Here is a 922,746-nt window from a genome sequence, read left to right as displayed (position 1 = left end):
AGTGTAGATGGTATTTCAATTATTGGCTCTGGGGGTATTCAAACATCAATGGACATAGCTAAATCGCTCGCTTTAGGTGCTTCAGCAGCTGGACTAGCTGGGCATCTACTGTCTATTTTAATAAATTCGGGTATAGAAGCTGTCATTGAAGAGATTTTAGAGCTTCACGAACAGTTAACGTTTATTATGGTTGCGTTAGGTGTCGCCTCTATTTCTGAGCTTCAGAAAGTTCCGCTTGTCATTACGGGAGAAACTTATGATTGGCTACGCCAGCGACCAGTGTTTATTGAGAAATTTAATAATAGATAGCTAAAAAAAGAAAACAAGTACACGTTAGCGTGTGCTTGTTTTCTTTTTTTAATTGAGTTTTCATCTTCATAGTAAAAAGGTGGGTAAGAAACCTGACAACTTGAATGAAATACAAAACGTTTACTAGGTATAATGGTCTGAAAATACAGAAAAAAGAGGTGTAGTTATGAAAAAAGGGCATCCTGTACTAACCATTTTTCTATTCTTTTTAGGCTGGGTTTTCATGTATGCAGACCGTAATATTTTATCTCCGGTGATGGGTGATATTGGAGAACAGTGGGGACTGACAAAAACAGAATTGGGATTAATGTCTACGGTATTTTTTGCTTCCTATGCGGCTATGCAGATACCGACTGGCTTTTTAGCAGATCGTTTTGGGCGAGTGAAAGTGCTTGTTATTGGATATATTTTATTTGGAGTAGCAACGTTTTTAACTGGCCTGGCTACGACGTTTGGCATGTTTTTGCTAATGCGTGCACTAACTGGTCTTGGAGAAGGTACTTATTATGGTTCACAGTATGGTATCTCTTCCAGCATCGCTTCAGAAAGGTACCGAGGGCTCGTGTCGGCATTGATTAACAGCGGTATGGCGTTTGGTATTTCACTAGGCTTTATCGGCTCATCTTATATTACATATACGCTTGATAAAGGGTGGCAGTTCACTTTTTATCTTTTTGCTGTACCAACTATAATTGTAGCTATTTTAATTGCACTATTTGTGGAAGATGGGAAAGTTAAGGAGAGTAAGGCACAAGTAAAGGAAAAAGAACCGCTGCGAAAACTATTTACAAAAAACCATATTCTAGTGTATATATTAATCTTTTGTTCACTTTACGGCTTTTTTGGAATGCTAACATGGTTGCCGTACTACCTACAAAGTTCTAGAGGGCTTGAAGCTTCAGAAACAGGTATTATTGCTTCTTTGGTACCATGGGCATCTATTCCTGGGGCTATTTTCTTTGGCTATATGTCTGATCGAATTCAGAATAAAAAAGGGTTGATTGTTAGTTTGTCAGTTGCTGGGGCACTATGTCAATTTTTTATACCTTACACAAACAGCTATGCTTGGCTTTTAGTTGGACTTGTAGTGTATGGGCTGATTGGAAAATTAGCGTTAGACCCAATTTTAATTTCCTACATTGCATCTATTACGCCTTCTACAATGTATTCTAAAGTGTATGGATTTTTTAACTTTAGCGGAATGCTTTCATCTATTTTTGCACCGTATATTACTGGTTATTTTGCTGATCGCTCAGGAAGCATGGAATTGGGGTTTTATTTGTCAGGTGGACTTCTTTTAATTGGAGCGCTGCTCTTTTTGTTTACAGGGAGACAGAAGTCTGTTTACACTGTTTCAAATCCTGTTTTAAAATGACAAATATAATATGAAGGTACAAGGCTGGGACATAAATATTTAAGGCAGTAATATATCCAAACTATGGAGGAGTAACCCTTTTTATAGTTTGGTTTTTTTGTTAAGTGAGTAATCTGTTTGAAAAACTAGTAAAATAGAGCGTAGGGCACGTAACTCCTGCAAGTACTAAAGGAAAGGCTGAGACCTCGCTTTCCACGAGGAGGCTCAGATTCCTTCTGGTGGAAAGCGAGTGTCTGCAGCGTAATGAAACAGACTAGCTGTTACAACCTCAATTCTTGAGAAACGTCATGATTCGTTTCTGAGAAAAGGTCATCAGCATCTTACTTTTGTCCGTTTATATCTCGTGCTTCTTCAGGGCTTTGTAAATTAGTTGCACCAGGGTAATGCAAACCTTGGTCACGGTCTGACTCAACACGCTTTGATTGTTTTAACTTTTTCTCTTGGCGATCTTTTCCCATAATCTCTACCTCCTCATTTTTTATTTATTATAGGTTTACCGAAGTTTGTGTTTCTATGCTTACACACACGGTTAATTTTTATAAAACTGATACATAATGAGAGAATAGGGAGTTGAGAAGATGGACGGTTTTCTATTCTATTGGTTTGCTTGGATTGGGTGGATTATTTCAACATTTTTTTTGGGTAAAACGCCTTTAAGGTGGAAGGTGTCGATGCTGTTGCTGATAAGCATTATGCTATCAACAACGTCTGTCTGGGTAGGACCATTTTTCATTAGCTATACTTACCTTTTTTTACTAGTCATGGTGTGTATAGATGCTTCAAGGTTTAAGGCTTCAAAGCAATTATACGTATTATTTATTTCACTCATTGTTATGTTTGCCTATGTAGGATTTTGCTTGTTAGAGCTGTACGATCCAGTATGGATCTTTGTGAATCGCCAATGGCTTTTAACAGCTATTATTTTATATATTGTTTTTCTTCTAGTAAAAGATGACTATATGCGGTGCATAGTTATTTTGCTAGGATTGTTGGGCGGAGATTTTCTGTATAGCTTAATAGTCACCAGTCTCTCAATGCCTTATCCTGTAGGACACCCAACGTTCCTTGACCTTGTAGCCGCTGTACTAATGCTTCTTTTTATTTGGAAAATTGTGCGGACATTCGCATCACAGTTTGATTGGCTGTTAGGGAAATTTCAGCGTCAAAAGCACAACCCGGTAAAACCTAATAATTGATTTCTGAAAAATTTGTTGTTGTGAAGCAGCTTTTTTGATAAAATTGTTTGATTGAGAGAGTACTCTTAATTGTTGCATACAGGTGAATAAGATATTGACTAGTAGGCAATAATTTGAGGTCATGCATGTTTGCATGACCTCCATTTTTGAAAAAGAATGATCTTATCTATTAAAAATATTCAATTGTGAAACGAATGAGCAAAAGGTTGCTATTTATACATAGAACAGATCAAAGAAAGGAAAGATTCGCATGCCAAAACCAATTATTGCAATTGTAGGCCGACCAAATGTTGGAAAGTCAACGATTTTTAACCGAATTGTAGGAGAGCGCGTATCAATTGTCGAAGATATTCCAGGCGTAACGCGCGATCGTATTTATAGCTCAGCTGAATGGCTTAATATGGACTTTAATATCATTGATACAGGGGGAATCGATATTGGAGATGAGCCGTTTTTAGAGCAAATTAAGCAACAAGCTGAAATTGCTATTGATGAAGCGGACGTTATTGTCTTTTTGACGAATGGGCGAGATGGTATTACATCAGCTGATGAAGAAGTAGCAAAAATCCTATACAAGTCTAAAAAACCCGTTGTATTAGCAGTTAATAAAATTGATAACCCTGAGATGAAAGAGTTAATCTATGATTTCTATGCTTTAGGATATGGCGAGCCATTCCCTATTTCAGGCACGCATGGTTTGGGGCTAGGAGACTTATTAGACGAAGCAGCTAAGCATTTCCCAAAAGATGAAGATGAAGATTATGGAGACGATGTTGTTAAATTTTCGTTGATTGGTCGACCAAATGTTGGAAAATCATCACTTGTAAATGCTGTGCTAGGTGAGGATCGCGTTATTGTAAGTAATATTGCAGGTACGACTCGTGATGCTATTGATACAAAGTTTACAAAAGAAGAACAAGAATATGTTGTGATTGATACAGCTGGTATGAGAAAGCGCGGTAAAGTATACGAGAGTACAGAGAAATACAGTGTACTTCGTGCGTTACGAGCGATTGAACGTTCAGATGTCGTCTTAGTTGTATTAAACGCAGAAGAAGGAATCATTGAACAAGATAAAAAGATTGCCGGTTATGCACAAGAAGCAGGAAAGGCAGTTGTTATCGTCATTAATAAGTGGGATACAGTAGAAAAAGACGATAAAACGATGAAAAAGTTTGAAGAAAATGTTCGTGAACATTTCCAATTTTTAACGTATGCACCAATTGTCTTTTTATCAGCGAAAACAAAAAAACGTACGCATACTCTTTTACCAGTTATTAATATGGTAAATGAAAACCATGCAATGCGTGTTGAAACAAGTATCTTAAACGATGTAATCATGGACGCTGTTGCGATGAACCCAACACCAACACATAACGGTAAGCGTCTTAAAATTTATTATGCAACGCAGGTAGCAATTAAACCACCTACCTTTGTTGTTTTTGTAAATGATCCTGAACTACTTCACTTCTCTTATGAGCGTTTCTTAGAAAACAAACTGCGCGCAGCGTTTGGATTTGAAGGAACACCAATTCGAATTATTGCTCGATCAAGAAAATAAAAAGGAGTGCAGATGACATGGAGAAAATTGCGGTATTAGGTGCAGGAAGCTGGGGCACAGCTTTGGGCTTTGTATTAGCGGATAACGGTCATGATGTACGTATATGGGGACATCGCCAGGAAACGATTAATGGTATTAATGAAATGCATGAAAATAAAAAATACCTTCCTGGCGTAGAGCTTCCAATGACTATGCGAGGCTACACATCATTAGAAGAAGCAATTCTTGGAGTAGAAACGATTATTTTAGCTGTTCCAACAAAAGCAATTCGTGAAGTGTTACAAAGTCTTGGAGATGTTGCGACCAATCCGTTAACAATTGTTCATGTTAGTAAAGGAATTGAACCAGATACGCTGCTTCGCATTTCTGAAATGATTGAACAAGAAATGGAACCTGCTAAATTACAGGATGTAGTTGTTTTATCTGGACCAAGCCATGCAGAGGAAGTAAGCAGAAGGCAGCCTACTACTGTTACTTCGTCCTCTAAGAATATGAAAGCAGCAGAAAAAGTACAAGATTTGTTTAATAATCAGCAATATTTTCGCGTATACACAAACCCAGATATAATAGGGGTAGAAATTGGTGGAGCGTTGAAGAATATTATTGCATTAGCTGCTGGAATCACTGACGGCCTTGGATATGGTGATAATGCTAAAGCCGCACTTATGACACGTGGATTAGCAGAAATTGCGCGACTTGGTAGCATATTGGGTGCAAATCCACTTACATTTTCAGGATTGACTGGAATCGGTGACCTAATCGTAACGTGTACAAGCGTGCACTCAAGAAATTGGCGTGCAGGTAATATGCTAGGTAAAGGTCACAAATTGGAAGAAGTACTAGATAGTATGGGGATGGTAGTAGAAGGTGTTCGGACAACTAAAGCTGCCCATCAGTTAGCTGAAAAGTACAGTGTTAAAATGCCAATTACCCAAGCGCTATATGATGTATTGTTTAATGATGTTAGTGCAAAAGCAGCTGTTGATTCTTTAATGTCTCGTACAAAAACTCATGAAATGGAAGATTTAGCGAACATTTTAGGAGAACGAAAGAACTAACTTGCAAAGAAATGTAGAAAAAATAGTAAATTGGTGATGCGGAATCACTTGTAGTTGCATAAAATAACATGTAAATAAAGATGAGTGGAACTCTTCATGGGAATATTTAGTTGTAGCCGAAATAAAGTGCCCCCTTTATTTCGGCTTTTTATTTTGAGTCAATTAATAGAATCCTTTAATTCCCTTTTTTTACACGAAACATGGACTTCCTATGCTATAATGAGAGCGAGAAGGGAGTGGATGAGCGGTGTCGCCAGCGTTATTAAAAATGTGGATTTCACTTGGTTCAATTGCATTTATGTTTATTTCCGTGTTTTCTATTTATTTAAGTCGTTACAAAATTAAAAATGTTATATTTAAATATGTACTCGCTTTCATTGCCTACGTATTGATGATTATTGCGGGATTTATTATGGTGATTGTTGTCTTTAGTGGCCCAACACCTGGAGCATAACAAAAACTGATAGGGTGAAGTTTAATGAGAAAAGTCTTACTATTTATAATTTTCTGTAGCTCAACATTCTTATTATCAGCTTGCTTGTACCCTGAGGCCAATCTATCTCAAAATCAGGTGCCTTATAAAGATCAGCTTGCAGCTGTGCAACAAGCGGTTGATGATTTTCAAAAAGATAGCGGAGGATTATTACCAATCAAAACAAGAGATAACGATACGCCTATTTATCAGAAGTACCCTATTGAATTTAACAAACTTAGCCCACGCTATATGCAAGAGCCACCTGGTACAGCGTTTGAAAGCGGAGGCGTTTTTTCATATATGCTGGTGGACGTAGAAAAAAATCCAACCGTCAAATTAATAGATTTACGAATGGCTGAACAAATCAAAGAGGTAAATATTCACCTGAATCTATACAGACAAAAACATAGCGGTTATGCGCCATTTAAAGAGGTAATTGCCGATGGTGTTTTTTCAATTGACTATAAAAAATTAAACATGAAAGAGCCACCCACCGTTGTAAGTCCTTATAGCAGCCAATTACTTCCACTTGTGTTAAATGAGAAAGGTGAGCTGTTTGTGGATTATTCATCAGACTTATATGAAGCGTTGCAAAAGCATAAACATACATATAAAGAAGGAGAAGATATTCGGAATCTTCTAGTTGAGCATTCTCCTTTTGTTCCAGCTTATTCACTGCCGTATACCATTAACGAAAAAACAAATGAACCAATATTTTTAGAAAAATGAGTCATTAACCCTTTCTCGCTGAATAAAATTCAGAGAGAAGGGGTTTTCTCTTTCTTCTAAGAAATTTTAGCCTAACTTGTGATTGAGTCAGCATGTGCATGAAAAAAATTATAAATTTTTCTATCGAAAGTCATATTTTAATAGGACAACGTCATAACTATATAGTGTCCTAATTTACTCTCGCAATGGATGTCATATCCTATGAACTCATAGATCGGAGGGGATCTTTTGGAAAAGGTAGATGTGTTTAAGGATATCGCCGAACGTACAGGAGGCGATATATATTTAGGGGTAGTTGGTGCAGTAAGAACAGGAAAGTCAACTTTTATAAAGAAATTTATGGAACTGATGGTATTACCTCATATTGAAAATGAAGCAGAACGAGCACGAACACAAGATGAACTGCCTCAAAGTGCAGCAGGAAAAACGATTATGACAACTGAGCCCAAATTCGTTCCAAATCAAGCGGTTAGCGTACAGGTGGATGATGGGCTAGATGTTAACATAAGATTGGTAGACTGTGTAGGGTATACGGTTCCAGGTGCGAAAGGTTATGAGGATGAGAATGGTCCTAGAATGATTAATACTCCTTGGTATGAAGAGCCGATTCCGTTTCATGAAGCCGCTGAAATTGGCACTCGAAAAGTAATTCAAGAGCATTCTACAATCGGTGTTGTTATTACAACGGATGGAACAATTGGAGATATTCCACGCCATGATTATCTAGAAGCGGAAGAGCGAGTAATCAATGAATTAAAAGAAGTAGGAAAGCCTTTTATCATGGTTATTAATACCGTACAGCCTTATCATCCAGATACAGAGAAGCTAAGAGCAAGTCTTAACGAGAAATATGATATTCCAGTGTTAGCAATGAGCGTGGAAAGCATGCGTGATACAGATGTGCTAAACGTGCTAAGAGAAGCGCTATACGAGTTCCCAGTGCTAGAAGTTAATGTTAACTTACCGAGCTGGGTTATGGTGCTAAAAGATAAACATTGGTTACGTGAAAGCTATCAAGAAGCAGTTCAAGAAACGGTAAAAGATATTAAAAGGTTACGGGATGTTGATCGGGTAGTGGCTCAGTTTACGGAATTCGAATTTATTGAGCAAGCTCGATTAGCAGGAATCGAAATGGGGCAGGGAATTGCAGAGATTGATTTATATGCTCCGGATGACTTATATGATCAAATTTTAAAAGAGGTTGTTGGTGTTGAAATTCGTGGGCGAGACCACCTATTACAGCTTATGCAGGATTTTGTGCATGCTAAAATGGAGTATGATCAAGTATCTGATGCGCTTCGAATGGTGAAGCAAACTGGTTATGGGGTTGCCGCACCATCTTTAGCAGATATGAGCTTAGATGAGCCAGAGATTATTCGTCAGGGATCTCGCTTTGGAGTTCGTTTAAAAGCCGTTGCACCTTCAATTCATATGATTAAAGTGGATGTAGAATCAGAATTTGCTCCAATTATCGGTACGGAAAAGCAAAGCGAAGAGCTGGTTCGCTATTTGATGCAGGATTTTGAAGATGATCCACTGTCAATTTGGAATTCAGATATCTTTGGTAGATCATTGAGCTCCATTGTAAGAGAAGGTATACAAGGCAAACTTTCACTAATGCCGGAAAATGCACGATATAAATTAAAAGAAACGCTAGAACGTATTATCAACGAAGGTTCAGGTGGTTTAATTGCGATTATTTTATAAGATTGATTAATAATAGATGGTTGCAGGCTCTTTTAATAAGGAGCCTTTTTCTTATGTTTAAAAGCCAAAATACGGAGATATCTCTTAAATCAATAAGGGGTCAAAAATAACAAAAAGAACATACGTTTCTGTTTTTTGCTATATGACGATTTTCTGCTTGCTATGCTATTAGCGATATGTTAATCTTTTAAAAGAAATCGATTGGACATACTAGTTTTAGTATGGAAGTCTCCGAGACAAAATGAAAAACGTTGAATTATTCATAACAATCGTTTATTATTAGGCTTGTTGATACATAGGTTATGTATAATATTCGTTAATTTTGTTAACAAATGAGATATCGTCGATTACTAGATTCCTTTTGTAATGGGATTTTAGTTTTTATATGATCCGATTTTTGGGAGGAGGTGAATGGCATGAACAAGACAGAATTAATCAATGCTGTTGCAGAAGCGAGTGAGCTTTCAAAAAAGGATGCTACAAAAGCAGTTGATGCTGTTTTTGATACAATCTTAGATGCTTTAAAAGATGGTGACAAAGTTCAACTAATTGGTTTTGGTAACTTTGAAGTACGTGAGCGTGCTGCACGTAAAGGTCGTAACCCTCAAACGGGTGAAGAGATTGAAATCGCTGCAAGCAAAGTTCCTGCATTCAAACCAGGTAAAGCTCTTAAAGACGCTGTAAAATAATATTTACATAAAATGTCTATTTTTATAGTCACAATACAAGAGCTTTGAAAGGTCGCATATTTTGCGACCTTTCTTTTTTGCCTTTAGTACATACATATGCTAGAATTTTTTTAACTACGTCGTAATGCAACGAATGGGAGGCTACAGGATGTCAGCTGTAAATAAAGAGCAAATTGAACAAGCGGTAAGACAAATTTTAGAAGCAATTGGAGAAGATCCAAATCGAGAAGGACTATTGGATACACCAAAGCGCGTAGCTAAAATGTATGAAGAAGTCTTTTCAGGATTGAAGGAAGATCCAAATGAACATTTTAAAACTATATTTGGCGAGGAGCACGAAGAGTTAGTTTTAGTAAAAGACATCAACTTTCATTCAATGTGTGAACATCACTTGGTTCCTTTCTATGGAAAGGTTCATGTTGCATATATTCCAAAAGGTGGTCGCGTAACTGGATTAAGTAAGCTTGCACGTGCAGTGGAGGCTGTCTCTAAGCGTCCACAGCTTCAAGAAAGAATTACTTCTACAGTTGCTGATTCAATCGTGGAAACTCTAACTCCTCATGGAGTCATGGTTATTGTAGAAGCTGAACATATGTGCATGACGATGCGAGGGGTTCGCAAACCAGGAGCTATGACCGTTACATCAGCAGTTCGAGGAGTATTTGAACACGACCAAGCAGCGCGTGCAGAGGTATTATCATTAATCAAGTCGTAATTGGCTAGATATGGAGGGAAAGTTATGGCACAAAAATCGAATCCAGAATACATCGTCATTAAAGCGGTGGAAGATGGTGTAAATGTTATAGGTTTAACAAGAGGTGCGGATACACGATTTCATCATTCTGAAAAGCTAGATAAAGGTGAAGTGATGATTGCTCAATTCACAGAGCATACGTCAGCAATTAAAATAAGAGGCAAAGCACTTATCCAAACAGTTCACGGTGAGGTTGAATCCGACGGCAAAAAATAAGCAGGAGTTTCCTGCTTTTATTTTTATGGTATCCACGAGCACTTAAAGTGACGTGAATAACACCATGTAAAGAATGGAAAAAATAAAAGTGCGAGAAAATCCAACAATAACCTAGCTGTCGATTATGATTTTACAGGTTAAATTAACCTATAGTTATGGTATAATTGACACTATCGAATTTACTTTGGAAAAAGCAGTGACTGAAAGGGAGACAAGGGTGATGAATGTGCAAAACATCTACGATACGGTTGCAGACATGAAAGAACAGATTCATGCTGAGTTGAGTCATCCATATGTTCAAAAATTTATTCATCATCCAACTGTAGATGAAAATAAATTATTATACGTATGCTCGTTTTTAACGACTCTTTCACTTGAACAGCAAAAGTGGAGTCGCTGTGCGCTGTCGGTTATGCTTGTGCAAACTGCACTAGATACTCACGACTTAGTCTCTACTCAAAATGTTGATAGCGAAGGAAAACAACTGCATGAGCGACAGCTAACCGTATTAGCAGGCGACTATTATAGCGGTTTGTATTATTATTATTTAGCACAGACGGGGCAAATCGACTTAATTAAGGTAATTGCTTCGTCTATTAAAGAAATTAATATTGCTAAAATCCACATCTATCATAACCATACAAAAGACTTACAGGATATGATGACAAATTTCTTTACGGTTGAATCATCACTTATTAGTTCCTTATGTGATTATTTTAATTGTTCAGAGTGGCAAGAGCTTTTAGAACACGCTTGTCGTTTAAACGCTATTTCAACTCAGTTAACGAAGCTGGAACAGCATGAACCTTCTATTTTGTTAGACAGTTATAAAAAAAATGGAATGGAAAGCACGAGAATTCAAGAAGCGCTCTATGCTTCAAGTGAGTCATCAATTGCTGTAGTAAAGCAATATTTAGCAGCGGGTTCAATTGATATTAATGAGCCATTAAAGAAGCATTTATACGAAATGATTGGCAGCTTAGAGCGTCTTAAAAATGTTGTAGGAGAAGGATAGTATGCAGCAATCAAAAGAAGAGCGTGTGCATGGAGTTTTTGAAAAAATATATAAAAACTACGATCAAATGAACTCAGTAATTAGCTTTCAGCGTCATAAAGCATGGAGAAAAGATACGATGAAGCGAATGGACGTACAGCCAGGGACAGCTTCACTTGATGTGTGTTGCGGAACTGCTGATTGGACATTAGCTATGGCTGAAGCAGTGGGACCAAAAGGAAAAGCTGTTGGACTTGATTTTAGTCAAAATATGCTGAAAATCGGGCACGAAAAAGTAAATCAATCCTCATTTTCAAACATTGAATTGTTACATGGAAATGCAATGAGTTTACCGTTTGAAGATAATTCATTTGATTATGTCACAATAGGATTTGGGCTTCGAAACGTTCCCGACTACATGACTGCCTTAAAAGAGATGTATCGAGTAGTAAAGCCAGGTGGAAAAGTAGTATGCTTAGAGACGTCGCAGCCGACCATGATAGGTTATCGACAAGCTTATCTTTTCTATTTTAAATACATCATGCCTGCATTTGGGAAACTGTTTGCAAAAAGCTATGATGAGTATTCATGGCTTCAGGAATCAGCACGTGATTTCCCAGGCCCTAAAGAACTAGCTGAAATGTTTAAAAAGGCAGGATTTCAAGACATTGAAGTCAAAACCTATACAGGTGGAGTAGCTGCAATGCACTTAGGGTACAAACGAGTATAGAGACAATTGTAATAAATATTAATGTGTAAAGTAGTGTAACATCGAACGATTGAAATGAATTTATAATGCTAGGTGAGTCCAATGAAATTAAAAATGATGTATACTTTTCTAAACACGGATATTGCACTAATTGAAAAAGAATTAGAGCAAAGGATTGAAACAAAAGAGGCATTAATTACAAATGCATCTCTTCACCTTTTACAGGCAGGGGGAAAAAGAATTCGCCCTGTCTTTGTTTTATTAGCCGGCAAATTTGGTTCTTATGATATTAACCAGATTAAGCATGTCGCAGTAGCCCTTGAACTGATACATATGGCGTCTTTAGTTCACGACGATGTAATTGATGATGCAGATATGAGGCGAGGCAAGCCAACGATTAAAGCTAAGTGGGATAATCGAATTGCTATGTATACAGGAGATTATATTTTTGCGCGTGCGCTTGAAACCATTACTAAGATTGAACAAGTGGATGCTCATAAAATCTTATCCGATACGATGGTTGAATTAACGCTAGGCGAGATTGAACAAATCAAAGATAAATACGATTTAAACCAAGACTTGCGTACGTACTTGCGTCGTATTAAGCGAAAAACAGCGTTGTTAATTGCAGCAAGCTGCCAGCTTGGAGCAATCGCAGCTGGTGCTCCTGAGTCTATACATAAAAAGCTATTTCTGTTCGGTTATTATGTGGGAATGTCGTTTCAAATTACTGATGATATTTTAGATTTTACATCCTCGGAAGAAAAGCTGGGTAAGCCGGTAGGAAGTGATTTGTTACAGGGGAACATCACACTGCCTGTTCTTTACGCACTAGAGGATCCAAACTTCCGCCTTAAAGTTGAGAAGTTATTTGTAGCCGACGATCAAACAGAGCTTATTTCCGAAATTATTACGTATATTACTTCTTCTAACGTAATTGATCGTTCTGTTGAAGTAAGTGAGCGATACCTTGAAAAGGCCATGATGATCTTAAAAGAGTTACCCGATAATAAAGCTCGCAAAGCGCTATATCAGATTGCTAAATATATTGGTAAGAGAAAATTTTAAAAAAATCTTTTTGGTAAGTTGTAAAACAACTTAAAGAGTGGTAAGATTTTCTTGAGTGTGATTACGCTTTCATTTGCTTTACATATCATAACTTCAGGGGTGGAGAGAAAATGATACAACAAACATTTTTAATGGTCAAACCAGACGGGGTACAAAGAAGTATTGTAGGAGAAATTGTATCTCGCTTTGAAAAAAAGGGGTTTCAATTAGTTGGTGCAAAGCTTATGCACGTATCGCAAGATTTGGCTGAAACACATTACGGAGAACATCGTGAAAAACCATTTTTTAAAGAACTAGTTGACTTTATTACATCAGGACCAGTATTTGCAATGGTATGGGAAGGGGAAAATGTCATTGCAAATGCACGTCAAATGATGGGGAAAACAAATCCCCAAGAAGCGCTTCCAGGTACAATTCGAGGAGACTACGGGCTTATCGTTGATAAGAATGTTATTCATGGTTCAGATTCTCCAGAGAGTGCTCAACGTGAAATTGGGCTGTTCTTTTCAGAATCGGAAGTTGTATCATACAACAAACAGTTAAATAGCTTGCTTTATTAAGCAGACAATTAGACAATTACCATAGAAAAAAGCAAATGAATTTAATTCATTTGCTTTTTTCTATGGAGAAATTTAACATCAATAAACAAGATTCCGATATAATGAAATAAAAAGAAATATGTAATGTGATAGATAGGGGTCTTATTTATGACAAATGAATATGAAGAATTTGTTCGCAAAATTAAGCTAAAAACAGGTATCGACCTGGCGTTATATAAAGAAGCACAAATGAGAAGAAGACTGGTATCTTTATATGAAAAGAAAGGCTTCACTAGCTTTCAAACTTATTATCAAGCCCTAAATTATCAAGAAGAATTATTAACTGAATTTTTAGATAGAGTTACCATCAATGTCTCAGAATTTTATCGAAACCGCAAGCGGTGGGAAGTATTAGAAGAAACAATCTTACCTCAGTTAACAAAAGAAAACGAAACCCTAAAAGTCTGGAGTGCGGCATGTTCTACCGGAGAGGAACCGTACACGTTAGCGATGGTGTTATCTTCTTACTATCCACTTTCAAAAATTAAAATTCTAGCTACAGATTTGGATCAAACGGTTATTGAAAAAGCTAAAATAGGCTTGTATACGGAAAAATCACTACAAGAAGTGCCTGTACATATAAAAAACAAATATTTTACTAGTCAAGGATCATTTTACAAGGTAAACGATGAGATAAAAAAAACCGTTACTTTTAAAAAACACAATTTACTTGCGGACCCTTTTTCACAGCAGTTTGACTTAATTGTTTGTCGCAATGTGCTTATTTATTTTACGGAAGAGGCGAAGCACCAGCTTTATCAAAAGTTTTCAGATTCATTGAGACGAGGAGGTATCTTTTTTGTAGGAAGCACGGAGCAAGTGTTTCAACCTCAGAAATATGGGTTAGAAGTAGCAGATACGTTTTTTTATCGCAAGCTATAACAGAGAAAGTAAACAGTGCGTTCGCTTTTTTTTATGTGGTGAAGTAACATAGAGTGTGGTATAGTCATATTTAAAAATAAAAATTCAGACGATTTCCTGAAAAATACATAATCGTGGAGGTAGAAAGATGAGATACTTAACCGCAGGAGAGTCGCATGGTCCACAATTGACGACAATTCTAGAAGGTGTTCCAGCAGGACTACCTTTAACTGCAGAAGACGTAAATACAGAGCTTGCGCGTAGGCAAAAAGGGCATGGACGAGGACGCCGTATGCAAATTGAGAAGGATCAAGTGCAAATTTTGAGTGGTGTTCGCCATGGCTATACGCTAGGGTCTCCTATTGCGCTTGTTGTTGAAAATAACGATTGGAAGCATTGGACGAAGATTATGGGTATTGAGCCAATTTCCGAAGAAGAAGCCGAAGACGTGAAGCGAAAAATCTCACGCCCACGACCTGGACATGCAGATTTAAATGGAGCAATTAAATATGGGCATCGGGATATGAGAAACGTATTAGAGCGTTCCTCAGCACGTGAAACAACAGTTCGCGTCGCGGCTGGTGCAGTGGCAAAGCAAATTTTAGCTCAGTTTGGAATTAAGGTGGCAGGACATGTTCGTGAAATCGGTGGAATTAAAGCTAATCCTCCAGCTTATGAAACCCTTGAACAACTAAAGGAAGTTACAGAGCAGTCACCGGTTAGGTGTTTTGATGCAGCTGTTGAAAAAGATATGATGCAAGCAATCGACGATGCAAAAAAAGCTGGAGATTCAATCGGTGGAATTGTTGAAGTCATCGTGGAAGGTATGCCAGCTGGTGTTGGTAGCTATGTACACTACGACCGGAAATTAGATGCTAAAATTGCTGCGGCTGTGATGAGTATTAATGCGTTTAAAGGGGTTGAATTTGGTCTTGGCTTTGAAGCTGCTCGAAAGCCCGGTAGCGAAGTTCATGATGAAATTTTGTGGGATGAACAAAGTGGATATACAAGAAGAACAAACCGTTTAGGTGGCTTTGAAGGTGGAATGACGACTGGAATGCCAATTGTTGTTAGAGGTGTTATGAAGCCTATCCCGACGCTTTATAAGCCATTGAAGAGTGTTGATATTGAAACGAAAGAACCGTTTGAAGCGAGCATTGAACGCTCAGATAGCTGTGCGGTTCCTGCGGCTAGCGTCGTAGCAGAAGCTGTCGTTGCTTGGGAATTAGCAGATGCCATTATGGAACAGTTTGGTCAAGATCAAATCAAAACAATATCTGAAAACATCAATCAAATGCGTAAATATGCGAGGGGATTTTAATGGAACAAATTCAAATCGAAACCAAGTCTAAAACATACCCTCTTTATTTAGGTGAAAATATTCTATCTGAACTTCCATCAGTGATCAAAGATGTAAAGCCAAACACATCACAAATTCTAGTATTAACAGATGAAGCGGTAAACGAACGCTATGGAGATAAGATGATAGAAGCGTTAGCTGCTTATTCAACGGTTTATAAATACGTACTTCCTAGCGGTGAACAAGCAAAATCCTTTGACCATTACTATGCGTGTCAAACGTTTGCTTTAGAAAAGCAGCTGGATCGTAATGCTCTTATCATTGCATTTGGAGGAGGCGTAATTGGAGACTTAGCTGGCTTTGTTGCAGCAACTTATATGCGTGGTATTTCATTTATTCAAGTTCCAACAACCCTTCTTGCCCATGATAGTGCAGTTGGTGGAAAGGTAGCAATTAATCATGAGCTAGGCAAAAATATGATTGGTGCGTTCTTTCAACCAGAAGCTGTTTTTTATGATGTTGACTTATTAAATACGCTACCTGAAAAAGAATGGCGTTCTGGTTTTGCTGAAGTTATTAAACATGCGTTAATTCATGACGTGGAGTTCTATCAATGGTTAAAAGCAACGATTAAAACGTTAAGTGACTTACGAGAAGAGGCTTTAATCTACGCGCTTAAAAAAGGAATCTCTGTCAAAGCAGCGATAGTAAAAGAAGACGAAATGGAAGCGGGTGTTCGAGCACATTTAAACTTCGGACATACATTAGGCCATGCCATTGAATCAGAATGTGGGTATGGGAAAATTAGCCATGGAGAAGCGGTAGCAATCGGAATGCTTTTCGCTATGGATGTGAGCAATGCTTTAGGGAAAACGAAATTTCCGGTATCTGAAATTGCCTCATGGTTTAAACAGTTTGGTTATCAAACGTCTATTCCTTCACATCTAGAAAAAGAGCGTTTGTTAAAGAAAATGCAGGCTGATAAAAAGTCTAAGCAAAGCGACGTATATATGGTCTTACTTGAAGAAGTTGGTCAACCTTATGTTCAAAAGGTTGAAAATGACCTTATTCTCACACTGTTAAGTCAGCAGCTAGAGAATTCCAATTAAAACAGTCTCATGGTTGACAATTTTTAGATAATCGTAATACAATGTAGATAGTTTAGAGCTAGTAATAAGTAGTTTAGTTGAGTTTAGGGTAGACGAGAATGAGATAGTTGAGAAGAGCTGAGTTTAGTTAAAATATGACATTCGTTTACCCAAAGGCATGCTTTTTTTAATGTGCCTTTGGGTTTATTTATAATAACTTCTAAAAACACCTCACTATTTCTCATTCTCCATTTGAAATGGAGGAATGAATCACATGACAAACACGTATGCTTCCTTTTTGGAAGACTCTTCACACTTTTTAACAATTCCTATTACAAAGACGTTATATGTTGACAGTCTAACCCCGGTTGATTTGTTTCAGCGGGTACAGGACGAAGCAGTTTACTTACTTGAAAGTAACGATGATACATCACCTTGGTCCAACTATTCATTTATTGGATTAAATCCTTTTTTATATGTTGCCGAAGAAAACGGTGAGTATATCATTAAAGACCGTCATCTCCAACAACAGTTTTCAGCTTCTAGCTTTAAGAACGCTGTTCAAACAGTGAATGAGAAGTTTAAAGTAAAGCTTCCCAATCTGTCGCTTCCCTTTAAAGGTGGTGCAGTTGGTTTTATTAGTTATGATGCGGTTTCACAAATTGAAAAGGTACCGGTCAATAAAGAAAATGATTTACAAATGCCAACATTTCATTTTATGTATTGCGAAACGCTGTTAGCATACAATCATCAATCAAAAGAGTTAGTTTTTCTCCGCTATGTTCAGCTTAACGAAGGAGATACAGATGTAGAAAAAAACAAGAAATATCAGCTTGCGGTTGAAGATATCAATTCGTATGTTAACAAGATAGTAAATCCTTTAATAAATAAGTTACCGCTAGTGTTTAATTCAGAACAAAAAGACGTAACGTTTAAAGGTGTAACTTCTTCATATGAAAAAGAGCAGTTTATGAACGACGTTAATAAAATTAAAGAGTATATCAAAAGCGGGGACGTTTTTCAGGCGGTGTTATCCCAACGCTTTCAAGTTCCGACTAAAGCTTCTGGATTTGATATTTACAGAGTATTGCGGCTAGTTAATCCATCTCCTTATTTATTTTATGTCAAAGTAGACGGTGTGGAATTAATTGGAAGCTCTCCAGAAAAACTTATTGGAATCGAAAACGGTGAATTAGAAATTCACCCTATTGCTGGCACAAGACGCAGAGGACGGAACGAACAAGAAGATCAGCATATGTACAAAGATTTAATTCAAGACGAAAAAGAACGTGCTGAACACTATATGTTAGTCGACTTAGCGCGTAATGATATTGGAAGAGTAGCTAAATACGGTAGCGTACAAACACCTGTATTAATGGAATTAGTTAAATTTTCACACGTCATGCACTTAATTTCTAAAGTAACAGGAACCATTCGCCCAAGCGTTCATCCAATTGATGCTTTGTTAGCGGCTTTTCCAGCGGGGACAGTATCAGGTGCACCGAAGGTGAGAGCCATGCAAATTTTAAATGAAATAGAACCTGTTGCGCGCAATGTTTATGCAGGAACCGTTGCATACATGGGGTTTGATGGAAATATTGATTCGTGTATTGCCATTCGAACAATTGTCTTAAAAGATAAAGTAGCTTATGTACAGGCGGGTGCTGGGATTGTAGCAGACTCTAAGCCAGAACTAGAATGGAAAGAAACTCGTAACAAAGCAAGTGCTTTAATTAAAACGATTCAAATCGCTCAAGACATCTACGACAAAAAGGAGAATGTGTATGTTTAAAGAACTGCTATCAAAATGCTTGAACGGTGAAACATTATTAGCTGCAGAAGCACAAGAGCTTATGAATGACATTATGAATGGGCAAGTTCCACCTACACAAATTGCAAGTATCCTTACTTTGTTAACCTATCGAGGCGAAACGGTTGAGGAAATCGTTGGCTTTGTAAAAGGGATGAGAAATAACATGAACACAATCTCTATCAAGTATGAAAACGTCATTGATACATGTGGCACGGGAGGAGACGGTGCGTCAACGTTTAATATTTCTACAGCCAGTGCTATTGTGGCATCAGCAGCTGGTGTAAAGGTAGCAAAGCATGGCAATCGTGCTGTTTCATCAAAAAGTGGAAGTGCAGATGTACTAGAGAGATTAGGAGTAGATATTCAAGGCGAGAAGACTGAAGTTGAGGAAGCGCTTGAACGTGTTAACATGTCATTTCTATTCGCGCCTCTTTATCATCCTGCTATGAAACATGTTGCTCAAACCCGCCGAGAATTAGGATTTCGTACAGTTTTCAATGCCCTTGGTCCTTTGGCTAACCCTACTAATTGCAGCAAACAGGTAATTGGAGTGTATTCAATAGATTTAGCAAGAAAGCTTGCGCAAGCTTTAGTGCAGCTTAGAGCAAAACACGTGCTGCTTGTTTGTGGTCGAGATGGTTTAGACGAAATAAGCGTAACGACTGAAACAGACGTGGTGGAAGTTAAAGATGGACGCATAATAGAATATACACTGTCACCTGAATCACTAGGTATCCAAAGAGGAACTATGAAAGACCTTATAGTAAATGGTGCGGAAGAAAGCGCAGCTCTTATTCAATCAATCTTTAAAAACAGTGAAAATAAAACTGCACAGTCAGCGGTTGCTGTGAACGCAGCGGCTGCAATATATGTAAGCGGCGCTGTTCAAACAATCCGGCAAGGAGTCGTTGAAGCGATGCGAATCATTGAAAGCGGTCAGGCATTCAAACAGCTCCAGCTTTTAAAATCTGAAGAGGTGGTTAATCATGCTTAACAAAATTATTGAAACAAAAAAACAAGAAGTGGCAAACCTGGTGTTACCAGATCCCGTTCAGGTAAAGAAAGTATCATTCTTAAAAGCTCTTGCAAATCCAAATCGTATGCTTTCGCTGATTGCCGAAGTGAAAAAAGCATCACCTTCAAAAGGATTGATTCAACGGAATTTTAACCCTGTTACAATTGCTAAAGCGTATGAAGAAGGAAGAGCAGATGCACTTTCAGTTTTAACAGATGAGCAGTACTTTATGGGCCATCACACGTATTTGACTGAAATAAAGCAAAGCGTAAACCTTCCCGTTTTGAGAAAAGACTTTATAATCGATGAGCTTCAAGTTGAGGAGAGTGCTCGCATCGGTGCAGATGCTATTTTATTAATTGGAGAAGTCCTTGACCCTGTACATTTAAAAGAGTTATATGAACAAGCGGGAGAGTTGGGACTTGATTGTTTAGTAGAGGTTCATGAAGCTGAAACGTTAGAACAAATTTTACGCGTATTCACGCCTCGCATTATTGGTGTCAACAATCGCAATTTACGTACATTTAAGACATCAATTACACAAACGAAGGACATTTCTTCAATTGTTCCTAAAGATAGCTTATTCGTTAGTGAAAGCGGAATTTATGAATATAAAGATCTTATTTATGTAAAAGAAGCTGGTGCAAAAGCAGTTCTAGTTGGAGAATCATTAATGAAACAAGATGATCAGCAAGCAGCAATTAAAAATCTATTTGGAGAAACAAGTCATGCACATTAAATACTGCGGTATCCAAACAATTGAAGATTTTCAATTAGCAGAGGCTGGACTTGCTGATTACGTAGGCTTCATCTTTTATTCGAAAAGTAAGCGGTACGTTACGCCAGAAAAAGTTCAGGCTATGAAACAATCAAACTTTAAAATAAAAAAAGTGGGCGTGTTTGTGAATGAAGCTCCTAGTCATGTATTGGAAACAGCGGTGACAGCAGACTTACAGGTAATTCAATGTCACGGGAATGAATCACCTGAAGAACTTATTTTTTATAAAAATGTTGGCTATGAAGTTTGGAAAGCTTTACCTCATGGTCCAGAAACTTTACAAGCGATGGAGCGTTATAAAAGCGTTGTTGACGGCTACGTAATTGATAGTAAAGTGAAAGAACAATTTGGTGGAACAGGGGTTGCGTTTGACTGGAGTTTTATACCAACCTATATAAATATGGCTCGTTCTTATAAAAAGAAATGCTTTATTGCAGGTGGAATCACAGACTCTAATATTGATAGTTTAATGTACTATCAGCCAGATGGTATCGATTTGTCCAGTGGAATTGAAAGTGAAGGTAAAAAAGATCAACAAAAAATAAAGCGTATTGAAAGGAAGATTTTACATGACATACAATCATCCAGATGAATTTGGTAGATTTGGAGAATTTGGCGGGAAATATGTACCAGAAACGTTAATGAAACCATTGGAAGAAGTGGAAAGAGCACTAGACGAAGCTATGCAGGACCCAGCTTTTAAAGATGAGTATTTATTTCTTCTTAAAAATTATTCAGGAAGACCTACAGCGCTAACTTATGCAGATAATTTAACAAATACACTCGGTGGAGCGAAGGTTTACTTAAAACGTGAAGACTTGAATCATACGGGAGCTCATAAAATCAACAATGCGATTGGTCAAATTTTGCTAGCAAAGCGCATGGGGAAAAAGAAGATTATCGCTGAAACAGGCGCTGGTCAGCACGGTGTAGCTACAGCCACGGTGGCAGCTAAGTTTGGAATGGAATGTAAAGTGTTTATGGGAGAAGAAGACATTGAACGTCAAGCGTTAAACGTATTTCGCATGAAACTATTAGGAGCAGAAGTTATCCCAGCTACTTCAGGTACAAAAACCTTAAAGGATGCAACGAATGAAGCAATTCGTTACTGGGTTCAACACTGTGAAGATCATTTTTATTTAATTGGATCTGCTATTGGTCCTCATCCATATCCAAAAATGGTTCGCGATTTTCAAAAGATTATTGGAGAGGAAGCGAAACAGCAGTTTCTGCAAGTGGAAAGAAAGCTTCCTGATACGGTAATTGCTTGCGTTGGTGGTGGTAGCAATGCAATCGGTATGTTCTATGACTTTATTAAGGATGAAGGGGTAGAGCTTGTAGGAGTAGAAGCTGGAGGAAAAGGTGTTCATACCCAGCTTCACGCTGCCAAAATGGAAAAAGGAACTAAAGGCGTTATTCACGGTACATTAACGTATTTACTGCAAGATGAAAATGGTCAAATTACAGAGCCTTATTCGATTTCGGCAGGCCTTGACTATCCTGGAATTGGACCAGAACACTCTCACTTATCTTCAATAGGGAGAGTAAGATATGAAAGTGTAACGGATGACGAGTCGATTGAAGCGCTTCAGCTACTTTCAAAAACAGAAGGGATTATTCCGGCAATTGAATCAGCACACGCCCTTGCTAAAGCGTTTGAGATAGCGAAAACCAAAACAAAAGATGAAAGCATTTTGATTTGTTTATCAGGTCGAGGAGATAAAGACGTTCACACGCTTGTTAATTTGTTAGAAGGGAAGGAGAACGAATATGAGCACATTTAAACAGAGATTACCAAAGCATGATACGCTATTTATTCCATTTATTACAGCTGGAGATCCGCATGAAGATATCACTGTAGAGTTAGCTTTAGCTTTGCAAAAAGAAGGAGCTTCTGTACTGGAGCTAGGCGTTCCTTATTCCGATCCTTTAGCGGATGGACCAATTATCCAAGCTGCTTCTAACCGTGCACTTGCGCAGGGAATGTCTATATTAAAAGCAATTAAACTTGTGCCAAAAATGAGAAAAAAAGGGGTGGGAATTCCGATTATTCTCTTTACCTATTTTAATCCTGTGTTACAATTAGGTTTAGAATCCTTTTTCGCTTTAGTGCGAGAAAATGAAATTGATGGTGTACTAATTCCTGATTTACCTTATGAAGAAAGTGCAGAGATTCGTTCCCTTGCTGAGCGAAACGAAGTAGCTTATATTTCAATGGTTGCTCCAACATCTAAAGAGCGTATTGAAAAAATCTCCAAAGATGCAACAGGTTTTTTATACTGCGTATCATCTCTTGGCGTGACTGGAGTTCGAGAAACACTTCCTGAAGACTTAGATTTATTTTTACAAGAAGTTAAAGCAGCGACGTCTATACCAGTTGCTGTTGGATTTGGGATTTCAACAAGCCAACAAGTTGAAATATTGAAAGAATACACGGATGGTATTGTAATTGGTAGTGCAATTGTTCACAAAATTGCGGAACTTCAATCTGTACTTTTAAATGAGGAGACAAGATCAGAAGGAATAGCGAATTTTCAAGCGTATATAGCGTCCATCGTTTCACCGATACAAAAATGCGAGGTGTAACAAGTTGAAAGTAAAAGAGCAATTATTAACATTATCTCCATATAAGCCAGGCAAGCCTATTGAGGAAGTTAAAAAAGAATATAACTTAGAAACTGTTGTGAAGCTAGCATCTAATGAGAATCCGTACGGCTGTTCAAATCGTGTGAAGGAAGCTATTTACGAAGAGCTTAATCATATGGCACTTTATCCAGACGGCTATAGTGCAGAATTAAGAACAGCACTTGCTGAATATTTACATGTCAAAGATGAACAGCTTATTTTTGGGAACGGATCAGATGAAGTTATTCAAATTATTTGCCGTGCTTTACTATCACCAGAAACAAATACGGTGATGGCAACGCCGACATTCCCTCAATACCGCCACAATGCGGTAATTGAAGGAGCTGAAATTCGTGAGGTTCCACTGCGAAACGGTGACCATGACCTTTCAGCAATGTTAGGCGCAATTGATGAGCAAACGACTGTTGTGTGGGTATGTAGTCCTAATAACCCAACCGGTACCTATGTAAAGCAACAAGACCTGATGGAATTTATTAAGCAAGTTCCAAAGCATACGCTAATTGTTATGGATGAAGCATACTATGAATATGCAGCACAAGAAGAGGACTTTCCACAAACGGTAGATTTACTGGATGAGTATGAGAATTTAATTGTGCTACGCACGTTTTCAAAAGCTTACGGATTGGCTTCACTTCGAATTGGGTACGGTATTGCAAATGAAGCATTATTACAAAGGATAGAACCTGCTCGTGAACCGTTTAATACAAGTCGCATGGCTCAAAAAGCAGCAGTTGAAGCTTTGAAAGATCAAGAATTTATTAATGAGTGCAAGCGTAAAAACGAAGAAGGTTTACAGCAATACTATGCATTTTGCGAAAAGAACGGTTTAAATTACTACGCTTCTTATACAAACTTCGTACTAATTGATTTTGGTCAACCAGGCGATGAAGTATTCCAGTTTTTATTGGAAAGAGGATATATTGTTCGTTCTGGTAATGCATTAGGTTTTCCTACATCTGCACGTATCACAATTGGGACGAAAGAGCAAAATGAACAGATAATTCAACTGCTTCAAGAGTATGTGAGTAAACATAAATCATTTGCATAATAATGTAGAGATGAGAGTGTGAGATCACACTCTCATTTCATATGTGAAATATGAGGTGACAAAGGTGACAGGAACAGTTTTTGTAATTGGGATGGGCCTAATTGGTGGTTCGTTAGCGTTAAATATAAAGAGTACATATGAATCAATGCATGTTATTGGTTACGATATTAATGAAGAACAGGTAAAGTTAGCAAAGTCGTTAACAGTTATTGATGAAATAAGTAATTCAATTGAAGCGGGAGCTAAAGAAGCGGATTTCATTGTTATTGCTGTGCCTGTTACGCAAGCCGTTCAAGTTGTGCAAGAATTAGAAAATATTCCTTTGAAAAAAGAGGTTATTGTTACTGATGTTGGAAGTACAAAAGAACAAATCGTTCAAACAGCCGAATGCTTGATTTCAAAAGGTATTCATTTTATTGGCGGTCATCCGATGGCTGGATCTCATAAAAGTGGCGTCGCAGCGTCTAAAGCCCATTTATTTGAAAATGCAATGTATGTGTTAACTCCTTCTCCTCATACGGAAAGTGAGGCTGTTGATAAACTTAAAAAGCTACTCGCAGGTACAAAAGCTAATATCATTGTTTTATCACCAAAAGAACATGATAAACTTGCAGGTGTTATCAGCCATTTCCCTCATATCATTGCGGCTAGCCTTGTGCATCAAGCAGAACATTATCAACAAGGGAACCCGCTTGTTTCTAAGCTAGCAGCGGGTGGGTTTCGTGATATTACTCGCATTGCATCGAGCAGTCCAGCGATGTGGAGAGATATTTTACTTCATAATCAAGATGCGTTACTTCAAATGTTCGATTATTGGCTAGATGAGATGCAAAATGTGCGTAGTATGATTGAGAAGAGAAATGCTGAGAATATCTATGCTTATTTTTCTCAGGCAAAAGAATTTCGTGATCAGCTTCCCGTGCGTTCAAAAGGAGCTATACCGTCTTTTTATGATCTATATGTAGACGTCCCTGACTATCCTGGTATCATTTCAGAAGTAACAGGGTACTTAGCAGAAGAAGAAATTAGCATTACAAACATTCGTATTCTAGAAACGCGCGTTGATATCTATGGTGTTTTAAGACTTAGTTTTCAAACCGATGAAGATCGTAAAAAAGCAAAAGTATGCTTAGAAGGCCGAGGTTATCAGACGTTTATTTCATAATGTAGTTACAAGAGAGGTGATATACTTTATCACCTCTCTTATTATTCAATCCGTTTTGTTGAACAAAACAGTAATCTCATTTATTATAGGGACTACCAACAAATTTGTTTATACCTATTAGTCAATACAATTAATCATACTAAGTGATAAAAACATATAGACGAAGTGATAAAGGAGATCATAGAATGACGAAATTAGATCGTGCTATACGATATGTAGAGGAAAATGAAGTTGAAAAAGGACTAGCGCTTATCAATGAGCTGAAGCATGAGGCAACTGACGAGGAAAAGTTTTTAATGGTCGAACAGCTTCATGAATGGGGACTTGTAAATGAAGCACTACCTTTAATAGACGAGCTAATTAAAGAGTATCCATCAGAAGGTGAGCTTCATCTATTAAAAGCAGAAATTTTAATTGACTTAGAGGAAGAAGAAGAAGCTATCCATATCTTAAGTCAAGTAGCAACGACTGACTCAAATTACGTAGCAGCTTTGATCTTAATGGCTGATTTATACCAAATGCAAGGTTTAACAGAAGTAAGTCAACAAAAGCTCCTTGAAGCCAAACGTTTGTTGCCAACTGAAAAGGTAATTGATTTTGCACTAGGTGAATTCTACAGCAGTCAAGGTATGTATCAGCAATCTATTCCTTATTTTGAAGAGGTGCTAAAAACAGATAAAGAACTAAATGGAATTGACTTAAGGCAACGTCTGGCAGAAAGTTTAAGCGGAGTAGGGAAATTTGAAGAGGCTCTTCCTTATTTTCATGATGCGTTAGAAGATAAGCTAGAAATTAACACGTTATTTGAGTACGCATTTTCAGCTTATCAAGCTGGTCACTATCAAACAGCTATTGAAAAATTTGTGGAGTTAAAAGAGTTAGATCCTCAATACCATTCTTTGTATTTATATTTAGCAAAATCCTACGAGCACGAAGAGCTACTTGAAGAAGCTGCAGCTGCAGTTAATGAAGGAATATCTCAAGATGAATTCCAAAAAGAACTCTATTTCTTTAAAGGGAAAATTGCGTTAAAACGCGGTATAGAAGAAGAGGCAGAAGCAGCTTTTAAACAAGCCGTTGCGTTGGACCCAGGATATGTTGAAGCAATTTTGACATTATCTAAACTGTATATGAGCCAGGAGAAATACGAAGAAGTTATCGAGTTAATTACCCATGCTAATGAATACAATGAGCATGACCCAAACTTTGACTGGGATCTGGCAAAAGCCTATCAGGAAATAGAAGAATATGAAAAAGCAGCAGAGCATTATGAAGCAGCATCTCGCGTCTTTTTAGATGAATATGCGTTTCTTGAAGAATACGGCTATTTCCTACTGGAAGAAGGAAATAGAGAAAAAGCCAAAGCAATGTTTGAAAAATTACTAGTCTTAGATCCATCATCAGTTGAAATTCAAGACATATTATTTCAACTAGAAGAATAAATAATAGTTCAAAGGATTTTCTAATTGTCATGTGGAATATTAATCTGTAAAAGGTGTTTAAGACCTGTGATTAAACACAGAGGAGGGAAGTGAGACTATGACGACCCCTGTTACTGTCAACGAAAAGAAAGAATTTGTTCGCTGGTTTTTAACAAATTATCAATTAAAACGCCGAGAGTGTGTATGGATTTTAAACTATTTAATGAGTCATGATCAACTGATGCAGCGCGTTCACTTCGTAGAGCAAGCGCAGTTTTGCCCTCGAGGAATGGTCATGTCAACACATTGTGTAGAAGACCCACCGTTTCGCTTTTATAAAGAAAACATCATGACAACAGATGCAGAAAAATCATTTCATGATATTCGATTAAATCGAGATGAAGATATTTATATTCAGCTTAATTTTCGTTCATTATATTCATCAACGCAATATGTTGCGGTGCTAGAAGAAAACCCATATATGCCTAAAACAGTTCAAACAAATGAAAAAGATCGCCTCCTTGCAGAGCAAGTGTTGGAACAGTCCATTCAGCGCTTCCAACGTTCAAAAATCATGGAGTTAATCGATAAAGCACTAGATGAAAATAACAGAGAAGAATTTGAGCGTCTCACGACATATTTAAATAAGCATTATCAATTAAAATGATGTAAAAAGAGATTGGCTACACTAGCAGTACAGTCAATCTCTTTTTGCCATATCTAAAAAGTAATGTACAGCAACAATGGGGTGAAATGTGAATGAAATGGCATGTAAAAGATATTGAATTATACCTACAATCTAAAGAATATGTTGATTCAATTATTATTCCGCTAATTCCAATTGACTTTGGATCAGCAATGAAAACAACTGCAGCAATGAACGAGTATACAGCAATTATTACGTCAGAATTAGAACGACAATTTAAAGGACGAGTTCTAGTAGCACCAAGTTTTACATACCTAAAACAACCAGGAAATCAACATGCTCTCAAGAGCTTGATAGATTGGAAGAATCAAGCGTGTGCTAGTGAGATAAAGCATATTTTCTTCTTAACAAATGACCGGGACTGGATTCCTTATGATCAAGAGTTGGCATCAAAGCTAATATGGATTCCAACGCTTCCTTTAGAACATATGGAAGAATCCCATAAGCAAAGGGTGGTTGCAGATCAAATTGAACAAATCATTCCAGATTTCCTGGAAAAGTGGAAAAGCTAAACCTTAATAAGATAAGAATGGAAGCGTAAACAAAAAATAACCAAAAAATTTAGAAAAATACGGGTTATTTCCATGTTTTAGGGGTTGCTTATATTGACCTTCCATGCATATTGATATATCATGAAAATGTCCTAGTTTAATAGAATAAATCATCATGTTTCCACACTATGTTTAAGGGGCTGAGCTTTTAATAGAGGGGGGAATATCATGAGTGAGAAAGACCATCGGGTATCAAGACGACAGTTCTTAAATTACACTCTTACTGGTGTAGGAGGATTTATGGCTGCCGGTATGCTCATGCCAATGGTAAGGTTTGCGGTTGATCCAGTATTAAAAAAAGGGGTAGATCAGGATTTAGTGGCTGTCGCACAAGTGGATGACATCACAGCTGAACCGAAGCGGGTTGACTTTAAAGTAAATCAAGTTGACGGTTGGCATGAGTCAGAAGAACCGCGTTCAGCTTGGGTTTACAAAGACAAAGATGGAGAAATTGTAGCTTTATCACCCATTTGTAAGCACTTAGGCTGTACGGTTAACTGGGCTGGTGATAAAGCGCATCCAGACCAATTTTACTGTCCATGTCATAACGGAAGATATTACAAAGACGGAAAGAATGTAGCCGGCACTCCACCGATGGGGCCGCTAGATGGATACGTACAAAAAGTAAAAGATGGTACATTGTATCTTGGGAAAGCTAAACCACGGGGAGGGGCATAGAGCATGCTAAATAAGATCTATGATTGGGTAGACGAGCGGCTTGATATTACCCCATTATGGCGTGATATTGCCGATCATGAAGTACCTGAACACGTCAATCCAGCTCACCATTTTTCAGCGTTTGTTTATTGCTTTGGTGGTCTGACGTTTTTTGTAACCGTTATTCAAATTTTATCTGGTATGTTTTTAACGATGTACTATGTACCGGACATTAAAAATGCATGGGAATCTGTTTATTATTTACAAAATGAAGTTGCATTCGGTCAAATTGTTCGTGGTATGCACCATTGGGGAGCTAGCCTTGTTATTGTCATGATGTTTCTACATACACTTCGCGTTTTCTTCCAAGGAGCATACAAAAAGCCAAGAGAACTAAACTGGATTGTAGGAGTTCTAATCTTTTTCGTTATGTTAGGTTTAGGGTTTACAGGCTATTTATTGCCATGGGATATGAAAGCGCTATTTGCTACAAAAGTAGGGTTACAAATAGCTGAGTCCACGCCAATTATTGGCCAACAAATAAAAACGCTGTTATCAGGACATCCAGATATTGTTGGTGCCCAGACGCTTACTCGATTCTTTGCGATTCACGTCTTCTTCTTACCTGGTGCTTTGCTGGGATTAATGGGTGCTCACTTCTTAATGATTCGTAAACAAGGTATTTCTGGTCCACTATAAGTTAAAACATTTAATTTATATGTGAGAAATATGTGAAGAAAGGGAGGGAGAATCGGCATGCATCGTGGTAAAGGGATGAAATTCGTCGGTGACTCACGTGTACCTGCTGAAAGAAAACCGAATATTCCAAAAGACTATTCGGAATTTCCAGGTAAAACGGAAGCATTTTGGCCAAACTTTTTATTAAAGGAATGGATGGTAGGTGCTGTCTTTTTAATTGGTTATCTTTGTTTAACTATCGCGCATCCTTCTCCATTGGAGCGGATTGCAGATCCGACTGATACAGGATATCTGCCATTACCAGACTGGTATTTCTTATTTTTATACCAGCTCTTAAAGTATACGTATGCTTCAGGTCCATATAACGCCATTGGAGCCTTTATTATTCCAGGTATCGCTTTTGGTGCGCTTATGCTTGCGCCGTTTCTTGACCGTGGTCCGGAAAGAAGGCCAACGAAGCGCCCGTTGGCAACTGGCTTTATGCTATTAGGAGTAGCTGCCGTGTTTTATTTAACATGGGAGTCAGTTGTAAGTGTTGACTGGGAAGCAAAAGAAGCACAGGGAGAAATTCGTGAAGAAGTAGCAATTGATACGGAAGCAGACGGCTACAAAATTATGCAAGAGCAGACGTGCTTAACCTGTCATGGTGAAAATCTTCAGGGAGGACCTGCAGCTCCGGCACTGACAGGATTAGATTTATCTGCTGAAGAAATCGCAGATATTGCTAAGAATGGTCAAGGTAGTATGCCAGCCGGTATTTTTAAAGGCTCAGATGAAGAATTAAAAACGCTTTCTGAGTTTATAGCAAACATAGGGAAAGAGGAATAAAAAGATACCTATTTATAGCTTTGCTATGAATAGGTATTTTTTTTTGTGAAAAATAACTTTATAATGATGAAGAAATTGTCGCAATTCATATGAAACGGAAGAGAGGTGTTCACGTTGAGTTGGTTTTGGTATACGTTAAAGGATAAACGCTTTTTGACACTTTTACTAATCATCAACATCTTGGGAACAATCTATGGTTATATTTGGTATGGGAATCAGTTATCACAAACTCCTGCTCATTTTCTTTTATTTGTTCCAGATAGTCCGACGGCAAGCTTGTTTTTTGTTATCGTTTTAATTGGCTTTTTATTTAAAAAGCAGCTTCCACTCTTTGAAGCTCTAGCAATGATTACGCTGTTTAAATATGGAATTTGGGCAGTTGTAATGAATATTCTTGTCTATTTGACAACGGGGCAAATGGATGCCATCATGCTTATGCTTATGGGATCACATGGTGCCATGGCTGTTCAAGGTTTATTATATTCACCGTTTTACCGAATCAAGCTTTGGCATTTAGCAATTGCGGCTGTTTGGACTTTACATAATGACATCATCGACTATGTGTTCTTTATGATGCCAAGGTATAGCATGTTAAATGATTATATCCCTCAAATTGGTTACTTTACGTTTTGGCTGAGCATCTTTTCAATTCTGTTAGCATACATACTAGCGGTTTTACCGTTTCAAAAAAACAGCATAATTATGAAAAAAATTTAAAAAATAGGCGAACCAAACAACCCCTCATGCTCTACACTATAGTAGGCTATTATGTATGAGGTGAGTGACTGTGAATGAGACAAAACGAGAAGTTCATCCATCTGTTGTAGAATTTAAAAACTTTGTTAAAGCGCACCCGAAGCTAGTGGAAGAAGTTCGGGCGCAGAGAAAAACGTGGAAAGAACTATATGAAGACTGGTACTTATTTGGAGCTGAAGATTCCATATGGGATACTTATCGCTCTGAAGGTGAGAAAGCAGAATTAGAAACGGCAGAGGAAGCAGAGAACAAAAAAGATATTATGTCCACAATTGTATCATCCTTTAAAAATATGGATTTAGATCAAATGCAAAACCATATTACAAACATTAACTCAGCTATTACCAATATCCAGCAGGTGTTGCAGCAGTTTCAATCACCAAAATCATTAACGCGCAGCACGCCGACTGGTCCAAGAAATCCATTTGGTTTTCGGAAGGATTAGCTAATTATGAGGGAAGATGTATATGAGTACATTCGTTCTAAGCCAAAGTTGAATGAGTTCATTCGGGAGCAGCCGATGTGGTATCGACGCTTGACGAGAAACCCAGATGAATTAGAGAAGTTTGACTTAGAGTCCAAAACCTATTATAAGCAGACAATTCCTCATAAAGTTGAAAAATTTTCAAACTCAATTCAGATGGCAAACATGATGTTTCACATGTTTCAATCGATGAGGAATCAATAATGTGTTAGAGAGCTTCGTGTTTACGAAGCTTTTTTTTGAGTAAAAAAGAATGTCAGTGCAAAAGCTAAGCATAAAACATATGCAAAGGATGATCTGGATGCGTGTTATATTATGCTTAGTAGCTTGTATCTTTTCACTTGTAGGATGCCAGAATGATAAGCCAAAGCCGGAAACAAATAAAGAAATAGTAAGCTTTTCAGGCCAAGCTGCTATGGAAACGATTGGTACAGAGAAACAATTGGTAGTACATCAGCATGTAAGGGGAGCTAATGTATATGTTGAATGTATCATTAACGGCTTTTCATTTAATGATGGCAATGGTTTTCTTGAAGTAAAAGTCGACGGTAAAGCAATTAATCCTATTACACAAGCAGCTTTTGTTATTAAAGAATTACCTAAAGGTTCTCATCAAGTTACGATTGAACTAATGAAAAATGAGCATGAAAGTTACAATTTAAAAGAATCTTTTACAATTAAAATTGTATAAATGAAAAGAACATGTAATAAAATGTTGCATGTTCTTTTTCTTTTGAAAGTGAAACATGATAAGATAAAGTAGGAGGTGTATATTTACGATGCTCACAACAATGAGAACTATTGAGCTACTTGATGAGTCTGATGCACTAGCAAATATGGTCTTGCATTCAGATGTAGCTGAACATTATCGTGAATGTTTAAATAGATTAAATAAAGACACAGAAGCACAGGAATTAATTGCTGAATTCGGTAAAATGAAAGAGCAATACGAAGATGTCCAGCGGTTTGGTAAATATCATCCCGATTATAAATCCATTACAAAGCAAATGCGTGATATTAAGCGTTCTGTAGACTTACAGCATACGATTGCTGCGTTTAAAAAAGCAGAAAATGAGCTACAAAAGCTTTTGGATGAGATTAGTGTTATCATTGGACAATCTGTGTCAGAACATATAAAAGTTCCAACTGGCAATCCATTTTTCGATACAGGAAGCAGCTGTGGCGGAGGGTGCGGAGCAGGTGGAAGCTGCGGTTGTAGTGCCTAAGCCTTACAATCGCAGTCTCGTACAATCTGTACCGCACACGTTTCCACAACAGAATGATTTTCTTTGAGGGACAAAGAAGCGGTGGCGGTAGACATATGTTGAAGTGGCGTGGCGAACAAACTCCGTTTGCCACGTTACTTTTGCATTTGTGGTAGCGGCCTCAGATGCTATACGAATCCACTCTTCAATTTGATGTAAATCACCTTTGCTTGAGGTAATGTAAAGGAACGGAACATGCGTAATTTCTTTTTTTTCTACTTGTTCAATTAATTTATTCCTAGTAAAATGAGAAAAAAAGGAAGACCAAATGTCATCTAACGTCATACATAACTCACCTACTTCAGTTTCATATAAAACTATTTTAACCTATGTAAAAGGGGAAGCTATTATGTTTGTTAATCGTCAAGGACTTATTGCATATGTACACTCTGTAAAGCAAGCCAAAGCACTTCGTAAGTATGGAAATGTACAGTATGTTTCAAGAGAACTAAAATACGTTGTGTTGTATTGCAATCAGGACGGAATTGAAAAGACAATGGAGCGTATTCAATCGTTGCCTTTTGTGAAAAAAGTATTGCTTTCTTATCGACCAGAATTAAAAACTGAATTTGAAAATTCAAAGCCTGATAAAGCAAAAGAGTACGACTACAAGATTGGCATATAATTAAAAGGAATGTTTCTTTGAAACATTCCTTTTTTTATGTATGTCTATTGCAAAGGTGAAATATATCTGTTCATACGCAAAATGCCAATTAAATGTTGGTAATAAAGCTCTGTTTCTGAAAACATTGTGGAAGGTTTAACGTCTAATACGATTATGCTTTTATCTAGGGAATTAGCTAATTGTTCAAACAGCTCGACGCGTTTACTTGCTTTCGTTTCTGATAGGCTAATTCCTTCTCGACATACGTAAAGAGGTTGGAAATTTCCTTCAGTTGTTGGATTCAGTGCAACAATGAACGATGCTTTTGGCTGATTTTCAATCACGGTGCGCAACATGATTAAGTGCTGTAGGCGATGCGTATTGTGCTTTGCAATTTCGAATAGTTCATAGATATCTGAGTAACCTTGTCCAAGCTCAATAAAACGTTGAATCATCCTTAATCTCCTTTAGTTTTATTTACAGTCAAGTTTAATGTAACATTGAATTTTTTGAGAGTAAATAGAAAAATCCCTTGTCTCTACCTTATAGTAATATCCTTCCTAAGAGAATGAGACGTCGAAAAATATAGAAAGATAAAGAGCGGTGAGTAATATAAGACATACTATTACTTGCACACCTATTGTATTAGAAGTAGAGCTTGGCTTGTATAAAATAGTCATTTTAACGTGAGTTATCGTTTTCTTTTCCTGTATATTTTTTATCTCACACATAAAAGTCTTCACTTTTAGGACAATATAATTGTATCGAGTGGTTAGCTGTCGAACCTAAAATTATGTGTAAATAAATGGAAAAGAGGTATTGCTTATGTGGAATCAAGTTTATGATCCGTTTAATAACATTTGGTTATCTGCCTTAGTTGCAACTATACCTATTTTGTTGTTCATCATTTTATTAACTGTTTTGAAAATTAAAGGACACATTGCTGGTTTAATTAGTGCAATTATTGCCGGACTTATAGCGATTGTTTTTTACGGAATGCCTATTTCAAAAACAGTATGGACGGGTATTTATGGGGTGCTAGCAGGTTTATATCCAGTTGCTTCTATTGTGCTGGCTGCAATCTTTCTTTATAAATTGACTGTTAAAACAGGTAAATTTGACATTATTAAAAAGAGTATTACTTCCATGTCTCCGGATAAACGCATTCAAGTAATTATCGTTGCTTATTGTTTTGGTGCTTTCTTAGAAGGGGCAGCAGGATTTGGAGCACCAGTTGCCATTACTGCTATCATTTTAGTTGGTTTAGGTTTTGAGCCCGTTAAAGCTGCTGGTATTTGTTTAGTTGCTAATATTGCTGGTGGTTCGTTCGGTGCTATGGGTATTCCAGTTACAACCCCTGCTCAGCTTACTGGGCTTGATCCCTTAGATGTTGCGATGAGAACAACTTATATTATTCCCTTTGTTACGTTTGTTCTACCTTTTCTGCTTGTGTTTTTAGTTGATGGTATAAGAGGTATTAAGGAAACATTTAAGACAATTTTAGTGGCTGCTGTCACATTTACAGCAGTCCTATGGGCGACACTTAACACTATTGGAGCACCGTTAGTTGACATTTTATCTGCTTCTATTACGCTGATTGTTCTGTATATATATTTAAGGCCAAAACAACAGGAAAGTGTTGGAACGCTTATTAGAGCTTGGAGCCCATTTATCTTCTTAACCTTACTTGTAATTGTATTTTCTAAGTTAAAATTTGAAAGCCTAATTATGAATTTTCCTATTCCAACCCTCAATGGCTTAATTAATAAAGTTCCGCCAGTTGTATCAGATGTTACACCGTTTGGAGCGGTGTTTACTCTTGATTTGTTATCATCAACAACAAGTGCAATTGTTTATGCTTCCCTCCTTACAATCCTTATATTTAAAGTTAAACGTTCAATTATAAAGCAGGCTCTAAAAGAAACGGTTAAAGAACTAGTTATTCCAATTGCTACTATCTGTGCAGTTCTAGCATTTGCTTACATTTGTAACTATTCAGGAATGAGTTCTACATTAGGACTTGCTTTTGCTTCTACCGGTGGTTTATTTCCGCTATTTAGTCCGGTATTAGGATGGATAGGTGTATTTTTAACAGGATCGGTTGTTAATAGCGGATCACTCTTTGCACCACTACAAGTTATTACAGCAGAGCAAGTCGGTTTAAGCCCTGCTGGTATGGTAGCGAGTAATATTGTTGGAGGGGATATGGCAAAAATGTTAAGCCCTCAATCTATAGCGGTAGCAGCCGCTGCAGTTGGCCTGGTAGGTCGTGAAAGTGAAATATTCAAATATACTATTAAAATAAGTTTGATATTCCTTGCTTTTGTGGGAATTATAAACTTGATTATTTATTAAGGATGGTGAGAGCATGAGGAAAATTGTTTTAGTTGGTTGTGGTTCAGTTGGTACAGCTTATGCTTATAGCTTAGTCAATCAAGGCTTTGTTACAGAACTTGTATTAATTGATGCTAATAAAGAAAAGGCAGAAGGTGAAGCAATGGACTTGGTTCATGGTATGGCTTTTGCTAGTACAAATATGAGAGTATACGCAGGAGATTACTCAGACTGCAAAGATGCTCGTATTGTTGTAATTACAGCAGGAGCTAATCAGAAGCCAGGTGAAACAAGACTTCAATTAGTAGAACGTAACACTCGTATTATGCAATCCATTATTCAAAATATTAAAAAAAGTGGGTTTGATGGGATTATTGTGCTTGCTTCTAATCCGGTAGATGTATTGAGTTATGTTGCATATAAAGAAAGCGGGCTTCCAGCAAGCCGAGTTATCGGTTCAGGAACTACGTTAGATTCAGCTCGCTTCAGAGTTCTTTTAGGAGAATACTTTGAAGTGGATCCTCACAATGTACATGCTGTTATTGTGGGAGAACATGGTGACAGTGAACTACCCGTATTTAGTCAAGCATCCGTTGGAGTTGAATCATTTGACAACTTACTTGAAAGAAGAAACAACGAGAAAGATAAAGAAAATCTCACTAAAATCTTTGGGTCAGTTCGAGATGCTGCTTATGAGATTATTAACCGCAAAGGGGTTACAAACTTTGGAATTGGCATGTGCTTAACAAGAATTACAAAAGCTATTCTGAATAATGAGCACTCGATATTACCGGTGTCTTGTTTACTCAATGGGGAATATGGTCAAGAGGATATCTATATGAGTGTTCCAGCTGTCGTTACCCGTGAAGGTGTAAAAGAAGTGATTGAGTTAAAATTGAATGATAATGAACAAGAATTATTCAACAAGTCGGCCGATATACTGAGAGAAATTCGTGTTAAATAAGATGAAAATATTGCCGTGGTATCTGCCCACGGTATTTTTTTATGTTTAGGCAACCATGTCTATAAAAGTGAACAATAAGCTGCTTTTAAACTAAAAAAACCCCCATAACCACTAGGGTCATAGGGTTATTTTCATGCACCCTTCGAGTGAGAAAATAAAAGGGAGAGGAGAAACCGGAGGAAGAACTTATGGGGAAACGTAAGTCTTCTCCGCGGTTGGCAACAACATCGGTTCGATGATGTTGTTGGTAAGTAGTATGTCCTCTAATTCTTGTTTTATACATAATCAGAGTGAAACTTCTATTCTTTTCGTTGTTGACGTCACTTTATGCCATAAAAATGGAAAAAGTTTATTTCCGCTAGTTTTTATAGTTAATTTTGTGTTAGGATAATGAAGAATAAGCAAGTAAAAGTAAGGTAGTGATAGACATGAGAGTAGTAGCTGGAAGCTGTAAAGGACATTCACTAAAAGCAGTCCCAGGTAATTCCACGCGCCCTACAACAGATAAAGTAAAAGAAGCTATTTTTAATATGATTGGCCCTTTCTTTGAAGGTGGAATAGCTCTTGACTTATTTGGAGGCAGTGGAGGCTTAGGCATTGAAGCGCTAAGCAGAGGGATAGATCGAGCGATTTTTGTGGATCGAGACGGTAAAGCCATTCAAACGATAAAAAGTAATTTGGAAACATGTAGTTTACAAGAACAAGCAGAAGTGTATCGCAACGACTCTGAAAGAGCGCTAAAAGCTATCATTAAGCGAGAGATACAGTTTGACTTAATTTTACTGGATCCTCCGTATAAGGCACAAAAGTTGAAAGCGCTTATCGAAACAATTAGCGAGCATAAACTGTTGCAAGCTTCAGGTGTAATTGTTGCTGAACATGCAAACGACGTAGTGCTTCCAGATGAAATTAATGAGTTTGAAAAGATAAAAAGTGAAAACTATGGAATTATTGGTGTATCAATTTATACATACAAGCAGCCTGAAGAAGTATAACAATTGTTTTACATAAAAGAAAGGGGATTTTTATGGGGAGCATAGCAGTTTGCCCAGGGAGCTTTGATCCTGTAACGAACGGTCATTTAGACATTATTAAGCGAGGCTCAAACGTATTTGATACGTTATATGTCGTTGTATTAAACAACTCATCCAAAAACCCGTTGTTTACAGTACAAGAGCGAATTGAACTATTAAAGCAAGTAACAGAATCAATTCCAAATGTAGTAGTAGAATCGTATAGCGGCTTACTGATGGAATATGCAAAACAAAAGCAAGCTAGCACCATCTTACGTGGTTTACGAGCAGTATCGGACTTTGAATATGAAATGCAGATAACATCTGTAAACCGTGTGTTGGATAAAGAGATTGAAACGTTGTTTATGATGACGAATAATCAATATTCTTTCTTAAGTTCTAGCATTGTAAAAGAAGTCGCTAAATATGGTGGCAATATTTCTGAGCTTGTGCCTCCGCTTGTAAAAGAAGCACTTTCTAAGAAATTTTCAGCAAAATGATAGAACGCCATTACATCCTTACGCAAACGTTTATTTTAGCTTGCTATAGGAATGGATGGCGTTTTTGTCGTTTATTTTAGTGGAAAGTTACGCTTCATATATAACAAAGAATAAGTAAATAATAATAAAATCGTAAACGTTGGTCCATATAGAGTGCAAAATTCAAAGTAAGCTTGACTCCAGCTTGTTGTGCCGTCCTGTAAAAAAGTAGGCAAAGCATGTGGAGACCACTGAGCCTGAGATAAAATATTTTGCTCAAAAGGTCTCCATGCTAGGATAGCAAGGATACTAGCAAATAGTCCGTGCATCAGGCGTGCACAAAAAAAGGGGAAAAATCGAATATCTGTATCAGCAAGAATACTCGCAACTTGAGCATGAACAGAAAAACCACTAAAGCCCAGGATGAAGCTAACAACAATGACCTGTTGCAATAGGGTAGATTCTGCTGTTTGGCTAGTCAATTGACTGCCCATTGTGATTTCAAAAAGTCCTGATATAAAAGGAAGACTTAGTGCCGTTGAAAGCTGCAGTAAACTAAATAAATATGAAAGGCCACTGCTTATAAACGTTGTAATGTTCATGACGAACAGCAGCTTGTTTAAAACAGAAAATAAAATAATAAATCCACCAATCATCAATAAAGATTGAACTGACGATAAAACAGCATCACCTAAAAGCTTACCAATGGGCCTTTGATCTTTTATGCGGGCTTCGTGCATTTCTTTGAAAGCTTGGATAAGGGACGGACGCTGCGCTGAAGCAGAGTATGTTGTATCCGTCTTTTTTCCGTAAAATCGCATAACAAGTCCTACTAAAATGTTTCCGAGATAGTGTGCAAAAGCAAGGATTACTCCTACCGCTGCGTTGCTAAAAAAGCCAACCGCAACCGCTCCGAAGATAAAAATAGGGTTTGAGGAGTTGGTAAAAGAAACAAGGCGTTCAGCTTCTGTTTTTGATAGCTGCTCTTCTTGTCGTAATCGAGCGGTAATTTTTGCTCCAGAAGGGAATCCAGAACCCATTCCCATTGCTAACGCAAACCCTCCGACTCCTGGAACTCGAAACAAAGGGCGCATTAAAGGTTCTAATATTGATCCAATAAAGCGAACAACTCCAAATCCTATTAACAGTTCGGAAAGAATGAAGAAAGGCAACAATGAAGGAAATACGACCTTCCACCATGTATTTAATCCTCGGACTGAAGCTTCCAGTGCTTCTTTTGGATAAGTGAGTAAGGCAAAGGTAAGCGTTAAAGCAGTTCCTCCTAACACAATCGTTTTTACCATGGATTTATTCAATTCGATTCCCTCTCCTTTTAAACAGCATACGATACAGCAGGTACATGTCCTATATATCAATATACGAATTAGTTAGTCCAATTTATGCTAGTTAATCGTTTAGAACACGTTTTCTTTCTCTACTTTCTTGGTTAAGCTAAAGATAAAAATGATTATTTATGTGCTCAGGTTTCACTTTATAGCGACAGACGTATATACTGAATAAAACGAGTGATTAGTAAGGGGGCCTAACTATGAAAAGCCCAACGATTGGAGTAGCATTAGGGTCAGGAGGAGCAAGAGGATTTGCTCATCTTGGGGTTATTAAAGTTCTGGTGGAAAACAATATCCCTATTCACTATTTGGCGGGTAGCAGCATGGGCGCTTTAGTTGCGGCTATGTATGCATCTGGTACTGAGATGAATCAACTGTATAAAATGGCACTTACTTTTAAAAGGAAATATTATTTAGATTTTACAATCCCTAAAATGGGGTTTATTGCGGGAAATCGTATAAAATCTTTGGTAAAAGCTCTAACCAAGAATAAAAAGATTGAAGATTTAAATATTCCCGTTGCTATTGTAGCTACGGACTTAAAAGCTGGGGAAAAAGTCATTTTTAAAACGGGATCAGTTGCACAAGCTGTAAGAGCGAGCATCTCTATTCCAGGTATCTTTGCACCGGAGAATGTAAATGGACGCTTGCTAGTAGATGGAGGGGTTATCGATCGTATTCCGGTATCCGTTGTACGAGAAATGGGAGCAGATATTGTGCTTGCAGTCGATGTCTCTCATGTGAAAAGAAATGCAGAAATCACATCGATTTTTGACGTTATTTTACAGAGCCTAGATATTCTTCAAGACGAGCTTGTAACGAATCGCGCAATTGCTTCTGATGTAATGCTTCGTCCTAAAGTAGAAAGGTTTAGTTCTCGAGCGTTTACAAATATTAAAGAAATTATTGAAATTGGTGAACAAGCTGCAATCGAGCAGTTACCGTCTATTCAAGAGGCTATCGAAAAGTGGAAGGAGAATCGTAAAGGTGAAGAAGAGAGTTAGAATTTTATCTTACATAGCATTAGTAGTAACAGTTGCTATGTTATTTTTTTACCCCTTGCCTTATTATATTACAAAGCCTGGCATAGCACAGGAGCTAAAGCCTATTATTAATGTGCAAGGGGGGTATGAAGAGCAGGGAACGTTTATGTTAACCACAGTTCGGATGGGAAGAGCAACGCCTTTATCATATGCTATGGCTCACATTCAAGATTTTCATCACTTGTATCCTGAAGAAGACATTTTGCAGCAAGGAGAGAGTGATAGCGATTATACGGTAAGGCAATTACATATGATGGATACGTCCAAAGATGCAGCGGTTATTGTTGCATACAATGCAGCAAATAAAGAAATTAAGTTTGAAAATAAAGGTGTTTACATTGTTACAGTAGTACCTGATATGCCGGCCTATGGCAAGCTTAAGGTTGGCGATATCGTGAAAGAGGTAGATGGTCAAAATATTGAGACAGCAGAGCAACTAATTGAATACGTAGCGAAGAAGAAAAAAGGTGATAAGGTCGCTGTAACTATCCTACGAAATAAAGAAGAACAAGTAGTAGAGCTTCCTCTATCCCCATTTCCAGACGATCAAACACGCTTTGGGTTAGGCATCTCTTTAGAAACGAGTCGAGAAGTGGACGTAGAACCAGACGTAGAAATTGATACTGAAAAGATTGGTGGCCCTTCTGCTGGTCTTATGTTTTCACTTGAAATTTATAATCAACTTATAAAAGAAGATATGACAAAAGGGCATAAGATTGCAGGCACAGGAACAATCAACGATAAAGGTATTGTAGGTCCTATTGGAGGAATCTCTCAAAAGATTGTGGCTGCGGATAAAGAAGGAGCCGAAGTTTTCTTTGCTCCTAACCAGCAAGGAGCGCCTAATTCGAACTATAAGGAAGCGCTACAAGCGGGAGAAAAAATTGAAACTGATATGAAAATTGTTCCGGTTGATACATTTAATGATGCGGTCGAATACCTAGAAAAGTTAGATAAAACTAAAAAAGCGAAGTGAGTCGATACTAACTCACTTCGCTTTTTTTAAATCATGATAGGCGGCTGCGTATACTCCTGTTTTAAAAATTGGGAGCGTATGGGCTCTTTTAAAGGCGAACTATAAATGTTCGTCGCTTTTATATCCAGTAATAAGTCTGTGTGTTTACATTGAGACACAGTGGATACAATAGGAACAGACATGTCTTTTTTTACGTGCTTTATATATTGTCTACCCGTTTGAGACATACCAAGCAATCGAAGGTAATTGATTAAAGGTGATTTGTTCATGTCGCTTTTTTGGGTGTTGGTTAAAATATGAACACACATCCGCTGAAGGCGTGTACGAGTATAGCGCTTGGTCTTTACTTTGCTTAGAAAATCTTCAAAGGATAGCGAATCTTTTATAGCGTTCAATAAGCGATGTTCAATGCCTTCTTCAATTTCGTAGATGGATTGAAGAGACTTAGGTGAATGGGTCATGAGCTGATACTTTAAAAATGCAAAATAGAGCTCCCAGTTATGTAAAAAGCCAGTTCTTGTTTGATAATCTTTTAACTCTTGAATAACATGAGTAGGCATATGGCGTGATAAGTCTTTAACATCAATGATATCCTGGAATAAAGCATGACGAATACTTGTTGCGCTTGTAATTTCTGTCTCAGAAAGCGTTTTATCGTGATAATGGGATTGAATTCGAGTAATCGTATGTGGTTTAATAGATGCATGCTGTTTTTCAATAGCTTTTACATAGCTTAACCCTAAAATGTTATTTGGTTGGTCCATATTTAGCCCAATTTGTTCATTAGTAATATTGTTCATAGCAAGGGAAAGCGCTTTTGGATAGCTATTTCCATCCTTTAAGTAGTTTTTTGTATGCTCTGCTATAGAATGTTCATGCTCTCTTAACAGTTTGCTAAATTCAAGAAAAGACTGCGTGTTTCCATGTTCGCTGCCAAAGCATACATACGAAGCTTTAAGGTGTTCTAATATGGCTATAGCACCGTTTGCGAATGTATCAGCTTGCTGAGTGGAGAATGCATAAGGTAGTTCAATGACAAGGTCGGCACCTGCTTTTAAAGCCATTTTCGTACGAGCCCACTTTGATACGAGAGCAGGTTCACCCCGCTGTAAAAAGTGACCGCTCATCACTGCGATGACGCAATCAGCATTTGTTTGCTCTTTTGCTTTTTGCAAATGATAGTAATGGCCATTATGAAAAGGATTGTATTCAACTATAATTCCTACAGCTTGCATAATGAGTCTCCTTTTATTAAATTTTTAAGTACTATTGAGCAGTTTTAGCGTAAGGATTATGAAAAGAAAAAAATAAATTTAAGTACATTATAGTGTAAAGAAAAAATATTGACAAATAATCTTGTGAAAGCTATAATAACCTTTGTTGCCTTGAGGTGATTAACAATGAAATGGACAATACATCAGTTGTACCAGTTACAAAATAAAGGATTAACTTTTGATGAAATTGTAGACGGTAAGGATTTTGTTAATACCGATCCACAGATTCGTCGCATGTCAGATGTTCATGTGAAAGGAAGAGCTGATATCAGTTCTTCAAAAGTCACATTCCATCTTAAAATTTCTGGAGAAATGACATTGCCTTGTGCTCGTACATTAGTCGATGTTCCGTATCCTTTTTCTATTGAAGCAACAGAAACGTATCTGTTCAATAGCGATGCCGATTATGAAAATGACGGTGAAATGAGAATTGTGGAAGGCGAAGTAGTGGATTTATTACCACTTATTAAGGAATTAATTATTGTTGAAATTCCGCTTCAAGTTTTTAGCGATAATCAAGAACAAAAGGGTGCTGCTCCTCAATCAGGAAAAGATTGGGAAGTTGTAACGGAAGAAGAGCAACAGGAAAAGGTCGATCCACGTTTAGCTGTATTAGAAAATTTCTTTAAAAACAAAGAAAATAACTAACGCGAAGATCCGGCTTTCGGGCCTTCATATGATTAAAAACTCTTTTAAGGAGGTGGGAATAATGGCTGTACCTTTTAGAAGAACATCTAAAATGAAGAAAAGAACGCGTCGTACGCACTTTAAACTACAAGTTCCTGGTATGGTAGAGTGCTCAAATTGTGGCGAAATGAAACTATCACACCGTGTATGTAAGGCTTGTGGTACTTACAAAGGAAATGACGTAGTAAACAAATAATGCAAAAATAAAAGACCCTGTTGAAGGGTCTTTTATTTTTGCATTAAAACGTTCTTTAAGGATTGGAATAACTGCTTTTCTGAAGGAAGATGCAGGAGTTTATATTTCGCTTCTCGAATTCTTTACTTATGAAAAAGTTGAGTAAAGATGAAAAAGGGGGAAAAAGACATTGGTAAAGACAAAGTTTTTTGTAGATAACAACGGCATTAGCACATTTGTTATTAATCGCCCCGAGAAGCGAAACGCTGTGGACTATGACGTGATGAATTCTTTAGAGGAGGCTTTAGCTGAAGTGAAAGCGAATCCTCATATTAAAGCATTGGTAATTACCGGAGCAGGTTCACAAGCTTTTTGTAGCGGTGGGGACATTTCAGCTTTTCATGCTCTAGAAACAGCGGCAGAAGCCGAGAGTATGCTAAAGAAAATGGGGAGAATTTTATATCAATTACTTGTATTACCAAAACCCACAGTAGCTTTATTAAACGGTACAGCAGTTGGGGGCGGATGTGAAATTGCAATTGCTTGTGACTTTCGCATCAGCGCAGCTCACAGCGAATTTGGGTTTATACAAGGGGACTTAGGCATTACAACTGGCTGGGGGGGCGGCACAATTTTATTCGAAAAACTTCGTTACTCGGATGCAATGGAAATGCTAACGAGCTCTCAAATCTACAGCGTGGAGCGTGCCAAGCAGGTTGGCTTTTTATCTTACGTAACATCATACCAAGAGCTCGCTATGCGCTGTGAAGAATGGTTGTTACCAATTATTACAAAGCCTAGTACGGTGCTGACGGCATACAAACAAATGCCTATTGCAAAATGGAACCAAGTTGATTTATGGGAACGAATGGAGGCAGAGGTTAACCATTGTAGTTTGCTCTGGGAAAGTGAAGAACACAAGCAAGCGGTAAATAACCGACTTCAAAAGAAGGCTTAATAAAGCTAATTATGTGGATAAAGTATCTTGAAAAAGGCAAGTTAAGAAATTCTGCCTTGAGAAGTTGAACAATAGTCTATCTTATCTAGTAGTTGCATACTTATTTAATAAGTACGGATAAGGAGGGATAGAAAAATGACTTCTTCTCGTCAAGATGCATGGACTCAAGATGAAGATTTACTACTAGCTGAAATTGTATTGCGTCATATACGTGAAGGTGGCACACAACTCGCTGCATTTGAAGAAGTGGGAAAGAAACTTTCGCGAACATCAGCAGCTTGTGGCTTTCGCTGGAATTCTTTTGTGCGCAAACAATACAAAACTGGTATTGACATAGCGAAAATTCAACGAAAACAGTTAAAATCACGCGTGATCACAAAAGATGAAGAACAGCCCGTGCGCTTCTCATATATAGATGGTCAATCGATTACTTCGTTAAGTGAGGTTATTCGTTACTTAGAATCGATTGAACAAATTCAGCAGCAGTCGAGTGGGTTACTGGAAGCAAATGAGGAGCTGCAGCATAAACTTGAACAGTTACAGCAAAAAGTGACGGTTCTTGAAAAAGAGAAAAAAGTGTTAGAAGGCAATCTATACACGGTGGAAGAAGACTATAAAGCGTTGATTGAAATCATGGAACGGGCTCGTAAGATGGTTGTTCTAAAAGAAGATGAAAAAAGTAGAAAAGTTAAATTTCAAATGGAGAAAAACGGTAATTTAGAACGAGTTGAAAATAAATAATAAAGCTTAGTACCTCATTTATATAAAAGCCCTTGACTCTTTATCACACTGTAGCTTAAAGATAAAGAAGATTCAAGGGCTTTTTTATATTATCTATTAGTTTGAGGTTGATACATCTTCTGGACTCCAAAGCATTGGATTTTCTCCTAAATCTCGCTCTAAATCATAAGAAGCAGGAGTAAAGCCCATTTTTGTCCAGAAATGACTAGAATGAACTCGTGGATTTGTTTTAATAGGCAACTTAAAAGATTTAGCATATTCAATTAGACTCGTGCCCAGTCCCTTTGATTGAAATTCTTGGAGCACTTCAAGCTTCCATACTTCAAGGTAAGGTTGGTGTGGCTTAAAGTAGTGATCATGCTTTTTAGACTGTTGGTACAAACTCATTCGAGCTACAAGACGATTTCCAATATAAATACCGTAAAACGGGGAATGAATCTCGTTTTCAGATATTTGGGCATTTAATTCTTCTAACATGGACAATTCTTGGAGCCCATATTGCTTAAACTGCTTAAATTCTTCAAGTGTTTTATAGTTAATGCGCAACTGCTGGACTTCATACATTATCAATCACTCCTTAGAAATGAGCTGCTTGTATAGCATATGAACAAATTTTCAAATATAGGATAGATAGATGAGAATAAAAAAAGTAAGCGTTTGCAAAAAAACAAAGGGATTTTAAGAAAATTGTAGAATTATACGTTTTGGGAGATTTTTTTCTCTTTTAGTCTCATCATACCATGGTTTTGAATAGACTTGAGAATATTTTATACTGCAGCGAAGGGAGAAGAAATATAATGAAAAAAGTTTTAATCGCTAATCGAGGCGAGATTGCTCATCGTATTATTAAAACTTGTCATACGATGGATATACAAACTGTTGCTGTTCATTCTACAGCCGATGAAAATCTACCTTATGTTAAAGCTGCTACAGTTGCTTATGAAATTGGAGAGCCTCCTGTTCAAAAATCGTATTTAAATATTGAGCGCTTGTTAGAAATTGCTCATAAAGAAAACGTTGATGCAATTCATCCAGGCTACGGATTTCTATCAGAAAATAGCACATTTGCTAAGCGTGTGGAAGAAGAAGGGTTTATTTTTATTGGACCATCTCCAAAAGTTATAGCAGATATGGGAGATAAAGTGAGAGCGAGAAAAATTATGCAAGAAGCAGGAGTTCCTGTTGTGCCTGGAAGTGAAGGGGCTGTAGCTGATATTGAAGAAGCGTGTAAAGTAGCTCAAGCTATTGGTTATCCGGTTATGCTGAAAGCTAGCGGTGGCGGTGGAGGCATTGGAATGGTTCGGTGTGATGATGAAAAGTCACTGCGTACAACATATGCATCGACAAAAGCGAGAGCTAAAGCATATTTTGGTCACGAAGAAGTATTTATTGAAAAATTAATTACAGATGCAAAGCATATAGAAGTTCAAATTTTCGGAGACCAGCTTGGGAATGCAGTTCACCTTTTTGAACGAGATTGCTCCGTACAGCGCCGCAATCAAAAAGTGATTGAAGAAGCGCCTGCAACATCGCTATCTATTGATACAAAACACCGTATGTATGAAACGGCCGTAGCCGCTGCTAAGGCAGTTCAGTATTACAATGCTGGCACTATTGAATTTATTGTAGATGCGCAGGAAAATTTTTATTTTTTAGAGATGAACACTAGACTTCAAGTTGAACACCCAATTACAGAGCAAGTTACGGGATTAGACTTGGTAAAGTGGCAGCTCTTAGTAGCTAGAGGGGACGCGCTACCCTTACAACAAGAAGAAGTTCAGCTTGCCAACCATGCGATAGAGTTTAGAGTATATGCAGAAGACCCTGTCACGTTTTTGCCTGCTCCTGGACAAATCACGCAGTTTTTGCTTCCAGAGCGTTCTTATGTTCGAGTGGATGCAGGGTATGATAGCGGAGACAAAGTAACACCTTTTTATGATCCGATGATTGCAAAGGTCGTTGTCACGGGTCGTACGAGAGAAAATGCAATTGAGCTTGCTAAAGCGTATTTCACGGAGGCATCAATTGAAGGAATTAAAACAAACTTACCGTTGTTTAAACAATTATTAAATGCAGAGCAATATGTAGCTGGAAAATACAACACAGCGGTATTGACAGAAGCTTTGAAGTGAAAAAGGAGGACTAAAAATGAAAGAAATGACAGCAACGATGGCGGGGATGGTATTAAATATTCATGTATCCGAAGGGGATTCTGTGACACAAGGTCAGGTGTTGATTATCCTTGAATCTATGAAAATGGAAATACCAATTGAAAGCACTTATGCAGGAACAATTGATGCAATTTTAGTTGGTGTAGGTGACTTTGTAAATGAAGGCGATGTATTAGTAACAATTTCTTAAAAGGAGTGAGCGTATGATACATACAAATGATTTACAAAAGCGCTATGAAGATAAATGTGAAGAAATTCGAGCAGGTGGAGACAAAAAATATCATGAAAAGTTAAAGCAACAAAATAAATTATTTGTTCGAGATCGTTTGGCTTTATTGTTTGATGAAGGTGAGTACAAAGAAGACGCGATGTTTGCTAATAATAAAGCGAAAGGCCTACCAGCTGATGGTGTTGTTACAGCCATTGGCAAGGTGAATGGTCAAACGGTATGCGTAATGGCGAATGATTCAACAATTAAAGCGGGGTCTTGGGGAGCAAGAACAGTTGAAAAGATTATTCGTATTCAAGAAACTGCTGAAAAGTTGCAGGTCCCAATGCTCTATTTAGTTGATTCAGCAGGAGCCCGAATTACGGATCAATTAGACATGTTCCCGAACCGACGAGGCGCGGGGAAAATCTTTCATAACCAAGTGCGTATGTCGGGAGTAGTTCCGCAAATCTGCTTATTATTTGGTCCTTCTGCAGCAGGAGGGGCTTACATCCCTGCTTTTTGTGACATTGTTATTATGGTAGATGGGAACGCTTCGATGTATTTAGGGTCGCCACGAATGGCTGAAAAGGTTATTGGAGAAAAAGTCACGTTAGAAGAGATGGGTGGTGCTCACATGCACTGTAGTGTGAGCGGTTGTGGAGACGTTCTAGTTTATTCGGAAGAAGAAGCAATTTCAAAAGCAAAATCGTACCTAAGCTATTTCCCTCAAAGCTTTCACCAAAAGCCAGCTGTGCTTGAAGGGAGGTTGCCTGTTAGTACGTCTAAAACACTGGGAGAGTTAATTCCTGAAAATCAAAACGTGCCGTTTGATATGTATGAGGCAATTGATACGTTGATTGATGAAGGAACGTTCTATGAAATTAAGAAATTATTTGCACCCGAACTTATTACAGGGCTCGCAAGGATGGATGGGAAAGTTGTTGGCATTATCGCAAATCAACCAAAGATAAAAGGTGGCGTATTGTTTGTTGACTCCGCTGATAAAGGAGCGAAGTTTATCCAGCTATGTGATGCATTCCATATTCCACTTTTATTCTTAGCTGACGTACCAGGATTTATGATTGGAACGAAAGTGGAAAGAGCAGGGATTATTCGTCATGGTGCAAAATTGATTGCTGCAATGAGTTCTGCGACTGTTCCAAAAATCTCTGTAGTGGTACGCAAAGCATATGGAGCTGGATTATATGCTATGGCAGGCCCAGCGTTTGAACCAGATTGTTGTATTGCCCTTCCTACAGCACAAATTGCCGTAATGGGTCCGGAAGCAGCGGTTAACGCTGTTTATTCCAATAAAATTAATGAGATTACCGATCCAAAAGAGCGAATGATGTATATCAAGCAGAAGCAGCAAGAGTATAAAGAGCATATCGATTTATATACGCTAGCTTCTGAGATGATTATTGATGATATCGTGCCAGCTAACGACCTTCGCCAAACTTTAATTGAACGATTTGCTTATTATGAAACAAAAGCAATAGCTGAAGTTCGAAGAAAACACCCTGTATATCCAGTTTAATTATAAGAAATGAGAGTGTAGAAAAGCTAGGTAAGGGCTCCTTACCTAGCTTTTTATTATAAAGAGATATTATTTTAATGGTTAAAGATATTTGCTAAACTAATAGAGCGTGTGCTACTTATGTAAAGAGGCATATCGAGAAAATAAACTAATAGAATGAGGAAATTTTAATGAGGATAGCAGTTATTGGAGGCGGTGCAATCGGCCTTTTAATGAGTTCATACTTGGCTGAGCATGCTCACGTTACTCTGTATACGAGAAGAAAAGAACAGAGAAATCAATTACGGACGAATGGAGTAACACTAAAGCATAAAGCGACTGAGAAAAATGTAAAGGTAGATGCGCGGATTTTAACATCTAATGAAAACTTTGAACAGTATGAACTTGTTATTATAGCGGTTAAACAATATGGTATTAAAGAGGTTATTCCTTATTTAATGAAAGCTTCAAAGCATACATCGCTATTATTTGTTCAAAATGGAATGAGTCATCTTGGTTTGGCGCAGAACCTTCCTCAGCATAATGTATACTTAGGTGTTGTTGAACATGGTGCAATGAAAGAGGCAGATGATGTTGTTATCCATTCAGGGGTTGGCATCACGCGCGTTGCTTTGTTTAGAGGAGACCACCTAATTCCCTTTCAACAGTTTCATTCGACTGAGTTTGGATTTGTTTGGGAGAATGATTGGTATGAGATGCTTATTCAAAAGCTAATTGTAAACGCGGTAATCAATCCTTTAACAGCTCTTTATCGAGTGAAAAATGGTGAGATTACAGCTAACCCATTTTTTTATAAAACAGCTAAAGCCGTTTTTAATGAGCTGCATGCTGTGTTACGATTAAAAGAACCAACAGCCTATTGGAATCGAGTAGTAGATGTTTGTGAAAAAACGGCTCAAAATCATTCATCGATGAGGAAAGATCTTCAACAGCAAAGAAAAACAGAGGTTGAATCCATATTAGGTTATATTTTAGAAGAAGCGGCTCAGCGCCAGGTTAATACTCCTATTATCCAATTTGTATATAATGGAATATTAGGGTTGGAAGATAGTGAAGGAAGGTGATCGGGAATGGGGAGCTTAGTTGCAAGCATCTTGGCTACGTTTATCACGCTGCCAGTAGTAGGTTTTTTTGTATTATACACCCTGCTCAAAAAAGTGATAAAAAATCGGCGTAAAGCAGTTCATATCTCTACATATGTCTCAACGATTTTTTTCATTGTATCCACGCACTACTTTGCCAAGCAAATTTTTAACCAGTCTTTTTTGTGGTTGATTATTTTAGTGCTGCTCGTTTTGGCGATGATTGTAATGCTTATAAACTGGCAGGTGAAGAAAGACTTACAGCTGAAAAGAATGACAAAAGGAATGTTTCGAATCAGCTTCTTTTTCTTTTTGTTTTCGCATGTGTTATTAGTTGTTAGTGGCCTAATCTTTGAATTATTAAAGTTATGAAGCATGTTACTAGACGTGTCGAGAAACAATATGGATAATGAAGCTAGGTAAACTGAACAAGTATTAGTTATAGAAAGGAAGTTCTTTCATGGAGATTACAGATGTCTCTTTATCAGCAACTAACAAGTTAACAGAAGAATATATACAGGGTAGCAACCAGGCTATGTCATACTTTGATTACAATATACATAAGAGTGATGTTTATAAAGAGCGCTTACAAGATTTGAAAAGCTATACTCATCCAAGAGAAGAGCTTGTTGAATACTTAATGGCATTTAACAAGAAATTAAATGCGTCAAATAAAACGTTAGAAAATATTGAAAAGCTTCGTAATCGAGATAGTGTTGTGGTGGTTGGAGGTCAGCAAGCAGGGCTTTTGACAGGACCTTTATATACCATTCATAAAATTATTTCAATTATCCTATTAGCAAAACAGCAGGAAAAAGAGATGGGAGTGCCTGTATTACCAGTGTTTTGGATTGCTGGAGAAGACCATGATTTTGCTGAAATTAATCATGTGTATATAGAAGATAAAGGACATATGCTGAAAAAAACGTTTAAGCAGTCTCTTAAAACAAAAGACATGGTTTCTCATGTTACAATTAATAAAGAAGCCTGTAGTGAGTGGATTGATAGTTTATTTCAATCGTTTGGTGAAACAGAACATACAAAAGAAGTGTTGGCTTTCTTAAAAAACGCCCTTCAGAACTCTCATACATTCACTGATTTTTTTGCATACTTAACAACAGAGTTATTTACACAGTATGGCTTAATTTTAATGGATGCCGCTTCAAAAGAAGTACGTAAGATTGAATCTTCCTTCTTTATTCAGCTTATTGAACAAAATGAAGCTTTATCTCAGTCTGTTATCTCTCAGCAGCAAAAGCTAAGTGGAGAATATCAAAAGGTAATTGATGTGGGAAGTGAAACGGCACATCTTTTCTACTCTCATGAAGGAAATCGTATCTTGTTAGAACGAGATGAAGCTCAGAATTTTAAAGGGAAACAAAATGAAGTATCCTTTTCAAAAGAAGACTTGATTCAACTCGCGAAACAGCGTCCAGAGTTACTAAGTAATAACGTAGTGACACGTCCGTTAATGCAAGAGTACTTGCTTCCAACGTTAGCTTTTGTTGCTGGACCTGGTGAGGTAGCGTATTGGGCAGAATTACAGCAAGCGTTTAATATCTTTAATTTTACTATGCCTCCAGTTGTTCCTCGCCTATCCTATACGTTAGTCGAGCGCAACATTGCAAAATATTTAGAAGAACTAAATATTGATTCAGAAAAAGCAGTTGTACAAGGTGTAAGTACAGAGCGAGAAGCATGGTTACATGCAGAAGTTCGTAACCCTTATGAAGGCTACTTTAATGAAGCGAAGGCAAAAATAGAAGAAATTCATAAAACTCTTCGTGAAAATGTTCAAAAAGAAGACAAAACGTTTGAAGAAGTTCTATTGAAAAATCGAGCAATTCTTCAAAAGCAAATGGAGACTGTTCAAAAGATTGTCGAATCTAAACAGCTCGTTAAGCACGATGTAACGCATACGAAATATAATAAAATTGAGTGTGCGCTTCGTCCTAATGGAGCTCCTCAAGAGCGAATCTGGAACGTCGCGTATTATTTAAATAAATATGGCATGCAGTTCGTGTCACAATTACTCAATGAGGAAGTCGAATTTAATCATCACTTAAAGGTTTGTTACCTCTAATAAAATCCTGCTGCAAAGCAGGATTTTTCTTTTGCAAAAGAGAAACAGTGTACATACACAAAGCAACCAAACAAATCCTTAACAGTTATTTTTTTACAAACACTAAAAATCATCATGGCGCCTTACTTTTTATGTCAGGAATATGTCTCATGTTTAACAAAATAAAACCTTTTGTAACAGAAAGACAAAATTCTACTTAATTCTTGTATAAATAGCTGAAAAAATGTTGAAATTTGATATATAATGAAATGGTATTGAAAATGTATAAAAGTTGCCTTTATTTTAAGGTGTTTATACATAATTAAGTAGTTTAAAAAGAAGTAGGTGTCAACATGTTTAATCACACAACTGTTTTGCTAAAAGAAGCAGCAGAAGGCTTAAATATTAAGCCTGACGGAATTTATGTAGACTGCACGCTTGGCGGAGCAGGTCATAGTGAATATATCGTCAAAAAGTTATCTGATGAAGGTAGGTTAATTGCATTTGATCAAGATGACATTGCAATTGAAAATGCAAAGGATAAATTAGCCCCTTATCTAAATCGAGTAACGCTCATAAAAAGTAATTTTCGTTATTTAAAAGAAAAGTTAGAAGAACATGGAATCACAGAAGTAGACGGGGTTTTATTTGATTTAGGTGTTTCGTCTCCGCAGTTAGATACCCCAGAACGAGGCTTTAGCTTTCACCATGATGCACCTCTTGATATGAGAATGGATACGAATTCAAGCCTTTCTGCTTATCATATTGTCAATGAATGGCCGTATGAAAAGCTTGTGAAAATTTTCTTTCAATATGGTGAAGAGAAATTCTCAAAGCAAATTGCTAGAAAAATTGAGTCATATCGTGAGCAAAAAGCAATTGAAACAACTCTGGAGCTTGTTGACATTATTAAAGACGGTATTCCCGCAGCTGCACGTAGAACAGGTGGGCATCCAGCAAAGCGCGTGTTCCAAGCAATTCGTATTGCTGTAAACGATGAACTTCAAGTATTTGAGGATGCAGTTGAACAAGCAATGGACGTAATCAGCGTTGGTGGACGAGTAAGCGTTATTACTTTTCACTCGCTAGAAGATCGGATTTGCAAAGTAGCATTTAAAAATGCGAGTACAGGCCCGCAGCTTCCACATGGATTACCAGTTATTCCAGAAGAATTTCAACCAAAGATGAAGGTAATTACGCGCAAACCAATTGTGCCTTCTGAAGAAGAAGTGGTTGATAATAAGCGAGCTCGTTCTGCAAAGTTAAGAATTATTGAGAAACTAAAGTAAGCGTAACAGGCAAAGAAAAAAGAGGAGGGGATTGTGTTGAGTAATGTAGCGTATCAAGTTAAACCAAACACGCAACATGAACAACAAAAGCAGCCGGTTCGTAAAGTTGTAAAAAAGTCGAAACGAAAGATTTCAGTCGGTGAAAAGTTTGTTTATACAGGTACACTTGCACTTATGCTGTTTGGTGCAGTTCAAATGATTTCTAATCAAGCGACGCTTTACAGTACAAATGCGGAAGTACAGGCGTTAGAATCAAACATTCAACAGCAAGAAACAAAAAACAATGAGTTGAAGCTTCAGGTAACAGAGCTAAGTGCGTATGAGCGAATTTGGGCAAAAGCAAAAGAACTAGGACTAAGTTTAAACGAAAATAACGTTAAAGTAGTCGAAAATTGAACCAATGAAAATGCCTAAGAAAAATAGCAATATTAGTACGGGAGCAGCAATATTGATTGTAATATTTGCATTGCTCTTTTTTGTATTAACAGGAAGGTTCTTTTATATACAGGCCACAGGGAAAGCTGAAGGTCAAGCTTTAGCCGAAATCGCACAAAAGAAATATACGAGAGAAACAACCATTGAAGGACAGCGTGGAACGATTTATGATCGCAACGGGGAAGCTATTGCACACGATACGGGAGCATATACGGTTGTAGCAATCCTAGACCCAGACCAAACAAAAGATAAAGACAAGCCAAAGCACGTAGTAGATACGGAAAAAACAGCAAAAGAATTAGCACCGCTGCTTAATATGAAAGAGGAAGAGTTACAGAGTTTGTTAGATAAAGGTGTAAAAAAAGGTTCGTTTCAAGTAGAGCTTGGCCCCGGGGGACGGGATATCAATAATACGACTAAGCAAAAGATTGAAAAGCTGAATTTACCTGGTATTACGTTCTTGCGAGATGCGAAGCGTTTTTATCCAAACGGAGTATTTGCTTCTCACATTTTAGGTTACGCACAAAAGAATGATGAAGGGAAAATCGTTGGAAAAATGGGGATAGAGCAAGTTTATGATAAGCAGTTAACAGAAGAGGATGGAAAAGTACTCTATCAAGCTGGTCAAAACGGAATTAAGCTTCCTGATCCCAAGGAGTCTATCGTTCCTCCTAAAAATGGTGACAACATTTACTTAACCCTTGATGAAAAAATCCAAACGTTCGTAGAAGACGCTTTGACAAATGCTCAAAAAGAATACGACCCGGATAACATTATGGCTGTGGTTGCAAACCCAAAAACAGGCGAGATTCTAGCAATGTCTACGAGACCAACGTTTAATCCAAACGTTCGTGATATAACGAATTATCGAAACCCTATTATTGAAGACAGCTTCGAGCTTGGTTCTACGATGAAAATCTTTACGCTCGCTGCTGCGATTGAAGAAGGCGTGTATAATGGCGAGGATATCTATCAATCAGGAGCTTACAAAGTTAGTGAAAAAGATGCGCCAATTCGTGACCATAACGGTGGTAACGGCTGGGGACCAATTACATTTAATGAAGGTATTCGTCGTTCGTCCAACGTTGCCATTGCGATTTTAGCGAATGAAAAGCTCGGCACAGAAACGCTCTTTAATTATTTAAAGGATTTCGGATTTATGAAAAAAACAGGAATTGATTTGCCTGGCGAAGCTTCTAGCAAACTGATTTCTAAATATCCAAGGGACCGAGTAACGACTGCTTTTGGTCAAGGTTCAGCATTCACTCCGATTCAGCAAATTCAAGCTGCTACTGCCATTGCAAACGATGGTAAGATGATGAAGCCTTACGTCATTGAAAAAGTTGTAGACGGTACAACGAACAAAGTGAAAAAAGAAACGAAGCCAGAAGTAGTAGGAAAACCTATTTCAAAAGAAACGGCTGATGAAGTACTTGACATTCTTGAAAGTGTTGTGTCTGAGGATGATGGTACTGGAAAAGCATACGCTATTGAAGGTTACGACGTAGCCGGTAAAACAGGAACAGCTCAAATACCGAATCCGAATGGGGGAGGATATTTGCGTGGACATGGTAAAAACTTATTCTCATTTATGGGGTTTGCACCAGCGAAAGATCCAGAGCTAGTAGTTTATGTAGCAGTACAAAATCCAAAATTAACTCCTCAAGAGTCAGGTTCAGCTCCGCTTTCGATGATCTTTAATCCCGTTATGAAAAATAGCTTACAAGCATTGGGGATTAAACCTAACGAAACGGACGAAGAAAAACAGAAGCAAAAAAGCACATCGTCTGAAATTAAACTTGATAATTATGAAGGTAAATCGATAAGTGACGTCACGAAAGAATTAGAAGCAAAAGGACTAACACCTGTCATTGTTGGAGAAGGCAAAAGCATCAATGACCAATTTCCTAAAGCTAATCACACCGTTATTAGTGGAGAAAAGGTATTTTTACAAACAACGGGTACACCAACGATGCCTGATATAACAGGATGGTCTCATCGCGATGTGATACGATTTACTGAGTTTATGAATGTGAAAGTTAGTGCATTAGACAGTGGTTTTGTGGTGACTCAAAGCATTAAGCCTGGTAAAGCTGTTAAAGAAGGAAGCTATTTAGTAGTAGAGCTTGAACCTCCTGAATCCCTTTCAGAGGCTTTAGAATCAAAAGAGAAACTGAAAGAAGAAGAAGTTCAAAGTGAAGAAGGTCAGGGAGATTCCGACGAAAAACCTGCTGAACCAACTGATTAGAAATACGTTCTACCCAAGAGTGTACAAGCATATATTGGAACGAGCCGATTCAGAGGAGGTTCTACTATATGCGGGTATCAGGAGTAACTGTTCGCAAACGATTAGCAGCAGTTTTAATTGCAGGTTTTTTAATCTTTTTAATTATTGACACAAGGCTTGGGTACGTACAGCTTTTTATGGGGGATACGTTGACAGAAAAAGCTAAGGGGCTTTGGAGCAGAAATATCCCTTTTGAACCAGAGAGAGGGAAGATTTTAGATCGGAACGATGTGCCACTAGCAACCAATAAAAGTGCGCCCACGGTGTTAATTATGCCAAGGCAAATTGAAGATCCGGCAAACACAGCTGAACAGCTAGCAAAAGTGTTAAATACAACGAAAGAAAAAGTATATGAGCAGATTACAAAGTCGGCTTCTAGCGTCTATTTACGCCCCGAAGGTCGTAAAATCTCACATGCTAAAGCAAATGAAGTGAGAAACTTGAACCTAAAAGGCGTGTACATCGCAGAAGACTCTAAGCGCCATTATCCATTTGGTAGTTATCTCTCTCATGTGTTAGGATTTGCGGGAGTTGATAATCAAGGTTTAATGGGCTTGGAACTTTACTATGATAAGGAATTAAAAGGTGAGCAAGGTTCAGTTAAGCTCTATTCAGATGCAAAAGGGAAAAAAATGCCCAATATTGCAGATGATTATACAGAGCCGGTTGATGGGCTGGATTTAAGACTAACCATTGATTCTAGAGTAAATACAATTATTGAGCGCGAGCTCGATAATGCACAAACTACGTATAACCCAGATGGGATGATTGCTATTGCAATGAATCCTAAAACGGGTGAAATCTTAGGAATGTCAAGTAGGCCGACATTTGATCCTGCTGATTTCCAAACAGTTGACCCAGATGTGTATAATCGTAACCTTCCTATATGGAGTGCGTATGAGCCTGGTTCCACGTTTAAAATTATTACACTAGCAGCTTCTTTAGAGGAAAAGAAAGTGGATTTATTAAAGGACCAATTCTACGATGACGGAGCGGCAGAAGTGGGCGGTGCCAAACTAAGATGTTGGAAGCGTGGAGGACATGGACAGCAAACTTTCTTAGAGGTTGTACAAAATTCTTGTAACCCAGGTTTTGTGGAACTAGGAGAGCGTTTAGGGAAAGAGACGCTTTTCAAATACATTCGTAACTTTGGTTTTGGTGACAAAACGGGTATTGACTTACAGGGGGAAGCAAGAGGTATTTTATTTCCGCTCGACCGTGTTGGTCCAGTAGAACAAGCCACAACTGCTTTTGGTCAAGGTGTAGCTGTCACTCCCATCCAACAAGTTGCTGCCGTAGCAGCGGCTGTAAATGGTGGAACTTTGTATACGCCTTATATTGCTAAGGAATGGGTTGATCCAAAAACCGGAAACGTGGTTCAGAAAAATGAACCAGAAGCCAAGCGCAAAGTTATTTCTGAAGAAACATCAAAACAAGTTCGCTTTGCTCTTGAGAGTGTTGTTGCTCAAGGGTCGGGTAAAAACGCGTTTGTAGAAGGGTACAGAGTTGGTGGTAAGACTGGAACAGCTCAAAAGGCAAAAGATGGGAAATATTTAGAGAATAATCATATTGTTTCATTTATTGGATTTGCTCCCGCTGATGATCCTGAACTAGTGGTATATGTAGCGGTAGATAATCCAAAAGGAACTACTCAATTCGGTGGAGTAGTTGCTGCGCCAATTGTAGGAAAGATTATGGAAGATAGCTTGCCAGTATTAGGTGTACAACCTCGGACTGGCCAAATTGAGAAAGAGTTGACATGGTTAGATACACCAATGATAAAAGTACCAAATCTTGTAGGGTTATCAAAAAAAGAGTTACAAGAGCAGTTAGTTAATTTAAAATTAGATGTGAGTGGTTCAGGGGAAGAGGTCATTAAACAATCACCTGAGGCTGGAACGAAGGTGAAAGAAGGCGAAACAATTCGAGTATACATGAGTAATTAAGTCATATATATATGAGTGATTACGTGGTACAATAGAAGATGTTTCATTTTATAGAATAAGTAATGACATGAACTGACTCTTTTATTCTATTCGTTTTATTCACTATAAGTGGAATTATCTACTTGTATGTTTGAGACAATTAAGCCTTGAGGGAGTTCCCTCGTGGCTTCTTTTTCTGTAAAATGTTCAAGATGATACTTCGCTTTACACATAGAGAGGACATGGTAACAATGGATTTAAGAAAGCTATTAGGGCATTTGCATGACTTCGTGCAAATTCCTGAAAACAACATTGAAATTACTTCAATTGAAATGGATTCAAGAGAAGTACAGCCGGGTGCACTATTTATTTGCATAAACGGTTATACGGTTGATGGACACGATTTTGCACAAACAGCTGTCGAAAAAGGTGCAGTGGCTATTCTGGCAGAGCGTCCGCTTAATATCGATGTACCCGTTATTTTAGTCAAGAGTACCAAGCGAGCAATGGCTGTGTTAGCTGATGCTTTTTATAGCCATCCAACGCAAAAATTACGTTTAATTGGCGTAACGGGAACAAATGGTAAAACAACCATTACACATTTAATTGAACATATGTTTAAAGCACAACAAAAGAAAACAGGTCTCATTGGTACAATTGAAATTCGTATTGGCGATCAGTCATATGACGTAAAGAATACCACGCCAGAATCGTTAACTTTACAAAAAACATTTGGTCAAATGGTAGAAGAAGATGTTGAAGTAGCAATGATGGAAGTTTCTTCACATGCACTTGATATGGGAAGAGTGCACGGATGTGACTTTGATGTTGCCGTGTTTACAAACTTGACCCAAGATCATTTAGACTATCATGAGACAATGGATGACTATCGTCGAGCAAAAGGGCTATTATTTGCTCAATTAGGCAATGCTTATTATAGCGACAAGCGCCCTAAATTTGCGATTTTAAATGCGGATGATGATGCATCAAAAGAATATATTCGCAGCACGGCAGCTACAGTCATTACATATGGCATTGACAATGAAAGTGATATACGTGCAAAAAATATTCAAATGACAAACGGTGGTACAACATTTACGCTTGTAACTCCTATGGAGAGCGTGGAAGTAACGATGCAGCTTGTTGGGAAATTTAGCGTGTATAACGTACTAGCAGCAACTGCAGCTTGCTTAGTGTCGGATATGCCACTGTCCATTATTGTCGAGGAAATAACGAAATTGCAAGGGGTCTCGGGTCGTTTCGAGTTAGTAAATGAAAACCAAGATTTTACGGTTATTGTTGATTACGCACATACACCAGATAGCTTGGAAAATGTCTTACAAACGGTAAAACAATTTGCAACAAATAACGTCTATACTATTGTTGGGTGCGGTGGAGACCGAGATCGTACAAAGCGTCCAATTATGGCGAGCATTGCCGCTTCTTATAGTACGGAGGCTATCTTAACATCTGATAACCCAAGAAGTGAAGATCCGGAAGCGATTTTAAATGATATGGAACAAGGGATTGAAACCGATAATTTTGTTACAATTGTTGACCGAGCAGAAGCCATCAAGTTTGCGGTATTAAAAGCTCAAAAAGATGATGTTATTGTCATTGCAGGAAAAGGGCATGAGACGTATCAGATTGTTGGTAATCAGGTTCTGGATTTTGATGATCGTGAAGTAGCACGTAAAATGATTAGGGAGCGAAATTTGTAATGAATTGTTTGAAACAAAAAAGAAGAAACATCAATACATTCAATGAGGAGGGAATGACATGCTAGAGCCAGCTATTTTATTAACCATCGGCTTAGCCTTCCTCATTACGGTTCTATTGTCGCCGGTATTCATTCCGTTTTTACGAAGATTAAAGTTTGGTCAGAGTATTCGAGATGAAGGACCAAAATCACACCAGAAAAAATCTGGAACCCCTACAATGGGTGGAATTATGATTTTACTATCAATCATTGTGGCTACGCTTATCATGGCTAATCAATATGCAGAGGTAACATATCGCACATTCCTACTGTTATTTGTAACAATTGGCTTTGGATTGTTAGGTTTCCTAGATGATTTTATTAAGGTAGTATTAAAGCGAAATTTAGGTTTAACATCAAAGCAAAAGTTTTTAGGGCAAGTGGTTATTGCGATTATTTTTTACTTCATCGCTAGGCAATTTGAGTTTTCAACTGAGGTAACCATTCCAGGAATTCCAACACCAATTGATCTTGGTTGGTTCTATGTTATCTTCTTAATTATTTGGTTAGTTGGTTTCTCAAACGCAGTAAACTTAACAGACGGTCTAGATGGTTTAGTATCAGGTACAAGCGCAATTTCCTTTGGTGCTTTTGCTGTTTTAGCATGGAATGTAGGTCAATTTGAAATCTCTATTTTTTCAGTCGCTGTTGTAGGCGCGGTTCTAGGCTTTTTAGTATTTAATGCATATCCAGCAAAAGTGTTTATGGGAGATACAGGTTCACTAGCCTTAGGCGGAGCTATTGCAACGATTGCGATTTTAATGAAAATGGAATTTTTACTTGTTATCATTGGCGGTGTTTTTGTTATTGAGACATTATCCGTTATGATTCAGGTAGCATCATTTAAAACAACGGGCAGACGCGTGTTCAAAATGAGTCCATTACATCATCACTATGAGCTAAGCGGTTGGTCCGAGTGGCGCGTTGTTATGACATTTTGGGCTGTAGGGTTATTGTTTGCAATGCTGGGAATTTACATTGAGGTGTGGATATAAGTGAAAACAATTGATGGTTATCAAGGTAAACAAGTCCTTATTTTAGGGCTTGCAAAAAGTGGTTTAGCAGCAGCGAAACTTGTGAAGAGTTTAGGAGCAAAAGTGGTTGTAAATGATCAGAAACCATATGAGGAAAATGATGCAGCTCAGCAACTTGAAGCGATTGGAATTAAAGTCGTTTGTGGTCATCATCCGTTAGAGCTACTTGATGGCGTGGAGGTTATTATAAAGAATCCAGGGATTCCTTATTCCAATCCTCTGCTTCAAGAAGCATTAAAGCGCAAGCTCTCAATTATTACTGAAGTAGAACTAGCATATCAAATTAGCGAAGCACCTTTCATAGGGATCACAGGGAGTAACGGAAAAACAACAACTACTACGTTAATTTATAAAATGCTAGAAGAGGATCGTAAAAGTCCGCTAATTGCAGGTAATATTGGTACAGTGGCTTGTGAAGTAGCGCAGGAAGCAAAGCCGGGAAACGTTATTGTGACGGAACTTTCTTCTTTTCAATTGATGGGTATTGAAACGTTTAAACCTAAGATTTCTTTATTCTTGAATCTATTTGAAGCGCACCTAGATTACCACGGTACAAAGGAAGAGTATGCGCAAGCAAAAGCAAATATCTTTAAAAATCAAACACAAGATGATTTTGCTGTAGTTAACATGGATGATTCAGAAGTAAAAAAAGCAAGTAAAAGTATTGCTGCACAAATTGTGCCGTTTTCTGTTAATGAAGAAGTAAAAGACGGTGCCTACCTATTAAACAACCAGCTTTACTTCCGCAACGAAGCGGTTATGAATGTAAAAGATGTTGTTTTACCCGGTAAGCATAATTTAGAGAATATTTTAGCAGCGATTGCGGTCGTTAAGTTATTAGGTTGTTCAAATGAAGCGATATATCGAGTGCTTACAACATTTGCAGGAGTTAAACATCGCGTTCAGTATGTGACAACCATTAACAAACGTAAATTCTACAACGACTCTAAAGCTACTAATATATTGGCAACAAAAGTAGCGCTGTCTGCTTTTACACAGCCTACCATTTTGTTAGCTGGTGGATTGGACCGAGGTAATGAGTTTGATGAATTAAAGCCATCGTTTGAACATGTGAAAGCTGTTATTACATTTGGTGAAACGGCACCAAAAATTGAGCGTGTCGCAAAAGAAGCAGGAATACAAGTCGTTAAACGTGTCGATAATGTTAAACAAGCAGTAATTGAAGCATATGACTGTTCAGAAGAAGATGATGTTGTACTATTATCTCCAGCTTGTGCAAGCTGGGATCAGTTCAAAACTTTTGAAGAACGTGGAGACATGTTTATCAAGTCTGTGCATAAACTGAAATAAGGGCTTGTCTAAACACCTAGAAAACAAGAGCCCTAATCTATTGTTTCGAGGTGCATGACATTGTCGACGAAAAGGTCTACGCCAGATTTTTTTCTTATAATCGTTACACTATCTCTTTTAACGATTGGACTTATTATGGTTTACAGTGCAAGCGCGGTATGGGCTACATATAAGTTTGAGGATTCATTCTTTTTTGCTAAGCGTCAGCTTTTATTTGCTGGGCTCGGCATATGTGCTATGTTTGTCATCATGAACATTGACTATTGGACGTGGCGCACGTGGTCCAAAACGCTTGTCATTATTTGTTTTGTACTATTAATATTGGTTTTGATTCCGGGTGTAGGTTTAGTAAGGAACGGTTCTCAAAGTTGGATAGGTGTAGGCGCTTTTTCAATTCAGCCGTCGGAATTTATGAAGTTCGCAATGATTACCTTTTTAGCCAAATATTTATCGGAGAATCAAAAGAACATAACCTCTTTTAAAAAAGGCATGCTACCAGCTTTATCTTTTGTTTTCTTAGCTTTTGGTATCATTATGCTTCAGCCGGATTTAGGAACAGGAACCGTACTAGTTGGAACATGTATCGTTATGATTTTTGTCTCAGGAGCTCGTATTAGTCACTTTGTAGGTCTAGGGTTATTGGGGATTGGAGGATTTGTTGTACTTGTACTATCTGCTCCATATCGAATTAAACGAATTACATCGTTTTTAGATCCATGGGAAGATCCGTTAGGAAGTGGTTTTCAAATTATTCAATCCTTATATGCAATTGGACCAGGAGGGCTTTTAGGGTTAGGCTTGGGACAAAGCAGACAGAAGTTCTTCTACCTCCCAGAGCCTCAAACAGATTTTATCTTTGCGATTTTGTCAGAAGAGCTTGGTTTTATAGGAGGCTCACTAGTTTTAGTGTTATTTAGTTTGTTATTATGGCGTGGTATACGAGTAGCTCTAGGTGCGCCCGATTTGTACGGTAGTTTCTTAGCGCTTGGGATTATTTCAATGGTTGCTATTCAGGTTATGATTAATATTGGAGTAGTAACTGGATTAATGCCGGTAACCGGTATTACACTGCCTTTTTTAAGTTATGGAGGCTCTTCACTAACCTTAATGCTTGCCGCAGTAGGAGTGTTGCTGAATGTTAGCCGCTATTCTCGCTATTAAAGATACGATACTAATGTAACGATAAACCGTCAATGAAACCTATGAAAAATAGGTGTTAATTGGCGGTTTATTTTGTTTCTTTACAGGTGTATGATATTTTTGAATGAAATGTTTTAAAAATGTAATGTTGTCATAACCAAATCTACTGTCAACTATGATATGATGTGAAAGATTGAGTGTTTTTTTATAATAAGCTAGCAAACCCTATTTACATAGGTTATTGCATGAAATATATTAAAACAATTGATAAAATAATATTGAAAGCTTCACTAAAATCTAAAATAGACGTACATTCTTTAGGTGAATGTCATACGATAAATAAATGTAATGATGGATGACAACAGTAAAAATGGTTAGTAGGAGGTTCTTATGGAAGCGTTAGTAAAAGAATTAATGGAATTAAATATTGGAAGAGTTCGTGAAAACGAACCGTTGTCCAAGCATACAACAATGAAGATTGGTGGGCCTGCAGATGTTCTTTTAGAACCAAGCTCTGTAGAAAATCTAAAAATAGCAATGGACATTATTCGCAAGCATAACGTGAAGTGGAGAGCTATTGGACGCGGCTCTAACCTATTAGTGTCAGATAAAGGAATTGAGGGTGTTGTCATTAAGCTTGGAGCAGGACTTGATGATTTACAAATTGACGGTGAGCGCGTTACAGTAGGTGGAGGATACCCTAGTATTAAACTTGCTACTGTTATTACCAAACAAGGTTTATCAGGGCTTGAATTTTCAAGTGGTATTCCAGGTTCAGTGGGCGGTGCAGTTTATATGAATGCAGGTGCTCATGGTTCTGACATGTCACAAATACTAGAAAAAGCTTACATTTTGTTTGAAGACGGAACGTTAGAATGGCTTTCAAATGAAGAGATGAAGTTTTCGTACCGCAACTCAATCTTACAAAAAGAGCGCCCAGGAGTTTGCGTGCAGGCAGTTCTACAGCTAAAGAAAGGAACTCGCGATGAAATCGTAGGGGTTATGCAAAAAAACAAAGATTATCGTCGTGAAACTCAGCCTTGGAACTTCCCTTGTGCAGGTAGTATTTTCAGAAATCCACTACCAAACTATGCGGGAGATTTAATTGAAAAGTCTGGCTTAAAAGGTTACTCAATCGGTGGAGCTCAAATTAGTGAAATGCACGGTAACTTTATTGTGAATACAGGCAACGGCACGGCAAGCGATGTCTTAGCATTGATTGATTATGTGAAAAAAACAATTAAAGAGCGCTTTGACATTGATATGCACACAGAAGTAGAAATAATAGGTCGTTAATGATAAAACAATGGAAAAAAGTGCAAAAACCAAGGGGATGGATCTTGATTGTATGCTATAATCAAGGTATTCTAACAAAGAATTTGGGAAAATGAGTAAGGGAGAGCAGGGAGCTTTCTCAACAGGGTAAGGGTGAAACAAAATGGATAAAGATAAAAGCAAGTTAATTGTTCTTGAAGATCGCGTGCCTAAGCTAAAAGAGCAGCGTAAGCATAAAGCAAATAGGCGGCTTATCTTTTATTTATCACTCTTTTTCATCCTTATTCTATTCATTGTATATTCGCAGTCATCCCTGAGTAATATTTCAAAAATTGAAGTTATAGGGAACGAATATGTGGGTAGTAAGGATGTTATAAAAGCAAGCAACCTAACAAATAAAACAAGCTATTGGGAAGTCGACAAAGATAAGGTCAGTGAGATGGTAGAAAAGCATCCTGAAATTCAAACAGCGACGATTATTAAAAGCTTTCCTAATAAGGTAACAATTAAAGTGAAAGAATACGAGCGCACAGCATACGTATTTTCAAACGGTACATATTTCCCCGTCAATGAAAATGGAAAAGTTCTCAAAGCAATCAAGAGCAGCGAAATGATATCAAGTGCTCCTTTGCTTGTAGAATGGAATGACCCAGAAGCTATTCAAGAGATGGTACAGGAACTAGCGAAGACGCCGGTAAGCCTTGCAAGTTCTATTTCAGAGATTTATTATACGCCTACCAAAGCAGAACCCCTTCAAGTTGAGGTGTTTATGAACGATGGTAGAGAAGTTAGTGCTAAGATTAAAAATTTCTCAGAAAAAATCGTGTACTATCCGGCTATTGTAAAAGAGCTAACGCCAGAACAACAAGGTGTAATTGATCTGGAAGGAAACTCTTTTACACCATATAAGAAAAATGAACAGAAGAGCGATGAATAGCTGCCCATTCTTTGAATGGATAGAAATAACAGCGAGTGCAGAACATGATATAACCTTAATGTGTTAAAAAAGGTAACATAATTAGGTAAACGTTGAAATTTCGCTTTTCTAGCTTTCATTCATGGTGTAGACTTATAGTTATAGTAAATAGTTATTCTATGAAAAAATATGCGTTCAGTACAAAACTGTATTCAAACCGATTAACTGAATGAAATTGAAAGATTAACATGAAAAAGTCGAAAAAAATTGAATTTACAAAAGGGAAACAGCTTAGTTTGTTGAATATTTTCATATAATAAAAGCTAAATTGAAAGTTTGTTGTTCTTCTGACGTCAAAGTAGTAAAGATGTGTAGAATGTAAAAGGAGGTGCCAAAGAATGAACAGCAATGAAATATACGTTAGTTTAGACATCGGTACATCCAGTGTGAAAGTAATCATCGGAGAGATGAGTAACGATTCATTGAATATCATTGGTGTAGGGAATGTAAAGTCACACGGGTTAAAAAAAGGTTCTATCGTTGATATAGACGCAACAGTTCAATCAATTAGAAAAGCAATAGAACAAGCTGAAAGAATGGTTGGCATTACAATTAAAAAGGTAGTCGTAGGCATTAGTGGGAACCACGTGTTTTTACAAGATTGTCATGGAGTCGTGGCGGTATCAAGTGAAAATCGTGAAATTGCTAATGAAGATATTCACCGAGTAATTGATGCAGCACAAGTCATGTCCATTCCACCTGATCGTGAAATCATTGATGTTATTCCGAAGCAGTTTATCGTAGATGGATTAGAGGGAATTAATGATCCTCGTGGGATGATTGGCGTACGCTTAGAAATGGAAGGCACAATTATTACAGGGTCTAGAACGGTGTTACATAACTTATTACGCTGTGTAGAGAGAGCCGGTTTAGAAATCAGTGATATTTGCTTACAGCCACTTGCCTCTGGTTCAATTGCTTTATCTCGCGATGAAAAAAACCTAGGAGTTGCACTGGTTGATATCGGCGGAGGCTCTACGACTATTGCTATTTTCGATCAAGGACATTTAAAAGTGACGACCGTAGTAGCAGTTGGTGGGGAACATATTACAAAGGATTTATCGATTGGACTTCGAACATCAACAGAAGATGCAGAAGCTATTAAAATTAAGCATGGACATGCTTTCTATGACCATGCATCCGAAGAAGAGGTTTTTAGCGTACCTATTATTGGTAGCGATCAGCACCAGCAGTTTAATCAACTAGAAATCTCTGATATTATCGAAGCAAGATTAGAAGAGATTTTTGAAATGATAACGCAGGAAGTGAACCGTTTAGGATACAGAGATATTCCTGGTGGTTTTGTTTTAACAGGTGGCGTTGTAGCAATGCCAGGCATTTTAGAACTAGCACAAGTTGTGTTGAAAAATAACGTGCGCATTGCTGTACCTGATTATATTGGAGTTCGTGAGCCGCATTACACTACTGGTGTAGGCCTCATTAAGTTCGCTTATAAAAATGCAAAAATTCAAGGGCGTGAAATTGGAGCCCCAGTTGTGGAAGAACAGGTGTTTGAGGAAGAGTTTGTTCCAGCAGCGAAACCTCAGCAGCAACAAGTACAGCCACAGCAGTCAAGTGAGAAGCCAAAAAAGAAAAATGACCAAAATTTAATGAAGAAGTTCTTTGGATACTTCTTTGATTAACGTTACGGATTGGTAATTTCGATGAATTAGGAGGAACTATCATGTTGGAGTTTGATACAAGTGTAGACCAATTAGCAACGATAAAAGTAATCGGTGTAGGGGGCGGCGGTAACAACGCAGTAAACCGTATGATTGAACACGGTGTTCAAGGTGTAGAATTTATTGCAGTTAATACGGATGCCCAAGCGCTAAATTTATCAAAAGCAGAAACAAAAATGCAAATCGGCGCTAAGCTTACTCGTGGTCTTGGTGCTGGAGCCAATCCAGAGGTAGGGAAAAAAGCAGCGGAAGAAAGTAAAGAGCAAATTCAAGAAGCCTTAAAAGGTGCAGATATGGTGTTCGTTACTGCAGGTATGGGTGGTGGAACAGGAACTGGTGCTGCTCCTGTTATCGCTCAAATTGCAAGAGAACTCGGCGCTTTAACAGTAGGTGTTGTTACACGTCCGTTCACATTTGAGGGGCGTAAACGTTCTACTCAAGCAGCTGGTGGTATCGCTTCTATGAAAGAAGCTGTTGATACGCTAATTGTTATTCCAAACGATCGTTTATTAGAAATCGTAGATAAAAACACACCAATGCTTGAAGCATTCCGTGAAGCAGATAACGTACTACGTCAAGGTGTGCAAGGTATCTCTGATTTAATCGCGGTACCTGGACTTATCAACTTAGACTTTGCCGATGTAAAAACAATTATGTCTAACAAAGGCTCTGCATTGATGGGGATTGGTATTGCAACAGGTGAAAATCGTGCGGCCGAAGCAGCTAAAAAAGCTATTTCAAGCCCATTGCTTGAAACATCAATTGATGGTGCGCAAGGCGTACTAATGAACATTACTGGTGGAACAAACTTAAGCCTGTATGAAGTTCAAGAAGCAGCTGACATTGTCGCTTCTGCATCAGATCAAGAAGTAAACATGATTTTTGGTTCGGTTATCAATGAAAATCTAAAAGACGAAATCGTTGTTACAGTTATTGCGACAGGCTTTAGTGATCAAGACCTATCTCAAGGTAAGCCGGGACGTCCATCTTTAACAGCTAACCGTGTGCCGCAACAGCAACAGCCTGTGGCTGCTCCGCCAAAGCGTGAAGTGAAGCGTGAAGAGCCTGTTCAACAAGAATATTCTCGTCCAACGCAGCCTCAATCGTCATCAGATGATGCTTTAGATATTCCAACGTTCTTACGTAACCGAAATCGTAGACGCTAAAAAAATGCGCTGATCTTAAAAGAGATCAGCGTGTTTTTTTTTTTTATTCTTTGTTCAATAGATAAAGAATGACAAATATCGGATTATTTCCTCAAAAATACTGCTTGTTTCTCCCCATGAAATGACAGACTTTCTACTAGATTATGCTTTATACTAATTTTTAACAAAAGAGATTAAGAGGAATGGAGAGGTTCAATCATTGCCAATCTATTTAGATTTAATCTGGATTCTTAATTTTGGATTAGATACGATTTTGCTACTTTTATGCGCAACGGTTTTAAAGCGGCAGTTTAAATGGTGGCGACTTTGCTTAGGGGGATTTATTGGCTCTTTAATTGTACTTCTTATGTTTACTGAATTTTCTCATATTATGCTCCATCCTGCAGTTAAAATTATGTTCTCCCTCATTATGGTGTTAGTAGCTTTTGGGTATAAGCGTCTGCGTTTCTTTGTTGAAAATTTATTGACATTGTACTTTTCAACGTTTGTCGTAGGTGGTGGATTAGTAGGAATTCATTTCCTATTTGATCAACAATATTTGCTGGTAGATGAAATGGTGAGCACACAACCGCAGTTTGGAGACCCTATCAGCTGGTTATTTGTATGCATAGGTTTCCCTATTCTAGCCTATTTCTCTAAGGCGAGAGTTGAAGATATGAAAATGAAAAATATTACATTTGATCAGCTAGCAGATGTGAAGGTTAGTTTAAACGGTGTAGAAATTCATACAAAAGGTCTTATTGATAGCGGTAACCAACTTGTTGATCCATTAACGAAAACACCTGTTATGATTGTTGCAGCTTCCTTACTTGAAGAAGTCCTTCCTTCCTCCCTGCTTCAATTAAGTAAAAATGTCCAATCATTTTCGCATGATGAGGATATTGATCACGACTGGTATGCGAGAGTTAGATTTGTGCCGTATCGAAGTGTTGGACAGTCTAATCAGCTATTGATGGCTTTAAAGCCTGATCACGTAAAGATTGTTCACAACTCCCAGGAAATTCATGTTGAAAAGGTGTTGATTGGAATTAGCCATACAACATTATCGGTTGAAGGACAATATGAATCAATTATTCATCCGAAGCTATTAGTCATTGGAGAAGTCAGCTCAGCTTCTTAATTTAAACAAAAATAAAAGGGGGAATTTGAATGTCTACATATCGTATTAGGTTACAGTTATGGTGGTACAAGTTATTAATCAAGTTAAAAATTAAAACGGATGAAGTATATTATATTGGCGGGAGCGAAGCATTGCCGCCACCTTTAACAAAAGATGAAGAAGAAGTATTACTGAAAAAACTTCCTTCTGGTGATGAGGCAGCAAGATCTTTATTAATTGAGCGCAACTTACGCTTAGTTGTTTATATTGCACGTAAATTTGAAAATACGGGGATTAATATTGAGGATTTAATTAGTATTGGGACAATAGGGTTAATAAAAGCAGTAAATACGTTTAATCCAGAAAAGAAGATTAAGCTAGCTACGTACGCATCGAGATGTATTGAAAATGAAATTCTCATGTACTTACGCCGCAACAATAAAATTCGTTCAGAAGTTTCGTTTGATGAGCCATTAAATATTGATTGGGATGGGAATGAGCTTTTGCTTTCGGATGTGATGGGTACTGAGGAAGATATCATTACAAAAGACTTAGAAGCCAATGTGGACAGGAAGCTCTTACTAAAGGCTCTACATCAGCTAAATGATCGTGAAAAACAAATTATGGAGTTAAGATTTGGATTAGCGGGTGGAGAAGAGAAAACACAAAAGGATGTAGCCGATATGCTTGGCATTTCTCAATCGTATATTTCACGATTAGAAAAAAGAATTATTAAAAGGCTTCGAAAAGAATTTAATAAAATGGTGTAATAAAATGCGGTAACAAGTAGGAGTTCTGATCCTGTTGTTACCGCATTTTGTTTCAGGAATAAAATGTAAGAAATTTGAATGTGCATATTTTTTCCTTTCAAGGAGATACTGAACTCAGAACATCATCTCCTGTGAGGAGGGAAAGAATTGACAAGAAATAAAGTAGAAATTTGTGGAGTAGATACTTCAAAGCTTCCTGTATTGAAGAATGATGAGATGCGCCTTTTATTTAAGGAGCTGCAAGCTGGTGATGAAACCGCTCGTGAGAAATTAGTGAGCGGTAATCTACGTCTTGTTCTAAGTGTAATTCAACGCTTTAATAACCGCGGAGAATTCGTTGATGATTTATTTCAAGTAGGCTGTATTGGGCTTATGAAATCCATCGACAACTTTGATTTAGGACAAAACGTGAAATTTTCTACATATGCTGTTCCGATGATTATTGGAGAAATTCGACGCTACTTGCGAGACAATAACCCAATTCGAGTATCGAGATCATTAAGAGACATTGCATATAAGGCACTTCAAGTGCGAGAAAGATTAATGAGTGAAACATCAAAAGAACCAACTGCAGAAGAAATAGCCAAAGTATTAGAAGTTCCACATGAAGATATTGTATTTGCGTTAGACGCTATTCAAGATCCAGTATCATTATTTGAGCCTATCTATAATGATGGAGGAGATCCTATTTATGTGATGGATCAGCTTAGTGACGAGCGAAATCGTGATTCTACTTGGATTGAAGAAATAGCCTTACAGGAAGGGATGCGTCGACTAAATGAGAGAGAAAAGCTAATTTTACGAAAGCGCTTCTTTCAAGGAAAGACTCAAATGGAAGTGGCTGATGAAATTGGGATTTCACAAGCACAGGTATCTCGTTTAGAAAAAGCAGCCATTAAACAGATGAATAAGAACATTCAAAGCTAATATTTTTGGCTTCATACGTATGATAAACCGCCGCATAGATTACTCTGTGCGGCGGTTTGTTTGATAGAAGAAAAAGCGCGTAAAATTACCTTTTCTTTCATGAAACCACTCAAGTTTAAATATACATATACAAAGGGATTTTTTCGTTTCTTAAAATGACGTGTTGGATAAGAGAGTAGGGGGAATAGGGATGTTAAAGATTTCTGAATTTCAAATTAAAGATGTAGTTAACGTAGCAGACGGCAAGCGATTAGGGCATGTGGGAGACATTGATATTGATTTGGCTACTGGTAAAATTCAGGCAATCGTCATCGGTAATTCAAGAATGCTTGGTTTTTTTGGGAAGGAAGAGGAAATTGTTATTCCGTGGCGAAACATCGTAAAGATTGGTTCTGACGTTATTTTAGTACGCTATAAAGACAGCTATGAACTTGAAGAGAATTAATGTATTTTTATAAACAGCTATTCTCAATCTGTGGTACAATATTTGAGAACAATAGATAAAGGGTGTGTCACATACATGAATAAAGCTGCTTTTACAAAAAGCCATCATGAATCGTTTATGTGGCTTCGTCCATGGATGAATGAAAATAGTCAGCTGATTAGTGGCTTTACGACTAAAAATGGTGGGGTAAGTGAGCTCCAGTTTACGTCATTCAATCTAGGACTGCACGTACATGACAACAAAGAACACGTTATTTTAAATAGAGAAATGTTAGCTAACCATCTAAATATGCCCTTATCAAGTTGGGTTTGCGCTGAACAAGTACATAATTCAGTTGTACAAAAAGTAACGCGTAAGCAATCAGGAAAGGGAACGCATGTTTATGATGATGGAGTTGCACAAACAGATGGAATTTATACAAATGAATCAAACGTCTTGTTAGCACTATGCTATGCGGACTGCGTGCCTCTATATTTTTATGCTCCAAACCATCATATAGTAGGACTAGCTCATGCTGGATGGCAAGGAACGGTTAAAGATATTGCAGGTGAGATGGTTCGGAAATGGGTACAGGAAGAGAGAATACCTGTTGAAGATATTTATGCTGCTGTAGGTCCAGCGATTGAATCATGTTGCTATATTGTCGATGACCGCGTCATTTCAGCAGTGAACAAGATAGCGCCATCAGCGGACGTATATGTGCAAACTTCTCCCAATCAATATCGATTAGATTTGAAAAAACTAAACGTTTATTTGATGAAAAAAGCTGGTGTAAATGAAGCGAATATTACTGTTTCATCCTATTGTACAAGCTGTGAAGATGATCTATTCTTTTCGCATCGTCGCGATCAAGGTAAAACCGGTCGTATGTTTAGCTTTATAGGTTTTAAGGAGGATTGACTACATAGTGACAGCAAGCGTAGCAAGCAATTTAGAACAAGTAAAAGAACAAATTAAACTAGCCTGTGAGAAGGTAGGGCGTCATCCAGAAGAAGTAAAGGTTGTAGCCGTGACAAAATACGTATCTACTGAACGTGCACAAGAGGCCGTAGCTGCAGGTCTTATACACCTAGGGGAAAATCGTGACGAAGGTATGACGGAGAAATATGAGACAATTAGTAACAACGCTACATGGCACTTTATTGGGACGCTTCAAACGCGTAAAGTGAAAAATATTATCAACCAAGCATCGTACATCCACTCGTTAGATCGCTTATCGCTAGCAAAAGAAATTAATAAACGAGCAAGTGAACCAGTAAAATGTTTTGTGCAAGTAAATGTTGCTGAAGAAGAGTCTAAACATGGGTTATCAGCTGATGAGGTTGTTCCATTTATTCAAGCATTAGAGGAATACCCAAATGTTCAAGTGGTTGGACTAATGACAATGGCTCCTCATACAGATGATGAGCAGGTCTTACGAAGTTGTTTTAAAGACTTAAAAAAGCTACAGCAAGAAATTCAAACTCTTAATTTACGCTATGCTCCTTGCCAAGAGCTCTCAATGGGAATGTCAAATGATTATCAAATTGCTATTGAAGAAGGAGCAACATTTATTCGATTAGGAACCACGCTGGTTGGTTAAGAACGTTAAGGAGGTGTCAGGCGATGAGTATGAAGAATCGTTTTAAAAGCTTTTTTGCCATGGATGATGAAACAGAAGAGTACGTAGAAGAAAGATACGATCAAAAAGAATATGACAATGAACCTGCTGCTGTTCAACCTTCTAAGGCCCAAAAGCAAGTGAACAGTCAGCAACAAAATGTTATAAGCTTACAAAGCGTACAAAAGTCATCAAAGATGGTTTTATCTGAACCACGAGTCTATGCCGAAGCCCAAGATATTACCGACCATTTAAAGAACCGCAAAGTCGTTGTTGTGAATTTACAGCGCATTCAGCGTGATCAAGCAGTAAGAATAGTCGACTTTTTAAGCGGAACGGTTTATGCTTTAGGTGGTGACATTCAAAAAATCGGAACCGATATTTTTTTATGTACGCCAGACAATGTCGATGTTAGTGGCAGCATTTCAGATATGCTCACTGAACATGAAACAAGCAACGTAAAGAGGTGGTAACCGTATATGGAAATCGTACTTAGGATTTTACTCCAACTAATCGAGATTTACTCTTGGGCACTCATTATTTACATTTTTATGTCGTGGGTTCCGGATATTCGTGCATCTCGATTTGGACAAATGCTGGGAAGCATTTGTGAACCTTACCTTGAGCCGTTTCGACGAATCATTCCTCCGCTTGGAATGATTGATCTCTCACCATTGGTAGCTATTCTTGTGCTACGTTTTGCAAGTGGTGGACTCGTATCGCTATTTAGAATGTTAGGGTTCATATAAAAAGGAATCATTTGATTCCTTTTTTACATATGAGCAAGGAGAGTAGACATGTCTATTTATCAACATTTTCGAGAAGAAGAACGAGCATTTATTGACCTCGTATTGGAGTGGAAAGAAGATGTTCTTAATCAATATAGCCCAAAGCTGACGGACTTTTTAGACCCTCGCGAGCAGCAGATTGTTTCAGCTATCATTGGAACAGAAGGAGAAGTGCTTGTTTCGTTTGACGGTGGAAGTGAACAAGGAGAACGAAAGCGAGCGCTTTTGTATCCTGATTATTATGAGGCGAGAGATGAAGATTTTCAACTGAGCTACTACGAGCTGCACTATCCTAGTAAGTTTGTAAACGTGGAGCATCCTCAAGTATTAGGAGCTTTAATGTCGCTTGGGTTAAAACGGTCGAAGTTTGGTGATATTTTAGTGCAAGATGAGCGGATACAGCTGGTTATTGCCGATGAAATATCTTCTTACGTAGAAGCAAACTTCACTTCAGTGGGAAAAGCAAAAATATCCCTTGTGAAAAAAGGGCGTACAGAGTTGCTTCAAATTCAAAGTGAATTTCAGGAAAAAACGTATACCGTATCATCCATGCGGTTAGACGTTTTACTATCTACCATTTACAATCTATCTCGTCAAAAAGTGCAGCCGTTTATTGGTAATGGAGCGGTAAAAGTAAATTTTAAAACGGTTGAACAGCCTTCTTTTGAATGCAAAGCAGAAGATGTGCTTTCGTTAAGAGGGTTTGGTCGAAGTAAGGTCATATCCATTGAAGGGAAGACAAAAAAAGACAAGTGGCGAGTAGTTGTAGGAAAACAACAATAACAAAAATTGTAAGCAGGAAATAACAGAAATATGTCGAATATTCCATTACAAACAATGTAATGAGACAACGTGGAGGTGGCCTACATGCCTTTAACCCCTTTAGATATTCATAACAAAGAATTTAATCGTGGGTTTCGTGGATATGATGAAGACCAGGTCAATGAATTTCTTGACCAAGTAATTAAGGATTACGAATTAATTATTCGTGAGAAAAAAGAATTAGAAGCGCGAGTAACTGAACTTACTGAAAAGGTAGGACATTTTACTAACATCGAAGAAACACTGAATAAATCAATTTTAATTGCTCAAGAAGCAGCAGAAGACGTAAAGCGAAATGCAGAAAAAGAAGCGAAGCTAATTGTAAAAGAAGCGGAAAAAAATGCTGATCGTATTATCAATGAAGCTTTATCAAAGTCTCGTAAAATTGCGATGGATATTGAAGAGACGAAAAAGCAGTCAAAAGTATTCCGTACTCGTTTTAAAATGTTAATTGAAGCTCAGTTAGAAATGTTAAATAGTGATGATTGGGATCAATTAATGGACTATGAAATGCCGGCGTTAGAAGAAAAAATCGACTAGTCAAGACAGAACCTTGACTTCTTTCGTTTTGTTGTCATATAATTTGGTAACAGATGAAATTTCATACGTATAGTACGGAGATAGGGACAGTAGTTTCTTGCATGATTACGTTTAGCGAACCGAGGAGGGTGAGAGCTCGGTCTAATCAAAGAAACGAATATCACCCTGGAGTATTGCTGCTGAAACGAAGTAAGCAGCGACGTGTTATTCACGTTACGAATGCTGAGAGGACAAGCGGAAGTGCAGTTTGTCTACAAGGGTGGTACCGCGGGAGACCTTCTCGTCCCTTTTTGGGATGAGAAGGTCTCTTTTTGTTGTAGCTATATACGGAATGAAATTTACGATTTTATGGAGGTTAGAACTTTGGAATATAAAGATACGTTATTAATGCCGAAAACAGAATTTCCTATGCGTGGAAATTTGCCAAATCGTGAGCCACAAATGCAAGAAAAGTGGGCAGAAATGGACATTTATGCAAAAGTTCAAAAGCGTACAGAAGGTCGTCCGTTATTCGTTTTACATGATGGCCCTCCTTATGCAAATGGTGATATTCACATGGGTCATGCACTGAATAAAATCTTAAAGGACTTTATCGTTCGCTATAAATCTATGTCAGGTTTTTGTGCACCTTATGTACCTGGTTGGGATACGCACGGTTTACCGATTGAAACAGCTTTAACAAAGAATAAAAAAGTTAACCGTAAAGAAATGAGCGTTGCTGAATTCCGTAAGCTTTGCGAACAGTACGCGTGGGAGCAAGTGGAAGGTCAGCGTGAACAGTTTAAACGTTTAGGTGTACGTGCTGATTGGGATAATCCTTATGTGACACTTCAGCCTGAATACGAAGCTCAGCAAATTAAAGTGTTTGGAGATATGGCGAAAAAAGGTTATATCTACAAAGGGCTAAAACCAGTTTATTGGTCTCCATCTAGTGAATCAGCGCTAGCAGAAGCTGAAATTGAATATTACGATAAGCGTTCTGCTTCTATTTACGTTGCGTTTAATGTAAAAGATGGTAAAGGCGTAGCGGAAAGCGATGAGAAATTTATCATCTGGACAACAACGCCATGGACAATGCCGGCAAACTTAGCTATCGCTGTAAACCCAGAGCTTCAATATAGCGTAGTGGCCGTAGATGGTGCTAAATACATCGTGGCATCAGAACTTGTTGAGACCGTTGCAAAAGAAATTGAATGGGTTGAATATGAAGTAGTGCGTACTATGAAAGGTGCTGAACTTGAGCACGTAGTAGCAGAACATCCAATTTACAAGCGTGATTCTCTACTCGTTTTAGGTGACCATGTTACAACTGATGCGGGTACTGGTTGTGTTCATACGGCTCCAGGACACGGGGAAGATGATTTTATTGTGGGTCAAAAATACGGTTTAAGTGTACTTTGTCCAGTTGACAGCAAAGGTCACATGACAGAGGAAGCACCTGGATTTGAAGGCTTATTCTATGACGAAGCAAACAAGCCAATTACAGAAAAACTTCAAGCCGAAGGCGCGCTGTTAAAGCTATCGTTTATCACGCATTCATATCCACATGACTGGCGTACGAAAAAGCCGACAATTTTCCGTGCAACAGCGCAATGGTTTGCATCAATTAAAGACTTCCGCAAAGAGTTATTAGAGGCAGTAGAAAAAACACAGTGGGTTCCTGCTTGGGGCGAAACGCGTCTTTATAACATGGTTCGTGATCGTGGAGACTGGTGTATTTCTCGTCAACGCGCATGGGGCGTACCAATTCCTGTGTTTTATGCTGAAAATGATGAGCCGATTATTACGGATGAGACAATTGAGCATGTATCAGAGCTTTTCCGTCAGCACGGTTCGAACATTTGGTTTGAGCGTGAAGCAAAAGATTTATTACCAGAAGGCTTTACTCATCCTGGTAGTCCAAACGGTCAGTTTACAAAAGAAACGGATATTATGGACGTATGGTTTGATTCTGGATCTTCTCACCAAGCTGTACTTGAAGAGCGTGAAGGGTTACAGCGTCCTGCTGACCTTTATTTAGAAGGATCTGACCAATATCGCGGTTGGTTTAACTCAAGTTTATCTACAAGCGTTGCTGTAACGGGTGAAGCACCTTATAAAGCCGTTTTAAGTCATGGTTTTGCTTTAGATGGTGAAGGTCGTAAAATGAGTAAATCACTTGGTAACACGGTTATTCCAGCTAAAGTTATGAAACAGTTAGGTGCAGATATTCTACGCTTATGGGTAGCGTCTGTTGACTACCAGGCAGATGTACGCGTATCTGATAACATCTTGAAACAAGTAGCTGAAGTATATCGTAAAATTCGTAATACGTTCCGATTCCTATTAGGAAACCTGGCAGATTTCAATCCACAAACGGATGCAATTGCAGTAGAGCAGCTTCGCGAAGTGGATCGTTACATGCTAGTTAAGCTAAATAAATTAGTCGATAAAGTCAAAAAATCATACGATGCATATGAGTTCTCAAGTATTTATCATGCGGTTCATAATTTCTGTACAATTGATATGAGTTCGTTCTATTTAGATTTTGCAAAAGACGTATTATATATCGAAGGTGCAAACAACGTAGAACGTCGTAGCATTCAAACCGTTCTTTACGAAACGCTACTATCTCTAACAAAGTTAGTATCTCCAATCCTTTCTCATACAGCTGATGAGGTATGGGTTCACATTCCAAACGTAGAAGAAGAAAGCGTACAGCTAGTGGATATGCCAGAAGTGAAAGAAATTGCTGGTGCAGATGAGCTAGAGAAGAAGTGGGATGCGTTTATGGAACTACGTGATGAAGTGTTAAAAGCACTTGAACAAGCTCGTAATGAAAAGGTAATCGGAAAATCTCTTGAAGCGAAGTTGACTCTATACCCAAATGCTGAAACGAAGCAATTGTTAGCATCTATCTCAGAAAATGTAGGTCAATTGTTTATCGTTTCAGCCTTAGAGATTGCTGGTGATGTAGCAGATGCACCGGAAACTGCACAGCGCTTTGAGCATGCAGCAATCGCTGTAACACCTGCTGAGGGAGAAAAGTGTGAACGTTGTTGGACAGTTACAACAACAGTTGGTTCAGACTTAGCTCATCCAACATTATGTGCAAGATGTGCAGATGTTGTGAAAACGAACTACGTTCAGCAGTAAATGGAAAAAGCACGCTCTTTATGAGCGTGCTTTTTTTTGAGGAGAAAAGACTGTACGAAATTCCCAACACCTATTGCTATTAGGTTTTTCAATGAAGGAAAAACTTGTCGTGTTGTATTCGTCCTCATATCGGTAACGATAAAATCAAGAAGATTGATTTCATCGATAAGGAGGCGGTTTAATGTACGAGCAGTACCTTTCAATTGGACAAGAACTATCAGTTATAAAGGAAGAACTACAAGAACGCCTAATTCAATATGATGGTAATACGAATGAGATGAAATATGACCCCTATAAAGAACGATATGTTATTGATATGATTAAAGCAGATTTAAAAGATGTAGAGCGAGCTTTAGCAAAGCTCGATGTTGGAGCGTTTGGAATAGATGAAAATACAGGGGAGCAAATGTGTATTCATAAATTAAAAGTTATTCCAACGGCCAGAACGGAACAAGATTTATTTGTTTTATGGTAAGAAGCGAGAAAAAATATAAAATGTATGCTAAAATGCTGTAGTATGGATTCGTTTGACTTTACGGCAGGAGGAAACGGCTTTGTTTTATTATATGATCGCTTTAGCTATTATTATTTTTGACCAGTTAACAAAGTGGATTGTAGTTAAAGAAATGGAACTTGGTGAAAGCATTCCGGTGGTTGAAAACTTTTTGTATATTACTTCACATCGAAACAGAGGAGCAGCTTGGGGCATCTTAGAGGGACAAATGTGGTTTTTTTATGCCATTACTGTTGTTGTTGTAATAGGGCTTATCGTGTATATTCGCAAAATAAATAAAGCGGATAAGTGGCTTGGAGTAGCGCTTGGACTGATGTTAGGTGGAGCAATAGGAAACTTTATTGACCGTGTTTTTCGCCAAGAAGTGGTGGATTTCGTTAATACATACATTTTCACATACGATTTTCCAATCTTTAACGTTGCGGATTCAGCATTGGTAGTCGGTGTTGGAATTATGTTTATCCTCACGTTATTTGAAGGAAAGCAAAAGAAGGAGAGCACGAAAGAATGAGCGTAGTTGAAATTATTATTGAAGAAGGACAAAAAAGTGAACGTATTGATAAGGTATTAGCAACTGCTAATGCAGAATGGTCACGTTCACAGGTTCAGCAGTGGATTAAAGATGAGTGTGCAAAAGTAAACGGCGATACGGTAAAAGGAAACTATAAATGTAAAGTTGGGGATGTTGTCACTTTAGAGGTCCCTGATTTAAAAGAACCAGATATTGTTGCTGAAGAAATGGATTTAGATATTTACTATGAAGATGAAGATGTGTTAGTCGTTAACAAGCCTAGAGGTATGGTTGTTCATCCAGCTCCAGGCCATTATACAGGAACCCTTGTAAACGGCTTAATGGCTCACTGCAAGGATTTATCCGGTATTAATGGAGTAACGAGACCAGGAATCGTACATCGTATTGATAAAGATACCTCTGGACTGCTAATGGTAGCAAAAAACGATATGGCTCATGAATCACTTGTAAATCAGCTTGTTGCTAAAACAGTAACGCGACGTTACAAGGCGATTGTACACGGCGTTATTCAACATGATCATGGTACAATTGATGCACCAATTGGCCGTGATAAGCAAGATCGTCAAAGCATGACCGTTACAGATGATAAATCTCGTGATGCCGTAACGCATTTTACAGTATTGGAACGTTTTAAAGATTTTTCTTTAGTGGAGTGTAAGCTTGAAACGGGAAGAACCCATCAAATTCGCGTTCATATGAAATACATTGGTTTTCCACTTGCAGGAGACCCAAAGTATGGACCGAAAAAGACGCTTCCTATTGAGGGACAAGTACTTCACGCTGGCGTTTTAGGCTTTGTACATCCTCGTACAAACGAGTATATCGAGTTTGAAGCACCTGTACCAAAAGTATTTGAAGAAATGCTGGAGCTACTTGAAAAAAGAAGTTGACAAGAAGTAAACAAACTGTCATACTGTAGATAACTTAATGAGAACCTTTAAAGACAGTCCCGTGAGGCTGAGAAGGAAACGTTCAAAAACGTGGGGTATTTCTACCCTTTTCTACAGATTAACGTAGACGTTTTAATCCTCTCACCTTAGCGGTAGAGGATTTTTTTATGTCACAATTGGGGTGAAGAACAGATGAATGTAAAAGCAACTGTACTAGATAACCAAGCAATTCGTCGCGCATTAACAAGAATCGCGCATGAGATTATTGAAAAGAATAAAGGGATTGATAACTGCGTCCTTGTTGGAATCAAGACGCGTGGAATTTATATAGCAAAGCGTCTAGCTGAGCGTATTGAACAAATTGAAGGAAAAACGCTACCAGTTGGAGAGCTAGATATTACGCTTTACCGAGATGATTTATCGAAAGTAACGAATAATGATGAGCCACTTGTAAAGGGATCGGATATCCCTACAGATATTACAAGCAAAAACGTCATATTGGTTGATGACGTATTGTATACGGGTCGTACGGTTCGTGCAGCTCTGGATGCGCTCATTGATATCGGCAGACCTGAGCTAATTCAGCTAGCTGTGCTTGTGGATCGAGGCCATCGAGAGCTTCCGATTCGTGCGGACTACGTTGGGAAAAACGTGCCAACAGCGAAGTCAGAAAAAATTGCCGTTCAATTAGCAGAAGTTGATGAACTGGACCAAGTAGCCATTTACGAAAAATAATATACACGCCCTTTTAAACGGTAGTCCCGTGAGGCTGCAAAAGGGGGAAACACTGCGTGAAGCAAATGATTTGTCATGTTGTTTTATGCTGTGGAAACCTCTTTGCGCACTTGTGTAAAGAGGTTTTTTTATGGGCGTAAAAGGAGAAGAGAAAAATGAAACAACAAATTATACTTGATATACACGATCGACCAAGTCCGGTAAAATGGTTAGCCCTTAGTATTCAGCACCTGTTTGCGATGTTTGGAGCAACGATTTTAGTTCCATTTCTAGTAGGATTAAGCCCAGCAGTAGCACTTGTATCAAGTGGAGTGGGGACCCTGGCATTTCTGCTAATTACGCGAGGGCAAGTACCGGCTTACCTTGGATCATCCTTTGCGTTTATCGCACCAATTATTTCAGCCAAAGCAACGCTTGGACCTGAACAGGCCATGGTAGGTTGTTTCCTAGCAGGGTTAGTATACGGAATTGTAGCTCTTGTTATTAAAGGAACAGGAATTAACTGGGTCATGAAGATATTGCCACCAATCGTAGTAGGACCCGTTATTATTGTAATTGGTTTGGGCTTAGCGAACACGGCTGTAAGCATGGCGATGAATGATGCTGATGGTAATTACAGCAGTCAATACCTGCTTGTAGCCCTTGTTACACTCGCTATTACGGTCATTTGCTCAGTATACTTTAAAAACATTATTAGCTTGATTCCAATCTTTATCGGAATTGTTGGAGGCTATCTTTTTGCCTATACACAAGGCTTAGTAAGCTTAAAAGAAGTAAAAGAAGCACCATTCATTGCAGTCCCAGATTTTTATATTCCATTCGTGTCCTACACGCCATCGATTTCGCTAGGCATTATTCTAGTCATGGTCCCTGTAGCTGTAGTGACGCTTTCAGAACATATTGGACATCTGCTGGTGTTAAATAAGATTGTGGATCGTAACTATATCGAAAAGCCAGGCTTGCATCGCACTGTGTTAGGTGATGGAGTTGCAACGATGCTTGCAGGCTTAATCGGAGGTCCTCCTAATACAACATACGGTGAAAACATCGGAGTACTTGCAATTACAAGAGTGTTTAGCGTCTTTGTACTAGGAGGAGCAGCGGTCATTGCCATCTTGTTTGGATTTAGTGGAAAAGTGACGGCGCTTATTTCAAGCGTACCTTCACCAGTCATGGGTGGTGTATCAATCCTCTTGTTTGGAATTATAGCTGCATCAGGGCTGCGCATGATGGTTGACGGACAGGTTGACCTTGGAGATAAACGCAACTTAGTCATCGCATCAATCATTCTCGTATTAGGAGTTGGGGGAGCACACCTTGAGCTTTCTGAACAAGTACAGATCGACGGAATGGCACTTGCAACGATTGTAGGAATCATCTTAAACCTTGTACTGCCAAAATCGAAAGAACAAGAAGCTGTGACTTCAGAAGTGGAAGAAATGCAAGGAAATCAAAAAATTTCATAAACGCCTTTTAAAAGAAATCCAGAGAGGTTTCCAAGGGTGTAGTACAGCGCGTCAAAGACGATGCTTGTTTTCTCACACCCTTTCTATATCAAGAGAGGGTGTTTTTTATTCCGCCTATACCGCTAAATAACATTTAACAAGTTTAACTAACAGACAGTAGAGATGAAGGAATTCTTCACTTAGGAAAGTTGAATGTTATAAAAAGTGAATGAGATGAAACAAATGGAGGGAATCGATATGAAACATTTAGTGACAGTCTCAACGCTAGAAGTAAATGAAATTCTACAAATCTTAAGCGATGCTGAAAACTATCGAATAAATAAAAAAGGGTGGTACCCAAAAGAAAAGATGTTTGTGGCAAACCTGTTTTTTGAAGCGAGCACAAGAACGCGCTGCAGTTTTGAAATGGCTGAGCAAAAGTTAGGATTAACAACCATTCCTTTTGAAGTGACAACGTCAAGTGTCCAAAAAGGAGAAACTCTTTATGACACCATTGAGACGCTAGCAGCAATTGGAGTCCAATCAGTGGTCATTCGTCATCCAGAAGATCGTTATTATGAAAAACTTCAAGAACAAGTATCGATTCCAATTCTTAATGCAGGAGATGGCTGTGGTCAACACCCAACGCAGAGCCTATTGGACTTACTCACGATTCAACAAGAGTTTGGATCTTTTAAAGGCTTAAAAATCGCCATTATGGGTGATTTGAGGCACAGCCGCGTTGCCCGCTCAAATGCTGAACTGTTAACAAAGCTAGGCGCAACGGTTTATTTCGCTGGACCAGAAGAGTGGCGGGATGAATCAAATCCATATGGTACATATATAGACGTGGATGAGGCTATACAAGCTGTTGATGTGGTGATGCTACTGCGGATTCAGTTTGAACGACATTCAAAAAGTAACTCTACTCTAGAGGAAGAATATCATAGCCGCTACGGTCTTACGATTGAGAGAGAGAAAAGAATGAAAGATGGCAGCATTATTTTACACCCAGCCCCAGTCAACCGTGGTGTAGAAATTGCAGATGAACTAGTTGAGTGTCAACGCTCAAGAATTTTCAAACAAATGGAAAATGGAGTTTACATCCGAATGGCTGTTTTAGCACGATCATTACAATCAGTTGAAAGGGGAATGAACAATGAAAACAATCATCAAAAATGCTACATGGTTAACTGAGGGAAAGCGTGAAAGAATTGAATTAAAGATTGAAAATGGCATAATCACTGAAATTGCAAACGAGATTCCCGCAGCGGATGAAAAAATTATTGATGCAAACGGTCATTTAGTAGCACCAGGGTTTATCGATGTACATGTTCATTTAAGAGAACCGGGTGGGGAAAAGAAAGAAACGATTGCAACTGGAACATTAGCAGCTGCCAAAGGTGGATTTACAGCAATTGCAGCTATGCCAAATACGCGTCCAGTACCAGATACTGTTGAACAAATGGAATGGCTGAATAAACGAATTGAAGAAACGGCTCACGTACGTGTGCTACCTTATGCATCCATTACAACTCGTCAGCTTGGAAAAGATCTTACAAACTTTGAAGGGCTAAAAGAAGCAGGAGCGTTTGCTTTTACAGATGATGGCGTAGGTGTTCAGTCAACAGGAAAGATGCTAGAAGCAATGAAAAAAGCTGCTGAGCTAGATAAAGCAATTGTTGCACACTGTGAAGATAATGAACTGATTAACAAAGGGTGTGTGCATGACGGAAAGTTTGCAAAAGAGCACGGGCTTAACGGAATTCCATCCATTTGTGAAGCTGTACAGATTGCAAGAGATGTTCTATTAGCGGAAGAAGCAGGTTGTCACTACCATGTATGTCATGTAAGTACAAAAGAGTCCATTCGTACAATTCGCGATGCGAAAAAAGCAGGTATTCGAGTAACTGCCGAAGTAACGCCGCATCATCTGCTATTAAGCGAAGATGATATTCCAGCGCTTGATGCTAACTTCAAAATGAATCCACCGCTTCGCGGAAAAGAAGATCAAAAAGCGTTAATTGAAGCATTATTAGACGGGACGCTTGACTTTATTGCAACAGATCACGCGCCGCATACGGCTGAGGAAAAAGCGGAAGGAATGGAGCTTGCTCCGTTTGGAATTGTTGGGCTTGAAACAGCGTTCCCCCTTCTTTATACAAACTTAGTTTTAAAAGGAGTCATTACGTTAGAGCAGCTCATCTCGTACTTAACGAACAAGCCAGCAGAAACATTTAAGCTTCCATACGGAACGCTTGAAGTTGGAAAGCCAGCAGATTTGACGCTCATTGATTTAGAAACAGAAAGAAAGATTGACCCAGAAGAATTTGTATCAAAAGGTAAAAATACACCATTTGCAAACTGGCCTTGCAAGGGTTGGCCAGTCATGACATTAGTAGAAGGTAAACAAGTATGGGAGGATGTTAAAGTATGCAACGTCAACTAATTTTAGAAGATGGAACAGTATTTATTGGGGAAGGATTTGGGAGCGAAAGAGAGATGACGGGAGAAGTTGTCTTTAATACAGGAATGACGGGATATCAAGAGATTCTATCAGATCCCTCTTACTGCGCGCAAATCGTCACTTTAACATATCCTATGATTGGAAATTACGGAATTAACCGCGATGATTTTGAATCGATTGAACCAGCTGTGCACGGTTTAATTGTTAAAGAAGTTTGCGAAGTTCCATCAAATTTCAGAAGTGAACTTTCAGTTGATGAGTTTTTAAAACAAAAAGACATTCCGGGTTTAGCTGGAATTGATACGCGCAAACTAACGCGTAAAATTCGTCAATACGGCACGCTTCGTGGTCGAGTATGTGGGACGGATGTGAACGTAGAAGAAGTAGTTGCAAGTCTTAAAAGCTACAGCTTGCCAACAGATTCAGTTGAAAAAGTATCAACAACAAATGCATATCCAAGTCCAGGACGCGGTCAAAAAGTAGTACTAGTTGACTATGGAATGAAGCACGGTATTCTTAGAGAATTAACGGCTCGCCAGTGTGACGTTATCGTAGTCCCTTACAATGTGACTGCAGAAGAGATTCTTCGCTTGAACCCAGATGGAATCATGCTTAGCAACGGGCCTGGAGACCCTAAAGATGTGCCGGAAGCTATCGATATGATTAACGGGATTTTAGGGAAAGTACCTCTGTTCGGAATTTGCTTAGGACATCAATTGTTTTCATTAGCCTGCGGAGCAGATACAGAGAAAATGAAGTTTGGTCATAGAGGTTCTAACCACCCTGTAAAAGATTTACGAACAAATAAAGTTGCTCTTACTTCTCAAAATCACGGCTATACGGTACGTGAAGCATCACTAGAAAATACGGATTTAGAAATTACGCATATCGCGTTAAATGATGGAACAGTTGAAGGAGTTAAGCATACGAAGTATCCAGCGTTTACTGTACAATATCATCCAGAAGCATCACCTGGACCAGAGGACGCAAACGGATTATTTAATGAGTTTATGGAGCTTATGAAAAACAATCAGAAAGTAGGTAATTGCTAATGCCAAAACGTCAAGATATTCAAACTATTTTAGTAATCGGATCAGGTCCAATCGTCATTGGGCAAGCAGCAGAATTTGATTATGCGGGTGCACAAGCATGTATTGCATTAAAAGAAGAGGGATACAAAGTTATTCTTGTAAACTCTAATCCTGCAACGATTATGACAGATTCCGAAATGGCAGATAAAGTATATATCGAACCTCTAACGGTTGAATTTGTAAGTTCAATTATTCGCAAAGAGCGCCCGGATGCTTTACTTCCAACACTTGGAGGTCAAACGGGTCTAAACTTAGCTGTGGAGCTACACAACACAGGCATTTTAGAAGAATTTAATGTTGAAATTCTTGGTACAAAGCTGTCAGCTATCGAACAAGCAGAAGATCGTGAGCAGTTCCGCTCTCTAATGAACGAGTTAAACCAGCCCGTTCCAGCAAGCGAAATTATCCATACGCTTGACGAAGCATATTCATTTGTTGAAGAAGTAGATTATCCGGTTATTGTTCGCCCAGCATACACGTTAGGTGGAACAGGCGGCGGTATTTGCCACAACGAACAAGAACTCATTGAAATTGTTACAAGCGGTTTGAAGCACAGTCCGGTAACGCAATGTCTGTTAGAAAAAAGTATCGCTGGATTTAAGGAAATCGAATATGAAGTAATGCGTGATGCAAACGATAATGCGATTGTTGTATGTAATATGGAAAACTTTGATCCAGTAGGGATTCATACGGGTGATTCGATCGTTGTAGCACCGAGTCAAACGTTAAGCGATCGCGAATACCAGCTGTTACGAAATGCTTCACTAACAATTATTAGAGCATTAAAAATTGAAGGTGGATGTAACGTGCAGCTAGCGCTTGATCCAGAAAGCTTTCAATATTATGTCATTGAAGTAAATCCACGTGTAAGCCGTTCTTCAGCACTTGCATCGAAAGCAACGGGATACCCAATTGCAAAGCTAGCCGCTAAAATTGCTGTTGGATTAACTCTAGATGAAATGATGAATCCTGTTACAGGAAAAACGTATGCATGCTTTGAACCAGCGCTTGATTACATCGTATCAAAAATTCCACGCTGGCCGTTTGATAAATTTGAATCAGCTAATCGTAAGCTTGGAACACAAATGAAAGCAACAGGCGAAGTAATGGCAATTGGCCGTACGTTCGAAGAGTCACTTTTAAAAGCAGTTCGTTCACTAGAAGCAAATGTTCATCACTTAGAGCTTAAAGATGCGCATGAGTTTAGTGATGAAATCATCGAAAAAAGAATTCGTAAAGCAGGCGATGAGCGTTTATTCTATATCGCTGAAGCAATTCGCCGCGGTGTAACAATTGAACAGATTCACGATTGGAGCAAAATTGACTTATTCTTCTTAGTAAAGCTTGAACGAGTAATTCGATTTGAATCTGTGCTAAAAGAAGAGGTTCATAATATTGAAGTGTTACAGAAAGCAAAAGAAATGGGATTTGCGGATGATACCATTGCAAAGCTATGGAATCAATCAGAGCGTGAAGTATATGATTTCCGCAAGCAAAACGGCGTAACACCAGTTTATAAAACAGTTGATACATGCGCAGCAGAGTTTGAATCAAGCACACCTTACTTCTACGGAACGTTTGAAGAGGAAAATGAGTCAATCGTAACAGATCGCAAGAGCGTGATGGTGTTAGGCTCTGGTCCGATTCGTATCGGTCAAGGAATTGAGTTCGACTATGCAACGGTACATTCCGTATGGGCCATTAAAGAGGCTGGTTACGAAGCGATCATCGTTAACAATAATCCAGAAACGGTTTCAACTGACTTTAGTATCTCAGATAAATTGTACTTTGAGCCGCTTACAGTAGAAGATGTAATGCATATTATCGACTTAGAAAAACCAGAAGGTGTGGTTGTTCAGTTCGGTGGACAAACAGCTATCAATCTAGCAGAAGAGCTTGCAGCAAGAGGTGTAAAAATCTTAGGAACATCTCTAGAAAGCTTAGACGCAGCCGAAGATCGTAAAAAGTTTGAAGCAACGCTTGCTCGATTAGATGTACCACAACCTTTAGGCAAAACCGTAACTTCAGTTGAAGAAGCGGTCGTTGTTGCAAGTGAAATCGGCTATCCAGTTCTTGTTCGTCCTTCTTATGTACTCGGTGGACGTGCAATGGAAATTGTATACAAAGAAGAAGAGCTGCTACATTATATGAAAAATGCAGTAAAAGTACACGCAGATCATCCTGTTTTAATCGACCGTTACTTAACAGGGAAAGAGATTGAAGTAGATGCAATTTCTGATGGTGAAACAGTGGTTATTCCAGGAATTATGGAGCATGTAGAGCGCGCGGGTGTCCACTCAGGAGATTCAATTGCAGTATATCCTCCTCAAACACTGTCAGAGGAAGTAAAAAGCACAATTATCGACTATACAACAAGAATTGCGAAAGGCTTGAACATTATTGGACTGCTGAACATCCAGTTTGTTCTATCAAAAGGTGAGGTTTATGTACTAGAAGTAAACCCACGTTCAAGTCGTACGGTACCGTTCTTAAGTAAAATTACGCGCATTCCAATGGCTAACGTTGCAACAAAAGTCATTTTAGGAACAAGCCTAAAAGATCTCGGCTACGAGTCAGGCTTACACCCAGAAGAAGAAGGCGTATATGTAAAAGTACCGGTGTTCTCATTTGCAAAGCTACGCCGTGTTGATATTACGCTTGGACCAGAAATGAAGTCAACGGGTGAAGTAATGGGGCAAGACTCTACGTATGAGAAAGCTCTTTATAAAGGCTTAATCGCGTCGGGAATGTCAATCAAGCCATACGGCTCAGTACTGATGACCGTATCAGATAAAGACAAAGAGGAAGCAACAGAGCTTGCAAAACGATTTGCAAATATCGGTTATCAAGTTATTGCAACAGAAGGAACAGCTGAAGTATTTGAGAAAGAAAATATCCGCGTGAAAGTTGTGAACAAAATTCACGACCAAGATCATAATCTATTGGATGTCATTCGAACAGGTGAAGCACAGCTTGTGGTTAATACGTTAACAAAAGGTAAGCAGCCGGCTCGTGATGGATTTAAAATTCGCCGTGAAGCTGTTGAAAATGGCGTACCTTGTTTAACATCACTAGATACAGCTGAAGCAATTCTACGCGTGCTTGAAACAATTAGTTTCCACACTGTACCGATGAAAGAAGCGCGTCCAGCTCGTGAGGTGACAACTGTATGAAAAAACATGAAATGATGCAAGTCGTCAAACAGCGTCCTTTAACTCATAACGTTTACGAATTAACACTGAAAGGCGAGCTTGTTCGTTTCATGAATGAGCCTGGTCAGTTCGTTCACATTCGCGTTGAAAATCAGTATTTGCCTCTTTTAAGAAGGCCGATTAGCATCGCTGAAATTAATCAAGATGCAAATGAGTTTAAGATGATTTATCGTGCGGAAGGTGCGGGAACAAAGCTGCTTGCTAGCAAGCAATCAGGCGAAGCAGTAGATGTGTTAGGACCTTTAGGTCACGGGTTTCCAACAGATGTACTAGAAAGTGGGAAAACAGCTGTATTGGTAGGTGGAGGAATTGGAGTTCCTCCTCTATACGAGCTGTCCAAACGATTAACAGCAAAAGGAATTAAGGTTGTTCATATACTAGGCTTTCAGTCAGCTGCTGATGTGTTTTATGAAAAAGAATTTAACGAGCTAGGAGATACGCATATTGCAACGGTAGATGGAACGTGGGGAATAAAAGGGTTTGTGACGGATATAATCGATCAGCTTCAGCTGCCGTACGATACGATGTTCTCTTGTGGCCCAACGCCTATGCTACGTGCTTTAGAAGCAAACTATAGCGATAAGCCCCTTTATATTTCATTAGAGGAAAGAATGGGTTGTGGAATTGGAGCTTGTTTTGCATGTGTCTGTCGTCAAAATGAAGAGTCTAATGCATATAAGAAAATTTGTAGTGATGGACCGGTTTTCCAAGCAGGGGAGGTGCTTTTATGAACATGCTTCAAACGACATTACCAGGCCTAGATTTAAAAAATCCCATCATGCCAGCTTCAGGCTGCTTTGGGTTTGGAAGAGAGTATGCACAGTTTTATTCATTGGATACGCTTGGAGCTATTATGATTAAGGCTACAACTGCGGAAACAAGGTTTGGAAATCCAACACCGCGCGTTGCAGAAACGCAGGCAGGGATGCTCAATGCAATCGGATTACAAAACCCAGGGTTAGAAAAAGTCATGTCAGAAGAATTAGTTTGGCTCCAAAAATATGATGTACCCATTATTGCAAACGTGGCAGGTGCATCTGTTGAAGAGTATGTCGAAGTGGCAAAGACAATTTCAACTGCTTCGAATGTAAAAGCATTGGAATTAAATATTTCATGTCCGAACGTAAAAGAAGGTGGTATCGCCTTTGGTGTTGATCCAGTAATTGCTGCGCGCTTAACAAAAGCAGTAAAAGAGGTATCAGAAGTGCCTGTATACGTTAAATTATCTCCCAACGTGTCAAACATTGTAGAAATGGCTACAGCTGTAGAAGCAGCGGGAGCAGATGGTTTAACAATGATTAATACGCTTTTGGGAATGCGTCTTGATTTGAAAACAGCACAGCCAGTGCTAGCGAATGGAACTGGGGGATTATCAGGTCCGGCAATTAAGCCAGTAGCTATTCGCATGGTCCATGAAGTGAGTCAAAAAGTAAACATTCCAATCATCGGAATGGGCGGAGTGACAACGGCTGAAGATGCGCTAGAATTCTTATACGCAGGTGCGAGCGCAGTTGCAGTAGGAACAGCAAACTTTGTAGATCCTTACGTCTGCCCAACTATAATCGATGAGTTGCCAAAATTAATTAATTCTTTAGGGTATGAACATGTATCTGAATGTGTAGGAAGGAGCTGGAAAAATTATGAAAAAGCCGTTTATCATTGCTCTTGATTTTTCATCACTGCATGATGTGAAGAAATTTTTAACATCGTTTGAAGGAGAATCTCTTTATGTGAAAGTGGGAATGGAGCTTTTCTATAAAGAAGGATTAGCAATTATTTCTTATCTGAAAGAGCAAGGGCATGAAATTTTTCTAGACTTAAAGCTTCATGATATTCCAAACACAGTAAAAAATGGAATGAAATCATTGGCTTCTCTAGACGTTGATTTAGTAAACGTTCATGCAGCTGGAGGTACACATATGATGCAATCGGCTATTGAAGGGCTGGAAGCAGGCACTTCTGTTGGTAAACAGCGCCCGCTATGTATCGCAGTGACTCAGCTCACAAGCACATCAGATACGATGTTGAAAGAGCAGCAGCTTATTACACATTCAATGCAAGAAGTTGTAACACATTATGCTTCTCTTGCTCATCAAAGCAAATTAGATGGTGTGGTCTGCTCAACTCATGAAGTGCCAAGTATACGTAAGGCTGTAGGTGAATCTTTTTTAACCGTAACGCCTGGAATTCGAATGGCGCTTGATTCAAATGATGATCAAGTACGAGTAGCAACACCTGAGCTTGCGAGAGAGTATGGAGCAAGTGCTATTGTAGTAGGGCGCTCTGTGACAAACGCAAGGAATCCAGTAGAAGTTTATTATCAAATGTTAAAGCAATGGAAAGGGGAGCATGTATCACAATGACAAACTTACGAAAAGAAATCGCAAAACAACTAATTGATATCGAGGCAGTTAGCCTTCAGCCAGATCACCCATTTACTTGGGCTTCTGGAATTAAATCTCCCATCTATTGTGATAATCGTCTAACGCTATCTTATCCAGGCGTTCGAAAAGAAATTGCTAAAGGTTTACAAAGTTTGATTAAAACATATTTTGCAAATGCAGAAGTAATTGCAGGAACAGCAACGGCTGGAATTCCACACGCAGCGTGGGTGAGCGAAGCGCTGGAGTTACCAATGTGCTATGTGCGCAGTAAAGCGAAGGGGCATGGTCGCGGCAATCAAATTGAAGGAAAAGTAAAAGCAGGTCAAAAGGTTGTTGTAATTGAAGATTTAATTTCAACTGGAGGCAGTGTTTTAACAGCAGTGAATGCGTTAAAAGAACAAGGTTGTAACGTACTCGGTGTCGTATCTATCTTTACATACGAACTGGAAAAAGCGCGCCAATTATTTAAAGAAGAAGGTTTGCAAGTTTACTCTTTAACGGATTATTCAACGCTTGTAGAAGCGGCAAGTGAAGCAGGGTATATTCAAGAAGGTGCAATGAAAAAGCTCTTTAAGTGGAGAGAGAATCCTTCGGATCCAGCTTGGATGACAGCTGAAGAAACAGTTTAAGCTAAATAAAAAAGCGTGTCCAAGGTAAAGGACACGCTTTTTATGCTGGCATTAATCTCTTAATTTTAATACAAGTTCTTCACTAGGCGTTACGTAAACTGTTTGCTGATTATCGTAAGTAACAAATCCAGGTTTAGCACCACTTGGCTTTTTGACATGGCGAATCTTTGTAAAGTCAACTGGTACGGAGCTAGAATTTTTCGCCTTGCTAAAGTAAGCAGCAAGATGAGCGGCTTCAAGAATGGTTTCTTCTGTTGGCTCAGCGTTACGAATAACGACGTGAGATCCAGGTATATCTTTTGTATGGAACCAAATATGATCTCTCGCTGCAAGCTTATTTGTTAAATATTCGTTTTGTTTGTTGTTCTTGCCGACTAAAATGATGGTACCGTCACTGGCTTTATATTGCTCAAGCGTTGGAGTTGAATTCTTTTGCTTTTTACTTTTCTTTTGTTGGCGATTGCGTAGGTAGCCTTCTTCCACAAGCTCCTCTCGAATTTCAGCGATATCTTTGTGAGAAGCCGTCTCCATTTGCTGTAGTAAAGATTCAAAGTAGACAATTTCTTGTTGAGCTTTTTCAATTTGCTCATGAACAATCGCTACTGAATTTTTTGCTTTTTGATATTTAGTAAAGTAGCTCTGTGCATTTTGAGCAGGCGTTTTTTGAGGATCAAGCTCGATTGTTAGTGTCCCACTGTTTTCGTCATAGTAGTTTATAACGTCAACGGTCTTATCCCCTTTTTTAACAAGGTGTAAATGGGACGTTAGCAGCTCTCCTGCAAGTTGGTATTCACCAGCTTTTTCAGCTTGCTGTAGCGTCCTCTGCAACTTATTAATTTTCTTTTCATTTTTCTTTTTTTCAGTTGTCATGAACTGAAGTAAATCATGAGCTTGTTGCTTAACACGATCGCGCTCTGCTTTTCCATAATAGAAGCGGTCTAAAAGTTCACTAATAGTTTGGAACGTCTTTTCTTCACCTTGTAAGTGACTAAGAGATAAAAGGTGGAAGTAATCTTTTCCTTGTACCGAAGTGAGAGTTGGCTGCATGTCGCCCTCTTTAATAGCATTCATTGTATTAATAAACGCTTTGGGTAACGTAGTTTGGTTAGCTAGACCAGCGCGATAAACGATTTCATTTGCAAGCAGAGGTGAAAGCCCAGCAAAAGCTTGAACAAGTTGATTGCCAATCTTTCCGCTGTTGAAGTCTAAGCTTCTTAAAATCATCTCTTCATCTGCTTCAAATGGATCAAGCTTTTCCTGATTTGGTGGAAGTACATAAGTTGCACCAGGCAGTAGTGTGCGATGACGATTCATGGCCATTGGGATGTGCTTAATGCTATCGATAATGACATTTGTTTCTTTATCCACAAGCATGACGTTACTGTGACGTCCCATAATTTCAATAATAAGTTGCTTAGATGTTACATCGCCAATTTCGTTGCGCCCTTTTGTTTCAATGATAAGAATACGATCAAGCCCTAACTGATAAATTCGCTCAATAATATTTCCTTCTAAATGTTTACGAAGAAGCATGCAAAACATTGGCGGTTCAGCTGGGTTTTCGTATGTTTCTTTTGTAAAGTGAACGCGTGCATAATTGGGGTGAGTTGAAATAAATAACTTTCGATTTTCCCCTTTAGCGCGAACTTGTAAAATTAGTTCATTTGGAAATGGTTGATAGACTTTTGCAATTCGACCGGATGTTAATGCGTTATCTAGTTCTTGTAAGATTCCGTATGTAAAGATTCCGTCAAATGACATGTTGTTCACATCCTTTAATGTTTCAAAAATAGTCCTTCGTAAAAGTATAGCATTTTTTAGGACGAGTCTGAATAAGCATACGATATAAGATTGTAACAATCTATGTGACTTATTTACAAACAAAAGGGTGTGAAGGAATGCGATGAAATGGTATGAGCTGAGTGAGCGAGCGACATTAGAAGTGACAAAAACAAATAAAGAAAATGGGTTAACCGCAAAAGAAATCGCATTGAGGCAGAAGCAAGAAGGTTTTAATGAGCTTGCTGAAGGTGAAAAGCAGTCTGCGCTGCTCGTATTCTTGGAACAGTTTAAGGATTTTATGGTTTTGGTTTTATTAGCAGCCACGCTAATATCAGGTTTATTAGGAGAGTATATTGATGCAATTGCCATTATTGCAATTGTCGTGATTAATGGGTTCCTTGGTTTTTTCCAAGAACGTCGTGCTGAAAAGTCACTGAATGCATTGAAGGAATTGTCGGCGCCGCAGGTACTTGCTTTACGAGACGGTAAATGGTCAAAGACCCTTTCAAGAGAACTTGTAGTGGGAGACATTGTAAAGTTCGGAAGCGGTGATCGGATTGGTGCTGATATTCGTCTTATTGATGCCAAAAGTTTAGAAATTGAAGAATCAGCGCTTACAGGTGAATCTGTCCCTGTTCCAAAGTATACACGGGTATTAGAAGGAAATGAAATTCCACTTGGAGATCAAGAGAACATGGCGTTTATGGGAACTCTTGTAACGCGTGGGAGCGGTGTTGGAGTTGTAGTAGGGACAGGCATGAAGACGGCGATGGGGCAAATTGCTGACTTGTTGCAAAATGCAGAAGCCGTTATCACACCCCTGCAGAGGAAGCTTGAACAGCTTGGGAAAATTCTCATTATTGTTGCGCTTTTATTAACGATTCTTGTAGTTGGAATTGGTGTCTTACAAGGGCATGATTTATACACGATGTTTTTAGCGGGCGTATCACTAGCGGTTGCCGCAATTCCAGAAGGATTGCCGGCTATCGTAACCGTTGCTTTATCATTAGGTGTTCAGCGGATGATCAAACAAAAATCTATTGTTCGGAAGCTTCCAGCTGTTGAAACACTGGGCTGTGCATCTGTTATTTGCTCAGATAAAACAGGAACACTTACTCAAAATAAAATGACGGTTACTCACTTATGGTCAGGTGGGAAAACGTGGAACTTGTCTGGAACAGGCTATGACCCAAGTGGAACTTTTTCTGTTGAGGGGAAAGATGTGAACGTTAGTCGAGAAAAACCATTGCAGCAGCTGTTGCTATTCGGTTTATTATGTAACCAAACAACGGTTACGAAAAAAGACAAAGATTATGTAGTTGATGGTGATCCTACAGAAGCCGCTTTAGTCGTAGCCGCAATGAAAGCAAACTTTACCCGTCAAAATGTAAAAGGAGACTTTAAAGTAATTGAAGAGTTCCCTTTTGACTCTACTCGTAAAATGATGAGTGTTGTGATTGAAGGTAAAGATAACAAGCGGTATGTGGTAACGAAAGGTGCACCGGATGTACTGCTAACAAACAGTAAGTCGATTGTATGGGAAAACCGTCATCAGTCCCTATCAGTTAGCGGTCGTGACGAGGTGCAAAATGCTATCCATTCTCTAGCAAGTAAAGCTCTTCGAACAATTGCCGTTGCTTATCGTCCGCTTGAATCGTACGAAACGATTACTACTGAACAGGAAGCTGAAAAAGAGCTTGTATTCTTAGGACTTCAAGGGATGATTGATCCTCCACGCCCTGAAGTAAAGCAGGCTGTAAAAGAATGCCGAGATGCTGGAATTAAAACGGTTATGATTACAGGAGATCATGTGATAACCGCTGAAGCAATTGCCAAACAGCTAGGGATCTTACCAAAGGGAGGACGAGTGCTGGAGGGCTATACGCTAAATTCGATGTCTCAATCTGAACTTGAAGATGTGGTAGATGACGTATATGTTTATGCACGGGTATCGCCGGAGCATAAACTAAAGATTGTTAAGGCGCTACAAGCAAAAGATCACGTGGTAGCTATGACGGGTGACGGTGTAAACGATGCGCCTGCAATTAAAGCTGCAGATATTGGTATAGCGATGGGGATTACAGGAACGGACGTTGCAAAAGAAGCTTCAGCACTGGTGCTTTTAGATGATAACTTTGCAACGATTAAATCAGCAATTAAAGAAGGCCGAAACATTTATGAAAATATTCGAAAGTTCATCCGATACTTACTAGCTTCTAATGTAGGAGAAATACTTGTCATGCTGTTTGCTATGATTCTAGCTTTGCCACTGCCGTTAGTACCTATCCAAATCCTATGGGTCAACTTAGTGACGGATGGCCTTCCTGCGATGGCATTGGGGTTAGATCAACCTGAAGATGATGTAATGAAGCGCAGACCAAGGCATCCAAAAGAAGGAGTGTTTGCACGGGGATTGGGTTGGAAGGTAGTGAGCAGAGGGTTTTTAATTGGAATTGCGACCCTTGCAGCGTTTATTATTGTCTATGATAATAACCCTGATAACTTACAGTACGCTCAAACGATAGCATTTGCCACGCTTGTTATGGCTCAACTGATTCACGTATTTGACTGTCGAAGTGAAAAATCCATTTTCGATCGGAACCCTTTTGAGAATCTTTACTTAGTTGGTGCGGTTATTTCATCAATTTTGCTAATGCTAGTTGTTATTTATTACCCACCTTTACAGCCAATCTTCCATACCATGGCTATTGCGCCAAGGGAATGGTTAATTATTTTAGGTTTAGCGAGTGTTCCAACATTTTTGCTAGCGGGTTCACTTTTAACAAGAAAAAAAGCATAATTAATGATATAGTAATAAAGCACTGGTGGAAGCATACGGTTTGCTTTCACCAGTTTTTAAAGAGTGAAGTACATTGCTGTTACTCTTTTTTTGAGTAACACTTTCTTTTATTCCTTTTTTTTTGTAAGATGTACATAGTGGATGTGATGATAATGATAAGAAGTATGACAGGTTTTGGCCGAGGACGAGCAGATAATGACGCTCAAGCGGTAACGGTAGAAATGAAATCGGTAAATCATCGCTTTTGTGAAATTACTGTGCGAATGCCAAGGCAATTAATGGAAATTGAAGATAAAATAAAAAAAATCATTCAAACATACATAAAACGTGGTAGAGTAGAAGTATTTGTTACAATTTCAGGTGAAGGTTTGGCTAAAAAGACGTTGCAAACGGATTGGGAGCTGTTAAGTGAGTATATGAAAGCTTTCCAAGAAATTAGCGAGCGTCATGAGCTTTCCAAGTCTGTCGAAATTCAAGATATTCTACACATGCCTGACGTAATGACGACTTCTGAAGAAGAAGTAGACCAAACATCAATTCACCAGCTGGTATTTACAGCGGTTGAACAAGCAGTGTGTCAGCTGCTAACGATGCGTGAAAAAGAGGGGCAAGAATTATATCAAGATTTAGTTCAGCACCTTACAAACATCCAGCAGCTTCGGGAAGAAGTAGAATTGCTTGCACCAACTGTTAGTGAGCAATATGAAGATCGCTTGAGAAAAAGGTTAACTGACTATCTTGAAGGTACAATCGATGAACAGCGAGTGCTAGCAGAAGTGGCTATTTTTGCTGAAAAAGCGGATGTTAACGAAGAATTAACGCGTATTAACAGTCATCTTACTCAGTTCTTTCAAACCATCGATACAACTGATGTTATCGGAAGGAAGCTTGACTTTCTTGTACAAGAGTTAAATCGAGAAATGAATACAATTGGAGCGAAAGCAAACAGTGGTAAGATTGCTCAATGTGTCATCGATATGAAAACGCAGCTAGAGCGTTTGAAAGAACAAGTTCAAAATATTGAATAGTTACTAGTAGCCTTCGGAATAGACGGACACAATATGGATACAGTAGGGGGCTTTGTATGAGCGGTAAATTAGTTAATGTTGGGTTTGGAAATTTTATTTCTTCTAATCGCATCATTTCTGTCGTTCAGCCGGAATCAGCGCCAATTAAACGAATTGTGCAGGAAGCAAAAGATCGCGGAAGTTTAATTGATGCCACGCAGGGAAGAAAAACCCGAGCTGTGATTGTAATGGACAGTAATCATATTATTTTAGCTCCTGTTCAACCGGAAACTGTAGCACAAAGGCTTGTGAATAAAGAAGAATTAGTAGAAGGGTAGGGCGTATAAACCAATGATTGAAAGAGGTTTATTAATCGTTCTTTCAGGACCATCTGGTGTTGGAAAAGGAACGGTAAGAAAAGCATTATTTGAACAAGATGATATTAAACTTCAGTACTCTATTTCAGCAACAACACGTCGTCCACGTGAAGGCGAAGTTGATGGTGTGGATTATTTCTTTAAAGAACGCGAAGAATTTGAGCACATGATTGAAAATAAAAAGCTTCTAGAATGGGCAGAGTACGTAGGTAATTACTACGGTACACCTATTGACTACGTTGAAGAAACGTTAGCTTCAGGGAAAGATGTCTTTTTAGAAATTGAGGTTCAAGGTGCTCTTCAAGTAAAAGAAGCATTTCCAGAAGGATTGTTTATCTTTCTGGCACCGCCAAGCTTATCAGAGTTGAAGAGTCGTATTGTAAACCGCGGTACAGAAACAGAAGATTTAATTAACAACCGTATGCGCGTAGCGAAAGAAGAGATTGAGCTTATGCATGCATACGATTATGTAGTAGAGAATGACAAAGTAGAAAATGCATGTGCACGTATCCAAGCAATTGTGACGGCAGAACATTGCCGCCGCGACCGTGTATCAGCACGCTATAAAAGAATGTTGGAGGTAGAATAAATGCTTTATCCGTCAATTGACTCATTAATGCAACGTTTAGATTCTAAATATACACTAGTAACAGTAGCTGCAAAGCGCGCACGTCAACTTCAAATGCATAATGATACACCAATCGAAAGACCTGTATCTCATAAATTAGTAGGTTGTGCATTAGAAGAAATTAATTCAGAACAGCTTACGTATACGCACGTACCTTCAAAAGACGAGAATGAAGAAAGATAATTGTTAAAATAACAACCTATTCGCAGTAGGTTGTTATTTTTTTCTGTTAGAAAGAGGGTTTATCAAAATCAACTTCTATTCTTGAACATGTTATAATATGGACATTGTAAAGGTTGTTCAGTAGATAAAAAGATGGGAGTATGGGTAAAGATGTTGAAAGGAAAACGAATTTTATTATGTGTTAGTGGTGGAATTGCTGTTTATAAAGCATCAGCACTAACTAGTAAGTTAGTGCAAGCAGGAGCTGAAGTAAAAGTCATCATGACAGATTCTGCTCGTGAGTTTGTTACGCCGCTAACATTTCAAGCACTTTCAAGAAATCCTGTATACACAGATACATTTGATGAAAAAGATCCGGCTGTTATTGCACATATTGATTTAGCAGATTGGCCAGATTTAATTCTCGTCGCACCTGCCACTGCTAATATGATAGGGAAATTAGCAAATGGAATTGCCGATGATATGATTTCAACTACTCTTCTTGCTGCCACAGCTCCAGTTTGGATTGCTCCAGCAATGAATGTTCATATGTATGATCACCCAGCTGTGAAAAAGAACATGCAAACATTAGCTTCATTTGGCTATCAGTTTGTTGAGCCTGGAGAGGGTTATTTAGCATGTGGTTATGTTGGAAAAGGTAGGTTAGAAGAACCTGAAACAATTGTTAGCCTTCTACAGTCTTACTTTCATGACCAAAAGGCACCTCAAGCGCTAAAAGGTACGAATGTTTTGGTTACCGCAGGCCCAACGGTTGAGCGAGTGGATCCTGTGCGTTTCTTTACTAATCGTTCTACTGGTAAAATGGGCTATGCTATAGCAGAAGAAGCAGCGAAGCAAGGAGCCAATGTAACGTTAGTATCTGGTCCAACGCAGCTTACGCCTCCTGCTAATGTTAAAACAGTGCAAGTTGAGAGCGCACAGCAGATGTTTGAAGCGGTGATGAAGCATTATACAAATATGGATGTTGTCATTAAATCCGCGGCGGTTGCTGACTATCGTCCAAAGAATGTTCATCAACAAAAGATGAAGAAGCAGCCTGGAGAGGCAGTGCTAGAATTGGAGCGAACTACTGATATTTTGAAAACGCTCGGAGATTACAAAGATTATAATCAGGTGCTTGTTGGATTTGCAGCAGAAACAGAACAAGTAGACCTATATGCTCAAAAGAAGCTCGAGAGCAAAAATCTAGATATGATTGTCGCTAATAACGTAACAAGTGAAGGCGCAGGCTTTGGAACAGATACGAACATTGTGACATTTTATAAGCGAAACGGTGAGCAAAAGCAGCTTCCGCTCATGTCTAAATCATCCGTTGCCAAAGCTTTATTAGAAGAAGTGAAGCAGTTGCTAGCGAGTGTTCGACAATGAACTTTGCTAGCGTAATTGTTGATGTAGCGGCAAAGCAAACGGACAGAGTATTCGATTACTCAATTCCTCAACAGTGGAGAGAGGTTCTTGTCCCAGGAATGCGAGTAATCGTTCCGTTTGGCCCACGCAAGGTGCAGGGATTTGTTGTAGACGTTAAAGTAGAAACAGATGTAAAGCGAACGAAGCCAATCGCTGAGCTGCTTGATTTAACACCAGTGTTAACGCCTGAACTATTAGAGCTCGGTCATTGGCTCACTGAAAAAACACTTTGCTTTAAAATATCGGCTTTTCAAGTAATGTTACCCGCTGCGATGAAAGCAAAATATGATAAAAAAATAATGCTTCAATCAGGAGTAGAAAGTTCACAGCTTCACTCAAAGGTGCAGCCATACTTTCAACATACGTCTGAAGTGATGTGGAGCGATATTGAGAAATCAGAGGCTGTAAATAGTTTTTATCGTGATATCCAAAAAGGTCTCTTAGAAGTTGTATATCTAGTCAAGAGTAAAGGGAATAAAAAAACTGTGAAAGCTCTTCGCTTAGCTCAGCCTTCTGAACGTGTGAAACAGGTTATGAAAGAGCTGCCTAAACAAGCTGAAAAGCAAAAACAAGTCCTTGAATTTATGTTGGTGCAAGAAGAGGCGGTAGCACAAAAGGACATTATGACCGCACTTAACGTAACGGGAGCACCTATTAAAGGATTAGTGTCAAAAGGTTTGCTTTACGAGGTTGATATGGAGATTTATCGAGATCCTTATGCCAATCGCGATTTTGTTCCATCAAAACCTTTTCCGTTAACAGATGAACAATCTGCTGCTATCAAACCAATTCTACGTGACATTGAGAACGATGAACACGATGTTTTTCTCATGTATGGTGTAACGGGAAGCGGTAAAACGGAAGTGTATTTGCAGTCAATTGACCAAGTATTGAAACAGGGGAAAGAAGCGATTATGCTTGTTCCCGAAATATCACTAACGCCTCAAATGGTCAAAAGGTTTAAAGAACGATTTGGTTCGAAGGTGGCCGTGATGCATAGTGGTTTGTCAGCCGGTGAGAAATACGATGAGTGGCGTAAAATTCAGCGTAAAGAGGTATCCGTGGTTGTAGGAGCAAGATCAGCTATATTTGCTCCGTTTCAACATGTGGGCATCATCATCATTGATGAAGAGCATGAAACAAGCTATAAGCAAGAAGAAAACCCTCGGTATCATGCGCGCGATGTGGCGATTAAACGCGCAGAGTTTCACAACTGTCCAGTGATTTTAGGGAGTGCAACCCCAACGCTAGAGTCATTTGCACGTGCTCAAAAAGGCGTTTATAAACTTTTAACACTGCGTGAACGGATGAATAAATCAGCTCTTCCAAAAGTAGATATTGTGGATATGCGTGAAGAGCTCCGAGACGGAAATCGGTCAATGTTCTCTACGCTTCTTCTTGAAAAAATACATGAGCGCCTTGAAAGAGGAGAACAAATTGTATTGTTCTTAAATAAGAGAGGACACTCATCTTTTGTTATGTGCCGTGACTGCGGTTATGTTCCTTCGTGTCCTCACTGTGAAATTTCATTGACATATCACCGCTACCAAAACCGAATGAAATGTCATTACTGTGGGTATGAAGAGCCAACTCAAACGGCTTGTCCAGAGTGCGAAAGCGACCATATTCGCTTTTTTGGATCAGGAACGCAAAAGGTGGAAGAAGAGCTGGGAAAAGTGTTGCCTGCAGCGTCTGTCATTCGAATGGATGTTGATACAACAAGCCGCAAAGGAGCTCACGAAAAACTACTAACAAAGTTTGGAGATGGAGAAGCACAGATTTTATTAGGTACGCAAATGATTGCTAAAGGCTTAGATTTTCCAAACGTAACGCTTGTTGGAGTTTTATCAGCAGATACAATGTTAAACCTTCCGGACTTTCGAGCGGCTGAAAAAACGTTTCAGCTCCTTACACAAGTAAGCGGAAGAGCAGGACGCCACCACCTGCCTGGTGAAGTTGTAATTCAAACCTATGCTCCTGAGCATTACAGCATTCAATTAGCAAGTCAGCACGACTATGATACTTTTTATCTTGAAGAAATGAAGCTTAGACAAGCTCATCGCTATCCGCCGTTCTTTTATTTGGCGTTGGTAACTGTCTCACATGAAAACGTGGCAAAAGTGGTGTCTGTAACTGGGAAAATATCGCAGTATTTAAGGCAAAAGCTCACTCCGCAAGCCGTTATTTTAGGGCCTGTTACCTCTCCGATTGCTAAGATAAAAGATAGATATCGATATCAATGCATGATAAAATACAAGCTGGAACCGAATATGATCCCAGCGTTAAAATATATAGTAAACCAGTACCAAGATCAAATGCAGCAGGAACAACTAACGATTACGATTGATTTACACCCGTATTCAATGATGTAAATCGACAACGAAAACGTTAAATGACTGCTGTTTTGGATATAAATAGAAAGAGTTGAAGGAGGGAGTAGCTTGGCTAAATTAAAGCTAGTTTACCACCCCAATGAAGTATTAGAGACAAAGTGTGAACCTGTCACAGTGTTTGATAATAAATTAGCTAAGTTAATGAATGGCATGTATGATTTAATGCTTGAAGCAGATGGAGTAGGACTTGCTGCTCCACAGGTTGGTGTATTACAGCAAGTAGCAGTGGTTGATATAGGAGATCGACACGGCAAAATTGAATTGGTTAATCCAGTCATTCTTGAAAAACGTGGTCAACAAACTGGTCCTGAAGGCTGCTTAAGTTTTCCGGGCCTTTTTGGTGACGTAACTCGTGCTGACTATGTGAAAGTACGAGCACACAATCGCCGTGGGAAAGTATTTGTAATGGAAGCAAAGGGTTTTTTAGCGCGTGCCATTCAGCATGAAATTGACCACTTACATGGGGTGCTTTTTACTGAGAAAGTATCGCGTTACTATGAAGATGGAGAACTAGAAGGGTAGGAATTTAAAATGAAAGTTGTGTTTATGGGAACACCGGATTTTTCTGTACCGGTATTGCAGACTTTAATTAAGGATGGATATGAAGTAGTGGCCGTTGTAACGCAGCCTGATCGTCCAAAAGGAAGAAAAAGAGTTATGACTCCACCACCAGTAAAAGTAGAAGCACAAAAGCACGGCATCCCAGTGCTACAGCCAGAAAAGATTCGTTTAGAAGAAGCGTATAGTGAGGTATTAGCGTATAACCCTGAATTAATTGTAACGGCAGCATTTGGACAAATTTTACCAACACCAATCCTAGAAGCGCCGAAATATGGCTGTATTAATGTTCATGCATCATTGCTTCCTGAGCTTAGAGGAGGAGCACCAATTCATTATTCTATTTTACAAGGTAAGCCAAAAACTGGCGTAACGATTATGTATATGGTTGAAAAGCTAGATGCCGGTGATATCTTGACGAAAGTCGAAGTGCCTATTGAAGAAAAAGACCATGTTGGAACGTTGCACGATAAACTAAGCGAAGCGGGAGCTAAATTATTATCTGAAACTATTCCATCTCTCGTATCAGGTGATTTAACACCAATAAAGCAGAACGAAGATGAAGCTACATTTGCATTTAACATAAAGCGCGAACAAGAAAAAATTGATTGGACGCGAAGCGGTGAGGAAATTTATAATCACATCCGTGGTCTTCACCCTTGGCCAGTGGCGTATACGACGCTAAATGGTCAAGTGATGAAAGTTTGGTGGGGAGAAAAGGTTGCGGCAGAAGGAGAGCCAGGTAAGGTAGTATCGCTTGAAAAAGATGGGTTTATCGTGGCGACAGGAAACCGTACAGGAATTAAAATTACAGAGCTTCAACCATCTGGAAAAAAGAGAATGGAAGCCGCACAGTTTTTACGCGGAAATGGCATTGAAGTAGGGGCTGTGTTAGGAGCTCATAATGAGTAAATATAACGTTCGTGATATTGCGCTTGATATTTTACTTTCGATTGAAAAGAATCAAGCTTTCAGTAACTTGTTGTTAAACAAAAGTATTCAAAAGTACGGTATTCAAGGGAAAGATGCCGGCCTCTTAACAGAAATTGTATATGGTACAATTCAAAGAAGAGATACGCTAGACTATGGCTTGGCTCCGTTTTTAGCAAAAGCAAAAAAGCTACAACCTTGGGTTAGAGTACTGCTTCGCTTGTCTCTTTATCAAATGTTGTACTTAGACCGTGTTCCTGATCGCGCAGTTATTCATGAAGCAGTGGAAATTGCTAAGCAGCGTGGTCATAAAGGAATTGCTTCAATGGTGAATGGTGTTTTGCGTAATGTACAACGAAATGGCGTTCCAAGCGTAGAAGAGATTAAAGATCCTATTGAGCGCTTAGCGATAGAAACGAGTCATCCTTTATGGTTGGTGAAGCGATGGGTGGAACAATATGGATTGGACAAAACGCGTGAAATTTGTTTAGCTAATCTAATGTCCCCTAAGCAAACGCTTCGTGTAAACACAGCGCGTTTCACTATTTCTGAAGTGATTGCACAGCTTGAACAAGAAGGTATTTCTGTAGAAAGTGGTGGGCTTGTTAAGGAAGCTCTAGAAGTTCAAAGAGGAAATGCAGCATATACAGATGCGTTTAGAAATGGGATGTTTACTGTACAGGACGAAAGTTCAATGCTTGTTGCTCATGCTCTTGGTGCTGAGCAAGGAGAAACAATTTTAGATAGCTGTGCGGCACCAGGTGGGAAATCAACTCATATCGGTGAAAAGCTTAACAACACGGGACAAGTCATTTCTTTAGATATTCATGATCACAAAGTCAAGTTGATTTCTGAGCAGGCAGAACGCTTGCAACTTACGAATATTTCACCAACAGTGCAAGATAGTCGTAAGGTAGCAGAGCGCTTTGAAGAGGAAACGTTTGATCGTATTTTAGTCGACGCTCCGTGCTCAGGGTTCGGTGTTATGCGAAGAAAACCAGATTTAAAGTATGTTAAGACCGAGCGTGACGTTCAGCAATTGTCAAAAATCCAGCTTGATATTTTATCAGCTGTTGCTCCACTATTAAAAAAAGGTGGGACACTTGTATACAGTACATGTACGATTGATCGGGATGAGAATGGAGATGTAGTGGATGCATTTCTCGATAATCACCCAGAATTTATGGTAGACTCTACCTTGGCAGAACGTATGCCAGAAAAGATTAAACAAAACGTTAAACACGGTCAAATCCAACTTCTTCCAAGTGAAGAAAGTGATGGGTTTTACATTGCCTGTTTACAAAAGAAGGTGTAAAAATGGAAGGAACTATTAGTAAAAGAGCCAAAGATAAAAAAGTAGAAAATAAAAAGCCGTCAATTTATTCATTACAATTACATGAGTTAGAGGCATGGTTAGTATCTCAGGGAGAGAAAAAATTTCGTGGGAAACAAATTTTTGACTGGCTATATGTAAAGCGCGTGACTGAATTTGACGATATGTCGAATTTGTCAAAAGGACTCCGTGATAAGTTAAATGAGGCCTTTGTTTTAACTACGTTAAAAACCGCTGTTCAACAAACTTCTTCAGATGGAACAATGAAATTTTTATTTGAACTTCACGATGGCTATACAATTGAAACAGTACTTATGCGACACGAGTATGGAAATTCAATTTGTGTAACAACACAAGTTGGCTGTCGCATTGGTTGTACGTTCTGCGCGTCTACTCTTGGCGGATTAAAGCGCAACTTAGAAGCTGGTGAAATTGTTGCTCAAGTAGTGAAAGTACAAAAAGCGCTTGATGAACAAGGAGAACGCGTAAGTCATGTCGTAATTATGGGTATTGGTGAACCGTTTGATAACTACGACCAAATGATGGGCTTCTTAAAAATCATTAATCACGATAATGGCCTTAATATTGGTGCTCGTCACATTACGGTATCAACAAGTGGAATTATCCCTAAAATCTATAAATTTGCTGATGAGCAAATGCAGATTAATTTTGCCATTTCCTTACATGCACCAAACAACGACATTCGTTCAAAGTTAATGCCAATTAACCGTGCTTACAAACTACCTGACTTAATGGAAGCAATTAAATACTATACCGACAAAACAGGTCGTCGTATCAGCTTTGAATATGGTTTGTTTGGTGGAGTAAATGACCAGGTGGAACATGCTGAGGAGTTAGCAGCGCTTATTAAAAACATTAAATGTCACGTGAATTTAATCCCTGTAAACTATGTTCCAGAGCGTGACTACGTTCGCACACCGAGAGAACAAATTTTTGAATTTGAAAATACGTTGAAAAAACATGGTGTTAACGTAACAATTCGACGTGAACAGGGACATGATATTGATGCAGCTTGTGGTCAATTGCGTGCGAAGGAGCGTAAAGAAGAGACGAGGTGATTGTATGGAAACTGTCTTTATGACAGACCGAGGGAGAATACGTCAACACAATGAAGATAACGGAGGGGTATTTTTGAACGCTCATGGCCAAGTGCTTGCAATTGTAGCAGATGGTATGGGAGGTCATCGTGCTGGGGATGTAGCCAGCGCGATGGCGGTTCAAAAATTGCAAGATGTCTGGACGAGCAGTCCAGCTATAAATGAACCGAACGATGCTACTACTTGGATACGTGAACAAGTAATGAATGTAAATGAAGCTATACATCAACATGCAAGCGAACATGAGGAATGTAAAGGAATGGGGACAACCATTGTACTAGCTATTTGCACATCTGAATTTTGTACAATTGGTAATATTGGAGATAGCCGTGGCTATTTATTCAGTGAAGATGGTTTTAGGCAAATTACAGAAGACCATTCCCTTGTCAATGAGTTGGTTAAAAACGGTCAAATTTCACGAGAAGATGCGGAACATCATCCTCGTAAAAATATTTTATTACGTGCATTAGGTACGGAAGAAAAAGTAGATCTTGATGTAAAAACTGTTGAAATCGAATCAACAGATTTATTATTATTGTGTTCAGATGGGCTTTCCAATAAAATAAGCGAAGAGAAGCTCCAAGACATTTTACAACCTGGAACGTCTCTAAACGAAACAGGTGCACGCTTAATTACATTGGCTAATGAATTAGGTGGAGAAGATAACATTACACTAGCAATTGTGGACTTTACATCTGAAAGTGGGTGAGAACGTTGCTAATCGGGAGACGGCTAAACGACCGTTATAAAATTCTACATGTCATTGGTGGAGGTGGCATGGCCAACGTTTATTTAGCACGTGATATGATTTTAGATCGCGACGTGGCAATCAAAGTTCTGCGATTAGATTTTGCTAATGACGATGCTTTTATTAAGCGTTTCCACCGTGAGGCACAATCTGCAACAAGTATTGCTCATCCAAATATTGTGAGTATTTATGATGTTGGAGAAGAAGAGGACATCTATTACATTGTAATGGAATATGTTCCTGGAATGACCTTAAAGCAATATATTTTACAAGAGTCACCGCTATCTTTAGAGAAAGCGATACATATTATGACTCAAATCACATCCGCAATTGCTCATGCTCATCAATATGGAATTATTCATCGAGATATTAAACCACAAAATATTTTAATTGATCATGATGATACGGCAAAAGTGACAGACTTTGGAATTGCTGTGGCTTTAAGTTCAACAACTATTACACATACAAACTCTGTGTTAGGGTCTGTTCATTATCTCTCTCCAGAACAAGCGAGAGGAGGTCTAGCGAATAAAAAGTCTGATATTTATTCATTAGGCGTCGTTTTGTTTGAATTATTAACTGGTCGAGTGCCATTCTCGGGAGAGTCTGCTGTTTCGATTGCATTAAAGCACTTGCAAACGGAAACACCATCACCAAGAAAATGGAATCCTTCCATCCCACAAAGCGTAGAAAACGTTGTATTAAAAGCAACAACAAAAGATCCGTTTTATCGCTATAGTACGGTAGAAGAATTTGAAGAAGATTTACGTTCTGCGATTCATCCTACTCGACATAATGAACAAAAGTTCATTGTACCAGATGATGATGAAGTAACAAAAGCTATTCCAATTATAAAAGATGAGCTATATGGTCATGAATTGGAAAAAACGCCTGTTCGTAAACCTTCAAATACAAATAAAAGTGAAGTAGAATCCAAGAAAAAGCCTAGAAAGAAAAGTAAAGTTATTTTAACGCTCGCGCTTATTTTTTTATTGTTAGCGGCAGCGAGTGTCGCTGCGGTGACTTTTATCCCTTCTTTACTATTGCCTAAAGATGTTACGGTTCCTGATTTACATAATGAGGACTATGAGTCAGCCGTTACTGAACTTGTATCGTTAGGGTTTAATGTCAAAGATCCAAAAGATATATCTGATGATGAAGTAGAAGAAGGAGATGTTGTTAAAACATCGCCTAAAGCGGGAAATGTTGTAAAAGAAGGTACAGGTGTTATTATCTATCGAAGTACTGGAAAAGCAAAAGTAGCATTTGACCGCTTTAATGGACGAGATGTAAGTGAAGTTCAAAAGCTGCTTGAAAGTCAGAAATATCGTGAAGTACGAACAATTGAAATTGATAGTGAGGAGCCTAAAGGAACAATACTAGATCAAAGTCCAAAAGAAGGCGAAGAAGTTGTTCCAGAAAGCACGGCCGTAACGTTATGGATAAGCAAAGGCCCTCCAGAAATTAAAGTTAAGGATTTTTCAGGATGGACGGAAAAAAGCCTTCGAGATTATGTAGCAGAAGAAGAATTTGAAATTGCAGTAGAAAGTGAATATTCTGATACTGTTGAAAAAGGTTTGGTTATTTCTCAAACACCCAAAGCGGGTTCTGTTATTAAAAAAGGTGATAAACTAACGTTTAAAGTTTCCTTAGGAAAGGAAGAAGTACCCCCTCAAACCGTCAATGTACAGGTGACGATTCCATATGAGGACAAGAGTAGCACAGGAGAAAAGGCTGAGCAAAAAGTAGAAATTTACGTAGAAGATGCAGATAATACAATGTCTGTACCTATTAAAGAATTAACTATCACAGAAACGGTTACTGAATCATTCGATGTATTAGTGAAAAAAGGCGAGCAAGCTAAATACAAAGTAGTTCGAGATGGTCAAGTAATTGAAGAAAAAGCTGTAGAATATCCAGAAGAATGATAGGAGTGAGGTTATGCCAGAAGGAAGAATTATTAAATCCTTAAGTGGATTTTATTATGTTCTTCATGATGGACAAGTAACCCAGTGTCGCGGAAGAGGAGTATTTCGAAAGAAAAAAGTCACTCCTTTAGTAGGCGATGAAGTAGTGTTTCAAGCTGATAATGAGCTTGAAGGGTATATACTTGAAATTAAAGAACGTAAAAATGAGTTAGTTCGACCCCCAATCTCAAACGTTGATCAAGCGTTGTTAGTATTTTCAGCTATCGAGCCTGATTTTAGTACGGTGCTTTTGGATCGCTTTTTAGCTTTGGTAGAGTCTAATGATATTCAACCGGTTATTTGTATTTCAAAAGTTGACTTGTTGTCAGAGAAACAAAAGCAATTAATTGAGCAATATGCCGAAGATTATCGTAAAATAGGATATGAGGTAATTTTAACATCAACCGTAACGGAAAACGGGATTGCAGAAATTAAGCCGCTGTTTGAAAATCAAATAACGGTTATTGCAGGACAATCAGGAGTTGGTAAATCTTCGTTGCTAAACGTTTTAAAGCCTGAACTAGAGCTGAAGACAAATGATATCTCAACATCATTAGGACGAGGAAAGCATACAACCAGACATGTGGAGCTTATATCATTTGGTGACGGACTTGTAGCAGATACACCGGGCTTTAGCTCCTTGGAGTTTCTAACTTTAGAGGTAGAAGAACTTTCTCACTGCTTTCCAGAAATGTCTCGCTTAAGTGAAGACTGTAAGTTTAGAGGATGTCTGCACGTGAAAGAACCAAAGTGTGCAGTTAAGAAAGCGGTAGAGAATCAATCAATTCCAGCGTACCGTTATGAGCATTATTTGCAGTTTATTGAAGAAATCAAGCAAAGAAAGCCGAGGTATTAAACATGACAAAAATTGCACCTTCCATCTTATCAGCTAATTTTTCTAAATTAGGAGAAGAAATTCGTGAAGTAGAAGCTGGTGGAGCTGATTATATTCATGTAGATGTAATGGATGGCCATTTTGTTCCTAACATTACAATTGGTCCTTTAATTGTAGAAGCAATTCGTCCAATTACATCTCTTCCGCTAGATGTACACTTAATGATTGATAACCCTGATGCGTACATTCCAATGTTTGCAAAAGCAGGTGCTGATATTTTAACTGTGCATGCGGAAGCATGTACACATTTACACCGTACGATTCAATTAATTAAAGAACATGGAATGAAAGTTGGAATTGCGTTAAATCCAGCTACGCCAATCGATGTTGTAAAACATGTTTTGGAAGACATCGACTTAATTTTATTAATGACGGTTAATCCAGGTTTTGGAGGCCAAAAGTTTATTAATAGCGTACTACCAAAAATTGAACAAATATCTCAGCTTATTGAGATTCGTCAGCTATCTATAGAAGTAGAAGTAGATGGTGGAGTAAACGAAGAAACAGCAAAAAAATGCGTAGAAGCTGGGGCAAACGTTTTAGTAGCTGGCTCAGCGATTTATGATCAAGAAGACCGCGCAGCTGCAATTGATCGAATTCGCTCAACTATATAATTAGTAGATAAAAGTTGTCAAAGGAAAAGTGAAATCTGTTTTTCCTTGGCAACTTTTTTAAATAGTTCGTAAAGAGAAAGGGTGGCTTATTATGATTATTCATATTTTGGCAGGTGGTCCAGATAACTATGTGCCGGAACTTCACAAGTGGAAGGCATGCGATAAGTGGATAGGTGTAGATCGCGGTGTGTTCACTCTGCTTGAACAGGGAATTATTCCTGATGAAGCGTTTGGAGACTTTGACTCTATCAACGCGGAGCAGCTGAAGGTTATTCAGGATAGGCTTGGAGATTTACATATTTATCCGTCTGAAAAAGACGCAACGGATTTAGAACTTGCAGTTGAGTGGGCTGTATCGAAAAAGCCTGCATACGTTCGGATCTTCGGAGCCACAGGCGGCAGGATTGATCATATGTTCGGAGCTGTTCAACTTCTGTATAAAAGCCTGCAAGAAAACGTAAAAGTAGAGCTAGTTGACAAGCAAAACAGCATCCAATTGTTTTCGCCTGGAACGCATGAGATTGAAGAAAGAATTCATGCAAAATACGTCTCGTTTATTCCCTATGCTGGAGGTGTGGAAAACCTTACGCTAACAGGCTTTAAGTATCCCTTAACAAACCACTATGTAGAACTTGGCTCTACTTTATGTATAAGTAACGAACTTCTTACACAAAGAGGTACTTTTTCATTTACTACAGGCATATTAATGATGATAAGAAGCAATGATGCAGATTGCTTATGAAACACTTTAATAATGTTGATGGAAGAATGGGTGAAAGTAGGCCATTAAAAGTAGATGAATGGTGGAAATGGTGAGGAGGAGTAGTATGAAATTTTATACGATTAAACTTCCAAAGTTTTTGGGCGGTATTGTAAAGGTCATGTTAAATTCATTTAAAAAAGATTAAAAGGCGAGATAATAAAAGAAGCACCATATACATGGTGCTTTTTCGTTATCGAAAATTAAACGCGTTCAACTTTACCTGATTTAAGGGCTCTAGCTGATACGTATACACGTTTTGGTTTACCGTCCACAAGGATACGTACTTTTTGAACGTTAGCACCCCATTTACGCTTTGTAGCGTTCATAGCGTGAGAACGTGCATTACCTGAACGAGCTTTTCTGCCAGTGATTACACATTTGCGTGCCATAGTTTTCCCTCCTAACACAAAAAAACTACTCAATTCTGCTTCTTGAGAAATACTATATTAATTTATCACAGCATTCTTTATAATGCAATACTTCTCAACAAAAGCTTTCAAGAAATTTTCCTTGACATATAAATTGAATGTATGTTCAATAATAAAGAGAGTTAAATTTGGGTAATTAGGGAATGTTCTTTTAAAAAGAGATTGATTATAGTAAAATATTTATTAGCCTATGTATAGAAAGGGGAAAAAGTATGTCCATCGAAATGAAAACTAAGTACGGTCAAATTGATATCTCCACAGACGTAATTGCAACGATTGCTGGAGGGGCAGCTATTGACTGCTATGGAATTATCGGCATGGCTTCTAAGAATCAAATCAAAGATGGTCTTACTGACATTCTTCGTAAAGAAAACTTTACACGCGGTATTATCGTAAGGCAAGAAAATGATGAAGTACATATTGATATGTATATCATTGTTAGTTATGGAACGAAAATCTCAGAAATTGCTCATAACGTACAGACTAAAGTGAAATATACGCTAGAACAAACAGTTGGTCTAACGGTTGACTCAGTAAATATTTACGTGCAGGGTGTTCGTGTAACGAACGTGTAATTAAGGAGGAAGATTCGTGTCAATGACAACATTGAACGGAAAACGTTTTGCAGAAATGGTGCTTCAAGGAGCACAGCATCTGTCAAATAATGCTGACTATGTAGATGCACTAAACGTTTTTCCAGTTCCAGATGGAGATACAGGTACCAACATGAACCTGTCAATCACATCAGGTGCTAAAGAAGTAAAAAGAAATGTATCAAATCATATTGGTCAAGTAGGACAAGCTTTATCAAAAGGACTATTAATGGGGGCACGTGGTAACTCAGGTGTTATCTTATCACAGCTTTTCAGAGGTTTTGGCAAAGCGATTGAACAAAAAGAGTTTATCACAACTGTAGATTTTGCACATGCGCTTGAGGTGGGTGTTGAAACAGCCTACAAGGCTGTTATGAAGCCTATTGAAGGTACAATCTTAACGGTTGCAAAAGATACGGCTAAAAAGGCCGTTGAAGTAGCTGAAAAGCAGCCAGAAATGATTCCGTTTATGGAAGAAGTGCTAAAAGCATCAAAAGCATCTCTTGATCGCACTCCAGAATTGCTTCCTGTTTTAAAAGAAGTAGGCGTTGTAGATAGCGGTGGACAAGGTCTAGTGTTAATCTATGAAGGATTTCTAGCCGAGTTAAAAGGTGAAAAGCTTCCCGGCGTACCTTTGGCAATCCCGTCAATGAATGAGCTTGTAAACGCCGAACACCATAAGCACGCTCAAAGTCATATGAACACTGAAGATATCGAATTTGGATATTGCACAGAATTTATGGTTCGTTTAGAAGCAGACAAAATGGAAAAGCATGCATTCTCAGAAGAAACATTTCGTCAGGACCTGAGTAAATGGGGCGATTCTTTATTAGTTGTGTCTGATGATGAAGTCGTAAAGGTGCATATCCATGCTGAGCATCCGGGTGAAGTATTAAACTATGGTCAGCGTTATGGTAGCTTAATAAAAATGAAAATTGAAAACATGCGTGAACAGCATAGCGAAATTGTTTCGAAAGAAGCTCCTGCTCCTGTAAAGGCTGAGAAGAAACCATACGGTATTGTGACAGTTTCAATGGGAAGCGGTATTGCAGAGCTGTTTAAAAGTATTGGAGCCACTGTTGTAATTGAAGGTGGCCAAACGATGAATCCAAGTACAGAAGATATTGTCAAAGCAATTGAAGAAACACATGCTGAAAAAGTCATCATTCTTCCTAATAATGGGAATATTGTGATGGCTGCAAACCAAGCTGCGTCTGTAGTAGGAGACCACGTTGCTGTTGTTCCTTCTAAAACCGTTCCACAAGGAATGACAGCGCTTCTATCGTTTAATCCTCAATCCGATTTAAATACGAATGAAGAAGCGATGACGGAAGCACTTAGTCATGTGAAAACGGGTCAAATCACGTATGCTGTACGTGATACAAATATTGATGGCCTAGAGCTTGCAAAAGGTGACTTTATGGGAATTGCTGAAAAGCAAATTGTTGTAAAGGATACAGAAAAGCTTGAAGTTGCTAAAAAGTTACTGCAGCATATGGTTGATGAAGACTCAGAAATCATTACAATCTTGCAAGGCGAAGATGTTGCTGATGAAGAAATGGATGAGTTAGTATCATTTGCCGAAAGTCAATTTGAAGATGTTGAAGTGGAAGTTCATAAAGGTGGGCAACCATTATACTCGTATATTTTTGCGATCGAATAATAAAAATGCAGGTTAGTTTTTTTAGCTAACCTGCATTTTTTTATCGGGTATAAAGTGTCAGAATTTACAGAATACGAACGTTTTATTCTTTTTGTTTGTTTTTGTTCGTGTAAAAGGTTATTTCGGTTGAAAAGCTCACTATATTGTGATAATTTTTAAAGTGACGTACATCGTGCGTTACTTTAAAGTAAATACTTAAGTAAAGATGAATGCAGCATAGGGGGAATTTACAATGGAGATTTTGAAAGGTACGGCACTGCTTTTATTGGTCTTATTTTTATTTTGGCTTTTCAGTAACAAAGCACCGTATGGGATGAAAGCTATGGGAGCTTTAGCAGGCGGTGCCGTTGCGGCGTTTCTCGTTGAAGCATTTCAACTGTATGTCGGTGGCGATTTATTAAACATCAAATTTTTAGGTGAAGTAGGGGAAGCGGCTGGTGGTATGGGTGGCGTTGCTGCCGCTGCGTTAGTAGCATTAGCCCTAGGGGTATCTCCTGTTTATGCATTAATGATGGGAGTTGTCTGTTCAGGTTTAGGTTTGTTACCAGGCTTCTTTGCAGGTTATATCATGGCTTTTGTTATGAAAGCAGTAGAGAAAAAAGCACCTGCGGGTCTAGATTTATTAGGAGCAATTTTAATTATTGCGCCGTTAACGCGCTTAATTGCAACAGGCATATCTCCCGTAGTGGATGCGACACTACTAAACATTGGTTCCATTATTAGGGAAACAGCAAATGCTAACCCAATTCTAATGGGGATTATACTAGGTGGCGTTATTACGGTTGTAGCTACAGCTCCTCTAAGCTCAATGGCTCTAACAGCCATGCTTGGTTTAACGGGTCTTCCAATGGCCATTGGAGCACTAGCGGTTTTCGGCTCGTCATTTATGAACTATGTATTGTTTGATCGTTTAAAATTTGGAGATCGCCGTACCACAATTTCGGTAGCTGTGGAGCCGTTAACGCAAGCTAATATAATATCGGCTAATCCTATTCCAATTTACGCAACGAATTTTGTTGGTGGAGCAGTAGCTGGTGTTATTGTTTCTTTATTTGGATTAGTAAACGATGCAACAGGAACAGCTACTCCAATTGCAGGTCTAGCGGTAATGTATGGCTTTAATGATCCAATAAAAGTAACAATCTGCGCAGGGCTATGTGCAATTGGTGGAGCGGTTATTGGATACATTGGTTCGATTGTGTTTAAAAACTTTAACATCAAAACAGTTGCAGAGCTTGAACAAGAAACAAAAGAAGCGGCATAATAAAAAAGCTGACTCAATAAAGAGTCAGCTTTTTTATTATGAACTAAAGAGAAAAATGTTAGCTTATTATTTCGAATTTTAAAACTTTATTATAACGGATTTCTAGGGTTCCAAAAATAGAAAACCTCAAGTAACATATAAGATGATAGCGATAACATCAAAGTTTAATATCCTTTTTACAGGGGGAGAGTAACCATGAAATATAAATCCGTATTTGATATTATTGGACCAATCATGATTGGTCCATCAAGTTCACATACAGCAGGTGCTGCGCGTATTGGTAGAGTAGCAAGAACGCTGTTTGGCAAGCAACCAGAAAAAGTCATTGTCTCACTTTATGGATCTTTTGCTCAGACGTATAAAGGCCATGGTACAGATGTAGCGATTATCGGAGGGGTATTAGATTTTGATACGTTTGACCCTCGAATTCCTGAGTCTCTTACATTAGCTAAACAAGCTGGGATGGAAGTGACGTTCATTGAAGAAACAGCCATTACTGATCATCCAAACACAGCGCGTGTGCGCATGATTGATGGAGATAAAGAAATTGAAGTTGTGGGTATATCAATTGGTGGCGGTAAAATTCAAATCACTGAATTAAATGGATTTGAGCTGAATTTATCAGGGATGAACCCTGCTATTCTTGTTGTACACAACGATCGGTTTGGAGCGATTGCAACCGTGACGAATATATTAATGAAGCATTCCATTAATATTGGTCATATGGAAGTATCTCGAAAAGAAAAAGGACAGGTAGCATTAATGGCCATTGAAATGGATACAAACATTGAAGATGAAGTAATTGAAGAGCTACAAGGGTTACCGAATATTATTAAAGTAACAAGAATGGTTGAGTAGCATCCTGTTTTTTATGCCTTTTGGGAAGAAGGAAATAATCTGTCGTTTAAATAAATGTTTAGTAAGATGATAGTGGCTTAGATAGAATGACATCATGTTGTAAATTGGGAGGATACTATGTTTCGAAATGTAGCCGAATTAGTAGAGTTAGCAGAAAGTAAAAAAGTCAAAATAGCGGAAATTATGATTGAACAAGAAGTAGAGGTTACTGGCTTAACCCGTGAACAGGTCTTTGAAAGAATGGATCGCAATTTAACGGTAATGGAGGAAGCAGTAGAGCGCGGATTAAGGGGCGTCCAGTCCGTTACTGGCCTAACAGGTGGAGATGCTGTTTTATTACAAAAGTATATTGAAAGCGGAAATGCTTTATCTGGTAATTTAATCTTAGATGCAGTAAGTAAAGCGGTAGCAACGAACGAAGTAAATGCTGCGATGGGAACGATTTGTGCAACACCGACAGCCGGTTCAGCTGGAGTGGTGCCTGGAACGTTATTTGCAGTAAAAAATAAATTAAATCCCACGCGTGAAGAAATGATAGAGTTTTTATTTACATCAGGAGCATTTGGTTTTGTTGTGGCAAACAATGCTTCCATTTCAGGTGCAGCAGGAGGCTGTCAAGCTGAAGTAGGGTCAGCGTCGGGTATGGCAGCGGCAGCGATTGTAGAAATGGCAGGTGGTACGCCTAGTCAAGCAGCTGAAGCAATGGCAATTACGCTTAAAAATATGCTAGGATTAGTATGTGACCCCGTAGCAGGATTAGTAGAAGTACCGTGCGTAAAGAGAAACGCGATGGGCGCGGCGAATGCAATGATTGCTGCTGATATGGCGTTAGCAGGTGTTACAAGTCGAATTCCGTGTGATGAGGTAATTGATGCAATGTATCGAATTGGTCAAACAATGCCAGTAGCGTTACGAGAAACTGCACAAGGAGGCTTAGCGGCAACACCAACAGGTCGCGAGCTCGAAGCAAAGATCTTTGGTATTGCATTAAATAAAAGTGAATGAATTAAATAAAATTTCTATTAAAACCATTAAAGGGATTGGAGAAGAAACAGCGACTCTTCTCGAAGAAATGAAGATACAATCTGTCCAAGATTTACTTGAGCATTTTCCTTATCGCTATGAGGACTATGAGCTAAAAGATTTAGCGGATGCTAAACATGATGAAAAAGTAACGGTAGAGGGAAAGGTTCACAGCGTTCCCTCTCTTACTTATTACGGAAAAAAACGGTCTCGATTAACCTTTCGCCTGTTGGTTGGTCGTTATCTTGTTACCGTTACATGTTTTAATCGACCCTATTACAAATCGAAGCTTGACATCGATCAAACGGTTACAGTGACGGGTAAATGGGATCAGCACCGTCAAACGATTACCCTTCAGGAACTACAGTTTTCACCTTTCAAAAAAAATCAAACTATTGAGCCTGTTTATTCCACAAAAGCAACGCTTACTGTAAAAGCGATTCGTAAGTTTATCACCTTGGCTTTAAATCAGTATGGAAGTCAAATTGAAGATATGCTCCCTTTATCGCTCCGAGAACGATATAAGTTAATGACGCGAGAAGATGCTGTGCGCACCATTCACTTACCTCGAGATCATGGCGATTTAAAACAAGCGCGCAGACGATTTGTATACGAAGAATTTTTACTGTTTCAGCTTAAGATGCAAGCACTTCGAAAGCGTGAACGAGAAGAAACGGCTGGCATGTCTCAAGTGTTTCAATCCAGCGATTTGGTTCAGTTTACAAATCAGCTGCCATTTCCGTTAACAGGTGCTCAAAAACGAGTAGTAAATGAAATTACCGCCGATATGAAGTCACCGTATCGAATGAATCGGCTATTACAAGGAGATGTAGGTTCAGGTAAAACGGTCGTTGCTGCCGTTGCCCTATATGCAACGGTATTGGCAGGGCATCAAGGTGCTCTAATGGTTCCGACGGAAATCTTAGCCGAACAGCATGCTGAATCTCTAAGTAACATGCTTGAAAAAGTTCAGGTACGCGTTGGATTATTAACAGGTTCGGTTAAAGGAAAAGCAAGGCGTGAGCTTCTGCAGCAAGTGCAGGCTGGAGAAATAGATGTGCTAGTCGGTACTCATGCGCTCATCCAAGATGAAGTAGTGTATAAAAGCCTTGGTCTTGTTATTACAGATGAGCAACACCGCTTTGGTGTAGGTCAGCGTAGAGTTTTGCGTGAGAAAGGTGAAAGTCCAGATGTATTGTTTATGACGGCGACTCCTATTCCAAGAACACTTGCTATTACTGCTTTTGGTGAAATGGACGTGTCGATCATAGATGAAATGCCGGCTGGTCGAAAAGCAATCGAAACGTATTGGGTAAAGCATGATATGCTAGAGCGTATATTGCAATTTGTCCAGAAAGAATTGAATGAAGGGCGACAAGCCTATGTAATTTGTCCACTGATTGAAGAATCAGAGAAGTTAGACGTTCAAAATGCCATCGATGTTCATAGTACCCTTGTTCAATATTTTAAAGGTCAATGGAATGTGGGGCTAATGCATGGGCGTTTAACACCGGATGAAAAAGAAGAGGTCATGAAAGAGTTTAGCGTAAATAATGTGCAAATTCTTGTTTCGACAACGGTTGTTGAAGTAGGAGTGAACGTTCCAAACGCAACGGTTATGGTTATCTATGATGCGGAGCGCTTTGGATTATCACAGCTCCATCAGCTCCGTGGGCGAGTGGGAAGAGGAGACGCGCAGTCGTATTGTATTTTACTAGCAGATCCAAAGTCTGAAGTTGGAAAAGAACGCATGAATATTATGACGGAGACAAACGATGGTTTTGTACTATCAGAACGAGATCTTGAACTTAGAGGGCCTGGAGACTTCTTCGGTCGAAAGCAAAGCGGAATGCCTGAGTTCAAAATAGCGGACATGGTCCACGATTATCGAGCGCTTGAAGTAGCGCGTACAGATGCTGCTGAGCTTGTTAATTCAGAGATGTTTTGGAAAGATGAGCAATATCAGCTGCTGCGTTCTTATTTGGAAGCGACAGGTGTCTTAGCAGGTGAAAAATTTGATTAGTAGTCAGTGAACAGGCGTTGCAATTGAGATGTAACATTACTAAAAATGTTGCATTTCAATTGCAATAATTATATACTGCTATTAGTACCTAGTATTAAAAGTTCGGATGGTGTGTTATGAAGCGTAATAAAAGAGATCGACAGCTGTTATTAAAAGCTACAATTGACGAGAATCCATTTATCACAGATGAAGAATTAGCCGATCGTTTTTCAGTTAGTGTACAAACAATTCGCTTAGACCGCCTAGAATTGTCTATCCCTGAATTACGCGAGCGAATTAAATACGTAGCTTCTAAGAAATTAGAAGATGAAGTGCGTTCTTTACCTATCGAAGAAGTAATTGGAGAAATTATCGATATTGAGTTAGACCAATCGGCTATTTCTATCTTTGATGTGCGTGAAGAACACGTTTTTCAGCGCAATCAAATTACAAGAGGACATCACTTGTTTGCTCAAGCAAACTCACTTGCAGTAGCGGTTATTAATGACGAATTAGCATTAACAATTGAAGCTACCATTCGCTATCATCGTTCCGTAAAAATCCATGAGCGTGTGATAGCAAAAGCAAAGGTTCTGTCTACAGATGAAACCCGAACAATCGTAGAGGTAAACAGTTTTGTAGGGCAAGAGCAGGTGTTTTCAGGAACGTTTAATATGTACCGATCTACATCTGATAAATAAAGTTAAAGGATGAGAAAGAACATGAAAATAGCAATCGATGCTATGGGAGGGGACAATGCTCCCAAAACGGTTATTGAAGGTGCAGAATTAGCCATTCAACAGTTTGAAAACTTACATATTACACTTGTTGGTAATGAAGTTGAGATAAAGAAATACCTAACAAATCCAGAACGTATTAAAATTCTTCATACTGAAGAAGTAATTGAAGCGACAGATGAACCAGTTCGTGCAGTGCGTAGAAAGAAAAATGCATCAATGGTACTCATGGCTACTGAAGTAGCTGAAGGGCGTGCAGATGCGTGTATTTCTGCAGGTAACACGGGAGCTTTAATGACGGCTGGATTATTTGTTGTTGGTCGTATCAAAGGAATTGAGCGTCCTGCTCTAGCTCCAACACTGCCAACTTTGGATGGTAAAGGTTTCTTAATGCTAGATGTAGGAGCTAACGTTGATGCGAAACCTGAGCACCTTGTTCAATACGCAATCATGGGCTCGGTATACGCGGAGCAAGTAAGGGGGATTCATTCACCTAAAGTTGGTCTTTTAAACGTTGGAACGGAAGAGAAAAAAGGTAATGAATTAACAAAGCAGACGTTTAAACTGCTTCAAGAAACCAATATTAACTTTATCGGGAACGTAGAATCACGCGATCTTTTAAACGGCGTTGCAGACGTTGTGGTAACGGATGGTTTTACGGGTAATGTTGCGTTGAAAACAATAGAAGGAACGGCACTCTCACTATTTTCAATGCTAAAAACAGAGTTAACGAGTAGTTTTAAAAGCAAGGTAGCTGCTTCCGTGTTAAAGCCTCAGCTTAAAGGGTTAAAAGCAAAAATGGACTATAGCGAGTATGGAGGCGCAGGCCTGTTTGGACTAAATGCGCCGGTTATTAAAGCTCATGGGTCGTCAGACGCTACGGCCATCTTTAATGCAATTAAGCAAACCGTAAATATGGTAGAAAATAACGTATCTTCTACCATTCAAGCTTCCGTTGAAAGTGAAGAAAATAACGAATAAACGAGGAGAGAATAAGAATGGGGAAAATAGCTTTTATGTTTCCAGGCCAAGGCTCACAAGCCGTAGGTATGGGACAAGACTTATATGACCAATCTGAAGAGGCAAAGCAACTTCTTTCAAAGGCAGATGAAGTGCTAGGCTTTTCATTGTCAAACCTGATGTTTAAAGGTCCACAAGATGAACTGACATTAACGTATCATGCGCAACCTGCTCTTGTTACTGCTAGTACAATGCTTTTAAATGAGTTTAAAAAGAGTGGAATTACACCTGATTATGTAGCAGGTCATAGTTTGGGAGAATACAGTGCGTTAGTCGCAGCTGAAGTAATGTCTTTTGAAGATGCTGTTGTTGCTGTAAACAAGCGTGGACGCTATATGGATGAGGCTGTTCCTGCTGGTCAAGGAACAATGGCAGCTATCTTAGGAATGAGTGCTGAAGAGCTAAAGACTGTAACGGATCAAATTACAGATTCAGGATTCTCAGTTCAGCTAGCTAACATTAATTGTCCAGGTCAAATTGTCATTTCTGGAACAGCAGAAGGTGTTGAAAAAGCGAGTGAGCTTGCAAAAGAAAAAGGAGCGAAGCGAGCGATTCCTTTAGATGTAAGTGGACCGTTCCACTCTAATCTCATGAAACCAGCTGCTGCTAAGCTTCAAGATACGCTTAGTACGATGACATTTCAAGATGCGAAGGTGCCTGTTGTAGCTAACGTAACGGCCCAGCCAACAATACAACAAGAAGCTGTACAAGCACTATTAATTGAACAATTATATTCTCCAGTTCGCTGGCAAGAAACGGTGGAGTTATTGCTTGCTGAAGGCGTAGATACATTTATTGAGATTGGTCCAGGAAAAGTCTTATCAGGGCTTGTGAAAAAGGTAAATCGCCGTGCTACGGTTTATTCAGTAAGTAATGTTGAAACGTTGCAAGCAACGATTGAAGCAGTGAAAGGGGCAGAATAAAATGTTAGAAGGAAAAGTAGCGGTTGTTACAGGAGCGTCTCGTGGAATTGGACGTGCGATTGCGCTTGAATTAGGAAAGCAAGGAGCCAAAGTAGTTGTAAACTATGCAGGTAGCGAAGCAAAAGCGCTTGAGGTTGTTGATGAAATTAAAGGCTATGGGACTGATGCCATTGCAGTTCAAGCAAACGTAGCGGATGCAGATTCTGTTCAAATCATGATTAAAGAAGCAATTTCAACGTTTGGCTCTTTAGATATTTTAGTAAACAATGCTGGTGTTACAAGGGACAACCTGCTAATGAGAATGAAGGAAGATGAGTGGGATGATGTTTTATCAACAAACCTAAAAGGCGTGTTTTTATGCACGAAAGCAGCAACTCGCCAAATGATGAAACAACGTCATGGACGAATCATCAACATTTCATCCATTGTGGGGGTTAGTGGCAACGCAGGACAAGCAAACTATGTAGCTGCTAAGGCTGGTGTAATTGGGTTAACGAAAACATCTGCAAAAGAGCTTGCAAGCCGTAACATTACAGTAAATGCAGTGGCACCAGGGTTTATTGCAACTGATATGACGGATGAGCTTCCAGAAGAAGTGAAATCTGAAATGCTAAAACAAATTCCACTTGCATCCTTTGGTGATCCACAAGATGTTGCTAATGTAGTTTCTTTTTTAGCTACAGACGCTAGTCGCTATATTACGGGACAAACCATCCATGTTGACGGCGGAATGGTTATGTAATATCTTAAAAGAATTGAAAAGTAAGGATTTTGACAAACTTTATTATTCAGCCATAGTATTTTAAAAGGAAATCTACTATAATGACTTGAGGGGAGGTGAAGAACAATGGCAGAAGTACTAGAGCGCGTAACAAAAATCATTGTTGATCGTCTTGGTGTAGATGAAAGCGAAGTGAAATTAGAATCTAATTTCAAAGAAGATTTAGGTGCTGACTCTCTTGATGTAGTTGAGCTTGTAATGGAGCTTGAAGATGAGTTTGACATGGAAATCTCTGATGAGCAAGCAGAACAAATCGCAACTGTTGGAGATGCGGTTAATTACATACAGAGTCAAGTTTAATTCTGTTGTATCACTAAAAGCCCCGTTAATAGCGGGGCTTTCTGTGTTTTTTGCGTTATTTTTGAAAAAAATAAGTTTTTTTTCAAAATCCGGTGTATCTTTTAGGATACGTCGTTTTATAATGGGTTATGTTATGAAAAAAATTATGAACTAATTGTGGCTGTTAAGCGGAGGTATTTTATGCCTAAACATTATTCGAATCGAGACCGAAAAAATAATTCTCAAGTAGTGAAAAACTTTAAGCAGTTTCAAGAAGAAATCAACGTGACGTTTGAAAATGAAAAGCTTTTATTTCAAGCTTTTACACATTCATCGTATGTGAATGAGCATCGTAAAAAACCTCATGAAGACAATGAGCGTTTAGAATTCTTAGGGGATGCCGTGTTAGAGTTGACTGTCTCACAATTTCTATTTAAAAAATACCCAATGATGAGCGAAGGAGAGCTAACAAAGTTACGTGCAGCGGTCGTGTGTGAACCATCTCTTGTGACTTTCGCAAATGAGCTCGAATTTGGTAAACTAGTATTGCTTGGTAAAGGTGAAGAAATGACGGGTGGTCGTCAACGTCCAGCTTTATTGGCAGATGTGTTTGAAGCATTTATTGGTGCATTGTATTTAGATAAAGGAATTGAAACAGTAAATCAATTTTTAACAAAAGTTGTATTCCCGAAAATTAATGAGGGTGCTTTTTCTCATGTGATGGATTTTAAAAGTCAGTTACAGGAGATTATTCAACGAGACGGGTTTGGTCAGCTGGAGTACAAAGTACTACAAGAAAAAGGACCAGCTCATAATCGTGAATTTATGTCACGCGTATCACTTAATGGTGAAGAGTTAGGCGTTGGAGTTGGAAGATCTAAGAAAGAAGCTGAGCAAAAAGCTGCTCAAGTAGCCATCTCAAAAATAAAAGCGTCGAATGCAAAGTAAAAGAGATTATTAGCATAATGCAGGAACCAATCCCCCCAAGCAATAAGTGATTATTGCAAAGGGGGATTTACTATGAAAATAAGGAAAAGGGGGAATCTATATGTTCCTCAAGCGTTTAGATATTACCGGCTTTAAATCATTTGCTCAGAAAGTATCGATTGACTTTGTACCAGGGGTTACAGCAGTTGTAGGGCCAAACGGTAGTGGTAAAAGTAACATTACAGATGCGATTCGCTGGGTAATGGGTGAGCAGTCTGCCAAGTCACTGCGAGGCGGAAAAATGGAAGACGTTATTTTTGCAGGAAGTGAATCGAGACGTGCTGTTAACGTAGCAGACGTAACGATTACGCTAGAAAATGACGATCAGTTTCTACCGCTAGATTATCATGAAGTAAGTATTACCAGACGAGTAAACCGTTCAGGCGATAGTGAATTTCTTATTAATAACCAGCCATGCCGTTTAAAAGATATAGTGGATTTATTTATGGACTCCGGTTTGGGAAGAGAAGCTTTTTCTATTATTAGTCAAGGGAAAGTTGAAGAGGTTCTCAGCAGTAAACCAGATGAGCGCCGTAAAATATTTGAAGAAGCAGCGGGCGTTTTAAAGTATAAAACGAGAAAACGTAAGGCTGAGTTAAGATTAATTGAAACACAAGAAAACTTAAATCGGGTACTTGATATTTTGCATGAAATCGAGGGGCAGTTAGAGCCTTTAAAAATACAGTCTTCCATTGCAAAAGATTATTTGCAGAAAAAAGAAGAATTAGAACAAATTGACATTGAAGTAACAGTTTTTGAAATTGAAGAGCTTCATGGGAAGTGGGAAGTGCTGAAGAGAGATATAGCGTCTCATCAGCAAATGGAGCAATCGCTTTCTGCTAACGTTGGAGAGCGTGAGCAAGAGATTAATCGTTTACGCGCGTATATTCAGCGCGCGGATGAAGAAATCGATGCGCTACATAAACACCTTCTTTTTGTTAGTGAAGAAGTTGAAAAGCTAGAAGGGAAGAAAGAAGTATTAAAAGAGCGTAAAAAGAATGCTTCGCAAAATAAAGAGCAGTTAGAGCGACTTGTAAAAGAATATACTCAAACAAAAGAAGAGCTTGTGATAGCGAAGCAAAAAGAAGAAAATGAATTAACTAACTTTGAAAACGACGTTGCTAAAACGCGTGAAGAAGTAGCCGAACAAGAGCGTTTGTTTGCGACGTATAGTGAAAACTTGGATGAACAGCTAGAGCAGTTAAAAAGCGAATATTTTGAGTTGGCAAATGCACAGACAGCTTCTCGAAATGAGATTGCTTTTCTTGAGCAGCAAAAGCATCAAACGTCTGAAAAAGAAGCGAGGCTTTTAAAAGCAAACGAGCAATATGTTCAGCAACGAGCGGATCTTGAACGGAAAAAAGGCGCTCTTATTGATAAACTGCAAAACTTTCAAAAAGAATTGCAGGATTCCATGCGCCAGTTAAAAGAGCAGCTTGCGAAGTTAGATTCCTTGCGAGAGGAATATCGAAAGCAAGAGTCAACCCTGTATCAAGCCTATCAATATGTCCAGCAAACAAAATCTAGAAAGCAAATGCTTGAAGAGATGCAAGAGGACTATGAAGGGTATTTTCATGGTGTAAAGGAAATTTTAAAAGCGAGAAGTCAGAAGCTTTATGGAATTGAAGGAGCTATTGCTGAATTAGTTAGCGTGCCAAAAGAGTATGAGACGGCGATTGAAATTGCGCTGGGTGGTGCAACTCAGCATATTGTGACGTCTGATGAACAGAGTGCGCGACAAGCAATTAGCTTTTTAAAGCAAAATCACTACGGGCGAGCTACATTTTTGCCATTAACATCCGTACGTTCGCGATTTATACCGCCGCAAACCATTTCGTTAATTGAAAGTCATGATACGTTTGTGGGCGTTGCTTCTTCGCTTGTAAAATATGATGAAAAGTATCGCAGTATCGCAGAAAACTTGCTTGGTACGGTTATTATTGTAAAAGATTTAAAAGGAGCAAATGAGCTTGCTAGGCTAATCCAGCATCGCTACCGCTTTGTTACTTTAACCGGAGACGTCGTGAATCCAGGCGGATCCATGACAGGTGGGTCGGTTAAGCAAAAGACCAATTCATTGTTGGGGCGTCAGCGAGAACTTGAAACAATTACTGCGAAGCTAAAAGAAATGGAAGAAAAAACGCTTCAACTTGAAAAAAATGTGAAAGCTAAGAGAGAAATGATTGAAGAGTTGGAGCAAGCGATTGGTAAAGAACAGTCTTTTGTTAAGCGTCTAGAAGAGCAAGAAAAAGCGCTGGATCGAGATGTGAAGCAAGTAGAAATTGAAGAGCAAGCAGTAAATGATCGATTAGCCATGTACGATCAAGACATGGTCAGCTTTAAAAGTGATCAAGAGCATTTGGTTAAGCGAATTCAAGTATTAGAAAAGCAGCTAGACGAAGCAAAAGAACAGACCTTGGAACTAGAGGTAGTTATTGAAGAACTTACCCATCGTAAGCGCACGCAACAAACGTCACGAGAAGAGGTGCGCCAGAAGCTAACCGAAGTAAAAGTAGAGCTTGCTGGACAAGAACAGTCTCTTAAAAATAAGCGTGAAAAGTATGAGCGTATTTGCTTTGAGTTAAATCAAACAACGAAGCGCTTAGAAGAAGTGACAGAAGACTTGGCTCTTTTAGCGAATGAGATGACATCAAATGATTCTGGAGAGCTTTCTCTAGAAGAAGCAGCTGCAGAAAAAGTTAAAGAAAAAGCAGAGACTTTGAAGAAAATGGATGATTGCCGCGCTGAACGCTTAAAATCACAAAATAAACTAGAAGATGCAGAACGCTTTGTCAAAGAACTACATCGTCAGCACAAGCAAATTACAAATGCATTAAAAGACGAAGAGGTAAAATTAAACCGCATTGACGTTGAGTTAGACAGTCGTTTACATCAGCTGAATGAAGAATATCAAACGAGTTTTGAAGCAGCAAAAGCTTCGTATCAGCTTACGGTTCCAATTGACGAAGCCCGTAAAAAAATCAAACTTATTAAGCTTGGTATTGAAGAGCTTGGTACAGTGAACATCGGGTCTATTGAACAATATGAACGGACGGCCGAACGCTATGAGTTCTTAAGCAGCCAGAAGAATGATTTAGATGAAGCTAAAAACACGCTTTATCAAGTTATTGAAGAAATGGATGAAGAGATGAAAAAGCGTTTTTCTGATACGTTTTATCAAATTCGTGAAGAGTTTAATCATGTATTTCAGTCTCTATTTGGGGGAGGAAAAGCAGAGCTAAAGCTAACGGATGCGACAGACTTGTTGAACACTGGAGTTGACATCATTGCTCAGCCTCCAGGTAAAAAGCTTCAAAATTTAGGACTTCTTTCTGGTGGAGAGCGTTCTTTAACAGCTATTGCACTTCTATTCTCTATCTTAAAGGTTCGACCTGTACCGTTTTGTGTGTTAGACGAAGTAGAAGCAGCTTTAGATGAAGCGAACGTGCACCGCTTTGCCACGTATTTAAGAAGTTATAGTGAGCAAACTCAGTTTATCGTCATTACGCATCGTAAAGGAACGATGGAAGAAGCAGACGTGCTTTACGGCGTAACTATGCAAGAGTCAGGCGTTTCAAAGCTGGTATCCGTACGTTTAGAAGATTCAAAGCAATATGCTTAATAGAAAGGGTGTTAGAACATGAGCTTTTTTAAGCGGTTAAAAGAAAAGATTACGAACCAAACAGATTCCGTTACTCAAAAGTTTAAAGATGGACTTTCAAAAACACGCGATTCGTTTTCAGAACGCGTGAACGATTTAGTTTCTCGCTATCGAAAAGTGGACGAAGAATTTTTTGAAGAGCTAGAAGAAATTCTAATTAGCGCAGATGTTGGCGTTTCCACTGTTATGGATTTAATTGACGAATTAAAAGATGAAGTAAAACGAAAGAACATTCAAGATCCTCAAGAAGTTCAAGCAGTTATCTCTGAAAAATTAATTGATATCTATGAGTCAGGTGAAGAGCAGCTAGCGGATCTTAACATGCAGCAAGATAGCCTTACCGTTGTTTTATTTGTAGGTGTTAACGGTGTAGGGAAAACAACAACGATTGGTAAAATTGCCCATAAATTTAAGTCAGAAGGCAAGAAGGTCCTGATGGCAGCTGGCGACACGTTCCGTGCAGGCGCTATCGAGCAGCTAGAAGTGTGGGGAGAGCGCGTTGGAGTAGATGTTATTAAGCAATCGGCTGGGTCAGATCCAGCTGCTGTAATGTACGATGCTATCCAGTCGGCAAAAGCTCGTAAAGCAGACATTTTATTATGTGATACAGCAGGTCGCTTGCAAAATAAAGTGAACTTAATGAAGGAGCTGGAGAAAGTAAAGCGCGTGATTGAACGTGAGGTTCCTGGAGCTCCGCATGAAGTGCTGCTTGTGTTGGATGCAACAACTGGACAAAATGCTCTTAGTCAAGCAAAAATCTTCTCACAAGCAACAAACGTAACAGGAATTGTGCTGACAAAGCTAGATGGTACAGCAAAAGGTGGTATTGTATTGGCTATTCGAAACGAGCTGAACTTACCAGTGAAATTCGTAGGGTTAGGGGAAAAGATGGACGATCTTCAGCCGTTTGATACGGAGCAATACATCTATGGCTTATTTGCTAATGCGGTAGAAGATGAAGTGCAAAACAGTTAATTAAAAAACGCGATGAAGCCTTTCTTCGTCGCGTTTTTGCTGTTAAGGAAAAAACTTGACATTCTAATTGGTTCTTTGTAAACTAAAGACATGTAAAGGCTTTTCACTTAACAAGGGGGGGCGGTCGTATGTTAGAAAAAACGACGCGAATGAACTTTTTATACGACTTCTATCAAGCGTTGCTTACACCAAAGCAAAGAAGTTATATGTCTCTTTATTATTTAGATGACTATTCCCTAGGTGAAATAGCAGAGGAATTTGATGTGAGTCGTCAAGCAGTTTATGATAATATAAAACGTACAGAGCAAATGCTTGAACAATATGAGGAAAAGCTATTGTTATTTCAAAGGTTTCAAGAGCGTCAATCAATTGTTCAACAACTAAAAAATGAACTGACAGGCGCACTTGAAACAAACAGCAAGCTTTCTTCTCTTCTTGATTCGCTCGAGAAATTAGATTAGGGGGCGGCATATATGGCATTTGAAGGATTAGCCGACCGTTTGCAAAGCACGTTACAAAAGCTAAAGGGAAAAGGGAAAGTAACTGAGGCAGATGTTAAGGAAATGATGCGTGAGGTACGCCTAGCCCTTTTAGAAGCGGATGTAAACTTTAAAGTAGTAAAAGACTTTATTAAGCGCGTAAGTGAGCGTGCAGTAGGTCAAGACGTATTAAAAAGCTTAACGCCTGGTCAACAGGTTATTAAAGTTGTACAAGAAGAATTAACAGTACTGATGGGCGGCGAGCAAAGCAAAATTGCAGTGGCTCCAAAAGCTCCTACGGTTATTATGATGGTAGGGCTTCAAGGTGCGGGTAAAACGACAACAACTGGTAAGCTAGCTAACCTACTGCGTAAGAAACATAACCGCAATCCATTGCTTGTGGCAGCTGACGTATATCGCCCTGCGGCGATTAAACAGCTTGAGACGCTTGGAAAGCAGTTAAGCATGTCTGTGTTTTCACTGGGAGATCAAGTAAGTCCCGTTGAAATTGCAAAGCAGGCCATTGCTTACGCCAAAGAAGAGCATCATGATTATGTATTAATTGATACAGCTGGACGTTTGCACGTAGATGAAAATTTAATGGAAGAGTTAGAGCAAATTAAAGAACTGACGAACCCTCATGAAATTTTCCTTGTTGTCGATGCAATGACGGGTCAGGATGCTGTAAACGTAGCTGATAGCTTTAATAAACAGCTTGGCTTAACAGGTGTAGTGTTAACGAAGTTAGATGGAGATACGCGCGGTGGTGCGGCTTTATCAATTCGTGCGGTTACCAATACACCGATTAAGTTTGTTGGTTTGGGTGAAAAGATGGATGCAATTGATGCATTCCATCCGGAACGTATGGCTTCTCGTATTTTAGGAATGGGAGACGTTCTTACGTTAATTGAAAAAGCGCAGGCTAACGTAGATGAAGAAAAAGCAAAAGAGCTTGAAGCGAAACTGCGTACGCAGTCGTTTACATTTGATGACTTTTTAGAGCAGCTTGCTCAAGTTCGTCAAATGGGGCCGTTAGATGAACTTATTGGCATGCTTCCAGGTGCTAATAAAATGAAAGGTCTCAAGAACTTACAGGTAGATGAAAAGCAAATTAGTCATGTAGAAGCGATTATTCGTTCTATGACAAAAGCTGAAAAAACAAATCCTGAAATCATTAATGCTAGTCGAAGAAAACGAATTGCAAAAGGTAGCGGTCGATCGGTTCAAGAGGTTAACCGACTATTGAAGCAGTTTGAAGACATGAAGAAAATGATGAAGCAGATGACAAACATGTCTAAAGGGAAGAAAAAAGGCATGAAATTACCTTTCTTCTCTTAATTTCTTACTAAATTTAGTTGTAAAAATAAACAGAATAAAATATTTTTTATACTGTTAAGAAAAAAACCTTTACAAACATTTTATCTTTTTGATATTATATTATCTTGTTGAAACATATTCGGAGGTGCTTTAAAAATGGCAGTAAAAATTCGTTTAAAACGTATGGGAGCTAAAAAATCTCCTTTCTATCGTATCGTAGCAGCAGACTCTCGTTCACCACGTGATGGACGTTACATCGAAGTAGTTGGGACTTACAATCCAGTAGCTCAACCAGCTGAAGTTAAAATTGATGAAGAGTTAGCTCTTAAATGGTTACAAAATGGTGCAAAACCATCTGATACAGTACGTAACCTTTTCTCTAACGAAGGCATCATGGAGAAATTCCATAACGCTAAATTAGGAAAATAATTATACTCGCGATGACATCACTAATTGAAACAATTGTTAAGCCACTTGTTGATTATCCAGATGAAGTTCGAGTGAAAGAAGTAAGTGAAGAACATCAAGTGACGTACTTCATTGAAGTTCACAAAGAAGACATCGGCAAGATTATTGGAAAGCAAGGGCGGGTTGCCAAAGCCATTCGGACTGTTGTCTCTGCGGCGGCATCGCAATTAGATAAAAAAGTGCATGTGAAAATTCAAGAGTGAAAAAAAGGGAGAGGGATAACCTCCCCCTTTTTTTTATGTAAGTACTTCTCAAATGACAGATAGAAATGGTTTAATAAGAATCGTAGGATGAAGAGGAGGGGTTTGATGCAAATTATTCAAAAGGTTGTTGTAAAGCAAGTTGTGACGGAAAGCAGCAAGGCGTTACTGCATAATCGTTTCTCGCAGCGAAAAATCGAGCTGCAAAAAGAGTTAGAGCAGCTTAAGTTTCAACTTAAACAAATAGAGAAAACGAAAAAAACTCAATCATCTTTGCTTCATACCCAGTTTGAAAAAGAGCGTTCATCCAGACTTGAAAAAATAGACGTCATTGATTTTCAAATCGAGCAGCTAGAGCGTTTGGCACTAGGAAGTGAGCTTGTTGAATCGGAAATGGATTCATTGCTTGAAGTGAAAATCGGTGATAATTGGAACAATATAAAGCAAAAAAAAGAGATTGTAATTAAAGACGGCATTGTCGTTGAAATTCGATAGAGGTGAACAATGGATAATTGGTTTAAAGTAGGTAAAATTGTTAATACGCACGGGATTAAAGGTGAAGTACGCATTATCTCAACAACTGACTTTGCAGAGGAACGCTATGAAGTAGGCAACAAACTTTATTTGTTTCAGGAAAAGCAAGTTGAACCTGTTGAAGTGGTTGTTGCTACACATAGAAAGCATAAAAATTTTGACCTTGTATCATTTGAGGGATATCCAAATGTAAACGATGTTGAGAAATTTAAGAATAGCATGATTAAAGTATCGGAAGATCAATTGTCTGAGCTTGAAGACGGTGAGTTTTATTTTCATGAAATTATTGGCTGTATCGTCAAAACAGACGAAGGTCAAGAGCTTGGAAAGATAAAAGAAATCTTAACTCCTGGTGCAAATGATGTGTGGGTTATAAAAGGAAAAGGTGGAAAAGAGATTTTAATTCCTTATATCGACGAAGTTGTTCAGGAAATTAATATTGAAAAGAAAGAAATTATGATTACGGTAATGGAAGGGTTATTAGACTGATGAAGATTGATGTCCTGTCTTTGTTTCCTTCAATGTTTGAAGGAGTGTTTGGTGAATCTATTTTAAAAAAAGCGCAAGAAAAGCAGGCTGTAGAATTAAACGTGGTGAACTTTAGAGAATACTCAGCAAACAAGCATCAAAATGTTGATGACTATCCATATGGCGGCGGAGCGGGCATGGTCTTAACACCTCAGCCGGTTTTCGACGCGGTGGACGCGCTGACAAAAGGTTCTAAGCCACGCGTTGTATTACTTTGTCCACAAGGAGAGCGCTATACGCAAAAAAAAGCAGAGGAGCTAGCGCAGGAAGAACATCTGATTTTTGTATGCGGTCACTATGAAGGATATGACGAGCGAATTCGTGAGCACGTTGTAACTGATGAGATTTCAATCGGTGATTATGTGTTAACGGGTGGAGAACTAGGAGCAATGGTTGTAATTGACAGCGTAGTACGCCTATTGCCAGGTGTATTAGGGAATCAGGATTCGGCTGTAAAAGACTCGCATAGCACAGGGTTACTAGAACACCCGCATTATACGCGTCCAGCTGATTTTAGAGGGTTTAAGGTCCCTGACGTCTTAATGAGTGGTGACCATCAAAAAATTGCAGCATGGCGCGAAAAAGAGTCTCTCAAGCGCACGTTGATAAGAAGGCCAGATATGCTAGAACAGCTTGAGCTTTCTTCACAGCAAAAGAAAATAATAGCTGAACTAAAAAATGAAGAAAGTGAATAAGGCAGAGAGTTCCCAATGTAGTTTAAAAGATACAGAAAAATAATTTCTCTTATTGCATACGCAATGAGAGTGTGCTAAGATAAATCTTGTGGCTTGAGCTGATAGGCTTTTGTCACTTATAACGATGTTCCGCTGCAATGATCTATAAGCATTGTTATGAGCGTCTGTTGGAAGGAGTTGAAACACGCGATGCAAAAATTAATCGAAGAAATTACAAAAGAACAACTTAAAACTGATCTTCCTACGTTCCGTCCTGGTGATACTGTACGTGTACACGTAAATATCGTTGAGGGTAGCCGTGAACGTGTTCAGGTATTTGAAGGTGTTGTTATCAAGCGTCGTGGTGGTGGTATCAGCGAAACATTTACAGTACGTAAGATCTCTTACGGTGTAGGTGTAGAGCGTGCATTCCCACTTCATACGCCAAAAATTGCAAAAATCGAAGTAATGCGCCGTGGTAAAGTACGCCGTGCGAAACTTTATTACCTACGTGAATTACGTGGTAAAGCTGCGCGTATTAAAGAAATTCGATAATCGTGAAGGGGAGCTTGTTAAACAAGCTCCTTTTTTCAAATCTTTTTTTATAATTATTAGGTGTTTCAGTAACTTTCAGATACAATAAAAGATGTAGTATATAAAGGTTGGGGGACTGAGAATGGCCCGAGGAAAAAATGAATTTTTTGAATGGATTAAAGCCATTGCTATTGCTGTTTTATTAGCTGTAGTTATTCGCTACTTTTTATTTGCGCCGATTGTAGTAGATGGATTATCAATGATGCCGACGCTACATGATCAGAACCGAATGATTGTAAATAAGTTTTCGTATAAAATTGGGGATCCTGATCGCTTCGATATTATCGTCTTTCATGCAGATGAACAAAAAGACTACATAAAGCGAATTATTGGCCTGCCTGGTGATCATATTGAATACCGTGATGATGTTTTATATGTAAACGGCAAGCCGTATGAAGAGCCATATCTTGATGAATATAAAAAAGAAGTTATTGATGGTAACTTAACAGAAGATTTTACCCTAGAAGGTTTGACAGGTGAAGGAGAAGTACCTGAAGGACATTTGTTTGTAATGGGAGATAATCGCCGCTACAGTAAGGATAGTAGACAAATTGGATTTGTAAGTATGGATCAAGTACTTGGAAAAACAAGCTTAGTTTATTGGCCGCTATCTGAAGCTAGACTATCTAACTAAAGAATGTAGTAATTGATAAAAGGTGAGTAGAACATGACGATACAATGGTTTCCGGGACATATGGCAAAAGCGAGACGTCAAGTAACGGAAAAATTAAAATTAATTGATATTGTATATGAGCTGGTAGATGCTCGTATTCCACAATCATCAAGAAATCCAATGATTGATGAGATTATTGTAAATAAGCCTCGCATTGTCTTATTAAATAAAACAGACAAAGCGGATCCGCGTATGACGGAAGAATGGTTACGCTATTATCGCGAACAAGGTGTACAAGCCCTAGCGATTGATGCACAAGCAGGAAAAGGGATGAAACAAATTGTCTCTTTGTCTAAAGAAATTCTACATGAGAAATTTGAGAGAATGAAAGCAAAGGGAATTAAAAAACCTCGCGCAATTCGAGCGATGATTGTTGGCATTCCAAACGTAGGAAAATCTACGCTTATCAACCGATTAGCAAGCAAAAAGATTGCTAAAACAGGCGATCGTCCTGGTGTGACCCAAGCACAGCAATGGATTAAAGTTGGAAGTGAGCTGGAGCTTTTAGATACTCCAGGAATTCTTTGGCCGAAGTTTGAAGATCAAACGGTAGGCTATAAATTAGCCACAACAGGTGCAATTAAAGATACGATTGTTAACATGCAAGATATTTGTGTTTATGCACTTCGCTTCCTTTCTCGCTATTATCCCGTTAATCTGAAAGAACGCTATGGTCTTGAAGAGATACCAGAGGATATTGTTGAGCTTTTTGATGCAATTGCATCAAAGAGAGGTTGTATTATGAGCGGTGGAATGGTTGATTATGATAAAACAGCCGAACTGGTGCTGAGAGAGATCCGAACGGATAAACTGGGAATGCTAACGTTTGATGATCCAGCCGAGCTTTCTTCAGAAGAGTAAGCTGTAAAAAATTTCAAGTCGCTTTTTACCTCAATAAGGTAATGAGCGGCTTTTTTATTGATTGAAAACAACAAAAGCACAGTCGATATCAACGATAGTGAGGAGAGAGAAAGATGAAAGAGAAAATTAGTGATATTAAACAAGCGCTCCAAGAAATTGACAGTCTTAAAGACCCTGTATTCGCACAGTATGAGCAGGATGAACGCAAGGGTGTACAACAAGCTGTTATTCAACGAAAGAAACAAATACAAGCCTCTGAGCGCTTAAAAGAGCAATTCTATCAAATGATGTCATACGAAAACAAACAATATGACCAAGGTGTAAAGTTTATCGCGGGAATTGATGAAGTAGGAAGAGGACCTTTAGCGGGACCGGTTGTGGCTGCGGCAGTTATTTTACCTAGAGAGTTCTTTTTACCTGGATTAACGGATTCTAAAAAGTTATCAGAAGCCAAAAGAGAAGAGTTTTACGAAATAATTTGTCAGCAAGCAGTAGCAGTTGGTGTTGGAATCGTAGATGCAGCAACTATTGATAAATTAAACATTTATCAAGCAACAAAAACAGCGATGATGGAAGCGATTGAAGGTTTAGCAGTTAAGCCTGAAGCACTATTAATTGACGCTATGACTCTCCCACTTGATCTTCCACAGGAGTCTATTATTAAAGGTGACGCTACAAGCATCTCTATCGCTGCAAGTTCCGTCATTGCGAAGGTGACAAGAGATCGAATGATGAAGGAATTGGCATTAAAGCATCCTGAATACGGATTTGAAAAACACATGGGGTATGGAACAAAGCAACATTTAGAGGCAATTGATAGCTATGGGGTTTTAAAGGAACATCGACGTTCTTTTGCACCTATTAAAGAGAAAATATAATTGGTAAAGAGACAGAAGAATGGTAAAAATCTCAGATTTTCAACAACTTGTTTCATCACCTGGTCATAATACTTGGAAAACTAATTGAATCAATTTTTTTCGGGACTAGCTGTGCTTAAAATGAACGTTTGCAAAAGCATCTGTTGATTAGTTATAAGCGCCTCTCCATAATGGAGAAGCCTATCGGAATGCTACAGCGTCTGAAAGTGTTTTCTGAGGTTAGAGGGTAGCAAGATGTATTAAGTGTAGCTTCACACTTATTTACCTTAAAGGAAGGCGGAGTGAAAGCTATATTCTTAGCCAAGATGCCAAAATCTTTTCATGAAGGTTTTGGCATGATGCATCAGTTACCATAACAAGTGTACGAACAGGTTGGACTTATGAAACACTCTCCATCTCACAGAAAGCGTTTAATCATTATTCCAATCCGGTAAGTAAGTTAACTATCTATGAACAGATTCCAAGCGAATTGCATGAAGTGGTGGCTTTTGTTTTGGCATTGTTTATCAGCTAGACAAAGAGATGAAGAAAAAATAATTTTCCAATTATTTTAATATTTTTTAATTGAGTAGTAGACAACTAGACAATTATTTTTATACAATGAAAGCGCAGTCTATTTTATTGGTTGATTACGTTAGGAGGATGGGAAATGAATATCCATGAGTATCAAGGGAAAGAACTCCTAAGAAAATATGGAGTAGCAGTACCTAATGGTAAAGTAGCATATAGTGTAGAAGAAGCAGTTGAAGCTGCTAAAGAACTTGGATCTCAAGTTTCAGTGGTTAAAGCGCAAATCCACGCTGGGGGACGTGGAAAAGCGGGTGGTGTAAAAGTAGCGAAAAACTTAGATGAAGTTCGTACATATGCACAAGATATTTTAGGTAAAACGCTCGTTACGCATCAAACAGGTCCAGAGGGGAAAGAAGTAAAGCGTTTACTTATTGAAGAAGGGTGCGATATTAAGAAAGAGTACTATATTGGTTTAGTATTGGATCGCGCAACTTCTCAAGTTGTATTAATGGGTTCTGAAGAAGGTGGTACGGAGATTGAAGAAGTAGCGGAAGCAACTCCTGAAAAAATCTTCAAAGAATACATTGATCCAGCGATTGGTTTACAAGGTTTCCAAGCGCGTCGACTTGCGTTTAATATTAATATTCCAAAAGAATTAGTAGGTAAGGCAGTTAAGTTTATGGCTGGTTTATATACTGTATTTGTTGAAAAAGATTGTTCAATCGCTGAAATCAACCCACTTGTTGTAACAGGCGATGGAAACGTAATGGCTCTTGATGCGAAGCTAAATTTCGATTCAAACGCATTATATCGTCAAAAAGATATTTTAGAATATCGCGATTTAGATGAAGAAGATGCAAAAGAAATCGAAGCATCTAAATATGACCTAAGCTATATTTCATTAGATGGAAACATCGGTTGTATGGTAAACGGTGCTGGCCTTGCTATGGCGACAATGGACATCATTAAGCATTATGGCGGAGACCCGGCTAACTTCCTTGATGTTGGGGGCGGCGCTACAGCTGAGAAAGTAACAGAAGCGTTCAAAATTATTCTATCTGACCAAAATGTAAAAGGAATTTTCGTTAACATCTTTGGTGGAATTATGAAGTGTGATGTAATTGCAACTGGTGTTGTAGAAGCAACAAAACAAGTTGGCTTAAGCTTACCATTAGTTGTGCGTTTAGAAGGAACAAACGTAGAGCTAGGTAAGAAGATTCTTCAAGAATCAGGGCTGAATATTACAGCGGCTGAGTCAATGGCAGACGGCGCACAAAAAATCGTTTCACTAGTGAAATAGAAAGGCTGGGGGATAGGAATGAGCGTATTTATTAATAAAGACACAAAAGTAATTGTACAAGGTATAACAGGCGGAGTAGGTCTTTTCCATACAACGCAGATGTTAGAGTACGGCACACAGATCGTCGGCGGTGTAACACCAGGTAAAGGCGGTATGGAAGTTGAAGGCGTGCCCGTTTTTAATACGGTATTAGAAGCCAAAGAAAAAACAGGTGCTACAGCTTCTGTTGTTTACGTGCCACCTGCGTTCGCGGCTGACTCAATTATTGAAGCAGTTGATGCAGAGTTAGATCTTGTTATCTGTATCACAGAAGGTATTCCGGTATTAGATATGGTAAAAGTAAAGCGCTATATGGAAGGCAAAAAGACTAGACTTGTAGGACCAAACTGCCCAGGTGTTATTACGCCAGAAGAATGTAAAATTGGTATTATGCCAGGATATATTCACAAAAAAGGTCATGTTGGTGTCGTATCACGCTCTGGTACGTTAACATATGAAGCAGTACATCAACTTTCTGAAGCGGGAATTGGTCAATCAACAGCAGTTGGTATCGGTGGAGACCCAGTTAATGGTACAAACTTTATTGATGTTCTAAAAGCCTTCAACGAAGACGAAGAGACGTATGCTGTTATTATGATTGGTGAAATTGGTGGTACGGCAGAAGAAGAAGCTGCAGAGTGGATTAAAGCAAACATGACAAAACCTGTAGTAGGGTTTATCGGTGGTCAAACAGCACCTCCAGGGAAACGTATGGGCCATGCTGGTGCCATTATTTCTGGTGGAAAAGGAACGGCTGCTGAAAAGATCAAAACAATGAATGAATGCGGTATCAAAGTTGCTGAAACGCCGTCTGTAATGGGTGAGACATTAATTAGCGTGTTAAAAGAACAAGGCTTATTAGAAAAATGTAAAACTCATTAAAGCATAAAATAGTCCTCCTCGCTGAGGACTATTTTCTATGCCATAAAAGGAGTCGATGATATGGATGAGTTGCGCAAAAAAATAATTCACTTATCACATTGTCAGCTATTGACTTGGAAGCAAATCTTTTCGTTTCTACAGTATGATTCTTCTCTTCAACATCTGTACAATTATTCTCCGAATGACCTTCAGCAAATTCTTCAGGTTCCATTCAATCGAGCATGTCAAGTGAAAAAATATTTGCAAACTATTCCAATACAAGATATTCTAAATAAATATGAAGAGCAAAGTATTTACTGTATAACAATTATTGATGATGAATATCCCCATTTATTAAAAAATATCTATGATCCACCTTGGGTTTTGTTTTGTAAAGGGGATTTGTCATTATTTCAGTATAAAGATTGTTTAAGCGTGGTTGGAACTAGACAGCCGACTCAATACGGATATGATGCTATACAATCAGTTTTAGCTCCATTGCTTCATGATCAATTTGTAATTGTAAGCGGATTAGCCTTAGGTATTGACACGGCTGCTCATCAGTTAGCTATTGCTAAACAAGCAAAAACTATTGCAGTTTTAGGAAGTGGCTTTTATAATATCTATCCAAAGCATAATCTTCCATTAGCAAATGAAATTGCTCGTCACCACTTGTTAGTATCAGAGTATCCACCACCCACTAAACCAGCCAAGTGGCACTTTCCAAAACGGAATCGAATCATTAGTGGCTTGACAAGTGGTACAGTTGTGGTTCAAGCTAAAGAGCGAAGTGGTTCATTTATTACAGCTGACCAAGCGCTTCAGCAAGGAAGAGAAGTATTTGCTATACCTGGCCCTATTACAGATGATGCTTCAAAAGGAGTAAACAAGTTGATTCAAATGGGGGCAAAGCTTGTACAAAACCCTACAGATATAATAAGTGAATTACATCGATTCCAAAGTCTCAGATAATTTTTATTTGGAAAGATGTATGATTTGTAAGATGAAAGAGTATTACTGAAACATAACGAAATTTAGACAAAAGCATTTGATACAATATGATAAAAAAAGATTAATTAATAATGAAGGTTTTATTTTACCTCTTGAGGAGGAGCAAATAGATGTCTGACTACCTAGTAATTGTAGAATCGCCTGCTAAGGCTAAAACAATTGAGCGATATTTAGGAAAAAAATATAAAGTAAAAGCATCGATGGGACATGTTCGCGATTTACCAAAAAGTCAAATGGGAATTGATACAGAACACAACTACGATCCAAGATATATTACCATTCGAGGTAAAGGACCGGTACTAAAAGATTTGAAAACAGCGGCTAAAAAAGCGAAAAAAATCTATTTAGCAGCCGATCCAGATCGTGAAGGTGAAGCTATTGCATGGCACTTAGCTCATAGCTTAGATGTAGATATTGCATCAGACTGTCGCGTTGTATTTAATGAAATTACAAAAGATGCCATCAAAGAGTCTTTTAAACATCCACGTGCAATCAATATGGATTTAGTTGATGCACAGCAAGCAAGACGTATTTTGGACCGATTAGTGGGATATAACATTAGTCCGTTACTATGGAAGAAAGTGAAAAAAGGATTAAGTGCTGGACGTGTTCAATCCATTGCAGTACGCTTAATCATTGATCGTGAAAAAGAAATTACGGACTTTGAGCCAGAAGAGTATTGGACGGTTCAAGCAACTTTCCAAAAAGATAACGATCAGTTTGAGGGATCATTAATTGAGTACAAAGGAAAGAAGGCAAACCTTTCTAATGAAGAAGAAGTAAAAGCCATTCTTCAGACGGTAGAAGGTAACGAGTTTAAGATTTCAAAAGTAACAAAAAAAGAAAGAAAGCGAAATCCTGCTCCTTCCTTTACAACTTCTTCTCTTCAACAAGAAGCAGCACGAAAGCTGAACTTTAGAGCAAAGAAAACAATGATGATTGCACAGCAGTTATACGAAGGTATTGATTTAGGAAAAGAAGGAACCGTTGGTTTAATTACGTACATGCGTACTGATTCAACCCGAATCTCTGAAACAGCGCAAGAAGAAGCAAAAGAATATATTTTAAACGCATATGGCAATGATTATTTGGCACAAGAAAAGAAAAAAGAAAAGAAGCAAACCAACTCACAGGATGCTCACGAAGCAATTCGTCCAACTTCAGCAATGCGTAAGCCTTCGGATGTAAAGGAATTCTTATCAAGAGATCAGTTTCGTTTATACAAGCTTGTGTGGGAACGTTTCTTAGCCAGTCAAATGTCTTCAGCAGTAATGGATACAATGGCTGTTGACTTAAAAAATGGTGAAGTAACGTTTCGGGCAAATGGTTCAAAAGTGAAATTTCCTGGGTTTATGAAGCTATATGTAGAAGGTAGCGATGACCAAGTTGAAGAAAAAGAAAAGCAACTTCCTAACCTAGAAGAAGGGGAAGTTGCTTATTCAAAAGATATTGAGCCAAAACAACATTATACGCAGCCGCCACCGCGTTACACGGAAGCAAGATTAGTTAAAACGCTTGAAGAGTTGGGAATAGGAAGGCCATCAACCTATGCACCAACGCTTGATACGATACAAAAGCGCGGATATGTTGCTCTAGAGAATAAGCGCTTTGTACCAACTGAGCTTGGTGGAATTGTTCTAGAACTTATTTTAGAATTCTTCCCTGAAATTTTAGATGTTGAATTCACAGCTAAAATGGAAACCGACCTTGATAAAGTGGAAGAAGGAAGCGTGCAGTGGGTTAAAGTTATTGACGAATTTTATCGCGATTTTGAAAAGAGGCTTGAAAAAGCAGAAAAAGAAATGCGAGAAGTAGAGATCAAAGACGAACCTGCTGGAGAAGACTGTGAATCTTGTGGATCACCAATGGTATTTAAAATGGGACGCTATGGAAAGTTCATGGCATGTTCAAATTTCCCGGATTGCCGCAATACGAAGCCAATTGTTAAAGAAATTGGTGTGAAGTGTCCAACGTGTGAAGAAGGAAACATCGTAGAACGCAAATCCAAGAAGAAACGTACTTTCTACGGTTGTGATCGTTTTCCTAGCTGTGAATTTATCTCTTGGGATAAGCCAATTGCTAGAAAATGTCCAAAATGTGAGAGTTTACTCGTAGAGAAAAAGCAGAAAAAAGGAACGCAGGTAGTGTGCACAAGCTGTGATTATAAGGAAGAAACGCAGCAATAAGAAGTACAATCAGCTCTGTGGAATAAATTGTAACGATGAATGATGGATTTTTATGAAGGATATAAGTGCGACGACATGAGGTAGTGTGCTAAAATGGAAACGTTCTTAGCGACTCATTTACATGGCGTCGTATTTTTTTGAGAAAAAAAGTAGCAGCGAGTGGAAATAAACGATTAAACAAACAGAAAAAAGGTATGTTATAATACTTCTTTGTTTGATATTTTAGTTGGAGGATTGAACATGACAGAACAAGTAATTAACGTAATCGGTGCCGGTCTTGCTGGAAGCGAGGCTGCTTGGCAAATTGCGAAAAGAGGATTAAAAGTAAGACTTTATGAAATGCGTCCGGTAAAGCAGACACCAGCGCATCATACAGATAAATTTGCAGAATTAGTATGTAGTAATTCACTGCGTGCGAACACTTTAACAAATGCAGTTGGAGTATTAAAAGAAGAGATGCGTAAGCTAGACTCAATTATTATCGAATCAGCAGATGCGTGCGCAGTTCCGGCAGGTGGCGCTTTAGCTGTAGATCGTCATGAGTTCGCAGCGCGCGTTACTGAAAGTGTAAAAAATCACCCGAATGTTGAAGTTGTACACGAAGAAATTACAAAGATTCCAGAAGGGCCAACAATTATTGCAACAGGTCCATTGACATCAAAGGATTTATCAGAACAACTCCGTACTTTAACAGGTGAAGACTATCTTTACTTTTATGATGCGGCAGCTCCAATCATTGAAAAAGACAGCATTGATATGGACAAAGTATACTTAAAGTCACGTTATGATAAAGGGGAAGCAGCGTATTTAAACTGCCCAATGACAAAAGAAGAATTTACGAAGTTTCATCAAGCATTAATTGATGCTGAAGTTGTACCTTTAAAAGAGTTTGAAAAGGAGATCTACTTTGAGGGTTGTATGCCAATTGAAGTAATGGCAGCGCGCGGAGAAAAAACGATGCTGTTTGGTCCACTTAAGCCTGTAGGTTTAGAAGATCCAAAAACAGGTAAACGACCTTATGCAGTTGTACAACTACGTCAAGACGATGCAGCAGGAACTCTTTATAATATTGTCGGCTTCCAAACGCACTTAAAATGGGGAGCTCAAAAAGAAGTATTAAGCTTAATTCCTGGCCTTGAAAATGCTGAAGTTGTTCGCTATGGAGTAATGCACCGCAATACGTTCATTAACTCTCCGAAGCTACTTCGTCCAACTTATCAGTATCGCGAACGCGATGACTTGTTTTTTGCTGGTCAAATGACCGGAGTAGAAGGTTATGTTGAATCTGCTGCTAGCGGTTTAATGGCTGGAATGAATGCAGCCCGTTACGTGTTAGGGGAAGAGCTAGTCGTGTTGCCTCAAGAAACAGCGATTGGAAGTATGGCTCACTACATCACGCATACGAGTGCGAAAAATTTCCAACCGATGAACGCAAATTTTGGCTTGTTTAAAGAGCTAGAAGTCCGTATCAAAAACAAAAAAGAGCGAAATGAAGCGCTGGCTACAAGAGCATTAGAAACTATTCAGAATTTTACAACAAAATAACGAAATTATTTGCAAGGGCTACTGAATTGTGATAATATTTAGTAGCCCTTGTGAGGTGATATGAGTGGAATTTGTTAAAGTTTCTTTAAATTCCTTCCTAGAATATTTACAAATTGAAAAGAACTATTCACAATATACAGTTGATTGCTATGAAAAAGATATTGAGTCGTTCATTTCTTTTTTAGAAGCAGAACAAATACAAAATTTACAAGATGTTACATATGCAGATGCGAGACTGTTTTTAACAAGGTTATATGAAAAGTCATATTCAAAAAAATCAATGTCGAGAAAGATTTCGTGTTTACGAAGCTTTTATCGATACTTGTATCGTGAACAAATAGTGATTGAAAATCCGTTTGCGCTCGTTTCATTGCCGAAAAAAGATCAGTACACGCCGCGCTTTCTTTATGCTGAAGAGCTGATGAAACTGTTTGAACTAAATGATCATAGTACGCCTCTCGGGCAACGTAATCAAGCAATCCTTGAATTAATGTATGCTACGGGAATTCGTGTGAGCGAATGTGCAACCATTCAGCTAAGTGATATTGACTTTTCACTTCAAACGCTTCTTGTGCATGGAAAAGGAAAAAAACAGCGCTACGTTCCATTTGGTAAATATGCAAAGAATTCTCTTCATACATATATACAGAATGGGCGAGTGCAGTTAAAAAGCAAAAGCGCTACCAAAACGAATGCGCTCTTTTTAAATAATCGCGGAACACCATTGACGGACCGAGGTATTCGGTTAGTTATTGAAAACCTTATGAATAAAACAGCAGAGAACATACATATTAGTCCTCACGTTTTACGTCATACCTTTGCTACGCACTTATTAAACGAAGGAGCTGACTTACGTACGGTTCAAGAGCTACTTGGTCATGAAAATTTATCCACAACTCAAATATATACGCATGTAACGAAGGATCGGTTAAAAACAGTATATATGAATCATCATCCTCGTGCATAGAAGGAGGAGTTAGTTATTATGTCTACATTTCATGCTACAACGATTTTTGCCGTTCAACATAATGGTCAATGCGCTATGTCAGGTGATGGGCAAGTGACGTTTGGAAATGCTGTTGTAATGAAGCATACAGCTAAAAAAGTGCGTCGCTTATTTCAAGGACAGGTTTTAGCCGGGTTTGCAGGTTCAGTTGCTGATGCGTTCACATTGTTCGAAATGTTTGAGAGCAAGCTAGAAGAATATAATGGCAATTTACAGCGTGCATCAGTTGAATTAGCAAAGCAATGGCGAAGTGATAAAGTTTTACGCAAACTAGAAGCTATGCTGATTGTGATGAACAGAGATAGCCTATTATTGGTTTCGGGAACAGGTGAGGTCATTGAGCCTGATGATGGAATTTTAGCTATCGGTTCTGGTGGGAATTATGCATTATCGGCTGGCCGTGCATTAAAACAGCATGCCGGAGAACATTTAACTGCAAAAGAAATTGCAAAAGCTGCTTTGGATGTTGCAAGTGAGATTTGTGTGTATACGAATAATCAAATTATTGTAGAAGAACTGTAGGAAAGGGGATTTTCTATGAATTCTCATTTAACGCCTCGACAAATAGTTGAAAAGCTTGATCAATATATTGTTGGCCAAACAAGTGCAAAAAAAGCGGTTGCCGTTGCGCTAAGAAATCGCTATCGACGTAGCTTACTAAATGAAGCTTTGAAAGATGAAGTTGTTCCCAAAAACATTTTAATGATTGGGCCCACTGGTGTTGGTAAAACAGAGATTGCACGCAGACTTGCGAAGCTTGTTGGTGCACCCTTTATTAAAGTAGAAGCAACAAAGTTTACAGAAGTAGGTTACGTTGGTCGTGATGTAGAATCAATGGTCCGTGATTTAGTGGAGACATCAGTTCGATTAGTGAAAGAAGAAAAAATGGTTTCTGTATCGGATAGTGCGCAAAGAAATGCCAATAAGCGTCTTGTTGAACTTTTAGTTCCAAGCAAGAAAAAGCAACAGGCATTTAAAAATCCATTTGAAATGATTTTCTCCAATAATTCACAGCAAGCCGATACTCAAGCAGAACAAGAAGAAGAAGTAAATGTTGAAACAAAGCGTAAGCAAGTCGCTCATCAGTTAGCCCTTGGAGAGCTTGAGGATCATTATGTAACAATTGAGGTAGAAGAACAGCAACCTTCAATGTTTGATATGCTTCAAGGTTCGGGTATGGAACAGATGGGGATGAATATGCAAGATGCTTTAAGTAACTTTATGCCAAAGAAACAGAAAAAGCGTAAACTTACGGTGAAAGAAGCTCGTAAAGTGTTAACAAACGAAGAAGCACAAAAATTAATTGATATGGATGAAGTGACACAAGAAGCCATTCATCGTGCAGAACAGTATGGAATTATCTTTATTGATGAAATTGACAAAATTGCTCAAAAAAGCGGCAATTCTTCTTCGGCGGATGTATCACGTGAAGGTGTGCAACGCGATATCCTTCCAATTGTAGAAGGTTCTACAATTGTAACAAAGTATGGAGCAATTAAGACAGATCATGTGTTATTTATTGCTGCGGGTGCGTTTCATGTTTCCAAGCCTTCGGATTTAATTCCGGAATTACAAGGGCGTTTTCCAATTCGTGTTGAGTTGACAAAATTAACGGTAGAAGATTTTATGAGTATTTTAGTTGAACCAGATAATGCACTATTAAAACAATATGTAGCATTATTGGAAACTGAAGGTATACAAATTGAATTTTCTGACGATGCTATACGTAAGATTGCAGAAATTGCCTTTCATGTTAACCAAGATACGGATAATATTGGGGCAAGAAGACTTCATACTATTCTTGAAAGGTTACTCGAAGACCTATCATTTGAAGCGCCAGAAGTCACGTTAGAAAAGATCGTTATTACTCCTCAATACGTGGAAAGTAAGTTAGAAAAGATTGCGAAAAATAAAGATTTAAGTCAATTTATTTTATAGGTATAGAATAGAGATTTCAGGAGGAACAAGAATAATGGATTTATTAGGAAAAACTAGAAAGATTAATGCGATGTTACAAAAGGCTGCTGGGAAACCAGTAAACTTTAAAGAAATGGCTGAAACTTTATGCGAAGTTATCGAGTCAAACGTGTTTGTCGTTAGTCGTCGCGGTAAGTTGTTAGGAATTGCAGTTAAACAACAGATTGAAAATGACCGTATGAAGGGTATGTTAGAAGCACGTCAATTCCCAGAAGAGTATACGCAAAACTTATTCAACATTTCTGAAACATCTTCAAACTTAGATATTAATAGCGAATACACAGCGTTCCCTGTTGAAAACAAAGAGCTTTTTGAAGCTGGTTTAACAACAATCGTTCCAATTATTGGTGGAGGGGAAAGATTAGGTACGTTAGTATTAGCTCGTTTAGATCGTAACTTTGCAGATGATGATTTAATCCTAGCTGAATATGGGGCAACTGTAGTTGGTATGGAGATTCTTCGTGAGAAAGCTGAAGAGATTGAAGAGGAAGCTCGTAGTAAAGCAGTTGTTCAAATGGCTATTAGTTCACTATCATACAGTGAGTTAGAAGCAATTGAGCATATTTTTGAAGAGTTAAATGGCAATGAAGGTTTATTAGTAGCAAGTAAAATTGCTGACCGTGTAGGAATTACACGCTCTGTAATTGTAAATGCACTTCGTAAGCTTGAAAGTGCTGGTGTAATTGAGTCACGTTCTCTAGGAATGAAAGGAACGTATATTAAAGTATTAAACAGCAAGTTTCTTGTTGAATTAGCAAAATTAAAATCAAACTAATCGTTAGAGTAAAGAGACCTTTGACTAGCAGTCAAAGGTCTCTTTTTTTGTTAAGGTTTCTCTCCTAAAAAAGTACCTTTTTTATATAAAATGCGAGTTAATAGAACTATTATCATTTTTGTTTAATTTTTAATTGAAACACCAAAAGATCATAAAGAACTAGTTAATTTGAATAAATATAATCCATTAAGACTATACTTAAAATCGATTAATCTTTCAATTTTTAGTATTTAAGACTCTTATAAATTACATTAAAAGTAATTTATAAGAGTCTTATTAATTATATTTAGTGTATTTTGTCGAAAAAAGAGCACGAACCTATTTTATAGGTGTTAAAATAGATTTGTTAATTCAATGATAAATTTTAGTAATGTAGTACAAAAGTTCCTTGTTAGGTATAGACAAGAACCATACTTTTTTTTACAATAGGCTTTATGGTATAAAAGTCGAAATTTGTCAAAAAACCAAACATGGTAAGTAGGTGTCCTATATGAGTTTATTTTCAGGAACAATTCAGTCATTAGAGCATGGTCTGAACTATTCAATGCTTAAGCAGCAAACAATTTCTCAAAACATTGCAAATGTAGATACGCCAAACTATAAGGCTAAAGATGTATCTCGAAAGAATCAATTTCAGGCAGAGCTTCAACATTCATTGAAAGCTTATCGCACAAATGAGAAGCATATTGAATTCTCAAAATCATCGGAACAAGCGGCTGTTATTTCAACAACAAATTACGCATACCAAGAAAATGGTAACGGAATTGATTTAGATAAAGAAATGACTGCAATGGCAGAAAATCAAATTTATTATGAAGCATTAATTGATCGTCTTAACGGTAAATTTAATTCTCTACAAACTGTCATTAGAGGAGGGAAATAGAGATGTCAATATTTCAAAACCTCAGCATATCTGGCTCAGCTTTAACTGCTAATCGACTGCGAATGGATGTTATTTCTTCTAATATGGCGAATGCCGAAACAACGAGAAGTGAACTTGTAAATGGAGAATGGCAGCCATATCGCAGAAAAATGGTTGCACTGCAATCGAGCGGTGGTTCAAGCTTTTCTTCGTTACTACAAAGTGAAATGAGTAAAAGCTCAGCGGGCGGTGTGAGAGTTAAGGCAGTAACAGAAGATCAATCCCCTTTTAAGCTTGTCTATAACCCAACGCATCCTGATGCAAACGAAGAAGGATATGTTCAACTTCCAAATGTGGATCCATTAAAAGAGATGACGGATTTAATTGGTGCAACAAGATCATATGAAGCGAACGTTACAGTGTTAAACGCAAATAAAAATTTATTATTGAAAGCATTGGAAATAGGAAAGTAAGGTGAAAAAGTATGATTCAAGCAATTCAGCATCAAATGCCGATACTAACTGAGAAAGTATCAAACACAGGGACAGTTAAAGAAGCTCATAGTGAATTTTCAAATCTTTTAAAAGAATCGTTAAACAAAGTAAATAATGCACAAAAGGCATCAGATTTGGCCACGGAAAAGTTAGCTCGTGGAGAGAAAATTGATTTACATAATGTCATGATTGTATCACAAAAAGCCAGTATCGCGATGCAGACGACAATTGAAATACGTAATAAAGCTGTTGAAGCATATCAAGAAATGATGCGTATGCAGATGTAATAAATGGTTGCGGTTATTTCATCCCTAGATAGAAAACAAGTAATAGCCGGAGGATTGTAATGAATGAAAAACTAGCACTCTATAAAAATCAGATAGGTGCGTTCTGGTCAAAGCGCACTAAGATTCAAAAAGGCTTAATCATTGGTGGCCCCCTGGCGCTACTAATTGCCCTTATTGCTATTTCTTTAGTAGCAACGAATGAGAAGTTTGTCCCCCTATACAGCAACTTGTCCGTACAGGAAACAGGTCAAATTAAAGCAGAACTGGATACAAGAAAGATCCCTTCTGAAATCTCAGAAAACGGAACGGTTATTTCAGTACCGGAACAACATGTTGATTCATTAAAGGTGGATCTTGCTGCACAAGGTATACCAGACAGCGGGAGCATCGATTATTCCTTCTTTGGACAAAATGCTGGATTTGGTATGACAGATAATGAATTTAACGTTGTGAAGCTGGAAGCTATGCAAACAGAAATAGCTAACCTGATGAAGAATATCCAAGGTGTCAATAATGCAAACGTGATGATTAGTTTGCCGGAAGAAAGTGTTTGGGTGAAAGATGAGCAGGGAGAAGCTTCAGCATCAATTGTTTTAAATACACAGCCAGGCTACAAATTCGATGAGGGACAAATAAAATCTCTCTATCATTTGGTTTCAAAAAGTGTTCCAAATTTACCTACGGATAATATCGTAATTATGAATCAAAACTTTGAATATTTCGACTTAAACAGCAGCGAAGAAATGTCTAATTCATCTAGTTTTGCTACTCAGCACGGTATTAAAAAAGAAATTGAACGTGATGTTCAGCGTCAAGTTCAACAAATGTTAGGTAGATTGGTTGGACAAGACAAAGTCATGGTTTCTGTAACCGCTGATATTGACTTTACGCAGGAGAACCGAGAAGAGAATCTAATTGAACCTGTAGATAAAGAAAATATGGAAGGCCTTGCAGTAAGCGTAGAGAGAATCAATGAGACGTTTACCGGAAAGAATCCTGAAGACGGTGGGATTGCAGGAACTGGTGAAGAAGATACAACAAATTATGTTGAAAGTGGAAGCAATGATAGCGGGGATTATGAAAAAGCAGAAGAACGAATTAATAACGAAGTAAATAGAATTCGTAAAGAAATCGTAGAGAGTCCTTATAAAGTTCGTGATTTAGGAATTCAAGTAATGATTGATCCTTCTAATGCAAACGGTGAAGGTGAACTAGCTGGGAGTTTAGAGGATGACATTCAGCAAGTGTTAAGCACAATTGTTCGTACGTCAATTTCAAAGGATGAACAAGGTGCTGAGTTAACTGACAATCAGATTGCCGACAAAATTGTAGTTTCCGTACAGCCGTTTAAAGAACAGCAAGTAGCCTCTAATCAGCAACAAAGCGGGATTCCAACATGGCTATACTTTGTGGGTGGTGGTTTACTGCTCGTTATCCTTGCACTTCTTTTCTTATTGTTAAAGCGTAGAAGGGAATTGAAAGACGAGTTCTATGAATATGAAGGTGAGTATGAAGAACCAATTGAAACTATTCAAAAGCCTCCTGTCCTAAGTGAAGAACAGCAGTCAAGAAAACGTCTAGAAGAGCTTGCAGGTGAGCAACCAGATGAATTCGCAAAGCTATTGCGCACTTGGATTAGTGAGGAGTAGGAGGGAGTATAGTGGCGAAAGTAGTAAGTAAAAGTGAATTAACAGGCAAGCAAAAAGCAGCTATTTTATTAATTTCCCTTGGTCCTGATGCATCCGCTTCCGTCTATAAGCATTTAAGCGAAGATGAAATTGAACAGTTAACGTTTGAGATTTCTTCGATGCGAAAAGTAGAGCCTGCAATTAAAGAAGCCGTTTTAAAAGAATTTGAGCAAATGACAATTGCTCAGAATTATATAGAAAAAGGTGGCATTACTTATGCCAAGGAAGTATTGGAAAAAGCTTTAGGTCCTGAACAAGCCATAATGATTATTAATCGTTTAACTTCATCTTTGCAAGTTCGACCATTCGATTTTGCTCGTAAAGCAGAACCAATGCAACTTTTAAACTTTATTCAGCATGAGCATCCGCAAACAATTGCTTTGATTCTATCCTATTTAGAACCAGCTCAGGCGGGGCAGATTCTGTCATCTTTACCTCAAGAGCGTCAAGGTGATATTGCAAGAAGAATTGCTACAATGGATAGCACATCTCCAGAAGTCATCAGTGAGGTAGAACAAATTTTAGAAAGAAAGCTTTCGACAACGGTGACCCAAGATTATACTCATACTGGTGGAATTGAGACGGTTGTCGAAGTGTTAAATGGTGTGGATCGTGCAACAGAGAAAATTATTATTGATACTCTAGAAATTCAAGATCCAGAGCTTGCTGAAGAGATCAAGCAGCGTATGTTTGTCTTTGAAGATATTGTGACGTTGGATAACCGATCGATTCAGCGTGTCGTTCGTGAAGTTGAAAATGAAGACTTGCTGTTGAGCTTAAAGGTAGCAAGTGAAGAAGTAAAAGATATTATATTCCGCAATATGTCTAAGCGAATGGTAGATACGTTTACAGAAGAAATGGAGTATATGGGACCAGTCCGTTTAAAAGATGTAGAAGAAGCTCAATCTCGCATTGTGGGGGCCATTCGTAGATTAGAAGACATGGGAGAAGTAGTTATTGCAAGAGGTGGAGGAGACGATATTATTGTCTAGTATCATTAAATCTATCTATGCAAACCATGTAAATGATTCAGCCAAAAAAATTGAAATCAAGCCACTATTTAGTGAAAAAAATTTGAACAATTCAAATGGCCGAGCAGTAAATAATGAAAATCCTGACAAAATTATTACTGAAGCAAAAGAAGCATCTGCGCGTCTTTATGAAGAAGCTGAGGCAAGACTACTAGAAGTCAAGCAGCAAATTAAAGCAGAACGCCAGCAGTGGGAAAATGAAAAAGTACAGCTGTATGAAGCGGAGAAGAAAAAAGGTTTTAATGCCGGATATAGTGAGGGGCAACATGCGGGATATCAGGACTATATAGCACTTTTAGAAGAAGCGCAAGCTGCTGTTAACGTGGCTAAAAGAGATTATACTGATTACCTTTCTCAAGCTGAAGAGGTTATATTAGAGCTTGGTTTTACACTTGCTGAGAAAGTCATTGGGCAAAAACTTCAACGTGATAATGAGCAGGGCTTTTTATCACTGGTTAAGCAAGCAATAAAGGAAGTTAGAGAAAGCAAAGAGCTTCGAATCTTTGTGGCACCTTGCCATTATGAAATGATGTGTGAAAATAAACAGCAATTGTTCGATATATTGAATGGAGAAGCTAGTTTATTCATATACGCAGATGAAAATTTAACAGGTGAGAATTGCATTATTGAGTCGGTATATGGAAAGCTCGATGCATCTGTTGATAGTCAATTAATGGAACTAAAGAAGAAATTGAAATTACGTTTAATGGAGGAAAAGCAAAGTGAAAGTGAAACAGCTTATTCCTGAAATAGCTCATCTCTCTTCGTTTAAACGATATGGGAAAGTTAGCAGAGTCATTGGCATGATGATTGAATCAAGAGGGCCACAAGCTTCAATTGGTGATGTTTGCTACATCCATTTAAAAGATACTTGTGAACGAATTCAAGCAGAAGTGGTTGGATTTAAAGATGAGCATGTCATTTTAATGCCCTATACATCTGTTCGATATATTGGACCTGGCTGCATAGTGGAAACGACTGAAAAGCCTCTTCAAGTAAAAGTAGGAGCTGAATTGATTGGGCGAGCGCTAGATTCCCTAGGTAATCCACTTGATGGAACTAGCTTACCTAGTTATCTTCCTTCAGTACTAACCGAACAGGACCCTCCTAATCCATTGCATCGCCCACCGATTTCTGAACCAATTGAAGTAGGAGTTCGGGCGATTGACAGTTTGCTTACAGTCGGTAAGGGTCAGCGGATTGGAATCTTTGCAGGAAGTGGAGTTGGGAAAAGTACGCTCATGGGAATGATTGCGAGAAATACGAATGCAGATGTCAACGTTATTGCATTAGTAGGAGAACGAGGTCGGGAGGTCCGTGAGTTTATTGAAAGAGACTTAGGTTCGGAAGGATTGAGAAACTCAATCGTCGTTGTCGCGACGTCTGATCAACCTCCGTTGTTACGAATGAAGGCTGCGTATACAGCTACATCGATTGCAGAATATTTCCGAAGCCAAGGGCTTAACGTCATGATGATGATGGATTCCGTTACACGCGTTGCTATGGCGCAGAGAGAAATTGGCTTAGCTGTAGGAGAGCCTCCTACAACCAAAGGATATACGCCGTCGGTTTTTGCTTCACTACCGCGTCTGCTAGAAAGAACAGGTACTACTGAACAAGGCTCTATTACAGCATTTTATACGGTATTAGTTGACGGTGATGATATGAATGAACCAATTGCCGATACGGTTCGAGGAATCGTTGACGGGCATATCGTACTGGACCGGAATTTAGCTAATAAAGGTCAATATCCAGCCATTAATGTGCTCAAAAGTATTAGTCGCGTAATGAATCATATTGTAGAAGAAAATCATAAAATAAGTGCTGAAAAGCTACGGTTACTACTTTCTACATATATTGAAGCGGAAGATCTTATTAATATTGGTGCCTACAAAAGAGGCTCCTCTGCTGAAATCGATGAAGCTATTTCATATTATCCAGAACTTATTTCATTTTTAAAGCAAGAAACGAATGAACATCCGACGCTTACAGATAGCGTAGAGATACTAAAACAGCTCTTTCAGAAAGGTGAACGAATGTGACGTATCAATTTAAGTTGGCAAAAGTCATGACGATCAAGCAAGATGAAAAAAATCGTTTATTAGCTCAATATAACGAATCAGTTCAATATTTCGAACAAGTCGGGCAGGAGCTTTACGATAAGCTCAAGCAGAAAGAAGAACTGCTTGAAGTTCAGGCAAAAAAGTTTAAAAGTGGTTTGGTAATTAGTGAGATTAAATTTTTTCAACAAGCGCTTGAAAGTGTTGAAGTGACAATTGCTAATCTTCAGCGAGACGTCATGTTGGCACGACAGCAGATGAGTATGAGGGAACTGAAACTTCAAGAAAAAAATATTGAGTGCAAAAAGTATGAAAAGCTTAAAGACAAGAGCTATACAAGCTACCTAAAAACTCAGGGTGATGCAGAAAGTAAACAAATGGATGAGATTTCTCTGCAACAGTTTATGCTACACAGAAATTAGGTGAGGAAATGGCTAAAAAAAAGCAAAATGATTATGAAGAGGTAGAAGAAAAAAAGCATAGTAAGTGGCAAGTTTTCTTATTTATTATTTTTATACCACTGCTGTTCATTATTACAGCTATTTATATTGGTTTAACAATTAGTGGAGTCGATGTTCAAGAGAAAATCTCGTCGGCAACGTCATCTCTTCCTGTAATAGGAAACGATAATGAAAGTTTAAAATCTACTAATCAGCAACAGGCAAATAAAGAATTAGAAAATCAAATAAAGAGCCTAAACGAAAAGCTTCAAAAGAAAGAAGACAATATTCAAAGCTTAGAAGAAGAAATAATGGCTAAAGAGCGTGAGATTGATGAGTTGAAAATTAAGATTAGGGATTCAGAAGATGAGAAAGGTGCTTCTAGTCAAGAAGGTGATGGAGATGATGAACAGAAAGATATTGTCTCGACTTATGAAAAGATGAAGCCAGCGAAAGCAGCTCTCATTTTTACCGAATTAAAAGAAAATGAAGCTATCTTGCTGCTAAAAGCATTAAAAACGGATGCACGCACGAAAGTCTTAGAAAAGATGGACCCTACCGTTGCAGCTCGCTATACAAGTTTACTAGCTGAGCCGTTGAGTGAGTAATGGAGGTGAAGAAATGAAGGTAGCTATGCAGCCTATGTTTCCAGTTATGAAGGATAAGCCAAAGGTAGATACTACAGTTGTGACAGAGAATCCTTTTTTATTTCAAACGATGCTATATGGAGTAATTGAAACGACTAATAATCTCAGTGAAAGCAGTCAACCGATTAACCAGCCTTTAAACAATCAAATAATGAACGTAGCTAGTAGCGAAGACTTGACTGAATTTTTGGCGTTGTTTGAGCTTCATTTAGAAGAAGGGGATGGTAACAAGATAGAGGGAGAAGAGCAAAGTATTTTGTTTAAACCTTTTATGGAGTTTATTCAACAGCTCCCTACGAGCGGAACAAAAGAGTCTAAGCTTCAGCAATTGCTTTCCAGTGCTACGAATTTAAAGGCGCACTCAGAAGATGTCACGTTACGGGGAAACATAAAAAATTTTGTTAAAGAATTTCAGCAGTTTTTTCAACTTTTGCGAGAGCTTGTTCCAGTGGAGCCCAGTCAGCTAAAAACACTGCAAGAAAAGCTACAGCAGCCTGAGATACAACCTGTTCAGTTCTCTCATAAAGAGATGAACAAGTTTATCGACATAATTACCAAAAGGATTGCTGCAGCACGTGATAATCATTTGATGCCAATTAACCAATTAACAAGAATAGAAGCTGGTGAGTCAGGTGATCAAAAAAATTCTGTTGATAAAGGGGCGTTTATACCGGGTGAAATGAGCAAGCTGCAACAGCTATCGCTTCACGTAAACACGAATTTACCAAAAGATATGCAAGCATCAAAGGTGATGAAGCAAATTCAAGAGCTACTGGTGAAAGCTTCTTTTCATCAGAATGCCTCTCAAACGAAGCTAGTGTTAAAGCTTTTCCCTGAAAGATTAGGATCGATTCAAATTGAGTTAGTGCAGCGAAATCATGAGACTGTCGCTCGAATTATTGCATCATCTTCTCAAACAAAAGACCTCTTAGATACTCAGCTAGGGTCTTTGAAACAAACGCTGATGAATCAGCAGGTGCAAATGGATAAGGTTGAGGTTTTTCATACAGCTGATCAGTGGATGGCGAACGATAAGGAGCACCAGGAGCAAAGACATAAGCAAGAAAAGCAAACTGTAAAAGATGAAGAGGATGAAGAAAGAAATCAACCTTTTTTGAACTCATTAGAAGAAGCATTAATTAACTACAATGTGTAGGTGACGAAGATGACAGATGCCATTCAATCCAATTTATATTTAGCAAATCAGCCCGTACAGCAAAAGCAAACAGGCTCAAGTTCACTAGGAAAAGATGATTTTTTAAAGATTTTAATTACCCAATTACAAAATCAAGACCCAACTAGTCCTATGGAAGACAAGGAATTTATTTCTCAAATGGCTCAGTTTTCAACACTGGAACAAATGACAAATATGAGCACATCAATAGAGGGATTTTTACAAGCAGTCCAAAGTGAATCTCCAATTTTAAAAGGCAGTGAGCTTATTGGCAAGACAGTTTCCTGGATGGATGAAACGAATAAAGAGAAAGAAGCTGTTGTGAAAGCCACTTCTGTAAAAGACGGTAAGCTTACTTTTATGTTAGATGATGAATCTAATACAACGTTAACTCTTAACGATATTTTATCGGTCACTCGTTAAACACTATAAATAAGGGGGAAATTACATGTTACGTTCAATGTATTCTGGAATTAGTGGAATGAAAAATTTTCAAACGAAGTTAGACGTAATTGGTAATAATATTTCAAATGTTAATACCTATGGCTTTAAGAAAGGGCGTACAACATTTAAAGATTTAGTTAGTCAGCAAATAGCAGGAGCGAGTGCACCGGGAGAGAATCGAGGCGGCGTGAATCCAAAGCAGGTAGGCCTTGGATCTCAAATTGGAACAATTGATACGATACATACTTCTGGAAGCATTCAGCCAACCGGTCGGCCACTTGACCTGGCTATTTCAGGAGAAGGGTTCTTTACTGTTGGAACAGGTGCCGGGAGTCAAGTGGTGAATGATCCGCTGTATACAAGAGCTGGAAACTTTTATCTAGATGCAGACGGTAACGTGGTAACCGCAGAAGGGCTCTTTTTGATTGGTGAAACAGCAGGAGGCGGCCTAGGAAAGTTACAAATTCCTAACGATGCTAAAAGCTTTAGTATCGGCCAAGATGGAACCGTGAACTACGTGAATGCTCAAGGCACTTTACAAACTGCTGGTCGAGTTGTTTTAGCAAAGTTTCCGAACAACGACGGTCTTGAAAAAGTCGGAGGTAACCTTTTTTCTGAAACAGCTAACTCAGGTAGTGTAATAGATGGAGGTGGCTTTCAATTAAATGAACCAGGAGCAAACGGAACAGGAACGCTCGTATCAAGCGCTTTAGAGATGTCTAACGTTGACTTATCGGAAGAATTTACAGAAATGATCGTATCCCAGCGTGGTTTCCAAGCAAATACGCGCATCATCACAACTTCTGATGAAATTCTACAAGAGTTGGTCAACTTAAAACGATAAATTAATAGCCTAGGAGGAAAGAAGCTGAGCTTATCAGTTTGGCTTTTTATCAGGTATGGTAACTTTAACAAGATTAAATGGAAAGCAATTTACGCTAAATGCAATTTACATAGAGCAAGTGGAATCCTTTCCTGACACGACCATTACGCTAACAAACAATAAAAAGTTGGTTGTAAAAGAATCAGTTGCTGAAGTGAACGAAAAGGTATGCGCTTATTATCAATCGGTTAATGTGTTGGGTCTGCGACGTGATATGGAGGAGTAAGCTTTGTTTAAAAATAAGTTAGTTGGTACTATGGTTATTATTTTATTGTCTTTGACATTGATTGGAAGTATTGCGGTTATTGTAACGTTAAAGCTAACAAGCGAGCCGGTAGCTGAAGCGGCTCCTTCCATTGATGAAGTGATTGATTCATCTGTTGATATTGCTGATATTAAAACGAATTTAAAAAGCAATAATTATATTAGTCTATCATTTAAGATTCAAATGGACAGCAAAAAGGCAGCTAAAGAATTGCAGAAAAGAGAGTTCCAAGTAAAAGACATCATTATTAAAGAACTATCGGAGATGACAGCTGAGGATTTCGAGGGGAAAAAAGGTTTAAAAGCACTTGAAGAGCGAATTTCCAAGCAAATCGATAGCTCGATGGAGACTGGGCATGTGGTAAAGATTTATACGACCTCCAAGGTTCTACAATAATGGGAAGATGGCAGGTAGGAGGTGAGGTTTTTGGCCGGTGATGTATTGTCTCAAAATGAGATTGACGCACTGTTGTCTGCGCTGTCGACAGGAGAGATGGATGCACAGCAGTTAAAAGACGAAAATACGAAAAATCGCGTCAGGTCCTATGATTTTAAAAGGGCCCTACGATTTTCAAAAGATCAAATTAGAAGTTTAACAAGAATCTATGAGAACTATGCGAGACTGTTAACAACATTGCTGTCAGCTCAACTACGCACGATAACACAGGTTTCAGTTGTATCAGCAGACCAAATCCCTTATGAAGAATTTGTTCGTTCGGTTCCGAGTATGACGGTTTTAAATGTCATGTCAGTCGAACCATTGGATGGCAGAGTGATCATGGAAGTAAATCCAAATATTGCATACGCAATGTTAGACCGCATTTTAGGCGGTAAAGGGGAAGCTGGAAATAAAAAAATAGATAACTTAACAGAGATTGAAACCAAACTACTTTGTAATTTGTTAGATAAAACGCTAGATAGTATGGAAGAGGCCTGGAGCTCAGTTGCTGTGATTAATCCAGCAATGGAAGAATTTGAAGTGAACCCACAGTTTTTACAAGTTATATCACCAAATGAGATTGTTGTGGTCATTTCACTAAGTGTACAAATTGGTGAAGAAACAGGCATGATTAACTTATGTATTCCACACGTTACGCTGGAGCCTATTATTTCAAAATTATCGGTGCATTATTGGATGCAGTCATCTAAAAAAGAGCCAAACGAATTAGAGGTTGAACAGCTTCGAACACAAGTTCAAGATGCAACGGTTCCAGTTGTTGCAATGCTAGGGCAAACTGATATATCCATTGAAGACTTCCTTTCCTTAGATAAGGGAGATATTATTCGATTGGATCGAGGGGTTAATCAACCTCTTACCGTTCAAGTTGGCGGCGTGCCAAAGTTTAGTGCACAGCCTGGACAGTTGAAAAGGAAGTTAGCAATTCAAATCTTAAGTCAGTTTAAGGGGGGAACGTCGCTATGACAGGAGATATGCTTTCTCAAGATGAAATCGATGCATTGCTAAAAGGAACGTCTTCATTAGACCCTATGCCTTCAAGTAGCAACATAGAAGAAAGTGAAATTAGTAAGCACTTTACGGAGATGGAACGTGATGCGCTTGGTGAAATTGGCAATATTTCATTTGGTAGTTCTGCTACTGCGTTGTCAACTTTATTAAACCAAAAAGTTGATATTACAACACCTTATGTTTCATTGATTCATAAAGAAGAATTAAAAGAAGAATTTCCTAATCCGCATGTTGCGGTAGAAGTTCATTATACAGAAGGGATTTCAGGGCGGAATTTACTTGTTATTAAACAAAGTGATGCAGCTATTATTGCTGATTTAATGCTTGGTGGAGACGGAAAAAATCCAGGAGAATTGCTAGATGAAATTAAACAAAGTGCTGTTCAAGAAGCAATGAACCAAATGATGGGTTCGGCAGCCACGTCTATGTCTACGATTTTTCAAAAGAAAGTAGATATTTCACCACCGAGCCTTGACATCTTAGATCTTCCAGAGGGAGAAGGAGCGAACTTACTAGAAGGTGACGATGTCTTAGTTAAAGTTTCATTCAACTTAAAAGTTGGCACGTTAATTGACTCTAATATTATGCAGCTTTTATCTTTGCCTTTTGCAAAAGGATTAGTAAATGAACTGCTAAATCCGGTTGCTCACGAGGAAGAAGAGGATGAAATTATTCAAGAAGCCCCTTCTCAGCCGTTGGAAAACCATGTAAGTGAACCATTACAGCAAGAGCCAGTTATGCCAGCAGCTCCTGTTAATGTTCAACCTGTTGCTTTTTCATCTTTTGATGGAAATGAAATGCCTTCACAGCCAGAAACACGTAATTTAGATATGTTACTAGATATACCGCTTCAAGTAACTGTTGAGTTAGGGCGCACAAAACGAACTGTTAAAGAAATCTTAGAGATGTCATCAGGATCAATTATTGAACTAGACAAGCTTGCTGGTGAGCCGGTGGACATTTTAATTAATAGCAAGCTGATTGCTAAAGGTGAAGTCGTAGTAATTGATGAAAACTTTGGCGTTCGCGTGACGGATATAGTTAGTCAGCGCGATCGTATTAATAAATTAAAGTAATTTTATATAGGGGGAAAATAAAATGAGTAAACGAGTATTAATTGTAGACGATGCAGCATTTATGCGTATGATGATTAAGGATATCCTTACAAAAAATGGATACGAGGTTGTAGGGGAAGCTGCTGATGGAATGAAAGCTATCGATCTTTATAAAGAGCATCAGCCAGACCTTGTAACAATGGATATTACAATGCCGGAAATGGATGGAATTACGGCTTTAAAAGAGATTAAGCAACTGAATCCAGCTGCGAGAGTTATTATGTGTTCAGCGATGGGACAACAAGCAATGGTTATCGATGCAATTCAAGCTGGCGCAAAAGACTTTATCGTCAAGCCATTCCAAGCAGACCGAGTTCTTGAAGCTATTTCAAAAGCTGTAGGATAAAGAAAACAGTGGAGCAGCTGCTCTGCTCCACTTTGTACTATGAAAAGGTAAGAGGTGGCAAACGTTGCTGCGATATATCGTATTTATTTTAGGAATCGCTGGAAGTCTATTGTTTCAAGATAGTGTAAGTGTGCAAGCGGCAGAAACATCAGATTCAGTGAAAGAATGTATAGAAAATCCAAGTGCTTGTGAAAAAGAGTTGGATGCTAATACAGTTGGTGACAGCAATTCCAATCAAGGTGCGACTATTTCAGCTGGTGAAGTAGTAAAAATGTTATTTGCTTTTGCATTTGTGATTGGTTTATTACTAATTGTATTAAGGGTTGTTAAGTCCAAAGGAAATATGTTAAAGCAAAATCAGTTAGTGGAAAATTTAGGTGGAACAAACCTTGGGAATAGCAAATCTGTTCAAGTTGTCAAGGTAGGTGAGCAGCTGTTCGTTGTAGGTGTAGGAGACAATATTGAGCTGCTTTCAGAAGTGGTTGGAGAAGATAAAGAGCAGTTGTTAAAGAAATACCACGATCAACACAGTGATGGTGAATATAAAGTGATTCTTCCATCACTATTTGAGCGAAAAGAAAAGGAAACAATTGCAGTTGAAAATATAAAATCTTTTACACAATCGTTAAGTCAAATAATGAAAAAGCGGAAAGCCAAGTTGGAAGAATTAGAAAGGAACCGTAAGCAAAATGAATGAAGTAATGGAGATTTTTAATGCTAGTAATGCTGAAAGCGTATCAACGTCAATCCAGCTATTGCTGCTTCTAACGGTTCTGTCAATTGCTCCGGGTATTTTAATTTTAATGACATGCTTTACTCGAATTGTCATTGTCCTTTCGTTTGTTCGAACGTCACTAGGTACTCAGCAAATGCCTCCCAATCAAGTGTTGTTAGGGCTCGCTTTATTTATAACGTTCTTCGTTATGGCACCAACATTTTCACAAGTGAATAAAGAAGCTTTACAGCCGTTATTGAATGAAGAAATTAATCTAACAGAGGCGTATGATCAAGCCGCACTTCCTATGAAAGAGTTTATGAGTGCTCATACGCGCCAAAAAGACTTAGCATTATTTTTGGAATATGCAGACATGGATAGACCAAGCTCAGTAGAAGACATTCCATTAACAGCATTGGTTCCTGCATTTGCAATTAGTGAATTAAAAACAGCATTTCAAATTGGTTTTATGATCTTTGTTCCGTTTCTTGTCATCGATATGATTATTTCCAGCGTATTAATGTCGATGGGAATGATGATGTTACCGCCTGTTATGATTTCTTTGCCGTTTAAAATTTTGCTTTTTGTTTTAGTAGACGGTTGGAATTTAGTCATTAAATCATTATTAATAAGTTTTCAATAGGTGAAAAATATGAATGGAGAATTTGTCATTTCGTTAGCAGAAAAAGGCGTATATACAATCTTAATTGTGTGTGGTCCACTTTTGCTATTAGCACTCGTTGTCGGCTTGCTTATCAGTATCTTTCAAGCAACAACTCAGATTCAAGAACAAACCTTGGCCTTTGTGCCAAAAATTGTAGCGGTCCTTGTAGGAATTGTATTTTTTGGTCCATGGATGTTATCTAAGATGGTGTCATTTACGTATAATATTTTTTCAAACCTACATAGGTATATCGGATAAAAATGACACAACTCATCAGTATTTATCCAACATTTCTTTTAGTTTTAGTACGATTGTCCGCTTTCTTTATTACGGTACCGCTCTTTTCATATCGTACAGTTCCGGCTTTTCACAAAGTAGGGCTAGCAACAGCTTTATCATTTGTGGTAATCACAACATTAGATTTCCCAATTATTCCACTTGATAGTCACTTTTTGCTTCTTATCATTAAGGAATGTCTCGTGGGGATTTCGATGGGGTTAATTGCATATATCGTGATTATGGCTATTCAGATTGCAGGTGGGTTAATTGATTTTCAAATGGGCTTTGCTATTGCTAACGTGATGGATCCCCAAACGGGTGCTCAAAGTCCTATTACCGGTCAGTACCTCTATATTTTTGCACTGCTCTTTTTATTATCGACTAACGGTCATCATTTGTTAATAGATGGAGTCTATCATAGTTATGAAGTATTAAAGATTAACGAACTTTCATTTTCAGTTGGAAGTGAACTGTTTGTAACGACAATTATAAAAACGTTTAGCATGATGTTCTTATTAGCCGTTCAAATGTCGCTTCCGGTTGTAGGTGCGTTGTTTCTTGTCGATATAGCACTTGGAATTGTCGCAAGAACGGTACCTCAGCTTAATATTTTTGTAGTAGGATTTCCGCTTAAAATCATCGTAGCATTTCTTTTTCTAATCGTTGTTATGGGAAGTATGTTTTATATGATGCAGCTAATCTTTGAATACATGCTAGAGTCGATGCGAACGATGATTCATTTACTAGGAGGAGTATAAAGATGTTTCTCGTTCGGTTAGATTTGCAGTTTTTTGCGGGAGAAAAAACGGAAAAGGCAACGCCTAAAAAAAGGCAAGATTCTAGAAAAAAAGGACAAGTAGCAAAAAGTCAAGACGTCACGACAGCTATTATGCTACTCCTTGTTTTTCTCTATTTTATGTTCGGGGCTCGGTATGTGCTTGAAAAGATGATGCTTATTATAAAGGAGTCTTTTCAGACATATATGCTAACGGAAGTTACGGAAGAAAGTGTATTTATTTTGCTACGAGACTTACTCCCTGAAATTGTGTATGCACTCGGACCTATTATGCTCGTTGCCTTGGTAGGTGCGCTTGCAGCTAATTACATGCAGGTTGGCGTTCTCTTTTCAGCTGAACCTCTGCAGCCAAAACTGGAAAAGATTGATCCAATTAAAGGAGCAAAAAGAATTTTTTCGATGAGAGCAATTGTTGAACTATTGAAGTCTACGCTAAAGATTCTCTTAATCGGTGCTGTTACGTTTGCAGTGTTGTGGCTTAATATTGATCAGGTTCTCATTTTATCTCATCGCAGCATTGGAGACAGCTTAGTATCACTAGCGAAATTAGTTTTGCAAATGGGACTTGCAGCCTCTTGTGTTTTACTTTTATTGTCTGTTCTTGACTACATGTACCAAAAATTTGATTTTGAAAAAAATATTCGTATGTCAAAGCAAGATATTAAAGATGAAAATAAAAACGTGGAAGGCGATCCGCTCATAAAATCTAAAATTAAGCAGAAACAGCGCGAAATGGCAATGTCTAGAATGATGCAAGAAGTGCCAAAAGCTGATGTTGTCATTACGAATCCAACTCATTATGCAATTGCTTTAAAGTATGATGAAGATAAAATGGATGCTCCGTATGTAGTAGCAAGCGGAGTAGATTTCGTAGCTCAAAAAATAAAAGCTGTTGCAAAAAGCCATGAAATTATTATGGTAGAAAACCGGCCTTTAGCAAGAGGCTTATATGAGCAAACAAAAGTTGGCGATGTTGTGCCTGAAGAGTTTTTTAAGGCAGTAGCTGAGATTTTAGCTTATGTGTATCGTATTCAAAAAAAGGTATAAGTATTGAAGATTATAAGAAATAAGGAGAGAAATGATTCATGTCTGCAAGAGAGTTACCAGTTGTTATAGGTGTTGTACTCATTATTGTTATGCTTGTTATCCCGCTCCCATCTTGGTTGCTCAGTGTGTTAATTATGGTAAATATATCTCTTGCACTGCTTGTTTTGCTTGTATCAATGAACATGAAAGAGCCGCTTGAGCTATCTGTGTTTCCATCGTTACTGCTTGTACTGACACTTTTCCGTCTCGGGTTAAATGTATCGACCACAAGAGCTATTTTAGGTGAAGGTAATGCAGGTGGTGTGGTAGAAACATTCGGTAACTTTGTTATTGGTGGGAATCCACTTGTAGGGTTCGTTGTTTTTGTTATTTTAATTATCATTCAGTTCTTAGTTATCACAAAAGGAGCTGAGCGTGTCTCAGAGGTAGCTGCACGCTTTACTCTTGATGCAATGCCTGGGAAACAAATGAGCATTGATGCTGATTTAAATGCGGGAATGATTTCCGAAAAAGAAGCCATTCAAAGGCGTGAAAAAATTCAGCGTGAAGCCGATTTTTACGGATCAATGGATGGAGCCAGCAAGTTTGTAAAGGGAGATGCAATTGCTGGTATTGTTATTACACTCATTAATATCTTATTTGGAATCATTATTGGAATGATGCAGATGGGTATGAGCATTGGAGAGGCATCCCAGACGTTCACTTTATTAACAGTTGGCGATGGGTTAGTCAGTCAGATTCCAGCATTAATGATTTCGACTGCTACAGGTATTATTGTAACAAGAGCTGCTTCTACGGGGAATTTAAGTCAAGATATCACCGGACAGCTATTTGCGTTTCCTGCAATGTTATATGTTACTGGAGCAACAATTGCTGTTCTTGGTCTCATTACGCCAATCAATGATTTATTAACACTACCATTAGCACTTTTACTAGCAGCAGGAGGTTATTACTTATCCCCTAAAAAAACAAAACTTCTTTTAAACGAAGAAGCCGTATCAGAAGAAGAAATGCCAGCTGATGATATGAAAAGTCCTGAGAGTGTTGTGAATTTACTGAGCGTAGATCCTATTGAATTTGAATTTGGTTATGGTCTTATCCCTTTAGCAGATACAAATCAAGGAGGGGACTTGTTAGACCGTATCGTTATGATTCGCCGCCAGCTCGCTTTAGAGCTTGGCTTAGTAATTCCTGTTGTAAGGATTCGCGATAATATTCAATTACAGCCAAACGAATATCGTCTAAAAATTAAAGGGAATGAAATGGCAAGAGGCGATTTGTTGCTCGATCATTACCTAGCAATTAGTCCTGGAATGGGTGACGATATGATAGAAGGCATTGATACAATTGAGCCCGCCTTTCAAATGCCAGCCAAGTGGATTAATGAAGCAACGAAAGAGCAAGCAGAGATGTTTGGGTATACGGTAGTAGATCCGCCTTCAGTGGTATCAACACATATTACAGAAGTAATTAAAGCGTATGCTCACGAGTTAATAGGTCGTCAAGAAACAAAACAATTAATTGATCATGTAAAAGAGTCGTATCCAATTTTAATTGAAGAGGTTACCCCATCTCCACTCTCAGTAGGAGAAATTCAACGAGTATTGGCCAAATTATTAAAAGAGCAGGTATCGATTCGAAATTTGCCAGTTATCTTTGAAGTACTAGCTGATTATGGAAAGATGACATCTGACACGGACTTATTAACAGAATATGTTCGTCAAGGATTATGTAGGCAAATCACGACCCAGTATGCTGCTGGAGAGCAGCTGCTTCGCGTCATTACGCTATCGGGAAAAGTTGAAAAAGTACTAGCTGAAGGAGTTCAGCAAACAGAACATGGAAATTATTTATCATTGGATCCATACGTTTCCCAAAATATTGTGGAGCATATCGTTGCTCAAGTTGATGGAGCAGGGTTTCAAGATCAAACACCGATTGTTCTTTGCTCACCAGCCGTACGGATGTATGTCCGCCAGTTAACAGAACGGTATATACCGCAAGTTGCGATTTTATCATATAACGAACTAGAAGCCAGTATTGAAGTTCAGAGCGTTGGAGTGGTTGATTTATCATGAAGGTAAAAAAGTATGTGGCATCTTCAATGCCAGAAGCAATGAAAGTTATTCGAGCAGAGCTTGGTCCAGAAGCCGTAATTTTAAAGTCTCGTTCTGTTAAAGTTGGTGGATTTCTGGGTGCGTTTACTAAAAAAAAGTTAGAAGTTATTGCAGGGGTAGATGACCAAGTCAAAAAGCCTAAAAAATATGTTAAAAATCATACAAATGAAGAGTTAATGAAGCAGGTTAATGAATTAAAACAGCTGATTACAACGATGCAACCATCAAGAAATACTAGTGTTGAATATCCGTTGCTTGTTCAAAAAGCTATTTCATTTTTGCAGCATCAAGAGATTGAAGAGCGTTTATTAAAAGAAGTAAGAGATAAAGTCATGGAGTTATATTATACAACACCTTCGCTAGGCGATAAGCAGCTTGTTGAGTGGCTGAAAAACTGGTTTGAAGAGTACCTATCCCATTCAGAATGTTCAAAAGTGTTTCAAAAAAAATATATCAACGTTGTTGGTCCTACCGGTGTTGGTAAGACAACAACGCTAGCAAAATTAGCTGCGTCATGTATTTTAGAACAAAATCAAAGAGTTGCATTCATTACAACTGATACATATCGTATTTCAGCTATCGATCAATTAAAAACATATGCATCCATTCTAAATGTCCCAGTTGAAGTTTGCTATAACAGTGAAGATTTTCAACAAGCTCTTCAGAGATTTAATGAATACGATATTGTGTTCATTGATACAGCAGGTCGAAACTTTTTAGACAGCCAGTACATTCATGACCTCCACAATATGCTGTCATTTAATGAATACATGGAGACCTTTTTAGTACTAACAGCGACGGCAAAAATGGCTGATTTACGTGAGGTTTACAAGCAGTTTAGTAGTATACCAATCGATTCAATTATTTTGACAAAGCTAGATGAGACCACAACATTTGGTCCAATTATTAATTTGCTAACGGAGTGTCAGCTACCAGCTGCTTTTATAACAATTGGACAAGATGTTCCTGACGATTTAGAGAAATATACTACTAAAAAAATAGTGGATTATCTGTTTGGAGATTGGAAATATGAATGATCAAGCAGCGGCTTTAAGAAAAAGAGTGGCAGCTGTCAAACATGTCTCTAATGAAAGGACGGAGGCTAAGACGTTAGCGGTTATTAGTGGAAAAGGAGGCGTTGGAAAGTCTAATTTTTCCCTAAACTTTTCATTGGCTTTACAGGAGAAAGGGCACCGGGTACTGCTGTTTGATATGGATATTGGAATGGGCAATATCGACGTATTGATGGGAATTGCTTCGAGTTACACCATCGTGGATATGTTAGAGAATAAATGGCCCATTCAGCGTGTTATCAAACAGGGAACACAAGGCCTAGCCTACATTGCTGGCGGATCTGGAATTACTTCTTTATTTGAGTGGAAGCGACAGGACTTACAATATTTAATTAATCAATTTAATTCTGTTGCTCAAGACTATGATTACTTAATTTTCGATATGGGAGCAGGAATGACAGAAGGGGTCATTACCTTTTTAAAGACAATGGATGACATGGTGCTCATTACGACACCTGAACCAACATCCATTACCGATGGCTATGCTGCGCTAAAGTTCTTACATCTATATGGTGTAAATGCCTCTTTTAAGATGGTAGTAAATAAATCACTCTCTATCAAAGAAGGTGTAAGTACGTATGAACGTTTTAATCAAGCGGCTAAACAGTTTTTAAAATGCTCAATTGAATTGTTAGGAATAATAGCAGAAGATCGCTGTGTTTCTCATTCGGTAAACAGTCAAGTGCCATTCGTTTTACATTATCCTAAAGGCAATGCGAGCCAAGGAATTAAAGATATTGTAAATCAATATGCAACGTCGTCTAGTACCAGAAATTACGGCATTGGATTTGTAGCCAGGCTCAAGAAGTTATTTCTCGAAAGGTAGGGTTGCTAGTTGAATAAAATTAAAGTATTAATCGTTGACGATTCAGCTTTTATGAGAAAGGTTATTACTAATTTACTAGAGGAAGACGGTAGGTTTACCGTAGTGGGGACAGCCCGAAACGGCGAGGAAGCATTAAAGAAAGCAGTGTTATTAAATCCACACGTTATGACGCTTGACGTAGAGATGCCTGTGATGAACGGATTAGAGATGTTAAGAGAATTAATGAAAATCAAGCCAACTCCTGTTGTAATGTTGTCCAGTACAACGTTTGAAGGAGCAAATAATACCTTTTTAGCGATGGAGTATGGAGCAGTTGATTTTGTTGCCAAACCTTCAGGTGCTATTTCATTAGATATCGATAAAGTAAAAGATGAACTATTAGCAAAACTCTATATTGCGAGCAAAGCAAACCTTCCTTTCAATTTAAAAGAGTCAAATAAAAACAAGTCTATAAAATTACCAATAGCGAAGGGAGAGCACCAGTCGTTAAAGAAAGTGGTTTGCATCGGTACATCAACCGGAGGGCCAAGAGCATTACAAGAAGTTCTAACGATGCTTCCTGCAACGATTTCAGTCCCTGTTTTAATTGTTCAACATATGCCAGCAGGTTTTACGAGTTCACTAGCAGCTAGATTAGATAGGTTAGCTACTATTTCGGTGAAAGAAGCAAAAGATGGTGAAAAGTTAGAGCCAGGGTGTGCATATATTGCACCCGGAGATTATCACCTAACCGTAAAAGAATCTAAAGAAGGACTAATAGCGGTTTTAGATCAATCGCTACCAGTAAAAGGACACCGACCATCAGTTGATACTTTGTTTCAGTCGCTTGCAGATTGTTCTAACTATGAAAAAGTTGCGGTTGTATTAACCGGGATGGGAGCGGATGGAACGGAAGGCGTTATTTATATGAAAAGCAAAGGTCAAACCATAGCGATTGCTGAGTCGGAAGAAACAGCTATTATTTATGGGATGCCAAAGTCTATCATTGCCACAAGGTTAGTAGATGAAATACAGCCATTACATGATGTAGCAAATCGTATTTTACATCACGTGCAGAAATAGGGGGAGCATTCAATGGATATGAGTCAGTATTTAGAAGTGTTTATTGAAGAAAGTAAGGAACACTTACAAAATATTAATCAACAGCTATTAGAATTTGAAAAGGATGTTAATAATCTTAGTTTTGTAAATGAAATTTTCCGTTCAGCTCATACGTTAAAAGGCATGTCAGCAACAATGGGATTTGAGGATTTGGCGAATCTTACTCATAAAATGGAGAATGTACTAGATGCAATTCGTAACCAACAGCTAAGCGTAAATACAAGCGTTGTGGACTTGGTGTTTGAATCAGTAGATGCTTTAGAAGTTATGGTAGAGTCAATCGCCACAGGTGGTGATGGAGGATATGATGTGCAAGAGATTGTAACGAAACTCCAAGCTTTAGAAAGCGGAGAACTAGAAGTGGCGGTAGCGGTAGAAAGTAAAGTGGTACCGCCTAGCATTGTATATGATGAATGCGAAATAGGCCTTTTAAAACAAGCGTTAGATCAAGAATTTTTTGTATATGAGATAACCGTTATATTAGATGAGCGTTGCTTATTAAAAGCAGCGAGAGCATATATGGTATTTGACGTATTTGAGCAAGCTGGTGAAGTCGTGAAGTCAAACCCAATCGTTCAAGATATCGAACAAGAACAGTTTGATCAACAATTTACGGTTGTATTGGTATCAAAACAAGAGGCAAGCTCGTTAAAAGAGCAGTTGATGCAAATCTCTGAAGTAGAGCTTGTACAGATTAATACTGTGGATCCAAAAGAAGATATAGCAACTGGTAGTGAAAACCAAACCTCACGCGCTCAAGAGGCTAATGTAGAACGTGTCGATGACCATACTGGTAAAGAAACAGCACCAGCGAAAGCTGTGTCTATTAATAAAACAATACGAGTCAACATCGACCGACTGGATAGCTTAATGAACTTATTTGAAGAGCTAGTCATTGATAGAGGGCGTCTTGAACAGATTTCAAAAGACTTAAATAATCAAGAACTAGAAGAAACTGTTGAGCGGATGTCACGTATTTCTGGAGATTTGCAGTCTATTATTTTAAACATGCGTATGGTTCCAGTTGAAACTGTTTTTAATCGCTTTCCGCGTATGGTTCGTCAACTAGCAAAAGATTTAGGGAAAGAAATCCATCTAAAAATTATTGGGGCTGAAACAGAGCTTGATCGTACAGTTATTGATGAAATTGGTGACCCACTTGTCCACTTGCTTCGTAATGCGCTAGATCATGGAATTGAAATGCCGGACGTACGCGAACAGAACGGAAAAAAGAGGGAAGGTACAGTTCGACTGAAAGCATATCATAGCGGTAATCATGTGTTCATTGACCTTGAGGATGATGGTGCAGGGATTGACCGCGATAAAATTTTAGAAAAAGCTTTGAAAAAAGGAATTGTCTCAGAAAGGGATGCTCAAGGTTTAACGGATCAACAAGTGTATGATCTTATGTTTGCATCTGGTTTTTCCACAGCTGAACAAATTTCTGATGTTTCAGGGCGAGGTGTAGGGCTTGATGTTGTTAAAAATACAATTGAATCCTTAGGTGGAACAGTGACAATTGATTCGATTCCAGGCTATGGATCTACTTTTTCTATTCAACTACCTTTAACATTATCAATTATTTCAGCACTGCTTGTTAATATGCAAGATGAACGCTATGCACTTCCACTATCATCTATCATTGAGACAGCACTTGTGAATAAAAAGGATGTTATGAAAGCCCACGGACAAGAAGTTATTGATTTCCGAGGGAAAATCATACCACTATTAAATCTCAAAAATCTGTTTAACGTACCGGAAGCTTTTGAACAGAAAGACGTTTACCCTGTTGTAATTGTACGAAAAGGTGATAAGACAGCAGGTTTAATTGTGGACTCATTTATAGGTCAGCAAGAAATCGTTTTAAAATCATTAGGCAACTATTTAACTTCTCCGTTTGCCATTTCAGGAGCAACGATTTTAGGCGATGGGCAAGTAGCATTAATTATTGATTGTAATGCTTTAATTAAATAATAATGTTTGGCAAAATAACGTTTTAAGTCGTAGTGGAGGAGAGCGGAATGGAAACGAAATTCATTGTATTTCAGCTGGGGAATGAAGAGTATGGAATTGTAGTAGATCAGGTTAAATCAATTGAGAAAATGCAACATATCACGCGAGTGCCTCGAACTGAAAAGTATGTGCGTGGCGTTATAAACTTACGTGGAGTAGTAATACCAATTCTAGATTTGAGAAAGAGGTTCGGCTTGCAAGAGCAAACTTATACAGATCATACAAGAATTATTATCGTAATGATAAATGATATTGAAGTTGGCTTAATTGTCGACGCAGCAAACGATGTGTTGGATATTTACAGTGACCATATTGAACCGACACCGGAAGTTATTGAAGGTGTTGAAGCGGATTATATAAGCGGTGTTGTAAAAGTAGAGGAACGTTTAATAGTATTAGTGAACTTAGGAAAGGTTTTAGGATTGGATGACCAAGAATAAAACCAGCTTAGATAATCTGAAGTTTGGCGCAATTCATTTAGATGTTTTAAAAGAAATAGCTAATATTGGAGCAGCTAATTCAGCGACTGCTCTTTCTCATTTGGTGAGAAAAAGAATTGAGATGCGACTTCCAAGCGTAAAGATTGCGGGCATAAATGAAGCGGTTGAAGAAATTGGAGGACCTGAGCGAGTAGTAGTACAACTTTTATTACAGATTAAAGGAGATATCCAAGGAAGCCTATTCTTTCTATTATCAGTAGATGATACTAAGACGTTACTAGGCTGTTTATTAGATGAATCCTCCATAGAAATTGAAAGCTTAAAATTCCTTCAATCAGAATTAGTGAGGTCTGCGCTATGTGAAATAGGAAATATTCTATGTGGCGCCTATTTAACTGCGCTTGCAGACTTAACAACTCTTCACCTTTACCCTTCGTTACCAGCTGTTTGTATAGATATGCTTGGTGCTACGGTGACAAGTGGGTTACTGGAAAAAGGATATCAGATGGAATCGGTTTTAATAATTGAAACAACGTTACAAGAACAAGCGCACTCTTCCGTTATGAAAGGGAGTTTTCTTCTTATTCCGGACAACCGTTCCATTCAACCGTTGTTTCAAGCATTAGGGGTACCATTGCATGAGTAAGCATATTGTAAAAGTTGGCATTTCAGATATGAATGTTGTGCAAGAACCGGATTTAATTCGAACAGCAGGCTTAGGCTCGTGCGTAGGGGTTGTATTGTATGATGACATCTTAAAGGTGGCCGGTCTGGCTCATATTATGCTGCCGAATTCTCGGCATGTGAAAGGCTCATTTAACCGTGCTAAGTATGCAGATACAGCTATTATTGATTTAATTGAAATGCTCGTACATCTAGGTGCCAATAAAAGACGCTTATGTGCCAAAATAGCAGGTGGTGCACAGATGTTTCAATTCACTTCAAGTAATGACTTTATGAAGATTGGTGCTCGGAATATTATAGCCGTGGAGCAAGAGTTAAAGGAACATCATATTACGTTAATATCAAAAGATGTGGGAGGAACAAACGGCAGAACAATTGAATTCAACCCCACAACTTCACAGTTAATGGTTCGAACGGTAAATAAAGGTGTGGTTGAAATCTAGCCGGTAAGCTAAAAGGATAGCTATTTATTGTACGAAAGAAGGGGGAGAAGCCGTCATGACAAGTGTAAATGTAATGGATGAAAAGAAACGGTGGGAAAAATGGTCGAAACAAAGAGATGAAGAGGCTGGTAATTTGCTAGTGAAGCAATATATGCCCCTTGTTAATTACCATGTGCAACGAATTGGAGTGGGTTTACCTCGAAATGTACATAAAGAAGAGTTGAAAAGCCTTGGCTTAATAGGTTTGTATGATGCACTTGAAAAATTTGACCATGAACGTGATTTGAAATTTGATACGTATGCATCATTCCGAATCAGAGGTGCTATTTTAGATGGATTACGAAAAGAGGATTGGCTATCTAGAAGCGCGCGTGAAAAAGCTAAAAGGGTGGAGCATACGATAGAAAAACTGGAACAACGATATTTGCGAAATGTTACTGTTCAAGAAATTGCTAGTGAAATAAAGATGACAGAAGAAGAAGTCGTTCATGTAATGAATGAAGGTTTTTTTGCTAATGTGTTATCAATTGAGGAACCAATAAAAGAGCATGATGAAGGTGATCATCAATCGTATGCAATTCGTGATGAACGAATGATTACTCCTGAAGACCATCTTTTAAAAGAAGAATACTTTGCGGAATTGGTACAGATAATTGAACAGCTTAACGAAAAAGAACAGCTTGTTATTTCATTGTTTTATAAAGAAGAATTGACTTTTACTGAGATTGGACACATTTTGGGTTTATCCACATCACGTATTTCACAAATACACTCAAAAGCTCTTTTTAAACTAAGAAATACGTTAAATAAAATGATGTAGGTTAGAGGGATTTTACAATGTATACCTTGTTAATGATTAGCTTTATTTTACACGCTGTAACGTTTCTGGCTTTTTGGCGTCTTCGTCAGCAACTATATTCGATAAAGGTTTTAGAAAAAAAACAGCGTAAAATAATAGAAGAAATGGATAGCACAATGGCAACTTATTTAGCTGAAGTGGATGCTCAAAACGATGCGTTTCTATTAAAGATTCAGCAAAAAATGAAGCGAATAGAAGTTGAACAGCCAGATGTGTCGATAATAAAACCGGATTTTGAGGAGTTAAAGGAAGAAAAGTTAGATATCTCGTATCCAAAAATAGATTTAAAAAGCGAACCAGAATTGACTTTTGCAGCGCTCCTTCAACAAGAGATGACAGACAGGATTGAAAGAAGTGAACACGTGCTGACAAAAGAAGAAGGTAGTAAATTATCAAGGAATGAAGTGCAAAAAATTGCGTTTTCTCTACAAAAAAAAGGTTTAACAATTGAAGAAATTGCGAAAAATCTATATAGAGGGAAAACTGAAATTGAGTTATTGTTGAAATTTCAACAATAAACTGCATTTTAGGCTTGCTTGTGAAAAGTGAGTGTGCTATATTTGTTTTTGGTGTTAATACACACGCTCGTTGATTTAGTCATTGGTGCTACACTTTGTAGTTTTGGCTAAAGATGAAATGGGCGGAGGATAATCAAAACCATTAGGAGGAAAAACACATGTCAGTAATTTCAATGAAACAATTACTAGAAGCTGGTGTACATTTCGGTCACCAAACTCGCCGTTGGAACCCAAAAATGAAGAAATATATCTTCACTGAGCGTAACGGCATCTACATTATCGATCTTCAAAAAACAGTTAAGAAAGTAGAAGAAGCTTACCGCTTCGTTAAAGAATTAGCTGCTGATGGCGGTACTATGTTATTCGTAGGTACTAAAAAGCAAGCTCAAGATTCTGTTAAAGAAGAAGCAGCTCGCGCTGGTATGTACTTCGTTAACCAACGTTGGTTAGGTGGTACATTAACAAACTTCTCTACAATCCAAAAACGTATTAAGCGTTTAAAAGACATCGAAAGAATGCAAGAAGACGGTACTTTTGAAGTACTACCTAAGAAAGAAGTAGTTCAACTTAAAAAAGAGTTAGAGCGTCTTGAGAAATTCTTAGGCGGTATCAAAGATATGAAACAACTTCCTGATGCATTATTCATCATTGATCCTCGTAAAGAGCGTATCGCAGTAGCAGAAGCTAAAAAATTACACATCCCAATCGTTGGTATCGTAGATACAAACTGTGATCCAGACGAAATTGATTATGTAATCCCTGCAAACGATGATGCAATTCGTGCTGTGAAACTTTTAACTTCTAAAATTGCTGATGCAATCTTAGAAGCAAAACAAGGTGAAGAAACAGCAGTTGAAACTGAAACAACTACTGCTTAATTCCACGAAAGGTGATAAGAGGGAATAGCCTTTTATCACCTTTTTTTGAAAAGATTTAATTAATTGATATAGAGTACATACCCAAATAAGGAGGCTATTTATTATGGCAATTACAGCTCAAATGGTAAAAGAATTACGTGAAAAAACTGGCGCTGGGATGATGGATTGTAAAAAAGCATTAACTGAAACTGGCGGTGACATGGAAAAAGCAATCGATTTCTTACGTGAAAAAGGTATTGCTAAAGCTGCTAAGAAATCTGATCGTATCGCTGCTGAAGGTTTAACTTACATTGAAGCACAAGGTAACGAAGCTGTTATTCTTGAAGTAAACTCTGAAACAGATTTCGTTGCGAAAAACGAAGGATTCCAGAAGTTAACAAAAGAACTTGCTGCACATATCTTAGCTAACAAACCAGCTAACGTTGAAGAAGCTGTTGCTCAAAAAATGGAAAGTGGAGCTACTGTAGAAGAGCATATCAATTCAGCAATCGCTACAATTGGTGAAAAACTTTCTCTACGTCGTTTCGCTGTAGTAAGCAAAACAGATGCTGATGCATTTGGTGCTTACTTACACATGGGTGGACGCATTGGTGTATTAACAGTATTATCTGGTACAACTGATGAGCAAGCTGCAAAAGATGTTGCAATGCACATCGCTGCTATCAACCCTAAATATGTATCTCGTGACGAAGTTTCTGCTGAAGAAACTGAGCGTGAGCGCGAAGTATTAACACAACAAGCACTAAACGAAGGTAAGCCAGAAAAAATCGTTGCAAAAATGGTTGAAGGTCGCTTAAGCAAATTCTTCGAAGATATCTGCTTATTAGATCAAACATTTGTTAAAAATCCTGATCAAAAAGTTCGTCAATTTGTTGAGAGCAAAGGCGCAACAGTAGAGAGCTTTGTACGCTTTGAAGTAGGAGAAGGTATTGAGAAGCGTCAAGACAACTTTGCTGAAGAAGTAATGAGCCAAGTTAAAAAGTAAGAATGTGATTAAATGGGGAACACTCTGTGTTCCCTTTTTCAAAAAAATGGATCTCACCGTTGACGATGGAGGTTAGGCATGAGTCAAGCAAAATATAATCGTATTGTATTAAAATTAAGTGGCGAAGCATTAGCAGGAGAAGATGGATTTGGTATTAATCCTTCTATCATTAAGTCGGTTGCAGAGCAAGTGAAAGACGTTTATGACTTAGGCGTTGAAGTAGCAGTAGTCGTTGGTGGTGGAAACATTTGGCGTGGGAAAATTGGTAGTGAAATGGGAATGGACCGTGCAGCTGCAGATTACATGGGCATGCTTGCAACTGTTATGAACTCACTAGCACTTCAAGATAGCCTAGAGAACATTGGAGTACAAACTCGCGTTCAAACGTCTATCGAAATGAGACAAGTTGCTGAACCATACATAAGAAGAAAAGCGGTTCGTCACCTTGAGAAGAAACGCGTTGTAATTTTTGCAGCAGGCACAGGCAATCCTTACTTCTCTACTGATACTACAGCTGCGTTACGTGCGGCTGAAATTGAAGCAGATGTAATTCTAATGGCGAAAAATAATGTTGATGGTGTATACAGTGCTGATCCGAAATTAGTTCCAGACGCAGTAAAGTATGAAACATTAACATACATTGATGTCTTAAAAGATGGACTAGCTGTAATGGATTCGACTGCTTCTTCTCTATGCATGGATAATGATATTCCATTAATCGTCTTCTCCATTACGGAAGAAGGAAACATCAAACGTGCCGTAACAGGCGAAAATATCGGAACAATTGTAAGGGGGAAATAATGATGGCAAAACAAGTGTTGCAAGATGCGAAGGAAAGAATGGAAAAAGCACTTCAGTCATATAGCCGTGAATTGGCTTCAATTCGCGCTGGTCGTGCGAGTGCTTCATTATTAGACCGCGTGACGGTTGAATACTATGGTGTTCCAACACCAATTAATCAACTTGCACAAGTTAGCGTACCCGAAGCTCGTATGTTGGTAATCCAACCTTATGATAAATCACAGCTTGGTGAAGTGGAAAAAGCAATCATGAAATCTGATTTAGGTTTAACGCCAACAAGCGATGGTTCAATTATCCGCTTATCGATTCCTGCTTTAACAGAAGAGCGTCGTAAAGAGCTTGTTAAAACAGTGAAAAAAGCTTCTGAAGATGCGAAAGTAGCAGTTCGTAATATTCGTCGTGATGCAAATGATGACCTTAAAAAGTTAGAGAAAAACGGTGAGATTACTGAAGATGATCTTCGCGGATACAGTGATGATATTCAGAAGTTAACAGATGACCACATTGCTAAAGTGGATAGCGTAACAAAAGATAAAGAACAGGAAATTATGGCGGTATAAGTCATTTCAATGTAAAATATATTGTAAAAGACCCTCTATTGTTTACAGGGGGTTTTTTTGTTAATAATGTGTAGTAAGATAAAATATCGAATGACAAAGAACAAATGTCAATGAGAACATACAACGGGGGACCTTTGCATGTTAAAAAAAATTCAAGCATGGAAAAAAAGTCAAAATCCAGGCACACAGTCTCTTGAGGAAAGAAAAGAGAGAGTGAAAAAGCAGGCTGTACCAGAACACATTGCAATTATTATGGATGGTAATGGTCGCTGGGCACAAAAAAGAGCACTTCCTAGAATGATGGGACATCATGAGGGAATGAAAGTCGTTCGACAAATTACAAAAGCAGCAAACCAATTGGGCGTTAAAGCACTAACTTTATATGCTTTTTCAACAGAGAACTGGAAACGACCAAAAGTGGAAGTAGAATTTCTTATGAAGTTACCCGAGGAATTTTTAACGACTTTTTTACCAGAGCTAATTGAAGAAAATGTTCAGGTGCGCATTATGGGAGAGAAAAGTGAACTACCTTCTCACACATTACGTGCAGTTGATAAGGCAATCCATGAAACCAAAGACAATACGGGCCTTATTTTGAATTTTGCACTTAATTATGGAAGCCGACATGAAATCGTTAAGGCTGTTCAAGCAATTGCAAAGGATGTTGAATCTCACAATTTAAATCCTGCTGAAATTAATGACGAAGTGTTTTCCTCGTATTTAATGAGTGGGAGTTTACAAGATCCAGATTTGTTAATTCGAACAAGTGGTGAACTGCGTTTAAGTAACTTTATGCTTTGGCAGTTAGCTTATACCGAGTTTTGGTTTACAGATGTATTATGGCCAGATTTTAAAGAAAATCATTTAATTGAAGCAATTGAGGCGTTCCAAAATCGTGGACGTCGCTTTGGTGGAGTCTAAGAGGGTGTTGAACTAACATGAAACAAAGAATCATTACAGCCATTGTTGCACTAGCAGTGTTTGTGCCTATTGTCATGATTGGTGGCTTACCATTTACTGCTCTAATGTATTTGTTAGCAACAATTGGCGTTGTTGAACTGCTAAATATGAAAAAAATTAAGCCATTGTCTTTCCCTAGTATTGTCAGTCTCTTACTGACCTGGGTATTTTTATTGCCAACTAGCTCAGATGCTGCATTTCAAATGGTAAGTGAACATAAAGTAGAAGTAGCTCTATTTGCCACGCTATTACTATTAATGTATACGGTAGTTGTAAAAAATGTATTTACATTTGATGGGGTAGGCTTTCTTTTATTGACGACACTTTATGTAGGACTAGGCTTTCATTATTTTATCGAAGTTCGTTCAGAGTATGGGTTAACGTATCTATTTTTCGCATTTCTTTTAATTTGGGCAACTGACTCTGGTGCTTATTTTATTGGACGAGCAATGGGAAAGAGGAAGTTGTGGCCTGAAATTAGTCCAAATAAAACGATTGAAGGTTTTGTTGGTGGAGTAGTGTGCGCATTAGTGGTTGCCATTATTTTTAAAGTGGCGTCGGGCATTGAACAATCCATGGGCGCAGTACTTTTAATTGGAATCATCATCTCGTTATTTGGACAAATGGGAGATTTAGTACAGTCGGCATTTAAACGACATTATGGAGTGAAAGATTCAGGTAAACTGTTACCAGGGCATGGAGGAATACTAGACCGATTTGACAGTCTGCTATTTATTATGCCAATTCTGGCTTTCCTTTTATCTCTTTAATAGAACCATAATTAAAAATAGCTAAGGCTTGTCTACTCAGTAAAAAACATGTCTTTGAAGTAATGGGAGTGAATATATTTGAAGAAACTTTCTTTATTAGGTGCTACAGGTTCGATTGGGCTTCAAACGGTTGATGTTGTTCAAGCTCACCGTGACTCTTTTGAACTTGTAGCAATGTCATTTGGTCGAAATGTACAAGAAGCACGTAAAATCATTCAATTATGTAATCCGTCTCTTGTTTCACTTATGAACAAAGAAGACAGTGAAACACTGAAGGCAGAATTTCCAAACGTAACGTTTATGTACGGTGAGGAAGGTCTGGTAGCAGTAGCCACGCATCCAGAAACAGAAGTGGTAGTGAATGCAGTTGTGGGAAGTGTTGGATTAGTACCAACTCTTGAAGCGATTAAAATGAAAAAAACAATTGCGTTAGCTAATAAGGAAACGTTAGTTACAGCAGGACATATTGTTATGAGTGCGGCTAAGGAATATGGGGTGGACATTCTACCAGTAGATAGCGAGCATTCAGCTATTTTTCAAAGCCTTCAAGGGCAGGATGATAAAGCAATTGATCGCTTAATCTTAACAGCTTCTGGTGGAAGCTTCCGAGATAAAACAAGAGAAGAGTTAAAAGGTGTAACGGTTCAAGAAGCATTAAATCATCCAAATTGGTCAATGGGAGCAAAAATCACAATTGACTCAGCTACGATGATGAATAAAGGACTAGAAGTCATTGAGGCACGCTGGCTTTTTGATATTCCTTATGAACAAATTGATGTATTATTACATAAAGAAAGCATTATTCATTCAATGGTAGAGTTTGCTGATACCAGTGTAATTGCACAGCTTGGAACACCGGATATGCGCGTGCCGATTCAATATGCGCTAACTTATCCAAAACGCTTACCGCTGCAGGGAACAGATCGATTAAGCTTGGCTGATATTGGCCAGCTACACTTTTCAAAAATGGATCAAGAACGCTTTAGATGTTTGCGTTTTGCTTTTGAAGCAGGTAAAGAAGGCGGTACAATGCCAACGGTTTTAAACGCAGCAAATGAATGTGCTGTTCAAGCCTTTTTAGATGGAGCTATTACGTTTTTAGAAATTGAAGATGTGATTGAACGAGCAATGAATGAGCATCAGGTTATAAAAAATCCTTGCTTGTCTACAATAAAAGAAGTAGATTTAGAAACAAGAAAACTTGTAAACCTTTTAGCTCGTACTAATTAAAGTTAGTATGGTAACTTAAAAAGGCGCATATTTCTAATTAACGTTTCACCTTATCATAAGAAGGGGGGCATACCCATTGAATACGGTCATTGCGTTTATTATTATCTTTGGTGCTCTTGTCTTTTTCCATGAGTTAGGGCACTTGATTTTTGCGAAACGAGCTGGGATTCTATGCCGTGAATTTGCCATTGGCTTTGGACCAAAAATTCTTTCGTTCAAACGAGATGAAACAGTCTATACAATTCGCTTATTGCCATTAGGTGGATTTGTACGTATGGCCGGCGAAGATCCGGAAATGATTGATGTGAAACCGGGTCAAGTTATTGGCTTGCTATTTAATAATGATGAAAGAGTAGAAAAAGTCATCATTAATAATAAAGAGCAGTACCCAGATGCCAGAGTTATTGAAGTAGAGCATGCAGACTTAGAGCATGAAATGATTATAAAAGGATATGAATCAGAAGACGAGGAACGACTACACACCTTTAGAGTAGCAGAAGAGTCGTACTTTATTGTGGACGGTGATGAAGTTCAAATCGCACCGTACAGTCGTCAATTTGCTTCTAAAACGTTGGGACAACGTGCTATGGCTATCTTTGCGGGTCCTTTAATGAACTTTGTGCTAGCGTTTGTTATTTTTGTGGTGCTAGGAATTTCCCAAGGCTATGCAGTGGATAAACCTGTACTTGGTGAATTAACTAAGGACGGCGCTGCTATTGAAGCTGGATTGAAACAGGGTGATGAAGTACAAGCAATTGATGGTGCAGCTGTGTCGACATGGCAGGATGTTGTTGAAATCATTCGTAAGCATCCAGAGCAAGAAATCATGTTCACCGTTAATCGTGGTGATGAAACGCGTGAAATAGAGGTAACACCGGATAGTCGTGAAATGGGAGAAGAAAAAATCGGTTTAATTGGTGTGTATGCACCTGTTGAAAAATCGGTAATTGGCTCGATCACAAACGGTGCAACCGAAACAGCAACGTGGATGAAAGAAATTGTAACTGGACTAGGCAAGTTAGTGACGGGGCAATTTTCACTTGACATGCTCTCCGGCCCTGTTGGTATTTATGCAGCTACTGACCAAGTGGCACAATCAGGTATTTACTATCTAATGAAGTGGGCGGCTGTTTTAAGCATTAACTTAGGAATCGTTAATCTGTTACCAATTCCAGCTCTAGATGGTGGACGTCTCGTATTCTTCGCAGTTGAAGCGGTACGTGGTAAGCCGATTGATCGACAAAAAGAAGGTGTAGTTCACTTTATTGGATTTGCGTTACTTATGCTATTAATGCTTGTGGTAACATGGAATGACATTCAAAGTTTCTTTTTATAAAAACAAATAGGGAATACGTGATGAACAAGTTAAGCCCCTGTAAATAGGGGCTTACTGTGGTTGTAAAAGCGTGATAAACTATGAAAATAGAGAAGTGAGTAAAGAGGTGCGAGGTTATGAGACAAAGTGCAACATTAATTCCTACATTAAGAGAAGTACCTGCTGATGCAGAAGTAAAAAGCCATCAGCTTTTATTAAGATCAGGTTTTATTCGCCAAAATGCTAGTGGCGTATACAGCTTCTTACCATTAGGTAAGAAAGTGCTTCACAAAGTCGAAGAAATTGTAAGACAAGAAATGGAGCGTGCTGGCTCAGTTGAATTACTAATGCCTGCACTTCAACAAGCAGAGTTGTGGAAAGAGTCTGGTCGTTGGTATTCGTATGGACCAGAATTAATGCGTATGAACGATCGTCATAGTCGTGAATTCGCTTTAGGTGCAACCCATGAAGAAGTTATTACAAGTTTGCTTCGTGATGAAGTAAAATCATACAAAAGATTACCTTTAAATCTATATCAAATCCAAACAAAGTTTCGTGATGAAAAACGTCCACGTTTTGGACTATTACGTGGTCGTGAGTTTGTGATGAAAGATGCTTATTCTTTCCATGCTTCACAAGAAAGTTTGGATGAAGTGTACGACAAGATGTATGAAGCGTATAGCCGCATCTTCGAACGCTGCGGATTAAACTTCCGCGCAGTTATTGCAGACTCAGGGGCAATGGGTGGAAAAGATACGCATGAGTTTATGGTACTATCTGAAATTGGTGAAGATACAATTGCTTATTCTGATACATCTTCTTATGCTGCCAATATTGAAATGGCTCCAGTCGTAACACAGTATGAGAAATCAAACGAAGCGCCTGTTGAACTTAAAAAAGTAAATACGCCTGATGTTCGTACAATTGAAGAAGTCGCAGCGTTCTTAAATGTGGAAGCATCATCATGTATTAAGTCGCTGTTATTTAAGGTAGATGACCGCTTTGTATTGGTCTTAGCTCGTGGAGATCATGAGATTAATGATATCAAAGTGAAAAATTATTTTGAAGCAACAGTTGTTGAGCTTGCAACACCAGAGGAAGCAAAAGAAGTGATGGCAGCTCAAATCGGTTCACTTGGTCCTATTCAAGTAAGTGAGAAAATTGAAGTAGTCGCAGATCATGCAGTAAAAGCTGTTGTAAATGGCGTATGTGGAGCAAATGAAGACGGTGTTCACTACCAAGGCGTGAATCCAGAGAGAGATTTTACAGCAACATATGAAGACTTCCGCTTTATTCAAGAGGGAGACGCTTCTCCAGATGGACAAGGTATTATTAAGTTCGCTAAAGGAATTGAAGTAGGTCACGTATTCAAATTAGGCACGCGCTATAGCGAAGCAATGGGCGCAACATACCTAGATGAAAATGGTCGTTCGCAGCCAATGATTATGGGCTGCTATGGAATTGGTGTATCACGTACATTAGCAGCAATCGCTGAGCAGTTTAACGATGAGAAAGGCTTTGTATGGCCTCAAGCTGTTGCACCTTATCATGTACATGTTATCACGGTAAATGTGAAGAATGATGAGCAGAGAGAGCTTGGTGAAACGTTATATAACCAGCTATTAGATCGTCGTGTAGAAGTATTGCTTGATGATCGCCAAGAACGAGTAGGGGTTAAATTCGCAGATTCAGATTTAATTGGAATTCCAGTGCGTGTTACGGTTGGTAAACGTGCTTCTGAAGGAATTGTAGAAGTGAAAATGCGTCAAACAGGAGAATCATTTGAAGTCCATGTTGACGAGGTAGAAGCAAAAATTATGGAAATGTTAGCTAAGTAATTTATGCTAACCTTAAAATCGCTCAATGCAAATATGACAAGTTTCGTATTTGCAGTTGAGCGATTTTCGTTTGATTTTATAAGCATTGCGTCAACAGCTGGTGCTAGGTTTATGTTAAAATGAAGTGCATTATTTTTTAAAGGAGGCAGAAGTTTTGGGAGAACAAACGCTAGGAAAAAAAGAGCGTTTTAAGCTACTGCTGCAGCAGTTAGAGTTAACGAGTGACCAAGTTGTTTCTTATTTTGACCAAGCCTCAATTGAAAAGGTAGTTATTAATAAAGAACAAAAAAAATGGCACTTTTATTTTCATTTTCAGCAAGTACTTCCGTTTAATGTATACGAGCTTTTTCAAGCACGTATTCAATCGGCTTTCTCACATATAGCAAACGTCTCTTTTTCTATTGTAGCAGAGACGAAAAATTGTACACAGGATGACATTCAAAGCTACTGGCAACATTGTATCAGCGAACTCCAAGGCATTTCGCCTTTACTAATGTCGCTTTTGCAAGGACAAAAGCCAATGCTAAATGGTGTAAAGCTAGTCTTAAATGCAAGACATGAAGCAGAAGGAACGGCTCTTCGAAAAAAATATGGTCAGCTAATTGCCGACCAGTACGCATCCTATGGTTTTCCGCAGATGCAGCTTGTAACTGAGGTTGTGCATTCTGAAGAAGCTTTTCAACAGTTTGTTGAGCAGCGTAAACAGGAAGATACCGAAAAAGTGTTACAAGCCATTACTGAAATGCAGAATAAAGAAAATGAGAAAAGTGATGGACCAGACGTACCAAAAGGTCCCCTCACAATCGGTTATACAATTAAAGATGAAGTGGTTTCACTTGATACCATTGTTGATGAAGAGAAGAGAATTGCGGTACAAGGCTATGTGTTTGATGCTGAAACAAGAGAGCTTAGAAGCGGCCGTACGCTATTAATCTTTAAAATTACAGATTATACAAATTCCATTATGATTAAGATGTTCTCACGCGATAAAGAAGACATTCCACTACTTCAAGCAATTAAAAAAGGCATGTGGGTGAAAGTGCGAGGCAGTGTACAAAATGATACCTTTGTCCGTGATCTTGTTATGATTGGAAACGATGTGAATGAAATTTCTCCAATTACAAGACAAGATAAAGCTTCTGATGACGAAAAGCGTGTTGAACTTCATCTCCATACACCGATGAGTCAAATGGACGCCGTGACATCGGTGAGTACATTAGTCGGTCAAGCTAAAAAGTGGGGACATAAAGCCATTGCCGTAACCGATCATGCTGTAGCTCAATCATTCCCTGAAGCATACGGTGCCGGAAAGAAAAACGGTATTAAAATTTTATATGGCGTGGAAGCAAATCTAGTCGATGATGGTGTACCAATCGCATACAATCCTCAAGATGTTTCACTTCCAGATGCTACGTATATCGTATTTGACGTAGAAACAACAGGCTTATCAGCTGTGTATGACACGGTCATTGAGCTAGCTGCTGTTAAGATGAAAGAGGGAGAAATCATTGATAAGTTTGAAAGCTTTGCTAACCCGCATCACCCTCTTTCAGCTACAACAATTGAATTAACGGGCATTACAGACGATATGGTCCAAGATGCGCCTGATGCTTCAGAGGTATTAAAGAAGTTTAGCGATTGGATTGGAAATGACATTTTAGTTGCACATAACGCGAGCTTTGACATGGGCTTTTTAAATGCAGGATTACAGCGAGCTGGATTCGAAAAAGTGCAAAATGGTGTGATTGATACCTTAGAGCTAGCAAGGTTTTTATATCCACATATGAAAAATCATCGTTTGAACACGTTAGCGAAAAAGTTTGATATAGAGTTAGTCCAGCATCACCGTGCGATTTATGATGCTGAAACAACAGGCTATTTACTAGCAAAAATGTTAAAAGATGCGTTTGAACGTGATATCTTAAATCATAATCAGCTTAACGATTATATGGGAGAAGGGAATGCTTACCAGCGCGCACGCCCGTATCATGTGACGATGTTGGCTCAAAATGAAACAGGCTTAAAAAACTTGTTTAAGCTCATTTCAATGTCTCACTTAAACTATTTCTATCGTGTACCGCGTATCCCGCGTTCCAAACTTCAAAAGTTTCGAGAAGGGATTTTAATCGGGACTGCTTGCGACCGCGGTGAAGTATTCGAAGGAATGATGCAAAAAGGTATCGATGAAGTGCAAGAAGCAGCAGAATTTTATGACTATATTGAGGTACAGCCACCTGAAAACTACAAGCATCTCATTGAACTAGAGCTGGTAAGAGACGAGCGAGCGTTAAAAGATATTATTAATAATATTGTGAAGCTTGGTGAAAAGTTAGATAAACCTGTAGTTGCTACTGGAAACGTTCATTATCTAAATCCAGAAGATAAAATCTATCGAAAAATATTAATTAGTTCACAGGGTGGTGCTAATCCACTTAATCGTCATCAGCTACCAGACGTTCATTTCCGCACAACAGATGAAATGTTGGAGTGCTTTTCATTTTTAGACGCTAATAAAGCCAAGGAAATTGTCGTAACAAATACGCAAAAAATTGCTGATATGATTGAAGAAGTTAAGCCAATTAAAGACGACTTGTATACGCCGAAAATTGAAGGTGCCGATGAGGAAATGAGGGCGATGAGCTATGCGATGGCTAGAAGCATCTATGGAGATGATTTACCAGAAGTCGTTGAAGCAAGACTGGAAAAAGAGTTAAAAAGTATCATTGGTCACGGCTTCGCGGTTATTTATTTAATTTCTCATAAGCTTGTAAAGAAATCTCTAGATGATGGGTATCTTGTTGGTTCACGTGGTTCTGTTGGATCTTCATTTGTTGCGACAATGACGGAAATCACTGAAGTAAACCCATTGCCACCGCATTATGTATGTCCTTCGTGTAAGCACTCAGAGTTTTTTGATGACGGTTCGGTTGGTTCTGGATTTGACCTACCTGATAAAAGCTGCGTGGAGTGTGGCACGCCGTATAAAAAAGACGGACATGATATCCCCTTTGAAACGTTCCTTGGTTTCAAAGGAGATAAAGTACCAGATATCGACTTAAACTTCTCTGGAGAGTATCAGCCAAGAGCACATAACTATACAAAAGTATTATTCGGAGAAGATAACGTATATCGTGCTGGAACAATTGGTACCGTTGCAGAGAAGACGGCGTATGGCTATGTAAAAGGGTACGCTGGAGATCATGAATTGCACTTGCGAAATGCGGAAGTTGATCGATTAGTAGCAGGGTGTACAGGAGTAAAGCGAACAACAGGGCAGCACCCTGGGGGAATTATCGTTGTACCCGATTATATGGATATCTATGACTTTACACCAATTCAGTTCCCAGCAGATGATCGAAATTCAGAATGGCGCACAACGCATTTTGACTTCCATTCGATTCATGATAATCTCTTAAAGCTTGATATTCTAGGGCACGATGATCCTACGGTTATTCGTATGCTACAAGATTTAAGTGGGATTGACCCCAAGACCATTCCGACAGATGACCCGGAAGTCATGAAAATCTTTAGCGGAACAGAATCATTAGGCGTCACGGAAGAGCAGATTATGTGTAAAACAGGAACTCTCGGTATTCCTGAATTCGGAACCCGATTTGTTCGTCAAATGCTAGAAGACACAAAGCCATCTACGTTCTCAGAGCTTGTGCAAATTTCTGGACTATCTCACGGAACAGATGTATGGTTAGGAAATGCCCAAGAGTTAATCCGTAACAATATTTGTAACCTAAGTGAAGTAATTGGCTGTCGTGATGATATTATGGTGTATTTAATTTATCAAGGGCTGGAGCCTTCTTTAGCGTTTAAAATCATGGAATCAGTTCGTAAAGGGAAGGGATTAAGCCCTGAATTTGAAGAAGAAATGATTAAAAACGGCGTACCGGATTGGTACATTGATTCATGTAAAAAGATCAAGTACATGTTCCCGAAAGCCCATGCGGCAGCATATGTTTTAATGGCTGTACGTATCGCATACTTCAAAGTTCATCATGCACTTTTATATTATGCAGCATATTTTACAGTACGTGCCGATGATTTCGACATTGATACAATGATTAAAGGTTCAACTGCTATTAAATCGAAAATGGAAGAGATTAACGGTAAGGGACTTGATGCTTCTCCAAAAGAGAAAAATTTATTAACAGTGCTTGAACTTGCGCTTGAAATGTGTGAACGGGGCTATTCGTTCAAAAAAGTTGACCTGTATGAATCAAGTGCCGATGAATTTATTATTGATGGAACATCCCTAATCCCACCATTTAACTCTATTCCAGGATTGGGAACAAATGCGGCTTTAAATATTGTGAAAGCCCGCAAAGATGGCGAGTTTTTATCAAAAGAAGATCTGCAGCAAAGAGGAAAAGTATCAAAGACAATTCTAGAGTATTTAGACAATCATGGTTGTTTAGAAAGCCTGCCAGATCAAAACCAACTTTCACTTTTCTAACATTTGCATAAAATAAGCGGTTATGATATAGTGAATGTGGAAATGCTAAGGATACGGACGAGTAAAGAGTGGGGAAACCCGCTCTTTCTTATTGATATGAACTTACGAACTAGTAAGGAGTATGGGAAACGAATCGGCGGTTAGCATGATTCGTTTTTTCTGTACGTGCATGCTTTTTAACTCGAGACGTTCTAGCATCGAAACTTAAGTATCGGACTGTATCACGGCGATATGAATTGAAAACATCCATTATTAATTTCATCATCCTTACTCATTAGTATATCGTGCGTATGTACCAGCTTCATACTAGGTATTGAAAGGACAGTATCAAATGTGTCCACTCTTTTTTAGATAAGAGACAGATATTTTGTTGTCTCGAAAGGAGGATTAGAAATGGGCAAAAGCGTAAAAGAAACAGTAGAAGAAATGGTTACACCAATTTTAGAAGAAATGAACTTAGAGCTAGTAGAAATAGAATATGTGAAAGAAGGGCGCGATTGGTTCCTTCGAGTTTTTATTGATTCTGAAACGGGTGTAGACATTGAAGACTGCGGAACTGTAAGTGAAAAGCTTAGTGAGAAAATGGATGAAGTTGATCCAATCACACACAACTATTTCCTTGAAGTATCTTCTCCAGGTGCTGAGCGACCTTTGAAGAAGGATAGAGACTTTGAACGTTCAATCGGTAAGCATGTATACATAAAAACATATGAACCAATTGAAGGTGCAAAGGAGTTTGAAGGCGAACTAGTAGCATTTGACGGTACAACAGTAACGTTGTCAATTCGCATTAAAACACGCACAAAAACAGTGGAATTACCATATGAAAAAGTCGCGTTTGCAAGGCTAGCAATTGTGTTTTAACGCATTAGCAACTAGCTAATATTAAAGGGGGATTAACCAAAATGAGCAGTGAGTTATTAGATGCCTTGGTAGTTCTTGAAAAAGAAAAAGGCATTAGTAAAGATGTTATTATTGAAGCGATTGAAGCAGCGTTAATTTCTGCTTATAAGCGCAATTTCAATCAAGCGCAAAACGTGCGTGTTGATTTAAATTTAGATCGAGGAACAATGCGCGTATTCGCACGCAAAGACGTTGTAGATGAAGTGTATGATCCTCGCTTGGAAATTTCAGTTGAAGAAGCCCAAGGAATCAATCCTAACTTCCAATTAGACGACGTTGTAGAGATTGAAGTAACGCCAAAAGACTTCGGTCGTATTGCTGCACAAACAGCGAAGCAAGTTGTAACACAACGCGTTCGTGAAGCAGAGCGCGGCGTTATCTACTCAGAGTTTAGCGATCGTGAAGAAGACATCATGACAGGAATTGTTCAGCGTCAGGATTCTCGCTTTATCTATGTAAGCCTTGGGAAGATTGAGGCTCTTCTACCACAAAGCGAACAAATGCCAAATGAACAATACAAACCACATGACCGTATTAAAGTGTATATCACAAAAGTGGAAAAAACAACAAAAGGTCCTCAAATTTACGTTTCCAGAACACACCCTGGATTACTTAAGCGTTTATTTGAAAAAGAAGTACCAGAAATTTATGATGGTACGGTTGAATTGAAGTCAGTTGCACGTGAAGCTGGCGATCGTTCTAAAATCTCTGTACACTCAGAGTTTGCTGAAGTAGATCCAGTTGGTTCTTGTGTTGGTCCAAAAGGACAACGTGTTCAGGCTGTAGTGAATGAATTAAAAGGTGAAAAAATTGATATCGTTCGCTGGTCAAATGACCCGGTAGAATTTGTGGCAAACGCGCTAAGTCCATCAAAAGTATTAGAAGTAATGGTAGATGAAGAAGAGAAAGCAACAACGGTTATCGTACCGGATTACCAACTGTCGTTAGCCATCGGTAAACGTGGACAAAATGCACGTTTAGCAGCTAAGCTAACAGGGTGGAAAATTGACATTAAGAGTCAATCGGAAGCAGAGCAAGAAGGTATTTATGTTCAAAAAAGTGATGACATGTTAGTGAGTCAACATGCATTTGATTCAGACGAAGATGACATGGAATAAGAGGTGAGCCAAATGAACAATCGTAAAAAAGTCCCGATGCGAAAATGTGTGGCCACTGGTGAAATGATGCCTAAAAAAGAGTTGGTACGAGTTGTACGCTCTAAAGAAGGTGAAGTTTCGGTTGACTTAACGGGTAAAAAGTCCGGGCGTGGTGCTTATTTAAGTAAAGATAAAGAAGCCATTTTATTGGCAAAAAAGAAAAATGTCTTATCCACTCACTTAAGCGCACCGATTGAAGAAGCAGTTTATGATGAATTGTTGACGCTTGTAGAAAAGGAGAAGCAATGACATTGAATAATGAAAAGTGGCTCTCTTTTTTAGGACTTGCAAATCGAGCACGTAAATTAATTTCTGGTGAAGAGCTTGTAATAGGAGAAGTACGTAAAAAAAAAGCAAAGCTTGTTCTTTTAGCCGGTGATGCATCAGATAACACAACAAAAAAAGTCATCGACAAATGCACGTATTATCAAATTCCGGTTCGAACCGTTGTGGATCGCTACGTTTTAGGAGAAGCAATCGGTAAAGATGCACGTGTTGTCGTTGCAGTGATGGATAGTGGCTTTGCCAAAAAGCTAATCACGATGCTCGATTAATCTTTTTGGGGGTGAAAATATTGAGTAAAGTTCGCGTACATGAATATGCAAAACAATACAATATTTCAAGCAAAGACGTTATAGAAAAATTAAAAGAAATGAATGTTGAAGTGTCTAACCACATGACAACGTTAGAGGATGAGCATGTGAAAAAACTAGATGCAGCACTAAATAATAATTCAAAACCAAATAACAATGATAAAAAAGGTAACAAAAAGCCAGCAAAACCTGCTGCCAATAAAGGTGGAAAAGGCAATAGAAAGCCTCAGGGAGGAAAAGGAAGACCTGCACCAGCACAAACAAAAGAACTTCCTGAAAAAATCACATACTCTGAAAGCTTAACAGTGTCTGAACTGGCAAAAGAGTTAGGCAAAGAGCCTTCAGAGATTATTAAAAAGCTGTTCATGGTTGGCGTTATGGCAACAATCAACCAAGAACTTGAAAAAGAAGCAATTGAACTAATCGCTGGCGAGTATGGCGTAGAAGTTGAAGAAGAAGTTGTGGTAGACGCAACGGACTTTGAAGCAATGGAAATCATTGACGATGAGAAAGATCTTCAAATTCGCCCACCAGTTGTTACAATTATGGGTCACGTAGACCATGGTAAAACAACGCTATTAGATTCAATCCGTAACACAAAGGTAACTGCAGGAGAAGCTGGTGGAATCACACAGCATATCGGTGCTTATCAAGTTGTGGTAGAAGAGAAGAAGATTACGTTCTTAGATACACCAGGACACGCCGCGTTTACAACAATGCGTGCGCGTGGAGCAAAAGTAACAGATATTACAATTCTTGTTGTTGCAGCTGATGATGGTGTAATGCCACAAACAATTGAAGCGATTAACCATGCAAAAGCTGCTGAGGTACCAATTATTGTAGCTGTTAATAAAATGGATAAAGAAGCAGCAAACCCAGACCGCGTGATGCAAGAGTTAATGGAACACGGACTAGTAGCGGAAGAATGGGGTGGAGATACAATCTTCTGTAAGCTATCTGCTCTATCAGGAGAAGGTATTGACCAGCTTCTTGAGATGATCCTATTAGTAAGTGAAGTAGAAGAATTAAAAGCAAACCCAAATCGTCGTGCTGTTGGAACAGTTGTCGAAGCACAGCTTGATAAAGGCCGCGGTTCAGTAGCTACTTTGCTTGTTCAAAATGGAACATTAAAAGTTGGAGATCCAATCGTTGTCGGAAATACGTTTGGTCGTGTTCGTGCAATGGTAAACGACATCGGTCGTCGCGTGAAAGAGGTTGGTCCTTCAACTCCAGTTGAGATCACAGGTCTAAACGATGTACCTTTAGCTGGTGACCGTTTCATGGTGTTTGAAGATGAAAAAACAGCTCGTCAAATCGGTGAGCTACGTGCTCAAAAGCAGCTTGAACAACAGCGTGGTGAGAAAACGCGTGTAAGCTTGGATGATTTATTTGAGCAAATCAAGCAAGGTGAAATGAAGGACTTAAACTTAATCGTAAAAGCTGACGTACAAGGTTCTGTTGAAGCTCTAGCAGCATCTTTACAAAAGATTGACGTTGAAGGCGTAAACGTACGCATCATTCACACTGGCGTAGGGGCAATTACAGAATCTGATATCATCTTAGCAACAGCCTCTAATGCAATTGTAATTGGATTTAACGTACGTCCAGATGCAGGTGCAAAACGCACGGCAGAAGCTGAAAAAGTAGATATTCGTCTACACCGTATTATCTATAAAGTAATTGAAGAGATTGAATCAGCGATGAAAGGAATGCTTGATCCTGAGTTTGAAGAAAAAGTTATTGGTCAAGTTGAAGTTCGTCAAACGTTCAAAGTATCTAAAATTGGTACAATCGCGGGTGGTTACGTAACAGAAGGTAAGATTACGCGCCACAGCAGCATCCGTTTAATTCGTGATGGTATCGTTATCTTTGAAGGTGAAGTTGATGCTCTAAAACGATACAAAGATGATGCAAAAGAAGTAGCTCAAGGCTACGAGTGTGGGATTACAATTAAAAACTTCAATGATATTAAAGAAGGCGATGTTATTGAAGCATACGTAATGGAGCAAATCGATCCTAAGTGATTGGATTAGTGGAATGTGAATGTCTAATTTATAACGCAGCCTCACTCAAGGATAAGCGAGCTGTTTTACAGCGGATTATAATGCGCTTAAAACAAAAGTACAATGTATCGGTATCCGAAACGGATTTTCAAGATGTGTGGCAGCGCACAAAAATTAGCATAGTTGCAGTTTCGTCTAGTCGCGTCGCAACGGAACAAGAATTACAAAAAGCAATTGCTCTAATTGATTCTTTTCCAGAAATCGAGCGCACTATTACAACCTTTGATTGGTTATAATACCGATTATAAGTAGAAAAACTTTCTGCTAATGAAGTGTTTGAACCAATCAGATTTTTCAGGCTGATATAATAACAGTCAGCCTGTTGAAGTGGTATAAAAGGGGTGACACAGTATGAAAATTAGAGCAACTAGAGTCGGTGAACAAATGAAAAAAGAGCTAGGCGAGATTTTAAATCGAAAAATTAAAGATCCTCGCATCGGCTTTGTAACGGTTACGGACGTTCAAGTTTCAGGCGATTTGCAGCAAGCAAAAGTATATATCTCTGTACTAGGGGATGCTGATCAGCGTGAGAATACGTTAAAAGGTCTTGCGAAAGCAAAAGGCTTTATTCGTTCAGAAATTGGTCAGCGCATTCGCTTACGTAAAACACCTGAAATTACATTTGAATTTGATGAGTCGATTGATTATGGTAATCGCATTGAGTCATTGCTTCATGAAATTAAAAAAGAAAGCAACGATGAGCAAGACCATAGTTAATGGATGATTAAACAAACTGCTCAAATGAGCATGATAAAGGGTGTCTCAACAAGTACATGTGCTTTTTGAGGCACCTTTTTTATGGAGGAAAAGGAGTTGAGTAAGTTGGATGGTGTTTTAGTTTTAAATAAGCCAGCGGGGATGACGTCTCATGATTGTGTTTTTAAAGTTAGAAAGCTATTAAGAACAAAAAAAGTAGGTCATACGGGTACGCTTGATCCGGATGTAACAGGTGTACTGCCCATCTGTATCGGTCGTGCAACCAAAATTGTAGAATATTTAACAGGTGCAACAAAAACGTATGAAGGGGAAGTAACAATCGGTTTTTCTACCACAACGGAAGACTCATCTGGTGATGTTGTAGAAAGAAGAGAAATAAATGAAACGTTTACGCGTGCTCAAATTGAAACAGTTCTTAAGTCTCTAACGGGGACAATTGAACAAGTTCCCCCTATGTATTCAGCTGTGAAAATTAACGGTAAAAAGCTATACGAATACGCAAGACAAGGAATTGAAATTGAAAGGCCTGCGCGTACTATTCAAATTTATCAGTTTGAACTTCTTGATGAGCGAGATATATTTACGGGTGAAAACATTTCATTTCGATTTCGAGTCACGTGTAGTAAAGGAACGTATGTTAGAACTCTTGCTGTTATGATTGGTGAGAAACTTGGTTATCCGTCTCATATGTCTTATTTAAAAAGAACAGGATCAGGTCAGTTTTCATTAACAGATTGCTTAACATTTGAACAGATTGAACAAGCAGTAGAAGAAGGAACAATTCAGTCGCTTTTACACCCTATTGAGCGTGCGCTCTTTCATTTGCCGAAATTCAAAATAAATGATACATTAGCAGAGAAAGTGAGAAATGGTGCGGTATTACCATGTCCAGAAGACGAATCTTTACTCGAAGGACAATTTCTAATGGTGGATTCAACTGGAAAATGCATGGCAATTTATGCGCAGCATCCCACAAAAAAACATTTAATTAAACCGGTAAAAGTCTTAGCAATCGACTGAATTGGTTAAGGAAAAGGTGAAGTACGTTTTGGAAACGATAGAGATTCGACATCCACATCATTTAGGACGAGAGGCTGTACAGCGCTCTGTTTTAGCTCTTGGATTTTTTGATGGTGTACATTTGGGGCACCAGCAAGTGATTAAAACGGCAAAACAAATCGCTAATGAAAAAAACATAGCGAGCGCAGTGATGACTTTTACACCTCATCCATCCGTCATTCTTGGGAAAAACGTTCAGCACGTTGATATGATTACACCTTTAGAAGAAAAAAAGCGACTCATGAAAAAGCTAGGAATTGACTTTTTATATATAGTACATTTTGATCGAGCATTTGCATCTTTACTACCACAAGAGTTTGTGGATCAGTATATTATCGGTTTAAACGTAGAGCATGTTGTAGCAGGATTTGATTATTCATACGGTAAGCTAGGTAAAGGAACCATGGAAACGTTACCTTTTCATTCTCGCTCACAGTTTACGCAGACGGTCGTAGATAAGCTAACAACAAACGAAGAGAAAGTAAGTTCAACGTTAATTAGACAATTCTTAGCTGATGGGGAAATGGACAAAGTGAAATTTTTGCTTGGACGTAATTACGAAGTAGAAGGTACGGTCGTTCACGGTGAAAAAAGAGGCAGACAAATTGGGTTTCCAACGGCAAATATCTCCTTGGCTGCTGATTATCTATTGCCAAGAACAGGCGTATATGCAGTGGAGTTAGAACTCAATAATCAATGGTATCAAGGTGTATGTAATGTAGGGTATAAGCCTACATTTCATGAAGACTTGAAAAAGCCCACAATTGAAGTGCATCTTCTATCATTTAATGAGCAAATTTACGGTGAGCAAGTAAGAGTTCGTTGGCATAAGCTTATTCGTAGTGAACGCAAGTTTTCTGGAATTGAAGCGCTAATTAAACAAATTTCATTAGATAAAGAAGAAGCACACCAATACTTTTTAGGTATTTCAAAAAACGTATAATAAACTAAAAGAAAAAGTGCAGATTTCCTTGCTTTTTTGAAAAGAAAGTAGTAACATAACACTTGTATGCAAAACAACCATTGCTTGGCATTACGATTCACCAACGTTCTGCTCGGTAACTGGGGTTTATAAATAAGGAGGTGAATAGGATGGCTATCACACAAGAGCGTAAAAATGAAATTATTAATGAGTACAAAACTCATGCGAACGATACTGGATCTCCAGAGGTTCAAATCGCTGTCCTAACAGAGCAAATTAACAATCTAAACGATCATTTACGTACTCACAAGAAGGATCACCACTCTCGTCGTGGACTTCTAAAAATGGTAGGTAGACGTCGTAACTTACTTAACTATCTTCGTAACAAAGACGTTACTCGTTATCGTGATCTAATCAACAAGCTTGGTTTACGTCGATAATAAGAAGAAAGCGGGAGCATTCCCGCTTTTTTAGTATGTACATTTAGATATTTTGAAAAGATGTTACATAATGTGAAAAAAGCTATTGTTTTTTAGTATTTCGTTTATAATAAAACTATCACATTTATTTACATACATATATTTTATATGTAGAGAGGGGTACTCGTCGATATGGAACAAGAAAAACGAGTGTTCTCCATGGACCTAGCCGGTAGAAGGCTAGAGGTTGAAGTTGGTCAATTAGCTAAGCAAGCTAACGGAGCAGCACTAATTCGTTATGGAGACACAGTAGTATTAAGCACGTCAACAGCTTCAAAACAAGCGAAAGACGTAGATTTTTTTCCTTTAACAGTTAACTATGAAGAGCGCTTATACGCAGTTGGTAAAATTCCAGGTGGATTTATTAAGCGTGAGGGCCGTCCAAGCGAGAAAGCTATTTTAGCGAGCCGCTTAATTGACCGTCCAATTCGTCCGCTATTTGCAGATGGATTCCGTAACGAAGTACAGGTTGTAAGTGTTGTAATGAGTGTAGATCAAAACTACTCATCTGAAGTAGCCGCTATGTTTGGTTCTTCTTTATCACTTTCTATCTCTGATATTCCATTCGAAGGACCGATTGCTGGCGTTATCGTTGGACGTGTAGACGGTAAGTTTGTTGTGAATCCGGGTGTAGAAGACCAAGAGAAAAGCGACATTCATTTAACGGTTGCTGGAACAAAAGATGCTATTAACATGGTTGAAGCTGGTGCGGACGAAGTACCAGAAGAAGTGATGTTAGAAGCAATTATGTTTGGGCATGACCAAATTAAGAAGTTAATTGAATTTCAAGAAGAAATTGTTGCAGCTGTTGGTAAAGAGAAAATGGAAGTGCAGCTTTACACAGTAGACGCAGACTTAGAAAGACAAGTACGTGAAATTGCAGAAGCAGACATGAACCGAGCTGTTCAAGTCCAAGAAAAACATGCTCGTGAAGAAGCAATTAGTGAAGTAAAAGCAGCAGTTATTGCGCAATTTGAAGAGCAACAAGTTGAAGCTGATGTACTGGGTCAGGTAAGCGAAATCTTATCTAAGCTTGTTAAAAGTGAAGTGCGCCGCTTAATCACAGAAGAAAAAGTACGCCCAGATGGTCGAAGCATTGACGAAATCCGCCCATTATCATCTGAGGTTGGCTTATTGCCTCGTACACACGGTTCTGGATTATTCACACGTGGACAAACACAAGCCCTTAGCATTTGTACATTAGGAGCGCTTGGAGATGTGCAAATTCTAGATGGCTTAAGCGTAGAAGAATCAAAACGCTTTATGCACCACTATAATTTCCCTTCTTTCAGCGTAGGTGAAACAAGACCAATGCGTGGACCTGGTCGTCGTGAAATTGGTCACGGAGCACTTGGTGAACGCGCATTAGAGCCTGTCATTCCAACAGAAAAAGACTTCCCATATACAATTCGACTTGTATCAGAAGTATTAGAATCAAACGGTTCAACATCTCAAGCAAGTATTTGTGCAAGTACGCTTGCTATGATGGATGCTGGGGTTCCAATTAAGGCTCCTGTAGCCGGTATTGCGATGGGTCTGATTAAATCAGGTGAACATTATTCAATTTTAACAGATATCCAAGGAATGGAAGATCACTTAGGTGATATGGACTTTAAAGTAGCGGGAACAGCAAAAGGTGTTACTGCGTTACAAATGGATATAAAAATTGATGGCTTATCTCGCGAAATTTTGGAGGAAGCTCTTCAACAAGCACAAAAAGGACGCATGCAGATCTTAGATCACATGATTTCTACAATTAATACACCGCGTGAAGAGTTATCTCAGTACGCTCCGAAAATCTTAACAATGGCAATTAACCCAGATAAGATTCGTGATGTTATTGGACCAAGTGGTAAACAAATTAATAAGATCATTGAAGAGACTGGCGTTAAGATTGATATTGAACAAGATGGTACAATCTTTATCTCATCCATTGACCAAGAGATGAACTTGAAAGCGAAGAAAATCATTGAAGATCTTGTTCGTGAAGTTGAAGCAGGACAAATGTATCTAGGTAAAGTTAAACGTATCGAGAAGTTTGGCGCATTTGTTGAAATTTTCAGCGGTAAAGATGGCCTTGTTCATATTTCAGAGCTTGCTGAAGAACGCATTGGTAAAGTAGAAGACGTTGTTGCTATCGGCGATGAAATTCTTGTGAAAGTAATGGAAATCGATAAGCAAGGTCGCGTTAACTTATCAAGAAAAGCAGTTCTGAAAGAGCAAAAAGAAAAAGAAGAGCAGGCAAAAGCAAAAGAAACAAAATAATTGCCTTGTTATTCCCCCACGCAGTTTAACTGATGTGGGGGTTTTATTACATTGGCTTGAAGACGCTGTTCTACCTTGTCCCTTTTTTACATACTTTGTATGGAGAAGGGGGAAGGATAAGTGAAACGTTCAATCATTCAATTCACTGCATTTTTATTTTTACTTGCAATTACATATAAATCAATTTATAACCCGTTTGCTACCGATTATGTAGAAGCATTTCAGACAACGGTAGAGCAAGCTGGTGTAGAAAGAAACGATCTGTATCAAGAGATTGCCGAGGAAGCGAAGGAATATAATGTAAAGCCTTCTAACGCAGTCATCGATCCTGTTTGGAAGAAAACACCAGGTTACAATGGGATCGCTATAGATGTAAAGGCTTCCTATGAGAATATGAAAAAAAGCGGTAAATTTAATGAAGGCAAGCTTGTTTATAAACAAGTAAAGCCGAAAGTGCATTTGGATGATCTTCCACCTGAAGCTATTTATCGTGGACACCCTGAAAAGCCTATGGTATCGTTTACGATAAATGTGGCCTGGGGAAATGAATATTTGCCAGATATGCTTCAAACCTTGAAGAAACACGATGCAAAAGCAACGTTTTTTTTAGAAGGAAGATGGGTTAAAAATAACCCTGAGTTGGCAAAGATGATTGTAGATGAGGGGCATGAAGTTGGAAATCATTCCTACTCTCATCCAAATATGGCTACATTATCATCAGGGCAAATTATTGATCAATTAAAGAAAACGAATGAAGTAATTACGGCTACTACTGGTAAGAAAATAAAATGGTTTGCGCCCCCAAGCGGTAGTTTTCGAAAAGAAGTAGTAACGTTAGCTTCAGAGCAAAAAATGAGTACAATTATGTGGACTGTAGATACGATTGATTGGCAAAAGCCGACAACAGACGTGTTAATTAATCGCGTAATGAAAAAAATCCATCCAGGTGCCATCGTGCTGATGCATCCTACTGAGGCTACGGCTAATTCGTTGGATAAGTTATTAACTGATATTGAAAAAAAAGGGTTAGATGTTACAACGGTAACGACGCTGCTTGATGAGGAAAGAGTGGTCACTCATCTTAAAGATTAACGTATGTCAAACGTATTTTTTCATATAAATGTATCTCATTAAAATGAAGCAAGTAACAAAGGAGGAGTTAGCTTGATTACTCGACATACATGCAAAAATGGTGTGCGAATTGTTTTGGAAAACATTCCAACGGTTCGTTCGGTAGCAATTGGTGTTTGGATTGGTACAGGTTCTCGAAGTGAACACCCAGAAATTAATGGTGTCTCCCATTTTCTAGAGCACATGTTTTTTAAAGGTACCAAGACGCGCTCTGCTCGTGACATCGCAGAGAGCTTTGATCAAATTGGAGGACAAGTTAATGCCTTTACATCAAAGGAATATACTTGTTACTATGCAAAAGTATTAGACGAACATTCCAATCAAGCACTTGATGTGCTGGCAGACATGTTCTTTAACTCTTCATTTGATGAAGAAGAGTTAGCTCGAGAAAAAAATGTAGTATACGAAGAGATTAAGATGTATGAAGATACGCCAGATGATATTGTACATGACTTATTAGGTAAAGCTGTGTACGGGGATCATCCATTAGGTTATCCAATCTTAGGAACAGAAGAAACGTTAAAAACGTTTAACGGTGATTCGCTTCGTAGTTATATGGAAAAGATGTACATTCCTGAAAATGTTGTGATTTCAGTAGCGGGTAACGTAGATGATTCGTTTATAAAAGAAGTTGAAAAGTATTTTGGTACATACACTTCATCATATGATGCCCATCAGTATGTACAGCCAGCTTTTCATACAAATCATATTGCCCGCAAAAAAGATACAGAGCAGGCACATTTATGCTTAGGATTCGAAGGTCTTCCAATTGGTGGAAAAGATGTGTATAGCCTAATTGTTTTAAATAATGTATTGGGAGGAAGCATGAGCAGTCGTTTGTTTCAAGAGGTACGAGAGCAGCGTGGTTTAGCTTATTCGGTCTTCTCTTATCATTCTTCCTATCGTGATAGTGGGCTTGTGACGATTTACGGTGGAACAGGTAGCAATCAGCTTGATGTGCTTTATGATACGATTCAAGATACGCTTACAGAGCTTACGGACACGGGAATTACGGCGAAAGAGCTTGCTAACAGTAAAGAACAGCTAAAAGGAAACTTAATGCTGAGTCTAGAAAGTACAAATAGTCGTATGAGTCGTAACGGAAAGAATGAACTGATGTTAGGTCATCATCGCTCATTAGATGAAATTCTAGAGTTAGTTAACACGGTGACAATCGACAGTGTCAACTCATTGGCGCGTTCTATTTTCAAAGATGACTTTGCGCTATCTTTAATTAGCCCTAGCGGTGAAATGCCAAAAGGGTTGAGTAAAAAATAAGAGTTGGAAAGCGGCTGAAACATGAGTAGTTCAGTCAATAATCTATCCGAACTATTAAGAGTTAACGACTCTTTTATAGTTCGGATTTTTTTGTTGATTAGGAAACTGATTTTAGAGAATCGATAGAATGAAGTGTAAGACACATGACTCCCCCGGTAACTACAAGAAAGGCTCAAGTTCCTCCCAAAGGAAAGTCAGTAAAGCGCAATGGAACGAACTAGTTATTATTAACCTAACTACGTTAGTAAAGACAAAGTTAGCCTTTGAGAAAGAAACATTTCGTTTTGTCCCAGGTTTTTTCATTTTTTTGTCATGTTTTTACTATGTTCATTGATAAACTAGTTATAAGGGGGAGAGATTTATGAGGCTAAGTGAACTAAGCGGCAAAGAAATTGTAGATTTAAAGCGGGCAGAACGTCTTGGGATCCTGGGACAAACGGACTTAGAGTTTAATGAGCAAGGCCAGATAAAAGCGCTATTAATTCCTTCTATGAAATGGTTTGGTTTCCGTAAGCAAGGCAACGATGTCAGAGTACCATGGTCTAATATTGAAAAGATAGGAACGGACATGGTTATCGTTAATTTAGAACAATACGAAAATACAACAATTGAATAGTATAAAAGCATGGCTGTTGGTAGCCATGCTTTTTTTGTACGCGAATATTTGTCATACAATGCAGAGAAAGATTCACAGATTTTCATTTGTTTACATATTATGTTGAAGAAAAAGCAATAGGTATCTAATGGTAATGAATGATTCTATGATATCTATAATTTTAAAGAACTAGACGTCTCTATTTAATATTAAAGAAGGTGAACAGACACATGTTAACGGATTTGCACATAGCTGTCATTGGTGGTGATGCAAGACAGCTTGAGGTCATACGAAAGCTCATCCAATTAGATGCAAAAACATCGCTTATAGGGTTTGATCAGCTTGATCACGGCTTTACTGGTGCGACAAAATATCAAATTGATGAACTGAATTTTTTCGATGTCGATGCCATTATTTTGCCTGTACCAGGTACAAATCATGAAGGGCAAGTCGATACCATCTTTTCAAATGAGAAAGTAATTTTAACAGAAGAGATCTTAGCTAGTACTCCTGCACATTGTACAATTTATTCAGGAATCAGTAATGATTATTTAAATAACCTTGTTCAAAAGACAAATCGAACTCTCGTCCAGCTATTTGAGCGGGATGATGTTGCTATCTACAACTCAATTCCAACAGTTGAAGGAACAATTATGCTGGTTATTCAACATACAGACTTTACAATACATGGAGCAAATATATCCGTTCTTGGATTAGGAAGAGTGGGAATGAGTGTGGCGCGCTCGTTTGCTGCTTTAGGAGCAAATGTAAAGGTTGGTGCGCGTAAATCAGAGCATTTAGCACGCATTAGTGAAATGGGCTTAAAATCATTTCATTTAAACGATTTAGCTCAAGAAATAACGGATAGTGATATTTGTATTAATACAATTCCATATCCAGTTTTGACATCCAGTGTCTTAGCAAATGTTCCAACTCATGCTCTTGTGGTGGATCTTGCATCAAAGCCTGGAGGTACAGATTTTCGCTACGCTGAAAAAAGAGGAATTAAAGCGATTCTAGCACCAGGACTTCCTGGAATCGTAGCACCAAAAACAGCAGGACAAATCGTTGCCAATGTCATTGTGACGTTACTGAAAGAAGCTGCTGATCAAAGGGAGGAGAAACAATAATGTCACTTAAAGGAAAAAGAATTGGTTTTGGATTAACGGGTTCCCACTGTACGTACGATGCAGTAATGCCAGAAATTGAAAAGCTTGTCAACCTAGGAGCGGAAGTAATGCCTGTTGTATCCTATACTGTTCAATCAACAAATACTCGCTTTGGAGATGGAGAAGATTGGATTCGAAAAATTGAAGAAGTTACCGGCAATTCTGTCATCAATACCATTGTAAAAGCGGAACCTTTAGGACCGAAAATCCCATTAGATTGTATGGTAGTTGCTCCTATTACAGGAAACACAATGAGTAAATTTGCGAATGCTATGACTGAATCTCCCGTTCTAATGGCTGCAAAAGCAACGTTACGTAATAATAAGCCTGTTGTATTAGGTATTTCAACCAATGACGCATTGGGTCTGAATGGTGTAAACTTAATGCGACTCATGTCAACTAAAAACATTTACTTTATTCCATTTGGTCAAGATGATCCCGTTTCAAAACCAAATTCAATGGTAGCTCGTATGCCGATGCTTTCTGATACAGTGTATGCGGCATTGGAAGGGAAACAAATTCAACCTGTTATCGTGGAGCGTTTTCGCGATTAAGAAACAAAGTAGCGCGCCGCATCATAAAGTAATTTTAAGAACATATTTCTGTCAAAGGTAAAAAAAGAAGAGAAGATTTTAAAATCTTCTCTTCTTTAGCGCAATAAAATAAGGTATTATGTTAAAATAGTCAGTATATGCAGAAAAATGTTGAGTAGTTGAAAATTGTTGGAGGCGGTATTAAAATGACAAGAGAATTACATGTAGCAGTAGTAGGAGCAACAGGTGCAGTAGGGCAACAAATGATAAAAACTCTACAAGAGCGTAATTTTCCAATTGGTAAATTAACATTACTATCTTCAGCTCGTTCAGCGGGTAAGAAAGTAACTTATAATGGAGAAGAGGTAATCATTCAGGAAGCAAAGCCAGAAAGCTTTGAAGGAGTAGATATTGCTTTATTTAGCGCAGGAGGTAGCATTTCAAAGGCATTAGCGCCAGAAGCAGTGAAGCGTGGAGCAATCGTAGTTGATAATACGAGCGCATTTCGTATGGATGAAAATGTACCTTTAGTTGTGCCAGAAGTAAACGAAGAAGCACTAAAAGCACATAATGGAATCATTGCAAATCCAAACTGTTCAACAATCCAAATGGTAGCAGCACTGCAACCACTGCGCGAAAAATATGGTTTATCTAAAGTAATTGTATCGACATATCAAGCTGTTTCAGGTGCGGGTGCGGCAGCAATTAATGAATTAAAAGAACAAGCACAAGCAATCCTGGACGAAAAAGAATTTACACCGGAAATCTTACCAGTTGGTGGAGACAAAAAGCATTATCAAATCGCTTTTAATGCTATCCCTCAAATTGATAAGTTTCAAGATAATGGCTTTACATTTGAAGAAATGAAAATGATTAACGAAACGAAAAAAATTATGAGCATGCCTGAACTACCAGTAGCTGCTACTTGTGTTCGCTTACCGGTTGTTACAGGACATTCAGAGTCAGTTTATATTGAAATTGAAAACAATGATGCAACGGTAGCTGATGTGAAAAAATTACTAGCTGATGCACCTGGTATCGTTTTACAAGATGACCCAGAGAATCAAGTATATCCAATGCCTGCAGACTGCGTAGGCAAGCGCGAAGTATTCGTTGGTCGTATCCGTAAAGATTTAGATCATGCAAATGGCTTCCATATGTGGATTGTATCTGATAACTTATTAAAAGGTGCAGCTTGGAATTCTGTACAAATTGCAGAGTCACTTATTAAGCTTGGCTTAGTAAAATAAGCGCAACTAGCGTGTTTCAGAGTATTAATGAGGTGTAAGTATGAAAATCATCGTCCAAAAATTTGGAGGAACTTCCGTTCGTAATGAACAAGGAAGAGAACGTGCTATTCATCATCTGAAAAATGCACAAAAAGAAGGTTACAAAGTAGTGGTAGTTGTATCTGCAATGGGGCGTAAAGGTGAGCCGTATGCAACAGATACGCTATTATCACTTGTTAATGGCAATAAGGCTTCTGTGAATAAACGAGAGTTAGATATGTTAATGGCTTGTGGAGAATTAATTTCTTCCGTTGTATTCACTAACTTATTAAACGAAAACGGCATAAAAGCTACAGCTTTGAATGGTGCTCAGGCTGGGTTTATCACGAATAGTGACTTTACTAATGCCAAGATTCTTGAAATGAAATGTGATCGTATAATAGAAGAATTAGAAGAGTATGATGTCGTAGTAGTAACAGGCTTTCAAGGAGCAAACGAAAGCGGAGATACAACAACGTTAGGTCGAGGAGGCAGCGACACGTCTGCGTCTGCTTTAGGAGCTGCATTACAAGCTGAATACATTGACATTTTTACAGATGTTGAAGGTGTAATGACAGCAGATCCACGCATTGTTGAAGATGCAAGACCGCTATCGGTTGTGACATATAATGAAATTTGTAACATGGCATATCAAGGTGCAAAGGTGATTCATCCAAGAGCTGTTGAAATTGCTATGCAGGCAAAAGTACCAATGCGCGTACGTTCAACCTATGCTGATTCTGAAGGTACACTAGTAACGTCCCATAGTGCAGCTCAGCAGCGTGGAAGCGATGTACAAGAGCGTCTGGTAACAGGAATTGCTCACGTGTCCAATGTGACGCAAATTAAGGTATTTAGTAAGGACGGTTATTACGACACGCAAGCTGAAGTATTTAAAGCGATGGCTCAGGAAAAGATTAGCGTGGACTTTATTAATATTTCACCAAAAGGTGTTGTGTACACTGTTACTGAAGAATCAACAGATAGAGCAATTGCGGTTTTACAAGAGCTCGGTTACGAGCCTTCTGTTATTCGCAATTGTGCTAAGGTATCTACCGTAGGGGCAGGAATTGCTGGTGTGCCTGGCGTAACAGCTAAAATTGTAACGGCGCTTGCAAGCGAAGGAATTCAAATTTTACAATCAGCTGATAGTCATACAACAATTTGGGTACTTGTAAAAGAAGAGGACTTGAAGAAAGCAGTCAATGCTCTTCACAGTGCTTTTGATTTATCAAAAGTGACTCAATAAATTAAACAGACTCCATCAATCGAATATTGTTGATGGAGTTGTTTACTAATGGAGATAATCGAACGTCAAGGAGTGAAAACATGATTGATTTTGGTAAAGTAGCAACGGCTATGGTAACCCCTTTTGATCATAAGGGAAATATTGATTTTGAAAAAACAACACAGTTAATTAACTATTTGATTGAGAATGGATCAGATTCTTTAATCATTGCTGGAACAACTGGTGAATCACCAACGTTGTCCACAGAAGAAAAGCTAGCTCTATTTAGACACTCAGTAAAAGTAGTAGCAGGCCGTGTTCCAGTAGTAGCGGGAACTGGTAGTAACAACACGTATGCATCGATTGAGCTAACAAAAAAAGCTGAAGAAATTGGTGTAGATGCGGTAATGATTGTTGCGCCGTATTACAATAAACCAAATCAAGAAGGTTTATATCAGCATTTTAAAGCAATTGCAGAAAGTACAAAGCTTCCTGTGATGCTTTATAATATTCCAGGTCGCTCTGTGATTAACATGGAGCTTACTACAATTGTACGCTTGTCAGAGCTTTCAAACGTGGTAGCAATTAAAGATGCAAGTGGAGATCTTGATGCAATGACCGCTATCATTAACAATACTGCCGATGACTTTGCACTTTATAGTGGCGATGACGGTTTAACGTTGCCAGTATTATCAATTGGTGGTAATGGTATTATCTCTGTGGCATCACACGTATTAGGTAATGAGATGCAGGCTATGGTATCAGCATTCGAAGCTGGTAAGATAAAAGAAGCAGCTCAGGTACATGGTAAATTATTGCCCGTTATGAAAGCTCTTTTCTCTGCTCCAAGTCCAACACCTGTAAAAACAGCTCTACAGTTTAAAGGGTTAGACGTAGGATCTGTAAGACTACCACTTGTACCTTTAACTGAACCTGAGCGTGAATCATTACGAAAAATGCTTAACTCACTATAATAAAAAGCCTCCTCATTCATAAAAGAATGCAGGAGGCTTTTTTACTCATTAGAAAAGCATGGATGAAATTTCTTGTATTCCAATTCTGTCATCAGTTATAATGAAAACAAATGAGATTATGGACGGGTCTATGATTTTGGGAGGAAACAGAATTGAATAAAAAGACAGAAAATATTAAAATTTCAGCTTTGGGTGGCATAGGAGAAATTGGTAAAAATATGTATATCGTTGAATTGAACGATGATATCTACGTACTAGATGCAGGAGCAAAGGTTCCAGGCGGGGATATGCTTGGAATCGATATGGTGATTCCAGATATTTCGTATTTAATTGAAAATAAGGAACGCGTAAAAGCTATTTTCTTAACGCATGGTCACGAAGAGCAAATTGGTGCTATTCCATTTATTTTAAAAAAACTTGAAGTACCCGTATATGGAACGGAATTTACTCTTGCGTTAGTCAAAGAAAGAATGAAAGAAGTTGGATCAAATGGTTTCTCATTATTAAATGTTATTAGTTCGTCAACACGCCTTTCGTTTGAGAACGTAAGCGTTTCATTTTTTCGAACAAACCACAGCATCCCTGACTCAGTAGGCATTTGTTTGCATACTTCACATGGTGCAATCGTACATACAGGAGACTTTATTTTTGATCAAAATCGTTTATCAAAAAAACCTGATATCGGAAAAATGGCCATGATTGGTGAACAAGGGGTGTTATGCCTACTATCTGATAGTATCAATGCTGAAAAGCCAGGCTATACAACTTCTGAAGCTGTAATTGGTCAAGAAATTGCTTCGCTTTTCCATCATACAAAAGGACGCATTATTGTAGCGACATATAGCTCAAACATCCAGCGAATTCAGCAAGTAATTCAAGCGGTTTATGAAACCAATCGCAAGCTAGTTGTAGTTGGAAAAAGTATGATGAAAACGATTGAAATTGCAGTGGAGCTTGGCCATTTATCCATACCTGAAGATTTAATTGTGCCTGTGCAAAAGCTTCGTGATATTTCTGAGCATGAAACGGTTGTATTAACGACAGGCCATCAGGGAGAGCCGATGGCAGCATTACATCGTATGGCCAAACAATCTCATAAATTTATTCAAGTGAAAAAAGATGACACGGTGTTAATTGCTGCAACGCCAATTCCTGGTCATGAAGTAATCTTTGCTAAAGTAATTGATATTGTTAGCCGTTTAGGAGCAAACGTCGTTCATAGTCAAAAGCAAGTTCATGCTTCTGGACACGGCAGTCAAGAAGAGCTAAAGTTCATGTTAAACTTAATGAATCCTAAATACTTAATCCCTGTAAACGGCGAATATCGTATGCAAAAGTCACATGAAAAAATTGCAAAAGAAATAGGCTTAAGTGATGATCAAATTTTTGTGCTTGATAAAGGTGATGTAATTGAGTATAAAGATGGGCGCATGCAGCCTTCAGGGCGCATCTATGCGGGGAACACGTTAATAGATGGGTTAGGTGTTGGTGATATTGGTAATATTGTCTTGCGCGATCGTCGTCTGCTTTCACAAGATGGAATTTTAACAGTGGTGGTTACAATTAATAAAAAGCAGCGTACTGTTGTGGCAGGACCAGAAATTATTTCTCGAGGGTTTGTATACGTGAGAGAATCGGAAGCTTTACTTACAGAGGCAGGAAAAGTGGTTGAAGAGATTTTAGCGAAGTGCATGGAAGAAAAAGTGATTGAATGGTCATCTTTAAAATTAAAAATGCGCGAAGCCCTAAACCAGTTTTTATATGAAAAAACAAGACGTAAGCCGATGATTTTACCAATTATTATGGAAATATAATAGTTAAGAGGCTGAAAAGTAAAAGCCAATGACATATCCGATCTATTGAAAGTTAACTCTCAATAGATCGGATTTTTTGTTGATTAGGAAAATAAGTGAGTGTCTGCAGCGTAACGGAGTGAACTTGTACTTTCATCTTAACTTGTTTAAAACAGCCAGGATTCGCCCTTGAAAAGGAAGTATTTAGATTCTTTTTATTAGGAAACAGCATGAATTATAAAAGCGATGGATTTAATAAAAAAGAAAAGCTCATACTAACAATATTATTGTTGGAAAGGAGCAAAACTATGTTTGAACCCAATGAGATGAATTCTTCGGAAACAGCACCACAGCAACCTGAAAAAGGTGAAGATAATACTAAAGGTGGTATTTTAGATAAAATTCAGCAGCTAGGACAAACAAATGTTGCACAGATGCCACAGGATTCAAAGATTCACTGCTTAACAATAGTAGGGCAAGTAGAAGGACATATGCAGCTACCGCCTCAAAATAAAACGACAAAATATGAGCATGTTATTCCGCAAATTGTAGCGATTGAACAAAACCCTAACATTGAAGGATTATTAATTATTTTAAATACAGTAGGTGGAGATGTAGAAGCTGGTTTAGCAATTGCTGAAATGATTGCTTCTCTTTCAAAACCGTCAGTATCAATTGTGCTTGGAGGAGGCCATTCAATTGGAGTTCCAATTGCGGTATCCACTCATTACTCTTTTATTGCTGGTACTGCGACAATGACAATACACCCGATTCGTTTGACGGGCTTAGTCATTGGCGTACCTCAAACATTTGAATACTTGGATAAGATGCAGGAGCGAGTGGTGAATTTTGTTACGCATCATTCCAATATCACTGAAGAAAAGTTTAAAGAACTTATGTTTTCAAAAGGGAACCTAACACGAGACATTGGAACGAATGTTGTGGGAGCTGATGCAGTTGAATACGGATTGATTGATGAAGTTGGCGGGGTAGGTCAAGCTATTAAAAAGCTGAATGAGCTCATTGAACAGAACAATCAACATCAACAGGAGAACCAATTATTACAATGATTTTGTATACTATGATGCCCCAAGAGCTAATTTATCCTGATACAACGCAAGAGCTTCCAAAGCAAAAAATGATGCAGTATAACGGCATTTCTATGCTTGTAGAAGAAAATGAATACAATCAACAGCAAATTGTCCGTATTTTAAGCACAGATCCTCAGCATTATTTAGACAAAAAATATTACCCAGGTCAAATTCTGTCGTAAGGATTTGAGTATAATTTTGCTAAAATTATATGGTATAATAATAAGTGAGTATGTTGCAGCCGAGTAATGGCTGCTTTTTTGTTCAGTGTATATGAATAAGAAAATCAACATAGGAAGACGTTGATTGGAGTGAGAACATGGCAAAGAAAAAACGAAGAGGGAAATTTAAGAAGGAAGAATGGAAACGCATTGTACGATTTGAACTCATAGGTTTACTATTATTAGCTATTACATTAATTGCGATGGCAGGGCTGGGTGCGGTTGGCCAGGCGCTTGTGCTACTTGTTCGTCTTTTTATTGGTGAATGGTACATGCTTATGCTAATCGGTTTGCTGGTGCTGTCAGGCTATATTATCTGGAAAAGGGCATTGCCACCATTTATAACAAGACAGCTAGTTGGTACATATTTAATTATTTTAGCTATTTTATTATTTAGTCACGTTACGCTATTTGAAAACCTTTCTAAGAACGGCACTTTTACTGACCCTTCAGTTATCTTAAATACATGGGATTTATATATGTTAGAAGCAACTGGGGAAGTAAATCGCAGTGATTTAGGTGGCGGAATGGTTGGAGCCGTTATGTTTGCGATGTTTTATTACTTATTTGACAGTTTAGGAACTGAGCTCATTGCCTCACTTTTAATCGTGATTGGCGTGTTATTAATTACAGGACGTTCTTTGCACGAAACGCTTCGAAAAGTGTTAACGCCAATTGTCCGCTTTTTAGTGACGGAATTAAAAGAGGGTTGGGAAGACATTGCAAATTGGGCTTCTAAAAGGAAGCAAACATCAAAAGGGAAGAAAAAGCGTAAGCCAGCTGTAGAAGAAGAGGAGGAAAATGATGAACAGGAAGCAGAAGCACCTGTCATTGCAAAGCAGCCTCCAATTATTGAGCACTTTGATTATGAAGAAGTAGTAGATCCTATTTCATCATCTATTCAGTCTCAACCAGAACCCGAGCCACAGCCAACAGTTAAGCCTGTTCAACCAGTGGCCAAGAAAGAAGACCCGCCTCAACAAGAAGAAAAGGCACCAGTTATTTCATTTGTGGAAGCTGAAAACATGGAATATGAACTTCCACCTATCCGATTGCTAACAATGCCGAAGAAAAGTAATCAAGCAAAAGAGAAAAAGAATATTTATAAAAATGCTGAAAAACTAGAAAAAACGTTTCAAAGTTTTGGTGTGAAAGCAACGGTTGCTAAGGTTCATTTAGGGCCTGCTGTTACCAAATACGAAGTATATCCGGACGTTGGAGTGAAAGTAAGTAAAATTGTAAATTTAAGCGATGATTTGGCTCTAGCTCTTGCTGCCAAAGACATTCGAATTGAAGCGCCTATACCTGGTAAATCAGCAGTGGGGATTGAAGTTCCAAATGAAGAGGTAGCGATGGTTTCTCTTCGTGAAGTGTTGGAATCAAAAGAAAAAATAGATCCTGATAAAAAGCTACTGGTGGGATTGGGAAGAGATATATCCGGCGACGCTGTTTTGGCAGAATTAAATAAAATGCCTCATATGCTTGTTGCGGGAGCAACAGGTAGCGGTAAAAGTGTTTGTATTAACGGAATTATCATAAGTATCTTAATGCGAACGAAGCCTCACGAAGTTAAGCTCATGATGATTGACCCTAAAATGGTTGAGTTGAATATGTATAATGGTATTCCACATCTATTGGCACCTGTTGTAACTGATCCAAAGAAAGCATCTCAGGCTTTAAAGAAAGTCGTAAGCGAAATGGAGCGCCGTTATGAGCTCTTCTCACACAGCGGTACAAGAAATATTGAAGGGTATAATGATCTTGTGAAGCGCCAAAATGATGACTCAGATGCTAATCAACCAACGCTACCTTATATTGTCGTCATTGTAGATGAGTTAGCCGACTTAATGATGGTTGCTTCATCAGATGTTGAAGATTCAATTACACGTTTAGCGCAGATGGCGCGTGCTGCGGGAATTCACTTAATTATTGCAACGCAAAGACCGTCAGTTGACGTTATTACAGGGGTTATTAAAGCTAATATCCCGTCTCGAATTGCGTTTAGCGTGTCCTCTCAAACCGATTCCCGTACCATTTTAGATATGGGAGGAGCGGAGAAGCTGCTAGGTCGTGGAGATATGCTATTTATGCCGGTTGGAGCTTCTAAGCCAGTTCGTGTACAAGGAGCGTTCTTATCTGATGAGGAAGTTGAAGAGGTTGTAGACTTCGTTATTGCTCAGCAAAAAGCGCAATACCAAGAAGAAATGATTCCAACAGACGCTCCAGAACAAGTAGAAGAAGTAGCGGATGAATTGTATGATGAGGCAGTTCAGCTTGTAGCAGAAATGCAAACAGCCTCTGTTTCAATGCTGCAAAGACGCTTTAGAATTGGATATAATCGAGCAGCTCGCTTAATTGATGCAATGGAAGAACGGGGAGTTGTCGGACCTTATGAAGGAAGTAAACCCCGAGCAGTACTGGTTTCACAGCAAAACGAAGATGTTGGAACATAATTAAATGGTTAGAAAAGACGTAAGCATATGCTCTACGTCTTTTTTTATCATTAAGGGTATTATTTTTTATAAAAAGATATTATAAAAAAATGTGTTATCATGTTTGGTTAATTAAAACACGAATATTATCAATTTAATTTTAATGTTTGTTAGTTTTTGGTGAAAAAAATACTGAAATATTAGGTTGTTAGACATGCTTACATACAATAAATAGAAAAAAACAATATTTTTAAAAAAATATTAAAGTTTTTTACATAAAATTAATATAACCTATTTATTTATGTTGAAAAAAATGATATATTATTTTCGATTAAAGAGTCAAACATCAGAGGTCTGATGACTAGTTGAGGGTATGGAGGAAGTGTGATGTCTATTCGAGCGGATAATCGACATTTGTATTTACAAGTGATTGATAACATTAAACAAAACATTGAACGAGGAGTTTTCAAAGAAAAAGAGAGACTTCCATCAGAGTTTGATCTGTCAAAACAGCTGGGCGTAAGCAGAGCAACGCTACGTGAAGCACTTCGCATATTGGAAGAAGAAAATGTTATTGTCAGAAGACATGGAGTAGGTACATTTGTGAATGCGAAGCCGACGTTTCTTTCAGGTATTGAGCAATTAAATAGTATAACACATATGATTGAACAAGCTGGAATGAAGCCTGGTACCATTTTCTTATCATCCAATGTACAAGTTGTTTCAGAAAATGATATAGAGCGTTTTGGCTGTCAAATTGACGAAAAAATGCTTTTTGTTGAGCGTGTGAGAACTGCAAATGATGAGCCGGTTGTATATTGTATGGACAAGGTTCCACAAACAATATTGCCCGAAGATTTCGAATATAAACAAGAGTCTCTACTAGGGATTCTTGAAAAACAGGCTGGCAAACATATTTCATATGCAGTAGCCCACATTGAGCCAATCGGGTATCATGAAAAAGTTTCTCCTATTTTACAATGCAGTCCAGAAACAGCACTTCTTGTACTGCGACAAATGCATTACGACCAATATGATGAACCGATTTTGTATTCAATTAACTATTTTAAAGCAGATAAATTTAGTTTCCAAGTATTGAGAAAAAGAGTTTAATAGATTTTAAGTTTTCGCAATTTTAGTAATGGTTTTACACGGATTCTTTTAAGGAGGTGTTCAATACCAAGGGCGACGAACGTGAAGTAGCATTACAATTCTTTTACACTATTTTGGGGGTTAATAAAATGACAAAACGTAAATATGGAATGGCTTTATCACTTATGTTAGCGGCAGGTACACTACTAAGTGCCTGTGGATCTAGCGACTCAGAAGGCGGAAGTAGTGAAAAATCAACTTCAGATTTCAAAGTAGGGATGGTTACAGATACTGGCGGAGTTGATGATAAATCATTTAACCAATCAGCATGGGAAGGTCTTACAAAATTCGGTAAAGAAAATAACTTAGAAGAAGGTACAGGCTATAAATATTTACAATCGGCTGAAGCTGCTGAATACCAAAGCAACTTATCAACGTTTGCTGAAGCAGGCTATAACCTTACGTACGGTATCGGTTTCTTACTGAAAGAAGATATCAAAAAAGTGGCTGGTCAATATCCAGAATCACATTTTGCGCTAGTTGATGACACATTAAAGTCAGAAAAATTAGATAACGTTGCAAGCATTCTATTTAACGAAGAGCAAGGTTCGTTCTTGGTAGGTGTTGTTGCAGCTAAACAAACAGCAACCAATAAAATCGGCTTTGTTGGTGGAGTAGAATCTCCGTTAATTAAAAAGTTTGAAAACGGATTTAAAGCAGGTGTTAAAGCTGTAAACCCAGATGCTGAAGTAGTTGTTCAATACGCAGAAGATTTCAATGCGCCAGAAAAAGGTTCAGCGATTGCATCAACAATGTACAGCCAAGGTGCTGATATTGTTTATCACGCAGCAGGTGGTACTGGTAACGGAGTGTTTACTGAAGCGAAAAATCGTGCGAAAAAAGGTGAGAAGGTTTGGGTAATCGGTGTAGACCGTGACCAGCACCAAGAAGGTATGCCAGAAAACGTAACACTAACATCAATGGTAAAACGTGTTGATATTGCGGTTGAAGAAGTTGCAAAACAAGCAAAAGACGGCAAGTTCCCTGGTGGAGAAGAAGTAGTATTTGGACTTCAAGAAGATGCGGTTGGTATTGCTCCAACTATGGATAATGTAACGGACGAGTCAAAAACAGCTGTTGAAGAGTACAAACAAAAAATCTTAGATGGCGAAATTAAAGTACCAGCAACGGATGATGCATATAAAGAGTTTGAGAAAACTCTTAAATAATTCTTCATATCAAAACAGGATAGGTATGAAAAAAGGCTAGTGAACCACTAGCCTTTTTCATAGCCTTTAAGATGATGAGAAATTCAAGATAATAGACTTTACTCTAGATACAAATAGGGAGTGAACATAGTGGAATATGTAATTGAAATGCTAAATATTCGTAAAGAGTTTCCGGGTATCGTAGCGAATGATGACATTACACTCCAAGTGAAAAAAGGAGAAATCCATGCTTTACTAGGTGAAAATGGCGCAGGGAAATCAACGCTGATGAACGTTCTTTTTGGGCTTTATCAACCTGAAAAAGGCGAGATAAAGGTGAAAGAAAAAGCTGTTAAAATTACGAATCCGAATATTGCAAATGACCTAGGGATTGGGATGGTTCACCAGCACTTTATGCTTGTGCAAAATTTTACAGTTACTGAAAACATTATCCTTGGTAATGAGCCGACAAAAGCAGGAAAAATCAACATTGCAAAAGCTGCTAAAGAGATTGAAGCACTATCAAATCAATATGGGCTTTCTGTTGATCCATATGCGAAAATTGAAGATATTTCGGTTGGTATGCAGCAACGTGTCGAAATTTTAAAAACACTATATCGTGGTGCAGATATTTTAATCTTTGATGAGCCAACAGCCGCTCTTACACCTCAAGAAATCACAGAATTAATTGAAATTATGAAGCGTTTAATTAAAGAAGGAAAATCCATTATTTTAATTACTCATAAATTAAAAGAAATTATGGCGGTTTGTGACCGCTGTACAATTATTCGCAAAGGTGTAGGGATTGGAACAGTAACGGTTTCTGAAACCAATCCAGATGAATTGGCGTCCTTAATGGTTGGACGTGAAGTGCATTTTAAAACGGAAAAGAAAACAGCAGAACCGAAGGATGCTGTGTTAACAATAGATGGCTTAGTAGTGGAAGATGCCCGCGGAGTAGCAGCTGTTAATGATCTATCGCTAACTGTCAGAGCGGGTGAAATTGTAGGAATTGCAGGAGTAGATGGTAATGGGCAAACAGAACTAATTGAAGCCCTCACAGGTCTTGCGAAAATCAAATCAGGTGCTATCACGCTAAATGAAAGTGACCTGACAAAGCTATCGGCACGTAAAATTACTGAATCAGGTGTAGGACATATTCCTCAAGATCGCCATAAGCATGGTCTTGTCTTGGACTATACAATCGGTGAAAATATCGCACTTCAAACGTACTATAAAGAGCCAATGTCTAAAAGGGGTATTTTGAACTATAAAGAGATTTATCGAAAAGCCAAAGCACTCATTGCAGAATATGATGTTCGCACACCGAGTGAATATACACAAGCGCGAGCTCTTTCTGGAGGAAACCAGCAAAAAGCCATTATTGCTCGTGAAGTGGACCGCAGTCCTCAGTTGTTAATTGCAGCTCAGCCGACGCGTGGATTGGATGTAGGAGCAATTGAGTTTATTCACCGTAAGTTAATTGAAGAGCGTGATAAAGGAAGAGCGGTTCTTCTTGTGTCTTTAGAACTGGATGAAGTTATGAATTTAAGTGATCGTATTGCTGTTATCTACGAAGGAAAAATTGTAGATATCGTAAATCCAAACGAAACGAATGAGCAGGAGCTTGGATTGTTAATGGCAGGCGGAAAGCGTGAGAAAGCAGGTGAAACATCATGAAATGGCTAAGAAATGAGCGAACCATCCACATTCTAATTCCGATTATCTCGGCAATTTTAGGATTGCTTGCTGGTGCAATCATCATGGTTCTTGGGGGCTATGATGCGGTGAAAGGCTATGATTCTTTATTTAATGGTATGTTGGGTAGTCCAAAAGCTCTAGGTGAAACTATTCGTGCAATGACGCCCCTTGCTTTAGCAGGTATTGCTGTAGCATTTGCTTACAAGACAGGCTTATTTAATATCGGAGTAGAAGGTCAGCTTCTTGTTGGGTGGTTAGCGGCAGTGTGGGTAGGCTACGCTTTTGAACTTCCGTCTGTTATTCATATTCCACTCGCAATCCTTGCAGCAGGTATTGCTGGTGCATTATGGGCCTTTATTCCTGGTTATTTAAAAGCTCGCTTTCATGTTCATGAGGTTATTGTCTCCATTATGATGAACTATATTGCCCTTTATACAACAAGCAGTATTATCCGTGAATTTTTGTATGCAGGGAATGAAAAGTCATACAACATCAATGAGTCAGCGTCATTAGCATCTTCATTTTTAGCTGAGGCAACGAACAATTCTCGTTTGCACTATGGGATTATTGTAGCGTTTTTAGCAGCTTTTGTAATGTGGTTCCTATTAAACAAAACCTCAAAAGGCTTTGAACTTCGTGCTGTTGGGTTTAATCAGCATGCTTCTAAATATGCAGGAATGAATGTGTCTCGCAACATCATTCTTTCTATGTCAGTATCTGGTGCATTTGCAGGATTAGCCGGTGCGATGGAAGGGCTTGGTACATTCCAATATATGAATACTTTTACGTCATTTACTGGAACGGGATTCGATGGAATTGCTGTTGCCCTTTTAGGAGCTAATAGTGCAATCGGTATCTTGCTTGCTGCATTTCTATTCGGCGGTCTACAAACAGCGGCACCACAAATGAACTTTATGGCGGGAGTGCCGTCAGAATTAATTGAGATTGTTATCGCTCTTATCATTTTCTTCGTGGCGTCCAGTTACCTTATCCGTTGGATTATTGGTCGTTTAAGTAAAGGAGGAGCACAATGAGTTTCTTAGACGTTTTAATTATAATTATTCCAGCTGCGCTGTATTCTGCAGCACCGCTTATTTTTACAGCATTAGGTGGAGTGTTTAGTGAGAAGTCTGGTGTTGTAAATATCGGACTGGAAGGTCTTATGATGTTTGGTGCATTTACAGGAATTGTTTCAACGCTACTTCTTCAAGACTCATTGGGAGCATGGGCACCTTGGGTTTCAATTTTAATTGCAGCAGGGGTTTGTGCAATCTTTTCACTTATTCATGCAGTAGCAAGTATTACGCTTAAAGCAGATCAAGTAGTCAGCGGGGTTGCACTCAACTTCTTAGCTGGAGGTTTGTCTATCTTTTTAATCAAGAAAATTTTTGGAAAAGGACAAACAGATTTTATTCAATTTCGTATTGATAAAACAAGCATTCCTTTCCTATCTGATATTCCGATTATTGGTAAGCTGTTTTTCTCAAATGTTCCAATTACATCATATTTAGCGATTTTGCTAGCTTTCGTTGTATGGTATATCATTTACAAAACGCCGTTTGGGCTGCGTCTTCGCTCTGTAGGTGAACATCCAATGGCTGCGGATACGATGGGGATTAAAGTTATCACAATGCGATATGTGGGCGTTATGTTATCGGGTGTGTTAGCTGGTATTGGTGGTGCTGTATATGCGACGTCAATCGCAACAAACTTCTCAGCTGGAACCATTTCTGGACAGGGCTTCTTAGCACTTGCAGCCATGATTTTTGGAAAATGGCACCCAATTGGTGCGATGGGAGCAGCTCTCTTTTTTGGGTTAGCACAATCTTTAAGTATTACAGGAGCACAAATTCCAGTTATTCAAGATATTCCAACTGTTATTTTAACGATTGCTCCTTACGTCTTGACAATTTTAGCGTTAGCTGGATTTGTTGGTCGAGCAGAGGCGCCAAAAGCACTTGGTGCGCCTTATGAAAAGGGAAAAAGATAATAAAACTATTTTCAAGAACAAAGGTTTGTAATCTGCCTTTGTTCTTTTTAAATTCGCACAAAAAAAGTAAAGGATTTTATCAAAAAAAATGTAGACAAAAAGAAATTGAAAAAGTTTGCGGTAAAGAAAGAAGGAATCTTACGCAATCATGTGGTGAAAAGGGATGGGGATTATTAGAATTCTATTTTTTATAGCACTATTCAAGAAGAATGACAACACATTAAAGAAGAGTTGAAGATAAGAATATATGACAAATGAGATCTTGTATAAAAGGTGTTTCCTTGAAAATCTTTCCTCTAATTAGATATAGTGAAGGTAAGACTAAAAACGGCAAAATAAACTAAAAATAAAGGTATTGTGTTGTTTTTAGCAAACTTACTATTAAAAGGAGGTATCTTGATGAAATTATTGACTGAACAAAAGCACGAATTGAATGGCCTGACGCTGCATACAATCCCAACTACAAAGTATAAAACCAATACGTTTATTCTAAAATTAAATGCTCCATTGGATGAAAAAACGGTGACAATGCGAGCTCTTTTACCTTATGTATTACAAAGTGCTACAGAATCTTTTCCAACCACAACACAGCTGCGTACATATTTAGATGAACTATATGGTGCAACTCTTCAGGTGGATTTGACAAAAAAGGGTGATAATCACGATATAACTATTCGGATTGATATAGCGAACGAAAAATATTTAAAAGACTCAACTCCTCTTCTTCAAAAAGCACTTGCACTGCTTGGTGAAATTCTATTGAAGCCGGCAACGGAGGAGGGAGCTTTCTTAAATGACGCAATGGAAAAAGAAAAGCGATCGCTTCGACAACGGATTCAAGCCGTATTCGATGATAAAATGCGCTATGCAAATCTTCGCTTAGTTGAAGAGATGTGTAAAGAGGAACCTTACTCTTTGCATGTTAATGGTCGAATTGATGATATTGAATCCATTACAGCAGATAAGCTCTATAATTATTATCAGCATGTATTAAAAGAAGATGCTATTCACCTCTATGTTATTGGTGATTTTCATGAACAAGAAGTAAAAAACACGGTTGAGCAAGCGTTTAATTTACCACAACGTCAACCCAAAAAAATTGAACGCTCAATTACGAAAAAAGAAATTACCAATGTGAATGAAGTGATAGAAAAGCAAGAGGTAAAACAAGGTAAATTAAATATTGGCTACCGTACAAACGTTGTATATGGAGATCGTCAGTATTTTGCCCTACAGGTGTTTAACGGTATATTTGGCGGGTTTTCTCATTCAAAGTTGTTCATTAACGTTCGTGAAAAGGCAAGCTTAGCTTACTATGCTGCATCACGAGTTGAAAGCCATAAAGGTCTTCTGATGGTTATGTCAGGAATCGATGCAAAAAACTATGACCAGGCTATAACCATTATTAAGGAACAAATGGAAGAAATGAAGAATGGCTCGTTTACTGATAGTGAAATCGCTCAAACGAAAGCAGTTATTCATAATCAACTGTTAGAAACGGTAGACACACCACGAGGTCTGGTTGAAGTTATGTACCATAATGAACTAACAGGGAAAAGTATTTCGGTTGATGAATATCTAAAACAAATCGATGCAGTATCAAAACAAGAAATTGTGAAGGTAGCTGAAAACATTGCGATGGATACAGTTTATTTCTTAACAGGAAAAGGCGGTGAAAACAATGGAGAAAATTGAATTTTCTCAGCTGAAAGAACAGCTTTATCATGAAAAAATGGATAATGGATTAGAGGTTTATATTTTACCAAAGCCTGAGTTCAACAAAACGTTTGCCACGTTTACTACAAAATATGGTTCCATTGACAATCAATTTGTTCCGCTCGGAGAAGATGAGATGATTAAAGTTCCTGATGGAATTGCGCATTTTCTTGAGCATAAGCTGTTTGAAAAAGAAGATGGTGATGTCTTCCAACAGTTTAGCAAGCAGGGTGCGTCTGCCAATGCATTTACATCATTTACGCGCACAGCGTATTTATTTAGCTGCACGTCTAACTTTGAACAAAATTTAGAGACGCTTGTAGACTTTGTTCAAGAACCATATTTCTCTGAAAAGACAGTCGAGAAAGAAAAAGGAATTATTGGACAAGAAATTACGATGTATGATGATAATCCAGACTGGCGCTTGTACTTTGGAACAATTCAAAACATGTATAAAAATCACCCTGTTAAAATTGACATTGCTGGTACCATTGAGTCCATTTCCCACATTACAAAAGATTTGCTTTATACGTGCTATGGAACATTTTATCACCCGAGCAATATGCTACTATTTGTGGTAGGGCCTGTTGATGCAGAAAAGGTAATGACTCAAATTCGTGAAAATCAAGCTAAAAAAGATTATGAAGATATGCCTGAAATTACTCGTCATTTTGATAAAGAGCCAGAAACGGTAGCGGAACAAAAACAGGTATTAAACATGCCTGTCCAAGCCTCCAAAGCTATGGTTGGCTTAAAAACAAGAAAGCCTGAACGTTCCGGACAAGATATGCTTCGCCACGAGCTTGCAATGAATATTGTACTTGATCTTGCATTTGGAAAAAGCTCTTCTTACTATGAAGATCTGTATAAAAATGGGCTCATTGATGAGACATTCTCATATGACTATACCGAAGAAAGTGGCTTTGGATTTGCGCTAATTGGCGGAGATACAGAAGATCCAAATAAGTTTTATGGGAGAATTAAAGAGATTTTATTTGAAGTAAAATCTAAAGGTTTACAAGAAGATGAGTTAGAACGAGTAAGAAAGAAGAAAATTGGAGAATTTTTGCGAGCTTTAAATTCTCCAGAGTTTATTGCTAATCAGTTTACCCGCTATGCATTTAATGATATGAATTTATTTGATGTTGTAGATACGCTTGAAAAGCTTACAGTAGACGACGTGAAGCATGTAATGAATGATATGATTCAAGAAGAAAGCTTTACTGTATGTGAGGTTGTACCGAAATAAGTGATAAGATAGTATATGAAAAGCTGACGTTAAGTCAGCTTTTTTATTGGATAATACAAGGAGAATCAACATGGAGAAATATGCGCTAATTACAGGAGCGAGCGGAGGAATTGGCAGTGCTATTGCCGAGAAAATGGTAAAGGAAGGATACGGAGTAGTCCTTCATTATTATCAAAATGAAGCAGCGGTGAACAAACTAGCTAGTTACCTTCGTTCCTACACGGATAATATTATGGTGGTGCAAGGAGATTTGTCTTCAAAAGAGGGGGTTGATCACTTTTTATCGACTCTTGTTGTACCGGTAGATCTGCTTATTTACAATGGTGGTCAAAGCTTATCAGCATTAATGATGGATGTGACAGATGAGCGTATTGAAGAAATGGTTTATCTGAGCGTAACCGCTCTTTATCGAATTGCAAAATTTGTTCTCCCTAAAATGATTCAGAAAAGAACTGGGAATATTATCGTTATCTCATCTATCTGGGGATTGGAGGGAGCTTCTTATGAAGTGCTGTATTCAACGGTGAAAGGGGCTCAGAATACTTTTGTCAAAGCGTTAGCTAAAGAAGTTGCGCTAAGTAAAATTCGAGTGAATGGAATTGCGCCAGGAGCTATTTTGACAAATATGCTATCTGATTATACACAAGAAGACCTTGAAATGATGGAGCAGGAAATTCCGATGGGACGCATTGGAAAGCCTTCAGAAATTGCCGATGCAGTTGCTTATTTAGCTTCTGATCAATCCTCTTATATAACAGGACAAATTTTATCAGTAGATGGTGGTTGGCATACATAATAACGCGAATAAAAAAGAGGAAGGTGTACAAACTATGATATGAATAAACCTTAAGGAGGGCTACTCATGTCAGTATTAGACAATTGGGGTAACTGGAAAAACTTTTTAGGCGATCGCTTACATCATGCTCAAAACGAAGGAATGAACAACGAGGTAATCAACGACTTAGCATATCAAATTGGTGGCTATCTAGCGAACCAAGTTGACGCAAAAAACGAACAAGAAAAAATATTAGCAGACTTATGGAGCGTTGCTTCAAAAGAAGAGCAACATGCAATTGCTAATATGATGGTAAAGCTTGTTCAAAATAACGGTTCTGCTAATTAATGTAAAGATGTTAATGAAGCGAACAAAAGAAGGAGTCGACTCAAATTTGTTTGAGAAACGACTCTTTTTTATTTATAAATAATTCACTCATAAGCAAAGGTAGAAAGTACAGCGCTTACAATAAGAACATTTACATAAGAAATAGGTTTTACACTTTATAATTTAATGAAAATCATTTATATTTAAATTATGTGAAAAAAGGGGAAACATAACAGCGAGCGCCATTTTAGAAACTCGCATTTTTAACATATCTAATAACAGCTTCTCCGAGTGGTGTTTGAGGTGATTTGTTAATCGTTCTTCAAGCATTTTTGTGCTGTGAATGAGTGTTTTGCTATGTTCATTCTATTATTGGATTAGGTTTAGACGGAACAAATGGGATGAGGAGGGGTTTCGTGAACAAAATTGAGTGGTACTTAGAATATCAAATACAGAAAAATCGACCTGGTTTATTGGGAGACATCTCGTCTCTTTTAGGTATGCTGGCAATTAACATTGTTACAATTAATGGGGTAGATGACAAAAGGCGTGGCTTGCTATTACGGTGCGATTCCCATGAGCAAATTGAACGGCTTGAATCTATTTTGAAAACAATGGATAATATTGTTGTGACAAAGATGCGTCCTCCAAAGCTACGAGATCGTTTAGCTGTTCGTCACGGTCGTTATATTCAACGAGATGCTGATGATAAAAAGACATTTCGTTTTGTGCGAGACGAACTTGGCTTGCTAGTGGACTTTATGGCAGAGCTTTTTAAACAAGATGGTCATAAATTAATTGGCATCAGAGGAATGCCTCGCGTTGGTAAAACGGAGTCGATTGTTGCTGCTAGTGTTTGTGCGAATAAGAGATGGTTATTTGTGTCATCAACGCTGTTAAAACAAACAATTCGCAGTCAACTAATTGAAGATGAGTATAATTCTAATAACATCTTTATTATTGATGGTATTGTATCAACAAGAAGGGCGAATGAAAAACACTGGCAGCTCGTTCGTGAAATTATGAATGTGCCTGCAACAAAGATTGTTGAGCATCCTGATGTATTTGTACAAAATAGTGAGTATACGCTGGATGACTTTGCGTATATCATTGAATTACGAAATGATCCAGATGAAGAAATTACATATGAAGTCATTGAAGGATCGCAAATGTTTCCAAACGGTGGATTATCCATGTTTGATTTTTAGCATAATTGGTAGGTGTTAATATTGACAGAGTTAGGGCAAAGGTTAAGACAAGAGCGAGAAAATAAAGGGATGTCGCTAGAAGATTTACAAAAAAACACAAAAATTCAAAAGCGCTATTTGATTGGTATTGAAGAAGGTAATTATGATGTCATGCCAGGGAAATTTTATGTGCGAGCGTTTATCAAGCAGTATTGTGAAGCTGTAGGGTTGAACCCCGATGACATTTTTGATCAGTACAAAACGGATATTCCAACGACTCAAACCGATGATATTCCACAGCCTTTATCTCGTGTTCGCAGTCGAAAAGAAATCCCCCAAAATACGAAAGCATCAAAAGCAGCAGATTACTTACCGACGATTTTAGTAGTTGCTGGTGTGCTGGTAGTCGGAATTATCATTTGGGTGATTGCTCAAAATATTGTATCCGGTCGTCAAGAAGATCAAGTTGCAAATACTGAACAAACAAATAACGAAGTGCAACAATCCCAAGAGCAGCAAGCATCTAATGAAGATCAAGCTGCAAAAGAAGCGGCAGAAAAAGAAAAGGCAGAAAAAGAAAAAGCTGCTAAGGAAGACGAAGAGAAAAAAGAAGAAGAAAAAGAAGAAACACAGCAAGCTTATAAAGAAGTTCAAAAGTCAGGTCGCAACGGAACGTATGAGTTGTCTGGAACAGATGAGTTTAAGCTAGAAGTATCGTCTACTCAAGCTGATACATGGTTGGATGTAAAAAATGGTAAGGGGAATTCATTTTATAATGCCATGTTGAAAAATGGTGAAACAAAAGAATTCGACTTAACAAAAGAAAGTGAAGTTCGAGTGAATATTGGCTTCTCACCAGGGGTACAATTAAAAATTAATGGCCAAGACGTTAGTTTACCATTTGATGCTAACCAACAAATTAGACAAGTTGTAACGATTAAATATGAGCCGGAAAAAGCTCAATAACTAGCTTAAAAGTATTAAAAATGGTTAAGTCGTGCCGACAACAGTTTGCACGACTTCCGTTTTTGTATGTAATTGGAGGAAACAATAGTGAATTTACCAAATAAGATTACAATCTCTCGAATTTTTTTAATCCCACTTTTTTTAATTTTAATGATGGCACCATTACCTTTTGGCGAAGTTAGCGCTGCTGGAATGGATGTGCCAATTGCTCATCTACTAGGGGCAGCGTTATTTATTATTGCGTCTACAACAGACTGGATCGATGGATACTACGCTCGTAAATATAATTTAGTTACAAACCTTGGGAAATTTTTAGATCCGCTAGCAGATAAGCTATTGGTTTCAGCAGCGCTGATTGCTATTGTAGATTTGGACTTGATTGCCGGTGCAGGTTGGGCTGCAATTATTATTATTAGCCGTGAATTTGGAGTAACAGGCTTACGTTTAGTTCTCGCTGGAGAAGGAGAAGTCGTTGCTGCAAATATGCTAGGTAAAATTAAAACGTGGACACAAATTATTGCTATTTCAGCTATTTTACTTTATAACTTACCTTTTGAATTTGTGTCATTTCCATTTGCAGCAATTGCCCTGTGGATTTCTGTTGTATTTACAGTAATTTCTGGATGGGATTACTTTGCAAAAAACAAGCAAGCATTTGTTAATTCAAAATAATGGGGATGATTTGATGAACGCGGAAATTATTGGAGTAGGTTCAGAGCTTTTGCTAGGCCAAATTGCCAATACAAACGCGCAGTACCTATCTAAAAAATTTGCAGAGCTTGGTATTAATGTATACTATCATACGGTAGTTGGCGATAATGAAAGCCGATTAAAAGAAGCTATTTTGACCGCTCAAAAGCGTGCGGATTTGATTGTATTTACGGGCGGGCTTGGTCCGACAAAAGACGACCTTACCAAAGAAACAATTGCATCAGAACTAGGTGTCTCACTTGTAACAGATCACAAAGCGCTTGAAAGTATTGAATCGTACTTCGAAAAAACCAATCGAACAATGACGCCTAATAATAGGAAGCAAGCAATTGTACTTGAAGGTGCAACAATACTGCCAAACGATTATGGAATGGCACCGGGAATGGGTATTACGGTGAATGGTATTGACTACATGTTGTTTCCTGGTCCGCCAAAGGAACTTTATCCTATGTATGAGTCGTATGGACAAGCATATTTAGCAGAAAAGCTAGATATAAAAGAGCAAATTGAGTCTCGTGTTTTACGTTTCTTTGGAATTGGAGAGTCTCAGTTAGAAACAGATATTGAAGATTTATTAGATGCACAAACAAACCCAACCATTGCACCGTTAGCTGCTGATGGAGAAGTAACGCTTCGCTTAACGGCTAAGCATGAGGATGTGGCCGAGGCCCATCGAATGCTTGATGAAGTAGAAAAGCAGATTATGAATCGTGTAGGAGAGTTTTTCTATGGATATGACCTGACGTCTCTACAAGCAGAGCTCATTGCTACGCTTCAAGAACAACAAGTGACGGTTGCTTCAGCTGAAAGCTTAACTGGCGGCTTGTTCAGTGGGACGCTGACAAGCATTCCTGGATCTGGAGATGTTGTAAAAGGCAGCATCGTTGCTTATCAAACCGAGATAAAGCACCACGTATTACATGTAGCAAAAGAAACCCTAGAGCGAGACGGAGCAGTTAGCAAGAGGTGCGCAGAAGAAATGGCCGTTGGTGTGAAAAAACTGACAGGCTCTGATATTGGCATTAGTTTTACAGGCGTCGCTGGTCCGTCTAAGCAAGAAGATAAGGAAGTTGGTACAGTTTATATTGGTATAGCTTTTAAAGATGAGAAAACACGCGTATATCCGTTAAAGCTTACGGGCAGTCGTGATGGTATTCGTAAACGTACTGTGAATTATGGAAGCTATTATCTTTTACAACTTCTGAAACAGTGATATATTGAAATGGTTTAGTCCCTCCTTGTATATAAGGAGGGATTTTTCCTTCACAAATATTCACTTTTTTCTTTTAATATAGTCCCAGCCTTCAAAATAAAAAAATCGAACATTTATTCGCTTTTTGCTTGTCAAATGACTTGAAAGCGAGTATAGTTATGTATAGAAAGTTAATTAAAACGTCATTGCTACTACAACGTAGTAATCTTAAATTATAAAAAAAAGCAAGCAAGTATAGAGGAGGAAATCGAGTGAACGATCGTCAAGCAGCCCTTGATATGGCTCTAAAACAAATTGAAAAGCAATTCGGTAAAGGTTCAATTATGAAATTAGGAGAGCAAACTGAACGTAAAATTTCAACTGTGTCTAGTGGTTCTCTAGCGTTAGATGTTGCGCTTGGTGTAGGTGGATATCCGCGAGGGCGTATTATTGAAGTTTATGGTCCAGAAAGTTCTGGTAAAACAACAGTTGCACTTCATGCAATTGCAGAAGTGCAACAGCAGGGCGGACAAGCAGCGTTTATCGATGCTGAGCATGCGCTAGATCCGGTTTATGCACAAAAGCTGGGTGTTAATATTGATGAGCTTCTTTTATCACAGCCTGATACAGGTGAACAAGCTCTTGAAATTGCTGAAGCGTTGGTTCGTAGTGGAGCGGTTGACATTCTAGTTATTGACTCTGTTGCAGCACTTGTGCCTAAGGCTGAAATTGAAGGTGAAATGGGAGATTCTCACGTTGGTTTACAAGCTCGTTTAATGTCTCAAGCACTTCGTAAGCTGTCAGGTGCTATTAATAAATCGAAGACAATTGCTGTTTTCATTAACCAAATTCGTGAAAAAGTTGGCGTTATGTTTGGTAACCCTGAAACAACGCCAGGTGGACGTGCGCTTAAGTTTTACTCTTCAGTGCGCCTTGAAGTTCGTCGTGCTGAGCAGTTGAAGCAAGGTAACGATATTGTGGGAAATAAAACAAGAATTAAAGTTGTCAAAAACAAAGTAGCACCACCATTCCGCGCAGCTGAAGTGGATATTATGTACGGAGAAGGAATTTCGAAAGAAGGAGAAATTTTAGATATTGCTTCTGATTTAGATATCGTACAAAAAAGTGGAGCTTGGTATTCTTATAACGAAGAACGTTTAGGTCAAGGCCGTGAGAATGCGAAACAATTCCTAAAAGAGAATATTGATATTCGCCAAGAAATTGCTGGTCAAGTTCGTGAATATCATGGATTAGATGAAGCGGCAGAGCAAATGCCTGAAGACGATGGTCAAGATGAATTGAAAATTTAATGGCATTTCTTTTGCTTAAAAAAGACTCTTTTTTAAAAAAGGGTCTTTTTTTTGAAAAAAATGTTAATCATAGTGATAGCAAGCGCATGAATTTTCGTGACATAGCATTTTCATAGGCTTGACAATAAAAATGGACAGACTTACAATTAAGATGTATATTTTCCCTTTTTAAAACATTTTAGCGTTTAAAAGCCTTTGTGTGTATATTGAAAGGTGAAGACGATATACATGCCGACATGAAATTAAAAACTTACAAGTTTATAGCAAGGGGAGGTGAAATGATGGATATAATTACAATCATCTTCGCTTTGCTTGGCCTAATCGTCGGTGCAGTTGTTGGCTTTTTTGTTTGTAAATCGATTGCTGAAGCTAAGGTTGCGGGAGCAAAGTCAAATGCAGAACAAATTATCGATGATGCAACCCGTGAAGCGGAAGCTTTGAAAAAGGAAGCTTTATTAGAAGCGAAAGATGAAATCCATCAGCTTCGTACAGAGGCAGAACTAGATATTCGTGATCGTCGAGCAGAACTTCAAAAACAAGAAAATCGATTAATGCAAAAAGAGGAAAATCTTGATCGTAAAGACGAGTCACTTGATAAACGTGAAGCGGCACTTGAAAAGAAAGATAATTCTCTTACTGTTAAACAACAGCATATTGAAGAGATGGAAAGCAAAGTTGAAGAATTAGTCAAGGCTGGTCAAGCGGAACTAGAACGCATTTCAGGCTTAACGAGAGACGATGCACGAGCGATTATTTTAGATCGTGTTGAAAATGAACTTTCCCATGATGTTGCGATGATGGTGAAAGAAACAGAAAATCGTGCAAAAGAAGAAGCCGATAAAAAGGCTAAAGAAATTCTTTCGCTTGCGATTCAGCGTTGTGCAGCAGATCACGTAGCTGAAACAACGGTTTCAGTTGTTAACTTACCAAACGATGAGATGAAAGGTCGAATCATTGGTCGAGAAGGTCGAAATATTCGTACATTAGAGACATTAACAGGTATTGATCTTATTATTGATGATACACCAGAAGCAGTTATTTTATCAGGTTTTGACCCTATTCGCCGTGAAACGGCACGTATCGCCTTGGACAAACTTGTTCAGGATGGACGTATTCACCCAGCTCGAATTGAAGAGATGGTTGAGAAATCTCGTCGTGAAGTAGATGAGTATATTCGTGAGGTTGGTGAACAGACGACGTTTGAAGTTGGAGTTCATGGCTTGCATCCAGATTTAATGAAGATACTAGGTCGTTTGAAATTCAGAACGAGCTATGGTCAGAACGTCTTAAAACATTCGATGGAAGTTGCTCATTTAGCTGGATTGATGGCTTCTGAACTTGGTGAAGATGCTACGCTTGCGAAGCGTGCAGGTTTGCTTCACGATATTGGAAAAGCAATCGACCACGAGGTAGAAGGAAGCCACGTTGAAATTGGCGTCGAGCTAGCTACGAAATATAAAGAGCATCCTGTTGTTATTAATGCAATTGCTTCACACCATGGTGACACAGAACCGACATCAATTATTGCTGTTCTAGTTGCTGCAGCAGATGCGTTATCAGCTGCAAGGCCGGGTGCTAGAAGTGAAACGTTAGAAAACTACATCCGTCGCTTAGAAAAGCTTGAAGAAATTTCTGAGTCTTATGAGGGTGTTGAAAAATCATTTGCTATTCAAGCAGGACGTGAAGTCCGCATTATGGTTAAACCAGATACGATTGGTGACTTAGAAGCGCATCGCTTAGCGCGTGATATTCGCAAACGCATAGAAGATGAACTAGACTATCCTGGTCATATTAAAGTAACAGTAATTCGAGAAACACGAGCTGTTGAATACGCGAAATAAGTAAAATAAAGTGGCGATTGCCACTTTATTTTTTTGAGTCAGAAATAAGGAGCTAAAAGATGAGAATTTTATTTATTGGAGACGTTGTTGGTTCTCCAGGCCGAGATATGGTAGAAGAATATTTACCACGATTAAAGAGAAAATATGCGCCAGGCTTAACAATTGTAAATGGTGAAAATGCTGCGTCTGGAAAAGGAATTACGGAAAAAATATATCGGGCATTTTTACAAGCTGGTGCAAATGTAGTCACGCTTGGTAATCACGCATGGGATAAGCGTGAAATCTTTGATTTCATTGATGATGCTAAGAACTTAGTGCGTCCAGCGAATTTTCCAGAGGGAACGCCTGGAAAAGGAATTACATATGTAACCTACAATCAATATGAAGTAGCTGTTATTAACTTACAAGGTCGAACGTTTATGGCCCCCCTTGACTGCCCGTTTAAAAAGATTGATGAGTTAATTGAACAAGCAAAGCAACGTACGCCAATTATTTTTGTTGATTTTCATGCCGAAACCACAAGTGAGAAGCAGGCGATTGGCTGGTACGTAGATGGTCGCGTAAGTGCTGTAGTTGGAACTCACACGCATGTTCAAACAGCTGATAACCGTATTTTACCTCAAGGAACTGCATATATTTCAGATGTTGGAATGACAGGTCCTTATGATGGTATATTAGGCATGGAGCGAGAAGCAGTAATGAAGCGTTTCTTAACATCGCTTCCAGTTCGCTTTGAAGTTCCAAAGGAAGGTCGAACGCAGCTGAGTGGAGTTATTATTGACCTTGATGAGAAAACAGGTCAAGCTAAAAAAATTGATCGGATTTTAATTAATGATGATCATCCTTTTTTTGAATAAATGAGATAAAAAAAGTGGTATGTTTCTGTGGAGGCGTACCGCTTTTTTTGTCGTTTTACTGAGCGAAAAAGAACAAAGATTAGCGAATATGTACAAACGACAAGTTTTTAAACAATTAGAGAAAACAAGCAGGAATACGTTTACTATTTCGTGAATATAGTATCATTGAAATCAATTAAGTCATTGGTCTAATGATCTCTCATCATACATTGTAAAGAATAAGGAGGAGTTAGATATGGAAATTTTAAAGGTTTCGGCGAAGTCTAACCCGAATTCAGTTGCTGGTGCTTTAGCCGGAGTATTGCGCGAACGTGGTGCAGCTGAAATTCAGGCGATTGGCGCTGGTGCACTAAATCAGGCAGTAAAAGCAGTCGCAATAGCTCGAGGTTTTGTAGCGCCAAGCGGTGTCGACTTAATCTGTATTCCTGCTTTTACCGATATTCAAATTGACGGGGAAGAACGGACAGCGATTAAACTCATCGTTGAACCTCGTTAATCATAAAATGGACGGGACCTGCTAGGTATAACCTAGCAGGTCTTTTTTGTAGATAATAGATTGAAAGGAGTAGAGGAAATGATTTTCGATGCGCATTGTGACGTGTTAGCCAAGTTATGGTGGAATCAACATTTATCTGTGGAAAATAGCCCGAACCTCCATACAACGATTGATGGAATGAAGCAAGCAGGTGGTAAAGTACAAATATTTGCTATCTTTATTCCAGAAGCTGTTCCAGCAGAGCAGCAGTTTGACGTGGCTCTTGAAATGGTGCAGCTCTTTAAAAAGCATATTATTAGCTCTCCGAACGTTAAGTGGATTCGATCACAGGAGGATATTGTACGTTTAGGGAAGAAAGAAATAGGCGCAATGCTTAGTTTAGAAGGGTGTGATGCTATTGGAGTTCATCTCGTTCGTTTACAAACGCTATTTGCTTTAGGGGTTAGGTCAGTAGGTCTGACATGGAACTATGCGAATGCGGCATGCGATGGTATTCTAGAACCACGTGGTGCCGGTTTGTCTAGCTTTGGCAAAGAGATTGTAAAGGAAAATAATCGTCATAAAGTCTGGACCGATGTTTCTCACTTATCAGTGCAAGGCTTTTGGGATGTATTAGAAGAATCGGATTTCGTTGTCGCAACTCATTCAAACGCGTATTCACTGTGTTCGAACCCGAGGAATTTACGCGATGATCAAATTGATGCCTTACTGAAAAAAAAGAGTGTTATTGGCATTACCTTTGTCCCGCAGTTTTTAACGGATAAAAATGAAGCGACCGTGGATGATGTATTAAGACATCTGGATTATATATGTAGCAGAGGAGGAGAGTATTCAGTTGGATTTGGCTCAGACTTTGATGGTATTGATCAAACAGTAGTAGGGCTAAGTAAATTTAAAGATTATCACAATCTAATTAACCAACTACATAAGCATTATTCAGCGGACCAAGTGCATCGATTTTTATTTTCAAATTTTGTGCAACGATTACCATAATGAACCTAGTAAATACGGTAAAAATATAAATCTGTGAATTATGTGGAAAGGGTTGCATTTTAGCGCATGTGGGAATAGAATTGTAGACGGATTAAGAAACTTAGTATTTTATTGCTCACTTTTAGAATGATTTCATTAGAAAGAAGAGCAATCTTGACAGAATAAAAGGAGTGGCTTAGATGGTAAAGCAGCTTTCATGGAAAGTTGGCGGTCAGCAGGGTGAAGGAATCGAAAGTACAGGTGAAATTTTCTCAACTGCCTTAAATCGATTGGGATACTATTTATACGGCTATCGTCATTTTTCTTCACGTATTAAAGGTGGACATACAAACAATAAAATTCGTGTAAGTACAACGCAAGTGCGTTCTGTATCAGATGATTTAGATATTTTAGTAGCGTTTGATCAGGAAACAATCGATGTGAACGTACATGAGCTTCGTCAAGGTGGCATTGTCATTGGAGATGCGAAGTTTAAACCAGCACTTCCTGAAAACTGTACAACAGCAACGTTGTATTCCGTACCGTTTACCGAAATTGCAACTGAACTTGGAACGTCTTTAATGAAGAACATGGTAGCAGTAGGAGCGTCAAGCGCTGTTTTACATATTGATACAAATGTATTCGAAGAAGTAGTATTAGAGATTTTTGGTCGCAAAGGACAACAAGTTGTTCAAAAGAATATGGAAGCTATTAAACGAGGCGCAGAATATATTCGTGAGCAGCTTGGTGAGAATTTAGAAACGATGAGACTTGAACCAGCAGATGGACAAAAGCGTATGTTTATGATTGGAAATGACGCTATAGCTTTAGGTGCTGTAGCAGGTGGAGCGCGCTTTATGCCTGCATATCCAATTACGCCTGCATCAGAAATTATGGAGTATTTAATTAAAAAGCTTCCGCAGTTTGGCGGTACGGTTATTCAAACTGAGGATGAAATTGCAGCGTGTACAATGGCAATTGGTGCAAACTATGCCGGCGTTCGTGCCTTAACAGCATCAGCGGGTCCTGGGCTATCTCTTATGATGGAGTCAATTGGTCTTGCAGGGATTACAGAGCAGCCAATCGTTATCATTGATACACAGCGTGGAGGCCCAAGTACAGGATTGCCGACAAAACAAGAACAATCCGACTTAATGGCAATGATCTACGGCACTCATGGTGAAATTCCGAAAATCGTGATGGCGCCAAGTACGGTTGAAGAAGCCTTCTATGATACAATCGAAGCATTTAACCTAGCTGAAGAATACCAGTGTCCTGTTATTATGCTGACGGATTTACAACTTTCACTTGGAAAACAATCTGTGAATCCTCTAGACTATAGTCGCATTCAAATTCGCCGAGGAAAGCTTCAAAACGATGAGCTTCCTGAGCTGGAAGCGAAAGAATACTATAAGCGTTACGAAGTGACAAAAGATGGCGTTTCTCCTCGCGTTATTCCTGGTATGAAAAATGGTATTCATCACGTAACAGGAGTTGAACATGATGAAACAGGAAAGCCTTCTGAGTCACCAATCAACCGTAATAACCAAATGGATAAGCGTATGAGAAAGCTAGACAACATTCAGTTTAAAACACCAATTCATCTACATTCAGATGAATTTGATTCAGATGTCTTATTCGTTGGCTTTAATTCAACAAGAGGGGCAATTGAAGAAGCGATGGAGCGTTTAGAAGCAGACGGACTTCGCGCCAACCATGCGCATATTCGCTTGATTCATCCGTTCCCTGCTGATGAAATTCTTCCTTATGTAAATGGAGCGAAGAAGGTCGTTGTAGTGGAAAATAACGCTACGGGCCAATTAGCCAATATTTTAAAGATGAATGTCGGTAATCACCATAAAGTGCAGAGTATCTTAAAGTATGATGGAAATCCATTTTTACCGCAAGAAGTCTACGCAAAAAGTAAGGAGATGTGCTTGATTAATGGCAACGTTTAAAGATTTTCGTAATAGTGTAAAACCTAACTGGTGTCCAGGGTGTGGAGATTTCTCGGTTCAAGCAGCAATTCAACGTGCATCGGCCAACGTAGGACTAGAACCACATGAACTAGCAGTTATTTCTGGTATTGGATGCTCTGGGCGTATTTCGGGTTACATTAACTCATACGGATTTCATGGTATTCATGGACGTGCGCTACCAATTGCGCAAGGTGTGAAAATGGCTAATCGTGATTTAACGGTTATTGCTTCTGGTGGAGATGGCGATGGATTTGCCATTGGTATGGGGCATACTGTTCATGCAATTCGCCGTAATATTGATGTGACATATATCGTAATGGATAACCAAATTTATGGCTTAACAAAAGGGCAAACATCTCCTCGTAGCGATGTAGGCTTTAAGACAAAGAGCACGCCGGAAGGTTCGATTGAATCATCTTTGTCTGTTATGGAACTTGCTTTAACATCTGGTGCAACTTTTGTGGCACAGAGTTTTTCAACTGATTTAAAAGAGCTTACAAGTTTAATTGAACAAGGTATTCAGCATAAAGGATTTTCTTTAATTAACGTATTCAGCCCATGCGTAACGTATAACAAAGTGAATACGTACGATTGGTTTAAAGAGAATTTAACAAGCCTTAAAACAATTGAAAACTACGATCCATCAAATCGTATGCAAGCGATGCAAACATTAATGGAACATAATGGGTTAGTAACAGGGTTAATTTATCAAAATACTAACCAACCTTCTTATCAGCAGCTTGTGCATGGTTATAGCGACCAGCCACTTGCTGATTCTGATTTAATGATGTCGGAAGAGAAATTTAAAGAACTTGTAGCTGAATTTATGTAAATGAAAAAACCTTCTTGATGAGTCAAGAAGGTTTTTTTGATATTTTTTCTCTCGTGGTGACATATGTATATGTGGAGAGGACTCGCTTATTTACCTAAATTTAAAAAGGTGTTAATATATTTGTGATGAAAGCGTTTTTATAAAAAGGGGATGTGCACCATGGGTGGAAAAATGAAAGCGTTGATAAAGGATAAGAGGGGATTTGGAGCTGCTTTAACTGAAGTTAATATTCCATCAATTGCAGAAGACGAAGTATTAATTAAAGTGAAAGCAACTTCAATTTGCGGTACAGACGTTCATATTTATAAATGGGATAAATGGGCATCTTCACGCGTCAACCCTCCTTATGTGTTCGGTCATGAATTTTCGGGAGAAGTTGTTCAAGTTGGTCAAAATGTAGCGGGCGTACAGATTGGGGACTCTGTTTCGGCTGAAACGCATATTGTATGTGGACGGTGCATGCAGTGCTTGTTAGGTAACGCTCATATTTGTCAAAAAACAAAAATTATTGGTGTTGACCGAATGGGCTGCTTTGCTGAGTATGTAGCTGTACCAGCTCAAAATATTTGGAAAAACCCTAGTCACTTATCTCATGACGTTGCATCTTTGCAGGAACCGCTTGGAAATGCAGTTCATACAGTTTTAAATGATAGTATTGCAGGTAAATCTGTCTTAGTAATAGGATGTGGGCCTATTGGTTTAATGGCCGTAGCCGTTGCAAAAGCTTCTGGAGCATCTCTTGTGGTAGCGATGGATGTGAATGAGTATCGCTTGAGCTTGGCTAAGGACCTTGGATCTCATGTTGCCCTTAATCCTCTTGAACAAGATCCGATAGAGGTTGTCAATAAGTTGACAAGTGGTAATGGTATAGATGTTGTCTGTGAAATGTCAGGCCAGTCCACAGCAATGAATCAAGGATTTAAGATAGTTGCAAATGGGGGAAGAGTATCTATTTTAAGTTTACCAACGGCACCTGTTTCCATTGATGTGACGAATGATATTGTATTTAAAGGGGTAACAGTTCAAGGCATTACAGGGCGTAAAATGTTTTCAACTTGGTATACAGTTTCTAATTTATTGGCAGGAAATCAGTTGAATATGAACGAACTAATTACGCATCGTTTGCCACTAGAAGATTATGAAAAAGGCTTTGAGCTCATGATGGAAGGAAAATGCGGGAAAGTTGTATTCATTTTAGAATAGTTGAAAGGGGAAGGGTCAAATGAGAGGGTTTGAATTTTTAGATCAAGAGCTACAGGAAATGAAAAAAGCAGGTACTTTTCGCAACTTGATACCAATTGAGTCTGAACAAGGATCAAAGGTGCAGATTAATGGGCAGAAGCTTATTCAGCTATCGTCAAACAATTATTTAGGATTAACATCTCATCCTAAAATGAAGAGCGCAGCTATTGAAGCAGTTCAGAAATATGGTGCCGGTACGGGATCTGTGAGAACCATTGCAGGAACATTTTCTATGCACGAGGCACTGGAGAAAAAATTAGCGAAATTTAAGCATACGGAGGCAGCGCTTGTGTTTCAATCTGGTTTCACGACGAATCAAGGCGTGCTTTCATCCATTTTAACAAATGAAGATGTGGTGATTTCTGATGAACTAAATCATGCATCCATTATTGATGGGATTCGATTAACAAAAGCTGCTCGTAAAGTATATAAGCATGTGAATACGGAAGATTTGGAGAGAGCGCTTAAAGAATCAAAAGACTATCGTAAACGGATTATCGTAACGGATGGTGTATTCTCAATGGATGGTAACATTGCACCGCTTCCCAAAATTGTTGAGTTAGCTGAACAATATGATGCTCTTGTGATGGTAGACGATGCTCATGCCTCCGGAGTGCTTGGTGAGAATGGTCGAGGTACAGTCAATCATTTCGGTTTGGATGGACGCGTTCATATTCAAGTAGGGACGCTCAGTAAAGCAGTTGGTGTTCTTGGTGGTTATATTGCGAGCTCTCAGACGTTAATTGATTATCTAATTCACAAAGGCCGACCGTTTTTATTTAGTACTTCTCATCCACCGGCAGTGACGGCTGCATGCAGTGCGGCTATTGATGTCTTGCTTGAAGAGCCGGAGCTCATTGAGACACTATGGGAAAACACAGCCTTCTTTAAAAAAGGGTTGTCTGAGCTAGGTTTTGATATCGGGCACAGCGAAACGCCTGTTACACCCGTTATTATTGGTGATGAAGCATTAACGCATAAGTTTTCAGAAAAGCTAGCAGAAGCAGGTGTCTTTGCTCAAGGGATTGCGTTTCCAACGGTTGCTAAAGGAAAAGCTAGGATTAGAACAATCGTAACGGCTCAGCATACAAAGGATGAATTAACAGCTGCTCTTACTGCTTTTGAAAAAGTAGGAAAAGAGTTAAAGATTTTAGTATAAACGTCAAGAAAATACTGCACCCCGCAGTATTTTCTTTTTTACAGGTGAAGGGTATGTTATTGTGTTCAATAGATGAAAGTTATATACTAATATAATGTGATTCTGTTTCATTTTTTTGTATGAATAAAGACAAAAAATAAAAACATGAATGGCATTTTTTTTACGAGTTTATCAAGAAACACATAAAAATGAAAAAATTAGTAAATGTGCACGTTGAAAGGAGCTTTTACATGAACGAAAAACAACGTTTAGAAAGTGGACAAGTAACTCCAGCGGACAAAAAATCCGAGAAGGATTACAGTAAATATTTCCAAACAGTATATATGCCACCTTCTTTAAAGGATGCAAAAAAGCGTGGTAAAGAAGAGGTTGCTTATCATAACGACTTTTCTATTGAAGAGCGTTTCAAAGGTATGGGACAAGGCCGTAAGTTTTATATTCGTACATACGGCTGTCAAATGAACGAGCATGATACGGAAGTAATGGCAGGGATTTTCTTAAGCCTAGGCTATGAGCCAACTGACTCCGTTCAAGATGCCCATGTTATTTTATTAAATACATGTGCCATTCGCGAAAACGCTGAGAACAAAGTTTTTGGTGAGTTAGGCCATTTAAAGGCTTTAAAGCGTGAGCGTCCAGACTTACTAATCGGAGTATGTGGCTGTATGTCACAAGAAGAATCCGTTGTTAATAAAATCTTACAAAAGCATCAGCATGTTGATATGATTTTCGGAACACATAACATTCATCGTTTACCTCATATTTTAAATGAAGCATACATGGCAAAAGAAATGGTGATTGAAGTATGGTCGAAAGAAGGAGACGTTATTGAAAACCTTCCTCGTGCAAGAAAAGGCAGCATCAAAGCATGGGTTAATATCATGTACGGCTGTGATAAATTCTGCACGTACTGTATCGTTCCTTACACGCGTGGTAAAGAGCGAAGCCGTCGTCCGGAAGAAATCATTCAAGAAGTGCGCCACTTAGCCGCTCAAGGTTATAAAGAAATTACGCTGCTTGGTCAAAACGTAAATGCATACGGAAAAGACTTTGAAGATATGGAATACGGTCTAGGTGACTTAATGGATGAGATTCGTAAAATTGACGTTCTGCGTATTCGCTTTACAACAAGTCATCCACGTGACTTCGACGATCGTTTAATCGAAGTGTTAGCAAAAGGTGGAAACCTAGTTGATCACATCCATCTACCAGTTCAGTCAGGTAGCTCAGATATTCTGAAAATCATGGCACGTAAGTACTCACGTGAACACTACCTAGAGCTTGTTCGCAAAATCAAAGAAGCAATTCCAACAGCGTCTCTTACGACAGATATTATTGTTGGCTTCCCTAATGAAACGGATGAACAGTTTGAAGAAACGTTATCACTATACCGTGAAGTTGAATTTGATAGTGCTTATACGTTCATCTATTCTCCTCGCGAAGGTACGCCAGCTGCTAAAATGAAAGACAACGTGCCAATGGAAGTGAAAAAAGAGCGTCTTCAGCGTTTAAATGCGCTTGTAAACGAAATTTCTGCGAAGAAAATGCAGGAATACGAAGGTCGTGTTGTCGAAGTATTAGTGGAGGGTGAAAGTAAGAACAACCCAGATGTGTTAGCGGGCTATACTGAAAAGAATAAGCTTGTAAACTTTGTAGCACCACAATCAGTAATCGGTCAAGTTGTAAAAGTGAAAATTACAAAAGCTAAGACATGGTCTTTAGATGGAGAGATGGTAGAAGAAGCAGCAGAGGTGAAGTAAAATGTCGCAGTATACAAAAAGTGATGTGATTGCTAGAGCGAAAGAGCTTGCAAAAATGATTTCTGAAACGGAAGAAGTCGAATTCTTCAAGCGTGCAGAAGCTCAGCTGAACGAAAACCAAAAGGTTCGCGAAAAAATTGCGAGCATTAAAAGTTTGCAAAAACAAGCGGTGAACTTTCAGCACTATGGAAAAACCGAAGCGTTAAAGCAAGTGGAAGAAAAAATCGATCGAATTCAAGCTGAGCTGGATGAGCTGCCAATTATTCAGCAGTTTCAAGATTCTCAGGTTAATGTTAATGATTTGCTTCAGCTTGTCGCGAGTACAATCTCAAATACAGTCACTGATGAAATCATTGTGGCAACAGATGGTGACTTACTTCGTGGTGAAACAGGCTCAAAAGTCCGTAACACTCCGGGGGCAAGCTGCCATTAATAAAAAACTCCTAGCGGAAGCTGGGGGTTTTTTATGTTGTACAATTTTCTCTGGAATAATTGTCACATTTCTCTAAGGTGTTGCATACAATGAAACATAGGTTTTTTATGTCTTTAACCTAGTTTTACAAAATAATGTGCAAACAAGCGATAGAATCTGCATAGGATGAAATGAAGATAGTTTGAGGAGGGTATGCTCACATGTCACAACACTATAGAGAAATTATTACAAAAGCAGTCGTAGGTAAAGGGCGTAAGTTTACGCAGTCATCACACACGCTTACACCACCGAACCGACCGACGAGCATTTTAGGTTGCTGGGTAATTAACCATCAGTATGATGCTAAAAAGCGCGGAAATACAGTTGAAGTGGACGGCAAATATGATATTAACGTCTGGTATTCTTACAAAGATAATACAAAAACAGAAGTGTTTACAGAAACGGTTCACTATCGTGATGTGATTAAGCTCCGCCAGAAAGATGACGATGCTTTTGGAGATGATTGTGAAATTATCGTACGAGTGCTACAGCAACCAAATTGCCTTGAATGCACGATTTCACCAAACGGCAATAAAACGATTGTCCAAGTAGAGAGAGAGCTTTTAGCTGAGGTAATCGGAGAGACAAAAGTATGCGTAGCCGTTAATCCAAAAGGATGCGATGATGGTGATGAGCTTGATTTAGATGTTGATGATGATGAATTTGAAGACCTCAATCCAGATTTCATTTTAGGTGACGATGAGTAACTAGGAAGAATTTCTTCCTAGTTTTTTTATGTGCACCAAAAGTGATTAGCAAGTTTTACAATCATGAAGTTTTTCGCAAACCTATGTTATAATACGTGTAGAAAAAATGATTAACAGAAGTTTTTGGAGGAATAGTATGGCAACATATACGCCAATGATACAGCAATATTTAAAAATCAAGGCAGACTACCAAGATGCCTTTTTATTTTTTAGATTAGGTGATTTTTACGAAATGTTTTTCGAAGATGCAACGACTGCATCTCAAGAGTTAGAAATTACGTTAACAAGCCGAGACGGAGGGGGCGATGATCGCATCCCAATGTGCGGTGTACCATACCACTCAGCGCCTACATATATTGAAAGGCTAATTGAAAAAGGCTATAAAGTGGCAATTTGTGAGCAAGTGGAAGATCCTAAGAAAGCTAAAGGAGTCGTCAAGCGTGAAGTTATTCAAGTGATTTCACCAGGAACGCTGATGAATGAAAAAGGGCTGCAAGAAAAAGAGAATAATTACATTTGCTCGGTCACGCATTTCCCAGATGACACGTTTGGATTAGCATTATCAGATTTATCAACAGGAGAAAATAGCGTGACTCTCATTTCTTCATTCCATGACGTTGTTTCTGAAATCTATGCAAAAGAAGCAAAGGAAATGGTTGTTTCAAGCGATTTTTCTGCTGAATTGCTGCAAATGCTAAAAGAGAGAATGACGATGACCATTTCGTTTGAAGAAAGTACAAAGGTTGAAGAATCGTTTTTACATTTAACTGAATCACTTCAACAGCAAAAATTAGTGGACACGTTTGCTCGCATTCTGCAGTATCTAGTACGTACCCAAAAGCGCTCTCTTGAGCATTTACAGCCTGTACAGCTTTATCAAATCAATGAATATATGAAAATTGATTTGTTCTCTAAGCGAAACTTAGAGTTGACGGAAACAATTCGTTCAAAAGGAAAAAAGGGTTCTCTTTTATGGCTCCTTGATCAAACAGTGACGGCAATGGGCGGACGCCTCTTAAAAAACTGGATTGATCGCCCTCTTTTAAGCAAAGAGAAGATTGATGAACGCTTAAATATGGTTGATGTTCTTATGAAGCAATTTTTTGAACGTGAAGAACTGCGAGATTTATTAAAAGAAGTGTACGACCTAGAGCGTTTAGCTGGGCGCGTTGCATTTGGCAATGTTAATGCGCGTGACTTAGTACAGCTGCGCAAATCACTGCAAAAGGTTCCTGAAATTCAAGAAGTGGTTTATCGATTAAACAATTCATATGCTTCTAAACTTGTTGAAGATATTGATCCATGTGAAAGATTAACTGTGCTGTTAGAGAGAGGGTTAAAAGAACATCCTCCTTTATCTATTAAAGAAGGAGATATTATCGCAGACGGTTATCACGATCAACTTGATCAATACCGAGATGCTAGTCGAAACGGGAAGACGTGGATTGCGTCTTTAGAGCAAAAAGAGCGTGAAAAGACCGGGATTCGTTCGTTGAAAATTGGCTATAACCGCGTATTTGGCTACTATATTGAAGTAACGCGTGCCAATTTGCATCTACTACCTGAAGGCATGTATGAGCGTAAGCAAACTTTAACGAACGCTGAACGCTTTATTACACCTGAGCTTAAAGAAAAAGAAGCGCTTATTTTAGAAGCGGAAGAAAAAATCGTTGAGCTTGAGTACGAGCTGTTTGGACAAATTCGTGAAGAGGTCAAAGTGTATATTCCTCGTCTTCAAGCGCTAGCTAAAAAAGTAAGTGAGCTTGATGTGCTGCAGTGCTTTGCAAAGGTGAGCGAAGAGCGTCATTATACGAAGCCTGCGTTTTCTACTAATGGAGATATTCATATTAAAAATGGACGCCATCCAGTTGTTGAAAAAGTAATGAACGCACAAGAGTATGTACCAAATGACTGTCAAATGAAAGATGACAGTTCAATCTTACTCATTACAGGACCAAATATGTCGGGTAAGAGTACGTATATGCGCCAAGTAGCATTAACCGCTATTTTAGGACAGATCGGCTGTTTTGTTCCTGCGGAAGAAGCAGAGTTGCCAATCTTTGATCAAGTGTTTACGCGAATCGGAGCGGCTGATGATTTAATTTCAGGGCAAAGTACGTTCATGGTTGAAATGCTTGAAACGAAAAATGCAGTGACTAATGCGACGCAATCAAGCTTAATTTTACTAGATGAAATTGGACGAGGTACGTCAACATATGATGGAATGGCGTTAGCTCAAGCGATTATCGAATATGTGCACGAGCATATAGGATGTAAAACATTATTTTCTACGCACTATCATGAGCTGACAGTGCTAGACCAACAGCTTTCAGCACTACGTAATGTGCATGTTAGCGCTATTGAAAAGAACAATAAAGTAGTCTTCTTACACAAAATTAAAGAAGGACCAGCAGATAAGAGTTATGGTATTCATGTTGCTGAGCTAGCGGAACTTCCGGAGCCTTTATTACAGCGTGCGCGTGTCATTTTAGCAGATTTTGAGAACGCGAGCGAAGAGCCAAAAGTGAATCCGACTGCTGATGCAGTAGCTGAACCTCAGCCAATTGAGCAGCCAAAAGCTGAACTTAAATCAGATACCGAACAAAGTCAGCTTTCATTTTTCGGAGAAGAAAAAGACCAGCAGGTAAAAGAAGCTAGTTTATCGAAGCGTGAAAAGCAAATTCTAGCAGAATTGAAGCAGCTTGATATTCTGGAAATGACGCCGCTTGATGCAATGAACGCCATGTATAAGCTACAAAGATTACTGAAGAAGAAATAGACTTGAGAGGAGTGAGTCTGTGGGTAAAATTAGACAGCTTTCAGACGAACTTTCAAATAAAATTGCAGCAGGAGAGGTTGTAGAGCGACCTGCTTCTGTTGTGAAAGAGCTCGTTGAAAATGCGATTGATGCCAATAGCACAGTAATTGAAATAGAACTAGAAGAAGCAGGATTATCAAAAATTCGTATTTTAGATAACGGAGACGGAATTGCACAAGAAGATTGCTTAACGGCTTTCCGGCGCCATGCAACGAGCAAGATTAAGACTGAGAATGACTTGTTCCGAATTCGAACATTAGGCTTTCGTGGTGAAGCACTGCCAAGTATTGCGTCTGTATCTATGCTCGAAATTAAGACAAGCACCGGGGATGAAGCCGGCACGCACTTAAAGCTTCGCGGAGGAGAGATAACGCATCACGAGCTGTCTTCAAGTCGAAAAGGTACAGAAATTATTGTAGAAAATCTATTTTTTAACACGCCAGCACGCCTTAAATATATGAAAACAATTAATACAGAATTAGGGAACGTAACAGACGTTGTAAATCGCCTTGCCCTGGCGAATCCTCATGTTTCCATTCGTTTAATTCACCAAGGACGTCAGCTTCTCTATACAAACGGAAGTGGAGATGCGCGTCAAGTGTTAGCTGCTATCTATGGGATGGCAGTAGCGAAGAAGATGATTCCGTTAAAGGTAGAATCGCTAGATTATGAGATTACCGGCTATATTGCTTTGCCAGAAGTAACGCGTGCATCTCGCAACTATATGTCTACCACAATTAACGGAAGATTTATTAAAAACTATGGTTTACTAAAAGCCATCCAGCAAGGTTATCATACGCTATTGCCAATTGGACGTTTTCCAGTTGTATTTTTAGCTATCAACATGGATCCACTGTTAGTAGATGTGAACGTACACCCGGCAAAGCTTGAGGTAAGGTTAAGTAAAGAAGCAGAGCTGTATGAGCTTGTAGAAGATGCCATAAAAGCAGCGTTTAAAAAGAAGCAGCTTATTCCAGAAGTTATAGCCCCTGCTCGCACAAAACAAGCCGTGCTTCCAACCGAACAGCAAACCTTTACGTTTGATCACGGGCTACCTAAAGAGTCATCTTCCCTATCGCAGGAACCTGTTGAACGAAGCAAAGATTTACCTTTCTTTAGCGCGAACGTTGCTGAAACGCAAGAAAAGTCAAGCTTTACGGTAACAGAAAATGTTGAAAATGAGCTTGACTACGATGAACTTGAAGTGCAGGATACAGAACCGGTATTTTCTTATGAGGAAGAACATGATGTACACAAGCAGCAATCCAATAGTGAGATGGTTGAAGAGGTTCAAACCGAGCGAGTTCCGCCCATGTATCCAATTGGCCAGATGCACGGTACGTATATATTAGCTCAAAATGAAAACGGCTTGTTTATCATTGACCAACATGCGGCTCAAGAGAGAATCAAATATGAATACTTTAAGAAAAAACTTGGTCAAGTAGATGCAGAAGTGCAGGAACTTTTAATGCCACTCACGTTTGAGTTCTCAGGCAATGAAGCTCTCATTTTAGAAGAAAATCGTAGAGCTCTTGAAGAGGTCGGCGTATTTTTAGAGCCGTTTGGTCAAAATGCTTATATTGTTCGAGCACACCCTCAGTGGTTCCCAAAAGGTGAAGAAAAAGAAACAATTGAAGAGATGATTCAGCAAGTGTTTGTGATGAAGCGTATAGACATAGAAAGCTTACGCGAAGAAGCTGCTATTATGATGAGCTGTAAAGGTTCAATCAAAGCGAACCATCATCTTCGAAATGATGAAATTTTAGCCTTGCTTGAAACGCTAAGAAAAACAACGGATCCGTTTACTTGTCCGCATGGGCGACCAATTATTATTCATTATTCAACATATGAAATGGAAAAGATGTTTAAGCGCGTGATGTAAAGGGATTTCTATAATGTTTTACCACGTTTGTTGAAGTCATACCTGCACCATTTTTACCGTATTTGTGTGTTTAAAAGTAAAATCGCAAAGCGGTATATGGTGCGGGTATTTTTTTGAAATGGAAAAGGTTGTGTTCTTTTATTGTGTATGTAGATCCTGTAAGTCAGATACCTATACGTTAGCCATTTCCCTTGCATATACTAGCGATAGAAATTAAACATAATGTGAAGGGGAAGTTATGATGAATAACCATTTTAACAGATTACACACCAATTCAAATGGTGATAACGATTCTAATAGAGATAATGAATCGGGAAATAAAAATATTATTAGCAATAGTGGAAGTTCTAACGTTAATATTAATATGCCTCAGATAAGAGAAACATCTCAAAATCGCTCCGGTCATCGCAGAAAATGTCGATCTAAAAAACGCTCTAAAGGTCGTGTACAATCCCAATCAGAAAATCGCTCTGGTTGTCGCAGAAAACATCGAGCAGAAAACCGCTCTGGTTGTCGCAAAAAACGTCGAGCAGAAAACCGTCCTCAAGGTCGTGTACAATCCCAATCAGGAAACCAATCCCAACCTCTTGTTCGACCACAGTCAGAAAACCGCCCTCAATCTCTAAGTCTCCCACAATTAGAAAACGACGCTGGTAATCGTATACAACCACAATCAGAAAACAACTCTGGTGGTCGTGTCCAGTCACAGTCGGAAGAAAACTCTCAATTTAGACGGAATCCTTTTCGTTTCTTTTAATCCAGAAGTTAGAACTCTCAAGAGGAACAGGTGTAGAATGCTAATTTTCAAAGCGGAAAAGAATCTTCATTATTGTTTTGGAGATTCGAGCTTGCTAAAAACTAGTTTTTAAACAATTCCTGTTTCTCTTCTTTCTATAGACTTGTAAAGAAATTTTTATGTATCCTCAGCTTTTTTTCTTTTTTAGGAAATATCTTTTTCAATCAAGTTACTGTTATTGAAGTATGTTCAGGTTAAGAGGTGACTTCTTCAAATTCATATTCTTTCATTATTTCATCAGTTAAAAAATGTAGTCTTTGTTTCTACTTTTATAGTTGAACTCCGCTAATCTAATTGCTGTAAAAGAACGTTCCTTCTTTATGAGCCTTGAATAAAGATAGGCTTTCCGGGTAAAATGAGAAGATGTAAATGTAATAGATGAAAGTAGTGTGGTTATGACGGGAGAGAAACAAAAATTAATAGTAATTATTGGTCCGACAGCCGTTGGTAAAACCAAGCTGAGTATTGAGATGGCCAAGCAGTTCAATGGAGAAGTTATTTCGGGAGATTCCATGCAAGTCTATAAAAAGATGGACATCGGAACAGCGAAGGTTACAAGTGATGAAATGGAAGGAATTCCGCATCATTTAATTGATATTAAAGAGCCGACTGAGTCTTTTTCTGTAGCTGAATTTCAAGAGATTGTAAGAGAAAAGGTTACAGATATTCACGCTCGTGGTAAAATGCCGATTATTGTAGGCGGTACAGGATTATATATTCAATCTGTCATTTATGACTATCAGTTTACTGAATCAGCAGGGGATGAACAATTCAGACAGCGTATGGAACACTTTGTTGCAGCGCATGGAATTGATCCTCTTTACGAAAAGCTTTGTGAAATAGACCCAGTTGGTGCAGAGTCCATTCATCCCAACAACCACAGACGCGTTATTCGTGCTCTTGAAGTGTATGAAGTGACTGGGAAGCCTTTCAGCGTTTATAATCAAGAGCAGAATCAAGAGCTTCTCTATGATGTGACACTCATTGGCTTGACAATGGATCGTGATCAACTATACGATCGAATTAACCAACGTGTTGATATGATGGTGCAAGAAGGCTTGGTAGAAGAAGTCAAATCACTGTACGATGCAGGGGTTCGTGATGTACAATCAATTCAAGCGATTGGCTACAAAGAACTGTATACATATTTCGACGGGAACTGCACGCTTGAAGAAGCGATTGAACAGTTAAAGTTGAATTCTAGAAGGTACGCCAAACGTCAATTAACGTGGTTTCGTAATAAGATGCCTGTAACATGGTTTGAAATGGAAGTTGACAATTTTCATGAAAAATTCAACAAAATTTTCACTTATGTAGCAGGAAAGCTGAAAGAAGAAGCGAATTAACTAGTAAAGATAGAGAAATGAGGAGGCCGAATAGTGAAACAATCCGTTAATATTCAAGATCAGTTTTTAAATCAATTACGTAAAGAAAATATTTATGTCACTGTGTTTTTATTAAATGGTTTTCAACTGCGCGGACTAATTAAAGGTTTTGATAACTTTACAGTTCTATTGGATTCAGAAGGAAAGCAGCAGTTAATTTATAAACATGCAATCTCAACGTTTGTTCCAAATAAAAATATCTCTGTAGAGCTAGAGTAGTCAGATAACCAGCCAAATCCGTGAGGATGAGGCTGGTTTTTCTTATGGCTGGAAGAGAGAAGTATTTTTCTTAACATGGTTTAGCGTTTTAGCACATACAACTATAATAAGCGTTTATTTCTTGGGTAATGGCGAGCTACAGAAAGAATACAAGCCGCTAAAGGAAAATGATGATCTCATTCGTTCGTCCTACAGCTTGAGATAGAGCGATACAATGTCATCAGCGTAACTGTGATGAAACGAGAGGTGAACAGTGTGGAGCAGCCTATAACTCTTAAAAACAATGGGCAAATTAATATTGTTTTAAATAATGAGACAAAGAAAGAACGAGTCTATACAACATCAATTCCACGTCCTGTGAAACGACCGATTGTTAATCATGAACCACTGCTAGAAATTGAAAGAGAAATGAGCGGTCTGGTTGGAATGGATGAGCTAAAAAAAATGATTAAAGAAATATATGCTTGGTTATATATTAATAAAAAAAGAGAAGAAAGTGGTCTGAAGGCAGAAAAACAAGCGATGCATATGATGTTTAAAGGAAATCCGGGTACAGGAAAAACAACGGTTGCAAGGCTTTTAGGAAAATTGTTTTTAAATATGAATGTGTTATCAAAAGGTCACCTTATTGAAGCTGAAAGAGCAGACTTAGTTGGGGAGTACATTGGACATACGGCACAAAAAACCCGAGATCTTGTGAAAAAAGCGCTGGGTGGCATTTTATTTATTGACGAAGCCTATTCGCTTGCCCGAGGTGGAGAGAAAGATTTTGGGAAAGAAGCAATTGATACGCTTGTGAAGCATATGGAAGATGCAAATGATAAGTTTGTCTTAATTTTAGCTGGCTACCCGCGTGAGATGGAGAACTTTTTAAGTTTAAACCCCGGTCTTCGTTCAAGATTTCCATTCATCTTTGATTTTCCAGATTATGATGTCAATGAGCTGATGGATATTGCAGACCGGATGATGGATGATCGTCAGTATCAGTTTAGCAGCGATGCTTATAAAAAGTTAAAAGAACATTTCATGGACGTAAAGTACAATCAGACGCCTCGAGACTTTAGCAATGGTCGCTATGTGCGAAATATTTTAGAACGCTCCATTCGAGCGCAGTCCATGAGGCTTTTAGAAGAAGCAAGCTACAGTAAAGAGCAGCTAATAACGCTTAAGTCTAATGATATTCGTCTATAAAAAAATCCGGCTTTATGCCGGATTTTTTTTATTACATATTTGGTTGGCGAATCGAACGAATTGGCAGCTTCCATTTGTACATGTAAGATAACATACGACATGCAACAAGCAAACCAAATAATACGTAAAGCTCTACCGGAGAGCTAGCAATTTGAAGGCCAACAATTAAGCCTGCAAGAATTGCCCAAAGCGCATAGATTTCATCTTTTAAAACGGTCGGCTTTCGACGAGCAAGCAAATCGCGTACAATCCCACCGCCGCTACCTGTTAATACAGCAGCAACGATAACAGCGCTTAAGGGGTGTCCCATGCTGGTAGCATAGAGTGCGCCTTGAATGGCAAAAGCTGCAAGCCCAATTGCGTCAGAAAAGTTTCCCCAACGTTTCCACTGTCTTAAGATGCTGTTTGGAAACAAAAAGGTTGCTGTAATTGATAATAGCGCAATTTGAAAAAATAACCCTTGTTCCCAAAGAGCGGATACCGGTACACCAATTAATAAGTTACGGATGGCGCCACCCCCAAACGCTGTGACGATTCCTAAAATATAAACACCTAAAATATCGTATTCTTCTTCCATTGCAATAAACGCACCGCTAACTGCAAAAGCAACGGTGCCAATGATGCTCAAAACGTCCCATGTCATCGCAACTGCCCCTTTATGTATAAAAATTCGTTTGTTAGAAAGTATTACAATGATAAAGTCATTCAAATTGTATCCACTATTGAACAGAATTTCAACGTTTTTTTAGGGATAATTTCTTAAAAGAAACAAAGCGTGATAAACTAGTAAAAACAATCTATTCTGCATCTTTGAAGAAGATAGAGAAAATCGTGTTTTTTTGTTATGATATGAATGCGTTAATACTTTAACAGTAAGGGAAGGAAAGTCATTGACATTTGAGATGAAACAAGAGCTTGAACGTGTAATTTTAGTGGGGTGTCAGCTTCACGATGATGATGAGCGCTTTGAGTATTCGATGGATGAACTAGCATCATTAACTGAGACAGCACAGGGTGAGGTTCTAGTACGCTTGTCTCAAAAGCGCGACCGTATACATCCAGCTACATATATCGGAAAAGGGAAAGTGGAAGAGCTTGTTGCGCTTGAAGAAGAGCTAGAGCCAGATTTAATTGTGTTTAACGATGAGCTTTCACCGAGTCAAATTCGTAATTTATCCAGTCAGCTAGAAGCTCGAATCATTGACCGAACGCAGCTGATTTTAGATATTTTTGCGCAGCGTGCGCAAACAAAAGAAGGAAAGCTGCAGGTTGAGCTTGCACAGCTGAACTACTTACTACCTCGTTTAGTCGGACAGGGAACAGCACTTTCTCGTTTAGGGGGCGGTATTGGTACAAGAGGTCCAGGTGAGACAAAGCTTGAAAGTGATCGCCGCCACATTCGTCGTAAAATTGATGAAATTAAGCGTCAGTTAAAAACAGTTGTCAGTCACAGGGAGCGTTACCGAGAGAGAAGAAAGCGTAACCATGTGTATCAAATTGCTATAGTAGGCTACACAAATGCAGGTAAATCTACACTTTTTAACCGCCTAACAGAAGCGGGGATTTATGAAGAAAATCAGCTGTTTGCAACTCTTGATCCTACAACGAGACAGTATACCATGCCAGCAGGCTTAACTGCTCTTTTAACGGATACGGTTGGATTTATCCAAGACTTGCCAACCACTCTTGTTGCTGCGTTTCGTTCCACATTAGAAGAAGTGACAGAAGCAGATTTTATTTTACACGTGGTTGACTCGGGTAATCCAGACTATCACAATCATGAGCAAACTGTTCATAAGCTATTAGCGGAGTTAGACGTAGAAGATATTCCGATGTTAACCGTTTATAATAAGCGAGATGTGAAGCATGAATTATTTGTGCCAACGACACCCGCTTCTATTTTAATTAGCGCGTTTAATAAGGAAGATCTTGCTTTGCTGGGAACAAAGATCCAAGATGAAATGAAGAAAGAGATGGAGTACTTTCATCTATTCATTCCTTCGGATGAAGGCAAGCTGTTGGCGGAGTTAAAAACCGTTGCGCTGGTCGACTCTCTGAAGTTTAATGAAGAACAAGAAAAGTACGAGTGCCGAGGCTACATTGCAAAAGAGCACCCAATTTATAAGCAGCTAAGAATGATTGAAGAAAGTTGAGGAAGATAGAAAATGATGTTTGATCAGTTAGCAAACGGAGAGAGAATTAAAGGGTTGGCGAAGGAAGTAGAGCAGCAAATTAAGCCGATTCATGAACGAATTGATGAAGTCATAGAAGCGAATCAGTTTCGCGTGCTGCAAAGCTTTCAACAAAACCAAGTGAGTGATTCACATTTTATTCCCTCCACGGGCTATGGTTATGATGATTTAGGAAGAGATACGCTTGAAAAGGTATATGCTGATGTATTCGGAACCGAAGCGTGTCTTGTACGTCCCCAAATCATTTCGGGTACGCATGCAATTGGCATTTCGCTTTTTGGCGTGTTGCGACCTGGTGATGACCTTTTATATATTACCGGTAAGCCATACGATACGCTTGAAGAAATCGTCGGAATTAGAGGGTCTGGCGTAGGTTCATTAAAAGAGTATAATATTGGATATAAAGCCGTGGACCTAACAAAAGAAGGGCAAGTAGACCTTGAAGAAGTGAAGGCATCCATTACGGAAACAACGAAAATGATTGGTATTCAGCGTTCAAAAGGCTATGGAATTCGTCCTTCGTTTACGGTAAATCAAATTAAAGAAATGATTGCTTTTGTTAAAAGCATTAAACCAGACGTTATTGTATTTGTTGATAACTGTTACGGAGAATTTGTGGAAACAATAGAACCATCTCATGTTGGAGCGGATTTAATTGCGGGTTCTCTTATTAAAAATCCTGGCGGTGGGTTAGCGAAAATCGGTGGCTATATTGCTGGACGTAAAGAGCTGGTTGAAGCATGTTCTTATCGTATGACAACGCCAGGTATCGGAGCAGAAGCAGGTGCAACTCTGTACAGTCTCCAGGAAATGTATCAAGGCTTCTTTTTAGCTCCTCACGTTGTAGGGCAGGCTTTAAAAGGAGCGGTATTTTCTTCAGCCATGTTTGAAAGACTTGGGATGCAGTCAGAACCAAAGTGGGACGCTGAGCGAACAGACTTAATTCAGTCCGTTCAGTTTGATGATCGAGATAAGATGGTGGCGTTTTGCCAAGCGATTCAATACGCTTCTCCAATTAATTCGCACGTGACGGCATATCCAGCTTATATGCCTGGCTATGAAGACGATGTAATTATGGCAGCCGGAACGTTTGTTCAGGGAGCTAGTTTAGAGTTAACAGCAGACGGTCCGATTCGTCCGCCGTATGTTGCTTACGTACAAGGCGGTTTAACGTATGCTCACGTTAAAGTAGCTATTTGCACAGCAATTGATTCAATGATTTCGAAAAAGTTAATTTAAGTATAACTTGCTCAGTAAGATCAAAAGACGGGCTATCGTGGATAAAAAAATTAAAAATAAACTAAAATCGCTATTTCGTTGTATTCGTGAAATATTCTAAAAATTTTTATGTGAGAATTTCTCACATATGGTTGACAGATAAACTAACATGGCATACAATGAAAATAGTTAATCAAAGGAGGAACTGAGATGAGTGACAACATACGAAGAAATACGCCGCTTTTCCCAATTGGAATTGTGATGCAGTTAACTGAGTTGTCGGCTCGCCAAATTCGCTACTATGAAGAACATGAATTAGTTACACCTGTACGATCTGAAGGTAATCGTCGATTATTCTCGTTTAACGATGTTGATAAATTACTAGAAATTCGTGACTTAATTGAACAAGGTGTAAACCTAGCTGGTGTTAAGCAGCTGTTTCAAGTTCAGAAAGCGCAAGAAGGGCATAAAAAAGAGACCAAACCAGAAGATGAAAAGGTTGTGGCGGAAGCAAGCAAATCTGAGCTATCAGATGAAGAATTACGCAAGATGCTTCGCGCTGAGTTAATGCAAGCAGGACGCTTTAACAAAGCAACGCTCAATCAAGGAGATATGTCTCGGTTCTTTCATTAAAAATTGTAAGTATTTATATGCTTCGTTAGAAGGAAGTATATAAACTATAAATATTTTTTAGATTTAGGGGAGGATCACACGATGGCAAAGTACACAAAAGAAGATATTTTCAAAAAGGTTCAGGAAGAGAATGTAAAATACATTCGTCTTCAGTTCACTGACATTTTAGGAACAATCAAAAACGTTGAAATTCCAGTAAGTCAATTAGAAAAAGCGTTAGACAACAAGATGATGTTTGACGGTTCTTCAATCGAAGGTTTCGTACGTATCGAAGAATCTGATATGTACTTATATCCAGATCCAGACACGTTTGTTGTATTCCCTTGGACGTCTGAAAAAGGTAAAGTTGCACGTTTCATTTGTGACATCTACAATCCAGACGGAACTCCATTTGATGGAGATCCACGTAACAACTTAAAGCGTGTATTAAAAGAAATGGAAGACTTAGGATTCAGTGATTTTAACCTTGGGCCTGAGCCAGAATTCTTCTTATTCAAGCTAGATGAAAAAGGAGAGCCAACGTTAGAATTAAACGATAAAGGTGGCTATTTCGACTTAGCACCAACTGACCTTGGTGAAAACTGCCGTCGTGACATCGTATTAGAGCTTGAAGAAATGGGCTTTGAAATTGAAGCATCTCACCATGAGGTAGCTCCTGGTCAACATGAGATTGACTTCAAATATGCTGGCGCATTAAGAGCTTGTGATGACATCCAAACATTTAAACTAGTAGTTAAAACAATTGCTCGTAAGCACGGCTTACACGCAACATTCATGCCAAAACCATTGTTCGGTGTGAACGGTTCAGGTATGCACTGTAACCTTTCACTATTCAAAGATGGCAAAAATGCATTCTATGATGCAAACGGAAACTTAGAATTAAGTGATACAGCTCGTCAATTCATCGCTGGTATCATTAAGCACGCTCACAGCTTCACTGCTGTAACAAACCCAACAGTAAACTCTTACAAGCGTTTAGTACCTGGTTACGAAGCTCCTTGTTACGTTGCATGGTCTGCACGCAACCGTAGCCCATTAATTCGTATCCCAGCTTCTCGCGGAGTAGGAACTCGTGTTGAGGTACGTAGCGTAGACCCAGCTGCTAACCCATACTTAGCAATGGCTGTATTACTAAAAGCTGGTTTAGACGGAATCAAGAACAACCTTGAAGCTCCAAAACCAATCGACCGCAACATCTATGTAATGACTAAAGAAGAGCGCGTAAAAGAAGGTATCGTAGATCTACCTGCTACGCTAGCTCAAGCTTTAGATAGCTTCCAAGCTAACGAAATCATGGTTTCTGCATTAGGTGAGCACTTAGCTGAGCACTTCATCGAAGCTAAGGAAATTGAGTGGGATATGTTCCGCACACAAGTTCACCCATGGGAACGCGATCAATACATGAGCCAATATTAATTGGTAGAAAGCCTGATATGACTGCATTTGCAGTCATTCAGGCTTTTTTTATTGGGGGTGTATTTCTTTAACATTTTAAGACTTGACCACCTTCTTACCACAAGCATCCACGAAGCCAATTAATAATTTGCGAAATATGATTTCTAGAAGACTTTGATGATGTGAAACTTATTCCACACACCAGTTTCCTTATAGCAATGCAATCAATAAAAAAGTCAATATTAATTGTTAGGAAACACCTTAGCATAATAATGTATCGAGGCATCTTTTTATGGAGCTATCTTTCTATTTTGATAGTAAAAACTATAGAAATAAAAAACCTTTTTTCAAAGACTGTATTTTCAATTACAACAAGTAATAATTTACCTTTTATGGTATTATATAAAAGTGTGTTTGTATAGCTAGCAGATATGACTATAAAATAGGTAACTGGACCTTTTAATTTATATTTTCAAGATAAATAAAATATAATGGAGGCATTATTATGTGGTTAATATTAGGGCTTATTGCCATAGTAGCAACTATTATAAATCTGTATATGTATAAAACAGGAAAAGATTATAAACTTGCGATGGCGATGGGATTATCATTCACGGCACTGACACTCTGTGCAGAACATAGCCTTGTATCTGATTGGGTAAAAGGGGAAGATTGGTCAGCTTTAATGGATGTTGTTCCTACTATGGAAAAGGCAGTATGGTTTTTAACAATTGTTTCTATTTTACTAAATATAGTACCTATACTGCTAGAACTAAAAGGTGAAAAATAAAAAGTTATGGATGCTAGACTAGATCTGCTCATAAGAGTAGGTTTTTATTTGTTTTGTAATAACTATAAAGTAATAGTGAGAAAATTTCATAAATATTTTAAAAAAAGAGAGCCGTGTAACCTATTATAGCTAAAGCTAACATCACAGCTTGTATTCCAATACCAAGAGTACTAAATATTCCTCCTGTAAGGGCAAATCCTTTGCCTTTTTCAAGGTTTTTCTTAATCTCTTTTGTGCTTTTTACTGAAAATAGGAGACCAGCAACCCCAATAATTATACCGATATATGGTGTAGCTAATGATAATACACCTAAAATAAGTGAAACAATTGATTTGCTATTTGTTTTTTCCATTATCTAACCTCCTTATAGTTTATAATTTTTTATACCATAAAAATTTGGGAAAATATATATATTTGGGCATTTTTAGTTATGTAAAAAGAAATAACCAATAATTATTTACATATTTTTAAATGGATAAATTTTCAATTTAATTACAGCTATCTATCAGTTTATTCACAATACTACTAAAAACTCACCTGGAATATTAATTCTTGTTGTTTAGTAAATGCATGTTCTTGAATTATGTAATTTTTGAGATTGTGGAGAGACCTCGTTGGAAAAATAATTTATTCAATCATCAAACTACTTTTGGGTCCAATAAGATCCAAAGAACTTTACAATGGGAACTCGATTAATATATGAGCCAATATTAATTGGTAGAAAACGCCTTGATACAATGTATGAAGGCGTTTTTTTGTGCTCACATGTTCAATTTGATATTAATAGTGTAGAAAAAACTATATGTTAAGGGTGTATTCCATAATTAATAGCTTGCAAGTTGTTTTAAAATCAGCTAATTATTAAAAAATACAAAAGAAGAGAGTTCATTTTCACTTCTTTTTACTTACTATGGGGCACTCAGTATTCATTTACATAAATTTTGAACAAATTTAGGTAACACAAAACTTGCATAGTGTAATTCTGCTGTGTAATACTTTCCATTTATATCGTGAATTTTATCAATAGGTACTTCTAATGGATCATATACCTTCGAACCCATTGTAAATGTCCACATCCCACTTGGATAAGTTGGAATGTTACACGTATAGAGGCGTGCAATGGGGAAAATCTCTTTTGTATCATGAATTGCATTTTTGATTAAATCAGCTTTAAACCATGGGTTATCTGTTTGAGCGACAAAAATGCCATCTTCCTTTAAAGCTTTTGCAATCCCTGCATAAAAGCCCTTTGTAAATAAACCGGCAGCTGGTCCAACAGGTTCAGTCGAATCAATTAAGATCACGTCATACCTATTTTCACTTTTGATAATATGTTCAAATCCATCACCAATTATTAACTCAACTCTTGGGTTTTCATATTCAGACGAAATGTCAGGCAAATGCTTTTTAGAATACTCAACTACTTTACCGTCAATTTCAACTTGTGTGACTTTTTCTACGCTCGTGTGTTTTAACACTTCTCTGATGGTTCCTCCATCACCGCCACCAACTACTAAAACATGTTTAGGGGAGGGATGTGTGAATAATGGTACGTGAGCAATCATTTCGTGATAGACAAATTCATCTTTTTCTGATGTCATGACCATACCATCTAGTAATAACATGTTTCCAAATTGTTGCGTTTCGACCATATCTAATTGTTGAAAAGGTGTCTTTTCATTTTCTAATGTACGATTTACTTTTCCTGTAATCCCGAATGAAGAAGTTTGTCTTTCTGTAAACCATAATGTCATGTTTTATTCTCCTTGTGTTAGCTAATTAGCTTTAGGCCGATTGCGGCACTTAATACCATCGCCATAAATACAATTCTCGCTATACTTTTTGATTCTCCGTAAAATAGGATTCCGACAAGACCTGAGCCAACTGTTCCAATTCCTGTCCATATCGCGTAAGCTGTTCCCATTGGTAAAGACTGCATCGCTAAGCTTAAAAAGGTAAAGCTAGTTCCTAGCCCTAAAACAAAGACAGCAAATGAGAAAAAGTTCTTTTTGCGTAATATCAGGTTTAAACCGGTGACGCCTACTACTTCAAAGAGTCCTGCACAAACAAGAAAAATCCATCCCATTATGAAGCACTCCCTTCTTGTTTCGTGTTTCCAGTAACAAGCTTAAGCCCAATAACACCTGTAAGAAGCACAAGTATTAAAATCATTTTTACAAGTTGAAATGGCTCGCCGAAAACAAGCATTTCGATTAACACAGTACCTGTGGTACCAAGTCCAGTAAAAACAGCATACGCTGTTCCAACGGGAAGTTGTGACGTGGCTTTAATCAAGAGACCAAATGATAAAACAATGGCGATAATTGTTCCGGTCCATGTGAGTGCATCATCAGCATGTTTTAATCCCATGACCCAGAATATTTCTACGATGGAACCTAAAACTAATAAACCCCAAGCACGATTCATTTCATTCTCTCCTTTTATTTCGTAATACCTTGCCAATAGATATCCCAAGAACTAGTCAGACGCTTTTGTAGACGCTCTGGGAATCCGTATAGAAGTTCAACTAATAATCCATCGAATATTGTTAAGAATGACATCATTGCAGATTCAGGAGCAATATTTGGATTTAAATCATCTTTTTTGTCTTCAAACATTCCTAAAAATAAAGATTCTAATTCATTTACAAACGTGTTGGTCCCATTTTTAATTTGTTCTTCAAATTGTAGCGGTGGAAAAAAGGATGTTCTCATAAAAAAACTCATATGATGATCCTTTTGATAACGTCCTAAATAGTCATTAAGAAAATTATAAAGAATCTCTTTGAGCGATAGAGAGTGATTCTTTTCCATAAATTGTTTAACGAAATACAATTCATTTTCTAGAGAATCAGTAAACGTACTCATAAAAAGATCTTCTTTACTTTTAAAATGTGCATAAATTGATTGTTTTTTAATTCCTACTTCATTCGCAATGGTTGCGAGTGATGCTCCTTGATAACCATGTAAAGCAAATTGATGTAATGCTACTTCTTTCAACTGATTTGACTTCATATTTATCCTCCTTACGAACGTTCGTAAGTGAATGCTAACAAAAAGATTTTTTAATGTCAATGTAAATGGTAACTTTGGTGCAATAAGAGGAGTGAAATCTCCTACATACTCGCATTCATTTTATCTTTATACAGTTTATCCTCTTTAGTACCAAAAAATAGCTTTAATAATGGTGGGGTGACAATTGTTGTTAAAATGATCACAAGGATTACTGAAGTGTAGTAATCTACAGGTAATAATTTACTTTCTAATCCCATTGCAGCTAAAATTAATGCAACTTCTCCCCTGGATATCATTCCAGCGCCGATTCCCATTGATGAACGATTATTGAAACCAGATAATTTAGCACCTAAGCCAGATCCAACAAATTTAGATACAACGGCAATGAATGAGAACAGTACGATAAATCCTATTTGGCTACTCATACTGCTAAACGAGACACTTAGACCAATACTTGTGAAAAAGAACGGAACAAAAAATCCATTTGCAAGAGGTTCTACTTTATGTTCCATTTCCTCTTTAAATTTTGTTTGAGAAATAGCCACTCCAGCAAAGAATGTTCCAATAATGCCGGCAACTCCTAAATACTCAGCAAAATAAGCAAAACTAAAAGCAACAATTAACCCTGCGCTTAAGACCGTTTCGGTAACTTTAAAGGTTGAAAACAGCTTAATAAATTTAGGTACGAACCATTTAGAAGCTAAAATAACAATGACAAAGAATAGAATCTTTTTGGCGATAAGTAGTGCAAGATTTGTGTCTGAACCTGCAAATACACTAAGAGCAACTGCAATTAATATTACAACAATAACATCATCTAATACAGCTGCTCCAAGCAAAGTAGATCCTTCTTTACTTTTCAACCAACCGATTTCTCTTAATGTTTGAACAGATATACTGACGGATGTAGCAGATAATAATAACCCAATGAAAATAGATTCAGCCAGTGAAAAGTTGTAGTGTTGAGCACCAGCATATCCCAACAGGATTGGTGCAATGATCCCACCAGCTGCAACTAATATAGCTGCTTTTTTATTTTCATTTAATACTTTTAAATTCGTTTCTAACCCAGCTAAAAACATCAGTAATAAAACACCAATTTCACTAAACGTTTTTATGATTTCATCGTCATGTATCCAGCCTAAAACTGCAGGACCTATGATAATACCTACCATAATCTTGCCTAGAACAGAGGGCTGCCCTAACTTCACGCTTATCTGACCTGCCACTTTCGTTGCTAGTAAGATAAGTACAATTTGTAACACAATCATTCGATTCATCTCCTATCCATAAAATTAAGATTAAAAAAAGACATGGAGGGGCCAGCTTGACTGACTCCTCCATGTAATTCAGCATATATAATTTTAAAAGGTATCTTACGAACGTTCGTAAGGTGATGATATCAACATCTCATTTAGATGTCAACTAGGAAATTATAAGAATAAAAATACGTAAAAAGTTATTTATAATAACATCTCTAAACAAATTATGTAATAATTTGTTCATTACATGTAATGAATAAGAAGGGCCAAACAAAATTAATTTATATCGCTAGGCCTTTCTTATTTAGTAAATCTGTAAAGCTAATATTCCTCTTTTAAATGTAAAATTTTCAAGGATGTATCAAGATTTTTTTACCATCTTTTCATAAAGAAACTTGGATAACCAGTAAAAAATATGAATCAATAGATACATAATAAACAAGAAGATAGATGTATATAAATATCCATAATTTTGTAATGTTAAATTTCCGAAAAGCATCGAGTAAACCAATACATATAAGTAAAAGAATGCCATCATTAGTAATGATTCAGAAATATATCCCCAAATTCCTTTTCTTAGATTTAAAACTTTCACAAGAATGGTATCAAAAATTCCTGTCACTACTACAGTAGTAAGGAAGAATTGGAAAATAATTTTAAGTGATGCCCATGTTCCTGTGGCGTTAATTGTTACATCAGGTGTTAGAGATATTAAATGTAATATTCCATAAAAAATTATGAAAGGTGTACATAAAATTACAGCAATCATTAGACCTATAACTATTATCGCGAATATATGATCTCCTATAGTCTCTTTTTGTTTCTTTTTGCCCATTTAATTTTAAAAAACCCCTTTTTTTATAAAATTTTTACAAGAAAATCATTTACATAAGAGGAAAATATGGTAATATATTGCTTGTGTTTAAAATTACTATATTTTACCATAGTTTGCAAGGTGAAAAATCAAAAACTATTTAAAGGCATTGTATTAAGTACGTCATTAGCGGTTCTAGGAGGAAGCTTTGCTCCAGTTTCTTCAGCTTTAGCAGCTGAGAACGATGTTGTAGCAACAAACTCTCAATCTACTAATCAATCAACAGTAGATACTTTAAACCCTCAATCTTTAATCACAGAGTACTTGGAAGAAGAAAAAGCAATTCAAGAAGAAGTTTTAGAAGAGGATTTAACGTTTTCAGAATTTTTAAGTGATGATGTTGAAACAGATATTCAAGATACAAGAGATTTCATTCAATATGCTGCTACGACGGAAGAGTTTCAAGCTTACATAGGGGAAGAAGTAATTGATGCTGAAGCTTCAGGTGTAGTGGGAGGAACTTTAAAAGCTATTAAAGCATTTGGCTGGATTTGTCGAGTTGGAGGAAAAGGATTAAGATATGCTATTAAACCTCTGTCTCCTTCAAAAGCAAAACTTGTAGATAAATATGCTAGAAAGATTGCTTATGCAACGGAGAGATTAGATAAAGGTACTAAAGGAGCTTTAACTGCAGCATTAAAAAAAGCAGGAGTACCTGGTAAAAGTGCTGAATCTTTAACAGAAATTATTTTCTGGATAATCTAATAAAACAAGAGAAGGTGACTTTAAAGTCATCTTCTTTCCTTTTTTAGGTGGTGTATTTCTATGAAAAAGATAATTATAATTTTAAGTTTAGTCATCTTATCGTTATCAGTTTTTTATGTGATAGGAAACTTTTCAGAAAAAGTTTATAACAATGAAAAAAAAGAAGAAGTTAGTAAACACGAGTTATCTAAACAACAAGAAACATGGGGATTTAAAGACACAATAATTAATAGCAATATAAAGAACAAAAAAAGGTAAAGGTTGCAATACTAGATAGTGGTATTAATAAAGAGCATCCAGATTTAAAAAGAGAAGTTAAACACGAGTTTAACGCAGTTAATTCAAATCAAACAGTTGAGGATAAGTTCAATTATGGAACATCAATCGCTGGTATCATAGCAGCTAAAAATAATAAAATAGGCATTAGGGGAATAGTGCCATCTGCAGATATATATTCTGTTAAGGTTTTAAACGATGAGGGTATCGGATCAGTTGATAACATTGTAAAAGGTATCGAATGGTCAATAAATCAAGATGTTAAAATCATTAATTTAAGCTTTGGAATGGAAAAAGACAGTGCAGAACTGAAGAGAGTAATTCCAAAAGCGATTTCTCAAGGAATTATCATTGTAGCTGCTAGTGGGAATAATTATATGAAAGATGTAGATTACCCAGCCAAATACCCTAATGTTATTTCTGTAGGATCTATTGATAAAAATCATGAGAGATTAAGATTTTCTCCTAAAGGTAAAATAGACGTTGTGGGCCCCGGAAGAGATATTCTCTCGACTAACAATCACCAGGGATATTCTACGTTTGAAGGAACTTCTCACTCGACAGCTTTTGTAACAGGGATAATTGCTCTGTACATACTAGACCATCCTGAAAAAATTTTAATCAAGAAGAAGCATTTAAAGTATTAGAGGGTAATTCTTTGGACTTAGGTGAAATTGGAAAAGATGAAACCTTTGGTTATGGCTTGCTACAGTATAAATAGTAGAAAGTCAGTTTTTACTCCACAACTTCGTAAACTCAGAAAGTTTATTGTATGTTTGTAAAAGATTAAAGTAGTATTAAATAATTCGTATACATAGTAAAGAAAAATGGAAAATAATCAAATATGATATTGAATCGAACCATAAAATTAAGATTAAAAAATACATGGAGGGGCCATCTTGACTGACTCCTCCATGTAATTCAACGTATATAGTTTTAAAAAATACCTTACGAACATTCGTAAGGTGCTAATGTTAACATCTCATTTAGATGTCAACTATCAAGTTAATATAGTATCCAACTAAGCCACCTTACTAAGAAAACAAGTATTAACAACTGTTTGTTAGATAACTCTTGTGTGAAAAGCTGCTTTGTTTATTTATAATCTATATAAATTATTGTTTAGAAAGGCAGTGATCACCTTTTAGTGGGCATCGCTTTTAAAGCGAAGTAACAGATTATAGACGAGATACCAACCAGTAAAACACCATACAGTCCAGCAATGAAAGCAGTGAAACCAAATAAAATATGTAGCATCATAAAGAGATACTGGTTATTATGCTCTAACTCTTTGATAGTTGTTTCCTGTTCAAACCTTGCGATAAATAAAGAAAATAGCAGCGCTGTCACATACCAACCAAAGAAATTTTGATTAGGGATATCATAATAAAAGCCCCCTTCATTCCAAACCCAATAGTTTTTAACATTCGCAGCCACTGGATCAATAGCTAAATCTAACCATACAGAGAAAAGTGGAACTAATAGGATTGTACGATGACGAAATGAAAATAACCTGGAAAATGCATGGCTCGCTCCAATTACTGATAACCAAGCTGGTCCCATCGTAATGGGAACTCCAAGAATCATAGGCCCAAAATCTGCTTCGTACTTATACTCACCAAATAAAAGTCCAGTATGAGTTCCAAATGATTCAATAGCAATCGAACCAAAGAAGATGAGTGGAATAATAAATCGTCCTTTTGGTAACACAGTCCATAAATAACAAGAAGCATATAAGCCAGATGCAAATAAAAAGACTGCATTTGCCCACTCAAGCCAAGGTGGTAAAATCGAAAATCCAACTAAAATTAATCCGATTAAAAACCAAACTTTAAAAAAAGTCCAAAGATATTTTTGAAAAGTAAACATGTCTACATTAACACTCCTACAATTATTTTATAAACCGTTTAATACTATCACTGTAGTAACTAAGTTAGCTGGTTTATAGATTTTTCGCTTTTCCCTAATTACTGTGCATAAGTATATAGAGTAGTTGTTTATATGCCAAGTTATTATGTTTTTTATAATATTATTTACTATTCTATACTTAATATAGAAAACGGCAGCGAATTAACTGTCGTTTTTATTTCATATCAACATTTATCAATAAATCAAATCTGAAATAAGATCGTGGTAATAGATATTGCCATACTGTTATTTAACTTGTTATTTGTTATGCAATTATGGTTTGTTTCGAGAAAAGAGAAGAATTTATATCCTTATATGTTAAAATATAGTTGTAAATTATAGGGAGTTAGTTTATTAAACTAAAGTGGCAGGTGTTTCTAATTTGGATAAATCATCTAAAATGACAATTTGGTTTTTCATGGGCTATGTTGTATTGATGGTCTCTTTCGTTAGTGTGATAGCATTGGTAGATTTCAATAACGTGACATCACCAGTTAAACAAAGTGAATCTAATACTACATTTACAGAAGAGTTAATGAAACACGAACGCAAGGTTGAAGAAGATAAGAATAAGGAACCGAAAGAATTATTATTTAACGTATCAGATGAATTCGCTATTATTGCAGTGACTGCAGGAGCAATTTTAGATATAGTTATTGCTATTTTATGGGCTAGAAAAGAAAATCAAAAGTCAGAAGAGAAAGAAATATCTAGTAAACAAAGGTGGCGTGATACTAAAATATTTTGGAATATAGTTGCTATGGGTGTAATTCAACCTAAAAATAATAAATATTCAATAAATTGGTTTAATATGATTGGCGTAACGATACTTCTACACGTTCTGTTTTATATATTATTTACAAAATATTAGTTTTGTATTTTCATTGCAGTAATTTTATTATTTGTTTTGTGATCTAGAAAAAGACTAAGTAAATGTTTATTTTATGGGATATACAAAACATAGTAAAAGAAGTCGTACATAAAGAGTTGTTCTTAAGTAACTTTTAATGACCACATTTTGACCACAATTTAAACGAGAATACACAATAATTTGCGAAATATGGCATATTGAATTTTCATAAAAGTTTGTCAAATTAAGGATTATTAATTATCTATAAAGATGTTTAATAAGGTGAAACTTATTCCGCACACAAATTCACCCATGAGAACGCGATCAATACATGAGCTAATATTAATTGGTAAATCCCTTGACACTATTAGTGTCAAGGGATTTTTATTTTGCGCGCAAACTTAAGTATAGAAATACTCCTTATTTACTGCCATTAAACGTTAGTTTAATAGATTTAATAGTACACTAGTCAAAAGTCTGTAGATATTGAAATAGAGTATGAAAAAGTATTGACAGCTCTTATTTTAAAATATATTATAAGCATATTAAATCTATGCATAGTAAATCTATGTATAAAAGGTGGACTTTTCATGAAAATTAATAAAGAGCTGCTTAAAGGGAGTACCTCTACTCTTATTTTAAGCTTACTTGACTCTAAACCAATGTATGGGTACGAAATTATTAAAGTATTAGATTTGAATTCAGACGGTATTTTTAGTTTCAAGGAAGGTACAATATATCCCATTCTGCACAATCTAGAAAACAAAGGTTTCATTGTGTCTTATTGGGGAGAAGGAAATGGAAACAGAAAAAGAAAATACTACAAAATTAATGATAGTGGTAAAGAGTTTGTTAAAGAAAAAAAGAAAGAATGGTCAGTTTTTAAATCTGCAGTTGACCGAGTCGTAGATGGGGAGAAAATTGTATGGGATTAGAAAAAAAGTTTGATATGTATATCAAAGACTTATGTAAAAAGGTTAAAAATAAAGACGTTCATGATAGCATCAAATTAGAAATAAGCGACCATCTTCATACTCTTAAAGAAGAAGCAATGCTTGCAGGGCTATCTGAAGAAGAAGCGACTGATAGAGCGTTGGCTTATATGGGGGATGTTGAAGTATTAGGAAAGCAACTTAATGAGATACATAAAGCCCAGATAGATTTAAAAACAGCTATTCCAGTGATAGCCGTTTCTTTTTTGGGGTTATTAGTTATGTATTATCTACAATTCCATTCTGTTTTTACTAAGATTCAAGGTGTAGAAATATTTAATAAAAGTCTTGTTTTTTACTTGTTGGGTACAGTGTTCATGCTGAGTTTGTTTACCTTAAATTATCGAAAGTTGATAAAGTATTCACCACATCTATATATAGGAACCGTTATTATTCTTGCTCTAACTGTTTTATTCGGTGTTAGAGTCGATGGTGTACCGTTTTTAACTCTTGGTTTTATAAACATTAATTTTACAGAGATCACTCCGTTTCTTCTAGTTATTTCTTTTTCAGGAATCTTTAAAGCCTGGAATTGGAGAAATTCTCGAAAATTTTGGCTTGGAATAAGTATCATTTTATTACCTATTGTTTTATTACTAACTACCGGAGCTTTATCGACAATTATCATAAGCATTATTATCTGTGTAGCGATCATGCATGCGTCAAAAGCAAGCCTTAAGCAAGTTATAGGATTTGCAACAGTAGCTTCGATATGGCCTTGCTTACAGCTGTTATTGCATTCTCACAACTACACCCTAGTAAATCCTTTTGTAACTAAACAACTATATGCTGCAGGCTTTATGGGAAGTGGCCTCGGGTTAAATCAAGAGTTAATTTCTGAAGTCCATACAGATTTTATTTTCGCTTACATTATATATTCGTTTGGCTGGTTTGCTGCAATTGTTGTTTGCGCACTGGTTGGGTTTTTTATTGCTAGAATAATAAGTACAGCAAAAAAAATGAACTCTTCCTATGAAAAAATATTGTTCACTGGATTAGCGGCAACCTTTACAACTCAATTTATTTTGAGTGTCTTGACAAACCTAGGCTTATCTCCTTTACCAGGTGTGGCGCTACCATTTATAAGCTTTGGGGGTTCACATATAATTTTAGAGATGATTGCAGTAGGTTTAATTTTAAGTATATGTAGAAGACGCCAATTAGACCATAATCTCCATCTAGATACGGAAATAAATCCCTAAATTTCACAGGCGTTAATATACAGTTTAGAAGGGTAAAGCTTATGAAACTAAGAATACTTAATTTTTTTCCAATATTAGTTGCCTTTCCAGCGGTCTTTATTGGTGTAATAGCTATGTATTTCAATGAAGTTCCCATGTTCATTTGGATTCAAAATGTTGTCTTCTTTACAGTAGCAGGAAGTATTTCATGCTTCCTAATTACCTATAAGCGTAATATAAGGCTTTCAAAATCTACATCCTTTATGGTAATAATATCAATCTTATTATTGCTATTAACTTTTATTAGTAGGGATATAGGTGGTGTGCATAGATGGGTAGCCATTGGGGGCTTACAAATCAATGTTTCCATGGTAGTGTTGCCAGCGCTTTTACTAATGATATGGAAATTAAGTTTAAAATCACTAAAGCTCTCAGTTGCTGTAGTTTTAAGTGTCTCAATAATTCTTTTTTTCAGCCTGACGCATCTCAACTCACAAGCTTTGGTCTTCCAGCTATCGTGTTGTTAATTAATAGAGGTGTGAGAAAATCCGTCAGCTTATTGCTTATAGTAATCCTCTTTGGATTAATTACGACATCTTGGATATTTTTAGATAACCTTTCTTCAATAGCATACGTGGAAGAGATAGTAGGCTTAGTCGCTCAAATGGGAATAATATGGTATATCTCTGGTATACTTGCGCTTATTTTATTACCTATCCCTTTTGTGTTATTTCCACCTAAGCACTTTGTATTACCATCCATATGTATTGGTATGTATTTTACACTTCTATTAATCTCTACACTTTTCGGGAGTTTCCCAGTTCCTTTAATGGGTTACGGAGCTTCCCCAATCTTAGGATTTTTGATAGCAATCACTTGGTATGGAAGAACAAAATTTAGTTCTTTAGTGAAGGGTGAGAGTATTGACAAAGAACCTTTATAAGTGGATTTGACCTATATTTTAAATCCTTTTTCTAACAATATTAATTTATTGAAAGCCTGAATGACTTCATTTACAGTCACTCAGGCTTTTTTAATACGACCGTATTTATTTACATCTTAAAAGTAAACGTCGTTATTCATTTGGAAAGCCATGTTGCTTTCTGTGTAGCTTACGTAAATTTCTTTCAATGGTGTCTTTCACAACTCGAGGATGTAATTCACATGTAAATGGGAGAGGAGATCCTTACAAATCTTTAATACCTGTAAATCCATTACTCTATTAATATAAATAATAGCTAGGTTCGTTTTGACTTGTTTTCTATATAACTTTGTATCTATTATTAATTCGGGAGTTGAAATAACTCTTCAAATGATATTGGTGTTTGTAGTAAGGGTTTTTGTAAAACCTAAAGACGATTTTTTAATAAATTGCTCACTTAATGATTTAACCCTATGAAAAGATGCTGAATAAATAGTTGACGTTATATCATTAAGATAAAGAAGGGACCTATTTGATAGTGAAGACAATATATATCACCTGTAAATCGGTTTTTTATTTTGGATATATTGTTAATGTCTCAAGAAACAAACCTCTATTTATTCCGCTAGAGACTCCGTTACTTGAACACTTTATACCAGTATAAAGTTGTTTCAATATTAGGGTTGTATGACTGCTTTAGTGTGTCAACTCCGCCTAGGCTGAATCCTTGTTTTACATAAAATCTGCACGCACCAAGATTATCATCTTGTGTTTCCAAGGACATTCCTATAAGTTGCCTTTGTTTTGCCCACTCTTCTGCTTTATTTAAGAGCAACGTTCCAACTCCGCTGCCCCTATACTCTTTTTTAGTAGAAATACTTTCAATATAACAGAAGCGATTCCAATCTTTAATTATTCTAATTTGTCCTATGCAAGTATTATTCATATAAGCTAAAAATAAAGCTTTATCTTCTTAGTTTATATATTGACTCCAATCAAGTTTGTCATCTGGAAAACGTGTTTTTCTCGTTTTATTAAAAAGAACTTCTTTGTAAGACCATCTTCCTGATTGTAAGCTAGGGACAACTCTACCGTACAACTCAAAATAATCATTTGTCATATTGATATCGTCTATTAAATCATTATTTAATGAAGAAATAATAAGTTTACTTTCATTACCCACTATTACAACACTTCCTTTTATGATGTTGTGAACATATTTTGTTTTTTTATTTATTATATGATCGAGGAATAGTAAAGTCGGTTAATCCATATAAGAATGAAAATAAAATAGTATTCAATGAATCCTTAAATGTGGTGGGTCTGCTTTGACTGTTTGGAATATCCGAATATAGTATAACAGAATTAATTAAAGATAGGCTTTTAACCATCTGCTTGCGTTACGAATATATTGTTTATAAAAGTTATTATATTCTAATGGAGTGAATGGAGATGCAGAACCAGGAGAAAAATCAATTCGAGCAAGAAGAAACACAATTAGCAACAAGTTTAAAGTTATATTTATTATCCGGCATACTTGGTACTGTAGCGGATATTATAGCGACGTATGCGGCAAAGTTTGCAATTGATGAAGTAATGGAAGAGCAGGCGTTTGAACAACAAGAAAACGCTGAGCAAGAAACAAGATTAAAAGAATTAGAACGACAGGTCGAAGCTTTACAAAGAAAGCTTGAAGAATTACAGCTGTAGGAAACTAATCACTATGTAGTGATTAGTTTTTTTTATTTCAAAAAAGCGAATGCAAATGGAAAGTAGAATAAACTAAAATATGTGCTAAATGAAAAGCGTAAAAGCCAAAGAGAGCCGCATTCTAGAAGTATGAAGTATAGCATCTAGTCGGTAATTCACCGAACATGAACAGAGTACATAAAAATAACTAACTATGTAAAATGAAGAGGTGTTTTATGTATTATTATCATTATTATAACCCATGCTTTCAACAGCAAATGAATCGTCAACCACAATCCCCACCAGTTGATACTTCTATTTTTAGTCATTCTGTCAATTCCCTTCAAAAAATTGTTCTTGAATCCAGTGTTTTGCTGAAAAAATTAGCTGATCCAAAGTTTTCTCAGACCTTGATGACAGCAGCTCAGGCTGGAAATCACAAGCAGGTTGATAATTTAATTAAATCAATAGGAATAAGTACACCTATAACAACCAAGTACAATCCAGATGGGCTTTTGTTAATTATGCCTGCTCAGTCTCAGGGGAAAGAATGTTGTGCGTTAAGCATGTTTCTTAAATGGGGAGAATTCCGTGGATATAACTCTTGAAAAGCTAGTGTTTTATTATAGGTTGTTTTTTGCCTGGAAAGCCTTATAACCCATGTATCTATCTTGACATATAGCGAGCATTTATTGGACAAAGAAGCCAAATAAATGAAAGGGAATTGAAAAACAGGAGCTTAATGCAAACGCTCCTGTTTTTATTATTCTTGAATCCTGTTTATAAAATTAGTTTAATTTAAAGATGAACAGAAAGATTATAAAATAAAACGCTATATACGTTACGTATAGCATGAAAATTTTGAGGTTTAGATGTTCGCATATTTGTTTTAGTTTTAATGAGATGTTAGTTTTACTAATTAAAATTAGTGCTACTGTGCTGAAAATTAATGCTGAGGTCCATCCAACATAGTTATTAATAGTGCTGTTTTCAAAGAAATCAAGAATTCTTAACGAAATGGTTAATGCAACAAAGGTTAAGAAATTTTCATATTTTTTATTAAGTTTTTTTGTTGTTAGTTCATAAGCATTCTCCATTGCAATTCTCTCCTTCTAGAAGTCACATCGTATTTTCTTCTTTAATACATTCTATCATAGGGTAATCAAGGGGTTATAGAAAATTTTTCTTTATTTGTGAGAAAAAACAAATCGAATTATAAATTTTTTAAAAGATATATTTTATTAGAATTTTTCAAGATGTAAACATGGTGAAATATGTATTAAGAGAGTGGTGAATGCTGGATAGGGGTGTTCTAATGGCTTTAGTATTGGCTGGACTTTTGATGTATATTTATCTCGCTTTAATGACAATTGGCTGTAGTATCCTTTATAACATAATGACAAAAAAGACGACTAGCTATGACTGGACGTTGCTTCCTCCAATACTGCTAGTTGCGGCTGCTGTTTCACGTGATATTGCAGCAGGGTTAGTGGAATGTAGTCAATTAATTGGCCAGTGCGTACGTGAGGATATCGCAGCAATGTTCAGCCAATTTCACATGGAAAAAGTAGCGCTAGGCGGTAAATTTTTAAAGCTTAGTAAAGAAAAAGGATGGTTAATTCCTCCACCTCTTCATAAGTCTAAGAACACGGATTGTTAATAACTGTTTTTTTTAGATTATTAAGACTTCAATTCTGTACGTAATCAATTATAAAAAGAGGGGATTGGATTTTTCCAACCCTCTATAAAAATTGTACGGAGTGTCATCAACTAAAAAAGAATTTTTAGTTGAACAACGTCAAATCTTTTGTGAAAGTCACTTCGTCTACCTAGAGCCATTTATCTTTATAATCTTCAATGTAAGTTGAAATAGCAGTAGGTTTTCTAGACGTAAGAATTTGAAAGTCATTCTTAATGCCTTTAGCTAGACCAAGTTTTGTCGGGATATGAATCCCAATCACTACATTAATAAATCTTTCATCTTCCCCGGTTTTGAGCATAAACTCTCTAAACTCTTTTATTGAAGGGTTAGCATAATGAATAGGAGTTTGAAGTACTTCACTCATTCGAGAAGCCACCTCATAAAAATCCAATGCTTCATTACCAGTAATCACATACTTTTGATAATGATGTTTCTCATCTCCTTGCAAAACAATGGAGACCACTTCCGCAATATCTCTGGTATCTACAAAGCTAGTTTTTCCTTTTCCAGCAGGTACATAAATTCGATGTCTAATCTTTAATTCACTGCCTAAGAAATCGTTTAGATTCTGCATGAAGTAGCCAGCGCGTATAAACGTGTAAGGAATGGTAAGCTGCTTGATCAGTTTTTCATTTTTAAAATGGTGAATGAAAGGTAAGAACTGTACATCTTTGACAGATAAATAAATGATATGATTTATACCATGCTTTTTTGCATGAGCTAAAAACTCTTCAAATTCAATCTGATCTCCAGGTGGATAAATAAGGAAAATTTTATTAATATTCTTGAGGGCATTCTGAAAAGTGCTAGGATTTGAAAAGTCAAGAGAAGTAAATTCATATTGATTGCCGTATATTTGCTTTGCTTTCTCTATGTTTCTTACTGCACACTTTATAGGATGATGAGATGCTTTTAGTTTTCTAGCAACTTCAAATCCAACCTTTCCATTAAATCCGGTAACAAGTGTATACATACTGTCACTTCTTTTCTCTCATAGTGTTGTTGAATATTTTAAACTTATGTAGCATTAAAATATGATGTTATAAGCTGATTAGAAACATTTTTAGCATTCTCTATGTTTTTTATTCCATGTTCAAAGAAGGAAGATCATGTAACTAAATTTGATGAAAAACGCTAGTCCAACTACTCAAAGTAATAGAAGAAATAAGTTCTAGCCCTAGTGTGTAAAGTAGGTGTAATGGTAGTGAAAACGATGAGGGTTATCGCATAAATGAGAAAAGTAAACTATGAGTGAACTGTTTCTATGCACAAATTCACTCATGAGAAGTCATTTTGCATAAGATCTAAGAAGATTTTTTAATACAGTTAGAGTAAGATTTTTTATAAAAATTATTTTGTTAGTAGCAAATCAATATAGTAAACCCTACTTGCTGTACGTATGGTTTAAATCCCATGTAACAGTAAAGGGATCTTTTACTTTTGCGTAGCGAGCTCCCCAAAACGTATCTTGTAGCTCCATAATAACAGTGCCGTTTTTTGATAAACGCTGATAAACAGTATCAATCTCTTGCTTGTCTTCAAACTCTAAAACTAAAGAAATATTGCTTCCAGATGCTACAGCTTGACCAGGAAAAGAGTCAGAAACCATGAAAAATAGTTCGTCTTTTTGAAACTTAGCGTGCATAATTCTATCGTGAGCTTCTGGAGGAGTTGGGAAATCTGCTTCTCCAAACGTTTGTATTTCTTGAATTTGGCCTTCAAAAACTTCTTTGTAAAACTCTAAAGCTTCCATGGCATTTCCATTAAAAGATAAATAGGGTGTAATTTGTTTCTTCATTTTAAACGCTCCTTTAAATTGAAGTATCGGACAGTTTAATTATAGTGCTAATAATTCCTTAAGAAAAGAACGTTTGTTCGATTCTTAGGTTCGCAATGTTATGGATACTTTTTTCATCTTAAAATGGAGCGTGCCGAGAGCTTCATAAAAAGAAGTAAAGGTGTGCGCTTTTTTATTTAACTTATGTATATAAACAGTTTAAAAACCTAAATTGCATCTTAGCAAAAGAATATGCTAAAATTTGACGAGTGTACTTGACAGAAGTACATTCTTTTTTTATGTATAAACAGCTAGTCTTCATCATTAGAGAAAAAGGAGTGGATTCCTTTGCCGCAGCAAGATTTAAAAAAGGAAATTGGGTTCTTAGCTGCTCTTACGACAGTTATTGGAACAGTTATTGGAGCGGGTGTGTTTTTTAAACCAACCGCTGTTTATGGAGCGACTGGCTCTGCTAGCCTTGGACTTATAGCCTGGTTAATTGGCGGGCTTTTAACAATATGTGCAGGCCTTACAGCTGCTGAATTATCAGCTGCTATTCCTGAAACAGGAGGAATGATGGCCTATCTAAAAAGAACGTATGGAAACCTTGTTGCGTTTTTGCTTGGGTGGGCACAGACGGTTATCTACTTTCCAGCTAATATTGCTGCGCTTGCGATTATCTTTGGAACGCAAACAATCAGCTTATTTGGCTTAACGGCAAACGATAATCAATCTCTCATTGTTATAATTGCTATTGCTACTGCGTTATTTTTGACCTTAATGAATTTTTTAGGTGCAAAAGCTGCGGGGGCAATTCAAACGATTGCCACTGTTTGTAAGCTCATCCCACTAGTACTCATTATTATCTTTGGTTTATTACATAAGGGAGACGTACCGTTTCAGCTGTTTCCAGTAGAAGCAGGGGCAGATAAAGACTTTTTAACAGCGCTGGGATCAGGGTTACTGGCGACCATGTTTGCGTATGACGGCTGGATTTTAGTTGGAAACATTGCAGGGGAAATGAAGAATCCGAAAAAAGATCTTCCAAGAGCTATTATTCTTGGCTTATCTGCTGTTATGACGGTATATCTTCTTATTAACGTTGCGTTTCTTATGGTCATGTCGGCAGCGGCATTAGCGGGTACAGATACGCCAGCATCAGATGCTGCAAGCTTAATTTTTGGTGCTTTTGGTGGGAAGTTTGTCAGTATCGGTATTTTAATTTCTGTATTTGGCTCAATCAATGGTTACGTGATGACAGGAATGCGTATCCCTTATGCGATGGCAACAGAGAATAAGCTTCCATTCAGTAAATGGTTTGGGCGCCTTTCGAAAAAAAGTAAAGTACCTTATAATTCGGGCATTTTTATTTTGTTTATCGCCGTTATTATGATGACAATCGGCGGATTTAACACGCTAACGGACATGCTGGTGTTTGTTATTTGGATTTTCTACACGATGACTTTTGCGGCTGTGCTTATTTTACGTAAGCGTGAACCCGATCTTCAAAGACCTTACCGAGTACCACTTTATCCTGTACTACCACTTATTTCGTTACTAGGTGGATTGTTTATTGTGATTAATACGCTTTTTACACAAACAACGCTTGCTTTGTGGGGGTTAGGTATTACGGCTCTTGGTTTACCGATTTACTTTGCAATGAAAAAGAATCATATTAATAATTAGAAAAGAAGTCTTTTAAGGCTTCTTTTTTTATTGTGTTTTTTGTTGTAAATGCAATAAAAATAAGATATGTTATATATAAATATTTTGTTGTAAATGCAACAAAATGGAGGTGTGACACTGTGGAGATTTTACGGGAAATTGGGATGATTGCAAGAGCACTTGATTCCATCAGTAATATTGAATTCAAAGAATATGACCTTACCAAGGGGCAGTATTTGTATCTTGTTCGGATTTGTGAAAACCCAGGAATTATTCAAGAAAAGCTAGCAGAAATGATAAAGGTTGATCGAACAACGGCAGCTCGCGCTATAAAAAAATTAGAGATAAATAAATTCATTGAAAAAAAAGAAGATATCCAAAACAAAAAGATAAAAAAGCTTTTTCCAACTGAAAAAGGCATGAGTGTTTTTCCAATTATTAAAAGAGAAAATGAGTATTCAAACGAAGTCGCGTTAAACGGATTTTCAAAACAAGAAGTGGAAATGATGGTCGACCTACTTAAACGAGCAAGAAGGAACGTTGAAAAAGACTGGGAGTTTGTTAAAAAAGGAAATAAAAGAACGTATGAATAAGTAGAAAGGAAAGGTAATCACGACATGAATATAAAAATTGAACCCTGCAATTATGAACAATTAGAGCAGCTGCAAGTCATTAGCTATGAAACGTTTGATGAGACGTTTCGACATCAAAATTCTCCTGAAAACATGAAAGCTTATTTAGAAAAAGCGTTTACCCTACAGCAGCTAGAAAAAGAGTGGGTCAATGATTCTTCACGCTTCTTTTTTCTTTACCATGACGATGAGCTAGCAGGCTATTTAAAAGTCAATGTAGATGAAGCTCAGTCTGAAGCAATGGGGGAGGATGCTCTTGAAATTGAAAGAATTTATATTCGAAACAAGCATCAAAAACGTGGTCTTGGCAAGATGCTATTTAATAAAGCTATCGAAGTAGCGTTAGATTTAGGTAAACAAAAGGTTTGGCTAGGCGTTTGGGAGAAAAATGAGAACGCGCTTGCTTTTTATCAAAAACTGGGATTTGTTCAACAAGGGCAACACTCTTTTTATATGGGGAATGAAGAGCAAATTGATTTAATTATGGTTAAAACACGCATCTAAATAATTTTTTAAGGGGACTGGGACGTATGTACATACCGAAGTATTACATGATTCAAGATGAAGAGGTAATATACGAGATTATTAATCAGCACGGGTTTGGTACTTTATTTTCTTATCATAATGGCGAGCCTTTTGCTACGCATTTGCCATTTGATTTACATAGAGAAGAAAAAACTTTATACGGGCATGTAGCTCGAGCGAATGAACAGTGGAAAGATGCTGTCGACCAACAAGTGTTGGCAGTTTTTCAAGGACCACACTGTTACATTTCGCCTTCTTGGTATGAGACCAATCAAACTGTACCTACTTGGAATTACGTTGCTGTTCATGTATCTGGTAAGTTAGAAATTATTAAGGATCAGCACACGATCGTTGAAGTGTTAAATAAATCAGTTGCCAAATATGAAAAGCCGGAAAGCACGTATGAATTAAAAGATGTCCATGCTAATTTACTAGAAGGATTAAGCAAGGGCCTTGTTGCGTTTAAGATTCATATCACAAAAATTGAAGCGCAGGCTAAGCTAAGTCAAAATCATTCAGTTGAACGACGAAAAAGAGTAATTCACCATTTAGAAGAAAGTGGTCAGTACGATAATATACAAGTGGCAGAACTAATGAAAAAAGGATTGGAATTAAAGGAATAAAATTTGAAAGAAAAAAGAGTGAGTTTTTCCATCACTCTTTTTTTAGCTAATTAAGATAAAAGCTTTCAGACTAAAGAAGCTACTTGGAAAAGCACTATAGCAAGGAAACAATAATACAAAGTGCGATGAGGTTAAACTTCTTTAACAACTCGACACGGATTGCCCATTGCTAATGAGTTTTCAGGAATTGATTTAGTCACAACGCTTCCAGCGCCAATAACAGAGTTGTTACCGATCGTAACGCCAGGCAAAATTATTGCATTTCCACCAATCCAAACGTTATCACCGATAGTTACAGGCTTAGTAAGGGTACGATACGGTGCTTCATGTGGCTTGTGATTTGTGTTAATTCTTTCAGATGCTTTTAAAGGGTGGGTTGCAGTGTAAATTTGTACGCTTGGTGCGATTAGAACATTTTCACCAATAACAATTTTATTAGTATCTAAAAAGACGCAATTAAAGTTAATAAACGTATTTTTGCCAATCGAAATATTTTTACCATAATCGCAAAAAAACGGCTTTTCAATCCAAACGTTTTCTCCAACAAACTCACATAGGTTTTTTAAGATACTTGTTTTATCACCATCTGGATGATTACCAGGCTTATTAAACTCATCCATATAATAGCGTGCTTCTTGGGCCATCTTTAGTAACTCAGGATCCCTAGCATTATAATTCTCACCGTTTAGCATTTTTTCTTTTTCAGTCATGGTTTGGCTCCTTTATTAGGTAAGGTATGTATAACTCAATTAATAGTTTATCCACCTTAAAATAAAAAAGCGAAAAATAGTGCTTGGTTTTGAGAAAATCCGTCTTTAGTAATACATGATTTTTCTTTCAATAGGCTTATTGCTTAATTAAAAAAAGAGCTTTTCTAGCAACGCCTAGGTTAGAAAAGCTCTTTTTTTACATTGAAACGAAGCCTCGAAAGAACATCTAAATTTCTAGAATGAAAGAAACCTTCAATGTTCATAATGTTTAGTAGTGTATAAAGAAGGTTATACAAACAATAGTTAAAAAGGAATTTTTTGTATGTTTGTTAAAGTGTAAAATAAGCTAGAGGAGATGAACAGGTATGCCGCAATGGCACGAAGATCGCGAGCAGAAGAAGCTGCCAAATGAGTTTGAAATTAATCCATTGTTTTCACGACAAGGTGAAAAAACGATACCTCGTCTTAGAATGCGAGATGAAGGAATGCTGCCGGATACGGCATATCAAATCATTCATGATGAAATCTCTCTGGATGGAAACGCTCGGTTAAACTTAGCTACGTTTGTCACGACATGGATGGAACCAGATGCAGAACGTTTGTACAAAGAGTCGTTTGATAAAAACATGGTTGATAAAGATGAATACCCTCAAACTGCGGCTATTGAAGAAAGATGTGTTCGCATCTTAGCAGATTTGTGGAATGCACCTGACCCGGAATCTACAATGGGTGTCTCAACAACAGGTTCTTCGGAAGCTTGCATGCTTGGAGGCCTTGCCTTAAAGCGCAGATGGCAGCAAGAGCGAAAGAAAAAAGGACTGCCAACAGCCAAGCCTAATATTGTGTTTAGCTCAGCGGTTCAAGTTGTGTGGGAAAAGTTTGCAAACTATTGGGATGTAGAGCCACGATACGTCAATATTAGTCCTGATACTCCTTATTTAGATCCCAAGGGAGTGTTAGAAGCGGTTGATGAAAATACGATTGCAGTTGTTCCAATTTTAGGTGTTACATATACAGGAGTTTATGAACCAATCGCTGAAATTGCAAAAGGGTTAGATGAATTAGAAGAGAAAACAGGAATTAATATCCCCATTCACGTAGATGCCGCATCGGGTGGATTTATCGCGCCATTCTTACAGCCGGATTTAGTGTGGGACTTTCGCTTGCCAAGAGTAAAATCAATTAACGTTTCAGGCCACAAATATGGGCTTGTTTACCCAGGTCTAGGATGGGTTATTTGGAGAGAAAAAAACGATCTTCCAGAGGATTTAATCTTCCGCGTATCGTATTTAGGTGGGAACATGCCAACTTTTGCACTGAACTTTTCACGTCCAGGCTCGCAGGTTCTTTTGCAATATTATAATTTCCTTCGTTTAGGAAAAGAAGGCTATTATGCTGTGCAAAAAGCGTCGCAAGAGACAGCTTATTTTTTAAGTGAAGAAATTGGCAAACTAGATTCGTTTGAAGTTCTCTCAAACGGATCAGATATCCCAGTGTTAGCCTGGAAGCTAAAGGATGATTATACGGATAACTGGACGCTTTATGATTTATCAAGGCAGCTCCGTACATACGGATGGCAGGTTCCAGCTTATCCATTGCCAAAAGACATGGAAGAGATAACGATTATGCGAATTGTAGTACGAAATGGGTTTTCAAGGGATCTCGCCCATTTGCTTCTTATTAATTTAAAGCAAGCTGTTGAATTTTTAAACTCATTAGACCGTCCAATTAAGAAAGATTCAAAATATGATAACGGATTTCACCATTAATAAAACACCAGTTTTCTTCCTTCTTGCAAAGGTTGAAAACTGGTGTTTTATATAAATTAGCAATCGTAATTTATATAAAATATGTTCTAAATAATCAACAATAATTTTAAGGCATGTTATTTAAATTATAAAAAAGAGACAGTAGCGAAGGCTAGTGTCTCTTTGCAATTTATTCTGGCTCTGCTTCCATTGCATCTTGTTTCGTTTGGTGAACGGTTCCGAACGGATGGTTTGGCGGAGCATAAATAGAATAGAGCTTTAGAGCTGTATCTCCTGTATTCGTTAAGTTATGCCATGTTCCTGCAGGTACGATAATGGCAAAGTCATCTGAAACGTCCGTTTGAAACGTTAAGTTATCTTTTCGACTGCCCATTTTAACAGAACCTTGCCCTTGTTCAACCCGTAAGAACTGATCTACGTCTGGATGCATTTCCAAACCAATATCTTCTCCTGGTGCAAGACTCATTAGCGTTACTTGAAAATGCTTTCCTGTCCACAAAGCTGTCCGAAATGTTTCATTTTGCTTTGTCGCTTCGTTAATGTTTACAACGAGTGGGTTTGGACCGTAATCTCTAATTTCTCTTGTTTGATGGTTTCGGCTGCTTGCTGCTGGTGTAGGATAATAAGGTGGATGAAACTGTTGATACATTTGGTGATACCACTGATGGTAATAAGGTGAATTTGGATACATTATTTTTCCTCCTCTAACTAGGTGTTTTCCCTGTTCATCATATGCAGGCGATGTCAGAAAGGGAGGAAGTGTGCTAAAAATGGGCGTTGAAAAGTTAAAGTGTTTTATTCACTTTTGTAAAGCATATGGAATTCCTTCAGTAGTTAGTAATTGTTCAAAGTCATTGTAGTAAGGAAGCAATTTGTCCGCTGTTTCAAAATCCACCCATTCAACTTTTAAAATGTTTTCTTCAACAATTTTTCCTCCTTTGCTCTCTTCATTCTTATAGTAGAGATACACTACATGATGAATATTCTTAGAGAGGGGCAAAAAAAACAACAAAATTAGAATATTATGTAAAAACAAGTGATTACTATGATAAAATAAAAAGTAATCAGAATGAGCGGGAGGAAGTCCGATGTAAAAGTCTCTTACACTTATAAGCTAAAAACTAAATAAGATGTGAGGGATTTCTATGTCAAAATTTCATAAAGAACAATCATTTCGTTTTCTTTGGATTGGACAAATGCTAGCGAATTTAGGCGATGTATTATATATTGTGAGCTTAACAGCAGTAGTATATCACATAACTAAGTCAGTTACTTTCATGTCCTTAATTCCCTTTGTTATTACAATGACAGCGTTAGTAAGCGGTATCGTCGCGCCTTTAATTATTGAAAAGCATCACTTGAAGGCAATTCTATGTTACTCTCAGGCTGGGAAAACGATTTTTTTGCTAGTGCTTTGTTTTATGACATGGCATATAAGAATAGACCTTTTATGGCTAATCTATATAGTAATTGGATGCGTGTCATTTTTAGATGGAGCTGCATCACCAGCTCGCAATGCCCTTGTCCCAAGCTTAATCGCAGAAGAGCGGCTTATAAAAGCAAACAGCTTTTTAGCTATGACTGATCAAATAACAAGACTTATAGCCTGGCCGGCTGGAAGCATACTTATGATATGGTGGGGCGAAGCTAATATGCTATGGTTTACTTTTTTGCTGTTTACCATTTCATCCGCTTTTATGTGGTGTATTCATGTAGGAGGTATCCAAAAAAGCGCAGAAGCGTCATCCAAGCTAGCTGTGGTTAAGGAAGGATGGACAGTTATTTGGAATTCAAAACAGCTGCGGACAACTAGCATAATGACGATGTTAGAAACTGTGGCTGGAGGGGTTTGGATTGCAGCGATTATACTGGTGTTTGTCGAAGAAGGTCTTCATCAAACGTACGTGTGGTGGGGGATTATCAATGCAGCTTTCTTTGCGGGAATGTTAGTAAGCGGAGCGCTTGTATATCGTTATTCAAAAGTAATGGAGAAAAATTTAGGTCAAGCGATGGTATGGTCCTCGTGTTTCCTAACGGTTCTTACTTTTTGGTTTGGCACGAATTCTATAGCGTGGTTAGCTGCTATAATTTCACTATTGTACGGCTTACCACAAATGGCGAGAGACGTTGCAGAAGTGACTATTATTCAAAAGAATGCCAAGAAAGAGCTGCTAGCAAAAGTACATTCAGCAAGAAATACACTAATCTACGGATCTTTTGGACTTTCTTCGTTACTATTTGGATATATAACAGATTACTTTGGTGTTCGTGTAACGTTTACAATTGCAGCAGGTTTTTGTTTGCTTTCCTTTTTTATTGCAATTTTGAATAGAACTAACCTTATTCAACTATCAGCTGTTAATAATAGAGAAAACCAAGTTGGCTAATTTGCCACTTGGTTTTTTCATTCTTCTTTAAAGTTTATCTTTGAAACAGCTTCTGACGATGTGTTAAATTCAATTGAAACAATTACCGTGAATTTTCGATTGTTTTCATTTAACCAAAGCTTAAAAATTTCTTTTGACATACTGCCTTGTTGTTCTCTTTTTACATGTAAATAGTCGTAAATAGTGGCTTTTGGATACTTTTCTTTTGTTTTTTGCATCGCAAGCTTTCCCCACTTTGCATAAGCAGGTTCTCTAGATTCTGCTGCATAAGCATGAGGAAACGAAGCAAGGTGGGTGAACGAAATAAAAATGAGTGTTAAGCATAAAAGTAACTTTTTCACTAAAATCGACCTTTCTAGTATTAATTGAAATAAATTACGTTTCTTTAGCATTCCTTTTCCTTATCACAGGACTTGTTGATTTTTTGCAAAAGCATAGTGTTAAAAAAAGTGCTTTCACAGCTGTGCTAGCTATTCTTAGTGTGTGAAAGATGATGGAATTTATGTTGGAATTCTAAAAACGAATACATAAAAGGTAATGGTCTCTGTGTTAAAAACCTCAATGCTTCCCAACCAGTCTTGTTTTATTTAATTTCTTGATTATAAACCAGCCAATTAGGTTTTGATATTTGAGAAGACCGTTCCAAAATTTTATTCATGACACGATCTTTCTCGGAGCCTTCGAGAGGCTTGGGTTGATAGTTGTTTCTAGACGTGATAGACGAAATGCTATAAGGGATAATAGCAATATCCTTTTTATCAGTTAACTTCTTGCTTTTAAAATGAAAGGTTTGTTGAAAAACAAAGGTATCTTTATCGCTAGGGTTCTTATTACCTCCAAACATGAAATTTCCCAGGCTGTATACAATGAATTTCCCTTTATATTCTTCAATACCTTGCACAACATGAGGATGATGGCCTAAAATGACGCTTGCACCGCTATCAATTGTATAGCGAGCTAGTGCTTGTTGACTTTCAAGCGGGATTTCACTTCGTTCTACTCCCCAGTGAAAATGAACAATAACAATTGCTGCTCCTTGTTTTTTTAATGCTTGAATATCACGATGAATTTGTAATCGCAAACTTTGCGTATCGTCCCAGCCCTCATAGCCCAGAGCTCCAACCTTTATCCCTTTGATCTCTTTTATATAGTTATGCCCGTTTCCAAAATATCCAATATTCGCATTCCCCAGATGGCGAATCGTATCTTTGTATCCTTGTTCCAGGTAATCGTATGTGTGATTGTTTGCTAGGTTAACGGCTTCAATGTTAGCGAGTTGTAATATTTTTGTATAAGACGGATCTCCTTTAAAACGAAATTTTTTAGCAGCCTTTGCGGTCGCAGTCGTTAAAGGAGTTTCTAAGTTAACCGTTGTCAAATCATCACGACTAAATAAAGTAGATATATGTTCAATGAAAAAAGGAAGCCCATTTTGCTTCGCCTCATCATTGAAGCTATTAGGATAAGGAAAAGTTTCCTCACTCCCAATGGTAAAATCACCAGCAGCGCTAATCTTTATTGTTGTGCCTTTTTTTTCCTTCGGATAAGTAGCTACTTTGTTTTTAGAAACATTAGCTGGTTTCTCGAACGTAGACACTTGCTGCCTCGCTTTTTTCGAATCGCCACCAGTGTTAATAACTGCTAGGTAAATAACGCAAGCAAGTACAGCGATTGTAATGATTCCTCTTTTACGAACTCTGATTTCTCGGTTATTAATCTTTAATTTCATTTTTATTGTTCCTCCAAAGCTATTCTGTTCTTAGTAAACAGAATAGCTTTGGAGTATTTCAATGGTATCTCCACTTGTTTCTAATTTGTATCGAAGAATGAAAAAGTTATACGTTTGCTTCAGATTGACGTTTTTTGCGAAATATCCCCACTATAAAAAGAAGCAGTGGATAGATCAATCCGAAAATTAAGCTATAAGATAGCCACGTCTCACTATCCCAATTTCTTTGGTAACTAATGCTTGGATAGACAGTAATTGATAATACAATAGCCATAATAGCAAAGGGCATGGTAAAAGCCTTATACTCTTTTAATCCAAAAATTTGTGCAAAGCTTGAGACTGTACTGTAAAAGTAAATAGCTAGCTTAAAGTACAGAGAAATAAACCACATAATGGCAATGATAATTTCGATTCCTTGCAGAAATGTACCCATGTTAATTCTCATTCCTAGCTCATAACTAGGATAAGAAGCACTTGCAGAAAGAAATGGTCCTAAAACCAAAGTACTTAATAAAATGAGAATGCACATAATGGCTCCACCTATAATACCACCTTTTAAAAAGGAAGGTTTTGCTTCTTTAAGCCGGCTTATATGAGCTGGATATAGCATAAGTAAAGCAGGAAAAGTAAGATAGCTAATATTAACAAAAGTAAATGTAGAGCTAATAAGTGATTTTAAGTCTATAGCCACTATAGGCTGAAGATTTTTAAAATCGCTTTGTGGCGTAATAAAACAGATTAACGCAATAAATGGTATGACAAACCATGGAAATAAAATTTGAGCTGACCTTGCTAAATTTTCTACTCCTGATCGAACTCCAATCGCTACAACAAGCATAAATGCAATATTGATTAATAAAATAGGAGTTTCGTCAATTACCTGTGTGGCTAAAAAGCTTCCTAAGTAATATAAAACTTCACCACAAAACAAGAAGACAGAAAGAAAAAAAAGAAGAGATACAGCCTTGCCAACCCACTTCCCTAGAAGATATTCATTTAGTTCAATTAGCGTTTTATCAGGAGAAAGATTCCCGATTGCCGCATATAACTGAATAAGAATAACGCCAATTATAATTCCTAAAAGAGCCGGAATCCATGCGTCTTGTTTTGCATCAGCAGCTATAGCTGAGGGTACAACAAGAATAGCGCTTCCTACACAGTGCAACGTGACCAATATTCTAAACTGAGTAGGGGATATTTTATTTTTCTTCATAGTTGTTTCACCCATTTTTATCTTAGAATCTGAACTAGAATATCAGTAAGAGGTTTTAAAAGAAAAGCAACCCCGTTTAAAGGATTAGGAACGTCTTGTAATAGACCTCTAGCCATAACCATGCTAAAGCTAATTGCAAGCAAAAAAATAAGTACTTTAAATTCTTTGTGCATGTTTGCTTTTCGTAAACGAGGAACGTCAATCTTTAGAATAAATATCGAAGCTAAGACAAGACAGATTATAGGAATCATTTTTATTTCATGCACTCCTGTTGCGTTGGTTACGTTTAGTTATTGCCTTAGTGAAAGGTTTTTATCAGCTTAGTGCAAAAATCGCTTGTTTTACATGAGAAATTTGTTTCATGACGACACGCGTCGGGTATACAAAATATAACAAATCAAATATAGGAGGGATTGCAATGAGTAATCAAAATCAGGGGTTGGGAGACAAAGTAAAAGGTGCTGTTAATAAGGCGAAAGGCGAAGTAAAAGATCAAGTAGGTAACGCGACAAACAACAAAAAGCTTCAAGCAAGCGGTAAAAAAGATAAAGCAAAAGGAAAAGTACAAGAAGGTGTAGGGAAGTTTAAAGACGGTCAGTAAACTGGTGAAAAAGTAGGCATTGTATTGGACAAGCCTGCTTTTTTTAATTAAACAAAGTATTATGAAATTAAAGTAAGTGGATTTTATAGAGGAATGAGTGCTACTATTACATTATTGGTACGAACAATACCACCATACCCCTTTGACTTAAAGTCAAAAAATCCTAGTTATCCCCTTGATAACTAAGACCTTACTGGTCAATTTTAGTTTGATGTAGATGAAAAAGCGCTGCTTGGGAGCAGCGCTTTTTCGTTATCCTTCTAAATATCGATATAGCGTTGACTTACTAATTCCCGTTTTTTCTTTAATATTTGCTTATAATTTTCTTGCTTTGCTAGGCTTTAGAGCTGTGTGTATACGTTCTTGGAGGGACTCCGGTTTAAAAGTAAAGGATTCAAAACCAATGCGTCGGATACTGCCTTGCACGAAAGGCATTATTATAGATGGTTGAAATAAACACGACTACCAAAGCACCGAAAACAATAGGAAGTAGAAACTTCCACGTTACTTCGTTATTGATTGCAACGAGAGCACTAGCTGCTGCTGGAGGGTGCATTGTTTCTGTAAGAGCCATAAGAAAAAGGACAAATGCTAATACAAACACGAGGGAAAAAACACTTTTGCCTAGTAAACCAAGTATAATAATTGCGCAAGTTGTAGAAAGAAAGTGTCCTCCAATGACATGTCGAGGTTGTGAAAGTAAACCTTTGTGAGCACCGAAGACTAAAATACAGCTTGCACCAAGAGGAGCTATAGCCATAGGATGACCTAGGTGTAAAACGATAAAACTAACGACAAGCATGGCAATTAATGCACCTGCAGCAGAAATAGTTGAATCTATATAATCGACTTTTCCGCGTTGTCTCATAGTTCCTTTCATTTTCTTAAAATATGAAATAAAAACAATAGTAGATTGATAAGCGTACTTTGTAAGTTTCTTTTCCACAGTAGCAAGTAAAGCTCCTTTCCAAAATAGTTATGTTAAGTATAGAATGTTTTATCTATTTAAATATTCTATAATAAAAACTATTTTGTTCAAGGGGCTATCATTTTTTTAGAGCAGTAGAATATTTAACATTGTAGATAATTATTTAAATAAAAGTATCCAATTATAATTGGTACATAAGTTGAGGCTGTTGGGTCAAGCAATCTTAGTGAGTGTACGCCGTCTTTTAAATGATATAAATCTGATTTAAACGTACCCACATGTTTCTCGTTCTCTGAAAAAACCTCTACATCAGGGCCTAATTCGCTAGAAGCTATAATAAACACCCTTTCGTCAATAACAATTTCTTTCGCTCCTTCTTTGTCAATTGAAAATGAACTTTTTCCTAAGACAAATCCAACTTCTTTTTCATTTTGTATAATGTCCCATGTCCTATCTCCACTTTGTCGAATGTGAAGTGTCTGGTTGTTGTATGTAATGTTTAAATTAACTTGAAACATATCTAATAGAAAGTGACACCACAAGGGCTGGAGGCGCGTGAAAAACGGTATAAAATCGCTAAGAATAAAGACCAAGCTCTTTACGAATAAGTTTGGATACGTTCTTTTTAATGCTATTTCTTCATCACCTTGCTTTGGAGTGATTTCAATAACTTTAGAAGATGACTTTAGTAAAGGATAGTTGAATAAATAGTCGTTCATTGGTTATTCCTTTCGAATTTGTCTTGTATATATTATATACTTTTGGGTTTGTTTGCGAGCAAGAAGTAAATATAGAAAAAGGCAGAAAATCCTGTACAAGATTCCCTGCCTCTTTCTATTATTCTCCTAGAAATGATTTTTCATAAAAGCTTAAAAGGTGTTCTAGCGTAATAGGATCGCTGTAAGTTGATGCTTTGGCATTGATTTCAAAAACCTGGCCATTTTTTACAGCAGGGATGTTTTTCCATACTGCTGTTTTTAAAAATGAATTGTCCCCGTCTGCATACTTACTTAAAATCATATAATCACCAGCAAATTCAGGAAGAAGCTCGGCAGAAATCGTATGAATACCGGATTTAAGCGCCGTTTCTTTAACTTTTTCAGGCATGTTTAAACCCATAGCTTGATATAAGATTTCCGTTCCGCGTGCGTAGTTGTTTCCAAACACATAAAATTCTTTGTTGCCACTTTCAATAACCGAAACTGTCGCGTCTTCACCAATTTTTGCACGAATTTCTTCACCAGCAGCAGCTGCACGCTTTTTAAAATCATCGACCCATGCGGTAGCTTCAGCTTCTTTATTTAGTAGCTTTCCGATTTCAATTTGCTGTGATAAATAGTCAAGCTTCCCCCATGTAAAAGCAACGGTAGGAGCAATTTCGCTTAATTTTTTTATGTTTTTCATTTCTGAGCCAGCAATGATTAAATCAGGCTCTAGCTCCATAATTTTTTCTAAATCATCTTCTGATACAACTTCTACCCCTTTTACTTTTTCTTTAAAAAGTGGGTTTGCGCTGCTCCATTCATCAATCCCAACGATGTTGCCATCTAGAGACATTACGTTAGGGCCGTTAGAAAGAGCGATAATACGCTTGGGACTTTTAGGAACTTCTATCAATCCATTTTCAGCTTCATACGTAAATGTTTCACTTTTGTTTCCACCTTCGTTTTGAGAGACCGTTTCTGCGTTGTTACCACACGCACTCACTAGTATCGCAAGCAACAGCAAAAATGGAATAGTTAAGAGCTTCTTCAGTGTAATCTACCCCTTTATGTATATTGTTAATAATGATAATCATTTTCAATTATATAGTAGAAGAAAACATTGTCAATAAAAAGTACTAAATAAAAACCTTTGAGAGTAGTGTCAAAGGTTTTTAGACAAAGCTTTATGAAATTTCTTTTAAAATAGCAGGAAGGTTTGTTGTGAAAAGGAGATAGGTTTGCTTTTTGGTTTTGATGCAAATTCGATCAGTCGTTCCGTATGGTGTACCAATACGAATTGCGTCATCTTGTTGACCACCATATGTATTATCTTCTTGAATCTCAATAATGTCATCAAGAGGAATCGTAAACGTAGAGAGCTGCCACTTAATAACTAACTGTTCATTCGTCTTTTTGACTGTAATCCCAAACATCATATCACCCTTCCAATATATATAACATTATTTTACAATTGAACCAAATATCAAACAAGTAATTTTCTACCACTTAGATAGGTGGGTTGAATGGAAGGAAGGGTTATTAACGTTTATATCGCATCAATTTTTAAAACCAAAAGAAGTTGTAAAGAATTTGGAAAATCTTATAGAAAAGCAAAGCCACGTTCAAACGTACGATTGGACACAGTTTCTACCTTTACATAAAAATGAAAAAAGAGGGCATAGATAAGTGTACGCTCTATGGAGGGGGATTTTGATGAGTGAAGAACAGTATTGGCAAACGATTCATAAAACCCAAGATCAGCTAAACCATTTATTTTATGATTATTGGAAGCAGTATTCAGATTTTGGAAACTGGCAGTTTTGGGCTGTTTTAGCATTAGCAGTATTACCGCTTGTGTTACTTTGTTTTACGGTAGACCGAAAACGAATTTTTGAGCTTTTTTTCTTCGGCTATACGGTGCATATTCTATGGACTTATATTGATATTGCGCTTGGGCGAAGTAACCACCTTACACATGCTTATTTTCTAATTCCGATATTACCAAACGCATCTAACATCACCGCTTCTGTACTTCCAGTTGGCTTTTTACTTCTCTATCAATATTGCACAAAACACAGTAAGAACTTTTATGTCTATACCATTATAGTAAGCGCGCTCTTTGCATTTGGCTTAGCGCCGTTAGAAAAAAGTTTAGGGTTAATTGAAGCGCGTAAGAGCATGAATTTATTTTACGTGTTTCTAATAGACCTAGGTATTGTATACTTTGCTTATTGGATTACTAAATGGCTATTAAATATTCAAAAGAAAGAGCAAGCTTTAGATAAATAAAAAAAGAATGTTGAATACTCAACATTCTTTTTTTATTTAAGCAGAACAGGTGTGTATCAACATTTAAGCCAGAGCTGCCAATACAATCGCAATTCCGTTAAAAACGCCGTGGATAATCATTCCCGGTACCACAGAACCTGTTTTTTCATAAGCCCAGCATAGAATAATGCCAGATATGAAATTAACTAGCAATGTATTGTAGGTTGGCAAGTGAGCCAATGTAAATAATAATGAGCTGATAAGAGTGGCAGTGAAAATACCCCATCGTCGAAACCAACGATACAGAAAACCTCGATAAAAAATTTCTTCGTATACAGGAGAAACAATACTAGCTGATATAAAACCAATCATAAAATTCATAAAGGTTAAACGTGATTGAAGACTTTCAGTTTTTTGATTGCTTGTACCAATGCCAAGTAACTCCATTACTATCACAGCTATCATACTCATCATAATTAATAGAAGAGTTAGCCAAGCAATGGTTATCCAAGCCTTTTGAGGGAATGTTTTTAATCCTACTTCTGTCCAAGGAAGATGATTAGGCCGTAAAGCTACTACGTAAACACCTACTGTGAAAAGAATGGCCATCACCAATCCAGTTAATGTACCCGCATATAAATCATTTTGTAAAACAGCGTTTAGCTCTTTTCTGAAAAAATATTCAATTGCAATAGGTACAACAATAAACACAAGGCTTAATAATAGCGTTAGTTCTTTCCAACTCCATATACGCTTATTCCAATTCATTTTTTCAACTCCTAAGTAATGGGCTGCCTTTATGTATATTAGCTGTACATGAAGAATATCCTTTTTAATTTTGATTGAGGTTATTGCTTTGCATCAATGCTTTTTTCTGCTAGGGTAGTACAAAAGCATAGGAGCGTGATGATATGCAAAATCGTAGTGTGCATAATCCATTGATTATTGATGTGTCACATCATCAAGGGAAAATTGATTGGAACCGAGTAGCTAGATCCGGCGTGCAGGGGGCATATATTAAGTTAACAGAAGGGAAAACGTTTACAGATCCAAGGGTATATGAGAATTACGATGGAGCTAAGAGAGCTGGTTTACCTGTTGGCTTTTATCACTATGCGCACTGTACCAACGACCCTAAACAGGAAGTGGCCTTTTTTTTACAGCAGCTTCAGTCAATGGAGTTTGATTTTCCCCCATGCCTAGATTTAGAAGTCAATAAAGGGAAAAGTCCTGAGTTTGTCTCTAGGTTTGGACAAGCATGGCTAAAGGAAATGGAGAAAAATACAGGTGTACAGCCGTTGTTATATAGCGGCTACCACTTTGCTAAAACATACTTCTCAAAGGAACTTTCTCATTATCCTCTTTGGATTGCTCGTTATAGTAGCAGCAAACGCGCAGAAGGATTTGATTGCCCAGGAAATCTACTTGGTTGGTCAGAATGGGCCATGTTTCAGTATACAGATCAGGGGAAGGTTGACGGAATTTCTACACATGTCGACTTAAATGAAATGAACATTGCGTTTTTTCAAGATATCACTGAGGCCAAGCACGGCATACTAAGCACCGTGGCAACCTCTTTTCAACAAATAAAAAGTCAATTTGTGAAAAGACCTAAATCTGCTCTCCCCAAGAGCATATTAAAAAAGGGAGCAAGGGGAGAAGAAGTATACACGCTTCAAAAAGCTCTGGCATCAGTTTACTTTTATCCTAATAAATCGGCTCCTAATCATGGCATAGATGGAATTTATGGAGCAAATACGGCTGATGCTGTTGCTCGTTTTCAAAAGGTCTATTTGCCAAAGGAAGTAGATGGAATTTACGGACCGAATGTTCGAGTAAAATTAGAGAAAGTGATGAAAGAACAATGACGAGCATAGAACCTATGCTCGTCATTGTTGAAGGCGGTCTTTAATTAGCTTATATAGGGCGTTTATACCTAGGCTAATGCTAATTGTAATTCCTGATAAGGCAACGATAAAGGCGATGTATTCAAACATTGAATAATCTTTTATCGCACTCCAATTTAGGTTTTTATTCCAGCTTTCGATAACTAAGTTCATTCCATAGATACCAGATAAGACAGTATAGATTGTTAAAATTAATAGTAGATAATTATGCCGCTTCCCTGCAATTTTTTCTTGATTTTGATATAAAGTCCCAAGTGTTTCTTTCACTTCTTGATAGAGTGAATCAATGTGAAACGTCTTTTTGAAAAGTCTAGAAAATTCTTGCCCTTCCGTTCGGGAACTGATTTCTAAAAACAAGTATTTACCCGAAAAGAGCGTGATGGAGCGAATGAGTCGTTCAATGTCATTTTGGTCTTTTTCAAATGTAAGCTGAGAATATTGATAAGATAGTTTCAATAGTACAATCTTATAAAAGAAATGTAAAAATAAATTATAGTAGTGCTGACCAAATAGATGATTCATTAACATTTGATCCGTCTCTTCATCAGCTGAATGTGAAATACAAGAAAAGACGTGATCTGTTACAACATAGTATGTTTCGGGCGTCCATCGTTTGTAGACGTGTTGATCATTGTATTCATCAATATATTGTTGGTTTCTAGCCGAAATAAATGGTTTACCGCCAGTATCATAGCTGTTCAGTTGTCCAGTTCGAAATAATGTTCCACTGCTAATAGGCTGTTCATTGTTGACAGTCACATAGCTTAGTACGTACATGCGTTCATCAATAAAATAAGGCAAACTTCCAAAGTGTTTACTGTGCTGTGTTTCTTGCTCAATATAAGGTTTTAGAAACGGTGTTAAATTTGAAAAAATATAATCTTGCACTTTATCATAGGTTTTATTTTCGTATGTAATGGTTGCTCCATGCTCTTCAGCCAGTTTAGGCTCCAATACGCGAAACTGATTCATAAATTCAATGACGTCATCGTACGAATAATGGTTTCCCTTTACTTCGGTACGAATCGTCATTACACCGATTTCAAATGGGCATAAAAAAATATCAATAGACAACACTTCGCTTAAAATGGTTGACGCCTTTGTTTCAAATATAATCTCTTGATTCATTTTTTTTGAAAATCGAATAAGTCCAGTTTCTTTCGTTGATTGAGGAAAAAGAATACATTCAATATAAGGAAGAAAATATTGATCAAGACTAGCATGAGAAACAAAGTAGTCCTCGCTATAAAATTTCTTTTCTAAATCTTTATTTTCTAGAGAAAAAAAGTCAAACTCATGTTTATTAAGAGCGGAAATTAAATCTTTTTTCTCTTTTCGATTAAAAGAAAAAGGAAACAAGAACATATTCATTGCACGATTAGGTGTAATATCTTGAAAAGGAGAGTTCATTGCTTGCGGCTTATTCACTAAAAAATCCCTCCCTTACGTTTTTCATTGTGGCTCTTTAAGTAATATACCTATATTTGACCAAAAAAAAACATAAAGAAACCAGCTGATTTTCCAGCTGGTTTGTTTTAATGAATAGAACGGTATACTCCAATGACTTTTCCTAAAATAGTTACATGGCGTAAGATAATAGGTGCCATTGTAGAGTTTTCTGGCTGTAAGCGAACAAAATTATCTTCTTTAAAGAAACGTTTTACAGTTGCTTCGTTGTCTTCGGTCATTGCTACAACAATATCGCCGTTATTAGCTGTTTGTTGTTGGCGAACAATTACCATATCTCCATCTAAGATACCAGCTTCAATCATACTTTCTCCCATGATTTCTAGCATAAATACTTGCTCATCAGGAGAGGCATACTTGTCAGGTAATGGAAAGTACTCTTCTACATTTTCAATTGCAGTAATTGGAAAACCCGCCGTAACTTTACCAATAACAGGAACATTTATCACTGCGCTGTGTGGAATGGTCACATCAGCCTCTGCTTGAAGAATCTCAATTGCTCTTGGTTTTGTTGGATCTCTACGAATTAGACCTTTGCTTTCTAAACGAGCTAAGTGCCCGTGAACTGTTGAACTAGATGCTAAACCAACTGCTTCACCAATTTCACGAACAGATGGCGGATATCCTTTTAATTTCACTTCATGCTTAATGAAATCTAGTATTTCTTGTTGCCGTTTTGATAGCTTCATATATTTCACCTCATCTTTAGCTATTCTTTGCTATAAATTATATCATGGCTATATATAATATACAAACATAAGTTCGAAAAAACCCATTGACAGAAACGGGTGTTCGCAATAAAATGAGAACATACATTCTGAGGGGGGATTTGAGATGAGACCATTAATTGAATCTATTAAGCATTACACTACCTTTTTTGTGGTTATCGCCGCACTTACATATGTCTTGACGTTGTTATTAGGAGCAGATAGAGTGGAGTTAGAAAAATACACAACTGTTACCATTGCAAAGGGTGATACTATTTGGGAATTATCCCAAGAATATAGTAAGCATCATAATTTATCACCAAACGAATTTGTAGAATGGGTCCAAAATATGAATGAGCTAACTGTTCCATCTACACAGTCGCTTTCTCCAGGAGATCAGCTATATATTCCGGTACTAAAATCTGAGTTAGCAAGTGATCATCAGATTGCTTTTGATAAATGAACTAGAACTACGAGTCCCCTGCTAAATGATGGTAGGGGTTTTATTATTTTGAAATAAAGAAAGGGAGCTAGATAGATGAAAGCAGTTATCTATTGTCGAGTAAGTACAGATAAAGAAGCGCAAGAAACATCGTTAAAGAGGCAGGAAGAAGAGTTAATGCAGCTTGCTAAGGTGCATAATTTTACAGTTGGTGAAGTTATCTCTGAAAAAGCAAGCGGTTATGAAGTTGACCGAGAAGGAATACTAGAAGTGTTAGAATTGGTAAAATCAGAAGGTGTTTCGACCTTGCTCATTCAGGATGAGACACGACTAGGACGAGGGAATGCAAGGATTGCTTTATTACACGCATTAAATAAGGAAAAAGTAGCAATTTATACGATTAGTCATCAGGGACAGCTACAGCTATCAGAAGCTGATTCCATGTTGTTAAACATCATTAGCTTGGTAGAGGAACATCAAAGGAAATTACATAATGCAAAGATTAAACGAGGGATGAAAAGAGCGGTTGCCAATGGTTATCATCCAGAGCATAATTTAAAGAACCAGCATGTAAACTCAGGTAGAGACCGAAAGGAAGTTCCTATAGAAGAGATTGTACAACTACGTAACAACGGCTTAACGTTTGCAGAAATTGCTGTCACCCTAAAGGGCTTTGGCTATAAGGTGTCAAAAGCAACTGTACACCGTCGCTATCAGGAGTACTGCGATGATCAAGGCGAGCTTCTTGCTAAAAAACAAGAGATTTAGTAAGATGTGTGTACGTATTGTATTATGGTTTAAATTGTATTAAAAAGCGAGGAGTTCTGACAAAATGTTGTCTAAAGATAAAATGGCACGAATCAATCACCTATCTAAAAAATCAAAGGCGGAAGGTTTAACAGAAGCTGAAGCCACAGAGCAGCAAGAGCTTCGTAAAGAATACTTACAAACGTTCCGTCAATCAATGACAAATCACCTTCATACAATCAAAGTCGTTGATGAAAAAGGGAATGACGTAACCCCTAAAAAACTGAAAGATAGCAAAAAGAAGCGTCTACACTAAGGCGATAGTTTGCTGTGGTGCAAAAACTAGAGAAATGAGTTTCTCTAGTTTTTTGTATATTTTTGCGTTTGGAAACGAAAAATGTAAAAGTACGAAAAAAAACGAATCAAATATTGTACAAAATCGTGAATCATTAGTATGATTACATATATACATAGTTTTGAAAGGAATGAAGAGTTATGACACAACGTATTGAAGATCTTTCAATTGCAACAATTCGTACTTTATCAATTGATGCTATCGAAAAAGCAAACTCAGGTCACCCAGGTATGCCAATGGGAGCAGCTCCAATGGCTTACACGTTATGGACAAAGTTTATGAACATTAATCCATCAAATCCAGATTGGTTTAACCGTGATCGCTTTGTTTTATCAGCAGGACATGGTTCAGCACTTTTATATAGCTTATTACACTTAGCAGGCTATGACCTATCAATCGACGATTTAAAAAACTTCCGTCAATGGGGAAGTAAGACACCGGGTCATCCAGAGTATGGTCACACAGCAGGTGTTGATGCAACAACTGGTCCATTAGGACAAGGAATTGCAATGGCAGTTGGTAAAGCAATGGCCGAGCGTCATTTAGCTGAAACATATAACAAAGAGGGACTTGAAATCGTTGACCACTTTACATACGGTATTTGTGGTGACGGAGACTTAATGGAAGGTGTATCAGCTGAAGCAGCTTCACTAGCAGCGCACTTGAAATTAGGTCGCCTTGTCGTGCTTTATGATTCAAACGACATCTCATTAGACGGAGATTTAGACCGTTCATTCTCTGAGAACGTAGAAGATCGTTTCAAAGCTTATGGATGGCAAGTAATTCGCGTAGAAGATGGAAATGATTTAGCAGAGCTTTCAAATGCAATTGAAGCAGCTAAAGAAGATCTTTCTCGTCCAACTTTAATTGAAGTTAAAACAACAATTGGCTATGGCTCTCCAAACCATGCAGGAACATCAGGCGTTCATGGTGCTCCACTAGGCGCAGATGAGACAAAATTAACAAAAGAAGCTTACAGCTGGACGTTTGAAGAAGATTTCTATGTGCCAGAAGAAGTTTATGCTCACTTTAAAGCAACGATTGCTGATGAAGGTGCAAAGAAAGAAAAAGAATGGAACGATGTTTTTGCTCAGTATAAAGAAAAACATCCTGAGCTAGCCGCTCAATTCGAATTAGCTGTCCAAGGTAAACTTCCAGAGGGCTGGGAACAACAATTACCTGTATATGAAACAGGTTCAAGCTTAGCAACTCGTGCTTCATCAGGTGAAGTATTAAACGCAGTAGCACAAGCTGTCCCTCAATTCTTTGGTGGTTCAGCAGACCTTGCTGGTTCAAACAAAACAATGATTAAAGGTGCAGAAGACTTTACTGCAAAAGCTTACAGTGGACGCAACATCTGGTTTGGTGTTCGTGAATTTGCAATGGGTGCAGCGCTTAACGGTATGGCTCTTCATGGTGGTGTAAAAGTATTCGGAGGTACATTCTTCGTATTCTCTGATTACCTACGTCCAGCAATTCGTCTAGCAGCATTAATGAAGCTGCCTGTTACGTATGTATTTACTCATGACAGTATTGCAGTTGGTGAAGATGGTCCAACACATGAGCCAATTGAGCAACTACCTTCATTACGTGCAATGCCTGGTCTATCAGTTATTCGTCCAGCAGATGCTAACGAAACAGCTGCAGCGTGGCGTTTATCATTAGAGTCTACAGATACGCCAACAGCGCTTGTGTTAACTCGTCAAAACTTACCGACTCTTGAGGGTACAAATGAAACTGCTTATGAAGGTGTTTCAAAAGGAGCTTACGTTGTAGCAAAAGCAGGTAAAGAACAAGCGGACGCACTTCTACTTGCAACTGGTTCTGAAGTAAGCTTAGCAGTAGACGCACAAAAAGCACTTGAAGCAGAAGGTATTTCAGTAGCTGTTGTCAGCATGCCATCATGGGATCGCTTTGAGAAGCAGTCAGCTGAGTACAAAGAAAGTGTTATTCCAAAATCAGTGAAAAAGCGCTTAGGTATTGAAATGGCTTCGACATTAGGTTGGGAACGTTACGTAGGTGACGAAGGTCAAGTTCTTGGCATTAACCACTTCGGTGCTTCTGCTCCTGGTGAAACAATTATGAAGGAATTTGGCTTCACAGTTGAGAACGTTGTAGCAAGAGTAAAAAGCATGTTAAATGCATAATTATTGAAAAAGAGCAGGTCCTTTGGGCCTGCTCTTTTTGTTTCGACAAAAAAACAAAAGAATTTTTGCATCAATAGACAACCATTGCAAGATGAACAAGCTATAATAAAAAAAATAAAAGGAGAAAGAAGGAGGAGAAGTATGAGAACATATGAAGTATATTTAATGGAAGACGAAGTAGCAAAAGCATATTTTCAGAGAGAGAAGCTTGTTTTTCAACTATTTGTGGATTATAAAATGAAGAGAGGCTTAGAAGATCAATATCTTCAAAAACAGGTTGAATACATTACAAGACCTCTTGCTATTTCATACATTCAGCGCGCAATACTTCAAACATTTTCTCAATACCCTCACTTCTTTATACACAATGATCATTTCGTTTTAGAATACCCACATAAAAAAAGTCGAGCTTCACTTAAAATAAATAGTCAATGTATAACGATTGAAGGAGATGGAAATGTTGATGCAGAGACCGCTTTCTTTGAAGTGCTGCGAAAGCTTGATGCGTGCTATTTAGCAATTAATTATGGGACAGAAGAGTACGGGTGGCTAAGACCTGTTAAAACAAGAAAATATGTGTAATTATTTAAGGAAATTAGTCTGGAAATATTGTATATTGGCGAATGATTTAGTACACTGTAAGGTAGACAACACGAAGGAGGAAGTTGTAGTATGTGGCCATATATTCTAGTTGGTATTCTAGCATTGCTTGCTGGGGTAGCGCTAGGATTTTTCATTGCTCGTAAATACATGATGAGCTACTTTAAGAAAAATCCACCAATTAATGAACAAATGTTAAAAATGATGATGATGCAAATGGGCATGAAACCATCACAGAAGAAGATTAACCAAATGATGAAAGCGATGAACAGCCAAATTAAATAACGGTTAATTGGACAGACACTCTCAGCTTAAAAGGGTGTCTTTTTTGTTCACTAAGCACTATAAGGTGGAATATAGCTAGCTTAATTATCAATGTGTTATAAAAAGCATCAACTCCTGCGTGTATATAAGTATGTACTGACGATGGTATGTGGTTGTGTTAAAATATGTAAACAGTATACCGTTTTAATTGTTAGAAAATATAGAAAAATAGGGGTAGTGGTGGGGCTGTGAATATATTTCGTGATTTGGGATGGTTTTTTAAGCAAGAAAAGAAAGCATATATTATAGGAATTTTACTTTTGATAGCGGTTGCTTTACTTCAACTAGTGCCACCTCGTGTTATTGGATGGGCAGTAGATGCTATTGAAAGTAAAAGTTTATCGAAAGAAACCCTTCTCCATATGGTGATCTTTTTAGGAGCAGCTGCTGTCGGCTCATATGGTATGAGGTACATGTGGCGAGTTATGATATTTGGGGCAGCTGTTAAACTGGCAAGGCAAATGCGTAATAAGCTGTATGAACACTTCACAAAAATGAATCAAACTTTTTATCAAAATAAACGCACTGGTGATTTGATGGCTCATGCAACGAACGATATTCAAGCTATTCAACAAACAGCTGGCATTGGTGTATTAACACTTGCAGATTCTGTTATTACAGGCGGTGTTGTATTAATAACAATGGCTGTAACAATTAGCTGGAAACTAACGATAATTAGCTTATTACCTATGCCCTTAATGGCCTGGTTAACGAGTAGATATGGCACGATGCTACATAAAAGATTTGGAGAAGCTCAAGCGGCTTTTTCCTCTTTAAACGATAAGGTACAAGAAAGTATTACGGGTGTAAAAGTTGTAAAAACGTTTGGAAAAGAAGCCTCAGAAGTCAATATGTTTACGAGACAATCAGCTGATGTTGTCGAAAAGAATATGAAAGTAGCGAGAGTTGATGCTTTATTTGACCCTACTATTTCGTTTATTGTGAGCTGGTCTTTTTTATTTGCTCTTATTTTTGGGTCACGAATGGTTGTAAGCAATGAAATTACGCTAGGAGAATTAGTTACATTTACTACTTACCTTGGGCTGTTAGTATGGCCGATGCTGGCGTTTGGTTGGCTTTTCAACATAGTCGAAAGAGGAAGGGCGTCATATGATCGAGTTTTTGCTCTGCTACAAGAAAAAAATGAGATTGTTGAGAGTGACCAACCTATTACAAAAAGCCCCAAAGGAGCGATTGTGGTACAGGTTAATCGCTTTGTATATCCAGGTACAGATGAAGTGGTTCTTAAAGATATCCACTTTGCCTTACAGGAAGGTCAGACGCTTGGAATTGTAGGGAAAACAGGAGCTGGAAAAACAACGTTACTAAAACTGCTTATTCGGGAATTCGATTTGACGGTTGGAGATATTTATTTTGATCAGCATAGCATTAAATCTTATAGCTTTGATTCTTTATATAATAGCATTGGTTACGTCCCGCAGGACCATTTCTTATTTTCAACGACAGTCGGAGAAAATATTGCGTTTTCGAATCTAGATGCTCCTTATTCAGATATAGAGCGAGTGGCACAGTTGGCACATGTTCATGAAGATATCATGTGCTTTACACATGGATATGACACCATTGTAGGAGAAAAAGGTGTTTCTTTATCAGGTGGACAAAAGCAGCGGTTATCAATTGCTCGGGCGCTATTACAGAATCCTCAAATGCTTTTTTTAGACGACTCACTTTCAGCAGTTGATGGGAAAACAGAAGCCCTTATTTTGAAATCTTTAAAGCAGCATCGTCAAAATAAAACAACAGTTATTACTACTCATCGACTTAGTGCAGTTGCGCATGCGGATTTAATTTTGGTCATTGAAGGTGGACAAATTATTCAGCGTGGAAGACATGAAGAACTTTTACAGGCACACGGATGGTATCAAGAAATGTATAAAAGGCAGCAGCTAGAAAAGATTGTAGAAGCTGGAGGCTATAAATATCATGAAAAATAGAGGAGTATTAAAGCGGTTATTAAGATATGCAGTTCCTCATCGCAAAGAATTTGCGCTTGCATTTTGTTTATTGTTGGTAGCCACCACGGCGGATTTGTTAGGTCCCATGCTCATCAAAGTGTTTATTGATACATATTTAACAGATCGTTATTTCCCTTTAGAGCCTCTCTTATTATTAGGAGTTGGCTACATGGTGTTGAATATGATTAAGGTGGTTATTCAATACTTTCAACAGCTTAGGTTTCAGAGGATTGCTTTAAACGTTATTCAACAAATAAGGATTGACGTGTTTTCACATGTACATAAGCTTGGGCTTCGGTATTTTGACCGAACATCAACGGGAAGTCTGGTCTCACGAATTACCAACGACACGGAAGCAATTAAAGAAATGTTTGTAGAAGTTATTGCAGTATTTATTCAAAACGGTGTCTTTTTAATTGGTATTTTTGTAGCCATGTTCATTTTAGATGTGAAGCTAGCTCTTTATTGCTTAGCGCTTTTACCATTCATTTTTTTCTTAATGAAAACATATCAGCATTTTAGTGGGATTTATTATACGAGGTTAAGAGAAAAACTCAGTCAGCTCAATGCAAAGATTCACGAATCGTTACAAGGTATGGGAATTGTTCAGATATTCAGGCAGGAAAAGCGTCTAAGGCGTGAGTTTGGAGATATCAATGAATCACATTATCAAGCTGGTGTACGTAATTTAAAGCTGGATGGTCTACTTTTAAGGCCAGCAGTTGACGTGTTGTATGTTCTCGCAATTATTGGTGTACTTAGTTACTTTGGTATATCAGTTTTAGATAGTCCGGTAGAAGTTGGAGTGTTGTATGCTTTTGTAAACTATTTGGAACGTTTTTTTCAGCCAGTTAACGAAATGATGCAGCGCCTTTCAATGTACCAGCAAGCCATGGTCGCTTCAAAGCGAGTATTTGAACTGATGGACGAAGGTGAAAAAGCCCCTTCTTTTATGAAAGACTCACAAACTACAATTAAGCGAGGTATGATAGAATTTAAAGGAGTTACTTTTTCTTACGACGGAAAGACGAACGTATTATCGAACATTTCTTTTTCAATTAAAGAAGGTCAAACCGTTGCGTTAGTGGGACATACAGGTAGTGGGAAAAGTTCCATTATTAATTTGCTTCTAGGTTTTTATACGCCAAAGAAAGGTGAAATTCTAATTGATGGTCAACCTCTTCAAACGTATAGTGAAGAAGAAATTCGAAAAAGCATTGGTCTAGTACTGCAAGATTCATTTATTTTCGCTGACACAGTTAACGCCAATATTTCTCTTCACGACCCTTTAATTTCAGAAGGAGACGTACGAGAAGCGCTGAAATTTGTACAGGCAACACCTTTTATTGAAGGTTTACCTAATAGTTATAATGAAATGCTTGTTGAAAGGGGAGCCACATTGTCAAGCGGTCAGCGTCAGCTCTTATCATTTGCTCGCACAATGGTGCGTCAACCCAAAATACTAGTTCTAGATGAGGCAACAGCACATATTGATACAGAGACAGAAGACGCTATTCAAGCTGTTTTAGGAAAGATGAAGGCCAACCGAACAACGGTGGCAATTGCTCATCGTTTGTCTACTATTCAACATGCAGACGCTATCTTAGTGCTACATAAAGGTGAAATTGTTGAAAGAGGTACTCATATAGAGCTGTTAGAAAAGCAGGGGCTTTATTATAGTATGTATCGGCTCCAGAACAATCAAGAAGAGGCTGTTAGAGAGATATAAAAAAACAACCTCTTAAATAGAAGTTGTCTCGGAGTGCTGTGAAGGAGTGTTATTGTAGATGTTTAGCAGGTGGTCTAATTCTTGACTATGCTTAATAGCAGGAGGAGAATTTAATCCACTAACTCGAACGACCCGAATCAGCTCTTCACGCTTCTTTTCAATCTCTAACAATATATTTTGTTTCAGCAATAGAACTGGTCCCTTCTCAATAAAACTTTTACCTAATTATACAAGATAATGGCACTTTTTGAAAAGGAATAGATAAGTCATTTTGATGACAAATTGGTAACAGATTCTAAACAAATGGAGTGAATTAAAGATGGCTGATGTGAATTTATTTTTAGCATTTGGAGCAGGACTTTTATCGTTTATTTCACCATGCTGTTTACCGTTGTACCCTGCTTTTTTATCGTATATTACAGGTGTCTCAGTAGGCGATCTAAAAGAAGGAAAAAACGTACATCAGCGCAAAGCTCTTTTACATACCACTTTTTTCTTATTAGGCTTTTGTTTAATCTTTATTGCAATTGGTTTTGGTACTTCTTTTATTGGAAATGTATTTGCAAACTATGGAGACTTAATTCGTCAAGTAGGCGCCATACTCATTGTATTTTTAGGGCTTGTAACGATTGGAGTCTTTAAGCCAAAGTTTTTAATGAAAGATCGCAAAGTACAGTTTTCGAACCGCCCTACAGGTCTGTTAGGTTCTTCTCTTATTGGAATGGCGTTTGCTGCAGGATGGACGCCATGTACGGGACCTATTCTTGTATCGGTTATGGCCTTAGCAACTACTAACCCTAGTTCAGCTATGCTTTACATGATTGCTTATTCGCTTGGGTTTTCAATACCATTTTTCATCATGTCATTTTTTATAGGTAAAATGAACTGGATTAAGCGCCATATGAAAACGATGATGATGACTGGTGGATATGCAATGATTGGAATGGGAATCATTTTATATTTTGACTGGATGACTAAGATTATTATTTATACAACGAGCATCTTTGGAGGGTTTACAGGATTCTAGATAGCGAAGTAAGCTACCTGAAACCTAAGATAAAAAATAAAAAGCAGTTATTAAAATCGTTAAAGCCAGTGTGAAAGATCTTATTGTAAAACCTTTTGAAGAGTTATCAGTTTAACCTATGCAACATTTGATAAACTAGTAAAAAACAATCGTTCATTGAATTAGAGACGCTTATATTAAGCGTTTTTTTTGTTAATAAAAAATTTATTTTTATGTATTCCTTAACGATATAGAGAGTGATACAATGAAACCGTGAAATTTGTAATTTAAAAGAGGTGTAGAAGTGAAAGAGATTATTTTAATATTGATTTTGCAACTAGTTTATGTACCAATCTTAACGTTGCGAACTATTTTTCTAGTAAAAGGAATGAGTATGTACGCCTCGGCTTTTGGTTTTCTAGAAGCATTAGTATATGTATTTGGTTTATCCCTCGTCTTTTCAGGTGACCAAAGTATTGTAGCTATGATTGTGTATGCTGTAGGGTTTGGTGCTGGGATTATATTAGGTGGATATATCGAGTCACGCTTAGCAATTGGGTATACGACATTTTTAGTGAATTTAATGACAAAAAATGAAGAACTAATTAACCGCCTTCGTCAAGAAGGTTTTGGAGTTACGGTTTATCAAGGTGAAGGAAGAGATAGCGCACGTTATCGTTTAGATATTTTAACAAAAAGAAGTCGTGAAGAAGAGCTATTAGACTTTATTGAAGAATATGAACCGAGAGCATTTATTATTTCATACGAGCCTCGTAAATTTAAAGGTGGCTTCCTATTAAAAGCAATGAAAAAGCAAAAAGCAAAGTCTAAACAAAAAACGAAAAACAATCCTTCGCATTTAAAATAAGACAAGATTTCACATTCTTTTGCAGTTGTTTTATAATAGGAAGTATACTATGAGTAAAGAAGGGGTTACTTTGATTTATGCGTCCACGATTTTTGCTGTTTTAATGGGTTCATTCATTATTTTTATGAGGATGAAAGCATCTGAAAAACCGGTAAATGCTAAGAAAATCATTTTACCACCTTTTTTTATGAGTACGGGAGCATTGATGTTTATTTTTCCAGTTTTTCGAGTAACTGGAGCTGAATTTTTAGAGGCCTTGATAGTTGGTCTGTTCTTTTCATTATTTCTAATAAAAACATCAAAGTTTGAAGTACGTGATGATGATATTTACTTAAAACAGTCAAAGGCGTTTATTTTTGTGATTATTGCATTGTTACTCATTCGCGTTGTCATGAAACTATATTTAAGCTCAACAATTGATGTAGGCGCTCTTGGGGGAATGTTCTGGATCTTAGCATTCGGTATGATTGTACCATGGCGCATTGCAATGTATCGCTCGTATAAAAAACTTGAGCAACAGCTACAGCATACCTTGATGAATAAAATGATTTAAAAAGGTGTCCATAAGGGACACCTTTTTTGTTTATTCAAATAAATGTTGGTACGGAGCGTGATCGATACGTTGAGCTTTTAATGTTTTTAACAAAAACTTATGATCTCGTTTTGGAGTTGCCGTAATGTATCCTCGAATAATTAAATCTTCCGTAATACTTGCAGCTTGTTCTTGAAGTGCAAGTTCACCGATTTTGCCGGCAATTTTTTGCCTAGCTACGTCGCGAAATAGCTCAGGAACAGGTTGTACAAGCGTCTCCAATAATTGTTTTTGTTCATTAGACCACAAATGAATCGTTTGCTCTAAGTAATAGTCTTGCCAATCAAGAATTGACTTTCCATCTTCCTTTGGTAACCGCTTTAAAAATTTTCGAAACATAAAAAAGCCACCGATTGCAAACAAGCTAACTAATATGACAACCCATAGTATAATGAACCACAAAAACCATCCCTCAAGCATTTTATCCCTCCTATGTATTGTATGCTCTTAGCAATATATAGCTTTTATCTTTATTATAGCTAGGAGTGGATAAACGTGGCAACAGCTAGTTTAGAAGAATAAAAGCTTCACATAAGTCAATAACGACTTAATTAAGTCTTTATTGACTTATAAAGAAAGAGAAAATTGTTCAGAAATGTCGAAAAAATTTAACTTTTAGAGTTGGCACACTTCTTGCATATTAAAAAAGTGAGGAAATCAACTAGTGAAAGGAAGATTATAATGAGCAGACAATTCAGTCAGGTAGATAAAAACTTTCCGGGTGAAAACGCAAAACAACTATTAGAGCGTAGACATAAAGCTGTGCCAAAAGGTGTGAGCTATGGTATTCCAACATTTGCTGAAAGAGCAGAAGGTGCGTTAGTAACAGATGTTGACGGCAACACGTTTATCGATTTTGTTGGTGCTATCGGAACAATTAATGTCGGTCATGGACATCCAAAAGTAAAAGAAGCGCTCCATAAGCAAGTCGATCGATTTATCCATACAGGTTTTAATGTCGTGATGTATGAATCGTACGTAGCATTGTGTGAACGATTAGCAGCTATTGCACCAGGAAACTTTGACAAAAAGGTATTATTATTAAACAGCGGTGCTGAAGCAGTAGAGAATGCTGTGAAAATTGCTCGTAAATATACAAAACGTCAAGGCATCATTTCGTTTACTCGTGGTTTCCATGGACGTACACTAATGACAATGACGATGACAAGCAAGGTGAAACCTTATAAATTCGAGTTTGGACCATTCGCTCCAGAGGTATATAAAGCTCCTTATCCTTATCCATATCGTAGACCAGAAGGGTTGACTGAAGAAGCTTATGAGGACTACATCATCTCAGAGTTTAAAAACTTTTTGAATAATGAAGTAGCACCTGAAACAGTAGCAGCAGTAGTCATGGAACCAATTCAAGGAGAAGGTGGTTTCATCGTTCCTGGCAAACGCTTTGTACAGGAAGTATATAATGTATGTAAAGAAAATGGAATTTTATTTGTTTCAGATGAAATTCAAGCCGGTTTTGCACGAACAGGTCGTTATTTTGGAATTGAACACTTTGATGTCGAGCCGGATTTAATCACAGTATCAAAATCACTAGGTGCCGGCGTACCAATTAGTGGTGTCATTGGCAGAGCTGAAATTATGGACGAGTCTAATCCTGGAGAACTTGGTGGAACGTATAGCGGAAGTCCTTTAGGGTGTGAAGCAGCATTAGCTGTACTAGATATTATTGAAGAAGAAGGGTTAAATGAGCGCAGTGAGGTCCTTGGTAAGGCTGTTCGCGAACGTTTTGAAAAGCTGAGTGAAACGTATGATGTCATTGGAGATATTCGAGGTCTTGGCTCGATGTGTGCCGTAGAATTAGTAAAAGATCGCGTTAAAAAAGAGCCAAATAAAGAATTAACACAAAAAATTGTGCAAGAAGCAAATAAGAGAGGGTTATTGTTGCTGAGTGCAGGGGTCTATGGCAATGTGCTTCGTTTCTTAATGCCGATTGTCATCACAGATGAACAGCTTGAAGAAGGGCTGCAAATTGTGGAAGAATCGTTGGCGGCAAGTGTACAACAACTTGTCAATGCGTAAACAAAAATGATGAGACAAGGGTCACTTCCTTGTCCTTTGTCTCTTAATAGAAGTATCATTTTCGTTACCAAACTTTTCTGATAAAATAAATGAATACTATTTTTGATGAAAAGGTGATTTAGTTAATGAGCAACAGCGAGAATATGTCTTATATGAATCAAGAACTTTACGATATCTTTGAGTCATCCTTTGATGAAGTGTTTGTTACGGATGCGCAAGGCCATGTCGTGATGGTAAATTCACAGTGTGAAAAAAATTACCATCTGAAAGCGGAAGAGTTTATTGGAAAGCACGTAAAGGAACTTCAAGAAATGGGGATTTTTTATCCCTCAGCAACGCTGCAGGTCATTGAATCCCACACATCGCTAGAGCTTGTACAAAAAACAAGTTCAGGTAGGTATTTGCATGTTCGGACTCGTCCCGTTTTTGATGAAAGTAAGCAATTGAAAAGCGTCATTAGCTATTCCCGTGATTTAACGGATTTAATGCAGTTGAAAAATAAAGTAGAACAGATGGAAGAGCAGCTGGAGAGTTATCAAAAAGAGATGTCCGATTCTATAGAGCTAGAGGGCATTGTAACCAACAGCAAAGCAATGAAGAAAGTGTTTGCTATTGTTCAACGAATTGCTTCTGTTCATACAACCGTTCTCTTACTTGGAGAAACAGGTGTTGGAAAGAGTAGGGTAGCAAAATTAATTCAGCAGCTAAGCGTTAGAAAGAATGCTCCTTACTATGAAATTAACTGTGCAGCTTTACCAGATCAGTTAATTGAATCGGAACTGTTCGGCTATCAGGGTGGTACATTTACAGGCGCGTTCCGTGAAGGAAAAAAAGGTATTATCGAGCTATCAAACGGAGGAACCTTGTTTTTAGATGAAGTTGGTGAGCTATCGTTACAAGCACAAAGCAAATTGCTTCATGTGCTTCAAGACCGCACCATTCGGCCTGTCGGTTCAAGTAAAACAATTCCGGTAGATGTACGCATTATTGCTGCAACCAATCAAGAGTTGGAGGCGATGGTGGACAAAGGTTTATTTCGAAGAGACTTATATTATCGTTTGAATGTAGTCCCCATCACAATTCCTCCTTTACGTGAACGGGCAGAAGATATTTTACCGCTGGTCTATCAGTTTTTAAATCATTTTAATGCAGTGTATGACCGCAAAGTGGAGCTTTCACCAAAAGCATTAGATGCGTTTAGTAGACAGGAGTGGAAGGGGAATGTGCGAGAAGTTGAAAATATGATTGAGCGTCTTGTCGTTACAAGTGATAACGTAGTAACGCTAAAAGATTTACCATTCCAACAGGACTTTTCAGTTCATAAAAACAATCGTACATTGCCAGAAGTCGTAGAAGAAATAGAGAGAAAAATGGTGGTCGAAGCTTATGAAAAGTACGAATCTTCTTACAAAGTTGCGGAACAATTAGGGATTAGTCAATCACAAGCGAATCGAAAAATAAGGAAGTATCTAGAGGGGATGGATGAAGGAGATGAGCAAGCAACCTAAGCAATTGGATAAGGTATTATCGAAATTTGATGTATTATGTTTAGCTATTGGAGCCATGTTAGGCTGGGGTTGGGTTGTACTATCAGGTACTTGGCTAAATTCGGCTGGATCATTAGGAACATTAATTGCTTTTTTAGTGGGAGGACTACTCGTTATTTTTGTAGGACTTACCTATGCTGAATTAGCATCAGCCATGCCAAAAGTAGGCGGAGAGCATGTATTTGTAAAAAGAGGTCTTGGAAAAAAGGCATCGTTTGTAGGTTCATGGGCAATCGTTTTAGGGTATGTATCTGTAGTAACGTTTGAAGCAGTTGCGCTTCCCACTGTTCTAGACTATTTAATTCCAAACTATCAAACGGGGTATTTATGGACAATTAATGGCTGGGATGTTTACCTAACGTGGGTATTGGTTGGAAGTGTAGGAGCCGTTATCTTAACAGCCATCAACTATTTCGGTCTCAAAACAGCAGCCTTTTTACAAGTTGTACTAACAGTTGCCATTGTGGGGATTGGTATTCTTTTAATTTTTGGCTCAGGGATTAATGGAGATACAAAGAATTTGGAACCATTATTTATTGGTGGAGCAGGTGGCATTATGACCGTACTCGTCATGGTCCCTTTCTTATTCGTTGGTTTTGACGTTATTCCTCAAGTAGCAGAAGAAGCTAATTTACCAGCAAGAGAAATTGGTAAGATTTTAATTATTTCTGTAAGTGCTGCAATTGTATTTTATATGTTAATTGCTTTAGGTGTAGGCATGTCACTAAATAAGGGTGCTTTAGAAATTTCGCAGTTAGCAACAGCTGATGCGATGGCTGCAGCGTTTAATTCACCATTATTCGGGAAAATTCTAATCATTGGTGGTATTGCAGGAATTGTGACAAGCTGGAACGCATTCATTATCGGAGGAAGCCGTGTTATTTATGCGATGGCACAAGATGGAATGTTACCATCTTGGTTTGGTCGCCTTCATCCTAAATATAATACTCCTTCCAATGCGGTTATTTTCTTAGGGGCATTAGCAGTGTTTGCTCCACTATTAGGTAGACCTGCACTTGTATGGATTGTAGATGCAGGTGGATTGGGGATCGTTATAGCTTACTTAATGGTTGCATTATCGTTTGTAGCTTTACGTAAAAAAGAACCACAGATGGATCGTCCATTTAAAGCTGGAAAAACAACTTTTGTCGGTTGGTTAGGTGTCATCTTTAGCATTGGATTTATTGCATTATATATGCCTGGCATGCCTGCTGCTCTTATTTGGCCATATGAGTGGGTTATGGTATTAGGATGGACGCTTATCGGAGCATATTTCTTTATTAAGATGAACAAAGGGGTTTATCATAGCAATGACGAAGAAATACAAGTAAACGATACTGACAGCTCGGTTGACGCGAAAATTAATTAAAGGAGTGATCATTCATGAAGCAAGCAAGTTTATATATTAACGGTGAGTGGGTAAAAACGTCTGAAACGTTTGACGTTGTAAATCCATCTACAAATGAAGTCGTAGCTTCAGTTGCTAAAGGTGGAGCTAAAGAAGCAAAATTAGCAGCGGATGCAGCATACGAAGCGTTTGTAGAATGGTCTAAGAAAACAGCAGAAGAACGTGGGAAATTATTAATGAAGTGGCATCAGCTAATCGAGAAGTATACGGACGAGCTGGCTGAAACAATGACAATTGAGCAGGGAAAACCACTAAAAGAAGCAAAAGGTGAAATCGGCTATGCGAATGGATTTGTATCGTGGTATGCAGAGGAAGGCAAGCGAATATACGGTGAAACAATTCCAGCATCAGCTCCTAACAAACGCTTATTTGTTCATAAACAACCAGTTGGTGTAATCGCGGCTATTACACCTTGGAACTTTCCAGCTGCAATGATTACACGTAAAATTGCGCCTGCTTTGGCAGCGGGTTGTACGGCTGTTATTAAGCCGGCTGAACAAACCCCTTTAACTGCATTGCGCTTAGCTGAACTAGCAGCGGAAGCAGGTATTCCGAAAGGCGTAATTAACGTCGTTGCCGGAGATGCGAAATCAATTGGTGAAGCTTGGATGGAAGATGGTCGTGTTCGTAAACTTTCATTTACAGGTTCAACGGCTGTTGGGAAGCTATTGATGAAAGGTGCAGCAGATACAATGAAAAAAGTATCACTTGAGCTTGGGGGACATGCACCGTTTATCATAACAGAAAGTGCAGATTTAGATAAAGCAGTAACAAATGCCATCGCATCTAAGTTTCGCAATGCTGGTCAAACGTGCGTATGTACGAATCGTATTTATGTGCACGAAACGGTCGCAGAGGAATTTACAAAGCAGTTTGCACAAGCAGTCTCCCAACTAAAGATTGGTGATGGCTTAGAGGAAGGAACAGATATTGGGCCACTAATTGACGAAAAAGCGTTAGAAAAAGTTCAGAAGCAGTTAAATGATGCAGTAGAAAAAGGTGGCGATGTTGTCACTGGTGGATCTGTTTTAACAAAAGGAAGCGGCTTATTTGTAGAACCAACGGTTGTCAAAGGCGCTACAGATGAAATGCTTTGTATGTATGAAGAAACATTTGGACCGATTGCTCCAATTGCTACTTATCGAGATGAAGCAGAAGTAATTCGTCGTGCGAACAATTCGCCATTCGGTTTAGCAGCTTACGTATTTACTGAAAATATTTCAGAGGCAATCCGTATTGCAGAAGCACTTGAATATGGAATTGTCGGTTTAAATGACGGTCTTCCATCAACACCGCAAGCTCCGTTTGGTGGTTTTAAAGAAAGTGGACTTGGTCGAGAAGGAAGTCACTTTGGAATTGAAGAATACTTGGAAGTGAAATACATCTCACTAGGACTGTGATTCAATAAATAACAAAGAGCTAGCTCCCTAATTTTATGGGAGCTAGCTCTTTTGTTACCCTGCTGCTTGGTTTGGTGATTTTGGATGCGTGTAGTCAATTTCCAAGCCGTTTGCGATATTTTGTTTTGCTTTTTTAAAGAATAAGAATAAAAAGATTATGCTTACCGCAAATGCGATTATATAAGATGTGTTTATCGATAAATTAAAGCCGATTGGTGCATTCATAATGTAAGTTGTCGTTGCCATCGTCATAAATAACGCTGGAACCGTTGAAATCCAATGGTTAGCTCCTTTTACAATGAGATACATCGATGCGATCCATAGGGCAATAACTGCTGTTGACTGGTTAGCCCATGAGAAGTAGCGCCATAGCAGTGTAAAATCAATTTTAGTTAAGATAAATGCAATAACAAACAATGGTGCAGCAATGATTAAACGATTTGGTAATTTAATTTGAGAAAAATTCAGGTAATCTGCGATAATCATACGAGCGGAGCGAAAAGCCGTATCACCTGATGTAATAGGTAAAATGATGACGCCAATAATGGCAAGCGTACCTCCGATTGCACCAAGCATTAATGTCGATACTTCAGATACAATGGCTGCTGGACCACCACTGCTAATAATACTATTTAAATCACGACCATCAAATAAACTCATAGCTGCTGCAGCCCAAATCATTGCAATTGCAGCTTCTGCAATCATCATGCCATAGAAAATTTTACGCCCCGATTTTTCATTTTGCAATGTGCGTGAAATAATAGGTGATTGCGTGGCGTGAAAACCTGATAATGCACCACAAGAAATCGTTAAAAATAAGAGTGGGAAAATTGGAATATTGTCAGGGTGCATGTTTGTAAATGAAAGCTCTGGAATAGGTGCTCCAGTTATAACAAGCATAGCTCCTACACCAACTGCACTGATAATTAGAAATGCACCAAAGATTGGATAAATGCGTCCAATAATTTTATCAATTGGTAAAATTGTAGAAAGAATATAGTAAGCAAAGATAGCAAAGATAATGATAGTCAGTGGAATGGTTTCATTCGCTAAGTCATTGATTAATGCAGCTGGTGATGTAATAAATACAGTTCCGACTAAAACGAGTAGCAAAATGGAGAAACCGTTTACAATATGCTTTGAAAAAGTTCCTAAAAATTTTCCAGCTAATTCAGGAATATGAGCACCACGGTTTCGAATGGAAATCATACCGGTTAAATAATCATGTACAGCACCTGCAAAAATTGCTCCAATTACAATCCAAACAAATGCTACGGGACCATAAAGTGCTCCCATAATAGGTCCAAAAATGGGACCAACACCGGCAATGTTTAGTAGTTGAATTAACGAATTTTTCTTATTGTTCATCGGTACGTAGTCAATGCCATCTTTCATTGCATAGGCAGGAGTTGGTCGAGAATCTTTAACTCCGAATACGCGTTCAACTACTTTTCCATAAGTTAAGTACCCGATGAGTAATAGCACAAATGAAAGTAAAAATGTAATCATCGTATCAGTCCTTTACTAAGTTTTATGAAAACGGTTTCTTAAACTTAGTATACTAGAAAGCTAGCAAAAGAAAAAGGACCTTTTAGTCAAATTTAGTAAAAAGCCAGATCCTAAGAAAGGTTATCCTGAACGTAATATTTGTAGTCTAAAAACAAAAAGCAAAACTCTTCAAAGGAAAAAGTATTAAATGTTTCACAAGAGTAAGCGTCTAAAAAATCTTCAATCATATTGCGGGAGATGGATTGAAATAATCCCATTGTTTGAAACGAATGATGAAACTTATGATATAAAGGTTGTAATCCATAGTAGTCAAAGACATTCGCTAATTGTTCTGTATGCATTTTTCGCTCTCCTTTTTAAGTAGTATGTTCATGATGAGTGAGAAAAATAAAGGGAGTTTTCGTATAAAGGCTAGATTTTCTATTTCGAAGAAGCTATGCTAAAAAGATACACTGGTGATAAAGGAGAAAAGAACATGTTTATGTACGTCACAATATTAGGATTTTTAGCTTTTGCACTGTATGCTTGCACATTTGTGTACGCCATTATTAACAAAAATGGACAAGCAAAGCAAAATGGAAAGCGTGCCTTAATTGGCTTTTTAATAATGGCTGTAGGTTTAATCGGTATGCAAGTATCATAGTTTGAGATTTCTTTGACAATTTTGCTACCTTCACTTATAGTTAACCATGAGCGAACGTATGTATCTGTTTTTGGTTTTCGTTCATAAACTGAATAAGAAAGAAGGTGGCATATTTGAGATACCATACACATATTGCAACATCGATTGCTGCCGGTGCAGGAGTAGCGATTCAAACAGATGTCTCTTTTACTTTTCCGTACGTAGTAGGGATTGCTATTGGCTCATTGCTCCCCGATATTGATGAGCCTAACTCGTACGTTGGGCGAAGATCGTTTGGGCTTGCAAAAGTAATAAAAGGTATTTTTGGACATCGTGGAATTACACATTCACTTCTTGTTTGTGGCCTTATTTTTTATTTATATCAGCTATATCCATATGAATGGCTGTTTGGTATAGCTTGTGGCTATATCTTTCATGTAATAGGAGACTTCTTTTCCAAAAGAGGTGTGCCTTTATTTTGGCCAATTGTACGAAAGAAAATAAAATCGCCTCTTACATACGAAACAGGAAAACCTTCAGAACAGCTTATCTTTTACATAGCAATAGGTCTTATCATTTATTTCTTGTATAAATATAGCTTATATTCTCAGCTGTTTTAATGTTAAAAACCCTGACTTAAGTAGTCGGGGTTTTTAACATTAAAATGGAATTAGTGTCAACATGTGCAATCGGTAACATAACGTCAATCGTTGTACCTTCTTGAAGTATACTTTTTACGCTAAGCGTACCTTTATGTTCATGTATGACCTTATTGCAAATAGTCAAGCCTAATCCGACACCACGCTCTTTTGTTGTATAAAAAGGTTGACCAATTTTTTTTATTCGATCAGCATCCATGCCACAACCATTGTCAGTGATTTGAATAGTAACGTGTTGTTCATTTATCTTTTTGAAAGCGACTGTAATTTGTCCCCCTAGAGGCATCGCATCTATTGCATTTTGAATGACATGTATAAATACTTGCTTTATTTGGTGCGGTTGTCCATAAATGACAAAGTTATCATAGGTAGTATCGTATTCATAAACTACTGAAATTCCTTGATGTATACATGCTTGAGAGAAACGTTTTGTCACATCTTGTAATAAAGCAAGTAAATCAATATGCTCATAAGGCTGAACTTCTTGCTTGGCTAAACTCATAAATTCATTTACAATTTGTTCAATTTGATCAATTTCATTTTGCATCATGCGACGATAAGCAATATCTTGAGCACTTTGATATTCTTCACTAAACAGTTGTAAGAAACCTTTAATTGTAGTTAAAGGATTCCTAATTTCATGAGCAATACTTGCAGCTAATTCCCCAATTGCTGATAATTTTTCAGCATTTCTCATCATTTCTTCAAGTTTTCGCTGTTCTGTTATATCACGAGAGACGAACACAAAACCTTCAACTTTTCCATCATTAACAATAGGTACGCCTTTTCCTTCAAGTAAGATTGAAGTACCATCAGCACGGAGTTTTCGATAATGAAAAGTACTTGCTGTTTTTGTTACCATCATGTTTTCTATTCCAGTTGCCACTTTTTCATGATCATCTTCGTGTACATAAAGAAGTGCATCCTTTCCGATTAAGGAACAAGGCAGAAGGCCGAGTGTGTACTGGTAAGAAGGGGAAGCATATTCATAGCAGCCATCAGTTCCAACCACACAAATTAAATCATGGGTGTGTGAGAGAATTAAGCGATGGCGGATTTCGCTTTGCTTTAAATGCTCTTCCGCTTCTTTACGAGCCTGAATATCACGAGCAGTAATAACAACATAGCTAACCTTGTCATCTTTTACAGACGGAGTTCCTCGACCCTCAACCCAAATATAAGAACCGTCATCTTTTAGCAAACGATATTCTGCACTCATTTCAACTTTTAATGAAAACACTTGATGTAATTTATGTCGTATCTGATCTATATCATCAGGATGTATTACACTAAAGTTTAAAGATTGTCCTTCTTCTGTTGGTAAATAACCTAATACGGATAAATGAGAAGGGGAGTTATAAATTAAATGCCCATGCTGGTCCACAACGGTAATTAAATCTCGCATATTATCTGTAATGATTCGATCTTTTAGCTGATGAAAAGATAAAGCTTGGTTTTCGTTAAATTGATATTTTACAGGTGTACCACACATTCTGCAAAAATTATATTCTTCTTGATAACCGCAAGATGAACAAACAGGCATCGAATCACTCCAATCTTCCGTAAGGTGAAATATAGACTCTATATTATATTATACCTCATTCTAAACAGTTCTTGGTAGAAAGAAAACCCAAAAGTGAGGCTCTTTCGATAGATACAAAGTCTCATTTTTGGGTTTCTTCTTTTAAAGAGTGATAATGATGTAAAGCTCTTTCACGTGCAAATTTATGGTCAATAATAGGAAGTGGGTAATCTTCTCCTAATTTTAAATTAATCTCTTGAAGCACACTTTCTGGTGTTTTCCAAGGCTCATGAATATATTTAGTTGGTACGTTTTTTAACTCAGGAAGCCATTTCTTTATATAAGTGCCATTCGAATCGAATTTCTCAGATTGGGTGATAGGATTAAAAATTCGGAAATAAGGGGCAGCATCGGCTCCTGAACCAGCTACCCACTGCCATCCTAATGTATTATTAGCCAAGTCCGCGTCTACAAGTGTATCCCAAAACCACTCCGCACCGTAATGCCAGTGAATTAATAAATGCTTCACTAAAAAAGAAGCGACGACCATACGAACTCGATTGTGCATGAATCCTGTTTTCCACAGCTGTCTCATTCCTGCATCTACAAGTGGATAGCCCGTTTGGCCATGTTGCCAATTGCGTAAGCTTGCCATATCATTTTTCCAGTTGAAATTCATGAATTTTTCATTGAGAGGCTCTGTAATAGTGGATGGAAAGTGATATAACAAATGGTAAGCAAAATCACGCCATACTAGCTGTCGAATAAACGTTTCAGCTTGATGAGTAAAGGTTGGATGCATTACTTTTTCTATCTTAGACAACAAGTAATGATAAAGAACTCTTACTGACAGCTGACCGAATGCTAAGTAAGGTGAAAGCTTGGAATGAATTTCTTTAGAAGGAAAGTCTCTTCCTTCCTCATAATGCTTAAGGGTGTGTTTTAAAAATTGGCGAAAAACGCTAATTCCACCTTTTTCAGTAGGTGTCCATGTATCGTTAATTGTTGTTGCCCATGGAATAGTTGGCAAGAGATTTAATTCGGCTATTTCACAAGAATTAATTGAAAATGGAATTGCTTTTAATTTTGTTATTTTTGGAACAGCTGCAGGTATATGAGATTTTCGCAAAACTTTATAAAAAGCGGTAAAAACTTTGTATGGTTCACCATTGGCTTTTCTTATTGAAGAGGGCTCCTGTAGTAAAGAACCTTCAAATTGACGATCTGTAATCCCATACTTATCACAGAGGGAAATTAAAAGCTGCTCTTGCCGCCTTAATTCTGGTTCATAGCTATTATTCCAATAAATGGAAATGGGTTTTATTTCTTTTATGAGGGATTCGATTGTTTCTAATCGAGCGCCCTTTCGAATAACTAAAGAACCTCCACATTCTTGAATAGATTGTTTAAAGTCTTCTAAAGCATGATGTAACCACCACTTTGATGCACTCCCTATAGAATCCTCTTCATCGTAAATAAAAACAGGAATGGCTAGGCCATCTTTACAAGCGTGATATAGAGCTGGATTATCTACGAGGCGAAAATCTCTTCGAAGTAAAACAATGATTGGATTAGCCATCATAAACGTCCTTTCTTTCAATAGTTTGCTATCTAGTATAAACATAAATAAGTCGATTGCCCAAGTTTTAATATGTTGCCCATTTTTAATAGGACGAAATTCAAACGCAAAGACAGGTGAATATGTTAAAACGGTAATAGTAACGGAAGGAGCCCTATAAATGAAACATGTATATGGAAGTTTACCAACTCCAATGCACGATCTTCGAATGAATCAAACAATGCAGGGAATGCCAATGCAGGGAATGCCAATGCAGGGAATGCCAATGCAGGGAATGCCGATGCAGGGAATGCCAATGCAGGGAATGCCAATGCAGGAAATGCCGATGCAAGGAATGCCAATGCAGGGAATGCCGATGCAGGGAATGCCGATGCAGGGAATGCCAATGCAGGGAATGCCAATGCAGGGAATGCCAATGCAGGGAATGCCGATGCAAGGAATGCCAATGCAGGGAATGCCAATGCAGGAAATGCCAATGCAGGAAATGCCAATGCAAGGAATGCCAATGCAGGGAATGCCAATGCCAGAAATGCCACCAATGCATGGGATGTCAATGTCAGGAGGAGCAGACTGTGGGTGTGGGCAAAAGCCTAACAATTTCATGCCTGCAATGAATCAAGGTATGAATGCACCACTTGTACAAGGTGAAAACGTACAGATGCCTTCTAAGTCCATGATGCCTATGAATCCAATGCACAATGCGAATAAGCGAAGTGCTGGATACTTCTAATAAAAATGGTTAAAAAGCTAGAATTCTAAAGTTATAGAGTATAATTGTTGCATTTTTATAATAAAAACGTCATGAGAAATAGCCGGGTTTTTAGCGGTTATACTTGGCGTTTTTTGTTCGTAAGGAAAAAGACATCTTTTCAAGCGTGGTACGATATTGAAGAGAGTTTACTATGCTCTAGATTAATGAAGAAGAAAGGATGTTTATTGTAATGATAGATGTGATTGCGACTACATTGCATGATGCAAAGCTAGCTCAAGAGAATGGGGCAGATCGAATTAGTATTTGCACGAGCATCAATGAAGGTGGTATTACTCCAAGTTATGGGCTAATTAAACAAATAAAAGAAGTGATTACCCTTCCTGTATACGTAATGGTTCGACCTCATAATCAGTCGTATCAATACAATGAAGACGATATTCAAACGATGGTTCATGATATCGAAGCAGCAAGAAAACTCGGAGTAGAAGGAGTAATCTTGGGCTGCTTAACGTCAGAGAGAACCATTGATGAAAAGACGTTAAAAACTTTACTAAGTGCTTCTAAAGGAATGGATGTGACTTTTAACTTAGCTTTTGATGATTTACATAATCAAGAAGAAGGGCTTCAAACATTATTGAGTTATCCGGAAATAAAGAGGGTTATGACGTCTGGAGCGGATAAAAGTGCGTTAAATGGGATTCCACAAATCAAAAAAATGTTGCGTCAAATGAGAAATGAAAATCTTATATTTGTCGGAGCTAAAGGGTTAAAACCAGAAAACTTACAGGCTTTTCTATCAGTTACCAATTTAACTGAAGTGTGTATTGGAGCAGGTATACGAGTTAACTGTCAATATACACAGCCAATAAATGAAAAAAGTGTGCAAAAAGCAAAAGAAATTATGAATAAAATGAAATAAGAAAAAAGCGCTACGAATTTAAGTAGCGCTTTTTTTAGTAAGATCAGCATTAAAAATTGTCAATTACTAAAGAAGAGTTTAGGAAAAAATGCATATTTTTAGAAAAATCAGTTGACATTGAAAATCATTATCATTTATCCTTATGTATGTAATTAGTAATGAAAATCATTATCATTTAAAAATAGGAGGATTATTCATGTCTATTTCAATAACAAATCAATCTACAAATGAAGCGTTACTTTCACAACAAGAACTTCGCGAATCAAATGCGAGATCTTATCCAAGAAGAATTCCAATTGCTATTCAAAAAGCAGAGGGTGTCATCATCACGGATATGAATGGCAAAGAGTATATTGATTGTTTAGCAGGAGCGGGCACTTTAGCGCTTGGTCATAACCATGAAGTAGTCCATGAAGCGATTCAACAGGTATTAGCTGATCGTATTCCTTTACATACATTAGATTTAACTACGCCGGTTAAAGAAGCGTTCGTAGATGAGTTGTTTGCAAATTTACCAACTGATTTTGCAAAAAAAGCAAAAGTGCAATTTTGTGGGCCTACGGGTGGAGATGCAATTGAAGCAGCGTTAAAGCTTGTAAAGACGGCTACGGGGAACCGAACTATTTTGTCGTTCCAAGGCGGCTACCATGGTTCTACTCATGGCACATTAAGCATTAGCGGAACAATAAGCCCTAAAGAGCGAATTCATGCCTTAGTTCCAGATACACATTTCTTACCTTATCCCTACGAATATCGTTGTCCATTTGGAATCGGTGAAGGTGGTCACGAAGTAATTAGCACATACATTGAAAACTTACTAGACGATCCGGAAAGCGGTATTGTTAAACCAGCAGGAATTGTTGTTGAAATTGTTCAAGGTGAAGGAGGTTCGGTACCTGCTCCTGTTGCATGGTTGAAAGAGCTTCGTCGTATTACAAAAGAGCGTCAAATTCCGTTAATTATTGATGAAGTGCAAACTGGAATTGGTCGAACGGGTAAAATGTTTGCCTTTCAGCATGCTGATATTGAACCAGATGTTCTGGTGTTATCAAAAGCAATAGGCGGTAGCTTACCACTATCTGTTGTTGTATACGATAAAGCGTTAGACCAATGGGAACCAGGTGCTCATATCGGCACTTTTCGCGGTAATCAGCTCGCAATGGCAACGGGACAAGCAACGCTTAGCTTTGTGAAAGAGCATGCTTTAGATGCACACGCCCATGAACTTGGAACATACATGCAAATGCAGCTAAAAGCCATCCAAGCCGATAGTTTTTCTATTGGAGATGTTCGTGGTCGAGGGTTAATGATTGGAGTAGAAATTATCGATTGGTCTAAGCCAGCCAACAAGATTGGAGCCCATCCTGGAAATGGAGAGTTAGCGAAGATGATTCAGCAAGAGTGCTTTAATCGAGGAGTTATCTTAGAAGTTGGAGGAAGGCATGGAGCAGTTATTCGCTTGTTACCACCTTTAATTTTAAGTCAAGCTCAGGCTGATGATATCTTAGAGCGCTTTAAAGAATCGGTAAAAGCAGCAGAAGCTAAGTGGGTGAAAAGATAAGATGGAACAAGATTGTCAAAAGTGGTTTCTATCCCAGGATAATCAAAGCTTGAAAACGTATAGGAAGTTAATGAATCAGTCTATAGAGATGATCTCAAATTATTATAAAACAGTCGACAAGCCTTATCATCATTGGCAACTAGAAGATTGCTTTGAGCACTTTAATGCTGAAATGACATTCAAAGAAAAGGGACGCACGTTCACAGAACTGACAGAGGCCCTAGAGCAACTTGTTTTAAAGCATTCCTTGCATATTTCTCATACCGGAGCAATGGCACATTTGCATTGTCCTCCAGCTATACCTGCTTTGGTTGCAGAAGTGTTTATCACAGCTCTCAATCAGTCGATGGACTCTTGGGATCAAAGTCCAATTGCGACTTATATAGAAGATGCTGTCATTAAAGAGTGCATCAAGCAAATTGGATATGGATCAAACGCAAACGGTGTATTTACAAGTGGTGGAACGCAATCAAATTATATGGGGATGCTACTAGCTCGCAATGATTATTGTAAGCGAAAGCTTAAAGCAAACGTACAGCAAGAAGGTCTACCACCTGAAGCAAATAAACTGCGAATCTTTTGTTCTGAAAAAGCACACTTTACAGTTCAGCAATCTGCTGCACAGCTTGGTTTAGGGATAAGCGCAGTTATTCCAGTAAAAGTAAACGAGCGCTATGAGATGTGCATAGAAGATTTACGTGCAAAGATAGAGCTTTCTCAAGAAAGTGGAGAGCTTCCGATGGCCATTGTAGCAACAATTGGAACCACTGATTTTGGAAGTATCGATTCTCTTTATGGTATTAATCAACTAGCATCAACTTATGATATGTGGGTGCACGCTGATGCTGCGTATGGTGGTGGCTTATTGTTCTCAGGGATAAATAGACATCTAGTTCAAGAGCTAAAGCTTGCAGACTCCATTACAATCGACTTTCATAAGTGGTTTTATCAGCCTATTAGCTGCGGTGCCTTCTTTGTAAATGATGAAAAAGCCTTTCAGCATATTCAACTTTATGCAGACTACTTAAATCCAGAAGAAGATGAGCATCTTCACCTTGTTAACCGTAGTATTCAAACAACTAAACGTTTTGATGCTCTTAAGGTTTGGCTAACGTTTCAAATGATGGGTACATCTTCTTTTGGTCAATTGATTGACCAAACTATTCAAAATGCGAGGAAGTTAGCTGAATATTTACAAGAACATTCAATGGTTAAAGTTATGAATGAACCGACGATGAACGCTGTTGTATTTAAGTATCAATGCAAAGAGCTAGGAGAAAGTGCTGAAGATCAAAAGTATATTGAAAACAAAATTAATACAATGATTCAGCAACAGCTATATGAAGCAGGAACCTTTGTTATAGCAAAAACAAAAGTGAACCAAGAAGTATGTTTAAAAGTAACAATGTTGAATCCGATGATTGAGTTTGAAAACTTAAAACAATTTATAAAAGAGGTACTTCAACTTGGTAGCGAGTTGGAGCAGAAGGAGGAAGCGTTACGTGAATGCGCAACAATCAGCTAATTTTATTACGATGCAAAATGTAGTGAACTGTTATGTAAGAGAAACAGGAAAGGGAACATGGGTAAAAGCGGGGGAGACTGAAGAACTTGTTGTCCCCCTAGAAAAGCAGCCCGTCACGCTCTATTTCCCAGTTTATTATCGGTCTTTAACTGGACGTCATCTATTAAAAGAGCAAATGGTATATCAAGTAGAAGGGCATGAGCGTCAAGAGCTAGATTTGTTAACACTATTGGCGCTGCTAATGAAAGAAGTAACGGAGGACTTACTTCAAATAAATGAACTGATTGTTCGCGTACTATTAAGTTATGAAAATATGAAGCAATTCATTGAAGTGAGACAAGCAGAACTTCAAGAGTGTTACGGGGCTGATAAGAACTTTTTACAATCCGAACAAGCGCTTTTAATTGGGCACCAGCTTCACCCAACTCCTAAAAGTAGACAAGGGATTTTGCCTGAAGAAGAAGTAATCTTCGCTCCAGAGCTAAAGGGAAAGTTTCAACTACACTATTTTTGCGCAGAAGCTTCATTGGTTAAACACGGCTCTGCACTGGAAAAAGCAAGTTTAATCATTAAAAAACAGCTGTTAGAAGACGCAGAAGTATCAAGTGAATTTAAAGCTAACTATTGCCAAGACGAAGAAAATGTATTGATTCCAATGCATCCTCTTCAAGCAAGATATTTACTTGGAAAATCAGAAGTTTGTGACTGGATTCAAAGCGGGCAACTTTCATATCTAGGCCCTCAAGGACAAGCGTTTTATCCCACTTCGTCTGTACGAACTGTGTATAACTCAAACGCAGACGTTATGTATAAGTTTTCAATACCTGTAAAAATAACAAATTCACTTCGCGTTAATAAACGAAAAGAGCTGTACCGAGGTGTAGAGGTAACGGAACTTTTACGTGCTGGTTTAGAGGAAGAGCTTCAGGTTCATCATCCTGCTTTTAAGATTATTAAAGATTTTGCATACGTCACGCTTGGTGAAGAAGAGCTTGGATTTGAGGTTGTAATTCGAGAAAACCCTTTTAAGGGAACAGAAGGGGATTCGACTACTCTTTTAGCAAGTTTATGTCAAGATCATGTGTACCGTCACCATACGCAGCTTCAAGAGATTATTCATCGTTTAGCTAAAGCTGAAAACCGATCACTGGAAGCTGTTAGTCAAGATTGGTTTAACCAGTATTTAGACATTTCGTTAAAGCCAATGATGTGGTTGTATACAGAAAAAGGAATTGCGCTTGAAGCGCATCAGCAAAACTCAATTATCAAACTGACAAAAGAAGGCTATCCCAAAGCATTTTATTATCGCGATAACCAAGGATATTATTTTATGCGCTCTAAGCAAGAAGACCTGCAAAAACTTGTCAAAGGCTTAAACCAGATGAGTGATACAGTTTGTGATGATGCGGTTGCTGAAGAGAGGTTTCGTTATTATGTTATCTTTAATCATTTATTTGGCTTAATTAATGCTTTTGGGACAAGTGGGCTAATTGAAGAAAGCAAGCTGATTGAACAGATGCGTACGGTCATTTTGGGATATGAAAAGAATGATCATACAAATCTAGTTAAGAGTATGCTTTCTCAAGAAAGTTTGCCTTGCAAAGCCAATTTATTAACGCGCATTCATGATATGGATGAGCTAGTTGGTAGTTTAGAAACACAATCTGTTTACGTGGATGTCACTAATCCGCTTGCGGTTTTAGAAGGTGTGTATAAATGAAGCTATTAGCTGAAAATCATTATCCTATCTCAGTATGGGATGCAAAAATCAAAAAAGAGATTACGTTTCGCTATGTAACGTTTGAGAAAGATTTTGACCGCTTGCATGGTTGGATGAATCAAGAGCACGTCATTCCGTTTTGGAATTTGGATAAGCCAAGAGCTGAGTATGCATCTCATTTAAAGCACTTTTTAGCAAAAAAACATCAGCACCTATTAATTGGTGAAATAGATGGGCAACCAATGAGCTATTGGGAGGCGTACATGGTCTCTGAAGATTTAATCCGTCATTATTATGACTATGAAAAAGGAGATCAAGGCATTCATCTGTTAATTGGCGAGAAAGATTATCTTGGCAAAGGATTTATTTATCCATTGATGCTAACGCTCATGAAAAGAATGTTTGAAGTATCCGAAACAAAGCGTATTATGGCTGAACCAGATATTCGAAATGAAAAGATGATTCATGTTTTTGAGAAATGTGGCTTTCGACAGTTAAAGACGGTTGATCTTCCGGATAAAACAGCTATGCTTCTTTATTGTCAACAAGACGTGTTTGAAAGTAGGTGGAACGCATGGATTCAAGGGAAGTTTTAGAGGTTATTGGAGTTGGAATTGGGCCATTTAACCTTGGACTAGCAGCTTTATTAGAAGAAACGGAATACTCGTATAAATGCTTTGATCAGAAACCTCAGTTTAATTGGCATCCAGGTATGCTTTTAGAAGGAACTACGCTACAGGTGCCGTTTATGGCTGATTTAGTAACGATGGTTAATCCATCTAGCCCCTATAGTTTCTTACGCTATTTACATGAACACGAACGATTGTATCAATTTTATTTCTTTGAGAAATTTCACATTCCACGAACTGAATACAATCATTATTGTCAATGGGTAGCTAATCAGTTAAAAGGGCTGCAGTTCAACAGCAAGGTTCAGAAAATTGAAATAGAAAAAGAGCAGCTATATAAAGTAACAGTTGAGGAAAGTGGTAAACCAACCGTTTACTACGCGAAAAATGTAGTAGTAGGGGTAGGAACAAATCCAGCAGTTCCAGCTGACTTTAAAAGTTTACAAAGTAATCAATTCTACCATTCTGCTTGCTATAAGCAAAATCGTGATGAAACCGTTAAAGCTCGTCATATTACGGTCGTTGGTTCCGGGCAAAGTGCGGCTGAAGTAGTGTATGATTTGTTGCAACATCAACAGGAAAACAACTATGAACTCCATTGGTACACAAGGTCTAAAGGGTTTTATCCAATGGAGTATTCAAAGCTGGGGTTAGAACATTTTTCACCAGAATACACCCGTTATTTCTATCACTTAAATCAGGATAAAAAAAGAGAGGTGTTAAAAAACCAAGCCCTCTTATATAAAGGAATTAGTTTTGATACGATTGCTGACATTTATGAACATTTGTACGAACGAACGGTTGGTGGAAAAGCTTCTCCTATTCATATGCAAGCACTAACAGAAGTCCAAGATGTTCGTCGAGAAGAAACTGACTATAAACTCACCCTTTATCAATATGAGCAAGGTCAAACCAAAGAATTGAAAAGTGATGTTGTTATTATGGCTACAGGATATATCAGCAGCTTTCCATCATGCTTAGAAAGTTTACAATCTCATTTACTATTTGATGAGAATGGACAACTGCAAATTGATGAACAGTTCAAAGTCAGGACTCAATCTGTTGAAGCCAATTTGTTTATTCAAAATGGAGAGCTTCATACACACGGCGTGGGGGCTCCGGATTTAGGGCTAGGTGCTTACCGAAATGCAGTTATCATTAATCAAATTGCAGGAAAACAAGTCTATAAAGTTTACAGTAAGAATGTCTTTCAACAGTTTGGTGTGTAACGCAAAATGAGTCGCTCGTGGATTATATTTACGTGCTTGTTTATGACAGTGGTGTCGGAAGTTCTCTTGTCACCTTTCTATCCCCAATTTTTCACAGAGTTCTTTCAGGTTGATGGCTTACAGGCGACATCCTTATTTATTATTTGTTGTCGAATGGTTGCTATTATTATGACTCCGATTTGGGGGATTCTTTTAAAAAAGTGGGAGGTTGAAAAAGTAAGCGTGTATGCGCTTATTAGCATAGGTATTTGCAAACTAATGTTGAGCGAAAGCAACAGCTTTTTCATGTTCTTATCTTTTTCACTTCTACTACTTGTATTTCAAAGCTGCCTATATTTACTGTATCCACACCTGGTAAGCACAAGTGAAAATAAAGAGAAAAAAGCAGCAACTTATCTCTTGGCATTGCACGGTGGAATAATTGTTGCAAGTCTGGCTGGAAGCTTCGTCATTTCATGGGAAATGCCGCTTTTAATTTATAAGCTATTTGCGTGCACTGATTTGATTTTTGCCGCTATTTTTGCCAAAGGGTTTAGTGGATCTAAAAAAGCCAAGGACAACAGGCGGGTTATTCGCACATCCTTTCCAACACGCCTAATTGGCTATTTGCTGGCCGTTTTTCTTTTCCATGTCGCTCACAATATGGTAAGGCCATACTTTACGGTTTTTGTTTCAAATGAATATGGAATCGATGAATGGTTAAATGCAATGCTTTACGTGATGCCAAGCGTAATGGCGATTGTGCTAAAGTTTATGCTCCCTCCAGGAATGTTCGATCGCTTTAATATGATGTATGTATTATATGGAGTATTGGCATTTAGCTCAGTCGTCTTAATCATACAAGCTTTTACATCATCGCTAGTTCTTTTTATAATCAGCAGATGTTTATATGGAATAGGATTCTACATTAGTCTCCTACTTATTGATCTTTATCTTTTTAAGCAAAGCAATACGGAGACAGTTTCTTATTATAGTTGGATGTTAACGGCACAGAATGTAGGTTTGCTCTTTGCGCCGCTACTTGCACTAATACTTGTTCAAAATGGCAAGCTTCATATTCCTCTTATTGGTGGTGGCATAGTACTGCTGATAGCAGTTCTATCATTTATTATGGCTCAGCAGAGGTTAACAATCTATAAATCGATAAAGGAGAATAAAGGATGAAAATAACAGATACGAATTTAACAGCATTTACAAAAGAGCGCTGGGATAAGGCAAATAATCAATTGCTTGCTAAAATGTTAGAGGAGTTTATGTATGAAAACATTATTACTCCAGACGAGGTAAAAGCAAATGGGAACAGTTCATGGTATGAATGGAAAGATCCTCGTGGAATTACTTATCGATTTGAAGCGAAAAAACGTCTATTTGATAGTTACGAAGTGTTAGAAGAAACAATTTATATAGAAGAAAATAATATGACAATTTCCTCTTCGAGAGCACTACAGCTATTAATCAGTCTGTCTGATTTTAATGAAATGTCTTTTTCAACAGCAGGACATTTAGCTAAAGAATATATGCATACCCTTGTTGCTGATCTTCACTTGCAAGAACGTCTTAGTGCCGATGAACTAGCAAACCTTGATTATGCAGAGCTTGAAGGTGAAATGACGGGACACCCTTGGATTACATATAACAAAGGACGAATTGGTTTTAGTTATAGTGATTATATGAAATTTGCTCCTGAACAAAAACAAGAGATTCAGTTATCATGGATTGCCGTTTCGAAAACAGTGAGCTCGTTCCATTCATTGATCCCTCTTAAGTTTCAACAAGTAATGGAACAAGAGCTAGGTGAAAAGACGGTAGAAGTATTTGAGAGCCAATTGAAGGAAAAAGGCTTGCAGCCAGCAGATTATTATTATCTACCTGTTCATGAATGGCAGTGGAATAATATGATTATTCCTTTATATGCACAATATTTAGCAGAAAATCTCATAATACCACTGGGTGAAGGAGATGATTATTACCTTCCACAACAGTCGATTCGAACATTTGTTAATACAACAAATCGTAATAAGTATCATGTAAAGTTACCAATGAGTATTTTAAATACGCTTGTCTATCGAGGGCTTCCGAGTGAACGGACGGTTATTGCACCTCAGGTAACAAAGCATATAAAAGACATTCGCGACAATGATTCATTCTTGCGAGATATATGTAAAGTGGGATTATTAGGGGAAGTAGCCACTTTAAATGTAGACCATCCGACATTTGCTGCAATAAAAGATGCTCCTTATCAATATTTAGAAATGCTTGGCGTCGTGTGGAGAGAAAGTATTTATCAGGAGTTAGAAGAAGGAGAGAAAGCTATTACCCTAGCAGCACTCTTGCATGTGGATTCTAAGGGGAAAGCATTGGTCTCCTCTTATATACAGCAGTCTGGCTTATCTGCTTCCCAGTGGATAGAAGCGTTAATGAGCGCAACTCTTCCACCGTTATTACATTACCTCTATCAATATGGAACGGTGTTCTCACCTCATGGTCAAAATACAGTTCTTGTTTTAAAAGAAGGTAAGCCTGTCCGCATTATTATGAAAGATTTTGTTGATGATGTAAACATTAGTGATCAGCCATTTAAAGAATTACAAAGTTTAACGCCCGAATTAAAAGCCGTATTGCGGAGCGAAAAACCAGCTGGCTTAACACAATTTATCTTAACAGGCTTGTTTATTTGTCACTTCCGTTATCTAGCGAAAGTGCTTGAAAATAAAGAAGAAATAAGTGAATATCAATTTTGGAATAGTGTTAGAAGTGAAATACTTCAATATCAAAAGCAATTTCCAGAGCTTAAAGAACGCTTTGAGCTATTTGATTTACTTCGTCCATCTGTGACTAAGCTTGCATTAAACCGAAATCGTATGTTCGATTACGGGTACAATGACGGTGAAGATCGACCACATGCAAGTGAACATGGAGAGGTAAAGAATGCGCTTCATGAAGTGGCAGCTATAAAGCAAGTCTAACAGCCAAGGTGCTATTGGTTACTAGATAAGCAGGAAGGATAATTGTAATTTTCGTAAGCCCTAAAAAAATTGACTATCCTAAAATGCTAAAGCCGATGTAGAAATCAACACACTTTCTACATCGGCTATTTATTATATTTCTAAAATTCTTTTTCTTTAGTATAAGCCCTAATTCTGTGGTACTAATATCAGCAAATCTGCGGCTTCACGGTATTTCTCACTCATCCATGTCATATGATAAGCTCCTTCAGTCCAATCATTCATTTGGTCAAGATACCAAGGACTCATTACATGACCTGACTGACCGGGACCAACGATATTGTAGCTCTCCAAAGGGTTTTTCATGTCCACGACCGTTCTCCAAGATGCTCCGTGGTTCACTTCTCCCGTTTCACTATTCCAACCAGCAGCTCCAACGGTCACGCGGCTTCCTCTCATTGGAACCGAGCCTTTTGCATTAAAAAGAAGATGCAAAGGCTTAACGGATGATAATGGATGAGTAAACTTGACCGCATGAACTTCGCCCCATTTCCAATTAGCAGGTGTTTCTCCTTGAAACGAACTAGCACGATTGACGGCATTCTTTAGAGATTTTTGTAGCACGTTTGGCAAACCGCCGTTTTCAGCCATCCATATTCCTTCTTTCCCTTCATGTGCTTGTCGTAAGAGTTGATCAACTACTTGGGCTTTTCCAGTGAACAGTTTTAGCATGTCATCACTAATCTCTTCATTAAATAAAACATTTGCTATTTCTTCCATCCAAAAATGGAAGAGTAGAGGTGCAGCTAGCTCGGTGTCATCTGTAAAATTCCAGTCTTCCAAGGTCTTAAGAGCTTCTTTATCTATCTCTCTTAAGGTAGAGGTATCAAGGTGTTCTAATAAAATTGGTGTAAACTCTTCCGCTTGGAGGTTGTAATGGTCAAGTTGTAGATGCATCATATCCTTAGCATTTAATTTTTCTTTGGATTCTAGCACATCTTGAATTCGTTGCTGACGATACGGTTGTGCCCATATGTTGGAGAGGTGATAAGGATACTCACTCCCAGCTATTTTGTTATTTGCTGTTGATATATAACCTTTCTCGGGATTGACAATAGTAGGCAGCTTATCCCAAGGGATGTAGCCATTCCATTCATACTCATCTGTCCAACCAGGAACAGGTAGTAAACTATCTCCTTTTTTCCGAATCGGTATTAAGCCATTTGCACGATATGCAATCGTTCCATCAGTAGAGGCAAAAACAAAATTTTGGGCTGGCGTATGAAAATATTCTAAGGTATCTTTGAATTCCTCCCAATTTTTTGCTTTGCTGAATTTCAAAACAGCTTCGAGCTCTGCGGAAGGATCTAGTGCAGTCCATCTCATTGAAAGAGCTGTGTTAGCTTCTTCGTAATGAGCAAATTCAGACAATATAGGGCCGTGTCTTGTTATCACAACTTCATAGTTTACAGCTTTCTCATCTTTAACTGGAATGGTTTCTGTTATAACTTCTGCAGGTTCCCATTTGTCTTTATACAAGAATTCGTGTTTGTTTTCAGGGTTACGCTTTTCAATATAAAGATCTTGTACATCTGGTCCAACGTTTGTTACGCCCCATGCTATAGTGTCATTACGCCCAAGAATAATGCCTGGAATACCTGCGAAAATAACACCACTGACGTTAACTTCTGGGGAACGGAGGTGAGTTTCATACCAAATAGCTGGTGTGGCTAAACCAAGGTGAGGATCATCAGCTAAAATTGGAAAGCCTGATGCAGATTTTTCTCCACTTATGACCCAGTTATTACTTCCATTAAATTCATGGGGAACAACGGCCTTAGCAAAACTTTTCTCTATATTAAGCGTAGAGTTTTTTACTGAATTAATAATGATAGGCCCGTCTTTTGGATAGCTTGGAAAAAGCTCCAGAGCCTTGTCTTCTGAGAAGTTCTGAAGTAAGTAATGACGAAATGCCTGGCCTTCCCAATGACCACCAAGATCGAATGCCATATATTTACCAATTGTTAAGGAATCCAGTTCGGACCATTCCGTTGGTTCATAGCCAAGAATGGTAAATTCGACTGGTAGCGTATTGTTTGCTTTGGCTTCTTTAATAAATTGATTTACTCCCTCAGTATAGGAGTGAAGCGCACTTATTGCCTCTTCTGAATAAAGCGCTATTGATTTTTCAGCAGCTCTTCTTAATCCTAATGTTCGAAAAAATTTATCTCGTTCAAGTGCTTGTTTTCCCACAACTTCACTTAGCATACCTGAAGCTTGTCTTCTGCTTAAATCCATTTGAAAGATGCGATCTTGCGCTGTTACATATCCTTGAGCCAAGAAGAGATCATGTTGATTTTTTGCTTCAATATGAGGAGTTCCTGCTGCATCACGATAAACGCTTACTTCCGCTTTTAACCCATTAATTTCTATTTTTCCTTCAGTTTGTGGCAAGCTTTTATGTAGAAACCAATAGAAGTATACCCCTGTTATGACTGCAAGTAGCAGAAACACAATAAATATTGTCATGGTAATTTTCCATCGTTTTTTGTTTAGCCAATTCGGCAATTTCTTTTTTATAACAACCTCCAATTTAACCCCTCCTTTTAATGATAACGCTTACACAATATAACCTATGTTCCTGTTAAATTATATAGAATGAAGTTACGGTATAGGTCGCAAAGATTTAGACTGTAGCAGGTGTACCTTATGAATAGAAGTGTTTACTTTTACATTTTTGGGTTGTTAGATCTAATGCTATATGTTTTAAATGCAAGGCATCAGGTAAAAAGAGTAGTGTGTAATTCATGTGCGGAAGCATGGTTTAAATCATTTTAGGAAAACCTCATAAATAAAGAACGCAGAGAGAAAAGGTTGGTGTTAAGTAACGTGACAACATATATGATAGGTGTTGATATTGGAACAACAACAACAAAGTCGGTTTTATTTACTGCTGATGGAAAAGTGAAGGAGTCACATCATGTTGGGTATCCTCTTCATACGCCGGATGCCCTAACAGCTGAACAGAAGCCAGATGAGATTTTTGCAGCTGTCCTATCAACAATTAAGAAAGTAGTGGCAAAGGGAAAGGTAAATAAAGAAGATTTAAAAGTTGTATCTTTTAGCAGCGCGATGCATAGCCTTATTGCTGTTGATGAAAGTGGTGAGCCACTTACAAATTGTATAACGTGGGCTGATAAGCGAGCGGCTACATATGCAGATAAGCTTTGTAATCAACGAATGGAACTATACAAGCGAACGGGTATGCCTCTTCATCCTATGTCACCTCTTGTTAAGATTAAATGGTTAAAGCATGAGCACCCCGAAATCTTTGAAAAAACAGCTAAATTTATTTCAATTAAAGAATATATATTCCATAAATTATTTGATGAGTATATAGTGGATTACTCCATTGCTTCTGCAACAGGGATGCTTAATTTAGAAACAAAACAATGGGATGAAGTTGCGTTAACAAATGCAGAAATCTCTTCTGTTCAACTATCTACTATTGTGCCAGCAACACATGTGAGCAAAGGAATTAAAAGTGAAATCGCTCATACGCTTAAAATTAATGAGGATACTCCTTTTGTAATAGGGGCAAGCGATGGCGTATTATCTAACTTAGGCTTAGATGCTATCGATCAAGGTGAGATTGCCATTACAATTGGCACAAGTGGGGCAATTCGAACGGTTACAAAAAAGCCTGTTCTAGATAAAGAAGGTCGAACATTTTGTTATGCATTTACCGATGACTTATGGGTCGTAGGAGGCCCTATTAATAACGGTGGAATGATTTTACGATGGGCAAAAGACGAATTGGCCAAAAGTGAATCTGCAGTTGCTGAGCGTTTAGATGTGAATGTATATGATTTACTTACGAAAATGGCCGATACAATTCGGCCTGGAGCTGAAGGGCTTATTTTTCACCCTTACTTATCAGGAGAACGGGCTCCTTTATGGGATGCAGACGCAAGGGGTTCATTCAGCGGGCTATCTCTTCATCATGGTAAAGAGCACATGATCCGTGCGGTGTTGGAAGGAATTATGTACAATCTATATACAGTGTTAGAGCCTCTTGAAGAACTACTTGGACCTGCTCGTGAAATTAAAGCTTCAGGTGGATTTGCTCGTTCTGAAGTATGGAAGCAAATGATGGCTGATATTTTTAATGCAGAAGTAAGAATTCCGGAAAGTTTTGAAAGCTCTTGTCTTGGCGCAGCCGTACTAGGTCTCTATGCAATCGGTGAGGTTGAATCCGTCAATGTGGTAGAAAAGATGGTTGGAAAAACTACACACTTAGAGCCGATTGCTGAAAATGTGAAAGTATATAAAAAAATCCTGCCAGTCTATCGAGATATTATGGATAGTATGAAGCCTCATTACGCGAAATTAGCAGAGCTTCAGCATGAAGAAGAAGCGAATCCTTACTCTAAAAATAAGAATGACGCTTGATAATCGGTAAACTTTCATTATAATGATAGAATAGTCTGTACATTCAAAGAGAGAGGGAACTTTATGAAATCGCATATTGAGCAACACGTAACATCATACAAAGAGAAGTATAAAAATAGAGGGCGGTTGTTAATTAGCTGTTCAGACCAACCTGGAATTGTGTCGGCTGTCTCTACGTTTTTATTTGAACAAGGAGCAAATATTGTAGAGTCTAGTCAGCATTCAACTAATCCAGAAGGTGGAACATTTTTTATTCGTTTTGAATTTGAATGCGACCGTTTGGATGAAAAAGGACCAGCAATGGAAGAAGCTTTCCAATCAATTGCAGAATCCTTTTCAATGGAAGCGAAGTTTACGTACGCACATCGCTTAAAGCGAACGGCGGTCTTTGTGTCAAAAGAGTTACATTGTTTATTAGAACTACTATGGGCTTGGGAAAGCGGCGACTTAATGAGTGACATTGCCGTAGTTGTTAGTAATCATGAAGATGCGCGTGAAGTCGTTGAATCTTTTGGAATTCCGTTCTATCACATTCCTGCAACAAAAGAAATTCGTGCTGAAGCGGAAGCACAGCAGCTTCAATTATTAAAGGACTATAACATAGATTTAATTATCTTAGCGCGTTATATGCAGATTTTAACGCCGACATTTGTAGCCGAAAATCCATATCGTATCATTAATATTCATCATTCGTTTTTACCTGCTTTTATCGGTGCAAAGCCATACGAGCGAGCGTACAAGCGTGGTGTTAAGCTAATCGGTGCTACTTCGCATTATGTAACGGATGATCTAGACGAAGGACCGATTATTGAACAAGATATCGAACGAGTAAATCACCGAGATGATGCGGAAGAACTGAAGAAAAAAGGGCGCTTAATTGAGCGTACCGTCTTAGCAAGAGCGGTAAAATGGCATTTAGAAGATCGGATTTTAGTTTACGGTAATCGCACAATCGTATTTAATTGATGAAAAGAGGCTGGGATATAAACGTTTCAGCTAATGATTTATCCGAGCTATTTAAAGTTAACTACTTTTTATAGCTCGGATTTTTTGTTGAGTAGGAACAAATTTTAAAAGACAGTGTTTGTAACAATGGAGCGAACATGTTTTAAAAACTATATCGTTTAGAAACGGGATGAATTGTCTCCACGAAGGAATCAGTTAGCTATGTCTTGGCTTTTTTCTATAAGAAACCCTGCACTTTCTCATAGACATGAGAAAAAATCGCCTATACAATAGAGAAAGACTTTTGAAAAAGGAAGTGTCGGAAGTGAAACAATATCTCGACTTATGTGAACATGTACTGAAACATGGAACGAAAAAAGAAGATCGGACAGGAACAGGAACAATTAGTACATTTGGTTACCAAATGCGATTTAACCTTCAAGAAGGGTTTCCTGCTTTAACAACTAAAAAGCTTCATTTAAAATCAATTATTCATGAATTATTATGGTTTTTAAGCGGTGATACAAACATCAAATATTTACAAGATAACGGCGTACGTATTTGGAATGAATGGGCTGATGAAAATGGAGAATTAGGCCCTGTTTATGGTCACCAGTGGCGCTCTTGGCCAACACCAGAAGGAAGTACCATTGATCAAATAACAAATGTTATTCATCAAATTAAAAATAACCCAGATTCAAGAAGGTTGATGGTAAGTGCGTGGAACGTTGCGGATGTTGATAACATGGCGCTTCCGCCATGCCACTGCTTATTTCAATTCTACGTAGCAGATGGTAAATTATCTTGTCAGCTATACCAACGCTCAGCTGATATTTTTTTAGGCGTACCTTTTAATATTGCATCCTATGCCCTTCTGACAATGATGGTTGCTCAAGTGTGCGATTTAGAACCAGGTGATTTTGTTCATACGTTTGGGGATGCTCATATTTATACAAATCACCTTGAACAAGTAAACCTACAGTTAACGCGTGAACCTCGTTCCCTACCAAAAATGAAGATTAACCCAGAAGTCAAATCTATCTTTGACTTTAAATTTGAAGACTTCGAGCTCGTTGAGTATGATCCGCATCCTCATATTAAAGGAGCGGTTAGCGTATGATTTCGTTAATTGTAGCGATGGACAACAACCGCCTAATTGGGAAAGAAAATGATTTACCTTGGCGTTTGCCAGCTGACTTACAGTATTTCAAGCAAACCACAACGGGCCACACAATTGTAATGGGACGTAAAACGTTTGAATCAATTGGCAAGCCTCTTCCAAACCGACGCAACGTTATTTTAACAGGGAATAAAGACTATCATCATGAAGGTGTAAAAGTTATTCACTCTGTTGACGATCTTATTTCTCTTGAAGAGGAAAGTGAGCTTTTTGTAATTGGTGGAGCAACAGTATATGAGCAAACTATGAATGTGGCGACTCGTTTATACGTTACTCATATAGAAGAGGCGTTTGAAGGAGATACATACTTTCCTGAAATTGATTCATCAGTTTGGAAAGAAGTATCCAAAAAGCAAGGTGTTAAGGATGAAAAGAATCCCTATGTTTACTACTTCACAGTTTATGAACGTTCATAATGAAATAACTACCCACAGCAAGTCAGTATGTTTATTGGGAGAAATAGAATGAAAATGATTCGAATGATTGTGTTTTTTATCTACTTTTTTACGTATCTTATTTTCAGCTTACCTACTCTATCTAAAATGAAGCGGCTGCCAACTGAGTGGAGTAATGAGCGTAAAAGACAAGAACAGCATCAGATCCCTAAACACTGGGCGCGCACTCTTGTAAAAATTGCTGGAGCCAATGTTGAAATAACTGGAAAATCCAACATTCCCAAGGGGCCAGTTCTGTTTGTAAGTAATCATGAAGGCAACTTTGATGTTCCCGTTTTACTTGGTTTTATAGAAAAGCCATTCGGCTTCTTTTCAAAAATTGAAGTAAAAAAAATTCCGCTTGTTGCAAGGTGGATGGAAGTAATGGACTGTGTGTTCATTGATCGAGCTAATCGCAGAGCATCGGTTCAAGCTTTAAAAGATAGTGTTTGCTTACTCGAAGAAGGTCATTCAATGGTCATTTTTCCAGAGGGGACACGAAGTAAAGGCGAAGGAATTGGTGAGTTTAAAAAAGGAAGTATAAGGATTGCGCTAGATGCTAAGGTACCAATTGTCCCTGTTGCTATCCAAGGAACATCGAAAATTATGGAACAGTCTAAAGTTGGGTTCCAAAAAGCAGATGTAACCATACGAGTTTTACCTGCAATTACAACGCATCTAGATGCAGAAAGTAATCCAAACGTGATTCACCATGAAGTTCGTGAGCAGATTATTCAAGCTTTAAACAATCATCATCAAATGCAATCAAAAAGCGTCTCTTAAGTGAGACGCTTTTTTTGTTCAATATATTCCTGCAAATGATGAACTAATTGTCTAAATTCTTCTGGATTAACAAATTGTTTCTCATTCCAGTGTTTTTGGACCCATTGCGTAAGCTCAGAAGCTGAATTGAACACTTCCCCGCTTGTATCTGCATTTCTTAGCATGTATCGTCCATTATCATCATCAACAGTTACTTCACAAGGAATGGCACTATCAATGCTTTTTAACGTATACTCCATGTTACTCACCAGCTTTCTATCTTTCTTTTTTACTGTTTACTATCCTGCTGAAAATATGCTGATTAAAAAAAATCAAAAGATTAACTAAAAATAATGATTTTTCTAAATTTTATGTGATATAATGTACAAATTAAAAAAAGGTAGGAAGAGGAAGGAAGTTGGTTATGAAACAACAAGTAGATAATCGAACAAAACATGTACAGTTAGAGGACATCATGATTGCGAATCAAATGATTAAAGATGTTGTTGTACATACACCACTACAGCGCAATGATGTGCTTTCTGAACGTTATGAATGTAACGTGTATTTGAAGCGTGAAGATCTGCAAGTCGTTCGTTCATTTAAAATTCGAGGAGCGTATAATCGTATTAAGCAATTGACGAAGCAGGAGTTAGAGCATGGAATTGCATGTGCAAGTGCCGGTAATCACGCACAGGGTGTGGCTTACGCTTGTCGCCATTTGAACATTGATGGCAAAATCTTTATGCCTAGCACTACTCCCCGACAGAAGGTCAACCAAGTTAAATTTTTAGGGAGAGATAATGTAAAGATTGTTTTAACAGGTGATACGTTCGATGATTCCTATGAAACAGCGATCCAGTGCAGTGAAGAAGAAAAGAGAACGTTTATTCACCCTTTTAATGACGTTGATGTAATTGCAGGACAAGGAACGGTTGCTGTTGAAATGTTTAATGATTGTGAAGATGAAATAGACTATGTGTTTGGAAGTATTGGGGGAGGCGGTCTAATTTCAGGCGTAGGGACCTATGTGAAAAGTATCTCTCCTAAAACAGCAGTTATTGGCGTAGAGCCTGCTGGAGCAGCTGGAATGCAAACGTCTTTTGATAGAGGGGAAGTTGTAACGCTTGAGTCTATTGATCCATTTGTAGATGGGGCAGCCGTAAAGACCGTTGGTAGCGTATCTTACGAGATTAGCCGAGAAGTGGTTGATGATATCGTTATTGTTCCTGAAGGGAAAGTCTGTACAACCATTCTATCCCTTTATAATGAAAATGCAATTATTGCAGAGCCTGCCGGTGCACTTTCCATCGCTGCTTTAGACTCTTATCGTGAACAAATCAAAGGAAAAACAGTAGTGTGCGTTATTAGTGGAGGAAACAACGACATTGGTCGTATGCAAGAAATCAAAGAGCGTTCCATGATGTATGAAGGTTTGCAGCATTATTTTATTGTGAACTTCCCTCAGAGAGCAGGAGCACTACGGGAATTTTTAGACGAAGTGCTTGGGCCAAACGATGACATTTCACGATTTGAGTATACAAAGAAAAATAACAAAGATAGCGGTCCAGCGTTGGTGGGTATCGAATTAAAACATAAAGAAGATTATTATCCATTAATTAGCCGAATGGATAAAAAAGGATTTCCTTATACGGAAATTAATAAAGAAAGTAGCTTGTTCCATTTATTTATTTAAAATTGATGGCATAGCCTGTAATAAATTAGCGGTATGACAAAGGAATGTCTCATTGTACGTCGAATATGATGTCCATGAGACATTTTTTCTAAAAATAAAGTAAAAATGAAAAGACAAGTAATTAGTTTACCATGTATAATAAAAGAAACGGGTAAAAAGAGGGTTGATCGCCTTGCTATTGAAAAGCCTTGAATTTAAACATGAGAATGGTCAAAAGGTAAAAATTATTGATATTCCAGTATTGGAGGAAGATAGCACATTTCGGTTTATAATCTCTGTAAAATTAAATGCTTTGATAACGGATATTATGAAGAAATCTATGCCGAAACAAACCTACTCGTTTCAAGAATATTTAAAACGTGTGTTGAAATGGAAAGATTATGAACAGCTATTTAAGTCTGACGCATTAAAACATAATGCTTGAAGAGAAAAAGTTGACTATTCTGAATTTTTCAGCGTAGTCAACTTTTTATGTTTTACGTGAAATAGTTGTATTATACTAACGTAGTAACAAACACTTTAGGATATTGCTGTAACCAAGTTTAGAACAATGCTATAATGAGCGCAAAGGATTTTGTAGGGGTGAACTCATGACGAAAATTAAAGTGGTAACGGATTCAACAATAGATTTAACCGTAGAGCAAGCAGCTCAATATGGTATTGAAATTGTTCCGTTATCGATTAATATTGATAATGAAACATATTTAGATCGAGTTGAAATAACGCCAAGTGATTTTATTGAAAAGATGAAAAGGTCTGATGTATTACCAAAAAGCTCTCAGCCAGCGGTTGGAGCCTTTGTTGAAGTATATGAGCGCCTTGTGAATGAAGGATACGATGTTTTATCAATTCATATGACAGGCGGTATGAGTGGTACAGTACGTTCAGCAGAAAGTGCTGCTAAAATGGTAGATGGAAATATTACCGTAGTGGATTCTATGTATATCTCAAAAGCGCTCTCTTTTCAGGTGTTTGAAGCTCTGGATATGATTAAACAAGGTTCTGAAATGCACGAAATTGTCCAGCGTTTGGATGAAATCCGTCGTAATACGACACTATTTGTTGTAGTCGATACGTTAGAAAATTTAATAAAAGGTGGGCGAATTGGACGAGGTAAAGCGTTAATTGGTTCGCTACTAAATATTAAGCCTATTGCTTCACTTGCTGATGGGGTATATACGCCTGTTGCAAAGGTTAGGAGTCATTCTCAAATCGTGAAATTTTTGACAAAGCAAATCGTCGAAGAGACGGCAGGAAAGCAAATTAAAGGTATCGGATTAGTACATGCAGAAGGGCGTGAACTAGCTGAAAAGCTGAGAGAATCGATTATTGCTGCCTGTGGCTATGAAGATTTTATAATTGAAGAGACAACACCTGTTATATCTACTCATACAGGGGTTGGTGCAATCGGGTTTATGTATTTTGCTGAATGAACTGAAAGTGATCTGTCTGATGAGCAGGTCACTTTTTTATTGGGAAAATCATATAGACTTCAACGTTAATAGTGGTGAAAAAATGTTATAATAGTTAAAAAGTAACCATTGTCTATTTTGAAAAAAATCTATATGGAGTGCAATCATGAGAAATTATATTCGGAATTTAAGTGTGTTTAACAAAACTGTTTTGTTCTCCACGTTAATTGTTATCATTGTTGGAGTTGGGACAGCTTCGGTTAGCTACTATCTCCAAAATGTAACGACCAAGCAGTTACTCACTCAGAATGCACTAACGACAACAAAGCTTTGGAAAGAGACGTTATCTCCTAATGAGATCACGCAATCTGTTAAGGCAGAAGATTTACCTAGTGCTTTAGCTCGAACAGGGATTGAGAAACAGTTTGAGCGTATTTATAAGGCAAGTCCAGAATATTTACAAGGTCATCTGTTTACAGTAGAACCTTATGAAAATCATGGATTTAAAATAGTTGTTACTGCTAATCCAAAGGTGCGTCAACAGCTTAACCCTTCTATGATATACTATGGAAAAAAAGAGTTTTATACCCATTTTATGAAAGCGAAAACAGAAAAAACAGAAGCGATAACAGATACATATACGGATCAGTTTGGGACATGGATTACTGCCTTTTCTCCTATTTTAAACGAAAAAGGCGAAGTTATTGCTATGCTGGCAATTGATGTTGATGCTAGCGTAATGACAATTTATCAGCAGCGTTTGTTTTCATTACTATTTTTTGCTCTTCTTTTTCTATTTACAATCATTATTTTTATTCAAGATTGGGGGCTGCGCGTGGTAATGGCGCCTCTTAAAGAATTAGTAGAGGGCATTAAATCAGTTAGTAATGGTAACTTTCAAGTTAAATTACAGCAGAAAGATGCTTCGGAAATTGGTCAAATCAGCCAGCAGTTTAATGTAATGACACAAAGATTACAGCATTTGTTCCAGCAGGTTGCTGCTACAAAAGAACAGTTGGCAGTAAAGCAACCGAGCTTGGAGTCTAGTGGAGATTTAGAAAAAGCTCTGGATGAACTTGAGATTATTATGGAACGAACGAAACTTCAAAAGGAGCTTCAGCGTGCAGAGAAGATGAATGCAATTGGTCAGTTAGCTGCATCTGTCGCGCATGAAATTCGAAATCCAATGACTGTGGTAAAAGGTTTCTTACAGCTGTTTCAAGATAACCAAAAGCTAACAAAATCGGAGTTGGGTTATATTCATTTAATGATTAGCGAAATGGACCGAGCCGAAGTTATCATTAACGATTATTTATCTTTAGCACGACCTGGGGTAAAAGAAGTAGATATTATTGACTGCATCGTAAGCGTAACGAGCTTAGTTGATTTATTGTCTTCATATGCACTGTTAACAAGCAATATTGAAATTGAAATTCAAACGAATCAGTTAGCATACGTTCGAGGCAATAAAAATGAATTTAACCAAGTGCTTCTTAACATTATGAAAAATGGTATTGAAGCTATGCAAGATGGTGGAAAGCTCTCTGTGTCTATTGATGTACAAGATAATCAAGTTCAAATTGCAATTAAAGATACCGGTGAAGGAATGACGAAACAAGAGTTGGAGAGGCTAGGAACAGCTTTTTATTCATTAAAAGAAAAAGGTACAGGGATTGGCTTAATGGTATCGTATCAAATTATAGAAGAAATGAGAGGCAAAATTACGGTTGAAAGTGAGAAAGGAAAAGGATCTACGTTTACTATTTTAATACCAGCATATAAAACGTAAACCATCGTACTGGGGGAAAAGATATTGAAAAACAACAATCAAAAGCTGATGCTACTGTGTTTGGTTTTAATTCTTGTTTTAGCAGCTTGTGGATCACAAATTAAAGACCCTTTAAATTGGAAGCTCAATTCTTTTACTTATACAAATCAAGAGAATAAAAAAGTTAGTCTAGACGATCTTAAGGGGAAGGTTTGGGTCTCTAATTTTATTTTTACAAATTGTGAAACAGTTTGTCCACCAATGACTGCTCATATGGCTAAGCTTCAGAAAATGGTGAAAGAAGAGGGACTTGATGCTAATTTTATTTCTTTTAGTGTAGATCCAGAGAATGATTCACCAGATAAATTAAAAGAGTTTGCTACTAAGTTTAATGCAGATTTTTCGAATTGGCATTTTCTAACGGGTTACACCCAACAAGAAATTGAAAAATTTGCTTTGGACCAATTTAAAGCTGTTGTGAAAAAGCCAGAAAAAGATCCGCAAGTTATTCATGCTACAACTTTTTATTTGATCAATAAAGAAGGCACTGTTATGAAGTCTTATAGTGGTGTAGGAGATACTCCATATGACGAGATTATTAAAGATATGAAAACGTTAAGTAAGTAAAAAGAAGGTATCTATGAGTTAAAAGTCGTATTTTAATTCATGGTTACCTTTTTTTAGAATAAACATTCTTATCCATCTTTCTACATATACTATAGACATGGAAAAGACCGCCCTTGACAAGGTATGTTACTATATAAAGATATATAAGTGCGCTATAGTAAATCTAGTCAAGCAAGGTGACAACTAGAATACAGCATAGTAAGTAGGTGTTGTGATGAAAAGATGGAAAAAAATAATCGTGGCAAGCGTGTGCTCTGTCACTTTAGCTAGCTGTTCTCAGCCTACCTTTCTTGTTAACCAAGAGGACGTTGTAGATCAAAAAGAAGTTCAGCTTACAAAAAAGGAACAAATACCAAAGGGCTTTTTCCCTGTGGAATTAGAAGCTGTTGCGATAGGCGACTCGTTAACGGAAGGTATAGGAGATGAATCCAAAAAAGGTGGATACGTACCTTTTATTGAACAGTATATTGCTAAGCAAAACGAAGTGGGAAATGTAACAATTTCTAACCTGGGCAAAAAAGGTAATCGTACGGATCAGCTGTTAGCAAGACTGAAAGATCCATCAATTGCGAGCAAAGTTTCAAGAGCAGACATGATCTATGTTACAATTGGTGGTAACGACGTAATGAAAGTTGTAAGGGACTATTTTTATGATATTTCAATTAAAACATTTGAATCAGAAAAATCAAAATATGAAAAACGTTTAAATGAGGTCTTTCAACGAATTCGAAAGCTAAACCCAGATGCACATATTTATTTAATAGGATTTTATAATCCATTTTTTAAAACGCTAAGTGATATGAAAGAGATTAATGTTGTAATTGATGAATGGAACCAAGCAAGTCAACAAGTGGCAATGAATTATGGAAATGTAACATATGTGAAAGTAGATGATATCTTTTACGATTCTCCTGACAACCTCTTAGGAAAAGACGAGTTTCATCCTAATAAAAAAGGGTATGAGTTAATGGCGGAACGAATTAGCCATGCAATGGAGGAAGAAGATCCTTTATTGGGTCAAAACAAAGAGAAAGCACAGGGAGAAGAACCGAACGGAAACGAGTAAGGAGCTTATGAAATGAAGAAGTGGAAATGGTTATTTATTGGATTGCTAAGCGTTAACCTTCTCTTAGCGGTTGTAATCATTGGCCTTATCTTTCAACCGGTCGATGAAGTAACACCGCTGAAGTCTGGAGACGTAGAAGGGGACGCTGAACTAACAATTTTAGCTAAAAAAGAAGATTTAAATATACTTATTGATAAGTATCTAAAAAGAGAGCTTAATAATCAGCCTCTTAATTACGACATCACGTTAACGGATGTCGTGCAGCTAGATGGAACCATTGAGGTTTTTGGAGATGATATTGATATTCGAATGACCTTTACTCCGGAAGTGCAAGAGAATGGAGATATTGTTCTTGAACAAGAAACGCTATCAATTGGAAAAATTCAACTTCCGGTAAAAACAGTACTTCGCTACGTTAATAATAATTTTAATCTTCCTGAATGGGTGACCATCGATCCGAAGAGTGAATCGGTATATGTAGCTCTTCAAGAGATGGAGCTTCAAACAGATTTTAATGTGAAGGTTGAAAAGTTTGACTTAGAAAATGATGATATACAAGTCAAATTAATTTCAAAGAAAGAATAGCCAAAAAGCTCTCAGTAATAATTTGTTACTGAGAGCTTTTTTGGCGTTAGCGATCTTGTGAAATTAAGGCTTCTAATGCAGGCTTTCCTTGTGCATAACCTACGGCATAGACAGTATAAGCTCGGTTTGGACGCAGGCTGAGAGGTGGAATAGATAGAACAACATCATCCGTTCCTGCTATTCGTACATCAAGCTGTACAAACATTGGAGATAATCCTAGATAGTTAGTAATTTCCTTAAACGTAACGTCGGAAAAGACAACGTCTCCCCCTCTGGCAGCAATGTCAACTGCTGGTGCATTAGGAGACAGGTGAATAAACCTCATCTTTGTTTCTCCACTGGGCACTTTACTATCATCATAGATAAAAAGCAATTCTAGCTCGTTTAAATTATTTACGGCGGCAACCGTATATTTTTGGTTCCCTTCAAACGTAAACGACTTTGTAAGTAACGGTTTTTCTGTTTGGCCAGCAGGATAAACAGAAATTGTATAGCGACCTGGGTCTCCTAAAGGCAAATACTCGGTTTCTTGCTTGTAAGTAAGATTACGAATGACACGTCTTCCATTCAAGTAAATATCAACGGAAGGTGCATCAGGAGAAGCGTGGAAAATTCTAGCCATTGGTTTAGCTACTCGTGGTCCTTGTGTATGGTCCCCTGCTAAGATTGCTTGTTGCACATAGTATAAATGCTTTTCGTAATAAGCAATATGACGGGAAGGATCGCTATATTTGTAGTAGTTTGATAAGAAATCATATTTCATTGCTTTTTTAATGTATTGGTCAAATGAATAATTAGCCATGCGTTCAGCTCCTCTGTTATACGGAGTAGAAAAAGAAATCTATACGTAACCAAACATATGCTAAAACTCATAAATTATGCTGTAAAACAATTGACCAACTTTCATCTTGCTTTTTCTTGAATAGAATGAATCATAGCCGTTAATCCGTAATGGTTATAAGTAAAAGAGGTGAAGAGGATGAAGCTGTTTTATGAGAAGATGCTCAAAATCATGCTCACTGGATTTGGACTCATTCTTCTATTGCTGTATTTCATTATCTTCTCATTTTAGTTATTAAATTACTAAAAGGGGTGACTGCATTATGAAAGAAAGCGTGTGGTTCACCGTCTTTCGGTATGTACTTGTGTGTTATGCCGTTTTTTTTACTCTTATTGTTGCAAGTTTATTACCGGCTTTGTTTGGATTTACTGTAACGTTACAGCAAGAAGATGGACCGGGAATTCCAAGCGGGTCGGTAGTCGTTTTTCAGCCATCGCAAGATATGGATACCGAAGGAGTTGTACTAGTTGCTCGACAAAATTCATTGGTAGTGATAGAAGCCAATACCGTCTTGCCAGGTGAAAGGGTAGTGGGATCATACTCTTACCATATTCCATATGTAGGCTTTCTACTTACACTTATCAAGAAGTACTGTGCAGTTCTTGTAATGATAACGATTCTTTGTTTTATACTCCTTGGAATAAAGAATTTGCCAATAAAAAAAGGAGAATAAAAATGGGCATTCGCACATACACATCGCTTTTTCACAACATAAAGTAACAATGTGCTAAACGAATATCACGAATGAGGAGAGATTGCTATGTATAATTATGATTGCTATGATCAATGTCACTATCCGGTTGGAGGGTATCACCACCACCACTGTGGATCAGGAAATTCATTTGCATTAATTCTTGTACTGTTTATTTTATTAGTTATCATTGGGTGCAGCTACATCTGCTAGTTTATCTAAAGAGCTCTTTTCAAACTTCGGGGTGGAAAGAGCTCCATTTATGCGAAGGTTGGGAAAAAATTTTTGTTCGGAAAAATAAAAATATTTTGCCAAATGTTATTTTTCCATATTATACTATAATTACTATCCTAATAACTGAAGGTGAACATATGGATCAAGAAAGGCTATATGAACAGCTATTTTCAATGTCGTTAACACCCATGCTTATCATGGATCTTAATGGAGAAGTTCAAGCTTTAAATGATGCTTGTGCACATCTATTTAAGAAAGAAAAAGAGCAACTTCTTTCTTCCAATGTCTTTCAGCACGTTAGCCAATTTTTAATTAAAAAAGCTGATATTGCTCCTCTTCATAATTGTGAAGAAGAAGTGGTTGTACTGAACAAGCAAATAAACCAACAAGTGCCTATACATATTCATATTCAGAGAATGAAAGAGCAACCTCATCTTCTTGTTGTACAGTGGAAGGAATTTTCTTCTAGTTTTGAAAAGCAAGAGGAAGTTATCCGGAAAATGAAGCAGTACAAACAGTTTGTAAAGCAGAGTCAAGATGCTTTTATCGTTACCCAAGAAGGCAAGATTCAATACATAAACCCAGCTGGTGTGCGTATGCTTGGTGGAACTAAAAAAGCGGACTATCTAGGGCGATATTGGCTTCACTTCATCCATCCAGAACATCTAGAAATCGTAAAAAAACGAATGAATCAGCTGATGAAAGGAATGTCTATTCGCCCTCGGGCTGAAGTGAAGTTATTAACTAAGCGCGGAGTGGTTAGTATTGAATCTTCTGCAACAAAAATTAAATTTAAAGGCGAAGATGCCATTCAGTATATTATTCGTGATGTAACTGATCGAAAGAAGTATGATGAAATGGCAAGTAAGTCTGAAAAGCTCATGATGGTGAGCAAGTTAGCAGCTGGCGTAGCCCATGAAATAAGAAACCCATTGACTGCAGTTAAAGGGTTTGTACAATTATTAAATGCATCTCAGCAGTATAATAAATCCTATCATGATATTATGCTAGAAGAACTGAATCGTGTTGAATCAATTATTCAAGAGTTTTTAACGCTGGCAAAGCCAAAAAGCGAGCACCCTTTTAAGAAGAAAAGCCTTCACCAAATTTTAAATCATGTAACGTTACTGCTTACTACTCATGCAAATTATAAAAATAGTGAAATTAAAAGCTTTCTCGAAGGAGACATTGAAATTCTCTGTGAGGAGAATGCATTAAAGCAAGTATTCATAAACCTTATTCAAAATTCATTGGAATCAATGGATAAAGGTGTAGTAACGGTTAGAACAGAAAAAAGAAACGGATATGGCGTAGTAACAATTGAAGATCAGGGTTGTGGAATAGACGAACAATCACTAGCTCGTTTAGGTGAGCCGTTCTATTCTACGAAGCAAACGGGAACAGGCTTAGGTCTGATGGTCAGCTATCAAATTATTGAACAGCATCAGGGGCATATTTCATTTACAAGTCAAATAGGGGTAGGCACAAAAGTTGAAATTGCGATTCCGCATGTAAAAGAGCCAGTGAATGTATAGTAGTGGTACTATTTATTCGCTGGCTTTTTTGTGTATACGTAAAAAGCGAATATTATAATTTTATTTTTTTTATAACGTTCGTGTTTATTGTTGACGTCAGCGTTTTTGTTTGATATAGTATCAAATGGCTAGAAGATAACCGAATAATAAATAAAAACGGTTGATTGAAATGAAAAAGGTTAACGGGGGAATGTATCGATGAATCAAAATTATGATGTAATTGTTGTAGGAGCAGGCCCAGCTGGAATTTTTACTTGTTATGAATTAACGCTAAAACTACCTGAAGCAAAAGTATTGTTAATTGATAAAGGACACGATATTTACCGAAGAAATTGTCCGATTCTTCAAAAAAAGATAGAAAAATGTCCGCCGGCAAATAACAAAAAAGATTTTGCAGGCTGTTTACCCGCTTGTTCAATTACCAATGGATTTGGTGGAGCAGGCGCATATTCAGATGGGAAATTTAATATCACAAGTGAATTTGGAGGATGGATGACAGATTATCTTCCTGAATCACAGGTTGTCGATTTAATTAAATATGTAGATGAAATTAACTTAAAACATGGGGCAACAGATTCGATTACGGACCCATTAACTGACAAAGTACGTGAAATTGAAAAACGTGGCTACGCAGCAGGCTTAAAGTTATTGCGTGCACAAGTTCGTCACTTAGGGACAGAACAAAACTTAGAAATTTTGAAGAGTATTTATGAATATTTAAAAGAACGCATCGACATGCAGTATAAAACGGAAGTTGCTGATTTTGTTACAGAGAAAGTTGATGGAAAGCATATTGTTCGTGGGATTGAACTTAAAAATGGAGAAGTACTAACTGCTGATAAAGTCGTTGTATCTCCAGGACGAGATGGTTCAAAATGGATGACTGATTTATTAAAAAAACGCCGATTAAAAATGATTAACAACCAAGTCGATATTGGAGTCCGTGTTGAGACTTCGGATATTGTAATGGAAGAGATTAATAAGCACTTATATGAAGGTAAATTTATTTATAATACATCAGTTGGTACGCAGGTAAGAACGTTCTGTAGTAATCCTTCAGGGCATGTAGTTGTTGAAAATCATTCAGGCATTATGTTAGCAAACGGTCATGCGTACAAAGATCCAAAGCTAGGTAGTAAGAATACGAACTTTGCACTGCTTGTATCTCATAAATTTTCAGATCCATTTGATCAACCAAACGAATATGCACACGAAGTATCAAGGCTAGCAAACATGCTATCAAATGGAGGCTTAGTCGTACAGAAGTACGGTGATATTTTAAAAGGCCGCCGTTCAACGCCAACTCGTATTAAAGAAGGGTTCTTAGAACCAACGTTAAAAGAAGCAGTCCCTGGAGATCTTGGACTTGTTCTCCCTTACAATACAATGAAGAGTTTAATTGAAATGACCGAAGCACTGGATCATGTAACGCCAGGTTTAGCTTCTGAACATACGCTTTTCTATGGTGTAGAAGCAAAGTTTTACTCTGCGCGTCCAAAGTTAACCGACCGCTTTGAGACAGAGGTTTCAGGTTTATACGTTGGAGGAGATGGTGCTGGAATTACACGAGGATTAGCTCAAGCAAGTGCTTGTGGCGTATGGGTGGCACGAGATATCGTGGAAAAGTTAAAAGATGGAAAAACAAAAGAACAACCAGCAATGGTATAAGAAAAAGCGGACGCATAGGTCCGCTTTTTTTGTTTACATAATAGCTTTCTTAATATGTTTTAGATAACGTGAGCGAATCAATAAGAAATACACTACCTGAATAGCTCCGAATCCAAGCAGAACAACTGCAGTTTCCTTAACAACTGAGAATTCAAATAAGCCCTGTAGAGCTTTAAATGCAAATACACTGTGTACAAACGCTACAAGAATGGGAACAAAAAATAACAAAACAAGCTGAGGCGTAATAATTTTATGGAGCTCAGCCTTAGTTAAACCAACTTTTGCAATCGTTTGATACTGGCGCTTATCATAGTCAAGGTCTGTATACAAGCGGAAGTATAAAAAGCTTCCTGCTGCAATAAAGAAAACACACCCAACTAAAAGAGCGACAAAAAGAGCAGTGCGATACATTTCCATCATCATATTGTAATCATATCCAGCTGATGAGAAAGAAAAAGCTGGATCACTCGTATAATTCCCGTTATAAATGCCGTCTTTTCCACTATATAAACTCAATCCAATGTCTTTTGTTTCAACCCAATCTTTGGTTGCAAACCCGTAATAGTGAGTTGTTGACGTAGGTTTTTGAATTTGTTTATAAAGCTCATTTGGAATGACGTACAAATCATAGCCGACCATTCCAGAAGAAAAGTAAGGTGCATCAATAATTTTTGTTACGTTAAATGTTAGATTGCTTTCACTTAAGGTAATGGGCTTCATCTTTTCATCTGAGAACGTATTATAAGTGACTGTGCTGACATAATGACCTTCATTTTCTTTTAACTGAAGTGGTTTTTCACCAGCTGCAATGGCCATCGCATTATAATCAGATAAAGAGATAAGCTCAACTTTTTTATTTGTTTCGGTTTCTGTCTGTTCGGTTAAGGTTACTTTGATTTCATTATATGATAAGTCCGTTTTATGAAAATCATCTCGAATGGCTTGTACTTGTGCTGCTTGGTTCGGGTTTTGGTCCGATGATTGATAGACAACTGGGATTTGAGCACGTTCATCAAATAGCTTTTTAGAACCACCCATCGCCGATAAGGTTCCAATTGCACAAAAAGCAACAGTTGATACGATTGTTACCATGAAAAACATACGAGCGTTATCTTTCATTCTATAAGCTAAATCTGAAATGGTAATAAGACGCGTATGATTCCAGTAAAAGCGCTTATTTTTCTTAATCATTTTTAATAAGAAAACACTTAGCTGCGTATAGAAAAAGTAGGTTCCAATAATGGTCATCAGGATAACGATAAAAAATCGAAAGGCGATGTTATAGATGTTAGCCGTCCAAGCTAAGTAATAGCCTCCAATTAATAACCCAGCAGCCAGTAACGATAAAACAATAGAAGTTTTAGGTTCAGGCTTTGGTTTTGATGTGGATTGAAACAAATCTAACAGTTTGTTTGTGCGTACAAAAAAGCTTGTGAAAAATGAAATAACCAGAAATAAAACGGTAAATGCAGCTGTTGTTAATGCGAGTGCTTGCCAAGGGACTAGAAACGCAAGAGGCTTCTCCATACCAATAACGTAAGATCCAATCATTAAGTAGAGCTTGCCAAGGAGCATTCCAACAAGGATTCCTGTAATGATGGCTGAAAAACCAATAATCATATTTTCTAAGAAAATCATGGTGTTTAGCTGACGTTTAGACATTCCGTGCATAATAAAAATTCCAAATTCACGCTTGCGAGACTTTAAAAATGCGCTGACAGAATACAGAACGAAGAAAAACGAAAATACATAGATAATATATTCAGCGGCAGTCATGCCCTTTTTTGCCATTTCTTTTGTTACACCTTCTGTGACTCCAGGGTGAAAAATAAACATTGCATAGAGAAAAAAGACGGCTACAGAAAAGGCGCTGCTTAAAAAGTAAGCTGCGTACGTACGCTTATTACGCATAACGTTTTTAAATGCGAGTTGTCGAAAGCTCATGTGCGTCTCCTCCTAAAACTGATAGCATATCAATAATTTGCTGATAAAAAGCTTGGCGGTTATTCCCTCGATAAATTTCGTTATAAAGTTGTCCGTCTTTAATGAAAATTACACGATTACAATAACTAGCTGCGTGCGCATCATGAGTAACCATCATCATCGTCGCATTTTCTTGTTCATTTAAATGTTGCAGAGTTTCCATCACATCTTTAGATGCTTTGGAGTCTAAGTTCCCTGTTGGTTCATCAGCTAAAATCAGCTGTGGATGGTGAATAATCGCTCGAGCGATGGCTGCTCGTTGCATTTGCCCTCCTGAAATTTCGTACGTACGTTTCTTTAAAATATGTTCAATGCCAAGTTTGCTAGTAATAGAAGCTACTCGCTTAGCCATTTCTGAACTTTTTACTTTATCTAAAGCGAGTGGCAAGATAATATTTTCTTCAACAGTTAATGTATCTAATAAATTAAAGTACTGGAAGACAAACCCAAGCTCACGTCTTCTAAAAAGTGCAATCTCTTTTTTCTTAAGTTGATGAGGGTTGCGGTTATTAATAAGTACTTCTCCAGCTGTAGGTGAATCAATGGTAGAAACCATATTTAGCAGAGTTGTTTTCCCGCTTCCAGATGGTCCCATAATGCCAACAAATTCTCCTTTTTCAATTGAAAAATTAACGCCTTCTAACGCCTTGTAAGAAACATTTCCTTCATATACTTTTGTTAAGTTATTGACTTGTAAAATAGGCATAGTCAAACTCCTTTGTAAATATTTGTTTTTATCTATACTCTTATCTTATTGAAAATTAACCGAGTGTGCTATGTGGTAAGCTTACAGAAATCTTACACTTCTGTAAGAAAGCAAGAGAAGGCTAATTTATACATTAGCCTTCTTAGTTACGCGCAATATTTTGTTGGAAAATTAAGCGTATGGTAGTCCCTTGCCCCACTTTTGATTCAAGCTCTACCTGGTGGTGGAGCTGTTTGCAAATTTCTTTTACGAGATAGAGTCCCATCCCCGTGGATTCTTGATATTTTCGGCCGTTTTCGCCGGTGAAATAGGGGTCAAACACACGCTTTAGATCTTGTGATGGAATACCTATTCCTTGATCTTTTACTTCTAATACGACCTGTCTGCCTCTTTCAAATGCTGAAATAGTGATGTTTTGATTAATTCCAGCAGAATAGCGGACGGCATTAGTGATAAGCTGTGAACAAGCAAAGTTAATCCACTTTTCGTCAGAAGCTACGATGAATTGGGGTGAAATATCAACTGTTGGAAATACCTTATTGCGAATAAAAAAACGTTTGTAACTTGAAATAAGCTTTGTTATAACGTTATGTAGGGAAACACTCTCTGCTTGGAAATCATGATTGAAGTCATTCAGTCTCGACGTATACAGTACAGTCTCTAACCCTTTTTGAATTCGATCCATTTCATCTTGAATGCTCAGAAAGATAGGTTCGTCTTCGTTTTGAATCATCAGATGAATAACGGATACAGGGGTTTTCATTTGATGAACCCACTGATTCATAAATGTCATATGTTGATTAAGTTTATTTTGATAGTGATACATTTCATTATGAAAGCTTCGAAATTGACTCTCGAAAAGTTCTTTTAACGCTTCTGAAAGCGGAGAGTCTTCCTTAGATAATACGCTGTCTTCTAACTTATGTAATGGGCTTGAAAGGTGCTTATAAAATGTTTTGTTTGTATAGTAGCGATAACAGAGGTAAGTGATATAGATAACTGTGCTGATTAAAATAGCGTAAAGAATAGTAAAAACATCTCGAAAGCCATCTAAAGCAAAAATTGTGCATACTAAACCCAATTGCATAAGATAAAAAAATGTAAGTGGAAGATGTTCTTTAAAAAACAGCTTCATGATTTATTCGCCTCTTGAATTCGCAGTATATAGCCTGTACCTCTAATCGTTTCAATTGCCTTTTCAATACCAACATCCGCTAGTTTTTTGCGCGTACGCGTCATATAGACATTTAAAGTATTGTCATCAACAAAGAGCTGGTCGTCCCAAATTTTCTCCAGCAATCGATCTCTGCTCACAACTCTTTCTGCTTTAACTAATAATGTTTCAATGAGCTTGCTTTCTGTTTGGCTAAGTTCAATTTCTTTGCTTTTGTAGCGTAATAGTAGCCTTTCAGGATATAAAGTTAAACCAGCATGCTCTATAATTCGTTCTTGATTCGTAGGTGCATAAGAGCCATATGCGCGTCGTAGTTGGCTGTTTACCTTGGCAATAGCTACGTCGTAGTCAAAAGGTTTGGTTAAATAATCATCGGCTCCACTTTCTAATGCCATTACTTGGTCCATTTTTCCATCACGTGCTGAGATAAAAATAATAGGGCAAGTGGAGAGAGTGCGAATTTGTCTGCACCAGTAAAACCCATCATATTTTGGTAAATTAACGTCCAATAAGACAAGGTTAGGCTGGTGCTTTTGAAAATCATCAAGTACATCCGTAAATGATGTAACGATATGTACGTGTAAATTATATTTTTCAAGCTGCTCTTTTAATAAAGAAGCAATTTTTTGATCATCCTCTACAATTAAGACGGTAAACATGGTTAGAGCTCTCCTCTATGATATAAAAATCAATATATTGTTCTTTATAGTTTATCAAAAAGAGTAGGGAGATTGAAATGGTTTTTAGAAAAAAATGTAATTTGCGAGGTGGTTGCGAAAAAATAAAGTTTAAACTAGCTAAACTCACTGTTGGTGAAATTTAGAGAGAGAGGTTTAAGGATATACAGTAAATCAGTATAAAATATGAAAATAAAAATGATAATGCTTACAATTAATGAATAAAAATAAATAAATATGAATATAAATTATATTATTTTAAATGTTATAAAATGGCTTTTTGATTTTTTGTTTAGTATGACTATACAATTTGTTAGTTGTTATTGGTATGAGGTGCTATTTTAAGTTAAAATGTTGTTTAGAAAAGAAAACTTTGGCTTATAGCGAACATAAAAATGAATATAAAACGCACATTAAGTGTGAGGAAATATGACATATAAATAAAAAAATCGACAGCATTTTGAATTTTTTTTGTATATTATCTTGACAAAGTGATAGGAAATGAATTTTAATAAAGAAGTAAGTTATTGCAGTGCAAAACTATTACATCAAAATAACAGTTGCTTAATTTCAGATTTGAAAGAAAGCGGGGGACCCAAATTTGTGCGGACAAGCACTAGGGGTGAATCTTAACTTGATAGTTAAGTAGGGTAACTCACATACCCGAATCCGACAGCTAACCTCGTCAGCATTTTGTGGGAGAGTACATGGAAGGTTTGAAAACCAGAGAGGGCTCTCATGGTTTTTTTTGTACACTTTTTTCGATAATTTTAAAAAAAGCAGCTGGAGCTCGTTCTATTCTGAAAATTTCAAAAATAATATAAATTTAAAGTGATTATTCTTTTTGGAATATTCAATCTTTTAATCTTGGTAGTTATTAAATTAATAATATAATTTGTTTATATGAGGGGGTTCATCAATGAAACTATCAACAAAGATTATCATTGCACTAATTATTGGTGCTGTTGTAGGGGTCTTATTAAATACGTTTTCACCAGGGACGTTTACAACGCTAGATAAATATTTATTTACGCCGCTTGGACAAATCTTTTTAAGCCTTATTAAAATGCTTGTTGTGCCAATTGTATTTTTCTCAATTGTACTTGGCGTTGCAGGTTTGGGAGATCCAAAGAAACTTGGCCGCATCGGTGGTAAAACAATTGGTTACTTTTTAATTACGACAACAATTGCTATTATTATTGGTTTATGCTTAGCGTTTATCATTAAACCAGGTACAGTTGGAACATTTGATACAGAAAACGCATCTTTTGAAGCACAAGAAGCACCTCCTGTAGGTGAAACATTGCTAAACATGATTCCGACGAATCCAGTTCTAGCAATGACTGAAGGAAACATGCTTCAAATTATCGTATTCTCAATTTTTATTGGATTTGGAATTACGATGCTAGGTAACAAAGCAAAAGGGCTTTACAACATTATCGATCAAGGTAACGAACTTATGATGTACCTTGTAAACTTAGTAATGAAGTTTGCTCCGTATGGTACGTTTGGTTTAATCGCGACAGCGGTTGGTAGCCAAGGGTGGGGAGCAATTAAAGCAATGGGTCTTTACATGTCAGTAGTTGTGCTCGCACTACTTGTTCACTCAATCTTAACCTATGGTGGATCAGTAGCGCTCTTAGCAAAACGCAACCCAATTGAATTCTTTAAAGGATTTGCACCAGCTATGACGGTTGGGTTTAGTACATCAAGTAGTAATGCAACGTTGCCAATTGCAATGAACGTAGCTCAGAAAAATCTTCGTGTACCTGAGTCCATCAGTAGTTTTGTTCAACCGTTAGGTGCGACAATTAACATGGATGGAACAGCAATTATGCAAGGGGTAGCAACAATTTTTATTGCTCAAGTATATGGGATTGACTTATCATTCAGTGCACTTATTACAGTTGTTGTAACAGCCGTTCTTGCAAGTATCGGAACAGCGGGTGTTCCAGGGGTAGGTTTAATCATGTTAGCAATGGTACTTTCATCAGTTGGATTACCTGTAGAAGGTATTGCATTAATTATCGGTATTGACCGCTTGCTTGATATGATTCGTACATCTGTTAACATTACAGGGGATGCTGCATGTGCAGTAATTGTTGCTGAATCTGAAGCGAGAAGAGCTGAAAAAGCAGGTGCTTAATTTAAAACATTAACCAGTAGGGGATGACTGGGAAATTACAAACAAAGGGTTTTTGATACGATAATAGGGCTCACTCTTTACGTTAAAAGCGTAAGGAGTGAGCCTTTTTCTATTCTAGTAAAAACAATCCTTTTTACTTAGCAAAAACAGTGTTCATAGGGCATAGACTTTAATAGAGGTCTTGTGATAAGGAGGAATCGCGATGACTGATAAGTCTTTATCGAACTTAATCAAACCACTGTTAGATGCTTGGTATCCTACGATTTCTCACGGAATGGGAGTTTATCTGTATGATGTACAAGGCAAAAAATATTTAGATGCATCATCTGGTGCGGTGACGGCAAACGTTGGACATGGTGTTCAAGAGATTATTGATAAAATGAATGACCAAGCAAAAAAAGTTGCGTTTGTGTATCGCTCTCAGTTTACAAGTGAACCTGCTGAAAGATTAGCAGCACGGCTTTGTGAGCTGAGCAATCATCATTTCCAATTTGTCTTTTTTGTTAATAGTGGAACCGAAGCAACAGAAACCGCAATGAAGATGGCTATTCAACACTGGCAGGAAAAAGGAAAGCCTCAAAAAATAAAAGTATTATCAAGGTGGATGAGTTATCACGGCATTACAATTGGTGCTTTGTCTATGTCAGGGCATGCAGGTAGAAGGAAAAGGTTTGTGCCTTTACTAGAGGAGTACCCTTCCGTTTCGCCACCTTATTGTTATCGGTGTCCATTTGAAAAAACGTACCCATCTTGTAACTTAGCATGTGCAAACGAACTTGAACGAGTGATTAAGCGTACGGGAAGCGAGCAAATTGCAGCTTTTATTACGGAACCTATTATTGGAGCGGCTGGAGCGGCAATCACCCCACCGGATGGATATTACGAACGAATTCGAGAGATTTGCGATAAATACGATGTTTTATGGATTGTAGATGAGGTAATGACGGGAATGGGACGTACAGGAAAGGTGTTTGCGTATGAACATTGGAAAGCTAAGCCCGATCTTTTGACTCTTGGTAAAGGTTTAAGTGCTGGATATACTCCGATTGCAGCCGTCGTTGCAACCAAGGACGTACTAGCACCCGTACTGAATGGATCTAATCTAATTATGAGTGGACATACACTAAGTGCAAATCCGCTCTCTTCAGCAGTTGCTTTAGCTGTACTCGATTACATCCAAGCTCACTCTTTAATAGAAGGAGTTGAAAGCAAAGGCGCATATTTGTATGCAAAGCTTAAGAGTTTGCAACAGCAAGTAAATATTATAGGAGATATTAGAGGAAAGGGATTACTGCTAGGTATAGAAATTGTTCAAAATTTAAACTCTAAAGCTTCATTTGCTTCATCGATTGAATTGACGTCTAGGATTATTCAAAAAGCTCAAGATAAAGGTCTTCTGCTATACCCCTCTCAAGCTGGAGAAGATGGGATAGAAGGGGATGGGATTATCATATCACCTCCATATACTATTACGTCACACGAAATTGATGAGCTGGTGGAATTACTAACTGTGACGATGGTTGAGATTGAAAAAGAACTGGGGGGAGAGGAAGAGAAAAATGAATAATCTTCAAAATAAGTTTCATAAAATGGTTAAAAGTAAAGATATCATGAACTATGTTCAAAGTGGTATGACGATTATGTTTGGTGGATTTGGAGGAGTAGGTACAGCTCCTACTATAATCGAAGAAATGTTAAAAAGTGATGTTAACGAGCTAACGCTTATTTGTAATGACGCAGGTTTTCCAAACATTGGTGTAGGAAAGCTTGTATGTGAACAGCGAATTAAAAAGCTCATTGCTTCGCATATTGGTTCCAACCCGGTTGCTGGTAAACAAATGACAGATGGAACACTAGAAGTAGAATTTTCTCCTCAAGGAACGCTTGTTGAGAGAATTCGAGCAGCCGGAGTAGGCATCGGCGGCATATTGATTGATGTGGGTATTGAAACGGACGTAATTTGTGTGGGAAAGCAAATGATTACTCTATCAGACAAAAAGTTTTTAGTGGAGACGCCGTTGGAAGCAGATGTATCAATTGTTTACGCTAAGAAAGCAGATGAATTCGGAAATTTGCTGTATGATAAAAGCGCTCGTAATACGAACCCGCTTGTAGCTATGGCTGGTAAAGTAACGATTGCTGAAGTAGAAGAAATTGTCCCGTTAGGTGAACTTGATCCTGATTCAATTATGACTCCAGGTGTGTTTGTAAACTATATTGTTCAGTCAAAAGGGGTGAATTGGAAATGGGTTTGGGAATAAATAATCGACAGCGAATTGCTAAGCGAGCTGCTCAGGAAATTGAAAATGGAATGATTGTGAATCTAGGTATTGGAATTCCATCACTTATTCCTAACTATATTCCTTCGACAATAGCAGTGATGTTTCATGCTGAAAATGGAATTGTTGGAATTGGTCCTTCCCCAGTTAAAGGGCAGGAAGATGAAAATGCCTGCAATGCAGCAGGTTATCCCATTACTACGCTTGCAGGATCTTCATATTGTGATAGCGCTATTGCTTTTGGGATGATTCGAAAAGGATATGTTGATATGACCATATTAGGTGCGCTAGAAGTCAGTGAACAAGGGGACTTGGCAAACTGGATTGTACCTGGCAAGCGAGTACCAGGTATGGGAGGAGCGATGGAATTAGCCCAAAAAGTTAAGAAGGTGGTTGTATTAATGAACCACACTAATAAAAATGGAGAACCTAAGCTTGTAAAATCATGTTCTTTGCCACTTACTGCTAAGCGCTGCGTGGATTTAATTATTACAGATCAAGCCGTCTTAAAAGTAGAAAATAATCGCTTGATTTTAATAGAAGTAATGTCTCCTTATACCGTGGAAGAGGTGCTGCAAGCAACTGATGCAACAGTAGAGCTTAGCGATAGCATTAAAATGATTCCCTAAGGAGGTTTGTAGATGACGAATTGGCAAGAGAAAATTCAGGGGTGGTTAATTGAATATAAACATGAAATAGTTCGGCTCTTACAACGTTTTGTGCAGGAAGCAAGTGTACAGGGAAATGAAAAATATGTGCAGGCAATCGTGATTGAAAAGTTAAGGCAGCTTCAGTTAGTCATTGATATATGGGAACCAGATTTTAAAGAGCTGCGTAAAAATGAAGCATTTGCCTCGACTCGAACCAGCTTTCAAGATAGCCCTAACGTTGTAGGTGTTTTAAAAGGAAAGGGGGGAGGCAAATCTATTCTATTAAATGGTCACATTGATGTGGTACCACCAGGAGATTTAACACATTGGAAAGATGACCCATTTAGTGGAATTGTAAGCAATGGAAATGTATATGGCAGAGGGAGTACGGATATGAAAGGAGGAAACGTAGCTCTTCTTTTTGCTATTCAAGCGTTACAAGAAATCGGAATTTCATTAAATGGTGACGTTATCTTTCAAAGTGTAATTGAAGAAGAAAGTGGAGGAGCAGGTACGCTTGCATGTGTGTTAAGAGGCTACAAAGCGGACGGAGCCATTATCCCTGAACCTACGAGCATGAAGATATTCTCCAAACAGCAAGGTTCTATGTGGTTTCGTTTAACCATACATGGTCGATCTGCTCACGGAGGTACAAGGTATGAAGGAGTGAGTGCAATCGAGAAAGCAATGGTTCTTATTGAACATCTGCAGCAGCTAGAGAAAAATCGCAATGCCCGCATTGTGGATCCGCTGTACAAAAATACTCCCATTCCTGTGCCAATTAACATAGGTACTATAAAAGGTGGATCTTGGCCGTCTTCAGTTGCAGATGAAGTCATAATTGAAGGAAGGGTTGGAGTTGCACCTCATGAAAAGATGAAAGATGTGAAGGAAGAAGTAGAAGAATGGTTGAAAAAAATTAGCGTGCAAGATTCTTGGTTTAATATTCAACCTGTGAATGTAGAATGGTTTGGGGCACAATGGCTACCAAATGAACTAGATATACAGCACCCTCTTATTTCATCTCTCTCTCAAAGCTATAAGCAAGCAATGAGTCACCCTCCTAGTATTGAAGCATCACCTTGGGGGACTGATGGAGGAATTTTATCTCAGGTTGGTAAGATTCCAACGGTGGTGTTTGGTCCAGGAGTTACGGAAGTTGCTCACTTTCCAAACGAATATATTTCTATTGAATCTGTTATAAAAGCCACTGAAATCATTGCTCTTACCATTATTGATTGGTGCGGAATTGCTGACTGATGAAGGAGGGAAACGGTTTGCTTGAAGTTAATAGACCGGAATTCAGCGCGCTCTGCATACACGACTCCTTTAATAAAAGGCTTCGAATTGAGGATTATCGAGGAAATATTTCTAGCATAAGTCACTATATAAAGAGAGAGATGAATAAGCATCAGTTAGAAAAAGCAATAATAAAGTCTCGCTACGAACAGGTTGAAAGCTGGTTGAAATATGGATATCGTTTGGAAGCAACCATTCCCTCTTATTTTAATGGAAGCACTGCTTACTTAATGACCTTTTATGAAAGCCAAGAGAGGCAAGTGCATAATTATTATGTGAAAGAAAATAACCTTCTTGAAAAAGTTCAGTTATTACCGCTAAAGTGCCCGGAAACATTGGTGCTACCTTACAAGTTAAGGAAAGCTGTAAAGAGTGATGCCAAACAACTCGTAACATTGTATAAAACAGTATTTACCATTTACCCTTCTCCCTTACATGATTTGATTTACGTTCAAAACATGCTTGAAGACGGAACACCTTTCTTTATTATTGAATATGAAGGAGAAATTGTAAGCGCAGCTTCCGCAGAAATTAATAAGGTGTATCACAATGCAGAATTAACAGATTGTGCTACTCTTCCATCTCACCGCTCACTTGGCTTAATGAAGCATTTAATGGTTGAAATTGAGAGAGAATTGAAAAAGGAATATGTTTATTGTGTATACACCATAGCGAGAGCGCTTTCATTAGGGATGAATGCCGCTTTCCACCAGCTTGGCTATTCCTATAGTGGGAGACTTATTAACAATTGCTTCATTTCTAAGACGCTAGAAAATATGAATATATGGTCAAAGGATTTATCAACATAAAAAAATGGGCTTTAGAATAGGAAGGTTAGATAAAATATAACCATTTACTAGGCATTCACATATATAAAGTAGTAGCACAGTCTAAATTTTAATTAAGGGAGGCGTTTTTGTGTTACATGACTTATATAAGCCATCGCGTCATTGGAAAGACATCGATCTTTGGAAAGATGTACCAGAAGAGAAATGGAATGATTGGATTTGGCAATTAACCCATACAATTCGAACGCTTGATGATTTAAAAAAGGTCATTCATTTAACACCCGAAGAAGAAGAGGGGGTTCGAATTGCAACCAAAACGATTCCATTAAATATTACACCTTATTATGCTTGGTTAATGAATCCAGATGATCCGCGTTGTCCAATTCGCATGCAGTCTGTACCAATTGGTCAAGAAATGCATAAAACGAGATATGATTTAGAAGATCCTTTAGAGGAAGATGAAGATTCACCTGTACCTGGGCTTACACATCGCTACCCTGACCGAGTTTTATTTCTTGTCACCAATCAATGCTCGATGTACTGTCGTTATTGTACCCGGAGACGATTCTCAGGACAAATTGGAATGGGTGTTCCTAAAAAACAACTAGATATGGCAATTGAATATATTGCTCAAACAAAAGAAGTACGAGACGTTCTAATATCCGGTGGCGATGGGTTGCTAATTAATGATCAAATTTTAGAATATATCTTAAAAAACTTACGCGCTATTCCTCATGTTGAAATCATTCGTATTGGCACAAGAGCACCGGTTGTTTTTCCGCAACGGATCACAGAAAACTTATGTGCCATTTTAAAAAAGTATCATCCAGTCTGGCTAAATACTCATTTTAATACATCAATTGAAATCACAGAAGAAACGAAAAAAGCATGTGAAATGCTGGTGGATGCTGGGGTGCCTGTGGGAAATCAAGCAGTTATCTTATCTGGTATTAATGATAGCGTACCAATTATGAAAAAGCTAATGCATGATTTAGTGAAAATTCGTGTCAGACCTTACTATATTTATCAATGTGATTTATCAGAAGGAATTGGTCACTTTAGAGCACCTGTATCCAAAGGGCTTGAAATTATTGAGGGACTAAGAGGGCATACGTCAGGCTATGCTGTACCTACTTTTGTAGTGGACGCACCTGGTGGTGGCGGTAAGATTGCCATTCAACCAAACTATTTAATTAGTCAAAGTGCTGGTAAGGTTGTACTTCGAAACTTTGAAGGGGTAATTACCACTTATCCAGAACCAGAAAACTATATTCCTAACAGAGCGGATGACTACTTCTATTCAATTTATCCAGATGCAAAGCAAAAGGAATCTTCTATTGGAATAGCAGGGTTAATGAATGAAACAAACTCAACGCTTATCCCGGAGGGGTTAGGAAGAGTAACTAGACGGAAATCTTATGAAGCAGATACAGCACATGCAACTCTAAAGGATAAACGTGAAAAAAGAGATGAGTTAAAGGAGAAAAAGTTTCAAGCTCAAGCACAAAAAGAAAAGGGTTCCACTTCATCTTGAGGAGGCAAATACAATGATGGTAGAATGCGCATGGTGCGGCGAAAGCGCTGGAGAAAAAAGCGTCCATACCGCTTTTTGGGAACTTCCAGATGGAACAAGAGGAATTGAAATCACGGATGTACCTTGTATTAAATGTTCTGCCTGTGGAATGCATTATCAAGAAGAAGAAGTGATAGAAGAGATTGAAACACAGCTGCTGCTTGTAGATACAAAGCTGCTTCAAAAGGTTATTTCTTATAAAGAACTACTGGCAACACCGCGTCTATTAAAACGTAACTATTTCAAGTTCTAAGAAAAAGCCCTTATTTGAAAAAAATAAGGGCTTTTTGTTCTTATATTAACTTTGTACGTGTACTTGCTGCTCTCGAAATGTTTGGTATGCATTAGTTAATTTATCAATAATAGGACGTGTTGTTGACAAGTCTTGCTCATCGATGCGTGCAATTGGTAAGATACCAATGGATGTGCTCGTGACAAAGGCTTCATCAGCCTGCTTAATAAAATCAATCGTCATATGCTGTTCTCGCACTTGAATGCCTTCTTGTTTTGCGCAAGAAAGAATATTGGTACGTGTAATGCCGCATAAAATTTGCTTAGTGGCTGGAGTGGTATATAGGGTTTGATCTTTTATGACGAACACATTGCTGCTAGAACCTTCTGTTATGTATCCGTCCTTTACAAGAATGGCTTCTTTGCATCCTTTAGAGGCAGCTGCTTGTTTTGCTAGAATATTTGGAAGTAAGTTTAATGATTTAATGTAACAGTTTGCCCAACGCTCATCTTCTAAAAGTAAGGTAGAAATCCCTTTTTCATAAGCCTCATCAGGCATTTGGCGTGGATGTCTAATCGTCATAGATAACTCTGCTTTGGTATCTGGAAATAAATGATTTCGAGGAGAGATTCCACGCGTGACCTGCATGTAAATATCGGCTTCTGCCAATGTGGACTTTTGTAGTCCTTCCTCGATTAATTTTTCTAATTCAACTCTGCTAAATGGAAGCTCAATTAATAACGCTTTTGCGCTTCGCTCAAGACGATCTAAATGCTGAGATAGTGCTAAAGGTGTTCCTTTGTATACGCGAATGAATTCATATACGCCATCGCCAAATTGATGCCCGCGCTCATCAATAGGAATTACTCTCTCGTTGATATCTCGAAATTGTCCATCATAATAACCAAGTTCCATGTGTATACACTCCTTCTTTCTCTTATAGTGAAACGTTACCATAAAATTCAGTAAAATGAAATTAGAAAGTATTTGAGCCCCATAAACAAAAATCTCATCTCTTAGTAAGAGATGAGATTTTTGTTTATGGGAACGTTCGTTTAATTGCTAATGAGAATTTTTCTATGGCTTTCTTTGGCGTAATGAACTGAATAAATAGTTTCGTGCCAGTAATAACCCAATCAACAATGCGACTACCTAATAAAAGCGTTACTAAAATAGACATAGCTGTTAAAACCATTATGCTCCAAAAGCTAGCATCTAAGCTTTTAGCAAATTCAGTAGTGAAAAACCACTTTAAAACAAATCCATGTAAAAGGTAGACATAAAGCGAACGCTGTCCGATGCTTGTTAAAGCAAAAGAACGTGTTGGGATTAAGGCCATAAATGCAAAAGATACAATAAACGCAATGGCATAGTGAGACAAACGCATTAGAAATTCGCTTACGCTATTGTATGTGTTTGTGCCATAAAGCATGTCCGTATAAACGGTGTCATTTAAAAAGTAATAACTTGCTGCCAGTGTTACAACTAAGATAGTTGAAGCAATCACCCGATTTTTGGCTGTTAAAAGATTTTTAAATGGTTCTTCTCTCTGTGATAGATAATAACCCATCAAAAAGAAAGGGAAGAATACAAACATACGACTGATACTTAGGATTTTTTCAAATCCATCAATGTTGACAAACCCAATTCCAACACCTAGTAAAATAGAAGCGGTCATGCTAATCCACATTGGAAACTTTGCGAAAAATGGCAGCATTAATTTCCAAAAGATTAAGCTAAGCAAGAACCACATTGCCCAACGTGGTACTAAATACTGTAACGTGTACGTTTCGTTCGTATAAAGCGCACTATAGTAAAAGGTGTAGATGGTTTGAAATGCTAAGTAAGGAATAGCAACTTTGGTAAAGATTTTTTTGTAATATCCTTTTTTATGAAAATTTTTAGAGAAATAACCAGCTAGTAAGATAAATACTGGCATATGGAAAATAAAGATAAAGTGATAAATGGACAACATGCCCTCGCTATCTGTGCGATAAGGTGAAATCATATGTCCAAATACAACTAAAAAAATTAATACAAATTTAGCGTTATCAAAATAAGCATTTCGTGTACTCATATTATTCATCTTTCCTTATTCTTTGCTGATTTAAACGTGTATCAGCAATTTTTTATTGTGCTTTCAGTAGCAAATTAAATCATGAAAATGAAAAATTTGCAATTTATATTTTTACTATAAAACCTGTCGAAACAGCATTTTTGTTACAGTTGTGCATCGTTTTTGTCACATTCAATTAAAGTTAAAAACCAAATGCTTGATATGACAACTTGTTTTCTTTACTATACAATGCAACTAGAACACAAATCTGTAATCATAATGTAATGTTTTTTGTGTGTCCAAGTCAGGATTCGACGTCATTCACAAGAGACTATTTACATGGTAGTCTTATACCAAATAAAACTTGAGCAAATGCTGCATAAAATACAGGGGGAACAGCGTATGAAGTCATTTTATCACTACATGATGAAATTCAGGTTAAATCCAAAAAATGATGTAATAGGACAGCTAGCACGCTTTGTGTATGAAGACCATAGCTTTCCTAAAATGGCAGATGATTATAATGAGATCAGCTCTTATCTCGAATTAAATGGTGATTACACGATTAGCATGTCTGTTTTTGATGAGGCATGGGAGCTATATGAAATGAATCAGTAAGGTGTCAAAAAACAAAGGACCTCTATACTCAGCGTATAGAGGTCCTTTGTTTTTTATGAAAATCAGCGCATTTCAGGCTTGATTGAGGTGATGTTACACTTCCCCTTTTACTATTTTTGCATATACTATTGTAACTTTTCAGTAGGTGTTAGTTTAACAGGGAGGTGCGACGATGGCAGGCAAGAAAAAGCCTAAATACCGCATTGGGGATACAATCGTTGTAACGATATATGGGACCGTTGGCACCATTACAGATATAAAAGTGATGGATGGACTCTTTGTATATGAGATTAACCATAGTGAAGGTCTGTTTTTAGAAGATACAATTGAGTTACTAGAAGATTATGATGGACAGATCTTAGTACAAGAACGCGTTGAGTTAGAATATAAGTATTTCTTTGGTGACATTGTTCAAGTGTTTAATTATGGAAAAGAATTGTTTAAAATCATTGGCATTCGTACAGAAATATGGCGATATAAAGAAGATGCATGGGAAGATATTGTATATGAATTATCCCGTGTTACTGACGGAGAATGGCTTGAAGCAAGTGAAGAAGAGCTTATTCTCGTGACTCCTCATGAGGAAACAGAAAACTATGTACAAAATATCGATATGTTGTATTTAGGAAAAGAAATTAAAAAGACGGAGTTGCTACCGACGATGAAAAAACAAAATGGACATGGAAAAGAAGAGATGAAATTAACAAAAGAAAAGCACGAAATCATAAATGGTTTGTTAGATGTTTATAACGATTACAGGACTTTACACGAGATGTTTCAAGATGATGAGTATGTAGAAGTAATGAACTTAGTACTGAAACATTTACACAAGATCTCCAAATCAGAGCAAGATAAAGCGTAATGCCATGTCAGTTGTTATAAGCGTATGTTAGAAAGTGTAAGCTATACATAGAAAGAGACGTATAGCATTAAAAATTTTAGACATACTCTTGTACTTTTGCTCATAAAAGTATATAAAGTAAAGTTTGAGCTAGTAAGATTAGATATTTGCTAGTCCTTTGCTTTGCTATTTTGCGAGCTCATGAAGCTACGCTTGCCCGCTGAGACGGGGTGAGGAGTGATATTGTGAAAGAAATCGAAGTAGTTATTGATACAGAGGAAATCGCTGAGTTCTTTTACAATGAACTAATAAAGCGGGGGTACGCTCCAGCTGAGGAAGAGCTAGGAGAGTTGGCTGATATTACATTTGATTATTTGATTGATAAATGTATTATCGATGAGCAAGATGAATAAAGAGAGATAATAGTAATTTAATAGCCGTACTTTATGTAACGACGAGGCCACTCGTCGTTTTTATATTATAGAGGGGATATTTAGTGTTGTTAAGTAGTGATAGGGTGATGTCCCTACAAACCAATCAGATTGATCTAAAAACGTGTGAACGCGGTTTCCCCAACACATATCTAGGGGAACAGTGGATGAAGGAGCCTTAAAATGATTAAATTTTGGGTGTAGGCTTGATGAATAGTCGTGTCTCGCTCCTGTATGTTCTACGCTATCCGCAAATGAATAAGTACCTGAATATAAATGATTATGAAAAAACAGAAGTGCATAAAGTAGCTTTCCAGCAATAATTCGGTTTTTAAGGGAAGAAAATTGTGAAATGTTCACTCCAATTAAAGCTAATTCTTTATCACATTCATAGGGAATTAATACTTGGGTCATACCAAGTAAGCTTTGTGCATAAAACTGCCATGTATCCAGTACGTCTTCTTTTGTTTTTTTATCGTGAATGAGCTTATTTTCAATATAGTGTTGCTCATTCACAATTAAAGCCATGGATAGCAAATGTTCTTTTTCAGTAGGGTCGTTGATAAACTCAGTCCAAATGGGGTGCATAAATGCGGATACCCCTAAGGGTGAAAGCAAGTGAGACAGGTTTTGCTCATTTTTTTGACTTTCTTCATATAACAACAGTTGAGCAAAAGCATCTTGAAAGATTGTAGCATTTGCACGCTCTAAAAATAGAAAAAAAGCGTGCTGTTGGACAGGAGAAAGAAGCTTTTTGGCGAAAGTAGTTTGCAAGTCGGTCATATAGTAGCCGCCATTTCTAGAAACGAGGTGAGCTAAAAACGCCCATTTTATTTCCGGATAACTCTTATAAAATTTAAGATAAGCATGAGTTCGCGTAATGTTGTTTCTATTGTGTAACCCAACTTTTGTTTTAATTCTTTGAACAATCTTAGACTCTTTTTCATTTAATTCAATACTGTTAGAAAAGGAAGATAGAATAGCTAAAGAGCGCTGGCTTAAGTGTGCCAAGTTGTTCGTTGTTTCAATTGTCATGGTCTTGTTGACCTTGAATGGAAGTGAATAAATCATAAAAGTTCTCCTTTTCGTTTTAAAGCAACTAAACCGGGAATAAAGTTTTTGAAACCTTTATATTATTAGTACGTAGAAAGTGTAATAAGTGTTAAGAAAAGAGGGAATTATTATGATAAAAAAACTATTGAGTTCAATATTAGGTTCGAAAAAACACCATCGCTATAGCAGCAGTGATTATCATCGTCGTCCTCGACATTACAGTAGCAGCGACTACAAAAAAGGACGTCACTATGACAGTCGAAGTCACTCAAAGTATGGACATCATCATTATAAGCGTAAGAAAAAAAGCTTTTTCTCCAGCTTTTCTTCTAGCTGATTGAAAAAATGAAACACTTTTTAAAATCGATTCAACGATTTCTAATAGATCGCCCTTTAAGACCAGGAATACTAATTAAGAATCGTTATAAAATTGACCGTGTTTTAGGAATGGGAAGCTACGGTATTACATACCTAGCTAAAGATCAAAAATTTGAAACACAAGTAGTAGTGAAGCAGCTACGTAAAACAAAACAAAAGCTTGAGCAAGGCAGGCGCGCTTTTGAGTATGAAAAAAAGATATTAGCAAGAATAGATCATCCACAAGTTCCTCGGCTACTGGACGTAGAGGAAAGTAGCGCTGGATTTTTTATTATAATGGACTATATTAACGGGAAGACGTTTGAAGATTTAATATTTGAACATCATCATAAATACAAAGAAAAAGATGTAGTTCAAATATTGCTACAAGTCATAGAAGTGATTCAATTTCTTCATCATGAAGGAATTGTTCACCGTGACTTGCGAATTCCAAACATTCTTAAGGTTGGTGATGTTATTTACATCATCGATTTTGGTTTAGCACGTTTTATTGGAGATGATGAACGAGTAGAAGGTTTAGTAACAGAACAGCAGTATATGAGAAGAACAACTGTTCAAAGTGATGTATACGCTTTAGGGCACTTCGCACTGTTTTTGCTGTACTCAGGCTATAAGCCTACTTCAAGAAAAGAGAAGAGTTGGGAAGAAGAGCTTCTGTTATCATCAGAGCTCACAGCAATCATTCGCAAAATGTTACAAACCGATGACTTTTATAAAGATATAATGCAACTCAAAGGGGATTTGCAGTTTCTTGTTGATAAAAATATGAAGTCTTTAAACTGGTAATATAGCGTAAAAATGGGGAGGATGGAATGAATGGCTTTATTTAATAAGATATTAGCTCGAATCGGTATTGGTGCTGCTAGAGTAGATGCAAAGCTAGTAAACGATGAATTTCGTGCAGGTGAAACAATTGAAGGAATTGTAGAAGTATATGGAGGAAATGTTGAGCAGAGGATTGATCGAATTTATTTACGTCTTTTTACATCATACGTAAAAGAAGTAGATGATAAAAAGGTCAAGCAGGATATACAGCTTAATGTATTCAAGGTTAATGAGCCATTTACTATTCAGCCAGCTGAAAAAAAAGAAATTCCTTTTACTTTCCAACTACCTGATGATACACCTGTTACGCTTGGGAAGACAAGAGTATGGGTGGCAACAGGTTTAGATATTAAAGATGCAGTAGACCCATCAGATATTGATTATGTGAAAGTTCTTCCCAATTTGATGGTCACAAGCGTTATGAAATCAATGGAAGACCTTGGATTTCGACTGCGACAAGTGGAGTGCGAAGAAGCACCAAGAAGAATGCGAAAGAGACTTCCTTTTGTACAAGAATTTGAATTTGTTCCAGCCAACGGCCCTTATTATGGAAAGTTAGACGAAGTAGAGGTAATTGTCCAATCAGTAGGAAACAGCCAATATGAGCTATTGCTAGAAATTGACCGTAAAGCTCGAGGATTTGGCGGCTTTTTATTTGAGGTATTGGACGCTGATGAATCTCTTGTACGGATTACAGTATCTGAAAGTGAGATTCCTCAGCTATCTGCGACTCTAGAGCGAGTTATTTCAAGATATAGCGTATAAGTTAGGATAGTCTGTCTTTCTTCTTCACATATTAAACGTGTGAGGAAGGGAGGGAAAACCATGTCTCATAAAAAAAGTAATCAAACACATCAAAAAGGAATGAAAAAGTCGTCACGTCAACAGCCGGAATTCTCGAATGAATTTGTTATGAATCAAGCACCAAAGCCTGAACACTATAAGCAGCCTAAAAAAGACTAACGACTACATAAGGAGCATGTATTTGCATGCTTCTTATTCATTCTTTCCTTATCGTTTAATGGAGGAGAGCACAACATGTTAACGCGAAGACAATATATTGTTACGGTCTGCATTGCACTTGCTTTATTTTTAATTCTAATGCTCACGTATAAAACACCTGTTGTAAAAGAGTTGGATTATAATGTATTACATACCATCTTTGAGTGGAGGACAAGCTGGCTAACGTCATTTTTTATTTTTATTACAACGTTAGGATCATGGCATATTACTGCGCCGACCTGGCTTGTTCTGGTCATGCTGTTAATGTATAAGCGTCAAGGAGTGGCCGCCTTATTTATTACCATTGTTTTTTGGGGGATTAGAGGGTTAAATTGGCTGTTAAAAGAAATATTTGAACGTCCCCGCCCAGAGTGGAGTCAGCTAGTTGATGCATCACACTATAGCTTTCCAAGCGGTCATGCTATGAATTCCAGTGCTTTTTTTGTTGGCCTTCTATGCCTTGTGTTCATATATACAAGAACGCAAAGTGTGAGAATAATCGCTTCTTTATGCCTTATCCTTCTAATCCTTTTAGTTGGGTTCAGCCGCATGTATTTAGGGGTTCATTATTTAACAGATATTTTGGCTGGCTATGCTTTGGGCATCTCTTGGGCACTTAGTATGTATCAGCTATATAATAAACTTATGTATTCATCTTTAAAACGGTACCAGTTCCCCACATAATACCATTACAGATTTTTAACAAATATTTCATTTTATTAATTTAGGGCCCAACCTTTATCTACTAACTTTATTGAGATGATACACTAGTAAAAGCATGGCGTCCGCCATGCTTTTTTGGAGAACTTTATGCTGAGGTCGTTTAATTATAAAAGAAAGTACAAATAAAAACATGTATTTGAAATGAAGGATTTTAATCTATCTATCGCTAATATAAATGACATGGTATTAATTTATACATAGGGTACAGGATAGAATATTGAGGTTTGGAGGGAAGACATTTGAATGTGTGGACAAATTTAAAAAAGCAGTTAAATATCATTACAGAATACGACGTTACAATTATGCAGACAGAAGAAAAAGGAGAAAAAAGAGGATATAAACCAGTTCATCGTTTGACGGTCAAAGCTCTGGACCATCAAGATGCAGCGGTTAAAGTCTTTCAACAGTTCAACATTGCTGACAATCTCCCAAAAGAATGCAATGCCCGCTTTATTAGTACAGGAGATATCATACTAATTGATGAAGGCACCCGAGGAAAGTATTACTATAAACTTTGGACGGATGGATGGCAAAGAGTAAATCGACTTCACGTTCGGTAAAGCAAAGCGACCCATAAGGCCGCCTTTTTTGCTGAAAAAATTAATAGTCGCGCGTATGGTGTCCGGGACCATTTTTGCGTTTGTTTGCCGTGTATTCATCCCCATGTGCCTCTTGCTCCGCAATAATAGCTTCTTGAGGAATGTGATTGTTTTTCTTTGGTGAATTAATGCGATTACGATGTTTTTTGCCCATATGATCACCTCATTTATTCAAAAGTAGTATTCCTCAGTAGTTTTCCTCGAAAAGCGTTTTTCATTAAGCCATTTTTTTCAGTACATAGTTCTGCAAAAATATTGGAATAATGAAAGGCAGAGAAAGAAATCAGTAGTGAATTCGACAAATTATGTTATAGTGAAAAGGTAACATTTTTACACAATAGGAGGTACAAAGATGAGTGTACATATTGGGGCAAAAAAAGGTGAAATTGCAGAAACGATCTTACTCCCTGGAGATCCGCTTCGTGCGAAATACATTGCGGAAACATTTCTAGAAGATGTAACTTGCTATAATGAAGTTCGTGGCATGTTAGGTTTTACAGGAACATATAAAGGAAAACGTGTGTCCGTACAAGGAACAGGAATGGGTGTTCCATCTATTGCTATTTATGTAAATGAGTTAATGAGTGAATATGGTGTTCAAAACTTAATTCGTGTCGGAACTTGTGGAGCAATTCAAAAAGATGTAAAAGTTCGCGACGTTATTTTAGCTATGTCTTCATCAAGTGATTCACAAATGAATCGCGTGAAATTTGGACCTATTGACTATGCGCCAACGGCAAATTTTGATTTATTAAAGCGCGCATATGACGCTGGGGTTGAAAAAGGATTGCATTTAAAAGTGGGGAACGTCTTCACTTCTGATCAATTTTATAATGAAGATGGGCAGTTAGAAAAGCTAGCTGCACACGGAGTACTGGCAGTCGAGATGGAAACAACAGCACTTTATACATTAGCGGCTAAATATGGGCGTAATGCGCTGTCTGTTTTAACAGTAAGTGATCACATCTTTACAGGTGAAGAAACAACAGCTGAAGAGCGTCAAACGACATTTAATGATATGATTATTGTTGCTCTAGAAGCAGCAATCAATGAGTAATAAATAGTTGAATTTCGTTCAGAACTTCCTTATAATATCTTTATAAATAAGATTCCTTAAAGGGGAGTAGCGTCAGGTTCTTTCCTGAAATAAAGTCGACATCTCGTAGAAAAATCTACCGGCTTTATTGGCATATTGAAACAATGTCTAGCAAGACCTTTACCGATTAGTGGTGAAGGTCTTTTATTGTTTAATTTAGAAATAAAAGATGTAACCATAATCGTTTGTTCTTATTTTTATGTTAAAAAGAGGAGAAGCGATGGTTCGTTGAAACAAAAAAAGAAGCTATTTTTAATGGTAGCATTTCTTGTATTGAGTAAATTATTTTTACTTGCAATGTTGACTCTAGAGGTGAAAAACCCTCCTCGATTTCAACATTTATTTGGCTTAATTCCGGTCAGCTATTCATTAAATTATACGGAAGTTCCACCTCGACGTTAATGAGTAGGACTTCACTAAAAAAGAGCGTGCAGGTTGCGCTCTTTTTTAGTGGGATAGATTGTTCAATCTGGTGGTGAAAATATATTTTCAATTCAAAGAAGGTATGATACGATAACCTACGTTCAAAACGGCTTTGGTTTTCGTGAGAGTCGAAAATCAATTTACTATATACTATGAGGTGATTTAGTGAACGTAGCAGCTATTAAGCAACAGTGGTTTTCAAATGTTCGGGGAGATATCCTCTCAGGAATGACTGTTGCTCTTGCATTAATTCCCGAAGCACTTGCATTTTCAATTATTGCAGGAGTAGATCCTATGGTAGGTCTATATGCTTCTTTTTGTATGGCAATTGTCATTGCATTTACGGGAGGGCGACCGGCAATGATTTCTGCAGCAACTGGTGCAATGGCTCTTTTAATGATTGATTTAGTGAAAAATCATGGGGTTGAGTATTTGTTTGCAGCGACAATTCTAACTGGAATTATTCAGCTTGTTTTAGGTATCTTGAAAGTTGGAAGATTTTTATCATTTTTACCACAAACGGTCATGTTTGGTTTTGTTAACGCGTTAGGAATCTTAATTTTCACCGCCCAGCTTCAGCATTTTAAAGGTGCGAACTGGGCTATGTACGCGATGGTAGCAGGAACATTACTAATTGTGTATGTATTCCCTCTTGTAACCAAACTAGTTCCAGCACCGTTAGTAGCAATTGTATTCATGACGGCCGTAGCCATTTTTGGTGGAGGGTTTGGCTTGAAAACGGTAGGAGATATGGGCGAGATTACGCGTACACTACCATTTCTTCATTTTCCAGCAGTAGAATTATCATTACAAACATTACTAATTATCTTACCCTATTCACTGCCGTTAGCGATTGTTGGTTTGTTAGAATCATTACTAACTGCGACAGTTTTAGATGATATGACGAATACGGATTCTAATAAAAATAAAGAAGCACGTGGACAAGGACTTGCCAACATTGTGACTGGCCTATTCGGTGGAATGGCAGGGTGTGCTATGATTGGACAATCTGTAATCAACGTAAAGTCCGGTGGGCGCGGAAGACTTTCAACACTTATAGCAGGCGTGTTTTTATTATTTTTAATTATGGTGTTAGGTGATGTTGTAAAGCAGATTCCAATGGCTGCGCTTGTTGGCGTCATGTTTATGGTAGCGGTAGGGACGTTTGATTGGCAGTCTGTTAAAGACATTCATAAATATCCTATATCGGACTCTGTTGTTATGATTGCAACGGTTGTTGTTGTACTACTTACACATAATTTAGCGTTAGGAGTTATGGTTGGTATTGTCATTAGTACAGTCGTGTTGGGGTGGAAAATGGCGAGATTGACCATAGTAAGAGAAGAAGAGTCTGATCGAATAGTCTATTATATTAACGGTCCTCTTTTCTTTGCAACAACAACAGCTTTTGTAAATGCATTTCATTACGAAGGTGAGCAAATGACAATCGTAATCGATTTTTCAAACTCTTACGTCTGGGACCAATCTGCGATGTTAGCCGTGGCAAAAGTGGTAGGAAAACATGAAAGTAATAATAAAAAGGTAGTATTACAAGGGATGAACAGGGCTACCCAAAAAGTAATGGGGCGAATTGGCTTAGAATCTTCAATATAGATAGCATAAAGAGGTGATTAATCACCTCTTTATTTTATTGAGAAGACTTTTCCAAAATAACAAGGTTACCGAGGACGAATCCACTATACAATTATGTTGTTTCTTTTGAAGTAAATCATATGCTTTGCGACGATATTGATAGTCAAACATTATAATCACCTCGTAAAATTAAAAATGTAAGCGGTTTTATTTATAAGCTTAGCAGAATCTAAGTAAAATAAAAAGAGCGGAGTCTATACCGCTCTTTTTGTTTTACTCTGTACCAAACATATAACGTTTTTGGTGCCAAGATATTCCAAACATTAATCCAATGGCAAACATACTTCCCATTAAGGAGCTACCTCCATAAGAAATAAACGGTAGAGGAATACCAGTTATTGGTAACACTTGGATTGTCATACCAATATTTTGGAAGACGTGGAAGGTAATCATTGTAATGACACCTACGCATAAATAAGAGTTAAATTCATTTTTTGTTTCTAATCCAAGCTTAATTAAGTAATAAATAAGAAGGAAAAATAAGCTGATAACGATACTTCCTCCGATAAAACCGAACTCTTCACCTATTACAGCAAAGATAAAGTCCGTTTGACTTTCTGGAATATAAACAACGCCATTTCCCGGACCTTTTCCGTTAACCATACCCGAACCGATAGCATTCAGTGATTTTACTAAGTGATATGCTTCACCTGTACTGTAAGTCGTCGGGTCTAGCCATGCATAAATTCGACCAAACTGATACTGCTTAACACCTAAGTATTTTTCAAGGAAGTCCGGAGCATAAATTACTAGTGCAAGAATGCCAGCACCGATTGAACCAAGCCCTAAAAAAGCTGGAACAATTAGTTTCCACGTTACTCCTGATACAAAGACCAGACCTACAAAAATTGCTAATAAAACAAGTGCTGTTCCCAAATCCGGTTGCTGCATCACAAGCAGTAAAGGGAATCCTAGTGTTGCACCCATTTTGGCTAGCAATAAAAGGTCTTCACGTATCGTGCGAATGCGATATTTTTCATTGTGCTTGACAATAATGTTACTCAATACAATAATCAAAAAAACTTTTACGAACTCAGAAGGTTGTAATGAAAAGCCAGGTAGTGTAAACCAACTTTTTGCACCGTTAATTTCTCGAGCAATACTGCTCGGTGCAATAATTAAGAAAATTAGAAGGAAGTTTCCAAAACCATAGAAGACCCACGAGAGTTTTTGTAATTGATCAGAATCTAGTCGCATTACAAATGCAATAATCACTGCTCCAATTACGTAGAAAGCAACTTGTTTAATAACAAAGTTTGAATCATATTGTCCAATAGTTTGTGCACTATTAATAGCAGTAATACTTACGCAGAAAAAAAGAAAGAGAAGAAAAGCTAAATTCCAGTCAAATCTACTAACATTTCGTTGATTTTCACCCATATTATTCACCTGTCAATATCGAATCTAATTATATTCTTACTGTGGCATACTAGTGCTAAACCACAGGAGATACCTTCATTATGATGAAGATAATATCATACAGCCTCTTATTATACATGAATCATTCTACAATATAAATAGGTCAAACGATAACATTTTATCTTTTCCATCTTCTTGCTAGATTTTTAAGGTAGATAGGACTAAATCTAGCAACCTTATCATAGAGATTACTATATAAAGAGATAATTTAATCAATTGCTAATCACTAGTAAATTTAATAGATAAAAATGAAAATTGAGTGAAAAAGCTTTTTATATAATAGAGGAAAAGGAGGATTAGCTTATGGTTTGGGGCGTGGTTCTTGTAGGCTTATTTATTTGGTGTTCTTGTTATTATACAGTGTGTCATCATGGTTATATATCAACAAAAGCTGGTAATTTAGCTGCCGTATATACGGCAATGAGTACAAGTTTTATAACCGCTTTTACGATGTTTGTATTGGTGGAAGAAACGCTTATGTTCTCAAGTGTTTGCGCTGCTTGTGCAGGTATAGGGGTAGGTTGGTTTATTGCGATTCCTTTCACGGTGAAAACAATTATAGGTAGTATTGTTAGCGGTATTATTGCTAGTTTCAGTTTTTATACAATCCACGTCTTTTGGTCATATAGCAGTGAATTTTTATGGGCAATCTTTATTCTAATTTCTGTAGTAGGAAGCAGCCAGGCACTCTTTAAAATTTTAAAAGAAATTCCTATGTTTGAATCAGTTTTTGTTAAGCGTTGTATTCAACATCCTCTTGTTTTAACCCCAATCTTTGTTTTGATTTTTTTTATATATAAATTTATTGAACGCTACATGCCGCAATATGATCCTACTCGAAAAACCTAGTTCATGGGTATTCACCTATTCAAATAGTGAAGCATATAGTAATTTACATGCACATTGGAAAGGAGAATATATATGTATCGATATTATTATGATCCCCGCTTTCAAATTATATTTCCTGGACAGGGGGGGCAAGGCTTTCCACCGGGACCACCAGGACAGGGAGGGAGTTTTTTACCACCACCACCACCACCTCCAGGCCAGGGGGGCGTACCAGGTTTCCCCCCATCTTCTGGTCAGAGTGGTCCACCACCAGGTCCACCGCCAGCTTTTACACCTCAATTAGCTTCCTCAGGAGGGCCATCTCTTTATGCAGTAGATCCTGGTTCAATAGCAGGTTGTCTATATAAGTATACTTATATTTGGGCAAGAGGAGGGCGTTCATATTGGTTCTATCCAACATATGTTGGACGTAAATCGGTAGCAGGATATCGTTGGACTGGATTTAACTGGATATATGCTGGAATTGACTTAGATCGAGTGAATGAATTTCAGTGTTATTAAAAAGAAGAGCGTTACATCCGTAACGCTCTTCTTTACTATGTAGAAAATAAAGAAAATTCTTCTGTTACTCTTTGAATAAGAACAGTAATTACATAAAATAAAAAACTTATTCAAACGGTTGACGATTAGGAAATAGAATCATATAATATATCTTGAATCCGAGATAATAAAATAATCGAAAATCTCGAAATAAAAATAAATGATTTAAAGATAAATAGGAGATGTTAACTATGACAAACGTATTATATGTGAAAGTAAATCCACAAGTTGATGAAGCGTCCTTTTCAACGCGATTAGCTCAAGCATTTTTAGATGAGTATCAAACAGTGAATCCAAGTGATACAGTAACAACAGTCGATCTTTATAAAGAAGGCGTTCCTTTAATTGATTCTGATGTGTTAAGCGCTTGGGGGAAAGCAGGAGCAAATCAAGAACTAACAGCAGATGAAGCAGTAAAAGTTGAGCGTATGGGAGCACTATTAGAGCAGTTCTTACAAGCTGATAAAGTAATTTTTTCAGCACCGATGTGGAATTTAAGCTTCCCACCACTTATGAAAGCATACATTGATAACATTCTAATTGCGGGAAAAACGTTCAAGTACACTGAAAGCGGACCTGTTGGATTAGCTACTGGAAAGAAAGTAGCCCTATTAGAAGCACGCGGTGGCGTTTATAGCGAAGGCCCGGCTGCAGAACTTGAATTTACACAGAAATACTTCCGCACTGTTATGAGCTTTATTGGCATTCAAGATGTTGATTTAGTTGTTGCAGAAGGTATGGCTTATACACCAGCAGAAGCAGATCAAATTTTAACTAATGCAATAGAAAAAGCAAAAAACGTGGCGAAGACATTTTAATAAGCAGTGAAAAAAGAGTATGGTAACTATCCTACTCTTTTTTTATTTCAGTAAGTTAAATTAAATTCAATATTATTCCAGTTGAAGAACTTTTTTATTTACAATATATCGTAGGCATGTTTAAATAATGAACATATTTATCTCAATATCCTAATGTAATAAGGGAAGTCTTATATACAGATTTTGGGGACATAGGAAGAAGGTTCTTCTTAATAAAGTTGCGTTTTTCAAAGTTAATAAAGGGGTATGCTACCAATAAAATGATAAAGGAAAGGTGATTGACATGTTTAAAAAACTTTTTGGCGGTAAGACAAAATCTAAAGAAACAGTAGTAACAGCACCAATGACTGGGAAAATTCTTCCATTAGAGCAGGTTCCAGACCCGGTGTTTTCTCAAAAAATGATGGGCGATGGATTTGCTATTGAACCAACGGATGGACAAGTAGTATCTCCAGTGGCAGGAGAAGTAGTTCAATTATTCCACACGAAGCATGCTGTTGGATTAAAAACAGAAGCAGGTACAGAAGTACTTATACATATTGGACTGGAAACAGTAGCAATGGAAGGGGAAGGCTTTGAAGCGCATATTCAGGCAGGCGATAAAGTAGAAGTAGGTACACCTCTTATTACTTTTGATTTACCATTAGTAACAGAAAAAGCGAAAAGCATAATTACGCCTGTTGTCATTACAAATAGCGATGCAGCAGATTCATTTGAAATTGTAGCAAGTGGCGATGTTCAAAAAGGACAAACTCAATGTGCGAAAGTGACAATGAAATAAATTTGTCACCTTCTTCCTGCTGAGGAGGAATAACCGGTTGAAAATATTTAAAGTACTAAACAACAATGCAGCTGTTGTAAAAGAAGGGAAAATTGAAAAGATTGTAATGGGGCCGGGAATTGCCTTTCAAAAAAGTAAAAATGATATTTTAAATAAAGCTAAAGTTGAAAAAGTTTTTGTGATGAAAGAAGAAAATGAAAAATTTCAGGAAATATTAAAAAGCTTACCTGAAGAGCATATTCAAGTAGCAGAAGAAATTATTTCATATGCAGAACAGCAACTAGGCGTTACGCTTAGTGATCATGTTCATATTGCTTTAAGTGATCACTTATCATTCGCAATTGAAAGGTTATCTCGAGGAATTGTCATTCAAAATAAACTGTTACATGAAATTAAAGCACTGTATCGTCCAGAATATGATATTGGTGTGTGGGCGATTGAACAAGTTTCCAAACGTTTAAAAGTTCAAATGCCAATTGATGAAGCGGGCTATATCGCTCTTCATATTCATACAGCTAAACTGCATACATCCAATATGGAACAGGTAATGATGAATACAACAATCATTAACGAAATGATTGAGATTATTAAAGAAGAACTTGAGCTCAAAATTGATGAAGAGAGCATTTCCTACCAGCGATTACTCACTCATTTGCGCTTTGCGCTAAATCGAATTGCTGAAGATGAGCCTTTTCATTCAATGGATGAAGAAATGCTGAACATGCTGCAAACTAAGTACAAGCGTGCTTACACATGTGCTTTAAAAATTGGGGCATTTCTAAAAGCTGAATATGATATAAACTTTCCACCTTCTGAACTTGGCTATATTACGCTCCATATTGAAAGAATTGGGCAAAGACCCTAAAAAAGTCTTGACGAACAATGTCGAAATAGATACAATGAAAGCGTATTAATTGAATAAGCGGGATTGTGACTGGTTAAGCAGGCAAGACCTAAAATGCGTAAAAGATGTATGCACTGCGGTTGTGCATATGTATTTGAATGCGCGTTTTAGGTCTTTTTTTGTTGTCATCGTGCATGAGGCTAGTTAGGTCGCAGAAACTATAGTAAAAACAATAAATAAAGGGGGAATTCGCATGGATGTGAAAGAAATTGCGAAAAAGCTTGTTCCGCTTTTGGGTGGAAAAGAAAACGTTGTCAGTGCTCAGCACTGTGCGACACGCTTGCGCTTAGTTATTCGAGACGAAAGCAAAATCGATCAAAAAGGTTTGGATGAAATAGACGATATTAAAGGTGCTTTCTCTAATTCAGGACAATTTCAAATTATTTTTGGCACAGGACTTGTTAATAAAGTACATGCAGAACTTATGAAAGAGCTAGGCGTAGAGCACCAAAAAGCAGAAAAGCCAGCAGATCATCAAGAAGAAATGAAGAAAAAGATGAATCCGTTCGCAAGGTTCGCTCGTATGCTTTCAAATATTTTTGTTCCAATCATTCCTGCCATTGTAGCAAGTGGTTTATTAATGGGTCTACTTGGAATGATGAAAGCATTTAAGTGGGTTTCAGAAGATAGCTCACTGTTTATTTTACTGGACATGTTTTCGAGCTCAGCATTTATCATCTTACCAATCTTAATAGGGTTTTCAGCTGCTAAGGAATTTGGAGCCAATCCATATTTAGGAGCCGTAATGGGTGGAATATTAACCCATCCAATGCTATTAAACCCATGGACCTTAGCAGATGCCAAGCCTGAATATATGGATTTTTTAGGATTGAGTATCCCATTGATTGGCTATCAAGGTACGGTTGTACCGATTTTACTTGCGATTTATGTAATGAGCAAAATTGAAAAAGGTTTGCGTAAAGTTGTTCCAAATGCAATTGATTTACTAGTAACACCATTTTTGACGGTTATTGTTACAGGGTTTATCTCACTGTTATTTATTGGGCCATTTGGAAGATATATTGGTGATTTGATTTCAATTGGTTTACAATCAATGTATGATGTAGCTGGTGTATTTGCTGGTATTGTGTTTGGTGGTTTGTATTCTACGATTGTATTAACAGGACTACAACATAGTTTTCATGCAATTGAAGCGGGCCTTCTGGCAAATCCTAATATCGGAGTTAATTTCTTATTACCAATATGGGCATGCGCTAATGTTGCACAGGGTGGCGCCGGCTTGGCGGTATATTTTAAAACAAAGAATGCAAAAACAAAGAAAATTGCAATTCCAGCCGCTGTTTCTTCGTTTCTTGGCATTACTGAACCAATTATTTTTGGTGTAAACTTAAAGTTACGTAAACCATTTATTGCAGCAGCTATAGGTGGTGCTGCTGGTGGTGGATATGTGGTACTAACGAATGTTGTTGCAAACGCATACGGTTTAACAGGTATCCCAATGATGGCTATTGCAGCTCCGCTAGGAATGAGTAATTTAATTAACTATATTATTGGAATGGTCATTTCAGTAGGGGTAGCGTTTATTGTTACGTGGTTTATGAAATTAGAAGAGGAATAAAGAAGATGAAAGAAAAGTAGGAGTAAAACAAAGGTTCATTTTACTCCACTTTTCTTAATTTATATTATAAAGAAAGAGGGAGAAAAATGAAAAATGGTGTTATTTCATTAGGAGAAGCGTTAATTGATTTTATTCCATTAGATCATACGAATCTTACATATCAAAAAAGCCCAGGAGGTGCGCCTGCCAACGTGGCGGTAGGAGTGTCAAGGTTAGGGTTGAAATCTACATTCCTTGGAAAAGTTGGAAATGATGTATTGGGTCATTTTCTAAAAGATACGCTTGACGAATACGGCGTTGATACAACAAATATGCAGCTTACGGATGAAGCACGTACGGGAGCGGTTTTCGTTACGTTAGATAAAGACGGTGACCGCAGCTTTAATTTTTACATTGACCCAAGTGCAGATCGCTTTTTACACGAAGCAGAAATTGACGAAGAGCTATTTAAAGAACATCGAATTCTTCACTTTGGAACAATTTCAATGATTAGTGAACCTTCACGCTCTGCTACTTTGAAATCTGTAGAACTGGCGAAGAAGAATGATGTTCTTGTGTCATTCGATCCTAATGTTCGTTTAACGTTGTGGAAAGATGAAGAAAAATTGAAACGTACAATTGTGGAGATGCTTCCAAAGGCAGATATTGTAAAGCTTTCAGAGGAAGAGCTTACTTTTATTACTGGAAAAGAAACGGTTGAAGAAGGATTAGAAGTGCTAAGCCATTATGCTATCCCGCTTTTAATTATTACATTAGGAGCAGAGGGCAGCCTTGCTGTATCTTCTAAAGCAAAAGTAACTATTTCTGCTATGAAAGTAAATGCTGTTGATACAACAGGGGCAGGAGATGCCTTTGTGTCTGGGATGCTTTATTCTATTAATCAATATAATGGTCAGCTTTCAAACTTAACGGAAGAAGAACTTACTTCTTTTGGACGCTTTGCAAGTGTTTCTGGAGGATTAGCAGCTTCAACAAAAGGTGCGATGACGGCATTACCTACAATTCAAGAAGTTGAAAAGCTTCTTGTAAAATAAAAAATAAGCTGGGTCATAAGTAATTCAGTCAATGATAAACCTGAACGATTGAGAGTTTCTTACTTTTAATTATTCAGGTTTATTTGTTGGTTGTGAAAACAGTTTGAGAAACAGGGTAGAATGGCAGTAGCGCAATGGAACGAACGTGTTCTGACAAGGTAAAGATATAAGAAAAGAGAGTGTTCGTCTTTTGGAAATTTGTTTTGTGATGTCCCACACTCTGTCTATAAAATATAAGCCTTGGTGAAACTTTTTCACAAATAAACCGTAGAAGATAAAGGCGTACGTATTGTGTCAGCACATTGTAAATGCTACACTACTAGTAGATTCATTAACTACAGTTTAGAAAGAGAGTAAACATATGGATTTTTATCATGATTTGTTTCTATATGTTCCGTACTTAACTGCCCTTATGGCTTATGTAGTCTGCTATTATATGCTTCGGGAATCGAGGTATGTAGCGGTACGTACAGAGGAGCTAAGAGAGTCCACTTGCATTCAAACTAGCGTGGCAGTATTTGCGGCATGGAAGCGTTTGAAGACGCTTATTCATGTATATAGAAAAACACCGGTAAAAGAAAAAAACACAGATGAAGAAGACCCTTTCCTTCTTGTTTTCGCTTAACGTAATCATTTAAACAATTAGGAGGAAAGAAAATGAAACGACATTATAAATTATTAGCAGTTTTAGGAATGGTATTAATTGCACTAGCAGGATGTAGTACACAGAATCCTGTTACGTCTACAAGCGGCGGGTTTTGGGATCACTACTTTGTGTATCCTTTGTCTCTTGCGTTAACAAATGTAGCAGAATTTCTTGGTGGTAGTTATGGATTATCTATCATTGCTGTCACAATTATTATTCGTCTAGTTCTACTACCTCTTATTTTAAAGCAACAAAAAAGCACTATGGCTATGCAAGCATTACGTCCTGAAATGGAAGCTATTCAAAAAAAATATGCAGGTAAGAAAGATCCTGAAACGCAGCAAAAGCTTCAAAAAGAAATGATGGCGTTATATCAAAAGCACCAAATTAATCCTTTAGGCGGATGTTTGCCTATTTTGATTCAAATGCCAATTATCTTTGCGTTTTATAACGCTATTGCACGTACGGAAGAAATTGCACAGCATTCATTTTTATGGGTAAGTTTAGGTGCCCCAGATCCATACTTTATTTTACCAATTGTTGCAGCTGTTACGACATTCTTACAAATTCGTGTAAGTATGACCGATGAAATCCAGCCTCCAATGAAGATGATGATGAATATTATGCCAGTATTTGTATTAGTTGCGGGTTTTACACTTCCATCAGCTTTAGCTCTATATTGGGTGATTGGTAACTTATTTGGTATTGGACAAGGTTATTATTTGAAAAAGAGAATGACGTTATTAAAAAGCAAATCAGATACTAAACCAGCTCCTACTAAGTAAGTAAAAAAGGCAGTCGTATGTATATACGACTGCCTTTTTGTTTTGGGTAACAACATTTTGGTTGTGAAAAATATATAAATTGAATTCATTTACATACTTTCAAGGTATAACAACGAGACTTCTTAAACAGAAGTCTTTTTTACAGTTTTTTGTCATGAGATGTTTGAATTTGTGCAAGGATAAGAAGAAGTATATATGAGAGATAAATTTAATAACAAGGAGTGACAAGATGAGACGCTTTTTCTTATGCTTCTTCATGATAGTATTACTTCCAAACACAGTTCAATCAGCTTCTAATTTTAAGGTGAGTTTTATTCGAGATGGTGACGTATGGATTTATGAAAACGGAAAAGAAACAAAAATTCCTTCAAGCAATGAGGCAAGTGAACCGGTTTGGTCAAAGGATGGTTCCTATATCGCCTATAAAAACGGAAAATCGTTGATGGCCGCTAGCGTAAAAGGTAAGCAAACCGAAATTGAAAAGAATGTACAAAGCTATCAATGGTCACCAACTGGTATGGAGTTAGCTTACATATCAAACAACATTTTAACTATTTATAACGTTAAGCAAAAGAAAAAAAGCCACGTAGCCCTTGGTGTTGATCAATTTTCATGGTTCCCAGACGGTGAAAAATTTTTAATAACGGAGTCGGCGACGCTATCACCGAGAGGTTGGGGAGCGGTTAAGTTATATACAGTTGAAAAAAATGCAAACTTAGATATAAAAAAGGTTGAACCTTTTGCAACCTTGCCCCACCCCAGCGACTCCTTTTTTGCTTATACAACGAGTGAATTTAAGTGGTCAGAAAATGGCCATTGGATTAGCTTTTTAGCTATTCCGACAGCTTCTATGTCAGCGGATGGAAACACGCTATGCGTCATAACTTCTGAGGGCAAAGCTTTTCAAACAATCGGTACAATGCTAAACGTATCAAATTGGTTTAAATGGTCTCCACATCAGCAAGAGTTAGCTTTTATTAACGGAGAAGGTCGAATTGCTACTGAAAATAAAACGTTTACTTTAAAAGAAATGCCTGTTTTTAAAGAACATATCTTTACTCCAAAAGGGTTTGCTGATTGGGACTTTACATGGGCGGCGGATAAGCAAATTATTATTTCACGAGTACAGGAATCGGATTGGTCAAACGACGTTAAGAAACGGCCGCTTCCCTCACTTTATACAATTAACTTATCAAAAAACGAGCAAGAAAAATTAACCAATCCTTTAAAAGGGTGGGGAGATTATGCACCAACATATATAAATCACTCTAAGCAAACCTTATGGATACGTACAAATGGCAAAAGTGCCAACATTATGTCTGGTAGTACCAAGCAAGAGAAAGTCCTTATTAAAGATATTGATGTGCCCGCTAATTATTATGATTTATATCGGTGGAGTGATGTTTTCACTGTATACGAGCCCTAATATGTAAGAAAATAAGCGAAAACCAGGTGAGGATATGAACATTCGGTTATTAACGAAAGAAGATGCAGATATTTATTGGGAGCTACGTTTAAGAGCCCTGCGAGATCATCCAGAAAGTTTTGTTTTAAGTTATGAAGAAGAATGTGAAAAAGAAGTGTCAGATATTCGCAAGCAGTTTCCTACGCTTGAAGATGAGTTTATTGTGGGAGGTTTTCTTGATGATAAACTGGTTGGAATTGTAGGGTATAAAAAACAAAAGCCTTTAAAAGTTCAGCATAAAGGAGAGGTTTGGGGAATGTACGTAGCTCCGGAAGCGAGGGGGATGGGGCTTGGAAAATCACTTTTAAAAACAGTTATTGAACAAGCTTCAAAATCAAAAGAGCTGCTGCAAATCTATCTTGTAGTAGCGGCTAATAATCCAGGCGCCAAAGCTCTGTACACGTCTTTAGGATTTAAAAGTTATGGATTTGAAAAACAAGCTTTACACGTAGATGATAAATTCATTGATGAAGAACATATGGTTCTTTATATGTAGAAGAGGAAAAGGGGCGGAGACATAAGCATTGCAGTGAATTAGGTATCCAAGTGATTGCGAATGAACTTGCAATCATTTGGATATTTTTGTTTGCTTTGAAAATAAGTTAACAAGCGAGTGTTTGCAGCGTAATGGAACGAACGTATTTCTGCCACTTACTTATGTTAGAAACGTCATAATTCGCCTCTGAGAGTTAATTTTCTTGTCTAAAATTGTATGTGAAAGCACTATTTATGTAGTAAATATGCTACTATTTAACTAACCATATTTATTACATGTTTTACTAAAGGAAGGACAAGTCAAATGGAAACATTAATTCAATTGAAAAATGTCTCAAAATTATACAAAAAGCAAACGGTACTAGAAAATGTCCATACAACTTTTCAAAAGGGAGAAACAGTAGCCATTGTCGGCAAAAACGGTGCCGGAAAGAGTACGTTATTAAAGATTTTAGGAGGGTTAATTAAGCCAACTAAAGGGAGTGTAACAATTGATTCCTACGTTGGATTACCGGCATTTGTGGTAGAACAATTTCCTCAAGAACTTCCATTTCGACTTCAAGATTACCTATTCCATATGGGGCGTATTCAGCAAATCTCGAAAAAAAAGCTGCTTTTAAAAATTGAAGAGTTGCTCGAGACCTTTGATATGACCGAGTATAAGTATGAAGAAATTACATCTTTTTCAAAAGGAATGAAGCAAAAAGTCAATATGATGCAAGCAATGTTGGGATCTTCAGAGCTTCTTCTTCTTGATGAACCGTTATCTGGTCTAGATGCCAAAGCACAGGTTGATGTTGAGAAAGCGTTTCGTCGATTAAAAGATCGAGGGATGACCATTATTTTTACTTGTCATGAAGAAAGGTTAATTCAAGTAACAGCAGATCGAGTAATTACCATTGGTGCCCAAAAAATACTTCGAAGTCAGCGTATTGAGTCTATAGATAGGCTTGCTGTTATTGAAGCAGACTTTATTATAAATAAGCCGATTCGAGAGCTCAAAGGGAAGTGTGCTAAAGTTGAGCAGCACGGTAGCCGTTATACGCTTTATATTAAAAAGCAAGACATGAACCAATTGCTCAAAGAGCTAATAGAGGTACGAGCAGATATTCATCGGATAGAAATTATTGAAAGGGAAGACTATTAGAAATGATTGCATTAATACGATATCATTACCTTACGTATTTAAAGTCATACCGGTATATTCCGCCATTGGCTTTATACTTAATCTTATTAATTATTACCTATACATACACACCGAATCCAATATTAGATAGTTTCTATAATACTTCTATTTATTTATTCTTTACTTTCTCATGGGTTACAATTTCATTCATGCATGCAGAAAATAGTAAGCAAGAAAGAATTACAAGGCTACATGTAAGAAAAAAATCAGTTTATTTTATCAGTAAACTAATCAGTATTGTAGTAATGGCACTTGTTCTAAGCGCTGTTTCAATCATATATCCAATCGTCTTTGATATGTTTTCTTCAATGCCCACTGTTAAGGAGCAATTGTTTGGATATTTTCTGCATTTGGTAAGCTGCTTAACAAGCATGAGTGTGTCATTGCTATTTACTCGCCATATGCTTCGCACGGGTAATCTTTCATGGTTTGGACCAGTTTTTGTGTTGGTGTTAACGCTGGCAGTAGCTGGTGTTCCTTATCCTTATGAAGGTTTGCAAATGTTTATTTATTTATTGCCACCAATAGCAGCCATGATAAATTTTATTAGTGAGGATTCCTATGTGTGGGTTGGCTTTTGCTGGGGAATAGCCTATTCGGCTATAGTAATAGGTTTTTATTTATCACTTGTCCGTAACCGAGATATTTAACTTTACCAAATAGTCTAAAGCCCCTTTTACATAGGAAAATTATATGTAAAAGGGGTCTTTTTGTAAGGATGAACAGCTTGATATAAACGGTCAGGATAATTCGTGAAAATACCGTTTACACCCCATTGAATTAGCTTTTTCATCTCTTTTGTATCGTTTACTGTATAAGCATGAATGTCTAGTCCATATGCTTGAACCGTTTTTATATAGCTTTTTGTTAATGTCTTCGAACTTGGGCCGATTCCATCAGCGTATCGATGAATGTTCTTTAACTGATTCGGCGTTAATAAGCCTTGTCTATAGGAAACTAATTGAATGAGCATAATAGAAGGTTCTAAGTGGTGAAAAGTGCGCAGACTTTCATCACTAAACGATTGAATAATAAGCTGTTGTTTATTTATATTGTACGTATCTAAAAGAGCCATTAGCTTTTTTTCCATACCGGGATATTCATGAGGTGATTTTGTTTCAATATAATAGCGAATGTCGTTTCCAAACGTAGCAAAAATTTCGTCAAGTGTTGGAATATAAGCTCCTTTTCGTTTAGTAGAAAACCAGCTTCCTGCATCTAAAGCCTGAAGTTGCTTTACAGTTTTATTTTTCACATATCCTGTTCCATTCGTTGTACGGTGTAGGGCATAGTCATGAATGGCCACTAGTTGCCCATCTTTAGACATATGAAGGTCAATCTCAATATAGTCACTTTTCATTTTTTGTGCCAGCTTATAGGCTTCTATTGTATGCTCTGGTTCATGGCCAGAAGCTCCGCGATGGGCAATGATAAGCGGGTTTTTTTCAGCAGTAGTACCCACGCTGGCGTTACCAATAAAAAAAGCAACTCCCACTAGGCACGTAATTAAAAGTACAATAAGCCATTTATGCTGCATATGATAGCCTCCTGTTCATCTGCTTTTATTTTATAGTAGTAAGGAAGTGCATGTAAACGAAGATTTCGTATTCATTAGTATGTCCGATAGAACAAGATGTTTTCATGGATATAGTGAAAAAATCATAAAAGTAGCCAATGCTTATTGAGCATTGGCTACTTTAGTATCCTGAAGTTTTGTATAAACAACAAGACGTTCTTCATGTGTTTTATTTTGTCTATCGAATAACCCTGTACATGTAATTAAATTAAGTTGATGATCAAATGTTGGTCCAAAGATTTCTCGTAAAGGTGCATCTTCACGAGGGTAGGCTTCTTTATTGGTAACAACAAATGTAAGCACATTACCTGATTCGTCGGATACAAAAATTTCATCGCCTTTATCAAGTTTATGAAGGTTGTAAAAAACTGCGGGTCCTTCCTTATCATCAACATGTCCAGCAATAACAGCATTTCCTTCATTACCAGGCTTTGTACCAGGTTCAAACCATGCCACATCGTTACCGTTATCAGGAACACCCATTTGTCCGTCATTTGTTAAGCCGGTTTTTTCAATCGGCGCTTGAATGCTTAACTTTGGTATTGTAAGCTGAGATGGGGCAGAAACATTAACTGACGCTTGTGGGGGCGAACTTGTTAATTTTGTTTCTGCCATTTTTACTTTTTCAGGCTCTGGTTGTGCAGTAGTTGTGACTGACTGTGCTGAGCAACCGACTAACCCTAAAAAAGCTGTGCATATAACTGGTAAAGCCCATCTCATGTTCTTCATTAATTCTCGTAGCCTTTATGACGACGAACAACAAAGATAGCAACCGCTCCAATTCCTAATAGAGTTAATACAGGAAGAAGAGAATCATTTGATTGCTCAGAAGCTCCACCCATACCTGTTTTTGGCATTTCAGAAGGCATTGCTGTGTTGTCTTTTAAGACAATTGGCTCAAGGTTATCAGCAGTATTCACAGCTAAAACTGTATATACTGTATTTGCTTCTAAGTTTGTACCTGCAAGATCTAATACTTTTGTATTACCATCAGCAGTTGTTACTTCTAAATCATACGTACCAGCGTCAACTTCTGAATAATCTGTTACTTGTTTAAATGATGCGTTTTCAAAAAGTGTAGGGCCATTGACAACGCCTACATTTACGGCCGGAGCATCAGGAGAAAAGTGACCTACACGTACTTTGGCTTTTCCTTCTGTTACATTCATATCGTCTTCAAGTACTTTCAATTCTAAACTAGCCACTTTGTTAATTGCAGCTACAGTATAAGCTTTTCCAGCTTCAACTGTTAAGCTTGTAGAAATGACAGCCTCTTCTTTTCCTTTTGTACCAGCAGCATAGATGTCAACTTTATGTTCACCAGAAGGTAAAGTTAAATAATCAGTAGCATCTTTAAAAGCCGCACCTTCAACAGCAGCTTTTCCATCAACATATACGTCAACTTCAGGTGCATCTGGTGAAGCATGAACAACACGTACCATTGCGTCATTGTTTGCAGCTGATGCGAAGTTCCCAGTAAAAGCAAGTAATAAAACAGCCATTAAAGAAGCAATACCAACTTTAATTTTTTTCATTTGTTTCATTCTCCTTCTTTGTATACTTTTTGTTTAACATTTGCGCAAATGTTGTACACATATTTTATACCCAATATGTAATTTTGAAAACTTTTAAACTGTTTTTTTAATTTGAACATTTTTTGAAGGTAAAAAATGTCTATACAACTCTGCAATTGTTATCATCTACAAGTTTCTCCAATATATTCATGGTTTAATGCGCAAGAAGCGAAATATAATAAATAAAACAAAGTAAAATATTCAGAATGTTATGATAAAATTTATAGAAAGGAGTGGATGTGCCAATGTTACCAGTTGAAGAAAAAAAAGTGAAAGTAGTGCATCGATCTTTGCCACGCAAGATGATTATTAAGCGTGTGTTACTGATTTTATTTGGCGCTATATTAATGGCGGTAGGTTTAGAATTTTTTCTAGTACCTAATAAAGTCATTGATGGAGGCATTGTTGGAGTGTCTATCATATTGTCTCATTTAACAAGTTTAAAGCTTGGAGCGTATATTTTTGTACTAAATTTACCTTTCTTTTATATAGGCTATAAGCAAATTGGCAAAACGTTTGCTTTATCAACTCTTTTTGGAGTCAGCATTTTATCTATTGCTACATACATTTTTCATCCACTGCCTGTGCTAACAACTGATCCACTTTTAGCAACGGTTTTTGGAGGTATCATTTTAGGTATTGGGGTAGGAATTGTAATTCGGTACGGTGGCTCTTTAGATGGCACAGAAATTCTCGCTATTTTATTTAACAAGAAAATGCCTTTTTCTGTTGGAGAAATTATCATGTTCTTTAATCTATTTATTATAGGAAGTGCAGGGTTTGTGTTTGGGTGGGATCGTGCTATGTATTCGTTAATGGCTTACTTCATTGCTTTTAAAACAATTGATATTGTTATTCAGGGGCTAGACGAGTCAAAATCTGCATGGATCATTAGCGAACAATACGAACGAATTGGTGAAACCATTTTAGCAAGGTTAGGCAGAGGAGTAACGTACTTAAAAGGAGAAGGAGCATATACGGGTGATGATAAAAAAGTAATCTTTTGCGTTATCACAAGGTTAGAAGAAGCAAAGCTAAAAGAAATTGTTGATGAAATTGATTCAACTGCATTTTTCGCAGTAGCAAATATTGCTGAAGTAAGAGGAGGAAGGTTTAAGAAAAAAGATATCCACTAAGTATAAAAAAGGCTGGGATATAACTAATTGTACTCTTCTCAAAGACAAATCGTGGCGTTTTACAATAGTTAGGTTGGAGTCTCAGCTTTCCTTCTAGTTCTCGTGTGAGTGGAATGTCTTACTCTCCATTCCACTAGTTTTTAAAACGATCTTTTAAACCAACTTAATAAAAACATCCGAACTATCAAAAGTAGTTAACTTGCGATAGTTCGAATAGATAGTTGGCAGAAATAATTATGTCTCACCTTCTTTTTGCTCTATGAAAGAACTGCTAATCCCTTAGAGAAGTTTGTTTTTAATATTTTAATTACATGATCTGTTTGTTCGGGTATACACTCTACGATTAAAATCACTTCCGCTCCTTGCGCTTGTTTACTTCGCTTTTTAACAAATTTATAATAAATAAAGTTAATTAAAAAGCCAATGATAAATCCTGAAGCAGCACCAATTAACCCCCAGTATATAGGTCCCCATGTTAAGATAAATCCAACGCTTGCGCCTATAACTGCAAAAGCTGTTGCCAAGCCAGCAGCGATGTCAAATAGGCTAATACCGTCTGATTGATGAATGCTATCAAAAATTAAAAATTGGTCATCTTTTATTTCCAGTGGGATGGCTAAAATTTGGCTTTTAGGAATGCCACTGCGCTCCAATGCTACAATGGCAAGTTCTAAATAAATTGAGTGATCGAAAGTAGAGAATACTTGCATAATGGGCTCCTTACTATATCGAGATTTAGCATATAGAAGCTATAATCGCTGTTTTAATGAAAAGCGGTATTGCTGATAGTTTTGTGAAAGAAAGTCAGCTTGTTCACGATCATATAATTTATTGTTCTCAATGGTGTTAACATAGGCATCATAGGAGCTAAAACCGTATATAGAAGGAAGGAATAAAAGCCATTCTATATTTAAAACGCTTGTTGAACTTGTGATGTCTCCTAAAAAAAGAAAATGAACTGCCGGAAGAAATTGTGATTGATAAAAAAATACCACTACCCAAATTAAAGAGAAGAAACCTATGATAATTCGGTGAATATAAAGTTGACCGGCGCCTGGCATCAGTATGGACCACATGACAGCTACTAGAGGGCGGCGTTTATCAAGGTAATTGACTTCTAAAGCACCCATTTTAAAGGTATCAAAAGGCTCGTTTTGGTGTTCAGCCAGCACGTATACTTTGTTTATGTCGATGGTTGTGCGGTAGCTATCCCAAATGGCAAATAGATAAACAGGAATATATAAAAGCGCCCATCGAGTATCCAATATGGTCTTGGCTTCTTCTAGCCTACCGGTAAAAGAATATACCATCGCAACATTAATATTGGCATGGATATTTGTATAAACCTCCCAAATGAATAAGAGCAGTCCCGTAATGTTTTTAGATAACAAAAGGTGACCGAAACCTGGAAAAGCAGCAGACCACCAGGCAATAATATAAGGGTTTCGAAGGTGGAGTTGAGTTGTGCCAAACAAGCTAACATGGGCTTTATATCGCTTGTGCGTTTGGTAAGTAATATGCTTCATACAGAATTCCTTTGCTGGTTAATTTGTTTTATTGTTCCGTAGAACCATTATTTTCATTCATAAAGGTGCATTTTTGCTACAAGATAATGTAAAGTTGAATGTTCCATTTGGTAGTATAAAGAAAAGAGGAATTTTATGTTTAAACGATTACTTAAAGTACTAGCAGTAGGAATTTTGGTTTTACTTTCTGTTTTGATAGCATGCTTTGTCATTTGGACACAGTTTGATTATAAACCTTCTCAAGAAGTTGAAAATTTAGTGGTTTCAAAGCAAGCGATACAAAAAGATGGCTACCTACTCTTTCAGCCAAGTGACAATAGTGATATAAAAGGTGGCTATATTATTTATCAAGGCGCAAAAGTAGATGCAATGGCATACGGTTACTACGCACAAGAAGTTGCAAAACAAGGATATCTAGTAGGCATAGTAGATGCGCCTTTTAATGTTAGTTTCTTTTCAAGTAACAAGGTAAAAGAAATTATGAAGGAATACCCTACTATTGATAATTGGTTTATCGGAGGACATTCTTTGGGAGGAGTTGTAGCCAGTTCTTATGCGTATAATCATCACAGTAGGATACAAGGCCTTATTTTGTTGGCTTCCTATCCAATGAATAAAAATGACTTTTCAAACACGAATTATCCAATTCTATCCCTAACAGGTGAAAGAGATGGTTTATCAACGCCCAATAAGATTTCAGAAACAAAGCATTTACTTTCAAGGAATGCCAAAATAGTGGAGTTAAAAGGAGCAAACCATGCGCAGTTTGGTCTATACGGTGAACAAAAAGGGGATAATAAAGCAACGATTTCTCCTCAAGAACAGCAAACGCAAATGGTTCAACACACGGTTCAGTGGCTTAATAAGCAAATAAAATAAAACAAAGCTGCTGTATCTATCCATAGATACAGCAGCTTTGTTAGCTTATTGGTGAATGTTCAGTAGCATCCATATCCAAAATCCATTCGTTAAACTTTTCTTGTAGTAACCCAAGCGAACGTTGATTATTAGATACGACATCTAACGCTCGATCATCATAGAGATGAAAAATGGTTCCTTTGCTTACATTGATAATGTAACATTCCTCTTCAATCGCAGGTTGGATATGTAGATCGCGATTCGCAATAGATTGTAGTAACTGTTTTTGCTTCAAGTCAGTTGGCTTGCATGCAATAGCATACTCATTTTTAGTTGATAACAGCTGTACGCTTGTCTTTCTTAAGCGAGAGCGAATAAATTTTTTCATTAATATATCAGTGCGCTTTAGAAAAGATAGTTCAGTTTTTGGAGATGGCGAACGAAATACTACGATGAGCTCATCCTCTTCATCATGAAGTGCTTTAAAAATTTGGTATGTGCGTTTATAAACATTTTTCATATACCCTTGTTCCCACACGCGCTTTTGATTTGTTAGCTTGAATCGAATACCTATTGGTGCATTGTAAAAAAGCGGTTTTTTCATTTGGACATTAGGAAATAAGTGAGATAAATATGATTGTAAAGTAACATTGTTCATACGCAACACCCTATCTATTCGTAAAGTTTTTACTTTATTATTGACTCAAGTTTAGCATGAAGTTAATTGGAAATGTGGAGTGCAAACCTGATTTAACGGAAAGGTAATGAAACTGTTATATTTCCATTCAAATTCTTATAAAAGAAAGGTGTTTTTTACAAAGCTGTCGTATTAGTAACGTAAATACTTTTACGTCAATCCACCTTCATAAAAATAACATGGCAGAGCATTTTTGCTCACGCAGAATTTCACTTGATAATAGAGTTAACCATATGAAAAGTAGGTGAAGATAATAAAAAAACAAATCTTGCTAGTCGTAGGCGTTACGTGCTTATTATTTGTGCTCATTTTTTATAAGACTATTTTTCAAGAAGGAAATCCGATACCTTTAGCAGTTGGTATAGCAAAAATGAAAGCAGGAAATGAAAAAGTAGTTCAAGTTTCAGATAAACCAGAGCGGTACTTAATTCACTCGGATGATTACCTGTCGTTTATTAAAGAAATGGATAAAAAAGGTGATACCTTTCAATACCAGGAAGATGAGTTATTTTATTTTGATCGAGAGGAAAAGCGAACTTCTTTTGAAAGAAAGTCATATACAAATCACTATATGATCATGGAATTAAAGTAAGACAGCGGCTCATTAGCCGCTGTCTGTTTTTGCTCCAAAATCTTCAATTGTAACGTTAATATGATAATCAATAGTAGAATTTGAAAAAATAGTGTCCCATTCTTTTCGATGTTTCTTCCAAAATGAAGGGTGGTTAATTCGTACATACTCTCTAAATTCAAGTGCATCTGCTTGATAATCATTTTGGAGTTTTTGAACTATCTTGCTTGTATCTGATTTTATAGTTTTTTCAACATTTTTTTCAATATGGTTAATAAAAGAAGGGGAAAGCTTTTGATCAGAAGCATCCCAATCTTCTGATAACCTTCCAGATGCCTTTACGTATACATCAAAATGAATGCCATGGTCGTTTTCAACTTTGGTTTTGACTTTTTGTTTAACAGAACCAATTTCAAACGAGAAAGGATACCTTCCATGCTTGCCGTACACGATCCCACCTTGAATATCCCCTCTTAACCAACTAAGTGCCTGTAAGTCGTTTTGAGATAAAAATGCGTATATCTTCCCACCTTTGATTAAAGCTGCTCCGTTTAATTGGATGTCTTTTTCTAACTTTGAAACACGTTGTACTAAAAAGCTTTGGTCCGTTTCTAACTTAGCTGATATTTCTCCTAATGATAAAGTGGGAAGTATTTTATTGGTTCGATATCTATTTTCAACTAAATCATATATGACATTAACCGGTGGAGTATCCATTCCTTTAATCGTTAAAATATCCTTTGCTTGGCCATTTGTAACAAAAATAAGGCAGCTTCTGCGGATTTCATTATCCCTAGAAAGCTGATCCATCAGAGCGTCTAATTTGAAGGTCTTCCCAGCTTGTTCACCAAATACTAAAATACGCTGATGCTGACTGAACAAAGGGTCTTGCTTTAATGCAATATCTCGTGTAATTTCATGTACTGTGGGTCCTTTAGTGACAATGTTTTTATACGGTGAGGACGAGGACGATGACATCCCACCTCGGTCTGGAGATACAAGAGTTTGGTGAGTGAGCATAAGGTTATGCTGATCCGTCTTTTCGTTTACCGTGTCTAATGAATCAATACCAACGCCAATGACGAGTGAGAGTTGTTCAATATTACGGTGCCGAGAGCAACCCACTAATATAATTATCATCATGATGAGAGCCAAGTACTTATTCATATCTTCTTCACTCGTTTCTTAATTAGCATAATGGGCCCTAAGAAAAGTGGAACTGCAAGAAATACAATTAAAAAACCCCAGCCTAAAAGGTCAGCAAACGCAATAACGTCTCCGGCTGTTTTAGGGAGAAGTGAGCCTACTACAATGATAACTGCTAGAGTTACACGAATCATAGCGGACTTCTTTGTGGAATTCTTTTTTAACATCATGGTAATTCCTGAAAAAGCTAAAAAATTAAACATCTGAAACGTTAAAAAAAATTGTAACAGCCAAACTGTGAGCAAGAAAAGCTCTAAACGTTCAACAAAGATCCCTTTTACTTCATGAGACTGAACAAATGCAATAGTTGGATAAACAATCGTTTTAACTTCAGGTACTGTTAAAGCGCCAACGACAAGAATATAGGTAATAATATAAAGGGCAAGGGGTATCCCAAATCCTATGAGAGCTATCTTTCGAATTTGCTTTTTATTCTTTAGGTATTTTGGTAAAAACAAGATTAATTCTGCACCTACAAATGAAACAGAAACTGTTGTAAATGCATTTAAAATTGGATGAATTCCATCAGCTAAAACGGGTCGAAGATTTGAAATGCTAACCATATTAACGCTAAAACCATAAAGGGCTAATAAGATAATAATAGTAAAAGGAAAAAACAAAGCCATCATCTTACTAATTGTATTCATACCACCTGTTAGCGTATAGAGTGATGTGAGCATAAACGTAATGATGATTACTCCCAAAGGAACACTTTCAAGAAGGTAAAATTGAATCATTTCCGACATAGCTCGAATTTCAAAACTTGATACAGCGGTAAAATAAGTAATGGCGAAGAGATTAATAATACTGCCTAAAAATTTGCCCGTTACTTCTTTTGAAAATTCATATAGCGATTGAATTTGAAAAGATTTTATCATCCAAGCAAGCAAAATAATAATTAAAGAGAATAATCCCCATTCAACTAGTAAAACAATCCATCCATCTGCATTATTTGTTTTTTCAGTAATCGAGCGTGGCAGCGTTAATAATCCTACACCGAGCATCGTACATGAAATGGTTGCTATTGCATAAAAGTTTGATAGCAGCTGATCTTGTTGCTTCATAATGCCTCCTTATCTCTTCGTTACATTTGCTTTTTTAAAGGGTAAGCGTACGTAGGAATCTTTCCACGATTTACTGTTTTTAGCATAGAACGGTTTGAAATATTCCATTCCAAAGCTTTCAAGTTTTGTTAAATGCGTAACTAATATAAGTAAAAAAAGAGTGACTCCGTATAATCCCAAGAATGCTGCAATAATCATTGAACCAAATCTTAAAATTCGAAAAGATAAACCAATCCCATATTGAGGAACGGTGAAAGAAGCAATTGCCGTAACGGATACGATAATAATCATGACGGAACTTACAATATGAGCTTCTACAGCTGCTTGTCCAATAACAACTCCTCCTACTAATCCAACGGTTTGTCCGACAGGTGTTGGGAGGCGAAGCCCGGCTTCCCTTAGTAATTCGATGGTCACTTCCATTACCATTGCTTCAATAAAAGGTGAAAACGGCACGTCTTCTCGCGTTGCTGCAATTGTAATGGCAAGCTCGGTTGGAAGCAGTCCTTGATGAAACGATACAAGGCTAATATAGATAGCTGAGAAAAAGAGCGTAATGAAAATTGAAATATAGCGAAGAAGGCGTAAGAGAGAACCTGCCAACCATCTTTCATAATAGTCATCTGGTGATTTCATAATCATGTCAATTGTTGTTGGTACTAATAGAGCAAAAGGTGAGCCATCTACAAAAATTGCAACTCTTCCTTCATTAATAGCTGCTAAAACGCGATCGGGTCTCTCCGTATTTTGGACTTGCGGAAAAGGGGAGTACGGAGCTTCTTCGAGAAATTCTTCAATCATTCCAGAATCTTGAACATTATTAAGGTTAATTTGTTGAAGCTTTTCACGAACTTGATTCACTATATGAGGTTGACATTGCTTTTTATGAAAAACCATTGATGTTCGATGGAGCTGCTCTTCTCCTATAAAAACATCCTCCACGATTAAGTTTGCATCACTGGCTCTTTGCCTTAAAATACCGATATTTTCTTCTAAATTCTCAATTAATGCAACCTTTGGACCGCGCACTACTTTTTCAGTTGTTGGTTCACTCCATGTACGCTGTTTAGCCATTGTCATGTTTAACGAGTAGGCTGTTGTACGATTATGAATAAATAATAAAGGTTCTCCTTTGAAAAAAGAAGTGAGAGCTTGCTTGTATGTGTAAATCTCAGTACTTTCAATTGTTGAGATAAAAGAATCCCAACGATCTAGCGTATTGATTGGAGAGGAGGTTTTAGACTGAACCATCTTTTCTGTCAGTTGATTCAGCTTTTCGCTATCTACAAGTCCTTGTAGATAAAGGATATAAAAGAAATCAGTAGATGAAATCCATAGCTTTTTTGAGGCTATGTCACTGCTGTCACCTGCTAGTTCTAGAAATGTCTTAACCACATACTCTGTATCTCGTTGAAAAGTTGAATTGAGCAAGTCTTCACCGCCTTTATGTCATTAACCGTATATTGAGTTCAGTAGTAAAAAACAGTACGATAAAAAAGAATATATACTAGTCTTTGCGAGTTCAGTAGATGTTATGCTAACTAACAAAAAAGGAAGTGAAAACATGTTACATTCATTTAAGATTCAAACGAGTAGTCGAGATGAAATGGTTGATGTGACAAGTGAAGTAAACGCGGAAATTAAGAGGAAAAAAGTAAAAAGCGGAGTAGTCACAGTGTATTGCCCCCATACAACTGCTGGTATCACAATTAATGAAAATGCAGATCCAGATGTAAAACGTGACATGATTAGAAGGTTTGATGAGGTATATCCTTGGGTTGATGAAAAAGATCAACATTTTGAAGGGAATACAGCAGCCCATTTAAAGGCAAGCACCGTCGGTTCTTCACAGCAAATTATTATTGAAAATGGAAGTCTATTATTAGGAACGTGGCAAGGGATTTATTTTTGTGAATTTGATGGTCCTAGAAATCGTACATGCTACATTAAAATTCAAGCGGATTAAAAGAAGCGCTCACTAAATCGTGAGCGCTTCTTTTAGCACGTCTTCTTTTTTTAGAATTTTTGTTATAAAACAAAAAGAAAACGATATATATGTTATATAACAGAAAAAGGGAGAGATATTTTGTGGAGCAAATTACAATTAAAAAAGAAACAGAACAAGAACAAAACGAAAAGACTAACTTTACGTGGGTAGATGAGTATCCAACAGTACTAGATATCATTAATGAATACTATAGTTTTTGTCGTTAAAAAAAGCCAACTTAAGTTGGCTTTTTTTTTTGACTAACGAATTCTTTTTGCACCGATATAACGCTTACTCCAATAGCTATCTTTTAATGAAGCAACTGAAACACCTTTTGAAGATGAGCTATGTAAAAATTGATTGTTGCCCATATAGATGCCAGCATGTGAAGCACCTTTTTGGTATGTTTGAAAAAACACGATGTCCCCAGGTTGCAAGCTTGTTACTCTAGTACCTTTTTTATAAATCTCGGCCACAGTTCGAGGTAGAGTAATGCCAACGCTCTGCTTGAAAGTATAACCAATAAAGCCGCTACAATCGAATCCGCTAGGCGTTGTTCCACCCCAACGATATGGAACACCGATATATTGTTTTCCTTTGTTAATAACTTTTGAAGCATTAAACGTAGAAGTCTGTGAAGAAGTTTTCACTCCTAGCTTTGCGTATGTACCTTTTCCAACAACTCCATCGGCAGACAGTCCATTTTTACGCTGGAATGATTTAACTGCGTTTGATGTAGCTGGGCCAAAATAAGTTGTTGTATTGCCAGTAAAATAACCTTTTTTCTTTAAAAGTTGCTGCAATTGCTGAACATCTTGATGCCTCATGCCCTGCTTTAATGTTTGATCACCTAGCGCAGCTTGACTAACTAAAGGGCTAGCAAATAAAAAGCTAGCGAGGGTAAAAACTGCTACAAGTTTCTTCATAATGGTCCTCCATCAATTTTCCGTCAATTTTCGTAAAATAATCATAACACCTTTCGACAGGTTAAAACGTTACATTTTCATTACAAAATATGAAAAAAATGAAAATTATAGCGAGTAGAAAGATGTATTTTTCTTTAAAAAAATAGAAAAAAATTGAATATTTAACTGTTAATAACTAAAACATATGAAAATGTAAGGACATTTAAAAATAATAATAGAAATCTGTTGTGAATTACTACACAAATACTTTGTAGTCATGTAGAATGTAAAAATAGAATACAGTGTCAATTGATTTGACTTTTGATGAGGTGAAAATTAATGAAAAGAATAGGTGTATTAACAAGCGGCGGTGATTCTCCAGGAATGAATCCTGCGGTTCGTGCTGTTGTGCGTAAAGCGATTCATGAAGGAATGGAAGTTTACGGTATTTATCAAGGATATCAAGGGTTAATTGAAGGAAATATTCGAAAGCTTGAAGTGGGTGATGTTGGGGATATCATTCAACGCGGTGGAACAATGTTGTATTCTGCAAGATGTCCAGAGTTCAAAACAGAAGAGGGACGCCGTAAAGGTATTGAAAACCTAAAAAAACACGGTATTGAAGGCTTAGTAGTAATCGGTGGAGATGGATCTTACATGGGAGCTGTTAAGCTAACTGAGCTAGGTTTTCCATGTGTAGGTATTCCAGGAACGATTGATAATGACATTCCAGGAACAGACTTTACTCTAGGTTTCGATACAGCTTTACATACTGTTATCGATGCGATTGATAAAATTCGCGATACGGCTACTTCACATGAACGTTCGTTTATTATTGAAGTAATGGGACGTAATGCTGGAGATATTGCTCTATGGTCTGGATTAGCTGGAGGAGCTGAAACAATCTTAATTCCTGAAGCAAAGGATGAGTTCCAAGAGATGGTAGATCGTCTAAAGAAAGGCCAAGAGCGTGGCAAAAAACATAGTATTATTGTTGTTGCTGAAGGTGTAGCTACAGGAAATGAAGTAGCAAAACAGCTTGAAGAAGCTGCTGGAATTGAAACTCGCGTTACGGTTCTAGGTCACATTCAGCGTGGTGGATCACCAACTGCACAAGATCGCGTGTTAGGAAGTCGTTTTGGTGGCCGCGCCGTTGAGTTATTAATGGAAGGTAAAGGCGGGCGTGCAATCGGTATCCGTAAAAACGAAATTGTTGATTATAATATTATGGAAATCTTAGGTGAGCCTCATCATATTGATGAGCGTATGTATCAACTATCAAAAGAATTATCAATCTAAACGATATAAAGGCGAGACTTCTTACAGAGGAGTTTCGTCTTTTTTTAATTTCAAACCAGTACCTTCGCAATGCTTACACTTTTTTGTGTAGAATATGCCAGGAATAATCATTACTTTCCCAAGCCCTTTGCAAAAGGTACATATCAGCTCAAAACCCATAATAGCCATCAGTCCTTTTAGTTAGCTTTTATTTAGTATAGCACTTCTGTTTATTAGTATAACACAAAAAGCGAGGGTATTTTTAGAAAATTTAATTTTTATATCGATTTCTTCAATGGAATAAAAATTAGTAGAGCTGTTATAATTGATAGAAAAGGAGTGAAGACATGTTCAAGCGAATTCTATTAGCTTCAGATGGTTCTGAACACGCTGCTAGAGCAGCTGAAAAAGCGGTTACTCTAGCGAACTTAACTGATCGCAGCTTTGTTCAAGTGATATATGCGGTAGAAGGAGATAGTAGGTTGAATACGCTTGGAATAGATGAAACAAGAGAAAAGCGTATCCAAACAACACAAGAAGTGTTAGCAAAATCTAATATAGAATATGAAATTACGTTTATTCATGGAGATGCTGCTAAAACCATTATTCAATTTGCTAACAACAATCACTTTGATGTTGTAGTAGTTGGAAGTCGAGGGTTAAATCCAGTAAAAGAAATGTTTTTGGGAAGCGTAAGTCATAAAATTGCTCAGCATGTAAAGATACCCGTACTTATTGTTAAGTAGGAGAGAGAGCCAATGAATATGCAAGTTGAAGAGTTAAAGAAACAAATTGGAGAAGCAGAGCGAATTTGTTTCTTTACGGGGGCGGGAGTAAGTACAGAGTCAGGTATACCTGATTTTCGCTCTCAGAATGGATTGTATCGAAAGAACTTAGAATTTTCAGATGTGATTTCCACTTCTTTTTATCGAAATGATCCGGTGCTTTTCTGGGAGCTATTTAAAGAGATTTTTCGTGTAAAGCTACTTCATGAATATAAACCTAACTCAGGCCATGACTTTATAGCAGAATTAGGACAAGAAAAGACGGTGCATGTAATTACACAAAATATTGACGGGCTGCATCAAAAAGCAGGAAGTAAGAATGTATATGAAATTCACGGAACAATTAAGCGAGCACATTGTCAAAAGTGTAAAAATGAATTTGGGTTAGATTTTCTAAACAAAGCGGGATTACCGAGTTGTACGTCATGTGAAGAGGTATTAAAGCCTAATGTTGTTTTGTTTGGAGATTCAATTCACTGTTTTGAAGAAGCTGTAGAGGTAGCTTTACAGAGCGATTTATTTATTGTAATGGGTTCATCTTTGCAAGTAACGCCTATTAATCAAATTCCTTTACTAGTTAGAAAACTTGGTCAGATACCAATGATTATTATTAATAAAGAGCCAACTCACTATGACTATGTGTTTGATAGTCAAATATATCTTCCAATCGGCGAAGTTGTAACCGCTTTAAGAAATGAGAAATGAAAAAGCACGCTATGAGCAGCGTGCTTTTTTTACACTTCAAAATAGATAGCGAAGCAGAACACAGAAATGACTAGAAAAAACGCTGAATGCAGTTTGCTTTCCTTAAACGTCAAAACAGCTTCAATAAATAAAAATAAACTTAGCATTAACTGAATGTATGGTAAATAAGCAATATAGTTGGTGGAATCACTGTTTTGAAAAGCAATTATTCCGTATACCACAGCTCCGATTAAAAAGACATATTTTAATAGTTGTAATCCTTTAACTAACATCTTTGTGAGGTTCCTCCTTATTTAAAACCTAGGTCACATGATTATAACATATATCATATAGATAGAGACAAGTAAAGTGACAAGGTATATTTGACCACGTTTTATCTTTTATGAATTCGGATATGCATCAATCCTCGATAGTACAAGAAAAATGTTTCATTTCTGATTTTTCAAATTCCTCGTTGACAGGTTAAGAAAATAGGTGTAACATTTTTCCTAGTTAATTAATTGAATATTCTTATCTCGAGAGGTGGAGGGACTGGCCCCGTGAAGCCTCGGCAACAGACTGTTTAAGTACTGTGCCAATTCCAGTAGCAACTTGCTTGAAGATAGGAGAAGAACCGATAATGACTATTAACCTCTTCTTATCTTTAAGATGAGGTTTTTTATTTTGAATAGAAAGAGGGAATAGAACTATGACAAAGACATTAGTGAAAGCTCCATTTAAAGCTGATCACGTAGGGAGCTTTTTAAGAACAACTCCTCTCAAAGAAGCAAGAGAAGCTTATATCAATGGTAGAATTAGTAAGACGGCTTTAAAATCTGTAGAGGACCAGGAAATTTTAAAGCTTGTCCAGAAACAACTTGAAGTGGGACTTAAATCTATCACTGACGGAGAATTTAGACGTGCTTGGTGGCACTTGGATTTCTTATCAGGCCTAGAGGGTGTAGAAGAGTTTGAAACGGAGTATATTAGTCAATTTAAAGGTGCTAAAACAAAAAATAAAGCAATTAAGGTAGTTGGCAAAGTAGATTTCAACCATCATTATATGCTAGAACATTTTACATTTTTAAAAGAAGCCGTTGAAGAATACGGTGATGGAAGTCAAGTTGCTAAGTTTGCTATTCCAAGCCCTAACATGCTATTTACTCGAATTCAAGAGGACACTTATTATAATGGAGATAGAGAACAGTTTTATCATGACACGGTAGTTGCTTATCAAAAAGCGATTCAAGCTTTTTATGATGCAGGATGCCGCTACTTACAGTTAGATGACACTTCATGGATTGATTTTGTTTCTGAAGAACGTATCGATGCAGTTGTGGAGAAGTTGGGTATGGATGTAAAAGATATTATTGATACGAGAGTTAATTGCTTAAACGACGCTATTTCTAAAAAGCCCGATGATATGATTATTACGATGCACATCTGTCGTGGGAACTTTAGGTCTACGTACATTACTAGTGGTGGCTACGATACTATATCCGATGCAATCTTTGCTAACTTACATGTAGATGGACTTTTCCTTGAATATGATGATAATCGTTCAGGAGATTTTGGGCCGTTAAAAAGCTTTACACGTGACAACCAAACAGTTGTATTAGGACTAGTAACATCTAAGTTTCCTACGCTAGAAGATACAGAAGTTATTAAACAAAGAATTAAAGAAGCGAGTGCATCTATTCCTCTAGAAAATCTGTCCCTTAGTCCTCAATGTGGCTTTGCAAGTACGGAAGAAGGAAATGAACTAACAGAAGAAGAGCAATGGAATAAAATTAGTCATGTCGTTAAAATTGCTCAAGATGTTTGGGGCACTATCTAAAAAGTATCAGTTGTTTTTTAGCTTTACATAAGAATCTCATTAGATTTTTGCTTTCATTAGTAATAAAAGCAAAAAAAGCCGTATCTACAAAAGGTACGGCTTTTTTTATATAAAAAATATCGGGTAGTTTATTTCTTCATATATATAAATAATCAGTGATAAGTAGTTTGGGAAATTCATACTTTGATAATAAGTGAAAATTCTGTCATTACAGGAATGTAAAAGATGAATATGTGAAAGGAATGTTTTTATTGGGAATCAGGAGTAGACTAGGGTTGTTTTTGTTAGGAGTTTGTTTAAAAGCAATTGCATTCGTTAGTCTCATCATGGAATTGAATTTAGTTCCCATTCACGCAAGGAAAGCAGGTGATTACCTGACAGTATTTTTAAATGAGGTGCCTGTTTTTCTCTTTTTGATAGGCCTAATATGTGTGATTGTCAGCTTCTATATGCCTTTGAAAAGTAAAAAGTAAGAGTGTGTTTTATAAAAGGTGTAAGGTATTTATACTTGAGATTCGTGTTAGAACACTAGCTAAAAGGTTTGACGACACAGTTTTTTAGATTTAAAATAAAAAGAAATAACTATTTAGGAATAAAAAATGTTTTAAACTTTTAATCACTTAGGAGGTGACTCCTTACTCGTACTATTACGAGCTAAGGAACTTGATTGGACATATTTAACTTGATTTTATTAGCGGTGCTGATTGCATTAACTGCTTTTTTCGTTGCTACAGAATTTGCAATTATTCGAATTCGTAGCTCTAGAATCGATCAATTAGTAGTGGAAGGGAGCAAAAATGCAAAAGCTGCGAAGCAAGTTATTACCAACCTTGACGAATATTTATCCGCTTGCCAGCTAGGAATTACAATTACAGCATTAGGCCTTGGGTGGTTAGGTGAGCCTACTGTAGCTCACATGCTTGAACCACTTTTTGAACAACTCGGTATTGAGGGAGGATTATCTACCATCATTTCAGTTGTCATCGCGTTTGCTGTCGTTACGTTTCTACATGTGGTAGTTGGAGAATTAGCTCCTAAAACGTTTGCTATTCAAAAAGCTGAAGCGGTGACTCTATTATTTGTAAAGCCGCTAATATTCTTTTATAAAATCATGTATCCTTTTATCTGGGTACTTAACGGATCAGCTCGCTTGCTAACAGGTTTATTTGGACTAAAACTAGCATCTGAGCATGAATTAGCACATAGTGAAGAAGAGCTTCGCATCTTATTATCAGAAAGCTATAAAAGCGGTGAAATTAATCAATCAGAATTTAAATATGTCAGTAAGATCTTTGACTTTGATGACCGAGTGGCAAAAGAAATTATGGTACCGCGAACAGAAGTGGTCTCGATTGATCAAGAAGATACGATTGAATATATTTTAGATATGGCAAAAGAAGAGCGATTTACTCGCTATCCTATTATTGATGGAGATAAAGATCACATTGTTGGTTTGTTAAACATGAAGGAAATCTTAACTGAGATTGTTATGAAAGATACGCAATCAATTCATTTAAAAGATTATATTCGTCCAATTATTCAAGTGGTTGAAACGATTTCTATTCATGATTTGCTGCTAAAAATGCAGCGCGAACGTATTCAAATGGCGATTTTAGTTGATGAATATGGTGGTACAGCGGGTATTGTAACAATTGAAGATATTTTAGAAGAAATCGTTGGTGAAATTCGTGACGAATTTGATACAGATGAAAAGCCCCTTATTCAAAAAGTGAAAGATTACCACTATATTGTGGATGGAAAAGTGCTAGTAAGTCAAATTAACGAGCTTCTTGACATCCGGATTGATGATACAGAGATCGATACGATTGGCGGCTGGGTATTAACAGAAAAATATGATGTGAAACAACAGGATGTTATTACGTTTGAACAGTATGAGTTTAAAGTAAAAGCAATGGAAAACCATCATATTCAATACGTGGAAGTCATCAAGCGTCGTCAGGTAACTGAAGTCGTTTCAGAACCAATGGCGATCCCTGAAGTGGAGCCGTCACAGGCCCTATCTTCATAAAAAAAACGCACGGTTAACCGTGCGTTTTTTTGTATAAGCTATTCTCTTAAATTAGTATTATAGGTGATTATTACCGCTATTAATCTGTCAAAAAATTTGCTTTAATATGATTATGAAAACTTTATTAAAATTATCATCAATTACAATGTTGTCTGTCACTCTTGTTTTTGGATTAAATCATACTGCTCAAGCATCTACAGTACATACTGTTCAATCAGGAGATACTATGTGGAAAATTGCAGTGAAATACCAGGTAGGTGTTCAAGAAATTATTGATGCAAACCCAAGTATTTCGAACCACAATGTCATTTATCCTGGTCAAAAAATTAATGTGCCAAGCGTAAATACTACGGCTCAATCTTTTGAAGAGCAAGTTGTAAAGCTTGTGAACGAAGAGCGTGCGAAAGTAGGGGTAAAACCGTTAAAATCTAATTGGGAAGTAGCACGAGTAGCTCGCTATAAATCTCAAGATATGATTGATAAAAACTATTTTAGTCATACTTCTCCTACATACGGAAGTCCTTTTACTATGCTGAAAAACTTTGGCATCTCTTATAAAACAGCAGGTGAAAACATTGCTGCTGGACAAGCGACACCAGAAGCCGTTGTGAAATCATGGATGAATAGTGAAGGACATCGAAAAAATATTTTATCCAGTAGCTTTACAGAAATTGGAGTAGGTTATGTTAAAGGCGGAAGCTATGGGCATTACTGGACACAAATGTTTATCTCAAAATAAAATAGAAAGGAAAAAGGTTGCTAATTTATTTAGCAACCTTTTTGTTAACCGCGAGATCTTTCCAATATGTTTGTATCTTGTTTAATAATATCTTCAGATTGTTGCATGACAAGAGCACGAGTTGGAAAAGCAAAGTCAACGCCTTCTTCTTGTAAAATGTCCATAATTTTAAAGTTTATCTTTTCTTTTACCTCTAAATAGTCAGCATAAGCTGTTGTGTTAGAGAAGAAGTATAACAGCACATCAAGGCTTGATTCATTAAAGGTTTCAAAATTAACAATAATTGTTTCCTTATGAATATCTTCATCTTCCATCAGCATTTGCTTAATACGTTCAACTGAGGTTTCCAGTTTTTCTTTAGGGGTATTGTAATTCAATCCCAAATGAAATGATATTTGACGTTTTCCCATTTTAGCCCAGTTTACAATAGGCTCATTTGATAGCGTTGCATTAGGAACCGTTACAAGCGCTTGAGCGAATGTTCGTACTTTTGTGCTTCGAAATGTAATATCTTCAACTACGCCTTCAACGCTTGGTGTTTTAATCCAATCTCCAATTGTAAAAGGCTTTTCTGTGATAATCACAACTCCGCCAAAAAGGTTGCTAACCGTATCTTTAGCTGCAAGGGCAAATGCTAGCCCTCCGAGTCCTAGGCCGGCTACGAATCCATTAACATTGAAGCCCCATTCTTCACCAACAATGGAAGCAGATAAAACAACAACGATGATGCGGATAAATTTCTCAACAAATGGAATAACAATGCGGTCTACTTGTACATCAAAATTTTTTGAGAAAGTTGAGAAAAAGAGCGCTGTTGCATCCGCCAAATTGTAAAGTCCCCATCCTGCAAGAATAATAAAAGCAGAACGTATAATCTGGCTTTCACGCTCAACCGTTAAAAGTTCAAATGGTAAATAAGGGAGCGCAAGCTGAATACCAATGATTACGAAAATCCACCTCATTGGCTTTTCAAATGCTTCTAAAATACTCGTGATAAGATCAATTTTTTTATTCTTCACAAACCCGATAATAAATTTAAATAAATAAGTTGTAAACAGTTTACGAAGCACAAGGAAAATCAAAAAAATCCCAACTGCTAAACCGATATTTTTCCAACCATCAACTGATGATAGTGAGTCAATAAAGCCCATATAAACCTCCTAATACGCAAACAATCTTGTATCTACTAAAATAGCATAACTTCACAGTTAAATCTATAAAAGTCCATGCTGTACATTTATTCAGAAATATTCAATAAAACAGTTTACCATTAGGAGGTCTACAGTATAAATACTTAATAAAGCAAGCTGAATTTTTAATGATGAAGGGGAGGAGCTGAATTGTTTGGTGAATATAGTGAGACATGTAGTTTACCTTCATCAGTCAATGACGCAAAGAAAATGTCAGAGAGGCTTTCAATACCCTGTGTTTTTAACTCGCCTACTAACCATTCTTTTGTCTGGTTACAGTGGGTTAATACATCCTCATATACTTTTCCTTCAATAATTAAAGGGTAAGCCAAATCTATTTTACTGTTTGAAATATGCAGGTCTTCCCGTGTTAAAGTTTCTTTAGACGATTTCTTTTGAACAGTTAGTTTACCATTAGATTCGATAACAGCCATTTTTACAATGCTAATATCAAAGACGTTACTTTCACGGAGCATATATAAGATATTATCAATTGAGTATCGAATACGCTGAAGGTTTTTAACTAAAAATAAGCCATCCTTAATAACGACAACTGGTTCAAACGTAATCTTTTCTCCAAAAGAACGATAGCGAATCTTACAATAAGCAATAATCTTTTGAAAGATGCCGATCATCACAATTGCAACAGCTGTGTGAATATGTTCAACTTCTGGATCAGCAATGTCGGCCCCTACAACTGCTCCAAGAGACATTAAAATGAGAAAGTCAAATATGGGAAGCTCACCAATTGAGCGTCTGCCCATAAACAGAGTCATAATAAGCAAAAGTGGCAGAATAGTAATAATTCTACATAATAAAATAAGGAAATCTTTTAATAAATCCATGAAAGTACTCCTTGCTTTTTTAGGCTTTTTACTTAGTATGTATAAAAGAATAATTAATATGAATAAAAAAAAGCTTGGCATAAGCAAGCTCTTTTAGTGATCTGTAAATAACAATTTTAAACCTAAAATGCCAAATACTGTACCCTGTATATATTTTAATGATGACTGCACGCGCCCATTATTTTTTGCACGTTTTCCAAGATAAGAAGCAAAAAATGCTACAAGCGAAAAGATAACTAGCGTTTCTAAAATAAAAATTAACCCAAAAGCAAACATCTGTAGACCTACATAACCTAAGGATGGATTCACAAACTGAGGCAAAAATGTGATAAAGAATATAGCTACCTTTGGGTTAGACAAGTTGGTGAAAAACCCTTTTTTAAAGAAACGTGTTGTACTCATTTGATGGGAAGTCAAAGATAAAGGTTCAGATTTAGAACGAAATGACTGAATAGCTAAAAATAAAAGGTAAAGCACACCAACAATTTTTAAAATATTGAATGCTAATACGGACTGCTGAAAAATAATAGACAGACCTCCAGCTGCCAAGAGCGTATGAATGAAAGTACCGGTAATGGAGCCTAGTACTGTTTTCATTCCTGCTTTAATGCCTGATGTTAAGCTTTGAGTCAGGACAAAGAGCATGTCTTGACCTGGAATTAATACAATTGTTAATGAAACAACTATGTAAGATAAAATCCAAGATAATGTCATAGTCACCCCTCCTGACATTGATTAAATCATGTCTTTATGACGATTCTCAAGAGTCTATGCTAATGAAGTAATAAAGTAGTTTATTACTAAAGTAAAGAAATAAAACAACTTGACGAATTTTCTTTTTATAATATAATTAACTTACATAAAGTAAGTTAATTATTTAAAATAAATAACCATGGATTTTATATAAAAAAGAAGGAGAGAAAAAAATGTCATTTCATCAAAAGCCTCATACATTTGTTAGCCAGGTTGCGCTTCGCGTAAATAATATTGTAAAATCGCTGCGTTTCTATGAAGAGGTGTTAGGCTTTCAAGTTCTAACAAGATCCAGTACGAAAGCTGTATTAACAGCAGACGGAACAACACCTCTCGTTACATTAGAGCAGCTTTCTAGACCACAGCCCAAGCAGGAACGTAAAACCGGCCTTTATCACTTTGCCTTACTATTACCATCACGTGCTGACTTAGGTGAGGTTATTCATCATTTAGTTAAAACCGGGTATCCATTGCAAGGAGCTTCTGATCACTTAGTCAGTGAAGCGATATATTTAGCTGACCCTGATGGTAACGGAATTGAAATATATCGAGATCGATCTAATGCTAACTGGGAGTGGAGTGATAATGAAGTTAAAATGGCTACGCTTCCCCTTGATGCTCAAGCTGTGTTAGCAGAAGCAAAAAGTGGAAAGTGGGAAGGGTTACCAAGTCATACAGTAATGGGGCATATTCATTTGCACGTAGCTGATTTAGAAGAAACAAAAGTATTTTATGAAAAGCTAGGGTTTGATGTCGTTAGCAAATTTCCTAACCAAGCATTATTTATGTCCACAGGGCGATATCATCACCATATTGGAGTGAATATTTGGAATGGAAGAGGAGCGGATGCACCGTCTGAAAATAGCCCTGGAATGAAGTATTTTACAATTGAGTTTCCAGATGAAGAAAAGCGAGATGTAGTGGTGAATCGTTTGAAAGAGATAGGCGCAGTGGTCAGCAAAGAAGAGCATGCTATCTTTACAAAAGACCCTTCACAAAATCAAATAAAGCTAGTTGTCCAATAAACTAAAAAAAGCGCATAGGAATGCGCTTTTTTTATACAATAAGCAAAAAGCCTGAAAAGATAGGTAAAGCAACAAGAGATGTTTTTAACACGGATGTTGGCACACGGTTTGTAAACTTAGCACCGATATATGAACCTACCATTGTTCCAACAACTACCTCAAATAATAATTGAATATCTAAAAAGCCCTGTTGATAATAACCTGTTCCTCCTCCAATGGCAATGGGAATAATGATTAACATGGTTGTTCCCGCTGACTTGTGAATCGATAAACCAAGTATCATCATTAATCCAAGCTGAATGAATGGAGTGGATCCTATACCGAACATGCCGGATAAGAGCCCGGTTACTACTCCAATTAATATGGACGCTATCACAAAATGAGCGCCCTGTGGTATTGGGGTGTTGCCGGATTTTCTTGATAGCACAACAGTTCGCACCCATAGTAAAACGCCCGATAAAAATAACATGCTGGCTGTTAGCCAAGTTAATTGCTCCTCGGGTATAAAGCTTGAAAAGTGAGAGCCAAGCCATGCTCCTAAAGCGCCTACAACCCCAACAATAATGCCTGATTTAAGTGAAACATTTCCCTCACGGTAGTGGCTGATGGCACCGGAAAGAGAAGAGAAAATCATGGCTGCCAGAGCAGTAGCTAAAGCAATATGAACAGGAACGTTAAAGAATAATGTTAAAAGAGAAATAATAAATCCAGAACCTCCTGCTCCCACAAAACCTAAGATAAGCCCAACAGCTAGCATTGTTAAAATAATTGAGATATGCATTTAAAGTATGCCTTCTTTCCATGGTAATTTCCATTTTTATTCTAACATATATTTAGTTTCACGAAAGACATAGAAGAAGGGAAGTAGAATATAGTAGAGGTATTAGGAACTTTTTGGCATAATGAAAGATAGATTTGGTGTGAAAGAGGAGGACAATTGATGAAAACACGTGTTACTCAGCTACTAGGAATTCGCTATCCAATCGTTCAAGGTGGTCTAGCTTATCTAGCTTATAGTGAGCTAGCTGCAGCTGTATCAAACGCAGGTGGACTTGGACAAATTACGGCTATGACTCTAAAGACAAAAGAAAACCTCACCCGTGAAATTCATAAGGTTAGGTCACTTACTTCTTTTCCTTTTGGTGTTAACTTTGCTGTTGGAGGACAAAGTGGTACTTCTTATGAAGAGCTTTTAGAAGTAGCAATCGCTGAAGAAGTACCGGTTGTTTCTATTACAGGAGCGAATCCAGCTCCAATTATTGATCGGTTAAAAGGTACTAATATTAAAACATTGGTTCTTGTTTCTAACGTGAGACAAGCACAAAAAGCAGAAGAGCTAGGTGCAGATGCGGTTATGGCTGTTGGTCAAGAAGCAGGTGGACATATTGGGAGAGACGATTTAGGAACGATGGTACTCATTCCTAGAGTAGCTCAAGCAGTGTCCATTCCCGTATTAGCTAGTGGAGGAATTGGAAACGGTCAAGGTCTTTTAGCTGCATTTGCGCTAGGAGCAGAGGGAATTGAAATGGGAACAAGATTTATTGCTACAAAGGAATGTGTACATGCGGGTGAGAGCTACAAACAAGCAATTGTTGAAGGGACGGAAAGAGATACACTTGTCATAAAACGTTCTTTAGGTGCCCCTGGACGCGTATTAAAGTCAGATTATACACTTGCCATTGTAGAACGCGAGCGTATGGGAGAACGGTACGAAGAATTACAAGACGTGATTAGTGGAAAAGCTAACTGCCGTTATATATACGAGAACAATGAAAAAGAAGGGTTTGGATGGGCTGGTCAAGTTATTGGTTTAATTTCGACTATTCCAACTGTACAAGAGCTTTTTAAGCAAATGATAGAAGAGTATGAAATCGGTCGTCATAGATTGAACCAAATATCTCAATAATTCAACCAAATTTGTAACAAATTGTGAAAAAGCTATTTCAAAAAAGGTGAGAATGCAGTATTCTAACAAGTAGATAAGTAGAGCTAGTTGAAGAATATGTTGAAAGACCGGTGAATGAATGAGCTTTTTCACAAAAGATTTATTAATTAACTTTTTGTTTATATTATTACCATTATTTTTAGTTCAAATGTACTATTTATTAAAGTATGCAAAACAAATAGATTGGTTAAAAAATTGGACAATAGCAATATTTCCAATCCTTTCTATCTTGTTATGCATGCTTTTTCCAGTTGATGCTGTTATTGTCCCTGATTTATACAATATTGACCTGCGGCGTATCCCATATATCTTAGGAACATTATACGGAGGAGCAGGATTAGGTGCTTTTCTTTTTGTATTGATTTTAACAATACGCTTTCTAATAGGAGGGGTAGGGTTTTACGTTACGCTAATAGCTTTACCAATTTTAAGTATTCCATTATTCATACTTGCAAAGAAATTCTTAACGATGTCCTTGCAACAAAGGATTATAGCAAGTACATTAATGAGCCTCTTAGGTGCACTTTTGGCTATGGGAGTATCAATTTTTGTTTTTGATATTGCGCTGCCAACTTTTTTATGGATTGAATTTGTTTGCCTAGATGTAATTGGTACGCTAGTTATTACTATTTTATGGGAAGCTATTCGAACCAATTTATCAATTCTTAAACGATTAGTGAAAGCTGAAAAGCTAGAAGTTGTCAGTCACCTAGCAGCGAGTATTTCACATGAAGTACGAAATCCATTAACAGCTAGCCGAGGTTTTATGCAAATGCTAGGGGAAGATGAACAAGATCCCGTAAAGAAGCGGTATTTATCAATTGCAATTGATGAGCTTGATCGAGCCAAGGATATTATTGATGATTATTTACTTTTTGCAAATTCAGCCCCTGAGCGACCGGAAAAAGTAGATGTAGGAGTGGAAATTCAGCATGTTTTACAAATTATGAAGCCACTTGCAAATATGAACGGTGTCGTTTTACCGCCTCCTTCTCTTTTACATGAGCAAGCTCAAGTGTGTGGAGAACGAAGGAAGCTTCAACAATGCTTTATTAACTTAGTCAAAAATAGTATTGAAGCCATGCCTAACGGGGGGAAGCTCGAAGTAAAGCTAAAAAAAAGCGGAGAGACAGTTACGGTAGAGATTCATGATACGGGGTGTGGAATGACGAGCGAGCAGATTAGCCGCTTAGGAGAGCCTTATTTTACGACTAAAGAAAAAGGAACGGGCCTAGGGACAATGGTCTCTTTTCGTATTATTCATTACATGCAGGGGAAGGTTCAAGTCACAAGCGAAAAAGGAAAAGGAACATGCTTTTCAATTGAGCTACCACTTTGTAAAAAAACGTCACCTAAAATAGATTAATCTGTTTTAGGTGTTTTTTGTCTTGAAAAATCATTTTGAAAGCGTTACAATGTTCTCATAAGTTATCCGAAACGTTTTGGAGGAGTGTAATTGACAACTATAAAAGATATTGCGAAAGTTGCAGGTGTCTCTATTACGACGGTATCTCGTGCGTTAAATGGCTATTCTGATGTGAATGAGAAGACTAGGCAAAAGATTATGAATGTAGCTAAAGAGCTGAATTATAGCCCAAATACTTTAGCTCGTGGTTTGGTTATGCAAAAGTCGAAAACAATTGGTTTACTTGTGTCAGGAATCAGTCGAGAAAGTGTAAAAGATAATTTCACCTTTGAGGTGTTATGTGGAGTAAATGAAAGAGCTTCTCTTTTAGGCTATGATTTGATTTTATTTAACACTAATACAACAAAACAACGCGAGAAAACGTATACGCAGCTTTGCAAAGAAAGAAGAGTGGATGGAGCAATCATTCAAGGAATTAAAAAGGATGATCCGTACCTAACGGAAGTACTTGAAAGCAACATTCCCTGCGTCCTTGTCGATATTCCAATTCGTTCAGATTTAGTTGGTTATGTCACAACAGATAACAAGCTAGGTGCTAAGAAAGCAGTTGAACATTTAGTGCAATTAGGACACGTGCACATTGGAATGATAAACGGAAGTGAAGATGCGTTTGTAAGCCAAGAAAGGCTTAAAGGGTATTTAGACACTTTGGAAGAGCACGGTATTGATATACGTCAAAGCTGGATTGTAAACGGAGAGTTTGAAGAAGCCGTTGCAGAACAACAAGCATATGAGTTACTAAAAGCTAACGAGGAAATCACATCTCTTTTTTGTGCAAGTGACTTGATGGCATTAGGTGCATTAAAGGCTTGTAAGCGCTTGGGGAGAAGGGTACCTGATCAAATTTCTATCGTAGGCTATGACAATATTATGCTCGCTGCTTACTCATCACCTCAACTGACAACAGTAGGGCAAGAAGTGTATCAGATAGGGTATGAAGCCGCAGATTTATTGATTGAGATATTAGAGAATCGGTCTACAAATATGGAGAGATATTTAGAGACAGAACTCATTATTAGAGAGACGACAGCTAAAAGCCACAAATAAGTGGTTTTTAATATAAGAAAAATCCGAAACGTTTCGGATTTTTCTTATGAAATAAATCCAAAACGTTTTGGTAAATAGGAGGAGTAGTAATGGATTATCGTGTAATTAAAGAAAATGATTTATTTCTGTTAACAGATCAAATGGGAAATATCACTAAAAATCATCAGTATGGCTTAGGTTTATATACAAAGGATACTCGCTTTTTGAGCGGACTTAATATAAAGATAAATGGTGAGAATCCAATTTTATTAGCTTCAGATGCTGATGAAAACTATATGGCAACTATTCGGTTAACCAACCCCCATATGGAAAATGAAGAAAATCTTATCCTATGGCGTGAATCGATTGAAATTTTACGTGAGCGCTTTATTTATGACGGTGTATTATATGAGACAATTAAGCTTAAAAACTACTTTCCAAAGCGTGTAGATTTTACGATTACAGTTCATATGGATGTTGATTTTAATGACATGTTTATTGTTCGAGGTTTTCAAACGGGCCATGTAGGAAAAAGAAGTGGACAAACCATTGGTGAGCAAAGCTTAGTATTTAAATATATGGGAGCAGATGATATTTATCGTGCTACAAATATTGCATGGGATCGTCCAGCAACTTCAGTAACGGAAGAAGGGCAAATTGACTTTCATTTTTCATTAGATCATCAGGAAGCAGAAGAAGTGGTGTTCACTATTCAACCACAGATTGGACAGGATGATCCTAAAGCTAAACTTCCAGTTAAGGTAGCACTCTCTGAGCTAAAAGATTCATATAAAAAGTGGGAAGAACAATCGACGAAAGTACAAACAAATCATGAATCAATTCAAAGGTTAATAAATCGAGGGATGAACGATCTGCGTGTACTATTAACTGACGTAGGATATGGAGAGTTCCCTGTTGCTGGTTTACCGTGGTTTGGTGTTCCATTCGGTCGAGACAGTTTAATCGCCGCTTTACAAATGCTTCCTTTCAATTCAAGCATTGCAAAGGGTACACTTTTAACTATGGCAGCGTATCAAGGTGAAACTTTAAATTCATGGAGAGATGAACAACCAGGGAAAATCATGCATGAGATTCGATATGGAGAGTTGGCTAACACGAATCAAATTCCATTTACGCCGTATTACGGAACGATTGATGCTACTCCTTTATTTCTAATTTTATTAACAGAGTATGTAAAGTGGACAGGAGACATGAAGCTTGTATATGAGCTTGAAAACAATATTGATAAAGCACTAATGTGGATTGATGAATATGGAGATCGAGACGGGGATTTATTTTTAGAATACCACCAAGAATCTAGTAAAGGAATTGCTAATCAAGGTTGGAAAGATTCAGCGGATTCAGTAGTGCATAAAAATGGTGAATATGCTAAAACACCAATCGCTTTAGCAGAAGTACAAGGCTACGCATATCAGGCGAAATTTGAAGTTGCAAATCTCTATGAGCAAATTGGGAAAACAGAGAAAGCTGAGAAGTTACGTAATGAAGCAGCTCTACTAAAAGAAAAGTTTGAACAAGAGTTTTGGATGGATGATGTGTCCTTCTATGCAATTGCACTAGACGAGCATAAGAAAAAGGTAGAAACGATTACTTCTAATCCAGGTCACATTTTATTTGCGGATATGTTAAGTTCAGACAAAGTAGACCACGTAGCAAGCATGTTGTTATCCGATAAAATGTTTTCTGGCTATGGTATTCGTACAATGGGTGAGGGAGAGGCAGGGTATAACCCAATGAGCTATCATGATGGAAGCATATGGCCTCACGATAACAGTATGATTTTGCTAGGGCTTAGCAAGGTAGGAAAACAACGTGAAGCAAATAAAGTCATCGAAGGCTTAGTTAATGCATCAACACACTTTGAATATGACCGCTTGCCAGAACTGTTTTGTGGCTATTCCAAATCAAATGGCAAACCAGTGAAATATCCGGTTGCTTGTTCTCCTCAAGCGTGGGCAGCAGGGACACCGTTAACGTTTGTTCAGACAATGTTGCAGTTGTTTCCAAACAGCATGAAGAAGCAGATTAAGATCAACCCCATCTTACTGAATAACATGCATGATTTAACGGTTCAGCATATTCAGATTGGTGAAGGAATGCTTTCCGTAAAAGTAGTGAAGGACAACAATGAACACGTATTACAAGTGCTAGAAAACTCAACGGGCTACGAATTAATAACAAATTGTCGCATGGTAAATTGTTCATAATCATGTATGAGTCGAGTGGAAAATCCTGCTCGGCTCATAGATGACGAAGGAGGAATGGTTGATGAGCTATAAAAAGTGGTTAATGATGTTCAGCATACTTTTGGTTGTAGCCAGTACCGCTTTAGTAGGGTGTTCAAATGAAACCAAAAGCAGTGCTGAGAAAACCGAAGTGGTTTTAGCAGGATGGGGAGGAAATCCTGAAGAAATGCGGTTATTAAAGCAAACAATCGCTGAATTTGAAAAGAAGCATCCAGAAATCTCTGTAAAACATGAAGTTATTACGGATCAGTACATGGATATTTTAAAAACACGTTTAATTGGAGGCAATGGACCTGATGTGTTTTATTTAGATGCGTTGGAAGCACCAGGCCTAATTGAAACGGGAATTATTGAAGACTTAAACCCTTACGTGAAGAAAGAATTTGATGTTGAAGACTTTGAAACCCCAATGTTGAAAGCGTTTCAAAAAGATGGTAAAACGTATGGATTTCCAAAAGATTATTCAACTTTAGCACTTTTTTATAACAAAAAGCTCTTTAAAGAAGCGGGGGTAGAAGTTCCAACAACCTGGGAGGAGCTCATTGAAGTATCAAAGGCTTTCGAAAAACAAGGTATCAAAGGTCTAGGCGTATCGCCTGAGTTAGCGAGGCTTTTCTATATTGCTGAATCAAACGGTGGAGATGTTGTAAAAGATAACAAAGCTAATTTTGCAAGCAAAGAAGTAATCGATGCGCTACAACCTATTGTTGATCAGTATCAAAAGGATAAAACGTCTGTTCAGCCATCTGATGTTGGAGCTAATTCAGGTACTGATATGTTTGCTCAAGAAAAAGTGGCAATGGTAGTAGAAGGAAATTGGATGATTCCATTTCTGGATCAATCATTTCCGCATTTAGATTATGGTACAGCCGAAGTACCAACGGTGAATAAGAAACGAGGAACCATGGCTTTTGCAGTGGGATATGTGATGAATGCAGAATCCAAGCAAAAAGAGGCATCTTGGAAACTTATTGAATATTTAACAGGAAAAGAAGGGATGGAAATTTGGACAAGCAAAGGTTTTGCTTTACCAACAAGAAAGTCTGTTGCAGATAGACTGGGATATGCAAATGATGAAAAAAGAAAAGCACTTGTCGCTGGAGCTTCCTATGCAACTGTGTGGCAGGACGGTCCATACCTCCCTATCATCATGAACAATTTTAACAACCAATTTTTAAGTGCTTTTCTTGGACAAAGTGAGTTAAAAGAAGCGCTACAAAAAGCAGAAGAGCAGGCGAATAAAGAAATTAGTATCTACGAATAAAGCAAGCTCAACAATGGAGTGGATAAAATGAAAAAGGCTAAAAGACAAAAACAACAGTATAAGCTACGTGATATTGGTCAAGGCTACGGGTTCATGTCACCAACGCTTTTTGTATTATTGTTATTTGTAATTACTCCCATCTTCTATGCTATCTTTCTATCGTTAAATAAAGTCCAGTTACTAGGTGGTACTGAATTTAGCTTTCGAGGGTTAGAAAACTATATGAAGGTGTTAGAGGATGACAAAGCACATATTGCGCTTTGGAACACGCTGAAGTATGTAATTATTGTTGTGCCTGCACAAACTATTTTAGCTTTAGTGTTAGCAGCTACGTTAAATGCAGGACTAAAAGCAGAGAAATTTTTTAGGATTATTTATTTTCTGCCCACGCTTACATCATCTGCTGTTTTAACGTTAATTTTTATGTGGATGTATAATCAAAACGGGTTAGTCAACCAATTTTTAGCTATATTAGGACTTCCTACATATAACTGGTTGGGAGATCCTCAAGTAGCTCTCGTTGCAATCATGATTATGAATATTTGGGCAACGGCGCCATTTTATATGGTTATTTACTTAGCTGCTTTACAAGATGTACCAGACTCTTTATACGAAGCAGCACAGCTGGATGGAGCTAATGCTTTTCAACGATTTTGGCATATTACAGTTCCAAATTTAAGGCCAATCACATCATTTGTAGTTATTATGGGTCTCATTGGAACATTTCAATTGTTTGATCAATCATTTATCTTCTCAGGAGGATCTGGAGGTCCGAACAACTCAACGCTTACCGTTGTTCTGTTAATTTATCAATATGCATTTAAAAACCTAGGAACGATGGGGTATGCAGCTGCTTTAGCATTTTTATTAGCATTTGTTATTTTAATTGCGACATTAATTCAGCGTAAATTTTCAAAAGAAGAAAGCATGTATTAAGGAGGGGAAGATATGAAAAAGACCCAAAGTGCCTGGAAAGTTGTTGCTTATGTTGTTTTAACAGTATACGCGCTTATTACGTTGATACCTTTTATTTGGGCAATGTCAGCCTCTTTTAAAACGTTAGAAGAAATTGTTTCAGGAACGATGAACTTTATACCAAAAGATTTTACTTTCGAAAATTACAAGCAAATTTTCATTGAACAAAAATTGTTCCCTCGCTGGTTGTTTAATAGTTTATTTATAGCTGTTGTTGGAACAGCTTTAAATTTATTGTTTAATTCGATGGCGGGATATGCACTTGCTAGGCTTAGCTTTCCTGGGAAAAAGAGCATATTTATGATGATTTTAGCTGTGCTTATGATCCCAGGACAGGTTACTATGATTCCCAATTTTTTAATTTTAAAAGAGCTTGGTTGGTTAAACACGTATCAGGGAATGATTGTACCGGCAATGGTAAATGCAACGTTTATCTTTATGATGCGACAATTTTTCATTAATTTTCCAAAAGAGCTTGAAGAAGCAGCGGAACTAGATGGGTTATCTAAATTTGGAACATTCTTTAAAGTAGTTCTTCCACTGGCAAAGCCGGCTCTAGCTGCTCAAGCAATTTTTGTGTTCATGGGCTTTTGGAATGATTTTATGCGACCTTTAATTGTTATGTCAGACACGGAAATGTTCACGCTAACCCTCGGTCTTAATACGTTCAAAGGTCAATATATTAGTTATTGGAATTATATTATGGCTGCGTCAATGGTCTTTACATTACCAATGTTATTGCTATATGCCTTTTTTAATAAATACTTTGTTAAAGGCATTTCGTTTACAGGCGGAAAATAAAGCTTTACTTAGAAGCATGTGCTGATTATTAATTAGCGCATGTTTTTTTGTGGAAAAGAGAAGGAAAAGTTCTAATTGAAATTTGATTTTAATAATATTAATTAGTTATTGAAATTTAATTTTAATGAAATTATAATGAATGTAAATTTAACTGTGTTACAGGAGGAAAAGTCATGGATAAAAATCTAACTATACTAACAACAGAATCTCGCAATGAACGCACAATGAATATCGATGTTGAAAACACAGCTGATATTTTACGCATTATGAACGAAGAAGATCAAAAGGTAGCTACAGCTGTTAATGCGGTTTTACCAGATATTGAAGCAACTGTTGAATATGTTGTTCAGTCTTTAAAATCCGGTGGTCGACTCATTTATATTGGGGCTGGTACAAGTGGTCGATTAGGTGTTCTGGATGCTGTAGAGTGCCCTCCTACTTTTAGTACGGATCCATCTACTGTACAAGGAATTATGGCTGGAGGAGAAGGTGCATTTGTAAAAGCTGTTGAAGGAGCAGAAGACAGTGAAGAAGGTGGCGTGCAAGATTTACAAAGAATTGAATTAACAAGCGCTGATACAGTTATTGGGATCGCTGCTAGTGGAAGAACTCCGTATGTAATTGGAGCTTTGAAGTATGCGAAAAGTATTGGAGCGAAGGCCATTGCCTTATCATGTAATGAAAATGCAGCTATTTCACAAGTGGCAGATCGAGCAATAGAAGTCGTTGTAGGCCCTGAAATTTTAACAGGATCAACACGTTTAAAGTCCGCAACAGCTCATAAAATGATTTTAAACATGATTTCAACAGCTTCTATGATTAAACTTGGGAAAGCATATGAAAATTTAATGATTGACGTAAATGTCAGTAACTACAAGTTAAAAGAACGAGCGATTGGGATCATCGAAAAAGTAACTGCAGCTTCATATGAAGAAGCAAAAGCAGCGCTAGAAGAAGCCAATAATGAAGTGAAGACAGCCATTGTTATGATTAAAACGCAAGCAACAGTTGAAGAAGCGCGAACTCTTCTAGAAAAAAATGATGGATATGTTCGAAAAGCAATCCAACAAAGCAAGTGAAAAGGAGAGAGAAAAAATGGCGACAGGTGGATTAAGAATTATTCACGCTCTCCTTCCACAGCTACCAGCTTCTGAGAAGAAAATCGCCGAATATATTTTAGCTCAGCCTGAAGCCGTAATGGATTACACAGCTGGTGAACTAGGTTCATTAGCGGGTGCTAGCGGAGCTGCCGTTATTCGCCTTTGTAAATCGTTGGGTGTAAAGGGATTTCAAGACTTAAAGGTTCGGATAGCAGGAGACTTAAGCAAAAAGGTAGAGCAAGGGTACCGTGATATTACGCCTCATGATACGATTCAATCTATTGTAAAAAAAACAACAATCAATAGTGTTCAAAGTATTAGTGATACTTCTGAGCTATTGCAGCACGAGGAGATTGAAAGAGCCGTTAGGGCTTTAAGCAAGGCAAAAACGATACACTTTTTTGGTGTTGGAGCTTCTCATATCATCGCCGTGGATGCACAGCAGAAGTTTTTACGAGTAAATAAGGGAGCGACGGCCTTTACTGATGTTCATATAGTGGCGACTTTAATTGCAAACGCAGGAGCTGATGATGTTGTCGTAGGAATTTCTTTTTCAGGAGAAACGTCTGAGGTCATTAATATTTTATCCTTAGCGAAAAAGCAAGGTTTAACAACCATTAGCTTAACGAAGCAAGGTTTATCTGCAGTATCAGCCTTAACGGATATTTCACTGCATACTTCCTACACAAGAGAAGCGCCGTTTCGAAGTGCAGCTACCTCATCTAGGTTAGCTCAGTTGTACGTCATTGATACATTGTTTTTAGCTATGGCAAGTACTAAATACGATGAAACCGTTGAATATATAGATCGTACAAGAGATGCAATTCAATTTTTAAAGGATAAGCAAAAGTAAGGCTTTATACATCAAAACTTTGGAGAGCCAGTAAAACAAAGGGGGAGCTAGCATGTCAACAGAAAATAAAGTGTTAGCAAAATCAATATTAGAAAATCTCGGAGGCGCTAGTAATATTAACGAGTATACGCATTGTATGACGCGCTTAAGAGTAAAAGTAATAGATTCGAGTCTAGTAAACTTGGACGCTATTAAGCGTATAGATGGTGTATTGGGCGTCGTAGAAGAAGAGACGCTTCAAATTATTTTGGGTCCAGGAAAAGTTACGGTGGTAACAGAAGCATTTGGTCAGCTGATAGATGAAGCTGGAGGGCTAGATTTAAGCGAAAGAGCTGCTCAAAAGAAGAGTGAACTAAAAGCAAAAAATCAAACACCGTTTAAGTTGTTTTTACGAAGAATTGCAAGTATTTTTATTCCATTAATTCCAGCTCTTGTAGCTTCTGGATTAATTACGGGAATTACAAAGTCAGTTGTGCAGGCGGAGTGGTTAGCAGCAGATTCACAGCTGGCTTTAATTCTAACAGCCATTGGAAGCGGTTTATTTGCGTATTTAGGTATCTTAGTTGGAATTAATGCAGCAAAAGAGTTTGGTGGATCTCCAGCTTTAGGAGGTCTGGCTGGCATCTTAGTTATTAATCCAGCGGTGGGAGACATTCAACTTTTTGGAGAAGCGTTATTACCGGGTCGAGGCGGTTTAATTGGCGTATTGTTTGCAGCTATTTTCATTGCAATTGTTGAGAAAAAAGTTCGACCGTTTGTACCTCAATCTTTAGATATTATTGTAACACCTACTGTAGCTCTTCTTGTTACAGGAGTTGTCACATATATTGTTTTTATGCCTCTTGGAGGATTCATTTCAGACTTAATTACAAAAGGATTACTGAGCGTGCTTGATCTCGGAGGAATTGTGGCCGGCTTTGTTCTAGGAGCAGCATTCTTGCCACTTGTTGTAACAGGACTACATCAAGGATTAACGCCTGTTCATTTAGAACTAATCAACTCAATTGGGGATGACCCTTTGCTACCTATTCTTGCGATGGGTGGAGCTGGTCAAGTCGGAGCGGCCTTTGCGATTTATGCAAAGACAAAGAAAAAGCGTTTGAAACGAGCTATTGGTGGAGCATTACCTTCAGGAATGCTGGGAATTGGAGAACCACTTATCTTTGGAGTGACGTTACCATTAGGTCGACCGTTTTTAACAGCTTGTTTAGGTGCTGGAGTTGGAGGTGCTTTCCAAGCATACTTTAATATTGCAACAGTTGCAGTAGGGGTTTCTGGATTACCGCTAACCTTCCTTGTTCATGCACAGCAAATCGTTTTATATTTAGTTGGACTATTGATTGCATATATAGCAGGATTTTTATTCACATACGGATTTGGATTTAAAGATGAAATGGCAGGAGAGTTCGATTGATAGGTATTTCTTTTTATTTAAATGATCAATTTGCTGAACAGAGAATTATAGAAGCAAGTAAAAGTGGAGTGAAGCGAGCGTTTACCTCGCTTCACATTCCTGAGGAAACAGGTCATCTTGCTCAAAAAGCTAAACATTTACTGCAAGTAGCAAAGAAACATCAAATGGAAGTTTATGCTGATGTTTCTAAACATACACCTACTCATCTGCAGATTCACCAGTTGGAAGATTTGGCTTCCTTGGGCGTGACGGGTATTCGGTTAGACGACGGGTTTGGGGTAGAGGATATTGTTCATCTTTCTCAATTTTTTAAGTTGGCTCTTAATGCCAGTACGGTGTCAGAAAGTTTTCTTAACGCGCTATTTACAGCGGGCATAGAAGCCAATCAGCTAGTGGGCTGGCACAATTTTTATCCAAGGCGTGAAACAGGATTGGATGAAGTGTTTTTTCAACAGCAAAATCGCATGTTTTTTCAATATCAGATTCCCGTTGTTGCGTTTGTGGCGGGGCAAAAAGAAAAACGAGGACCTTTGTTTGAAGGATTACCTACTTTAGAGCAACATCGTACAGTAAACATGCTGTTAGCAGCAGTTCGTCTAGTTGAAGAAGGGATTAGCAATATTTATATTGGAGATCCTGAATTCGATGAAAGAATAGTGAATGCGTTAGATGATTGGAATAAGTATAAGATATTAAATCTTCGTATGTTGACAGAAACGCTGCCAGCGTGTACATACCGACTACGTCCGGATCGCTCACGAGATGTTGTGCGGTTACAAGGAACGCGTACAAGTGAGGTTATAAATCCAATTCAAACGATTAGTCGAACGCGAGGAACCATTACAATGGACAATGAACGTTACGGGAGGTACCAAGGTGAGGTTCACGTTGTTTTGAATGACTTACCGGCTGATGATCGGGTCAACGTAATAGGGCAAATCCATCCAGAAGATATAGAGTTATTAGAACTTGCTCAGCAAGCTTATAGTCTCAGATTGATAAAAGAATAAAAGATTTTCATTTGCAAAACCTAATGGGTATCCTTTTTAGACATTTTATACTCTGCAGCATGAGAAGGAGCCATTTCACACAATAAACGAAATGGAGCGGATTATAAATGAAGAGATGGTCAATGGGAGTTTTAATAGCTGTTCTTTTATTTAGTATAGCAGTACCTTTTTTTACTTCATCCAGTGAAGCAAAAGGCCCTGGGAAAAAACAACATTTTAAGTTAGGTGTTGAAGTTCTTTTAGAAGATGAGTTAAAGCTTCTAGAAGGAAAAAAAGTAGGACTCATTACAAATCCAACAGGTGTTAATCAAGAGCTTAAAAGTATTGTTGATATTTTTAATGAACATAAAGCTTTTGACCTTGTCTCCTTATATGGACCGGAACACGGAGTAAGGGGAGATGCTCAAGCTGGTCAGCACGTAGAATTCTATATCGATCAAAAAACGGGGCTTCCTGTGTACAGTCTGTATGGTCCAACTAAAAAGCCAACTCCTGAAATGTTAAAGGATGTTGAAGTTCTGGTTTTTGATATTCAAGATGTAGGTACTCGCTTTTACACTTATATTTATACAATGGCTTACGCAATGGAAGCTGCAAAAGAAAATAATATTCCTATCGTTGTTTTAGATCGACCGAATCCCTTAGGTGGTGAGAAGATAGAAGGACCGGTTTTACAAGCAGAGTATGCTTCCTTTGTCGGCATGTATCCAATTCCAATTCGTCACGGTATGACAGTAGGTGAATTAGCACAGTTATTTAATCAAGAGTTCAATATTGGAGCTGATTTAAAAGTAGTCAAAATGAAAGGCTGGAAACGATCAATGACCGCAAAGGATTTGCCTACAGAATGGATTGCTCCTTCACCAAACATGCCAACAGCAGACACAGCCCTTGTATATCCGGGAGCTTCGTTAATTGAAGGGACAAATGTTTCAGAGGGAAGAGGAACAACTAAGCCGTTTGAAACAATTGGAGCACCGTTTATTAACGGAAGTGATCTGGCTGAAGAACTCAATAAACTTGCACTTCCAGGCGTTACGTTCCGTCCATCTTATTTCACACCTTCTTTCTCTAAGCATAGCGGTAAACTTTCAGGAGGAATTGAAATCCATGTAAGTAATGAATCAACATATGAACCTGTGAAAACAGGGGTAGCAATTGTAAAGACTATTCACGATTTGTACCCAGATCACTTTGCGTTTAACGCTGGAAATAAACCATTCTTTGATTTACTAGCAGGCAATAATTTAGTTAGAGAAGGCATTGAGAATGGAAAATCAATTCAAGACATTGTTGCAGAGTGGAAGCCGGAGCTAAGCGAATTTCAAAAGTTGAGAAAAGGATATTTGCTGTATAAATAAAATAAAGAGGAGAGCGATCTCATGAAAAAGGTAATCTGTGCAGGACTTGTAGCAGCTTTAGCCACCTCAATCTTTATTCCTTTTAAGGCTCCTTTAGTATCAGCAAAAGAAGTGAGTGATGCTAAAAGAATTGTTTCAGAAATGACGCTAGAAGAAAAAGTTGGTCAAATGCTGATGCCAGATTTTCGTAACTGGAAGAAGCAAGGGGAAAAAACGGCTGTGGGATTTACTGAAATGAACGATGAAGTAGGAAGTATTATAAAGAAATACCATCTTGGCGGCGTGATTTTGTTTGCGGAAAATGTGGTAGATACTGAACAAACAGTTCGATTAGTTAACGGCCTGCAAAATGCCAGCGCAGATATTCCTCTTCTCATTACAATTGATCAAGAGGGCGGAATTGTTACAAGGCTGCAGTCGGGAACCAACTTGCCAGGAAATATGGCGCTTGGTGCTACTAGAAGCGAATAAAATGCATACAAAACTGGAGAGATTATCGGTAAAGAGCTGTCTTCTTTGGGGGTTAACGTAAACTTTTCACCGACGCTTGACGTGAATAATAACCCAGGAAACCCGGTAATTGGTGTTCGGTCACTTAGTTCAGATCCACAGTTAGTAGCAAAGTTAGGTGTTCAAACAATTAAAGGGTTGCAAAAACAAAATATCGCAACGGCAGCCAAGCATTTCCCAGGACATGGAGATACCGCTGTAGATAGTCACTATGGTTTACCAGTTGTACCACATGATAAAAAGCGCTTAGACGAAGTGGAGCTTTATCCGTTTAAAGAAGCGATGAATGCAGGTGTAGACATGATTATGACGGCGCACCTACAGTTTCCTGCTCTTGATGACACAACATATACAAGTAAAAAAGATGGTCAACAAATTATGGTTCCAGCTACTTTGTCAAAAGGAATTATAACCGACCTTTTACGGAAAGAGCTTGGATACAATGGAATTGTGGTTACAGATGCATTGAATATGAAAGCTATTTCGGATAATTTTGGTCAAGAAGAGGCTGTTATTATGGCTATTAATGCTGGTGTAGATATTGCACTTATGCCTGCTCAAGTCAACTCTATTGAAATGGAAAAAAATTTAGAAGATGTTTATAATGGAGTAATAAATGCAGTCCATAGTGGAGAAATTCCAATGGCTGAGATTAATGACTCAGCTGAACGAATTATAGATTTAAAAATAAAGCGAGGAATTTACGAAGCAACTGATCAAAACGTAGATGAAAAAGTGGAAAATGCTTTAAGCGTAGTAGGAAACAAAGAGCACCTAAAAGCAGAAGAAAAAATAGCAGAAGAAGCGGTGACATTACTAAAAAATGATAAGCGTACTTTGCCATTTAAGCCTAAAAAGCATGAAAAAGTACTGGTAGTTGCACCTTTCAAAGACCAAACGGATGCAATGGCGCGAACAATTCAAGAGTTAGTAGATAAAAAGCACATTAAGTCAGTAGAAGTGGAACGCTTAGAATTCGAGAATAAGACATTTACAGAAGAAACTAAAGAAAAGATAAATGAAGCTGATTATGTTATTGCAAGTTCATATGTAGTAAAAAATGATCCAGCAGTGAACGATGGGGTAATCGATGACGCAGTTCAAGATTCATCCAAATGGGCAACAGCTTTCCCAAGAGCTGTTATGAACTATAGCCAATCACAGGGTAAAAAGTTTGTATTGATGAGTGTGCGAAATCCTTATGATGTAGCAAACTTTGAGGAAGCAAATGCTGTTTTGGCGGTCTACGGTTTTAAAGGATTCACAAATGGACGCTATCGTCAGCCAAATATTCCAGCGGGTGTTAAAACCATTTTTGGGGTTGCTGATCCAAAAGGAAAGCTTCCCGTAGCCATTCCTTCTGTCATTAATAAAGGAGAGACGCTATACCCGTTTGGTTCAGGATTAAATATTAAAAATAACAAGCCTTTAAAATAAACAAAAGAGCTACCTACATAGGTGGCTCTTTTTGTTCTTCAATTAGGAGGTCAATAAGCTCTTCTAAACGTTTAAACTCGTCTGATGTACCTATTACTGTTTTGCTTAAAGAATACAAAGTACTGCTAATGACAAAGGAGCGTAATTGAGGTTGACGAATCAGCTCTTCTTGTAAGAAGGTTAGTAGTTCAAGAATTTTTGGCTTATCTACATCATTAGCGTCTTCTGCTTCTTTTGTTACTAATAAGATAGATGCCCGAATCTTTTGTTCAGTTGTTTGAGGAGAATGATTGTGAAAAGGAACCCACTGTGTTAGTAAGTCAGGATCAAAAAGCATTTCTTGGTTAGTAGAAACATCTTTCACTAGATGAACTAATCGATTAACCGTATAGCGAATGATTTTAGGTGCGTTAATTTGGTTATGATGTGCCATAACGCTGTAGTGAAAGTTACGGTGTAGAAGTCCTAAAAACATAATGGCGCAGTCCAGTAAGTAAGCTTTTTTGTCTGAGCCAAACAAGTCAATTAATCGATTATAAAGCCAGTGTAGTTCGTAAAGCTGAGCTTGTTTAAAATGCTCCTTTAGCTCAGCGTTATTTGAAAAGAAAATCTCTTCAAATAGTGTAAACAATTGATTTTGATGATGCATTTGTACTTGAAGTTCAATTTGCTTAATGAATATATCTAAGTCTGAACGGTTTTGGCCAATTAAAAATTCATTTCTTTTGGTTTCTAACTCATTATAAACGGACTCGAAAATTTTAATGACTAGCTCATTTTTAGACGAAAAGTAATTATAAAACGTGCCTTTTGAAATTCCACTATCTTCAACGATATCTTGTATAGATGTTGCTTGAAATCCTTTTTCAACAAAGAGCTTATGGGCACTCTTTAGCATCAATTCTTGTTTTTTATTCATTTCATCACCTGCAATAAAAGTGTACTACCTGTCTATTTATTTATGATACAAGAGAAAAAGCGTTTACACAAACTCTTTTAAAATAAGGGCTTTTTTTTGTTGCAAAAAGTGGACTGAAGGTATAATATACAATATGTGAACTGATGGTATAAAAAAATATACTAATGGTTTAATGAGAGGAGGAACTTTATGCAAACTACAAAAAAACCACCATATGGAATTATTGGTATTTTACTTATAGGAGCATTTATTTCATTACTTAATGAGACATTATTAAACATTGCTTTACCATCCATAAAAAATGAATTAGGAGTAACAACATCAACCGTTCAGTGGCTAACGACAGGTTATATGCTTGTCAATGGTATCATGATTCCAACCACTGCTTTTTTAATTCAACGATACTCGGTCCGCAGCTTGTTTTTAACAGCGATGGCTCTTTTTACAACGGGTACAATAGTAGCTGGGGTAGCACCGGAATTTGGAGTATTGTTAGCTGCTCGTGTTATTCAAGCATCGGGAGCAGCTATTATGATGCCGCTATTAATGAATGTGCTGTTAACGAGCTTTCCAATTGAAAAGCGCGGGGGAGCAATGGGTATTTTTGGATTGGTGATGATTTTTGCACCTGCAATCGGCCCAACTCTTTCAGGATGGTTAATTGAACATTATGACTGGAGAATGCTATTTCACGTTGTAACGCCAATTGCAGTTATTGTTCTTGTGTTAGCATTTTTCTTGTTGAAAGATCAAAAGGAAAAGGTAGATATTCAGTTAGATAAGCTTTCTTTAATTCTTTCTGTATTTGGATTTGGGGGTTTACTGTACGGATTTAGTTCAGCTGGAGACAAAGGATGGGGATCACTAGAAGTATACGGAACAATCATCGTTGGAGTGATTGGGTTAGTCCTATTTATTACTCGTCAATTTAAGCTTGAAAAGCCAATGCTAGAGTTTCGTATCTTTAAATATCCAATGTTTGCATTGTCATCTGCCATTTCAATTGTTATTACGATGGCATTGTTCTCTGCAATGCTATTGCTTCCAATGTACGTACAGAGTGCTCGAGGGATTTCGCCTTTAGATTCAGGACTCTTGTTATTACCAGGAGCCTTAGTCATGGGGATTATGTCTCCAATTACTGGGAAGCTGTTTGATAAATTTGGTGCACGCGTACTAGCTGTAATTGGGCTAGCTATCACAGGTATTACGACGTATATGTTTAGTCAGTTATCGTTAACAACTACGTATACGGAGTTAATTATTCTATATACGGCTCGTATGTTCGGTATGTCAATGGTTATGATGCCAATTATGACAAATGGGTTAAATCAGCTTCCGCAGCAGTTTAATCCACATGGCACAGCGATGAATAATACATTACAACAAGTGTCAGGAGCTATTGGTTCGGCTTTACTTGTAACAGTTATGTCTAACCGCACAGAATTTCATGCAGAAGAATTAGCGAAAGAAGCAATGAGTAATGGAGTGGTTGCACCAACGGCTGATTTGCAACAGCAAATTGGACTACAGGCAATGGTTGAAGGAATTAATGATTCATTTTTAATTTCATCGATACTTATAGTGGTGGCATTAATTTTATCTCTCTTTATGAAGCGAGTGACAGTTAGCGGAGTTAAACAAGATCAACAAGCTGTTAAAAGAGAACAGTTCGCTAAATAAAATGAAAAAGGTAAGGTTCACTTATAAGTGAACCTTACCTTTTTTTATGAATGTGTTCATTGTATAGTGAAAAAAGTATGATGAGTATTGAAAGGAGGAGGAGTTATGGGGCAACCTCTTCAAGGTGAACGGATTTGCCTAATTCCAATCCAACTTGCGCACGCACCGGAGCTTTTTAAAATATGGTCTAATCCAAAAATAACTGAATTCATGAATATTGATCCTTTTTATGATGAAAAGCAAGCTGGGGAAATGATTGTGTATCTAAAGAATCTCGCGAAGGAACAAAAAGCGCTACGCTATACGATCTTTCATAAAGAGCAAGCAAAAATTATGGGTTCATGCGGGTTTAATCAAATCGATACTCATAATCAGCATGGAGAGATTGGTTATGAACTAGACGAAGCGTTCTGGAGACAAGGGTATGGTTCAGAGGTAGTTGAACAATTAGTTAATCATGGTTTTTCGCACCTTCATATGGTTAGAATATCGGCTAAAGTAGAAGCAGCAAATAAAGCTTCGATTCATGTATTAGAGAAGAATCGCTTTCAATATGAAGGGACCTTGCGAAAAGCTGAAAAGTCAAAAGGAGCGTTTATTGATTTATGCATGTATGCTCGACTTAAACATGATTAATAAAAAGCGCGTCAAGTTTCAACCTGACGCGCTTTTTATTAGCTCGTATAAATAAAGCTTAAGCCCATTGATTTTAGCAGTTTTCGATAAGCAATGGATGTTTGGTCAGCCGCGATATGAGCCTCCATTTGTAAATCAAGAGGAAGATCTTCAGGCTTTTGATTTTCGACCATCTCACGATCTTCATCGAATACTCGAAGATTAAAGTCATAAACACCTTCAACAGGAGAGTCCTTGTCAAAGTTACGGGCAATAGGTACAAATAAGCGTGTTTCACGGGCAGAAACTGGACAAACTGCATTCATAATCCAAAGCTGGCCCCCTTCAGGAAAATAAACTTTTAGCGTAGCGGTGAAAGGTGGATACACGTCAAATACTCGCAGCCATTTAAAGTTTTCCGGGTTTAAGTGGGCTTGCTCTTTAGAATAATTGCTCACAGTGCTTAAATACTCTACGTTTAAACCATAGTCTGTTTTATCAACTTTATATCTGGGAACGAATGCATTGTTCCGATCTCCAAATGTCTCCGTATGAACCCAGGCAAAATGTGCAACATCCAAAAAGCCTTCCATCTGTCGACCTGCTGAACCACCTATATCAAAGCTAGGACAAACAATTTGTTGAAAATCAGGGTCATCCCAAGCCTGAAACTGTGGAATGTTATCGATTTCCCCTGTTAACGATGTCCAAATGAGTCCAAAACGCTCGATAGCAGGGTACACTGTCATGCAAAGGCGGGGAGATATATTTGCATCAGGGTGCGCTGGTATTGATGTGCAAGCTCCTTCTGTGTTGTAGCGGAATCCATGATAAGGACATACAATTTCATCGTCCTCTACCCAACCCATACTAAGCGGAGTTCCACGGTGAACGCAGAGATCTCGGGCTACAACAACTTGTTTTTTAGTTCGATATACCACTAAATTAACATCTAACAGCTTAACGCTAAGCGGCTTTTCGTTTACTTCAGCTATTTGTGCGACGGGATACCAATAAGTTGAAAGAGTAGTCCAGTCCTCCTTGCTAAATGTACAGTCACGTGGGTAAGGTGTTTTTGGGGGAGATTTTTTAAGCATTTGTTGTTGGTCCATTTATCTTCTTCCTTTCTAGTTTCTTGAATGTTTTACCAGTGTAACTCATTTTTAGAAAATTCTCATTTTTGTTGTTAGGTATTCTTACATTCATTTGAATTTTTGTAGACTATGGTGGATTAGATAAATATATTTTGGATAATAAATGAAATAAAGTGTTTTGAAAAATACAAGAATATGATATAATTACAATTGACGCTGGCGTAGCTCAGTAGGTAGAGCACTTGCATGGTAAGCAAGAGGTCGCAGGTTCAATCCCTGTCGCTAGCATAATAAGTGTAGTAAAACGAGAGCCTTTTTAAGTAAGGGGTCTCGTTTTTTTGGTATTCTTTAAAAGGTTTATTTTCAAAAAAGAGAGAAACGATAAAAATGTTTAAGGAATAAACAACAGGGGTAAAAGAGGTTAGCAATAAAAATTGGACGAGGAGTGCATCTAAATTTGATTACATTTAAAAATGTTTCAAAGCAGTATGAGGATGGAACTATAGCTGTCAAAGAAATTAATTTAGAAATAAAGCAAGGAGAGTTTTTTGTTCTTATTGGTCCTAGTGGATGTGGAAAAACAACAACGCTCAAAATGATAAATCGCTTACACGATGTAACTAGTGGTAATCTATACATAGCAGATAAAAAAGTAACTGATCACAACATCAATGAACTTCGCTGGGAAATCGGTTACGTACTCCAGCAAATTGCTCTATTCCCTCATATGACCATTGCTGAAAACATAGCGGTAGTACCTGAGATGAAGGGGTGGAAAAAGAATAAAATTAAAAAGCGTGTAGATGAGTTATTAGAACTTGTTGGACTTGACCCTAAGCAGTACCGCAATCGCAAACCTTCTGAGCTCTCCGGTGGGCAACAGCAGCGCATTGGTGTAGCTAGAGCCCTCGCAGCCGATCCGCCCGTTATTCTGATGGACGAACCTTTCAGTGCATTGGACCCGCTAAGTCGTGATCAACTGCAGCAAGACGTTTTAGCTTTAAAAGAAAAGATAAAAAAGACATTCGTCTTTGTTACGCATGATATGAGCGAAGCAATGACGCTTGGCGATCGTATTTGTTTAATGAAAGATGGGGAAGTAGTTCAAATTGGCACACCGGAAGAATTTATTCAAAAGCCTAAAAATGATTTTGTGAAATCATTTATTGGTAATCAGGGAAGCATATTGCTCCAACCATTGGAAGTATTCGTTAATGAAACAAACCAGCAAGGTTTTGAGCACATTGAAGCACCCGTACAATTAAAGTCATCCGCATCTATTAGCGAAGCGGTAGAACTTTTACAAGAAAACGATTATGTTGGTGTTTATAAAGGTTCAAGAAAAATTGGTATTGTAACAAACAAAAATATCCTTGCCTTCTTGTCTAATAAATCAAAACAAGGAGCGATGGTATAATGAATGGATTAACTACTCTGTTAGAACAAAGGGGAGACGCGCTTCTTCAAGCACTGCTTGAACATGTTCAGATTTCCGTACTCGCGCTGTTAATTGCAGTGTTAATTTCCGTACCTCTTGGTCTGTATTTAACAAGGCATGAACGAATTGCTGAGCCTATTATTGGCGTAACGGCTGTTCTACAAACGATTCCTTCATTAGCTTTATTAGGGTTATTAATTCCAGTAGTAGGAATAGGAACGGTTCCCGCTGTTATTGCTTTGTTTCTCTATGCTTTATTACCAATTGTTCGCAATACATATACAGGAATTAAAGAAGTAGATCCATCTTTAATTGAAGCAGCAAGAGCAATGGGGATGAATTCATTTAGGCGACTGGTAAAAGTCGAACTCCCATTAGCTCTTCCAGTTATAATGGCTGGTATTCGTACAGCAATGGTTCTAATTATTGGAACAGCGACCATCGTTGCATTAATTGGTGCAGGTGGATTAGGTAGCTTAATTCTATTAGGAATCGATCGAAGCGATAATGCTCTTATTTTATTAGGGGCCATTCCAGCAGCCCTATTAGCAATTGTCTTTGATGTCGCTCTTCGAATAATTGAAAATTTTTCAAAGAAGGGTTCAAAAAAACGTCCTATTATCATGGTGGCTATTTTAGTACTGATTCTTTCTTCCCCGTTCATCGCTATGAAAACAACTGAACCAGACCTTGTAATTGGTGGGAAACTTGGTGCAGAACCAGATATTTTAATTAATATGTATAAGCAGTTAATTGAAGATGAAACGAATTTGAAAGTAGATTTACGTTCGTCATTGGGAAAAACGGTTTTTGTATTTGAAGCCCTTCGTAATAAAGAAATTGATATTTATCCAGAATATACGGGAACAGCGCTTGTTACGCATTTAAAAGAGCAGCCTGACAGCAACGAGGCTAGTGAGGTGTACGAACAAGCCAAAATAGGACTCAAGGAGAAATTTGATTTAGCTTACCTTCAACCGATGGCTTTTAATAACACGTATACATTAACAGTGACCAAAGAGTTTGCGGAACAAAATAATGTGAAAACCATTTCAGACTTAACAAATGTGGCGGATCAGGTAAAGGCTGGCTTGACCCTCGAATTTAAGGATCGAGAAGATGGATATGCAGGTCTTCAAAAAGAGTATGGCTTAGCTCTAAAAAATGTTAAAACGATGGAACCAAAGCTTCGCTATAATGCAGTCCAAACAGGTGATATTAACTTATTGGATGCGTATGCAACAGATCCAGAAATTGAACAGTATAATCTAGCAGTTCTAGAAGATGATGAAAAGTTCTTTCCACCTTATCAAGGTGCCCCGGTCTTAAGAGAAGAAACATTAAAAGAATACCCTGAATTAAAAGAGATTCTCAATAAGTTAGCAGGGAAAATTACGGATGAAGAAATGCGTAAAATGAACTATGAAGTCAATGCTGAAGGAAAAGCAGCAGAAGAGGTAGCTCGTAAGTTCTTGGTTGAAAAGGGATTAATATCAGGAGGTAATTAGTAAATTAGGTTTGAGCATAAGTATTTAGGATAATGAGATATCAGAACTGTTGAAAGTTAACTCCTTTTAATCGTTCTGATATTTTTTGTTGGCTTCAAACACTTGCTTTCGCCGCGGAAAGCAAGTGTTTGAAGCATAATGGAACGAACTTGTTTTTACAACATAATTATGCTAAAAAAGGAATCATTTAGTTATGACTATCCTCTTTTTTACTTACGACGAAGCTGTACCTTTATGTAGTGCTTGAAGCCACGTATCTGGAGAAATCTCAAAGCCTTCAATACTAATACAGGTCATTCCATTCGCACTACCAAATTCAACGTATTCACCAGCTTTCCAGAATACAGCTTCTCCGGAATTGACACCAATTCGGTCCTCACTGTTACCAACCCATCCGTCGCCGCCTACAACTAATAATAGTTTCGGAATCGTGGCTTCAGTTTGAGGCGTGTAATCATAAGGAGCTAATGAAATGTAATTTATTTTTACATCTCCTGTTTGAGAAAGAATGGTGTTAAAATGATAAGGCTGATAAAGCATAGAGTTAGTTTTACGCTGAGCATACTGATATAGTTTCACGTTTGGTCCCTCCAGTAGACACGGATTTCGTTGTCGTGTTTCCGTAGCGTAACTAATATATGTATAAACATAAAAAAAAGACCCAAAAGCAGAAAACTTTCTGCTTTTGAGTCTTTTTAATCTAAGAATGTTTGAATTTCCTGTCTATTTTTTTCTATATCTAATCGTAGTACAGCTCCTGCTCCTGAAACACGCTCATTAGTAAACGCACCGTCAACAGGGATGCGAAGCGAATCAAGGTCATTTGAACTTCCAAGTAAAAAGTCTTTTCCGATAGATACGAAGGTCTTTGGCGGTACATTTGTATCCACATAGGGATCAATAATTCCCCATAACTTAGGTGCTTTAGCTATTGTTTGAAGCGTTAACGCTTCTTCTGTAAGTTTACCTAAAACCTCTTGCTGTCTTTGAACACGTCCAAAGTCACTTTGACTATCATGTCTAAATCGCACATAGCCTAATAGCTCTTCACCGTGAAGCGTCTGCTTTCCTGGTTCTAAGGTCATCCCGATACCATGGGACATTCTTTGGTTAATATCAACTTCAATACCATTTGGAGCAATTGTATCTACAACTTTTGAGAAGCCTTTAAAATCTACTACTGCATAGTAATTGACATCGATACCGAAATTTTCCTTAATTGTTTTGCGCAGAAGCTCAGGTCCTCCAAATGCATATGCTGCATTGATTTTATTTTTTCCATACCCGGGTATATCCACATAACTATCTCGCATAAGGGATACAATTTTTGGTTGGTTATTATCCTTGTCGTAGTGCGCAATCATAATTGTATCAGCACGTGAATGTTCTTCCCCACGGGAATCAATCCCTAAAAGAAGAACGTTCATAGTATCTAAATTGGCGCTTTTACCGTTAAATTCAAATTGTCCATCTTTTTGAAAGTCGCCGTCTGCTTCAGCTAACCCTTGTTGATATTGATAAAAAACATATCCAGCTAAAGCAATCAGTACTACAAAGCAAAAAAGAAAAAATCTTCTCATTCGCTTCTTCTTTCTCTGTTTATGCCGTTTGCGATGTTCACGTTGTTCCAATATTCTCACCTATCATTTTAAAGTAATTGAAAAGTATAGCAATTATATTCTTATATAAAATTACCATCACATTCTATGATTAGCAAGTATTAGCCATTTTAACCGTAAAAGCTAGGTATGTATTATGTAAGATTGAAGCAAACAAAAAGGTTTTAATGAATTTATACGTTTTTTGCAGGTGAATGAGCCAAAAGTCTCTAATTAGTAAAAGGTGAAAAAATGCAGAATGGCAAAGGAGATGGATAAATGAGCTTATACGTATCATCTTCAAATATAGTCGTTATTCCACAAAAAGCTGTTTCACACTGGAAAACATATGGAGTGGGAACAATTAAAGGAGCAAAAGTGACGGGAAAGCGATGTGAACAGTTGAAGTTACGATTTAAAGAGAAGGTAATGACGCCTTTTCAAATGGTATCTTATCACGAATCATTCATTGTCATGTTTGATGATGAGCAAAGCAAAGAGCATTTTGAATTAATTGCAAACATGCTCCAGGCAGATGGATATAAGTTTAACTACTACCTGTTATTTGATGATCATGAATCTGAAGTTTTGAAGGGAATGGAACAATTTTTAAAAGTAGGCGAGTTTAATGTACCGGTCGTACGGCTCGATCAAACAGGTGAATTTGATTTTCATAGCAATGGCAATTCTGTTGAAATAGTCATCGATGATGATGTAGATGGAGAAGGAGTAAGTTCGTTTATTCAAACGTTTACATTAAAAGAAGGAAACTATTTTATTGGTGACCCAGGCTTTTTAAACAACCAAGAGATGCTTGAGAAACAATACTTTACCGGAGGAGATTACCACCTTGTTTATCAGTATAATAATCAATGGCTTAAAAAAGTAATTATTCAACCTAGGGAATCACTGCAAAATAGTATATAAACTAGAATGTCTTTTACGCCTAAAGGCGTTGTTTCACTAGTCGAGAAAGTAGTGAAATTATGGTATAATAGCTTTAAGAGATTAAGAAAGGAAGTTATATGCGATGAATGAACGCTTAAGTAACGTGGCTTCTTGGCTTTCTGAAAAAAGCTATGATGCTGCATTTATTTCTTCAACAGAAAATGTATTTTATTTAACAAATTTTTATACGGATCCACATGAACGACTTTTAGGTCTATTTGTATTTCCAAATACTGAACCTTTACTTGTTTGTCCTTTTATGGAAGTTAATCAAGCAAAAAGTGCAGGGTGGCAATATGATGTTGTTGGATATGAAGATCATGAAAACCCTTGGGAGCTAATTCATGCTGCATTACATAAAAGAGAAATTAATACTATTGATCGTTTAGCAGTTGAAAAAGAGCAGCTATCTTTCCTGCGAAGTGAAGAGTTAAAAACATTGTATCAAGATGTTGTATTTGAAAGCGTAGAAGAAAAAATGAACGAATTAAGGGTAGTGAAAACGCAAGCAGAAATCGACATTTTACAAGAAGCAGCAGCTCTCGCTGATTATGGTGTTGAAGTAGGTGTATCTGCTTTAAAAGAAGGCGTTACGGAAATGGACGTTCTTGCTAAAATTGAATATGAATTAAAGCGAAAAGGTATTCGCGAGATGTCGTTCTCTACAATGGTTTTATTTGGAGAAAAAACGGGTGACCCTCATGGCAATCCTGGGTTACGTACACTAAAAAAAGGTGACATGGTTTTATTTGACTTAGGCGTTGTGTTAGATGGATATTGTTCGGATATTACGCGAACAGTGGCATTCGGGGAAATTTCTGAAAAACAACAGCATATGTATGAGACGGTTAATAAAGCGTTAGAAGCTGCTTTATCTGCATCCAAGCCTGGTACAAGGATTGGGGACTTAGACATGATTGCGCGTAATCTTATTTCAGAAGCAGGATACGGAGAATACTTCCCACATCGACTAGGTCACGGGCTAGGAATTAGTGTACACGAATTTCCTTCTATGAACCGTACCAATGATGACATACTAAAAGAAGGCATGGTTTATACCATTGAGCCGGGCGTTTATATCCCTAACGTTGGTGGAATACGTATTGAAGATGATGTAGTTATTACGAAAGATGGAAATAAAACGTTAACGAAGTATCCTAAGAAGTTACAAATTATTAAACTGTAAGAAAAACCCCCTTTTAAAAGGGGGTTTTTCTATATGAATAGAAGAAGACTAATAGCCATGATAGCCATTCCGCCGATAAGTCCATAAATAGAAAGGTGAGCCTCATCATATCGCTGAGCAGCAGGTAAAAGTTCATCTAAAGAAATAAAGACCATAATTCCTGCAACTGCGGCAAATATCACTCCGAACATAACGTCGTTCAAAAAAGGCATGAGTAAGAAATATGCAGCGATAGCTCCTAAAGGCTCTGAAAGACCTGACAAAAAAGAGAGTTTAAATGCTTTCTTTTTATCACCTGTTGCAAAATAAACCGGCACTGAAACAGCAATTCCTTCAGGAATGTTGTGAATAGCAATTGCTACTGCAATCGCTATTCCTAAAGAAGGATCTTGAAGAGTCGACGTAAACGTAGCAATTCCTTCAGGGAAATTATGAATAGCGATTGCTAAAGCGGTAAATGTACCCATCTTTAAGAGAGCAGTGTCTTTTACTTCTGGTTTCTTCATATCTTCTACGGTTTTTAGTTCATGGGGGTTTCCTTGCTTTGGTACGAATTTATCAATCATTGCAATTAAGAGCATTCCAGCAAAAAAACCACCAACTGTTACCCAATTTCCAGATACTTTACCAAGTGATCCTACAAGTGCATCCTGTGCTTTTACAAAAATTTCAATCATGGATACATAAATCATAACACCAGCTGAAAAGCCGAGTGCAATTGATAGAAATTTTGTATTCGTTGTAGATACAAAAAAAGCTAAAATACTTCCTATTCCTGTTGCTAGACCTGCCATTAATGTTAAACCAAAGGCTAGTAATAAATGTTCAGTCATGAAATAGTCCTCCTGAAAGAATAAGAGTGAGTTTTTATCTATATTCCAAAAATATCTGAGACATGACCAGTGTATAAAGGCAATGCAAAATAATATCACATGTTCAATTCTCAATTTATCTAGCACAGTATATTCAGCTTCTTTTGATTGGGAACTTGCCTATGGTTTAGAAGAAGTAGTAAAAAGAAAATGTGAAGTTGGTTTTTAAAGGATATGTTACGAACAGATAACATTTTGTTCACAAATTATCGTATTGCTATCGATTTTTCGTTTGGTAGTATATCCTGTACAGTAGAGGCTTTGTAAGCTTGATAGCAAGGAGGCTTTTTGATGACTAATTATTCAAAAGACGATGAGAAAATTATACATAAAGCAGTTGAAGTTTTTGGAGGGAAGGATCGCATTGATGAATTTGAAGATGCAAAAAAAACACACAGCGTGCATGTTTTAGCAACAGGCAATCATCCGCGATCAGAATTAACTGCATACGCAACATTAGGAGGATATCATTGTCCAACAGGATACACGGTTGGTGGTATTCCACTTCGCATTGAAATTGTAGGGGCATGTCATTCTTCATTTGAACTTTTCCCGCAAATTTTAAGCAAGTGTGTATTTCATATGATGAAGTCGCACGTTTCAATCTTTCCTGGAGCAATTTATAAAGACATTATTACTTCTTTCGACCATAGCCTTCATATGCAGCATATTTTATTGATTCCGCCATTTTTATGGGACACATTCTCTACTATCGAGTTATCAGATAAAAAAGTTGCATTTTTACAAGCGGTCCCAATCTCTGAAAATGAGCGAGCTTTTGCATTAGAATATGGAGTGGACTCTCTGCTAAGCCGATTCGACGATGAACGAGTGAATGTATTTAATTTAGAACGTCGAACGGTAGTATAAGGATAAAAGGAGGCGGCCAAGTATGGCCGTCTTTTTTATTGAAAACAGGCTTGTATCTAGAAACTTTGGGACAAAACTCCACGATTGTCCTAAGGCAAACACCTATACGTGATAAATTCCCATTACATATAGTAGAACATAAGTATTAAACATAATTAGAAAGGGGAAGTTATGATGAATAATCCGCGCAGAAGGCCACAAATAAATCCAGATTTTCGTCCAAATGGGGGCACAAACAATGAGGATGGAAATAAAAACATCATTAGCAACAGTGGAAACTCCAGCGTTAATATTAACCTAGGACAAGGAAAAAGATCAAAACAGTCTCAGAAGCTAGATCAGTCTGATAGCGGCTTAATCTTTTAAATTAAGGGGACTCTTTAGTCAGCGGGTGTAGTGGAAATTCGCTTGGGCTAGTGAAGAGTGAATAGCGGTTAGTACGGGGAGGTTTATCATGAAAAGCTTAGTAAGTGATAGTGGAAACGCAAAAGTAGATATTACTATTAATATAGATAATTCAGCTCTAGCTTATTTAGTAGGAAGCTGCCTCCATGCAACTCAGCAAATAACCGATGAACAATATCTTCAAATGATGACTAATTTGACAACATTACTTGGGAAAAACAGCGAAGAAGTAAAAAAATTGTTTTCAAACCATCATATTTTGACGAATAAAAAATTTAAATCTGCTAATGAGCTAGAGAATTTAAAAATCTATTATAATAAGAAATAGAAGCACTTGATAAAAGTGCTTTTTGTTTTGAATTCAGTCATAAAAAGGGGAAATTAATGAACAATAGAAATAGAGTTATCTATGCTTGTTTATGTTTAATAATAGCTCTACTAGGGCTATCGACACGGGTGTTTCAAGAGTATTTGCCCGCTTTTTTAAGGATGTATATAGGGGATACCCTTTGGGCGATAATGATTTTTCTTGGATTTTCCAGTGTATATAAAACAGCTAGTACCATTCGAATTATTGTAATATCAATTTTATTTTGTTATGGCATTGAATGTAGTCAGCTCTACCAAGAAGAGTGGATTGTACACCTTAGACACACTACTTTAGGAGGACTAATTTTAGGCTACGGTTTTCTTTGGAGTGACATAATTGCATATACTGTGGGAATTGCAGTGGGGGGATTGACAGAACTGATTCTTAGAAAGAATTCTTACATAAATGGTGAAAAGTATTGACTCTCACGCTACGTTATACTTTATCGTTACTAATTAAGAGGAGGGATTGAAAATGGCCATGCAGGTAAAGGAAGTAGCTAGCTTAGTTGGTATTAGTATACGCACCCTTCATCATTACGATGATATCGATTTATTGAAGCCTACTGAGGTAACTGAATCAGGATACCGGCTATATGTTGAAGAAGATTTAGAAATGCTGCAACAAATCTTATTATTTAAAGAACTAGGGCTTTCGTTAAAAGAAATTAAAGCAGTCATTTATGATCCTTCCTTTAATAAACAAGAAGCGTTAGAGTTACATCAACAGCTTCTAATTGAAAAAAGAAATCGACTTAATCGTATGATTGCCATGACTGAACAAACGATTAAGTCAATGAAAGGAGAAAAATCAATGACTAATAAGCAAAGATTTGAAGGTTTTGATTTTAGTGAAAATCCGTATGAAGAAGAAGCTAAAAAGCGATGGGGGAACGAAAAAGTAAACGAAGCGAATAAAAAAGTTAGAGGGATGACGAAAGACGAACAAGCGGATTTAGCAGCAGAAGCAAATGAGATTTATAAAAAGTTAGCTAAGTTGATGAATGAATCATCATCATCAGAACCTGTTCAAAAAGCAATACAAGAATGGTATGACTTTTTGAATCGTAATTTTACGACGTATTCACCAGAGGCATTTCAAGGATTAGGGGAACTATATGTTCAAGATGAAAGGTTTCAAAGTAACATTGACCAATTCGGAGAAGGGTTAGCTGAATTTTTAAAAGAAGCGATGGCGATTTTTGCAAATAACTTGTTAAAAGAGAAAAAAGGATAAAAGAAATCATTCGAAACGCAAACGCATATTAAATTTATTTTTAACTGAAAAGAGTCCCTATAATGGGGACTCTTTTCAGTTACTGCTGCGCAATGTTTTTGAAAGAATTTTTGCTACGGATTTACTTTGTTCAATTTGTGTACGCTTATTATTTTTGCGTTCTAATGCAATCGCTTGTAGGCTTTTTTCTTCTTCAGTTTGAGCTACAACCTTTGGCACAATAGCAGGCTTTCCACCTTCTAAAGCAACAAACGTTAAGAAAGAAGTCGCTGCAATTCGTTTAACACCTGTAATTAAATGCTCAGCGATTACTTTTACAAAGATAATCATTGAGCTTTTACCAGTTAGTACAACAAAAGACTCATATGATATGAAATCTTCTTCCGTCACAGGTTCAATAAAATCGACGTGATCAATCGATGCTGTAACGCATGGCTTTCTTGAATGTTTTGTAGCAGATAATGATGCGATCATGTCCATATCCGCTACAATTTTCCCTCCAAATAACGTATGGTGATTATTTAAATCATTAGGGAAGATATGCTGCGATTTTACAACTCTTGATACACTGCAAGGTATTTGTTCAACTGTCATCTATAAAGCACTCCTTTAAAACCTCAATCCATAATGAATGTACATATGTAATATTAAAAACATATATCAATTTTATTCCCTATTTTTGAACCAGTAATCTTTACGATAAAAAGTAAAAAAATAGAGTATTTTCTGTCATATTAATTAGGTATAAAGTTATGTAGATTTGAAATTCACTTTATTTTTTTGGAATATATAGATAAAAAAGATTAAAAAACCCTCCTTTTGTCCGATAAAAAGTTTAAAAGATTCATAGATTTATTTATGTCAAGGAGGAACGTATGAAAAAAGTACTTGCTGCTTTAGTTGTTATGTTCATGCTTAGTTCGAGTTATTCCATGGTAAATGTGAAAGCTGAAACGAATCCAACTATAAGCGTCCAGCTAAAAAATTATCTAAAAAACAAAAAAGAAATTCAAATTCAAACGTCAGAAGATGCAGCAACATCTTATGAAGGAGTTCGTTTAGAAGCTAATCAGACCTATCGCTTAAAGGTAGAACAAGGGAAAATTTCTTTATATAAAGGAACGACCAAATTAAAGGAAGATACAACCTTTAAGCTATACACTAATCAAACAGCAGAAACGCTTATTGAGGGAAGAGTATATAGTGGAAGTTTTGATTTTGTGATTGAAAGTAACGAATATGTACAACCAATTAACCATGTATCAATGGAAGAGTATTTAAAGGGAGTCGTTCCTAACGAAATGATTCCAAGTTGGCCTGTAGAGTCACTAACGGCTCAAGCGATTGCAGCACGTACATATGCAATGGGGCATTTGAACAAAACAATTAATGACACAATTCAATATCAAGTATATGGTGGAAAAACAGTCTACGCTAATACGAATGCAGCTGTTGAAAAATCATATGGTCAGACGCTTACATATAACGGGAAATTAATCAGCGCACTTTATTCATCTAGTAATGGTGGAGTTACGGAGTCTAATGCTAATGCCTGGTCAGGCTCACCGCTTCCTTATTTACCAATTCAAACGGACTCATATGATCCAAAACACGCATGGAATTTAACGGTTAAAAAGCAGCAAATAGACACAGAGAACTTAGACTTAGGTCATTATAAAAATTGGTGGAGCACCATCAAAGAAAATGATAAGGAAATTACTGATAATATTAAAACTTATCTACAGCAAAAAGATTACAAAGGAAAAGAAATTAAGGTTCTCTCAATCCCAAAACTAGAATTCACGGAAAAGAATGCTAGTAATCGTTACAATAAGGGAAGTTTAGAAGTGAAGTTTATTGTAAAAGATGATGTTGATTCAGAAGGGAAACTTAATGTAAAAACATTAAGCTTAAACAATGTAAAGGCTTCTGATATTCGTCCAATTATTGGGGTAAACCTTATTAAAAGTTACTATGTAACAGAACAAAATGCTACTGATAAAGAAACAGTACTAAAAGGCTTAGGATATGGTCATGGTGTGGGAATGAGTCAATACGGAGCTTATTATCGTGCCAAAGCTGGTCAAACCTACGATCAAATTTTACGTTTTTACTATCCAAATGCAGAACGCACGCAGCAATACAAGCGAGAAGCAAAGCGTTTAGCGGGCCCTGAACGCTATGATACAGCTGCAGAAATTGCAAGAGAAGGGTGGACTACAGCTCGAACTGTTGTCATTGCAGCAGGAGGGAATTTTCCAGATGCGCTAGCAGGAGCTCCTCTTGCAGTTCAAGAAAATGCTCCACTATTATTAACAACGGGTCATGAATTGCATCCAACTGTAAAAGCAGAGCTTCAGCGCTTACAGCCTGAAAAAGTAATTGTATTAGGAAGTTCAAGGGTTATTCGTGATTCAGTATTAGATGAAATTAAACAGTTAGGGGCTAAGGAAGTCCAGCGGTTAGGAGGAGCAGATCGTTTTGAAACGTCAGCGGCAATTGCTAAGCAAATAAATTCTTCAAAAGTAATTGTAGTGAATGGACAAAACTTCCCAGATGCTCTATCAGTAGCTCCATATGCAGCGAAAGAAGGAATTCCAATTGTACTAACAAGACCAGCTTCGATTCCTACAGCTACAGCACAAGTGCTTGAAGGAAAAACAGAAGCCATTGTTATTGGTTCTGAACAGGTAGTAAATGCAGCAGTTTATAACTCTCTTCCAGCTAACCGAGTGAGATATGCAGGAGAACATCGCTATGCAACAAATCAAAAAGTTGTGACGAACCTGCTTGGCAATACAAAAAAAGCTTATGTTGCAGCAGGAGGGAATTTTCCAGATGCATTAGCTGGATCAATTTTAGCTGGAAAACACGGTGTGCCAGTTATCCTAACGGATGCAGACAAGCTGCCAGCGGGCACAGCAGATATTTTAAGTGGCTATAATGATTTTACAGTACTAGGTTCTAGTCGCGTAGTAAACGATTCTGTAGTTAATGAGCTAGAAGAAATCGCAAATAAATAAACAACAAAGCCGTGGCGAAAACGTCACGGCTTTGTTTATAAAACTGGAATGCGAATAGTAAAAGAAACACCTTTATCTAAATTTTGTACGGAGATTGTCGCATTATGCATAGTAACAATTCGCTTTACAATACTGAGCCCAATGCCAAATTCTCCTTTTGAACCTTTTTCAAACGGTTCAAAAATCGTAGATAGCATGTTCTCTTCGATAGGAGATCCGTCATTGGCAATTCGACACTCTACAACGTCCATCTCTTCATAGAAACTTTTGTGAACAGAGATAGAAATGGATGAATCAGCGTATCTAATCTGGTTTTCTAAAATGTTCTCAATAACTCTGGTCCATTGTTCTTTATCACCGTCAATAGTCACTCTATCATCCCTAATATCCCACTGAATTTCAGTACGACTCCACCGTAGTCTATCAACTACCTCGCAAATAAGTTCTGACAAAGCAAAAGGCTCATGATTGACAGGATGAGCAGATAAGTAATCTAACTTTGTTAAATATAGTAAGTCGCGAATTTTCTTTTCCAATTTCTGTGATTCATCTTCGATGACTTGAACGGTATTGGATAAATCTCCTTTTGGATAAATACCATCTTGGATCGATTGAGCGTAGCTTCTAATGACCATTACAGGAGTTTTCAAATCATGTGAGATATTTTGAAGAAGAGTTTGTTGTGCTTCTTCTTTTCGAATGAGTCGTTGTCGCATTTGTTCTATAGAAGAACCCAATTTTCCAATTTCATCTGTACGATCTAACGTGACAGGCTCGTGCCATTCTTGCTCTGCAATTCGCTTAACATGCTTCTCAAGTGAAACAAGAGGGCGACTTAAATATTTTGCGAGCCAAATAGAAGGAATCCAGCTTAGAAGGAAAACGATAGACATTACGACTAATAGCTGCTTAAATAAAGCGGAAGCTAAAGCATTTCGATACGTATCCCATGAAAATGATAGTAAAAATGCTGGCTGGTCGTTAATGATTACTTTACTAACCACATAGAATAAAGTTCGGTTACCTAAGTCTTTTTCATACCGTTCGACAGCGGATTCTTGATTTTGAGCTAGATGCTGTGCATGTCTTAAAAAATCTTGAGGTAGAACACGTGATGATAGATAGGAAATATCGACATTTTCAGGTAACAAAATGTGGTCTACCGTACGGTTTCGTAAGGATGGTCCATCTTCATCATTGCTAAAGTAATATTCACCAGATCGGCTAGGCAACCCGTATTCTTTTAAAATATGCTGTTCATTTTCAATACTTGTATAAATTTCATCCGTAAAGAATTGTCTAAGTGCGCTTGGAAATAACGTAGCTAACAAAAGTGAGATAACTAATAATATACCGGAGATGACAAGCCAAATTTGAAAAGCAAGAGATCGATTTTTCATGTGCTCATCATCCGATAACCATATCCATAAATCGTTTCAATTCGAGCATGTGGGAGCTTCTTCCGAACTCTGCGTACTAAATCATCCACAACTCGGTCTGAACCGAAATAATCCTCACCCCAAATAGAGTTTAATAACTGCTCGCGTGAAAATGCTTGACCTATGTCTTTAGATAATGTAACAAGAAAATCAAATTCTTTTGACGTTAAATCAATAGGCTCATTGTTTTCATATACAGTTCGTGTATGAAGGTCTAACGTATAGGGACCGATAGCAATTGTTGATTCGTATTTTTGTTTTTGACCATATACAAGATTTAAAAGCTTTTGAACACGAATAACAAGCTCGCGAGGCAGGAAAGGCTTAGACAAGTAGTCATCGCTTCCCATTTCAAGCCCTAACACTCGGTCAATATCTGCGTCTCTAGCAGAAATGAAAATCACGGGAATATGAGGGGTAGCGGACTTAATTTCACGGATGAGTTGATAACCATCGATATCAGGAAGCATGATATCTAAAACCCAAAGGCTAGGAGGGGTATGAATCATTGCCTTGGCATCTGTTCCATTTGAAAATGAAGTAACAGACCAGCCTTCTTTTTGTAAATAAAGGGTTAAAACTTCATTTAAGTTTTGTTCATCTTCGACTAAGTAAATTGTAAAGCTCACTTTATACACACTCCTCTTTCTATTCAAAGCTATTATACTATGTGTTTGGAAGCAGAAAAAAATTTTTCACAATTTCCCATATTCTTTTGATACTTATCCCAAAATTTTGTTTTATAGTGTACATAACGAAAAAACATAATTGAATATAAAGGAGCTAACCATATGGAACCAAGAGACTTTAATCAAAATCACAATGATGATGAATATAACAGTCATTCTAACAATGAGCAAACACAGAATCAATACAATGAGGAATACGATAAAGAACGAAGTATGAGACAAGACTACTCGTCTTATCGTTCTGAGAATGGAAGAGAAGAAAAATCTAAAAAAAGGTTTTTACCATTTCTTGCATCGTCTATCGCAGGTGCTGTATTAGGTGGAGGAATTGTGTTATATAGTGCACCTCAGCTAGGGTTTATCAATGACGGAAGCCAAACTAATACTGCATCCACTTCAACAAGTGCTACAGCTACGACCAAAACCATTAGCACCAATGTAAGTCAAGGTGACCTAGTATCCGTTGTGGATAAAGTTTCACCAGCTGTAGTAGGTGTAAACAATATTCAAGAGCGAACCAATCCTTTTTCAGGAGATACGCAAACAGCAGAATCTGGAACAGGTTCAGGCGTCATCTTTAGGAAAGATAATAACAAAGCATATGTTGTAACAAACAATCACGTAATAGAAGGATCAAGTAAAGTTGAAGTTACGTTATCAAACGGAAAAAAAGAGGATGCCAAAATTGTAGGTGCGGATCCGCTCACTGATTTAGCTGTTTTAGAGATGGAAGCTAAAAACGTAGAAGCGGTAGCGGAGTTTGGTGATTCTACTTCACTTGTTGCCGGAGAACCAGTACTTGCAATTGGAAACCCTCTTGGTGAGCAGTTCTCAAGAACAGTTACACAGGGGATTGTGAGCGGCACGGAGCGAACGGTAAACATTACAACATCAGCTGGAGAATGGAATTTGGATGTTATTCAAACAGATGCAGCTATTAACCCAGGAAATAGCGGTGGAGCATTAATTAATGCTGCCGGTCAAGTAATTGGTATTAATAGTTTAAAGATTGCTGAAGACGGTGTAGAAGGTATTGGATTTGCTATTCCAACTGCAGATGTTCAACCGATTATTGATAAGCTAATGAAAGACGGCAAAATTAATCGACCATATATGGGAGTTGGCCTGCAGGATGTAGCGGGTTTATCAGCTGCAATTAAAGAAAATGAGCTGGGCTTAACAGAAGATACTTCTGACGGTGTTGTGATTACAACAGTTGAACCTTTTTCAGCTGCTTCAGAAGCTGGCTTGCAATCAAAAGACATCATCGTAGGGATAGATGGTAAAGAAGTAAAAACATCCAGTGATTTACGCAAGTATTTATACACGGAGCGTGCAATTGGAGATAAAGTAAAGCTTGACGTTTACAGAAACGGAAAAAAAATAAACCTTTCACTAACGTTGAAGCAACAAGGCAACGATGAATGATGTACACAGCACGGCAGCTATTTCTATTTTTAATCGCTGCCTTGTTGATTACTGGGTGTGTAAATGCTTCTGAAGAAGTGGTTTTTCCAACACTAAACAATGAACAGCCGTCTAATAAGGTGGTCGCTATATACAGAGGTGACTCTATTACAAATGGTGAGTTTCAAGAGTTTTTAGCCGTACAAGGTTTTCTAAACCCGGATGCTCCGGTAAACGATTCTTCTTATCGAAAAGATGCTCTATATCAGCTTATTGTTGATAAGTATGTGGGAGAAAAAGCTATGGATACTGATTGGGTAAATCAACAGTCAGAACAGCTGTGGAATGAAATTGAAAGTTCCTATAGTCAAAAAATTAGAGAGAAAGCCTATGAAGAGTTAGGCATTACGGAAGCAAGCGTAAAAAAACACATTAAAGCTCATTATCAATCCAAACAATTTTTTCGAGACAAAGTATCCGAAGAAGATGTAAACGATTATTTTGACAAAGCAGAATATAGCGCTGAATTTAAAACAGTTGAAGAAGTGAAAGAGCCAATTTTGCAAAAGCTTGTGCAAAAAGCTATCAATAGCTATATTCAGGATGAGTTAAAGAGACAGGTTAAGCGCGTTGAAGTCTCCTAATTCACCTTTTATATAGATTACTGAGGCTGGGACGTAGACATTTCAGCTACTCTAGAAAAGTTATGATTTGTATGTGAGAAGGAATCTTTTCCTTATGCCCAAGCCTCATCCTATTCGTTCTTTTCATTGATGAAGCCCCCTTTTATCGTGATAGAGCAACGTGAATAAAGTGGAAAAAAATAGAAATAGACAAGTGGTTTTACAACTGATAAAATAAGAGTGTAAAACTTTCATTATTCGGAAAATTCATCGTCCTTTCACCTTTTGGTTGAAAGGCATTTTTTTGTTTACTTCCTGTAAAAGGATACAGAAGATAAAATGGGTAGTAACTATTCATATTCCTCAAACGTGATGATATCATCACGTTTTTTTGTAGTTAAATGTTAATGTTGAGCTTTATGAAAAGACGTGATGATTTGAAGTAAATCATAGTCTACCTCATTTTTCTTTTAAAAGGCAGTCGATAAAACCAGGTTGGATTTCAACTTGTGAGATTCCTACATGAGACAAAGTATGTGCAAAAGGGGTGACTTCATCGATAAAAGACTCAAGTTCCTTAAGGCTTGGCAGCTGTAATTTTGTAATGAAGCAAGCTTTTCCAGCTATCCGTTCACAAAACAAGGCGTATGGATAAGTAGCGATAAACTTTTTAAAACGGTTATATTCTCCGTTTTTAATTGTAACCTCAACAAAACAAGAAATAGGAAGTCCTAATTTTTCACAGTTAATATTAACGGAATATCCGCTAATAATACCAACGTGTTCGAGGTGACGAACCCGTTCAGCGACGGACGGAGCCGATAAATTGACTAGTTTGGACAGCTCTCTCATAGAAAGTCGAGCGTTATTGGTTAACTCTTTTAAAATATGTAAATCAATGCGATCAATGTTCATAAGCTTCTATCATCTTTTCCGTTTTTATATTCTATTATAGTGAAAAAAGATAAAAAATTCTTCTTTTTTTCTTCTTATTTTAAGAGAGATTTTATTATTTAAAAAAGTATTGACATACCAAAAATGTGGGAGTAATATAAGGTGAAATCTTAAGTAATAACTTATTTTTCCATTTAAAGTAAGAAACCAACATAATACAATCGCTGAATCCTAATAGGAGCGGAGGAACCAATTTTGCACGTTTTGTGCTCGGGGTGAATCCTTTAGAGGTAGGGTTACTCTCATGACCCGAATCCGACAGCTAACTTCGTAAGCGTTTTGAGGGGGAGATGTAATGTGTAGAAAAACACAGGATCCTTCCTGTGTTTTTTTGTGCGTAAATTATTCGTTCAAATAAGTAAGATACTAAAAAAAGAGCACAATAAAAAAGAGAGAAACCGGAACAAGAAAGGATAGTTTGAAATGAAGAAGCAATTTGCGGTATTAGGATTAGGGCGTTTTGGCGGCAGCCTTGTAGAAGAATTCGTCAATCTAGATGTGGATGTTCTAGCTATTGACCGCAATCAAGAAGTCGTAAATAAGTACACAAATACAGCCACCTATGCGGTGCAGGTGAATGGTGTAGATGAAGCAAGTCTCAAAAGTCTTGGAATTCGAAATGTTGATCATGCAATTGTATCATTTGGAGACGATATTGAAGCGAGTGTATTGGTAACAATGTTATTGAAAGATATGGGTGTGAAGCAGGTTTGGGTAAAAGCAGTAAATTCATACCATCAAAAAGTACTTGAAAAAATTGGAGCCGATAAGGTTATTCATCCTGAGCGAGATATGGCTAAGCGAATTGCGCACCACGTAGTTTCTGAAAAGATTATTGATTACATTGAACTTTCAAAGGACTATAGTATTGTGGAAATAATGGCTTCAAAAAAGATTCATAATAAAACACTATTTGATCTAAACATCCGTTCAAAGTATGGGTGTAATATTATTGGGTTTCAACGTGAAAACGGTGAAATGGTGATTTCTCCAACAGCCCATGAAATTATTCATGAAGGTGACATGCTCATTGTTATTGGACATAATCGAGATATTAATCGCTTTGAGGAAGAAGGCGTATAATCAATGAGTTTAGCCAGAAGTATTAAGCTAACGCCCCCCCAATTGTTAACATCAATCTTTGGGGGTGGAATTATTATTGGTGCACTACTTTTAATGCTTCCGTTTTCTACAACAGAACCAATCTCCTGGGTAGATGCTTTGTTTACATCTACTTCAGCCATGACGGTAACAGGGTTAGCGGTTGTAGATACAGGAACGCGCTTTACGGTATTTGGGCAGGTAATTATTATGCTTCTAATACAAGTGGGTGGATTAGGGATTATGTCGTTTGCTGTACTAATCTTTATTATGCTTGGCAAAAAAATTGGTTTTAAAGAACGAATGGTAGTCCAGCAAGCTTTAAATCAAACCAATATTGGCGGCGTCATTTTGCTAGTAAAGCGCCTTTTTATTTTCTCTTTTCTCATTGAATTAATTGCACTGATCTTTTTAGCAATTCGGTGGGTACCAGAGTTCGGATGGGGAAAAGGGCTGTTTTTTAGCTTGTTCCATTCAATATCAGCATTTAATAACGCTGGCTTTGGACTTTTATCGGATAGCTTAGTACAGTATGTAGGAGATCCGCTCATTAATATTGTAATTTCATTCTTATTTATTATTGGGGGAATTGGATTTACGGTATTGGCAGATTTGTGGGATAAAAAGTCTTATAAAAAGCTTAGCCTGCATTCAAAATTAATGATTATTGGAACATTTGCTATTAATATTGTGGCGATGCTGTTTATTTTTTTCTTAGAGTATGGAAACGCTAAAACGTTAGGAAGTTTGAGTTTTGGTGACAAGGTGTGGGCATCATATTTTCAAGCCGTTAGCACGAGGACTGCTGGATTTAATTCTATTGACATAGCTAACTTGACGGATTCAACAGCTTTTTTAATGATCATTTTAATGTTTATTGGGGCAGGGAGCGCGTCTACTGGTGGAGGAATAAAGTTAACAACGTTTATTGTTATAACATTTGCCGTAATTTCATTTATTCGCGGACGTGAAGATATTGTTTTATTAAAGCGCAGGTTGAGTACTGTATATGTTGTAAAAGCATTAGCTATTTCGATGATTGCAATTATGTTTGTGTTCTTCGCTACGTTTGCAATAAATATATCGGAACCAAACACGCCTTTTTTAAAGCTTATGTTTGAAGTTGTATCAGCATTTGGAACAGTTGGCTTATCTATGGGAGTAACACCAGAACTATCATACGTTGGACGTGTTATTATTATTTTTATCATGTTTTTAGGTAAAATAGGTCCGTTAACCTTAGCGTTTTCTTTAGCTAAACCAAAACGGGAAAAAATTCGTTATCCAAATGAAGATGTATTGATTGGATAATAAAGAGACCGCATTCTTTGTTTATCTATGAAAACAAAGAATGCGGTCTTCTTTTTTGTATTAAAACATAATAGTAGCCCCTAAAATTGTGGCGATCATCAAAAAAAATGTAAGCATTAAGATTCCTGGCAATTTTGATTGATTGCGCATTCACTCAATCCCTCCTTTTCAATTATTATCACGTTAAAGTGACTTCCTTTATATAACGTATAAGTAAGTGATTTAGATTCATTTTTTTGAAATCTTTTAGCTTACTTCCAAAAGTAGGCTCCTTCTTCAAGCAGAGTAAGGCTGTAGTCCACCAGTCAGTGATAAGTGGTGCGAATAGTTTATGATATAAAATCCTAGTATTGAAAAAGATGGATTCATAAAGTAGGTAGCAGTGTTTCTATTTTATAAAAAAAGATCAGAATCCACGTTTGTCCATGGCAAAAAAACGTATATTGAATATAGTAAAATAGGAAGTCATTATGATTTCCTTTCACATCATAACGCCCTCTAATAAAGGCCCGATGCATGACAATTCCCCCAACTGTCTGGTTCGATCGGTATGTGACCATACTCTTTGTATGGTCTTTTTTACTTGTTAGATTGAAAGAAATCAATATATATAATAATAATTATAAAGAACTAAAAAAGAATAGGTCTTTATTAGTGTTTTTGAAAGTAAAGAATGTTTAGAATATTATTATAATATTATTTTATGATACTGATATAATAATATGAATATTTTGCAACTGTTCTTTTATACTTTCTAGTAAAGTATACTCTTTAATTGGGAAAAAAATACTTTTTAAATGCCCTTAGATTCGTTCATGTCAGCTTTTCTATACAGTCTATTAACCTATAGCCAAAAAGTTGTAAAAATAGATAATTAAAGTTAATAAATCCAACTTTCACGGTAAAGTTAATGGATTGTCTCTGCTGCTACTAAACTACTAAAACTAGCAGTAGAAAATACGAAAGGGGCAATGGGATGAAAAAGTATAGTTGGTTAAAAGTTGTAACATCGTTAGCAATTACGGCAGGGGTATTAATACCATCCACTGGAGGAGCTTATGCAGCAACTGAAGAAAAAGAACAAGTGATTGTAGGTTTTAAAAATAGTGTAAATGAAAAGAGTATTACAAAAGCAAACGGTAAAGTGAAAAAGAAAATGAAAGAATTACCGATTGCTGTCGCAGAAATGACTCCAAGCGAAGTTAAAAAACTTGAAAAAGATCCAAACGTAGCTTATGTAGAAGAAGATATTCGTATTTCAGTAGCAGCAGACACGCAAGATTGGGGAATTTCCAAAGTGAAAGCTCCTACAAGCTGGGCTACTGGTTTAAGTGGTCAAGGTGTTAAGATTGCTGTAGTTGATTCTGGAGTTGCAACAAATCATCCTGACTTAAAAGTAGCTGGAGGAGCTTCATTTGTGTCCTATACATCTTCTTATAATGATGATAATGGACATGGTACGCACGTAGCAGGAATTATCGGTGCTGAAAACAATGGTACAGGTACAATTGGTGTTGCATATAATGCAGATATTTATGGTGTAAAAGTACTTGAGAGCAGCGGTTCTGGCAGCCTTTCTAGTATCATTGCTGGAATCGACTGGTCTGTAGCAAATGATATGGATATTATTAACTTAAGTTTAGGAACGTCTGTAGGCTCTACAGCATTAAAAACAGCAGTTGATCGTGCTTATCAAAGTGGAGCAGTTGTAGTGGCTGCTGCAGGAAACTCTGGAAATTCTGCTGGAACAGGGGATACAGTAAATTACCCAGCGAAATATGATTCAGTTATTGCTGTAGGAGCTACAGATCGTTATGATCGCCGTGCTTCATTCTCATCAACTGGCTCTACTGTTGAAATAGCAGCTCCTGGTGCAGCTATTCTAAGCACATACTTAAACGGTCAATATTCAACGTTAAGCGGTACGTCAATGGCTAGTCCTTATGTTGCTGGTATCCTAGCGCTATATAAACAAAAATATCCATCTTATTCAAATGCACAGTTACGTCAGTTGTTAATCAATAAATCAATTGATTTAGGACCAGCTGGTCGTGACACGCACTTCGGATACGGATTATCACAAGCTGGAACTTTTTAATTTAGATAAAGACAAAGCAGAGCCTTGGCTCTGCTTTGTTTATACTTTTTCAGATAGTGTATAAAGCTCATCGGATGACGCAGCAATCTTATCAATACGATTTGTTAATTCTGCAATAATAGAGGATATTTTGTCTAGTTCTTTTTTTGTTAGAATGCTCTGTTGTTTATTTTCTGTTGTGACACTCAAAACATTTGTGAAAAACGTTGTGATGTTATTCATATTTACCGTTGTATCTTTTGTTAACCCTGCAACTTCATCTCCAATCTCAGCTACGCTTTTGATTTGCTTTTGAATATCTTTAATGAAAGTTGAAATATTTGCAATTGATTTTTTTGTTTCCTCCGCTAATTTACGAACTTCCTGAGCAACCACAGCAAACCCTTTTCCATGTTCCCCTGCACGAGCTGATTCAATTGAAGCGTTTAAAGCAAGTAAGTTCGTTTGTTCAGCAATCGAGGTTACAATTGCCACGATTTGTGTAATTTGCTTTGATGTATCTTCTAATGTTTTCATGCGTTGCTGAATAAGAGACGTATTTTTCTGAATGTCATTAAGCATTGCTTGCTCTTGTTCGAGCTTAGTTTGACTTTCAATTGCATCTTTGGAAACCATCTCAGCTAACTCTGAACTTTTATTTGCAAATGATACAACATCCGCTGTTTGACCGCTTATTTGGCAAACAAACTGTGCTGTTTCCTCAGACAAGCTGGCTAATAAGGAAGAGGTATGGCTAATTTCATCTTGAATGAGCTTTTTCTCTTGATATAAAAGTTGTCGTTGTTCTTCAAAAGCTTCTTCATAAGCAGTTAACACAATTTGCTGTTCCAGGTTTATGAGCGTTGTAATACTTTTGATGGTTTGAATGCATGTTTCTTTCTCTTCTATCTCCTCATGGCATAAAGCAATTAATGCAATTTGTAAGTTCTGAAAAGCGCATAAATAAAAATTCGGTTCAAGACCAATTTTTACGTGCATGTGTGAAATCATTTTGCGCTTTTGGACAAATTCATCATCCACTTTGCCGTTAAACATTTCTAATATATGTTTTTGTAGCGTGTTTTTTAAGCGATCAATACTGCTGTGTTTTTCAATAATGGTAACTAAGTGTTGCTGTTCTCCAATAGCTCGGTAAAATTCATTTACAATTGAATTAAGATTTTCTTCAACTGCAGGCTGTAGCCTAACGATTCTATTAAGGTCGTCTAAGTTTAGACCAATCATTTTGATTTGTTGTTGAATTGCTAAATTAGACACTTGCATGCTTGCGTTCATTTCTTCAAGAGCAACTACTTTTTCGGTACGTGTATTTCTCCTAAACCAATTCATAAAATCACCTATTATCCTTAAAGTTGTAAGCACATATATGGGTATATAACGGTCATGGACCCTTACTATGTATTTCGGTTTACTTGTTGAAAAGCTTGAGCGTTATTTTTAAAAATGTCATGAAAATGTGATGTGCTGTCATGGAATTGTTATGTTCCATTTATCTGACTGTGATGCGTACATGATAAGGTGATACAGTGACCACTTTGATCGATAGTAGTGGGGAAAATAGGTGAAGGAGTGTGTATAATGAAAAAATTGGTTGCGTCTATGTTAATGGGAGGAGCCGTATTGTCTACACCAGTCATTGGACAAGCTGCTTCAAGCGACGAGCTATTAAAGCAAGGGATGAAAAATGAAAGCGTATATGAAGTAAAAGATATTTTAAAGCAGGAAGGATATTTAAAGGGTGAGGTTTCTACATACTTTAATTACGAAACAAAAGTAGCAGTTCAAGCTTTTCAACAAGACCATAATTTAAACGCTGATGGAATTGTTGGACCAAAGACACATCAAGAACTAGAAACAACGGGAGTTGAAGAAGGAACGTCTAGCTTGGATGAGTCTGCGGTTATTAGTAAAGCCAAATCTCTTATTGGAACACCTTATAAATGGGCAGGTACAACACCTTCTGGCTTCGATTGCAGTGGTTTTTTACAATATGTATATAAGGAAAGTGTAGGTGTAGAAATCCCGCGCACAGTGGCAGACATATATGCAGCAGGTGAAAGTGTGAAGGAACCTTCCGTAGGAGATATTGTTTATTTTGAAACGTATAAGGAAGGACCTTCTCATGCAGGGATTTATTTAGGTAATGATCAGTTTATTCATACATCTACTTCAAAAGGTGTAACAATCAGTGATAAAAACTCGAGCTATTGGAGTGAACGTTATTTAGGTGCTAAAAGAGTAAAATAGGTTGAGAAAACAGTAGAGACTTCTACTGTTTTTTTGTTTTTTAAAAGTTAAACCATTGTTCATCCTTTCTTTCTTAGAATCCAAGACAAGCGCATATTTATTGAAAAATGTGAAAAAAGTTCTATCACTTCCTCCTTACAGCTTGTATATATTGGTAAAGTAATCGTTTGAGTGTTCTAGTAAAATTCAAATGATTTCATAACTAACAAGGAGGAAAAAATATGTGGTGTTATAGCTATTATCGTCTCAAAAAGAAAATTAAGAGACTGTTATTTTCAAAAAGATTTGGTACTTTTATCGAAAACAGTACAAAAAAAGCAGTAGAAGAGGTTGTTTATTCTCAGCGGTTTCGAGACTACTTTATTCAGCTGATAAGAGAAGCAGATGTTTCACCTTTTAAGGAAATTGCACTTCAATATTTAAATGAAGAGGTTGTCATTTCAACAGTTGCGGGACCTTTGCAAGGTACGGTTACTGAAGTAGGCGATGACTATTTAAGGTTAACCGAAAGTGCTACTTCCAGTGTTTTATTACCATTTACTAGTATTATTACAATTCAAAAAGCTTAAAGAGAGGAGGGAAAAACATGTTTCAAGAAGCATTAAGAGCAAGCATTGGTTCATTTGTGCAAATTATCACCCCAGTCGATATTATTAGCGGTACATTAATTGCAGTATTTGAAGCTTCAATTGTTGTTCGTACATCAAGCTCATATGGAGAGCCTACTGATGTTACAATACCTTTTACATCTATCACATATGTTCGTATTATTAGCGGAGATGAATAAAGTGAAAGTATCGGTTATCATTCCAGCATGTAATGAAGAGGAGTCATTGCAAAGTGTCGTCCAGGAAATAAAAAAAATAGCACCTTTTGAAATTATTGTTGTTGTAAATGGAGCTACTGATAATACAGTTTTAATTGCAAAGCAAGAAGGATGTAAAGTACTAACGTACCAAGAGAAACTTGGGATTAACATTGGTCGAGCAATTGGCGCAAAAAAAGCAAAGGGAGATATCCTTTTATTTCTAGATGGAGATATTGTTGTACCTTTTGAAGAGCTAAACCAGTATGTGCAAGCTATTAAAGATGGCCATGACCTTGCGCTGAATGACTTAGAATGGACAATGAAGCGGAAAATTCGTCCTCACGTAGTGGCTGTCTCAAAATATATGCTTAATTTAAGCTTAAAAAGACCAGATTTAACGGTTCAAGCCGTTACTGCAATTCCACATGCTATAAAGCGCTCATCAGCTGAAAAAATTGGCTTTGAAAATTTAGCTCATCCCCCTTTAATGCAGACAATTGCTATCTTAAAAGGAATGTCTGTTGTATACCCTTGTTCCACAGATGTGATTTATACCAACCGAATTCGTAATACCCATAAAACCCTAGTTCCTAACTCTCCATTTCCCTTTTCTACGGAGTCAATTTTAGCTGATCATCTAAAGGCTTTTTCTCACTTAATTTATCAAAAAGGAGTAAGGGGAGGACTTACGGATGGAAATCGTAACCGTCAGATTGTATCAGAATATACACCTACGCTTCTTAAAAGAGAGAGATGTAAAACAAGTGCAATCATTCCGGTAGGAGAAGAAAGGGAAACAATTCACCTTGTCATTCAGGAAGTACAAAAAGCAGGAATTGAAGAGATTATTGTAGTAGCAAACGGATCTGATGAAATAACGATTTCAAGAGCACGCGAAGCAGGTGCAACGGTACTTGTTTACCCAAATAGGCTTGGACATAATGTTCCAAGAGCAATTGGCGCAATGTACAGTTCAGGTGATATTTGTTTGTTTATTGACGGAGACATCGTTATTTCTGCCGAAAACCTTCAACCTTTCATCCGTGCAGCTGAAAACGGGGTTGACGTTGCGCTCAATAATTTAGAGTGCTTATTAGACCAAGTGCACCCTTTACATTCTGTTAGTGCAGCAAAGTATTTTTTAAACGCTATCAGCAAGCGACCAGATTTAACTATTAACACAACAACAGCAATTCCCCATGCAATAAAAAGAGAAGTAATGGAGAAAGTCGGATATGACTCGCTCATCATTCCTCCTTTATTTCATTTGAAAAGTTTGTTAGCAGGCTTTTCAGTCAAACCAATTCACTTTGTAGACGTAGCGCGTACCAACCGCATTCGAAAAGAGCATTTAAAGACAATAGGATTGCCTCAATCAACGGAAAGAATCTTAGGAGATCATATTGAAGCAATTGCTTATCTACTGAATGAAACAACGGAAAGAGGTCTCTTTTTAAAAGATACAAGAAGACATGACATTTTGTCTGAGGTGATGCGCGATGAAAACTAAAAAAGTAGCGGTATTAGGACTTGGGTATGTGGGATTACCTTTAGCTTTATTATTTGCTAAAAAAGGATTTAATGTTATAGGTCTTGATGTTGACCGTAGCAAAGTTAACCTACTTCAGCAAGGAAAAAGCTATATTCCAGATGTATCAAATGAGGAAATTAAAAGAGAAAAAAATTTTAAAGCTCAATTTTTACAAAGCGGAATTGAAGAGTTTAAACAGTGTGAATATGTAATTGTGACAGTTCCAACACCAATTAATGATCAGCATGAGCCGGATTTAACGGCAATGATTAGCGCTTCGGAATTTTTGCAAAAAGAAATGATTGCAGGGCAAACGGCAATCTATGAGAGCTCAACTTATCCAGGTACGTTAGAAGAAGTTGTATTACCAATTCTTTTAAAATCAAACTTACAAGTAGGAACCGACTTTTATCTCGCTTATTCTCCTGAAAGAGTAGACCCGGCAAATGCGCATTATCACATTGAACAAATTCCTAAAGTGATTAGTGGATATACGGAAAAATGCTTACAAAAAGTTAGTGAATTTTATGGTAGCGTCTTTCAAAAAGTGGTTCCTGTTTCGTCACCAAACGTGGCTGAAATGTGTAAACTGTTTGAGAATATTCAGCGATTAGTTAATATTTCTCTTGTGAACGAAACGAATGTATTATGTGAACAGCTGAACATTGATTTTTATGAAGTACTTGAAGCAGCAGCAACGAAACCATTTGGATTTACTCCGTATTATCCGGGGCCTGGTATTGGTGGGCACTGTATTCCCGTAGACCCGCTTTACTTTGTATGGAAGCTAAAACAGGTTGGTTTAAAGAGTGAGCTCATTCAAGCAGCTCATGAAATTAATGAACAAATGACTGAGCATGTGGTGAGACTTGTTGAAAAGCAACTTGATAAAAATGAAAAAAATATTTTAGTCATTGGCATTGCGTATAAACGAGATGTAAACGACGTACGGGAGTCACCAGCATTGCCGATATGCAACGAGCTAATTGCAAGAGGATATAAGCTATCATATCATGATCCATATATCGACTCTTTTACGCTAAATGGTAGCAATATTCAGTCTGTAGAGCTTACTAAACAAGCCGTACAACAAGCGGATGTAGTCTTAATCTTAACGGACCATCAAAACATTGATTGGTCACTTGTGAAAACTGCTTTGAAAATAGTAGACACAAGAGGAGTATTAAGGCGTTAAAAAGGAGGGTGTAATGTGAAGAAGCTTTCGGTCATTTTAATTGTTCAAAATGATGAAGCAACAATTAGACAAGTGATTCGCAGTACTCACTGCTTAAACCCTTATGAAGTTCTTATCGTAGCCAATCAGTCAACCGATGCATCGGTTTTAATTGCAAAAGAAGAAAGCTGTGTTGTAAAAATAGAGAATGGTGAAGAAACAGCACATGAATTGCGAATGAAAATGACTCGCATGTGTAAGGGAGATGTCTTTTTATATTTGGATAGCGACTACATCATCTCAGAGAAACAAATAAAACAATTTGTTCAACCACTTTTATTTAGTCACTGTGATGTGGTTTTAAACAAATGGGATAAAGCATTTCAGCATGATTTTGGAAGATTTGAAGTCATGTGGAGCAGAGTTCTGCACGATATGTATGATAAACCTCATTATGCCAATGCGTACCTTTCTCCTCCCTATGCATTTTCGAAGGAAGTATATAGTCAATTATCTTCTGGAGTTTACACAGACCCTCTTGCTTTATTTATTGAATTGCACACTAATTCGTTTCGAATAAGTCATCACCTTTCCATTACTACTTTTGGAGAAGGAAAGTTTGTTCCTGGTGCTTATGAAAACAAACGAGCTGAATATAAAGAAAGATATAAGATGCTTTTGGACGAATATATAGCTAAAACGAATAATGTTTCAAAAGGGATCAACGGAAAAAACGATTATCAGCCATATGAAAAAATGAGCAAAGGGTGGGGCAAACTTTCCTCTTTTTATAAAGGAAAACAGCTATCAGTTGTCATACCAGTAAAGAATGAAGCCAAAACGCTACAAGAAGTGATCAAAGAGGTTCGAAAGCTTGAACCTCTTGAGGTTATAGTTATAGTTAACGGCTCTACGGATGAATCAGAGCGAATTGCTAAAAGTATGGGAGCACACACAATTGTTTATAAGAATGCGTTAGGACATGATGTGGGTAGAGCGATAGGTGCTGAGGTTTCAAAGGGAGATATCCTTTTATTTGTAGATGGAGACTTTAGTATTAAAGCCTATGATTTATATCCATTTGCAAGAGCGATAGCAGACGGCCTAGATGTAGCTTTAAATAAAAGTGAAGATGAAAAGAGCTTATCTCATAGTGTGCAGGCTTGGAAATTTCTATTGAATGAAATAAACGATAGAGGAGATTTATGGATGAGCTCCTTAACCGCAGTTCCCCATGCACTTAGTAAACAAACGGTAAATAAGATTGGTACTGATGTTCTCGCTAGTCCTCCTATGGCGATGTTAAAATGCTTTCAAAACCAATTAAGCATAGCTTCTGTTCATGATGTTAACGTAAATAAACAGAATCGTTTTCGATTTCATGATCAGCTTCCAACCAATTTCATTAGCCCAACAGCGGAGCTTATTATTAAGGAATATATGAGAGCTTTTTATTTAAGTTGATAGTGAGAATAAACCTACTTACTAACAAAATGTAAGGGGTTTATTTTTTGTTACATAATTATAATATAAAAATAACTTGTAATTATATATATTGCTACTACAATAGTGATAGAGAATACATAAAAGGAGGGAATAGCATGAAGGGTTATGCAATTGGTACATTTTTTATACGGATTGTATTAGGTTTAACATTTTTTATTCATGGTCTAAGTAAGTTCCAAGGTGGAATTGAGGGAACTGTAGGTTTTTTTGACAGCCTTGGTATTCCTGGTTTTATAGCATATGTAGTAGCAGTTATTGAATTAATTGGTGGAGTTGCTGTTATCGTCGGACTAGGTACACGAATTGTTGCAGCGCTGTTTGTTTTCGTTATGCTAGGAGCTATTTTTACAGCGAAGCTAGGAGCTCCATTCTTAGGTGGATATGAGTTAGATATTGCACTGCTAGCTATGTCTTTACATCTTGTCTTTGCAGGAAGTGGAACATTATCTTTAGATCATCTTTTGAAGAAAGAAGAAAGCTATTCGTAAAGAAGCACAGTTTAACGCTGTGCTTTTTACTATAAGAAAAAGTTAATCGTTTTCGTTTTGAAATGGTAATATTTTTATCGTTAAATGGTATTGAAAATTCTTAAAAAAAGAGTAGAATGTAGGAATAACCTTTTTAAAAAAAGGGTATAGAGAAAAGCAGGAGCTTAAGCGGGATGAATAGCGTATATTTCAAAGTAGAAAAGGAGATGTTCATATGCCAATCATTCTCAAAGATGTTGTAGTAGGGTTTTTCTCAATGGCTGCTGCAGGTATATTTGCTTTTCAAGGAATTGAAGTTGTATCTGCTGTTGTAGACTTAGTACAATCTTGGAAACAAAACTAACCATTCAACTATAAGCGAAAGCATGTAGATATAATTTCTACATGCTTTTTTTATTGCTTATCTCTTCTGATTTTAAAATAAATGAATACATATAGTAGGAGGAAACGAGCGGTTCATATGATGTATACTAGTAATAAATAAGTTTCCATGAGAATTGTACAAGGTATGACAGGGGGAAAATGATGAAGTATGGGAGATGGATAATTTTAGGGGTTGTTAGTACAAGTATGGTACTTACGGGATGTGGAAAAGAGAAGAGCATTAGTGACCATGCATCTCATTCACATCATGAAACTGAAACGATAGCGGACATTCGCGAAGAAACAAAGAGTAATGAAATTTTACCAACGTTTTTAAATGATAAAGACGAAAATATGAAAGTTGTATATCGCTCAGTTGGTAAACACAAGGAGCTTCTTGAAAAGATTCCTTGTTACTGCGGATGTGGTGATACAGCAGGTCACACAAGCAGTTACGATTGTTTTATTTATGAAAACAAGACAAGTGGAGCTGTTGTATGGGATGATCACGCAACAAGGTGTGGGATATGTCTAGACATTGCTGCGCAGTCAGTAATTGAATACAGCCAAGGTAAAAGTATAAAGCAAATTCGAAAAGATATTGATGAGAAATATAAAAAAGGATATGGAAAACCTACTCCAACTCCTGAGATATAGTAATGCCTGGAATGGAATGATAAGTATAAAATTCCTTCCAGGCATTTTATTTTCACCTAAAAATAAAATGTGTTATAATTAGAATAATTAGAAAACTCAATTTAGGAAGGAGAGGAAATGAAGTCTATGTTAGTAAAGGAATCTAAAAATCAAAAGTTGTCTGATGAATGGAAAACTTACAATTTGTTAGGTAGAGTCATCTTAATCAGTTCATTATTGCTTGTGTTTTTTGTATTATGGGTGATGTTTAGTATGCTTACAACGTAAAAACGCTGTATGGAAAGTGAGAATCCACACAGCGTTTTTTTTATTTCACTTCTTCAACCGATTGTTCTAATTCATGCACTTCAGTTTCGATGTTCTCAAGCTCTTGTTTTACTTGACTATCTGCTTCTAATGTAGGGACTTCTTCATGCGTTTCTTCCTCGATATCTGTACGTTCAGTAGTCGCAGCGGCTTCAAGTTCTTCAGTCGATGGACGAAGTGATTTTACTTTGTTTACAACTTGAACAGACTGTTCTGATACAACTTGTGAGATGCGTGCAGTACGTTGTTTTAAGTCTTGTCCTTTTGCATAGACGCTTTCTTTTACTTGCCCAGTTTTTGCTAATGCTTGATTAGCTTGATCTTGAATGCTAGCGCGGAGCTCTTTTCCAGATTTCGGAGCTACTAACAGCGCAGTTGCAACCCCCACAACGCTCCCTACAATAGTACCTACTAAAAGCTCTTTACTACCTCTGTTTACAACTTGTTTTACGTTTTCTTCTTTCATGACATATACCTCCTCTTATAATATGTAATCATATGAAGGACCTACCATTTTGTTGAATACTTCCTGTAAAACATATTGCGTTAGTTGAAAAAATCTGCCGCTTGCCGTCGGATGCTCGTACAGGTTGATGAATTTTGATTGTTATATAATATTCAACTATCCTTCCAAGAACCCTTCTTTTTTGACATGAAAATTGTAAAAAAACTTGTCTTTAAAATACGACACAATAAAACGACAAGATTCGTTTTGGATCTGTTGGATTTTTAAAAGAAAGTTTTATATGATAGAGTGTGAAATAAAATGTTTGTTGAATGTGTTGGAGGGATTTATACATATGTCTACATCAAAATATCGAACGGTTCTAGAAGCCGGACCCGGCGAACTTGAAGAATTAAAAAACAAAGCGAAGCAGGATAGCTGGCAACCTATTTATCATATCTATCCTGAGTATGGCTTAATGAATGACCCAAATGGTTTAATTCAACTTAATGGAGAATATCATGTCTTTTACCAGTGGTATCCTTATGGAGCAATTCACGGCATGAAGCATTGGGCTCATGTAAAGTCAAAAGATTTAGTGAATTGGGAAAGACTTCCTGTAGCTATTACTCCAACCGAAAAGTATGAGTCACATGGAGCGTACTCTGGAGGTGCTATTGTAAAAGAGGGAAAAGGGTTGCTTTACTATACGGGAAATGTAAAGTATGAAGATGGATCTCGTACAGCAAATCAATGCATTGCTATCTTGCATGAAGACGGGATAGTAGAAAAGTATAGTCAGAATCCTGCAGTGGAAGGCGTTCCAAATGGTTACACTGGTCATGTTCGCGATCCAAAGGTATGGAAAGAAAACGACATGTACTACATGCTTTTAGGAGCGCAGCGTGAAAACGAAACGGGAACGTTAATTGTATACGAATCAACTGATGCGCTTGATTGGCAATTTAAAGGTGAAGTGAAAACAAAACTACCTAATTTTGGCTATATGTGGGAGTGTCCTGATTACTTTAAATTAGATGGCAAAGACGTTTTTGTCTTTTCACCTCAAGGGATTCAAGCAGAAGGTCATAATTTCCATAATATCTATAATGTTATTTATGCCGTAGGCACATTTAACCTAGATGAGCTAACGTTTGATATGGAATACTATCGTGAAATCGACAAAGGTTTTGACTTTTATGCTCCTCAAACGTTTGAAGATGAAACAGGAAGGCGTTTAATGTTTTCCTGGATTGGAAATCCAGACGTAGAATATCCATCTGATCAATATGGTTGGGCTCATGCTTTATCCCTTCCTCGTGAGCTTTCGTTGGAAGGAACAGAATTAGTTCAAAAGCCTGTCTCGGAGTTAACAAAACTAAGGGACGATGCGGTTCATTTTCGCGGTCGTTTAACAGATGAAGAAGTTATTATTGATGAAGCTACGAACAATGCCTATGAAATAGATATGAGCTTCACCAATATTAATGCTTCTCAAGTAGGCTTACAGCTTTTTAACAGCAAAGAAGAGACGCTAATGCTTGTTTTTGATCGTGAAAAAGAGGAAGTGCGAGTAGATCGTTCTCGTTTTAAGCATCAATACGCTACGGATTACGGGGTTATAAGAACGGAAAAATGGTTGCCAACTTCTTCTATAGATGTTCGCATTTTCGTTGATAAAAGCATTTTAGAAGTGTATATTAACGGAGGAAAAACAGTATTTACTTCACGCGTATTTCCACAAAAAGACTCAAAGTCTGCAGTTACGGTATTTGCAAAAGGCGAAGCAAATTATCAAATTGCCTACTATGGTTTATCAAGAGGAATTTAGAGCTAAAAAGAAAGGTCAGGAATTGTTCTTGGCCTTTTAGTTTGGAATAAAACCAACTTGACACATTGGAATAATTAGTTTAATGTTTGAATACATACTGTAAAGAAGGTACCAGACTGGATAACCAGAGGTTCTTACATTAGTAGCACAAACGTGCTGATGTAAGAGCCTTTTTTTATAAAAAAGGAGATGATACATATGAAATCACTGTTAGTCGTTGGAGGAGATAATATTGAAGGGTTAATTGAAAAGTTAAAAAAAAGCGGATTTGATCATGTTTTCCATTGTAACGGAAGAAAGGCAAACATGACTAAAATTTCTATTCCAAAAAAGATAGATGCTATTTTAATTTTAACCAATTACATTAACCATAACTTATCTTTGGCAATAAAACGACAAGCACAAGAAAGAAAAATACCTGTTTATTATGCTAAGCGGTCTTGGTGGGCTATTCAAGAGGAAGTGAAGAAAATGCCTTTATACGCTGTTTCTCAAAGCTAAGAATTTAAATTCTTAGCTCTTTTTTTATTTTAAACTTGTTTTTGTTAATTTAATTGTGTACAATTAAATTAACAAAAATCAAAAAGGAGAAATGAATCAATGAAAACATTGTATGAAACAACAGTTATTAATACCGGAGGAAGAAGTGGTGAAGTGCATTCTCCAGATAATATTTTCAACTTAGAAGTTGCTGCACCTTCATCACTAGGAGGTAATGCAACAACTGAAACAAATCCAGAGCAATTGTTTGCTGCTGGCTACAGCACATGTTTTAACAGTGCTTTAGAGTTTATGTTGAAAAGACACAGCGTTGAAATTGAAAGCAGTAAGGTAACCGCTACGGTACGTCTTGGAACAGATGCTAAAGATCAAGGAGTTAAATTAGAAGTTGACTTAACGGTCCATGTTGAAGGATTAGATTTAGACAATGCCAAGAAGTATGTAGAAATGGCACATTCTTATTGTCCATATTCAAAAGCAATTAGTGGTAACGTTGATGTGAAAATTGACGTGGTTTAATTAAGTAAGCTCTGATGACAATATTCTCATCAGAGCTCTTTTTGCATTGCGGTGTAGGGAAATCGATACGTATACATTAGAAAACTTGTATAGTAGACTGAAGAATAAGAGTTAAATAAATTGGAGGGGAAATAATGTATACCGTGTTTTCAACATTTGATGTACCTGATGAAAAAGCAGAAGAAGTGATTAATATTTATAAAAAGCGCTCAAGGAAAGTTGACCAAGCACCTGGCTTTGTAGACTTTCAACTGTTACAAAATGATAAGCGTCTGGGAGAGCTGACGGTGCAGCTTACATTTGAAACGAAAGATTTTTATTTAACATGGGTGCGAAGCAAAGAGTTTAAAGAAATTCATGAGCTTGAAAAAAAATATCCAGATCAAGAATTAGCTGCTACCATTCCGAGTATACGTCAGTATAAGGTTGTGGCTACATGAAAAGCCTTCCTATAAATGAAATTGTGGAAAAGGTAACGGAAAAAATTTATGAGCAAGAGCCGTCACTTTTACAAAAATTTGGCGAACGAGGGAAGCAAAAATGCATAGAAGACAATCATTATCATATGAAATATTTACATACGTCATACTTGCTTCAAAATGAAACAGTGTTTAGTGATTATGCTCTATGGTTGAATAGTTTGTTAACGAGTAGAGGCATGAAAACGAAGCATATTATTGATAATTTTATCCTAATTGAAGAAGCTCTTTTAGACCTAGCTGGAGATGTTGATGAACCAGCTAAATCGTATCTCTCTTATTTACAAGCGGCGAATGAAGTGTTACAAGGAGCGGAGAAAAATGATTCGATTACTGACGAGAAATGATGCAGGTCACTATGTTAAACTAAGGCTTGAATCGCTTTTGGAAAGTCCGACGGCCTTTCTAAAAACTTATGCTGAAGAAGTTAGCACTCCTCAATTAGAAAAAGAAATGGGAGAGAAGCTAGCAAAAGAGCATTTTTACACATTCGGTTCTTTTCAAGATGAGCGGCTTGTCGGAATGATTACCCTTCAAGCAGAGCAACCTTTGAAGATTCGCCATAAAGGTAACCTGTTGGCAATGTATGTAGAAAAAGGTGTACGAGGAAATGGCCTTGCTAAAGGGCTTGTGCAAGTTGCGTTAGATAAAGCAAAAGAATTAGGGCTTGAACAGCTGCAGCTCACCGTTGTTTCGACGAACAAAGAAGCAATCGCACTTTATGAATCGCTTGGATTTGTGACCTATGCAGTTGAACGAAATGCACTAAAGCATAAAGGACAGTATTGGGATGAAGAGCATATGGCTTTATCGTTAAGATAAAGCTGCTTCCTTTTTTATAAACGAAAATAAGCTTTAGAATGCTAAGTAGCGAATTGCTAATTTATATAGTCAAAGATAAAACAAGCCGCATTAATGTATAATGCGGCTTGTTTTATCTGGATAGAAATAATAGTAGTATAACTGTAAAAGTTTTGCAAATTAAGACTGGGACAGCTCTTTTTGTCCAACTTTTTTGATTAAGACAAACCCGATTATAACGGAAAGAAATGCAAGAATCATGATGCAAGTAAATACCGTATGGATACCCGAAAAGAGATGCTCCTGAATGGACGCTAACGAACTTGGAGCTATCTTTTGGTGTTCAAAAGATGAATTAATCATTGAGCTATCACCGCCGTTTGCATTCACTTGAAGGTTAAACAAAGTACCAAAAACGGCAGCTCCTAGAGTCTGACTAAACGTATTTGTAAAGGTATTTAAAGAAATAGCTGTTCCACGTTTGTGTTGTGGTACAGAACCTTGAATAATCAGCATGAGTACAGGCGTAATAATCCCCATACCAAGTCCAAGAATTCCAATTGAAGCATAAATGAACCAATCAGATGCTTCCTGTGTTAATGAAAATAAAGAGGATGCTGCAATTAATAAAAAAATCGTTCCAAGCGTAATAACATATGTAGGTTTTAACTTTGAAACGAGCTGACCAGAAAAAATAGATCCAATCGTCCAGCAAACGGGCATTGGCATTAGCATAAAGCCAGCAGCTGTAGCGCTTTTTCCAAGTATACCTTGCGTAAATAAAGGAAGGTATACTGTTATGCTGATTAAAATACCACCCATGAATAGTGTTAAAAAGTTAACAGTTGTAATGGTGGAGTTCGAAAACAGGTTTAGGGGTACAAGTGGTTCAGGAGATTGTTTCTGAATCCAAATGAAAAGAATAAAAAGCACAAACGAGCTGCTAAACAAACCGATAAGTAAATTGTCGGTCCACTGCTGCGTCTGGCTTCCTGTTAAAAGCGCATAAAGCAAAGCGATAACCCCTAATGAAAAAGTAACAGCCCCTGGATAATCAATATGTCTTTTTTCTTTCAGAATTTGTTCTTTGTAATATTTCACAATCATAAACAAGGATAAAAGGCCAAACGGAACGTTTAAAAAGAAGATGTAGCGCCACGATAGCGTATCCACCAAAAATCCACCTAATAAAGGGCCAATGACCCCTGAAACACCCCACACAGCGCTAATCCAACCTTGTGCTTTTACGCGAGCCTGAGCTTCTTTATTTAAGTCGCCAATGATAGTCATTGTAATGGGCATAACAGCTCCAGCTCCTAAGCCTTGAATAGCACGAAAGACAATGAGTTGCGTCATGTTCATTGCCATTCCACATAGCATTGATCCAATTAAAAAGATAACGATGCCAACGAGTAACACGCGTTTGCGTCCCAACAAGTCAGCAAGCTTTCCATAAATGGGCGTCGACACAGCTGTTGCTAACATATAAATTGCATAGACCCAACTTACTAATTCAATGCCTGATAGATCACTTGTAATCCTAGGTGTAGCAGTACTAACGATAGTACCTTCCATCGCTGCTAGTGACGTAACAAGCATGAGTGCAATCATAATTTGTTTTTTCATAGAAGCAGCCTTCCTTTCTTAAATAACTCCAAACTTTTACAGTATACCTTATTTAATGTTATTAAACAATAAAGCTATTAAAAAATAACCAAGCACTTGGTGTGCTTGGTTATTTTGCAAGAGATTGCTTACGTTTGTAAATGAATTTTCCTACATAGTAAAATACAACAGTAAAAAGGACAATAGCTGCAATGACATATTCATTAATCATGTCCGATAATAATCCTGCAGATAAAAAAGACAAGATGGCGAAGTAAATAAGGTTTCCGGATGCTGTTCCCCATAAAAACTGGCGAAAGTGAATGGAACTAATAGCTGATACAAAGTTAATAAGGCTGGTTGGAATAAAGGGAAAGACTCGCACTTGAAAAACGTAACTCGTTCCGTTTCTTTCAATCTTTTCAAGTAAAGAAGGCTTTACTTTTTTTAATAGTGCATCTTGAAAAACATAGCGAACAAGTAAAAACACACAGGCAGCTGCTAGTATACTTGTAAACCAGCTCCATACCAATCCAAGTCCTAACCCTAGTAAATTAATATTAACTGCAATGATTAGTACAAGGGGAATCAATGTAAATGCATTTTGAACAAACATAGCAATTAGTGTAAACAATAGTGTTGTCAGCAAATTTTCTTGCAAAAATGCTGTGATGTTATCCATATCGCCAGTGCGAATTGAGTAAAACAGATCAGTGTTAATAATAAAAACGATTAATACAATAGCAAATAGAAAGAGCAAGCTTGCTTTTATCCACGTTTTAATGTGAAATCACCTTTTTTCATCAGTTAAGTTAACAAATAGTAAATAGGCTTTTATTATATCTCAGCTCTTTGAAAATGAACATTAATTTACTATATAAGAAACATTAAAGGCAAAAGAACAAGGTAAAGAAAAGGTGTGATAGGATAACAGGTAAGAAAACAATTAGGAGATAAATATGAAGGATACATATAAACATTTTGCTGAGCTATCACGATTTGAGAAAGCTGAAAGAGATTATCGAATTAGAACACAAGCGACTTCGTCTGAACTGCTAGTGCTAGCTATTCATGGTGGAAGGATTGAACAAGGAACATCAGAAGTGGCTATTGCTATTGCAGAGAAACAAAACAGCTATTATCTATTTGAAGGAATGAAAAGTGCTCAAAATCGCAAGCTGCATATCTCATCTTCTCGTTTTGATGAGCCCACTGTATTATTTATGTTGAAAAAAGCTCAATATGTTCTTAGTATTCATGGATACAAGGAGAAAAAGAAGAAGCATACGCTAATCGGTGGGTTAGATGAAGAGAGAAAGCAGCAAGTATATAACGCGTTAAAAAAAGCAGGATTTAGTGCTGAAATCGTTAATCAAGATCATTTATTATCAGGTACACATAGGCACAATGTTGTAAATAAAGGAAGGCAAAAAAAAGGCGTACAGCTTGAAATTAGCTATGAAGAAAGAGCAAACTTCTTTCTAACAAAAAATCAGTATACAAGTTCTTTTTATCGCTACGTAGCGGCGATTCAATCGGCATTTTTAGGAAACGATACACCTTAAGGTGTATCGTTTTCTTGTTTTGAGCAAATGCCATGCAAGTAATCACGAATAACAGCCTCCACTCTTTCGCTGTTTACGCGCTTACGATCGAACATCGCATGCAGTGCTAGCCCATCGATTAAGGCATAAAGCTTTTCTGATTCTAGGTCCGTGTTTATCTGTTCTTTTAATATATTTTCATTTTTTAAGTAAAGCATCATTTTTTTTATACCTGAGAAGATTCCATCGTCAATTGGCCCTTGATTTTTATATTTCTGATGTGCTGTAAAAGTAAGCCAAACCTCCATTTCAGCCATTTTTTCATCATTAGTTGGAACAATCTCTAACAGCATCTTTAACACTTTTTCTTGAGGGGGAAGGTCCTGTGAAGCAATTGAAATAATTCGCCGTTCAGCTTGTTCCTTAACCAGTTCCATGGCATAAGTTAACAGGTCATCTTGAGAAGAGAAATAATGACGTAAGGAACCTAGTGATAATTTTGCTTCCTTTGCAATGTTTCGAACAGTAGTGCCTTCCATACCTTGCTTTAAAATAACTCGCCATGTTGCTTTGGCAATTTGTTCTTTTCGTTTTTGGTGATCAACTAATTTTGGCATGACTTTATTGTAGCAATAAAAAAGGCAGGTTGCAATTTTATAATACAGTTGTATTACTAAAAAAGAAGTGCTAAAATACATTTAAATAATACAATTGTATTAGAAAAGGGGTGGGAGCTTGAATTTTATTGCTTGGATGATTGTAGGGTGCGAAATTGCTTTTTGGATAGTCATTCTGTTAGGGTTAACAACACGGTATATAGCTAAAAAGGAAAAACTGGGTTTTTTCTTTTTAGCGTTAACGCCATTTATTGACTTAATTTTATTGCTTATTACAGGGATTGATTTATATAATGGTGCGAAGGCAACGACTGCTCACGGTATTGCAGCTATTTATATTGGGGTATCTTTGGCATTTGGAAAGAGCATGATTAAATGGGCAGATGAACGTTTTTTATATTATGTGACAAAGCAAGGAGCAAAGCCAATTAGGCGATTTGGGCTCGAACATGCTAAACATGGATTAAAGGGATGGTTTCAACACTTAATAGCATACGCAATTGGAGCTGGTCTTTTAGTTGTAATCATTAACCTTTTGAATAACGCACAGCAAACTGAGGCTTTAAGTGGTATACTCCAAATATGGACTCTTGTGTTAGCCATCGATTTTTGTATTACAATGAGTTACTTTATCTGGCCACGCAAGATGAAAGCAACAATTAAACAGTAAGCTGTAGAGTGCTCATTTGTAGATGAGCATTCTTTTTTTTATAAAAGTAGGATAATAGAATTGTCTTTCATTTATCTGAAAATTTTTCAACTTATTTACGCTTCTATCCTTTATAATAGAAAACGTTAAAGAAATGATAGATAAAGGAGAAAGAGAATGGACATTTTAAGTGCAGAGTTTTTGTCAGCGCTTCTTGCTATTATTATTATTGATTTAGTTTTAGCTGGCGACAACGCAATTGTAATTGGTTTAGCAGCGAGAAAACTGCCTAAACATCAGCAGAAAAAAGTAATCATTTGGGGAACAATTGGAGCAATCGTCATTCGTATGCTTGCAACATTAGCAGTTGTTTGGTTACTAGAAATTCCCGGTTTGCTTTTGGTTGGAGGAATCTTGTTAACTATTATTGCGTACAAGCTTTTGGTTGAAGATCAAGACCATGATGTAAAGGCTGGAGATAGCATGTGGGCTGCAATTCGTACAATTATTATTGCAGATGCGTTAATGGGACTGGATAACGTATTGGCAGTTGCGGGTGCAGCTCATGGAAGCTTTTTACTAGTAGTACTTGGGTTGTTAATTTCAGTTCCTATTGTGATGTGGGGAAGTACGTTAATTTTAAAATGGGTAGAAAGATTTCCAATTATTATTACAATTGGAGCGGCAGTACTAGCTTGGACTGCTTCTAAAATGATTGTTGGTGAGCCGTTCTTACAACCGTATTTTGAAAATGGTTTTGTTAAGTATGGTTTTGAAGTACTAGTCATTGCTGCTGTAATTGGTGCAGGTAAAATGAAGCAAAGTAAAATGCAGAAGCAACCTGTAGAAGAAACCATTGAGAAGACTCAATCTTTTTCTAAGTAGAAGCAAGCTTATAATTGAAACAAAAAGAGGTGCATTTAGCACCTCTTTTTTCGTGGTTTGAATTATAGCTTTATGAGAGATGTGGACTTTTTAGCATAGCTTTATAGATGAGCTTTGTTAATTGCTGGGCACCTTCTGGAAGCAGATGAACGCCATCTTTTGTAAAATATTCTGGATGTTTGGTTCCTAAAGTATGCCAATCAACAAGCACCACGTTTTTATATTCTTTTGCTGCATTTTCTAATTTCTCATTTACTTCTGTTTCCCATTGTCGTGGCACCCGTGTGTTGACCAGGTATACATCTGCTTTTGCGAACTGTTTAAGTAGTTCATCTAGCTGTTCTTCTGTAAAGTAACCATTTGTACCAAGTTGAATAATCACTGCACTAGAAGGTTCATTATATTGAGTATACTTCTTTGCGACGTTTAAAGCTTCTGACAGCTGTCGACCAACTTTGCCATCAATTACAATATTAGGATAAGTTTCTTGCAGTGGATCGGCTAAGTTTAGCATAACTGAATCACCAATTGAGAGAACTTGAGTATAGTGAGGTTCATTTGTTGGTAATTCTTTTTGTTTCAGATGATGATCTTTGGATACTGGATTTGCTGCAGTTTTAATATGAATAGCTGCAGGTTGTTTGCTTTCTGTTTTTTTAGGTTCTAAAATCCCGGTAACACCAAGCACAAATAATAAGAAGGCCATAGCAAATACGATAGGTACAGCGACTTTCAGATGAGAACGAAAGATAGCCGGTGATTTAAATGTTGGCAGTGCTTGCCTAAAGAAGGTTTTAAAACCTCCTTTTCGTATAGGTTGCTCAATCATTCGATAAGAAACTTCCGCAATAAGACATGTTGCTATAACCTGTAAGCTGATATGTACATAATTGAACTGCCCAAATTCAGTAGCAGGCGTTGTTAATATAATGATAGGATAGTGCCATAAATAAATGCCATACGACCGTGTACCAACCCACCGTAACGGCTTAAAAGATAACAGTTTGCCAGTTATGCTGCTAGGATGTGAAATCGTTGCGACGAGGACAGCAGCATTTAAACTAACTAAAAGCATACCTCCGCGATACATTGACGGGGCAAATTCAGTTAGTAATGAAGTGCATAGAAACACTAACAGTAAGCTTGTAAGGCCCGTAACATTTAAAATAAACTTTCCTGTGTTTGGGACATTTTTAGAAGATAAGCGATAGAGTGGCCACACGAATGCTAAGCAACAACCAATTAGCAATTCGAATGATCTTGTATCTGTGCCGTAATATACACGACTAGGATCCATACCTGGTTTATATAAAGCTCCCATTAATAATGCAGATACTATTGCTCCACAGCTTATCACTATAAGAATAGTCTTTTTCTTCTTTATAAAACGTAGTCCAATTAGTAATAAAAGTGGCCATATAATATAAAATTGTTCTTCAATTGCCAGTGACCATAAATTCTTTATTGGAGAAGGCGATTGAAAGCTATCAAAATATGAAACATCTTGAAAAATAAACCACCAGTTGCTTACATAGAGTAATCCCGCTATGGCATCCCCTTGTAAGGTAGATAAAAGAGATGGCTTGAACAAAACGGTCCAAGCAACTACGCATACAACCATGAAAAAAGCTGCAGGAAAAAGCCTTCTTATTCGGCTTGTGAAAAACGAAGAAAGGAGTAGCTTTTGGTGCTCTTCATATTGTTTTAATAAAATAGATGTAATTAAGTATCCAGATAAAACAAAGAAAATGGACACGCCTAAGAAGCCACCGCTTGCCCAACTAAAGCCATAATGATATGCAAATACAAATAAAACAGCTAGCGCTCGAAGTCCATCTAACCCATGAACGTATCGATGCTGTAGCTGAGTGTTAGCCATATTAAAGACTCCTTTACAATCTAAATTGTCATGTGTATGTAAATAATATTTTTATGAATTCTCAAAGATAACCTTTGAAAATTTCAGAACAAACCACAAGATATATGGTACAAAGAATTATTTTACCCGTAAAGTATTTTTTACCATATCGTCATAAAATGCAAGACTTTTAGCAAGAAAATATTTTTTTGTGCAAAAAAACCGGACGTACCTTTGGTAAATCCGGTTCTTTCATTTAAATTCTATAGAGGAGAGCGGACGGCTCTATCTGCATTTATTCTACCATAAACCCAGTTTGTTCCTGTACCTGTTATTGGGTCACAAGTATTTTGAATGACTGTACGAATTTGAGAAGCACTACGTCCTTGAGCTGCTAGTAATGCTGCTAATCCAGCTACGTGTGGAGCTGCCATAGACGTGCCGCTTAAATAAGAGTAAGTGCTTGTAGGGTAAGTGGATAGAATACTAGAGCCTGGTGCTGCAACTTGCACCCAAGTTCCAAAGTTTGAAAAAACAGAGCGTTGATCAGAGGAAGTTGTAGAGGCAACTGCAATGACGTTTGCGTAAGCTGCAGGATAAGTGAGGGCGTTGCTACCGTTATTGCCAGCTGCCCCAATAACAACAACGCCTTGGCTAGCCGCGTAGTTAACAGCACCTTCAAGCGTAATGGTGTCTTGAGGAGATCCTAAACTCAAATTAATAACTTGTACTCCTTGGTTAACCGCATAAATAATGCCATCGGCAACCTGGCTTAGTAATCCGCTACCACTGTTTGAAAGCACTTTTACTGGCTGAATTGATGCTAAAGGAGCCATACCAGCAATGCCAGCCCCATTATTGGTTGTTGCTGCAGCGATGCCAGCTACATGAGTCCCATGACCATTAAAGTCATTTGTGTCAGTGTTATTATCAATAAAGTTATAGCCTGGAACTAATTTTGATGCAAGGTCAGGGTGATTTGGCTGGACGCCTGTATCAAGTATGGCAATTCTAATGCCAGCATTGCTTTGAGTAACATCCCATGCAGAAGGAGCACTTACTTTTTGAGGGCCGTATTGAAAGGAATAGAACGAATCGTTTGGAATATAGGAAGCTTCAAAAACGTAGTTTGGCTCTGCGTATTCAACTTCATCGAGCTCCGAGTATATTTTCATCATCTTATTAATATTTTTAGCTGTAGTAACCACTTGAAAGCCTAATGTTTCATTACAACATGAAGCTTCACATTTATATTTTTTATGAATTGAAGCAATTGTATCTTCATTAACGTCATCATTAAATTTAACAATAAATTGATCTTGGGCAAATACTGGTTGTTTAACCTTTAAAGCTTGTACCAATTTTTTAATAACAAAAAACAAAAGTGTAATTACACCAAGTGAACCTGTAGTTAAGGCAATCCATGTCAGCATAATACCAATCCTCCTAATTTTGTAACACCTTATATCATATGCGTTGCTACAAAAAAGGGATTGGACAAACTACCTGATTTCAAAAAAGAGGCTGAAACACAAAGAAAAGAGTTCTTCTTAAAGGCGAATTATGACGTTTCTAACGGATTTAGGTTATAAGAACATGTTCGTTGTTCATTACGATTCATTCCATGCATTTTCGGAGCAAAGAAAAAATATCCGAACCATTGCAAGGTAATTCACAAAAGTTCGGATATTTGCTTAGCTGAAATACTTATGTTCCAGCTTTCATTGTCCCCGTTATCTATTAATTTCTTTAATAACTCGTGCAGGGTTTCCACCAACAACTGTGTTTGGAGGAACGTCTTTCGTTACAACGGCTCCTGATGCAATGACTGCATTATCACCAATAGTAACGCCTGGATTGATGATAGCGCGGCCCCCAATCCAAACGTTATTTCCAATGACCACAGGCTTTCCGTATTCTCTACCGCTGTTACGTTCAACAGGATCAAGCGGGTGAGTAGCTGTATAAATATGAACGCCTGGTGCGAGCATACAGTTATCACCGATAGTTACAGGACAGATATCTAAAATTAAGCAATCAAAGTTTGCATAAAAGTTTTCGCCTACATGAATGTTGTATCCATAGTCACAGCGGAAGATTGGTTCAATATAGATATTTTCTCCAGTGGAACCAAACAACTCTTTTATTAAACTCATACGGTAAGTATCATCTGTCTCAACTGCTTGATTAAATAATCTTGTTATCTTTCTTGCATGAGTGCGATCTTTAATCAATTCAGAATCTCCAGATATGTACATTTCGCCTGCAATCATTTTTTCTTTTTCTGTTGTCATTTTTTAGTCTCCCTATCCTTTTTAATTTAACGCTTTCATAGGGTAGTGTAGCGTAAAATTAAACGTTCGTTAAGTAAAATAGCTAAGAATCAACTAGCTTTTTCTTTATTCCATCGATGACAAAAAGGAGAAAAGGTAAAGCAAAGCCAATTGTGCCTGTATAAAAGGGAGAAGTAGTAAGTGTGTAACTTCCCAAAAAAGGACCATTAGGTACGAAAATATTGGAGGAAGCTAAAAATAATAATCCTAAAGGCAAAGTTAAGAAACGGTAAGTAGTTAGGTTAAAAAGCTGAGCTACTCCTAAATTTAATACAAACAGCAAAATGCTAAGCTTGAAAAAAATTGAAATAAACCAGATGATAGCTACAATTACTTCAATGCGGGTTATGAAATTTGTCACATTAATTTCTTTAGCCAATAGGTAGGTAGGAGAAAGGCGAGTAGAGGTCTGATCTACTCCTAAAACTAAAACACAAAGAAAAATAATGATAATTAAGAAAACACCGCCAATCAGTGTACCGATATAAACAGGTGTGCGCTTTTTACTCGTCCATTTAACATAAGGAAAAATCATTAAAAAAACAACGGTATCCAAAAATGGAAATGTCAAAAAGTGAACTGTAGAAATGAAAATAGGCCGCAAACCCATAGTAAAGAATGGCTGAAAGTGATCAAAGTTAATTTGTTTAGTAAGAAATAGTACGAGTAAGCTAAAGAGAGCAATGACCCATGGGAATAGGATTTCACCGGAACGTGCTAAAACCTCAAGTCCTAAGCGAACGCCAAACAACGATACGCTTAACACAAATACGTAAATGGGAACAATGGGGGTTTCAGGCATAACTTGCGTAATGATAAAGTCACCAATATTATAAAGCGTCAAAGAACCTGCTATTACGGGGAAGGTTAAAAAGATAATAGAAAATACTTTGCCAATCCATTTGCCGAGAATTTCTTCGGTGAATTCCGTAAATAGCATTGTTGGATATCGCTTTCCTAGCGCTATGTATAAAGGCAATATCCCCAAAGCGATAACAAGGGTTAAAATACTCGTAATCCAAGCATCTTGTTTTGCAATTGAAACAATAATAGATGGGATAACTAAAATAGCACTCCCGATTATGTAAAGGCTAAGTAGCACGATGAATTGCTTTTCAGAGATTTTAACATGTTTGAGCATGCTGGAAGTACCTCCTATATAAGGCATATTGTTCTTTGAACCTTATATGCTCGTTAGTATGCCTCATTCAACGTTACTTATGAATAATGTAAAAAAAGTAAAAGAAAGTAGGGCATAATAAAACAAATTAAAAAAAGACCAGCAATTCCTTTTTTTACCGCTTCACATTGTTAGAACGCGTTCGATTCATTGCACTGCGCCTATTCGCTTTCTGCGGTGCGGGATCTCAGTTCTCCCTTTCTTTCCCCCAGGAGTCGAGTATCCTACGCTCCATTCCACTCTGTTTCCAGCATTGTTTTCACAATCAAAAAAACCTGAACGATTAAAAGCAAAGAACTCTTAACCATTCAGGTATAGCAGGGACTAAACTACTTATGTCTCAGCCTCTTTTGAGGAATTGCAAATATAACTCTTACTTTATAGCCCAATGGTAAATAGCTTTAGCAACACCATCTTGATCATTAGTTTCAGTTATCCAGTCAGCCGCTTTCTTTACCACATCTTGCGCATTACCCATGGCTATGCCTACTCCAGCTTCTGTAATCATGGCGATATCGTTTAGGCTATCCCCCATGGCCATTACTTCGTTTATTGATAGATTTAAACGTTCACAAACAGTTTTTAGTGCTTTTGCTTTATTGATTCCAAGAGCGTTGATTTCAAGATTTGTTGGGCTAGAATTCGTAATCTCAAGATTTTTGTTTTTAGTTAGCGTGTTCAAAATTAGCTTTCTTGTATCATCATCATGGATGTCATACCCGAACTTTAGCCATTCATGACTTGTAATATCGGTTGGAAAATCGTCTTTCCATACCTTTTCGCTTGTAACAGCCCAAAAGGTTAAGTCATGCTTTTGCTTTAAATCCCACATCTCTTGTATGTAATCTGGTTCTAAAATCGTCCGCTCAATTAAATTGCCTTCACCGTCCCAGATTTCACTCCCGTTTACATTAATAATATAAGATGACAGCTTTAATGACTCGGCAAATTTAATACTAGTTGGGCGTGAACGTCCTGTACTTAAAACAACATGTATTCCTTTTTCTTCTGCTTCTGCTATAGCTTTTCGGTTTCCATGTGAAATTTCGCCTTTTGTATTTAATAGTGTACCATCCATATCAAGAGCAATTAACTTAATCGATGGTTTATCCATAGCGCGTCACCCTTTCAAAATACTTTTCTACTTTAAGAATAGCATGAACACACCTTGAAAAAAAGAAAGGTGCTGGGTAAAGGGTAGATCAAATGACTCATTTTTCAAAAAAATAAAAAAGTGAATTGACGAATACGAACGGAGTTTCTATAATTTTCTAGAAAAGAAATTCATCTTTTGTAAAAATTGCAAACGGTTGCACAAAAAAACGATGAATACTTTTAACAATAATAAGGGGGAAAAGAGATGGGGAAAAGTGTGAAAGTACTGTTAGTATTCATCATGAGTATAGCAATTATATTTACAAGCTATACGAGTGCTCAAGCAGAAGTCAAATCGGATTACAAGCTGTATGTTATGGCTCCTTTAGGAGAAATCACAGATTGGGATCAGTTCGAACGTCAGCTTGTTCAGATGAAGAAAAATGGTGTATACGGATTAACAACAGATGTTTGGTGGGGAATTGTTGAAGCAAAAGGAGATAATCAATTTGATTGGTCTTATTATAAAAAGTATGCAAGCGCTGTGGAAGATTCAGGGCTGAAATGGGTTCCTATTTTATCTACACATCAATGTGGTGGTAACGTAGGAGATGATTGTAACTATCCGATACCTAATTGGTTATGGAAAAAAGATGACATTGAAAACATGGCATTCAAAAGTGAAAGTGGCTTTGTTAACAAAGAAGCATTAGCACCTTGGTGGGGTGGAATTGAGAAGCAGTATGGCGAATTATACCGTTCATTTGCTAAAAACTTTGCTGACTATGATGATGTTATTAGTAAAATTTATTTAAGCGGTGGACCAGCAGGCGAACTCCGCTACCCATCTTATCAGTTTGCAGACGGATGGGGTTATCCAGAGCGTGGTCAGTTACAAGCATATACAGAAGGTGCAAAAGAAGATTTTAGAGATGAAATGAAGCATCAATATAAAAACATTAAAAATCTTAACAAGGCGTGGGGAACATCATTTAAGACGTGGGATAAAATTGAACCTCCAGCTGATGGAGATGCTTTCTTTAGAAAAGGAGAAGCTTACAACACTTCATATGGAAAAGATTTCATGAAATGGTATCAAGGGGCTCTTGAAGATCACCTACAGACCATTTCAAAGCAAGCTCATAAATATTTTGATCGTACGTTTGACGTAGAAGTAGGCGCAAAAATTTCCGGTGTGCATTGGAAGATGAATGATCCTGAAATGCCACATGCTGCTGAGTACAGCACAGGTTATTATGATTATGCTAAGCTTCTAGATCAATTTAAAAAATCAAATATGGCATTAACGTTTACCTGTTTAGAAATGGGCGACCAGGATGCACAAACAGCTCCTTATTATAGTGCTCCAAAAACGTTAGTAACTCAAATTGCTACATTAGCAAACGAGCGTAACCTTTCGTTGAATGGAGAAAATGCACTTCCGATTATTAATAATGAGTGGGGATTTGATAACGCGTCTGAAATGGTATTTAACTATGACTTTGATGGGTTTACGCTTCTTCGTATGACGTATCTATTTGACGAAGCCGGCAATCCAACCAACGAACTTAGGATGTTAAAAGATAAGCTCGCGCTAGAACCCTTACCGGTTACGCTGAAGGTAAGTGGTGTACAGCTAGAAAAAGGACAAACCCTTCATGTAACGGGTAATCGAGGAGAGTTAGGACGTTGGAATACAAGCAGCTATCACTACATCTTAAAGCAAAAGTCAGACGGAATCTTTGAGGGAAATTTTGATTTAGCCGCGGATCGTCAGTACGAATTTAAGTTTTATATTAAAGATCAAGGTGGGGAAATTATTTGGCAAGATGGTGAGAACCAAAACTATCATACACCAGCAAAGGGAAAAGGGTCTTATTTAGCAACATGGTAATGGAATTGAAACAGCCGCCTATTCTTTCAAGAATAGGCGGCTGTTTTATATTGAATAGTTTCGTTTTTTATTTTGCTTGGTCTTGACTGTCGGCATGTTCTTTTGGACTTTGTTTATCATGACTAGAAGACATCATGTTTGACATGATGACATGGCCATCTCCACCGCATACTTTACACTTTATAAATGAAAGCAGCGCAAATCCAAATTTCGTTCCGCTTCCTTGGCAGTGTGGACAAACATAACGAAGAGGCATTTTGATACCATCCTTTTTTATAAATTCTTTTACATTATAATTTTTTCATATTTCTCTCACAAGGTACAAAAGGTAGAAGAGTAAGCAAGGGATTTTGCTGCTAGTTAAAAAGTCGGGGGTGTAAAATCATCGATTTTTGTTGCTTTTAGGCGAAGAGTTCAATATTTTCCACCCTTTTTGTCAATGTAATCGGTTTCAAAAAGGTTCATGCTGCACTAAAATGAGAGCATATAGGAGGTGCGGTTACATGGAGAGCCAAAGCAAATTGCAAGAAAAAGAAGTAATTTCAGTACAAAAAACAAAACAAACGCAGTCGTCAATTCGCACAAATAATCGTAAAAAGTGGAAAAAAGCAGGAATATTTACCTTGTTTGTAGGGCCCGTCTTTTTAGCATTTAGTATGATTGTTTTATATCCATTTTTATCTGGTGTTTATTACGCCTTTACAAATTGGAATGGTGTAACAGGAAATATTGAGTGGGTAGGGTTAGATAACTTTAAATACTTACTTTTTGAAGATAAGCAATTTCATGCTTCCTTCATTCTAACCGCGAAGTACACCGTTGTCGCTATTTTATTAACAAATGTGGTCGGATTTAGCCTAGCTTTACTGGTCACACAGATGCTTAAGACAAGAAATATTTTAAGAACAGTTTTCTTCTTGCCTAACTTAATTGGCGGACTATTACTGGGATTTGTATGGCAATTCATTTTTATTCGAGGTTTTTCGTCTATCGGTCAATTAACGGGTTGGTCACTTTTTGAGCTTCCTTGGTTAGGAGATGCTAATACTGCATTTTGGGGAATTGTTATTGTCAGCGTATGGCAAGGCGCAGGGTATATCATGATTATCTACGTAGCAGCTTTGCAAAACGTTCCGCAAGAGCTTCTTGAAGCAGCAAGAATTGACGGGGCAAACCGTTGGCAAACACTTCGCCATATTACACTACCAATGGTAGCACCAGCCGTCACAATTTGTTTATTCTTAACTATTTCGTCCTCATTTAAAATATTTGATGTAAACTTATCATTAACAAACGGTGGTCCGTTTAAATCAACAGAAATGTTAGCGCTTAACATTTATACAGAGGCTTTCGTTAATAACCGTTATGGTATTGGAGAAGCAAAAGCACTGATTTTCTTCTTAATCGTAGCAGGTATTACAACGCTTCAAGTTATGTATACGAAGAAGAAGGAGGTTGAATCTTAATGGGCAACAAGTATACAGGAAAGACGTTTATTATTGAAATCTTAGCAATTGTCTTAGGTTTAATCTTCCTTGCTCCGTTTTACTATGTTATTGCTAACTCATTAAAGCCGTTTGCAGAAATTTTAACCAATACATCAGCTTTACCATCGGCTTTTCAATGGCAAAACTACGTAACAGCTTTTGAAAGAATGGATTACTTACGAGTTTTCAAGAATTCACTAATTATTACAGTAGCAAGCAACCTAGTTATTGTGATCTTTTGTTCAATGGGAGCATATATGCTTGTACGTACAAAATCAAAGTTCAGTAATTTTATCTTTTTGCTCTTCGTAGCAGCCATGGTTATTCCTTTCCAATCAATTATGATTCCTTTAGTAAAAGCGGCAAGTTCATTTGGATTAATGAACAGCATTTGGGGACTAGTTGTGATGTATCTAGGATTTGGTTCTGGGTTAGCAATCTTCTTATATCACGGGTTCATTAAAGGGATACCAGTGGAATTAGAAGAAGCAGCAATTATTGATGGGTGCTCCACGTTTGGTGTATTTTGGAGAATTGTATTCCCTTTATTAAAGCCAATTACGGTAACGATTATTATCTTAAACAGCTTATGGATTTGGAACGATTTCTTATTACCATTACTTGTTCTGCAAGATCCATCATTACGTACAATTCCACTAGCAACGTTTTTCTTCTTTGGACAATACACAAAGCAGTGGGATTTAGCACTAGCAGCATTAATGTTAAGCATCATTCCATTATTAATCTTTTTCTTTTCGATGCAAAAACATATTATCAAAGGAATTACAAGTGGGTCTATTAAATAATAAACTTGGAACCTATGCTCATAATTAATGAGCATAGGTTCCAAACATAGGAGGAACCAAACATGAAACTAAAAAAACTTCCCTTAGCAGCAGGTGTACTATCAGCATCTCTTTTATTTACAGCAGCGTGCTCTAGCGATAGTTCGTCTGGAGATAATGCAAGCGGTGGCGCAAAAGGTGATCAAGTTGTTGTTGATATTTTCCAAGGAAAAGTTGAGATTGCAGATCAGCTAAAAGCATTAACGGATCAATATACAAAAGAAAATCCAAACGTAACATTCAACATTGAAACAGTTGGAGGCGGTGCAGACGGTGCAGCAGCACTAAAAGCGAAGTTTGCTTCTGGAAATGAGCCTGATATCTTCTCAAACGGTGGCTATCAAGAAGCCGTTACCTGGAAAGACAAGCTTGAAGATTTATCTGATGAGCCTTGGGTGAAAGATGCATTTGATAATACGTTAGATCCAATGACGATTGACGGCAAGGTATATGGTCAGCCGATGAACTTAGAAGGATACGGCTTTACGTATAACAAAGAGCTTTTTAAAAAAGCGGGCATTAAAGAAGTACCACAGACGTTAGATGAACTAGAAGCAGCAGCTAAGAAGTTAAAAGCAGCGGGAATCACGCCGTTTTCAATTGGATATGGTGAATGGTGGGTATTAGGAAATCATGGTTTAAACATTCCATTCTCTGCTCAAGAAGACCCTGATGCTTTTATCAAGAGCTTAAACGAAGGTACTGGAAAAATTTCAGGTAACCAGCAGTTTAAAGACTATATTAAGCTATTAGATTTAACAATTAAGTATGGAAATAAAAACTCGTTGACAACGGATTACAATACGCAAGTAACAAACTTTGCAACGGGTGAAGCAGCTATTATTCAACAAGGAAACTGGATTCAGCCAATGCTTGATAAAATTAATCCAGACTTAGATTTAGGTGTTATGCCAATGCCTCTTGGTGACGGTGGGAATGTGAAAGGGAAAATCTCAGTTGATGTACCAAGCAGCTGGGTTGTTCATAATGGTGCACCAGAAGCAGATAAAGAAGCAGCAAAAGATTTCTTAAACTGGATGGTAACATCGGAAGAAGGCAAGCGTGCACTTGTAGAAGAGTTTAAGTATGTTCCTGCATTTAAGACAATTGAAGCGGACGCAAAAGATATCGGTCCATTAGGTGCGGAAATCTTAAAGTACTCTGAAGAAGGACAAACAATGCCTTGGCAGTTTATGAAGTTCCCGGATGGTGTGAAAGAAGAATTTGGTGCTTCACTTCAAGAGTATGTTGGTGGTCAAGTAACGGAAGAAGAATTGTTTAAATCATTTGAAAGTACTTGGGATAAACTAAAAAAATAACTTAATGTATAAGAGCTTCTCCTGTAGTGGAGAAGCTTTTTATTGTACATAATACTTTACATAGGGTGGGGGGGTACATTATAATTCAATTATGAAAGGTGGTTTTTGGATGGAAGAAAACCGTGGGTCGGAAGTAAAAGTAGATTGCCATGCAGGTAATGCAAGGCGAAGTCATCATTCTCCAGAAGTAAAGAAAAACTTAACGAGTCGCCTTAATCGAATTGAAGGACAAATTCGGGGAATTAAAGGGTTAATTGATAAGGATACGTACTGTGATGATGTCATTACGCAAATATCGGCTGTTCAGTCAGCTTTAAATAGTGTCAGTAAAATTTTATTAGAAGGTCATTTAAAGCACTGTGTTGTAGAAAGAGTACAAGAGGGCGACGAGCAAGTAGTAGATGAGTTATTAACAACAATTAAAAGATTAATGAAATAAAAAAGGAGCTGGAAAAGATGGAACAAACAGTATTATCAGTACAAGGTATGTCTTGTGGACATTGTGTAAAAGCAGTTGAAGGTGCAGTATCAGAATTAAGCGGTGTAAAAAGTGTAAAGGTTAATTTAGAATCAGCAACGGTTGAAGTTGAATATGATGAAAGTAAAGTCAGCCTTGAAACGATTAAAGAATCAATTGATGATCAAGGCTATGACGTAGCGTAAAATCGCGTGCGAATAACTTCGCACGTTCTCTTTTAAAAATTAATATACCTATATAGGGTATATGAGGAGGGGTTCTATGAAAAGCCAAAAAGACATTACGTTACGTATAGAGGGTATGACGTGCTCAGCCTGTGCAAGCCGAATTGAAAAAAGTTTTAAAAAAATAGATGGAGTTGAAGATGCAGCTGTTAACCTTGCATTAGAAAAAGCAACAATTCGCTATACACCTGAAGTAGTTCAGCCACGCGTTTTTGAAGAAAAAGTGCAGAATCTAGGATATGATGTCATTTATGAAACAGAAGAACTAGACATAACCGGGATGACCTGTGCAGCTTGTTCAAGCAGAATCGAAAAGGTATTAGGAAAGCAGCAGGGAATTGCTCATGTAAACGTGAATCTTGCATTAGAAACGGCAACTCTAAAATATAATGAAGAACAAATTGATCTATCTACCATCATTAATAGAATTGAAAAATTAGGATACGGTGCGTCTTTAAAGGCTGAAAAAAACGAAAATATCCGTGAAAAAGTAACCAATCAACAAGAGCTCAAATTTTTAATTGCAGCAATATTAAGTATCCCGCTACTTTGGGCCATGGTTAGTCACTTTTCCTTTACGGCCTTTATTCCTGTACCGCCGATGTTTTTAAATCCATGGTTTCAAATGGCCCTTGCTACGCCAGTTCAATTTCTTATCGGTGGACAGTTTTATGTTGGAGCCTATAAAGCGCTAAGGAATAAAAGTGCAAATATGGATGTTTTGGTGGCTTTAGGAACGAGCGCTGCTTATTTTTACAGCGTTTATTTATCGATTCAATCCATTGGTTCAAATGCTCATATGATTGAACTTTATTATGAAACAAGCGCAATCTTAATTACCCTTATTTTACTCGGGAAATTATTTGAAGCTAAAGCAAAAGGGCGCTCTTCAGAGGCAATTCGAACGCTTTTAAGTTTACAAGCAAAAACGGCAATTGTAGAGCGAGAAAATCAACAGGTTGAAATCCCTATTGAAGAAGTGAAGCACGGAGACGTTGTTTATGTGAAGCCAGGCGAAAAAATTCCAGTAGACGGTGAGGTAATAGAAGGACAATCTGCAATTGATGAGTCCATGCTAACAGGAGAAAGTATTCCGGTTGAAAAATCGATTGGTGATGATGTGACGGGAGCCACAGTGAACAAAAATGGCTTTTTAAAAGTAAAAGCAACAAAAGTGGGAAAAGAAACAGCCCTTGCACAAATTATAAGAGTTGTGGAAAGCGCACAAGGTTCTAAAGCCCCTATTCAACGCGTGGCTGACCGTATTTCAGGTATTTTTGTTCCCATTGTTGTAGCAATAGCAATCGTTACGTTTTTTGTTTGGTATATGGTGCTTGATCCTAGTGACTTTGCTTCAGCGCTTGAAAAAATGATTGCTGTACTTGTAATTGCCTGCCCTTGTGCATTAGGTCTAGCTACCCCAACGTCAATTATGGCAGGATCAGGTCGAGCAGCCGAACTAGGTGTTTTATTTAAAGGCGGTGAGCATCTAGAAGCAGCTCATGAAGTAGATACGATCGTGTTAGACAAAACTGGTACCGTGACAAAGGGTGAGCCACAAGTAACGGATATTGTGACGGAAACAGGCGCAAGCCAAGAAAAGCTTTTACAGCTTGTTGCCTCTGCTGAAAGTCAGTCTGAGCATCCATTAGCACGCGCCATTGTCAAAAAGGCTTCTGAACAAAATCTTAGTTTGCTAAAAATTTCAGCTTTTGAAGCAATACCTGGACATGGTATAAAAGCGATTATAGAGGATGAGGAAATTTTAGTGGGTACGAGAAAGCTTATGTCTGATTCTGGTATTGAAGTTGCGGGTGTTGAATCACTCATTTCAGAAATTGAGTCTCAGGGGAAAACGGTTATGCTAATTGCTTTAAACAGTGAATATGCAGGGTTTGTAGCAGTTGCTGATACGGTTAAAGAAACGTCAGCGAAAGCTATTAAGGCCCTAAAAGAAATGGGACTTCACGTTGTGATGATTACAGGTGATAATAAGCAAACAGCAAATGCTATTGCTAATGAAGTGGGAATTCATCATGTGCTTGCTGAAGTATTACCAGAAGAAAAAGCAGCCGAAATTCAAAAGCTGCAGGCTCAAGGGTCAAAAGTGGCAATGGTTGGTGACGGCTTAAATGATGCACCGGCTCTAGCAGTGGCTGACGTTGGAATGGCGATTGGAACCGGTACGGACGTTGCGATTGAAGCAGCAGACTTAACGCTTATGAGAGGTGACCTTACAAGCATCGTTCATGCTTTGCAAATGAGTAAAGCAACAATGCGTAACATTAAACAAAATCTCTTTTGGGCATTCGGCTACAATACTATTGGAATTCCAATTGCTGCAATAGGATTTTTGGCACCGTGGTTAGCTGGAGCAGCCATGGCGTTCAGTTCTGTATCCGTTGTGTTAAATGCGCTGCGTTTGCAGAAAATGAAGATTTAGAAGACAGACGGGAACATAAGGAATTCAGCTAATGATAAACCTGAACGATTAAAAGGAAAGAATTTTTAATCGTTCAGGTTGTTTTAATTGTGAAAACAATGTTGGGAACGAGTTTAGACAACGTAAAGAAATTTTTTCTTTTTTGAACATTTGTTCTGTTATTTCTCACCTTCTTTTTTGAATGGAGGAGGTGAAACTTTTTGCACAAAAAGAGCTCCATCCATTTGTTCGCGGGGCGTAATTAATGTTTGCATGGTTCCGCTATCTAAGAAAATCGTTTTTTTGAATATCCATTCGTTTTCCCGTTGCTTTTGTAGTTGAGAAAAATCTACAAACGTAGTAGGTGAATTCACCTTAGAGAGGTAGTCTTCCAAACTTTTTTTAGGTGGCTTGCTTAGTTTATAAGCTTGACCCGTATCTGTTATAGTTTCGCCTTCATACATAAACAGACCCATATAGTAAGAGTCATTCTGAAGGGTTTTTGATATCTTAGAGCCCATTGGTTCAAACTTTGAAAAGAACGAACGGAAATTTTTAAAAATATGCATGTTATGAGCCCAAATGATGATTTTTTCATTTGGATAAAGTTCATTGCACAACCATTCAACATTTTCACAAAGTCGTTGTTCACGCACTTTTTTATAAGTGCGATGATCTTCTGTCAGGTGATTCAGAAAATATAAGCGGTTAGCTAACGAACGCTGCATGACGTATAGATAAGTTTCTTTAGCTTGTTCTCGTTCATTAAGAAGGTGAAATTGAATTGATTTTATCAGATCGTTAACCTTTGTGATTGCTTGTTCTTTAAAATGTTTAAAGAGCTGCAACACATCGTTTGGTACTTTTTTTCGTGCCGCTGTATATTGACCAATTTTGTAGTACCACTCATATGCACCTCGTTCAATAAATTCAAATGCTTGTAGCTGTTCTTCTGTAACCAATGGCTGTAATTTTGCTACAAATCTTAAAAAGGTGTCAGGGGTTGAAGAAGGGTTTATATCAATTCCAGCTAAACGAAATTCTTGTCTTTTTAATAGATGAAAAAGGGGCTCGGTATCTTCTGTTGCCCATAAAGAATAAATACTATTTTTCATGAAAGCTCCTGGTGTTGACGCTTCTTTCAATTCATTTGCTCCGTATGCCTCAGCAAGGCCGCTTTCGAATGCCAATACGTTAAAACCCATCTCTTTATGCAAGAATGAAATTATCTTTTCTTTTAACATGGTGTGTTCACGAATGAAGTGCCCATTTTCACCAAGCCAGACAATTCGTTTATCTTGAATAACTGACTTTAAAAATGAAAAGTCTTGAGAAGCACAATCTATAGGCTCAGCTAGACGATATGAATGTGCTTCTAGCCAATTAATGACTTCCTTTTCTCTCACTTTACTAAAAAACATGAGACACCACCCTTTGTATAAATTACTTATTTAGTATACAAAAATAGGAAGAAAATTTAAAATAATAAGATAAAAACAAAAATGATATGGTAGTATATGTATATAGTTAGTGGTTCTACTATCTAGACAAAAGGTGGAGGACAACATGATTCAAGGAATAAATCACTGCTGCTTTTCAGTATCTAATTTAGCTGAGTCAATCGGTTTTTATGAGCAGGTCCTAGGTGCTAATCTTCTTGTTACTGGCACAGCCACAGCTTATTTGGATTTAAATGGTTTATGGATAGCGTTAAATGAAGAGAAACATATTCAAAGAAATGAGATTCACGATTCCTATACCCATTTTGCGTTTTCAATTAAAGCTGGAGATTTAAAATGTTTTGAGACAAAACTAGCGGCTTATCATGTACCAATTTTAAAAGGAAGAACAAGAGATGAGCGTGATAGAGAATCAATTTATTTCACGGACCCAGACGGGCATAAGTTTGAAGTACATACGGGCACGTTAGAAGACAGACTTCGCTATTACAAAGAAACAAAACCTCATATGGTATTCGCTGAAGAAGGGAAATGAACGAGTGGCTCTTACCTATAAGTATGTGGGGAAAACGCAAACACAAGTAATAATTTTGGATTAAAAAGTGGGAGTGTGCCAAATGATTATTAAAAACCTTGAAGTAAAGCATGAAACCATTCCGTTAAAAGTACCATTTAAAACAGCGCTCCGAACAGCCACAGAAATTGAAAGCGTTGAAGTGATTATTACGTTAGAAAATGGAATAACGGGTAGAGGAGCGGCTGCCCCAACGTATGTGATTACAGGTGATTCGTTAGAGAGCATTTTAGCAGCTCTTAAAGGGCCTATTAAAGCTGCGATAATTGGAAGAGATGTTAAAGAATTTCAACTGTTACTTCAAAGCGTACAGTCTTGCTGTATAGGAAATACTAGTGCTAAAGCTGCTGCTGATATTGCTCTTCACGACGCATATAGTAGATTGATAGAAGTTCCGCTTCATACTTACTTAGGGGGTAAAAAAACACTTTCCACCTGTATGACCATTGGTGTAGACACTCCAGAGAAGATGACGAAAGCTGCTAAATCAGCCGTAGCTGACGGCTTTCAAGTACTTAAAATAAAGGTTGGGGCGAATCCAGAGTTAGATATTGAACGCATACAGAAAATTCACGAAGCTATTCCTTCATACATAAAGCTTCGTTTAGATGCAAATCAAGGTTGGCGTGCGAAACAAGCTGTGCAGATTATTCATGAGATGGAAAGTAGAAACTTTAACATTGAGTTTATTGAACAGCCAGTTCCTTCCTATGATTTAGATGGCCTAAAGTTTGTGACTAATCGGGTTTCTACACTTATTATGGCAGATGAAAGCTTGTTTTCAGTAAAGGACGCGTTAAAGCTTGTCGCAGGGCGCTATGTAGATTTATTAAATATTAAGCTTATGAAGTGCGGTGGAATAAACGAAGCATGGAAAATTGCGAGTATTGCAGAAGCAAACGGTGTGGGTTGTATGATTGGTAGCATGATGGAACCTTGTTTTTCTGTAGGGGCGGCAGCACACTTTGCAGCAGCACATCCAAATGTTCAGTACTTTGATTTAGATGCTCCCTTGTGGTTAGATAGCGATCTGGATGTGTTAAGTTATCAAGGTGACCAAGTCATCTTATCTTCACTTCCAGGAGTGGGAGCTATGCAATCTACTTTACAAGGAAACTAAAAAAAGTGCCAGCTAATAGCATAATCTAGTTGGCATTGTTGTCTTTTTTGCTGAATGTTTGAAAATATAAGCTTGTACGTTTTTACTGCGCGTCTTTTTTTTTCTCCTCGATGATAGTTGCAATATGGTTGATAGTTTTGGTCAAGTCATCAATTTTTTTCTCAAAGCGAATGAGCAAATAAAAGGCGACCGCAATTGGAAAACCCACATTGGCGATAACATTTAACCAGCTTTCGATTAGAGGCACCTCCTTAATATGGACTTGCTATATCATATGCAGTCTTTCACAAAGGGTTCATTATGCTGAAAATAAGTTCTTATATACGTTTTTATTGTTGTTAAATGGAAAGGGGGAAGATTTTCCTTGGAGCAAGAAGTTTCCATTTTTTTAGATCCCAAAGATGTTAATAGAAAAGCATCTTATTACACATTGGGGGTTGTATTGCTTAGTACGATTGTTTACACATGGCTTTGGGGATTAGAATTTACCATTACTTTAATGTTCTTTTTTAAGTTTATCGGTTTTTATTTTTTATTGATTTTTCTTCATGAATTGCTTCATGGAATTGGTTTTTTGTGGTTTGGAAAGGTAAATTTATCAGATTTAAAGTTTGGTTTTATTTGGAAACACATGATTTGTTACGCACACTGTAAAGTTGCCATTCCTATGCGAGCTTTTCGCATGGCACTGTTGTTACCTGTACTTCTTACAGGATTTGTTCCGCTCATTATAGGATTGGTAGTTGGCAACGGCATGCTTGTAGCAATCTCAACATTATTAGTTGGGGGCGGTGCTGGAGATTGGCTTATTTATCGTTCAATCCGCTCATTTTCTAAAGATACGCTGGTAAAAGATCATAAAGATAATATTGGTTGTACGGTTTATTTTTGTAATGAAATGAATGAAAATAAAAACATCAATATATAGATTAAAAAGCGCATGAATTTCTTCATGTGCTTTTTGTATAAAAAAATTTCAAAAAAAGACTTGAAATTTTGGATACGTTTTCATATTATTATAAACAAAGGTAATTACTTTTAAAAAAAGATACCTATGTTATGATGTTTAGTAAATAATTATAATAAACAAGGGGATGGAAAAAATGAAATATTTTTTAGACAGTGCAATCTTAAATGAAATTACATATGCTTATGAGAATTGGGCAATTGATGGAGTGACAACTAATCCACGACACATAATGAATAGCGGTAAACCATTTTTAACGGTGTTAGATGAGCTAGCAAAAGAGTTTGAAGGCGTTGCAAATTTTCCAATTTCAGCAGAGATCAATCCACATTTAGATGATGCGAAAGAGATGGTTCATGAAGGTAGAAAAATTGCTCAACTTTCACCAAACTTTATTATTAAAATTCCATGCACAGAGCCTGGATTGATTGCGGCAAAAGAACTTGAAAAAGACGGAATATCAACTAACGTTACGCTTGTCTTTTCTCCATCTCAGGCATTGCAACCGGCTAGAGTTGGTGCCAAATTCGTTTCTCCTTTTGTAGGCTGGAAAGAAAATAGTGGAGACGATGCGACAGCTTACATTCAAGATATTATTAAAATCTATCAAAACTATAATTACGAAACAGAAGTTATCGTAGCAGCGTTACGAAACGGTAAGCAAATTGCAGATGCGGCAAAAGCAGGTGCTCATATTGTGACGTGTGGGTTTGATGTGTATAAAGAAAGCTTCTATCATCCATTTACAGATTATGGGTTAGATAAATTTAGAAAAGCATGGGATAATACAATTACCGAACAAACGGTTTTAAAGTAATATACTAGATAAATAGAAAGCTCCTCTTAGTAGCATTATCAATAATCCTTAGAGGAGCTTTTTAGATAAGCATTTTACAACAAAGGAAGCGATTGTTGATGTCTAAGTTTGAGCAGTTAAAAAGCCTGAATTCACACCTATCTTTTTATCATGTAGAAGAAAAACAATTTAAGAATTATGGGAAGGTTATCACAGACTATAATTTTGATGAAATAAAGGCTTATATGGAAGAGATACAAATTCCTAGCGAGGGAAATATATACGTAGCTTCAGACAGTATAATGGAAGAAAAATCATTAAAGAAGCAGATTGAAGCAAATTCATATGGTCAGATGCCTATCCAAATTGGTTACTGTAATGGTTTAAATACTTCTTTAAACGGGCTGGAGTATCATCAAGGTAATGAAATTAATTTTGCTGTAACCGATATGGTTTTGTTGCTAGGGAAGGTGCAAGATATTTCAGAAGGGTTATATGACTCTAAAAATGTAGACGCTTTCTTTATTCCGGAAGGGACCGCTGTAGAGCTATATGGTACAACGCTTCATTTTGCTCCATGTAAAGTAACAGATGAAGGGTTTAAAACGATTGTTATTTTGCCAAAAGGAACGAACGAACCTTTAGCTGGTGGAGTGGATAGTAAAAGTGATCAGCTGCTTTTTATGAAGAATAAATGGCTTTTAGCTCATCCAGATCGTAAAATACTCATTGATAAAGGTGCACACCCTGGAATAAAAGGTGATAATATACAAGTTAATTACTGAATATTAAAGCAAATATTGGTGTAGGGGGAATAAAACGTGCAAAATCAAAGTCCATTATTTACACTTCTGTCCTGTTTAGTGTTTATGGCACTACTCGGTTGGTGGACGTATAAAAAGACAAAGGGTACAAACACCACAACGGAAGGATACTTTTTAGCAGGGCGTGGCTTGTCCGGTGGATTTATTGCTGGAGCTTTAATTTTAACGAACTTATCTGCAGAGCAAATGATTGGGTTAAATGGTCAATCGTATGCAGCGAACATGACAAATATGGCTTGGGAAGTAACAGCGGTTATTGCAATTGTTATTATGACGCTTATCTTACTACCTCGCTATTTAGGCGGAGCATTTACAACACTACCACAGTTTTTGAGAGATCGTTATGATGAAGGCGTAAGGCGTTTAGCTGTTTTACTATTTATGTTAGGGTACGTCCTTGTTACGATTCCTTCTACTTTATATTCAGGTGCATTAGCTCTGATGAAACTGTTTGATATTCCGAGTTTACTAGGAATTTCTTATATCCAATCCGTTTGGTTAATGGTTTGGACTATTGGGATCATTGGCGCATTCTTTGCTATTTTCGGAGGAATGAAAGCCATTGCGGTTTCCGATACGTTTATTGGAATCGGTTTAATCATCGTTTGTTCCATTATTCCTTTAATCGGATTGTTTCAATTGGGCGATGGAAGTATCGGTGCGGGGCTTAAGACCATTACAACTGTACATCCAGAAAAGATGAATGCAGTTGGATCCAGTACAGATTCTGTGCCTTTTTTAACAATTTTTACAGGAATGATTTGGGCAAACCTATTTTATTGGGGAACCAATCAGTATGCAATTCAGCGTACCCTTGGAGCGGCTAATCTAGCTGAGGGACAAAAAGGAGTATTATATACAGGATTTTTTAAACTATTAGTTCCAATCTTTATGATGATTCCGGGTATCATTGCCTTCCACTTATATGGAGGGGACATGAATCCTGTAGACTTAGCATTTCCGACTTTAGTATCTAATATTTTACCTTGGTATTTACAGGGATTCTTTTTAGTGGTGCTGCTGGGAGCAGTATTTAGTACCTTTAATGCTCTTATTAACTCAGCAGCTACGATGTTTGCTTTAGACGTGTATAAACCGCTTCGTCCAAACGTAACGGATCAAAAGTTACTTAGTTTAAGTAAATGGTTCGGGGCCGTGTTAGCGCTTGTTAGTTTCTTTATTTCCCCGCTACTAATGTTTGCTCCGGATGGACTATGGGAGTTAATTCGTCGCTTTACAGGATTCTTTAATATTCCTGTGATTGCCATTGTATTAGTCGGTATCTTTGCAAAGCGTGTGCCAGCAGTTGCTGCAAAAGTCGCGATTGGTTTTCATGTTGTTACATACTACATGCTTTTATGGGGAACCAATCATTTATTTGGATTTAAAGTAGATATTAACTTTATTCATGTTTACGCTATTCTTTTCTTTACCGAAGTAGCGATGATGTTGATTATTGGAAAGATTTCACCAAGAAAAGAAGCATGGAACTTCATTCCTAGACCAAAAGTAGATATGAAGCCGTGGAAATATTCACTGCTTGTCTCAATCGTATTACTTGGTTTAATGTTTGCATTTTACATTGTCTTTTCACCAATTGGCTTAGCCTATGCAGGTGGCGTGGTTTCTCCGTATTTCTGGCCAGCACTTTTAGGATTGTTTGTGGTTACCGCTATTTTGGGCTATGTCTCTTTGACGAGATGGAATAAAAAGTATGGACAATATGTAGAAAAAAATACAACTGTTAAGACAGATAATAAGCAGTTTCCCGCTTAATAAAAATGTAAGGTAAAGGAGAACGGCTATATGTTAAAGACAACAATGACAGGGATTTATTTAAAGGAAATTGATAACGGATTTGAGCTGTTTTTTAACAATCAACTTTTTATAAAACACACAGTTGAAAAACCTAGTATATTTGTTGGAGTTGGGGAAGAAAACATTGAAATGTATCGAGGCAATTTCAATATACAAGACTACCTGGTTGAACGCATGGGCTTAAAGTGCGCTGCAATTACTCCAACTGATAGTGGTTATACAATTCAATTCTCTACATTTAAAGGTGAAGATCCGATTCTTCTTGTTGGTATCACAGAAGAAGAAGGGCGTTTAAAGTTAGAGTATACGCAACTAGACGAATCGATCAATCGCTTTTGGCTTCGAGTTGCAGCTGATAAATTAGAAAAAGTATACGGGTGCGGAGAGCAGCTTTCACATTTTAATATGAGAGGTAAAAACTTTCCACTTTGGACTTCTGAACCTGGTGTAGGGCGCAATAAAAAAACGTATACGACGTGGCAAGCTGATGTTAAAGATAAAGCCGGAGGGGATTATTACAATACTAATTACCCTCAACCTACATTCGTTTCTACGAAAAAGTACTATTGCCATGTAGAAACAACTGCGTACGCAGATTTTGATTTTCGTAATCCAAATTTTCATGAGCTTCAGATATGGGAAATTCCTCAATACGTATTATTTGAGACGGCAGATACGTATTTGGAGCTAGTTGAAAAGATGACGGCAGTTTTCGGTCGTCAGCCTGAGCTTCCTGATTGGGTATATAATGGCGTAACTTTAGGCATTCAAGGTGGAACGGAAGTTGTTGAAGAAAAGCTAAACAAAGCGTTAGAGAAAGGTGTTAAAGTTGCTGGGGTATGGTGTCAGGACTGGCAAGGTAAACGCATTACGTCTTTTGGTAAGCGACTAATGTGGAACTGGGAATGGAATCAAGATGAATATCCGAAACTAGATCAAAAAATAGTAGAATGGAAACAAAAAGGCATACGCTTTTTAGGCTATATTAATCCTTACGTAGCGGTTGAGGGACAGTTATATAAGGAGGCAAATGAGAAAGGGTATTTAGCATTAAACGAAGCTGGTGAAACGTACTTAGTAGACTTTGGAGAGTTTTACTGTGGTGTCGTTGATTTCACCAATGAAGAAGCGACTGAGTGGTATAAAAAGGTTATTCAAACAAATATGATTGAGTTTGGGTTAGATGGTTGGATGGCTGATTTCGGAGAGTATTTGCCAACAGATGTAGTGCTTAAAAATAAGGAAGATGCGAAAAAAATGCACAACGCGTGGCCAACACTTTGGGCAAAAACAAATTATGAAGCCGTTTCTGAAGCAGGTAAACTTGGAGAAGTCGTTTATTTTATGCGAGCTGGCTATACGGGTATTCAAAAATATTGTACGCTCCTGTGGGGAGGAGATCAAAGTGTTGACTGGTCTCTGGACGACGGATTAGCTTCTGTGATACCAGCAGCACTGTCATCTGGTATGACAGGATGTGGATTACACCATAGTGACATTGGTGGTTATACAAGTCTTCATGGAAATAAGCGTTCAAAGGAACTGCTGTTAAGATGGACTGAGATGGCAGCGTTTACACCTTTTATGCGAACTCATGAAGGAAATCGTCCCGATGATTGCTTCCAATTCGACGGAGATGATGAAACGTTAGAACACTTAGCAAAAATGACGACTGTATATACAACATTGGCACCGTATACAAAGACACTTGTAAAAGAAAATGCTGATCGCGGTATACCTGTACAGCGTCCACTGTTTATGCATTATGAACAAGATCAGAAAGCTTATGAGATTCAGTATCAATATTTGTATGGTCAGGATCTATTAGTAGCACCTGTACACCAAGAGTTACAGACAAAATGGGATGTGTATCTACCAGAGGATGACTGGGTTCACCTGTGGAGTGGTAAGGAGTATCAAGGTGGAGAAGTTTCAGTTGAAGCACCTATCGGTTATCCACCAGTTTTTTATCGTAAAAGTTCAGAATGGAAAGCTTTATTTGAAAAAATTTCTACTCTGTAAAAAAAACAGAAAAAACTGCCGGTTTCTTCAGCAGTTTTTTCTGTTTAGTTAAAAAAGATCACTAAAAGGTAGTGATGTATGATATAATCATTATGATGAATGAGAGAAACAAGGAATAAAGGGGAAAAGTTTATGTTAAATACATCTGTTTTATATTTGCCAATCGGGAGAAAAACATTTGATATTGAAATGGCAGAACAATATCGCAAGCAAAGTGAAAATTGGCTGCAAGCATCTTGTGCCAAAGTTATAGCACCAAATGAAATTCTTACATCTGTAGAAGAGTTAGAAGACTTTCTACAATCAATTCGTCATGAGTCAATTGATACTTTACTATATCAAAGCGTAACGTTTGCCGATGGAGAGTTTATGGTGAAAACGCTTGAATATTTTACAAATCCTGTTGTGGTATGGTCTGTTCGAGAACCAAGTGTTGGCGGTCGCTTGCGACTAAACTCGTTAACAGGTGGCAATAGTACAAGTAACGTACTTAGAAATCATAACCATCCATTCTCATTTGTATTTGGAAACCCTGATGAAGAACAGCTGCAGCGCAAGTTAACTAAACAGCTTAGCGTAATGCGTGTCATTCAATCATTAAAAGATATGAAGGTTGGAGTAGTCGGAGATTATCCACCTGGATTCTTCTTCTCTCAAGCCGATGAAGATGAACTGCATCAAGCATTTGGTGTTACCTTAAAAAAAGTAGATTTGCAAAAAGCATTTAAAGAATGTATTCATATTCCAAAGTCAGAATGGGTTGGAGAAGTAGATCGTGCTGAACAACAAGTAATAGGGCTGAAGCGCGATGATGAAACCGTGCAAAAGTTTGCTCAATTTTCTACTTATATAAAACGAGAGATTGAGAAGGAAGGTTTTACATCACTTGCTATGCGATGTTGGCCAGATTTTTTCAATGATCTAGGAGCAGCACCGTGCTCAACTCTGTCTCAGTTCACAGAGGATGGAATGGTAACATCATGCGAATCTGATATTCATGGATCAATTTCCATGTTTATCTTAAGAGAATTAGCCAACGGAAACGCTCCATATTTGGGAGACTTAGTTCACATTGATGAAGAGAAAAATTCAGCTGTATTTTGGCACTGTGGAGCTGGTGCTTATTCGTTAGCCCGTCCAGATACTGGAGCTACAGCTGGTGTTCATCCTAACAGAAAGATTGGCTTGGCAATGGACTTTGGGTTAAAAGCTGGAGAAGTAACGATGTTCCGAGTAAGTCATACACCAGACGGTTATCGTTTATTAATTATGAAAGGAACGGCGCTTGACGTTGAACAGCCTTTTACCGGTACGTCAGTTGAAGTAGAATTAGCTACGGATGTAACGGAGACTTTATATGATTTAATGCATGCAGGTTACGAGCCACATTTTGCATTAGTATACGGTGACGTAGTAGATGAACTTAAAGAGTTAGGAAGAATTTTAAACATCGAAACCAATTTATATACTGGATGTTAAAAGGTTATAAGAAAAGGGTGATACAAGAAAGTGAAAGCAATTATAGATCCTACCAAAAACATTGCGCTATATTTGCAGGTTAAAGATATTCTTGTAAAGCGTATTCAAGAGAAAGTATGGCCTCCTAATACACTAATTCCAACTGAACAAGAATTGATGGAAGAGTTTGAAGTTAGTCGTACAACCTTACGTCAAGCAATCACAATGCTTGTGCAAGACGGTCTGCTGGAGAAAAAGCAGGGGAAAGGAACGATTGTCAAAACACAGCCATTAATAGGGGGAAGCTTAGGTAAGTTGAAAGGATTTGCAGAAGAAGCAATTGAAAGAGGGTTAACGCCTGAATCAAAGTTAATTCGAGCAGAATTTAAAAAAGATCTTTATTATGAAAAAACAAAGTTGGGGATAGCTGATGATGAAGAAATTCTAGTCATTGAGCGCGTACGGTTTGCTGATGAAGTGCCAATTGCGATTGAAAGGTCTTGTTGGCCGGTTCATATCGGAAAAATTTTGAATAAAGAGGATTTAAATAGAGCTAAATTTTATGAAGTCTTAGAAAGTGAAGGGATTTTATTAAAGCGTGCAAAAGAAAAGATATCTGCAATGAATGCTACCATTTACGAAGCTGATTTATTAGGTATTAGAGCGGGAGAATCTCTCTTGGAAATGACAAGGTTGAGCTTTGGTTTTGATGATAAGCCTATTGAGTTTACAACTACAAAGTTTCGTAGTGACAAGTACCATTATGATATTGAATTAACGAGATAACAAACATTTTGGGGAGTGGGAGACATGGTAAATACGGCAAGCGTAAAGCAATATGGGTTATATGTAGATGGAGAATGGATTGAGACTAAAAAAGAAATGGATGTTCTTGATAAATATACGCAAGAAACAGCTGCAAGAATAGCAGTTGCCGAAAAACATCACGTTAATCAAGCTGTTCAGGGAGCAAAGAAAGCACTTGAAACCTCATTTTCACCATATGCGCGATACGAAGTATTAATGAAGGTGGCTGAATTGTTAGTAGCCAGAAAAGAAGAATTTGCACAAATATTAGCGATTGAGGTCGGTAAACCAATTCGTGAATCAAGAGGCGAAGTAGAACGTGCTGCTCAAACACTGCAGCTATCTGCTGAAGAAGCTAAGCGTATTCATGGAGATGGAGTTCCTGTTGAATCCGCAGCTGGCTCTGAAAATCGAATGGCATTTACGGTTCGCGTGCCGGTTGGCGTTATCGCTGCGATTACACCGTTTAACGTACCGCTCAATTTGGTGTGTCATAAGATTGGACCAGCACTAGCAGCTGGAAATACTGTTGTACTAAAACCTGCTGAGGTAACCCCTATTTGTGCATTAAAGTTAGCAGCTTTATTTGAGGAAGCAGGATTACCTACAGGACGCTTACAAGTTGTAACCGGAGATGGTGAACAAATTGGTACATGGCTATTAGATAATCCAGACGTTAATATGTTCACTTTTACTGGTAGTCCCCGCGTTGGAGAGTTCATTCGCTCAAAAGCAGGTCTGCGAAAAGTGGCGCTGGAACTAGGAAACAATTCAGCAACGGTTGTTCATAGCGATGCTAATATAGAACAAGCTGCTTCTCTAATTTCTCAGAAAAGCTTTAACAATGCAGGTCAAGTGTGTATTTCTGTGCAGCGCGTGTATGTACATGAAGCCGTTTATACAGCATTTATTGAAAAGCTTAAAGAAAAAACAGCAAAGTTAATTGTAGGAAATCCAATGAGCGAAGAAACTGATATCGGCCCGATGATTCGATTAAAAGAAGTTGAGAGAGTCGACGCTTGGGTTCAAGAAGCAAAGAGTCAAGGGGCAACTGTTGAAATAGGCGGAAAAGCAAGCGGTTCCTTTTATTTACCAACGGTTTTAACTAACGTAAAGGATGATATGAAGGTTTGCCGTCAAGAAATATTTGGCCCTGTGGTTGCTGTTGCGACATATACTGAAATTGATGAAGTAATTGCTAGAGTGAATGATTCAGAATATGGTCTTCAAGCAGGCTTATTTACAAACGATTTAAGCTTTGCGATGAAAGCTGCTCGTGAAATTGAAGTTGGTGGTTTAATTGTTAACGATGCTTCAGCTTACCGAGTGGATCATATGCCGTATGGTGGTGTGAAAAACAGCGGTAGTGGTAAAGAAGGACCAAAATACGCAATAGAAGAAATGACGGAAGAGCGTATCATCGTTTTAAATCTATAATAACAGCAGAGGCCTATGTATAAACAAGGCCTCTACTTCTGTATAAAAACATAATAGTGAAGGTGCAAACAATGGAATTTTTATTTGTATTAATCCCGATATTTGGAATATTTGCGCTTGGATTTATTGGACAAAAGCGGATTGGATTTGATACGAAATCCATTTCCACAATGGCTTTATACTTAATGTCTCCTGTTTTAGTGTTCCGAACCTTTTATACGACTGTGTTTAACCAAGAGTATGTGTATTTTATTTTATATACGTTTGGCCTTTGTTTTCTACTGATTAGCGTGGTATTTATCTTATCGTGGATAAATCGCTACACAAACTCACAAACGTGTGGAATGATTCTAGCTTCTGCTTTTATGAATAATGGAAATTACGGCACGCCGGTTGTATTATTACTTTTTGGCGCAACGGGGCTTGAGTCGGCTATTATACTGATGGTTATTCAGCAGCTCGTGATGTGTACAATTGGTGTATATTATGCTGCTAAAGGAGGGAAAGGGACAAGTGGAATAAAAGAGTCACTGCGTGCGGTTAAGCGAATGCCAATTATATATGGTGCAATTGTTGGAGTAATGTTTCAGCTCTTACATATAGAACTTAGTAAGTCAGTTTATCAAGCAGTTGATTTAGTTGCTAATGCCGCTATCCCGACAATTATGGTTGTGCTGGGAATGCAGCTTGCTACTATATCCGTTCGAAATTTAGCCAAGAAGAAATTATCTTTCTCCCTTGCTATTAAGCTAGCTATTTCCCCGGTTATTGCATACGTTTTAACGTTGTTTCTCCCGGTTGATGACGTGACAAAGCAAATTATGATTATCATGGCTGCTATGCCTACAGCTGCCAATACAACGATGTATGCCATGCAATTCGACACGGAACCGGAGTTTGTCTCGGTTGCTACACTATTCAGCACGTCTTTAAGCTTAGTGACGTTACCCATTGTGTTTTGGATTGTACTGTAGATATAAGTTAAAAGCTGAAAGGATAGATAATATGCAGAAGCAACAGTCCTATGTAATCAAAAAATACGTTAAGTGGCTTTTCATACTTACATTTATCGTTTTTCTTTTCATGTATTTACTTTATGGTTTTTCGCACTATGTAACCGGAGTTTGTTTTTTAATTTCATTTGTGACGGGCGTTTCATTTTTAATGAGAGAATATACGACTTATTTAGATCATTAAGATGCGATGCACTAACAACAGTTTACTTATATGTTACTATATTCATAGTGGAAAATTATAGGGGGATGATTGATGAATCAATTATTTACTTTATTTCTTTCCGATTTGTTAGCTACTATTCCGCTTTTTATAAGTATAAATCTTTTAAGAGTATAGGTTTACTAATAGGTAAAAAAGACATGGCATAAGCCATGTCTTCTTAATAATAGTAACCATATGGTGGATAGTAAGGGTATGGTGGATAAGGGTATGGGCCGAAGCCGCCACCGTAAAGAGAGCTAGCAAGTAATCCGCCAGCTAATCCTCCTAAGAACGGAGCTCCAAAGATAAATGGTCCTCCGAAAGGACGTCCGAATGGTCTGCCAAATGGACGACCGAAGCCGCCTGGTCTGCCATAAGGTCTGCGAAAATCGTGCTCAGTGTATACGTGTTGGTTTTGATACATAACAATACCTCCTTTTTCTTTAGAAGTATATGCAACAGCCTACAAAACGTTTGGGCAGTAATCTTGTTTAGGTAGATTATTTTTTAAAAAACATAAAGGAGAAAAAGCTATGAATTCATATTCGGTAACAAAGGCAGTTGAAAGTGATTTTTTATCATTTTCAGAGCTGAAAAATCAAGTGCAGAAGCTTCATATTAAAGGAAGGCCTGATTTATATGAGAAGAAGGATTCAACCTTGTCCCGTGGTGAATATCAACAATGGCTTGAATCGGCTGAAACAGAATTACTAGTCGTACGAGATACAGAGAAGTCTGTCGTTGGATATGTGATCCTTGATTTTAAAAAGGCAGGAGATACTAATCCCATTTTAAAAAACCGGTGCACTTTATTCATTCGAAGCATCGGTATTAGTGAGGATCATCAAAGCAAAGGAATTGGTAAGTTATTAATGAATAAAATCGTTAAATATGGCAGAGAAAAGTCAGTAGAGGCTATTGAACTAAACGTATTAGAATTCAATGATCGCGCGATTCAATTTTATGAAAATATAGGATTTACTACTAAAAGTCGTCAGATGGAACTGTTGTTTTAAAAAAGGAAGCGCTCAGTATGGTTATATTGAGCGCTTTTATTTTATCTATTTTGTGCAAGCTCCAGTAAAAAATCATCAAATTTTAGGGAGTGCTGACTATTATCCGTGCGTTTTCGAATAGCAAGGCTGCTATTCGCTACTTCTTGATCGCCAATAATTACGATATAAGGAGCTTTTCTTAGCGTGGCTTCCCTAATTTTAAGGCCAATCTTTTCTTTTCGGCTATCAACTTCAACCCGTCTTCCATGCTGACGTAAGCGCTGTGCAACTTCATTTGCGTAGTCTATATGAGCATCAGCAATCGGCAGAATTTTCACTTGAACAGGTGCAAGCCAAAGAGGGAAGTCTCCACCGTAATGCTCGATTAAAATACCCATAAATCGTTCGATTGAACCGTAAACTGCGCGATGAATCATTACTGGGCGATGAGGGGTGTTATCTTCTCCGATATATGTGCAGTCAAATTTTTCAGGCATTTGAAAATCGAGTTGAACTGTTCCACACTGCCAGCTTCGGCCAAGGGAGTCTAAAATATGAAAATCAATTTTAGGTCCGTAGAACGCTCCGTCTCCTCTATTAATTTCGTAAGCTAATCCTCGTGCTTTTAAGACATTTTCAAGAGACGCTTCCGCTTGTTCCCACATGCTTAAATCTCCCATGTATTTTTCAGGGCGTGTTGAAAGTTCAACTTTATATTCAAAGTCGAACTGTTCATAAAATTCATGAACTAGCTTCAAGACACCATTAAGCTCTGCTTCGATTTGAGCAGGCGTAACAAATAAGTGTGCGTCATCCTGCGTAAATGAGCGAACGCGAAACAAACCGTTTAAAGATCCAGATAGTTCATGTCTGTGTACGAGTCCAAGTTCAGCATAACGAACCGGAAGCTCTCGGTAGCTTCTACGTTTGCTGTTAAACAATAAAATTGCGCCGGGGCAGTTCATTGGCTTTAGGGCATAGCTCTGTTCATCTACGTTTGAAAAATACATATTTTCTTGATAGTGGTCCCAGTGTCCAGATTGTTCCCATAAATGTTGCTTCATCATAATGGGTGTTTGAATCTCCGCATATTCAGCTTGAATATGCTTTTGTTTCCAATCGTTAACGAGTTCGTTTCGAATAGACATGCCGTTTGGTAAGAAAAATGGCATGCCGGGTGCTTCTTCCAGAGTCAAAAAGAGTTCAAGCTCTTTTCCTAACTGCTGATGGTTTTGTTTTTCAAGTTTTGCGTTTTTCATGTTTTTTCCTCCCAATAATTAAATAAAAAAACGCACTCATCCCAAAAGAAGGGACGAGTGCGGTCGTGGTACCACCCTAATTTCACGACAAATAAGCGTCGTGCTCAAAAGTGATAACGGATCTCCCGATTACGGATAGTTTGCAAAGCATTTCCCCGCAATAGCTCAAAGATGGTAAATCAACTTTGCTTTTAAAGGGCTCACAGCCAAAGGCCCCAGTCTCTGGATAAAAGGTAAAAGAAGATTCGTATTCTTATCAACGCCATCTATAAAATTGTATAAAAAAACGCACTCATCCCAAAAGAAGGGACGAGTGCGGTCGTGGTACCACCCTAATTTCACGACAAATAAGCGTCGTGCTCAAAAACGATAACGGATTTCCCGATTACGGATAGTCTGCAAAGCATTTCCCCGCAATAGCTCAAAGGTGGTAAATCAACTTTGTTTCTAAAGGGCTTGCAGCCAAAGGCCCTAGTCTCTGAGTAGAAATGAAAAGTTATTCATGTCCTTATCAATGCTTACGGATGATTATAATGGATGGATTTTCCTTAAGTCAAGAGAGATTTTAAAAAAAAGGAAAATAAAGATAAAATAACCCATTTAAAGTTAATTATGGTATGATGAGCAATATATTGGGAAGAGAGAAATAAGGGAGTGCTAGTCATGATTCAATTTCCACGTTTAAAACATACCGTAACGATAGGCGTAACCGCTCCTTCTTCAGGTATTCCAGAAGCTTTACATCATATGTTTCAATCAACTTGTGACAAAATGGAAGAGCGAGGGTACAAGATTCAATGCCACCAAACTGTTTGGACGCAAATGAAAGCAAAATCTGCTTCGGCGAAAGTGAGAGCTTGCGAATTGATGAGCCTGTTAGAAGATTCAGCAGTCGATCTGATTATACCGCCTTGGGGCGGAGAACTTTTGATTGAGATTTTAGAGCATCTTTCATTTCAAGAGATTAAACCAAAGTGGGTTTTAGGCTATTCTGATACAAGCTTATTCTTGCTTGCTCTGACACTTCAAACCGGTATCGCAACCGCTCATGGTCCAAACTTAGTCGATTTGCGAGGCGAGTACTGGGATGAGACGACTAAGATGTGGGAACGAGTATTAAAACTTGAAGAAGGAAAGAGCATTACGCAGTACTCTTCTACTAATTTTCAAAAAGAATGGCAGCACAATAATCCATCTCCCTGCGTCTTTAATTTAACCGAACCTACCGAGTGGAAAACAGTTGGAAACAAAGAGGTTGTGATTGAAGGAAGGTTACTTGGTGGATGTATTGACGTAATCCGTCATGTAGTTGGCACACCGTTTGGGGATGTTAAAAGATTTCAGCAAAAGTTTATACATGGTGGAAAGCTTATATGGTATTTTGAAAACTGCGAGTTATCAGCCACAGATCTGAGGCGTACCCTCGTTCAAATGAAGCTAGCAGGTTGGTTTAATTATTGTAGCGGCATACTTTTTGGTCGAAGCGCTGCTAACCATCCAGTCGGAGGCTATACAGGTGAAGATGTGTATGAAGATCTTTTTAAAGAGCTTGAAGTACCTATTGCATATGATCTTGACTTTGGACATATGCCGCCTCAGCTTACGCTTGTGAACGGTGCTTTTGCGAAGGTTGAAATTAAAAATGGAAAAGGTTATATAAAACAAACATTTACAAACTAACAGAGGTTGCATAACGCAACCTCTGTTAATTTTTATGGCTGTAAGTCGAGCATAGCTCCATAATATTGAGAAGCGGTTGTGAAACAAATAAAGGCACAAAGCTCGCTAATCTCCTTATCGTTAAAAGCTTCTTTTAAAACAACAAATGCAGTATCAGGAACGCTTTCTTTTTCTTTTAAAAAAACGTCTGTAAAGGCAATCGCCAGCATGGTTTTCTCATCTTGTTGTTTCCGATTTGGCGCACCTTTTGCTTTACAATAAGCACAGCCATTTTTTTCAGCTAATACGCGCCTTACTTCTTCCTTTAGCTGTGTTGATAGACTAAGAGTTTTTTCTAACTCATCACCTAAATCACTCCATTTATTCAAGATATCTACGTTATGACCTAATAGCCGTTGAAAAGGCGTAAATCCAACTCTAGAAAGTTCAATTCTTGACATATTTTACATCCTCCTTTCATTTTTCTAGTATAGCGTAACGGAAAAAAACAAACCTTTTCATTTGGAATTTATCTTTATTATATAATTTTTATATGTAACAAAAAAAGCATATAAAGATTACAATTGAAAATAGTTTATTCGCAAAGTAAAAATTATCAGAAAAGGTTATTTATTTAGATTATTTTGATATATTCCTAGTTTTTTCTAAAAAGTTATAGTATCCTGTTGGTAGAAAGGTTCATTTTTTGTAAAAAAATGATAGATTTTTAGGGAAAATGGTATAAAGGGGAATCGGTCAGATGGAAGAAAGAACAGGGAGAAAACAAAAGTATCGGCGGATGAAAAAAAGAGGGGTTTTTACTATTCTAGCTTTGTTACTTATGGGTTACTTTGTTATTACCAATATGAATCGTTCAGAACCTGTCAGTAAAAATGTTGCTTCGACGGAAACAGAACAACCTAAAAAAGAGCAAAAGGAAGAAGTAAAAGAGAAAAAAGCAGCATCCGTCAAGAATGAAAAAGAAACAACGATTAAAATTAGTGCAGCGGGAGACTTTACACTTGGTACAGACGAAAGTTTTCCATATCAACAGTCGTTTCCGCATGAAGCAGATAAAAATGGATTACCGTATTTTGTAGAACATATTAAAGACTTATTTGAAAACGATGACTTTACGACAGTTAATCTTGAAACAACGCTAACTAACTCGACGCAAAAAGCAGCCAAAACCTTTCGTTTTAAAGGAGATCCGTCCTACGTTAATATCTTAAAGTTAGGAAATATTGAAGCTGTGAACTTGGCAAATAATCATATTTTTGATTATCTAGATCAAGGGTATGAGGATACGATGAAAACATTAGATGAAAATGATATCGGTTACTTTGGTTATGATAACGAGTACATAACAGAGGTTAAGGGTGTTAAGATTGGTGCACTTGGGTATGAAGGTTGGGATTCAAATGTGGAAACAGCCAAAAAAGAAGTCAAGGCTGGCATAAAGCGCTTGCGCAAAGAAGGTGCAGAGATTGTTATTGTACATTACCATTGGGGTATTGAAAAAAGTCCTGTGCCAACACAAACTCAGCAAGAGCTAGCTCGCTACACGATCGATAACGGTGCAGACTTAATTCTAGGACATCATCCACATGTTGTTCAAGGCATTGAAGAGTATAAGGGAAAGTTCATTGTATATAGCCTAGGAAACTTTATGTTTGGTGGAAATCGCAATCCAAGTGATAAAGATACGTTTGTTTTTCAGCAAACGTTTCATTTGAAAGGCGGAGAGCTAACGAATAAAAAGGAAATTCAGGTTATTCCATTTAGCATTTCATCCGTAGCATCAAGAAATAACTATCAGCCAGCACCTTTACAAGGAGCTGAAGCAAGTCGAGTGAAAAATAAAATTATTAATTTATCTGCTCAAATTACAGATTCAAACTGGCTTGTTTATGAAGGCGGAGAATAAGAAAAAGCTGATACGTTGGTATCAGCTTATTTTATATTTGAAAATCCGTTTATAAATGTTTGAATCATGACAGTTAGGCTAGTGTTAGCATCGAGGTCTAGCTGAAATCCTCGCTGTTGTTCAATAAAGGTAAAGCCATGGAGTAAGCTTCTTAATCCACGTACAAGGTGAATTTTAGTAACTTTATCGATAGAATAAGCATCCATTGACTTAGTCACAATCTGCACAACGGCTTCTTGATGAGTTTTAAGCTCTGGGTCATCAGGGTTTGAAACGCGAAACATTGCCTCATACAAACCGGGAGATTGTCTCGCAAAATTTACGTAAGCAAAGCTAAGAGAGAGAATAGCTCTTTCACCAGATTGACCAATCGCTGCTTCAGCCATTACTTTATATAATTGTTGTAGTCCATAAATTGCAAGGCGCTGTCGCAAATCTGCTAGATTGGCAATATGATTATATAAAGAAGGAGTCTTAATATTTAATGATTTTGCTAACTTTCCAAGCGTTAAATTATCATGTCCTTCTTCAGTTATTAGTGATAATGAAGCTTGCAGTATAGTAGATAAGTTAATACCTGCACGAGGTGACATGAGGTGTCCTCCTATTTTAAAATGTATTTTCAGCTCTTTGAATCGCTTTCATCATGGCTTCATATGGATCTGTTATGCATGTACCATGTCCGACAGCTAGAAGCTTTGGGTGTAAAGATGCTAACTGTTTAGCACTATTAAGTGACCGATTTTTATCCCACGTTGCAAATGCAGGAAAAGGAAATGTAAGCTTTAGCGTTCCCGCAACGGCTATCCCACCTTTTGTTTGAAAAGCATCTCCTGCAATTAAAAAGCGATTTCGCTCATCAAATAAAGAGATAGAGCCAGGAGTATGCCCGGGGCTTGAGATAACTTTTAAAGAGCCAACGGTATTTTGTTCATAGAGTAAGCGGTCTGGAGAACTTTTTATTTTGGTTGATATTCCCCCCTTAATAGGCAGCATCCCTTCATCATCTAGCAAGCGTTTATCTCCATTGAGTAAAAGAGAATCTCGAGCAGATATACAGAGCTGAGCGTCAGGAAACTCTTTTTTTAGTATATCTACGGATCCAACATGATCGTCATGACCATGAGTTAGTAAGATAGTTGTCAGGGGTTTAGAAAGGGATTTAATGACTTCAATTATTTTTGGACCATGTGAAGCCAATCCTGTATCAATAAGTGTTAGTTCAGTTTCTTCTTCAATAATGTAGCAATTAATAGGGAATAAGTTCGGAAAAAAAGTTAATTGATAAAGTGTATCAAATTGAGTTACTTTCATCTATTTATCAGCTCCCATCAAGAATAAACTAATAATATTAGCTATAAAACTAATAATATTAGTTTGTTCTCAGATTTTCAAGTATTAAGGTAAATATTTCTTCCTAAAGACCTACACAAAATTAATTAATTCATATAAAATGGATAATTATAGGAAAAGGGGTGCGGAATGAAATTTCTTATAACGTTTGGAACATTTATTTTTACAACTAGTTTATTAATGCTAATAGGAGAGCTATTTTCAATATCAATTCTTCGCTTTAACTATGAATATATGAATGATGATAAGGGTTTTGAGATAAGTGTTGGATCAATTATGCCATTTGTCATAGGGATAGCTATGGGAGCTATTGTAGAAAAGCTGTATGAGCATAGCGTAAAGAAACATGCATAGAAAAGGAGAGGAGAACTTTGGAATTTATCTTTACAACTGTTGTTATTGCTGGTTTATTAGTTTCAAATCTATACGTTGTCCAAAAGAGAAAGAAACTAGGGTTAAAAGGAATTAAAAGTGCGTTAACTCCCATTTGCTTTTCTCTGATTGCTTTATGGCAGTTAGCGGCGTATTGGTTTCAGTTTTTAGGTGTGGTAAGCGTAGCTCTTACAATTATATTGCTGTTAGCTGGTGCTTATTTCACCAAGTATTCAATTATTGAAGGACCAACGAGTTGAGAGGAATGTGGCATGGAGCTGCATTTCTCTTTTTTAGGAGTGAGTGGAAATAAAGTTGTGTTTAAAGCTTTTATCTATGAAAGATGAAGAAGCTTTATATCAGTTTGAAGTCATCAACCGTACGTATTTTGAACAGCATGTTCCCTCTAGAGGTGAAGACTATTATTCACAAAGTGGATTTCATGAAAGGATGCGTGCGCTTGTGCTTGAACAGGAGCAAACAGGTTCCTTATTTTATCTGATAAAAGATGAGCATCATGGTATTATTGGACGAATCAATGTAGTTGATATTCATGATGAAGCGGGAAAGCTAGGTTATCGCATTGGAGAAGAACATGTTGGTCAAAAAATTGCAACAGAGGCAGTAAGATTACTTTTAGATAAGCTAGTAGCACGCAAGCAGGTAAAATCCCTGCAAGCTAAGACAACAGTGACAAACGTTGCTTCACAGAAAGTATTGGAGAAGAATGGGTTTTTAGCTCAAAAAAGTGTAGAGAATAACAGTGCAGCCAATCCTTCTTTGTCTTTCATTTATTATAAATGGAGCCAATGAGTTTCTCTGCTAAATCCATGAAGAGCTTAAAAATCTTTTGTTTTTGTCGATATAGATAGTGTCAAAAATCGCTTTATTTTATGAAAGAGACGATTCCGACGTATTTTAACTCTCATCTGTTTCTATAACAACATGATGATATAGGAGGAAGTATAAGACTTATGGATATCGTTTCAAGTACATATTCTCTGCCGTTGGTTATACTGTCAATTATCATTGCTATTATTGACTCATTTGCAGCATTAAATATTGGCGCACGTATATACAAAGCAAAAGGGATGTCAAAGTGGCTTTGGCTAACAGCAGGAGGAGTTGCAATGGGCGGTGGCATATGGTCCATGCACTTTATTGCAATGCTTGCATTTCATCTAAGTATTCCTGTGAGTTATAAGCTATTAGTTGTTGTTTTGTCCATCTTGCCAGCTGTAATAGCGTCTGGTTTAGCGCTTTATATAGTTGGTCAAAAAAACGTCAGTACTAGACAAGTTATTATTGGCGGAGCTGTGGTTGCAGCAGGTATTTCAGCGATGCATTATATTGGGATGGAAGCGATGGATATGGCGGCGGAAATTATCTATGATCCTTTGCTATGGATTCTATCCGTTATCATTGCTTTTATTGCTTCTGTTGTAGCAATACGCTTATTATGCTATGCGCGGATAAATGAAGGCAAGCCTCATTTTTGGTGGCAAAAGGGGTTAAGCGCACTGATCATGGGAGCAGCTATTTCAGGGATGCACTATACGGGAATGGCCGCGGCAACTTTTACCCATACTCATGATTATCAGCTGATTACGTCGTCTTTAAATCATGTGATTTTAGCTTATTCGATTGGGATTAGTACATTGCTGATATTAGGTATTACCTTAATTAGCACGTTAATTGATCGCAAGTTTGAATCGCAAACACTTCAATCTGAGCGTAAGTTTCGGTCCGTTATTGAATCCGCGATGGATGCTATTGTTTTATCAGATGCATATGGGACAATTATTTCTTGGAATAAAGGTGCTGAGCATATGTTTGGCTATAAGGAAAGTGAAGCGTTGGGGCAAAACCTTAGACTTATTATTCCACCTCGTTTTCAACAAGCCCATGCAGATGGAATGAAGCGTTATTTAAAAAGCAAATCACCGCAAGTCATTGGGAAAACGGTTGAACTAGTAGGGGTCAAAAAAAGAGACATAGAATTTCCAATCGAGCTTTCTTTAGCAAGCTGGCAGGAAGATGAACAAACATATTTCAGTAGTATTATTCGAGATATTACAGAGCGAAAGCAAGCAGCAGATAAAATAAATGAAATGGTCTATTTAGACCCTCTAACAGGATTGCCGAATCGCCATTTATTAAATGACCGCTTAACCCAAGCTATTGATCAAGCAGTCATTAACAAGTATATAATCGGCGTAATGTTTATTGATTTAGATCGCTTTAAGTATGTCAACGATACGTTAGGTCATGCTGTGGGAGATGAACTTTTAATTCACGCAGCGTCGAGGATGAAAAAACTTTTAGACAAAATAGATACGCTTAGCCGTCAAGGCGGAGATGAATTTATTATTGTATTACCGAATACAACAAGTGATAGTATTGCAAAGCTCGCAAAACATTTGTTAGAAGCGTTTAGCGAGTCATTCATTGTTAACGAACATGAAATATTTATCACACCATCGATTGGAATCTCATGTTATCCAGCCGATGGACGAAATATTGAGTCATTAATTAAAAATGCAGACACGGCTATGTATCGTGCAAAAGAACAAGGAAAGAATAATTTTCAGTTTTACACACCTGATATGAATGAAATCGTCTCAACAAAGATGAAGCTTGAAATTGGAATGAGAAAAGCGCTAGAGAGGAAAGAGTTTGTGCTACACTACCAGCCTCAAGTTGATATCTTAACAGGAAATACAATTGGAGTAGAAGCACTTGTACGTTGGCAACACCCGGAGTGGGGACACATTTCTCCAGGCGAATTCATTCCCATAGCTGAAGAAACAGGGCTTATTATTCCAATCGGAAAGTGGGTTCTTGAAGAAGCCTGTCGTCAAAATAAGGAATGGCAGGAGGAATATAATATTCCCCTGCGAATGTCAGTAAACATCTCTTCGAGGCAGTTTCAGCAAACAAACCTTGTTCAGATGGTAAAACAAACGCTAGAGGAAAGTAGATTAGCCCCTGAGTATCTTGAGCTTGAACTAACCGAAAGTATCATTCAAGACTCAAAGCATGCAATTAAAACGATGCATGAGTTAAAAAAAATGGGGATTCACCTATCAATTGATGACTTTGGAACAGGCTATTCTTCTCTTAGTTATTTAAAGTTATTTCCAATCGATACGCTGAAAATCGATCAGTCCTTTACAAAAAATATCTTTGAAAACTCAAAAGATGCCGCTTTAGTCGAGACAATTATAAATATGGCTAATAATATGGATTTGAAAGTAATTGCTGAAGGTGTAGAAACGGAAGAACAGCTAAGCTTTTTACGTCAAAAGCACTGTGATGAAGCACAAGGATATCTTTTTAGTCGACCGATTACTCCAGCTGAACTCTCAGAGCAATTTCATAAAAGGCAAACAGTATCCTAACAAGTAAAGAACCTCCCTTGAAAAGGGAGGTTTTATTGCAGATGAAAATCAAGAGATTTCATCTCAATGCCATTTACAAGTAACGTTAAAGTGTGTAAGCCGCTATAGTGTTTACGCGTAGATAAGTCTTTAAAGGAAAGCTTTCTTTCATAGTGTTTAGATAAATGCTTTTTGACTTGGAATTCTGCTAGCTTAAACACTTTTCTTGTGCGATTACCCCTTGACTTTACATAGTCTACTGCATATTCAATACGGATTTTCTCTTCTATTTCGCCATATAGATCAAATTGAAACGTTAAAGAATTTCCAACTATCACTTCATTAGCTGAAAGTTGAAAATTTGAGATAGTCACTTGATGACTTTGATTAAAGCCAAAAAGGTGTAGAGCCTTAGGGTGACCGTTCTTCAATAGCGTTCGACATGCATGCTTTAAAATCCAATCCGTATGTGGATGCGTATTAAGGTTAGCCTCAGTAAAATCTAAAAGAAGATGAGAATGCGTTTTAGAAATATCATTTAAATTATTTGCGACGCTTTTACGTACGTATAAAGAAGGGTCTTGAAGTAAGTTATTTAACACTGGAAAAATTGGAGTTGGATCTTTTTTAAAGGACACAATGGATATTCCCCAAGGAAGGCGAGGACGACAACCTTCACTAGCAAGGCGACGAACATGTTCATTTTTATGGGTGGACCACGTCAAAAATTGTTTCATCATACGCTTTTGATCTTTCAGTAAAAAGGGTCGCACTGCAAACTCGGAAGTAGAATAAGTCGTGAAAACAGCAAGTGCTTCCATTGATGTATTCCATTCATTCAAACCATACTGTTCTACATAGTCTGGAAAAATAATTCCTGCCAGCTGTCCCTTAAATTCAGGGGCAACTTTATATAAAACAGCAAGTGCTCCCTGATAATCTAAAGCTAAATGCTTATGTAGCATTATAGTAATGTGCCTCATTCTGTCTTTTAATGATTGATTGTCCCACTCTTTATGAAAGACACTTGATACAAAAGCATCTTTTGGAAACGAAGAATAAGCTGCTTTTATCGAATAGGCCAGCTTGTTAACAAAATGTTTATTGTAGATATTTCTTTGTTCAGCCATTGGTACACCTCTTCTATATAAATTGATAAAGTAAGGTAGAGACAGTATTCTTAAGATAAACGCCCTCGTAGCTCAGAAGGGAAGAGCGCCGGAAAACATTGTAGCCACCGGGTCGCAAGGTAAGGGTTTCAGAAGCACCGAAAAGCAAAATAAGCTGAAACGGGTGAAATTCCCGTTGGTGAAACTCCGTAGGGAAGCGTGTTCCCCCGAACCTAAGCTTACGAAAGGAGTGCGGGTTCGAATCCCGTCGAGGGCATAAAAAAAGCAGAGAATTTCTCTGCTAATTACCACTCTTTGGGTTCATAGTTTAATTCTTTAAACAGCTGGTTACGCTCTTTTTTTGTTAAATCACGCCATTGACCAACCGGTAAATTATTTAAGTGGATATTCATAATACGTGTACGCTGTAGGCGTAATACCTGGTAACCTAGGACTTCACACATGCGACGAATTTGACGGTTAAGCCCTTGGGTTAAAATGATTTGAAATTCATATTTCGACAACTGTGTTACTTTACACGGCAGTGTTTTTGTTCCTAAAATATGTACACCCTCTGACATATTTTTAACAAATTCTGGAGTGATAGGCTTGTCTACAGATACCACATACTCTTTTTCATGCTGATTTTCTGCACGTAGAATTTCGTTTATAATGTCATTATCATTTGTTAAAAGAATAAGGCCATCTGAATCTTTATCCAATCGTCCTACGTGGTGAATACGTAGCGGATGGTTGACAAGGTCAATGATGTTTCCCTTTACTTTCTTCTCGCTTGTACTTGTAATACCAACTGGCTTATTTAAAGCAATATATACGTTATTACGAGCAATACGAAGCTGTTCTCCACTTACTCGTACATCATCGCCAGGATATACTTGGTCACCAATCTTTGCTTTCTTACCATTAATGGTTACGCGACCTTCGCTAATTAATTTATCTGCACCGCGTCTAGAAGCTTTCCCAGATTCGCTAATGAATTTATTAACTCGCAGTTTCATCACATCCATATCTTCATTCATTTTACTTTAAAGTAATGCCTTAATATCTTATCATGCCAAGGGAATTCCGTCATTAGTTGTTCTTTTTATTATTAACAAATTTCATCTGTTTTTAACAGTGAAAAAAGGATGGAGAAAACTGTTAGCATGCTTTATGTACATTTAGCCATGCTAATAAGTGAGGTGCCAAGCGAGGCTTTCTCGTTAAAGGTAAGTATCCTAACTTTGAGGTGATAAGAATGAGTTATAAAGATCAATTAGATCCGCACTCAGAACTTTTTAGCCACAACTGGACAAGACCAAAGCGCTCGAAATCGCAGGTAAATGGACATACTCAAATGTCACAAACAAACATTATTTTGCGAAGTAACGCGAAAGCGCATCGTTGGTAAGGATGCTATTCTCTATGCAAAAGGCGCACATAGCGCCTTTTGTTAATTCAGTGAAAGTGGAGGGATAAACAATGAATCAAAAAAGTCGTGTAGAAGCGGAAAAAGCTAAATATTTCTCTTCTCAAATTATGAAAAAGCCAGGTCACTCCGATGGTGTCTACGAAGAGTTTTCAAGCGAGCTTGATCAAGCGGATTTAAAAGCTCAAGAACGTGCAAAAGCTGCGGATGAACGTCAAAGTCATTAATAAATAAAATAGCTGCCGTTTGGCAGCTATTTAATCGTCACTTAGTTATTCTCCTTGTGCACCACCAAGTGTTTTTTGGTGAGCATGTTCCGCTTCATTTCCGTTCTCTCTAAGCTTAGCTGCTTTATCATCAACTAGCTTCGATTGATCTACTGCTTGTGAGGGAGTTAATTTTTTCTTAGACAATAAAATCACCGCCTTTCGATTACACTTTTAGCTTTTCTAAAACTCAATAAAATATCAGCCTAAAATAAAAAAGACTCCCAAATGGAAGTCTTTTATTTTCTCAAAAGTAGATAAATGAAATATGGTGCACCAATCAATGCGACAATAATTCCAGCTGGAATCCCTTCAGAAGTCAGCAAGTTACGCCCAATTGTATCAGCTACTAAAAGGAAAAAGCCACCCATTAAAATAGCAACAGGAATAAATAGCTGGTTTCTCGGTCCTACAAGGCTTTTAGCAAGGTGAGGGGCTATTAATCCAATAAATGCAATTCCACCTGTTACAGATACTGCAGAAGCTGCAAGGGCTACAGCGGCAAGTAATAGTGTAATTCGTTCTTTTTCAATAGAGATTCCAACACCGATGGCCGTATGCTCATTGAGTGATAAAATATTAAGTCTGTTAGCTTTGTATAAAACAAAAGGGATTAACACAATTAGCCAAGGTAAAAGAGCTAGAACAAACGGCCAGTCTGCCCCCCAGATGTTTCCGGCTAACCATTTTGCAATAAAGTCAACCTTTTGACGTTCAGCGGAAGAGATTAAGACAATCATCGCTCCCGATAGAGCCATGGAAAATCCAACGCCAGTTAGAACTAACTTAGTAGGGGCGAGGCCTACATTTTTTTCGTAGGCAAATGCATAAATCAAGGCTGCTGTCATAATTGCTCCAATAAATCCAACAAAGGGAATCATATATACAAATGAGCCAGGATCAATTGGAAAGAATAAGAAAAATAAAGCCACACCTACTCCAGCACCTGAATTAATGCCGATAATACCTGGCTCTGCTAAATTATTTCGAGTAATGCTTTGTAAGATAGCTCCTGATAAAGCAAGCGCCATACCAGCTAGTAAAGTAATAACGATACGAGGCAGACGGATTGAAAATAAGATAAATTCTTCTTTAAACGTACCTTGTCCAAATAGAGTCGGAAGCAAGCGGTCAAAGGGTAAAGCCGCATAGCCTAATCCCATACTAACAGCAACTGTTAGCAAAATAAGAGCTGTTAGTAAAAATAAAATAAATAGCTGTTTTTTTCGTAGTGTAGGATGGATCATCGGATTGCGTGACCTCCTTTTTTAATAATAAACAAAAAGAAAGGGAGGCCAATCATTGATACAACTGCAATAATAGATGTTTCGTACGGAGCGTTAATTGTACGTGCTAGCGTATCCGCAAATAACATGAAGGATGATCCAATAAGTACAGACATCGGGATGATAAACCGGTAATCTGTTCCCACAATTGCCCTTACGATATGAGGAATCATCAAACCAATAAAAACAAGGTTACCAGCTAAAGCAACCGATGCACCAGCTAACAATACAATGACTCCAAACAAAATGACTTTAATCTTAGTTGTGTGCTGTCCTAGCCCTGTTGCTACCTCATCACTTAAGCTAAGGATGGTCAGCTGTCTAGAAAGGGCAAGTGCGATAAGTGTACCTACTATAATAAATGGAATTATAATCGATAATTGATTCCAAGATGTTAAAGTAAGTCCACCGGAAGTCCACATAGACACATCTTTTGAAATATTAAAGTAAATGCCAATTCCATCGGCGATTGCGTATAGGAAAGTGGAAACTGCCGCACCAGCTAATACAATGCGAAGAGGAGAAAATCCGCCTCTTTTTAAAGAGCCAATCCCAAATACCAGCCCAGCACCAACACCAGCTCCAATAAAACATGCAATCATAATCCAAAAATAGTTAGCAGATGGAATGAGAGCAATTGTAAGAGCAAGCGCAGCTTTAGCACCCGCTGTTAATCCAAGTAAACCAGGATCTGCAAGTGGATTCCTTGTCATTCCTTGCATGATGCCACCTGATACTGAAAGAGCGATACCTACAAAAATGGCCGCTACTTCTCGAGGAAGGCGAAGTTCGCGAATAATTAAGATTTGATCATTTGTACTAGTTGAAATAAGCGCTAACCAAACATCTTTGACAGAAATATCAGCTGCTCCAAAGACCATTGAAATAATAAACATTCCAATAAAGATTAAAAATCCAATAATGAGTTTGAATATAAAGGGAATAAATGGTTTTTTGTTCGTTGTCATGAGCCTCTCATCTTTTCTTTTATAGAATAAAGCAAAAGGAATTCTTAAAGTAAGAATTCCTTTTTATGATTGTATTACTGCTGTAAGAATTTTTCTTTAAAGAAGTTTAATTGATATTCTAATGAAATTGGATCATTAAAATAAAACTCTTTTGCATTTGCTTCAAACAGTTGATTATTCTTTACAGCAGGAATGTTTTTGTACGTATCCGTTTCTTGGAATGACGTATCTCCATCTGCATTTTTACTGAAGATTACGTAGTCACCAGCATAATCAGAAAGAACCTCTGGTGAAATTGCATAGTAACCATCTTTTAATGCCATTTCTTTTACTTTTTCAGGCATTTTTAATTCCATTTCTTGATATAAAATTTCTGTACCACGTGCCCAATTATCACCGAATACATAGAGTTGCTTGTCAAAGTTTTCAATAACTGAAACAGTTGCATCTTCACCAATTTTTGCTTTAATATCTTTACCAGCTGCTTTTGCATCAGCTTTGAAATCATCAATCCATGTTTGAGCTTCTGTTTCTTTGTTTAAAGCTTTACCAATTTCTAAGTGCTGAGTTAAGTAATCTACTTTTCCATACGTATACGTAACGGTTGGAGCAATTTCTTGTAGTTTATCAATGTTCTTTGTTGTAGATAAACCAATGATTAAATCTGGGTTTAATTCAATGATTTTTTCTAAGTCGTCTTCTGTTACAACTTCCGCATCTTTTAGCTGGTCTTTAAAGCGAGGATTGTCTTTTGACCATGAATCTACTCCAACTACGTTTGTATCTAAAGCTAAAACGTTTCCAACAAATGAAGCAAGAACAACTACGCGCTTAGGATCAGCAGGAACTTCAATTGGTCCATTTTCAGATTCGTATGTAACAGTATCTGATTTTTTATCTTTTGCTTCATTACCTTGACTTTCGTTTGCGTTACCGCAAGCGCTAATAATGAGCACGAGTAAAAGCATAAAGGGAAGTAATAATTTTTTCATGTTGCTAGTCTCCTTCTATAGTAAATTATACGTAATACACATCGGTTTATTTGTTCTAGGATCTCGTCCAATTTCAGCATCGATTTGGAAGACTTCCTTTAAAACGTCTTGCTGCATGACTTCTTCGCACGTACCCGCTTTTATAATTTCGCCATCTTTCATTGCGATAATGTAATCTGCAAAACGGGCAGCTTGGTTTAAATCATGCAAAATCATGATAACAGTGCGCTCTTGCTCTTCGTTGAGTTTCTGTAAAAGCTCAAGCACCTCAAGCTGATGCGCCATATCGAGATAAGTAGTGGGTTCGTCTAAAAAGATTATATCAGTTTCCTGAGCTAATGCCATTGCAATCCAAACGCGCTGACGCTGGCCACCGGATAAGGCATCAACAGGACGGTACTTATAGTCTAGTGTTCCTGTTACTTCAAGTGCCCAGTCAATAACTTCGTAATCTTTCTTTGTTAAGCGACCAAAACCTTTTTGATAAGGGAATCGTCCATAAGATACGAGCTCTCCTACGGTGAGTCCGTTTGCGCTTTCAGGAGACTGAGGAAGGATTGCTATTTTCTTTGCAAGCTCTTTCGTATTTTCTTTTGCAATACTAGATCCGTCTAATAATACGGTGCCAGATTGATGAGGAATTAAGCGTGTAATAGCTTTCAACAGCGTTGACTTTCCACAGCCATTTGAACCAATAATAGTGGTGATTTTTTTATCAGGAATTTGAACACTCAAATTTTTTACGATTACCCGTTCACCATATCCAATGTTGAGCTCTTCTGTATGTAGGCGAACCATGGCGAAACCTCCAGTGCAAAAGTGTTAATTAGAATGGTGATAATGATTATCATTTCTAATTCATTTTTACTATAATAGTCTGTTTGAGTTCTGTCAATCATTATTTTATTTGTCAATTCAATTAAAAAGATGTATATTTAAATGAGAATGATAATCAATGATGATTACTAGGAGTGAGCGAATCGTGAAAAACTCAGAGCTTTATGATGTAACCGTAATTGGCGGTGGACCAGCTGGGCTATACTCTACCTTTTATAGTGGGCTTCGTGAAATGAAAACGAAATTAATTGAATTTCAGCCTCGTTTAGGAGGGAAAGTCCACGTTTATCCCGAGAAAATGATATGGGACGTGGGAGGTTTAACCCCGACTCCTGGAGCCCAATTAATTGAGCAGCTTGTAGCTCAAGGATTAACGTTTGATCCAACAGTTGTATTAAACGAGAAAATTGAATCTATCTCTCGAAATAATGAGGGACATTTTTTATTAATGGGTTCTTCGGGCGAAATACATCAATCTAAAACAGTAATCATAGCGGTAGGTGGCGGGATTTTGAATCCGCAAAAGTTAGAAATTGAAGGAGCAGAGCGTTTTGAGATTTCAAATTTAAATTATACTGTAAAATCACTGCAACGCTTTAAAGATAAAGTCGTAATTGTTTCCGGAGGAGGAAATTCAGCCATTGACTGGGCTAATGAATTAGAGCCTGTGGCGAAAAAAGTGTACTTAACATACCGAAAAGACTGTTTATCTGGTCATGAGTCACAGGTGACACAGTTAATGAATAGTTCTGCAACTTGTATGTTAAATACATCAATTAGCAAGTTAATAGCTGATGGAAACAGTGAAAAAATTGCTAAAGTGGAGCTTATCAGCCATTTAACTGGAGAAGTTACATATTTACCAATTGACGAAGTAATCATTAACCATGGGTACGAGCGAGACACATCATTACTTCAGAACAGTGAGCTTTCAATTGAAATGATTCATGACTACTATATTGCAGGAAACTCGTCAAGCGAAACAACTGTGCCCGGATTATATGCAGCAGGCGATATTTTGCAGCATGAAGGAAAAGTAAACTTAATTGCGGGTGCGTTTCAAGATGCAGCGAACGCTGTAAATCGGGCAAAGCTGTTTATTGAGCCTAATGCTAATAAAGTCGCAATGGTTTCTTCTCATAACGAAGTGTTCAAAAAGCGCAATAGAGAGCTAGTAAAGCAAATGTTACAAGCGTAAGAGGTGGCTACATATATAGTAGCCACCTTTTTTTTCGTGTAATTGTATCGTGACAAACTACTAGACAATTTCATATAATTTTATAAGTAAGCGCTTACAATTAGTAGGGAGATGAAGGGAATGGCGAACACAGAGAAATATAAATTTGAAACAAAAGCGGTTCATGGCAAATATGAATCAAGCATGCATCATGACAGCCTTGCTACACCGCTATATCAAACATCCACTTTTACCTTTTCAAGCTTAAACCAAGGAGCAAGGCGTTTTGCGGGAGAAGAGAGTGGATATGTCTATTCAAGATTAGCAAATCCCACCGTAGCAGAGTTTGAAAGTCGAATGGCAGAGCTGGAAGAAGGTGAAGAAGCGCTAGCATTTAGTTCAGGAATGGCTGCTGTATCTGCAGCTTTAATTGGTTTAACAAAGGCTGGAGATCATATTCTTTGTTCAAAAGGTCTTTACGGCTGTACGTTTGGTTTATTGGAGCTATTAAATGAAAAATATGGAATTACACATTCTTTTTCAACCTTTCTAACAGTAGAAGAAATAAAAGCTAGCATTACTGATAAAACCGCGTGCATTTATATTGAAACACCGATTAATCCTACTATGCAGGTCATTGATTTAACCCTTTTAGTGTCAGTAGCAAAAGAACATGGAGTTCCAGTTATCGTTGATAATACATTTTTAACGCCATATTTGCAAAAGCCGTTAACTCTTGGATGTGACCTTGTTATACACAGCGCCACTAAATATATTGGTGGGCATGGTGATGTTGTGGCAGGCGTAATGGTTGGAGAAGCAAGCCTGATTCAAAGCATAAGAAAGACTGTTCAAAAAGATATCGGTGGAATTCTTGCACCTTTTGATGCGTGGTTATTAATTAGAGGTTTAAAAACCTTGCCTGTTAGAGTGGATCGACATTGTGAAAATGCAGAGAAAATTGTTGAAAAGCTGAAAATACATCCAAAAGTAAAAACGGTATATTATCCAGAAATAAAAGGGAGATTAGAAAAACAAATGGAAAGGAGCGGAGGGGTGTTAGCCTTTGAATTGAATGGATCAGAGGAATCTGTGAAGGAGTTTATGAATGAATTAAGCCTAATCTCCATTGCAGTTAGCTTAGGTGATACAGAAACTTTAATTCAACACCCTGCTTCAATGACGCACGCGGTTGTTCCTGAAGGTATCAGAAAGGAAATGGGCATATCAAACAAGCTATTGCGCCTATCTGTAGGCTTAGAATTTTGGGAAGATATATGGAAAGACTTAGAAAATGCACTTGATAAAATTAGCTAATTATGTAAGAAGGAAAAGACCTTTTTAATAGGGTCTTTTTTGTTTTGTCAAGAATTTTGTTCTGAAAATAAAAAGTTATGTTGAAATATACATATTCACTAGTTATAATGGTGTACATGCTTCTAATGAACGTTTTTAAATTATTCTGAAAAATATTTCGGAAAGTAATTTCAACCAAGAAATACGGAGGGTTTTAGTTGTCAAATAAAATACCATTTTCATTTATTGTTGTAATTGGTCTTATGTTATTCGCTCTATTTTTTGGAGCGGGAAATTTAATTTTTCCAGCTATGCTTGGTCAATCAGCTGGTACGAATTTATGGTCCGCAAATGCTGGTTTTTTACTTACAGGGGTAGGTCTTCCTTTAATCGGGGTAATGGCCCTTGGGTTTTCAGGCAAAGATGATTTGCAATCTTTAGCTAGTCGAGCACACCCTGTTTTTGGTCTTGTGTTTACGATTATCCTTTATTTAGCTATCGGTCCACTTTTTGCAATCCCTCGAGCGGGAACAGTTTCTTATGAAATTGGCGTTAAGCCGTTTTTACCAGAAAGCGTAGGAGGCTTACCTCTATTAATTTTCACCATTATTTTCTTTGGGCTTGCGTGCTTCTTTTCACTTAAGCCAGGAAAGATTGTCGATATTATTGGAAAGGTGTTAACACCTGTTAAAATTGGTTCTATTGGTATTTTAGTTGTTGTAGCGATTGTAGCTCCAATCGGTGAATTTAGAGCTCCTCTAGAAGCGTATGAAACCAATTCATTCTTCAAAGGCTTTCAAGAGGGATATCTAACGATGGATACGCTAGCTTCATTTGTATTCGGTATTATGATTATTAATACTATCCGTGATAAAGGGGCTACGACTAGGAAGCAAATCATTGCGGTATGCGGAGCAGCAACTCTTATCACAGCGACAGTATTAGGCGTTTTTTATACTGCTCTTGCTTACATGGGAGCAGCAAGCGTATCTGAGTTAGGCTATTTAGATAATGGTGGGTCTGTGCTCGCTAGCGTATCGAATTATTATTTTGGTTCATTTGGAGGCGTGTTTCTAGGTATTATGATTACCGTAGCATGCTTAACAACAAGCATTGGACTAATCATTGCTTGTTCTACTTTCTTTCACCAGCTATTTCCTAAAGTTAGCTATAAAGCACTTGCTGTTATTCTATCTGCCTTTAGTGCACTTGTTGCTAATATCGGTTTAACACAGCTAATTGCAGTTTCTGTACCAGTACTAACGGCTATTTATCCACTTGCCATTGTACTTATTGTGCTTACATTTTTACATCCTTTATTTAAAGGACATCCTGTTGTATATCAAGGAAGCTTACTTTTAACATTCATTGTAAGTTTATTTGATGGATTGGGTGCTGCTGGGGTGAAAATGCAGGCAGTAGATTCAGCTTTTACACAATTATTACCTCTATATGATGTGGGGCTAGGATGGGTTGTTCCAGCCATCATTGGGGGCATCGTCGGATATGTTGTTGTATTGCTACGAGCGGGAACAGTTTTAAATAGACCAAGTAAATAAAAATGAAAAAGCATGCTGAAGAGCATGCTTTTTCTGTTACACCCACTCTAAAAATTCCAAGCGATTACCAAAAGGATCATTTACATAAATGCGGTTAGCGTTTGGTAACTTTTCATCTTGGATAAAGGGAACGTGATGAGTTGTAAGGTGCTCTTTCAAAGCGAATAAATTTTCAACTTCAAAAGCAGGGTGTGCTTTTTGGGCAGGTATAAATGTTTGTTCAATTCCAATATGAAGTTCACAGTTGTTGAGTGTAAACCATACTCCACCATTTTTTTGAAGTTCAGTCGGTTTTTGAACTTCTTGAAAACCAAGAAGTTCATGAAAAAAACGCCGGGCTTCATTTTCACTATTAGGTGGAGCAGCAAGCTGAACGTGATCAATGCGTTTAAGAGAATAAACCAATGAATCGCCTCCATTTAAACTCACTTCTTTCCTGTATAATTTAGTATAGTGGATAGTTCTATTGTGTAGTAGAAAGAAAAAGTAGCGCACAATAATAAGAAATTCTTATGAAAAGACTAATTTTTTAGAAAATTTATTGATTTCTGTTTTCTTTTCGTGTTACCCTTTTAAAAAGGAATTTAAATGGAAATTTTCCTAAAACATCGATAGAAGGGAAGGCAGCTATGAATCCGGAAGTAAATCAGGTTGAGAAAAAAGGAATTATAGTAAGGGTATTAGACTCTATTGAAAGGGTTGGGAATAAACTTCCACACCCCGCAGTATTATTTGCTATTTTTGCGATGAGCATTATGATTGTTTCATGGATTGTAAGTGTACTGGACGTAACGACTGTCCATCCTGGAACAGGTGAAGAACTTCCAATTAGAAATATGTTTTCTAAAGAAGGGATTCAGTTTATCTTTACATCAATGCTATCCAATTTCACAGAGTTTCAGCCTCTTGGTTTAGTACTAGCTATGATGCTTGGTATCGGAGTGGCTGATAAGGTTGGACTAATTGAAACGTTTATTAAAAAGACTATTATAAATGCACCTAAAAGTGTTATTACATACGCAATTGTTTTTGCAGGAGTGCTTGGTAATTTAGCAGCAGATGCGGCGTTTGTCATTATTCCTCCGCTTGCGGCAACCATTTTTTATACGCTAGGAAGGCATCCTTTTGCTGGTTTAGCAGCTGGCTTTGCGGGAGTAGGTGCAGGGTTCAGTGCTAACTTGGTCATTTCAGGTAATGATGCTTTATTATCCGGAATTGCAAATGAAGTAGTGAAAACGGTGAGCGATACGGCAACGGTAACACCCGTTGATAACTGGTTTTTTAATGCGGCATCTGTAGCGCTTGTTGTTCTTGTCGGTGGACTTGTAACAGAAAAAATTATTGAGCCAAGACTTGGTACGTACAAAGGGAATAAAGCATCTGTGATGTCAAAGGTATCCAACCTTGAAGTCAAAGGGCTTCGAAATGCCGGTATTGTAGGGTTTCTTTACATAGGAATGATTGCTATGATGACTGTTCCAAAAAGCGGGCTGTTAAGAAGCGATGAAGGTACTATTATTCCAAGTCCATTTTTAGATGGTATTGTACCAATTACGCTCATTTTCTTTCTGTTAATTGGAATGGCTTATGGATTTACAGTAGGAAATCTAAAGTCTATTTCCGATGTTCCTAACTTAATGGCAGAGTCAATGAAAGACATGGCAGGCTTTATCGTCTTAATTTTTGCGGCTTCTCAGTTTATTGCATACTTTAACTGGACGAACATTGGTACGTGGATTGCTGTAAGTGGAGCTGAGATACTAACAGGAATTGGGCTAACAGGACTGCCTGTTATCATCGGATTCATCTTTTTGACTGCAGTATTGAATTTATTTATCTTTAGCGGGTCTGCCCAGTGGGCTTTAATGGCTCCTATCTTTATCCCGATGTTAATGTTGCTTGATTATCATCCGGCATATGTGCAAATGGCTTACCGAATTGCCGATTCGTCCACTAATGTTATTACGCCATTAAATCCGTATTTTCCAATTATCTTGGCATTAATGAAAGATTATGATAAAAGGTCAGGAATTGGCTCTCTCATTTCATTAATGCTCCCGTATAGCGTAGTCATTTTGGTTGCCTGGACTTTATTCTTTCTCATTTGGAATCTTTTTGGGCTTCCGATTGGGCCGGGGATTGAGATGTTTATCAATAAATAAGAAAGTCGCTGTGTAAAGCGACTTTTTTATTTGTCATCACCGCATTTTGGAGATAATGCCATTAGGATCTTGGCAGTAGCTTCATGTCCATAAAAATCGTATCCCATACCCCATCTTTTTCAGTGAAGCGTGTGTGAAAGCCCCTTGATTGCCAAAATGCAAAGCCGCCAGGAAGGAATGGGTGAGTGTGTAAGCTTAAGACATCATACGTCCCTTGACTAAAAGACAGTGCTTGTTGAAAGAGCTGTTTGCCAATTCCACAGCGGCGATACTTTTCGTCAACATAACACTTAACAATTTCAGCTGTGTTTTCTGGATAAAAGTCGTTCAGATGACTAAAACGACGGTCATATGGATAAACACAAATGGTTCCAATTACTTCATTGGTAGGTGAAAAAGCAGCGAAGAAAGCTGTTTTTTCTTTATGTAAGTAGTGCATTTCAAAGTTTGCTAAATCTGGAGAAAGGACATCCTTATTCAGCATGGGAAACAGTTGACTGCGCATTTTAACTAAAAAAGCAACAACTTGTTTTGCGTCTGTAGTGGTGACTTGCTTAATAGCGACAGTAGATAGCATAAAATTTCTCCTTAGACTAAAAAAATTCCGTGTATGGTGAGAGTATACACCATTTCTTTGTAAAAAAGATTAGTATTTTCTGAAAAATAACTTTAAATATTCTATAAATTAGATTATAGTCTAATTAGATAAATATCTAACTAGGAGTGTTTATATGCAGTTGAAACGTATTGTGGACTTTCATAAAACAATGGGAGATCCGACGCGAATTCGTATTCTAAGTTTACTAAAGTCAGGACCTCTGAACGGGCAAGCAATTGCAGGCAAGCTAGGACTAAAACCGCCAACGATTACGCACCACATGGCAAAGCTTCGAGATATTGGACTGATTAAAGAACGAAGAGACAAAAATACGATTTATTTTTATCTCAATGTAAAAGCACTAGAAGCAAGCGCAACGGCTATTTTAACGATTGTAAATGAAGAGGTGATTGAAACAGTGGAAGAAAATGATCGTTTTAAAATTTTAAAGACCTTTTTTACTGCTGATGGAAAGCTGACAAATTTACCAGCACAGCGTAAAAAGCGCATGGTTGTGCTTGAAAAGATTATCAGTGATCTTAAGTATGGAATTGTTTATGAAGAAAAAGAACTGAATGAGTATTTAAAAAAGTTTCATGATGATTACGCAACGTTAAGGCGTGAATTAATCATGAATCATTATATGTATCGAAAAGATAATCAATATGAAATGAACCCTAAAGAGCTATGGGGCAAGATGTAAGCTAGTTTAATCAACTAGCTTTTATTTCACACAACTAATTAGATGATTATCTAATTAGTTAAAGGGGATAGAAAGATGATTTATTTATTAAAAGTTGAGAAAGCATATCGAAGTTTATTTTTAGCAGGGATTGTGAACGGAGTAGGAGATCGTTTCAGCCAAGTAGCGTTGTTAGCTTTGCTTTTAGAATATACGGAATCTGGCCTAGCAGTAGGTACAGCACTTGGCATTAGGGTTCTTCCGTTTCTTTTTTTTGGCCCCTTAGGAGGAGCGCTTGCGGATCGTTTTTCAAAGCCAATGATTTTAATTGTTACAGACCTCATTCGAATTCCGTTTGCTTTAGCTTTTATATGGGTAAACGATTCTTCAATGATTTGGCTTGTTTATGTAAGTACGTTTGTATTAGCAGCGGGAGAAGCTATCTATGCTCCTACAAGAAAGGCTTTAATACCTACTGTTATTCATTCGAACCGTATTGTACAGGTTAATAGTTTAGAGCAAGTATTATTAGGAATTGTATTAGTTGGTGGCTCTCTTATTGGTGGCTTTGCTTCTTTTTATATAGGAAGTGATGTCACGTTTATATTAAATGCGTGTTCTTTTTTATTTGCCAGTTTAATTGTATACAAACTAGTAGATAGAGGTGGACAACAAGTAAATTCGAAACCAACAGAATCCATTACAATTTCTGCTGTTTATTCAATTATTACGTCTTCGGTAGCTTTAATTTTGGTTTTTTGCTTTGAACTTTTTGTACCTATCTTTAATGGAATTGATAACGTACTCATTAGCGTGTATGCTGTTCAAGAATTTAACATAGAAAGCTGGGGGGTAGGCTTGTTTTACGGAGGACTTGGGATGGGGCTAATGCTTAGCTTTATTGTGGCGAATCGAATCCGAAAATATCTGTTGATTTGTGGATTAGTCTCTCTTGGAGTAGAAGGTATTTTCTTAATGATGATAAGTAACACCTATTCCTGGCAGCTAGCGTTTTGCTTTTATTTGGTTCTAGCATTCTTTTCAGGTATTAGCAACGCTTGTCTGGATTCAGTTGTTATGAGAGTGACGCCTTTACAACATCAAGGAAAGGTATTTGGTATGTTTACAACCATTTCCAACGTAACTCTGGGTTTATCTATGTTTGGAGCAGGCTTATTATTGACAGTAATAGATAGTCGAACACTTGGATTAATTGGTGGGATGGGATATGTAATCATCAGTGTAGGGTTAGTATGTATTTATATCATAAGGACTCTTAAGCAAAAAAAAACTCCTTTAATATAACATAATGAGTTGAAAGGCTGCTCAATTATTTTAGTAGCTTTTTTAGTTAATTAGGACCTATTAGTTTCTAAATATTGTTATTTATAGTTAAAATGTATTATTTTGCTTTATTTTGTAAAAAATTATGAAAATTTAGTTTATTATAGAATGTGAATGGATACATTCCACCTATTAAAAAGGAGCGTGAAGTAGATGAAGGTGTTAAAAAGTTTTTTTGCTATTATGCTAGTCTTTAGTGTTATTGCACCAGTAGGATCTGCAGAAGTGCCAGGAGTGAATCGCTCGATGAAGCAAGGAGCGACGAAAGGCCTTGTGTCTGTGTCACACCCTTTAGCAGCTAAAGTAGGGAAAGAAGTGTTAGAAAATGGTGGTAACGCCGTCGATGCAGCCGTAGCTATTCAGCTTTCTTTAAACGTTGTTGAGCCAATGATGTCAGGTATTGGTGGCGGCGGATTTATGATGATTTACGATGAGAAAGAAAACGATATTGAAATGATTGACGGTCGTGAAATGGCGCCAGCTAATGTAACATCGAAATTGTTCTTAGATGAAAAAGGAAAGCCTGTACCTTTTAGCAAGAGACACACAACTGGAAAGGCAGTTGGAGTTCCTGGTACAGCAAAAGTATTAGAACAAGCCCTTGCAGATCATGGGACAATGACATTTAAAAAGCTAATTGAACCAGCTATTAAACAAGCGGATAAAGGTGTTAAGGTCAATTGGTCGATGGCACAGTATATTAATGAAAATAAGTCGAAGTTGAAAAATAATAAAGCAGCATCCGAGATTTTCCTTCAAAATGGCGAACCCCTTGAAGAAGGAGATTTACTCCTACAAAAAGATCTTGCTAAAACGTTTAGAATTTTACAAGAGGATGGTCCTGCAGCTTTTTATGAAGGAGATATTGCGAAAGCTTTAGCTGAAGAAGTACAAGCTAAAGAAGGAACGATGACTGAAGAAGATTTGAAAAATTATACAGTTAAGAAAAGAGAGCCTGTATCTACTACATACAGAGGTTATGATGTTATTAGTGCAGCACCGCCGAGCTCAGGTGGATTAACGGTGTTACAAATTTTAAAGCTGATGGAAGGTTATGATGTTAAAAAAATGGGAGCAAACTCTCCTCAGTACCTTCATTATTTAACAGAAGCGATGCACTTAGCGTACGCAGATCGCGCAGCTTATATGGCTGACGAAGATTTTTACGCTGTACCTAAAGAAGGCTTACTAAACGAAGAATATTTAAATGAACGTCGTAAGCTTATTAACAAAAATCGTTCAACACCTGAGGTGAAAGAAGGAGATCCTTGGAAGTATCAAGGTGGGGAGAAAGAAAAGAAAGAAGTCGTGAAAGAAGAAACGCCAATCGGACAAACCACCCATTTTTCAGTAGTAGATAAGTGGGGAAATATGGTTTCATATACAACTACTATTGAACAAGTATTTGGATCAGGTATTATGGTCCCTGGATATGGCTTTATGCTTAATAATGAAATGACGGACTTTGATGCAACACCAGGTGGAGTTAACGAAGTAGAGCCAGGCAAGCGACCACGGAGCAGTATGTCCCCAACATTTTTAGGAAAAGATGGAAAGCCGTTTATGGCAATTGGTTCACCAGGAGGCCCAACAATTATTGCATCTGTCGCTGAAACAATTATGAATGTTGTAGATCACGAGATGCCTATTCAAGAAGCAATTTTAACACCGCGTATTTATTCAGCAGCTTATCCAACCGTTAGATGGGAGCCTGATATTGATCAAAATACGCGATTAGAGCTAATGGCTAAAGGGCATGCTTTTGAAGAAACAGCGCAGCATATTGGAAATGTCCAAGCAGCTATTCTTGATCGAGAAACCGGAAAGATGTACGGTGGGGCTGACAACACCCGTGAAGGAACCGTTTTAGGAGTGGATCGCTTTTCCTATAAAGCAAAACAGCCCAAGCCAATTCAAGAACAAAAAGAGGGGCCGTTCACAGTAAAAGTGAATAATGTCAAGTACCCATATACGCATGACCAGCTTAAGCTCATCGATGGCAAGCCTTATGTACAAGCTGATAAACTGCTACTTGGTTTGGGGCTTTTAAAAACGAGCGATTTGAAGCTGTATAAGCCAACGAAACACTCCTACTTACCGGCTGCTACTACTGCAGTAGGAGCAGGATTTGAAGTGAAGTGGGATGAAGAGAAAAAAGAGCTTTCTTTACAGAGGGACCCTGTAGAAATTGATAATCCAATTGATGATGAAGATGGAGACATTATCACGAACTAAAGTTTAGTATTAAAAGAGACCAAGATATAAGTAGGTAAGCCCCTACTATACCTGAACAATTAAGAGTTATGAATTCTTAATTGTTCAGGCTTTTTGTTGTTTATAAAAAACAGTTTGAAAATAGTATGGAATAGAGCGTAGGACATTCGACTCCTTCTGGAACTAGAGTAAAACCTGAGATCCTGCAGCGCAGTGGAATAAACGTGTTCAGATAAAAGAGGTGAAAACAGCTAGTGTTCGTTTTTTAGAAGCAATCATGTTGTTATAGCTCAAACTCTTTTGTTACAGGAATGTAAAAGCTTTAAACGTTAAAATGAAGTTCATAAATTCGCCATGAACTTATCTGTACGTTTCTCCAAAATCATGTATAATGATTCTTAATCTTTGCTATACATTATAGTAAAAACCATTAAGTGATAGTTTAAAAGGGGGTGATTCCATGGGGCAGGGAGACATAGCAGACGAAGCAGATTTGCAAGTATGGTTAATGTAATAAAAGTAGCGTGCATTAAAAAGAGATTGAAAGTTACACTTATGCACCTGGAATCACCTTTATACATAAAGGTGTAATCCAGTCGATACTTTTATAAAACAGGAGGTGTTCTCTTATTCTGCTTTTTGCCAGAATAAGAAAACGTATTGATTACACTTAATTTACTATTAGTTGCGCTTTTAATTGGTTTAACCGCGTTCTTCGTAGCGGCTGAGTTTGCCATTGTAAAACTTCGTAGTTCAAAGGTCGATCAGCTGATTGCTGAAGGGCGCAGAGGGGCACTTGCAGCCCAAAGGGTAACCACACATCTTGACGAGTATCTATCTGCCTGTCAGTTAGGTATAACAATTACAGCGTTAGGGTTAGGTTGGTTAGGAGAGCCGACTGTTGAGAAAATCTTAAATCCAATCTTTGCTGATTTTGGTTTTTCATCAACTCTGTCACATTTATTATCCTTTGCGATTGCCTTTGCCATTGTTACGTTCCTGCACGTTGTAGTAGGAGAACTAGCTCCGAAAACAGTTGCTATTCAAAAAGCAGAAACGGTAACACTGTTATTAGCGCCAGCTCTTATTTGGTTTTATCGTTTAATGTATCCTTTCATCTGGTTATTAAATGGATCAGCACGTATTTTAGTTGGTCTTTTCGGACTAAAGCCAGCTTCTGAACATGAAATTGCGCATAGCGAAGAAGAGCTTCGTATTATTTTGTCAGAAAGCTATGAAGGTGGAGAAATTAACCAAGCCGAATATAAATATGTAAATAATATATTTGAATTCGATAATCGCGTTGCACGTGAAATTATGGTGCCAAGAACAGAGATGATTGTGGTATCCAATGAAGATACAATAGAAGAATTTTTAAAAATAGCAGTAGAAGAACGCTATACGCGTTATCCAATTGTAGCAGAAGGAGATAAAGATCAAATCATTGGCTTAATTAACCTGAAAGAAGTTTTAAATGATGTGGTCATCCACAACCACTTAAAGCAAGAGAAGGTTGAGCGATATATGAAGCCAATTATTCAGGTTATTGAATCTATTCCAATTCACGACTTACTGTTAACAATGCAGAAGAATCGTACGCAAATGGCTGCTTTAATTGATGAATACGGCGGTACGTCTGGACTTGTTACAATTGAAGATATTCTTGAAGAAATCGTTGGAGAAATTCAAGATGAATTTGATGCTGAAGAAGTTCAAGAAGTTCGTAAAGTATCAGATAATCACTACCTTTTAAATGCCAAAGTTCTAGTTCAAGAGGTAAATGACTTATTAGGCATTCATCTCGAAGAAGAAGAAGTTGATACAATTGGTGGTTGGATTTTAACGCAAAAAACTGATATTGAGCTTCATGATTGTATCGTTTACGAGGGATATGAGTTTAAGGTGAATGATGTAGACGGATTGCAAATAAAAGAAGTAGAAGTAATGAAGTTGCAAGAAGACGTAGCTGAAGTATAATAAAAAACCAGCTTGACTATAGGGTCAAGCTGGTTTTTTTATATGTGATTTCTGCGCTTCCAATCTTCATAAAAATGCAGCAACGTTTGGTGTATTCCCTGGAGTGCCATGAGGACTAAGTAAAGCATCATAAATAGCACGATTTCACCTGTGAAATATGGAATGATAGCGATTATCGCCAATCAAACATAAAACATTTTATCTTTCATTCTCTTTCTACCTTTTCAATAGAACGAAGCTGTAATGAGCCACTTTGCAGCTTCTTCTAAATTTGTAGCAACATAATGAGGAAAGTCTTTCGTTTGTTTATGCTTATGCTCAGCAAGTGATTGTTTTCCTGCACCTGTCTGCACTAAAATTGTTGTTGCTCCTACTTTCCTTCCAGCTTCAATGTCCGACCACCGATCTCCAATTACCACACATTTTGATAAGTCTAACTGATGCTTAGTGGCAGCCTTTATAAGCATGCCGGTACTCGGCTTTCTGCATGTACATCTCGCAGCATGATGATGAGGACAAATGCAAAGGTCGTCAAATCCAAATGAAGTCAATTCGTTTATAAACTCATTTTTGGTTGCTTCTCCGCTTGAAATTCCAGGCTGGTTGGTAAAAGCAAATAGTTTAATATTGTGCTCTTTTAATAAATGAATGGTTTTTAATGAAAAAGAAAACAACGTAAAGTCTTTTGGGTAATGAACTGTATCGTCGCCTCCTATTGTGCCATCACGATCAATAAAAACTGCTTGAATACACGAAGCCATCAAGAAACCTCTTTTCTATTAAACTATTTTCATCTTATATGAATATGGATAATTGTTCAATTAATGGAATATTAAGTTGACAATTTTAACTATGAAATGTAATATATAGTTAACAAAAGTAATATATATATTGCAAAGTGGAAAAGGTGGTTGTTTGAAAAATAAAGTTAAATTTGCCCGCATTGAAAAAGGAATAACACAGGCAGACCTTGCACAAAAAGTAAATGTAACAAGGCAAACAATTGGATTAATTGAAAAAGGTAAATATAATCCTACCCTTCAGCTCTGCGTTAATATTGCAAAAGAACTTGACAAAACGTTAAATGATTTGTTTTGGGAGGAGGAATAACAATGAAAGATTCGTGGTTATCATATGTGCTTCCTAACGATGAGTACAAAGCTCAAAAAGTGGTTTATTTTCTAGGTGAAGGCTCGTTGTTGATGTGTGTTTCATGTGGTATCTTAGTCGTAGGAACCCACTCTCTACCAGAATGGAACCTGCCAGCTCAGTGGATTGCAGGGGTACCTATCTTACTGTTTGTAGCGTACGTATTTATTCGATATATTTTTTCTGGGATTGAGTATGCAAATGTAATGTCTGAAGATGCGTTTAAAAAAGAAAAAAAGCGAATCATGGTAAGGTCAGCGAGTTTTATGATCATCTTTTCAGTGCTCTATCTTGTTTCTGTAGGTCTGCAGTTACTTGGTGAACAGCTGTTTGACTTCATGATCGTTGTATTTGCAGGTTTATTCATGTTTCTAGCCGAATACACCTCGTTAAAACGCTCCTATTTAAAAAACAAAGAACTCTTAGATTAATGAAATAATGAGTGTGAAAAATAAACGAAGAAAAAAAGAAATGCAGGCTATACTTAGGCCTGTATTTTTATATGATAAAAAAATTGAATATTTCGTTTTATTTATTTGTAGTCCTAACTCATTGCTTGAATCCTTGGAGTAAGATAAGATATGTTCATATGAAAGGTGTGAATAGAAAGTGATAGTACGTACTGAAGAAGAAAAGCAAGGCTTAATGAAAATTGGAAAGATCCTTGCTGAGATAAGAGATACGTTAGTAAAAGAAACGAAGCCTGGAGTTACAACAGGTGAACTAGATGAACTAGCTAAAGAACTTTTTGAAAAACATGGAGCAATTTCTGCCCCAAAGGAATTATTTGATTTCCCAGGCTATTCTTGTATTAGTGTAAACGAAGAGGTAGCTCACGGCATTCCTGGAAAGCGCGTGATTAAAGAGGGAGATCTTGTTAATATTGATGTTTCAGGCTCTAAGGACGGTTATTTTGCTGATACGGGTATTTCATTTGTTGTTGGAGACAATAATAAGTTTTTGGAGAAGCTTTGTAAAGCAACAAAAGAAGTATTTGATGAGGGACTGAAAAAGTTTAAAGCTGGCGGTAAGCTTAGTAATGTTGGGCGAGCTGTTCATAACAGTGCGCGAAAACGTGGATACACGGTTATTACAAACCTAACGGGTCACGGGGTAGGACATTCACTTCGCGATAAACCAGATCACGTTCATAACTACTATGAACCAAGAGACCGCACTCTTTTAAAAGATGGAATGGTTATTGCGTATGAACCGTTTGTATCAACAAATGCTGAAGAAGCATATCAGTTGGATGACGGCTGGACGCTAGCGACAAATGACGGGAGCTTTGTTGCACAAATTGAACATACGATTATTGTGACAAAAGGTCAACCAATTGTTGTAACAGAATAAAAGCAGATGCATATGCATCTGCTTTTTTATTTATAGAATAAGCTGCAATAAACTCCATAGTCCAAATCCTACTATAATACAGCCGGATAACTTGTTTATCCAGCTTAGCCTTTGAGGCGTGAATGCTGATTTAAATATGCCAACTCCTAGGCTAAGTGACAGCCACCATAATCCTGAACCGATAAAGACTCCAACAACCATTTGCAACGCGCTAGGTAATGAAAACGATTCATTACTTAAACCGATACCTGAAAAAATACCGATAAAAAACAGGACCGTCATTGGATTTGTAACAGTAAGAATTAATATAGAAAAGAAGGATTCAAACAGCTGTGTGCTTTTTTGTGCAACAGCAGCTTTTTCTGCAGGTCGAGAACGAAATGTTTGTATCCCTAAATAACATAAAAAAAGGCCACCGATTAACTGCAGCCATATTTTTTGACTTAACAAAAAGCTGGTAATAAAAGTTAGTCCAAAAGCTGCTACTAAGCCGTATAAAGCATCTGCTGTAGCAGCGCCTAATCCTGATACAAAACCATGCAGTTTTCCCTTTGTTAAAGTACGATTAATGCATAATATACCAATTGGGCCAACAGGTGCTGCGACTGAAAATCCAATTGCTAAGCCTTTGATTAGATAGTGCAAGTCCATTAAGTCATACTCCTCTAAATGTAATTCCTTTATCATAACAGCATACAGGTAAGAGGAAAAGGACAATATATGTAAAAAAAGAATAGAACAAAAAGCGTTCTATTCTCTCTAACTAAAATGAATTTAGTCGATTTAAATTAGTAGCCCCATTTACCGTGGCGTTTGCTGCTTTTTTTATAAGAGCATTTTTCTTTCTTGTCGTAGCTGTGTTTCTTTTTATCACAAGTTTTTTTGCCAGTTTTTTTGTCATCGTGCTTGTAATCTTTTTTGTAAGAATCTTTTTCGTAGCAGTAGCACTTAAACTCTTTCTTACCATAATCTTTTTTACCTTTACCATGCTTGTCGTGTTTTCTACACATTGACAATCATCTCCCAGTTGTTTTATTAGTAGAAGCTCTAATGCATTCTACTTAATATAAGATATGAAAAACAGGACAACCTGGTATATGCAAAAGCCTGTATTGAGTAGAAAAGGGCGAGTCCATTTTTATTTAATTTTCATGAGTTAATTGATTGACATTGACATGATGAAAGTGAATTTGATATAATTATCTCGAATTAAAGATATTTGATATAAAAATAAAATGATACTATAAACATAATCCCATTTAGGAGGAATTAGAATGAATGAATTAAAAGGTATTCATCACGTGACAGCTATTACGAGTAGTGCTGAAAAAAATTATGAGTTTTTCACGTATGTACTAGGGATGCGCTTGGTGAAAAAAACAGTCAACCAGGACGATATTCAAACCTATCATTTGTTTTTTGCAGATGATAAAGGAAGTGCTGGAACTGATATGACGTTTTTTGACTTCCCAGGAATTCCAAAAGGATCTCATGGTACGAATGAAATTTTTAAAACATCATTTCGTGTTCCAAACAATGAAGCACTTCAATATTGGGAAAAGCGATTTAATCGTTTAGGTGTTCATCACGGTGGTATTCAGGAACTATTCGGAAAGAAAACTTTATCTTTTGTGGACTTTGATGATCAGCAATACCAATTAATTTCTGATGAAGGAAATGTCGGAGTAGCTTCTGGCACACCTTGGCAAAAGGGACCGATTCCATTAGAATATGCAATTACTGGACTTGGCCCAATCTTTGTACGCGTTGCTAATTTTGATTTTTTTAAGGAAGTATTAGAGAAAGTATTATTATTCCGACAAGTAGACCAAAAAGGTGACTTGTATTTATTTGAAGTTGGAGAAGGTGGAAACGGTGCTCAAGTAGTCGTTGAACATAATACAACTTTACCAGAAGGTATTCAAGGATACGGAACCGTTCACCACGTAGCGTTTCGAGTGAATGATCGTCAAGTGCTTGAAGAGTGGATTGATCGACTTGCAAGCTTTAGATTTCCAACATCAGGCTATGTGGATCGTCACTTCTTTGAATCTTTATATGCTCGCGTTTCTCCTGGTATTTTATTTGAATTTGCAACCGATGGTCCAGGATTTATGGGAGATGAAGAGTATGAAACATTAGGTGAAAAACTTTCACTTCCTCCATTTTTAGAGCCTAAACGTGGACAAATTGAAAAGCTTGTACGACCAATTGAAACAGTTCGTAGTACAAAAATATTTGAGAAAGAGTATGAGTAAAAGCAGCTTCCAATGGAAGCTGCTTTTTTTACGTCATTGTCAGAAGAACTGACGTATAATAGAAAGAGAAGGTGTGGAGGTGTTGATTATTAATAAAAAGAAAATGATTTTATTTGCTGTTTCCATTATGATTGCAGCACTGAATATGAGGCCAGCCATTAATTCAATTTCCCCTATTTTACAGGAGCTTACATCAGCGCTTCAAATGAATGCGTCTACGGCCAGCCTTTTGACAGCTGTGCCTGTATTGTGTATGGGGGTGTTTTCCCCACTTGCTGCAGGTTTGGGTCAAAAATTTGGGCTAGAGCGTATTATTGGATATGCACTTTGTTTGATTGGACTTGGAACAGTGTTGCGTTTTTTTACATATTCAACCAGCTTTTTAATTATGACCTCCCTTATAGCAGGGATAGGCATTGCTGCTATGGGACCGCTTTTGTCTGGCTTTATAAAAAAATATTTTAATGAGCATGTACCTTTTATGATTAGCCTTTATACAGCTGCATTGACAACGGGAGCAGTGGCCGCTTCATGGCTTTCAGTTTCAATTTATGAAAGCACAAATTCTTGGAGAGTGACGTTGAGTATTTGGGTACTATTTGCTATCGCAGCTATTCCGGTTTGGTGGCACTGGATTTTGAAGAATAGCAAAGCTTCCTCTAATCTTTCGGTACACGAAGAAGTAAAGCCAATTCCTTGGAATAACAAGCGTGCGTGGTTATTAACGTTATCTTTTGGCTGTATGGCGATGATCTTTTATTCAGCAACAGCATGGATTGCTCCACTAATTGAATCTCAAGGCTATTCGAAGCAGTATGCTGCAAGTATTCTTACGCTCTTTACGGCAACTCAAATTCCAGTAGGATTTTTATTACCAGTTTTACTAAAGAAAGTGACGTCACGCCTTTTTTGGCTCTGGTTTGCTGCTGGGATGGAAGCGTTAGGTCTACTTTTATTAGCTCTTGAAGTTGTTCCGTGGGTGGGCGCAATCTTTATTGGTATCGGTGCTGGAACGCTATTTCCGCTAAACTTGCTATTGCCCATTGATTTATCCAAAAATGCTGATGAAGCTGCCGGCTTGTCAGCAATGACCCAGTCAGCTGGCTATATCATCGGCGCATTGGGGCCAATTATCATCGGAACTTTAGTTGATCTAACTGGTCAATTTTACTCTACGTATGTTTTTTTACTCGTTGTAATATTTATAATGAGTATTATTCAGTGGTTCGCTATGAGGTCAGTTGCTAGACATAGAGGATAGTATATATATTAAATAAATAGAATAAAGTCATAGGAAAAAAGTGGACTCTATATATAGAGTCCACTTTTTCTTACCGTTGATCAGAGATAGTCGCGTTGTTGTTGGCTACTTGCAGAGCAGGGATATTGTTATATGGAGGTCCAGTGGTTGTGCCTGCTAAGAGCACAATATCAAATTCATTTGGAGGAGTGCCCCATGAGTTTCCAAGAAAAGTCGTAAAAGCACCGTCCACTAAAAAACCACCTTTAGTATTGTATACAACATTGTTATTAATAGTCCCTGTTGTATTTGGATTAATGTACATTCCCGTTCGTAAAGAATAGAAAGTATTGCCTTCTAAGAGAATGTTAGATGCTCCAACCTGAGAAACAACGGCACGATTAACAACCCAGTTTGACATTGGCAGTGGTTGAGGGGGGCCGTAAATTGTATTATTTAGTAGGCGAATATTGCTACCACCAACTTGAATAAACTCCACTGCATATGGAATAGGGCTAGTCAGCGTTAATCCGTCCACCGTAACGCCACTGGCTGTAACTAAAAGAGGGATGACAGCAGCTTGTAATAATAAGACAGGATTATTTTCTCCAAGTAGAGTAATATTAACCTTGTTCACGTTGATTTGAGAGGTAATTGGATACGTTCCCTCTAAAATATGAACAGTACCTCCGACATTTACAGCTGCAATGCCTTGAGGAATGGTTCCAAACGGGCTTCCAAGACTGCCGTTACCTCCTACGGCACCTGCTCTTACATAAATATTATTAGGGTCCACTAATTGGCTGATTTCATTATCAAGAGCAATCTGGACGCTTTGAACTGTCGGGTAGCCTAAAGCAGGCCGGTTAGTAATTAACCCTTGTAAGACCTGGTCTTGTTGTGCAAGAGTTAACGAATTAAATGCTGTTAAATTTAAGCCAAGTGCAGGGTTAGTAATGGCAATGCGCATTTCCGCAATAGTTTGAGCACTGTTAACAGCTGCTAAAGTTGGATCGGGTGATATAGGAGGACCTACTTTAATTAGCATAATTGAAGCGCTAACGTTTGTTTGTGTTCCTCCAGAAGCATTATCTAAGTTTACTGGGGCCGCACTTGTATGGTTTCGTACCGATAGCTGGTCACCTACGAGTGCAGAAATAATGACCATTCCGATATTTCCAGCAGACGTTCCAGCAGCAGGTGTTTCTGTGCCGTAAATACTTCCAGGAACAAGAGTGTTATTTTGGTATAATGCAAATTGATTAGAGGTTGTTCCGTTTACGATAAACCAAACTGCATATGTTCCAGGATTTTGAATAGTAATTGGTGTAGTGCTAGCGCTATGAGAGATGCCTAGCAACGCTCCGTTTGAACTAAACGGAATATCACTTTCAACAGGTATATTTTGATTACCAGTATTGAAGACATAACCGTAGTTTGGAGTTGGAATGACAGGCGGGGAAGGGGGACAGCATTTTCCGAGCTTTTTTGCTTTTTTACTCAATGGTATAACATCCTTTGCATTTTTTACAATATATTATGTTAAAAAATATAAAATAGTGAACCTTGTCTTTATAAATAGAGATCTTAAATATGAAATTAAGCCAAATGCATTATCCAAATATTAACCTGAATAAAGAAACAGGACTTCTATCCAATATCTTCTAATCTTATTTTCTTTTACAATTATAATAGAGGCACAATCCTAGTTCTTCATCTATTATTCTAGTAGGAGGAAGTGCAATGAAAAAAACGTACGCAGTATTATCTCTAGCAGGGCTACTTGCCCTAGCAAGCAGCCCTTTATCTGCATCTGCTAATATTTATTCAGAAACATCTGTTCATCAAGATATATCTCACCCTATCAATCACTCAGTGCTAAAAAAAGCTAAACCTGAGGAGGTCGGAATGTCGTCTGCAAAGCTAAGAGAAGTGGATGCCATGATTGAACAAGAAATTAAAAGTGGCTTTCCAGGTGCCGTATTATTGGTTGTGAAAAATGGTAAGGTTGTGAAAAATACTGCTTATGGTTATGCTAAAAAATATAATGCTTCCACACTACTAAAACATCCTGAAAAAATGAAGGAAGATACAATGTTTGATTTAGCTTCTAATACGAAAATGTATGCGGTAAATTTTGCTCTCCAAAAGCTAGTTAGCGAAGAGAAACTGAATTTAAATGAAAAGGTTCAAACATACCTATCAGACTTTAAAGACCAGCCAGAAGATGTTATTAAAGGAAAGAACCAAATGAAAGTGATTGATTTACTGCATCATAGCGGGGGATTTCCGCCAGACCCACAATACTTCCATCCAAAAGCCGGTTCTTTATACTCCCAGGACAGAGCAAAAACTATAAACTTAATTTCCAAAACACCTCTTCAATACGAGCCGGGAACAAAGAACGTATACAGCGACGTTGACTATATGCTCCTTGGCATTATTGTTGAGAGAATTACCAATCAGCGTTTAGATTATTACGTAGAAAATGAAATTTATCGACCATTGGGCTTGAAGCATACACTGTTTAATCCGCTACAAAAAGGGTTTAAGTCTAAAAACTTTGCGGCAACTGAACTACAGGGTAATACGCGAGATGGTATTATAAGTTTTCCGAATGTTCGAACATATACACTACAAGGAGAAGTTCATGACGAAAAAGCATACTATTCGATGGCTGGTATTTCAGGACATGCAGGCTTGTTTTCAACAACGAGTGATTTAGCTGTCTTACTACAAGTAATGTTAAACGGGGGAGGATATGGTCGCCATCAATTATTTGATGAGCAAACCATTCAATCTTTTACAAAGCCTTCACCTATGAATTCTACGTATGCACTTGGATGGAGAAGAAATGGGGATGAAAGCATGGAATGGATGTTTGGTCCTCATGCAAGTCGAGATGCAATTGGCCATACTGGTTGGGTTGGTACTGTTACCATTATCGACCGTGAAAAAGATTTAGGTATTGTTTTATTAACGAATAAGAAACATTCACCACTTGTTAATCCTTCGGAAAATCCGAATCGCTTTGAAGGAGACGTGTTTGAAACTGGTCAATATGGAAGCGTTGTAACAGGCGTTTACGAAGCTATTAAATAGAGAGATAAGAAAGAAGGAGATGAGATTAATGAGCTTCTTCTTTTTTTTTTTTTTTTTTTTGAAAACGCATTCAAAAAAACATTGAACTGTAGTAAAGGTTTTGGTAAGATTAATTTAGTTAATTTTACTAAAAAAAAGTAAATAGAATCAACTTATCGACGGCTACATAATAAGCAAGGAGTCTTTTCTCCTTAAACTATTTGGTCTATACCAATTTTCGTGTGCTATCATAAAAGCAAATAGAAGTTTTTATAGGGAGTGGCTAATTTATGGCAACGATTAAAGATATTGCACAGCAAGCAGGTGTTTCAATTGCTACCGTATCTAGAATTTTAAATAGTGATCAAACACTATCCGTCGCTGATGATACGCGGAAGCGAGTGATAAACACTGCAAAAAGCTTAAATTATCAGTCGTCAAAAAGAAAAAACATGGCACATTCAAAGTTAACAGAGACTCGTTCTATCGGTTTAATTCTAACAACATCACCAAAAGATGAAGTGAATGATCCATACTTTTTATCTATTCGATTAGGCATTGAAAGTATTTGTGAAGCTTATCAATTTAAGGTGGAAAACGTGTTTGTGGTTGGTGAAAATGAAATCCCTAAAGGCGGACTTAATCATTTAGACGGCTTAATTGTGATAGGGGCAATTGATGAAAAAGATTTAACTTCATTTTATTACAATAAAAATAGGCTAATCTTTGTGGACTATGCTCCTGAAGATACAGGTTTTGACGTAGTAACCTCTGATTTCGAAGCTGCAACTAGAGGTTTGATTGAAAAACTGGAAGAAATGAAGCATAAAGATATCGCTTTTATTGGTGGAAAAGTGATTACAAAGCGTCTCAGTGACAGTGCTGGAGAGCATCACTCTGAAAGCCGTCAAAAAACATATGAGCGAGTGATGAAGGAAAAAGGAAACTTTAATTCACGCTACATAAAAGTGGCAGGATGGGATCCAATTCACGGATATGAGATGACAAAAGAGTTAATTGAACAGGGAAGCATGCCGACTGCAATTATTGCAGCGAGTGATCCTTTAGCTATTGGCGCTTTAAAAGCGCTTAATGAAGCAGGTATTCCTGTGCCAAAGGAAGTATCAGTTGTTAGTTTTGATGATATTAGTGCAGCTGCTTATTTAACTCCAAGCTTATCTACAGTGAAAATCTATACAGAGGAAATGGGGAAAACAGCGGTAAAGCTTTTACACGATAGGTTAAAAGGAAGAGAATTACCAATGAAAGTAATGTTACCTACGAGCTTTATTGCTCGGGAAAGTATAGCAGAAAAAACAAAATAATAACAAAGCTAGGGGAGCGGGAGACAAATGGGTATTATATTTGATGAAAAGAATAAGGTTTTTCACTTGAAAGCGAAAGATACCAGCTACGCAATGGGGCTTGTTCGTGATAATTACTTAGCTCATTTTTACTGGGGAAGAAAAATCAATAACTACAACCATACAAACCAGATTCAGCCGCTAGACCGTTCATTTTCTCCGAATCCATATCAAGGAGACCGCACTTTTTCACTGGATTGGTTGCCTCAAGAGTACCCTCAGCATGGTAACGGTGATTTTCGTTCACCGGCTTATCAAGTTGAGCTGCCGAATGGTACAGTGGTTACGGATTTACGTTATAAAGAGCATCGGATTTATAAAGGGAAACCGAACTTAGAAGAACTACCAGCTACATATATTCATTCCGATGATGAAGCAGAGACGCTTGAAATTTTGCTAGAAGACAGCGTCATTGGTTTACATGTAACGTTACAATATACGGTTTTTGAAAACTATAATGCGATTACGCGGGCGACAAAGTTTGAAAATCAAGGGAAAGAATCAATAAAGTTAATTCGTGCTCTCAGTGCTAATGTTGATTTTCGAGACGCAGAATTTGATATGCTTTCGTTGCCAGGAGCATGGGGAAAAGAACGGCATGTTGAGCGTCAGTCATTGCATACGGGTATTCAATCTGTTGGTAGTATAAGAGGAGCAAGCAGTCATCAGCAGAATCCTTTTCTTGCTCTACTTCGTAAAGATACGACTGAATATTCAGGAGAAGTATACGGGTTTAACTTTGTTTACAGCGGAAATTTCTTAGCTCAAATAGAAGTAGATCAATTTTCAACGGCGCGTTTATCAGTAGGTATTCACCCTCATAATTTTACGTGGTTACTAGAAAAAGAACAAACTTTTCAAACGCCAGAAGTTGTGATGGTGTATTCATCTGCTGGTTTGTCGGAGATGTCTCACACATTTCACCACCTTTATAAAAACCATCTACTGCGTGGCGAATTTAAAACGAAAGATCGTCCAATTCTGGTTAATAATTGGGAAGCTACTTACTTTGACTTTGATGCGGAGAAAGTGGAGCAAATTGCCAAGGTAGGTAGTGAACTCGGCATGGAGCTATTTGTGCTTGATGATGGTTGGTTTAAAAAGCGCAACTCAGATACAACATCACTTGGAGATTGGTTCGTTGATAATGAAAAGCTTCCTGCCGGTCTAGAAGATGTAGCCAAACGTGTGAACAACGTCAATATGGAGTTCGGTTTATGGTTTGAACCTGAAATGGTTTCAAAAGATAGTGACTTATATAGAGAACATCCAGATTGGTGCTTGCACGTACCGAACCGTCATCGAACAGAAAGCCGAGAGCAGCTCGTTCTGGATTTTTCCAGGGAAGATGTACGCACTGAAATTACAAAACGTATCTCAGCTATTCTTTCAAAGGTTCCAATTACGTATGTTAAATGGGATATGAACCGTCACTTAACAGAAGTGGGTTCTGCGCTTCTTCCTGCTGAGCGTCAAAAAGAAACGTCCCATCGTCATATTTTAGGCGTATATAAAATGATGGAAGACCTTACAACTGCGTTTCCTCATATTTTATTTGAAAGCTGTTCTGGTGGTGGAGGACGCTTCGACCCAGGAATGCTTTATTATATGCCGCAAACGTGGACCAGCGATAACACGGATGCAGTGGAGCGCTTAAAAATTCAGTATGGAACAAGCCTTGTCTACCCAATTGTATCCATGGGAGCACACGTATCTGATATTCCGAATCACCAAGTTCACCGCTATGCACCGTTAAAGATGCGCGGTGATGTAGCGATGGCTGGAAACCTTGGTTATGAATTAGATTTAACGAAGTTAACAGACGAAGAGAAACAAGCTGTAAAAGAGCAAATTGTGGAATACAAAGAAATTCGAAGACTCATTCAATACGGTGATTTTTATCGACTTTTGAGTCCATTTGAAGGAAATGAAACGGCATGGTTGTTCACGGATGAAGCAAAAGAACAAGTAGTGGTATTTTATTACCGTGTACTTGCTGAGCCAGCAACACCGCTGCGTTCGATCAAGCTTCATGGATTAGCTTCAGACAAATCATATGAATTAATAGGAACGGGTAACGTATACGGAGGCGATGAGCTTATGTATAGCGGAATTCATGTACCTATTTCCTTGCAAGGTGACTTTCAAAGCTATGTATGGAAATTTAAAGCAAAAAGATAAAGAAAGGGAGGTTGAGATATAAGTAGCTCAGCTCTTCCTATGCCTGAACAATTAAAAGCTTACAACTTTTAATCGTTCAGGTTTTTTTGTGGATTGGGAAAAGTCGGTTTGGAAATAAAGTGAAATGGAGCGTCGTGTCTGGGACTCCTCCTTGCAAAAAGGGAGTGCTCAAACTTTTTTTGTGATGGTTATTCTCCACTATTTAGTAGGAGTATGGTAAACTATTTAGCGAGAAAAGATTTTGTTAGTAAGATTGGAGATGCAAGATCATGTTAACGAATCATGATAGTCAACAGCCCATGAGTCGTTCTGAACGAAGAAAACAAGCTCAGCCAAAGAAAAAAACTCAAACGTTTCAAAATCGACTTTTAAATGGATTAATTGGAATTGTCTCAATATGGATTTTATATTTACTAGTTAAAATTTTGTTTTTAGTTCAATGAGCAACAGATACAGTTGCTCTTTTTCATTTGGTTAAAAAGGAGAGAATACGATGCAAAGAGAGTTTGCGCAAAGTATAGCAGCTGGTTCAAAAAGCCGCTTGCTGCTCGTTTTAATTTTAGGAGGGTTGGGTGCATTTGGTCCTTTTACAATTGATATGTATTTACCAGCTCTTCCCACAATCGCAAAAGAACTTGATGCGACAACATCTTTAGTTCAAATAAGTTTAACAGCCTGCTTGATTGGGCTAGCATTTGGCCAACTATTAATGGGGCCTTTTAGCGATATTAAAGGTCGAAAAAAACCGCTCGTTATTTCAATTATTATCTACACAATCGCTTCAGCTTTATGTGTTGTGGCACCTTCTATTTGGCTATTTATTGCCCTGCGCTTTATTCAAGGAGCTGCAGGAGCAGCTGGTATGGTTATTTCAAGAGCAAGCGTACGAGACTTATTTTCAGGAACGGACTTAACTAAATTTTTTGCAATGCTGATGCTTGTTAACGGATTGGCACCTATAGTAGCACCTATTGCAGGTGGTCAAGTACTAGAGTTTGTATCATGGCGAGGAGTATTCGGCGTTTTAACTGTAATTGGCGTAGTTATGCTAATTAGCGTTATGGTTGGTCTGGATGAAACGCTACCACCTGAACGTCGTAAAACAGGCGGCTTTAAAGAGATTTTACAAACGTTTGGAAGCCTAGTGAAAGATAAAACATTTGTAGGCTACGCGCTGACGCAAGGATTTGTAATGAGCGCAATGTTTGCTTACATTTCGGGCTCAACGTTTGTTCTTCAAGAAATTTATGGATTATCTCCACAAATGTTTAGTGGAGTCTTTGCTATTAATGGTGTAGGTTTAATTATCGCCACACAGGTGACCGGACGTTTGGCAGGGGAAATTTCTGAAAGTACATTGTTAACGTATGGTTTGATTCAAGCTGCAATTGGGAGCATTAGCTTAGTACTTGCAATTTTATTAACAGACTCTGTTTTACTTCTATGTATCTTTTTATTTTTATCAGTAACAAGCGTTGGAATTGTTAACACAACGGTATTTTCATTAGCTATGCAAACTCAAGGAAAACAAGCAGGAAGTGCAGCTGCTTTATTAGGTTTACTGCCATTTTTACTAGGAGGATCTGTAGCGCCGCTAGTGGGTGCATTTGGAAACAATACGGATTTGGCGATGGGAATTGTCATTGCAATTTGTGAGTTGCTTGCTTTATGTGCTTATATGTTGCTTGTTAAGAAAAAAAAATAATGGTTTTAAAAATTGCGCTTTACATACTGTAAAGTGTAATTTTTTTTGTTAAAATCACTTTCAATTTCTCATGCATATGCTGTAAAAAGAACTTTACGACGGGGCGTGGCATGGATGGATAATGGACAATTGGAAGTAGTTGGGGCTGCAATTGCTGCTATCGGAACCATAACGGCCGCGGTTGGAAGCACACCTTTTTGGTGGCTTTCAGAACAAGCTAAGTACAATTTAAACCTTTGGGGGAACTTGCTACAGGGAACAGGTAACGCATTAGAAGCAGATGGGCAAGAAGGAGTTTCTCTCGAAAAGATTGGAAACGAAATTCAAGCGGTTGGAAACTCCACCATTGTAGCAGGCCTTCTTTTATTAGAAGAAGGAGAAACACAAACTCGTCTTACGATTGCTGGTAACCTGATGCAAGCTTTAGGAGGAGCTGCTGCATTAGGAGACGAGTTAAAGGATGACTCAAATATTGGAGAGGTATATAGCATCGTCGGAAATATTATGCAAATTATTGGGAATTCGATGCAGGCTCTAGGCGATGGCTATGATTTAAGAGCAGAAAAACTAGAAGAAGCAGCGGAGATAGGTGATAGTTCTGGTGAAGATAATGATAAAGGGGAAGTATTAAACGTATTTGGAAGCTGGATTCAAGCAGGCGGATCCGTACTGTCGTTCATCGGTCAGGTTATAGAAGAAGAGGAAGAATAGAGAAAGCACCAAGTTTCTAACTAAAGATAGAAGCTGCGGTGCTTTTTGCCATATTTATAAAGTTCTTTGAAGCTTGACTAAGGTAGGAATCCTTGACGTGAGCAAATACAAGCGTACGCGTAGCGTGCTCTAGTTTTATATAGCGAATCATGGAAGGATTGTCACGTTTAATAACCATTTCAGGAACAAGGGTAACTCCAAGGCCGTTCAAAACTAATGATTGAGCTGTTTCAATACTACTTGTTTCATAAGCTACTGCTGGTTGAAACTGGTGATTTGCACATAAAGAGAGTACCTTTGAGCGGAAATCAAACCCGCTTTTTAATAAGACGAATGGGCAATTTTTGTAATCTGTTAAGCGATTCGATAAAGGTGGTAACCAATTGGGCGAATTCTTTGGAACGGCAAGGTAGAGAGCTTCTGTTAAAAAAGGTTCATATTTTAAGCGTTCATCTTTAATCGGAAGCGATAGCAAAGCAAAATCTACTTTAGTGTTGACTAATAAATTCAGTATATTTTCGCTTGAGTCTTCCACAAACTTTACTTTTACAGTTTGATACTCATGCATAAACTGCTTTAGTAAAGGCGGAAGAACATGCCCACCTGTGATAGGGGTAACGCCAATTGTGATACTATTTTCTTTTATGTTTTTGGAATCCTCTAGCTCTTTTTGTAAATTGTCATGCATACGTAAAATAGCTTGTGCTCTTACAACAAACAGCTTGCCTTTCTCTGTTATTTCAATACCAGTTGAATAACGATTAAATAATAAAATACCCAGCTCATCTTCTAGCTTGGAGATTTGTTTACTTAAAGAAGGCTGAGCGATATGTAAATTCGCAGCAGCTTTCGTAAAGCTTTTCATCTTGTAGACTTCTATTACATATTGAAATAAGCGTATCTCCATTTTTCCCTCCATAGTTTTAAACTATCAGTATAATAGCTACCATATATTAGCCATTAAATCATTTAGTATGTAGGATAAATATAACAAATATTTCTAAAAAGGGGTTAGTTAAAAATGAACTCAATAAATGTTTGGAATCCTTCTTTATATGACCAAAAGATGCAGTTTGTTTCAAAGTATGGTGAAAGTTTAATTGATATTCTTTCTCCTAGAGAAGGTGAACGGATTTTAGATTTAGGATGCGGTACAGGTGATTTAACTACAAAAATTGCTGAGCATAATGCGTTAGTCACGGGTATAGACTATTCCGAAGAAATGATTAATGCTGCTAGAAACAAGTATTCACACATACAATTTAATATCGGAGAAGGACAGTCATTCGTAGTTAATCAACCATACGATGCGATTTTTTCAAATGCAGCGCTTCACTGGATGAAAGATGCTAAAGGTGTATTATCATCAGTTCACCAAGCTTTAAAACCGAAAGGGCGATTTGTTGCCGAATTCGGTGGGAAAGGTAATATTCAAAGCATTATTGAGAGCATTTCGTATTTTCTACAACATGAATATAGCATTGATGCAAAGGAAAGGAACCCTTGGTATTTTCCTAGTATAGGAGAATATAGCGTGTTGCTTGAAGAGACCGGGTTTAAAGTGCTCTTTGCACAGCACTTTAACCGCATTACACCGTTAGCTGATGGTGAGGACGGTATGCAGCAATGGTTAGAAAGTTTTGCTGGTGATTTTGTGACAGGCCTTAGTCATAGTGAGAAGAAACACCTTTTTGGACAAGTCACTAAGCATCTTAAGCCACAGCTGTATATAAAAGGTCGGTTTGAAGCCGATTATCAACGTATTCGAATAGTGGCAATAAGAGAATGAAATATTCCATCTATAAACTAGAGGATGGGACATAAGTATTTCAGTCAATAATCTATCCGAATTGTCGACAGTTAACGCTGTTTGATAGTTCGGACGTTTTTGGTTGGTTCGGAAGATAATTTAGAAAAAGAGTGTCTGTAGCGCAATGCAACGCAATTGTTCTTACAACCTAACTATTATAATAAAGTAATGCTTTGTCTTTGAGAAGGAATCATATTGTTATGTCTTATCTCCTTTTTGTTTAAATATCATTATTAACTTTCCTGAAGTCTCATATTAATATTTTTAATACAACTAATAAATTATCTGTATTTTACTAATTTTGAATTTTAGTGTAAAATCAATTAAAAAAATAGGAATAGTAGAGATTAAGAGATTTTTAGAGAAATATTCGTCAGAATAATGAAATCATTTTGTATAATTTGTATACATACTAAGCTTTATATTCCTTTGTGAGGTGGATATTTTTGCAACTTCAGGTTACAAACAGTCCTTTTAATCAAGAGCAGGTAGAATTACTTAACAAATTACTACCAACGCTAACAGAATCCCAAAAAAGTTGGCTAGGTGGATACTTGGCTGCAAGCGGTTCAGCATCAGCACCCGCACCCGCTGTTGAACCAGCGCAGAGTGTACCAGCTACTCAGCCGGTGTCTAAAGATGTAACAATTCTTTATGGATCTCAAACAGGAAATGCTCAAAACCTAGCAGGTCAAACGGGTAAAACATTAGAAGCAAAAGGTTTTAATGTTAAAGTCGCGTCTATGAGCGAGTTTAAACCAAATACCCTTAAAAAACTTGAGAATTTACTTATTGTGGTAAGCACTCATGGAGAAGGAGAGCCACCTGATAACGCGCTTTCTTTCCATGAATTTTTACACGGAAAACGCGCTCCAAAGCTTGATAATTTACGATTTTCAGTTCTTTCTCTTGGAGACAGTTCCTATGAGTTTTTCTGTCAAACAGGAAAAGAGTTTGATCAGCGCTTAGAAGAGCTAGGGGGTACGCACTTATATCCACGAGTTGACTGCGATTTAGATTATGAAGAACTAGCAGCAGAGTGGACAGAAGGTGTTTTAAATGGTTTAAGTGAGGGGAGCGGTGTTCAAGAGGCTGCTGTGGCAGTAGAAGAAACATTGGCACAGCCATCAACTTATTCTAGAACGAACCCATTTAAAGCTGAAGTACTAGAAAACTTAAACTTAAATGGTCGCGGATCAAATAAAGAAACGCGTCACTTAGAGTTATCTTTAGAAGGTTCTGGATTAACGTTTGAACCTGGTGATAGCTTGGGAGTTTATCCAGAGAATGATCCTGAACTTGTTGATTTGTTAATTTCAGAGCTAGGTTTCAATCCAGATGAAGTAGTAAAGGTGAACAAACAAGGCGATGTGCGTTCTCTACGTGAGGCGCTAATTTCAAACTTTGAAATTACTATATTAACAAAGCCGTTGCTTGAACAAGTTGCAAAGCTTACAGGAAATGAAGAGCTCCATGCGCTTATCAGTGATAGCACAAAAGTAAAAGAGTACGTTTATGGGCGTGACCTTTTAGATCTTGTTAAAGACTTCGGCCCTCTTGGCGTTTCAGTTGAAGACTTTGTTACTTTATTGCGCAAGCTGCCAGCACGGTTGTATTCCATTGCAAGCAGTTTAGAAGCTAATCCTGATGAAGTGCACTTAACAATTGGAGCTGTGCGCTACGATTCACATGGAAGAGAGCGTAAAGGCGTATGTTCTATTTTATGCGCAGAACGCTTACAGCCAGGTGATACTTTACCTGTTTATATTCAGCATAATCAAAACTTTAAACTTCCAAGTAATCCTGAAACGCCAATTATTATGGTTGGTCCAGGAACAGGAGTTGCACCGTTCCGTTCGTTTATGCAAGAGCGCGAAGAGGTCGGTGCAGAAGGTAAGTCATGGATGTTCTTTGGGGACCAGCATTTCGTGACGGACTTTTTATACCAAACGGAGTGGCAACAGTGGCTAAAAGACGGTGTACTTACTAAGATGGATGTTGCATTTTCACGTGATACAGCTGAAAAAGTATATGTTCAGCATCGTATGAAAAAGCATAGTAAAGAGCTTTTTGAATGGTTAGAAGAAGGTGCAGTGGTTTATATTTGCGGAGATGAAAAGCATATGGCACATGACGTGCACAATACGCTGATTGATATTATTGAACAAGAAGGCAACGTAAGCCGTGAACAAGCAGAACAATATTTAGCTAATATGCAGCAGCAAAAGCGCTATCAGCGCGACGTATATTGAGGATTGAAAGGAGAGTTTCAACATGGTTAACAAAATTTTAAAAGCGCCCGAAGGTCCTCCAAGTGACGTTGAGCGCATAAAAGAAGAAAGTAATTATCTGCGCGGTACGTTGAAGGAATCGATGCTTGAGCCGATTAGCTCAGGGATTTCAGATGATGACAATCGCTTAATGAAATTTCATGGAAGCTATTTGCAAGATGATCGTGACCTTCGCAATGAGCGTCAGAAACAAAAGCTAGAGCCAGCTTACCAGTTTATGCTTCGTGTTCGTACACCAGGCGGAGTTTCAACGCCAGAACAATGGCTTGTTATGGATGATTTAGCTCAAAAATATGGAAACGGCACGCTTAAGTTGACAACGCGTCAAGCTTTTCAAATGCATGGGATTCTAAAGTGGAACATGAAGCAAACGATTCAAGATATCCATGCATCAATGCTTGATACAATTGCAGCATGTGGTGACGTTAATCGTAACGTGATGTGCAACCCAAATCCTTACCAATCTGACATTCATGAAGAGGTATTTGAATGGTCGAAGCAACTCAGCGACTATCTGTTACCACGTACGCGAGCATATCATGAGCTTTGGTTAGATGAAGAAAAAGTCGCTTCAACGCCTGAAGTTGATGAAGAGCTTGAACCAATGTATGGGCCGTTATACTTACCTCGTAAATTCAAAATCGGGATTGCGGTGCCACCATCAAATGACATTGACGTTTATTCTCAAGATTTAGGCTTTATTGCAATTGTTGAAGAAGGTAAGCTAGTTGGCTTTAACGTTGCAATCGGAGGCGGTATGGGAATGACGCACGGAGATAAGCAAACATACCCGCAATTAGCAAAAGTGATTGGTTTCTGTACACCAGACCAAATTCTTGAAGTAGCTGAAAAAATTATTACAATTCAGCGTGACTACGGTAACCGCTCTGTGCGTAAATACGCGCGCTTTAAGTACACGGTTGATCGCTTAGGGTTAGATACGGTCGTTGAAGAGTTAGAAAGTCGTTTAGGGTGGAAACTTGAAGAATCGAAAAACTTTCACTTTGAACATAACGGTGATCGCTATGGATGGGAAAAAGGTGTCAGAGGAAAATGGCATTTTACACTATTTGTTCAAGGGGGCCGCGTAACGGATTACGATGGTTATTCGTTAATGACTGGGTTGCGTGAGATTGCGAAAGTGCATACTGGAGATTTCCGCTTAACAGCCAATCAAAATTTAGTTATTGCTAATATATCAAGCCAAAAGAAAAAGCAAATTAGTGAACTAATTGAACAATATGGATTAACAGACGGTAAGCATTATTCCGCACTTCGCCGTAGTTCACTTGCTTGTGTATCGTTACCTACCTGTGGATTAGCGATGGCAGAAGCAGAGCGCTACTTGCCGACTCTTATTGAGAAAATTGATGGAATTTTAGATGAAAATGGTCTTCGCAATCAAGAGATTACGATTCGTATGACTGGCTGTCCAAATGGATGTGCTAGACCTGCACTTGGTGAGATTGCCTTTATCGGTAAAGCGCCTGGAAAATACAATATGTACCTAGGAGCTGCTTTTGACGGTAGTCGCTTAAGTAAAATGTATCGTGAGAATATCGGTGAAAGCGAAATTTTAAGCGAGCTACGTGTACTAATTAGCCGCTATGCAAAAGAGCGTCATGATGGTGAACACTTCGGTGACTTTGTGGTGCGTGTTGGGGTTGTGAAGGCCGTAACGGACGGTACGAATTTCCACAGCTAAAAAGGAAAAAGACAGAGAATGTTCTCTGTCTTTTTTTATGAGTTCATGAACCGAATGAGGAGCCTGTACATATACTAAAAAGACAAGTCGGTTTAAAAGGAGAACTTGTAATGCCAATCAATGACCCTATTCAATTTTTAGATATTCACTATGAAGCTATCTCTTATCATTCTTTTGTAAGTCTAAGCACCATACTTCCTCGGGTGATTAAGGTAAGAGATTCGATTGCAATCAATCAATTTAAGGCGCTAACAGGAACGTTATTAACGTTATTTACAGCAAGAGTATCTGTAAGTGCTGAACAAATTAATTTTTTGCAACAGGCTACTAACGAAATTAATAATGCTCTATCTGATGCATCTACCTCAAGACAGCTAATGGCAGATTACGTATTAGTCTACCTGGAACGATGGTTGTTTCTAATAAATCATATAACAAATTTCAAACCTGAAATCAGTGTAGAAATACATATGATTTTTAGTGAAATGAAAAATATTGTTCGACAGTATTCCATATGAGAAAGGCCCTCTCCCTTGGGAGAGGGCCTTTCTCATGTTAAAATAAATGAATTAACTAAAAGGAGAGTGAAAGTCCTTGAATCAATTTACGCAGCGGGTTATTCAAATTATTCAAGATATCCCAAGTGGGTATATTATGACATATGGACAAATTGCAAAGGAAGCAGGAAATCCAAGGGCAGCGAGACAAGTAGCTCGCATTCTGCACTCTATGAGTCAAAAGCATAATTTACCGTGGCATCGTGTTGTAAATGCAAAAGGTGAGATTGTAATTAAAAATGAAGAAGGTGTTTGGACTCAAAGGACTCTTTTAGAGAAAGAAGGAATTTCTGTCCAAGAAGGAAAAGTAGTAGTAGAGCAGTATCGCTTTGATAAAAGAACATAATAATTCGTGAATTAGCTTGAAAAAAGAGAAAGTAGCACGTACCTTCTCTTTTTTAATAAAACGTATTATCTTCAATCCAATATTCGTATTCCTCAGCTTCTTCATCACTTAGCTTTTTACCGTTTATGTAGACTTCATGCCACTCGTATACTTGCTTATGAATATATGTATAAAATAGGATACGTACATGCTCTTTCTCCGAATAGTCATAGCCTTTAAACTGAATAATATGATGGTTATCTTCTTTTTTAATATACGTCCACGTTGGATGATCCGTAAATGCTTCTAACGTTATGCCTTCATCGCTGTACCTCATAATGTCTTTGGCATTTGTTTTAGTAGGCAAATAGGATAGACCATAATCAGCTCCAATACTAAAAGCAATAACAAGTGCGTTTAATCCAATTAAACTACCGATGTGTGTGCCACCTTTATCTTTTAAATAAAGAATTTGTTTTTCTTCTGGAAGGTCCATAGCGGACTGTACCAGTTTAAAAGCATGCTTATAGTACCAACGATTAGCATTTATCCCTATTACGACGGCAATCACCAAATAAAAAAGTACTTCAACCAGAAATGGAACATCAACGATATATGTTGCAACAAGCAGTGGGATATCAATGAGCGCAATAATTAAAAAGAGTTTGTATAACTTCCGGTAGGCAAGCCAGAATGGGAAAAATAAAAATGCCATCCAGTTCCAGCTGTTATTTTCAGCCGGGTCTGCAACCGAGCTCCATTTTGTATGGTAGTAAGAGGTATTGGTTTGCACTACTTTATGCTGAGCATCAAGTGATAAAGGATGGGTTGTGGAATCTTTCATCTAAGTCCTCCTTTCTTTTTTTCTTTCTCATCCAATCTAGAATACGCCATTCATACAAATGAAACAAGTATGTTTATCTGTTTAATAGGTAGTTTTTAGTCCGTATAGTAGGTTGCTTTCTTCAAATTAAAAAATAGTATAGGGAAAATGTTTTTCAGTGTATAATAGATACACTGTAAGAGTAATAAGTAAAGGCAGGAACATATATGAAAACGAAATGGAAAATGAGGATACGCACAAAGATTTTAGGTGGCTATTTCTTTATTGTTTGTAGCTTATTTATAGCTATTATTCTTTTAAATAACCAAATTAAGTCTTTGCAACAAGAGCGAAATTTTATTATTGATCATGATATTCAAATTCACGAGTTAACAGGTCGCATTGAAAATAGTTTGTTGAATATGGAAACCGGTCAACGAGGCTATGTGCTCACAGGGGACTCAGTTTATTTAGCACCTTATGAACAAGGACAATCTCAATGGCTAGATGACTATAATAAGTTATATCAGCTATTAGATGATAATTCTCAACGAGAGAAGCTAAAGGAAATAAAGTCAACGATTGAAAGTTGGATTGAAAACGCTGGAGAACCAACAATTAAATGGCAGCAAGAAGGTAACACCAAAGAGCTAGAGTCGTTTTTCGAAGTAGATTCCGGCCGTCGCTACATGGATGAAATGCGAAGTCAGTTTAGTTCGTTTCGTGAAGCGGAAAAAGCAATGACCGAACAAAGAGCAGCAGAATTAGATAACCAAAATAAAAATATTACTCTAGGCATGTATGGTCTCCTTTTATTTGTAACCTTATTTTCAACGATAATTGGTCTTTTTTTATCAAAGTCGATTGTTAATACAATGAAAGAAGTGACAAATACAATCAGGGAAATCGCTACATCAAAAAACCAGTTGAATACACGGATTGCCGTGAAAACAAATGACGAAATAAAAGAGCTGGGAGATGCAACTAATGAGCTGCTAGATAGTGTAGAAAAGCGAAATTGGCTTCAAACAAATCTTGCAGAAGTTGTGACGATGTATCAAGGCATCACGTCTGTCCGTACATTAGCGGAACAATTTTTAATAACAGTCTCTAAAATAACGGGTGCTTCATATGGCGCCTTTTACATTCGAAATGATGAGCACGATAAGATTGAGTTTGTAAAGGAAGCCAGCATTGCTGATCGATTTGAAGACGTAGGAAGAGAATCATTTAAAATGGGACAAGGGCTTATTGGACAGTGTGCATTAGAGAAGAAACAGTTATATTTAACAGATTTACCTGAAGGGTATCAGTTGATTGGATCAGGCTTAGGTGCAACCGTACCTAAGAGTGTGTTTATTGCCCCTGTTTTATTTGAAGGTGAAGTTATTGCAGTTATAGAATTAGCAAGTTTAGAAAACTTTACTGCGCTTGAAAAAGAGCTTATGAATCTGGTGATTGAGACGTTTGGATTGACGATAAATAGCGTTACGAGACGAATGGAAATTGCTCGATTACTGTCAGAATCTCAAGCAATGACTGAAGAACTTCAAGCACAATCCGAAGAGCTTCAAACGCAGTCCGAAGAGCTACAGATGCAATCCGAAGAGCTTCAAACCATTAATGAACAGCTAGAGGAGCGCACGCGAGACGCAGAACATCAGTCTGAAGAGCTTTTGGTCGCTAAAAAAGAGCTAGAAGAAAAAGCAACTCAACTTGAATTAAACTCACAATACAAGTCTGAGTTTTTAGCAAATATGTCTCATGAGCTGCGTACCCCTCTTAATAGTATATTAATTTTATCAGAGATGCTTGCAGAAAATGGAGACAACAGGCTTACAGGTGAAGAAGAAGAATATGCGCGTATTATTCATTCTTCAGGCAGTGATTTATTGGGGTTAATTAACGATATCTTAGACCTATCAAAAGTAGAAGCAGGAAAGCTAGAGCTACTTTTAAGCGAAGTAAATATGAGCGAGCTTCCACAACAGCTAGAGCGTCAGTTTGCTCATGTATCGGAAAAGAAAAATGTAGCTTTTCATGTATACAAAGAAGATGATGTACCGAATCTGTTTATAACAGATGAAAAGCGTGTTCAACAAATTTTGAAGAACTTGCTGTCCAATGCTTTTAAATTTACTCATCAAGGAGAAGTATCTATTTTTATTCGACGAGCAAGTGAAAGCATCTCTCATCCAATAAAGAAATTGGTGGATTCAAACTGTTGGCTCGAGTTTGAAGTAAGAGATACGGGAATTGGTATTCCTAAAGAAAAGCATGAACTGATCTTTGAAGCTTTTCAACAAGCGGATGGTGCCACGGTTCGTAAGTACGGTGGTACAGGTTTAGGGTTGTCTATTTGTAGTGAATTTGCAAAGCTTTTAGGTGGTTTTATTACGCTTCATAGTGAAGTAAGCAAAGGAAGTTCATTTACGCTTTATTTACCAAGCTTAATTAATGGAGCTGTGGATTATACTCAGCTAGAAGAAGCGTACAGCCAAGTGGCAGTAACTTTTAATGAAGTAGAAGTTATGGAAGAACAGCCGGAAAGCACAATTGAAGATCAAGAAGAAAAAACTTCGGCTAAAAACGACTCAAACGTATTCAAAGGAAAGAAAGTACTAATTGTTGATGATGATCAGCGAAATATTTTCGCTTTACAAACAGCATTGAAAAAACAAGGAATGGACATCGTTACGGCTCAAAATGGCCTTGAGTGTTTAGAAATTGTAGAGTCAAAAGAGCATCATATTGACCTAGTTCTAATGGACATTATGATGCCATATATGGACGGATACGAAACAATGCAAAAGATTCGTCAAGAGTTGGAACTAAATGATTTGCCAATTATTGCATTAACCGCAAAAGCGATGAAAAATGATCGGGAAAAATGCTTAGAAGCAGGGGCGTCTGACTATATTAGCAAGCCGTTAGATCTTAGTCAGCTATTTTCGGTGATGCGCGTGTGGTTAGCAAACTGAGTAAGTAATGAAAAAGGATGTTACGTATGGATACAAATCAACTAGAAGTAAACGAAGCATCATATAAATCAAATCTAGAGCTGAAGTTGCTATTAGAGGCGATTTATCGACTATCTGGATTTGATTTTAGAAAATATGCCCAGTCCTCTGTATATCGACGAATTCAAAACCGAATGAACATTGATGGCATTCCAACGATTTCGAGAGTAATTGAAAAAGTTGTGCATGACGAGGAATTTCTAGAGCAAATTTTAAACGATTTATCAATTAATGTAACAGAGATGTTTAGAAACCCAACGTTTTTTAAAGCATTTCGTACGAAAGTAGTTCCCTTACTAAGACAGCATAAAGAAATTCGAATTTGGCATGCTGGCTGTGCAACAGGTGAAGAAGTCTTTTCAATGGCTATTCTGTTACAAGAAGAGGGATTGATTGATAGATCAGTGATATATGCAACAGATATGAACGAAGACGTCCTTCAAAAGGCAAGACAAGGAACATTTTCGCTTCGCAAAATGAAAGATTATACCAAAAACTATATACAAGCTGGTGGAACCGAAGCATTTTCACAATATTATCAAACCGATCATCTCTATGCTTATTTTCACCGAAGTTTATTGAAAAATATTATCTTCGCACAGCATAATTTGGTAACGGATCAGTCATTCAATGAATTTCACGTTATCATTTGCCGCAACGTGCTCATTTATTTTACAAATGAGCTTCAAGAGCAAGTATATGATTTGTTTTCAGAAAGTTTATGTGAAGGTGGATTTTTAGGACTTGGAGATAAAGAGACGCTGCGTTTCTCAGCTGGAGCTGAATTGTATGAAGAATTTGTAGGAAATGAGCGAATTTATCGAAAAAAAGCCACATAAAAAAGGTCGAGAGCGTGCTCTCGACCTTTTTAAATAGCTTTAGCTTGAACAAGCAGTAAACACATGTCGTCTGGTTGATTTTCACGCTGTTCGGGAGGAAGAATTTGATCCATGATAATGGAGGTGTCTTCCCACTTTTGAGAGGTAATTAATTTTAGCTGTTCAGTTGCCTCCACTTCGGAAGGTCCCATCGCCTCTAACGCACCATCTGTAAATAATAAGAGTTGAACGTCCTCTTCAAATGATACTATAAACTTATTGACGATAATGTCATCAAAAAAACCAACGGCACAGCTTCCTCGCTCCAACGGCAAAACTTCCTTACCATCAATCAACATAAAGCCCGGAGGATGCCCTGCGTTTACGTATTCGACCGTTTTATTCTTTGTATCAATCACAATATAAATACCCGTGAAATAATAAGGAATATGATCTTTTTCAGTATGAAGTAGAGTCATATAGCGATTTAATTCTTTAATTACAAGCTCAGGGTCAACAAGAAGTTTAATGGCTTCTCTGAGAACAGATGAGATAAACATACATACAAGAGAAGCTGAAATTCCGTGCCCCATCATATCAAATAAGATAATTCCATATCGATGCTTATCAATTTTATGACAGTAATACATGTCACCTGCTAGCTTAAAAGATGGTAAATAGGACACGTCCATTTTAATATCATCTTCTTTTAATAATTGACTAAGAAGGTTTCGCTGAACGTTTGTAGCTAAATCAAGCTCTGTTTGAATCTTCTTTTCGTGCTCAGAGTGCCAGTCAAGCTCTGATTTCAGCCGAAGCGCAACTCGTATGCGAGCTAGCAATTCTACTTTGTTAATGGGCTTGGTAATATAGTCGCTTCCTCCAGCGTCCAGCGCTTCAACAAGCTTGGAAGAGTCCTCAAGAGCCGTGACGAAAATAATGGGGATGTTCCTCAAACGCTGGACGGTTTGAATACGGCGACACGCTTCAATACCATCGATTTCAGGCATCATAATGTCTAATAGAATTAAATCAACAGGCGGTGTTTTGGCATGAAGTTCATCCACTTTTAGATAGGTGAAAAGCTCTTGTGCTGATGTTAGTGATACGGTATCAGTATAGCCGGCACCTTTTAAAATTTTATCAATTACAAATAAGTTGACGGAATTATCGTCTACCAATAAAATGGCCATTCTTTATCTTTCCCCTTATCTTGTTTGAAGACTATTCAGTTTTCAAGCATACATTTTCTTTTAAGCTATATTATACAAAACTTATAAAGCTTGTGGTATTAACATCCCTTAATGTGAGTAATAAAAATTTTCTTCCACGGAAATAAAGGAGATTATAATAGTGAAAATGTAATAATTTTCTAGAATACGAAAGTGAAATAAGGTAATATGTAAATATTGGATAAAGAAAGGAAGGGTAGCATTGAAAAAAGGATTTTTATGGGGCGCTAAGATTGTTGTTTTTATATTATTAATTAGTAGTATATATCTATCATATACGCAAAGTAACGACCCTTATCGCTTTTTTACAGGATTAGGGAGTGAAATTTCAATCTCTCCAAATGACGATCGCTTTTTATTTTCATATTATAAAGGTGGAAATGAGCAGGTTTACCGTTCGAGTATAAGCGGAAAGGATGTGCAGCAGCTTACAACGTCGAGTGAAACTCGCAGTCATACACCCCGCTATTCAAGTGATGGCAAAAGAATTTTATTTTTAACAAAAAAACCGGGTGTTGATGAGCCAAACGTTCTTAACGTTGCGAATGCAGATGGGCAATCTCTTCAAAAGATTAGTGATGATTCTCTACACGTAACGGACGCCTTATTTTCAACGAACAGTCAGCAAATCTATTTTATTGGAATGCCAGCTTCAGATCTTGGGAAATTAGAAGGAACAGAAGAAGGCGGAAATAATCTCTACGCCGCAGATGTACAAACGGGAAAGGTTAAGCAACTAACAAAAAAAGACTATTTCGTCATGAGTGATTTGGCAATTGATGATGAAAAAGTTTATTATAAAATTCCTAACGATCAAGATTATAGTGATGAACTATACGAGTATAATATAAAGACAAAAAAAGAGCAGGCCGTTACGCAACTTAAATTACCTGGAGATATGTATGAAACAACATTTTCTCCAACTGGGAATCAAGTAGCTTATACAGCAGTCTCACAAGAATCTGAAAACAGTTCATTATACGAATATGAACTATTTTTATTCGATGTTCAATCAAATAACACAGAGCAGTTAACAACGTTAAAATCCAGCGTGAATTCTCCTGTGTTTTTTCATAAGCGAAATAAAGTTGCCTTTCTACATGATACGGCCTGGGCAGCACAGCCTGAAGAGTATAAGCTAAAAACCATTGATTTAAAAACAAAAGAAATACAAGAAGTAGAGTTAGCAATTCCTAAGAATACGAATAATGAGGTGCTGAGCAGTCTAGTTGGCTATATAGGAAACGTGTACACAATTGCGCTATTATATGTCGTACTACTTTCTTTATTTACGTATTCGTTTCGTAAGGATAAACCATACTTAATACCGATTATTAGCCTTAGCATTGCGATTGTAGGAGTTATAGCAAGCTTTGTTACAGCGGCTGTTTTCGATCCATGGGCAGGCATTGGAATAGGGACGCTATCAATTGGCATCGCGGCATGCAGCATCATTTTATTTCTTGTTGCGTTTGTCATAAAACAGGTGACAACAAAACGTAATCATTCACTCTAATAATAGTTGCAGCAGGTACAGGCGAACTGTACCTGTTTTTTCTATTTGAAAAAACAGGTATAATAAGGTGAACCGTTTTCATAAAGCAGGGGGATTAAAGAATGAAACCAAAAATTAGCGATGTGGCCAAACGCGCTGGCGTATCACCAACGACGGTATCTCGCGTTTTAAATAATCGAGGGTATATTAGTGAAGAAACAAAAGCACGGGTGCATCAAGCGATGAAAGATATTAACTACTTCCCGAATGATGTAGCACGTTCCCTATTTAATAAGCGAACAAACGTCATTGGTTTAATCTTTCCAACCGTTTCCAATCCATTCTTTGGTGAACTGACGTTTTACATTGAAAATATTTGTACTAAATTAGGGTACAAAGTGCTTTTGTGTAATAGCTTAAACCGAGTAGATGAAGAAGAGAAATACGTTGAAATGTTAATGCGTAACCAAGTGGATGGAATTATTGTTGGGACGCATAACCGAGGTATCATTGACTATCACAAAGAACATCTTGCCGTTGTAGCTATCGATCGGAATTTATCTGACACTATACCAGTTGTTAGTTCAGATAACTATGCAGGTGGAAAGTTAGCGACGGAATTGTTGCTGAAAAAAGGATGTCACCATATTGTTCATTTAAATGGACCAGTCGAATTAGAAACGCCAGCGAGGTTTAGACGAAAAGCATATGAAGACGTCATGAGGCAAAGTGGAAAAGAACCAATTACTTATGAAATTCCCGCAACTTTTGATCGCCGCAGTCAACAGGGGATAATTAAACAACTGTTTGATGAACAAGTTAACGTAGATGGGATTTTTGCTAGTGATGATGTCATTGCAGCTTCGGTTTTACGAGAAGCTAAGAGGCGAGGAAGAGACGTTCCTAGTACTTTAAAAGTAGTTGGATATGATGGCACAGATGTAACACAAACGCTGCTTCCAGAGTTAACAACTATTAAGCAGCCGATTGAACAAATTGCTCAAGAATCTGTTAATCTACTGCTAAAAGCTATTGAAGGAAAGTTTGAGGAAATGCCTTTAGAAACCAAGCTACCTGTTCAGTTATTGGAAGGAAGCACAACGTAACCATACATAGCCTAAAATAGGCTATGTGCTTTTTTTATGTCAACCCGTTGACATGTGAAACCGGTTGACATAGAATGTAATTGAAAGTGCTTTCAATTGTTAGGGGAATGAGTACACTTCAAAGGGGTTAGAGGGATGAATAAATCTAAAAGTTTGTATTGGAAGTTAAGCGCTTATTTTTTCTTTTTCTTTTTTACATGGTCATCGAGCTACTCATTATTTTCTATTTGGCTTGGACAAGAGATGAATTTAAACGGCGCTGAAACAGGTATTATCTTTTCTGTAAACGCTATCTTTGCTCTTTGTATGCAGCCTATTTATGGATATGTTTCCGATAAAATTGGTTTAAAGAAAAATATTTTATTTTTTATTAGTACGCTACTGGTGTTTGTAGGACCTTTTTACGTATTCATCTATGGCCCATTGCTCCAAGCCAATGTAATAGTTGGAGCAGTAGTAGGGGGATTATATCTTGGGGTGGCCTTCTTAGCAGGAATTGGAGCTATCGAATCTTATATTGAAAAAGTCAGTAGAAAGTATAGCTTTGAGTATGGAAAATCGAGAATGTGGGGATCTTTAGGCTGGGCGGCAGCGACGTTTTTTGCAGGGCAACTGTTTAATATCAATCCCAATATTAATTTTTGGGTCGCTTCTGTATCCGCTATCATTCTGGTTTTAATCATTTTATCGGTCAAAGTTGAAATGACAGATTCAGAGATGAATAAAGCCGAATCTGTGAAAATGAAAGACGTTTGGAATCTTTTTTTATTGAAAGACTTCTGGTTCTTCATGATTTATATACTTGGCGTTACGTGCATTTATGGCGTATATGACCAGCAATTTCCAATCTACTATGCATCCTTATTTCCAACGGAGCAGTTGGGAAATCAAGTTTTTGGTTATTTAAATTCATTTCAAGTTTTCTTGGAAGCTGGAATGATGTTTCTAGCACCTTTTATTGTTAATAAGCTTGGGGCAAAGAATAGCTTAATTCTAGCTGGCTTTCTGATGGCACTTCGCATTATCGGTTCTGGTTTGGTTGGTGGGCCAATTGGGATTTCATCTATGAAACTCATTCATGCACTTGAACTACCAATCATGTTAATTGCTATTTTTAAATATTTAGCAGCTAACTTTGATACACGTTTATCATCTATTCTTTACTTAGTTGGCTTTCAGTTTGCCTCACAAGTAGGAGCCTCTATTATGTCTCCTCTTGCAGGAAGGCTATACGATTTAGTTGGTTTTAGAACTACGTATTTAATTATGGGTGGATTTGTATTGTTTTTTACAATTCTATCAATCTTTACATTGTTAAATCATAAAAAGAGAACTGGCCTGAAGCAAGCTGACAATGTACCTAAAATAGTGTAGGGGGAATGAATATGTTAACAACAAATGGAATTCAACAAGCAACAGAAGCAGTGGAACAAGCAAAGAAAAAGGTAAACAACCGTCATCGTCTCGGCTATCATATTATGGCTCCAGCAAATTGGATCAATGATCCAAATGGTCTCGTTCAATTTAAAGGAGAGTATCACGTCTTTTATCAGCATCACCCTTATGATGAGAATTGGGGTCCGATGCATTGGGGACATGTGAAAAGTTCAGATTTAGTAAATTGGGAACATCTTCCGATTGCACTTGCTCCAGAAGATGCTTGTGATAAAGATGGCTGCTTTTCTGGTAGCGCAGTTGATAATGATGGAGAGCTTACGCTAATTTATACCGGGCATCATTATATCGATAAAGAAAAAGACTTGTTTTATCAAAATCAAAATATTGCAGTTAGTACAGATGGAGTACATTTTAAAAAAGTAGTAGAAAATCCAGTTATTGAAAAACCACCAGCAGATAGCTCTCATCATTTTCGTGACCCAAAAGTATGGAAGTACGAAAGCCACTGGTACATGATAGTAGGAAATGCTAAAAACAACATTGGCCGCGTTATTTTATATCGCTCTCCAAATCTTCGAAACTGGGAGTATATTGGGGTACTGGCAGAAGGAAACGAGCACCTTGGTTATATGTGGGAATGTCCAGATTTCTTTGAGCTTGATGGTAAACATGTGCTGATGATATCACCACAGGGGATAAAAGAAGATGGAGACCACTATAAAAACTTGTTTCAAACGGGCTATATGATTGGAGAGTATGAGTATTGCCAGAACAAGTTTACTCACGAAGAATTTATTGAGTTAGATCATGGTCATGACTTTTATGCCGTTCAAACATTTTTAGATGATAAAAACCGCCGCATTGCCATTGGGTGGATGGATATGTGGGAATCAGATATGCCTACAAAGAAAGATGGTTGGTGCGGTGCCCTTACATTACCTAGAGAACTTACGCTTGCAGCTGATGGAAAGATAAAAATGGTGCCTGTGACAGAAGTGAAAAAGCTTCGAAAAGAGCAGGTATCAGCAGCTAAAGATAAAATGATTACCTCTACGTATGAAATGAATGTTCAAGAGTCAATGTTTGAGTTTCAAGCTGAGATGGATTTAGTAACTGCGGAACAAGTAGAGATAGTACTTCGGGGACAGAAGAATGAGGCCACGGTTCTTACCTATAACAAATCTACAAATAAGCTCACGCTTGATTGCTCTAAGTCAGGAAAGAAAAAAGATGGAATTCGTCGCGTTAAACTAGCAGCTAGCAATCAGCTGAAGCTACGCATTTTTGTTGACCGTTCTTCAATTGAAGTATTTATTAATGAAGGAGAAGCTACGATGACAAGCCGTATTTATCCAACAGAGTCCTATTGCAGTGTAGAATTTACGAGCTATTCAGGAAAAAGTATGCTGAAAGAAGCAACGTGTTGGAAGTTAAAAGATATTTGGAATGAGAAATAAGCAAAAAGCACGGGACTATTTCCGTGCTTTTTGCTACTTTGCAAAATTATTCTCAATAAATTTTGTTCTTCTTCAACTGTGGGCGTGCCATTCGGTTATACGCTTACTTATCAAAGCTTTTACTACGACTTTTTCTCATAGTTTCTATTCTTTTTATTCATTTCACTTATCGAATAGGTAGATGTACACTAGTTTTGATTCAATTATTACTACATACGTATTACATACAGCTAGAAGGAGGTGCATAATATGGTGATTTTACTTGGTTTACTGCTGCTTATGTTTTTTGCTTATCTAGGCTGGTCTATTATCTGGGTAGCGCCTGTGGTAGCAACATTCGTGGCTTATTTTAGCGGATTGGACGTGCTTCCTACGTATGCCGATGTGTATATGGGAGGATTCGTTGATTTTGCTGCGAAGTGGTTTCCAATTTTCCTATTAGGAGCAATTTTTGGGAAGCTAATGGAGGATACAGGAGCTGCTAAATCATTGGCACAGCGAATTGCAAAAGTATTTGGCAGCAAACGAGCAATTCTTGGTGTATTAGTAGCATGTGCAATTTTAACATATGGCGGCGTGAGTTTATTTGTTGTTGTATTTGCTATTTATCCACTTGCCATTGCGTTATTTCGTGAAGCGAACGTTTCGCGTAATTTGCTGCCAGCGACAATTGCACTTGGAGCGTTTACTTTTACAATGACAGCGATTCCAGGAACGCCACAGATTCAAAATTTAATCCCAACTGATACGTTTAAGACAGATGCGATGGCAGGTTCCATTATTGGAATAGTGTCGGGCTTAATGATGGCAGTCGGGGGCTATTTGTGGTTAGCTTATCGTGACAAAAAGCTAAAGGCCAAAGGTGAGGGCTTTACAGAACCAGCTGGATGGAAAGAAGAAAGGAATGATAAACCAGCAGGGAATTTTGTTGTTGCATTGCTTCCATTACTCGTGGTTGTTTTTACTCTTAACATCTTGAAGTGGGAACCAATTATCTCTTTATTAATTGGGATTGTCTCTATTTTTATTTTAAATGCCAAGCAGTATAAAACATTTGTTTCATCTGTTAATGAAGGAGCCAAAGGTTCAGTAATGGCAGTCATTAATACAAGTGCTGCTGTTGGGTTTGGATCAGTTATTACAGCTGTTCCTGAATTTAAAGATATTACAAATTTGCTTCTAAACGTATCAAGCAATCCGCTTGTTTCAGAAGGACTAAGCGTACAGGTGCTTGCAATGATTACCGGTTCAGCATCAGGTGGTATGGGAATTGCGCTTCAAGCATTGGGAGATACCTGGTATCAGCTTTCTCAAACTGGAGCAGTTAGTGCAGATGCGCTACATCGTATTGCCAGCGTGGCATCAGGTGCCTCTATATTACCTCATAATGGGGCATTATTAACACTGCTTGCCGTAACGGGTTTAAGACATAAAGAAACGTATAAAGATGTATTTGTGGTTGCGTTAATTATCCCAACGCTTGCATTAATAGTAGGGATAATGCTAGCAGCAGTTGGAATTGTATAAAAAGTAGGAGGAGATTAGCATGATTAAAGATCAAGTTATTGTTATTACAGGTTCAGCACGTGGGATTGGATTTGAAATTGGAAAGCAATTTGCTGAAAATGGTGGAAAAATTGTTCTTTCTGATATTAATCAAGACGCAGTCGAAAAAGCAGCAGCGTCTCTTCGGGATTTAGGTTACGAAGCAATTGGTGTAAAAGCAGACGTAACCAGTGAAGAAGAGATTAAAAACTTAATTGATACAGCTAACAATCACTTTGGTGCAGTTCACACAATCATAAACAATGCTGGCTTACAGCACGTATCACCAATTGAAGAGTTTCCGACTGAAAAGTATGAATTGATGCTCAAAATTATGCTAACAGCTCCATTTATGGCGATTAAGCATGCGTTCCCACTTATGAAAAAGCAAGGTTTTGGTCGCATTATTAATGTTTCATCTATTAACGGGTTAATCGGCTTTGCTGGGAAAGCAGCATACAACAGTGCTAAGCACGGCGTAATTGGTTTGACAAAAGTAGCGGCATTAGAAGGTGCTGAGCACGGTATTACCGTGAACGCTTTATGTCCGGGCTACGTTGATACTCCACTTGTTCGTGGTCAAATGGAAGACTTAGCAAAAACACGTAACGTACCATTGGAAAGCGTATTAGAAGAAGTCATCTATCCACTCGTACCACAAAAACGCTTACTAGACGTTAGTGAAATTGCAGATTATGCAATTTTCTTAGCAAGTGACAAAGCTAAAGGTGTCACAGGTCAAGCTGTTGTAATGGACGGCGGTTATACGGCTCAATAATGAAAAACCTATCGAATCGCTGAAACCGATTTGATAGGTTTTTTATTGTTTCTTGTCCGTAGAAGAAGTTAAAAAAGCAAGAAGCTCCTTTAAGGCAAATGACATATATTTTTCTTTACGCGTAATAACGCCTAGTTCCCACCTTAATAATTCATCATGAATAGGCACAGTTGTTACGGAAGGGTCCGTTACTTTTTTAGACAAAGATTCAGGCAGGATACCAATGCCCAGCTTTGCTGCGATTAACTCAATAATTAAATCCCACTGTGAAGTTTTATAAGCAATATTAGGCATAAAGCCGGTGCGTAAAGTCTCTTGAATTAGCCGGTGATGAAGGGTAAACTCTTCGCTAAACATAATGAATTTTTCATCTTTTAGCTGTTCAAGCGTTACGAATTGGCGGCTAGCAAAAGGATGGCTTTCGTGTACATAAAGTAAAAATTGCTCTTCAATAAAAGGATAAATATGAAAAGCATCTTGGTGCTTGTTAACTGGAAGCATAATAATTCCCAAATCCACTTGATCTTCTTCAACAAGCGTTTCGATTCGCTTTGCGCCGTATTCGACTAGTTCTAGCGAAACATTAGGATAAAGGTCATTAAACCCTTTGGCGATTCTAGGGAAAAACAACGTACCAATAAGCGGTGGAATCCCGAGCTTTAGCTCGCCGCTTTGTAAATTCATTAAGTCATCAAGTAGGTTAGGGAGCTTATCTAATGTAGAAAGCGCTTTTAATGCTTGGTTATAAACAACTTGTCCAGCATCAGTTAGCTTTAGCTCACGCATTGAGCGGTCCAGCAACTCAACACCTAGTTCTGTTTCAATTTTTTTAACGGCTTTGCTTAGCGCTGTTTGTGATAGGTGAACAGCAGCAGCAGCTTTTGTAAAATTTTTATGGTTAGCTACCTCAATAAAATAGTGTAAATCTCTAATTTCCATATGAAACCCCACATTGTTGTTTGTCTACTTTCATTCTAGTGAGTCGTGTGCAACTTGTAAATGGCTTAGCTAAAAAAGAACTCCTTTCTAATTGAAAAGAGCTATGGTCAAAGAGAGGTGTCCTGCTTTTTTGTTGTGAATCGAAGCGGACCCATAATGAACCAAATAAATATGGAGGAAATAATTGCTACAAGCCAGTAAATGAGCCAAAAAGCATCTTGAAAGGGAACGATAAAAAAAGCAGATCCAATTAATATAAGCATAATAAAAGAGCATTTACAAAAGCGATAGAAGGAACGCCACTGCTCTTGTTTTCTAACTTCGCCTACTAACGTTATTTTTTCGGGAAGCGTACCGTTGTTCCAACGATAGTTCGCCCACTGGTCTGCCCACTTGATGGTTTGATGACCATAAACGATTGAAAAGGCAATATATGCTGCTGATAAGCCGTGAAAAAAGGTTGGCTTGGTTCCGTTTGACAAATCCATAAACGTAACTCCGAGCAGAAATAAATCGATGAGCGGTGTTGCTGCTAATAGAATAAGAGAGAGCTTTTCTTTTTTCCACACGTATCGAGAAAGCAAGCCTAGGGATAAGAACATCCAAAACGCTACTTCTCCAAGTATAATAGCTAGAAAAATCGGATTCATCTACCTTATTTCCTCCTTCTTAATTCAAGGTTAGTTGTATCCCATATGACAACCACCTCAACTAGATGCTTTTATAGAATTAAATTCTCAATCATAATACGGAACTATTAAATCTAATAAATAGGAAAAATCCCTATACTCCCACTATACGTATATCAAAAGTATAACTTCTTGTTTTAAATAAAGTAACACAATAAAAGGAAAAAAAATCATTTTTTAAAGTCGTAGTAAAAACTCAGGCTAAAGTTGTAGAAAAACATGCCAAAAGATACGGCAGGTGATGGATACGATAAAAGCTCTTTGCTCATACAATGAAGATAGAAAGAGAGCGTTAGTAACAGAGGAGAAAGCAATAATGCTAGCTAAACAAAATGTTGAAACGAAAAAGCATATGTTTAAAGCATACTGGAATGAAACAATCAAAGCTCTCATTGCAACGAAATAAAAGGAGGAACGAATATGATTTACGTAAATGACTATGTAGTAAAAACCATTCACGAACTACACGTGCAGGAAGTTGAGCGAAAACGTTTTTACCTTACTATATTTAAGCGCCAGCACTGAGCATCTTATTAATAATTTCTTCAGTCATATGGTATGATAACAAATATCTTGAATTGAAGAGGTGCGAAAATGAAAATTGAAGTATGGTCAGACTTTGTTTGTCCGTTTTGTTATATTGGAAAACGTCGTTTAGAAGATGCTCTTGCGCAGTTTCCGCATAGAGACGATGTTGAAGTAGAATTTAAAAGCTTTGAGCTTGATCCAAATGCTCCGTTAAATACAGGTCAAACTATTAATGAAGCGTTAGCCAAAAAGTATGGTATGACGGTTGAACAAGCGCAGCAAGCGAATGAAGGTATTGGCCAGCAGGCTAAAAGTGTTGGATTAACGTTTAATTTCGATAACATGAAGCCGACGAATACCTTTGATGCTCACCGTTTAGCAAAGTTTGCTAAAACAAAAGGTCTAGAAGAAGCAATTACTGAAAAATTACTATATGCGTATTTTACGGACTCAAAAAATCTTGGGGATCGTGATGTGTTAGTAAGCGTAGCGGAAGAAGCTGGGGTGAATCGTTCAGAAGCTTTAGCAGTTCTAGAAGATAAAACAGCTTACTCAAATGATGTTCGTATTGATGAAAGCTTAGCACAGCAATACGGCGTAACAGGTGTTCCGTTTTTCGTAATTAATCAAAAGTATGCAATTTCAGGTGCACAGCCAAAAGAAACGTTCACTAGTGCTCTTGAAAAAGTATGGACAGAAGAAAACCCTGCTCCTAAGTTACAGGATTTGTCTGGAGATGGCTCTGTTGATGCAGCATGCGTGGATGGTAACTGTGCCGTTCCATCAAAGAACGAAAACTAATTGGTAAGTTTTATCGTAAAAAAGGAGAGCGCTTAAGCTTCTCCTTTTTTCTATGGAACAGTTTATTCATTTTGTCTTTTAAATAATTTGTAGCTAACTCTTCTAGCGACTGTTCACTAGAAAAATTGCTTAGCTGTTGATTATACTAGCTTTTCAGATCTTCTTTTGTAAGCTTATATTTCACAATATTGACAATGGAAATAAATTGAATATTTTGGTAATGTATAAGTGGGACAACTGGGAAAAGGGGTATTAATGAAAATAGCATTTATAAGGCATGGTAAATCTGTTTGGGAAGAAAATGAAAAAATAAGCAGTGAACAGTTTCGTGAATGGGTAGAAATTTATGATGAGAAAGGCGTTCAGGAAGAAGAAGAATACCCGCAGTCAACAATTGAGATTGTTGCTAAGAGCGGTATCGTACTAACGAGTGATTTAAAAAGAAGTCAACACTCAGCTAATTTGTTAACGCGAGGATCAAGATTAAACTCAGACGGTATTTTTAGAGAAGTTGAGCTTCCAAAATGTACATTTGGTCAGTTTATTAAATGCAAACCAGCTGTTTGGCTTGTTGTGTTAAGACTTTTATGGATGGCTGGATATAGCCAGTCATGTGAGTCGTATAAGCAGGCGAGAAAGCGAGCGAAAATTGGAGCAGAACGCTTAGTTCAATATGCTAAAAATAAACATACAGTCGTCCTTGTTGGTCATGGGTTTTTTAACCGTTTACTCGCAAAAGAACTAGAGAAAATGGGCTGGATTACATATGAAAAGATGAGTAGTAAACACTGGGAATGCATTACATATGAGGCTCCTCAATAAGTAAGTTAAAGTCATCGATTTTGAGATCGATGACTTTTTATGTTTTTGGAAAAGGGTTGACATATACAGTTGGGCTATATATAGTTGAGTTATATAAAGTTGAACTGTATAAAGAGGGTGAACAAGTGAAAAAGCATAAACTGCTTCCGCTATCAGAAACAATGCACTATATTTTATTGGCTTTACGAGAACCTTTGCATGGATACGCTATTATGAAAAAAATTGAAGAGCTAAGTAATCATGATGTTCGGATTGCAGCCGGAACGCTATACGGAGCGATTGAAAATTTATTAAAACAAAAGTGGATTAAGCAGGTTCCATCCGATGATCCGAGGAGAAAAGTGTATAACATTACGAACGAAGGGAAGCGCATTTTGGAAGTTGAACAACAGCGCTTAGCCCATATACTTTCTTTATATAAGGAGTGAGTGATCATGAAGAAATTTAAACTGTTTATCGATGTGGAGAAAGAAGAAGAGTGGCTCAATAAAATGATAAGAAAAGGATGGCTTTGTGAGCGAGTTGGAATGTTTGGAAGCTATCGTTTTATTAAAAGCTCTGCTGTCAATTATGTTATTCGACTTGATCATCAAACGTTTAAAAATAAAGCAGATTTCCTGTCTTATAAAACGCTCTATGAAGACTATGGGTGGAAGCATATTGCCGGAACCAAAATGAGTCATACACAGTATTGGATGGGGGAGCCAGACGGAGATACTGAGCTTTTTTCAGACCGTTCCTCTCAAATTTCGTATTACAAACGCCTAATGAACTATAATGGTTTCTTTATGATCTTTATTTTGTTTTTCATTATGCTGTTTTACTCAGATAAAAACTTTGAAGCAATTTGGAACCCAAAAGCAGCTTACTATACTCAAGGTCTTTGGGAGATGGAAAATCCTCAATTTATATTGGGTTTTCTATTTGAAACGCCCTTTGCTTTAATGAGATTTTTGAGCCCGTGGATTATGATTATATGTGGAATTATATTTGTCTTAACTTATCGGAAGTACGCAAAAAAAGTTAAAGAGCTATCTTCGTAATAGCAAGAGCAGGCTTCAAATCAGAAGCCTGCTCTTGCTATTTTTCCATTCTTAACAGAGAATAAATATGTAAAAAATGTAATTGTAGTTATAGTGTTCCTTTGAAATAACTGGTAAAATATACAGGGTTACTGGGAGGTGAAGGTGTTGGCAAAGAAGATTTATAGCGGGTGCTATACGGTAGATTCAAAAGAAGATATAGTTGTGTTTATTATCGGTATGAGAATTAATAAACTATTTTCTTTCTCAAAATGGCTTCCTGTATTTATGGCCATGCCGCCGATGATAAAAGAACTTTATCTAAACAGAGAGCTTGGTTTTTTACATATAGAAATATCTTTTTCGTGGAAAACAATCACTTTGCTACAGTACTGGAAAAGCTTTGAACAGCTTGAGTTCTATGCAAAAGGAGCTCTTCATTTAAAAGCATGGAAGAAGTTTAATCAGCGAATTGGAAGCGAAGTATGAAGAGTTTAAAAGTAGCTTATAGCTGCTTTTTTTAGGGAGAAGAGGAATATGAATAACAAGTTAGTACGTGGCACGCTCTTTTTAACAGCTGCTACGCTTATCTCAAAAATCTTAGGGTTTGTTTATATTATTCCATTTATGAACTTGGTCGGAGATGAAGGATACGCTCTTTACAAATATGCGTATGGGCCTTATGGTCTTATGATTAGTTTATCGACAATGGGTCTCCCGCTAGCCGTTTCTAAGTATGTGTCAAAATATAATGGACTAGGAAACTATCGGGCAAGTCAAGATTTATTGAAGTTTGGTTTGTTTTTAATGATGGTGACTGGGATCATAGCATGTGCAATTTTATATGCTCTAGCTCCGACTCTAGCTCATCTCGTCGTTGGAAGGCAAGACGGAAGTGGAAATAGTATGGATGACGTAGTTTATGTAATTCAAATGGTCAGCTTTGCTCTTCTTATTATTCCAGCGATGAGCTTACTACGAGGGTATTTTCAGGGAAATCAATCAATGGGTCCTTCGGCTTTGAGCACGGTGATTGAGCAGGTCGTTCGGGTTGTGTTTATCGTATGTGGTGCGTATGCTGTGTTAACGATGTTTAATGGTAGTATAACGAGCGCGGTTGGAGTGGCGACATTTGGCGCAGCAGTAGGAGGTGGCGCAGGTCTTCTTGTATTAGTTATTGTGTATCAAAAGCGCAAGCATTTTATTTACAAACAAGTACAGAACAGCCAAGAAAATAAAAGAATTCCGATTGCTTTAATGTTAAAAGAGCTATTAAGTTATAGCATTCCATTTGTGATTGTTGGATTAGCCATTCCTATCTATCAAAATATTGATACGTTTACAGTTAATGCATTGTTTCAGTCAATTGGCTATACCCAGGAAAAAGCTGAAACAATCAACGCAGTTATTGGCCTTGCGCAAATTTTGGTAATGATTCCAGTCTCACTAGCAACTGCTTTTGGGATGTCGCTGCTACCAAGCATTACGACTTCTTATACAAAAGGCGCCGAAAATGAAGTTAAGCAGAAAATCACGCAGGTTCTGCAGCTCTTTTTCTTTTTGACGTTTCCGGCTGCGGTTGGTTTATCTCTGTTAGCAAAACCTATTTATCGAATGATTTTTCCATCAGGCAGCAGCTATGAGCTGGGAGGTTTTGTTCTCCAATGGTACGCACCCATGGCCATTTTATTTGGTTTATTCACTATTACAGCAGCTATTTTACAAGGGGTTAACCAGCAGAAAAAAGTAATTGTTGGTTTACTAACTGGTATTATACTGAAGTTCATTCTAAATATTGCACTGCTTTCATCTTTTAAAGAACTTGCACCAATTTTGGCTACGTACATAGGGTACGGTGTATCCGTTTTATATAATTTTCACCTTATTAAAAAAGCTCTGTCGTATCGTATTATACCTGAGCTTGCCAAAGTGAAAATATCCATTATGCACGTTGCATTAATGGGAATCGTTGTGTTTATCATGAACAAATTGTTAACGGTTCAGTTAACAGGCGTTGTGCAGGATTACATGGTTTCTGTTCTTACCGCTACTCTTTCAACGATAGCAGGAGCATGTATTTACGCGGGATGCAGTTTTAGTAACGAGCAAATACGAGAGCTATTTAAAAAGCCAAGTAGAAAAGTATCATGATGCTTTTCTACTTGGTTATTTATCTATAAATATATTTATAGATAAATATATATTTTCTAATTTGTATTATCGGAAATGAGGTCGTACAATATGACTTGTAGTACAAAACAATACAAGCTTTTAGGAGGAACTTAATATGTCAAAACATATTTTAATGGTTGTAACAACAGCAGATAAAATGAACGATGATCATAAAACAGGACTATGGCTTTCAGAGTTTGGTGAAGCATATCTTGAATTTGCAAAGAAGGGATATAACGTAACAGTAGCAAGTCCTTTAGGTGGAAAAGCACCGGTTGATGACCGAAGCCTTGAAGGGGATGTTCCACAAGAAATGCTTGATACGGCTATTCATTTAGAAAATACGGTAAAACTAGATAGTATTGCGGATGTATCAATATTTGATGCGATTTTCTTACCTGGTGGACACGGTACAATGTTTGATCTTCCAGACAATGAAAAGTTGCAGGCTGTTATTCGTGAACTTTATGAAGATAACAAAATTGTGGCAGCGGTTTGTCACGGACCAGCTGGTTTAGTTGGAGTGACACTGTCAGATGGTACACCGCTAGTAGCAGGGAAATCAGTTACAGCATTTACAGATGAAGAAGAAAGAGAAACAACGCTTGACCAGTTTATGCCGTTTCTTTTAGAAACACGTCTTCGTGAACTAGGTGCAAACTTTGTAGGAGCAGCGAACTGGACAAACCATCTTCAAGTAGAAGGAAACTTGATTACAGGTCAAAATCCACAATCAACAATTAGCGTAGCGAAAGAAGTAATTAAACAATTAGCATAAATAAAACCTCCTATAGAAGTACAAGCTTTTATAGGGGGAATCTCTGAATAGGAGTGATCAGCAATGAAAGCATTATTATTACATGAGCCAAACACATGGCGTGAAATGAAAATTGAAGAAATGGCAAATCCTGTAGCGAAAAAGGGAGAAGTTGTTGTAAAAGTAGAAGCAGCAAGTTTAAATCCAGTTGATTATAAAACGGCTACAAACGGCAACCCTAGCTGGGTTTATCCACATATTTTAGGGTTAGACGTAGCCGGTACGATAGAAGAAGTTGGAGAAGGAATTACGGAATGGAAAAAAGGTGACCGTGTTGTGTATCACGGTGATTTCAATAAAAAAGGTGGATATGCAGAGTACGGTGTAACAACGGCTCATACGATTTCTCGTATTCCAGATTCTATTACTTTTGTAGAAGCAGCAGCACTTCCAACAGCTGGTTATACAGCCTACCAAGCATTATTTCGCAAACTTCCAATGAATGCGATTGATACAATTTTAATTCATGGAGGTGCTGGTGGTGTTGGTGGTTTTGGAATTCAATTAGCAAAAGCAGCAGGGAAAACCGTCATTTCAACAGCTTCTGCTCATAATCACGAGTACGTAAAATCACTAGGAGCAGATTATGTAATTGATTACCGAGAAGAAGACGTGAAAGCACGAGTGATGGAAATCACAAACGAACGAGGCGTAGATGCCGTGTTAGACACGGTAAGTCGTGATAACGCAACTGCTTCTTTAGATTTAATTGCTTACAATGGACATATTGCCCATATTGCTGGAGCACCTGACTATACGAAAGTGAAGCCTTTTACGAAAGTCATTTCGTTCCATGAAGTAGCGCTGAACGCTATTCATCATAACCATGATGAAATTGCCGAACGTGACTTGGCAAAAATGGGTGACGAATTTTTACAGTTAGTACAAGAGAAAAAAGTATCTCCGCTCGTTGAAAGAGTGATTTCGTTAAGTGAAGTACCACAAGCTCTAGCGGAGCTGTCAGAGCGCCATGTAAAAGGAAAAATTGTCGTTGATATGAACAAATAAAAGGAGAGAAACAATGGAAAATTTTCAATATCATAATCCCACAAAATTAATTTTTGGAAAAGACCAATTAGCGGCTTTACCAGCAGAAGTGAAAGCTTATGGCAACCGTGTTTTATTACTATATGGTGGTGGAAGCATTAAGCGCAGCGGTTTATACGATAAAGTGCAAGAGCTTTTAAATGAAGCAGATGTACAGGTGGTTGAATTAGGTGGAGTGGAGCCGAACCCACGTCTAACAACGGTTGAAAAAGGGATTCAGCTTGTTCGTCAACATGAAGTAGACCTTATTTTAGCAGTTGGTGGAGGTAGTGTTATCGACTGTGCAAAAGCGATCGCTGCTGGGTCCCATTATGAAGGTAGTGCTTGGGATATTGTCATGAAAAAAGCTGTTCCGACATCTGCTGTACCTATTGGAACCATTCTAACATTAGCTGCAACGGGCTCTGAAATGAACGGTGGAGCAGTTATCACCAACTGGGAAACAAATGAAAAGCGTTCGTTTGGATCAATTCATACTTATCCGAAGTTTAGCATTTTAGATCCACAGCTTACGTATACTGTACCTCAAGATCAAACGGTATATGGAATCGTGGATATTATGTCTCATGTATTTGAGCAATATTTTCATGCTTCTCAAAATGCGCCTCTTCAAGAGCGTATCGGTGAGTCAATCCTTCGCACAATGATTGAAACCGCTCCGAAACTTATGAAGAATCTAGAAAGCTATGAGCACCGTGAAGTTATGCTCCTTAACGGAACTTTTGCGCTAAACGGCACGCTTTCAATGGGGGTAAAAACTGATTGGGCTACGCATATGATTGAGCACGCAGTGTCTGCTGTCTATGATATTCCCCACGGCGGAGGTCTTGCTATTTTATTCCCTAACTGGATGGAATTTGTTGCTAGTCAAAATCCAGCCAAAGTAGCACAGCTTGGAGAACGAGTGTTTGATATTAATCGTGAAGGAAAAGAAGATTCACAAGTTGCAAGTGAAACCATTGCTGCTTTACGTACCTTCTGGACTTCAATTGGAGCACCTTCTAAGTTAGCTGACTACAATATCGATGATGAAAAGCTAGATTTAATGGCAGATCGTTCAATGGTTCGCGGTGAAACATTAGGAAGCTATGTTCCCCTTCGTAAAGAAGACGTAAAAGATATCTTACGTCGCTCTTTGTAAGGAAGGAATTTATTCAATGGAACCAGTTATTATCCATGCAAAGTTAAAAGCCAAAAAGGGCTATGAAGAAGAATTGCAAAAAGCTGTTGCTCATGTTGTTCAACCTTCCAAGCAAGAAGAAGGCTGCATTCTTTATGCTGCTCACTCGTCTAAAGAGGAAAAGGGCACAGTTATTTTCTATGAACGCTGGGCTTCAGAAAAAGCTTTTCAGCTTCATATTAACTCCTCTCATTATCAACAATACCGAGAAGCTATTCGCGACATTATTGAGTTGAGAGAAGTACACCAACTCCGGTTATTTTAAATGAAAGCATCGCTTCTGAAAGGAGCGGTGCTTTGTTTATGTGTATAAGAAAGGATATGTATACTATGGAATCTTGTCATCAAATTCGTATGGGGGCTCCATCTGAGTTTTTTGTTAAAAGAGCGTTAAATTACCTTTGTCAGGCGAACTGTCGCTATGATATTCAATTTGGTCTTACCTATCCACTGCTAGAGGAACTTGTAGGAGGTAATCTTGATGCCGTGTTGGCGACAAAAAAATATGAAGTAGATGGTGTAAACTACTTAAAAATTGAGGAAGAGAAATTCGTGATTGTAGCACCGAATAGTTTTGAAGCAATTCCGGCAAGTAATAGAAAAGCGTGGCTGGAGCAACAGAACTGGATTAGTTATGGTAGAGAACTTCCTATTATTCGACGAATTTGGAAGCAACATTTTAATGAAAAAGCAGAAATGGAACCTTTTCACGTTATTCCTGACTTAAGAGGAATTCTAAAAGGCATAGAAGCGGGTATGGGAATGAGTGTCTTGCCGACATATTTGATTGAGCAATCCGTTGCTGAAAAAAAGTGCCAAGTTCTTTTCTTAGACCTAGCTGTTACAAATCAAATTTACTTAGCTTACCGAAATGCAGAGGTTGTGAAGCCGATTGTCCAAGCTTGCGACGAAAAAGTAGCACTTTTGGTATACTAAAGATAAGTTCATAAGCTCGGAGGATAGAACATGATTGATTTTGAATGGTACCGCAGTTTTATTAGCATATATAAACATCGTTCAGTATCCGCTGCTGCTAGAGCACGTATTTTGACACAGCCTGCGATGAGTCAGCATTTGTCTGCATTAGAAGCGGAAGTAGGAGAACCTCTTTTTATTCGAGCACCACGTAAAATGATTCCAACAGATAAAGGAAAAGAACTTTATACCAAAATTGTTCCCTTGATTGAAAGTCTTGAGACAGCGTCTCTAGAACTTCGGCATGAGTCTTCCTCGTTAGCGCCGGTTATGAGAATTGGGTCACCTGTTGAGTATTTTACAAAAGGATCTCTTCCCAAAATTAAAGATTTGAATCTGCGCTTTACCGTTCAGTTTGGAGTCGCACAGATTCTATTAGAAAAGCTTGAGCGAGACGAAGTAGATTTCATTATTACAACTCAAAAGCTTCAGCAGGCTGGAATTGATTGTGTGAAAATTGAAGAGGAAACGTTTGTGGTTGCTGCTCCCGCTCAGCTTGAAGAGCCAAGCTTACAACAGGATGAACTAGAAGTATGGTTGAAAAAACAAACGTGGCTCACATATGGCTTGGAGCTTCCGATTATTAGAAGATACTGGCGCGAGCATTTTAAAAAGCGTCCGGATATTCAGCCTTCTCACGTTATTCCAGATTTAAGAGCCATATTAGAAGCAATTGAGCAAGGTATGGGTATAAGTATCCTACCAACATATTTAATTCAAGATTCAATTGCACAAAACCGCTCTAAAGTATTGTTTTCAACGATGTGCGTATCGAATACAATTTATGCAGCTTATAAATCGGATCATAAAAGCCATCCAGCGTTTCAAGAGACACTTTTGAAGCTGCAAAAATAGCATGAAGCCCCGTGTTGGCTTCATGCTATTTTTATAGTAGGGCTTGCTTTTTAGATGAAACTATAGTTTAATTACACCTATACAAATTAATCGTTAGGTAGCTAATGATTCTGAAAATTAAAGGTAAGGTGCGAATGGATAAGAAAAATAAATATAAACATCGAATAGAAGAAGTAGATCGCTTAAAGGTTTTATCTGAAAGTCTAGGAAAAGACGTTGATTTACACGCAGTAGCGGTTGCTACAAACCTCTACCGAGCAGCTCAATCTTTACGTATTGTAATGGAACGGGACGTACTCTCAGCTCATAAGCTATCGTGGACTGCATTTTCATTATTATATGATGTGTGGGTATGGGGTCCGATGGAAACAAAAGAATTAGCTGCTTCTTCAGGCGTTACGACGGCCACAATTAGTACTATTACGAATACATTAGAGCGCAAAGGCCTATGTGAGCGCAGTGCTGATCCAAGAGATCGACGGCGTGTTAGCATTAGCTTAACAAAGAAAGGTGAACAAGTAATCAAAGAGCTGTATCCAAAATTTCATCAAGGTGAAAAGAAGCTTGTTCATTCAATGGAAGTAAGTGAGCAAGAACGGCTAGCTGAGCAGCTTCGCTATATAATTCAAAATATTAATAACGTATAGGCATTGAGAGGATCTTAGTAGCTTTTATCTCCCTATTTTCAGAGAGCCAGTGGACGGTGTGAACTGGTATATAGATAAAAGTGAATTACATTCCTTGAGCTTTCTTTGTGTAGAAGCAAAGAACGGTGAAGAGCCGTTAAAAAATGAAGTGGAAGAGAGGGAACTCTCTTCAACAAGGGTGGTAACGCGTGTAAGAACCACGTCCCTTATTTAGGGGCGTGGTTTTTATTATTTTAAGGAGGAAGTAAAATGGAAAACTTTTTAGCGCAAGCAACAGAGAATCAAAAAGAAGAGATTGAAAGGCAGTACAAATTATATAGTGTTGGGACTCAGGAAATTATCCCTGCCGATGAGCTGAAACAAAAAGTAGCAAAGTCAATTGTAACAGGTGTACCGCTAAAAATTAAGCTGGGATTAGATCCTTCAGCACCCGATGTTCACTTAGGGCATACAGTCGTATTAAATAAGCTTCGCCAATTTCAAGAAAATGGGCATGTTATTCAGCTTTTAATTGGTGATTTCACAGGTAAAATTGGTGACCCAACCGGCAAGTCTATTGCGAGAAAACAATTAACCGATGAGGAAGTCAAACATAATGCGAAAACGTATTTTGAACAATTTGGAAAAGTGCTAGATATGAACAAAGTAGAACTTCACTATAATTCTTCTTGGCTATCAAAGCTTAATTTTGAAGATGTCATTAATTTGGCAGGGAAAATTACCGTATCACGCTTATTAGAGCGAGATGACTTTGAAAAGCGTTTAGGAGAAGGAAAGCCAGTTTCTCTTCACGAATTCTTCTACCCACTTATGCAGGGATACGATTCTGTAGAACTAGAATGTGACATTGAGCTTGGTGGAACCGATCAGCACTTTAATATTTTAATGGGACGTCACTTTCAAGAGAAGTATGGAAAAGAAAAGCAAGTGGCCATGCTTATGCCTTTATTAGAAGGGTTAGATGGAATAGAGAAGATGTCTAAATCTAAACAGAACTATATTGGTATCGATGAAGAACCTTGGAATATGTACGGAAAAGCAATGTCAATTCCAGATGAGCTCATGATAAAGTATTACAAACTTGCTACGGATGTCCCTTTAGAAGAGATTGAGGAAATGGAACGAGGTTTAACAATAAACACGAAACATCCTAGAGATGTAAAGATGCAGCTGGGGAAAACGATTGTGCGAATGTACCATGGTGAAAAAGCTGCACAAGAAGCTGAGAATCATTTCAAAACGGTCTTTCAAAAAGGAGCTTTACCTGATGATATTCCGGTGGTGAACTGGAGAGGTTCAGAACAACTTCCCATTATTGAACTATTGGTTGAACTAGGACTTCAAACCTCTAAAAGTGAAGCGCGTCGAATGATAAAAAATGGTGGAGTAAAACTAAATCAAAAAAAAGTGACAGATGAAAATTTACAAGTAGCAATAGAAAATGACTTGATTGTCCAAGTAGGCAAAAGAAAATTTGTTCAGCTTAAAAAATAATGGAAAAAGCTCTCATAATAGAGAGCTTTTTTTATGGACTACATATTATGATTAAAAATGTAAATAGTAGTAGTATCAAAAAAGTAAAGATAGAGAGAAAAGTGTCCAATTTAGAAGCCATGCTATTTAGTAGAGCTTTTGCAGGAGTTACTCAGAATTTACATAAAAAAATAATCGAAAATTTTTTATTTATCCTGATAAAGTATAGGGGGCAACATACATGACAAGTCATATACCACTTAGTTCAAGCGAACTAGCAACACTATGGATGACATATCAACAAAAAACAATGTCTCAGCGGCTACTGGAACATTTTATTGAGCATGCAGAAGACGAAGGCGCCAAAGAAATTTTAACATCTACCCATAATAAAATTGTTCACTATATAGGAAGAATAAAGCAAATTTTCGAACAAGAAGGAGCGGTTGTACCCGTTGGATTTACAGAGCAAGACGTGAATCCAGGGGTGCCAAAACTTTACGATCATCTATTTGACATTATGTTTTTACGCTTATTAAAGCAAATGAGCATGGGATTGCACACACTTCATTTAAGCATGGCACAACGTGATGATGTCGTATCTCTATATCAAGAGCTAACAGGATTTACGCAAGGTGTATATAGCCAATGCGTAGATTATTTACAAAAAAAAGGTGTTCTAGTGAGACCACCTGTGGTATCCATGCCAAAAGAAGTAAAGTTTGCTAAAGGTACGGGGTATATGAATGGCATAAAACTGTTTTCTGAAAAGCGAGCGCTTAATACGGTGGAAGTAGCGCATATTCATTATGCAGTCGACACAAATATTTTAGGTATGCAAATGATAACAGGCTTTGCACAAGTGGCGAATGAGCCTGAAGTACGTAAATACTTTATTAAAGGAAAAGAATTATCAAAGAAAATTGTAGCTAACTATACGCAGCTACTTCTCGCTAGTGATATTCAAGCTGCATCAACGTGGGCTGGTAAAGCGACAAATTCTCAAATAGCACCATTTTCAGATAAACTCATGATGTACTGTACAAGTATTTTCTGCAGCTTCGGATTGGGAAGCAATGCACTAGGAACTGCATTTAGCTTACGAAATGATCTTCCACTATCTTTGATTGATACGGCGAAAGATATCTTAACCTATGGTCAAGATGGCGGAAAAATCATGGCGAAAAATGGTTGGATGGAAGAACCACCCCAGATGGAAGATCGAATCGATTTAACAAAATAAAAAAAGTAAAAAAAGTGAAAGACAATCGTTTGTACATGGTAGAAATTACCCTTCATTTCAGTTATTATAAAAGGAAAATGAGTTGTTAGATAATTAGGTGGCTAACCGTAATAGGGTAGGGGAAATCAATGTTAAAAGAAACGGTAAAAGAGTATATTAAAGAAGAACTAAAAGGTTGTTCTGGACAAGAAGTAGAGCTTTATGAAGAGGAGAAGATTTTTGCAATGAAAAATGAATTAATTCCAGAAGGCGTCACAATCTCTTCCAAAAGTGATCACACTCGATTTGCGGACGCGTACGTGGAGAGAGTAGACAAAGAGTCTGAAAATTTATTATCTGAAGAAGCTGCTAGTACATTCTTAAAAGAGTCAATTCAATATGTGAAAACCCATCCAAAAGAGTTTATTTATATTGAATGTCAATCATTTGATGTGATTCGTGTTGAAGGGGTTTCTGTAGAGCTTGATGATGTGTTTCGTACCTATAAAGTGCTTTTCGGACTGCGCCAGCCAAAAAAAGTAGGTTCTCATATTAAAGCATTTTTAACAAATGAGTTAGCAGAAGGACAAAATAGCTTCCAAGCACTATTTAATGATAAAGACGGCATGTGGGACATTAATATTGATATTGAATCAATGACGGGGTTTGATGAAAGCCTTTCTCTACATGATACATTCGAGTTAATTTATCACGTATTGTTTGAATTAGTACAATATATTGAGGAACAAAAATAAAAAATGAGAAAAGCGCCTTTTAATTAATGATATATCCAAACTATCTTGAGTTAACTACTTTTGATGGTTTGGATATTTTTTGTTGGTTCGAAAAACCATTAAACAAACTACTATAAAAAAGTATAATGAGTTCCCTTTGGGAAGGAATTAGTTCGTGATATTCCAGCCTCAGTTTTCTATTGAAGAGCTGTTCTACCAGCCGTTCTTTTAAACAAGTTTGATAAAAAAGCTGGATTAATAACAAGGAAGAGATAACTGAATGATTTCAGAGCATGGCTTCTTATGTGGACTGTATCGTTAAAAATGAAGTCTTTATTTACATGGGATAAAAATTAAATCTACTTCTTTGTGGGAAAAAATTCAAAAAATATTCGTTTGTCCAAGCTTTTTTGGCCCTTCACCATATGATAATAATAAACTAAATAAAGTAAGGTGAAGGAAGTTGAACTTAGAGGAACTCAAAGGTTCTTATCACGTTGTTTTAAGTTTGGGAAGTGCGTGTAACCCTGCTTCAAAACTGAAAGAGTATAATCTCCGCACATTTTCTGGACCGCTGGATTGGAAAGTTACTCTGTTTCTGTCAGATGTAAACCGATTATTAAAGAATCGATTTCAAGGGTTTATGGAATTAAGAAATATGATGCTTTTAGATGATACGGACTTTTTCTTTAACGAAGAAGAAGCTGAAAAGGAAGAAAATGCTAATGAAAGTAAGTTAGTTAGATCTTATTTTGTAAAAGATACGCTGTATAACGTGATTTCCGTACATGATTTCCCTATTGTTCAACAGCAGCATTGGCATGCCACATATCCAGCATTTAGAAGAAAGTTAGTGTTTCGCATACGTCGCTTTTTACACGCAATCAAAAAGAGTCCATCCATTTTGTTTGTTCGCTGGGCTGGGTCATATGAAGAAGCCGCTGAATTACAAGAGACAGTTAAAACGATGACACGAGGTAAGTTTTCTATTCTTTTACTGTGTCCAGAAGATGGGTTTCAGGGAGTGGAAGAGTTAAATTGGGATTTAAAGCACGTTTGTGCACTAAAAGTACCGAATATTCCGTTTGATGATGACACGTGGCGATACGTACTGAGCGGTATTACATTAGCAAAGCAATAGTGTACGTTTTCAGTAAGACAAAAAAGCTATCTCGGTATAAGTAACCGAAATAGCTTTTTTAATTGATTTAACGGATTAGCACGCTTTTAAAGTGTGAAAATGTATCGAAGCTTGCTTTTCCATGATAAGCGCCCATTCCGCTTTCACCCACTCCACCAAAAGGTAGGTAGTGAGAAGTCATATGACTAATTGTATCGTTTACAGCAGAACCGCCAAACGATAAGTTATTTAAAATATAGTCCTGTACCCTTTGGTCTTGTGTAAATACATAAAGAGCTAGCGGATTTGGACGATTACGAACAGCTGCTATAACTTCTGATAACTCGTCATATTCAATAATAGGTAAAATCGGACCGAAGATCTCGTCCTGCATAACCGAATCGTCAAATGAAATCTCATCAAGAATTGTTGGTTCAATGAAAAGCTTAGAACGATCGCTATTTCCTCCAGCAACAAGCTTACCATTATCTAAATAGTTAGTTAGACGCTCGAAATGTTTTTCGCTAACAATATGTGAAAAATCTAAATCAGATGAAATGTTTTCACCATATGAAGTTATAATTACTTCTTTTAGCTTTTCAATTAAAGCTTGCTTACTATTTTTTTGTACAAGGATATAATCTGGTGCTACGCATGTTTGTCCAGCATTCGCAAACTTTCCGCGTGCAATACGGACTGCAGCTTCTTCTATATTTGCATCACTATGAACGATGGTTGGACTTTTTCCTCCCAATTCAAGGGTAGTAGGTGTTAAGTGTTCAGCTGCAGCTTTTGCAACAATTTTACCTACAGCCGTACTCCCTGTGAAGAAGATATAATTAAAGTTTTCCTTTAATAAAGCAGTGCTTGTTTCTACTTCTCCTTCTACTACGCATAGGTACTCTTCAGGGAAGTTTTCGTTAATGAGTGCAGCAAGTAAACTTGATGTTCTTGGTGTCAATTCAGATGGCTTTAATACCGCACAGTTACCAGCAGCAATGGCTCCGGCAAGAGGAGTTACAGCTAATTGGAAAGGGTAGTTCCAAGGTGCGATTACAAGCGCAACACCGTAAGGGTCGGGTTGGATAAAGCTTTTTGCACCTTCGTGAGTAGCTGGTGTTGATACTTCTTTAGTAGCTGCCCATTCTTCGAGATGTTTTAGTGTAAATTCAATCTCTCCTAATACTAAACCAACCTCTGCGCGCTTAGCTTCCGCTTCTGGCTTATTTAAATCTGCTTTTAGCGCATCTAAAATATCTTGTTCATGATTTTGAATTAGCTCTTTTAGCTTTGTTAGTGTCTCAATTCGAAATGCAACGTCTTTTGTTTTACCACTGTAAAAGAATGAACGCTGGTTTTTGACAAGTTCTTGATAGCTAGTCATTTTAATAGTCCCCTTTAGCAATCGTTATTTAATTGTAAATGTGAATGATAATCTGTAGCCCAACTAACATTCCCGTTTTGATCAGAGTCTAATCATCTAAGTCAAAGATAGAAATGGTGTTCTATTTAATTTCGTGCAATGTAATGAGTCGACGGAAACTAATATAGTATACCTATATAGCAATAGCAAGAATTGTGCTTAAGAATGGAGTGGGAAACAAAATGAAAAAAAGGAGATGGATAAAATAATTGAACAAAATCGTATAGGAAAATCTAATTTATAGGTTAATTCAATTGGCCTTGGTGCAAACACTGTAGGAGGGCATAATTTATATCTAGACTTGAATGGAGAAGTAGGTAAAGGCTTGGTTCACACAGCATTAAACCAAGTAATTAACTTTTTAGATACAGCATATCAGAACGTTCAGAAGAGCTCATCGGTGAAGTGCTAAGCGAAAAAAGGAACCGTTCTGAGATAATTATAGCTACAAAGGTTGAAATAGAAGAAGTTCATCAGTTCTTTCGCAAGTTAATAAATTCGTGATATCAGCATAAAAAAGCTCCCTTTAAGGTTATTTATTCAACCAGTGAGGAGTTTTTTTAGTGAGCATATTTTAACAATGAGTAGGCTGCTCTACCACTAGGTAGCCGTATGCTGTTGTGCTTTCTTTAACTGTTCATATGCTAAAGCGGTAATAGTTTGCGTAAGCAAAAAGACAGAAAATGAGTATGTAAGTGAAAATCCGTTTTGAAACGCAATGATATCCGACTTAATAAAAATCCAATTTATTCCCATACCAATTAATGTCCAAGTAAGAATGTAGTAAATAAACGTATATTTTGAAATATGAAACGTCTCATAGAAATAAATGAAAAAGTAGCCAAAAGGCGCAAACAATACATAATAGAGGCCATCGAACAATTCATAGTGTGGAGAGTCATTTACCGTGTAAAAATCAATAATTCCACCACCGATTGTAAAATCAAATACAAGGCCGCTAGCAAGTCCCCAAAGCCAGCTTAAAATGGTAATTTCTTTCGTCAACTTTCTAGGTAACAGCAATGCAATAACGATAGCAAATCCAATCATACATAATAAGATGACTTCGTTCTTACTCCATTCACCAAACCACATATTTATAACATCACCTTTCGTAAGGTAATTTTGCGATACATGTTAAATACGTAAAATAAAATAAACTGTAGTATGAGCGTATATCCAGCATCATACAAAAAGTTCCACTGTTCATAAGTGTAAACCTCCAACCGAACAGCCAGAAATCTTAAGCAAACGAACCCTGCTAAAAATAAGAGTGTAATGCCAAACCAACGTTTGATCCCAGAATAGCGATAGAGAAGGTTGAATTGAATAACAAATAGCATTGGAAAGATAAGACTTCGATCTAAGATAAAGGCTGTATAGGGAATAGGGGTTGTTGGTGTATTAATCAAGTTGAGCTCTTCGTTAATAATCCAAGCAGCATTAATATTAATAATTAGTACGATTAAAAACAAAAACGTATTTTCAACAACAGACAATACTTTATGCTGCATATAAAAAAGGGATATCGTAAGGAATGAAATAAAAACAAAAATAGATAAGACCATGGTAAACCTCCTTTATATAGTTATTTGTTTTAGAAAGCAGAACTATACGAAGACCAAAATGGTAAGAGTATTTTAGAGAGAACTTCAAAAAAGATTGATGGAAATTGATGAACAAAATATGATAAAAGTAATGAGAGTGAAGAACTGATTATGAAGAGGATATTACCTTTTGTGATGTCTTTTGGTTTAGTTGTAGGTGCTTCATCGATGATTCCTTTAACTGCAGATGCCGCTCCAAAATCATATAAAAACTGTGCGGAGTTAAACAAAGCATATAAGGGAGGCGTAGCTCGCGCAGCAAACATTAAAAATAAAGGTGGAAAAACATATCATAAGCCCTATGTATCAAAAGCGTTATATGATGGGAATTCAAAGTTAGATAGGGACAAAGATCTTATTGCTTGTGAAAAATAATCAAATGTAAATAGCCCTCTTCTTGTTAGAAGAGGGCTATTTTATGAACGACGACTTAACGATTTCCACCATAAATATTGCCTGTAGAAGAAGTGATAGTGCCATTGTTGACGTTCAGCGTGTAAGACAGTCCGCCAGAACCTGACCATGTTGAAAGATTAAATGTGTTACCGTTAAACAGCTTATAAATAGAAACGTTGTTGAACGTTAGGGGTACCCCACTTACACAAGTAGTTGGGGCTTGGTTTGTTTTTGCCATATAAACTGCAGCGTTCACAGCGCCAGGCTGCGTAACAACCTTTGCTGTCCCGTCCTTCTCAACTAAAAGAGCAGACTGTTCATTTACAGCAATACCTTTGGCGCTTGTTCCAGTTTCTTCACCGTCTTTAATATTACGAGCTAAGAATGTTAAAAAACGCCCCATTCGGTCTCTTTGTTCAAAATGAGTGTCGGTTTGTACATGATTATTATGCGGAGTTTGAATGAGATAATCTGTAAAAGAAATAAGTGAGCTATACGGATTTCTTAGTGCTGTTGCAGAATCAAGCGTTGTTGAACCTGCTGATATCGAATCATAAATATGATCTCCTTGAATCATAGTGCCGGCACTTGTGCCTCCAAAAGGAATTCCTTGTGCAATACGGTTATTAAGTGCAGTAAGAGCGGGTGTTCCTTCTAAAAAATCAACGTAATCAGCTTGATTACCTCCTGCAAAGAAGATTCCTTCTGCTTTATTAATGCGACTTATTAGTGAGGAGTCTGAACCTGCTCTGGCTAGGTCAGTTACAACGATTGTACTAACAGAGTTTAATGGCTTTCCTATTGAGTTAGCTAAATCATAAACATATTGATTATATCCGTCTGAACCCGTTGCACGAAGAATTAAAAAGTCGCCACCATTCGCTTTATTAATCATCCATTTAAACGCTTCGTCTACATCGGTACTGCCTCCCATGTACACTTGCCCAAAAGTCGTGGTTGTTGTTTTATCAACTGAACTGCCCGTTGTATAGAGCGTATAGTTAGCTGCAGCTGCTGAGGTTGGTAACGTGGATAGAAGTAGTCCCCCCGTTAAAGCGATGCATGTGATCATACGTTTACCAAAGTGGTTTCGTTTTTTTGTGTTCTTCATTTGTTTACCTCCTTTAATCGAATTACATAAAGGTATTGCAAAATGTGTGCCAAGATCAAAAAGATAGGTACAAGTAGGTTTTCTATACATAATTAATTTATATTGGGTGTATATGGTTAAATAAATTTGTGCTAAACAACCACTAAGACAGAGAGCATGTGATACTGGGAGTCAATTTCCAGAGTTCAAGAAAGCATATGGTTTTTTGAAGGAGAGTCAGTTTATTCGACTTACCCTATATGTTGTAGGAAGGTTTGGAATGGTTTAGGTTTATTTTAAAATATATTTTTATCTTTTATTTGGTACTGTAATATGGTCTATATCAAGCTGTGGATAAACGGAGGGATAGAGATGAAGACACAAACGGTATTAATTACAGGAACCTCAAGTGGATTTGGTTTACTTAGCGCATATCAGCTAGCTAAAGCTGGATATAAAGTCATTGCTTCAATGCGTAATTTAGAAAAGAAAAGTGCTCTGTTAAGGATGTTAGAAAAGGATAAGTTAAAAGAAAGAGTAGTATTTGTTGAACTAGATGTTACGTCTCAACGTTCAATTGACGAATTAACTACGCTATTACATAACACCAACGGCATTGATATATTAATTAATAACGCAGGATTTGCGTTTGGTGGCTTTAGCGAGGAAATTCATATAGATGAATATAAAGAGCAGTTTGAAACGAACGTATTCGGTGTCATGAGGGTGACTCAAGCGGTGCTTCCATTTATGAGAGAAAAGCGCAAGGGCAAAATTATTAATATTAGCAGCATCAGTGGGTTAATTGGGTTTCCAGGACTATCACCGTATGTATCATCTAAACATGCACTCGAAGGTTATAGTGAAAGTTTACGGCTTGAGCTAAAGCCGTTTGGAGTTGATGTTGCTTTAATTGAACCAGGTTCTTATGCGACGAATATTTGGACAACAGGCAAGAAGGTATCAAAGCATTCATTGAATGAAGGATCTGCTTACCGTGCTTATATGCGTGCAATTGAGAATGAGCTACAGGCTGGTGAGAAAAAGCTCGGTGACCCTGATCAAGTTGTTTCTTTACTTCTTTCTTTATGCAACCAACGTCAGCTAAAAAAACTTAGATACCCTGTTGGTAAAGGGGTTAAGGTATCTGTATGGTTAAAACGTATGCTTCCGTGGAGCATTTGGGAGAGAATCATCATTAAAAAGTTGTTGAAATAAGACCTTGAAAGCCTTTTACATAAGTGAAAGGTTTTTAGGGTTTGCATGCTAAATTCTTCTATCGTATACTGAGTTAATTAACGAAAAATTTAAAATTGTGAAACGATTAAGGAGGACAACATGAGTGAACCCAATATTGTAAGAAGTGGTCCTAATCACTATATTTGTGAAATAGGTGCTGCGAAGAAAATGGACCAATACATAGCCAGCTTTTCTAAGCCAGTAGTTTTTACAGGATTCAAATCATTTGATGCTTTTAATCAATACAGCGCGTTGCCTGAACACATCCCGGTTATTCAGCATAAAGGATATTGTTATGATGAAGATATTCATATCTATGCAAAAGAACTTTATAACGTTGATTTAGTAATTGGTATTGGTGGAGGTATTGTATTAGATAGTGCAAAATCGTTAGCGGATTATTTAGACGTTGAAGTTATTCTTGTGCCAACGGTTCCTGGAACATGTGCAGCAACAACGCCTCTTAGCGTGATGTATGATGAAAACGGGCAGTATGTTCGGGTTGATTACCATAAGAGAGCGAGCTTTTTAACAGTTGTAGACCCGAAGCTTCTTCTTTCATCTCCTGTTAACTATGTTAAAAGCGGCATTGGAGATACTCTAGCAAAATGGTATGAAGCAGATGCGATTATTCGAAATACAAAAAACGCACACGAGCTTTCAGCAATGGTATACTCCGGGCTTAATCAAGCGAAATACATCAGAGATATATTGATGGCAGATAGCGAAGCTGCTATTAAAAGTTTACAAGAACAGAAGGTTACTCCAGCATTTACACGAGTAGTAGAATCTATTATTATGATTGCCGGAACCGTTGGAGGATTCGCGGTTCAGTATGGTCGGGTATCAGGTGCACACGCAGTTCATAACGGACTTAGCTTTGTTAAAGAAGCTCATCATGTTCTTCATGGTCAAAAAGTAACGTATGGTATTTTGGTTCAGCTCATGTTAGAAAATCAACGAGAAATAGTTAAAAAACTTATGCCATTTTACGAAGCGTTAGAATTTCCGCGGACTCTCTCGGATTTAGGGGTTACAGAAAAAGAAGAAGCAAAACAGCTAGTAGCAGCTCATGCAATCAAGGAAGAAGAGGCTCTTCGTTTTATTGGGAAGTTTACAAAAGAAGAGGTAATGGATGCTATGGAGCGTGTAGAAATATTTACATCAATGGCTAATCTATAGAAGAAAGTAAATAAAAGGCATGAGAAAATGACTCGTTTCAGAGAATCATTTTTTCATGCCTTATGTTGTCTTTAAGCGCTTATATTCATTAATAAAAGCTGAAGGGTCTGCTTGAATTTCATATTTAAAAACACCTTGGTGGGTATGTAAATACAATAAACCTTTTTCTGAAGAGAAAGGTTTATATGAAATGTCTAAAACCTGTTCAAGCGTGAACGACCGCGCATTACACTTTACTTGATTAGTGCAAAGCTGGAGTTCGTATTCCTTTTTTATATAATGTTGCTGAAAACGATCGACTTTTCGGACAACATATGAATACATAATACTTGAAATTGGCATGTCATAAACTCCTTCCTAAAGTTCTTTTGTATGGCTATGATAGCATGGCAGTGTAAAAAAGCGAAACATTTGACAAGGAAACTTACATTTTCTAAAATGATAGTCATTATAGGATGTTGCTCTAAGGGGAGTAGCTTTTACAACAAGGTCGTCAGTACAGAGCATATGCTCTCGGCTTTGGTGGCAACAATTTTGTTGTTAGCAAGACCTTGCCAACAAATCAGGTAGAGGTCTTTTAGGTTATGGATATGCCGCTACCTAATTGGTAACGGCTATTTGCATATTTAAATATAAGGTTGGGGATTTTGTGAAATTATTATCATTACAAATGTCAGCGTATATTCAAAAAGAGGTGGAACAGCTTCAAGAAAAACTGTCACCTTTTACAAAGAAAGTATCACGCTATATGTTTTGGTCACTGCCGCTTATTGCGGTTTCAGTCTTCAATTTAGGGTTCATGCTCTTTACTGAGCCCGTTACTCGTGAAGCACTACCGATGTTAGGTATCTATGCTTTGATTGGAGCAATCGGTATGGCTTTATCGAGAGAGACCAAATTAAAGCGTAAAGAAATGCAGAAGGTAGGGGCAGAATACGCCATTGAGCGCATTCAAAAAAGTGAAGTCGTCTCTTCCTATCGTAAAGAAGAATATATTGAGCGAATTAAAGCACAGCCGCTTGCAATGATGGCTCACTTTATACAATTTTTAAGCGAAGAAGAAAATAGAATGAAACGTGCAGATATGTAACTTTGTAATGGCAGGTACTACGTCGTGAGTACCTGTTTTTTTATATAATAAAAACTATGTTAGGTTTTTTTACATGAAAATTGAATTTATTTATGATATACTATAACTAGTTTCAATTTTCTAAAAAATGAAACGTTAGATTTTTTGTCAAGGGGTGGAAGAAGAAATGACGGTTTTACAAACTACTGAGCAAGACAACAGCGTCGCATTGCGTCGAGACGTCAAGTTTCTCGGACAACTACTAGGGAATGTTTTAATTTATGAGGGTGGCCAAGATTTACTTAATAAAGTTGAAAAAATACGTGAAGTAGCCAAAATGCTTCGTGAACATAATGATCAGGATATCTACGAACAGTTAAAATCTGAAATAACAAGCATTGAGGATCCAATGAGACAGCAAGTTATTCGTGCGTTTTCTGTTTATTTTCATCTAGTTAATATTGCGGAACAAAACCATCGCATTCGCCGTAAACGTGAGTATCAGCAGCAAGAAGAAGCAAATGTACAGCCTGGCTCACTTGAAAAAGCGGTCAGTGATTTGAAAGATAGCGGCGTAACAGCAGATGTTATCACAAAACTTCTCCAAACGCTGTCTTTAGAGTTAATTATCACAGCACATCCAACAGAAGCAACGAGAAGAAGTGTGCTGGACATTCATAAGCGAATCGCCGATATTTTACAAGCATTTGAACAAAAATCAGTAACAAAGCGTGAAAGGGAAGAGCTAGAAGAGCAGCTTTTTAACGAAGTTATGGTTTTATGGCAAACGGCTGAACTACGAGATCGTAAGCCGCGCGTAATGGACGAAGTAGCAAATGGGTTATATTATTTCGATGAAACGTTGTTTGAGGTATTACCACATATTCATCAAGAGCTAGAGGATTCATTAAAACGTTACTATCCTGAACAACAGTGGCAAGTGCCAAACGTGCTGCGTTTTGGATCTTGGATTGGTGGAGACAGAGATGGTAACCCGAACGTAACACCAAAGGTAACATGGCAAACTTTAACGAAGCATCGTAGCGTAGCAGTTCGAAAGTATAGAGCAGCTTTATTGAATTTAAGGGAGCGACTAAGTCAATCAACAAAGCGAGTTTTAATTTTAGATGACTTGGTGCAATCGGTTGAACAAGAAAAGCAGCTTCTGCCTCAAAAGAAAAGATGGCGTGTGCCTCATGAGGTATATCGCTGTAAATTAACGATTATGCTTCACAAGTTAGAAAATGTTGGACAAGAAGGTGGATATAAGCAAGCAGACGAGCTACTTAGCGATATTAAGCTTATTCAAAAAAGCTTACGTTTACATCATCCAATGCAGTACGAGTTAAAAAGCGTTCGTCAATTAATTCGTCAAGTAGAATTGTTTGGTTTCCATTTAGCAACGCTTGATATTCGAAATCATAGCGGTGAACATGAAGCTGCGATTAAAGAGATCTTATATTCGGTTGGCATTGTAGAAGACTATTCTTCCTTGACAGAAAAAGAAAAGTTGGAGCTGCTAAGCGGAATTTTACAAGACCCTCGTCCACTCATTTCGTTCACCGAAGACTATTCGCCAGAAACAAAGCAAATAATTGAAGCGTTTCAAATGATAAAGCGCGCGCATGAAGAATTTGGAAAGCGTTCGATTGAAGTTTACTTAATTAGCATGACTCAATCAGCTAGCGATTTATTAGAAGTGATGGTTTTGGCAAAAGAAGCAGGGATTTATCGTTTGCATGCCAACGGAGAAATTGAAAGTTATTTAAACGTTGCTCCTTTATTAGAAACAATTGATGACTTAACAGCTGGGCCAAAAATTATGGAGGAACTGTTCCAGCTAGATTTTTATCGAAAACATTTGGCAGAACAAAATGATTTACAAGAGATTATGCTGGGGTATTCCGATGGAAGCAAGGACGGCGGGACGTTAACGGCAAACTGGAAGCTCTACAAAGCTCAGCAGGAAATTCATGATATGGCAAAGCGCTATAACGTGCGCCTTAAGTTCTTCCATGGCCGAGGTGGATCTCTTGGTCGAGGCGGTGGTCCATTAAACCGAAGCATTTTATCACAACCTGCTGAAACGTTAGGAGACGGCGTGAAAATTACAGAACAAGGGGAAGTATTATCCTCTCGCTATTCGCTATACGACATTGCACATCGAAGCTTGGAACAAGCGGTTTCAACTTTGCTAACAGCAGCTGCCAAAGTGTCGTCTGAAGCTGAACAAACAGACGTGCGTACATCTCAGTGGGAAGAAGCGATGAACATTGCATCAAAAGAAGCGCTCGCTCATTACCAGCATCTTGTGTTTGAAGATCCAGACTTTTTAACATATTTTAAACAAGCAACACCGTTACCAGAGTTAGGTGCTCTTAACATTGGGTCTCGTCCAATGAGCCGAAAAGGCAGTGACCGTTTTGAAGACCTGCGAGCTATTCCATGGGTATTTGCTTGGACGCAAAGCCGCCAACTTTTACCTGCTTGGTATGCAGCTGGAACAGGGCTTGTACATCTTATTAAAAAAGAAGGAAGCCTTTCTTTACTCCAGCAAATGTATAAAGAGTGGCCATTTTTCCGCTCAACAATTGATAACTTGCAGATGGCTTTAACGAAAGCGGACCTAATGACTGCGAAAAACTATACTTCAATGGTTGAAGACAAAGCGATTGCTGATCGAATTTTCGGGGCAATTGAGAAAGAGTATACCGAAACGAAAGAAGCAATTCTTCAAATTACAAATCAAGAAGAATTAATGGAGCACCTACCGAATATTCAATCGTCTATTCGTTTGCGAAATCCATACGTTGATCCGCTAAGCTTTTTCCAAGTCGAGCTTATTTCTAAGCTTCGTCAAGCAGATGAAGAGCAGGCTGATAGACTTCTACAAGAAGTGTTGTTAACTATCAATGGAATTGCGGCTGGCTTGCGTAATACAGGCTGATTTTCTAGCGTATGATGCCCTAAAAAAGTGGAGAAGCTAACGGGGTATAAAGCTGGAGGTGATAACATGAGCAATGCAAAAGGACGTTCAAAGAAAAATTTACCGACTGATGCCAATCATGTGAATGCTCAGGAGAAAGCTGAGCAAATGCGTATGACAGATGAGCGCAATCAAAAGCATAATGATGGTCGCAAATATGATGGGAAAATCTAACTGCGATATAAAAAACCTTCTACTCTCAAATAGAGAGTAGAAGGTTTTTTAGCTATTTAAAATCGCATCAATCTGACGAAGTTCGTCTTGGGTAAATAATCGGTTATGAAGAGCTGCAACGTTCTCTTCAATTTGACTTACGCGACTTGCTCCTATGAGAGCAGAGGTAATATTTCCATCTCTTAACACCCAAGAAAGAGCCATTTGAGCCAAGCTTTGATCTCGTTCTTGTGCAATTTGATGAAGTCTTTGCACTTGGTTAACCACCTTTGCAGTTACGCGCTCCGCATCTAAAAATCCAGTTTCTTTTGCTGCTCTGGAGTCTTTTGGAATGCCATGTATGTATTTATTTGTAAGTAACCCTTGCTCAAGGGGGCAAAATGCAATGGATCCAATTTGATGCTCTGTTAGCACATCTTGAAGTCCATCCTCTATCCAACGATTAAACATCGAGTAGCTTGGCTGATGAATAAGGAGAGGTGTGCCCAGCTCATTTAAAATATGTACGGCTTCTTTTGTTTGTTCAGCGCTATAGCTTGAAATTCCTACATAAAGCGCTTTGCCTTGTTTTACGATTAAATCAAGTGCTTGCATAGTTTCTTCAAGAGGTGTATTGGGATCGGGACGATGAGAATAGAAAATATCTACATATTCAAGACCCATGCGTTTCAAACTTTGATCTAAACTAGCAACAAGGTATTTCTTTGACCCCCATTCTCCGTAAGGCCCTTCCCACATTCGATAGCCAGCTTTTGTGGAGATAATTAACTCATCTCGATAAGAGGCGAAATCTTCTCTTAACATTTTGCCAAACATCTCTTCAGCAGAGCCAGGTGGTGGCCCGTAGTTGTTTGCTAAATCGAAATGAGTAATTCCTAAGTCAAAAGCACGTCTTAGCATGGCTTTTCCATTTTCAAACGAATCCACCCCTCCGAAGTTATGCCAAAGTCCCAGTGAAAGTGCGGGAAGCAGTAAGCCAGAGTTTCCACACCTGTTATAAATCATTTCTTTATACCGCTGTTCATTTGCGCTGTAAGTCATCACACATCTACCCCTTTTGTTTAGTGAAATCGCTTTAATGATAATAGGGAAATCAAAAAAAGTCACTTAATTTATCTTTTGGATTAGCTCTAATAAAAGAATAGTTCGTGATAAAATGATAATAAAGGATAGAAACAAGAGGGGGAAATAAGGATGGAAATAGTCAAACAGGACGTAGTAAGGTTAACAGAAACATTCCCTATTATAAAAGAACTTATTCAACTTACCGAAACCTGCTGGATGAATCCAGATAAGCAGTCTTTTCAACTACATAAACAAAACATATTCCTCACTGAGCAGGACGTTAAGGATGCAGAAGCAAGGCTTGAACGGTTTGCACCTTATCTACAGAAAGTCTTTCCTGAGACGAAAGAGACAAAAGGAATAATTGAGTCACCTTTAACTGGTATTCCTACTATGAAAGCGCGTTTGGAAAGCCGTTTTAATCAACAAATCGAAGGGGAGCTTTTGCTTAAGTGTGATCATGATTTGCCTATTTCAGGTTCGATTAAAGCACGAGGTGGTATTTATGAAATTTTAAAGTATGCTGAAGACTTAGCTATTAAACATAACATGCTTTCATTTAAGGATAATTACCAAAAATTTGATAGTGAAAAATTCCGTTTGTTTTTTCAGCAGTATACAATTGCGGTAGGGTCGACTGGCAATTTGGGATTAAGTATTGGAATAATTAGTGCTAAGCTTGGCTTTCAAGTAACTGTTCACATGTCTGCTGATGCAAAGCAATGGAAAAAAGATTTGTTAAGAAGCAAAGGGGTAACGGTTATCGAGTACACAGATGACTACAGTAAAGCTGTAGAAGAAGGGCGTAAACAGTCATTACGTGATCCGATGTGCTATTTTGTAGATGATGAAAATTCAAAGCACTTATTTTTAGGTTATGCTGTAAGCGCCATTCGTTTGAAAAAACAGCTCGCTGACATGAAAGTGAAAGTAGACAAAAAGCATCCTTTATTCGTTTATTTACCGTGTGGGGTGGGAGGTGGTCCAGGGGGAGTGGCTTTTGGCTTAAAGCTTATGTATGGCGATGATGTTCGCTGTTTTTTTGCTGAGCCAACTCACTCACCTTGTATGCTGTTAGGTTTAGCAACAAATCTGCATGATAGAATCTCTGTGCAAGATATTGGGCTTGATAATTTAACAGAAGCAGATGGACTAGCTGTAGGGCGACCATCTGGATTTGTTGGTAAAGTAATTGGTCCTGTTCTAGAGGGAAGCTACACAATCAGTGATGATGAAATGCATCGACTGCTAGCAGATTTAGCTGATAGCGAAGGAATTGAATTAGAGCCATCGGCACTAGCTGGTATGATAGGACCGATAGTGACAAACAGACAGCTGTCTCCAGAAACACTTGAACATGCGACTCATATTGTATGGGCAACGGGCGGAAGCATGGTGCCACTAGAAATAAAAAAAGAATACTATGAAAAAGGAAAACAAGCTTTAAGGAGATGATAAGAACTCCCCTCATGCACATGAGGGGAGTTCTTATAATGCTACATAATAAGATTCAATAATATCTTCATCGGAATGAGGAATATATTCTCCTTTTACAATTTGTGAACCGTTGATACAGCCGCTTGTTAATAAAATAATATCATCTGGTCCTCCAAGCTCTAAGGATTTTAAGACTCCTTCTTTTCTTGTTGGAGCTCGGTGAAGGTTCGAAGCATTGGGATGAGCAAATCCTGTAAATACTTGGTCAATGATATCATTAGGGTTATGAAAGCCAGGATGATCAACAGTAACAACCACTTCATCGGCTTGTCCCTCAATAATGCTTGCCATTTTGGGCATTTTGTTAAAGTCTCGGATGCCAATTCCAGCAATCATCACAATTAAACGATTATGTTTTAATTTCTTTACCTCTTGTAAAAGACGAGTTAAAGCTACAGGTGTATGAGCATAGTCAAGGATAATCTTTTGATTTTGTGGCCCTTTAATTACTTGAAAGCGTCCTTCAGGGCTAGCAAGCTGTGGTAGAACGTTAAGAATATCTTCAATGTGATAATCAAGCAGTAGCGCTGTACCGATAGCTGACAATACATTAGCAATATTATATTCCCCAAATACAGGTGCAGTTACTGGATAGACGTTGTCATTATAATGAAGCTCAAACGTTGACCCTTTTTCTTCTACGGTGATGGAATCAGCGCGCAGCGTTGCGTTAGAGTTTCTGTTGAGGCTATAAGTAATCATTGGGTTTTTAAATGATTGAAGCAAATCTTGACCCATTAAATCATCATCAACATTTATAACGGCTGTTTTAGCTTGTTCAAATAGCTTCATTTTACAGTTTTTATAGTGCTCCATTGTTTTATGATATTCCAGATGTTCTTCTGAAAAATTTGTATGAATGGCCACATCAAATAAAATTCCTTCAACGCGCTGTTGATCAATGGCGATGGATGAAACTTCCATGACAGCTGCCTGATCTCCGAACGTCTCTAAGTCATGAAAAATTTGGTGTAAATCAGTTGATTCAGGCGTCGTAGGAGTACTTTTTTGATAGGTTAATTTTTTATGCGAAGACCAAATCCCCGTGGTGCCGATTGAACCCGTTGGTAATCCGAGCAGCGTTAATAATGAACGTACGTAAGCAGCTACTGTTGTTTTCCCATTTGTACCCGTTACACCAATTGTTTTGAGCTTTTCATCCGCTCGTTGGAAGTAGTATTTAGCGAGTCTTGCCATTGTTTTTCGAACATCATCGACAACGATAAACGTACAGTGCGGATATTTATCATGAAGTTGTTGAAAACAATGATGAACGGACCCAAAGACTCCTACAGCGCCTTTTTGAATAGCTTCTTCTATAAATTGATATCCGTCCGCGTTTTCACCTTTCATGCTAAAAAATAATGACGAGTTTTTGACATATTTCGAGTGATAAGCGAGATGTAAGACGCGCTGAGAAGCTGGGCCGACTAATTGCTTAATTTGAATGTCAGGTAACTGTTCAAAGTTTAGTATCATGATTTTCCTCACCATTTAGTTTATTTTACAAGTCAACTTGCAGAAATTACCGTTTATATTGTTCTTACTATTTGTCAGTTTGAAATGAACTATTCGCAAGAACATATATGAACCATACAAAATATCTAAACAAGATTTCAAGTTCTGACTCTTTTCCCTAAAGATAAGCATGATAAACAAGGGGTAATATGGAAAAAATCCCTTCTTAATCCTTAGTAACCGGGTATTCATAAAGAGGGTTGCAAATAGTTGATGAAAAGGGAAATAGTGGAATAATTATGTCAAAAAAACATGAACATTCATTCATTTATAATTTGTTTTCATGTGAAAATTGTGATAATTATAGAAATTTTTTTACATTTTTTTAAAAATTAATGTATACTTGTAATACAAAGAAAGTTTAAAGCGGTTACATACGAGAGGTTTACACTTCATCAAGGGGACTCAGTACAGAGTAGGGGGGATTTTACAGCACGTGAATCCCTCTTTCGTGCAGGGAGAAGAATGTTGTAGACGAATAAGACAAAAAGCAAACAGAGAGGGGAATAATAATGTTTGTACCAATTGAGCGTAAGAAAGTATCAAGTCAAGTTCTTGACCAGTTAAAGAAGATGATAAAGGAAAAGACGTTTCCACCTGAATCTCGCTTACCTTCTGAACATGAGCTTTCGAAAATGTTTGGCGTTAGTCGTGCACCAATCCGCGAAGCGTTAAGCGTTTTGTCGGCCAGTGGATTAATTGAATCTAGACAAGGTGGAGGAAGTTACGTTAAGCGAGTAAATTTAGCAGGAATGCTTGATCCGATGACGTTTGAAATGGTTGAAGCAGATCAAGTGCTAGAGTTAGTTGAAATGCGAATTATCATTGAATCAGAAGCAGCAAGCCTAGCGGCTATTCGTCATACGGAAGAAGAGCTACTAGAAATTAAAGAATCTTTAGAAGCATTCAAAGGTACCATTAAGAATAGTGCTGAAATTGGTTATGAAGCAGATTATCGCTTTCACCATGATATTGTAAAAGCGGCACATAATTCATTTTTGCTTCATACAGTAGAGAACCTAGGTCATCTATACCGAAAAGCGCTAGCATATTCGTTAACGCAAAGGCCTGAAAGTCGCAAGCAGGTCCATGAAGATCATGATCGCATTTTTGAAGCGATTAAAAATAGGGATGCTCAAGGCGCAGCAGAAGCAGTTCGTGAACATTTAGAGCATGTTCGTATGAAAGTAATGCAAGGTTAATATAGATTTACAAAAAAAGAACGCTAGCAATAGCGTTCTTTTTTTATAGCTCTAAAACTCTCTAAAGTTAAAAACAGAAGCAATGTCAGTATGGGCTAGGTATACAGACGAACAAGACGTTATCAATAAGCTAAGTTGAGGAATTATTAGAAGATGATAAGAGACTGAGACATAATGAAATGATTATTGAGGAGCTAACAATTAGTTTGTGCCATTACGCTACAGACAGGCGCTTTCGGCAGGTCTCGTTCTTCCCTCTAGTCTACTGTTTTCAAAACAATAAAAAATACCCAAACTATCAAAAGTCATTAACTCATGATAGTTTAGATATCTCATTTGCTGAACTACTTATGTCTTAGCACCTTAAGTAATTATGCTTGTTTTGGGTCAAATAGTGCAAACGTTACGTCCGCTTCACAAGCCACTTCGCCATCGACTGACGCAACAGCACGAGCTTTCGCAATTGTACCACGCACGCGCGTCATCTCTACTTCTAAACGAAGCTGATCTCCAGGAACAACTTGCTTTTTAAAGCGGCAATTGTCAATACCTGCAAATAAACCGAGCTTTCCTTTATTATCGTCTTTTTTCAACATAACAACGGCACAGACTTGAGCAAGTGCTTCGACAATTAGAACACCCGGCATAACTGGATATTCTGGGAAGTGTCCATTAAAAAATTCTTCATTAGCCGTCACGTTCTTAATGCCAACGGCACTTTTGCCTTCTTCGACTTCAATAATACGATCCACAAGTAAAAATGGATAGCGATGAGGGATAATTTCTTTAATTTGCTCTATTGTTAGCATAATGGTCTCTCCTTTATGTAAAAACTTATACCTGATACTAGTATCAAACTATATACGTACAAAGTCAACTTGTAAAGAGTAAAATCAATAAAGTGCACGAATCTCATTTCGGTTTTGCTAATAAGGTTTGGGTAAAACGATAAGTGAAATAACAGTGACCAAATAAACCCAATATGCCAAGTGGAATTAAGAAAAGGTACTTTTCCGAAAGCAGTATGCTTATAGAAAAGAGTAAAAAGCATGCTGTTATTATCAATAGGTAAATGACTAGTTTGCTTGTCATGAATTAGACCTTCCTTTTATAAGAATCATATACCATATTTTATCATATATGGTTATGATGGGCTTATTATAAAAAAGCCCAGAGAAAAAATTCTCTGAGCTTTTTAATAGGAAAGAGCCACGGATTGCTTTAAATGAATTTCTGTATTTGCAGCGTGTAATAAAAAGTGGGCTACGTCTGCACGACTAATATTTTTACTGTCTTCTGGTACACCCGTTACTGCTTTTCGATATTGAGCGGTTACGGGTCCATTTGTTAGCCCCATCGGTCGAGCGACTGTCCAATTAAGATTGCTTGTTTTTAGCAGCTGTACAGCTCTTAAATGATCGCGCAGTGGATTTTTTAAAATGTTTTGAGCAAGCCAACCTGTCATACCTGGAATTTCTCCTTCAATTCCAGCTGAAGCGGTATATAAGATTCGGTGTACGCCATGCTCTTGCATTGCTTTAATAATGGTAGATATTGCTTCTTCTAAAAACGTAGAAGGGCCTAAACCATCTGTGCCTAGGCAGGAAACAACAGCATCATGGTCTTTAATGGCATGAGACACCTGAAAGAAATCCGTTGCATTTCCTTCTATAATGTGTAAATTGCTATCTGTTAGTGTGAGCTTATCTGGTGTTCGAACGAATGCTGTGACGAAATGTCCTTCTTCTAAAGCCTGAGTCACGAAAGCTTGTCCAGTGCGTCCACTAGCTCCAAATACAACAAATTTCATGATCATCATCCTTTTCTGTGGAATTACTATCGTATATCATTCTTATAAAAAACATTCTATACGTAACATAGCATATTTTACGGTGGATTTCTCATAAAAAGTATGCAATTGCTGAAAAAAACAGAAAACTAGCGTTTTAATGCGAGATTTGCAAGATGAGGGGAAAAAGGAATGAGTCTTGCATCCACCGTCTGACAAAAGGATGGCTAATTTTTAAACTCCTGTCATAGACTGTCTAGAAAAGAGAGAAATGAACGAACGGTTTATAAAGGTGTTTTTCAATAGAAAGCGAATTTTGTATATAAGCAAATGGAGCGAAAAGGGAGCGATCAGGAATGGGAAAAAAGATAAGTAAGGTTCGGATTGGCGTTATATTGATAGGGCTACCACTCGTTTTTGTCATCGTATCCATCATCACAAAAGACTGGCGATATTTAACGTGGAGTATACCACCTGCGTTAATGTCTTGTTGGACTGCACTTGTGGTTTTACGAAAGCAAGAAGAGTCTTAAAAGTCAAAAAGGAGATGAGGAAATGAATGGTCAACAGCTTCTTTATAGTTTGCTAACAGCAAATGGACAAGGATTACAAAGTGCGTTTGTTATAAGTAAATATAAAATTGTAAAGCTACAACCAACGTTACCAAACGAAAAGGATGAACATGTCCAGTTTCAGCAAAATCTCCAGCAGGATATGAGAAAAATTGCTAAGCAGCCTGAGGTAGATTTGCATCTTCAACTGTTTTTGCATATGGCTGAATATTTTCGACTCCCTGTTTCTCACACTACAACGAATGGAGAGCTATACGAACTTAGTGAAGAAATAGCCAATATGTTTGTTGCGAAATATAATGAATTGTTTTCTATTGCTCGCTGTCATTCCCTAGACGACGTTTTGCGTCACCAAATTCGATTGTTTATTCACCTTGCAGATTCACAGTACTTAATCGCTTCAAAGCGAGAACAACTGATTTTACAAACAGCTCTTTTAACTTGGATTGAACAGTTACCAAGCTTATATCAAGATCGGATTTTGGAATTGTTCAGCAGAGAAGTTACTCAAAAAGCAATGGAAGAGATCTTACAAAGACAAGGGATTATCAGTTTTTTTAAACAACTTCCTCCGAACGCATATGACTTATTGTCATCTTTACTTTGTGTAGTCATGCCTTTGTTTGTTCCGATTCAGTATGGACCGTCACTTCTAGTGGGGTTCAATGCACCCTTATGGACGCTAGCGAGCTTGGAAAGTCATGAAATTGTAGCCAAGCGTAAGGAAGCAGAACCTTTTTTACCGCTGTTAGCAGCCGTTGTTCATTTAATGTGGATGTGTAAGGTTGAGCACCAAGATGAGCTGCTCAACTATCAATCTTTATTAATTAAATGGTCATCTGTATATCGTCGGTACGAAGATTTTCAAATGAAAAAAGAACAAGCTCAATTTGATGTTGAGCGCCTAGAAGGTCTTATTTATAATGGAGAACAAGATATTAGGCAGCTTAAAGGCATAGAAAAGCAGCTTACTAAAAAAATAGATAGCTTAAAAGAATCTATTCGCCATCAGCTAAATCAAATGGATTTAAAAACCCTCAACTGCGGCCTTGTCATGAAAAGGATGATTGAAGAGCATGAAGCCTTAAAAGAAGATGTAGACGAATTAAAAAGAAAGCTTTCAATAAAAGGCGATATTATGGAACGAATTCGACTTACGTTTCGGTCTGCTGAACGTGTAGTGAAAAGTAAGGTGAAGGAAGTTGAGCGCAAAAAAATACTAATGCAAATGACGGATTTTATTCTAGCTAATAGGCTTCCGATTTGTGTGGATATACAAAATGAAATCGAAGAGTTACAGGAGCGCTTAACCAGAACATTGTTGAAGCTTAATCAGCATCTTGAACTGTTGGACGAAACCAAAAGCTCTCGAGGGCTAACAAGCGGTAAACTTAAGCGATATGAGGCGGAAATTAAGCGCTTAGAAAAAGTCTATTATGGATTAGCTATCAAAGAATTAGAGCCAATTTCTTAGCTTGAAAAAGATTGAGAGATAAATGTGAATATTTCTAAAATTAACCTAGGTTAGTGAGAATGAAAAAGCAAAAAAAAGTGAGATTTTTTTGAAAAAATAAGTAGAAGATTATACAAATCCCTTTGAAATTTTTTTGATAATTTGGTACAATAAAAGTGCTTATTTTTGTTCCATAAGGATAGTTCGATAGGTTTCGTCTTGACTTATTGTAAGAGCAAGAATGGAGTAATACACAAGGTGTAGCTTGCTGCACGAGGAGGAAAAGAGATTATGTTACAAGGTAAAGTAAAATGGTTCAACGCTGAAAAAGGTTTCGGTTTCATCGAAGTTGAAGGACAAGACGATGTATTCGTACACTTCTCAGCTATCCAAGGCGAAGGCTTCAAAACTTTAGAAGAAGGCCAAGAAGTTACATTTGAAATCGTTGAAGGTGCTCGTGGACCACAAGCTGCTAACGTTCAAAAGTAATTCTTTTTATAGGATTATCAGAGGCTCCCAAATGGGGGCCTTTTTTCTTTTCCTTTGAAAAAGGCTGGTCATCTTGTATAAAAAAAGCGTATAATGAAATGATGAAAATAGGAATTGTATAGTAGAAAGGATAATTGAACTTATGAGCAATCAACAGCAACAGCAGATGGTCGACTCACGTCGTACGTTCGCGATCATTTCCCACCCGGATGCTGGAAAAACAACATTAACTGAAAAAATGTTATTACTAGGTGGAATGATTCGTTCTGCTGGAACAGTGAAAGGTAAAAAGTCAGGAAAGTTTGCAACATCTGACTGGATGGAAATTGAAAAGCAGCGTGGAATCTCCGTTACATCAAGTGTAATGCAGTTTGAATATAAAGATCATTTTATTAACATTCTAGATACACCAGGACACGAAGACTTCAGTGAAGATACATATCGAACACTAACCGCGGTAGATAGTGCTGTCATGGTTATTGATGGTACAAAGGGGATTGAAGCGCAGACGTTAAAGTTATTTAAAGTATGTCGTATGCGCGGAATTCCAATTTTAACATTTATCAATAAGCTCGATCGAGAAGGGAAAGATCCACTAGAGCTATTGGAAGAAATTGAAGAAGTACTTGGAATTGAGTCATACCCCGTTACGTGGCCAATCGGAATGGGAAAAAGATTTCAAGGTACGTACGACCGCTTTTCGAAGCAAATTGAAGTGTATCAAGGAAATAAAGAATCATATTTTGCAGACTTTGATGGTGAAAACATTGATGATGAAGTGAAAAAGCACGTGGATGAAATGTATTTGCCGACGCTTGTGGATGAATTATCCCTTCTTGATGAAGCGGGTAACGACTTTTCAATTGAAAAAGTAAAGCAAGGTCTTTTAACACCTGTGTTTTTTGGTAGTGCCATTGCAAACTTTGGAGTACAGTCGTTCTTTAATTCATTTTTACAATTAACATCACCACCACAGCCACGTGAATCATCTGTTGGGACAATTCAACCGACGGATAACAATTTCTCAGGCTTTATCTTTAAAATTCAAGCAAATATGAACCCAGCCCACCGCGATCGAATTGCTTTTGTGCGCGTGTGTTCAGGAAAGTTTGAGCGTGGCATGAACGTAACGCTTGCTCGTACAAATCGTAAAATGAAGCTTGCTCAGTCACATCAATTTTTAGCATCAAGTCGTGAGACAGTTGATACAGCATACCCAGGAGATATTATTGGTCTGTATGATTCAGGTACGTATCAAATTGGAGATACAATCGTCGGCGATGGTAAAGTATTTCAATTTGATGCGCTTCCGAAGTTCCCACCAGAGTTATTTGTAAAAGTGCGTGCTAAAAATGCCATGAAATCAAAGCATTTTGAAAAAGGGATTAATCAGCTCGTACAAGAAGGAGCTGTTCAGCTTTATCGTACACCGTTCTTTGGAGATTATATTTTAGGTGCGGTTGGTGAGCTTCAGTTTCAAGTGTTTGAACACCGCATGAAAGGCGAGTATAACGTAGATTTAGAGTTTGTTCGTATGTCCCATAGCATTGCAAAATGGGTGGACAAAGAGACAATTAAGGACAGCATGTTTGATTCTCGTGTTATGCTTGTTGAAGATCGTGATGGCCATGCTGTACTCATGTTTGAAAATGATTTTGTATGGCGCTTATTCCAAGATAAGTATCCTGATGTAAAGTTTTTAGATCCATTTAACTTATAAAAAAACGCTTGGCAGCTGCCAAGCGTTTCTTTAATGTGCAAATGATTTTAGATTTAAAATAACAACCCCTGCAATAATTAACGTAATGCCAATGACCATTGAGATGCTGCCGCTTTCCTTCCAAATGACAACACCGATAATAGCTGTAATAGCAGTTCCTACTCCTGACCAGATTGCGTAAGCGATGCTTAGTGGGATTTGTTGAAGTGAAGCAGAGAGTGAATAAAACGCAATTCCAAACCCAACAATTACACCAATGCTTGGCCAAAGTTTCGTAAATCCCTGAGATGCTTTTAACATGGATGTTCCAAAAAGTTCTGCTGTAATAGCAAGTGCTAAAAATAAATAGGCTTGCATTCGAAGTCACTCCTTGCTGCGTAAAAACATTTTTACGACCTATACTGTAAGATATGATGAATTGAACTTCGACATCTTATCACAGGATAAAAAAACTCGCTACTATTTTTTTTGAGATAAATAATCTACAGTTTCTTGCTTTCCTAAAGCGGCGTGTCCTTGTTTTTTGTTATAGTTTAATATCACTTTAATTTCATGAACCTCACAATCATCGCTTAGTGCGTGAAGGCCTGATAAAAAAGGGATAAGGTGGTTTAGCATATCGAATTCTGAGGCTGCATTTTGAAGGTAATCAATGGGGGGGACGTAACCAATTTTCTGATAAAATGCTAGGACATTAATTCGTTCATGAAACGTTTGAACCACTTCTTCCTGTGACATATCTGGATAAGACAAGGAAAATACGTTGCGAACGGGAGTCTTAAGCCATTTTGTTAAGCATGTTTGCGGATTATTCACAACTGCTTTAGCACCTTTTAAATAGCCGGCTAATATGAGGGACATAAAGCCTCCTCCTGATGAACCGTAACAGGTGACCTTTAGGAGAGGTATGTGTAATTTTTCTAAGATTTCTTTTAGCAACAGGGAGATTTCCTGAAGGTAAAACCGTTCTTTCGTTCCTTGCCCCCATCCTAAAGAGAGAGGACCTAAATATAAAGTAGGGTCGTTGTAGTAAATAACCGATGCATCAAATAGATCCATCCATGAATGACGCTGAAAATAAGGAGGGCCTTGCGGGTGTTCTTGCTTAGCGCCTGCACCAGAGCCTAATAGAATCATGTTTGAAGAGCTTTCTTTTAGCTTGATTAAAAATTCATATAATACGCCGTCCCACTCAATTGCAAGGACATACGGCTTGTCATTCAACAAATCAACATCATATAACTGATACTTTTTGATTTCAATACGTTTGTAGTTTTCAATCAATTGTTTAACACCACTTTCTATATAATAAAAAGCATTCATTCCATAATATGCAGGAGCAAAAAAAGTGCTTGTACGTTTGATGTATACTCTGTACAAATCGAGTCATATTAAGAAACAATGGAAAGGAAGTGATCGTTGTGCGAGATGTATATCAAACGTTTCAAGAGTTATCTCAGTGTGAGCGAGCTGGAATTGACTATGAAATTGAGTGCATCATTCGTAAGAAAGATATTGTTGTATTGGCAATTCACGGCGGTACAATGGAAGAGGGTACACTTGAAATAGCAAGGGAATTAGCGCAGGAAGTCAAAGGGACGTTCTATGCGTTTAAATGCTTGAAAGAAGAAGATCCTTTTGAATTGCATGTAACATCTACTCATTACGATGAAGAGCTGGCAAGATCATTAGTCAATCAGTCAGATATAACTATTTCATTTCACGGTGCACGTGGTACGAAACGAGAGATTTATATAGGAGGACGAGATGAATCTCTTGCGTCTCGCGTAGAAGAATTCTTAACACCACAGTTTATTGTCAGTGAACCTCCTGCTCATTTAAGAGGAGTTTCGCCAGATAATATTGCAAATGATAATACCCGCCATCAGGGACTTCAGTTAGAATTGACTGTGCCTCAGTATGATGAACTATTAACTAACGTAGAGAAAAAGCACTCTTTTCTTGAATCACTAGTCAAAGCAATTAAAGAAAGCGAATAGCATGTATACAGCGCCGAAAAATAGGCGCTGTATTTTTATTGCAAGATAGTCAAAAAGCACATTTTCCATATGGAAGATATGCTAAAATATAGAAAAAAGTGTTGTGCCTTTAATGTTTGGTTTATAAAGTGAGGAGATTAGATGAAAATCAAAACAGAAGGAATATCAGAAGTTGTTCTTGAAGTACAGTCAATGGAACGAGCCGTGCAGTTTTGGTCTAATCAGCTTGGTTTTCCAATCGTGGAACAATGGGGATATGATAACGGACAGTTTGTCGAGGAATCAAATGAAGTTTGGGCAACATGGCTCTACGTTGGAGGCCCAACAAGGCTAGGACTCTGGCTTCCTCGTATGTTTTCAAAAGCTGATCAGAAGATGAAGCAGCGGAGTGTTTCGAGCTGGCAAAAACTTTATGATGAAGGTGGTGTTCACGTTCATTTGGCTCTACAGGTGCAGAAGCAACATTTTGAGGGTGCGCTTACGGTTTTGAAACAGGAGCGTATCGAGATGAAGGTAATGAAAGAAGCAAATGAAACAAGAGTGTATTTCAAAGATACGGAATCAAATATTATTGAATTCTATACAAAATCAATGGCCAAAGATTACGCAAAAAAAGTGGCAGAGAACTAGTTAAATAGGGAGGGTTAATAATGAATGAACTCAATGGCTATTTGCTTGCAATGGAACATGTAAATCATTATACAAATCATGTCTGTACGTTTGTATTTGATCAAATTCCCCGCTTAGAAACCATTGAGCAGTCGATAAAGGAATACTTTCAAGAAGAATATGTGGACCATGCACTTTGTTTAGAGTATGAGCCGAGGTTAACGGATGCACTATACGACTGGTTTTTTGCAAGAGAAGATGAATGTAAAGAGCGTTATCGTATTGCACTTCCAGAAAGAGATAATCGAGTTGAGGGGTTTTTACAACTTTTATTTAAATTAATAGACGAAGCAAATGTAAACGTGTATGAAATTGAAGGAAATGATTACTGGCATGCACACGGTCAATATTTTGTATTTGATGCAAAAGATGTACTGTATGTGCTTGAGCTTGGGGCTGATAGCTAGAAAGGCAGGACAAACATGTATCAGCTATCAGTTGAAAACAAAAGAAGCGGATGCAAATGCATGGGGATTGATTGACTAGGTGAAAAGTATAAGAAAGAGAGAAGATGTTTATCGACTGCTAGATATTCTTGTTGAAGAAACAGGATATGTTCCAAAAGTATGATTGGACTTGGTACGTCTCATTATCGGTATGAACCATGTCATGAGAGAGAGATGTTTCTGTTTGGGTTTGCTCCTCATAAAGCGAAGTTTAGTCTTTATTTTGCAACTGGAGATCAGCAAGGAGCCTTTCTTTTGAAACAGCGTGGAAAGCACAAAGCTGGAAAAAAGTGTGTCTATACCAATACGCTTTATGACCTTAATGATTACATACTTAGACACCTGATCCATCAATCTGTATCATTTTTACAAACGCGATCCCTGATTTCGTAAGTCTTAAATAAATGAAGAGCAATGATGTAAGAGCATCCATTGTTTAAAAAGAACCTTGATAGAAAACAAAAAAGTAAGTTTTTGCCGAAAAATTTATTTAAATAATTGAAATTTTCTGAATATGTAGTATACTAACCTATATGATAGGTAGATAGCTACAGCAAAGAAAGGAAAGAAGCATCTATGAAAAAAAGGAAAAAACAGTTAAATCATGAAATCGTTGCAGAAGAAGTGAAAAGATATATTAAAGTCAATGCTCTCAAGAAAGGGGAGTCATTACCATCTATTGCTGATCTCGCAACAGAGTTTAGTGTGAGCCGAACGAGTATTCGTGAAGGTCTACGTGTGCTGGAAGCATTACATGTCGTTGAAATAGTAAATGGAAAAGGTGTATTAGTTAAAGACGTGGAGGGCCATCGTATTCAAACTCGTATAACCATAAAGGATAAAAAGCAATTTTTATTAGACCTTTGTGATGTTCGCCGAGGATTAGAAGGGAGAGCGGCGGAGCTCGCAGCAGAACTAGCAACAGAGGCTCAGCTTCAAAAAATGAGCAAGCATTTAGCAGTTTTTGAAAAGTTACGCACTTTGAATGAAGATACAGCAGAAGCTGATTTGCTTTTTCACCGAACGCTATATGAGGCTTCTCATAATCTAATTCTCTGCCAAATCATTAACTCTGTGTATGACTCTTTTTATGAATCTTGGCATTTTCCTTTTGATTTAGCGACAATCTTTGAAGATACCTATCACCTACATGAAGAATTATTTTGTGCAGTAAAAGAAAAAAAGCCTAAAGAAGCACGAGAGAAAGTAAATCAATTGATAGATGTCGTCGAATCGGCAATTAGACAGCTCTTGTAAATACATAGCGTACGCCATCGAAATACGAGGAGTGGGGTATAGTATGAAGGAAACAGGTGTTGAGCGGAAAACAGCAAACAGAGCATTAATTGCAAGTTTAATTGGAAGTTCAATTGAATGGTATGACTACTTTTTATATGGGACAGTTGCAGCGCTCGTATTTAGCAAGCTGTATTTTCCATCCGATGATCCAACTGTAGGGCTCATGCTAGCCTACGCATCGTTTGCTATTCCATTTTTTATTCGGCCGCTTGGAGGGGTAATCTTTAGTCATATTGGTGATAAGATTGGACGGAAGAAAACACTTGTCATGACGCTGTCATTAATGGGGATTGCAACCATTTTAATTGGTTTGTTGCCTACATACGAAACAATTGGAATTTGGGCTCCAATCCTTTTAATTTTTCTTCGATTAGTGCAAGGCCTTGGTATTGGCGGAGAGTGGGGCGGAGCGTTGCTATTAGCAGTTGAATACGCACCCGAAAACAAAAAAGGCTTTTTTGGCAGTATTCCTCAAATGGGTGTGACAATTGGAATGTTGTTAGGAACGTTATCGATTTCACTGATGACACTTTTACCAGATGAAGCTTTCCTAGCATGGGGCTGGCGTGTTCCATTTATATTAAGCGCTGTACTGGTCTTTCTAGGTCTTTGGATTCGAAATGGTTTAGATGAAACTCCAGCATTTAAACAAGCGAAAGAAACAGGAAACATTGCAAAAGTTCCAATTGTAGATACATTTAAGTATCACTGGCGCTCTGTATTAATTGCTGTAGGAGCTAAATTTGTTGAGACTGCTCCATTTTACATTTTTTCAACATTTATCATTTCCTATGCAACGGGTATTTTATCTTTTGAACAAAGCGCAGCTTTAAATGCTGTAACCATAGCAACACTTGTTACGACAATTTTAATTCCTATTATGGGAAGATGGTCTGATTCGATTGGCCGTAAGCCGCTATACATTGCTGGAACAGTTGCCATGATTTTGTATGCATTTCCATATTTTTATTTACTTTCACAGGGGTCCGTCTTGCTGTTAACAGTTGCAACCATTATCGGATTAGGGTTGATTTGGAGTCCTATTACTGCGGTTCTTGGGACAATGTTCTCTGAAATCTTTTCAACAAATGTTCGATACACGGGGGTAACGGTTGGTTATCAGTTAGGCGCAGCCTTAGCAGGAGGAACAGCTCCCCTTGTGGCTACAGCTTTACTAAGCGCTTACAACAACTCGTTTGTTCCGGTGGCTCTGTATATTATTGTGACGGCTATCATTTCACTTGTGACGGTTTTATTTGTAAAAGAAAAAAAGAATAAAGTAGTGGAAGACAAACAAAATATTGATTTTACACAATCATAAGGGAGAGATTTCGTTGTTGCTTTTAAATGAAAAAATGATTCGAGAGCTTTATACGATGAAAGATTGTATAAGAGATGTAGAACAGGGGTTTCGATATGGAACAGAAGGGAAAGCGAAAGCACCTGTAAGATTATCATTAGCTCATGAAAAGAAGCAAGCAGAGACGCTTTATATGCCTTCTTATGTTGAGCCTGTTGATTACACAGCTGTTAAAGTTGTGAGTATTTTTCCTGAAAACGCAAATGAAGGAAAAAAAGTATTACAAGGAATGATTCTATTAACCAATGCGCTAACTGGAGAGCATGTGGCCCTCCTCGACGCGAGCTATTTAACAGTTTTGCGGACAGGCGCATCAAGTGGTGTTGCAACGAAGTATCTCGCACGAAATAATGCTAAAGTCTGCGCTGTTTTAGGATGTGGTACCCAATCTATCGGTCAAGTTCAAGCAATGATGGAAGTGAGAAGTTTAGAGCAAATTTTGCTATATAACCGTACAGTGAAAAAAGCATATGCGCTAAAAGACGAAATAAAAGCACTGTATCCTACATGGAGTGGTGATATTACAGTTGTAAATGACGCAGATCAAGCTGTTCAAGGAGCGGATATTGTTATTTGTAGTTCAAAGTCCTCGACGCCTTTGTTTAATGGCAGCTTACTTCGACCAGGTACCCATGTAAATGCAATTGGCTCATATCAGCCACATATGCAGGAAGTTGATGTTGAGACACTTTTAAAAAGCGATAAAGTGGTTGTAGATACGTATGAAGGAGCTATGCATGAAGCTGGAGATTTACTTGTTCCTATAGATCAAGGACTGTGGGAGGCTACAGCTATTTACGGAGAGTTAGGAGAAATTGTATGTGAACGTAAAGGAGGACGCACAGCTGAGGAAGAGATTACATTTTATGAATCAGTTGGCATTGCTTATTTAGATACGATGGTGGCAAAAAGCGTATATGAAAAAGCTGTTGAGTTAGGAATAGGGACAACGTTTGAGTTTTAAATGGAAAAATATGAAACTTTTTAAAAAAGGAGATGATAGAAATGAAAGAGGCAGGATGTATAAAATGTGGTGGACAGAGCGTTGGGCAAAAGGAAGTTGCAATGACAGGAACAGGGCTCTCAAAGCTTCTAGACGTTCAGCATAACCGATTTGTTGTTATCTATTGTAAGTCATGTGGTTACTCAGAGTTTTATAATAAAGAAGCGTCTAAAGCATCTAATATCCTCGATTTGTTCTTTGGTTAATTTAGAAGAAATACGACTGTTTAGCCACTTTTCATCATATGGATAAGTTATAGGCATATGATGAGGAGGGGAAACTGTGAGTGATTCGTTTTATTCGCCGTTCATAAACGAAGAGGGAAGAAAGCTAACGATTGCTGAAATTTGTTTCTCTGATGTAGAAGTGATGGTTGCCAAACAGCTAGAAGAAGGATATCAGCTTGAATTTAAGCGGGAAATTAGTTCTACTGTGAAGAGAAAGATTCCAAACATTATTGCATCGTTTGCCAATGAAATGGGTGGGTGGCTAATCTTTGGAGTTGATGAAGATGATTACTCAATCAATTTACTTGAAAGAAAAGAGTATGAGCTCTTTATCCATAATATGCTGAAGGATGTAACGAATCCAATTCCTCGTATCTTCACTCGGTTTCTATCGCCTGAACATACTACAGAGTACGGTGTCTTTATCATTTGGATTCCAGAAGGCTTATACCCCCCATATATGTCATACGGGAAAATTTATCGACGTATCGGGAGTGGAACGTCTCCTATCTCAGAAATTGATGATCGCTATCACCTGGACCGACTATATCAAAAATCAAAAGATCGAATGATGCGCTTAGAAGCATTTTGTACAAAGGAATTATCCATTTATAATCGAAAGGGGCTTACCCACGGCGAAGGCTATGTTTACTATGGAATGTGTAATATGTACGTTATTCCAATTTATGACCTGTACTTACTGGAACACATGGATGAAGATAAATTAAAACAGTACATTTTATCAAAATCAAATGAACCTAAAGCTTATCCAATGTATGAAGAAGTTGAGATGAACGTTCATTTACCGTTTGTTAAAGCATCGCATTCAGCTGAATCTATTATTTTTCGAAACACCGATGTGATTGACTCGTACGATAAAACCGTTGCTTGGGAACAGTTTGTCAATGGAGCGGCTAAGTTTCATATTCCAATTCCATACGTGGAAGAACTTGATGAAGTAAAGTCTGTCTTGCAAGAGTGTGTTCCAAGCTACAGGAACGCCTCTATCTTTGATCAGTTTCAATACGTTGATGGTCATCAATTCTTAACATTATTACTCAGCTGTCTGGGTGAGTATATTGAATGTATGACGCAGCTTAATGCTGAATTAGAGGATATGATTGTTGTGATTGACCTTGAAAATGTGCGGAATGATGTTTTGTATTTTAATCATGAAGCATATAAAGATTTTCTCAGAGAAGAAGGTCTAGTGTTTTCTGACAAAAAACATTATCGATTTAATAAATCTTTTCGCGCTATGAAGCTAAAAGAAAAAAACGGTGAGTCTTTATTTCAATACGTTGACTATATTATTAATGCATTTGGCCTTTCAAGAAACAAAGCTCTTCATTTTCTTATGCAATCTTTTTATCAATCTAAGTAAAAAAATGACAATTTTTTAACAGATGAAAACATTTACACATTTTTTGGAAAAGGTATGGTACCATCTAATAGAGTGAGGAGGATAAGGGGGATTCCTCACGCTCGCTTGAATGAACCTTTTAGACAAAAGGGCGATCACAAAAGGTTTCTATCAGACTTTGTGAGACATAGGGGAGAGAATGAAACATGAAAAAGGTTGGGTCCATTCTGTTAATCGTGTTAGCGCTAGCAGGATTGGGAGGGGTGTGTGCTGCTTACTATCACTTTGAGCAGCAAAAAGAAGCAGTAGATAAGTTTGTTGTGGATAAAACATACATAGTAGAAATAGGGAAAAGTCGAATATAAAGTAATTGTAATACGAAAATCTTTTAGTAAATAAATGAAAAAGAAAAGCAACAAAAATCCTAACATCTGTTAGGATTTTTGTGTTTGAACAGCTTTTTTAATTTGTTTAATTGTCTCCACATGCATTCCTTCATGATAGAAGCTGAATAAAAACGTGCTGCCAACATGATCAAACGAAATGCCAGCTTTATTAGTAAATGGTTTGGCTAGTTTCATATCAAAATGAGCGGGTATGAATTCTTTAATACGCTCAGTTTGAACCGTCAGTTCTTCTTGTAATTGAGTTAAGGTAGGAGGTTCTTCTTCCCATTGAGAAGGCCTTGTTCCGGCCGCGAATAATTGCTCATATGAGGCAGGTAACTGATTCTTCTGTCCAGCAAGTTCAAAAATCAGTTTTTCTTGAATATATGCAATGTGTCCTAAGTTCCACACAATGTTGTTTGAAAAGCCATTGGGAGTTAGTAAACCTTCTTCTTCAGTTACGGTTGATAAAACGTTTAGAGTAATACTTCGAACGGTTTCTAAGTGATGTAATAACAATGAATTCATAAATAATTCCTCCTTTAGACTTGTTTCTTCTCTAGTAATATCTTTTAATTATAACAGGGAAACCGTCAATTACGGTGTAATTTGTTTAACGAAAATAGTAGAAAGAAGGGGCGATAGCATGTCTAGTTTACGTTTTGAAAAAATATTGCAAGTGTCAAAGAGTCATATTGAGTTGTTAAAAGAAGCTGATCCATCAGAAGAGGTTATTTCAGGCTATATTGAAAGAGGAACATGCATTGCAGGGATAGCAAATGGCGAGCTGGTAGGTCTCATTGTGCTACTTCCTACAAGGCCTAACACCGTTGAAATCGTTAATATTGTTGTGAAGAAAAATGTGCGAAATCAAGGGTATGGCAAGCTATTGGTGGAAGAAGCGTTAAAGCTTTCAAAGCACTACGGATATAAAAGCGTAGAAATTGCAACAGGTAATTCAAGTATTGAACAGCTAGCGTTGTACCAAAAATGCGGATTTCGTATTACAGGAATTGAAATTGATCACTTTGTTCATAACTATGAAGACGAAATCTATGAAAATGGTATTCAATGTCGTGATATGATTCGACTACGACAAATATTGAGTTAACGGTACATATTTTTAGAAAATGGGCGTTTAGACAAGCAAAAGGATGATGTGTGCATACACTGAGATAGAAAGGATGGTGTATGTTATGTGTTTTTACGGCGGTTATTGTGGAGGATACGGCTATAATAAAGGCGGCAGTGGGTTTGCCTTAATCTTGGTTCTGTTTATTCTTCTTGTGATTGTAGGATGCGTTTGCTGGAATTAATAAAGAAAAGAAGCATACAAAAGGAAACTTTTGTATGCTTCTTTTTTTATTTGAATTGAAACTAATCTAAAAATTTTCATAAAATAAAATTAAAAAAATATTGACACTATATACAAACTACCTGTAGAATAGCCATCATAACAAAGTGAATAAAAAAGCAACTCTTATCGAGAGTGGTGGAGGGACTGGCCCTATGAAACCCGGCAACCTAACAGCAATCGTGCTGTAACGGTGCTAAATCCTGCGGTGTATTTTTATACACTGAAAGATAAGAGAAGTGGATTGTTTAAAATCGCTTCTCTTTATCTGTAAGAGGCGTTTTTTTTATGGGAAAAAGAAAAGGGAGCGATTGGCATAATGAAAAAAACAGCAAAAGTACTAGGAGTAACATTGGCATCAGCATTACTGATTGTAACGGCTGCGTGCGGAAAAGAAGAAGCAAAAACTTTAAGCACAGAAAAAATTACAATTGGCGTAACTGGTGGTCCTCATCAACAAATTAACGAAGAAGTGAAAAAGCTAGCAGAAAAAGATGGGCTCGACATTACTATTAAAACGTTTAACGATTATAATACACCGAATACAGCACTTGATGAGCGCGATTTAGATTTAAATAACTACCAAACACTACCGTTTTTAGAACAGCAGGTAAAAGATAAGGGTTATAAAATTGAGGATGCATTTAAAACAGTAGCGTTTCCAATGGGTATTTATGCCGAAGGAATTAAAGATATAAAGGAGCTAAAAAAAGGTGACAAAATCGCTGTACCTAATGATCCAAGTAATGAATATCGCGCGTTAAAACTCTTTGAAGCAGCTGGAGTTATTAAGCTAAAAGAAGGCGTTGAAGAAAAAGCTACGAAGAAAGACGTTGCTGAAAATAAACTGGGTCTTGAGATTGTTGAGCTAGAAGCTTCACAAATTCCATCTCAATTAGGTGAAGTAGCAGCTGCTGCAATCAATACAAACTTTGCCATGGGAGCAGGACTAACAATTAATGAGGATGCTATTTTCCATGAAGAAATTGAAAACAACCCATATCCAAACTACGTTGTTGTGCGCACGGAAAATAAAGATGATGAAGTTGTAAAACAGTTAGAAGAATATTTCCATTCAGATGAAATTCGTCAATTTATTGAAGAAGAGTTTAATGGATCAGTTGTCCCAGCATTTTAAGGAGTGGTGAATGTGATTGAATTAAAGCAGACTTCCAAAACATATGAAGTCAACGGCAAGAAAGTGGAGGCTGTGAAAGATGTATCCTTAACCATTGAAAAAGGAGAAGTATTTGGGGTAATTGGATATAGCGGTGCGGGCAAAAGTACGCTAATTCGCTGCGTCAATTTGTTAGAGCAGCCAACGTCTGGAGACGTGTTAATTAATGGCATTAGTTTACCTTCCCTTTCGAAGCAGGACTTGCAAAAAACACGTCGGAAAATTGGTATGATTTTTCAAGGGTATAACTTGTTAAAAACAGCAACGGTATATGAAAATATTGCAATTCCACTAAAGTTAGAAGGAATCGATAAACAAACCATTCAAAGGCGTGCAGATAAGTATTTAGAAATTGTTGGGCTGTCAGATAAAATCAACCATTATCCATCTCAGCTATCAGGTGGTCAAAAGCAGCGTGTCGCCATCGCAAGAGCTTTAGCACACGAACCGGAAATCTTATTAAGCGATGAGGCAACAAGTGCTTTAGATCCAGAAACAACGGAAGCTATCTTGGAGTTACTATTAAAAATTAATCGAGAACTAGGCTTAACAATTTTTCTAATTACGCACGAATTAAACGTTGTTCAGCGTATTTGTGACCGTGTTGCAGTGATGGAAAATGGGAGAGTTGTAGAAGAAGGAAGAGTAGTGGATGTGTTTACTCATCCACAGCATCCAACAACTCAGCGTTTTATTGGATCAGAGTCTGCATTTAATCTACCAGAGGCTTTAAAAACCGAGTATCGTAAAACTGGTAAGCTGGTATCACTGTATTTTAAAGGAAGTGAAAAGTCCAACGAGCCGGCACTGGCAATGGTCTCACGCAAATTTGATGTGTTACCAAGTATTTTAGCTGGTGGAATTGAACAATTAAAAAATGAAACGCTAGGAAAGCTGCTTGTTCATTTAAGAGGAGATAAAGTAGCTTACGAAGAAGCCATTGAATATTTAGAGAGCGAAGGCGTTATTGTAGAGGAGTGGAAGTAAGGTGGCTGAATTTTTTGTAGAGTGGAGCGACGTTATTTGGGAAGGATTCCTTCAAACGTTAACAATGACAAGCATCTCATTAGTTATTGCCATCTTAATTGGTTTACCGCTTGGTATTTTACTTGTTGTAACTAGACAGGGAGGGCAATCAGAAAACAGATGGTTATATCAAGCTCTTAACTGGATTATTAATATTATTCGTTCAATACCTTTTATTATCCTTTTATTTTTTATTCTACCATTTACTAAACTTATTGCTGGAACAACAATCGGTGTACAAGGCGTAATTGTTCCCCTTGTAGTGTATACGGCACCTTATATTGCGAGATTAATGGAGTCTGCGCTGTTAGAAGTTGATAAAGGAATAGTAGAAGCGTATCAGTCAATGGGAATTTCAACACCAAAAATTATTTGGTATGTAGTCGTAAGAGAAGCACGTTCTGGTATTATTTTAGGACTAACAATTGCAACCATTGGTCTTATTGGTGCTACGGCAATGGCTGGTCTTGTTGGGGCTGGTGGACTTGGAGATATTGCTTTCCAATACGGACACTTGCGCTTCGAACCAACGGTCATGTATACCACTATTCTCGTATTAATTATCATGGTGCAGGTAATTCAATCATTTGGTAGTCACCTAGCTAAGCGATTGAAAAGAGAGGGATAAGAGAAAGGAGAAGAGCTCATGGGAAGGAAAGTTGGAATTATTGGATGTGGAAATGTTGGCTCAGCGACAGCTTTTTCATTAGTTAATCAGCAAGCAATAGAAGAATTGGTGCTTGTGGATTGTTTAAAGGAAAAAGCGGAAGGTGACGCGCTTGATTTACAGGATGCAACTGTCACTGCGTCTGGGTTTACAAACGTATATGCAGGTGGATTGGTCGATATTAAAGATGCAGATGTGATTATTATAAGCGTTGCCGGTCCGAGACCTCAAAAAGGTGAAACGAGGCTTGATGAACTAAAAGCAACTGCACCTATTATTATTGAAGTAGTTACAACTCTAAAAGAGCTTGGTTTCTCAGGCTGTTACGTTGTAGCCACAAATCCATGTGATGTTATTACATACCATGTATGGAGTTTGTCTGGACTGCCAAGAGAGCGTGTAATTGGAACAGGAACCTTGTTAGATAGTTCGCGTCTTCGGCGAGTTGTTGCAAATGAACTCAAGGTAAAGCCACATGACGTTCATGCGTATATGCTTGGCGAACATGGCGATTCGCAGTTTGCACTATGGTCACATTCAACAATTTTTGGACAAAAACTAGAAGATTACTACCAACATGAGCAGTCTACTTTAGATAAAGAAAAAATTGAAAAAGGAGTGATCAAACTAGGTTTTGAAATCTATTGGCTAAAAGGAAATACGGAATTTGGTATTGGAAACGCGATTGCACAGCTAACCAAAGCCATTGTCAGTAACGAACGAGCTGTTTTTCCAGTTTCTACGATATTGCAGGGAGAGTATGGCTTACATGACGTAGCTATTAGTATTCCATCTGTTATTGGAACCGGAGGAATTGAGAAACGAATTCCTCTTCATTTATCACTAGAAGAACATCGTAAGCTGGAATATTCAGCAACCATTATTCAAACAGCAATTTCTGCAATCCATTCTGAAAAAATAGAGCAATAAAAAAGCACGCTTTTCTAAAAAGCGTGCTTTTTAACGATGGATTATCGTAAGTACATGGCTTATACTAAATAAAATAAAGTTTTCGCTTGCTCAGTCTTTTTAAAAATTTCTATAGTTGTAATAAGCAAAAAAGCAAAAGCAACGCTCGAGGCTAAAAGGGAAATACGTAAAAATAAACGCTTCCTTTTGAATAACCGATAAATAAGAAAAAGTATAATTCCCATTAACACCATACAAGCAATACCAAGTTGGATAGAGAGTTTTGCTAACTCATCAATGGTTTCTTTAAATAAGAGTAGGCCTTCATTGTTAAGCTTTGTTTCAGAAATGTTTGTTTTTTCTTCATGGTTTAATACCCCAATATCCCACTTTTGAGAAGGTGCATCATTATATACTGTGTAATAAAACGGCCCGAGCTTTTGTTCATCAACGTGATGGTTACTTGCTGAGACATGTGAAGCAATAGGCAAGGTGAGTAAAAAAATAAGCAGTGAGATCCATCTTTTCATAGTTAAAATCCTCTTTCTCTATCACAATCTTCTTTTATTATAAAGGAGATTTTTTTTTGTATCTATCATCCCTCGGTCCTATTTAGATTTCTATATATAAGGCGAAAGGGGAAATGAAGAATGGCAGAAAAAATTCAGGAAAAAAGCCAGCTTCGTATGACATTTCACAACGGGGATAAGGAGGATGGAACGATGATTTTAAAATCCAAATTATACTCAAATATCGCACTAGCTTCTTCACCTGATGCGTTGCTAACAGCTAGTAAAGCTATTGCGAGTCTACAGCTACTGCCACTTGTTGAAGTGGCAGAAGTCGTAACATATACGCTTGTAAATGAATGATAGAGGGGGAGCTAAATGAAAACATTAACGATGCAATTTTTGAATTTAGAACAAAAAACAGTGGGTATTTCAATTGAGCAACCAAAAGAAGGACTTGAAGCTACTGACATTGGCGCAGTAATGGATCAGATTCTAGCAAGCAATGTTTTCACATCAAATGGTGGAACGCTTACATCAAAAAAAGGCGCACAGATTATTGAGCGAAACATAACAGAATTTGAAATCTAAAGATGCTTTGCCTTGACCAAAAACCACCTCCGCACTACAATGAGTAGTGTGAGGTGGTTTTTTTATGAAGATTCAACAGTTTAAGTTTAAGGAAAGTGGCTTGAATCGTTTTTTTGGACCTCTAGAAGCAAAGGTAATGGAATGTATATGGCGTGGAAAACAAATGACTATTAAAGATGTTCAAATTGCCCTTGAAAAAGATAAGGTAGTTAATTTCAATACGGTTATGACCGTTATGAATCGTCTTGTAGAAAAAGGGCTATTGGACAAGCGCGTAAAAGGAAGAGTTTCCGTTTATCAACCTGTGCTGTCACAGCAGGAATTTTTAGAAGGGCAATCTAAGGAATTAACGTCTGAATTAATTGATGAATTTGGACTCTTGGCCGTGAGTCATATGCTAGATGCAGTAGAAGAAGCAGATGAAGAGCTGCTTTTGCTTTTGGAACAAAAAATTAAAACGTTAAAAGCGAGCGAGGAAATATGAATAAAAAGCAATCTCTTATTCTTTTTTACGCATCCATACTAGTAGCCATTAGTTTGCTTGTACAAATGACAGTTTATCTCATAGATCCAGATCACCATTTAAATGTGTTTACTCTATGCTATCACGCTGTAGAGCATATCGGTTGGAAGTGGGCACAGTATGTTTTATATGGGTTTGTGGTTTACACTCTTTTGCTGGTTTTCTGGAAGCTAACTAAACAGCTTTGGCTTTTGTCCCAATTTCATTATCAAATCAAAGTCAGTAAAGTATCAAACTTAACTTGTTACATAGACAAGCATGAAAATATTTATCAAGGGGTTATTGTAGTCAAATCCCCCCGTCCGTTTGCTTTAACCAAAGGATTTCTGAAGCCTCAAATTGTTGTTTCAACGAACTTAGTTAATCTGTTAAATGAAAAGGAACTTGAAGCAGTGTTATATCATGAGGGGTTTCATGCGCGCAATAAAGATCCACTGAAAATTTTTCTTTTATCATTATGCGCGTCCGCACTGTGGTATCTCCCTGTGCTTAGGTGGAGCAATGAACGTTACAAATTAATAAGTGAACTGTTAGCTGATCGCGCTGCAATTAATTCACTAGATTCACCACTTCCAATTGGAAGTGCGCTTTTAAAGCTGATTAAGTACCAAAGGGAGCAAGCTTCTTGTGCATATGCACCCTTTGCGGAAACAGCAGTAAATTATCGCATAAAGTGCTTAGTAAATCCAAGGATGACTATCACCTGGAACATTCCAACATTCACGATGGTAAAGTCAGTGACAGTGTTTGTACTGCTTTGGTCAGTATTTGCTTATTAATGCATGAATAAAATATATTGAGAAAGAGGTGAAAGCTGCTTCTATTTAAGTTGCAGCAAGCAAAATGGCAAAGTCAAAGAAAAAAGGAAAAACAGGAGCTCAAAAAAAGCAGTCTGCAAATTCTAAATGGTTGTTTTGGACAATTGGAATTGTGAGCGTCGCTGTTTTAGCGTTTATTATCTTTGGTAATATCAATAAAGGCAGTGAACAAGCTGATATTAGTTACGAAAATCAACCATTTTTGGGGAAAGAAAATGCACCAGTTGAAGTAATTGAATTTGGTGATTATAAATGTCCTCATTGTAAAGAGTTCAACAACACGTTCTTTCAATTGATTGATCAAGATTACATTCAACCAGGCAAAGTGAAGTTTTACTTTATGAACTATGCCTTTATTAACGTAGACTCAACTCGTTCGGCTCAGTTTGCTGAAACGGTTTACAAAGAGCTAGGCAATGATACATTCTGGAAGTTCCATAAGTTGCTTTACGAGAAGCAACCTGATTCAGCAGGTGCTGAAACGCAGGATATTTTTACAGATCAATTTTTACAAGATACCCTTAGTGAGGTAGCAAATGAGGAAGATGTGCAAAAAGTAGTGAAAGCTTATGAAAACGAAGAGTTTAAAGAAGCGTTCCGAAAAGACATGTCTTATGCCAAAAAACTAAATGTTTCTGGAACACCAGCTCTTTTTGTAGATGGAAAGCCGTTTGAAGGATCAACTGCTGAAGACTTTGATAAGATGGTTAAAGAAGCAGCTGAGAAGAAGGGACAAGAATGAAAAAAACGTTAATAGGAAGCTGGATTGTTGCAATTGTTGCAACTCTTGGCAGCTTATCGTTTAGTGAATTATTTAATTTTATTCCATGTACATTTTGCTGGTATCAGCGAATTTTAATGTATCCACTTGTGCTCATTTTAGGCGTAGCTGTATATGAACAAAATGACAGAATTTATAAATACGTACTGCCTTTTTCAGTGGTAGGTATGCTTGTATCAGGCTATCACTATGCATTACAGAAAATACCTGCATTACAAGCGTTTGAAACATGCACAAGCGGTATACCTTGCTCAGGTCAGTATATTAATTGGCTTGGTTTTATTACAATACCATTCTTAGCATTTGTCGCGTTTACAATCATTACAGTTTTAATGGTAATGTTAAAAAGACAAAAATAAGTAAGAGACCCTAAGTTGTTAGCTTAGGGTCTCTTACTTATTTTTAAATAAAATATGTTCTAAATAAACACATTATACATTAACTAAAGGTACTGTCCTTACAAAGAAGAGGCTTGTTTAATAGAAAGAAATCTTGAAAAGAGAAATCGGACAGCAGGTCCTACAATAAGAATCTGTGCTGGGTAGGCGATCATTATATTTTTTGTAAAAATTGTAAAGAAACTAGTTAGTACATGTTGATTTGTCAGAGAACCAGCGATAGATGCATGAATAAGTCCATAGATTGACATGAAAAACACCATTCCTATTACCATGCAAGTAGATAAAGTTAAGATCATATAAAGTTTCTTCTCTTTCTTAAAAGGTAGCGAAAAGACAACTTTGTGAGCTATAGGGCCTACTATTATTAATTCAAGTGCAAGAGCAATAATAAAAATAATTATCATTTCTTTTAGCATTTGCAGCGGGGTTAGCACGTCCAGCATTCCACTTAGCATGAAATTATACGTTGTCATAATAAACACCATACCTAGGCACATCATCATCCCAAAATAAACTTCCTGTTTTTTTGTTGTTGGCATATTATAATCCTCCTTTTGAATTCTTTGTTAAGTATAGAGATTTCAAAATTCCTTCGTAAGTGAACATTGTGTGAACTTTTTAATGTGTGTATCCCTTTGTAAGAGAGAAGTCTCTATATATACAGCAGTAGAGCATTAAAGGGGGAAAGATAAAATGACGGATTGGCTTTCTTTAATTTCAGACGTTGGCTTTCCGGTTGTAGTGACGTTATATTTGCTACATCGGATTGAAGCAAAGCTTGATATGGTTGTAACGTCAATTCAAAAGTTACCGTATGAGCTAAGACAGCGGGAAAATAAATCAACTTAAAAGTGGAGAAATATCCATGTGTTAGTAAAATAGAGGAAAAAAGCTTTTTGCATTTATGGACATGTTATACTTGGTCTAGCTGTTAAGATAAAAAGTGGAGGGATTCAAGTAATGAACATATACCCTGACATCGCAACAAGCTATGGAGCAGATTTAATAGCATGTGAAAACCAATTTGAAGCAAGCTATTATTATCATGAAGTGAGAGAGCAGTGCTTACAAAAGTTAAAAGAAATCAGCAAGTTAGTTGATGAATTTGACTTGGACTTTTCACCAGACAGTTTAAAGATAATTGAACTTCTATATTATGATGTAGAAGAGCAGCATTCTTTTTCATTTTTTAATCTGACCAAAGAAGAGTTTGAACGTTGTTTAGGCGTTTATTTAGGAGAAGTTGTAGTCAGAAATATTGAAAAAGCTCGCTGGGTTGTTCGTGGATATCCTCTTGACTCTACCAAGTTTGTAATGGGAATTGAAAAAGGAAAGTTTGCGTTAATGCTTCCCTATGGATATCGCGAGCATAAGGAGCGTTACCCTCGCTTTCGATTTACTCTTTATCGAGACTTTTTACAATTTAAGAACCGTAACTAATTCTGAAAAATAATGTAGCTGAACATAAAATCATTAATTATAGATTGGATAAAGAGAAAGAAAAGCCGAGAACATTTTCTCGGCTTTTTTCATGAATATGGATGGAGAAATGGTATAATTAGGTGGATATCTCGTTTTGGGGAGGTGATCGGGAATGGTAAACAGCTGTTTACCTGCTTCTGTCCGTACTCATGCAAAGCCTACAAATGGAAAGGCGATACTTTGCATGGGGATAAACGCTTGATTAAGTCGCCCATTGCTTAGTTCACTTCATTTAATAGGCTTTGCCACCTTATTTATAGTAAAGAATAAGGAGCGAGCGGAAATGAAATATGTGAACGCAACGACGGTTTTACCTACTGAGCTAGTTAAAGAACTTCAGAAATATGTTCAAGGAGAAACAATTTATGTGCCAAGTACAACCCGAAAAGAATGGGGAGCGTGCTCAGGTACGCGAGAGTGGACGAAAAAACGAAATTGTGACATTAAAACAGCATTTCAAGAAGGCCATACAATATATGAACTAGCAGAGCAATACTTTTTATCTGTTGAAACAATTAAAAAGATTGTCTATAAAAAGTAGTTATGAAGGCGCTCATCAAATGATGAGTGCTTTTATGTATATCTTTTTTTAGAACTGTTTTTGCCATGTTAGCAAAGTGACTTGAGCATATAATAAGAAGTAGAATAAAAGAAAGGCTTGATTTAATATGGAAGCATTTATTAATCATCATCAATACAACCTTATACGTGAGCAAGTAAAGTTAATCTCTGACAGTTATGCGAAATCTAATAGTCACGACGTAACAAGTGCTATTAAAGCACTAGCCGCTGAGCGAGTGTTTAATCAATTTGAAGAGCTAACACCGTTGCAAAAAGATATCTTGTCACCTATTTCAATGTTGTCAGACAGTAAGGAAGGCGAGCTGCTGCTCAATCACTTAAGTTCGCTGCTCATTCCTTTTCCACAAATGAGCGAAACAACAATTAAAAAGCTATTTAAAAAAATAAAAAAATTAAAGGTGCCTGCTACAATTAAAGACAATCTAAACTTCTGCTCCTATATTGGGTGGAATGATTATGGAGCCAATAAAAAATATCTTATCGTAGAACATCATGGAAAGTTAATTGGAGTTGCGGGTGAATTTAACCGTATTCAGGATAAAGGTGTATGTACCATTTGTCATCGTATTTCTGATGTAGGGTTATTTATGAACCAGAAAAAAGCAAGCTCAGACGGCACGTTTACAAAGCGTGGAAACTATATTTGCCAAGATAGTGAATGGTGTAATAATCACTTAACAAATCGAGATAAGTTAACTGAATTTATTGAGTGGTTATATTAAAAAGCGAGGAGTAAATCCTCGCTTTTTATTGACCAATTTTTATAGGAATATAAATCTTTATTACAATATCTTTATCAACGTTAAAGTGTGTAGATGTATCAACTATTTCTAAAGTCGGTCCAGGGATTGCTTGATATCCTGATTGAGAGAGCCAATTTTTTTGAATCATTTCGTAAGTTTTATCAAGGCTTTTAAACGTCCCTTTGTGCTCATATTGTATATATGTATAAGCGGGAAACGTGTGAACATTCATTCCTTTTGGGATAGTGGTTGAATCGTTTACTTCTATACCAGCGATATAAAAATAGTCGTTTTCACATGGAGGGAGACAAATCCCTGTCATGATATAATCATGCGTTCGATGAGGAATAGTACTTTGATTCTGTTCCATCTGCTCCCAAAGAGCTCTTACTATCTCGTCATCTCTTTTATTGAGTTTAGACCTTTTTTGAGCAACACCAACTACTGAAAATCCTTCTTTATAAACGATTTGACCTTGCATAATCCACCTCGTATGTAATGGGATAAAGTGAAGCTTATCGTGATTTTAACATACAATGAGGCATTGGAAAACAGATAAAAAAAGGTGAAATAATTCCTCTTTACATAAAATGTAATAAATGTGTATAGGACATAATTGGCTCTAGTATATATTCAATAATGTCTATTCTTCATTGATGAATCGAATATAAAGGAGCGAACGCTATGATTAGTTTATTCAAAAGCCGAATTCAAATGTCTGCTACCCAAACTACGAACTCTTTATCGATTCCGTTTAACACTGAGACAACAGTTTTAACACTTGCTGTGCCTACAACCATTCCTCAGCAGCCCAAAAAAATCGATGGAATTGTAGGAGTAGAAGCGAATATTCCACTGGGACTAACAAGCTATGAGTATGGTGTGACGATGCGCTTGTATCGAAATGGTCAACAGCTAATGAGCCAAAACCTACGCCAAGGTGCAGCTGCGGTATTAACGCTGGGATTCATTCAAAATAATACTATCCCTTTTTCATGGGTAGATCAAAATGCTGTTCAAGGAACGAATACGTATACCGTGACGCTTCAATTCTTTACACGTTCAACAAGCGGAGTGACCATTCAAACAAATACAAGAAGCCTAAACGTTATCTCCTAGCTCAGCAAAGTTCGAAGTGATAGTTAAACCAATAATCCTCTTGAATGTTGCGAGTATTAGAAGCAAGGATATGCTCTTTTCCTTCCTCATCTAGTGCTAACCAGTTATAGTTAATGTCCATTTTAATAGAGTAAAAATGTCCTTCTTTAAACAAAATGACGGGAGGGGTTACTTCTACATAATCATTTAGTTTCTTAACAACGTCTTGTTTACAACGAATAAGTTCCATAAAATCGTTTCTCCTTTATCCATATGTATAGCATATTCTTTGCATTATCGCACGCACTCTCTTTACAATAAGAGAAGCAAGGTTATTTTAACATATTTAAAAAAAGAATCAGAATGAAAAGGAGCGAGACAAATGAATGAACAAATTATCTTTGCCAAAAGACCAGCTGGAATGCCAGAAGCAGATACATTTCAATTTGAAGAAATCCCCATGCCAGAAGCAAAAGAAGGAGAGGTAGTTGTTCAAACTCTTTATTTGTCAGTGGATCCTTATATGCGCGGACGAATGAATGACCAAAAGTCTTACGTACCCCCATTTCAAGTTGGTGAACCTTTTGTCGGTGGAATTGTTGGACGAGTTATTCAAACAAAGTCAAGCTCATATAAGCAAGGGGATATTGTAACAGGGTTACTACCATGGCAGCGTTATACGGTCGTGTTAGATGATCATATACAAAAAATAGACCCTGAACTCGCTCCGGTTTCAACGGCACTAGGAGTATTAGGGATGCCAGGTCTAACTGCTTATTTCGGACTTTTAGATATTGGTCAGCCAAAAGCTGGCGAAACGGTAGTTGTTTCCGGCGCAGCAGGAGCAGTTGGAATGATTGTAGGTCAAATCGCAAAAATAAAAGGCGCACGCGTAGTTGGAATTGCAGGTGCTGAAGAAAAAATTGCTTATTTAAAAGGCGAACTTGGCTTTGATGCAGTTATTAACTACAAAACAGATAACGTAAAAGAGGCTTTAAAAGAAGCATGTCCAAACGGAGTAGACGTATATTTTGAGAACGTTGGTGGCGAAATTTCAGATGTGGTTGCAGGGCTTCTAAATAAGCATGCACGTATCCCACTATGTGGACAAATTTCTCTTTATAATTTAGAAAAACCGGATGTTGGTCCTCGTATTCAAACACAGCTTTTAATTAACAGTGCTTTAATGAAAGGGTTTATTGTGGCTGATTACGCAGATCGCTTTCAAGAGGGAATTCAACAGTTAGGGGAATGGGTGCAGCAAGGAAAGCTCAAGTATCGTGAAAATATTGTAGAAGGATTTGAAAACGTTCCAGAAGCATTTTTAGGATTGTTTAGTGGTGCAAATCTAGGAAAGCAGCTTGTAAAAGTAGCCGAGTAACGGCTTATATTAAAAACCCAGCCTTTATACAAAGCTGGGTTTTTGTTAAAGAACAGACACCGTTTGCTGTTCCTCTGTACTTTCTTGTTTGTGATTACGCTCAATAGCTGAGCGTTTATGGTAACGACCAAGTAACCCTGTCATAATGAAAATTGCTAATAGAGAATAAAGCACCTGAATGACTCCAAATACGGCAGTTGCTGATCCAACAATAAAAAGATCCGTAATAAGCATCGTTTTTCCAGGATTCACTCCAAACTTTTTGTCTAAAAAAACGCAAAGCATATTAATACCACCAAGTGAAGAGCCGTTTCGGAATAAAATAATAAGCCCAATTCCAATGATAATACCTGCTGTAATTGCAGAGAGTAGTGGATGAGGTAGCTGAAATGACAACATGCTTGCAAGAATATCTGACATAATAGACATTAAGCTAACGCTTATGAAGCTTCGGATTGTAAACTGCAAACCGATTTGAGTAATGGCCATGAAATAAAATGGTAGGTTAATAATAAAGAAAAGCATGCCAAATGAAATGTTACTTAATTGTTCAAGTACAATCCCCAATCCTGCTGTTCCGCCAATAACGAGGCTTGAAGCAGTTAAAAATTGAATGCCAGCTGCAACGAAAAAGCATCCAACTGTAATCCATATCCATTGTTTCACCCTGTTCATTTTTACTACCCCTTTGTATATAAATTAATTTTTTTGTATATAAATTCTCGTTTTTGATATCACAAGTCTTATTGTACTACAAAAAAAATGCTTTGTATCTATAATTGTAAGAGATTCTAACACAATTATAAAAAGTAAGATAATTTAAATTAGTTTAACTTTTCTGTGTATAATTGGAACCTTAGAATGAATATAAAATGTATATTTGGAAAATAGAAAAGGTGAGCAGAAATTTGTGTAAAGCGTTTCCTAGTTGGTAAAATAAAAGCGTAGTGTATTAGCTAAAAGAAGAAAAGAGGCAGCATGAAGATGAATCATTCCGTTGATGTAACACAATTAAAGACAATGAAGCAAACATTAACAAGATTTATGATGGCTTATAAGTTTGCTTTAGATGAAATGAGCACGAAAATCAATGTATTAAAACAAGAATTTGAATATGTACATGATTACAATCCAATTGAACATATTAAAACGCGTTTAAAATCGCCCGAAAGCATTCTAAAAAAAGTGTATCGAAAGAACGGAGAGTTATCTTTAGATTGGATTAAAGAAAATTTAAAAGATATTGCAGGCATTCGAGTAACGTGTTCTTTTATCTCTGATATATATAAGCTTCGCGATATGATTCAAAGTCAAAAAGATATTAAAATCGTTGAATGTAAGGATTACATAGAAAGCCCAAAAACAAATGGATATCAAAGCTTGCATCTTATTATTGAAATCCCGGTCTTTATGTCTGATAGGCAAGAAAATGTATTTATCGAGCTTCAAATCCGTTCTATTGCTATGGACTTCTGGGCCAGCCTTGAACATAAAATTTACTATAAATATAATAAAAAGGTTCCAAAGCAGCTGATAGATGAATTAAAAGAAGCGGCAGTTACAGCAGCTGAATTAGATCGTAAAATGGAAAAGCTTCATGAAGAAATCAATTACTTAAAGCTTGTAGATGGTGAACAAGAAGAAGCAAATGAGCTTGAGATTAATCACGTCAAATTTCCTTTACCAGAAGAATTACTAAAGCTTGTAATAAACAATAAAAAAGAAGGTTGAACGCATTCAACCTTCTTTTTAGAAAATGATGATAAACTCATGAATAAGTAATAATAGCAAGAAGAGAGTTACAATGAGGTGTTGGTTATCGGGAACAAGATTTTTTCTAATTGGGGGCAGTAGTTTACTGGTTTTACTATAAAGCTGCTCATATTCATGTTTTGTTACTCGGTGAGCACCTAAGATGTACGGAAACCACCAAGTAAAGATGTGAGAAATAAATAAGATAATAGTAATAATAAAAGCTAGCTTAGTGGTAAAAGGTGAGTTGATGTACAGACAGCATCCAATGACTAAAAGAGGGAGATATTGATAGAACAGTTCGCTTTTGCGATGGACGGACGTTTTCTTTTGAAGATCGTTAAACGGATATAAAGGACATAAGTTTTTAATTAGTAGATAGATGAAAAATAAGGCAACCACTAATAAGTTCCATGCATGTAAAGAGATCATTGAGCTCACTCCTATGATGTTAGCTTATTATATATATACGATTTTCAGTAGTAAACATTCTGAATAAAGCATGGTTTAATTTATGGTAAAAAGCCACGTTAGCGCATGACAGCGCCAGCGTGGCTTTTTATAATGTTGTTTCTTTTGAATTTAGCTTCTTCCATTCATGCTGAAGAAGTCCATAAATCACAAGGTCATGGTAATGGTCATATAAATACTCTCCATCACGGCAAATACCTTCTTCGGTAAAGCCTAATCGTGTGGGAACGGCACGGCTTTTGTAGTTATCAACGCCACAGCGAATTTCGACACGGTGAAGTTTCAGCGTATCAAAGGCATAAGTAAGGCAACCTTGTACAGCTCTAGTCATAATGCCTTTTCCTTGAAATTGTTCACCAATCCAATAGCCGAGGCTCGTGCTTTTATTCCCCCAGTTAATTGCATGAAATCCAACCATGCCAGCAATTTCATCATAGTAGCGAATAATTGCTTGAAAACCTTGATTGTTATAATATTGAGTTCGCCATTCGGGAATTAAATCGTCATAGTCGGAGATGCTTCTCATGCTGTCAACCCAGGGTAACCACTCTCGCAGGTAAGGTCGTGATTCATTTACAAGAGATAAAAGTGGAAATGCATCACTTGGCTCAATTAACTGTAAACTAATCTCATTATCAATTTTATACTCGAACATAAAACAACCTCCGAAATCAATAAGAATAGGCTATAGATATAGTTTCATCATAGCATATTTATAAACTATTTTTTTGAATTTTTATATGGTTCAGAATGATTTTTAAGACATAAAAAGTTAAATAAATGGTAAGAATTATCCTACATGAAAACAAGACAGTGCTATAATAAGAAAGTATGAACTACTAATAAGGCTGCATTTTGTAATTTAGAAGGTGACAAGATGGACGTACAATTATTACTGACAGTATTTGCATTAGGATTTTTAGGCTCATTTTTAGCGGGTATGCTTGGCATTGGAGGCTCAGTTATTTTATATCCAGTTTTACTTTTTGTACCACCTCTTATTGGAGTAGGGGCATTTACAGCGCATGAGGTAGCGGGAATCGGAGCAGTACAGTCTTTATTTGCATCAATTTCTGGAACGCTTGCCTATAAAAAAGGCGGCTTTTTACATAAATCACTTATCATTTATATGGGAACGAGCGTATTGCTTGGAAGCCTCATCGGTTCAACTCTGTCTAATTCATTTTCAGAAGATGTCATTAATTTAATTTATGGAGTAATGGCTACGATTGCAGCAATCCTTATGTTTGCACCTAAGGGGCCAACAAAAGCAGAGTACGAAATGGACGTCTGGTTTTCAAAAAAACTAGCTGTCCCACTTTCTCTATCCGTAGGTATATGTGGAGGGATTGTGGGAGCAGGTGGTGCTTTTCTGCTTGTTCCAATTATGATTACCATATTAAAAATACCAGTAAGAGTGACAATTGCTAGTTCGTTAGCAGTAACTTTTTTATCTTCCATTGGGACAACCTTCGGAAAAGTGGCTACGGGACAAGTTTTATTACTACCTGCACTGATGATTATTGGTGCAAGCTTATTAGCAGCGCCAGTCGGAGCTTTTGTTGGTCAAAAGACAAAAGTGAGTTCGCTCCAAGTCGTTTTAGCGATAGTTATTACCGCAACTTCGTTAAAAATTTGGTTTGATTTACTTAAAAAATCAATTTCTCTTCATTGAATAAAAAAAGATAGCGTCATTTATACGCTATCTTTTTTATGTGGTTTCTGATGAAATAAGGTGTGCTACTAAGATGTAGCGTTCTGGCGCAGAGCCTATAAAGTTAAAAGGGTAGCAAGTGCTGACCGTTAGTGTGGCTCGGGGCTTAGGAACAATTACCGTACGGTCATCGGCATCGACAATTCGCACTTTATTAACTCGGTAGGTAAATGAACCAGCCGCTGTATGAACTAATAACAAGTCTCCTTCACCCACTTCACCTAGTTTTCGAAAGACAGTATCACGGTGGCCCGACAACACGGAATTATCGCTTTCTCCAGGCAACACGCTGTCTGCAAAATGACCAACGCCTTTTTCTAGCTCATCTTCGTTAGTACCATGATAAATGGGAAGAGTGGCATTTAGCTTAGGAATTTCTAGTTCACCCATCAAGTCTCCTATTTTAGGCTGTGAAGGATAGGATGCATCGCTTTTTTTAATTTGCTTTACTGAATTACTGCTTTCTTTCGTTAGAGGTTGTTCTGTTTTTGCTTCAGTTGGCTCTGTTACTTGCGGTTCAACAGCTCCTGTTTTATAAGCAAAGTATCCTTTGGCAAATTTATAAGCGTTAGTAGTTGTAAACCATAGGCCAAAACAAAGCACTCCTACAGTAATGGAAAGAAAAATCAATCGCTTTTTGCGACTGATTTTTCCTTTTGAACTTCTTGGTTCCATGTTATGCTCGTCTCACTTTACGATATGAAACAAATGCTAACAGAACAATAGATGCTCCAATTAAAGTGTTTAATAAATAGTTTGAAGCCGTATTTGGTAAGCGAGCCCCTTTAACAGTCTTCTTTACTTCAGCTTTTTTTACTTCTGTTTTTTGAGTCTTTTCTTTAACAGGTGCTTGTTTTACAACGTTATTTACGTTTTGAGCAGATTTTTCAATGCTCTTTCCTGTATTTGCAACCGTATCTGAATCAACCATTTCCCCTGTGATAATCATATCAGCTAAAAATTTGCCGTCAGCTGTATATAGGTTAATCTTTAAGCTAGCATTTTTTAATTCTTTCATATTCATTAAATCGAATAAAGAAAGCGGCTTTTCAGTTCCATCTTGAATCAACGTATAAGTTGCTTTCATTTTAAAGATAGAAAGCATTTCGTTGTAAATTGACATTAATTCCGCAATTTGATCAGAAGTTAGTTCGGTTGTTGTATCAAAATCTTCAAAAGCTGCTAGACGCTCAGCAAGTGCCATTAAGCGATTTAACGTTTCTTCATTTGCAAGCTCATCTTCAATTGACATTAAGTGGTCGTTAATACGCTCTAACTCTTCACGCGTTAACCCAAACTCGTCTTCTAACATTTGTAAAGCGGATTCAAAATCGTCAGTGCTAATTTCGTCCGTATATTCTTCATCATCAGCGTAGTCGAATTCATCTTCTAAATAGAAGAAAACTGTTTGATCTAAATCATCAACAAATACATAATCATTTAAATCTTCACCATTTTCTTCTAATAGTGATTGAAGTGATTTTTGATTTAAGTCATAGCTTTCATAGATAAAGCTTAAATTACTTAAGTCGCTCTTAATGACTTCACCTAAAAACTCTTTTAATTCTTCCACTGTATCAAAGTTTGATAATTCCTCATCATAAAGTGAAAGTGAAAACTCGATATCTTCTTTGGAAACATCAAATCCACGAGTAGTGCTTACAGTTGTTAAGTAGTTCTTCAAGTCTGCTTCAAACGTCTTGGATTGAGCAGCAAACGATACACCAGGAAAACTACTAACCATCAGTAATAAAGCCAATAAAATTGAAACACCTTTTTTCATCTCGTATTCTCCTTTTTATGTAGTCTAGAAGATTATAAGTTATGAGTAATATTTTTACAATACTAGATATTAAAGTTTTTATATGGAAAATAATAACTTATACACGGAAAGTTAATGTATTAAAAAAACAGCTCACCTCTTTTCTATTAAAAAAGAGGTGAGCTGTCTTTATTCGTAAATGTTACCGCTCTCTATTTAGGGTAGCTAAAAAAGGGGAGAAAAAGAGCGTATGTAGTGATATTCGTTACCGTTACGTTTTAAGGCTTTAGTAATGAAAGGGTTGAAAAATGAGAACGAGGCTTTGTAAGCTCAATTTTTATCCCTTTTAGTTTTAAACGCTCAACGAACTGTTTGCGCTTTTGACGTTTTTCTTTTGGGGAACGATCCATTGTTTACCTCAACCTCCATTTAGTTAGGTACATCTCAATATACTCATCATACCAAAAAAATGCATATATACAATAAACATTGCAAGATATTCACAAAGATTTAAAATATGAAACATTACTTTCTCTTTAACTAGTATTCTATACCCTGTTTTTAAACCCTTTAACATTGAAAAAGAAGCTAATGCGCATTGATGTTTCTTTATGTGTGTCGTATGATACACATAAAGCTTATATAGAGGTGATAAGTAGATGAAAATTCGTAAAGCACATATTCGCATAGACGAAAAAGTCATTGAAAATGTATTTGTTCATGAAAATAAAAAAGAAGAACAAACGCTAATTGCAATTCCAGATGTGGAATGGTCAACCATTATCCCTTATGAAGAAGAAATTCAAGAGTGCAAAGACCGACTACGGGCATCGTTAGCTTCTAGAGTTAGCGGAGAGGTAGCGGAGCAACTAACAAACAAAATTAACTTTTGGGTACGAGAGATGTAAAAAGAGCAACTGAAAGAATAATAATACCTTTTACTTTATTTTAAATATACAGGCATTTAAATGTACTACATAGTGATTCTAAAATCATAAGACTTCTCAACCCAACCTTGCGTTGCAGATTGAAACCGTTACTTTCTTTGGGTTTCCATGGTTAGCTCTTGATAAATGAAGTGGATTTTGCAAAAATGAATGTAGGATGGAAAATAAAAGGCGATGGAGTTCGCCAAAACTGCTGCAGAGCTAATGACTCCTACCCATATACAGGGTAGGAGTTTATTTTTTTGTTCATAATTAAGGAAGAGGTGAAGAAGATGAACTATTTATTAGTAGGTATAGGAGGAATTTTTGGAAGCCTGCTTCGTTATTATCTGGGTGTATTTACACACTCATGGTGGGCATACACTTTTCCATTAGGAACGTTAATAACGAACCTAATTGGCTGCTTTATTTTAGGGTGGTTTACATATCGAATGATTAAAATGAACGCATTTCCTCCTGCCGTTTTAGCAGGTATTGGTACAGGAATCGTGGGATCTTTCACGACATTCTCTACCTTTAGCGTTGAAACGGTTACTTTAATACAGAATGATACTTTGCTGTTGGCTTTTCTTTATGTAGGACTTAGTTTATTTGGTGGTTTACTGATGTCTTGGTTTGGTTACCAAGTAGGAAACCGTTCAGCAAATAAATTGAAAAAGAAAGGAGAACAGCTTCTATGACGGCTTTACTCATTGCTTTGGGAGGTTTTTTAGGGGCTATAGCTCGGTATGTACTAAGTACGTGGATGAATCAAAAATCGACTACAGGTTTTCCAGTTGGTACTTTATGTGTCAATTTAGTCGGTTCATTTCTACTTGGAATCCTTGTTGGAAAAGGAGTAGGGTCTGGGCTGTATTCTTTTTTGGGAGTTGGGTTTATGGGAGCATTTACAACATTTTCGACGTTTAAACTGGAAAATATACACCTTCATGAAAAGAAAATGCATACCGTCTTATTTCCTTATTTGGCGTTTAGTTATATTGGAGGTATTGTATTAGCATTTATAGGAATCTTAGTCGGTGCTCTTTAAAAAAATTTAATTTTAACAGATGGTGATTTAGATAAAAGCTAATTTATTTTTTCTTCACGTCTTTTCTATATTAAAACTATATTATGAAGAAACTTTTTTATTGACGTATGTTCTAAAGGACAGCTATGATGATACTAATATGGGTATGAAGTTACGTCGGGGAGGATACAATGATACTACTTTATATTGGTGTAAGCTTATTTTGTTGTGCCATTATGTTTAGTTTATATAATCGTCATGTGCCCGTTCATGGAATTAAGAAGCTTTCTACGCTCGACTGTGAGACTACGGAAATTGCAGTTGTAGATGTTCGGCATTTTCATGAAATGAAACATAAACCTTGTCAGAAAGCCATACACATTCCACTACCGTATTTGGAAAGGCAGCATGTTGAAATTCCATCAAAACAAGTAGTGGTTATTGTACCCGATACAATTGCAAGAAACTTAAGCATTCGTAAGTTGCAAAAGTATGGTTATCAAGTGAAGGGATATTGCTGTGCATGTGAAGGCTAAGTCATTAGTAACGCACAAAGTATAGGAGGGATACTGCGTGAATTATACTGACCAGACTAAAAATCGGTTAAAGCGGGTTGAAGGTCAAGTGCGAGGCGTGCTGCGTATGATGGAAGAAGATAAAGATTGTAAGGACGTTGTAACACAATTATCAGCTGTTCGAAGCGCAGTCGACCGAACAATTGCTCAGATTGTTGCGCTGAACTTAGAACAATGTATTGTTGAAAGACAGCAAGCTGGAGAAGAGACTGCAAAAGTCGTAGAAGAAGCAATCGCTTTATTAGTAAAAAGTCGATGAGTAGAAAAGTTATCTGACGAAAGTCTGATAGCTTTTTTTTTGATTTTCATGCATAATTCGTACATGTTATTTTTTAACGTCACTCATTAAATGGAAAGGAGCGTGAACACCAATTCGAAAGTTTAAGCGATTCTTATTTCTAATCATTCTTATAGGTGTTGTTGTGGGAGGTATTGAATTTTTTAGATATCCAATTCAAAGCAACGCTAAGGATGTTGAAGAACATATAAGAAAATGGAAAGGGATGGGGGACATTAACGGTTCCAAAAAGCTTGACATTCGAGAAATTCAAAAAATTAGCGGTTCGGACACATATGTTGCGCTCTTCACTATTCCTGGTAACGGAGAAGGAATGGCCATTTTAAAAGAAGGATGGAGCAAAAGGTTACGAATTGAAGTGATGACAAAAATGAACAATCTTGTTGAATATGATGACATACATACAAGCAAAGGAACGTATGCGCTATTTTTAGGGAAGAATCCAAGCAAACAGATACATCGAGTGAAGGTCTCGCTTGTAAATGAAAATTACACGTTTGATATTAAAGTTCCCAGAGGAGAATATTTTATTTCATATCAACCTGTGCCAAAATACGTTAAAAAGCCATTTCCAGCGGATCTTATCCTATTGAATAATTCAGGAGATGACATAACTATTAAAGAATATATGGATCAAGAGCTGCGCGAATAATGCGCAGCTTCTTTATTGTGTAGACAACATACATGTCAATTTTTGAACTTTTTGTGAAGTATATAACAAAAGTATTTAATGTGTAATATACTGTAAATGGGCGGTCATCAAACCTAATAAACTTGAATAGTGATTGACACATTTCTGTATGAATTTTGTCACAAAATATTCAATAATAGTTGAAACCCCTTTTGTATCAAGGGTGATTGCGTTTACATTACATGAATTACCTTCAAAAAGGTAAGTTTCGGTAAGAAAATGCAACATTCATCCTTTTATTTACATTTATTCCTTGTCGAATATATGCTAAAATATCGCAAGGATTGAAGTGTTCTTTGACCTCATGTTTTTACACTATTTTAGAATATTTTCAAAATAAGAAAATCGACAAAAAGTGACGAAAAAATTGTCACTTTGTATTACAATAGTAATGGTTGATGTATGACATGAGTTTAAAGAGATTTTGTATTAAAGCTTTCTATAGTTAACTAGATAGAAAGTTTTAGAGATGATCTAATGTAGAGGCTTCGCATCATGAGTTGTTAGAAAGGAGAGTTTTTAGTGAAACCAAAAAAAGGATTTTGGAAGCTAGCAGGTTTATTCTCTGCACTTTCAGTATTTTTCTTGAGCGGCTGTTCAGAATTAGCCGTTTTGAATCCTCAAGGTCCTGTCGCTAAAGAACAAGCTGACCTTATTGTTTGGTCGCTTTGGATGATGGCGATTGTGGTCGTAGTAGTATTTGCAATCTTTGCTTATGTACTTATTAAATATCGTGAAAGACCTGACAACATGGACTATGAGCCACCAGAGCAAGAGGGTAACTTAAAGATGGAGATTATCTGGACTGCGTTCCCGATTATTATCTTAATTCTTTTAGCAATCCCAACTGTAAAATCGATTTATGCTCTTGAAGAACCACCAAAAAATGAGCAAACAAAAATTGAAGAACCGTTAACAATTCATGTTACTTCAGCAAACTGGAAATGGATTTTTAGTTATCCGGAAGAAAACATTGAAACAGTTAACTATGTAAACATTCCAGAAGATCGTCCAGTTCGTTTCGAATTGACGTCTCAAGGTTCAATGAACTCATTCTGGGTACCGGAGCTTGGTGGACAGAAGTATTCAATGAACAACATGGCAATGGATTTATACCTTCAAGCAGATAACCCAGGTTCTTATATCGGACGAAGTGCTAACTTCTCAGGTGAACACTTTACAGATATGGAATTTGAAGTGTTAGCCCAAACTCATGAAGACTATGAAGAGTGGGTTGACGAAGTTAAAGCAACAGCTAAGCCATTAACTGAAGAGAAGTATGATGAAATTATTGAACCAGGTGTAGTAGGTCGTATGACGTTTAACGGTACACACTTAGAGTGGGTTAACCATGCGAAAGATGCATACATCCCTGGTAAAGTAGACGAGCGCGGTATGAACATGGGACATGGAAATCATAACCATGGAAGCGACGATAGCAAAAAAGAAAGCCATGACGAGCATGAAGGTCATGATGAACATGCAGGTCATTAATAAGGGCCTAAATAAACGTACGATTGGGGGAAGACATAATGAAGCTAGATGAATTCTTTGTCACTGGCGATCCCGTCATTTATGCAGCTGACGCAGCGATTGTCTTGACAACCATCGGTATCATTTTTGTCTTAACATATTTCAAAAAATGGAAATGGTTATGGACAGAATGGTTAACAACAGTAGACCATAAAAAACTTGGTGTAATGTATATTCTTGCAGCCGTCTTAATGCTTTTCCGTGGCGGTGTAGACGGACTTATGATGCGTATGCAGTTAGCGTTCCCGGATATGAATATCCTGAACCCGCATCACTATAACGGTGTATTTACAGCTCATGGTGTTATCATGATTCTATTCATGGCAATGCCATTCTTGATTGGTTTAATGAACGTTGTAGTTCCGCTTCAAATTGGAGCGCGTGACGTAGCATATCCGTTCTTAAATGCAGTAAGTTTCTGGACATTCTTTATGGGAGCTATGTTATTTAACATCTCTTTCGTTATTGGAGGAGCTCCAGATGCCGGTTGGACATCGTATTTTCCACTGGCCGGAAAAGAATTTAGTGAAAGTATAGCGAACAACTACTACGCAATTGCTATTCAGATTGCCGGTGTTGGTACGCTAATGACAGGTATTAACTTCTTAGTTACAATTTTAAAAATGCGTGCACCAGGCATGACGTTAATGAAAATGCCAATGTTTACTTGGTCAATTTTAATTACGTCAATTATCATTATCTTTGCGTTCCCTGTATTAACAGTAGCGCTTGCGTTAATGACGCTTGATCGTGTATTTGGCACAGCATTCTTTACCGTTGCCAACGGCGGTCTCCCAATGATGTGGGCAAACCTATTCTGGATTTGGGGACACCCTGAAGTATATATTGTAATTTTACCAGCATTCGGTATTTTCTCTGAAATCATTAGTACACATTCTCGTAAGAACCTATTCGGTTATAAAGCTATGGTTATCTCAATGGTTGGTATCGCGTTCTTAAGTTACATTGTATGGGTTCACCACTTCTTTACAATGGGTAACGCACCAGCTGTTAACTCGTTCTTCTCGATTACAACGATGTTAATCGCCGTTCCAACCGGGGTTAAAATATTTAACTGGCTCTTTACGATGTATAAAGGCCGTATTAAATTTACAACATCTATGCTATGGTCATTAGCATTTATCCCGAACTTCGTTATCGGTGGGGTAACTGGGGTAATGCTTGCAATGGCTTCAGCTGACTATCAGTATCATAATAGTTACTTCCTAGTAGCTCACTTCCACTACGTATTAATCTCAGGAACAGTATTTGCATGTTTCGCTGGATTATACTACTGGTATCCAAAGATTTTCGGTCACACGTTGAACGAAAAACTAGGAAAAATCTCTTTCTGGATCTTCGTTGTTGGATTTAACGTATGTTTCTTCCCACAATATTTCCTAGGTCTAGATGGTATGACTCGTCGTATGCAAACTTATTCAGAAACATTAGGTTGGGGAACATTAAACTTAATTTCAACAATCGGTGCTTTCTTAATGGGTGCAGGTTTTATCGTATTGGTTGTAAATTTACTTTGGAGCGCTTGGAAAAACAAACGCGACACTGCAAACGACCCATGGGATGGACGTACGCTTGAATGGTGGACTAAATCACCAGTTCAACACTATAACTTTGCGGTAGTTCCACATGTGAAAGAAATGGATGAGTTCTGGCACATGAAAAAACGCGGAGAAACAGAAATTAAAGAAGAAGACATTAAACCAATTCACTTACCAAGTAACTCAGGTATCCCATTCATTTCAGGTGTATTCTGGTTCATCGGTGGATTTGGACTTGTCTTTGAATGGATGCCAATGGCTATCTTCGGATTAATCGGAATTTTAGCTTGTCTAGTTGCACGTTCATTTGACTATGATGAAGGCTTCTATGTTCCGGTAGATGAAATTAAACAAACAGAAGGTATTACAGGGGGTGACAAATAATGGGTGGACATTTAGATAAATCTTTACCACTCGAGTATCAAGATCACCAGGGCCGAATGAATATTCTCGGCTTCTGGATTTTCTTGGGTGCGGAAATTGCACTGTTCTCTACGCTGTTTGTCACGTATTTAACGTATCACACTCGTACAGCTGGAGGCCCTGGACCACAAGATTTATACGTTGTTGAAACATTTATGATTCAAACGGTTTTACTATTGGTAAGTAGTTTCACAATGGGAATCGTTGTCTGGCATATGCGTAACAATAACTTAAAAGGTTTAATCACTTGGCTTGTTATTACGCTATTACTAGGTGCAGGATTCTTGTACTATGAAATTGAAGAGTTCATTCTTTACGCAGCACACGAAGGTGCAACAATGCAAACTAGTGCATTCTTGTCTTCATTCTTTGCGCTGTTAGGAACACATGGACTTCACGTAACGATGGGTATTGGTTGGGCAATTTTACTTATTATCCAGTTAGTAAAGCGCGGCTTAACGCCTGTTACAGCAAGAAAAGTATTTATTATCGGTTTATACTGGCATTTCCTTGACGTAGTATGGATTTTCATCTTTACGTATGTATACTTGAACGGATTGGTGGGATAAGACATGGAAAACAAACAAGGCCAAAAAGCAGGATTTCCGCTTAGTCATGTAATGGGGCTTATCCTTTCTTTAGCACTAACGTTTGCAGCGCTTGGATTAGTTATGTTAGCTGACTTATCAAGAGGCGTAACGATGACACTAATCTCAATTCTTGCGTTCTTACAAGCAGCTATGCAGCTTGTAATGTTCATGCACATGACTGAAAGTGAAAACGGCAAGGTACAAGTTGCAAATATGCTTTATAGCTTCTTTATTGCACTATGTATTGTTGTTGGTACGCTTTGGATTTTAGCAGATCACTTTAACCATTAATACAAAAAGCCACTTACGCAAAAGTAAGTGGCTTTTTTATTATTCATTGGCAGAAGCTTTATATCGAAGCGTTTGATAATGACCTGTGGCGACTCGGTCAACCACTTCGCCATCTTCATTTGTATATACCTCGTATTCTTCATAAACTTCAACATCAAACCCATTAATTCTCTCAGTTGTTATAAGTACATTTTTTAAGCTCATTTCAATGCTTTCTTCGCTACTTGAAGCCTCTATCTCACCGCTGTCTAAAGAAAGAGGAGAAACGGTTTCAAAGTATTCCTGAGATTCGTTGTCCATGTAGCTAATCACAACGATTATTCCAATAAAAAAAATTCCTAAAAACAGCATACGAGCTGATGTCATCTTAAAAGACCCCCGTAAATTGACATACTAAAACAATTAAGCCAAGAATCCATACGTAAACAGCAAATGTCTTTAGGGAATGGTGCTTTAAGTAGTGAATCATCCATTTTACGGCCATATAGCCAAAAAGTGCAGCTGAACATGTTGCTACAAATAAGGAGAAAAATGAAATGTATTCTACGCCACCACCAACGACATCTTTAAGCTGTAAAAGAACGGCTCCACATATGGCTGGCGTTGATAATAAAAAAGAAAAATAAGCAGCGGTTTCTCGATCTAACTTGCGCATTAAAGCAGCAGCCATTGTTAAACCAGAACGTGAAACAGCAGGGAAGATGGCTGCTGCTTGAAAGGTACCGATAAACAGTGCGTCTTTATAGGAGATATCGTGCATCTTTTTAGCTCCTTTTTTCACTGAATCAGCAAACCATAAGAAAAGGCCTGTTACAAGGAACTCCCAACCAATTGTAGAACCAGTAATTGAAATTTCTTCGAAATAATCTTTAAATAATAAGCCAACTACAACAGCTGGAATCGTACCAATGATTAGCAAAAAAGTAAGCTTGCTAAACGGATGACGAATCATGTGCCACAGCTCGTCTTTATAAAACACGAAAACAGCTAGCAAGGTACCTATATGCAACATCGTATCTAAATACAGACCAGCGCTATCTAATCCAAATAAGTGTCTGCCTAAATACAAGTGTCCTGTGCTACTAATGGGCAAAAATTCTGTTAGCCCTTGAATAACTCCTAAAATTAATGCTTCAATCCATGACATATTTTCACCTCTTAAAGCGTGTCCTTGTATCATTGTATCGATCAAAAGGCATGAACATGACAAAAATTAATGAGAATGGTGAAATAAAGTAAAAAATAGTTAGAGTCAACCAGCGGTTTGCTTGACAGTGTGCAGCAACTAGTGATTATGGTGAAAAAGAATTTAGAGCACAAAAAATGACTAAATCAAAAGGTGAATCTTTGCGGGAAAGGTTGAAATCAACATGGATAATCTCAAGTAATTACACAAACGATAAGGTTGAAACCAACATAACGTTTGTGCAAGAAAAATGGATATTTAGCTTGCGGTATACAAATTTGTATTCATCAAACGGAGGTGGGAACTCATGATAAAAAAAGTGTGTATAGCACTTATTTTATGCTTCATTGGAATTCATTCACATGTGGCAATGGGAGAACAACCTAAAGTGGAAGTGTTTCAACTTGATACGGGTAAAGTCATTCGAGTAGCTGATAAAACTGAAGTTGTTCAAAAAGAAGTAGAAAAAAGCATTGCTTCTATCACTGGAATTTACAAAAAAGTAAACCCTTTACCTAAAACCGGTTATTTAGTAAAGGTACCTCTGGACCCGGCTGTACAAGTCCAGCAAAAAGGTTTAGAGGTGTTAGCTAGTGAAGCAGTTGTGGTATTAAGCCCAAATGAACAGCCTGTGCTCATGCTATACGACAATGAAAACAAAATTTATTTTTTTGAATTTACCTATGATATCACTAATTTACGAAAAGAATTAGAATTATAAAAGAAAGCTCCGTATAGAAATATCGGAGCTTTCTTCTTCGTTATTTTTTATATGTTTCAAACGTTAAAATGTTGTCAGGAATGTTAGCTAAGTAGTTAATTTTCCCCTCAGCGTTTAGCTTTGCTACATCTTTATCTATTTGTGTAAACCCTTCTTTAGATACGCGCTTTCCACATACTGCTCATTTCGTTTTGTATTCATCAGATCGCAACTTGTTTTCAACCTTCAAACATATGTTTAATATCTAGATTTTGTTTAAGCACCGTCTGTACAAAAGATTTTCAGTTATTAATACCTCGTTGTTTATAGTCATTTAGTACAAAAACAACATCAGCATCAAATAAACTTGACAGCCCCCTTCATTGCTTTTTCACTAGTACGTGATTCGTCAAATAAAAAATTTTTGATTATTTGACAGTTTATTCAATCAAATGTAATATATTTAGAAAAATCAAATTTTTATGATGGGGTGGGAATGCGATGATTGACTTAAGACCGTTCACAAAAAAAGATATAAAAGAACTCATTGAATGGATTCCCTCAGAAGCCTTTATGATTCAGTGGAGTGGCTCCACGTTTTCATATCCACTTACGCCTCGCCAGCTTAAAGAGTATATCCGCTATGCCAATTATGAAGGAGCTCACACTTACGCTTTCTCCGTGTTTCATCAACAAACCGGCCAGCTAGTTGGTCATATTTCTCTTGCTCATATTGATTATCATCACAAAACGGGAAGAATTGGTCGAGTATTGCTTAAAGAAGAGGAAAGAGGAAAAGGATACTGTGGTGAGATGTTTAATTATGTTTTGTCCTTTGGCTTTAATGTCTTAGGGCTTCATCGCATTTCTCTTGGCGTGTTTGACTTTAATGAGGCAGCTATTAAGTCATACGAGCGCATCGGATTTTTACGTGAAGGGATGATGCGAGATGTGAAACACGTGAATGGACAGTATTGGAGCTTAATTGAAATGAGCATGATTGATTATGAGTGGAAACAGAGAGAAGATCGTTCTGTGGAAGCAATAAAGCATATTCAGTAAAATGAAGCCGGATTGAAAAACTCAATCCGGTTTTTTGGGTCAAAGCCTTTTGTCAATTTGTTTTTCCCCTTCTAATTATACTTAGCAGGTATAAATCTTTGAAAAAAAAGGCATATAGGAAGTAAATAAGCTAATAAAAGAAGCGAAGGGACAGAAGGGAGAGACATAAGGTATGAAGCTCAAATACACGTTACTTTCCTTACTCATATTCCTTGGTTGCGTCTTAACTGGGGTCGTATATGTTTTTAGTGAAAAAAAAATTGAAGCAAAGGAATTTAACATGCTCGTAATGGGAGTAGACGAACGAGAAGCCGATACGGGACGTTCTGACGTACTGATGGTTGTTCATTTTAACTCTGAAAATGGACATTTAAAAATGATGCCAATCCCTCGAGACACGCGTGTGAAAATTAAGGGGAAAGCAGAAATGGAAAAGATTAATCACGCTTATAAGTATGGTGGAATTAAGCTAACTGTTGATACTGTGGAACAATTTTTAAACATGCCAATCGATTATTATGTGAAAGTAAATATGGAAGGATTTAAAGCGGTTGTGGACGAGGTAGGTGGTGTGACGGTTAATAATCCATTTCCATTTACATTTGCATCTTATTTATTTCCCCAAGGTGAAACAAATTTAAATGGTGAAAAGGCTTTAGCTTATGTAAGGATGAGACACGAAGATCCTAAAGGCGACCTCGGCCGAAACGAGAGGCAAAAGCAAGTAGTAGAAGCGCTTTTAGACAAAGGAATGAGTATGTCAACGGTAGCAAACCTTCCCAACCTCTTAAATATTACAAAGCAATACGTTGATACAAATGTAACGATTAAAGACGCGTTAGCGGTATATAATGCAATGGAAAAAGGTAAACCAACGTTTGAAACGGTGCATGTAGAAGGAGAAACACAAATAGTAGACGGAACATGGTACTATATTGTAAAAGATCAAGAGAAACAGCATATAAAAGCCATGCTATATGGAGATAATGCACCGGAAGAGCACTGAAAAAGCGCGCAGTCTGCGCGCTTTTTACTTAATTCATTTCTTGCTCGCCAATTTCTTCTTGACGCTGCAGACAAGAAATCTGCTTTTTTTCTGGGTGAATATTAAAGGTATATCCCCATGTCTGAATTTTTTCAAGAATAATTTCATCTTTTTTGAAACCAAAAATAAGTACGATATCTTGATTTTCATCTAATAGTAAATACTTCTCATCTTTTCTCCACATTGTTAGGTTAGCTGCATAAAAGAAATTCCAACCATTATTCATACGATGACCCGTTGCTTGGTTTTTATAGTTTAAAATCATAATAATTTCCTCCAGTAGACAAACTTTCTAGTAAAATAGTTCATTTCTCATTATAAACAGTTCTTTCTTATAAATCTATAAGACGAATGAAGCATAAAATGATACAATGTTCACGTTAGATTTTCTAGCAATCTACCGTTTTTTTATTAGAAAGGAGATTTGTAATGAGTATATGGTATTTTATCATTGGAGCATTAATCGCCGTTATCGGAATGATGTTTATTTACCAGTCAACCATTTATACAATTGAAGGTAAGCTACAGGAAGATAAAACAGACAATGAAATTTATCAAGATCTTGTTCGTATTCAAACCATGTTTTTTATCAAGCACGCCGTAGTAGAAATTGTTCCGTTGATTTTAATCGTACTAGCATTTATGAACCCAGAACCTGCATCAAGCATGAGTCCATTAATTATTTTGGCGGTCGTTTGGATTGGAGCAATGCTCCGCATTTATCAAACTCATCAACGGGTAGCAAGCAACTTAAAAAAAGAGCAGTTTCGTGGATTCCTAACGAAATTCATGATGATAGAAATAGGTTTGATAAGTGCATTTCCAATTATAGCAGCCGTTGGTTCACTTACGCTTAATGTAGGGTAATACATAAAAACCTGTATTAGTAAGCCCTCTTTATTCATTCTAAACAGCATATTTAATTTTTACGTTTAACTATAACAGCAATGGGTAAACAGAAAGTATCACTATATTTAGATTACAAATAAGGTAGGGAAACATATGATTACAAAGGGCGAAGTTATTCCATTGTTAACTGATGCAAGTCCATCGTTCCAATATGATGAAGAAGTGAATACAACAACAATAGAAGGTTTGCAGCAAGAGCTCAAGCGCTTTGCATCTCACTTAATTTCATTAGAATTCAATAATCAATTAGCCCATGAACCTGAGATATTTGAAACCATTGAAAGATTATATACAGAAGGTGAAGCAGAAGTAAAAGAAAGCATAACGATTGGACTGTTTGAAACTATGTATGAAATGCTTTCTGAGCAACACATAACATCTGAGGAAATAGGAAAGCTTTTAAAGCCACATTCTTTTAAATGGTGGAAGACGATTGAACAGTTTAACAGGCTTTCTTAACGATAAATAAATCACGCCAGTTCTTTGGCGTGATTTATTTATTGCTCATTTTTTAACTGCTTGTCTAGATAGAACGTTCCAAAAGGAATAATAGATAAGATAAATGCATAGATACCCCATAAAATTGTTTTTCTATGCTCAAATTTCACGTGCACAGCAGCAAGTATGTATAATACGAACAGAGCACCATGGGCAGCTCCAACAATGGATACAGCCTCAGGAATATCAGCCAAATATTTTAATGGCATAGCAATAAACAGTAAAAGTAAATATGAAATGCCTTCTACAATACTTAACAAGCGCAAGCGGCCAATCGATGATTTTAACATCATGGTTTACCCTCCAAATGTATGTTTTTTTCAACTATCGTGAAAAATGTACCATGTAGATGCAATCGTTACAAGCATCAATGGTCGTTTTCACAAAAGGTTCAAAACATAATAAAAAAAAAGCACACTATGTGTTGACAAGATATAACGTTATCTTTTATAAGTATATATAGTAAATGATGAAACTGTACTTTTATTTACGTTCAGTCTCGATGCGTTGATCCTGTTCTACACGTGCAATAAGAGGCAGGAAAGGGTTTGGAAATATGACAAAAGGAATAGAACAAAAGGAAAATATCCTGGATGCAGCGTTTGTGGTATTTGGAGCAAATGGTTACCATGATGCTAAAATGATTGATATTGCTAAAAAAGCAGGTGTGTCAAAAGGGACACTTTACCTTTACTTTCCTTCAAAAGAAAGCTTATATATTGCGGTTAATGATCGCTCTTTTCTCTATTTCATTGCTAATGCAAAGCGAGAAACCGATCGCTGCAAAACGTTTAGGCAAAAGCTTTATTCAATAGCAAGGCATCACCTATACTTCTTTTACAACACAAGAAAGTACCCAGACTCGTTTTGGCAAGCTCCTCATCAGATGCCAGGAATGATGGAGCGATTGCATCGCTTTTTTAATGATTATCATTCCTTAGTATCAGACCTGATGAAAGAAGAGGGACTTGAAGATACAGCTTTACATTCAAAAGCGTTTTGTAGCATGCTAAACGGGTATAGAATGGATATCGTATCTAACCAAAATGTGTCAGAAAAAGAAATTGAACGTTATGCAACGTTTACAGTTGACCTTTTCTTAGAAGGTTGTTACTGATTTCTTTTTTTTTAAAACTGACCCGTGGGTACTGAAGTTAAATTGTATTGGAGGTTCTCAATGAATAAAGAACAGCAAGCGATGGATTTTACGTACTTTTATGGACAACAAGTTATAAATATCATTCATCAATATGACAATCCGTTATCTTTAGAGTTTTCTAATGGTGGTCTTGTTATTGAATGTCCATGGCGGTTAAAAAAAGGAGATGATGTGATTGCAGGTCAAGCGGATTGGAAGTTGAATACTTCGTTTGAATGGCGTTATCATATCACAAAGAAATTACTAGGGAAGCAGATTAACAATATTGTTTGGTATGAAGACTTAAACATCCTGAGAGTATATCTGACAGAAGACTATCTATTGGATCTATTTCAAGATAGTGCAATGTTTGAAGGATGGGACCTTCACGGAGAGAACGGTTTCTCTTTTATTTCATTGCCGGGGGGTTCAATGGATTACGTCCCGAAGAATGTTTATTAATTTTTAACATAAAGGAGGTGAGGCGCTTAGTGATATAAACTGACCCATTGGTACTCATTTATTACACATATAAATACGACTAATAAAATAGATGGAGGCTCTTTATGAATTTCTTGACAAAATTTAGCTTGAAGAATGCAGTAGCAGTATTTATTTTGTCTTTTCTTCTTATTTTAGCTGGCTTATTCTCATTTTCAAAATTAAAAATCGATTTATTACCTAATATTGAATTTCCACAGCTGTCGATTGAAGCTGTATATCCTGGTGCTTCTCCTGATGATGTGAATGAACAAGTAACAACAAAGTTAGAAGATCAATTAAAAGGTCTTGAAGGTGTTAAAAGCGTTCAGAGCGTTTCTTATGAGAACGTAGGAATTATTAATCTAGAATTTCCGTTTAATACAGATTTAGACGACATTGAGCAACAAATTGACACGATAACAAAAGACTTAGATTTACCAGAATCAGCAACAGTTGATGTGAACCGCTTTTCTTTTGGCTCTTTTCCAATTATGAATATCTCTTTGTTTGCTGAAGGTGATGCGGAAGTTGAAAAGCTTTTAGATAACGAAATTATTCCAGAATTAAATAAAATTGAAGGAATCAACTCTGTATCGGTTGGCGGGGTAAAGGAGGATCTGTTACAGATTACGCTTGATAAAGAAAAAGCAGTTGCAGCAGGCCTAACGCTTGAGCAAATTAAGGAACAGATTAACCAAAAGTCTGTATCTTTCCCAGCCGGGACTGTAAACGGTGAAGAACTTCAAATTCCTGTACGAGTGGAAGAGAAATTAGATACAATTGATGCATTAAAAGAAGTTGAGCTGAAATCTACAGTTAATCCAGAAGCTCCACCAGTTTCACTTGGAGATATTGCAACTGTTGAAGAAGTAAGCGAGCAAGGTGAATATACGCGCTATAACCAACAAGAAGCACTAACAATGGCAATTACAAAGAAACAGGATGCAAATACGGTGCAAGTTGCCAATGACGCGTTAGAAGTGTTGAAAAAATACGATGATGATATTAACTATGCTATTGGATTTGATTCAGCAGAAGGAATTGAAAAGTCAGTTGAGACGTTAGTAAAAGAAGGGTTGCTTGGGGCGTTGTTCGCTTCCATTGCGGTGCTAATCTTCCTGCGTAATTTCCGTGCTACAATTATTTCAATTATCTCAATTCCATTGTCGCTTCTTGTATCAGCTATTTTCTTAAATGGGCTGGATATCTCATTAAATATCATGACATTAGGTGGAATGGCAGTAGCAGTTGGACGCGTTGTCGATGATAGTATCGTAGTTATTGAAAATATTTTTAGACGTGTTCGAAAATCAGAAGAAGGCATTTCTAATGAACTAGTTGAATCTTCAACAAAAGAGATATTAAAGGCCATTACGTCATCGACTATTACAACCGTTGTTGTATTTTTACCAATTGGTTTTGTCGGTGGAATTACAGGTGAATTCTTCTTACCATTTGCGTTAACGGTAGTATTTTCACTTTTAGCTTCACTTCTTGTTGCTGTTACAATTGTACCTATTTTAGCAAAGTTTGCGTTTAAGAAGGTACCAGCAGAAGAGAAAGAAGGTAAAATTCAACGTGGATATGCAAAAGCAATTGCATGGTCATTAAATCATAAAATCAAGATTTTAATCTTATCATTCTTATTACTATTTGGTTCATTTGCTCTTGTTCCATCGCTTGGTTTTACATTCATTCCAAACGAAGAGCAAAAACTATTACAGGCAAATATCCAGCTTCCTTCGTCTACTTCTTTAGAACGTACAAATGAAGTGTCATTAAAAGTAGAGGAGCTATTTGCAGCAGAAGATGAAATTAAAGATGTTACAACAGAAGTAGGTTCACGTGATTTTGCAACAGGCGTAAAGCGTCCAAATCAGATTGGTTATTTCTTAAATCTGAAAGATGGCGCAGATGTAGATACGTATATTGATGAACTGCAGAGTAAGATAGAAGACATTGTAGGAAAAGAGTCTCCAAAAGCAACGCTAAGCGTATCTGAAGCATCAACGGGTGGCCCACCAACTAATAACAACGTAACGGTCGATTTATTTTCATCTGACTTGAATGACTTACAAACAGCGGCGAAAGAAGTAGAAGACTATTTAAATACCTATGATAATTTAAAGTATGTAAAAAATAATTTCTCTGATAAACAAAAGCAGCTTGTGGTTGAAGTTGATCAAGATAAAGCATCTGAGTATGGTGTATCTGGATTCCAACTTGTAGGAACAATTACAGATCAAACAAAACCTGTATCAGTAGGTGACTTAACGCTAGATGGAACAGATCGTGCAGTTCAGCTTTCTTATGATGAAGATATTAGTTCAACAAAAGAAATTGAAGATCTGCAAATCTTTACACAAAGAGGGCCAGTAGCAGTAAAAGATATTGCCAGCGTAAGCGAAATCGATACATTTACGTCCATTCAAAAATTAGATGGAAAAGTATTTGCTCGTGTTGAAGCAGATATTAAAGATGAAAATATTCAAAAAGTGACGCAAGATGTAGTAGCTGGTGTAGAAAAACTTGATTTACCAAAAGGTGTAAGTCTTGAAGGTGGAGGCGGTAGTGATGAAACCGTAGAAATCTTCCAATCTTTAGGATTAGCTATTTTAACAGCTATTGGCCTTGTGTACTTAACGATGCTGATTACGTTTGGTAAAGCTCGTATTCCATTCATTATTTTATCATCGTTAATCTTTGTTCCGATTGGTTCACTAATTGGGCTAGTTATCGCAAAAGAGCCTTTATCTGTTAGCGTAATGATTGGTTTCCTAATGTTAATTGGAATTGTAACAACAAACGCCATTGTATTAGTAGACCGAATTACCCAAAATAGAGAGCAAAAAGGGATGACAATCCGCGAATCGCTTATTGAAGCTGGTAAAACGCGCTTACGTCCTATCCTAATGACAGCCTTTGCAACTATTGCAGCGCTGATTCCACTTGCTTTAACAACATCAAGTGGAACATTGATCTCTAAAGGTTTGGCAATTACGGTTATCGGTGGTTTAACATCTTCTACCTTATTAACGCTAATTATCATTCCAGTTGTATATGAATTATTCTTTGCTAAGCAGGTTCGTAAAGAAAGGGAACTGGAAAAAGGTGCGAAATAAGAACTATTTTCTATAAGAGGAAAATATGACCATTAGTTGTGTGCTATAATAAAGGTACGTTTTATTTAACCCCTTATATTATATAGATGAAGCCAGGACCCTTTAAGCCGAGGGGATCTCTGGCTTCGTTTTTTTTATTGCTTTTTTTTAGAGATGGTTTACACTTAAAAAGTATCTATAATGAAATAAAGTATCAATATGCGAGGTGAAGGTGGATGGGCACTGATGACCCCAAATTGTATAAAAATATAACTAGAGGCAGCATTAGGTGTTCCATGTCTCTTTTCGCACGTGAAGAAGCGCTCCTTATGATGCCTCACTTTTAAAATGAGGTGAATGAATATGATTAAAACATATCTTTATAATCAGCAAGATGAACAAACGAAAGTCGGTATGCCATTAACAGAGGCAATTGAACAACTAAAAAACCCTCAGAATCTTTTGTGGATTGATTTGTATGATGTTGAAAGTATAGAGTTAAATGAAGTAGCGAAAAAATTTGGTTTTCACCCTTTAGCCATTGAAGACTGTCTACACGATAGTCCTAGAGCTAAAATTGATGATTACGAAGACTACAAGTTTTTTGTATTTCATGCTTTACGATACAATGAAGAAAGCGATAACGAAATTACCACGTTAGAACTTAACGTGTTTGTAGGTCCAAATTATGTGGTGACGATTCATAAGCATAAGTTAAAGTGGTTGGGACAAATGGATGCTATTTGTTCTCGAAGCTCTAAGTATATGAATAAAGGTGCCGACTTTTTGCTTTATGCACTTATTGATGGTATTACGGATGAATATTTTCCAATTCTTGACCGTATCGGTATTCGGATTGAGGAGTTAGAAGATGAAATGTATGACGAAGAAGTAAAAGAAGTAACGGAAGAATTCCTTGCGTTAAAGCGAACAATTATCTTGATTCGTCGTGTTATTTTACCTCAGCGTCGTATTTTCTTGGCGGTAAATGGAAAGTGGAAGTTTGATATTAATGAAGACAACACCCCGTTCTTTATTGATTTAATTGATCATTTAGAGCGAATTGTAGACTCAACTGAGACTTTTCGTGACTTAGTAAACAGTGCCCTTGATACGTATTATTCTATTATTAGTGCTAAGTCATCAGAAAAATTAAACATGTTAACAATAATATCAACCATTATGCTTCCGCTCACTTTTGTAACGGGTTTTTTTGGAATGAATGTTCCAATTCCCTATCAGGACTCACATTATTCTACGCTTGTTATCTTACTGATACTTATTGCGTTAACATGGGGAATGTGGAAGTATTTTAAAAGCAATCGTTTATTATAAACAGGAAAAGCTTCGTGCACACGCACGAAGCTTATTTCATCATTATTGAATCTCTCGCTTAGAGTCTTGCTCTTTTTCGGCATTATTATTTTTTGTTTCAAACTCTTCACGAGTCATTACGTCTTCCACATGCATGTTCACTTCAACTACCTCAAGCCCAGTCATTTCATGCACTGATTTTTTTACGTTTGTAACCGTTTCATTAAAGATTGTTGGCACATTCTTACCATATTCAACAATCACTTTTAAATCAAGCGCTACTTGTTTTTCTCCTACTTCTGCCTGCACGCCTTTTGTAATATCTTCTGAGTTTCGGAACCGATCTGTTAAACCACTCATAAACCCTCCGCTCATCGATAAGATACCTTTGATTTCGTTAGCAGCAATACCTGCAATCTTCTTTATCACCTGATCTTCAAATGTTAATTTATTTTCATGTTTCATTGTTTGTGTAGTAGATTCTGCCATGTTAGTTCTCTCCTTTGTTAGTTAAGGTCTGCGAGTAAAAAAACGCAGCCAAGCTTCAATATCTAATTGTCCATCTCGCCACTTTCCAATCAAGTACCCAATACCCATAAACCCAATTACAAGAATTGTAGGGCCAAAGCCAATTGTTAATAATAAAATTGCTAAAATAAGTCCAAGTAGTAAGCCAAACAAGCGTCCGCGGTAAGGAAGTAACTTATCAAGTCCACTCATGTTAATGCCTCCTTCATTACACAACGCGTTCTTTCGTTTGTGTTCTTGTATCAGTTAAATGAATGCGGACAGAATGAACAGGAAGTTCTAGCAAAGATTCAACAGCGCGCTTAATCTCTGCCTGCATGTCCTTACCGATTGAAGGTAACCCTTCACGACCAAATAAAGAGCAGCTGACCAATACGCTCACATATTCTTTTCGAGGATTAATTAGCGCTTCTACTTTTGGTGAACGAATTCCTTGAACGCTTTGAATGGCTTTTAACGCAGTTGATTCAATAGTAGCTTTGGAAATCGTTATTTTTCCTTCACTAGTGACAATGATTAACTCTCGGTCAGGAGAGCTAGTAAATAAGCCTGTACATAGCAAGATAAGAAATACTACTGCTAAAAAGGCACTTATAGCTAAAACTGTATAGTAGAACCATTCTTGCTGCTGCCAAGTTTGTAACCAATTAGATAAGTTTGGAACATCATAAACAGTTAGGGCTAATAAACCTGCAGAAATAAGTCCAACTACTCCAATTAGAACTAAAAGAAGTCGATTAAAACTATTCAATTTTCCACCTCATCTCCATGTTCAGCGCTGTAATTGTAAATGAGTTAATAGTCAATGGGAAGCGAGATATGTGTATGGTACCCTAGATATTACTCTTATAAACCATACAGTGTGTTTTTTAAAAAGAGGCTAAGAAAAGGGGAGTGAAAAACAAATTTAAGCAAGAAAAGAGCGGGTCATTCCCGCTCTTTTGGTATTATTAAATAAGTTTTGGTAAGTGTGTAGCAGGGTCGTACTCTACAAGGGGTTCATCTTGTTTAATACGATGTAAATAGTCAGGGTTTGCAATAAGTGGACGCCCGATAGCTGCTACGTCAATCCAGCCAGCTTCTAAAGCACGTTCTGCAGAATCTGGCGTTAAATCACCTACGCCGATAATTGGGCCACTCCAGTAGTTTCGAACGATTTCATACAGGTTCTTACCATCTTTTACATCTTCGTAAAAATTAAGCATGGAAGGGTGAATTATTTTCACGCCGACTTCTTTAAATGCTTCGACATAGGTTTGAATTGCTTTTTCCGCATCATCCCATCTATAGTCAGGTGCATCAACTTTATGCGGAGAGAAACGAATTACAACACGTTCTGCGCCAATTGCATCAATCACGGCAGAAATTACTTCTTTCATGAACGTTAATCGTTGTTTTAAATCTCCACCGTATTCATCCGTGCGCTTATTAGAAAACTCAGAGTTAAACTGATCAATTAAGTAGCCATGTGCACCGTGAATTTCAACTCCGTCAAATCCAGCTTCTATAGCATTTTTAGCAGCTTGAGCATATTGAGAAACAACCTCTTTAATATCTTCTTTTGTCATTTCTTCCGGTGTCTCATAAGGTTTACGGAAGCGAGGAACTTGACCATCAGCAGCGATAGCAGAAGGAGCTTGAGGTTGTTGACCCTTAATTAACTCATGATGGCTTAAACGTCCTACGTGCCAAATTTGCGCAATAATCGTCCCTCCTTCTTCGTGAACAGCATTTGTTACTTCTTTCCACGCTTCAATTTGCTCTCGCGTATAAATTCCTGGAACACCTGGATTTCCTTTCGCGCGGTCACTGATTACAACACCTTCTGAGATAATAAGACCAATGCCGTCTTTAGCGCGACGACGATAGTACTGGGCAATCTCCTTGTTTACAACGCCTGTTTCATCATCTGCAAAGCATCGTGTCATGGGAGCCATTGCAGTTCTTGTTTTCAATTGTAAATTCTCTAACTTTGTTCGTTCAAATAGCTTAGAATAGCGAGTCATTATTCGTTCATCTCCTTCAAAAAAAGTCCTTGTATTCAATCCTTTTAAGTAAGGATAAACTCAGTGTACAAGAAGGATATTTTTGATTCAAATATTTTGACTCACGAAAAAAAACGCTGCTTTATAAAGCAGCGTTTTTTGATATTAAGCATGATTTCTACGCATTTTTCTCATAACGAAACTTACAATTAATACTAAAATTATAGAGCCGATAATCGCAGGTACAATGGCGAATCCGCCCATCTCAGGACCCCAGTTTCCAAAAATAAGTCCACCTAACCAAGCTCCGATAAAACCGGCGATAATATTACCAATGATACCTCCAGGAACACCTTTTCCAGTAATAATGCCAGCTAACCAACCAATAAGTCCACCTACAATAAGCATCCAAATAAATGACATAATAACAACCTCCTAATAGTGTATTTTAATCTTATATCTTTTTGATACCCGCGATTAAACCAAGTTATGCATGTTTTGGCGAAAAATAAAAGATAATGTGAAATTAGTTAAAATAAAGAGTAATTTTTTAAAAAAAGGGAATAAGTCTACGTTAAAGATGGATAAATAGGGTGATTTATACTATTTATCCATAAATACAGTAGTTTCAGTTGTTGACCCAGTATTTATATGATAAGGTTGAATAAAACTGAAATTTATAAATGGAAAGATATAACCTTTAGCGAGAAAGTTCTTTAGGCTTTCTCGCTTTCTTATTTTTATTGGTAAAAAGCTACAAATGATGGACTGAGGTGAGAAACATTGGAATCTCAAACTCTGAGGTTAGTTGATGAGCTACTTTCAGGAAATCAAGATAGTGCGTGGAATATAGTAGAGAAAGCAGTAGAAAAAGGCGCAAGTAGCCTAGATATTTATGAAGGTCTGTTGACCCCTGCTATGCGCTATATTGGTACGCTGTGGGAAAAGAATATTGTTACGGTTGCTGATGAACATGTAGCGACTACAACTTGTGACTACCTATTAACACGCTATGGATTTTATAAACAGGTAACAAGTAAGAGAAATAAAAAGCATGGAAAAGTGATGTTGTTTTGTTTAGAAGAAGAACAGCATTTTATTGGATTAAAGATGGTCTCACTTCTATTTGAAGAACATGGATTTGATACGCGGTTTTTAGGAGCAGATTTGCCAAAAGAAGCAGCGGAGGTTATGGCAACGGACTGGCAGCCCGATATTGTAGCATTATCCGTTACCATTTCATTTCATTTAGACCAACTTCCGCAATATGTGAATTTGTTAGAGAGCTTAGATCCAAAACCCATCATGCTAATTGGTGGAAGGCTCATTGCATCAAATCATGTTGCAAACAGTGTGGTCGACATAGCAAAACAAATGCCAAGTTTAAACGAACTAAATGAATGGTTATTACGTTATAAAAAAGGGGTGGACATACATGTCGATGCTTAAAAGTGCTCCTGTTCCATATTTTACTGTGGACCGAAATCTTAAAATTTTAAATCGTTCCAAGCTAGCGATGACGACTTTTGCGTCGGTCGATAATTTCTTAGAAGTTGTTGATACGTTCAGCAAAGAAAAAGCAAAGAAATATTTAAGAACAGAGTATATTGCAAAAGACGACAACGAAAAAAAGGAAAACCGGAAGCGCACAACGCTCTTGGAAGAAAAAGAGTATACCGCCCAGAAGGTAGAGCTAGTGTTACAGACTGAGCAATCACCTTATGCTTTATTTGAATGTTTTATACAGTGGGATGAAGAAGTTGGACACTTAGTTTGCCTTCACCAAGACGAACGTATCAAAGAGCTAACAAAGATGGTCCAAGCTCATCAAAAGAGATTGGCACATACGGACTTTGAGCTCTTACAGCAAAAAGAGCGTTTAGAGGCGTCTCTAAAACGAATTAAGCAGCTATCAGCTTCTTTCATTAAGCTCTCTGAAAAGGTAGCTCTTATTCCGCTGTTTGGCGATTTAGATGAGCAGCTCGTAGCAGAAAATTCCAAAGTGCTCCAAGATGCTACATATGATGGTCATTATTCCATTATGCTCTTTGACTTTTCAGGAATTAATGAACTGAAACCAGAAGGCATCCACGCCTTTTCATCCTTTATGCGTTCGTTTGATATTATGGGAGTTACCTGTTATATCATAGGAATGAAACCATCTCATACAGAAATGTTAAAGGGAAATTCATTTGGTAATCAGATTATCTATATGAATAATTTAAGTGATCTCGTAAACATTAAACATTCTGTTGGATAAAAAGCTGTGCCACGTGCACAGCTTTTTTTTGTTCTTTAAAATGTTATGCTGATTTTTAATTAGGGGAAATGTGTATAATAAAGACAGAGTAGGGAGGTGAAAAAATGGAGCATAAAGAACATAGTGGGTTACATAAGCATGAGCATAGCCTAGCATGTGGACATACGAAAATTATGCATGATGGTCATATTGATTATGTTCATAACGGTCATCTACACCATAAACATAATGATCATTGGGATGAGTGTGTAATTCCAGTAAATGAAACTAACCCTGATGCATGTCAGCCAATTGAGTGTGGATGTAATCATGAAGAGGATTGCGGCCATGAGATGGTTCCCCATGGAGATCATATGGACTATTTAGTAAATGGAAGGCTACATCATGTGCATGACGGTCACTGTGACGACCATGGACCCGTAGAAATCATTACAAATCATTAAATAGACCGAAAACTTTAAAAAATGTAAGCGCATACTATTTACAATTCAGGTATCAATTGCTATTATTGTCTTACAGGATACTTGTTCGAATTATCTTGTAAGACAATCTACTAAGTCGATTTTCAAAGGAGGAAAAGTTATGGTAATGGAAGAATGGTTCGCACTTTTCGCACTTGCAGGAGTATGCATGATCCTTGTTAATCGCATGTTGCACAAAATCTATAAAGAAACAAGTACAGACGATTCCTAACATCTTCTCTTACTATGAAGGTGTTTTTTTATGTTTTGATATAAGAATATGTTTATATAAAAGAAGTTGGAAAAGAAACAGTTAACCCAACGGGATATCCGAACTGTCGAAAGTTAAATCTTTTCGATAGTTCAGATATCTTTTGTTGGTTTTGAACTTATTTTTACAATTTAACCATTGTAGAAACGTCATGAATTATCTATGAGAAGAAATTATGACGTTTTGTCCCGTTTTATTTTTAATAAATTACGGAGTAGGTAAATTTTGAGCTTCTTCTTTTTTCATCATATGGGACGGTAGGATAATCTCTTCATCTACTAAGAAGCTAAGAAGCTCTCGCGTAGCAAATGACATATAGCGTTCTTTCTTTAAAATAATACCTAGCTCCCACATTGGTGTTGGAGATGAAATAGGAATGCTACGTATCAGCGGGTTATTAATCTTTGGATAAACTGATTTTGGCAAAATAGCAATTCCTAGCTCAGAAGCCACGAGCTCAATGATAAGGTCCCACTGCGAGCTTTCATACGCAATTTTTGGCTGAAAGCCGGCTTCGATACATTCATGAATAATACGATCATGAAGCGAGAAATCCTTACTAAATAAAATGAAAAATTCTTCTTTTAATTCTGATAGAGACACGACCTGCTTTTGAGCAAGTGGATGTTTGTGATGAATATATAAGTTAAATTCTTCTTGTACAAAGGGATAGACATGAAACATAGGGTTTTGCACCGGAAGTACAATGATTCCAAGGTCCACCTGTTCAGACTCAACAAGTTCAACGATACGCTTAGCACCTAATTCTACGAGCTCTAGGGTTACTTGTGGATGCTTCTTAGTGAATTTTTTCGCAATCATTGGAAAAACAATGGTGCCAATTAAAGGCGGGATACCGATTTTAATTTCCCCAGTTGGTAAGTGCCTAAGGTCATCTAGTAAAGCATGAAGTTCATGCAATGTCGAAACTAATTTTTGACTTTGATTATATACAACTTGACCTGCATCTGTAAGAGTCAATTTGCGAGTCGAGCGATCAAATAAATCAACACCCAATTCTTCTTCAAGCTTTTTCACAATTTTACTCAAAGCTGGTTGAGATAAATGAATAGCAGATGCAGCCTTAGTAAAACTCTTTTGGTTTACAACTTCCATAAAGTGTTGCAGTTCACGAATGTCCATAATCAAGCCCCTCACTAATATTCTTTGTTTTCATACTATTTATTCTATTTATCTATTTTACTTATGTTTCAATAAAATGTAAACTCTTACATAAGGAAACTGAATGATAATTCATCTTTTTTACAAAAATGGCACTTCTTATTTTGTATAAGAACACAATGTTGAAAGCGTTATCATTAATGGCTATACCCTCAGAAATACTGATTTTTAGAACCTCCGATTTATAGAAATAATAATAGTTGTTCCCCATCTATCATCATTGATTTGTTCTTACATACAAAGAATAAGAATAAATATAGAAAGATGAAATTTATCAGACTACAAGAACACCTCGTAAATAAAGAGAAAATAAAAAGGGGAGAGTGGTCATAATGACATATGTAAAAGGTTTAGAAGGAATTGTAGCAGCTGAAACAAAAGTTGGGCATGTTGATGGAGATAAAGGTCAGCTAATTTACCGTGGATATTGGGCAAAAGATTTAGCAATTAACTATACATTTGAAGAAGTAGCTTATTTGATTTGGAACGGACAGTTACCAAATCATGAACAGCTTAATGAATTTAAAGAAGAGATGAAAGCGCATCGAGTATTACCTAAAAATATCGTAGCTTTAATGGATTGTCTACCTAGAGATACAGAAGTAATGAGTGCTCTTCGTACATGCATTTCAGCACTAGGGGATCCATCTTACAGTTGGCCGCCTACAAAAAATCAAGCGGTTGCATTAACTGCAGTTACGCCAACTATTATTGCTTACTGGTATCGTAAAATGAATGATTTAGAAGTGGTTGAGCCGAATGAGAATTTAGATCACGTGGCTAACTATCTGTATATGATTACAGGAGAAGTACCGGATTCAAGCCTTGTTAAAGCATTGAGCGCTTATTTTGTACTTACTATTGAGCATGGTATGAACGCATCAACATTTTCTTCACGCGTGGTAGCGTCAACCGAATCAGACATGGTCTCTGCGATTTGTGGAGCGATTGGTGCAATGAAAGGACCTTTACATGGCGGTGCTCCTTCTGGTGTTATTAGTATGTTTCAAGAAATTGGGTCTCCAGAAAACATTGAACCTTGGGTGCGACAGAAGCTTGAGAAAAAAGAGAAAATTATGGGCTTTGGACATCGTGTTTACAGAACTCATGATCCTAGAGCAGAAGCTTTAAAAGAAGTTTCCAAACAAATATCAAATGATAACGAATGGTTTGATTTTATTGTGAAAATTGAAGATACAACCATTCGATTGTTAAATGAATATAAGCCAGGAAGAAAGATTTACACGAATGTGGAATATTTTGCTGCAGCTGTTATGAAAGCAGTAGAGCTTCCAGCAGATTTGTTTACGCCAACATTTACGGCAAGTCGACTGGTTGGATGGACTGCACACGTACTTGAACAGTCAGAAGATAATCGGATTTATCGTCCACAGTCATCTTATATTGGTTATACTCCAGTTGAACAAAAACAATAAACAATCGAATCAAAAAGAAGCGGCTGTTGAAGAGTCGCTTCTTTTTGTGAATTAAATCATCACTAGTGTAATAGTTGATAGAAGCAATGAGGTAATGATAATTGCTATTAGTGGTCGAGCAGATTTGAAACATAACGTTTTAATGTTAACGTTTAATCCTAGACCAACCATTGCCATTGTTAAAAGGAACGTAGTTAAGGTAGGAATGGTGCTCACTATTGCATTAGGAATGTATACATATCTTTCTAAAATATAGCTATTGAAAATGCTCATTAAGAGAAAGCCCACTAAGAACCAAGGAAATTTAATGACAGTTGATGTCTCTTGTTTTTCCTTCCTTTTCATAAATAAAACAAACAAACAGCTAAGTGGAATTAACCATAGAACTCTGCCAAGTTTAGCTATAATAGCAAGTGATAGAGCTTCTTGGCCGGCAGGCATAGCAGCAAGGGTTACATGAGCAATTTCGTGTAAACTCATGCCAGACCATATTCCGTACTCTTCAGGAGAAAGGTCTAAAATTGACTGAAGAAAAGGATAGGCAATGGAGAGAATGCTTCCAATTAGCGCAATAATCCCAACACTTATTGCAATGTCTTCTTCTTTTGATTTTAAAATAGGCGAAACGGCCCCAATGGCGGCTGCTCCGCATACGCCTGTTCCTACACCGAGTAATAATAAAATGGCCAAATCTGCTTTTAGCCATTTTCCAATCAGTAACATACAGGTAATTGATAAGATAATAACCAATGCATCTTTGAAAAAAATACCGATCCCTACGGCAAATATTTGATCAATCTGAAGCTGAAGACCATATAAGATAATAGCACCACGAAGTAAAAACGTAGATGCAAATTTAATGCCTGGCTTAAATTGAGTGGGATACCCAATGTAGTTACGATAAATAATTGCAATCAATAGTGCACAAGCAAGGGGACCTATCATTTGAAAAATTGAGAGAGATGCAAGTAAATATCCTCCTATTGCAACAGCAAAAGTAAAAGCAAGACCACCGGTATATGCCAAAAAACGTCCATTTTTTATAAAAGTATTTCTATTCATGTTTTTTCACTCCAATATCATTTATACTTCTTCAGCTTAAAGGAAATTTAATTATTAGTGAAATATTGTTATTTTATTTCAATCATTAATATTTTTAATGATAAGTGCGGGATTTACATAATATGTTTTTCTTTGCTTCATACTATGACGTAGAGGTGACGTTATGGATAACAATGGAAGAGTTGTAACGCTAACATCAGGGGAAGTGGGCTCTTTATGGGAAGGGTATATTGGTGAAACAATGCTCTTATGCGTAATGAAACACTTTTCACAACATGTATACGATGGGAATGCAAAAGGAATTTTAACAAAAAATACCGACCTTTTGCACGCTCGAATTGCACGTTATCAGCTAATTTTTGAGCAAGAGAAAATGATAGCTCCAGCAGGTTTTAGTGAAGCAGATGTTTTTTTGAATGCTCCGCGAATGTTTTCAGATAAGTTTTACTTATTCTATTTAAAGGAAATGGCCAGAGGCTCAATTATACAATATTCAGATGCGCTATTTGGTTCGCATCGCCGCGATATGCGAGAGTTTTTTATTCAAAACATGAACGAGTATATAGATATTTTTCACGATACGATTGAATATCTGTTGGAAAAGGGAATTGTTATTCGAACACCGAGTATCCCTATTCCTAGTAAAATAGAGTTTGTTGAAAGCGAATCATTTTTAGGAAAGCTGCGAGGAAAGCAGCGTCCCATTACAGCACAAGAAATTAAAGCCGTGTATGTGAACTTAGATACGAATATGCTTGGAAAGTCTTTAATGATTGCGTTTAGCCAAGCGGCTGAATCAGATGACTTAAGAGAATATTTAGTGCGAGGCCGAAAGATTGCTCACAAGCATATTGAACTGTTTATCAATTTATTGACGGATGAAGACCTTCCCTCACCACAGCTATGGGATCCGGAAGTCTCTGAGTCTCGAATTGCACCTTTTTCAGATAAATTAATGATGTATCACACAGGCATTGCAAGCACAAACGGACTTTCTAATTATGGAACAGCCCTTTCAAAAGTTGCTCGTAAAGACATTACAATTGACTTCGGTCGATTATCATTAGAAACAGCTAAATTTGCTCTTGATGGCGTGAAAATTAGTATTAAAAAAGGCTGGCTTGAGCAGCCCCCTTTAGCTGCTAATCGTGATTTCCTCTCGAAATAATCAGAGTAAAATAATGTTCATCAGCGCTACAATGGTGTAAGATTATACCAGTGTGGTGCTTTTTTATGATTATAAGTAAAGGAGCGTCGTTATGAAAAATGAAATGTTAAGGATATTTGATGATAACCATCAGTTAATTGGACAAGCATCACGGGCAGAAGTTCATCGACTTGGATATTGGCATGAAACGTTTCACTGTTGGTTTATTAGTCATGAAGCAGCTAAAGACTATATTTATTTACAGCTTAGAAGTCTCGATAAAGAAGACTATCCAGATTTATTTGATATCACTGCTGCAGGACATCTTTTAGCTGACGAGACCGTTGGAGATGGAATTCGAGAAGTTGAAGAAGAACTAGGTGTAAAAGTCAAAAGGGAAGAACTAATTTCAATTGGAAAAATTCACTACGAAGCTTACAAAGAAGAGTTCATAGATAAAGAGATTGCGCATGTGTTTATATACGAAACGCCATATAAAATAAGCGACTATCAGTTACAGTTGGAAGAGGTAGCAGGAATTGTTTGTGTGGATTTTAATCATTTTTACAATTTTTGTTTTGGGAAAACAAATAGTTTTCTTGCCGAAGGATTCATATGCCAGGGCGGTGTGAAGTCTATCTTCAAAGATGACATCACCTACAACAGTTTAGTCCCTCATGAACTTAGTTTTTATCAACAGGTGGCAGAGCGTATTAAACAGTATTTAAATAGAAGATAAGCGAGGAGAAAAAATGGTTCATGTTCAACAATTTTTAGAGCATATTCACGTACATCCACAAACAGATCAAACATTACTATTAAAACACATACATAAGCAATCCGTCCTTACAATTCCTTTTGAGAATCTTGATATTCACTTAAATAAGCCTTTATCAATGAACCCAGAGGAAGTGTTTGATAAAGTTGTACGAAACAAACGCGGCGGGTTATGTTTTGAAACAAACAGCTTATTGTACACAATCTTAACAAAAATTGGATTTGAAGTAAGGTTGATATCAGGCGCATTTTGGAACGAAACGCAAGAGAGTTGGAACAAAGACTGTACGCATCTCGCGCTCTGTGTAGAGATAAGTGGAAAAAGTTACTTAGCCGATATTGGAATTGGAGGTGGCTTTTTTGAACCTTTACTAATTGAGGACCGATATACGTATAAAGATCATAATGGTGAATATCGAGTGGTAAAGCGTAATGACGAATGGATTGTTCAAGAAAAAAACAATAATTGGCAGGATCTTTTTAAATTTTCTCTTCAATCAAGAAAACTAGAAGACTTTTATGGTGCCTGCAGGTATTATGAACAAGATTCAACCTCATTTTTTCGCCAAAAGAAGCTCTGTAGCGTAGCGACTAAGGATGGAAAAATCTCATTGTCATCCAATACGTTGAAAATTACAAACGGACTGAATAAAAGGGAAACAGCTATTAACTCAGAGGATGAATTTAGAGCAAAGCTAAAAGAATATTTTGATATTGTTCTATAAAAGAAAAGCACAAGGAATCAAAGAATATACTAGGATCCTTGTGCTTTTTTATCTAAGTAAGGAACAAAAGGTTATGAAGATAAGAAAGGGATTTTGTGAGTTCTTAAATATTTTAAACCATAGTAAAAGCTGAAAATTAACACAAACGACCCGGTTGTTAAGCAAGTTTTCATAAGCGCTCCTGCTCCTACAGTCGGACTTGCCGATAGTTTATACCCAAGGGAAAACAGCAGCATTGCTAGTATAAATAAACAAAAACTCATATATGAACAGCGGTTCTTAAAAGCAACAAATAACAGGAGAGTAAGTAAGTATAAGCCGCTCGTAAGCATCATTATAGGGAAAAATGGGTAGAATTTAGCCGCATAAATAAAATAATCCACTTGTGAAATGTCGTATCCTGATTGAATAGATGAACTAGCAACAGAAGTGTACTTTGCTGAGTCTCCCCATTCAAATGAATCATCAATTAAGTTGGAACCCTCATACCATGTTGCAGCTATTGATAAAAGAAATATGAAACAAGCTGCAAATAGCTGAGTCATATATTTAATTGACATAAATTACTTCATCTCCTTCAGATAATGCCATGCTCTAGGAAAACATTATATCAGCTTTTAGAAGAAGAATATTTTATTTTACAGAGTGTCATAAAACGTTCAAAATTCACATTAGGAAAAGTTGATGTTTCAATTTAATAAAGATAGGGGAACAATGACAAATAAACGTCATGTATAGGAGAGACAAACATGAAAGTAGCAGTTATCTTAAACCCAAACGCAGGTAATAAAAAATTAATTGAGTCCATTGACCTTATTTGTAATAGATTGAGAACAATTTTTTCAGAGGTAAAGCTATATGAAACCGAAGCCCCAGGTCAGGGGGGAGAAATTGTAAAAGAAATTGCTTCTGATGTAGATGTTATTGTTGGAGCTGGAGGAGACGGAACTATTTATGAACTAATAAATGCACTTGCCCCTCTTGAACGGCGACCTATCTTTGCAATTCTTCCAGGAGGAACATGTAATGATTTTTCTCGTGCAATTGGTATGAATCAAAATCCATTGAAAGCAGTAGAGCAAATTATTGAGCAAAAGAAAACAGCGGTTGATATCGGCCAGCATAATCAACAGTACTTTTTGAATTTCTGGGGAATCGGTCTTGTAGCAGACGTTTCTGAAAACATTTTAGAAGATGGGAAAGAAAAGTTTGGCAAGCTCTCATATTATATGAGTGTGGGTAGAACGATTAGTCAAGTAGAACCTTTTGAAGTAAAAGTTGATAGTGATGAAACAACGTATGAGGGCGAAGCAGTAATGGTTTTAATTGGAAATGGCCCTTTCCTTGGTGGAAACAGGGCTGTTTTAGGAAATTGTTCGTTTCAAGATGGTCTTTTAGATGTATATGTGGTCAAACAAATGGCTCTTGAACCTCTCATCAAATGGCTTCAAACAGCGCCTGGAGAAGAGCAGATGGACCCAACAAGTCAACTATTACATTTTAAAACAAAACGAGTAACGATTGAGGCTACTCCACAGAAGACTGTAGACTGTGATGGCGAAAAAGAAACAGCTACGCCCGCAACAATTTCGGTTCTTCCTCATCATTTAGATATGTATGTTGGTAATATGTAAAGCGCCTGGAGCTGGCGCTTTTTATTATGGTATCCATTTCTTTGAAGTGAAGGTAATAATCATAAAGCTGCTCATCATTATGACAATCATCGAGTAGCAAAAAGCCGTAAAACCTACGATATGTAAGCCGATAAGCATAATTAAGCTGTCCAATAGAAAAATAACGAGGCCAATATTAATCGGCCATTTTGTTGAAATGATCAAAGCGATAAGGTCAAGTCCATCTGAGCTGACTTCATATCGAAGCATTAAACCGATTCCCATACCAATTAGCACGCCTCCAATTATGGAACTAAAAAGTAAAGGTATTTCCATACTTCCATCAAAAACATTGAGCTTTTCTGTCATAAAAAAAGAAAAGAGTAGCCCAACGCTTCCATAAAAAAAATGTTTGCGATGGTAAAAAAAAGCGTAAATAAAAACAGGGATATTAACTATTAAAATAGATATGCCGATTGGTAAACCAATCATGTAATAAATAACTAAGCCCAAGCCGATAAGTCCACCATCTAATAAATGATGGGGTGCAATAAATCCGTTAAGTCCTAAGCCGATTAATAAACTACCACAAAAAATGACGACTGCACGAGTAAAAATAATCCTCACCCTATATAAAAAGTTATTCATTATTTGTTAAAAAGCTAGTACATTGATAATATATGGGAAGTTTGTCCAGTGTATGCCTTTCTTTAGAGAGATTATTAATCTATCAGATTGTTCTGTAAAATATCCAATTTATGCTATAATAAATAGTTGGATTTTCATACTATTTAACTAGAGGAGTGAGCATATGGTCGTTATTAGACGTGTAGTTGAAAAAGATGTTGAACGACTAGCAACGTTGATGAAAGAATATATTGTTGATTTTTACCATCAGCCTGAACCCCCACGAAAAGAGATAGTTTCTCATATTGAGTTAGTATTAGCTGATCCATCAAAAGGAGTTCAATACGTAGCCGAGGAACAAAATCGCTTACTTGGTTTTGCAACCATTTATGTAACTTTCAGCACACTAAAGCTAAAGAAAACAGCCATTTTAAATGATTTGTACGTCTTGCCAATGAATCGCGGAAATAAAGTAGGAGAAAAGTTATTCCAGACATGTGAAACGTACGTAAAAGAACATGATTTAGTGGGGTTGTCTTGGGAAACAGCCACTGATAATGAAGTTGCTCAGAACTTTTATGAGAAAATGGGCGGGGAAAAATCAAGATGGCTACATTATGAAAAATAATCGATTATTGCAATTTATAAACAAATTATGGTATAGTATGGAAATGGATGAGGTTGTACGTTAGTTGTTATGAAAGGAAAGGAGAAACTTACGAATTGAAGAGCAATCCAATTGTACATATGTGGAAACTTTTAACCGCGATTGGCGGGTTTCTCGTTGCTTTCTTTCTTTTTAAAGTTCGCAAAGGTAAGTAACAGATATATGAGTGAAAAGCACGATTTCGTTTATGAAATCGTGCTTTTTTGAGTTGAGGGAAAGGGGATGCTAATTTTATCATGGATAGAATTCTTGTAAGAATGGTAAGTGAAAAAATCTCCTGTGGACTGCTGTATCGACATGTACAGCAAATAGCTATCTTTTGTCTCCATATAATAACTAGCACTGTCCAGCTTAAGTGAATAAAAACAATAATTGAAGTTAAGCAGGGATTGTTTTTGGATATGGGTTCCAGGATGCTCCTTTACCCACTCATATAGCTCAAAAACAGTGGTACAATCAGTAGATAACATTACTTTTGCTTTTTGTTGAATTTCATTAGCAGCGTTAGTGACTGAATCTTTAAGTCGTTTAACAAAAGAGGAGAGTTGTTCTTTCACATTTTTCTTCCTTTCTTATTTAGCCTTTCCTATAAATTGTGTTGAAAAAAGGGTTTATATACACTGGCTATTTATAAAGGAAGTGGAGTAGTTGTGCTGTAACAAGAGACATGCAAAAAGTATAGCCAATCTAATTTAGTATTTGATAAAGTAAGGAATATAGAAAAAAATAAGGAGTGTACAACATTTTGACAAGCATACAAATTCAGCCCTTAAACGTTAAAGCGGCAGAAGCAGCAGCAAAGTATATAGACACGTTAACAAAGCCTCAAGGAAGTTTAGGAAGGTTAGAAGAGCTAGCAATTAATTTGGCTGGCATTACACAAGAGACTTTTCCAACCGTTACACCGCCTGGAGTACTGGTATTTGCAGCTGATCACGGAGTTGTTGAAGAGGGAGTTTCGGCTTTCCCGCAAAGCGTAACGGCTCAAATGGCGCTTAACTTTTTAGCAGGAGGAGCGGCAATTAACGTATTTAGTAAACAAATTGGAGCTCAATTCCAGCTTGTGGATATTGGGATTGCCTCTTCAGTTCAACACAGTGAGCTTTCGTGCCAAAAAGTTAGAATGGGTACGCGTAATTTTTGCAAAGAGCATGCAATGACAAGAAATGAAGTAGAACAAGCGATTGAAATAGGTATAAATGAAGCAACAAATCTAATTAAAAAAGGAATAAAATGCTTAATTGTTGGAGAAATGGGAATTGGTAACACTACTTCTAGCACGGCTTTACTAGCTGCTTTAACAAGTCATAAAGTAGACGAGCTAGTCGGCAGCGGTACAGGAATCAATTCTCAACAACTAAAGCATAAAATAAAAAAAATTGAGCAGGCATTAGAGAATAGACAATATGATGTCAGGGATCCAATTGCCATTTTGTCAGCTTTTGGAGGGCTTGAAATTGCAGGAATGGTTGGTGCAATGCTGGCAGCAGCTTCACATCGAATACCAATCATTGTGGACGGGTTTATTTGTACCACAGCGGCAGTGTTTGCTGTCCAAATGAATGAATTGGCTTCCAATTATATGTTTGCCAGTCATCAATCTGTTGAACCAGGTCATCGATTCGCACTGTCCATTTTAAAAAAAGAACCGTTGTTAAACTTACAGATGCGTCTTGGTGAAGGAAGCGGCGCAGCCATTGCGTTTCCACTTCTTCATTCAGCATGCTTAATGATTACAGAAATGGCGACATTTGCAGATGCCGGTGTTGCAAACAAAGAATAATAAAAAAAGACATACTCAGTATGTCTTTTTTACATCACCATATATGTAGGTTCAGCATCATAATAGAATAAATTCCATAGCTTATGCCGGTTAATAAAAACGATCCCATAATTAGTAGTACAACAGCAACACGTCTTTTAATGGCTTTAATTTCTTTTTCTTGTGCTACACGGTTCATTTTGTTTCCTCCAGTAACTTGCTTAGAGATAAGATTTGTGAAGGTAATCACATATACATATGCCAAAATAACTAATTATTGTTTATCAAAAATACACTGTAATTTAATTACTGAGTTTAATTATGACTATCCACTTAAACTTTGCTGAAATTATTTACTTGTACAAATTGAACATATATTATAAAAAGAGTGGATAAGTTGATAGTATCGAAAGTAACATACAATCGCAATAAATACGATAATCATAATTACATAACAAAATAAAGAAAATTCTAAAAAAAGAGGTGATGCAGATGAATGGTACACTCATTATTCAGCATGGTGCTCCGTTTGTAAATGGAACGTCTGTCCCTCTTGAACAATCTACTATTGTAGTTGGACGAAAAGGAGATGGATGGTTGCCTGATTTAGCGTTTCAAAGCGCATACATCTCTCGCAAGCACTTTGAAATTATTACTACTGAAAACAACTATCAGCTTATTGATTTAAATAGCAAACATGGTACACAAATAAATGGACAACAGCTTATTCCGACTCACTCATATACACTTCAGCACCAGGATCAAATATCGATTGCAAATGATACAGCTGTCTTAACATTTATTAGCCAAGATATGGATGCAACATTAGATTTAGGTCCACTATTAAATGAAATTCATACACCTAAGCAATACGAGCTTGATCCCGTACTTCAAAAGATTAAAGTGAAAGATGAAGTATATGTATTATCAGAGAAGGAATATGCGTGTTTATCGTATTTGCTTCAACAGCACGATAGCTTCGTTTCAAAAGAAATGCTCAAAAAACAAGTATGGCCAGAACGAGTGATGGAAACAAATGATGTATTTGTTAATCCAGAAGAGCTTAATTCTTTAATGTACCGAGTTCGTAAAAAAATAGGAAAAACGCTTGATATTCAGGTAGTACGAGGCAAAGGGTATATGCTTCACTTTAAATAATGTCTTTGGCGCTCTAAAAGCCATGTGGTGAAATACCACATGGCTTTTTGGCTTGTTTGAAACATTAGCTTATTTTTACAGCCTGTACGCGAATAGAGGCTGCCGGCAAGTACCATTCATCGTGTTTAAAAAATGTTTCTTGTAACCTATCTTCAACTCTATTGAAGATAATCTGTTTTGTTTCAGCTGTTATATTCTTGAAAAGAGATGATGCATGTGTATCAAGCCAGTTACGAAGGCCATCTTCGTGCTGCAAAACGAGAGGGTGTGTAAAATGAATAGCGCTTTGAACATGAAATTCATGCTGCTCAAGCAAGGAAGTGTATTCTCCAATACTGGGAAAATAAAAAGGGAGAGAAAAATCAGATGAAATAATATTGAAAACAGCAAGCTGTCGCATTACTTCGTTAAAAACAGGATAGAGATGGTTTTTACCATTAAATTCTGTCACAAAACGTCCTTGCAGTCTAAGTGCACGATAAATATTCTTAATAACAACACTAGGAGGGTGAATAAGGTGAAGCGTGTTTTGGGAAAACACAGCATCAAACTGATCTTCATAGTCTAAATCAAGTGCATTGACGTGCATAAATTGAAGGTGAGGGTAATGATGCTGTGACTGCTCAACCATATTTTCAGACGAATCAATACCTGTTATGTTCACACCTAGAGAACTAAGCTGATTTGCCATGTATCCATTACCTGAGCCGATTTCTAAGATGTTTTCACCAGCTTGAGGAGAGAGAACGTTCATTACATTTCCACCAAAAGACGAAATAAACGAAGACTGTGAAAGTGTGCGGTTCATATTGATACTGCCTCCTTATTAAAGGTAGTTAGAGAACATGTCGTTCAATCAATACAGCTTAAGGAGAAAGATACGTAAGGAACAATCGATTGATTAGTAAAATTATATCATAATTCTGACAAAATAGAACGTCCCTTCTATCTTTATTTACAAGCCGTTCTTTTTTAAAAAAAGAGCGTAATTGACTGTTAGTCAATTACGCTGCTGAATTATCCCCACTTTACAAATAGAGGTAGGTCTGTGTGTCCCATTTCTCGAACATATACAAACAAGTTACCTTTGTGATGAATTTCATGATCAATTGCCATTGACACTAATTGGCTTGCAGGCATTTTTTGACCAAATACCGCAGAAGTATCAATAATGCGGTTTAACTGATCATCTGTTAAAGAAGCTAAGATTTCTTTTGTTTTTTCAGTATAATGAGAAGCTAATTCTGATAAGTTTTTCTGTTCAATATTATGCTTTTCTTCTAAGGGGGTAAGATTGCCGTCTTGTGCTATTTTGGCAAATGTATAAAAAGAAGTAAGCATATGTGTAGTGAGCTTATATGCTGACATAGATGTCGGTGTTGGTTGATAATCATAATGGTGTTCTTCAATTTTATCAATCAACATATTTGTTACGTTACGATGAGCTAAAAAATGATGTAAAAGGCGCTGAGACGCAGACATTATTACCACTCCTAATATGTAAATTCTTACTACATAACCAGTATACCATCATGATTAGATAAGGCAAAAACATATGCATAAAATGACGAATTTTGTAGAAAGATAGAAAAATAAATAAAAAAAGTGGTTGACACTCTAAAAAAAAAGACTTATGATACGTATATTATAAATTTTCGAAATAAATTGACTAAATTCTTTAATAGATATTTTGCGTTGATTGGGAGTAGTAAAGGATCTAATTATCACAGAGAGCTGTTGGTTGGTGTGAAGCAGTATAATATGACCTTGAACTCGCCCAGGAGCCCTTAAGATGGAACAGAATTTGCTTCTTACTATATCTTAACGTATAACCTCCGTTATAAGGTTTGTACATGGTGTACAAGTAAAGTGGATGTTAATCAATGGATTAATATCAAAAAGAGTGGTACCGCGGAGGTCAGCTGGCCTAACGTCTCTTATTGTGAAGAGACGTTAGGCCAGCTTTTTTTATTGAAGAAATTTAGAAAGAAAGGAACATCAAGATGAATCAAACAAATCAATGGACATCAAAGTTAGGTTTTATTATGGCAGCAGCAGGTTCAGCAGTTGGAATCGGAGCGATTTGGAAGTTTCCATATGTTGCAGGAACAAGTGGAGGAGGCGCGTTTTTATTAATTTTTTTACTTTTTACGTTATTAATTGGTTTGCCTTTACTATTAGCTGAATTTGTTATTGGGCGTAGCACACAAAAAGATGCTATTTCCGCATATGAAAAAATTGCTCCAGGAACGGCTTGGGTATGGATAGGGCGTCTAGGAGTTATTACAAGTTTCATCATTTTATCATTTTATAGCGTTGTTGGTGGTTGGATTGTACTATATCTATACAGAAGCGTTACAAATCAATTAGTAGGTTCAACAGATGATTACGCAGCCTTATTTAACAATACAATTTCCAGCTCTTTTTCACCTGTCATAGGACAATTAATCTTCATGATTATTACGATTATAGTCGTTGCTAAAGGTGTTCAAAATGGAATTGAAAAAGCAAACAAATACATGTTTCCAGCACTATTTATTTTATTTATTGCATTAATTATTCGTTCATTAACATTAGATGGCGCGATGGAAGGTGTAGCATTTTTCTTAAGTCCTGATTTTACAAAGCTAACATCTGAAAGCATTTTATATGCTATGGGTCAATCTTTCTTTGCTATTAGTATCGGGATTTCAATCATGGTCACATATAGTTCTTACTTAAGTAAAGAGGAAAGCCTGCAACGTTCAGGTGGAATGATTGTAGGACTAAACATTTTAGTTTCAATTTTTGCAGGGCTAGCAATTTTTCCAGCTGTGTTTTCAATTGGATTGGAGCCCACAGCAGGGCCGGGATTACTATTTAACGTATTACCAGCTGTATTTGAACAAATCCCTTTTGGTGGCTTGTTTTTAACAATCTTCCTAGCGCTATTCTTGTTTGCTACATTAACATCTGCATTTTCTTTACTTGAAACAATTGTAGCAGCAGTAACAAAAGGTAAAAGCGATAAGCGAACGAAGGCGTCTTGGGTTATGGGGATTTTAATCTTTATTGTTGGAGTTCCTTCAGCTCTATCTTTTGGTGTTTTATCAGATATAACGTTTGGTGGCAAAATATTATTCGATGCGCTTGATTATTTAACCCTTAACATCTTAATGCCATTTGGTGCTCTGTTAATCTCATTTTTTGTTTCATATCGCATGGATAAAAAAGCGGTATATGAAGAGTTCACATCTGGCTCCAGAACAGCGCAGCATTTGTTTAAAGCATGGATGATTTTACTTCGTTACATTATTCCAATTGTTATTATTATTGTGTATTTGCATACGTTTGGCATATTATAAAATAGAAAGTAAAAAGGGAATCGCTACTTAGCGATTCCCTTTCAAATTAATTAAATGTTATGTTGTTTTAATTCTTCTAGTAAACGTTCCATGCCTTCACGGCTTAATGTTAGTTTTCCATCAGCAAGCGTTACGTTGTCAGATGATACTTCTCCTGTAACTGCACAAGCTCCATTAGGCTCATATTTCTTTAGAATAATGCGATCAGTTTCTACAAAAATTTCTACAGGATCTTTTACATCTATTTCAAGTACACGTCGTAGTTCTTTAGGAATTACAATACGACCTAAATCGTCAACTTTTCTTACAATACCAGTCGATTTCATGTTTTAATCACCTTTACTTTAGAAATATTATTTTTGGAATTTCTACAAATGATTATATACTACAATTCGACAAATAAAAGCGAAGTTATCGAGATGTAAATGAACTGTAATATTATTGAAATGTTTTCTTTATCTATAAACAATACCTAAAAAATGGTAAAAATTTCAAATGTTATTTTAATAAAATAATAAGCTTTTGTGCTTGCGTTCAACCTTTATCTATGTTTTAATATAAAAACTGCTCATAAAACGCAAAACGCAAATCGTAATTATTACTATTTAACTAAAAGTGTGAAAGGATGAATATTCATTGGCTAAAAAATCAAAAGTTGTAAAAGAACATAAACGTCAACAGATGGTAGAAAAATATGCACTTCTTCGACAAGAACTAAAAGAAAAAGGGGACTATGAAGCGTTACAAAAATTACCACGTGATTCATCGCCGACTCGTTTAAAGAATCGTTGCCGTGTAACAGGAAGACCGAGAGGGTATTTACGCCAATTCGGAATGTCTCGAATTACATTTCGAGAGTTAGCTTATAAAGGGCAAGTTCCTGGTGTGAAAAAAGCAAGTTGGTAAAAAAAACTCTCCTATAAGGGAGAGTTTTTTTTATTTAATCGCTGCAAAATAACGTGCAATACCTTCTGCAATACCGCGAGAAACTTGTTGTTGATATTGTTCAGTTGCAATGCGGTCTTCTTCAGTTGGGTTTGATACAAACCCAAGCTCAACGAGAACAGAGCGCTTGTTATTATGTTTTAAAACATAGAAATCAGCTTGGTGTGCACCACGATCTCTCATATTTGTATGTTGCACCATACTCTCTTGAATATATTTTGCAAGTTCTTGATCACGAGCCGAATAGTAATAAGTCTCAATCCCAGTAGCAGATGAACTTCCTGCATTATAGTGAATGCTAACGAATGCATCAGCTTCGCTTGCGTTGCTGATTTGCGTTCGCCCATCTAAAGAAATGAAGGTATCATCAGAACGAGTAAATAAAACAGTGCCTCCTGCGCTTTCAACTTGTGCTGCTACTAATTTAGCTGTTCTTAGTGCTAAGTTCTTTTCAAGCTCGTCTTGACCAACGGCTCCTGGATCATGACCACCATGACCTGGATCAATAACAATTAGCTTCTTTTCTAAACCGGAAGTTGAGTTTGTCACTTCACCTGGTGTTGAAGATGCTTCAGTACTCGTTAGTCCTTTTGATACCCAGGCTGTTTGAGAACTGGAATATTGAATCTGAACCCAACCATTTGACTCAGCTACTTTATTGAATGATTCCCCAGCTTGTGCTACGCGGATAATGCTTGCGCTTAAACTTGGCTGTGTACGTAAATTAGCAGCTTTTGTAATTGTAATTTTTTCAGTTGGGTTGTTTGATTCTGGCTGATCCGATCCTACTTGTAAGTACTGTTTAGCCACCCACCCGGTTTTACCATCGCTTGTTTTAATCTGCGCCCACTCGCCGTTTTCTTTGATCACGGTAACCTTCGCATTGCGAGGTAAGTTGGTAACGATGGAAGCGGAAGTGCTAGCAGCAGAACGAACGTTTAAAGAGCTTGCATTAACCGTTGCTTGTTTAGAAACGGAAGTGCCTCCACTTTCAGAAGAAGAAGTAGCTCCCATTTGTAAGTACTGTTTAGCCACCCATCCAGTTTTACCATCGCTTGTTTTAATCTGCGCCCACTCGCCGTTTTCTTTGATCACGGTAACCTTCGCGTTGCGAGGCAAGTTGGTAACGATGGAAGCGGAAGTGCTAGCAGCAGAACGAACGTTTAAAGAGCTTGCATTAACCGTTGCTTGTTTAGAAACGGAAGTGCCTCCACTTTCAGAAGAAGAAGTAGCTCCCATTTGTAAGTACTGTTTAGCCACCCATCCAGTTTTACCATCGCTTGTTTTAATCTGCGCCCACTCGCCGTTTTCTTTGATCACGGTAACCTTCGCGTTGCGAGGCAAGTTGGTAACGATGGAAGCGGAAGTGCTAGCAGCAGAACGAACGTTTAAAGAGCTTGCATTAACCGTTGCTTGTTTAGAAACGGAAGTGCCTCCACTTTCAGTAGAAGGAGTAGTAGCTCCGATCTGTAAGTACTGTTTAGCCACCCATCCAGTTTTACCATCGCTTGTTTTAATCTGCGCCCACTCGCCGTTTTCTTTGATCACGGTAACCTTCGCATTGCGAGGTAAGTTGGTAACGATGGAAGCGGAAGTGCTAGCAGCAGAACGAACGTTTAAAGAGCTTGCATTAACCGTTGCTTGTTTAGAAACGGAAGTGCCTCCACTTTCAGAAGAAGAAGTAGCTCCCATTTGTAAGTACTGTTTAGCCACCCATCCAGTTTTACCATCGCTTGTTTTAATCTGCGCCCACTCGCCGTTTTCTTTGATCACGGTAACCTTCGCGTTGCGAGGCAAGTTGGTAACGATGGAAGCGGAAGTGCTAGCAGCAGAACGAACGTTTAAAGAGCTTGCATTAACCGTTGCTTGTTTAGAAACGGAAGTGCCTCCACTTTCAGAAGAAGAAGTAGCTCCCATTTGTAAGTACTGTTTAGCCACCCACCCGGTTTTACCATCGCTTGTTTTAATCTGCGCCCACTCGCCGTTTTCTTTGATCACGGTAACTTTCGCATTGCGAGGTAAGTTGGTAACGATGGAAGCGGAAGTGCTAGCAGCAGAACGAACGTTTAAAGAGCTTGCATTAACCGTTGCTTGTTTAGAAACGGAAGTGCCTCCACTTTCAGTAGAAGGAGTAGTAGCTCCGATCTGTAAGTACTGTTTAGCCACCCATCCAGTTTTACCATCGCTTGTTTTAATCTGCGCCCACTCGCCGTTTTCTTTAATCACGGTAACCTTCGCATTGCGAGGTAAGTTGGTAACGATGGAAGCGGAAGTGCTAGCAGCAGAACGAACGTTTAAAGAGCTGGCGTTAACCGTTGCTTGTTTTGAGACAACATTTGTGGGAGAAGTGGATGATGTTTTTTTCTCTATGTATTCGCTTGATATCCAAGCGTCTTTGCCGTTAAGTTGGATTTTTGCCCATCCTTGTTGTTCTGTTAATACATTAATTGTGTTTCCTTTATACAGTTTGCCAACGATTGCACCACTTGTGCTTGGAAGTGCACGCACGTTTAATGATGTGGCATTCACAGTCGCTGGTTGAGCAGCTTCAGCTTCTAAATTAAAGAAAAGAGCCGAAGAGCTTAGAGCAGCAGTTGTACAAACTGCATACATCATGTGTTTATTATTCATTTTTTCCTCCTTGCATTCTACTAAATTTCCTTAAAAATAAAATGGATTTCAAAGCATATATCGGCAACTTAACCAAAAATTCAAGGTAAAACAATATTTCTCTTAAGTTACCTACATTATCCATGATACTATATGTCGAACAGTGGCGGTATAATGAATTTGTCCTAAACAAATGGAAGATAAAAAGGGCGATTTTTTTATCTTTAACTTTTACTTCATAAAAAAGAAGTATATATGAGCGAATATTAACAAGTAAATGGAGTATTTATTAATAATTTAGTCCACATGGCTCAGAATGAAATTGATCAGTTTTCATAAAATCTTTGAAAGAGAAAATTGTATAAAAATAATTGTTTGAAAATTATTTATTTTTAATCAATTTAATGGTAAATTATAAAGAAAGCTAAAGAGAGGTGGAGACCATTGGTTGAACTTGTGAATTACGAAACAAAATGGCCGGTCCTTTATGCATTTGAAAAAGAAAAGGTAACCTCAATGCTTAAAGACTTTTCAATTGAAGTTCATCATATCGGAAGTACAGCTGTCCCTAATATGTTGTCTTCTCCAATTATTGATGTATTAATAGGTGTTCAACGATCTGAAGATTTAAAATCAGTCATTGAAATATTGCAAAATGGCCCATATGTATATATAGAAGAAAGTAATATATTTATTGCTTTGAAGGATGAGGCTTCTTTGTCGCATTATCCAAAATATATAAAGCAAAATGACTTCTATTGCCAAATACCAAATCATATTCAGCACGCACACCTTTATGTAACAGCCATTAATTCAACATTTTGGAATGATTGCTTACTGTTCCAAGATGAGTTAAAGCGTAGTGAAAGATTCCAGGAAGGCTATATTGAAATGAAACATAAACTTGCTTCTTCTTATTGGAATGATTCTAGTCAATATAAAGAGGGTAAGCAAGCTTACATTCAATCGTATATTTCTTCTAAAAACTTACAGTCGGTGAATACGAAATAATAAGCCAGCGCATAATTGCGCTGGCTTATTTAATAGTTATTTTGTATCTTCTAAAATAATGGTTTCAAGTTGGTTTGCAGTATTTACGGCTAAAACCGTATAATTCTTACCGCTTTCTACTTTAGTACCTGGAAGTCCAAGTATTTCTTTGCCATCTGCGGTTGTGACACTTAGATCATAAGCACCAGGAGCAAGAGCCTGGTAGTCAGATACCGTTTTAAATTCTAAATTTGTAAACAGTGGAGCCCCTCCTTTTGGTCCAACATTAACAGCTGGAGCATCAGGTGAAAAGTGAGCAACACGAACGTTTGCTTTATCGGGCGTTCCTACCGTATTGTTGGAGATTGCTTTTAGTTCTAACATATTTACTTTGTTAATAGCAGCAATCGTGTAAGACTTTCCACCTTCTACAACAAGCGTTGCTTTTACTACAGGCTCTTTTGTTCCTTTTGTACCAGCTGCATAAACTTCTACTTGATGTGATCCAGCCGGTACTTGTAAAAAGTCCGTAGCATCTTTAAATTTTACACCTTCTACAACGGGTTTTGTATCTAAGAAGATATCCACTGCAGGCGCATCTGGAGAAGCATGTACAATGCGAACATCAGCATTCTTTGCAGGAGCTGTTTCGTTAGGCTCTTTTGTTTCAGCAGCAAACACAAGTGTGCGACTTATGGCAATCAGCATAATCGCAGTGAGTATAACTAATAGGCGTTTCATGTTCTTTCACTCCTCATTTCGTCTTAAGACAGTTGTATGTAAGGAAACTGTTCAACTATTAGCGTATACAAATTAAAAATAACTATACGAAAAGATGTACTACTTTGCTGGTAAGTAGTACATCTAGATAATGGCTATTTTAGCGATGAGGGCGTAGGAAAAACGTGCGAAATAGTGCAACAACTGCAAGCAACGTGGTTAATCCCCAAGTGAAGATATAGGCTAACCCAAGACCGATGTTTGCGTCTAAATAGTTATGTTTGGATTCGTCGTATAAAGCATAAAGCAAAGGAGCAGAACAAACAAAAAAACTAGCAAGTAGCGCAATGCTTTTCCATGGTTTAGGGCGTCTGATTGTCCAAAATAAGCATAAAAAAGCAACGAATAATAAAAGAAACGTTCCTACTTGTATTACGTTTAAAATAATCATACCGTTAATCACCTTCTTAATAATTGACTATGACTATTATAGGCATAGAACCTGGAAAAAGAAAGGAAAAAAAGCCTAAGTGATCATTCACTTAGACTTTTTGCATTGAATTGAAATCTGTACTTTTCGTCATTCGGGTTTAGAAAATGAAGTTTTTGCTTCTAAAGGAGCTACTAACACGCCATCTTTGGCAAACTGGACGAATGATACAAAGTGCGTAGATTGATTATGAGCTTGAATAGAAGCTTCATCTTTCCACTCTTCAAGCATTACAAATGAATTTTTTTCGAATGCATCTTCAAACAATTGATAGCTTACATTCCCTTCTTCTTCGGTAGAATGTTTAATTAATGTTTGAATAGCTTCTAAAAAAGCATCGCGTTTTGCAGGGTTAATTTTCATATAAGCTTGGATAGTAATCATATTTATTCCTCCTAAAATAAAAAGGTCTCTAGTAGTATTTTAAAACGTTGATGTTGTTAGTTCGAAAATCATCGAACAATCAACACTATAACACTTGAAAAGTAGCCATGCAAGCATTTAGATTTGAAGGTTGTCCCACATTGAAAAGAGGTATAAGAATGTGATACCTTTTACATATGAAAATTCCATATCAACCATCCAAATCAGAAATTCGTTTAACTTCTATCTTACATGCTTTGAGCGATCCCAATCGCTTGCGCATCGTACAGTGTTTAGGGAAAAGAAAGGAGAGTCATTGTTCTTATTATCAGACGCTTAACGTATCAAAATCAACGCTATCCCATCACTTTAAAGTACTTCGCGAAGCAGGAGTTATTAAGGTTAGAATTGAAGGAACACAGCACTTTTACTCGTTGCGAATAGAAGATTTAGAAGAGCTGTTTCCAGGATTACTACCAGCAGTTCTTAATATTAACGAAGAATTGTTATAAAAAGCTGAACAATTAGTTCAGCTTTTCTTAATGGTGGAGTAATTAGACTTCAAAATAGAGGTGAGTGTGCAAACTGCAACCTGGATTAAAATGAGCTTGGCAGTTTGGACATTGTGATTTACAGGATAAGTACTCAGTAACAGTTAACTCATTATGACATACCCCGCATATAATGGCTTTGGTATCAAACAGCTTTTTTGGCCAAACTTTAGCTGAGTGATCTGCTGTTTCTTCGTGACATTTATGACAAGGATAGTAGTCTTTGCAACAATAAAATTTTATTGCAATAATATCTTTATCGGAATGATAATGAACACAACGCGTTTCTTGGTCAATCATTTTTCCTTTAACGTTCTTAATGAAAACCACGCCCTTTTTGAAAACTAAACATGTTGATTGTATCATAAATTTCCGCATCGTTTATATTTTAAACAGTATATATAGATATAAGGTGTTATAATGGATGAGTTAAGCCTGTATCTTTTATATAAAGGCAAGGAATTTTTCAATGAATAGAAAATTAAAAATGACTGAAATGCAGTGTAAAGAGAGGAAATAAGATGAGTAAGAATGTAATCGTATTTACTGGTGGCGGAACGGCTGGTCACGTTACCCCAAATATCGCTATTATGAAAGAGCTAGATAAAGAAAAGTGGGATATTCACTATGTAGGCTCTCATAATGGGATTGAAAAAGAATTAATTACAAACTTAAATATTCCGTACTACCCAATTTCCAGTGGAAAACTTCGTCGATATGTAGATATGGAAAATGTAAAAGATGTTTTTCGAGTAGTTAAGGGAGTAGGAGATGCAAGACGGATTTTAAAGAAGCTAAGGCCATCGCTTGTATTCTCTAAAGGTGGATTTGTAACCGTACCTGTTATCATGGCGGCTAAGTCCCTTAATATTCCTGTATTTATTCACGAGAGTGACTTAACGCCGGGATTGGCAAACAAAATTGCTCAGCGTTTTGCGACAAAAATCTTTACATCATTTGATGAAGCAGCTGCTTATTTCCCGAAAGAAAAAGTTCAGGTTGTGGGCTCGCCAATTCGTCGAGAATTATTTCATGGAAAAGCAAACAACGGTCAAAGTTGGCTTCGTTTTTATGATAAAAAGCCGGTTCTGACAATTATGGGTGGAAGCTTAGGTGCGCGAAAAATCAATGAAGTTGTTCGTGAATCGCTGCCTGAACTTCAGAGGAAATTTCAAATTGTGCACCTGTGTGGAAAAGGAAACGTTGATGAGAGTTTAATGAATATTCCGAGCTACCGCCAGTTGGAGTATGTGAACGAAGAGTTGCCTGATGTATTAGCTGCAACTGATTATGTCATTACGCGCGGAGGATCTAATGCTATTTTCGAATTTCTAGCCCTTCATAAGCCAATGATGATTATTCCTTTATCTAAAGCTCAAAGTAGAGGAGATCAAATTTTGAATGCAAAAGCCTTTCAAAAGAAAGGTTACTGCACGGTTCTAGAAGAAGAGGAAATTACAAAAGAAACATTTTTACAAGAATTAGAACTTCTTCAAAAACAAGCAAGTGAAATGAAGCGTACAATGCGTGAAGCGACAAAAACAGACGCTATCTCTGTCTTAGTGAAAGAGATAAATAGCATTTAAAAAAAAGCCATGATTCTATCGTTGAATCATGGCTTTTTTGTTATGTTTGTATAATAAAAAAGATGGAAAAAATACGTAAAAAAAAGTGTTGACAGTAAATTTTAACAGGAGTAAGATTACTCTCATGAAACGTTCCACCAGTGAACGCTGAACCTTTGCTAGTTCAAGCATAGTAAGCAAAGGACGGAGGAACCAATTTATTGGGGTGAATCTCTTTTTCGAGTAGGGTTATTTCCAGATCCGAATCCGACAGCTAACTTCGTAAGCGTATGGGGAAAGGAAGGTGCATTTGTGGTCGTTTTCTATGACAATAGCAGCTAACAATACTTTTTTCCAAAATGAAACTCAGCAGGAGAGGAGTAAACCAATGCAGCTATCTAAGCCTATGATTCAGTTAATTGAACACCGTGCTCAGTATGAGCAGGATTCATTTGAGAAAGCGAATCGCTGTGTGGCACAGCTAACGCATCAGCATTTTTGTTCAATTATTGAAAATGAAAAGCGTTTATCTCTACGAAAATAGTAAATAACTATTCGCTTAATCTGCTTTATAGAGCGGGGGAACCAACTTTGTTCGGCAATGATGCCGTCCTTGGGGTGAGTCTCTTTTTTAAAGAGTAGGGTTACTTCCATAACCCGAATCCGACAGCTAACCTCGTAAGCGTTTTGGGAGTAAAAAATTCGTGTCTACCACGGCTTATTTGTCGTGCAAAAACCACGGAAGAGCTCCCTCTTCCGTGGTTTTTTATTTGTGGAAAAGAAGGGATGCTAGTGGAAACGAAGCAAATTATCGTTTGTATTCAAAGAGAAGAGCAAGTTTTGATGCTATCAGCTTTTCGTAATCAGCACCGCTTTGTTGTGTTAACGGAAAATGAGTCGGTGAGGGAAGATACTTTGTTGCTAACGAATTCAGAAGTTATTTTGTTGTCTACTATAAACAACCAACTTTCTCCCTTATCTCAGGTAGATAAAGTCATTATTTGGGAAGAAGATATTGCTCGGTTATCGAGGATGATTGAAATAATTCAGCTTACTACTGGCGCCCCAATTATTCTAGTAACGCAAAATTTGCATTATTCAACTCGTTTTTTTCAGCTGCTAGGAGTAAAGTACGTTATTTATTCAAGAAATCCTAAAGCAGCATTTTTACTAATAGAAGACTAAGGAAGTGTGCGTATGGATGTGTTAATGATTGGCAGTTTAGCTGCTTTATCACTCATGATGATAGGAGTTATAAAGTGGTCTGAAACGACCGTTGAGAAAAAGGAGGAGAAGCGGTAAATGTCCATGGTTTTATTGGGGATTTCACTACTTGTTTTCTTATATTTACTTTATGTCTTAATGAATCCAGATGAATTTTAATAGTGGAGGAGTTTTTCAGTGAATACAATATTATTTACCATAGTACTGCTTTTATTATTAGTAGCAGCTGTGGCTAAGCCAGTCGGAGTGTATGTTGCAAAAGTGTTTTCCGAAGAACCAACTGCTGCAGCTTGGATGTTTATGCCTATAGATCGACTACTTTATAAGGCAATTGGAATTCAACCTAAAGACCAAACATGGAAGGAATATGCAATTTCCCTGTTGTTGGTCAATACATTTATGATTTTAGTGGTATATACAGTGTTTCGAACTCAGGCATGGCTGCCCTTGAATCCGAGTGCTATTGGAAACATGGCTCCAGATTTAGCATTTAACACAGCAATTAGCTTTATGACGAATACTAACCTGCAGCATTATAGCGGAGAATCAGGGCTGTCATATTTCTCACAAATGATTGCTATTTTGTTTATGATGTTTGCAGCTCCAGCCAGTGCACTTTCAGTAGCAATTGCATTTATGAGAGGAATGACAGGTAAGAGTATTGGTAACTTTTTCACGGACTTTATTAAAAGTATCACGCACGTATTATTACCAGTGGCAGTTGTGGCAGGAATTATATTTGTGCTGCTAGGTGTACCACAAACTTTAGATCCTACAGTAACTGCAACAACTTTAGAAGGTGAAAAGCAAGAAATTGCAAGAGGGCCAGTCGCAGCTTTTCTATCAATTAAAGAGTTTGGAAATAACGGAGGCGGATTTTTCGGCGTAAACTCTGCTCATCCATTTGAAAACCCAAATGGTCTCAGCAATATGCTGCAAATTGTTTTAATGCTGCTTTTACCAGTTTCTTTACCGTTTACGTATAGTAGGATGATTGGGAATAAAAGAGAAGGTAGAATGCTGTTTGCTTCAATGAGTTTGTTATTTGTGGTGTTCTTATCAATAGCGCTTATCAGTGAACAGCAAGGTAATCCAGCCTTTAATGATTTTACATTGAATAGCGAAAATGGATATTTGGAAGGAAAAGAAGTTCGTTTTGGGGTGGAGATGTCAACGCTTTATGCCATTGTGACAACAGCTAGTGAAACAGGAGCAGTCAACACTATGCATGATACTCTAACGCCTATCAGTGGAATGCTAGCATTAAGTAATATGCTTCTTAACACCGTATATGGTGGTGTTGGAGCAGGGTTTATTAACGTCATGATGTATGTATTAATTGCTGTTTTTTTATCGGGTCTAATGGTAGGACGCACACCTGAATACGTAGGTAAAAAGATTGAAGGCAAAGAAATGAAGCTTATCGCGGTTACGTTAATTTTACAGCCATTATTAATTTTAGGATTCACAGCGGTTGCGCTAACAACTAAATTAGGATTAGACGGAATATCCAACCCAGGGTTCCATGGTTTAACTCAGGTCTTGTATGAATATACATCATCCGCTGCGAATAATGGTTCTGGGTTTGAAGGTCTAGGTGATGCCACTGTTTTTTGGAATATTTCTACGGGTCTTGTTATGTATATTGGAAGGTTGTTTGGGCTCATTACGCTGTTGGCTGTTGCTAGTTCGTTGTCTCAAAAACAGCTCGTTCCACAAACATCAGGAACATTTAAAACAGATACACCTCTTTTTGGTGGAATCTTAATTGGAACGATGTTTGTTGTTGGCGCATTGACATTTTTTCCAGTATTGGTATTAGGACCAGTAGCAGAGTTTTTAACGTTATAACAAAAAGTGGAGGAAAGACATGAATAAGCATATCGGATCAAGTCAAACTCAGTTAGAAATGAATTCATCGACAGTAAAAGTAGAAAAAGATTATAAGAATCCCATTATAATTAAAGCATTAAAGGAATCTTTTGTCAAATTAGATCCTCGTATAATGATAAAAAATCCTATTATGTTTGTGGTTGAAATCGGTTTTTTTATTACGTTATGCTTAACGATTGTCCCAACTGCTTCTGGAGTAGATACGGTTGGAAAGGGGTTTAACTTAGGCGTTTCTATCATTTTATTTTTAACCATTTTGTTTGCTAATTTTGCGGAAGCACTAGCTGAAGGACGAGGTAAAGCTCAGGCTAATTCGTTGAAGCAGTCCAAAGAAGATGTTATTGCACACTTGTTGCAAAAAAATGGAGATATTAAGCAAGTTCCTGCTTCTCAGCTGACAAAAGGAGATATTGTGGTGATTTCACAAGGAGAAATGGTTCCTTTAGATGGAGAAATCATTAAGGGAATGGCTTCAGTAGACGAGTCGGCCATCACAGGAGAATCAGCTCCTGTGATGAAAGAAGCAGGTGGAGACTTTAGTTCTGTTACGGGAGGAACAACCATTGTAAGTGATGAGATTACCGTTCGAATTACGTGTGATCCTGGAGAATCGTTTCTCGATAAAATGATTTCATTAGTTGAGGGAGCTTCGCGTCAAAAAACACCGAATGAAATTGCATTAAATACAGTTTTGACAAGCTTAACGATGATTTTTTTAATTGTTGTGGTTACTCTGCCTGTTTTTACAAACTACTTAGGTTTTAAATTGGATACAGCAATTCTAATTTCCTTGCTAGTTTGTTTAATTCCAACTACGATTGGCGGTCTTTTATCAGCTATTGGAATTGCTGGAATGGATCGAGTAACACAGTTTAATGTAATAGCTATGTCTGGAAAAGCTGTAGAAGCAGCTGGGGATATTAATACAATTATTTTAGACAAAACCGGTACCATTACCTTTGGAAACCGAATGGCACATGAGCTACAAACGGTAGAAAAAGTGGAGAAACAAGAGCTATATAAGTGGGCGTTTCTTTCTTCTCTTTATGATGAAACACCTGAGGGTCGATCTGTTATTGAATTTATTAAAAAGCAAGGAGAACCAACTATTACAGAAGATGTAAGACAAGGAGTGTTTATTGAGTTTCAAGCGCAAACGAGAATGAGCGGTCTGAACTTAGAGGATGGAACGCTTATCCGAAAGGGTGCTGTGGATGCTGTGATTTCTTGGGTGGCGAGCCAAGGAGGAAGCATACCGCTTGACTTAGAACAAAAAGCCAATCACATCGCTAGTCAAGGAGGAACCCCTCTAGCGGTCGCTGTCAACAATCAAATCTATGGTTTAATTTACTTAAAAGATACTGTAAAACCAGGAATGAAAGAACGGTTTGACCAGCTTCGTAAAATGGGAATTAAAACTGTTATGTGTACAGGGGATAACCCACTCACTGCAGCGACAATTGCAAAAGAAGCAGGTGTGGATGAATTTATTGCTGAGTGTAAGCCAGAAGATAAAATCGATGTTATTAAATATGAGCAGGAACAAGGAAAGCTTGTAGCGATGACTGGTGACGGAACAAACGATGCGCCTGCGCTTGCTCAAGCTGACGTTGGTCTAGCGATGAATAGCGGAACAGCAGCGGCAAAAGAAGCTGCTAATATGATTGATTTAGACTCCGATCCAACAAAGATTATTGAAGTTGTATCGATTGGAAAGCAGCTCTTAATGACAAGGGGAGCTTTGACTACATTTAGTATTGCAAATGATATTGCTAAGTACTTCGCAATTATTCCTGCAATGTTTACGATTGCAATACCTAAAATGGAAACGTTAAACATTATGAATTTGAGTTCACCGATTACAGCAGTATTAGCGGCATTAATCTTTAATGCAGTTATTATTCCTATGTTAATCCCACTAGCAATGAAAGGAATACGCTATCAGCCCATGAGTTCAAATGCTCTTCTTCGCAAAAATCTATTTATTTATGGTCTAGGTGGGGTCGTGGTACCTTTTATCGGCATTAAAGTAATTGATTTATTACTGTCAATTTTCATGTAGAGGAGCTATAAAGATGAATAGTAAAAAGACAAGCTGGTTTGTAATCATTCGTTTAACGGTCGTTACAATGATTTTATGTGGACTTATTTACCCGTTGACAATGACTGGTTTAGCACAAGTGATTGCGCCTGGAAAAGCGAATGGTAGCCTAATTTATTCGGAGGATAAAAAAATAGTAGGTTCAAGCATGATTGGTCAATCCTTTACAGAGAAGAAGTATTTTCACGGTCGTATATCGAGCATTGAATATAATGGAGCAGGATCGGGTTCTTTAAATCTTGCTCCTTCCAACAAGGAGTTAACAAAGCGCGTTGAACAATCAATCAGTGATTGGAAAAGGTCAAATAGCGTTCCAGAGAGTGGAATTCCAATCGACCTTGTGACAAACTCAGCTTCTGGATTAGATCCGCATATTACTCCGGAAGCTGCCTATGCTCAGGTAGAGCGTATTGTTAAAGAAACGAATGTTTCCAAACAGAAGTTAACGAACTTAATTAATGAGAATATAGTGGGCGGTACAATCCAACCTCAGTATGTAAATGTACTGGAGCTAAATATGGCATTACAAGACATGAAATAATAAATAAACACTTTTTCGAGAAAGCCTGTATATGGAAAGGAGCTTACAAGATGAAAGATGAAAAAGCTCACCCCTACTTTAGAAAGAAAACACCAGATGAACTTTTAAAGGAGTTTCATTATAAGCAGCTAGGAGAGTTTAAGCTTTATATTGGAGCAGCTCCTGGTGTAGGTAAAACGTATAAGATGCTACAGGATGCCCATGATTTACAGCAGGAAGGACTAGATGTTGTTATAGGTTACATCGAAACACATGGACGAACAGATACGGAGCGAATGATTGGAAATCTAGAAATCATTCCGAGACAAAAGATTGTATACAAAAAGAGAACATTTCATGAGCTTGATTTATTAGCCATTATTCGTCGTAAGCCTCAAGTTGTTATTGTGGATGAATTAGCTCATACAAATGTTCCGAATATGCCTCATAAAAAGCGATTTCAAGACGTTTTGTATTTAATAGAGCGTGGAATTTCTGTTTGGTCAGCTGTAAATATTCAGCATATTGAAAGCTTAAATGATTTTGTGTATAACGTTACAAAAGTCAAAGTGAATGAACTAATTCCTGATCCCATCATTCATAGAGCAAAAGAGATTCAGCTGGTTGATGTCACACCAGAAGTTCTTCGAAAACGATTGAAAGAAGGGAAAATCTATAGAGAAGCAAAAATTGAACAAAGCCTGCAAAATTTTTTTAAACTATCTAATTTACATGCACTTCGTGAGCTATGCTTAAGGGAAGTAGCTGCTGAAATAGACCAGCAGCTGCTTCATTCTCATGAAATTGGAATAACGGGTATCTTTGAACGTATTTTAGTTTGTATTCAATATAGTGAAACAGCAGAGAAATTAATTAGGAGAGGCTGGCGGATGGCTAATCGCTTAAAGGCAGAACTGCTGTTGTTGCATGTTGTTTCAAACGAACAGTTGACGGAAGAACAAAAAAAGCGTATCGAGGATTGGGGTAAGTTTGCAGCTACATTTCAGGCAAAACTTATTGTTGAACAAGCTAACGGAAGGAAGCCAGCTCGAGTTATTGTGGATGTGGCGACTAAAAATCATATTACACAAGTTTTATTAGGACAATCAGCGAGGACGCGTTGGGAAGAAATACGCAAAGGATCGATTGTGACAATGATTATGCGTCAAACAGAAAACATCGATATTCATATTGTATCGGATGGAAAAAGGCGATAGCAACTCATAAAGGAGAGCTGAAATTGAACGTTGCATTTTTTATCATTCCAAAAGTTGAAGTAGTAACATTATTAGAAACGGCTACGGTTCGACAAGTGTTAGAAAAAATGGAGTACCATCGCTATTCATGTGTACCGGTAATTAATAAAAGCGGTCAATATATAGGTACCATTACAGAAGGAGACGTGCTTTGGGGATTAAAAAAACTAGGACATATAAGTGTTCATGAATTAGAGCATGTCTACTTGGAACAGATACCGCGTTATAGAGATTATAAGCCTATTTCTATAAACGATGAGATAGAAGATATATTTGGGCAAGTAACAGAACAGAATTTTATACCGATTATTGATGATCAAGGTGTATTTATTGGAATTGTAAGAAGGAGAGAAGTGATTGAATACTGTTCGCGACTCATGCTAAGAGCACAAGTGTAAGAAAAGAATTTTATGTAAACAGACTGAGAAGCATATTTTAGTTAATGAAATATCCGAGCTATGAAGATTATCTCTTTTTATGGTTCGGCTTTTTTGTTCATTTGGAGAATGATTCAAGAAATTCGTGTAATTAATCGTCGAACACTAAGGTTTTTGGGGAACTAGAGGAAGAGCTGAGACACTACATCGAGGAGGTTTAGGCTCTTCTTCGAAGAAAAGTGAGACAATGCAGTGGAATAAACGTAATTTTACCTCTAATGATAATAGAAACGCAATGACTTGCCTGTGGAAAGGAATCATTGCGTTGTCTCCTACCTTTTTATTTTACGACAATTGTTTCTTTTTTCTTTTTTCCTTCTTTTTCCCATATTACTTCAATCATGGCAAACGTAATGTCTTCTGTCACTTGACTGCTGTCTTTGACGTCGTATGCTTTAAGGTTATTGCTTAGTACTGTGTCAACAGAAAGTAACTGCTCATCATTTTCTTTTTGAATAGGCTGCACCGTTGTGTAGCTTTTGACTTCGCCTTCTTCTTTTAGAAATTCTACTTTGCCACGCCAGTGTGCAGTTTTTCCTGCTAACGTTTTAAGGGGCTTATCTACTTTTTTAGCGGTTGATTTATGGTCATTAGCGTGAATGAAAGACAAGATATTATCGCGCATTAACGTCATGGAATAGTTGTGATAAAAATCCTTATCAATTTCCCCTTTTTCAAGAGCTAAATCAAGCTGAGAAAATTGCTTATCTGCTAAAAATAATAAAAGTTCCTGTTCGTTAATATCCCGTTTTTCAGCCATTTGAGCAATCGTAACTCCGCTTTTCCACTCCTTTTTAAATTCCTTACTATTTATATGTAAAAACTCTCTTAGTTCACTGTAGTTATAACGATACTGAAATCGTGGTTCTTCAGCAGCCCATGAGGGAGAAGTATAGATGAACAGCAGCATTAATATTGTTCCAAAAAGGATGAATTTTCTCATAGTAATCACTCCTTTCATCAGATTGTTTGTTATTGGTTAGCTTTTAACAGATGTACTAAATTATGCATTATTCTTTACTTATCACCTCATTAGGCAATATGATGAAGTATGATAAAAAAGTGACAATTTGATAAAGAATATGTAAAAGCTAGTCTCTATTAGCTTCATGATGATATAATAAGAGGTGTAAAGACGTAACTTGCGTAATGGAAACCTCTAATATTAAATTAGGGGTTATTTTTTTTAATATGTGGGTTTAGTCTTTCTATCATGTAATGAGAATAAATGTGTAAAGAAGAAAATAATAAATAAATGAATGTTTTAATAAAGGAGTTTAAAACATGGCTACTGAAAAGACGACAAGTGATCAGCTAAGAAGTCTGTTTAAGTCCTTAGTCTGCATAGTTGCACTCATATATATCATTCGTACATTTATATTTGGTCCATATATAGTCCAGGGAGCTTCAATGAACCCGACGCTAGAAAATGGAGAACGATTATTTGTTAACAAGCTGTCCTACGCCATTCATAACTTGCAACGTGGCGATATTATTATTGTTGATGGAAGTGGAGAAGCTAAGCATTATGTAAAAAGGGTTGTTGGGTTACCCGGAGAGAAAATCGAAATGAAAGATGATCAATTGTACATCAATGATAAGAAAGTGAAAGAACCTTATTTAGAGAGAAATTTACAAGCAGCTCAATACTTGCAAATGCAGTTAACAGGAGATTTTGGCCCAATTAAGATTCCTAAAGATTCAATTTTTGTAATGGGCGATAATCGATTATATAGCAAAGATAGTCGAAATGGATTAGGGAATGTTAACATTAATGACGTAGTGGGAAAAGCGGAGTTTGTCTTTTATCCTATTCAGGACGTAAGGAACGTTTATTAAATAACGTTCCTTTTTTTATGTGATAAATCGTTATAAAGGATTGAAATAAAAGCCAAGCTAAAAGAAAAAAGGGTGTGAAACCTTTGAACGCCTCATATGAGAAATTATTTAAACATTTTAAGTTTGTACATGGAATGGAAATGAAAAATCGCCTTGTTATGGGGCCTGTATTTACGCAGAGTTCTCATGGGAATGGAGAGCTGTCTGAAAAAGATATGGCTTTTTATCGAGAACGAATCAAGGACGTTAGCATGGTAATAGTGGGACCTGCTTATATAGAAGAAGGCGGAAAAGTAATGGATGGTCAACTAGGAATTCACAGAGATTACGTAGCAAGAAAGCTACACGAATTTACAGCTATGGCAAAAAGAATGAAGGTTAAAACCATTTTGCGTATCTCTCATGGTGGCGCTTTGTCAGCTGAGTATTTAAAAGTTGGGGAGGAAGCAGTTGCTCCTAGTAGGGTAGCAGTTCGTAGGAAAGGAAAAAAGCCAAAAGAATTAAATGAAACCCAAATGAATCATGCGCTACATGCGTTTGCCCGTGCAACCGAGCGTGCCATTCAAGCAGGATTTGATGGGGTTGAAATTGAAGGAGGGAGCGGACACCTTTTACAGCAGTTTACTTCAAAGCAAGCGAATCATCGTAAAGATAATTTTGGAGGAACAGCGGAACATCGTCTATCTTTTTCCATTGAAGTCATTCGTACGATCTCAAAAGTTATTAAAAGCGCTACTAATAGACCTTTTTTGCTTGGCTATGCAATGACTCCAGAAGAAAAAGGGTATGGAGGCAATACGGTGGATGATACCATGAAATGGATTGATCAGTTAATTGAAGAACAAGTTGACTATGTTCATTTAGAAGTTCAATCTTTCCATGCTAAAACAGCCCACCATAAAGAAGGTGAAGCTGAAGTTGTGCCGGCAATCATTAAACATGTAAATCAACGTATTCCCATTATCAGCGGCGGTAACTTGTTTACACCTCTACAAGTAGAGGAAGCAATTAGAGAAAAGTTATCCATGGTAACGATTCAACAAGCTTTAAATCTGGATCCTCACTGGGTTGAAAAAGTAAGAAGAAGCGAAGAGCCATTCTATGGAAAGCTTCCTATAGTAGAAGAGGTTGAAGCTTATCAAAAAGTAGATAGTAACGAAGTTGAAGATTTACTGGAGGAACTTTAAAGCGGCTAGTATTTATGATTTTTTAAAAACGCAGTTGACTTCTAGGAATAGTTTGAATTAAAATGAAACCATCTCATCAAAGCTGAATATAATGTAGCTATCAATGAGTGGGCTGATCGGAAAAACCGAAGGCTTCTAACAATAGGTTAGGAGTCTTTTTTTGTTACTCAAAAACAAAAAAAGACTTTAACAGTAAAAGAAAACAATTTATCTTCATGGAAGGGCAAGGGAATAAAAATGAAAAAATTACTTACGTTTGCAATTATCGGATTTTTCGCTCAATTAATTGATGGTTCGTTAGGAATGGCTTACGGAGTTACTTCAACAACTTTATTATTAACGTTTGGAATCGCACCTGCCGTCGCATCTGCATCCGTTCATTTAGCGGAGGTAGTAACCACTGCTGCATCAGGAGCTTCACATATTAGGTTTGGAAATGTCGATAAGACAACCGTATTACGCTTAGTAATTCCCGGGTCAATTGGAGCGTTTGTTGGAGCTTGCTTTTTAAGCAACATACCAGGTGATTTGGTAAAACCTTATATATCTACCTTTTTACTGCTACTAGGGGTTTACGTTTTAATACGGTTTCTATTTATCTTTAAAACAAGTGAAGAAAGGGAAGCAAAGCCATTATCTGCAAAACAGTCAATTCCTCTGGGCTTAATAGCAGGATTCGCTGATGCTACTGGGGGAGGCGGATGGGGACCAATCGCTACTCCGGTTTTGCTAACAAAACGTGGATTAAGTGCTCGTAAAGTTATCGGTACAGTGGACACGAGTGAGTTTGCTATTGCGGTTTCAGCTACTTTAGGATTTTTAATTTCGCTTGGGTGGGAACAAGTGAACTGGATGTGGGTAGCTGCTTTAATGATTGGTGGAATTATTGCAGCTCCAATTGCAGCTTGGCTTGTAAGAATTATTCCTGCACATTTACTAGGGGCTCTGGTAGGTGGCTTTATTATCTTGACTAATACACGTACCCTCCTAATGTCTAGCTCTGTTTCCACTCTTATGCAAACAGCTATCTATGCGTTTATTTTAATTGTTTGGGCTGCTTCCATTACGCTAGCACTAAGAAGAGGACAAAAAGAAAAAAGAGAAGCAGGAAACCTTTCAAATAAAGTGGTAAATAGTTAAAGGGGGCAGTTCCTATCATGTATAGGAACTGCATGTATCTCTTGCTTTATAAAAGAAAGGAGCTATTTATATGCCGTTTAGCTATGTAGAATCGTTATATTGTCCAAAATGCCAAAAAAAGTATGATGCATTGCAAGTACATCAGCTTTGCATATGCGGTTCGCCACTTTTAGTTTCATATGATTTGCAAGCAGTAAAAGATCGTGTAACAAAAGAAGAAATTGAAAAACGTCCTCCAACTTTGTGGCGCTATCACGAAGTTTTACCGATTCAAGATGAATGTAATGTTGTATCTTTAGGCGAAGGCATGACGCCTTTAATTGAAATGCAAAAGCTGGGCAGTCGTTTAGGAGTAGAAAAGCTACATATGAAGGATGAAGGGCTTGTTCCAACGGGATCATTTAAAGCTAGAGGAGCAGCTGTTGGAGTTTCAAAAGCGAAAGAGCTTGGAGTTAAAGAACTGGCAATGCCCACAAACGGAAATGCAGGGGCAGCGTGGGCATTATATGCCACAAGAGCATCAATTAAGTCACATATCGTTATGCCTGTTGACGCACCGCTAATTACAAGAAAAGAGTGTGCAATTGCAGGAGCTAACCTGTATTTAGTTGACGGTTTAATTAGCGATGCAGGTAAAATTATTAGTCAGCTCGTGAACGAAGCGGGAATTTATGATGCTTCAACGCTTAAAGAGCCTTATCGGATTGAAGGAAAGAAAACGATGGGGTATGAAATTGTCGAACAGTTGGATTGGAAGCTACCCGATGTTATTCTATACCCTACAGGTGGAGGCGTGGGTCTAATTGGTATTTATAAGGCCATCTGTGAAATGCAGGAGCTTGGTTGGGTAGAAGGGAAAATGCCAAAGCTTGTTGCGGTACAAGCAGCTGGATGTGCACCGATTGTGAAGGCTTGGGAGACTGGTGAAAAAGAGTCGGTTTTCTGGGAGAAATCAACAACAAAAGCATTTGGGATTAACGTCCCAAAAGCTATTGGAGACTTCTTAGTTCTAGACGCACTGTATGAGTCAGAGGGATGTGCCGTTGCCGTAACGGATGCAGAAATTACAAAGGAACAGTCTTTAATAGCTGAACTAGAAGGAGCTTTCGTTTGTCCAGAAGGAGCAGCAACTTTTGCAGCAGTTAGGCAGCTAAAAGCGAACGGATGGCTAAAAGGAATGGAGCACGTAGTGTGCTTAAACACTGGGCAAGGAATAAAATACCCAGAGAGTGTAGAAGAGCATGTAGAAGTTTTACAACCTAGTGAGCGAATTTCGTTTATCAGATAATGCTTGATTTAGTGTTGCTATGGTACAATAGGGATAAAAATGACCGAATGAAGATTACATAATCTGCATTGGAATATAAAGGTGTGAAAGAAGTTCGTGGTTTATTTTATTCTAGTACTTATAGCAGCAATTGAAATTATTGTTTTAGGAATTAATCGATCTGTATTTGCCAATATTCCATTGGTAGAGTTTTATATTGTCCCTCTTATAATCGTAATAGCAGTAGCTATTTTGCTGTCAAGGCGACCAAACCGAATGATGCGAATAGCTAGACAAGGCTTCTTTACCGCTGCCATTATTGTATTAGTGTTTGTACCAGTTATTTATACAAACAATCTTCCACTTTATAGTTACGAAGAGGCAAAAGATATACTTGCCCAGCGAGAGCAGCTTCTTCTATCTCAATTCATGGAAGGGGATAAAGTGTATGAAGAAAGCGGTCCACAGAATTCTCAAAGGAGACAATATTTACTAACCTTTGCGCGTGGAGAGCAAGTGTTAAAGTATGCTTTTGACCCTTTTAGCGGAGGCTTTGAACTAATATCTAGAGGCGACAAACAATAAAAAAAGACTAGCTTTTTTAGCTAGTCTTTTTTAGTTGAATGTGCGAATTCCACAAACCCTGTAACAAAGTTTTGTGGAATTCGAATGAGCACTTCTGTTCGCAATAGGAAGTTTTACCCTTTTTTCTATTACAGAATTTGTTATTATTAGGTAGGAGCTGTTAGGCTATGTAGCCACTACTCTGTTAGTACGAGGTGCAGAAGAAATGGTCAGGTTAAAATCAATGGTTTCTAGTCGGTTCAGCTAACTGAATCGATATTTTTTTGAAGAAATGTTGTTAAAAATTTGAAACCTTCATATTAATATCTCGTATATAATGATGTAATGTCACAAAAATGTCACAAATGGAGGTGGAAAAGATGAAGAGTTTATTAGAATACCGCTTATTAAAATTAAATGAAACATATCATTCAATCTATCATTATGAATCTATTGACCTAGAGCAAGTGCTCGCTCGAAGAGAATGTGAATTTTTCGTAAAAGAAGGTGTTACCTATAAGCAGCGTTCTTCTGCTATTGAAGATGACATTCATGTAATCTATGTTGATGAGTATGAGCACGCTCCTAAAGAAGAGAAGGAAAGTGATAGCGAATACTTAACGCTTGAAGTTAGAGAACTGAATTCATATCGTAATCACCCGTTGCTTACACTAAAATCCTTCTCAAACCATCTAGAAGTGCTCTCGTATCTAGGGGCTGTCTATACTTATTTCAACGGTCAAGAATGGGAACGTGATTCAGCGGAGATTGATGAAGATCGAAAAGTATATGTACTATATGTCACTGAAACAGGAGTTAAGTATTGAGGAGGAAGAAAGATGTCAAAAACACAAAAAATGATGGCTGGCGTTTTAACGACCGTAATGGTTACTTCACTCGTTGGCTGTGGGTCAAATCGCCCTCCTAAACCAAATGATGATAGCTGTAGAGATTGGGATTGGGATAAAGATACGCAAACCTATTACTGTGATAGCTCATCAAGTACAACTGGTGGAGGGCATTACTATCATAATGGGAAAACGTATAGTTCTAAAAAAGCCTTAACAAGTGACTCATCTTATAAATCCTATAAGTCTGGAATTGGGTCGGGAACCAAAGGCGGTTTCGGAGGATAAGCATGGCCGATATACGCAAACAATTTTATGAAAATATTGAATCGTTTTGGCATGATTTATATGATGAAGAGTATGCTTTATACGATATAAAAGTGGAAAAAAAAGAAAAAATTATGCAGATTAAAACCGCTGCAGATCGAGTAGGGCATGTGTTTTTTAAAACAGCTCATCTTTTGCGAAAGCTTGACGATAAGACGTTGCAATCATTAGGATTTCCGAAAGAAGTGTTACCTTATATTCGGCTTCAGACTATGGAAATAGAAACTGTGATTTCTCGAATTGATTTCATTGTTAACGAATCTGGTATCAAAGTAATGGAATTGAATGCCGACACGCCTACTTTTATTAAAGAATTATTCCACGTGAACCGTCGTGTTTGCGAGCATTTTGGGTTACATGATCCTAATCTAAATGAAGAAGAACATTTATCTCGTGTGTTAACAGAAGCTATTTTTAAAGCTTATGAAGAACTTGGGAAGACGACGTATCCGCATGTTGTTTTTTCATCGCATAGTGACCATAAAGAAGATAAGTGGACAACAACATACTTAATGGAAAAAGCAAATGTAAAAGCAAGGTATGAACCGTTAGATAAGCTTAGAATTGTAGATGAGCCAATATATGAAAATGAAGAGCTTATTTTAGAGCCAGGATTATATGATACACATGGGCAAAAAATTGATGTTCTGTATCGACAAACTTACCCCATTGAGCACTTAGTGAACGATAGAGATCCAGTTACAGATGAAGGCGTTGGTGAGATGCTTTTAAAGCTTGTAAAAGATAAGCAGCTCGCTATTATCAATCCATTATCTGCATTTTTACTGCAATCGAAAGCAGTTCAAGTTGTGATTTGGGGGCTACATGAGCAAAATCACTCATTTTTTACAAAAGAAGAGCATGAATGGATTTATACTTATTTCTTACCTACATATTTAGAAGAAGACATTTTTATACAGAATCAAATGGCTTATGTAAAAAAACCTTCGTTTGGCCGTGAGGGTGATACGGTTGAAATATATAAAGGTTCAGGTAAAAAAGTAGCTGAAGACGCTCAAAGAACGTATGAAGATGAAGTGCCTGTTTATCAACAATTCTTAGAACTTGACATAGCAGAAGTCGTCACTGAGAAAGGAAAGCAAACTGCGCACATTATGTACGGGTGTTTTTTATTAAACGGAAGGCCAAGTGCAGTTGGTATTCGAGCAGGAAATCAGATTACAGATAATGCATCGTATTACTTGCCAATTGGACTAAAAAATGAAAGTGAGGATAAAAAAAATGGCGTTGACTGAATGGATTGAATGGGGAAGTATTGGTAGCTTTCTAGCTCACGTAGTTGTAGGTTTACTTTTGTTGTTTATTGGAATCATCGTATTTGAATTAACAACAAAGTTCAATGACCGTGAACTTATTAGAAAAGGCAATCTGGCCGTTGCACTTAAGTTATGGGGAAAAGGAATTGGTCTTGCAATTGTTATCTATACCGTGTGGAGCAATAGTTTTAACTTAATTGATGCAGCTGTTTGGGGGATAGTAGGAATTGCAACACAGGTAATTGCTTATTGGATTATTGAATACATTATGACACCTAAAACAAACTTGGCAAAGAAAGTGGAAGAAGGTAATATTGCCGTTGGCTTTGCTTTGTTTGCTGCTGCAGTTGCCGTTGGCTTTATTGTTGCAGGAAGTTTAACTTATTAACTTCACTTAAAGTTTTAAAGGATGCAAAATAGACAAAGGCGATTCCTTAATTAAGGGGAATCGCTTTTTTGTATTTGGGATTGCTCTCCATCAAGAAGCTCTTTTGTGTGAGCTCGATCAGCTTGAACAATTCGTTGCTGCATATAAAAAGGAATCACAAACAGCAAAATAAATAAAAACAGATAGCCCATGTGCTTTCCTCCACTATTCAAAGTCTTGTTTTTATTATGTGAAAAACTCATAAAAATAATTCTTTTGAGAAAGTATCATCCCGCATATATTTTTCTTACTTTGTTTCGCATAGTTTTGTACGCGAAACAAACACTAAATACAGCCTTTTATACTTAATAAAATAAAGAGGGTGAATAAATGAAAAAGAGATTTTTGTTGTTAAGCTTTACGATTATCCTATTAATTAGTTGTAGTCGTTCAAATGAAACAGCTAGGCCAAGCCTTTATTTAATTCCGGATGGATATAGAGGCTGGGTGGCGGTTGAATACGATAAAGATAATGGGCAGCCTACAGAAATGGAAGGAGATTATACAGTTTTTCATGTCGATAGAAACGGGAGAAGCCGAACAAAAACGTTGCTTACACATGAAGGTTGGGCTACTAATAAATATTATTATGTAAGCGACGGCGGCGAGAGAAAAGAGTTAAAACCAGGAAAAATGATTCATGGAGCAACGGAAGGCACCGAAAATACTAATTATACAATTGAATTTTTCTTTGTAGGAAGCGCAGATGAATTTGACAAAGCAGGCGATTACAGAAGGGAATATAAAACAAACTAAAAAGTAGTCAGCTATGATTACTGGCTACTTTTTGGAATGAAAAACACTAAATTTGAGCTGTTCAATTTTAGCTAGCGCTTCTTTTTGATCTTCACTGCTTGTAACCCAGCTAGGAACGTAGACATGGAATAAGTCAGGCTCAGGAATATGTCTTGGGTGGCCGACTTTAACATACGATTCAATGTATTGTAAGTGTTCTAAGTTATATGCCCATAGTAAATGATTTGGACAAGATGTTTTTAAATACAAAGGTAAGTTAAAAAAGGGATCAAAGCCTTCTTTAATTTCAAAAGAAGTTTCCATTTTATGTGAAACCTTATCGTTATAGCCGCAGTTTGAGCAGTTACACTGATGTAACCCGTTAATATGGCTAACTGATGTGATGCGAGCACAAAGTTGACAGCTTGGGCATTGAACTAAAATAAAATTGTGAAACTTATATAAGCATTCTTTTTTGTTTTCTTGTTGATTTGTCATCACTTGTACCTCTAATTGTAAAACTTTTAGAAAAAGTAAGGAGTATTTTTACTTTAAACGTTTACTCTTTGTATTATTCATACCATAGCTTTTACAGGAAAACAATAAAAAACCTTTTCGGAACCAAAGTTGTGTGATATAGTATGACAAATCAGAAAAAATATAGAGAATGGTGAGATGAGATGAGTCAACAGGAACAATGGACATCAAAAATTGGCTTTATTTTAGCTTCGGCTGGTTCCGCTATCGGAATTGGAGCTATTTGGAAGCTTCCTTATGTAGCAGGAACAAGTGGGGGAGGAGCATTTTTTCTTCTATTTATTCTGTTTACAGCTATTATTGGTCTTCCTTTATTACTAGCAGAGTTCGTATTGGGACGTCATACCCAAAAAGAAGCGATTCGTGCTTATGACGCTGTAGCACCCAAATCCATGTGGAAGGGAATTGGCTATCTAGGGGTTATTACGTGCTTTATTTTGCTATCATTTTATAGCGTAGTTGGCGGATGGATTTTACAATACTTATTTGCTAGTGTAACAGGTGGTCTTAGTGGAGTGAAAGACTACAGTGAGTTATTTGGGAGCACAATTGCTAATCCGGTGAGCGCTGTAATTGCACAGTTCTTATTTTTACTTCTGACCATTATTGTAGTATCAAGAGGAATTCAAAACGGGATTGAAAAAGCAAATAACATTTTAATGCCTGCGCTGTTCGTGCTGTTTATAGCTATTATTATTCGCTCTTTAACGTTAGATGGCGCAATGGAAGGCGTGAAGTTTTTCCTTTATCCAGATTTTAAAAATCTAACGTCTGAAGCCATTTTATTTGCGATGGGTCAGGCATTCTTTTCATTAAGTGTGGGTGTTTCGGTAATGGTAACGTATAGCTCATACTTAACAAAGCAACAGAATTTGCCCAAGTCTGCAGTTTCTATTGCTGGTTTAAATATTGTTATATCTCTATTAGCCGGTCTTGCAATTTTCCCCGCAGTTTTTTCAATGGGAGGAGAGCCTGCAGAAGGACCTGGGCTACTATTTGTAGTTTTACCTACCATATTTGAACAACTTCCTTTTGGATTAGTATTCCAAACACTGTTTTTAGCGCTATTTTTATTTGCAACTTTAACATCGGCTTTCTCAATGCTTGAGATTATTGTGGCATCGTTAGCAAAAGGGAAATCTGGTAAGCGTGTTAAGTTGTCATGGATATCTGGAGTATTAATTTTCATTGTCGGTATACCATCAGCGCTTTCGTTTGGACCGTTAGCAGACGTAATGGTTTTTGGTAAATCAATTTTCGATGCTGCCGATTTTTTAGTAAGTAATATTTTAATGCCGTTAGGCTGCTTGCTTTTAGCACTGTTTGTACCTTGGAAGATGAAGAAAGCTGTCTTGATTGAAGAGTTTCAACAAGGTTCTAACAACGTGAAAAAGTGGTTTGCACTTTGGTTACTAGTAATTCGCTATGTAGCTCCTGTATTAATCATCATTGTATTTGTAAATATGTTAGGCTTTCTTTAATCAGTCGCGATAGAACGCTGTTTTGATGGCGTTCTTTTTGCTATGAATAAAAGGGGGATACGCAGGTGGTTAACTTCTTATATGAAATGTTTGTCGGAGCGGGAGTATTCGTTTTGGTTTTTGTTTTATTAATAATTGCTAGAGTTGCGGGGAGTAGAAAGAAGTAGGTGGTAACAAATTCTATTTGGATTTCAAAAAAAAATAGTACACGTTATTAGAAAATGTGGTAGTATAATATCCTATGAACATAATTAGACAATGTTCGCATGTATTGTGATGAAGCGTTTTTTTAGAAAGAGGGATCGTCTTGAGTGAGGAAGTTTTAGTCAAGATTCTATCTCAAGCGTATGAGCAAAACAAGACGTTACCAATTGTATCCTTAGCATCTTTCTTCGACGAAAGTAGTTTGCATTTTCGAATGAAAGCAAAGCTACCAATGGGTCTTACGTATCATACGCTTATGTCAATTCAGAATAAGACGTGTGTCCAAGATGTGTTAGTGGAAGTACTACAAGTCGATCATGTTAACAGTGATGGACCAGTTTCTGAATGTGTGTATATTTTAACAGATAGCACAGTAAAAGAGGTTGAACAGTGGGTTGCACCACTGCAGCCGGCAATGGTGTGCGAAGGATATTTATATGGCGAACCGTATAATGCGCCACAGCTAAAACATGATTACCGCGTGTTTGCTGTCAAATGGTAATACCGTTTCGATTAAAAAAGACACCCTACTACTAGGGTGTCTTTTTTTAGCTTAAATATGATTAATAAGGGTGAGCATCGTGCCCTTTTTGCTCAGCTTCTTGCACAGCATCAGAAGCCTTATTACTACCTAAAGGAGAACCCCCTTCAGCTGGAAATTCACCAAATGATGGAGTGATTTCAGATCCAGCTTCCATATCATAGGTGCCGTCATCGTTCATCGTAAAGCCAATACCAGCTGCCACTTGTCGACCATAGTCTTTGTCGCACTTTGTCAAAAGCTCAATCATACGCTGTTGAATCTGTTGATGACAAGGCTTAAGTCCGTCTACAAGGTTTTGGATTAAATCTTTACGCTCCCATTCTTCGAGTAAACGATAGCGCTCACCAGCTTGTTTAAAATCATTTGTACGTTCAATTTTTTCTTTTTTAAGATGCCCCTCTACTTTAGGTTGATGAGGCTTAGGTCTGTCTGTTGCTTCTTTTAGACCACCTAATAGCGAAGGTTCATAGTTAACATGAGGATTTTGGCTTGGAGCTTCATCCACATGGTAAGCCATTTGACCGTCTCGCTGATTTGTTGCTACATGTTTTTTGGGCGCATTAATTGGAAGCTGTAAATAATTCGCACCAACCCGATGACGCTGAGTATCTGAGTAGGAGAACGTTCTACCTTGAAGCATTTTGTCATCAGAGAAGTCAAGGCCATCTACTAATACACCAGTTCCGAACGACACTTGCTCCGTTTCAGCAAATACATTTTTGGGGTTTTTATTAAGAACCATTTTGCCTACAGGCAGAAATGGAAATTGATCTTCAGGCCAAATCTTTGTATCATCTAAAGGATCAAAATCCAGTTCGGGATGCTCGCCATCCTCCATTATTTGCATACAAAGTTCCCATTCTGGATAATCTCCCTTTTCAATTGCTTCATATAAATCTTGCGTAGCGTGACTAATATTCTTTGCCTGAATAGCTTCTGCTTCGCTTTGAGTAAGATTTTTAATACCTTGTTTTGGCTCCCAGTGATATTTAACTAAAAAGGCATCACCATTTTTATTTACCCATTTATATGTATTAACTCCTGAGCCCTGCATTTGACGGTAATTAGCTGGAATACCCCATGGAGAAAACAAAAAGGTAATCATATGCATTGATTCAGGCGTTTGACAAATGAAATCGAAAATTCGTTCCGTATCTTGTCTGTTAGTTACAGGGTCTGGTTTAAATGAGTGGATAAGGTCTGGGAATTTAATTGCATCGCGGATGAAAAAGATTTTTAAGTTATTTCCAACCAAGTCCCAATTTCCATCCTCAGTGTAAAATTTAACGGCAAAGCCTCGAGGGTCACGCATCGTTTCTGGAGAATCTTTTCCATGAGTAACAGTAGAAAAACGTACAAATACAGGAGTTTGTTTACCTGCTCCTGAAAAAACCTTTGCACGCGTGTAGTTCTCTACAGGTTCGTTACCTACTTTTCCGTATGTTTCAAAGTACCCGTGAGCACCGGTTCCTCTAGCGTGAACTACACGCTCTGGTATGCGCTCTCTATCGAAATGGGCTAGCTTTTCAATTAGTTGATAGTTCTCTAAAGTAGCAGGGCCGCGATTTCCGACTGTGCGACTGTTTTGATTATCACGAATGGGGTGTCCTTGACGTGTTGTTAATGTCTGTTCATTTTCACCTTCAGTAAATCGTTTATCTTCAGAATCACCAGCTCCACTTACGTTCGTACCGTGAATCCCGTCTTTGTTAGACATTTACGTATTCCTCCAATCAACTTAAGTAACTACAGTACACTATTTTTTTCCATGTTTTATCATTTTATGCATTCTACTTCACCTCAAAAGGTGCATAAACGAAAAAAAAACAAAAAAGTTTCAGGTTTTGTGAAAAATACGACGAACTATACAAAAAAATAATTGAAATATAAACATAATGTTAAAGGTGATTTTAGAACCAACCTTACCCTCTAAAAAGGAATTTAAATGTTAAATAAAGTTAATTAAATATATCTATATACTTATGTAGTGCTAAAAATGTCATTCTGTAGACACAGAAATGGAAGAAAAATGTCGGTTCTTGTAACAAAAATGTAATATTAGTGATGTTATTTTGTAATACAGTGTTGTTACAATGTAAACGTCTTAGATTAGTAGATTATGACAATGGAGGAACCTTTTCTATGAAAAAGTTAATATATTCTTTAGCATTATGTGGATCTTTAACAGTAGTACCAACAATTAGTGAAGCGGCATTAGGTGATACAACTTTACGTCCAGGAATGAGTAATTCAGATGTAAAACAATTACAACAACAATTAAAAAACAAGGGTTATTTTACATACGGAACAACTACAAATTATTATGGGACAATTACAAAAAGCGCAGTTATGAATTTTCAGCGTGCGAACGGATTAGCAGCAGATGGGATTGCTGGTAAGAACACATTTAATAAACTGCTGGGAAGCAGCTCTAGCACATCGAACACATCTAGCACATTATTACGTGTTGGTTCTAGAGGTGCAGCTGTTCAATCTTTACAACAGCAGTTAAAAAACAAGGGTTATTTCAAGGGAAATACTACTCAGTATTTCGGTTCAGTTACAAAAAATGCAGTTATGGCTTTTCAACGTGCGAATGGCCTATCAGTAGATGGAATTGCGGGACCAGCTACGCTTAACAAATTGAAAAGTGGTGGGACTAGCGCTGGTTCAGGCTCAACTTCAACAGGTACGTCATCTGTTTTACGTCAGGGTATGTCTGGATCGTCAGTAAGTAGCTTGCAACAAAAATTAAAAAATAAAGGCTATTTCTCTGCAAAGGTAACGGGATACTATGGCTCAATCACAACAAGCGCAGTTCGCTCGTTCCAACGTGCAAATGGCTTATCAGCAGATGGAATCGCAGGACCAGCTACAATGAGTAAGTTAGGTTCTAGCTCAAGTTCAAATAACACTACATCTAATCCAAGTGTTAGTACACCATCAAGTTCTAGTGCATCACAAGTAATTTCATACGGTAAACGTTTCATTGGAACACCATACGTATGGGGAGGAACTTCTCCGAGTGGGTTTGACTGTAGTGGATTCTTAAACTATGTATATCGTAACGCTGCAGGAGTTAGTTTACCTCGTACAGTTGCGAGTATTTACAGTACAGGAACGCGTGTTAGCACACCAAGTCCTGGAGATATTGTATTTTTTGAAACGTATCAGCCAGGTGCAAGCCATGCGGGAATTTACTTAGGTGGAGGTCAATTCCTTCATGCATCATCATCTAAAGGTGTTATGATTAGCTCTATGAGCAACTCATACTGGCAGCCTCGTTATTTAGGTGCAAAACGTTATCTATAAGTTTTAAAAAGGGGAGGATATACTCTCCCCTTTTTTGGCATTGAAACAAGATAAGTATGACTCTTGTTTCTTTTTGGTATGATAAATATGAAAAAGGAGGAAGAAGTACTATGGCGATTGTAGATTTAACGATTATACCGGTAGGGACTAAAACACCCAGCGTCAGTCAATACGTAGCAGATATTCAGAAAGTATTGGAAAAACATAAAGAGGAAGTAGAATACCAGTTAACTCCGATGAATACGCTTATTGAAGGTGAACTAAGTCTCTTGTTGAAGATTGTTCAAGAATTACATGAAGTTCCGTTTGAAAATGGGATTGAGCGAGTCTGTACCAATTTGCGTATCGATGATCGACGAGATAAAAAACATACAATGGCTGGTAAAATAAAGGCTGTTGAATTAAAAATGAACCAAAACTAGCAGCTAGTAGTAGCTGCTAGTTTTTTGTTGTTATTTACGGAGAAGTCGATGATAAAGAGTATGTATTTATTTCATCATGGCAAAGAAACTTCGTTAATTGAGAGCCGTTAAAGATAAAGGAATACGCTGGTTCGGCTTTTTCTTCTTGGAAAAATAAAATAGAAGTTTTAGTAGCTGCTTGAAGTAACTGTACATTTAAAATATCAAGATTAGGTAAGTCAGTATAATATAGGAGAAAATCCTTTGAATAAATTAATAAAGACTCCGGATTTCCAGGTTTCATAGCGTGATCTTCCCAAATGTTTAGTTCTTTTATTTCTTGTGTTTTGGCATTAAATATGATGTTGATCGCTTCTTCCGTATGCTCAGGGTTGTTCCAGGAAAAAATATACATAGATTTTGAATCGTTGGTATATTCTACGGATACTTGTAGTACCCAATGTGTAGGAATGTTAATAATACGGTTTGCTTTATCAATAAGCTGTTTCCGCTCACTCATATGAATACCCCTTTCAACTCTAGTAGTTCTCTCTTTTATATACGATAAACATAATGAAAAAGTTTCAAAAAAGAAGCTCTTACATGTATGTAAGAGCTCTTTTCTAAATAAAGTTAGAGTGTAAGTGCGTGTGAATTTGAAATGCAATTCGTAGTCGGAGCGTTTCTTCCGGTGTATGAATTGATTTTCCTAATATTTCTTCACACTTTTCAATTCGATAAATAACGGTGTTTCTATGAATAAATAGTTGTTTAGCTGTTTCGGATATTTGGCAATTTAAATTTAGATAAGTAGATAATGTATCTAACAAAATAGATTGATCTTTCCGGTCGTAATGAAGAAGCCCTTCTAGCGCTTTTTCGTGATATTCTTCTAAGTCTGCTGAGGGAATAAGCCTTAAAAGTTCTCGGAATTGTTTTGGTTGATAAAACTGAATATTAGCTGCTTGATCGGTAGTTTGAATATTTTCAAGTGCTTCAATCGCTTCCTGATATGAATCTATCACGGTTAATAGCGTCTGGCTTTGATTTCCTATTCCAAAGCATAAATTTTGTTTGTAATGTCTCTTTACAACCTTTTGAATAAGGATAAGCTGGTTGGCGATAAATTGGTGTTTGTCATAACTGTCAGGGAAAAATAAAATGACGTAGCGATTATCCTGTGTAAATAATAAGCTTGGAATAGGTTGTTTTAATAATTCGTACTCGATGAGCTCGTAAATCATTTCGCTATCTGTGTATGTATAGTGTTGTGGTGGTATTTTTCCAACCGCACAAATGTACTTTTTATCAGGAGAGAGTCCGATCTGCTTTCCATGATAAGTGGCTTCATCTATATTTTTGAAGTGTTCATGGGTTAATTGATGAAAATATTCATTTTTCTTTCGGCGCTCAGCTTCTTTTAAGGCATGTTGACGCATCATTTCAAAAGAAAGGACATTTGCTGCTTGTTCAATTGTTAATAATGATGAATCGTTTGGCAACATGCTGCGATAAATAACTAGAAAATTGTTCTTATGTGTATGTGTCGGAATTAAGAATAAGCTTAATTCTTGTTTGGTTTTTGTGACAGAAAACGTAGTGTAACTAGCTTTGAGATGAAAAAAATTATTTATCTGAACAGATATTTTTTCTAAAGAAAATAATTCTTTTTCTTCTTTTTTTTCAGTGTGAAACAATAAATTTCCGTGAGGGTCAAATAGCCCAACTGGAGCGTCGCATAACGTTTGAAGCGAATGTAATATTTTTTCAACACCGTTTCCTTGTAGAATGTACGAAGAAAAGAGTTGATGAGTCATCATTGCTTGTTGAAGGTCGCTTGTCTTTTTATCTAAGATAAAGCTTAAAGATTCGTTGATGATGGAGCCCAGTGCTTCGTCTGTTTGTAGATCGATAATAGGGAAGTTTAGCTTCTCTGCAAGTTCACAAATAGATGAAGGTACCTGTTCGAAGAATCGCTTTGTTTTTATCGCTAGACCTGCACACTGTTTTTTGGCCATTCCCTCTACTAATTGTAATAAGTTTTCCTCTTTTTCTTTAAAGTGATAGCCTGTTGTAACGAGTAGTTCTCCTTCTTTTAGAAATGTCAAAATATCTGGAGCGTCCATCATGTTGATATTTTGCACGGTTCTTGTTAGTCCGTTTTTTCCAGCTACAACAGATGCGCTAGCATACGGTCTACTGCTTAATAGTGTTTGTAACTCCATGTTCCCACCCCTTGTTATGAAAAGTCACATAAAATATTGACATACTCTTATTTTAAACCATAAGTTAGTTAAAATAAATAAAAAATTCAGAAAAAAATGTATAAAAAGTAGATGAAACCAGATGTTTTCTTTTGTAAGATATTTTATATAACGTAACGTGTTATGAAATATAACAAAAGGAGGGGTTGGATGTCTCAACCAATTTTAAAAGAACATTCATTAAAAGAGGTAAAGAAAAAAAGGGAGTTCCCCCATATTTATTTCATGCTAGCTATTATTATTGGTGTGATGACTATTGCTACATATTTAATTCCAGCAGGAACATATGACCGGGTTCAAGGAGACGATGGGAGAGAAATGATTGATCCAACTTCTTATACGGAATTGGAATCAAGCCCTGTAAGTTTGCTAGGTATGCTAAAAGCTGTTCCACAAGGCATGGTTGAAGCAGCTCCAGTAATTTTCTTTACATTTGTAATTGGAGGAGTATTTGTAACACTTCGATCAGCAGGTGTAATTGAACTTGGGGTTGGAAAGATTGCAATGAGCTTCTCTCATAAGCCTAAGCTACTAATATCAGTATTTATGTTTACTTTTGCATTAATAGCCTGCTTTATTGGAACGCCTGAATTAGCCATTGTCTATGTCCCAGTAATTATGCCACTTATGCTGTCCCTGGGGTATGACCGAGTCACAGCTGCAGCCATTTCATTATGTGGTACCATCGCTGGTTTTACAGCGGCTCTTACAAATCCCTTTACAGTAGGAACAGCACAGATGGTTGCTGGCCTTCCCTTATACTCAGGCATGATTTATCGAATAATTTGCTTTCTCATTATCATTATAATTGGTATAGCTTATGTCATGAGGTATGCAGAAAAAACTCGTACTAAGCCAAAGGATGCTATCAAATCACACACTTTAAAGAGTAATGTTACAAATAGACAAAAGGTTGCTGGCATTGTAACGGCTCTGTTTTTTATAGGAATGATTGCAGGCGTTATTTTGTATCGTTGGGATATGGTGACACTAGGGGGCTATTTTATTGCAATGGGAATTATTCCTGCTTTAATTGTAGGAATGGGTTCTAAAGAAATCGCTGAATCATTTAACGAGGGGTTTCGAGATGTTTTAGTGGGTGCAATGGTTTGTGGAATTGCTAGAGCCGTAGCTGTTGTGATGAACGAAGGTCAAATCATGGATACAATTGTATATGGGATTTCTACTGTTATTTCACAACTTCCTGAAAGTGTTACCGTAATAGGAATGCTAATTACGCAAAGTTTATTTAATTTCTTTGTACCAAGTGGGAGTGGGCAAGCACTTATTATGATGCCAATTATGGCGCCGTTAGCAGACTTAGTAGGTATTACGAGACAAACAGCTATTCTAGCTTTTCAGTTTGGAGATGGCTTTTCCAATATTTTGTTCCCTACATCAGGATACTTTATGGCTACGCTAGCGATTGCTGGAGTAGGGTGGAATCGCTGGGTGAAATTTATTCTTCCACTTTTCCTACTGTGGATGAGTGCTGGGGCTATACTGTTAGTTGTAGCAAACTTAATTGGGTGGTATTAGTTATATTAGCTAAAAAAACGCCTTTTTTTTGGAGAATTTGTCAATGAAAATTACTTTTAGATTCCGTAAAATGAAAAGAAAGAGGTGGGAAAGATGGTTGCTGAAATGAAGGGGAAATCAAAGCTCTGCTTACAAGTTGAAAAAGATCTTCAGTGGCTTTCTCAATTTGGAGCAGATACTAAAAAAGGTGTTACGCGCTTACTATATTCACCAGAATGGTACGCTGCTCAAGAAGCATTAAAAGAGAAAATGACGCAAAATCAATTAACTGCTTACTATGATGATGTTGGTAATCTTTATGGAAGGCTTCAAGGGATAGAAGAGGAGCATAAAACAATTTTAGTCGGATCACACGTAGATACAGTTGTATATGGAGGTAAATATGACGGAGCGTTTGGAATTATCGCAGGTCTTATAGCGGTAGAGTACTTACGAGAAACGCACGGAATGCCGAAGCAATCAATTGAAGTAGTGTCTCTCTGTGAAGAAGAAGGAAGTCGCTTTCCTTTAACCTATTGGGGTTCTGGCAACATCGTTGGATTGTATAATTCTGAAAATATAAGTCAAGAGATTAAAGATCGAGAAAACATTCCGTTAAAGAAAGCGATGGAACGATATCAATTTGGAAAAGGACACTATAAAAAACCGTTCAGAAAAGATATTTCACATTTTATTGAGCTACATATTGAGCAAGGCGAGCAGCTTGAAAAAAAGCAGCTTGATATCGGAGTTGTATCAAGTATTGCAGGACAAAAAAGGTTTACTGTAACCGTACAAGGAGAGAGCAATCATGCTGGAACAACACCGATGACTCATCGCAAAGACGCTTTAGCAGCAAGTTGTCGTTTCATTACCGCTCTCTTAGACATGAGTGAAAAATATGGAGAGAAGTTATACACGACGGTGGGAAAGCTGGATGTTTCACCTAACGTGCCAAACGTCATACCTGGAAAAGTCAGCTTTAGCATTGATATTAGGCATGGTGAAGATGGCGTCTTAGACAAAGTTGAAGATGAGATGAATGTGATACTAAAAGAAGTTGGTATAAATGCAGGTGTAACAACGGAAATTCATCGTTGGATGAATGAAAAACCCGTACAAATGGATAATTATTTATCTGAAATTTCTAAAAGTATTTCCGAGGAAAAGAACATTTCATACATGAAAATGGTGAGTGGGGCTGGCCATGATTCACAAGTGTTTGGAAGAAAATTACCCACTTGTTTATTGTTTGTACCAAGTGAAAATGGAATTAGTCATTCACCTAAAGAATACACAAGCGCTGAGCAGCTTGAGAAAGGAATTCAGGTATTAATTGAGTTACTTTACAAATTAGCCTACTAGGAGGATGTTAAGATGCTAAATAAAAAACCACTAAATGCTCCACCAAGAACAATCATGACACCTGGACCTGTAGAAGCAGACCCTAGGGTACTAAGAGCGCTTGGAACACCCATTCTTGGTCAATTCGATCCTGCGTTTACAACCATTATGAACGAGACTATGGAAATGCTGCGAGAGTTGTTCCAAACTAAAAATAAATGGGCATTTCCAATTGATGGAACGTCAAGAGCTGGGCTTGAAGCGGTATTAGCAAGTATTATTGAACCAGGAGATACAGTATTCGTGCCTATTTTTGGGCGTTTTGGTCACTTATTAACAGAGATTTCCGAGCGCTATGGAGCAGTCGTTCACAATATTGAATGCGAATGGGGAAGCGTATTTGAGCCAGAACAAGTTATTCGTGAGATTAAGAGAACAAACCCTAAAATAGTAGCTATGGTTCATGGTGAAACATCAACAGGCCGAGTTCAATCGTTAAAAGAAATTGGGAAAGCTTGCCGAGAAAACGATGCTTTATTTGTTGTTGATGCTGTTGCCACAATTGGTGGTATAGATGTCAAAGTAGATGATTGGTATATTGATGCACTTATTGCCGGAACCCAAAAGTGTGTATCCGTACCTTCGGGAATGGCGCCAATCACTTATAATGAACGAGTAGAACGTCATATTATTCAACGGAAAAAAGTGGAGAAGGGAATTGCTACAGAAGCGGATAATGCCATAAGAACAAGACCGAATATTATCAGTAACTATTTTGACTTAAGTCAACTGCAGGATTATTGGAGTGAACGTCGTCTGAATCATCATACAGAGGCAACTTCTATGTTATATGCTCTTCATGAAGGAGTTCGGATCTTGCTTGAAGAAGGTTTAGATAGGAGGTTTGCTCGCCATCAATTACATGAAAAAGCACTTGTTGCAGGTATTAAAGCGATGGGGCTATCGCTGTTTGGTGATGAGATTTCAAAGCTAACAACCGTGACCTGCGTTATGATTCCAAATGGTATTAATGGAGAAGATGTTCGCAGTACATTATTAGATCAGTTTAGAATTGAAATAGCAAGCTCATTTGGTCCTCTTCACGGTAAGATTTGGAGAATAGGTACAATGGGGTATAGTTGCCGACAAGATAACGTTCTATATACGCTTGCAGGTCTTGAAGCAGTCTTACTGAGAAAAGGAGCTTTAATCAATGCAGGGAAAGCCTTACAAGCTGCTTTAGATGTTTATGAGAGTGAATTGGTTAATGTGTGAAAATAGATCATTTTAAGGAGTGGGAGAAATGAATGAATTTTTTTTAACACATCCATACGCTTCACAAAGAATGTGTACATTTGGAAAAAATGGGATGGTTGCAACAAGTCAGCCCTTAGCAGCTCAGGCAGGTTTAGATATGCTAAAAAAGGGAGGAAACGCAGTTGATGCTGCAATTGCAACAGCAGCTTGCTTAACGGTAGTTGAGCCAACATCAAATGGAATTGGGGGAGATGCGTTTGCTCTTGTATGGGTTAATGATGAATTACATGGGTTGAATGCTAGTGGTCATGCTCCTCAATCACTTTCAATGGAAGCGTTAAAAGAAAGAGGTATTACAGGTGAAATGCCTGAATATGGTTTAACACCCGTAACCGTACCCGGTGCTCCTAGCGCTTGGGCTGCTCTGTCAAAACGATTTGGAAAGCTTCCTTTAACAGAAGTACTGCAGCCTGCAATCACATATGCACAAGAAGGGTTCCCTGTATCTCCGATTTTAGGTTACAATTGGAATGTTGCATATGAAAAGTTTAAAGAAGAATTAAAAGGGGAAGAGTTTGCTGGTTGGTTTGAAACATTTGCTCCAAATGGCAGGGCACCAAGAATTGGTGAATTGTGGTCATCCAGTAGTCATGCAGATACGCTTATTGAGATTGCGGAAACGGAAGCTGAATCATTTTACCGAGGAAGAATTGCTGAAAAAATTGATGCATTTTCTAAAGTTCATGGGGGCTTTATTCGAAAAGAGGATTTGGCAGCTTTTCAACCTGAATGGGTTAAGCCAATTTCAGTGTCTTATCGCGGCTATGATGTTTGGGAGATTCCACCAAATGGTCAAGGCTTAATTGCTCTTTTAGCACTAAATACCTTAAAAGGCTATGAGTTTAAAGCTAAAGATTCAGTCGATACGTATCATAAGCAAATTGAAGCGATGAAATTAGCCTTTGCAGATGGAAAGAAATTTATTACAGATTCTAAGTATATGAAGGTTGCTGTAGAAGATTTGTTAAACGATCAATATGCTGATGAGCGTCGAGCTTTAATTGGTGAACATGCAAGGTTACCAGAGGCTGGTCAGCCGCTTCACAGTGGAACCGTCTACTTAGCAACTGCTGATGATGAAGGGAACATGGTTTCTTTTATTCAAAGTAATTATAAGGGCTTTGGCTCGGGCGTAGTTGTTCCAGGAACAGGAATTGCTCTTCAGAACCGAGGTCATAATTTTTCACTCGATAAGGATCACGATAATCGACTAGAGCCAGGCAAAAGAACATATCATACTATTATCCCAGGATTTTTAACAAAAGATAATCAAGCAGTTGGTCCATTCGGTGTAATGGGGGCATTCATGCAGCCTCAAGGTCATGTTCAAGTAATTATGAATATGATTGATTTTGATTTGAATCCTCAAGCCTCACTAGATGCACCAAGATGGCAATGGATTAATGATAAAACCGTCCTTGTAGAAAAAGAAATGCCAAGTTATATTGTGGAAGCCCTAGAGAGAAAGGGACATGATGTTCAAGTAGCCACAAGCCGTCATTCATTTGGTAGAGGGCAAATCATTCGCAGAGATCCTCAAACAGGGGTATTGTTTGGAGGAACGGAGTCTCGAACAGATGGAGCCGTTCTAACGTACTAAGGATAGATTACAACAAAGAAAGGAGCGTATAAAATGCAGCAATTACATATTTTTATCGCGTTTTTTCGCTCGGGTATGCTTGGCTACGGAGGTGGTCCGTCCGCTATTCCACTTGTTAAAAAAGAGGTTGTTGATACATACAAGTGGATGGATAGCGATGAATTTGGTGACGTATTAGCAATTGCTAATACGCTACCTGGTCCTATTGCAACAAAGTTAGCTGGATATATTGGATATCAGGTTGGTGGAGTGTTAGGCATGATTAATGCGTTAATTGCGGCAGTAGCGCCAACTGTCTTGCTTATGGTTCTCCTTTTGACAACACTTACACAGTTTAAAGACGAGGCATGGGTAATGGGAATGACTAAAGCAGTTGTACCTGTAGTTGGCGTTATGTTAGCTGTTATGACGTGGGATTTCTTAAAAAAATCTACTGGTGGCTTAGGTTGGACAAAAGCTATTTTACTGGCATTTGTAAGTTTGATACTGATGGAGTTTATTCATGTTCACCCAGCAATTATTATTATTTTATTAATGGTTGCAGCATGGATTCCCGTTAAAAGAAAGCAAGAAGAAAAAGAAGTTCAGGAACAAAAGAGGGAAACTGTATGATTTATTGGCAATTGTTTATGGCTTTTTTTGTATCAAATATTTTAGGTTATGGAGGGGGACCGGCATCAATTCCATTAATTCAAAAAGAAGTTGTTGACCGCTACGGCTGGTTAACGGTTAATGAGTTTAGTGAAATGTTGGCAATTGGTAATGCATTACCGGGCCCAATAGCAACAAAAATGGCAGGTTTTATTGGCTATCAAGAAGCAGGTATCCTAGGAGCGTTTGTCTCATTATTAGCTACAATTGCTCCTTCTGTCATACTGCTAGTTGTCTTGTTGCGGATCTTATATAAGTATAAGGATTCACCAAACGTAAAGAAAATGACAAATTTTATTCGTCCTGTTATCGCTGTTTTACTTGGAGTTATGGCTTATGATTTCTTTGCGAGTTCCTATGTAGATTCTGGGGTATGGCAGACGCTATTTTTAATCATTGCAAGTTTTGTACTAATGGAGAAGTTACGTGTTCATCCAGCGATTGTTATTGTAGGTGCTCTGGCCTATGGTGCTATTTTTCTTGCTTAAGCTAGGCCTCACATTTGAGGTCTTTTTTTTATAGGTGAATGATAAAAAACAGTATTATTTATAAAAAAAATAAGTTTATTGAAAGCGTTTTATATGCTTGTATTTCAATGGTTTAAGGAATTGTATGGAAAAAAGAATGGGAGAGATTTTGAAAAAAAATCTAAAAAAGTATTGACGATTTAGATAAAACCATTCATAATACAAATCAACATCACACAACATCATCTAAACGTTAAGACAAACGTTTAAACACACATACATAGTTATATTGAGCGTTGATAGGAGCAATAGTAGAAAAGGTTTCCCTGTTTCAGAGAGCTGACGGTCGGTGCGAGTCAGAACAAAAACCATTCGAAGTACATTCCTTGAGCATCTTTTCTTAGTAGGAAAAGACGGCATAGCCGTTATCGTAATGAAGAGGCAAGTAAATGCTTGCAACTAGGGTGGTACCGCGATTAATTCGTCCCTACTGACCTTACCTTAAGGGTGAGATCAGTAGGGACTTTTTGTATTTACTGCCCTATCGAAAATTAAATAATGAAAAAAGCGATGAAAAGAGCATAGTAGCAACGTGTTTCCCTGTTTCAGAGAGCTGACGGTCGGTGCGAGTCAGAACAAAAACTAGTTGTGAATTACATTCTTGGAGCTTACTTTTGCATAGCAAAAGCGGCATAGCCGTTATCATAATGAAGAGGCAAGCATCTGCTTGCAATTAGGGTGGTACCGCGATCAATTCGTCCCTACTGACACAATCAGTAGGGACTTTTTGTATATTCCGCACTCAGCGGACCTGTAGTAAGTTACTAAAAAAACATACAAAATCTAGGAGGATTTTAACAATGACAAAAACTTTAGAGCAATTACGTGGACAAATCGATCAATTAAATTTAGAAATTTTAGAATTATTAAATAAACGTGGTGAGATTGCAAAAGAAATTGGAGAATTAAAAGGTACACAAGGTGTGAAACGTTTTGATCCAGTTCGTGAGCGTGAATCGTTAAATCACATTTTAGCAAATCATAACGGACCATTTGAAGCATCAACAATTCAACATATTTTCAAAGAAATTTTCAAGGCAAGCTTAGAGCTTCAAGAAGATGACCATAGAAAAGCACTTCTTGTATCTCGTAAAAAGAAATCTGAGGATACAGTAGTCGATGTGAACGGAACGAAAGTTGGAGATGGAAACTTACAGTTCGTTATGGGACCATGCGCAGTAGAAAGCTACGAGCAGGTAAAGCAAGTTGGTTTAGCTCTAAAAGAACAAGGCATTACGCTAATGCGTGGAGGTGCATTTAAGCCTCGTACATCACCATACGATTTCCAAGGTTTAGGTGTAGAAGGTTTACAAATCTTACGTAAAGTTGGAGATGAGTTAGGTCTTCAAATTATTAGTGAAATTGTTTCACCACAAGATATTGAAACAGCATTAGAGTACGTAGACGTAATTCAAATTGGTGCACGTAACATGCAAAACTTTGAATTATTAAAAGCAGCAGGTTCAGTTGACAAGCCAATCTTACTAAAACGTGGCTTAGCGGCAACAATTGAAGAATTCATTAACGCAGCTGAATACATCATGTCTCGTGGAAATGGAAACATCATCCTTTGTGAGCGCGGAATCCGCACATACGAGCGTGCTACTCGTAACACATTAGATATCTCAGCAGTACCAATCTTAAAGCAAGAAACGCACTTACCAGTTGTTGTAGATGTAACACATTCAACAGGACGTAAAGACTTATTGTTACCTTGTGCAAAAGCTGCAATTGCAATTGGTGCAGATGCGGTTATGGCTGAAGTTCATCCAGATCCAGCTGTAGCGTTATCAGATTCAGCACAACAAATGAACATTCCTGAATTCCACGACTTCATGGAAGAATTAAAGGGTGCAGCAGTTAAGTTATCATAATTATATAGCGATGCAATGAAAGGACTCTAGTAGCGAGCATCTTCCTGTTATAGAGAGCTGATGGTTGGTGTAAATCAGTACAAAGGTGCGAGTGAAGTACACTCCTTGAGCACTCTGTAAAGAGCGGTCGACTGATCGTTAAACAATGAAGGTGGTAAGTGCAAATAGCTTGCAACTAGGGTGGTATCGCGAGAATAAGCTCGTCCCTATCTTAAAAGAGGGGCGAGCTTATTTTATTAGGTGAAAAGATTGAATTTTACAAATTGGAGGATGGAAACGATGAGATACTTAACAGCAGGAGAGTCACATGGTCCACAATTAACAGCAATTGTTGAAGGGGTACCAGCGGGGCTTGAATTAACGGCAGAACATATTAATGAAGATTTGGCTAGAAGACAAAAAGGTCATGGACGTGGTCGTCGCATGCAAATCGAAACAGACCGCGTTCAAATTGTAGGTGGAGTTAGGCACGGTGCTACTTTAGGTTCACCGATTGCGCTTGTAGTAGAAAATAAGGATTTTACGCACTGGAGAAATATTATGGGAGCGGACCCTGTGGATGAAGATGCGGAAGTGAAGCGTCAAATTACAAAACCAAGACCAGGACATGCAGATTTAAACGGTGCAATTAAATACGGACACCGTGACATGAGAAACGTTTTAGAACGTTCATCTGCTCGTGAAACAACAGTTCGCGTTGCAACAGGAGCAGTGGCAAAGCAGATTTTAAAAGCTGTTGGGGTTAATATCGCATGTCATGTTTTAGAAATTGGCGGTGTCAAAGCGGAGCAAACATCATACCAATCTTTAAGAGATCTACAAGAAAAAACAGAAGCATCGCCCGTGCGTTGTTTGGATGAAGAAGCTGGACAAAAGATGATGAAAGCAATTGATGAAGCAAAAGAAAACGGTGATAGCATTGGCGGTGTAGTAGAAGTAGTGGTAGAAGGGATGCCAACAGCGGTTGGAAGCTATGTGCACTATGACCGCAAGCTAGATTCAAAACTTGCAGCAGCCATTATGAGCATAAATGCTTTTAAGGGTGTAGAAATTGGTGTTGGGTTTGAAGCAGCACGCAAGCCAGGAAGTGAAGTACATGATGAAATTTTATGGAGTGAAGAACAAGGTTACACGCGTAAAACAAACAATGCAGGCGGATTAGAAGGTGGTATGACTACTGGAATGCCAATCGTTGTGCGAGGCGTAATGAAGCCAATCCCAACGTTATATAAACCGCTTCAAAGCGTAGATATTGATACGAAAGAACCGTTTGCAGCCAGCATTGAACGCTCTGATAGTTGTGCAGTTCCAGCAGCCGCTGTTGTAGCTGAATCAGTTATTGCATGGGAATTAGCTTCGGCTATTGTGGAACAGTTTGGTTCAGATCGTATTAATTTGTTGCAACAAAATATTAATGAGCATCGAAAGCATGCAGCGCAATTTTAACATATGAAGGAGAATGAAAGGTGAAAAAACGTGTATTACTAATTGGTGTTGGTCTTATCGGAGGTTCACTGGCACTTTCTATTAAAAAGAATGAAAATGTGCATATTGTGGGAGCAGATATTAATATAGAAGAAATGCGAGTAGCAATGATGCATTCAGTCATTGATGAACAAGCAGATGATGTAAAAAAAGCAGCTGAAATGGCAGATTATATTATTTTAGCAACGCCGGTAGAAGAGACAGCTAATTGGATACACGTTCTTTCAAAGTGGACATTGAAACAAAATGTTGTTATAACAGATGTTGGAAGCACTAAAGCAGCAGTAATGGAAGCAGCATTTTTGTTAAAAGAAAAAGGAGTAACGTTCATTGGTGGACATCCAATGGCTGGGTCTCATCAAAGTGGTGCAAGTAATGCACGAGCAGATCTATTTTATGAAGCTCGCTATATGTTAACCCCTTTTGAAGACGAAAATCCACAAAAGATAGATGCGCTTATGCAGTTACTTGCGCCAACGCAAGCTCACTTTGTTTTTATAGATGCGATTACACATGACCAGGTAACAGGAGTTATCAGTCATTTACCTCATTTAATTGCAACGAGCCTTGTTCGTCAAGTGAAAGGGTACTCAGCAAAGAATACCCTTATCACTGAGATGGCAGCAGGTGGATTTCGAGATCTTACGCGGATTGCGTCAAGTAGCCCACACATGTGGAGAGATATCTTAAAACAAAATCGCTACACGCTGTTAGCGCTTTTGGATGATTGGATGAAAGAAATGGAGCAAGTGAAGAGCTTGCTTGAAAAGGGAGATAGTCATGAATTATTTCATTACTTTTCAGATGCTAAACAATTCAGAGATTCCCTACACGTATAAACTATTATAAAGGAGAATGAACATGAAACTTCAAGGATTAAACGGGACAATTCAAGTTCCAGGTGATAAATCAATTTCACATCGATCTGTAATGTTTGGATCAATTGCAGAAGGAACAACAACCATCTCTGGGTTCCTTCCGGGTGATGATTGCCTTAGTACCATCTCTTGCTTCCGTAAATTAGGCGTAGAAATTGAAGTTGTAAATGAAGAAACAGTTATTGTAAAAGGTCGTGGCATTAAAGGATTACAAGAGCCCACTGAAGTATTAGACGTTGGAAATTCAGGAACAACGATTCGTTTAATAATGGGGATTTTATCAAATACAGCACACCATCATACGCTGATAGGAGATGAGTCTATCGCAAAGCGCCCAATGAAGCGAGTGACAGATCCTTTACGTAGCATGGGAATTCAATTGGATGGACGTGAAGAAGGCAATTTTACTCCTCTTGCTTTAAGAGGGGGAAATTTAAAAGGAATTACATATAAATCTCCAGTAGCTAGTGCACAGGTAAAATCAGCAATTTTATTAGCTGGCCTGCAAGCGGAAGGTGTTACAACTGTTATTGAGCCAGAGAAGTCGAGAGACCATACGGAGCGTATGCTAGAAGCTTTTGGTGTTCAAGTGAAAGAAGAAGGCTTATCTGTTTCAATTGAAGGCGGTCAAACGTTAACAGGTACGCATATTGAAGTACCTGGCGACATCTCCTCAGCTGCGTTCTTCTTAGTGGCAGGGTCCATTATTTCAAACAGTCAAATTGAATTAAAAAAGGTTGGTATGAATCCAACTCGAACAGGAATTTTAGATGTATTACTTAATATGGGTGCGTCTATTGAAGAAAAGGATCTAAATACAGATGTAGCAGAACCTTTTGCGAATTTAGTTGTAAAGTCAGCACCTTTAAAAGGCACTGAAGTAGGAGGGGACCTTATTCCTCGTTTAATTGATGAAATTCCAATTATCGCACTAGCTGCAACTCAGGCTCAAGGAACAACAGTTATTAAAGATGCAGCTGAATTAAAAGTGAAAGAAACAAATCGAATTGACACAGTCGTTAATGAGCTAAATAAAATGGGTGCTAATATTGAGGCAACGGAAGATGGAATGATTATTCATGGAGGAACGCCATTGCATGGTGCAAGCGTAGATAGTCATGGAGATCACCGTATTGGCATGATGCTAGCAGTTGCTTCTTGTATCGCAGAAGGTGAAACAATCATTAAAAACCGCGAAGCAGTATCGGTATCATACCCATCATTCTTTGCTCATCTAGATAAGCTTAAAGGAAGTAAATAAACGGATAAAAACTAGGCGGAAAGATTGGTATTTCATATTTAAATTGAATATACCTAGGCTTTCTTTTAACTATCTTATATAATGGAAGAAAGTACGAAAGAGAATTTGGTGAATTACAATGTTTTTAACGTTTGTCTATATTGGAGGAATTTTATTCTTTCTAAAGGTCTTGAAAGATAGAGATTTTATTTGGCTATTATTTTTATTGCCGTTTAGCTTTTTTGTTTTATTTTACGAAACAAGCTATTTTAACCATATTCCAGTTTGGGGCAAGCTTGTCTTTTTTACCTCTTCCTTTTTAATGATGTATGCAATGATTTTAGTCTATAATCGATTCTTTCGGAAAGAAGCATAAAGAAAGCACACGTTACTGTGTGCTTTCTTCTTCGTCATTTAGATTAATGGCTTTTAGGGGCGTTTTAGCTGGACCCTCTACGACTGTACCATCATAAGAAAAGCGAGATCCATGACATGGACAATCCCATGTGCTATCTCCAGCATTCCAGTTTACTTCGCAACCTAAATGTGTACAAGTAGTATCAACACAATGAATTTTTCCACTTTCATCTTTGTAGGCACCTGCTCGTTTACTGTTTACATAAATGATATTTCCTTCTCCTTTTTCTAGCTGTTCGACTGATTTTTTTGGTAAATCAAGCTTTCCACGAATAAAGTGATCAGCAACATCTAAATTTTGACGTAAGAAGTAGCGGATACTTGGGTCAGCATGAAAACGAGAAGGTTTATATACTTCTTCATACGGATTTTTTCGTTGCATAATAAGGTCTGTAATAAGTTGCGCTGCTACTGTTCCGTGTGTCATTCCCCATTTTTTAAACCCTGTTGCAATAAAGATGTTTTCTTTCTTTTCTTTTAATTTACCAATATAAGGGATTTTATCAATTGTAATTAAATCTTGAGCTGACCATCGATATGGATAAGAAAGAACGTTAAAGTTTTCTTCTGCAAATCGCTGTAACGATTGATAGTGATATTCTGTATTTATTCCCTGTCCGGTTTTATGACCTTCGCCACCAATTAAAACAACTTCTTCGCCATTTAAAGTAGCTGAACGCAATGAGTGTGTTGGCTGATCTGCTCCTAAATACATGCCACCAGGAAATTTCTGCTCAGTTTTTGCTGCTAATACATATGACCGCTTGGCATACATACGAGTGAAGAACAAGCCTGCTCCATCATAAAAAGGAAAATGTGTACAAATTGCTACGTGCTTACATGAAATTCGATGACCATCCCTTGTAACGACAGTAGGCGACGTACCTTCTTCAATATCATTTGCCACTGTGTTTTCAAAAATCACTCCGCCCTTTTCTACAAACTGTTTAGCAAGGTAAACTAAATATTGAAGCGGGTGAAACTGAGCTTGATTTTTCATAATCGTTGCGGCGCGAATATCAAACTGAAACGGAAGTGATGTTTTAAAGTCACACGGAATATTAAGCTTTTCATACGCACGAAATTCTTTATGTATTCGATGGTCAAATTCTAATGTAGCACCGTATAAGTACGCGTCTTGAGTTGAAAACTGACAATCAATGTTTTCTTTTTCAATTAAATCTTTCATAAAGTGTAGAGCACTATTATTTGCTTCATAATAAAGCTTTGTTTGCTCAACACCAATATGTCCAATCAGTTCATCGTAAATGACGTCATGTTGAGCAGTGATTTTTGCTGTTGTATGACCAGTTGTTCCGTTTAAAATTTCGTTAGCTTCTAGAAGCGCCACTTTTAACCCTTCGTTTTGCAACAAATAGGCCGTCGTGATTCCCGTAATCCCACCACCAACTACTACCACATCTACCCTGCGATTTTCTTGTAATGTGTTGCCTTTTGGGAGGTTAACTTCCTCTCTCCACATTGGCTTTGCTTTTTTTGGAATATCCAACACTATCGCCACCTTTTCTTTTTATATGCATAATGTTTCCAAAAATGGCCGCAAATATATCTATAAATTTATTAAAACGCTTAGCTTTCTATTCTAAACTCAAGCTAAACCAAAGGTTTTCGTTGTTGAAAATAAGATTCATTGTGTAAAGTACTAGCGTGCTGTGGGATTAACTCCATACATTTCAAGTGATGAGCGTAAGCTTTTTCCATGGTGTTTATCTTTTCATAACAAACTGTCAACTGCAGGTGGGGAATCCACGTCCACGATGGTTCATGAAGAATTGCCATAGAGCTCGGTTTAGGTTGTTGCAATGCCACTTCAAACCAGAAAATAGCATTTTCCCAATTATGTTTTTCCATGAATAGCCTTCCAATGGCACAGCAAGCCTCAGCCCTGGGGGTGTTGTAAGTAAAAGTCTCAAGACAAGAACGTATTGCTTCTTCTTTTTCTCCCATTTTCTCAAAACAAAAGCTTTTATTTAAGCATGCTTGGATTTTATCTTCAATCCAACCATCTTGTTTATTTAAAAATTCTTCATAATAAGTTAGTGCTTCACTATATCGATGATGATCCTTTAGTTCGTTAGCAAAATAAAAAAGATCTCGTGTAGAAAATACCTCTTCGTTTTTTCGTTTGTTTAAATAGATTAGAAGATTTCGATTGGATGTATTCTTTTCTTTTCCGTGTGTAATTGCTACATTACTATCAATTATCTTTCCGTATACTTCTAAGTACTCGTGAACGGCACCAATCCATTTAAATTGGCGAGTACGTTTAACTAACCTGTTACGTTTTAAGCTATATGTTGGCTGATTGTTTTCATCAAATGCTAGGTGATAATTCATCGTAACACTATCTATAGAATCATCGAGCTGGTCTTTTAATTGTTTAAGTTCAGTTTGATCCCTTTTTGTTAGGTAATCATCCGCGTCCAGCCATAAGATATAGTTTTTTGTTGCATTTGAAAACGAAAAATTGCGAGCGAATGAAAAGTTATCTTTCCATTCTAGGAAAAAAATATTAGATGTGTACTTTTCAGCAATTTTGACAGTATTATCAACAGAACCGGTATCAACAATAATAATTTCATCAACTAAATGATGGACACTTAACAAACAGCGTTCTAACGTTTCCTCTTCGTCTCTTACAATCATACATAAACTTATAGAAGCACTCATTGTTTCTCCCTCACTTTCTAAGTTTAGTTTATGTAGCCGTATTATTTTGGTTATTGTTAAAAAGTAGATTGATAACGATAAATGCAAATTAGTGTCAGTGTTTAAGTGTTTACATATAATGTAACGAAGCTGGAAATGTAATGGAACATATCTATTATAAGCTGTTCCATAGAAGTAGTAAGTATCTGGACAAGCAACTTATTATTCAGTTTAGAACAAAAAAATAAAGCAGAAGGAGTCTACGAATGAACGAGAATAATTCTACAAATCCAGAAAGTGTTAATATTTCAAATATTGTTGGTCCTCCAGGCCCGCAAGGACCTCCAGGGCCACCAGGACCCACTGGACCAATAGGTGCTACTGGTCCACAAGGCCCGCAAGGATTTCAAGGTATTCAAGGGATTCCAGGCCCACAAGGTTTTCAAGGAGTTCCAGGACCAGCGGGGTTATCAGGTCCACAAGGTGCGCAGGGGCCATTAGGTCCTCAGGGATTAAGAGGTCCACAAGGTGCACAAGGCCCTCAAGGTTTAAGAGGCATAACAGGAATTGGATTACAAGGCAGTGTACCTTATAACGCAGGGCAAGCAAGTCAGTATCCTGCGGGACAAATTATTACGTTTAATGGAAGTACGTACATTACAAATAACCCAAGTCCACAAGGTCTTCCTGGAAGCTCAGCTGATTATTCTTTAATTGCATCAGTGGGGGCACAAGGTCCGACGGGAGCAACAGGAGCCCAAGGCTTACAGGGAGTTCAAGGTCCAACAGGAGAGCAAGGTCTGCAAGGAACCCAAGGTCCAATAGGTCCAACAGGAGAGCAAGGTTTGCAAGGAATTCAAGGCCCGGTAGGTCCAACAGGAGAGCAAGGTTTGCAAGGGATCCAAGGCCCGGTAGGTCCAACGGGAGAGCAAGGTTTGCAAGGGATCCAAGGTCCAGTAGGTCCAACGGGAGAGCAAGGTTTGCAAGGGATCCAAGGTCCAGTAGGTCCAACTGGTGAAGCTGGTACAAACACAACAGCAACTTCAGCTTTTGCAGCTAATACTGGAGGAGCGACAATTGCAGTTGTATTAGGAGGAACAAATATTCCACTTCCAGATACTCAAAATATTTCAGCTGATATTATTCCAAGTGGCGGAAATACAGTCTTCACCGTACAAACTGCAGGAAGATACTATTTGTCTTATCAAATTAATACAACAGCAGGCTTATTAGCGACAGCACGAATTGTGACCAATGGTGCAGCAGTGCCATCTACAGTTGTAGGCGGCTTGGTGAATTTATCAAACTATAAGGGAGAGAGTATAGTCACTTTAGCAGCAGGCTCAACAATTTCACTCCAGTTGTTTGGTTTACTGGGTGCAGCCGTATTGACTACCGGAGCTGGAGCCACGTTAACCATCATTCGATTATCGTAATAAAAATGATATTTGTCAAAAAACGTTCATAGAATAGAAGTATATGAACATCAATGTGTTCAAGACTAGCTAACGGGGTATAGAATAAGTACAATAACGATTTTCTTATTCGTTTAATTATAATTGGGCAAACGATTTGTTTGTCCTTTTATCATCTGCTAGTGACAATTTTCACATATAGATGTAAACGAAGAAATGAAAACGTTGACAAAAAGAGGTGGAATGTTATGACAGGCTCACTACCTTTTGTTATTATGGCTTTGTTACTTCTCTCTTTAGATCAAGATCAGGAATTTTCAACACAATCTGGTGGTACGTTTAAAACATATACTTATCAAGGAAAGAAATTTAAAGTTTATCTCCCTAAAAATTATTATTTTTTGAAAACGTATCCGCTTATGGTTATGTTGCACGGCTGTACACAGAGCGCAGACGATTTCGCAAAAGGAACAAATATGAACACACTTGCAGATGAAAAAGGATTTATTGTTATCTACCCTCAGCAATCAAGCAATGCAAATTTAAAGAAGTGCTGGAACTGGTTTGAGCCTCTTCATCAGCTACGAGGTTTGGGGGAGCCTGCTATTATTGCTGGGATGGTTAAAAAAGTAAAGCGCATGCACTTTATTCAGCATGATAAAGTGTTTATTGCAGGACTGTCTGCTGGCGGAGCAATGAGCATCGTTATGGGCGTTACGTATCCTGAACTATTTTCTGGAATCGGCGTGGCGGCTGGACTTGAGTATCAGGCAGCACTAAACGTATTTAATGCATACGCAGTCATGGCACATCAAGGTCCGCCACCTGTTAGACAAGGTAGAGTTGCACATCAAGTAATGGGTAAGCGTGCTAAACCGATGCCGGTGATTGTATTTCATGGAAACGCTGACTCTACGGTAAATGTTTTAAATGCAGATCAAGTTGTAGAACAGTGGATTACTACAAATAATTTAGCGTTTAATGGAAAGGTTGACGGATGGATTGACAATAAGCCTAAAACGGTTAGAGAAGAAAAAAGGCACTTTGGAAGAGATTTTACTTATGCTCAATACGCAAGTTCCAAAGGAGAAATTTTAATTGATCAATACATTATAAATGGTATGGGACACGCATGGTCTGGCGGAAGCACAGAAGGAAGCTATACAGATGAAAAGGGCCCTGATTCAAGTAGAATTATGTGGGAGTTTTTTATGGAAAATGGAAATTTCTCGCGTGTATAAGAAAAAAAATAAAAAGCTCAGTCCCGTTTATATACTGAGCTTTTTGCTATGCTATCTAATTCTGATAAATAGCATTAGATAGCAGGAATATTGAGGTGTGTAAAGAATATGTAATATAAAGGAAAGAAGAGCTGACGAGTCAGCTCTTCACTTATTGATTAGTATCCCCAGCCACCATAGCAACTGCAACCTACGATAACTAAAAGAATGAATAGTACGACTAAAAATGCAAAACCACCATTGTAACCGCCATAAGAACCCATTCGTAACGCCTCCTTCCTTATATTACACTTTTATTGTACGCAAAACGTTTAAAAAGGTGACGATAATGGGCGGGAATACTAAATGCGCGAACTTATGTAATTTCTCGATTAGAGTGAATAAAATGTGTAAAATAGGATTGATGATTTACTTGTTAGGGAATAGTAACGAAGAAAACGTGTAATTATGTATAATTAACTGTAATTTGTTGCTGTTCGAAATAAATAACAAGAAAAGTAAACAGATAAGAAGGACGTTTAGTGGGAAAAAAGGAGAGTAAAAAATGAATTTGGCATTTTTTTTAATTCCAAAACAAGAAGTAGTAACCCTTAACATTCAATCAACCTTAAGGCAGGCGCTTGAGAAGATGGAACATCATCGTTATTCTACTGTACCTTTAGTAGATGATGAAGGTAAATATGTTGGTGTTTTAACAGAAGGGGACTTGCTTTGGAAGTTAAAAAGTCTAGGCGATTATCGCTTTCAAGATACGGAAAATATTAAGTTAACAGAAGTTGATCGTTATCAAGATTATCAACCAATTCCAATTTACGGAGAAATTGAAGGGATTATTACGAAGGCAATTGAACAAAACTTCGTACCTGTTGTCGATGACCAAGGAGTCTTTATCGGTATTATTCGTAGAAGAGAAATATTAGAGTTTTATTCAGATAATATAATTAAACGTATGATTCAGTGAAAAAAGCCTTTACATCCAAAAGATGTAAAGGCTTTTTTTGAGAAGAAATATAAAGTTAACTAAAAAAAGGCGCAGTTACTTAAATACAACAATGCACGTACGTATAGGATTGTACATAGTTTATTACTATAAATAAAATATTCTATGTTGAAAGGTGAATTTATATGACAGAAAAACATCGTAAAGAAGCAGAAAAAAAGTTTCATCAATCAAATCAATACTACTTTAAAGCAGAAGCTAAATGTAAGAAGAGAAGATGCAAGCGCAAAGAAGAAGGTTATGTCAAAGCAGAATGTCGTGTAGAAAAAAGGCACTGCAAAAAGAAGGAAGATCGAGTAGAAAGAGAAAAAGGGTACTGCAAGAAGAAGGAAGATCGTGCAGAAAGACACCGCATTCGTGATGAGCGTAGAGCGGAAAGACAGGATCGAAAAGAAAAAAACCATCATGATAAAAAAAGTACGCACCATAAGAAAAAAGGAGATCATTGGAATCGCCTACTATATTAACAGTTTAAAAACCTTACCTCCATTGGGTAAGGTTTTTTTATTTTAATAAAAAAAATAATGTTTACAAACACTTAACATTATGACTAACTTTATCATGATATGATATCAATGTCCGATATCAAAATATGATATTGGATAAGGGGGATCCTTATGTTACGCGAATTCTTTTTGGGAAGTATTAAAATCCATATTTTGTACCATGCCAGCATCGAGCCAATTTACGGGTCATATATGATTGAAGAGCTGCACTCCCACGGTTACGATATTAGTCCTGGAACCATTTATCCTACGCTTCATCATTTGGAGAAAGATGGGCTTTTAATAAAAGAAGAACGAACTGTAAAAGGGAAAATTCGTAAATATTATACGATTACCGAAAAAGGTCAAGAGGTGCTTGAAGGTGCAAAAGAGCAAATTCGTGAATTAGCAAGAGAAGTATTAAAAGAAGGAGAGGATACATCATGAATCAATCAGTGTTTCGAAGGTGGATTGAAATCTTACTTATTTCGACTAAGCTTGGCTTAACCTCCTTTGGTGGGCCCATTGCGCATCTAGGATACTTCAGAGAAGAGTACGTAAAAAAGAGAAAGTGGCTTGACGAAAAAAGTTATGCTGATTTAATTGCTTTATGTCAATTTTTACCTGGTCCAGCAAGCAGCCAAGTAGGCATTTCGATTGGAATGCTGCGCGGTGGTATTTTTGGAGGCGTGCTGTCATGGATAGGTTTTACGATGCCTTCAGTTATTGTACTTATTTTGTTTGCATATTTAGTACAAGGATTCGACGCTTCAAGTGCAGGCTGGATTAATGGCCTAAAGATTGTTGCTGTTGCGGTAGTGGCCCAAGCGGTTCTTGGCATGGGGAAAAACTTAGCCCCAGACAGACCACGTATTACAATGGCTATACTCGCAGCGCTAATTACTTTATTTTTTCCAAGTGCAATTGGACAAATTGGAACCATCATCGCTGCGGGGATAGTAGGGTATGTTCTATATAAAGAAATAAAAATGGATGATGTGCAAGACATGCCTATTACAATCAGCCGAAAAGTTGGCGCATTGGCATGGATTGTATTTATAGCGTTATTAGTAGGATTACCACTTTTGCGTACTGCATTTCCTACTGTTTGGATGGGCATAATTGATATTTACTATCGAGTTGGTTCGATTGTTTTTGGAGGCGGCCATGTTGTTCTCCCGATGCTAGAACGTGAAGTTGTACCAATTGGCATGGTAACAGAATCTGAATTTTTAGCTGGATACGGTGCAACGCAAGCAGTCCCAGGTCCTTTATTTACGTTTGCCAGTTATCTTGGAACGGTAACGGCTGGTTGGTCTGGTGCTTTAGTTGCAACTGCGGCAATGTTTCTACCGTCATTCTTGCTTGTTCTCGGCACCTTACCATTTTGGAACGTTCTTCGCAAAAAGCCAAGCGTACGAGCAGCTTTAATGGGCGTAAATGCAGCTGTTGTAGGAATCTTACTTGCAGCGTTATATGATCCAGTTTTTACTAGTGCAATCAAAACAACGCCAGACTTTGCATTAGCGCTTGTCGCTTTTGGTTTATTAATGTACTGGAAAGTAGCTCCCTGGATTGTTGTACTTGCAACTGCACTGGGTGGGTATCTACTATCAATTTTTTTCTAGTACCAATGAATATTCACTTCTAACTGGGCGGATGCATAGAATAGAGAACTATAAGCTATATCTGAGGGGGAAATGCCCATGAAGTGGCTTGAGGAATTACTACTTGATGAGGAAATCATGGCTCAATTAATTAGAACGATTGGTGTTAGCATTATTGTCATTGGCTACATTGTTTTGTTTATTGGTGAAGTAAGTGACCTTAACGTTTTACAAAAAATGAGAGAGATAGCAGTGTGAAAAAGTTCTCAGAGTGAGAACTTTTTTTGTTGAAACTTATATAAAAAGTGTTCGTATATAGTAAAGTAAGTGTAAGGAATTCAAAAGGGGGATTATCATGTTAAAGAAAATATTTGCAAAGATGGGTGTCGGCGCTGCAAAAGTCGACCTCATTTTGAACGAAAGTACATATACATTAGGTGAGCACGTAGAAGGAAAAATCAAAGTCCAAGGTGGTAAAGTTGAGCAGCACATTAATCTTATAAATGTAGAACTATGGCTGGAAATGCGCGGCCGTAACGGGGAGTTTCATACTCATAAAGTGACCAGTATCCCAACCGTTTCTTCTTTTCTAATTAGAGAAGGAGAAGAGCAGGAATGGGGATTTAAATATGAGTTACCAATGAATATTCCCATTTCAGCAAGCAATTGCAGCTACTTCTTTCAAACGCATTTAGATATTGAAGGTGGAGCAGATGCAAAAGATCGAGATGCTATTCGTATTAAAGCGCCTGAGACACTGTATCAGTTTGTCGAGGCGCTTGAAAGCTTAGGATTTAGAGAAAAGCATCAATCTGGCCAGTTTAACGGTTATAAACAAGAGTTTGAGTTTTTTCCAACATCTCAATTTCAAAGCCGTATTCGTGAATTAGAGTTTGAGGTGGCCATAGAAGATAAAGGCCTTCGTATTTTGCTTGAACTTGATTTACCAGGCTTTGGTCGAGAACGTGAAATAAAGCAAGAGATTTATTTGTCGAAGGAAGAATTAGGGAACGGTACGAAGCTTCATCAATCATTACACCAAATTATTGAAGAGATGATTAACAATCCAACTAACTATGAATACTTTCAGCCTTCTCATTATCAAAAGGGCCAGTATAAAAGAGGCATGAGTGGTCTTGGAGGTGCTATGGGAGGGTTTGCAGCTGGTATGCTAGGTGGTATGCTTTTAGGAGAATTGATGGATGATATGTTTGAAGACGTGGCATTTGATGACATACAAGAAGACATAGAAGACAGTGAGGATCTCTTTGATAGTGATTTATTTGGCGGAGAAGACGAGTGGTAATAAAAAAGTAAAGGATGAAACCTCAAATGGTTCATCCTTCTTTTTGTTTACCGTTACCACTACTTGAAGAAGGTGTTTTTCGTTTCTTCACTTCTACGTATTTGATATGGAAATCTTCTATGACTAACACTTTGAAATAAAAATCATCATGTTGTACAATATCGTTTTTCCCAACATCGAATCGTTCAGTTAGCACCCAACCAGCAATTGTATCTACTTCCTTATCGCTAATATCTGTGCCAAGTAAATCATTTACTTCACTAATCAACATTTTACCATCTAAAATATAATGATTTTCTTTAATTTTCTGGACGTATGGAATTTCGTCAGCATCAAACTCATCACGAATTTCACCTACAATCTCTTCAACAATGTCCTCAATTGTAACGAGGCCGGCTGTACCACCATATTCATCAAATAAAATAGCCATCTGTACCCGATCTTTTTGCATTTTCACTAATAAATCATGAATTGGAACGGTTTCAATTACTTTTAAAATCGGCTTTACATAAGATTCTAAAGTGTTTGTGCCATCTTTTTGGTTAAATACAATATCATTGTAAATTTCTTTAATATTTACAAGTCCAACCACTTTATCTTTGTCACCATCTTCAATAATTGGATACCGAGTATATTTTTCCACATTTGCAACTTGAAGAAAAACTTCTACAATATCATCTTTTGATGCAGTTACAATCTCAGTACGAGGGACCATTACTTCTTTCGCCAAGCGATCATCAAAATCAAAGATTTTATTCATATACTTATACTCAGACTGGTTAATCTCTCCGCCTTTTAAGCTTTCAGAAAGTAAAATCCGAATTTCTTCTTCACTATGAGCTACCTCATGCTCAGAAGCAGGCTGTAATCCAAACATACGAGTAAGAAGCTGTGCTGACCCATTTAGGGCTTTAATAAATGGATACATAATTTTATAAAACCAAATAATTGGTTTAGAAAATAATAAAGTAATTCGTTCCGACATTTGAATAGCGAATGTTTTGGGTGCTAGTTCACCTACCACTACATGTAAAAATGTAATAATAACAAATGCGATAACAAATGACAAAATGCCTGCTAAGCGTTCATTAATATTGAAATCGTTAAAAAGGGGATGGAGGATTCGTTCAAGCGTTGGTTCGCCAAGCCAGCCAAGGCCGAGAGCTGTAATGGTAATTCCAAGCTGGCAAGCAGATAGATATTCGTCAAGATGCGTGATAACATGCTTAGCTGCTATTGCCTTTTTATTTCCTTCATCAACAAGCTGATTAATACGAGAGCTTCTCACCTTTACAATTGCGAACTCAGTTGCTACAAAAAAGGCGGTTAAGCCAATTAAGAGAGCAACGAGAAAAAGATTTAAAATCGTCAAAGTTTCACCACCTATTCAGTACGTGTATATAGTAAGTGTTATCTAAACGATTAAAGAACATGTATTGAAACAATGCCCAGCACGGTTTGAAAAAGAGAAAGTAGCGTTTTCATTTATGGGTTTGTGCTATACTAGCCTAGAGGTGAAAGAAATGAATATATTGGATAATTTAATCTTAAAACATGGACTTCAAACACTAAAGGAAGAGATATATAGCTCTTTGTATACATGCATTATGGTACATCCCACTCGTGCTGAAGAACTTAACATTGGTACATCAAAATTAGGAGGATATCCAGACTTACCGCCAGAGTTTTGCTGGCCTGAAAAGGATGGGGAATACCTACAGTTTATTGGTCAAATTAATTTATCTCAGCTAGAAGGTACGTGGAAGAAAGACTTTCTTCTTCCTGAAACTGGCTATTTGTACTTCTTTTACGACGGTGAAGCATATGGCGAAGAAGATCAACAAAATGGTTGGCGCGTACTTTTTTATGAAGGCTCAGCAAAGAATTTAAGTACAATAAAAGTAGACGTTTCAAATGTATACTCACAGTGTGAGGTACAGTTTAGTTATGATATTCGTCTTGGAGATACATATATAGAAGACGATCAGTTGTATGGTCAATTCGATGCTCTTATGTTAGAAATTAATGGTAATATTCCATTTCATCAAATTGGAGGAACGACGTGGAACATTCAAGGGGATGTCTTGGAAGAATGTGAAGATTTTTCTGGTAGAAAAGGCGATTGGCAGTTATTGTTTCAAATTGATTCTGACGACCAACTTAATATGATGTGGGGGGACGTTGGAATTTTATACTATTGTATTGAGAGGCAAGCTCTTGCAAAAAAGCAGTTTGAAAACACATGGCTAATCATGCAATGTTCATAAGACAAGCACCTCCTGGGTTATGCATTATTTAGACACAATTCAGGGGGTGCTTTTTCCTTTGTCTTATTTAATTAGGGCTTTCCAGTACTAAAAAGAAGGCGGTTTTTAATGTAACGTTTTATTGTTTGGAAGCTCTGGGGATTGTGTAGCTTTTGCAAACCCTTGCGTCATTTGCTGCATATCTTGAGCAGCTAGCTGCGGTACTTGATAGTTATGACGCTTGTTTTGATAGTGAGCTACTTCATATGCCATCTCAATCCAATTAGGAACGCTATCAGCGAATAAACGACGCACAATAGGGTTTGTGATTTCAAGCGCGGTCATGGTAACGAGTGAAGCATGACCTTTTAATAATCCTAGCATATGTCCTGAAATTCCCTTGTCGCTAATGTCGTTAATCGATTGATTTGGCTTTTTAGGTTGGCTAGCTTTCAAACCATATACAAAATCGTTTGTTTCTGCCATATTGTAGGTTTGCGTTGGGCTAGAAGGGTCTTGCCCAGTTGAAAAAGATTCTACAATGCGGTTGTAGTCTTCTAAAATAAAGCCATATTGACGGTCTAACATTTGTTTTAACTCTTCATCTTGAATGTATTGTCGAAACATCATAAATTGATCTAAAACATTGATCATACCAGCTAGCGTTTCGTGAACATCAAAGAGTTCGTGTCCTCCGTGATTCATCGCTTGTGGCACCTTACCAGTATGCATATTTATATGTGTTTGTTCGTGGTTCATATTCATCCTCCTACTAAATAAATAAATACGTTGTTTAGTGTAAAGAATCGAGGCATCTTTATACGTATAAAAAGAAAAATTATTGAAACGTTTTAGATTTTATTGATGATATCAAAGGAATTTTACAACACATATCGAATATGAACTTTAACTTTAAGGATTGGAGATATAGCTTAATGAATGAGTTAATGGCATGGTCGGAGCAACTACAAGCAGAAGCAACAAGTTTATTGGAAGAATATCAGCTTTTACACTTATGCAAACAATATGGTAATCCTCTCATTGCAGGTAGCTTTGATTTAAATGTTATGGTGTTTCGTCAGCTTGATGTTTACATTGGAAGCGATAAGGTTATTGAAGACTTATTCTTCGCTCTTGGTAAAGACCTAGCAATAAGAATGAAGCCTGTTAAAATGGTGTTTGTTGGTAATAAGGACGAAGAAGAAGGGATGACATGGTCTATATACGCAAATGTTGAAGGGCATGAATGGAAAATTAATATTAATGTTGTTGCTGAAGCAGTCATACAGCAAATGCTTCAAAAACAGCAAAAGCTAAAAGCGAAAATGACAGAGAAGAAAAGAGAGCATATTTTATTTTTTAAACAGCAGAGTGGTTATAATCGCTATTACAAAAGTGCGCATGTCTATGAAGCAGTCTTGGTAGAAGATGTTCAAGATGATATGACATTTTTTAAATGGCTACAACATAAAAAACGAGCCCAGTGAAGTAGGCTCGTCTTTTATTTATACTAATTCTTTTGCGGGCAAAGAAGCGTTAAGCATCCAAATATGCTTTTCAAGGCGACCAACTGTTCCGATGAATAAATCAGCAGTAACATGATCATGTGCTTCTTCAGCAATTTTAATTCCCATTTTAAGCTGTTGAACAAGAAGTTGATAATCCTTACTAACAGCTTCAACCATTTCACGAGCAGTTTGCTCGTTTCCTTCTTCACTTAGAGTAGCCATGCTTAAAAATTCTTTTAGCGTAGCTACAGGCTGTCCACCAATTGCTAGCAATCGCTCTGCATATTCATCTATATCCGCAGCAGTTTCTGTATATAGTTCCTCAAATTTCTCATGAAGAGTAAAGAACTGAGGTCCTTTTACATACCAATGAAAGCGATGAAGTTTCGTGTAAAGTACGTTTAAATTAGCGATCTGTTGATTTACTAGTTGTTCTAAATTCATTTGTTTAGCCTCCTATAATGTAGCTTATATATAAATTATATCATTTATTATATTATAATCAATACTTATTTATAATTATTATAATTTAGAAATAAACCTTTTTTAAAAGAGAAGTCTTGAAGGGTTATGTTAAGATATCTAAGAGAATATAGTAAAAGGAAGAGATTAAATGATTATTACAAATGAAGCAAAAGCGTTAATTGAGGAAATTTTATCTGAACAAGAAATCGAAGGTATTCGTCTTTACTTTAAAGGAATCAGCTGTGATATCCCCAATATTGGATTGTCTTTTGAAGAAGCTCAACAAAACGATGAGCTGCAAGTTATTAACGGTATACTAGTAGCAATTGAAGAAGCAATCTTACCCTATACAAAAGAACTTTTACTAGACGTTCATACAACACCATACGGACCTGGTTTAGCTTTAGTAGGTGCCAAAGATTAATAAGTAAAGGTTTTGAAAAAATGCTGATAAATAATTTGTTAGAATATCTGACAAATATGTTGGAATAATGGAAAAATATTGTTTTACTTAATTTAAGCGTTAATGAAAACGAGGGGGGGATTACATGCTTCTTTCTCATCATGTAACGGTTGAACAACGTAAAAAAATTAAACATTTTAAACAGCTAATTCGAGACTCGCGTTCAGCAAATGAACGTGTGATGTATCAGCAGCAGTTAAATCAATTTGTTGAGCGACTGTTTATTGAGAATCGTCTTCAGCGTCATGGAGAACACAAGTGAATAAAGAGGTTGGGACATAAGTACTTCAGTCAATGATCTATCCGCACTATCACGAGTTATATACTTTTTGATAGTTCGGATATTTTTTTATTGCTTTAGAAAATAATAAAAATAGTGGAATGTAGTGTAAGGAACTTGATTCCTTCAGGACTTAGAAGGACAGTCGGAGACCCCGTAGCGCATTGGAACAAGCTTATTTTAAATCCTTACGATGATAGAAATGTAGTGATTCGTCTTTTGGGAAAAACATTTTAGTATGTTCTACATTTTTTTAGGTATTATTTCACTATCTTTTGAAAGCGTTTTCTATTATCGTTATAGTATGATCTGTTTCAATATAACATGTATATAATGCGTTCTAAAAAGCAAGAAGGAGTTGGCTTGCATGAATAAAAATGGAAACTTCTTACTGGGCTTACTATGGGGAACGTCTTTGAGTATTCCGCTTTGGCTTTCTTTCTTTGGGTGGTTAAAACTATTATTAAAGATCAGCTTATGAAATCAAAATCTAATGGACACGTTAATAAGTTGCTAGATTATCGACTAGATACAAATCAGTATCTAGTCTTTTTACTTTAATAAATATTTTTTTGTGTATTTTTTTGTGTTAGAGAAATGCTATTAATAACTAGGATGAAGAAGGAGAGAAGGAAGATGAAGTTACTGATTGGCATTTTATTTTTAAGCGGTATTATTGTGGCGATTGAGCTTCCTTCTTTGTTAAAAAAAGGGCAGAAAAAAGAACTTTATTTATTTTCTTTCTTTTTACTTTTTAGCATGACTCTAAACATTTTACATAGCATGCACTTTCCGCTCCCTAATCCGTTAGATTGGCTGAGTGCAATCTTCAAGCCTTTTAACCACCTAATTGTAAATGAGAGATGAGGTGACGTGCTATTACAAAAGTAGACATGCAGAAAGAGTCAGTGATTATTAGCTCCAAGCAGTTTTTTATTATTTCAATTATGTTTCTTGTAGGAGATGGGATTTTATATGTTCCTACTATTGTTGCTACATCAGCGAAAGAAGACAGTTGGATAGTTGGTATCATTAGTATTATAGAAACACTCTTAATCGTATGGGGCTATGCCCGGCTAGCTAATGGCATGAAAAATCAGTCCCTACCAGACTATTTGGAAAAAGAGGTTGGGAAATGGAGCGCAAAATTACTTCTATTGTTTTTTATCGCGTACATACTGGTTGACATTGGGTTAATGGTATATGAAATTGGCTCATTCCTCATTACAATTATTTTGCCGGAAACACCTATTGAAAGTATCGCTTTGGCTCTTCTCGTTGTTATTTCCTTTGGTGTCAAGCTTGGGATAGAAACGATGTCTAGAGCATCGGAAATTTTATTTCCATGGTTTTTTGGTTTATTTATTTTGCTAATAGCATTCAATATCCCTAATGTTCACTTAGAAAACTTTCAGCCGTTTTTACAGAAAGGTTCCGCTCCAATTTTCGAAGCAAATATGCAGCTTCTTCCTTATGTATTTGAAATGAGTATCTTAATTGCGATTTTTCCATTTGTAAGAAATTCAAAAGCAGCTACAAAAGCATATGTGCTAGGTAGTACAGGTGGAGTGTTAATGCTATCGATTGTGATTGTGATTGCTCTTTTAGTATTTGGTGTTCAAACAATGACGTCTGAAGTATTCCCAAGCTATTTACTGGGGCAGGAAATCAGTATCGGAGGTTTTTTTCAGCGTATTGAAGTTATTATGGCAATTATCTGGTTTATTAGCGTGTTTTTTAAGGTGGCTTTTTGTTTTCTTATCTTTAACTTTTTGCTAACGTCAGTAGTAGGAATAGAAGATCACCGTTTGCTGACACTACCGCTTGCTTTCTCTTTTATACCACTTTGCCTAGCGTTTGTTCCCAATACTGTCTACCTTGTTGATTTTATAGTAACAACATGGCTGTCATATTCAGTTATGTTTGGTGTGTTGCTGCCGTTTTTAATTGGAGGATTTATCATGTTGAAAAAACAGCTACACAAACAATGACGGAAATATAGTTGTGAATTTTTTGTAGCAAAATTGTGTTGTTTATTGAGAATAGGATAAGAAAAACGTAAACTTGGTAATGGATAATAAGAAATACATAAGAAAACGCAAATGAAGGTGAAAATTAATGAAAAAATTAATAATGTGTTTATTGGTAATGTTATTTACTCTTCCAACGGTGAGCTTCGCACATACGCATGTTCAAACAACCGTACCTGAGAATGGAGCAACGGTTACGTCTCCGCTAACTGAAATTAAACTTAGTTTTGAGACGCATATTGAAAAAGTAAGTACAATGACTGTGAAAAAAGATGGACAAGAACTTACTATTGATGCACAGGAAGTATCAGGTCATGATTTAACAGGTACATTTCAAGAGCCCCTTCCAAATGGAGAGTATGAAGTGAAATGGAACATTGTAGGAGAAGATGGACATGTCATGGAAGATGCAATTTCATTTACTGTGAATGTGGCTGAAGACGAAGCAGTACCTGAGAATAAAGAAACACAAAAAGAGCCTGCTACAGAAGAAGCTGAAAAAAGCAGCTCTTCGGATGAGCAAACAAAAGCTGAATCAACAAACGAAAATTCATCTTTCTTCGTTATCATGATTGTAGCAGTACTTATCGTCGCAGTAGCACTTATCTTTGTGTTTAGAAAAAAGAAAGGCTGATTTAATGCCAATAGTTTTACCATTATTTGAATGGCTAACGTATATTAGCTTAGCGTTGTTACTGGGTACAGCAGTTTTACAGTATGTTTCTGAAGAAAATAAGCCTATTTTAAGCATATCTAGTAAGTGGTTAATTGCCAGTGCTCTTACGGTAGGGATTTTTTCTATAGGCCCAGCTTTAGAAATTGTGCTTGCATTTTCAAAAATTAGAGGTTTTTCAGATACTCTTCAGGTGGTATTGTTTGGAAGTAAAACAGGTCATGCATGGTTGATTGTTGTACTTTGTTCCATGTTATTGATTCTTACAATTGTTGTAAAAAGTCATCCTCATATCTATACATTACTAACTATTGGTCTAGTGGTAGGGGTTTCTTATGCTGGTCACGCCGCATCAATATCACCGGTAAACGGTATGCTTTCACATTTCCTTCACGTGCTGTTTGTTGGTCTTTGGAGCGGAGTTATTTTAACGGTTTCATTCTTTATAAAAAAACCTGTGAATTGGAAAGCTTTTTTAACATGGTTTACGCCTTTTGCGATTGGATGTTTTATTTTACTTTCATTAAGTGGAGTAATTGCTATGCTTATTATAGTAGGGCTGCCTAACTACGTAAATTCATGGTCGACAAACTATGGACAAGGTTTATTACTTAAGCAAATAAGCATTATTTTATTAGTTGTGTTTGCAGTAATCAATGGTATCTTGCTTCGTAAAGTGAAAAACTCACATACTTTTCGCCCAACTGGGTGGCTACGAGTTGAAGCGGTGACCTTGCTGATTATTTTCTTTATAACAGGCGTGATGGTCAACCAATCACCGCCTACGAATCTGCAACATGCCGAAGCAAATTCTCTGCTTCCGTTTATTTATGGTCAGCCCATTACTTTACCAATTACGTTTCAGTTTACAATTGTAGGCGCAATTTTCTCGTTTTTAGCAATCTTTTTTCTTGCATATATTTTTGTTATTTTTCACAAAAAAATAAATGCGTGGTTTAGCTTGCTAAGTGGAACACTATTTGTATTTTCTTTATACATTGCTATGATTACAAGCATTTCTTTTTAATGAAAAAAGACTTTCAACGTTGTTTGAAAGTCTTTTTTCGTTGCGGTAATCTTTCAGCTGATTGGCTATTGTCAGCTGGTTCATCACCTGTTGTGGGCGGTCCGCTATTTTCTTTTGAGTTAGTGAAAGGAGAAATATAGCATACGTCACCAAAATTAACGATTCCACCGGTGATTTTTCCAATATATACGGATTTAATCCAAACGGGCATAATCATCAACCTTTCTTGAACACTCTTTATATCTTATGACAAGCTCTTGTATCAGGTATAGACGAGTGTAAAGGGAAAGCAAATATTTCTATATTTGCTTTCATTTCGTGTACAATAGAAACGGAAAAAGTAGAAATTAAAAAGATAGAAGGTAAATTATGAACAAATATAAAGAAGTTAAAACGAACTTTTCATTTAAAAAGCTTTGGAGGCTAACGGATCCATCAAAAGGAAAGCTGAGTATCTCTTTACTTTTTGCACTAGTAAATACAGGAGCTTCTCTTGTTATTCCTCTTATGATCAAAGAGTTGATGGATACAATTAATAGCGGTGTATCTAAACAAATGGTTGCGGCTTTAATTGGGTTATTTGTTATTCAAATGATCACGAGTGCCTTATCTCTATATCTTCTGGCCCAAGTGGGTCAAGGCGTGGTTGAGAAACTGCGTACGACCATTTGGGATAAGCTTGTTAAACTGCCGGTTTCGTTTTATGACCGCAATCGCTCTGGCGAAATGGTGAGTCGAATTACAAATGATACAACGATTGTGATGAACTTACTATCAACAGAAATGATAGAGTTTGTTAAAAATATTTTATCGATTAGTATATCAATTATTATTTTGTTTACGTTAGATGTTCCGATGACGCTCATTTTGCTAGCTGTTATCCCGATAATGTTTTTACTTGTTATGCCGCTTGCACGAAAGATTCATAAAATCTCTCGTGAGCAGCAGGATAAAATGTCAAAGCTCACGGCATTTTTAGCTCAAATGCTTAGTGAAATACGCTTAATTAAAGTATCCAGCTCTGAGAAGAAAGAAATTGAAGAGGGGAAGCGCTCGTTCCACTCACTTTTTTTATTTGGGATACGCCGTGCAAAAATTGAAGCAATTATAACGCCGATTATTAGTACGGTGATGACAAGCGTTATGATTGCAATTGTAGGGTTTGGTGCATATCGCGTTAGCCAAGGGTTTATTAGTGCAGGAGAGCTAGTAGCGTTTGTTCTTTATCTCTTTCAAATTATGGTGCCTGTTGGTTCACTTACTCGCTTTATTACAAGCTTTCAACAAACGAAAGGTGCATCAGAGCGCATTTTTGCTATTCTAGAAGAAAAAGAAGAGTCTTTTCAAGACGGACAACAAGTTAAATATATTGGTGAGTTAACGTTTAAAGACGTTGCATTTAAATACGAGGAAAAATTGGTGTTGAAAAACATTTCATTTTCAGCTCAAAAGGGCGAAGTGACGGCGTTAGTTGGTCCAAGTGGCGCTGGGAAATCAACTGTTTTTTCACTGCTTGAGCGTTTTTATGCCCCATCTTCTGGCCAAATTCTATTAGAGGATACAGATAGTGGAGCAATTAACCTCAGAGCGTGGCGCCAGTTGTTTAGTTATGTACAGCAAGACTCGCCGATTTTAGCAGGAACAATTCGTGAAAACCTAACGTATGGGCTAGAGAGAACAATTTCAGATGCTGAAATTGTTGAAGCAACGAAACAGGCAAATGCTCATGAGTTCATTGCTAATTTTGATGATGGATATGATACAATGCTTGGTGAAAGAGGAGTAAACTTATCTGGAGGTCAGCGTCAACGGATTGCGATTGCAAGAGCATTGCTTCGCAATCCTCAATTCTTACTTCTTGATGAAGCGACGGCAAGCCTTGATTCCGAATCTGAAAAGCTTGTCCAAGAGTCGCTTGAGCGAGTCATGAAGGGGCGAACTTCCCTTGTCATTGCACACCGGTTATCTACGGTGATAAATGCTGATCAAATCGTAGTAATTGAAGATGGAGAAGTAACGGGGAAGGGGACACACGAAGAGCTTCTAAGCACGCATAGCTTTTATCGTCGCTTGGTTCAACAGCAGTTCCAAACAGAATCTTGATAATGTAGAAGAAGCGTACTAGCTTGCTAGTGCGCTTTTTTTAGTGGAAAACCACTATCTTTGTCGAAGCTATTGTGAGATAACCTAGGGCTATGATAAAGTGAACGTTAAAACCATTTACTGAAAAAAGGAGGGATAGACAATGAAGGTGGGAGATAACGTTTTTTATAACAGCAAATCGTATAAGCTAATTCACGTGTATCGTAATGGAACATTAGAGCTCTTGTCGACTCAACAACCGGACTTTGGAAAGACTATTATTGTAGATGCTGCTAAAGTTAAAAATAATTGAGAGTGAGAAGTAAAATGATTGAATTATAAAACCCCCTTTACTTTCAGCATGGTGAAAGTAAAGGGGGTTAATCAGTTTAAGCATTCAGCTTTTTCACTAGTTCATCACCCATCAGTTCTGAAGAGAACGGGTCACGGCTTGTAACGATTTGGTCGTTAGCCCAAACGGCATAAGCTTTTTTATCCATTTCAGGTAAATAATTAGCAATTTTGCTAAGCTCTTGTTCTAAGCTATAAGGTAGAAAAGGAAGTACTTCGTCAGGTTCAATTGCATCAGGATAGCCCGTCACGTCGAGGCCTTCAATTAATAGCTTCTCATTCTTGTCTTTTAAGAAAGCAAACACAGAAGGGCCGTGACATTCTGCTGCTAAGATGCCACCTTTGTTATAGACATCGTTCATTAATTGATGAAGGTGAACATTTTTTGCAAGGTCAAACATTGCACCATGACCCCCAACAACTAAAATTGCATCATAGTTTGATGCGTTAACTTCCTCTAGTTTCATTGTTTGATCTGCTCGTCCAGTTTCTACAAGCTCTTTGTACGTACCGTTTGGATCAAAGTCTTTTGAAATACTGCGTTCATCTAATGTTGGTTTTCCGCCTAAAGGTGATGCTAAGTCAACAGTGTGACCTGCTTCTTCTAGCTTTAAAAGAGGAGCAAATAGTTCTTCTGCCCACCATCCAGTTTTATATTCTTTTTCTTCGTATCCGCTTGATAGTACGGCTAATATACGTGCCATGAAAAAACCTCCTAGTAAATTGTTCCATTGTTAATATGAAACGATAGCGAGTATCTTATTCATCTACATTTTTCTTACCCGTTTTAATCAATCATTAAACAGAAAGAAGAGTTAACTTTTTAGTTTTACTGAGCCAAAAAATAGAATATAGAATTTGTTTATAGAGCTAGCAAATAATTAAATACGTCAACATTTAAAAATGAGAGGTGGTGTTTTCTTAACATTAATAAGCGTTCAGAGGTCATTTACTTCCCGTTTTATAACAGTTCCGTACTGCTATATACGAGTTAATGAAAAAACCTATGCAACTATTGCATAGGTAAGGAATCTTGAAGTGTATGATTTTCTAAGTAAGTAATAGAAGTACGAAGTTGTTTAGGTAGCGTCTGTGTTATAAATAAGATAGGAATGTCGAGGCCTTGCCTTAGCTTATGTAGGGCCTCGTAAAACGACTCACTGTACTCATATGCTAGGCTATTTACTAGTAAAAGTGCAGGTGAGACGAGTAAACAACTTACCAAAAGAAGCTGCTCTTTATCTGCTTTTGATAATGAGCACAGAGGTTGATGCAATAAAGATTGTGAAACTGAGCATAGGGTAATAGCATTGGAAATTAGTTTATTACTATTTGTAGGTTGAATACTATCAGGAATAGTTTGAATAATTTTTTTAAGAAATTCTGTGCATGTTTCCTGAGAGTGAGCATTAATTCTCTGATGCGGGTTCAGCTCTTGAATTTTTAACTTCAGTTTTCTGCGTTCTTTTGCTTTAATACGAAGCAAAGAGCTACCGTTTAGCAAAATGTCCCCTATATCGGGATCGCTTGAAAGAGATAATAGCTCGAGTAATGCAGTTAACTTTTTATAGTCAGCGGATATAATTGTTGTAATAGCACCTCCGCTTGCTGTAAATGATAGGTTGCGAAGAACAGCTGTATTTCCATACGTTTTTGAAATGCCTTGAACTTCTAGTAAAGTAGACATACAAACACCTTCTTTTTCCGAGAATAAATCGTAATAATTATTATTTATAATAATAGAGAGCTGATCTTTTGTAAAGAATGAGATTTTGAAAAAACTTCATGATTTTCTCACATTTACAGTTTATAGTAAATAATGAGGGGACTAATATAGAAGGGAGAGGTCAACGTGAAAGCAAAGAAAATAATATGTTTAGTAAGCATGTGTGGTCTTTTGATGGGGTGTGGCGTAAATCAAGAGCAAGAAGCGAGTGCTGAAGATCCTAAAATGTTAGATGTAAAGCTGAATGGACCTTCTGAAGTAGGTAAAAATGAAACCGTTATCTTTGAAGCTGTAGTTACATATGGAAATGAAAAAGTTGAAGACGCAGATGACGTGCAATTTGAAATTGAGAAAGAAAATGCAGAAGGGCAAGGGGACATGATAAAAGCTAAGCATCGTAAAGGTGGAATATATGAAGTAGCAACTGATTTTCAAGAACCTGGCATTTATACAGTTCAATCCCATGTGACAGCCAAGGACTCTCATAATATGCCTAAAATACGTATAGAAGTAAAATAAACAAAGCCTCTTTAAAGAGGCTTTTGTTGTTAAAAAGATTCGTAAGGAAACGTAATCGTAACGGTAGTTCCATTACCAATCTCGCTTTTAAAATCTAGGCTTCCAGCGTGATAATGGATAATTTCTTTAGATATCGCTAACCCAAGCCCTGTTCCACCTTTTTCACGAGTTCGAGCTTTATCGGCTCTGAAAAATCGTTCTCCTAAGCGACTTAAATCTGCTTTTGATATGCCGATTCCGGTATCCGTTACGCTAATTTGAACTTTGTGCTCATCATGAGAAAGTGAAATATCAATGTGCCCTCCCTCGTTTGTGTACCGAATTGAATTGTGGATTAAATTATAGAATACCTGTTTTAATCGAAGCTCATTTGCGTTCATAATAATGTCTTCGTCTAATCTGCTTGTGACGGTTAGCTGTTTTTTAGCAGCGTGAATGGTCAAAACATCGATTGTTTCATTAATAAGCTGAGCCAAAACAAGCGGAGACTTTATCATAGTCACTGTTTCGGACTGGAGCTGAGATAAATCCAATAGGTCATGAACAAGAGCATTCATCCTTGTTGTTTCTCGTTCTATTACGTGCAAGTATTCATTTCGTTCTTTTTGGCTCATAGTTGAATTCTGTAAAAGTTCACTATACCCCTTTATATAGCTAAGAGGTGTGCGTAGTTCATGGGCTACATTTGCGAGAAATTCACGCTTTTGTTCATCACTTTTTTTTAAGGAAGATGCCATAGAGTTAAACGCTTCTGCTAAGTGACCAACTTCGTCATTGCTATTGGAAGGAATGCGTATAGAAAAATTCCCTTTCGCGATCTCGTTTGAGACAGCTTTCATTCGCTGTAATGGAGTTACAATTGCTTTGGTCATTCGATTTCCAATTAAATAAAGAAAAATAAACGTAATGATTGCCACAATCGCCAAAATATTGGCTGCTTTTGTAAACACTTCATTTAATGAAGCTAAAGGAACATATAGATAAACAATTCCTGCTAGTTCGTTTGTTTTTTGATCAATTAGGGGGACAATGGCACCAATAAGGTTGCGCTCAAATTTCTCTTCGTAACCTTTTTTAACAATGTATTCACCTTTTAAGAGTTTTTCTCGTTCAGCTTTTGAAATGATCGGTTTATCTTCTTTAGAGAACGGAGAGTAACCGCTTAATTCTTCTGGATTATTAAAAATTAAGATTTCTGCCTCAGAAACCGTATTATGCCAATTTACATTTCCAATTAAAAAATCGGAAATCTCACCGGTATGATAATGAGCAGCAATTTGTTGACCTTCTGCTACAAGCGAGCTTTCTGTTTTGTCTACATAGAGTGATTCGTAAAGAAATTGGATAAATAAAAATGAAAATACAATTGCAAAGCAAAGCAAGCTGCTGATTAAAAGGCGTAGCTTAGTTGTTAAAGCGAAGGACAACTTCTTCATGCCTCCGCTTTATACCCAATACCCCAAACCGTTTGAATTAGGTCGCCTCCTGCTTTTAACTTTAAACGCAACGTTTTGATATGAGTATCAACTGTCCGTTCACTTCCGATGTAATCAATCCCCCAAATTTGATGTAAAAGCTGTTCGCGCGTGAAAACTCGTCCAAGGTGATTACATAAATAGATGAGTAGTTCATATTCTTTTAAGGTAAGCGATATAGCTTCATCGTTTACATATACGGTTCGACCAAGCTTGTTAATTTTTACATGTCCAAAATGCTGATAAACTTCAACTGAACGTGGAAGTGCAGTTGTGCGACGAAGAACAGCTTCAATACGTGCTATTAATTCACCGTTACTAAACGGCTTAACAATGTAGTCGTCCCCTCCGATTTTTAATCCGTGTATGCGATCTAATTCATCACCACGCGCAGTCAAAAAGATAATGGGAATCGATGGATGGACGCTGCGTATCCTTTCAGCTAACGTAAATCCGTCCATAATTGGCATCATTACATCAATAAGAATAAGGGAAGGAAGCATATGAGCTAATTCATCTAGCGCTTCTTCTCCGTTTGAAGCCTCTAGGCACATATAGCCTTCGCGTTGAAGGGATAGCTGGATCAAATGTCGCATTTGTTGTTCATCATCAACAATTAATATAGTTGGCTTTTGCATTTTCATCATGCCCTTTCTCATTTTTAAGTTCTTTTTCTAGTATATCGGAAATATGTGAGGCATAAGTGAACTTTTGTCACCATTCTTTTTATTCTACATAAATGAAGGGGCTGAGACATGAAGGTTTTAAAATTGTTAGGTTAAAATCAAAGTTTCTCTCCACTGTGCGGGAGATATGTGCATTCTTCTATTGCCTACAGGGGTCACGTGTCTTATGCCCTTTTCGATTAATAAAAATATCCGAACTATCGAAAAGAGTTAACTTTCAACAGTTCGGATAGATCATTGGCTAAAATACTTATGTCCCAGCCTCATTAATTACTCTGAATGTTTATCAAAAGTAATGGTTGCAACAGCATCGTGTAAGTGAATGGACTCTTCATTACGACAGGACACAGTGAAGGCTTCTACGAATGAATACTCGTATAAATCAGCAGCTACTAAGCGGACCATATCTTCCACAAATCGTGGATTTTCATACGCTTGTTCAGTAACCATTTTTTCATCTGGACGTTTAAGAATCGGATGAATTTTAGCACTTGCATTTGATTCAATGGCTTCTAGTAAAGCATGCTTCCAGTCAATATCATCATTGATTGAAGCAGCTAAACGAACATCTACGGATACGTAACCACGCTGGTTATGAGCGCTATATTCACTGATTTCTTTTGAACAAGGACATAGCGTTTTTACAACAGCTGTTAATCCAGCTTCAAACGTTACACCAGCTTTTTTTGTGTAAGCAACTTTTAGGCGAGCTTCAGAATGATTAAGACCTGATAATCCTGAAGAAGGTGCTGCTTGGTCATAAAACCAAGGGAATGCAATCTCTACTTTAGCATCGGGAATACGTAGGCGCTCAGAGAGCTCCTCTACAAATGAAGTTAGTGCAGCAAACGTTAAGTTCAACTCACCGCGCTTGCGATACTCTTCTAAAAGTTCCGTAAAGCGACTCATGTTTGTTCCTTTTGAATCCTTTGGAATAGAAGAAGTGAGAGTGAAAGTAGCAATTGTAGGCGTAGCTCCACTTGGTGCAAATATGGTTACAGGTATTTTAACGTTGGAAACACCAACCGCTTGAATATCAAATAAAAAATCTTTCTTTTTATTTTGTAGATCAGCCATTTCTTCTTTTTTAGTAGGCTTTGTTTTTGGGCCGGGTTCTACTGAACCGAATAATTTATGGCGTTCTTGCTTTGATGGTAAGTTTATTGTTGTCATCGTTGTCATAGCTCTTTCTCCTTTCACCTAAGAGAAGGTGGTCGCTAAAAATATGAATCTGGAAAAATTTTAACCTACTTTGTTCTTTTCTTGCAATGATTAATTTACGAAAATGGAATGCTCTGTGTTAAACAGGTATAAAATTGCTCTATTTTTCATAAGGTGAACATAACATGAAAGTAGGACAAAGTATAGGGAGATTGAGTAGAGAAATTGATAATTAGATTGTTGTCATACATGTATGTAGGACAAGAATTGAGGAGATTAGTAGATGAACACTTTTCTAAAAGGAACATTTATCTTAGCAGGAGCTGCCTTTGCAGGCGAGCTGATTGAATTTTTAGTAAATATGGTATTAGCACGAGAGCTTGGCAAAGAAGGAATGGGGATGTATATGACGGTTCTGCCCATTATTTTTCTTGTTGCCACCGTAGCCAACTTAGAGCTGCCCATTTCTATTTCAAAATTTATTGCAGAGCATAATCGGCATGAGCATCGCAATATGATGAAGCATGCCATCACATTTGCAACGGTATTAAGTCTCGTTATTTTCTTCGTGACGTTTGGCGTTGTTTCGTTTTTTCCTTTCTTTACTCATTACCATCCTTACTTAAAGTGGGCTGTATTAATCTTTATTCCAATTGTATCGTTTTCAGCCGTACTGAGGGGATATTTTACGGGGAAAAACAGTATGTCAACCATTGCGGTTTCAAACTTTATCCGAAAAGCTTTTCAATTAACTATTCTATTTGTCATCTTTCAGATGTTTCAGTTCACAGATGTAAAAACTTCTCTTTTCATCGCTATCTGTACCCTAATTGGAACAGAAGCTGTTATCTTACTTTATTTTTTAATCACATATGTGACGCAATTAAACGTTATTACAAAAGGGCATAGAGCGCTATTAACACCTCAGGATGTACGAAAGAAGCTGCTGAGCGTCTCTTTGCCAACAACTGGGTTACGTTTGTTTAATGCGGTTTGTAATGCTATCCAACCATTTTTGATTAAGCATGCTCTTATTCTATCAGGCATGACGCTTAGCGGTGCAACGCAGCACTTTGGAATGCTTACAGGAGTTGCGATGAGCATTGGTTTTTTTCCAGCATTTTTTGCTCATTCTCTTTTAGTAGCGCTTATTCCTGCCGTGTCTGAAGCGCATGCAAAAGATCAAGAAAAGCAATTACAAAAGCTTCTTCTTCAAAGTATGCAGCTTACGTTTATTTACGGTATTCCATCTGTTTTGGCTATGTATATTTTTGCAGAGCCGCTAACAAGCTTATTCTTTCATTCTACAGAAGCCGTTTTTTATTTACAGGCACTGTGGCCATATTTTCTCTTTCATTTCTTTGCAATCCCGCTTCAAGCTTACTTAATTGGATTAGGCTACGTAAAAGATGCGCTGTTTCATACGATTTGGTCTCACGTTGTTTCCTTTTCACTTATGTTCGTACTCGGTTCACAGCCAACTATCGGTATGACAGGAATTATTATCGGAATGAATGCTGGTATCGTTGTATTGACGCTTCTACACTACGTCACAATTTGTCGAGTTATTAACGTTTCGTTTTTTTCTCTTAAGAAGCATAAGACAGTTCTATAAAAAAAGCGGAAAGCAATAGATGCTTTCCGCTTTTGATTTACCAACTATCCATAATGGATTTAAATAATGTAGCAGGGTCTTCGCCACCACCACTGGTCAGTTTCTTTCTTTTTTCATCAGTTTCCTGTTTTTCAAACCCTGTATGAATAGAGATGACGGCCTCGTCTGTATAACCAACAAACCAAGCATCTCCATAATCTTGGGTGGTGCCAGTTTTACCAGCTGCATCTTTAGAAGAACGAGCGTTAGCTCCTGTACCATAGCTTTTTTCAATAACGTCTTCTAGCATAGACGTCATTGTATCAGCATTTTGTGGACTCATTACTTCTTCTGTTTCAATTTCCGGCTCTTGCTCTTCGCCGCCGCGCATTTGAATTTTCTTAATCGCATAAGGCTTTGTCACTTTACCCTCGTTCGCAAAGACGGAGTAGCCTTGTGCTAATTGAAGAGGAGAGAATGTTGTTGTAGTTCCTCCTAAAGCTAGCGATAAATTGCGATCTTCATCAGTTAATGGAAGGCCTGCTTTTTCCATAAAGTTAAATGAATCTCTAAAGCCAATTTCGTTTAAAAGCGATACAGCTGTTGTGTTGACTGAGCGAGCAATGGCTTCTCGCATCGGTATTTCTCCAAGATAGCGACCGTTTGCATTTTGAGGCTTATAGCCGCTAAAATCTACGGGCTCATCCACAAGAGTAGTTGTTGGGCTATAGTCACCAGTTTCAAGAGCAGGGCCATATACTGCAAGTGGTTTAATAGCTGATCCAGGCTGATAACCGATTGTAGCTCGGTTTAGTCCGTTTGTTTGATAATTTCGGCCGCCGTAAATAGCCGATACACCACCTGTTTTTGGATTGATAGCCGCGATTCCAACTTCTACTTTGTGTGATGCCGTATCGTCTGCAAACACGTGATTAGTTACAGAGCGATTAATGGATTCCTGAAGAAGTGGGTCAAAATCAGTATAGATTTCGTAGCCGCCTTTGTATAAATCTTCAGCGGTAACACCATACGTTTTCTCAGCTTCACGGACAACATAGTCGACAAAAGCTTGATGGCTATTTCGTTGCTTAAACGTTACGTCTGGTTTGATAACGCGTTCGTTGATAGCTTGATTATACTCATCTTGCGTAATGACTTCTTGGTCTAACATGAGCTGAAGAACTACGTTTCGGCGTTTGGTTGCTTCTTCTGTGCTGCTAGCAGGTGAGTATGTGCTTGGCGCTTTTGGAAGTCCAGCTAGCAGAGCCGCTTCGCCAACGCTCAATTGGGATACATCTTTGTTAAAGTACAGCTGAGATGCTGCCCCAATACCGTATACGCCGCTACCAAAATAGATTTGATTCATATATAGTTCTAGAATTTGATCTTTTGAAAACTGTTTTTCAAGTCCAACTGATAAAAACATTTCGTCAAACTTGCGCTTAAAGGTTTTATCGTTAGAGAGATATAAGTTTCGTGCAAGCTGTTGGGTGATGGTACTTGCACCCTCAGCCTTGCTCATTGTAATAACGTTTTTAAACATAGCCCGGGCAATTCCCTGCATGTCGATTCCAAAATGATCGTAAAAGCGGCGATCCTCTGTTGCCACAAATGCCATTTTGACATGGTCAGGCACTTCATCGATGGATACATTTTGTCTTGGGACCGTCTTATATAATTCATCAAGCGGTCGATTGTTTTTATCATAAATGACAGTGCTCTGGACAGCTTGCAGCTTGCTGTATGATAAGCTAGCTGTTTGTTCAAATTGTTTTAACACATAAGTGACGCCTAGAAGGATTACTAGGACAACGGTTAAAACAGCGAGAATAAATTTTCTCATGGTTTCTCACTCCACTAATTAATAATTCCGCGTTCAATAAGATAGATTAATTTCTATCCTTTTAGTAAGTTATCACATAGGATGCAAGCGTGAAGATAAAGGGTTTTTCTTATGACCTAAATCAGTGCATGTCCTTTATGTAGCTTATTGACAACGGTGTTTGCTTGTTTCACTAGATATTTTAACTAGTTACGCTTTTAAAGTATTAAGGTTGGTTTGCACCTGATATGAACGTTACGCGCACTTTTGAAGAAATGAATTATACCTAGCAACGTAGTCTTGTTGTATAGTACAACCTTCTGCAACAAAAGTAGTTGAAATTTTCTCATTTACAAAAAGCTTAAACAAGACGGATACATCTTGCATTTAGTGTACCCATAAATCTTGGTTTGTCAAATAAAGCAATATGCGACACCCTGAGGAATCCTTCTTCGTACGTTATTTTAAGTGCTAAAAGTAATCTTTCAACACTAGGTCATTTACTACTATCGGTACAATATAGAAAATATTAACAAGATAAAGGGAGATTATTACAAAAAGATGCGAAATGTTGAGCAACAGTAAAGCTACTTGATAAGGTGAAAGCTCGTATTGAATAATTGGTCGTGCAATGTATGGACTACTCAGTGCTTGTTTTTTAGTTCACATGGATAAAGCTTTGTTGGTTTAAATGCTTGTTAGTATGTTCAATTTATTTAAAATCATTCAAAGAGCAGTAACTTTACAATTATATGAAGAGTTCGTATAATAATAAATATCTTTAATTCGAGATATTAATATGCAGAGGAGTGAGAAAAAAGATGAAACATATCTTTAAACAAGGAACAAATAGCGAAAAGCCAGTTTTGCTAATGCTTCACGGAACGGGTGGAACAGAAGAGGATTTGTTGCCGATTGCAGAAATGATTGATCCAACAGCATCTGTGCTATCGGTTAGAGGTAACGTGTTAGAACAAGGGATGCCGAGATTTTTTAAGCGTTTAAGAGAGGGTATTTTTGATTTAGAAGATTTAGCAATTCGAACAAAAGAACTAAATGATTTCTTAGGAGAAGCAGCTGAAAAGTATGCCTTTAATCGGGAAAATATAGTAGCAATCGGTTATTCAAATGGCGCTAACATTGCAGGAAGCCTACTGTTTCACTATGAACAATCATTAAAAGGCGCAATACTTTTTCATCCGATGGTACCAAGAAGAGATATTGAAGTACCTAATGCACAAGGTATTCCAATTTTTATTGGTGCAGGAATAAACGACCCAATTTGCCCAGCGGATGAGACGAAAGAATTAACAACACTGCTTCAAGGTGCACAAGCTACTGTTGACGTTCACTGGGAATCTTTTGGTCATCAGCTTACGCGAACAGAAGTAGAAGCAGCCAAAACATGGTATGAACGTATTTATGGAAACAAATAAATGACAAGAGGCTGAGACATAAGCATTTCAGCTAATGATCTATCCGAACGCTTGCGAGTTAGCTTGTAAGCGTTCGGATATTTTTTAATTGGTTTAAAAAAAGAGAAGAATGGAGCGTAGGACACTCAATTTTCCCAAGAAATAGAGGATTAGATTTCTCTCGGTAGGGAGCAGCGAGTGTTTATAAAGCAATGAAACGAATGCGTTTTTCAACCTAACCATTGAAGAAACGTCATGGTTCTTCTTATCGAGGGAATTATTTTATGTTCCATTCTCTTTTTATAGTTGCGCGGTGCCATCAGGCTTGTTAGGATTAAAATGTTTAAAAAATGAAACAAAAGGCTTAGAAAAACGTTATAATGAAAGAATATTAAAGATGAGGTAATTTGGAATGATTGTAATAAAATGGCTTTTGTTTGTTTTGTTAGTAGTTAGCTGCTTCTGGCTGTTGTACGCAGTACTACCGACTTATTTGTATCGCTGGTTTCACCCTCGCGTATGTACGCACTTAAAACAAACTCAATCATTTGCTTTAACATTTGATGATGGACCGCATAGAGAATATACTGCGCAAATTCTGAATTTATTAAAAGAGCATGAGATGAAAGCAACTTTTTTTGTAGTTGGGACAATCGCAAATGAACGGCCGGATTTGTTAAAAAGAATGGTAGCAGAAGGGCATGAAGTTGGTATTCATCATCATAAGCATGTTAGCGCGTGGTTCTTAACACCAGGCCAATTAAAGAAAGAAATTCAAATGTGTAAGGAGGCTATTATAGAAGCAACGGGCGTAGAACCTATATTTTATCGCCCTCCTTGGGGACATTTAAATTTATTTAGTGTTTGGTGTGCAAAACCTTACCATACAATTATTTGGTCTAATATATTTGGAGATTGGTCGCTTAAGAAAACAAAAAAAGCATTAGAAGCTGAAATGAAGAGTAAGTTAAAGCGTGGCGCAATCTATGTGTTGCATGATAATGGAGAAACAAAAGGAGCAGATGAAAGAGCACCAGAGCAGACAATAGGCGCTTTAAGAGAATTCATTCCGTATGCTAAGCAGCGCCAGATGAATAGTAAAACACTCTCTGAATTAAAAAAGGAAGGAACAAGCACGTGGAATTAACAATGGTGTCGCATTATATTAATGCATTCGGTTATATTACAATATTTTTAATTTTATTTTGCGGGATTGTTGGAATTCCAGCGCCTGAAGAGTCATTTTTAATTATTCTTGGAATGTTTATTGCAAAAGGACAGCTGCTTTTATATTCATCAACAATCTATGCTTGCTTAGGTGTTATTATTGGAATGCTGGTTGCTTATTTACTCGGCAGGTATGCAGGCGTTCCCTTTTTTAGTAAGTATGGAAAGTATGTGGGATTAACTGAACCTAAATTAAAAGCTGCTCGTGAGAAGTTTCATAGACATGGGAAGTGGACAATTTTATTTGGCTTGTTTGTTCCTGGTCTTCGTCAAATTAGCCCGTACCTTGCAGGAATTAGTCATTATCCTTTTTTATTATATGTTTGTTTTTCGCTAATAGGCGGAATTGTATGGGTGCTATCTTTTTTATTGTTAGGTTATTTTGTTGGAGATCAGGTTCATATTTCAATTATTGTTGGAGGAGCCATTTTATTTTTTGTTGTTTACGTTATGCTACAGCTGCGAAAAAAGCGAAACACCCGCTTTAAAGGGAGTGATCATTGATGAAAAAGATTTTATTTTTGCCCTTGTTTAAGATGGCATCTGGACATCATCAGGTGGCAGACGCTGTAATGGAAATGCTGGTGGCAAATTATAAGCAAATTTCAGTGAAAAAGATTGATTGTTTAAGTTATTGGAGCAAACCTCTTGAGCAATTAATATCATCTCTATATATGAAATGGATCTCTATGTTTCCAAGGCAGTTTGAAAAATTTTATCACGGGCACGTTTATAAAGAGGAAAATCATACGTGTGATGATTTTGTTGTTAAAAGCTGGCCAATTATTGAATATAACATGAAGCGTTTAATTGAAGCAGAAAAACCAGACGTTATTGTTTGTACTCATAGCTTTCCTTCGCGCGTCATCAGTGGGTTAAAAGAAAAAGGCATTATTAATACACCCGTTGTTAATATTTATACTGATTTTTTAGTAAGCGATGTATGGGGAAAAAGTGGTGTGGATATTCACTGCGTACCTGATAAGGAGACAAAAAACTTTTTAGAAAGTATTCATAATGTGCCTACTCACAATATTTATGTCACTGGAATTCCTGTTCATGCTGCTTTTAAAAATAAACGAATAGATTCAAGGTCTGAACGAACGATTCTAATAGCTGGAGGGAATGCAGGGCTTGGCAATGTAAAACAAATGCTTCGCTCCGTTCCCTACGATAGTATTTACCGATACGTAGTGCTGTGTGGAAACAACAAAAAGCTATTTCAAGAGTTGGTAATGTTAAATCATCCAAGCATTACACCTCTTCCTTATATTGCGTGCAGAGAGCAAATGAATAGCTTATATGAACAAGCTAGTGCAGTTGTGACAAAAGCAGGCGGTGTTACGATTAGTGAAGCCTTACGTAAACGCCTACCTATTTTTATTCACTCTTCACTTCCAGGGCAAGAACAAATTAATATTCAAACGTTAAAAAGAAAAGGCTTATTAATGCCTCTGGATAAAGCCTATCTGCTTGAAGAGCAGTTGGTGAAAGTACTTGAAAATGATGTGCAGCGCAACCGGCTACTACGAAGAATGGATGAGTACATTGAAAGCATTGAGTATTCCGTTTCAGATGTGCTGGCGAACCGGTTTCATTTATATGAATACGAAACAACAAAGAGTCGGTTATAAAGCAGAAAAATGTTGAAAAAAGGAGAGATTCGTTATACTAAGAAGTGAATGAATTAAAATGAAAAAGGGGTTCTAAAAAATGAACGAAGTTATTGAAACAATTTTAAGTCATCGCTCAGTGAGGAAATATCAAGATAAACCTTTAACAGATGAGCAGGTTCATAAAATTGTAGAAAGTGCCCAAGCAGCTTCTACCTCAAGCTATATACAAGCATATTCAATAATTGGAATTAAAAATCAAGAAACTAAGAATCGCTTGGCTGAACTAGCGGGTAATCAACCTTATGTTGCCCAAAATGGTCACTTGCTTCTTTTTTGTGCAGACTTGCATAGGCACGATGTTATTGCTGAAATGGAGGGCAAAGATTTATCTGAGTCCCTTGAAAGTACTGAAAAATTCATGGTTGCTTTAATCGACGCAGCTTTAGCAGCTCAAAATGCATCAATTGCTGCAGAGTCGATGGGGCTTGGAATCTGTTATATCGGTGGACTTCGAAATCAGCTTCAAGATGTTCAAGAATTATTAAAGCTCCCTAGTCGCGTACTGCCACTATTTGGTTTAACGATTGGGTATCCGGCTACCGATACGGATAAAAAGCCTCGTTTACCTCAAGCTAATGTGTATCATGAAGAAGTATACGAGCAAGATCACAATAAGTTTATTGAAGAATTGCAAGCTTATAATGAACAGATTTCTTCTTATTATAATGAGCGTACAAATGGAAACAGAAACGATACGTGGACTGGTCAAATGGCTCATATGCTATCGAACCCGACGCGTATGTATATGAAAGAGTACGTAGAGAAACAAGGCTTTAATAAAAAATAAATAACCACATGGATGCAATTGATGAAAAGCACCCTAATTGATAGAATTATCTAACAATTAGGGTGCTTTTTTTATGGATAAAAAGGAATAGGAAGATTTGTTTGTAAAAAACACCAAATAAATGGAAATTATTGAAGCATATGGACAAATTATCAGAAAAATTACAGTTTCATGTTAAAAAAGCGTTATTTTTGTAATGGAAGTTGAATGTTCCTGTAATGGCTGTGCAATCTCTAGGTGATATCATTCAGTCATTGAGTAAATAAGGAGGTATTCGTAAATGAAGAAATTTATATTTACTCTAGGAACAACAGCAATCCTTTCAGCAGGGCTTGCAGGTGGAGCATCTGCAAGTGCAAACGAAACGTATCAAGTACAAAAAGGTGATACGTTGTGGAGCATCGCTCAAAACCATGATGTGAGCGTTGACGAATTAAAAGATGCAAATAACTTAACATCAACGATTATTCACCCAGAACAAAATTTAAATGTATCAATTATAAAAGAGATTACACATAAAGTTGAGCGCGGCGATACATTATGGTCAATTAGCCAAGAATATGGCGTAACAGTAGAGCAAATTAAAGCTTGGAACGGATTAGGAAGTGACCTTATCATTCCAGGACAGGTCTTTGCCATTGAAACAAGTGGAGGTTCACAAGCTGTAGCACAACCAGCTCCAGCACCAAAAGCTGAACCTGTGCAAGAAGCTGCGCCGGCACCAAAGGAAGAACCAGCTCAAGAGCCTGCCGAACAACCGGCACCAGAAGCTGAGCAAAAACAAGAGCCAGTTCAGGAAGCGGCTGCACCAGCGCCACAACCTGAGCCAGCTAAAGAGGAACAACCTGCTGAACAATCACAACAGAACGGTAAGCAGTTAACAGTTGAAGCAACTGCTTATACAGCTAGCTGTGAAGGATGTAGTGGTGTAACTGCTACGGGAGTAGATTTAAAAGCAAATCCAAACCAAAAAGTAATTGCTGTAGATCCTAGCGTAATCCCATTAGGTTCAAAAGTATATGTTGAAGGATATGGAGAAGCAATCGCTGCTGATACTGGCGGAGCGATTAAAGGTAATAAAATCGACGTATTTGTTCCTGCACAAGCTGATGCAGAGCAATGGGGTCGTAAAACAGTTAACATTACAGTATTAAATTAATAGTTGATAAGAAAAAGAGATGCCTGATTTCAGGCATCTCTTTTTCTTTCCGTACGGAAAGCGAATATTTTATGAGAAAACACCTTTAATGTTAGCGCTTTCTGGAAAAGGTTTCAAAAAACACCTTGATTTTGTCAGAAAATTTATTATAATTAAAAATATCATCAGATGTGAGGAAAAATAACATGATGATGTAAAAGGAGGGAGGATACATAAAAAAGCTTCTCATGGCGGTGAGAAGCTTGAATTGGGCATAACAAATTGGGGTATGTATGCCTAATTCTAATTATAACACAGATAATTAGAATTTGATAAGGGGTGGCATGATTGAAATCAATTCGTTGGAAATCAGTTTTATCAGCTATAGCAGTCTCAGCACTTGTTGTTGCAGGTTGTGGGAAAGCAACTGGTACAGAAGGACAAAAAGCTACTATAGATACATCTGGAGACACGGTGAGGGTGGGAGTTTTGCATTCATTAAGTGGAACCATGTCTATTAGTGAAGTGTCATTGCGCGATGCAGAATTGATGGCAATTGATGAAATCAATGCATCAGGAGGAGTGCTTGGTAAAAAAATCGAGCCTGTAATTGAAGATGGTGCTTCTGATTGGCCCACGTTTGCTGAAAAAGCAAAAAAACTTTTGCAAAAAGATCAAGTGGCAGCAATCTTTGGAGGATGGACGTCAGCCAGTCGCAAAGCGATGCTACCTGTAGTTGAACAAAATAACGGCTTACTCTGGTATCCAGTTCAATATGAAGGAATGGAGTCTTCCTCTAACATATTTTATACAGGGGCCACAACTAATCAACAAATTGTGCCTGCTGTTACATGGCTTCTTGAAAATAAAGGGAAAAAAGTCTTTCTGATCGGTTCAGACTATGTGTTTCCAAGAACAGCTAACAAAGTCATTAAAGCTCAGTTGAAAGCAGAAGGAGGCACGTTAGCTGGAGAAGAGTATACACCTCTTGGACACACAGATTATAGTACTCTAATTAGTAAGATTAAAGATGCGAAGCCTGATGTGATATTCAATACCTTAAATGGTGACAGTAACGTTGCTTTTTTTAAACAATTAAAAGATGTTGGGATTACTGCTGCTGATATTCCAGTACTATCTGTGAGCGTAGCGGAAGAAGAGATAAGAGGAATTGGTGCCTCCGTGTTAGAGGGGCATTATGCGTCTTGGAACTATTATCAAACCACGGATACCTCTGAAAATAAAGAATTTGTAGAAAACTATAAAAACAAATACGGTGATGATCGAGTAACGGGTGACCCAATAGAAGCTGCTTATACAGCTGTTCATTTATGGGCAAAAGCAGTTGAGAAAGCAGGAAGCTTCGATATCGATAAAGTAAAGGAAGCAGCTGATGGAATTGAATTTAATGCGCCGAGTGGATTAGTAAAAATAGAAGGAACTAACCAGCACATATGGAAAACAGCCCGAATTGGTCAAGTTCAAGCTGATGGTCAGTTTAAAGAAGTATGGAACTCTGGCGAATCAATTAAGCCTGATCCATACCTTGAAAGCTATAAATGGGGGGCCTCACTAAGCAATAAGAAATAGTGATTGTGATTACTAAGCTTTCAAAAGATAAGATGTACTCAATGTACATCTTATCTTTAAAGATGGAGAGGAGTCATTTTATTGTCTATTTTTGTCACACAGCTCTTTAATGGATTAAGTTTAGGATCAATTATGCTTCTTATTGCGTTAGGGCTAGCGATTACGTTTGGATTAATGAACGTAATTAATATGGCGCATGGGGAATTAATTATGGTTGGTGCTTATACTACTTACGTTGTACAACAAATTGTTTCTTCATATTTACCTCAGCAAATGCTTGCTTATTATTTTATTCTAGCGATTCCGTTAGCTTTTTTAATCAGTGCATTGTTAGGAATAACCATTGAAAAAACCGTTATTCGTTTTTTGTATGATCGTCCGTTAGATAGTTTGCTAGCTACGTGGGGAGTTAGCTTAATTTTACAACAAGCTGCGCGTTCTATTTTTGGAGCTCCGAATGTAGCAGTTAAAACGCCAGAGTGGCTAGACGGTGGAATTAGTGTTCTCGGAGCAACCCTTCCGTATAAAAGGCTCTTTATTTTAGGGTTAGCTATTTTTAGCTTACTGGGTGTTTCTTATTTTCTTTATCAAACAGCAATGGGTCGGAAAATGAAAGCTGTTATGCTTAATCGACAAATGGCTTCTTGCTTAGGAGTGTCAACTAAAAAAGTAGATAGCTATGCTTTTGCGTTAGGTTCAGGGTTTGCTGGCCTTGCTGGTTGCGTACTTACAATTATTGGACCGATCGGACCTTCAATTGGTACCAACTATATTATTGATGCATTTATGATTGTCATATTAGGAGGGATTGGAAAGCTGACAGGAACCGTGATTGGTGCCTTAGGGATTGGAATTTTAAGTACAACGATTGAATATACAACGAGCGCCACTATTGCAAAAGTAATTGTGTTTGCACTAATTATTGCATTTTTACAATGGAAGCCGTCAGGCCTTGTAAGCATGCGAACACGCTCATTGGATTAAAGGAGGATTGTTTATGACATTTAATCGCACATATGCTTTATACATCGTTGTACTTATTGGTTTTCTAGGAGCACCACTTTTCTTACAAGAGTTCCGTTTAGGATTATTAGCAAAGTTTTTATGCTATGCAATTGTAGCGATAGGTATTTGTTTAATATGGGGGTATACAGGTATTTTAAGCTTAGGGCATGGCGTGTTTTTTGGACTAGGTGCTTATTGTATGGGCATGTATCTAAAGCTAGAAGGATCGACAACTGGTATTCCCGATTTTATGGAATGGAGCGGTGTGACGACTCTTCCTGCTCTTTGGAAGCCGTTTGCTAATCCTGCTTTTGCCATTGGTGCAGGGATTATAGTCCCAATGTTTTTAGCAACAGCCCTTGGTTACTTTACGTTTAAAAATCGCATTCGAGGAGTTTATTTTTCATTAATCTCTCAAGCAGTTGTTGTAGTAGTTGTTACTTTATTTATTGGAAAACAAGACTTAACAGGAGGGACAAATGGTCTCACCAGTTTTTCCACATTTTTTGGAATGTCATTAGCAGACCCATTTGTTCAACAAATTCTTTACTTTGTCACAGTAAGTGTATTAGCAATTGTGTTTGCACTTTCCATTTGGCTAACTAAAAGTAGAGCTGGAAAAGTATTAATTGCTATACGCGATGGTGAAGACCGCGTCCGCTTCCTAGGGTTCAATCCAGCTTCTTATAAAGTGTTTGTCTATTCTTTATCAGCTGCTTTTGCTGGTGTAGCAGGCATGCTATTTGTTCTTCAGGTAGGGATTATTTCACCCGCAATGATGGGAATTATACCATCTATTGAAATGGTTTTATGGGTAGCGATTGGAGGGCGACACTCCCTTCTTGGTGCTGTGTTTGGTGCAATTTTTACAAATGGTGCGAAAAGTTTATTTAGCGAAACATATCCAGATATTTGGCTGATTTTTTTAGGTTTATTGTTTATTGTAGTTGTGTTGTTCTTACCGAACGGTATAGCTGGACTTGTTCAATCTATACAAAACAAGTTAAAAAAGCTTAAATCTAGAAAGGAGAAATCTCATGAGCCGGATACTATGGTGCGATAATGTTATGGTTGATTTTGATGGTTTTAAAGCCTTGCAAGGGGTTAACTTAATGATTGAACCGAATGAAGTCCGGTTTTTAATTGGACCTAATGGTGCTGGAAAGACAACAATTTTAGATGTCATCTGTGGGAAAACAAAGGTAACATCCGGCAACATACTATTTGAAGAGACAATTAACCTAGGTAGTCTTCAAGAACATAAAATTGTGGAAAAGGGGATTGCGAGAAAATTTCAAAACCCTTCTATTTTTTCGCACTTAAGTGTATTTGAAAATTTAGAACTATCAATCAAGCAAAAAAGAAGTCTATCTTCTGTTTTATTTGCCAAAATGACGGTAGAAACAAAGAATCAAATTGAGAAAACACTTGAACAAATTGGTTTACAAGACTTTATGTACAAGCAAGCTGGAGAGCTGTCGCATGGGCAAAAGCAATGGTTAGAGATTGGGATGCAGCTCATGCAAGAGCCAAGCCTGCTGTTGTTAGATGAGCCTATTGCTGGCATGACTGGTAGAGAGCGCGAAAGAACGGGTGAGTTAATGCATCAGATTTCTAACACGTGTTCGGTACTTGTGGTGGAGCACGATATGGATTTTGTCAGAAAGTATTCAAAGCAAGTTACGGTCATGCATGAAGGGAAAATACTTTCCGAAGGTAATATGACAGATGTACAAGAAAATGAGCGCGTTCAAGAAGTATACCTTGGGAGGGGGAAGCAAACGTGCTAAGTGTAGCAAATCTACAAGCAGGGTATGACGAAACCACAATCTTACGCGATGTTTCAGTTAAAGTTGAAAAAGGGAAAATTGTAGCAATTCTTGGACGCAATGGGGTTGGGAAAACGACGTTAATGAAAACATTAATGGGTTTGCTGAAGCCGAGTGCGGGAGACGTTGTTTGGAAAAATCAATCTATAAAAAGTCTACGACCAGAACAGCGAGCAAAAAAAGGAATAGGGTATGTTCCTCAAGGGAGAGATATCTTTTCCACATTAACAGTAGAAGAAAATTTATTGTTAGGGCTTGAAGCACTTCAAGAAAAGCCAAAAAAAGAAATTATTCCGTCGCATGTATTTGAGTTATTTCCAGTTCTTTATGAAATGTTGCAGCGGAAAGGAGGTGATTTAAGCGGTGGTCAACAGCAGCAGCTTGCGATTGCCCGTGCTTTAGTAGGAAGTCCTGAGCTCTTGTTGCTTGATGAACCGATGGAAGGAATACAACCTTCTATTGTTCAACTTATTGAAAGAGTCATTATCAAAATTGCTACAGAACAAGGTGTTGGCATCGTGTTAGTAGAACATAACGTAGATTTAGCACTGGCTTGCTCAGACTTTTTTTACATTTTAGATCATGGTCGCATTGTTGCAGAAGGAGAATCTAAGAATGTCAACTTAGAAGCCATTCAAAAGCATTTAGTTGTATAGAAAGGAAGATTTAAATGAAACTCACACAGCGAGAGCAAGAAAAGCTTATGGTGGTTGTCGCCGCAGACCTCGCGAGGCGTAGGCAAGCGAGAGGGTTAAAACTGAACTATCCAGAAGCGGTTGCCGTTATTACATATGAAATGACAGAAGGAGCTAGAGATGGTCGTACCGTTGCTGAATTAATGCAGCTTGGAACACAAATATTGTCGCGAGATGATGTGATGGAAGGTATTCCTGAAATGATTCATGACATTCAGGTAGAAGCAACGTTTCCAGATGGAACAAAGCTTGTGACGGTACATGATCCAATTCGATAGAGGAGGGGGAAGAAGTGATTCCCGGAGAATACAAGTTACGTAAAGATGAAATTGTATGTAACAAAGATAAGGAGATAGTTGAGGTTTTGGTAACCAACCGAGGGGACCGTCCTGTTCAGGTAGGATCTCACTTTCATTTCTACGAAGTTAATTACGGGTTAGAATTTGATCGAAAAGAAGCGTTTGGCTATCACTTAAATATTCCTGCTGGTACGGCCGTTCGCTTTGAACCAGGTGATCCTAAAACGGTCCAGCTTGTACCTTTTTCAGGAACAAAGCATGTATATGGATTAAACAATAAAACAAATGGACCCACGGGGGAGCTAAAAGAGGAGTAGGTCGAACATGAGCTTTAAAATGTCAAGAAAACAGTATGCAGATATGTTTGGGCCGACGGTTGGAGATGCCGTAAGGCTAGCTGATACCAGCCTTTTTATTGAAATTGAAAAGGATTTTACAACCTATGGTGATGAAGTAAAGTTTGGTGGAGGAAAAGTTATTCGTGATGGAATGGGACAGCATCCTCTTGCAACAAGAAGTGAAGCGGCAGATCTTGTTTTTACGAATGCCATCATTATGGATTATACGGGGATATACAAAGCGGATATTGGCGTAAAGGATGGCATGATTCAAACCATTGGAAAAGCAGGAAATCCACTATTGATGGATGATGTTGATATTGTGATTGGAGCTAGTACTGAAATCATTGCTGCAGAAGGGAAAATTGTGACGGCTGGAGGGATTGATGCGCACATACATTTTATCTGTCCACAGCAAATCGAAACCGCCTTATCTTCTGGAATTACAACGATGATTGGAGGAGGAACTGGCCCTGCAACGGGAACAAACGCGACGACGTGCACACCTGGAGCTTGGTATATCGAGCGGATGTTAGAAGCAGCTGAGGCTTTTCCAATGAATGTAGGTTTTTTAGGTAAAGGGAACGCATCATCCAAGCAGCCTCTTATCGAACAAATTGAGGCTGGAGCGATTGGTCTTAAGCTTCATGAAGATTGGGGCACCACCGCGTCAGCAATTGATACAAGCCTTCAAGTTGCGGATGAATATGATGTGCAGATTGCAATCCATACAGATACGCTAAACGAAGGCGGATTTGTCGAAGATACGATGAGAGCAATTGGAAATCGTGTCATTCATACGTATCATACGGAAGGAGCAGGCGGTGGACATGCACCTGACATTATGAAGATGGCAAGTTTTAAAAATATTCTCCCGTCATCAACAAACCCAACTAGACCTTATACGATTAACACCCTAGAAGAACATTTGGATATGCTGATGGTTTGTCATCATTTAGACCCTTCTGTTCCAGAAGATATTGCATTTGCAGATTCTCGTATTCGTAAAGAAACCATTGCAGCTGAAGATATTTTGCATGACCTTGGAGTTTTCAGCATGATTTCTTCTGATTCACAAGCTATGGGCCGCGTTGGTGAAGTGATTACGAGAACGTGGCAAACAGCAGACAAGATGAAAAAGCAAAGAGGAAAGTTAAACGGCGATAGTGGTATTGGTGATAATGAACGAATTAAACGATATATTGCAAAGTATACAATTAATCCAGCTATCACCCATGGGATTTCAGAATACGTAGGCTCAGTAGAAGCTGGTAAGCTTGCAGACTTAGTGGTTTGGGAGCCAGCATTTTTTGGCGTAAAGCCAGAATTAATCGTTAAAGGCGGAATGATTGCTCACAGTCAAATGGGTGATCCTAATGCATCAATCCCTACGCCTCAGCCCGTTTTATACCGTCCAATGTTTGCGTCTTATGGAAAAGCACGCAATAGAACCGCTATAACGTTTATCTCGCAAGCTGCATACAATCGCGGAGTGCATCGAACTTTGGAGTTACAGAAACAGATTAAGCCTGTAAAAGGGGTTCGCTCACTAAGTAAAACGGATATGAAGCTAAATGGTGAAATGCCTAAAATTGATGTGGATCCACAAACATACGAAGTACGAGTGGATGATGAATTAATTACGTGTGAGCCAGCAGAAGTATTACCTATGGCACAACGATACTTTTTATTTTGAGGTGAAAGCAATGTTAATTGAACAAATTGTTGGGAATGTCGCTACGTTAGAAAAGAAAGCTCCGCATATTGAAAAAGTGTATTTGGAAAGTGATCATCTGTTAAAGCGCGTGCAGCGAGTTGTCACCGATCATGGTAAAGAGTTAGGAATTCGCCTGAAAGAAAGTCGTGAACTTGTAGATGGTGACGTGCTTTATATGGATGAGAAAAATATGATTGTCATTCAAGTAGTAGCAGATGACTTATTAACAATTCAACCTACAAGTATTAAGCAGATGGGGGAGATTGCTCATCAACTTGGAAATCGGCATTTGCCAGCGCAGTTTGAAGAGAATGAAATGCTTGTTCAATATGATTATTTAGTTGAAGAGCTTCTTAACGAACTAAGAATTCCATATAAGCGTGAAAAGAGAGCGGTTCAAAAAGCATTTAGACATATTGGACATAGTCATGACTAACCAACTGTTAGCGCTTGTACAGCTGTGTGATTCGAATTTTCCATCGGGGGCTTTTTCTCATTCGTTTGGTATGGAAACCTATATACAAAAAGAGCGAATCACAAATGCCGATACATTTTCTGAAGCTCTTAGTACGTATACAGAAACGCAGCTTACTTATACAGATGGGTTAGCTTGCCGGCTGGCATACGAATTTGCGTCAGAAGCGAATCTTCAGGAAATAATAGGGCTAGATCAAGAGCTGTATGCGCTGACGCTATCAAAAGAAACAAGGGAAGGGACAAGGAGAATTGGTCAGAGAATGGTAAAGCTTTGTGTTGATTTATTTAATAACAAGCTTTTAAGATGCTATGAACACGAAATTCAACGGAAAGAATGCTTTGGTCATCCATCAATTGTCTTTGCGATTATAGCTCAACAATTACGGGTGTGTAAACAAACGGCTGTTTCTACGCACTTGTATGCTACGGTGTCATCGCTTATTCAAAATGCAGTTCGTGGCATTCCAATTGGGCAAACGGATGGTCAGCGAATTTCACTTGCTTTTCATGAAAAGATTGATCAAGCAGTCACGAACATTCTTCGTGCGGATTCGAGTGAGCTTGGTTCAATGACGCCAGGGCTTGAAATTGCTCAAATGCAGCATGAACGTCTGCACGTCCGCTTATTTATGTCTTAATACAAAATAATATAAGGGAGGGAAGCCTTCATAGTGAAGGCGAAAAAATGAATGCAATGAGAGTTGGTATAGGAGGTCCTGTAGGGGCGGGGAAAACAATGCTTGTAGAAAGGCTAACCAGAGCATTACAAAGTGAGCTAAGCATGGCGGTTATTACAAATGATATCTATACAAAAGAAGATGCTCAGTTTTTAGTGAAAAACAGCGTATTACCTCAAGAACGCATCATCGGTGTGGAAACAGGAGGTTGTCCGCACACCGCTATTCGAGAAGATGCTTCTATGAACTTTGCCGCAATCGATGAACTGGTTGAAAGACATCCTGACGTTGAGCTGATTTTTGTGGAAAGCGGCGGAGATAATTTAGCAGCAACGTTTAGTCCAGAGCTTGTGGATTTTTCTATTTATATCATTGACGTCGCTCAAGGTGAAAAGATTCCCCGTAAAGGTGGACAAGGGATGATTAAATCGGACTTGTTTATTATTAATAAGACGGATTTAGCTCCGTATGTTGGTGCAAGCTTAGACGTGATGAAAGAAGATACAATTGCAGCACGAGGCAAGAAGCCTTTTGTATTTACAAATTTGAAAAAGGATCAAGGGCTGGCTGACGTCATTCAGTGGATTAAAAAAGAAGTATTACTTATCGGCATTGAATCATGAGTTATACAGGCTATTTAAAGCTTGAATCGCACAAGGTAAAAAATAAGACGGTTGTTCATAACACATATCATGATGGAGCTTTTAAAGTAGCTCGTCCAATCTACATGGAAGAGCATATCCCGACAATCTACCTTCTACATGTAGGAGGTGGATATGTTGGAGGGGACCATTATAAAGCGTGCATCACAGCTAAAGAGGATGCACATGTTTGCTTGACCACACAGGCTGCAACAAAAGTATACCGAACGCCACACGAACCTGTGTTTCAAGAAACAGAGCTGTTCTTAAGAAAAGGAGCAGTGGTTGAATACCTTCCAGATCCACTTATTTTATACGAAGGTGCGCGTTTTATACAAGAAACAACTGTACATATGGAAGAAAAAGCAACGTTTTTTATCTCTGATATCATTACACCAGGGTGGTCACCTGATGGACAGACATTTAAGTATCATTCAGTGCGCTCAAAGTTGAAAATTTATCGAAAAAATCAGTTAATGGTTTTTGATCACTTGTTTCTATCTCCTCATGAAGACATCCATGCGATTATGAAAATGGAGGGCTATACGCATTTCGGTTCTTTTTTAGCAATTGCTGAAGGCATTATCGATTCGGTCATTGATGAGTTGTATGATGAAGTAATAAGCAAAGAGCAGGATGGATGTATAGGTATTTCAAAATTGGCGATAAATGGATGTGCCATTAGAATTTTAGGAAATGATACAAAAACCCTTGAAAGAATTATTAATAGATGCTTTCAGTTCCTGAGAAAGCGTCTGTTAGGCTTAGATATTGTTTCTCTTCGTAAATATTAAAAAGCTTGCTTTGATTCATAGCGTTAAAAAACCTTACAGAAAATTACATTTAAGAGTATAAATTTTTCGCCTTTACTAAAACTATTCGTAAATCAATGCGAGGTAGATAAGGATGAGAAAACAATTACGAAGCCAGGTGCCCCCTGTACATATTCTAAAATGTGAGAGTCGATTTTTTGACTAGACTAGAAGCAATTCTGTGGAATATTGCCCTACCAGGGTTTAGTCAATTATTAAACAAGCAGTACGTAAAAGGGATTGTGTTTATAGCATTGGAATTTTTAATTAATATGGGCGCACATTTTAACTCTGCAATACGATTAAGTTTTTTAGGTGAAACGGAACAGGCATTAGCCACTGTGGACATGCAGTGGATTATGTTTTACCCATGCTTGTATTTTTTTGCGATGTGGGATGGCTTTAAAGATGCAGAAGCTACTGCACCTCCTCTTTACTCATTTATACCGTTTGCGTGCTGTGCTTACTTCGTAACCGTAGGTATCATGTATGCTTCAGTAGTGAAAATTAATGGGGTATTGCTTGGGCCAATTTGGCTACCGATGCTGTCTGTGCTTCCAGGACTTATAGTTGGATTGCCAATTCAGCTTTTACTAGCTAAAAAAGCAAATGCTACACCATAGACATGAAATGAAAGTTGAATTGTTCAGCTTATCATTCATGTCTATTTTTATGTCAAATATTAATAAGGTTGTACATAACATAGTAAAGAACATATTGAAAATAGAGCATAAGAGGTAAAGGATTTATAATAATGATGTTCTAGCATGAATAAGAGAGTGCGGGGGTATAAAGTACAATAGATATATTAAAAAGAAAAAAGTTTTCTTTAGTAGCGACTAGCTACATTTTACAGTTAATAAAGAAACTGAGAGGAGGAAAAAGATTGACAGAAAAGATTTATCAATTTTTTATTATTTGGTACATATGTGGAGTTGTTCTTCTTGCTTTTAATTGGTTACCGCCATGGCTTGAATGGGCAAACGTAGTGTTTTTACATGTCAGTGGCGTAATTGCTTTTATCTATATGGCAAAATCATATCGGATGGTGACGGCGCTGCTCGTGGCAATCTTCGTGATGGTTGCAACCATTGTTATAGAAAGTTTAGGTGTACACTATGACTTTTTATTTGGTTCATATGAATATGAGAAAGATTTTGGTACCAAAATTTTAGGTGTACCGCTCACAATTGGTTCAGCTTGGCTAATGGTAATTGTGACTAGCCGTGTACTTGCACTTGGTATTATGAAAAGAATGGAATTACCTTATCTTGTAAAGGCGCTAGTATACGCAACAATCTCATCTATATTTGCAGTTATTATGGATTTAGCGATTGACCCAGTGGCCTATGTAGTAAAACAGTACTGGGTATGGGAAGGAAACAGCTTTTATTATGATATTCCACTTTCTAATTTCTCAGGCTGGTTTATACTTTCATTTTTTATTCAACTTATCCTCTACTTCTGGCTAGAGGCTTTAGAAAAAAAAGAAGAGCCAAAGTGGGAAAGTCGAATGGTGGTTTTATATAGTGCCATTGTTATGATGTTTGTCATTGTGGCAGCGGTCAACGGTTTGTGGTTAGTTGTGCTTATGACGTTAATTCCATATAGCATTCTTTTTGTTTTATACCAAAAGGAGAAAAGAATATGATTTATCCGGAGAAAGACAAACGATTTGAGAGAGTTTTGCAGCTGTTTGTACACTATCAGTTGAAAAAGCAGTTTTATCGTATTTACATCGATATGGAGGAAGCAGTTGAGAATAATAAACCGACTCTATTTATTGCCAACCACTCAAGCTGGTGGGACGGCTTAATTAGCTTTTATATAAATCGAGTGTTACTTAAGCATGATAGCTACGCAATGATGTCTGAAGAAGGTATGAATTCTTTTCCATTCTTTCGAAAAATTGGAGCATTTTCCGTTAATCCATCCTCGCCCAAGCATGTTATGAAATCGCTTTTGTATACCAGGAAATTGCTAAGAGAAAAAAAATCCGTATGGATTTTTCCTCAGGGAAAGGAAGAACACTTAGAGAAGCGACCTCTGCAATTTTCAGACGGCCCGGCTTTTATCATGTTAAAAGAAAAGAGTGTACAAGCCATTCCAATTGCATATTGCTATAGTTTTCGTCATGATCAGCGTCCAGAGCTATTTATTAAAGTAGGTAAACCTATAGAAGTAAATACAGAAACCAGTCGAAGTGAATTAACGCATAAGCTAGAACAGGCTGTAATTGCTGAGTTAGATAGTATTAAAAGTAAGCTTGTTAGCGAGGATCTTTCCACTTTTGACGTGTTTATGGCGGGGAGAAAAACGTTGAGTGAGTGGTTAACTTGGTGGAAAGAGAAGGTGAAGCGATGATTTATTATAGCGCTTTATTTATCATAATGATAATAGGTACCATTATTAACATATTTACGATGCCACGTTTAGCGAGCTACCAGCTTAACAAAAACAAAGTTGATCCACTTGTTTCTATTTTAATTCCTATGCGTAATGAAGAACGAAATGTTAAGTCCATCATACGTTCATTAAAAGGACTTACTTATCAGCGCATTGAAGTCATTATTTTAGATGATCAATCGACAGATCAAACTCGACAGCTTTTGGAACAAGAAATACAATGTGATAAGAGGTTTTCTGTTATAGAAGGAAAGCCTTTAGAGGAAGGCTGGGTTGGTAAAGTACACGCTTGTCATCAGCTTTCAAAACGAGCAAGCGGTGACTACTACCTATTTATTGATGCAGATGTTGTTTTAGAGAAGGATACAATTCAACACGTATTAGCCTTAGCTAAAAAAAAGAAAGCAAAGCTAGTGACGGGCTTTCCAAGATTTCCGGTAAAGAAACGAATGGAATCGCTCCTAGTTCCTCTTCAGCATGTTGTAGTGTTTTCGTATTTACCAACCATCATTGCAAACGGGGGGAAATACCCAGCTGCAACTGCAGCACACGGGGCGTTTATGTTCTTTGAAAGAGAAGCATATGAAAGCATAGGAGGACATGAAGCCGTTAAGAGTTCGTTAGTCGAAGATGTGCATATTGCAAGAGCACTGAAAGAGAAAGGTGAAAAAGTAATTTTGGCTAACGTAACGTCTCATGTCAACTGCTACATGTATGAAAAAGATGATGAGGTATGGAATGGTTTTGCAAAAAATGTGTATACAGGGTTAGGGCGATCACTTAATAAACTCGTTGCTCTCATGGTGTTTTTTATTGTTTATTATGTTCTTCCAGTACCGCTATTTTTATATGGTATTGTGTCTGAACAGGTACTTTTGCTGTTGCCATTATTGCTTCTTTTTCTTCAAAGATTACTTATTGATCTAGCAGCTAAGCAAAAATGGTATTTGTTTATTACGATGCCCATCTCTGCTATTACCTTGCTATTCTTAATGAACCATTCGATGAAACAAAGCGTCCAGCACAAAGGTTATCAATGGAAAGGAAGGCATTATAAATGAAGGAAATTATCATTGTAGGAGCTGGTTTAGGAGGATTAGCCGCGGGTGTTTTGTTACAAGTGAGAGGTTTTGACGTTACAATTGTTGAAAAGAATGGGCATGTAGGCGGCAAAATGATGCCAATGAAGCTAGGAGAATATTCTTTTGACTTTGGCCCAAACACAATTACGATGCCACACGTTTTTCAACAAGTGTTTAAAGAGGCTGGAGAAAATCCAGACGATTATATGCCTCTAATGAAATTAAATGATCATACAAAAAATTGGTTTAATGATGGTTCAACGTTTATGATGACAACGAATCGAAATAAGATGATTCACCAGCTGGAACAAATAGATTCTAAAGGGGCAAAGAACTATGAGCAATACCTAAAAAGCGTTAAAAAACTCTATACCATCGCACAAGATGAGTTTTTTTATCGAACGTTTTCATCATGGAAAGATTATATGAATCCGTCTTTGTTTACGAGTCTTCTTAAAGTAAAGCCATTTGAAACAATCGATTCTTTTCACAGACGTTTTTTTGACAATGAAAATGTGATTAACGCGTTTAACCGCTACGCCACGTATATAGGCTCTTCACCATATGTTTCACCTGCTACTTTCTCATTGATTGGCCATTTAGAGATGAATGAAGGAGTTTACTATGTTAAGGGGGGGAATCCTAGGATTGCTGAAGGATTTGCTGAAGTGTTTCAAAAGGCAGGAGGGACCTTGATACTAAATGAAGCAGTTAAAAAAGTACAGGTGGAGAATAAGAAGGCAGTAGGGATTGAGCTTGAGAGCGGTGAAAAATTGCCTGCAGACTCCGTTATTGTGAATGGTGACCTACTGCAAGCTTATCCGTCTCTCGTAGATGAAGCGGACCGTCCCCATTTCACAAACAAGATGGTGAGCAAATTTGAACCTTCTATTTCTGCTTATGTTATTTTAGCTGGAACAAAGAATAGAAATGATTCGCTTATTCATCATCAAGTTTATTTTTCCGATGATTATAAAAACGAATTCTATGAACTGTTTAAGAAAAAGCAGCTGCCGTCAGATCCAACAATCTACATCTGTAATTCTTCTTATACAGATAAAAACGTAGCGCCTGGTGATAACTTATTTATTCTTGTTAACGCACCAGCAGGAGTGACTAATGATGATGGTTATGAACAAGTTATATATGAAAAGCTAAAAAGGTTTGGTGTCGATATTACATCTACCTTAGCTTGTCAAAAAATCATCAACCCAAGCTGGATTGAAAAGCAATTTGGAGCGTACAAAGGGGCTCTTTACGGTATTAGTGCTAATCGGAAAGTGGACAGCTTTCTTCGGCCTAGCAACGTTTCAAAAGACGTAAGAAGCCTTTATTTTGTCGGTGGAACAACTCATCCAGGAGGTGGGTCCCCAATGGTTACAATCAGTGGTATAAACATGGCAAACTTAATTTCCACATAATATTTTCATTGTAAATAACTTCATATATTTGATACTATAGGAAAAGGAAACCATTGATAAGAATAGCTGCTTTTTTGTATAAGGAACCATACGGAAAGTTGATTACATAATGAAAAGTGAAAAGGTGATTAAAGCGGTTTATGATTGCATTTACTTGTTTAGTCGTAATTATCAGTATTGTTCGTCCCTACTTTGAAAGTATTATGGTCAGGCGAATAATATCTGAAGAGAAAAAAGTTCGGTACTATAAAGAACAGTCGTTTTTTTATGTGCTCATTTTACTTCTTTACGCAGTCATTATGCTATACTATGCGCTGCCTGTAGAGAAGTGGGGACTTCAAACAGTATATCTGGATACCATACAGCAGAAGAATATGTTTCCAGCTTGGGTTGAGTACTTATTATTGCTTATCTTTTTAGGATTTATTGTATTATCGGTTATGCTTCAATGGATGAAAGATCATGGAGAAACGGTATTTATGGAACAGGAGATGCCGACTTCAATTGAAGCAACAGTCCCAAAAACGAACCGAGAACGCAAGTGGTGGCTTACATATAGTGGAACTTCAAGCATAGTAGAAACGCTAGTGTATTTTCCAAGTCTTTATATCTATATTCATGATATTTTGCAAATTCAAAATAGCTGGTTATTAGCTATTTTAATTGGTTTAGGTTATTTCATGTCACAGCTGGCGTTTCAAAAAGATCGCTTAAGCCTTCAGACGTTAGTTGTCGGAATTGGTTTGGGAGCTATATATATTATGTCAGATTCGATTGCAATCATTGCATTTTACTACGCATTTAGTTTTTTAGTTTATGACATTTACCAACAAGATCGCAATATACCTATGAAGGCAGGATAAAAAAAGAGGCTGGCATATAGGTAATTCAGCCAACGATAAACCTGGATAATTAAGAGTTTGCCACTTTTAATCATTCAGGTTTTTTGTTGATTAGGAAAAACCAGTTTGGAAACAGGATGGAATGAAGCATAGGGCATTTGACGCCTGCGGGAAATAGAAGGAAACCTGAGATTCCGCAGCGCAGCGAGAAAGTTCAGGTCCCTCCCCGCGGAAAGCGAGTAGGCTATAGCCCAATGGAACGAACTTGTTTAGACAAACCAAAGAGATGCGAACAGCTATTGTTCGTCTCTTAGAAGCAAGCATTTTGCTATGTCTCAAACTCTTTTTTATAAAGGCAGGTCGCGTTTGGAAAATAAGAAAGCGCTTATTGTATATAGAAGTACACCAGCTATTCCAAATAGCAAGCAAGTGACAAAAATATCTTCGTTTCCACGTCCAATTTCAATTGGGTTAAAATAGTAGAAAATTGAAGCGTAGCGAAGGGATTCCAGCTTGTCAGATAGTTTACCTATAAGGTCAATTCCGTAAAATAAAAGTGTGATAGCTGTTGGGATGCTCCAAGCTTTTTTTGATTCATTGCATACGCTTGAACATAAAAAGCAATAGCTAGAAATAAAGAAAAATAATAAAAAGACAACAATATTCATCTTCACAAATCCCCACATATCAAATTCGCTTATTGATGTGAAAAACTTTGTGACAATAATGCCACAAGCTGTTGTTATAAAAATAATAATAAACAATCCAATTACTCCTACAACAGCTTGAGTAAGAACAACGGTCATTCGTGAAGCTGGAGTTGACAAAAGGTATGCCATAGAACCATTGTCAACAAGCTTTGCAATGAGAGAAGCAGATGTTAAGATGCAAAAAATACTCAGCAATACCAACAACAATAAGCCGTAATACTCACCAGCTATAAAATCACTTAAAGACGATAATCCATTTTCAATGCCAAATGTTTTTAACAAACTCTCTGGCATTGATTTTATAAGGTCGTTTAGTCCTTCTACTTGGGAGATTGAAGGATAAATATAAATAATGAGCAACAAGTAAAAAGTGGAACCTAGCGTGTAGCTTAAGATGGATTTTGCGTGACTTTTTAGCATCGTTGTAAGTAAGGGTCCGTTCATATTGATTTTCCCCCTTCTTGGTAATAGTTCATAAATAAATCTTCTAATCTTTCACTCTTGCTTTTAAAGTTTGTTACGTTCATGTCAGATAACAGCTGAAATAACTCATGGAAAGAATCTGTTACAGCGATTTGTACTTCAAGTTCTCCAAGCTGCGTTGCATCTAAGTGAGAATGAACAATACGTTGTACTTCTTCAGGAGTAGAGACTGCTACAATAAACGTATTGCGCTTATTTCTTTGAACCTCTTCAATAGGTGCATCTTTTACAATTCTTCCATCTTTAATAATGACAATCTTATCGCAAACTCTTTCAACCTCTGAAAAAATGTGAGAAGACATAAAGGTGGTTGTGCCCATCTTTTTATGTTCAACGAGTAAATCAATGAATATCTGTTGCATGAGCGGGTCAAGACCAGATGTTGGTTCATCTAAGATTAAAACGTTAGGGCGATTCATAAAAGCAGTAACAATCCCCACCTTTTGCTTCATACCTTTAGACATCTTTCGAATGGAAATCGTCGGATCAAACTGAAGAAGCTCAATGAGATAGGTTCGATAACTGATGTCTTTTATCCCTTTCATTTTCGTCATTAATTCTAAAAACTGCATGCCGGTCATATCGTCTAAAAACGAAATTTCTCCAGGAAGATAACCTACTATTTTTTGAACTTTATTGGCTTCTTTCCATGTATTAAGCCCATTGATAAAAGAGCTCCCTTGATCTGGTTGGATAAATCCCATTAAATGACGAATAGTAGTAGACTTTCCTGCTCCGTTAGGGCCCAAAAAGCCAAGAACTTCACCTTCATTTACATGTAGTGAAACATTAAAAATGCCTTTTTGATTTGAAAACTGCTTGGTTAAGCTTTCTAAATGAATCATACATATTAACTCCTTTGTGTGAAAAGGTAATTTTGAAATATTAACAATAAAATATTTCAAAATTATTGTATGCTGATTTGAAATAACTTGCAATACTTTTTGAAATAATTGCTTATATGTATTTCATATTTTTGATAAAATAAGCTTGGTGATGTAAAGATGAATGGATTTGAAAGAAGAAAGCAGAAAAAACAGCAAGATATACAAAGCGCAACGCTAAAACTATTTAATCAGTTTGGTCCAAGCGGTATGAATATCGCTAAAATTGCAAAAGAAGCAAAAGTATCCCAGGTAACCATCTATAATCATTTTGAGAATAAAGAGCAGCTTATTCGAGAAACAATAAAGGCTTATCTGAAGAAACAGTTTGAATTATATGAACAGCTCCTTTTAAGCAATTCAAAGTTTGAAACAAAACTAAAGAATATTATGTTTGAAAAATCAAAGTCTTTTAATACAATTAATCCTCAATTTTTGCAAGAGTTAATTCTGGAAGACGAACCCTTGCAAAAATGGTTTCAATCTTTCTATACGGAACAATTGTTGCCTCTACTGATTAAGTTTATTAAGATTTCCCAGCAAAAAGGAGAAATTAATCCAAAATTATCTGTTGATACAATTTTATTTTATATTCAAGCTTTAAAAACACAGATAGATCAGCTATCTCCCAATGATATAGCTTCTTTCGATAAAAATAAGTCTTTGGAAATTTTACATATCTTTTTCAAAGGGATTTCTCCTGATTAATCTAAAAAAACGAACAAAAATGATTATTAGTTATTTTTCGTTCGTTTTTTAGTTTTTTGAGGGTTGACACGTGTCCTTATGGAGAATAAGATGGTAGTGTGATAAACCGAAAGTGTATAATATGCAGTAAACAAAATATGTATAAATATGCAAAAAAAGGGGAGTTGCTGCGTAGCAGTTAAGGCGATGGGATATAGCGGGAATATCATTATGAGGAGAGAACAACTATGAAGAAACCATCGTTACTAACGCAGGTATTAGTAGCATTCGTCGTAGCTGTTGCGCTCGGTCTTATCTTTGGGGATAAGATGTCTGTCGTGCAGCCGCTTGGCGATTTGTTTCTAAGGCTCATTAAATTTATTATGGCGCCTTTAATTTTAACGACGCTTATTGTGGGCGTAACAAGTTTACAAGATACGAAGCAGCTTTTTAGTATGGGAGGACGAACGATTGTTTTTTACCTCTTTACAACATTAATTGCTGTGACAATTGGTATTGTATATGCCGTAATTTTAGCACCTGGTACAGGAGCTAACGTGTCGTTACCCCAAGGAGCCACTGTGCCTAGTGGAGAAGCACCAACGATCACGGAGACGCTGCTAAACATGATTCCCGAAAATCCATTTGCAGCGTTAATGGAAGGGAATATCCTCCAAATTATCTTTATGGCAATTGCAATTGGTCTAGGGATTTTATTTGTAGGAGAGCCAGCAAGGCCAGTTCAAAAGCTATTTGAATCTTTTTCCACAGTCATGTTTAAAATTACAAGTGGTATTATGGTCATTGCACCAATCGGTATCTTTGGAATGGTAGCACCGATTATTGGTGAATACGGTTTAGCTGTTTTAGCACCTCTTGCTAAGGTGATTATTGCCGTAGCGTTAGGCTGCTTAACACAGCTTCTCGTTGCGTATTCTCTTGCGGTTAAAGGCTTTGCTGGAATGAGTCCTTTTACTTTTTTAAAAGGAATTGCACCAGCCGGTCTTGTCGCTTTTAGTACAGCAAGCAGTGGTGCAACGCTACCAGTTTCAATGAAAAACGTTCAGGAAAACCTTGGCGTTTCAAAAGAAACAGCAAGCTTTGTATTACCGTTAGGAGCCACAATGAATATGGACGGTAGTGCGATTTACCAAGGTGTTGCAGCCCTATTTATTGCACAATTTTATGGAATTGATCTCGGTATGAGTGAAATTTTACTAATTATGTTTACAACTACAATTGCATCAATTGGTACTGCAGGTGTTCCAGGAGCCGGGATGATTATGTTAACAATGGTACTAGCAGCGGTCAACCTTCCAGTTGAAGGAATTGCTTTAATTGCTGCAGTTGATCGTATTCTTGATATGTTCCGTACGTCCGTTAATATCGTCGGGGATGCTGCAGCTTCTGTTGTTGTAGACTCATATGAGAAGAAATCAAAAGAAAAAGCGAGGAAGCAAGCATCGTGAATGTTGTGCGTACATTCTTATGAAAAGTGAGGATGTACGCATTTTTTTCATTCCTTGCTATAATGAAAAAAGATTCACACATACTAAAGTGAATGAGTAATTCATAACGATTTAAAGGAGTTTTTTTGATGACAAAAGTAAAATTAATTTCACATAATGATTTAGATGGCGTAAGCCCAGCTTTATTAGCTCGCTTAGCATTTGGTGATGAGAACCTTGATTACGATACGGTAGGAATCGGACGCATAAATGACACGGTACTACATTTTATAGAAGAAGATAACGACGGTCAAGACTTATACATAACGGATATTAGCGTAAACGATGAAGTAGCAGCTAAGCTGGATGAACTTGTGAAAAATGGTCAAAAAGTGACCCTTATTGATCATCATATTTCTGCACTTCCGCTTGCTGAAAAATACGACTGGGTTCATGTGATACCAGAAGATCAGAATGGAACGAAAACAGCAGCTACTTCGCTTTTTTATACATATTTACTAGAAAATAATCTCTTAGAACGTACGGAGATGATGGATGAATACGTAGAGCTCGTACGCTTATTTGATACATGGGATTGGTTTCACGAGAAAAATGAAAAAGCAAAAAGACTTAATCACCTTTACTACTTAATTTCTCATGAAGAGTTTAAAGATACGATTTATGAAACATTACAAGCATCTTACAAGGATGCCAGTCAAAGCTTTGAATTTACAGAAAAGCACGCAATTTTACTTGAAGCGGAAGAAAAGCGAATTGAAAAATATATTTATGACAAGCAAAAGCAAATGATGCAAGCAGAAGTAGAGATTGCCGAGCAAAAATATAAAGTAGGGATTGTTTTCGCAGACACCTATCAGTCAGAGCTGGGAAATGCATTATGTTTAGAGCACGAAGAAATCGACTTTTCAGTAATGGTTGATATGGGAAGAGAAAAATTAGGATTTCGAGCGGTGAAAGATGAGATTAATTTAGCTGAAATCGTTGGTCACATTGGCGGTGGAGGTCATCCAAAAGCATCTGGCTGCAAATTAACGAGCGATACATTTAAATTATTTGTAACGGATCACTTGTTTCAACCAGAAGAAAAAGGTGAATGAATTAAGTATAGAGGAGGGATAACTTTGACATTTGAACGTGAGGTTGTTGTGGTAACCGGTGGCGCAAGTGGAATTGGAAAAGGTGTGGTAAGCGCCTACGCCAAAAAAGGTGCTAAAGTAGTGATTGCAGATATTGATGAAGAACAAGGGAATAAACATGCCAAAACGCTGCGTGAAGCAGGCGCACAAGCAATATTTATTCACACGGATGTAAGAAAGGAAGAGGATGTTATCAACCTCATAAAAGAAACTGTTTCAGCTTATGGCTCACTTACCATTTTGGTTAATAATGCTGGGATAACAAAGTGGAAGTCTCCGTATGAGTTAACGCTAGATGAATGGGACGATATCATAAATCTTAATTTACGAAGCGTATTTTTATGCTCAAAAGAAGCAGCAAAAGTGATGCGGAATAACAAAATGGGTGGTTCCATTGTAAACTTAGCTTCTACTCGTGCTGTTATGTCAGAGCCAAATACTGAAGCATATGCTGCTACAAAAGGTGGGATTGTGGCGCTAACGCATGCTCTTGCCATTTCACTTGGACCAGACAAGATTACCGTCAACGCAATTTCGCCTGGGTGGATTGAGACCCAGCAATATGAAGAACTTCGAGATATTGATCATGCTCAGCATCCATCTAATCGAGTTGGTACTCCAGAAGATATTGCAAAAGCGTGTCTTTATCTAACGCACCCAGACAATGATTTTGTAACGGGAACGAACGTAGTTGTAGATGGTGGAATGACCCGCAAGATGATTTATGAACATTAACCAAAGTAAGCGTGCAAGCAGGCTATAGGATATACCTATAGCCTGCTATTTTTATTTTCTATAAAAGCTTAGTTATATGAAAGCGTATTCTTTATAAAAATTAGAAAAATCAGACTTGATTTAATTATCGAAATCATGTATCGTTATGTTCAATTCCTTTCTGAAAGGGAATTAGTGTATAAAGTGAATATGTTCATGCAAGAGGTGCTAAGACGCTTGTTTTAGCTTAAAAGGGAAGATCGGTGAAAATCCGACACGGTCGCGCCACTGTAAAGAGGAGCTTATTATCAGTAAACCACTGTTTATGAAATGGGAAGGTGATAATAAGCGATGATTCTAAGTCAGGAGACCTGCCTGTTGTTTGCACTCACAACCTACGCGTAATAGGGAGAGGTGATTAGCTTGGTATTGAAACAAAAGTATATGTTGTTCAATACTTCTTAAAGCTGTCGTCTAACTCTCTTTCAAGAGAGTTTTTTTATTGCAGAAAAATAGACGAAACGAGGAGATTGAAATGACAATTAACACAGCAACAATTGGATATCCAAGAATCGGTAGAAACAGAGAGTGGAAAAAAGCAATTGAGTCTTATTGGAAGCAGGAGTTAACAGAAGCAGAGTTGCACAACGAGCTTCATGAGTTATATGTTAATCAACTTCGTATTCAAAAAGATAAGGGGATTGATTTTGTTTCAGTAGGTGATTTTAGTTACTACGATCACATGCTTGATACCGCGGTTATGTTTAATATTATTCCAAACCGTTTTAAACAGCAAAATCTATCTTCTCTTGATACATATTATGCAATGGCAAGAGGGAATAAAGAAGCAGAGGCGTGTGAAATGACTAAGTGGTTTAATACCAATTATCACTACATTGTCCCAGAGTTTACTGACGTAAAGCCAGTATTAAATGAAAACAGACCGTTAGCATATTGGCAAAAAGCAAAGGACGAATTAGCACTTAACGGTAAGCCGTTCCTAATTGGACCAGCAACCTTCATCTTATTAGGTAAAGGATTTAAGTCGGAAGAAGTATCAACTTTATTCGCTCAATTAACTCCGCTTTACATTCAAGTCATTAAGGAATTACATGAAGCAGGCGCAGAATGGATTCAAATCGACGAACCAATTTTTGTGACGAACAAAGCAGAGGGATACTGGAAAGAAATTCAAGCATTTTATCAACGCGTTTCAGAGGAAGTGCCGGGTGCTAATCTCATCGTTCAAACGTATTTTGAAGCATTGGATAATTATCAATCTGTTGTGAACCTTCCTGTGAAAGCTTTTGGGTTAGATTTTGTACATGATGAGAGAAAAAATAGTGAAGCGATAAAAGCAAACGGCTTTCCAAAAGGAAAAAAGCTTTTTGCAGGCGTTATTGATGGTCGCAACGTGTGGAAAAGTAACTTAGCTGAAAAAGCTGCGCTTGTAAGTGAATTACAAAAATTAGTAGGAAAAGAAGAGGTAATTGTTCAGCCGTCTAGTACACTGCTTCATGTTCCTGTAACGGTAGAAACTGAACAAGAACTAGCAGCTGATATTCGAGCTGGCTTAAGTTTTGCTGAAGAAAAGCTTACTGAGCTAGAGCTTTTAAAAGACCTTTTAAATGGGAATAGCGAAGCAGTAAAAGCACATCAGCAAGAGATTGAGGCATTTTCAAAGGTTGCAAATCGCGTTCATGCGAAAACGAGAGCAGAGCTAGAAGAAATTGATGAACAAGCCGTAACACGTGCTTCTGTAGCTGAGCGTCAGCGTTTGCAAAAAGAAAAATTTGATTTGCCGCTATTACCAACTACAACAATTGGGAGCTTACCACAGACAGCAGAGGTTCGTTCGAAGCGCTTAAAATGGAAACAAGGTCAGTTAACAAACGAACAGTATGAAGCATTTATAAAGGAAGAAACAAAGCGTTGGATCGAGATTCAAGAAGAAATTGGAATTGATGTGCTGGTTCACGGTGAGTTTGAACGTACAGATATGGTTGAATTTTTTGGTGAGCGTTTAGGTGGTATGTTAACAACGAAAAATGGTTGGGTTCAATCATATGGATCTCGCTGCGTACGACCACCTGTGGTATACGGAGATGTTTATTTAGTCGAACCAATGACAGTCAAGGAAATTGTCTATGCACAAAGCTTAACAGAAAAAGTTGTGAAGGGAATGCTGACAGGACCAATCACGATTTTAAACTGGTCATTCCCACGCACAGATATCTCGAAATATGAAAGCATGAATCAAATTGCATTGGCCATTCGAAAAGAAGTTAAAGCGCTTGAAGAAGCGGGCGTTCATATGATCCAAGTGGATGAACCTGCTCTGCGAGAAGGCTTACCAATTCGAGCTGAAAAGCAAGAAGCTTATTTAAAGGCTACTGTTGAAGCATTCCGTTTAGCAACAACAGGAGTGGAAGATACAACGCAAATTCATACACATATGTGCTATTCAAAGTTTGATGATATGATTGATACAATCTCTGCATTAGACGCAGATGTTATTTCAATTGAAGCATCAAGAAGTCATGGCAATATTATTTCTTCATTTGAGCAATATTCATACGATAAAGAAATTGGACTTGGTATTTACGATATTCATAGCCCTCGCATTCCAAGCTTTGAAGAAATGACAAATAATCTTGACCGTGCCCTTCGAGCATTAAATCCAGCACAGTTCTGGGTTAATCCAGACTGCGGTTTAAAAACAAGAAATGAAAAGCAGGTAATCGATGCTTTAACTCAGATGGTAAACGTTACGAAGAAGTATCGTGAAAAGCTAGCGGCAGTAGCACAATAAAATAAAGTAAAGAAAACCCCCTTTTATAGGGGGCTTTCTTTGTTTGCGTTATGACAAGTTGTCTTCTTCCAACCAGTGCTGTGACCATTTTTCAATTTCTTTCATAATAGGTTCAAGCGCTTTTCCTTTTTCAGTTAAGGAATACTCGATGCGTACGGGCGTTTCTGGAAAAACTTCACGCTTAACAATCCCTTGTTGTTCAAGGTCTTTCAAGCGTTCTGATAAGACACGACCGCTTACTGAAATGGATGACTCGATGGTACAAAAGCGCTGTGGTCCAGACAGAAGCTTATAAATAATGAGCCCGGTCCAGCGCTGACTTAAAATCGTCATTGCTTTTTCAAAGCGTGGACATAAGGTTGATTGATTCATTTGTTTCACTCCTATACTACACATTATAGCACAAAGCAATGGACACTACACTTCTTAAAACTTCACGACCAAAGAGAAGATACTTACATAAAGTAAGTATCTGAGTGTCAAATGGATAACCGTGCCTTTTAGCAAAAGGAGTAGTAAAGTGAAACTGCTGAGGGAAACTCGTTAATAAACTGCTTATCTATCTAAAAATGAAATGGCTTATTCACGATCAAATATCCAAGTTTTAATAATTGCCACATACTCACGACCGTATGATTGAAGCTTCACAACGTTTGGTGTTTCTGCACCTAATGGATATACGTTATATCCTTGCCTTCTGGCAATCAGTGATGCACGGTATAGATGAAACTGGTTGCTGACGAGTACAATCTTTTTGTCAGTGATATCGATAAGATTTTTGGTATAGAGAAAGTTTTCATAAGTGGAAGTAGATTCATTTTCTTGGATAATGCGAGCAGAATCAATTCCATTATTTACTAAAAAAGTAGACATCGCTTCCGCTTCAGAAATGTCTTCATCATCACCTTGTCCACCTGAGACAATTGCGATTGTTGAAGGGTTATCTTCTAAATAGCGTAGCGCAGTAATCATACGCTCTCGTAAACTTAACGATAGCTCTTTTCCATTTACCTTAGCTCCAAGAATCATAATGTAATCTGCGTTGTTTGGAGGAGGTGAATTAGCTGCAGAGTAAATATGATACGAAGCGAACAATACGTATCCAAGCAGTAAAGAAGTAAATACGTAGATAAGTTTTCTTTTCATAGGCTACTCCCATCGTTTATTTCTATTTAGTATAATGCAGTAATTGGCATACAAGGTAGTCTTTATTTAATATTTAAGCGTTAAATAGGAAAAAATGTCATGAATTTAGCAAAAAGGATAGCTTCATATGTTTTGGAACGTTATAATCATAATGCACATCTTCTGCAACATTTCAAAGAAGGAGAGAACGAACATGAAGAAAAGAGCCGATTGGCGGTATCGAATCGCACATAAAGAAGCTTTAATTGGTATCGGCCTGGCTATTTTCCACTTTGCATGGTGGTTTGGTTTTACATACGGACTTGGTTCAAAGCCCGTGTCAGAGTATACATACATATTGGGATTTCCAGCCTGGTTTTTTTATAGTTGCATAGTTGGAATTCCACTCATTATTTTACTGGTCTGGATTGTTGTTCGCTTTTTCTTTTCAGATCTTCCTTTAGAAGATGAAGAAAGAGGTGAGAGCAAATGAATTGGGCCGTCATTGTTCCACTTATTGTGTTTGTCCTATTGATTTTTGCTATTGGGTTTATTACCGCTAAAAGAACAAGCACAGCAAACTCATTTATTAATGATTACTTTCTAGGAAGCAGGGAACTTGGAGGGTTTGTTCTTGCCATGACAATGGTGGCAACGTATGGAAGTGCAAGCAGTTTTATTGGTGGTCCTGGTACCGCTTATCAAACTGGACTTGCCTGGGTATTGTTGTCTGTGATTCAAGTTGTGACAGGTTATTTTGTTCTCACAACTCTTGGCAAAAAGTTTGCCATTGTTTCGCGAAAGATGAATGCCGTTACGCTTGTTGATTTTCTAAAAAAACGATATGAAAGCAATACCGTGGTCATTGTTTCTGCTGTAAGTATTGTCCTTTTTTTATTTGCGTCATTAGCTGCTCAGTGGGTTGGAGGGGCTAGATTAATTGAAGGATTTGTCGGAATTCCATACAAAAGTGCGCTTGTTATCTTTGCAGTCACCGTCCTTGTTTATGTATCAATTGGTGGGTTTCGTGCTGTTGTATTAACCGATGCCCTGCAAGGAATTGTAATGCTTGTTGGAACGATTATTTTGCTAATTGCTACTGTTTATGCTGGCGGTGGTATCGAAGCAATCATAAAAGATTTAGTTAACGAAAATCCAAATCTTGTAAGTCCATACGGGGCTGACCGTTCATTAACACCTCTTTACGTGTCATCATTCTGGATTTTAGTTGGAGTAGGAGTTGTGGGACTGCCACAGGTAGCGGTTCGAGCGATGTCGTATAAAAATTCGAAAGCGATGCATCAAGCAATGCTTATCGGTACGGTGGTAGTTGGTGTAATCATGTTAGGAATGCACCTTATTGGTGTATTTGCTCGTGCCGTAATTCCTGGAATTGAAGTAGGAGATACGGTGATGCCAACGTTAACCCTTGAAGTATTACCACCTTGGTTAGCTGGAATTGTACTTGCTGCACCAATGGCAGCGATTATGTCAACGGTTGATTCTATTTTATTAATCATTAGCTCTGCTATTGTAAAAGACTTATATTTAAATTACGTTAATCCAAAAGCAAAAGAGCAGCAGGTGAAAAGATGGAGCTTCCTAACAACCATGATTATTGGAATCTTAGTGTTTCTATTTGCTATTAATCCACCTGATCTACTCATTTGGTTTAACTTATTTTCATTTGGTGGACTTGAAGCAGTATTTATTTGGCCAATTGTGTTAGGATTATATTGGGCAAAAGGAAATAAATACGGAGCAATTTCGGGGATGGTGACGGGGCTTTTAACGTATATCTTTATTCACACCTATGCTCCTAACCCATTTGGCATGCATACAGTTGTGCTTCCCGTTGTTCTATCATTATTGGTTTTTGTAACTGCAAGTATATTGACACAGTCAAGAACAAAGAACCTACAAGAACAGCTTCGTAAACAATACTTATAAACGATTATGTTTTAAAAGTGCCTTATTCGTTTAAGGATAATAGGGAAATCGGTGGAAATCCGATGCAGCCCCCGCTACTGTGAGTGTGGATGAACCTGCAATTAACCGCTAGCAATAAGCTAGGAAGGTGCAGAAGTAAAGTGAAGCACAAGCCAGGAGACCTGCTTTTAAACATTAACTCTTATTTTTCGGCGGGGAAAATAGGTGACGTGCACATCCAAAGAATGAAGATGTTGTCATGAAGCCTTGGTCTTTAGCCAAGGCTTTTTGCTATGAAAGGCGTGATGAAGATGAAAAAAGCACTTCCTCTTATGGTTCAAGGAACGCATTCCGACGCTGGAAAAAGCTTACTTACAACTGCTTTTTGTCGGATTTTTGCAGAAGATGGTTTCAAAACAGCGCCATTTAAATCACAAAATATGGCACTCAACTCTTATATCACAAAAGACGGAAAAGAAATTGGCCGTGCTCAGGGAATTCAAGCTGAAGCTGCAGGAGTGGAAGCGACAACCAATATGAACCCAATTTTAATCAAGCCAACAAGAGAGTATGAGGCTCAAATCGTCGTTCATGGTGTTCCTTTACAAAATATGTATGCGTATGAGTATAGAAAAGACTTCTTTGAAACAGGGCGCAGGATTATTACCAAAGCGTATGAAGAGCTTGCTTCTGAATACGAGTGTGTTGTTATAGAAGGAGCAGGAAGTCCTGCTGAAATTAACTTAAACGATCGTGAACTTGTTAATATGCGAGTAGCTGATATTGCACAATCTCCCGTTATCTTAGTAGGAGATATTGATAAAGGTGGGGTTTTTGCTAGCTTAGTAGGAACCATTCAGCTGCTTTCAGAAGAGCATAAATCTAAAATAGCAGGAGTGGTTATTAATAAGTTTCGAGGTGATTTATCGCTGTTGCAGCCGGGGCTTGATTGGTTTGAAGAATATACGGGACTTCCTGTTTTAGGTGTGGTTCCTTATCTGGATGATGTGGAAATTGATGCAGAAGATTCACTGGCTTTAACTACGTATCCGACACTTCCAAATCCAGCTAAAGAACTTGATGTTGCCGTTATTTCATATCCTCGCATGTCGAATTTTACAGATTTAGATCCCATTCGTTTTGAGGATGATTGCCACGTAAGGCTTGTGACAAAGCCTTCTCAGCTTGGAACACCTGATTTAATCGTTTTTCCTGGCAGTAAAAACACGTTGGAAGACGCAAAGTACTTGCATGAAACAGGATTAGCAGAAGCTGTTTTGGCGATGAAAAATAAGGTAAACATTGCTGGAATCTGTGGTGGATATCAAATTTTAGGTGAAGTGATAACTGACCCGAATGAAGTGGAATCAGCCCAAAAATCGATTAAAGGGCTAGGTCTTTTACCTATTCATACCGTAATGAAAACAAAGAAGCGAACAAAACGAGTATCAGGACATGCTATTTTGCGCAATCAGCTCTATCAAATTGAAGGATATGAAATTCATATGGGCGAAACAACGTCTACGGAGCCAATTTCACATTTTGCGGAGCTAAATGGTATAAAAGAAGGGGTGACTTTCACTCGCATAATTGGTACATACGTACACGACATTTTTCATAATGATAGCTTTCGACGCGCGTATTTAAACGATATTCGCCGGCAAAAAGGATTAGATCCGATTAAGACAACATTTAATAGCAGGGAACGAAAGGCAGAGTCTTTTCAAAAGTTGGCTGCACACGTTCGAAAAGCAATTGATATGAAAAAAATTTATAAAATTATGAGTGAGTATAAAAGCAATTCAAGATAAAACGGTTGGGCGTGCTATCTGTAAGAGATTCTTTACAAAAGATTAACATCCCGGCCCTCGGTTTTGAATAGAGGGAGTTGATGTAAAATGAAAAAAATCGTAAACAAAACTGTCTTATTTTATTTCTTTAGTATAATCCTTGTTTTAACTACCGTGATTACGGGTGTTTTTATAGGCACGGTGTCTCTAACCGTTACGGACGTTATTAAAATTATTGTTCAAAATATGTCTGGATTAACTTTATATCATGGCCCGAGTAACATGGAACTCATTATTTGGGAAATTCGATTTCCGCGCGTGGTCGTTGCTTTTTTAGTTGGAGCAGCTCTTGCCATCGCCGGAGCAGCTTTTCAAGGGTTGCTTCGAAACTCGTTAGCAGACCCTTATACAATCGGAGTATCATCTGGAGCTACTCTTGGCACAGTGCTTGCTATCTTTTTTAACTGGCAGCTATTTGGCATGCATACCTATACGCTACCGATTATTGGAATTGTATCTGGCTTCTTAACGCTTTTACTCGTATTTGGTATCACAAAGTTAGCGAGTGGGACATTAGCTAACGAAACCATTATTTTAGCGGGCATCATTTTGTCATCATTCATGAGCGCGATGATTTCCCTTATGGTTGCCCTATCGTCAGAACAAGGAGTTCGTGAAATTTTGTACTGGCTAATGGGAAGCGTATCAATGAGAGGGTGGGGGCATGTTCAGCTTTTACTCCCGTTTTTCATTATCGGTACGATTGGCTTACTTGCAAATACTCGTGAGCTAAACGGGTTTGCATTTGGTGACCAGTCTGCGCAGTTCATGGGAATTAACGTAAAAAGCAGAAAGCGTATCATTTTGGTGTCAGCAGCTATTTTGACAGGTGCATCCGTATCAGTTTCTGGAGCAATTGGCTTTGTAGGGCTTGTTATTCCGCATTTAGTAAGGTTGGTGGTAGGTGCAAATCACAAGCATGTGCTTCCTCTTTCCATTCTTATTGGGGGTAGCTATTTAGTGCTCGCAGATCTTGTAGCACGAACCATTTTAAATCCGCAGGAGCTTCCAATTGGTGTGGTAACTGCGCTCATCGGCTCACCTATTTTTACGCTATTGCTTATTAAAGAACGGATTCGGAAAAGAGGGATCGAATGATTGAGGTTTGTAACGTAACTGGTGGTTACAAAAAACATAGTCCTACTGTTAAAAGCGTAGCCTTTACCGTTGAAAAAGGCTCGTTTTGCACACTTCTTGGACCAAACGGCAGCGGAAAGACCACGCTCATTCGCTTAATGATGGGAGTGCTTCCGCTAACAGCAGGAGAAATTAAGTTAGAACAAAAGTCAATTTCCTCCTATTCAGCTACGCAGTTAGCGCAAAAAATAGCGGTTATGACGCAGGAAAACCAAATCGGTCTAGAGTTTACCGTTCGTGAAATTGTGGCGCTTGGTCGCTATCCTTTCCAAACGAAACGGTTTTTAAATAATGAATCACCTTATGATAAACAAGTAATTGAAAGAGTGATGAAAAGAACGGATGTGTGGCGATATCGTCATCACTCATTCAATGCTTTGAGCGGTGGGGAAAAACAGCGCGTTCTTTTAGCTAAAGCTTTAGCGCAAGAACCTGAATATTTGCTGTTAGATGAACCGACAAATCATCTAGACGTAAAGCATGCGATGGAACTGCTGCATTTATTAAAAGAGCTGCAGCGAGAAGAAAACTTAACCATTGTGGCGATTTTACATGATTTAAACATTGCAGCACTATTTGCTGATGACGCCATCCTGTTAAAAGATGGAGAGGTTTATGCAAGAGGTATTGAAGAGATTTTTAGTAACCAGCAAACTCTTCAGCATGTCTATGGGGTGGATTTACACGTGCTTTATCATCCTGGAGTCCATAAAAGGCAGCTTGCATATGTTCCCCCGAAAGAAGAGAAGGTACTACAAGCTTTTTCCAACTTATATACGCTCATAGAAAATGAACGGTGTCTGTCAGTAAGCTTTGAACAGTCCCTGCGCACCCTTTCTACGGGAGATAGCGGAAAGGGTATCCATTGGTGTAAGCAAATCGTTCAGTACACAGACGAAGAGAAAAGCAGCGATTTACTTTCGTGGTCTGGAATCGATCATCGCTTTACACGAATTTCATTTTACGAAGATGAAGTATATACGTGGTTATTCTTGTTTACAAAAAGTAAGGAACAGGTGAACGTCGTAGTTGTTACGGATATGCCTCTTAAAGATGAAGCCCTTTTAGAAACAGCAATGGAAGTAAGTGCTCAGCTCGGAGGGTTGGGAATCAATCGAGGGAATTTTGCAGCTTGTGCTGTTAGAAATACGGATACAGAAACAGTGGGTACTAAAAAAATTAAAGCTATTATAAAACGAGAAGTTGAAAAATATCACCTTGTTATGCAATGAAAAATGCTCGCCGTGTAAACAGCGAGCATTTTTAGTCAAAGCGATGAACATCAATTTCTGTTTCAGGTAAATTTGTATACTTTATGAGCTTGACTTCAAGAATGCCGTTTCTGCACGTAGCTTTACTTCCTTTTCGGCTGACCGTACAAGGAAGTTGACATTCTTCTGTGAAATCTTCACCATCATACGTACCTGTAATTGTACATGAGTAAGGTGTATAGGCAACCTTGATTTCTTCAACTTTATCAGGTTTTGGAAAAGAAAGCTGGACGATACATTCATCGTGCGTTTGAAAAACGTTTGACGTTAACGGACCTCGCTGTTGCTCGGAAGAAAGTGGTTGATTGTACATTTGATGTGCATGCTTAAAGAAATCGTTTTCTTTCATATGCTGTGGAAAAGATTGCCCCATTGCATTGGATAACACTTGCTGTACATATTGGTCGATATCTTTCATATTCATCTTTCCAAATCCATTCTCTTTAAAAGGTGATTTTCCAAACGGGAACATAGCGACCCTCCTTTGGCGAAAAATGCCGTTTATGTAGCTTATGAATGCAATAAAAATAGGTGCATATCACAAATGAAATCGCCTTTTCCATATTTGGAAAAAGCGATTGAGAGAGAGGATTAATTATACATATGTTACAAACGCCTAATGGGTGCCTATCCTTCTTTTCGTAATCATGAGCACCGAAAGTGCACCATAGAAAATAGATGTGCTATGATAATAAGTATTAAACCGATGGGCGTAGTAGAGATTTAATGAAAAAGGAGCGATTGATGATGCATAATTCATTTATCACTAATGCAAACAAAGAATCGTACCAAAAGCTTGCAGCTCTCATTCCAGCTTTTAAAGAGCGTGCTCAAGAAATTGATGAAAAAAGTATCTTTCCCTTTCAAAATGTTGCCGACTTAAAAAGTGTTGGTTATACAACTTGGTCGCTAAGTGAAGCGAGTGGAGGAAAAGGCTTATCTTTGTATGACTTTCTACTGTTTCAAGAGTTAATTGCTCAAGGCGATTCATCCACGGCGCTCAGCATCGGGTGGCATATGGGCATTACGATGGATCTTCGTGATAAGCAGCCGTGGAAGCAAGAAACGCTTGACTTTTTATTTGGAGAAATTCAAAAAGGAGCGCTTATTAACAGTGCGGCCACTGAACCGAAAACAGGAAGCCCTACTAGAGGAGGACTTCCTGAAACCAAAGCGGAACGTACAAAAGATGGGTGGGTGTTAAATGGTCGAAAAACGTTTACCACAATGTCTCCTGCGTTAGACTACTTCTTAGTTAAAGCTTTTGTGCAAGAAGCAAACCAAGTAGCACAATTTATTGTTCCAAGAGATACCTCTGGACTCTCCATTGAAGAAACGTGGGATATGATTGCAATGCGCGGAACTGGAAGCCACGATTTAGTACTTGAAGATGTCCGTATTCCTGATGCATATTTAGCTGAATATATCGGCGGAAGTAAAAAGCCTGGCGCAAGCGGATGGCTGTTGCATATTCCAGCATGCTACATTGGTATTGCCATTGCAGCGAGAGACTATGCGGTAGAATTTGCGAAAAGCTACTCACCGAATAGTATAGAAGGAACAATAAGTGAACTTCCCAACGTGCAAATGCAAATGGGGGAAATTGAGCTTGAGCTTATGAAAGCACGGCATTTCATGTACAGCGTGGCGCGCAAATGGGATGAAGGACAAAATCGTGAAGAATTAGCAGGAGAATTAGCTGCTGCAAAGCACGTAGTCACAAATAGTGCATTTCAGGTAGTAGACAAAGCGATGAGAATTGTTGGTGCACGAAGCTTGCAGCGACAAAATCCTCTTCAGCGCTATTATCGCGACGTACGAGCAGGCCTTCATAACCCACCGATGGATGACATGACGGTGATGAACTTAGCTAAACAAGCATTTAAATAATAGTATTAAAAAGACGGCAAGAGTGGAATTAGTGAAAAATCCGCTCTTGCCGTTTTTTTACAAATATTTGTTTTTATAGGTCAAGCATCTAAGCACAACGCGTTTAAGCTACATAGACTGTAGAGAATATTTAGTGGAAAATCTAATATTTCCCTAAATGTTAACAGATGAAAGGAGACGATTTTTTATGAAAAGAGCAGTTGCACTTCGTGCTATTTGCTGTAATGGAGGAACTACTGAGCCTGTTGAACCACCAACTTCCCCAACACCACTTGTAGGCGTTTTATTATCACTAGTAAATGAGCGCGTAACTTTAGAAATTTCACCAGGTTTAGAGCCGACGATTACAGGCGTTTTATCATTTGTAGGCACAGACTATGTGGTAGTTGTTGAAGATGATTTAGCTGTAACGTTCGTTTTAATTTCTCAAATTGAAACAGTAACACCACTTTAATTAAAAGGAGGGATAACGGTATGTTTGAAAGTTTATTACTTTCTCAATTGGCAAAATATGTTGGTCAGCGAGCTGAAATCGGATTAGACAATCGAATTATTGATGGAGTTATTACGCTTGTTGGTCCTGATTTTGTTACGGTTGTTGAGTCGATGGGGTATGGTGCTATGCCTGTATTTGTTCCCCTAACTTCTATTAATACAATTCGTTTCTTTACTGTCTAAATTAATCTAAATTTTTAATGAAATCGCTCCAATTGGAGTGATTTTTTTTTGTGATGCTTTTCACGTGATCACGAACGTTGTATACGGTGAAATCTCGGTAGCATACCGAATAGCGCTTCATTAGCGCATTTAATACGCTGACATCTTCGTACATACGCCCATCTAAAAAAGAAAGAATGGGAAATCCTCCAATTGCTTTTAGAAAAGACGTACGATAAATGCGTGGTCCCATCGGAAATGCGTAGCTTAGGAGCTCATTTTTTGAGCGAATGGACCGTCCGTTCGCAACACCCATTAGCTTTAATTCATTGTGTGGTTTTTCTTTCCACCTTCGTAAATTTCCATATAAAACAGCAGCGTCTGAAGGAATAGAAAGTAAGTGATTTGAAATAACAGATAAAGCATTGGGATCAAGCCAGTCGTCTGCATCAAGCTCTAGTACAAATTCTGTATCAACTAAAGGTAGAAGGGTGTTTAGAGCACGTGCTTTTCCTCCATTTTCTTTTTGAATGAGCTGAAAGCCTAGCTGCGATTGAAGAGAAGCTAAGTCTTCAGCAGTTCCATCCGTCGAGCCGTCGTCAACTACAAAAAGTTGTTTCTTTTGAAAAGGAACGCTTTGAATGAAGCATGAAGAAACGGCTGTATGAATATATGGCTTTGCGTTATAAGCTGCTAGCATAATTGATAGAGAAGAGGTGGCTTTATGCTCAGTAGTAAACTGATAGAGTTGGCTAGGTTCTAAAAAAGCAGAGGTAAGGCGGGTTTCTTTTTGAATTCCCATTCTCACCGCTTTTTTTGCATCCACGGGTATGCATTGATCTGAAGGAAGGCTGCGTACCCAATATGCAAACATCGCTTCAACAGAAGGAAATGCATGTATTTCAGGAAATAGAAATGATTTCAAATCCGTGCTTTTAAAAAATAGAGGCAGTTTTAACTCTCCAGCTGTTAATGAATAAGTAGATAGCTCTATTTTATCTAACGTTTGCTTTTTTAAAAGCGGAAGGTTTACGTCGTCTCCTTTAAATAAAAATAATACGTGTTCGCCATTTAAACGTTGAACTCTTTGGTTAAGCTCGCTTCCTATACAACTAGAAAGAGATATAGTATCGGCGTGGTGCGGAAGCAATTGCAAAATTTCTGGTTTGGCTATGACAGTCACCGACGCATTGTTCCTCAGTTTGGCTAAAAGCTGCTGAACTACATGCGGACTTTCATAGCCACAGAGAAAAATGTGCATATTTTTCATAATATTCTCCTTTTAACTTAGTCAATTACGGGCTGAATAATCATTTTTAAGAGATTTCTGTGCATACAAAGTATATATATTCTATGAAGTTTGGATTCATGATGAGAGGTAGGTTAATAGCATAAAGATAATAATCTCGCCTATAGCAAGTCTTATTTGCCCGCATAAAGTAATAAGAGGATACAGCGAAGACGGAGTCCAAACTATGTATAGGATGTGTAAAGAATGAAAGTGATGACCATTTTAGGTACCAGGCCTGAAATTATACGTCTAAGCTTAATTATTGACAAACTAGACCGCTATGCAGCTAAACATATTTTAGTTCATACAGGTCAAAATTTTACTGCTTCTCTTAGCGACGTATTTTTTCAAGAGTTACAGGTTAGAAAGCCAGACTATGTGCTTGCTAATCAGCAAGCCACGTTAGGACAGCAGCTTTCAACGATGTATGCTCAGTTAGAAACAATTTTTTTGAAAGAAAAGCCTGATAAAGTCTTGGTGTTAGGTGATACAAATAGCGGACTAAGTGCAATTTTAGCAGAGCGTATGGGAATTACAGTCATGCATATGGAAGCTGGAAATCGTTGCTTTGACCTCGAAGTGCCTGAGGAAAAGAATAGAAAAGTAATTGACGCTATTTCAAGTATTAATCTTCCTTATACCCCTCAAAGTAAAGAAAACCTTATTCGAGAAGGTGTTCCAAAGAACCGAATTGTGGTTTCAGGAAATCCTATTTTTGAAGTGTTAAACCATTACACTCCTCAAATTAACGCAAGTTCTATTTTAGAAACACTAAGTACAAAGAGAAATGATTATTTCTTAGTCACGATACATCGTGCTGAAAATGTTGATTATGAAGAACGCTTAGTTGAAATTATGAACGGTCTTAATAAGGTAGCCGAAGAATTTCAAAAGCGCATTATTTGCAGCATTCATCCACGAACAAAATCACGCATTGATAAGCATCCTTCTCTTCGAGTTCATCCACTCGTTGAGTTTCATGAACCGTTCGGGTTCTTTGACTTTGTAAAACTTGAAAAAAATGCGCTTTGTGTTTTAACTGATAGCGGTACCGTTCAGGAAGAATGCTGCTTGTTTCATGTTCCAACGGTAACGGTTCGAAAAACAACAGAACGTCCTGAAACGATTGACTGTGGAAGCAATATGCTGTCAGGCTTAAACGCAGATCAAATTGTAAACTGCGTCAAAGTCATGGTAAACCAATCGAGTAAATGGTCTTATCCAGAAGGGTACGATCATCCGGATGTTTCGGATAAAGTAATAAAAGTAATTTTAGGAGGACTTAACAGTGTTTAAAAATCAAACGATTTTAGTTACAGGTGGCACAGGCTCATGGGGATACGAATTAGTAAGGCAGTTATTAACTCTTGATCCGAAGGAAATTAGAATTATTTCACGCAATGAATCCAATCAATTTACAATGAAGCAAGAGTTTGACAACGACCCAAAGCTTCAGTTCCTAATAGGGGATATTAAAGAAAAAGATTCATTGATTGAAGCATGTCAAGGCGTGGATTATGTGTTTCATCTTGCAGCTTTAAAGCATGTTCCAGTTTGTGAGGATCAGCCGTTAGAAGCACTAAAAACAAACGTACACGGTACGCAAAATGTTATCGACGCAGCTATTATTTGTAACGTGAAGCGCGTAATTTACATTTCAACTGATAAAGCGGCGAATCCATCGAATTTTTATGGGCTGTCAAAGGCGATGGGCGAACGTTTAATTATTCATGCGAATACACTAAACACGAAGACAAAATTTGTGTGTATCCGAGGCGGAAATGTACTTGGAACAAATGGAAGCGTTATTCACGTATTTAAAAAACAAATTCAAGAAAAAGGAAAAGTAGGAATCACAGATTTAGATATGACACGCTTTTTCTTAACGCTAGAAGATGCAATCAAGCTTGTCTTTAAAGCAACATTTGAAAGCCTTGGCGGTGAGATTTTCGTTATGAAAATGCCAACATGCAAAATCATTGACCTTGCTTATGTGTTAATTGACGCTTCAAACAAAGAAAATGTCGATATCGAAATACTAGGTATTCGTCCTGGTGAAAAAATTCATGAGCTGTTGCTGTCAGAATACGAAAGTACAACAACGATTGCTTATGACGAAGAGTATTTTGTCATTTTACCGCCAATTCATATTCCAGGTTTAAAAGAGCACTATGCAAACTTTAGGCCTGTAAACCTTGTGAACTATAATTCTAGCAAAGAGTTAATGACGAAAGAAGAAATTAAAGAGATGTTAGAGAAAGGACGGTTTATCTAAATGAAAATACTAATCCTTGGTGGAAAAGGAATGGCTGGTCACGTTATCACTTCTTATTTTAAGCAAAAACCTCAGTACGAAGTAGTCTATACATCAAGGGATTTAGATGACAAAGAAGGATTGTATGTTGATGTAACAAACGCAACTGATCTTGAAAAATTAATGGAACAAGAAAAGCCTGATATTACAATTAATTGTATCGGTATTTTAAATCATCATGCGGAGCAACATAGTAAGCTTGCTTTTCACGTTAATAGCGTTCTTCCTCATCAGCTCGTCAAACTAACAGAGCGCTACCAAGGAAAGCTGATTCACATTAGTACAGATTGCGTTTTTTTAGGGGACAAAGGCGACTATACGGAAAGTGATGCTCCTGACGGAACCTCCATTTATGCTCAATCCAAGCAGCTGGGTGAAATTATTAGCGATAAGCACTTAACGGTTCGCACCTCAATCATTGGACCTGAGTTAAAAACTGACGGAATTGGACTATTTCTATGGTTTATGAAGCAAACAGGAAAAATCAAAGGCTATAAGCGAGCGCTATGGAACGGTGTAACGACAATAGAGCTTGCTAAGGCAATTGAAGTGTTTATTCAACAGAACGTGACGGGTCTTTATCACCTTGCGACCGAGCCGAAAATCTCCAAATTCGAGCTGCTTCAGCTTATGAAAGAAGTATTTCAAAAAGATGATGTTACGATTGAAGCAGATGAAGCATTTGTACTGGATCGTACGATTAAAAATACGCGAACAGACTATATTTACACGCCGCCTACTTACCGAGTCATGCTAGAAGAGATGAAAGATTGGATGCAAAAGCAATGAGAAAGCGAATCCTTATTACGGGAGCAAACGGTTTTACAGGGCAGCATGCCGTAACTCATTTTATGAAAAAAGGCTATGAAGTAACTGCTGCAATGCGCAAGAAAGTACTTTGTGAAGGTGTAAGTGTAGTTAGCTGTGATTTAGAAAACGAATCCGAGGTAACAAAGCTCGTTGAAGATACAAATCCTCATTATATTCTCCATCTTGCTGGCCAAAATCATGTGGGGAGCTCATGGGAACAGCCTTTGTCTTACGTTAACAGCAATGTAATTGGAACGCTGCATCTATTAGAAGCAATGAGAAAAAAAGTGCCGACTGCTCGCATTGTAGTAGCGGGATCTGCACTTCAGTATAATCCTTCTGATAGTTCATCACTTACTCATCCATATAGCTTTTCAAAAACGGTGCAGATTTTAGTCTCAGATGCATGGGCAAAGCTCTATAATCTTGATGTAGTTATTGCAAAGCCTTCCAATTTAATTGGACCTGGGCATTCCAACGGTGTTTGTTCGATTTTTGCCAAAAAAATTGCTGCTATGGAAAAAGGCAATGAAAAGAAAGAGCTTCACATTAGTAATTTAGAAGCCAGGCGCAATTTTATTGATGTGAGAGACGCTGTTGCAGCATATGAACATTTATTCTTATTTGGTCAAAGGAAGGAAGTTTATGAAATCGCCTCCTCTGCCTGCTATTCATTAAAAGAAGTTGCCTCTATGCTGAGAACGCTTGCTCACGTAGATTTCCAGATTACAAATGATGAAGCAAACAGTGAACCTTTCTTAATACCAGATACGTCACCGCTTCAACTTATAGGCTGGAAACCAAACTATTCGCTTGAGAAATCGCTTTTAGATATTCTGACATTTCATCGAAAAACCAAGGATTAAAGTAGTACACGTCTTCATATAAATCAATAAACAAAAGAAAGCTGTCTAAAAAGGCAGCTTTTCTTTTTATAAGGAGGGGAGTGTAAATAATCAATTTCTTATTTTTATACATATTCCAAAAGCAGCTGGTTCTACGTTACATATGCTCTTTCAAAACAATATGACCGCAATTAGATTCTGATTTGTTTATCTAAAAAACAGCTGATTGAGCAGGTATTATGACTTTGTGAATAAACGCTTAAGCAAGTTGAATTTCTAATACAAGGCGAGCAAAAATCATAATAGGTATAGCGAATGTGATTGTTGGCTAGATAAAGTGTGAGAAAAACTTACTTTTTTTATATTATATGTAAAAAATATAGTGATAAAGCTCTGGGTTGAAAATAAAGTTTGGTTTTCCATAAAAATATGAAAAAGAGTAGTTGTCAAATGGTTGATTATAAGTATAATAGAGATTGTAGATAGTGCAAACGTTTTCACCATAAAATGAAAGCGTTCTATTTTTGGGGATTGTACAAACGGTTGCACAAGTCAAACAGAATAGGTCAACGGAGGGGTTAAAATGAAGAAAGCGTTATCAGTTTTGATGACTTCAGCGCTAACAGTAGGTATGTTAGCAGCGTGTGGTCCAGAAGAAGGTGCAACAAGTACGACACCAGGATCTGGGAGTGGGGGAGAAAAACCAGAAAAGCTAGTTGTTTGGGAAGATAAAGATAAAGGACCAGCACTAGACTATGCAATTAAAAGTTTTGAAAAAGAACATGGTATTAAAATTGAGTATAAAGAAGTAGAAACAACAAAAATTCAGGAGCAGCTAGCATTGGACGGGCCTGCTGGAACAGCTCCAGACGTTGTAACAATTCCTCATGATAACATTGGTCCAGCTGTTACGAAAGGGTTGCTTGCAGAGTTAACAACTACTTCAGATGAGACAACATCTCGCTTTAGTGAATCATCAATTGATGCAATGACGTTTGATGGTAAGCTTTACGGTTTGCCAAAAGCAACGGAAACGCCAGTACTTGTGTATAACAAAGCATTGATGAAAGAAGCTCCAAAAACAATGGACGAACTTAAAGCCTTTTCAGAAGACTTCACAAAAGACGGGAAGTATGGCTTTTTAGCGCTACTGGATAACTATTACTTTGCACATGGTTTCCTAAGTGGTTACGGTGGTTACGTATTCGGTGAAAAAGACGGTTCATTTGATACAAAAGACTTGGGTGTCAACAATGCTGAAGCAGTTGAAGCAGTTGACTACATCAACACTTGGTACCAAGACAAGCTGTTACCGAATGGTATTATTGGAGAAAACGGTGGTAGCGCATTAGACGGTCTATTTAACGAAGGTAAAGTAGCTTCTGTTATGAATGGTCCATGGTCTTTCCAAGGCTATAAAGCAGCGGGAATTGATATTGGTGCCGCTCCAATGCCAAAGTTACCAAACGGTGAACCAGTTAAAACGTTTATGGGTGTAAAAGGTTGGAACGTTACATCATTCTCAACTAATAAAGAATGGGCTGAAAAATTTATTGACCATATCACAAACGATGAGAATGCAAAAAAACGCTTTGAGTTAACACAAGAAATTCCACCAAATACAGCGTTGCTTGAAGATCCAATTATTAAAGACAATGAGTTAGCTTCTGCAGTTGCTATGCAATCTCAAGATGCAGTACCGATGCCGTCAATTCCTGAAATGTCAGAAGTTTGGCCTCCAATGCAAAGCGCAGTTCAAACCGTTATCACGGGTAAAGCAGATTCTAAAAAAGCTCTAGATGAAGCACGTAAAACAATTGAAGAAAACATCAAAGCAAACCACAGCGGTAAATAAACAAATTTGTTTAAGGAAAGAAGTACCTTTGATTCTTCAGGGGTACTCTTTCTTTACTAATCAGGCAAGCGTTTGCGCTATGAAAAGACTTACTATTTTGCTTATTTAGAATGAAAAGGAGAGGCCATACATGGAGCTAAAACATGCTGAAAATCAGCCCGAGCAAACATTTCAAGGTAGCAACCATCGTAAAATAGCGTTAGGATTATCCATCATCCCCGGGTTAGGTCAGCTATATAATCGTCAAATTCTAAAAGGAATGTTGTTTCTTCTACTTACTATTTCCTTCGTTGTTGTATTTAAAGATTTTTTGAACATTGGTTTATGGGGACTTGTGACACTTGGTGAAGTGCTGCCGCGAGACCATTCAATCTTCTTGCTAGTATACGGAATCTTGTCCGTTATTTTACTCGTGTTTGCACTCGGGTTTTATGTGTTTAACTTACGTGATGCCTATAAAAACGGAGAGAAGCGTGATTTAGGACTACGTATCAGTACGGTAAAAGAGCAATATCACAATTTACTAGATAACGGATTTCCGTATCTCATGATTTCACCAGGTTTTGTTCTTCTTGTTTTTGTTGTCATTTTTCCAATTTTGTTTGTTATTTTATTAGCATTTACAAACTATGATCTCTACCACTCACCGCCAGCAAAGCTTGTCGATTGGGTAGGATTTAAGAACTTTATTGATATGGCAACGGTGCCAATTTGGCGAGAAACGTTTATCAGCGTGTTTGCATGGACGTTAATTTGGACATTTGGCGCAACAACCCTTCAAGTAGCATTGGGCATCTTTTTAGCGATTTTAATTAATCAAAAAGATTTAAAAGGGAAAGCAATTATTCGTACTGTATTTATTTTACCTTGGGCAGTACCAGGCTTTGTTTCCATCCTAGTGTTTGCAGGAATGTTTAACGAGACCTTCGGAGCAATTAATAATGACATCCTCGCTTTTTTAGGAATTGAAGGAATAAATTGGATGACGGAACCGCTTTGGAGCCGAGTGGCTTTAATTATGATCCAGACGTGGTTAGGCTTTCCATTTATCTTCGCAATGACAACAGGTGTGCTTCAATCAATTCCAGAGGAGTTGTACGAAGCGGCAACTGTAGATGGGGCCACGGCTGTTCAAAAATTCATGAAAATTACGTTACCGCTTGTTCTTTTTGCAACGGCACCAATTTTAATTACCCAGTACACGTTTAACTTTAACAACTTTAACGTGATTTACTTATTTAATGCTGGTGGACCTGCGGTATCAGGTCAAACAGCTGGAAGTACAGATATTCTAATATCATGGATTTATAAGCTGACGATGACGACTCAGCAATATGGAAAAGCTGCAGCCATTACAATGTTATTGTCAGTGATTGTTATTACTGTGGCGCTATGGCAATTTAAGCGCACAAAATCATTCCAAGAAGAGGATATGATGTAACTATGAGTATAAAAACAAAAAAAACCATTCGTCTCACTTTATCATACGCAGTTGTACTAGTTATGTTTGCCATTATCTTATATCCAATTCTTTGGATTATTGGTTCGTCTTTAAATCCCGGAGATAGCCTGTCTGGTTCAAAAATGTTTCCGGAAAATGCTACGTTCAAGCACTATGCAGCTCTATTTGATACGAGCCAAAGTAATTATTTAATTTGGTATGCGAACTCGTTGAAAATTAGTATCTCAACTATGATTTTATCTCTTATTTTAGTTAGCCTAACTGCTTATTCATTTTCTCGCTATCGATTTGTTGGAAGAAAAAATGGATTATTAACGTTTTTAGTGTTACAAATGATTCCAAACTTTGCAGCATTAATTGCTATTTTTGTGCTTGCGACGGTTACAAAGTTAATTGATACACATCTTGGGTTAATTTTAATCTATGTAGGTGGAGCTATTCCAATGAATACATGGTTAATGAAAGGGTATTTAGATACGATTCCAAAAGAGCTAGATGAGTCTGCAAAGATGGATGGAGCTGGGCATCTTCGTATCTTTTTCCAAATCGTTATGCCGTTAGCCAAGCCAATCATTGCTGTTATTGCATTATTTACGTTTACAGCTCCGTTTGGAGATTTCATTTTAGCAAAGGTATTGCTTCGTTCAGGCGAAAATTACACCTTGGCAGTTGGCTTATATGATATGATTTCAAGACAATTCGGGAACCAATTTACGGCTTTTGCGGCAGGGTCTGTACTCATTGCCGTTCCGATTGCTCTTTTATTCCTAGTTTGTCAAAAGTACTTTATCTCAGGCTTAACAGCCGGAGGGACAAAGGGATAATTATGTGAATCTTAATCGTATAGGAATGCACAGCTTCCTTATATGAACATCAACACAAATAAACAGGCACAGTGAAATGTGCCTGTTTATTTGTGTGCATCTTGTAAAAAGGAATAGCATGCTTTTTCAAATGCTGCGACGCTGTTTGAAAGCTGCCATCTTTCAGCTTCTTGTTCACCGTTATTTTTCAACTTTGCAAGGAGTGCAGGATCTTGAATTAAGCGGATGATATCCTCACCAAGTCGATTTTCATACCGGTAAGACATTAAGCAGGTTTCTTCATGACGGCCGTATTCGGTATTTCCACCGGCATAGACACCTACGATTGCCGCGCCGCACTTCATTGCTTCAAGTCCCGGTAAAACAGCTGTTTCATAAATGGACGAAGTAACAAAAATATCTGCTCGGTTGTAGTAAGCGCAAAGTTCATAGTCATCTTTTGGAGAATAAAATAAAAAGCCTTCCTTATTTCGCAAGTTTTGTAGAATGGGAGACTGAGCAAACTCATTTGGTGGACAAATCAGGTTGATTCGTACGCTTGGAAACTGTTTTTTGACAACCTTTAGTTGTTCAATTAAATAATCCTGGTCACGCTGCCAAGAATATCCGCCTTCTGGTATTCTCACAATAGCAGAGATTGTGAGCGGTTTTCTTTTATTAGATAATGAAAGCTTTGAAAAGTTAGGATTTACATAAATCGGAATATGTTCACCTTTAATACCATGAAGTAATGAGATTAATTCTTGCTGATAGCGTGAGATGACAAGCAAATAAGGTGTTGTATTGTAAGACTGGAAAGAAACGCTTTGTTCAGGAAGAAACACGGGCTCATAGCATAAGCTAAAGCGCGCGTGAATGCCTTTTCCTTGAGCGCTTGCAGCTGCAGCAGACGGAACGGTTGAGTAGAAGTTTGAGATAATTAAGTCACTGTTTGGATAGTCTTGCTCTGTTATCACAGCACCAGGAGTCCTTGTAATCTTTGCTTTTACGTCATACTCTATGTCACCTTGTGGAGGCATTAAAATGGTTACATTATGCCCTAAATCAACAAGGCCGTTACTAATATCAGCAAGCATGCGCTGAGCGCCACCTTTGCACAGCGTTAAAATAGGAAACGTAATGTTTAAAGGCTTATTTACAGGATGGGAAAAGGACTGCGATGTCAAAGAATTAATAAGACCAGGTGATGAACCTTTTTCAAGCTGTACCATGTTGTTGAGCACAGAACGGTGTGATTCTTGGACTGCCTTAATTTCACGCTCAATTTCTTTTGTATGCTTCTTAGTGCCCATTTCTTCATGAACACGATAATGAACAAGCGGTTCATTAAGGTAATAAAACTCATAGGCAGGAACGCAGCGCAGCCAGTAATCGTAGTCTTGTGTAAATCGCAGCGTTTCATTAAATAATCCGAGGGTAGAAAAAACGTCCATTTTCATCATGATGGTGCAACCGTTAACGCTACAGCCGATTTGAAGGTGCTCAATAAAATCTAACTTCCGGTCAAAATAAACGCCTGCTAAAGGTACAGTAACTTCGCTATTGTTGTTAATAAGTGCGTAGTTGGAATGGCTTATATAGGCGTTATGAGCCTTCATAAAGCGGAGCTGCTTTTCTACTTTATCATGAACAAATAAATCATCAGAACTCAGCCATGCAAAGTAATCACCAGTTGCATGCTGAATACCAACATTTAAAGCGCTGGCAGTTCCCCCATTTTTCTTTTCAATATAGCGAATTCGATCTAAGTAAGGGGTCACTTTTTCGGTGTGAATTGTTGATCCGTCATTAACAACAATTACTTCAATATTTGAATAGGTTTGCTGCAGAGCACTTTCAATTGCTTGTTGAACATAGGAACAATTATAAAAAGGAATAATAATTGATACTTTTTCCATTGCAAATCCCTTCTTCCTGACGTGCTTTAAATTAAGAGCTAGTTACATAGTATGAAAGACAAGTAGAAAAAGTGAAATTACAAGAATTTTGGTAAAAATTGGTTTTTGTCCAAACATAATTTACTATATTTCATATAATAAATTGTCAGTATATTTTTATATAAGGAGGAAACAAATTGAGACCTATTGATGATTTTAATGCAAGTGTACCGAGTAACTTTAATAATAGTTTAGACCGAGCTATTCCAACTATCGGCACTATTGTTTTAGCTGAATTTGGACTGGCAGTTCCTCGTCCAGGATCCACCGTGTTATTAGATTGTACAATTGGGATTCGCTCTTTCTTAGGATTACCCAACATCTTAGTTAGCGTATTACGTGATGGTGGTATTATCGGGTCTGCTCAAATAAGTACGCTGGCAGTAAATGAAATTCGACTTGCTGCATTTCAAATTGTAGATTCAAATGCTCCTGTTGGCTATCATGCGTATACGATTACTGCTGAATTGTTAAATCCACTTTTAACACAAGCACGCGTTACCGGTCCTTTAACGTTTACCGGTACTACAATCGGCCCTGTTTCATAACGTGAACTCCTTCCACTTATTGAAGTTTAGAAAGTGGAAGGGGGTTTTTTTATATTTGAGAGAGCATTTGCTTAAAGTTGGCTGCATATTCCTGGGGTGAAAAGTGCTGAATGATATGGGTGACACCCTGGTGTCGAATCGTTTCACGCAGCGATTTATTGGTAAGGAGTTCTATTCCTTCTTTTACGGCTTCTTCAATGTTACCCAATGTAAAGAATTTTCCAGTTTGGTTATGGATAATAAAACTTTTTACACCGTCTGAATCCGTAGATAAAACGGGACATTTACAAACCATTGCTTCTAATACTGCATAGCCAAATCCCTCTACTTTAGAAGTGGAGCATAAAAACCCTCCCGAATCCCCAATGATTGAAAAATACTCTGCCATTTTGGCATGAGGTTGATTGGCGTAAATAGTTAAATGACTTCTGAGGTTAAGCTGATCAACTAAACACTCAAATGCTTCACGCTCAGCGGAGGTTGAAAGCGTATTGTCTTCGAACATCCAAAGCTTTACATCAGCTGAATGTTTTATAATATGAGATCCAATGCGAAGGAAGTCACGCCAGTTTTTATTGTCCTCAAGCCTTCCTACCCATCCAATAATTGGGGTAGGTTGTTTTGGCAGCGGTTGATAATGGAATTGCCTTGTATCAAAACAGTTATGAAAGCAAAATTGTTGTTTTGAAGACAAATACTGTTGGAAAGCATCGATAAGATGAGGAGTGTTAGGGTATAGAATGGCATCGCTATAGTTTTTAATATAAGAGTGTGCATGACCCTTTAAATAAGCATTCGTATACTCTTTATCTGTTCCTAATCCTTGCACTTCATAAATTAAATGACCTTTATAGCCTAATTGTCGCAGTCTTTTTAAAAGAAGATAATCTGTATTAACGATAATAGCATCATAGTTTTCTTTTGAAATAATTTCTTTTATTTTCACATCTTCATTGGTCACAAATACAGAAGCATTGACTTTGTTTTGGAGGCCCGTTCCAGGCTGTGTATATAAAAAATCACATTGAATACTTGATTCAGATAAAGCGTAAAAGCGCTGCCGGTTTAATGTTTCAACCCCTCCACTTGGAATATAAAACGTAAACAATAACTTTTTTTTGTGTAACTTTACAGGGTTTTCTATAACGTGAGCACCTGTTTCAACACAGCTTTGAACGGTTGTTTCTTCACAAAGCGGCCAATACTGAATCATGTGACCTTCTATGTGATCGATAATAGTTTGATAAAAAGCTTGAATAAGTGGTTCTGTTCGTACGATATTCCATAGTCTAACTTCTTGTAAATCACCTTGAAAGTACCCATATGAAGGGTGTCCACCAAAACAAAAGTGAGGAATGATTTTTCTTCGGCGACTTAAAATTCCCGTTTTAGCTAGGACACCATTCACGTATAAAGAGGGAGTACGGTGATGATAAACGAGCGCTACGTGTGTCCAGCCCTCAATTGAACAAGGATATACAAGCGTTGGTGTAAAATGATCTTTGCCAATTTCATAAACAGAAATGCCATTGGTGCCAACGGAAATGGCAATGAACGCTTCAGCGACTGTAAGAGCTTGATCGTCAGCAGGTGCAATTACAAAAGGCTGATTTTCAAGAGGGGATACGCCGGAGCGACTCTCTTTCCTAAGAGTTTGTTCCTTAGTTGGACGCACCCAAAATTCAATTGTAAACGTATTTGAAATAGCATCAGAAGTTGGTGGACTCGCTTGTAGCTGTTCATTACCAGAAAATGATGCGTAAGAAGAGTGAAGCATATGAGAGGACCTCCTCTTTTCAATTTGTGCATACAAGTACGCGTTTTCATTTCTTTCATGCTATTTCATACATATATGATGAGGAAAAGGTTTATGTTCATTATCGATAAAAACTCTGTATAATCACGTATTTGTTTCGATTTCATAGGGTAGTAAAAAGGAGTGATTTATAAAGTGTGCAAAGTATCAGTTATCGTACCTTTTTATAACTGCGCCTACATTGATCAAGCTCTTGATAGCTTATTGAAGCAAACATATTCAAATGTCGAAATTATTGTAGTGAACGATGGAGCAACGGAACATTCTGATAGAATCAGCCCTTATCTGCATCGTATTATTTATATTGAAAAAGAAAATGGAGGAACGGCTAGTGCTTTAAACGTAGGACTTCGTCGCGCTTCTGGAGAATATATTTGCTGGTTAAGCTCAGATGATGTTTACCCAGCGAATAAAATTGAAGATCAATTAACATTTATGCTTAAAGAGAATGCTTCTTTCTCATATACAGATTATCACTTAATTAATAAAAAAGGTGCGATTACATCAAGGTCAATTGGAGTTTTTTATGAGAGTCGATTACGAATGCTTAAAGAGATGAGTAAAGGAAACTTTATCAATGGATGTACCGTTATGATAAAAAAAGAAGTGTTCGACCGCGTAGGTACGTTTAATGAAACTTTACTTTACACTCATGATTATGATATGTGGTTAAGAATTATTAAGCAGGTTCCAATCCACTATATTGATAATCCGCTTTTATATTACAGGGTTCATGAAAAAATGGGAACCATGCGCTATGGCAGGACCATTAGAAAAGAAGTTAAACGCGTAATTTCTTCTCATAAAAGTACAATGCAGCAAGCGATTGCCAAAGAACAATAAAAGAGCACTGTTTCTTAGTTGGAAACAGTGCTTTTTGGTATGCTAACAGCTTTTGTGTTTACAATGACTTGGCTGTAAATCTTCCCGAGGGGTAATGTAAGATCCCTCAATTTCAATTGTTTTAGTATAGCCACTGGTAATGCTTTGACAGATACTTACTTCTACACGAAGTTCTTGAACGTTGTTAATGCACGAAGGTGTAACGTTAAACTCAACGCTTGTTACGTCAACCTGAATAGTTGTATCTAGAGGTGCATAAAGATATACGGTTTCTCGAATCGTAAAGGGGATTGGATTAGATTTGCAAATTTGCCCAGTTGTTTTATCAACGAGCGTCAAAAGATATTGCCCTTGTTTTTGAATTACTGCTCGATGGAGAACGGGACAGTTTTCTTCGTCATTCAAGCGTTTTTTTGAGCGCGTCATTGAATTCGTTAATTCAGTGATAGCTATGCCGCGCTCGGGTGAGATTGGACATCCATTTTCATCAACAATCATTGCTTCAATAAAGAAGCGATTGCGCTGTAACAGAAGGTCGCATAAGTTAATGCCGCTAATAATTCCGTCTGTTCCATTACTTCTAAAGACGTCTAGCGCACCCTCGTACTTCTTTTGAATCCAGTCATAAACGTGAAATGCATTTACACAATGAGTTTGGCGAGAGGATAAAGAGGATGACAATGCTTTATTCATTCCTTTCTACTAGAATCTATGAGTTAGTATACTCAACTCTTCACAGAATGTGTGCTGGGTAAATGTCTTGATTTTTCAAACTGTCAGGAACATTTTGGAAAAATTCTTTATATCTTATTAAATGTATAGCAAAAGATGAGGTGAAATACTGTGCCATATATTAATCGATTTTTAGGAAATGCGAACGGGGCCATTACATTTACGGGCAATACATTTGGTCTCAGTAAACAAAATAATGCAAATGCCCCGGGAACAGCTCATGCAATAGGAACATTTTCTAGTACCAATCCAAACTCAATTGATGGTTCGTACTCGCTTGGTACAACTGCAGATTGGAGGCAAAATTCGTCAAGTGCAGTTTTAAGGTTGCCTACAACTACAACAAGAATTTTATATGCGGAGCTTATCTGGGGTGGAACATATAGCGTAACGGGTGAAAATGTTAGCGCGTTTATTAATAATTCAATTACGTTTCGAACACCAAACGGAAATTTTACTGTTGCACCTGATTCGGCAACAAGCTCAACCTTGACCACTTCTCCAAATTTATTTTACGTACGCAGTGCAAATGTTACCAACTTAGTAACAGGAGCCGGCACGTATACAGCTGTTGGGGTTCCTGGTACGCAATCTGATGCTGATAACTCACTCAATTCAGCAGGGTGGACGTTGGCCGTGGTTTATGAAGATCCTTTGCAACGTTCTCGTAATCTATCAGTGTTTGTGGGAGCTGAATTGACAAGTAGCGCTGGAACATCAACGGCTACTGTATCGGGATTTGGTACACCTGTAACTGGGAATGTAAGTGGACGGCTTTTGATTAGTACAATTGAAGGAGATTCAATTTTAACTGGAGATCAGCTTCAGTTTGGCCCTACAGCAGCTACCCTTCAAGCCGTATCTGGACCAAATAATCCCATTAATAACTTCTTTGCCTCACAAATTAATAATGATGCTGGAACCTTGGATACATCGGGAACGTTTGGCAATCTCAATCATCCAGTTGGAACGAATATTTCAGGCGCTCGCCAAGGGTGGGATATTACAAATATTGATGTATCATCGAGGCTCCAAAACAACCAAACCAGTGCCGTGGTACGTGGAACTACGCAAGGAGAAACATACGTTATTAATTCTCTTGGTGTACAAATTGATATCAATGCCCCGATTGTTAGTGTTGAAAAAACAGCAAATGTATCATCTGCGCGAACAGGTGATATTATTACCTACACGGTGCGTGCCCAAAATACGGGAACGGCGGATGCTAGTTTAGTAATCGCAACTGATGCATTATCCAATGCAACTAGATTTATAGCTAATAGTTTAACTATTAACGGTGTCCAACAGCCGAATGCGAATATTCAAAACGGCATTTCTCTGGGAACTATTGGGATTAACCAAACCATTACCGTCACTTACCGAGTACAGGTAGCAGGACCTTTAACAAATATCTCCCAGCTGTCTAATCAAGTATTTTTAAACTATCAGTTTCAAAGCACTCCGGGTAATACAGTCACTGGAGGTGCTGCATCCTTATTAAACAACGTAACGGCAGTTAACACAGCACCAACCGTTCCAAACTATACTGTTACAAATCCTGAAGATACACCTGCAATTGGGCAAGTAGTAGGAAATGATGTAGATGGTAATCCGCTAACTTATCAACTTGGTACAGTTCCTGCTAATGGCAGCGTCTCAGTTAATCCTAACGGACAATTTATTTATACACCCAGATTAAATTTTAACGGAACGGATACGTTTACAGTTATTGTGAATGATGGTCAGGGAGGCACAGCAACCTCAACCGTAACCCTTATTATTACGCCTGTGAATGATGCACCTAGTACGCAAAACTATTCTCTGGAAACACTTGAAGACACGCCTTTAAATGGTCGGATCGTTGCTACTGATCCCGATGGTGATGTATTAACATTTACATTACAAAACACGCCAACCAACGGCTTTGTAAATCTTAGGGCAGATGGCACATACACATATACGCCAAATCTCAATTTTAATGGAACGGACCAATTTAGTGTTGTAGTGAGTGATGGTCAAGGGGGTACAGCCGTTTCAATCGTAACGATAGCAATTATAGCCGTTAATGATCCGCCAACCGTTCCAGACTATGCGTTTACCACGCAAGAAGACGCGTCTATTACAGGTGCAGTTGTAGGGACAGACGTAGATGGAAACCCTCTAACTTACGTGCTTCAAGCGCAGGCTTCAAACGGAATCGCAGTGGTGAACGCAAACGGCACGTTTACGTACACACCGAATCCCAATTTTAACGGAACAGACGTGTTTACGGTATTAGTGAGCGATGGTCAGGGAGGCACGGCTATTTCGACAATTACAATTAACGTACTGGCAGTGAACGACCCACCAGTAACAGGGAATCTTTCATTTACAATTAATGAAGACACCCTATTGTCTAATCGAGTGACGGCTGTAGACCCTGATGGAGATGCTTTAACCTTTAGTCTGCAAAATCCACCAACAAATGGAGTAGTCGTAGTAAACGTGGACGGAACATTTACGTATACGCCGAAGGAAAACTTTAATGGAACGGACGTGTTTACCGTATTGGTAAGCGATGGTCAAGGAGGGACAGCAGTCTCAACCGTAACGATTACGGTGGCAGCTGTTAACGATGCGCCAACCGTACCTGATTATACGTTTACCATTGCGGAAGATGGCGCGTTAAGTGGGGTCATTGTTGGAAACGATGTAGACGGAGATTCCTTAACGTATAGGCTTCAAGCACAGGCTTCAAATGGAGTGGCAGTGGTGAACGCAAACGGCACGTTTACGTATACACCGAACTCCAATTTTAACGGGACGGACACGTTTTCAGTACTGGTGAGCGATGTTCAAGGGGCGACAGTACTATCAACCGTCACGGTTAACGTACTAGCCGTGAACGATCCACCAGTGACGGGAAATTTGTTCTTTTTAATTGAAGAAGATACGGTATTGACGAATCAAGTGACGGCAACAGATGCGGACGGAGACTCATTAACGTTTAGCTTGCAAAATGCCCCGGTTAATGGAGTCGTATTGGTGAACGCAAACGGCACGTTTACGTATACACCGAATTTAAATTTTAACGGAACAGACGTGTTTACCGTATTGGTAAGCGACGGTCAAGGAGGGACAGCGGTATCAACAGTCAATATTACCATAGTACCTGTTAATGACGCACCAACCGTACCTGATTACACGTTTACTATTCAAGAAGACAGTGCAGCAACTGGAAGGATTGTTGCTGTTGATTCTGATGGAGATGTGCTTACGTATACGCTTCAAACTCAAGGGGCAAACGGTACGGCAGTAGTGAACGCAGATGGAACATTTACGTATACGCCTAATCCAAATTTTAACGGAACGGACGTGTTTACCGTATTGGTAAGCGACGGTCAAGGAGGGACGGCAGTATCAACCGTCACAATCACGGTGTTACCAGTCAACGACCCGCCGGTGACGGGAAATCTGTTCTTTTTAATGGCAGAAGATACGGTGTTAACAAACCAAGTAACGGCGACGGATGTAGACGGAGATGCATTAACGTTTAGCTTACAAAATACCCCCGTCAATGGAGTCGTGGTGGTGAATGCAAACGGAACGTTTACGTATACGCCGAATCTCAATTTTAATGGAACAGACGTGTTTACCGTATTGGTAAGCGACGGTCAAGGGGGCACGGCAGTATCAACGGTCAACATTACAATATCACCTGTGAATGACGCGCCAACGGTCCCTGACTATACGTTTACGATTCAGGAAGATAATGCCGCAATTGGAAGGGTTGTGGCTGTTGATCCTGACGGAGATGTGCTTACGTATACGCTTCAAACTCAAGGGGCAAACGGAGTAGCAATAGTCAATACGGACGGAACGTTTACGTATACGCCGAATCTCAATTTTAACGGCACGGATGTGTTTACCGTGTTGGTAAGCGACGGTCAAGGAGCGACGGCAGTCTCAACCGTCACAATTACGGTGTTACCGGTCAATGACCCGCCAGTGACGGGGAATTTGTTCTTTTTACTTGAAGAAGATACGATATTGACGAATCAAGTAACGGCGACGGATGCCGATGGAGATGCATTAACGTTTAGCTTACAAAATGCCCCGGTCAATGGAGTCGTGGTGGTGAACGCGGACGGAACGTTTACGTATACGCCGAATCTCAATTTTAACGGAACAGACGTGTTTACCGTATTGGCAAGTGATGGTCAAGGAGGCACAGCGGTATCAACCGTAACGATTACGGTTACTGCTATTAATGATGCGCCAACGGTCCCTGACTACACGTTTACAATTGCAGAAGACAATGAAATAAGTGGCGTTATTGTTGGAAACGATGTAGATGGAGACCCGTTAACATATACACTTCAAACGCAAGCAGCAAATGGAGTAGCCGTGGTAAACATAGACGGTGCATTTACGTACACACCAACCCAAAATTTTAACGGTACGGATATGTTTACGGTATTGGTAAGCGATGGTCAAGGAGGTACAGCAGCTTCAACTGTCACGGTTAATGTACTATCAGTCAACGATTCGCCAGTGACTGGGAATCTCTTCTTTTTAATTGGGGAGGATACTGTACTAGCAAATCAAATAACAGCAACAGACGTAGATGGAGACTTCTTAACGTTTGGTTTACAAAATAATCCTGTGAACGGAGTTGCTGTGGTGAACGTGGACGGAACGTTTACGTATACGCCAAATTCCAATTTCAACGGAACAGATGCATTTACGGTATTGGTAAGCGACGGTCAAGGAGGCACGGCAGTCTCAACCGTAACGATTACGGTGACAGCTGTTAACGATGCGCCAACCGTACCTGATTATACCTTTACCATTCAAGAAGACGGTGAGATAAATGCAGTCATTGTAGGAAGCGACGTAGATGGAGATTCTTTAACATATACGCTCCAAACACAGGCCACAAATGGAGTGGCAGTGGTGAACGCAGACGGAACGTTTACGTATACGCCAAACCTGAACTTTAACGGAACCGACGCGTTTACGGTGTTGGTAAGCGACGGTCAAGGAGCAACGGCAGTCTCAACCGTCACAGTTAACGTACTAGCGGTAAACGACCTACCAGTGACGGGAAATCTTTTCTTTTTACTTGAAGAAGATACGATATTAACGAACCAAGTAACGGCAACGGATGCCGATGGAGATGCATTAACGTTTAGCTTGCAAAATGGTCCGATAAACGGAGCAGCAGTAGTTAATGCAGACGGAACGTTTACGTATACGCCGAATCTCAATTTTAATGGAACAGATGCGTTTACCGTATTGGTAAGCGATGGTCAAGGAGGCACGGCGGTTTCAACCATTAACATTACAATAGCGCCGGTGAATGACGCACCAACGGTCCCTAATTACACCTTTACCATTCAAGAAGACAGCGTAGCGACTGGAAGCGTTGTTGCCGTTGATCCTGATGGAGATGTGCTTACGTATAGTCTTCAAACTCAAGGGGCAAACGGAGTAGCCGTGGTGAACGCAGACGGAACGTTTACGTATACGCCAAACCTGAATTTTAACGGAACCGACGCGTTTACGGTGTTAGTAAGCGACGGTCAAGGGGCGACGGCAGTCTCAACCGTCACAGTTAACGTACTAGCGGTGAACGACCCGCCAGTGACGGGAAATCTTTTCTTTTTAATCGCAGAAGATGCGGTATTGACAAATCAAGTAACAGCGACGGATGCCGATGGAGATGCATTAACGTTTAGCTTACAAAATGCCCCGGTCAATGGAATCGTGGTGGTGAACGTGGACGGTACGTTTACGTATACACCAAACCTGAATTTTAACGGAACCGACGCGTTTACGGTGTTAGTAAGCGACGGTCAAGGAGGCACGGCGGTATCAACGGTTAACATTGCAATAGCACCTGTGAATGACGCACCGACGGTCCCTGACTATACGTTTACGATTCAGGAAGATAACGTGGCAATTGGAAGTGTTGTTGCTATCGACCTTGATGGAGATGTGCTTACGTATAGTCTTCAAGCTCAAGGGGCAAATGGAGTGACAGTGGTTAACGCGGACGGGACGTTTGCGTATACGCCAAATGAAAACTTTAACGGTACGGATGTGTTTACGGTGTTGGTAAGCGATGGTCAAGGAGGTACGGCAGTATCAACCGTCACAATCACGGTGTTACCGGTCAATGATCCGCCGGTGACGGGAAATCTTTTCTTTTTAATCGCAGAAGATACGGCGTTGACTAATCAAGTAACGGCGACGGATGCAGACGGAGACGCCTTAACGTTTAGTTTACAAAATGGTCCGATAAACGGAGCTTCCGTAGTCAATGCAGACGGTACGTTTACGTATACACCAAACCTCAATTTTAACGGGACGGATGCGTTTACGGTATTGGTAAGCGATGGTCAAGGAGGCACAGCGGTATCAACGATTACTATTACAATAGCACCGGTGAATGATGCGCCAACGGTACCTAATTACACCTTTATAACAGAAGAAGATGACGTATTGATTGGGGTTATTGTAGGAAACGATGTAGATGGAGACTTTTTAACATATAGTCTTCAAACGCAAGCAGGAAATGGAGTAGTAGTAGTAAATCCAGACGGAACGTTTACGTATACGCCGAACCCCAATTTTAACGGCACGGATACGTTTACGGTATTGGTGAGCGATGGTCAAGGAGGCACAGCGGTTTCCACAGTTATAGTAAATGTAGAAGCGATTAATGACCCGCCTGTTACAGCTAACCTTGTCTTTACAATTGCAGAAGATACTTTCCTTTTTAACCAAATTCCAGGTACAGACCCGGACGGAGATGCCTTAACGTTTACTTTATTAAACGCACCTAGAAATGGGAATGCACTTGTAAACTTAAACGGTACATTTACGTATATCCCAGCTGCGAATTACAACGGAAACGATGTGTTTACAGTATTAGTCTCAGACAACCAAGGAGGAACAGCCGTTTCAAGTGTTTTCGTTACAATTGTACCAGTAAATGATCCCCCCATTGTTAATAATCGAACAGTTACAACAACTATAAATATTGCTGTTATAAGTAGTGTTCCTGCCTCAGATATTGAAGGTGATTCGCTCGCTTACACGGTAGATCAAATTCCAGCTAACGGTATAGTGGTGCTGAATGTTGATGGAGTATTTACGTATACGCCTAATTTGGATTTTATTGGGGATGATGTGTTTACAGTGCTTGTTACGGATTCTCAAGGTGCCAGTGGTCTCTCAACTATTACAGTTGACGTACTAGCAACCAACGGTACGACTGTTGCATTTGCCAGCCAATTAACCACTCCAGAAGATATTCCTGTTCAAGGGCAAATTAACGCAACAAATACGTTAGGCAATCCTCTTTTTTATACCGTACAAAACCCTCCAACTTTTGGAACAGTTATATTAAATTCTGCTACAGGTGCATACACGTATACGCCGGACCAAAATTATAATGGGAACGATTCATTCACAGTATTTGTAACAGATAATCTTGGAGGAAATGCAGCATCTTCTCAGATTATTACGGTAACTTCAGTGAACGATGCACCAGTTGTACCAAACTATCAGCTTACAACCCTTGAAGATACACCTGTATCTTCAGAAGTAATAGCAACCGACGTGGATGGAAATCTCTTGGTTTATTCACTTCTTATTGAGCCAGCAAATGGAACTGCCATTGTTGAATCAACAGGGGTATACACGTATATACCAAGTCTCAATTTCAATGGTTTAGACAGCTTTACAGTGCTTGTTGATGATGGTCAAGGAGGAACAGCCACATCCATTATAACCGTTACGATAACTCCAGTGAATGATCCTCCTGTAGGACCAAACGAATTAACTTTTATTGTTGCAGAAGATGCGATTTTGGCTGGGCAGGTAATTGCTACAGACCCAGACGGAGACATATTGGCATATACGTTACAAACGCAGGCTGTAAATGGAGTTGCCGTTGTAAACGCAGATGGAACATTCACGTATACGCCGAATGCAAATTATAACGGCATGGACTCTTTTACTGTTCGAATTAGTGATCCATCTGGTGTATTTATCATTACAACTATTATGGTGACGGTAACTCCTGTTAATGATTCACCTATTGTACCTAATTATGGTTTTGAAATTAATGAAGATACGGTATTGAACAGCGTAGTTATTGGAAGTGATATAGATGGAGATCCGTTGACGTATGCTCTACAAACACAAGCAACAAACGGAGTGGCAGCAGTAAACTTGGATGGAACATTTACGTATACACCAAACGTAAACTTCAACGGAATCGATGTGTTTACGGTGTTAGTCAGTGATAATCAAGGAGGAACAGCAATATCTACCGTTACTGTTACAGTAACATCCGTCAACGATGCGCCGATTGCACCATCGCTGATTACAATTACAACGGTTGAAGATATGTCTGTAGGAAGTATCATTAACGCCACGGATCCAGATGGAGATGCGCTGACCTTTACAATCGAAAGTGCACCAATAAGCGGAACTGCAGTTATTAATGCAGACGGCACGTTTACGTATACCCCCAATCTTAACTTTACAGGAGCAGACGCGTTTACGGTACGGGTGGCAGATCCAAGCGGAGCATTTGTCATTGTTAATGTGCAGGTTACTGTCAGTCCAGTAAACGACGCTCCAATAGCGCCAAACTATCAGTTTATGTTGAATGAAGATACGATTTTAACAAGCCGCGTCATTGGAACAGATGTGGATGGAGACGTGCTGACATATGCGCTCCAAACACAAGCAGGAAGCGGAGTCGCTGTTGTGAATGCCGACGGTACGTTCACCTATACGCCAAACGTAAACTTCAACGGAATCGATGCCTTTACGGTGTTAGTCAGTGATAATCAAGGAGGAACAGCGATATCTACTGTCACTGTAACAGTGACACCCGTCAACGATGCGCCGATTGCGCCATCGCTGATTACAATTACGACCGCTGAAGATACGCTTGTAGGAAGCGTTATTAACGCTACGGATCCAGATGGAGATGCGCTGACCTTTACGGTTGAAAGTGCACCGGTAAACGGCACGGCATTAGCCAATGCTGACGGCACGTTTACGTATACCCCAAACCTTAATTTTACAGGAACGGATACGTTTACGATCCGAGTGGCAGACCCAAGCGGAGCATTCGCTATTGTTAATGTGCAGGTCACTGTCAGTCCAGTAAATGATGCACCAGTTGTACCAAACTATCAGTTCACGTTGAATGAAGATACGGTTTTAACAAGCCGTGTCATTGGAACGGATGTAGACGGAGGTGTGCTGACATACGTACTCCAAATACAAGCAGCAAACGGAGTCGCTGTTGTAAATGCCGATGGTACGTTTACGTATACCCCAAACGCGAACTTTAACGGTACAGATTTCTTTACGGTGTTAGTGAGCGATAATCAAGGAGAAACAGTGGTATCTACCATCACTGTAACAGTGACACCCGTCAACGATGCGCCGGTTGCTCCATTCCTAATTACAATTACGACAGCGGAAGATACGCCTGTGGGAAATATTGTTAACGCTACGGATCCAGATGGAGATGCGTTGACCTTTACGATTGAAAGTACACCAACAAGCGGAACTGCAGTTATTAATGCTGATAGTACGTTTACGTATACACCGAATCTTAACTTTACAGGAATGGATACGTTCACTATACGGGTGGCAGACCCAAGCGGAGCATTCGTCATTGTTAATGTGCAGGTTACTGTCAGTCCAGTAAATGACGCTCCAACAGTACCAAACTATCAGTTCACGTTAAATGAAGAAGCGATTTTAACAAGCCGCGTCATTGGAACGGATGTGGACGGAGACGTGCTGACGTACGTACTTCAAACACAAGCAGCAAATGGAGTTGCTGTTGTGAATGCCGACGGCACGTTTGCGTATACACCGAATTCTAACTTTAACGGTACAGATTTCTTTACGGTGTTAGTGAGCGATAATCAAGGAGAAACAGTGGTATCTACCATCACTGTGACTGTGATACCCGTCAACGATGCGCCAATTGCGCCATCGCTGATTACAATTATGACAGCGGAAGATACGCTTGTAGGAAGCACTATTAACGCAACAGACCCTGATGGAGACGTTCTGGCCTTTACGATTGAAAGTGCGCCGACCAACGGAACGGCTGTTGTGAATACAGACGGTACGTTTACGTATACGCCGAACCTGAATTATAACGGTATGGACTCCTTTGCTGTTCGAATTAGTGATCCGTCTGATGCGTTTATTATTACAACAATTATGGTCACAGTAATACCGGTGAACGACCCGCCGGTTGTACCCAACTATAGCTTTACTATCAACGAAGATACGGTTTTAAACAATGTGATTATTGGAAGCGATATAGATGGAGACGTATTAACATATAGTTTGCAAACGCAAGCAACAAGCGGCATTGCGGTGGTGAACGTGGACGGCACGTTTTCATATACCCCAAATGCGAACTTTAATGGAGTTGATCAGTTCATCGTTCTAGTTAGCGATGCCCAAGGCGCTACGGCAGTATCCACTGTTAACATAACTGTGACACCTGTGAACGATGCGCCGATTGCGCCATCGCTGATTATCATCACAACGGCTGAAGATACGCCCGTAGGAAGTGTTATTAACGCAACAGACCCTGATGGAGAAGGAATAACCTTTGTCATTGAAAATGCACCGACCAACGGAACGGCTGTTGTGAATGCCGACGATACGTTTACGTACACGCCAAATCTGAACTTTACGGGAACGGACTCGTTTAGCGTACGAGTAGCGGATGAGAGCGGCGGTTTTGTCATCGTGAACATTCAAGTGGTGGTAGCGCCAGAAAACGATGCGCCAGTGGTGCCAAATTACGAATTCACCACAGCAGAAGATACGGTTTTAACGAGTCGTGTCATCGGAACGGATGCAGACGGAGACGTTCTGACGTACGCGCTCCAAACGCAAGCAGGAAATGGAGTCGCTGTTGTAAACGGAGACGGCACGTTCACCTATACACCAAACGCGAACTTTAATGGAATAGATGTATTTACAGTACTAGTGAGTGATAATCAAGGAGGCACAGCGTTATCCACGATTACGATAACCGTGACGCCTGTGAACGATGCGCCGATTGCACCATCGCTGATTATCATCACCACAGCAGAAGATACGCCTGTAGGAAGTGTTATTAATGCAACAGACCCAGATGAAGACGCACTAACCTTTATCATTGAAAACGCACCGATAAATGGAACGGCTGTTGTGAATGCCGACGGTACGTTTACGTACACGCCAAATCTGAATTTTACGGGAACGGACGCGTTTAGCGTACGAGTAGCGGATGCGAGCGGCGGCTTTGTCATCGTCAGCATCCAAGTAGGAGTAGTGCCAGAAAACGATGCGCCAGTGGTGCCAAACTACGAATTCACGACAGCAGAAGATACGGTTTTAACGAGTCGTGTCATCGGAACAGATGTGGACGGAGATGTTCTGACATACGCGCTCCAAACGCAAGCAGGAAACGGAGTCGCTGTTGTGAATGGAGACGGCACGTTCACCTATACGCCAAACGCAAACTTTAACGGAATAGATGTATTTACAGTACTAGTGAGCGATGATCAAGGAGGCACAGCGTTATCCACGATTACGATAATCGTGACGCCTGTGAACGATGCGCCAATTGCGCCATCGCTGATTACCATCACGACTTCTGAAGATACGCCTGTAGGAAGTGTTATTAATGCAACAGACCCCGATGGAGACGCACTAACCTTTACGATTGAAAACGCACCGATAAATGGAACGGCTGTGGTGAATGCCGACGGTACGTTTACGTACATCCCAAATCTTAACTTTACGGGAACGGACGCGTTTAGCTTACGGGTAGCGGATGGAAGCGGTGGTTTTGTCATCGTGAACATTCAAGTGGTGGTAGCGCCAGAAAACGATGCGCCAGTGGTGCCAAATTATGAATTTACGACGATAGAAGATACGATTTTAACAAGCCGCGTTTTTGCAACAGATGTAGACGGAGATCCATTGACGTATACGTTACAAACGCAAGCAGCAAATGGAGTTGCAGAAGTGAACGAGGATGGCACGTTTACGTACACGGCAAACGTAAACTTTAACGGAGTGGATGAATTTACGGTACTTGTAAGTGATAACCAAGGTGGAACAGCTACTTCTATAATAAGAATTATTGTAATACCGGTAGACGATGCACCTGTTGCACCAAATGAGCTGTTTATTTCAACCCTAGAAGAAACACCTGTTTCATCTCAAATTAATGCTGTCGATCCAGAAGGATTACCACTTGTTTATACCATTGAAAATCAACCAGTAAATGGTGCAGTAATAATTGATAATAACGGTTTCTTTACGTATACGCCAAATGAAAATTTTTCTGGCATGGATACTTTTGCTGTAAGAATTACAGATGCAGGTGGTAGCTTTGTTATTACGAAAATAATGATAACTGTGGTACCTGTTGAGCAGCCACCAGCCGTGCCGAACTACTCTATTACAACTGTTCAAAATCAACCTGTACTTGGGCAAGTGGTAGGTACCGATCCCAATGGTGATTTGCTTACGTATCGAATAGGAGTACTACCTGAAAATGGTACTGTTACAGTGAACGGAGACGGTACGTTTATTTATACACCAAACTTAGATTACGTTGGAGAAGATCGCTTCAGAGTTATTGTAGAGGATACGACCGGATTAACGGCTACTTCGATTATAAACGTCACAATAGCACGAGCAAATCGTACTCCAGTAACGAATGACTTTACGATTGATACAAATGAAAACACATCAGTAAGCGGGCAAATACCAGGAGTTGATCCAGACGCAGAGCCAATTACGTTTTCACTGGTAGGCCCAGCGTTTAATGGAACAGTGATTGTTAACGTGGATAGCACGTTTACGTATACACCAAATCCAGGATTTACAGGCGTCGATTCATTTGCGGTTGAACTTCGAGATTCATCAGGAGCTGCGGCCATTTCAGTTGCAACAGTTAATGTTCTTAGCACAAACATTCCACCTATTGTTCCAGATTTATTTATTGTAACGGAACAAGGAACTTCAGCAACCGGGCAAGTACTTGCTTCAGATCCAGATGGAGATTCAATTGTTTTCCGAACCAATCTTCAGCCGCTAAACGGAACGGTAATCATTAATAGTGATGGGATTTTCACCTACATTCCCAACGTAGGATATGTTGGTCAAGATAATTTTTCAATAATTGCTGAAGATGCAAAAGGTGGTCAAGGCTTTGGTTCGGTCTTTGTAACAATTAATCAAAGAAGTAATCAACCTTTTACTGTATTGGGTACGACTGTTACAACTAGTATTAATGAACCGGTAGATGGAGCTATAATCGTAGATGATCCAGATAGATTAATCGCTTACTATCAGCTGGGCTTAGCCCCTCTTAACGGAACAGTAAGTCTTAATCAAGACGGGACGTTCACCTATACGCCAGAACCAGGATTTGTTGGGGAAGACTTTTTTGATATTATTGTAACGGACGTTAACGGTGTTCAGGCAGTAGGAACAGGCGTCATAATTGTCATCGTGGGAACCAGCGAGATTGATACCATGGACTATGAAATAGTAGGAGATTATAATTTTCCAATAAATGGTCAGTTGGTGGCGGTTAGTACAGCTGGCTTACCACTTATGTATATGATTCAAACAAACCCACAAAATGGAGCTGTGACGATTAATGTAGATGGCACATATGAATATGTACCGCAGCTAAACTTCTTTGGAACAGATGTTTTTTCAGTTCTTATTGTAGATACAGAAGGAAACAGTAGCATATCAACTGTTGTGGTATATATTCAGCGACCGGTAGCTCAGCAGCCAATTGTCACTGATCAAACCGTACAGCTAATTGAAGGAGATATAGTATCAGGAGCAATAATAGCAAGCGATCCGTTAGGGAGGCTTCTTACGTATACTCTCCTTGGCAGTGGAGCATCAAATGGTGAGGTTATACTAAATCAAGACGGCACTTTTATCTATACCCCTAATGCAAACTTTACTGGCACAGATTCATTTAGTGTTCTTGTTCAAAATGAAATTGGGCTTACGGCGACAACTACAGTTACCATTCTAGTTTCTGCTTTATTAAATCAAATAGTAGCACAAAACCGAGTCGTAAGAACACTTATTAATCAACCGGTAGATGGGCAAATTATTGCAACAGATCGTTTAGCTCGTCCGTTAACTTACTTGTTAAATTCGTCTCCAACCTATGGAACAGCGGTTGTAAATTCAGATGGTACATTCTTATATACACCAAATAGTGAGTTCAGTGGCCAGGATGCTTTTGAAGTATTAATTGTAAACGACCAGGGAGATGAAGTTGTTTCAACGGTTACGGTCATTGTTGACAGACCCCTTAATACCATCATGGTTCAAGATATGGCTGTTCAAACACTGCAAAATGAAATTGCTGAAGGTGCGATTGTTGCATCCGACTCTGAAAATCGCCCGCTACGTTTTTCTCAAAATACGGAACCAGTTAATGGAATTGTCACTGTAAACCCAAATGGCACGTTTATTTACAGGCCAAATGCTCAATTTTTTGGAATTGATTCTTTTACTGTACTTGTCCAAAATGATCAAGGAAGTTCAGCTATTGCAATTGTTAGAGTGGTAGTAGAGCAAATTCAAGACAGTATTATAGTAGAACCACTGACGGTTACCGGTCTTCAAGGTGAATCAATTAGCGGTCAGGTTATAGCTACGGACACGTTAAATCGACCTTTAACATTTACAGCACTAGTTGCACCTGCAAACGGAACCGTTATTCTTAACTCAGATGGCACGTTTATTTATACTCCAAACACAGGGTTTATTGGACTAGATAGTTTTGTAGTCAACATTGCAAATGATTTAGGTGATTTCTTAACGACGGTTGTCACAATTAGTATAACGAATCCTATAAATGAAATTCAGGCTCAAGATCAAGAAGTAACGGTTGTTGCTGGTCAGGTTATACAAGGGATTATTGCTGCACGTGATTCTCAAGGTCGCCCTTTAACATACACCATTGCTATTCCTCCTGTTTCTGGGGAAGTGGTGCTAAACAGCGACGGCACGTACGCATATACTCCAAATAGAGGGTTTGTAGGAAGAGATCAGTTTACTATTTTGATTCGAAATAGCGCCGGACAGCAAGCGTTTGTCACAATTACGGTGAATGTAACACCTTCTGATAATGTCATCACACCAAATAATGTTATGTTACAAACGCTTAGTAATACCCAGGTAAACGGCATATTTACGGCAACGGACAGTCAAGGTCGCCCGTTGACATACACGATTCGAACAGCACCTACAAATGGCACGGTTGTTTTGAACGCAAAAGGCGGATTTCAATATACGCCACGTTTAGGCTTTGTAGGAAGAGATCAGTTTTCGGTGTTTATAGTCGATGATACAGGAGCAGCAGCATCTGCCGTAGCTACAATTGAAGTTGTGGAACTACCAATCTCTCCTCCAATTATTAATGATCAAACGTTTCGCTTAAATATTAATGAAACAATTACAGCACAGGTTGTAGCAAGAGATCCGCAAAACTTTCAATTAAGTTATGAAATAATTGATAAACCGAGAAGTGGCGTTTTATTTATTGATGCTAGTACAGGAATCATTACCTACACGCCAAATCTAAATTATGTAGGGGGAGATTCAGCGGTTGTGCGCGTGACAAACAGCGAAGGGCAGTCAGCAATAGCTACGATTACATTTATTGTCCAGCGTGGATTAACATTCAAATGCTCAATTATATTATAAAAATTAAATATCAATAAAAGAATACGGTGAAACATAAAAATGTTTTACCGTATCTTTTTATTAGGAATATTATCCCTTTTTATATACATATCAACAATCTCGTCCTACATAGAGTTATGTATAAGTGTGTTGTATACACTTAGGAACATTTATTGAAGAGACATAATAAACTGTAAAGTATATCGAAAAAATGAGGTGAAAAGACTGTGCCATATATTAACCGTTTCTTAACTAATGCAAACGGGGCAATTACTTTTACAGGAAATACATTTGGTCTTAGTAAACAAACTAATGCTAATGCACCTGGGACTGCTCACGCCATTGGAACTTTTTTTAGCGCAAACGCAAGTTCCGTTGACGGTTCGTATCCACTTGGTACGACTGCTGATTGGCGACAAAATGCTTCAAGTGCGGTATTACGACTGCCTGCTACAACAACGAGAGTTTTATACGCAGAGTTGATTTGGGGAGGATTGTATACTTCAACAGATGAGAATGTGAGTGCATTCATAAATAACTCTATTACGTTTCGTACACCATCAGGCAGTTTTACCATTGCTCCTGATACAGCAACACGTTCAACATTAACTACTTCCCCAAACTTCTTTTATGTAAGAAGTGCAAACGTAACAAATTTAATTACGGGAGCTGGTACTTATACGGCACTTGGCGTTCCTGGTACGCAGGGGAATTTAGATAACACGCTAAACTCAGCGGGTTGGACGTTAGCCGTTGTATATGAAGATCCGCTACAAAGGTCTCGTAACTTGTCTCTTTTCGTTGGCGCTGAATTAACGAGTAGTGCTGGAACGTCAACTGCAACGGTCTCTGGTTTTGGCACACCCGTAACTGGAACAGTGAATGGTAGACTGCTAGTCAGTTCTATTGAAGGAGATTCAGTTTTAACAGGTGATCAATTTTTATTCGGCCCAACTCCGACAACGCTTCAGGCAGTGTCAGGCCCAAACAATCCGATTACGAACTTCTTTGCATCCCAAATTAACAATGATGCCGGTACGCTTGATACAGCCGGAACGTTTGGAAATGTGAATCATCCTCTTGGCACCAACATTTCAGGAGCTCGTCAAGGATGGGATATTACAAACATTGACGTATCACCATGGCTGCAAAATAATCAATCAACTGCAGCGTTGCGAGGGAGCACAAATGGAGATACGTATGTTGTCAATACGCTAGGGCTTCAAGTCAATATCAATGCTCCTGTGTTTACCATTAATAAAACAGCTAACGTGTCGTCAGCCAGAACTGGAGATCTTGTTACGTATACTGTTACCATTCAGAATACGGGAACGGCAGCCGCTAACTTGGTGATTGCAACGGATGCACTATCTAATGCAACAAACTTTGTACCGAATAGCTTGTTTGTAAATGGAGTACAACAGCCTAATACAAGTATTCAAAGTGGAATCGCTCTTGGTACAGTAGGTATTAACCAAACGATTACGTTAATCTATCAAGTTCGAGTAGCAGGACCGTTAACGAATGTTTCTCAACTTTCAAACCAAGTATTTATTGAATATCAGTTTGAAAGTACACCAGGCAATACGTTGACAGGGTCATCTGCTTCAGCAATAAACAACGTGACGGCTGTTAACACTCCGCCAACGGTACCTGATTATACGGTAACAAGTCCAGAAGATACGCCAGCTATTGGTCAAGTGGTTGGATCAGACGTTGATGGCAATCCGCTAACCTATCAGTTGGGCACAGCCCCTGTAAACGGAACGGTAACGGTTAACCCTAACGGTCAGTTTGTCTATACGCCAAACACAAATTTTAACGGAACGGATAGCTTTACTGTCATTGTGAGCGACGGTCAAGGAGGCACAGCTGTTTCAACAGTTACGCTTATTATTACACCTGTTAACGATACGCCTGTTACGCAAAACTATTTTGTTCAAACGCTAGAGGACACGCCGCTTAACGGCCAAATTTTTGCGACGGATGTAGACGGGGACCCGCTGACATTCAGTTTGCAAACAGCACCAGCAAATGGTGTAGTTACACTTAACGGTGATGGTACTTATACGTATACACCCAATGCAAACTTTAACGGAACGGATCAATTTGCAGTCTTAGTAAGCGACGGGCAGGGAGGCACCGCTGTTTCAGTAGTTACAGTTACAGTTATTCCTGTAAATGATCCACCGGTTGTTCCAAACTATACGTTTACCACACAAGAAGATTCAGCAGTAATAGGAGCAGTTGTCGCAGTTGACTCGGATCAAGATCCGCTGACGTATCAGCTCCAAAGTGCGCCTGCAAACGGCGTGGCGGTTGTTAATCCAGATGGAACATTTACGTATACGCCAAACCTTAATTTTAACGGGACAGATGCGTTTACGGTATTAGTAAGTGATGGTCAAGGAGGCACAGCCGTTTCCACTGTTACCATTAACGTTTTACCCGTGAATGATCCACCAGTTACAGGGAATTTAGCATTTACAATCAATGAAGATACTACGTTATCAAATCGTGTGACGGCTACTGATCCTGATGGAGACCCTTTAACGTTTGCCCTGCAAAATGCACCAACAAATGGGACGGTACTTGTCAACGCAGATGGAACGTTTACGTATACGCCAAATTTGAATTTTAATGGAACCGACGTGTTTACGGTTCTAGTAAGCGACGGGCAGGGAGGCACGGCGGTCTCTACAGTGACAATTACAGTTCTACCTGTAAACGATCCACCAACGGTTCCAAACTATACGTTTTCAACGCAGGAAGATGCGTCGGTTGTAGGAACGATTGTAGGAAATGATGTAGACGGAAATCCGTTAACATATACACTTCAAACCCAAGGAACTAACGGAACGGCAATTGTGAATGCAAATGGAACGTTTACGTATACGCCAAACTTAAATTTTAATGGAACCGACGTGTTTACGGTTCTAGTAAGCGACGGGCAGGGAGGCACGGCGGTTTCGACCGTCACAATTAATGTGTTGCCAGTCAATGATCCACCGCTAACAGGAGACTTATTTTTCACTATTCCTGAGGATAATTCACTAGCAGGGCAAGTAACGGCAACAGATGTAGACGGTGATCCACTGACGTTTAGTTTACAAAATGCGCCGGTAAACGGCACGGTACTTGTCAACGCAGATGGAACGTTTACGTATACGCCGAACTTAAATTACAATGGTAGCGACCAATTTACAGTTTTGGTGAGCGATGGTCAAGGAGGCACCGCGGTTTCGACCGTTTTTATTACCATTACTCCGGTAAACGATGGCCCAGTCATCCCGAACTACACGTTTACGACGCAAGAAGACGGACCGGTAATTGCTAACGTTGTGGCAATTGATGTAGATGGAGATCCACTTACCTATACGTTGCAGACGCAAGCAACAAACGGGGTAGCGGTTGTCAACGCGGATGGAACGTTTACGTATACGCCAAACCCGAATTTTAACGGCACGGATGTCTTTACAATTTTGGTGAGTGATGGTCAAGGGGGCACCGCTGTTTCGACAGTAACCATTAACGTGCTGCCAGTCAATGACCCTCCTGTTACATCGGATTTGTTTTTTACCATTGCAGAAGACACAGGAATATCCAGCCAAGTCGTAGCTTTTGATGTGGATGGAGACCCGTTAACCTATGCGTTGCAAAATCCAGCATTAAATGGAACAGCTGTTGTCAACGCGGACGGGACGTTTACGTATACGCCAAACCCGAACTATAACGGCACGGATCGTTTTACCGTCTTAGTAAGTGACGGTCAGGGAGGCACTGCGGTTTCGACTGTTAATATTACAATCGTGCCAGTGAACGATCCACCAACGGTTCCAAACTATACGTTCTCAACACAGGAAGATTCATCAGTAACGGGTGCTATCGTAGGCTTTGACGTAGATGGTAATCCTTTAACCTATACGCTGCAAACGCAAGCGGCAAACGGAATAGCGGTTGTCAACGCAGACGGGACGTTTACGTATACGCCAAACTTAAATTTTAATGGAACAGATGTGTTTACAGTACTGGTGAGCGATGGTCAAGGAGGCACGGCCGTCTCTACGGTCACAATTAATGTTCAACCGGTAAACGATCCACCGGTGACAGCTGATTTAACGTTTACAATCAATGAAGATACCGTTCTTTCAAATCAAGTACCTGCCACTGACCCAGAGGGGGACCCGTTAACCTTTAGCTTGTTAAACGCACCTATAAATGGAACAGCGATTGTCAACGCAGACGGGACGTTTACGTATACGCCAAACCTTAATTACAATGGAACAGATACCTTTAGTGTTCTTGTATCAGACGGTCAAGGCGGAACTGCGGTTTCGAACATTTTTATTACAATTGTACCAGTAAATGACCCCCCGGTTGTTCAGGACCGAACAATTACAACAACCGTTAACATTCCAATTTTAAGCAGTGTACCAGCTTCAGACCCAGAAGGAAATGCGTTAACGTATACGGTTAGCCAACCACCAACAAATGGCACAGTCGTACTAAACCCCGATGGAACGTTTACGTATACGCCAAACCCGGGATATATCGGTGGGGATGTATTCACGGTGCTTGTCACGGATTCAGAAGGAGCGACAGCCCTTTCAACAATAACGGTTACTGTGTTAGCAACGAACGGAAATACAACGGCTCAAGACGCGCAGTTGACAACACCAGAAGATATTCCTGTGCAAGGTCAAGTGGTAGCCACAAATGTACTTGCAAATCCACTAGTTTACACACTACAAGATCCACCTGCTTTTGGAACGGTTATCTTAGACAGCGCGACAGGCGTGTACACTTACACGCCGAACCAAAACTTTAATGGAATGGATTCCTTTACTGTCTTTGTAACTGATAATGCTGGTGGAAACGCAACGTCTTCCCAAGTGATTACGGTTACGCCGGTGAATGATCCGCCAGTCGTACCAAACTATCAGATTACAACGCTTGAAGATACGCCTATTGCTTCAGTAGTTATTGCAACGGATGTAGACGGTAACCCACTCACGTACTCACTTCTTGTTGCGCCAACAAACGGAGTAGCTTTGGTAAATACGAATGGCACCTATACGTATACACCAAACCCAAACTTTAATGGAACAGATCAGTTTACGGTTCTCGTTGATGATGGCCAAGGAGGAACGGCAACATCAATCATTACAGTTACAGTCGTCCCGGTGAATGATCCGCCGGTTGGACCAAATGAAATCTTTGTTACAACGCTCGAAGACACCACGCTAATTGGCCAAATTATTGCAACAGATCCAGATGGAGATGTATTAACCTACACTCTTGAAAATGCACCAACAAACGGCACAGCAGTTGTCAACCCAGATGGAACTTATACGTATACGCCAAATCTTAACTATAACGGCATGGATTCATTTACGGTTCGAATTAGTGACCCGTCCGGTGCGTTCATTATTACGAATGTAATGGTTACCGTTATTCCAGTGAACGACCCGCCAACCGTTCCCAACTATGCGTATACAATTCTAGAAGATACCGTCTTGAATAGCGTAGTTATTGGAACGGATGCAGACGGAGATGCGCTTACCTATTCATTAGCTTCTCCGCCAGCTAATGGCACGGTAGTTGTCAATCCAGACGGAACGTTTACGTATACGCCAAGCCCAGACTTTAACGGGCAAGATAATTTCTTTGTAAACGTACAGGATCCAAACGGCGGCACGGCTATCTCAGAAATTATTATTACGGTTGTCCCGGTCAATGACCCGCCAATTGCACCGAACTTAATTACCGTTACAACGAACGAAGATACAGCGGTAGGGGGAACCATCAACGCAATTGACCCAGACGGAGATCCATTGACGTATACGCTTGAAGACACCCCTATAAATGGAACCGTAGTAGTTGACCCACAGGGATCGTTTGTCTATACCCCAAATCTGAATTTTAACGGAACGGACACGTTTACCGTTCGCGTTACGGATACAAGCGGAGCGTTTATCATTGTGAACGTACAGGTTATTGTAAATCCAGTAAACGATGTGCCAACGGTTCCAGATTACCAGTTTACTATTAACGAAGATACCGTATTATCCAATCGAGTGGTTGGTACGGATGTAGACGGGGACCCGTTAACGTATAGCTTATTTTCGCCGCCGGTGAACGGAACAGCCGTGGTTAATCCAGATGGCACGTACACCTATACGCCAAACGCAAACTTTAACGGAACGGATAACTTTTTTGTACTTGTAAGTGATCCAAACGGAGGGCAGGCGGTATCAACGCTCACAATAACCGTCGTACCAGTGAACGATCCACCGATTGCGCCAAATGTAATTGAGATTGTAACCAATGAAGATACGGCGATTACAAGTGCTGTAAACGCCGTGGATCCAGATGGAGATCCGTTAATCTATACGCTTGAAAATGCACCAATAAACGGAACAGCTGTGGTTGATCCGCAAGGTTCGTTTCTCTATACACCAAACCTTAACTACAATGGACCAGACACATTTACAATCCGAGTGACCGATACGGCTGGAAACTTTATTATTGTAAATGTTAACGTCACGGTTGTGCCAGTAAACGATCCACCGATTGTACCAAACTATCAGTATACGATTTTAGAAGATACGATTCTTATCAACCAAGTGTTTGCCACAGATGTGGATGGAGATCCGCTAACGTATTCGCTAGCTTATCAAGGTAGCAATGGAATAGCGACTGTGAACCCTGATGGAAGCTTCACCTATATTCCTAACCCTAACTTTGTTGGTGAAGATAACTTTGGCGTAACAGTTAGTGACGGGCAAGGAGGTACAGCTTTATCAATCGTTACCATTACGGTTACACCGGTAGATGATCCGCCGATTGCGCCAAATGAAATCATGATTTCTACACCGGAAGAAACGCCTGTTACAACTCAAATTGTCGCAATAGACCCAGAAGGATTACCGTTAACGTATGCGATTGAAGACGCACCGATTAACGGAACGGTTATCATTGATAATAATGGCGTGTTCACTTATACCCCGAATGAGAATTTCACGGGTGGAGATACGTTTACCGTTCGAATTACAGATGCAGGCGGGAATTTTGTTATTACGACCGTGCTAGTTATGGTAACACCTGTTGAACAGCCGCCGGTTGTGCCAAACTACTCAATAACCACTCTGCAAAATCAAAGTGTAACTGGCACAGTTGTTGGAATCGATCCGAACGGAGACCCGATTACGTATAGCCTAGGGCAGCCTGCCCAAAATGGTGTGGTGACGGTTAGTCCAGATGGAAACTTCATTTATACGCCAAACACTGATTATGTAGGAAGCGATTTGTTCACTGTTGTTTTAGAAGATACATCCGGACTAACGGCAACATCCATTGTTAATGTGACGGTGACGCCGGTCAACCGTGCGCCAATCACAAATGATTTTACCATTGATACGCTTGAAAATACGCCGATAAACGGGCAAACGCCAGGGTTTGATCCTGATGGAAACCCAATCACGTATTCCGTATCAGGACCGCCATTTAACGGAACAGTGACAGTGGATAGCGTGACAGGTGCGTATACGTATACACCAAATCCAGGATTTGTAGGTGTTGATTCGTTTACAATTGAGCTTCGAGATAGTGCAGGCGGAGTGGCTCAGTCTCTTGGAACGGTCACTGTTATTAGCACGAACCTTCCGCCAACTGTAAACGATTTGTCCATTGCAACGCAGCAAGGATTACCGGCAACAGGGCAATTGATTGGAACGGACGCGGACGGAGACCCGATTCGCTTTAGATTAAACTTGGCACCTTTAAATGGAACGGTAGTAATCAATAGTGACGGGACATTTACGTATACGCCGAATATTGGATATGTTGGCAACGATAACTTCTCAGTTATTGTAGAAGACACGCGAGGAGGGCAAGGCTTTGGAACAGTAACGGTCACCATTAACCCAGCTCCTCAACCTTTTACGGTACTTGGTGCGGAAGTGACAACCCTTATTAATCAACCAGTTAACGGATTAGTTGCTGTTGATGATCCTGAAGGCAATATTGTATCTTATCAAATTAGTGCCCAGCCTCAAAACGGAACGGCTATTCTTAATCAAGACGGGACGTTTACGTATACGCCAAATCAAAATTTTGTTGGGGAAGATTTCTTTGACGTCATTGTTACGGATGGTAATGGTATCCAAGGGTTAGGTACAGTTATTATTAACGTATTGCCGTCTTCAAGCATAATCGTAGTTATGGATTCTGAAATTTCTCTTGAGTTTAATACACCGATAGACGGGCAAGTTATGGCGACAAGTACGACGGGGCTTCCGCTACTGTATACGCTCCAAACGCCGCCTCAAAACGGTACGGTAACGGTCAACCCAGATGGGACGTATGTTTATTCACCAACAACTGGATTTTTCGGTTCGGATCAATTTTCAGTACTTGTTACTGACACACAGGGCAATGCACAAGTTGCAAATGTCGTTGCTTTCGTTCAAGGCCCAGTCGCTCAGCAACCAATAGTGACGGACCAAACGATTCAAACGATTGAAGGTCAGCCCGTAGCAGGAGCCGTTATTGCTATCGATCCAACCGGGCAGCCGTTAACGTATACGCTACTTGGCAGCGGAGCTGTGAATGGAGTTGTGGTACTAAATCCAGATGGTACGTTCACATATACACCAAATCCAGGTTTTGTTGGCAACGATGCGTTTAGTATACTTGTACAAAATCCACAAGGTCTTAATGCAACTACTACCATTGCCGTTGTAGTTACGCCGTTTCCAAATGAAGTTGTTGCAGAAAACCTTACAATTCGAACAGTACTTGGTCAGCCAGCAACGGGGCAAATTGTAGCAAGAGATCAGCTGGGCAGACCATTAACCTATTCGTTAAATACGAATCCACTATACGGAACAGCGGTAGTTAATTCCGATGGAACTGTTGTTTATACACCAAACGCTGGGTTTAGCGGTCAAGATCAGTTTAGTGTACTCGTTGTAAACGACCAGGGAGATCAAGCCATATCTCAAGTCACGGTTGTTGTCGATAACCCAGCAAGCACAATTACCGTTCCAGATACAACGATTCAAACGGTGCAAAACCAAAGTGTGCAAGGGGTCGTACTAGCAACTGATTCTCAAAATCGTCCGCTTCGCTATTCTCAAGGGTCAGCGCCAGCAAATGGCACGGTTGTAGTAAATGCAGACGGAACGTTTACGTATACGCCAGCTCCACAGTTCTTTGGAACAGATTCGTTTACGGTATTTGTGCAAAATGACAGAGGAGATTCAGCAACTGGTGTCGTTCGAGTTGTTGTTTCGCAGCTTCAAGACACCATTACCGTGCAGCCACTCACAGTGTCTGGACAGCAAAATCAGCCGGTTAGCGGCCAGGTAGTGGCAACCGATGCACTTGGTCGTCCGTTAACGTACGCTGTCAGCATCGGACCAGCAAACGGAACGCTTGTATTTAACCCGGACGGAACGTTTGCGTATACGCCAAATCCAGACTTTGCAGGAATTGATAGCTTTACGGTAATTGTTCGCAATGATTTAGGTGACTCAGTCACGACGGTTGTCTCTGTCGTCATTGCTAGTACTGGAAGTCAAGTCACAGCACAAGACCAAAGCGTAACAGTTGTCGCAGGTCAATTACTTCAAGGCCAAATCGTAGCAAGTGACTCGCAAGGTCGACCATTGACTTATGCTTTAGCAACTTCTCCGACTTCAGGGACGGTTGTTATAACTGCTAGCGGTGCGTACACGTATACGCCAAACCTTGGATTTGTGGGAACGGACCAGTTTATCGTTGTTGTTCGCAATGATTTAGGGCAACAAGCATTTTCTGTTGTGACTGTCGAAGTTACCCCAGCAGCAAACGTTATTACAGCAAATAATATCACGCTACAAACAACGTCAGGAACACCTGTAAACGGCTTGTTTACAGCGAGCGATACGCAAGGACGTCCGTTAACGTTTACGCTTCGCACGGCACCAACGAACGGTCGAGTGACGTTAGGTGCGAATGGTCAATTTGTCTATACGCCAAATGGAAACTTTGTAGGAACTGATTCATTCTCAGTACTGATAATTGATGATACGGGAGCAGCAGCTACGGCAATTGCAACAATTACTGTCGGAGCTGTTCAGCCGAATGCACCAATTATTGAAGATCAAACGTTTACGCTAAATGTGAATGAAACGATTCAAGCTCAAGTCGTCGCACGAGATCCACAAGGGTTGCCGCTTGTTTATAGAATTGTCACTCCGCCGCAAAATGGAGTAGCCTTTATTGATCCGGAAACTGGTGTAATTACGTATACACCGAACCCAAACTTTGTCGGCACAGACACTGTAGTAGTAAGCGTAACAAACAGTGCAGGTCTAACCTCAACAGCTACTATTACATTTATTGTTCAGCGCGGCATAAGTTTTAGATGTTCCATCATTTTCTAAAAACTCCCAAAAGCCTCTTTTAGATAGCTTCTTGTCTAAGAGAGGCTTTTTTAAAAGAAGAAACATGAGTGGCTAAGCTACTCTAGAAAGTGTGAAAGCGTATTGTATTAGGCTTATCTAGATAATAGCAAGATGAAATCTAAAAAAAGTATTGAAAGTAGTACTGAAAACAGTTAATACAATATGTAATAGCAATGTTGCACGCTTTTATTTAATAAGAACACTTTTTGAATAAATTTATAAACTATTAAATACGTTACAAAAATGAGGTGAGAATACTGTGCCATATATTAATCGATTTTTAGGGAATGCAAACGGGGCAATTACTTTTACAGGAAATACTTTTGGTCTCAGTAAGCAAAATAACGTGAATGCCCCAGGAACTGCCCATTCAATCGGAACTTTCTTTAGCGTTAATCCTAACTCTGTTGATGGGTCATACCCGCTTGGTACCACCGCCGATTGGCGACAAAATGCTTCAAGTGCGGTATTACGATTACCGGCTACAACGACGAAAGTTTTATATGCAGAGTTAATTTGGGGAGGTTTATATACTTCCAACGATGAGAATGTGAGTGCCTTTATTAATAATTCCATTACGTTCCGCACACCTTCAGGGAACTTCACAATTTCTCCTGATACAGCTACTCGTTCAACGTTAACCACATCTCCTAATCTATTTTATGTAAGAAGCGCCAATGTAACAAACCTTGTAACAGGACCCGGTACGTATACGGCACTTGGCGTTCCTGGTACGCAGGGGAATTTAGAGAATACGATAAACTCAGCGGGGTGGACGTTAGCCGTCGTATATGAAGATCCGCTGCAGCGATCTCGTAACTTGTCCCTTTTTGTTGGAGCTGAATTAACAAGTGGAACTGGTAGCACAACTGCAACGGTTTCAGGGTTTGGAACACCCGTAACAGGAACAGTAAACGGTAGATTACTAGTCAGTTCCATTGAAGGCGATTCGGTTATAACAGGGGATCAACTATTGTTTGGTCCCACTATTTCTACGCTTCAAGCAGTATCAGGTCCGAACAATCCGCTCACAAACTTCTTTGCATCTCAAATTAACAATGACGCAGGTACGCTTGATACGTCGGGGACATTTGGGAATGTAAATCACCCTCTTGGCACTAATATTTCAGGTGCACGTCAAGGATGGGATATTACTAATATTGATGTATCAGCAAGACTGCAAAACAATCAATCAACTGCAACGGTGAGAGGTAGCACGAGTGGAGATACCTACGTTATTAACTCGTTAGGACTTCAAATCGATATCAATGCTCCTGTATTTACTATTAACAAAACGGCTAACGTATCGTCAGCGAGAACAGGGGATCTTGTTACGTATACCGTTGCAATTCAAAATACAGGAACAGCAGCAGCTAATCTTGTTGTTGCAACGGATGCATTGTCTGATGCCACAGATTTTGTTCCTAACAGTTTGTTTGTAAATGGAGTGCAGCAGACAAATATAGATATCCAAGCGGGGATTTCTCTTGGTACAATTGCGGTTAACCAGACCGTAACGTTAACGTATCAAGTTAACGTTACGGGTCCATTAACAAACGTTAGCCAGCTGTCAAATCAATTATTTGTTCATTATCAGTTCCAAAGCACTCCTGGGAATACAGTGACAGGGTCTGCAGCTTCTGCTATTAACAGCGTCACTGCTATTAATACTCCTCCAACTGTGCCTAACTATACCGTTACAAACCCTGAGGACGTACCAGCTATTGGTCAAGTGGTTGGATCAGACGTTGATGGCAATCCGCTAACCTATCAGTTGGGCACAGCCCCTGTAAACGGAACGGTAACGGTCAATCCTAACGGTGAATTTGTTTATACCCCTAACTTGAACTTTAACGGAACCGATAGTTTTACTGTTATTGTAAGCGATGGCCAAGGAGGCACAGCCGTTTCAACAGTTACGCTCATTATTACACCTGTCAACGACGCACCGGTTACACAAAACTATTTTCTTCAAACGCTGGAGGATACGCCTCTTACAGGACAAATTTTTGCGACAGATGTAGACGGGAATCCACTGACGTTTAGCTTGCAAACTGAACCAACAAATGGTGCTGTCGTTGTAAACGCTGATGGCACGTATACGTACACCCCAAACTTAAATTTCAACGGAACCGATCAGTTTGCAGTGTTAGTGAGCGACGGTCAAGGAGGCACGGCCGTTTCTGTCGTTACGATAACGGTTATTCCTGTAAATGATCCTCCTGTTGTTCCGAATTATACGTTTACCATTCAAGAAGATTCGGAAATAGTGGGAGCAATTGTAGCGGTTGATTCTGATCAAAATCCGCTCACGTATCAACTGCAAAATTCTCCTGTAAATGGAGTAGCGGTAGTAAATATAGACGGGATGTTTACGTACACGCCAAACCTTAACTTTAACGGTACAGATGTCTTTACAGTGTTGGTGAGCGACGACCAAGGAGGCACAGCCGTTTCAACCGTTACCATTAACGTTTTACCCGTGAATGATCCACCAGTTACAGGGGATTTAGCATTTACAATCAATGAAGATACTACGTTATCAAATCGCGTGACGGCTACAGATCCTGATGGAGATCCGCTCACATTTTCTTTACAAAATACGCCTGCTAACGGAACGGCAGTTGTGAATGCAGATGGAACGTTTACGTATACGCCAAATTTGAACTTTAATGGAACAGACGTGTTTACAGTGTTGGTGAGCGATGGCCAAGGAGGCACAGCCGTTTCAACCGTTACTATTAATGTAATTCCGGTAAATGATCCACCAACCGTTCCAAACTATACATTTTCTACACAAGAGGATGCCATCGTTGTTGGAACGATTGTTGGGAACGATATAGACGGCAATCCATTAACATACACACTTCAAACCCAAGGAACTAACGGAACGGCAATTGTGAATGCAAATGGAACGTTTACGTATACGCCAAACTTAAATTTTAATGGAACAGACGTGTTTACAGTATTGGTGAGCGATGGTCAAGGAGGAACAGCGGTCTCGACCGTCACAATTAATGTGTTACCAGTGAATGATCCACCGCTAACAGGAGATTTATTTTTCACTATTCCTGAGGATAATTCACTAGCAGGGCAAGTAACAGCAACGGATGTAGACGGTAATCCACTGACGTTTAGCTTGCAAAACGCACCGGTAAATGGCACGGCAGTTGTCAATGTGGACGGAACATTTACGTATACGCCGAACTTAAATTACAACGGAACAGATGTATTTACAGTGCTAGTGAGCGATGGTCAAGGAGGCACAGCCGTTTCTAGCATTTTTATTACCATTACGCCAGTGAATGATCCACCAGTTATACCAAACTATACGTTTTCAACTCAAGAGGACGCAGCGGTTATTGCAAGCGTTGTGGCAACCGATGCAGACGGTAACCCTCTAACCTATGCGCTGCAGACACAAGCAACAAACGGGGTCGCTGTTGTGAATGTCGATGGGACGTTTACGTATACGCCGAACCTGAATTTTAATGGCACGGATGCCTTTACAATTTTAGTGAGTGATGGTGTAGGAGGTACGGCAGTTTCAACAGTGACCATTAACGTGCTGCCAGTCAATGATCCGCCTGTTACATCTGATTTGTTTTTTACCATTGCAGAAGACACGGAGATATCTAATCAAGTTGTGGCATTTGATCCAGACGGCAATCCCCTAACCTATACGCTGCAAAATTCTCCTGCAAATGGAGTAGCGGTAGTAAATACGGATGGAACATTTACGTATACGCCAAATGCAAACTATAATGGAACAGATCGCTTTACGATATTGGTCAGTGATGGGCAAGGAGGCACAGCAGTCTCGACCGTAAATATTACGATTGTCCCGGTCAACGACCCACCGACCGTTCCTAATTATACGTTTTCAACACTAGAAGATGTACCTTTGCTGGGTGCTGTAGTAGGAACAGATGTAGATGGAAATCCGTTGACGTATACGCTGCAAACGCAAGCGACCAATGGAGTAGCTGTTGTGAATGCCGACGGGACGTTTACGTATACGCCAACCTTAGATTTCTTTGGACTTGACGTATTTACCGTACTAGTAAGTGATGGGCAAGGAGGCACAGCGGTTTCCACAGTAACAATTAACGTCATTTCAGTGAATGATCCACCTGTTACTGCAGATTTAACTTTTACAATTAATGAAGACACTTCATTATCCAGTCAAATTCCAGCAACCGACCCTTCTGGAGATCCAATTACATTTACCTTAGAAAACCCTCCAATAAACGGAATAGTAGTTGTGAACTTAGATGGTACGTTTACGTATACGCCGAATTTAAATTATAACGGTACGGATGTATTTAGTGTTTTAGTAGCCGATGATCAAGGTGGTACAGCTATATCTACTGTATTTATTACAATAGTACCGGTGAATGACTCACCTATCGTTCAAGACGAAAGTATTACAACAACGGTTAATATACCGATTTTTAGTACCATACCAGCCTTAGACCCAGAAGGAAATGCGTTAACGTATACGGTAAACCAGCTACCAACAAACGGCACAGTCTTATTAAATCCTGATGGCACGTTTACGTATACGCCAAATCCGGGATATATCGGTGGAGATGTATTCACGGTACTCGTCACAGATTCAGAAGGAGCGACAGCCCTTTCAACAGTAACAGTTACCGTTTTAGCGACAAATGGAAACACAACGGCTCAAGACGCGCAGTTGACAACACCAGAAGATATTCCTGTGCAAGGTCAAGTGGTAGCCACAAATGTATTTGGAAATCCACTAGTTTATACACTACAAGATCTACCGAAATTCGGCACAGTTGTGTTGAATAGCGCAACGGGCGCTTATACGTATACGCCGAGCCAAAACTTTAATGGAACGGATTCCTTTACTGTCTTTGTAACTGATAATGCTGGTGGAAACGCAACGTCTTCCCAAGTGATTACGGTTACGCCGGTGAATGATCCGCCAGTCGTACCAAACTATCAAATTATAACAAATGAAGATACGGCTATTACGTCTGCAGTTATTGCAACGGACGTAGACGGAAATCCTCTAACTTATTCACTTCTTATTGCACCAACAAATGGCGTGGTTGTAGTAAATGCCAACGGTGTTTACACGTATACGCCAAGTGAAAACTTTAATGGTATTGATACGTTTACAGTGCTTGTAAATGATGGTCAAGGAGGCACAGCTGCATCTACTATTACGGTGACGGTTCTACCGATTAATGATCGACCGGTTGGACCACTTAACCTTAACTTAACGACCAATGAAGACACAGCTGTAACAAGTCAAGTTGTAGCAATTGATCCTGAAGGCGAGCCCCTAACGTATACGCTTGAAAATGCACCAACCAACGGCGTAGTTGTAGTAAATGCCAACGGAACGTTTACCTATACGCCTAACCTTAATTACAATGGATTTGATACCTTTACTATTCGAGTCAGCGATCCGCAAGGAGCATTTATTATTACAACAGTCTTAATTAATGTTATTCCAGTGAACGACCCGCCAACCGTTCCGAACTATGCGTATACAATTCTAGAAGATACCGTCTTGAATAGCGTAGTTATTGGAACGGATGCAGACGGAGATGCGCTTATCTATTCACTGGCTTCTCCACCAGCTAATGGCACGGTAGTTGTCAATCCAGACGGGACGTTTACGTATACACCAAACCCAGACTTTAACGGGCAAGATAATTTCTTTGTAAACGTACAGGATCCAAACGGCGGCACGGCTATCTCGGAAATTGTTATTACGGTTCTCCCGGTCAATGACCCGCCAATTGCACCGAACTTAATTACCGTTACAACGAATGAAGACACAGCGGTAGGGGGCGTTATAAACGCAACTGATCCAGATGGAAATCCGCTAGTTTATACGTTGGAAGATTTACCTATAAACGGAACAGTAGAGGTAGAGCAGCAAGGTTCGTTTCTCTATACACCAAATCCAAACTTTACCGGAACAGATACGTTTACCGTTCGCGTTACGGACACAAGCGGAGCGTTTATCATTGTGAACGTACAGGTTATTGTAAATCCAGTGAACGACGTGCCAACTGTTCCAGATTACCAGTTTAGTATTAATGAAGATACCGTATTAGCAAACCGAGTGGTTGGTACGGATGTAGACGGGGATCCGCTATCGTATAGCTTGCTTTCTCCACCGGTGAACGGAACAGCCGTCGTGAATCCAGACGGGACGTATACGTACACGCCAAACGCAAACTTTACCGGAACGGATAATTTCTTTGTGCTGGTGACTGACCCTAATGGAGGGCAGGCGGTTTCAACGATTACCATAACCGTATTACCAGTAAATGATCCACCAATTGCGCCAAATGAAATTGAGATTGTAACCAATGAAGATACGGCGATTACAAGTGCTGTAAACGCCGTGGATCCAGATGGAGATCCGTTAATCTATACGCTTGAAGACGCGCCGATAAACGGAACGGCAGTGGTCGATCAGCAAGGTTCGTTTCTCTATACACCAAACCTTAACTACAATGGACCAGATACGTTTACGATTCGCGTAACCGATACGGCGGGAAGTTTTATCATTGTTAACATTCTTGTGACCGTAGTACCGGTAAACGACCCACCCGTTGTACCAAACTATCAATATACAATTTTAGAAGATACGATTCTTATCAATCAAGTGTTTGCCACGGATGTAGATGGAAATCCCCTTATCTATTCATTAGCTTATCAGGGCAGCAATGGGGTAGCGACTGTGAACCCTGATGGAAGCTTTACGTATACTCCTAATCTTAATTTCGTTGGCGAAGATACCTTTGGCGTAACGGTTAGTGATGGGCAGGGAGGTACAGCTTTATCAATCATTACGGTTACGGTCACACCCGTAGACGATCCGCCAATTGCGCCAAATGAAATCATGATTTCTACGCCGGAAGAAACGCCGATTACCAGTCAAATCGTGGCGATAGATCCAGAGGGGTTGCCACTGACGTATGCAATTGAAGATGCACCGCTTAACGGGACGGTCACCATTGATAATAACGGAGTGTTTACGTATACACCAAATGAGAATTTTACAGGTGGAGATACGTTTACCGTGCGAATTACAGATGAAGGTGGAAACTTTGTTATCACGACTGTACTTGTAATGGTTACACCTGTTGAACAGCCGCCGGTTGTGCCAAATTACTCAATAACCACTCTGCAAAATCAAAGCGTAACGGGAAGAGTTGTTGGCATCGATCCGAACGGAGACCCGATAACGTATAGCCTAGGGCAGCCTGCCCAAAATGGTGTGGTGACGGTTAGTCCAGATGGACACTTTATTTATACGCCAAACACTGATTATGTAGGAAGCGACTTATTCACTGTTAGTTTAGAAGATACATCTGGACTAACGGCAACATCCATTGTTAATGTGACGGTAACACCGGTCAACCGTGCGCCAATCACAAATGATTTTACCATTGATACGCTTGAAAATACGCCGATAAGCGGGCAAACGCCAGGGTTTGATCCGGATGGAAACCCGATTACGTATTCCGTATCAGGACCGCCATTTAACGGAACGGTGACAGTAGATAGTGTAACAGGCGCGTACACGTACACGCCAAATCCAGGCTTTGTCGGCGTAGACTCGTTTATTATTGAGCTTCAAGATACAGCAGGAGGCGTCGCTAACTCAGCAGCAACCGTTAATGTTATTAGCACAAATCGTCCTCCCACTGTAAATGACTTGTCTATTGTAACACAGCAAGGAACGCCAGCAACCGGCCAATTAATTGGAGCGGATCCAGATGGAGACCCAATTCGCTTTAGGTTAAATTTGGCACCGTTATATGGTAGCGTCGTGGTGAACAGTAACGGAATATTCACGTACACGCCAAACATTGGCTATATAGGAAGTGATAATTTCTCTGTAGTAGTAGAAGATACACGGGGAGGTCAAGGGTTTGGCAGTGTAAATGTCACAATTACTCCACCAAACAACCCTCCTTTTACAGTATTAGGAGCGAATGTTATTACTTTTGTCAACCAGCCGGTAGAAGGAGAAATATCCGTTGATGATCCAGAAGGCAATATTGTTTCTTATCAGCTTGGTGTACCACCATTTAACGGCACAGCCGTTATTAACCAAGACGGCACGTTCACGTATACGCCGAATCCAGACTTTGTCGGAGAAGATATATTTGACGTCATCGTAACTGATAGTAACGGTACCCAAGGGGTTGGAACTGTTATTGTCACAGTTTTGGCATCTTCAAGTGCAATTCTAGCAATGGATTCTGAGGTTGCCGGTGAATTTAATATGCCTGTGGATGGGCAAGTTATGGCATTTAGCACAACAGGTCTTTCTTTGCTATACACGCTGCAAGCTCCACCACAAAATGGCAGTGTCATTGTTAATCTGGATGGCACGTTTACGTACCAACCGACTGCTGGGTTCTTTGGCTTAGATCAGTTTAGGGTGCTTATTACAGATACAGAAGGAAATACAGCATCCTCAACGGTTGTAGTTGTCGTTCAAGGTCCTGTTAACGATCAGCCAATTGTTACGGATCAAACGATTCAAACCATTGAAGGTCAGCCTGTATCAGGAACTGTTATTGCAACGGATCCAAACGGGCAGCCGCTGACGTATACGCTTCTTGGAAGTGGAGCAGCTAATGGAGTTGTGATGTTAAATCCAGATGGCACGTTCACGTATACGCCAAACGCGGGATTTGTTGGCAATGATGCGTTCAGCGTACTGGTAGAAAATCCACAGGGATTAAACGCTACTAATACGATTGCCGTTGTAGTTACGCCGTTTCCAAATCAGGTTGTTGCAGAGAATCTCGTCATTCGAACAGTCAGTAACCAGCCTGCAACTGGTCAAATAATCGCAAGAGATCAGCTTGGCAGACCGCTTGTGTACTCACTCAATATAAGTCCTTTATATGGAACAGCAGTAGTCAATCCAGATGGATCCATTCTCTATACGCCAAATGCAGGGTTTAGCGGCCAAGACCAGTTTAGTGTACTCGTTGTAAATGACCAGGGAGATCAAGCGATTTCTCAAGTAACAGTCGTTGTGGATAATCCAGCAAGCACAATTATCGTTCCGGATACAACCATTCAAACGGTCCAAAATCAAAGTGTTCAAGGTATTGTATTAGCGAGTGATTCTCAAGGCAGACTGCTTCGTTACTCCCAAGGATCTATGCCAGAGAACGGGACGGTTGTGGTTAATCCAGACGGCACGTTTACGTACACGCCAAATCCACAGTTCTTCGGAACGGATTCGTTTACAGTATTGGTGCAAAATGACCGAGGAGACTCATCTTCAGGAGTAGTAAGAGTTGTTGTAGAAGAACTTCAAAGTGAAATCACAGTAGAGCCACTTACAGTTTCTGGACAGCAAAACCAGCCGGTTAGCGGTCAAGTGGTGGCAACTGATGCGCTGGGTCGACCGTTAACGTACGCTGTCAGCATCGGACCAGCAAATGGAACGCTTGTATTTAATCTGGACGGTACGTTTACGTACACGCCAAATCCAAACTTTGCAGGAATCGATAGCTTTACCGTAATTGTCCGCAATGATTTAGGTGACTCAGTCACGACGGTTGTCTCTGTGGTCATTGCTGCTGCTGGCAGTCAAGTAACAGCAGAAGACCAAAACGTCACAGTTGTCGCAGGTCAAGTGCTTCAAGGACAAATCATAGCAAGTGACTCGCAAGGTCGACCACTCATTTACGCATTAGCCACGCCGCCAAAGTCAGGGGCAGTTGTTGTGACAACTAGCGGTGCGTACACATATACACCAAACCTTGGCTTTGTTGGAAGCGATCAATTTATTGTTGTGGTTCGCAATGATTTAGGGCAAGAAGCGTTTTCGGTTGTCACCATAGAAGTGACACAATCAGCAAATATCATCACAGCAAATGATGTCACGCTACAAACAACGTCAGGAACACCTGTAAGCGGCTTATTTACAGCAAGTGATACCCAAGGCCGTCCGCTCATCTATACAATTCGAACAGCGCCAACAAACGGTCAAGTCACGCTTCGTGCTGACGGACAGTTTATCTATACCCCAAATCCAAATTTTGTTGGAACTGATACTTTTTCTGTGCTCGTAACGGACGATACCGGAGCAGCGACCACTGCCATTGCAACAATTACAGTAGGTGAAAATCAGCCAGACGCACCAATTATTGAAGATCAAACGTTTACGCTAAACGTTAATGAAACGATTCAAGCCCAAGTCGTCGCACGAGATCCACAAGGGTTAACGCTTATCTACAGGGTTACAACTTTACCACAAAATGGTGTAGCATTTATCGACCCAGTCACCGGCGTAATCACATATACACCAAATTCAAATTTCGTCGGAACGGATTCTGTTGTGGTGAGCGTTACGAATAGTGCTGGTATAACATCGGAAGCAACCATCACCTTTATTGTTCAGCGTGGTATAAGTTTTAGATGTTCCATCATTTTCTAAAGAATTCTCAAAAATCCTTTTGTATAGTACGCTATACAAAAGGATTTTTTAAAGAGGAGGCTTATCATGAGAGAAATGAAAGTAGTACCTTACAAGCGAGAATGGAAGGATCAATATGAAGTAGAAAAGCAGTTAATAGAAGAAGTTTTCCAAGATGAAATTGTGGATATTCATCATATCGGCAGCACGTCCGTACCTGGATTAGCAGCAAAGCCAGTCATCGATATTTTGATAGAAGTCAAAAATATTGCGTTTATTCATACATATAATGATGAAATGATAAAAAGAGGCTACGAGTGTAAGGGAGAAAACGGCATAGAAGGAAGAAGGTATTTTCAAAAAGGAGGAGAAGATAGAACTCATCATGTTCACATGTATGAACAAGGCCATTCCGAAGTGGGTAGACATTTGAGATTTAGAGATTACCTAATTAAACACCCAGATGAGGCACAAGAGTATGCATGTTTAAAACAAGAGCTAGCTAAAAAGTATCAATACAGTCCAGCAGAATATGTAGAAGGAAAAACTTCTTTTATACAAATGATTGATCAGAAAGCGCTTAGAAAGTAAAGGACTTTATCTTTTATATCAAAACAAAATCGTGTAAAATAACCTTTGTTAGTAAAAGTGAAGGAGCGTGCACGCTTGAAACCCGTTATTAAACAAACTCAGGTTTCGAACAGCCGAAGAAGAAAAATGATATGGATTGGAAGCTTTTCATTAATTTTGCTAGTGATTGTACTGTGTACAGCGATTTCAATTTATGTAGGGCTTAGCTTGACTAAAAAAGAGCGACAACCTGTAACAGAAAATCCAAGTACGTATGGTTTAACATATCATGATGAGGTATTTACAAGCAGAGACGGAGAAACAGAGCTTAAAGGATGGATGATGGAACCACAAAGCTCTCCGAAAGCTACTATTATTATGTCGCATGGCTACGGAGGAAATCGTCATGATGTAAATGGAGGTTTTCTTCCTTTAAGTAAAAGTTTAATAGAAGCTGGATACCGAGTGGTGACTTTTGATTTTCGAAATGCTGGAGAATCGGAAGGAGACCAAACGACAATTGGCGTAAAAGAGCAGTTGGATTTGCTTGGAGTTATTGATCAAGTGAAAGAAGAAACAGATGAACCCATTGTTTTATATGGAATTTCAATGGGAGCAGCAACATCACTACTAGCGGCTGGTCAAGAAGAAAGTGTTCAAGCAGTCATTGCTGACAGTCCGTTTAGTGATTTAAAAACCTATCTTCAAGATAATCTATCAGTATGGTCCAAGCTTCCAGACTTTCCATTTACGCCGCTTACGCTCGCAACGGTTCCGTATATTGCTGATTTAAACCCTGAAGATGCAAGTCCAATACAAGCAGTTGAAGATATTTATCCTCGTCCTATTTTATTTATCCACAGTAACGGAGATACATCTATTCCGTACACAGAAAGTCAAAAGATGGTCAAAACACATCCGGATGAGTTTAAACTTTGGGTGCCTAAAGATGTGCCTCATGTAAAAGGGTATAGTAAGTATCCAAATGAATATGTAAAGCGGGTAACGGAGTTTCTAGATCAATCTTTATCTATGCAATAACAGCCTTTGAGCGAAAGCTCAAAGGCTGTTTCTTGTTTATTCAGATGGTAAAGGAGGTTTAATTATGCCATCTTCTACTAGCTCAAGATAGAGATTACGAAGGATGTATGTTTTAAAAATTTCAAGCTTTCTTCCTTCAATCTTTGTAACGTTTACAGCTTTTAATTCTTTTATAAACCAGCCTTTAGAATAAAGATGAGCCATATGAGTTCCCTCCGTAAGTAGAATAGAAATGCTTTTATTATCTATGCTGCGGAGTGCTTGAACTATGTGATAAGAAGCAGAAAAACTTTTTTTGAGAAAAAAATGATCCGAATATAAAAAGTGTGCGTTTAGTTAGTAAGAACAACTTATTAAGAAATTTTTAAAAGGAAGGTGATCCAACCTGATAATGAGTTCGTTAGATAAATAGAGAGCGCACTTATGATAAAAATAAAAAAAGTGTGATCTCAATTCAAACTTCATTCGTTAGGTAAGTAGCGAATATAGGTCACAGTCAAAAAAGAAAAAAATTTTTTAGAAAAAAGTGATCTAGGAATAAAAAAATTTCGTTGTGAAAATGTAGAAAAAAACCCAAAACTAGAGGAGAGTGTATAAAAATGAAAATTAGCAAAAAATTAATAGCCCCAGTATTAGGTGCATCACTTCTTGTACCAACAATAGCAAGCGCCGCAGAACCAGCACAAGTGCACCCGACAGTGGTGACTCCAGCAGCAGATTTACGTTCCACTCTTGATCAGCTATTGTCTGAACATTTCGTTTTAGCAGTAACTGCAATGACAAAAGCTTATGATGGTGCGGAAGATGCGGATGAAGCGTTTAAAGCACTAGATGAAAATGCGGCTGATATGACACCAGCTATTGCATCTGTATATGGTGACGAAGGTGCGAAAGAATTTGAGAGAATTTTCAGAGAACATAATAACTATACAGATGACCTTGTAAAAGCTGCGAAAGAAAAAGATGAAAATGCCCGAGCAGAAGCTGAAAAAGAAGTACAGGAATTTGTTGATGAATTCTCAGCTTTCTTAGGAACAGCAACGGAAGGTAAACTTCCCGAAGAAACAGCGAAAGAAGCAGTAAGACTTCACGAAAATCAAGTTTTAGAAACATTTGACGATTATGTTGAAGGAGACTATGAAGGCGCTTACCAGTCTTTCCGTGAAGGATTTAAGCATATGTATGTCATTAGCGATGCTTTATCAAATGCAATCGTTACACAAATGCCTGAAAAGTTCGAGAACTCAAAATCAGATACGCCAGCAGCAGATTTACGTTCTACGTTAAACAGCTTAGCTTCAGAGCATTTTGCCCTAGCAGCAATTGGTATGCAAAAAGGATTTGACGGTGCAGCAGACTATGACTTTGTAAACTGGGCTGAAGACGCACATACTGCGGACTTCAAAGCAGCTATTGCATCTATTTATGGAGATGAAGGAGCTGCACAGTTTGAAAAGATTTGGCAAGGAGACCACATTAACGCACAAGCAGAGCTTGCTAGTGCAAAAGTGAAAGGTGATAAAGAAGCGGAAGCAGCAGCTCAAGAAAAATTGAAAAAATTCGCTGATGAGTTTGGAGCATTCTTAGGAGCTGCAACTGAAGAAAACCTACCATCTGATGCAGCGAAAGAAGCTGTATTAGCACATGAGCAAACGGTGATTAAAGCGTTTGAACAATATGCTTCAGGTAACTATAACGGAAGTTATGATACATTTCGTGAAGGGTATAAGCTAATGTTTGGTGTTGGTCAAGCGCTTGGTGATGCAATCGTTAAGCAATCACCAGACCAATTTGCAGAGACAAAAATGCCAACAGATATGCCGAAAACTGGTTTGGGTGGAGCTTCTGAATCTACAACAAATCCATTAACAATCGTATGGACAGCACTAGGAGCTTTAGCGGCATTAACAGCAGCTGTAGTTGTTCGTCGTAAAGTGCAAGCAAGTAAATAAGCAATACAGGGAAGAGAAGAGGGAGTAATCTCTCTTCTTTTCGCCATTGTGTAATAGAATTGAGGTGGAAGCAGATGAAAAAAGCAATTATTACTGCATATATTCTTTTATTTGCATTATTAGCAATTGGTGGTACCCTTTATGTGAAAGAAATTCTTGCTCAAGCAGAAGAAGCAACAGGTGAAGGTTCTCTCAGTAAAGAAAGCAAAGAAGATCTAAAAAGTAAAGTGACGCTTCAAGAAGAGTTCACCGTCATGAAATCACATAAGACAGATCCTTCAAAATTAAATCAACGGTTTAAAGGAATTACTCCTACTCAAGTCACCATTCCTGCTATTGATGTGGAAGCCTCGATTGAACGGGTAGGACTACTAGATAGCGGAGAAATGGCAGCCCCATCAACTGAAGACGGTGTCGCGTGGTATGAACCAGGAGCAAAGCCAGGTGCTAAAGGGAATGCAGTACTAGCAGGACATGTTGACAGTAAAAGCGGTCCAGCCATTTTTTATAACTTAAAAAATCTCAAAAAAGGTGACAAAGTGCAAGTAACAGGTGAGCGAGGCACAAAGCTGATTTTCATTGTAAAAAAGATTCAAAGCTATCCGAGAAGCGAGGCACCTCTAAACGATATCTTTGGCTACAGTGATGGTCGAAGCCTCAATCTAATTACGTGTACGGGTACATTTGATCGTGCAGAAGGAACGCATGAAGAGCGGTTAGTTGTTTATACAGAGCTTATAGAAAAGCAAGCGAAAGAATTAGAATCAGAGCCGCCTACTCCTACTGCGCCTACTAATATACAAATAGCAGGTAACTTTATTTCTTGGCATGCGGTTCGTGAAGGAAATGTTATTGGGTATCGTATTTATAAAAAGGAACAAGATGGTTCATTTGTTCATATCGGTAGTGTTTCAGAGCATGAGAGAAAAACGTTTGAAGATGAAAATACAAAAGGAGCTCGTTATTATGTGACGGCTGTAAATGAGTATGGCAAAGAGTCTGTTCCTTCTACGTTAGCAAAATAGCAAAAGAAGTTGGAATACAGTCTTTTCGTTAATAATCTATCCGAACTATTGAGGGTTAGTTCCCTTATAGTTCGGATTTTTGTTGATCTAGCAAATCATTAAAAACTAGCGGAATGTAGGGGGAGATATTCGATGCCTGCCGGAACTAGAGGAAAGTTTGTGTCTGAAGTGCAATGAAACGAACGTATTTTGACAACCTAACTATTCTTTATATGAGTGATTTCGTCATATAGTAATTTGTAAACGCAATCTCTTGCACTTTTTTTTGCTGCTTTTTAACAATACGAAAACCTTGTGCTTCAAAAAATGGTTCTGCTGTAATGCTAGCTTCTGTTTGGAGAGCAGTGAGGCCAAGCGTATAGGCTCTTGCTTCTACGGCTTTTAACAGCGCAGAAGCAATGCCTTGGCGTTGAAAATTTTTATGTGTATATAGTAAATCAATCAAACCATCATCTTTCATGGTAATAAATCCAACGATATAGGATTGAATAGTGGCAACAAGCGTAACGTTATGTTCTAAGCGGTTTATCCACCCTGCTTGACCAGACCAAATATCAAGCTGTTCGGTTGAATAATGCTCGCGATTAACTGTTTTAATGGTTTGTTGAAACAAATTTAATAACATATCTGCATCAGCTTTTGCATAACTTCGAATAATCATAGTAACGCTCCTTTACACCAAATTGAAAACTGGAGGATAGTAATGTAGTATAGAGCTTATGTATAGGTATGTATGGAAGGGGTTGAAAACAATGGCCATTTTAGCATTTATTCCTATTTTAATCTACATTGCAATTTTTGCAACATTAGCGTATTTAATTGTTTCTTTTATTAACTTTATGAAAACAAAAACAGAAAATGATCGTGCGCTACTAGAAGCAATGCATCAGCTTATTAAGCGAGTTGAGTCGCTGGAAGCAGCGAAAGTAAAAGAAGAGAAAGTAAATTAAACGAGTTAAGAAGCGTATTGGAATTCTGTACGCTTTTTTAGGTTTCGCTCTGCACTTTTAATTATCTTATTTTTCGGAATAAAAAAAGTTTTTTAGGGAATGGATAAAAATATGAAACTTTTTCTAATTTGTGACGTTTAATAAGGTAGTAGAAAAAGGGGGGATGAACGTGGCACTAACGAAAACAACGTATCTAAGAGATTTATGTTTAATGTATCAAGAAGCAAGTTTTTATGCAACATCCATTCCACGTTCATGCGAAAAAGCGGCGATAAAATATTTTCAAATGAAAAGGCAAGAAAAAGTAATTGCATACTTAGATACGTCTTTAATCGGGTTTTATGGTAAGAGAGGATTTTACTTAACAACGGACGGGCTTTATTGGAAGTGTTGGCGCAAAAAGAAAGGGTCGATAAGTTGGAATGAGTTTCAACGGCTTACATCGATCTCCCTTAGAGGAGAACACATTATCTGCTTTAATGGTGAAGAAATTTTTCACTTGAATGAAAACGCATATTCTGCGGGGAAGTTAATAGACCTATTGCGAAAAATTCAGCAGCTATTGTGTCATCACTCACATGAGTTTATGTGTAAGGAGCATACATACCCAGCTATTTCACTAGAAGGATTAACATCAATTTGTGCCTCTTTTCAAGAGCATAATCCACTGCTAAAAGCGGAGCAGGTATTGGCAACAACAGATCAGTTAGGTGAAGAGATGACAAAAGAAATTAAAAATCGCTTACCTGTAGCAAAAACAAACCGTATTGTTGCGCATTTAAGCACATACCCTCATCAAAAAACAGAAGGAATTACGATATGCGCAGAGGGAATTTACTTTTCAAAGTCATTTACAACACTCTACTATCCATGGAACCTTTTTCAATATGTTCCAATATCTGTAGGAGCTGAAGAGCTTCGGGTGGCCAATAAGTACTCGTTATCATTAAATCATGCTTTTATGTCAAGTGGTGAAGTAATGTCATTCTTAAAACAAATTAAGCGCCATATTCACAAAACCTATGAAAAAGATAATGCGAGAAAAATTGATAAACAAACGTTAAGTCTATTTGTATAAGCTAGCAATTAGCCATGTGAAGGAAAATTTCTTTAATTGAAGCTGGTAGATGAAGGTTACAATATAGTTCATAAATTGAATCGGTGCTGTGGTCATATGAAGCCCAATATTGTTTTTCCTTTTTCAGATAGATAGTAAAAGAAATAACGTGCTGTTTGGTTTGACTTGTTTTTAATGAGATATGAATAATAGGGTTAGTAATTGTATATTCAGTATAGAACTCTTCTGGGAAGTGCTCTATAGTAGTGAGCTCACTATGCTTAATAATATTTGCTAGTTCAATAAGTTTCATCAGTTCACCTCTATCTATTTACTTGTTTGTATCCTATACCTATTGAGGAAACTTTAAAAATAGACTCTTTTTTTTATAAGCAGAGTGAACTTAGCCAGTTGACGTTTTGTTTGAATACAAATAAAATTCATATTAAAGAAGTAATTCCCTCATTTAGAGATTAAAAGAGTTTGGAAGTGACAGGGGGTCGTCATGTTGGCGAATGTAGTGGTAGACCAGCGGAAAGTTTATATTGATGAACTAACCGTAGTAGGGGTTCCTATTCGTACAACGGATCGGGCAGAAGAAAAAGGAACGGGGACAATTCCAGCCCATTGGGACATGTTTTACAAGCAACAAATGGCTAATAAAATTGCCAATAAAGTAAATGGAAAGATGTTTGCGTTATATGCAGATTATGAATTGTTAAATCCAATTGAATTTACGTTTGCACTTGGATATGAAGTTACACCAGGTGGAGAGCTAAGAGAAGAAATGCAAGAGTTTACCATTCCAGCGGGTGAGTATATGGTGTTTACTACAGCTATCGGTCCCGCTAAGCAAGTGGTTTTAGATGCTTGGTCATACATATGGGAGTGGTCCAATAAGAATGAGCGAGCGTTCGTTTTGGATTTCGAGCTCTATGATGAGCGCTGCATTGATCCAGATTTCAGTCAGGTTGATATTTATGTCTCGATAAAATCGTAGTCGTTTTAAATGTATAAAGGAGTAAAGTTGTGATTAGCAATGATTTATTACAAGCGTTAAAGGATGGGTACAAGCAAAGAATTAAATGGGTATTTGCCGTTCAGCTCACTTTGTTTTTAGTTGTTGCTACTTTGCTTATTATCAGCTTCATAACAAAGTTTACCGTAAGTCAGCTTAGCTTTATTTTAGTGTGTGTAAGCGCAACCTCATTTCTTTCTGCAATTGAACATATCATTTTAAAACGAGAAAAGTGGCAGTGGACATTTGAATTCATTCTTTCACTTTTCTTTTTGGGTCTAGCTTTATTTTTCTTTCTTCATTAGAAAAGAAAAAAGCGCTGTAGTTTCCATACTACAGCGCTTTTTTTAGCTTGCTTTTGGTTGACGTTTAAAAGGAGAACTATGCCCATAAGTGAGGATACGCCATAGCCATTCCATTGGACCAAATTGAAAAAATCTAAACCATGCTTTGCTCCAAATGACTTGAGCAATAAAAATTACAATAGCAACTGCAGTACCTAAGGTCAAACTAACGTGATTGTATAAATTAAAGCCGTTAAACAAGATAAAACAAATGATGGTCTGAGCTAAATAATTGGTTAACGCCATCCGGCCTACAAACTGAAGCCAGCCAAGCCGTTTCTTCCAGATATCTAACTGCAGTAATCGAGTTAAAGTGGCCATATAGAAAAAACAAAGAGAAAATCCACTTAAATTTTTAAAGAGGTCAGTAGCGGAAGATTTGTATACACCGACGTCCCATAGACCTTGCAGCAACAAAAATAAACAAATGACAAAAGGTATACTTAGTGCACCTGTTACTATCTGAACCTTTTTAATAAAAGGAGCGCAATCGGCATTTTCAAAAATACCTTTTTTTCCTGCATATAAGCCGAATAAAAAGAAAGCAAACACGGGTATTAACGTGAATGGGATATTAAGTAAAATTGGAATGACCTCAATTTTTACTCGATAAGCAAGCCATTGTAGATAAGGAGCGCTTTCATACATATAAATGTATGTAGGCAGCACATCATCTGCATTTCCTAGTCCAAGTTCGTCCATCATATCAACTGGAATAAAAAACGTTATGGATAAAAGAGCTAAATAAATGGCTAACAAGCTAAAGGCCCATTTAATGAGAGTTTTGGGCATGCGGTTATAAAAAGCCAATAGTAAAAATCCACCTACTGCATAAAGGTGTAGGATATCTCCAAACCATAAAAAGATTAAATGAAGCAAACCAATAATTAATAGAATAGAAGCTCTTCTAAAAAACAAGCTTCTCATTTTTAATCCTTTCGATTCAGCTCTTTTCATGAATAAATAAAAGCCCACCCCAAATAGGAATGAAAAGATTGTAAAAAACTTAACCTGAACAAAAAGCTGTAAAAATGCGTATATAATGGCGTCTAACCCTTCGTAACCTACATCTATAGCGTATAGCTGATGAATGAAATCTGGTGAATGAAAAGCGGGCATATTGACGAGCAAGATGCCTAATAACGCAAAACCTCGAATGACATCCAACGTAATGATTCGCTCACTTGGTTTAATCGGTGAACCTTTCAATCATAATTCAACTCCTTTTCAATTAATATCGTAGCCTAAAAGTCTACCGTTTTACAGAACAATATGGCTATCTTATCATGAATAAATGAAGGGAAGGACAATATATCCATTGAAAATGATAAAAAAGTTTCACAACTAAAAAGTACGCAACCATGGATAATAATGGTATGATAAGAAAGAAGATATTATGAAAGGTGGAGAAAAGATGAAAACAGCACTTGTTTTAGGCGGTACACGTTTTTTTGGCACGAATCTTGTTGAAGAATTACTCGCAAAAAAAGTACAGGTTACCATTGCAAATCGTGGACAGCGTGAAGATTCGTTTGGTAATCGAGTAGAGCGAATTAAGTTAGATCGCGTTGAGAAACAATCCATTATAGAAGCAACGCGCGGTCGTAAGTGGGATGTGGTTTTTGATCAAATTTGTTATTCATCTCATGGCGCTTTAGTAGCTGTAGACGCTTTTCAAAATAGTACAGACCACTATGTACTAACATCTACCTTATCTGTATATGGTTCTTCAAAAGAACATTTTTACGAAGAGGATTTTGATCCATATACGTACCCAATATCGTATGCTAGAAAAGAAAATATCTCTTATCAAGAAGGAAAGCGACAAGCTGAAGCCGTCCTTTTTCAAAAAGCACCTTTTTCAGTGACAGCTGTACGCATTCCGATTGTATTAGGTGATAATGATTATACAAATCGTCTTCGCTTCCATATTGATAAAGTGATGCATCAAGAAGAAATCGGTTTTCCTGATATTGATGCACAGCTTAATTTTATTTCACGAGAAGAAGCTGGAGCGTTCTTAGCATGGTGCGGAGAGCAAAAGCTAAAAGGCCCGATTAATGCATGCTCCAACGGTGCCATTTCGCTAAAAGAGTTAATGAGTTTAATAGAAGCTGAAACAAATCAGCAGGCAAAAATCACAAAGAGAGTAACGGATGAGAACGCGTCGCCTTATGGGCTAGATCATTCGTGGACCATGAGTAATGAAAAGGCTAGTTTTTGGGGCTATGAGTTTTCAGATGTGCGCGAATGGCTACCGCCTTTAATTAAGAAAAAAGTCGCTGAAGCAAAAATTGTTCCGTTATATTAAGAAAAGACTGCGGATTCGTAGTCTTTTTTTGATGAGCAGAATGGTGTTAACTTACTGACAGTGGCGTTATACTAAAAGTAATTATAATGAAGGAAGTGGAACAAAATGGCGAAGCATCATTTTCATCTCAACGCAAATTGGCCAGGAGGACGAAACGAAGTAGGTGAAATTCACTCTGGGCAGTTAAAAACACAAATCTCGATTCCACCAGAAATGGACGGACCTGGAATCGGCACAAATCCAGATGAGATGCTACTTGGAGCAGCTGCAACGTGCTATATTATTACGCTTGCAGCAATGCTTGAAAGAAGTGGTATTGTACAAGCAGCCCTCACAATGAACTCAGAAGCAGTGGTGGACGTCACAAAAGGTGTGTTTACCTACGAAAAAATCATTCATCGTCCACAGGTTGTATTAAATTCAAAAGACATGGAGAAAAAAAGTCTCGTTCAGCGCCTGATGGAAAAAGCAGAAACCTCCTGCATGATTTCACGAGCAATCCAAGGAAACGTAAAAATTGAATTAGAGGGTACAATAGAGGAAAAAGAAGCTTAATGAAATATAAGCTTCTTTTTTTGTATTTGAAACTATAACTATGACTGAAAGAAATGGCAGTTATATCGCTAAGTTATGAAATTTAAAATTAAATTTTAAGCAATTAAGTTGCATGGATAGTTGTGTGATAACCATTCATTAAGACTTATTTTGATAAGTAATTCACTTTACTTATAAAGCGCTTTCAAAAAGTCGTAAGACTATTAAAAAAGTAAAAAAAATTAAAGAAATATAGCGATTTCATTTTGATTGACAGGCTCAACAGTGGTAAAATAGAGACAGATATCAAATACAAGTACTGGAAGAACATCCATCTTGTAAAGATGTCTGACCATAAGGCAATCAGTATTTTGAAAATGCGAAATCAATCACTTTTAACACTTTAATTCTAGTAAGACATTAAAAGTTGAATAAAGATTTCACTTATTATAACTCGTTGGGGGTTTTTAAATGGGTAACGAAACGTCAAACAGAGGTGAGCCTTGGAAAGGGTTTTTGGGCCCAAACTATGGCTATGTATTAGAACAGTATGAGTTATATGAAGAAAAGTCGGATTTAATAGATCCAGAACTAAAAGAACTATTTGATTATTGGGGTGCACCGCCATTACTTGATAGCAGCTATGCTGAAGCAGCAGACACACAGCATGTTCCAGCAGCTAATACAGCTAAAATTGCTGCTGCCATTAAGCTAGCAGAAAATATTCGTGCATACGGTCATTTATATGCAGCAATCAAGCCGTTGGAAAGCGGTAAAAAAGATCCTGTGCTTCTACATCTAGAAGACTATGGATTATCGAAGGAAGATTTAAAAGCAGTACCGGTTGAAATTCTTTGCGCAAATGCGCCTGGACACGTAAAAGATGGTCTGGCTGCAATTGAGTATTTAACGGATGTATACACGAAGACAATGGCGTTTGAATTCCATCATGTACATAACATGGAGGAGAATAAGTGGCTTACTGAAATGGTGGAGTCAGGAGCAATTTTTCAACCTCTTTCTGATGAAAAGCGTATTTCAGTATTAAAGCGTCTAACGGAAGTAGAAGGGTTCGAACAATTTTTACATCGTACATTTGTCGGACAAAAACGATTCTCAATTGAAGGCGTAGATATGCTTATTCCGTTAATCGATGAATTAGTTGAGCGCTCTGTCGAAAAAAGTCCGAAAACAGTTAATATTGGAATGGCGCACCGTGGACGTCTAAATGTGTTAGCACACGTACTAGGCAAGCCGTATGAAATGATTTTTGCTGAGTTCCAACATTCACCGAATAAAGAACTTGTACCATCTGAAGGTTCAATCGGTATTAACTATGGTTGGACAGGGGACGTAAAATATCACTTAGGTGCAGATAAACAAATTAAAGCTGAAAACACAGTTCGAGCTCGTTTGACATTGGCAAGTAACCCAAGTCATTTGGAATTCGTCAATCCAGTTGTGGAAGGGTTTACAAGAGCTGCTCAGGACGATCGCCAAACTAACGGTTATCCAAAGCAAGACATCACAAAATCTTTTGCGATTCTAATTCACGGTGACGCAGCATTTCCAGGTGAAGGAATTGTTCAGGAAACCCTAAATTTAAATCAGCTTTCTGGATATCAAACGGGTGGAACTATTCATATTATCGCCAACAATATGATTGGGTTTACAACGGAAAGTGTAGATTCTCGTTCAACAAAATACGCGAGCGATCTAGCAAAAGGATTCGAAATTCCGATTGTCCACGTAAACGCAGACGATCCAGAAGCATGTCTGGCAGCGGCTTATTTTGCAATTGAGTATCGTCGCCGTTTTAATAAAGATTTCTTGATTGATTTAATTGGCTATCGCCGATTTGGTCATAATGAAATGGATGAGCCATTTGTAACGCAGCCAAAGATGTACGAAATTATTACAAAGCGTCCAACAGTTCGAGCTCTTTATGCTGAACAATTGGAAAAAGCACAAGTAGTCACTAACGAACAAGTGAATGAAATTAGTGAGCAACTTCAAAAGAAATTGCAGACTGCTTATGATAAAGTACCACCAAAAGCAGAAAAACGTCATCAAATTATGGAAATGCCAAAAGCAGTATTTAATGGTATTCCAACTTTAGACACGTCTGTGCCAAAAGAAGAGCTTTTAGAGATTAACCGAGAGCTTGTGACGTACCCAGAAGACTTTAAAGTATTTCCAAAACTAGATCGTATTTTGTCAAAACGTGCGAAAGCGTTTGAAGAAAACGGGAAAGCAGACTGGTCATTAGGTGAAGCATTTGCATTTGCAAGTATTTTACGTGACGGTACGCCGATTCGCATTACAGGACAAGATTCAGAACGTGGAACATTCGCTCATCGTCATCTTGTATTGCATGATTATGAGACAGGGGATGTATACTCACCACTGCACACAATGAAGAACGTAAGCGCTTCCTTTGATATTCGTAACAGTCCACTTTCTGAAGGCTCAGTATTAGGGTTTGACTACGGATATAATGTATTCGCACCAGAAACACTTGTGATTTGGGAAGCTCAGTTCGGAGACTTTGCAAATGCTGGTCAGGTTATCATTGATCAATTTATTTCAGCAGGTCGCGCGAAATGGGGACAAAAATCAGGCATGGTTCTCCTGCTTCCACACGGGCATGAAGGTCAAGGTCCAGAGCATTCAAGCGCAAGGTTAGAACGCTTCTTACAGCTAGCTGCTGAAAATAACTGGACGGTGGCAAACGTAACGAGTGCGGCGCAGTACTTTCACTTATTACGTCGTCAAGCGGCTATCTTAAAAAAAGAAGAGGTACGTCCACTTGTCGTTATGGCACCAAAAAGTTTGCTTCGAAGTGCGTTTAGCGTATCGAATATGGAAGAATTCACAAACGGGTCTTTCCGCTTAGTTGTCGAGCAACCAAACTTAGGTGAGAAAGTGGAAGAAGTTGAACGTATCGTTCTATGCAGCGGTAAAATTAGCGGTGATTTAACAGATCGTATTCAAAAATCTGATAAGTCGCTAGATTGGTTACACGTACTACGCCTTGAGCAAATTTATCCATTCCCAAGACGAATTGTAGCTGATTTATTTGCTAAATATCCAAACTTAAAAGAGATTGCTTGGATGCAAGAAGAGCCTGAGAACATGGGCGCTTGGAATTATGTTGAGGCTAAGCTTCGCGAAGTAGCACCAGAAGGCGTAAGCGTTGATTATATTGGCCGCAGAAGACGTTCAAGCCCAGCAGAAGGAGACCCAACCACTCATAGACAAGAACAAGAGCGTATATTACAAGAAGCATTAACGAAAACACAAATCGCTAATGATGTAGTGACACGATAAGGAAGGGGAATGAACAATGGGAGAAATTAAAGTACCGGAACTAGCAGAATCAATTTCAGAGGGAACAGTAGCACAGTGGCTTAAGCAGGTAGGAGACTTTGTTGAAAAAGGCGACTATATTGTTGAATTAGAAACTGACAAAGTAAACGTTGAGATTACAGCGGAAGATTCAGGTGTACTAACGGAGCTTCTAGCAGGTGAAGGCGATACCGTTCAGGTAGGGGAAACAATAGCTCGCTTAGCAGCTGATGGCCAAGCGCCAGCGCCAAAAGCAGAAGTGAAGGAAGAAGTAAAAGTGGAAGAGCCTGTTCAACAAAAAGAAGCAAAACAAGAGGTAGCACCTGCGGCAGAAGCAAAGGAAGAGGTTCCACAAAAGCAGTGGTTAATTGCATCTCCAGCTGCGCGTAAAGCTGCAAGAGAGCGAGGCATCAAGCTTGATGAAGTGCCAACTGCGGATCCGTTAGGGCGCGTTCGTAAGCACGATATCGATTCGTTTGCTAGCCAAAAAACAGCAGAGCAAAAAGCTGACGCAAAAGCTCAAAGTGCTCGTCAATCTAAACCGGTACCTTCTCCAGCAGTAAGTGAGAACAGTGATAAACCAGTTGAACGTGTACGCATGTCACGTCGTCGCCAAACGATTGCAAATCGCTTAGTTGAAGTACAGCAGACGGCTGCGATGTTAACAACATTTAATGAAGTTGATATGACGGCTGTTATGGAACTTCGTAAGCGTCGTAAAGACAAATTCTTTGAACAGCATGATGTAAAACTTGGCTTTATGTCATTCTTTACAAAAGCCGTTGTAGCAGCTCTGAAAAAGTATCCATTATTAAATGCTGAAATTCAGGGCAATGAGCTTGTTATTAAAAAGTTCTATGATATCGGTATTGCCGTATCTGCACCGGATGGACTTGTTGTACCAGTTGTTCGTGACGCAGACCGCAAAACGTTTGCAGGTATTGAAGGAAGTATCCTTGAGCTTGGTAAAAAAGCGCGCGACAATAAGCTAGCGCTCGGTGACTTACAAGGAGGAACATTTACAATTACAAACGGTGGAGTATTCGGATCATTAATGTCAACACCAATCTTAAATGGTCCACAAGTAGGGATTTTAGGAATGCACAAAATACAAACTCGTCCGATTGCAATTGACGAAGATCGTATTGAAAATCGTCCAATGATGTATATTGCTTTATCTTATGATCACCGCATTGTTGATGGAAAAGAAGCCGTTGGTTTCTTAGTAACAGTGAAAGAGCTGTTAGAAGATCCAGAAACATTATTATTAGAAGGTTAATAAAAAACGCCAGTACTCTTAGATGAGTGCTGGCGTTTCTTTTGAATAAGAGCATCCTTACCAACACCACCTTAATAATAAGAGGTGTTTTTTTGTCTCTTGTTTACATTTTTGAAACAAGTTCGATATATTCTTGAGGAAGACTATTTGATAAGATTAGTAAAAACCTGAAACGAAAGTATGTGATCAGTTGGATAAGAAAATTTTAGTGGTAGACGACGAAAGAAGTATCGCAACGGCCATATCATATGCGTTTAAGCGAGAAGGCTATGTAGTTGAAACGGCTGCTGATGGTGAAGAAGCGCTTGAAAAAGCCGCCGCTTTTAAACCTGATGTGATGATATTAGACGTCATGATGCCAAGACTTACTGGATATGAAGTATGCCGTAAGCTTGAAAATCGTCAAGGTCTTGGCATTATTTTGTTAACAGTTAAAAATGACATTGTAGATAAAGTGCTTGGTTTAGAGCTGGGAGCGGATGATTACATGACAAAGCCTTTTGATATCCGAGAACTAGTAGCCAGAGCAAAAGCACTTTTACGACGACTAGAAAAAAGAGCGGAAACGAAATCAAAAGGTGACATCCTAATCGGAAAAGTGAAGCTAAACCTTATACAGAGAACCATGTACGTCGCCGGTGAATTAGTCAAGCTGACGCCTAAAGAATTTGATTTAATGGCTCTGTTACTTTCAAACCTAGAGCGGGTGTATACGCGGGAAGACTTACTGGACCTTGTTTGGGGTATGGACTATATGGGAGGCACGCGCACAGTTGATATTCATATGCAGCGCCTGCGAAAAAAAGTGGGAGAAGCAGAACCTTACTTGCTTCAAACCGTGTATGGAGTGGGCTATAAGGCAACAGCAGGGATTGAAGAATGAAAATGAGCATCAAATTTAAAATCAGTGTAGTGCTAGCTCTTCTCATTATTTTAACGGTAGCAGCGCTCAGTGTACTGGTGTTAAAAGGAATTGAAAATAATCAGCGAAATAGAGTAGAGGAAGAGCTTCTTCAAAAAAGTGAAGTTGCAAAGCAGTCCATTCGTCAAAGCTATCTTACTGAGGATAATTCCGTCAGTATTGAGTCTTTTTTGCAACAAAAAGCTCAGCGCCTAGCCTCATCAATTGCTCTCCAGAGTGGCCTTCAAACAGTGATTTATAATCAAAAAGGCATGGAAGAAGGAAGTTCACTCCCCATCGGTCAGCGTGATGTAGAGATTGCTGATACGTTAACCTACGCGCTAAAAGGACAAGTCGCTTATGAAACGAAAGGGTCTTCACTTTTTTATGTGGCTCCTCTTTCTATTGAAAATCAGCAAATAGGAGCCATTCGATTTGATTATTCGCTGGCCGATAATCAGGAGTTTTTAGCAGAAATTAAACGGCTCTTCTTAATAGGAGGAATAGCATCTGCAGGAGCTGCCATTCTCATTGGATATTTGTATTTTTATCGAATAGCAAATCGAGTAACAACGTTGAAGAACGCTTCTTTCCAGTTGCAAAACGGCACTTTTTTGAATTCACCTCCTTTTCAGGGAAGAGATGAACTAGGAGAGCTGAGTAGCGGATTATATGTGATGAGTACTGCTATTCAACGCAGCATAGCTGAATTAAACGAAGAGAAAAGAAAGCTTGAGCTCGCCGTTGTAAAACTACAAGCGCTTGAGCAGCAGCAAAAACAATTTATTGGAAATATTAGCCATGAATTTAAAACTCCGCTTACTTCTATTAAAGCGTATGTTGATTTGTTGGATATGTATCGAGATGATCCTCAACTTTTAGAAGACGGAGTTGAAAATATTCGAAAAGAAACAGGTCGCCTTCATGAAATGGTAGACAAAATATTAAGGCTTGCGGAACTTGAAAGATATGACTTTGAACAGATGCCACAACATCTACAGTTAGATGAAGTTGTGGCAGACGTGTGCAAGAGGATGCAGGGAAAAGCGATAAAATTCAATTTGAAGCTTAAGGTGAATGTCCATAAAGCCGTTGTTTTTGCAGACCGTGAAAGCTTATTTCACATCTTTATGAACTTAATTGATAATGCTATTAAATATAATGAAGCGGGTGGTGAAATTGTCGTTACATCTCATCAGGATAATGAGCATGTAGCGATTGATGTGGCAAATACAGGAGCGGGTATTCCAATGGATGCGAGAGAAAAATTGTTCCAGCCATTTTTTACGGTGAACAAAGACCGATCACGTATATCGGGAGGAACAGGTCTTGGGTTAGCTCTAGTCAAAAAGCTGACTGAAAAACAGCAAGGGTATGTTGAGCTACGCCGTTCTGATACGGAATGGACGCTTTTTAGAGTGACGTTCCCACGAAAGCTCAATGAAGAAAGCAAGTAAAAGGAGTGAGCCGTTATTGAAACGGTATAAACGAACGATGTGTCTTACTATTAGTATCTTGATTCTTTCTGCTTGCGGAAGCGAAGAAGGCACGAACAAACCAAACGATAACATTACAATTGTAGATCAAGCAGATGCAAAGGACGAGCTAAAAGTTAAAAGTATTCAGCGTCTTAAGGGTGTTCGAGCATTTCAGTTTTTAACTGACAGGAAGCTAATAGTTACTAAAGAAAACAAAGAAATACGTGCCGAAGGTTTTGGAACAAACGAAGTATATGCACAAAACCTAGGGATTTATCATTTGAAAAATAACCACTTCCAACCTTTGTTGCCAAACAATCAAGTTCAGCATTCCGCCAAACTTTCTCCTGATAATAAGCAGTTATTTTATAAAGTGGATGAAGGCGTTGATTCTTTTGGTTATGTGCTAGACATAAAGAGTAAAAAGACAAAGAAATTAACTCATCAACTTTTGTATCCAGGGTCAAGAGGAGATTGGTTAAATTCTTCTGAGGTTGGTCTTGTTACGGCAGAAGGAAAGGTAGTACAAGTGAATAGTAAAGATAATAGTGAAACGTTACTACCTACAAAAGAGCGAGCTGTAGATATTATGAAAGGGCAAAAAGGTTTTTATTATATCGCTGTATACAACCAATTGTATTTTGTTCCTCAGTCTCAAAGCAGTGCTGAAAAAGTTCAAAGTGATGCTGTATCTGTCATACCCTCTCCTAACGGAAAGCAGCTTGCACTCGTACAGCAAAGAAATGAACGCACTAAAACGTTATCCATAACGGATTTAAAAGGAACGGAAGCTTTTCAATTAGCGGATTCAACTCAAATTTTTGGTGTTAGCTGGTCTCCTGATGGTTCAAAATTGGCTTACAATTACATTGCTGAAGATGGAGGAATGAAAGGGATTTTTGTTGCAGATAGCATAACAGGAGACGTAACGCATTTAAATGTCCCTCTAGAGTATGCTGCTGACCAACTAAGTTGGAGTCCATCTGGGAAACAATTAGCTGCATCAACTGTCCAAGATAACCAAGTTCATACCTATGTTATTTCATTAGAGTAGACTGCTTCGGCAGTTTTTTTTCTTTACTATGATTGTTTACAATTTCGAAACAAGTCTATATAGTTTTGAAATAAAGGTTGTGTACTCTTTTTCTATAAGCTTTGAAATAGAAGCTGTAGTTGAAAGGAGCTAACAACATGAAAAATACACTCATAACATTTTCTCTCGCGCTAGCGATGATTATAGGTGGCTGTTCACAAGAGACCTCCACAGAACAAATACAGGATGATTCTATACAAGCAGTTGATAAAGAAAAAGTAAAGGAAGTAGATAAACCGAATGAACAAAGCAAAAGTGTAGTAAAAGAAGATGTGGGCCGAAACAGTGGACAAGCTCAAAACGGTGAATCTGAACCAGCTGTAAAAAGCCCAGTTGTTGTTGCAGAACCCGAATCGCTCACTGCTTTAGTCAATAAACACCATCAGCTTCCTAACACTTATAAGCCAGCGGATTTAGTATATCCGAATGTTCCGTTTATGTTTAGCGACCGAATTGAAAAACGCATGCTGCGACAACCTGCTGCAGAAGCGCTCGAAGAAATGTTTCAGGAAGCGAAGAAAAACGGGATTTATCTGCTTGGCGTATCAGCTTATCGGTCTCATGAACGTCAAAAAGCTCTGTTTGCCTATTATTCTAAGCTTGATGGAGAAGAAAAAGCGCTCACGTACAGCGCGCTTCCTGGAACGAGTGAACATGAGACAGGCTTAGCGATTGACGTAACAGGAGGAGATGGAACGTGTGCGGCATCTGACTGTTTTGGAGGAACGCCGGAGGCAAACTGGTTGAAGGAACACGCCTATGAATATGGCTTTATTGTCCGCTACCCTGAAGGAAGAGAACATATAACAGGCTACAAATATGAACCTTGGCACCTGCGCTATGTAGGAAAGCAGGCTGCATCCGTCATTGTATATGACTATGAAACATTAGAAGCATACTCTAATGAAGTAAACGTTTTTTAACAATTCTGTGAAAAAATAAAAAACCTACTTGACTAATAGGGATAATAAGTTTTATCATAAAGTTAATGAACTTCGCTGATCAGACGAACTGAAGGCACGTGTTTTAAAAGCACGTGCCTTTCTTTACATAATTTAAGACAATTGGGGAGGAATAGTTATGGATATATTATGGTTTTTTCCAACAGCGGGAGATGGACATTATTTAGGTACACAAATTGGGGAAAGAAAAAGTGATATTCACTATTTAAAACAAATTGCAGGTGCATTAGATTATTTAGGTTATGATGGAGCGCTGTTACCAACAGGTTCAAACTGTGAAGACTCTTGGGTTTTAGCATCAGCTCTAGCATCAGTTACACAGCGTCTGAAATTTTTAATTGCTCTTCGCCCTGGGGTGATGTCTCCCACAATATCAGCGCGCATGGCTTCGACGTTTGATCAGATTTCCAACGGACGCCTTATGCTAAACATCGTTACAGGTGGAGATCCAGTTGAACAAGCTACGTTTGGTAACTATTTAAGTCATGATGAGCGCTACGAAGTGACAGAAGAATTTTTAACGGTGTGGCGCAAGGTCATGCAAGGAGAAAGCGTTGATTTAAAAGGAAAGCATATCGACGTAACCGGGGCGTATATTCCTACGTTGCCCGTGCAAAAACCGTATCCACCTCTTTATTTTGGCGGGTCGTCTCCTGCTGGTAAAGAAGTTGGAGCGCGTCATACGGACGTATATTTACTATGGGGAGAGCCGCCTGCAGTTATTAAAAAGAAAATTGAAGAGATGAAAGAGCGAGCAGCATTAGAGGGAAGAGAACTTCGCTTTGGCATTCGTTTACACGTCATCGTACGTGAGGAGGAAGAGGAAGCATGGGCTGCAGCAGATAACTTAATTAAGCACGTAGATGATAACGTAATTAAAGCGTTTCAAGATAAATTTGCTAAATTTGATTCCACTGCGCAAAAGACGCAGTCAAGCTTGCATAAAGGGGCAAAAGATCGCTCATCTTTAGAAATTTCACCTAACTTGTGGGCAGGCATCAGCTTAGCGCGTGAAGGGGCAGGAACTGCCATTGTTGGAAGTCCTGAAATAGTAGCAGAGCGATTAAAGGAGTATGAAGAGATCGGAATTGATACGTTCATTTTATCTGGCTATCCTCACCTAGAGGAAGCTTACACATTTGCAGAGCTAGTTTTCCCCCTTTTAAAAAGCAGTGTGAAGCAGTTTGCGTAAAAAATCGGCCAAACGGCCGTTTTTTTTGTTTTTTAAAAACCTAGTTGACTTATAGGAATTATAGGTGTATTATGTAAATAATCAATCTTGTCAGAAAATTCGAGCGTAAAGGGTGAAGAATAATGGAACGTTATGATGTTATTCAAGGAGCGGAAGCTTTTTATCATAAAGGAAATGAAGTTGGCATTTTAGTCTCTCACGGATTTATGGGAACGCCACAAAGCATGGAATATATCGGTGAAGGCTTGGCAGCTAAAGGCTATACGGTTTATGGAATTCGTCTAGCGGGTCATGGAACTCACTATCGGGATATTGAACAGGCAACCTATGAAAATTGGAAAGCAGATTTTGTAGAAGGGTATCGCTTTTTAAAAGAAAAATGCGAGCACGTTTTCATTCTAGGGCAATCAATGGGTGGAACGCTAACCTTTCATACCGCAAGTCAAGACTTAGAACTGTCAGGTGTCATTGCTATTAATCCCGCAATGGCTTCAATTCCTTCAATGGAAGTCTACAGAAATGCACATACACCTCGCTATATAAAAGAGGATAAACCCGACATTAAAGATCCTAACGTACATGAAATTACGTATGACAAGGTACCCGTTCGTTCAATGCGCGAGCTATTATCTTTAATGGATGAAGCGAAGGAGCGTTTATCTTACGTAACGTGTCCAGCGTTAGTTTTAACATCCACAGTGGACCATGTTGTTCCACCAAGCAACTCAGCTTACATTTTGGAGAATATTCGTTCAAAAAGTGCTCATCAAGTTATGCTTCCTAATTCGTATCACGTAGCGTCTATGGACTATGATAAAGACCAAATTATTGAACATACGGCACGTTTTGTTAAAGCAACGGTTGCGAAAAAAAAAGCAGTTGGGGTAAAATGAACGAAGGGCAGAGTTAGCGTCCAATTGTTCAAAAGGAGAGACCAAATATGATTCATTTAGAGTGGAATGATCGTCCAACCGTTAAACAAGTAAAATGTGTACATACGAATGCGAAAAAGTACATGGTAGAAAACGTACTAACAGCAGGAAAAGTATACGATGTGAAAAATGAAACGGAAGAGTTTTACTTTGTAGTCGACAACACAGGTCAAGTTGGTGGCTTTTACAAAGAATATTTTGAAGCGTAAGATAAAGCCACTGCGAATGCGGTGGTTTTTTTATGAGTGCTTGTTATTCAAGTAAGTATCTAAAAAAACTATGTTCTAAATAACAAATATAAAATAAAACAGGCAGCTAAGAGAAAAGTAAATGTTGCAGGTAATCGAACCGATAGAAAATAAGGAAGATGTCTTTTATTCTTAAATTAATGTTGGTATGATATAGAAGCAATCTCAAATGAAATCGGAGTGTTTAAGGTGGAAGAAAAAGAAGATTTATATGCCAATATTGATCTGGATAAAGTATATGAATACAAAGATCTCCCTGATAAAGTTGCGGGTCGCTGCGACAACTGTGCGAGCGTTCATTTTAAAAGCAGCGTGGGAGAAGGAAAGTTTTTGCGAGAATGCGTTAACTGTGGGATGAAAAAGAATATTTAAGCGCTTAGAGCGTGCTACATAGAAAAGGAGATGGCCTATAAGGCTATCTCCTTTTTTACTGAAACAAAACAATGATTTTAAGTTAGATTGAGTACAAAGGCTTATGAAAAAGTGACCTATTAATTTTAATTTTTTTCTATATAATGGTATAAGTGAACATATAATTGCATATTTGTTTAGATTAAGAGAGAAGAGGAGGCGACCACTCAAATGGCGAATGATCATGAATTGTTTACAGAAAAACGACAGCAAGATGAGCCTAAAGTCAAGGTAGAGCGGAAAGAAGGAGAGCCAACGACAGCTTTTAAAGGTGCATCTTGGGGAGCGCTACTTATCGGAGTTGTTGCATACTTAGTCGGGTTATTCAACGCAACGATGGAGCTAAATGAAAAAGGCTACTATTTTGCTGTTTTAGTATTTGGATTGTATTCAGCAGTATCTCTTCAAAAAGCTGTGCGAGACAAAGAAGAAGATATCCCAGTTACAGGTATTTATTATGGAATTAGCTGGTTTGCACTTATTGTATCGATTTCATTAATGGTTATTGGTTTATACAACGCAGGTAGTATTACGCTAAGCGAAAAAGGCTTCTACGGTATGTCATTTGTGCTGAGCTTATTTGCAGTTGTGACAATTCAAAAGAATATTCGAGATACGCAACGAGCAAGAGAGCGAGATTAATCGCTTGTTAGCGTACATAGAGATCTCTACTTTCTATTTTGAAAGTAGAGGTTTTTTATACAATAAATTACATTTAATCCTTTAATTGTGATACTATATGTATAGATTATCGATTGCTAAAGGAGAAATAAGAATGGGTTCTGAGGTTTTAATCCGTATCATTATTCTTTTTATATTTTACTTTTTAATTAGTCAGTTTTATTTAAAGAAACGGCTCAATATTCATGAAAAGCCCGTAACCCCCTTTACTAAAGGTAGGAAAAAAATATACAAAGTGATTGAAGGCACCCTCTTCTTGTTAACTATTTATCTATTTATAGTTGTCACATTGTCAGAGAGAAGTGCTGAGGTCCCAATATGGATTCAAGTACTACCAATACCAGTTTGCTACATTTTGGTTTCAATTTTACGCGGAATTGAACAGTGGCTGACTGATAAAGAGTCAAAGAGCTACTTGCATGAAGTGCTAGGAGCATTATTATTTCTAGCGCTCCTTGTGATCGTATCTCTGTAATTATTGGAAAAGTCGGAAGTATACAATTTGTTAAAAGGGGCTAAAGCTGGATTGACCAATTTTAAAACTGTAGTAAAATCAAAAAAGTGACAGCGCGCATGCTGGCGCTTTTTTTGTGAGCGTTTTATTAAAAGGAGGATGTTTATGCACGCGTTAAAACCATATCGCTTTCCGCTCATATTACTAGCATCTATTTTTGCTGGTGGAGCAGTAGGGTTCTTTGTTGGAGAGAAAGCAGAAGTGCTAAAGCCGCTGGGGGACATGTATTTAAACTTAATGTTTATGGTTGTTGTGCCGCTCGTGTTTTTTAGCATTGCAGCTGCCGTATCAAACACTGCGAATATGAACCGCTTTGGAAAAATCATTGGCTCAATGTTTGGCGTTTTTATTTTGACTGGCATTATTTCATCTTTATTAATGCTTTTTGCTGTTAAGGCATTCTTATCAGTTGATGCGTCACCAATTACAATTGAAAAGCCAGGTCAGGTAGAAGATATTAATATTGCTGACCAGTTTGTACAAGCATTTACAACGTCTGACTTTGTGGATTTACTGTCTCGTGAACATATGCTGGCACTTATTGTTTTTGCTGTACTGTTAGGATTATCAGCAACGTTAATTGGTGAAGCTGGAAAGCCTTTTGTGAAAGTACTACAATCAGGTTCACAGGTGTTCATGAAGATGGTAACGCTTGTGATGTACGTGGCACCAATTGGGCTGTTTGCTTACTTTGCGTCTTTAGTTGGTGTATTTGGTCCTGAGTTATTAGGAACGTATGCAAAAGCAGTAGCCGTGTATTATCCGGTAGCTCTTTTATACTTCTTTGTTGGATTTACGTTCTATGCTTTTTTAGCAGGAGGAAAAGAAGGAATTGTTCGTTTTTGGAAAAATATTTTAACGCCAGCAGTTACGGCTTTAGGAACGGGAAGCAGCGTAGCCAGCGTACCTGTGAACCTAGAGGCAGCTAGACAAACAGGTGTTCCAAAAGATGTGCGAGAAACGGTCATTCCAATTGGAGCAACCGTACATATGGACGGGTCCTGCTTGGCTGCCATCTTAAAGATTTCGTTTGCCTTTACGCTATTTGATATGGATTTCAGCGGCATCGATACGTTTGTGAAAGCTATCGTTGTTGCTATTTTATGCGGTGTTGTCATTGCGGGTCTACCGAGCGGAGGAGCAGTTGGTGAGATGTTAATTTTAACGATGTTTGGCTTGCCAATTGAAGCACTTCCGGTGATGGCGGCGTTAGGCATGATCGTCGATCCACCTGCTACAATGGTGAACGTAACGGGAGATAACGTGTCTTCTATGCTTGTTTCACGCATTGTAGAAGGTAAAGATTGGCTGAAAAAACAAATAGATACAAAGCGAATCGCTTCATAGCAAGTGTGAAAGCGCATCAGTTCAAAGATAGCTGGTGCGCTTTTAGCGTATTACTTGATTCGCAGGTGTTTTTCTTGAATAATAAAAGAGTAAGCATCCTGTAAGAATAAGTAAGGAGCGAAGTACTATGAATGAAAAATGGAAAGTCCATAAAATTAAAACTGACTGTGAACCGTGGCTTTTTCTAGATGGTTGGGAAAAAGACATCATTGAAACAATTGAATTCGACCATAAAAAAGAAGCGCTTGAGCACTATACAAGGCTTATTCATGAACATCAGACGGGTTATCGCCATGTGTATATGAAAAAGCTATCTCTGTTTACCTTTTGGAATGACTGTGAGAAAGAATTTTGTGAAGCGTGTGATGATGATCTTCAAATTTTCCATGGCGTTTTATTAATGAAAGGTGAAGACGTATATGATTTAAATGAAAACGAGGAAGGCTTTTCATTTTTGCAAATGAAATAACCTTTCCTTCTACATCATTTTCCCATATAATTGCACTAACAATAGTGGAAAAAGGAGAGCGCTATGAACAATTCAAAACGAGTATGGTTTGACTTGCTTTTTTACATTGCAATCCCGTACCTCATCTGGAATCAGGGAAAAGACCTTATCGGTGACTATTACGCCATTTTGTTATCGACAGCACCTGCATTCTTTTATACTATTTATACGTTTATTAAAGAGCGTCAATTTAACGTAACGGGACTGTTTCTTGTTATTACATTGCTTGCGCGAACAATCGTAGACTTATTGTCAGGTAATGCAGAAACCATGCTGATTAATCAAGTTTATTTTATGATTGGACTAGCTATTTTTACTTTGATAACGATTTTAGTGAAGCGTCCAATTGGGCTGTATTTCTTTGTTGATACGGCTTATCTAATGGGATATAAACGTGAGGACTCCAAAAGACTGTTTTTTGAGCAAGATCTCTTTAAAATGATGAACTGGTTAACTGTTTTGTTTGCGGGGCGCTATGTGTTTTTAGCGATTGTAAAATACATTCTTATTCAAAAGTACGGTGTTGAAGGTTATGGCAACATGATTGTCTTTCGTCAAGCAGTGACGTGGGCGTTCTCAATCTTAATTGCAATCTATACGTACTTTATTTATAAAAAGATTCAAGAGAAAACTGGAATTGATAATCCGATGAATCCAAATATGAACGAATAACAAAAGCGCTTCCTAATAAGGAAGCGCTTTTGTTACAAATACGTGAACAGTACATCAAACGTTGACACCTGCTCGTGAAAAAATAGTAAAATAAGTTGTCATAGAACTTGGATAAAGGGTAGGTGTGTTATTTGAAACTGTTAGTATGTAAAAAACAGCCGTATATGGCATTAGAAATGATTATGGTATTTTTCACAGCCATTTTTTTGGTTTTGGCTTTTTTTGATTATCGCCAAACATTCTTTTTATTTTTTACACTGGGGATTGTGTTTGCTATTCGAGGCTTCGAAATGCAAGAAGGAGAAAAGAAGTCTCAGGGAACAAAGTGGCTCCTTGCCGGGGTTGCTCTTATTATGTTGAATATTGTGTTGTTTGTTGTATATGCTGTCAACCGCTAAGCCTTTCTTCAATTAGAAGAGAGGTTTTTTTTTGAAAAAATGTTCAAGTGATATTATAAAAATGTTCATTGTTTGGTAAGATAGAAAAATGAAAACGCTACACCAACGTAAAGGGGATGCTTATGGAAAGCGACAAGTTAACGAAAGTAATTGAAGCAGCAAAGATGTATTATCTGCTTGACTATAATCAAAATGAAATTGCCAAAAAACTTGGAGTATCAAGACCAACCGTTTCACGCTTACTACAGCAAGCTAAGTCTGAAGGTATTGTACAGATTAAAATTATTGACTCTACGATTGATGTGGAAGAGCTGTCAGCTCAGCTTGAAAAAACGTTCAAGTTAAATAAAGCAATTGTTGCTTCTATACCTCATGAAGACCGAAACCTTGTAAAGGAAGGTTTAGGAGAAGCAGCAGCAGATTACTTGGATGAAGTTGTAAAAGATGGGGATATTATTGGCGTAACGTGGGGAACAACACTTTACCATGTAGGAATGAAGCTCAAAAAAAAGCGTGTAAAAGATGTGAAAGTTGTACAACTAAAAGGTGGAGTCAGTCATTCTGAAACCAACACGTATGCCTCTGAAATTCTGCATCTATTCGGAAATGCTTATAGCACCGTTCCTCTGTATTTACCGCTTCCGGCAATTGTTGATCATGTGGTAGTAAAGCAAGCAATGGAAGCTGACCGTCATATAAAAGGAATATTGGAACTTGGTAAAAAAGCAAATATTGCGGTTTTTACAACGGGTCCTATTAAGACAGGTTCTTTGTTGTTTCAGCTAGGTTACTTTACAGAAGAAGATTTAAAACAGTTAGATCCACACGCAGTCGGTGATATTTGTTCACGTTTTTTCGATGAACATGGATGCATTTGCAATCCGAGCTTAAATGAACGTACGCTAGGGTTAGATTTAGAAGACCTTAAGCAAAAAGATTATTCCATCCTCGTAGCGGGAGGAGCGCACAAAGTAGAAGGTATTTTTGGTGCGATAAAAGGAGGGTATGTTAATACACTGATCACAGACCCATTCACCGCTCAGCAGCTGCTTGAAAAAGAGACATCATAAAAAAACCTTGAACAAATGTAAAAATAAATATTTACATTTGTTCAAGGTTAAGATATAGTGAAGATATAAGATGTTGAAAGCGTTACAATCATGAAAAGAAAGCGCATAGGGAGGCCATATCAATGAGAGTTGTAGATTTAATTGAAAAAAAGCGAAATGGCTTAGAATTAACAAAAAGTGAAATTGACTTCATTATTTCTGAATATACAAATGGTAACTTGCCTGACTATCAGATGTCCGCACTAGCAATGGCAATTTACTTTCAAGATATGACGCAGGAAGAACGCGTTCATTTAACAACAGCGATGGTAAACTCAGGTGATCAAATTGATCTAAGTGACATTGAAGGTATTAAAGTAGATAAGCACAGTACAGGAGGCGTAGGAGATACAACAACGCTTGTACTTGGTCCACTTGTCGCAGCCGTAGGCGTACCGGTTGCTAAGATGTCAGGTCGCGGTCTTGGTCACACGGGTGGAACAATTGATAAGCTGGAAGCTGTGCCAGGGTTTCACGTTGAAATTACGAATGATGAATTCATTCGCTTGGTAAATACCAATAAACTAGCAGTTATTGGGCAAAGCGGTGACTTAACACCAGCGGATAAAAGCCTATACGCACTACGTGACGTAACGGCAACGGTTGATTCAATTCCACTGATTGCAAGCTCAATTATGAGTAAGAAGATTGCAGCGGGTGCAGATGCAATTTGTTTAGATGTTAAGACTGGAAACGGTGCGTTTATGAAAGACTTAAAAGATGCAGAAGCATTAGCACAAGCAATGGTTGAAATCGGAAAAGGTGTTGGACGAAACACAAAAGCTATCATTTCTGATATGAGTCAACCGCTTGGATTTGCGGTTGGAAACGCGCTAGAAGTGAAAGAAGCAATCGATACGTTAAAAGGAGAAGGGCCGGAGGATTTAACAGAATTATGCTTGACGTTAGGTAGTCATATGGTTATGCTTGCAAAGAAAGCAAGCAGCCTTGAAGAGGCGCGTGCGCTATTAATAGAAGTGATTGATAACGGACAAGCACTTGCAACATTTAAAACATTCCTTGAAGCACAGGGTGGAGATGCATCCGTAGTCGATGATCCATCACAGCTTCCAGATGCTTCTTATAAAATTTCGGTTCCAGCAAAAGCAGATGGCTATGTAGCAGAAATTGTTGCTGAGCAAATCGGCGTAGCAGCAATGAAGCTTGGTGCAGGTCGCGCAACAAAAGAATCAGTCATTGATTTAGCTGTTGGTGTAGTATTGCACAAAAAAGTAGGAGATGCTGTTAAGAAGGGCGATGCGCTTGTAACAATTCATAGCAACTCTGAAAACGTAGATGAAGTAATGAATGTTATTTATGATTCTTATACAATTGTATCTGAACAAGTAAATGCACCAACGCTCATCTATAAAGAAATTCATTAATTCTATTGCGCCTAAAGGCCACAATGGTTCAACTAGGTATTCAGTAGAAGAGTAACAAGACTTCTACAGATTAAAATTTCACTTTATAAGAGGATTGAAAGGAAGAATTAAACATGAGCAACGAAATTACAAAAATGATTGACCACACTTTATTAAAAGCTAACGCAACAGAAGAGCAAATTACAGTACTTGCAAAAGAAGCAAAAGAGTATTCATTTGCATCAGTATGTGTGAACCCAACTTGGGTTAAAAAAGCTGCTGAGTTATTACGCGATGCACAAGAAGTAAAAGTATGCACAGTAATTGGTTTCCCACTAGGAGCAAACACACCAGAAGTAAAAGCATTCGAAACAACAAATGCAATTGAAAACGGTGCAGACGAAGTTGATATGGTTATTAATATCGGGGCGTTAAAAGACAAAAACTACGAGCTAGTAGAGCGCGATATTAAAGCGGTTGTTGATGCTGCAAAAGGCAAAGCATTAGTGAAAGTAATCATTGAAACATGTCTATTAACAGATGAAGAAAAAGTAAAAGCTTGTGAACTATCTGTTAAAGCAGGTGCAGACTTTGTTAAAACATCTACTGGATTTTCAACAGGTGGCGCAACGGTTGAAGACATCGCGTTAATGAGAAAAACAGTTGGACCAGACCTTGGCGTAAAAGCATCTGGTGGGGTACGAGGATTAGAAGACGCTAAAGCGATGATTGAAGCAGGTGCTACGCGTATTGGGGCAAGCTCTGGCGTATCAATTGCTAAGGGCGAAATTAGCAACAGCTCATACTAATTCAATTACAATCTAAAGAGAATGTCTAGCAGGTTAGCTCATATACTGAGCTAGCCTGCTTTAAACCATGAAAAAGGATGATGAATGAATGGAACCGAAAAAATTAATTGAAGAAGCAATCGTCGCAAGTAAGCAAGCATATGTTCAATATTCAAATTTTCATGTAGGTGCAGCTCTTTTAACAAAGGACGGAAAACTATATCACGGATGTAATATCGAAAACGCTTCCTATGGTTTAACAAACTGCGCAGAGCGCACGGCGATTTTTAAAGCTGTTTCAGAAGGTGAAAAAGAGTTTCAAGCAATCGCAGTTGTTGGAGATACAGAAGGACCGATCTCTCCATGTGGAGCTTGTCGTCAGGTTTTAGCTGAGTTCTTTTCACCAGACACAGTCGTGATTTTAGCTAATTTAAAGGGCGATCACGTTGTGACGAATATTAATGAGTTGTTACCAGGGTTCTTTTCATCAAAAGATTTACAAAAAAAGTAAAGAATTGTTTTGAAAAAAACGCTCTCGGCAGCAGCTGTTTAAGGCCTATATAAGTAGGATTTAAATGGGAATTTATACAACTAGTGGGGAGTCTATTACATGCAATACTTAATTGGAATACTAGGGTTATTAATTGTGTTTGGTTTAGCATTTTTAGCAAGTAACAATAAAAAAGGGATTAAATATAAGCCAATCCTTATTATGGTTGTACTTCAGCTACTACTTTCAATGCTTCTATTAAACACAAAGTTTGGTTTTATCATCATTGATGCCATTGCAACAACGTTTAATAAATTATTGGAATATGCTGCTGAAGGAATTGAATTTGTATTTGGTGGCTTAGCGAACGAAGGAACGGCGCCATTTTTCTTAACGGTTCTGCTTCCAATCGTATTTATCTCGGTATTAATTGGGATTCTACAGCACTTTAAGATTTTACCTTTTATCATGAAAGGTATTGGTCTTGTGTTAAGTAAAATTAACGGGATGGGAAGATTGGAATCTTACAATGCAGTAGCTTCTGCCATTGTAGGTCAATCAGAGGTTTTTATCACAGTAAAGAAACAGCTGGATAAATTACCACCAAACCGCTTATATACGTTATGTGCGTCCGCAATGTCAACGGTGTCCATGTCAATTGTTGGTGCTTATATGACGATGATTGAGCCGAAATACGTAGTAACAGCAATCGTTATCAACTTATTTGGTGGTTTTATCATCGCGTCCATTATTAATCCGTATACAGTAAGCGCAGATGAAGATATTTTAGAAGTGCAAGATGAAGAAAAACAAACGTTCTTTGAAATGATTGGCGAATATATCATGGATGGATTTAAAGTAGCCATCATTGTAGGAGCAATGCTTATTGGTTTCGTTGCCCTAATCGCAGCCATTAACAACGTTTTTGAAATGGTAATCGGAATTTCATTCCAAGAAATTCTTGGCTATGTGTTCGCACCATTTGCGTTTATTATGGGTATTCCAGGTTCAGAAGTGGTAGCTGCTGGTGGAATTATGGCAACAAAGCTTGTAACGAACGAGTTTGTAGCAATGATGAACTTAGCAGATATGTCCGGACAGTTTAGTGAGCGTACGCTAGGGATTGTCTCAGTATTCTTAGTATCATTCGCAAACTTCTCTTCAATCGGTATTATTTCTGGAGCTGTTAAAGGCTTAAGTGAAAAACAAGGGAACACGGTGGCTCGCTTTGGTTTACGCTTATTGTACGGTGCAACGTTAGTAAGTGTATTATCAGCTATTATTGTAAGCTTTATTTTATAAAACAAATGAAGAAGGAAAAGCATTTCTGCTGCGGGCAGGATTGCTTTTTTCTTTTGTGGAAAGATAAGAACCATACAATACTTCGAGCACATGTAAAGGAGGTAGTAAAGAATCTAGTATTCTTTACGATAACATGGACAGCATTGGATTATTACTATCAGGAGCAGCGCTTTTTTTAAACGGACTGATGCTTTTAGGAAAAGCAAACGACAAAAACGTCGGGGTTTTTAATCTGTTTGTCGGAGTTTTTCAAATGATTGCGCCGTTCTATTTAATTATTGTTTCAGATCAAACAAACTGGGTGCTTTACGAAAAAGCCGCTATTTTCTTATTTGGCTTAACGTATTTGTACGTTGGTGTAACCGTTATCAAAGGAATGGAAGGTACAGGCCTTGGCTATTATTCGCTTTGGGTATCGATTTTAGCGCTTGTTTATATGACAATCGCCTTTACAAGGTATGGCGACGTTGTAAACGGCTTAACTTGGTTGCTGTGGGCATTTCTTTGGTTTTTATTTTACTTTATCAACACGCAGGAGCGAGATATTACAGAATATGTGGGAAAAGTCGCCGTTGTTCAGTCGTGGATTACGCTTACCATTCCAGCACTCTTTAACTTAACAGGCGTATGGGGAGCAGAAGCTCTCTATTACATGTGGATTGCTGTGCTTTTGGCTTCTATTTTATATTTTATCTACCTAGGCTATAAGCTCTTCTTTAACGAGCGACGCGTGCTCATGAAATAATAAAAAACCTAATCGATGTGATTAGGTTTTTTATTTTCTGTAATTTTATTATGTAAACTAACAACGTAAATATTATCATTGCGCTCTTCGTTTATGCTAAAATAATAGTGGAAGAATTTTTTAGTAAAGGGGACAGATTATGTTAAATTTTGAACGTAATATTGAAAAATACGCTGAGCTAGCGGTTAAGGTTGGCGTTAATATTCAACCAGGGCAAGTTTTACATATTTCTGCTGACGTTGCTTCAGCATCGTTCGTACGTGAAATTGCTAAAAAAGCGTACGAAGCTGGTGCAAAATCAGTAGACGTTGATTTTAAAGATGACTATCTTGTTCGCTTAAAGTATGAAAAAGCAGCTGATGAAGTTTTTGAAGAATTTCCAGCATGGCGAGTTCAAGAACGCGAAGCACTTGTAGAAAACGGTGGAGCGGTTTTATCCGTTATTTCAAGCAGTCCAGATCTATTAAAAGGCGTTGATGGGAAGCGTATTGCAACGTTCCAACGCGTGAGTGGTCAAGCGATGAAAAAGTTCAGAGAAGCTATTCAGTCTGACAAAATTAGCTGGTCAATTGTAGCAGTACCATCAAAAGAATGGGCAGCAAAGGTATTCCCAGACGCACCCGAAGATCAGCAAGAAGAAAAGCTATGGGAAGCTATTTTTAAAGCAGTACGTGTGGATCAAGAAAACCCAGTAGCAGCTTGGACAAAGCATAACGATAATCTACATGAAAAAGTAGATATTCTAAACGAAAAGCACTTTGCAAAATTACACTATAAAGCACCGGGTACAGATTTAACAATTGAGCTACCTGAAAAGCACATTTGGGTAGGTGCAGGCAGTGTAAACGAAAAGGGACATGACTTTATGGCAAATATGCCGACAGAAGAAGTATTCACTGTTCCAAAAAAAGACGGCGTGAACGGCCAAGTGACAAGCTCAAAGCCACTAAGCTATGCAGGTAATCTTATTGAGAACTTTACCCTTACGTTTGAGAACGGTAAAATTACAGGTGTTAAAGCAGAGCACGGAGAAGAAACGCTTAAACAGCTTATTGATACAGATGAAGGAGCAAAATATCTAGGTGAAGTAGCGCTAGTGCCACATAACTCACCAATTTCGCAATCAGATATTATCTTCTACAACACATTGTTTGATGAAAATGCATCCAACCATCTGGCAATCGGCAGTGCTTATTCCTTCTGCTTAGAAGGCGGAAAAACGATGTCAAAAGATGAGCTAGCTGAAAATGGAGCAAACGACAGCATCACCCACGTTGACTTCATGATTGGCTCAGCTGAAATGGACATCGACGGCATCAAAGCCGACGGTACAAGCGAGCCTGTGTTTAGAAAAGGGAACTGGGCGTTTTAATAAAAACAAAACCACACCGTTTATAGGTGTGGTTTTGTTTTGGTATACTAGACAAATTAAAGCTTTTCTAGCCAGTCTTCTAGCCATTGAACTGGCAGTTTAATCAAGTCTAAGTTAAGAGTTTGTAACTCAGATACCGTGAATGTATTCGTGAGAAACAACTCCCACTGAGCGTCTATATCGAGCATTACAGTTCTTGCTTTATCATCTAACAACAGAACTTGATGATCCTCTTTATCTGCTTCATATATGTAGAGAGAGCACCAATCGACCAACGCTTTATGGGAAATCTTTTGATTTATAGCAAGCGTAATAAGAATATGTAAATTTTGAGATGAAAATTCGTAATGAATCATATTATAAGACGCTTGCTTCATTAATTCTCATCACCGGATCTTGATCATGAAATCCAATACAAACGTTCACTATAGCCGAAGCATTCACCTCATGGTATGCTTTCATGTATGCTAACACTGACCGTACAACGAGATAAAGTGTCGAGCCTATGGCTTCGTTTGTATCGTCGAAGCCATGAGATTCGTATAGTTTGCCAAACGATTCTAGGTTTGGTCCATTTATTTCATCAATCCACTCGCATGCCCACTCATCATCTTCCTCTTCAAGTGGACTGTAATTTTCACAGATAAAAAGCGTACTGTTCCAATTATTATCTAAATCGTATTCAAAGTAAATGGCTTTGGCACTTGCAGAATGTGCAGTTGTTAAACCTTGAGTCAAGAGATCTTGTAGTGACTGTTGGTAGTCTTTTAGCGAAACGAACTGAATAGCTTTTACAAGATCAGTTCCGCAAAGCTGTGTACAAATGTCAAAATAACGCTGTTCAATTTCCTCTATAGGGAAAGCCTGTATATCTTTTTGCAGTAGGTCTAAATAATCATAAATATCCATTTGCAGCGCTCCGTTCAGTGTAGGGTATATTTATTCTACCATACTTAAACAAATGAATAATCGAAAAAAAGCAGTACTCAATCCGTACTGCTTTCTTTGTCTTCTTTTTTATTTCCTTTAAACATATGATAATACGTAAAGGCTAAGCATCCTGCTCCGGCGAAGGAACAAAAGTACTTTAGGAATTGAATTAGATCGATGGTGAAAACCTCCTTGGTTTGGGTATGTATAGGATATAGCTTGTGCAATAAAAGGAGGTTTATGATACAAATAGGAAAAAATACCAGATTATAGTTCGTACGGCTCGCGGAATGCGAGATGATTTTGTAAATCTTCAATACCTAACGCTTTGTTAACTGCTTTTTTCATTACATCATATTGATAGATATGGTGGAACTGATTCTTTTTCGGCGTGCTGCAAACAATTGACGCTTCCGCTCCATTTTTATCTGTAAAATGGATTGTCAGTTCTCCAAAATAACGTTGGACAGGTGAGCCTTTAGCGCCTTTTTCATTTTTGACGTGCTTGACAAATTCAGCACGCTGAATACGTTGAAGAGGAATCATGGCTACTTGATTAATTAATAAATGTTCTTCATACATTTCAATTTTTGAAATAGCAACCTGATCAATTCCTTCTGCTGATTTTACTTGCCCAGTAACTGAAACGATAGGCTTATGAACATTTTGGTCATCGGAGCGTGGGCTCGTTTTTAGAAACCAAAGGCTTGCTAGCAGTGCAAGAACAGCTGCTGCTAAAAAGCTGATGATTAGTAAGTTCATTTCGGTCCCTCCCTTTTCACTTCAAAAAGCATATTACGTGACGTCAAGTAACAATATGATTACAATTTATGTATAGGTTCGACAAGAAAACCAGACAATCCTTCTTTATCCAATAATTTTAGTTAGATACGTTAGATAACTATAAAACCTTGCATTAGCAACGATAAAATAACAAAATAGTACGTTTTAAGCAGGAGTTTTATGGTAATCTATGGTTAAGTGTTTACATAGGTACTTTCTCATATTTTGATTATGTTACAAATTTTACACATATTTTTGAGTCGTTATCGTGTATAATCACTTTTGTGCAACATGATCACGATATACATAAAGGTGTAAGGAGGCACACATTTTGTCTTTAGGAGTAAAGAAAATTATATTACTTATTTTACTAGTGGTTTGTTTAGGCCTACTTGTCGTGCAGTTTACGAATCGAGGAACAACGCCAACTGCCAAGCAAGCTGAAGAAACGTTAGATAAATTGCCAGCGCAAGAAACGGTTAATGAAAAAATAAAAGGTGATAAAGAAGAGCGTAAATACAGAGTTTACTATATTACAATTGATAAAGTAGAAGATGGACGCTACTATGGAACAACAAAAGAAGGTACTGGTATTTCATTTTTAGAAGCAAAGGTAAACGAACCGCTGCCAAAAGGGCTTGAAAAAGGTGATATCGTCAAAGCATACTTTGATTTAGAGTTTAGTACAAACGGTATTGTGAAAGTTGAAGAGGTTGATGAAATCCCTGAAGAATAAAGCGTTTAAGCGTAAATAGCAAGTAGAAGACCAAATCACAACGATTTGGTCTTTTTTATAATTTTACTGAGCTAAAGGAAAATTCATGATGTGAAAGGAAGAAACAAAATGCTGTCGAATGTATAGACTTGTTGAAATAGCAGGTTAGGAGGACATATGGTGAGAAAGTATGAGTTGAAAAATAGCGCTCCAACATTGGAAGAATACAAATATTTGTGTGAGGCTGTAGGGTGGACTAATTATATGAACTTTGAGGTAGTGAAAACTTCTTTAACAAATTCTATTCACTGCATTACAGCCTACGACCATGAACAAATTATAGGTATGGGACGAATTGTTGGTGACGGTGCTATCTACTTTTATATTCAAGATATAGTGGTTCATCCAGATTACCAGAATAAAGGAATCGCCAAAGGTATTATGAACCTATTGTTTAGCTATTTAAAACAGAATGCTCCGGATAAAGCATTTATCGGTTTATTTGCATCACAAGGTAAAGAAGGTTTTTACGAAAAATACGATTTCAAAAACTACTCTCCGAGCATGACTGGAATGTTTACAGTCATTTCAAAAGAAAAATAGCTGCTTCGCATCCGTCTTTCTTCAAAAAAGAAAGGCGGGGTTGTTTCTTGACAAACAGCTATTCTGTGATACTATATACTGGTAGTCAGTAATACTTATTAGAGGATTTTCATAAAGTGCTTTATAAAGCCATTATTCATTGAAGTACAAATGTAAGTAACTGGAGGCTGAACGATTGGAAAATATTACGGAAATGCTAAAAGGGGTGCTTGAAGGCTGTGTCCTTGAAATTATCAGCCGAGGCGAAACATACGGGTATGAAATTACGCAGCACTTACGTCACCTTGGCTTCACTGATGTAGTCGAAGGAACAGTATATACCATTACAATGCGGCTTGAAAAAAATAAGCTGGTGGAAATTGAGAAAAAACCATCCACTATGGGACCACCTCGAAAATTTTATACACTCAATGAAGCGGGAAAAGAGCGGCTTGAAGAGTTTTGGACGAAATGGGACTTCGTATCGAGCAGAATGAATGAATTAAGAGCAAGAAGCATAAAAGGAGGTAAGTGAAATGAATTTCTTTGAGAAAATCATTGGAAATTTGGATGAAAAGAGAGAATGGCGAGCGATGGAATCTCGTGCAAAAGCACTTCCAACCGAGTATCGAAACGCTTATAAAGCTATTCAAAAATACATGTGGACAGCTGGTGGAGGTCCTACAGATTGGGAAGGAAACCGACGTATCTTTGGCGGGATTATTGATCTTTTTGAAGAAGGAGCAGCAGAAGGGAAAAAAGTAACGGACCTTACAGGCAAGGACGTAGCTGCTTTTTGTGATGATCTCGTTCATGATGAGCAAACGTGGAAGGATAAATACCGAAAAAAGTTGAATGATACCATTAGCCGTGGTGAATAAACGTAGTTAAAATAAGAAATAAAAAGCGCTTGGGTGTTCCATCCGAGCGTTTTTGTGTATAAATCCATAGAGTTCAGCGGTCAATTTTAAATGCCTAGGCTACCATTATTTAAACTTACTTTGGTAGATAGGCGGAACACTGTTGGTAAGTTGATTGATGGTTGTTTGTTCTGAAAGTATTGTCCCTGTGATAAACTTAGAGTGAGATACCCATATTTTACTATAGCTCTTATGCTAAAAAGATGGTTGCTTTGACATGTTTAATATATGGTAAAATATACAATAAAGGTACACCATAGAGATTGAAGAGTGAGGAGAGAGAAAATAAAAGTGGGAGTTCTAATTATTGTAGCAGCGGTTATTATTGCTGTGATTATTATTGTTAAATCAACCAATAACCAAAAGCCGAAGCGCTCATTTCTTTATGACCGAGAAGTGCCAAACCATCTTGGTATCCGATATGGTGAAAAAGGAGCTGCGCTTGAAGAGAGTTTCGAACGCTCTTTATCTACTTCATATATGAAACAGGTGAAGGAAAGGGTAGCAAAAGAGCACGGAATGAAGCCTCATGAAATTGAGTGGGCAACTTTTGAACTTAAACGATACTTTTTAATAAATGCTGTTATTAAAAATGTGCCCATGTTTAGCTCAAAAGTAGATGATATATGGCACGAAATGATTATGTTTACGATGGACTATGAGCGTTTTACCAAAGGGTTTTATAGTCGATTCTTACACCATCAGCCCAATACGAACAGTGAAGCAAGCTCTGAGCCAGGAAAGCGTGCGTTCTTTGACTGGGTTTACACACATTTGTTTGATGTAAAAGATAATAGTCGTCTTTTATGGGGAAGGTTTTTTCAACACCCTATCCCACGTTCTATACTGAAGGACTTTCACCAATTGTCCGAAGAAAAACTGATTGATAAATACTTTACACCTTCTGATGAGTGGGATGAGCTTAAGAAAGCGCTTGTTCGCCAATTAAAAGGAGAAATTAAGCAAGCTGAACACTTGAAGCAAAATGCTAAGCAAGAGCCGTTTTCTAAAAAGTCAAAGAAAGTAACAGAAGTTACGCTGTTTCAAGCCTTTATTTTTTATTCCTTATATGAAGCTGAAGACTTTGGCTACCATATGGGTATGTTGATGAAGAGGCCAGAAACATCAGATAGTGGCACATACTCCAGCGGCTATGCTTGTTCCACGCCAATGGATGATTCCCACCATAAGCACGGACATGGGGGTCATGACAGCAATGACTCGTCCTTTGACAGTGGGGGAGATAGCGGAGGATCAAGCTGTTCAAGTTCCAGCTGTGGCAGCGGATGCGGTAGTTCGTAACGAATTTTTTGAAAAATAACAATATACGTATTGACAGTTCAAAGGTTGTTCGTTAGAATTACTTTTTGTGTATGAAATATCTACATTTTTCGACAATACACTCGTCTCATTCGAGAGACGAGTTTTATTGTGTAAAAGGAGCATATAACGAAATGAAACAATTAACTGTTAAAGACATTATCGTAATTGGTTTCATGCTGTTTGCGTTGTTTTTTGGAGCTGGAAATCTAATTTTCCCGCCTTTTTTAGGACAGGAAGCAGGAGAAGCATTTTGGCCAGCGATGATTGGCTTTGTTTTAACAGGAGTAGGACTGCCGATATTAGGTGTGATTGCAATTTCTACAGTAGATAACGGAGTTCAAGCACTAAGCGGCAGGGTTCACCCACTATTTGGACTTATTTTTACAACCATATTATATTTAATGATTGGGCCGTTTATGGGCATTCCGCGCGGTGCAAATGTAGCTTATGAGATGGGACTAGCACCATTTTTAGGCGCGAACGTAGGTGGAGTTTCCCTAGTGCTTTTTTCAATCGCCTTTTTTGCACTTGTATATTGGCTTAGCTTAAATCCAGCGAAGATCGTAGATCGAATCGGCAGTTTATTAACTCCCTTTTTATTACTGACAATTGCTTTAATTGGTTTTGCAGGGTTGTTTAACCTTGAACCATCCTTCGGGAATGTAACAGAAAAATATGAAAATGCCCCGTTTTTTACAGGCTTTATGGAAGGGTATTTAACGATGGATACCATCGCTTCATTAGCGTTTGGGATTGTGGTAATTACGGCAATTAAAGCCAAAGGCATTACCGAGAAAAAGGCCATTATGAACACAACGATTAAAACAGGTGTCATTGCCGGCATTGCCTTATGTAGCGTGTACATACTCATCGGTGTATTAGGAGCGAGAATGGGAAGTACGTCTACGTTCCAAAACGGAGGAGAGCTTTTAACGGCAGCAGCAGAGCAGTTTTACGGAGCAGCGGGTGTTATTCTATTAGGAGCTACTGTAGGAGTTGCTTGCTTTACAACGTGTGTTGGGCTAATTACAGCGTGCGCTCAGTATTTTACAAGCGTCTTGCCAGGAGTTTCTTATCAGAAAATTGTTACAGTACTAACGATTGTGAGTTTACTGCTAACAAATGTGGGACTTAATCAAATCATTTCTCTGTCTATTCCGGTACTGACTATGATTTATCCGTTAACGATCATGCTTGTTGTGCTTTCGTTTTTCCACTCTTATTTTCAAGGGTCAAACGTGATCTATATTACGACGCTTTTATTGACAGGAATCGTTAGCGTATACGATGGGCTTGTATCAATAGGAATGCCATCGATATTTGCTTGGTTACCTTTACACGCTCAAGGGTTAGGGTGGGTTGTACCAGCAGTGATTGGCGTTGTGATTGGTTTATTATTTATTTCCAAAACAAAAAATCCTTCTCGTTTAACTTAATTGTCAGAATATTTTGTTCAAATAAGAATGGAGAAGTATCGAAAAAGAGGACATAAGGTCCGTACACGACCTTATGTCCTCTTTTCATTTTCTTATTAAACCTTTGATTAGAATCCGAAGAGTGAAGCAGGGAGAGATTTATCCTGGAATAGCTGGAATGTGGTTTCTTGTGCTCGGTTCGTCGTTTATAAATGTAATATTTATTGAACCTATCATTTCTTTCTTTGGGTTATTTGCACCATAGTCCTCTGGAAAGTGATGAATTATTTTATTGCTTTCTTCAAACAATGAAAGTCCATTTTGATTTAATAACTGCAGTAACTGTCTAACACCTCTAATTTCTATTTCAAAGTTGATAACAATTACTTTGTTTGAATACATTGTATGATTTGTAACCCAGCCAGCACATTTTGATATGCTGCTAACGGCATAATCAATCATTTTATATCTATTTTCTCTTGTGAACCCTTGTATTCTAATTGTTTCTGGCAACATTACATCACCTCATTTCATGCGTATTTATTGGTGCGAATTGTAAAAAAAAGCAGAGGGAAGTGTTGATATTCCCTCTGCTAAGTTAGCATTAATACAACAGAGCTATCTATTCAAATTAAGAGGTAATACTAGGGATTTCTAGATTAGAGTTTACTAAAGCTAAGCTAACACTCACTTTATTACTTTAGCCATTCTTTGTTTTCTCGTTTGAGTTTGATTGCTAAATCAGCAATAATATTTTCTAAATCTCGTACTTTTTGTTTTAATGCTTGGTTTTCTTGTTGAAGATCTATCGTACGTTTGTCGTTTTTCGATTCGGTTTTCATTTCTTCTTTAGTTTTCGAAACAAAATTATTAAAATTTTTTCGGCTTTCGTTTTTAACAGTCATTTCTTTTTTCCAGTTGTAAATCGTTGAGATATGAACATGAAGCTGATCGGCAATGTCTTTTGGTTTCATTCCTTTGGCTAACAGCGATTGGGCTAGTAAGCGTTCGTCTTCTTTCGTATTCAACGTAGCTCCTCCTTTAAAAGGTAACTGTATGTAAAACCGAGATGTTTCTTCTATTGTAATTGAAGATTGGTTGCATCCACAACATTATTTTCTAAAAGCGAATAATCAAAGTTGAAAAACGAAAATGACAAAAAAGTGATAATTAAAAACGAATTCGAAATTCAAATGACAAGGAGCCAAAAGTCTGGTATGATTAGAACGGTTTTGAAAAGGAGAGGCTGACACGATGAACATTTTATGGGACTTTGATGGTACCATTTTTGATACATATCCAACAATAGTAAAAGCATTTAAAAAGCTTGTAAAAGACGAATCCGTTACAGAAGCTGAAATCTTAAAACAAATGAAGATTTCGTCGGAAGTTGCAATCAAACACTTTAACGTAGAAAAGTCAGTTTTTGATGAAAACTTCCATGTGCTTGAGCATCAGCTAAGTCCTGAAGACAAGCCTGCGTTTCCTCATGTAGAAGATGTACTAAAGTGGGCGGATAAAAACGTGATTGTAACGCATAAATCACGCGAGTCTACTCTTGCTATTTTAGCGTACTTTGGGATGGAAGACTATTTTACAGAAATCATTACAAAAGACGATGGATACAAGCGTAAGCCGGATACAGGAGCTTATGCGTATCTTCACGATAAATATCATCTTGATTTAGTTATTGGTGACCGTGAGTTAGATTTAAAGCCTGCGCGTGAGCTTGGCATTAAAACGTGTGCTTTTCAAAACGATACGCTTGAAGCAGACTATCATTTAACGTCATACGATCAATTTTTTAACAAAGTTATAGACAAAAACTCGTGATAAGCGATTCGCGAGTTTTTTGTTTTTTATGCATAAATGGAAGTAAAAGTAAGAGGTGGAATGAAGTGAATAGGTTACAAAAGATGTTTGGCTTACTTTTGATTTTGATGCTCGCCGTTCTAAGCGGGTGTGGAACGCAAACAAGTGAGTCAAATGAAAAGAAAGCAACGCAGCCGGCAGCGGAAGAAACAAATGTAAATCAGTCCGGGGATGAAAATGCAGTGGAGTCTTCACTGAAACGTGAAGGCGTTATTGGAGTCGCAGCTACTGTTACACGAGTAGTTGACGGTGATACAGTCAAAGTAGAACTTTTAAATGGGAAGGAAGAAACGGTACGCCTCATTCTTGTAGACACCCCTGAAACAAAGCATCCGCAGCTGAAGGTTCAACCGTTTGGACCAGAAGCATCTGACTACACGACTGAGCATTTAACAAACCAAGAGGTCACGCTTGAGTTTGATGCAGAAGAGCGCGATCGCTACGGTCGTTTGCTTGCGTACATATGGATAGACAGCAAGTTGTTTAATGAAGAGCTTGTGGCAAAAGGTCTGGCACGCGTAGCGGTCTTTCCTCCCAATACGAAGTACGTGGACGAATTTCGTAAAACGCAGGACCAAGCTCGAAAAAACAAGCTGGGCATCTGGAGCATTGAAAACTATGTAGAAGAAAAAGGCTATAACTCTGAAGTAGCCAGAGGTATAAAAGAAAAAGAAGAAGACGAATCAGCGGAGCTAACCGAGCGCTGTGAAAATAAAATTAAAGGCAACAAAAATTCAAAGATTTACCACGTCCCAACTGGTGCACACTATGACCAGAAGATGAACAACGTGCAGTGGTTCTGTACGGAAGAAGAAGCAGAGAAAGCAGGGTATCGTCAGTCGAAGAATTGATGATGCTAACATTAGATTGTTTTTAGGCTGTTGAGATGAAAGTACTCAGCAGCCTATTTTATGTTCTTCTTGTTAGTGTTGTTTATTAGGTAATTTACGACTTGCATGAGCTTTTCCTTGACGCTTTTCGTTCTGCTCCGCCTTAGCTTGTTTTTGGTGTAATTTCTCTACAAATTCATTTGTATTATCCATAAGAAAACCTCCTTAATTTAAAACTCATTTTTACTTTATCCTTAGCAAAAGGATTGATGCATGCAATTAATGGATGGATTAATTAGTCTGAAAGCACCTAAGAAGCAGAACTAACTGGGAATAATTTAAAAAAAGTGGCGAATTCCGAGAAAGAAGGTGTTAGCGGATAATACTTTGGCTGTTCCATTAACTGAACATTAAAAAAGCTAGAGGGTGAACTAAACATTCATCTATTGAGTAAATGTTTGGATGAAGGGTGATCGCAGCAGAAATAATTGTTCCATTGCCTAGTTCTAGTAATAATCCAGCTGGCACAAAAACAAAGTAATTTTAGGCTGTGCTAAGCAATAGTAAATATACTGAGAGCATTAACGGTCGCTAAAATTCACCATTTTCCAACTGGTATCCACTACCATCAGAAAATGAACAACGTGCAGTGGTTCTGTACAGAAGAAGAGAAAGCAGGGGGTCGTCAGTCAAAGAATTAATAGCAAGATAAAAATGTTTAGAAGAAGACATTGTATTCTAGGCTGTTGAGAAATTGTGTTCTCAACAGCCTATTTTAATGGAGAAGAAAGAACATTTCTATACTTACTTAATAAATGTCTCTAACTGTGTATGGAATTGTGAGATGAGGGTGGAGCTAAAAGTGCTGCTGTTATATACGTTACAATCCATTCTAATACTATTTTATTGTCTACTTCATCATTAGAGATATTGTTGTTAGTCCCTAATGGAATAAATCCACCGATATTATTGATAATTAGTCCTATCATATGTTTATATCTCCAGCATAACTCTTGAGTTGATAAAAGCGGTAAAAGGTTTTTCAAAATTTCCATGTATTCAGAATCAACAATTTGAGTTTTTTTATAAAATACAGATCTTATTTCAGCATTGGTATCAATCAAGAGTAGTCCTAGCATTTTTGATTTCTTTACTTTTTCTTTTTCACTGCCGATATTGAGGTGAAAAAAAGGCTCAGCAAATGACTTAACAACGTCCTCAACTGATATAGGATTATTTCTTTTTTTCAAGGTAGCTAAATTTGAAAGTTGTTCTGCGTTTAGTTGACCAATAATTCTTTCAGCCATAAGTTCCATTAAATTTGTCTTTGAACCAAAATAATAATTTACTGCGGCTACATTTACTTTGGCTATCTGCGTTATCGTTCGTAGAGAAAAATTGGATCCTTCCTCTACATATGCCTGTTCAGCAGCTTGTAGAATTTTTAATTTTTTATCTTCTCTTTTACTCATTTTTCTTCCTTCCCTTAATTATCAATATGTATTTGGCTTATTTTTAATTAGTATATACCTTTCATTTAAACCATTCAAATAAGGTCTAAATATGCTATATATCCTTTAGGTGTGATGAAAATAAAAAAATTGTTAAAAGACTGATAAAGGACTGATAAAAGTCTAAAATTTGAACGTTTTGTGAGGACTATTGACATTAAGGAAGGTAAAAAATAAAATTAAAACAGTTGTTTTAATTGTTTGTTTTAATTTTAGGAGGTACATTATGTCCACCACTAGTTTTTGTACTATATGTAAGAAAGATGTTAGCGGCTTAAGTTTTGAGAATAATCAAGCGTGTGAAGAATGCAGTAAAAATTGTTATGTGATTTCTTTACAAATGAAAAAAAGTAAAGAATGGTCTGTGTTAGGAGTGAGAAATACAAGAGAAGAAGCGGAGAATGAAGCCCAAAAATTGATGAGTAAATTTCCGATTTTTAACTCGTATAAAATAGAAAAAACCAATTATTTGGAAAGAAATCAAGAAACTATAAATAATTCCGAGGAGATAAAAAGCCTTAACCCTAAAGAGGTAAAAGAGTTAGTTAGTTCTACAAATAACATACAATTACTAGATGTAAGAGAGAAGCACGAAATAAAAAATGATTTAATTTTGAATGCTATTAATATTGAAGTGAAAGAAATTCCCCATAAAGTTAACGATTTGTCAAAAGAAAAAACCTATATTGTGTATTGTACAGCAGGTTACCGCAGCCCATATGTTTGTGAATTTCTCCAGGAAAGAGGCTTTAAAACTTACGATTTAAGGGGTGGACTACTAGGGTGGAAGGGAGCTGGCTTTGTTGTACCTGTAATTGAAGGAACTTTTAAGTTATTAAATAAATTACGTAAATAGAGACTAGGGGAGTAAAGATATGATTTATTTTGATAATAGTGCTACAACATTTCCAGATAAGGATGTTTTAGAATGTTTTTTTAATACAACTAAAAACTATTGGGGAAATCCCTCATCTATTCAAGGTTTAGGAAGAAAAGCATCTGTTACATTAGAAGAGGCTAGAAATATTTGCAGCGATTGTTTAGGTGTAAGACCTAGAGAAATTGTTTTCACTTCAAGTGGAACAGAAAGTAATAATACAGCAATTAAGAGTATAGCTCTTCAGTATATAAATCAAAAAAAGCATATCATCACAACCAGTGTGGAACATGCTTCCGTCTATAATACATGTAAGCAGTTGGAGGAATGGGGTTTTTCTGTTACTTATCTTTCTGTGAATAAAACAGGGCATATTAACATCGAAGAACTAAAAAGAGCCATCCGTTCAGATACGATACTTGTATCGATCATGCATGTTAACAGTGAGTTAGGGAGTATACAACCCATTAAAGAAATTGGAGAATTATTAAAGAATTATCCCGCTATTACTTTTCATGTAGACGCAGTACAAGCGTTTGGGAAAGTTGATATTGATATTACTAATTGGAATATTGATCTTTTATCATTATCCTCTCATAAATTTCACAGCCCAAGAGGAGCTGGTATCTTATATGTTCGAGAAGGGGTATATTTACCGCCACTGCTAGTGGGAGGTGGTCAAGAATATGGACAACGATCTGGAACTGAAAATGTAGCAAGCATAGTAGCTATGAGTAAAGCGATGGAAAAACAATGTGAACATATAGAGAGAAATAACAGCTATTTAAATAGTCTTAAAAATCATCTCTTATCTGGTTTACGAGATATACCTAACTGCCATATTAATAGTTCTACAGAGAATAATAATGCTCCTCATATTATTAATTTTTCAATTGAAGGTATATTATCAGATGATTTAATACGCTCCTTAGAAAAATATCAAATATTCGTCTCGAAAAGCTCAGCTTGTTCTTCAAGTAATGCTAATCCTTCAAGAGTATTGACAGCATGTGGATTAAATAAAGGTATTGCAAATAGTGCCATTAGAGTTAGTTTTTCAACTCATAATACGCTTGAAGAAGTTGAGTCATTTTTATTCGCTTTAATCCGCGAGATTTTTTCTAAGGCAGAGGTTTAAAGTATGAAAAAGCTGCTAATCGTACTTACTTTTTTTATAGCTGTTGCTTGGTTTGGTCATACATTCTCTAAAAACTTTATTGTAGATCCTACCTTTACAAAGTTTCTACAGTATAAAGGCTCCTTAGACTTATTACAAAATAGTATATGGTTAATATGTTTACGATTGCATATCGTTTTATCTTTACTAGCATTGATAATAGGACCTATTGCTTTTTTAAAAAGTACACGTTCTAAAAATAAAGTTATCCATCGTACAGTAGGAAAGGTTTATATAATCAGCATCTTCATAAACTTCTTTCCAGGTTTGTTCGTTTCTTTTTATGCTACTGGAGGACTAATTAGTACAATTGGGTTTATATGTTTGAATGTCGCTTGGTTTTACACGACGTATCAAGCATATCGGACAATTAAAGCTAAACGAATTCAATTGCACAAGGAATGGATGATCAGAAGTTATTCCTTAACATTAGCTAATACAACTATATACGTTGTGACTTTATTGTTAAATAAAGCCCTCCAGCTTGATTACATTTTATCCTATCAGGTAGCTGTATCTATAAGTTGGATAGTAAACTTGCTAATTGCTCAGTTCATAGTGTTAATTATTAAAGAGAATGCAAGGAAAAAGCCTTCATTAACATAACGTATGTAGACTAATATACAATTTTAATTAAATGAGAGTGTGTTTATCATTATATTTATACAGTGATGTGTAAAAAATATTGTGAAAATTAGTTTGAAAAGAGCCCCTTCTATAAAGGGGGAAAACTCAAATGTTATAGAACGAAGTTGATTTTTTACAACATAAAACAGAGATAAGATGTAATACATGCTATAAGCAAATGAAAAAGTTAAAGTATTAATTTCTAAGGCGATAGTTGATTTTTAACCAAATTATAAAAGAAGTCCAAGCTATTGAAATAATAAAGCATAACATATAAAGTAAGACTATTTTTATCTGTTCAAAGGAGAGGCGCAATTGAAAGTTGTTTCTGATTTCAATTCAAGTGTTCCAAGTAATTTTAGCGATAGTTTAAATATCTCCATTCCCAGCAGTTCAACCGTTATATTAGGTGAGTTTGAATTGTCTGTTGATAAAGAAGGTTCTAATGTTGTGCTAAAAGGAACTGCAGGTATTCAGTCATTTTTAGGATTGCCAAATGTTATTATAAACGTACTTCGAAATGGCGATATTATTGGTTCTGTTGACGTTAGCACATTAGCCGTAAATGAACTTAGACTTGCTACATTTAATATTATTGATATAAATGCTCCGATAGGGTATCACACTTACACTTTGACAGCTCAACGATTAAATGCATTGTTAACACAAGCAAATGTCATTGGACCACTTACGTTTACTGGCACAACTGTATCTCCAGCTCTATAATAGTGTTTTATATAGTTATGTAATAAAAAGCAGTGTATGGGATGTACACTGCTTTTTTACTTATCCTTGTTAAAGAAATAATAACCTATACAAACTAAAGTGTTTTTAAGGCTTATCTATATTTTCTCAAAATCTTTTCTGGAAGCTATATACGAGCCGGCTAAGTAAATGATAATTAAAATGGGAAACGAATAAAGATATTTCCAATCTAGAGGTTTATATAAACCAATCCAATTAAGAAGAGGAAGGCCAATAAAAGAAGATAATGTAGAATAAACTACTGCCTTTATAATAGGACTGATTTGAGGTTTTACCTGTATAAAGAACATCATTGAAATAGGAAGCAAAATTAAATCCCAAGGCAAGTAGTTAGAAGTTAATGGAAAAACTTCATATCGATAATCCCAAAGTCCTAAAAAATCTCCAATCATGTCAAGAAATGAGGAAAAAATAGCAACGAAAAGTCCCGCATATAACAATCGATCTGTACTTTCTTTTTTTCTAAATTTTATCCAAAAGCCAATCAATAAAAGAATGAGAAATACACCTAACCACCATCTCCAACTAAATAATGTGTAATCCATCCATATCTGAAGTTTTTCATCATTGAGCTGTCTTTGTTTTTCAAAATACGTGTCGTAGATAAGTGTTGTATTAGTCATTAATTTTTCCTTTCAATGTTATCTAGTAACATAATTCCTTCAGTTGTGACTATGAGAGAATTATCTTTAATCGCTACTTTTTTAGAGTTCGTTTTTCTAGGTTTTCTAAATCATTTTTTAACCAAAGAGTTTGAGCAAATGTTGATAAAATTGATACAACACCTATCACTATAAGAAAAATTAATTTGCTATCGCGTTTGTAATACATTGTTAATGTAACCACCTTTATCATTTTTGTATAGTATCTCTTTTTCAACATTTTTTATGAATAAATGTTTCTAAAATTTATCCATAAAGTTGATGAAAGTTTAGGAATAAGCTTTGCCATTAAAGTTAAAGAAAATCATAAAAATTCTTAAGTAGTAACGTAAAAAAAGCCATTAAAAAAGAAGTCATTTCAATTAAGAAACAACTTCTTTACGATTTAAACAACACGCTCAATTAATTCTCCAACTTTTTCAGCCATTACGTGAGGAGGGGAAGGCATTTCATTTTTTAACCACCATTCCACAATACCTACGTATGCATTCGCTACAAATTGAACAACAATCTCTTCGTTTTGACCGTTATTTTTCCCCTTAGTAATATCTACTTCTTTTCTGAACTCTTGAATGTTGAATTTTAAGAATTGACTGCGAAAGTACCGAGCACCTTCGCTTGCCAGCATTGTAGAGAAAAATAAATAGTTTTCTTCCAAGTATTCCATACAATGAACGGTTGATTGCACCCAATCCATATCCGCTGCTGATTCACAAACATTCGCCATGTTAAGGATATGTTCTTCCATAATTTTATCTAGTAAATCAAATTTATCTATGTAATGAAGATAAATGGTTCCCCGGTTAACGTTCGCTCGATCAGAGATATCTTTAATCGTAATTTTATCAAAGCTTTTTTCGGCCATTAATTCAATTAAAGCATTTTTGATAGCTTCTTGACTTTTAAGAATTCTTCTATCTACTTTTGGCATGAGCATATTCACACACCTTTCTTGATATATGCAATGTTACACACGTAATCATCTTTTGTCTATGATAATAAACAGGTGTTGATTAATTAATGATGATTTATTTGTTTATAAATTAGATTAAATGATCTGTCATAATAAAAAAATTAGATCATAATGAACAAATCCAGTTAAACTGTTGATTAAACCACAAATCCTCTTATTTTAACTATTGAGGAGATAACATTTCTCTTTCATAATAATAAACAGATGTTGATTAATCAACTTCTGATGAAAAGATATCTTGAGTTTGTTCTTTATATGTTCATCATTAAAACGATTACAAGATTTTTAGGGAGATAACAGGGGTGACTAATATGTTCAGGAGGATATTCGTTATTCCGCTTCTGCTTTTAGGAGGGACAGCATGCAGCAATGAATCAGATTTGCAGCATAAAAGTAATTTGCCGAACGTAAGTGAGAAAAAAGAGGAAGGTGTTATGGAAGAGATGAAAATTAAGCTAAGCGTTCATAACGAAGAACTTATTGTGAAAATGAATGACAATTCAACGAGCAGAGATTTTCTAGAACTGCTTCCGCTCACTTTAACATTTAAGGATTATGCTAGAAAGGAAAAAGTTAGTAATCCACCTCGCCAACTATCCGAAGAAGGAGCCCCTTCTGGTATTGAACCTCGTGTTGGAGACGTGACGTATTATGCTCCATGGGGTAATTTAGCCATTTTCTATGAAGATTTCAGCTACTCAAGTGGTCTTATTAAGCTTGGAGAAGTAGAGTCAGGTCTTGAAAGTATACCAAAGCTTCAAGGAGAGGTAAGGGTTGAGAGGCTAGAATAGTAAAAGCTTTTCAAGTAGAAGCATCTTTCAAAGAGTTTGAACGTTTTATTTACCGAGACATGAGGGTATAACGTTTTACAAGCCTTATTTAATTTGTAGGCTGCCAATTTAATAACTAAAAAATCTGTAAGTATACTCGTTCCATCAGCAACGAATACGCATTTTATATCTATGGAGGTAATAATGATGATTACTGCTAAAGCACGTGCCGTACATGGCCCAGATAAACCATTTAAAGCAACTGAAATTCAAAGACGTAGCTTAGATACACACGATGTGTTAATTGAAATTAAATACGCAGGTATTTGTCACTCTGATATTCATACTGCGCACGGTGAATGGGGAGATGTGAACTATCCGCTTGTCCCAGGTCATGAAATTGCTGGGATTGTAACGGATGTTGGAACGGAAGTAACAAAATACAAAGTTGGTGATCGTGTAGGAGTTGGGTGTATGGTGGATTCCTGCGGCGAATGTGAAAACTGTCGTCAGGGAGAAGAGCAGTATTGCTTAAATGGAATGACGCCTACCTATGCTGGAGTTGATAAGTACGGTGAACCTACTCAAGGTGGTTACTCAACGCATATTGTAGTCGTGGAAGACTTTGTTGTAAAAATTCCTGACAACATTGAGCTTGACGCTGCAGCACCTTTACTATGTGCAGGCATTACCACATTCTCTCCGCTAAACCGTTGGGAAGCTGGTCCTGGAAAGAAAGTTGCTATCGTAGGAATGGGTGGTTTAGGGCATATGGCTGTTAAAATCGCAAGCGCTATGGGAGCCGAGGTTACCGTGCTGTCACAAACCCTAAACAAACAACAAGACGGTTTAAACTTTGGTGCGAAAGATTATTATGCTACAAACGATCCTGAAACGTTTAAAAAGCTTAGCGGTTCGTTTGACTTAATTATCAACACAGTAAGCGCAAAAATTGATATGGATGCTTATTTTTCACTACTTACGCTAGACGGTACGCTAGTCAATGTAGGTGCTCCAGGTGAGCCTCTATCGCTGAACGTGATGTCGTTAATCGGTCATCGTCGCTCGTTTGCGGGGTCAATGATTGGAGGTATTCGCGAAACTCAAGAGATGCTAGATTTCTGCGGAGAACATGGAATCGTTCCAAAGGTTGAAGTCATTTCAGCTGACGAAATTGACGAAGCGTACAAGCGAGTACTAGCTTCAGATGTCAAGTATCGTTTTGTTATTGATACAAGTACGATGTAAAGGATAGATTTATAGTAATATAAAAGATGCCTCAAAATGAGGCATCTTTTATATTGTTACGAATTGATAAAGTATTAAGCTTAGGCTCCACATAAGTGCAATTTTCTAATGGATTTGGTCAGTTCAGTCATTCAAAATTTAAAAAAAGTCAATCATATGTAATTGACACTATTATTGTTTAGTGCTAAACTTTCTTTGTAGTAATACTTTATCAGAAAGGGGTTCTAGGTATGTTTAGCCAGTCAACATCATCTGTAATATGGCTTCGTATGATTAAAATATCTCAAAAAATAACAAAAGCGGCAGAAGAGCCATTACGTGAAGCTAATATTACTGCACCACAGATGCAAGTTTTAGTTCGTCTCTATAGGAAAAATGGGCAAATTCAACAAACTTTAGCTGAAAATCTCCATGTAACAAAAGGGAATATAAGTCAATTGATTGAAAAGCTTGAAAAAAACAGCTTGGTTGAACGTCACAAGGAAGGAAGAAAAACCAGAATTTTCCTTACTGATTTTGGGTTTCAAACAATTGAAAAGCTTCTTCCATCACATGATGAATTCATTGAAAAAAAGTTTTCTTCTCTTACAACAGATGAACAAGAACAACTTATGTATTTGCTTTCTAAATTAGATAATAGTATTAAATAATTCTTTACTCAGTTAAAGAATTATTTATACCCTTATTGTTTAGTGCTAAACAATTAAAGGACAGGAGATGTTAGAATGAAAAAAATTTTAGTAGTAGGAGCGACAGGCCATTTAGGAGGGCTTGTTGTGAAACATTTATTAAAAGAGGAATACTCAGTTCGAGCTTTAGTTCGCCCTCAAACAGATGCTACGGATTTAATAAATAAAGGTGTTGAAATTGTACGAGGGGACTTAACTCGTAGAGAAAGTCTTGTAAAAGCAATAACAGGAGTTGATGCGTTAATTACAACAGCAATTGGATATGCTGGTCGTCAAAAAGGAGATACTCTAATCAGTGTAGACGATCAAGGAAACCGCAACCTAATTGATGTAGCAAAAGAGTTAGGATTGAAACGATTCGTTTTCACCAGTATTTTAACAGCAGAACAAGCTGAAAATGTACCACATTTTTACCAAAAGAAATTAATTGAAGACTACTTAGAAGAAAGTGGAATTCCTTTTGTTTCAATACGACCTGGAGGTTTTTTGGATTCCTTAGTGAGTTCTTCAGATCTTACCAACGGGAGAATTAGAGCCATGGTTAACTCAAATGCGCAAGCAAGCACAATACTAGCTGAGGATGTAGCTAGCTGTCTTGTAAAAGCCCTTAAGGGAGATAACTTACTCGGGCATAAAATTGAAATTGGTTGTGACCGTCCTGTAAGTTTAAATGAAATTACAATGATTATTAATGAATTTTCTAGTAAAGATGTTAAGTTACAATCTATGCCTCCATCAGTTACTAAAATTATGATGAACATAATTGGCATATTTAACCCTGTTGTTAAAGCTTTAATTCCAACCATGGCTTATGTAGAATCTGGACAATACGTTGTTAAAAACAGTGTAATGGAAACACTTTTTGGTTTTCAACCGACAGTAGAAGAAAGCATAAAAAGGTACCTCAAACAGAATGACTTGCTTAAAGCATAAAGATAGAAGGTGAAAATGTTGAATAAAATAGCATTAGTAACAGGTGGAACAGATGGAATTGGAAGAGAGGCAGCAAGAGGTTTACTTCATAAGGGGTATCAAGTAGTAATAGTCGGAAGAAGTGAAAGAAAAGCACTAGAGTTCATGCGTAATCTTGGTAATTTATCTTCCAACCTCACCTTCATTCAAGCAGATTTAAGCTTAATGCAAGAAGTACAAAGAGTGGCTGAGCTTTTTAAGAGTAAATACTCTTCCATACAAATTCTTATACACAGTGCCGGCATTATTAAAACAAAAAGAGAATTAACACGTGAAGGCCTTGAAGTAACTTGGGCTACAAATTACTTAAGTAGGTTTTACCTAACTCAATTACTATTAGATCATCTCAGTGTATTTCCTCATGCTCGAGTTATAAACGTAGCAGCTTCAAATACGAAGGGAGGAAAAGTACATTTTGATGATTTACTTAATGGTATGAAGATAGGGGGGCTTAAAGGCCTGGGACAAGCACAATTTGCAAACGATGTATTTATAGTTGAACTGGGAAAAAAGTTAAGCGAAACTTCAATTAATTGCTATGCTTTAAACCCAGGAGCTGTGGAAACAAATATTCGAAGTGAATTTTCTCCACTTATTCTTAAAGTGATGGGGATTGTATTTAAGTCTTCCATACTGTCGCCTAAAGAAGGTGCAGATTCTGTGCTTTACCTTGCTTTATCCAAAGATTTAAACAGTATAAGATTTGGTTTATTTAAACGAATGAAAAAGTTAAGTATAAGCACCCAGCGTTCTAACTATAGTCTTAGAAAAAAACTATGGGAAGTGAGCGAGGAAATGATTTATCAAATTGTAAAAGGTTGAGGTGTTAAATATGTTAAATTCAAAAAAAAGAGATCGTTTTCCTGCAAAGGTTTACTTAAAAAAAGCATTAGTTGCTGCCGTGCTTTCTAGTATTATAAATGCCATTTTATTTGAGGTTGGTAATTTGATTGGTGCTTTTCCACAAGAAGTTATTATTTCAGGTACCAATCAACCCATGGCTATCGGACAAGTGATTTTTGCCTCAGCAGTCGGTTCTATCCTTGGAATTTTAGTATATTGGATTCTTGGAAAACGTACGGTTTTTCTTGGAGTTGCTTTAGTTATATTACTTTTATCAATGGCTACTCCTTTTACAATCTCGGAATCGCCATTAAGTATGAAAGTATTTTTAATGATAATGCACCTTATTGTAGGAGGAGTCACAATGTATGTAGCAACAACAACTAGTAAGTAATAAAGAAGCATCAAGGCAATTTTATTCATACGGAGCATTTAACAGAATAAACAAAAGCTCCTAATGTTAGAGCATACAAAGCAATAGTTGAGGGGGATTTCTGTGGTGCTTTTTCTATATTCATCTATAATCTCCTGTTCTTTTATTCTGAAAAACCGTGTATTTGTTTTATAAAGCAAATGAATAATACAGGAACATATTATAAAAACAGTTGAAAGAATAAAGGCTGTCGAAACCCTTTCGACAGCCCGATTATTCTTCATTGAATCACGTTTACTCAGCTAGTATTTTTTCAATCTTAGCTAAATCTTGTGGTAGTAAAGTTAAAGAATCAGCTTTGATGTTTTCTTTAACTTGGTCTGCACGTTTACCACCAGGTATTACTGTATCAATGCCTTCTTGCGCAAGTAACCACGCTAAAGCCAAATTTGATAGGCTGGCTCCTTTAGAGATAGCGATGTCTTTTAACTTTTCTACTTTATTTAACGTGCTTAGAAACATTTCTGATTGAAATAGAGGTTCGCCTTTTCTCCAATCTCCATCTGGTAAATTTAGAGAACGAGTATATTTACCACCTAAAATTCCAAATGCTAACGGTCCATAAGGTACAAATGAAATATTATGTTCTCGAGTATAAGGTAATAAGTCGTTTTCTGCTGAACGTTCTAACATGTTATAAGGTGATTGAATAACATCAATATTATTGTGCTCGTTAGCTTCTTTTAGCTGAGACAAATTAACATTTGAAATACCTATTGAGCCAATTTTACCTTCTTCTTTTAAACGAGATAATTCACCTATGGCTTCAATTAAAGGTGTTTCATTATCTGGATAGTGTAAGTAGTACAAATCAATGTAGTCGGTCTGTAGTCTCTTTAAACTTCTTTCAACAGCTACGCGTAAATATTCAGGTTTATTGTTAATGCGTGTGGTGCTATTATCTAATTTTTCAACCGCACCTTTAGTAGCAATTTTAAGTTCCGAACGATAAGGTTTGATAACCTCTCCAACTAACTCTTCAGATCTTCCAAATCCATATACATCAGCTGTATCAATAAATGTAATACCTAAATTTAAAGCTTCTTTAACTAGGTTTTTACCATTTTCTTCATCTAGATTTGTAAATAAATTATGACCACCTACTGCATTCGTTCCTAAACCTATTTGAGTCACTTCCAAATTAGCTTTATTTAAGAGTGTTTTTTTCATTTCTATGTCCTCCTGGATTTTTTGTTTTGTTATATTATTGTTCTAGTGTTCTATAATTATCGAACACAATTGGATAATAACATGCTTTTATTTATTTGACAACAAAAAAATAAAAAGTCCTAGATAAACTAGAACTTTTTAGTAAGATTCCGGATCAGTTGAAAGGACCATTTCCATTAATCCTGGAAATCTTTTGTTCAAATCCTCCATTCTAATCGAATAAAAATGTTGAGAACCTTCTACGCGTACTTTAATAATACCCGATTCTCTCAATGCTTTTATATGATGAGAAACAGTAGATTTTGAAATGTTAAATTCGTAAGAATAATACGTACACACTTCTTCACCTTTACTTGCTATACTTTTTACAATCCTTAATCTATTTGGATCACTTAAAGCATGAAAAACTTTAGATAATTGTAAACTTTCAACGGATGGATGATTAGGTATTCTCATGCGATTATTTTATCATATAAAGAAAGTCAATGTCTAGAAAGTGACTGGTAGCTACTAAAAGAGGCAAGCATTACAAATGAGTTTAATCACTTTGAACAATATATTCTTCGCTAGACTATAAATAGCTAGAGGAGGTAGTATAGAAATAATTGAATTCTTAACCAGTGCATGAAAACGATGGATTTTTCAGTTTCCCAAATAGATGGGGGAGGCTCAGAAACTATTTTATTTCCTGATTTTTGGTAGACGTAACAAGCTAAGGTAATTTGAAGGTGCAGCAGAATTTCTTAAAAAGTAGGGGTGTTTTATGGGGAGAATCACTAATCTCGGCGTATAAAAAGCGTTAAGCCCTAAGAGCTATGCTTAAGGCTTAACGAGATATATACTATACAACTAAGAAACTCTACACAAATGAATGGTAATTCTATAAAGTTATAATTCTCTTTTTTTTCTATGCGACTTTAATAGTTTAATAGCTAGTGGCACTAACGAAATAATCATTACGTATTTAAAATAAGGCTGAATTATTTCGCTAAAGTAAGTTAGCTGACTGAGGGATTCGTTGAAAGGAATCCCTCTTAGTAGTGAAATGACAATATATCCTCCACCGAAAACTACGCCTATGCCTATTGGAATGAGCAGAATACTTAGTAACAAAATAATGCTTTTCTTGATTATATTTATAGTCATCATACAGTACCTTCCAATTGATTTTATACTTAAACGGCTCTTTGAACATTTTTGAGTTTATATACTTGTTTAACCATGAAGCTAATGATGAGTGTGAAGATCCCGACTATTACAATTAATAGATAAATAGTAGCAGAGAATGAATCTACTAAAAATCCAAATAAAATTTGCCCAATTGGCACAGCTGTTGTAGCCGCTGCGGTTTGGATGGACATTACTTTTCCTAACAAATCTTTTGGCGTTTTTTCTTGAATAATTGTATTCAAATAAATGTTAATGACGGTTAAGGCAAACATGACGAGCATTGAGCTTATCGTTACAACGATATATTTGGTGAATGAACTTTCAACGAGGCCACTTGTTCCAAGAGCCATCCCAAAGTAGATCCCCGCACAGCCAAGAACCCATAAATAGAGGTTATCACTTCTGATTTTGCTTTTTAAAAGCCCAATGGTCATAGCTGAAAAGATAATGCTAATGGAAATGCCAGACTGAGTAAAGCCAAAGAAGGTGTCAGGCATGTTGAAAAGAACTTTAATCATATAAGGTAATCCTACAAAAAACATAGGAGCAATAAACAAGCTCACAACAAATGCAACGATTATACTCTTTAAAATAAAGCGATTTTCGCGAATAATGTAAAAAGCTCCTTGCTTAAGATCTTTTGTTACCATCTGTATAAAGGGTTCAGGTGGTCTTTTTTCGTAAGGAATCTTCATAAATAGCTCAATAACAGCAGCTAGTAAAAACAGTAATGCGCTTGCGATTACAATTATTTTAATCCCCATAAAGCTGTATAATAAGCTTCCAACGATAGGGCCGACGAAATTAGCCATCGACATGACCCCAGAAATGATGCCGTTGCTCTTTAACAGTTGTTCATTAGTTACAAGCACAGGGATGCTGGATTGAACAGCAGGCTGATACATAGAGCTAATTAATGTTAATCCCATTAAAAGGATACCGATCGAAAGAACCGTTACGTTTCCGCTTAACAGCATGATTGCAAATATAATAATTAAGGCACTGCTACAGAAATCGAGAATAACCATCATCTTTTTCTTATCAAAGCGATCGGCAATAGCGCCTCCGATAGGAGATAGAAAGATAGTAGGGACTACTGAAAGCCCCATAATGGTTCCGAATATTGTAGCGGAACCCGTTAAATCAAGAACATAGAGTGATAAGGCAAATCTTAAAATGGAAGAACCAAAAATGGATATGATTTGACCAAATACAAGAATTTTAAAATCTTGACTAAATTTCTTCATGGCTATTTCACCAATAAATCTCTAAGCGTTAGAAATAAGACGTGCACTTTAACCTTTATTTCGGCAGACATCTCCTGTACGGCTTTATTTCCAACGTTGATTTCATTTATAACGCCAGATAGATAAGTTGTAATCAAAGTGACGACGTTTTCAATTGAAAGTGATGGATTGAAGACATTCTCGCTAATATTTTTTGTTAAGAAACTCTGAAATTGTTTCTGTAAATATTCCAAGTTAGACACTTCATGAAGCTGGTCTTTTACTTTTTCATAACGGTCTGGATATCTAGAATATAAATCCATAAGCTTATAAAAAATGGTCCCCTTGTTGAGTAGAGAGTGTTCCATATATTCACCAATATAGAGTAAAAACTTCTCAAGCTTCAGAACAGGAGTAACATCACTAGCATAAATTTCATCCACTTTGGCTTTCACTTGGCTATTTAGCGTTTCTTCGTTTAATAAACCGCTAAATATTTCATCAATGTTCGCAAAGTATTTATAAACGCCACCTTGACTCATGCCAGTTGCGATGACGATATCCCTCATTGATACGTCATGAATGGATTTTTCATTACATACCTTTCGGGCAACATCTAAAATTTCTGCTTTCTTTTTTTCAATATATTCTTGGCTCACTTTAGGCATAATATATTCGCTCCTTTAGCGTTGATAGAAAGTGTTTATTGCTTGAATAATAAGCTCTGCGCTTTTCTCGGCTCCCTTTTCTTTTTGGACACGACTACCAAGCTCTTTCGCTTTCTTTAATACGATATCTGTTTGAGTAAATGCAATGGCGTTTGCTAGCTTATCAGCTGTCAATTCCTTACGCGGAATAGACTCTGCACCAACCCCAAGCTCATTCATTCTTTTCCCCCAAGCGAACTGATCGTTGCCAAAAGGAATAATGATTTGGGGAACTCCAGAGCGAAGTGCCGCAGCAGTCGTTCCAGCGCCTCCATGATGAACAACAGCTGCCATTTGAGGAAACAGCCACTCATGAGGAACGCTTTTAACAAATAAAACATCCTTTGAGTTTTCTCTTTCTTCCATTCCGCTGCCGGCATTAATAATACCGCGCTTTCCATTCTTTTTAAGAGCTTTTAATACTAAATCTGTTGCTTGAGCTGCATTCTTTTTGTCTCCTACGCTTCCAAACCCTACATAAACAGGAGGAGGACCTTCTTTTAGAAATGTTGCTAACTCTTCTGATGGTTGATAATTAGAATGGTCCTCAATAAACCAATAGCCAAACGAATGAACGTGTTGGGGCCAATCTTTTGGAACTGAAAATACGCTTGGACTTAGCGAAAGAATGGTTGGATGCGTTTTTGTACGCTGTTTTGGATAAGGATTTGAAAACGCCGTAGGCAGCTGACCATATTGGCGAGTCCAGTATTTTTTAAGTCCAGTATTGGCCATTTTCCAAAATCCAGTCTCAAAAACTTTATGCGTTAATTTATTATAAGCTTTCCCAAGTCGAAGTCGGTCGTAAAACAAGATAGCAGGATATTCTTTAGTTGGTGTCATAGGAAATGGACAAGCTAATATGCTTGGAATTCCCATTTCTTTTGCTACAAAGTAGCCGATGGTAGCGCCAGGGTGGTAAACAATTGCATCAGCACCTTCACAAGCTTTGTGCATGTCTTCTTGACCACCAATCATTAACTCAGTCAACTCATCGTTTTTAAAATTAAGGCTTGTGAAAAATTTGAAAGGACTATCTGAATCTTTTACAACGCCACTTTCAAGAATTTTGTTGATGTCTCCACGGAGAGGAGCATGTTCAAACCCATAGCTTTCAACAAGTTGTTGATAAGATGTAGACGCTGCGATGCGTACTTTAAATCCTTTCTTTTTAAGCTCAAGACCTAACGCGATAAATGGCTGGGTATCTCCACGTGTACCGGTAGATAGCATTGTAATTAGCATGTGTAAAGCCTCCTTTATAAATAAACGACAACTATGTCGTTTTTATAAATATAAATCATTAAGATATGGCTGTCAATATAAAAATGACAACATTGTCGTTTTGTATGTGATGAGTGTTTAAAAAGAAGGAGAGATGTCTATAAACCTCTAAGTAATTTCTATTATTAGTCATGTAAAGAGGGATATAAACGAATGGAATCAAGTGTAAGGAGTACAAAGAGAAAATATATTAAAAAATGTTCGAGGGTTTGTGTCTTTGAATGTTTCTGTACTTTGGTTATTTAAAAGAGATAAGACATAGTAAACAATATATTTGACAATTTTGAAATGCGGGCATAGTATAGCATTGAATTTGCATTAGGGAAAAATATTAGATAAGGGGAAATATACATGTACAAATCTAAAAAAGTTTTATTGAGCCAAGGGTTGAAAGGAGACGTAATAAAAATTACTTCCTTGTTATTAGAAGGAACCATGAGAAGAAGGCTATTAGATTTAGGTTTTGTACCAGGTGCATTTGTAGAAGTGGTAAAAAAGAGTCCGCTTGGAGATCCGATTGCCTTTCGAGTGAGCCAAACAATCATTGCGCTTAGAAAAGAAGAAAGTAGATTAATCGAGGGGGATTTAGTTCATCATGAATAGTGCATATCGAATTGCCTTAGCAGGTAATCCAAACACTGGAAAAAGCACGCTATTTAACGCATTGACAGGATTAAAACAGCATACGGGGAACTGGGCTGGGAAGACCGTTTCAATGGCAGAAGGGTCGTTTACACATAAAGATAAAAAATATAAACTAATCGATTTGCCAGGGACGTACTCACTGTTTTCAAACTCGGCTGATGAAGAGGTAGCACGAAATTACATTTTGTTTGAACAGCCCGATATTACGCTTGTTGTGGTAGATGCAACGTCCTTAGAGAGAAATCTCAATTTAGCACTGCAAGTGATGGAGATGGCAAAGAATGTTATCATCTGCGTTAATTTAATTGATGAAGCAGAACGAAAAGGAATTAAAATCAACGAGAAAGTCTTAATGAAACGAACTGGGATACCAGTCATTAAGCTTTCTGCGCGAAATAAAGTTGGGTTTAATGTTCTGCTTGATACGATTGATCGCGTTATCGCTGGAGTCATTGAATGTCAGCCTGTTCAGACAGTCTATAGTGAGCAAATTGAAGAAAAAATAGCCAAGATAGAGTCAAAGCTTTTACGTTTAGATATTGATCACCTTTCTGCGCGTTGGGTAGCTTTAAGATTATTAGACGGAGATATGTCGCTAATGGAAGAATTGACGAATCGTTTAGGAGAAGGAGGAGAAACGCAGCATGGATATCAACAGCATATACTCAGAGGCTAAAGCTCTTTCATCCGAAGAACTTCGAGATGACATTGTGCATCATCTTTATAAAAGAAGCCGAGAGCTTTGCAGCGCAAGCGTTTCGTATAATAAAACAAAAACAGATAAAAAAACAGAAAAGCTAGATCAAATTTTCACGTCGCCTATTTGGGGTTTTCCGATTATGATTGCGATGCTAGGAGTCATTTTTTACATCACTATTGCCGGCGCGAACGTACCTTCTTCACTGTTAGCTTCTTTCTTTTCTTATATCGAAGGGTATATCACAGCATTCTTTAATGCCGTCAACGCTCCAGATTGGCTACACGGCGTCTTAGTTTTAGGATTATATCGTGGTTCGACGTGGGTTATTAGCGTTATGCTACCTCCAATGGCCATTTTTTTCCCAACGTTCGCTCTTCTCGAAAACTATGGTTATCTTCCAAGAGTTGCGTTTAACATGGACCGTTTGTTCAAACAAGTAGGCGCTCATGGGAAGCAATCATTAACGATGGCGATGGGATTTGGCTGTAACGCAGCTGCCGTAATGTCTTCACGTATTATTGAGTCTCCGAGAGAACGAATGCTTGCAATTTTAACGAACAACTTTGTACCTTGTAACGGCCGATGGGGAACGCTCATCGTATTAGCCTCTTTATTTATGGCAGCCAACGTAGCGAGTGGATTGAAGCCTCTCGTTACAACAGGAGTACTTGTTGGGCTTGTGCTATTTGGTATTATTGTTACGTTTTTTGTATCATGGCTATTATCAAAAACGTTATTAAAAGGCGTGCCAACTCACTATACGTTAGAACTGCCACCTTACCGGCGTCCAAAGTTTTTTGACACCATCGTACGTTCTTCTTTAACCAAGTCTTGGACAGTGTTAGTTCGAGCAGTGAAAGTAGCCGCTCCTGCTGCGGTTTTAACGTGGATTATTGCTAATATTCATATAGGTGACGCAAGCGTATTGCAGCATTTAGTAGGGTATTTAGATCCATTTGCTCGGATGCTTGGATTAGATGGCTACATTTTACTTGCGTTTATTCTAGGACTACCGGCTAACGAAATTGTTTTACCCGTTTTGTTAATGGGTTATTTATCGACGGGAGCACTGACTGAAGTTGATAACCTGGTAGATTTAAAGCAAATCTTTATCGATCAAGGCTGGACTTGGATAACGGCCCTAAACGTGATGTTATTTTCACTGCTTCATTATCCTTGCGGTACAACGTTATTAAACATATATAAAGAAACCAAAAGTAAAAAATGGACGTTTTTTGCCTTTTTAATTCCCACAGCTCTTGCCATTATCGTACCATTCATTGTATTTCAAACGGCTAAGCTCATGGGTTGGATATAAAGAACCTAACTATTTAAAGAAAAACAGGTGCTATAGCACCTGTTTTTCTTTAAATTATATGTTAACTTATTTTTATTTTAAGTTTACATAAATGGTAGATTGTTATAAACTATTTTCATAATCTTGGAAAGGAGATGAGACATTGAAGACGAGTAAAACAAAAGAAATAACGCTGATGGCAATGCTTGCCGTGTTAATTGCGATAAGCGGAATGTTTAAAATTCCGTCACCTTTCGTTGGGACAGAGTTTCAGCTTTCGGCGCCCATCGCTATCGTTATTGCCGCTACGTTCGGGTTTAAACGTTATTTTTGCGCAGGAATTATTGCTAGTATTATAAGCTTGCTACTAGGGACCCATACGCTGATCCATGTTTTAGTTGCCATGATCTTTCGGCTAGTAGCTGGAGGAATCATTGGCATATTTGGTACAGCGTTAGTCGTTGTGATGGTAGCAGGACCTTTAGGAACAATCGCTGCTCGCTACGTATTAGCAGCTGTTATGGGCGTTGATGTGACGGTGTTGCTGCTTGCCGCTTTGCCAGGAATGATTTTCACAGCTATTTCATCAGGTATTATGTATCCCATTATAAAAAGAAATATGAAGTCAACGATTTTTCAGGAATTTGTTGTAGATAGTGAGAAAAAAGGAGGAACGAGAAAGTATGAATCTGTTTAGCTTGAAGATGAGAGCTTCTAATCGTAATGTTGGTCATCTTTCGGGAGCGGAGAAACTGGTAAATGAAAGTCAATTACCTACCTATACTAATGCTTTATTACATAGAGCACTCCATCATTCCAAAGGCGAAGCAGATGAAGTTACGATTAAAGTCGAACCCATACAGCCAGGTGATATTCAACATTTAGACGCTTTACCCGTTACAACAGTAGAAGTTGCTCATCATCACGAAGGGATAGAAGAAGCAAAAAAGCTGCTTTTCGACTTAGGTTTAAAACAAGCTGATGAAATCATTGAAATGCTGGGTTCATGTTCTTCTATGCGCGGCGCAATCTTATTAGACGTTGATACAATGAAGCGTATAGAGCCAAATCAAGAACGAGGGATTCGAGCAACGTATATGGATGCAAACCATGACTGCTTTCAAGAAGACCTGAAAAAGAAAAATCATTTTCAAGAAGCGCTTGTATTAGCGACAAAAGTAGCCCATGCGCCCAATATTATTGGTGAAATTTGTATCTCTGATGACCCTGAATACGTTACGGGCTACGTCGCTGCCAAAGAGATTGGTTACGTTCGAATTACAAAGCTAAAAGAGAAAGGAAGCCACTGTGGTGGTCGCATCTTTTTATATCGCCAATCCGACAGTAGCGTGAGTGCAACAATTACCTATTTAGAAAAGCAAACAGCAGTTGTACATATAGGCGACGAATCAAGATTAAATAAAGCTAAGCAGGGAGATAAATGGAAAAAAGTAAAAAGAGACCTAGACTTTTTGCAAAAAAATCATCTTTACCGATCTCTTAAAGAAATTCAAAGTGCACAAGATGCTCGTGTCAAGATGAATGACCGAGAGTATGTAATGCTTGCTTCAAACAGCTATCTAAATTTATGTAACCATTCGGATATAAACCGTTATGTGCTTCAAATGGGTGAAGCGTACGGCGTTGGTTCAGGGGGATCTAGATTAACAACAGGTACCACTTCACTTCATCGTCTTCTAGAAGAAGCGCTTGCGGAATTTAAAGAAACAGAAGAAGCGCTTGTGTTTAATACGGGTTACATGGCGAACATTGGTGTTATTTCATCTTTGTTTTCTGAAGGGGACGTCATTTTTAGCGATGAGTTAAATCACGCAAGCATTATTGACGGCTGTCGCCTTAGCAAAGCGAAAACCGTTGTATACAAGCATAATGATATGAAAGATTTAGAAGAGAAAATTCTAGCTCACCCCTGTGAGAACGGTTTAATTGTGAGCGATGCGGTTTTCAGCATGGATGGAGACATTGTCAATCTACCTGAGCTAATGCGTTTAGCGAATCAGTACGGTTTATTTTCAATGGTGGATGAGGCTCACTCAACGGGTGTTCTTGGCGAGCGCGGTCGCGGAATTTGCGAACATTTTCACCTGAAGCAAAAGCCAGACATTATCATGGGAACCCTTAGCAAAGCGCTCGGTAGTGAAGGTGGGTTTGTATGTGGGAATAAGCTGCTCATAGAATACTTGAAAAATAAAGCACGAAGTTTTATCTTTTCCACTTCGCTATCACCGATAACAATTGCGTCGTCTCTGGCAGCACTGAGAATAGTAATGAACGACTACACGCTATTAAAAAAATTGCAGGATAATATTGCTTATTTTAATAAGTGCTTACAGCAAAATAAAATTCCTGCGCATTCATATTCAGCTATTTTTCCAATTATTGTGGGAGATGAACAAGTAGCAATGAATGTGTCAGCGAAGCTTCTTCAAAGGGGCTATTTTATTTCAGCGATTCGCTATCCAACCGTTGCTAAAGGAAGTGCACGTCTTCGCGTATCACTAATGGCTAATCATTCAAAGGAAGAACTCTCAGAAGCAGCTCGCTTAATTAAAAAGTACATTGGCAACGTATAGGAGGTAGAAGAAATTATGGGGAAAGGCTTATTTATTACTGGGACAGGAACAGATGTTGGAAAAACATATGTAACGGGTTTGCTTGTGAAAAAACTCCGTGAAAACGGCTATGAGTGCGGTTATTATAAACCTGCGCTTAGCGGAGCAAAAGTAGAGCACGCACAATTAATTCCAGGAGATGCTAAGCACGTGCTTGAAACCGCAGGAATTCATGAGAAACCAGAAAATACGGTGTCTTATATTTATAAGCAAGCCGTGTCGCCTCATTTGGCTGCTAACCTTGAAGGAAATCCTGTAGATATTAAGGTTATTAAGACAGATTACCAAAGGGCTAAGGCTAAGTATGACTATGTAGCAGTTGAAGGGAGCGGAGGAATTCTTTGTCCGATTCGCTGGGATGATCAGCATATTTTGCTGGAGGATATCGTTAAAGAGCTAGACTTATCTACGATTGTGATTGCAGATGCGGGACTTGGGACGATAAACGCAACCGTATTGACAATCGAATACTTGAGAGCGCGCGATATTGAAGTGAAAGGAATTATTTTTAACCGTTCACATGAAGGAAACATTATGGAAGAAGACAATCAAAGAATGGTGGAAGTACTAACAGGTGTTTCAGTAATCGGCTTGGTGAAGCAAAATGATACAGAGCTTGCAATGAAAGCAGAAAAAGTAGCGGAGCTGTTTGCATAATGAACAGAATTGAAAACATGAACTTAGTGGAAAAAGACTTAAAATATATTTGGCATCCCTGTTCACAAATGAAGGACTATGAAGAACTTAAGCCTATTGTTATTGAAAAAGGAGAGGGCGTGTACTTATATGATACGGAAGGAAATTCTTATTTAGATGTTGTGAGTTCGTGGTGGTGCAATCTTCTAGGTCACTGCAACCCCATCATTAACGATAAAATTAAAGATCAGCTTGACCGCCTTGAGCACGTTATCTTTGCCAACTTTACGCATGAGCCTGCAATTAAGCTGTGTGAATCGCTAATGGAAATTATTCCTGAAGGACTAAGCAAATTTAACTTCTCTGATAACGGTTCAGCGGCTGTGGAATGCGCATTGAAAATGGCGTTTCAGTACCAATATCAAACTGGTCATAAAGAAAAAACAAGGTTTATGTGCTTCACAGACGGCTATCATGGTGAAACGATTGGTGCTTTATCGGTGGGGAGCTTAGACTTATATGCGCAAATTTACAATCCAATGCTGATGGATACAATTCGAATTGAAGCGCCAGATTGCTATCGATGTCCTTACGGAAAAACAAGAGATTCCTGTCAGGTCGAATGCTTTGTACAAGCAGAAAAAGCATTTGAAAAGCATGGTCATGAAACGTGTGCGATGATTGTAGAACCTATCTTACAAGGAGCAGCTGGAATGAGGATATATCCACCTCGCTATCTTCAAAAGCTAAGAGCGTTATGCGATGAGTATGGTGTACTGTTAATCGCTGATGAGATTGCAACGGGTTTTGGACGAACGGGCAAGATGTTTGCATGCGATCACGCGGAGATTACGCCGGATATTATGTGTATTTCAAAAGGACTCACCGGGGGCTATATGCCGATGGCGATTACTATTACGAGTAATCAAATTTATAAAGCATTTTATGCAGAATATAAAGAAGGAAAAGCTTTTATGCACAGCCACACCTACAGCGGTAACCCATTAGCGTGCTCTGCAGCTTTAGCGGTGGTGAATATTCTGAAGCATGATAAAGTGTTAGAAAAGGCATCCGTTCGAGCAGCTTATTTAAATAAAAGAATAAATGAAGCGTTATTAGACCATCCTCATGTTGGTGAAATTCGTGACATAGGATTAATACATGCTGTTGAGCTTGTGAAAAATAAGAAAACGAAAGAACCGTTTAGCTCAGAACATCGAATTGGTTATCAAATTTACAAAGCAGCGCTGAAGAAAGGACTCATCCTGCGTCCACTAGGGGATGTTCTATACTTTAATCCACCTTTAACTATTGATGAAGAAGAACTAGATGAAGCTATTAATAGCTGCGTAAACGCTATTAACGAAGTAATAGGTTGAAAAGAGCAAAAGCCGTATGCATATGCATGCGGCTTTTATGTGGCTGAGTTTAAGTAGATGATATAGCTTGCTATAAAGTAACAGGCAATAATTAAAATTGATGGAATAACATAAAACCATGAAGATGTGATGTTCTTTCTGGACATTGAAAACAGGCTAATGGAGATGAGTATCATTGACGCAACAATTGTATATAAGTGACTGCTGCTGGCTGCGCTTAACAGTGCGCCTTTGCGATAAAAGACGTCTGTTCCTGCTAAAATTAATAAGTTGAATAAGTTACTTCCGACGATTCCACCAATCGCTAACTTGTAATTTTTTAAGCGAATAGCGATAGCAACAGAAACGGCTTCAGGAAGTGACGTGCTGGCTGCAACTAAAAAAGAACCAACAAAGGAAGCGCCTAAACCTGTAATAACAGCGATACGATCACCTGAAATCGTTAAAATACTTCCAAAGACCATAATAAACACTGCTGCTACGGAAAAGCCAACAACGGCTCTTTTTAAAGTTGGCCCTCTATCTTGAAGATTTTCTTCCTGTTTCTCTCCTTCACTATGCTCTGCTGCATAGGTAGAAATGATTTTCACGCCTATAAAGTAGACGATAATTAAAATAACAGTATCAATTCCAACTCCAAAAATATGGTAAGGAATGTTAAAGAATAAAGAAGCTGCAACTAAAAAAGAGAGAAAAATGGTCAACAAAGAAGTATATCGATTTTCTTTGCTAGCATAGGTCATAATTTCGTGCTTTCGAAAAAACAAATCTAACGTAGCTAAAATCATCACGTTAAATAAATTACTTCCAAGAACATTTCCTACAGCTAAATCAGGGTTTGAAATAATAATGGACGTAACGCTTGTTGTAATCTCTGGTAATGATGTGGCTCCACCCAGTAAAAGAGCAATCAGTACGCCGCTTAAAGCAGATTTTCGCTCGATAGTATCTGCATAAATAGATAATCGAATGGCTAGAAACACCGTAATAGCAGCTGAAATACCAAATGCTAAAAATACCAATAAAAGCAATCCTTTCTATATTAAATCTTAAGAGTCGTTAACATCATATCAAGTATAGTAAAATCAAGCACGCAACAGCTCTCTTTAGTGTGTGCTGAAAAGTGAAATTGAATAAGTAATAGAAGTGAAAAAAACTGTTTAGTTGAAGGTGCGCTGGGGAAATTAATTTCGAAGGGGAAAATTTCGTGATTTTAACACTTGACTATATACCTATAGGGGTATATAGTGTGGGTATAGATTAATGAAAAGGCGGTGTGTTTAATGGGCTATTTAGCGGTAAGTGCTCTGATACTTATTTTAGGAGCTGTCGTGTATAGGCGTTATTATCCCGTTAAAGGTGTTCAATGCGTTAAGAACTGTAAAGGGATACAAGATAAACTACTATGTGTGGATATTCGTAATTATAATGAAAGAACCGAAGGTGAAAATCTAAACGTAATGAACATTCCTTATGCGTATTTAAAACGTTTCTATTCTGACATACCAGACCAACACATCCACATCATTGCACAAGATAAAGTAGAACTACACTTAGGAATTCGCTTTTTACGCCAAAAAGGATATACCGTTACAAGCTATTATCTAGCTACTTGCCCTTGTAAAAGAGAAGTAGAGCTAGTTGGCTGTGGAGCATAAGCTTAGCATACATTTTCATATACCTAATGGGGTAAGGTGAATGGAAATTAATGATAAAGCACTGAACGTAAAGGAGAATGGATATGTTACTTAAATATTTCTATGATGAAAAATTAGCACAGGCTTCTTATCTGGTAGGGTGTCAAGCTGCAAAAGAAGCTATTGTTGTAGATCCTGCTCGAAATATTCAACCATATATTGAAGAAGCAGAAAAAAATGGAATGAAAATCATTGGTGCTTTAGAAACCCATATTCATGCTGACTTTGTGTCTGGAGGTCGTGAGTTAGCTGAAAGAGTAGGGGCTACGTTATACGTATCAGATGAAGGAGACGCAGACTGGAAGTATCAAAACATTGATCATTTATCTCATAAATTGCTAAAAGGTGGGGACGAGTTTAAGGTTGGGAATCTAACATTTGGTGTAGTGCATACGCCTGGACACACGCCGGAAAGCATTTCGTTTACGTTAACAGACGGCGGGGCCAAAGCAGATGAACCAATGGGTGTTTTCACAGGAGACTTTGTGTTTGTGGGAGATGTCGGGCGCCCGGACTTATTAGAAAAAGCAGCGGGTGCACAGGGAACAGCACAGTCAGGCGGATATCAATTGTTTGAATCTCTTCAAAAGTTTAAAGAGCTTCCTGATTTTATGCAGGTTTGGCCTGGACACGGAGCAGGAAGCGCTTGCGGAAAAGCTCTGGGTGCCGTGCCTTCTTCAACTGTGGGGTATGAGAAACGCTTTAACTGGGCGCTACAGCATGAGGAAAAAGAAGCGTTTGTAAAAGCTTTGTTAGATGGTCAGCCAGAGCCACCTAAATATTTTGCAGTGATGAAAAAAGTGAACAAAGTAGGGGCAAACAGCTTATCAAAGCTTCCAAAGGTTAAGAAGCTAGCAAATGTAGCCGAAGTAGAAAAACAAATTCAAGCAGGGTACCAAGTAATTGATACAAGAAGCGCAGCGGAATTTGCTGAAAGTCACGTAGAAGGAACGATTAATATTCCATTTAACAATTCATTTGCAAATTGGGCCGGCTGGATTGTGAATTATGACCATCCATTATATGTGCTAACAGCAGATGAACAGATTGGTGAACTTGAAAAAGTGTTACATTCTGTTGGGATTGATCAGCTGGTTGGCTACTATGATGCAAAAAAAGCAGTAGTAGAAGCTTCTACTACGCAGTCTTATGAAAACATTACTCCTAAACAAGCAAAAAACATGCTTAATCAAAACAAAGCACAAGTACTGGATGTTCGAAGCTTAGAAGAGTGGAAAACAGGTCATATCGAAGGCGCCACTCACATTATGCTTGGAACCTTGCTAGATAGAATCGATGAGGTGCCAGCTCAGCGTCCGCTAATTGTTCAGTGTGGTTCGGGTGTTCGTTCTGCGATTGCGATTAGCCTTCTTCAATCCAAAGGCATAACGGACGTTTACAATTTAACAGGTGGATATAGTCAGTGGAAACAGGAGATTCAAGAATAAGCTAAACAAACCGCTATGCGTTATAGAGATTGATACGCATAGCGGTTTTTTAGTATGTACTAAAATTTAATGTTTCAAACTATTCACTTTTAATCTACAATAAAGTAGATAGATTTTTTTGACTATATAATAAAAATGTGGAAGTTTCATACATACTACAAGATAAAGACGGAACAAATAGGAGATAATAAATATGCAAGTGATGCAAGACTTTATTATGACATATGGCTATCTGGCCATTTTTCTCATGCTAACTTTGGGGATTGTTGGGCTACCTATTCCTGATGAAGTTATGATGACGGCGGTAGGCTATTTCACCAATACAGATCTTATTAACTACGGAGCTGCTATTATCATCAGTTTTTTTGGTTCACTTCTAGGGATGATGATCAGCTATACCATTGGAAGAAAAGCTGGGAGGCCATTTATTGATAAGTACGGCAAGTGGGTCGGTTTGAAAGAAAAGCGAATGATCCAAGTTGAAAAGTGGATGAAAAAGTATGGGCCCTATTCAATCATTTTAGGCTATTTTATCCCAGGGGTTAGGCACTTGATGTGCTATTTTTCTGGCATTGGTAAAATGAAGCTTAAAACGTATATTGCTTTTGCGGCCATAGGTGCCTTTTTGTGGTGTTTTGTATTTATTACGTTTGGAAAGATGGTAGGGGTTATTCAGTAGGTATAATGCAAAAAGCACATTTATACCACATTTACCCTTGTCTAAAAGGCTACATAAATGATAAAAGAAGATTGCAAAAACTCCCTTGGGCATCAAAGGGGGTTTGTTTTTAGTTATTTGAAGGGGTATGTTAACAAGGCCTGTATATTCTTTACATAAGATCATAAAGAAAAACCTACATAAGTGTGCATGAAATGTCGGATAAGTCTGTTTCAACCCTGCTATTCTGATAACAAGGGAGGTCATAAGAATGGATTTGCTTAAGAATATGAATGAAGCTTTAGACTATATTGAAGAGAACTTAACCAATGATATCAATTTTAAAGAAGTGGCAAAGTTAGCTCTGTGTTCTGAGTATCATTTTAAAAGGATGTTTTCTTTTCTTGCAGGCATTACTTTATCAGAATATATTCGAAGAAGGCGTCTTACTCTGGCAGCATTCGAACTTAAAAATAATAATATGAAGGTTATTGATATTGCGATTAAATACAGATATAACTCACCAGATTCCTTTACTAGAGCTTTTCAGAATCTACATGGTCTAACTCCTTCAGAAGCTAAAAAGAATGGTTATTCACTCAAAGCTTATCCGAAAATGACCTTTCAGCTATCTATAAAAGGAGGAAACGAAATGAACTATCGCATTGAAGAAAAAGAAGCATTTCGTATAGTCGGGATTAAAGAAAGAGTACCTATCGTTTTTCATGGAGTTAACCCAAAGATTGCAGCTATGTGGGAAAGCTTAACCCATGAAACGATAAATCAATTAAAAAAACTTTCTAATGTTAAACCACTGGGGATGCTTAGTGCATCTGTGAATTTTTCAGAAGGACGAATGGAGGAAAAAGGTGAGCTTGACCACTATATCGGTGTAGCAACAACTAAGGGTTGTCCCGATAATTTAATGCAACTGGAAGTACCCGCTTTAACATGGGCTGTATTTGAAGCAATTGGGCCGTTTCCTGATACTTTACAAGATGTCTGGGGGCGAATCTACTCTGAATGGTTTCCATCCTCAAGTTATGAGCAGGTAGACGGACCAGAAATTTTATGGAATGAACATAAAGATGTAACCTCACCAACTTTTAAAAGTGAAATATGGATACCCGTATTAAAACGGCAGTGATAACTTTATAACCAATGCTTTTGATAAAGAAAAAGGAGATCGCAAATGTGGTCTCCTTTTTTATTTTGTCATGTAATCTATAAAATGGATAATACAAGCAAAAAAGAATAGTTACGAAAAAATCATTGATAAATCGTAACTATTACGATAAAATTTAAAACGGAATTATTACGAATTTACTAAAAAGGAGCAGTGAAACGTGATTAAAAGACTAGTAGATAAAAGTAAAAACATAGGCGTACTTACATACATCAAGCATAACGTTCCTAAAGTAGGGATTTTAATCGTTTGCGCTATGCTCTTAAGCGCTTGTATGGGAGGCGGAGATTCAACAACCTCTAAAAACGAAGGCAAGCACATTAACTTCTTGTATAACTTCTCTACAAATTCACTAGATCCACATGTTGATTCTAGCTACGTACCGCTACGAGCGGGTATTACAGAAACACTTATTCGACTTGATGAAGAGAATTTAAGCATTGAGCCTTGGCTAGCTGAGAGCTGGGGTGGAGAAGATGGTCAAAACTGGACAATTAAGCTGCGTGAAGATGTAAAGTTTCAAAATGGCAAACAGATGGATGCTGAAGCTGTGAAAAAATCGTTAGAACGAGCGTTAAAAGAAAATGTTGCTATCCAGAATGCACTGAAAATTGATACAATTAAAGCTGATGGCTTTACGCTTACGATTAAAACGACAGAGCCGTTTCCAGAGTTTATTTCGGAGCTTGTTAATCCAAACGTTTCCATTATCGATGTATCTGAAGAAGATGTTGTAAATAAACCAGTTGGCACAGGTCCGTTTAAGCTTGCTTCGTTTACACCAGGAAGCAAACTAGAGCTTGAGCGTTTTGACGATTATTGGGACGGTGCTTCAAAGCTTGACTCCGTAACATTTGCGTTTAATGAAGATGCCAATGCGCGTACCTTAGCATTAAAATCTGGACAAACAGACATTGTCTATCGTCCAGAGGTAGAAAGTTTAGATTCACTTAAAGAAGATTCAAAAATGAAAGTTGAATCAACGGCAACGTTCCGCGTGCATCAGCTAACCATGAATATGCAAAGAGAAGAAATGAAAGATATCAATGTACGAAAAGCGCTGGATGCATTAATTGATCGCCAAAAGATTGTAGATAAAATTCTATTAGGTCATGCTGAAGCAGCAAGAGGCCCATTTTTACCTTCATTACCTTTTGCCCCAACGTATGATAAGCGCCAAACGGGGTCAGATGTAGCTGTTCAATATTTGAAACAAGCTGGTTATACGTTAAAGAACGGAAAGATGCAAAAAGACGGAAAGCAGCTGAGCTTGACGTTATTAACCTATCCAGCTAGAGCAGACCTACCGCTAATTGCACAAGTGCTTCAATCAGATGCAAAGCAAATCGGAATTGATATTAAGATAAAACAAATTGAAACACCGGAAGAGTATATGGCGTCACATCGCGATTGGGATATCGCAACGTATAGTAACTTAACGGCACCGCGCGGAGATGCTGGTTACTATTTAAACGCAACGTATCATCCAAAAGGAGCACTAAACTTTAGCCAAGCAGCTGAGCCAGAGTTGACGGCTATTATTGACGAATTAAATCGTACAGTCAATCAAGAGAAACGCGCTGAGTTAGCAGAAAAAGCAGCGGACTATGTAGATGATAACGTCATTAACTCGTTTGTGTTACATCCATCGACAATCGTTGCTTACAACAAGGATAAAGTGAAAAACTGGTTTACGGCTAAAAGTGAATACTACATGATTACCAATAAGTTGGATGTGAAAGAATGATTAAGATTCTTTTCCGAAAGTTTTCGGAAGTTCTATTTTTTATATTGTTTATAACATTTGTAAGTTTTATCTTTATTCGGTTAGCACCGGGAGATCCCGTGCTAACCATTTTGAACGTTGATGAGCTCTCAGTCAGTCAAGAGCAAGTAGAAGCACTTCGTGAAGAGATGGGTTTTAATGAGCCCGTTCTTGTGCAGTATGGGTTATGGTTAGCGAAATTTGTTCAGCTGGATTTCGGGCAGTCGTTCGTAACGGGACAAGACGTGATGAGTACAATTATGGCTGCTCTGCCGGCTACCTTAGAGCTAGCAAGTGGCGCCATTCTTGTCATGCTTGCCGTTGCGATTCCGTTAGGTTCGCTATCAGCACTTTACCGAGACAGCTGGATAGATAAAGTAAGCCGAACGCTTTCAATTGTTGGAGCAGCAATTCCAAGCTTCTGGTTAGGGCTTATTTTTATTGATTTATTTGGCGTTCGTCTAAGCTGGTTTCCTACGATGGGAAGAGACGGGTTATTGTCGCTCGTTTTACCTTCCATTACGTTAGGCTTAGCAATTTCAAGCGTTTATGTTCGCTTGCTTCGTTCAAGTTTATTGGACTCTTACAGCGAAGAATTTATTCGCGCAGCACGAGCTCGTGGGTTATCAGAAGCACGAATCTTTTTTATGCACGCTTTTCGCCACAGTATCCCTCCGGTCATTACGGTGTTTGGTGTTAGCCTGGGCAGTTTAATAGGTGGGGTTGTAGTTATAGAGGTGTTGTTTGCATACCCTGGAATCGGCAAGCTCATTGTTGATGCAATTCGCCAGCGTGACTATCCGCTTATTCAAGGATATATACTTGTTATGGGAATGATTGTGTTTATCGTGAATACATGCGTAGACCTGTCATACCGTTATTTAAATCCTGAAATGAAATATAGAGAAAAGGAGAGTAAGTGATGAAAGAGTCTTTATCATATTTGCCACTTATGAAACAACAGCGTAAAGTCATCATGCCGCTCGCCTTTATTTTTTTTATTGTTATCGCAGCATCTATCTATGCATTTTGCTATTTAAAGTATGATCCAAGTCTTACGAACTTAGAGAAGAGACTGGAAGGAATGAGCATGGCACATCCTTTGGGAACCGATCATTTAGGGCGAGATATCTTAACTCGCTTGTTGCTCGGTGCTAAGCAAACAATTGGGTTTAGCGCGCTTGCATTAGGAGTAGCTTTGCTCGTAGGAATTCCAATTGGCCTTATTTCAGGCTATAAGCGCGGGTTGATAGATCGATTGTTTATGAGAATTGCAGACAGCTTTTTAGCGTTTCCTGATACGGTAGTAGCCATTGTACTAAGTGGTCTATTGGGCCCTGGAATCGGAAATCTCGTTTTTGCAATTGTGATGGTGAAATGGGTGAACTACGCGCGACTTGTTCGAAGTACCGTGTTAGCCGAGTCACGAAAAGAATATGTATTAATAGCTCGTACAAACGGATTATCTCCTTTGCGCATTATGAAAAAACACTTAGCCCCACACATCATTGGGCATGTGCTTGTCATGGCAAGCTTGGACTTAGGGAAGATTGTTCTTTTAATTTCGTCTTTATCTTACATTGGATTAGGTGCGCAACCGCCTGTACCAGAGTGGGGAGCAATGCTCAATGACTCGCGCCCATATTTTCAATCTAATCCTGAGCTGATGATTTATCCCGGATTAGCAATTGTAGGCGTAGTGCTTGTTACTAATATTATCGGTGATTATCTGCGTGATCAATTTGATGTAAAAAAGGAAGTGCAAAAATGATTTTGTCGATTGAAAAGCTGTCAGTAAGAAGTAAGGAAAAAAAAATTCTTGATAACGTATCACTACAGCTTGAAAAAGGTGATTGGTATGCCCTTGTAGGACAGAGTGGTAGCGGAAAAAGCATTTTATCACAAACCATTGGTCAAATGCTGTCGCCTAACTTAAAAGCTGAAGGCAAAGTCAATTTTAACGGAGAAAATACTCTTTCTTTTGGACGAAACGATATGAAAAAAATTCGAGGTCGGAAAATTGCATATATTTTTCAGGATTATCAAGGTTCATTTACACCGTTTCGAACCATTGGACAGCATTTTCAAGAGTATCAAAAAGTACATGGCGTGAATGATAGAAAAGCTCGGAAAAGCAATGCGATTCAAGCTCTAGAATCAGTAGGATTAGATGAGGAGTTTTACAAACGCTATCCGTTCCAGCTAAGCGGTGGTCAGCTTCAGCGCACGTCAATCGCGTTATCTCTTTTACTATCACCTGAACTCGTTATTGCCGATGAAATCACAACAGCCCTTGATAGCGTATCAGCTCATCGAATTTTACAATTATTAAAAGAAAAACAGCAAGAAACGGGCTGTACAATTTTATTTATTACGCATGACTGGCGCCATGTTAGAAAATATGTAGACCGCTTAGCCATTATGAAGGAAGGTAAAATTGTGGAATCTGGTGATAAAACCAAGGTGCTCACAAGTCCTCAGCATGAATACACAAAGCAGCTAATCGCAGCGGCACCTGTATTAAAAGCAAGGGAGCTAGCTGTTCAAGAAGGAGTGTTGTAAGGTGAGCTTTTTATCTGTTCAAAACCTTAATAAAGTATATGCTGGTCAGCAGGTTTTAAAGAACGTTTCGTTCGAATTGAAAAAGGGAGAGTGCTTGGGGCTTGTAGGCGAGAGCGGATGTGGGAAAAGTACGCTTTCACGCTGTTTAATGAGAATAGAAGAAGTAAATAGCGGAAAAATTTTATTTAGAAACCAAGAAATTCAAAGGTTAAGCAACCGCAAGCTAATGCCAATTCGGAAAGGTTTTCAAATTGTATTCCAAAACCCAACAGCGGCATTGAACCCCAAATTAAAAATAAAGGATTCACTGCTAGATCCGTATTTACAGTATGAAAAGCAGTTAAATCTGCGTTATTTTTCATTTTCATCAACAGAACAGTTTGTGTCTGAACTGCTCAACATTGTTGGATTACCGGCTAGCTTTGCTGATAGATATCCTCACGAACTAAGCGGAGGGCAAAAGCAGCGTGTAACTATTGCTCGTGCGATTAGTATTGAGCCTGAGCTTGTGATACTTGACGAACCCACTGCAAGTCTCGATGTCATTTCGCAGCGCAGCATCTTACATTTATTAGAAGATCTTCGCGATCATCTTGATTTATCCTACTTATTTATTTCACACGACCTTACAGCGGTAAAAGAGCTGAGTCAACGCATCATGGTAATGAAGCATGGTGAGGTTGTCGATATGTTTCCGACTGAAGAGCTGTTTCATTTGCAGCGAAACGCCTATACAAAAGAGCTTGTCTCCATTTTTTAAGCATTGTATCTTTTAAATACAATGCTTTTATTTAAAAGATAATATTATTATGT

916 protein-coding genes, 1 tRNA gene, 8 pseudogenes, 10 riboswitches and 7 other annotated features (1 of these 942 cut by a window edge) are annotated in these 922,746 nt (G+C 37.7%); of the genes and pseudogenes, 721 read left to right on the top strand and 204 right to left on the bottom strand.

All coding sequences use genetic code 11. The annotated features are described in order from the left end of the window. Positions 1-309 carry the end of a type 2 isopentenyl-diphosphate Delta-isomerase gene (gene fni, locus EPL02_RS16380; protein ID WP_131888241.1) on the top strand. It extends 741 nt beyond the left edge of the window, so the window shows 309 of its 1,050 coding nt (coding positions 742-1,050); its start codon lies beyond the left edge, outside the window; it ends in the stop codon at positions 307-309. A gap of 166 nt (positions 310-475) precedes the next feature. Then, the gene (locus EPL02_RS16375) at positions 476-1,684 is read left to right on the top strand and encodes an MFS transporter (protein WP_094910663.1); all 1,209 of its coding nucleotides are present in this window, start codon (positions 476-478) and stop codon (positions 1,682-1,684) included. A gap of 320 nt (positions 1,685-2,004) precedes the next feature. On the opposite strand, the gene EPL02_RS16370 is transcribed toward EPL02_RS16375, so the two are convergent. Beyond that, positions 2,005-2,142: a YpzI family protein gene (locus EPL02_RS16370; RefSeq protein ID WP_094910662.1), complete on the bottom strand. Its 138-nt coding sequence runs from the start codon at positions 2,140-2,142 to the stop codon at positions 2,005-2,007. A gap of 120 nt (positions 2,143-2,262) precedes the next feature. Between EPL02_RS16370 and EPL02_RS16365 the strand changes: the two genes are divergently transcribed. The 35 genes from EPL02_RS16365 (at position 2,263) to EPL02_RS16195 (ending at position 32,481) form a co-directional block, all read left to right on the top strand. Then, positions 2,263-2,880, top strand: coding sequence for a YphA family membrane protein (locus tag EPL02_RS16365; protein WP_131888240.1), 618 nt, complete (start codon positions 2,263-2,265; stop codon positions 2,878-2,880). A gap of 250 nt (positions 2,881-3,130) precedes the next feature. Then, on the top strand, positions 3,131-4,441 hold the full coding sequence (gene der / locus EPL02_RS16360) for a ribosome biogenesis GTPase Der (RefSeq protein WP_131888239.1): 1,311 nt from the start codon (positions 3,131-3,133) through the stop codon (positions 4,439-4,441). 17 nt (positions 4,442-4,458) lie between these two features. Then, a complete protein-coding gene (locus EPL02_RS16355) occupies positions 4,459-5,499 on the top strand; it encodes an NAD(P)H-dependent glycerol-3-phosphate dehydrogenase (RefSeq protein WP_094910659.1) in 1,041 nt (346 codons plus the stop codon). Positions 5,500-5,746: 247 nt separating this feature from the next. Further along, positions 5,747-5,953 (top strand): DUF2768 domain-containing protein, encoded by a 207-nt coding sequence (locus tag EPL02_RS16350; protein WP_094910658.1) that lies wholly within the window; start codon positions 5,747-5,749, stop codon positions 5,951-5,953. A gap of 24 nt (positions 5,954-5,977) precedes the next feature. Then, a complete protein-coding gene (locus EPL02_RS16345) occupies positions 5,978-6,703 on the top strand; it encodes a hypothetical protein (RefSeq protein ID WP_094910657.1) in 726 nt (241 codons plus the stop codon). Between the two features lie 228 nt (positions 6,704-6,931). Further along, positions 6,932-8,410, top strand: coding sequence for a stage IV sporulation protein A (gene spoIVA, locus EPL02_RS16340; RefSeq protein WP_094910656.1), 1,479 nt, complete (start codon positions 6,932-6,934; stop codon positions 8,408-8,410). 416 nt (positions 8,411-8,826) lie between these two features. Beyond that, complete coding sequence (hbs, locus tag EPL02_RS16335; RefSeq protein WP_025908380.1) at positions 8,827-9,099, top strand: non-specific DNA-binding protein Hbs; 273 nt, start codon at positions 8,827-8,829, stop codon at positions 9,097-9,099. A 148-nt stretch (positions 9,100-9,247) separates the two neighbouring features. After that, positions 9,248-9,814, top strand: a complete 567-nt coding sequence (gene folE, locus EPL02_RS16330; protein ID WP_094910655.1) for a GTP cyclohydrolase I FolE — start codon at positions 9,248-9,250, stop codon at positions 9,812-9,814. 24 nt (positions 9,815-9,838) lie between these two features. Further along, positions 9,839-10,069 carry a trp RNA-binding attenuation protein MtrB gene (gene mtrB / locus EPL02_RS16325; protein WP_094910654.1) on the top strand — a complete coding sequence of 77 codons (231 nt, stop codon included), beginning with the start codon at positions 9,839-9,841 and terminating at the stop codon, positions 10,067-10,069. A gap of 220 nt (positions 10,070-10,289) precedes the next feature. Continuing rightward, entirely contained in the window at positions 10,290-11,084 is a 795-nt protein-coding gene (locus EPL02_RS16320) for a heptaprenyl diphosphate synthase component 1 (RefSeq protein ID WP_256993304.1), read from the top strand. 1 nt (position 11,085) lies between these two features. Beyond that, the gene (locus tag EPL02_RS16315) at positions 11,086-11,793 is read left to right on the top strand and encodes a demethylmenaquinone methyltransferase (RefSeq protein ID WP_094910652.1); all 708 of its coding nucleotides are present in this window, start codon (positions 11,086-11,088) and stop codon (positions 11,791-11,793) included. 81 nt (positions 11,794-11,874) lie between these two features. Beyond that, positions 11,875-12,840, top strand: a complete 966-nt coding sequence (gene hepT, locus EPL02_RS16310) for a heptaprenyl diphosphate synthase component II (protein WP_094910651.1) — start codon at positions 11,875-11,877, stop codon at positions 12,838-12,840. Between the two features lie 110 nt (positions 12,841-12,950). Then, on the top strand, positions 12,951-13,400 hold the full coding sequence (ndk, locus tag EPL02_RS16305; RefSeq protein ID WP_094910650.1) for a nucleoside-diphosphate kinase: 450 nt from the start codon (positions 12,951-12,953) through the stop codon (positions 13,398-13,400). 147 nt (positions 13,401-13,547) lie between these two features. Beyond that, on the top strand, positions 13,548-14,321 hold the full coding sequence (locus EPL02_RS16300) for a CheR family methyltransferase (RefSeq protein ID WP_094910649.1): 774 nt from the start codon (positions 13,548-13,550) through the stop codon (positions 14,319-14,321). Between the two features lie 127 nt (positions 14,322-14,448). Continuing rightward, the gene (gene aroC / locus EPL02_RS16295) at positions 14,449-15,621 is read left to right on the top strand and encodes a chorismate synthase (RefSeq protein ID WP_094910648.1); all 1,173 of its coding nucleotides are present in this window, start codon (positions 14,449-14,451) and stop codon (positions 15,619-15,621) included. Next, the gene (aroB, locus tag EPL02_RS16290; protein WP_094910647.1) at positions 15,621-16,709 is read left to right on the top strand and encodes a 3-dehydroquinate synthase; all 1,089 of its coding nucleotides are present in this window, start codon (positions 15,621-15,623) and stop codon (positions 16,707-16,709) included. Before aroC (EPL02_RS16295) ends, aroB begins: the two co-directional genes overlap by 1 nt. 253 nt (positions 16,710-16,962) lie before the next feature. Beyond that, positions 16,963-18,480, top strand: a complete 1,518-nt coding sequence (trpE, locus tag EPL02_RS16285; protein WP_131888238.1) for an anthranilate synthase component I — start codon at positions 16,963-16,965, stop codon at positions 18,478-18,480. Continuing rightward, positions 18,473-19,495 (top strand): anthranilate phosphoribosyltransferase, encoded by a 1,023-nt coding sequence (gene trpD / locus EPL02_RS16280; RefSeq protein WP_131888237.1) that lies wholly within the window; start codon positions 18,473-18,475, stop codon positions 19,493-19,495. The genes trpE and trpD overlap by 8 nt, the downstream gene beginning before the upstream one ends. Then, on the top strand, positions 19,488-20,255 hold the full coding sequence (trpC, locus tag EPL02_RS16275) for an indole-3-glycerol phosphate synthase TrpC (protein WP_131888236.1): 768 nt from the start codon (positions 19,488-19,490) through the stop codon (positions 20,253-20,255). The genes trpD and trpC overlap by 8 nt, the downstream gene beginning before the upstream one ends. Further along, positions 20,245-20,886, top strand: a complete 642-nt coding sequence (locus EPL02_RS16270; RefSeq protein ID WP_131888235.1) for a phosphoribosylanthranilate isomerase — start codon at positions 20,245-20,247, stop codon at positions 20,884-20,886. Before trpC ends, EPL02_RS16270 begins: the two co-directional genes overlap by 11 nt. Next, positions 20,864-22,078, top strand: a complete 1,215-nt coding sequence (trpB, locus tag EPL02_RS16265) for a tryptophan synthase subunit beta (protein WP_131888234.1) — start codon at positions 20,864-20,866, stop codon at positions 22,076-22,078. The genes EPL02_RS16270 and trpB overlap by 23 nt, the downstream gene beginning before the upstream one ends. Further along, positions 22,065-22,880: a tryptophan synthase subunit alpha gene (gene trpA / locus EPL02_RS16260; protein WP_131888233.1), complete on the top strand. Its 816-nt coding sequence runs from the start codon at positions 22,065-22,067 to the stop codon at positions 22,878-22,880. Before trpB ends, trpA begins: the two co-directional genes overlap by 14 nt. A gap of 4 nt (positions 22,881-22,884) precedes the next feature. Next, complete coding sequence (hisC, locus tag EPL02_RS16255) at positions 22,885-23,988, top strand: histidinol-phosphate transaminase (RefSeq protein ID WP_094910640.1); 1,104 nt, start codon at positions 22,885-22,887, stop codon at positions 23,986-23,988. Positions 23,989-24,052: 64 nt separating this feature from the next. Further along, positions 24,053-25,153, top strand: a complete 1,101-nt coding sequence (locus EPL02_RS16250) for a prephenate dehydrogenase (RefSeq protein WP_094910639.1) — start codon at positions 24,053-24,055, stop codon at positions 25,151-25,153. Positions 25,154-25,338: 185 nt separating this feature from the next. After that, complete coding sequence (locus EPL02_RS16245; protein ID WP_094910638.1) at positions 25,339-26,595, top strand: tetratricopeptide repeat protein; 1,257 nt, start codon at positions 25,339-25,341, stop codon at positions 26,593-26,595. 97 nt (positions 26,596-26,692) lie between these two features. Further along, positions 26,693-27,241, top strand: a complete 549-nt coding sequence (locus tag EPL02_RS16240) for a ReoY family proteolytic degradation factor (RefSeq protein WP_094910637.1) — start codon at positions 26,693-26,695, stop codon at positions 27,239-27,241. 92 nt (positions 27,242-27,333) lie between these two features. Then, complete coding sequence (locus tag EPL02_RS16235) at positions 27,334-27,792, top strand: YpiF family protein (RefSeq protein ID WP_094910636.1); 459 nt, start codon at positions 27,334-27,336, stop codon at positions 27,790-27,792. A gap of 207 nt (positions 27,793-27,999) precedes the next feature. Beyond that, positions 28,000-28,509: a Rieske (2Fe-2S) protein gene (locus tag EPL02_RS16230; protein WP_094910635.1), complete on the top strand. Its 510-nt coding sequence runs from the start codon at positions 28,000-28,002 to the stop codon at positions 28,507-28,509. A gap of 3 nt (positions 28,510-28,512) precedes the next feature. Next, positions 28,513-29,187, top strand: coding sequence for a menaquinol-cytochrome c reductase cytochrome b subunit (gene qcrB, locus EPL02_RS16225; RefSeq protein WP_025908806.1), 675 nt, complete (start codon positions 28,513-28,515; stop codon positions 29,185-29,187). A gap of 57 nt (positions 29,188-29,244) precedes the next feature. Then, on the top strand, positions 29,245-30,015 hold the full coding sequence (locus EPL02_RS16220) for a menaquinol-cytochrome c reductase cytochrome b/c subunit (protein WP_131888232.1): 771 nt from the start codon (positions 29,245-29,247) through the stop codon (positions 30,013-30,015). Between the two features lie 114 nt (positions 30,016-30,129). Then, on the top strand, positions 30,130-30,732 hold the full coding sequence (lhaT, locus tag EPL02_RS16215; protein ID WP_094910633.1) for a lipoprotein heptaprenylglyceryl N-acetyltransferase LhaT: 603 nt from the start codon (positions 30,130-30,132) through the stop codon (positions 30,730-30,732). 70 nt (positions 30,733-30,802) lie between these two features. Beyond that, on the top strand, positions 30,803-31,216 hold the full coding sequence (gene ylbD, locus EPL02_RS16210) for a YlbD family protein (RefSeq protein WP_131888231.1): 414 nt from the start codon (positions 30,803-30,805) through the stop codon (positions 31,214-31,216). 6 nt (positions 31,217-31,222) lie between these two features. Beyond that, on the top strand, positions 31,223-31,459 hold the full coding sequence (locus tag EPL02_RS16205) for a YlbE-like family protein (RefSeq protein WP_025908810.1): 237 nt from the start codon (positions 31,223-31,225) through the stop codon (positions 31,457-31,459). A 97-nt stretch (positions 31,460-31,556) separates the two neighbouring features. Beyond that, entirely contained in the window at positions 31,557-31,946 is a 390-nt protein-coding gene (locus tag EPL02_RS16200; protein ID WP_094910631.1) for a hypothetical protein, read from the top strand. 88 nt (positions 31,947-32,034) lie between these two features. After that, the gene (locus tag EPL02_RS16195) at positions 32,035-32,481 is read left to right on the top strand and encodes a YlbF/YmcA family competence regulator (protein ID WP_094910630.1); all 447 of its coding nucleotides are present in this window, start codon (positions 32,035-32,037) and stop codon (positions 32,479-32,481) included. 3 nt (positions 32,482-32,484) lie between these two features. On the opposite strand, the gene EPL02_RS16190 is transcribed toward EPL02_RS16195, so the two are convergent. Further along, positions 32,485-32,805, bottom strand: coding sequence for a hypothetical protein (locus EPL02_RS16190; protein WP_076512210.1), 321 nt, complete (start codon positions 32,803-32,805; stop codon positions 32,485-32,487). A 64-nt stretch (positions 32,806-32,869) separates the two neighbouring features. On the opposite strand from EPL02_RS16190, the gene EPL02_RS16185 reads away from it, so the two are divergent. After that, positions 32,870-33,145 carry a YlbG family protein gene (locus EPL02_RS16185; RefSeq protein ID WP_076512264.1) on the top strand — a complete coding sequence of 92 codons (276 nt, stop codon included), beginning with the start codon at positions 32,870-32,872 and terminating at the stop codon, positions 33,143-33,145. Positions 33,146-33,189: 44 nt separating this feature from the next. Here EPL02_RS16185 and EPL02_RS16180 read toward each other — a convergent pair whose 3' ends face one another. Continuing rightward, positions 33,190-33,579, bottom strand: coding sequence for a DUF7147 family protein (locus EPL02_RS16180; RefSeq protein WP_061784789.1), 390 nt, complete (start codon positions 33,577-33,579; stop codon positions 33,190-33,192). Between the two features lie 364 nt (positions 33,580-33,943). On the opposite strand from EPL02_RS16180, the gene EPL02_RS16175 reads away from it, so the two are divergent. The 4 genes from EPL02_RS16175 to coaD all read left to right on the top strand — a co-directional run bounded on the left by EPL02_RS16175 (position 33,944) and on the right by coaD (position 37,935). Further along, positions 33,944-35,479, top strand: a complete 1,536-nt coding sequence (locus EPL02_RS16175; protein WP_131888230.1) for an L-lactate permease — start codon at positions 33,944-33,946, stop codon at positions 35,477-35,479. Further along, the gene (locus EPL02_RS16170; protein WP_094910627.1) at positions 35,475-36,422 is read left to right on the top strand and encodes an L-lactate dehydrogenase; all 948 of its coding nucleotides are present in this window, start codon (positions 35,475-35,477) and stop codon (positions 36,420-36,422) included. The genes EPL02_RS16175 and EPL02_RS16170 overlap by 5 nt, the downstream gene beginning before the upstream one ends. Before the next feature lie 428 nt (positions 36,423-36,850). Next, the gene (gene rsmD / locus EPL02_RS16165) at positions 36,851-37,417 is read left to right on the top strand and encodes a 16S rRNA (guanine(966)-N(2))-methyltransferase RsmD (RefSeq protein ID WP_094910626.1); all 567 of its coding nucleotides are present in this window, start codon (positions 36,851-36,853) and stop codon (positions 37,415-37,417) included. A 32-nt stretch (positions 37,418-37,449) separates the two neighbouring features. Then, on the top strand, positions 37,450-37,935 hold the full coding sequence (coaD, locus tag EPL02_RS16160) for a pantetheine-phosphate adenylyltransferase (RefSeq protein ID WP_078989328.1): 486 nt from the start codon (positions 37,450-37,452) through the stop codon (positions 37,933-37,935). A gap of 71 nt (positions 37,936-38,006) precedes the next feature. Here coaD and ylbJ read toward each other — a convergent pair whose 3' ends face one another. After that, a complete protein-coding gene (gene ylbJ / locus EPL02_RS16155) occupies positions 38,007-39,230 on the bottom strand; it encodes a sporulation integral membrane protein YlbJ (protein ID WP_131888229.1) in 1,224 nt (407 codons plus the stop codon). Between the two features lie 233 nt (positions 39,231-39,463). Here ylbJ and EPL02_RS16150 point away from each other — a divergent pair, with 233 nt between their 5' ends. After that, positions 39,464-40,267: a patatin-like phospholipase family protein gene (locus EPL02_RS16150; protein WP_078989330.1), complete on the top strand. Its 804-nt coding sequence runs from the start codon at positions 39,464-39,466 to the stop codon at positions 40,265-40,267. Then, positions 40,251-41,282 carry a SepM family pheromone-processing serine protease gene (locus tag EPL02_RS16145; protein ID WP_286175474.1) on the top strand — a complete coding sequence of 344 codons (1,032 nt, stop codon included), beginning with the start codon at positions 40,251-40,253 and terminating at the stop codon, positions 41,280-41,282. Before EPL02_RS16150 ends, EPL02_RS16145 begins: the two co-directional genes overlap by 17 nt. Before the next feature lie 26 nt (positions 41,283-41,308). Here EPL02_RS16145 and EPL02_RS16140 read toward each other — a convergent pair whose 3' ends face one another. Further along, positions 41,309-42,517: a nucleotidyltransferase gene (locus tag EPL02_RS16140; protein WP_131888228.1), complete on the bottom strand. Its 1,209-nt coding sequence runs from the start codon at positions 42,515-42,517 to the stop codon at positions 41,309-41,311. A 165-nt stretch (positions 42,518-42,682) separates the two neighbouring features. Between EPL02_RS16140 and EPL02_RS16135 the strand changes: the two genes are divergently transcribed. The 4 genes from EPL02_RS16135 (at position 42,683) to EPL02_RS16120 (ending at position 45,117) form a co-directional block, all read left to right on the top strand. Then, positions 42,683-43,204, top strand: a complete 522-nt coding sequence (locus EPL02_RS16135) for a YceD family protein (protein ID WP_094910623.1) — start codon at positions 42,683-42,685, stop codon at positions 43,202-43,204. Positions 43,205-43,265: 61 nt separating this feature from the next. Next, on the top strand, positions 43,266-43,439 hold the full coding sequence (gene rpmF / locus EPL02_RS16130; protein ID WP_025908823.1) for a 50S ribosomal protein L32: 174 nt from the start codon (positions 43,266-43,268) through the stop codon (positions 43,437-43,439). Between the two features lie 169 nt (positions 43,440-43,608). Then, the gene (locus EPL02_RS16125) at positions 43,609-44,376 is read left to right on the top strand and encodes an enoyl-CoA hydratase/isomerase family protein (protein ID WP_131888227.1); all 768 of its coding nucleotides are present in this window, start codon (positions 43,609-43,611) and stop codon (positions 44,374-44,376) included. Between the two features lie 135 nt (positions 44,377-44,511). After that, positions 44,512-45,117, top strand: coding sequence for an RsfA family transcriptional regulator (locus EPL02_RS16120; protein WP_094910621.1), 606 nt, complete (start codon positions 44,512-44,514; stop codon positions 45,115-45,117). A 96-nt stretch (positions 45,118-45,213) separates the two neighbouring features. Here EPL02_RS16120 and EPL02_RS16115 read toward each other — a convergent pair whose 3' ends face one another. Further along, positions 45,214-45,684 (bottom strand): N-acetyltransferase, encoded by a 471-nt coding sequence (locus EPL02_RS16115; protein ID WP_094910905.1) that lies wholly within the window; start codon positions 45,682-45,684, stop codon positions 45,214-45,216. Between the two features lie 230 nt (positions 45,685-45,914). Between EPL02_RS16115 and EPL02_RS16110 the strand changes: the two genes are divergently transcribed. The 42 genes from EPL02_RS16110 (at position 45,915) to pyrE (ending at position 92,484) form a co-directional block, all read left to right on the top strand. Further along, positions 45,915-47,249 carry an acetyl-CoA carboxylase biotin carboxylase subunit gene (locus EPL02_RS16110; protein ID WP_094910620.1) on the top strand — a complete coding sequence of 445 codons (1,335 nt, stop codon included), beginning with the start codon at positions 45,915-45,917 and terminating at the stop codon, positions 47,247-47,249. Positions 47,250-47,265: 16 nt separating this feature from the next. Beyond that, positions 47,266-47,478 (top strand): biotin/lipoyl-containing protein, encoded by a 213-nt coding sequence (locus tag EPL02_RS16105; RefSeq protein ID WP_094910619.1) that lies wholly within the window; start codon positions 47,266-47,268, stop codon positions 47,476-47,478. Between the two features lie 13 nt (positions 47,479-47,491). Next, positions 47,492-49,036, top strand: a complete 1,545-nt coding sequence (locus tag EPL02_RS16100) for an acyl-CoA carboxylase subunit beta (protein ID WP_094910618.1) — start codon at positions 47,492-47,494, stop codon at positions 49,034-49,036. A 170-nt stretch (positions 49,037-49,206) separates the two neighbouring features. Further along, positions 49,207-50,100 carry a 2-dehydropantoate 2-reductase gene (locus tag EPL02_RS16095; RefSeq protein ID WP_094910617.1) on the top strand — a complete coding sequence of 298 codons (894 nt, stop codon included), beginning with the start codon at positions 49,207-49,209 and terminating at the stop codon, positions 50,098-50,100. 6 nt (positions 50,101-50,106) lie between these two features. Next, positions 50,107-50,490, top strand: coding sequence for a DUF3397 domain-containing protein (locus EPL02_RS16090; RefSeq protein ID WP_094910616.1), 384 nt, complete (start codon positions 50,107-50,109; stop codon positions 50,488-50,490). 88 nt (positions 50,491-50,578) lie between these two features. Beyond that, positions 50,579-52,201, top strand: a complete 1,623-nt coding sequence (bshC, locus tag EPL02_RS16085; protein ID WP_131888226.1) for a bacillithiol biosynthesis cysteine-adding enzyme BshC — start codon at positions 50,579-50,581, stop codon at positions 52,199-52,201. Between the two features lie 332 nt (positions 52,202-52,533). Then, on the top strand, positions 52,534-53,469 hold the full coding sequence (rsmH, locus tag EPL02_RS16080) for a 16S rRNA (cytosine(1402)-N(4))-methyltransferase RsmH (protein ID WP_094910615.1): 936 nt from the start codon (positions 52,534-52,536) through the stop codon (positions 53,467-53,469). Positions 53,470-53,505: 36 nt separating this feature from the next. Beyond that, positions 53,506-53,865: a cell division protein FtsL gene (gene ftsL, locus EPL02_RS16075; RefSeq protein ID WP_094910614.1), complete on the top strand. Its 360-nt coding sequence runs from the start codon at positions 53,506-53,508 to the stop codon at positions 53,863-53,865. Between the two features lie 4 nt (positions 53,866-53,869). Next, positions 53,870-56,152: a penicillin-binding protein gene (locus EPL02_RS16070; RefSeq protein ID WP_094910613.1), complete on the top strand. Its 2,283-nt coding sequence runs from the start codon at positions 53,870-53,872 to the stop codon at positions 56,150-56,152. 68 nt (positions 56,153-56,220) lie between these two features. Then, positions 56,221-58,137: a stage V sporulation protein D gene (locus EPL02_RS16065; protein WP_094910612.1), complete on the top strand. Its 1,917-nt coding sequence runs from the start codon at positions 56,221-56,223 to the stop codon at positions 58,135-58,137. A 230-nt stretch (positions 58,138-58,367) separates the two neighbouring features. Next, entirely contained in the window at positions 58,368-59,837 is a 1,470-nt protein-coding gene (locus EPL02_RS16060) for a UDP-N-acetylmuramoyl-L-alanyl-D-glutamate--2,6-diaminopimelate ligase (RefSeq protein WP_094910611.1), read from the top strand. Positions 59,838-59,895: 58 nt separating this feature from the next. After that, a complete protein-coding gene (gene mraY, locus EPL02_RS16055; RefSeq protein ID WP_094910610.1) occupies positions 59,896-60,870 on the top strand; it encodes a phospho-N-acetylmuramoyl-pentapeptide-transferase in 975 nt (324 codons plus the stop codon). Then, positions 60,871-62,220, top strand: coding sequence for a UDP-N-acetylmuramoyl-L-alanine--D-glutamate ligase (murD, locus tag EPL02_RS16050; protein WP_094910609.1), 1,350 nt, complete (start codon positions 60,871-60,873; stop codon positions 62,218-62,220). 54 nt (positions 62,221-62,274) lie between these two features. After that, positions 62,275-63,381: a stage V sporulation protein E gene (spoVE, locus tag EPL02_RS16045; protein ID WP_397428324.1), complete on the top strand. Its 1,107-nt coding sequence runs from the start codon at positions 62,275-62,277 to the stop codon at positions 63,379-63,381. Between the two features lie 369 nt (positions 63,382-63,750). Beyond that, on the top strand, positions 63,751-64,656 hold the full coding sequence (gene murB, locus EPL02_RS16040) for a UDP-N-acetylmuramate dehydrogenase (protein ID WP_094910607.1): 906 nt from the start codon (positions 63,751-63,753) through the stop codon (positions 64,654-64,656). Between the two features lie 142 nt (positions 64,657-64,798). After that, positions 64,799-65,572: a cell division protein FtsQ/DivIB gene (locus EPL02_RS16035; protein ID WP_094910606.1), complete on the top strand. Its 774-nt coding sequence runs from the start codon at positions 64,799-64,801 to the stop codon at positions 65,570-65,572. A 377-nt stretch (positions 65,573-65,949) separates the two neighbouring features. Further along, positions 65,950-67,254 (top strand): cell division protein FtsA, encoded by a 1,305-nt coding sequence (ftsA, locus tag EPL02_RS16030; RefSeq protein ID WP_094910605.1) that lies wholly within the window; start codon positions 65,950-65,952, stop codon positions 67,252-67,254. 41 nt (positions 67,255-67,295) lie between these two features. Next, the gene (gene ftsZ / locus EPL02_RS16025) at positions 67,296-68,459 is read left to right on the top strand and encodes a cell division protein FtsZ (RefSeq protein ID WP_094910604.1); all 1,164 of its coding nucleotides are present in this window, start codon (positions 67,296-67,298) and stop codon (positions 68,457-68,459) included. A gap of 199 nt (positions 68,460-68,658) precedes the next feature. Next, positions 68,659-69,579, top strand: coding sequence for a sigma-E processing peptidase SpoIIGA (spoIIGA, locus tag EPL02_RS16020; protein ID WP_131888225.1), 921 nt, complete (start codon positions 68,659-68,661; stop codon positions 69,577-69,579). A 29-nt stretch (positions 69,580-69,608) separates the two neighbouring features. Continuing rightward, positions 69,609-70,328: an RNA polymerase sporulation sigma factor SigE gene (gene sigE, locus EPL02_RS16015; RefSeq protein WP_025908846.1), complete on the top strand. Its 720-nt coding sequence runs from the start codon at positions 69,609-69,611 to the stop codon at positions 70,326-70,328. A 147-nt stretch (positions 70,329-70,475) separates the two neighbouring features. After that, positions 70,476-71,255: an RNA polymerase sporulation sigma factor SigG gene (gene sigG, locus EPL02_RS16010; protein ID WP_025908847.1), complete on the top strand. Its 780-nt coding sequence runs from the start codon at positions 70,476-70,478 to the stop codon at positions 71,253-71,255. 190 nt (positions 71,256-71,445) lie between these two features. Next, on the top strand, positions 71,446-71,700 hold the full coding sequence (locus EPL02_RS16005) for a YlmC/YmxH family sporulation protein (RefSeq protein WP_025908848.1): 255 nt from the start codon (positions 71,446-71,448) through the stop codon (positions 71,698-71,700). A gap of 75 nt (positions 71,701-71,775) precedes the next feature. After that, positions 71,776-72,600, top strand: a complete 825-nt coding sequence (gene pgeF, locus EPL02_RS16000) for a peptidoglycan editing factor PgeF (RefSeq protein WP_094910602.1) — start codon at positions 71,776-71,778, stop codon at positions 72,598-72,600. 7 nt (positions 72,601-72,607) lie between these two features. Further along, on the top strand, positions 72,608-73,282 hold the full coding sequence (locus EPL02_RS15995; RefSeq protein ID WP_094910601.1) for a YggS family pyridoxal phosphate-dependent enzyme: 675 nt from the start codon (positions 72,608-72,610) through the stop codon (positions 73,280-73,282). A 23-nt stretch (positions 73,283-73,305) separates the two neighbouring features. Then, positions 73,306-73,773, top strand: coding sequence for a cell division protein SepF (locus EPL02_RS15990; RefSeq protein WP_131888224.1), 468 nt, complete (start codon positions 73,306-73,308; stop codon positions 73,771-73,773). Between the two features lie 6 nt (positions 73,774-73,779). Further along, complete coding sequence (locus EPL02_RS15985) at positions 73,780-74,049, top strand: YggT family protein (RefSeq protein ID WP_025908851.1); 270 nt, start codon at positions 73,780-73,782, stop codon at positions 74,047-74,049. Between the two features lie 48 nt (positions 74,050-74,097). Then, positions 74,098-74,871, top strand: a complete 774-nt coding sequence (locus tag EPL02_RS15980) for a YlmH family RNA-binding protein (RefSeq protein WP_094910599.1) — start codon at positions 74,098-74,100, stop codon at positions 74,869-74,871. An 84-nt stretch (positions 74,872-74,955) separates the two neighbouring features. Then, positions 74,956-75,450 carry a DivIVA domain-containing protein gene (locus tag EPL02_RS15975; protein ID WP_061784809.1) on the top strand — a complete coding sequence of 165 codons (495 nt, stop codon included), beginning with the start codon at positions 74,956-74,958 and terminating at the stop codon, positions 75,448-75,450. A gap of 68 nt (positions 75,451-75,518) precedes the next feature. Beyond that, positions 75,519-75,741 (top strand) — a binding site (T-box leader). Between the two features lie 72 nt (positions 75,742-75,813). Then, positions 75,814-78,585 carry an isoleucine--tRNA ligase gene (gene ileS, locus EPL02_RS15970; RefSeq protein WP_094910598.1) on the top strand — a complete coding sequence of 924 codons (2,772 nt, stop codon included), beginning with the start codon at positions 75,814-75,816 and terminating at the stop codon, positions 78,583-78,585. Between the two features lie 181 nt (positions 78,586-78,766). After that, positions 78,767-79,060 (top strand): conjugal transfer protein TraR, encoded by a 294-nt coding sequence (locus EPL02_RS15965; RefSeq protein ID WP_131888223.1) that lies wholly within the window; start codon positions 78,767-78,769, stop codon positions 79,058-79,060. Between the two features lie 79 nt (positions 79,061-79,139). After that, complete coding sequence (gene lspA, locus EPL02_RS15960) at positions 79,140-79,610, top strand: signal peptidase II (protein WP_094910597.1); 471 nt, start codon at positions 79,140-79,142, stop codon at positions 79,608-79,610. Beyond that, positions 79,607-80,521 (top strand): RluA family pseudouridine synthase, encoded by a 915-nt coding sequence (locus tag EPL02_RS15955; protein ID WP_131888222.1) that lies wholly within the window; start codon positions 79,607-79,609, stop codon positions 80,519-80,521. The genes lspA and EPL02_RS15955 overlap by 4 nt, the downstream gene beginning before the upstream one ends. 192 nt (positions 80,522-80,713) lie before the next feature. Continuing rightward, positions 80,714-81,256, top strand: a complete 543-nt coding sequence (gene pyrR, locus EPL02_RS15950; RefSeq protein ID WP_094910595.1) for a bifunctional pyr operon transcriptional regulator/uracil phosphoribosyltransferase PyrR — start codon at positions 80,714-80,716, stop codon at positions 81,254-81,256. A gap of 155 nt (positions 81,257-81,411) precedes the next feature. Continuing rightward, entirely contained in the window at positions 81,412-82,722 is a 1,311-nt protein-coding gene (locus EPL02_RS15945) for a uracil-xanthine permease family protein (protein ID WP_131888221.1), read from the top strand. Positions 82,723-82,959: 237 nt separating this feature from the next. Continuing rightward, the gene (locus EPL02_RS15940) at positions 82,960-83,898 is read left to right on the top strand and encodes an aspartate carbamoyltransferase catalytic subunit (protein WP_094910593.1); all 939 of its coding nucleotides are present in this window, start codon (positions 82,960-82,962) and stop codon (positions 83,896-83,898) included. Continuing rightward, on the top strand, positions 83,861-85,150 hold the full coding sequence (locus tag EPL02_RS15935; protein ID WP_094910592.1) for a dihydroorotase: 1,290 nt from the start codon (positions 83,861-83,863) through the stop codon (positions 85,148-85,150). Before EPL02_RS15940 ends, EPL02_RS15935 begins: the two co-directional genes overlap by 38 nt. Further along, the gene (locus EPL02_RS15930; RefSeq protein ID WP_131888220.1) at positions 85,135-86,220 is read left to right on the top strand and encodes a carbamoyl phosphate synthase small subunit; all 1,086 of its coding nucleotides are present in this window, start codon (positions 85,135-85,137) and stop codon (positions 86,218-86,220) included. Before EPL02_RS15935 ends, EPL02_RS15930 begins: the two co-directional genes overlap by 16 nt. Continuing rightward, positions 86,220-89,432: a carbamoyl-phosphate synthase large subunit gene (carB, locus tag EPL02_RS15925; protein WP_131888219.1), complete on the top strand. Its 3,213-nt coding sequence runs from the start codon at positions 86,220-86,222 to the stop codon at positions 89,430-89,432. The genes EPL02_RS15930 and carB overlap by 1 nt, the downstream gene beginning before the upstream one ends. After that, positions 89,429-90,202, top strand: a complete 774-nt coding sequence (locus tag EPL02_RS15920; RefSeq protein ID WP_131888218.1) for a dihydroorotate dehydrogenase electron transfer subunit — start codon at positions 89,429-89,431, stop codon at positions 90,200-90,202. Before carB ends, EPL02_RS15920 begins: the two co-directional genes overlap by 4 nt. After that, positions 90,199-91,140 (top strand): dihydroorotate dehydrogenase, encoded by a 942-nt coding sequence (locus EPL02_RS15915; protein WP_131888217.1) that lies wholly within the window; start codon positions 90,199-90,201, stop codon positions 91,138-91,140. The genes EPL02_RS15920 and EPL02_RS15915 overlap by 4 nt, the downstream gene beginning before the upstream one ends. Beyond that, complete coding sequence (gene pyrF, locus EPL02_RS15910; RefSeq protein WP_094910588.1) at positions 91,112-91,834, top strand: orotidine-5'-phosphate decarboxylase; 723 nt, start codon at positions 91,112-91,114, stop codon at positions 91,832-91,834. Before EPL02_RS15915 ends, pyrF begins: the two co-directional genes overlap by 29 nt. Beyond that, positions 91,831-92,484 (top strand): orotate phosphoribosyltransferase, encoded by a 654-nt coding sequence (gene pyrE / locus EPL02_RS15905; RefSeq protein ID WP_094910587.1) that lies wholly within the window; start codon positions 91,831-91,833, stop codon positions 92,482-92,484. The genes pyrF and pyrE overlap by 4 nt, the downstream gene beginning before the upstream one ends. A 51-nt stretch (positions 92,485-92,535) precedes the next feature. On the opposite strand, the gene EPL02_RS15900 is transcribed toward pyrE, so the two are convergent. Continuing rightward, positions 92,536-94,245, bottom strand: coding sequence for an Rqc2 family fibronectin-binding protein (locus tag EPL02_RS15900; protein WP_179289212.1), 1,710 nt, complete (start codon positions 94,243-94,245; stop codon positions 92,536-92,538). Between the two features lie 142 nt (positions 94,246-94,387). Here EPL02_RS15900 and EPL02_RS15895 point away from each other — a divergent pair, with 142 nt between their 5' ends. From EPL02_RS15895 to spoVM, 17 genes are all read left to right on the top strand, one after another. Further along, positions 94,388-97,066: a calcium-translocating P-type ATPase, SERCA-type gene (locus tag EPL02_RS15895; protein ID WP_094910585.1), complete on the top strand. Its 2,679-nt coding sequence runs from the start codon at positions 94,388-94,390 to the stop codon at positions 97,064-97,066. A 152-nt stretch (positions 97,067-97,218) separates the two neighbouring features. Further along, complete coding sequence (locus EPL02_RS15890) at positions 97,219-98,094, top strand: YicC/YloC family endoribonuclease (protein ID WP_094910584.1); 876 nt, start codon at positions 97,219-97,221, stop codon at positions 98,092-98,094. Between the two features lie 56 nt (positions 98,095-98,150). Next, complete coding sequence (locus EPL02_RS15885) at positions 98,151-98,411, top strand: DUF370 domain-containing protein (protein WP_094910583.1); 261 nt, start codon at positions 98,151-98,153, stop codon at positions 98,409-98,411. Between the two features lie 13 nt (positions 98,412-98,424). Continuing rightward, a complete protein-coding gene (gene gmk / locus EPL02_RS15880) occupies positions 98,425-99,039 on the top strand; it encodes a guanylate kinase (RefSeq protein WP_131888216.1) in 615 nt (204 codons plus the stop codon). After that, positions 99,040-99,261 (top strand): DNA-directed RNA polymerase subunit omega, encoded by a 222-nt coding sequence (gene rpoZ, locus EPL02_RS15875; RefSeq protein WP_094910581.1) that lies wholly within the window; start codon positions 99,040-99,042, stop codon positions 99,259-99,261. A 150-nt stretch (positions 99,262-99,411) separates the two neighbouring features. After that, positions 99,412-100,629 carry a bifunctional phosphopantothenoylcysteine decarboxylase/phosphopantothenate--cysteine ligase CoaBC gene (gene coaBC / locus EPL02_RS15870; protein ID WP_131888215.1) on the top strand — a complete coding sequence of 406 codons (1,218 nt, stop codon included), beginning with the start codon at positions 99,412-99,414 and terminating at the stop codon, positions 100,627-100,629. Next, positions 100,626-103,040 (top strand): primosomal protein N', encoded by a 2,415-nt coding sequence (gene priA, locus EPL02_RS15865; RefSeq protein WP_131888214.1) that lies wholly within the window; start codon positions 100,626-100,628, stop codon positions 103,038-103,040. The genes coaBC and priA overlap by 4 nt, the downstream gene beginning before the upstream one ends. A gap of 69 nt (positions 103,041-103,109) precedes the next feature. Next, positions 103,110-103,583, top strand: a complete 474-nt coding sequence (gene def / locus EPL02_RS15860; RefSeq protein WP_094910578.1) for a peptide deformylase — start codon at positions 103,110-103,112, stop codon at positions 103,581-103,583. Positions 103,584-103,592: 9 nt separating this feature from the next. Then, entirely contained in the window at positions 103,593-104,531 is a 939-nt protein-coding gene (fmt, locus tag EPL02_RS15855; protein ID WP_131888213.1) for a methionyl-tRNA formyltransferase, read from the top strand. Beyond that, entirely contained in the window at positions 104,524-105,864 is a 1,341-nt protein-coding gene (rsmB, locus tag EPL02_RS15850; protein ID WP_131888212.1) for a 16S rRNA (cytosine(967)-C(5))-methyltransferase RsmB, read from the top strand. The genes fmt and rsmB overlap by 8 nt, the downstream gene beginning before the upstream one ends. Positions 105,865-105,866: 2 nt before the next feature. Continuing rightward, positions 105,867-106,961, top strand: coding sequence for a dual-specificity RNA methyltransferase RlmN (gene rlmN / locus EPL02_RS15845; RefSeq protein ID WP_094910575.1), 1,095 nt, complete (start codon positions 105,867-105,869; stop codon positions 106,959-106,961). 4 nt (positions 106,962-106,965) lie between these two features. After that, complete coding sequence (locus EPL02_RS15840; protein ID WP_094910574.1) at positions 106,966-107,709, top strand: Stp1/IreP family PP2C-type Ser/Thr phosphatase; 744 nt, start codon at positions 106,966-106,968, stop codon at positions 107,707-107,709. A gap of 5 nt (positions 107,710-107,714) precedes the next feature. Beyond that, positions 107,715-109,676 (top strand): Stk1 family PASTA domain-containing Ser/Thr kinase, encoded by a 1,962-nt coding sequence (gene pknB, locus EPL02_RS15835; protein WP_165932589.1) that lies wholly within the window; start codon positions 107,715-107,717, stop codon positions 109,674-109,676. Positions 109,677-109,689: 13 nt separating this feature from the next. Then, positions 109,690-110,571: a ribosome small subunit-dependent GTPase A gene (rsgA, locus tag EPL02_RS15830; protein ID WP_094910572.1), complete on the top strand. Its 882-nt coding sequence runs from the start codon at positions 109,690-109,692 to the stop codon at positions 110,569-110,571. A 2-nt stretch (positions 110,572-110,573) separates the two neighbouring features. After that, positions 110,574-111,224 carry a ribulose-phosphate 3-epimerase gene (gene rpe / locus EPL02_RS15825; RefSeq protein ID WP_094910571.1) on the top strand — a complete coding sequence of 217 codons (651 nt, stop codon included), beginning with the start codon at positions 110,574-110,576 and terminating at the stop codon, positions 111,222-111,224. Positions 111,225-111,312: 88 nt separating this feature from the next. Next, positions 111,313-111,966, top strand: coding sequence for a thiamine diphosphokinase (locus EPL02_RS15820; protein WP_256993315.1), 654 nt, complete (start codon positions 111,313-111,315; stop codon positions 111,964-111,966). An 85-nt stretch (positions 111,967-112,051) separates the two neighbouring features. After that, complete coding sequence (spoVM, locus tag EPL02_RS15815) at positions 112,052-112,132, top strand: stage V sporulation protein SpoVM (RefSeq protein ID WP_016765421.1); 81 nt, start codon at positions 112,052-112,054, stop codon at positions 112,130-112,132. Positions 112,133-112,187: 55 nt separating this feature from the next. Here spoVM and rpmB read toward each other — a convergent pair whose 3' ends face one another. Next, positions 112,188-112,376: a 50S ribosomal protein L28 gene (gene rpmB / locus EPL02_RS15810; RefSeq protein WP_025909029.1), complete on the bottom strand. Its 189-nt coding sequence runs from the start codon at positions 112,374-112,376 to the stop codon at positions 112,188-112,190. 251 nt (positions 112,377-112,627) lie between these two features. Here rpmB and EPL02_RS15805 point away from each other — a divergent pair, with 251 nt between their 5' ends. From EPL02_RS15805 to spoVK, 130 genes are all read left to right on the top strand, one after another. Next, positions 112,628-112,990: an Asp23/Gls24 family envelope stress response protein gene (locus tag EPL02_RS15805; protein ID WP_025909028.1), complete on the top strand. Its 363-nt coding sequence runs from the start codon at positions 112,628-112,630 to the stop codon at positions 112,988-112,990. Between the two features lie 16 nt (positions 112,991-113,006). Further along, a complete protein-coding gene (locus tag EPL02_RS15800; protein WP_094910569.1) occupies positions 113,007-114,671 on the top strand; it encodes a DAK2 domain-containing protein in 1,665 nt (554 codons plus the stop codon). Between the two features lie 232 nt (positions 114,672-114,903). Then, positions 114,904-115,935: a PTS sugar transporter subunit IIC gene (locus tag EPL02_RS15795; protein WP_094910568.1), complete on the top strand. Its 1,032-nt coding sequence runs from the start codon at positions 114,904-114,906 to the stop codon at positions 115,933-115,935. Positions 115,936-116,130: 195 nt separating this feature from the next. Further along, the gene (gene sdaAB / locus EPL02_RS15790; RefSeq protein ID WP_094912617.1) at positions 116,131-116,793 is read left to right on the top strand and encodes an L-serine ammonia-lyase, iron-sulfur-dependent subunit beta; all 663 of its coding nucleotides are present in this window, start codon (positions 116,131-116,133) and stop codon (positions 116,791-116,793) included. A 117-nt stretch (positions 116,794-116,910) separates the two neighbouring features. Further along, the gene (sdaAA, locus tag EPL02_RS15785; RefSeq protein ID WP_094912616.1) at positions 116,911-117,798 is read left to right on the top strand and encodes an L-serine ammonia-lyase, iron-sulfur-dependent, subunit alpha; all 888 of its coding nucleotides are present in this window, start codon (positions 116,911-116,913) and stop codon (positions 117,796-117,798) included. Continuing rightward, positions 117,791-119,839 carry an ATP-dependent DNA helicase RecG gene (recG, locus tag EPL02_RS15780; RefSeq protein WP_131888211.1) on the top strand — a complete coding sequence of 683 codons (2,049 nt, stop codon included), beginning with the start codon at positions 117,791-117,793 and terminating at the stop codon, positions 119,837-119,839. Before sdaAA ends, recG begins: the two co-directional genes overlap by 8 nt. Positions 119,840-119,955: 116 nt before the next feature. Next, a complete protein-coding gene (gene fapR / locus EPL02_RS15775; RefSeq protein ID WP_025909022.1) occupies positions 119,956-120,519 on the top strand; it encodes a transcription factor FapR in 564 nt (187 codons plus the stop codon). A 21-nt stretch (positions 120,520-120,540) separates the two neighbouring features. Further along, entirely contained in the window at positions 120,541-121,536 is a 996-nt protein-coding gene (gene plsX, locus EPL02_RS15770; protein ID WP_131888210.1) for a phosphate acyltransferase PlsX, read from the top strand. Positions 121,537-121,553: 17 nt separating this feature from the next. Beyond that, positions 121,554-122,498, top strand: a complete 945-nt coding sequence (gene fabD / locus EPL02_RS15765; RefSeq protein WP_131888209.1) for an ACP S-malonyltransferase — start codon at positions 121,554-121,556, stop codon at positions 122,496-122,498. A 1-nt stretch (position 122,499) separates the two neighbouring features. Continuing rightward, positions 122,500-123,240: a 3-oxoacyl-[acyl-carrier-protein] reductase gene (fabG, locus tag EPL02_RS15760; protein WP_131888208.1), complete on the top strand. Its 741-nt coding sequence runs from the start codon at positions 122,500-122,502 to the stop codon at positions 123,238-123,240. A gap of 105 nt (positions 123,241-123,345) precedes the next feature. Then, entirely contained in the window at positions 123,346-123,579 is a 234-nt protein-coding gene (acpP, locus tag EPL02_RS15755) for an acyl carrier protein (RefSeq protein ID WP_025909018.1), read from the top strand. Between the two features lie 180 nt (positions 123,580-123,759). Beyond that, the gene (gene rnc, locus EPL02_RS15750) at positions 123,760-124,506 is read left to right on the top strand and encodes a ribonuclease III (RefSeq protein ID WP_025909017.1); all 747 of its coding nucleotides are present in this window, start codon (positions 123,760-123,762) and stop codon (positions 124,504-124,506) included. Between the two features lie 100 nt (positions 124,507-124,606). Beyond that, on the top strand, positions 124,607-128,167 hold the full coding sequence (smc, locus tag EPL02_RS15745) for a chromosome segregation protein SMC (RefSeq protein WP_131888207.1): 3,561 nt from the start codon (positions 124,607-124,609) through the stop codon (positions 128,165-128,167). 18 nt (positions 128,168-128,185) lie between these two features. Beyond that, complete coding sequence (gene ftsY / locus EPL02_RS15740; RefSeq protein ID WP_094912609.1) at positions 128,186-129,181, top strand: signal recognition particle-docking protein FtsY; 996 nt, start codon at positions 128,186-128,188, stop codon at positions 129,179-129,181. Between the two features lie 128 nt (positions 129,182-129,309). Beyond that, positions 129,310-129,642, top strand: coding sequence for a putative DNA-binding protein (locus EPL02_RS15735; protein WP_131888206.1), 333 nt, complete (start codon positions 129,310-129,312; stop codon positions 129,640-129,642). 12 nt (positions 129,643-129,654) lie between these two features. Beyond that, complete coding sequence (gene ffh / locus EPL02_RS15730) at positions 129,655-130,998, top strand: signal recognition particle protein (RefSeq protein WP_094912608.1); 1,344 nt, start codon at positions 129,655-129,657, stop codon at positions 130,996-130,998. Positions 130,999-131,133: 135 nt separating this feature from the next. Further along, entirely contained in the window at positions 131,134-131,406 is a 273-nt protein-coding gene (rpsP, locus tag EPL02_RS15725) for a 30S ribosomal protein S16 (RefSeq protein ID WP_025909012.1), read from the top strand. Between the two features lie 11 nt (positions 131,407-131,417). Further along, positions 131,418-131,648 (top strand): KH domain-containing protein, encoded by a 231-nt coding sequence (locus tag EPL02_RS15720; protein WP_025909011.1) that lies wholly within the window; start codon positions 131,418-131,420, stop codon positions 131,646-131,648. Positions 131,649-131,753: 105 nt separating this feature from the next. Next, a complete protein-coding gene (locus EPL02_RS15715) occupies positions 131,754-132,140 on the top strand; it encodes a YlqD family protein (RefSeq protein WP_094912607.1) in 387 nt (128 codons plus the stop codon). 9 nt (positions 132,141-132,149) lie between these two features. After that, positions 132,150-132,668, top strand: a complete 519-nt coding sequence (gene rimM / locus EPL02_RS15710) for a ribosome maturation factor RimM (RefSeq protein WP_094912606.1) — start codon at positions 132,150-132,152, stop codon at positions 132,666-132,668. Continuing rightward, positions 132,668-133,402, top strand: coding sequence for a tRNA (guanosine(37)-N1)-methyltransferase TrmD (trmD, locus tag EPL02_RS15705; protein ID WP_094912605.1), 735 nt, complete (start codon positions 132,668-132,670; stop codon positions 133,400-133,402). The genes rimM and trmD overlap by 1 nt, the downstream gene beginning before the upstream one ends. A 189-nt stretch (positions 133,403-133,591) precedes the next feature. After that, positions 133,592-133,936: a 50S ribosomal protein L19 gene (gene rplS, locus EPL02_RS15700; protein WP_094912604.1), complete on the top strand. Its 345-nt coding sequence runs from the start codon at positions 133,592-133,594 to the stop codon at positions 133,934-133,936. A 121-nt stretch (positions 133,937-134,057) separates the two neighbouring features. Next, positions 134,058-134,609, top strand: coding sequence for a signal peptidase I (gene lepB, locus EPL02_RS15695; RefSeq protein WP_025909006.1), 552 nt, complete (start codon positions 134,058-134,060; stop codon positions 134,607-134,609). 33 nt (positions 134,610-134,642) lie between these two features. Further along, complete coding sequence (gene ylqF / locus EPL02_RS15690; protein WP_094912602.1) at positions 134,643-135,509, top strand: ribosome biogenesis GTPase YlqF; 867 nt, start codon at positions 134,643-134,645, stop codon at positions 135,507-135,509. 113 nt (positions 135,510-135,622) lie between these two features. Beyond that, on the top strand, positions 135,623-136,387 hold the full coding sequence (locus EPL02_RS15685) for a ribonuclease HII (RefSeq protein WP_094912601.1): 765 nt from the start codon (positions 135,623-135,625) through the stop codon (positions 136,385-136,387). A 649-nt stretch (positions 136,388-137,036) separates the two neighbouring features. Then, the gene (gene sucC, locus EPL02_RS15680; protein ID WP_094912600.1) at positions 137,037-138,197 is read left to right on the top strand and encodes an ADP-forming succinate--CoA ligase subunit beta; all 1,161 of its coding nucleotides are present in this window, start codon (positions 137,037-137,039) and stop codon (positions 138,195-138,197) included. A gap of 18 nt (positions 138,198-138,215) precedes the next feature. Beyond that, positions 138,216-139,118, top strand: coding sequence for a succinate--CoA ligase subunit alpha (gene sucD, locus EPL02_RS15675; protein WP_025909000.1), 903 nt, complete (start codon positions 138,216-138,218; stop codon positions 139,116-139,118). Between the two features lie 60 nt (positions 139,119-139,178). Beyond that, complete coding sequence (gene dprA / locus EPL02_RS15670; protein WP_094912599.1) at positions 139,179-140,069, top strand: DNA-processing protein DprA; 891 nt, start codon at positions 139,179-139,181, stop codon at positions 140,067-140,069. Between the two features lie 149 nt (positions 140,070-140,218). Further along, positions 140,219-142,294, top strand: a complete 2,076-nt coding sequence (gene topA, locus EPL02_RS15665) for a type I DNA topoisomerase (protein WP_094912598.1) — start codon at positions 140,219-140,221, stop codon at positions 142,292-142,294. Between the two features lie 240 nt (positions 142,295-142,534). Continuing rightward, the gene (gene trmFO, locus EPL02_RS15660) at positions 142,535-143,839 is read left to right on the top strand and encodes an FADH(2)-oxidizing methylenetetrahydrofolate--tRNA-(uracil(54)-C(5))-methyltransferase TrmFO (RefSeq protein WP_094912597.1); all 1,305 of its coding nucleotides are present in this window, start codon (positions 142,535-142,537) and stop codon (positions 143,837-143,839) included. A 64-nt stretch (positions 143,840-143,903) separates the two neighbouring features. Next, complete coding sequence (gene xerC / locus EPL02_RS15655; protein WP_094912596.1) at positions 143,904-144,806, top strand: tyrosine recombinase XerC; 903 nt, start codon at positions 143,904-143,906, stop codon at positions 144,804-144,806. Between the two features lie 18 nt (positions 144,807-144,824). Beyond that, positions 144,825-145,367, top strand: coding sequence for an ATP-dependent protease subunit HslV (gene hslV / locus EPL02_RS15650; RefSeq protein ID WP_025908995.1), 543 nt, complete (start codon positions 144,825-144,827; stop codon positions 145,365-145,367). A 15-nt stretch (positions 145,368-145,382) separates the two neighbouring features. Then, positions 145,383-146,783 carry an ATP-dependent protease ATPase subunit HslU gene (gene hslU, locus EPL02_RS15645; protein ID WP_094912595.1) on the top strand — a complete coding sequence of 467 codons (1,401 nt, stop codon included), beginning with the start codon at positions 145,383-145,385 and terminating at the stop codon, positions 146,781-146,783. 34 nt (positions 146,784-146,817) lie between these two features. Continuing rightward, positions 146,818-147,597 carry a GTP-sensing pleiotropic transcriptional regulator CodY gene (gene codY, locus EPL02_RS15640; RefSeq protein WP_025908993.1) on the top strand — a complete coding sequence of 260 codons (780 nt, stop codon included), beginning with the start codon at positions 146,818-146,820 and terminating at the stop codon, positions 147,595-147,597. A 490-nt stretch (positions 147,598-148,087) separates the two neighbouring features. Further along, positions 148,088-148,480, top strand: a complete 393-nt coding sequence (flgB, locus tag EPL02_RS15635; RefSeq protein ID WP_094912594.1) for a flagellar basal body rod protein FlgB — start codon at positions 148,088-148,090, stop codon at positions 148,478-148,480. A gap of 2 nt (positions 148,481-148,482) precedes the next feature. After that, positions 148,483-148,932, top strand: coding sequence for a flagellar basal body rod protein FlgC (gene flgC / locus EPL02_RS15630; protein WP_094912593.1), 450 nt, complete (start codon positions 148,483-148,485; stop codon positions 148,930-148,932). A gap of 11 nt (positions 148,933-148,943) precedes the next feature. Further along, on the top strand, positions 148,944-149,240 hold the full coding sequence (gene fliE / locus EPL02_RS15625) for a flagellar hook-basal body complex protein FliE (protein WP_094912592.1): 297 nt from the start codon (positions 148,944-148,946) through the stop codon (positions 149,238-149,240). Between the two features lie 59 nt (positions 149,241-149,299). Continuing rightward, positions 149,300-150,889, top strand: a complete 1,590-nt coding sequence (fliF, locus tag EPL02_RS15620) for a flagellar basal-body MS-ring/collar protein FliF (RefSeq protein ID WP_131888205.1) — start codon at positions 149,300-149,302, stop codon at positions 150,887-150,889. Positions 150,890-150,900: 11 nt separating this feature from the next. Further along, the gene (gene fliG, locus EPL02_RS15615) at positions 150,901-151,920 is read left to right on the top strand and encodes a flagellar motor switch protein FliG (RefSeq protein ID WP_094912590.1); all 1,020 of its coding nucleotides are present in this window, start codon (positions 150,901-150,903) and stop codon (positions 151,918-151,920) included. Beyond that, positions 151,913-152,707 (top strand): flagellar assembly protein FliH, encoded by a 795-nt coding sequence (gene fliH / locus EPL02_RS15610; protein WP_165932588.1) that lies wholly within the window; start codon positions 151,913-151,915, stop codon positions 152,705-152,707. The genes fliG and fliH overlap by 8 nt, the downstream gene beginning before the upstream one ends. Next, on the top strand, positions 152,682-154,001 hold the full coding sequence (gene fliI / locus EPL02_RS15605; protein ID WP_094912588.1) for a flagellar protein export ATPase FliI: 1,320 nt from the start codon (positions 152,682-152,684) through the stop codon (positions 153,999-154,001). The genes fliH and fliI overlap by 26 nt, the downstream gene beginning before the upstream one ends. After that, positions 153,998-154,441: a flagellar export protein FliJ gene (fliJ, locus tag EPL02_RS15600; protein ID WP_094912587.1), complete on the top strand. Its 444-nt coding sequence runs from the start codon at positions 153,998-154,000 to the stop codon at positions 154,439-154,441. Before fliI ends, fliJ begins: the two co-directional genes overlap by 4 nt. 8 nt (positions 154,442-154,449) lie before the next feature. Further along, positions 154,450-155,067, top strand: a complete 618-nt coding sequence (locus EPL02_RS15595) for a MotE family protein (RefSeq protein WP_131888204.1) — start codon at positions 154,450-154,452, stop codon at positions 155,065-155,067. A 13-nt stretch (positions 155,068-155,080) separates the two neighbouring features. Continuing rightward, positions 155,081-156,262: a flagellar hook-length control protein FliK gene (locus tag EPL02_RS15590; RefSeq protein ID WP_131888203.1), complete on the top strand. Its 1,182-nt coding sequence runs from the start codon at positions 155,081-155,083 to the stop codon at positions 156,260-156,262. A gap of 9 nt (positions 156,263-156,271) precedes the next feature. Further along, complete coding sequence (gene flgD / locus EPL02_RS15585; protein WP_094912584.1) at positions 156,272-156,703, top strand: flagellar hook assembly protein FlgD; 432 nt, start codon at positions 156,272-156,274, stop codon at positions 156,701-156,703. 25 nt (positions 156,704-156,728) lie between these two features. Continuing rightward, on the top strand, positions 156,729-157,568 hold the full coding sequence (gene flgG, locus EPL02_RS15580; RefSeq protein WP_131888202.1) for a flagellar basal body rod protein FlgG: 840 nt from the start codon (positions 156,729-156,731) through the stop codon (positions 157,566-157,568). Positions 157,569-157,623: 55 nt separating this feature from the next. Next, positions 157,624-157,833, top strand: coding sequence for a flagellar FlbD family protein (locus EPL02_RS15575; protein WP_094912582.1), 210 nt, complete (start codon positions 157,624-157,626; stop codon positions 157,831-157,833). A gap of 3 nt (positions 157,834-157,836) precedes the next feature. Beyond that, positions 157,837-158,268: a flagellar basal body-associated protein FliL gene (gene fliL / locus EPL02_RS15570; RefSeq protein WP_094912581.1), complete on the top strand. Its 432-nt coding sequence runs from the start codon at positions 157,837-157,839 to the stop codon at positions 158,266-158,268. Positions 158,269-158,298: 30 nt separating this feature from the next. Then, complete coding sequence (gene fliM, locus EPL02_RS15565; protein WP_131888201.1) at positions 158,299-159,294, top strand: flagellar motor switch protein FliM; 996 nt, start codon at positions 158,299-158,301, stop codon at positions 159,292-159,294. Next, positions 159,291-160,415 carry a flagellar motor switch phosphatase FliY gene (gene fliY / locus EPL02_RS15560; RefSeq protein ID WP_131888200.1) on the top strand — a complete coding sequence of 375 codons (1,125 nt, stop codon included), beginning with the start codon at positions 159,291-159,293 and terminating at the stop codon, positions 160,413-160,415. Before fliM ends, fliY begins: the two co-directional genes overlap by 4 nt. Before the next feature lie 22 nt (positions 160,416-160,437). Next, positions 160,438-160,800, top strand: a complete 363-nt coding sequence (locus EPL02_RS15555; protein WP_131888199.1) for a response regulator — start codon at positions 160,438-160,440, stop codon at positions 160,798-160,800. Positions 160,801-160,864: 64 nt separating this feature from the next. Beyond that, positions 160,865-161,497, top strand: coding sequence for a flagellar biosynthetic protein FliO (locus tag EPL02_RS15550; protein ID WP_131888198.1), 633 nt, complete (start codon positions 160,865-160,867; stop codon positions 161,495-161,497). Next, positions 161,490-162,158, top strand: a complete 669-nt coding sequence (fliP, locus tag EPL02_RS15545) for a flagellar type III secretion system pore protein FliP (protein WP_094912576.1) — start codon at positions 161,490-161,492, stop codon at positions 162,156-162,158. Before EPL02_RS15550 ends, fliP begins: the two co-directional genes overlap by 8 nt. Positions 162,159-162,167: 9 nt before the next feature. Beyond that, positions 162,168-162,437 carry a flagellar biosynthesis protein FliQ gene (gene fliQ, locus EPL02_RS15540; protein ID WP_131888197.1) on the top strand — a complete coding sequence of 90 codons (270 nt, stop codon included), beginning with the start codon at positions 162,168-162,170 and terminating at the stop codon, positions 162,435-162,437. A 2-nt stretch (positions 162,438-162,439) separates the two neighbouring features. Further along, positions 162,440-163,216 (top strand): flagellar biosynthetic protein FliR, encoded by a 777-nt coding sequence (gene fliR, locus EPL02_RS15535; protein WP_131888196.1) that lies wholly within the window; start codon positions 162,440-162,442, stop codon positions 163,214-163,216. Between the two features lie 2 nt (positions 163,217-163,218). Then, positions 163,219-164,301, top strand: a complete 1,083-nt coding sequence (flhB, locus tag EPL02_RS15530) for a flagellar biosynthesis protein FlhB (RefSeq protein ID WP_094912574.1) — start codon at positions 163,219-163,221, stop codon at positions 164,299-164,301. Between the two features lie 38 nt (positions 164,302-164,339). Further along, positions 164,340-166,379 carry a flagellar biosynthesis protein FlhA gene (gene flhA, locus EPL02_RS15525; RefSeq protein ID WP_131888195.1) on the top strand — a complete coding sequence of 680 codons (2,040 nt, stop codon included), beginning with the start codon at positions 164,340-164,342 and terminating at the stop codon, positions 166,377-166,379. Next, a complete protein-coding gene (gene flhF / locus EPL02_RS15520; RefSeq protein ID WP_131888194.1) occupies positions 166,376-167,455 on the top strand; it encodes a flagellar biosynthesis GTPase FlhF in 1,080 nt (359 codons plus the stop codon). Before flhA ends, flhF begins: the two co-directional genes overlap by 4 nt. After that, positions 167,448-168,317: a MinD/ParA family protein gene (locus tag EPL02_RS15515; protein WP_131888193.1), complete on the top strand. Its 870-nt coding sequence runs from the start codon at positions 167,448-167,450 to the stop codon at positions 168,315-168,317. Before flhF ends, EPL02_RS15515 begins: the two co-directional genes overlap by 8 nt. A gap of 9 nt (positions 168,318-168,326) precedes the next feature. Beyond that, the gene (locus EPL02_RS15510; RefSeq protein ID WP_131888192.1) at positions 168,327-169,379 is read left to right on the top strand and encodes a protein-glutamate methylesterase/protein-glutamine glutaminase; all 1,053 of its coding nucleotides are present in this window, start codon (positions 168,327-168,329) and stop codon (positions 169,377-169,379) included. A 12-nt stretch (positions 169,380-169,391) separates the two neighbouring features. After that, positions 169,392-171,392, top strand: coding sequence for a chemotaxis protein CheA (locus tag EPL02_RS15505; protein ID WP_131888191.1), 2,001 nt, complete (start codon positions 169,392-169,394; stop codon positions 171,390-171,392). 47 nt (positions 171,393-171,439) lie between these two features. Beyond that, complete coding sequence (locus EPL02_RS15500) at positions 171,440-171,871, top strand: chemotaxis protein CheW (protein ID WP_094912568.1); 432 nt, start codon at positions 171,440-171,442, stop codon at positions 171,869-171,871. Then, positions 171,858-172,517 carry a chemotaxis protein CheC gene (locus tag EPL02_RS15495; RefSeq protein ID WP_131888190.1) on the top strand — a complete coding sequence of 220 codons (660 nt, stop codon included), beginning with the start codon at positions 171,858-171,860 and terminating at the stop codon, positions 172,515-172,517. Before EPL02_RS15500 ends, EPL02_RS15495 begins: the two co-directional genes overlap by 14 nt. Continuing rightward, complete coding sequence (locus EPL02_RS15490; protein ID WP_094912566.1) at positions 172,510-172,998, top strand: chemotaxis protein CheD; 489 nt, start codon at positions 172,510-172,512, stop codon at positions 172,996-172,998. Before EPL02_RS15495 ends, EPL02_RS15490 begins: the two co-directional genes overlap by 8 nt. Before the next feature lie 55 nt (positions 172,999-173,053). Then, entirely contained in the window at positions 173,054-173,818 is a 765-nt protein-coding gene (locus EPL02_RS15485; protein WP_094912565.1) for a FliA/WhiG family RNA polymerase sigma factor, read from the top strand. Between the two features lie 17 nt (positions 173,819-173,835). Continuing rightward, positions 173,836-174,375, top strand: coding sequence for a hypothetical protein (locus EPL02_RS15480; RefSeq protein ID WP_131888189.1), 540 nt, complete (start codon positions 173,836-173,838; stop codon positions 174,373-174,375). 158 nt (positions 174,376-174,533) lie between these two features. After that, positions 174,534-175,253 carry a 30S ribosomal protein S2 gene (gene rpsB, locus EPL02_RS15475; RefSeq protein WP_025908960.1) on the top strand — a complete coding sequence of 240 codons (720 nt, stop codon included), beginning with the start codon at positions 174,534-174,536 and terminating at the stop codon, positions 175,251-175,253. 103 nt (positions 175,254-175,356) lie between these two features. Further along, complete coding sequence (gene tsf, locus EPL02_RS15470; protein WP_094912563.1) at positions 175,357-176,238, top strand: translation elongation factor Ts; 882 nt, start codon at positions 175,357-175,359, stop codon at positions 176,236-176,238. A 78-nt stretch (positions 176,239-176,316) separates the two neighbouring features. Further along, entirely contained in the window at positions 176,317-177,039 is a 723-nt protein-coding gene (pyrH, locus tag EPL02_RS15465; protein ID WP_094912562.1) for a UMP kinase, read from the top strand. Positions 177,040-177,041: 2 nt separating this feature from the next. After that, positions 177,042-177,599: a ribosome recycling factor gene (gene frr, locus EPL02_RS15460; protein ID WP_025908957.1), complete on the top strand. Its 558-nt coding sequence runs from the start codon at positions 177,042-177,044 to the stop codon at positions 177,597-177,599. A 138-nt stretch (positions 177,600-177,737) separates the two neighbouring features. Next, positions 177,738-178,520, top strand: a complete 783-nt coding sequence (locus tag EPL02_RS15455) for an undecaprenyl pyrophosphate synthase (protein ID WP_131888188.1) — start codon at positions 177,738-177,740, stop codon at positions 178,518-178,520. A gap of 17 nt (positions 178,521-178,537) precedes the next feature. Further along, the gene (locus EPL02_RS15450) at positions 178,538-179,329 is read left to right on the top strand and encodes a phosphatidate cytidylyltransferase (RefSeq protein WP_094912560.1); all 792 of its coding nucleotides are present in this window, start codon (positions 178,538-178,540) and stop codon (positions 179,327-179,329) included. Positions 179,330-179,407: 78 nt separating this feature from the next. After that, a complete protein-coding gene (gene dxr / locus EPL02_RS15445; RefSeq protein WP_094912559.1) occupies positions 179,408-180,559 on the top strand; it encodes a 1-deoxy-D-xylulose-5-phosphate reductoisomerase in 1,152 nt (383 codons plus the stop codon). 76 nt (positions 180,560-180,635) lie between these two features. Further along, positions 180,636-181,895: an RIP metalloprotease RseP gene (gene rseP / locus EPL02_RS15440; RefSeq protein WP_094912558.1), complete on the top strand. Its 1,260-nt coding sequence runs from the start codon at positions 180,636-180,638 to the stop codon at positions 181,893-181,895. A gap of 116 nt (positions 181,896-182,011) precedes the next feature. After that, positions 182,012-183,712 carry a proline--tRNA ligase gene (locus EPL02_RS15435; RefSeq protein ID WP_094912557.1) on the top strand — a complete coding sequence of 567 codons (1,701 nt, stop codon included), beginning with the start codon at positions 182,012-182,014 and terminating at the stop codon, positions 183,710-183,712. A gap of 154 nt (positions 183,713-183,866) precedes the next feature. Continuing rightward, positions 183,867-188,177, top strand: a complete 4,311-nt coding sequence (locus EPL02_RS15430) for a PolC-type DNA polymerase III (RefSeq protein WP_131888187.1) — start codon at positions 183,867-183,869, stop codon at positions 188,175-188,177. Between the two features lie 393 nt (positions 188,178-188,570). Next, a complete protein-coding gene (gene rimP, locus EPL02_RS15425) occupies positions 188,571-189,041 on the top strand; it encodes a ribosome maturation factor RimP (protein ID WP_094912555.1) in 471 nt (156 codons plus the stop codon). Positions 189,042-189,082: 41 nt separating this feature from the next. After that, positions 189,083-190,198: a transcription termination factor NusA gene (nusA, locus tag EPL02_RS15420; RefSeq protein ID WP_094912554.1), complete on the top strand. Its 1,116-nt coding sequence runs from the start codon at positions 189,083-189,085 to the stop codon at positions 190,196-190,198. Positions 190,199-190,210: 12 nt separating this feature from the next. Continuing rightward, positions 190,211-190,486, top strand: a complete 276-nt coding sequence (rnpM, locus tag EPL02_RS15415; protein ID WP_094912553.1) for an RNase P modulator RnpM — start codon at positions 190,211-190,213, stop codon at positions 190,484-190,486. After that, positions 190,483-190,791, top strand: a complete 309-nt coding sequence (locus EPL02_RS15410) for a YlxQ family RNA-binding protein (protein WP_100346932.1) — start codon at positions 190,483-190,485, stop codon at positions 190,789-190,791. Before rnpM ends, EPL02_RS15410 begins: the two co-directional genes overlap by 4 nt. A 20-nt stretch (positions 190,792-190,811) precedes the next feature. After that, complete coding sequence (gene infB, locus EPL02_RS15405; RefSeq protein ID WP_094912552.1) at positions 190,812-192,854, top strand: translation initiation factor IF-2; 2,043 nt, start codon at positions 190,812-190,814, stop codon at positions 192,852-192,854. Continuing rightward, positions 192,851-193,129 carry a DUF503 domain-containing protein gene (locus EPL02_RS15400; RefSeq protein WP_094912551.1) on the top strand — a complete coding sequence of 93 codons (279 nt, stop codon included), beginning with the start codon at positions 192,851-192,853 and terminating at the stop codon, positions 193,127-193,129. Before infB ends, EPL02_RS15400 begins: the two co-directional genes overlap by 4 nt. A 115-nt stretch (positions 193,130-193,244) precedes the next feature. Further along, complete coding sequence (gene rbfA, locus EPL02_RS15395; protein ID WP_094912550.1) at positions 193,245-193,610, top strand: 30S ribosome-binding factor RbfA; 366 nt, start codon at positions 193,245-193,247, stop codon at positions 193,608-193,610. A gap of 105 nt (positions 193,611-193,715) precedes the next feature. Continuing rightward, positions 193,716-194,630, top strand: a complete 915-nt coding sequence (gene truB, locus EPL02_RS15390) for a tRNA pseudouridine(55) synthase TruB (RefSeq protein ID WP_131888496.1) — start codon at positions 193,716-193,718, stop codon at positions 194,628-194,630. A gap of 28 nt (positions 194,631-194,658) precedes the next feature. Beyond that, positions 194,659-195,612 (top strand): bifunctional riboflavin kinase/FAD synthetase, encoded by a 954-nt coding sequence (ribF, locus tag EPL02_RS15385; RefSeq protein WP_094912549.1) that lies wholly within the window; start codon positions 194,659-194,661, stop codon positions 195,610-195,612. Positions 195,613-195,761: 149 nt separating this feature from the next. Then, complete coding sequence (gene rpsO / locus EPL02_RS15380; RefSeq protein ID WP_025908938.1) at positions 195,762-196,031, top strand: 30S ribosomal protein S15; 270 nt, start codon at positions 195,762-195,764, stop codon at positions 196,029-196,031. Positions 196,032-196,202: 171 nt separating this feature from the next. After that, on the top strand, positions 196,203-198,335 hold the full coding sequence (pnp, locus tag EPL02_RS15375) for a polyribonucleotide nucleotidyltransferase (RefSeq protein ID WP_094912548.1): 2,133 nt from the start codon (positions 196,203-196,205) through the stop codon (positions 198,333-198,335). Positions 198,336-198,455: 120 nt separating this feature from the next. Next, positions 198,456-199,427 (top strand): polysaccharide deacetylase family protein, encoded by a 972-nt coding sequence (locus EPL02_RS15370; RefSeq protein ID WP_131888186.1) that lies wholly within the window; start codon positions 198,456-198,458, stop codon positions 199,425-199,427. Positions 199,428-199,499: 72 nt separating this feature from the next. Then, on the top strand, positions 199,500-200,744 hold the full coding sequence (locus EPL02_RS15365) for a M16 family metallopeptidase (protein ID WP_094912546.1): 1,245 nt from the start codon (positions 199,500-199,502) through the stop codon (positions 200,742-200,744). Between the two features lie 361 nt (positions 200,745-201,105). Next, complete coding sequence (locus tag EPL02_RS15360) at positions 201,106-201,360, top strand: YlmC/YmxH family sporulation protein (RefSeq protein ID WP_094912545.1); 255 nt, start codon at positions 201,106-201,108, stop codon at positions 201,358-201,360. Between the two features lie 209 nt (positions 201,361-201,569). Then, positions 201,570-202,469, top strand: coding sequence for a dipicolinic acid synthetase subunit A (gene dpaA, locus EPL02_RS15355; protein WP_094912544.1), 900 nt, complete (start codon positions 201,570-201,572; stop codon positions 202,467-202,469). Beyond that, on the top strand, positions 202,469-203,062 hold the full coding sequence (locus EPL02_RS15350) for a dipicolinate synthase subunit B (RefSeq protein ID WP_094912543.1): 594 nt from the start codon (positions 202,469-202,471) through the stop codon (positions 203,060-203,062). Before dpaA ends, EPL02_RS15350 begins: the two co-directional genes overlap by 1 nt. Before the next feature lie 185 nt (positions 203,063-203,247). After that, positions 203,248-204,291, top strand: coding sequence for an aspartate-semialdehyde dehydrogenase (gene asd / locus EPL02_RS15345; protein WP_094912542.1), 1,044 nt, complete (start codon positions 203,248-203,250; stop codon positions 204,289-204,291). A 40-nt stretch (positions 204,292-204,331) separates the two neighbouring features. Beyond that, entirely contained in the window at positions 204,332-205,558 is a 1,227-nt protein-coding gene (dapG, locus tag EPL02_RS15340) for an aspartate kinase (protein ID WP_094912541.1), read from the top strand. Positions 205,559-205,638: 80 nt separating this feature from the next. Continuing rightward, the gene (dapA, locus tag EPL02_RS15335; protein ID WP_094912540.1) at positions 205,639-206,511 is read left to right on the top strand and encodes a 4-hydroxy-tetrahydrodipicolinate synthase; all 873 of its coding nucleotides are present in this window, start codon (positions 205,639-205,641) and stop codon (positions 206,509-206,511) included. A 152-nt stretch (positions 206,512-206,663) separates the two neighbouring features. After that, positions 206,664-208,325: a ribonuclease J gene (locus tag EPL02_RS15330; RefSeq protein ID WP_094912539.1), complete on the top strand. Its 1,662-nt coding sequence runs from the start codon at positions 206,664-206,666 to the stop codon at positions 208,323-208,325. A gap of 305 nt (positions 208,326-208,630) precedes the next feature. Continuing rightward, positions 208,631-209,374 carry a ClpP family protease gene (locus EPL02_RS15325; protein ID WP_179289277.1) on the top strand — a complete coding sequence of 248 codons (744 nt, stop codon included), beginning with the start codon at positions 208,631-208,633 and terminating at the stop codon, positions 209,372-209,374. Further along, positions 209,371-209,577, top strand: coding sequence for a YlzJ-like family protein (locus tag EPL02_RS15320; protein ID WP_094912537.1), 207 nt, complete (start codon positions 209,371-209,373; stop codon positions 209,575-209,577). The genes EPL02_RS15325 and EPL02_RS15320 overlap by 4 nt, the downstream gene beginning before the upstream one ends. A gap of 137 nt (positions 209,578-209,714) precedes the next feature. Further along, the gene (locus EPL02_RS15315; RefSeq protein WP_131888185.1) at positions 209,715-212,069 is read left to right on the top strand and encodes an FtsK/SpoIIIE family DNA translocase; all 2,355 of its coding nucleotides are present in this window, start codon (positions 209,715-209,717) and stop codon (positions 212,067-212,069) included. A gap of 366 nt (positions 212,070-212,435) precedes the next feature. Beyond that, complete coding sequence (locus EPL02_RS15310; protein WP_094912535.1) at positions 212,436-213,161, top strand: GntR family transcriptional regulator; 726 nt, start codon at positions 212,436-212,438, stop codon at positions 213,159-213,161. Positions 213,162-213,289: 128 nt separating this feature from the next. Next, positions 213,290-214,369, top strand: coding sequence for a BMP family lipoprotein (locus EPL02_RS15305; RefSeq protein ID WP_131888184.1), 1,080 nt, complete (start codon positions 213,290-213,292; stop codon positions 214,367-214,369). 129 nt (positions 214,370-214,498) lie between these two features. Further along, positions 214,499-216,028 carry an ABC transporter ATP-binding protein gene (locus EPL02_RS15300; RefSeq protein ID WP_131888183.1) on the top strand — a complete coding sequence of 510 codons (1,530 nt, stop codon included), beginning with the start codon at positions 214,499-214,501 and terminating at the stop codon, positions 216,026-216,028. Beyond that, entirely contained in the window at positions 216,022-217,083 is a 1,062-nt protein-coding gene (locus EPL02_RS15295) for an ABC transporter permease (RefSeq protein ID WP_094912532.1), read from the top strand. Before EPL02_RS15300 ends, EPL02_RS15295 begins: the two co-directional genes overlap by 7 nt. Then, positions 217,080-218,039, top strand: coding sequence for an ABC transporter permease (locus tag EPL02_RS15290; RefSeq protein ID WP_131888181.1), 960 nt, complete (start codon positions 217,080-217,082; stop codon positions 218,037-218,039). Before EPL02_RS15295 ends, EPL02_RS15290 begins: the two co-directional genes overlap by 4 nt. Before the next feature lie 399 nt (positions 218,040-218,438). Further along, on the top strand, positions 218,439-219,734 hold the full coding sequence (gene yfmF, locus EPL02_RS15285; protein ID WP_131888180.1) for an EF-P 5-aminopentanol modification-associated protein YfmF: 1,296 nt from the start codon (positions 218,439-218,441) through the stop codon (positions 219,732-219,734). After that, the gene (gene yfmH, locus EPL02_RS15280) at positions 219,721-221,004 is read left to right on the top strand and encodes an EF-P 5-aminopentanol modification-associated protein YfmH (protein ID WP_165932587.1); all 1,284 of its coding nucleotides are present in this window, start codon (positions 219,721-219,723) and stop codon (positions 221,002-221,004) included. Before yfmF ends, yfmH begins: the two co-directional genes overlap by 14 nt. A 70-nt stretch (positions 221,005-221,074) precedes the next feature. Further along, positions 221,075-221,800, top strand: coding sequence for an elongation factor P 5-aminopentanone reductase (ymfI, locus tag EPL02_RS15275; protein ID WP_094912528.1), 726 nt, complete (start codon positions 221,075-221,077; stop codon positions 221,798-221,800). Positions 221,801-221,866: 66 nt separating this feature from the next. Continuing rightward, positions 221,867-222,127 carry a DUF3243 domain-containing protein gene (locus tag EPL02_RS15270; protein WP_094912527.1) on the top strand — a complete coding sequence of 87 codons (261 nt, stop codon included), beginning with the start codon at positions 221,867-221,869 and terminating at the stop codon, positions 222,125-222,127. 395 nt (positions 222,128-222,522) lie between these two features. Continuing rightward, a complete protein-coding gene (locus EPL02_RS15265; protein ID WP_035320247.1) occupies positions 222,523-223,314 on the top strand; it encodes a DUF3388 domain-containing protein in 792 nt (263 codons plus the stop codon). A gap of 12 nt (positions 223,315-223,326) precedes the next feature. Then, complete coding sequence (locus EPL02_RS15260) at positions 223,327-224,259, top strand: helix-turn-helix domain-containing protein (protein ID WP_286175464.1); 933 nt, start codon at positions 223,327-223,329, stop codon at positions 224,257-224,259. An 87-nt stretch (positions 224,260-224,346) separates the two neighbouring features. Then, on the top strand, positions 224,347-224,931 hold the full coding sequence (gene pgsA / locus EPL02_RS15255) for a CDP-diacylglycerol--glycerol-3-phosphate 3-phosphatidyltransferase (protein WP_094912525.1): 585 nt from the start codon (positions 224,347-224,349) through the stop codon (positions 224,929-224,931). A gap of 13 nt (positions 224,932-224,944) precedes the next feature. Then, positions 224,945-226,183, top strand: a complete 1,239-nt coding sequence (locus tag EPL02_RS15250; protein WP_094912624.1) for a competence/damage-inducible protein A — start codon at positions 224,945-224,947, stop codon at positions 226,181-226,183. A 251-nt stretch (positions 226,184-226,434) separates the two neighbouring features. Further along, positions 226,435-227,472: a recombinase RecA gene (recA, locus tag EPL02_RS15245; RefSeq protein ID WP_094912524.1), complete on the top strand. Its 1,038-nt coding sequence runs from the start codon at positions 226,435-226,437 to the stop codon at positions 227,470-227,472. 278 nt (positions 227,473-227,750) lie between these two features. Further along, a complete protein-coding gene (gene rny / locus EPL02_RS15240; protein ID WP_163070847.1) occupies positions 227,751-229,313 on the top strand; it encodes a ribonuclease Y in 1,563 nt (520 codons plus the stop codon). A 59-nt stretch (positions 229,314-229,372) separates the two neighbouring features. Further along, positions 229,373-230,170, top strand: coding sequence for a TIGR00282 family metallophosphoesterase (locus tag EPL02_RS15235; RefSeq protein WP_094912523.1), 798 nt, complete (start codon positions 229,373-229,375; stop codon positions 230,168-230,170). A gap of 235 nt (positions 230,171-230,405) precedes the next feature. Beyond that, positions 230,406-230,666, top strand: a complete 261-nt coding sequence (gene spoVS / locus EPL02_RS15230) for a stage V sporulation protein SpoVS (protein WP_003181955.1) — start codon at positions 230,406-230,408, stop codon at positions 230,664-230,666. A 78-nt stretch (positions 230,667-230,744) separates the two neighbouring features. Further along, the gene (locus tag EPL02_RS15225; RefSeq protein WP_131888178.1) at positions 230,745-231,659 is read left to right on the top strand and encodes a dipeptidase; all 915 of its coding nucleotides are present in this window, start codon (positions 230,745-230,747) and stop codon (positions 231,657-231,659) included. 179 nt (positions 231,660-231,838) lie between these two features. Further along, positions 231,839-233,596 carry a 2-oxoacid:acceptor oxidoreductase subunit alpha gene (locus EPL02_RS15220; RefSeq protein ID WP_131888177.1) on the top strand — a complete coding sequence of 586 codons (1,758 nt, stop codon included), beginning with the start codon at positions 231,839-231,841 and terminating at the stop codon, positions 233,594-233,596. Beyond that, the gene (locus EPL02_RS15215; protein ID WP_131888176.1) at positions 233,583-234,449 is read left to right on the top strand and encodes a 2-oxoacid:ferredoxin oxidoreductase subunit beta; all 867 of its coding nucleotides are present in this window, start codon (positions 233,583-233,585) and stop codon (positions 234,447-234,449) included. Before EPL02_RS15220 ends, EPL02_RS15215 begins: the two co-directional genes overlap by 14 nt. Before the next feature lie 159 nt (positions 234,450-234,608). Further along, a complete protein-coding gene (gene tdh, locus EPL02_RS15210) occupies positions 234,609-235,652 on the top strand; it encodes an L-threonine 3-dehydrogenase (RefSeq protein ID WP_131888175.1) in 1,044 nt (347 codons plus the stop codon). A gap of 19 nt (positions 235,653-235,671) precedes the next feature. Next, positions 235,672-236,850, top strand: coding sequence for a glycine C-acetyltransferase (locus EPL02_RS15205; RefSeq protein ID WP_131888174.1), 1,179 nt, complete (start codon positions 235,672-235,674; stop codon positions 236,848-236,850). 230 nt (positions 236,851-237,080) lie between these two features. After that, on the top strand, positions 237,081-238,610 hold the full coding sequence (gene miaB / locus EPL02_RS15200) for a tRNA (N6-isopentenyl adenosine(37)-C2)-methylthiotransferase MiaB (RefSeq protein WP_094912517.1): 1,530 nt from the start codon (positions 237,081-237,083) through the stop codon (positions 238,608-238,610). A 1-nt stretch (position 238,611) separates the two neighbouring features. Continuing rightward, positions 238,612-239,043 carry a YlbF/YmcA family competence regulator gene (locus EPL02_RS15195; protein ID WP_094912516.1) on the top strand — a complete coding sequence of 144 codons (432 nt, stop codon included), beginning with the start codon at positions 238,612-238,614 and terminating at the stop codon, positions 239,041-239,043. Positions 239,044-239,243: 200 nt separating this feature from the next. Beyond that, a complete protein-coding gene (locus EPL02_RS15190; RefSeq protein WP_094912515.1) occupies positions 239,244-239,789 on the top strand; it encodes an outer spore coat protein CotE in 546 nt (181 codons plus the stop codon). Positions 239,790-239,925: 136 nt separating this feature from the next. Next, complete coding sequence (mutS, locus tag EPL02_RS15185; protein ID WP_131888173.1) at positions 239,926-242,568, top strand: DNA mismatch repair protein MutS; 2,643 nt, start codon at positions 239,926-239,928, stop codon at positions 242,566-242,568. 19 nt (positions 242,569-242,587) lie between these two features. Beyond that, positions 242,588-244,489 carry a DNA mismatch repair endonuclease MutL gene (mutL, locus tag EPL02_RS15180; protein WP_131888172.1) on the top strand — a complete coding sequence of 634 codons (1,902 nt, stop codon included), beginning with the start codon at positions 242,588-242,590 and terminating at the stop codon, positions 244,487-244,489. 364 nt (positions 244,490-244,853) lie between these two features. Beyond that, entirely contained in the window at positions 244,854-245,246 is a 393-nt protein-coding gene (locus EPL02_RS15175) for a hypothetical protein (RefSeq protein ID WP_131888171.1), read from the top strand. 434 nt (positions 245,247-245,680) lie between these two features. Beyond that, positions 245,681-246,631, top strand: coding sequence for a tRNA (adenosine(37)-N6)-dimethylallyltransferase MiaA (gene miaA / locus EPL02_RS15170; protein ID WP_131888170.1), 951 nt, complete (start codon positions 245,681-245,683; stop codon positions 246,629-246,631). Between the two features lie 33 nt (positions 246,632-246,664). Continuing rightward, positions 246,665-246,889 carry an RNA chaperone Hfq gene (hfq, locus tag EPL02_RS15165; protein WP_025908613.1) on the top strand — a complete coding sequence of 75 codons (225 nt, stop codon included), beginning with the start codon at positions 246,665-246,667 and terminating at the stop codon, positions 246,887-246,889. A 255-nt stretch (positions 246,890-247,144) separates the two neighbouring features. Next, entirely contained in the window at positions 247,145-248,080 is a 936-nt protein-coding gene (spoVK, locus tag EPL02_RS15160) for a stage V sporulation protein K (RefSeq protein ID WP_256993389.1), read from the top strand. Between the two features lie 31 nt (positions 248,081-248,111). On the opposite strand, the gene EPL02_RS15155 is transcribed toward spoVK, so the two are convergent. Continuing rightward, positions 248,112-248,723: a trimeric intracellular cation channel family protein gene (locus EPL02_RS15155; protein WP_094912509.1), complete on the bottom strand. Its 612-nt coding sequence runs from the start codon at positions 248,721-248,723 to the stop codon at positions 248,112-248,114. A gap of 259 nt (positions 248,724-248,982) precedes the next feature. On the opposite strand from EPL02_RS15155, the gene hflX reads away from it, so the two are divergent. From hflX to EPL02_RS15130, 5 genes are all read left to right on the top strand, one after another. Continuing rightward, positions 248,983-250,233, top strand: coding sequence for a GTPase HflX (gene hflX, locus EPL02_RS15150; protein WP_179289276.1), 1,251 nt, complete (start codon positions 248,983-248,985; stop codon positions 250,231-250,233). A 15-nt stretch (positions 250,234-250,248) separates the two neighbouring features. After that, positions 250,249-251,511 carry a methionine gamma-lyase family protein gene (locus EPL02_RS15145; protein WP_094912623.1) on the top strand — a complete coding sequence of 421 codons (1,263 nt, stop codon included), beginning with the start codon at positions 250,249-250,251 and terminating at the stop codon, positions 251,509-251,511. 189 nt (positions 251,512-251,700) lie between these two features. Next, a complete protein-coding gene (locus EPL02_RS15140; protein ID WP_025908618.1) occupies positions 251,701-252,123 on the top strand; it encodes a MerR family transcriptional regulator in 423 nt (140 codons plus the stop codon). An 81-nt stretch (positions 252,124-252,204) separates the two neighbouring features. Continuing rightward, the gene (gene glnA / locus EPL02_RS15135) at positions 252,205-253,539 is read left to right on the top strand and encodes a type I glutamate--ammonia ligase (RefSeq protein WP_094912507.1); all 1,335 of its coding nucleotides are present in this window, start codon (positions 252,205-252,207) and stop codon (positions 253,537-253,539) included. 484 nt (positions 253,540-254,023) lie between these two features. Then, complete coding sequence (locus EPL02_RS15130; RefSeq protein ID WP_131888169.1) at positions 254,024-254,308, top strand: hypothetical protein; 285 nt, start codon at positions 254,024-254,026, stop codon at positions 254,306-254,308. 97 nt (positions 254,309-254,405) lie between these two features. Here EPL02_RS15130 and EPL02_RS15125 read toward each other — a convergent pair whose 3' ends face one another. The 7 genes from EPL02_RS15125 to EPL02_RS15095 form a co-directional block, all read right to left on the bottom strand. Continuing rightward, complete coding sequence (locus tag EPL02_RS15125; protein ID WP_286175463.1) at positions 254,406-254,660, bottom strand: DUF4190 domain-containing protein; 255 nt, start codon at positions 254,658-254,660, stop codon at positions 254,406-254,408. Between the two features lie 574 nt (positions 254,661-255,234). Continuing rightward, entirely contained in the window at positions 255,235-256,062 is an 828-nt protein-coding gene (speE, locus tag EPL02_RS15120) for a polyamine aminopropyltransferase (protein WP_131888167.1), read from the bottom strand. Positions 256,063-256,079: 17 nt separating this feature from the next. Next, complete coding sequence (locus EPL02_RS15115; RefSeq protein ID WP_131888166.1) at positions 256,080-256,394, bottom strand: DMT family transporter; 315 nt, start codon at positions 256,392-256,394, stop codon at positions 256,080-256,082. After that, a complete protein-coding gene (locus EPL02_RS15110) occupies positions 256,394-256,735 on the bottom strand; it encodes a DMT family transporter (RefSeq protein ID WP_131888165.1) in 342 nt (113 codons plus the stop codon). Before EPL02_RS15110 ends, EPL02_RS15115 begins: the two co-directional genes overlap by 1 nt. 14 nt (positions 256,736-256,749) lie before the next feature. Next, complete coding sequence (locus tag EPL02_RS15105; RefSeq protein WP_131888164.1) at positions 256,750-257,322, bottom strand: TetR/AcrR family transcriptional regulator; 573 nt, start codon at positions 257,320-257,322, stop codon at positions 256,750-256,752. A gap of 101 nt (positions 257,323-257,423) precedes the next feature. Next, positions 257,424-258,593 carry a cation:proton antiporter gene (locus EPL02_RS15100; RefSeq protein WP_131888163.1) on the bottom strand — a complete coding sequence of 390 codons (1,170 nt, stop codon included), beginning with the start codon at positions 258,591-258,593 and terminating at the stop codon, positions 257,424-257,426. Positions 258,594-258,945: 352 nt separating this feature from the next. Further along, positions 258,946-259,419, bottom strand: coding sequence for a hypothetical protein (locus tag EPL02_RS15095; protein WP_131888162.1), 474 nt, complete (start codon positions 259,417-259,419; stop codon positions 258,946-258,948). A gap of 120 nt (positions 259,420-259,539) precedes the next feature. On the opposite strand from EPL02_RS15095, the gene EPL02_RS15090 reads away from it, so the two are divergent. The 3 genes from EPL02_RS15090 to EPL02_RS15080 are packed head-to-tail and all read left to right on the top strand — an operon-like array spanning position 259,540 to position 261,086. Then, on the top strand, positions 259,540-260,163 hold the full coding sequence (locus EPL02_RS15090; RefSeq protein ID WP_286175461.1) for a hypothetical protein: 624 nt from the start codon (positions 259,540-259,542) through the stop codon (positions 260,161-260,163). A gap of 60 nt (positions 260,164-260,223) precedes the next feature. Beyond that, positions 260,224-260,421, top strand: coding sequence for a hypothetical protein (locus EPL02_RS15085; RefSeq protein WP_131888161.1), 198 nt, complete (start codon positions 260,224-260,226; stop codon positions 260,419-260,421). An 8-nt stretch (positions 260,422-260,429) separates the two neighbouring features. Further along, positions 260,430-261,086, top strand: a complete 657-nt coding sequence (locus tag EPL02_RS15080; protein WP_131888160.1) for a S8 family serine peptidase — start codon at positions 260,430-260,432, stop codon at positions 261,084-261,086. A gap of 490 nt (positions 261,087-261,576) precedes the next feature. On the opposite strand, the gene EPL02_RS15075 is transcribed toward EPL02_RS15080, so the two are convergent. Further along, positions 261,577-262,308 carry a carotenoid biosynthesis protein gene (locus EPL02_RS15075; protein WP_131888159.1) on the bottom strand — a complete coding sequence of 244 codons (732 nt, stop codon included), beginning with the start codon at positions 262,306-262,308 and terminating at the stop codon, positions 261,577-261,579. A gap of 421 nt (positions 262,309-262,729) precedes the next feature. On the opposite strand from EPL02_RS15075, the gene EPL02_RS15070 reads away from it, so the two are divergent. The 4 genes from EPL02_RS15070 (at position 262,730) to EPL02_RS15055 (ending at position 266,313) form a co-directional block, all read left to right on the top strand. After that, on the top strand, positions 262,730-263,218 hold the full coding sequence (locus EPL02_RS15070) for a hypothetical protein (RefSeq protein ID WP_131888158.1): 489 nt from the start codon (positions 262,730-262,732) through the stop codon (positions 263,216-263,218). Between the two features lie 569 nt (positions 263,219-263,787). Continuing rightward, positions 263,788-264,132 carry a PadR family transcriptional regulator gene (locus EPL02_RS15065; protein WP_094912502.1) on the top strand — a complete coding sequence of 115 codons (345 nt, stop codon included), beginning with the start codon at positions 263,788-263,790 and terminating at the stop codon, positions 264,130-264,132. After that, positions 264,123-265,391, top strand: coding sequence for an FtsW/RodA/SpoVE family cell cycle protein (locus EPL02_RS15060; protein ID WP_131888157.1), 1,269 nt, complete (start codon positions 264,123-264,125; stop codon positions 265,389-265,391). The genes EPL02_RS15065 and EPL02_RS15060 overlap by 10 nt, the downstream gene beginning before the upstream one ends. Positions 265,392-265,701: 310 nt before the next feature. Further along, positions 265,702-266,313 carry a hypothetical protein gene (locus tag EPL02_RS15055; protein ID WP_131888156.1) on the top strand — a complete coding sequence of 204 codons (612 nt, stop codon included), beginning with the start codon at positions 265,702-265,704 and terminating at the stop codon, positions 266,311-266,313. A gap of 616 nt (positions 266,314-266,929) precedes the next feature. On the opposite strand, the pseudogene EPL02_RS21305 reads toward EPL02_RS15055, so the two are convergent. Beyond that, positions 266,930-267,475: pseudogene (locus EPL02_RS21305) on the bottom strand (GNAT family N-acetyltransferase). Positions 267,476-267,744: 269 nt separating this feature from the next. On the opposite strand from EPL02_RS21305, the gene EPL02_RS15045 reads away from it, so the two are divergent. The 3 genes and pseudogenes from EPL02_RS15045 to EPL02_RS15035 form a co-directional block, all read left to right on the top strand. Further along, a complete protein-coding gene (locus EPL02_RS15045) occupies positions 267,745-268,002 on the top strand; it encodes a hypothetical protein (protein WP_094912497.1) in 258 nt (85 codons plus the stop codon). A 215-nt stretch (positions 268,003-268,217) separates the two neighbouring features. Continuing rightward, on the top strand, positions 268,218-268,589 hold the full coding sequence (locus EPL02_RS15040) for a YuzC family spore coat inner layer protein (RefSeq protein ID WP_131888155.1): 372 nt from the start codon (positions 268,218-268,220) through the stop codon (positions 268,587-268,589). A gap of 842 nt (positions 268,590-269,431) precedes the next feature. After that, positions 269,432-269,641: pseudogene (locus tag EPL02_RS15035) on the top strand (DUF3231 family protein); the annotation flags it as partial. A gap of 169 nt (positions 269,642-269,810) precedes the next feature. Here EPL02_RS15035 and EPL02_RS15030 read toward each other — a convergent pair. Together EPL02_RS15030 and EPL02_RS15025 are read right to left on the bottom strand one after the other, a co-directional pair. Next, positions 269,811-270,656, bottom strand: coding sequence for an SDR family oxidoreductase (locus EPL02_RS15030; RefSeq protein WP_131888154.1), 846 nt, complete (start codon positions 270,654-270,656; stop codon positions 269,811-269,813). Positions 270,657-271,067: 411 nt separating this feature from the next. Then, on the bottom strand, positions 271,068-271,481 hold the full coding sequence (locus tag EPL02_RS15025; RefSeq protein ID WP_131888153.1) for a VOC family protein: 414 nt from the start codon (positions 271,479-271,481) through the stop codon (positions 271,068-271,070). A gap of 327 nt (positions 271,482-271,808) precedes the next feature. On the opposite strand from EPL02_RS15025, the gene EPL02_RS15020 reads away from it, so the two are divergent. The 4 genes from EPL02_RS15020 (at position 271,809) to EPL02_RS15005 (ending at position 274,905) form a co-directional block, all read left to right on the top strand. Continuing rightward, positions 271,809-273,146, top strand: a complete 1,338-nt coding sequence (locus EPL02_RS15020; protein ID WP_131888152.1) for an APC family permease — start codon at positions 271,809-271,811, stop codon at positions 273,144-273,146. A gap of 143 nt (positions 273,147-273,289) precedes the next feature. Beyond that, positions 273,290-273,718, top strand: coding sequence for a MarR family winged helix-turn-helix transcriptional regulator (locus tag EPL02_RS15015; RefSeq protein ID WP_094912622.1), 429 nt, complete (start codon positions 273,290-273,292; stop codon positions 273,716-273,718). A 24-nt stretch (positions 273,719-273,742) separates the two neighbouring features. Beyond that, positions 273,743-274,261 carry a spermidine/spermine N(1)-acetyltransferase gene (gene paiA / locus EPL02_RS15010; RefSeq protein ID WP_131888151.1) on the top strand — a complete coding sequence of 173 codons (519 nt, stop codon included), beginning with the start codon at positions 273,743-273,745 and terminating at the stop codon, positions 274,259-274,261. Positions 274,262-274,287: 26 nt separating this feature from the next. After that, entirely contained in the window at positions 274,288-274,905 is a 618-nt protein-coding gene (locus EPL02_RS15005; protein ID WP_131888150.1) for an FMN-binding negative transcriptional regulator, read from the top strand. 131 nt (positions 274,906-275,036) lie between these two features. Here EPL02_RS15005 and EPL02_RS15000 read toward each other — a convergent pair whose 3' ends face one another. Continuing rightward, positions 275,037-275,615, bottom strand: coding sequence for a sugar O-acetyltransferase (locus EPL02_RS15000; RefSeq protein ID WP_131888149.1), 579 nt, complete (start codon positions 275,613-275,615; stop codon positions 275,037-275,039). 365 nt (positions 275,616-275,980) lie between these two features. On the opposite strand from EPL02_RS15000, the gene gad reads away from it, so the two are divergent. Then, complete coding sequence (gad, locus tag EPL02_RS14995; RefSeq protein ID WP_131888148.1) at positions 275,981-277,384, top strand: glutamate decarboxylase; 1,404 nt, start codon at positions 275,981-275,983, stop codon at positions 277,382-277,384. A gap of 169 nt (positions 277,385-277,553) precedes the next feature. Here the strand turns inward: gad and EPL02_RS14990 are convergent, their stop codons facing one another. Beyond that, the gene (locus EPL02_RS14990; protein ID WP_131888147.1) at positions 277,554-278,075 is read right to left on the bottom strand and encodes a cupin domain-containing protein; all 522 of its coding nucleotides are present in this window, start codon (positions 278,073-278,075) and stop codon (positions 277,554-277,556) included. A gap of 454 nt (positions 278,076-278,529) precedes the next feature. Between EPL02_RS14990 and EPL02_RS14985 the strand changes: the two genes are divergently transcribed. Then, complete coding sequence (locus tag EPL02_RS14985; protein WP_131888146.1) at positions 278,530-279,771, top strand: MFS transporter; 1,242 nt, start codon at positions 278,530-278,532, stop codon at positions 279,769-279,771. A 17-nt stretch (positions 279,772-279,788) separates the two neighbouring features. Here EPL02_RS14985 and EPL02_RS14980 read toward each other — a convergent pair whose 3' ends face one another. The 4 genes from EPL02_RS14980 to EPL02_RS14965 all read right to left on the bottom strand — a co-directional run bounded on the left by EPL02_RS14980 (position 279,789) and on the right by EPL02_RS14965 (position 282,964). Further along, on the bottom strand, positions 279,789-280,112 hold the full coding sequence (locus EPL02_RS14980) for a DUF3889 domain-containing protein (protein ID WP_286175457.1): 324 nt from the start codon (positions 280,110-280,112) through the stop codon (positions 279,789-279,791). 242 nt (positions 280,113-280,354) lie between these two features. Further along, entirely contained in the window at positions 280,355-281,500 is a 1,146-nt protein-coding gene (locus tag EPL02_RS14975; protein WP_131888144.1) for a CapA family protein, read from the bottom strand. A gap of 106 nt (positions 281,501-281,606) precedes the next feature. After that, complete coding sequence (locus EPL02_RS14970; protein WP_131888143.1) at positions 281,607-282,713, bottom strand: GerAB/ArcD/ProY family transporter; 1,107 nt, start codon at positions 282,711-282,713, stop codon at positions 281,607-281,609. A gap of 17 nt (positions 282,714-282,730) precedes the next feature. Next, positions 282,731-282,964: a hypothetical protein gene (locus EPL02_RS14965; protein ID WP_131888142.1), complete on the bottom strand. Its 234-nt coding sequence runs from the start codon at positions 282,962-282,964 to the stop codon at positions 282,731-282,733. Between the two features lie 167 nt (positions 282,965-283,131). On the opposite strand from EPL02_RS14965, the gene EPL02_RS14960 reads away from it, so the two are divergent. Further along, positions 283,132-283,314 carry a CsbD family protein gene (locus tag EPL02_RS14960; protein WP_131888141.1) on the top strand — a complete coding sequence of 61 codons (183 nt, stop codon included), beginning with the start codon at positions 283,132-283,134 and terminating at the stop codon, positions 283,312-283,314. Between the two features lie 394 nt (positions 283,315-283,708). On the opposite strand, the gene EPL02_RS14955 is transcribed toward EPL02_RS14960, so the two are convergent. The 4 genes from EPL02_RS14955 to EPL02_RS14940 form a co-directional block, all read right to left on the bottom strand. Beyond that, positions 283,709-284,260: an HPP family protein gene (locus EPL02_RS14955; RefSeq protein WP_286175456.1), complete on the bottom strand. Its 552-nt coding sequence runs from the start codon at positions 284,258-284,260 to the stop codon at positions 283,709-283,711. 125 nt (positions 284,261-284,385) lie between these two features. Further along, a complete protein-coding gene (locus tag EPL02_RS14950) occupies positions 284,386-284,961 on the bottom strand; it encodes a hypothetical protein (RefSeq protein WP_094912479.1) in 576 nt (191 codons plus the stop codon). Positions 284,962-285,079: 118 nt separating this feature from the next. Beyond that, on the bottom strand, positions 285,080-285,997 hold the full coding sequence (locus EPL02_RS14945) for an iron-hydroxamate ABC transporter substrate-binding protein (protein ID WP_131888140.1): 918 nt from the start codon (positions 285,995-285,997) through the stop codon (positions 285,080-285,082). A gap of 133 nt (positions 285,998-286,130) precedes the next feature. After that, positions 286,131-286,379: a SunI/YnzG family protein gene (locus tag EPL02_RS14940; RefSeq protein ID WP_131888493.1), complete on the bottom strand. Its 249-nt coding sequence runs from the start codon at positions 286,377-286,379 to the stop codon at positions 286,131-286,133. 280 nt (positions 286,380-286,659) lie between these two features. Here EPL02_RS14940 and EPL02_RS14935 point away from each other — a divergent pair, with 280 nt between their 5' ends. Further along, positions 286,660-287,235, top strand: coding sequence for a hypothetical protein (locus tag EPL02_RS14935; RefSeq protein WP_131888139.1), 576 nt, complete (start codon positions 286,660-286,662; stop codon positions 287,233-287,235). Positions 287,236-287,298: 63 nt separating this feature from the next. On the opposite strand, the gene EPL02_RS14930 is transcribed toward EPL02_RS14935, so the two are convergent. Further along, the gene (locus EPL02_RS14930) at positions 287,299-287,982 is read right to left on the bottom strand and encodes a CPBP family intramembrane glutamic endopeptidase (RefSeq protein ID WP_131888138.1); all 684 of its coding nucleotides are present in this window, start codon (positions 287,980-287,982) and stop codon (positions 287,299-287,301) included. A 143-nt stretch (positions 287,983-288,125) separates the two neighbouring features. Between EPL02_RS14930 and EPL02_RS14925 the strand changes: the two genes are divergently transcribed. Then, positions 288,126-289,082, top strand: a complete 957-nt coding sequence (locus tag EPL02_RS14925; protein WP_131888137.1) for a GH25 family lysozyme — start codon at positions 288,126-288,128, stop codon at positions 289,080-289,082. 21 nt (positions 289,083-289,103) lie between these two features. Here EPL02_RS14925 and EPL02_RS14920 read toward each other — a convergent pair whose 3' ends face one another. Together EPL02_RS14920 and lexA are read right to left on the bottom strand one after the other, a co-directional pair. Continuing rightward, on the bottom strand, positions 289,104-290,549 hold the full coding sequence (locus EPL02_RS14920; RefSeq protein WP_286175455.1) for a magnesium transporter CorA family protein: 1,446 nt from the start codon (positions 290,547-290,549) through the stop codon (positions 289,104-289,106). A gap of 107 nt (positions 290,550-290,656) precedes the next feature. Next, positions 290,657-291,277 carry a transcriptional repressor LexA gene (gene lexA / locus EPL02_RS14915; protein WP_094912472.1) on the bottom strand — a complete coding sequence of 207 codons (621 nt, stop codon included), beginning with the start codon at positions 291,275-291,277 and terminating at the stop codon, positions 290,657-290,659. Positions 291,278-291,422: 145 nt separating this feature from the next. Between lexA and yneA the strand changes: the two genes are divergently transcribed. The 8 genes from yneA (at position 291,423) to EPL02_RS14875 (ending at position 299,615) form a co-directional block, all read left to right on the top strand. Continuing rightward, the gene (yneA, locus tag EPL02_RS14910) at positions 291,423-291,758 is read left to right on the top strand and encodes a cell division suppressor protein YneA (RefSeq protein WP_094912471.1); all 336 of its coding nucleotides are present in this window, start codon (positions 291,423-291,425) and stop codon (positions 291,756-291,758) included. Between the two features lie 75 nt (positions 291,759-291,833). After that, positions 291,834-292,505 carry a YneB family resolvase-like protein gene (locus EPL02_RS14905; RefSeq protein WP_131888136.1) on the top strand — a complete coding sequence of 224 codons (672 nt, stop codon included), beginning with the start codon at positions 291,834-291,836 and terminating at the stop codon, positions 292,503-292,505. 64 nt (positions 292,506-292,569) lie between these two features. Beyond that, positions 292,570-292,800, top strand: coding sequence for a DUF896 domain-containing protein (locus EPL02_RS14900; protein WP_094912469.1), 231 nt, complete (start codon positions 292,570-292,572; stop codon positions 292,798-292,800). Between the two features lie 179 nt (positions 292,801-292,979). Further along, positions 292,980-294,986, top strand: a complete 2,007-nt coding sequence (gene tkt / locus EPL02_RS14895; protein WP_131888135.1) for a transketolase — start codon at positions 292,980-292,982, stop codon at positions 294,984-294,986. 141 nt (positions 294,987-295,127) lie between these two features. Continuing rightward, positions 295,128-295,568, top strand: coding sequence for a sporulation inhibitor of replication protein SirA (gene sirA / locus EPL02_RS14890; protein WP_094912465.1), 441 nt, complete (start codon positions 295,128-295,130; stop codon positions 295,566-295,568). 90 nt (positions 295,569-295,658) lie between these two features. Continuing rightward, positions 295,659-295,871 (top strand): YneF family protein, encoded by a 213-nt coding sequence (locus EPL02_RS14885; RefSeq protein ID WP_025908276.1) that lies wholly within the window; start codon positions 295,659-295,661, stop codon positions 295,869-295,871. 227 nt (positions 295,872-296,098) lie between these two features. Further along, positions 296,099-297,865 carry an ABC transporter transmembrane domain-containing protein gene (locus tag EPL02_RS14880; RefSeq protein WP_131888134.1) on the top strand — a complete coding sequence of 589 codons (1,767 nt, stop codon included), beginning with the start codon at positions 296,099-296,101 and terminating at the stop codon, positions 297,863-297,865. After that, the gene (locus EPL02_RS14875; protein ID WP_131888133.1) at positions 297,855-299,615 is read left to right on the top strand and encodes an ABC transporter ATP-binding protein; all 1,761 of its coding nucleotides are present in this window, start codon (positions 297,855-297,857) and stop codon (positions 299,613-299,615) included. The genes EPL02_RS14880 and EPL02_RS14875 overlap by 11 nt, the downstream gene beginning before the upstream one ends. A 12-nt stretch (positions 299,616-299,627) precedes the next feature. On the opposite strand, the gene EPL02_RS14870 is transcribed toward EPL02_RS14875, so the two are convergent. Beyond that, the gene (locus EPL02_RS14870; protein WP_094912461.1) at positions 299,628-299,804 is read right to left on the bottom strand and encodes an aspartyl-phosphate phosphatase Spo0E family protein; all 177 of its coding nucleotides are present in this window, start codon (positions 299,802-299,804) and stop codon (positions 299,628-299,630) included. A gap of 130 nt (positions 299,805-299,934) precedes the next feature. Here EPL02_RS14870 and EPL02_RS14865 point away from each other — a divergent pair, with 130 nt between their 5' ends. The 3 genes from EPL02_RS14865 to EPL02_RS14855 all read left to right on the top strand — a co-directional run bounded on the left by EPL02_RS14865 (position 299,935) and on the right by EPL02_RS14855 (position 302,042). After that, positions 299,935-300,642: a cytochrome c biogenesis CcdA family protein gene (locus EPL02_RS14865; RefSeq protein ID WP_131888132.1), complete on the top strand. Its 708-nt coding sequence runs from the start codon at positions 299,935-299,937 to the stop codon at positions 300,640-300,642. A 283-nt stretch (positions 300,643-300,925) separates the two neighbouring features. Next, the gene (locus EPL02_RS14860; protein ID WP_131888131.1) at positions 300,926-301,489 is read left to right on the top strand and encodes a DUF2179 domain-containing protein; all 564 of its coding nucleotides are present in this window, start codon (positions 300,926-300,928) and stop codon (positions 301,487-301,489) included. A gap of 49 nt (positions 301,490-301,538) precedes the next feature. After that, the gene (locus EPL02_RS14855; RefSeq protein WP_205687721.1) at positions 301,539-302,042 is read left to right on the top strand and encodes a CcdC family protein; all 504 of its coding nucleotides are present in this window, start codon (positions 301,539-301,541) and stop codon (positions 302,040-302,042) included. 30 nt (positions 302,043-302,072) lie between these two features. On the opposite strand, the gene EPL02_RS14850 is transcribed toward EPL02_RS14855, so the two are convergent. Beyond that, positions 302,073-302,501: a DUF2621 domain-containing protein gene (locus EPL02_RS14850; protein WP_094912458.1), complete on the bottom strand. Its 429-nt coding sequence runs from the start codon at positions 302,499-302,501 to the stop codon at positions 302,073-302,075. A gap of 261 nt (positions 302,502-302,762) precedes the next feature. Here EPL02_RS14850 and gabT point away from each other — a divergent pair, with 261 nt between their 5' ends. The 4 genes from gabT to EPL02_RS14830 all read left to right on the top strand — a co-directional run bounded on the left by gabT (position 302,763) and on the right by EPL02_RS14830 (position 308,473). Continuing rightward, on the top strand, positions 302,763-304,118 hold the full coding sequence (gene gabT / locus EPL02_RS14845; protein WP_094912456.1) for a 4-aminobutyrate--2-oxoglutarate transaminase: 1,356 nt from the start codon (positions 302,763-302,765) through the stop codon (positions 304,116-304,118). A 125-nt stretch (positions 304,119-304,243) separates the two neighbouring features. After that, positions 304,244-305,626, top strand: a complete 1,383-nt coding sequence (locus tag EPL02_RS14840) for a sigma-54 interaction domain-containing protein (RefSeq protein WP_131888130.1) — start codon at positions 304,244-304,246, stop codon at positions 305,624-305,626. Then, a complete protein-coding gene (locus tag EPL02_RS14835) occupies positions 305,610-307,034 on the top strand; it encodes an APC family permease (RefSeq protein ID WP_094912453.1) in 1,425 nt (474 codons plus the stop codon). The genes EPL02_RS14840 and EPL02_RS14835 overlap by 17 nt, the downstream gene beginning before the upstream one ends. Before the next feature lie 14 nt (positions 307,035-307,048). Continuing rightward, complete coding sequence (locus tag EPL02_RS14830; protein ID WP_094912452.1) at positions 307,049-308,473, top strand: NAD-dependent succinate-semialdehyde dehydrogenase; 1,425 nt, start codon at positions 307,049-307,051, stop codon at positions 308,471-308,473. Between the two features lie 54 nt (positions 308,474-308,527). On the opposite strand, the gene EPL02_RS14825 is transcribed toward EPL02_RS14830, so the two are convergent. Both EPL02_RS14825 and EPL02_RS14820 read right to left on the bottom strand, forming a co-directional pair. Then, positions 308,528-309,982: a carbon starvation CstA family protein gene (locus tag EPL02_RS14825; RefSeq protein ID WP_094912450.1), complete on the bottom strand. Its 1,455-nt coding sequence runs from the start codon at positions 309,980-309,982 to the stop codon at positions 308,528-308,530. A 110-nt stretch (positions 309,983-310,092) separates the two neighbouring features. Continuing rightward, positions 310,093-310,323: a hypothetical protein gene (locus tag EPL02_RS14820; protein WP_131888129.1), complete on the bottom strand. Its 231-nt coding sequence runs from the start codon at positions 310,321-310,323 to the stop codon at positions 310,093-310,095. A 134-nt stretch (positions 310,324-310,457) separates the two neighbouring features. Here EPL02_RS14820 and EPL02_RS20980 point away from each other — a divergent pair, with 134 nt between their 5' ends. Both EPL02_RS20980 and EPL02_RS14815 read left to right on the top strand, forming a co-directional pair. After that, positions 310,458-310,625 carry a hypothetical protein gene (locus EPL02_RS20980; protein ID WP_165932586.1) on the top strand — a complete coding sequence of 56 codons (168 nt, stop codon included), beginning with the start codon at positions 310,458-310,460 and terminating at the stop codon, positions 310,623-310,625. A 113-nt stretch (positions 310,626-310,738) separates the two neighbouring features. Then, on the top strand, positions 310,739-311,224 hold the full coding sequence (locus EPL02_RS14815; RefSeq protein ID WP_094912446.1) for a metal-dependent hydrolase: 486 nt from the start codon (positions 310,739-310,741) through the stop codon (positions 311,222-311,224). Between the two features lie 16 nt (positions 311,225-311,240). Here EPL02_RS14815 and EPL02_RS14810 read toward each other — a convergent pair whose 3' ends face one another. Both EPL02_RS14810 and EPL02_RS14805 read right to left on the bottom strand, forming a co-directional pair. Then, positions 311,241-312,806, bottom strand: a complete 1,566-nt coding sequence (locus EPL02_RS14810) for a PAS domain-containing sensor histidine kinase (RefSeq protein WP_094912445.1) — start codon at positions 312,804-312,806, stop codon at positions 311,241-311,243. 121 nt (positions 312,807-312,927) lie between these two features. After that, positions 312,928-314,364: a cryptochrome/photolyase family protein gene (locus EPL02_RS14805; RefSeq protein ID WP_131888128.1), complete on the bottom strand. Its 1,437-nt coding sequence runs from the start codon at positions 314,362-314,364 to the stop codon at positions 312,928-312,930. Between the two features lie 160 nt (positions 314,365-314,524). Here EPL02_RS14805 and EPL02_RS21045 point away from each other — a divergent pair, with 160 nt between their 5' ends. The 9 genes from EPL02_RS21045 to EPL02_RS14760 all read left to right on the top strand — a co-directional run bounded on the left by EPL02_RS21045 (position 314,525) and on the right by EPL02_RS14760 (position 325,625). Then, the gene (locus EPL02_RS21045; RefSeq protein WP_205687720.1) at positions 314,525-315,094 is read left to right on the top strand and encodes a hypothetical protein; all 570 of its coding nucleotides are present in this window, start codon (positions 314,525-314,527) and stop codon (positions 315,092-315,094) included. Between the two features lie 211 nt (positions 315,095-315,305). Further along, positions 315,306-315,995: a copper homeostasis protein CutC gene (locus EPL02_RS14795; RefSeq protein ID WP_256993416.1), complete on the top strand. Its 690-nt coding sequence runs from the start codon at positions 315,306-315,308 to the stop codon at positions 315,993-315,995. Positions 315,996-316,191: 196 nt separating this feature from the next. Continuing rightward, on the top strand, positions 316,192-317,556 hold the full coding sequence (locus tag EPL02_RS14790) for an aspartate aminotransferase family protein (protein WP_131888127.1): 1,365 nt from the start codon (positions 316,192-316,194) through the stop codon (positions 317,554-317,556). A 1-nt stretch (position 317,557) separates the two neighbouring features. Next, positions 317,558-319,081 (top strand): pyridoxal phosphate-dependent decarboxylase family protein, encoded by a 1,524-nt coding sequence (locus EPL02_RS14785; protein WP_131888126.1) that lies wholly within the window; start codon positions 317,558-317,560, stop codon positions 319,079-319,081. Beyond that, positions 319,059-320,801: an IucA/IucC family protein gene (locus EPL02_RS14780; protein WP_131888125.1), complete on the top strand. Its 1,743-nt coding sequence runs from the start codon at positions 319,059-319,061 to the stop codon at positions 320,799-320,801. The genes EPL02_RS14785 and EPL02_RS14780 overlap by 23 nt, the downstream gene beginning before the upstream one ends. Beyond that, positions 320,798-321,397 (top strand): GNAT family N-acetyltransferase, encoded by a 600-nt coding sequence (locus tag EPL02_RS14775; RefSeq protein ID WP_131888124.1) that lies wholly within the window; start codon positions 320,798-320,800, stop codon positions 321,395-321,397. Before EPL02_RS14780 ends, EPL02_RS14775 begins: the two co-directional genes overlap by 4 nt. After that, positions 321,376-322,659, top strand: coding sequence for a lysine N(6)-hydroxylase/L-ornithine N(5)-oxygenase family protein (locus EPL02_RS14770; RefSeq protein WP_131888123.1), 1,284 nt, complete (start codon positions 321,376-321,378; stop codon positions 322,657-322,659). The genes EPL02_RS14775 and EPL02_RS14770 overlap by 22 nt, the downstream gene beginning before the upstream one ends. Positions 322,660-322,665: 6 nt before the next feature. Further along, on the top strand, positions 322,666-323,823 hold the full coding sequence (locus EPL02_RS14765; RefSeq protein ID WP_131888122.1) for an MFS transporter: 1,158 nt from the start codon (positions 322,666-322,668) through the stop codon (positions 323,821-323,823). Then, positions 323,820-325,625 carry an IucA/IucC family protein gene (locus EPL02_RS14760; RefSeq protein ID WP_131888121.1) on the top strand — a complete coding sequence of 602 codons (1,806 nt, stop codon included), beginning with the start codon at positions 323,820-323,822 and terminating at the stop codon, positions 325,623-325,625. Before EPL02_RS14765 ends, EPL02_RS14760 begins: the two co-directional genes overlap by 4 nt. A gap of 168 nt (positions 325,626-325,793) precedes the next feature. Here the strand turns inward: EPL02_RS14760 and EPL02_RS14755 are convergent, their stop codons facing one another. Continuing rightward, a complete protein-coding gene (locus tag EPL02_RS14755) occupies positions 325,794-328,196 on the bottom strand; it encodes a penicillin acylase family protein (RefSeq protein WP_483295835.1) in 2,403 nt (800 codons plus the stop codon). Positions 328,197-328,505: 309 nt separating this feature from the next. Between EPL02_RS14755 and gntK the strand changes: the two genes are divergently transcribed. The 5 genes from gntK (at position 328,506) to EPL02_RS14730 (ending at position 333,398) form a co-directional block, all read left to right on the top strand. After that, complete coding sequence (gntK, locus tag EPL02_RS14750) at positions 328,506-330,056, top strand: gluconokinase (RefSeq protein WP_131888489.1); 1,551 nt, start codon at positions 328,506-328,508, stop codon at positions 330,054-330,056. A 63-nt stretch (positions 330,057-330,119) separates the two neighbouring features. Next, on the top strand, positions 330,120-331,022 hold the full coding sequence (purU, locus tag EPL02_RS14745) for a formyltetrahydrofolate deformylase (RefSeq protein ID WP_094913219.1): 903 nt from the start codon (positions 330,120-330,122) through the stop codon (positions 331,020-331,022). Positions 331,023-331,326: 304 nt separating this feature from the next. Next, the gene (locus tag EPL02_RS14740) at positions 331,327-332,121 is read left to right on the top strand and encodes a thymidylate synthase (protein ID WP_094913218.1); all 795 of its coding nucleotides are present in this window, start codon (positions 331,327-331,329) and stop codon (positions 332,119-332,121) included. Beyond that, a complete protein-coding gene (locus tag EPL02_RS14735; protein ID WP_131888120.1) occupies positions 332,118-332,597 on the top strand; it encodes a dihydrofolate reductase in 480 nt (159 codons plus the stop codon). Before EPL02_RS14740 ends, EPL02_RS14735 begins: the two co-directional genes overlap by 4 nt. Positions 332,598-332,645: 48 nt before the next feature. Next, a complete protein-coding gene (locus EPL02_RS14730; RefSeq protein ID WP_286175454.1) occupies positions 332,646-333,398 on the top strand; it encodes a lysophospholipid acyltransferase family protein in 753 nt (250 codons plus the stop codon). On the opposite strand, the gene EPL02_RS14725 is transcribed toward EPL02_RS14730, so the two are convergent. After that, complete coding sequence (locus EPL02_RS14725; protein ID WP_094913216.1) at positions 333,395-333,637, bottom strand: hypothetical protein; 243 nt, start codon at positions 333,635-333,637, stop codon at positions 333,395-333,397. The genes EPL02_RS14730 and EPL02_RS14725 overlap by 4 nt on opposite strands. A 164-nt stretch (positions 333,638-333,801) precedes the next feature. On the opposite strand from EPL02_RS14725, the gene ilvA reads away from it, so the two are divergent. The 7 genes from ilvA to EPL02_RS14690 all read left to right on the top strand — a co-directional run bounded on the left by ilvA (position 333,802) and on the right by EPL02_RS14690 (position 340,531). Continuing rightward, positions 333,802-335,073, top strand: a complete 1,272-nt coding sequence (gene ilvA, locus EPL02_RS14720) for a threonine ammonia-lyase IlvA (RefSeq protein ID WP_094913215.1) — start codon at positions 333,802-333,804, stop codon at positions 335,071-335,073. A gap of 172 nt (positions 335,074-335,245) precedes the next feature. After that, positions 335,246-335,497 (top strand): DUF2535 family protein, encoded by a 252-nt coding sequence (locus EPL02_RS14715; RefSeq protein ID WP_094913214.1) that lies wholly within the window; start codon positions 335,246-335,248, stop codon positions 335,495-335,497. 166 nt (positions 335,498-335,663) lie between these two features. Next, positions 335,664-336,506 (top strand): DegV family protein, encoded by an 843-nt coding sequence (locus EPL02_RS14710; RefSeq protein WP_094913213.1) that lies wholly within the window; start codon positions 335,664-335,666, stop codon positions 336,504-336,506. Positions 336,507-336,651: 145 nt separating this feature from the next. Continuing rightward, positions 336,652-338,274 (top strand): ATP-binding protein, encoded by a 1,623-nt coding sequence (locus EPL02_RS14705; protein WP_131888119.1) that lies wholly within the window; start codon positions 336,652-336,654, stop codon positions 338,272-338,274. 48 nt (positions 338,275-338,322) lie between these two features. Continuing rightward, positions 338,323-338,880, top strand: coding sequence for an SCO family protein (locus EPL02_RS14700; protein ID WP_131888487.1), 558 nt, complete (start codon positions 338,323-338,325; stop codon positions 338,878-338,880). A gap of 214 nt (positions 338,881-339,094) precedes the next feature. Next, positions 339,095-339,946, top strand: a complete 852-nt coding sequence (locus tag EPL02_RS14695; RefSeq protein ID WP_131888118.1) for a GDSL-type esterase/lipase family protein — start codon at positions 339,095-339,097, stop codon at positions 339,944-339,946. 12 nt (positions 339,947-339,958) lie between these two features. Then, complete coding sequence (locus EPL02_RS14690) at positions 339,959-340,531, top strand: YpmS family protein (protein ID WP_094913210.1); 573 nt, start codon at positions 339,959-339,961, stop codon at positions 340,529-340,531. A gap of 46 nt (positions 340,532-340,577) precedes the next feature. Here the strand turns inward: EPL02_RS14690 and EPL02_RS14685 are convergent, their stop codons facing one another. Continuing rightward, entirely contained in the window at positions 340,578-341,333 is a 756-nt protein-coding gene (locus EPL02_RS14685; RefSeq protein WP_094913209.1) for a DUF4397 domain-containing protein, read from the bottom strand. A gap of 301 nt (positions 341,334-341,634) precedes the next feature. Between EPL02_RS14685 and EPL02_RS14680 the strand changes: the two genes are divergently transcribed. From EPL02_RS14680 to EPL02_RS14665, 4 genes are all read left to right on the top strand, one after another. Next, positions 341,635-342,045 carry a hypothetical protein gene (locus EPL02_RS14680; RefSeq protein ID WP_094913208.1) on the top strand — a complete coding sequence of 137 codons (411 nt, stop codon included), beginning with the start codon at positions 341,635-341,637 and terminating at the stop codon, positions 342,043-342,045. Positions 342,046-342,132: 87 nt separating this feature from the next. Further along, positions 342,133-342,276, top strand: a complete 144-nt coding sequence (locus tag EPL02_RS14675) for a YjcZ family sporulation protein (protein ID WP_094913207.1) — start codon at positions 342,133-342,135, stop codon at positions 342,274-342,276. Between the two features lie 158 nt (positions 342,277-342,434). Further along, positions 342,435-343,832, top strand: coding sequence for an ATP-binding protein (locus tag EPL02_RS14670; protein ID WP_094913206.1), 1,398 nt, complete (start codon positions 342,435-342,437; stop codon positions 343,830-343,832). A gap of 198 nt (positions 343,833-344,030) precedes the next feature. After that, entirely contained in the window at positions 344,031-345,500 is a 1,470-nt protein-coding gene (locus EPL02_RS14665; protein ID WP_094913205.1) for an NAD(P)/FAD-dependent oxidoreductase, read from the top strand. Between the two features lie 33 nt (positions 345,501-345,533). Here the strand turns inward: EPL02_RS14665 and EPL02_RS14660 are convergent, their stop codons facing one another. From EPL02_RS14660 to EPL02_RS14645, 4 genes are all read right to left on the bottom strand, one after another. Next, on the bottom strand, positions 345,534-347,444 hold the full coding sequence (locus EPL02_RS14660) for an ABC transporter permease (RefSeq protein ID WP_131888117.1): 1,911 nt from the start codon (positions 347,442-347,444) through the stop codon (positions 345,534-345,536). Next, entirely contained in the window at positions 347,419-348,189 is a 771-nt protein-coding gene (locus tag EPL02_RS14655) for an ABC transporter ATP-binding protein (RefSeq protein ID WP_131888116.1), read from the bottom strand. The genes EPL02_RS14660 and EPL02_RS14655 overlap by 26 nt, the downstream gene beginning before the upstream one ends. A gap of 142 nt (positions 348,190-348,331) precedes the next feature. Next, positions 348,332-349,324: a sensor histidine kinase gene (locus EPL02_RS14650; protein WP_131888115.1), complete on the bottom strand. Its 993-nt coding sequence runs from the start codon at positions 349,322-349,324 to the stop codon at positions 348,332-348,334. Continuing rightward, the gene (locus EPL02_RS14645; protein WP_094913202.1) at positions 349,321-350,022 is read right to left on the bottom strand and encodes a response regulator transcription factor; all 702 of its coding nucleotides are present in this window, start codon (positions 350,020-350,022) and stop codon (positions 349,321-349,323) included. Before EPL02_RS14645 ends, EPL02_RS14650 begins: the two co-directional genes overlap by 4 nt. Positions 350,023-350,591: 569 nt before the next feature. Continuing rightward, positions 350,592-350,747: riboswitch (cyclic di-AMP (ydaO/yuaA leader) on the top strand. Positions 350,748-350,959: 212 nt separating this feature from the next. Between EPL02_RS14645 and EPL02_RS14640 the strand changes: the two genes are divergently transcribed. From EPL02_RS14640 to EPL02_RS14605, 8 genes are all read left to right on the top strand, one after another. Continuing rightward, positions 350,960-352,186: a dicarboxylate/amino acid:cation symporter gene (locus EPL02_RS14640; RefSeq protein WP_131888114.1), complete on the top strand. Its 1,227-nt coding sequence runs from the start codon at positions 350,960-350,962 to the stop codon at positions 352,184-352,186. A gap of 202 nt (positions 352,187-352,388) precedes the next feature. Next, the gene (locus tag EPL02_RS14635) at positions 352,389-353,753 is read left to right on the top strand and encodes an aspartate aminotransferase family protein (protein WP_131888113.1); all 1,365 of its coding nucleotides are present in this window, start codon (positions 352,389-352,391) and stop codon (positions 353,751-353,753) included. Further along, positions 353,746-354,447 (top strand): CoA transferase subunit A, encoded by a 702-nt coding sequence (locus EPL02_RS14630; RefSeq protein ID WP_131888112.1) that lies wholly within the window; start codon positions 353,746-353,748, stop codon positions 354,445-354,447. The genes EPL02_RS14635 and EPL02_RS14630 overlap by 8 nt, the downstream gene beginning before the upstream one ends. Further along, positions 354,432-355,094 (top strand): 3-oxoacid CoA-transferase subunit B, encoded by a 663-nt coding sequence (locus EPL02_RS14625; RefSeq protein WP_131888111.1) that lies wholly within the window; start codon positions 354,432-354,434, stop codon positions 355,092-355,094. Before EPL02_RS14630 ends, EPL02_RS14625 begins: the two co-directional genes overlap by 16 nt. 12 nt (positions 355,095-355,106) lie before the next feature. Next, entirely contained in the window at positions 355,107-356,375 is a 1,269-nt protein-coding gene (locus tag EPL02_RS14620) for a peptidase (protein ID WP_131888110.1), read from the top strand. Positions 356,376-356,392: 17 nt separating this feature from the next. Continuing rightward, a complete protein-coding gene (ablB, locus tag EPL02_RS14615) occupies positions 356,393-357,223 on the top strand; it encodes a putative beta-lysine N-acetyltransferase (protein ID WP_286175453.1) in 831 nt (276 codons plus the stop codon). 109 nt (positions 357,224-357,332) lie between these two features. Further along, on the top strand, positions 357,333-358,736 hold the full coding sequence (gene kamA, locus EPL02_RS14610; RefSeq protein WP_094913195.1) for a lysine 2,3-aminomutase: 1,404 nt from the start codon (positions 357,333-357,335) through the stop codon (positions 358,734-358,736). Between the two features lie 16 nt (positions 358,737-358,752). Beyond that, positions 358,753-359,028: a YokU family protein gene (locus tag EPL02_RS14605; RefSeq protein WP_397428338.1), complete on the top strand. Its 276-nt coding sequence runs from the start codon at positions 358,753-358,755 to the stop codon at positions 359,026-359,028. A 45-nt stretch (positions 359,029-359,073) separates the two neighbouring features. Here the strand turns inward: EPL02_RS14605 and dat are convergent, their stop codons facing one another. Further along, positions 359,074-359,922 carry a D-amino-acid transaminase gene (dat, locus tag EPL02_RS14600; RefSeq protein WP_131888108.1) on the bottom strand — a complete coding sequence of 283 codons (849 nt, stop codon included), beginning with the start codon at positions 359,920-359,922 and terminating at the stop codon, positions 359,074-359,076. Positions 359,923-360,046: 124 nt separating this feature from the next. Next, positions 360,047-361,084, bottom strand: coding sequence for an acyltransferase family protein (locus EPL02_RS14595; protein WP_094911999.1), 1,038 nt, complete (start codon positions 361,082-361,084; stop codon positions 360,047-360,049). A 381-nt stretch (positions 361,085-361,465) separates the two neighbouring features. Here EPL02_RS14595 and EPL02_RS14590 point away from each other — a divergent pair, with 381 nt between their 5' ends. The 3 genes from EPL02_RS14590 to EPL02_RS14580 all read left to right on the top strand — a co-directional run bounded on the left by EPL02_RS14590 (position 361,466) and on the right by EPL02_RS14580 (position 362,935). Next, on the top strand, positions 361,466-361,681 hold the full coding sequence (locus tag EPL02_RS14590; protein ID WP_131888107.1) for a YozE family protein: 216 nt from the start codon (positions 361,466-361,468) through the stop codon (positions 361,679-361,681). Positions 361,682-361,853: 172 nt separating this feature from the next. Beyond that, on the top strand, positions 361,854-362,543 hold the full coding sequence (locus EPL02_RS14585) for a hypothetical protein (protein ID WP_094912000.1): 690 nt from the start codon (positions 361,854-361,856) through the stop codon (positions 362,541-362,543). 224 nt (positions 362,544-362,767) lie between these two features. Continuing rightward, positions 362,768-362,935 (top strand): YozD family protein, encoded by a 168-nt coding sequence (locus EPL02_RS14580; RefSeq protein WP_094912001.1) that lies wholly within the window; start codon positions 362,768-362,770, stop codon positions 362,933-362,935. A gap of 60 nt (positions 362,936-362,995) precedes the next feature. On the opposite strand, the gene EPL02_RS14575 is transcribed toward EPL02_RS14580, so the two are convergent. Further along, positions 362,996-364,024 carry a DUF2515 family protein gene (locus tag EPL02_RS14575; protein WP_131888106.1) on the bottom strand — a complete coding sequence of 343 codons (1,029 nt, stop codon included), beginning with the start codon at positions 364,022-364,024 and terminating at the stop codon, positions 362,996-362,998. Between the two features lie 112 nt (positions 364,025-364,136). On the opposite strand from EPL02_RS14575, the gene EPL02_RS14570 reads away from it, so the two are divergent. The 6 genes from EPL02_RS14570 (at position 364,137) to EPL02_RS14550 (ending at position 367,494) form a co-directional block, all read left to right on the top strand. After that, positions 364,137-364,343: a hypothetical protein gene (locus EPL02_RS14570; protein WP_131888105.1), complete on the top strand. Its 207-nt coding sequence runs from the start codon at positions 364,137-364,139 to the stop codon at positions 364,341-364,343. An 8-nt stretch (positions 364,344-364,351) separates the two neighbouring features. Then, a complete protein-coding gene (locus EPL02_RS14565) occupies positions 364,352-365,170 on the top strand; it encodes a serine/threonine protein kinase (protein ID WP_131888104.1) in 819 nt (272 codons plus the stop codon). 30 nt (positions 365,171-365,200) lie between these two features. Continuing rightward, positions 365,201-365,974, top strand: a complete 774-nt coding sequence (locus EPL02_RS14560; protein ID WP_094912005.1) for a sporulation protein — start codon at positions 365,201-365,203, stop codon at positions 365,972-365,974. 60 nt (positions 365,975-366,034) lie between these two features. Next, complete coding sequence (locus EPL02_RS20975) at positions 366,035-366,172, top strand: hypothetical protein (protein ID WP_165932541.1); 138 nt, start codon at positions 366,035-366,037, stop codon at positions 366,170-366,172. Between the two features lie 75 nt (positions 366,173-366,247). Further along, a complete protein-coding gene (locus tag EPL02_RS14555) occupies positions 366,248-366,895 on the top strand; it encodes a phosphatase PAP2 family protein (RefSeq protein ID WP_131888103.1) in 648 nt (215 codons plus the stop codon). Positions 366,896-367,173: 278 nt separating this feature from the next. Continuing rightward, positions 367,174-367,494: a hypothetical protein gene (locus tag EPL02_RS14550; protein WP_131888102.1), complete on the top strand. Its 321-nt coding sequence runs from the start codon at positions 367,174-367,176 to the stop codon at positions 367,492-367,494. 40 nt (positions 367,495-367,534) lie between these two features. Here the strand turns inward: EPL02_RS14550 and EPL02_RS20970 are convergent, their stop codons facing one another. Further along, positions 367,535-367,687 (bottom strand): hypothetical protein, encoded by a 153-nt coding sequence (locus tag EPL02_RS20970; protein ID WP_165932585.1) that lies wholly within the window; start codon positions 367,685-367,687, stop codon positions 367,535-367,537. 198 nt (positions 367,688-367,885) lie between these two features. Here EPL02_RS20970 and deoD point away from each other — a divergent pair, with 198 nt between their 5' ends. From deoD to EPL02_RS14540, 3 genes are all read left to right on the top strand, one after another. After that, positions 367,886-368,590, top strand: a complete 705-nt coding sequence (gene deoD, locus EPL02_RS14545; protein WP_094912008.1) for a purine-nucleoside phosphorylase — start codon at positions 367,886-367,888, stop codon at positions 368,588-368,590. 49 nt (positions 368,591-368,639) lie between these two features. Next, a riboswitch (yybP-ykoY riboswitch) is annotated at positions 368,640-368,800 on the top strand. Between the two features lie 57 nt (positions 368,801-368,857). After that, positions 368,858-369,031: a hypothetical protein gene (locus EPL02_RS20965; protein ID WP_165932584.1), complete on the top strand. Its 174-nt coding sequence runs from the start codon at positions 368,858-368,860 to the stop codon at positions 369,029-369,031. A 186-nt stretch (positions 369,032-369,217) separates the two neighbouring features. Continuing rightward, entirely contained in the window at positions 369,218-370,666 is a 1,449-nt protein-coding gene (locus EPL02_RS14540; RefSeq protein WP_131888101.1) for a SulP family inorganic anion transporter, read from the top strand. 252 nt (positions 370,667-370,918) lie between these two features. Here the strand turns inward: EPL02_RS14540 and EPL02_RS14535 are convergent, their stop codons facing one another. After that, complete coding sequence (locus EPL02_RS14535; protein ID WP_025911454.1) at positions 370,919-372,085, bottom strand: FtsW/RodA/SpoVE family cell cycle protein; 1,167 nt, start codon at positions 372,083-372,085, stop codon at positions 370,919-370,921. A 342-nt stretch (positions 372,086-372,427) separates the two neighbouring features. Here EPL02_RS14535 and EPL02_RS14530 point away from each other — a divergent pair, with 342 nt between their 5' ends. The 13 genes from EPL02_RS14530 to EPL02_RS14470 all read left to right on the top strand — a co-directional run bounded on the left by EPL02_RS14530 (position 372,428) and on the right by EPL02_RS14470 (position 383,856). Continuing rightward, positions 372,428-372,973: a hypothetical protein gene (locus EPL02_RS14530; protein ID WP_131888100.1), complete on the top strand. Its 546-nt coding sequence runs from the start codon at positions 372,428-372,430 to the stop codon at positions 372,971-372,973. Between the two features lie 72 nt (positions 372,974-373,045). Further along, the gene (locus EPL02_RS14525; RefSeq protein WP_131888099.1) at positions 373,046-373,474 is read left to right on the top strand and encodes a transporter; all 429 of its coding nucleotides are present in this window, start codon (positions 373,046-373,048) and stop codon (positions 373,472-373,474) included. A gap of 230 nt (positions 373,475-373,704) precedes the next feature. Beyond that, positions 373,705-374,331, top strand: coding sequence for an FMN-dependent NADH-azoreductase (locus EPL02_RS14520; RefSeq protein WP_131888098.1), 627 nt, complete (start codon positions 373,705-373,707; stop codon positions 374,329-374,331). A 283-nt stretch (positions 374,332-374,614) separates the two neighbouring features. Then, the gene (locus tag EPL02_RS14515) at positions 374,615-375,112 is read left to right on the top strand and encodes a PTS sugar transporter subunit IIA (protein ID WP_094912014.1); all 498 of its coding nucleotides are present in this window, start codon (positions 374,615-374,617) and stop codon (positions 375,110-375,112) included. A gap of 37 nt (positions 375,113-375,149) precedes the next feature. Next, positions 375,150-375,977, top strand: coding sequence for a PRD domain-containing protein (locus EPL02_RS14510; protein ID WP_094912015.1), 828 nt, complete (start codon positions 375,150-375,152; stop codon positions 375,975-375,977). A gap of 232 nt (positions 375,978-376,209) precedes the next feature. Next, a complete protein-coding gene (locus tag EPL02_RS14505; RefSeq protein ID WP_094912016.1) occupies positions 376,210-377,595 on the top strand; it encodes a sucrose-specific PTS transporter subunit IIBC in 1,386 nt (461 codons plus the stop codon). Between the two features lie 86 nt (positions 377,596-377,681). Further along, on the top strand, positions 377,682-378,629 hold the full coding sequence (locus EPL02_RS14500) for an aminoimidazole riboside kinase (RefSeq protein ID WP_131888097.1): 948 nt from the start codon (positions 377,682-377,684) through the stop codon (positions 378,627-378,629). Positions 378,630-378,990: 361 nt separating this feature from the next. Continuing rightward, positions 378,991-379,254, top strand: coding sequence for a hypothetical protein (locus EPL02_RS14495; protein WP_131888096.1), 264 nt, complete (start codon positions 378,991-378,993; stop codon positions 379,252-379,254). 32 nt (positions 379,255-379,286) lie between these two features. Next, a complete protein-coding gene (gene yidC / locus EPL02_RS14490; protein WP_094912019.1) occupies positions 379,287-380,060 on the top strand; it encodes a membrane protein insertase YidC in 774 nt (257 codons plus the stop codon). A gap of 229 nt (positions 380,061-380,289) precedes the next feature. Continuing rightward, positions 380,290-381,486 (top strand): PD40 domain-containing protein, encoded by a 1,197-nt coding sequence (locus tag EPL02_RS14485; RefSeq protein WP_131888095.1) that lies wholly within the window; start codon positions 380,290-380,292, stop codon positions 381,484-381,486. Positions 381,487-381,520: 34 nt separating this feature from the next. Continuing rightward, on the top strand, positions 381,521-382,021 hold the full coding sequence (locus EPL02_RS14480) for a GNAT family N-acetyltransferase (RefSeq protein WP_131888094.1): 501 nt from the start codon (positions 381,521-381,523) through the stop codon (positions 382,019-382,021). 303 nt (positions 382,022-382,324) lie between these two features. Further along, on the top strand, positions 382,325-383,167 hold the full coding sequence (locus EPL02_RS14475; protein ID WP_131888093.1) for an ATP-binding cassette domain-containing protein: 843 nt from the start codon (positions 382,325-382,327) through the stop codon (positions 383,165-383,167). Positions 383,168-383,169: 2 nt separating this feature from the next. Then, the gene (locus tag EPL02_RS14470) at positions 383,170-383,856 is read left to right on the top strand and encodes an ABC transporter permease (protein ID WP_131888092.1); all 687 of its coding nucleotides are present in this window, start codon (positions 383,170-383,172) and stop codon (positions 383,854-383,856) included. A 26-nt stretch (positions 383,857-383,882) separates the two neighbouring features. Here the strand turns inward: EPL02_RS14470 and EPL02_RS14465 are convergent, their stop codons facing one another. The 3 genes from EPL02_RS14465 to EPL02_RS14455 form a co-directional block, all read right to left on the bottom strand. Further along, complete coding sequence (locus EPL02_RS14465) at positions 383,883-384,743, bottom strand: glycerophosphodiester phosphodiesterase family protein (RefSeq protein WP_131888091.1); 861 nt, start codon at positions 384,741-384,743, stop codon at positions 383,883-383,885. Positions 384,744-384,884: 141 nt separating this feature from the next. Then, entirely contained in the window at positions 384,885-385,511 is a 627-nt protein-coding gene (locus tag EPL02_RS14460) for a class F sortase (RefSeq protein ID WP_286175452.1), read from the bottom strand. After that, on the bottom strand, positions 385,511-386,317 hold the full coding sequence (locus tag EPL02_RS14455; protein WP_131888090.1) for a DUF4397 domain-containing protein: 807 nt from the start codon (positions 386,315-386,317) through the stop codon (positions 385,511-385,513). Before EPL02_RS14455 ends, EPL02_RS14460 begins: the two co-directional genes overlap by 1 nt. Before the next feature lie 341 nt (positions 386,318-386,658). Here EPL02_RS14455 and EPL02_RS14450 point away from each other — a divergent pair, with 341 nt between their 5' ends. Continuing rightward, on the top strand, positions 386,659-387,492 hold the full coding sequence (locus tag EPL02_RS14450; RefSeq protein WP_483295840.1) for a YitT family protein: 834 nt from the start codon (positions 386,659-386,661) through the stop codon (positions 387,490-387,492). Positions 387,493-387,749: 257 nt separating this feature from the next. Here the strand turns inward: EPL02_RS14450 and EPL02_RS14445 are convergent, their stop codons facing one another. Both EPL02_RS14445 and EPL02_RS14440 read right to left on the bottom strand, forming a co-directional pair. Then, positions 387,750-388,202, bottom strand: coding sequence for a hypothetical protein (locus EPL02_RS14445; RefSeq protein ID WP_094912027.1), 453 nt, complete (start codon positions 388,200-388,202; stop codon positions 387,750-387,752). Between the two features lie 39 nt (positions 388,203-388,241). Further along, on the bottom strand, positions 388,242-389,018 hold the full coding sequence (locus EPL02_RS14440) for a hypothetical protein (RefSeq protein WP_131888088.1): 777 nt from the start codon (positions 389,016-389,018) through the stop codon (positions 388,242-388,244). A 135-nt stretch (positions 389,019-389,153) separates the two neighbouring features. On the opposite strand from EPL02_RS14440, the gene EPL02_RS14435 reads away from it, so the two are divergent. After that, the gene (locus EPL02_RS14435) at positions 389,154-389,897 is read left to right on the top strand and encodes an alpha/beta fold hydrolase (protein WP_131888087.1); all 744 of its coding nucleotides are present in this window, start codon (positions 389,154-389,156) and stop codon (positions 389,895-389,897) included. Between the two features lie 40 nt (positions 389,898-389,937). Here EPL02_RS14435 and EPL02_RS14430 read toward each other — a convergent pair whose 3' ends face one another. Next, positions 389,938-390,534: a DUF3885 domain-containing protein gene (locus EPL02_RS14430; protein ID WP_131888086.1), complete on the bottom strand. Its 597-nt coding sequence runs from the start codon at positions 390,532-390,534 to the stop codon at positions 389,938-389,940. A 283-nt stretch (positions 390,535-390,817) separates the two neighbouring features. Here EPL02_RS14430 and EPL02_RS14425 point away from each other — a divergent pair, with 283 nt between their 5' ends. After that, the gene (locus EPL02_RS14425; RefSeq protein WP_286175451.1) at positions 390,818-391,165 is read left to right on the top strand and encodes a hypothetical protein; all 348 of its coding nucleotides are present in this window, start codon (positions 390,818-390,820) and stop codon (positions 391,163-391,165) included. Positions 391,166-391,177: 12 nt separating this feature from the next. Here the strand turns inward: EPL02_RS14425 and EPL02_RS14420 are convergent, their stop codons facing one another. The 3 genes from EPL02_RS14420 to EPL02_RS14410 are packed head-to-tail and all read right to left on the bottom strand — an operon-like array spanning position 391,178 to position 394,845. Continuing rightward, positions 391,178-392,311, bottom strand: a complete 1,134-nt coding sequence (locus EPL02_RS14420) for a Ger(x)C family spore germination protein (RefSeq protein ID WP_131888085.1) — start codon at positions 392,309-392,311, stop codon at positions 391,178-391,180. After that, entirely contained in the window at positions 392,308-393,414 is a 1,107-nt protein-coding gene (locus EPL02_RS14415) for a GerAB/ArcD/ProY family transporter (RefSeq protein ID WP_131888084.1), read from the bottom strand. The genes EPL02_RS14420 and EPL02_RS14415 overlap by 4 nt, the downstream gene beginning before the upstream one ends. Before the next feature lie 9 nt (positions 393,415-393,423). Continuing rightward, a complete protein-coding gene (locus EPL02_RS14410) occupies positions 393,424-394,845 on the bottom strand; it encodes a spore germination protein (protein ID WP_131888083.1) in 1,422 nt (473 codons plus the stop codon). A 133-nt stretch (positions 394,846-394,978) separates the two neighbouring features. Between EPL02_RS14410 and EPL02_RS14405 the strand changes: the two genes are divergently transcribed. Both EPL02_RS14405 and EPL02_RS21230 read left to right on the top strand, forming a co-directional pair. Next, positions 394,979-395,380 (top strand): secondary thiamine-phosphate synthase enzyme YjbQ, encoded by a 402-nt coding sequence (locus tag EPL02_RS14405; RefSeq protein ID WP_131888082.1) that lies wholly within the window; start codon positions 394,979-394,981, stop codon positions 395,378-395,380. Between the two features lie 122 nt (positions 395,381-395,502). Further along, positions 395,503-395,628, top strand: a complete 126-nt coding sequence (locus EPL02_RS21230; RefSeq protein ID WP_256993370.1) for a hypothetical protein — start codon at positions 395,503-395,505, stop codon at positions 395,626-395,628. Positions 395,629-395,661: 33 nt separating this feature from the next. Here the strand turns inward: EPL02_RS21230 and EPL02_RS14400 are convergent, their stop codons facing one another. Next, entirely contained in the window at positions 395,662-396,327 is a 666-nt protein-coding gene (locus EPL02_RS14400) for a C40 family peptidase (protein WP_131888081.1), read from the bottom strand. A 318-nt stretch (positions 396,328-396,645) separates the two neighbouring features. On the opposite strand from EPL02_RS14400, the gene pfkA reads away from it, so the two are divergent. The 3 genes from pfkA to EPL02_RS14385 all read left to right on the top strand — a co-directional run bounded on the left by pfkA (position 396,646) and on the right by EPL02_RS14385 (position 399,074). Further along, complete coding sequence (gene pfkA, locus EPL02_RS14395; protein ID WP_025911412.1) at positions 396,646-397,605, top strand: 6-phosphofructokinase; 960 nt, start codon at positions 396,646-396,648, stop codon at positions 397,603-397,605. Positions 397,606-397,931: 326 nt separating this feature from the next. Further along, the gene (locus tag EPL02_RS14390; protein ID WP_094912035.1) at positions 397,932-398,330 is read left to right on the top strand and encodes a universal stress protein; all 399 of its coding nucleotides are present in this window, start codon (positions 397,932-397,934) and stop codon (positions 398,328-398,330) included. Positions 398,331-398,342: 12 nt separating this feature from the next. Then, positions 398,343-399,074 carry an NAD-dependent protein deacylase gene (locus tag EPL02_RS14385; RefSeq protein ID WP_131888080.1) on the top strand — a complete coding sequence of 244 codons (732 nt, stop codon included), beginning with the start codon at positions 398,343-398,345 and terminating at the stop codon, positions 399,072-399,074. Between the two features lie 29 nt (positions 399,075-399,103). On the opposite strand, the gene EPL02_RS14380 is transcribed toward EPL02_RS14385, so the two are convergent. After that, complete coding sequence (locus EPL02_RS14380) at positions 399,104-399,346, bottom strand: hypothetical protein (RefSeq protein WP_131888079.1); 243 nt, start codon at positions 399,344-399,346, stop codon at positions 399,104-399,106. A gap of 235 nt (positions 399,347-399,581) precedes the next feature. Then, positions 399,582-399,682, top strand: a riboswitch (SAM riboswitch). Between the two features lie 80 nt (positions 399,683-399,762). On the opposite strand from EPL02_RS14380, the gene EPL02_RS14375 reads away from it, so the two are divergent. From EPL02_RS14375 to safA, 4 genes are all read left to right on the top strand, one after another. Then, positions 399,763-400,890, top strand: a complete 1,128-nt coding sequence (locus tag EPL02_RS14375; RefSeq protein ID WP_094912037.1) for a 5-methyltetrahydropteroyltriglutamate--homocysteine S-methyltransferase — start codon at positions 399,763-399,765, stop codon at positions 400,888-400,890. A gap of 242 nt (positions 400,891-401,132) precedes the next feature. Beyond that, positions 401,133-401,363: a YuzI family membrane protein gene (locus tag EPL02_RS21395; protein WP_483295839.1), complete on the top strand. Its 231-nt coding sequence runs from the start codon at positions 401,133-401,135 to the stop codon at positions 401,361-401,363. 194 nt (positions 401,364-401,557) lie between these two features. After that, a complete protein-coding gene (locus EPL02_RS14370) occupies positions 401,558-402,919 on the top strand; it encodes a hemolysin family protein (RefSeq protein WP_131888078.1) in 1,362 nt (453 codons plus the stop codon). A gap of 112 nt (positions 402,920-403,031) precedes the next feature. Beyond that, the gene (gene safA / locus EPL02_RS14365; protein WP_165932583.1) at positions 403,032-403,658 is read left to right on the top strand and encodes a SafA/ExsA family spore coat assembly protein; all 627 of its coding nucleotides are present in this window, start codon (positions 403,032-403,034) and stop codon (positions 403,656-403,658) included. A gap of 44 nt (positions 403,659-403,702) precedes the next feature. Here the strand turns inward: safA and EPL02_RS14360 are convergent, their stop codons facing one another. The 3 genes from EPL02_RS14360 to EPL02_RS14350 all read right to left on the bottom strand — a co-directional run bounded on the left by EPL02_RS14360 (position 403,703) and on the right by EPL02_RS14350 (position 406,407). After that, positions 403,703-404,809, bottom strand: coding sequence for a mechanosensitive ion channel family protein (locus EPL02_RS14360; RefSeq protein ID WP_131888077.1), 1,107 nt, complete (start codon positions 404,807-404,809; stop codon positions 403,703-403,705). A 164-nt stretch (positions 404,810-404,973) separates the two neighbouring features. Further along, positions 404,974-405,693, bottom strand: coding sequence for a DUF421 domain-containing protein (locus EPL02_RS14355; RefSeq protein WP_094912041.1), 720 nt, complete (start codon positions 405,691-405,693; stop codon positions 404,974-404,976). 93 nt (positions 405,694-405,786) lie between these two features. Continuing rightward, positions 405,787-406,407, bottom strand: a complete 621-nt coding sequence (locus EPL02_RS14350) for a LysE family translocator (RefSeq protein WP_094912042.1) — start codon at positions 406,405-406,407, stop codon at positions 405,787-405,789. A gap of 212 nt (positions 406,408-406,619) precedes the next feature. Between EPL02_RS14350 and EPL02_RS14345 the strand changes: the two genes are divergently transcribed. Further along, complete coding sequence (locus EPL02_RS14345; protein WP_094912043.1) at positions 406,620-407,471, top strand: VOC family protein; 852 nt, start codon at positions 406,620-406,622, stop codon at positions 407,469-407,471. Positions 407,472-407,502: 31 nt separating this feature from the next. Here EPL02_RS14345 and EPL02_RS14340 read toward each other — a convergent pair whose 3' ends face one another. After that, entirely contained in the window at positions 407,503-408,252 is a 750-nt protein-coding gene (locus tag EPL02_RS14340) for a sulfite exporter TauE/SafE family protein (protein ID WP_094912044.1), read from the bottom strand. Positions 408,253-408,411: 159 nt separating this feature from the next. Here EPL02_RS14340 and EPL02_RS14335 point away from each other — a divergent pair, with 159 nt between their 5' ends. The 13 genes and pseudogenes from EPL02_RS14335 (at position 408,412) to EPL02_RS14275 (ending at position 424,860) form a co-directional block, all read left to right on the top strand. Then, entirely contained in the window at positions 408,412-409,377 is a 966-nt protein-coding gene (locus tag EPL02_RS14335) for an NAD(P)H-dependent flavin oxidoreductase (protein WP_094912045.1), read from the top strand. A gap of 118 nt (positions 409,378-409,495) precedes the next feature. Further along, positions 409,496-410,782 carry an ATP-binding protein gene (locus EPL02_RS14330; protein WP_131888076.1) on the top strand — a complete coding sequence of 429 codons (1,287 nt, stop codon included), beginning with the start codon at positions 409,496-409,498 and terminating at the stop codon, positions 410,780-410,782. 90 nt (positions 410,783-410,872) lie between these two features. Further along, the gene (locus EPL02_RS14325) at positions 410,873-411,889 is read left to right on the top strand and encodes a LacI family DNA-binding transcriptional regulator (protein ID WP_131888075.1); all 1,017 of its coding nucleotides are present in this window, start codon (positions 410,873-410,875) and stop codon (positions 411,887-411,889) included. An 89-nt stretch (positions 411,890-411,978) separates the two neighbouring features. Beyond that, positions 411,979-414,096: an amylo-alpha-1,6-glucosidase gene (locus EPL02_RS14320; RefSeq protein ID WP_131888074.1), complete on the top strand. Its 2,118-nt coding sequence runs from the start codon at positions 411,979-411,981 to the stop codon at positions 414,094-414,096. A gap of 61 nt (positions 414,097-414,157) precedes the next feature. Continuing rightward, positions 414,158-415,399, top strand: a complete 1,242-nt coding sequence (locus tag EPL02_RS14315; protein ID WP_131888073.1) for an ABC transporter substrate-binding protein — start codon at positions 414,158-414,160, stop codon at positions 415,397-415,399. Between the two features lie 93 nt (positions 415,400-415,492). Beyond that, positions 415,493-416,335 carry a carbohydrate ABC transporter permease gene (locus tag EPL02_RS14310; RefSeq protein ID WP_094912207.1) on the top strand — a complete coding sequence of 281 codons (843 nt, stop codon included), beginning with the start codon at positions 415,493-415,495 and terminating at the stop codon, positions 416,333-416,335. A gap of 12 nt (positions 416,336-416,347) precedes the next feature. After that, on the top strand, positions 416,348-417,175 hold the full coding sequence (locus EPL02_RS14305; protein WP_131888072.1) for a carbohydrate ABC transporter permease: 828 nt from the start codon (positions 416,348-416,350) through the stop codon (positions 417,173-417,175). 173 nt (positions 417,176-417,348) lie between these two features. Further along, positions 417,349-418,254 carry an N-acetylmuramic acid 6-phosphate etherase gene (gene murQ, locus EPL02_RS14300; RefSeq protein ID WP_094912051.1) on the top strand — a complete coding sequence of 302 codons (906 nt, stop codon included), beginning with the start codon at positions 417,349-417,351 and terminating at the stop codon, positions 418,252-418,254. Positions 418,255-418,270: 16 nt separating this feature from the next. After that, complete coding sequence (locus EPL02_RS14295) at positions 418,271-419,128, top strand: MurR/RpiR family transcriptional regulator (protein WP_131888071.1); 858 nt, start codon at positions 418,271-418,273, stop codon at positions 419,126-419,128. A 52-nt stretch (positions 419,129-419,180) separates the two neighbouring features. Continuing rightward, a complete protein-coding gene (locus tag EPL02_RS14290; RefSeq protein ID WP_131888070.1) occupies positions 419,181-420,542 on the top strand; it encodes a PTS transporter subunit EIIC in 1,362 nt (453 codons plus the stop codon). Then, positions 420,539-421,552, top strand: a complete 1,014-nt coding sequence (locus EPL02_RS14285) for a MupG family TIM beta-alpha barrel fold protein (protein WP_131888069.1) — start codon at positions 420,539-420,541, stop codon at positions 421,550-421,552. The genes EPL02_RS14290 and EPL02_RS14285 overlap by 4 nt, the downstream gene beginning before the upstream one ends. A 107-nt stretch (positions 421,553-421,659) precedes the next feature. Next, positions 421,660-422,913 (top strand): exo-beta-N-acetylmuramidase NamZ family protein, encoded by a 1,254-nt coding sequence (locus EPL02_RS14280; protein ID WP_131888068.1) that lies wholly within the window; start codon positions 421,660-421,662, stop codon positions 422,911-422,913. A 21-nt stretch (positions 422,914-422,934) separates the two neighbouring features. Then, positions 422,935-424,860 (top strand): annotated as a pseudogene (locus EPL02_RS14275) (glycoside hydrolase family 3 protein). A gap of 13 nt (positions 424,861-424,873) precedes the next feature. Here EPL02_RS14275 and EPL02_RS14270 read toward each other — a convergent pair. Next, entirely contained in the window at positions 424,874-425,779 is a 906-nt protein-coding gene (locus EPL02_RS14270) for a TetR/AcrR family transcriptional regulator (protein ID WP_131888067.1), read from the bottom strand. 189 nt (positions 425,780-425,968) lie between these two features. Here EPL02_RS14270 and EPL02_RS14265 point away from each other — a divergent pair, with 189 nt between their 5' ends. Continuing rightward, positions 425,969-427,462 carry a DHA2 family efflux MFS transporter permease subunit gene (locus EPL02_RS14265; protein ID WP_094912058.1) on the top strand — a complete coding sequence of 498 codons (1,494 nt, stop codon included), beginning with the start codon at positions 425,969-425,971 and terminating at the stop codon, positions 427,460-427,462. A 105-nt stretch (positions 427,463-427,567) separates the two neighbouring features. Further along, entirely contained in the window at positions 427,568-428,098 is a 531-nt protein-coding gene (locus EPL02_RS14260) for a GNAT family N-acetyltransferase (protein ID WP_131888066.1), read from the top strand. Between the two features lie 38 nt (positions 428,099-428,136). On the opposite strand, the gene EPL02_RS14255 is transcribed toward EPL02_RS14260, so the two are convergent. Then, positions 428,137-429,189 (bottom strand): aromatic ring-hydroxylating oxygenase subunit alpha, encoded by a 1,053-nt coding sequence (locus EPL02_RS14255; protein ID WP_131888065.1) that lies wholly within the window; start codon positions 429,187-429,189, stop codon positions 428,137-428,139. 197 nt (positions 429,190-429,386) lie between these two features. On the opposite strand from EPL02_RS14255, the gene EPL02_RS14250 reads away from it, so the two are divergent. From EPL02_RS14250 to EPL02_RS14240, 3 genes are all read left to right on the top strand, one after another. Beyond that, positions 429,387-429,459, top strand: a tRNA-Thr gene (locus EPL02_RS14250). A 169-nt stretch (positions 429,460-429,628) separates the two neighbouring features. After that, on the top strand, positions 429,629-430,588 hold the full coding sequence (locus tag EPL02_RS14245; protein ID WP_131888064.1) for an ABC transporter ATP-binding protein: 960 nt from the start codon (positions 429,629-429,631) through the stop codon (positions 430,586-430,588). After that, positions 430,588-432,117, top strand: a complete 1,530-nt coding sequence (locus EPL02_RS14240) for an ABC transporter permease/substrate-binding protein (RefSeq protein WP_094912062.1) — start codon at positions 430,588-430,590, stop codon at positions 432,115-432,117. Before EPL02_RS14245 ends, EPL02_RS14240 begins: the two co-directional genes overlap by 1 nt. 213 nt (positions 432,118-432,330) lie before the next feature. Here the strand turns inward: EPL02_RS14240 and EPL02_RS14235 are convergent, their stop codons facing one another. After that, entirely contained in the window at positions 432,331-432,696 is a 366-nt protein-coding gene (locus tag EPL02_RS14235) for a hypothetical protein (protein ID WP_094912063.1), read from the bottom strand. A gap of 116 nt (positions 432,697-432,812) precedes the next feature. Beyond that, entirely contained in the window at positions 432,813-433,697 is an 885-nt protein-coding gene (locus tag EPL02_RS14230; RefSeq protein ID WP_434223166.1) for an LCP family protein, read from the bottom strand. Positions 433,698-433,994: 297 nt separating this feature from the next. Here EPL02_RS14230 and EPL02_RS14225 point away from each other — a divergent pair, with 297 nt between their 5' ends. Next, complete coding sequence (locus tag EPL02_RS14225; RefSeq protein WP_131888063.1) at positions 433,995-434,642, top strand: hypothetical protein; 648 nt, start codon at positions 433,995-433,997, stop codon at positions 434,640-434,642. Positions 434,643-434,745: 103 nt separating this feature from the next. Then, entirely contained in the window at positions 434,746-435,849 is a 1,104-nt protein-coding gene (locus tag EPL02_RS14220; RefSeq protein WP_131888062.1) for a M24 family metallopeptidase, read from the top strand. Positions 435,850-435,878: 29 nt separating this feature from the next. Here EPL02_RS14220 and zupT read toward each other — a convergent pair whose 3' ends face one another. After that, a complete protein-coding gene (zupT, locus tag EPL02_RS14215; RefSeq protein ID WP_094912067.1) occupies positions 435,879-436,682 on the bottom strand; it encodes a zinc transporter ZupT in 804 nt (267 codons plus the stop codon). A 330-nt stretch (positions 436,683-437,012) separates the two neighbouring features. Here zupT and EPL02_RS14210 point away from each other — a divergent pair, with 330 nt between their 5' ends. The 5 genes from EPL02_RS14210 to EPL02_RS14190 all read left to right on the top strand — a co-directional run bounded on the left by EPL02_RS14210 (position 437,013) and on the right by EPL02_RS14190 (position 439,602). Then, positions 437,013-437,591, top strand: a complete 579-nt coding sequence (locus EPL02_RS14210; RefSeq protein WP_094912068.1) for a suppressor of fused domain protein — start codon at positions 437,013-437,015, stop codon at positions 437,589-437,591. 174 nt (positions 437,592-437,765) lie between these two features. Then, positions 437,766-437,957 carry a hypothetical protein gene (locus tag EPL02_RS14205; protein WP_094912069.1) on the top strand — a complete coding sequence of 64 codons (192 nt, stop codon included), beginning with the start codon at positions 437,766-437,768 and terminating at the stop codon, positions 437,955-437,957. Positions 437,958-438,045: 88 nt separating this feature from the next. Continuing rightward, a complete protein-coding gene (locus tag EPL02_RS14200; RefSeq protein WP_094912070.1) occupies positions 438,046-438,324 on the top strand; it encodes a hypothetical protein in 279 nt (92 codons plus the stop codon). 56 nt (positions 438,325-438,380) lie between these two features. Continuing rightward, on the top strand, positions 438,381-438,788 hold the full coding sequence (locus EPL02_RS14195; protein WP_131888061.1) for a ribosomal maturation YjgA family protein: 408 nt from the start codon (positions 438,381-438,383) through the stop codon (positions 438,786-438,788). A gap of 52 nt (positions 438,789-438,840) precedes the next feature. After that, complete coding sequence (locus EPL02_RS14190) at positions 438,841-439,602, top strand: MerR family transcriptional regulator (RefSeq protein ID WP_131888060.1); 762 nt, start codon at positions 438,841-438,843, stop codon at positions 439,600-439,602. A gap of 75 nt (positions 439,603-439,677) precedes the next feature. On the opposite strand, the gene EPL02_RS14185 is transcribed toward EPL02_RS14190, so the two are convergent. Further along, positions 439,678-440,196, bottom strand: a complete 519-nt coding sequence (locus EPL02_RS14185) for an acyl-CoA thioesterase (RefSeq protein ID WP_094912072.1) — start codon at positions 440,194-440,196, stop codon at positions 439,678-439,680. 281 nt (positions 440,197-440,477) lie between these two features. On the opposite strand from EPL02_RS14185, the gene EPL02_RS14180 reads away from it, so the two are divergent. After that, positions 440,478-442,625 (top strand): SpoIID/LytB domain-containing protein, encoded by a 2,148-nt coding sequence (locus tag EPL02_RS14180; protein ID WP_131888059.1) that lies wholly within the window; start codon positions 440,478-440,480, stop codon positions 442,623-442,625. A gap of 35 nt (positions 442,626-442,660) precedes the next feature. Here EPL02_RS14180 and EPL02_RS14175 read toward each other — a convergent pair whose 3' ends face one another. Together EPL02_RS14175 and EPL02_RS14170 are read right to left on the bottom strand one after the other, a co-directional pair. Then, positions 442,661-444,025, bottom strand: coding sequence for a sensor histidine kinase (locus EPL02_RS14175; protein WP_131888058.1), 1,365 nt, complete (start codon positions 444,023-444,025; stop codon positions 442,661-442,663). Continuing rightward, complete coding sequence (locus EPL02_RS14170) at positions 444,022-444,693, bottom strand: response regulator transcription factor (RefSeq protein WP_094912075.1); 672 nt, start codon at positions 444,691-444,693, stop codon at positions 444,022-444,024. The genes EPL02_RS14175 and EPL02_RS14170 overlap by 4 nt, the downstream gene beginning before the upstream one ends. Before the next feature lie 273 nt (positions 444,694-444,966). Here EPL02_RS14170 and EPL02_RS14165 point away from each other — a divergent pair, with 273 nt between their 5' ends. Together EPL02_RS14165 and EPL02_RS14160 are read left to right on the top strand one after the other, a co-directional pair. After that, positions 444,967-446,181 (top strand): S1C family serine protease, encoded by a 1,215-nt coding sequence (locus tag EPL02_RS14165; RefSeq protein WP_131888484.1) that lies wholly within the window; start codon positions 444,967-444,969, stop codon positions 446,179-446,181. Further along, positions 446,178-446,804 carry a hypothetical protein gene (locus tag EPL02_RS14160; RefSeq protein ID WP_131888057.1) on the top strand — a complete coding sequence of 209 codons (627 nt, stop codon included), beginning with the start codon at positions 446,178-446,180 and terminating at the stop codon, positions 446,802-446,804. Before EPL02_RS14165 ends, EPL02_RS14160 begins: the two co-directional genes overlap by 4 nt. Before the next feature lie 438 nt (positions 446,805-447,242). Here EPL02_RS14160 and EPL02_RS14155 read toward each other — a convergent pair whose 3' ends face one another. Further along, complete coding sequence (locus EPL02_RS14155) at positions 447,243-447,698, bottom strand: Lrp/AsnC family transcriptional regulator (protein WP_131888056.1); 456 nt, start codon at positions 447,696-447,698, stop codon at positions 447,243-447,245. Between the two features lie 191 nt (positions 447,699-447,889). After that, a riboswitch (cyclic di-AMP (ydaO/yuaA leader) is annotated at positions 447,890-448,029 on the top strand. Positions 448,030-448,160: 131 nt separating this feature from the next. On the opposite strand from EPL02_RS14155, the gene EPL02_RS14150 reads away from it, so the two are divergent. From EPL02_RS14150 to EPL02_RS14140, 3 genes are all read left to right on the top strand, one after another. Next, on the top strand, positions 448,161-448,820 hold the full coding sequence (locus EPL02_RS14150; protein ID WP_131888055.1) for a potassium channel family protein: 660 nt from the start codon (positions 448,161-448,163) through the stop codon (positions 448,818-448,820). 3 nt (positions 448,821-448,823) lie between these two features. After that, the gene (locus EPL02_RS14145) at positions 448,824-450,149 is read left to right on the top strand and encodes a TrkH family potassium uptake protein (protein WP_094912079.1); all 1,326 of its coding nucleotides are present in this window, start codon (positions 448,824-448,826) and stop codon (positions 450,147-450,149) included. A gap of 976 nt (positions 450,150-451,125) precedes the next feature. Beyond that, the gene (locus tag EPL02_RS14140) at positions 451,126-452,247 is read left to right on the top strand and encodes a S8 family peptidase (RefSeq protein ID WP_094912080.1); all 1,122 of its coding nucleotides are present in this window, start codon (positions 451,126-451,128) and stop codon (positions 452,245-452,247) included. A gap of 320 nt (positions 452,248-452,567) precedes the next feature. Here EPL02_RS14140 and EPL02_RS21390 read toward each other — a convergent pair. Together EPL02_RS21390 and EPL02_RS21385 are read right to left on the bottom strand one after the other, a co-directional pair. Beyond that, a pseudogene (locus tag EPL02_RS21390) lies at positions 452,568-452,862 on the bottom strand (methyl-accepting chemotaxis protein); the annotation flags it as partial. 183 nt (positions 452,863-453,045) lie between these two features. After that, positions 453,046-453,510: pseudogene (locus tag EPL02_RS21385) on the bottom strand (protoglobin domain-containing protein); the annotation flags it as partial. Between the two features lie 315 nt (positions 453,511-453,825). Between EPL02_RS21385 and EPL02_RS14130 the strand changes: the two are divergent. The 10 genes from EPL02_RS14130 (at position 453,826) to EPL02_RS20960 (ending at position 461,288) form a co-directional block, all read left to right on the top strand. After that, entirely contained in the window at positions 453,826-454,494 is a 669-nt protein-coding gene (locus EPL02_RS14130; protein WP_094912082.1) for a C40 family peptidase, read from the top strand. Between the two features lie 221 nt (positions 454,495-454,715). Beyond that, positions 454,716-455,063: a DUF2642 domain-containing protein gene (locus EPL02_RS14125; protein WP_094912083.1), complete on the top strand. Its 348-nt coding sequence runs from the start codon at positions 454,716-454,718 to the stop codon at positions 455,061-455,063. A 17-nt stretch (positions 455,064-455,080) separates the two neighbouring features. Next, positions 455,081-455,281, top strand: coding sequence for a hypothetical protein (locus EPL02_RS14120; RefSeq protein WP_094912084.1), 201 nt, complete (start codon positions 455,081-455,083; stop codon positions 455,279-455,281). Next, the gene (locus tag EPL02_RS14115) at positions 455,223-456,812 is read left to right on the top strand and encodes a glycosyltransferase family 2 protein (protein WP_286175448.1); all 1,590 of its coding nucleotides are present in this window, start codon (positions 455,223-455,225) and stop codon (positions 456,810-456,812) included. Before EPL02_RS14120 ends, EPL02_RS14115 begins: the two co-directional genes overlap by 59 nt. Next, on the top strand, positions 456,802-458,028 hold the full coding sequence (locus tag EPL02_RS14110; protein WP_131888052.1) for a nucleotide sugar dehydrogenase: 1,227 nt from the start codon (positions 456,802-456,804) through the stop codon (positions 458,026-458,028). The genes EPL02_RS14115 and EPL02_RS14110 overlap by 11 nt, the downstream gene beginning before the upstream one ends. 15 nt (positions 458,029-458,043) lie before the next feature. Beyond that, a complete protein-coding gene (locus EPL02_RS14105; protein WP_131888051.1) occupies positions 458,044-459,471 on the top strand; it encodes a glycosyltransferase family 2 protein in 1,428 nt (475 codons plus the stop codon). Between the two features lie 137 nt (positions 459,472-459,608). Beyond that, complete coding sequence (locus EPL02_RS14100; RefSeq protein ID WP_094912088.1) at positions 459,609-460,001, top strand: DoxX family protein; 393 nt, start codon at positions 459,609-459,611, stop codon at positions 459,999-460,001. 214 nt (positions 460,002-460,215) lie between these two features. After that, positions 460,216-460,344, top strand: a complete 129-nt coding sequence (locus tag EPL02_RS21225; protein WP_256993372.1) for a hypothetical protein — start codon at positions 460,216-460,218, stop codon at positions 460,342-460,344. A 182-nt stretch (positions 460,345-460,526) separates the two neighbouring features. Then, a complete protein-coding gene (locus EPL02_RS14095) occupies positions 460,527-461,021 on the top strand; it encodes a PCYCGC motif-containing (lipo)protein (RefSeq protein ID WP_094912089.1) in 495 nt (164 codons plus the stop codon). Between the two features lie 117 nt (positions 461,022-461,138). Further along, positions 461,139-461,288, top strand: a complete 150-nt coding sequence (locus tag EPL02_RS20960) for a hypothetical protein (protein WP_165932582.1) — start codon at positions 461,139-461,141, stop codon at positions 461,286-461,288. Between the two features lie 40 nt (positions 461,289-461,328). Here the strand turns inward: EPL02_RS20960 and EPL02_RS14090 are convergent, their stop codons facing one another. Next, on the bottom strand, positions 461,329-461,793 hold the full coding sequence (locus tag EPL02_RS14090; RefSeq protein ID WP_131888050.1) for a YtxH domain-containing protein: 465 nt from the start codon (positions 461,791-461,793) through the stop codon (positions 461,329-461,331). A 334-nt stretch (positions 461,794-462,127) separates the two neighbouring features. Here EPL02_RS14090 and EPL02_RS14085 point away from each other — a divergent pair, with 334 nt between their 5' ends. The 6 genes from EPL02_RS14085 (at position 462,128) to EPL02_RS14060 (ending at position 465,924) form a co-directional block, all read left to right on the top strand. Then, positions 462,128-463,603, top strand: a complete 1,476-nt coding sequence (locus EPL02_RS14085) for a glycoside hydrolase family 32 protein (RefSeq protein ID WP_131888049.1) — start codon at positions 462,128-462,130, stop codon at positions 463,601-463,603. Positions 463,604-463,801: 198 nt separating this feature from the next. Then, positions 463,802-464,104: a DUF2325 domain-containing protein gene (locus EPL02_RS14080; protein ID WP_094912092.1), complete on the top strand. Its 303-nt coding sequence runs from the start codon at positions 463,802-463,804 to the stop codon at positions 464,102-464,104. A gap of 99 nt (positions 464,105-464,203) precedes the next feature. Then, positions 464,204-464,623 (top strand): organic hydroperoxide resistance protein, encoded by a 420-nt coding sequence (locus EPL02_RS14075; RefSeq protein WP_094912093.1) that lies wholly within the window; start codon positions 464,204-464,206, stop codon positions 464,621-464,623. Positions 464,624-464,757: 134 nt separating this feature from the next. Continuing rightward, on the top strand, positions 464,758-465,063 hold the full coding sequence (locus tag EPL02_RS14070; protein ID WP_094912094.1) for an antibiotic biosynthesis monooxygenase family protein: 306 nt from the start codon (positions 464,758-464,760) through the stop codon (positions 465,061-465,063). Beyond that, entirely contained in the window at positions 465,060-465,449 is a 390-nt protein-coding gene (locus tag EPL02_RS14065) for a globin family protein (protein ID WP_131888048.1), read from the top strand. The genes EPL02_RS14070 and EPL02_RS14065 overlap by 4 nt, the downstream gene beginning before the upstream one ends. Then, the gene (locus EPL02_RS14060) at positions 465,424-465,924 is read left to right on the top strand and encodes a GNAT family N-acetyltransferase (RefSeq protein WP_165932581.1); all 501 of its coding nucleotides are present in this window, start codon (positions 465,424-465,426) and stop codon (positions 465,922-465,924) included. The genes EPL02_RS14065 and EPL02_RS14060 overlap by 26 nt, the downstream gene beginning before the upstream one ends. 159 nt (positions 465,925-466,083) lie before the next feature. Here EPL02_RS14060 and EPL02_RS14055 read toward each other — a convergent pair whose 3' ends face one another. Next, positions 466,084-467,529, bottom strand: coding sequence for an MDR family MFS transporter (locus EPL02_RS14055; protein WP_131888046.1), 1,446 nt, complete (start codon positions 467,527-467,529; stop codon positions 466,084-466,086). Between the two features lie 109 nt (positions 467,530-467,638). Continuing rightward, positions 467,639-468,268, bottom strand: a complete 630-nt coding sequence (locus tag EPL02_RS14050) for a TVP38/TMEM64 family protein (RefSeq protein WP_094912098.1) — start codon at positions 468,266-468,268, stop codon at positions 467,639-467,641. Positions 468,269-468,467: 199 nt separating this feature from the next. Here EPL02_RS14050 and EPL02_RS14045 point away from each other — a divergent pair, with 199 nt between their 5' ends. Further along, on the top strand, positions 468,468-469,073 hold the full coding sequence (locus tag EPL02_RS14045) for a poly-gamma-glutamate hydrolase family protein (RefSeq protein ID WP_094912099.1): 606 nt from the start codon (positions 468,468-468,470) through the stop codon (positions 469,071-469,073). Here EPL02_RS14045 and EPL02_RS14040 read toward each other — a convergent pair. Beyond that, positions 469,070-469,669, bottom strand: coding sequence for a TetR/AcrR family transcriptional regulator (locus tag EPL02_RS14040; protein WP_131888045.1), 600 nt, complete (start codon positions 469,667-469,669; stop codon positions 469,070-469,072). The genes EPL02_RS14045 and EPL02_RS14040 overlap by 4 nt on opposite strands. A gap of 118 nt (positions 469,670-469,787) precedes the next feature. On the opposite strand from EPL02_RS14040, the gene EPL02_RS14035 reads away from it, so the two are divergent. Together EPL02_RS14035 and EPL02_RS14030 are read left to right on the top strand one after the other, a co-directional pair. Further along, on the top strand, positions 469,788-470,339 hold the full coding sequence (locus EPL02_RS14035; protein ID WP_094912101.1) for a hypothetical protein: 552 nt from the start codon (positions 469,788-469,790) through the stop codon (positions 470,337-470,339). A 156-nt stretch (positions 470,340-470,495) separates the two neighbouring features. Further along, on the top strand, positions 470,496-471,203 hold the full coding sequence (locus EPL02_RS14030) for a TerC family protein (RefSeq protein ID WP_131888044.1): 708 nt from the start codon (positions 470,496-470,498) through the stop codon (positions 471,201-471,203). A gap of 70 nt (positions 471,204-471,273) precedes the next feature. On the opposite strand, the gene EPL02_RS14025 is transcribed toward EPL02_RS14030, so the two are convergent. The 5 genes from EPL02_RS14025 to EPL02_RS14005 form a co-directional block, all read right to left on the bottom strand. Then, positions 471,274-473,082 carry an acyltransferase family protein gene (locus EPL02_RS14025; RefSeq protein WP_131888043.1) on the bottom strand — a complete coding sequence of 603 codons (1,809 nt, stop codon included), beginning with the start codon at positions 473,080-473,082 and terminating at the stop codon, positions 471,274-471,276. A gap of 242 nt (positions 473,083-473,324) precedes the next feature. Beyond that, positions 473,325-474,494, bottom strand: a complete 1,170-nt coding sequence (locus EPL02_RS14020) for a S8 family peptidase (RefSeq protein ID WP_131888042.1) — start codon at positions 474,492-474,494, stop codon at positions 473,325-473,327. A gap of 300 nt (positions 474,495-474,794) precedes the next feature. Beyond that, positions 474,795-475,355, bottom strand: a complete 561-nt coding sequence (gene maa, locus EPL02_RS14015) for a maltose O-acetyltransferase (protein WP_131888041.1) — start codon at positions 475,353-475,355, stop codon at positions 474,795-474,797. A gap of 82 nt (positions 475,356-475,437) precedes the next feature. Next, positions 475,438-476,535: a GerAB/ArcD/ProY family transporter gene (locus EPL02_RS14010; RefSeq protein WP_165932580.1), complete on the bottom strand. Its 1,098-nt coding sequence runs from the start codon at positions 476,533-476,535 to the stop codon at positions 475,438-475,440. A gap of 412 nt (positions 476,536-476,947) precedes the next feature. Continuing rightward, entirely contained in the window at positions 476,948-477,688 is a 741-nt protein-coding gene (locus EPL02_RS14005) for a Cof-type HAD-IIB family hydrolase (RefSeq protein ID WP_094912105.1), read from the bottom strand. Positions 477,689-477,934: 246 nt separating this feature from the next. Here EPL02_RS14005 and EPL02_RS14000 point away from each other — a divergent pair, with 246 nt between their 5' ends. Continuing rightward, positions 477,935-479,563, top strand: a complete 1,629-nt coding sequence (locus EPL02_RS14000) for a family 14 glycosylhydrolase (RefSeq protein WP_131888039.1) — start codon at positions 477,935-477,937, stop codon at positions 479,561-479,563. Positions 479,564-479,630: 67 nt separating this feature from the next. On the opposite strand, the gene EPL02_RS13995 is transcribed toward EPL02_RS14000, so the two are convergent. Next, positions 479,631-479,819, bottom strand: coding sequence for a hypothetical protein (locus tag EPL02_RS13995; RefSeq protein WP_094912107.1), 189 nt, complete (start codon positions 479,817-479,819; stop codon positions 479,631-479,633). Between the two features lie 247 nt (positions 479,820-480,066). Here EPL02_RS13995 and EPL02_RS13990 point away from each other — a divergent pair, with 247 nt between their 5' ends. From EPL02_RS13990 to EPL02_RS13965, 6 genes are all read left to right on the top strand, one after another. After that, the gene (locus EPL02_RS13990; protein WP_094912108.1) at positions 480,067-481,029 is read left to right on the top strand and encodes a carbohydrate ABC transporter permease; all 963 of its coding nucleotides are present in this window, start codon (positions 480,067-480,069) and stop codon (positions 481,027-481,029) included. After that, positions 481,029-481,856 carry a carbohydrate ABC transporter permease gene (locus EPL02_RS13985; protein WP_094912109.1) on the top strand — a complete coding sequence of 276 codons (828 nt, stop codon included), beginning with the start codon at positions 481,029-481,031 and terminating at the stop codon, positions 481,854-481,856. Before EPL02_RS13990 ends, EPL02_RS13985 begins: the two co-directional genes overlap by 1 nt. Positions 481,857-481,918: 62 nt before the next feature. Next, entirely contained in the window at positions 481,919-483,214 is a 1,296-nt protein-coding gene (locus tag EPL02_RS13980) for an ABC transporter substrate-binding protein (RefSeq protein WP_131888038.1), read from the top strand. 109 nt (positions 483,215-483,323) lie between these two features. Next, the gene (locus EPL02_RS13975; protein WP_131888037.1) at positions 483,324-483,653 is read left to right on the top strand and encodes a metal-sensitive transcriptional regulator; all 330 of its coding nucleotides are present in this window, start codon (positions 483,324-483,326) and stop codon (positions 483,651-483,653) included. Positions 483,654-483,670: 17 nt separating this feature from the next. Continuing rightward, positions 483,671-483,877, top strand: coding sequence for a copper chaperone CopZ (copZ, locus tag EPL02_RS13970; RefSeq protein ID WP_094912112.1), 207 nt, complete (start codon positions 483,671-483,673; stop codon positions 483,875-483,877). 76 nt (positions 483,878-483,953) lie between these two features. Then, complete coding sequence (locus EPL02_RS13965) at positions 483,954-486,359, top strand: heavy metal translocating P-type ATPase (protein WP_094912113.1); 2,406 nt, start codon at positions 483,954-483,956, stop codon at positions 486,357-486,359. A 158-nt stretch (positions 486,360-486,517) separates the two neighbouring features. Here EPL02_RS13965 and EPL02_RS13960 read toward each other — a convergent pair whose 3' ends face one another. After that, the gene (locus EPL02_RS13960; protein WP_131888036.1) at positions 486,518-487,759 is read right to left on the bottom strand and encodes an erythromycin esterase family protein; all 1,242 of its coding nucleotides are present in this window, start codon (positions 487,757-487,759) and stop codon (positions 486,518-486,520) included. A gap of 145 nt (positions 487,760-487,904) precedes the next feature. Here EPL02_RS13960 and fosB point away from each other — a divergent pair, with 145 nt between their 5' ends. Continuing rightward, positions 487,905-488,333, top strand: a complete 429-nt coding sequence (fosB, locus tag EPL02_RS13955; RefSeq protein WP_131888035.1) for a metallothiol transferase FosB — start codon at positions 487,905-487,907, stop codon at positions 488,331-488,333. 82 nt (positions 488,334-488,415) lie between these two features. Then, on the top strand, positions 488,416-489,492 hold the full coding sequence (locus EPL02_RS13950; protein ID WP_131888034.1) for a dipeptide epimerase: 1,077 nt from the start codon (positions 488,416-488,418) through the stop codon (positions 489,490-489,492). 82 nt (positions 489,493-489,574) lie between these two features. Here the strand turns inward: EPL02_RS13950 and EPL02_RS13945 are convergent, their stop codons facing one another. Then, on the bottom strand, positions 489,575-489,700 hold the full coding sequence (locus EPL02_RS13945; RefSeq protein ID WP_256993378.1) for a YvrJ family protein: 126 nt from the start codon (positions 489,698-489,700) through the stop codon (positions 489,575-489,577). 156 nt (positions 489,701-489,856) lie between these two features. On the opposite strand from EPL02_RS13945, the gene EPL02_RS13940 reads away from it, so the two are divergent. The 9 genes from EPL02_RS13940 to EPL02_RS13900 all read left to right on the top strand — a co-directional run bounded on the left by EPL02_RS13940 (position 489,857) and on the right by EPL02_RS13900 (position 500,595). Then, entirely contained in the window at positions 489,857-490,420 is a 564-nt protein-coding gene (locus EPL02_RS13940; RefSeq protein WP_131888033.1) for a DUF3267 domain-containing protein, read from the top strand. 175 nt (positions 490,421-490,595) lie between these two features. Further along, a complete protein-coding gene (locus tag EPL02_RS13935; RefSeq protein WP_094912118.1) occupies positions 490,596-491,276 on the top strand; it encodes a transaldolase family protein in 681 nt (226 codons plus the stop codon). A 98-nt stretch (positions 491,277-491,374) separates the two neighbouring features. Beyond that, the gene (locus EPL02_RS13930) at positions 491,375-492,040 is read left to right on the top strand and encodes a DUF4867 family protein (protein ID WP_131888032.1); all 666 of its coding nucleotides are present in this window, start codon (positions 491,375-491,377) and stop codon (positions 492,038-492,040) included. Between the two features lie 36 nt (positions 492,041-492,076). Continuing rightward, positions 492,077-493,855 (top strand): solute:sodium symporter family transporter, encoded by a 1,779-nt coding sequence (locus EPL02_RS13925; protein ID WP_094912120.1) that lies wholly within the window; start codon positions 492,077-492,079, stop codon positions 493,853-493,855. Between the two features lie 30 nt (positions 493,856-493,885). After that, the gene (locus EPL02_RS13920) at positions 493,886-495,919 is read left to right on the top strand and encodes an alpha-glucosidase (protein ID WP_131888031.1); all 2,034 of its coding nucleotides are present in this window, start codon (positions 493,886-493,888) and stop codon (positions 495,917-495,919) included. Positions 495,920-496,051: 132 nt separating this feature from the next. Beyond that, positions 496,052-497,398: a sulfoquinovose isomerase gene (gene sftI / locus EPL02_RS13915; protein ID WP_094912121.1), complete on the top strand. Its 1,347-nt coding sequence runs from the start codon at positions 496,052-496,054 to the stop codon at positions 497,396-497,398. Between the two features lie 30 nt (positions 497,399-497,428). Further along, entirely contained in the window at positions 497,429-498,163 is a 735-nt protein-coding gene (locus EPL02_RS13910) for a GntR family transcriptional regulator (protein WP_094912122.1), read from the top strand. A gap of 24 nt (positions 498,164-498,187) precedes the next feature. Continuing rightward, positions 498,188-499,621: an aldehyde dehydrogenase family protein gene (locus EPL02_RS13905; protein WP_094912123.1), complete on the top strand. Its 1,434-nt coding sequence runs from the start codon at positions 498,188-498,190 to the stop codon at positions 499,619-499,621. Between the two features lie 71 nt (positions 499,622-499,692). Then, a complete protein-coding gene (locus tag EPL02_RS13900; protein WP_131888030.1) occupies positions 499,693-500,595 on the top strand; it encodes an AEC family transporter in 903 nt (300 codons plus the stop codon). Between the two features lie 422 nt (positions 500,596-501,017). Here EPL02_RS13900 and EPL02_RS13895 read toward each other — a convergent pair whose 3' ends face one another. Continuing rightward, complete coding sequence (locus tag EPL02_RS13895; RefSeq protein ID WP_025910872.1) at positions 501,018-501,263, bottom strand: hypothetical protein; 246 nt, start codon at positions 501,261-501,263, stop codon at positions 501,018-501,020. 109 nt (positions 501,264-501,372) lie between these two features. Between EPL02_RS13895 and EPL02_RS13890 the strand changes: the two genes are divergently transcribed. Then, a complete protein-coding gene (locus tag EPL02_RS13890) occupies positions 501,373-501,855 on the top strand; it encodes a GNAT family N-acetyltransferase (RefSeq protein WP_131888029.1) in 483 nt (160 codons plus the stop codon). Positions 501,856-501,896: 41 nt separating this feature from the next. Here EPL02_RS13890 and thrS read toward each other — a convergent pair whose 3' ends face one another. Then, on the bottom strand, positions 501,897-503,093 hold the full coding sequence (gene thrS / locus EPL02_RS13885; RefSeq protein WP_061785810.1) for a threonine--tRNA ligase: 1,197 nt from the start codon (positions 503,091-503,093) through the stop codon (positions 501,897-501,899). 302 nt (positions 503,094-503,395) lie between these two features. Further along, positions 503,396-503,617, bottom strand: a binding site (T-box leader). 139 nt (positions 503,618-503,756) lie between these two features. Between thrS and EPL02_RS13880 the strand changes: the two genes are divergently transcribed. Then, a complete protein-coding gene (locus EPL02_RS13880) occupies positions 503,757-504,773 on the top strand; it encodes a S66 family peptidase (RefSeq protein ID WP_131888028.1) in 1,017 nt (338 codons plus the stop codon). Between the two features lie 32 nt (positions 504,774-504,805). Here EPL02_RS13880 and EPL02_RS13875 read toward each other — a convergent pair whose 3' ends face one another. Beyond that, positions 504,806-505,213: a carboxymuconolactone decarboxylase family protein gene (locus EPL02_RS13875; RefSeq protein WP_131888027.1), complete on the bottom strand. Its 408-nt coding sequence runs from the start codon at positions 505,211-505,213 to the stop codon at positions 504,806-504,808. Between the two features lie 299 nt (positions 505,214-505,512). Between EPL02_RS13875 and EPL02_RS13870 the strand changes: the two genes are divergently transcribed. Next, positions 505,513-506,679 carry a CapA family protein gene (locus EPL02_RS13870; protein ID WP_286175447.1) on the top strand — a complete coding sequence of 389 codons (1,167 nt, stop codon included), beginning with the start codon at positions 505,513-505,515 and terminating at the stop codon, positions 506,677-506,679. A 26-nt stretch (positions 506,680-506,705) separates the two neighbouring features. Here EPL02_RS13870 and EPL02_RS13865 read toward each other — a convergent pair whose 3' ends face one another. After that, positions 506,706-507,272: a TetR/AcrR family transcriptional regulator gene (locus EPL02_RS13865; RefSeq protein WP_131888026.1), complete on the bottom strand. Its 567-nt coding sequence runs from the start codon at positions 507,270-507,272 to the stop codon at positions 506,706-506,708. A 16-nt stretch (positions 507,273-507,288) separates the two neighbouring features. After that, entirely contained in the window at positions 507,289-507,993 is a 705-nt protein-coding gene (locus EPL02_RS13860) for an MBL fold metallo-hydrolase (protein ID WP_094912130.1), read from the bottom strand. A 168-nt stretch (positions 507,994-508,161) separates the two neighbouring features. On the opposite strand from EPL02_RS13860, the gene EPL02_RS13855 reads away from it, so the two are divergent. The 4 genes from EPL02_RS13855 to EPL02_RS13840 all read left to right on the top strand — a co-directional run bounded on the left by EPL02_RS13855 (position 508,162) and on the right by EPL02_RS13840 (position 511,805). Then, positions 508,162-508,386 (top strand): hypothetical protein, encoded by a 225-nt coding sequence (locus EPL02_RS13855; protein WP_094912131.1) that lies wholly within the window; start codon positions 508,162-508,164, stop codon positions 508,384-508,386. A gap of 17 nt (positions 508,387-508,403) precedes the next feature. Next, the gene (locus tag EPL02_RS13850) at positions 508,404-508,664 is read left to right on the top strand and encodes a hypothetical protein (protein WP_397428334.1); all 261 of its coding nucleotides are present in this window, start codon (positions 508,404-508,406) and stop codon (positions 508,662-508,664) included. Between the two features lie 43 nt (positions 508,665-508,707). After that, a complete protein-coding gene (locus EPL02_RS13845; protein WP_131888025.1) occupies positions 508,708-509,217 on the top strand; it encodes a GNAT family N-acetyltransferase in 510 nt (169 codons plus the stop codon). 161 nt (positions 509,218-509,378) lie between these two features. Continuing rightward, positions 509,379-511,805 (top strand): bifunctional diguanylate cyclase/phosphodiesterase, encoded by a 2,427-nt coding sequence (locus EPL02_RS13840; RefSeq protein ID WP_131888024.1) that lies wholly within the window; start codon positions 509,379-509,381, stop codon positions 511,803-511,805. 32 nt (positions 511,806-511,837) lie between these two features. On the opposite strand, the gene EPL02_RS13835 is transcribed toward EPL02_RS13840, so the two are convergent. Both EPL02_RS13835 and rluF read right to left on the bottom strand, forming a co-directional pair. Continuing rightward, positions 511,838-512,914, bottom strand: coding sequence for a DNA alkylation repair protein (locus tag EPL02_RS13835; RefSeq protein ID WP_094912134.1), 1,077 nt, complete (start codon positions 512,912-512,914; stop codon positions 511,838-511,840). Positions 512,915-513,198: 284 nt separating this feature from the next. Further along, complete coding sequence (rluF, locus tag EPL02_RS13830) at positions 513,199-513,906, bottom strand: 23S rRNA pseudouridine(2604) synthase RluF (RefSeq protein WP_035321142.1); 708 nt, start codon at positions 513,904-513,906, stop codon at positions 513,199-513,201. A 245-nt stretch (positions 513,907-514,151) separates the two neighbouring features. Here rluF and EPL02_RS13825 point away from each other — a divergent pair, with 245 nt between their 5' ends. Both EPL02_RS13825 and EPL02_RS13820 read left to right on the top strand, forming a co-directional pair. After that, a complete protein-coding gene (locus EPL02_RS13825) occupies positions 514,152-514,304 on the top strand; it encodes a YpzG family protein (protein WP_078989514.1) in 153 nt (50 codons plus the stop codon). 71 nt (positions 514,305-514,375) lie between these two features. Then, positions 514,376-514,549, top strand: a complete 174-nt coding sequence (locus tag EPL02_RS13820) for a YfhD family protein (protein ID WP_094912135.1) — start codon at positions 514,376-514,378, stop codon at positions 514,547-514,549. Between the two features lie 45 nt (positions 514,550-514,594). Here EPL02_RS13820 and EPL02_RS20955 read toward each other — a convergent pair whose 3' ends face one another. From EPL02_RS20955 to EPL02_RS13800, 5 genes are all read right to left on the bottom strand, one after another. Continuing rightward, complete coding sequence (locus EPL02_RS20955) at positions 514,595-514,735, bottom strand: hypothetical protein (protein WP_165932579.1); 141 nt, start codon at positions 514,733-514,735, stop codon at positions 514,595-514,597. Between the two features lie 92 nt (positions 514,736-514,827). Next, positions 514,828-515,835: a FecCD family ABC transporter permease gene (locus EPL02_RS13815; RefSeq protein ID WP_131888023.1), complete on the bottom strand. Its 1,008-nt coding sequence runs from the start codon at positions 515,833-515,835 to the stop codon at positions 514,828-514,830. Next, positions 515,832-516,842 (bottom strand): FecCD family ABC transporter permease, encoded by a 1,011-nt coding sequence (locus EPL02_RS13810; RefSeq protein WP_131888022.1) that lies wholly within the window; start codon positions 516,840-516,842, stop codon positions 515,832-515,834. Before EPL02_RS13810 ends, EPL02_RS13815 begins: the two co-directional genes overlap by 4 nt. 74 nt (positions 516,843-516,916) lie before the next feature. After that, positions 516,917-517,834 (bottom strand): iron-hydroxamate ABC transporter substrate-binding protein, encoded by a 918-nt coding sequence (locus tag EPL02_RS13805; protein WP_131888021.1) that lies wholly within the window; start codon positions 517,832-517,834, stop codon positions 516,917-516,919. 15 nt (positions 517,835-517,849) lie between these two features. Next, complete coding sequence (locus tag EPL02_RS13800) at positions 517,850-518,632, bottom strand: ABC transporter ATP-binding protein (RefSeq protein ID WP_131888020.1); 783 nt, start codon at positions 518,630-518,632, stop codon at positions 517,850-517,852. 184 nt (positions 518,633-518,816) lie between these two features. Here EPL02_RS13800 and EPL02_RS13795 point away from each other — a divergent pair, with 184 nt between their 5' ends. The 3 genes from EPL02_RS13795 (at position 518,817) to brnQ (EPL02_RS13785) (ending at position 522,703) form a co-directional block, all read left to right on the top strand. Beyond that, a complete protein-coding gene (locus tag EPL02_RS13795; protein ID WP_131888019.1) occupies positions 518,817-519,869 on the top strand; it encodes an NAD(P)/FAD-dependent oxidoreductase in 1,053 nt (350 codons plus the stop codon). Between the two features lie 120 nt (positions 519,870-519,989). Then, a complete protein-coding gene (gene megL / locus EPL02_RS13790) occupies positions 519,990-521,165 on the top strand; it encodes a methionine gamma-lyase (protein WP_094912141.1) in 1,176 nt (391 codons plus the stop codon). A gap of 197 nt (positions 521,166-521,362) precedes the next feature. Beyond that, a complete protein-coding gene (gene brnQ, locus EPL02_RS13785) occupies positions 521,363-522,703 on the top strand; it encodes a branched-chain amino acid transport system II carrier protein (protein WP_131888018.1) in 1,341 nt (446 codons plus the stop codon). A gap of 36 nt (positions 522,704-522,739) precedes the next feature. Here the strand turns inward: brnQ (EPL02_RS13785) and EPL02_RS13780 are convergent, their stop codons facing one another. Beyond that, positions 522,740-523,108 carry a VOC family protein gene (locus EPL02_RS13780; protein WP_094912143.1) on the bottom strand — a complete coding sequence of 123 codons (369 nt, stop codon included), beginning with the start codon at positions 523,106-523,108 and terminating at the stop codon, positions 522,740-522,742. Positions 523,109-523,332: 224 nt separating this feature from the next. Between EPL02_RS13780 and EPL02_RS13775 the strand changes: the two genes are divergently transcribed. Further along, positions 523,333-524,865, top strand: a complete 1,533-nt coding sequence (locus EPL02_RS13775; RefSeq protein WP_131888017.1) for an AbgT family transporter — start codon at positions 523,333-523,335, stop codon at positions 524,863-524,865. Positions 524,866-524,926: 61 nt separating this feature from the next. Here the strand turns inward: EPL02_RS13775 and EPL02_RS13770 are convergent, their stop codons facing one another. Next, a complete protein-coding gene (locus EPL02_RS13770; protein WP_062686895.1) occupies positions 524,927-525,442 on the bottom strand; it encodes a GNAT family N-acetyltransferase in 516 nt (171 codons plus the stop codon). A 154-nt stretch (positions 525,443-525,596) separates the two neighbouring features. Here EPL02_RS13770 and EPL02_RS13765 point away from each other — a divergent pair, with 154 nt between their 5' ends. The 4 genes from EPL02_RS13765 to EPL02_RS13750 all read left to right on the top strand — a co-directional run bounded on the left by EPL02_RS13765 (position 525,597) and on the right by EPL02_RS13750 (position 531,680). Beyond that, positions 525,597-526,166: a DUF2087 domain-containing protein gene (locus EPL02_RS13765; RefSeq protein WP_094912145.1), complete on the top strand. Its 570-nt coding sequence runs from the start codon at positions 525,597-525,599 to the stop codon at positions 526,164-526,166. Positions 526,167-526,241: 75 nt separating this feature from the next. Next, the gene (locus tag EPL02_RS13760) at positions 526,242-527,450 is read left to right on the top strand and encodes an MFS transporter (RefSeq protein ID WP_094912146.1); all 1,209 of its coding nucleotides are present in this window, start codon (positions 526,242-526,244) and stop codon (positions 527,448-527,450) included. A 192-nt stretch (positions 527,451-527,642) separates the two neighbouring features. Beyond that, positions 527,643-529,724, top strand: a complete 2,082-nt coding sequence (ggt, locus tag EPL02_RS13755) for a gamma-glutamyltransferase (protein WP_131888016.1) — start codon at positions 527,643-527,645, stop codon at positions 529,722-529,724. Between the two features lie 639 nt (positions 529,725-530,363). Beyond that, positions 530,364-531,680: a hemolysin family protein gene (locus tag EPL02_RS13750; protein ID WP_131888015.1), complete on the top strand. Its 1,317-nt coding sequence runs from the start codon at positions 530,364-530,366 to the stop codon at positions 531,678-531,680. A 224-nt stretch (positions 531,681-531,904) separates the two neighbouring features. On the opposite strand, the gene EPL02_RS13745 is transcribed toward EPL02_RS13750, so the two are convergent. Then, the gene (locus EPL02_RS13745; protein ID WP_094912149.1) at positions 531,905-532,441 is read right to left on the bottom strand and encodes an HAD-IIIA family hydrolase; all 537 of its coding nucleotides are present in this window, start codon (positions 532,439-532,441) and stop codon (positions 531,905-531,907) included. Positions 532,442-532,595: 154 nt separating this feature from the next. Here EPL02_RS13745 and EPL02_RS13740 point away from each other — a divergent pair, with 154 nt between their 5' ends. The 3 genes from EPL02_RS13740 to map all read left to right on the top strand — a co-directional run bounded on the left by EPL02_RS13740 (position 532,596) and on the right by map (position 534,182). Next, a complete protein-coding gene (locus EPL02_RS13740; RefSeq protein WP_078989520.1) occupies positions 532,596-532,790 on the top strand; it encodes a helix-turn-helix transcriptional regulator in 195 nt (64 codons plus the stop codon). A gap of 2 nt (positions 532,791-532,792) precedes the next feature. Then, the gene (locus EPL02_RS13735; RefSeq protein WP_094912150.1) at positions 532,793-533,260 is read left to right on the top strand and encodes a hypothetical protein; all 468 of its coding nucleotides are present in this window, start codon (positions 532,793-532,795) and stop codon (positions 533,258-533,260) included. Between the two features lie 178 nt (positions 533,261-533,438). Continuing rightward, positions 533,439-534,182, top strand: a complete 744-nt coding sequence (gene map, locus EPL02_RS13730) for a type I methionyl aminopeptidase (protein ID WP_094912151.1) — start codon at positions 533,439-533,441, stop codon at positions 534,180-534,182. 30 nt (positions 534,183-534,212) lie between these two features. Here map and EPL02_RS13725 read toward each other — a convergent pair whose 3' ends face one another. Then, positions 534,213-534,833 carry a LysE family translocator gene (locus EPL02_RS13725; RefSeq protein WP_131888014.1) on the bottom strand — a complete coding sequence of 207 codons (621 nt, stop codon included), beginning with the start codon at positions 534,831-534,833 and terminating at the stop codon, positions 534,213-534,215. A 137-nt stretch (positions 534,834-534,970) separates the two neighbouring features. Then, the gene (locus EPL02_RS13720) at positions 534,971-535,192 is read right to left on the bottom strand and encodes a hypothetical protein (protein WP_131888013.1); all 222 of its coding nucleotides are present in this window, start codon (positions 535,190-535,192) and stop codon (positions 534,971-534,973) included. Positions 535,193-535,456: 264 nt separating this feature from the next. Here EPL02_RS13720 and EPL02_RS13715 point away from each other — a divergent pair, with 264 nt between their 5' ends. Continuing rightward, the gene (locus EPL02_RS13715) at positions 535,457-536,440 is read left to right on the top strand and encodes a ring-cleaving dioxygenase (RefSeq protein ID WP_131888012.1); all 984 of its coding nucleotides are present in this window, start codon (positions 535,457-535,459) and stop codon (positions 536,438-536,440) included. Between the two features lie 82 nt (positions 536,441-536,522). Further along, entirely contained in the window at positions 536,523-537,701 is a 1,179-nt protein-coding gene (locus EPL02_RS13710) for an MFS transporter (RefSeq protein WP_286175445.1), read from the top strand. Positions 537,702-537,771: 70 nt separating this feature from the next. On the opposite strand, the gene EPL02_RS21220 is transcribed toward EPL02_RS13710, so the two are convergent. Continuing rightward, positions 537,772-539,184 (bottom strand): right-handed parallel beta-helix repeat-containing protein, encoded by a 1,413-nt coding sequence (locus EPL02_RS21220; protein WP_286175444.1) that lies wholly within the window; start codon positions 539,182-539,184, stop codon positions 537,772-537,774. A 239-nt stretch (positions 539,185-539,423) separates the two neighbouring features. Between EPL02_RS21220 and pbp4b the strand changes: the two genes are divergently transcribed. From pbp4b to EPL02_RS13680, 6 genes are all read left to right on the top strand, one after another. Next, positions 539,424-540,782, top strand: a complete 1,359-nt coding sequence (gene pbp4b, locus EPL02_RS13700) for a penicillin binding protein PBP4B (RefSeq protein ID WP_131888011.1) — start codon at positions 539,424-539,426, stop codon at positions 540,780-540,782. A 269-nt stretch (positions 540,783-541,051) separates the two neighbouring features. Then, positions 541,052-542,086 (top strand): LacI family DNA-binding transcriptional regulator, encoded by a 1,035-nt coding sequence (locus EPL02_RS13695; protein WP_094912154.1) that lies wholly within the window; start codon positions 541,052-541,054, stop codon positions 542,084-542,086. A gap of 27 nt (positions 542,087-542,113) precedes the next feature. Continuing rightward, complete coding sequence (locus EPL02_RS13690; protein WP_094912155.1) at positions 542,114-544,306, top strand: alpha-galactosidase; 2,193 nt, start codon at positions 542,114-542,116, stop codon at positions 544,304-544,306. A gap of 269 nt (positions 544,307-544,575) precedes the next feature. Continuing rightward, positions 544,576-544,749, top strand: a complete 174-nt coding sequence (locus tag EPL02_RS20950) for a hypothetical protein (RefSeq protein ID WP_165932578.1) — start codon at positions 544,576-544,578, stop codon at positions 544,747-544,749. A 50-nt stretch (positions 544,750-544,799) separates the two neighbouring features. Next, on the top strand, positions 544,800-546,011 hold the full coding sequence (locus tag EPL02_RS13685) for a multidrug effflux MFS transporter (protein WP_131888010.1): 1,212 nt from the start codon (positions 544,800-544,802) through the stop codon (positions 546,009-546,011). A gap of 114 nt (positions 546,012-546,125) precedes the next feature. After that, positions 546,126-546,722: a DUF6944 family repetitive protein gene (locus tag EPL02_RS13680; RefSeq protein WP_094912157.1), complete on the top strand. Its 597-nt coding sequence runs from the start codon at positions 546,126-546,128 to the stop codon at positions 546,720-546,722. Positions 546,723-546,738: 16 nt separating this feature from the next. Here EPL02_RS13680 and EPL02_RS13675 read toward each other — a convergent pair whose 3' ends face one another. Next, the gene (locus tag EPL02_RS13675) at positions 546,739-547,629 is read right to left on the bottom strand and encodes a LysR family transcriptional regulator (protein ID WP_131888009.1); all 891 of its coding nucleotides are present in this window, start codon (positions 547,627-547,629) and stop codon (positions 546,739-546,741) included. 114 nt (positions 547,630-547,743) lie between these two features. Here EPL02_RS13675 and EPL02_RS13670 point away from each other — a divergent pair, with 114 nt between their 5' ends. The 5 genes from EPL02_RS13670 to EPL02_RS13650 all read left to right on the top strand — a co-directional run bounded on the left by EPL02_RS13670 (position 547,744) and on the right by EPL02_RS13650 (position 553,431). Continuing rightward, positions 547,744-548,511: a class I SAM-dependent methyltransferase gene (locus EPL02_RS13670; protein WP_205687718.1), complete on the top strand. Its 768-nt coding sequence runs from the start codon at positions 547,744-547,746 to the stop codon at positions 548,509-548,511. A gap of 467 nt (positions 548,512-548,978) precedes the next feature. After that, positions 548,979-550,784 (top strand): assimilatory sulfite reductase (NADPH) flavoprotein subunit, encoded by a 1,806-nt coding sequence (locus tag EPL02_RS13665; protein ID WP_131888008.1) that lies wholly within the window; start codon positions 548,979-548,981, stop codon positions 550,782-550,784. A 22-nt stretch (positions 550,785-550,806) separates the two neighbouring features. Then, a complete protein-coding gene (cysI, locus tag EPL02_RS13660; RefSeq protein WP_131888007.1) occupies positions 550,807-552,528 on the top strand; it encodes an assimilatory sulfite reductase (NADPH) hemoprotein subunit in 1,722 nt (573 codons plus the stop codon). Between the two features lie 110 nt (positions 552,529-552,638). Then, positions 552,639-553,046, top strand: coding sequence for a hypothetical protein (locus EPL02_RS13655; protein WP_131888006.1), 408 nt, complete (start codon positions 552,639-552,641; stop codon positions 553,044-553,046). Between the two features lie 76 nt (positions 553,047-553,122). Beyond that, positions 553,123-553,431, top strand: a complete 309-nt coding sequence (locus EPL02_RS13650) for an MGMT family protein (RefSeq protein ID WP_131888005.1) — start codon at positions 553,123-553,125, stop codon at positions 553,429-553,431. Positions 553,432-553,483: 52 nt separating this feature from the next. Here EPL02_RS13650 and EPL02_RS13645 read toward each other — a convergent pair whose 3' ends face one another. Further along, positions 553,484-554,254 (bottom strand): DUF2628 domain-containing protein, encoded by a 771-nt coding sequence (locus EPL02_RS13645; protein ID WP_094912163.1) that lies wholly within the window; start codon positions 554,252-554,254, stop codon positions 553,484-553,486. A gap of 206 nt (positions 554,255-554,460) precedes the next feature. On the opposite strand from EPL02_RS13645, the gene EPL02_RS13640 reads away from it, so the two are divergent. After that, complete coding sequence (locus EPL02_RS13640; RefSeq protein WP_131888004.1) at positions 554,461-557,214, top strand: response regulator; 2,754 nt, start codon at positions 554,461-554,463, stop codon at positions 557,212-557,214. A 26-nt stretch (positions 557,215-557,240) separates the two neighbouring features. Continuing rightward, positions 557,241-558,092: a CheR family methyltransferase gene (locus EPL02_RS13635; protein ID WP_131888003.1), complete on the top strand. Its 852-nt coding sequence runs from the start codon at positions 557,241-557,243 to the stop codon at positions 558,090-558,092. Positions 558,093-558,121: 29 nt separating this feature from the next. On the opposite strand, the gene EPL02_RS13630 is transcribed toward EPL02_RS13635, so the two are convergent. After that, a complete protein-coding gene (locus EPL02_RS13630) occupies positions 558,122-559,264 on the bottom strand; it encodes a fused response regulator/phosphatase (protein ID WP_131888002.1) in 1,143 nt (380 codons plus the stop codon). Positions 559,265-559,505: 241 nt separating this feature from the next. On the opposite strand from EPL02_RS13630, the gene EPL02_RS13625 reads away from it, so the two are divergent. The 6 genes from EPL02_RS13625 to EPL02_RS13600 all read left to right on the top strand — a co-directional run bounded on the left by EPL02_RS13625 (position 559,506) and on the right by EPL02_RS13600 (position 567,082). Next, positions 559,506-560,819, top strand: coding sequence for a DPP IV N-terminal domain-containing protein (locus tag EPL02_RS13625; RefSeq protein WP_131888001.1), 1,314 nt, complete (start codon positions 559,506-559,508; stop codon positions 560,817-560,819). A 101-nt stretch (positions 560,820-560,920) separates the two neighbouring features. Then, on the top strand, positions 560,921-561,904 hold the full coding sequence (locus EPL02_RS13620; RefSeq protein WP_131888000.1) for a LacI family DNA-binding transcriptional regulator: 984 nt from the start codon (positions 560,921-560,923) through the stop codon (positions 561,902-561,904). 135 nt (positions 561,905-562,039) lie between these two features. Next, the gene (locus EPL02_RS13615; protein WP_094912169.1) at positions 562,040-563,278 is read left to right on the top strand and encodes an MFS transporter; all 1,239 of its coding nucleotides are present in this window, start codon (positions 562,040-562,042) and stop codon (positions 563,276-563,278) included. A gap of 11 nt (positions 563,279-563,289) precedes the next feature. Continuing rightward, entirely contained in the window at positions 563,290-564,759 is a 1,470-nt protein-coding gene (locus EPL02_RS13610) for a glycoside hydrolase family 32 protein (RefSeq protein ID WP_094912170.1), read from the top strand. 249 nt (positions 564,760-565,008) lie between these two features. Then, complete coding sequence (locus tag EPL02_RS13605) at positions 565,009-566,286, top strand: GntP family permease (protein WP_131887999.1); 1,278 nt, start codon at positions 565,009-565,011, stop codon at positions 566,284-566,286. A 19-nt stretch (positions 566,287-566,305) separates the two neighbouring features. After that, positions 566,306-567,082, top strand: a complete 777-nt coding sequence (locus EPL02_RS13600; protein WP_131887998.1) for a 3-hydroxybutyrate dehydrogenase — start codon at positions 566,306-566,308, stop codon at positions 567,080-567,082. Between the two features lie 42 nt (positions 567,083-567,124). On the opposite strand, the gene EPL02_RS13595 is transcribed toward EPL02_RS13600, so the two are convergent. Further along, entirely contained in the window at positions 567,125-568,021 is an 897-nt protein-coding gene (locus EPL02_RS13595; RefSeq protein WP_131887997.1) for a LysR family transcriptional regulator, read from the bottom strand. A gap of 107 nt (positions 568,022-568,128) precedes the next feature. Next, positions 568,129-568,671 (bottom strand): hypothetical protein, encoded by a 543-nt coding sequence (locus EPL02_RS13590; protein ID WP_131887996.1) that lies wholly within the window; start codon positions 568,669-568,671, stop codon positions 568,129-568,131. A gap of 633 nt (positions 568,672-569,304) precedes the next feature. On the opposite strand from EPL02_RS13590, the gene EPL02_RS13585 reads away from it, so the two are divergent. The 17 genes from EPL02_RS13585 (at position 569,305) to EPL02_RS13505 (ending at position 584,146) form a co-directional block, all read left to right on the top strand. Next, positions 569,305-570,039 (top strand): DsbA family oxidoreductase, encoded by a 735-nt coding sequence (locus EPL02_RS13585; RefSeq protein WP_131887995.1) that lies wholly within the window; start codon positions 569,305-569,307, stop codon positions 570,037-570,039. A gap of 255 nt (positions 570,040-570,294) precedes the next feature. After that, complete coding sequence (locus EPL02_RS13580; RefSeq protein ID WP_094912176.1) at positions 570,295-570,861, top strand: histidine phosphatase family protein; 567 nt, start codon at positions 570,295-570,297, stop codon at positions 570,859-570,861. A gap of 161 nt (positions 570,862-571,022) precedes the next feature. Beyond that, the gene (locus EPL02_RS13575; RefSeq protein ID WP_256993379.1) at positions 571,023-571,289 is read left to right on the top strand and encodes a PadR family transcriptional regulator; all 267 of its coding nucleotides are present in this window, start codon (positions 571,023-571,025) and stop codon (positions 571,287-571,289) included. A gap of 6 nt (positions 571,290-571,295) precedes the next feature. Continuing rightward, positions 571,296-571,904, top strand: coding sequence for a DUF2812 domain-containing protein (locus EPL02_RS13570; protein ID WP_131887994.1), 609 nt, complete (start codon positions 571,296-571,298; stop codon positions 571,902-571,904). A 147-nt stretch (positions 571,905-572,051) separates the two neighbouring features. Then, positions 572,052-572,372 carry a monooxygenase family protein gene (locus EPL02_RS13565; protein WP_094912179.1) on the top strand — a complete coding sequence of 107 codons (321 nt, stop codon included), beginning with the start codon at positions 572,052-572,054 and terminating at the stop codon, positions 572,370-572,372. A gap of 48 nt (positions 572,373-572,420) precedes the next feature. After that, entirely contained in the window at positions 572,421-574,034 is a 1,614-nt protein-coding gene (locus tag EPL02_RS13560; protein ID WP_131887993.1) for a putative polysaccharide biosynthesis protein, read from the top strand. Between the two features lie 136 nt (positions 574,035-574,170). Further along, positions 574,171-574,833: a type 1 glutamine amidotransferase domain-containing protein gene (locus EPL02_RS13555; RefSeq protein WP_094912181.1), complete on the top strand. Its 663-nt coding sequence runs from the start codon at positions 574,171-574,173 to the stop codon at positions 574,831-574,833. 63 nt (positions 574,834-574,896) lie between these two features. Then, positions 574,897-575,880 carry a zinc-binding dehydrogenase gene (locus EPL02_RS13550; RefSeq protein ID WP_131887992.1) on the top strand — a complete coding sequence of 328 codons (984 nt, stop codon included), beginning with the start codon at positions 574,897-574,899 and terminating at the stop codon, positions 575,878-575,880. Positions 575,881-575,893: 13 nt separating this feature from the next. Continuing rightward, on the top strand, positions 575,894-577,060 hold the full coding sequence (locus EPL02_RS13545; protein ID WP_094912183.1) for an iron-containing alcohol dehydrogenase: 1,167 nt from the start codon (positions 575,894-575,896) through the stop codon (positions 577,058-577,060). 16 nt (positions 577,061-577,076) lie between these two features. After that, the gene (locus EPL02_RS13540) at positions 577,077-577,364 is read left to right on the top strand and encodes a putative quinol monooxygenase (protein ID WP_094912184.1); all 288 of its coding nucleotides are present in this window, start codon (positions 577,077-577,079) and stop codon (positions 577,362-577,364) included. 65 nt (positions 577,365-577,429) lie between these two features. Further along, positions 577,430-578,035, top strand: coding sequence for a substrate-binding domain-containing protein (locus EPL02_RS13535; RefSeq protein ID WP_165932577.1), 606 nt, complete (start codon positions 577,430-577,432; stop codon positions 578,033-578,035). Positions 578,036-578,065: 30 nt separating this feature from the next. Next, positions 578,066-578,929: a LysR family transcriptional regulator gene (locus EPL02_RS13530; protein WP_094912186.1), complete on the top strand. Its 864-nt coding sequence runs from the start codon at positions 578,066-578,068 to the stop codon at positions 578,927-578,929. Positions 578,930-579,063: 134 nt separating this feature from the next. Further along, on the top strand, positions 579,064-579,576 hold the full coding sequence (locus EPL02_RS13525) for a MarR family transcriptional regulator (protein ID WP_131887990.1): 513 nt from the start codon (positions 579,064-579,066) through the stop codon (positions 579,574-579,576). Next, positions 579,571-579,786, top strand: a binding site (T-box leader). (Overlaps the previous gene by 6 nt.) Before the next feature lie 39 nt (positions 579,787-579,825). Continuing rightward, positions 579,826-581,070: a tyrosine--tRNA ligase gene (gene tyrS / locus EPL02_RS13520; RefSeq protein WP_094912187.1), complete on the top strand. Its 1,245-nt coding sequence runs from the start codon at positions 579,826-579,828 to the stop codon at positions 581,068-581,070. 220 nt (positions 581,071-581,290) lie between these two features. Continuing rightward, positions 581,291-582,292: a DUF3231 family protein gene (locus tag EPL02_RS13515; protein ID WP_094912189.1), complete on the top strand. Its 1,002-nt coding sequence runs from the start codon at positions 581,291-581,293 to the stop codon at positions 582,290-582,292. A gap of 128 nt (positions 582,293-582,420) precedes the next feature. Further along, complete coding sequence (locus EPL02_RS13510) at positions 582,421-583,026, top strand: hypothetical protein (RefSeq protein WP_094912190.1); 606 nt, start codon at positions 582,421-582,423, stop codon at positions 583,024-583,026. Positions 583,027-583,468: 442 nt separating this feature from the next. Beyond that, entirely contained in the window at positions 583,469-584,146 is a 678-nt protein-coding gene (locus EPL02_RS13505) for a DUF1796 family putative cysteine peptidase (RefSeq protein ID WP_131887989.1), read from the top strand. A gap of 67 nt (positions 584,147-584,213) precedes the next feature. Here EPL02_RS13505 and EPL02_RS13500 read toward each other — a convergent pair whose 3' ends face one another. Beyond that, complete coding sequence (locus tag EPL02_RS13500; RefSeq protein WP_131887988.1) at positions 584,214-585,509, bottom strand: aldehyde dehydrogenase; 1,296 nt, start codon at positions 585,507-585,509, stop codon at positions 584,214-584,216. Between the two features lie 292 nt (positions 585,510-585,801). Between EPL02_RS13500 and EPL02_RS21215 the strand changes: the two are divergent. Then, a pseudogene (locus EPL02_RS21215) lies at positions 585,802-586,001 on the top strand (aldo/keto reductase); the annotation flags it as partial. A 147-nt stretch (positions 586,002-586,148) separates the two neighbouring features. On the opposite strand, the gene EPL02_RS13495 reads toward EPL02_RS21215, so the two are convergent. Beyond that, positions 586,149-586,643 carry a hypothetical protein gene (locus EPL02_RS13495; RefSeq protein ID WP_131887987.1) on the bottom strand — a complete coding sequence of 165 codons (495 nt, stop codon included), beginning with the start codon at positions 586,641-586,643 and terminating at the stop codon, positions 586,149-586,151. Between the two features lie 2 nt (positions 586,644-586,645). After that, positions 586,646-587,116, bottom strand: coding sequence for a hypothetical protein (locus EPL02_RS13490; protein ID WP_094912193.1), 471 nt, complete (start codon positions 587,114-587,116; stop codon positions 586,646-586,648). 150 nt (positions 587,117-587,266) lie between these two features. Between EPL02_RS13490 and EPL02_RS13485 the strand changes: the two genes are divergently transcribed. Continuing rightward, positions 587,267-587,530: an excalibur calcium-binding domain-containing protein gene (locus EPL02_RS13485; RefSeq protein WP_205687717.1), complete on the top strand. Its 264-nt coding sequence runs from the start codon at positions 587,267-587,269 to the stop codon at positions 587,528-587,530. A 55-nt stretch (positions 587,531-587,585) separates the two neighbouring features. Here the strand turns inward: EPL02_RS13485 and EPL02_RS13480 are convergent, their stop codons facing one another. Then, complete coding sequence (locus EPL02_RS13480) at positions 587,586-588,662, bottom strand: cyanophycinase (protein WP_094912195.1); 1,077 nt, start codon at positions 588,660-588,662, stop codon at positions 587,586-587,588. Between the two features lie 351 nt (positions 588,663-589,013). Here EPL02_RS13480 and EPL02_RS13475 point away from each other — a divergent pair, with 351 nt between their 5' ends. After that, positions 589,014-589,859, top strand: coding sequence for an SDR family oxidoreductase (locus EPL02_RS13475; RefSeq protein ID WP_094912196.1), 846 nt, complete (start codon positions 589,014-589,016; stop codon positions 589,857-589,859). Positions 589,860-589,979: 120 nt separating this feature from the next. Further along, complete coding sequence (locus EPL02_RS13470) at positions 589,980-591,062, top strand: iron-containing alcohol dehydrogenase family protein (protein ID WP_094912197.1); 1,083 nt, start codon at positions 589,980-589,982, stop codon at positions 591,060-591,062. 60 nt (positions 591,063-591,122) lie between these two features. Here EPL02_RS13470 and EPL02_RS13465 read toward each other — a convergent pair whose 3' ends face one another. Beyond that, positions 591,123-591,404 carry a hypothetical protein gene (locus EPL02_RS13465; protein WP_094912198.1) on the bottom strand — a complete coding sequence of 94 codons (282 nt, stop codon included), beginning with the start codon at positions 591,402-591,404 and terminating at the stop codon, positions 591,123-591,125. Positions 591,405-591,711: 307 nt separating this feature from the next. Here EPL02_RS13465 and EPL02_RS13460 point away from each other — a divergent pair, with 307 nt between their 5' ends. The 3 genes from EPL02_RS13460 (at position 591,712) to EPL02_RS20945 (ending at position 595,291) form a co-directional block, all read left to right on the top strand. Then, positions 591,712-592,152 (top strand): DUF5392 family protein, encoded by a 441-nt coding sequence (locus EPL02_RS13460; protein ID WP_094912199.1) that lies wholly within the window; start codon positions 591,712-591,714, stop codon positions 592,150-592,152. 166 nt (positions 592,153-592,318) lie between these two features. Further along, a complete protein-coding gene (ppc, locus tag EPL02_RS13455) occupies positions 592,319-595,078 on the top strand; it encodes a phosphoenolpyruvate carboxylase (RefSeq protein ID WP_131887985.1) in 2,760 nt (919 codons plus the stop codon). 66 nt (positions 595,079-595,144) lie between these two features. Continuing rightward, positions 595,145-595,291: a hypothetical protein gene (locus tag EPL02_RS20945; protein ID WP_025909900.1), complete on the top strand. Its 147-nt coding sequence runs from the start codon at positions 595,145-595,147 to the stop codon at positions 595,289-595,291. Between the two features lie 48 nt (positions 595,292-595,339). On the opposite strand, the gene mgrA is transcribed toward EPL02_RS20945, so the two are convergent. Next, positions 595,340-596,332, bottom strand: coding sequence for an L-glyceraldehyde 3-phosphate reductase (mgrA, locus tag EPL02_RS13450; RefSeq protein WP_131887984.1), 993 nt, complete (start codon positions 596,330-596,332; stop codon positions 595,340-595,342). 153 nt (positions 596,333-596,485) lie between these two features. Between mgrA and EPL02_RS13445 the strand changes: the two genes are divergently transcribed. Beyond that, on the top strand, positions 596,486-597,811 hold the full coding sequence (locus EPL02_RS13445; protein WP_131887983.1) for a D-serine ammonia-lyase: 1,326 nt from the start codon (positions 596,486-596,488) through the stop codon (positions 597,809-597,811). Between the two features lie 33 nt (positions 597,812-597,844). Here the strand turns inward: EPL02_RS13445 and EPL02_RS13440 are convergent, their stop codons facing one another. Beyond that, positions 597,845-599,332, bottom strand: a complete 1,488-nt coding sequence (locus EPL02_RS13440; protein WP_094912203.1) for a UDP-N-acetylmuramoyl-L-alanyl-D-glutamate--2,6-diaminopimelate ligase — start codon at positions 599,330-599,332, stop codon at positions 597,845-597,847. Between the two features lie 551 nt (positions 599,333-599,883). Between EPL02_RS13440 and EPL02_RS13435 the strand changes: the two genes are divergently transcribed. After that, a complete protein-coding gene (locus EPL02_RS13435) occupies positions 599,884-600,573 on the top strand; it encodes a FadR/GntR family transcriptional regulator (protein WP_025909903.1) in 690 nt (229 codons plus the stop codon). Positions 600,574-600,944: 371 nt separating this feature from the next. On the opposite strand, the gene fabZ is transcribed toward EPL02_RS13435, so the two are convergent. Then, positions 600,945-601,382 (bottom strand): 3-hydroxyacyl-ACP dehydratase FabZ, encoded by a 438-nt coding sequence (gene fabZ, locus EPL02_RS13430; protein ID WP_025909904.1) that lies wholly within the window; start codon positions 601,380-601,382, stop codon positions 600,945-600,947. 386 nt (positions 601,383-601,768) lie between these two features. Next, positions 601,769-602,383, bottom strand: a complete 615-nt coding sequence (locus tag EPL02_RS13425) for an NAD(P)-dependent oxidoreductase (protein WP_094913264.1) — start codon at positions 602,381-602,383, stop codon at positions 601,769-601,771. 335 nt (positions 602,384-602,718) lie between these two features. On the opposite strand from EPL02_RS13425, the gene EPL02_RS20940 reads away from it, so the two are divergent. From EPL02_RS20940 to EPL02_RS13410, 4 genes are all read left to right on the top strand, one after another. Next, positions 602,719-602,895: a hypothetical protein gene (locus tag EPL02_RS20940; protein ID WP_165932576.1), complete on the top strand. Its 177-nt coding sequence runs from the start codon at positions 602,719-602,721 to the stop codon at positions 602,893-602,895. Between the two features lie 22 nt (positions 602,896-602,917). Further along, the gene (locus tag EPL02_RS13420) at positions 602,918-604,408 is read left to right on the top strand and encodes a hypothetical protein (RefSeq protein ID WP_131887982.1); all 1,491 of its coding nucleotides are present in this window, start codon (positions 602,918-602,920) and stop codon (positions 604,406-604,408) included. Between the two features lie 270 nt (positions 604,409-604,678). Beyond that, positions 604,679-604,876, top strand: a complete 198-nt coding sequence (cspD, locus tag EPL02_RS13415) for a cold-shock protein CspD (protein WP_025909909.1) — start codon at positions 604,679-604,681, stop codon at positions 604,874-604,876. Positions 604,877-605,018: 142 nt separating this feature from the next. Beyond that, the gene (locus tag EPL02_RS13410; protein WP_094913266.1) at positions 605,019-606,596 is read left to right on the top strand and encodes a peptide chain release factor 3; all 1,578 of its coding nucleotides are present in this window, start codon (positions 605,019-605,021) and stop codon (positions 606,594-606,596) included. A gap of 30 nt (positions 606,597-606,626) precedes the next feature. Here EPL02_RS13410 and EPL02_RS13405 read toward each other — a convergent pair whose 3' ends face one another. Together EPL02_RS13405 and EPL02_RS13400 are read right to left on the bottom strand one after the other, a co-directional pair. Next, positions 606,627-606,953: a DMT family transporter gene (locus EPL02_RS13405; RefSeq protein ID WP_094913267.1), complete on the bottom strand. Its 327-nt coding sequence runs from the start codon at positions 606,951-606,953 to the stop codon at positions 606,627-606,629. A gap of 102 nt (positions 606,954-607,055) precedes the next feature. Beyond that, on the bottom strand, positions 607,056-607,880 hold the full coding sequence (locus tag EPL02_RS13400) for a glycosyl transferase family 2 (RefSeq protein ID WP_131887981.1): 825 nt from the start codon (positions 607,878-607,880) through the stop codon (positions 607,056-607,058). 137 nt (positions 607,881-608,017) lie between these two features. On the opposite strand from EPL02_RS13400, the gene EPL02_RS13395 reads away from it, so the two are divergent. The 9 genes from EPL02_RS13395 to EPL02_RS20935 all read left to right on the top strand — a co-directional run bounded on the left by EPL02_RS13395 (position 608,018) and on the right by EPL02_RS20935 (position 615,328). Continuing rightward, the gene (locus EPL02_RS13395; protein WP_094913269.1) at positions 608,018-608,596 is read left to right on the top strand and encodes a poly-gamma-glutamate hydrolase family protein; all 579 of its coding nucleotides are present in this window, start codon (positions 608,018-608,020) and stop codon (positions 608,594-608,596) included. A 141-nt stretch (positions 608,597-608,737) separates the two neighbouring features. Continuing rightward, positions 608,738-609,226, top strand: a complete 489-nt coding sequence (locus EPL02_RS13390) for a VOC family protein (RefSeq protein ID WP_286175440.1) — start codon at positions 608,738-608,740, stop codon at positions 609,224-609,226. A 20-nt stretch (positions 609,227-609,246) separates the two neighbouring features. Next, positions 609,247-609,672 carry a hypothetical protein gene (locus EPL02_RS13385; RefSeq protein ID WP_131887980.1) on the top strand — a complete coding sequence of 142 codons (426 nt, stop codon included), beginning with the start codon at positions 609,247-609,249 and terminating at the stop codon, positions 609,670-609,672. A gap of 615 nt (positions 609,673-610,287) precedes the next feature. Beyond that, entirely contained in the window at positions 610,288-610,968 is a 681-nt protein-coding gene (locus EPL02_RS13375; protein ID WP_094913271.1) for a FadR/GntR family transcriptional regulator, read from the top strand. 43 nt (positions 610,969-611,011) lie between these two features. Beyond that, on the top strand, positions 611,012-612,331 hold the full coding sequence (locus EPL02_RS13370; protein ID WP_094913272.1) for an MFS transporter: 1,320 nt from the start codon (positions 611,012-611,014) through the stop codon (positions 612,329-612,331). Positions 612,332-612,344: 13 nt separating this feature from the next. Then, on the top strand, positions 612,345-613,334 hold the full coding sequence (locus tag EPL02_RS13365) for an ornithine cyclodeaminase family protein (protein ID WP_094913273.1): 990 nt from the start codon (positions 612,345-612,347) through the stop codon (positions 613,332-613,334). A gap of 41 nt (positions 613,335-613,375) precedes the next feature. Then, positions 613,376-613,579 carry a zinc ribbon domain-containing protein gene (locus EPL02_RS13360; RefSeq protein WP_094913274.1) on the top strand — a complete coding sequence of 68 codons (204 nt, stop codon included), beginning with the start codon at positions 613,376-613,378 and terminating at the stop codon, positions 613,577-613,579. A 76-nt stretch (positions 613,580-613,655) separates the two neighbouring features. Continuing rightward, a complete protein-coding gene (locus tag EPL02_RS13355) occupies positions 613,656-614,984 on the top strand; it encodes an AlbA family DNA-binding domain-containing protein (RefSeq protein ID WP_286175439.1) in 1,329 nt (442 codons plus the stop codon). A 185-nt stretch (positions 614,985-615,169) separates the two neighbouring features. After that, a complete protein-coding gene (locus EPL02_RS20935) occupies positions 615,170-615,328 on the top strand; it encodes a flagellar basal body-associated FliL family protein (RefSeq protein WP_165932575.1) in 159 nt (52 codons plus the stop codon). Between the two features lie 69 nt (positions 615,329-615,397). Here EPL02_RS20935 and EPL02_RS13350 read toward each other — a convergent pair whose 3' ends face one another. Beyond that, positions 615,398-615,877, bottom strand: a complete 480-nt coding sequence (locus EPL02_RS13350; RefSeq protein WP_131887979.1) for a DinB family protein — start codon at positions 615,875-615,877, stop codon at positions 615,398-615,400. Between the two features lie 118 nt (positions 615,878-615,995). On the opposite strand from EPL02_RS13350, the gene EPL02_RS13345 reads away from it, so the two are divergent. The 6 genes from EPL02_RS13345 (at position 615,996) to EPL02_RS13320 (ending at position 620,503) form a co-directional block, all read left to right on the top strand. Next, positions 615,996-616,460 (top strand): GNAT family N-acetyltransferase, encoded by a 465-nt coding sequence (locus EPL02_RS13345; RefSeq protein ID WP_131887978.1) that lies wholly within the window; start codon positions 615,996-615,998, stop codon positions 616,458-616,460. 85 nt (positions 616,461-616,545) lie between these two features. Beyond that, a complete protein-coding gene (locus tag EPL02_RS13340) occupies positions 616,546-616,665 on the top strand; it encodes a YjcZ family sporulation protein (protein WP_076512449.1) in 120 nt (39 codons plus the stop codon). 161 nt (positions 616,666-616,826) lie between these two features. Then, positions 616,827-616,940, top strand: a riboswitch (SAM riboswitch). Positions 616,941-617,022: 82 nt separating this feature from the next. Further along, positions 617,023-617,841, top strand: coding sequence for a MetQ/NlpA family ABC transporter substrate-binding protein (locus tag EPL02_RS13335; protein WP_094913277.1), 819 nt, complete (start codon positions 617,023-617,025; stop codon positions 617,839-617,841). Between the two features lie 12 nt (positions 617,842-617,853). After that, positions 617,854-618,867, top strand: coding sequence for a methionine ABC transporter ATP-binding protein (locus EPL02_RS13330; protein ID WP_131887977.1), 1,014 nt, complete (start codon positions 617,854-617,856; stop codon positions 618,865-618,867). Position 618,868: 1 nt separating this feature from the next. Further along, positions 618,869-619,534, top strand: a complete 666-nt coding sequence (locus tag EPL02_RS13325; protein ID WP_094913279.1) for a methionine ABC transporter permease — start codon at positions 618,869-618,871, stop codon at positions 619,532-619,534. Between the two features lie 18 nt (positions 619,535-619,552). Beyond that, the gene (locus EPL02_RS13320; RefSeq protein WP_131887976.1) at positions 619,553-620,503 is read left to right on the top strand and encodes an L-lactate dehydrogenase; all 951 of its coding nucleotides are present in this window, start codon (positions 619,553-619,555) and stop codon (positions 620,501-620,503) included. A gap of 59 nt (positions 620,504-620,562) precedes the next feature. On the opposite strand, the gene EPL02_RS13315 is transcribed toward EPL02_RS13320, so the two are convergent. After that, on the bottom strand, positions 620,563-621,012 hold the full coding sequence (locus tag EPL02_RS13315) for a hypothetical protein (protein ID WP_094913281.1): 450 nt from the start codon (positions 621,010-621,012) through the stop codon (positions 620,563-620,565). A 120-nt stretch (positions 621,013-621,132) separates the two neighbouring features. On the opposite strand from EPL02_RS13315, the gene EPL02_RS13310 reads away from it, so the two are divergent. The 6 genes from EPL02_RS13310 (at position 621,133) to EPL02_RS13285 (ending at position 624,063) form a co-directional block, all read left to right on the top strand. Beyond that, positions 621,133-621,354: a DUF1659 domain-containing protein gene (locus tag EPL02_RS13310; RefSeq protein ID WP_094913282.1), complete on the top strand. Its 222-nt coding sequence runs from the start codon at positions 621,133-621,135 to the stop codon at positions 621,352-621,354. Between the two features lie 15 nt (positions 621,355-621,369). After that, positions 621,370-621,582: a DUF2922 domain-containing protein gene (locus EPL02_RS13305; protein WP_094913283.1), complete on the top strand. Its 213-nt coding sequence runs from the start codon at positions 621,370-621,372 to the stop codon at positions 621,580-621,582. A gap of 64 nt (positions 621,583-621,646) precedes the next feature. Then, positions 621,647-622,066 (top strand): BlaI/MecI/CopY family transcriptional regulator, encoded by a 420-nt coding sequence (locus tag EPL02_RS13300; RefSeq protein ID WP_094913284.1) that lies wholly within the window; start codon positions 621,647-621,649, stop codon positions 622,064-622,066. After that, positions 622,063-622,884, top strand: a complete 822-nt coding sequence (locus EPL02_RS13295) for a M56 family metallopeptidase (protein WP_131887975.1) — start codon at positions 622,063-622,065, stop codon at positions 622,882-622,884. The genes EPL02_RS13300 and EPL02_RS13295 overlap by 4 nt, the downstream gene beginning before the upstream one ends. Positions 622,885-622,948: 64 nt before the next feature. Beyond that, entirely contained in the window at positions 622,949-623,665 is a 717-nt protein-coding gene (locus EPL02_RS13290) for a DsbA family protein (RefSeq protein ID WP_131887974.1), read from the top strand. After that, the gene (locus EPL02_RS13285) at positions 623,662-624,063 is read left to right on the top strand and encodes a disulfide oxidoreductase (protein ID WP_131887973.1); all 402 of its coding nucleotides are present in this window, start codon (positions 623,662-623,664) and stop codon (positions 624,061-624,063) included. Before EPL02_RS13290 ends, EPL02_RS13285 begins: the two co-directional genes overlap by 4 nt. A 98-nt stretch (positions 624,064-624,161) precedes the next feature. On the opposite strand, the gene EPL02_RS13280 is transcribed toward EPL02_RS13285, so the two are convergent. Continuing rightward, complete coding sequence (locus EPL02_RS13280; protein WP_131887972.1) at positions 624,162-624,644, bottom strand: DUF2798 domain-containing protein; 483 nt, start codon at positions 624,642-624,644, stop codon at positions 624,162-624,164. Positions 624,645-624,798: 154 nt separating this feature from the next. On the opposite strand from EPL02_RS13280, the gene EPL02_RS13275 reads away from it, so the two are divergent. The 4 genes from EPL02_RS13275 (at position 624,799) to EPL02_RS13260 (ending at position 626,891) form a co-directional block, all read left to right on the top strand. Continuing rightward, positions 624,799-624,954 carry a YvrJ family protein gene (locus tag EPL02_RS13275; RefSeq protein ID WP_094913289.1) on the top strand — a complete coding sequence of 52 codons (156 nt, stop codon included), beginning with the start codon at positions 624,799-624,801 and terminating at the stop codon, positions 624,952-624,954. A gap of 111 nt (positions 624,955-625,065) precedes the next feature. Then, positions 625,066-625,545: a hypothetical protein gene (locus EPL02_RS13270; protein WP_094913290.1), complete on the top strand. Its 480-nt coding sequence runs from the start codon at positions 625,066-625,068 to the stop codon at positions 625,543-625,545. A 325-nt stretch (positions 625,546-625,870) separates the two neighbouring features. Next, positions 625,871-626,128, top strand: coding sequence for a CD3324 family protein (locus tag EPL02_RS13265; RefSeq protein ID WP_131887971.1), 258 nt, complete (start codon positions 625,871-625,873; stop codon positions 626,126-626,128). A 127-nt stretch (positions 626,129-626,255) separates the two neighbouring features. Next, positions 626,256-626,891, top strand: a complete 636-nt coding sequence (locus tag EPL02_RS13260) for a FusB/FusC family EF-G-binding protein (protein WP_131887970.1) — start codon at positions 626,256-626,258, stop codon at positions 626,889-626,891. A gap of 25 nt (positions 626,892-626,916) precedes the next feature. Here EPL02_RS13260 and EPL02_RS13255 read toward each other — a convergent pair whose 3' ends face one another. Beyond that, on the bottom strand, positions 626,917-627,393 hold the full coding sequence (locus EPL02_RS13255) for a GyrI-like domain-containing protein (RefSeq protein ID WP_131887969.1): 477 nt from the start codon (positions 627,391-627,393) through the stop codon (positions 626,917-626,919). Positions 627,394-627,596: 203 nt separating this feature from the next. Here EPL02_RS13255 and EPL02_RS13250 point away from each other — a divergent pair, with 203 nt between their 5' ends. Beyond that, positions 627,597-628,031, top strand: a complete 435-nt coding sequence (locus EPL02_RS13250) for a hypothetical protein (protein WP_094913294.1) — start codon at positions 627,597-627,599, stop codon at positions 628,029-628,031. 1 nt (position 628,032) lies between these two features. On the opposite strand, the gene EPL02_RS13245 is transcribed toward EPL02_RS13250, so the two are convergent. Further along, the gene (locus tag EPL02_RS13245; RefSeq protein ID WP_094913295.1) at positions 628,033-628,260 is read right to left on the bottom strand and encodes a hypothetical protein; all 228 of its coding nucleotides are present in this window, start codon (positions 628,258-628,260) and stop codon (positions 628,033-628,035) included. Between the two features lie 132 nt (positions 628,261-628,392). Between EPL02_RS13245 and EPL02_RS13240 the strand changes: the two genes are divergently transcribed. Further along, the gene (locus EPL02_RS13240; RefSeq protein WP_094913296.1) at positions 628,393-629,391 is read left to right on the top strand and encodes an NADP-dependent oxidoreductase; all 999 of its coding nucleotides are present in this window, start codon (positions 628,393-628,395) and stop codon (positions 629,389-629,391) included. A gap of 45 nt (positions 629,392-629,436) precedes the next feature. Here EPL02_RS13240 and EPL02_RS13235 read toward each other — a convergent pair whose 3' ends face one another. Then, positions 629,437-630,066, bottom strand: coding sequence for a YitT family protein (locus EPL02_RS13235; protein WP_131887968.1), 630 nt, complete (start codon positions 630,064-630,066; stop codon positions 629,437-629,439). Between the two features lie 303 nt (positions 630,067-630,369). Between EPL02_RS13235 and EPL02_RS13230 the strand changes: the two genes are divergently transcribed. Continuing rightward, positions 630,370-631,122 (top strand): GTP pyrophosphokinase, encoded by a 753-nt coding sequence (locus EPL02_RS13230; RefSeq protein ID WP_131887967.1) that lies wholly within the window; start codon positions 630,370-630,372, stop codon positions 631,120-631,122. A gap of 18 nt (positions 631,123-631,140) precedes the next feature. Here EPL02_RS13230 and EPL02_RS13225 read toward each other — a convergent pair whose 3' ends face one another. Then, positions 631,141-631,575: a hypothetical protein gene (locus tag EPL02_RS13225; protein WP_094910540.1), complete on the bottom strand. Its 435-nt coding sequence runs from the start codon at positions 631,573-631,575 to the stop codon at positions 631,141-631,143. A gap of 127 nt (positions 631,576-631,702) precedes the next feature. Further along, positions 631,703-632,269 (bottom strand): GNAT family N-acetyltransferase, encoded by a 567-nt coding sequence (locus EPL02_RS13220; RefSeq protein ID WP_094910539.1) that lies wholly within the window; start codon positions 632,267-632,269, stop codon positions 631,703-631,705. Between the two features lie 222 nt (positions 632,270-632,491). Here EPL02_RS13220 and EPL02_RS13215 point away from each other — a divergent pair, with 222 nt between their 5' ends. Continuing rightward, on the top strand, positions 632,492-633,289 hold the full coding sequence (locus EPL02_RS13215) for a sulfite exporter TauE/SafE family protein (protein WP_131887966.1): 798 nt from the start codon (positions 632,492-632,494) through the stop codon (positions 633,287-633,289). Positions 633,290-633,325: 36 nt separating this feature from the next. On the opposite strand, the gene EPL02_RS13210 is transcribed toward EPL02_RS13215, so the two are convergent. The 3 genes from EPL02_RS13210 to EPL02_RS21205 form a co-directional block, all read right to left on the bottom strand. Then, the gene (locus EPL02_RS13210) at positions 633,326-634,003 is read right to left on the bottom strand and encodes a class D sortase (protein ID WP_131887965.1); all 678 of its coding nucleotides are present in this window, start codon (positions 634,001-634,003) and stop codon (positions 633,326-633,328) included. 1 nt (position 634,004) lies between these two features. Then, positions 634,005-635,111 carry a processed acidic surface protein gene (locus EPL02_RS13205; protein WP_131887964.1) on the bottom strand — a complete coding sequence of 369 codons (1,107 nt, stop codon included), beginning with the start codon at positions 635,109-635,111 and terminating at the stop codon, positions 634,005-634,007. Positions 635,112-635,368: 257 nt separating this feature from the next. Further along, on the bottom strand, positions 635,369-635,500 hold the full coding sequence (locus tag EPL02_RS21205; protein ID WP_256993296.1) for a hypothetical protein: 132 nt from the start codon (positions 635,498-635,500) through the stop codon (positions 635,369-635,371). 249 nt (positions 635,501-635,749) lie between these two features. Between EPL02_RS21205 and EPL02_RS13200 the strand changes: the two genes are divergently transcribed. From EPL02_RS13200 to qoxD, 10 genes are all read left to right on the top strand, one after another. Beyond that, positions 635,750-635,998 carry a YueH family protein gene (locus tag EPL02_RS13200; protein ID WP_131887963.1) on the top strand — a complete coding sequence of 83 codons (249 nt, stop codon included), beginning with the start codon at positions 635,750-635,752 and terminating at the stop codon, positions 635,996-635,998. Between the two features lie 200 nt (positions 635,999-636,198). Next, positions 636,199-636,258, top strand: a riboswitch (Fluoride riboswitch). A 51-nt stretch (positions 636,259-636,309) separates the two neighbouring features. Then, on the top strand, positions 636,310-636,717 hold the full coding sequence (gene crcB, locus EPL02_RS13195) for a fluoride efflux transporter CrcB (protein ID WP_094910534.1): 408 nt from the start codon (positions 636,310-636,312) through the stop codon (positions 636,715-636,717). Next, positions 636,714-637,067 (top strand): fluoride efflux transporter CrcB, encoded by a 354-nt coding sequence (gene crcB, locus EPL02_RS13190; RefSeq protein ID WP_094910533.1) that lies wholly within the window; start codon positions 636,714-636,716, stop codon positions 637,065-637,067. Before crcB (EPL02_RS13195) ends, crcB (EPL02_RS13190) begins: the two co-directional genes overlap by 4 nt. 170 nt (positions 637,068-637,237) lie before the next feature. Beyond that, positions 637,238-637,582, top strand: a complete 345-nt coding sequence (locus tag EPL02_RS13185; protein WP_094910532.1) for a rhodanese sulfurtransferase — start codon at positions 637,238-637,240, stop codon at positions 637,580-637,582. Positions 637,583-637,619: 37 nt separating this feature from the next. After that, positions 637,620-637,880: a metal-sensitive transcriptional regulator gene (locus tag EPL02_RS13180; RefSeq protein ID WP_025909953.1), complete on the top strand. Its 261-nt coding sequence runs from the start codon at positions 637,620-637,622 to the stop codon at positions 637,878-637,880. A gap of 163 nt (positions 637,881-638,043) precedes the next feature. Next, positions 638,044-638,571: a hypothetical protein gene (locus tag EPL02_RS13175; RefSeq protein WP_286175437.1), complete on the top strand. Its 528-nt coding sequence runs from the start codon at positions 638,044-638,046 to the stop codon at positions 638,569-638,571. 561 nt (positions 638,572-639,132) lie between these two features. Beyond that, a complete protein-coding gene (gene qoxA, locus EPL02_RS13170; RefSeq protein ID WP_131887960.1) occupies positions 639,133-640,104 on the top strand; it encodes a cytochrome aa3 quinol oxidase subunit II in 972 nt (323 codons plus the stop codon). A 38-nt stretch (positions 640,105-640,142) separates the two neighbouring features. Next, positions 640,143-642,086 carry a cytochrome aa3 quinol oxidase subunit I gene (gene qoxB / locus EPL02_RS13165; RefSeq protein ID WP_094910529.1) on the top strand — a complete coding sequence of 648 codons (1,944 nt, stop codon included), beginning with the start codon at positions 640,143-640,145 and terminating at the stop codon, positions 642,084-642,086. Further along, on the top strand, positions 642,086-642,694 hold the full coding sequence (gene qoxC, locus EPL02_RS13160; RefSeq protein WP_094910528.1) for a cytochrome aa3 quinol oxidase subunit III: 609 nt from the start codon (positions 642,086-642,088) through the stop codon (positions 642,692-642,694). Before qoxB ends, qoxC begins: the two co-directional genes overlap by 1 nt. A 3-nt stretch (positions 642,695-642,697) precedes the next feature. Continuing rightward, positions 642,698-643,006: a cytochrome aa3 quinol oxidase subunit IV gene (gene qoxD / locus EPL02_RS13155; protein ID WP_025909958.1), complete on the top strand. Its 309-nt coding sequence runs from the start codon at positions 642,698-642,700 to the stop codon at positions 643,004-643,006. A gap of 39 nt (positions 643,007-643,045) precedes the next feature. On the opposite strand, the gene EPL02_RS13150 is transcribed toward qoxD, so the two are convergent. Together EPL02_RS13150 and EPL02_RS13145 are read right to left on the bottom strand one after the other, a co-directional pair. Continuing rightward, the gene (locus tag EPL02_RS13150; RefSeq protein WP_131887959.1) at positions 643,046-643,372 is read right to left on the bottom strand and encodes a hypothetical protein; all 327 of its coding nucleotides are present in this window, start codon (positions 643,370-643,372) and stop codon (positions 643,046-643,048) included. Position 643,373: 1 nt separating this feature from the next. Beyond that, on the bottom strand, positions 643,374-644,153 hold the full coding sequence (locus tag EPL02_RS13145) for an undecaprenyl-diphosphate phosphatase (RefSeq protein WP_131887958.1): 780 nt from the start codon (positions 644,151-644,153) through the stop codon (positions 643,374-643,376). Between the two features lie 346 nt (positions 644,154-644,499). Here EPL02_RS13145 and EPL02_RS13140 point away from each other — a divergent pair, with 346 nt between their 5' ends. The 3 genes from EPL02_RS13140 (at position 644,500) to EPL02_RS13125 (ending at position 646,960) form a co-directional block, all read left to right on the top strand. Further along, a complete protein-coding gene (locus EPL02_RS13140; protein ID WP_094910525.1) occupies positions 644,500-644,913 on the top strand; it encodes a hypothetical protein in 414 nt (137 codons plus the stop codon). Positions 644,914-645,393: 480 nt separating this feature from the next. Then, a complete protein-coding gene (locus EPL02_RS13130) occupies positions 645,394-645,954 on the top strand; it encodes a GNAT family N-acetyltransferase (RefSeq protein WP_094910524.1) in 561 nt (186 codons plus the stop codon). Positions 645,955-646,126: 172 nt separating this feature from the next. Then, the gene (locus EPL02_RS13125; protein WP_131887957.1) at positions 646,127-646,960 is read left to right on the top strand and encodes an LCP family protein; all 834 of its coding nucleotides are present in this window, start codon (positions 646,127-646,129) and stop codon (positions 646,958-646,960) included. Positions 646,961-646,988: 28 nt separating this feature from the next. Here EPL02_RS13125 and EPL02_RS13120 read toward each other — a convergent pair whose 3' ends face one another. Continuing rightward, positions 646,989-647,264, bottom strand: a complete 276-nt coding sequence (locus EPL02_RS13120; RefSeq protein ID WP_094910522.1) for a hypothetical protein — start codon at positions 647,262-647,264, stop codon at positions 646,989-646,991. Positions 647,265-647,428: 164 nt separating this feature from the next. Here EPL02_RS13120 and EPL02_RS13115 point away from each other — a divergent pair, with 164 nt between their 5' ends. Continuing rightward, the gene (locus EPL02_RS13115) at positions 647,429-647,866 is read left to right on the top strand and encodes a DUF6637 family protein (protein ID WP_094910521.1); all 438 of its coding nucleotides are present in this window, start codon (positions 647,429-647,431) and stop codon (positions 647,864-647,866) included. A gap of 135 nt (positions 647,867-648,001) precedes the next feature. Continuing rightward, positions 648,002-648,367 carry a DUF7674 family protein gene (locus tag EPL02_RS13110; RefSeq protein ID WP_094910520.1) on the top strand — a complete coding sequence of 122 codons (366 nt, stop codon included), beginning with the start codon at positions 648,002-648,004 and terminating at the stop codon, positions 648,365-648,367. A gap of 38 nt (positions 648,368-648,405) precedes the next feature. Here the strand turns inward: EPL02_RS13110 and EPL02_RS13105 are convergent, their stop codons facing one another. Next, positions 648,406-648,696, bottom strand: coding sequence for a DUF3817 domain-containing protein (locus EPL02_RS13105; protein ID WP_131888477.1), 291 nt, complete (start codon positions 648,694-648,696; stop codon positions 648,406-648,408). Between the two features lie 266 nt (positions 648,697-648,962). On the opposite strand from EPL02_RS13105, the gene EPL02_RS13100 reads away from it, so the two are divergent. The 4 genes from EPL02_RS13100 (at position 648,963) to corA (ending at position 654,463) form a co-directional block, all read left to right on the top strand. After that, positions 648,963-649,523 (top strand): TetR/AcrR family transcriptional regulator, encoded by a 561-nt coding sequence (locus tag EPL02_RS13100; RefSeq protein WP_094910518.1) that lies wholly within the window; start codon positions 648,963-648,965, stop codon positions 649,521-649,523. Between the two features lie 60 nt (positions 649,524-649,583). Further along, on the top strand, positions 649,584-650,006 hold the full coding sequence (locus EPL02_RS13095; RefSeq protein WP_131887956.1) for a DUF6188 family protein: 423 nt from the start codon (positions 649,584-649,586) through the stop codon (positions 650,004-650,006). A 104-nt stretch (positions 650,007-650,110) separates the two neighbouring features. After that, the gene (locus tag EPL02_RS13090) at positions 650,111-653,149 is read left to right on the top strand and encodes an efflux RND transporter permease subunit (protein ID WP_131887955.1); all 3,039 of its coding nucleotides are present in this window, start codon (positions 650,111-650,113) and stop codon (positions 653,147-653,149) included. A gap of 342 nt (positions 653,150-653,491) precedes the next feature. Beyond that, entirely contained in the window at positions 653,492-654,463 is a 972-nt protein-coding gene (gene corA / locus EPL02_RS13085; RefSeq protein WP_131887954.1) for a magnesium/cobalt transporter CorA, read from the top strand. A 42-nt stretch (positions 654,464-654,505) separates the two neighbouring features. Here corA and EPL02_RS13080 read toward each other — a convergent pair whose 3' ends face one another. From EPL02_RS13080 to EPL02_RS13060, 5 genes are all read right to left on the bottom strand, one after another. Then, positions 654,506-654,931, bottom strand: coding sequence for an Asp23/Gls24 family envelope stress response protein (locus tag EPL02_RS13080; RefSeq protein ID WP_131887953.1), 426 nt, complete (start codon positions 654,929-654,931; stop codon positions 654,506-654,508). A 21-nt stretch (positions 654,932-654,952) separates the two neighbouring features. Beyond that, on the bottom strand, positions 654,953-655,162 hold the full coding sequence (locus EPL02_RS13075; protein ID WP_131887952.1) for a DUF2273 domain-containing protein: 210 nt from the start codon (positions 655,160-655,162) through the stop codon (positions 654,953-654,955). Between the two features lie 16 nt (positions 655,163-655,178). After that, positions 655,179-655,721, bottom strand: coding sequence for an alkaline shock response membrane anchor protein AmaP (amaP, locus tag EPL02_RS13070; protein ID WP_131887951.1), 543 nt, complete (start codon positions 655,719-655,721; stop codon positions 655,179-655,181). Between the two features lie 199 nt (positions 655,722-655,920). Beyond that, the gene (locus EPL02_RS13065; RefSeq protein ID WP_131887950.1) at positions 655,921-656,976 is read right to left on the bottom strand and encodes an alkene reductase; all 1,056 of its coding nucleotides are present in this window, start codon (positions 656,974-656,976) and stop codon (positions 655,921-655,923) included. Positions 656,977-657,120: 144 nt separating this feature from the next. After that, positions 657,121-657,378: a GlsB/YeaQ/YmgE family stress response membrane protein gene (locus EPL02_RS13060; RefSeq protein WP_061785287.1), complete on the bottom strand. Its 258-nt coding sequence runs from the start codon at positions 657,376-657,378 to the stop codon at positions 657,121-657,123. Between the two features lie 360 nt (positions 657,379-657,738). On the opposite strand from EPL02_RS13060, the gene EPL02_RS13055 reads away from it, so the two are divergent. The 3 genes from EPL02_RS13055 (at position 657,739) to EPL02_RS13045 (ending at position 659,658) form a co-directional block, all read left to right on the top strand. Further along, positions 657,739-658,404 (top strand): cobalamin B12-binding domain-containing protein, encoded by a 666-nt coding sequence (locus EPL02_RS13055; RefSeq protein WP_131887949.1) that lies wholly within the window; start codon positions 657,739-657,741, stop codon positions 658,402-658,404. Continuing rightward, entirely contained in the window at positions 658,391-659,215 is an 825-nt protein-coding gene (locus EPL02_RS13050) for an STAS domain-containing protein (protein WP_131887948.1), read from the top strand. The genes EPL02_RS13055 and EPL02_RS13050 overlap by 14 nt, the downstream gene beginning before the upstream one ends. 104 nt (positions 659,216-659,319) lie before the next feature. Beyond that, positions 659,320-659,658: a hypothetical protein gene (locus EPL02_RS13045; protein ID WP_131887947.1), complete on the top strand. Its 339-nt coding sequence runs from the start codon at positions 659,320-659,322 to the stop codon at positions 659,656-659,658. Between the two features lie 496 nt (positions 659,659-660,154). Here the strand turns inward: EPL02_RS13045 and EPL02_RS13040 are convergent, their stop codons facing one another. Beyond that, positions 660,155-661,090, bottom strand: coding sequence for a LysR family transcriptional regulator (locus EPL02_RS13040; RefSeq protein WP_131887946.1), 936 nt, complete (start codon positions 661,088-661,090; stop codon positions 660,155-660,157). 371 nt (positions 661,091-661,461) lie between these two features. Between EPL02_RS13040 and EPL02_RS13035 the strand changes: the two genes are divergently transcribed. Next, complete coding sequence (locus tag EPL02_RS13035) at positions 661,462-662,565, top strand: citrate synthase/methylcitrate synthase (protein WP_131887945.1); 1,104 nt, start codon at positions 661,462-661,464, stop codon at positions 662,563-662,565. Positions 662,566-662,616: 51 nt separating this feature from the next. Here the strand turns inward: EPL02_RS13035 and EPL02_RS13030 are convergent, their stop codons facing one another. After that, positions 662,617-663,627, bottom strand: a complete 1,011-nt coding sequence (locus EPL02_RS13030; RefSeq protein WP_131887944.1) for a YeiH family protein — start codon at positions 663,625-663,627, stop codon at positions 662,617-662,619. A 163-nt stretch (positions 663,628-663,790) separates the two neighbouring features. On the opposite strand from EPL02_RS13030, the gene EPL02_RS13025 reads away from it, so the two are divergent. The 3 genes from EPL02_RS13025 to EPL02_RS13015 all read left to right on the top strand — a co-directional run bounded on the left by EPL02_RS13025 (position 663,791) and on the right by EPL02_RS13015 (position 666,276). After that, entirely contained in the window at positions 663,791-664,795 is a 1,005-nt protein-coding gene (locus EPL02_RS13025; RefSeq protein WP_131887943.1) for a DUF3231 family protein, read from the top strand. 91 nt (positions 664,796-664,886) lie between these two features. Continuing rightward, positions 664,887-665,513: an NUDIX hydrolase gene (locus EPL02_RS13020; RefSeq protein WP_094910503.1), complete on the top strand. Its 627-nt coding sequence runs from the start codon at positions 664,887-664,889 to the stop codon at positions 665,511-665,513. A 13-nt stretch (positions 665,514-665,526) separates the two neighbouring features. Beyond that, the gene (locus EPL02_RS13015) at positions 665,527-666,276 is read left to right on the top strand and encodes an arylamine N-acetyltransferase family protein (protein ID WP_094910502.1); all 750 of its coding nucleotides are present in this window, start codon (positions 665,527-665,529) and stop codon (positions 666,274-666,276) included. Between the two features lie 71 nt (positions 666,277-666,347). Here the strand turns inward: EPL02_RS13015 and EPL02_RS13010 are convergent, their stop codons facing one another. Continuing rightward, positions 666,348-666,836 (bottom strand): DUF4306 domain-containing protein, encoded by a 489-nt coding sequence (locus EPL02_RS13010; protein WP_094910501.1) that lies wholly within the window; start codon positions 666,834-666,836, stop codon positions 666,348-666,350. Positions 666,837-667,025: 189 nt separating this feature from the next. Between EPL02_RS13010 and EPL02_RS13005 the strand changes: the two genes are divergently transcribed. Continuing rightward, positions 667,026-667,910 (top strand): diacylglycerol/lipid kinase family protein, encoded by an 885-nt coding sequence (locus tag EPL02_RS13005; RefSeq protein ID WP_094910500.1) that lies wholly within the window; start codon positions 667,026-667,028, stop codon positions 667,908-667,910. A gap of 24 nt (positions 667,911-667,934) precedes the next feature. Here the strand turns inward: EPL02_RS13005 and EPL02_RS13000 are convergent, their stop codons facing one another. Continuing rightward, on the bottom strand, positions 667,935-668,537 hold the full coding sequence (locus EPL02_RS13000) for a YitT family protein (protein ID WP_094910499.1): 603 nt from the start codon (positions 668,535-668,537) through the stop codon (positions 667,935-667,937). A 163-nt stretch (positions 668,538-668,700) separates the two neighbouring features. Here EPL02_RS13000 and EPL02_RS12995 point away from each other — a divergent pair, with 163 nt between their 5' ends. Beyond that, positions 668,701-669,144, top strand: a complete 444-nt coding sequence (locus tag EPL02_RS12995; RefSeq protein WP_094910498.1) for a GNAT family N-acetyltransferase — start codon at positions 668,701-668,703, stop codon at positions 669,142-669,144. A 224-nt stretch (positions 669,145-669,368) separates the two neighbouring features. Here EPL02_RS12995 and EPL02_RS12990 read toward each other — a convergent pair whose 3' ends face one another. After that, positions 669,369-669,740 carry a hypothetical protein gene (locus EPL02_RS12990; RefSeq protein WP_094910497.1) on the bottom strand — a complete coding sequence of 124 codons (372 nt, stop codon included), beginning with the start codon at positions 669,738-669,740 and terminating at the stop codon, positions 669,369-669,371. Positions 669,741-669,928: 188 nt separating this feature from the next. Here EPL02_RS12990 and cobT point away from each other — a divergent pair, with 188 nt between their 5' ends. After that, positions 669,929-670,966: a nicotinate-nucleotide--dimethylbenzimidazole phosphoribosyltransferase gene (gene cobT, locus EPL02_RS12985; RefSeq protein WP_286175433.1), complete on the top strand. Its 1,038-nt coding sequence runs from the start codon at positions 669,929-669,931 to the stop codon at positions 670,964-670,966. Positions 670,967-671,000: 34 nt separating this feature from the next. Here the strand turns inward: cobT and EPL02_RS20930 are convergent, their stop codons facing one another. Next, positions 671,001-671,144, bottom strand: coding sequence for a hypothetical protein (locus tag EPL02_RS20930; protein WP_165932574.1), 144 nt, complete (start codon positions 671,142-671,144; stop codon positions 671,001-671,003). Between the two features lie 293 nt (positions 671,145-671,437). Here EPL02_RS20930 and EPL02_RS12980 point away from each other — a divergent pair, with 293 nt between their 5' ends. After that, the gene (locus EPL02_RS12980; RefSeq protein WP_094910496.1) at positions 671,438-672,103 is read left to right on the top strand and encodes an FHA domain-containing protein; all 666 of its coding nucleotides are present in this window, start codon (positions 671,438-671,440) and stop codon (positions 672,101-672,103) included. A gap of 64 nt (positions 672,104-672,167) precedes the next feature. Here the strand turns inward: EPL02_RS12980 and EPL02_RS12975 are convergent, their stop codons facing one another. Further along, positions 672,168-672,911, bottom strand: coding sequence for a class I SAM-dependent methyltransferase (locus tag EPL02_RS12975; protein WP_131887941.1), 744 nt, complete (start codon positions 672,909-672,911; stop codon positions 672,168-672,170). Between the two features lie 209 nt (positions 672,912-673,120). Beyond that, positions 673,121-673,585: a DinB family protein gene (locus tag EPL02_RS12970; protein ID WP_131887940.1), complete on the bottom strand. Its 465-nt coding sequence runs from the start codon at positions 673,583-673,585 to the stop codon at positions 673,121-673,123. A gap of 204 nt (positions 673,586-673,789) precedes the next feature. Next, positions 673,790-674,044 (top strand) — a binding site (T-box leader). Between the two features lie 62 nt (positions 674,045-674,106). Here EPL02_RS12970 and EPL02_RS12965 point away from each other — a divergent pair. Further along, positions 674,107-675,447, top strand: a complete 1,341-nt coding sequence (locus tag EPL02_RS12965) for a sodium-dependent transporter (RefSeq protein ID WP_131887939.1) — start codon at positions 674,107-674,109, stop codon at positions 675,445-675,447. A 50-nt stretch (positions 675,448-675,497) separates the two neighbouring features. Here the strand turns inward: EPL02_RS12965 and EPL02_RS12960 are convergent, their stop codons facing one another. Beyond that, complete coding sequence (locus EPL02_RS12960) at positions 675,498-675,773, bottom strand: AbrB/MazE/SpoVT family DNA-binding domain-containing protein (RefSeq protein WP_025909989.1); 276 nt, start codon at positions 675,771-675,773, stop codon at positions 675,498-675,500. 310 nt (positions 675,774-676,083) lie between these two features. On the opposite strand from EPL02_RS12960, the gene rpsN reads away from it, so the two are divergent. Then, a complete protein-coding gene (gene rpsN, locus EPL02_RS12955; RefSeq protein WP_094910491.1) occupies positions 676,084-676,353 on the top strand; it encodes a 30S ribosomal protein S14 in 270 nt (89 codons plus the stop codon). A 30-nt stretch (positions 676,354-676,383) separates the two neighbouring features. On the opposite strand, the gene EPL02_RS21200 is transcribed toward rpsN, so the two are convergent. Continuing rightward, positions 676,384-679,023: an N-acetylmuramoyl-L-alanine amidase family protein gene (locus EPL02_RS21200; protein WP_286175430.1), complete on the bottom strand. Its 2,640-nt coding sequence runs from the start codon at positions 679,021-679,023 to the stop codon at positions 676,384-676,386. 423 nt (positions 679,024-679,446) lie between these two features. Here EPL02_RS21200 and EPL02_RS12940 point away from each other — a divergent pair, with 423 nt between their 5' ends. Continuing rightward, positions 679,447-680,013: a GrpB family protein gene (locus EPL02_RS12940; protein ID WP_165932573.1), complete on the top strand. Its 567-nt coding sequence runs from the start codon at positions 679,447-679,449 to the stop codon at positions 680,011-680,013. A 36-nt stretch (positions 680,014-680,049) separates the two neighbouring features. Here the strand turns inward: EPL02_RS12940 and EPL02_RS12935 are convergent, their stop codons facing one another. From EPL02_RS12935 to EPL02_RS12925, 3 genes are all read right to left on the bottom strand, one after another. Continuing rightward, positions 680,050-680,733: a DUF4397 domain-containing protein gene (locus tag EPL02_RS12935; protein WP_131887937.1), complete on the bottom strand. Its 684-nt coding sequence runs from the start codon at positions 680,731-680,733 to the stop codon at positions 680,050-680,052. Between the two features lie 139 nt (positions 680,734-680,872). Beyond that, the gene (locus EPL02_RS12930; RefSeq protein ID WP_094910487.1) at positions 680,873-681,163 is read right to left on the bottom strand and encodes a hypothetical protein; all 291 of its coding nucleotides are present in this window, start codon (positions 681,161-681,163) and stop codon (positions 680,873-680,875) included. Positions 681,164-681,292: 129 nt separating this feature from the next. Further along, positions 681,293-681,586: a putative quinol monooxygenase gene (locus EPL02_RS12925; protein ID WP_094910486.1), complete on the bottom strand. Its 294-nt coding sequence runs from the start codon at positions 681,584-681,586 to the stop codon at positions 681,293-681,295. A 176-nt stretch (positions 681,587-681,762) separates the two neighbouring features. Here EPL02_RS12925 and EPL02_RS12920 point away from each other — a divergent pair, with 176 nt between their 5' ends. Then, positions 681,763-682,077 (top strand): ArsR/SmtB family transcription factor, encoded by a 315-nt coding sequence (locus EPL02_RS12920; RefSeq protein ID WP_131887936.1) that lies wholly within the window; start codon positions 681,763-681,765, stop codon positions 682,075-682,077. Between the two features lie 42 nt (positions 682,078-682,119). Here EPL02_RS12920 and EPL02_RS12915 read toward each other — a convergent pair whose 3' ends face one another. After that, entirely contained in the window at positions 682,120-682,482 is a 363-nt protein-coding gene (locus tag EPL02_RS12915; protein ID WP_094910484.1) for a CHY zinc finger protein, read from the bottom strand. Positions 682,483-682,637: 155 nt separating this feature from the next. On the opposite strand from EPL02_RS12915, the gene EPL02_RS12910 reads away from it, so the two are divergent. The 9 genes from EPL02_RS12910 (at position 682,638) to EPL02_RS12875 (ending at position 691,073) form a co-directional block, all read left to right on the top strand. Next, positions 682,638-683,702, top strand: a complete 1,065-nt coding sequence (locus EPL02_RS12910; RefSeq protein ID WP_094910483.1) for an undecaprenyldiphospho-muramoylpentapeptide beta-N-acetylglucosaminyltransferase — start codon at positions 682,638-682,640, stop codon at positions 683,700-683,702. Between the two features lie 135 nt (positions 683,703-683,837). Next, a riboswitch (cyclic di-AMP (ydaO/yuaA leader) is annotated at positions 683,838-683,986 on the top strand. Positions 683,987-684,069: 83 nt separating this feature from the next. Further along, positions 684,070-684,225, top strand: coding sequence for a hypothetical protein (locus tag EPL02_RS20925; RefSeq protein ID WP_165932572.1), 156 nt, complete (start codon positions 684,070-684,072; stop codon positions 684,223-684,225). A 2-nt stretch (positions 684,226-684,227) separates the two neighbouring features. Next, a riboswitch (cyclic di-AMP (ydaO/yuaA leader) is annotated at positions 684,228-684,380 on the top strand. A gap of 93 nt (positions 684,381-684,473) precedes the next feature. Beyond that, complete coding sequence (locus EPL02_RS12905) at positions 684,474-684,866, top strand: hypothetical protein (RefSeq protein WP_131887935.1); 393 nt, start codon at positions 684,474-684,476, stop codon at positions 684,864-684,866. 117 nt (positions 684,867-684,983) lie between these two features. Next, positions 684,984-685,064, top strand: coding sequence for a potassium-transporting ATPase subunit F (locus EPL02_RS21300; protein WP_131888475.1), 81 nt, complete (start codon positions 684,984-684,986; stop codon positions 685,062-685,064). 27 nt (positions 685,065-685,091) lie between these two features. Further along, on the top strand, positions 685,092-686,756 hold the full coding sequence (gene kdpA, locus EPL02_RS12895; RefSeq protein WP_483295838.1) for a potassium-transporting ATPase subunit KdpA: 1,665 nt from the start codon (positions 685,092-685,094) through the stop codon (positions 686,754-686,756). 58 nt (positions 686,757-686,814) lie between these two features. After that, the gene (gene kdpB / locus EPL02_RS12890; protein WP_286175487.1) at positions 686,815-688,860 is read left to right on the top strand and encodes a potassium-transporting ATPase subunit KdpB; all 2,046 of its coding nucleotides are present in this window, start codon (positions 686,815-686,817) and stop codon (positions 688,858-688,860) included. A 13-nt stretch (positions 688,861-688,873) separates the two neighbouring features. Next, positions 688,874-689,440 (top strand): potassium-transporting ATPase subunit KdpC, encoded by a 567-nt coding sequence (gene kdpC, locus EPL02_RS12885; RefSeq protein ID WP_131887932.1) that lies wholly within the window; start codon positions 688,874-688,876, stop codon positions 689,438-689,440. A 50-nt stretch (positions 689,441-689,490) separates the two neighbouring features. Continuing rightward, positions 689,491-690,636 carry a KdpD-like non-kinase potassium sensor gene (gene kdpDN, locus EPL02_RS12880; RefSeq protein ID WP_131887931.1) on the top strand — a complete coding sequence of 382 codons (1,146 nt, stop codon included), beginning with the start codon at positions 689,491-689,493 and terminating at the stop codon, positions 690,634-690,636. 23 nt (positions 690,637-690,659) lie between these two features. Then, a complete protein-coding gene (locus tag EPL02_RS12875; protein WP_094910477.1) occupies positions 690,660-691,073 on the top strand; it encodes a CBS domain-containing protein in 414 nt (137 codons plus the stop codon). Between the two features lie 319 nt (positions 691,074-691,392). On the opposite strand, the gene EPL02_RS12870 is transcribed toward EPL02_RS12875, so the two are convergent. Continuing rightward, a complete protein-coding gene (locus EPL02_RS12870) occupies positions 691,393-692,055 on the bottom strand; it encodes a hypothetical protein (RefSeq protein ID WP_131887930.1) in 663 nt (220 codons plus the stop codon). 341 nt (positions 692,056-692,396) lie between these two features. On the opposite strand from EPL02_RS12870, the gene lepB (EPL02_RS12865) reads away from it, so the two are divergent. The 9 genes from lepB (EPL02_RS12865) to EPL02_RS12825 all read left to right on the top strand — a co-directional run bounded on the left by lepB (EPL02_RS12865) (position 692,397) and on the right by EPL02_RS12825 (position 699,949). Next, positions 692,397-692,951 (top strand): signal peptidase I, encoded by a 555-nt coding sequence (gene lepB / locus EPL02_RS12865; RefSeq protein ID WP_131887929.1) that lies wholly within the window; start codon positions 692,397-692,399, stop codon positions 692,949-692,951. An 83-nt stretch (positions 692,952-693,034) separates the two neighbouring features. After that, positions 693,035-694,138 (top strand): oxidoreductase, encoded by a 1,104-nt coding sequence (locus tag EPL02_RS12860; RefSeq protein WP_131887928.1) that lies wholly within the window; start codon positions 693,035-693,037, stop codon positions 694,136-694,138. A gap of 237 nt (positions 694,139-694,375) precedes the next feature. Next, complete coding sequence (locus EPL02_RS12855) at positions 694,376-695,278, top strand: sulfite exporter TauE/SafE family protein (protein ID WP_131887927.1); 903 nt, start codon at positions 694,376-694,378, stop codon at positions 695,276-695,278. A gap of 70 nt (positions 695,279-695,348) precedes the next feature. Next, positions 695,349-696,566, top strand: a complete 1,218-nt coding sequence (locus EPL02_RS12850; RefSeq protein WP_131887926.1) for a threonine synthase — start codon at positions 695,349-695,351, stop codon at positions 696,564-696,566. Positions 696,567-696,662: 96 nt separating this feature from the next. Continuing rightward, entirely contained in the window at positions 696,663-697,130 is a 468-nt protein-coding gene (locus tag EPL02_RS12845; protein ID WP_131887925.1) for a hypothetical protein, read from the top strand. A gap of 359 nt (positions 697,131-697,489) precedes the next feature. Then, a complete protein-coding gene (locus EPL02_RS12840) occupies positions 697,490-697,936 on the top strand; it encodes a hypothetical protein (protein ID WP_131887924.1) in 447 nt (148 codons plus the stop codon). 12 nt (positions 697,937-697,948) lie between these two features. Then, complete coding sequence (locus tag EPL02_RS12835; protein ID WP_094910469.1) at positions 697,949-698,245, top strand: hypothetical protein; 297 nt, start codon at positions 697,949-697,951, stop codon at positions 698,243-698,245. A 2-nt stretch (positions 698,246-698,247) separates the two neighbouring features. Beyond that, positions 698,248-699,540 (top strand): glutathionylspermidine synthase family protein, encoded by a 1,293-nt coding sequence (locus EPL02_RS12830; protein WP_131887923.1) that lies wholly within the window; start codon positions 698,248-698,250, stop codon positions 699,538-699,540. Then, complete coding sequence (locus tag EPL02_RS12825; protein WP_131888474.1) at positions 699,533-699,949, top strand: DUF350 domain-containing protein; 417 nt, start codon at positions 699,533-699,535, stop codon at positions 699,947-699,949. Before EPL02_RS12830 ends, EPL02_RS12825 begins: the two co-directional genes overlap by 8 nt. A 50-nt stretch (positions 699,950-699,999) precedes the next feature. On the opposite strand, the gene EPL02_RS20920 is transcribed toward EPL02_RS12825, so the two are convergent. Continuing rightward, a complete protein-coding gene (locus EPL02_RS20920) occupies positions 700,000-700,140 on the bottom strand; it encodes a hypothetical protein (RefSeq protein WP_165932570.1) in 141 nt (46 codons plus the stop codon). 178 nt (positions 700,141-700,318) lie between these two features. On the opposite strand from EPL02_RS20920, the gene EPL02_RS12820 reads away from it, so the two are divergent. Continuing rightward, positions 700,319-700,744, top strand: coding sequence for a DUF6843 domain-containing protein (locus EPL02_RS12820; protein WP_094910467.1), 426 nt, complete (start codon positions 700,319-700,321; stop codon positions 700,742-700,744). Between the two features lie 24 nt (positions 700,745-700,768). On the opposite strand, the gene EPL02_RS12815 is transcribed toward EPL02_RS12820, so the two are convergent. Continuing rightward, positions 700,769-701,221, bottom strand: coding sequence for a hypothetical protein (locus EPL02_RS12815; RefSeq protein WP_131887922.1), 453 nt, complete (start codon positions 701,219-701,221; stop codon positions 700,769-700,771). A 182-nt stretch (positions 701,222-701,403) separates the two neighbouring features. Between EPL02_RS12815 and EPL02_RS12810 the strand changes: the two genes are divergently transcribed. Then, a complete protein-coding gene (locus EPL02_RS12810; protein WP_131887921.1) occupies positions 701,404-702,741 on the top strand; it encodes a sodium-dependent transporter in 1,338 nt (445 codons plus the stop codon). 307 nt (positions 702,742-703,048) lie between these two features. Continuing rightward, a complete protein-coding gene (locus EPL02_RS12805; RefSeq protein WP_094910464.1) occupies positions 703,049-703,447 on the top strand; it encodes a hypothetical protein in 399 nt (132 codons plus the stop codon). Positions 703,448-703,508: 61 nt separating this feature from the next. Here the strand turns inward: EPL02_RS12805 and EPL02_RS12800 are convergent, their stop codons facing one another. Continuing rightward, on the bottom strand, positions 703,509-705,206 hold the full coding sequence (locus EPL02_RS12800) for a catalase (protein WP_131887920.1): 1,698 nt from the start codon (positions 705,204-705,206) through the stop codon (positions 703,509-703,511). Positions 705,207-705,631: 425 nt separating this feature from the next. On the opposite strand from EPL02_RS12800, the gene EPL02_RS12795 reads away from it, so the two are divergent. Beyond that, positions 705,632-706,801, top strand: coding sequence for a C40 family peptidase (locus EPL02_RS12795; protein WP_131887919.1), 1,170 nt, complete (start codon positions 705,632-705,634; stop codon positions 706,799-706,801). Positions 706,802-706,911: 110 nt separating this feature from the next. After that, positions 706,912-707,223: an MTH1187 family thiamine-binding protein gene (locus tag EPL02_RS12790; RefSeq protein WP_094910461.1), complete on the top strand. Its 312-nt coding sequence runs from the start codon at positions 706,912-706,914 to the stop codon at positions 707,221-707,223. Positions 707,224-707,257: 34 nt separating this feature from the next. On the opposite strand, the gene EPL02_RS12785 is transcribed toward EPL02_RS12790, so the two are convergent. Together EPL02_RS12785 and EPL02_RS12780 are read right to left on the bottom strand one after the other, a co-directional pair. Continuing rightward, a complete protein-coding gene (locus tag EPL02_RS12785) occupies positions 707,258-707,722 on the bottom strand; it encodes a YcdB/YcdC domain-containing protein (protein ID WP_094910460.1) in 465 nt (154 codons plus the stop codon). Between the two features lie 103 nt (positions 707,723-707,825). Further along, positions 707,826-709,427 (bottom strand): PucR family transcriptional regulator, encoded by a 1,602-nt coding sequence (locus EPL02_RS12780; RefSeq protein WP_094910459.1) that lies wholly within the window; start codon positions 709,425-709,427, stop codon positions 707,826-707,828. Positions 709,428-709,616: 189 nt separating this feature from the next. On the opposite strand from EPL02_RS12780, the gene EPL02_RS12775 reads away from it, so the two are divergent. The 11 genes from EPL02_RS12775 (at position 709,617) to EPL02_RS12725 (ending at position 722,276) form a co-directional block, all read left to right on the top strand. After that, complete coding sequence (locus tag EPL02_RS12775) at positions 709,617-711,005, top strand: YfcC family protein (RefSeq protein ID WP_286175428.1); 1,389 nt, start codon at positions 709,617-709,619, stop codon at positions 711,003-711,005. A 93-nt stretch (positions 711,006-711,098) separates the two neighbouring features. Further along, positions 711,099-712,349, top strand: a complete 1,251-nt coding sequence (gene allC / locus EPL02_RS12770; protein ID WP_131887917.1) for an allantoate deiminase — start codon at positions 711,099-711,101, stop codon at positions 712,347-712,349. A 12-nt stretch (positions 712,350-712,361) separates the two neighbouring features. After that, positions 712,362-713,603 carry a pyridoxal-phosphate-dependent aminotransferase family protein gene (locus EPL02_RS12765; RefSeq protein WP_094910456.1) on the top strand — a complete coding sequence of 414 codons (1,242 nt, stop codon included), beginning with the start codon at positions 712,362-712,364 and terminating at the stop codon, positions 713,601-713,603. 28 nt (positions 713,604-713,631) lie between these two features. Beyond that, complete coding sequence (locus EPL02_RS12760) at positions 713,632-715,245, top strand: gamma-glutamyltransferase family protein (RefSeq protein ID WP_131887916.1); 1,614 nt, start codon at positions 713,632-713,634, stop codon at positions 715,243-715,245. A 33-nt stretch (positions 715,246-715,278) separates the two neighbouring features. Further along, positions 715,279-715,857: a chromate transporter gene (locus tag EPL02_RS12755; protein WP_131887915.1), complete on the top strand. Its 579-nt coding sequence runs from the start codon at positions 715,279-715,281 to the stop codon at positions 715,855-715,857. After that, positions 715,854-716,384 carry a chromate transporter gene (locus EPL02_RS12750; protein WP_094910453.1) on the top strand — a complete coding sequence of 177 codons (531 nt, stop codon included), beginning with the start codon at positions 715,854-715,856 and terminating at the stop codon, positions 716,382-716,384. Before EPL02_RS12755 ends, EPL02_RS12750 begins: the two co-directional genes overlap by 4 nt. 266 nt (positions 716,385-716,650) lie before the next feature. Continuing rightward, positions 716,651-716,855 (top strand) — a binding site (T-box leader). Between the two features lie 69 nt (positions 716,856-716,924). Continuing rightward, positions 716,925-717,129, top strand: a binding site (T-box leader). 94 nt (positions 717,130-717,223) lie between these two features. After that, positions 717,224-718,297, top strand: a complete 1,074-nt coding sequence (locus EPL02_RS12745; protein WP_094910452.1) for a bifunctional 3-deoxy-7-phosphoheptulonate synthase/chorismate mutase — start codon at positions 717,224-717,226, stop codon at positions 718,295-718,297. Between the two features lie 6 nt (positions 718,298-718,303). Beyond that, positions 718,304-718,508: a binding site (T-box leader), on the top strand. A 68-nt stretch (positions 718,509-718,576) separates the two neighbouring features. Continuing rightward, complete coding sequence (aroC, locus tag EPL02_RS12740; RefSeq protein WP_094910451.1) at positions 718,577-719,743, top strand: chorismate synthase; 1,167 nt, start codon at positions 718,577-718,579, stop codon at positions 719,741-719,743. Positions 719,744-719,763: 20 nt separating this feature from the next. Beyond that, positions 719,764-720,621 carry a prephenate dehydrogenase gene (locus EPL02_RS12735; RefSeq protein WP_131887914.1) on the top strand — a complete coding sequence of 286 codons (858 nt, stop codon included), beginning with the start codon at positions 719,764-719,766 and terminating at the stop codon, positions 720,619-720,621. A 16-nt stretch (positions 720,622-720,637) separates the two neighbouring features. After that, a complete protein-coding gene (gene aroA / locus EPL02_RS12730) occupies positions 720,638-721,921 on the top strand; it encodes a 3-phosphoshikimate 1-carboxyvinyltransferase (protein WP_434223145.1) in 1,284 nt (427 codons plus the stop codon). Between the two features lie 118 nt (positions 721,922-722,039). Beyond that, on the top strand, positions 722,040-722,276 hold the full coding sequence (locus EPL02_RS12725) for a hypothetical protein (RefSeq protein WP_094910448.1): 237 nt from the start codon (positions 722,040-722,042) through the stop codon (positions 722,274-722,276). A gap of 12 nt (positions 722,277-722,288) precedes the next feature. Here EPL02_RS12725 and EPL02_RS12720 read toward each other — a convergent pair whose 3' ends face one another. Both EPL02_RS12720 and EPL02_RS12715 read right to left on the bottom strand, forming a co-directional pair. After that, on the bottom strand, positions 722,289-723,800 hold the full coding sequence (locus EPL02_RS12720) for an FAD-dependent oxidoreductase (protein ID WP_205687729.1): 1,512 nt from the start codon (positions 723,798-723,800) through the stop codon (positions 722,289-722,291). Between the two features lie 131 nt (positions 723,801-723,931). Continuing rightward, on the bottom strand, positions 723,932-725,008 hold the full coding sequence (locus EPL02_RS12715; protein WP_094910446.1) for a glycosyltransferase family 2 protein: 1,077 nt from the start codon (positions 725,006-725,008) through the stop codon (positions 723,932-723,934). A gap of 704 nt (positions 725,009-725,712) precedes the next feature. Here EPL02_RS12715 and EPL02_RS21380 point away from each other — a divergent pair. Then, positions 725,713-726,423, top strand: a pseudogene (locus EPL02_RS21380) (BclA C-terminal domain-containing protein); the annotation flags it as partial. A gap of 227 nt (positions 726,424-726,650) precedes the next feature. Next, positions 726,651-727,643 carry an extracellular catalytic domain type 1 short-chain-length polyhydroxyalkanoate depolymerase gene (locus tag EPL02_RS12705; protein ID WP_094910444.1) on the top strand — a complete coding sequence of 331 codons (993 nt, stop codon included), beginning with the start codon at positions 726,651-726,653 and terminating at the stop codon, positions 727,641-727,643. 158 nt (positions 727,644-727,801) lie between these two features. On the opposite strand, the gene EPL02_RS12700 is transcribed toward EPL02_RS12705, so the two are convergent. After that, positions 727,802-727,906, bottom strand: a complete 105-nt coding sequence (locus EPL02_RS12700) for a YjcZ family sporulation protein (protein ID WP_076512409.1) — start codon at positions 727,904-727,906, stop codon at positions 727,802-727,804. A gap of 281 nt (positions 727,907-728,187) precedes the next feature. On the opposite strand from EPL02_RS12700, the gene EPL02_RS12695 reads away from it, so the two are divergent. The 6 genes from EPL02_RS12695 (at position 728,188) to EPL02_RS12675 (ending at position 732,041) form a co-directional block, all read left to right on the top strand. Then, positions 728,188-728,604 carry a CBS domain-containing protein gene (locus EPL02_RS12695; RefSeq protein WP_094910443.1) on the top strand — a complete coding sequence of 139 codons (417 nt, stop codon included), beginning with the start codon at positions 728,188-728,190 and terminating at the stop codon, positions 728,602-728,604. A gap of 164 nt (positions 728,605-728,768) precedes the next feature. After that, positions 728,769-729,110 (top strand): hypothetical protein, encoded by a 342-nt coding sequence (locus tag EPL02_RS12690; RefSeq protein ID WP_131887910.1) that lies wholly within the window; start codon positions 728,769-728,771, stop codon positions 729,108-729,110. A 150-nt stretch (positions 729,111-729,260) separates the two neighbouring features. Then, positions 729,261-729,575, top strand: a complete 315-nt coding sequence (locus EPL02_RS12685; protein ID WP_131887909.1) for a PadR family transcriptional regulator — start codon at positions 729,261-729,263, stop codon at positions 729,573-729,575. After that, complete coding sequence (gene chrA / locus EPL02_RS12680; protein WP_131887908.1) at positions 729,572-730,756, top strand: chromate efflux transporter; 1,185 nt, start codon at positions 729,572-729,574, stop codon at positions 730,754-730,756. The genes EPL02_RS12685 and chrA overlap by 4 nt, the downstream gene beginning before the upstream one ends. A gap of 78 nt (positions 730,757-730,834) precedes the next feature. Then, on the top strand, positions 730,835-730,993 hold the full coding sequence (locus tag EPL02_RS20915; RefSeq protein WP_165932569.1) for a hypothetical protein: 159 nt from the start codon (positions 730,835-730,837) through the stop codon (positions 730,991-730,993). A 97-nt stretch (positions 730,994-731,090) separates the two neighbouring features. After that, the gene (locus EPL02_RS12675; RefSeq protein ID WP_131887907.1) at positions 731,091-732,041 is read left to right on the top strand and encodes a sporulation protein; all 951 of its coding nucleotides are present in this window, start codon (positions 731,091-731,093) and stop codon (positions 732,039-732,041) included. 31 nt (positions 732,042-732,072) lie between these two features. On the opposite strand, the gene EPL02_RS12670 is transcribed toward EPL02_RS12675, so the two are convergent. Continuing rightward, complete coding sequence (locus tag EPL02_RS12670) at positions 732,073-733,413, bottom strand: hemolysin family protein (RefSeq protein ID WP_131887906.1); 1,341 nt, start codon at positions 733,411-733,413, stop codon at positions 732,073-732,075. Positions 733,414-733,564: 151 nt separating this feature from the next. Here EPL02_RS12670 and EPL02_RS12665 point away from each other — a divergent pair, with 151 nt between their 5' ends. Continuing rightward, complete coding sequence (locus tag EPL02_RS12665; protein ID WP_165932568.1) at positions 733,565-734,308, top strand: YwqG family protein; 744 nt, start codon at positions 733,565-733,567, stop codon at positions 734,306-734,308. A 105-nt stretch (positions 734,309-734,413) separates the two neighbouring features. Here EPL02_RS12665 and EPL02_RS12660 read toward each other — a convergent pair whose 3' ends face one another. After that, positions 734,414-735,046: a spore coat protein gene (locus EPL02_RS12660; RefSeq protein WP_094910437.1), complete on the bottom strand. Its 633-nt coding sequence runs from the start codon at positions 735,044-735,046 to the stop codon at positions 734,414-734,416. 176 nt (positions 735,047-735,222) lie between these two features. Here EPL02_RS12660 and EPL02_RS12655 point away from each other — a divergent pair, with 176 nt between their 5' ends. Continuing rightward, positions 735,223-735,774 carry a hypothetical protein gene (locus EPL02_RS12655; protein WP_094910436.1) on the top strand — a complete coding sequence of 184 codons (552 nt, stop codon included), beginning with the start codon at positions 735,223-735,225 and terminating at the stop codon, positions 735,772-735,774. Positions 735,775-735,792: 18 nt separating this feature from the next. On the opposite strand, the gene EPL02_RS12650 is transcribed toward EPL02_RS12655, so the two are convergent. Beyond that, a complete protein-coding gene (locus tag EPL02_RS12650) occupies positions 735,793-736,239 on the bottom strand; it encodes a Dps family protein (protein WP_094910435.1) in 447 nt (148 codons plus the stop codon). Positions 736,240-736,408: 169 nt separating this feature from the next. On the opposite strand from EPL02_RS12650, the gene EPL02_RS12645 reads away from it, so the two are divergent. From EPL02_RS12645 to EPL02_RS12625, 6 genes are all read left to right on the top strand, one after another. Beyond that, complete coding sequence (locus EPL02_RS12645; protein WP_094910434.1) at positions 736,409-736,684, top strand: Fe-S cluster assembly protein HesB; 276 nt, start codon at positions 736,409-736,411, stop codon at positions 736,682-736,684. 124 nt (positions 736,685-736,808) lie between these two features. Next, the gene (locus EPL02_RS20910) at positions 736,809-736,985 is read left to right on the top strand and encodes a hypothetical protein (RefSeq protein ID WP_165932567.1); all 177 of its coding nucleotides are present in this window, start codon (positions 736,809-736,811) and stop codon (positions 736,983-736,985) included. 654 nt (positions 736,986-737,639) lie between these two features. Continuing rightward, positions 737,640-737,870 (top strand): hypothetical protein, encoded by a 231-nt coding sequence (locus tag EPL02_RS12640; RefSeq protein ID WP_094910433.1) that lies wholly within the window; start codon positions 737,640-737,642, stop codon positions 737,868-737,870. A gap of 26 nt (positions 737,871-737,896) precedes the next feature. Next, positions 737,897-738,994 (top strand): GerAB/ArcD/ProY family transporter, encoded by a 1,098-nt coding sequence (locus tag EPL02_RS12635; RefSeq protein ID WP_131887904.1) that lies wholly within the window; start codon positions 737,897-737,899, stop codon positions 738,992-738,994. A 127-nt stretch (positions 738,995-739,121) separates the two neighbouring features. Next, positions 739,122-739,667 carry a copper resistance CopC family protein gene (locus tag EPL02_RS12630; protein ID WP_131887903.1) on the top strand — a complete coding sequence of 182 codons (546 nt, stop codon included), beginning with the start codon at positions 739,122-739,124 and terminating at the stop codon, positions 739,665-739,667. 4 nt (positions 739,668-739,671) lie between these two features. After that, a complete protein-coding gene (locus EPL02_RS12625; RefSeq protein WP_131887902.1) occupies positions 739,672-740,733 on the top strand; it encodes a copper resistance D family protein in 1,062 nt (353 codons plus the stop codon). Between the two features lie 13 nt (positions 740,734-740,746). On the opposite strand, the gene EPL02_RS12620 is transcribed toward EPL02_RS12625, so the two are convergent. Beyond that, the gene (locus EPL02_RS12620) at positions 740,747-740,944 is read right to left on the bottom strand and encodes a spore germination protein (protein ID WP_165932566.1); all 198 of its coding nucleotides are present in this window, start codon (positions 740,942-740,944) and stop codon (positions 740,747-740,749) included. A 158-nt stretch (positions 740,945-741,102) separates the two neighbouring features. On the opposite strand from EPL02_RS12620, the gene EPL02_RS12615 reads away from it, so the two are divergent. Both EPL02_RS12615 and EPL02_RS20905 read left to right on the top strand, forming a co-directional pair. Further along, positions 741,103-742,836: an ABC transporter ATP-binding protein gene (locus EPL02_RS12615; RefSeq protein ID WP_131887900.1), complete on the top strand. Its 1,734-nt coding sequence runs from the start codon at positions 741,103-741,105 to the stop codon at positions 742,834-742,836. Positions 742,837-742,978: 142 nt separating this feature from the next. Then, on the top strand, positions 742,979-743,128 hold the full coding sequence (locus tag EPL02_RS20905) for a hypothetical protein (protein ID WP_153301153.1): 150 nt from the start codon (positions 742,979-742,981) through the stop codon (positions 743,126-743,128). Positions 743,129-743,204: 76 nt separating this feature from the next. Here the strand turns inward: EPL02_RS20905 and EPL02_RS12610 are convergent, their stop codons facing one another. Continuing rightward, positions 743,205-743,870: a type 1 glutamine amidotransferase domain-containing protein gene (locus EPL02_RS12610; protein WP_094910427.1), complete on the bottom strand. Its 666-nt coding sequence runs from the start codon at positions 743,868-743,870 to the stop codon at positions 743,205-743,207. A gap of 308 nt (positions 743,871-744,178) precedes the next feature. Then, the gene (locus EPL02_RS12605) at positions 744,179-744,853 is read right to left on the bottom strand and encodes a P-loop NTPase family protein (protein WP_131887899.1); all 675 of its coding nucleotides are present in this window, start codon (positions 744,851-744,853) and stop codon (positions 744,179-744,181) included. A 165-nt stretch (positions 744,854-745,018) separates the two neighbouring features. Here EPL02_RS12605 and EPL02_RS12600 point away from each other — a divergent pair, with 165 nt between their 5' ends. Beyond that, positions 745,019-745,411 carry a FixH family protein gene (locus EPL02_RS12600; RefSeq protein WP_094910425.1) on the top strand — a complete coding sequence of 131 codons (393 nt, stop codon included), beginning with the start codon at positions 745,019-745,021 and terminating at the stop codon, positions 745,409-745,411. A 29-nt stretch (positions 745,412-745,440) separates the two neighbouring features. On the opposite strand, the gene EPL02_RS12595 is transcribed toward EPL02_RS12600, so the two are convergent. The 3 genes from EPL02_RS12595 to folE2 all read right to left on the bottom strand — a co-directional run bounded on the left by EPL02_RS12595 (position 745,441) and on the right by folE2 (position 748,754). Continuing rightward, complete coding sequence (locus EPL02_RS12595) at positions 745,441-746,847, bottom strand: sensor histidine kinase (RefSeq protein WP_094910424.1); 1,407 nt, start codon at positions 746,845-746,847, stop codon at positions 745,441-745,443. Beyond that, positions 746,844-747,524 (bottom strand): response regulator transcription factor, encoded by a 681-nt coding sequence (locus EPL02_RS12590; RefSeq protein WP_179289209.1) that lies wholly within the window; start codon positions 747,522-747,524, stop codon positions 746,844-746,846. The genes EPL02_RS12595 and EPL02_RS12590 overlap by 4 nt, the downstream gene beginning before the upstream one ends. 318 nt (positions 747,525-747,842) lie before the next feature. Beyond that, complete coding sequence (folE2, locus tag EPL02_RS12585; RefSeq protein ID WP_286175427.1) at positions 747,843-748,754, bottom strand: GTP cyclohydrolase FolE2; 912 nt, start codon at positions 748,752-748,754, stop codon at positions 747,843-747,845. Positions 748,755-749,016: 262 nt separating this feature from the next. Between folE2 and EPL02_RS12580 the strand changes: the two genes are divergently transcribed. Beyond that, on the top strand, positions 749,017-750,348 hold the full coding sequence (locus EPL02_RS12580; RefSeq protein WP_131887898.1) for a polysaccharide biosynthesis protein: 1,332 nt from the start codon (positions 749,017-749,019) through the stop codon (positions 750,346-750,348). Between the two features lie 37 nt (positions 750,349-750,385). Here EPL02_RS12580 and EPL02_RS12575 read toward each other — a convergent pair whose 3' ends face one another. Next, positions 750,386-752,170 carry a transglycosylase domain-containing protein gene (locus tag EPL02_RS12575; RefSeq protein WP_131887897.1) on the bottom strand — a complete coding sequence of 595 codons (1,785 nt, stop codon included), beginning with the start codon at positions 752,168-752,170 and terminating at the stop codon, positions 750,386-750,388. A gap of 800 nt (positions 752,171-752,970) precedes the next feature. Here EPL02_RS12575 and EPL02_RS12570 point away from each other — a divergent pair. The 24 genes and pseudogenes from EPL02_RS12570 to EPL02_RS12455 all read left to right on the top strand — a co-directional run bounded on the left by EPL02_RS12570 (position 752,971) and on the right by EPL02_RS12455 (position 774,244). After that, positions 752,971-753,585, top strand: coding sequence for an alpha/beta hydrolase (locus EPL02_RS12570; protein ID WP_131887896.1), 615 nt, complete (start codon positions 752,971-752,973; stop codon positions 753,583-753,585). A gap of 391 nt (positions 753,586-753,976) precedes the next feature. Next, positions 753,977-754,711, top strand: a complete 735-nt coding sequence (locus EPL02_RS12565) for a polysaccharide deacetylase family protein (protein ID WP_094910420.1) — start codon at positions 753,977-753,979, stop codon at positions 754,709-754,711. After that, complete coding sequence (locus EPL02_RS12560; RefSeq protein ID WP_094910419.1) at positions 754,702-755,295, top strand: DedA family protein; 594 nt, start codon at positions 754,702-754,704, stop codon at positions 755,293-755,295. The genes EPL02_RS12565 and EPL02_RS12560 overlap by 10 nt, the downstream gene beginning before the upstream one ends. Beyond that, entirely contained in the window at positions 755,295-756,425 is a 1,131-nt protein-coding gene (locus tag EPL02_RS12555) for an MGDG synthase family glycosyltransferase (RefSeq protein ID WP_094910418.1), read from the top strand. The genes EPL02_RS12560 and EPL02_RS12555 overlap by 1 nt, the downstream gene beginning before the upstream one ends. A 79-nt stretch (positions 756,426-756,504) precedes the next feature. Then, positions 756,505-757,254 carry an oxygen-insensitive NADPH nitroreductase gene (gene nfsA / locus EPL02_RS12550; RefSeq protein WP_131887895.1) on the top strand — a complete coding sequence of 250 codons (750 nt, stop codon included), beginning with the start codon at positions 756,505-756,507 and terminating at the stop codon, positions 757,252-757,254. Between the two features lie 868 nt (positions 757,255-758,122). Continuing rightward, positions 758,123-758,413: pseudogene (locus EPL02_RS21375) on the top strand (3D domain-containing protein); the annotation flags it as partial. 327 nt (positions 758,414-758,740) lie between these two features. Next, positions 758,741-759,982 carry an urea ABC transporter substrate-binding protein gene (gene urtA / locus EPL02_RS12540; RefSeq protein WP_094910415.1) on the top strand — a complete coding sequence of 414 codons (1,242 nt, stop codon included), beginning with the start codon at positions 758,741-758,743 and terminating at the stop codon, positions 759,980-759,982. A gap of 81 nt (positions 759,983-760,063) precedes the next feature. Beyond that, positions 760,064-760,966 (top strand): urea ABC transporter permease subunit UrtB, encoded by a 903-nt coding sequence (gene urtB / locus EPL02_RS12535; protein WP_094910414.1) that lies wholly within the window; start codon positions 760,064-760,066, stop codon positions 760,964-760,966. A 13-nt stretch (positions 760,967-760,979) separates the two neighbouring features. After that, complete coding sequence (gene urtC, locus EPL02_RS12530) at positions 760,980-762,050, top strand: urea ABC transporter permease subunit UrtC (protein WP_131887893.1); 1,071 nt, start codon at positions 760,980-760,982, stop codon at positions 762,048-762,050. Then, positions 762,025-762,777, top strand: coding sequence for an urea ABC transporter ATP-binding protein UrtD (urtD, locus tag EPL02_RS12525; RefSeq protein ID WP_094910412.1), 753 nt, complete (start codon positions 762,025-762,027; stop codon positions 762,775-762,777). Before urtC ends, urtD begins: the two co-directional genes overlap by 26 nt. After that, positions 762,771-763,472 carry an urea ABC transporter ATP-binding subunit UrtE gene (gene urtE / locus EPL02_RS12520; protein ID WP_094910411.1) on the top strand — a complete coding sequence of 234 codons (702 nt, stop codon included), beginning with the start codon at positions 762,771-762,773 and terminating at the stop codon, positions 763,470-763,472. Before urtD ends, urtE begins: the two co-directional genes overlap by 7 nt. Positions 763,473-763,486: 14 nt before the next feature. Then, positions 763,487-763,789: an urease subunit gamma gene (locus tag EPL02_RS12515; RefSeq protein ID WP_094910410.1), complete on the top strand. Its 303-nt coding sequence runs from the start codon at positions 763,487-763,489 to the stop codon at positions 763,787-763,789. Positions 763,790-763,803: 14 nt separating this feature from the next. Next, positions 763,804-764,127, top strand: a complete 324-nt coding sequence (locus EPL02_RS12510) for an urease subunit beta (RefSeq protein WP_094910409.1) — start codon at positions 763,804-763,806, stop codon at positions 764,125-764,127. A 7-nt stretch (positions 764,128-764,134) separates the two neighbouring features. Then, a complete protein-coding gene (gene ureC / locus EPL02_RS12505; protein ID WP_094910408.1) occupies positions 764,135-765,844 on the top strand; it encodes an urease subunit alpha in 1,710 nt (569 codons plus the stop codon). 10 nt (positions 765,845-765,854) lie between these two features. Next, positions 765,855-766,301 carry an urease accessory protein UreE gene (ureE, locus tag EPL02_RS12500; RefSeq protein ID WP_094910407.1) on the top strand — a complete coding sequence of 149 codons (447 nt, stop codon included), beginning with the start codon at positions 765,855-765,857 and terminating at the stop codon, positions 766,299-766,301. Continuing rightward, positions 766,294-766,980, top strand: coding sequence for an urease accessory protein UreF (locus EPL02_RS12495; RefSeq protein ID WP_094910406.1), 687 nt, complete (start codon positions 766,294-766,296; stop codon positions 766,978-766,980). Before ureE ends, EPL02_RS12495 begins: the two co-directional genes overlap by 8 nt. A gap of 47 nt (positions 766,981-767,027) precedes the next feature. Then, the gene (gene ureG / locus EPL02_RS12490) at positions 767,028-767,642 is read left to right on the top strand and encodes an urease accessory protein UreG (RefSeq protein WP_094910405.1); all 615 of its coding nucleotides are present in this window, start codon (positions 767,028-767,030) and stop codon (positions 767,640-767,642) included. After that, positions 767,639-768,454, top strand: a complete 816-nt coding sequence (locus EPL02_RS12485; protein ID WP_131887892.1) for an urease accessory protein UreD — start codon at positions 767,639-767,641, stop codon at positions 768,452-768,454. Before ureG ends, EPL02_RS12485 begins: the two co-directional genes overlap by 4 nt. A gap of 176 nt (positions 768,455-768,630) precedes the next feature. Further along, the gene (locus EPL02_RS12480) at positions 768,631-769,095 is read left to right on the top strand and encodes a hypothetical protein (RefSeq protein WP_094910403.1); all 465 of its coding nucleotides are present in this window, start codon (positions 768,631-768,633) and stop codon (positions 769,093-769,095) included. Positions 769,096-769,358: 263 nt separating this feature from the next. Further along, positions 769,359-770,123 carry a carotenoid biosynthesis protein gene (locus EPL02_RS12475; RefSeq protein WP_131887891.1) on the top strand — a complete coding sequence of 255 codons (765 nt, stop codon included), beginning with the start codon at positions 769,359-769,361 and terminating at the stop codon, positions 770,121-770,123. Further along, positions 770,120-770,836: a lysophospholipid acyltransferase family protein gene (locus EPL02_RS12470; RefSeq protein WP_131887890.1), complete on the top strand. Its 717-nt coding sequence runs from the start codon at positions 770,120-770,122 to the stop codon at positions 770,834-770,836. Before EPL02_RS12475 ends, EPL02_RS12470 begins: the two co-directional genes overlap by 4 nt. After that, complete coding sequence (locus EPL02_RS12465) at positions 770,812-771,939, top strand: glycosyltransferase family 2 protein (RefSeq protein ID WP_286175426.1); 1,128 nt, start codon at positions 770,812-770,814, stop codon at positions 771,937-771,939. Before EPL02_RS12470 ends, EPL02_RS12465 begins: the two co-directional genes overlap by 25 nt. Beyond that, positions 771,936-773,381, top strand: a complete 1,446-nt coding sequence (locus EPL02_RS12460; protein WP_131887888.1) for a phytoene desaturase family protein — start codon at positions 771,936-771,938, stop codon at positions 773,379-773,381. Before EPL02_RS12465 ends, EPL02_RS12460 begins: the two co-directional genes overlap by 4 nt. A 140-nt stretch (positions 773,382-773,521) precedes the next feature. Then, the gene (locus EPL02_RS12455) at positions 773,522-774,244 is read left to right on the top strand and encodes a hypothetical protein (RefSeq protein ID WP_094910399.1); all 723 of its coding nucleotides are present in this window, start codon (positions 773,522-773,524) and stop codon (positions 774,242-774,244) included. A 326-nt stretch (positions 774,245-774,570) separates the two neighbouring features. Here the strand turns inward: EPL02_RS12455 and EPL02_RS12450 are convergent, their stop codons facing one another. Beyond that, positions 774,571-775,377, bottom strand: a complete 807-nt coding sequence (locus EPL02_RS12450) for an ABC transporter permease subunit (protein ID WP_131887887.1) — start codon at positions 775,375-775,377, stop codon at positions 774,571-774,573. Continuing rightward, positions 775,374-776,261 (bottom strand): ABC transporter ATP-binding protein, encoded by an 888-nt coding sequence (locus tag EPL02_RS12445; RefSeq protein ID WP_094910397.1) that lies wholly within the window; start codon positions 776,259-776,261, stop codon positions 775,374-775,376. The genes EPL02_RS12450 and EPL02_RS12445 overlap by 4 nt, the downstream gene beginning before the upstream one ends. 159 nt (positions 776,262-776,420) lie before the next feature. On the opposite strand from EPL02_RS12445, the gene EPL02_RS12440 reads away from it, so the two are divergent. The 5 genes from EPL02_RS12440 to metE all read left to right on the top strand — a co-directional run bounded on the left by EPL02_RS12440 (position 776,421) and on the right by metE (position 783,118). Further along, complete coding sequence (locus EPL02_RS12440; RefSeq protein WP_131887886.1) at positions 776,421-777,008, top strand: TetR/AcrR family transcriptional regulator; 588 nt, start codon at positions 776,421-776,423, stop codon at positions 777,006-777,008. Positions 777,009-777,235: 227 nt separating this feature from the next. Beyond that, positions 777,236-778,456 carry a dicarboxylate/amino acid:cation symporter gene (locus EPL02_RS12435; RefSeq protein ID WP_131887885.1) on the top strand — a complete coding sequence of 407 codons (1,221 nt, stop codon included), beginning with the start codon at positions 777,236-777,238 and terminating at the stop codon, positions 778,454-778,456. Positions 778,457-778,584: 128 nt separating this feature from the next. Continuing rightward, positions 778,585-779,553 carry a DHH family phosphoesterase gene (locus EPL02_RS12430; protein WP_131887884.1) on the top strand — a complete coding sequence of 323 codons (969 nt, stop codon included), beginning with the start codon at positions 778,585-778,587 and terminating at the stop codon, positions 779,551-779,553. A 24-nt stretch (positions 779,554-779,577) separates the two neighbouring features. Continuing rightward, entirely contained in the window at positions 779,578-780,327 is a 750-nt protein-coding gene (locus tag EPL02_RS12425; protein WP_131887883.1) for a glucose 1-dehydrogenase, read from the top strand. Between the two features lie 185 nt (positions 780,328-780,512). Next, positions 780,513-780,699, top strand: a riboswitch (cobalamin riboswitch). A gap of 142 nt (positions 780,700-780,841) precedes the next feature. Continuing rightward, positions 780,842-783,118, top strand: coding sequence for a 5-methyltetrahydropteroyltriglutamate--homocysteine S-methyltransferase (gene metE, locus EPL02_RS12420; protein ID WP_131887882.1), 2,277 nt, complete (start codon positions 780,842-780,844; stop codon positions 783,116-783,118). A 48-nt stretch (positions 783,119-783,166) separates the two neighbouring features. On the opposite strand, the gene EPL02_RS12415 is transcribed toward metE, so the two are convergent. Both EPL02_RS12415 and EPL02_RS12410 read right to left on the bottom strand, forming a co-directional pair. Continuing rightward, positions 783,167-783,490: a winged helix-turn-helix transcriptional regulator gene (locus EPL02_RS12415; RefSeq protein WP_094910391.1), complete on the bottom strand. Its 324-nt coding sequence runs from the start codon at positions 783,488-783,490 to the stop codon at positions 783,167-783,169. 207 nt (positions 783,491-783,697) lie between these two features. After that, complete coding sequence (locus tag EPL02_RS12410; protein ID WP_131887881.1) at positions 783,698-784,264, bottom strand: YdcF family protein; 567 nt, start codon at positions 784,262-784,264, stop codon at positions 783,698-783,700. Between the two features lie 193 nt (positions 784,265-784,457). Between EPL02_RS12410 and EPL02_RS12405 the strand changes: the two genes are divergently transcribed. The 5 genes from EPL02_RS12405 to EPL02_RS12385 all read left to right on the top strand — a co-directional run bounded on the left by EPL02_RS12405 (position 784,458) and on the right by EPL02_RS12385 (position 790,391). Next, positions 784,458-784,736 carry a YhdT family protein gene (locus tag EPL02_RS12405; RefSeq protein ID WP_094910389.1) on the top strand — a complete coding sequence of 93 codons (279 nt, stop codon included), beginning with the start codon at positions 784,458-784,460 and terminating at the stop codon, positions 784,734-784,736. After that, positions 784,733-786,193, top strand: coding sequence for a sodium/pantothenate symporter (panF, locus tag EPL02_RS12400; RefSeq protein ID WP_131887880.1), 1,461 nt, complete (start codon positions 784,733-784,735; stop codon positions 786,191-786,193). Before EPL02_RS12405 ends, panF begins: the two co-directional genes overlap by 4 nt. Then, positions 786,192-786,376: riboswitch (cobalamin riboswitch) on the top strand. (Overlaps the previous gene by 2 nt.) Before the next feature lie 107 nt (positions 786,377-786,483). Further along, positions 786,484-787,983 (top strand): cobyric acid synthase, encoded by a 1,500-nt coding sequence (locus tag EPL02_RS12395; protein ID WP_165932565.1) that lies wholly within the window; start codon positions 786,484-786,486, stop codon positions 787,981-787,983. A gap of 87 nt (positions 787,984-788,070) precedes the next feature. Continuing rightward, positions 788,071-789,120 carry a FecCD family ABC transporter permease gene (locus EPL02_RS12390; protein ID WP_131887879.1) on the top strand — a complete coding sequence of 350 codons (1,050 nt, stop codon included), beginning with the start codon at positions 788,071-788,073 and terminating at the stop codon, positions 789,118-789,120. After that, the gene (locus tag EPL02_RS12385; protein ID WP_131887878.1) at positions 789,117-790,391 is read left to right on the top strand and encodes an ABC transporter ATP-binding protein; all 1,275 of its coding nucleotides are present in this window, start codon (positions 789,117-789,119) and stop codon (positions 790,389-790,391) included. The genes EPL02_RS12390 and EPL02_RS12385 overlap by 4 nt, the downstream gene beginning before the upstream one ends. A gap of 31 nt (positions 790,392-790,422) precedes the next feature. On the opposite strand, the gene EPL02_RS12380 is transcribed toward EPL02_RS12385, so the two are convergent. Then, a complete protein-coding gene (locus EPL02_RS12380; protein WP_131887877.1) occupies positions 790,423-790,902 on the bottom strand; it encodes an Hsp20/alpha crystallin family protein in 480 nt (159 codons plus the stop codon). Positions 790,903-791,177: 275 nt separating this feature from the next. On the opposite strand from EPL02_RS12380, the gene EPL02_RS12375 reads away from it, so the two are divergent. From EPL02_RS12375 to EPL02_RS12365, 3 genes are all read left to right on the top strand, one after another. Further along, entirely contained in the window at positions 791,178-792,320 is a 1,143-nt protein-coding gene (locus EPL02_RS12375) for an acyl-CoA dehydrogenase family protein (RefSeq protein WP_131888471.1), read from the top strand. Between the two features lie 187 nt (positions 792,321-792,507). Beyond that, positions 792,508-792,774, top strand: coding sequence for a hypothetical protein (locus EPL02_RS12370; protein ID WP_131887876.1), 267 nt, complete (start codon positions 792,508-792,510; stop codon positions 792,772-792,774). 20 nt (positions 792,775-792,794) lie between these two features. Continuing rightward, positions 792,795-792,998, top strand: coding sequence for a hypothetical protein (locus tag EPL02_RS12365; protein WP_094910382.1), 204 nt, complete (start codon positions 792,795-792,797; stop codon positions 792,996-792,998). Position 792,999: 1 nt separating this feature from the next. Here the strand turns inward: EPL02_RS12365 and EPL02_RS12360 are convergent, their stop codons facing one another. Further along, positions 793,000-794,247 carry a glycosyltransferase family 2 protein gene (locus EPL02_RS12360; RefSeq protein ID WP_131887875.1) on the bottom strand — a complete coding sequence of 416 codons (1,248 nt, stop codon included), beginning with the start codon at positions 794,245-794,247 and terminating at the stop codon, positions 793,000-793,002. Positions 794,248-794,472: 225 nt separating this feature from the next. Between EPL02_RS12360 and wecB the strand changes: the two genes are divergently transcribed. The 7 genes from wecB to EPL02_RS12325 all read left to right on the top strand — a co-directional run bounded on the left by wecB (position 794,473) and on the right by EPL02_RS12325 (position 802,378). Further along, positions 794,473-795,564, top strand: a complete 1,092-nt coding sequence (wecB, locus tag EPL02_RS12355; RefSeq protein ID WP_131887874.1) for a non-hydrolyzing UDP-N-acetylglucosamine 2-epimerase — start codon at positions 794,473-794,475, stop codon at positions 795,562-795,564. Then, positions 795,557-796,543: a polysaccharide biosynthesis protein gene (locus EPL02_RS12350; RefSeq protein ID WP_094910379.1), complete on the top strand. Its 987-nt coding sequence runs from the start codon at positions 795,557-795,559 to the stop codon at positions 796,541-796,543. The genes wecB and EPL02_RS12350 overlap by 8 nt, the downstream gene beginning before the upstream one ends. Beyond that, the gene (locus tag EPL02_RS12345; protein WP_094910378.1) at positions 796,544-797,371 is read left to right on the top strand and encodes a dTDP-4-dehydrorhamnose reductase family protein; all 828 of its coding nucleotides are present in this window, start codon (positions 796,544-796,546) and stop codon (positions 797,369-797,371) included. Then, positions 797,368-798,258, top strand: coding sequence for an NAD-dependent epimerase/dehydratase family protein (locus EPL02_RS12340; protein ID WP_131887873.1), 891 nt, complete (start codon positions 797,368-797,370; stop codon positions 798,256-798,258). Before EPL02_RS12345 ends, EPL02_RS12340 begins: the two co-directional genes overlap by 4 nt. Positions 798,259-798,820: 562 nt before the next feature. Further along, entirely contained in the window at positions 798,821-800,092 is a 1,272-nt protein-coding gene (locus tag EPL02_RS12335; protein WP_131887872.1) for a sugar ABC transporter substrate-binding protein, read from the top strand. Between the two features lie 130 nt (positions 800,093-800,222). Next, positions 800,223-801,533: a carbohydrate ABC transporter permease gene (locus EPL02_RS12330; protein ID WP_025910244.1), complete on the top strand. Its 1,311-nt coding sequence runs from the start codon at positions 800,223-800,225 to the stop codon at positions 801,531-801,533. 2 nt (positions 801,534-801,535) lie between these two features. Then, entirely contained in the window at positions 801,536-802,378 is an 843-nt protein-coding gene (locus tag EPL02_RS12325) for a sugar ABC transporter permease (RefSeq protein ID WP_025910245.1), read from the top strand. Positions 802,379-802,464: 86 nt separating this feature from the next. Here EPL02_RS12325 and EPL02_RS21195 read toward each other — a convergent pair whose 3' ends face one another. Then, positions 802,465-804,276 carry a glycosyltransferase gene (locus EPL02_RS21195; RefSeq protein WP_286175424.1) on the bottom strand — a complete coding sequence of 604 codons (1,812 nt, stop codon included), beginning with the start codon at positions 804,274-804,276 and terminating at the stop codon, positions 802,465-802,467. A 176-nt stretch (positions 804,277-804,452) separates the two neighbouring features. On the opposite strand from EPL02_RS21195, the gene EPL02_RS12310 reads away from it, so the two are divergent. Then, entirely contained in the window at positions 804,453-804,863 is a 411-nt protein-coding gene (locus EPL02_RS12310; protein WP_094910374.1) for a hypothetical protein, read from the top strand. Positions 804,864-804,912: 49 nt separating this feature from the next. Here EPL02_RS12310 and EPL02_RS12305 read toward each other — a convergent pair whose 3' ends face one another. After that, positions 804,913-806,640, bottom strand: coding sequence for a glycosyltransferase (locus EPL02_RS12305; protein ID WP_094910373.1), 1,728 nt, complete (start codon positions 806,638-806,640; stop codon positions 804,913-804,915). 174 nt (positions 806,641-806,814) lie between these two features. Here EPL02_RS12305 and EPL02_RS12300 point away from each other — a divergent pair, with 174 nt between their 5' ends. Then, positions 806,815-807,522: a glycosyltransferase family 2 protein gene (locus EPL02_RS12300; protein WP_094910372.1), complete on the top strand. Its 708-nt coding sequence runs from the start codon at positions 806,815-806,817 to the stop codon at positions 807,520-807,522. 42 nt (positions 807,523-807,564) lie between these two features. On the opposite strand, the gene EPL02_RS12295 is transcribed toward EPL02_RS12300, so the two are convergent. After that, positions 807,565-808,215 carry a BMQ_0737 family morphogenetic spore coat protein gene (locus EPL02_RS12295; RefSeq protein ID WP_131887871.1) on the bottom strand — a complete coding sequence of 217 codons (651 nt, stop codon included), beginning with the start codon at positions 808,213-808,215 and terminating at the stop codon, positions 807,565-807,567. 150 nt (positions 808,216-808,365) lie between these two features. Here EPL02_RS12295 and EPL02_RS12290 point away from each other — a divergent pair, with 150 nt between their 5' ends. The 5 genes from EPL02_RS12290 (at position 808,366) to EPL02_RS12270 (ending at position 846,528) form a co-directional block, all read left to right on the top strand. Next, the gene (locus EPL02_RS12290) at positions 808,366-824,043 is read left to right on the top strand and encodes a tandem-95 repeat protein (RefSeq protein ID WP_131887870.1); all 15,678 of its coding nucleotides are present in this window, start codon (positions 808,366-808,368) and stop codon (positions 824,041-824,043) included. Between the two features lie 206 nt (positions 824,044-824,249). Then, positions 824,250-834,452 carry a tandem-95 repeat protein gene (locus EPL02_RS12285; RefSeq protein WP_131887869.1) on the top strand — a complete coding sequence of 3,401 codons (10,203 nt, stop codon included), beginning with the start codon at positions 824,250-824,252 and terminating at the stop codon, positions 834,450-834,452. Between the two features lie 280 nt (positions 834,453-834,732). Next, positions 834,733-844,938 (top strand): tandem-95 repeat protein, encoded by a 10,206-nt coding sequence (locus EPL02_RS12280; RefSeq protein WP_131887868.1) that lies wholly within the window; start codon positions 834,733-834,735, stop codon positions 844,936-844,938. A 66-nt stretch (positions 844,939-845,004) separates the two neighbouring features. After that, complete coding sequence (locus EPL02_RS12275; protein ID WP_131887867.1) at positions 845,005-845,508, top strand: GrpB family protein; 504 nt, start codon at positions 845,005-845,007, stop codon at positions 845,506-845,508. Between the two features lie 75 nt (positions 845,509-845,583). Then, the gene (locus EPL02_RS12270; RefSeq protein WP_131887866.1) at positions 845,584-846,528 is read left to right on the top strand and encodes an alpha/beta hydrolase; all 945 of its coding nucleotides are present in this window, start codon (positions 845,584-845,586) and stop codon (positions 846,526-846,528) included. Between the two features lie 36 nt (positions 846,529-846,564). On the opposite strand, the gene EPL02_RS12265 is transcribed toward EPL02_RS12270, so the two are convergent. Then, positions 846,565-846,732 (bottom strand): YflJ family protein, encoded by a 168-nt coding sequence (locus EPL02_RS12265; protein WP_131887865.1) that lies wholly within the window; start codon positions 846,730-846,732, stop codon positions 846,565-846,567. Between the two features lie 395 nt (positions 846,733-847,127). On the opposite strand from EPL02_RS12265, the gene EPL02_RS12260 reads away from it, so the two are divergent. Continuing rightward, positions 847,128-848,480: a copper amine oxidase gene (locus tag EPL02_RS12260; RefSeq protein WP_131887864.1), complete on the top strand. Its 1,353-nt coding sequence runs from the start codon at positions 847,128-847,130 to the stop codon at positions 848,478-848,480. A 74-nt stretch (positions 848,481-848,554) separates the two neighbouring features. After that, positions 848,555-849,505 (top strand): class F sortase, encoded by a 951-nt coding sequence (locus EPL02_RS12255; protein ID WP_131887863.1) that lies wholly within the window; start codon positions 848,555-848,557, stop codon positions 849,503-849,505. Between the two features lie 208 nt (positions 849,506-849,713). On the opposite strand, the gene EPL02_RS12250 is transcribed toward EPL02_RS12255, so the two are convergent. After that, the gene (locus tag EPL02_RS12250) at positions 849,714-850,166 is read right to left on the bottom strand and encodes a GNAT family N-acetyltransferase (protein ID WP_131887862.1); all 453 of its coding nucleotides are present in this window, start codon (positions 850,164-850,166) and stop codon (positions 849,714-849,716) included. Between the two features lie 91 nt (positions 850,167-850,257). On the opposite strand from EPL02_RS12250, the gene EPL02_RS12245 reads away from it, so the two are divergent. After that, positions 850,258-850,455: a hypothetical protein gene (locus EPL02_RS12245; protein WP_131887861.1), complete on the top strand. Its 198-nt coding sequence runs from the start codon at positions 850,258-850,260 to the stop codon at positions 850,453-850,455. A gap of 169 nt (positions 850,456-850,624) precedes the next feature. Next, positions 850,625-851,533, top strand: a complete 909-nt coding sequence (locus EPL02_RS12240) for a hypothetical protein (protein ID WP_094910357.1) — start codon at positions 850,625-850,627, stop codon at positions 851,531-851,533. Position 851,534: 1 nt separating this feature from the next. On the opposite strand, the gene EPL02_RS12235 is transcribed toward EPL02_RS12240, so the two are convergent. Next, positions 851,535-851,825 (bottom strand): hypothetical protein, encoded by a 291-nt coding sequence (locus EPL02_RS12235; protein WP_131887860.1) that lies wholly within the window; start codon positions 851,823-851,825, stop codon positions 851,535-851,537. A 192-nt stretch (positions 851,826-852,017) separates the two neighbouring features. Here EPL02_RS12235 and EPL02_RS12230 point away from each other — a divergent pair, with 192 nt between their 5' ends. Together EPL02_RS12230 and EPL02_RS12225 are read left to right on the top strand one after the other, a co-directional pair. Next, complete coding sequence (locus EPL02_RS12230; protein WP_131887859.1) at positions 852,018-852,512, top strand: GyrI-like domain-containing protein; 495 nt, start codon at positions 852,018-852,020, stop codon at positions 852,510-852,512. Between the two features lie 29 nt (positions 852,513-852,541). Next, positions 852,542-852,835, top strand: a complete 294-nt coding sequence (locus tag EPL02_RS12225) for a hypothetical protein (protein ID WP_131887858.1) — start codon at positions 852,542-852,544, stop codon at positions 852,833-852,835. Between the two features lie 42 nt (positions 852,836-852,877). Here the strand turns inward: EPL02_RS12225 and EPL02_RS12220 are convergent, their stop codons facing one another. Further along, the gene (locus EPL02_RS12220; RefSeq protein WP_131887857.1) at positions 852,878-854,083 is read right to left on the bottom strand and encodes a DUF418 domain-containing protein; all 1,206 of its coding nucleotides are present in this window, start codon (positions 854,081-854,083) and stop codon (positions 852,878-852,880) included. Positions 854,084-854,288: 205 nt separating this feature from the next. On the opposite strand from EPL02_RS12220, the gene EPL02_RS12215 reads away from it, so the two are divergent. From EPL02_RS12215 to EPL02_RS12095, 25 genes are all read left to right on the top strand, one after another. Next, a complete protein-coding gene (locus EPL02_RS12215; RefSeq protein WP_131887856.1) occupies positions 854,289-855,185 on the top strand; it encodes an NAD-dependent epimerase/dehydratase family protein in 897 nt (298 codons plus the stop codon). A 105-nt stretch (positions 855,186-855,290) separates the two neighbouring features. Next, a complete protein-coding gene (locus EPL02_RS12210) occupies positions 855,291-855,740 on the top strand; it encodes an OsmC family protein (protein WP_131887855.1) in 450 nt (149 codons plus the stop codon). Positions 855,741-856,190: 450 nt separating this feature from the next. After that, positions 856,191-859,049 carry a 2-oxoglutarate dehydrogenase E1 component gene (gene sucA, locus EPL02_RS12205; RefSeq protein ID WP_131887854.1) on the top strand — a complete coding sequence of 953 codons (2,859 nt, stop codon included), beginning with the start codon at positions 856,191-856,193 and terminating at the stop codon, positions 859,047-859,049. 16 nt (positions 859,050-859,065) lie between these two features. Then, positions 859,066-860,346, top strand: a complete 1,281-nt coding sequence (gene odhB, locus EPL02_RS12200) for a 2-oxoglutarate dehydrogenase complex dihydrolipoyllysine-residue succinyltransferase (RefSeq protein ID WP_094910351.1) — start codon at positions 859,066-859,068, stop codon at positions 860,344-860,346. A gap of 190 nt (positions 860,347-860,536) precedes the next feature. Beyond that, on the top strand, positions 860,537-861,229 hold the full coding sequence (locus EPL02_RS12195) for a response regulator transcription factor (protein ID WP_094910350.1): 693 nt from the start codon (positions 860,537-860,539) through the stop codon (positions 861,227-861,229). Continuing rightward, positions 861,226-862,704: a sensor histidine kinase gene (locus tag EPL02_RS12190; protein ID WP_131887853.1), complete on the top strand. Its 1,479-nt coding sequence runs from the start codon at positions 861,226-861,228 to the stop codon at positions 862,702-862,704. The genes EPL02_RS12195 and EPL02_RS12190 overlap by 4 nt, the downstream gene beginning before the upstream one ends. Positions 862,705-862,720: 16 nt before the next feature. Further along, on the top strand, positions 862,721-863,779 hold the full coding sequence (locus EPL02_RS12185) for a TolB family protein (protein ID WP_131887852.1): 1,059 nt from the start codon (positions 862,721-862,723) through the stop codon (positions 863,777-863,779). 137 nt (positions 863,780-863,916) lie between these two features. Then, the gene (locus EPL02_RS12180; RefSeq protein ID WP_131887851.1) at positions 863,917-864,741 is read left to right on the top strand and encodes a M15 family metallopeptidase; all 825 of its coding nucleotides are present in this window, start codon (positions 863,917-863,919) and stop codon (positions 864,739-864,741) included. A 157-nt stretch (positions 864,742-864,898) separates the two neighbouring features. Next, positions 864,899-865,972 carry an FMNH2-dependent alkanesulfonate monooxygenase gene (gene ssuD / locus EPL02_RS12175; protein WP_094910346.1) on the top strand — a complete coding sequence of 358 codons (1,074 nt, stop codon included), beginning with the start codon at positions 864,899-864,901 and terminating at the stop codon, positions 865,970-865,972. Between the two features lie 122 nt (positions 865,973-866,094). Beyond that, positions 866,095-866,865, top strand: a complete 771-nt coding sequence (locus tag EPL02_RS12170) for an alpha/beta hydrolase (RefSeq protein WP_094910345.1) — start codon at positions 866,095-866,097, stop codon at positions 866,863-866,865. A gap of 47 nt (positions 866,866-866,912) precedes the next feature. Continuing rightward, a complete protein-coding gene (locus tag EPL02_RS12165) occupies positions 866,913-867,113 on the top strand; it encodes a DUF6501 family protein (protein WP_094910344.1) in 201 nt (66 codons plus the stop codon). Between the two features lie 228 nt (positions 867,114-867,341). Next, a complete protein-coding gene (locus EPL02_RS12160; RefSeq protein ID WP_094910343.1) occupies positions 867,342-867,524 on the top strand; it encodes a DUF8096 family protein in 183 nt (60 codons plus the stop codon). Between the two features lie 210 nt (positions 867,525-867,734). Then, a complete protein-coding gene (gene yiaA, locus EPL02_RS12155) occupies positions 867,735-868,205 on the top strand; it encodes an inner membrane protein YiaA (RefSeq protein WP_094910342.1) in 471 nt (156 codons plus the stop codon). A gap of 133 nt (positions 868,206-868,338) precedes the next feature. After that, the gene (locus EPL02_RS12150) at positions 868,339-868,719 is read left to right on the top strand and encodes a DUF4181 domain-containing protein (protein WP_165932564.1); all 381 of its coding nucleotides are present in this window, start codon (positions 868,339-868,341) and stop codon (positions 868,717-868,719) included. 144 nt (positions 868,720-868,863) lie between these two features. After that, the gene (locus EPL02_RS12145; protein ID WP_094910340.1) at positions 868,864-870,105 is read left to right on the top strand and encodes a dicarboxylate/amino acid:cation symporter; all 1,242 of its coding nucleotides are present in this window, start codon (positions 868,864-868,866) and stop codon (positions 870,103-870,105) included. A 127-nt stretch (positions 870,106-870,232) separates the two neighbouring features. Continuing rightward, positions 870,233-870,574 (top strand): DUF1033 family protein, encoded by a 342-nt coding sequence (locus EPL02_RS12140; RefSeq protein WP_094910339.1) that lies wholly within the window; start codon positions 870,233-870,235, stop codon positions 870,572-870,574. Between the two features lie 63 nt (positions 870,575-870,637). Next, entirely contained in the window at positions 870,638-871,285 is a 648-nt protein-coding gene (locus EPL02_RS12135) for a VC0807 family protein (RefSeq protein ID WP_131887850.1), read from the top strand. Positions 871,286-871,416: 131 nt separating this feature from the next. Continuing rightward, positions 871,417-871,683, top strand: a complete 267-nt coding sequence (locus EPL02_RS12130; RefSeq protein WP_247600266.1) for a hypothetical protein — start codon at positions 871,417-871,419, stop codon at positions 871,681-871,683. Positions 871,684-871,805: 122 nt separating this feature from the next. Beyond that, on the top strand, positions 871,806-872,753 hold the full coding sequence (locus tag EPL02_RS12125; protein ID WP_165932563.1) for a DNA-binding transcriptional repressor DeoR: 948 nt from the start codon (positions 871,806-871,808) through the stop codon (positions 872,751-872,753). Between the two features lie 122 nt (positions 872,754-872,875). Then, positions 872,876-874,177 (top strand): pyrimidine-nucleoside phosphorylase, encoded by a 1,302-nt coding sequence (locus EPL02_RS12120; protein ID WP_094910336.1) that lies wholly within the window; start codon positions 872,876-872,878, stop codon positions 874,175-874,177. 113 nt (positions 874,178-874,290) lie between these two features. Continuing rightward, on the top strand, positions 874,291-874,965 hold the full coding sequence (gene deoC / locus EPL02_RS12115) for a deoxyribose-phosphate aldolase (protein WP_094910335.1): 675 nt from the start codon (positions 874,291-874,293) through the stop codon (positions 874,963-874,965). Positions 874,966-875,053: 88 nt separating this feature from the next. Continuing rightward, positions 875,054-875,455 (top strand): cytidine deaminase, encoded by a 402-nt coding sequence (locus tag EPL02_RS12110; RefSeq protein WP_131887849.1) that lies wholly within the window; start codon positions 875,054-875,056, stop codon positions 875,453-875,455. 99 nt (positions 875,456-875,554) lie between these two features. Next, entirely contained in the window at positions 875,555-876,736 is a 1,182-nt protein-coding gene (locus tag EPL02_RS12105) for a NupC/NupG family nucleoside CNT transporter (protein WP_094910333.1), read from the top strand. A 133-nt stretch (positions 876,737-876,869) separates the two neighbouring features. Beyond that, positions 876,870-877,481, top strand: coding sequence for an AmiS/UreI family transporter (locus EPL02_RS12100; protein WP_131887848.1), 612 nt, complete (start codon positions 876,870-876,872; stop codon positions 877,479-877,481). A 139-nt stretch (positions 877,482-877,620) separates the two neighbouring features. Beyond that, positions 877,621-878,853, top strand: a complete 1,233-nt coding sequence (locus tag EPL02_RS12095; RefSeq protein ID WP_131887847.1) for an aminopeptidase — start codon at positions 877,621-877,623, stop codon at positions 878,851-878,853. A gap of 56 nt (positions 878,854-878,909) precedes the next feature. On the opposite strand, the gene EPL02_RS12090 is transcribed toward EPL02_RS12095, so the two are convergent. From EPL02_RS12090 to EPL02_RS12080, 3 genes are all read right to left on the bottom strand, one after another. Next, on the bottom strand, positions 878,910-879,230 hold the full coding sequence (locus tag EPL02_RS12090; protein WP_131887846.1) for a hypothetical protein: 321 nt from the start codon (positions 879,228-879,230) through the stop codon (positions 878,910-878,912). Next, on the bottom strand, positions 879,211-879,762 hold the full coding sequence (locus EPL02_RS12085) for a hypothetical protein (protein WP_131887845.1): 552 nt from the start codon (positions 879,760-879,762) through the stop codon (positions 879,211-879,213). Before EPL02_RS12085 ends, EPL02_RS12090 begins: the two co-directional genes overlap by 20 nt. 288 nt (positions 879,763-880,050) lie before the next feature. Continuing rightward, positions 880,051-880,545 (bottom strand): hypothetical protein, encoded by a 495-nt coding sequence (locus EPL02_RS12080; RefSeq protein WP_094910328.1) that lies wholly within the window; start codon positions 880,543-880,545, stop codon positions 880,051-880,053. A 352-nt stretch (positions 880,546-880,897) separates the two neighbouring features. Here EPL02_RS12080 and EPL02_RS12075 point away from each other — a divergent pair, with 352 nt between their 5' ends. From EPL02_RS12075 to brnQ (EPL02_RS12050), 6 genes are all read left to right on the top strand, one after another. Then, positions 880,898-881,302, top strand: a complete 405-nt coding sequence (locus EPL02_RS12075; protein WP_094910327.1) for a hypothetical protein — start codon at positions 880,898-880,900, stop codon at positions 881,300-881,302. 159 nt (positions 881,303-881,461) lie between these two features. Continuing rightward, positions 881,462-881,884 (top strand): GNAT family N-acetyltransferase, encoded by a 423-nt coding sequence (locus EPL02_RS12070; protein ID WP_131888469.1) that lies wholly within the window; start codon positions 881,462-881,464, stop codon positions 881,882-881,884. A 175-nt stretch (positions 881,885-882,059) separates the two neighbouring features. Beyond that, complete coding sequence (locus tag EPL02_RS12065) at positions 882,060-882,398, top strand: PadR family transcriptional regulator (RefSeq protein WP_131887844.1); 339 nt, start codon at positions 882,060-882,062, stop codon at positions 882,396-882,398. A 1-nt stretch (position 882,399) separates the two neighbouring features. Then, positions 882,400-882,744, top strand: coding sequence for a DUF1048 domain-containing protein (locus EPL02_RS12060; protein WP_131887843.1), 345 nt, complete (start codon positions 882,400-882,402; stop codon positions 882,742-882,744). Positions 882,745-883,074: 330 nt separating this feature from the next. Further along, complete coding sequence (locus EPL02_RS12055; protein WP_286175422.1) at positions 883,075-884,085, top strand: glycine-rich domain-containing protein; 1,011 nt, start codon at positions 883,075-883,077, stop codon at positions 884,083-884,085. A gap of 152 nt (positions 884,086-884,237) precedes the next feature. Then, positions 884,238-885,542, top strand: a complete 1,305-nt coding sequence (brnQ, locus tag EPL02_RS12050; RefSeq protein WP_131887842.1) for a branched-chain amino acid transport system II carrier protein — start codon at positions 884,238-884,240, stop codon at positions 885,540-885,542. Between the two features lie 138 nt (positions 885,543-885,680). Here brnQ (EPL02_RS12050) and EPL02_RS12045 read toward each other — a convergent pair whose 3' ends face one another. Continuing rightward, positions 885,681-886,034, bottom strand: coding sequence for a hypothetical protein (locus tag EPL02_RS12045; RefSeq protein ID WP_131887841.1), 354 nt, complete (start codon positions 886,032-886,034; stop codon positions 885,681-885,683). 182 nt (positions 886,035-886,216) lie between these two features. Then, complete coding sequence (locus EPL02_RS12040) at positions 886,217-886,549, bottom strand: helix-turn-helix domain-containing protein (RefSeq protein ID WP_165932562.1); 333 nt, start codon at positions 886,547-886,549, stop codon at positions 886,217-886,219. 226 nt (positions 886,550-886,775) lie between these two features. On the opposite strand from EPL02_RS12040, the gene EPL02_RS12035 reads away from it, so the two are divergent. Together EPL02_RS12035 and EPL02_RS12030 are read left to right on the top strand one after the other, a co-directional pair. Continuing rightward, the gene (locus EPL02_RS12035; RefSeq protein WP_131887839.1) at positions 886,776-887,354 is read left to right on the top strand and encodes an HAD-IA family hydrolase; all 579 of its coding nucleotides are present in this window, start codon (positions 886,776-886,778) and stop codon (positions 887,352-887,354) included. Between the two features lie 65 nt (positions 887,355-887,419). Next, positions 887,420-888,244 carry a thermonuclease family protein gene (locus EPL02_RS12030; RefSeq protein WP_256993285.1) on the top strand — a complete coding sequence of 275 codons (825 nt, stop codon included), beginning with the start codon at positions 887,420-887,422 and terminating at the stop codon, positions 888,242-888,244. Positions 888,245-888,316: 72 nt separating this feature from the next. Here the strand turns inward: EPL02_RS12030 and EPL02_RS12025 are convergent, their stop codons facing one another. Both EPL02_RS12025 and EPL02_RS12020 read right to left on the bottom strand, forming a co-directional pair. Then, a complete protein-coding gene (locus EPL02_RS12025) occupies positions 888,317-888,436 on the bottom strand; it encodes a DUF4023 domain-containing protein (protein ID WP_094910320.1) in 120 nt (39 codons plus the stop codon). A 608-nt stretch (positions 888,437-889,044) separates the two neighbouring features. Continuing rightward, positions 889,045-889,695 (bottom strand): TetR/AcrR family transcriptional regulator, encoded by a 651-nt coding sequence (locus EPL02_RS12020; RefSeq protein WP_094910319.1) that lies wholly within the window; start codon positions 889,693-889,695, stop codon positions 889,045-889,047. 265 nt (positions 889,696-889,960) lie between these two features. Here EPL02_RS12020 and EPL02_RS12015 point away from each other — a divergent pair, with 265 nt between their 5' ends. The 4 genes from EPL02_RS12015 to EPL02_RS12000 all read left to right on the top strand — a co-directional run bounded on the left by EPL02_RS12015 (position 889,961) and on the right by EPL02_RS12000 (position 893,141). Further along, entirely contained in the window at positions 889,961-890,590 is a 630-nt protein-coding gene (locus EPL02_RS12015) for a rhodanese-like domain-containing protein (RefSeq protein WP_094910318.1), read from the top strand. A 19-nt stretch (positions 890,591-890,609) separates the two neighbouring features. Further along, complete coding sequence (locus EPL02_RS12010; protein ID WP_094910317.1) at positions 890,610-891,749, top strand: cysteine desulfurase family protein; 1,140 nt, start codon at positions 890,610-890,612, stop codon at positions 891,747-891,749. A gap of 3 nt (positions 891,750-891,752) precedes the next feature. Further along, positions 891,753-892,394: a DUF2306 domain-containing protein gene (locus EPL02_RS12005; protein ID WP_094910316.1), complete on the top strand. Its 642-nt coding sequence runs from the start codon at positions 891,753-891,755 to the stop codon at positions 892,392-892,394. 336 nt (positions 892,395-892,730) lie between these two features. Next, a complete protein-coding gene (locus EPL02_RS12000; RefSeq protein WP_094910315.1) occupies positions 892,731-893,141 on the top strand; it encodes a hypothetical protein in 411 nt (136 codons plus the stop codon). Between the two features lie 116 nt (positions 893,142-893,257). Here EPL02_RS12000 and EPL02_RS11995 read toward each other — a convergent pair whose 3' ends face one another. Both EPL02_RS11995 and EPL02_RS11990 read right to left on the bottom strand, forming a co-directional pair. Next, positions 893,258-893,803 (bottom strand): CBO0543 family protein, encoded by a 546-nt coding sequence (locus tag EPL02_RS11995; protein ID WP_131887838.1) that lies wholly within the window; start codon positions 893,801-893,803, stop codon positions 893,258-893,260. Between the two features lie 424 nt (positions 893,804-894,227). Further along, complete coding sequence (locus EPL02_RS11990; protein WP_094910556.1) at positions 894,228-894,773, bottom strand: TetR/AcrR family transcriptional regulator; 546 nt, start codon at positions 894,771-894,773, stop codon at positions 894,228-894,230. 353 nt (positions 894,774-895,126) lie between these two features. Between EPL02_RS11990 and EPL02_RS11985 the strand changes: the two genes are divergently transcribed. The 6 genes from EPL02_RS11985 (at position 895,127) to EPL02_RS11960 (ending at position 899,731) form a co-directional block, all read left to right on the top strand. Further along, positions 895,127-895,606, top strand: coding sequence for a cyclophilin-like fold protein (locus tag EPL02_RS11985; protein ID WP_286175421.1), 480 nt, complete (start codon positions 895,127-895,129; stop codon positions 895,604-895,606). A gap of 186 nt (positions 895,607-895,792) precedes the next feature. After that, positions 895,793-896,833 carry an NAD(P)-dependent alcohol dehydrogenase gene (locus tag EPL02_RS11980; RefSeq protein ID WP_131888466.1) on the top strand — a complete coding sequence of 347 codons (1,041 nt, stop codon included), beginning with the start codon at positions 895,793-895,795 and terminating at the stop codon, positions 896,831-896,833. Positions 896,834-897,063: 230 nt separating this feature from the next. Continuing rightward, on the top strand, positions 897,064-897,483 hold the full coding sequence (locus tag EPL02_RS11975) for a MarR family winged helix-turn-helix transcriptional regulator (protein WP_131887837.1): 420 nt from the start codon (positions 897,064-897,066) through the stop codon (positions 897,481-897,483). A gap of 75 nt (positions 897,484-897,558) precedes the next feature. Further along, positions 897,559-898,455, top strand: coding sequence for an SDR family oxidoreductase (locus tag EPL02_RS11970; protein ID WP_131887836.1), 897 nt, complete (start codon positions 897,559-897,561; stop codon positions 898,453-898,455). A gap of 15 nt (positions 898,456-898,470) precedes the next feature. Next, positions 898,471-899,316 carry an SDR family NAD(P)-dependent oxidoreductase gene (locus tag EPL02_RS11965; protein WP_131887835.1) on the top strand — a complete coding sequence of 282 codons (846 nt, stop codon included), beginning with the start codon at positions 898,471-898,473 and terminating at the stop codon, positions 899,314-899,316. A gap of 10 nt (positions 899,317-899,326) precedes the next feature. Then, the gene (locus EPL02_RS11960) at positions 899,327-899,731 is read left to right on the top strand and encodes a DUF6069 family protein (protein WP_131887834.1); all 405 of its coding nucleotides are present in this window, start codon (positions 899,327-899,329) and stop codon (positions 899,729-899,731) included. A gap of 273 nt (positions 899,732-900,004) precedes the next feature. Here the strand turns inward: EPL02_RS11960 and EPL02_RS11955 are convergent, their stop codons facing one another. From EPL02_RS11955 to EPL02_RS11935, 5 genes are all read right to left on the bottom strand, one after another. Further along, complete coding sequence (locus EPL02_RS11955) at positions 900,005-900,940, bottom strand: aldo/keto reductase (protein ID WP_131887833.1); 936 nt, start codon at positions 900,938-900,940, stop codon at positions 900,005-900,007. A 138-nt stretch (positions 900,941-901,078) separates the two neighbouring features. Beyond that, entirely contained in the window at positions 901,079-901,396 is a 318-nt protein-coding gene (locus EPL02_RS11950; RefSeq protein ID WP_131887832.1) for an ArsR/SmtB family transcription factor, read from the bottom strand. A gap of 719 nt (positions 901,397-902,115) precedes the next feature. Further along, the gene (locus EPL02_RS11945) at positions 902,116-903,357 is read right to left on the bottom strand and encodes an MFS transporter (protein WP_131887831.1); all 1,242 of its coding nucleotides are present in this window, start codon (positions 903,355-903,357) and stop codon (positions 902,116-902,118) included. A gap of 2 nt (positions 903,358-903,359) precedes the next feature. After that, complete coding sequence (locus tag EPL02_RS11940) at positions 903,360-904,004, bottom strand: TetR/AcrR family transcriptional regulator (protein ID WP_131887830.1); 645 nt, start codon at positions 904,002-904,004, stop codon at positions 903,360-903,362. A 15-nt stretch (positions 904,005-904,019) separates the two neighbouring features. Continuing rightward, a complete protein-coding gene (locus tag EPL02_RS11935) occupies positions 904,020-905,288 on the bottom strand; it encodes a glycosyltransferase (protein ID WP_131887829.1) in 1,269 nt (422 codons plus the stop codon). A gap of 390 nt (positions 905,289-905,678) precedes the next feature. Here EPL02_RS11935 and EPL02_RS11930 point away from each other — a divergent pair, with 390 nt between their 5' ends. From EPL02_RS11930 to bioA, 7 genes are all read left to right on the top strand, one after another. Continuing rightward, positions 905,679-905,930, top strand: a complete 252-nt coding sequence (locus tag EPL02_RS11930; protein ID WP_131887828.1) for a FeoA family protein — start codon at positions 905,679-905,681, stop codon at positions 905,928-905,930. After that, positions 905,923-906,648, top strand: coding sequence for a FeoB small GTPase domain-containing protein (locus tag EPL02_RS11925; protein ID WP_131887827.1), 726 nt, complete (start codon positions 905,923-905,925; stop codon positions 906,646-906,648). The genes EPL02_RS11930 and EPL02_RS11925 overlap by 8 nt, the downstream gene beginning before the upstream one ends. Beyond that, on the top strand, positions 906,617-907,990 hold the full coding sequence (locus EPL02_RS11920; protein WP_131887826.1) for a nucleoside recognition domain-containing protein: 1,374 nt from the start codon (positions 906,617-906,619) through the stop codon (positions 907,988-907,990). The genes EPL02_RS11925 and EPL02_RS11920 overlap by 32 nt, the downstream gene beginning before the upstream one ends. A gap of 142 nt (positions 907,991-908,132) precedes the next feature. Then, positions 908,133-908,666 carry a hypothetical protein gene (locus EPL02_RS11915; RefSeq protein ID WP_256993283.1) on the top strand — a complete coding sequence of 178 codons (534 nt, stop codon included), beginning with the start codon at positions 908,133-908,135 and terminating at the stop codon, positions 908,664-908,666. Next, positions 908,653-910,563 (top strand): 8-amino-7-oxononanoate synthase, encoded by a 1,911-nt coding sequence (gene bioF / locus EPL02_RS11910; RefSeq protein WP_131887825.1) that lies wholly within the window; start codon positions 908,653-908,655, stop codon positions 910,561-910,563. Before EPL02_RS11915 ends, bioF begins: the two co-directional genes overlap by 14 nt. Positions 910,564-910,578: 15 nt before the next feature. Then, the gene (gene bioD / locus EPL02_RS11905) at positions 910,579-911,259 is read left to right on the top strand and encodes a dethiobiotin synthase (RefSeq protein ID WP_131887824.1); all 681 of its coding nucleotides are present in this window, start codon (positions 910,579-910,581) and stop codon (positions 911,257-911,259) included. Continuing rightward, positions 911,259-912,617 carry an adenosylmethionine--8-amino-7-oxononanoate transaminase gene (bioA, locus tag EPL02_RS11900; protein ID WP_286175420.1) on the top strand — a complete coding sequence of 453 codons (1,359 nt, stop codon included), beginning with the start codon at positions 911,259-911,261 and terminating at the stop codon, positions 912,615-912,617. Before bioD ends, bioA begins: the two co-directional genes overlap by 1 nt. Positions 912,618-912,652: 35 nt before the next feature. On the opposite strand, the gene EPL02_RS11895 is transcribed toward bioA, so the two are convergent. Next, entirely contained in the window at positions 912,653-913,639 is a 987-nt protein-coding gene (locus EPL02_RS11895) for a sodium:calcium antiporter (protein ID WP_131887823.1), read from the bottom strand. 261 nt (positions 913,640-913,900) lie between these two features. On the opposite strand from EPL02_RS11895, the gene EPL02_RS11890 reads away from it, so the two are divergent. From EPL02_RS11890 to EPL02_RS11850, 9 genes are all read left to right on the top strand, one after another. Next, a complete protein-coding gene (locus EPL02_RS11890; RefSeq protein ID WP_131887822.1) occupies positions 913,901-914,275 on the top strand; it encodes a sulfurtransferase in 375 nt (124 codons plus the stop codon). Positions 914,276-914,358: 83 nt separating this feature from the next. Next, a complete protein-coding gene (locus EPL02_RS11885) occupies positions 914,359-915,762 on the top strand; it encodes an MBL fold metallo-hydrolase (RefSeq protein WP_131887821.1) in 1,404 nt (467 codons plus the stop codon). Between the two features lie 193 nt (positions 915,763-915,955). Beyond that, on the top strand, positions 915,956-916,441 hold the full coding sequence (locus EPL02_RS11880) for a DedA family protein (RefSeq protein WP_131887820.1): 486 nt from the start codon (positions 915,956-915,958) through the stop codon (positions 916,439-916,441). 250 nt (positions 916,442-916,691) lie between these two features. Next, positions 916,692-917,567, top strand: coding sequence for an AraC family transcriptional regulator (locus EPL02_RS11875; protein WP_131887819.1), 876 nt, complete (start codon positions 916,692-916,694; stop codon positions 917,565-917,567). 295 nt (positions 917,568-917,862) lie between these two features. Then, positions 917,863-919,353: a nickel ABC transporter substrate-binding protein gene (gene nikA / locus EPL02_RS11870; RefSeq protein WP_131888464.1), complete on the top strand. Its 1,491-nt coding sequence runs from the start codon at positions 917,863-917,865 to the stop codon at positions 919,351-919,353. Beyond that, entirely contained in the window at positions 919,350-920,294 is a 945-nt protein-coding gene (gene nikB / locus EPL02_RS11865; RefSeq protein ID WP_094910298.1) for a nickel ABC transporter permease, read from the top strand. The genes nikA and nikB overlap by 4 nt, the downstream gene beginning before the upstream one ends. A 53-nt stretch (positions 920,295-920,347) precedes the next feature. Further along, positions 920,348-921,142 (top strand): nickel transporter permease, encoded by a 795-nt coding sequence (nikC, locus tag EPL02_RS11860; protein WP_483295837.1) that lies wholly within the window; start codon positions 920,348-920,350, stop codon positions 921,140-921,142. After that, positions 921,139-921,933, top strand: a complete 795-nt coding sequence (locus EPL02_RS11855) for an ABC transporter ATP-binding protein (RefSeq protein ID WP_094910296.1) — start codon at positions 921,139-921,141, stop codon at positions 921,931-921,933. The genes nikC and EPL02_RS11855 overlap by 4 nt, the downstream gene beginning before the upstream one ends. A 1-nt stretch (position 921,934) precedes the next feature. Further along, complete coding sequence (locus tag EPL02_RS11850; protein ID WP_131887817.1) at positions 921,935-922,693, top strand: ABC transporter ATP-binding protein; 759 nt, start codon at positions 921,935-921,937, stop codon at positions 922,691-922,693. Positions 922,694-922,746 lie beyond the last annotated feature (53 nt).

Source organism: Bacillus sp. CBEL-1 (assembly GCF_004348885.1).
Taxonomy (GTDB): Bacteria; Bacillota; Bacilli; order Bacillales; family Bacillaceae_H; genus Priestia; species Priestia aryabhattai_A.
The sequence above is the reverse complement of the archived record's forward strand: the minus strand, read 5'-3'. Positions and strand labels throughout refer to the sequence as shown.

What these genes read in the sequence shown, in the direction of transcription:
- EPL02_RS15500 (WP_094912568.1), top strand. Translation starts at nt 171,440, where the DNA reads ATGGAAACGAAATTCATTGTATTTCAGCTGGGGAATGAAGAGTATGGA.
- trmFO (WP_094912597.1), top strand. Translation starts at nt 142,535, where the DNA reads ATGACAGAACAAGTAATTAACGTAATCGGTGCCGGTCTTGCTGGAAGC.
- trpE (WP_131888238.1), top strand. Translation starts at nt 16,963, where the DNA reads ATGACAAACACGTATGCTTCCTTTTTGGAAGACTCTTCACACTTTTTA.
- EPL02_RS20940 (WP_165932576.1), top strand. Translation starts at nt 602,719, where the DNA reads ATGGGAAAAAAGATAAGTAAGGTTCGGATTGGCGTTATATTGATAGGG.
- EPL02_RS12840 (WP_131887924.1), top strand. Translation starts at nt 697,490, where the DNA reads ATGAAGAGTTTATTAGAATACCGCTTATTAAAATTAAATGAAACATAT.
- EPL02_RS14200 (WP_094912070.1), top strand. Translation starts at nt 438,046, where the DNA reads ATGAAAAGCTTAGTAAGTGATAGTGGAAACGCAAAAGTAGATATTACT.
- EPL02_RS15595 (WP_131888204.1), top strand. Translation starts at nt 154,450, where the DNA reads ATGGCTAAAAAAAAGCAAAATGATTATGAAGAGGTAGAAGAAAAAAAG.
- EPL02_RS12090 (WP_131887846.1), bottom strand. Translation starts at nt 879,230, where the DNA reads ATGAAGCAAGCGTCTTATAATATGATTCATTACGAATTTTCATCTCAA.
- acpP (WP_025909018.1), top strand. Translation starts at nt 123,346, where the DNA reads ATGGCAGAAGTACTAGAGCGCGTAACAAAAATCATTGTTGATCGTCTT.
- ffh (WP_094912608.1), top strand. Translation starts at nt 129,655, where the DNA reads ATGGCATTTGAAGGATTAGCCGACCGTTTGCAAAGCACGTTACAAAAG.
- EPL02_RS13005 (WP_094910500.1), top strand. Translation starts at nt 667,026, where the DNA reads ATGAAAGTAGCAGTTATCTTAAACCCAAACGCAGGTAATAAAAAATTA.
- EPL02_RS15435 (WP_094912557.1), top strand. Translation starts at nt 182,012, where the DNA reads ATGAGACAAAGTGCAACATTAATTCCTACATTAAGAGAAGTACCTGCT.
- ymfI (WP_094912528.1), top strand. Translation starts at nt 221,075, where the DNA reads ATGGAGAAATATGCGCTAATTACAGGAGCGAGCGGAGGAATTGGCAGT.
- EPL02_RS14620 (WP_131888110.1), top strand. Translation starts at nt 355,107, where the DNA reads ATGACGAATTGGCAAGAGAAAATTCAGGGGTGGTTAATTGAATATAAA.
- EPL02_RS13315 (WP_094913281.1), bottom strand. Translation starts at nt 621,012, where the DNA reads ATGAAAAGATGGATCTCACTGCTTATTTTTTTACTCACCTTGCCTATT.
- EPL02_RS13905 (WP_094912123.1), top strand. Translation starts at nt 498,188, where the DNA reads ATGGTAAATACGGCAAGCGTAAAGCAATATGGGTTATATGTAGATGGA.
- ilvA (WP_094913215.1), top strand. Translation starts at nt 333,802, where the DNA reads ATGAAACAACAAGTAGATAATCGAACAAAACATGTACAGTTAGAGGAC.
- EPL02_RS12515 (WP_094910410.1), top strand. Translation starts at nt 763,487, where the DNA reads ATGAAACTCACACAGCGAGAGCAAGAAAAGCTTATGGTGGTTGTCGCC.
- EPL02_RS20915 (WP_165932569.1), top strand. Translation starts at nt 730,835, where the DNA reads ATGAAGTGGCTTGAGGAATTACTACTTGATGAGGAAATCATGGCTCAA.
- EPL02_RS12345 (WP_094910378.1), top strand. Translation starts at nt 796,544, where the DNA reads ATGAAAATACTAATCCTTGGTGGAAAAGGAATGGCTGGTCACGTTATC.
- crcB (WP_094910534.1), top strand. Translation starts at nt 636,310, where the DNA reads ATGAACTATTTATTAGTAGGTATAGGAGGAATTTTTGGAAGCCTGCTT.
- EPL02_RS12245 (WP_131887861.1), top strand. Translation starts at nt 850,258, where the DNA reads ATGGCCATTTTAGCATTTATTCCTATTTTAATCTACATTGCAATTTTT.
- ylqF (WP_094912602.1), top strand. Translation starts at nt 134,643, where the DNA reads ATGACGATACAATGGTTTCCGGGACATATGGCAAAAGCGAGACGTCAA.
- EPL02_RS14120 (WP_094912084.1), top strand. Translation starts at nt 455,081, where the DNA reads ATGTTTCAAGAAGCATTAAGAGCAAGCATTGGTTCATTTGTGCAAATT.
- codY (WP_025908993.1), top strand. Translation starts at nt 146,818, where the DNA reads ATGGATTTATTAGGAAAAACTAGAAAGATTAATGCGATGTTACAAAAG.
- EPL02_RS11920 (WP_131887826.1), top strand. Translation starts at nt 906,617, where the DNA reads ATGGATATCAACAGCATATACTCAGAGGCTAAAGCTCTTTCATCCGAA.
- EPL02_RS13930 (WP_131888032.1), top strand. Translation starts at nt 491,375, where the DNA reads ATGTCTAAGTTTGAGCAGTTAAAAAGCCTGAATTCACACCTATCTTTT.
- EPL02_RS12675 (WP_131887907.1), top strand. Translation starts at nt 731,091, where the DNA reads ATGTTAAAGAAAATATTTGCAAAGATGGGTGTCGGCGCTGCAAAAGTC.
- yfmF (WP_131888180.1), top strand. Translation starts at nt 218,439, where the DNA reads ATGAAATTATTGACTGAACAAAAGCACGAATTGAATGGCCTGACGCTG.
- EPL02_RS13965 (WP_094912113.1), top strand. Translation starts at nt 483,954, where the DNA reads ATGAAAAGCCAAAAAGACATTACGTTACGTATAGAGGGTATGACGTGC.
- EPL02_RS13765 (WP_094912145.1), top strand. Translation starts at nt 525,597, where the DNA reads ATGCAGTTGAAACGTATTGTGGACTTTCATAAAACAATGGGAGATCCG.
- allC (WP_131887917.1), top strand. Translation starts at nt 711,099, where the DNA reads ATGGTTGCTGAAATGAAGGGGAAATCAAAGCTCTGCTTACAAGTTGAA.
- ureC (WP_094910408.1), top strand. Translation starts at nt 764,135, where the DNA reads ATGAGCTTTAAAATGTCAAGAAAACAGTATGCAGATATGTTTGGGCCG.
- EPL02_RS14460 (WP_286175452.1), bottom strand. Translation starts at nt 385,511, where the DNA reads ATGAAGAACATGAGATGGGCTTTACCAGTTATATGCACAGCTTTTTTA.
- EPL02_RS14320 (WP_131888074.1), top strand. Translation starts at nt 411,979, where the DNA reads ATGGATTATCGTGTAATTAAAGAAAATGATTTATTTCTGTTAACAGAT.
- EPL02_RS13950 (WP_131888034.1), top strand. Translation starts at nt 488,416, where the DNA reads ATGATTATTAAAAACCTTGAAGTAAAGCATGAAACCATTCCGTTAAAA.
- EPL02_RS14240 (WP_094912062.1), top strand. Translation starts at nt 430,588, where the DNA reads ATGAATGGATTAACTACTCTGTTAGAACAAAGGGGAGACGCGCTTCTT.
- EPL02_RS14400 (WP_131888081.1), bottom strand. Translation starts at nt 396,327, where the DNA reads ATGAAGAAACTTGTAGCAGTTTTTACCCTCGCTAGCTTTTTATTTGCT.
- EPL02_RS14435 (WP_131888087.1), top strand. Translation starts at nt 389,154, where the DNA reads ATGTTTAAACGATTACTTAAAGTACTAGCAGTAGGAATTTTGGTTTTA.
- EPL02_RS11995 (WP_131887838.1), bottom strand. Translation starts at nt 893,803, where the DNA reads ATGACTAATACAACACTTATCTACGACACGTATTTTGAAAAACAAAGA.
- yiaA (WP_094910342.1), top strand. Translation starts at nt 867,735, where the DNA reads ATGGCGAATGATCATGAATTGTTTACAGAAAAACGACAGCAAGATGAG.
- EPL02_RS13350 (WP_131887979.1), bottom strand. Translation starts at nt 615,877, where the DNA reads ATGAATTCATTGTTATTACATCACTTAGAAACCGTTCGAAGTATTACT.
- EPL02_RS14360 (WP_131888077.1), bottom strand. Translation starts at nt 404,809, where the DNA reads ATGGGCTTTATTGACTCACTATCATCAGTTGATGGTTGGAAAAATATC.
- EPL02_RS15005 (WP_131888150.1), top strand. Translation starts at nt 274,288, where the DNA reads ATGTACATACCGAAGTATTACATGATTCAAGATGAAGAGGTAATATAC.
- EPL02_RS15985 (WP_025908851.1), top strand. Translation starts at nt 73,780, where the DNA reads ATGGAAATCGTACTTAGGATTTTACTCCAACTAATCGAGATTTACTCT.
- EPL02_RS15555 (WP_131888199.1), top strand. Translation starts at nt 160,438, where the DNA reads ATGAGTAAACGAGTATTAATTGTAGACGATGCAGCATTTATGCGTATG.
- flgB (WP_094912594.1), top strand. Translation starts at nt 148,088, where the DNA reads ATGAGTTTATTTTCAGGAACAATTCAGTCATTAGAGCATGGTCTGAAC.
- EPL02_RS12810 (WP_131887921.1), top strand. Translation starts at nt 701,404, where the DNA reads ATGAGTCAACAGGAACAATGGACATCAAAAATTGGCTTTATTTTAGCT.
- EPL02_RS13335 (WP_094913277.1), top strand. Translation starts at nt 617,023, where the DNA reads ATGAAAAAAACAGCAAAAGTACTAGGAGTAACATTGGCATCAGCATTA.
- fosB (WP_131888035.1), top strand. Translation starts at nt 487,905, where the DNA reads ATGATTCAAGGAATAAATCACTGCTGCTTTTCAGTATCTAATTTAGCT.
- EPL02_RS13480 (WP_094912195.1), bottom strand. Translation starts at nt 588,662, where the DNA reads ATGAAGAACACAAAAAAACGAAACCACTTTGGTAAACGTATGATCACA.
- EPL02_RS15360 (WP_094912545.1), top strand. Translation starts at nt 201,106, where the DNA reads ATGAGGCTAAGTGAACTAAGCGGCAAAGAAATTGTAGATTTAAAGCGG.
- EPL02_RS12305 (WP_094910373.1), bottom strand. Translation starts at nt 806,640, where the DNA reads ATGCTTCACTCTTCTTACGCATCATTTTCTGGTAATGAACAGCTACAA.
- EPL02_RS14565 (WP_131888104.1), top strand. Translation starts at nt 364,352, where the DNA reads ATGAAACACTTTTTAAAATCGATTCAACGATTTCTAATAGATCGCCCT.
- EPL02_RS13125 (WP_131887957.1), top strand. Translation starts at nt 646,127, where the DNA reads ATGAAGCTCAAATACACGTTACTTTCCTTACTCATATTCCTTGGTTGC.
- EPL02_RS20945 (WP_025909900.1), top strand. Translation starts at nt 595,145, where the DNA reads ATGAGCAATGCAAAAGGACGTTCAAAGAAAAATTTACCGACTGATGCC.
- EPL02_RS14765 (WP_131888122.1), top strand. Translation starts at nt 322,666, where the DNA reads ATGAGTCGCTCGTGGATTATATTTACGTGCTTGTTTATGACAGTGGTG.
- tsf (WP_094912563.1), top strand. Translation starts at nt 175,357, where the DNA reads ATGGCAATTACAGCTCAAATGGTAAAAGAATTACGTGAAAAAACTGGC.
- EPL02_RS14445 (WP_094912027.1), bottom strand. Translation starts at nt 388,202, where the DNA reads ATGCAAGTATTCTCTACTTTCGATCACTCAATTTATTTAGAACTTGCC.
- EPL02_RS13600 (WP_131887998.1), top strand. Translation starts at nt 566,306, where the DNA reads ATGATTAAAGATCAAGTTATTGTTATTACAGGTTCAGCACGTGGGATT.
- fliY (WP_131888200.1), top strand. Translation starts at nt 159,291, where the DNA reads ATGACAGGAGATATGCTTTCTCAAGATGAAATCGATGCATTGCTAAAA.
- EPL02_RS13895 (WP_025910872.1), bottom strand. Translation starts at nt 501,263, where the DNA reads ATGTATCAAAACCAACACGTATACACTGAGCACGATTTTCGCAGACCT.
- EPL02_RS13880 (WP_131888028.1), top strand. Translation starts at nt 503,757, where the DNA reads ATGATTCAATTTCCACGTTTAAAACATACCGTAACGATAGGCGTAACC.
- EPL02_RS14095 (WP_094912089.1), top strand. Translation starts at nt 460,527, where the DNA reads ATGAAGTATGGGAGATGGATAATTTTAGGGGTTGTTAGTACAAGTATG.
- nikC (WP_483295837.1), top strand. Translation starts at nt 920,348, where the DNA reads ATGCCGCTCGCCTTTATTTTTTTTATTGTTATCGCAGCATCTATCTAT.
- EPL02_RS12700 (WP_076512409.1), bottom strand. Translation starts at nt 727,906, where the DNA reads ATGGGTTCTTATGGCGGTTACAATGGTGGTTTTGCATTTTTAGTCGTA.
- EPL02_RS11975 (WP_131887837.1), top strand. Translation starts at nt 897,064, where the DNA reads ATGTTTAGCCAGTCAACATCATCTGTAATATGGCTTCGTATGATTAAA.
- EPL02_RS12395 (WP_165932565.1), top strand. Translation starts at nt 786,484, where the DNA reads ATGAAAAAAGCACTTCCTCTTATGGTTCAAGGAACGCATTCCGACGCT.
- EPL02_RS12925 (WP_094910486.1), bottom strand. Translation starts at nt 681,586, where the DNA reads ATGATTACTATCCAAGCTTATATGAAAATTAACCCTGCAAAACGCGAT.
- EPL02_RS13305 (WP_094913283.1), top strand. Translation starts at nt 621,370, where the DNA reads ATGAAAACATTAACGATGCAATTTTTGAATTTAGAACAAAAAACAGTG.
- EPL02_RS13250 (WP_094913294.1), top strand. Translation starts at nt 627,597, where the DNA reads ATGATTAGTTTATTCAAAAGCCGAATTCAAATGTCTGCTACCCAAACT.
- EPL02_RS12755 (WP_131887915.1), top strand. Translation starts at nt 715,279, where the DNA reads ATGCAGCAATTACATATTTTTATCGCGTTTTTTCGCTCGGGTATGCTT.
- EPL02_RS14885 (WP_025908276.1), top strand. Translation starts at nt 295,659, where the DNA reads ATGTGGCCATATATTCTAGTTGGTATTCTAGCATTGCTTGCTGGGGTA.
- mutS (WP_131888173.1), top strand. Translation starts at nt 239,926, where the DNA reads ATGGCAACATATACGCCAATGATACAGCAATATTTAAAAATCAAGGCA.
- EPL02_RS14660 (WP_131888117.1), bottom strand. Translation starts at nt 347,444, where the DNA reads ATGAGCTTTCGACAACTCGCATTTAAAAACGTTATGCGTAATAAGCGT.
- EPL02_RS13295 (WP_131887975.1), top strand. Translation starts at nt 622,063, where the DNA reads ATGAATAAAAAGCAATCTCTTATTCTTTTTTACGCATCCATACTAGTA.
- EPL02_RS20960 (WP_165932582.1), top strand. Translation starts at nt 461,139, where the DNA reads ATGAAGTCTATGTTAGTAAAGGAATCTAAAAATCAAAAGTTGTCTGAT.
- EPL02_RS15215 (WP_131888176.1), top strand. Translation starts at nt 233,583, where the DNA reads ATGGCAACGTTTAAAGATTTTCGTAATAGTGTAAAACCTAACTGGTGT.
- EPL02_RS16120 (WP_094910621.1), top strand. Translation starts at nt 44,512, where the DNA reads ATGACTTCTTCTCGTCAAGATGCATGGACTCAAGATGAAGATTTACTA.
- EPL02_RS15495 (WP_131888190.1), top strand. Translation starts at nt 171,858, where the DNA reads ATGACCAAGAATAAAACCAGCTTAGATAATCTGAAGTTTGGCGCAATT.
- EPL02_RS14040 (WP_131888045.1), bottom strand. Translation starts at nt 469,669, where the DNA reads ATGCCAAAATTAGTTGATCACCAAAAACGAAAAGAACAAATTGCCAAA.
- pyrE (WP_094910587.1), top strand. Translation starts at nt 91,831, where the DNA reads ATGACAAACTTACGAAAAGAAATCGCAAAACAACTAATTGATATCGAG.
- EPL02_RS11955 (WP_131887833.1), bottom strand. Translation starts at nt 900,940, where the DNA reads ATGAAAAAAACACTCTTAAATAAAGCTAATTTGGAAGTGACTCAAATA.
- EPL02_RS13685 (WP_131888010.1), top strand. Translation starts at nt 544,800, where the DNA reads ATGCAAAGAGAGTTTGCGCAAAGTATAGCAGCTGGTTCAAAAAGCCGC.
- EPL02_RS12590 (WP_179289209.1), bottom strand. Translation starts at nt 747,524, where the DNA reads ATGCAAAAGCCAACTATATTAATTGTTGATGATGAACAACAAATGCGA.
- EPL02_RS12165 (WP_094910344.1), top strand. Translation starts at nt 866,913, where the DNA reads ATGATTCATTTAGAGTGGAATGATCGTCCAACCGTTAAACAAGTAAAA.
- EPL02_RS13775 (WP_131888017.1), top strand. Translation starts at nt 523,333, where the DNA reads ATGAATCCGGAAGTAAATCAGGTTGAGAAAAAAGGAATTATAGTAAGG.
- miaB (WP_094912517.1), top strand. Translation starts at nt 237,081, where the DNA reads ATGAACGAAAAACAACGTTTAGAAAGTGGACAAGTAACTCCAGCGGAC.
- EPL02_RS15015 (WP_094912622.1), top strand. Translation starts at nt 273,290, where the DNA reads ATGATTGCAAGAGCACTTGATTCCATCAGTAATATTGAATTCAAAGAA.
- EPL02_RS12830 (WP_131887923.1), top strand. Translation starts at nt 698,248, where the DNA reads ATGGCCGATATACGCAAACAATTTTATGAAAATATTGAATCGTTTTGG.
- kdpDN (WP_131887931.1), top strand. Translation starts at nt 689,491, where the DNA reads ATGAAAGATGAAAAAGCTCACCCCTACTTTAGAAAGAAAACACCAGAT.
- EPL02_RS14585 (WP_094912000.1), top strand. Translation starts at nt 361,854, where the DNA reads ATGGCAGGCAAGAAAAAGCCTAAATACCGCATTGGGGATACAATCGTT.
- EPL02_RS16235 (WP_094910636.1), top strand. Translation starts at nt 27,334, where the DNA reads ATGAAATGGCATGTAAAAGATATTGAATTATACCTACAATCTAAAGAA.
- sdaAA (WP_094912616.1), top strand. Translation starts at nt 116,911, where the DNA reads ATGTTTCGAAATGTAGCCGAATTAGTAGAGTTAGCAGAAAGTAAAAAA.
- EPL02_RS15915 (WP_131888217.1), top strand. Translation starts at nt 90,199, where the DNA reads ATGAACATGCTTCAAACGACATTACCAGGCCTAGATTTAAAAAATCCC.
- EPL02_RS13445 (WP_131887983.1), top strand. Translation starts at nt 596,486, where the DNA reads ATGGAAATAGTCAAACAGGACGTAGTAAGGTTAACAGAAACATTCCCT.
- EPL02_RS15410 (WP_100346932.1), top strand. Translation starts at nt 190,483, where the DNA reads ATGACATTGAATAATGAAAAGTGGCTCTCTTTTTTAGGACTTGCAAAT.
- panF (WP_131887880.1), top strand. Translation starts at nt 784,733, where the DNA reads ATGAATTGGGCCGTCATTGTTCCACTTATTGTGTTTGTCCTATTGATT.
- pyrF (WP_094910588.1), top strand. Translation starts at nt 91,112, where the DNA reads ATGAAAAAGCCGTTTATCATTGCTCTTGATTTTTCATCACTGCATGAT.
- EPL02_RS11855 (WP_094910296.1), top strand. Translation starts at nt 921,139, where the DNA reads ATGATTTTGTCGATTGAAAAGCTGTCAGTAAGAAGTAAGGAAAAAAAA.
- EPL02_RS14380 (WP_131888079.1), bottom strand. Translation starts at nt 399,346, where the DNA reads ATGTTAGTTAAAGGATTACAACTATTAAAATATGTCTTTTTAATCGGA.
- qoxC (WP_094910528.1), top strand. Translation starts at nt 642,086, where the DNA reads ATGGGTGGACATTTAGATAAATCTTTACCACTCGAGTATCAAGATCAC.
- EPL02_RS13290 (WP_131887974.1), top strand. Translation starts at nt 622,949, where the DNA reads ATGGCAAAGTCAAAGAAAAAAGGAAAAACAGGAGCTCAAAAAAAGCAG.
- EPL02_RS13860 (WP_094912130.1), bottom strand. Translation starts at nt 507,993, where the DNA reads ATGAAAGTAACTCAATTTGATACACTTTATCAATTAACTTTTTTTCCG.
- EPL02_RS21195 (WP_286175424.1), bottom strand. Translation starts at nt 804,276, where the DNA reads ATGGAAAAAGTATCAATTATTATTCCTTTTTATAATTGTTCCTATGTT.
- EPL02_RS15920 (WP_131888218.1), top strand. Translation starts at nt 89,429, where the DNA reads ATGAAAAAACATGAAATGATGCAAGTCGTCAAACAGCGTCCTTTAACT.
- EPL02_RS13300 (WP_094913284.1), top strand. Translation starts at nt 621,647, where the DNA reads ATGAAGATTCAACAGTTTAAGTTTAAGGAAAGTGGCTTGAATCGTTTT.
- EPL02_RS14070 (WP_094912094.1), top strand. Translation starts at nt 464,758, where the DNA reads ATGTATACCGTGTTTTCAACATTTGATGTACCTGATGAAAAAGCAGAA.
- rsmD (WP_094910626.1), top strand. Translation starts at nt 36,851, where the DNA reads ATGAGAGTAGTAGCTGGAAGCTGTAAAGGACATTCACTAAAAGCAGTC.
- EPL02_RS13590 (WP_131887996.1), bottom strand. Translation starts at nt 568,671, where the DNA reads ATGAATCCGATTTTTCTAGCTATTATACTTGGAGAAGTAGCGTTTTGG.
- EPL02_RS13485 (WP_205687717.1), top strand. Translation starts at nt 587,267, where the DNA reads ATGAAGAGGATATTACCTTTTGTGATGTCTTTTGGTTTAGTTGTAGGT.
- EPL02_RS13560 (WP_131887993.1), top strand. Translation starts at nt 572,421, where the DNA reads ATGAATAACAAGTTAGTACGTGGCACGCTCTTTTTAACAGCTGCTACG.
- EPL02_RS13405 (WP_094913267.1), bottom strand. Translation starts at nt 606,953, where the DNA reads ATGCAAGCCTATTTATTTTTAGCACTTGCTATTACAGCAGAACTTTTT.
- EPL02_RS12690 (WP_131887910.1), top strand. Translation starts at nt 728,769, where the DNA reads ATGACAGAAAAACATCGTAAAGAAGCAGAAAAAAAGTTTCATCAATCA.
- EPL02_RS16355 (WP_094910659.1), top strand. Translation starts at nt 4,459, where the DNA reads ATGGAGAAAATTGCGGTATTAGGTGCAGGAAGCTGGGGCACAGCTTTG.
- EPL02_RS15485 (WP_094912565.1), top strand. Translation starts at nt 173,054, where the DNA reads ATGACAAGTGTAAATGTAATGGATGAAAAGAAACGGTGGGAAAAATGG.
- EPL02_RS12025 (WP_094910320.1), bottom strand. Translation starts at nt 888,436, where the DNA reads ATGGATAATACAAATGAATTTGTAGAGAAATTACACCAAAAACAAGCT.
- pgeF (WP_094910602.1), top strand. Translation starts at nt 71,776, where the DNA reads ATGAATAAAGCTGCTTTTACAAAAAGCCATCATGAATCGTTTATGTGG.
- EPL02_RS13130 (WP_094910524.1), top strand. Translation starts at nt 645,394, where the DNA reads ATGATTGACTTAAGACCGTTCACAAAAAAAGATATAAAAGAACTCATT.
- EPL02_RS12800 (WP_131887920.1), bottom strand. Translation starts at nt 705,206, where the DNA reads ATGTCTAACAAAGACGGGATTCACGGTACGAACGTAAGTGGAGCTGGT.
- EPL02_RS12265 (WP_131887865.1), bottom strand. Translation starts at nt 846,732, where the DNA reads ATGGCTCATCTTTATTCTAAAGGCTGGTTTATAAAAGAATTAAAAGCT.
- EPL02_RS14475 (WP_131888093.1), top strand. Translation starts at nt 382,325, where the DNA reads ATGGAAACATTAATTCAATTGAAAAATGTCTCAAAATTATACAAAAAG.
- EPL02_RS11940 (WP_131887830.1), bottom strand. Translation starts at nt 904,004, where the DNA reads ATGCCTAAAGTGAGCCAAGAATATATTGAAAAAAAGAAAGCAGAAATT.
- EPL02_RS14315 (WP_131888073.1), top strand. Translation starts at nt 414,158, where the DNA reads ATGAGCTATAAAAAGTGGTTAATGATGTTCAGCATACTTTTGGTTGTA.
- EPL02_RS13585 (WP_131887995.1), top strand. Translation starts at nt 569,305, where the DNA reads ATGAAAATTGAAGTATGGTCAGACTTTGTTTGTCCGTTTTGTTATATT.
- EPL02_RS15715 (WP_094912607.1), top strand. Translation starts at nt 131,754, where the DNA reads ATGCAAATTATTCAAAAGGTTGTTGTAAAGCAAGTTGTGACGGAAAGC.
- EPL02_RS13490 (WP_094912193.1), bottom strand. Translation starts at nt 587,116, where the DNA reads ATGGTCTTATCTATTTTTGTTTTTATTTCATTCCTTACGATATCCCTT.
- wecB (WP_131887874.1), top strand. Translation starts at nt 794,473, where the DNA reads ATGAAAGTGATGACCATTTTAGGTACCAGGCCTGAAATTATACGTCTA.
- EPL02_RS12370 (WP_131887876.1), top strand. Translation starts at nt 792,508, where the DNA reads ATGAAAAGAGCAGTTGCACTTCGTGCTATTTGCTGTAATGGAGGAACT.
- EPL02_RS14145 (WP_094912079.1), top strand. Translation starts at nt 448,824, where the DNA reads ATGAGTTTAGCCAGAAGTATTAAGCTAACGCCCCCCCAATTGTTAACA.
- EPL02_RS12415 (WP_094910391.1), bottom strand. Translation starts at nt 783,490, where the DNA reads ATGAATCAATCAACCTTATGTCCACGCTTTGAAAAAGCAATGACGATT.
- EPL02_RS11960 (WP_131887834.1), top strand. Translation starts at nt 899,327, where the DNA reads ATGTTAAATTCAAAAAAAAGAGATCGTTTTCCTGCAAAGGTTTACTTA.
- EPL02_RS14855 (WP_205687721.1), top strand. Translation starts at nt 301,539, where the DNA reads ATGAGTAAAGAAGGGGTTACTTTGATTTATGCGTCCACGATTTTTGCT.
- EPL02_RS16095 (WP_094910617.1), top strand. Translation starts at nt 49,207, where the DNA reads ATGAGGATAGCAGTTATTGGAGGCGGTGCAATCGGCCTTTTAATGAGT.
- EPL02_RS13225 (WP_094910540.1), bottom strand. Translation starts at nt 631,575, where the DNA reads ATGATCTCTTTACATGCATGGAACTTATTAGTGGTTGCCTTATTTTTC.
- EPL02_RS13645 (WP_094912163.1), bottom strand. Translation starts at nt 554,254, where the DNA reads ATGAAAGATTCCACAACCCATCCTTTATCACTTGATGCTCAGCATAAA.
- EPL02_RS15305 (WP_131888184.1), top strand. Translation starts at nt 213,290, where the DNA reads ATGACAAAACGTAAATATGGAATGGCTTTATCACTTATGTTAGCGGCA.
- EPL02_RS11945 (WP_131887831.1), bottom strand. Translation starts at nt 903,357, where the DNA reads ATGAAGAAATTTAGTCAAGATTTTAAAATTCTTGTATTTGGTCAAATC.
- EPL02_RS13100 (WP_094910518.1), top strand. Translation starts at nt 648,963, where the DNA reads ATGACAAAAGGAATAGAACAAAAGGAAAATATCCTGGATGCAGCGTTT.
- EPL02_RS14970 (WP_131888143.1), bottom strand. Translation starts at nt 282,713, where the DNA reads ATGAAGAAAAATAAAATATCCCCTACTCAGTTTAGAATATTGGTCACG.
- EPL02_RS14960 (WP_131888141.1), top strand. Translation starts at nt 283,132, where the DNA reads ATGAGTAATCAAAATCAGGGGTTGGGAGACAAAGTAAAAGGTGCTGTT.
- EPL02_RS12470 (WP_131887890.1), top strand. Translation starts at nt 770,120, where the DNA reads ATGATTTATCCGGAGAAAGACAAACGATTTGAGAGAGTTTTGCAGCTG.
- EPL02_RS12495 (WP_094910406.1), top strand. Translation starts at nt 766,294, where the DNA reads ATGACTAACCAACTGTTAGCGCTTGTACAGCTGTGTGATTCGAATTTT.
- EPL02_RS13900 (WP_131888030.1), top strand. Translation starts at nt 499,693, where the DNA reads ATGGAATTTTTATTTGTATTAATCCCGATATTTGGAATATTTGCGCTT.
- EPL02_RS12150 (WP_165932564.1), top strand. Translation starts at nt 868,339, where the DNA reads ATGGGTTCTGAGGTTTTAATCCGTATCATTATTCTTTTTATATTTTAC.
- EPL02_RS14065 (WP_131888048.1), top strand. Translation starts at nt 465,060, where the DNA reads ATGAAAAGCCTTCCTATAAATGAAATTGTGGAAAAGGTAACGGAAAAA.
- EPL02_RS13545 (WP_094912183.1), top strand. Translation starts at nt 575,894, where the DNA reads ATGGAAAATTTTCAATATCATAATCCCACAAAATTAATTTTTGGAAAA.
- EPL02_RS14480 (WP_131888094.1), top strand. Translation starts at nt 381,521, where the DNA reads ATGAACATTCGGTTATTAACGAAAGAAGATGCAGATATTTATTGGGAG.
- EPL02_RS14420 (WP_131888085.1), bottom strand. Translation starts at nt 392,311, where the DNA reads ATGAATAAGTACTTGGCTCTCATCATGATGATAATTATATTAGTGGGT.
- EPL02_RS13015 (WP_094910502.1), top strand. Translation starts at nt 665,527, where the DNA reads ATGGTTCATGTTCAACAATTTTTAGAGCATATTCACGTACATCCACAA.
- EPL02_RS12615 (WP_131887900.1), top strand. Translation starts at nt 741,103, where the DNA reads ATGAACAAATATAAAGAAGTTAAAACGAACTTTTCATTTAAAAAGCTT.
- fapR (WP_025909022.1), top strand. Translation starts at nt 119,956, where the DNA reads ATGAAGCGTAATAAAAGAGATCGACAGCTGTTATTAAAAGCTACAATT.
- EPL02_RS13870 (WP_286175447.1), top strand. Translation starts at nt 505,513, where the DNA reads ATGGAAGAAAGAACAGGGAGAAAACAAAAGTATCGGCGGATGAAAAAA.
- EPL02_RS12705 (WP_094910444.1), top strand. Translation starts at nt 726,651, where the DNA reads ATGACAGGCTCACTACCTTTTGTTATTATGGCTTTGTTACTTCTCTCT.
- rimM (WP_094912606.1), top strand. Translation starts at nt 132,150, where the DNA reads ATGGATAATTGGTTTAAAGTAGGTAAAATTGTTAATACGCACGGGATT.
- EPL02_RS12405 (WP_094910389.1), top strand. Translation starts at nt 784,458, where the DNA reads ATGAAGAAAAGAGCCGATTGGCGGTATCGAATCGCACATAAAGAAGCT.
- fabD (WP_131888209.1), top strand. Translation starts at nt 121,554, where the DNA reads ATGGGGAAAATAGCTTTTATGTTTCCAGGCCAAGGCTCACAAGCCGTA.
- aroC (WP_094910451.1), top strand. Translation starts at nt 718,577, where the DNA reads ATGAGATACTTAACAGCAGGAGAGTCACATGGTCCACAATTAACAGCA.
- EPL02_RS14625 (WP_131888111.1), top strand. Translation starts at nt 354,432, where the DNA reads ATGGGTTTGGGAATAAATAATCGACAGCGAATTGCTAAGCGAGCTGCT.
- EPL02_RS14210 (WP_094912068.1), top strand. Translation starts at nt 437,013, where the DNA reads ATGACTAATTATTCAAAAGACGATGAGAAAATTATACATAAAGCAGTT.
- ftsA (WP_094910605.1), top strand. Translation starts at nt 65,950, where the DNA reads ATGAACAGCAATGAAATATACGTTAGTTTAGACATCGGTACATCCAGT.
- EPL02_RS15455 (WP_131888188.1), top strand. Translation starts at nt 177,738, where the DNA reads ATGTTAAAAAAAATTCAAGCATGGAAAAAAAGTCAAAATCCAGGCACA.
- EPL02_RS15955 (WP_131888222.1), top strand. Translation starts at nt 79,607, where the DNA reads ATGAGCGTAGTTGAAATTATTATTGAAGAAGGACAAAAAAGTGAACGT.
- corA (WP_131887954.1), top strand. Translation starts at nt 653,492, where the DNA reads ATGATTAAAACATATCTTTATAATCAGCAAGATGAACAAACGAAAGTC.
- EPL02_RS12015 (WP_094910318.1), top strand. Translation starts at nt 889,961, where the DNA reads ATGTCCACCACTAGTTTTTGTACTATATGTAAGAAAGATGTTAGCGGC.
- EPL02_RS14875 (WP_131888133.1), top strand. Translation starts at nt 297,855, where the DNA reads ATGAAAAATAGAGGAGTATTAAAGCGGTTATTAAGATATGCAGTTCCT.
- EPL02_RS12135 (WP_131887850.1), top strand. Translation starts at nt 870,638, where the DNA reads ATGAACAATTCAAAACGAGTATGGTTTGACTTGCTTTTTTACATTGCA.
- EPL02_RS14865 (WP_131888132.1), top strand. Translation starts at nt 299,935, where the DNA reads ATGGCTGATGTGAATTTATTTTTAGCATTTGGAGCAGGACTTTTATCG.
- EPL02_RS13715 (WP_131888012.1), top strand. Translation starts at nt 535,457, where the DNA reads ATGAATGAATTAAAAGGTATTCATCACGTGACAGCTATTACGAGTAGT.
- EPL02_RS14180 (WP_131888059.1), top strand. Translation starts at nt 440,478, where the DNA reads ATGAAAAAAGTACTTGCTGCTTTAGTTGTTATGTTCATGCTTAGTTCG.
- EPL02_RS14820 (WP_131888129.1), bottom strand. Translation starts at nt 310,323, where the DNA reads ATGCATACAGAACAATTAGCGAATGTCTTTGACTACTATGGATTACAA.
- bioD (WP_131887824.1), top strand. Translation starts at nt 910,579, where the DNA reads ATGGGGAAAGGCTTATTTATTACTGGGACAGGAACAGATGTTGGAAAA.
- EPL02_RS13475 (WP_094912196.1), top strand. Translation starts at nt 589,014, where the DNA reads ATGAAGACACAAACGGTATTAATTACAGGAACCTCAAGTGGATTTGGT.
- EPL02_RS14270 (WP_131888067.1), bottom strand. Translation starts at nt 425,779, where the DNA reads ATGAATAAAAAACAAGAATTGATGCTAAAGAGTGCCCATAAGCTCTTT.
- EPL02_RS13200 (WP_131887963.1), top strand. Translation starts at nt 635,750, where the DNA reads ATGAAAATTCGTAAAGCACATATTCGCATAGACGAAAAAGTCATTGAA.
- EPL02_RS13675 (WP_131888009.1), bottom strand. Translation starts at nt 547,629, where the DNA reads ATGGAGATACGCTTATTTCAATATGTAATAGAAGTCTACAAGATGAAA.
- EPL02_RS15980 (WP_094910599.1), top strand. Translation starts at nt 74,098, where the DNA reads ATGTCTATTTATCAACATTTTCGAGAAGAAGAACGAGCATTTATTGAC.
- aroB (WP_094910647.1), top strand. Translation starts at nt 15,621, where the DNA reads ATGGAACAAATTCAAATCGAAACCAAGTCTAAAACATACCCTCTTTAT.
- EPL02_RS14220 (WP_131888062.1), top strand. Translation starts at nt 434,746, where the DNA reads ATGAATGAACGCTTAAGTAACGTGGCTTCTTGGCTTTCTGAAAAAAGC.
- EPL02_RS13390 (WP_286175440.1), top strand. Translation starts at nt 608,738, where the DNA reads ATGAAAATCAAAACAGAAGGAATATCAGAAGTTGTTCTTGAAGTACAG.
- EPL02_RS12100 (WP_131887848.1), top strand. Translation starts at nt 876,870, where the DNA reads ATGGACAGCATTGGATTATTACTATCAGGAGCAGCGCTTTTTTTAAAC.
- flhA (WP_131888195.1), top strand. Translation starts at nt 164,340, where the DNA reads ATGTCTGCAAGAGAGTTACCAGTTGTTATAGGTGTTGTACTCATTATT.
- EPL02_RS11925 (WP_131887827.1), top strand. Translation starts at nt 905,923, where the DNA reads ATGAATAGTGCATATCGAATTGCCTTAGCAGGTAATCCAAACACTGGA.
- EPL02_RS13835 (WP_094912134.1), bottom strand. Translation starts at nt 512,914, where the DNA reads ATGGCTGAACAAAGAAATATCTACAATAAACATTTTGTTAACAAGCTG.
- EPL02_RS13040 (WP_131887946.1), bottom strand. Translation starts at nt 661,090, where the DNA reads ATGGACATTCGTGAACTGCAACACTTTATGGAAGTTGTAAACCAAAAG.
- EPL02_RS13245 (WP_094913295.1), bottom strand. Translation starts at nt 628,260, where the DNA reads ATGGAACTTATTCGTTGTAAACAAGACGTTGTTAAGAAACTAAATGAT.
- EPL02_RS14305 (WP_131888072.1), top strand. Translation starts at nt 416,348, where the DNA reads ATGAAAAAGACCCAAAGTGCCTGGAAAGTTGTTGCTTATGTTGTTTTA.
- EPL02_RS13120 (WP_094910522.1), bottom strand. Translation starts at nt 647,264, where the DNA reads ATGATTTTAAACTATAAAAACCAAGCAACGGGTCATCGTATGAATAAT.
- pnp (WP_094912548.1), top strand. Translation starts at nt 196,203, where the DNA reads ATGGAACAAGAAAAACGAGTGTTCTCCATGGACCTAGCCGGTAGAAGG.
- EPL02_RS13495 (WP_131887987.1), bottom strand. Translation starts at nt 586,643, where the DNA reads ATGTGGTTTGGTGAATGGAGTAAGAACGAAGTCATCTTATTATGTATG.
- EPL02_RS14195 (WP_131888061.1), top strand. Translation starts at nt 438,381, where the DNA reads ATGAACAATAGAAATAGAGTTATCTATGCTTGTTTATGTTTAATAATA.
- EPL02_RS13275 (WP_094913289.1), top strand. Translation starts at nt 624,799, where the DNA reads ATGACGGATTGGCTTTCTTTAATTTCAGACGTTGGCTTTCCGGTTGTA.
- fabZ (WP_025909904.1), bottom strand. Translation starts at nt 601,382, where the DNA reads ATGCTAACAATAGAGCAAATTAAAGAAATTATCCCTCATCGCTATCCA.
- EPL02_RS14555 (WP_131888103.1), top strand. Translation starts at nt 366,248, where the DNA reads ATGTTAACGCGAAGACAATATATTGTTACGGTCTGCATTGCACTTGCT.
- EPL02_RS21395 (WP_483295839.1), top strand. Translation starts at nt 401,133, where the DNA reads ATGTTTTTATTGGGAATCAGGAGTAGACTAGGGTTGTTTTTGTTAGGA.
- EPL02_RS11935 (WP_131887829.1), bottom strand. Translation starts at nt 905,288, where the DNA reads ATGCTAATTACAATGCTATCTACCGGTACACGTGGAGATACCCAGCCA.
- EPL02_RS14455 (WP_131888090.1), bottom strand. Translation starts at nt 386,317, where the DNA reads ATGAAAAAAATTAAAGTTGGTATTGCTTCTTTAATGGCTGTTTTATTA.
- EPL02_RS15290 (WP_131888181.1), top strand. Translation starts at nt 217,080, where the DNA reads ATGAGTTTCTTAGACGTTTTAATTATAATTATTCCAGCTGCGCTGTAT.
- EPL02_RS12295 (WP_131887871.1), bottom strand. Translation starts at nt 808,215, where the DNA reads ATGAATAAAGCATTGTCATCCTCTTTATCCTCTCGCCAAACTCATTGT.
- glnA (WP_094912507.1), top strand. Translation starts at nt 252,205, where the DNA reads ATGGCAAAGTACACAAAAGAAGATATTTTCAAAAAGGTTCAGGAAGAG.
- EPL02_RS15490 (WP_094912566.1), top strand. Translation starts at nt 172,510, where the DNA reads ATGAGTAAGCATATTGTAAAAGTTGGCATTTCAGATATGAATGTTGTG.
- EPL02_RS14110 (WP_131888052.1), top strand. Translation starts at nt 456,802, where the DNA reads ATGAAAACTAAAAAAGTAGCGGTATTAGGACTTGGGTATGTGGGATTA.
- hslU (WP_094912595.1), top strand. Translation starts at nt 145,383, where the DNA reads ATGAATTCTCATTTAACGCCTCGACAAATAGTTGAAAAGCTTGATCAA.
- EPL02_RS15795 (WP_094910568.1), top strand. Translation starts at nt 114,904, where the DNA reads ATGGAGATTTTGAAAGGTACGGCACTGCTTTTATTGGTCTTATTTTTA.
- EPL02_RS13140 (WP_094910525.1), top strand. Translation starts at nt 644,500, where the DNA reads ATGATAAAAAAAGTGTGTATAGCACTTATTTTATGCTTCATTGGAATT.
- rpe (WP_094910571.1), top strand. Translation starts at nt 110,574, where the DNA reads ATGACAAAAATTGCACCTTCCATCTTATCAGCTAATTTTTCTAAATTA.
- EPL02_RS15225 (WP_131888178.1), top strand. Translation starts at nt 230,745, where the DNA reads ATGATTTTCGATGCGCATTGTGACGTGTTAGCCAAGTTATGGTGGAAT.
- EPL02_RS16065 (WP_094910612.1), top strand. Translation starts at nt 56,221, where the DNA reads ATGCGGGTATCAGGAGTAACTGTTCGCAAACGATTAGCAGCAGTTTTA.
- EPL02_RS13615 (WP_094912169.1), top strand. Translation starts at nt 562,040, where the DNA reads ATGAATAAATCTAAAAGTTTGTATTGGAAGTTAAGCGCTTATTTTTTC.
- flgD (WP_094912584.1), top strand. Translation starts at nt 156,272, where the DNA reads ATGACAGATGCCATTCAATCCAATTTATATTTAGCAAATCAGCCCGTA.
- EPL02_RS13890 (WP_131888029.1), top strand. Translation starts at nt 501,373, where the DNA reads ATGAATTCATATTCGGTAACAAAGGCAGTTGAAAGTGATTTTTTATCA.
- flgC (WP_094912593.1), top strand. Translation starts at nt 148,483, where the DNA reads ATGTCAATATTTCAAAACCTCAGCATATCTGGCTCAGCTTTAACTGCT.
- odhB (WP_094910351.1), top strand. Translation starts at nt 859,066, where the DNA reads ATGGGAGAAATTAAAGTACCGGAACTAGCAGAATCAATTTCAGAGGGA.
- nusA (WP_094912554.1), top strand. Translation starts at nt 189,083, where the DNA reads ATGAGCAGTGAGTTATTAGATGCCTTGGTAGTTCTTGAAAAAGAAAAA.
- EPL02_RS15155 (WP_094912509.1), bottom strand. Translation starts at nt 248,723, where the DNA reads ATGACATGGGACGTTTTGAGCATCATTGGCACCGTTGCTTTTGCAGTT.
- EPL02_RS13995 (WP_094912107.1), bottom strand. Translation starts at nt 479,819, where the DNA reads ATGCCTCTTCGTTATGTTTGTCCACACTGCCAAGGAAGCGGAACGAAA.
- EPL02_RS13840 (WP_131888024.1), top strand. Translation starts at nt 509,379, where the DNA reads ATGGATATCGTTTCAAGTACATATTCTCTGCCGTTGGTTATACTGTCA.
- EPL02_RS13470 (WP_094912197.1), top strand. Translation starts at nt 589,980, where the DNA reads ATGAGTGAACCCAATATTGTAAGAAGTGGTCCTAATCACTATATTTGT.
- EPL02_RS14230 (WP_434223166.1), bottom strand. Translation starts at nt 433,697, where the DNA reads ATGAGAAGATTTTTTCTTTTTTGCTTTGTAGTACTGATTGCTTTAGCT.
- paiA (WP_131888151.1), top strand. Translation starts at nt 273,743, where the DNA reads ATGAATATAAAAATTGAACCCTGCAATTATGAACAATTAGAGCAGCTG.
- EPL02_RS13725 (WP_131888014.1), bottom strand. Translation starts at nt 534,833, where the DNA reads ATGGACTTGCACTATCTAATCAAAGGCTTAGCAATTGGATTTTCAGTC.
- EPL02_RS12610 (WP_094910427.1), bottom strand. Translation starts at nt 743,870, where the DNA reads ATGGCACGTATATTAGCCGTACTATCAAGCGGATACGAAGAAAAAGAA.
- EPL02_RS12775 (WP_286175428.1), top strand. Translation starts at nt 709,617, where the DNA reads ATGTCTCAACCAATTTTAAAAGAACATTCATTAAAAGAGGTAAAGAAA.
- EPL02_RS12365 (WP_094910382.1), top strand. Translation starts at nt 792,795, where the DNA reads ATGTTTGAAAGTTTATTACTTTCTCAATTGGCAAAATATGTTGGTCAG.
- EPL02_RS12170 (WP_094910345.1), top strand. Translation starts at nt 866,095, where the DNA reads ATGGAACGTTATGATGTTATTCAAGGAGCGGAAGCTTTTTATCATAAA.
- EPL02_RS14225 (WP_131888063.1), top strand. Translation starts at nt 433,995, where the DNA reads ATGAGCTTATACGTATCATCTTCAAATATAGTCGTTATTCCACAAAAA.
- EPL02_RS13695 (WP_094912154.1), top strand. Translation starts at nt 541,052, where the DNA reads ATGGCAACGATTAAAGATATTGCACAGCAAGCAGGTGTTTCAATTGCT.
- EPL02_RS12910 (WP_094910483.1), top strand. Translation starts at nt 682,638, where the DNA reads ATGAGTAAGAATGTAATCGTATTTACTGGTGGCGGAACGGCTGGTCAC.
- EPL02_RS14560 (WP_094912005.1), top strand. Translation starts at nt 365,201, where the DNA reads ATGGCTTTATTTAATAAGATATTAGCTCGAATCGGTATTGGTGCTGCT.
- rimP (WP_094912555.1), top strand. Translation starts at nt 188,571, where the DNA reads ATGGGCAAAAGCGTAAAAGAAACAGTAGAAGAAATGGTTACACCAATT.
- EPL02_RS13370 (WP_094913272.1), top strand. Translation starts at nt 611,012, where the DNA reads ATGAAGGAAACAGGTGTTGAGCGGAAAACAGCAAACAGAGCATTAATT.
- EPL02_RS15885 (WP_094910583.1), top strand. Translation starts at nt 98,151, where the DNA reads ATGAGCGGTAAATTAGTTAATGTTGGGTTTGGAAATTTTATTTCTTCT.
- qoxD (WP_025909958.1), top strand. Translation starts at nt 642,698, where the DNA reads ATGGAAAACAAACAAGGCCAAAAAGCAGGATTTCCGCTTAGTCATGTA.
- EPL02_RS21200 (WP_286175430.1), bottom strand. Translation starts at nt 679,023, where the DNA reads ATGAATAATAAACACATGATGTATGCAGTTTGTACAACTGCTGCTCTA.
- EPL02_RS16105 (WP_094910619.1), top strand. Translation starts at nt 47,266, where the DNA reads ATGAAAGAAATGACAGCAACGATGGCGGGGATGGTATTAAATATTCAT.
- ppc (WP_131887985.1), top strand. Translation starts at nt 592,319, where the DNA reads ATGACGGTTTTACAAACTACTGAGCAAGACAACAGCGTCGCATTGCGT.
- EPL02_RS14080 (WP_094912092.1), top strand. Translation starts at nt 463,802, where the DNA reads ATGAAATCACTGTTAGTCGTTGGAGGAGATAATATTGAAGGGTTAATT.
- EPL02_RS14590 (WP_131888107.1), top strand. Translation starts at nt 361,466, where the DNA reads ATGAAGTCATTTTATCACTACATGATGAAATTCAGGTTAAATCCAAAA.
- fliQ (WP_131888197.1), top strand. Translation starts at nt 162,168, where the DNA reads ATGAATGGAGAATTTGTCATTTCGTTAGCAGAAAAAGGCGTATATACA.
- fliE (WP_094912592.1), top strand. Translation starts at nt 148,944, where the DNA reads ATGATTCAAGCAATTCAGCATCAAATGCCGATACTAACTGAGAAAGTA.
- EPL02_RS14645 (WP_094913202.1), bottom strand. Translation starts at nt 350,022, where the DNA reads ATGTTTACCGTCTTAATTGTAGAGGATGATCAAAAAATTGCTTCTTTA.
- EPL02_RS13510 (WP_094912190.1), top strand. Translation starts at nt 582,421, where the DNA reads ATGTTAAAAGAAACGGTAAAAGAGTATATTAAAGAAGAACTAAAAGGT.
- EPL02_RS13735 (WP_094912150.1), top strand. Translation starts at nt 532,793, where the DNA reads ATGAAAGATTCGTGGTTATCATATGTGCTTCCTAACGATGAGTACAAA.
- EPL02_RS13075 (WP_131887952.1), bottom strand. Translation starts at nt 655,162, where the DNA reads ATGAGTGGACTTGATAAGTTACTTCCTTACCGCGGACGCTTGTTTGGC.
- dprA (WP_094912599.1), top strand. Translation starts at nt 139,179, where the DNA reads ATGGATGAGTTGCGCAAAAAAATAATTCACTTATCACATTGTCAGCTA.
- metE (WP_131887882.1), top strand. Translation starts at nt 780,842, where the DNA reads ATGACAATTAACACAGCAACAATTGGATATCCAAGAATCGGTAGAAAC.
- EPL02_RS13550 (WP_131887992.1), top strand. Translation starts at nt 574,897, where the DNA reads ATGAAAGCATTATTATTACATGAGCCAAACACATGGCGTGAAATGAAA.
- pbp4b (WP_131888011.1), top strand. Translation starts at nt 539,424, where the DNA reads ATGAAAAAAACGTACGCAGTATTATCTCTAGCAGGGCTACTTGCCCTA.
- brnQ (WP_131887842.1), top strand. Translation starts at nt 884,238, where the DNA reads ATGAAACAATTAACTGTTAAAGACATTATCGTAATTGGTTTCATGCTG.
- EPL02_RS14705 (WP_131888119.1), top strand. Translation starts at nt 336,652, where the DNA reads ATGAGAAATTATATTCGGAATTTAAGTGTGTTTAACAAAACTGTTTTG.
- plsX (WP_131888210.1), top strand. Translation starts at nt 120,541, where the DNA reads ATGAAAATAGCAATCGATGCTATGGGAGGGGACAATGCTCCCAAAACG.
- EPL02_RS13230 (WP_131887967.1), top strand. Translation starts at nt 630,370, where the DNA reads ATGAAGATGAATCATTCCGTTGATGTAACACAATTAAAGACAATGAAG.
- EPL02_RS13425 (WP_094913264.1), bottom strand. Translation starts at nt 602,383, where the DNA reads ATGAAATTTGTTGTATTTGGAGCTAGTGGACGCACTGGACAAGCTTTC.
- EPL02_RS12620 (WP_165932566.1), bottom strand. Translation starts at nt 740,944, where the DNA reads ATGCCCGTTTGGATTAAATCCGTATATATTGGAAAAATCACCGGTGGA.
- EPL02_RS14290 (WP_131888070.1), top strand. Translation starts at nt 419,181, where the DNA reads ATGTCAACAGAAAATAAAGTGTTAGCAAAATCAATATTAGAAAATCTC.
- EPL02_RS14150 (WP_131888055.1), top strand. Translation starts at nt 448,161, where the DNA reads ATGAAGAAGCAATTTGCGGTATTAGGATTAGGGCGTTTTGGCGGCAGC.
- EPL02_RS14520 (WP_131888098.1), top strand. Translation starts at nt 373,705, where the DNA reads ATGACAAACGTATTATATGTGAAAGTAAATCCACAAGTTGATGAAGCG.
- EPL02_RS12095 (WP_131887847.1), top strand. Translation starts at nt 877,621, where the DNA reads ATGTTAAATTTTGAACGTAATATTGAAAAATACGCTGAGCTAGCGGTT.
- dapG (WP_094912541.1), top strand. Translation starts at nt 204,332, where the DNA reads ATGAAAATCATCGTCCAAAAATTTGGAGGAACTTCCGTTCGTAATGAA.
- EPL02_RS14045 (WP_094912099.1), top strand. Translation starts at nt 468,468, where the DNA reads ATGAAGGATACATATAAACATTTTGCTGAGCTATCACGATTTGAGAAA.
- EPL02_RS14605 (WP_397428338.1), top strand. Translation starts at nt 358,753, where the DNA reads ATGGTAGAATGCGCATGGTGCGGCGAAAGCGCTGGAGAAAAAAGCGTC.
- EPL02_RS14010 (WP_165932580.1), bottom strand. Translation starts at nt 476,535, where the DNA reads ATGCTCAAACATGTTAAAATCTCTGAAAAGCAATTCATCGTGCTACTT.
- EPL02_RS14575 (WP_131888106.1), bottom strand. Translation starts at nt 364,024, where the DNA reads ATGATTTATTCACTTCCATTCAAGGTCAACAAGACCATGACAATTGAA.
- dat (WP_131888108.1), bottom strand. Translation starts at nt 359,922, where the DNA reads ATGGAACTTGGTTATTATGATGGACAATTTCGAGATATCAACGAGAGA.
- EPL02_RS12665 (WP_165932568.1), top strand. Translation starts at nt 733,565, where the DNA reads ATGAATATATTGGATAATTTAATCTTAAAACATGGACTTCAAACACTA.
- EPL02_RS13345 (WP_131887978.1), top strand. Translation starts at nt 615,996, where the DNA reads ATGTCTAGTTTACGTTTTGAAAAAATATTGCAAGTGTCAAAGAGTCAT.
- EPL02_RS12920 (WP_131887936.1), top strand. Translation starts at nt 681,763, where the DNA reads ATGAAAATTCCATATCAACCATCCAAATCAGAAATTCGTTTAACTTCT.
- rlmN (WP_094910575.1), top strand. Translation starts at nt 105,867, where the DNA reads ATGGAAGGAACTATTAGTAAAAGAGCCAAAGATAAAAAAGTAGAAAAT.
- EPL02_RS14125 (WP_094912083.1), top strand. Translation starts at nt 454,716, where the DNA reads ATGTGGTGTTATAGCTATTATCGTCTCAAAAAGAAAATTAAGAGACTG.
- EPL02_RS13810 (WP_131888022.1), bottom strand. Translation starts at nt 516,842, where the DNA reads ATGACAACGAACAAAAAACCATTTATTCCCTTTATATTCAAACTCATT.
- tkt (WP_131888135.1), top strand. Translation starts at nt 292,980, where the DNA reads ATGACACAACGTATTGAAGATCTTTCAATTGCAACAATTCGTACTTTA.
- EPL02_RS12105 (WP_094910333.1), top strand. Translation starts at nt 875,555, where the DNA reads ATGCAATACTTAATTGGAATACTAGGGTTATTAATTGTGTTTGGTTTA.
- EPL02_RS14760 (WP_131888121.1), top strand. Translation starts at nt 323,820, where the DNA reads ATGAAAATAACAGATACGAATTTAACAGCATTTACAAAAGAGCGCTGG.
- ureE (WP_094910407.1), top strand. Translation starts at nt 765,855, where the DNA reads ATGTTAATTGAACAAATTGTTGGGAATGTCGCTACGTTAGAAAAGAAA.
- EPL02_RS14525 (WP_131888099.1), top strand. Translation starts at nt 373,046, where the DNA reads ATGTATCGATATTATTATGATCCCCGCTTTCAAATTATATTTCCTGGA.
- EPL02_RS13960 (WP_131888036.1), bottom strand. Translation starts at nt 487,759, where the DNA reads ATGTTTTTTAGTAAAGTGAGAGAAAAGGAAGTCATTAATTGGCTAGAA.
- EPL02_RS14415 (WP_131888084.1), bottom strand. Translation starts at nt 393,414, where the DNA reads ATGAAGCAACAAGATCAGCTGCTATCAAACTTTTATGCAATAGCAACC.
- EPL02_RS13185 (WP_094910532.1), top strand. Translation starts at nt 637,238, where the DNA reads ATGATACTACTTTATATTGGTGTAAGCTTATTTTGTTGTGCCATTATG.
- EPL02_RS13555 (WP_094912181.1), top strand. Translation starts at nt 574,171, where the DNA reads ATGTCAAAACATATTTTAATGGTTGTAACAACAGCAGATAAAATGAAC.
- EPL02_RS13045 (WP_131887947.1), top strand. Translation starts at nt 659,320, where the DNA reads ATGGAGCATAAAGAACATAGTGGGTTACATAAGCATGAGCATAGCCTA.
- EPL02_RS13255 (WP_131887969.1), bottom strand. Translation starts at nt 627,393, where the DNA reads ATGCAAGGTCAAATCGTTTATAAAGAAGGATTTTCAGTAGTTGGTGTT.
- EPL02_RS12785 (WP_094910460.1), bottom strand. Translation starts at nt 707,722, where the DNA reads ATGAGTGAGCGGAAACAGCTTATTGATAAAGCAAACCGTATTATTAAC.
- EPL02_RS11970 (WP_131887836.1), top strand. Translation starts at nt 897,559, where the DNA reads ATGAAAAAAATTTTAGTAGTAGGAGCGACAGGCCATTTAGGAGGGCTT.
- EPL02_RS13525 (WP_131887990.1), top strand. Translation starts at nt 579,064, where the DNA reads ATGGATAAGAAAAATAAATATAAACATCGAATAGAAGAAGTAGATCGC.
- trpA (WP_131888233.1), top strand. Translation starts at nt 22,065, where the DNA reads ATGAGCACATTTAAACAGAGATTACCAAAGCATGATACGCTATTTATT.
- EPL02_RS13340 (WP_076512449.1), top strand. Translation starts at nt 616,546, where the DNA reads ATGTGTTTTTACGGCGGTTATTGTGGAGGATACGGCTATAATAAAGGC.
- EPL02_RS16300 (WP_094910649.1), top strand. Translation starts at nt 13,548, where the DNA reads ATGACAAATGAATATGAAGAATTTGTTCGCAAAATTAAGCTAAAAACA.
- EPL02_RS14030 (WP_131888044.1), top strand. Translation starts at nt 470,496, where the DNA reads ATGGACATTTTAAGTGCAGAGTTTTTGTCAGCGCTTCTTGCTATTATT.
- EPL02_RS14985 (WP_131888146.1), top strand. Translation starts at nt 278,530, where the DNA reads ATGTCAAAATTTCATAAAGAACAATCATTTCGTTTTCTTTGGATTGGA.
- EPL02_RS14205 (WP_094912069.1), top strand. Translation starts at nt 437,766, where the DNA reads ATGAATAATCCGCGCAGAAGGCCACAAATAAATCCAGATTTTCGTCCA.
- EPL02_RS12765 (WP_094910456.1), top strand. Translation starts at nt 712,362, where the DNA reads ATGCTAAATAAAAAACCACTAAATGCTCCACCAAGAACAATCATGACA.
- EPL02_RS13690 (WP_094912155.1), top strand. Translation starts at nt 542,114, where the DNA reads ATGGGTATTATATTTGATGAAAAGAATAAGGTTTTTCACTTGAAAGCG.
- EPL02_RS13855 (WP_094912131.1), top strand. Translation starts at nt 508,162, where the DNA reads ATGAAATTTCTTATAACGTTTGGAACATTTATTTTTACAACTAGTTTA.
- EPL02_RS12325 (WP_025910245.1), top strand. Translation starts at nt 801,536, where the DNA reads ATGAGTATAAAAACAAAAAAAACCATTCGTCTCACTTTATCATACGCA.
- EPL02_RS13530 (WP_094912186.1), top strand. Translation starts at nt 578,066, where the DNA reads ATGATTGATTTTGAATGGTACCGCAGTTTTATTAGCATATATAAACAT.
- rsmH (WP_094910615.1), top strand. Translation starts at nt 52,534, where the DNA reads ATGTTTAATCACACAACTGTTTTGCTAAAAGAAGCAGCAGAAGGCTTA.
- EPL02_RS16185 (WP_076512264.1), top strand. Translation starts at nt 32,870, where the DNA reads ATGTTTGTTAATCGTCAAGGACTTATTGCATATGTACACTCTGTAAAG.
- EPL02_RS11950 (WP_131887832.1), bottom strand. Translation starts at nt 901,396, where the DNA reads ATGAGAATACCTAATCATCCATCCGTTGAAAGTTTACAATTATCTAAA.
- EPL02_RS14140 (WP_094912080.1), top strand. Translation starts at nt 451,126, where the DNA reads ATGAAAAAGTATAGTTGGTTAAAAGTTGTAACATCGTTAGCAATTACG.
- EPL02_RS15000 (WP_131888149.1), bottom strand. Translation starts at nt 275,615, where the DNA reads ATGACTGAAAAAGAAAAAATGCTAAACGGTGAGAATTATAATGCTAGG.
- cysI (WP_131888007.1), top strand. Translation starts at nt 550,807, where the DNA reads ATGGTTAACAAAATTTTAAAAGCGCCCGAAGGTCCTCCAAGTGACGTT.
- EPL02_RS13375 (WP_094913271.1), top strand. Translation starts at nt 610,288, where the DNA reads ATGAAAAAAAGGAAAAAACAGTTAAATCATGAAATCGTTGCAGAAGAA.
- sirA (WP_094912465.1), top strand. Translation starts at nt 295,128, where the DNA reads ATGAGAACATATGAAGTATATTTAATGGAAGACGAAGTAGCAAAAGCA.
- EPL02_RS12970 (WP_131887940.1), bottom strand. Translation starts at nt 673,585, where the DNA reads ATGTCTGCGTCTCAGCGCCTTTTACATCATTTTTTAGCTCATCGTAAC.
- EPL02_RS14155 (WP_131888056.1), bottom strand. Translation starts at nt 447,698, where the DNA reads ATGAACATTGATCGCATTGATTTACATATTTTAAAAGAGTTAACCAAT.
- EPL02_RS16315 (WP_094910652.1), top strand. Translation starts at nt 11,086, where the DNA reads ATGCAGCAATCAAAAGAAGAGCGTGTGCATGGAGTTTTTGAAAAAATA.
- EPL02_RS16240 (WP_094910637.1), top strand. Translation starts at nt 26,693, where the DNA reads ATGACGACCCCTGTTACTGTCAACGAAAAGAAAGAATTTGTTCGCTGG.
- EPL02_RS13270 (WP_094913290.1), top strand. Translation starts at nt 625,066, where the DNA reads ATGAACATATACCCTGACATCGCAACAAGCTATGGAGCAGATTTAATA.
- thrS (WP_061785810.1), bottom strand. Translation starts at nt 503,093, where the DNA reads ATGAAAAACGCAAAACTTGAAAAACAAAACCATCAGCAGTTAGGAAAA.
- EPL02_RS14450 (WP_483295840.1), top strand. Translation starts at nt 386,659, where the DNA reads ATGATTATTAAGCGTGTGTTACTGATTTTATTTGGCGCTATATTAATG.
- gmk (WP_131888216.1), top strand. Translation starts at nt 98,425, where the DNA reads ATGATTGAAAGAGGTTTATTAATCGTTCTTTCAGGACCATCTGGTGTT.
- fliP (WP_094912576.1), top strand. Translation starts at nt 161,490, where the DNA reads ATGAATGAAGTAATGGAGATTTTTAATGCTAGTAATGCTGAAAGCGTA.
- EPL02_RS15320 (WP_094912537.1), top strand. Translation starts at nt 209,371, where the DNA reads ATGATTTTGTATACTATGATGCCCCAAGAGCTAATTTATCCTGATACA.
- urtC (WP_131887893.1), top strand. Translation starts at nt 760,980, where the DNA reads ATGACATTTAATCGCACATATGCTTTATACATCGTTGTACTTATTGGT.
- EPL02_RS14115 (WP_286175448.1), top strand. Translation starts at nt 455,223, where the DNA reads ATGTTACAATACCTTTTACATCTATCACATATGTTCGTATTATTAGCG.
- EPL02_RS15590 (WP_131888203.1), top strand. Translation starts at nt 155,081, where the DNA reads ATGAAGGTAGCTATGCAGCCTATGTTTCCAGTTATGAAGGATAAGCCA.
- EPL02_RS20975 (WP_165932541.1), top strand. Translation starts at nt 366,035, where the DNA reads ATGTCTCATAAAAAAAGTAATCAAACACATCAAAAAGGAATGAAAAAG.
- EPL02_RS14405 (WP_131888082.1), top strand. Translation starts at nt 394,979, where the DNA reads ATGTTACATTCATTTAAGATTCAAACGAGTAGTCGAGATGAAATGGTT.
- EPL02_RS12935 (WP_131887937.1), bottom strand. Translation starts at nt 680,733, where the DNA reads ATGAAACGCCTATTAGTTATACTCACTGCGATTATGCTGATTGCCATA.
- fmt (WP_131888213.1), top strand. Translation starts at nt 103,593, where the DNA reads ATGAAAGTTGTGTTTATGGGAACACCGGATTTTTCTGTACCGGTATTG.
- EPL02_RS12375 (WP_131888471.1), top strand. Translation starts at nt 791,178, where the DNA reads ATGCATAATTCATTTATCACTAATGCAAACAAAGAATCGTACCAAAAG.
- EPL02_RS15515 (WP_131888193.1), top strand. Translation starts at nt 167,448, where the DNA reads ATGAATGATCAAGCAGCGGCTTTAAGAAAAAGAGTGGCAGCTGTCAAA.
- sucD (WP_025909000.1), top strand. Translation starts at nt 138,216, where the DNA reads ATGAGCGTATTTATTAATAAAGACACAAAAGTAATTGTACAAGGTATA.
- EPL02_RS15220 (WP_131888177.1), top strand. Translation starts at nt 231,839, where the DNA reads ATGGTAAAGCAGCTTTCATGGAAAGTTGGCGGTCAGCAGGGTGAAGGA.
- EPL02_RS13320 (WP_131887976.1), top strand. Translation starts at nt 619,553, where the DNA reads ATGGGAAGGAAAGTTGGAATTATTGGATGTGGAAATGTTGGCTCAGCG.
- EPL02_RS14345 (WP_094912043.1), top strand. Translation starts at nt 406,620, where the DNA reads ATGTCATTTCATCAAAAGCCTCATACATTTGTTAGCCAGGTTGCGCTT.
- pyrR (WP_094910595.1), top strand. Translation starts at nt 80,714, where the DNA reads ATGAATGTAAAAGCAACTGTACTAGATAACCAAGCAATTCGTCGCGCA.
- bioF (WP_131887825.1), top strand. Translation starts at nt 908,653, where the DNA reads ATGAATCTGTTTAGCTTGAAGATGAGAGCTTCTAATCGTAATGTTGGT.
- EPL02_RS15105 (WP_131888164.1), bottom strand. Translation starts at nt 257,322, where the DNA reads ATGAAGTCAAATCAGTTGAAAGAAGTAGCATTACATCAATTTGCTTTA.
- EPL02_RS13610 (WP_094912170.1), top strand. Translation starts at nt 563,290, where the DNA reads ATGTTAACAACAAATGGAATTCAACAAGCAACAGAAGCAGTGGAACAA.
- EPL02_RS13815 (WP_131888023.1), bottom strand. Translation starts at nt 515,835, where the DNA reads ATGATCCATCCTACACTACGAAAAAAACAGCTATTTATTTTATTTTTA.
- EPL02_RS14940 (WP_131888493.1), bottom strand. Translation starts at nt 286,379, where the DNA reads ATGTTTGGGATTACAGTCAAAAAGACGAATGAACAGTTAGTTATTAAG.
- rpmF (WP_025908823.1), top strand. Translation starts at nt 43,266, where the DNA reads ATGGCTGTACCTTTTAGAAGAACATCTAAAATGAAGAAAAGAACGCGT.
- EPL02_RS12975 (WP_131887941.1), bottom strand. Translation starts at nt 672,911, where the DNA reads ATGAACCGCACACTTTCACAGTCTTCGTTTATTTCGTCTTTTGGTGGA.
- EPL02_RS12145 (WP_094910340.1), top strand. Translation starts at nt 868,864, where the DNA reads ATGCACGCGTTAAAACCATATCGCTTTCCGCTCATATTACTAGCATCT.
- hepT (WP_094910651.1), top strand. Translation starts at nt 11,875, where the DNA reads ATGAAATTAAAAATGATGTATACTTTTCTAAACACGGATATTGCACTA.
- EPL02_RS13105 (WP_131888477.1), bottom strand. Translation starts at nt 648,696, where the DNA reads ATGTTAAAATCATCGATTGGCCGCTTGCGCTTGTTAAGTATTGTAGAA.
- EPL02_RS11890 (WP_131887822.1), top strand. Translation starts at nt 913,901, where the DNA reads ATGGGCTATTTAGCGGTAAGTGCTCTGATACTTATTTTAGGAGCTGTC.
- EPL02_RS16200 (WP_094910631.1), top strand. Translation starts at nt 31,557, where the DNA reads ATGCGTGTTATATTATGCTTAGTAGCTTGTATCTTTTCACTTGTAGGA.
- EPL02_RS12725 (WP_094910448.1), top strand. Translation starts at nt 722,040, where the DNA reads ATGTTTTTAACGTTTGTCTATATTGGAGGAATTTTATTCTTTCTAAAG.
- folE (WP_094910655.1), top strand. Translation starts at nt 9,248, where the DNA reads ATGTCAGCTGTAAATAAAGAGCAAATTGAACAAGCGGTAAGACAAATT.
- EPL02_RS12005 (WP_094910316.1), top strand. Translation starts at nt 891,753, where the DNA reads ATGAAAAAGCTGCTAATCGTACTTACTTTTTTTATAGCTGTTGCTTGG.
- EPL02_RS13605 (WP_131887999.1), top strand. Translation starts at nt 565,009, where the DNA reads ATGGTGATTTTACTTGGTTTACTGCTGCTTATGTTTTTTGCTTATCTA.
- nikA (WP_131888464.1), top strand. Translation starts at nt 917,863, where the DNA reads ATGCTCTTAAGCGCTTGTATGGGAGGCGGAGATTCAACAACCTCTAAA.
- EPL02_RS12330 (WP_025910244.1), top strand. Translation starts at nt 800,223, where the DNA reads ATGGAGCTAAAACATGCTGAAAATCAGCCCGAGCAAACATTTCAAGGT.
- EPL02_RS13080 (WP_131887953.1), bottom strand. Translation starts at nt 654,931, where the DNA reads ATGGCAGAATCTACTACACAAACAATGAAACATGAAAATAAATTAACA.
- EPL02_RS16150 (WP_078989330.1), top strand. Translation starts at nt 39,464, where the DNA reads ATGAAAAGCCCAACGATTGGAGTAGCATTAGGGTCAGGAGGAGCAAGA.
- EPL02_RS15310 (WP_094912535.1), top strand. Translation starts at nt 212,436, where the DNA reads ATGTCTATTCGAGCGGATAATCGACATTTGTATTTACAAGTGATTGAT.
- EPL02_RS15125 (WP_286175463.1), bottom strand. Translation starts at nt 254,660, where the DNA reads ATGGAAAAAACAAATAGCAAATCAATTGTTTCACTTATTTTAGGTGTA.
- EPL02_RS13540 (WP_094912184.1), top strand. Translation starts at nt 577,077, where the DNA reads ATGGAACCAGTTATTATCCATGCAAAGTTAAAAGCCAAAAAGGGCTAT.
- EPL02_RS14175 (WP_131888058.1), bottom strand. Translation starts at nt 444,025, where the DNA reads ATGAAAAATCGATCTCTTGCTTTTCAAATTTGGCTTGTCATCTCCGGT.
- EPL02_RS13820 (WP_094912135.1), top strand. Translation starts at nt 514,376, where the DNA reads ATGAATCAAAAAAGTCGTGTAGAAGCGGAAAAAGCTAAATATTTCTCT.
- EPL02_RS13025 (WP_131887943.1), top strand. Translation starts at nt 663,791, where the DNA reads ATGGATAACAATGGAAGAGTTGTAACGCTAACATCAGGGGAAGTGGGC.
- EPL02_RS13670 (WP_205687718.1), top strand. Translation starts at nt 547,744, where the DNA reads ATGAACTCAATAAATGTTTGGAATCCTTCTTTATATGACCAAAAGATG.
- tyrS (WP_094912187.1), top strand. Translation starts at nt 579,826, where the DNA reads ATGGAAAACTTTTTAGCGCAAGCAACAGAGAATCAAAAAGAAGAGATT.
- EPL02_RS11985 (WP_286175421.1), top strand. Translation starts at nt 895,127, where the DNA reads ATGTTCAGGAGGATATTCGTTATTCCGCTTCTGCTTTTAGGAGGGACA.
- EPL02_RS11980 (WP_131888466.1), top strand. Translation starts at nt 895,793, where the DNA reads ATGATTACTGCTAAAGCACGTGCCGTACATGGCCCAGATAAACCATTT.
- EPL02_RS16245 (WP_094910638.1), top strand. Translation starts at nt 25,339, where the DNA reads ATGACGAAATTAGATCGTGCTATACGATATGTAGAGGAAAATGAAGTT.
- EPL02_RS14650 (WP_131888115.1), bottom strand. Translation starts at nt 349,324, where the DNA reads ATGAAGCTGTTTTTTAAAGAACATCTTCCACTTACATTTTTTTATCTT.
- EPL02_RS13500 (WP_131887988.1), bottom strand. Translation starts at nt 585,509, where the DNA reads ATGACTAGCTATCAAGAACTTGTCAAAAACCAGCGTTCATTCTTTTAC.
- EPL02_RS20935 (WP_165932575.1), top strand. Translation starts at nt 615,170, where the DNA reads ATGAAAAAGGTTGGGTCCATTCTGTTAATCGTGTTAGCGCTAGCAGGA.
- EPL02_RS15145 (WP_094912623.1), top strand. Translation starts at nt 250,249, where the DNA reads ATGTTTGATCAGTTAGCAAACGGAGAGAGAATTAAAGGGTTGGCGAAG.
- EPL02_RS14430 (WP_131888086.1), bottom strand. Translation starts at nt 390,534, where the DNA reads ATGAACAATGTTACTTTACAATCATATTTATCTCACTTATTTCCTAAT.
- EPL02_RS15270 (WP_094912527.1), top strand. Translation starts at nt 221,867, where the DNA reads ATGTCAGTATTAGACAATTGGGGTAACTGGAAAAACTTTTTAGGCGAT.
- EPL02_RS16005 (WP_025908848.1), top strand. Translation starts at nt 71,446, where the DNA reads ATGTTAAAGATTTCTGAATTTCAAATTAAAGATGTAGTTAACGTAGCA.
- lepB (WP_025909006.1), top strand. Translation starts at nt 134,058, where the DNA reads ATGGCCCGAGGAAAAAATGAATTTTTTGAATGGATTAAAGCCATTGCT.
- EPL02_RS12565 (WP_094910420.1), top strand. Translation starts at nt 753,977, where the DNA reads ATGATTGTAATAAAATGGCTTTTGTTTGTTTTGTTAGTAGTTAGCTGC.
- ssuD (WP_094910346.1), top strand. Translation starts at nt 864,899, where the DNA reads ATGGATATATTATGGTTTTTTCCAACAGCGGGAGATGGACATTATTTA.
- spoVE (WP_397428324.1), top strand. Translation starts at nt 62,275, where the DNA reads ATGACATTGTCGACGAAAAGGTCTACGCCAGATTTTTTTCTTATAATC.
- EPL02_RS12110 (WP_131887849.1), top strand. Translation starts at nt 875,054, where the DNA reads ATGGAACCGAAAAAATTAATTGAAGAAGCAATCGTCGCAAGTAAGCAA.
- EPL02_RS14975 (WP_131888144.1), bottom strand. Translation starts at nt 281,500, where the DNA reads ATGAAATTAAAGATTAATAACCGAGAAATCAGAGTTCGTAAAAGAGGA.
- EPL02_RS12020 (WP_094910319.1), bottom strand. Translation starts at nt 889,695, where the DNA reads ATGAGTAAAAGAGAAGATAAAAAATTAAAAATTCTACAAGCTGCTGAA.
- EPL02_RS12485 (WP_131887892.1), top strand. Translation starts at nt 767,639, where the DNA reads ATGAGTTATACAGGCTATTTAAAGCTTGAATCGCACAAGGTAAAAAAT.
- EPL02_RS20920 (WP_165932570.1), bottom strand. Translation starts at nt 700,140, where the DNA reads ATGGGCTATCTGTTTTTATTTATTTTGCTGTTTGTGATTCCTTTTTAT.
- EPL02_RS12645 (WP_094910434.1), top strand. Translation starts at nt 736,409, where the DNA reads ATGATTATTACAAATGAAGCAAAAGCGTTAATTGAGGAAATTTTATCT.
- EPL02_RS15720 (WP_025909011.1), top strand. Translation starts at nt 131,418, where the DNA reads ATGACATCACTAATTGAAACAATTGTTAAGCCACTTGTTGATTATCCA.
- EPL02_RS14790 (WP_131888127.1), top strand. Translation starts at nt 316,192, where the DNA reads ATGTCTATTTCAATAACAAATCAATCTACAAATGAAGCGTTACTTTCA.
- megL (WP_094912141.1), top strand. Translation starts at nt 519,990, where the DNA reads ATGGCGAACACAGAGAAATATAAATTTGAAACAAAAGCGGTTCATGGC.
- EPL02_RS13935 (WP_094912118.1), top strand. Translation starts at nt 490,596, where the DNA reads ATGAAATATTTTTTAGACAGTGCAATCTTAAATGAAATTACATATGCT.
- EPL02_RS12870 (WP_131887930.1), bottom strand. Translation starts at nt 692,055, where the DNA reads ATGAGAAAATTCATCCTTTTTGGAACAATATTAATGCTGCTGTTCATC.
- EPL02_RS12980 (WP_094910496.1), top strand. Translation starts at nt 671,438, where the DNA reads ATGAATGGTACACTCATTATTCAGCATGGTGCTCCGTTTGTAAATGGA.
- EPL02_RS16320 (WP_256993304.1), top strand. Translation starts at nt 10,290, where the DNA reads ATGAATGTGCAAAACATCTACGATACGGTTGCAGACATGAAAGAACAG.
- EPL02_RS13035 (WP_131887945.1), top strand. Translation starts at nt 661,462, where the DNA reads ATGACATATGTAAAAGGTTTAGAAGGAATTGTAGCAGCTGAAACAAAA.
- EPL02_RS12215 (WP_131887856.1), top strand. Translation starts at nt 854,289, where the DNA reads ATGAAAACAGCACTTGTTTTAGGCGGTACACGTTTTTTTGGCACGAAT.
- dapA (WP_094912540.1), top strand. Translation starts at nt 205,639, where the DNA reads ATGATTGATTTTGGTAAAGTAGCAACGGCTATGGTAACCCCTTTTGAT.
- EPL02_RS14090 (WP_131888050.1), bottom strand. Translation starts at nt 461,793, where the DNA reads ATGAAAGAAGAAAACGTAAAACAAGTTGTAAACAGAGGTAGTAAAGAG.
- zupT (WP_094912067.1), bottom strand. Translation starts at nt 436,682, where the DNA reads ATGACTGAACATTTATTACTAGCCTTTGGTTTAACATTAATGGCAGGT.
- rpsB (WP_025908960.1), top strand. Translation starts at nt 174,534, where the DNA reads ATGTCAGTAATTTCAATGAAACAATTACTAGAAGCTGGTGTACATTTC.
- EPL02_RS11875 (WP_131887819.1), top strand. Translation starts at nt 916,692, where the DNA reads ATGGATTTGCTTAAGAATATGAATGAAGCTTTAGACTATATTGAAGAG.
- EPL02_RS13985 (WP_094912109.1), top strand. Translation starts at nt 481,029, where the DNA reads ATGGGCAACAAGTATACAGGAAAGACGTTTATTATTGAAATCTTAGCA.
- EPL02_RS13595 (WP_131887997.1), bottom strand. Translation starts at nt 568,021, where the DNA reads ATGGAAATTAGAGATTTACACTATTTTATTGAGGTAGCTAACCATAAA.
- EPL02_RS11880 (WP_131887820.1), top strand. Translation starts at nt 915,956, where the DNA reads ATGCAAGTGATGCAAGACTTTATTATGACATATGGCTATCTGGCCATT.
- rplS (WP_094912604.1), top strand. Translation starts at nt 133,592, where the DNA reads ATGCAAAAATTAATCGAAGAAATTACAAAAGAACAACTTAAAACTGAT.
- EPL02_RS20910 (WP_165932567.1), top strand. Translation starts at nt 736,809, where the DNA reads ATGCTTCTTTCTCATCATGTAACGGTTGAACAACGTAAAAAAATTAAA.
- EPL02_RS16035 (WP_094910606.1), top strand. Translation starts at nt 64,799, where the DNA reads ATGGATAAAGATAAAAGCAAGTTAATTGTTCTTGAAGATCGCGTGCCT.
- EPL02_RS14900 (WP_094912469.1), top strand. Translation starts at nt 292,570, where the DNA reads ATGTTGTCTAAAGATAAAATGGCACGAATCAATCACCTATCTAAAAAA.
- EPL02_RS15840 (WP_094910574.1), top strand. Translation starts at nt 106,966, where the DNA reads ATGGAAACTGTCTTTATGACAGACCGAGGGAGAATACGTCAACACAAT.
- EPL02_RS12850 (WP_131887926.1), top strand. Translation starts at nt 695,349, where the DNA reads ATGCCGTTTAGCTATGTAGAATCGTTATATTGTCCAAAATGCCAAAAA.
- EPL02_RS15085 (WP_131888161.1), top strand. Translation starts at nt 260,224, where the DNA reads ATGAAAAAGATAATTATAATTTTAAGTTTAGTCATCTTATCGTTATCA.
- EPL02_RS16190 (WP_076512210.1), bottom strand. Translation starts at nt 32,805, where the DNA reads ATGACGTTAGATGACATTTGGTCTTCCTTTTTTTCTCATTTTACTAGG.
- frr (WP_025908957.1), top strand. Translation starts at nt 177,042, where the DNA reads ATGGCAAAACAAGTGTTGCAAGATGCGAAGGAAAGAATGGAAAAAGCA.
- EPL02_RS16135 (WP_094910623.1), top strand. Translation starts at nt 42,683, where the DNA reads ATGAAATGGACAATACATCAGTTGTACCAGTTACAAAATAAAGGATTA.
- EPL02_RS12685 (WP_131887909.1), top strand. Translation starts at nt 729,261, where the DNA reads ATGTTACGCGAATTCTTTTTGGGAAGTATTAAAATCCATATTTTGTAC.
- EPL02_RS13030 (WP_131887944.1), bottom strand. Translation starts at nt 663,627, where the DNA reads ATGAATAGAAATACTTTTATAAAAAATGGACGTTTTTTGGCATATACC.
- EPL02_RS12660 (WP_094910437.1), bottom strand. Translation starts at nt 735,046, where the DNA reads ATGAACCACGAACAAACACATATAAATATGCATACTGGTAAGGTGCCA.
- EPL02_RS15235 (WP_094912523.1), top strand. Translation starts at nt 229,373, where the DNA reads ATGAGAATTTTATTTATTGGAGACGTTGTTGGTTCTCCAGGCCGAGAT.
- EPL02_RS12430 (WP_131887884.1), top strand. Translation starts at nt 778,585, where the DNA reads ATGACAAAAGTAAAATTAATTTCACATAATGATTTAGATGGCGTAAGC.
- EPL02_RS21300 (WP_131888475.1), top strand. Translation starts at nt 684,984, where the DNA reads ATGTCCATGGTTTTATTGGGGATTTCACTACTTGTTTTCTTATATTTA.
- sftI (WP_094912121.1), top strand. Translation starts at nt 496,052, where the DNA reads ATGTTAAATACATCTGTTTTATATTTGCCAATCGGGAGAAAAACATTT.
- EPL02_RS13215 (WP_131887966.1), top strand. Translation starts at nt 632,492, where the DNA reads ATGGACGTACAATTATTACTGACAGTATTTGCATTAGGATTTTTAGGC.
- EPL02_RS14130 (WP_094912082.1), top strand. Translation starts at nt 453,826, where the DNA reads ATGAAAAAATTGGTTGCGTCTATGTTAATGGGAGGAGCCGTATTGTCT.
- EPL02_RS12855 (WP_131887927.1), top strand. Translation starts at nt 694,376, where the DNA reads ATGAAAAAATTACTTACGTTTGCAATTATCGGATTTTTCGCTCAATTA.
- pfkA (WP_025911412.1), top strand. Translation starts at nt 396,646, where the DNA reads ATGAAAAGAATAGGTGTATTAACAAGCGGCGGTGATTCTCCAGGAATG.
- EPL02_RS13570 (WP_131887994.1), top strand. Translation starts at nt 571,296, where the DNA reads ATGAAGAAATTTAAACTGTTTATCGATGTGGAGAAAGAAGAAGAGTGG.
- EPL02_RS13205 (WP_131887964.1), bottom strand. Translation starts at nt 635,111, where the DNA reads ATGAAAAAAGGTGTTTCAATTTTATTGGCTTTATTACTGATGGTTAGT.
- EPL02_RS13090 (WP_131887955.1), top strand. Translation starts at nt 650,111, where the DNA reads ATGAATTTCTTGACAAAATTTAGCTTGAAGAATGCAGTAGCAGTATTT.
- EPL02_RS14495 (WP_131888096.1), top strand. Translation starts at nt 378,991, where the DNA reads ATGGATTTTTATCATGATTTGTTTCTATATGTTCCGTACTTAACTGCC.
- rsmB (WP_131888212.1), top strand. Translation starts at nt 104,524, where the DNA reads ATGAGTAAATATAACGTTCGTGATATTGCGCTTGATATTTTACTTTCG.
- EPL02_RS14990 (WP_131888147.1), bottom strand. Translation starts at nt 278,075, where the DNA reads ATGTATCCAAATTCACCTTATTACCATCAGTGGTATCACCAAATGTAT.
- cspD (WP_025909909.1), top strand. Translation starts at nt 604,679, where the DNA reads ATGTTACAAGGTAAAGTAAAATGGTTCAACGCTGAAAAAGGTTTCGGT.
- EPL02_RS15140 (WP_025908618.1), top strand. Translation starts at nt 251,701, where the DNA reads ATGAGTGACAACATACGAAGAAATACGCCGCTTTTCCCAATTGGAATT.
- EPL02_RS13115 (WP_094910521.1), top strand. Translation starts at nt 647,429, where the DNA reads ATGAGTATATGGTATTTTATCATTGGAGCATTAATCGCCGTTATCGGA.
- EPL02_RS15895 (WP_094910585.1), top strand. Translation starts at nt 94,388, where the DNA reads ATGAAATGGTATGAGCTGAGTGAGCGAGCGACATTAGAAGTGACAAAA.
- EPL02_RS14005 (WP_094912105.1), bottom strand. Translation starts at nt 477,688, where the DNA reads ATGGATAAACCATCGATTAAGTTAATTGCTCTTGATATGGATGGTACA.
- EPL02_RS14665 (WP_094913205.1), top strand. Translation starts at nt 344,031, where the DNA reads ATGAATCAAAATTATGATGTAATTGTTGTAGGAGCAGGCCCAGCTGGA.
- EPL02_RS16195 (WP_094910630.1), top strand. Translation starts at nt 32,035, where the DNA reads ATGCTCACAACAATGAGAACTATTGAGCTACTTGATGAGTCTGATGCA.
- murB (WP_094910607.1), top strand. Translation starts at nt 63,751, where the DNA reads ATGGAAGCGTTAGTAAAAGAATTAATGGAATTAAATATTGGAAGAGTT.
- urtD (WP_094910412.1), top strand. Translation starts at nt 762,025, where the DNA reads ATGAGCCGGATACTATGGTGCGATAATGTTATGGTTGATTTTGATGGT.
- EPL02_RS13920 (WP_131888031.1), top strand. Translation starts at nt 493,886, where the DNA reads ATGTTAAAGACAACAATGACAGGGATTTATTTAAAGGAAATTGATAAC.
- EPL02_RS14075 (WP_094912093.1), top strand. Translation starts at nt 464,204, where the DNA reads ATGAAAACATTGTATGAAACAACAGTTATTAATACCGGAGGAAGAAGT.
- EPL02_RS13975 (WP_131888037.1), top strand. Translation starts at nt 483,324, where the DNA reads ATGGAAGAAAACCGTGGGTCGGAAGTAAAAGTAGATTGCCATGCAGGT.
- trpC (WP_131888236.1), top strand. Translation starts at nt 19,488, where the DNA reads ATGCTTAACAAAATTATTGAAACAAAAAAACAAGAAGTGGCAAACCTG.
- EPL02_RS13065 (WP_131887950.1), bottom strand. Translation starts at nt 656,976, where the DNA reads ATGACTCGCTATTCTAAGCTATTTGAACGAACAAAGTTAGAGAATTTA.
- EPL02_RS15205 (WP_131888174.1), top strand. Translation starts at nt 235,672, where the DNA reads ATGAGAGGGTTTGAATTTTTAGATCAAGAGCTACAGGAAATGAAAAAA.
- EPL02_RS15945 (WP_131888221.1), top strand. Translation starts at nt 81,412, where the DNA reads ATGAAACAACAAATTATACTTGATATACACGATCGACCAAGTCCGGTA.
- EPL02_RS12460 (WP_131887888.1), top strand. Translation starts at nt 771,936, where the DNA reads ATGAAGGAAATTATCATTGTAGGAGCTGGTTTAGGAGGATTAGCCGCG.
- flgG (WP_131888202.1), top strand. Translation starts at nt 156,729, where the DNA reads ATGTTACGTTCAATGTATTCTGGAATTAGTGGAATGAAAAATTTTCAA.
- crcB (WP_094910533.1), top strand. Translation starts at nt 636,714, where the DNA reads ATGACGGCTTTACTCATTGCTTTGGGAGGTTTTTTAGGGGCTATAGCT.
- gabT (WP_094912456.1), top strand. Translation starts at nt 302,763, where the DNA reads ATGAGCAGACAATTCAGTCAGGTAGATAAAAACTTTCCGGGTGAAAAC.
- EPL02_RS15130 (WP_131888169.1), top strand. Translation starts at nt 254,024, where the DNA reads ATGTGGTTAATATTAGGGCTTATTGCCATAGTAGCAACTATTATAAAT.
- EPL02_RS14935 (WP_131888139.1), top strand. Translation starts at nt 286,660, where the DNA reads ATGAGTGAAGAACAGTATTGGCAAACGATTCATAAAACCCAAGATCAG.
- EPL02_RS15900 (WP_179289212.1), bottom strand. Translation starts at nt 94,245, where the DNA reads ATGTCATTTGACGGAATCTTTACATACGGAATCTTACAAGAACTAGAT.
- EPL02_RS15890 (WP_094910584.1), top strand. Translation starts at nt 97,219, where the DNA reads ATGATAAGAAGTATGACAGGTTTTGGCCGAGGACGAGCAGATAATGAC.
- kdpC (WP_131887932.1), top strand. Translation starts at nt 688,874, where the DNA reads ATGAATAGTAAAAAGACAAGCTGGTTTGTAATCATTCGTTTAACGGTC.
- EPL02_RS14830 (WP_094912452.1), top strand. Translation starts at nt 307,049, where the DNA reads ATGAAGCAAGCAAGTTTATATATTAACGGTGAGTGGGTAAAAACGTCT.
- EPL02_RS14255 (WP_131888065.1), bottom strand. Translation starts at nt 429,189, where the DNA reads ATGGACCAACAACAAATGCTTAAAAAATCTCCCCCAAAAACACCTTAC.
- EPL02_RS13260 (WP_131887970.1), top strand. Translation starts at nt 626,256, where the DNA reads ATGGAAGCATTTATTAATCATCATCAATACAACCTTATACGTGAGCAA.
- EPL02_RS14265 (WP_094912058.1), top strand. Translation starts at nt 425,969, where the DNA reads ATGCAAACTACAAAAAAACCACCATATGGAATTATTGGTATTTTACTT.
- priA (WP_131888214.1), top strand. Translation starts at nt 100,626, where the DNA reads ATGAACTTTGCTAGCGTAATTGTTGATGTAGCGGCAAAGCAAACGGAC.
- sucC (WP_094912600.1), top strand. Translation starts at nt 137,037, where the DNA reads ATGAATATCCATGAGTATCAAGGGAAAGAACTCCTAAGAAAATATGGA.
- EPL02_RS14295 (WP_131888071.1), top strand. Translation starts at nt 418,271, where the DNA reads ATGGCGACAGGTGGATTAAGAATTATTCACGCTCTCCTTCCACAGCTA.
- EPL02_RS15095 (WP_131888162.1), bottom strand. Translation starts at nt 259,419, where the DNA reads ATGGGCAAAAAGAAACAAAAAGAGACTATAGGAGATCATATATTCGCG.
- maa (WP_131888041.1), bottom strand. Translation starts at nt 475,355, where the DNA reads ATGACAACAGAAAAAGAAAAAATGATTGCAGGCGAAATGTACATATCT.
- dpaA (WP_094912544.1), top strand. Translation starts at nt 201,570, where the DNA reads ATGTTAACGGATTTGCACATAGCTGTCATTGGTGGTGATGCAAGACAG.
- EPL02_RS12780 (WP_094910459.1), bottom strand. Translation starts at nt 709,427, where the DNA reads ATGGAGTTACAAACACTATTAAGCAGTAGACCGTATGCTAGCGCATCT.
- EPL02_RS16100 (WP_094910618.1), top strand. Translation starts at nt 47,492, where the DNA reads ATGATACATACAAATGATTTACAAAAGCGCTATGAAGATAAATGTGAA.
- rpsO (WP_025908938.1), top strand. Translation starts at nt 195,762, where the DNA reads ATGGCTATCACACAAGAGCGTAAAAATGAAATTATTAATGAGTACAAA.
- rpoZ (WP_094910581.1), top strand. Translation starts at nt 99,040, where the DNA reads ATGCTTTATCCGTCAATTGACTCATTAATGCAACGTTTAGATTCTAAA.
- EPL02_RS14535 (WP_025911454.1), bottom strand. Translation starts at nt 372,085, where the DNA reads ATGGGTGAAAATCAACGAAATGTTAGTAGATTTGACTGGAATTTAGCT.
- EPL02_RS12275 (WP_131887867.1), top strand. Translation starts at nt 845,005, where the DNA reads ATGAGAGAAATGAAAGTAGTACCTTACAAGCGAGAATGGAAGGATCAA.
- EPL02_RS15045 (WP_094912497.1), top strand. Translation starts at nt 267,745, where the DNA reads ATGCAGAACCAGGAGAAAAATCAATTCGAGCAAGAAGAAACACAATTA.
- EPL02_RS15350 (WP_094912543.1), top strand. Translation starts at nt 202,469, where the DNA reads ATGTCACTTAAAGGAAAAAGAATTGGTTTTGGATTAACGGGTTCCCAC.
- EPL02_RS12080 (WP_094910328.1), bottom strand. Translation starts at nt 880,545, where the DNA reads ATGAACTTACTAATCATCAGCTTTTTAGCAGCAGCTGTTCTTGCACTG.
- EPL02_RS12695 (WP_094910443.1), top strand. Translation starts at nt 728,188, where the DNA reads ATGAATTTGGCATTTTTTTTAATTCCAAAACAAGAAGTAGTAACCCTT.
- EPL02_RS13800 (WP_131888020.1), bottom strand. Translation starts at nt 518,632, where the DNA reads ATGGTTCGCCTACATACAGAAGAGCTCAACATTGGATATGGTGAACGG.
- EPL02_RS14680 (WP_094913208.1), top strand. Translation starts at nt 341,635, where the DNA reads ATGAAAGAAAGCGTGTGGTTCACCGTCTTTCGGTATGTACTTGTGTGT.
- EPL02_RS15965 (WP_131888223.1), top strand. Translation starts at nt 78,767, where the DNA reads ATGTACGAGCAGTACCTTTCAATTGGACAAGAACTATCAGTTATAAAG.
- EPL02_RS12650 (WP_094910435.1), bottom strand. Translation starts at nt 736,239, where the DNA reads ATGAATTTAGAACAACTAGTAAATCAACAGATCGCTAATTTAAACGTA.
- EPL02_RS14905 (WP_131888136.1), top strand. Translation starts at nt 291,834, where the DNA reads ATGAAAGCAGTTATCTATTGTCGAGTAAGTACAGATAAAGAAGCGCAA.
- EPL02_RS13020 (WP_094910503.1), top strand. Translation starts at nt 664,887, where the DNA reads ATGAAAAATGAAATGTTAAGGATATTTGATGATAACCATCAGTTAATT.
- EPL02_RS13620 (WP_131888000.1), top strand. Translation starts at nt 560,921, where the DNA reads ATGAAACCAAAAATTAGCGATGTGGCCAAACGCGCTGGCGTATCACCA.
- EPL02_RS12995 (WP_094910498.1), top strand. Translation starts at nt 668,701, where the DNA reads ATGGTCGTTATTAGACGTGTAGTTGAAAAAGATGTTGAACGACTAGCA.
- EPL02_RS14640 (WP_131888114.1), top strand. Translation starts at nt 350,960, where the DNA reads ATGAAACTATCAACAAAGATTATCATTGCACTAATTATTGGTGCTGTT.
- EPL02_RS12815 (WP_131887922.1), bottom strand. Translation starts at nt 701,221, where the DNA reads ATGACAAATCAACAAGAAAACAAAAAAGAATGCTTATATAAGTTTCAC.
- EPL02_RS12455 (WP_094910399.1), top strand. Translation starts at nt 773,522, where the DNA reads ATGATTGCATTTACTTGTTTAGTCGTAATTATCAGTATTGTTCGTCCC.
- EPL02_RS12125 (WP_165932563.1), top strand. Translation starts at nt 871,806, where the DNA reads ATGGAAAGCGACAAGTTAACGAAAGTAATTGAAGCAGCAAAGATGTAT.
- rnc (WP_025909017.1), top strand. Translation starts at nt 123,760, where the DNA reads ATGCCTAAACATTATTCGAATCGAGACCGAAAAAATAATTCTCAAGTA.
- EPL02_RS14375 (WP_094912037.1), top strand. Translation starts at nt 399,763, where the DNA reads ATGACAAAGACATTAGTGAAAGCTCCATTTAAAGCTGATCACGTAGGG.
- EPL02_RS14710 (WP_094913213.1), top strand. Translation starts at nt 335,664, where the DNA reads ATGACGAAAATTAAAGTGGTAACGGATTCAACAATAGATTTAACCGTA.
- EPL02_RS13150 (WP_131887959.1), bottom strand. Translation starts at nt 643,372, where the DNA reads ATGACATCAGCTCGTATGCTGTTTTTAGGAATTTTTTTTATTGGAATA.
- EPL02_RS13535 (WP_165932577.1), top strand. Translation starts at nt 577,430, where the DNA reads ATGGAATCTTGTCATCAAATTCGTATGGGGGCTCCATCTGAGTTTTTT.
- EPL02_RS13630 (WP_131888002.1), bottom strand. Translation starts at nt 559,264, where the DNA reads ATGGCCATTTTATTGGTAGACGATAATTCCGTCAACTTATTTGTAATT.
- EPL02_RS14500 (WP_131888097.1), top strand. Translation starts at nt 377,682, where the DNA reads ATGAAAAATGGTGTTATTTCATTAGGAGAAGCGTTAATTGATTTTATT.
- EPL02_RS12010 (WP_094910317.1), top strand. Translation starts at nt 890,610, where the DNA reads ATGATTTATTTTGATAATAGTGCTACAACATTTCCAGATAAGGATGTT.
- EPL02_RS13285 (WP_131887973.1), top strand. Translation starts at nt 623,662, where the DNA reads ATGAAAAAAACGTTAATAGGAAGCTGGATTGTTGCAATTGTTGCAACT.
- EPL02_RS16205 (WP_025908810.1), top strand. Translation starts at nt 31,223, where the DNA reads ATGAGGGAAGATGTATATGAGTACATTCGTTCTAAGCCAAAGTTGAAT.
- EPL02_RS12635 (WP_131887904.1), top strand. Translation starts at nt 737,897, where the DNA reads ATGCAGAAAGAGTCAGTGATTATTAGCTCCAAGCAGTTTTTTATTATT.
- EPL02_RS15450 (WP_094912560.1), top strand. Translation starts at nt 178,538, where the DNA reads ATGAAACAAAGAATCATTACAGCCATTGTTGCACTAGCAGTGTTTGTG.
- EPL02_RS13385 (WP_131887980.1), top strand. Translation starts at nt 609,247, where the DNA reads ATGAATGAACTCAATGGCTATTTGCTTGCAATGGAACATGTAAATCAT.
- EPL02_RS20970 (WP_165932585.1), bottom strand. Translation starts at nt 367,687, where the DNA reads ATGGGCAAAAAACATCGTAATCGCATTAATTCACCAAAGAAAAACAAT.
- EPL02_RS11885 (WP_131887821.1), top strand. Translation starts at nt 914,359, where the DNA reads ATGTTACTTAAATATTTCTATGATGAAAAATTAGCACAGGCTTCTTAT.
- ftsY (WP_094912609.1), top strand. Translation starts at nt 128,186, where the DNA reads ATGAGCTTTTTTAAGCGGTTAAAAGAAAAGATTACGAACCAAACAGAT.
- EPL02_RS21045 (WP_205687720.1), top strand. Translation starts at nt 314,525, where the DNA reads ATGAAACATGTATATGGAAGTTTACCAACTCCAATGCACGATCTTCGA.
- mtrB (WP_094910654.1), top strand. Translation starts at nt 9,839, where the DNA reads ATGGCACAAAAATCGAATCCAGAATACATCGTCATTAAAGCGGTGGAA.
- EPL02_RS13875 (WP_131888027.1), bottom strand. Translation starts at nt 505,213, where the DNA reads ATGTCAAGAATTGAACTTTCTAGAGTTGGATTTACGCCTTTTCAACGG.
- EPL02_RS14725 (WP_094913216.1), bottom strand. Translation starts at nt 333,637, where the DNA reads ATGGAGTATACGTTAAAAAGCATTGATAGTGCCATTCCTTGTGAAGTA.
- EPL02_RS13145 (WP_131887958.1), bottom strand. Translation starts at nt 644,153, where the DNA reads ATGTCATGGATTGAAGCATTAATTTTAGGAGTTATTCAAGGGCTAACA.
- EPL02_RS16060 (WP_094910611.1), top strand. Translation starts at nt 58,368, where the DNA reads ATGGATTTAAGAAAGCTATTAGGGCATTTGCATGACTTCGTGCAAATT.
- EPL02_RS16365 (WP_131888240.1), top strand. Translation starts at nt 2,263, where the DNA reads ATGGACGGTTTTCTATTCTATTGGTTTGCTTGGATTGGGTGGATTATT.
- EPL02_RS15990 (WP_131888224.1), top strand. Translation starts at nt 73,306, where the DNA reads ATGAGTATGAAGAATCGTTTTAAAAGCTTTTTTGCCATGGATGATGAA.
- der (WP_131888239.1), top strand. Translation starts at nt 3,131, where the DNA reads ATGCCAAAACCAATTATTGCAATTGTAGGCCGACCAAATGTTGGAAAG.
- EPL02_RS12385 (WP_131887878.1), top strand. Translation starts at nt 789,117, where the DNA reads ATGATTGAGGTTTGTAACGTAACTGGTGGTTACAAAAAACATAGTCCT.
- EPL02_RS13060 (WP_061785287.1), bottom strand. Translation starts at nt 657,378, where the DNA reads ATGTCATTTATTTGGATGCTTATTGTAGGTGGACTTATTGGTTGGTTA.
- coaD (WP_078989328.1), top strand. Translation starts at nt 37,450, where the DNA reads ATGGGGAGCATAGCAGTTTGCCCAGGGAGCTTTGATCCTGTAACGAAC.
- rpsP (WP_025909012.1), top strand. Translation starts at nt 131,134, where the DNA reads ATGGCAGTAAAAATTCGTTTAAAACGTATGGGAGCTAAAAAATCTCCT.
- mraY (WP_094910610.1), top strand. Translation starts at nt 59,896, where the DNA reads ATGCTAGAGCCAGCTATTTTATTAACCATCGGCTTAGCCTTCCTCATT.
- EPL02_RS13640 (WP_131888004.1), top strand. Translation starts at nt 554,461, where the DNA reads ATGAAAACGAAATGGAAAATGAGGATACGCACAAAGATTTTAGGTGGC.
- EPL02_RS21225 (WP_256993372.1), top strand. Translation starts at nt 460,216, where the DNA reads ATGCCAATCATTCTCAAAGATGTTGTAGTAGGGTTTTTCTCAATGGCT.
- EPL02_RS15935 (WP_094910592.1), top strand. Translation starts at nt 83,861, where the DNA reads ATGAAAACAATCATCAAAAATGCTACATGGTTAACTGAGGGAAAGCGT.
- qoxB (WP_094910529.1), top strand. Translation starts at nt 640,143, where the DNA reads ATGAAGCTAGATGAATTCTTTGTCACTGGCGATCCCGTCATTTATGCA.
- EPL02_RS14485 (WP_131888095.1), top strand. Translation starts at nt 380,290, where the DNA reads ATGAGACGCTTTTTCTTATGCTTCTTCATGATAGTATTACTTCCAAAC.
- EPL02_RS11965 (WP_131887835.1), top strand. Translation starts at nt 898,471, where the DNA reads ATGTTGAATAAAATAGCATTAGTAACAGGTGGAACAGATGGAATTGGA.
- EPL02_RS14335 (WP_094912045.1), top strand. Translation starts at nt 408,412, where the DNA reads ATGAAAACACGTGTTACTCAGCTACTAGGAATTCGCTATCCAATCGTT.
- EPL02_RS15975 (WP_061784809.1), top strand. Translation starts at nt 74,956, where the DNA reads ATGCCTTTAACCCCTTTAGATATTCATAACAAAGAATTTAATCGTGGG.
- EPL02_RS14280 (WP_131888068.1), top strand. Translation starts at nt 421,660, where the DNA reads ATGAAGAGATGGTCAATGGGAGTTTTAATAGCTGTTCTTTTATTTAGT.
- yfmH (WP_165932587.1), top strand. Translation starts at nt 219,721, where the DNA reads ATGGAGAAAATTGAATTTTCTCAGCTGAAAGAACAGCTTTATCATGAA.
- EPL02_RS14850 (WP_094912458.1), bottom strand. Translation starts at nt 302,501, where the DNA reads ATGCTTGAGGGATGGTTTTTGTGGTTCATTATACTATGGGTTGTCATA.
- EPL02_RS14355 (WP_094912041.1), bottom strand. Translation starts at nt 405,693, where the DNA reads ATGGATTTATTAAAAGATTTCCTTATTTTATTATGTAGAATTATTACT.
- EPL02_RS12745 (WP_094910452.1), top strand. Translation starts at nt 717,224, where the DNA reads ATGACAAAAACTTTAGAGCAATTACGTGGACAAATCGATCAATTAAAT.
- EPL02_RS12640 (WP_094910433.1), top strand. Translation starts at nt 737,640, where the DNA reads ATGAAGTTACTGATTGGCATTTTATTTTTAAGCGGTATTATTGTGGCG.
- EPL02_RS13420 (WP_131887982.1), top strand. Translation starts at nt 602,918, where the DNA reads ATGAATGGTCAACAGCTTCTTTATAGTTTGCTAACAGCAAATGGACAA.
- hflX (WP_179289276.1), top strand. Translation starts at nt 248,983, where the DNA reads ATGAAACAAGAGCTTGAACGTGTAATTTTAGTGGGGTGTCAGCTTCAC.
- EPL02_RS15575 (WP_094912582.1), top strand. Translation starts at nt 157,624, where the DNA reads ATGGTAACTTTAACAAGATTAAATGGAAAGCAATTTACGCTAAATGCA.
- EPL02_RS16070 (WP_094910613.1), top strand. Translation starts at nt 53,870, where the DNA reads ATGAAAATGCCTAAGAAAAATAGCAATATTAGTACGGGAGCAGCAATA.
- EPL02_RS14735 (WP_131888120.1), top strand. Translation starts at nt 332,118, where the DNA reads ATGATTTCGTTAATTGTAGCGATGGACAACAACCGCCTAATTGGGAAA.
- EPL02_RS12390 (WP_131887879.1), top strand. Translation starts at nt 788,071, where the DNA reads ATGAAAAAAATCGTAAACAAAACTGTCTTATTTTATTTCTTTAGTATA.
- EPL02_RS12140 (WP_094910339.1), top strand. Translation starts at nt 870,233, where the DNA reads ATGAATGAAAAATGGAAAGTCCATAAAATTAAAACTGACTGTGAACCG.
- EPL02_RS12630 (WP_131887903.1), top strand. Translation starts at nt 739,122, where the DNA reads ATGAAAAAATTAATAATGTGTTTATTGGTAATGTTATTTACTCTTCCA.
- spoVS (WP_003181955.1), top strand. Translation starts at nt 230,406, where the DNA reads ATGGAAATTTTAAAGGTTTCGGCGAAGTCTAACCCGAATTCAGTTGCT.
- EPL02_RS16270 (WP_131888235.1), top strand. Translation starts at nt 20,245, where the DNA reads ATGCACATTAAATACTGCGGTATCCAAACAATTGAAGATTTTCAATTA.
- EPL02_RS14515 (WP_094912014.1), top strand. Translation starts at nt 374,615, where the DNA reads ATGTTTAAAAAACTTTTTGGCGGTAAGACAAAATCTAAAGAAACAGTA.
- EPL02_RS12835 (WP_094910469.1), top strand. Translation starts at nt 697,949, where the DNA reads ATGTCAAAAACACAAAAAATGATGGCTGGCGTTTTAACGACCGTAATG.
- EPL02_RS12965 (WP_131887939.1), top strand. Translation starts at nt 674,107, where the DNA reads ATGAATCAAACAAATCAATGGACATCAAAGTTAGGTTTTATTATGGCA.
- ggt (WP_131888016.1), top strand. Translation starts at nt 527,643, where the DNA reads ATGAAGGTGTTAAAAAGTTTTTTTGCTATTATGCTAGTCTTTAGTGTT.
- EPL02_RS14330 (WP_131888076.1), top strand. Translation starts at nt 409,496, where the DNA reads ATGAGCTTTTTCACAAAAGATTTATTAATTAACTTTTTGTTTATATTA.
- EPL02_RS14840 (WP_131888130.1), top strand. Translation starts at nt 304,244, where the DNA reads ATGAGCAACAGCGAGAATATGTCTTATATGAATCAAGAACTTTACGAT.
- EPL02_RS14340 (WP_094912044.1), bottom strand. Translation starts at nt 408,252, where the DNA reads ATGCATATCTCAATTATTTTAACAATGCTAGCTGTTGGGCTTATCTTA.
- EPL02_RS20980 (WP_165932586.1), top strand. Translation starts at nt 310,458, where the DNA reads ATGTTTATGTACGTCACAATATTAGGATTTTTAGCTTTTGCACTGTAT.
- EPL02_RS14930 (WP_131888138.1), bottom strand. Translation starts at nt 287,982, where the DNA reads ATGAATTGGAATAAGCGTATATGGAGTTGGAAAGAACTAACGCTATTA.
- EPL02_RS13220 (WP_094910539.1), bottom strand. Translation starts at nt 632,269, where the DNA reads ATGTTCGAGTATAAAATTGATAATGAGATTAGTTTACAGTTAATTGAG.
- EPL02_RS12260 (WP_131887864.1), top strand. Translation starts at nt 847,128, where the DNA reads ATGAAAATTAGCAAAAAATTAATAGCCCCAGTATTAGGTGCATCACTT.
- EPL02_RS15805 (WP_025909028.1), top strand. Translation starts at nt 112,628, where the DNA reads ATGTCCATCGAAATGAAAACTAAGTACGGTCAAATTGATATCTCCACA.
- aroA (WP_434223145.1), top strand. Translation starts at nt 720,638, where the DNA reads ATGAACATGAAACTTCAAGGATTAAACGGGACAATTCAAGTTCCAGGT.
- EPL02_RS14440 (WP_131888088.1), bottom strand. Translation starts at nt 389,018, where the DNA reads ATGAAGCATATTACTTACCAAACGCACAAGCGATATAAAGCCCATGTT.
- EPL02_RS14570 (WP_131888105.1), top strand. Translation starts at nt 364,137, where the DNA reads ATGATAAAAAAACTATTGAGTTCAATATTAGGTTCGAAAAAACACCAT.
- rbfA (WP_094912550.1), top strand. Translation starts at nt 193,245, where the DNA reads ATGAAAATTAGAGCAACTAGAGTCGGTGAACAAATGAAAAAAGAGCTA.
- EPL02_RS13580 (WP_094912176.1), top strand. Translation starts at nt 570,295, where the DNA reads ATGAAAATAGCATTTATAAGGCATGGTAAATCTGTTTGGGAAGAAAAT.
- EPL02_RS12085 (WP_131887845.1), bottom strand. Translation starts at nt 879,762, where the DNA reads ATGGATATTTATGATTATTTAGACCTACTGCAAAAAGATATACAGGCT.
- EPL02_RS14925 (WP_131888137.1), top strand. Translation starts at nt 288,126, where the DNA reads ATGCAAAATCGTAGTGTGCATAATCCATTGATTATTGATGTGTCACAT.
- EPL02_RS14465 (WP_131888091.1), bottom strand. Translation starts at nt 384,743, where the DNA reads ATGCAGCATAAATGGCTTATTGTACTTTTAATTACGTGCCTAGTGGGA.
- EPL02_RS15025 (WP_131888153.1), bottom strand. Translation starts at nt 271,481, where the DNA reads ATGAAGAAACAAATTACACCCTATTTATCTTTTAATGGAAATGCCATG.
- EPL02_RS13720 (WP_131888013.1), bottom strand. Translation starts at nt 535,192, where the DNA reads ATGTGTAGAAAACACGACAAGCATGGTAAAGGTAAAAAAGATTATGGT.
- EPL02_RS12335 (WP_131887872.1), top strand. Translation starts at nt 798,821, where the DNA reads ATGAAGAAAGCGTTATCAGTTTTGATGACTTCAGCGCTAACAGTAGGT.
- EPL02_RS14700 (WP_131888487.1), top strand. Translation starts at nt 338,323, where the DNA reads ATGCTACTGTGTTTGGTTTTAATTCTTGTTTTAGCAGCTTGTGGATCA.
- EPL02_RS13410 (WP_094913266.1), top strand. Translation starts at nt 605,019, where the DNA reads ATGAGCAATCAACAGCAACAGCAGATGGTCGACTCACGTCGTACGTTC.
- gad (WP_131888148.1), top strand. Translation starts at nt 275,981, where the DNA reads ATGCCGCAATGGCACGAAGATCGCGAGCAGAAGAAGCTGCCAAATGAG.
- deoC (WP_094910335.1), top strand. Translation starts at nt 874,291, where the DNA reads ATGAGCAACGAAATTACAAAAATGATTGACCACACTTTATTAAAAGCT.
- nfsA (WP_131887895.1), top strand. Translation starts at nt 756,505, where the DNA reads ATGAACGAAGTTATTGAAACAATTTTAAGTCATCGCTCAGTGAGGAAA.
- tdh (WP_131888175.1), top strand. Translation starts at nt 234,609, where the DNA reads ATGGGTGGAAAAATGAAAGCGTTGATAAAGGATAAGAGGGGATTTGGA.
- murQ (WP_094912051.1), top strand. Translation starts at nt 417,349, where the DNA reads ATGGATAAAAATCTAACTATACTAACAACAGAATCTCGCAATGAACGC.
- lexA (WP_094912472.1), bottom strand. Translation starts at nt 291,277, where the DNA reads ATGAAGCTATCAAAACGGCAACAAGAAATACTAGATTTCATTAAGCAT.
- lepB (WP_131887929.1), top strand. Translation starts at nt 692,397, where the DNA reads ATGGCTACTGAAAAGACGACAAGTGATCAGCTAAGAAGTCTGTTTAAG.
- sdaAB (WP_094912617.1), top strand. Translation starts at nt 116,131, where the DNA reads ATGAAATATAAATCCGTATTTGATATTATTGGACCAATCATGATTGGT.
- EPL02_RS12255 (WP_131887863.1), top strand. Translation starts at nt 848,555, where the DNA reads ATGAAAAAAGCAATTATTACTGCATATATTCTTTTATTTGCATTATTA.
- hbs (WP_025908380.1), top strand. Translation starts at nt 8,827, where the DNA reads ATGAACAAGACAGAATTAATCAATGCTGTTGCAGAAGCGAGTGAGCTT.
- bioA (WP_286175420.1), top strand. Translation starts at nt 911,259, where the DNA reads ATGAACAGAATTGAAAACATGAACTTAGTGGAAAAAGACTTAAAATAT.
- EPL02_RS16230 (WP_094910635.1), top strand. Translation starts at nt 28,000, where the DNA reads ATGAGTGAGAAAGACCATCGGGTATCAAGACGACAGTTCTTAAATTAC.
- EPL02_RS14100 (WP_094912088.1), top strand. Translation starts at nt 459,609, where the DNA reads ATGAAGGGTTATGCAATTGGTACATTTTTTATACGGATTGTATTAGGT.
- EPL02_RS14805 (WP_131888128.1), bottom strand. Translation starts at nt 314,364, where the DNA reads ATGGCTAATCCAATCATTGTTTTACTTCGAAGAGATTTTCGCCTCGTA.
- EPL02_RS13435 (WP_025909903.1), top strand. Translation starts at nt 599,884, where the DNA reads ATGTTTGTACCAATTGAGCGTAAGAAAGTATCAAGTCAAGTTCTTGAC.
- EPL02_RS14785 (WP_131888126.1), top strand. Translation starts at nt 317,558, where the DNA reads ATGGAACAAGATTGTCAAAAGTGGTTTCTATCCCAGGATAATCAAAGC.
- aroC (WP_094910648.1), top strand. Translation starts at nt 14,449, where the DNA reads ATGAGATACTTAACCGCAGGAGAGTCGCATGGTCCACAATTGACGACA.
- EPL02_RS15735 (WP_131888206.1), top strand. Translation starts at nt 129,310, where the DNA reads ATGTTAGAAAAAACGACGCGAATGAACTTTTTATACGACTTCTATCAA.
- EPL02_RS14385 (WP_131888080.1), top strand. Translation starts at nt 398,343, where the DNA reads ATGAATATGCAAGTTGAAGAGTTAAAGAAACAAATTGGAGAAGCAGAG.
- trpD (WP_131888237.1), top strand. Translation starts at nt 18,473, where the DNA reads ATGTTTAAAGAACTGCTATCAAAATGCTTGAACGGTGAAACATTATTA.
- EPL02_RS13440 (WP_094912203.1), bottom strand. Translation starts at nt 599,332, where the DNA reads ATGATACTAAACTTTGAACAGTTACCTGACATTCAAATTAAGCAATTA.
- EPL02_RS11990 (WP_094910556.1), bottom strand. Translation starts at nt 894,773, where the DNA reads ATGCCAAAAGTAGATAGAAGAATTCTTAAAAGTCAAGAAGCTATCAAA.
- EPL02_RS13280 (WP_131887972.1), bottom strand. Translation starts at nt 624,644, where the DNA reads ATGCCAACAACAAAAAAACAGGAAGTTTATTTTGGGATGATGATGTGC.
- EPL02_RS14965 (WP_131888142.1), bottom strand. Translation starts at nt 282,964, where the DNA reads ATGATTCCTATAATCTGTCTTGTCTTAGCTTCGATATTTATTCTAAAG.
- EPL02_RS15480 (WP_131888189.1), top strand. Translation starts at nt 173,836, where the DNA reads ATGTATACCTTGTTAATGATTAGCTTTATTTTACACGCTGTAACGTTT.
- deoD (WP_094912008.1), top strand. Translation starts at nt 367,886, where the DNA reads ATGAGTGTACATATTGGGGCAAAAAAAGGTGAAATTGCAGAAACGATC.
- EPL02_RS20905 (WP_153301153.1), top strand. Translation starts at nt 742,979, where the DNA reads ATGAAGGTGGGAGATAACGTTTTTTATAACAGCAAATCGTATAAGCTA.
- EPL02_RS12820 (WP_094910467.1), top strand. Translation starts at nt 700,319, where the DNA reads ATGAAAAAGAGATTTTTGTTGTTAAGCTTTACGATTATCCTATTAATT.
- EPL02_RS12960 (WP_025909989.1), bottom strand. Translation starts at nt 675,773, where the DNA reads ATGAAATCGACTGGTATTGTAAGAAAAGTTGACGATTTAGGTCGTATT.
- EPL02_RS12795 (WP_131887919.1), top strand. Translation starts at nt 705,632, where the DNA reads ATGAAAAAGTTAATATATTCTTTAGCATTATGTGGATCTTTAACAGTA.
- EPL02_RS12580 (WP_131887898.1), top strand. Translation starts at nt 749,017, where the DNA reads ATGAACACTTTTCTAAAAGGAACATTTATCTTAGCAGGAGCTGCCTTT.
- yneA (WP_094912471.1), top strand. Translation starts at nt 291,423, where the DNA reads ATGAGACCATTAATTGAATCTATTAAGCATTACACTACCTTTTTTGTG.
- EPL02_RS12360 (WP_131887875.1), bottom strand. Translation starts at nt 794,247, where the DNA reads ATGAAAAATATGCACATTTTTCTCTGTGGCTATGAAAGTCCGCATGTA.
- EPL02_RS15315 (WP_131888185.1), top strand. Translation starts at nt 209,715, where the DNA reads ATGGCAAAGAAAAAACGAAGAGGGAAATTTAAGAAGGAAGAATGGAAA.
- EPL02_RS13865 (WP_131888026.1), bottom strand. Translation starts at nt 507,272, where the DNA reads ATGTCACCTCGTGCAGGTATTAACTTATCTACTATACTGCAAGCTTCA.
- EPL02_RS14185 (WP_094912072.1), bottom strand. Translation starts at nt 440,196, where the DNA reads ATGACAGTTGAACAAATACCTTGCAGTGTATCAAGAGTTGTAAAATCG.
- chrA (WP_131887908.1), top strand. Translation starts at nt 729,572, where the DNA reads ATGAATCAATCAGTGTTTCGAAGGTGGATTGAAATCTTACTTATTTCG.
- EPL02_RS14770 (WP_131888123.1), top strand. Translation starts at nt 321,376, where the DNA reads ATGGATTCAAGGGAAGTTTTAGAGGTTATTGGAGTTGGAATTGGGCCA.
- EPL02_RS13050 (WP_131887948.1), top strand. Translation starts at nt 658,391, where the DNA reads ATGTCGATGCTTAAAAGTGCTCCTGTTCCATATTTTACTGTGGACCGA.
- EPL02_RS14825 (WP_094912450.1), bottom strand. Translation starts at nt 309,982, where the DNA reads ATGATTACATTTTTACTTTCATTTGTGCTATTACTCATCGGGTACTTA.
- folE2 (WP_286175427.1), bottom strand. Translation starts at nt 748,754, where the DNA reads ATGACAACGATGACAACAATAAACTTACCATCAAAGCAAGAACGCCAT.
- EPL02_RS16180 (WP_061784789.1), bottom strand. Translation starts at nt 33,579, where the DNA reads ATGATTCAACGTTTTATTGAGCTTGGACAAGGTTACTCAGATATCTAT.
- EPL02_RS13805 (WP_131888021.1), bottom strand. Translation starts at nt 517,834, where the DNA reads ATGAAAAAATTATTACTTCCCTTTATGCTTTTACTCGTGCTCATTATT.
- trmD (WP_094912605.1), top strand. Translation starts at nt 132,668, where the DNA reads ATGAAGATTGATGTCCTGTCTTTGTTTCCTTCAATGTTTGAAGGAGTG.
- EPL02_RS14685 (WP_094913209.1), bottom strand. Translation starts at nt 341,333, where the DNA reads ATGGCTAATTATTCATTTGACCAATACATTAAAAAAGCAATGAAATAT.
- EPL02_RS13745 (WP_094912149.1), bottom strand. Translation starts at nt 532,441, where the DNA reads ATGGCTTCGTGTATTCAAGCAGTTTTTATTGATCGTGATGGCACAATA.
- EPL02_RS13825 (WP_078989514.1), top strand. Translation starts at nt 514,152, where the DNA reads ATGAGTTATAAAGATCAATTAGATCCGCACTCAGAACTTTTTAGCCAC.
- pyrH (WP_094912562.1), top strand. Translation starts at nt 176,317, where the DNA reads ATGAGTCAAGCAAAATATAATCGTATTGTATTAAAATTAAGTGGCGAA.
- yidC (WP_094912019.1), top strand. Translation starts at nt 379,287, where the DNA reads ATGAAACGACATTATAAATTATTAGCAGTTTTAGGAATGGTATTAATT.
- EPL02_RS12790 (WP_094910461.1), top strand. Translation starts at nt 706,912, where the DNA reads ATGGCGATTGTAGATTTAACGATTATACCGGTAGGGACTAAAACACCC.
- mgrA (WP_131887984.1), bottom strand. Translation starts at nt 596,332, where the DNA reads ATGACTTACAGCGCAAATGAACAGCGGTATAAAGAAATGATTTATAAC.
- spoVM (WP_016765421.1), top strand. Translation starts at nt 112,052, where the DNA reads ATGAAATTTTATACGATTAAACTTCCAAAGTTTTTGGGCGGTATTGTA.
- EPL02_RS15115 (WP_131888166.1), bottom strand. Translation starts at nt 256,394, where the DNA reads ATGGGATGGATTTTTCTTGTTTGTGCAGGACTCTTTGAAGTAGTAGGC.
- EPL02_RS15325 (WP_179289277.1), top strand. Translation starts at nt 208,631, where the DNA reads ATGAATTCTTCGGAAACAGCACCACAGCAACCTGAAAAAGGTGAAGAT.
- EPL02_RS15110 (WP_131888165.1), bottom strand. Translation starts at nt 256,735, where the DNA reads ATGAATCGTGCTTGGGGTTTATTAGTTTTAGGTTCCATCGTAGAAATA.
- fabG (WP_131888208.1), top strand. Translation starts at nt 122,500, where the DNA reads ATGTTAGAAGGAAAAGTAGCGGTTGTTACAGGAGCGTCTCGTGGAATT.
- EPL02_RS12750 (WP_094910453.1), top strand. Translation starts at nt 715,854, where the DNA reads ATGATTTATTGGCAATTGTTTATGGCTTTTTTTGTATCAAATATTTTA.
- EPL02_RS20930 (WP_165932574.1), bottom strand. Translation starts at nt 671,144, where the DNA reads ATGAACCGTGTAGCACAAGAAAAAGAAATTAAAGCCATTAAAAGACGT.
- EPL02_RS15030 (WP_131888154.1), bottom strand. Translation starts at nt 270,656, where the DNA reads ATGTATACACTTGTTACCGGATTTAATGGAAAGGTTGGATTTGAAGTT.
- EPL02_RS15055 (WP_131888156.1), top strand. Translation starts at nt 265,702, where the DNA reads ATGGGTAGCCATTGGGGGCTTACAAATCAATGTTTCCATGGTAGTGTT.
- ftsZ (WP_094910604.1), top strand. Translation starts at nt 67,296, where the DNA reads ATGTTGGAGTTTGATACAAGTGTAGACCAATTAGCAACGATAAAAGTA.
- EPL02_RS16140 (WP_131888228.1), bottom strand. Translation starts at nt 42,517, where the DNA reads ATGCAAGCTGTAGGAATTATAGTTGAATACAATCCTTTTCATAATGGC.
- EPL02_RS12235 (WP_131887860.1), bottom strand. Translation starts at nt 851,825, where the DNA reads ATGAAACTTATTGAACTAGCAAATATTATTAAGCATAGTGAGCTCACT.
- hslV (WP_025908995.1), top strand. Translation starts at nt 144,825, where the DNA reads ATGTCTACATTTCATGCTACAACGATTTTTGCCGTTCAACATAATGGT.
- EPL02_RS13770 (WP_062686895.1), bottom strand. Translation starts at nt 525,442, where the DNA reads ATGCTATCTACTGTCGCTATTAAGCAAGTCACCACTACAGACGCAAAA.
- EPL02_RS14690 (WP_094913210.1), top strand. Translation starts at nt 339,959, where the DNA reads ATGAAGAAGTGGAAATGGTTATTTATTGGATTGCTAAGCGTTAACCTT.
- EPL02_RS14835 (WP_094912453.1), top strand. Translation starts at nt 305,610, where the DNA reads ATGAGCAAGCAACCTAAGCAATTGGATAAGGTATTATCGAAATTTGAT.
- EPL02_RS14505 (WP_094912016.1), top strand. Translation starts at nt 376,210, where the DNA reads ATGGATGTGAAAGAAATTGCGAAAAAGCTTGTTCCGCTTTTGGGTGGA.
- EPL02_RS12450 (WP_131887887.1), bottom strand. Translation starts at nt 775,377, where the DNA reads ATGAACGGACCCTTACTTACAACGATGCTAAAAAGTCACGCAAAATCC.
- EPL02_RS12180 (WP_131887851.1), top strand. Translation starts at nt 863,917, where the DNA reads ATGAAAAATACACTCATAACATTTTCTCTCGCGCTAGCGATGATTATA.
- speE (WP_131888167.1), bottom strand. Translation starts at nt 256,062, where the DNA reads ATGACATTATGGTTTACAGAAAGACAAACTTCTTCATTCGGGATTACA.
- EPL02_RS13000 (WP_094910499.1), bottom strand. Translation starts at nt 668,537, where the DNA reads ATGAATAACTTTTTATATAGGGTGAGGATTATTTTTACTCGTGCAGTC.
- copZ (WP_094912112.1), top strand. Translation starts at nt 483,671, where the DNA reads ATGGAACAAACAGTATTATCAGTACAAGGTATGTCTTGTGGACATTGT.
- EPL02_RS12120 (WP_094910336.1), top strand. Translation starts at nt 872,876, where the DNA reads ATGAGAGTTGTAGATTTAATTGAAAAAAAGCGAAATGGCTTAGAATTA.
- EPL02_RS14190 (WP_131888060.1), top strand. Translation starts at nt 438,841, where the DNA reads ATGGCCATGCAGGTAAAGGAAGTAGCTAGCTTAGTTGGTATTAGTATA.
- rpmB (WP_025909029.1), bottom strand. Translation starts at nt 112,376, where the DNA reads ATGGCACGCAAATGTGTAATCACTGGCAGAAAAGCTCGTTCAGGTAAT.
- carB (WP_131888219.1), top strand. Translation starts at nt 86,220, where the DNA reads ATGCCAAAACGTCAAGATATTCAAACTATTTTAGTAATCGGATCAGGT.
- gntK (WP_131888489.1), top strand. Translation starts at nt 328,506, where the DNA reads ATGATAGGTGTTGATATTGGAACAACAACAACAAAGTCGGTTTTATTT.
- EPL02_RS13980 (WP_131888038.1), top strand. Translation starts at nt 481,919, where the DNA reads ATGAAACTAAAAAAACTTCCCTTAGCAGCAGGTGTACTATCAGCATCT.
- EPL02_RS12760 (WP_131887916.1), top strand. Translation starts at nt 713,632, where the DNA reads ATGAATGAATTTTTTTTAACACATCCATACGCTTCACAAAGAATGTGT.
- trpB (WP_131888234.1), top strand. Translation starts at nt 20,864, where the DNA reads ATGACATACAATCATCCAGATGAATTTGGTAGATTTGGAGAATTTGGC.
- EPL02_RS14310 (WP_094912207.1), top strand. Translation starts at nt 415,493, where the DNA reads ATGTCACCAACGCTTTTTGTATTATTGTTATTTGTAATTACTCCCATC.
- EPL02_RS12655 (WP_094910436.1), top strand. Translation starts at nt 735,223, where the DNA reads ATGAATGAGTTAATGGCATGGTCGGAGCAACTACAAGCAGAAGCAACA.
- EPL02_RS13310 (WP_094913282.1), top strand. Translation starts at nt 621,133, where the DNA reads ATGGCAGAAAAAATTCAGGAAAAAAGCCAGCTTCGTATGACATTTCAC.
- EPL02_RS13575 (WP_256993379.1), top strand. Translation starts at nt 571,023, where the DNA reads ATGCACTATATTTTATTGGCTTTACGAGAACCTTTGCATGGATACGCT.
- EPL02_RS14630 (WP_131888112.1), top strand. Translation starts at nt 353,746, where the DNA reads ATGAATAATCTTCAAAATAAGTTTCATAAAATGGTTAAAAGTAAAGAT.
- fliF (WP_131888205.1), top strand. Translation starts at nt 149,300, where the DNA reads ATGAATGAAAAACTAGCACTCTATAAAAATCAGATAGGTGCGTTCTGG.
- flhF (WP_131888194.1), top strand. Translation starts at nt 166,376, where the DNA reads ATGAAGGTAAAAAAGTATGTGGCATCTTCAATGCCAGAAGCAATGAAA.
- EPL02_RS12445 (WP_094910397.1), bottom strand. Translation starts at nt 776,261, where the DNA reads ATGATTCATTTAGAAAGCTTAACCAAGCAGTTTTCAAATCAAAAAGGC.
- EPL02_RS13265 (WP_131887971.1), top strand. Translation starts at nt 625,871, where the DNA reads ATGAAATATGTGAACGCAACGACGGTTTTACCTACTGAGCTAGTTAAA.
- EPL02_RS13235 (WP_131887968.1), bottom strand. Translation starts at nt 630,066, where the DNA reads ATGAACAGGGTGAAACAATGGATATGGATTACAGTTGGATGCTTTTTC.
- EPL02_RS14060 (WP_165932581.1), top strand. Translation starts at nt 465,424, where the DNA reads ATGATTCGATTACTGACGAGAAATGATGCAGGTCACTATGTTAAACTA.
- rny (WP_163070847.1), top strand. Translation starts at nt 227,751, where the DNA reads ATGATGGATATAATTACAATCATCTTCGCTTTGCTTGGCCTAATCGTC.
- kdpB (WP_286175487.1), top strand. Translation starts at nt 686,815, where the DNA reads ATGAATTCATCGACAGTAAAAGTAGAAAAAGATTATAAGAATCCCATT.
- EPL02_RS15040 (WP_131888155.1), top strand. Translation starts at nt 268,218, where the DNA reads ATGTATTATTATCATTATTATAACCCATGCTTTCAACAGCAAATGAAT.
- EPL02_RS12340 (WP_131887873.1), top strand. Translation starts at nt 797,368, where the DNA reads ATGAGAAAGCGAATCCTTATTACGGGAGCAAACGGTTTTACAGGGCAG.
- sigE (WP_025908846.1), top strand. Translation starts at nt 69,609, where the DNA reads ATGTCTACATATCGTATTAGGTTACAGTTATGGTGGTACAAGTTATTA.
- EPL02_RS12715 (WP_094910446.1), bottom strand. Translation starts at nt 725,008, where the DNA reads ATGAGTGCTTCTATAAGTTTATGTATGATTGTAAGAGACGAAGAGGAA.
- EPL02_RS12035 (WP_131887839.1), top strand. Translation starts at nt 886,776, where the DNA reads ATGAACATTTTATGGGACTTTGATGGTACCATTTTTGATACATATCCA.
- topA (WP_094912598.1), top strand. Translation starts at nt 140,219, where the DNA reads ATGTCTGACTACCTAGTAATTGTAGAATCGCCTGCTAAGGCTAAAACA.
- rsgA (WP_094910572.1), top strand. Translation starts at nt 109,690, where the DNA reads ATGCCAGAAGGAAGAATTATTAAATCCTTAAGTGGATTTTATTATGTT.
- asd (WP_094912542.1), top strand. Translation starts at nt 203,248, where the DNA reads ATGACAAGAGAATTACATGTAGCAGTAGTAGGAGCAACAGGTGCAGTA.
- EPL02_RS15075 (WP_131888159.1), bottom strand. Translation starts at nt 262,308, where the DNA reads ATGTTTACTTTTCAAAAATATCTTTGGACTTTTTTTAAAGTTTGGTTT.
- EPL02_RS15250 (WP_094912624.1), top strand. Translation starts at nt 224,945, where the DNA reads ATGAACGCGGAAATTATTGGAGTAGGTTCAGAGCTTTTGCTAGGCCAA.
- nikB (WP_094910298.1), top strand. Translation starts at nt 919,350, where the DNA reads ATGATTAAGATTCTTTTCCGAAAGTTTTCGGAAGTTCTATTTTTTATA.
- EPL02_RS13655 (WP_131888006.1), top strand. Translation starts at nt 552,639, where the DNA reads ATGCCAATCAATGACCCTATTCAATTTTTAGATATTCACTATGAAGCT.
- EPL02_RS14655 (WP_131888116.1), bottom strand. Translation starts at nt 348,189, where the DNA reads ATGCCTATTTTACAAGTCAATAACTTAACAAAAGTATATGAAGGAAAT.
- purU (WP_094913219.1), top strand. Translation starts at nt 330,120, where the DNA reads ATGAAATCGCATATTGAGCAACACGTAACATCATACAAAGAGAAGTAT.
- EPL02_RS12930 (WP_094910487.1), bottom strand. Translation starts at nt 681,163, where the DNA reads ATGATTATTTTAAACGTAATACAAGTAGGAACGTTTCTTTTATTATTC.
- EPL02_RS14950 (WP_094912479.1), bottom strand. Translation starts at nt 284,961, where the DNA reads ATGAACGACTATTTATTCAACTATCCTTTACTAAAGTCATCTTCTAAA.
- rnpM (WP_094912553.1), top strand. Translation starts at nt 190,211, where the DNA reads ATGAACAATCGTAAAAAAGTCCCGATGCGAAAATGTGTGGCCACTGGT.
- EPL02_RS16090 (WP_094910616.1), top strand. Translation starts at nt 50,107, where the DNA reads ATGGGGAGCTTAGTTGCAAGCATCTTGGCTACGTTTATCACGCTGCCA.
- EPL02_RS12915 (WP_094910484.1), bottom strand. Translation starts at nt 682,482, where the DNA reads ATGATACAATCAACATGTTTAGTTTTCAAAAAGGGCGTGGTTTTCATT.
- EPL02_RS12555 (WP_094910418.1), top strand. Translation starts at nt 755,295, where the DNA reads ATGAAAAAGATTTTATTTTTGCCCTTGTTTAAGATGGCATCTGGACAT.
- EPL02_RS12230 (WP_131887859.1), top strand. Translation starts at nt 852,018, where the DNA reads ATGTTGGCGAATGTAGTGGTAGACCAGCGGAAAGTTTATATTGATGAA.
- EPL02_RS11930 (WP_131887828.1), top strand. Translation starts at nt 905,679, where the DNA reads ATGTACAAATCTAAAAAAGTTTTATTGAGCCAAGGGTTGAAAGGAGAC.
- EPL02_RS12625 (WP_131887902.1), top strand. Translation starts at nt 739,672, where the DNA reads ATGCCAATAGTTTTACCATTATTTGAATGGCTAACGTATATTAGCTTA.
- EPL02_RS15100 (WP_131888163.1), bottom strand. Translation starts at nt 258,593, where the DNA reads ATGATTGTGTTACAAATTGTACTTATCTTACTAGCAACGAAAGTGGCA.
- EPL02_RS14350 (WP_094912042.1), bottom strand. Translation starts at nt 406,407, where the DNA reads ATGACATTATCTTGGATTTTATCTTACATAGTTGTTTCATTAACAATT.
- EPL02_RS12210 (WP_131887855.1), top strand. Translation starts at nt 855,291, where the DNA reads ATGGCGAAGCATCATTTTCATCTCAACGCAAATTGGCCAGGAGGACGA.
- EPL02_RS15930 (WP_131888220.1), top strand. Translation starts at nt 85,135, where the DNA reads ATGCAACGTCAACTAATTTTAGAAGATGGAACAGTATTTATTGGGGAA.
- EPL02_RS13110 (WP_094910520.1), top strand. Translation starts at nt 648,002, where the DNA reads ATGATTACAAAGGGCGAAGTTATTCCATTGTTAACTGATGCAAGTCCA.
- EPL02_RS15060 (WP_131888157.1), top strand. Translation starts at nt 264,123, where the DNA reads ATGGGATTAGAAAAAAAGTTTGATATGTATATCAAAGACTTATGTAAA.
- EPL02_RS12435 (WP_131887885.1), top strand. Translation starts at nt 777,236, where the DNA reads ATGAAGAAACCATCGTTACTAACGCAGGTATTAGTAGCATTCGTCGTA.
- EPL02_RS12250 (WP_131887862.1), bottom strand. Translation starts at nt 850,166, where the DNA reads ATGATTATTCGAAGTTATGCAAAAGCTGATGCAGATATGTTATTAAAT.
- EPL02_RS14675 (WP_094913207.1), top strand. Translation starts at nt 342,133, where the DNA reads ATGTATAATTATGATTGCTATGATCAATGTCACTATCCGGTTGGAGGG.
- coaBC (WP_131888215.1), top strand. Translation starts at nt 99,412, where the DNA reads ATGTTGAAAGGAAAACGAATTTTATTATGTGTTAGTGGTGGAATTGCT.
- EPL02_RS13680 (WP_094912157.1), top strand. Translation starts at nt 546,126, where the DNA reads ATGGATAATGGACAATTGGAAGTAGTTGGGGCTGCAATTGCTGCTATC.
- EPL02_RS14810 (WP_094912445.1), bottom strand. Translation starts at nt 312,806, where the DNA reads ATGCCTGTTTGTTCATCTTGCGGTTATCAAGAAGAATATAATTTTTGC.
- EPL02_RS14260 (WP_131888066.1), top strand. Translation starts at nt 427,568, where the DNA reads ATGGGGCAACCTCTTCAAGGTGAACGGATTTGCCTAATTCCAATCCAA.
- sucA (WP_131887854.1), top strand. Translation starts at nt 856,191, where the DNA reads ATGGGTAACGAAACGTCAAACAGAGGTGAGCCTTGGAAAGGGTTTTTG.
- EPL02_RS12380 (WP_131887877.1), bottom strand. Translation starts at nt 790,902, where the DNA reads ATGTTCCCGTTTGGAAAATCACCTTTTAAAGAGAATGGATTTGGAAAG.
- EPL02_RS14390 (WP_094912035.1), top strand. Translation starts at nt 397,932, where the DNA reads ATGTTCAAGCGAATTCTATTAGCTTCAGATGGTTCTGAACACGCTGCT.
- EPL02_RS14795 (WP_256993416.1), top strand. Translation starts at nt 315,306, where the DNA reads ATGATAGATGTGATTGCGACTACATTGCATGATGCAAAGCTAGCTCAA.
- EPL02_RS12410 (WP_131887881.1), bottom strand. Translation starts at nt 784,264, where the DNA reads ATGAAAAGAAAACTTATCTACGTATTTACTTCTTTACTGCTTGGATAC.
- safA (WP_165932583.1), top strand. Translation starts at nt 403,032, where the DNA reads ATGAAAACTTTATTAAAATTATCATCAATTACAATGTTGTCTGTCACT.
- EPL02_RS20950 (WP_165932578.1), top strand. Translation starts at nt 544,576, where the DNA reads ATGTTAACGAATCATGATAGTCAACAGCCCATGAGTCGTTCTGAACGA.
- EPL02_RS14160 (WP_131888057.1), top strand. Translation starts at nt 446,178, where the DNA reads ATGATGTACACAGCACGGCAGCTATTTCTATTTTTAATCGCTGCCTTG.
- EPL02_RS12595 (WP_094910424.1), bottom strand. Translation starts at nt 746,847, where the DNA reads ATGAAGAAGTTGTCCTTCGCTTTAACAACTAAGCTACGCCTTTTAATC.
- EPL02_RS13635 (WP_131888003.1), top strand. Translation starts at nt 557,241, where the DNA reads ATGGATACAAATCAACTAGAAGTAAACGAAGCATCATATAAATCAAAT.
- EPL02_RS13515 (WP_094912189.1), top strand. Translation starts at nt 581,291, where the DNA reads ATGACAAGTCATATACCACTTAGTTCAAGCGAACTAGCAACACTATGG.
- EPL02_RS14055 (WP_131888046.1), bottom strand. Translation starts at nt 467,529, where the DNA reads ATGAAAAAACAAATTATGATTGCACTCATGCTTGTTACGTCACTAGCA.
- EPL02_RS21205 (WP_256993296.1), bottom strand. Translation starts at nt 635,500, where the DNA reads ATGGATCGTTCCCCAAAAGAAAAACGTCAAAAGCGCAAACAGTTCGTT.
- EPL02_RS16220 (WP_131888232.1), top strand. Translation starts at nt 29,245, where the DNA reads ATGCATCGTGGTAAAGGGATGAAATTCGTCGGTGACTCACGTGTACCT.
- EPL02_RS12060 (WP_131887843.1), top strand. Translation starts at nt 882,400, where the DNA reads ATGAATTTCTTTGAGAAAATCATTGGAAATTTGGATGAAAAGAGAGAA.
- EPL02_RS12440 (WP_131887886.1), top strand. Translation starts at nt 776,421, where the DNA reads ATGAATGGATTTGAAAGAAGAAAGCAGAAAAAACAGCAAGATATACAA.
- EPL02_RS14470 (WP_131888092.1), top strand. Translation starts at nt 383,170, where the DNA reads ATGATTGCATTAATACGATATCATTACCTTACGTATTTAAAGTCATAC.
- qcrB (WP_025908806.1), top strand. Translation starts at nt 28,513, where the DNA reads ATGCTAAATAAGATCTATGATTGGGTAGACGAGCGGCTTGATATTACC.
- EPL02_RS14000 (WP_131888039.1), top strand. Translation starts at nt 477,935, where the DNA reads ATGGGGAAAAGTGTGAAAGTACTGTTAGTATTCATCATGAGTATAGCA.
- EPL02_RS16375 (WP_094910663.1), top strand. Translation starts at nt 476, where the DNA reads ATGAAAAAAGGGCATCCTGTACTAACCATTTTTCTATTCTTTTTAGGC.
- EPL02_RS13010 (WP_094910501.1), bottom strand. Translation starts at nt 666,836, where the DNA reads ATGTCAATTAAATATATGACTCAGCTATTTGCAGCTTGTTTCATATTT.
- EPL02_RS12570 (WP_131887896.1), top strand. Translation starts at nt 752,971, where the DNA reads ATGAAACATATCTTTAAACAAGGAACAAATAGCGAAAAGCCAGTTTTG.
- EPL02_RS13465 (WP_094912198.1), bottom strand. Translation starts at nt 591,404, where the DNA reads ATGCCAATTTCAAGTATTATGTATTCATATGTTGTCCGAAAAGTCGAT.
- EPL02_RS16370 (WP_094910662.1), bottom strand. Translation starts at nt 2,142, where the DNA reads ATGGGAAAAGATCGCCAAGAGAAAAAGTTAAAACAATCAAAGCGTGTT.
- EPL02_RS12575 (WP_131887897.1), bottom strand. Translation starts at nt 752,170, where the DNA reads ATGAGAAAATTTATTCTCGCTGTTTTAACCGTTGTCCTAGTAATCCTT.
- EPL02_RS15190 (WP_094912515.1), top strand. Translation starts at nt 239,244, where the DNA reads ATGTCACAACACTATAGAGAAATTATTACAAAAGCAGTCGTAGGTAAA.
- EPL02_RS15505 (WP_131888191.1), top strand. Translation starts at nt 169,392, where the DNA reads ATGGATATGAGTCAGTATTTAGAAGTGTTTATTGAAGAAAGTAAGGAA.
- EPL02_RS12720 (WP_205687729.1), bottom strand. Translation starts at nt 723,800, where the DNA reads ATGTGGAGAGAGGAAGTTAACCTCCCAAAAGGCAACACATTACAAGAA.
- EPL02_RS14635 (WP_131888113.1), top strand. Translation starts at nt 352,389, where the DNA reads ATGACTGATAAGTCTTTATCGAACTTAATCAAACCACTGTTAGATGCT.
- EPL02_RS13360 (WP_094913274.1), top strand. Translation starts at nt 613,376, where the DNA reads ATGAAAGAGGCAGGATGTATAAAATGTGGTGGACAGAGCGTTGGGCAA.
- EPL02_RS15195 (WP_094912516.1), top strand. Translation starts at nt 238,612, where the DNA reads ATGTCGCAGTATACAAAAAGTGATGTGATTGCTAGAGCGAAAGAGCTT.
- EPL02_RS13095 (WP_131887956.1), top strand. Translation starts at nt 649,584, where the DNA reads ATGAATAAAGAACAGCAAGCGATGGATTTTACGTACTTTTATGGACAA.
- EPL02_RS15065 (WP_094912502.1), top strand. Translation starts at nt 263,788, where the DNA reads ATGAAAATTAATAAAGAGCTGCTTAAAGGGAGTACCTCTACTCTTATT.
- EPL02_RS14670 (WP_094913206.1), top strand. Translation starts at nt 342,435, where the DNA reads ATGGATCAAGAAAGGCTATATGAACAGCTATTTTCAATGTCGTTAACA.
- bshC (WP_131888226.1), top strand. Translation starts at nt 50,579, where the DNA reads ATGGAGATTACAGATGTCTCTTTATCAGCAACTAACAAGTTAACAGAA.
- ndk (WP_094910650.1), top strand. Translation starts at nt 12,951, where the DNA reads ATGATACAACAAACATTTTTAATGGTCAAACCAGACGGGGTACAAAGA.
- EPL02_RS14020 (WP_131888042.1), bottom strand. Translation starts at nt 474,494, where the DNA reads ATGCTGACATGGATTGCCTTAACTACAGGTTCACTTGGTGTAATTACA.
- smc (WP_131888207.1), top strand. Translation starts at nt 124,607, where the DNA reads ATGTTCCTCAAGCGTTTAGATATTACCGGCTTTAAATCATTTGCTCAG.
- EPL02_RS12605 (WP_131887899.1), bottom strand. Translation starts at nt 744,853, where the DNA reads ATGTCTACTTTACTAGAAGTTCAAGGCATTTCAAAAACGTATGGAAAT.
- EPL02_RS13990 (WP_094912108.1), top strand. Translation starts at nt 480,067, where the DNA reads ATGGAGAGCCAAAGCAAATTGCAAGAAAAAGAAGTAATTTCAGTACAA.
- EPL02_RS14695 (WP_131888118.1), top strand. Translation starts at nt 339,095, where the DNA reads ATGAAAAGATGGAAAAAAATAATCGTGGCAAGCGTGTGCTCTGTCACT.
- EPL02_RS13240 (WP_094913296.1), top strand. Translation starts at nt 628,393, where the DNA reads ATGAATGAACAAATTATCTTTGCCAAAAGACCAGCTGGAATGCCAGAA.
- flhB (WP_094912574.1), top strand. Translation starts at nt 163,219, where the DNA reads ATGTTTCTCGTTCGGTTAGATTTGCAGTTTTTTGCGGGAGAAAAAACG.
- EPL02_RS14530 (WP_131888100.1), top strand. Translation starts at nt 372,428, where the DNA reads ATGGTTTGGGGCGTGGTTCTTGTAGGCTTATTTATTTGGTGTTCTTGT.
- EPL02_RS12190 (WP_131887853.1), top strand. Translation starts at nt 861,226, where the DNA reads ATGAAAATGAGCATCAAATTTAAAATCAGTGTAGTGCTAGCTCTTCTC.
- EPL02_RS16110 (WP_094910620.1), top strand. Translation starts at nt 45,915, where the DNA reads ATGAAAAAAGTTTTAATCGCTAATCGAGGCGAGATTGCTCATCGTATT.
- EPL02_RS14085 (WP_131888049.1), top strand. Translation starts at nt 462,128, where the DNA reads ATGTCTACATCAAAATATCGAACGGTTCTAGAAGCCGGACCCGGCGAA.
- EPL02_RS14775 (WP_131888124.1), top strand. Translation starts at nt 320,798, where the DNA reads ATGAAGCTATTAGCTGAAAATCATTATCCTATCTCAGTATGGGATGCA.
- EPL02_RS13760 (WP_094912146.1), top strand. Translation starts at nt 526,242, where the DNA reads ATGATTTATTTATTAAAAGTTGAGAAAGCATATCGAAGTTTATTTTTA.
- EPL02_RS20925 (WP_165932572.1), top strand. Translation starts at nt 684,070, where the DNA reads ATGCAGCTATCTAAGCCTATGATTCAGTTAATTGAACACCGTGCTCAG.
- EPL02_RS14730 (WP_286175454.1), top strand. Translation starts at nt 332,646, where the DNA reads ATGAAAATGATTCGAATGATTGTGTTTTTTATCTACTTTTTTACGTAT.
- fliR (WP_131888196.1), top strand. Translation starts at nt 162,440, where the DNA reads ATGACACAACTCATCAGTATTTATCCAACATTTCTTTTAGTTTTAGTA.
- EPL02_RS14595 (WP_094911999.1), bottom strand. Translation starts at nt 361,084, where the DNA reads ATGAGTACACGAAATGCTTATTTTGATAACGCTAAATTTGTATTAATT.
- EPL02_RS13210 (WP_131887965.1), bottom strand. Translation starts at nt 634,003, where the DNA reads ATGGAACCAAGAAGTTCAAAAGGAAAAATCAGTCGCAAAAAGCGATTG.
- EPL02_RS15685 (WP_094912601.1), top strand. Translation starts at nt 135,623, where the DNA reads ATGAAAGAGAAAATTAGTGATATTAAACAAGCGCTCCAAGAAATTGAC.
- EPL02_RS15175 (WP_131888171.1), top strand. Translation starts at nt 244,854, where the DNA reads ATGCCTCAGATAAGAGAAACATCTCAAAATCGCTCCGGTCATCGCAGA.
- EPL02_RS14025 (WP_131888043.1), bottom strand. Translation starts at nt 473,082, where the DNA reads ATGGCTAACACTCAGCTACAGCATCGATACGTTCATGGGTTAGATGGA.
- EPL02_RS14165 (WP_131888484.1), top strand. Translation starts at nt 444,967, where the DNA reads ATGAGACAAGACTACTCGTCTTATCGTTCTGAGAATGGAAGAGAAGAA.
- miaA (WP_131888170.1), top strand. Translation starts at nt 245,681, where the DNA reads ATGACGGGAGAGAAACAAAAATTAATAGTAATTATTGGTCCGACAGCC.
- ureG (WP_094910405.1), top strand. Translation starts at nt 767,028, where the DNA reads ATGAATGCAATGAGAGTTGGTATAGGAGGTCCTGTAGGGGCGGGGAAA.
- EPL02_RS16345 (WP_094910657.1), top strand. Translation starts at nt 5,978, where the DNA reads ATGAGAAAAGTCTTACTATTTATAATTTTCTGTAGCTCAACATTCTTA.
- EPL02_RS15940 (WP_094910593.1), top strand. Translation starts at nt 82,960, where the DNA reads ATGAAACATTTAGTGACAGTCTCAACGCTAGAAGTAAATGAAATTCTA.